The organism is Campylobacter sp. RM16187 (assembly GCF_025319965.1).
Lineage (GTDB): Bacteria > Campylobacterota > Campylobacteria > Campylobacterales > Campylobacteraceae > Campylobacter_A.
On the sequence record NZ_CP012549.1, the window covers coordinates 1,089,439 to 1,949,753 of the forward strand.

Consider the following 860,315-nt stretch of genomic DNA (forward strand, 5'->3'; position numbering starts at 1 on the left):
CCGCATCAAAATACTTATCGCCATTTCCTCTTAGATCAACTCTTGTATAAAATCCACTAGGATGAGTGTAAGCTACGCCCAAATTTAAAGTATAATTTGGAGTATTTTCTATCCTTTTATTAACCGCATTTGGATATTGAATATTCTCTTTATATTTGGTCTTATTTATGCCCAACGCTCCGCTTATATCAAGCTCGTTGCTAATCCTATAAAAGGCTTCAAGCTCGATTCCGTCGCTTTTTGCTTCTCCTCCATTACTTGTAACAAATATTCCTCCCGGCAAAATAGAGTATAGATGTATATCCTTGATATCCATATGAAATGCAGATATGCTAAATCTAAGACGATTATCAAAGGCGTTACCTCTAAGTCCTATCTCGTAGTTGTGGCTCTTTTGCGCATCGAAAGCTTGCTCTTTGATAAATGCGTAGTAGTTGTATCCGCCCGCCAAATAACCTTGAGAATATGATAAGAACGCACTCAAATCATCATTTATCCTATAGGTTAGTCCTGCTTTAGGAAGGAATTTATTCCAAGTTTTAGAATCGTTTAAAGTATTTATAGGAGCACCTTTAGGCATACCAAGAGGAGTCATAAAAGCCGCCATATCTATATCTTTTTTGATCTTTTGAAATCTTCCTCCAAGCGTTAGTAAAAAGCTATCCGTTAGCTCATAAGTTCCTTGTCCAAAGACCGCTGCGGTATCGCCTTTTACCGTTGCAGGAGCATCCATTTCCATCTTCATACCATACTGACTAAACTGCTGACCCATTCTTTTGTTTTCAGTCTTTTCACGCTCGAAATAAAGCCCGCTAACCCACTTAAATTTATCGGCATTTATGCTCGCAAGCCTAAATTCTTGAGACAAAGTATCTAAATGCACATCTTGAAACTGGATTAATCCATTAGAAGGAAGTAACGGAGCATAAGTAAAGTCGCTATCGTAAATTCCATTTGCTTTTGATTTCTTATGAGTGGTTACTGACGAAAATTTAACCCTGTCAAACTCATAATCAACTCCGAGCGCTTGAGAAAAAGTTTTAACCAAGCTATATGTAGGTCCTTCAAAATTTGCTTTTTTGGCATCCTTTAAATCTATAGTGCCAAAAAATCCTGTTCCTCCTTGATAAAAATGCTCTTTAGACCTCTCCTCAACCAAAGTTAAGCGCGCAGTTAGCCTATCTGTGGGCTTGAGCGTAAAGGCTAGATCAAATTTATGATCGTTTGTTTTATTGGCTTTTTTATCGCCGTTATACTCATTTGTTATCCAGCCGTCATCCTTTGAAGCGTATCCTCCGATATTTAAGAATAAAACATCATCTATTAGCGCACCGTTTGCGTTAAAATTTCCCATCATGTAGTTATATGAGCCGTATTCGCTTCCTACAGCGCCGTTCCACTCGTTTTTAGGCGGTTTTGATACGACATTTACAACACCTCCGATTGAATCTTTGCCATAAATCGTGCTTTGAGGTCCGCGTAAAACCTCAACTCTCTCGACATTGTTTAAAATAGAGTTGTAATTGCCCATATTATTGCTAGTAGCAATACCGTCTATGTATATAGTAACCGGATTTGAGTTAGTAAAATCGGAGTGATTTATACCGCGAAAATTTACTCTTGTCTTATAGATAAAATGCTCGGCGCTCAAATTCGGTATTTGACGCATGACGGCATCGGTATCTTTTAAGCGTTTTTCTTCTATCTCGTTTTCATCTATCACGCTTACGCTTTGAGGGATATCTTTGATATTTTCCTCCATTTTATTGGCTGAAACCGTTACTTCTTTTAAAGAAACAGAGTCAGCTCCAAACAAGCAAACGCTAGCTGCAACCGAGATAATGCCGACAAATTTTATGCAATTTAAACTCATGTAACACTCCTTAAAAGTTATTCAAGCTTAATACTACTATAATTTGATAATTATTACTATTACCTTATTAATGGTAGAGGGATTAAGTTTAGCGATAGAGGGATTTTATGAGTAGCTTTTCCGAACTAGAGCGGTTTTTTAACGAAACATGGGGCAATACCGAGCGATGCTTGAAAAATTTAAGCCTAAAAACCGAGGATATGATCTTAAACGCTCAGATGTTTAACAACGCAAACGGCTTTGGATACGGAATATTTGATATCTATTTCGATGATGATAAGGTGTTTAATTCCGCAGACATAGGAGAATACTCTTTTATGTATTTTAACACCGGAAATAGCTCGGTTTGTATGAGTAGCAAAAACGTTAAGGATAACTTGTTTAGACCAAACGACGCTTGGATAGGAGTTATAAAAGAGCCCTTTAAAGGCAAGGTTGTTTATGAGCGTAAAAAACGCTTTAAAAGCCAGTGCATTTTTATGGATAATAATTTAATAAAAGATTTTCCAATATTTAACGAGATGGAAAAATCTGAAACTATAAGCATTAAAGCAAGCTCTACGAATTTAGCACAAAAACTTATTCTCAAGGATTTAGAAAATTCTCATATATATAGAGATAAAATGAGAGAAATTTTTATTGAGTCTAAAATTTTAGAGATGATATATAAAAGTTTTTCAACTTCTGATAATTGTGATTGCTGCAAAGGATTAAATTTATGCGACCATGATATAGCCGCTATAAAAAAGGCTAAAGAAATTTTGCTCAAAAATATGTCAAATCCGCCATCCATCAAAGAACTTGCCAAAATTTGTGCTATAAATGAATTTAAGCTAAAAAGAGGTTTTAAACAGTATTTTGGCACAACTATCTATGCTATGCTACAAGAGGAAAGGCTTAAAAGTGCTAAAGAACTTTTATTGAGAAATGATGTAAGCGTAAAAGAGGCGGCTAGCATTGTCGGATACAGATCTTTGGCGCATTTTAGTAAGATTTTTAAAGAGAAATTTGATGTGCTGCCAATGGAAATCTCAAAACATAAAAAATTTTGGATTAAAGCTTAGAATACTAAATTTTCTAATCAATGTAATTTCAGCAAAAATTAAGTAAGTTTTTAAGGGCTTTGAAACATCGATAAAATGGGGATTTGGTTGCGGAGAAGGGACTTGAACCCCTGACCTTCGGGTTATGAGCCCGACGAGCTACCACTGCTCTACTCCGCGATAATAAAATTGGATGGGGTAAGAGGATTCGAACCTCTGAATGTCAGGACCAAAACCTGATGCCTTACCGCTTGGCGATACCCCAATACCAAATAAGAAAACGTGATTATATTCACTTTTTTAAAATTTGTCAAGACTTTAGCGCTAAAATAACGAAGTTTCAAACAAATTTTAAATATATTAAAAAGTACTCATATAAAAACGATGCAAATTTAACTATATGCGCTACAAAATAAAAACCTAAATTATATCCATATAAGATGTATCATAAACGCCTTCAATACGCTTTTTAAGATCGTCTTGCCAGCCGTGACTTAAGTAGCGCAAATTCATAAATTTATCTATCAAATTTGAATTTTCTTTAGGCGCATAAAAGACACGATTTACATCAGCCACACTCATAGAGCTATCATCCCTAGAGACCATCTCGACACTATCGCCCGCCTTGCAAGCGCCCGCCTCAAGCACTCTATAATACCAGCCACTTAGTCCGCTTCTAAAAATTTCTTTTGCAACTCCTGCGTTCATCCAGCGTTTTGATAGCTTAAAACATGGCTTTCTAGGCTGGCTTACTTGAAGCACAAGCGAGCCGATCTTATGCACATCGCCGATATATACGCTTTCTTCGCGCATGCCCAAGATAGTTAAATTCTCACCCATCGCACCAAAAGGCAAATTATTTAAGCCCAAAAACTCACTCCAAGCAGGATAGTTCTCATAAGAGTTTGCAAATATAGCCTTCTCTGCTCCGCCGTGATGCTTCTTATCAGCCACCTCATCGCCATGAAAGCCGAATTTATCGGCATAAATTTCATCATTTGTCACAGTTTTAAATATCGCGCTTTGCCAAATTTTATTTATCGAATTGGCCGCATTTTCATCTCCATAGGTTTGAACTTTACCTATCAATAAGGCCTTTACAATCCCCACCATAAACCTTTTTATAAATTTCTTAAATTTTATTCAATTGATTTTATAGCATATCAATAAGTATCAATATAAAAAATAGTAAGCAAGAAAAGCCATAAAAGCTTTCCTGATAACATACGTATAATCAAACAAAGTAAATTTAAGCTACATTTTGTAGATTTAATCTTCCGCCAAGCGGCTCATCATCATCATGAAATTCAAATTTAACAGCCCTAGCCCCAAAGTTTTTAGCAATAGCCTCAAGGGTATCGCGAGCAGATTTATGAATTTTGCTTTGAAGTTCGGAAATTAACTTAACAGACATCTTTTCGACCTCATTTCTAGCCTCTTCTATAAGTCTATTTTTATCCTCTTCTCTAAATGTGCTTCCAAAAAAGCCATTTAGTGAGTCGGGCAATAAAAATGGAATAAATTTACCGTTTTTCTCATCATAAAATTTCATATTAGCAATCGAAAATTTATATTTACATGGAGGCATTACTATTAGATATTCGCTGTTTGCAATATTTATTATATCCATCTTTGGACTGGTTAGATCATATATGAAATTTATCTCAAATTCAAATATCATCGATAGTTTTTTCTCGCTTACCAGCCATCTTAAATACTCTTTACCAAAGCTTCCAAATGCATGATCAGTCTTTGTTACTATTTCCTTGCTATAGACTTGAAAAACGGAAAGCTCACCGATAGACTTAAGCTGTAATATCTCATTGCTTATAGAAGCTTTGCTAGTTCGATTGCTGCCTGAAATTTTAACAATTTTAAACAGCATAAAAACTACAACCAATAAAAAAGCCATAAGTGCTAAAATCATATAATCAATCATATATTCTCCTTTTTTAAAGCCTTTTAGCAAAAAATAATGAATTTAGTATTAATGTCACTACTTTATATTAAAAAATTTGCCTAAACTCAAATCCTGCGCCTTTTAAGCTTTTGCTAACCTGCTCTTGATGATCCTTGCCCTTTGTCTCAAGCGTTATGATAATACTTGCATCGCCATACTCAAGCTCAGTGGAGAAGCGATCATAATCTATCTTAACGATATTGGCGTTTGCAGCTTTAAGCGCATCAGTTAAGCTTAAAAGCGCACCCGGCTTATCTATCAATGTTACTTGTATAATCATCTTGCGAGATGACTTGATAAGACCTTTTTCTATTATTATGTTTAACATCTGCACGTCGATATTACCGCCACTTAAGACTATGCCTACTTTAGAGCCTTTTTTGATCTTTACCTTGCCGTGCATAACGCATGCTACACCTACTGCTCCTGCACCTTCTACGACTATCTTTTGATTTTCCAAAAGATACAAGATCGCATTAGCTATCTCTTCATCATCTACTTGCACTATCTCGTCAACGCACTCAACAATATGAGCCAAAGTTATCTCACTAGCATCTCTAACAGCGATTCCATCGGCTATTGTACGAACTGATTTTGAATTTATAACTTTTTTTGCATTGAAGCTATTATACATTGCAGGTGCGCCCTTTGCGCTTACTCCGATTACTTTAATATCCGGATTTACCTGCTTAACACAGCTTGCCACACCACTTATTAGCCCGCCACCGCCAACAGGAACTATTATCATATCAAGATCGGCTATCTCGTCAAGCATTTCAAGCCCTACTGTTCCTTGACCAGCCATTACAAATTCATCATTAAATGGATGAATGAAGCTCATGCCGTTTTCTTTGGCATAAGATACGGCAAATTCATAAGCTTCGTCAAAATTGTCTCCGCTTAGCAAAACTTCCGCACCAAGAGCCTTGGTGCCGGCAACCTTTAAAAGTGGTGTAGATTCTGGCATAACGATAATAGCCTTGGCTCCAAACTCTCTAGCGCTTAAAGCGACACCTTGCGCATGATTTCCTGCACTTGCAGCTACGACTCCCTTGCTGCGCTCCTCTTCACTCAAATTTGCTATCTTATTATATGCACCTCTTATTTTATATGCACCAGTACGTTGTAAATTCTCTTTTTTTAGATATACGCTAGCCCCACTCATCTGGCTAAGTCTAGTGCTATATGCGAACGGAGTCTTATCCACAAATCCGCTTATTGTGCGTTTGGCTTGTATTATTTTATTTAACGATATCATTTTTCAACCTCTCTAGCTCTATTTTTATACATTTATCTTCGACAAAATTTATATTATTTTCTTTAGCTATTATTTTAGCATTTTTATTTGTGATACCAAGTTGAAGCCAAAGAGTTTTAATGCCTAAATTTATGACTTCCATTATCAAATTTTCAGCAAATTCGCCTTTTCTAAACATAACGGCTATATCTATCTTTTTATCTATCTCACTTAAGCTTCTATAGACTTTGCGACCCAAAATTTCATCCTCTTTAGGATAAATTGGAAAGATATTAAAGCCCTCTTTGATTAGAAATTTAGCTACTATATTACTAGCTTTGCTCTCATCTGGACTTAATCCTACTATAGCTATATTTTTAGATGTTTTTAATATATTATCAATTCTCATTTTTGCTCCTTAAAAGCACTCCACACTCTATATGAGTAGTGTTAGCAAACTGATCAAAAATTGCGAATTTACTTACTTTATGGCTCTTGGAAAGCTCTTTTAGATTCTCTTTTAAAGTGGTCGGATTACAGGATATGTAGATTATATTTTCATAATTTTTTATAAAATTTATTACACTTGACTCAAGACCTGCGCGAGGAGGATCTACTAAGATATGAGAAAAGTTAAATTCGCTCAAATTTATTTCTTTTAAGCGATTAAATTCTCTCACACCGGCAAAAGCTTGCATAAGCTCATCTGCCGAAAGTCTAATAAATTTTATATTATCGACACTGTTTAATTCACAATTTTTAAGTGCGTTTTCAATTGACTTCTTTGAAATCTCCGTAGCTAAAATTTTACTAAATTTATCAGCCATCGGAATAGTAAAATTTCCATGTCCGCAATACATCTCAAGCATATCACGGCTATCTTTTACACAATCTTTAGCCCAACCTATCATCTTTTCATTGACGGCTCTATTTGGCTGAATAAAGGCTCCATCACCCAAGATAAATTTATACTCTCTTTGAAGTATATTTAATCTTTCTTTTAAATTTTCGCTACCGCTTATCAGTTTTTTGCCCCTACTTCTTGCGATAACAAAAATTCCAAATTCTTGTGCCAGGCCATCAAATTCACTCTTTAAATTTGAAACATCTTTGTGGTACAAAAGCACTACCAAAAGCTCGTCTTTGGTTGATATAAACTCGATTCCAAAAATTTTATCTCTTAAATTTCTATTTGTTTCTATATATCTTAAAAGAGGCGGCATAAGAGCGGCTATTTTAGAATCAACTTTTAAACACTCATCAATCATTACAAATTTTTGATTTTTACCACGCATAGAGTAACTTATCTGGTTTTTATTGTGATAAATTCCAAACTCCGCTCTACTTCGGTAATAGATTGATTCTGAAGCGAAAAATTCAAACTCATCCGTATAAAACTCTTTAAATTCGCGCTTAATATACTCTTTTTTGAACTTTATCTGCTCGATATATGGTAAATTCAGAGTGCAACTTCCGCACTCTGAAACAAATTTACAATCCAAACTCAAATTAAACTTTCTGCCCCACAAATCTAACCATTAAAGCTACTGCCAAAAGTCCAAGCGGAAGAGCGATCCATATACTAAGCCCCAATGATACAGGCATATAACCTACAAGAATACTTACCGCACATATACTTAAAGCATAAGGCATCTGTGTTTGAACGTGATCTATGTGATTACATCCGGCACCCATTGACGAAAGTATCGTAGTATCCGATATCGGCGAACAGTGATCGCCAAATATAGCTCCGGTTAAAACAGCCGAGATATTTACTATCATATAGGCATGAAGCGCATCACCCTCAAGGCCACTATTTACTCCTACCGCATTTGCAAGAGGGATGGCAAGAGGCATTAAAATTCCCATTGTTCCATAGCTTGTACCTGTAGAAAAAGATATAAATGAACCCAATATGAATACGGCTGCAGGAAGGACTATCTTAGGCGTAGCGGAAGATAGCATATCGACAAGATATCTTGATGTGCCAAGCTCTTTTATAACAGAGCTTAAGCTCCATGCAAGAAGCAAGATAACAATCGTTACTATCATTGTTTTCCAGCCTTTAACCCAGGTCTCAATAGCCTCTTTTACGCTGAATATTTTTCTATATATACCTATAAATATCGCAACTATAGTCGCCAAAAGTGCGGATTGGAATAGAGCGACCGAAGCATCGGCATTACCGAATGTCTCTCTAAATGTTTCAAATCCAAACGGATTTGCTAAGGCTTTTTCAAGAGTCTCTCCTTGCAAGGCATTTAATCCGCTGAAATAAAAGCTGACAAATGCGCCTATTATAAGGACTAAAAGTGGAATAACAGCATTTGAACTTTGAAGCTTTATACCCTCTTTTGGCTCAAGAGTCTTATCTTCAACATCCACCATTCTTGACTTGGTTGAGTGAAGCTCTCCTGTGCGAGCTCTCCTCTCAGCCTTTAGCATGCCTCCAAATTCTCGTCCCATAAAAGCGGTACAGACTATAAAAAAGAGCATAAATAGATTGTAAAATCTATAAGGAATTGTCTCTACAAATATTCCAAAGGCGTTTATATCTGTTATTCCTATTAGCTCATATCCGTTTTTAATAAGTGAAATTTCAAGCCCTACCCAGGTAGAAATGATGGCTATGCCAGCTATTGGAGCGGCGGTAGCATCTATGATAAAGGCTAGCTTTTCGCGACTAACCTTAAATTTATCAGTTATAGGGCGCATAATTGGGCCTACAATCAAAGCGTTTGCATAGTCGTCAAAAAATACGAATAGTCCCATAACCCAGGTTGAAATCTGTGCAGAAACTCCGGTCTTTGCTCTCTTGCTAAGCCATAGTGCTACAGCCTTAGTGCCACCCATCTTTGTAATTAATGCAACAACACCCCCTATACAAAGAACCTGAAGTATAATACCGGCATTCCAGCTATCGGCCATTGAGCCTACTATACGCTGAACTATGCTGATAAAACCCTTCACAAAAGAGGTAAAAGCACCGTTGTCTGCTATATTTATTAGATATGTTCCACTAAACACACCTATAAAAAGAGACAAAATAACATCTTTTGTTATAAATGCCAAAACTATAGCCACAACAGGTGGCACAAGTGTCCAAATACCAAATATCTGGGCATTTTTTGCCGCCACTTCAGGATCTACGGCAAAAGCCAAGATAGGCAATAAAAATAAGAATAAAAATTTTTGCACTCTCTTTCCTTTGTATTAAATTTAATTTTTCTCCACATGAAGCCCTGCCCAAGTCTGAGCAGTAGCCATCAGCTCTACAATGTTTATATTCACATGCTTTGGCATATTTATACAGTTTACAACAATAGTCGCTATATCTTGCGCGGTTATAGGCTCAACGCCCGCATAAACCTCATTAGCACGCTCTATATCACCTTTAAACCTCACTTCGCTAAATTCTGTCTTGCAAATACCAGGCGCAATCTCTGTCACACGAATACCGGTTCCTTTTAAATCATTTCTTATATTCCTACTAAACTGCTTAACAAAGGCCTTAGAAGCTCCATATACGTGACTTCCAGGATATGGCCAAGCGCCGGCAGTAGATCCTAGGTTAAATACATATCCGCTCTTTCTAGCAGCCATTATGGGCAAAACAGCTTTAGTGGAGTACAAAAGCCCTTTTATATTAGTATCTATCATTGTTTCAAGGTCATCCACACTTGTTTGCAATATTCCATCTATGCCTAGTGCGAGACCTGCATTATTAACTAAAATTTCAATATCCCTGTAAGATTCCGGAATATTTTTTACAGCCTCCAAAACAGCATCCTTATCCCTAATGTCACACTCTATTATATGAGTATTTTTTAGCTCCTTAGCTAATTTTTCCAACCTATCTCTTCGGCGCCCTAGGGCTACTATTTTATAACCCTCTTTTGATAGCCTTCTTGCTATCGCATCGCCAAATCCGGATGTTGCTCCGGTTATAAAAGCCGTTCCTTTCACCACTACCCCTTCTAATTATCAAAATTTGACTTTAAGCCAAGAGCTTTTAAATACTGCAAATTTGCCTCTTTTTTGCCCATTATCGCATAATCAAAAGCGTTAAATCCGGCATCATCTACAGCATTTAAATCAACACCTACGGATATTAAAAATTTTAAAATTTCCACATCACTTTTACGAGCAGCCTCCATAAAAATAGTTCTTGATGTATGCTCAAAGTCGCAAGGTTTTATATAGCTTGGTAAAACCTCTCCTAGATTTGAAGCATAAGCAAGCTTTGTGTTTATATCAATAGTCCTCTTGCTTACATCAGCTCCGTGCTCTACAAGTAGCTTTACGAGATTAAGATCATTTAGTCCTACAGCCTTAAAAAGAGGGGTTTGTCCTAGCAAATTTGAATAATTTACGTCAGCACCGTTTTTAAGTAGCAGTTCAACACTTTTTAAATTATTAAGAGCGAAAAAAAGAGGGCTCTCATACCCACTATTAATATCTACTCCTATTTGTATAAACTCTTTAAGAATATCTATGCTTTTATCATAAAGCAGCGCTGTTTCAAAAGCTTTTTGCAAAGAGTCTTTAGAAATCTTTCCGGAGTATATAAACTCGTTTATATCATTTTTTGAGAATTTAGGATCACTAACGCGCTTTTGCACTTCGCTAATATCTAACATGCTGGCCGCAAAATCCTCTTTTTGTATCGCAATTGCAAATTTTAAAAACTCATTTGCAATCTTTGTGGCATAGTAAATAGCACTGCCCTCATCCATTCTAAAACTGGCCATATAGTGTTTTACGGTAGGACCAAGAGCCTCATTGTAGTTTTTGTTAAACACTCTAAATAGTAAAAAATTTGAAAGAGTTTGATGCCCCCAGTATCTAAAAAAAGCTCTATTTTGTTCAAGCTCTTTTTCATATTCTTCGGATTCAAGAAGAGTTTGTGCATAAATATCAGGCTCAATTCCGGCTTTTAAAAGCATAAATTTAAAATTATTTAAATTTATATCCGCAATTTTTCCTACACAAGAGCGACTCTCCGATCTTATTTTAGTTGAGGTGTCAAGCAGATTTTCTATATGCTTTAAATTTAAAAGAGAACTTGAGCATCTAAAATCAATGGCTGCTAATCCTGCTGCTTCGATATTAAAATTTGCAGAAAAAACACGTAGTTTATTGGCTAAAATTTCATCGCAGTCAAGTCTGCCATCATCTAATATACTTCCAAAAGCAAGGGGTACAAAAAATAAAAATAATAAAATTGCCTTTATGGCAAACCCCATTTCGCAACTCCTCTTTTTAAGAACTGGATTAAATTTCAATCAATTACTTTAATTTTGCTAAAATTTTAATTATAAGATTTTACAAAATTTCGTTTTATACTTTTATAAAGTCCGATTATATAACAATATTTTTTAAACGAAAGCGGCTTTTTGCAATATTTAGATAAAACATCTTAAAGAATTTAAATTATTTCCAGATTTACTCAAATTTAACACTTTCAAAAGCATTTTTTAGCTTTTCGTACAGAGGATGAAAAGGCACTCCATTCACTCTTAGATCGGCAATAGAAGTTATAAAGTTAGTATCTCTTTCCCATCTTGGCACTAGGTGATAATGCACGTGCTCAGCTATTCCAGCACCCGCAGCCTTTCCTAAATTCATTCCGATATTTACGCCCATTGCACCAAGCTCTCTTTTTAATATTTCCACACCCTTTCTTACAAATCTACTCATTTCTATCCAAGCCTCATCGTTTAGGCTTTCAATTTTTTCAAAATGCTCGTATGGTATTACCATAAAATGGCCCGGAGTATACGGATATAGATTCATCACACCAAAGCAATGCTTAGCACGAAATAAGACTCCATTTTTTTCGTCATTTTCCGGATGTTTTACAACATCGCAAAATACGCATCCGGACATTTTCTTGCTAAAATACTCACTTCTCCAAGGCGCACAAATATGTTCCATATCACCCCTCCTTTATGGTTTTAACCGCTTTTACAATATCATCTTGTCTCATAAAATGCTCCCCAATTAAGAATGCATCGACACCTATTTTATTTAAATTTACAAGTTGTTCATGATCAAATAGTCCGCTTTCGGCCACTATGATTTTATTTTGAGGCAAAAGCGGTATAAGTCGCTCGCATAAACTCATATCCATTTCAAAAGTTTGTAAATTTCTATGATTTATTCCTATTATATTCGCTCCGACAAAAATCGCCTTGGCGATATCTTCTTTGTCATGCGTCTCCACAAGAGCTTCAAGTCCGAGATAATGAGCGTATTCAAGAAGCTCTTTTAGCTTAGATCTACTTAAGGCCTTAGCTATCAAAAGTATAAAATCTGCCCCGTAAACAAGAGCCTCGACTATCTGATATTTATCTATTATAAAATCTTTTCTAAGTAGAGGCGTTGCCGTATATCTTCTAATCTGAGTTAAAAACTCTAAATTTCCTTTAAAATAATGAGGCTCGGTTAAAACAGAGATTGCATTAGCTCCGCCGTCTTCATAATTTTTAGCTATTAAAATAGGTTCAAATTCACTTCTAATAAGACCTTTGCTGGGGCTAGCCTTTTTAACTTCTGCTATTATCCTAAAAGGCTCATTTTCACTGGACCTTAATACTCTTGCAACATCTCTAGGCGCATAAGGATTATATGCCAAGCTTCTACCTAGCCATTCAAGAGGAAACTTGACCTTTCTTTGCTCCAAATCCTCTTTTGTTCGCTCTATAATCTGATCAAGTATCATTTTTTATTCTTCTGCAAACACTCTTTTATCATTCTTATATGTTCTTTTGCTTCATCGCTATCTATAAATTCACTATCATGCATAACGCCTTGCATAAGCTCATCTGCCTTCTCGCACTCTCCAAGCTTAAAATAACCCCACGCAAGAGAGTCTATATAATATACAGAATTTGGATCTCTTTCGAGGGCCTTTTTAACTAGCTCTACGCCCCTTTTTATATCCACATCATGATCTATGAGCAGATATCCGTAATAGTTAAAATATACCGGATTATCAAGCCTGTTTACAGATTTTTCAAAGTTATATATGATCTCATCAAGACTCTTTTTAGTCATTTTTTTAGAGTCGCGTTCATATTGATAGATTGCCATTTTCGCCTGATATTCCAAGTTGAAGCTCTTATCAAAGATCTCTTTTGCCTTATTATATGCACCGTCAAAATCTCCAATCATAGCATAAATTTCCATCAAAGCATCATCGTTATGTTTATGTTTTTTTAGAAATTTAATCGCATCTTCGTAGTTCTTTTGATAGACATAAATTCCAAGAGCCTTATTTAAAAATTCTTTCTCTTTCATTATTTCATATAAATTCTCATAAATTTCAATCGTATTGTTAAACTGTTGCATCTGAATATAAAAGTCTATCAAAGTCATGCACACATGCGCAGTGCAACCGTTGATTCTTCTTGATGTCTCAAGATAGCTTACCGCCTCTTGCTTTCTATTCATTTTATTATAAAGAAAATCAGCAATCCTAATCAAATTCTCATCGCTTTTTTCTATCTCATAGGCCTTTTGAAATTGTGCCAAGGCCTCTTCATTTTTACGCTGCATCGAAAAAAGAGAGCCGAGCATTATATAGCTTCTAGGCTTAGGCTCTTTTTTAATTAAATTTTCTAATACTCTCCTAGCCTCTTCAAACCTGTTTTGACCCATTAGCTTTGCACCTTTGATACGCAAAAAATCCGAATCATCTTTTAAATTTTGCTCAGCAAGTTTTAAAATTTCATTAAACTCAGGGCTATTTGAAACAAATGCGAATTTCAAAGCCTCTTTTAAATAAGTTATTTTATTTGTCTTTTTGTAAAGCTCCTTGTAGATAGTAACGGCATCCTCGTGTTTAGAATTATCAACCGCCATAAGCGCTTCAAGTATATAGAGATTTTCATCAAATTTTTTATCTTCGTTAGCCGCTCCTATGCAAAACATGGAAAATATTAATAAAATTCCTACAATCGCCTTATTCCCACGCATTCTCTCTCCAATTCATCAAAATGATTTTTAAAATAATCCCAAAAAGGAAAACTCATACACTGTTTAGGCCTAAACTCATAAATAGAACAATTTTTTTCGCTCTCATTAAAGAATATACAGGCATAACCACCATTGTAAATCTTCTCTTTTATACTAAATTTATACCCGTGCTTTTCTAAAAATTTATTTCTAAATTCGCCTTCATCAAGACTAAGATATCCAGCAAGAGCTGAAATTTCATTTGGACTTATCCATATATACCCGCTCTCGCCCGTGCAACACTTACCTCCGCACTCAGAGCACTTAGTAAAGTCGAATTCGTAATCAAATCCATCTTGTCTTATCAATCAAAATCCTCACTAAGAGTATTTGCTCTAGCAAAAATTTCACTAGCGACCTCGCTATACTTATCATTTTCAAAAACAAAAACAGGAGGCAATATCTTCATTAGCGCCTTTGAACTCTTTTTCGCCTCTATAATAACTAAATTTGCTTCAATAGTTGCTTTGGGATGAATAAAGCATAGCCTTGAGGGCGTAAATTTATACTTTTTTAAACATATTAAAATTTCACTAAGCTGCTTTGCATCATAACAAAACACAAAAGCCCCATGAGGTTTCAGAAGCGAATTTGACGACTTGATCAAATTTTCAAGAGGTAAAAACTCATTATATCTACTAATTTTTATATGCTCATTCTCGCTTCTTTTGGATCCATCGTGATAAAAAGGCGGATTTGAGACTATAAGATCATATCTTTTATCGCTTTTAAAATTAGAAAAATCGGCTGTAATAAAATTTGCCTCAATAGAGTTTGTATCGGCATTTTGTTTTGCCAAATTTATATTTGACTCCTGAATATCAAGCATATCAATATTAATACTAGCAAAATCACGTTTTAACAAAAGCCCCAATATACCACATCCGCATCCTACATCAAGGACTTTGCCTTTTGGCTTTGTTTTTGATACAAAATCATAAAGCATCATAGTATCAGAGTTATACCGATACCCTTTTTTAGGCTGCAATAGCCTCATCTATACACCTTGATAACAAAACCTTGCTTATTATCAGAAGTTATGATTTCATTACTATAAGATATGCGAGAAAAATCTCCAAATTCGTCTTTTATAAGCTCTCCGGCGGTTTTTGCCCTCTCTCTGCCTATACCGAAATTCGCATATAAATTTATCTTCTCAAGCTCATTTTTTGGTATCAATTGAGCCACTTTGGAAGTTGCTATAAAATTTCCATGGCTAACTATAGGGGTAATCTCAAAAAAATAGTTTGAATTATAGCGCTGTACAAACTCGCTTACTCTATTTTTACATATTACAGTTGGCTTATCTGATCCTATAACCATATCATCACACTCTATAGATTCTATAAAAACTACTTTTTTAGGCACTTCCGCCTTAAAATTTAGCTGAATTATCTTTTTTAAATTATCGTTTTCACTGCTTAAATATTCGCTCTCTTGCATAAGCTGCGAAATCTTGGTTTTAAGCTCGGATACTTCCAACGAGAGTGGATTTTGATTATTTTTTAAACTCTGCGTCAATGTTTCATTTTTTTTGGTTTGAATTTCAAGGCTGTTTTTTATTTTTTCTAGCCTTAAATTTATCTCACTTATCTCTTTATCTTTAAGAGCAAGGGTAGAATTTAGCTCATCAATAGTTTTTTTGTGAATTTCTACGGCAATTTCCGCATTATCTACTCGTTTTTTCGCCTCCTTGCTTATAATTGCATTGCCTTGTATTAAAGATGTGATCTTATCGTTTAATATTTTGTAGTTTTGAATATTTTTTTTATTTGCAAATATCTCACTCTCAAGCCTCTCTTTTTGAGTGGCTAACATTGCATTAAGAGAGGTTATATTTGACTCGCTTTGAATTATCTGTTCATCTTTTTTTAAATTTTGCTCTTTTAATTTAGTTATCTCTTTCTCAAGCTCATCTTTTGTATTTTGCAAATTTGAGCTTAATTCATTAAGCTGTTTTTTAAGTTTTTCAACCTCTTTTTTATGCAAGCTCCACATCCCGGTAACTTCCTTCTCAAAACCACTTCTTTCAATCTGAAGTCTTGACTTAAGATTTTCTATCGTGGCATTTTGCTCTTTATTTAAAGATATAAATTTATCATTTTTTTCGTTTATTAAATTTAACTCCGCAAGCTTTTTCTCAAGCTCTTTTGACTTTAAATCAAGCGATTCTTTAAGCAAATTTTGCTCTCTTTTAAGAGCCTCTATTTCATTAAGTTTTGATTTTATATCTTTTTCGTATTCATTTTTTTTGACTTCAAATTCCTTATTTAAAGTATTTATCATATCTTGACTTGCAGCCTGTATCTTTAAGACCTTATCCTTTTGCTCGGTTTCTACTCTTTTAAATTCAAACTCTTTTAAACTTAATGAATCGGTCATTCTAGCATTTTCATCTTTTATCTTAGAGAGCTCGCCGGTGATCTTTAAAAGCTCTTTTTCAAGTCTTAGCTTTTCATCCATCTGAGTCTTTAGATTTTTGCTCATTTCGTCACTATTTTTTGAGATTAGCTGAGCCTTATCCCTTTCAAACTGATTAAGCCTATTAACCATTTCGTTTCTTAAAGAATCAATCTCATTTTGAAGCTTGACAATCTTTTGAGATGAAATTTTAGAGCTTTGCAAATTTTCGTTTTGGCTCTCCTCTAGTTTTTTCGTAAGATCATTTATTGTCTCCAAATACTTCTCAGAGTCCATTATCATTCTTAAATTTATATTTTTATATGATAGGCTTGCATCTTTAGAACTTAGTAAATTTGCTATTTCTAAATTTTTACTCACTAAATCTATATTGTCATCATAAAGTATCTTGTTTTGAACTCTTAGGTCGCTTACTTGACGTTTTAATTCCTCTAAATCACTAGGTATAGGCTCGTTTATGCTGCTAATTTTTAAATTTTTCTCATAGCTTTTTGGCGTTAGAAATTTACCGTAAGTATCAAGATTATCTTTTTTAACATATTTTTCCTGCTCGTTTCTAGGAAGCTCATCAAAGCTTAAAACATGGATAGCAACCTCATTTTGATCTTGTTTGGAATTGTATTTTTTACCCGTATTTGAATACACAAGATACAAACTAACTGCAATCAAAATACTAAATAGTACAAATAAAGTTAAATTTATGATTTTAAGCCTATTCAATTTAGATATTGCCTTTATCCTTAATACTTTGTATTACTTTATGTGCGTGATTTAAGGCCAAAACTATAGAACCCCCGTTTTTCAGCACTATATCACCACCTATATAAAGCCCCTTTACACTACTTTCATAATCGTCATCTACGATTGGATCCTTATCAGCATCTAGCTTTACACCGCATTTTTGTAAAAAATCAACGGGAGTAGAGCCACCTATAGCATATATTATACGATCAAAGATCTCACTTGTTCCATCAGTAAAAATGACTTTTACCTTTCCAGACTCATTTTCAAGCCCTTCAATATCTACGCCAAGCTTTAAATTTAACTTATTGGCATTAAAAAGTGCCATAACAGCAGCCTCATTTATATCGTTTAATCTGGTAAATTTATCTTTTCTATAATTTAGAGTTACATCGTTTCTTTCGCTAAGATCTACCGCATATTCTGCAGCAGAGTTTCCTCCGCCCACTACAATTATTTTTTCATTGCTAGAGCAAGAATCAAGGTTAAAATTTACAACAGAATTTAAAGATGGCGGAATTTTGTAGCTAGGTTTATTAGGACGCCCCATCTTACCTATTGAAATTACTACATTTTTAGCTCCGTATCCTGCTGTTGATGTAGTTATATGAAATATTCCGCTCTCCTCTTTTTTTACACTTTCAACTTCCGAGTTAAATGCGGTATCAATCTCGTTATTGTCAAGCAGCTCATCAAAATAGTCAAGCGTGCTCTCTTTTGTGCCGTCGTCAAAACCAACCACTCCATGAATAGTGCTATCTTGACCTTTATAGCTTTTATCTACACGCTTATTGTCTTTATAAAACTTCCTTATCGTTTGACTATGATTATCACCCTTTTCCAGCAATAAAACGTTTTTAAATCCATTTGCTTTAGCCTCTACCACGGTAGCGATTCCGCATGGACCTCCGCCTATTACCACTATATCATATACGCATCTCATATCTCTTCTCCGTTACTTAATAATTTTTATTGATAATTTAGCAAAATTTCTATTAAAAGTTAAGTAAATTTATAAAATTTTAAAATATTTGAATTATGAAGCTTGGTAATTGTTATCTTTAAATACCAAAACAGCCAATATGACCGCCTTGGTATTAAACAATAAGGATATTAGTTTTTCTTTACAAAATCAGCTATCAAAAAGGCAAGCTCAAGCGCCTGATCGGCATTTAGTCTTGGATCACACTGTGTTTCATAGCGATTTTCAAGACTCTTTTCGGTTATATTAAACGCACCGCCCACACACTCGGTCACATCTTGTCCCGTCATCTCCAAATGCACGCCACCGGCGTAAGTTCCTTCCGCTTTATGAATTTCAAAAAAGCTCTTAACCTCGGATAAAATTTTATGAAATTCGCGAGTTTTATAGTTGTTTGATGATTTTACGGTGTTTCCGTGCATCGGATCGATACTATAAAGGATATTAAGCCCTTCTTTTTTAGCTCCGCGTAAAATTTCAGGAAGCTTATCTGCTATCTTATCGGCACCCATTCTAACGATGACGTTTAGTCTTCCGGCTTCGTTGTTTGGATTTAGCTTGCTAGCTAGTTTTATCACGTCTTCGCTGGTTGCGTTTGGTCCTATCTTAACTCCGATCGGGTTATGAACTCCGCTTAAGAAATGAACGTGCGCGTCATCTACTCCGCGCGTTCTCTCGCCTATCCAAAGCATATGCGCCGAGCAGTCATACCAGTCTCCGGTAAGGCTATCTTCGCGCGTTAAAGCCTCTTCATAAGGAAGCAAAAGCGCTTCGTGAGAGGTGTAAACCACGGTTTGATTTATAGCTTGCGTATTTTGCGAATTTATCCCACAAGCCTCCATGAAAGCAAGAGTTTGGCTTAGCTTTTCAACCAATTCATCATATTTTTTGCCAAGCTCAGGCTTTTTTATAAAACCTAAATTCCACCTATGCACCTCATGCAAGTCGGCAAGTCCGCCCCTTGAAAACGCACGAAGTAGGTTCATCGTGGAAGCTGACTGATAATAAGCCTCTATCATCCTCTTTGGATCAGGTACGCGCGCAGCTTCGTTAAACTCAAAGCCGTTTATGATGTCGCCTCTATAACTTGGCAGTTTCACACCGCCAACCTCTTCGTAATCACTGCTTCTTGGTTTTGCAAACTGCCCTGCTACGCGCCCGACTTTTACCACAGGACAACGCCCGGCAAAGGTAAGAACGATCGCCATTTGAAGCATGACTTTAAACATATCTCTTATATTGTTTGCATTAAAATTTAAAAAGCTCTCCGCGCAGTCTCCGCCCTGAAGCAGAAACGACCTGCCTTCGGTTACATCTTTTAGCGCTTTTTTAAGGTTTCTTACCTCGCCCGCAAAGACAAGCGGCGGAAGCGAAGCAAGCTTATTTTCTACGCTTTTTAACTCATCTAAATTCGGATAAACGGGTTGCTGCAAGATATTTAAATCTCTCCACGAGCTTCTAGTCCAATTCATCTCATACCTTTTTAAAAAATAACTCCGATTTTAACGAAAAAGAACTTTTAATACACATAAAATCAAAACTAAAAGCCAAATTTGTGAATTTAAGTAACATAAATTTATAAGTGTTTCGAAATTTAACTAAGCTGTGATTAAAAATTTATTAAATAAAATAGCCTCAAAAAAAGAATTCCGATGAAAAACTACGAAAACGAAACAAAAGCGGGCATAATATACGGTCTTAGCGCCTTTATACTTTGGGGGCTTTTTCCGATATATTTTAAGCAACTTCACGAGCTTGGATTTGCCGAGATAGTCGCTCACCGTATCATCTGGTCGGTGTTGTTTTTATATATCCTGCTTAAATTTAGTAAAAAGTTATCAGAGGCAAAGAGGTTTTTCACAAACAAAAAAACCGCGTTTTTACTCTTTATCAGCGGAGTTTTGATAGCTCTTAACTGGTCGATTTATATCTATGCCGTAAGTATAGATAAGATCGTGGATGCAAGCTTAGGATATTTCATAAATCCTCTCATAACCATGCTTCTTGGCGTGATAATCTTAAAAGAGCAAATTTCAAACACGGGCAAATTTGCTATCTTTATCGTATTTATCGCTATCTCTATCCAAATTTACGATGTAGGCGGGCTTCCGTTTATCTCGGTTGTGCTGCCGCTTTCGTTTGCTATCTATTCGCTTGTTAGAAAGCGTATCAAAATTCCATCTCTGGAAGGGCTTTTCGTAGAGACTACGATGGTTATGCCTATTGCAATCGCAGCGCTATTTTTCATAGCAAAGAGCGGGCAAAACCACTTTGACTTTTCGTGGTTTGGGCTTTTTATCACGCTTTGCGGACCGCTTACGGTGATACCGCTTTTACTTTTTAACTCAGCTGCTTTAAGGATAAATTTAAGCACGATTGGCTACATGCAGTATATCTCGCCTTCGCTTCAGCTTCTAATAGCTGTCTTTGCTTACAACGAACCGATAAACACAGCCAAGATAAGCTCATTTGTACTTATTTGGATAGCTCTTGGCGTGGTTAGTATCGACGGGATTTACAAAAAGAAAAAGCAAATTTAAGTATAATCTCCGGTAAATTTCAAAAGGAAATAAAATGGATACTTTTAGCATGATGATCGTCGTTTCTCTTGCGGTTGCGATCATACTTTATATGCAGATTCAAAAAATTACTAAGAATATCGATCAAAACGGCACGCTTGCAAACAACTCTCCTGAAAATTTAAGACAAATTTCAGTGCAAAAATACAAAGAGTTTTGCGAACTTATAAACAACGAGCTAAGAGAGCTTAAAAACATGGCGCTTTATGATGATATGCTAAAGGATGCCGAGCTTAAAGATGGTTTTTTACAAAGCCTTAGCGAGATGAGCAAGAAGCTTGCTTTCATAGAGACTATGAATACGGCGCGAAACCCCGATAAATGGGAGAGCGAACTATTTGAGGTATTAACAAGGCTTGATGAGCTGGTTGAGGCGAATTTCAAAGACGGCGAGCGCGTGAGCGATGAGATAAGAGATAGGCTAGGCGCAGAGTTTTCAAAACTTCAAAATTAAAATTACGCTTAAAAATCAAATGATTTTACAAATAAGGCAAAACAAAACTCTATTTTTATATCTTTAAAATGAGAGCAGATATCATCTTAAAGTTATTTTTTGATAATGTATATTAAAATATCGTATTAAAATATAAATTTATCAAAAAAGGATTATTTTGATTAGATGTCCTTGCTGCGGATACTTAACTATGAAGTATATAAATGCAAATGACGGCTTTTGTGTAGATATATGTCCTGTTTGCCATTGGCAATTTGACAATCTTTCAAATTCTCGTCCAAATATATCAATAGGTCCAAATTCGGTATCATTAAATCAAGCTAAAGAAAATTATAAAAAGATAGGAGCGAAAGAAGAAAGACTCTTGCAATATGTTCGTCCTCCTACCAAAGAGGAATTTGCGGATAAACGGATAAAATGTCCTTGCTGCGGATATCTAACTATAGTAGATAAAGAGGATAAGAATTTAATACAAGATGTTTGTCCTGTTTGCTTTTGGCAATATAATACGCAAGCTATAAATAACCCGAGTAAAATAATAGAGCCAAATATAGTATCTTTAAATGAGGCTAGACAAAACTATAAAGAGTATAAAGCTTCAAGCAAGCTAGGCTCTATAAATGCAAGAGAGCCTATGGATGATGAGTTGCTTTAAAATTTTTGTCGTATTATAATTATATTGTGAGGATATAAAGCCTATATCCTCACTTCTTAACATAAATTTAACTAAATAAATTATTTGTTGATTTAACTTAGAAAAGAGACTAAAATAAAATGCTAACCCTATACATTCCAAAACTCCAAGATCTATGGTTTAGAGAAAAGATGTTAAGCGATGAAAAGACAATGGAGTATAATCATTCGTGGGGCGGCGTAATTTCCTTTCCTAGCCATAAATGGAGCCGATGGTATAATGAGTGGATAGCAAATGAAGACGATAGATATTTTTACAGATATATACAAAAAGAGAATGAATTTATAGGCGAAGTCGCTTATCGCTTTGACGATAAAAGAAGTATATACGTTGCAAACGTTATTATATATTCACCTTATCGCGGCAAAGGATACGGAAAGATTGCACTAGCCTTATTGTGCGAAAAAGCAAAAGATAACGGGATTAAAGAGATATATGACTATATGGCGGTTGATAATTCGGCAATAAAACTATTTATAAGTTGCGGCTTTAAAGAAGAATACAAAACGGCTGAATATGTGATGTTAAAAAAGATATTGGTTGATTAGGAAAATTATTTATCTTACATCTCTAAAAAGCAGCTATTTTGTTTTTATATCTTTTTACGCTTTTAAACCAATTTATTTTAAAAAGTTCCTAAAAGAGTGAATCTCTTAAAGTTCAAATAAACAAAAGCCCTAGAATACGGCGCTAAATAGGCTTATTTCGTTCTTTCTTCTGAAATTAAATTTAGAAGTAAAGACTAATATATTAGGAAATACCAAATGCACACTAAACTATTTAACGGAAAGATAAATTTAACTTCTAAAATGTATACTAAAGATCAGATGGGTCTAATATACACTGAAGTTTATGGAGGATGGATAGATATGCTTCATAGTCTTTGGGTATTTAAACTATTTCACGGACTTAAAGATCATAGTGAAATTACAGATGATGAATTTAGAGAGATATACTTAACCGCACTTCAAAGAATTCTCGAGGATGAAAAAGCTATATTGGAACCACCTTCTTATTTGTGGGACAATAAAAAGAAAAAACACAATACTCCTACAAGAGTAGTAAAGATGAAATTCGGAGATGAGATAGCTTGGGATATTCCTATGGAAGAGATGATAGATTATCTTAGACAAGAGATGATGAAAGAAGACTTTGATAAGGATAACTTGTTTTGGTACGATAAATACGCTCCTAGCTTGATCTGGGATCCTGAGTATGATGAAGAATACGCAAAATACGACGAAGCAAAAATTCTTGTTGTGGAAGGGCAAGGGTTTTAATACATAAGCACGAACTAGGATTTTAAAATAATAAACTTTCCTGCACTCAAGGCTAGTGTTGAAAAATATATAAGAAGTTAAGTAAAAAAATAATATTATAGCGTTTTTGGATTGACTCCTATCCTAATAAACTCAAGGAAATTTGATGAGCTACACCAAAAAAGACCTCATAACAACTTCAAATTTAACCAAAGATGAGATTTTCCACTTCTTAAATTTAGCCAAAGAGTTTAAAACTCTAAACAATTCAGACGTGAAAAAAGCAAAATCTCTTTACGGTAAAACGACGGTAAATGCGTTTTTTGAAAACTCAACGCGTACAAGAACCAGTTTTGAAATCGCAGCCAAACGCCTTGGAGCGGACGCCATAAATTTTAGCTCCTCTCAAAGCAGTACAAAAAAGGGCGAAACTCTAATTGACACTATAAACAACATAGTCGCCATGAAAACCGATATCGTGGTAGTTAGGCACTATAGCTCAGGCGCTGCGAAATTTGTAGCAGCAAACACCGATGCTCACGTGGTAAACGCAGGAGATGGACTAAACGAACATCCAAGCCAAGCATTGCTTGATCTTTTTACCATACTTGAACACAGAGGAAATTTAGAAAATTTAACCGTAGCCATAATCGGAGATATATTTCACAGCCGCGTCGCTCGCTCAAACATCTACGCCATGCAAACTCTTGGTATCAAGGTTAAGCTGTTTGGACCGCCTATGATGCTAACTGGCATGGAGGCTTTTGGTTGCAGGATTTGCAAAAGCATGCAAGAAGCCCTTGAAGATACCGACGTAATCATCATGCTTAGGATCCAACTTGAGCGCCAAGATGACGAGGTTGCATTCCCGTCCGTGCGCGAATACTCAAATTTCTTTGGACTTACCAGAGCCAAGATGAAATTTGCCAAAGATAATGTGATGATACTTCACCCGGGTCCCATAAACCGCGGAGTAGAGATAAACTCCGACGTTGCTGACGATCCGCGCTACACTCACATACTAAATCAAGTCGAAAATGGAGTTGCCGTAAGAATGGCGATCCTTCACACTCTAATCTCAAACAAACAAGGCTAAAGATGACAACGCTTATAAAAAACGCAACCATAATAAATTTTAACGAAACAAAAAAAGCAAATATCCTAATAGAAGGCGAAACGATCGCCGATATCACAACCGATGAACCAAAAGCAGACATCATCATAGACGCAAGCGGCAAGCTTGTAATGCCGGGACTCATCGACATGCACGTGCATTTTCGCGACCCGGGTCTTGAGTATAAAGACGATATAAACTCAGGTAGCGAAAGCGCGGTTGCAGGAGGTGTCACAACCTGCCTTCCTATGGCAAATACAAACCCTATCAACGATAACGCCGTGATCACTCGCGATATGATCGCTAAAGCAAAGGCAAGAGGGCTTATCGACCTGCTTCCCATAGGCGCCATCACAAAGAGCATGGGCGGAAACAAAGTCGTAGAAATGGGCGATATGATAAACGCAGGCGCAGTTGCCTTTAGCGATGACGGCTTACCCGTAGCAAGCAGCGACGTGATGAGATATGCTCTTGAATACTCCAAGCACTTTGGCTCATTTGTGATAAACCACTCGCAAGACTGCTCGCTATGCCGCGGCGGACATATGAACGAGGGGCGAGTCTCGGCGATTTTGGGCATAAAAGGCATGCCAAGAGAGCAAGAGGAGATCATGGTATCGCGCGACTTACTTCTTGCAAAGCTAACAGGCGGACACATCCACATAGCTCACGTCAGCTCGGAGTGGTCGCTAAAGCTAATAAAACAAGCTCGCGATGAGGGTATAAACGTCACTTGCGAAGTTACGCCGCACCACTTTACATACACCGAAGATGAGCTTATGAACTACGATACAAATTTCAAGATGTCTCCACCGCTTCGAACCAAAAGCGATGTAACAGCCGTAAGAGAAGCCATCGCAAACGGGCTAGTGGACGTAATCGTAACCGATCATGCCCCGCACCATGACGATGAGAAATTTATAGAATTTGACAAGGCTCCGTTTGGAATTTTAGGGCTTCAGACTTTGATACCGCTAACATTAAATTTAGTAAGAGACGGGCTTATAAGCTATGAAAAAATGGTTGAGCTAACCTCTACAAACGCAGCTAAAATGCTAAATTTAAAAAACAAAGGTGTGATAGCCAAAGGAATGCTTGCCGATCTTGTCATAGTAGATCCCGACATGGAGTATGTCTACGATAAAAATTTAAACAAATCTAAATCAAGTAACTCTCCGCTCATAGGCAAAACCCTCAAAGGTGCTGCCGTAAAAACGATAAAAAGCGGAAAAGTGGTGTTTGATTTCCCTAATGTAGTGGCGTGAAACTAAAAACTAGACTAAATTTACAAGCTAGGCAAATTTGATACTTGGCTTGTAAATTCTACTTCATTACCACCAAATTTCACGCAATAAAACAAGATTTTCTCAGTCAAAGTTGCAGATTAGATAGTTAGTATTTTGAGCTATAAAGCAATTTTAAAAAATAAAACTCAAATTTTTATATTAGGCTCGCAAGACAAGCTAACTACTAATATACTCAAAAAATTAAGCAAAAATTTCAGTAAAAATTTGCAAGCCCAAAATAATCAGGCTTGCAAATCAAATTTCATTTGCCGTTAAGCATATAAACCGAGCGTAAAAATACATCCACGCCTGCTAGCAAGGCACTTTCATCAAAATCAAAGCAGCAGTTATGATGTCCTGCGGCAAGGTCGGTTCCTATCATTAGATAGCCGCTCTTGCCGCCTGCTTTTTGCACCGCTTGCATGAAATGCGCGAAGTCCTCACAAGCTCCGAAGTCAAGTTCCTTCACGATAAGCTCATTTTTGATATACGGCGACTCTAGCGCAGCCTTTTCATAAAGTTCGGCTACTTCCTTACTGCTATCTCCGCCGCTTGTGCCGCCTGTTAGCTTCACGTCATACTCAACGCCGTGCATGATACTAACGCCATTTATGATATCCATACATCTTTGATACATAAACTCATTTAGCTCGGTTGTCTCGCCGCGAGTTTCGCAGGCTATGTAGCCGTTTGGTGCGATTACGTTTCTGCCCTCACCAGCCCTTAAAACACCAACGTTTATGCGAGTTACTCCGTCCGCGTGTCTAGTGATCGCATGCATCGCTAAAGCCGCTTCGGCAGCTGCTAAAAGTGCATTTGCTCCCTCTTGCGGTGCGCCTGCTGCGTGTGCTGATCTACCTTTAAAATTTACGTCAAATTTTGATGTAGCAAGAAGTTTGTTTGTGCCGCAAATTATGCCGCCGCTCTTTTTTGCCTGAAAGCCGATATGCCCGCCAAGCAGATAATCAATCCCTTCAAGTATGCCTGTTGGCTCCATTCCGACAGCGCCTCTTGTGCCCTCTTCTGCGGTTTGAAAGATAAATCTAAATTTGCCGTTAAAGTCATCTAAATTTTCGCTTATGATCCTAGCAAGCGCAAGCCCTATCGTGATATGTCCGTCATGCCCACAAGCGTGCATAATGCCGTCTATATCGGCTCTAAAGCCATCTTTACTAGCTCTATGTGAAGCCTCTCTACTCTCGGTAACATCCACGCCGTCTATGTCAAATCTAAACGCAGTAGTAAGACCTGCTCTTCCGGTATCTATCTCAGCCACAAGCCCGGTTAAACCATCTTCCATCACAGGCAAAAACTCTTGCTCCTCTTTGCTTAGCAAGCTTTTTGCTCTTTCTAGATACTTTTGCATAGCCTCTTTTGTGCCAAGCCCTTGTCTGGCTTCAGGTTTTACAACCTCGCGACCCATTTTTAAGGTGTATCCGTAGCCTTTCATTATAGAAGCGATCTTTGCGGTAGTAAAAAACGTAAACCAACCGGTTTCAGGATGAGAGTGGAAAAATCGCCTATTTGCGATCATCTCTTCTTTTAAATTTTCGACTTTAGTTTGAATATGATCCATATTTTCGCTCCTTATATTAAATTAGAAATCTTAATTGAATATTATAACTCAAATTTAATTCTAAAAACTTAAAAATCAAATTAAATTTAATAAATCGTATTTAAAAATAACTATTTTTTAATCAAATATTTAAAAGTTTATTTAAGTTCAGATTTTAGCTTAATTATGCGGTCATAAGACTCTTCTATGCGCTCTTTTTTGATCTTTTTGGAATTTATGGCATCGACAATCACTTGAGTAATATACTCGCTAGTTCTGCGCTCTCCTATCATAAATTCGCTAAATAGCAGTATATCTCCACCGGCATTTATGAAATTTACAACTTTTTGCGTCATGCTAAAACCATTCAGTCCGCCCATCAACATATCATCGCTTATAACTACACCATCAAATTTCAAATCTTTTCTAAGTAAATTGCCTATAATATCATTCGACATAGAGGCAGGAAACTGCGTATCTCTATCTAACAAATAGACATGAGATATCATTATTAGCTTGGACTTATCCCTTTTAATCGCATCATAATAAGGTTTAAGCTCGCTATAATCAAAATTTTCTATCACTGTCTTTTCTATATGTGAATCTGTTTTTGCCGAACCATGACCAGGAAAATGCTTAAGAGTCGTTAAAACTCCAACCTCACTAAAGGCATCTAAAAATTCATTAGCGTATAAAGAAACCTCATCTATATTTTTACTAAAAGCTCTATTTTTTGAGGCAATTATCGGAGAATTTGTATTTAGCAGATCAACAACGGGAGCAAAATTTAAATTTACACCAAGATCTTTTAGCTGATTTGCCATCTTTTTATATAGCTCGTTGGCACCGTTTAAATCAAGAGTCCTGGCAACCTCGCTGGCAGATATAAATGTGCTAAATCCTTTCTTATCCTTAAATCTAGTGACATTGCCACCCTCTTCGTCAATTGCAATAAAAATTCCACTTTGAGCTGATTTTAATGCAGAAGTTATTTTTTTTAAATTATCTTTTGTGCTTATATTTTTTGCAAATACAATAACTCCGCCAAAACGTTGATATTTTGCATCTGATACTACGGACATGGTATCATTCAAGCTTGAGCCGTTAAAACCAACCATTATCATCTGGGCTATCATTTTGCGAAGCGTAGGTCTCTCTTGGGCTAAGGAAATACAACTAAAAAACGTAAAACAAAGAAATAAATTTAAAATTTTTTTCAAATTTTATCCTTTCATAGGAGACTTTAAGCCAAATTTGAATTAGAAGTTAGTGAAATTATGCCTTCTATTTAGAAGATCGTTTAAGCTCTTTTGAATCTCTTTTCCATTTAGCATTGCAGCTACTTCATTTACAATAGGAGTATAAATTCCCTCTTTTTTAGCAATTTTTTCTATGGCGTAAGATGTATCTATACCTTCAGCCACCTCTCCTAAATCATTTAGTATCTTATTTAAGCTCTCATTTTTAGCAAGCCCTAAACCCACTCTATAATTGCGAGAAAGAACGCTTGAAGCGGTTAAAAACAGATCTCCCGCTCCACTCAGCCCTAAAAATGTCTCATCTTTAGCTCCAAAATATTTGCCAAATCTAGCCATTTCCACAAGCCCTCTGGATATAAGGCTGGCTCTGGCATTATTTCCAAGTCCAAGCCCATCGCAAACTCCACCAGCTATAGCTATGACATTTTTATAGGCTCCGCAAATTTCAGCTCCTATAACGTCATCCGAGACATAAGCTTTCATATATTTTGGAAATAGTTTTGAAATCTCACTTGCAAGCTCTAAATTTGTAGAATTTACAACAAGAGCACAAGGCATTTCGCTTTGAACCTCTTTTGAGAAAGTTGGTCCTGAAAGAAAGGCTAAGTTGCCTTTTTCTGTATGCTCTTCATAGATTTCGTTTAGAAATTTTGAACTTTTAGTCTCTATTCCCTTAGATGCTACTAAAATTTTTTGATTGTAATTTTTAAAATTTGCTTTTAGCCAATCACTTGTAGCTTGAGTGGGGATGGTTATAACCAATAATTCGGCTTTCATGGCCTCATCAACACTCACAAAATGCGAAATTTCACGCGGAGTACGAGAGCTTATTACGCACTCATTATTTCTAGAAAGCGCATGAAATAGTGCACTTCCCCATTTCCCAGCCCCAATGACAGCTATTTTCATCTTAAAGCTTTGTTTTTAAGAGCTCGTTTACTTTTGCCGGATTAAATGCACCCTTGCCCTCTTTCATAATCTGTCCTACGAAGAAGCCAAAGAGCTTATCCTTGCCACTTTTATACTCGGCAACTTTATCAGCATTTGCATTTAAAACAGAGTCTATTATAGCTAATATAGCTCCGTCATCACTTACTTGTTTAAGCCCTAATTTTTCTATAGTATCATCTACGCTTATATCGTTTTCCATAAGAAAATCAAGAACATCTTTAGCGGCCTTTCCGCTTATGGTGCCGTCCTCTATTCTATTTAAAAGAGTTGCCATTTTAGCGCTATTAACCGGGGAATTTTCAATAGTAACTCCGTTTTTAAGTCTACCAAGAAGTTCAACTAATACCCATGTGACACATAATTTAGGAGAGATTTTAGTATCTATTAGATCCTCAAAATATCTAGCGGTCTCAACGGTGCTTACAAGATTATTGGCATCATCTTCTTTGATTCCATAATCCTTAATATATCTAGCTACTTTTTGCTCCGCGAGCTCAGGAATCTTAATCGCTTCATTATACATATCATCAGGAATTTCTACAGGAAGCAGGTCAGGATCTGGAAAATATCTGTATTCAGCACTATCTTCTTTACCCCTCATGGATCTAGTTACTAAATTTACAGTATCAAAAAGGCGTGTTTCTTGGCAAACTTCCTTGCTGTAAGTGCCGTCTTCCCACGCTATACTTTGACGCTCCACCTCATAATCAATGGCTTTTTGAATAAATCTAAAAGAATTTAAGTTTTTAATCTCGACTCTTGTATAAAGCTTAGTATCGCCTTTTGGTCTAATACTTACGTTAGCATCGCAACGAAAGCTTCCTTCTTGCATGTTTGCATCACTGATATTTAAAAATCTTAAAATAGAGTGAAGCTTTTTAAGGTATGCTACGGCTTCGTCACTGCTTCTCATATCAGGCTCGCTTACTATCTCAAGTAAAGGAGTTCCAGCACGGTTTAAATCCACAAAGCTCACACTTCCTTCGTGAACGTTTTTACCAGCATCTTCTTCAAGATGTGCGCGGTTTATGCCTATTCTTTTTTTCTTTCCATCTACATCTATATATAGTTCGCCTTTTTCTACGATAGGAACTTCAAATTGAGAAATTTGATAAGCCTTTGGAAGATCCGGATAAAAATAGTTCTTTCTATTAAAAATCGATCTTTTATTAATAGTTGCATTTATCGCAGTTCCGAAACTAATGGCCTTTTTTACAACCTCTTTATTTAGAACCGGCAAAGCTCCAGGAAGAGCTAAACATATCGGACAAACATGAGTATTTGGCTCATCTCCAAAACTTGTAGAGCAAGAACAGAAAATTTTAGTCTTAGTATTGAGCTGGGTGTGAACCTCAAGACCAATTACAACTTCAAACATAATTAACCTTTGTATTTCTTAAATTTTGGAAAATATTTTATCAATTATTTCTTTTAACTTATCTAAAATTCGTTATTTTGAGTTGATTTTATAAGTTGCAATAGAGATAGTAGTGTTTAAAAAAGAAAAAATACCGCCTAAATTTAGGCGGTATAAGTTTAAAATCAGTGTTCTTCTGTTGCCAATGCGCCAGCGAGATACACAAAGGTAAGCATCATAAAAATAAATGTTTGAAGAATTGCCATAAGTGTCAAAAGTGCGTATGCAGGAAGTGGCGCTATAAAAGGTGCCAAAGCAAGCATAACAAGCAAGAATAAATCGTCTCCTTTAATATTTCCAAAAAGACGGAAAGATAAAGATACTATACGTGATAGATGCGATATGATCTCAACAAAGAACATAAGAGGAGCAAGTGCTTTACTAGGTCCCATAAAATGAGCAAAATACTTAATAACTCCGTTTTTCTTAATACCCTCAAAATGATAAAACACAAATACAATCAAAGCCAAAGTAAGAGTCATATTTAAACTAGCAGTTGGCGACTCAAAACCAGGAATTATACCCATTACGTTGCTTGTAAAGATTATAAGTCCTATAGTAGCAACAAGAGGAAGATATTTTCTAGCCAAACTCTCGCTTCCTAATACATCCTTACCCATAGATATAACGGCCTCTAAATATGCCTCGAAAACATTTTGAGTGCCGCGCGGAACAAGTTGCATGTTTTTAACCGCGAGTTTGGAAAAAGCTATAACTATAACAGCAGCCAGCAAAAAGTGCATTGCATAAGTAAACATGTGCATAACGTGCTTATCGCTTGTAAATTGAGAAGCGATTACATTAGAGAATAAAAATAAATTTTCTTCCATGTACTAACCTTAAATTCATAAATTTTCAGGTGATTTTAGCAAAATTATTGTTAAAAGTTTTTTAAGATTTTGAGTTTTATCTCTATGTTTAGGTGATTTCGTTAAATTATAAATTTCACTCTAAAAAGTAAGAGTAAAAAAGTTTCAAAATAGTAGCTCCCACCACAATCAAAAACATAGTTTTAATAAATTTAACTTCTTTTTTAATAACTAAATTTGACCCTATAAAAGCTCCAAAAATTTGCCCTACTCCCATTAAGATTCCAATCACCCAAAGCATATTTCCAGAAATGATGAATACACCCAAAGAAACTATATTGCTAATAAAATTTAAAAGCTTAGTATGAGCAACTGCCTTTTTCATGTTAAGTCCTATTAAAGCAACCATTGCAAATGTCCAAAACGATCCTGATCCTGGTCCGAAAAAGCCATCATAAAATCCTAAAATAAGTCCAAAGGCAACATAAAAAACCTTATAGTTCATTCTAGAAGCCTTATCACTCTCTCCTATTTTGGGCATAAAAATAGTATATATAAAGATTGCTATCAATAAAAATGGTATCATGATTTGTAAAAATTTTGGATTTAAAAACAATATCAAAGTAGCGCCGGTAGCCGCTCCGATAAAAGTAAAAATAATTCCCAAAAAGGCTTCTTTATAATTAATCATTCCCTTTCTAGTAAAATTTAAAGTCGCAGTAAAACATCCAAATGTGCCTTGAAGCTTATTTGTGGCAAGCGCCATATGAGGAGGAACTCCCATAGCCATAATAGCAGGAAGAGTGATAAGCCCTCCACCTCCTGCAATAGCATCTACAAAACCGCCTAAAAATGCCGCTCCAAAAAAATGCAGTAAGCCAAAAAATCAAATTCCATAAATTTCCTATAAAAAATTAATAGCAAATAGTATTACAAATTTTTAAAATTTTTAATTAAATTTGTTTTTAAGAAAGAAAAAATAAGAGCTACAGATAAAAACAGAAGATATCGATCAAAACGATCGATATCTTTAAAATTTATAAAAATTAGTTAATAACACCACAAACTAATCTAGGACCGCCACCGCCTAATGGCTTTGGATGATCGTGGTGATTGTCTCCACCAACGTGAATCATTAAAGAGTGTCCCTTAAGCTCGTCAAGTTTTTTTATCTTAGGAGCTAACACAGGATAAACCGCATTGCCGTCGTGGTCAGCAAAAAGTGCAGGCAAATCACCCTTGTGTCCTTTGTCATCCCATGGGAATGAATGTTTTTTGGTGTCTGTCGGATCCCAGTGTCCACCAGCTTTCATACCTAGACCTTTTTCTGTGGCTCCACAATCAGGATTAACGTGGATATGGAATCCGTGCATTCCAGCCTCAATACCTTTTAGATTTGGAAAAAAAGCTACACCATAATTTGTCTCTATAGCAACTACCTCTCCTACTTTCATATTACCCTTTTCGCTTAGTTGTTCCATAGGGATAACTAAGTGTTGTTGAGACTTTGGATCAAACTGATGACCCTCATGTGCAAAAAGCATACCGCTTAAAACGGCGCTTACCAATAAAATTTTTTTCATTTACTCTCCTTTTAAAAAGTTAACGTAACTATATCACAACATTGTAAACAAATCTTAAGAAAAATCATCAAATTTGAATTTTTTTATATATTTTTTGATTTATATTTATTTTTTTAGAAATATTTTATCTATCTCTCCACTCTGTCCGATTCTATACAGAGCAAAATCATATTTAATAGGGTCAAGATAGTCAAATTCTCGAAGTTTGTTTGTCAGCTCTAAAACGGCATTAAAATCGTAACTCTTTCTATCTATAAGCCCAAGTCTTAAAGATACTCTGTGAGTATGAACATCAAGCGGCATCAAAAGCTCGCTCTTAGGTAAATTTTTAAAAATTCCAAGATCAATATCGGTATCTCTTACCATCCAGCGCATAAACATATTATAGCGCTTATAAGGAGAAATCGGCTTACTGTCAAAGGCTCTGCCAAAGAAAAATTCATATCCGTCTGAACGGTAAGAATTTAAAGAATATATAAATTTTATAAGTTCGTTTACCCCATCTATCATGAGTCCGCTCTTATCAAAGCCGCTTTTGATTATAGCCTCTATATCACCATCTTTTTTAAGCCTACAAAAAGTTATAAAAATTTGCCTCACATCCTCTATATTTTGGAAGCGATATTTAAAATTTTGCAAATTTTCACAGATGTTTTTTTCGCTCTCATCAAAAAGGCTAAAATTTAAAGACTTTAAAAATTTAACTATCTGTTTAGCGCTACCGTATCCAAACAATGCGCAAATTAATGCGATATTTGGCTCTTTGTAAATAGTCGCCACCTGAAGCGGATCATCCGCATTATAAAGCCCGTCCTTGGTATTTTTACTAAGGACGTGACTATCAAGAAGCTCTTTTAAATCCATTATTGTTTAAGAGTAAGTAGAGTATCCAGCATCTTCTCTACCGTAGTTATTACTTTGGCTGCAGCACCATAGCTTGACTGAAATCGGATCAAATTCGTAAGCTCTTCATTTAAATTTACTCCGCTAATAGACTGATGTTCGCTCATAGCAATCTTATTTATAGCGGTATTCGCATCATTTAGTTCATTTGTGGCTTGAGTTTCACTTGCAATATCTGTTGTAACAAATCTATAAAATCCCTCTATGGTTTCGATTTTATCGGCATGCTTGTTAGAATAAAAATGTATCTTATTATATTGAAGCTGAACCATCTCATTTGCTACATCATTATTACCAGGAGTTGGATTTGAATAGGCTTTAAGCTTATGAGGGTTACTGGCAAGCTCACTTTTTACGCTCATATCCCTTGCATCTGTGCCCTCAAAAAATCTATTTATACCGATAATTCCCGGGAAATTTGTTCCATTGTCAATAAATGCGATACTATATTCGCCCGAATGTCTAATAGGGGATACTCCAAACATTCCCTTATTAGAAATCGGATCATATTGATAATATGCCTTAAAATAGTCATTTACGTCGTTTAAGATGTTATTGTCGTTATTGTCGTCGGTATCCGCATTAAATTTTTTTACTATAGAGGTTCCTCTAGTAGGATCGTCCATAGTAGTAGAAGCATCTATTTTTATACTCTTTCTAGCAACCTCTTGCCCTTGATTGTTATAAACCACCACATCAAAGCTTCCGTGTTTTATATCGTCATTAAAGTTCATTAGAGTTCTGGATGGATCTAAAAACGATAATTCATCGGTATTGATGCCTTCTACAGCAGATTTTGAATAGATATTATTGGTTTCGTTTATTATGCCTTTGGCAAGAGTATTTAGATTATCGATATACTTTTGTATAATTCCATCCTGAAATTCACCGCTATCATCGATATATCTTCCTCTTAGATCTAAGGCAGCACCCAGTTTGCCTCCGGTTATCTTACCAGCCATATCTACTCGCTTGCCATCTTCTCTCTCGTAATAGATATTGTTAAAGTCAAATTTATTAGCCGAGCTATCTAGAGCAAGAGGATGAAATGTCACACCATCCACTATAGTAAATCCGGAAATATTTAGATTATATTTTGCGCCTGTATCGGTAACAGCAGGATCTATATCTGCTCTGCCTTGAAGCTCGCCTTTAAAAGCAGTCGCATTTACAAGCCTTGAGATTGCAAGCTCCAACTGATCCCTTTTATCTCTAAGGTCATTGGCTCTAGTTGTGCCTATCGATTCTACGCGCATTATCTGCTTATTTATCTCAGATATCTCTTTTGCGTATTTATTTATCTCATTTACAGTAACTTCTATTTGAGAATTAGCGTCTTGTTGTATTTTATATAGCATCTTTACGCTATCTTGAATACTCTTTGATAGAGTTGAGGCTGAATTTAATAGATGTATCTTTTGAGAAGCTTCAGTAGGATTTGAAGCAAATTTATTCCATGCATCAAAATAATTTTGTATATCGCGACCTATTCCTACGCTTTGCAAATCGGGAAATCTCTTTGAAATTTCCTCAAGCATTCTCTTTTTGTATTCGGAAAATTCAAGATTACTTCCGGCACTTCTTAGCCTAGTAAAAGTAAATTCGTCGTGAACTCTTATTATAGTATCTACCTGAGTTCCTCTACCGACATCTCCTGGTATGCTATGTTCTGGCTCTCTAGCTGACTGAACCACACGCTGTCTTGTATAGTGTTCATTATCTGCATTTGTTATATTGTGACCTGTTGTTGTTATCTGCATTTGAGCAGCATCAAGCCCGCTTATGCCTATATGTAAAGATGAAAAAATACTACCGGCCATCTTTTAAACCCTTGCTTTAAATAGACTTTCAGGAGTCGGCTGACTCTTAAAATATCCATCGCTATCGTTTTTATTTTGAAACATATTAGAAGCCAAGCTATCAAAAAACTCTTTAACAACCACAACATATTTTGCGTATTCTTTGTTTTTTTCGTGAAGCTCTTCGAGTTTGCCACGCATTTTTACCAAATTTGACTTTATATCATCGTCTAAAATACTTGCCAAATCGGTGCTATTATGTTCCTTTGAAACTCTGACAAGTTCCTTATCAAGCATTGATTTTGTAGCTTCAAATTTTTTTACGAGTTGATTTTTTTTACTTACACTCTCTTCTACAGTTGAGTGCTTGGCTTCTTTTATGTTTTTTATATCTTGTGTAGTTACGGTTATAAGTTCATCAAGAACACCTATAGCCTCTTGTAAATATTTTTTAAGCATTTTGTCCCTTCTGTTTTTACATCGAGGACAAAAGCTTATCAGATAATCTCATCTGCAATAGCGCGTGCAGTTTTTGACAGATCTATCTTGTAAGTTCCGTTAGCGATAGACTCGGCTATTTTAGCTACTTTGCTCTCGCTCTTATCCTGGATGTTCTCTTTGTTTTCGTTCTTTTTAACTTCACTGTTAGGTGAAATTTGGCTCGGGCTAACCCCAGCTTTTACTCCGATTGAACTTAGCATTTTCATACCTTTAAATATATTTATTGCTAAATCGGCATATTTTTTAAATACTTAAGCCCTCTCTTTTAAAAAATTAAATAGCAATTCACTAAATCCTAAATTTCCGCTCAAAGCCCTACTCATAGTATCGTTATACATAGACGAGTAAATTTTATCTCCAGCATCTTTTGGAAATAGAGGATTTTCGTCCTTTAAGGCAATATCTAACACGCTTTTAACTAAAAACGCTTCAAAAGCATCGGTTTGCTCTTTTAAAAGCCTATCGTTTTCGCTTTTACTTCTATTTATGATCGAATTTGTAGCCATATTATTATATGCGCTTATAGCCAACTGGTTATCTATATTCATTATATTATCTCCAAATCAACGTGTATTGCGCCAACCCTTTTTAAATTTTCTATTATGGCTATTATGTCGCTCGGACTAGCGCCTAGCTTGCTTAGAGCCCTTGCTATGCTTGCTATAGTTGTGCGCTCGCCACTAACCTTTAGCATATTTGCATTTGCATCCAAAGCCATTCCGTCTTGTAGGTCAATCGCTGCATTTCCGGCATCATAGTAGGAATTCGGCTCAATTTTTATAGTAATTTCTTTATGTGTTATCACAACAGGATCAACCGTAACATTTACTCCGCTTACTATAGTGCCTGTTTTTTCGTCTATTATGACTTTATCAAGTGCTTTATATTCGACGTCAATATTTAAAACTTGAGCCAAAAATTCAACCATGCTAACGCCATTTGGTCTATTTATCTTAACAGTTCTTGGATCAATTGCTATTGCGGTTTCACCGCCTACTTTTAAATTTATAGCGTTTTGTATATTTGAAGCGGTACTAAAATTTGACTCTTTAAGACTTAAAAATATAGCCTCTTGATTATATATATCATAGGTTATCTCACGCTCTACAAAAGCTCCACCAAAGATAGTTCCAGCCGTTGCGTGATTTCCTGAATTTCTACCCTGACTCTTGCCGCCTATGGTAAGAGAGCCTTGAGCCAAAGCATATATATCTCCATCAACGCCCTTTAACGGGGTCATAAGAAGAGTTCCTCCTTGCAAACTTTTAGCGTCACCGATAGATGATATGGTTACATCAAGCTTATCACCCTGTCTTGCAAAAGCCGGAAGCTTTGCCGTAACTATAACAGCAGCCGTATTTTTGGATTTGATATCGTCCGGACTTATCTTTACGTTTACTGTTTGAAGCATATTTGAAAGCGATTGAATCGTAAATTCCGAGCTTGAACCATCTCCTGAACCATTAAGCCCTACTACTAATCCATAGCCTATGAGTTGGTTCTCTCTTACTCCTACGACATTTGCTATATCTTTAATCTGCGCAGCATTTGCAAAAGCGCCGAGAGATAAAGCAAGCAACATCGATGAAATTAGCTTCATAGCAATCCTTTTTTATTTTAAAAGGATAAAAGCAATAAATATTCCAAAAATTTATGAATAATACGTAAGAGTTGTATTTCCGAATTTCTTTGATTTTTGAAGAGTAAATTTTCCAATGTCTTCAGGAAATTGATAGCTGCTAATATGCTCTATTACGACCATATAAATTTGTTTTTTGTCTAAATTTCTTATCAAATTTATACACTTTTCATAAATTTGACCAAATCCCTCCCTGATATCAAATGGAGGGTCAAGATATAAGATAACATCTTCTAAATCTCGTCTATTTAAAATTTCAAGAGTAAGCTCAAAAGTGTCTCCATTAAGAACCTCCAAATTTGACTCATCTATATTTTTTGCATTTTCTCGCGCTATCTTAAAAGCATTTTTATCAAGTTCTATTGCGATTGCGCTTTTAGCATCATTACTAAGCGCTTCAGCCGCCATGAGAGCGCTTCCGCCAAATGCCTCTATAAAAATTTTACTTCTTAAATCATACCTCATGCTATCAAAAAAAGAGCCCTTGACTATACTTTTCGTGCTTCTTGTAGTATCAAGAGATGGCAAAAGAAGCTTTTTACCTTTAAATTTACCGCTTGAAATGGTGCTAAAAAGTTTTTTCATCTATAAAGCTTTATAAGATTGATGAGATCTTTTTTAAATTTATCTATAAGGATACTAATTTCATGCTCAATATCTAAATTTTGAGCCATTTGTCTAGTGCCGGCACTTGGAATTTGAATGGCTGAGTAAAATTCCTCAAGTGTATTTAAAAGTGTCTCTTTAGTAAATGGGATTTTTAAATGAGCGGAATTAGAAGATATAATAAATACGGGTTTTTTGCTCTCGATCTTTCTATCTGATATTATAAAATCACAATCTTTTTTATGCGCTACATAATCTTTCAAAAATAATTTAAGCGAATTTTCAAGCAAAATACAATCACAGTCAAATGAAATTTTCATATACATTCCTTATAAATTAAGCAAAATCTTAACAAATTTAAGCGTAAATTTTAATTAACTATATAGTATAAAGAAATTTTAGATATAGCCGATATAACAAAGTAGTATATTTATAAGGAGAAAATATGGAAATTTTCAAAGTTGCAAGTCAGCCGATAAATACGGCTCTATCAACAGGCAACACACATTCACAGCCTCAAACAAGGGAAGTTGAGCAAACACAAATTCAACCAAATATTGTCGAAAATCAAACAGAGCAAAACAATGAAGATCTAGTCAAAAAGCTAAACGAAGCCACGGAAAAACTAAATAGACAGATGGAAGCGCTGGATACAAATATACGTTTTGCTTACAATGACAAGATAAATTTTCTTTACGTTAACGTAATGGAGATGAAAACAGGCGAAATAATAAGAAAAATTCCAAGCGAGCAAGTAATGAAACTTAGTGAATATTTTAGAGAGGCAGTCGGAGTACTATTCGATAAGGAGAGCTAAGATGGGGTTTGGAAAAATTTCTTCTCTTGGGCTTGGAAGTAACGTTTTAACTCAAGATGTTATAGACAAACTAAAATCGGCAGATAGGGCAGGTATAATAAACCCTATCACACAAAATATGGAGAAAAACGTAACAAAACAAAAAGATCTATCTGCTATAAAAACACTTATAAGCTCGTTTAAGTCATCAGTTTCCGCTTTGAGCGATGAAACTATGTTTTTAAAAAGAAGTGTCAATACTAATGGTAAAAGTGCGGATCTAAGCGTAAGTTCTGGTGTTGGCTTGCAAGATATAGATATAGATGTGAAACAACTTGCGGCAAGAGATATATATCAAAGTAAAAAATTTATAAGCCCTGAATCGTTTGCGGCTAGAGAGGGCTCTTTTGTAATCAAATTTAACAATGTAGATTATAAAATAGATCTTAAGCAATCTACATCCTATGAAGAGTTGGCAGCAAAAATAACAGATGCCACTGGTGGCTATGTTCAAGCTAAAATTCTAAAAGTCGGAGGAGATAAGCCGTATCAGCTAATTTTGCAATCAAAAGATACCGGAGCTAGCAATAAGATAGAATTTTCTACCCAAGATTCAAGCGGAAACGAACTAAATAATGCAAATTATATATTAGAAGCTCTGGGTTGGGATAGTGCAAATGTAAATAGCAACAAAATATCTACAGCGCAAGACTCCGAATTTACATATAATGGTATAACGGTAAAAAGAGATTCTAACAACATTAAAGATCTATCAATAGGCTTAAATTTGACACTAAAAGAAGTGGGAAAAACAACTTTTAGTGTCAAAGAAGATACTTCTGATATAAAAAAAGAGATAGAAAACTTAGTAAAAACATATAATAGTCTAGTAAACAATCTTGATATAGCAACCGACTACAACAGCGATACAAATAATGCAGGAACTTTTCAGGGAATTAACGAGATAACAAGCATAAAATCTACTATAAATAGACTTTTATTCACTACAAAAACGATAGGAGAACAAGACAATATATCTATGCGCTCTATGCACGATTCAGGATCTTTTGCGGTAGCTATAAAATCAAAAAGCAGCAACCTCAATATAACTGATTTTGGCATAACATTAACCAAAGACGGACTGCTGGAGCTTAATAGCCTAAAATTAAGCTCAAAGCTATCCGAAAGTTTAGATGATGCTAAAAAGCTATTCGCAAAATCTAGTATGTATAGCACCATACAAACAGCGAGCAGTAAAGCCATAAATAGCGGCGCAATAAGTGTATCAAATGATGATTTTATAATTAACGGAAACAAAATAACCTTAACCACCCCTAGTACAAATACATCAAAAGAAAACGCCTTGGCACTTTTGAAGGCTATAAACGGAGCTAGTATTGTAGGTGTCCAAGCCACTTTGAATAAAGCTGAAGACAGAATTGTTTTAAAAAGCACAGACGGAACAGCTATAAATATTCAAGGCAAAGCTGATGTGCTTGAGAACTTTGGTTTAAGCGCTATGAATTTAACATCAAAAGAGACAAGAACTGATGGGGTATTCTCATCTTTGAATTCAAAACTAGATAATATAGTGGGTAAAAATGGAACATTGACTATATACAATCAAAATTTAATAGAAGAAAAAAAGAAGCTTGAAAAAGATAGGCTAAAAGCGACACAAGATCTTGATACTAAATACGACATGATGGCTCAAAGATTTTTAGCCTATGACAATATGATCAATAAGCTTCAAAATCAGTTTTCTACATTGCAATCAATGATAGATGCCGAGCTAAAATCTAAAAAATAAGAATGGAAAAATAATGATGAATAGCGCAGCTTACGCAGCATACTCTCAAAACGCAGTCGGAGGCATAGAGTCTCCACAAAAACTGATAGAGATGCTATATGAAGGAATTTTAAGATTTATTTTTAGAGCTAGACAATCTATGCAAAATAAAGATGTCGAGAAAAAAGTATACTTTATAAACAGAGCAAATGCGATTTTTGTCGAGCTTTTAAATTCGCTTGACTACTCTCAAGGAAACGTTGCTCATTATCTTAGCGGAATTTACACTAGACAAATTCAGCTACTTTCACAGGCAAATATAACAAACGATGAAAAAAATCTGGATGAAGTAGTAAGTGTAGTAAAGCAACTTCTTGAGGCTTGGAAAGAAAGCAATGCCTGAGACTATATGGCTAAACGAGTTTAAAATAGCGGTCTTAAACGAAGATGAGGAGTCTATAGAAAGACTTATCCAAAACGCTCCATTGATTTTTGATAGCATAGAAGAGCTAGAAGAAGTTGCGACACTGACCAAAGACGCGGAAGAAATCATACGAAAAAGATTGGAAAAACTGAGTCTGGAACTAAAAAAATTAAAAGACGCTAGAAACTACATATGGCAGTAAATCGATTTCAATCAATTTATGGCTTATTTGCTTTTTGTCTATTTGGTGTCAAGAAATTTTTGAAATTTACTTATCAAAAATAGCGCAAATTTCAAGTTTATAAAAACTATAATAACCCCAATAATAGTAAAAGTAGCAAATTTCTTCGGTGTTACCGCAATCTCGTTATAAGATTTAGCAATAATCCAGATGCTGACAGGAAGGGTTATTACACTAGTTACTATGGCAGGAATATATCTTTTAATAATAACCGATTGAAATATATGCACGATAAAATGAATAGCACAAGCGCTGAAGCAACCAAGCCATATCAGCCAAACAAATTTATTATCCGCCCATACAGCCAATATGCAAATTATTATGCACAAAACAAACTCTTCAAACACTCCAAAAGCAAAGGCTTCGGAACTAATGCTCTCATATCTTTTTAATACAAACGGATAATTTTTCTCTAAAAAATCCTTATTTTTATTAAGCCAAAATCTAAGAAAAATAATCTCTTCAAAATCATGAAATACAAAAATGATCGGAAACAACCAGACATATTCTTGCATAACCTATCCTTTGTATAATCTGCTTTATAAACACAAAAAGGCTAAATTCGCAAGATTAAATGCATAAATAAAGGCACGGCGATAAGCCGAGTTCTGTCGTGAGTGATTATTTATCTAATCCAAATTTCGCAATTTGGCTCTAGCGAAGGGTTTAACATAAGACTAAAACCATCCCTTCTTGCTGCAAGTCGGGTTTATATAGCCGCCATGCTTTCGCGTGGCGCTGGTGGGCTCTTACCCCGCCGTTTCACCATCACCGCCGAAGCGGCAGTCTGCTTTCTGTTACACTATCCCTTAGGTTTCCCTAGCCATCCGTTAGATGGGACTTTGTCTTATAGCAGCTCGGACTTTCCTCTTTTAAACCGAAATTTAAAAGCAATCACTTGCCGTGCCGATGAGATTATAGCGACTTTGCGCTTAAAATAACTGCCTTTTCATCCTGAACCAAAATCGCTTCTGAGTTATTTATCGCTCTTAGATCGATTTTCTCGCCAAATTTTGCGATTATATTCTCACATGCTTCTTCAAAAGGAAATTCGCCCAAATGCGGCAAGGTATAAAAACTAACCAAATTTAAAGCGCTAAGATCTTTTAACTCTACTAAATTTTCATCCATTAGCTCGATATACTCTATATCAGGCGATGTTATCACGGCACCTGCCGATTCACCGATATAAATTTTGCCGCTATTTACAAGGCTCTTTAGCTCGCTTATAACTCCTGATTTTTTAAGCTCACTTAAGAGATAAAAGGTGTTTCCGCCACATACATAGATGAAGTCGTTTTGGCTAAATTTCTTCAAAATTTCCGTCTTGTCGCTTACCGAGATATCAAGCTCATCAACTCTCACGCCGGCACTTTTAAAGCACTCTTTTGCCCCATCTACGTAGAAATTCACCTCTTCAAATTTACTAGCCGTTGATATGAAGCAAACACTCTTGCCCTCGCAGTCAAATTTATCCGCAAAGAGCTCAAAAACTCCTGCAAAATAAGAGCACAAAAAGATATTTTTCACGATTTTCCTTTTTGGTTGCTTTTTGATTTTTTAAAATTTTCTTGCTCTTCCTTGATCTCGCAAGGATCTTTTATGTATTCGATATTGCCCTCAAGCTCGCTTTCCCACTCAAGCTTACCGTATTTGTTTTTATCAAATTTTTTAAACTCCGCTTCGCTAAAATCTCCAAATTTAACTCTAAAATTCTCCATACTCTTTACATTTTTCCACTCGTTCATATCAAGTACGCCGTCTAAATCCATATCATTTTCATAGACGAAAGCTTCCGCAGCAGGAGGCGACTCGCAAGCCTTTGCAAATCCCAAAAAACAGGCTAAACACCCTAAAACAATCACAAAATATCGCATATTCTCTCCTTATTCGAAAATATCCTTATGCAAAATTTCTTCCAAAACCACAGTCGCATAAGAGCCCTTTTGCAAAGTAAAATTTATGCCAAAATGCGCTTTTTCAGGATTGTATTTATATTGAACATTTTCAAGATAGCTCCAAGCAAAACGCCTGCTTCCGCTCATTTTTGCTTCAAATTCACTTGCCTTGCTAAAGATCTCATCCTCTATCTTTTTAGCAAGCCCCTCGCTTTTATACGCCCTACTTCCTACGATAAGCCCGCAGCTGGTTCTATCTTTGAGATTAAATTTCTCAACCTCGCTTTGCAAATCCTCACACAAAAAATACTTGCCAAAAGGATAATGCCCCAAAACTTCGCCACGAATTAGCTTAAAAAACTGTTTTTGACTCTTTAACTCTCCTATCTCGTCCGCACTCATAAATTTATAAATTTCACCCAACTCTTTTGCGCTAAATTCATCTGCAAATCGCGAAATTTCGATACGCTTACTAAGCCAGCGGTTAAAAAGATCGCTTTGATAAGCGGAGATTAAAAACTCGCTCATTTTTGGATTTTTAAGCTTTTTGCCGTTTAGAGTTCCGTGCTTTAAAATTTCAAATCCACTAGCTGCATTATCGCCAAATTTGCCAAACCTCTGATAGCCAAAATAGTTCGGATATCCGATCTCATCTAGCTTCTTAATAGCCTGCTCTAGCTTAAGAGCATCGGTTGCAAGGACCTTTTTAAGACGGATAAAAAAACTATTGCCCTTTAAATGACCTATTCTTAGCTTATTGTTATGAGCGTTCATGTTTAGAATTTTCATTTTATCGTGGCTAAAATTTGCCAAATTCGCCTCAAATTTACGCGGCATAGAGATAAATTGAGTAGTCATTCCCTTCCTATCCTTAAGCCCCGCATAGCCAAATTCTCTTATCTTAACGCCCGTAAAGTCGCTTAAAGCCTTTAGAGCTTCTTGTGTCGTCATATCTTTTTTGGAAATTTCAACGATAAGATGCTCGCCGTCTCCGCTAAATTCGTAAAGCGGTATTTCACGCACTACAAAATCATCCGAATTCTTGCTGAAATAAGCATTTATAGGAGTGTGAGCGAGTGCGTATAAGGGCTTAAAAGTGGTGTTGTCTTGCATGGGTTTTGTGTCTTCCTTTTGTGATTTTTCCAAAAATATTTATTTTTACGCGAGCTTTTTTGGCTTCGTTTTTGATCCTGTGCAGATTTTTTTTGCTAAACGTAAAAAGCACTTCGTACTCTTCGCCGCTTAGCATTTGATTTTTAGGGATTTGCTTGATAAATTTTACCGCACAACCGCTTGACTTGCAAAGCTTAATCAAATCCGCACCAAGCCCGTCACTAATATCCATAGCGGAATTTATAAACCTGCTAGCCGAATAAAAGAATTTATCCCTTAAAATCGGTCTTTTAAAGCGAGAATTTCTACTTACCGCTCCGCCGTTCATCAAGGCCTTTAGTCCCTTTAAGCTTCCTCCAAGCCTTCCCGTAAATGCTATAAAATCGCCTTTTTTGGCACCATTTCTAAAGATAGGCTTATCGTAAATTCTTGAAACAACGGTTACGCTTATAAAGATCTTATCGCTACTTATCGTATCGCCGCCTATTATCGTTAATCCAAACTCATCGCACGCCTTTTGGATACCTGATTTAAGCAAAGAAATTTCAGCGGGCTTTATCTCCTTAGGAAGTCCAATCCCCAAAAGCGCGTATTTAGGAACCGCATTCATAACGATAGCGTCTGAGATATTTACGATCATCGCCTTGCAAGAAACCTCATCAAGGCTAAGCCAAGATCTCTTAAAGTGCGTATTTTCGTAAAACAGATCCTTGCTATAGACCCATTTTCCCGCAACCGCACCGTCATCACCTATAAATGAGTTGCTAAATTTATTGATTATCAGCTGTTCTTTATCCATACCACATTTTATAAAATTTGACGTTAAAAACTACTTCAAACGTTAGTTAAGCTAAAATTTTATAAACTACTCTTAAAAGGACGGCAGATGCTTGAAGTGAGAATTTTTAGATTTAACGCCAAAAACGATGTGTTAAGATACTACAAACCATATTTTTTTGAAAACTACAACTTTAAAAACTTACAAGATTTACTAGAGGATATTAAAAAAAACGATCCGTATTTTGATTTTGAAGGGGTTAAATTTGTAAAGATAAACGGCGTGGTAGTTAGCCTAGATACTAGCTTTGATCTAATCTTAAACCGTTTTAAGAGCACTCTTATCATAGAGCCTTTAAGCACAAAAAGAGCGGTAAAAGATCTCATCATAAACGACGATGACTTTATGGGGAAAATCAAGCTGTTTAGTAAATTTTATACAAAAGAGGATGCTAAATTTTACGAGAGTCTAAAGCCATATTTTTATGCAGGATTTATGAGTGAATTTGAGCCAAATTTCATCGGCTCAAGCACGATAATATTTGCTAAATTTCTATGCGAAAAATATCCTGATAAAAAAGATAAAATTTTAGCCGTCGTAAGCGATAGGAAATTTGGCGTATGGATAGCGGGAGATTTAAAAGAGTGGATATCTTGGAGTGATGAAATTTACAAAGGGGCTTTAGAATTCATAAAATCAAATTTAAAAGAGCCCGAAAGAAAACTGCCTGCTCTGAGCGCTGAAATGAAAATAGAAAAACTAAATTTCAAACATGATTTTAAGGATTTTATAATCGCAAGCTACGGTGAAATTTCGGACGATATAAGAAGTCTAAAGGCGAAATTCATCAGCACCGATAGCCAAAAATTGCCTTGTGGATTTGAGTTGATCGGACTAAATGACGAACTTGCTTTTAAACTTGCCGGCAAAATTTTATTTGACGCGTTTGATAGCGGGGCTGATTTTTTACTGGTTGATAACGAGCAAACCTTTTATATGTTTGATACGCTTTCAAACAAACTGCAAAAATCAATCGGCAGAAGCTTAGAAAAATTTTATATCCTACGCACAGCCGAGCTTGTAAGCCTAGCAAACGGCGAAATTCCAACAAGCATAAAAAATCATAAGCTAAAAGTGAGATTAGTATAAATTTAAAATCATAGTTTTATACAAGTCGCTTTTCGTAACATTATCACTGACAAATTCCAAGCATGTTAGTATCATAAACAAAAAGGATTAGCGATGAATAGACGAAATTTCTTCAAATTTAGCGCTGTTTCTGCGATTGGAGCGACTGTCGCCGAGGCTAAAGCCTTGAGTGATAAACAAATAGCCAGCATAATTGATATAGATCTTTGCGACAGTTGCGCGCATGAGACTATGCCGCTATGTGTAAAGGCATGCAAGATCAAAAACGAGCCTATATTTCCCGTTCCAAAAGAGCCGATCATGGACTACTGGCCTCAAACTAAGCATGAGGACTACTCAAAACAAAAGAATAATATCTCAAGGCTTACTCCATATAACTTCACATATATAGAAAAGCTTGAAGTAGACGGCAAAACGCTTCATATCCCTAGACGCTGTATGCACTGCGATCATCCTCCCTGTCAAAAAATATGCCCTTTTGGCGTTATAAGTAAGAGTAAAGAGGGTGCAGTGGATATAGACAAAGAATTTTGCGTAGGCGGTGCAAAGTGTAGAGATGCTTGTCCGTGGGGAGTACCTCAAAGGCAAGCGGGAGTGGGAATATATTTAAAAGTTATGCCAAAATTAGCAGGCGGTGGAGTTATGTTTAAGTGCGATATGTGCAAGGATCTGCTAGAACAGAACAAAAAACCGTCATGTGAGGTCGCCTGTCCTAAAAGCGCTATAAAATTTGGAAAACGAGATGAAATTTTCGCCATTGCAAACGAGATGAAAAAAACTCGCTTTATATACGGCATGGACGAAAATGGTGGCACATCAACCATCTATGTAAGCTCTATTGATTTTAATAAAATTGATAGTGCGATATCCAAAAAATATGAGAACAAGCCAAAAATGGGAATAATGGATATGAAAAATCATCCAAATCCTATGGAAAAATCGCAATTTCTAGCAGCTGCGACTCTAGTAACTCCTCTTGCCGCGATAGGTGCTGCAAGTATAGCTGTCATTAAGAGTATAAAGGATAAAAAATGATATCAAATACTAATGAAACAAAACAGAAAATAAAAAGACAAAGCCTGCAAAACCGCGTTATCCATTGGGGCATAGCTATAAGTATATTTGGACTGATAGTGACTGGAATTTTACAAATGCCGGTAGCAAAAAGATACAACATAACCAAAATTTTTGAGTGGAGCGGGGAGTATTATTTCACACTAAGCCTACACTATATATTCTCAATGGCGCTTATATTTTTTGCTTTTTATCACGTTATATATCATGCGATGAAGCGCGAATTTGATATATTTCCGAGAAGAGGAGATATCAAAAACAGCTTTCTTGTGATTAAAGCGATGATTATGGGTTCAGATGAGCCTGCAAGCGATAAGTATCTACCTGAACAGCGCATAGCATATCTTGGCGGAGTGCTTATAATAGCGCTTTTAATAGTTACAGGTATGATAAAATCGTATAAAAATATACTTGGATTTGATATCTCAAACGATCTTTACCTATGGGCAGCACTGCTTCACAATTTAGGGCTAATTTTAATAATTTTATTTATAATAGCTCATCTATTGGCTTTCGTTCCAAAAGCCAATCGCCCGCTTTTAAGCGGTATGTTTAGCGGTAAAATTGATGCAAAATACGCCAAACACAGACATAGCTTGTGGAAAGACATCAAAGACGAGTCTAATTTTTCTTAGACACTCGACTTTTGTTTTGCCAAATTCGCATACCTAATGCCAAATTTAGCAAATTCCTTTGCAAAAAATTGATTCAAATCCCTTAGGCTATCGTCATTCATTTCAATTAGCTTAAGGCGGTTTTTCTTGTAAATTTTAATCTTCTTTTTCTTGCGCTTAAGATAAGCGGGCGTTTCAAGCCCCCAAAATTCGATATAAACATCATAATCAACCAGATAAAAATCGCTAATCACTCGCTGATTTGTATTGGCCTTTTTCTCGTAGATAAATTTCACTCCACGATAAAAGAGCCAGTTTGCTATTATAAGCTCCGCCCTACTCTTTACCATGTCGCCACTATCGCTTTTATAGCGAGTTTGCTTGATCTTTGTTTTTCGCGAAAGCCTTATTAAAAGAGCTATCAGGATTAAAACAAGTATTAAGATAACGATAGTTTTTAAGTCTATTTGCAAAAGATCTCTTTAAATTTAAACACCGAATTTAAGCTCCAAGATATTTGCGCCTGATCTCATCGTTGCCTACCATATCTTTTGCAACGCCTTGCATAGCGATCTTGCCGTTTTCAAGCACATATGCGTAGTCGCTTATCTTAAGTGCTGCAAAGGCGTTTTGCTCGACTAAAAGTATAGTTATGCCCTCCTCTTTTAGCCTAACTATAGTATTAAAGACCTCTCCTACTATCTTTGGAGCAAGTCCAAGGCTAGGTTCATCAAGCATAAGTAGCTTAGGCTCGCTCATTAGCGCACGTGAGATGGCCAGCATCTGCGCCTCTCCACCGCTTAAAGTGCCTGCAAGTTGCTGCTTTTTATCAGCCAGACGAGGAAATAGTCTATACATTTGAGAGCGTAAGTGCTCGTAGTTTTCGTCGTTATTAAAAGCGCCCATACGCAAATTTTCATCAACCGTCAAATTTATAAACACCCTCCTGCCCTCAGGAACCAGCGCTATGCCGTGCCTAACAAGAGTATGAGTCTTGTGCCTTCTTGTATCATAACCCAAGAAATTTATCTCGCCTGTCTTTTTAACGCTGTTTAAAAGCGCGTTTAAGGTAGAGGTTTTACCCGCACCGTTTGAGCCGATAAGAGAGACGATATCGCCCGTTTTAACCTCAAAATCTATCCCCTTAACAGCTTCTATAAGTCCGTAATAAACGTGCAAATCTTTAACGCTAATCATTGAATAAAATCTCCCAAATAAGCAGATACGACCTTTTCGTTACGCACGGCATCGCTTGGCTTACCCTCAAAAATTACCTTACCGTAATCAAGCACCAAAACGCGCTCGCAAAGGCGATTTACAAATTTCATATCATGCTCTATAAGCAAAATGCTAAGTTTGTATTTTTCCCTAAGCATAAAGATAAGCTCGGCAAGATCTTCGGTCTCTATAGGATTCATACCCGCTGCAGGCTCATCCAGAAGCAAGAGCTTGGGATTTGTCGCCATAGCTCTAGCTATCTCGACTTTCCTTTGAACCCCGTAACTTAAACTTGTAGCAGGCTCGTTAGCATAAACGCTTAAATTTAGCTCATTAAGTATATCCATGGCTTTTTCGCGTGCAATTCGCTCCTCTTTATGAAAGCGTCCCATGTGCAAAATACTCTCGATAAAGCTATATTTTATATGTCCGTCAAGTCCGATTAAGACGTTTTCAAGCACGCTCATAGAGCTAAAAAGGCGAATATTTTGAAATGTCCTTGCTATGCCGTGCCTAACGATAACGTTTGGCTTTTTGCCGTTTAGCGTAACGCCGTTAAATTTAACCTCTCCGCCGCTTGGTTCGTAATTGCCCGTGATGATGTTAAATATAGTCGTTTTACCCGCACCGTTTGGACCTATAAGACCAAAAATTTCACTTTCCTTTACTTGAAAGCTTGTGTCGTTTATAGCAGTTACTCCGCCAAATTTCTTGCTGATATTTTTTAGCTCTAAAATCATCGCTTAAGCCTTTTGATAGCCGATCTAGCTACATCCGTTAGCTCTCTTTTGCCAAAAATTCCCTCTCTTGCAAACAGCATAACAAGTATAAGTATGACCGAAAACACAATCATTCTAAGACCTGGCATCGCATCAAATGTATGACCAAACATGCTTATCGGCTCATCTAAAAATCTAAGCCACTCTCCGCCTCCTATCACCAAGATAGTGCCTAAAATAGCTCCAGTCATAGAGCCAAGTCCGCCAAGAACGATGATAATGAGCAGCTGGAAAGTTAGATAAAAATCAAACTCATTCGGAACAATAGAAGCAAATGAGCACGCCCAAAGCCCTCCGCCGACACCTTCTAAAAAGGCCGAGGTGCTAAAAGCTGTGGTCTTAACGGCAAATGTATTTACACCCATAGCAAGTGCCGCATCCTCGTCATCTCTTACGGCTTTCATCGCGCGACCGAATTTTGAATAAACTATATTTAGCACCATAATAACGCTAATAATAGCAATCCCGCCCGTATAATAAAGCGTAGCGTGCTGAGGTATGGAGCTAAGTCCAAGTGATCCGTTCGTGATGGACGGATAGTTGATGGCTAAAATTTTAATAATAAAACCAAAGCCAAGCGTAACAATAGCTAGATAATCACCCCTTACGCGAAATACCGGAAAGGAAAGAACCAAAGCAAGTATAGTAGCACAAACTCCTGCGGCAAGAAGAGCTAGCAAGAAATTTGAAGAGTGAAGCCAAAGCACAAATGCTGCAGGACTTTCAAGATCAAACTGATAGTTTTTAGCGTCCGCATCAAGAAGTATAAGAGCCGCCACATAAGCTCCAACAGCCACAAAGCCATTTGGCTCAAGCGAAAACTGCCCCGTAACGCCGTTTATAAGGTTATAGCTAACAGCTAATATAATAAAAATGGCGATATTGTTTAAAACCCTCAAAGAGTAATCATCAAAAATGTAGTGAGAGGCAACCAAAAATCCTACAGCCAAAGCAAAAAATATGATATGCGTAATCTTTGGAACTCTCATCTAAAACCTACTTTTCTCAAAGTTATAGCCTAAAATTCCGGTAGGCTTAAATATAAGAATAAGAATTAAAAATATAAAAGCAAAAGCATCTTTAAAGCCTGAAAATTCAGGACTTAAAGATACCACAACAACTTCGGTAAATCCGATAATAAATCCGCCAAGCACAGCTCCGCCGACAGAGCCTATACCGCCAAGAACGGCTGCGGCAAAGGCTTTAAGCCCTATCAAAACTCCCATCATAGGCTCGATAGAAGGATAGTTTAGCGACCAAAACACGCCGCCGATAGCTGCAAGCATGGATCCAAGCGCGAAGACTATCGCGATGATCAAATTTGCATCTATCCCCATCAAATTTACGGTATGTATATCAAATGCAAGCGCTCTTATCGCCATGCCGTATTTCGTGCGGTAGAGTATAAAAAGCGTGATAGCAAGCAAAATAAGAGTGATGATAGGCACCAGTACCGCACTCATCGCAACCGTAACATCGCCAAAGGTTAAGACCTTCTGCAAGTATTCAGGCACGATAAAGGCTTTAGGCTCACTACCGAAAATCACGTTAAAGAGATTTTCAAGCAAAAAGCTAATGCCGATAGCAGTGATAAGTAGCGAAATTCTAGGCGCTTTACGAAGCGGCTTATAAGCGATGGTATCTGTAATGATACCAAGTGCCGCACATATCGTCACGGCAAATACAACCGCCGCTATAAATGGCAAATTTAGTGAAACCATGCCAAAAAAGCAGACATAAGCTCCAACCATCATGATATCGCCGTGAGCGAAATTTATAAGCCTCAAAACGCCATAAACCATAGTGTAGCCTATGGCAATAAGCGCATACATACTGCCAAGGCTAAACCCGTTCACCATATTTTGTAAAAATAGTGAAAAATCCATCATCACTCCGAAGTTCGTTGTCTAAATTTCAAGGATTAACGTTTGCTTTAAATGTCGGTTTGCCGCCAACTATCTCTTTCATAACGACAGAGCGGATCGCGTTACCCTTCTCGTCTATGCTGATAACTCCTGAAACGCCTGAAAACTCTTTTGTCTTGTGAATTTGATCGTTTATACAAACACTGTCACTTGGATCTGCACACTTGTCCATAGCCTCAACCATCACAAAATACGCATCCGCTCCAAGAGCCGTAAAGCCCGCTATATCCCTTGTACCCTTTTCCTTCTCGTACTCGTCTAAAAATTTCTTAGAAAGCTCTGTAGGAGGATTTGAAGCGTCAAACGAATCGCTAAAGATAAATCCATTTACCGCATCTCCGCCAAGTTCTATAAATGTAGGATTTGCCACGCCGTCAGATCCGACCATAGGTTTGTTTAAATTTATCTGCTTAGCTTGGCGAGCTAGAAGCGATGCTTCAGGATGATATGTAGGCACATATACGAAGTCGGGATTTTTGCTCTTTATCTGCGATACTATGGCTTTAAAATCCTTATCGCCTGAGCTTATTTTAAGCTTTGATAAAACCTTGCCGCCGTTTTTTACAAATTCGCTTTCAAAGGTCTTAGCAAGCCCAAGAGAGTAAACCTGAGCTTGATCCACTACGATAACAGCAGTTTTGTATCCAAGCTCTTTTGCCGTAAATTCGGCCGCAGCCTTGCCTTGAAACGAATCCATAAAGCAAACTCTGCTACCAAATTTCACATTATCAAGAAGTTTATCTGATGTAGCAGCAGGTGCGATGACAGGAATTTTGCTTTTATCTGCGATAGCCATTACCTGCATGGTGTTTGCGGTAATAAGCTCGCCGATGATACCTACGGCTTTATTTTGCGAGATAGCCCTTGTTGTGGCGTTTGAAGTCTCAACCTTTTCGCCTCTGGTATCAAGCAAAACAACCTTGATCGTATCACCGTTTTTTAGAGTAGGGCGCATTTTATTTGCCAAAGTTACACCCTCGTAAGCTGTCTGTCCATACGCAGCAACAGGTCCTGTTACAGGCATAACGGCTGCTATGGTTATCTCTTTTGCAAAACCAAATGAGCTGATAGCCGCTAAAGATAGCGCTAAAGTCGTGATCTTTTTCATTTATACTCCTTAATAATTTATGTGTTACATTATATTACATTTCTAAGAGTAAATGGGTATTTTTGGATTAATTAGTATGATTTTAAATGTTGATTAGTTTAGAATTTACTCACTATATACAAAAATGATAACTTTTAGTAACATTTTTATAGTGTATGTAAAATTTGAATATAAAATTTGCTTAAACCAGCCTTGATTTAAGACCGGTTTAAGTGATACGGACTATCCGAATATCTCAAATTTATTAAATAGCTTCTCGTCATTTTCAACTATGCCGCGCTCTATTAGGCTATCTACAACTTCGCGCGTGCAGTCAGTTTGCTTTGGCCACTCTCTGGTATAGCCGTCAAGCTTGCTTTTTGGCGTTGCGTCTATGCAGATAGTTCCGCTTTTTGTGTAGTAGACGTCACGCTGCGCATCGATATTATTTGTAACTCGCCAAACAAGCATGTAAGGATTTTCAAGATAGTTTTCCATACCGACAAACACAAGCAGTTTAAAGTGCTCTTTAAGCGCAAGCAGCTCTTCAAAAGCAAACTTTATGCGGCGATTTTTAGCGTATTTGATAACACAAATCGGGCACTTTGTATGCGTCATAAACTGCCTTAGCTCAAGCACATCTTTATCTATATCCTGAAATTTAGCAAGCAGCTCCTCATCGCTTATGAGCCTTATCTCGCCTTCGCTAAAATCCTCAGTTGCATCTATACCAAGCTTGCCGCCAAAGCAAGCGTTTGGGCTAGCGTGATCAAGCTGATCGCAAACTCCTTCTGTTATAAGCAGGCTTTTTACCCCAAGGCGATTTAACACAAATTCGCTAAAATTTGCGTAGTCCGTAAGCGCCGGTGCACTCTCATCTACAAACACTGCGTGCTTAACGAAACTCATCTGCCCAACTCCCCAAAATGCATGCATAGCCTGCTTGGCGTGTCCCGGATAAAGCACCTCAAGCTTGGCTAAGATAAGGTTGTGAAAGACGCCGTTTTCAGGCATATCATAATCAATAAGCTCAGGCACGGTAGTCTTAAGAAGCGGAAGGAAAATTCGCCCCGTAGCCCAGCCCATGTATTTATCCTCAAGGGGCGGCTTACCGACAACGGTCGCATGAAAAATCGGCTCACGTTTGTGCGTAATAGCCGTAACTTCCATCACAGGAAAAGGCTCAATCGGTGTATAAAAGCCCGTATGATCGCCAAACGGACCCTCAAGCTCGGTCTTATCTGTGTCCACAAAGCCTTCTATCACAAAATCGGCATCATGCGGAACGTAAATTTCGTTAGTAAGCGATTTTACGAGTTTTGCGGGTGATTTGCGGATAAAACCGTAAAGAAGTAGCTCAAAAATTCCCTTTGGAAGCGGAGCCTGACCGCACCAGATATAAAGCGGATCGCCACCGATCGCCACAGACACGGGCATTTTCTTGCCGGCGCGCTTATATTCGTTAAAGAAATTTGCGCCGTCTTTGTGGATCTGCCAGTGCATGCCAAGACGGTTTTTATCATAAATTTGCAAGCGATACATGCCCAAATTTTGAAGCTCTCCATCAAGGCTTTGGGTATAAACCTGTCCCATAGTTATAAACGCACCTCCGTCAAGCTCCCAAGTCTTAAGCACGGGCAGGCTAAAAAGATCAACCTCATCGCCTTTAAACTTAACCTGCTGACACTCGCCCTCACCGCTTAATCTTTTGGTAAAAATTTTTCTCATCCCAAAAAGATAGCTGGCGAAATTTAGCTTTTCTGAGAAATTTTTAGGCTTTTTTGGCTTTAGCAAAGCTGAAATTTCATCTGCCACCGCATCAGGCTCCACGCCAAAAATAAGCTTCGTAGCCTCAAAACTGCCAAATATATTCGTAAGCACGGGAGCAAATTTGCGTCCTGATTTTTTACAAACCGGATTTGTAAAAAGTAGTGCTTTGCTGTCATCTTTTTTCACCTCGATATAACTGGCATGTGCTATCTCAAGGTCGATATCCACGGGCTTATCAATCACACGAAGCAGGCCGTTATCTTTTAAAATTTCGATATAGTTCATTTTTTCCATCTAATATGGCCATTCATATTATGTTTTTCATAAACACTCAAAATTTCTTCTATAAATTTTACTAAGAAAGTTTCATTTTCAGCTTTTGCGGTTTCTAACATTTGAATAAACATTTTCTTACCAGTTTCTGTTTGTTTTAAATTTTTCTTTAAAAAATTATGCTTGGCACATAAGGTCTGTCCATTTTCAAATGTCGCCTTACCGCCAAGTTCCTTTGGTTTTATATGATCCACATGCAGCTCTACTCCATCTTTTTGACCCACACCACAAATTACACATTTGTGTTCATCTCTATCTAAAATTTTCTTTTTTAGATCAGGTGTAAAATCTTCTAAATCATCTCTTAATTTGAAATTTGGTTCAAACCTATAAATGCCTTTTGCTACTTTAATAAGATATCCTTTTTGATGAAGTGTCCGTATTCCACGATCTGGGTCTCTAAAAACCTTTCCTGTTCTCTTCTGCCATTCATTAGTTAACCAATCTACAGCCTCAGGATGAGAAATATCTTTATTTGCATTTGCTTTGAAAAATTCTAAAATTAAGTCCAGTTGGGAGGTCATATTATTCCTTTCTCTTTATCCATAGTCTTTAAAAAACGTTTTTTTGCCAAAAAACAATAACTTTCATCTATATCTATGCCAATAAATTTTCTATTATTTAAAAAAGCTTCTATCATTGTAGTTCCGCTACCACAAAAAGGATCTAAAACAGTATCTCCAACATACGAAAAAAGCTTTATTCCACGCCTTGGCAATTCTCTTGGAAATGGCGCAGGATGACCTATTCTTTTTTTGCTTTCGCCGTTAAAACTCCAAAGCCCATTTGTCCAACTCATAAATTCTTCTTTATTAATGTCTGAAATTTTACTTCCATATGTTTTTTTCCAGCTTTTTTTATAAAATACAATAATTAGCTCAACAGGAGCTATAACATAAGGAGCAGATGCAGAAAGCCATGAACCCCACGCAGTTCTACGTGAAATATTACCTTCATTCCAAACAATAGTACTATGATAATTCCATCCTATTTTTTTTGCAATTGTAGTTAAATCAGCACCAATGCTTTGCTGGCCACCCTTATTTTTATCAATTGGAACGTTCAATAAAAACCTGCATTCGTCTTTAGCCCAAAAATAGACATTTTTTATCCATGCTTCACTAAATTTTAGATATTTTTTATATTCTCCTGCATCTTTTGTGGAATTATATTCTATACCTACATTATAAGGAGGTGAAGTAATTATCAAGTCCACGCTATTGGCATCTAATACTTTTTTATTAAGCACATCAGCATTTATCAATTTTATGTTTTCAAAATCAAAAAATATCATCATACCAACTCGTTAGCCATCTCCTCAGCGCGCTTTAAAAGCTCTTTTGCACCGCGAGATATAAATTCACGTGCAAGCTCTTTGCCGGCATTTGCAAATTCGCTCTTTTGCACGCTTAAACTCTTTTGCAAAACCTCGCTTCCATCAGGAAGTCCCACAATCGCATTTATATGAATTTGCTCTTTATCAAGCTTTGCGTTTATACCGATAGGCACTTGACACCCACCCTCAAGCAGCGTCACGAAGTCGCGCTCCACGGTTGTTTCTATAACGGCTCTTTCATCGCGCAAAAACTCTATTGATTTTAAAATTTCTTCGCTATCAACAGCCTCTATCCCAAGCGCACCCTGACCCATCGCAGGTATCATTTGATCTAGCTCAAAAGGATAGATAAATTTAACCTCATCTTTTAAATTTAGACGGTTTATGCCTGCCATAGCTAGGATTATCGCGTCAAATTCGCCCTCTCTTAGCTTTCTTAGCCTAGTTTGGACGTTGCCTCGAAGCGAGATGATCTCAAGATCCGGTCTCATCCTTAAAAGCTGCATCTTGCGTCTAAGACTAGTGGTTCCTACTTTGGCACCTTTAGGCAGATCTTCAAATTTAGCAAATTTTTCGCTTATCATAGCGTCGCGCACATCTTCTCTAGAACATATCGCGGCAAGCACAAGCCCATCAGGAAAAGCCACAGGTACGTCTTTTAGGCTATGAACCGCGATATGAGTTTCACCTTTTAGCATGCTATCTTCAAGCTCTTTGGTAAAAAGTCCTTTACCGCCGATCTTAGCAAGCGGAGTATCAAGTATCACGTCGCCCTTTGTCTTCATGCCGACAAGCTCTACCTCTATATCTTTATGAAAATCCAAAATTTTAGCCTTGATATGCTCGCTTTGCCACATGGCTAGGATACTTTTTCTTGTCGCTATTTTTAAATTTTTCATTTTTTACCTTTATTTATATTTACGCTCTTCTTCAACCACTTCAACGTCTATGATCTCGCCGTCTTCTTCCTTAGTCTCTCTACTCTCTCGTCTGTAACTATAATATTCGCCTTCACGCTCTTTTTTAAGCGGTTGGTTTTTTAAATTTGAAAACAGAGCAAAGATAATAACGACCACGCCAAGCACGTCCGTAGCAACGCCCGGGATAAACAGAAAAAATCCTCCGATAGGCATGCCCAACACTCCAAAAACATCGCTTGGCTTAAGAAACACGATCCTTGAAATAAGCTGGAAAAATCCAACCTGAAACATAAAAAACATGCCCAAAACAGCCGTCGCGATAACCTCTAGAACAAGAGGTAAAAATCCATATTCGCTAATGAAAAAATAAGCGCATATAACCTCGATCGCGACATAGGGCATAAAAAGAAGTCTTAGCATAGCGCCTCTTTGACCTTGGCTAAAATTTGATCTTTATGAACTGAAGTTTTTTCTAAACTTGCGCGCTTTACAAACTCAACTTCGCCGTTTTCAAGCCCCTTGCCAACGACTACTCCGAAAGGAATTCCGATAAGCTCAAATTCGCTCATCTTAACGCCAAATCTTTCATTTCTATCATCAAGCAAAGCTGAAATGCCAAAGCTTCTAAGCTCGCTATAAAGCTCATTTGCAAATTTTACTCCGACCTCATCTTTTAAATTTGAGATGATGATATGCACATCAAACGGTGCGCACTCTTTTTTCCAGATGCAGCCCTTATCATCGTGACTAGCTTCGCACATCACGGCAACCAGCCTACTAACGCCTATGCCGTAGCAACCCATATAAAACGGCTTTGCTTTGCCGTTTTCATCAAGAAATGTTGCATTCATCGCGGCTGAATACTTCTGTCCAAGCTGAAAGATATGCCCAACCTCAATGCCTTTGCTAACGCTGAGTTTCCCGCCGCAATGCGGACATTTATCGCCCTCTTTTACGGCTACAAGGTCTTTGAAGCGATCATTATTAAAGTTAGTAACGCTAACTCCTACGAAGTGGTAGTCTTTCTCGTTTGCACCGCATATCATCTGGGTTTCGCCCTCAAGCTCTCTATCTATAAAAAACTCTACACCATGAAGCCCGACCGGCCCGCAAAATCCGGCCACAAGACCGGCTTTGTTTATCTCTTCTTCACTAGCGTCCGTTATCTCAAGCGCGCCACATGCGTTGGTTGCTTTAACCTCTTGAAGCTCATCATCACCGCGGATGAAAAAGACCACAACCTTTTCTTCATCTTTATAAATAGCCTTTTTTATCACCGCTTTTATCGTGTAAAACTCACTAACTCTAAAAAATTCAGCTATATCTTTGATGCTTTTTGCGTTAGGAGTGTAAAATTTGCTCGCGTCAGCCTCGGGTCGCTCGGTGTCACAGCTGCGCTTTTTTCTTTTTGCAGCTTCTATATTTGCCGCATATTTACAGCAAGAGCACACCAATATATCATCCTCTCCGTTATCTGCTAGAACCATAAATTCCTTGCTTCCACTTCCTCCGATAGCTCCGCTATCTGCCTCAACCGCACGGAAATTTAGCCCTAAACGGGTAAAAATTCTCGAGTAAGTCTCTTCCATAAGATCAAATTCGCGCTTTAAATCCTCTTCGTTAGCGTGGAAGCTATAAGCATCTTTCATCAAAAATTCTCGCCCTCTAAGCAGTCCAAAGCGCGGTCTGGCCTCATCTCTAAATTTTGTATTTATCTGATACAAATTTAGCGGCAGCTGCTTGTAGCTAGTAATTTTGCCGCGCACAAGAGCCACTACAGCCTCTTCATTGGTAGGACTTATTACAAAATCATTGTCTTTACGATCTTTAAATCTCAAAAGCTCCTTACCAAACACATCGAATCGTCCACTCTCTTTCCATAGTTCACCAGCAGTAACAACACTCATCGTTACCTCTTGAGCTCCGGCGTTATCCATCTCATCTTTTACTACGTTTCTTATCTTATCAAGCACGATTTTACCAAGTGGCAAAAAGTTATAAAGCCCACTTCCGGTTTGCTCTATAAATCCCGCTCTTAACAAAAATTTATGACTCGGCAAGCTAGCATCCTTTGGAGCCTCTTTCAAAGTCGGTACATAAAGTCTAGAAAATCTCACTACTCACTCTCCCATTCAAATTCGCCATCCTCAATATGTGTGTGGTTCTTTATATCAAAGACATTTTTTGTAAATTTTATTATATTTTCGGAGTTGCTATCATCTGCCAAAGATTTTAATTTCATAGTAGGCGCATGTAAAAATGCCTTAAAAACTTGATGAATCAGCTTATATGCTTCATCATGATCGCTATGCTTTAAATAGCCCTTTTTAATAGCCTTTTCAAGCTCTTTTTGAGCGCACTCTTTAGCCTGCTCTCTAATACCTTTTATAGCAGGAGTGATAGCAAGCTCTCTAAGGTGTCTAAAGAAGTGTGTCGTATTTCTTCCTACGATAGTATAAGCTATCTGCGCCTGTTCCTCTCTGAGAGCTAAATTTCTACTCACGATCTCCTTTAGATCATCGACTGTATAAATTTTAATATTTTCACTAGGAGTTACAGCTATATCTCTAGGTACCGCGATATCAAAAAAATATCTATCAAACTCTCTTTTTTCTATCATCGAATCAAGTATTACAGGATATGGCGAAGCCGTAGCAGAAAATATAAGCTGATATTTATTGATATAATCTTTTAAATTTTCAATAGAATCATATTCGTTATTATCGCCTAATGACATAGATAAAACTTTTGCTTTGGCGATATTCCTACCAAGGATTATTACTCTGGCACCGCTACTTATGATATGCTTTGCGGCAAGCTCAGCCATCTCTCCAGCACCTACTATTACAGCAACCATTCCATTGATATTTCCGTCAAACATCTCTTTTGCTTTTTGAGCCGCCACGCTTGAAACAGATACTGGATTTTTAGAAATTTCAGTCTTATTTCTAACCTCTGCAGCACACTTAAAAGCGGCTTCTATGGCTCTACCAAGCTTCATTCCGCAATTTCCGTTTGCGTAAGCGAATTTAAAAGCCTCTTTTAATTGTCCTGCTATCTGAGTCTCGCCTATAACTAAGCTATCAAGAGAGCTTGCTACGGCGAATAAATGGTGAATAGCCCCGTTATCTTCATATATATCGGCTCTAGTGTAAAGCTCCTCATAATCTATACCGCAAAGCAGAGATATACAGGATATCATATGCTTACTAGCTCCCTCTATCTCCTTTACGCTAGCGATAATTTCGACTCTATTGCAGGTATTTAAAACCATACATTCATTAATGTTTTGGCTTGAATTTAAGAGCCTTAAAATTTCTGTCTTTCTCTCTATATTAGAAAACGAAAGCCTCTCTCTAACTGAAATATCAGTATTTTTATGTGTAAAACTTACGCTTGTATAATGCATTAAAATTCCCTATCGATCATACTGCTAACCATATGATCAAGTTCACTAATATTATATTGAGCTATGCTTTCTAAAGCCTTTTTACCAAGCTCTTTGGCCTCTTTTATCGAGCGTTCTATAGAGCTGGTTCTAGACATTTTAGATTTCACCCAATCAATTTGAGCACTGTTTAGCTCCGCTTTAAAAAGATTCATAAGCCTTCCTCTATCCTCATCACCTAAATTTTCATAAAGATAGATATATGGAAGAGTTACTTTGCCCTCTTTTAAATCACTTAGATTAGGCTTACCCAAAGTTTGGGCATCTTGAGTAATATCTAAAATATCATCGATTAGCTGAAAAGCTAATCCCAAATTTTTACCATAATTTCTAAATTTTTCCTCATCAAGCCCGGTCAAATTTGCACCTACCGCAGCAGTAGCCTCTATAAGCACTGCGGTTTTATAGTAAATCATGGTGCGATAAGCCTCTTTATCGGTATTAAAATCTCTAGATAGCTCCACATCCATCATCTCGCCTATACTTAGTTTGCAGACTGCATCTGAGATATTTTGAGCTATTTTTGGGTCAAATTTGGATAGTTCGTAAAAACCTTTAGAATATAGTATATCGCCTAGCATTATGGCTCTTTTTGTACCAAAAGTAGCATTTATACTAGGCTTGCCTCGCCTTGTATCAGAATTGTCTATCACATCATCATGAAGCAAGCTTGCAAGGTGTATAAGCTCTATTATAGCGCACAACCTCAGGCTCTCCTCACTCTCTCCGACAATTTTTAAAAGCAACTTTGATCTAAGCTTTTTACCTGAGCTAACATTCCTAAAAATTTCACTAGCTCGGTCGTATCCAAGCTCATCTATAAATTGATACATTATTTCATCAATTTTATCCATACTAACTACCTCTTTACAGGATCTAAAAATTCTACGTCAAGACGTTTTTGATCATCTTTTATATAAACTTTAAAAAAACCTTTGCCATCTTTAAAATTTTCAAATTCAAGATATAGCCATGCAATATCCATCGGAGGCTGTCTAAAATCTGGTATTAAGCTCTGTTTATACAGACTCAAACCACGCCTAAGAGACATAACAAGCTGACGAGGATAGTTGCGATATCTGGTGTGAAGAATTATATTTGTGTTATCGAACAAAGTCCATCGAAATTCAAAGCTATCTCGATCCTGTGCGCCTTTTTCTGTCACAAAAACTCTCGCCCACTCATCCTTTTTAAGCTCAAACAAATGTTGTTCGCTAAAACCTAAATCAACGGCATTTGCAAAGGCTAAAAAAAACATAAAAAAAACAGCTAGTATTTTACTCATTTTGACTTAAAATATCCCCACTAAGTCCGATGTAAATATCATTTAAGCCTTCATGAATTTCAGTTTGATTTTGCGCTATGAATGCGTTTTGCTGAATTTCATCAAATCCATTACGCTCGCAATATATGCTCATAGCCACAAATCTTTCAAGTAGTTTTTCAGTCTCGTTCTCTACTAAATTTCTGTTTGCATTAAATAAAATATCAAAAAATTTATCTCTTGGATTTTGAGCAAAGATATCATAATCCATAAATTTCCTTTAAATAAATTTTAAATTTATTATAGCCAAACAAACTTTTATTTTGATTATAAAAACAGGTTTTTTATTTATGACTATAACTAAATAAAATAATATTAGGTAATATTAATATCTAAAGATAAGTTACAAATCTTCAACCTAAATTTTGATATTTTTTACAAGGTGCCAGAGTAAATTTTTAAATTTAGATGAGTATTTTTAAGTACAGTGCCAAAGTAAAATTTGAAATTAAAAAAGGATTTTAGCTAAGAAATTTAGATTCAATTTTTTTAATTTCTATCGATCAAAATATTTAAATTTAGCTTAATTTTACTATATTTTAAGCTAAATTTATATGTAAAATAATTTGTATTTTTATATGTATTATTTTATGTATTTACTATAAAGCTTCGATATATTGCCAAGCTTTTTCTATCTCATATATATTGATTGCGCTCTTACTTTCGCTACCAAATCCCCAACATACATTTATATACTCTACTTTGGCACTGCTAGCTGCAAGTTCATCTTTATGACTATCTCCAACAAACAAAACCTTATCAAATCCAGCCATCTTTTTAATCAAATTTATCATAGTCGGATCAGGCTTTTGCGGTACATCTTTACTGGCTCCAATGATATGATTAAAATATTGATAAATATTACTTTTTACTAAAATATCATTTAGAGTTTCTTGCGGTGCATTACTCGCAAGCGCTACAAAGTAATTTGCCTCCACGCACTTTTTAAGCAGCTCTTCAACGCCCTCATAAGCTCTTGCATATCTGTCATAATTTATCTTAAATTTAGTCTCAAAACCATCTCTTAGCTTTGAATTTATCACGTTTAGTCCGTAAAATTCTTTGCCGAGATCTCGCCCTACTTCATTTATCGCCTTAACTATAAAATCCTCAGCCAAATCACTATCAAACCCAAGCTCTCTGCGAACCTCATTAACCGTCACGCAAATCGCTTTTGAGCTATCTATGAGAGTTCCGTCCATATCAAAAATTATCGTTTTCAATCCTCATCCTTGTATCTATTTTTATGCTTATCTTTTTTATATGTTTTAGAGTTTTTTAGCTTCTCAAGCGAATTTGCAGCGTCTAAAAGCTCGTTTCTATCATTATTTGCTATGATTAAATTTACAAATTTTTCAAGCGCTTTTGAATATGCCGAGTCAAGATATACAGGCTCGATTTTAGCTAAAATTTCAGCATTCTTAGCCACTCTTACTCTAAACTGCTCCTCGTCATAATCCTCTCTTTTAAGCCCGTTTATGGCTGATTTTGCAAATTTTTCAAGTCCGCGCAGATATTTTACACGCTTAAATTTATCATATCCTACAGTGTTCATCTTACTCTCCAAATCAAAGTGCAATTATACCCTACTTTTATCTTTCGAATTTCAAGCTAAAATTTAGCGTTTAAAGCCGCCGCATTAATAAAATGTAACCTTTTTATCTGTATAATACCGAAATTTAAATTTATCATAAAGGCAAATAATGAAACAAGAAACCATTGCCACACACTTTGGCTACGACACCAAAATCGGCACAGGCTCGATGGCGGTACCTCTTTACCAAACTACGGCTTATGACTTTGGCACTGCCGAAACTGCGGCAAATCGTTTTGCGCTAGCCGAGCTTGGACCGATTTATACAAGACTAAACAACCCTACGACAGATATTTTTGAAGCTAGACTTGCAGCTCTTGAAAACGGCGCGGCTGCTATAGCTACGGCAAGCGGACAGGCTGCTATATTTTACGCGGTTGCAAACATCGCAGCAGCAGGCGAAAACATCATCGTAGCTAAGAAAATTTACGGCGGTTCAAACACTCTTTTTCACCACACGCTAAAAAGATTTGGCATAGAGGCAAGAGCCTTTGATAGCGACAGCGCGGACGATCTTGAAAAGTTGATAGACGGCAAGACGCGCGCGATATTTTTTGAAACGCTCTCAAATCCGCAAATCGCCATCCCAAATATCGAAAAGATAGTCGCTATCGCAAACAAACACGGCATCATAACCATAGCCGATAACACCGTGCCTACACCGATCCTGCTTCGCCCTATAGAGCACGGCGTGGATGTCGTAGTGCATAGCGCAAGCAAATACATGAGCGGTCAAGGACTAAGCATAGCAGGCGCTGTGATAGCCAGTAAAGAGCTAAACTCAAAGATCGTTTCAAGCGCCAGATACGCGCACTTTAACGGACCTGACGAGAGCTATCACGGACTCATATACGCAGAGCTTGCCGAAAGTTTTGACATCTATACGCTTAGGATGAGGCTTTCGCTTATACGCGATATAGGCGCTACGATTTCACCATTTAACTCTTGGCAGCTGATACAAGGGCTTGAAACACTTGCTCTTCGTATAAAAAAACACTCCGATAACACACTAAAAATCGCTGAATTTTTAAATTCTCACGAAGCGGTTAAGAGTGTCACATATCCGGGGCTCAAAAACGACGTAGGATATGAAAGAGCTCAAAAATATTTTGACGGCGGCATGGCAAGCGGACTACTTTGCTTTGAGGTTGATAGCTTTGAGCGAGCTAAAACGGTGCTTGATAGGGTTAAAATTTTTAGCATCGTTGTTAATATCGGTGATTCTAAATCGATCATCACTCACCCTGCATCAACCACACATCAGCAAATTCCGCCTAGCGAACTAGCAAAGATTGGCGTACCTGCAGGACTTATCCGCCTAAGCATAGGCATAGAGGATGCAAATGATTTGATCGAAGATCTAAAACAGGCTTTAGAAGCGTAAGCTTAAAATTTACGAGAGAGTTTAGGCTCTCTCACTTTTAACTAATTCTTTAATTAGCCCTCAAAAACAAGCTATAATTACAAATATAAATTTTATAATCTTAAAACTATTTGTTAGTTTTTATAAAATAATGTCCAATCAATACATATCGTTAAAAATGAAAGAGTGTAAATGCTAGCTATTATTTTAATACTTATAATTTCTTTTGCTTGGGCTGTAGTGATAAATCAAATTTATTTGTCAAATTTAAATAAAATACTAAAATTTGTATCAATACTAACATGTGTAATTATTTCAACAACATTGCTAATATTTCCAATATTTATTATGCCAATATTTTTATCAATATTTCATAGAAAAAATATCAAATTTAATAAGGAAATTATATTATGGGTAGTTCTGTTTCTTGCTGTTATAAATTTTGACGATGCTAGATTTTTTATAACATACCAATACAAATGTAATATTCAAAAAGATTATGGGGTTGTTGTTTTGGATAACGATTATACTAAAGATGATGTAGAAAAATTTCGTATTTTATCAAGCAATGAGAAATTTTCGAACAAAATTTCAAAGCATCATAAATATAATATTTTAGACAATAAAGATAATTTAGTTGCAAAAGCCTATGAAATTTATATTCCTTATGGAATGGTATTTAATGAAATACATAAAGCTACTATAGGGAAAAATGGTGGCAAAAGTTGTGGTTTTGTTGGAGAGAAAGGTGATATTGAAATAAAACAATTTTTAAAAAACAAATGATGTAAAATTTGCTCCAATAAAATTTAACTTTAGACAATAATATTCCATTGAGAAATTTAACCAGAATTGAAATGTATCTAAAATTCTAATTCTGCGGAACAAAATAAGTTTTTAAAATTTCGTTGTATTTGTTTTCATCTTCACATTGAATAAGCAGCAAATCACCCTCTTCAAATACCGATGAGCCCGTAGGCTTGATGTATTCGCCCTTGCGTTTTATAAGCAGGATAAGAAAATCACTTGGCAACTCAAGTTCCGCTAGGTTTTTCTCGATGATTTCCGAGCCAAAATGTATAGTGTATTGTCTTAATGTATGATAAAAAATTGGTAAGTTCGATGCCTCAGCTTCTTCAACCTCATCATCGTCTTTAACTCCACATTTTACCGCTGAAAATTCAAGAGTAGCACCTTGAACAGCCAAAGATATCAGGACCACGAAAAAGATAGTATTAAATATTAAATTTGAATTTGGCAAATTACTTCCATAAGGATATGTAGCAAGCACTATGGGTACAACTCCTCTAAGACCAACCCATGAGATGAAAATTTTCTCTTTGATATTATATTTTGAAAACAGAAGGGATATAAATACGCCCACAGGTCTAGCAACAAACATCAACCATAAAGCTATTATAAAACCCATAAATGCTACAGATGGAAGTTCTGATGGAAATACAAGTAAACCTAGCGTTAAAAATACAACTATTTGCATAGTCCAAGCAATACCATCGTGAAATCCGACAAGACTCTTTTTATGAGCGAATTCTTTTTTATTTATAAAAATTCCAGCTATATATACAGCCAAAAATCCGTTTCCACCGACTTTTGTAACAATAGTGTAAATAAGCAAAGCCCAAGCTATCGAAAATACCGAATAAAGTCCAGAATACTCAAGTCTTAATCTATTAAATATAGATGGCAACAAGAATCCAAATATGTAGCCTAATATGCCACCTATTAAAAACTGCTCCGCAAGTATAAGTGCTATATTTGCAGGTGTCGGAGTGGTGGATAAAGATATCATTTGAATCATAGTCATAGTAAGAAAGATCGCCATAGGGTCGTTTGAGCCTGACTCTAGCTCAAGAAGCGGTCCTAGATTGTTTTTAAGCGAAATTCCTTTGGCTCTTAAGATGGCAAATACCGCCGCTGCATCAGTAGATGAGATAATAGAACCTAATAAAAATGCTTCCATCCAGCTAAAATTTAAAAGATATCTTGCCAAAACGGCAACAGTGCCTGCAGTTAGTATGACTCCGATAGTCGCTAAAACTATACCACTTACCATTATAGGTCTAACTGACTTAAAATTTGTATCAAGACCACCGGCATACAATATGAATATAAGAGCTATAGTGCCAATCTCTTGAGCCACTCTATGATTTGTGAAGTCAATTCCTAAAAGTCCGTCAGATCCGGCCAGCATACCGACAGCTAAAAAGACAATAAGAGATGGAATACCAAATTTATCAGAAACCTTACTAAAAACAATGCTTGCTATCAATAAAATAGCAAAAAATAGTAAAAAATTTTCCAAATTCCACCTCATACATAAGCCGATAATTAAAGCTAAATTTTAATTATCTGTATTTGAAATTATATCAAAAGCAACCTTATTTTAATAAATATTAGCCCTTATCTTTATGTTCATAAAAAATAAGATCAAAACTATTCTTGCGTTTAACAAGGGCTTTTTTAGATGGAATAGTGCCTGTATTGTTAAGCCTATCCACTTCACTTCTTAACTCATCTATAGTTTGCTCAAACTGATCAAGTTGCTCTTTTAGCTGCAATATCACATCAACTCCAGCCAAATTTACACCCAAATCACGAGTCAGACGAAGTATCATCTTGATACGATCCAGATCTTTCTCAGAATATAGCCTCATACGACCATCGGTTCTTGACGGCTCAACAAGACCTTCTCGCTCATATTGACGCAAGGTTTGAGGGTGTATGCTAAGCACTTTAGCAACAACACTTATAAGATAAACAGGCTCATCATATCCACGCATTTTATCTCTCCGGAAGTTTTTCTTTCATAATTTTTATCAAATCATCATCAAGCGAATTTGTATCCGGCAATGCAACTTTGATCTTAAGATACAAATCTCCATAAAGTCCACTTTTTCTATTTTTTACACCATAGCCTTTAATTCTTATCTTTTGTCCTGATTTTGAATTCTCGGCAATCTTTATAGTAACATCTTTTTGCAAGGTAGATATAGTTACCTTTCCACCAAAAAGCATTGTTCTAAGCGGAATTTCAGCCTCCTTATACAAATCATCGCCATCTCTTTCATACTCACTGCTCGGTTCTATATTTACAGTCAGTATCAAATCGCCCGCCTCGCCACTTCTAGCGCTCTTACCTTTGCCTTTTATACGAAGCTTCTCCTCATTGTTTATACCGTTTGGAATTTTTATCTTTAGACTATCTCCATTAAAATTTATCCTATGCTCACCACCCAAAATAGCAACCTCAAAAGGTATATTTACTCTGGCTCTAATGTCTAGATCTTGCGAAAATCCATTAAAGCCGTCATCAAATCCAGAGCTTGAAAATCCACTAAAGCCGCTTCTAGAAAATCCTCCAAAGCCTCCGCCGAAAATATTTTTTAATATCTCGTCAAGATCGCCCATATTGGCTGAACTGCTTGCAAAGTCATGGAAATTTTGTCCTCCAAACATAGTATCGCCGTATTGATCATATTGAGCCTTTTTCTTCTCATCGCTTAAAATTTCATAAGCTGCATTTATCTCTTTAAATTTATCTTCTGCACCAGGCTCTTTATTTATATCCGGATGATATTTTCTTGCCAATCTGCGGTATGCTTTTTTTATCTCGTCGCTAGTTGCGCCTTTTGAAATGCCCAAAGTATCATAAAGACTATTACTCATTTCATATCCTTAAAGCAATTTTTTTTATAATTATTGTAGCATAAAACTTTAGTCTATGTCAATCAAGTATACTAATTTTATATATTTACAATAGGCTAAAAAACATTAACTTTGCGTTAAGTGGGATACTTTATAATCCTTTTTTAAAATACTAATTATAAAAGGATTAATAATAATGAAAAAAATAGTTGTGATATCGCTTGTTGCAGCTTGTTCTATATTTGCAGCAACAATAAATTTTAATGAAGCCAAAGACGAATTTACAAGATTAAATCCGGAGAACTCTGATGGAGTTATACTCTCTTATAATAGCTCTATTTCTGAAGCTAAAAAATCAGTAGTAAATATATCCACTACAAAAACTACTACTGCAGGCAGTGGATTCGACCAGATGTTTAACGATCCTTTTTTTAGAGACTTTTTTGGATTTAACTTTAAAATCCCCCAAGATAAGCAAAAGAGTGCATCTTTAGGCTCAGGAGTAATAATATCAAGCGATGGGTATATAGTAACAAACAACCACGTAATAGAAGATAGCGATGAAATTTTAGTAACTTTACTGGAGAGTGAAAAAGAGTATAAGGCGAAGATTATAGGCACAGATCCAAAGACAGATCTTGCGATAATAAAAATAGAAGCAACCAATTTAAAAGCTATCAAGATTGCAGACTCATCTAAGATAATGGAGGGTGATATTGTATTTGCCATAGGAAACCCTTTTGGAGTTGGAGGAAGCATAACTCAAGGTATAATCTCCGGACTAAACAAGGATAATATCGGATTAAATCAATATGAAAATTTCATTCAAACCGACGCATCTATAAATCCTGGAAACTCAGGTGGCGCGCTTGTAGATAGCAGAGGTGCTCTTGTAGGTATAAATTCAGCTATTCTATCAAGAAGCGGTGGGAATAACGGAATAGGCTTTGCGATCCCTTCAAATATGACTAAAGAGATAGCCAAAAAGCTTATCGAGGATGGTAAGATCGAACGTGGATATATAGGCGTTATGATATCAAATTTAACAACGGAACAAAAAGAAATTTATAAAAACAAAGAAGGAGCGCTAATAAGCAGTGTAGAAAAGGGGCTTCCTGCCGATACAGCAGGACTTAAAAGAGGGGATCTTATAATACAAATAGACGATAAGCAGATAAAAAACGCAAACGATCTTAAAAATACGATAGGCTCTCTTACTCCTAATAAAGAGATCACTCTAGTATATGAGCGTTCAGGTAAAATAGAAACGACAAAAATAAAACTAGCCAATATGCAACAACCCAATACAGGAATGAGAGATAACTCCTCTATAAGCGGACTGAGCGTAGCTCCCATAAACGATGAAATAAGATATAGATATAAAATTCCTCAAGATATAGTAGGCGTACTAGTAACAGATGTCAAGACAAACTCAAACGCCGATAAATTTGGCTTCCAAAAAGGCGATATCATAATACAAATCGGTGAAGAAAATATAATAAATCTCAATGATTTTAACAAGGCTCTTTTAAATTCTAAGAACAAAAAAACTCTTGTATGGGTAAATAGAGGCGGAGTTATTCAAGGACTTGTTATTAAATAAATTTAAGGGCGTAAGATTACGCCCAACTTTTTTCTTTATATAGTTTTATAAATTTTCTGTTATAATCGATATCAACTTAAAATAAATTTTGGAAATATGGCATGATAAACATTTTGATGATAGAAGATGATTTTGAACTGGCTGAAATTTTAAGTGAGTACCTTGAAAACTATGATTTTAGGGTTACCATCGCGGAAGAACCTTATATAGGTCTTTCTACTTTAAATACTGGCAAATTTGATCTTGTAATACTTGATCTCACTCTGCCTGGTATTGATGGGCTTGAAGTATGCAAAGAGATAAGAAAAAGACATAACATTCCTATCATAATCTCAAGCGCAAGACATGATATTACCGATAAAGTTAATGCTCTTGACAATGGAGCGGACGATTATCTACCCAAACCTTACGATCCTCAAGAGCTACTAGCGCGTATTAAAAGTCATTTAAGACGCCAAAATGTAACTATAGCGGAAGAAAAAAAGCAGAAAAACAAGGATCTGGTTTTAAATGAATTTGAGCATATTATCACCCTCAAAAACGAGCCTTTAAACTTAACCGCTGCAGAATTTGACATCTTAAAATACTTGATCAAAAAAGAAGGTGGGGCTATCACGAGAGAAGAGCTTATATATAATTGCAAAAGTATTAATGAAGACTCATCAAATAAAAGCATAGATGTAATAATAGGCAGAATCAGAGCCAAACTTGGTGAAAATCCAAAAGAGCCTACATATATACATGCGATTAGAGGTATAGGCTATAAGCTTATTCAATAAATTTACCCCAAAATGAAACGTTCATCAGTTTTTTATACTATTACTTTTATATTTATACTTGCGTCTACAAGCATATTTCTGGCCTTTTTATGGCTAATGGAGTATGATAAGCAAAACTACACAAGAGAGTTGAATGCAAAATACTCTACAATAGCCAGAAATACGCTATTTTATATGAGTGGAATTATAAACGACAAAGAGTATGAACGCCAAATCGAAGGCATCAGAATGCCTGAGATTATAGATCAAGAAGAAAAAGAAAAAATTTTAAAAGATGCTACGATTTTAGAGGAAATTTCAGCAGATATTGGTTCAAGCGCTATTATGCTATATGAAAAACATCACTATTTAAAAATTAAACATATAGATAGAACCCTACTTTTAAAAGACAACGAATACCAACCCTATAGATATGATATTATCAAAATTATTTTTTCCATAGTTGCACTTATCTTACTTGCAGCTTACATCTTTGTTATTAGAAAGTTAAAGCCACTAAGAAAACTAAAAAGACAGATAGATATATTTGCCAGAGGAGATATTGACAAGATTAAAGATGTAAGTAGCGGTAATGATGAAATTTCAGAAGTTTCAGAGGCTTTTTATAATGCGGTTTGTCAAATTAGGCACCTCAATAACTCAAGAAAATTATTTTTAAGAAATATTATGCACGAGCTTAAAACTCCTATCACAAAAGGAAGAATAACCGCTGAAATGATACAAAAAGATAAAAATCAAGAAAGACTCGTGTCGGTATTTGTAAAGCTTGAAAGTCTTATAAACGAATTTGCCGCTGTCGAACAAGTAACATCAAGCACCGCTCTAAGCAACACCAAAATTTGCCTGATAGACGATGTGATAGATGAAGCTCTTGATATAGCGATGGTGGAAAAAGATAGTGTAGTCATAGATAAAATAGAAAATATTAGCATAAATATTGATTTTAAACTCTTTGCGATAGCTATTAAAAACATGATAGATAATGGACTAAAATACTCCAGCGATAAACATGTAAAAATAGCCATAGGCGATAAAGATATCAAGTTCATAAGCAGAGGCGAAAAACTATCAAAAGATCTAAAGCACTATATAGAGCCGTTTACTAAAGGTGAAGATGCCAAAAAAAGCTTTGGCTTGGGGCTTTATATAGTAGATAATATACTTGAGGCGCATAAGCTAAATTTGACATATAGGCATGAAAATGGATTTAATATATTTAGCTTTGAAAATTTAGAGAGTGTAGTAGTTAAAAAATAAAAAACTATTTTATTCGTTTCTTAATGTTTCAAGCACATTTATCTGGGCTGCTTTTTTAGCAGGATAGTATGACGAAAACGCCACTATCACAATGGCTCCAACAAGTATAAGCGACAAGTCAATTAAAGATAGCTCCATTGGTAGTTTAGCACTTCCATACACATCCGCGGGCAAATTTATAATATCAAAACTTCCCAGTAGCCAAACCCCAAATAGTCCTAGCATAAGTCCAAACACTATCCCGCTTCCTCCTATAGTAGCACCTAATGCAAAAAAGCTTTTTTTAATATCTCCTTTGCTTGCGCCAAGAGAGAGCAAAAGTGCTATTTCGTGACGACGGTTCATGACAGTCATCAGAAGTGAGCTAACTATATTTAAAGAGGCAACCAAAATAATCAGCATTAAAACTATAAAAAGGGCACGCTTTTCTAATGCAAGAGCCGAAAAGAAATTTCCGTTTTGCTGCCACCATCCAATCGCTCTTAAAGAGAGCGGAAGTTGAGCTGAAATCTTACTTATATCATCAAACGGTTTATCAGAATAGACATGAATTCCGTCATATCTGCCCTCTTCGTAGTCTAAAATTCTACGCAAAGCTTCTACAGAAGTGTATAGATAGCTCTTATCATACGCCACAAGTCCGGAGTCAAAGCTAGATATGACATCAAAACGCTTCATTTTTGGTATCAGAGCAAATCCTCCTGGATCGCCTTTTGTAAATATCAATGTTAGCTTCTCTTCTCCGCTAAGCACAAAATCATTTTTAATAGCACTTCCTACAAGCAACTCATATCCACTTATTTCCTTATCTTTAAGCCCTTCTTTGACAACGGAATTTATACTCTTTTCATCAGTAGAATTTACACCAAAAAGCATTCCACCCTCTAAGCCACTACTACCCTTTATTATAACCTGAGTCATAATATAAGGACTAAATTTAAGATTTGGAAATTTAGCTTTTAACTTGTTTACATCGGCATCTTCTATACTTGCACGTATGTTTGAAAGGATGGTTATAGGATAGTTCATCGTAAATAGCTTACGCTCAAATTCCTTATCAAATCCATTCATTATGGCCATTGCCACTATAAGCACCATAAGCCCTATGCTAACTCCCAAAAAAGCCAAAATAGCAGAGAGAGTGATAAAGGGCTGGCTTTTATCAAAGCGTAAATATTTAAAAAGAAGATACTTAACTAAACTCATCTAAGCAAAAATTCCCTTTTTAGGACCGCTTTTACCACAACACTCTTTATATTTTTTGCCACTTCCGCAAGGGCATGGCTCATTGCGAGGTATTTTTTTTGCTCTTACTTCATTTGTTGCAGTATCTTTGTTTTCTTCGTTTGAGTATTTAAGCCCTCTATTTTGCTCTTCTTGCATCTTTTGCATAAGCCTTTGCTCAGCATCAACCTCTTCTTGGCTCTTAAATCTAACAGCCTGAAGTATTTTGATACCCTCAAATTTAATACGTGATACAAGCTCCATAAATAGGTTAAAACTCTCTTTTTTGTATTCTGTTAGCGGATCTTTTTGATTATATCCTCTAAGTCCAATTCCGGTTTTTAGTATATCCATCTGATAGAGATGCTCTCTCCACGCATTATCCACCACTTGAAGGCAAAGCACTTTCTCTAAATACCTTCTTTGATCATCAGCTATAACACTCATCTTTTCTTCATATTCAGACTCTAAAATTCCCTCTATCTTTTGAGCTAAATCGTTAAAATCAAGCTCTTTTAGTTCGTCTGCATTTATTGCCAATCCGTTTTCGGAAAGTATTGAGACAAGTTTATCTATGTCAAATTCACTTCTAACACCGCCTACAAAAATTTCAGCCTGCTCAAGCAAATTTATTACATATTCGCCTCTATTTTGTTTGATTTTTTCACCAATATCAAATTCAGGATCAAGTAGCTCGTTTCTAAATTTATATACAGTCTTTCTCTGTTCATTTGCGACATCATCATACTCTAGGATATGTTTTCTGGCCTCAAAGTGCAGACTCTCAACTTTTTTTTGAGCATTCTCTACCGCTCTTGTAACCATTTTAGAATCGATACTCTCGCCCTCATCTATTCCAAGCCTATCCATTATACTTTTTATGCGGTCGCTTCCAAAAATTCTTAAAAGATTATCCTCTAAGCTTAAGTAAAATCTACTCATCCCAGGATCTCCCTGACGACCTGAACGGCCTCTTAGCTGATTATCGATTCTTCTGCTCTCGTGTCTTTCCGTGCCTATTATATATAACCCGCCAAGATCTCTTACTTCGTCGTTTATCTTGATATCTACACCGCGTCCGGCCATATTAGTAGCTATGGTAACAGCTCCTTTGGCACCTGCTTCGGCTATGATTTGGGCCTCTTTTTCGTGATTTTTGGCGTTTAACACCGAGTGAGGGATCTTTTCTTTTACAAGCAATTCATGCAAAAGCTCGCTTCTTTCAATGGAAGCCGTACCTACAAGCACAGGCTGGCCTTTATCGTGAGCTCTTTTTATCTCGTCTATTACGGCCTTAAATTTCTCTTTTTGAGTCTTATAGATAAGGTCGTTGTGATCAATCCTTATTGTAGGCACGTTTGTAGGTATCGAAATAACATCTAATTTATAAATTTGAGAAAACTCTGTCGCTTCCGTCTGTGCAGTTCCCGTCATACCGGAAAGCTTATTATATAGCCTAAAGTAATTTTGGAATGTAATATCTGCAAGCGTTTGGCTCTCTTCTTTTATCTGCACGCCCTCTTTGGCCTCAAGCGCTTGATGAAGCCCTTCGCTAAAACGTCTTCCCTCACTCAATCTACCGGTAAATTCATCAACTATTACCACCTCATTATCTCTTACGACATAGTGTACATCTCTTTCAAATAAATTTCTAGCCTTTAAAGCCTGATCCAAGTGGTGACTTAAGATCGCATTTTCAAGGTTGTATAAATTTTCTACGCCAAATAGCCTCTCAGCCTTGCTTATACCTTCTTCGGTTATGGCTATGGTTCTATTTTTCTCATCCACTACAAAATCGCCAGTAGCCTTATCCTGAGGAGTTGCAGGCGCCTCCCCTCTGATCATCTGACCGGCTACTTCGTTTGCCTTGATATACCCATCAAGAGTACGGTTGGTAGGTCCAGAGATAATAAGCGGAGTTCTAGCTTCATCTATCAAAATACTATCTACCTCATCCACTATTACGAAGTTATGCTCTCTTTGAACCTTATCCTTAAACTCCATCTTCATATTATCACGTAGATAGTCAAAGCCAAATTCGTTATTAGTGCCATAGGTTATATCGCTAGCGTAAGCGGCTTTTCTAACCTCGTCATCATATTCGCCACCTAAAACAACACCTACGCTAAGTCCAAGAAAGTTATAAATTTCACCCATTTGAGTTGCATCACGCTTGGCTAGGTAGTCATTTACCGTAACTACATGCACACCCTTACCAGTCATTGCGTTTAATACTACAGGAAGGCTTGCCACTAGCGTCTTTCCTTCACCTGTCTTCATCTCAGCTATTCTTCCTTCATTTAGCACTATGCCACCTATTAGCTGGACATCAAAATGACGCATATTTAAAGTTCTTTTACCAGTCTCCCTAACAATAGCGAATACATCGTTTAATACATCATCAAGTGTTTTTGAGCCATCTTGAATAGCCGCTCTAAGCTCGTTAAAGCTACTTTTTAGCTCCTCATCGCTCATGGCTTGATATTTTGATTCAAGCGCATTGATATCCTTGACTCGTTTTGCGTATTTTTTTACCTCTCGATCATTCTTTGTGCCGAAAATTTTCTGCATAATGCCAACTATCATCTATCCGCCTTATTTTAGTTATTTTATAAACCTAAGATTTTACCATTTATTTAATTAAACTTAGCTACAATTCGCACTTAAAAGGAAAATTAATGAAAAAATTTATACTATTTTTATCCATTTATATAGCCTCTTTTGCATCCAATCTTGACTTCAATACAATTCAAGGTGATTTCACACAAACAGTTACAAGCAATAAGACCTCAATAGACTATAGCGGTAAATTTTATCTTAGAAAAGACAACAACGCACTTTGGATATACACTAGACCTACGGCAAAAAAAATATATTTTGACAATAAAAAAGTAGTAGTTTTAGAAGAAGCTTTGGAACAAGCCATAATTTCAAGAGTAAAAAATATGCCAAATTTGGGAGATATTTTAAAAGAGGCGAAGAAAATCAAAGAAGGTCTATACAAGGCCGATTTTGACGATACCGAATATTTTTTGACTATGAAGGGTATCTATCCAACTAGAATTGACTATGAAGACAGACTTGGAAACAAGATAAAAATAATATTTCAAAACGTAGTCAAAAACTACGAAATAACTAATGAGTTTTTAACTCCGGTTATTCCGTCACACTACGATGTGATAAATCACTAAACCTATTCGCCAAAATCTTTGCCGAAATTTTTAATTGAATTTAGATCAAGAGGCTTTAATTCTATCTTGCCATCTTTTTTTATGATTATATCATCCTCATCATTTTTGCCTTTATCCTTATTTTTCGTTAGATAATTTCCCTGCTCTCTTATGATCTGTAAAATTTCTTCAAGTTTTGGCTCTCGCAATATCTTAAGCGAGATTATCAGCACTTCATCTATATCTACAGAGTGTTTTTTGGCAGTATATTTGGCAAAGGTCTCTTTGAATTTTTCCTTACCCATAGAAGTAAGGAGATCTTCTACATAAAAGCTTCCTATAACCACATTAAGCCCGTCAAACACATAAGCCTCATTATCGTTAATGTCTCTACCAGAAACACGAAGACTAACTGTTATTTTTTTTATTGAATTTTGACTATCCTTTGAGTATAGATCGGCTTCAAAATTTTCTATATTAAGCACATCCGAATATGCAAAAACTATTAAAAATAGTGATAAAAAGAGCTTTTTCATATCTCCTCCTTAATATTCTCAAAGATATTTTCCCTATAAAATTTATCAACCTCTTCATCAATTTTAACAACACTTCTTAAATAATCCCTAAAATTTTGCCCTCTTTGGTATATCAGCTTTAGCTTTTTAGGATCTGTAGCCCTAGATAGTGCAACATAAAGCTGTCCGTTTGCAAAAATATGATTTAGATCGCAAACTAAGCTATCTATACTCATTCCTTGCGATTTATGAATAGTAAGAGCATAGGCTAGTTTAAACGGAAACTGCAAAAAAGAAGCCCTGACTCTTTGCTCTATATTATCATCAACTAGCTCAAATTCTGTAAGCTCAAACCTACTTGGCATCACCTCGATTATCTCACCATTTGTCTTTTGCACTATGACGCTTTCTATATTATTGCCATCTTTTAAAATTTGCATTATAACTCCGCGCTCACCATTATAATATTCACCCCATTTGTTAGTGATAAAAATTACTCTGGCACCAACTTTGATGTGCAAAATTTCAGGCACGCTAAGACTATTTATCCAGTTTTCAAGACTCTTTTCGTGCAATTTTTCATCGTGAATTTCAACCAAGGCATTTGATATTTCAAGTTTACTGTCAAGCTTTTCAAGCATTGCAGAATTTAGTCTATCAGCCTCATAGTTTCTACCAAAAAGCACACTAGTGTTATCATCTATATCAAATTTATCTACGCATAAATTTTCAATATATTTTATAACTTTCTCATCTAATCTACCCACTCTTAAATTAGATAAAATTTCATAAAACTCTAGATCTTTTGTCCGTTTTGATTTTACTAACTCTATGTTTTTAAGACCGAATTCACTCCACGCATAGGAGCTAAATGCATAAACAAATTGAAATAAAGAATTTTGATTAGTCTCTTTTTTCTGCACCGGAGGAAGCTGATAAAAATCCCCGACAAGCATTATTCTGCCTACAAATTTAGAGTTTATAAGTCTATAGTAAATCATCTCCATAAGCCCGGCGCTAACCATAGATATCTCATCTATCACAAGCAGATCACAGCTATCAAGAACCGCTTTTACTTTGCTTAGTTGCGACTTTTGTTTTTTATCAAGTCCTCTTAACTCCTCCAAATTCGAGCAAATTCCGAATTTAAAAAAACTATGCACACTAACCCCGCCTACACTAACTGCACTTATTCCAGTACTTCCCAATACTACTACATTTTTAAGCTCATTTTTATAGTGTTTTATGACAGAAGTCGTTATGTAGCTCTTACCTACGCCGCCTCTACCGGTTAAGAATAAGTTTGATCTCTCCAAAATCTTTAAAATCTGATTTAACAATGATTTTCCTATTTTTTTGTAAAATTATAGCCTAAAACAAAGGAGATAAATTTGAAACAGATAGCTTTTTTAATTTTTATAGCTATATTTTTTACTTCATGTTCAAAAAATGCTTTGACACCCAAAAACGATGCTGAAAAATCACTTAGCAAAGAGAGTCTTGGCAGAATTTCTTATCTAAATTTAGATATAGATCAAAGCGAATCCTCACTTCCTAAAAATCAAAAAAACATTAAATTTGACGGAGAGGCTCTACTTAAAAAACGCTTCGGGGTACTTTATCTAAAAAAGCCGCCTGTTAGTGAAAAAGAGGCTTTTTGGGCTATAAATTTATACAAAAACTCTAAAAACAGACAGTATTACGGACTAAATTTCAAGCCTATTAAGGATGAGTGGTTTAATGAGCTTCAAACTAACACAAACATTCCAGCCTTTGGCACACTTTCTCTTCCGGCAATTACGACAGCTAACACGAGCCTTAGAAATCTGCCGACAGATGAGCCTATCTTTATAAATCCGGCACGTGCAGGAGAAGGCTATCCATTTGATTATTTGCAGCTTTCAACTATATCCATAGGAACTCCGGTTTTGCTCTCACACTACTCGCTGGATAGGGCTTGGGCGTTTGTGGGAAGCGATAACGCCTGGGCATGGATTAAGGCTCACGACATTCAAATTTTAAGCCATCAAGAGGTAAAAGAGCTAACAAACTCAAATTTTATAACTATAACAAAAGACAAATCTCCAGTTTATGATGCAAATGGAAATTTCTTATTTTTTGGACGAATCGGCGCAATTTTGCCATTTACAAAGCAGGATGAATATAAATTTTATGGAGAAATTTATACTAGAAGCGGTATAAAAAAATATGAAATTTCAAAGCAAATTTCAGCCACATATCCGCTTATTTTTAACGATCAAAATATTAAAAAACTAGCTTCTGGTATGCTAGAGCAACCTTACGGTTGGGGAGGGTTTGGAGATAACCGCGACTGCTCTTTATTTACGCAAGATTTTTTAGGAGAGTTTGGAATATGGCTTCCTAGAAATTCACTAGCCCAAAGTAAAATAGGAAAACAAATTTCACTAGAAAATCTATCAAATGAGGAAAAAATAAAAAAAATAAAAGATGAAGCCTTGCCCTATCTAACCTTGCTTCACTTTCCAGGACACATAATGCTCTATGCCGGAATAACAGATGGTGTTCCTATAGCAATTCACGACATGTGGGGACTAAGAACTAAAAATGACGGAAGAGCCTTAGTAGGAGGAGTAGCGATAACCTCACTTGAAATCGGGCGAGATAGAGAAGATATTGACAGTAAAAATTTGTTAATTTCCAAGATAGACTCTATGAATATCTTGGTGCCAAAACCGACACTTCAAGATATCATAGCCAAAGCCTACGATGTAAATATAAATGAAAATTCGGTGATTTTTAGAGACGGCACTACTGAAATTTTTGATGACAAAAAATCAAAAAACAAAGAAGAATTACTAAATAGTGCGGATATAGAAGATATTTTTGCAGAAGAATATCCATTATTTAAGCCGCTAACCTTACCCGCAAACGATGCAGGCAGATATAGAAACTACGCACTTTTAGATAAAATTTACGGAGCCGATGAAAGAAGCATAAGGGCAAATTTAGTAGATGTAGTATGGCTTAAAAATCATATAAATAAAAAGTTTAAATTTAACTCCAAAAACGGTGCGGCAAAGGCTCTTGAGGCAGTTTCAAAAGAGCTTGATGAGCTTATTAGCAAAGAGCCTGAGATGCTTAAATTTTTAGACAATCCTTCCGGCACATTTAACTACCGATTGATTGCTAAAACAAATCGTAAAAGCGCGCACGCTTACGGCATCGCAATAGATATAAATACCGATAAGAGCAATTATTGGCAGTGGAGCAAGGATGGCGTATATAAAAATCAAATTCCAGAATCAATAGTTAGGATATTTGAAAAACATGGATTTATATGGGGCGGTCGCTGGATCAGCTTTGATACGATGCATTTTGAATACCGCCCCGAATTTTTATATAGGTGGTAATCCTATAAAATTCCCGCCTCTTTTTTTACCTTATCTGCATACATCTGCCTTAAAATAGGTACGTATTTGCCTATTTTTCCTCCGTTTATGAGCTTTCCATCGGCTTTAATGACAGGCAGAAGCAAAAGTGTAGCAGCAGATATAAAAACTTCATCAGCGCTATATACATCGTTCATCGTAAATGCGCGTTGCTCGACTTTAAGACCGGCTTTACTGGCAAATTCCAAGATATTTTTTCGGCGAATTCCTGGTAAAATTTCATTTGAAAGAGGCTTGGTTATCAAAACACCATCTTTGATGATAAATGCACTTGAGCTTGTGGCCTCAGTTACAAAGCCATCCTCCACCATAAACCCCTCATAAGCGCCTCTTTTTACCGCCTGCTCTTTAGCATAACATTGAGCTAGAAGCGAGATGGACTTGATATCTCGACGTTTCCAGCGTATATCTTCAACACTTACTATCTCTATGCCCGTTTTTGAATCCGGATTTTCGATAATCTTTTGTTCGTAGCAAAATACAAAAATAGTAGGCTTAAGTCCCTTTAGAAACTTAAAATTTCTCTCTGCCACTCCACGGGTTATCTGCATATATACCCCGCCTTCTTGCAAGCTATTTTTGCTTATAACCTCTTTTAATATCTCTTCAAATTCACTCTTTGAGCAAGGCAAATTTAATTCAATGGCCGCTAAACTATTATCAAATCTATGCCAAAAATCCTCTCTATCTACAAGCTTTCCATTAAGAACCGGCACAACCTCGTATATTCCGTCTCCAAATATAAATCCTCTGTCAAAAGCACTTACTTTAGCCTCATCGGCTTTTACAAATTCTCCATTTATATATACAATTCCGTTCATCACATATCCTTTGATTAAAATTGTATAATTTTAACTTAGAGATCATAAAAAAGCCCATAAATATAAATTTGTCAAGCCTTAAGTCGCTTATTAAAATTTTTTTTGATATAATTAAAAGGAAATTTACGAAAAAGTATGAGAAAATGAGAGATAGCGAGCTTAAAAAAATAATTTTAGAAAATATTTTTGTAGTGTCAAAGAAGCCTGTATTATTTCGTGATCTGCTTGAGGCAAACTGCCTTTTTAACGAGGGAATGCTTATTGACCCGGCTAAGTTAAATTTCAAATTTAGATATTTTAAAACATATCTTGTCTATGGAATAATATGTATTTTGATAGTAGGGACACTTTTGACATTGACTCACAATCTATTCACAAGACTTGATTTTCACCTATCTATAATAAGCTCTATTATATCCACAGCTCTTGTATTTATTGGATTTGACATGTTTAAAATTTGGGCAAGAAAGGCCATCAGTAAAGAACTTATAAAAAAGGCTTGGGCTATACATTTTCCATATTTTCCTTATGAAAAATACTCCACTAGAGTTGAAATGATATATAACGAAGCTACAAAAAACGAGATTCCGAGAAAAGATTTAGAAAAATATGTATTGGAAAGATTGGTAGCGCAGTCTGAGACAGGGATAAAATAACTTATTTCAAATTTAACTGATCAGAGATCTGGTGCTTATATTTGATCTGTTCAACTCTTAGCCTAAGATCTTTATTTTCCTCTAAAAGCACATCTCGCTTACCACTTAAATCAGCTATCTCACGGCTTGTATAGTAAATTTGATTTGTTATATAAATTTTAGGTAAAAATATAGTAAAAGCTATTAACATAATTATATAGACTATTAAAAGAGTGTTGAAATCTAAATTTTGCTCTACTTTTTGGCTCTCTTCATGAAGAGCTAGCAAATCCTCTTTATCTTGCATTATTGCCTCTTAAAATTTTAAACACCCTCATTTTTGCACAGCTACTTCTTGGGTTTGCTTTTATCTCTTTAGAGGATGCCATTATAGCTTTTTTTGTTATTATTTCGCCTTTTGAGTGATTATTTCCGCATGTACAACGCATTGCGACATTGTCACAGATACAACTTTTAGCCCACTTTTTAAATCTTGTTTTTACTATCCTATCTTCTAGTGAGTGAAAGCTTATTATAGCCACCACACAGTCATCAATATCTGAATTTTCTATAGCGTCAAGCAGAGTCTCAAGCTCTTCTAATTCGTTATTTACTTCTATTCTAATCGCCTGAAAAGCTAAGGTAGCAGGACTTATGCTTCTATTTTTTAAAAATTTAGTTCCTATTATATTTGCAAGTTCGCTAGCACTGTTTATCTGACTATTTTTTCTTGCCAAAACTATCTTTGAGGCAATCTGTTTTGCGTTTGCAAGCTCACCGTAATCTCTAAAAATTTGAGCCAATCTATCCTCGTCATAAAAATTTACAACATCAAAGGCTGAAATTTGAGAATCTTTATCCATTCTCATATCCAAATTTTCACTTTTTAGACCAAAACCTCGATCGTCTTTGTCAAGTTGAAGAGATGAGACTCCAATATCTGCTAAAATTCCGCGAACCTCTTTTGTGTCGATTTTATTTAAAATTTCAGAAAATCTACTCTTGTAAATTTTAACTCTACCGGCAAATTCTTTAAGTCTGCAAGAGGAAAATTTAATAGCTTCATCGTCTCTATCGCAGGCTATTAAATTTACATTTTTATTATGAGTCAAAATAGCACTAGAATGACCCGCGTAACCAAGAGTGCAATCCACTATACTTCCGCATTTAATATCATCAAAAGTAGACAAAACTTCCTCTAGCAAAACGGGAATATGTGGCGATTCCAAAGTTATCCTTGTAAAATATATTTTTTATGTATAATAACAAAAAACAAATTCATCAAAGGTTAAGTCATGGATTTAAAATATTCAGCCGAACAGATAAGTAAAATTTCACTCTCTATGTTTAGGAAGAATTTTTTAGGTATTTTTCATGGCTCAATATCTGCCAGAATAGAGTTTGAGCAGTTTTTGATAAACAAAAAAAATGCTATTTTTGATAATCTTAAAGAGGAAGATTTAGTCCTTTTAAATTCTAAAAAAGATTATAGATGGAATGATGCAAGCCTAGATGCTGACATACACATAAATATTTACAAAAACATTAATGAGGCCAAATATGTCTGTTATGCAATGCCACCTTATTTAACCGCATATACCCTAAATCACACTTTTATAAAACCAAAAGATTATTTTGGATATATGAAGCACCACGAAATTCCAATATATGATCCTAAGCAGTTTGATGACTGGTATGAAAGAGCAGATACTGAAATTTATCGCTATTTGAAAGAAAACAAGACAAATATTATGATTATAAAAGGGTATGGAGTCTATGTTTATAACAGAACAGCATACCAGCTCGCAAAAGATGTTGCAATCCTTGAAAATACGTGCAAATTACTTCATATAGCACATTCATACGAAATATAGATAACTAACAGTGTTAAAATGTTAGTAAATTTATAAATTTTACATATTATAAAGTGCGAATTTAAGGTTACATTCACATAAATTCGGTAAAATAAAATCTAAAATTTTAATTGTTAGTTTAAAGGGAACTTAATGATAACTTGGATGCAAAAGCATAAAAAATACTTAGTGGTCACTATTTGGATAAGCACTATAGCGTTCGTCGGAGCAGGCTTTGTCGGATGGGGAGCTTATAGCATGAACACCGAAAAATCTACTTCGGTAGCCAAAGTCGGACATAGAGCGATAAGCGTCCAGGAATTTCAAAATAAATATGGCGAATTATACTCTTATTACAACCAACTGCTTGATGGAAAACTAACAGAAGAAAAAGCCAAAGAGATGGGGATTGAAAATTTAGCCATAGAATCCTTGGTGCAAGAAAATTTGTTATTAAATTTTGCTGACGATTTAGGGCTTGGCGTAAACGATGACGACATAGTTAAATACATAGTTGCCGATCAAAATTTTCAGATTGACGGCAAATTTAGTAAAGATCTTTACAATGACGTTTTAAAAAGAGCTAGAATAAATCCTGCGGATTATGAAAAAAATCTAAAAAGAGTAGTATTGCTTGACAAATTAAGACATGCGATCAATTTACCTACAAACAAAAACGATATAGATATGATGACATCTAGTTTCTTGATGCAAGATAGAGTTTCTTTACAAGTCATAAAAGCGGCAGAAAATGAGATACTCATAGATGAAGACGGAGTAAAAAAACTATGGGAAGAAAGCAAGACAAACTACAAAACTAAAACAGAATATAATCTAGAAACAAGTTTTATACCTGCTATCAGTGCCGATGTGAACGCAACAGAATTAAAAGAATTTTACAACGAAAATAAAAATTCATATAAAGATAGCGAAGATAAAATCCAAGAATTTGAGACGGTTAAAAAAGATGTTTTAAAAGATTATAACTTCAAAAGTACAAAAAAAACAGCACTAGAAGAGTATCTTTTAGTCAAAAAAGGCGAGAAAAAACTTAGCGATAAACAAACGGTATTAGAAGATGACTTTAGCTTTCCTATAATAGACGAACTAAAAAACTTAAAAGCCGGTGATATAATAAAGCCTTTTGAATTTTCTAAAGAGAATCAAGATGGATATATGATAGCCAAGGTTATAGAAGTTAAAAAACCTGAGGTTATGAGCTATGAGCAGGCAAAAGAACAAGTATTAGTGATCTATAAAGAGATCAAAGGGAAAGAGCTAATAGAACAAAAGGCTAAAAACCTACTAAAAGAGGACTTTAAAGGTAAGGACATAGGCTTTATAAGCAGAGATTCTGATTTAAACATAGAAGATCTAAGCAGTACAGAATTTAATGCTTTTGTTAGTAACTTGTTTGATAGCAATAACAAAAAAGGATATATTTTATTAGACAATAAAGCCGTTGTATACGAAATTTTGGAACAGCAGTTGCTTGATAACAAAAAAGAAAATGAGTATAAAGATATAGTAACACAAAATGTTAGTTATCTTAAAAATAGCGAACTCATTAAAGATCTAACAAGTGCGTTACAAAAACGTTATCAAGTAGAATATTATTACAAAAGGTAGTGATCTTGAGCACTAAAATTCTAGGCATCGATGTCGGTTCTATTCAAGTATGTGCCGTAATAGCTCAGCATGACGAAAATGGACTCAAAATAATCGGCATCGGAACAGCAAAAACACAAGGTATAAAAAAAGGCATCATAACAAATATCGAGTTAGCCTCCAAATCTATAAAAAACGCTTTAGTGGATGCCCAAAGAATAGCTGGAACTTATTACGAAAAGGTTGTAGTATCAATATCTGGCGCATACACAAAGAGTGTAGACAGTAACGGAGTTGTAAATATACCAAATCACGAAATAGGAATCAAAGAGATAAATCGCTCAATGTTTGAATCAGACAGAAGAGCCCTGATTCATAATGATTACGAAAAACTTCATATACTTCCATACAACTTTAAAGTAGATGATCAAGAGCATATAGAAGATCCTTTGGGAATGAACGGAAGCAGACTTGAGGTTCAAACCCATATAATAACGGCACAAAAATCTTCACTTAGCAATCTAAGAAAAGCTTTAAATTTAGCCGGAGTCGAGCCTGACAATATAGTTCTTTCAAGTTATGCTTCGGCTATAGCTACCTTAAATCAAGACGAAAAAGATCTAGGAGTAGCTCTTATAGATATGGGAGGTGCTACTTGCGATATGATAGTCCACTCCGGAAATTCTATAAGATATAACGAATTTTTAGGCGTAGGCTCTGCAAATATCACAAACGATCTTTCAGCAGCGCTTCACACTCCGCTTTTAAAAGCCGAAGAGATAAAGATAAACTACGGCTCGCTTATCAATAGAGCCAACGAGCTAGTTGAAATTCCTCCTATAAACGATGACGGAAAAGTTCAAGAAGTATCGCTTGATGTCATATCAAACGTTATTTATGCAAGAGCCGAAGAGACTCTTATGATACTTGCAAAAATGTTAGAAGATAGCGGTTATAAAAACTCTATTGCAGCAGGAGTCGTTCTGACAGGTGGTATGACAAAGCTTGAAGGCATAAGAGATCTGGCGTCTGCCATCTTTGATAACATGCCTATTCGAATAGCAAAACCAAGAGAAACAGAGGGGCTTTACGAGATCATGAGAGATCCTGCTAACTCTTGCGCTATAGGTCTTTGCATGTATGGTGCAGGGTATTTTACGCCTTATGAGATAGATTCTGAAAAAAAGATGAGATACAAGGATGAGTCTATTATAAAAAATAAAAATTTGAAAAATATAGTCCAAGATTCAAAGAATCAAACTACAAACACACAAAATGAGGCCAGTAATAAAATGTTTCAAGGAAGTGTTTTGGATGATGAGTTTGATATAGAAGACTTAAAAATCGAAGATAAACACGAATTAGCTGACATTGCGAATATTAACAAAGAGAAAAAAGATAGTTGGTTTTCGCGAATTTGGCAAAAAATGACACAACTATTTTAACTAGGAGATGATGCATGAGTGGCTTTACTGTAGAGGAGAAGAAAAATACTTACGGCGCTAAGATAAAAGTCGTAGGTGTTGGTGGCGGCGGCGGAAATATGATAAATCATATGATAAGAGAGAGCGGTGGAAATATAGACATTGATCTAATTGTAGCCAATACCGATGTAAAAGCTCTTGATAACTCTTTGGCGTATACCAAGCTTCAATTAGGAGAGCGAAAAACCAAAGGTCTTGGTGCCGGAATGATGCCTGAAGTGGGACGAGAGGCTGCACAAGAGAGCTACGAAGAGATCAAAAGCACACTCGAATATTCAGACATTGTATTTATAGCTTCAGGTCTTGGCGGCGGCACAGGCACTGGAGCGGCTCCTGTGATAGCTCAAGTTGCTAAAGAGGTAGGCGCACTAACCATAGCTGTCGTAACAACTCCTTTTCCTTTTGAAGGTAAGAAACGTAAAAAATTAGCAGATATAGGTCTTGAAGAGCTTAGAAAAGAGAGTGACTCTATAGTAGTTATTCCAAACGAAAAACTACTGACCCTTATAGACAAAAAAGCAGGCATCAAAGATAGCTTTAAAATAGTAGATGACGTATTAGCGCGCGCCGTAAGCGGTATGAGCACAATAGTGCTTGGATCAGGAAAAAGCGATATTAACCTTGACTTTGCAGACGTTAAAAAAGTAATGGAGCATAGAGGAATGGCTCTAATGGGAGTTGGGGAGGCTGAAGGTGAAGAGTCCGCTCAAGAAGCTATCAAAAATGCTATCCAGTCACCTCTTCTTGATGATGTTTCTATAAATGGCGCTATGGGAGTGTTAGTTCACTTTAGAATTCACCCAGAATGTCCGATGTCTGATATAGATGAGGCTATGACTATTATAAACGAGGCAGCCCACGAGGATGCTGATATAATTTTTGGTACAACATCAGATGATAATATAGAAAATAACAAAGTTCAAGTTACGATAGTTGCAACAGGTTTTAGGAGTAAAGATGAGATAAAAACCACTCCTGAGCAAAATAGCCAAGCCTTCTCAGGTAATCCGTTTTTAAATCAAAGACTACATAAACTTAAAGTAAGCGGCGGGTATGATAGCGAAGAGGCTCAAGCCATACTTGAACTGCCTACATACATCAGACACCAAATGGACTAATAAATCCTCAAATTTTAGATCCGCACAAGCCACTCTGCGGATCTAGCTTATTTTATATTTAAATTTTAAACCCAAATTTATTTGAGCAAATTTCAAGCCCCAAGAGTTGCTTTTACCTCATCACTTGCCATCGAGATATTCCAAGCCGGCTCCCAGACCAAATTTATATCACATTCATTTACGCCTTCAACGCTTAAAGTCGCCTCTTTAACCCAGCTTAAGATAAGCTCGTGAAGCGGGCAAGAGCGCGTTGAAAGCGTCATCGTCACAACCGCCTTATCATCGTTTGCCTCAACATCATATATAAGCCCCAAAGATACGATATCAAATCCCACTTCAGGATCAACTATATTTGAAAGTGCTTTATAAATTTTATCCCTCATTTTTAACTCCGAATTTAGTGTATTTAAAAAAGTTTATTACATTAACCATAACTAGCACCACGCTTAAAACAAGGCAAATTTGGCTTAACAAATTTAAGTTGCCAAAATAAGCCGCAACAGAAACCGTCTGAAACACCAAAGATAAATTCGCCACCCATTTTATCATCATATCATCAAGCAAAGGCACCTTAGCCTTGCCTACAAATTTCGCCACATAATGATACCAGATTAAAAACGGCATAATCTTATAAAGATGTCCGACGATAAAGGCGTATAAAAAGCCAAAAGTAAGCGTAAATACGGCAAATTCTATCTTATCAAGAGCTATACAAACTATGCAAACAAACAGCCAAACAAGAGCGAAAAAGACATTTAAATTCCAGTAGTCATAAGCCTTTCTAACTCTTTTTTTAAGTATCAAAAGCGCTTCAAGCAAAAAGCAAATCACACTCAAAGCTATCAAAACAAGAGCGAATTCAAGGCTAAATTTAAGCGCCACACCGCCTACTAAAAATAGCGCGATAGATAGCTTGCTAAGATAAAATTTAAGATCATGCACAAGAGCAAACATAGGCAAAAGCACGCTTGCAACGCCAACTATGATCAAAAATACAAAGCCGAGTACAAAGTAGATGTGATAATGCAAAACCAGCTCAAAATCAAGCGCAAATTTACCGGACAGTATCAAGATAAGCATAAAGCCAAGCACGACTCCCACAAGCAAAAATAGAGCCGAAATAAGCAGCGCAACCACAGCCAAACCGCCTTTTTTGGCGCCTAAAAAGCTAAGCGCGTAAGTAACGGCAAAAAATAGTAGCGTGATAAATAAAATCCCGCCTCCCGCATGGATAAGTGCCATCTTTTCAAGATACATCCCAAGGCTTAGCACCAAAACGCCGGCCGAATATAAAATCAAATTTAAAAAAGCAAATTTTATAGTCGAAAAAGCCTTTTCAAGGATAACGGAAGTAAGCTGATATAGCGCTCCGATAATGATGCTCATGACAAATCCCACGAGGTATACGTGGAAAAATCCAGCGGTTTTTAGGCTTGTAAGCGAGCTTAAATCAACTCCGAAAAAGACAAACACGCTTGCAAGCAAGAACAAAATCCCAACGATAAAATATCCGCCGACCAGACCAAACGGCGGAGCAAATGTGTTTAGCAGCATTTAGCCACCGCATTTTACGTTTGTATCTAGTGTCTGCGCGCTCGCGCCCTCTTTTAGGCTGATTATCACCTTTACCTCTTCGCCTTCAAGCTTTTCGTGGGTGATATCGTAGTTTTGCTCGATCTTTGGGATGAGAGCGACCGGATAGTGGTGATTTATCATCATTACTTTGCTTTTGCTGTCAGCTATCAAATTTAGCGCCACAAGAGCATTTACCATTGGCTCAGGCGGCACGCATTTGCGCGAGTCAAACCCGATATACTCGACTCCGTCTTCGCTAAATTTATAAAAAGGCAATGTCGCGCCCTCTACATTGATCTGCGTAGCGTTTTTGAAAAATTCATTCATTTTTTATCCTTGTTTAAGATTTAGGATAATTATACTCTGAATTTTGGTGTGAAATTCTTGATTTGGTTCAAGATGTGTTTAATTTTTAAAAGCAGATATTAAATTTCATAGAGCAAATTTAAGCCAAATTTCTTTGTCAAAGCAGCTTAAATTTGCTAATTTGTTTAATTCTTAATGCAAGAAGTGTCTAACTCCGGTAAAGTATAGCGCCATGCCGTGCTCATTTGCAGCCTGCACAACCTCATCATCGCGTATGCTACCGCCCGGCTCTATGATGGCTTTTACGCCCACTTCAGAGGCGATATCGATGCTATCTCTAAATGGGAAAAACGCCTCGCTGGCAAGCGCGCATCCGTTTAGATCAATTCCTAGATCGCGAGCCTTGTTTACCGCAGCCCTAGCAGCATCCACGCGGCTTGTCATACCCATACCGATAGCAACCATGGCTGAATTTTTCACATAAACCACGCAGTTGCTCTTAGTAAGCGCAGCCACTTTCCAAGCTATCTCAAGGTCTTTTAGCTCCTCTTTGCTTGCCTCTCGCGTGGTTTGTAACTTCATATTTTCTAGCTCGCTAGGCTTAACCTCGTCGCTTTCTTGAAAGACAAATCCGCCGTCAACGTGCTTAAAGTCATATTTGTCGTTTGCTCTTGTTAGAAATTTATTACCTTGAGAGAAAATTTTGATACGTTTTTTTGACTCAAACACTCCAAGCGTTTCTTCATCGACGTTTGCAGCGATTATCACCTCGACAAAAATTTCATTTATCTTTTCAGCCAAAACCTTATCAAGCGTGCCGTTTATCGCTACAACTCCGCCATAAGCCGAGATAGGATCGCATTTTAGCGCCTCTGTATAGCTTTCAAGCAGGCTTGATTTCACCGCAAAGCCACAAGCGTTAGCGTGCTTTACGATAGCCACAGCCGGCGCTTCATCAAAGCTACTTGCAAGCATCAAAGCTGCGTTTATATCGGTCATATTGTTAAAGCTTGCTTCGCCTTTAAGGGCTTTAAAGTTGTTGCTAAAGAAGTAGTCAAACTCATACAAAGCGCCCTTTTGGTGCGGATTTTCACCGTATCTGGTGTCAAACACCTTGCTAGCAGTGATAAATTTCATATCGCCAAAACCGCCGTTAAATCGCTCGTTCATATAATTTGCTATCATCGAGTCGTAAGCTGCGGTGTGCTCATAGGCTTTTATCATTAGCGAGCGTCTAAATTCGAGCGCATTTTCTCCGTTTCTTAAATTTTCAAGCACAGCCTCATAGTCAAGCGGGCTAGTTACGATATAGACATCTTTAAAATTTTTAGCCGCACTTCGCACCATCGCAGGTCCACCGATATCGATATTTTCGATTATCTCTTCAAAGTCATCGGTTCTAATGGTAGTCTCTTTAAAAGGATACAAATTTACACAAACCAGATCGATCCTGCCGATACCGTTTTGCTCGGCTTGCGCTACATGGTTTTTGTCATCTCTTTTATGCAAAATTCCGCCGTGAATTTTAGGATGAAGTGTCTTTACCCTACCCTCAAACATCTCTGGACTCTTTGTGTATTCACTCACTTCAAGCGAATTTATGCCGCTTTGCACGAGCAGCTTATGCGTCCCGCCTGTCGAAAGTATCTCAAATCCAAGCGAAGCAAGCCCCTTAGCAAACTCCACAACTCCTTCTTTATCGCTTACACTGATTAACGCTCTCATTTTTACTCCTCTTTCTGATATATCTTAAAATTTCAAGTTCGTTTAGCTCTTCATATCGCCTTGGCGCAAAACTCTCGTCGCGCTCAAAGCCAAATTTCTCATACACTTTGATAGCTATTTCAAGCTCTTTATTTGTATAAAGATAGGTTTGATTAAAATTTTCATCGCAAAATTTAATCGCCTCTTTTAAAAGCTCGTTTCCGATGCCTTTGTTTTGAAATCTCTCATCAACTACAAACCATCTAAGCAGTCCCGCTTCATAAACCTCATCAACAGCGATACATCCAACCAAAACGCTATCTTTTATGCAAGTAAAAAGCTCTCGTTTTTCGCTTCCTAGACTTGCTACAAATTCAGCTATATCTTTAGCTATTTTTATTTCAAAAGCCTTGCCGAGATCAAATCTCTTTGCGTAATATCTTGCATTAAGCGAGATGATATCGCCCACGCAGCCGCTTATATAGCCTTTAGTTATTTGCACTGCGCCCCTTTATCTCCTCATAAGCTTCGTTGATCTCTTGAAGTTTTCTGGTTGAGCGCTCGATAATCTCTTCGCTCTCACCTCTTCCCATTAAGATATCGGGATGATATTTTTTTACAAGCTCGCGGTAGCGCTTTTTAACCTCGCTAAACGGCGCGTTTTCACGAAGCCCTAGCACTCTATACGGACTCTTTTTATGATATGAGTCATCTTTTCTTTGCTCATATCTTTTTTGATCATAAAATCTATCAAATTTATCAAATATCTCTTCCAATACCCTATCCGATATATTAAAGGCATCGGCTATTTGAGAAATTACAATTCTTTCCGCATTTAAAATTCTGCCGTCTATATAAGCTAAATTTATAAGAAACGAAACCTTAGCAATAGCGTCATTTTTACTTAGCTTAAATTTTTCATAATACTCTCTAGCAACGTCATAAACATTATTTAAATCCTCTTTTTGAGTGTTATAAATTTGCTTTAATTCATCTCTTTTTCTTGTATCACCACCTAACATAGAGGTTATATCGTCAAGTATCTCGCTTACTAGCTGAGCTTCCAGCTCACTTACCCTTCCATCGCTTTTAGCAACTTTTGCAAGCAAGGTTACTATATATTTAGCCTCCTCAAATAGGATTTTTTTTCTTGAGTTTTTAACGTTTTGCCTCATATTTTGAGGATTCTTACCAAAATCAAAGGCAAGCAGATATATGGCAAGAACAATAAGTATAATAATAAAAAAATTACCCACTATTGCGCCTATTTTACCAAAGGTGATAGATAGTATTTTTTAGTTTGCCGTTAACTAGCTCATTTTTACGCCATGAGCTCTCGTCGTTCATCACGTTCCAGCGGCGCTCATCAGGGCGATAAAACCAGTCTTTATCTATCTGGAAATATATCTGCTTGCCGTTTGATTCGATGATATTTGCGATGTTGTTATCGTGATAGCTGTTTTCATCAAAGTCGGTAAACGCTCTTTGCCCCATCTCCGAGTAGAGTAAAGTAAGCTCCTGAAGCATTTCGTTTAGCTCATCATCCATCTTTTTTACATGAAGCCCGATCTCTTCGGCCTCGCGAAAGAGTATCGGATACTCATGCGCAGGATAGTCGCTGTTTAGCCGCTCTGAAATTTTTTGAATTTTCTCTTCATCGTCGATGTGATACCTCAAAATTTCACGACAAATTTTAAGTGAAAGCGAGCTAGCGCGATCAACCGCACCAAACACAAGCGGATGAATGTACTCGTATAGCGATTTATACGGGTTTTCATCCTTATCTTTTTCGTTTGTTTTCCATAGCCTTATCACGCGGCTTAGCTCGTCCATCGACACGCTTACAAGCTCGTTGTTTTTATTTGTCGGACTTAGCTCATGCTTAAGCGAAGTATCAACGGGAGTTAGATACGCAAGCGGACCCATGACGATCTCGTTTGCACCAAGCGCCATCATAGTAGCAGCCGAAGCACAGTTTGCCGGCACAAGGGCGGTTATGTTTTTGCAGTAGTTTCTAAGCGTGCTGATGATACGAAGCGAGGCGATACCGCTACCGCCGTCACTTTTAATAAACAAAAAGGCGTTTTGTATCTTTTTGCCCTTTAAAATTTCATACATCGCACTTGCGTCGTTACCGCACACACTGCCCGCATTTGAGTTGTAGTAGGTTATCAGCGAACCGCCAAGCTTCGCCTCTATCGCTTTTATGAGTTGCTGTGTTTCGTTAAATAAAATCGGAGGCTTAGCCACATTTCGCTGACCCATTTTCTGCTCTCTTTCCTGATCTTTTTCCTCAGTCTTCTTGTTTAATAACCCTAGCAAACTCATTAAAGTAAACCTCGCTCATCTCTTTTAAATTTTCGCTCACGCCATCTATTTCAAATTTGCTTCCGCCCGTTACGCCTATCTTACTTATCTTAAGTCCGAATTTGCCTGCTAGTTCGCTAAATTTAGCTTCGTCTTTTACACCCACAACCGAGCGAGAAAAGCTCTCGTCAAATATCCATCTACTATCGCTAAATTTGCACTCGCATTTTGCACCTACGCCGCTCATGCAAGCCATTTTAGCAAGCGTCATAGCTACTCCGCCCGTGCCGACTGAGTTTGCAAATTCTAAAATTCCCGCCTTGTTTGCCTCTATCACAAGCTCCCAAAGCGCTCTTTCTTTTTTATAGTCGATCTCTTTTAGTTCGCCGCCAACGCAGTTATATAAATTTTTCATATAAAGGCTCGCTGCAAATTCGCCGCTAGTATCGCCTACAAGATATATCGGCGTGCCCTCTTTGGCAAAAACGCTTGGCAAATTTTTATGCGCGCACTCGTTTACGCCAACGCTTACTATAGCAGGTGTCGGATAGACGCTTACGCCGTCCGTGTCGTTATAAAGGCTTACGTTTCCGCTTACAACAGGAGTAGTTAGCTCACGGCACGCCTCTTTGATACCCTCGCAACCTTGCGCAAACTGCCACATAACTTCAGGATTTTCAGGGTTTCCGTAGTTTAAGCAGTCAGTTATCGCAAGCGGCATAGCACCGCTCATAGCTACTTTTCTGCCGCTTAGCGCAACCGCCATGGCAGCGCCTATTTTTGGATTTACATAGTTGTGGCGAGGGCTACACTCCATACCCATAGCTATGGCTCTGCCGCTCTCTCTCACGCGGATAACGCTAGCGCCTAAATTTCCGGGCTGCTTGATTGTGTTTGTTTGGATATTTGCATCGTATTGATCGTAGATCAAAGACTTATTTAAGATATGCGGATCGCGCAAAAGCTTATTAAATGCGGTTTTGTTATCAACTTTTTTAAATTTATCAAGAGTTACGCCCTTTATCTCATCAAGATAAGCAGGCTTTTTCGTAGAACGATCTAGTACCGGAGCAGCCTGCGCAACAGGATCTATCGGAATTTCGCCCGCAAGCTCGCCGTGCCAATAAAGCTGCATCTTGCCCGTATCAGTCACCTCTCCGATGATCTCAGCATCTAAGTCCCACTTCTTAAATATCTCTATAACTTTTTGCTCATAGCCTTTTTTAGCGCATATTAGCATTCTTTCTTGACTTTCGCTTAGCATAAGCTCGTAAGGCGTCATGCCGCTTTCTCTCATCGGAACACGGTCAAGATACATCTTCATACCGCTTCCGCTGCGCCCCGCCATCTCAAAGCTGCTTGAGGTAAGACCCGCTGCGCCCATATCTTGGATACCTATGATGTAATCTTTCTTAAAGAGCTCCAAGCACGCCTCAAGAAGCAGTTTTTCTGCAAACGGATCACCCACTTGGACGGTTGGACGCAAGGATTTATTCTCATCGTTAAAGCTATCGCTTGCCATAACGGCTCCACCAAGCCCGTCACGACCGGTCTTACTTCCTACGTATATGACGGGATTTCCTATGCCTTCAGCCTTGCCGTAGAAAATTTCATCGCTTTTACAAAGTCCAAGTGCAAAGGCATTTACTAGGATGTTTCCGTTAAAGCTCTCATCAAAACTCACTTCACCGCCTACAGTCGGGATACCCATGCAGTTGCCGTAGTGAGAAATTCCGGCCACTACGCCCTTTACAAGATATCTTTGGTGGCGCGCTACGCTTGAGCTACCGCTAATTTGTCCGAATCTAAGCGAGTTCATGTTCGCCACGACTCTTGCGCCCATAGTAAATACATCGCGCAAAATTCCGCCCACGCCAGTGGCTGCACCCTGATAGGGTTCGATAAAGCTTGGATGGTTGTGGCTCTCCATCTTAAACACAGCCGCAACTCCTTCGCCAACATCGATAACGCCTGCGTTTTCGCCCGGTCCTTGTATGACCCAAGGAGCCTTGGTCGGAAAGCCGCTTAGGTATTTTTTACTTGATTTATAGCTGCAGTGTTCGCTCCACATCGCAGAAAATATCCCAAGCTCAAGCAAATTTGGCTCGCGTCCTAAAATTTTTAGTATATTTTCATACTCGCCGTCGCTAATTTTATGCGCTTTTATCGTAGCTTTATCCATTTTATCCCTTCAGAAAAAATTTTAATTATTTTACTGAAACAAGCATAAAAACTTCATAAACCAAGAGGCTTAGAAAGGATGTCAAGCCTAAAATTTACACATCGTCAAATTTAAAATTTGAGCTGAAAAATAGCTCTTTGTTTTTTGCCACGACAGCTATGGCTATAAGCAAAAGTATAGCCGTTTGTATCACCTTGCTGTCAGGATGAGTTGCAAAAATTTCATTAGTCAAATTTGCAAAAAGATGAAAGAGGATGGCTATGGTTATATTTCTGTTCGTTTTAAAATAAAGCCAGTTCATCAAGATCACAAAAACAAACAGGCTAACGATAAAATTTAAGCTATACAAAAGCCCGCTAAGAGCTACTTCGCTATGATAATAGCCCTTGATAAAAGATAGGGGCAAGTGCTAAAGCGCCCAGTAAAAAGCAAATATCATAGATGAAGTAAAAAGGCTAAATTTCGCCCTTAATGCGTCTGTGCCGTAAGTGTGCCAGGCAAGCTCTTCTACAATTGCAGCAAAAATCAGTATAAACCACGAGTTAAACAAGGCAGACTCAAAGCTAGTTTTACCTGAGATATAAAACTGCTCCAAACCATGCCCAAAGATAAGCGATATAAATTGCGCCATCACAAGCGCTATAAAAGTAAGAAACAGGGCTAAAAATAGATAAAATTTGTTTACGTTTTTAAGGCTAAATCTATGCTTTATATCTTTAAATTTGACCCCCTCGCGAGCAAATAGATAAAAAGCAATAAAACAAGGAGCTATCAGCCCTACGATACTTAAAATGCCTTGTAAAAAAGTAAAATTTAAAGCCTCAGGCAACCTGTTTAAGTAAGCCGCACCAAAGAAAAACATCCAAGGAATAATAAGCGAAGCAGAAAAGAAAAAATAGAGCCTTATTGTATCTTATATCAGGTTTCAAAATTCGCGCGTTCTTCATAAATTTATCTTGAATCACTTCATAAATATAACTCAAAAAGCAGTTTTTGCTCTAGTCTTGTTGCAAGATTTTTTAAATTTATTTCCCAAGACAAAAATTGCTAAACATCTCATCAAGTATCTCGGCTCTCTCAAACGGCTTTGTGATGGACGAGATAGACGCTATCGCCGAATTTATCTCATAAGCAAACAGCTCAAGCTCGCTTTCACTGAGCAAATTTAAAGCTCTTTTGATCGCCTCACTTGCGCTTTCGCAGCACTGAATTTGACGCTTTGAATTAAGCAAAATTTCATTTACGTCTTGGCTGTCAAGATAAATTTCAAGCCTTTTAACTATCTCTTCTGCGCTATTTTTTGCCGAAATTTTAAGAGGATCACTTAGCTTTGAAGTTTGGAATTTAAGCTCTAAATCACATTTATTAAGTATGTAAAATATCTTTTTTTGAGACTCTCTAAGCAAATTTAGTATCTCAAAATCCTGCTCATCGGCTTCATTTGATGCATCAAACACAGCTAAAACTATATCAGCTTCTTCAATAGCCTTTAAAGAGTGCGTTATACCGATCTGCTCGATCTTGCCTGCATTTTTTCTAATGCCTGCAGTGTCTATAATGCGAACCAAGTGAGTGCCTATGCTTAGGCTTTCTTCTATGCGGTCACGAGTAGTGCCGGCCTCATCACTTATGATCGCTCGCTCGTAGTTTAAAAGAGAGTTTAAAATCGAGCTTTTGCCGACATTTGGTTTGCCAACTATCGCTACTTTAAAGCCTTCGATAAGCCCTTTGCGACTTTTGCTTATAGATACGATTTTATCAAGCTTTTGATGATTTAGCATAAGCATGCTTTTGATATCGCTCATCAAATTTTCAGGCAGATCATCATCTGCATAATCAATGCTAGTCTCAACAAAAGCAAGCGTCTTAACAAGCTCGCTTCTAATCTCATCTACAAATTTACCAAGATCACCTTTCATAGCTCTAGCTATGATTTTAGCGGCACTTTCGCTTCTTGCGTTGATTAAATTTTGTATGCTTTCGGCTTTACTTAAGTCCATCTTGCCGTTTAAAAACGCACGCTTGCTAAATTCACCCGGCTCGGCAAGTCTAGCTCCTAAATTTATGAGCTTAGAGAGGATCAAATTTGCCACCATAAATCCACCGTGAGTTTGAAACTCAACCACATCCTCGCCGGTAAAACTGGCAGGCGCTTTAAAATATAAAACTATGCCTTCGTCTATAAATTCATCGTCTGAGTAAATTTTAGCTAGAGTTGCAAATCTTGGTTTTAAGGTTTGAAGTTTGGTAAGTTTAAGGGCTAGACTAAGGGCATTTTCGCCGCTTAGCCTAACTATGCATATAGAGCCAACGCCGTGAGCTGTGGCGATGGCTGCGATTGTATCATTCATGCTTTTTTACAAAATCATTAACTACTACGAATTGCTTATCTCCATCGCTTTTTATGCCTACATATTTATCTGGAAATTGCTCGCGTAGTTTTTCTAGTGCGATTTTGACTAAAATTCCATCAAGTGGCTTAGTTTTGGCTTTTTTAGATGAGTTAACTCTCTCTATTATGCCTTTTAAATATTCATCCATAGCCGCCTCTTGATTTTTTAAAAACTCAGCTATTTCAAGACGAACCGAAATATTATACTTAGAACCTATCCAATTGTATATAAGGTATGAAATCGCCTTATATCTGTATCCTTCTTTACCTATAAGAAGCGCTGCATCCTCACCGTCAAGCTCTATTAATATAGTCTCGTCATTAAATTTACTAACCTCTATCCTATCTATTTTAAAGCAGCTAGCGTTTAAAAGATTTGTCAAATTCTCTCTTATCTCAGGCAAAACTTTCTCTATATCGGCTTTTGGCTTTTGCTCTTTTGCTTTATTTTCGCTAGTTTTATCCTCTTTATCATCAAATTTATCATCAAAGTCGCTTTTATTAAAGGTATCAATGATCGAATTATCAAGAATATTTTTGCAACTCTCCTTATTTGCTTTTGGCTTTTGCTCGACTTCTTGACTAGGCTCTATATATAAATGAGCTTGTTCAGCTTCATCAAATTTAAAGGCATTGTCGGAGATATTGGCCGATGTAGTTTTTGAAAGCTCGTCTTTTCTCTCCGACTTTGCAGAATTTCCGTTTAAGTCCTGTTTTTCATCCCTGTTTTCATAATTTCTTTTTTTGTTTCTATTGCGTTTTTTATCGTTTGATCTTTCTGATTTTTGAGAATTTTTACTATCTTTTTTATTTTCAACATGCTCACTGCAATTTTCAGAGCTATGTTCTTTATTCTCGACTCTATCTTTTTTATGCTTTTTTCCAAATTTGGAGCTGTTTTTTGAACCCTCTTTATCTTTTTTCTCTTTATTTTCTCTATAAGCCTCTATTATTGCCGTTTTTTTGAAAAAACCCAAAAATCCAGAGCTTGGATTTTGAATAATCTTAATATCAAGCTCAGTAACAGAGCAATTAAGCTCGGTGGCAGCCTTCTGAAAGGCCTCTTGTAGATTATTAGCCTCTATACGCATTATGCCTTTACCTCCACTTTTTTGTGTTTTTCAAAGAGCTTGTTTACAAAAATTTGTTGAATAACCGAACAAACGTTATTTACGAACCAATAAAGAGTAAGTCCCGCAGGGAATGTCACAAAGAAGAATGTAAAAATCAAAGGCAGGAATTTCATAATCTTCTCTTGCATAGGATCTGTAAATGTCGTAGGCGTAAGCTTTTGCTGTAAAAACATCGTAAGACCCATAAGTATAGGTAGAACAAAATATGGATCCATAACAGCTAAATCTTGTATCCAAAGTATCCATGGAGCAGCTTTTAGCTCTATAGCGTTTAATAAAACCCTATAAATTGCGAAAAATATCGGAATCTGCATAATTATAGGCAAGCAACCTCCCATAGGATTCGCACCGTGTTTTTTATAAAGCTCCATCATATGAGCGTTTAGCTTTTGCGGATCTCCTTTATACTTAGTCTGAAGCTCCTTAATTTTTGGAGAAAGCTCTTTAAGCTTATTCATAGATAGCATTCCCTTGTATGTAAGAGGGAATAGCACAAGTCTTATAATCAATGTAAGCACTACTATAGCCCAACCCCAGTTGCCTATATATCCATAAAGTAAATTTAAAAACCCAAACATAGGCTTAGCTATAAATGTAAACCATCCATACTCTATGACATCTGTTAATCTGGCGTCTATAGACTCCAATGTCTTATGATCTTTAGCACCTATATATCCACTAGTCTTAAAATCTCCTGTATTTTTAATAAAAACTATAGCATTATCGGCGGTATCTTTAGACATCACTACATTTAAAGGCTTATCGAAAGAATAAAATAAAGTAGTATAGTATCTATCGCTATCGGCCGCTATATTCACATCATCAAATTTTTCAGTACCATCCAAGTCACCATCTTCTAGTATAGTTAACTTCTCATCCGCATGACGTATAAGTGCTCCATGAACAGTATAATTATCCACAACCACACTTGGTCTAAATCCAGGAGTTATAAAGTATTCTCCGTTGCTAACCAAAACCTCCAAATCATAGTTACCGCTAGGATAGAAAGTAATGTTCTTAACTACTTTGGATCCATTTAAATTTTGAGTTAAAACCAAAGTTTGCTTTGAGTTCGTAACGTCTATCTGACTAAGATTGCTTACATAGTCTGTTTTAAACGCCTGCTCATTTAAATTTGTATCGCTAAATCTAATTTCAAGCGGAAGAAGGGTTTTAGAAGTTAGCTCTATCCTGCTTCCATCTTCATTTTTATATTTATCTTCATTTAAATAAAATTTTGAAATTCTGCCTAAATTATCAATTTGTGCTTCAAAATAAGCGCCTTTGATAGTGGCTATTGTTTTGGTTTGACTTTCGCTAATATCAGGCACAGAAGCAGTAGAATTTGAAGTTGTAGCAGGTGCTTGTTTGGCTTGTGTTTCTTGAACACTCACTGTTCTATTTTGATCTATTGGCAAATTTTTAGGGATAAAAAAATAATCATATACTATAAAAAAAATAAAAGAGATGACCGTAGCCAAAATAACTCTCTTTTGAACAGATAGTTTATCTAACACTATTTTTCCTTTAACGAATCTAAGACTTTTATAACATAAAATTTATTCTCTTTATATGGGATAAACCAAAAATTTATATTAGGTCTAACGTTTTGGTAAAAAATTAAAAAAGAGCTAAATTTTTTATAAATAACAGGGTAATCTATACCACCTTTAAATAGCTGATTGCAACGAAGAATTCTAATAATAGTAGCTAAAAAAGCTAAAAAAAATTTATTGTTTTGAAACTGCCAGATGGCATATTCGGAGCATGTGGGATAGTATCGACATGACTTTGGGGTAAATTTAGAAATATAACGCTGATAAAATTTGATTAAAGATATCATTGCCTCTCTCATCGTTATTTTTATTGCTTTAAGCATCCAAGCTTTTTTAAAGCCCAAGATATATTTTTCTGAATCTTTAAATAAGGGATTTGCTCAAGTCCCGCCTTAACAATAACCACATAAACACCGTCTTCGAGCTCATTATGAATTTGATTAAAAACTGCTCGCAATAGCCTTTTACAACGATTACGAACCACAGCTTTACCAACTTTTTTGCTAGCCACTATAGCTAGTTTGGGCTCGTTTGAAGGTTTATAAAAAATAGTGCAACAATCGCAATACCACTTGTTCGCCTCTTTATAAACCGTCAAAAATTCCTTTGATTCGCTTATGGAACCAAATTTACTTAAGCCGCCAATATTCTTCTACCTTTTGCACGTCTTGCGTTTATAATCTTACGTCCATTCTTTGTTTTCATTCTTTGGCGAAAACCATGAGTGCGTTTTTTAGGCGTTTTATGAGGCTGATAAGTCCTTTTCATAACTTTTTCCTTTTATTAAATTTTATGATAAAGTCGTGATTTTAACAACAAATTACTTAAAATCCATTGAATAAAATTTATAAAGCTCATAAGAGATAATCAAAATAAAAATTTTCTAAAATAGGCTTTTAAAAATTTTATTTAGTTTTAACTGGCAATTTGATAATATTTTTTAATGATTTATGCAAACGAAATTGAAATTTTAAGACAACTTCACTACTTAAAGGCATTTGGGTATAGATATATAAATCCATCTTTTGGATTACATATAAAAAATAATGTTTCAAACGATATAAAAGAGCTTGAAGAGCAGATTAAAAACTGTAACTTATGCGAGCTTTGCAAGAGCAGAAATAACGCTTTAGTGGGAAGCGGACGATTAGATTCAAAGATAATGTTTATAAGTGATACGCCAAGCGTTAGCGAGGATATCAGCGGAAGGTTTTTAGAGGGATCTATCGGGGAGAAATTTTGCAAGGTAATATATGAAATTTTAGGCCTTAACAAGCATGAATTTTACATGACAAGCATAATAAAGTGTAAAATTCACCAAAACAACTTAGCCATAAATCTTAGCTACGAACTTTGTAAGCCATATTTAATGTCTCAAATAGATATAATTTCACCAAAGATTATAGTCGCTCTTGGCGAAAACGTATTTTTAAATTTAATCAATAATTTGGAGCGAACAAATAGCTTTGAATCCATCAGAGGAAATGTTTTAAGGTTTAAAAATTCCTATCTTATGGCCACTTATTCGCCAGCATGGGTGCTAAAAAATCCAAGCAAAGAGCAGGCCTTAATAGATGATTTAAATAAAATCAAAGGGTTGTTATGAGAAAAATTCTTTTAGTTTTTTTAATTATACAAATTTTACTTTTTGCTAAGAGTGATAAGCTTTCAGATATTCCGCCTGCGTATGAAATTTACATAAATTTAGAACCATTTAAATGCGACGATACCTGTCTTTTAAATTTAGTTAAAGATGGTCTTTTGCATAGTTTTTTGGCAAGATATGAAAGAAGTGACAATGCAGAAGTTATTCAAGCTTTTAGAACTATCAAAGGAGAGATATCAACCGAGAAAGTATTTATACCAAGCGCTAATGCAGAGTTTAAAATCGCTATTATAATACCCCAAGATAGTATCAAAAGCTACGCCGCAGTAGTATCAAATTCTGCTATCGCATACATGATAAGACAAAATGCGAATATAGATATTAAATTTTACAACATCGGTAACGAATCTACGGATAGTATAAGAGATGCCTTAACAAGAGCCAAAGCTGAAAACATAAGCTATCTGATAACTCCATTTACTCAAGTTGGAGTAGCGCATCTAAATAATCTGTTAGAAGATTCTATGCTCGCTTATATACCTACACTCCACTCTTCAACTCTGCCTAATTTAAAAGTAAATTTGATATTTGGCGGGATTGATTACAAAGAGCAGATTGTAAGACTTTTGGATTTTTCAAATGGCAAAAATGCTGCATTTTCGGACGGTAGCCTATTAGGAAGCACATTAAATAAATACTCAGAAGAGCTTAGTGGAGGTCTTGTATATCAAAACGAAATAGGAAATCAAACCGATCTTAAAAATTTCGTAGATAGAAACAGCAAGATAAACGAAGCTTCAATATTTTTAAATATTCCTATTTTAAAGACATCGCTATTAAGCTCGCAACTTAGAGTATATGATATAAATGCAACCAATCTATTAAGCACGCAGATAAACTATACTCCAAGCATATTTAAACTAACCCAACCGCAGGATAGAGAATTAATTTATATAGCAAATTCTCTCTCCGCCGTAGATAGTAGCCTTGATTCAAATAATAAAATTTTAGGACAAGATATCAACTTTAACTGGGTCGGCTACTCCACAAGCGTAGGCATGGACTATATCTACACTGCCTATCTAAATCAAAACGCACAAAAGCTATTTAGCGAGCGAGTGGAAAATTCGCAGGTAATTTACAATACTAAAATTTTAAAAGTGGGCGAATCAAGCTTTAGCCATGCAGACGCGACGAGATAAACTCAAGCATCTGCTCGCTCATCTTAGCCATGCCCTTTTCGTTCATAAAGGCTACCGTTACATCGGCTTCAAAGAGCAGTTCAGGCTCGCACTCGCTCTTTAAATTTCCGACTTTATAAATTTGCTGATTTATAACGACAGAGACTTTTTTAATTTGCACAGCCTTGCTTCTAACCTCGATCATATCGCCAAGCGTTGCGGGCTTTTTAAATTTTGCATGAATTTCGCTTACTACAAAGTAGCCGTCCTTGCCAAACGGCTCTAAATCGGAGTTAAAAAACACCTCACTTCTTGCTCTTTCGCAAAATTTGATGTAGTTAGCATGATAGACTATGCCTGCCGCGTCCGTATCTTCGTAGTAAATTCTAAATTTCATATATTACCTTTAGAAAATTCTAGACATTTAATAGTCTTCATAAATAATAGAACTTAATTTTAAACTCTAAAAGAATTAATAAGATTTAAGCTCTTTTAGTCTTACCCATGCTATCAGTTGGAGCACGAAAGAAGCCAAAATAAACAAATATCCTACGCCAAAGACTAAAGTTAAATATCCTGCAACCAAGAGCCAAAAACTATATATGAAAAACGGATCTCCGCTTAGCTTAGTAAGCTCTTTATAGTATTTAATTCCCACTATAAAGCCATATACAAATAAAACTAAGCCAATAGCTATCGGTATAAATCCTATACTGCTTCCATTAACTCCAAAAGCTATAGCAGGAATAATAGCAAAAATAACAATCATATAACTCGCCAACAAACATACACTCATCAAAATATAATTTTTAAGTATGGTATTGCTTCCCGTAACTTTTTTGATAGAAATCAAAGCAAACACCATAGCTACTATAGAAACAATGCTAAACATAAAACCTATTGTAGGAACTGAGGATAAGATGCCCGCAGCTATGCTTATATAAACCTTTAATTTTATTGATTTTATATCATCTTGCTTTAATATATCAAGACTAAATTGAGTTTTTGTGATATATATCTCTTTTGCCAAACCGTCAACTATTTCAAAATCAACTTCTGCGCCTACTAAAGAATCAATAGGTTTGTTGTTTAAATTCTTAACATCTTCAACATCAAATCGATATCTAACGCCATCTTTTGCAGATATAATTCCGACATCTAAAATTTTACCTTGCATTTTCATCCCCTTGAGCTTAAAATTTATATAATTATATTAACAGATAATAAATTTCAAATTAATATTTATACTAAGTATTTTTTTTAATTTTTAGATCGCACCTTGCACCGCGCGTTACCATTAGCGACTGCTCATAAAAGATCAAAAGCGTTACCGATACCCCTACACCAAGCGCAAGAGAGACTGAAACGGTAGTTAGTGCGTTATCAAAAAAGAGCATTAGATAAGTCATCTTTTGAGAAATTTCGCTGCTGTTTGTAAAAGAAAATAGCGCTAAAATACTCTTATAGGCATAAATTCCAGGCACCATCGGCAAAAGTGCAGGAAAGGCTATGATTTCAGCCGGAACTTTAAGTCTTCTAGCAAAAAATATCCCTAAAATTCCAACCAAAAAAGAGGCGAAAAGAGTTGCAATCGAGATAGAAAAAATTTCGCTCTTTATCATCATAAACCTGCTTGCATGAGCAAGAGCCGCAAGTGCTGCGGAATATATCAAAGTTCGCTTTGGAGGAGAGCTAGCATAAGCAAAGCCAAGCCCTGCAATCGCCGCAAAGAACGCATCCGTAAGAGTTAAGATAACCAAATCAAACATTTAAAAGCCCTATGTTTGAAATAGAGATCGTCATATAAACGCCAATCGCGATACAGATGATAAGAAGCCCGGTATTTAGCCCTCTGCTAATGCCGACAAGAGTGTTTTCGTTAAGGATATCAAAGACTGAATTTATAAGCGGCACGCCCGGCATCAAAAACAAAATACTTGAACCAATTGCCACGTCAGGAGTGTTTGACACATCAAAATAGACGCCAAGATAGGCTATAAAAGACGATATAAACGAGATGATGATGTATTGTATCTTTAAATTTACGCCAAATTTGCTAAAGAGATGCCTTAGATAAAATCCGACAAAAGTAGCCGCAAAAACGCTTGCCATCGAGCCCATATCTCCACCAAAAAGCTTGCAAAAAGCCGAATTTGCAAAGCTCATCAAGATAAGCGATATGGCAAAATTTCGCTTAACAGGATTTGTGATCTCGTTAAAAAAGCTTCTTGCACTCTTAAGCGAAATCTTCTCATCATAAATTTGCCAGCTAAGCGCGCTTAGTTCTGATATCAGGTTAAAACTGATAGGCATCGCGGCGCTTGATTTCACATAGGTTCGGCGGATCGAATTATCCTGCGGATCCATCACGCTTATAGTAAAGTGCTTCACAAATATCGTAAGGCTCACATCGTATCCGTAAGCGTGCGCAATCCTACTTACACAGCGATCTATGCGAGCGGTGTAAGTGCCGATACTTAGCATCTTTGCTGCATAATCGATCAAAAAATCAGTTACTTCTTGGATATCTGGCTTTTTCTGCATAAATTTGCCTTATGCCTCTTTTGCGCGTGGAAATTTGATAAAAAATAGCAAAAGCTGAGCGACCATCATCACTTTCATAACAAGCTCGCTTGCTTTGTGCATCTGAAAAAACTCAGGTGTCGTGGTTCCTGCCTCACCCAAAGCCTGCGCGCTTAGCACGTAAGGTGTAAAATAAAAGACAAAAGATGCAGCCAATGCAAAATTTATAAGCGCAAGCATAAACGAGCTAAATTTTAGAGCAAATTTAGCCTCGCTTCTAAGAGCAAAAAGCTCGTAAACAAGCGCTAAAATCGCAACCGCCATCAAGACATAGTTAAATTTGACGAAGATATTTGTCATCAAAAGTCCGCTTTGAAAATGAGTCAAAATTCCATCACCTATGATGCTTTGCGGATAAAAAAGTGTAGGCGCCACAAAGGCTCCGATAGAAATTTCGATGCCGATTAAGGCTGTTAGAAGCAACAGATATAAACCTTTCATATTTTTCCTTTAAATTTGATATTTAAAATTTGCGACAAATCCTCTGTCAAAGCCTGCTAAATCCTTATAAAATTTAGCATCAAACTTGTTAATTTCAAGAGCTTTTGTCATACTTTCTTTTTGATCGTAACCCATCTCGCAAATGAGGTATTTTACTTTACGATTTCTTGTTTGCAAGATGATATTTTTTAAAATTTCATCACCGACTTTGCCGCCAAATAGCGCCTCGTGAGGCTCGTTTAGCACGAATTTACTAAGCTCATAGTCCTGCGCTATATAAGGAGGGTTTGACACGACCAGATCAAACTCGCCCTTAATCTCATCCATATATGCGCACTTTACGAAATTTATACGCTTTTCTACTCCGAATTTAACTGCATTTTTATGCGCTAACTTTAGAGCTTTTTCGCTTATATCGGTTGCGGTTATCAAAGCGTTTGAGTTAAGCGCCAAGCAAACGCTTATAATCCCGCTTCCAACGCCTATCTCGCAAACTTTTGGCACGTTATACTCGCGCAAAATTTCAAGCGATTTATCAACCAAAATTTCAGTCTCAGGGCGAGGCACTAAAACTCCGCTTTGAATCTCAAATTCAAACCCGTAAAAGCTAGCCTTGCCGGTTATATACTCAAGCGGCTCATAAGAGGCAAATCTATCAACAAGCGCAAAGTACCCGCTTTTATCTTCAAGCTCTTTGCTTAAGTTTAAAAATATCCACTCGATACTAACACCAAGATGGTGCATAAGCAAAATTTTAGCCACTCTTGCGGGATTTTCGCAAACAGATGAAATTTTAGCCGTCGCTAGCCTTAGCGCCTCATCTATTCTCATTCTTTAGCTCATTTATACGCTCATAAAGGCTAGGATGAGAGTGATATATAAAGGCATAAGCCGGGTGCGATTTAGGAAAGGCTTTATTTTCGCTTGCAAGCTTTTTAAGAGCACTTATCATATCGTCTTTGCTTTTTACGCCTGCTCCGAATTTATCCGCGCCAAATTCGTTCTTTCTGCTTATGCCTGAGATGATAGGGCTAAAAATGAAGCTAAAAATCGGTGAGAAAAGAAGCAAAAATACGATTATTGATCCGCCCGTTTTTTCAAGTCCAAGCGCGCTATATGCAGACGCAGGGATATTTCCAAATAGCGCAAACATCGCTAGTAGCATCACGGCGCTAACGGCTATCATCTTAAATAGATCCTTGTGCTTAAAGTGCCCTAGCTCATGGCCTAAAACGGCGATTATCTCATCTAAACTAAGCTTTTTTATAAGCGTGTCAAAGAGTACCACGCGCTTAGTCGCTCCAAGCCCGCCAAAATAAGCATTAAGCCTGTTATCGCGCTTGCTTGCGTCCATGCTAAACACGCCGCTACTCTTAAATCCGCAACTATCAAGCAGACCCTCTATCGAGCTTTTAAGCTCACCTTCTTCAAGCGGCTGCATCTTGTTAAAAAGAGGCGCGATTATCGTTGGATAGATCAAATTTATGATCAAAACTATCGTAAAGCTAAGCCCAAAAGCCCAAAGCCACCAAAACTCGCCCAGAAAATCGATACAAAGCAAGATAAGCCAAACAAAAAGCGAACCGAAAACAAGTGTAAGCGCAAGAGCTTTTATGGTATCGATGATAAAAATTTTAGGCGTAGTGTTTGAAAATCCGTGCTTTTTATCCTTCACGAAAGTCTCATATATGCCAAACGGAAGCTCGATGATGGAAGATATAACTATAAAACTTATCACAAATATGATATTTTCGCTTATGGAGCCTGTTTTGATAGTTGCCTCAGCTAAAGCCTTAAGCCCCCAAAATGCCCACACCATAAAAACAGCTAAGTGATATACAAGGTTTGCTATCTGAAATTTTTGGTTTGCGATAGCTATTTTGGCCGCACTTTTATACTCCTCTTCACTGAGCACTACAGCTTTGTTTTTGCTCTCTTTGGCAATAAAATTTATCTGCAAAAATGCGAGGTAAATTTTAACTAAAGTGTATATAAAAAATATGGTTATCAAAAAATTAAACATCTGTTTCCTTACTTTAAATTTTGCAAAATATTATCAAATTTTGGTAAATTATTTCAAAAAGTTGTCGTAAAAACTACTTGCAAAAACGATCAAAATCACAAACGGAATTATATATCTCACATACAAAAACCATACATCAACTATCTTTTTGTGATTTTCGCTTCCTTGCAGGATTTCAGCCTTTGCTTCATCTTTTAAAACCCAGCCCACAAATATTGCGCAGAGTAAAGATGTAAGCACAAAAAATATCGTAGCACTTATGGCATCGTAAGCGTCAAAGATATTTTTGCCGAAAATTTTCACGTCGCTTAGCAAATTTGTAGCCATCAAAGAAGGCAAATTTCCAAGCACAAAAATAGCCGTTAGCACTATCAAAATCGCCATTTTTCGCTCTATCTTCATCTTTTCTTGAAGCGTGGTGATAAGCACCTCGTAAATCGGAAGTGATGTCGTAAGCGCAGCTATCATAAGCAGCGTAAAAAACGCCACCGCAAAAACGCTTCCAAACGGCATGTGTGAAAATACTATCGGAAGGCTTTTAAACACAAGGCTAGGACCGCTATCGGGTGTAACTCCAAAGCTAAACAAAGAAGGAAATATCATAAAGCCTGCAAGTACGGCTATGACGGTATTTAAGATACCTGTTATCACTGAAATTTTAACCAGGGCTTCGTCTTTTTTAACAAAACTTGAAAGCGTGATCATCACGCCAAATCCAAGCGAGAGTGCAAAAAACACTTGCCCTAAAACATCGATAAAAAGCTTCATACTTATCTTTGAAAAGTCAGGCGTTAGATAAAATTTAATTCCCTCCATAGCGCCTTCAAGAGTGATATTTTTAATCACCATGGTAATCATAAGCAAAAACAGTATCGGCATGAGATATTTCGCCGCCTTTTCGATACCGTCAACCGCACCTTGCGTCAAGATGATGTAATTTACCATAACAAAAACCAAGGCAGCAAAGCTAACGGCAAGCGGGTTGCTTACGATGTTTTGCTCGTAAAATGCGCTAGTCGTAGCAAAATCAACAACTTTTGAGAGATCAAGTATGCCAAATACGATCTGCGCGATGTAGTTTAGCACCCAACCGCCTATAACCATATAATAAGCCATAATCCCAAAAGCACCAAGCAAGCTCATATAGCCCACAGCTTGCCAAATTTTAGATATCTTTTTGCCGTTTAGAGATCCGCTAAAAGCGTCTATAACGTTTACTTTAAGGCGCCTTCCGATAGCGTTTTCAACCAAGATCATAGGAATTCCTATGACGATCATAGCTATACAAAAGGTAAGCACATACGCCCCGCCTCCGTTTTGACCGACCAGATAAGGAAAACGCCAAGTCGCGCCAAATCCCACAGTAGCGCCCGCAACAGCAAGTATATAAGTAAGTCTTGAGCTCCAAGATCTTCTTTTCATAAATCATCCTTCAAAAAAAGGGTGATTATATAAAAATTTACTTAAATTTAAGCCTACACGCCTCTAATCGTATGCAAAAACTGCATATGTTTGCGGTACTGCTCGACCACGTCATTTATGATAGTAGCCTCGCTCCAGCCCAGTATATCATAGTCCTGCCCACCCTCTTTTAAAAACACCTCAGCTCTGTAGTATAAATCATTTCCGTCAAGCGCACTAGTATAGTCAGGGCTCTCTCTGCGAACGAGTTTTACTCCGTAACTAAAATCCATCTCATCGCCAAGCCCGACGGTTAAATTTATAAAATTTCGCTTTTCGTCCTTTGAAATTTTAGCCTGCAAGCCGTTTTTCTCAAATTCAGCCCTCACCTCCTCAAAGACCTTTTCGATAACCTCGCTTATAAATTTGTCCGCATTTTTCTTATTAGGTAGCGATATGATCGTCTTTAGCCTCTCTTGCCAAGTTTTAGACATCTCAGAAACGGGCATGTTGGCTAAATTTCTGCTTTGCTTTTTAAGAAGATCTACTCTAAGAGCTTTAAAAAGTCCGTAAATCGCAAACAAAAGCGCGATCGTAAATGGCAAAGCCGAGGCTATCGTCATAGCTTGAAGCGAGGCTAGTCCGCCGCCAAGCATAAGAAAACAAGATACAACGCCTATCGCAAGCCCCCAGAAAATTTTCTGCCAAAGAGGAGTGTTGTCTTTGCCGTTTGAGCAAAGCATATTCATAATCATCGCCGCAGAGTCAGCCGAAGTGATGAAAAATATAGCAATCATTAGCACGGCTATGACGCCAAGCATGCTTGAAAATTTAAAGCTATCTAGAAACATAAATAGCGCTGACGCTGAGTCTGAATTTGCAACCTCAGCAAGCTCGCTAAAGCCGTTTTGAACGAGAGTTATCGCGCTATTTCCAAAAAAGGTCATCCACATAAAAGTAAATCCTGTAGGAACTAAAAGCGCGCCCACGACAAACTCCCTTATCGTTCTTCCTTTTGAAATCCTAGCGATAAAAAGTCCCACAAAAGGCGACCAAGATAGCCACCAAGCCCAGTAAAGCAAGGTCCAGCCGCCAAGCCAAGAGCTGTTTGCCTTCTGATAAGCGTAGAGGTTAAATGTGTTTGAGATGAGCGTGGATACGTAGTTGCCGCTATTTTGCACGAGTCTTTGAAGAAGATCGGTAGTGTTGCCTAAAAACAAGATAAAAAGCATAAATATAATAGCCATGATGATGTTTGAATTTGAAAGAATTTTTATGCCTTTATCCACTCCGCTTGCCGCTGAAATCGTAGCTAGCAGACACAACACTACAAGCAAAGCTATATGCATGCTAGGCGCGCCAAATACGTGAGTAAGCCCTGCATTTACCTGCACGACTCCGTACCCAAGAGAGGTAGCCACTCCAAAAAGCGTCGCAACTACGGCAAAAACATCTATCACATCGCCTATCTTGCCGTAAATTCGCTCGCCTATAAGCGGATAAAATGCCGATCTGAGCGTAAGAGGTAGGTTGTGTCTATACGCAAAAAAGGCAAGTATGAGTGCTACGATAGCGTAAGTCGCCCAAGCGCCGACACCCCAGTGAAAGAAGGTGATGTTCATCGCAAGTTTTGCAGCTTCCATGCTTTTAGGCTCGCCGACTGGGGGATTAAGATAGTGCATAAGCGGTTCGCTAACGCCAAAAAATACAAGCCCTATACCCATACCTGCAGCAAAGAGCATGCCAAACCAAGATAAATTTGTGTATTCGGGCTTTGAGTGATCGGCTCCAAGTTTAATATCTCCAAATTTGCTAAATCCAAGCATGATTACCGAAAGCACGATGATGGCGATAGCAAGCACATAAAACCAGCCGAATTTGATAGTAATGAAATCTTGCATAGATTTAAAAAATTTGCTTGAGTATGCAGGAAAAAGAACCGAAAAAATCGCAATCACAAATATGATAAAAACCGAAGGATAAAAGACAGAGGTGTTAAATTTCGAGTTTTTTATAAAAGTCATGGATCTCCTTGTTTATTTTAAGACTGCTTTTAACTTACTTGAATTTTGTAAATAAGTCAAATAAATTATAAATGTAAAGCGTATTAAATCCTTAAATTTAGGGAAAGCAAAAGCTAAATTTATTCTGTCTAAATTTTAATATAAGTGGTATAAATTTGAATTTGTATAAATTTCCAAATTTTGCTTTTAGGCTCTGTTTTAGGATATAAATTAAATTTAGCGGCTTTAAATTTCAATCTTGAGATTTGTAAAATTTGAAATTTTTAAAATTCTAATCAATATTTTTTATTATTTAAGAAATATTTTATTTTAAATAAGTATAATTCCGAAATAATAAATTTTATTAAAAGGAAAAAATTATGAGACAACTAACAACTACTTCAGGCAATCCAATCGCCGACAACCAAAACTCGCTAACGGCAGGTGCTCGTGGCGGCGTTATGATGCAAGATTATCAACTAATCGAAAAACTTGCTCACCAAAACAGAGAGAGAATACCTGAAAGAACGGTTCACGCTAAAGGTAGCGGTGCATACGGAGTACTTGAGATAACTAACGACATATCTAAATATACAAAGGCTAAAGTTCTTCAAAAAGGTGAAAAGACAAAGCTATTTTTACGCTTTTCAACAGTTGCAGGCGAAGCAGGAGCTGCGGATGCAGAGCGCGACGTAAGAGGATTTGCGATCAAATTTTATACAAAAGAAGGCAACTGGGACTTAGTAGGAAACAACACACCTATATTTTTCTTAAGAGATGCTTACAAATTCCCTGATTTCATCCATACTCAAAAGAGAGATCCTCGCACACACTTGCGTTCAAACGAAGCGGCCTGGGATTTTTGGAGCTTGAGCCCTGAAACACTTCACCAAGTAACGATCCTAATGAGCGATAGAGGAATTCCTGCGAGCTACCGCGAAATGCACGGATTTGGAAGCCACACTTATAGCTTAATCAATAAAGACGGCGAGAGATTTTGGGTTAAATTTCACTTCAAATCACGCCAAGGAATTAAAAATTTAACCAACAAAGAAGCTGCTAATATCGTTGCAAACGACAGAGAGAGCCACCAAAGAGATCTTTACGAAAATATCGAAAAAGGAAATTTCCCAAGCTGGGATTTCAAGATCCAAATCATGACTGACGAGCAAGCTAAAAAACTACCTTTCAGCCCGTTTGACTTAACTAAAACATGGTCTCATAAGGATTTCCCACTGATTGAAGTAGGCGTTATGACTCTAAATGAAAACCCTAAAAACTACTTCAACGAGGTTGAACAAGCGGCATTTAGCCCGTCAAACATAGTTCCTGGTATAAGCTTTAGTCCTGATAAGATGCTTCAAGCTAGAATTTTCAGCTATCCTGACGCTCAAAGATACAGAATCGGAACTCACTATGCACAACTTAAAGTTAATCAACCTATAAACGAAATAGGCACTTATACAGTTGGCGGCGCTATGAATAACGGCATGTACGAGATCGAAGACAAGGCTTACTACGAGCCAAACAGCTTTGGCGGCGCTAAAGAAAACGCTGATTTCTTAGAGCCTGATATGCAACTTGAAGGCGTGATGAAAAGATATAACCACAGAGATGAGGATAGCGATTATTACAGCCAACCAAGAGATCTGTTTAACTTAATGAACGACTGCCAAAAATCTCAGCTATTTAACAACATAGCAGAGAGCATGTGCGGAGTTAGCGACTTCATAGTTGAGCGCGCACTTGGACATTTTGAGAAAATTTCACCGGCTTATGCAGCAGGCGTCAAAGCTGCACTTAAGAAATAAGCTATGAACGATCAAAATTTAGAGATTAGCAAAGAAGAAGAGGCAAGGTATAACGAACTTTGCCTCATGGCGCTTGATTTTGCAAGAAAAGATGAAGCTAGCGAGCTTGAAAAGATGATCAAGGCTGGGCTAAATGTGAATTTAAAATCCGCTAAAGGCGATACGCTCCTCATGCTTGCAAGCTATAATAACGCCATAAATACGGTAAAAATGCTAATTGCAAACGGTGCACAGGTAGATGAGCGAAACGACAGAGGTCAAACGCCTCTTGCAGGAGCTGCATTTAAGGGATACTTAGACGTAGTAAAAGCTCTGGTTGAGGCGGGTGCGGACATAAACGCAAATAACGGAATGGGTGCAACGCCTCATACCTTTGCCGTGATGTTTGGTAGAACCCAAGTCGCAAAATATCTACTAGCCGCAAATAAAAAGCCAAGCCTGCTAGCTAAGATAAGCTCAAATTTGCTATCTCTTTTTAGTAAGAAGGCTTCATAACATTCCAAATTTAAGAGAGTTTCGGCTCTCTTAAATTTCTATTTACTTAAAAACTCATACTATAAAACATTTTTAAAGATTAGATAAAAATATTATATTTATAATAAGATTGTGTAATTTTAGTAAATTTTCATATTCTTTTTACATAGTTAATACTATTTTATAAAATTTTAAAGATCATTTTAATTATAATCTCTCTAAATTCTAAGCAAAAGGAGATTGTATGAACTCTTTAATCCTCATGTTTATAGGCTTTGCAGCCTTTATAGCTGGATTTTTTATATACTCGAAATTTATAGCCGAAAAGATACTAAGGCTTGATCCGAATTTCAAAACTCCATCAAATGAATTTGAAGATGGGGTAGATTACGTTCCTACGAATAAATTTGTATTATGGGGACATCACTTTACCTCTGTTGCCGGTGCTGCACCTATTGTAGGGCCTGCTATTGCCGTTATTTGGGGCTGGGCGCCTGCATTTTTATGGGTTATACTAGGAACGGTGTTCTTCGCAGGAGTTCATGATATGAGTGCAATTTGGGCAAGCGTGAGAAATAAAGGCTACTCAATAGGTACGATTTCAGGTCAAATTCTAAGCAAACGTGCCAGAAGCCTTATGATGGTAGTTATATTCTTACTGTTACTTATGGTCAATGCCGTATTTGCCGTTGTAATCGCAGGAATGATGATAAAAACTCCATCAGCGGTAGTTCCAGTATGGGGTGCTTTGGTGGTTGCATTTTTTATAGGTCAAGCCATATACAAATTTAAATTAAATTTGCCTTTGGTTTCTTTAGTAGGTGTTATTGCGCTATATTTTCTGATATATATAGGACCTAGTATGCCGGTATCTTTACCAGACAATGTGCTTGGACTAGATGCCAATGCCGCTTGGATCTTGATTTTATTTATCTACGCAGCAGTTGCTTCTATGCTTCCGGTTTGGATGCTGCTTCAACCAAGAGATTACATAAACGGCCTTCAGCTATTTGTAGGACTTATAGCTCTTTATGTATCTTTTATTGTAGTATCTCCTGATATAGTCGCTCCGGCATTTAATTCAAATTTACCTGCCGGAACTCCATCTATGTTCCCTCTACTTTTTGTAACTATAGCTTGTGGTGCGATTTCAGGATTTCATGGCTTAGTTTCAACAGGAACTACGGCAAAACAGATAAAGAGCGAGCCTGATGCTAGATTTGTAGGATACTTCGGAGCTATAGGAGAAGGATTACTAGCACTCGCCGCCATCCTTGCAGTAACTGCAGGCTTTGCAAGCTTGGCTGAGTGGGAAGCCGTATATAGTGCATTTGGTAAAGGCGGAATAGGAGCTTTTATAGACGGCGGAGGCAAAATTATGAGTATGGGCATAGGGCTAAGTCCTGAGCTCTCGGCTACTATGCTAACAGTTATGGCGGCTTTATTTGCCGGAACCACTATGGATACTGGAGTTAGGCTTCAAAGATATATCTTTCAAGAGTGGGGAGAGGTGTATAATATAAACATATTTAAAAACGGAAATATAGCTACTCTTTTTGCGGTAGGATCTTGCTTGCTTCTTGCATTTGGAGCGGGTGGAATCGATGGTAAAGGAGGTATGATAATATGGCCGTTATTTGGTACCACAAACCAACTTATGGCAGGGCTTACTCTGCTAATTATCACAGTTATGGTAATGAGACAAAAAAGCGCTATAAGATACACTCTGATACCTTTAGTATTCTTACTTTTTGTTACAATAGCGGGACTACTATTGCAGCTTGTAAGTTTTTACAATAAAGGAAATTGGCTTTTAATCTTCCTTGATTGTATTATATTAATCGCTACTATAATGGTCTGCTTAGAGAGCTTTGCTATCCTCAAGAAAGAATTTGTAAAAAAATGATAGAGAAAATAAAATCTTTTTTAGATGGGCTTGATGAATACTATCAAGCCCCTTATAGAAGCGCGCTAACAAAGAGTTATCAAGAAGAAAATGATTTTTTTATGCTGATGGCTTTTGCTGAAAGCCTTGGTGTGCAAAACCCTGCAAGCTTTTACACAATGGAGCTTTTGCCATTTTTACTAGAAGAATTTCACGCATGGCATAAAAGAATGGGCATGCAACACTCCCCGATAGAGCATTTCGGATGTTGCTAGAATCTATCACACCTATAATCTTTGTCGGCGGAAAAGGTGGCGTGGGCAAAACCACCATATCATCATCTATAGCTTCAAAACTAGCAAATTTAGGCAAAAAAACTCTAATCATATCAACAGATCCGGCCCATAGCCTATCTGACGCACTAAGCGTAAAACTTAGCGACAAAATAGTAAATGTAAGCTCAAATTTAGACGCTCTTGAGCTAAATCCTGATGAAATAGCAAATGAACACTTTAAAAATATAGAGGAGACTCTAAAGGGCTACGCAAAGCCGGAGATGTTTCCTAAAATAAAAGAGCATTTAGAGCTATCAAAAGAGACTCCAGGCGCACAAGAAGCGGCTCTTTTAGAAAAAATTTGCTCTCTTTTAGTTGAACGAAAAAATTATGAGCATATAATCTTTGATACTGCGCCTACGGGGCATACAATTAGACTTTTAGCTATGCCTAGCGTAATGTCGGCTTGGACCGAAGGACTAATGAAGCATCAAAAAAAGCGCGACGAGGTAGCTGAAGCGGCAAAAGTATTTTGGAAAAATAAACCCGAATATGAATTTAACCCATTTACCCCAAGCAAAGAAATGAGATGGAAAAAAGCCGTAGCAAAGCTAGAAGAGAGAAAAAGCCTATTTTTAAGAGCAAATGAAATTTTACAAGATATAAATTTAACATCAATATATCTTGTGATGATACCGGAAGCATTGCCACTTTATGAGACTTTAAGAGCTCACGAGACTCTTAAAAAATTTTCTATCAATGTGGGTGGAATTTTTATAAATCAAATAATACCAAAAGAACAAAATAGCGATTTTTGGCAAAATAGAGTTAATAGACAGATTGAAATTTTATCTCAATTAAATAAAAATCTTCCGAATACAAAAAAAATACAAGTAAAGCTAAGTTCAAAAGATTTAAGAGGCATAGAAGAGCTTAAAAATATAAATTTTGAATTTTAAAGAGATTAGCCGTACCTATTTGGCACGGCTAAGATTTATTACCAGTCAGTTGGATCTAATGGCTCGTTTGGAGTAAATGTACATTCTTTACCTTTGCATTTTACTGTCGCATCGATATATAGGCCTTTTTCAAAGCCTCCTTTTTTAGCCTTTCCATAAGCTTCAAGAGAGCGTCCACCTGCAGAGCAGTGGAATATCACATATGTGTCTGGAAGTTTAGACAAAAATGCCTTTGTATCATTCTCTTCAATAGATATATGTAAAGAGCCGGGTACAAATCCAGCAGCTCTCTCTTCGCTTCTTCTTACGTCAACTATTGTTACGCCGGCCGGAAGTTTTTTATAGTTTTCCACAAACCAAGCGCCGTCTACAGAACCCTCATCTAGTCCTTTTTTAATAGGCCCCATAAACGGTTTACTTAATTTTGTTACAGCTCCGCCTATAGCGGCTTTCTCCTCTCCGCCTTTAGTAGTCTTTAACCCAGCTTGCTTCCATGCAGGAAGACCAGCTGAGTAGTTAGAAACTTTTGTATAACCTAGCGAAACCAGTTTTTGAGCCACTACATGAGATTTTTTGCAGTCATATCCTTGGCAAAATGTTATTACAGGAGTATTCTTATCTGTTGGAAAACGTCCCATAAGAGTAGGGATGTCTGTGTCATTTATAGATATAGCTCCAGGTATAGACTCGGCTAAAAATTTAGCATAAGGTCTAGCATCTATCAACAGTGCTCCGTTGGCATCAAATGCGTTTTTAACGACAGACGTACTAACTTCTATATAGTCTTTTTTGGACCACTCAGGATAGCCTGCTTGATACAGTTTTACATTTTTGTATCCAGCCTCTTTTAACATCGCCGCTACTTTAGGACTCTTTGCGCAATCCCAGCCTTGGCAAAATACTATTATCTCTTTATCTTTTGGAGTGCCATCTATTCTCTTTACGTGATCTTTAAAGTCCGTATCGTGAATTTGAATACTAGAAGGTATTGTTCCAGCGTTATAGTGCCTGTCAGGTCTTGCATCTATAAACAAAGCCTCGGTCGCACCTCTCATACCGCTACCTAGTTTGCTTCTAGTATATTTATAATCAACTACTTCAAGCTTATGCTTGTTTATTAAAGATTGAACAGCCTCTGTAGGCTTAGTCGCTATAGCTTGTGCGGCTACAGAAGATGACATAGTCGATGTGCCAGTTGCGCAACCGGTTAATAATAAAGCCGCACCGAGTGCAATAGCACCAACAAATTTTAAACGCATATATTCTCCTTTTTTTAAATAATATTTTTATGTTTTACTTTATTTAAATTCTTCCCGGAAGCATTCCGTGATATATCATTGGTTTCATTAGGTAAACTTTAAGTAACCACATTAGCCAACGCTCCTGCGTAGGATCAAGCGGGAATGAAGGCGCAGGCTTGCCAGACCAGTCAAATTCCGCAAACATAACAGTGCCTATGCTTGTTATAAACGGACAAACAGTGTATCCGTCATAAGCTGCAGGCAGTTTATCTTTTTTCTCCATTACAGCTATTAGATTATCAACAACAACATGGTATTGTTTTCTAGCGCTTCCACCTGTCTTTCCTAAAGGAACGGCAGCGCAATCTCCTATCACAAACACATTGGGATATTTTATATGCTGAAGCGTCTCTTTATGGGCAGGAACCCAACTAGCAGGTGAACCTAGTGGAGATTTGCCTACCGCATCGGGGGCTTTTTGAGGCGGTACTATATGTAGGAAATCAAATTTCTTAGTGATTCTCTCAGTTTTTTTGATCATCTCATACTCTTCTAAATCTTTATCCCACTCACCCTTTTCCATCCAAGTTTTTTCAAGAGTTGCAACTCTATTTTCAGTATCAACGGCAACAAGCCTTGTTTTAAAATCCCACTTAAAATCACGCTCTTTATATTGTTTTTCAATGGCCTCGGCATATTCTGGAACGCTAAATAATTTATCGCTATTCGTATAAAATAGCATCTCTACCTTATCTCTAACTCCAGCTTTTTTTATTAGATCGTGAGCGATATACATTATTTTTTTAGGAGCGCCACCGCATTTAATGGCTGTAGGAGAGTCTGTAAATATAAGCTGCAGCTTCTCGCCTCCTTTTATTTCTTTGGCTTGTTTTATGATATCTTGGATTCCTTCATAAGTATCCACGGAACCATCTGCAAAATAAAGAGAATATACGCCATTTTTACCTATTTTTTTGCGAACGACATCGCTATTGCCTAGGGTTGTTATCTCACCTTCCAATCCTTCAATAGCACCGTAGTTAAGAGTAACGCCCATAGCCACAACAAGATAGTCGTATAAAACTTCACTTCCATCTTCTAAAATTACTTTGTTGTTATCCGGATCAAAATTTTTAGCGGCTTTTTGTATCCACTTAGCGTCTTTTGGCATATAATCTTTTGTCTGATATATAATATCGTCTTTCTTATAAACACCTGCGGCGATAAGAGTCTGTCCAGCTTGATAAGATACCGAAATAGGATTAGGCTCTACAATAGTTACGTCTGGATTCTTTAGCTTTTTGCAAAGCTTTGCAGCCGTAGCAATTCCTGACAATCCACCTCCAACTATTACGATTTTACCTGTTGCAGAAGAAGCTTCGGCATTTGTAGGGGCTACCGTATTTGCAAACACACCAGCAGCTACAGGGGACATCGCTATAAGTTTCATCGCATCACGACGACTTATCTTATGACCCTCTTTCTCAAGTTCTTCAAGAACCTCATCAATAATCTTGTTTGAGTCCATAAAGCGCTCCTTTGAGTTAATATTTATTTTAAATTTTTATATTTTAAAATTTTAGATTACACTAATATTTTAAGAAAGTATAAAATTGTATCATTATGTTATTTGATTAATATGTGATATAGTCACATATTATTTACTAAATATTAAGATATGATTTCATACTCAAAATTTAAGTTTTTATCTTAAAATAAACAACTAAAATATATTTAAGGAGAAAATATGTTCTTAAACAAAAAAACATCAGCTTCAATGCTAACAAAGTTTGCATCCATAGCATTTGCCGCCCTAGTTGGTCTAAGCTTAACAGTAAGTAGCGCTTCAGCCGATCATGCGCGCGGACAAAAGCTATATCTTAAATTTATGAAAGACGCTACCGGTATAAAAGGTGATGCGTTTGCAGCTCAGCACACTATAGCCGAGTGGAAGAATCTTTGTTCAAACGAAGGTGCAGGATTTATAGATGAATATTCTAAAAAATATCCAAATGCAGCAGATTTCTTAAAAGGTCCTCAATTTAAGAAATTTCAGCCTGACATCTGCGATTTTGTGATCCACTACGCAAAAGATAGCGGCAACGTACCTTCTTGCTAATTTAAATTTAAAGGAGCGAAGCTAAGCGCTCCTTTTTAACTATCCAAATTTTCAGCGATTTCTAAAACTTCAAAATACTCTTCTTCTAAAATTTTAAGCTCTTTTTTAGCCGCTTCAAGCTCTTCATAAAGCTTTGTTAGTCCTATTTTCTGATAGGCATTTGGATCGCTAAGTCCTTCGTTTAGCTTTGAAATTTGAGCCTCTAAAGCAGCGATTTTATCAGGGTGATTTTGCAAAATTTGATTTTCTTTATAGCTTAGTTTTCTGCTTTTACTCTTTTGTTTTTCGGCTAAATTTTCGCTATCCGCACTCATCTGAGCTTCAAATTTATCAAGCTCGTTAAGCTCGTCTTCAAGCTCAAGATAGACGCTGTATTCTTGGTGCACAACTTCGATTTTAGTGCCCTCAAAAGCCCAAAGCTTGGATGAAATTTTATCCACAAAATACCTATCGTGACTAACTAGCAAGATAGCGCCTTCAAAGCTTTGCAAGTAGTCTTCTAAGATATTTATAGTAGCTATATCAAGGTCGTTTGTCGGCTCATCAAGCACGAGCACATCATATTCGCCTGTAAAAAGTAGCGCTAACGCGACGCGGTTTTTCTCGCCGCCGCTTAGCACGCCGATAGGCTTATCCAAAAACTCCTTTGGAAACAAAAAATTTTTAAGATAGCCGTAAACGTGCATATTTTTCCCGCGCACCTGCACTCTATCGCCACCGTTTGGGCAAAAGACTTCGATCAGGCTCTTTTCATCGCTTAGAGCACTTCTTGCCTGATCAAAGTAGCCGATCCTAACATCACCGCGCTTTATCTCGCCGCCGCTTGGTTTATCAAGTCCAAGCAAAATTTTTAGCAAGGTGCTCTTACCGCTTCCGTTTCGCCCGACTATGGCGATACGCTCGCCTTGCAAAACTCGCGTATCAAATTTTTCAAACAGCACCTTACTGCCAACGCTCTTGCTTAAATTTTTAATCTCAAACAGCATTTTCTTGCGGTTTGTCGAGTGAGTTTGGTTGAAATTTTTGCTTGCGCGCTCAAGCTCAAGTCTTACTCTTCGTATGACGCCCGGATTTTTCTTAGCCTCCTCACGCATCTGCATTACGCGCTCTTTGCGCCCTTCGTTGCGCTTTAGCCTTGCTTTGACACCTCGCCTTAACCACTCCTCTTCGCTTTTAAGCTGTTTTAGCAAGGTCTCGTGAGATTTGGCCAAAGAGAGTAAAATTTCCTCTTTTTTGGCTAAGTAGTTAGCATATCCGCCCTCAAAACTACGAAGCTTGCCATCTTCAACTTCAACACTCCTAGTCGCCAAAGCGTCGATAAAATAGCGATCATGGCTTATAAATACAATGGTTTGCTTCGAGCTTTTAAGCATCTCTTCAAGAAAGCGCACCATATAGACATCAAGGTGGTTTGTCGGTTCATCAAGCAATAGCACATCGGGCTTTTTAAGTATGAGCGCACCGAGTGCCACACGCCGAATTTCGCCACCGCTAAGGCTACAAACCGCCCTATCCTCATACTCTTTTAACTTAAATTCGACCAAAACCTGCTCGATCTTTCGCTCAATCTGCCAGCCGTCTTTTGCCTCGATAAATTTTATAAGCTCATCTTGTCTAGCATGAAGCTCTTTGTCATTTGGTCTATTTGCAAGCTTTTCAAGAACCGCTGCATATTCCTCTCTAGCGTCAAATATCTCCTTAAGCTCTAAATTTAGCGTCTCTTTTACGCTTGCGCCTTCGCTGAAATTTGGATTTTGCGCGAGCATCTCAACCTTTATGCCGTTTTGCACTACGCGCCTGCCGACATCAGGCTCATAGCTTCCTGCCACAAGCTTCATTAGCGTGCTTTTTCCGCTTCCGTTTTTACCTATGATAGCGATTATCTCGCGCTCATTTACGCTAAAATTTACCTGATTTAATATCTCGTTTGGACCAAATTTTTTACTTACATCTATTAGATCGACTAACGCCACAAAAAGCCTTGATTAAAATGAAATTTGCTTACTAAGCGCAATTATACAAAGTGTAAGAGCCATCGGCACATAAACATATCTACCTATGCTATACCAAAGATCACCCTGCTTTTTAGCTGCGCCCATGTTTATCTCATCCATAATCTCATCTTTTTTTATTATCCAAAACCAAGATACCGCTCCGATAACCGCTCCGATTGGAATAATATAGATAGAGACAAAATCCATCCAAGGCCCCCAGCTTGATATAGCCTCCATATTTACGCCTATTCCAAAACATATTACACAAAGAGCTATCAGCATAGGAGCGCGCTTAATATTTGGAAATTTGTGCATGATAGATTCCGCTACCGCTTCAAACATATTTTGCAAAGAGCTAATGCCTCCAAAGATTACAGCAGTAAATAAAATAATGGCAAAAATTTGTCCACCAGGCATATCTTGTAAAATTTTAGGAAGTGTTACGAAAAGTAGCCCTGGTCCTGCCGCAGGATCCATTTTGTAAGCAAAAACAGCAGGTATCATCACAAGCGCTGCAACAAGTGCGGCGATAGTATCAAAAATAGCCGTCTTTTTAGCAGAATCTACAACATCCTCTTGTTTAGAAAGATAAGCGCCATAAACTATCATTCCAGAACCCGTAATAGAAAGCGAGAAAAATGCTTGTCCCATCGCTGCAACCCAAACCATAGGATCGCCTAGCTTAGCCCAATCGCCTTTAAATATAAATTTATACCCCTCAAAAGCACCGTCAAACATGGCTACTCTAATCGCCAAAATAAAAAATAGTATGAAAAATAGAGGCATCATAATTTTGTTTGTTTTTTCTATACTTTTAGCTCCGAAAAATAGAGTAAAAAGTGTGCCTGCAACAACTATAAAGTGAAAAGGAACTACCGAGTAACTACTTAACGCGAAAGATTCAAACCATGTATTTGTATCAACACTCATTAAAGAGCCTGTTACCGCTTGAAACAAGGCCTTTAAAACATAAGCGATAATGACAGCATAGCCTATTGCTATACACATAGATCCTGCAAGAGGTATCCAGCCTACGATCTTGCCTATTTTTCCAAGTCCACGAGTATTAAATGCAAATTCGTAAGAGCCTAATGTGCCTGTTTTAGCACGTCTTCCTATGGCATACTCAGCAGAAAGACCAACATAAGAAAATATGGCAACAAAAAATAGATATATGAGCAAAAATGCCCCACCGCCATTTGTGCCGACCTTGTAAGGGAAGCCCCATACGTTAGCCATACCTACGGCAGATCCGACGCAGGCTATAATAAATGCCCAGCGAGAGGTGAAACTTTTCTTTTCCATTTTTTACATCCATTAAGTTGAAGATTTTAAAAATTATACTTAAGTAAACTAATAAGAAAATTATATTAGCTATTATTATAAAATATTTGAAAAAGACTAAAAGCAAGGCTTTTATCTTCGGTTTTATGAAATATAAATTCTATTAAATTTATATTCTGATATAATCAACCGTTATTTTTAGAAATCTTACGCATATATCAAAAGAGAAACTTTATGAACCTATCGCTTAAAAAGCTTGCGCTTCCCATATTTTTAGACATGTTTTTACATTTTGTAACACTTATTATAAATACATATATGGTTACAAAGGTAAGCATTCATCTAGTGGGTGCGATGGGTGCAGGAAATCAAGTCATGGATCTTTTCATGACCATATTTAGCTTTTTAAGCGTTGGTTGCTCTGTAGTAGTAGCTCAAGCCTTGGGCGCAAAGAATAAAAATTTAGCTACAAGAATAGTGCATGCAAGCATTACATTTAATACGATTTTTGGGATAGTTGCGGCTACATTTTTATATTTTCAGGGATACTTGGTGCTTGAAATATTAAGAGTGCCTGAAAATTTACTCGATGAGAGCTACAGCTACCTACATATTTTAGGTTTTGCACTATTTATCGATGGAATGGGTATGGTGCTGGCGGCTGTTTTAAGAGTGTATAATTTCGCAACAGCGGTTATGCTTGTATCGTTACTAATGAACGTTATTACGCTTATTGGAAATGCTATCGCGCTATTTGGCTGGTTTGGACTACCAAACTACGGTCTTTACGGAGTAGGAATTTCTACGCTCATAGGACGACTAGCAGGCGTTATCGTGCTATTTATAATTTTAATCAAAATAGCAAAGGTAAGAATTTATATAAAAATGCTTCTAACCCTGCCATTTAATATCCTGCGCAAAATTCTATCTATCGGGATTCCAAGTGCTGGTGAAAATCTATTATGGATGGCGCAATATATGGTCGCATTTGGCTTTGTAGCAAGCATGGGCGAGGCCAGTTTAAACGTGCAAACAATATACTTTCAAATAACTCTATTAATACTTCTATGCGGAGCCAGCATTAGCGTAGCAAATGAGGTTATCGTCGGACATTTAGTAGGCGCAATGAGATTTGAAGAGGCCTATATAAAGACTTTTAGAGCGTTAAAGCTAGGTTTTATAGCAACCTTAGCCGTTGTTTTAATAGCCTATTTTGCAAAAGATGAGATTATGAACAGGCTAAATTTAACAGACGAGCTAAAACAGATAATGCTTCCGCTATTTACACTATCGATAATTCTTGAAACAGGACGAACTTTTAACATAGTGATAGTAAATGCACTTAGAGCAAGCGGAGATGCGAAATTTCCACTAATCACGGGCGCTATATTTATGTGGGGTGTTAGCTTGCCACTTGGATACTATTTAGGAATCATGCAAAATATGGGCATAATAGGAGTCTGGATAGGATTTGTAGCCGATGAGTGGCTAAGAGGACTTGTAAATACATGGCGATGGAAGAGTAGAAAATGGCAGTCAAAACGACTTGTATAAAATTTGATAAATTTGATGTTACGCTCAATTTTAAAAGAATAAAATCAACTCGCATTAAAATTTCAAAAACAGGTGAAATTTCGCTCTCATTACCGTATTTTTGCACCCAAAAGCAGGTATTTGAAATACTGAATAAAAATATAGAGTGGATAGAAAAAACTCACTCCAAAATTTTAGAAAATTTGCCAAACAGTGATGAATTTAGGCTACTTGGTGAAGTTTATAAACTCCAATTTGATGAAAATATAAAAAACATAAAAATAGTTGATAAAGAAATTTGGACTCCGAGCTTAAAAAGGCTCGAAAAGTATAAAAAAGATGAGGCCAAAAAGATTTTTTATGAGCTGATAGAGAAATTTAGGCCATTCGTTGGTAAAGATATAAACAGAATCGTAATCAGAAATATGCAAACCAGATGGGGTAGCTGTAACTCTCGCAAAGGCTATATAAACCTGAATCTAAATTTGATAGAAAAACCAATAGAATTGATCGAATATGTAGTGCTTCATGAGCTCACACATCTAATATATCCGCACCATAAAAAGAGTTTTTATGATTTTATCGCTTCAATCATGCCAAATTTTAGAGATCTTGAAAAAGCCTTAAACAATAAAAATTTATAAATACCCAAATATGCGTTTTAAGCGCAATAGTAACAAAATATGTTAAAATAGCATATTATTAACTTTAAAGGATTTGTATGAAAAAAATTTTAGCATTTGCACTGCTATCCTTAAGTGTTTTTGCAGGTGATTTTGAAGATGGTTTAGCTGCATACAAAAATGCCGATTATGCAAGTGCATTTGAGAAATTTAACGCCGCTTGCATGAACAAAAACGCTGCAGGTTGCGAGCAAGTAGCGTTGATGTATCACACAGGTAAAAGCGTTAAAAAAGATGTAAGCAAAGCCTTTTCACTATATCTTCAGGCTTGCGAAGCGGGACAAAAGCATAGTTGCTCAATGGCTGGCGGAATGCAAGATATGGGAGAAGGAACAAAGATTGATAAAGAAAATGCAATGAAACTTTTAGTAAAAGCTTGCGAGCTTAATGATGCTCACTCTTGTGCAGTAGTCGGTTCTTTTCATCTTGAAAAACAAACGCCTGACAGTTTAAAAACGGCAAAAAATCTCTTTCAAAAAGCTTGCGATCTAGGCGACCGCTTGGGATGTATGTGGGCCGAGGATCTAAGTAGATCAAAGAAAATATAATATCAGTTACGGCGTTAAATTTGCGCCGTAACTTTAGATTTATCTCTACTTAATAGGACTGTTTATACCTATTATCATATTATCTTCTTTTAGGTATAGCTTAGCTGCATTTTTGATATCCTCATTTGTTATCATGCTAACAAATTTCTCATACTCATCCAGACTAAATATCTCATTATCATATATCTTGCTTGATACCAACTCATTTAGCCAAAAACCGGATTGCTCATATTTTTGTTTTAGCTTTAAAATAGTAGATTTTTTATAGCTTTGAATATATCTATCAAGCGCACCTTCGCTCTTTAAATTTGATATCGTCTTTTTTATTCCATCAAGAACGCTATCAAGTTTTTGAGGAGAAGTTGTAAAAGATATATCGACTCTTGAATGAATATAAGGATGTTTATTTAGTCTAGTACTCAAAGAGATTCCGTAAGTCTCGCCCTTTTCTTCGCGTATATTCTCTCTAAGTGCCATTTTTAGCACTTCGCCAAGAGCAGAAATTTTTATTAAATCAAATTTAGAATACTCATTTTGAACGTTTTTCATCTTTACTATCACATCGCTACGATTTGAAGTCTGATAAAATCGCTCAAATATATGAACTCCATCTAAACCTCTTACGCCGTCATCTATAAAATTTTCGCTATTAAATTTAGCAGGCAAGGTAGCTATGTATTTTTTAATAAGAGGCTCCATATCGGTCTCTTTAAAATCTCCAACAAAAACAAATGCATAAGATGAAGCGTTAGTAAATTTATCATTTACTATATCTTTTAAGTCATTAATTTTAACCGCCTCTATATCACTTCTGCTAAAATGCTTTTTACGCTCATTACCGTTGTAATAAAATTCGCTAAACTCTTTAGAAAATTTATAGCTCGGCAAAGACTCTCTTTTAGCAAGATCTTCTATTCTTTTAGTCTTAATCTTTTTTAGCATATCATCATCAACTCTTGGGGAATTAAACTCAAGATATATGGCTTCCATTAAAGACTCTATATCGCCAGTGCTACTCTTGCCGTAAAATCCATGAGATAAAGAGCTTATTCGCTTTTGATAGCTTAAGTATTTTCCGTTTAAAATTTTACTTATTTGGTAGTTATTAAACTCTCCAGCTCCACTTTCGTTTGAAAGTGTGGTCGCAAACTCTCCTAGCTGAGGTCTGGCAAGATTTGAGACACCTCCTTTACTAACAGCCGCGAAAGATATTAAATTTTTCTCATTTTTAAGAGTTTTTAGAATCACAGTAGCATTATTTTCAAGAGTATAACTCCAAATTTTATGCTTTTCATCAAATTTTTTTGAGATAATTTTGCCTGGTTTTATCTCTTTATTTATCAGTTTTGAAGGCAATTTAAAGCTTTTAAGATGAGATGTATATGGCTTTATATCATTTGCAAGCTGTTCAAATTTCTCCTTACCAAGCCTATATCCTTTAGAACTAAATATACTCACGCTCTTTTCATCAAGGCTCAAGATTCGTCTAAATTCAGCATTAACCTCATCAAGAGTTATTTCGTTTAAAATTTTAAGACTTAAATTCCTGCTATCAATATCGCTTAAAATCACATTTCCAAGCTCAAGTGCATAGACTATATCTCTTAGATAATCGGCTGATTTTTTACTCTTTGATTGCAGATATCTATTATTGATAATGTTGATTAAATTTTTCTTCTCATCATCAAAGTCGCTTTGGCTAAATCCATGAATTTTTATGCCGTTAATAACGCTTAACATATCTTTTATAGAGTCCCCTTGTTTATCTCCTATGATTTTCATATCAAAGCTATACATTGTCTTTTGCGCCTGAATCGGCATATTTGTAAAAACCGCTCTTTGAATAGAATTTTCTCTATTTGTTTTCTCTTCATAAAGCGTATTTATCAAATTTGAAATATATAGATTTATAATCGCTTTGCGAATTTGCGATTCAGTTTGTCTTGGTGAAAATTTATCAAAAAATGAAATTTTAATAGAATTTTCAGCGGTTTCATTTGAATCGTAGTTATAAACATAAAGTCCGTTTTTAGCAGGTATAGTTCTGTTTGCTTTAGTACCATAATTCGTATTTTTAACAGAAGAAAAACTATCTTTTATATAGTCTAAAATTTCATCCTTTTTAAAATCTCCTACAGCCACAAATTCCATAAGTCTAGGCTGATACATCCTATTATAAAAGTCTTTCATCTGGCTTACGCTAACATTTCTTACTATATTCATATCACCTATCGGGGTTCTACTAGCATAGATACTCCCTTCCAGTAAATCATCCCAATGTAGTTTATAAAGCCTATATTCAGGAGTATTTCTAGACCTATCCTCCTCTATAATTACCCCGCGCTCTTTATCAAGCTCATCTTTATCGAAGTTAATTCCATCCATCCAGTTACGAAAAACCAAAAAAACATCTTTTAAATTTCGCTCGTTTACCTCTATATTTAGCATATATGCCGTAGAATCATAAGTCGTATAGGCATTCAAATCGGCACCAAATGCCACGCCTAAACTCTCAAGTTTTTGTATCAACTCGTTTTTACTAAAGTCCCTACTCCCATTAAATGCCATATGTTCAACAAAATGCGCTAAACCAAGCTCGCTTGGCTTTTCATCCGCAGAGCCTGCGCGTACAACAAGCTGAAAATATGCCTTATTTTCCGGCAATCTATTTTCTTTAATATAATATTTTAGTCCGTTTTCAAGAGTACCTGAGGTCAAATTTGCATCTTGCGAAAGAGCAAAAAGACCAATAACAGTAATTAAAAGTAATAAAATTTTTCTCATATCTTCCCTTTTATAAAATTTAATCTATCAAAATCATCCGATCAAGTCGTTTTAAATATCTATATATCCTATCCAGCTCGACTTGACTATCTACTTTGGAGTCTGAATAGTAATACTCTATTTCTTGAGTCGAATCCTCAAGCAAATTTACCCTCTCAAGTTCGTATTTTAGCTTATTTACAGTCCCTTCATTTCCATCTATAAATTTTATATTCGGTGGCAAAATTTCTCTTAAAGTATCTTTAAAATAGTTAAAATGCGTACATCCTAGCACAAGCGAAGAGTAATTAGCAAGATCAAATTTTAGCAGTTCATTTTTTAAATATGCACGCACTCTTTGAGAGTAAAACTCCTCATTTTCTGCAAATTCAACAAGCTTAGGCAAAGCAACTAAATCTATTAAACTCTTATTATCAAAACGAGCTATAAGATCTTTTAGTTTTTTACCTTTTACCGTTACAGGAGTTGCAATTACGATGGTACGTGAGTTTTTAAATATATCTGCAGCCTTTTTAACAGCAGGCTCCATCCCTATAATAGGTATAGCAAACTCCTCTCTTAGCTCGTTTATAGCTGCACTAGTGGCGGTATTACAAGCTACAACTACCGCTTTTACGTCTTTTTCTTGCATAAATTTAAAAGCATGAGTAGTGTAAGATAAAATTTGCTCTTTTGTTTTTAATCCATAAGGAACATTTTGCCTGTCCGCGTAATATAAAAACTGCTCGTTAGGCAATTTTTTAATAGCCTCATTTAATACGCTAAGCCCGCCAAGCCCTGAGTCAAATATCCCTATTTTCATCGCGCATTCCTCTTTATATTTGCCAAATTAACTCCAACCACTCCAAGTATTATAAAACTTGCTCCTAAAAAATGATAGATTTCAAAATTTTCATCAAGCAAGAATATTCCGGCAATTATTGTTACCAAGGTTGAAAGATTGCTAAAAATTCCTATCTTAAAAGCTTCTAATCGTTTTAGTGAATAGCCGAACAAAAAAGAGGTTGCTACGGAACTAAAAATTGCTAAAAATAGTGTCGAAATAGTAAATTTAATATCTAAAAAAGGCGCGAAATAAAGCTTTAATTCTCTGGATTTTAAAATATAATCACTCAAATTTAACATATTAAAAAATATAAATCCTATAAAAATAGTAACTACAACTAACTTTGAAATTTCAAATTTTGCCAAAACACGCCTTGCAAAAACATTATAAAGCGAGATAGCAATAACTGATAAAATAATTAAAAAATTGCCTATTAGACTTGAATTTTCACCAAAATTACCAGACATATAAATGATGTAAATAATGCCAAAAACAGAGACTAGCGCAAAAAATTTCTGCCATATATTTGTATATTCTCCAATAAAGAAATGCGCAAAAACCATTGTAACAACTGGAGTGCAAGCATGAAAGATTCCAGCCATAACCGAGCTGGTAAATGTAAGTCCAAAGGCTTGAAAAGCAAAAAATAAACTTGGATATAAAATGGCTATAAATGATATTTTTTTAAAATCTTTTAAGCTTATTTTTTCATTTATAAAACCGAATTTTATTAAAATCAGTACAACTATAAAGGCTATGCTAAATCTATGCGCCAGACTTTCAAATACGCTTGCAAACTCAAGTGAAATTTTGACAAAAGCAAATGAAAAACCTACTATAAATGTAGCAGCTAAAAGCGATAGATAGGCTCTTAACATAGATAGTTAAGAGCTCTTTTTCTCACTCTTATTTCTCATCCATTGATATGCAAAAATAAGTCCGTAAATACCTACTCCGATAGCGTAAGATACATATTCGTTTGGAATAGCGGCCATATATTTAACGCACATATTTGGAACCAATACAAGAGGCACTACCGCAAGTAGCAAAACTCTCTCCCAAATTTGCACTCTGGTTACAAAAAAGCCTTGAAGTGCGGAAGAAAAGGCAAACATACCTATAAGCGCAGTTGCAAATATAAGTAGCATCTCAAGAGGATTTGTTATCCATACAATACCCTTGGCATCATTTGGAGCTGCCGGATTTATACTCTCTATCAATAAAAGTTTATTATTAAATACAAAAGCAAAAGGTAAAACCGTAGTTCTTAGATCGTAAAAGAAGCCTTGCACACCAACTGTTACAGGATTTGCTTTGGCAATACCGGCAGCGGCGTAAGCGGCAATTCCTACAGGAGGCGTATCGTCGGCTAAAATTCCAAAATAAAATACAAATAGATGCACCGCAATAGCAGGAATTAAAAATCCGTTTTTATAAGCTAAAAATAAAATTACAGGTGCAACAAGAGATGATACCACTATATAATTAGCCGTAGTTGGAAGACCCATTCCAAGTATCAAAGACATAACAGCGGTTAAAAATAGTATCAGCAAGATATTATTACCTGCTATAATCTCAACCACTTCAGATAAAACCTGACCAATACCAGTAAGAGAGATTGAGCCCACTATAATTCCGGCTAAACCTGTAGCTATAGCTATAGTAGTCATATTTCTGGCAGCCGTTACCATAGCCCAGAAAATATCCGCAAAGCCTATAATAAAATCGTTTTTATTTACTTTTTCTCCCATAGCCATTTTTTTAATAGGCTCTTGGAATATAATTATCAAAAACAAAACATTTATAGCGTTAAATGCTGCGGATATCGGCGACTCTTTGGCTATCAAAAGGGTATAAAGCATAACCAATATAGGTATTAGATAGTGAAGTCCGCTAAAGAAAATTTTCAACTTAGAAACGCTTCTATCTTGTTTCATTCCTTTTAAGCCAAGTTTGCAAGACTCCAGATGCACTATAAAAAATAAGGATGCATAGCAGACAAAGGCAGGAATTACAGCAGCTATCATTACATTAGTATAGCTCATGCCTAAAAATTCGGCTATTATAAATGCAGCCGCACCCATAATAGGTGGCATAAGCTGTCCGTTTACACCAGCTGCCACTTCGATAGCTCCGGCTTTTGTACTAGTTAGTCCGGCTTTTTTCATAAGAGGAATGGTAAATGTTCCAACGGTTACAACGTTTGCCGTTGAGCTTCCGGAGACCATACCTGTTAAACCGCTAGCTATAACAGAAGCCTTAGCAGGACCTCCTCTAAATCTGCCAAGCAGAGCAAAGGCTAAATTTATAAAATACTGCCCCGCTCCAGCTCTTTCAAGAAGCGAACCAAACAAAACAAAAAGATATATAAAGCTCACACTAACACCAAGCGGCACTCCAAATACGCCCTCGGTAGTTAGATACATATGCCCTGCGAGTTTATTTAGACTGGCACCTTGGTGAGCTATGATGTCTGGCATATACTGTCCAAAATAGTCATAACACAAAAATATAGCCGCGATGATGCCAAGCGCAGGTCCTATCACGCGTCTACCGGCTTCAAATAGTATAAGTACGGCAGCACTTGATATCAAAACATCAAATTTAGTATAGTCTCCTGGTCTTTGAGCAAGAGAGTAAAACTCTACAAAAGGATAAAGTGCCGCTATGACACCCACTACACAAAGCAAGATATCATAAATCGGCACGCTAGTTTGAGCCTTTTTGTGAAATTTCACAGGATAGAGCAAAAATACAAGCGCTATCGCAAAAGAGAGGTGAATGGAACGTGACATAGTGGTATTCATAGGAAAATACGCGATATATAGTTGGAAAACCGACCAAGCAAAACAAATTATACTTGTTAAATAGATATAAAAATTCGAGTTTATCTCTCTTGTTTTTACCTCTACAAACTCCTCTTTTTCCTGAGGTATTGCATTTTGCTCTTCTATATCCGTATTTATATCCTTGTTTTTTAAATCACCAATTTTGCCGTTTAGCTCCATTAACCCACCCTTAAAATTATTTAATTATTCCATGTTTTTTAAACTCAGCCTCAGCAGCAGGGTGAAGCGGAGCTGAAAGACCCTCTATTAAAGACTCTTTAGTGACCGCACCAAGTGCCGGATGAAGTGTTTTATACTCATCAAAGTTATCTAGTATCGCCTTAACAACAGCAGTTACCGCTTTATCGCTCATATCTTTGTTTGTAACCAAAACAGCCTTAACGCCGATACTTTCTACATCTTTATCAACGCCTTCGTAAGTGCCTTTTGGTATCACGCCTTTTGCAAAATACGGAAACTCTTTAAGCATCTTATCGATATTTTCACCGCTAATATTTACGATATCAATCGGCATAGAATTCGCCGCGTCAGTGATGTTTGCCGTAGGGTGACCTACCATATAAAAATATCCGTCGATTTTCTTATCTTTAAGCGCGTGCGGGCACTCTTGAGCTGTTAAAACGCCGTGATGTTTTAGCTTTTTAGCGTCAAAGCCGTAAGCATTAAACACCGTAAGCGCAGTCATTTCGTTACCGCTGCCAGGATTTCCTACGTTGATGCTTTTGCCAGCGAGATCATTTATTGAAGCAATTCCGCTTGCTTTTGATACGACAAAAGCCAAAAGTTCAGGATATATCGACACAACCGCACGCAAATTCTTATCGCCCATATCTTTAAATTTGCCTACGCCGTTATATTTGTCATACACTACGTCGCTTTGAACAAAGCCGAAATTTAGCTCTTTTTTAAGAACGTTATTTACATTATATATAGAACCGCCCGTTGATTGAACGGAACATTTTATCTGAGGATCTTTATTAGCAAGTCTGCATATAGCTCCGCCCACAGGATAATAAGTTCCAGTCATTCCACCAGTACCGATAGAAATGAACTCTTTTGCGCTAAGTGTTGAAGCCAAAAGCAGTCCAGCCAAAGCCAAAGATGTTTTTTTCATAGTCAATCCTTTATAAAAAATTTGATTTTCTATCGTATCACAAATTCTATTTTTGCCAGAAATTTATTTGAGATTTTTTGAGACTAATTCTAAAATTTTTCACAATTTTACACATTTTAGGCTTAAAAAATAATTTTCTTAAGTTTTAATTTATATTATTTTTATAATGATTTTTTTATTTAAGTTTTATATAGAGAAAGATTGATTAAATTCTTAAGCTAAGGCACGACAAAGCTTAAGAATTTAAAATATATATAATTAATCAATAAAACGCTTTGTTAAATTTTGATACTCATCTATCCTACGATCTCTAAGAAATGGCCAAATTCTACGAACCTCTTCACTTCTTTTCATATCAATATCTACAATATAGCACTCTTCGCTCTCGCTATCGGCTCTAAATAGCTCCTCGCCCTGAGCACCAAAGACAAAGCTATTGCCCCAGAATTTTATTCCGTCCATAGCCCCGCTCTGATCCTCTTCAAAACCTACACGATTTACAGCTACCACAGGCAAGCCATTTGCGACAGCGTGTCCTCTTTGAACCGCTACCCAAGCATCCAGCTGACGTATTTTCTCTTCACTACTATCAGACTCAAACCAACCTATAGCAGTAGGATAAATTAAAATTTTAGCACCGCGCAAAGCCATAAGTCTAGCAGCTTCAGGATACCACTGATCCCAGCATACCAAAAGCCCAAGTCGCCCCACGCTCGTATCTATCGGCTCAAACCCAAGATCGCCCGGCGTAAAATAAAATTTCTCGTAAAATCCAGGATCATCCGGTATATGCATCTTGCGGTATCTGCCAGCTATGGAGCCGTCTTTTTCATAGACGTAAGCAGTGTTATGATAAAGTCCGTCGGCTCGTTTTTCAAAGAGTGAAGCAACCAAAACCACACCATTTTGTTTAGCTACATGCCCCCAAAATTTGACATCCTCTTCCCACTCGTTAGCAAGATCAAAGAATTTAGTATCTTCGCCTTGGCAAAAATACTGAGTTTGATGAAGCTCTTGACAGACTACAAGCTCAGCCCCACCCTCGGCCGCCTCTCTTATTAGCTCTATAGTTCTTTGATTCGTAGCCTCTTTCGAGCCATGAAATTTTTGTTGAATTAGCGCTACTTTCATAAAATCACCTCAAATTAAATTTTCAAAAAATTATATCACACAAAGCTTTTAAGCCAAATTTCTATCATCATAAGGATCTAAGTGAGTTGTTATCTCCCATCTAAATTCACTAAATTTATCCCTTATTTCATATTCGATTTGGTTGGAAATCTCATGCGCCTTAACAAGTAAAATTTCCTTATCAAATACCAAATGAACGACCATGTAGCAGATATCAGAACTCTTTCTAGTCGCCAACCCATGAAAGCTATTTATCTCTTTTTTAGATTTTATAATATCTTCTATTTGACTTACCATTTGAGACTCAAGAGCCTTGTCCAAAAGCACCCCTAAGCTCTCTTTCATCAAAGATATGGCTGAATTTACAATATATCCGCTAATTACGATACCAAAGATTGCATCTATTATCGTAAATCCTGTAAATTTGATAATAATTAAGGCTAAAATTATGCCAAAATTGGTAAAAAAATCACTTTTATAATGAAGTGCATCAGCCTTGATTATCAAATTTTTTGTCTTCTTTGCCACAAAATTTAAAAACGCAACAAGAGCACCCGTAACCACAAAAGAAAAGATCATCACATACAGGCTCAAATCGACATTTAACTCTACTTCGTCGGCTCTAAATTTAAGTATGCTTTCATAAAAAATAAAAACTCCTATACCTACGATTAAAATCCCTTCAAGCATCGCAGCTATGGCTTCTAATTTAGTATAACCAAAGTTAAATTTATCGTTTGGTTTGGCTTGAGATTTCCTAAGTGCAAAAAAGTTTAAAGCAGATACCAAAAGGTCAAGCATAGAATCAATCGCAGAGCTAAGCACCGAAACAGAACCGCTTGCTATACCTGCAATAAATTTAATAACCGAAAGCAAAAAAGCCGTAGTTCCAGCGACTATTACGGCTAATCTTTGTAAATTTTTATTTTCTATCCGTTCCATCTCTTCTTAAAAACCTATTTTGACTTGAGCAGTGAAGCGAACCGTTTTGACGCACAAAAACGAGTGAATTTACGCCTATGATTTTATGATCTGGAAGTGCTTTTGCAAGCCTTTCAAGCACGATTTTATCGTTTGGATCATTATACGTAGGCACGATCAAAGCTCCGTTTACAAAGATAAAATTTGCGTAAGTACACCCAAGCCTCTTGCCTTCATAAAATTTAGCCTTTGGAAGCGGCAGCTCAAGCAGTTTAAATCCCGTAGTCTCAAGCTCTTGCTTCATCTTTTTAAGCTCTTCATAGTGCTCATCATCCTTATCGTCCGTGCAAGCATAAGCTATCGTATCAGGCGAGATAAACCTAGCCAAAGTATCAACGTGAGAGTCGGTATCATCGCCCTTTATAAAGCCATGCTTTAGCCAGATAACGCGCTTTAAGCCAAAAAGCTCTTTTAGCTTGGCTTCTATCTGCTCTTTATTAAATTTTGAATTTCGGTTGTCGTTTAAAAGGCAAGTTTCGGTAGTTAGCAAAGTGCCCTGCCCGTCAAATTCGATACTTCCGCCCTCTAATATAAAATCAACTTCGCGCAGATCACTTTTAAAATGCTTGGCAAGCTCTAAATTTACGGCATTATCCTTTGAGCTCTCAAATTTCCCGCCCCAAGCGTTAAATTTAAAATCATAGCTTAAAATTTTATCGCCGTTTTCAACGTCAATCATCCCGTAATCGCGTATCCAAGTGTCATCCGTATCGATCTTGATAAACTCAACATTATCAAATTTGGCAAATCTTGAGTTAAAAATTTCCTCATCGGGGCAGATTAAAACTACTTTTTGAAAAGGCACGATAGCTGCCACAAGCTCTTCATAGCTATCTAAAATTTCATTTAAATAAGGCTTCCAGTCGCTGTTTTCATGTGGAAGCGATAAAAATATCAGCTCTTGTTTTTCCCACTCTGCATAAGCTCTCAAATTTTACTCCTTAACTTCTCTTTTATCTTTATAAATTTTAAAAATTCCATATAGCGTTATAAAAATCCAAAATACTTCTATCAAAAACGAACCTAAATTAAAATGCACGAAAAGCGAGATGATAAGCAGTATGGCTCCTGCTAAATTTATAAGCTGATAGCTTAAATCAGCGCTTGTCATCTTGCCAATCTGAAGTAAAAAATATGCAAGCACGATGCAAATCATGCCCAAAAATCCGATAAATTGAAAAATATCCATAAAACCTCTGTCTTTAAAATTAAAACTAATTGTAACATATTAAAAAAATTCTAGTTTTAAAAATTAAATATTTTTTACGCCAAATTCCTGTAATATTTTAAAATATATTTTAAATAAAATTTAAATAACTTTATCATAAGGAGATTTTATGAAAAATACCGTTTTGCTGATGGCTGTGCCGCTTTTAGTAAGCAGCTCATTTGCGTTTGACGCGGCTAAAGATAAGGCTAAAAGCGCTTATCCGTTTGAAGTAAAAGTTCAGGAATTTAAACTTCCTGTGGGAATTGACGAAAACGGCGTCATAGACGAAGCTAAGCTCGGCGACTCTCCTTATGCAAAAACCGTTATATTTGGCTCAAAGCTATTAAACGAAACTTCAAGATACCTTGGTCCTATGGCAAAAGATGAGAAAAAGCGCTTTGCGGGCAACAACCTCTCCTGTTCAAGCTGCCACTCAAAGGGCGGAGTTGAGCCGGGACACTCTCCTTTCGTAGGAATTACGGCTAGATTTCCTCAATACAACTCAAGAGCCGATCAGGTCGTAACTCTTCAAGATCGTATAAACGGCTGCTTCCAACGCTCAATGTCGGGCAAGCCGATCCCTGCAAACTCAAAAGAGATGCGCGCGATGGTAACTTACATGCACTGGCTATCGACAGGATATGAAGTGGGCGCAAAGGTTAAAGGTCAAGGACTCGTTAAGGCCGAGTATATAGACCGCGCGGCAGATCCTAAAAAAGGTAAAGAAATTTATGCAGCCAGATGCGCATCGTGCCACGGCGAAAACGGCGAAGGTATGGTAAATCCCGACTTTGCAAACGGTGGAGATTACTATGTATTTCCGGCTCTTTGGGGCAATGATAGCTACAACACGGGTGCCGGCATGTACCGCCTCATAAAAGGCGCTCAATACGTCAAATCAACGATGCCTCAAGGCGATGCGACCCTAACTTGGGAAGAGGCTTATGACGTAACAGCCTACATGAACTCACACGAAAGACCGATCAAGCAAGGCCGCGAGAAGGACTTCCCTGATCTTGATGTTAAGCCTATGGATATGGACGTAGGGCCTTACAACGACGGATTTGACGAGAACGCTCATAGATTTGGACCTTACAAACCTATGCTTAAAAAATAAATTTTTCTTTGAATAGCGGTATTAATACTAATTTTGTCTTTAAATTTAGTATTAATACGCTAAAATCCCCCTCAAATTTAAATAATTAGGCTAAATTTTATGGATTTTGAGTTTATCAAAGAATTTTCGCCGATGTTTGTAAAAGCAGCGTTTTTAACGCTAAATTTGGCTTTTTGGGGGATCTTGCTCTCTATCATCATTGGCATCATCTGCATGGCTATAAAATTTTACAAGATAAAATTCCTAATACCAATCGTAAACGGCTATATCGAGCTTTCACGCAACACTCCGCTTCTCATACAGCTATTTTTTCTCTACTACGGTCTGCCGAAACTTGGTATAAATTTAAGCTCGTTTTCTTGCGCGGTGATAGGGCTAGCGTTTCTTGGAGGAAGCTACATGGCTGAAAGCTTTAGGCTTGGGCACGAGTCGGTAAAAACCTCTCAGATCGAAGCGGGTCTTAGCATAGGACTAAGTCAAAATCAACTTCTTGCCTATGTAATCACTCCGCAAGCCTTTAGCGTGGCGCTTCCAAGCATCAGTGCAAATATTATATTTTTACTCAAAGAAACTTCGATCGTAAGCATCGTAGCACTTGCTGACCTTGTATATGTAGCAAAAGATATCATAGGACTATACTATATGACTGATGAGGCGCTATTTATGCTAGTTATTAGCTATCTTATAATTATTTTGCCAACTTCACTTCTTTTAACTTGGCTTGAAAAAAGGATGAAACGTGCAAGGAGCTAGCATCTTATTTGATGTGCAAAATTTAATGCGCCTTGGCGAAGGACTTATAGTAAGCCTTGAAATCTCTATAATATCGATAGTTATTTCGGTATTTGGCGGTTTATTTATGGGCGTTTTAATGAGCTCAAAAAATAAATTTATATATTGGATTTGCAAATTTTGCCTTGAAATAGTCCGTATCATGCCTACTATAGTATGGTTATTTATATTTTACTTCGGAGTAAGCAGAGCTTTAGGGCTTCATATCAGTGCGTTTACGGCTTCGCTTTTGGTCTTTAGCGTTTGGGGCATATTTGAGATGATGGATATAGTGCGAGGCGCGATAACTTCGATACCAAAGCATCAGTTTGAAAGCGCAGCATCGCTTGGACTTAGTAAGATGCAAATTTACACAAATGTCATCGTCCCGCTTGCCATGCGCCGTTTGGTTCCCGGTGCCGTAAATTTACTAAGCAGGATGATAAAGACAACTTCGATAGTCGTGCTAATAGGCGTGGTAGAAGTGGTAAAAGTCGGACAACAAATTATAGAAAACCACGTCTTTACAAACAACATGGCGCCGTTTTGGATATACGGCTTTATATTTTTTCTATATTTTATCATCTGCTATCCGATCTCAAAGCTCTCAAAGAAGCTTGAGGATAGATGGAATTAGGAGAATTCATGGATAAATACATACTTCAACTTAAAAATTTACAAAAATACTACGGCGATACGCACGCCCTTAAAAATATAAATTTAAACGTAAAAAGTGGCGAAGTTGTCGTTATATTAGGACCTTCAGGTTGTGGTAAAAGCACTACACTTAGATGTATAAACGGTTTAGAGCATATTGAAAATGGGGAGATAATAATCCACAATCAAGTAATCACAAAAGACTTTAAAGACTGGACTAAAATTAGGCAATATGTGGGCATGGTCTTTCAAAGCTATGAACTATTTGACCATATGAACGTAATAGATAATATCCTACTAGGGCCGGTAAAGGCACAAAAAAGAGATAAAAAAGAGGTAGAAAAAGAAGCTGACATGTGGCTAGCAAAAGTTGGCTTAAGCGGTAAAAAATACTCATATCCAAAAGAGTTAAGCGGTGGTCAAAAACAAAGAATCGCTATCGTGCGTGCACTTTGTATGAATCCAGACCTAATGCTATTTGACGAGGTTACGGCAGCCCTTGATCCTGAAATTGTGCGTGAAGTACTAGATGTAATAATAAATTTAGCCAAAGATGGCATGACAATGCTAATTGTAACTCATGAAATGGAATTTGCTCGTGCGGTTGCAGACCGCATAATATTTATGGATGCCGGTGAAATAGTAGAAGAAAATACACCTAACGAATTTTTTACAAGTCCGAAAACGGAACGCGCAAAGAAATTTCTAAATCTATTTTCATTTTAATTAAGTATTTGTTAGTCAAATTTATTGCATAATTTACCTTATTTCAATCAAAGGAAAAAGAATGAGAAATTTTATGCTTTCATTTTTGGCAATCTTCGCCACTGTATTTTTAACAGCTCAGGTAGCCGAAGCAAACGACGCTTTGACCAAAATAAAAGAGCGTGGATATGTGCGCATAGGAGTTTTTAGCGATAAACCCCCATTTGGGTACGTCGATAAAAACGGCAATAATCAAGGATATGATATTTACTTTGCAAAACGCATAGCAAAAGATCTGCTTGGCGACGAAAGTAAGATAAAATTTGAGCTTGTAGAGGCCGCTAGCAGGGTTGAATTTTTAGTAGCTGACAAGGTTGATATTATTTTAGCTAATTTTACACATACGAAAGAGCGCGCTAGAGTCGTTGATTTCGCGCTTCCTTATATGAAAGTATCGCTTGGTATAGTTAGCCCTGAAGGCAAAGTAATAAAAAATATAAACGAGCTAAAAGGCAAAAAATTAATCGTAAATAAAGGCACTACAGCTGATGCATACTTCACAAAAAAACATCCCGATATTGAACTTTTAAAATATGATCAAAACACAGAGACATTTGGCGCACTGTTAGATAAAAGAGGTGCGGCTCTAGCTCATGATAATGCCCTACTTTTCGCATGGGCTAAAGAAAATCCTGGCTTTACAGTAGGTATAGAGTCGCTTGGTGATGTAGATGCAATAGCGCCTGCAGTCAAAAAAGGCAACAAAGCTCTACTTGAGTGGATAAATAATGAAATAATCGAACTTGGTAAGGAAAACTTCTTTCACAAAGCATACGATGCTACACTTAAACCAATATATGGCGACAGTGTAAATCCGGAATCTCTTGTAGTAGAGGGTGGAAAATTATAGATTTTTAAGAAAAGAATACATAAATTGATTCCCCTTTGTTTGTTTACAAAAGGGAATTTTATTACTGGCAGCTTACATCATGCCGCCCATGCCACCCATTCCGCCCATATCAGGCATTGCCGGCATTGCAGGTTTGTCCTCTTTTAACTCGCTTATAGTAGCCTCTGTTGTAAGAAGAAGGCTTGAAACGCTAACTGCATTTTGAAGTGCTACACGCTCAACCTTAACGGGGTCGATGATGCCTGCTTCAAACATATTTACATACTCGCCTGTAGCAGCGTTAAAGCCGAAATTTGCATCTTTGCTTGTGCTAACAGCATTTGCGACAACACCTGCGTCAAAGCCTGCGTTTTCAGCTATTTGGCGAAGCGGTGCAGTTAAAGCGCGTCTTACGATAGCGGCACCTATCGCCTCATCGCCGCTTAGATCAAGCTTTACTCTGGAGCTTGCTTGTATAAACGCAGCGCCACCGCCGATTACGATACCCTCTTCAACAGCGGCTTTTGTAGCGCTTAGTGCGTCATCTACGCGGTCTTTTTTCTCTTTCATCTCAGTTTCTGTTGCCGCACCTACTTTTATAACAGCCACACCGCCGCTTAGTTTGGCTAAACGCTCTTGAAGTTTTTCTTTATCATAATCACTTGTAGTCTCTGCGATTTGAGCCTTGATTTGAGCTATTCTTGCATCTATAGAAGCTTTTTCGCCAGCTCCGTTTACGATAGTCGTGTTATCTTTATCGATAACTACGGTTGAGGCTTGTCCAAGATCGCTTAAATTTGCTCCTTCAAGTGTTCTGCCGAGCTCTTCGCTTATCACTTCACCGCCTGTTAAGATAGCGATATCTTCAAGCATCGCCTTTCTTCTATCTCCAAATCCCGGCGCTTTAACGGCAGAGATATTTAGCACGCCTCTAAGTTTATTTACAACCAAAGTCGCAAGAGCTTCTCCCTCGATATCTTCAGCTATGATTAAAAGCGGCTTACCGGTCTTTTGAATTTGCTCTAAAATAGGCAATAAATCTTTTAAATTTGTAATCTTCTTATCGAATAGCAATATATAAGGATTGCTTAGCTCTACTTGCATTTTTTCAGCGTTTGTAATGAAGTATGGGCTTAGATATCCACGGTCAAACTGCATACCCTCAACCACATTTAGCTCATCATGGATTGATTTTGCTTCCTCAACAGTTATAACGCCGTCTTTGCCTACTTTTTCCATCGCGTCGGCTATCAATTCGCCTATCGTAGCATCTGAATTTGCCGATATTGTAGCGACTTGAGCTATCTCTTTTTTATCCGTTACTTTTCTAGCCATAGCTTTTAGCTCGGCTATGATAGCAGCCGCTTCTTTATCCATTCCGCGTTTTACTTCGATTGGATTTGCACCTGCAGTGATGTTTCTAAGACCCTCTTTAAATATAGCGTTAGCCAAAACCGTCGCGGTTGTAGTTCCATCACCTGCTTCGTCAGCCGTTTTGCTTGCTACTTCTCTTACAAGCCCTGCGCCCATATTTTCAAGTGCATCTTTTAGCTCAACCTCTTTAGCTACGCTAACGCCGTCTTTTGTGATGGCAGGAGCGCCGAAACTCTTTTGGATAAGTACGTTTCTACCGCGTGGTCCCATAGTTACTTTTACGGCGTCGTTAAGTTTTCTAACACCTTCGTATAGTCTATTTCTAGCTTCATCTGAAAAAAATATCTCTTTTGCCATTTTCTTTTCCTTAAGTATTAATTTTTAAAATCAAATTTTATTTAATAACGCCCAAAACGTCATCTAAATTTAACACAAGATAAGTTTTACCTTCAAGCGTTATCTCTGTTCCGGCATATTTGCCAAACACCACGTCATCGCCCGCTTTTATGCACTCAACTTCGCTGCCCACAGCTAAAACTTTACCGCTTAAAGGTTTTTCTTTAGCATTGTCAGGTATAATAATACCTGTTGCTGTTGTCTTAACGTCCTCAAGGCGTTCAACTAATACACGCTTGCCTAATGGTTGAAAATTCATAATTCATCCTTTTGGTTAATTTTCATTTTTAGCACTCTTTTATTTTGAGTGATGAAAGTATATGATATTTTTTTGAATTTGTCAATAAATTAGTCAAATTTCTTAGTAAAGTTTAGTCTATATAACTAAACTTCCCTGAATGTATAAATTAAATTTAAAGGAAAAATATGCGAATTCTAGCTGTCATACTTGGACTTATTATACTGTTGCTTTTTGGCTCTTATATCATCGCTTTTACCGATTTTGGAAACGGCATCGTAAAGCCTTATGTTGAAAATATTATTAAAGAAAAAAGCGGATTTAACGTCAAATTTGATAAATTTCAGATAAGACCTACAACTATTGATATAGCAACAAATATAAATAGCGAAATAAACGCTAAAGTAGAGGGGGAATTATCCTTATTTAGCCAATCTCTTGATCTTAAGTATAGCGTAGTGGTGGACAACTTAGTCTCTCTTGGCGTTGAACTTAAAGAAAAAATGCTATTTTCTGGAACAGTTAAAGGTAAATTTAGCGATTTTAACGCAAATGGAGCTGGAAATTTACTAGGTTCCAATCTTAAATTCGCAGCAAACTTAAAGGATTATAAACCGCTTGCACTTATTTTAGATGCAAAAAACATAGAGCTTGATAAGGCTCTGGCTTTAGCAAATCAGCCGATATACGCTAACGGCAAAATAGATATCACAGCAAATATAGCGGATGAGGGCGGCAAGCCAAACGGAACGGCAAACATCGATATTTTAAACATTAAAACCAATAATGCTTTAATCGCAAAAGACTTTAATGTCACGCTGCCTTCAAATTTTAGTGTAAACGGAGCGATAAAAGCAAATATAAAAGATTGGCTAGTAAATGCTAAAACAGCCTTTGTTGCGCCTATAGCTGTGGCGGGAAGTGAAAATACCATATATGATATCAACTCACAAACTCTAAGTAGCGATTTTAGAGTGATGATAGATGATTTAACCAAATTTGAACCTATTATAAACCAAAAGATTACTGGCACACTAAACATCAAAGGCAATACAATAGTAACCAAAAACCAGCTAAAAAATTTTGAAGCCGATATGAACGGCTTTGGAGGCAGTGTCAAAGCCGTATTAAATAACGATAAGCTAACAGCTAAAATAAACTCATTAAGGCTTGAAGAGCTTATCAAAGTAGCTGCGATGCCGGCCTTTGCAAGCGCGGTTATAAGTGGCGATGCTATACTAAACGATATAAAAAATACAAAAAATATCTCGGGCAGTATTAAACTGACAGCCAGCAACGGCAAATTAAATCCAAGCGAGTTTAAAAAGCTTACAAATTTAGATATTGCCAGTGGAGTAAATTTTAACCTTAATGCAAATGCAGATGTTAAAAACGGAGAAGCGAAATTTGACGCAAACTTTCTTTCTAATTTGCTCAATTTAAAAGACCTAAAAGGCAGCTATGATATTGATAAAAAAGCCCTTGCAAGCAAATTTAGTCTAAACGTAGAAGACCTTGCAAAACTTGAGAGCATAGTTGGGCAAAAGCTATCCGGAAAAGTCGATATAAACGGTGATGTAAGCACGATTAACAATCAATTAAAAAGCCTAAATATTGACGGAAACGCGCTTGGCGGAAATATTAAGGCGAATTTAAAAGATGAAAAACTAACCGCAAATCTAAATTCGCTTTTACTTAAAGATATCTTTATCTTGATAGGCTCTAAGCCTTTAGCAAATGCTACAATAAATGCGGATGTGAATCTAAATGGGTTTGATATGAAAAATCTAAACGGAACAGCAAAAGTAAATATTAAAGATGGCCTGATATACGAAGCTGAAATGAGCAAAATGCTAGAAAAAAAGCTTCCGGCAGGGCTTAAATTTAGCGCAAATAGTGATATAAATTTACAAAAAAGCGTAGCAAATTTTGATGTGCTTGCAAATTTACTATCAAGCAATAATACAAATTTAATAGCTCTTAAAAATACGAAAGGAAGCTTTGACATCAACCAAAATAGCCTAAAAAGCGTGTTTGAGCTTGATATACCAGAACTTAAAAATATAAGCTTTTTAACAGATCGCGTTCTATACGGACCGATAAATTTAAAAGGAGACGCTCAAAAACAGGGCGAAAACATAACGGCAAACGTGACATCAAAGCTATTTAACGGCGATCTTAAAGGAAATCTACAAGATAATAAACTTGTAATAAATTTAACTAAATTTACAGCCAAAGGGCTAACAGATATGTTAGGTTTTGCCAATATATATGATGGAGTTGGCGATATGGCTGCTGATTATAACCTTGCCACACAAAGCGGTAAATTTAATGTTTTAGTAGATGAGGGAAGGCTTGTCAAAAATAATTTTACTCAAACTGTAGCGACATTTACAGGCAGAGATATTACCGGAGAAATTTACAGAAACAGCAAAATTTACGGAACTATAGATAAAAATTTAATAGACTTCAATGCCGATATGAATGCTACAAGGAGTCAGATAAATGTCGCAAATGGTAAATTTAATACTGCAACAAAAGCTATGAATATACCTGTAAAGATGAATTATGAAAAAACAGATATAGCTATCAATATAACCGGAACAAGCGATAATCCTAAGTATAATATTAGCTCGGATTACATAAAAGGCAAAGCCTTAAAAGAGCTAGATAGATTTTTAGATAAAAAGCTTGGCGGATCGAAGAGCGATAGCAATGAAACAAACTCTACTGGTGGAATAAATAAAAACGATGTGATTAAAGACCTCATAAAAGGACTCTTTTAATTAATTGGAAATTTGAGTGAAATTAACTTTCACTCAAATTTTACTTTGTATATTATTTTATTGTATTAACGGTATTGCAAGCCTGCTCATTACCGTATTTGCAGCCTTTTGATAAAAGATCTTTGGCTTTTTGCATATCTTTAGCCACCTTATCTACCCCTTTACTATAAATAAGACCGCCTTTTAAACAAGATATATCGTCTCCGTGTTCACAGCCCTTTTCATAGGCTTCAGCTGCCATTTTCACATCTTTTTTGATAGATTTAGTGCCGTTTTCATAGATTCTACCTACGGCGCCACATCCAAAGCCTAGCTTGTTTTCACAGCTCTTTTTATAAATTTGTAGAGCTTTTTTCTCATCCTTTAGCACTCCTCTGCCATTTTCATAGAAGTTAGCTAGATTATAACAGTTAAACATATGTCCTTTTTCGCAAGATTGCTCAAAAGCTTTGGCTGATTTTTCATACTCTCCGGACAAAACAGCCTCATCCAATACAGGCCCCACATGACTATCAGAACCCATAGAAAAGGCAAACGAACAGGCTGCCGCCAAACAGAATATAGTTTTTTTCATCTATTCTCCTTGTAATTTATTAAATCTTATTCTAAATCTATATTTTAATCATACAGGCTTGATTTTAGCAGAGATTTGATAAATTTAAAAGCAAATTTATAAGTTTTGTATAGAAATATTAATTACATTAATGATTTAAGATCAATCTCTATCTTTTAAATCTGTCAAAAAACCACATAAAGGCGAAAAGTAATCCAGCAGCTTTGACCATATTTTGATCATACATAAAATCTCTAGCCCTATTTACATCTATATAGACAAGATCGATATTTTCGCCATCTATTCCACCACCCTCACTTACTTTCATACTATCGTTTATGGTTGCATAAAACATAGTTTGAGAATTTCCTCCAAATCCAAGCGCTCCGTGAGTTACCACTATTTTTTCAGCATCCTCTATCTTAAATCCTACTTCCTCCATCACCTCTTCTATTATTGTATCTTTTTCACTAAGCCCTTTATCCATAAGTCCTGCACAAAGCTCATACGTATAGCCCATTTCATAATAGCTCTTGCCATCTTTATGTAAGTTGTGCCATACAGCCGGACGAAACTGCTTAACCAACAAAAACGCATCCTTTTCTTCATGATATAATAAAATAGACACGCTGTTATGCACTTTTACACAATCCCAATATTTTCGAGTTCCGTTTACGGAGTATCCTAAGCGATAAGGCTTTATGAAGTTAGATTCTTCTAAATTTAAAATTTCAATATCTTTTATAACAGTATCCATTTGGCAAGTCCTAAAAAGCTAAAAAATCCGACTACATCGGTAACTGTTGTAAGCAAAACGCTTGAACCGACAGCCGGATCTATATTAAATCTCTTTAAAGTTAAAGGTATTACGGTTCCAAAAAAGCCGGCAAAAAAGAAATTCATAAGCATGGCAGCACCTATAACCACGCCAAGCATCGGTCTATCAAACCAAAACGAAGCCACAATACCTATCAAAACAGCAAATATCACACCGTTTGTAAAGGCTATGCCAAGCTCACGTTTCAAGGCGTGTTTTGCGTTTTTAAACTCAATTTCACCAAGAGTCAAACGTCTAACCGTAACAGTAAGAGCCTGAGTGCCGGTATTTCCACCCATTGATGCAACTATAGGCATTAAGATAGCTAGAGCTACATAACTTGCGATAGTGTCGTCAAAAAGACCTATAATACTAGATGAAACAATGGCTGTAAATAGATTTATCAGTAGCCAAACACCGCGAGATCTGGTAGCTTTTAGCAGGCTATCATCCTCTTCTTCGTCAGCATCGCCTACGTTTGCAAGGTTATAAATTTGCTCCGTTGCACTATCTTCTATAAAGTCATGCACATCATCTGTCGTAATACGTCCTAAAAGCACACCTTTGCTATCAACTACAGGTATAGAGTTCAAATCGTAGTTTTGCACTCTGTCTACGACATCCTCTATAGGCTCACTATCCATAGCTACGTGTGGCTTATACTTATCCTCTTTGTTTTTTTGAATGATCTCTTCAAGAGTTTTATTAAAATCAAATAAGATCAAATCTTCAAGCGGAATGGCAAATTTTAAAATTTGATCGTCATCTATTATAAAAAGCTGAGAAACGTTTTCCAGCTCACCATTTTCCTTTTGTTCTCTTAGTCTATTAACGGCTGTTTGCAGTTTTTCTTTTAAATTCGCGCTAAAAAGCTCCGTCTGCATATATGCACCGGCTTCATTCTCATCGTAGCTTCTAATCCTTAAAATTTCCTCTTGATCATCTCTGTCAAGACTATCAAAAACCTCTTTCGCCTTTTTTTCGTCAATATCCTCGATATATTCTAAAAGCTCTGCAGCATCGTCACTCTCTAGTTCTTCTATAGCCTCTATAATCTTATCCGTAGGCAGAGTCTCGATAACATCTTTAAGCATATGATCAGGAAGCTCTATCGCAACATCACCTAAAATTTCAGGTTCAAGCTTCTCTATATACTCGGCAAAAAGTTCCTCGTCATGCTGCCTTACAATCTTTAGATGCTGGGCTATATCAGCGGGACTCAGCTCCTCTTCGATAGTATCGTTTAAATGCGAATCTATGAGCTCTTTGGCTTCGGCTAATCGATCATTTTCATTCATTTTAGTCCTTAAAATTCCACAAAGTTATCAAATGACTCTTCTTTTTCCGATACTACTTCTTTATCTAAATATTTTTTTATTTTAGAGTCATTTTCAGCCATAATCTTTTTAAATTCAGCGCTTACAGAGCTCTCTACACTACTCTTTTTTACTTTTAGCATATTTTCCGGATTTATGGCCTTTTGATTTTTATACAATCCAAAATGCAGATGTGGTCCGGTACTCATTCCGGTATTTCCTACGTAGGCTACAAGTTGATTTTGCTTGACTTTTACACCTGATTTTATGCCCTTGGCAAAACCATTTAAATGCGCGTACAAGGTCTCATATCCTCCACTATGCCTTATTATCAGAACCTTGCCGTATCCGCCCTTTCTGCCTACAAATTTTACTGTTCCATCGCCCGCGGATTTTATAGGAGTACCTTTAGGTGCACCATAATCAACCCCAAGATGAGCCTTATATCTTTTTAATACTGGATGATACCTCTTAAGTGTAAAAGGCGATGTTATGCGTGCATTTGCTATAGGTCTTATGAGAAAAAATTTATCATTTTGCCTGCCGCTCTTATCATAAAATTTATTCTCAACTCTATATACGGCATACTTTTTTTTGTTCACCTCAATCATTGAAGAGTGAATTTCAGGCACACCAAAAACTCTACCAAGCCTTCTTTTTTGAGTGTAAACGATGATAAGCCTATCGCCTTTTTTAATCTTTCTAAAATCCACCTGACCGCTCATAGCAACGCTAAAAGCATTTGCAAGTGCTACATTACCGGTGTGATCTAAAATATCTTGATATGGAGAAATATTTATCTTGATGCTTAAAACTAGATCTTCTATCTGATATGATATTGGAGTTAACTGCACTTTAAATTTATCATTCACATCTTTATATATTTGAATTTGAAGCTCTTCGTTTATAGGGATTAAAACCTGTCTAATGCCGCCCTCGTCATCCCTTAAAATTTGATATTTTACGCCTGCCATTATCTCGCTTACAGCTTCTTTATCCTCTCTATCCAAATTGTAATAGATAGATAAAGGTATAAAGTTGCTTTCAAGGAAGGTTAAAAATGTAGCGCCATTTGGCCATATAAGCTCTTCTACACTAGGTTTTGCGGCAAATAGCTGTAAAAAAAATGTCATAAATAATATTATTTTTTTTACCATAAGCTCCCTTGGATAAAGAATGGATTTAATTATACTTTGAACTTACTTATATTTTGCAAAACTAAAGCGGTTTTAGGCTATAATCCTTTAAAATCTTAAAAATTTAGGAGAAAATTTGAAAAATATAGTAGCTTTTTTAGTTATTTTTATATCATCTTGTTTTGCGGCACAATTTAGCATGAATGAGTATAATACTCCGCTAATAGAAGCAAAAGACGGATACGGCACAATAATAGACAGCCCTGATATAGTTGTCGGCTCAAGTGGTATAGTAATGCATAATTTTGGTCTGTCAAAAAGATCAATAATAGCTCGTGCGAGTGTAACAGAAAAAAGTGGTGGGTTTGCCAAAGTTCGCTTTGAAGTATTTGACTCTTTGGAGCAAAAGGCTATGCCAATACCCGGAATTCTTCCTGCAAGAGGTGATACTATCATACTAAACTACTTATATAACCGTTCTTTAATAGTAGTTCCAAATAAGGAAATTTATGATGAAGTAGTAAACTCTTTTAAAAGCATGGAGTTTATACATCCTGATATTGTAGGCTCATATTTAAGCTACGAATATAAGCCAAATCCTAGTCGCAACGACTTTCGCAAAATGTGCTCTCAAAGTGCGGCCGGACTAATATTTATAGCGATGAACAACGAAGCCTTGTTTGCAGATTGTCAAAGCTTTGAAGTTTTAAAGAGATTTAAAAGCGGTTCGGTAAGCTACTATCAACTACCGTTTTATACTCGCGTTAAAGACATAGATACCGTATTTTGGAAATTTGGCTCAAGTAAAATAAGCGACTTTGATCGCCACTACAAATCACTTTTGAAAGAGAAATAATGGAAAAAAGACATATAGATTTTTTTACTAGACTACTAAATCAAGACAATGCATATTTTGATAAGGCGCACCTGCTTGCTTACAGCTATGACGCAACAAGAAAGCGCCATCTACCGGACGGAGTGCTTTTCCCAAGGGACGAGAGCGATGTGAGTGTTATTTTAAAATATTGTAACGAAAATAAAATTCCTATAATCGCACGCGGAGCTGGAAGTGGCTTTACTGGAGGCTCTTTGGCTATAGATGGCGGTATAATTTTAGCCTTTGAAAAGCATATGAATAAAATTCTTGAAATAGATATGCAAAACATGGTTGCAGTAGTGCAGCCTGGCTGTATAAATATGGATTTACAGCGAGCGGTAGAGGCAAAAGGGCTATTTTATCCGCCAGATCCTGCTAGTCAGGACTACTCTACCATAGGCGGCAACGTAAGTGAAAACGCAGGCGGCATGAGAGCAGCCAAATACGGTATTACCAAAGACTATGTAATGGCGCTTAGAGCCGTTCTTCCAAACGGAGAGGTTGTAAGAGCGGGCAAGCGCACTATAAAAGATGTCGCAGGATATAATATTGCTGGTATTTTAATAGCTTCAGAGGGCACTCTTGCTGTAATAACCGAAATTACCCTAAAGCTAATCGCAAAGCCGAAATTTAGAAAAACCGCTATGGGTGTATTTGACAGTGTAAATTCAGCCATGAATGCCGTATATAAGACCATGGCTGCCGGAGTAACACCTGTGGCGATGGAGTTTTTGGATAATCTAAGCATAAGAGCTGTGGAGAGCAAATTTAATAAAGGCTTGCCTACAAATGCGGGCGCGATTTTAATAAGTGATGTTGACGGCGATATAGAGGCCGGTTTAGTGCAAGATCTAGAGATAATACAAAAGGTATTTAAGGAAAACGGGGCTAGCGATTTTAAAGTTGCACGTGATGAAGCAGAAAGAAATGATATATGGTTTGCGCGCAGAAACTGCTCTCAGGCGATAAACATATATGGAACCTTGAAGCTAAACGAAGATATTACAGTGCCTAGATCAAAGCTTCCTGAACTGTTGGAAAAAATTAGCGAAGTAGCGGCTAAATACGGAGTGCAAGTACCTTGCTTTGGACATACCGGAGACGGCAACGTACATACAAACGTAATGGTAGTGGACAAGAACGATCCTGCACAGGTACAAAACGGGCATAAGGCGATAGAGGAAATTTTTAAGATCACCGTTGATCTTGGTGGCACACTTAGTGGCGAACATGGCATAGGTATAAGCAAGGCCGAATTTATGCCACTTGCATTTACAGATGCGGAGATGGCTCTATTTAAGGAGATAAAAAAGGCCTTCGATCCGAATAATATTTTAAATCCGAACAAGATGGGGCTGTAAAACAAATTGAAATTTACAAAAGACGACTTAAAAGCATATATTAAAATCGCATTTAGTATCAAAGATAAGCAGTTGCTTCACTACGCTTCAAGCCTTAGCTTTCATACTATGCTTTCGATTATACCTGTGCTTTTAATCTCGTTTTCGATATTTACTCAAATGCCCAGCTTTAGCGTATACTACGGCAAGATAAAAGAATTTATATTCTCATCTTTACTACCTTCAAATCAAGAAATGATAACAGAACATATAGAGACCTTTTTACAAAACAGCTCGGCCTTAGGAGTGCTTGGTCTTGGCGCTATTATCTTTACTTCGATAATGTTTTTTATGGATTACGAATATGTGATAAATAAAATCATGAAGAGCGAAGGAAGAAATTTTTGGAGCTCTCTAAGTGTATATTGGACGCTTATTACACTAGCTCCCATAGGGCTTGGGCTTAGTTTTTATCTATCCAATATGCTTCAAAATTTATTAAATTCAAACTCATACACAAATTGGATAAATTTCTTAAGCATATTTCCATATCTAATCATTTGGGCGATTTTTTGCATCACATATCTCATATCAGTAAGCCGGCCTATAGCTATAAGAAACGCTCTTTTTAGCTCCTTTATAGCCTCTCTTATCTGGTATTTTGGTAAAAACATATTTGTATTTTATGCGGTTAATAACAAGACCTATCTTAGTATCTACGGCTCGTTTTCTGTCGTTCTTTTGTTCTTTTTGTGGGTTTATGTCTCTTGGATCATATTTTTATACGGAGTTAAACTTTGTAGCTTTTTAGAGCAAAGAGATAAAGCAAAAGAGATTGGAAAAAACGAGCAAGAGAGCTAAATTTCTATTTTTTATACTAATTAAACTTAAAATATTATAGATTAAAAAGATATATAAATTTATATCCAAATTTACACTATCCATCCTTAACTCTAAAAACCAAATTAAATTTTCATCGAAAATCCCGCCTAAATTTAGTAGATGAAGCACCAAACTAAGAGGGTAAAAAATCACAAAAATTAAACTTAAAGGCAACACGGCAAACTGCTGAAAGCTAATCAGAGGGAAAAAATATAAAACCGGTATTATCATAGCCAAATACACCCATAAATTTAGCAAGATAACATGAGTGAGATTTGAAAATTTATTACCAAAATGATGCAGATAAAGATAGATATAAAACACTCCTGCACAAGAGAGATAAAAGCCGATACTAAACAGTAAAGAGGGCATAAAACTAACCGCAAAAGCTATCAAAATAAACAGAGCTTCAAAACTAATAATTCGCACATTTCTACTAAGCATATAAAAAATAAGCAAGCTCATCAAAAATGCCCGCAAAAAAGACGGCACAAAGTCTATCAGCATAAGATAGCCAAATAAAAATATAAAAATAACTATACTTAGATCAAATTTCTCACTTCTAAAAGGAAAAAATCTAGCCTGAAAATAGCGATAAATAGGGTGCAATATAAAATACAAAAACCCAAAAATAATCCCCAAATGATAACCGCTGATGGCTATTAGATGGGCTATTGCAAAGTGATTTACATCGCTTCTTAGCTCCTTTGATATAGAAGTGGCTAAAAAAAGCGCAGTATATAGCTCTTTTGCTTTTGATATGTCGTGTTGACTGGATATAAAATCATAGATTTTTTCTCTAAATTTATCTAGATATTTGCTATTTTCACTATATCTTATCTCTAAAATTCCAAAATTTGGCAGATAAAAACTACGGCTTAAATAATCGATGAAAGTAAGTTTATTTTTAATAGGACGAAGCAAAATTTTAGAATTTATCTCGGGCTCAAAATCCACTTTGGCGGTCGTATACAGAGTAAAATTTCCTGTTTTTAGCCTTAAAACTCGGTAGATTTTACCCTTATCATTTGTTTTTAGATAGCTTTGAAGCACCTTGGCTTGCAAAATTTTATACCTATCTGCCTTAAAGTTTTTGAATTCATAAAATTTGATAGCTAAATTAAAGGCTAAAACAAAAAGACAAAAAAGGCAAAACAGCCCTATTTCACGCTTGCTTTCAAAAACTTTATTACTATACATAAAGTGTTAAATTGCGAATTTAGCAAACGACCAAAACTCTATCAACCGGTAAATTCGGCCATATGAATTGCGCCAAAACTCTTATCGACAAAGCGGGTAAATTCTTTTTGAAATATTACATCAACCGTGCCTACAGGTCCGTTTCTGTTCTTGCCGATGATGATCTCGGCATCCTCTTCGATCTTATTTGGGATAAATCTAGGACTATATTCTTTACCTTCAGCCTTTGCTTTTTTTTCTCGCTCTTTTTCCTCCTGCTCGAGATAGACCTCATCACGGTAGACGAAAAGTATCATATCCGCATCCTGTTCGATCGCTCCCGATTCTCTTAAATCACTTAGCATCGGGCGCTTATTTGCTCTCGCTTCAAGGCTTCGGTTTAGTTGGGATAGAGCGATTATCGGCATATCAAGCTCACGCGCAAGAAGCTTTAATCCGCGCGAAATTTCAGCGATCTGCAAATGCCTGTCGGAGTAATTTGACGTAGCCATCATAAGTCCGATGTAATCAATCACACAAAGCGAAATTTCAGGATGGCTCGACTTTAGCTTGCGCATCTGAGTTCTGATCTGATGGATATTTATATATCCGCTATCATATACGAAAAACTTCTTATTAGACATATCCTCGCAAGCATCGCTCATCCTGCTCCACTCCTCATCATCCATTTTTGCCGTCATTATGTTTTGAAGCGGGATTGAGGTTTTAGCAGAAAGCATCCTTAGCATGATCTGCTCGGCAGGCATCTCAAGCGAGAAAAAGACAACTCCGTTGCCCCGCTGTAAAACATTACTCATTAAATTTAGACATATAGTGGTCTTGCCCATGCCCGGACGAGCGGCAATGATGATAAGATCGCCGTTTTTAAAGCCTTTTGTTTTTTCATTTAATTCTTTAAATCCTGTATCTATTCCTACTATATCCTGGTTTTCAAGCATCTTTTGCTTCTCAAGATGAGCTAAGACATCTACTATGATCTCTTTGCTTTCCTTTATGACTCCAGCCGCCGAGCCCTCCACAAGTGAATAAAAGCTCTGGCTTAGCTCATCGACCATATCCCGGCTTGGCTTATCTTCGCTTACTTTATTTGGGATCTGGTGGGCTATCTTTACAAGCGAGCGCTTTATGGACTTTTCGCGCAGTTCGGTTGCGTATTTTTTGATATCAAGGATAGAGTTTGTGCCAACAATGCTGGCTAAAATTTCCTCATCAAATTTGGCCCCCAGCTTAGTCTTTAAAAAGCTAGTTTCTATCGGCAAATCGGCATTCATACACTCAACCATCGCCGTATATACATCCGCATGACCTTTGAGGTAAAAGTCTCCCGATGAGACGATGTCAAAAATTTCAGCCAAATTTTCACTGCTATAGATAATCGAGCTTAGTATCGCGCGCTCCATATCAAGGTCATAAAGGTTGTGCATATCGATATTTTGTGCTTTTGCCACGTTTTCTCCAATCATTTATATTTTAAATTTCAGCTATACAAAAGAGCTAAATTCTTTAAATCGCTCGCAAATTTGGTTGAAATTCCACCGCCGGCTAAAAACCAACGGCAAATTTATCCCGCCCAAATCAAAAGCAGGCTAAATCAACTACGAGATTTTATCTCCTCGTCAAGTTCGAGCAAAAATCTATCCACTAGCTCGCTCTCTTTCAGTCTTGCTACCACTTCGCCGCGGCGCATTATAAGCCCGCTTTCCTTGCCAAACGCTATCGCCACGTCAGCGCCTTTGGCCTCTCCGATCGCGTTTACCACGCAGCCCATGACAGATACGTTAAGCGGCTCTTTGATATGCTTGGTTTTTTCTTCCACTATCTTTATCGCAGCCATCAGATCGCTTTGAAGACGCCCGCACGTAGGGCATGAGATGATGTTTATGCCCTCTTTTTGGCGTCCGCTATCTTTTAAAATCGCCTTTGCGACCTTTATCTCCTCTTCAAGCTCGCCTGTAATGCTCACTCTCATCGTATCGCCGATACCTTCAAGGAGTAACCCACCAAGAGCTATAGCCGACTTTATGGTTGCATGAAAGGTAGTGCCGGCCTCCGTAACGCCCAAGTGAAACGGATACTCAACTTTTGGACGCAAGGCACGATAAGCAGCCATAGTGCGCTCGACATCGCTTGACTTTAGCGAAATTTTGATATCGGTGAAGTCAAAATCCTCAAGCAAATTTATGTTATACATCGCAGAAGCCACCATCGCTTCGACCGTGCGACCGTATCTGTTCTCAAACTGCTCTTCAAGTGAGCCTGAATTCACGCCGATTCGTATAGGCAAATTTCGCTGCTTACACGCTTCAACTACAGCCTTTATACGATCTTTTGAGCCGATATTTCCGGGATTTATTCGCACCGCATCGACAAATTCGCTCACCATAAGAGCGTAGCGGTAGTTAAAATGAATGTCGGCAACCACAGGAAGCGGACTTTGCGCGACCACCTCTTTTAAAGCGCTTGCGTCCTCTTTATCAAGTACCGCACAACGCACTATATCGCATCCTGCAAAATAAAGCCTGCTTATCTGCTCTAAGGTGCCTTTTATATCCCTTGTCTTAGAAAATGTCATCGACTGCACCGAGATGGGAGCATCACCCCCTATTAAAACATCACGAATTTTTATCTGTTTAGTTGGATATCTTTGCAAAATTTGCCTTTTAATTTTTTGGGTAATTATAAGAAATTTTCACTTTCAAAAGGCTCAAATTTAAATTATAAACCAAATTAAATTTAAACTGACACAAAACATCTAAGCATACATGCAATTTAATGCTTATTAAGCTTAAAGTATATAAAATTAACAGCTGTTTTACTATTTATAAAACTTGATCAGGAGCTTAATATGAACTCGAAATTAGCAAGAAGTGTTACGATTTTAATCTCATTTTTACTAGTAATAGCACTAAGTATATTCTCTTTTGTCTCGTTTAATATAACAAAACAAGAGACAAAGACACTTATATCCTCATCTCAATACAGTATAGTAAAAGATGCGATAGAGTATATGCAAAACTACATGGATTCAAAGCTAAGCATAGTAAAATCAGTAGCTTCCTATATAGAGAGTTCGGAGTATAACGAAGATAATTTTGAGCAGATATTAAAGGTAGGTAGCCAATCTGGTAAATTTGTATCTTTATATGCAGGTTTTGAAAAAGACGGCAGGATGCTACGATCAAATGGAAACCACCAATACCCAAGCCTAAATGGATACGACCCAAGAGCAAGAGGATGGTATAAACAAGTCATATCGGCTAAAGATGCCGTTATCACAGATCCTTATATCTCGACCAAAGATCAAAAACTAACCATATCGTTTGCAACTCCTATTAATAAAGGTGGCGAAATAGCAGGTGTTGTGTCATCGGACGTAACTCTTGAAAGATTAAGCGAAGTTATATCAAATATGAAGCATAACGAGGATGACTACATACTGCTTATAGATAAAAATGCAAAAAGCATCATAAATCCTAATAAAGAGCTTTTGATGAAAGAGTCTGAGGTAAATAAAAATTTACTCAACTTCTTTAAGGATAGTTCTACAAAATCAACAACATACGCATTTAACGATAATAACAATGATATGGTTGCAGCGTGCCTAAAAGATGATATTACTGGTTGGTTACTATGCTCAGTAACCACAGCAAAAACATACAATCAAAGCATAGACAATCTATTCATATATCAACTCATCCTATCCATATGCTCTATACTGCTTATAGTGACCACTTTGGCTGTTGTATTAAATTTAAAACTAAAACCTCTATCCAAGATTAAAGAGGGGCTGTTTGAATTTTTTGCATATCTAAACGATAGCTCTAGGGAGTGCAAGCAAATAACAGTAAAATCAGACGATGAATTCAAACAAATGGCGGATCTTATCAACGAGAATATTAAAAATATAGCAGACGGTCTAAAAAAAGACACTAAAATGATAAATGATGCTAAGATGGTCTTTAAATCAGCATCTACAGGCAATCTAGGGCAAAATATTAACCAAACTCCTAATAATAGAAATTTAGAAGAGTTAAAAGACCTTATTAACAATTTTGTAAATACGCTAAAAACCGATATTCACGGCGTTGTTGAAATTTTAGGACTTTATACGAATAATGACTTTACAGCCAGAATCGATCTTGGAGATTCTAAAAGCGAAAAAAGAAAGCTTGGGGAGGGCATAAATTTCTTAGGTGAAGAGATGAGCAATATCCTTAGAAATTCACTTGAACAAAACAAAATGCTAGAAGAGAAATCTCAGGTGCTAAATTCATTTGTTAACAACCTATCCGAAGGCACAAACAAGCAAGCGGAATCTGTCCAAGAGAGCGTGCTAGCGATAGAAGAGATAAATAACTCAATGCACTCAATAAACGACAAAGCAAATCAAATCATAAACCAAAGCAACGACATAAAAAATATCGTCAGCATCATAAGAGATATAGCCGATCAGACAAATTTACTAGCCCTTAATGCAGCTATAGAAGCGGCACGTGCAGGAGAGCATGGGCGCGGATTTGCCGTAGTAGCGGACGAGGTAAGAAATCTAGCCGAAAGAACGCAAAAATCACTATCAGAGATCGAGGCAAATATCAATATGCTATCTCAAGGCATAAACGATATGAGCCATAGCATATTTGAGCAGACCAAAGGCATAGATCAGATCAATCAGGCCATAGTCGAGATAGATAATGTAACAAGAGAAAATATTAAGATAGCAAAAAATACTAACGAAATTGCCTCACAGGTAAACGAAGCGGCAAAAATCGCTACGCAGGATGTGCGTAAAAAGAAATTTTAATTTTATTTGCAGGATCCGATTAGGAGAAATTCATCGGATCCATATCCACATCAAAGCCGAAATTTGAGCAAATTTTACCCGCTTTAATAAGAGCTATATGAGAATTTGACCTTAGTAGTATCTCGTATCTATACTTGCCGGAAATCATCTCTATAGCGCATTTTCCATGCCCTACTATCTGCAAATTTGACTCCTCGCTAGCTAGATTATTTAGCTCTTTTAGACACTCATTTAGCCTCTCTTTAGCTAAATTTTCATTTTTATCGCTTATAACTACTCGTAAAAGTCTAGCAAAAGGCGGATATAAGCCATCCCTGTAAGCTATCTCGTCAGCTAAAAACGAATCATAATCATCTATATAGCTTTTAAAAAACTCTTTTTGCAGGCTTTGTATCACGACTCTACCACGCCCTACTCGTCCCGCCCTGCCAGCCACCTGCATCGCAAGAGCCAAGGTTCTCTCACGAGACCTAAAGTCAGGAAAATTTAGAAGCTCATCTATGCCCATTATTACAGCTAAATCCACGTTATGATAATCATGCCCTTTGCTTAGCATCTGAGTACCTACTAGGATTTGCACTTCACCGTCATTAAAGGCCTTTAGGCTCTTTTCTAACCTGCTTTGAGTTGTTATCTCATCTCTATCAAATTTGGCTATTTTGGTATCTTTAAAAGCCTCTTGAAGCTTTGCGGTAAGTTCATCCGTGCCTATTTTTTTGGCTTCTATCATCTCGCTTTCACAATTTTCGCAAGTTTTTACAACAGGCATTGTAAAACCGCAGTATTGACACTTTAACATATTGCGCCTCTTATAAAAGCTCATTCCAACGCTACAGAACGGACACTTTATCGTATGTCCGCAATCCCTGCAAACAAGATATTTAAAATTCGCTCTCGTAGGTACAAAGACCACAGCTTGCTTGCCTATACTTATACTTCTTTCAAGCTCTGATAAAATTTTTTGACTTAAACCCGTCTCACTCTCATCGTATATAAACTCTTTTTCACTCTTATAAAATGTTCCCTTTAGCCTAAAATTTGCTTGCTTAAAGTAAGTTACAAGACTTGGAGTTGCAGAGCCTAAAAGCACTTTTACATCAAATTTATTAGCTAAAAACAAAGCCAAATCTCTAGCGTTATATCGCGGATTTTGAGCTGATTTATAGCTCTCATCGTGTTCTTCATCGACTACTATCAAGCCTAAATTCGTAAACGGTAAAAATAGAGCCGATCTTGCACCGGCAATTAACTTTATCTCACCGCTTAAAAATTTAGCTAAAATTTCATTTCGTTTTTTTGGAGTGATTTTAGAGTGCCAAAGTCCGAATTTATCGCCAAAATAACTCTTAAGCCGCTTTTGCATCTGAGGAGTGAGTGAAATTTCAGGCATGAGAAACAAAACTTGCTTGCCTTGATTTAGATATTCTTTTATTAAAGATATATACACTTCACTCTTACCGCTTCCAGTATCGCCAAAAAGCAGGCTAGTTTTATGCTCTTTAGCAAATTTAAGAGCTTCTTTTTGATCATCACTTAAATTTGGCTCTTTATTAAATTTATTATCCTCTAAAATAGGCTTTATGTTATCGTTAAAAGGAGTAAAAAGTCCTGCGCTAACACATAAATTTGAAATATAGTAGTATGAGATGAAATTTAGAAGCGAAATTTGAATTTCGGTTAGTTTGGTCGGTAAAATTTCTAAAATTTCAAGAGTTTTAAACTCGGGTTTTGATATTTTTTTAAACACATAGCCAAGAGTTTTTTTGTTTTTTATATTTATAAAAACTTGCGTATAAGAAGCGATTTCATAATTGCTATGATAGGTAAGCGGCTTATAGTTTAAGCCGCTTGGTATTATCTCGTAGTAATTCATTACTCCGTTAGTTGTTTGCAAAGATCTTTGTTGGTATCGTCAGCACAGCCAAAAGAGCCGTTTGTTTTATCGTATTTAAATGTTACAGTTTTTCCAGCTACAGTAAATTCATAGTCATCTCCGCTCTTTTTCCAGCCTGAAGTGCCGCCATCACCTTTAGGCTTAATTCCGTCTCGCAAAACATTATCGAAAAGATTAGTGCTGGTAGCACTTTTTTCAAGATCGGGATATGTAAAAGTTCCGGATAGCATATTGGTATTTTTTATATTTACTATCGCACTTCTAATAGACGATATGTCAGCTCTAGCTCTAGTAATAATAGCATCATCTCTAGTGGCGAATAGTCTAGGGACGGCAATAGCAGCTAAAATTCCCAAAACTACAATAACAAATACAAGCTCAACCATTGTAAATCCGCGTTTCATTATCATTCCTTTAATTTTATGTCATTTTATCACATATAAACTTATAAGTAATCTATTCTAAGGATTAAATTTGACATTAGAACCACTAAATTTATGGGTTTTAGTAAGTTTTTTTACAGACTTAACCTCATTAAAAGCTACACATATAGTATCGTTGCTTGTCCCTATATTTGAAACAGTTACTATACCGTCAGATACGGATATTTTTGAACAACCTTTATTTTTGACACTTAAAAAAACATCTGTATTTATAGAAGTAGTATTGTCAATAGCGGAACCTGAATTATCTAGTAACAAATTTACATTGGTAATGTTTTTCCATTTAATATCAGACTTAAACTCCCCTACGCTTGTATAATATGACGATAAATCCATAATAAGAATAGATAAATTTGACGCACCTTTTGCGATCTCTGCGTCATCTCTGGTAGCAGCTAGTCTTGGGATAGCTACAGCAGCCAAAACAGCCAAAAAAACGATAACAAAAATAAGTTCAATCATAGTAAAAGCACGTTTCAACTTATTTCCTCTAAAATTTAGCAGAATTTAAAAAGCCCAAATCTGCTAAAAAGCAAATCTGGGCTTGATATATGAAATTTTAATTAGAACAAACTAAAATATTAATTAAAATTTAACTTGAGAGCCACCAAAATCATGTGTTTTTGCAGCGCTTCCGTCACCTGCAATAGCTTGAACCGACTTTATACCTTTGAATTGATCGCATATGCCACCTGTTCCTGCTTTAACTTCCACTTTAGAACCATCTATCTTTAGACTTACACAACCTTTATCTTTTACTTTAAGAAACGCTGCAGTAGTAACAAGAGTTTCACCTATATCAGCTCCATCTGCATTGCTTGCCATAGCAACATTAGTAACATCTTTCCACTTAACAGCTGTTGTAGTTGTTCCTGTGCCTCCTGGTCCTGTTGTTGTAGTGTTAAAACTTCCTTTACTTGTATAGTAGCCTGATAAATCACTCATAAGAGTAGCTAAATTTGATGCACCTTTTGAAATTTCCGCATCATCTCTTGTCGCATTTAGTCTTGGGATAGCTACGGCAGCCAAAATACCTAGTATAACGATCACGAAGATCAACTCAATCATTGTAAAACCTTTTCTCATAAGAGACTCCTTAAATTTATTTCTACATACATTTATGTAGTTAAACGAATTATATATTTTTAATACTTAAATAGATATAAATTTATACTAAATTTTTATAAAATCTTATATAAACAAAAAGAAATATTAAATTTTTAGCTATTTAAAGCCATATTGGCAGCCTTAGTCAAAAAGGCGGAACAAATTAAGATAACTTTATCTATGACTTCAATATCGCTTTTTATTTATATCTAAGCGTATTTAATAACAGAGTAGGATACTACGAATAGAGCTATGACTATACACAGAGTCAAAAATATAGTCGCCATTTTATTTCCTTTCTTTTAAATCGGTTAGTTCTTTAATCTTTTTATTTATCTTCTTAAAAAGTACAGATATTATGATCGATAATACAACTACGGCTATACCGACTAAGATTATATCTAAATTTTCCGCTTTTTGTCTGATAGTTACTATCCAACCTATAACAGCAAATAGAGCAGTAAGAAAAAATATAATTAATGATTTTAAAAAATCTATATCAGCTTTTAATCCCTCATTCTTACTCATAAATACCCTTAAATTTTATTTGGATTATAACATATTAAAATTTACTACAATATGGATTTTATAATATAAGTAATGATGTTATTGTGGGTTTGATACTAAATTTCAGCTTATCTCTTGGCTTAGTTTTCTGGCAAGATTTTCCAAATCACGCTCTTGCTGGTAGTTTTCGTAGCATTTTTGCACAAAGGCGCTTAACAGCTCTTTCACATCAAGATATTTTTTGCCGCCTAAAAATACCTCCCAGTCGCGCTCAAAGCTCCTAGCAAAGTCATCTTCAAGGCTTATAGTATAGTCTCTTGATGCGATTGTAACTGTTATTTTTTTCATTATTTACCTAAAACGGCTTCGATTTTGCGGACTATATCGTCAGATTCTATATTTTTATTTTTGAGTTCATCTTCAAGGCGTAAAATCTGATTTGTTTTGGCTTCGTTTTGAGCTTTAAGTGCTATAAGCTCATTACGTAGCGCTTCGTTCTCATCACAAATTTCATTATATTTGACAAGCAGGTCGTTTACTTTATCCGTAAGAGTATTTAATACTTTTTCGTTTTCAAACATAAGATCCCTTTATTTGGTATAATTTCTTCGAATTGTAACATAAAATAAGCTGTTTTTTAAAGAGGACAAATGAAAAATTTTGAAATTTCATCCAAATTTAGCCCAAGTCCTGATCAGGCAAACGCCATAGATGGTATAGTAGAGTCTATCAGATCGGGTTCTAGCTATCAGACCCTGCTTGGGGTTACGGGTTCTGGCAAGACCTTTACTATGGCAAATGTAATAGCAAGGCTAAATATGCCAACCCTCGTAATGACGCACAATAAATCTCTTGCGGCGCAGCTTTATAGCGAATTTAAGGGCTTTTTCCCAAATAATCACGTGGAATATTTCATAAGCTACTACGACTACTATCAGCCTGAAGCCTATATACCAAGAAGCGACCTATATATAGAAAAAGATAGCTCTGTAAACGAGGAGCTTGAGCGGCTTAGGCTCTCAGCTACGGCAAGCCTATTAAGCTTTGACGATGTGATCACGATAGCTTCGGTATCTGCAAATTATGGCTTAGGAAATCCTAGCGAATATCAAGGGATGGTGCTATATCTAAAGACGGGAGAGGCTCTAAATCAACGCAAACTGCTTAGTAAACTCGTAGATATGGGCTATAAAAGAAACGATGCTTATTTTGACAGAGGAGATTTTAGAGTAAATGGCGATGTAGTCGATATATATCCTGCATATTATAACGACGAGGCACTTAGGATAGAGTTTTTCGGAGACGAGATAGATGAGATGTATCATTTTGACGTTTTAGACAATAAAAGGCTTAAAAGCATAGGCAAATTCACGCTTTACGCCACGAGTCAATTTATAGTCGGGGATGATAGGCTAAAAATCGCCATTAAGCAGATTGAAGCGGAGTTAGATGAGAGACTAAAGGAATTTAACGAGCAAGGCAAGCTCGTAGAGGCTCAGAGGCTAAAACAAAGGGTTGAATTTGATCTGGAGATGCTAAATTCTACCGGAATGTGCAAAGGTGTAGAAAACTATGCTAGACATTTAACGGGACAAGCTCCGGGAGAGACGCCATACAGCCTATTTGACTACTACGAAATAAGCGGCAAGGACTATCTAGTAATAGTTGATGAGAGTCACGTGAGCCTGCCACAGTTTCGCGGAATGTATGCTGGCGATAAAAGTCGTAAAGAGGTGCTGGTGGAGTATGGATTTCGTCTGCCGTCCGCACTTGATAACCGTCCTTTAAAATTTGATGAATTTATCAATAAAAGAGCTAAATTTCTCTTTGTATCGGCCACTCCAAACGAGCTTGAGCTTGAGCTCTCAAAGGGGCATGTGTATGAGCAAATTTTGCGCCCTACGGGACTTCTTGATCCGATAATAGAAATAAAAGATAGCGATAATCAGGTGGAAATTTTATTCGACGAAGCAAAGCGAGTAATAGAGAGAAACGAGAGAGTTTTAGTAACGGTGCTAACTAAAAAGATGGCGGAGGAGCTAAGCAGATACTATACGGAGCTTGGTATCAAGGTCAAATACATGCACTCAGATATCGATGCAATAGAGCGAAACGAGATAATAAGAGGGCTTAGGGGCGGTAACTTTGATATGCTAATAGGCATAAACTTGCTTCGCGAAGGTCTTGATCTGCCGGAAGTCAGCCTAATAGCCATAATGGATGCCGATAAAGAGGGCTTTTTACGCTCTACTACAAGCTTAATACAAACAATGGGGCGAGCCGCCAGAAACGTAAATGGCAAAGTGATGATGTTTGCCAAAAAGATCACTAAATCCATGCAAGAAGCGATGGATACTACAAATTCTCGCCGAAAAATACAAGAAGAATACAATAAAGTTCATAATATCACACCAAAGAGCGCAAGCAGAAATATCGAAGAGAGCCTTCATATAGAGGATGAGGGCGAACTATATAGAAAAAATAAGAATTTAGAAAAGATGCCGGCCGCAGAGCGCGCTAAAATCGTAAAAGAGCTAAGAAAACAGATGCTTGAGGCAGCCAGCAAGCTTGAGTTTGAAAAAGCGGCGGCTCTGCGAGACGAGATAGCAAAACTAAGAAAATTATAAATTTAAATTTGGGCTAAATTTAAGCCCAAATTTTAGCTCTCTTTGAGCAGTTTTGAAGCTATATGCTCTCTTTTTGCATTGTCATTGTCTTTTTTAGTGGTTTTATAAATTTTACTTACATACTCTTCAAAAATTTCTTGAGAATTTATGATATTTTCGCCCTCTTTTACCTTTGTTTTATAATACTCTCCGTCTTTATGAAGCTCGAAAGCAAGCTCGTTATCGCTTAGTTGGATTCGTAAAAACTCCAGCAGTCTATCTTGTAAATTTTGCTCGTAAATCGGTGTCATAAGCTCTAATCTGCGCTCTAAATTTCTAGGCATCCAGTCCGCACTAGAGATATAAAGCTGCGGTGTGGCGTGCTTGAAGTATAAAATTCTTGCATGCTCTAAATATTTGCCGATAATTGAGCGCACGCGAATGTTCTCGCTAACCCCTTTTATGCCCGGTCTTATGCAGCAAATTCCTCTAACGATAAGATCTATACTAACCCCTGCTTCACTAGCCTCGCTTAATGCGTTTATGATATCACTATCGACAAGCGCGTTCATCTTCGCGATTATTTGACCATCTTTACCTTTTTTGGTCTCATTTTTTATCATTTCCAACACTCGCTCTTTAATCTGCATAGGAGACATAGAGAGAGTATTTAGTCTGCGATTTTTGGAAAATCCTGAGAGGATATGAAAAAACGTAGTGCTATCGTGAGCAAACTCGCTTTTGCTTGTAAAATAGCTTACATCGGTATAAATTTTAGCCGAACCGCCGTTATAGTTACCTGTGCCAAAGTGCATATAAAACTTAAGCTTGTCTCCTACTTGGCGGATTACCTGGCTAACCTTGGCATGAACTTTAAAACCCGCGATTCCGTATATCACGTGAGCGCCGGCATCCTCAAGCGCTTTAGCCCAGTGGAGGTTGTTTTCTTCGTCAAATCTAGCCTTAAGCTCTACCATCACAGTTACTTGCTTGCCATCACTTGCCGCATCTATTAAAGATTGAATAATAGGTGAGTTTTTATCCACTCTATAAAGAGTCATTCGTATAGAAATCACTTTAGGGTCTTTGCTCGCCTCTTTTATAAATTTGACAACAGGATCAAAACTCTCATAAGGGTGCAAAACAAGTACGTCTTCTTTATCTATCGCATCAAAAATAGGCATATGCTCACTAAAAGGCAAAAGAGTTCTAGGTGTATATGGCGGAAGTGCAAGATGAGAAAATTCCTTATTTCCCACTATCTGCCAGAGCGAATTTAACGTGAGTGGAACCGTGTACTCATAGATATCTTTGTAAAAAATCTTCATGTGAGTGTTTAGAAACTCGACTATATCGGCATCGGCGTCCTTTTGTATCTGCATACGGACAAAAGCGCCTTTTCTGCGAAGTTTAAGCCCCTGCTCCAATATCATCATAAAGTCATCGGCTTCTTCTTCCTCGATGATAATATCAGCATTTCTGGTGACTCTAAACGCCGCAGAGCTAATGAGTCTATACCCCGGGAAAATTTCTTCGGCATGCTCGTGGACTATAGTTTCAATAGGCACATAGACATTGTCCTGCGCTTGATAAAATCTTGGCAACACTCTAGAAATTCTTATCATTCCGTATTTTAAAATCTCAGGATGTTCGCTGTCTGCAAGCTTAACAGCCAGCGAAAAGCTAAGATTATTTAAGTGAGGGAACGGATGGGTCGCATCTACTGCGATTGGAACTATTACGGGAAGAATATTTGAGAAGAAATAGTCATCGCATTTTTTTCTAAGAGACTCGGGAATTTCGCTATAGTTTTTAATAAATAAATTTTGCCCTCCAAGCTCTTTTAAGGCATCTTTATAGTGTTTTTCCACTATATTAAGCTCATCTTTTATATATTTTCTAATCTCCCTTAACTGCTCTAGTGGAGTCATCTCATCACTTCCACTAGCAACTATACCTGCGGCAAAAAGCTGCTTAAGACCGGCTATCCTAATCATATAAAACTCATCTAAATTAGTCATATAAATGGCTATAAATTTAAGCTTTTCAAGCGGTGGGATAGGTTTTTCACACTGAGCTAGAACACGAGAGTTAAAACGTAGCCAACTAAGCTCTCTATTTATAAAAATACTTTCTTTATCACTCATCATTTAATCCTTTTGAATAATATTAATTTTATACAAATTTAATTTTATTCAAGCTTTAATACTAATATTTTTAATAATTTTATTTTTTATTGTGTATAATTATTTTGAGTCAAGTTACCACAAGGAATAAAGATGAACGAATATGTTCTGGCAATCGGACTTTTAATAGCTGTTATGATAGTTTTTTATATTCTCAAGAAGATATCGATAGATTAAAATTTAAAAACCCTGCCTGAAATTTCAATGATTTAAGGCAGGGTTTGGTAGATTAGAGTTCTTTTTCTTTTTTATACTCCAAAATCATAGCATAGGCTTCATCTTTTAGTCTTAGTTTTTCGCGTTTCATCTCTTCAATGCGAATGTGATCCAAGTGACTTCTACCCTCTTCGGCATCTATGATTTTTTGATCCAAATCATTATGCTTATCAAAAATCGAAGCAAATCTCGCATTTGAGACTTTTAGCTCAGTGATTATATCCCTGTATTCGTGTAACATCTACCCTCCTTGAAATATTTATATAATTTTAGCAACTTAACTCTAATAAATGGTTTAAGAGCGATAGTCTGCGTTAATACTTACGTATTTATGACCCAGATCGCAACCGTAAGCACTAAATTGTGCATCTCCGACATTCAGATTGCAACTTATCGTATAGCTTGGTTTTTTCATTACCTGATGAGCTGCGAGTTCTCTTTTTTCATCAAGCTCTTTATGAAATTTATCATAAACCAAGACATCATCGTAATAAATTTCAAGCTTATCTTCATCGCACTCTACTCCGCTTGCGCCTATAGTGGATGCGATTCTACCCCAGTTTGGATCCTCTCCGAAGATAGCGGTTTTAACCAAAAGTGAATTTGAAAGAGCCTTTGCGGCATGCTCCGCCTCTTTTAAATTAAGTGCACCGCTTATATTAAATTCGACCACCTTAGTAGCTCCTTCTCCATCTTTAACAAGCATTAAAGCCAGCTCTTTAGTAATTAGTTTTAAAGCCTCTTTAAAAGCCTCTTTATCATAGACCCCGCTCTTTCTTGAGGTTAAAAGCATAACGGTATCATTAGTGGATGTATCGCCATCTACGCTTACGGCATTAAAACTACTCTCGCAAGCCTCTTTTAACAGCTCATCCATATCGGGTTTTGAGATATTGGCATCCGTTAAAATAAAACATAGCATAGTAGCAAGAGAAGGATTTATCATACCTGCACCCTTACAGATAGCGGCGATTTTAAACTCTTTTTTATCATCAAATTTCACGCTTACGGCTATCTCTTTTTTAAAGCTATCCGTCGTCATTATGGCACCGACAACTCCATTGGAATCTCTTGAATCAAAATCGAATTTATCAAATGCGGATATAATTTTTTCTTTTTTAAGGCGATATCCTATGACTCCCGTAGAGCTCATAACGGGATTTACTAAATTTATATTTTTACTCAAATTTTTAAAAATTTCATCTATATCGTTTATGCCCGCTTCTCCTGTCATTGCATTTGCGTTTTTAGAGTTTAGCAAAATGAAATTTGTTCTAAAATTCTGCCCCTTTTTTAAAAAATGCCTAATTGGGGCGGCTTGAAATTTATTGCTTGTAAAAACGGCACTTATATCAACAGGTTCACTTGATCTTATAAATCCAAGATCATTACCCTCTTTTTTAAAGCCCGAATTTACCCCGCCAAAATAAAATCCATCTATATTCTCAAGTCCATTTTCAAGACGCTTTATCTCATACATATTTACACTCCTCAGGCTTATGCTTGCTTTTTACTACTTTTTTGGTCATTCGTATAGATTCTGCGGTGCCTATGACAAGCAGCTTCGTACCTGTACCTATCAAGGTGTCTCCTCTTGGCATAGGAATAAATTTATTATTCATATCCCTTATGCCGACAACATCCGCATTTGTAATATTTCTTAAATTGGTCTCCTTAAGACGCTTAAATCTTATCCAAGAGTAATCAGGCACACTGATCTCTTCGATATCTATAGGGGAGTCCTTTTTGTATAAAAATTGCTCCAATAAATTTTCCATATCCGGGCGCACACTCATTGCACTTAAACGTTGCGCTACTAGTTTGGAAGGGCTTACGACATTATCTGCACCCAATTTTTTAAGGCGCTCCGTATCATCATCATTATCAGAATTTGTCATTATAAAATATGGTTTTTTTCTACCTATCTCTTTTTCATACAGTCTAACAGTGGCGATAAGAGCGATATTATCAGCGATATTTGGACTAAGAGTAATAAGCCCTTTGGCGCTTGAAAGATGGGTTTTTAAAAGTGCAATTTGAGTATGAGGCTGAGACATTATATAATAAGGATATTTGTATTTTTCGGCTATCTCGTGCATATCTTCGCGCGGATCAACGACAACAAAAGGGATATGATTATCTCTAAACTGCTTACTAAGTTCTATCGTATATAGACTATGATAGCAAATTACAAAGTGATTTTTGAGTCTAGCGATCTTATAGAGCATTCGCCTCTCCTTTAAAATATTTATCAAAGAGCCTTTTTTTAAAACTTCCACTAGAATACCGATAGAAAATGTAAAAACGCAAAATCCAAGCAGAATAAAAGTGATAGTAAAAAGGCGACCGGCGGGTGAAATTGGAGCAACTTCAGTAAAACCTACCGTAGTAAAGGTCATTCCGGCCTGATATATAGCATCAATAAGACTGAAATTATCTATAGCAACATAGCCCAAAGCACCGACCATCATCATCAAAACGACTAGGATAAGCGGTAGGCGAAATGGGCGAAGTTGTTCGTATAGTTCTGTATTTAAATTTATTTCCGGTTTAGAGAAGCTAGACCAGTTGAGGAATTTTTGGATCTTTTTTATAAAAGACATAATCCCTCTTTATTTATAAAGCTTGCAAATTATGAACGCGATTGCTTTCTCATGGTTCTAAGCGTAGAAGCGGCTACCTTAATTCTTCTCGTTGTTCCATCTTCGAGCATTACTCTAATAGTTCTAAGATTTGGCAAAAATCTTCTCTTGGTTCTATTTTTAGCGTGACTTACATTGTTTCCAACCATAGGACCTTTGCCTGTGATATCGCATATTTTTGACATATTTTTCCTTCAAAACAAAAATTTCTGCTGATTTTATCCAAAAAAAGCAAAATATTAACTTAAATAAATTTTAGAATATAGGTTATCTTAAAATTATTATATGCAATATTTAAACTCATTTTATGAATATAAAGGATAGAATATTAAAAGATTATTTTTACAAAATTGGCAGATAGATACGATAATGATAAAACAAGAAAGTATAGATGAGTTAATCGCTCAAATACCTGCGATTCCGGCTATTTTAAAATCATGTGAAAATACTCTTGCTTCCGGAGATTTAGCCAAAGCAGCTGCTATTGCCAAAAACGATTTGGCATTAGTAGAATATATGCGCTCTATCATCAACAAGCCGATTTTTGGATTCAAAAAAGAGATCAAAGATATATCTCAAATCTTTTCCGCTCTTGGCGCAGATAGAACTACCGATATTTTATACTCTTATTACGTATTACTGACGACACCTAAAAAATGGAAAATTTTCAATCTAGACACACAAAAATTTGCAAATTTGCAAGCCAATTTTATGATCGATTGGGGAAAGATATTAAAAGAAATAAAGGTAGATAATAAGGATATTTTTAAATCCATAACAATAATACCATCAAGCATATCCGTATGTGAAAAAATATTCTCGGAAAACGCAGAAAATTTAAAACACGTATTAAGAACTAGCGGACTTAGCTACAATACGATTTTAAAGAGAGAAATAGGTTTTGATATATTTGAAATATGTTGCAAGATAGCTGAAAAATGGCAGCTAAGCAACATTGTAGTAGATATTTTTCAAAATTTATCCAAACAAGAGGAGCAAACAACAATAACCAAATATATACATTTGCTAATATCATACGAGCTATCAAAGCCGGAATTTGCAAATTCCGGCTTTGGAGAGATGTTTGAGTTTAATTGTAACGCCTCACCTAAAGAGCTTGAGACTTTTATGAAAGCGATAGGGTATGAAACCAAAAATTAAAGATAATGTAGTCATATTCTATCCTCACGGCTTTTTAGACGGAGATGCCTCAAAATATGAGATAGACTTGGCAACCAAAGAGTTAATCTTTTCAAAAAAAATAGAATGCATACTAATATCGCTTAAAAAAGTTGTCTATTTTAACAAAATAGGCATTAACTCTATCTCATTGACAATGTATGAAATGGCAAAAAAAGTGTATGCCAATGTGGCATTTTGCGACTATGACGAGACAAAATTTAAAGCGCTAAGAGAGATGTCTCCTCAAAGCCTAAATCTATCATTCTTTGATAGTGAAGAGATAGCCATGCTATTTTTTGGAAATACCGAAAAATCAACCAAAGAAAAAAAGATAATCCTATTTCACGAAAATCAAGAGCAAAAAAATCAAATTTCACTAAAGCTTGTCGGAAGAGGCTACATAGTCTATACAGCAAAAGATGTAAACGAGTTTAAAAACTCAGCTAAAAACTATAATATCAAAATTCATTTAACACATATCAATATAAATGAAAAAACCATAGCCGTACAAGTAAGAGAAAATGTCGTTATTTATAAGCTTACGGGCTTTATAGACTCAAATTTTGCCGAAAATTTCGACATGTCGGCTCACAACAACTCTCTTAAAATAGGGTTTAAATTTTTCGTATTCGATGCAACAAAAGCAAGATCGGCCAATATTCACGGTGTAAGCTTTTTAGCCAAACTATCTATATCAAGCGCCGAATACGGTGCCACTATTGCGATTTGCGGACTTAGCGGCTCAAATACATCTGAAGCGCTTAGAAACGACTTGGAAGATTCGGGAATTTTACTATATAATAACGTCGAAGATTTTTTCAATGATGACGGAAGTATAAACGGCGGTCCCGGAATGAAAGAGTCGATGCCACATAACATCACTAGAAATTTAGTTCAATTATTGCCTATCATTTTAGAAACAGCTATAGATACCTTATCCTCTATGGCAAAAATTAAAGTAGAGCGCGGTGAAATTTTTGTTAAAACATTTGACTTCGATCAAAAAGCGCTAACAGGATGCATAGGCTTTTACGGCGATATTGACGCTAAAATTTTACTCTCCCTTGATAAAAGTATAGTACAAAAAGCTTGCGCTATACTTTTGCAAGATGACAAAGAGGCATCATTAAACAGTGCTTTTGGTAATTTTATGATAATAATAGGAAATAAAATTCTATCCTTATTAGAGTCAAAAAAGATAAAGGTAGATATTACGATGCCAAATGTTTTTGAAAACTATATTCAAGACGGCGATACCGTTAGCAAAGGCGCTTTTATTGAGCTTGTTAGTGATGGAACAAAGGGCGCTTTATTTTTAAGTAGATAACAAAGGATTTATATGTACGTTGCTCCGAGTATTTTATCGGCTGATTTTGGAAATTTGAGGGCTGAGATAGAGGCGATCTGCGAGGCCGGATGTGATCTTATACACATTGACGTTATGGACGGGCATTTTGTGCCGAATTTAACTATCGGACCGCTTGTGGTAAATGCTGTCGCAAAGGCTGCTACAAAGCCGCTTGATATACATTTGATGGTGCAAAATAACACATTTTTTGCCGACCTTTTCTTGCCGCTTAAGCCGAAATTTTTAAGCTTTCATATCGAAGAAGAAAAGCACCCGTTAAGGCTCATAGATCATATCAGAAAAAACGGTGTAGGTCCTGCTATCACGCTAAATCCACACACGCCGATAGAAACGCTTGAATATATCATAAACGAAGTTGATATGGTGCTTTTAATGAGCGTAAATCCCGGCTTTGGCGGGCAAAAATTCATCCCTTCGGTGCTTGATAAAGCTCGCAAACTACGCGAGATGATAGAGCGCAAAAACGCAAAATGCATGATAGAAGTTGACGGCGGAGTTACGGGACTAAACGTAGCCGAACTTGACGAAGCAGGCGTTGATATCGTGGTTGCTGGCAATTATATATTTTCATCAAACTCTTATGCCGAGGCTATAAGAGCGCTAAAGCTTGAGTTTTGAACCAAAAGCTAGAAAATCTCATAAACCTCCTTTGCAAGCAAAATTTAAGCTACTACGAATTCATAGCAAAAGCAAGACAGATAGAGGAATTTAGCTCTATCTTTGACGTGCGAGATCTTGCCATGTGGCAAATTTTAGGGCTTGATATAAAGCGAAACGGCTCAAACGAGATAGAGCTAAACACAAGAAAAAGAAACATAGACGAGCAGACGTTTTGCGTTGTGGATATCGAAACGAGCGGCGGCATAAACAGCGGACAGATCATAGAGATAGGTGCGCTTAAAATGCAAAACGGCGAAGAGATGGAGCGCTTTGAAACGCTTGTGCACGCTACTTTTATACCGGAAAACATCTCTGCGCTTACAGGCATAAGAGTAGAAGATCTTAAAGGCGCCCCAAGTCTTGCAAGCGTGCTTGAAAAATTTAGACTTTTTCTTGCAGATAGCGTTTTTGTAGCGCATAATGTCAAATTTGACTATGGATTTGTTAGTGCTAGCTTTGAGAAATTTGGGCTTGGCACTATGCTAAACCGCAAAATTTGCACCATAGATCTAGCGCGTCGAACTATACCGTCGCTTAAATACGGTCTTGGCGCGTTAAAAGAGGTTTTAGGCATAGAAAACACGCACCATAGAGCGATGAGCGATGCGATAGCTGCGGCTGAAATTTTTAAAACCGCGGTTAAAAGCACTCCAAGTTCGGTTAGATACACCGAAGACTTAATAGAGTTTAGCAAGACTGCAAACACGGTTAAAAGACCGACGGCTAGCGCTCAAACCGTGATAAATTTTGAAGAGTAAATTTCACACCTCTACCCGCTCGGAATTAATCTAAATTTTATAAAGGCTTAAATTTAGAGCTTGTGGGCTTTAGCTCTCAATTCTCTCGCCGTTTATTCTCACGACTCTAGCAGGTATGCCGACAACCGTTGCATTATCTGGCACATCTTTAAGCACGACTGAATTTGCGCCGATTTTTGAATTTTCTCCTATCGTTATAGCTCCAAGCACCTTTGCGCCCGCCGCTATCACAACACCGTTTTTAACGGTCGGATGGCGCTTGCCGACCTCTTTGCCCGTGCCTCCAAGTGTAACCTGATGATACATCGTCACGTCATCTCCGATCTCGGCGGTTTCACCGATAACCACACCCATACCGTGATCGATAAAGAGCCTTGAGCCGATCTTTGCGCCAGGATGTATCTCAATGCCCGTTATAAATCTTGAAATTTGAGAGATAAAACGTGCGGTAAAAAAGAATTTCTTCACGTATAAAAAGTGCGAAAATCTATGAAAAACTACCGCGTGGATACCCGGTGTATTTATGAGCACCGCCCAGAAACAACACCCGTTTGCGGCGGGGTCTTTCTCACCGACAGTGGCAACCAGCTCTTTTATCTCTTCTATTATCTTCAAATTTTAAGCCTCGTATAACGCCGTACTTAGGTATCTCTCGCCGTTATCAGGCGCGATAAACAGCACCTTTTTTCCATCGCCTAGTCTTTTTGCAGTTCGGATGGATACCGCAAGAGCCGCACCTCCAGAGATCCCAAGCAAAATTCCCTCGCTTTTTGCCAAGGTCCTAGCCGCTTCAAACGCCTCTTCGCTTGTCACAAGCTCTATAGCACTAATAAGCGAAGTATCAAGCGTATCAGGGATAAAGCCCGCTCCTATGCCTTGAATTTTATGTGCACCTGCCGGATTTCCGGAAATCACGGCGGAATCCTTTGGCTCAACTGCGATTATCTGTGTGTTATAGCCGTTTTCTTTAAGCACCTTGGCAACTCCGCTTAGCGTCCCGCCCGTGCCAACGCCCGCCACAAACGCGTCAAGCTCTTTAAAATCATCCATTATCTCAAGAGCTGTAGTTTTTACGTGAGCTTGCGGATTATAGGCGTTTTCAAACTGACTTAGCATCACGTATCCCGGCTGCTTGGCAAGCTCATTAGCCTTTTCGATGGCGCCTTTCATACCCTTTGCACCCTCGGTTAGCACAAGTTTGGCTCCATAAGCGGCTAAAATTTTACGCCTTTCGACACTCATCGTCTCAGGCATAGTTAGCACGACCTCATATCCAAGCGCACTTGCCGTCATAGCTATGCCGATGCCAGTATTTCCGCTTGTAGGCTCAACTATGATATCGCCTTTTTTCAAAGCGCCATCCTTTTGCATCTCAAGGATCATATTTGCAGCGATCCTATCCTTAACCGAGCCGCCCGGGTTGAAAAACTCAAGCTTAGCATAAATTTCAGCCATACCGGCTTGCTTTAGACTGTTTAATTTTACTACAGGCGTCTTTCCGATCGTTTGAATTATATTTTCATATATCATTTTATTCCTTATTAAATTTTGCTTAAAATTTCATCTATATCGCGGATATATTTATCCATACTAAATGTTTTTATAATTTGTTTATCAGGCACTTTTTTAGTCGGTTTTTTAAGGCTTTCAAGACATTTTAAAAGCTCGGCGCTATCTCGCTTTAGGATATAAAAATTCTCTTTATTGGATGAGATTTCATAAATTTCTCTTATCGCGTCAATATCAGAAAAGATCGCTCCAAGTCCATGACTAAGAGCTTCTAAAACCACACGCGGCATACCTTCTGTGCTTGAAAAACCAAGTAGATAGTCGTTTTGCGAGTAAATTTTATCCATGTTTTTAACAAAGCCAAGATTTGTTACTTTGCCCTCTTTTTCTAAACGATTTAATTTTTCTTGCGTGCTTTCTTTAAATTTACCGCCTCCTGCAAGGCTAAGTCTGATATCGTTTCGCTTTAGCTTAAGTAGTGCGTCAAACACTAGCTCATGTCCCTTAAGCTCTAAAAAATTCGCGCTCATTATCAAATTTATACTATCTTTTGGACTTTTATCTTCTAAATTTTGCTCGCAAATAACAGGATCGTAAACAACATTTTTTTCTATTTTTAATTGATCGTTATAAAATTCATGCGTCGAATTTGAAACGCTAATAGAGGCAAATTTAAGCTTTTTTAAAATTTCAAGCTTAAATTTTTCTACTTCGGCATTTTTTCTTAAATGCTGAATAACTTTGATACCAAGAGTGTTTGCAGCTTCGATATATGCCAAATTTGTTGAAAAATGGTTATTTAGATAAACAATATCGGCTTTTACGCTTTTAAGTAGCTTTAGTGCAAATTTAAAGTCGTTTTTGTATAAATTTTTAGCCAAATTTTCTTTTGAAAAAGCTCTTAAAATTTCTCTTTTGATCTTAGAAATTTGCGGCTTTTCTTCAAACACTATAAACTCAGCTCCTATCTCCTTAATCACACTAGACAGCGGTTTACCGTCTATCTCGTAATCCTTTTCAAAAAATACCGAAATGCTATAGCTGCTTCTTTTTACAAGCTCTTTAAGTAAAAAGATAAGGCTTCTAGTTCCGCCTCCGCACTCAAGACCCGTGTCGATAAATAAAATTCTTTTCACAACCCTACCTCAACTCTTCAAGCAAAGTAACTCCCGCTTCATCGATCTTTTTTCCTTTGAAGTGAGCTTTGCCAAACTCAACTATCTTGCCGTGATAGCGAGCAAAAATTTGATTCAGACTAAGCTCTCTGCCGTAAGCTTTGCAAACCGCGCTTGTATCGATATCCTCAAACCACTCTCGCGCCTCTTCGTAGCTTTCAAATTCATATCCAAAATGAGCTAAAATCCTAAGTGCGTAGCTATCCACGCACATCACTTCACGCTCGCAAGCATAGCAAAGTATCGCGTCGCAAGTCTCAGCGCCTATGCCTCTAATTCCAAGTAGCCACTCTCTGCTCACGTTTTGTTTAAAGCTCTCAAAGCTGCCAAATTCCTCGTAAATCGCCTTGCAAAGCGTGCTTAGCCTCTTTGCTTTGGTGTTATAAAATCCGCTTGGCTTAATCATAATCGCAATGCTCGCCGTGTCTAAATTTGCCAAGCGTTCAAGAGTTAAATTTCCGCTATTTTTTAGATTATCAAGCGCTTTTTGAGCGTTTTTCCATGCAGTATTTTGCACTAAAATTGCACCTACAACCACTTCGAAGCTACGAGAATTTGGCCACCAAAGCTCATCTTCTAAATCCGCTTTAATGCCAGCGTTTAAAAGCGCTATTAAGAGTTCTTCACTTCTCAAATTTTACCTACTTATCAAATTTAAGTGCCTTTTGCACTTGCATATCATCTATGCCGTCTATCACCCTAACCTTAAAAGCATCCACGCACCTGCCCTCTTCGCACTCAAAAACTATCATCTGAAAGATCCGCCTGCACTTTTCATTCACCTTAAAAGAGTGCTTAAAGCCCGTTAAAAAGGTCTTTATAGGAGCTTCTTTATCCATGCCGATAACTCCATCAAAAGCACCGCTTAAGCCAACATCGCTTGCATAAGCGGTATGGTTTAAAATTTGCAAATCATCAGTTCCGACATGAGTATGCGTACCAAATATCGCGCTAATCTGCCCGTTTAGATAGCCAAATATGGCGTTTTTCTCGCTCGTGGCTTCAGCGTGAAAATCAATAAGTATGTTTTGGCTCTCGCACTCCTTTAGCGCGTTTTGCACCTCTAAAAAGGCGTTATTTGTGTGGGGCATAGCGTAATGACCCATCAAATTTATGACACTCAAGCTTGCTTCGCCTCTTTTTAAATTTATCACGCCTTTGCCAGCAGTGCCTGCGAAGTGATTATATGGACGAATGATCGGCAAACTGTCCATAAGTAATCCGATCTCTTTTTTATCAAAGCTGTGATTGCCACCGGTTATCGCGTCTATACCGCACTCTAGCAGCTCGGCTGCGTTTTGAGCGCTTAGTCCAAAGCCCCCGCTTGCATTTTCGCAGTTTGCGATGACGAAATCAAGCCCAAATTTATCCCGCATCTTTTTAACGTTTTCAGCGACGATCTTACGACCGGCTCGCCCTACGATATCGCCTATAAATCCCGCTCTCACAAAAGCTTCTCTTTATAAGATAGATAAAACTGCTTTGCGGTTCGCCCTGATCTGCTCGCTCTAAGCGCGGAGTAGTTTTTGGCAAGCTCGTGTAGCATCTGCCTATCGCCTGTGTAGTCTTTAAAGTAAAAATCCACGATCTTAAGATAATCAGCAAAGCTTCCTTGATAAAAGCTTATCCACAGACCGAATCGATCAGATAGCGAAATTTTCTCATCAACGCTTTCTGCGTAATGAATCTCGTCGCTAGTTACGTTTGTGCCTTCGTTGTCGCTTTTTAGCTCGCTGATTAGATGTCGGCGGTTTGAAGTGGCGTAGATAAGTACGTTTTTAGGGGCTTTTTCTATCGAGCCTTCTAAAATCGGCTTTAAAAATTTGTAGTTCGTATCGCCAGCTTCAAAGCTCAGATCATCGCAGTAGATGATGAATTTGTAATTCGTTCTTCTAACCTCATCGATGATATCAACCATAAATTCAAGCTCATCGCTTCTAAGCTCTATCAGCCTTAAGCCCTCGTTATGAAATTTAGTAAAAACAGCCTTTACCAAGCTGCTCTTGCCACACCCTCTTGCACCCCACAAAATGGCGTTGTTAGCCTCTTTGCCGTCTATGAAATTTTGCGTGTTGGCGATTAGCTGCTCTTTTTGTTTCTCCATGCCGATAAGGTTATCAAGATCGACAAAATCAATCTCATGCACAGCCTTCAAAGCCCCTGTTTTACGCCTAAAAACCGCAGCGTGAATCAAGCTCCAATCAATCATTTTGACGCCTTTCTTAGATGGATTAAAATTTCATCTATTATATCGTCATCATCTTTGCTTTTTGATTTTAAAACCGTTTTCTCATCGTTTAAATTTGTAAGAACTATGTTTTGACCGCTGTTTGAGATGAGTTTAAAGCCCGCTTTTATGGCTAAAATTTTAATTATTATAAGCGATAAAAACTGCTTAGTATAAACATCAATCTTGCCAAACCTATCCTCAAGCTCGCCCTCTATAGCATGCACCTCGCTAACCTCTTCACACTTGCCAAGGCGGCGATACAGCTCAAGGCGAAGCCTATCTTCGCGAATAAATTCTTGATTTAAAAAGGCGTTTATACTGAGCTTGAGATCAACTTTTTTACTCTTGAAATTCTCTTTGTTTAAAAGCTTATTTATCTCGTCTTCAAGCATTTTAATATAAAGCGAGTAGCCGATAGCCTCGATATGCCCGCTTTGAGCCTCTCCGACTAAATTTCCTCCGCCTCTAATCTCTAAATCATGATAAGCAAGCACCGAGCCTGAGCCTAAAAACGAATTGCTCTCAAGCGCCACAAGCCGCTTTAAGGCTTCGGGCGTGAGCTCGCTCTTATCCTCAACCAAGAAATAGCAATACGCCTGCTTATCACTTCTACCCACGCGACCTCTTAGCTGATGAAGGTCCGCCATGCCGAATTTATTTGCATTTTCTATGATTATCGTATTTACGTTTGGTAGGTGAATTCCGCTTTCTACAATGCTTGTGCAAAGCAAGATATCATAATCCCCTGCTTCAAATTTTATCATCTCATCCTCAGTCGTCTTTGCGTCTATCTTTGAGTGAAGTATCAAAATGCGCAAATTCGGCAAAATTTTCTTGATCTGCCTTTTTGCCTGCTCCATAGTGGCGATGTGGTTGTGGATGTAAAATATCTGCCCGCCTCTTCTTAATTCGCGCAAAATAGCCTCTTTAAGCACCTTTTCGTCCCACTCTCTCACGATCGTTCTTACATCAAGCCTTGAGCTTGGCGGAGTTTGAAGCACGCTGTAGCTTTTTACGTTGCTAAGTGCCATATTTAGGCTTCTTGGGATCGGTGTTGCGCTCATTGAAAGGATGTGCGAGTTGCTTGAAATTTCCTTTAGCTTCTCTTTTTGCTTGACGCCAAATTTATGCTCTTCATCGATGATAATAAGCCCTAAATTTGATGCCTTTAGCCCCAAAAGCGAGTGAGTGCCGACACAAACGCAAGCAAGCCCGTCTTCAAGAGCCTTTTTAACGGCTGATTTTTCTTTTGCCGAGCTAAATCTATCAAGTCTAAAAACAGGAATTTCAAATTTGGCAAATCTATCTTTTAAGCTCTTAAAGTGTTGAGCCGAAAGCAGAGTCGTAGGGACAAAAAATAGCGCTTGAAAGCCTGATTTTACGCATTTAAATATCGCATTCATCGCGATTTCGGTCTTGCCAAAGCCCACATCTCCGCTTAAAAGCCTATCCATCACTTTACCGCTTGCAAGATCTTTTGAAATTTCACTTGCAGCCTTTTCTTGATCGATCGTGTAGTCAAAGCCCGCATTTTGTAAGAAATTTAAGTATTGGGCGTCATCTTTTTGTATCACTTCGGCGCGAACCAGCTCTCTTTTAGCCGCAAGCTCGATGATCTTAGAAGCGATGATAAATAGCTTTTGGCGAACCTTTTCTTTTATCTTGGCAAAGCTAGCCTTACCAAGCCTATCAAGCACCGCTATAGAGCCGCTTTGCGCTATGTATCTATCGATCAAATTTAGATGCTCAACCGGCAAAAGCAACCTATCGTCGTTTTGATAAACGATGATCACAAACTCGCGAGTACTGCCTAGCACGGTTATCTTTTCAAGCCCGGCAAATCGCCCTACTCCATACTCTTCATGCACGACGTAGTCATTTATCTTAAGCTCATCGATTACTAAGCTCGCTCGCTTTGCGCGCTTTTTCTTCTCAAATTTATTAAGCGATATGATTATCTCGCTAGCGGAAGTTAAATTTACAACAACGTCGCTTTTAATAAGCTCTATGTTTTTGTATTCGCTCAAATTTAGCGAGTTAAAAAGTCCGTCGTTTCGCGAGATAACCTTGATATGCCTGTTTGCATTAAGCTCGAAAAAATCTCTGCTCGGTGTTACGGACAAATCTTTATAAATTTTTGCTTCAGGGATTACGCCAAGGCTATGAAGCGTGCTTGTATCTCTTTCAAAATCCTCAAATTTAAACTCTTTTGCAAGAACGGCTTTAAACTCCTTGGTGTAATCAACAAATCCATCTATCGCCCAAAATCCAAGCGAATTTAGATCGCTTATCAGAGCTTCGCTATTTAGCTCGTCTATTTTTTCGTTTGCCTTTTCAAGCTCATCTTTGCTAAGAGCTGCGATAAAAGGCGAAATTTCAACGCTTTCTAGCTCCGTTTTGTTTGAAATTTGAGTGCTGGTTGAGTAGTTTCTGATACTTTCTATCTCATCATCAAAAAGCAAAATTCTATGCGGTTCATCATTTCCCACGCAAAATATATCGATAATATCTCCGCGCAGACAAAACTCGCCTTCGCTCTCAACGATATCCACAGGCTCATAGCCAAAGCGCATAAGCTCGTCTGTTAGCTCGTTTAGATTTAGCCTGTCGCCAAAATTTAGAGTGATCTTTTGAAGATGTTTTTTGCCGGGAAGTTTGTTTAATATAGTTGAGATGGGAGCTATAAGAAGCTTTTTGCCCTTAAATTCGTAAAATTTATAAAGTTTAGCCGAAAGCTCGTAAAGCTCGGCACTAAAAGAGCGCAGATCATCACCAAAACGAGCTCTAAAATCAGGCAAGCAAAACGGCTCAATACCTGCAAATTTAACCGCATTTTCTATAAGCAAAGCCTCTTTATCATCCTCGCAAACGATAATTTCGGCTTCGTTTGGCTTTAAAAGATACTCATATATCTTAGCTTGCATCAAACTGCCTTAAAAAGGCCTCGACTAGATAAAACGAGCCAAAAGCCAAATATAACTCATCTTTATTTTCGCATAAATTATCAAAATTTGCCAAAAAATCCCTATGCTCGATATCTAATTCATGAAGAGTTTTTCTGATCTCATCGGTAGCTAGCTCACGTTCGCCACTATCATATTGATAAATTTCAACTCTTTTTATTATGGGCTTAAGAGTCGCTAACACCGCCTTATAATCCTTATCGGCAAAAGAGTTATATATCAAAACAAGCTTTTTACCGATAAATTTTTGAGCTATGACCTGCGCAGCAAGCTCGTTATGACCAACATCCACATAGATATTTTGGGCTACTTTCTCACATCTTCCACGCAGATTCAATTCGTCTAAATTTTCTATATCAATCTTATTAATAAGTCTTTTTGCAGCTGCGCTTGCAAGGCATAAATTCGATATTAAAAAATATGGAAGTGAAAATTTAATAGAATATTTTTTAATATTTTCCACATCCTCTTTTTCCAAAATTTCACTTGCAAAATTTATCCTTACTCTTCTTGAAGCTGCAATCAAAAATGCGATATGGACGCTTATGCTATCCATCTCATCATTTAATATAGCTTGTGAATTTACTTGCATGGCTTTAAATTTCGTAGTTGAAATTTGCTCTATTGTTTTACCCAAAACAGCAGTATGATCAAGCCCAATCGGAGTAAAAACACTTAAAATTTTATCAAAAACATTTGTCGCGTCAAGCTCACCGCCCATACCAGCTTCGCAGATGAAAAAATCACACTTGTGAAAAAGCACCGCCGCAAGCAGGGTCGCATACTCAAAATAGCTAGTCTTTACTTTAAACTCATCACTTAGCATAGCCTGCAAACTCTCATGAGCAGACTCTAAAAGCTCGCTTGAAACCACATCTCCGTTTAGCCAAAATCTCTCGCGAAATTCAAATATATGAGGGCTTGTGTAGTGCCCCACGCTCTTGCCTTGCAAGTGCAGAATTTGAGCCAGAAACCTTCCTGTTGAGCCCTTGCCGTTTGTACCGATGATGTGAATTATCTTAAACGGCTTTAAATTCGCCTTTATGCTATCCCATGCACGCGGCATACGAGTATAATCTATCTCTTTGTAAAAAAGCGGTTTATGACTTAAAAATTCATCCAACTTCATATAATACTTGGCATAACCTGATTTCTGCCGTTTTGTTTAGCGGTATAAAGCATCTTATCGGCGGATTCAAGTGTTGATGATGAAGTTTTATTGGAGCTTCTTAAGGCTACTCCGCAACTAATAGTAACATCTATTCGTTCGTCTTTATACATAAATTTTGAATTTTCTATAATATCACGAATTTTATTTGCGAAATTTACACTATCTACTAAAGAAATTTGAGGAAGCAGCATAACAAACTCTTCACCGCCATATCTAGCCACAAAATCAATCTTTCTTGAGTATTTTCTAAGCATCTTCCCAACGCTTGCTATGATGACATCGCCTGCATCGTGGCCGTAAGTATCGTTAATCTTTTTGAAATAATCTATATCAAAAAAACAAATAGAGTAGTCCGCATCATAGCGTCTATATTTATCTTCCATGCGATCAAGCTCTTCTATTAATGCTCTTTTTGTGGCGGTTTTAGTTAAGAAGTCCTCTTTGCTCTCGGCTTTAACCATAGCCAACTCACCCTCAAGACTACTAATTCTATCTTGAAGCTCTTTTATTTTTTTCTGATCACTACTAACCTGCAATGAAAACTGTTGTGTTTCGTTGCCTAAAGATTCAGCTATGATAATAAGCTTATCTCTAATAACTTCAAAACTATCTTCTTTTAAATTTATTGAGTTTAGATCCCTTTTTATATCTTGCATCTTAGCTCTGCTCGTAGAGGAGCTGCTCATCATATTTAAAAGCCTGGTATTTATCCCTTCAAGCACATCGTTTAAAACTGAAACTTTGGTTGAAATTTCAGCCCTATCAAGCTCTATACGCCTTTTAATCATTTGTTGTATATTATCTTGAGTTTCATCTAATTCTAATAGTTTAGGATTACTCTTTAAACTAAGCTCAAATCCTGAAATTTCAGCATTCATGCTTTCAGATATAGAAGGTGTAAGAGCACATACCAGAAGAGGAATCATCTTTTGGCATAGATAAGCGGTATCACCTGATCTTATAGAGGCATTATCAAGCTCTGTAATTGCTGTTTGCAAATCATCAAAACTCTTAACACCATAAAAACCAAGTCTTCTAATAAATAGATCATCATAATCTGTTAAAAACTCAAACCACTTGTCTCTAATCAGGTCGATAGACGATATGTCAAGTTTTTTATTAAGAGTATCTATGCTTAATTCTGCTAGTTTTTTAGCCTCTTTGTTATGAAGCATAGTCACTGCTTGAAATACTCTCTTACTCATAAAAACAAGCGAGTGTATAAGCTTTGCCGATTCATTAATATTTGACGAGTTTAATTTAGCCGCCATGAATGCAAATAACTCATCTATATTTTTAACTCTTTTTTGTTTAAGTTGCTCTACAAGATCGGCATTGAGTCTAGAAAGATACTTTTCAAGCTTTTGACAATCAGGGCTTATGTATCCATTTTTTTTCGCTATCTCACAAAAAACTTCTGTGTAGTTATCGGGAGTAAGTATTAAATTCCTCTCCTTAATAGTGCTAATGGTATCTCTTATAATCTTAGTGATTGTTGCTGACATTTTTAAACCCTTTAACCGCAAGAGCTGCTAAATATTCATCAAAAGCCTCTTTTGAAGCCTCTTTTATCGCATTATATCTATCTGTTTCACTGATTACGCTATCTGCATAGCGAACATCTTTTATTTTTTGAGAAATAGTAAAATCATATTCACCAGTAGTTACACTCTTATATATCTTTCCGTTTTCAAATTTAGTATCAAACTCCATTTTTAAAATAGCTTTATATAACGATACATATCCATCTTCATCATATAAAAGTGCTTGTAAACTTACAGATTTTACAGACGCTATTATCTTTGTTTTTGCATTTTTATCACTACTAAGTTTTCTGTTAAGCCTTGATACTATGCCCTCTTTTATACTATCGGCTATCCAAACACTGCTTTTTGGATCGGCTCTATCTATAGTCACATGCACGTAGATATCATCCCCAATCATATCTTTTGTGATCTTTGAAACAGGCTTATACCCGCACCCGACTAAAAAAACAGCGATGAAAACCGCAGCTATAAATCTCATATCTAACCTTTTACAACCAAATTTACAAGCTTTCCTTGCACGTAAATTTCTTTTACAAGCTCCTTGCCTTCAATCCATTTAGCGACATTTTCTTTGGCTGCTTTCAAAATTTCAGCCTCATTAGCATCGCTTGGCACTTCAACCTCGCCCCTTCTTTTTCCATTTACGGTAATGGCTAAATTTAGGCTATCTTTTTCAAAGACCTCTTCTTTGATATCAATATGCGTGAAATTTGCTCTGCCAAATAAATTCTCGCTTAGCTCATTTGCTATATGCGGCACGATCGGCTCAAGCAAATTTAGTATGATAAAAAAGGCTTCAGTGGTTACATCTTCGTTATTTTGCGCATTTACCGCGTTTAAAGCCTCCATGCACGCAGCTATTAAGGTGTTAAAAGTAAAGCTTTGCGTATAGACCTCTTGAGATTTTTTAAGCGCCTCATAAACCTTCGCGCGAGCATATTTTTCATCTTTAGCAAGCTTTGAGTGATCTATATCAGGAATTTTAGAGCATTTTTTAACGCCTATAGCTTTATCATAAAGTCTATTTAAAAACCTAAACGCACCCTCAACTGCGCTATCGTTCCACTCAAGCTCTTTTTGAGGAGGTGCGGCAAAGAGTATAAACAGCCTTGCGGTATCGGCGCCATAGTTTTTGATGATATCATCGGGATCTACGACGTTACCTTTGCTCTTACTCATCTTCTTGCCGTCTTTTAGCACCATTCCTTGTGTTAAAAGCTTTTCAAAAGGCTCATCATCGCGCAAATAGCCAAGGTCTCTAAGCGCCTTTTGGAAAAATCTCGCATACAAAAGATGCAGTATCGCATGCTCGATTCCGCCGATATACTGATCGACATTCATCCAGTAATTCACGCTCTTTTCATCAAAAGCTCGCTCATTCCAAGTCTTGTGATCGCTTGCATATCTTGCAAAATACCAGCTGCTTTGAAAAAACGTATCCATAGTATCAGTCTCTCTAACTGCGTCACCGCCGCATTTTGAACACTTGGTATGCTTCCAACTTGGATGTTTATCAAGCGGATTTCCTTCGCCCGTTATCTCAACATCATCAGGCAGAGTAACAGGCAGATTTTTTATATCTTCGCAAACCACGCCGCATTTATCGCAATGAATCATTGGAATAGGCGCACCCCAATATCTCTGGCGAGAAATTCCCCAGTCGCGAATTTTAAAATTCACAACTCTTTTTCCAATTTTTTCGCTTTCAAATTTCTCTATGATTTTAAGCTTTGCCTCTTCGTTATTTAGCCCGTCTATAAGCGGCGAATTTATACAAATTCCACTTTCCGTAAATGCTTTTGAGCCGTCAATTTTACCGTCAATAGGTCTAATCACTTTCTTGATAGGCAGGTTAAATTTGCTAGCGAATTCAAAATCTCTCTCATCATGCGCAGGAACAGCCATAACAGCACCGCTTCCATAGTCAGCCAAAACGAAATTCGCAACCCAAACAGGCACTTTTTCGCCGCTTAATGGATGGATAACATAAATTCCTAAAAATACGCCGTCTTTTTCTTTGGCTTGACGCTCTCTTGGGCTTTGATTTAGCATAGCTTTTACTTTTTGGCTTGTCTCATCACTTAAATTTCCGCTATCAAGCAGCTTTTTAACTATCTTATGCTCAGGCGCAAGTGCTGTATAACTAACTCCATAAATCGTATCGGGGCGAGTTGTAAAGACTTCAAATCCGTCCGCTTCGCCGCCTAAAAGCGCTTTAGAAGCCTCATCAAGACTAAATTTAAACTCAAGACCAAAGCTCTTGCCGATCCAGTTTTCTTGCATTGTGATTACTTGATTTGGCCACTTATCTTTTAACTTTTCAAGATCGGCCAAAAGCTCCTCGGCATAATCGGTTATCTTTAGATAATACCCCGGCAACTCGCGCTGAATCACGCTATTTCCACATCTCCAGCAGCAGCCATCCTCAACCTGCTCGTTTGCAAGAACGGTTTGATCGTGCTCGCACCAGTTTACTATGGCATTTTTGCGATACACAAGCCCTTTTTCATACATTTTGATGAAAAATTCCTGCTCAAATTTCGTATAAAGCGGATCGGATGTCGCAAATTCTCTATTTTTAGAAAATGAAAAGCCAAGAGATAATAGCTCAGCTCTCATATAATCGATATTTTCATAAGTCCATTTTTTAGGATGAATTTTATGCTGTATAGCCGCATTTTCAGCAGGCATACCAAAACTATCAAAGCCGATAGGATGAAGCACGTTATAGCCTTGTTTACGGTAATATCTTGCCAGCACGTCGCCGATAGAGTAGTTTCTAACGTGACCCATGTGGATACGTCCGCTTGGGTATGGAAACATACTTAAGATATATTTTTTAGGCAGGTTATAATCATTTTTTGGTTCAAATTCTTCGTTTTTCAACCAAATCTCTTGCCATTTTTTCTCAATTTTTAAGGCGTCATACTTCAAATTTTCAGCCATTTTATCTCCTAAAATTCTTCTTGGGTCTTACTTGCTTCAACCAAAACAAGCGAAAGTGAAAAAAAGTTTGCTATAGCAGCGCCGATTGCAAGCGAATAAACAACGGTCATATTTCCCGTGGTTTGAAGCACTACAAACGCAGGTATAAGGTGCAAATCCGCTACAAGAGAGCTGGCAAAAAGCTCGGCTGATAAGACATTTTTAACACCGATTTTAAGCAGTGTAGAGACTAAATTTATACTAGCTGCCACAAACAGCGCTATCTCATTTTTATCATACAAAAAACCCGCCGTAGTCGTTAGACTCATCAACGCAAAAAAGATATAAACAACCTTACCCCAGTTCATAAATCCTCCTTACACCACGCCTTTTTCAAACATAGCTCTATGTCTTTCGCGCTCTTTTTTCGCTTTCATCTTTTCAGCCTCTTTTGCTCTATATTTCTCCACGCTAAATTTAAACCAAAGAAGCATCGGAGAAGCTATGTAGATAGAGCTTAGAGTTCCTCCGACTATGCCTACCAAAAGCACTAAAGAAAAGCCGTGTATCATATCTCCACCATATAAAAATAGTGTTAAAACAACCATTAAAGTAGTTACAGATGTAAGAATAGTTCTTGAAAGAGTCGCGGAGACAGATTCGTTTATAATCATATCAAGAGCCGAATTCTTACTTGTGTTTATGCTCTCTCTAATCCTATCAAAGATAATAATCTTATCATTTAAAGAATAGCCTATGATCGTTAAAACCGCAGCCAAAATATCCAAATTTACATCAATCCTAAATAAGCATATAGCACCTAAGGCTATCACTACATCATACGCTTCGGCAAATATAGCAGCCATCGCAAATCTCCACTCGAACCTAAAGGCAACATAAAGCAAGATACCCAAAAGAGACATGGCTATAGCCATCATTCCTTTTTGTCTAAGCTCGCTTCCTACCTTTGGTCCCACGACATCCACACGGCGAACTTCAAAGCTGCCAGTATCTTTGAGTAATTGAGATACGCTAGAGCCGATATCACTACCCAAATTTGAGCTTGAGCCCGAAAAACGTATAGTAATCTCCTCTTCTGAGCCAAATTCGGTCACAGAGGCGTTTTTTAAAGTCTCATCTTTATACAAAGCCTCTCTAATCTTATCAAGAGGTGCTTTTTTATCATACTTTATCTGGATCAGCGTTCCACCAGAAAAATCAATACCGTAATTTAGCCCTTTGGTAAAAAGCAGAAAGATTGAGCCAAAAAATAAAATAGCAGCTACGGCAAGGGCGATATGACGCTTACCCATAAAATCATAAACATGTGCTTTTGAAAAAATTTGCATTATTACCCTCTCTTGTATCCAAACCAAATTTTGGTATTTCCGCTCTTCTCTATCTTGTCCATTATAGTATCAAACATGCCTCGAGTACCTAAAATAGCAGTTAGCATAGAAGCCGCTATACCTATGCTCATGGTTACGGCAAAACCCTTTACAGGACCCGTGCCGTATGCATACAAAACAACAGAGGTTATAATCGAAGTTAAATTCGCATCCACAATAGCACTCATGGCATTTTCATAGCCCTTTCTCACACTTAAGGCTATACCCTGCCCATCTCTTAAAAACTCCCTTATACGCTCATTTATAATTACATTCGCATCGACAGCCATGCCTACCGTAAGCACTATACCAGCCATTCCAGGCAGGGTCAAGGTAGCTCCAAACATAGCCATAACCGCAACCAGAATAAGGATGTTCGCAACTAAGGCTAAATTTGCCAAAATTCCTGCAAACCCATAATAAGCTATCATAAATAGCACTACAAGAACACCCGCACCTGCGAGAGCCATCATACTTTGATTGATACTATCAGCACCTAGGCTTGGTCCGATACTTCTCTTTTCAAGCATCTTTACCGGAGCTAAAAGCGCGCCGCTTCTAAGCGCAATAGCAAGATCATGAGCCTCTTCTACACTAAATCCTCCACTTATCTGGCCACTTCCACCGCCTATACGCTCATTTATAACAGGTGCCGAATAAACCCTACCGTCAAGCACTATAGCAAGTCTTTTTCCTACATTTGCACCCGTAAAATCTCCAAATATCCTAGCTCCTTCGGCATTTAACGTAAAATTTATAATTGGGGCGTTAGTTCGCTGATCAAAAGCCACTCTAGCATCCGTTAGCATTGAGCCATCAAGCACGGGAATATTTTTTACGGTATATTTCATTTGATCGCTTTTAACATCCGGATAAACGATTACACCATAGCTTTCAGCCTCTGCTGCGCTTAGAGTGTTTGCCTGCAACTGTCTTTTTTCATCAAGCGCCATCAGCTGCAAATGCGCAGCCTTAGCGATCAGCTCTCTTGCACGTTGCTCGTCAGCCTGAGTTTTCACGCCCGGAAGCTCGACTAAGATATTTTCTTTACCCTGCCTCGCGACCGTTGGCTCGGCCAAACCAAACTGATCAAGCCTATTTCTAATAGTCTCAACGGCTTGATTTATCGCATACTCAATCGTATGAGACTGCTCAGTCTCAGTTAGTCTAATAGTGTATTTGAGTCCTTCTTTTTGGACATTAAGCCCCTCAATCTCTTTTAGCATCCCATCTATCTTATTTTGATCATCGTTATCTAAAAGCTCAAAGCTTACATGCTCCTCTTTTATTTTAAAGTTATCTATCAAAATATCTTCTTTGCCCGCATAGTAATTTATACCAGAGGCCACGGATTTGACTTTAGAGTGTATAGCCTCTTGTGTTTCTACACCAAGAAGCATATATAGACCTCCTTGAAGGTCGAGTCCTAAATTTATCTTAGATCCACCATCTGTCTGTAAAAACGAAGGAGCTGAAAAGCCTATGCCAAAAATTAGAGCTATTAGAAAGATAACGAGTCTATATGTTACCTTGGCACTACGCATTTACTTTAGTCTCGATTTTTCTAGCGACAAACTCGCGTCCGATACGCACTATTACATCGTCATTAAGTTTAACTTTGATAAAATCATCTTCCGGTTTGATAACCTCGCAGTAAAGTCCGCCCGAAGTAATAATCTTATCGCCTTTTTGTAGGGCTGCAAGCATCTTTTGATGCTCTTTTTGCTGTTTTTGCTGTGGTCTGATAACCAAAAAGTAAAAAATCGCGAAAAGCACGATCAGAGGTAGTAATGAAGCTAAAAAATTGCCTTCTTGCATTGTATTCCTTAGTGAAAAATTTTTTAATCAAATATTTTAGCACTAAAATTATAAGAAAAGCCTTTTTTAGTGCTTTTTTGATATCAAATTTTATATTTTTTTCGCTTTTTGACTCCGAAGTGCTAAATTTCATCTCGCCATTTCTTGCCATTTTAGGCTTTTATCTGCTATTTCGGTTTGATCGCCATGAGTTTTTTACGACAGGATTTTTCGTAGGAATTTTGTGGTTTTATTGGATCAGCTTTAGCCTTGTTTATTACGGATTTGACTATCTTATCCCGCTTGAAATTTTATTTATCGGCGCAGTCTATGGGCTTATGTTTTTTATCGCTGGCATTCCTGCTCAAATTTGGCTTAAGGCTGTTTTGCTGATTTTAATTTCAAATTTGCATCCGTTTAATTTCAACTGGCTAAATTTTGAGACGATATTTATAGTTGGAATTTTTAAACCGAATTTATACGGGCTTATCTTTATATTTGCTGCGATTTTATCGCTATTTTACATAAAATCAAAGCTTAAATTTTTAGCTTTTATCACACTTTTACTTTTTGCGGTTCAGTATAACGATACCAAGGCTAAAATTTTGCCTTTTGAAGTTGCTCTTACAAATACAAAAGTTCCTCAAGCTTTAAAATGGGAAAAGTCGCTTAAAAATGAGTTTATAAACCAAAATTTAAAGATGATAGATGAGGCGATAAACGAAGGCAAAAGGGCTATAATCATGCCTGAGAGCGTATTTCCGACATTTATGACACATGAGCGAAATTTAGTAGCCGAGCTTAAAGAAAAATCGCAAAAGATCGCTATCGTTGCAGGAGCACTTGCCTATGAAAACGAGCAAAGCTACAACTCGACTTTTTTATTTGATAAAGGCGAGATGAAGCGATTTGATAAATTTGTGCTAGTACCCTTTGGCGAGGAGATTCCGCTTCCAAATTTTATGAAAAATTTGATAAACGAGCTATTTTTTGATGGTAGCAAGGATTTCAAAACGGCAAATTCAGTTAGCGACTACGAGATAGAGGGAGTTAAAATTCGAAATGCAATCTGTTATGAAGCTACGCGAGACGAACTGTTTAAAGGCGAATTTGACGTGATGATAGCTATTACAAACAACGGTTGGTTCGTGCCCTCAACCGAGCCAAATTTACAACGCCTTTTGATTAAATATTACGCCACTAAATACAATAAAACAATTTATCACAGCGTAAACGGCTCAAAAAGCGAGATCATAACTCCTAAAGAGAGTTTGATAAGGAAAATTTTAGATAGCAGATCTTAAAAAGCATGCTTTAAATTTATATTCAAGATGGATTGTGTGTAGTTAATATAATTTTTAGTGGGCAAAATAAATAACTTTATTCAAGACATAAAATTTAAAAGCCTGCCGACCGAAAGCACTAATTTGTGTGTGATTATAAGACAGGCTTCTTAAATTTATTCTAAAATCCGTTATTTATGCGGAATTAAAGCTTTAAATGTATCTATGGCGTCTAGCTTCTCCCACGGATACTTCGCATTTCCAACCTGCCCTTTTGCTGCAACTTTTGCGTATAAAAACGTATCTTTGCCGGGCTTATCAAGTCCAAATTTTTGAGTTATCCATTTTGGAGTTAAAGGGAAATTTTGCATAACGAAATTTGATAAAATATCATCATTCAATCCGCTTATCTGAGTTCCCATTGTATCTACGCTAATAGATGTTGGCTTAGCAAGTCCGATAGCGTAGCTTAGCTGAACGATACATTTTTTAGCAAGTCCCGCCGCAACGATATTTTTAGCTATCCATCTGGCAGCATACAGTCCGCTTCGATCAACTTTCGTATAGTCTTTTGAACTCTGTGCGCCGCCACCTATAGGAGCGTATCCGCCAAAGCTATCTACGATAAGCTTTCTGCCCGTTAGTCCGCTATCGTGAAGTGAGCTGTGATTTACATATCTGCCGGTTGGATTTATATAAATTATTGTCTTATCTTTATCATATAGCTCTTTTGGAAGACCGGTATCATCTATAAGCTCCTCAATAAGAGCTCTAAGTTCCTCTATCTTCATACTCTCTACGCAAGGAGCTGAGACAACGATAGTGTGTATGCTTTGCGGTTTGCAGTTTTCAAAGTTATCCTTACTATTATAATCAATTGTAACCTGAGTCTTTATGTCAACACCCAGCTTATCGGGATTTGCTTTAGCAAATTTATATACTTTATCACAAAGCATTCTTGCATAAGTAATGGCTGCCGGCATATATTCTTTCGCTTCGCAGCTTGCAAAGCCAAACATTATACCTTGATCGCCTGCGCCTATCTCGCCACTAGCTTGATCTACGCCTTGATTTATATCGCTACTTTGCTGATTTATACAAACCTTAACCTCGATATCATCAGGATGCAAGCACTGCTCTTTAGTAAAATTTGACTTGCCATCATATCCGATTTTGGCCAGAGCGCTTTTGACTATACTTTCATAATCTTTAAAACTGAGCTTAACTTTTGAGTTTATCTCACCACCGATTACTATGTTTTTACCGGCTACAAATACCTCGCTTGCAACCCTACCGTTTGGATCCTGCATTAAAATACTATCTACTATACTATCAGCGATAATATCTGCGCATTTGTCAGGATGCCCCGGACTTACTACTTCAGATGTAAATAAATACATATCTTTCCTTAAATTTTATATTAAATTGTAAAATTGTAGCATTTCATAATAAAATTTATATTAATTTTTTTGTTAAATTTTAAAAAATTTCAGAATCTTTTAGTTATACTTAAATCCAAATTTTAAATTTATAAAGGTGTAAAAATGAGTGGATTTAGCAATATCGCTAAGCGTTTTGCCGATGGAAATTTGATTGTTCAAATACTAATCGGTATCATTGTCGGTGCTATTTTTGGCTTTTGGGGGAATGCAAGCGGAAGTGAATTTGCCGACAAAATTCTAAACGGTATTTCGGTTCTTGGAAATTTATTCGTAGGTGCCTTAAAGGCTGTCGCTCCTATTTTGGTCTTTGTATTGGTTGCTACATCAATTATTACTAAAGAGTTTGGCGAAGCAAAAGGTATGTCAAAGATTGTCACATTGTATCTAATTGGAACTTTTTTGGCGGCTGTAGTCGCAGTTGCAGCTAGCTTTATGTTTCCGGTTGAACTCGTTTTAAAAGGCGTAGAAACAGCAACTATGAGTGCGCCTCAAAACGTAATAGACGTATTAAAAGATCTCATTTTTAAAATGGTTCAAAATCCGGTACAAGCCCTAAGTGCAGGTAATTATATAGGTATCATTACTTGGGCTGTAGGTGGCGGTATAGCCATGAGAGGCTGCTCAAGTGAGACCAAAAAAGTATTTATGGATGTAAGTGATGGTGTGACAAGAATTGTTAGATTCGTAATCCGCTTAGCTCCATTTGGAATTTTTGGTCTTGTTGCTATTAGTATCCACGAGACAGGATTTGCGGCTCTAGCGGGATATATGAAACTAATTGCGGTTTTAGTTGGTGCAATGCTATTTGTGGCATTTGTTGTAAACCCTATTATTGTATTTGTGGTAACCAAAAAAAATCCATATCCGCTTATAATGACTTGCGTAAGAGAGAGCGCCGTAACTGCGTTTTTCACAAGAAGCTCGGCTGCAAACATACCTGTAAATATGGCACTTTGTAAAAAGTTAGGACTTAGAGAGGAGCTTTACTCTATATCCATACCTTTAGGGGCTACTATAAATATGGCAGGAGCTGCGGTAACCATCAGTGTTTTGGCTCTTGCTGCAGTAAATTCTATAGATCATATCACAGTTAGCTTTGCAGACGCTCTACTTCTTAGCTTTATCTCTGCAATAGGTGCTTGCGGAGCTTCAGGCGTTGCAGGCGGATCGCTTCTTCTCGTGCCTCTTGCTTGCGCTCTTTTTGGAATAAATAACGACATAGCCATGCAGGTTGTTGCCGTAGGCTTTATAATAGGAGTTATTCAAGACTCGGTAGAAACTGCGGTAAACAGCTCTTCAGACGTTGTATTTACAGCGATAGCTTCAGAAACAATGAAATAAAACATAAATTTAGTGTCCATTATTTGGACACTAAATTTGATAATCTCTTTCTAAAAACTTTAAATTTCATTATATTTTGTGTAAAATATCCTAAAAAATTTCAAGGATAAAAATGACAACATGGGATTTAACTCCGCTTTTTAAAAATGAAAAAGAGCTTGAAAAAAGCGCATTAAGCCTAAAAAATGAGTGTGAAAAATTTGAAAAAAAATATCTGGAAGACTTTTTAAATTTAAGCACAGATCAATTTTTAGAGGCGTTTGATGAGTATGAACAGCTACTTTCTAAAATTTCAAAGGTTACAACTTATGCGTTTTTAGTATTTGCAAAGGACACAAGCAAGGGTGCTTTTTATGCCAAATTTGAAGAGATTGCCATAAAAGCTCATGAAAATTTAATATTTTTTGAGCTTAAATTCAATGAATTTGACGACAAAAAGCAAAAAGATATTATTAATGCATCTAAAAATAACAGATACTATCTAAGCAATGTAGCTAAATCCAAAGCGCATCAACTAAGTATAAAAGAGGAGCAAGTCTTGCTTCGCACAGCAAGCACCGGAGCTGATGGATTTGCAAGGCTATTTGACGAGACAATGAGCAATATGAAATTTAAATTTCAAGGTAAGCTTTTGAGCGAAGAGGAAATCTTAAGCAAGCTTCACGACAAAGACAGAAATGTAAGAAAAGCGGCCGCTAAAAGCCTGAGTAGCGAACTATCTCGTCACCAGCATCTGCTTGGCTATATATACAATATGATAAAAACCAATCTAAAAACAAGTTGCGAATTAAGAAATTTTAGCTCTCCTGAAGAGCCTAGACACGAAAGCAACCAGATAAGTAAGAAAAGCGTGGACGCACTTATAAAAACAACCGAGGCGAATTTCTCTCTGGTCAGTAAATTTTATGATAAAAAACGCAAAATTTTAGGCTTTAAAAAACTATATGACTATGATAGGTATGCACCGCTCGATGAGGGTAGAAAATATGAATTTAACGAATGCAAAGAGATAGTCTTAAAGGCGTTTAACGACTTTAGCCCGAAATTTGGCAAAATTGCTCAAAAAGCTTTTGATGGGGGCTGGATAGATGCTTATCCTACGACAAATAAAAGAGGTGGGGCATTTTCACACTCAGGTTCATTAGATGCTCATCCTTACGTGCTTTTAAACCATACGGACGGAAGAAGAGATCTATTTACTCTAGCTCACGAGCTGGGTCATGCCATACATCAAAATTTATCTTACAAAGTTGGTTACCTAAACTCGGATACGCCGCTTACTACGGCTGAAACCGCTTCGGTATTTTGTGAAATGCTAGTGTTTGATTACGTTAAAAAAGAGCTAAGCGACAAGGATAAAATTTCGCTTCTTGCAGGCAAGATAGAAGACATTTTTGCCACGCTTTATCGCCAGATAAATTTCACTACCTTTGAGCGCATAGTCCATGCTCACAAGGGTGAAATTTCACTTGAAGAGCTAAATAAAGCTTGGCTCGAAGAGAGCAAAAAGATGTTTGGCAAAAGCGTTACGCTAAATGATTATTATAAGATTTGGTGGAGCTATATTCCACACTTCATACATACGCCGTTTTACTGCTATGCTTACTCTTATGCGCAGCTTTTGGTGCTTGCTATCTTTGGTCTTTACAAGAGCGGCAAATGTAAAAATTTCGTGCAAATTTACACTGAATTTTTAAGTCTTGGCGGAAGCCAGAGCCCAAAAGATATGGTTGCGAAATTTGGCTTTGACATAGAGGACTCAAAATTTTGGAACATAGGAATAAATGAAATTAAAAAATTAGTTAAAGAATTTGAGGAGTTATAATGCTTGATAAAATTTTAGATGATGAAAAATTTGCACTACTTATGAAAATGCATGTTTACGAGTGCATAGACTATTTGCTTCAAAACAAGCATCCGTTTTCGGTAATGACAAACTCGGACTTAGTAAAATTTGAGCCGGAGCTTCCAAAGAGTATAAGCTCTACTTTTACATCTCCGGTGATTCTTTTTACTCTTGATGGATATACATTTTCCAGTGCTAAATTAATGCAAGACAGCCTTAGTTTTGAGGCGGGTTTTGGCAGTGATGATTTTGCTTCGCTTGTTAGCTTTCCGCTTGGAGCAGTAGTTCAAATTTTAGTAGAAAATAGTCCGATTTTAATCAACTTTTCTATCCACAAGGAAAAAGAAAGCAAGAGTAAAACTCAAAAATCAATGTCAATATTTATGTCAAATCCTAAAAACAAAGATTTTTTCAATAAATAAAATTTAGCAGACACAGAATCACTATGTCTGCTATAAATTCCTAAAAATTAAAACTAGTTTTTATCTTTAAAAAGCTATTTAGTATATCTTCATTCTCTTTAAGGGCGGCTACATAAACTGAGTGCGTAAGCTTTATTCTATTGATTTTGATCTCAAAAAGTTTTTCGTTTTTTAGATGATCTTCTATTAAAAATTTAGGCAAAAAGGCAACATAATCTTCAGCAAAATTATTTAAAATTGCTCTTTTTACCATTATTGAACCGTCTAATACATAAGCACTTTTTAAATCATTGTAATTTATTCCGTATTTTACGAAAATATCATTAAGATAGTATTTTGTGCGATCTTTTATCAATTTGTATTTATAAAGCTCTTCGGGCTTAATAGAGTCAACCAGTTTTTTATTGGAAACTAAAATAATCTCATAATCAAAAAGCTTTTTAACTATCAGATTTTCATCATAAGACTGATCTAAAACCATTGCAATATCGCTTCTTCTATCCTTTAAATGTGGAATTAGATCGTTTTGCTCTTTTATTCTTATGTCAAGCTCCGCATCGGCAGTTTGCGAAATTTTATCAAGCAATAAAGGCACAAAAGTTTCTCCGATAAGCTGAGTGGTTGATATTATAAGTGGAGCTTTGTCATTTTTGATATGAGAAATTTCATCTTTAAATCTAAACATTGCACTTTCAAATCTAAGACAAAGTTTATAAAATTTTTCACCCTCTCTAGTTAAAATTATTCCATTTTTTTTACGCATTATTAGAGTTGCTTGTAAAATCTCTTCTAGTTTTTTTATTTGAAGCGTAACAGCAGGCTGAGATATACCAAGAGTCTTTGAAGCCTTAGAAAAGCTCCTCTCTTTAACTATCTCCATAAAAGTGTAAATTTTGCTAAAATCATTAATCATATTTATCCCCTCTTTGATAAAGTAATATATATATTACTTTAAGTTATAAATTATAGCGGATATAATTATATTAATATATACTAAAATTTTACTGAAAGCGAAACGGTAATATTAATTCATGTAGGCGGGGATTTTTAAGCTTATTGTGTTAAAATCTATAAATAATATATTTTTGGAATTTTAATGCGAGATATCCTAGATAGTTTAAACGAAGAACAAAAAAGAGCTGCCACTCATTTAGATGGAGCTATGTTGATTTTAGCAGGTGCCGGAAGTGGAAAGACAAAGACTATAACGACAAGGCTTGCCTATCTAATAAGCGAAGTTGGAATAGATCCCACTAGTACGCTTACTCTTACTTTTACAAATAAAGCCGCTAATGAAATGCGAACCAGAGCCATTAATATGCTATCTGAAAATAACAAAAATTTTACTCCATTGCTCTGCACTTTTCATAAATTTGGACTTTTGTTTTTAAAATTTTATATAGACAGACTCTCTCGTAAAAACAGCTTTGTCATAATCGACACCGATGATAAAAAAAGAATACTAAAAAGCTTTGAAAGCTCAATCGCAACATCGATATTATCAAGTGAAATATCAAATTTCAAAAACTCCCTTTTAAGCGTAGAAGATGTTATCTCGAGCACCAATTTATTTGGCAATAACGAAAAACACAAAGATGGTTATTACACTAAAATAGCAAACATATACAAACAGTATGAAGAGTATTTAAGCGCAAATAATTTAGTGGATTTTGACGACCTCCTATCTCTGACTTATAAAATTTTGGATAAAAACGAAGGACTGGCAGATGAAATTTCACAAAGATATCGCTATATAATGGTAGATGAGTATCAAGACACCAATGATTTACAATATAAGCTTCTTAAAAAGCTTTGCAAAACCCATGAAAATATCTGCGTAGTAGGTGATGATGATCAGAGTATATATGGCTGGAGAGGCGCAAAGATAGAAAATATCTTAAATTTTAAAAATCAATTTAAAGATACAAAAATAATCAGACTGGAGCATAATTATCGCTCGACAAATTCTATCCTCAAAGCCGCAAATGAGCTGATAGATCACAATAGAAACCGCCTAGGCAAAAAGCTAATAGGCACCAAAGACGGCGGTGAGGATATAGTATTTATGGAGTCAGTTGACGAAACTATGGAGTCTGGCAAGATAGCAAAAAGCATCAAAGAGCTACTTGCAAAAGGCGTAGATGCAAGCCAAATAGCCATATTATACCGTATAAACGCACTCTCTCGCTCCCTTGAAGAGGGTCTTAATAAGGAAAAAATACCGTATAAGATGGTTGGCGGTGTAAAATTTTATGAAAGAGCGGAAGTAAAAGATGTTATTAGCTATCTTAGGCTAGTCGCCAACGAAAACGATGACTTTTCGTTAAAACGCATAATAAACCGTCCAAAACGCGGTCTTGGTAAAGTAAGCATAACCAAGATCGAGAAGATAGCTTATGAAAATAAAATTTCTCTATTTGAGTCAATATCTACTCTGGATGAAAAAGATGAAGCCTTTAGCAAAAAAACAATATCTGCTCTAAACGATTTTACAAGCGGTATAAAAGAGCTAAAGGAATGCGGCTCTTTATATGAACTAATTGATAAGCTAGAGTCTAAATTCGGTATTAAAAAATATTACGAGAGTCTTCCTGACGGTGCTGAAAGAGTAGCAAATATCGATGAATTTTACGCGATGATCAAAGATCAAATCAAGCAAAATCCGGAATTTGAACTAGAAGAGTTCTTAAACGAACTTGCTTTAGCCAGCGAACAAGACGCCATAAGCGATAAGGCTATCTCTATAATGAGTATTCACGCAAGCAAAGGGCTTGAATTTGATCATCTTTTTGTAATCGGGCTTGAAGAGGGATTTTTCCCGCTAATAGGAGACGGAAGCGATATAGAAGAGGAGAGAAGATTGGCTTACGTGGCAATAACAAGGGCTAAAAAAACTCTTGTTCTAAGCTGCGTAAATTCAAGATTTTATAAAGGACAAAGAACAAGACTTGAAAGAAGCAGATTTTTAAGCGAGGCCGGAATATGCACGGGAAGCCTAATAATCCAACCTCAAACTACAAGCGAATACAAAAAAGGTGATTTGGTAAAACATAAGATATTTGGCATAGGACGAGTTACATGCGTAAGTAAAATCAAAAAAGATCTAAAGCTAACTATAAATTTTGGCGGTATAGAGCGCGATATAATGTCAAATTTTGTAGAAAAAGTCGTATGAACGCTCTATTTGTAGCGAATAAACCGATCGCAATCAGCTCAAATCACTTTCTAAATCGTATCAAAAGAAAATATCCAACTAAAAAAGCAGGCTTTTCAGGCACTTTAGATCCTTTTGCCAGCGGTTGCCTGATAATAGCTCTTGGTAACTATACAAAGCTGTTTAATTACATCAGCAAATCTCCTAAAATTTATGAAGCCACGATGTGGATAGGGGCAAAAAGCGAGAGCGGGGACAATGAAAATATAAGCGAAATTGAAAATTTAAATCCTATTGATTTAAAAACAATTGAGCTTGCTAAAAATTCCTTGCTTGGTAAAATAAGCTATACTCCGCCAAAATTTAGCGCAAAAAACATAGACGGAACAAGAGCTTACAAGCTAGCTAGAGCGGGAGTTGAATTCGAGCTTAAAAAAGAAGAAATGGAAATTTTTAGCTGCGAAATAATGCACTACCGTCATCCGTTTTTAACATTTAAAATTAGCGTAGACGAGGGATCATACATAAGGTCATACGCTCAAATTTTAGCCAAAAAACTGGGAGTAAATGCGACTCTTAGTTCGTTAAAAAGATTAAGAGAAGGCAAATTTAAATTTGAAAATGAAAAGTTTTTAAATCCGCTTGATTTTATAGATCTAAAAACTAATGAGTATTTGGGCGATTTAAAAGATATCGAATTTGGTAAAAAACTTGAATATACAAGCTTTAAAAAGTGTGAAGATGGAATATATTTAATAAAATTTGATAAATTTTTTAGTATTATTGAGATAAAAGATCAAACGGTTTCGTACCGATTAAATAAGGTTGAATTATGCTGATACTTTCGCGTAAAGAGGGTGAGAGTATATTGCTTGGAAACAATATAAAAATCACTATCGCAGGGATTTCAAAAAGTGGAGTTAAAGTGGGCATAGATGCTCCTAAAAATATGATGATATTGCGCTCCGAGCTTGCAGAAGAAGTGGCTAACGAAAACAAACAGGCTATAAATTTAGCCGACGAGATAGAGCTTATCGAGCTTAGCCAAAAAATAAAAAAATGAAAAGCTTTGCAAAAATAAATATATTTCTTAAGATAGTCGGAACCCGCGCAAACTATCACGAGCTGATCTCGCGCTTTATTTTAGTAGATGAAATTTACGATGAAATTTGGTTTGAAAAGAGTGAAAAATTCAAGCTTGTTTGCGATAGTGTGGATATAAAAGACAATATTGTATTAAAGGCCAAAAAAGCACTTGAAGACGCTGGATTTAAAAATGAACTTGATGATTTTTTCAGATCGCATAAAATAGTTTTAAAGAAAAATATCCCTATGGGGGCGGGGCTTGGCGGAGGAAGCTCTAATGCGGCCGCTTTTTTAAATTTAGCAAATAGCGAACTAAATTTAAAAATTTCAAAAGAACGCCTTTATAAGATAGCAGAGAGCATAGGTGCCGATGTGGCGTTTTTCGTAAGCGGATTTAAAAGTGCAAACGTGAGTGGTATAGGCGAGATTGTAAAAGAATTTGATGATGAAATTCCTAAAATTAAAATTTTTACGCCTGATGTTTTTTGCTCCACTCCAGAAGTTTATAAAGAATTTAGAAGAAATTTTATGGATAAAATAGATACAAATTTGGCAAATAAGATGCAACATATAAAAAGTAGCGAGTTGCTCGCAACTTACAAAAATGATGTGTTAAACGATCTTTATGCGCCTTGTTTTAAAATTTATAACGATATGAAAGAGTATAAGGATATGTTTTTAAGCGGAAGTGGCAGTACTGTTTTTAAGGTAATAAATGGGTAAAGATTTAGCAAAAAATAAAAAAGCACTTCACGACTTTAGCATACTTGAAACTTTTGAGACCGGCATAGTGCTAAAAGGTAGCGAAGTAAAGGCACTTCGTGCAGGACGGGCAAATTTAAAAGATAGCTTTGTGAGAATTATAAAAGGCGAGATGTTTTTACTAAATGCGCACATCAGCCATCTTAGTACGACACATTCGACATTTCGCCCTGACGAAAGAGCTCCAAGAAAACTGCTTATGCACAGAAAGCAGATAGATAAACTCTTTGGAGCGGTAACACAAGAAGGTCTTACTTTAGTTGCGCTGGTGCTTTATCTAAACGATAAAAATATAGTAAAAGCTAAAATAGCCCTAGCCAAAGGTAAAAACTTGCATGACAAACGCGAAAGTTTAAAAAAGCGAGAGGCCGACAAAGAGGCTCGTGCAGCAATGAAAAGATATATATAAAATTTAAAGGAATAATATGAAAAAAATATTTTTAGCAATTCTATGTGTGATTTTTTTAGTCGGTTGCGGCAAAGAGGACGAGACAGCAAAAGCTCCTGCTAAGGTAGAGGGTTACAAAGCAGGCGAAGAGATCAAGCTTACTAGTGTATTTGGAAAAGAGCTAACCTTGCTTAGAACACAAGGTGGATTTGTCATAAAAGGCGATGAGAGTAAGATAATAATGTTTGATATCTTTGGCACATTTTGTCCTCCTTGTCAAAAAGAGGCGCCTGAACTAATGGATTTTCAGCTAAAAAACAATAAAGATTTTACAATAATTGCATTAACTCACTTTGAAAATGTAACAAACCAACACGTTATAGAGAATTTTGCACAAAAATACAACGCATATTATTTCATCTCAAACGATATGCCTGTAAACGATAAGCTTAGCGCTCAAATTCTAGAAGATATCAAATATCCGCATCTTGAGTCTGTGCCAATAAAAATGGTGCTTAAAAACGGAATCTATCAACCACTAACAGATATTGCCAGCGGAAAATTTGGAGTACATTACTATCTGGGCGGGATTCACTTAGACAAATTGACTCAGGATTTTGAGAGAATCAAAAATGTCAACTAAAACTAGCGAAAGAACGCTGAAAAATACGAGTCTAAAAGAAAAAATTAAATTTCCTAAAAAATTTAAAGTTATTTTATTAAACGATGATGTGACAAGTATGGATTTTGTAGTAGATGTTTTGACGCAAATTTTTCACTATAGTGCACAAAGCGCCATTGCATTGATGTTAAAAGTTCACAACGAAGGAAGTGCTGTATGTGGGGTTTATATCAAAGAAATTGCTCTTAGTAAGCAAAACGAAGTTAGAAAAGCAGCTATCAACGCTGGATATCCGCTAAAAGTAGATATAGAGGAGGAGTGATGCTGGATGCAAATTTAAGCTATTTTTTGGAAAAAGCCGGACAGTTCGCATACTCAAATTCGCATGAATATTTAACAAGTGAGCATATATTATTTGTGTTAATCAACCTAAATGAAGAGAGTAGAGACATGCTCGCTAGTGCAGGACTTAGAGATATTGAAGGATTAAGAAACGATCTTAAAAACTATCTTGCACAAAATAACGAACAAGTTACACAAAACAAACAACCTAAAATGACACTGTTGCTTGAGCAAATTTTTAAAGAACTTACAGATGAAACAAAGGCTCAGAATAAAAATATAGGAATTAGAGAGCTTTTGTATAAAATTGCGGTCAGCAAAGATAGCTTTTGCTCACAAATTTTAGATTTTTATGGGGTAGACGCACAAAAGATAAAAGAGGAAACAACGGCTGACAGCGATAAGTTTGAAAATTTAAGTAAATTTGCAATAAATCTAACAGTTCTTGCAAAAGAGGGAAAGATTGATCCTATTATAGGCAGGATCAATGAGCTAGAAAGGCTTATGCAGACCCTAAGTCGCCGCAAGAAAAATAATCCTTTATTAGTCGGTGAGGCCGGAGTAGGAAAAACCGCAATAGTAGAAGGATTGGCCCTAAAAATTTCTCAAGATAAAGTGCCAGATAAACTCAAAGGGTCTCAAATTTTCGCCCTTGATATAGGAGCTATGATAGCTGGCACAAAATATCGCGGTGATTTTGAAAAACGACTAAAAGATGTCATAGATGAGGCTAGCAATCACGAAAATGCAGTACTTTTCATAGATGAGATTCATACAATAATAGGAGCAGGTGCTACAAGCGGCGGAAGTCTTGATATGTCAAATTTACTAAAACCAGCCCTTGCCAACGGCTCACTTAGATGTATAGGCGCAACTACATATACTGAGTATAGAAATTTTTTTGAAAAGGAGAAGGCTCTATCAAGACGCTTTGCCAAAATAGACGTGGAGGAGCCAAGCATAGAGGATAGCGTTGAAATTTTAAAAGGGCTTCGCACCAAATACGAGAAATTTCACAACGTTAAGTATAGTGACGAGATTTTAAAACTAAGTGTAGAGCTAGCTAAAAAATATATCAATGATCGATTTTTGCCAGATAGTGCGATAGACCTTATAGATGAGGTTGGAGCAAGGTTGGCATTAAAAGAGAAAAAAAATGTAAAAGTTAAAAAAAGCGATATAAGCGAAGTTTTAAGCAAGATTGCAAATATTCCTAATACAACCGATGTAAAGACTAATGACATTTCATTTTTAAAAGATCTTGAAAAGAATTTAAAATCTGAAATTTTCGGACAAGACGATGCCGTTAAAACTCTAGCCGATGCGATAAAGCGCTCGTATGCAGGACTTAAAAATCCTACTTCACCTATAGGCGTATTTTTATTTACAGGCTCAAGTGGTGTAGGTAAAAGCGAGCTGGCAATATCGCTGGCTAGAAATTTAAACATCAATTTTGAGCGCTTTGATATGAGTGAATACATGGAAAAACACAGCGTCTCAAGGCTTATCGGAGCGCCTCCCGGATATGTGGGCTTTGAAGGCGGAGGTATGCTTACAAATTCGATCAAAAAGCACCCTTATAGCGTAATTTTGTTTGACGAGATCGAAAAGGCAAACGACGAGCTTGTAAATGTCTTTTTACAAATTTTTGATAGCGCAAGCCTAACTGATAACACCGGCGCAAAGAGTGATTTTAGAAATACTATCATAATTATGACTTCAAATTTAGGTTCAAAAGAGGCTCCAAAAATGGGCTTTAGCAAAGATGAAAGCAGTCGAAGCGATAGTGCTGTTAAAAATTTCTTTAGTCCAGAATTTAGAAATAGAATCGATGCGGTAGTTCATTTTAACGATCTTAACGAAGATATTTTAGCTCGAATAACTCAAAAAATAATAGACGAATTAAACTTCAACCTAAAAGAGAAAAAAGTTATAATCAAAGCCGATACAAAAGCTAAAGAATATCTTTACAAAAAAGGCTATAGCAACGAATTTGGAGCTAGAAATTTAAAACGCATAATACAAGATGAAATTTCAACTAAAATTAGTGATGAAATTTTATTCGGAACTCTTAAAACTGGAGGGGTAGTCAATATCGGCATAAAAGATGGCAAACTGGCGTTTAAATTTGAAAAAGCGCAATAGATAATTTAGCCTGGCGGGATAAAGTTGCAAAATAGTTTTAAAAGAATTTATCACTTCCCAAACACCCACCTAGCTCCTGCGAATTCGCCTCTTTGTATGGGTGGCGATTTAAGCGTGGAAGCCTTAACTCAAGCATACGAAAAAGGAATTTTTCCTTGGTTTTTACCACACGAGCCAATTTATTGGTGGTGTCCGGATCCTCGCGCAGTTTTACTTCCAAAAGAAGTTAGAATCCAAAAAAGCATAAAATCATCTCTCAAAAAATTTAGCGTTAAATTTGACCATGATTTTGCAGGATTTTTAAAAATTTGTAAAAAAGAGCGAGCCAACAAAGAAGATACTTGGCTAAGTGATACCATCGTAGAAGCCTATACGGCGATGTTTGAAGCAGGATTTGCTCATAGTGTAGAAGTTTACGAGGATGAAAAAATTATCGGCGGACTTTACGGACTCATATTCGGCAAAGTTTTTTGTGGAGAGAGTATGATAAGTCTAAAAACAGGCGCTTCAAAAGTAGCCCTTATAAGGCTTTGCGAAGTTTTGGCAAAATTTGATTTTTTAATAGATTGTCAGGTTATGAATGATCATCTTAAATTTATGGGTGCTGTTACTATGCCAAGAGATGAATTTTTAGATAAATTTGAAATATTAAAAAATAATGATTCTGGATTTAAAAACTTCAAAGACTTAGAGAAATTTTTATAATTTTAGGAACAATATTTGCTTATATCTATAGTGAATTTTAAATAAAAGGCTAAAGATGTTTGCAGGAATTTCAAGCTCTAAATCAAAACAACTGGTAGAAAGCGCACTGGCTAGCAGAAATTTGCGCCAGCAGCTTATATCAAGCAACATCGCAAACATCGATACGCCGTTTTATAAATCACGCGATATCGCATTTGAAAGAGCGCTTAGCGAAAGAGCTGCTGAAATTTACGGCAAAAAAGAGACTAAAGAGCTTGAGTTTGCCCAAACTGACGCGTCTCACCTGCCAAAGGTAAATTTTCCTGACTCAAAACTAGCTACGATCTTTCTTCGTGACGGACACATGGCTAGAAACGACGGAAATACCGTTGATCTTGACGTAGAGACAACCGAGCTTAGCAAAAATGCGATCATGATAACTGCGCTTGATAACGCAATGAAGCGCGATAGCGCGAACTTTAAAAGCGTGATTGAAGCAAGTAGCAAGATTTAAAGGAAATTAAGATGAGTTATTTAAGCGATTTTGATATAAGCGGATACGGACTAAGCGCACAGAGATTTAGAATGAACGTAATTAGCTCAAACATAGCTAATGCAAACACGACTAGAACAGCAGAAGGCGGACCGTATCGCAGGCGCGAAGTGATATTTAAAGCAGTTGATTTCGATAGCACGCTAAATGAGCAAATCGCAAAAAAAACGAACATGCTTGAGTATGAAAACCCGCTTGATGATAGCTTTTGGCAAAAAGACGCAAAACCTGCTATAATGAGTGTCGTAGTTGATAAAGTGGTGCGCGACGATAAGGATTTTAAACTAAAATACGATCCAAGCCACCCTGATGCTAATGCCAAAGGATATGTCGCATATCCAAATATAAATCCGGTCGTCGAAATGGCTGATCTGATCGAGGCTACAAGAGCCTATCAGGCAAACGTCTCTGCATTTCAAAGCGCAAAGACGATCGCCCAAAGTGCGATAGAACTATTAAGAGGTTAATAAAAATGACAAATATCGATAAAATCGGCTCTGTTGCTTCGCCATTTAAAAAAGAAAATGCAAATTTAACTCAAAAAAGCCAAAATGAATTTGCAGCCATGCTTGATAACTCGCTTAAAGAACTAAACGAAGTGCAAGTAAATGCCGATAAAGCAATCGCCGATCTAGCAACAGGCGAAGTAAAAGACCTTCATCAAGCCGCAATCGCCATAGGCAAGGCGGAAACCAGCATGAAACTAATGCTTGAAATTCGCAACAAAGCGCTAAGCGCGTACAAAGAGATATCAAGGACACAAATTTAGCCTTAAATGAATTCCAAAAAATCAAAAATTTTAATTTTATTTTCACTAATTGTATTTGGGATATCTATATTTTTAGCAGTTATCTTTTATAGAGCAAACATCGAAAGACGCTTGCCAAAGCTTGAAACAAGCGAAGTAAATACCGCACTTCGCGGCAATATAGTCACAAAAGACGGATTTAGCGTCGCAAGTAGCCAAAAACTATATAAAGCTATGGTAGACACAAGAAATATCGATCCTGATAAGAAAGATATGTTTATCAAACTTTATTCTTTATATAGCGGCGACAATCCAAAAAGAGTTAAAAAGATACTAGACGGAGCAAAAGGCATCGTAACATTGTCTTATAAGATTGATGCCAAAGGTGCCGCTTACTTAAAAGAATTAACCAGAAAACTATATAGAAAAAAAATTTTTATCCCTTATGAAGATCCAAATACCGGCGTTGCCAGTCTAAGAGGTATGAGCATAGTCGAAAGCGGGGAAAATAGACAATATATTTCAAAAGATTCTTTAACTCCAGTTATCGGATACGTTAAAAAAGTAGAAAAAGATAACATTACAAAGGTTGAAGGCGTAAAAGGGGTTGAAAAATCCTATGAATACTACATCTCAGCTATTCAAGATGCAAAACTTATAGGACCAAAAGATATAGGCAATAATATAATTTTGACAAGCGATTCAAATCTGGCAAATAGAGTCGATGGATACGATACGATCTTAAGCATATCGCTTAAATTCCAAACAATGCTTGAAAAGATCATTGACGAGAAAAAGGAATTTCTAAACGCAAAAGAGATAATAGTAGGCGTTATGGATTCAAAAACAGGAGAGATGCTAGCACTTGCCACAACCTCAAGATATGACCCGTCAAATATCAGAAAGCAAGATTATAAGGCACTAAATTCAAGCGCTACGGAATACGCATACGAGGCTGGTTCTGTTTTTAAGCCTTTTATGTTCTCAGTTTTACTAGCCAATAATAAAATAAATCCCTTAGAAATGATAAACACATATAACGGAAAATACCAACTAGGAAAACGAATAATAAGAGATACTCATCCGGAAGCCTATATGACAGCGGAAGATATTATAGTGCATTCTTCAAACATAGGTATGATTCAGATCGCTCAAAGGCTTGACGGGCATCAAATTTACTCGGGACTTTTAAAATTTGGCTTCACTCAAAAGACTGGAATCGATATGCCGTATGAGCAGGTAGGGAATATGCCTCCTATAGTCAAGATGAATTCGCAAATTTATAAGGCTACAATTAGCTACGGTTACGGTCTTCAGGCAACTTTTATACAGCTTTTAAAAGCCTATAATGTATTTAATAATAAAGGTATTATGGTAACACCAAAAGTCGTTAGCTCACTTTATAAAAACGGTAAATTTTATATTGTTAATAAGCCCGAACCGGTAGAAGTTTTAACACAAGATGTGGCAAAAAGGATGAAGAGAATCCTAATAAAGGCCGTTGAAAACGGAACAGGGAAAAAGACAAAAACTGCCGGACTTGAAATAGGCGGCAAAACCGGAACGGCACATATCGCATCAAAAGATGGCGGATACGCCAATAACTACAACGGATCTTTTTTCGGTTTTGTTAATGATTCGGAAGGAAACAGCTACACCATAGGAGTGCTAGCTAGAGAACCTAAAAAACCATACTACTACTTTGGTGCTCAAAGCGCACTTCCAGTATTCAAACAAACCGTTGATCTAATGGTGGATGAAGGATTTTTAAAGCCTAGCGATATAAACAGAACCAACGAAAATATCGTAAAGTCCGCCACTCAAAAACAAAAATTATAATTTTTGCAGGATAGAGCTAAGAGGAGAACCGTTTTGGCTAGCCGATGATAATCTTTGTTGTTTTTGCAATAAAGAGTTATTTTGTAAACTTGCCAGCAGATCCTTTTTAAACTGCTCTAATAGATCTTCAAGTATATTTTTTAGTTCTAAAATTTCATCTTTGCCTTTATTTTTTAAGCCCTCTTCATCAAGCCCCAAGGTCTTTATCAGTTCCTCTTTTTTAGCAGCTATTTTCTCTTCGATTTTTGATTGATTTAATTGACTTAAAAATGCCGTAGCGCCTAGATTTATCAAATTTTGTTTAAATTTGTCTAAATCCATACTGATTTTTGAATTTATATTGTCAAAATTTGAGTTGGTATCTTTTAAATACTTTTCAAAATCATCATTATGACTTGATGAACTTTTGGCTAAATTTAAACCTTTTGCTAAATTTTTTAAAGATAAAAGATATGAATCTATATTTTTAGACTCCATTTACTTTCCTTATAAATAATTTTATAAAGGGAAAGCAAATTTTATTCCGTTTAAGTTCTAATTTGCAGTGTTGTTGTTTATATAACTTAAGCCGGTTTGAAATATAAATTTAGCAAATTCTTCACTGTCATTAAGACAAGGAACTACGTCGTAATACTCAAATTTAAGCTCATTGGCAACATCTCTATACTCTTTTACGAGCTCAAAAACAGTCTCTGAGTTGTCGATGCAAAACGATATGGGATAAATTAAAGCCTTTTTGTTTTTAATACCTGCTAAGGTATCACCCAAAGAAGGTTCCAGCCATTTTACCGGTCCGAGTCTTGATTGATAAGCCAATCGAATATCTGCAAATTTCATATCTTCATTGATTAAATTTGAGAGTATTTCTACATGAGATCTTATATGTTTTTCATAAAGATCACCATTATCTATTGTTTTTTGCGGAAGAGAGTGAGCTGAAAATATCAAGGTAATATCATCAGTTTTTATATTTCTTACACTATTTCTTACACTATTTAAAACTGCATCATTATATGTTTGATTTTCAAAAAATGGCTCCACAATTTTTACTTTTGACTTCAAATTAAGCTCATTAAACGCCAAATTAAAATCATCTATACTCGATGAAATGGTTGTCACAGAGTGATGAGGATATAGTGGAAAAACTACAATTTCATCAAAATTTTCATATTTTTTTAACACTTCTTTGGCAAATGGAGGCGTGTAGTTCATCGCAAAATCAACCGCATCAAACTCACTGCTTAAATTTGAAATTTTAGAGCATAAACTAGCTGTTATTTCACAAAGAGGTGACTTGCCTCCGATTTGATTATAGTTGCTTTTAGCAGCCTTTAGTCGTCCTTTTGCGATCATAAAACCAACGAATTTACGTAAAATTTTATTTTTGATACTAAGAATATACGGGTCATTAAACATATTTTTTAAAAAAACTTCAACCTCTTCTATATTGTTTGGGCCACCCATATTTAATAGCAAAAGCAATCTTTTCATACGCATATTTCATATACCTTCAAAGCATCATCAAGCGATGCCAAATTATTAATTTTATTATTTTTACAAAGTTCAAAAAATTCTAAATGAGCCTTTTTAATAGGCGAAATATCACTATCTACTTTTAAATTTTGCTGTCCATAATCAGTGTATTTATTTAATTTCATTCCTATCAAATCTCCAAAATATATTCCGCTATTTGCCGAAACTTCGATTATAAACCGATCTATAGGATAATTTATGGAGTTATGTATACTCACTAAAGTTTGATTTTTCATTTTCAGCTGACAAAGAGTATTTGTTGGATTCTTTTTATCCTCTTTATGAACTTCAAATTTAGAAAATTGCGCTATATCACTAGCCGCTACAAATCTTGCCAGATCAATATTTTGCAAGATTTCTAAATTTAAATTCCTGCTTGAACAAAAGCCTCTTGTAATATTTATCGAATAAATCTTCTCTTCTCTCTCAAGAGATTTTTTTAAAGATACTATCACAGGATTAAACCTATCAAAAAATCCAGCCACACTCATAACTCCACTTAGATTAGAGTAATATTTCATCTCATGAATTGCACCTGTATTTTTAGCTATAGGATGATGGATAAATATATGTTTACAGGTTTTCACACACTTTGAAAAAAGCTCAAGATACTGTATTCCATCTGTTATTATAATAGCTTCCGGATCTGCGGATTCAAACAGCTCGTTTAGATCGCTATAAATTTTTATACGCCCAAAAGATTCGCTATTTTTTTGACAATACACACCGACAAGATCAAATTCATCGGACCTTCTAAGTTCATTGCAATGAAACTTTCCGACATCATTAAACCCTATGATAGCAAGTCGTTTTTTCATAAAATTTTTCCGAATTTATCTTTTTTATAGCGATTATAATACAAATTGGTAATTATATAATTAACTTACTTGAAAATTACAAAACACTCTCAATTTAATATTATAATTTTCCACACATTGCACAGTATACAGGTGTCTTAGAATTTATAATTTTTATGCTAAAATCAGAACTATTTTATAAATTTTAAATAGGAAAATTAATGAAAAATTGCGATACAAATATTTTTGATGTCAGAGAAGCTTTTTTAAATTTTTTCAGCTCAAAGGGACACGAAATAATACCTTCCGCTCCACTTGTTCCAAATGATGCAACACTGCTTTTTACAAACGCTGGAATGGTGCCTTTTAAAAGTATTTTTACAGGTGAGATTCCACGCCCTACCCCGCCGATTCGCACAAGCTGCCAAACCTGCATAAGAGCGGGCGGTAAACATAACGATCTTGATAACGTGGGCTATACAGCACGCCACCACACTTTTTTTGAAATGCTTGGAAATTTTAGCTTCGGAGAATACTTTAAAAAAGATGCGATAGCTTACGGATGGGAATTTGTAACAGAGATATTGAAACTACCAAAAGATCGCCTTTACGTAACAGTTCACGAGAGTGATGATGAAGCGTATGAGATGTGGCAAGAGCATATAAGCAAGGATAGAATTTATAAATTTGGAGATAAAGACAATTTCTGGCAAATGGGCGATACCGGACCTTGCGGACCTTGTTCTGAGATATTTTACGATCAAGGAGCAGAAAATTTTAACTCCGATGAAGACTACATGGGTGGAGACGGAGATAGATTTCTTGAAATTTGGAATCTCGTATTTATGCAGTATGAAAGAGACGCAGACGGAAAGCTAAGCCCTCTTCCAAAACCTTCAATAGATACAGGCATGGGACTTGAACGTGTAACGGCAATAAAAGAGGGGAAATTTAGCAACTACGACAGCTCTCTTTTCATGCCTTATATAAATGAGGTTGCAAGGCTTTGTAAAAAACCTTACGAGTATTCAACCGGAGCAAGCTACCGCGTAATCAGCGATCATATTCGCTCGGTTACTTTTTTGTTAGCTCAAGGAGTAAATTTTGATAAAGAGGGTAGAGGATACGTTCTGCGCCGAATTTTACGCCGCGCTGTTCGCCACGGATACTTACTGGGTATAAAAGAGCCTTTTATGTATAAGCTAGTTGATAAGGTATGCGAACTAATGGGCGGACACTACGCTTATCTAAATGATAAAAAAGAGGCGGTTAAAGAGCAGATTAGATTAGAAGAAGAGAGATTTTTTGCAACTATAGCATCGGGTCTTGAGCTATTTAACAGCGAGCTTAAAAATACTAAAGATGTCTTTAGCGGAGAGATCGCGTTTAAGCTTTATGATACTTACGGCTTCCCACTTGATCTTACAGCCGATATGCTAAGGGATAAAAATCTAAAAGTAGATGAAGCAAAATTTGAAGAGCTGATGAATGAGCAAAAAACTCGTGCAAAGGCCGCTTGGAAAGGAAGCGGAGATAAGAGTGCAAAGGGAGATTTTAAAGAGCTTTTAGAAGAATTTGGAGAGAATGAGTTTATAGGATATGAAAGTTTGAGCTCAAAAAGCAAAATTTTAGCCTTGCTTGATGAGGATTTTAAAAGGGTTATGAGCTTAAAAGCCGGACAAAACGGTTGGGTAATGCTTAATAAAACTCCTTTTTATGCACAAAGCGGCGGACAATGCGGAGATACTGGAGATATTTTAAATTTTGCAAAAGTGGTTGATACGCAGAAATTTCACGGATTAAACCTATCATCTATAGAGCTAAAAGCAAATTTAAGCGCAGGAGATGAGGTTGAAGTAAAAGTAAGCGATGAAAGAAGCGAAATAGCTCGCCACCATAGTGCAACACACCTACTTCACTCGGCACTTAGAAGAATTCTTGGAATACATGTGGCACAAGCAGGATCAAGCGTAGAAGCTACCAAGCTTAGATTTGACTTCTCTCATCCTAAGGCTCTTACAAGCGAAGAGATAAACAAAATAGAAAATTTTGTAAATAACGCCATAGCCAACGGAGCCGCTGCAAAAACCGAGATAATGGATATAGAAAGCGCTAAAAACAGCGGTGCTATAGCTCTTTTTGGTGAAAAATACGACGATAATGTAAGAGTGCTAAGTTTTGGCGATGTTAGCAAAGAGCTTTGCGGAGGAACTCACGTAAAAAATATTAACGAAATTGGAGTGTTTTTTATAACAAAAGAGAGTGGCGTTAGCGCTGGAGTGCGTAGAATAGAGGCGATATGCTCAAAGGCTGCTCTAAATTTCGCAAAAAATTTAAGAGAAGAACTTGAAGAGATAAGAACCGAGCTAAAAAGCATAGAGCCAATGAGTGCAATTAAAAAGCTAAAAAGCGAGATAAAAAATTTAAAAGATGAGCTTAAAAACGCCGGCGGATCAAAGGCTATAAACCTAAGTGATATTAGCGGAGTAAAAGTCTGTGTAGAAATTTTAGAAAGCGGAGATATAAAAACTGCAATAGATGAGATAAAAAACTCAAATGAACGCGTCGCAGCTCTATTTATTCAGGTTAAGGACGAAAAAATATCCATCGCGGCAGGTGTTAAAAACGCAAACATAAAGGCCGGAGAGTGGGTCAAAATGACGGCTCAAATTTTAGGTGGAAATGGCGGTGGCAAAGATGATTTTGCAACTGCAGGCGGAAAAGATATAAGTCAGTTGGATAGAGCCAAAAAAGAGGCTTTTGAATTTATTAAAGGAAAATTAGCTTAATGCCTGAATTTAACATAGCTTTTGCAAAACTTAGTCATATTTTGCCATTTTTGCATACGGTCGCTACTATAGTATTTGTAGGTTTTCAAGCCAGCTTTTGGTTTATGGCTAAATTTTTTATGAAAGATATTGCAAACAATCACAAAAGATATATTCTAGTAATCTCTGCGCTAAAATACCTCGGATGTGCGGTTTATATATCCTTAGCAGTGATTGTGGTAACTAGTATGTTAATAGGCGAAGATGACTACTCTAAGGTTGCAGATCCTATGCTAAATACGATTCTAGCTACCAAATGGACCGTGTTTAGCTTCTTGCTAATTAACGTAATATATGTGACTTATAGAATTAATAGAGCGGTAAAATCTATGAAAAAAGGCGAATATATAGAGCTTCACGAAAATTTGATAGTAGTTATATATTACTTTATACCGCTAAATGTCGTATTTGCACTGTTTGCAACCTATCTTGGTATAGCTTATAGGGCGTTTTGATGATAAATCTAGCCTCAAGCTCTATCACAAGAGCTAAAATTTTAGAAGAAAATAGAGTTAAATTCAAGCAGTTTTCTTTTGATTTTGACGAAAGCGGAGTTGATAAAAATTTAAAACCCGCAAGTTATGTTTTAAAAGTAGTTCAAGCGAAAAAAGAGCAATTTTTAAAAGAGCATCCAAATTTAAAAAATCTCCTTTTTGCAGATAGTGCGGTCGTGTGTAACGGTAAAATTTTAGGCAAGGCAAAAGATAAAAAAGAGGCTTTATATATGCTAAATTTACAAAGCGATAATGAAGCTAAAATTATAACAGCCATGATATTTTTAGGTGAAGAATTTGAACTTATTAATATAAGCTCTACAACATATCAATTTGCCAAATTTAGCCAAGATGATTTAAACGAATACATAAAAAGTAACGAATGGCAAGGAAAAGCTGGCGCAATGATGATAGAGGGATTTAATAAAAAATATATATTAAAAAAGATAGGCAATGAAAGCACGGCCAGAGGCTTAAATGTCGAGCAATTAAAGGTCTTTTTATGATTAGATTTTTATCTTCACTTTTTTTTATAATTTTTGTCTCAAGCGGCGCAGCCTTTATATACCTATATTCTCAAATTCAGCCCGATATAAGTGGAATAATAGAATATAAGCCAAAGCTTACTACACAAATTTATGACAAAAATGGAAATCTGATAGCAAATCTTTTTGAAGAAAATAGAATTTATGCCAATTACGATGAAATTCCATCTCGAGTAATAGAAGCCTTAGTAGCGATAGAAGATACAAGCTTCTTTGAGCACGGAGGCATAAATCCCGAAGCCATAACAAGAGCCATTATAAAAGATATAAAGGCCGGTAAGCTTGTAGAGGGCGCTAGCACAATCACTCAGCAGCTAGTAAAAAATATGATCTTAACCAGAGAAAAGAAATTTACTAGAAAAATACAAGAGATGATTGTGGCGATGAAGCTTGAAAAAGAGCTTACCAAAGAGCAAATTTTAGAAAGATACCTTAATCAAGTATATTTGGGTCACGGATATTACGGTATAAAAGCTGCGGCTAAAGGGTATTTTAGAAAAGAGCTAAACGAGTTAACCATAAAAGAGATAGCTATTTTAGTAGGCTTACCAAAGGCTCCAAGCGCTTATGATCCCACAAAGCACCTTGATCTATCTCTTGGTAGGGCGAACAATGTAATCTGGCGTATGAATATGCTTGGTTGGATAAATGAGGATGAGTATAAAAAAGCCATAGCCGAACAACCTATAGTATATGATGATACTTTAACTCAAAACGTCTCTCCTTATGTGGTGGACGAGGTTATTAAAGAAGCTTCAAAGATATTTAGCGATATTAGAGTTGGCGGATATAGGATAGAGACTAATATCGACCTCAAAGTTCAAAAGATGGCAGAAGATGCACTGAAATTTGGCTATAGTGAAATTTTAAAGCGCGATAAAGACGCCAATGCCTCGGTTTTAAACGGAGCCATCGTCGTAACGGCACCAAAAAGCGGTGAAATTTTAGCCCTAGTTGGCGGAGTTGATTACTCCAAAAGCAGCTACAATAGAGCTACCCAGAGCATGAGACAGCCGGGATCTAGCTTTAAACCATTTATATACCAAATTGCGCTTGATCTAGGCTACTCTCCGATGAGTAAAGTAGCCGACATATCAAGAGTTTTTAGTTCAGGAAACGAGCAAGACTGGAAGCCAAAAAATTATAGCGGTGGATTTCAAGGCTATATAACGCTAAAAAATGCATTAAGACAGTCAAGAAACTTGGCGACTATAAATTTGCTTAACGAAATTGGACTTGATACGACATATAAGCTCATTAGCGATATGGAATTTAAAAATATATCCAAAGATCTATCTATGGCGCTTGGAAGCTTTGGCATATCGCCTTTGGAATTTGCCAAATTTTACTCTATGTTTCCAAATGGTGGAGAGATAGTCGAACCTCAACTTATACGAAAGATTATAAATCCACAAAATTTAGAGACAGCATTTGAGACAAGGCGAATTCAAGCAACAAAGCCGGAGCAAGCATATCTAATGGTAGATATGCTAAAAACGGTTGTAAATAGTGGTACAGGACAAAACGCAAGAGTAAAAGGCATTCAGATAGCTGGCAAGACAGGCACTACAAACAACAATATAGACGCTTGGTTTTGCGGATTTACTCCGGAAGTGGAAGTTGTGATATGGTATGGAAATGACAATAATACGCCTATGAGAAAAATAGAGGGTGGAGGAAGAACGGCTGCGCCGGTATTTAAGGCTTTTATAGAGCAATATATAAAAGAATTTCCCGAGACAAAGAGAAATTTTATAGAACCCGAAGGGATATTTCATACCATGTATGAAGGAAAAGATGAGCTATATACCAAAACTTCTCCGCTTCCTAAACAAGACGCACAGGATAATCTAATCAAGCAAGATAATGAAGGAATGATATTTTAGCCTAATCTACGAGCTTAATCTGCTCGGAGCATAGGCTTTTCCAAGAGCTTTCAAAATTTAGCCCGACGCACTCCTCTAGATATAGCTTAGCATCTTGTGGGCGTTTTTGCTTAATGTAAATTTCTGAAATTTGTGCTAGTGCCCTTACTCTATCAACAGGCTCAAGCTTAGTTTCTAAAATACTTTTTAAATTATTAAGAGCCTCATCCAATCTATCAAGCCTATTAAGAGCGTTTATGTAATCAAATTCCACTTTCGGACTAAAAGTATTGATATTTAGTCTTTTTTGCATATCTATTGCCTTCTTGGCATAGATTACAGTATTTAAAAAGTCTTTGTTCTTTTGTGTGATTTCAGACATCTTTGCATACACTTCAATAATCCTAAAGTCATTTTCCCTCAAATCCTCTATGGCCTTTATCGTAGCCATTGCATCAGGTATTCTATCCAGCTTTATAAGCGCATCAAAGCGGTCGAAAAATACAGGAGATACATCAGCATACTCCTCATTTGCAGCTATTGCCAAGGCTTCATCGGCAACACGAACCACATCTTTATATTTTTGCATTTTAAGCAATACAGAGCTTAAATTTACAAGCCACTCAACCCTATCTAACATATCTGGCGATGTTATATTCTCTTTAGCTAGCTCATAAGCGCTCTGATGTCTAGACATCCTCATAAAGCAGTTAAATAGCTTAAATTTAGCCTCTATATCAGCTCTTATCTCATAGCCTTCCACTAAATCCACTACAGCCTTACAGTTATCCTTTCTTATCATGTCATTCGCCAAAGCAAGAGCTGCGAGGTTTAAATTTTTATCATTTTCAGTGTCGTTTATATCTCTTACGGCATTTGTATATCGTAATACATCATTGAATTTTTTCTCTTTTAGGTATAGGGCAACCTGCTCTTTTAGAGCCTTTTGACCTATGTCATTTTTGCCGTATTTATCCATAAGCAGATCATAGTGCTGATGAAGCTTTGTAGAGTTTGTTTCATTTAACTCAAAAAATAGCCTATCCATACCCTGCTCAACCTGAGCTATATATCCGCCCTCTCTAAACTCATTTTGATATTTTTGCAGATATTTATAAGCCTTCTCTACATCTTTTGTGCCGACAAGGCTAAGAGCTAAATTTTTAAGAGCTATCTCATATCTATCATCACTCTTTTTTAAATTTAAGACCAAAATTTCATATATCTTAGAGGCTACGTCATTGATATTTTTATCTCGAAAAATTCCAGCCAAATCCATTGATTTTGAGATATCGTTTAGCAAGTAATTTGGATTGGCGTTTAAAATTTTTAGCATATATCCTTTGGCGGCTTCAAATTGAGAATCGTCTATGCTACTATTTACTAAGCTCAAAGACGCTCTACTTGCCACATCAATATTATTAGACGAATAGAGCACATCCTCATACATCCTAATCGCATCTTGTCGCTTTCCTGTGTTATATATCCTGTCGGCAAACTCCAAGATCGCACTTTTAGTCCAGCTAGAGTCCTTATGCTCATTCATCAATATATCAAGTATATAGTTTGCATCACTTGTCATGTCTTGCTTGAGATATGATTTCATGACTAAATAAAGCACTTCAGGATAGTTTTCATCCGAGGCAAAGAGCTTCATCCAAGCCCTACCCTCATCTACCATATTTGCAGGCGATAAATTTTCATGACTATCTTTTGTCTCAAAAATTTTATCGAGCGCCCTTAATCTATAGAGCATAAATTCGCTTGTAAAAATGCTGTTTTGATGCTTTCTAAGTGCGGATTCGCTGCTGCTTATAACATAATCATAATGTTTGCTTTCATACTCTTTTTTAATACTAAGATATGAATTTATATCATGACCATCTGGATTTTCGATAGGTGCTTTGTTTAGATCAAGAGCTCCTACGCTCGGATACTTCATATCTTTAAATATCGGAGCGAAATTTATCCCATCCATTTTTGGCTTATCAAATTCACTAAAAAGCGGATCTATGATAATAGAATAATGTTTAGATAAATTTTTATCAACCATCATTACGCTATCTGTGGTAAACAACGGCTTTTGGTATGAGATTAGCCTAGAATTGGCTCTTGGAGCTACTGTAATCTTTGTTGAGTTTAAATCCTGAGTAAATTTAATCTCTACTAAAGAGAGAATTTTATCATCTATCTTTGGTATCGCTTTATCTTTTATCTCGCATGTATAAATTTTATTATCGTAGACTAAAATTTCCTCTTTGCAAGCAAATTCACTATCGTCTTTTAGGTGAAGAATGCTATATGTCACTCCGCCCTCTTTGCCGGAATTTAATACCAAAGAAAAGGCGAAAGCAAGTATCGGAGAAAATAAGAGTAAAAATGTTTTTTTCATATTGACATTATAAAATTTTTAAATTTAAAAACCACTTGCGATCACGAAACTTGCGATAAATTCAAGTAATGAGTCTATCATAAATATAGCTCCTATAGTAGTTATCGCAGCAAACCCTACAATAGCTTTAAGCGCGCCAGATGTATTTGCGATATATAGGTTTTTATCGCTTACAATAGGCTCTTTTAAAAACATCACGACAACTAGCTTTAAATAGTAATATATCGCTATCGCGCTATTTAAAGCCATTACAACAGCCAAAACTACATGATTTCCTGCAATAGCCGAAGAAATCAGATACATCTTGCCCCAAAATACGCTAAATGGCGGAATTCCGGCTAAAGCAACCATAAAAATCGCCATTATCACCGCATAGTTTGGAAGTGTTTTAATAAGTCCTGCAAATTTCTCGTAAGGATGTTTAAACCTTTTATCCCAGCAGACCGTATCATCGCATCTTGCAACCCAAAGCATAGAAAATGCACCCAAATTTGCAAACAAAAACATAATCCAATACAAAAATAAAGATACATTTGCTTGAGAAGTGCCTATAACTATGGCACAAAGCACAAATCCGGCATGTGCAATAGAGCTAAACGCAAGCATCCTCTTAACATCTCTTTGAACTAAAGCCATAATATTGGCAAGAGTCATTGTCAAAATGGCAGAAATATATAGCATATAATGCACCCAATATATATCCGAATGAGCAAGCGCCTCAAATAGCCTTAAAGCCACTATAAATCCAGCCACTTTTGGTACTACAGACATATATCCCGCCAAAGGCGAATTGGCACCCTCATAGACATCTGGCACCCAAGTATGAAAAGGTATCAAAGAGAGCTTAAATCCAATAGCGCCAAACATAAACACACATCCAAGAGTTGCTATCATACTGCCTTGCAATCCGGATTGCTTTATCACATCGGCTATTAAATTTATCTCGACACTTCCTGTCGCCATATAAAACATAGCAGCGCCAAATACAAAAAATCCGGAACCAAGCGCCCCCATCGTAAAGTACTTTATCGCAGCCTCTATTGACTTTATTTTATTGTGAAGCGCAATTAGCGTATAAAGCGCCAAAGAAGATGTTTCAAGTCCTATAAATATCAAAATAAGATTATTACTACTAACCATAAATTCAAATCCGGCTATCATAAATAAAAATAGCGCATAAAATTCACTTATCTCATATTCAAAAAACCTCTTAGTGCTAAGTGAAAGCGGGATAAATAAAGATGAAGCTATCAGAATAATAATCTGAGATAAAACGGATATGCCATCAACTAATAACAGATCAAAAAAACCTTTTGATAGTATATTATGATCTATTACTATTCCTAGGTTTAGCATAATGGCTATCAGACAAAGCACTGTATAAAAGGTCTTTGATAGATCTTTTTTAAATGTGCTTATACATAAAATTAAAAGAGCAAAAAAGATCAAAGAGAGCATTGAGGCGACTGAGGATATATTTAGCTCTGCTAGGCTTACGAATACTAGCTCATTCATTGTCCGCCTCCTATTCTATTGGAATTTGCAATAAACTCTTTAGTCTCGCTTTTTAAAGATTTGTTATACATCTTAACCATCATTTGATTTACACTCATATCTATAGGTTTTAACATAATATTTGGGCTAACTCCAAGATAGATTACAAGCAGACAAAGAGGCACGAGAGTAATAAGCTCCCTTAAATTTAGATCTTTTAGTTCTAAATTTTCTTCTTTATCACATACTCCGTAAAATACCTTTCTAAAGAGATTTAGCATATATATCGCACCCACTATGATGCCTATACCACCTAAAATAGCATATATGAAATTCGCTTTAAAAATTCCAACCAAGCTTAAAAACTCACCTACAAATCCTATGGTAAGCGGAAGCCCGATACTGCCAAGCATGATTACACAAAAAACCAAAGCGTATTTTGGCATCACGCTAGCAAGTCCTCCAAATTCGCCTATCATCTTAGTATGTCTTCGCTCATATATTATACCAACTAACAAAAATAGAGCACCGCTAACTACACCGTGGCTAATCATCATAAATATAGCTCCGCTAATGCCTTCTACGTTCATGGCAAAAATTCCAAGCACTATAACACCCATATGAGAAATAGAGCTATATGCGATAACCTGCTTCATATCGTCTTGAGCATAAGCTATTAAGGCTGTATAGATAACCATGACAATGGCCAAAATTGCTACTATATTAAATAGTTCAACGCTAGCGTCCGGAAACATAGGAAGAGAAAATCTCACAAAGCCGTAAGTTCCCATCTTAAGCAAGACCGCTGCAAGCAACACAGAGCCTATAGTTGGGGCTTGACCGTGAGCGTAAGGAAGCCAGGTATGAAACGGAAACATTGGAGTTTTTACCGCAAAGGCGATAAAAAACGCTAAAAATAGCCAAATTTGAGTATTTAAAGGAAGTTTTAAATTTTGCCAATCAACTATAGAAAAGCTCCAAATGCCATTTATCTTATAGTGCAGATAAGCCATCGCCAAAATAGCTACCAGCATAAACACTGAGCCAAAAAATGTATATATGAAAAATTTAATCGCAGCGTAAATTCTATTCCCGCTTCCCCAAGCGCCTATTATATATAGCATAGGTAATAAACTAAGCTCCCAAAATATATAGAATAAAATCGCATCAAGAGCCAAAAATACACCCATCATCGTCATCTCTAAAAATAAAATCGATATGATAAGATGTTTTAAATTTCCTTTTAAATTTAAAGATATAAGCCCGATAAGAGTCGTGAACGAGCTTAAAATAACCAAGAATAGTGAAATTCCATCAACTCCGACAGTATAATTTACATTTAAAAATCCAATCAAAGAGATATGATTTATCAGGCTAAATTCCTGAGACACTCCACTAAAACTAAACCACATAAAAAGAGTCAATAAAAATTCTATAAAGGCTATACAAACTCCGTAAACCTTAATACTCTTCTCATCTATCAAAAAACCAAGCATCGCAGCAAGAGCCGGAAAAAATATTATCAAACTAAGCATTTACGGCCTTTGTAAATAAAAATGCAAGAGTGAGCAAAATAACAAATCCAAGCACCATCAATCTAAGCATTATACTTAGATCCCCGCTTTGCATATTATCTGAAAATTTAGCCAGAGAATGGATCGATTTTGCGATAAAATCAACACTTCTATCTATTATAGCCTCGTCAAATTTTCTGCATATTCTTGATACTATCTGATAACATCGTACAAAAAATCTATCATAAATTTGAGGTATATAGTATTGTCGCTCTAAAATTTTATAAACCCAAAATTCTGTAACATCCCCTTTGAAAATCCCTTTTTTATATGCAAATACGGCAAAACCGGTTGAAAGAGAAACTATCAAAAGTGTAAAAATTACCATCAAATTTCTAGTGCCGTCTTGAATATCAAATAGATAATCTGGTAAAACTATAGTTGAAATGATCTCAAATTTGTGCTCTAAAAATCCTGCCAAAAATGACATTATCACAAGAGGCGCAAGAGAAATTATAGTAGATCTGTTCGCCTCATGCGGATGGTGCTCAAATTTGCTATCTGTAAAAAATACAAGCATTATAAGTCTAAAGCTATAAAATGCCGTCATGGCGGCTGTGATTAAAAGAATGGCATATATGATAAAATTTCCTTCGCTAAACGCTACTTCTAAAATTTTATCTTTAGAGAAGAATCCTGCAAACGGATAAAATCCAGCCAAAGCAACAGAGCCGATTACCATAAATATAGCAGTTATCTTCATAAATTTATAAAGCCCGCCCATCTTTTTAATATCAAGCTCATCATTCATCGCATGCATTACATTACCAGCGCACAAAAACAACAATGACTTAAAAAAGGCATGCGTGGCAAGATGAAACAGCGCTATCCAGTAAGCTCCCAGCCCTGCGGCTACAAACATATAACCAAGCTGAGATAGCGTAGAATAGGCTATTATCTTTTTCAAATCTCTATTAACTATGGCCATTGATGCAGCAAATATCGCTACAAAAGCACCAAGATAGGCTATAAAGCTACTAATTTCTGGAGTAAGAGCAAAAATTTCATTGGCTCTAATAACCAAATAAACTCCGGCGGTTACCATCGTAGCGGCATGAATGAGTGCCGATACTGGAGTTGGACCCTCCATTGCGTCTGCAAGCCAAGTATGAAATGGAAATTGAGCACTCTTGCCCATCGCACCCACAAATAAACAAGCCGCAATTAGTATTATCAGATAAGAATCAGCGCTTGAGAGCATACTAAAAACTTCATCATATCTTACGCTTCCAAACTCTTGATATATCAGAAATATTCCTATTAGCATAGCCAGATCCGCTACTCTATTCATTATAAAGGCTTCATTTGCCGCCCAGCTTGCACTCTGCTTTTTATACCAAAAGCCAATTAGCAACCAAGAGCATAATCCCACGCCCTCCCAGCCTATAAATAGCCCGATAAAATTATCGCTCATTACAAGTATTAGCATAGAGAAGACAAACAGCCCAAGATAGCTAAAAAATCTATTAAATCCAGCATCATTATGCATATAGCTTATAGAATAGATATGCACTACACCTGCTACTATACCGACAACAGACATCATTATGACGCTTACTTCATCTATAATAAAGCTAAATTCGCTCTCAAATCCGCCCGCTACGATAAAATCTTTAAGATAAATCTCAATCTCTCCGCCAACTATTACCAAATTTAAAAATATCAACGAAGATACCGTGCTTAAAGCTATAAGAACAGAGCATATTACTCCCACAAAATTCATCTGTCTTGAGTGTGAAAAAATACCGGCAAATATTGCAGAGACAAGCGGTAAAAATAGCGAAACTAGAAACAAAACAGCTTGATTCACGACCCTCTCCTCATGCTCTTCATGCTTGAAATCTCTATAGAGCCTGTCTTTTTATACCAAAGCACCAAGAGTCCAAGCCCTACCGCTACCTCGCTAGCAGCAACAGCTATAATAAAAAAGGCAAAAATTTGCCCTGTCATATCTCCGCTAAATTTAGATATCGCAGCTAAAGCTACGTTGGCTGAGTTTAATAAAATTTCAGTAGAGAAAAATAGCATTATTAGGTTAGTTCTTTTTATGATGCCAAAAATACCAAGTCCAAACATAATTGCCGAAACTATCAAATAGTGACTAAGCGTTATCATCGCTATCTCCCCTGTCCATATCTTTATGAGCGAGCACTATCGCACTCACCATAGCAACAAGTAGCATTACAGCCGCCAATTCAAACACAATTAGATATTTTGTAAATAGCAAAATTCCTACTATCTCGACGTTACCGACATTTTCTACGATAGGATATTGAGCGTCTAAATTTGATGAAATGATCGGAGCTGAAAATATAAGCACCAAAATCAGAGCGGACAATACGCTAAGAGTGTATATTAGCCTGTTTGCCGCCTTGCTTCTATTTTCCACTACGTCTTTACTGACATCAAAGAACATCATCGAAAATGCATACAGAACCATTACGGCTCCGGTATAAACGATTATTTGCACAACTCCTAAAAATTCAGCCCCAAGCAAAAAGAAAAATCCGGAAATAAAGATCATTCCGCCAGCTAATGCGCTCATAGAATAAAGAATATTTTTACTAAATACGCTTATACCAAAGCATGCTATCGAGGTAGCGGCGAAAAAATAAAAGGCTACTACTTCAAACATCTTTACTTTCCTTTGAAATTTCACTCTGTTTTTCCGGCTTATTAGAAATTTCATCTATATTTATATATGCATTTGGAGTTGCTTTGACAAATTTATCCGCATCCTCTCTTAAACTGCCATATCCAGGGAATTCCACCTGTTCACAAAGCTTATCTTTTGGAGTTAAAAGATCATCTTTAAAGCCAAAATAAGCTCTTTGCTCGCTTGCGTTTTCATATTCGCTTCCATGCACTATGGCAATTTCCGGACAAACATCGGCACAAAGCCCACAATATACACATCGGCCATAGTTTATAGAATAATTTACAACTCTCTTTCGTCCATTCTCATCAAGCTTAGTCTCCATAGCGATACAGTTACTCACGCAAATTTTCTCACAGAGCCCGCATCCTATACATCGTTCGTTTTCACTCTCTATAAATCTCATAAGCTTATGCACAGCCCTATATCTAGGGCTAAGCTGCATCTTTTCAAGAGGATATAAAAGAGTATGCGACTTACCGCCAATCATCTCTTTTAGAACTATCCAAAGCCCTTTAAAAAGCTCAAGCTTAAAGGTTCGCCTTACTAGCCTTTTAAATTTATCAATATTAGAGATCGTCGCATCATCTGTTTTTATAAAAATATAATCTTTCATCTCACACCAACACTAAACCGGTTATCAGGATATTTAAGAGAGCCAAAGGCATCAAAACCTTCCAACAAAGCCCCATAAGCTGATCAACTCTAACATGAGGCCATGCAGCCCTAGTCCAAAGAAATAGGAAAAATATAAAACTAACTTTTAAAAGTATCATCAGTCCGCCCGGCAAAAACCAAACAGGATTAAATCCGCCTAAAAATACAAGACTTACTAAAAATGAAGCTGTTATCATATTGGCATACTCACCTATAAAAAACATAGCCCAACGCATACCGGAATACTCGGTGCCATAGCCGGCGATTAACTCCGTCTCATTTTCGGTCATACAAAATGGAGTTCTATTAGTCTCTACAAACGACGATATCAAAAATAGTATAAAAGCTAGTGGCTGCTTAAAGATAAGCCAGCCTCCAAGACCTGTATTTTGGTAGTTGTTGATATCTATTAAAGACAAAGAGCCAACCATCATAATCACGCTTAAAAGAGAAAGCCCGGTTACCACTTCAAAGCTAATAAGCTGCATAGAAGCTCTTGCCGCGGCTATAAGAGCATATTTATTGTGGCTTGAAAGTCCGGCAAGAAGCGGGGATAGCACGCAAACTCCTCCGACTCCAAGCACATAAAGCACTCCGACACCCACATCTGCTAAAATTGACCTAATTGTGCGTCCAAAAAGTGTAAATTCCGGGAAAAACGGCACTACAGCAAGTGCCGCAAAGGCTCCAACAGCAGAAATAATAGGCGCTATCATAAAGATGGGCTTATTAGCAAACTGAGGAATGATATCCTCTTTAGTAAAGAGCTTTATCATATCCGCAACAAGCTGTAAAATGCCTCCAGGACCCACCATGCTTGGTCCTATTCTACGCTGCATATAGGCTAAAACCTTTCGCTCGGCATAAGTTCCAAGTCCAGCAAGAGTGGCAAAAACAGATATTACAATTAAAGATTTTACGATAGTTTCGACTATAAAAAACCCATCCATCTTATGCCCTCTCTATCTTTAAATTTGCGTATCTGCCGATAAAAAACGGCTCTATATCAATATGATCGTCAAAATCTCCAATATATGCAACAACACCTTCTAAATCGCTATCCAGCTTTAACCTAATCGCTAAAGTTAAATTTTCATTTTTTAAATTTACTATCTCGCCATCCTTAAAGCCATTTTCATCTAAAAATCCGCTTGATACATACAAGGCTCCTGTTTCATTGAGCTGAGAAGCCATATTTGTAAATTTTGAAAATTGATGAATAGGATTTGCCCTATATATATTAAATTTAATCTCTTCGCTCTTTAAATTTTTAAAATCAAGCCTTGCTTCACTATTTATTTTTTGAGATTTTAAGAGATACCCTCTTTTACAAGCTCCTGAATTTTCATAAAAATTATCAAGCTCATCAAACTCCACTCTCTTAAATTCATCAATATCTCCAAGCTTTAACGTATAGTCAATTGTCCATTTAGACCTGATTCCAAGCTCGTTTGCCAAATCGTTTAGAGTATAACCATCATATTTTAAAGCCGCATTTGTAGGCACAACCCGCTTATCGTAATTACTAAAGGTTCCTTCTTGCTGAGTAAGTGCAGGTGCATCAATATCGCCTTCGGAAATACTCATAGTAAAATCTGCCTTTTCGTTATATCCAAAGCTAAACCCGCTCTCCTCATTTGATAATTTACAAATTTTAGCAACTCCGAGAGAATTTGTTCTAGGTGGGATTAAAATCACCTTAAACTTCGTAAATTTGGCTATAAGTCCTGCAAGAGCGGCTAAGGCAAGAGCATTTTCATGACAGTAAAAATCTTCTCCGATAATCAGTGCAAAGCTTTGCTTCTTATCGGTTAAAGCCTTTATTCTATCCTCATCAATGCCTAAATTTAGAGCAAATTTTGAAACTTCTACGCTTATTTCCTGTTCTTTTTTTTCATTAACCTGCTTTTTAACTACCTCTTTAATCTCTTGCGTTTCGCCGTTTTCATCGGCAATCTTCTTAACAATCTCTTCTTCTATCTCTTTTGGCTTTAAAATTTCTACTATTTTTTTAGAGATTATTAAATTTTCTTTTAAAAATTTATCAATATCACCATCTAAATTTTTTGCAAAATTTTGCAAAATCCAAAGCAGTATATCAAGCTCCAAGCCCGCTTTATGATGAATAAAAAGCAAATTTTTAGAGTAGTTTTTAATAACCTTATCTACTATTGCGTGAAAGCATATTACCGAGGATTTATTGATTTTAAGCGCGTTATTTAGGGCATAACTTATATTAGGACTGTCATATCTTAAAAGAGTTCCTACACTTACAATAAAATCCGTTTTATTTAAACTCTCTACATCGCCGTTATATAGGCTCTCGCCGCTAAATTTAGCAAATTCGTTTAAAAAGTCTTGATATTTTTTAGCCTCACTATTTACTAAATTTAACCCGAATTTTTGCCTTAAACGCTCTAAAATTAAGGCTTCTTCATTTGTGATAAAGCTATTAAATTTTATATTTTTTACTTCACCGTTTTTAAATTTATCCACTATCTCTTTAAATTTACTCTCATCTTTTTTAGCATTTTCATTGGCAAAATCATATCCGTATCTAGCTGCCGTATTTAAAGTGGTAAAGTGAAAATCGTTACTAACTCTATAAATTCTCTTTTTGCGATTTTCTATCCCGCTCTCTTTAATGTCGTAATACATCAATTCACAATCGCTTGAATGCGGATTTGAAGCAGGTATTTTGGTTAATTCCCATGCGTTTGAGCTGTATTGAAACTCACTTCCTACAAGAGCTCCAACGGGACATACGCTAGTGCACTCACCGCAAAACGAACAGTCCAAATTTGCTCCCACACTAGGCGCTATAAGACTCTTTTGAAATTTGTTCCAAACAGCAAAAGCATCTTTTGGCATACTGTCTTTTAACTCCTTAGCAGGCTGATCGCCGCCTCTTGGAGTAGTTTTTAGCGCACTTTCGCCGATCTTATCAGAGCATACGGTAACGCACCTCTCGCAAACTATGCAAAGAGATGGATCGTAGTTTATCTTACCCCAATTTTTATGAGGTTTATGAGTATCTTTGATGGCGTATTTTTGACTGTTTACTCCCATGAGCGTAGTAAAATTTTGTAACTCGCATTCTCCGCTTTGATCGCATACTCCACACTCAAGAGGGTGATTTATACAATAAGTTTGCATAATAGCATTACGCTCTACGCTAATTTCATCGGTATTTGTAACTACATTCATACCCTCTTTGACTTTCGCATTGCAGGCATATACTCGCTTTCCATCAGCCTCCACCATACATAACCTACAGGCTAAAGTCGCCGAACATCCGGTAAGATAGCAGATTGCAGGGATAAAGATCCCATTTTTTCTTGCAGTGCCAAGTATATACTCACCTTCATATGCTTTGCATTCTATGCCGTCTATAAAGAGGGTGATTTGCTCACTCATATTATAATCTCATCCTAATTTGCTAATTTTTGCTACTTTGAAGTTATAGCCATTAATTTGACTATCTTTAAATATCGCCACAGTTCCTTTCATAGCGCTATTTAGTCTAAATTTTCTCTCTATATCAAGTCCATTGGCTCTTACTTTAACCTCATCTCCATCTTTTACCTTAGCTGCAATAGCAAAGCTAGAAGACCCTACAAGCTCGCCACTATCTCCAATAAGTCCGAAGATAACGCTTCCATCAAAGCTATCAAGCTCTTTTAGCTCATCCAAATTTCCGTCAGTATTAACTTCTTCGATCTTACTGTCCGCTACAACAGTGTTTAAATTTAGCAAATTTAAACATTCAAATATCATCTTAGAGTCTGGATGTGAGAAGAAAGTGCTGTCTATTATGATATTTTCGCAATCCTTCATAAAAATAGCCAGATCCTCAAACTCCTCTTCTCCGATATTGCACTCTCCGCTTAAAAAGCCTTCATCAAGCTCATCAAAATACTCTTTGACGTCGCTTTCAAATTTTGAAAAATCAAGGCAGTATTTGCAAAGAAGAGCCAAAACATAGCTAATAGATCCTATTTCGCAACGAATTAAATTTTTGCTGCCTAAAATTTCATCCTCAAAACAAGAGATATAGATAAAATCTTGATTTTTTAGCTCGTTTGCCAAAGTCAAATTTTGAAGGCTAAGCAGACTTGCAAGACTTAATGTTTTTGCACCTTTAAACTCTTTAAATTTCATATTCACCCTTTAATTTTCTTCACTACTATAGTCCAATCTACCTGATTAAATTTAAGCGAATTTATAAGCTCACAGCTCTCTTCTCGTATCAAATTTACACTTTTTTCGATATTGTCAAACTCTACAGGCTCAAATAAAAATATACAGACCTCGCCATCGTTGAGCCTTTTTGCCTGATTACTTAATTCGCTTAAAAAATCACCTTTTAAATGTCTTAAATCAACTCTTTTCATCTATCGATTTCACCTAAAATTATATTGCTACTACCTATTATAGTAACCACATCAGCCACATATTGCCCCACCAAAAGCTCCTCGTAGAGTGCACAGTGGAAAAAACTTGGAGCGCGAATTTTCAAGCGATATGGACTACTCTCTGCAGTAGAGTAAATATAAAATCCAAGCTCTCCCTTTGGCGACTCGGTAGGATGATAAATCTCTCCGCGCTTTGCCTTAAGCCCTTGAGTAACCAGCACAAAATGCTGCATCAAAGAGTAGTTTTGTGTCATTATCTGCTCTTTGCTGGCGCTTACAAATTGAGGCGAACTGGCTAAAATTTCAGGCCCTGAATTATTATAAAGCTTCTCGCATTGAAGCAGTATTTTTACACTCTGCCTCATCTCCTCCATATAAAGCTTATATCTTGCATAACAATCACCGGTATTTGAGTATGGCACTTCAAAATCAATCTCGTTATATACCAAATATGGCTCAGCCTTTCTAATATCAAACTCTACACCGCTAGCTCTTAGCATAACTCCTGAGCATCCCCAGCTAAGAGCCTTTTCACGGCTTAAAACACCAACTCCCTCAAGTCTCATACGCCAAATTCTATTCTCGCTTAAAAGTCCCTCATAAGTGGCTATATCGCTTGGAAATTTATTACAAAATGCCAGCAGTTCCTCAGTCCAGCCGCTAGGTAGATCAAGAAATACTCCGCCTATCTTAATGCTTGAGTGCGTAAGTCTAGCACCACAATATTTTTCAATCAAATCCAAAATATACTCACGCTCTCTAAAGGCGTATAAAAACACGGTCATTGCGCCCACATCAAGCGCGTGGGTGGCTAAAAACAGAAGATGCGAACTTATGCGGTTTAACTCCAAAAGCATGGTTCTTATTATCTGAGCTCTTCTAGGCACCTCGATATCGCAAAGCTTTTCAACTGCCGCGCACAAGGCATAGTTATTAGCACTTGAAGCTATATAATCGACCCTATCAGTTACCGGCAAAAACTCTTGAAAGGTCATATTTTCAGCCATCTTTTCAACGCCTCTATGCATGAAGCCAATCTCAGGCATAGCGCGCACAACCTTTTCACCGTCAAGCTCAAGCACTAGCTTTAGCTGCCCGTGCGCGGAAGGGTGCTGAGGGCCGAAATTTAGTATCATTTTTCCATTATTTTCTTCAAATTCTATATTTTCAAAAAATGGTCTAAGTTTGCTTGGATTTTGCATTCTAAGGTCTTTTTTCTAAAATTTTACTACTACCGCGTTTTACGCGCTTAACAAAGGCTACACCGCCATCTTCTTGATACTCTTGTAAAATTTTCTCGTCTCTTGGCTCAGCCCCACGCTCAACTTCGTGATAAATTCGCCCAAAGTTAAATGTGTCTTTGCTATCTATTTTGGCGCTATCTCTATTCTCAGGACCTATTGTCTCGCGATATTCACGACCGAAAATTTTATCAACCTCATACCATCTGGCATGCTCATCTCCATGCAATGGATAGCTCTTTAAAAGAGGGTGCGAATGCCAATCATCAGGCATTATAAGACGTTTTAAATTAGGATGGTTTTGTATAAAAATTCCAAACATATCATACATCTCTCGCTCCGACCAATTGGCACTTTTGTAAATTTCAACCACACTTTTAAGCATTTCGGCTTTTTTTACAAAGCATTTTACTCGCGCTCTTTTTTTATTTGATATAGACAAAAGCTGATAAAAAACTTCAAATCCACCCTTTTGAGAGATAAAATCAATCGCCGAAATCTCAGACAATACCTCGTATCCAAGAGATTTAAATATCCTGAGAGCCTTTAAATTTTCACTACATTTTACATAGACTACAAATTGACCAAGTTCTATATATGAGTCTAAAATTTCTAAATTTTCAGAGTTTAAAGCCTCTAAATCCTCATTAAATTCACTCTCTTGCACATTAAATTTCTTAGTTTGTTCTGCAACATAAAATGAATCCTTATAATAGTGCTTTTTCTGAGCATTCTTTCTATCTTGATACTCTCTCATCATACTAACCTTTTTGGAGCTTGAGCTCTAAACGGACTCTCTTTGCGAATCTTTTTTTGAAGTATCATTAGCGCATATTGAAGAGTTTCTGGCCTAGGCGCACATCCTGGCAGATATATATCAACTGGTATTATACGATCCACTCCTTGCACGGTTGAATAGGTATTAAACATACCTCCGGTATTTGCACAGCTTCCCATCGATATGACCCATTTTGGCTCGGCCATTTGATCATATAGCCTACGTGTAAACTCAGCATGCTTTTTAGTGAGAGTTCCGGCTATTATCATTACTTCAGAGTGTCTAGGAGAGGCTCTAAAAATCGTTCCAAACCTATCAAAGTCATATCTGCTGGCTCCGCTTGCCATCATCTCTATCGCACAACACGCAAGCCCATAGCTAAGTGCCCAAAGCGAGTTGCTCCTGCCCCATTGCACAAGCTTATCAACCGTAGTAAGCACCACCGGCAAACCGCCGTTTTGTGCATAATTTATCTGATGTCTTGCCACGTAAACGCTCCTTTGCCCCACGCATAGATAAATCCTATCGATAAAAGTATGATGAAAAACGCCATCTCAATAAATCCAAATAATCCTAAAATTTTAAAATCCACAGCCCAAGGAAACATAAATATAACCTCAACATCGAAAAGCACGAACAAGATAGCGTATAAAAAATAGTGAATATTTATCCTATTTGGTTGCTTGATAACCTCTGGTCCGCACTCATAAATAGATAGTTTTAGACGCTCCGAGTTTTTATTTGCCATTTTACTACCTATTTTGCTTGATAAAATCACAATTAAGCTAAATACTATAATCGACAAAATAAGTATTACAAAAGCACCAAAATATGAGCTTGTGAATTCAAAATGAGACATCTAATGCCTTTTAAAATTTGTATTAATATAGATTTTATAGAAATTTGTTTTAATAGGCGTTTAAATGTATATGTTAAAAGCGGTAAGTAAGCTAGCTAGTATAAAATATCTATTTCTCAAGACTAAATTTTACGGCAGCCTTAGCAAGCTCAAGAGTCGCATCAACAAATTTATCTTTTTTCTTTGCATAAGGCAAAAATAGCGGTATTTCGGTACAAGCAGCTATATAAACATCGGCTTGGACTTGATCTATAGTATCATTAAAAAGCTCAACATACTCTTTTAGCTTATTTGCTTTCGCGCCTTTATAGATACAATCCATTATATTTTCAAGTAAATTTTCTGGGATTTGCACACACTCAAAGCCGTTTTGAATAAGCTTATTCTCGTAAATTTTAGCCTTTGTAGTTCCTGTTGTCGCTATAACAGCTATTTTTTTAGCATTTGGATACTCTTTTTTAATCGCGTCTACGGCAATGCCTGCTATATGAAGTAGATTAATCCCAGTCTCTTCTACAAGCCTATCTGCAAAATAGTGAGCCGTATTGCACGCCATGCAAGCCGCTTCGCATCCTGCGTTTTTAAGCCTTAAAGCAGCCTCTTTCATAAAAGGAAACGGATCTTGACCGCCATGAAGTATATAGGCTGTTCTGTCTGGAATTTGTGGATAATTATCGATGATTATAGGTATATTATCTTGATCTTTTTTTGCATCTGTAAGTTCAACTATCTTAGCATATAGATCTATAGTGGCAAGCGGTCCCATTCCGCCTAAAATTCCAACTCTTTTCATCTTATTATCCTTTAAAATTTAAAAAAGCCAAGAGAGTATCTCTTGGCAAAAATTAGTTTGTTCTTATATAAGAACAGGAGCTATTAAAAACCCTAGCGCAACTGAGATCGCAACCATGATTGTGCCAGGAATGAAGAATGAGTGGTTAAATACAAATTTACCAACCTTTGTAGTTCCCGTATCATCCATTGCGATAGCACCTAGTGTTGTAGGATATGTAGGTAGAACGAATAGTCCTGAAACAGCAGCAAATGAAGCAACTAAAATCCAAACATGTTGTGAATTTTCAGGGCTTGTCATACCAAGAGCAATTGCAACAGCAGGCATCATAACACGAGTTGTAGCAGCTTGAGAATATAGCAAGCAACTTAGGAAATAAAGCGCAACAGCCAAAATAAATGGATATTGAGTAACTACGTTTTTAGCTATCTCTTTGATACTATCAATGTGTCCGTTAACAAATGTTGTTCCAAGCCATGCAATACCTATAACGCAGATGCACGCATTCATACCGCTTTGGAATGTGCTTGTTGAAAGCAGCTTGCCTGTATCAACTTTACAAAGAACTACAATGATAAAGCCGATAGTTAGCATAAAGCTAATGATAGCATTATCTCTTGTTAATATAGGATTTTCTATAAGACCTACACTCTTTGAGATAGCAAGTGCATAAGCAACAATGATTAAAACTCCTATACCAAATATCGCAACAGATCTCTTTGCATAAGGTTTAAGTTCTTTATACTCAGCATCTTTAACTTCTTCTACTAGACCTTTTGCAAGTCTTTCTTGATATATAGGGTCTTTTGAAAGATCTAAATCGTAAAATTTATTTACAAAGAATGCAGTTGCAAGCATAGCGACAAATGTTGTAGAGATGCATATAAATAGCAGCATTGGGTAGCTAACACCAAGCGGCTCTACAACACCTGTCATCGCAACGAAAGCTGCTGAAATCGGGCTGGCAGTAATTGCAACCTGAGATGAAACAACAGAAAGCGCAAGAGGGGCTGAGGGCTTAATGTTTTGTCCTTTAGCAACTTCTGTAATAACTGGAAGCATTGAAAACGCCGTATGTCCGGTTCCTGCAAATATTGTTAGCAAATATGTAACAACAGGAGCTAAAAAGTTAATTTGTTTTGGATTTTTGCGTAAAATTTTAGATGCAACTTGAACCAAGAAATCAAGACCACCGGCAACTTGCATCGCAGTAATAGCTGATATAACAGAAGCGATAATGAGGATAACATCCATAGGGATACCCTTCATCTCTACCTTCATGCCAAGCATTGCTAAAACAACGACACCAAGACCACCTGCGTAGCCAACACCCATACCACCTAATTTAACACCTAGGTAGATACCTCCGAACAGGACTATAATCTGTAAAATCAGCATTATATCCATAAAAACTCCTTTATAAAGATTTATTTCAAAACACAAATCTTAAGCATACCAAATTTATTTTGGTATGCTTAATTAAATTTATTTACCCATATGAGGGTTTAGCATATTTTTAGGCTCTAAAATTTTATCAATTTCTTCTTTGCTTAGATAGCCTCTCTCTAGGCAGATATCTCCAACTGCTCTACCTGTTTGAAGTGCCTCTTTGGCAATGTTTGCAGATTTCTCATATCCGATATAAGGGTTAAATGCTGTAACTATACCAACAGATCCAAGAACTGATTTTAAGCAAGCCTCAGGGTTTGCGGTTAGTTTTCTAATAGCTTTTTCAGCTAGAGTTTTCATAGCATTTTCTAGGATAAATATAGAGTTAAATAGCGCATAAGCGATTCCTGGTTCAAACGCATTTAGCTCAAATTCTCCTCTTTCTGAGCAAAGCATTATAGTAACATCGTTGCCGATTACTTCATAGCAAGCCTCTCCTACAACTTCAGCTATAACAGGGTTTACTTTACCAGGCATAATTGAGCTTCCTGGTTGCATTTGAGGTAGATTAATTTCACCCAAACCGCATCTTGGGCCAGAGTTCATTAAACGAAGGTCATTTGCTATTTTGCTAAGTCTAACGGCAGCTGTTTTTAATGCGCCACTTACATGAACGAAATCCGCAGTATCTTGAGTAGCAGCTATGAAGTCGTCCGCTGGTTTAAAGTTTACACCTGTAATTTGGCTTAGAATTTTATGAACAGAGGCTTTATAGTCCGGATGGCAGTTAATACCTGTTCCGATAGCAGTAGCGCCCATATTTAGGTATGTCATTGACTCACGAGCAGCTGTAATTTTTTCTATATCACTTTTAATATAGCTTGCAAATGCATTAAATGTATTTCCAAGAGTTGTAGGAACAGCATCCTCAAGCTCAGTTCTACCCATTTTTATAATATCTTTAAAATCTTTTGCTTTTACTTCAAGTTCTGTTTTAAGAATCTCCATAGCCTTTAAAAGATCTGTTAGTTTTGCATAAGCGGCTACTTTGATAGAGCTTGGGTATGTGTCGTTTGTACTTTGACCTAAGTTTGTGTGGTCATTTGGATGAAGATATTGATATTCGCCTTTTTTATGTCCCATGCTTTCAAGTGCAATATTTGTAATAACTTCGTTTGAATTCATATTTGTAGAAGTTCCGGCGCCACCTTGAATCATATCAACAACGAATTGATCTTGGAATTCTCCTGCAATCAATCTATCGCAAGCTTTTGCTATAGCGTCGGCTTTAGCGCCATCAAGTACGCCAACTTCTTTATTTGCTAGCGCAGCAGCTTTTTTAATTTGAGCGAAAGCTTTTATAAAATAAGGATAGTCACTAAGTTTTCTTCCGCTCATATGAAAGTTCTCGAGTGCTCTGAAAGTTTGAACACCATAATAAACGTCGTTAGAGATCTCAAGCTCACCTATAAAATCATGTTCTTTTCTAAAACCCATAACGGTCTCCTTTAAAAAAATTTTGATTACTGAAACTATACTACAAATTTCATAATTTTTAAATTAAACTATTAATTTTTTCTTTATTTTTATTTTTAAAAATATTTATAATTATTAGAAAATAAGCTCATTAATATTAGATAAAGCTTTAAAAAGATTAAGTGTGTTTTAGATTAAATATATATACAAAATACTATGCTAATAAAATTTTTAAAATTAGCATATTAAAGTATTTTCAGGCAATTGCATTTTAAAAGTATCATTAAAATAAACTTAAAATATAGAACATATTTTGTTGAATATTGATAATATTATTGGTATTAATTTAAAATAAAATATTAGTATATTTAAAATAGAAATTTATAATAGTATTAATACAATTTGCGATACGATATCAAAACCTATACATATTCTAATAAAATTATTTCAAAGTAACAAGTAGGTAACTCTACAAAAATGAAATTTTAATTTCAAAAATAATATACAAAGTAACCTTTATAACAGTTAAAAATAAAATTTAAAAATTTGAATATTGGTAATTTCATAGTTATGTAGCACAATGAATAATATTTTTTGTAGCAAAAAACCAATATAAAATATTTTGTTTTATATTAATATAAAAAGTTCTTTTTATTAATTAAGTAGTTTAATTTAAAATATAAATAAAAGAGTAGAGGTGAAATTTATAAATTTCACCATTTTTCAAAAAACAATAAATTTTACTTTTTAAGCTCTCTAATACGTGCAGATTTACCGCGTCTATCGCGAAGGTAGAATAGTTTCGCACGTCTTACGCGACCGCGTCTTAACACAGTTATACTTTCAAGACTGTCACTATAGATCGGGAAAATTCTCTCAACGCCAACGCTGTTTGCGCCGATTTTTCTAATCATAAATGTTTCACCGGTTCCGCTTCCGCGTCTAGCTATACAGACACCTTCAAAGTTTTGAACTCTGGTTTTATCGCCCTCTTTAATACGAATAGCTACACGAAGTGTGTCGCCGGCACGAAATTCAGGCACAGACTTGCTTGCGATTTGAGCATTTTCAAATGCTTCAATATACTTATTTCTCATCTTTTATCCTTCATCAGCGGCTTGTATTTTCGGTATAAATCAGGACGGAAAAACCTAGTTTTGAAGCACGCCATATCATTTTTTAAAGCCCTGATTTTAGCATGATTTCCCTTTAAAAAGTCTGAAACAACATTTAAATTTTCATATGAATTTGGCTTAGTAAAAGCAGGTGCCTCCAAAAGCCCTTGCTCAAAACTCTCTTCACTTAAGCTCTCTTCATTGCCTAAAACTCCGGCGATATTTCTAGATATAGCGTCACTCAAGCAAAGCGCTACTAGCTCCCCGCCGGTAAGCACAAAATCACCTATGCAAAAAACTTCATCTACATATCTTTCAACAATTCGCTCATCGATACCTTCGTATCTTCCGCAAATAAAGCAAATGTGGTCTTTTTTGGCAAGTCTTTTTGCATCGTTTTGATTAAATTTCTTAGCGGCAGGTGTTAAAAAAACGATATGAGTATTTTGATTTTTGCTTTTTACAAATTTTATAGCGTCCTCAAGCGGTTGAGCGCTCATAAGAAGTCCCGCTCCGCCACCTATCATGTACTCATCAACTTTTTTATGTTTATCTTTACTAAAATCTCTTGGATTTACAAACTCTAGTTTTATTAGTTCTTCACTAGTTGCACGACCCAAAATTGAGTCCGTAAAGTAAGGCTTCATTAAATTTTCAAAAAGCGTGATAAAAGTGAATTTGATCATGAATTTTCTAAGATTAAAAGAGCATTTTTGGTGTAAATTATCTTATTTTCTATATCTATTTTTTCTATGTAGGCGTTTATATAAGGGATGTAAAAATTATTAGCAAGTCCTTTTTGCACAAGCTCTTCATCTGTTTTTATATAAAAAAGATGATTTGCGCTCGCATCTTCTATATCTTCGACCACTCCTAAAATTTGCTCGTTTTCACAAATTTTACAACCTAAAATATCAAAGTAAAAGAACTCATCTTTTTTTAGCTTGCAGGTTTGCCTAGTAAGTTCCTTGGTTGTGTATATCGTGCGATTTGTGAGAGTTTTAGCCAGATCAACATCTTCAAAATCATAAAAAAGGATAGAGCTATTTGTGCTATTAAAGCTTTTTACAACTAGCTCATTACCGTCTTTATCTATAAATTTTGCGTCTTTTTTAAATTGTTTAGGAAAGTCACTTTTGTCATGAAGCTTGACAAAGCCCTTTAAGCCGACACTCTTGCCAAGTATGCCGACTTCTACCAGATCACTCTTCAAGCGGCTTTACCGTAACCCTATATGAGGTCGCATCTTTTGCCTTGCAACCTATTATTACAGTTTTTATAGCGTTTATCATTCTGCCGTCTTTGCCTATAAGCTTGCCGGTATCGACTTTATCGGCATAGACTATTACTTCGGCAAAATTTTCTCCAAGCTCAACTCTTTCGACTTTTACTTTATCGGGAAAATCCGCTATAAGCTTCGCGTATTCGCGTAAAAAATCTTCAACCATTGTTATTATTTACTAGTTATTTTTGCAACTCTATCGCTAAGTTGTGCACCAACACCCTTCCAGTAAGCAAGGCGCTCAGCATCAAATTTCACAACTTCAGGCTCAACCATTGGGTTATAATATCCTATTGACTCTATCCAGCCACCGTCTCTTCTTTTTCTGCTGTCTGTTACAACTATACGATAAAATGGTCTTTTTTTGCGTCCCATTCTTGTTAGTCTTACTACTGTTGCCATATCTTGTTTCTCCTTCTAAATTTTTAAATAAGGCTTAAATTTAGGCACAATTATACCCAAATTTAAGCCCATTTTTAATTAGGGCGATTTATCTTAGCTTGAGAAAGCAAATTTCCAAGCCCTCTCATGCCGTCTTTTCCTGAAAATTTCTTAGCTATCTTTGACGCGTTTGTAAACTGTTTTAAAAATCTATTTACTTCCATCTGGCTAAGACCTGCACCTTCTGCCAAGCGTCTTTTCCTGCTATTATTTAGCAAATCAGGATTTTCGCGCTCTTTTAAAGTCATAGAATTTATCATCGCTCTTATATGAATTATCTCTTTTGAATTATCCAAATCTATATCTTTTATCTGGTTTGCAACACCCGAAAGACCTGGGATCATGCCGATTAAAGACTTCATATTTCCAAGCTTTTTAACGCTTTCCATCTGCTCTAAAAAGTCGTTAAAATTAAACTGACCTTTTTTTATCTTTTTATTAAGTCTCTTCGCCTCTTTTTCATCGATGATAGCGCTTGTCTTCTCAGCCAGTGTCGCTAAGTCGCCTTCACCCATGATCCTGCTTACTATACGATCAGGTATAAAACTCTCCAGATCGGCAGTTTTTTCACCGATTCCCACAAATCTAAGTGGGATATTCAGCTGTTTTGCGATGCCTATAGCCACGCCACCCTTACTGTCCGAGTCAAATTTAGATAACACAACACCGGTAATTCCCAAAGCTTCGTTAAATCCTGCGGCAGACTTTATACCGTCTTGTCCGCTCATCGCATCGGCTACATAGAAAATTTCATGCGGATTAAGCTCTGATTTTATGCTTTTTATCTCATTCATCAAAGTTTCATCTATCGCAAGACGGCCCGCTGTATCGACAAGAAGCACATCATAAAGTCCGCTTTTTGCCTTCTCAAATGCAGCTTTAGCAACTTTTATGGGATTTGTTTCATTTTCTATACTAAAAAGCTCTATCTCGTTAGCTTCGCAAAGCTGGCGAAGCTGCTCAACCGCTGCTAGTCTTTGAAGGTCACAAGCCGCTACTAAAACTTTCTTTTTTCTAAGCTTTAGATAGTTTGCAAGCTTTACAGTTGTAGTTGTTTTGCCGCTACCTTGAAGTCCCGCCATCAAAACTACAGTTGGCGCAACAGGTGCATATACAAATCCTTGATTTCCAGGAGCTGTTAAAATTTTAGTCAAATTTGATTTTATCGAGTCTAAAAACTGTTTTTGTCCTATGCTGCTTTGCTTAAGATCAGCTTCAATAAGAGCTAATAAATCCTTGGTAACTTTATGATGAACATCAGCTTTTAAAAGAGCTTTTTTAAGTACATCAAGCGCGTTTTTTAGCGCTTTTTCATCATCAACAAATCTGATTTTACTAACAGCCAAACGAAAAGATTCACTGATTTGTTCAAACACAACTTTACCTTTTTTAATTTTATTTACAAGCCAAATGCGGCTTTTAGCTCATTTTAAGCACTCAAAAACGCTTAAAATTTTGCCTATTTATAATCAATTTAAATACATAAGGGACGCATTCTACTAAATTTTAGCTTTATCACTCTTTAAACTTCAAAATTCTTGCCTATCTCAAAGCCAAAATCATTAAAATCACTTCCCAAATTCGCTCTAAATTTATATCCTAAAATTTCTATCTTATACGCATGCAGATACATTCGTTTTGATCTATTTTTGGCATATTTTTCATCGCCGACTATACCAAATCCGATATGATTTAGATGCACTCTTATCTGATGCGTTCTGCCTGTTGGGATTTCAACTTTTACCAAGCTTTTTTTGCCTGCAACCATAATAGGCGAGATTATAGAGACGGCTTCTTTTCCATCTTTTGAAATTTTTGAATACGCTCCGCCTTTGTTTTTAAGCGTGATGATGGGCTCATCAACCCTTACATCTTCACTCAAAATTCCTTTTACCATCGCGATATACTCTTTTTTTACGCGGTGATGCTTAAATTCCTCGATAGCCTTTTTTTGAAATTCCTCATTTTTAACAAGCAAAAGCACTCCGCTAGTCTCCTTATCAAGGCGGTGTAAAAGCGGAAATTTATAGATTTGACTTACTTTTTCGGATGTTAAAAAAGCGGGCTTATTTATAGCGATTAAATTTTCATCCTCAAATATCACGCTAGGCTTTGGCATACTTTGCACGCTAAATTTGGTAGTCACACTCATCATCGCTCTTGCAACTACAATTTTTTGCCCTCTAGCACTTACCAGTCCGCTATCTATGAGCTCTTTTGCCTCATTGTTTGAAATTCCCTCTTGCAAAGCAAGCAGTTTATACGCTTTTTCCTCTTTCACAACTATCCTTAATATCTTTTATGATCTCATCTGCACTGCCAAGCGACTTGATCTTGCTCTTTTTTAGCTCTTTTTTAAGCATCTCGCCAAGATCTTTAGCCTTAGCAAATACCACATCGCCAACTTGCTCAAAAAGAGCCTTTTGGTTAAATACAAACTCGCCCGTAATTATACTATTTTCAAACTGAGCCGCCTCGATGGGATTATGTCCGCCAACATTTGGCACGAAACTACCCCCAAGTATCACGATATCTGATATCGCATATATATTTACAAGCTCGCCCATAGTATCAACTAGCACGCATTTGGCACTGAAATTTTTAGCTTTTGAAAATCTCTCAAAACTAAAGCCGTGCTTACTAGCAAATTTAGCCAAAATTTCGCCGGCCTCATCAAACCTCTCAGGATGTCGAGGCGCCAATATAAGCTTGTCATTTTCGCTTAAATTTATATGATTTAGCAGTAGCTCTTCTTCGCCTTTGTGCGTACTTGCAAGCACTATCATGCGCTCGTTTGGTTTGGCATAATTTTTACTAACAGCCGGCAAAAAAGCTGATTTGATATTGCCATTCACTACAATATCTCTTGCACCAAGGCTGATTAGCCTCTTTTTATCAAGCTCGCTTTGTGCATAAACTTTGTCGATAAATTTAAAAATTTCTTTATAAAAAAAGCCAAATTTCAAGTATCTCTTATAGCTTCTATCCGAAATTCTAGCATTTATCAAAATCACTCTTGAGCCTTTAAATTTAGCCCAAAATACAAGCATAAGCCAAAGCTCGGCTTCAAAGATAACTAAAATTTTAGATCTTCTAAGCCAAAACGGGATAAAAATTTCAAACGGCAAAAACCTTGTGTTTGGCGTTATCTTTTTAGCCTCGTCAAATCCCGTTTTTGTTATCACGCTTACGGCGATACTCTCAAATTTCTTTAAAAGTGGCGCGATAGAGCGAATTTCGCCAAACGAGCAAGCATGAAAATGGATGTCCGCTTCATTAAATTTGGGATTATTAAAAAGAAAAAATCTAGCAGGAATCGACTTGCGATATTTTGATTTAAAAGAGGCTAAAATAAGTGGCAAAACCCCGATCAAAAAAGCGATCAGGGCTAAAATATAATAGATTATTATCAAATTTCAGGGCTATTCAGCCGTCTCTTTGTATAAAATTCTTCCACAGTGTGGGCAAGTAACTACATCTTCACCCTTTATAACAGCAGAATAAGTTTTATCATTTATCTGCATGAAACAGCCATAGCAAGCTTGTTTTTTTACAGGCACTACCGCAGTATTGTGCGCCCATTTGCGAATTTTCTCATAGAACGTAAGAATTTTTTGATTCATCTCGCCGATTAATTTATCTTTTTTCGCATAAATTTCAGCTCTTTCTTTCTCTATAGCGCCCACTTCTTGAGCGATGTCAGCTTCTATCTTTTCTAAATTTGCAGCAACTTCCGCACCTTTTGCTTCAAGCTCAGCTTTTAGATCGTTTTTACTTGCAATTATCTTTTCAAGTCTTTCTATCTCTTCGTTTGCCGCCTCAAGCTGCTCTCTGGCAAGCTCATCTTCAAGCTGAAGAGCCTTGATCTCTTTTTCAGTTTTTGCTGCTGAGCTTTTCTTTGATACATCTTTGATCTTAGCTGAAAACTCCGCGATATGAGCGTTTGTTTGTGATTTTTGAGACTTTAGCTCGCTAACCGCTTCATCAATGTTTGAAATTTGCTCCGTGATGCCTGCTTGCTCGTCCTTTGTCGCTCTTAAAACACGCTCGACTTTCTCAAGCCTAGGTCCAAATCCATCAATCTCTTTGTCGATTTGAGCAAGATCGACAAGTTGCTCTAAATACTTATTCATAACTTTCCTTTTTGTTTAGCAGTATGTAAATGGGTTTTTTGAATTAGATATTATAGTGACAATTGCGAAATTTTGCAAATATTTCGCCAAAGATGCCCCAAAATAGCGCTCAGTCTCAAAATGTCCGATGTCTATCAAATTTAGCCCGTTTATCTTAGCCTCAAGCGCTTGGTGGTATTTAAAATCCCCGCTCAAAAACGCATCGGCTTTAACTTTTGATATCAGATCTCCGCCGCTTCCCGTGCAGAGTGCAAGACGGCGAATTCTCTTTTCATTTGTGGTTTTTGCAACTCTTAGAGTTTGCAGGTTAAATTTATCTTTTATAAAATCACAAAGCTCTTCAAAGCTAAAATCCACATCCATGTATAGCAAAAATTCATCTTTCTCATACTCTTTAAAGCCCAAAACTTCGCTTGCCACATACTCGTTTAAGTGGCTTAAGTCGTAGTTTGTGTGAAGGCTGATTAAGGAAATATCCTTTTTTATCATCTGAGTTATGAGCGAGCTTGGATAAAGGCTTGAATTTATGCTTTTTAGTCCTTTAAATATGAGCGGATGATGCGTGATGATAAGCGAATTTGGCTTAACTTCGTTCAAAAGCTCAAAATCAATATCAAGGCTTAGATAAATTTGACTCACTTCATCATCAGGTGAGCCGATTATAAGCCCACTATTATCCCAGCTTTCTTGATTTTCAAACGGGCTTAGTTCGTTTAGAAATTTATAAATTTCAGCTATTTTCATCTATAAATTCGCCTCTTGCTCATCTATACTAGCCTTATAAGTTAGCGCGCACTCTTTGGCTAGTTCGCGAATTTTAAGTATATAGTCTTGTCTTTGAGTTACAGAAATTGCTCCACGCGCGTCAAGCACGTTAAAAGTATGAGCCGCAAGCATACAATAATCATAAGCAGGAAGCGAAATTTTAGCCTCCAAGCAGTTTTTACACTCGTTAAATGCGTTTTCAAACTGGTTAAAAAGCATCTTTGTATCGGCAACCTCGAAGTTATACTTGCTCCACTCATATTCGCCTTGTTTGTGTACATCGGCGTAAGTTACTACATTGCCGCCACTATTGTCCCAAACGATATCATAGACGCTATCAACATCTTGCAGATACATCGCAAGGCGCTCAAGTCCGTATGTTATCTCGGCACTTACCAGATCGCAAGTGATGCCGCCAACCTGCTGAAAATAAGTAAACTGCGTTACCTCCATACCGTCAAGCCAAACTTCCCAGCCAAGTCCCCATGCGCCAAGAGTCGGGCTCTCCCAGTTGTCTTCTACGAAGCGAATATCATGCTTTTTAAGATCAAAACCAAGTTTTTCAAGGCTTTTTAGATAAAGCTCTTGGATATTTTCAGGGCTTGGTTTGATTAAAACTTGAAATTGATAATACGCTCCCAAGCGGTTTGGATTTTCTCCGTATCTGCCGTCGGTCGGGCGGCGAGATGGCGCCACATAAGCCGTAGCCCAAGGCTTTTTGCCAAGGCTTCTTAAAAATGTCGCTTGATGGTATGTTCCTGCACCTGCGGGCATATCGTATGGCTGAAGTATCACGCAGCCAAGCTCTTGCCAGTAGTTTTGCAGTGTTAAAATTATTTGTGAAAATGTCATTTTTATCCTTACTTTATAGATACATAAATTTCTATTTTGTCTTTTAAATACTTTTCAAAGTCCGTTGCGTAGGCTCTTTTTAAATTTGAGTTTTCAAAAAACTCCCAAATTTCACGCCAAAGCTCTATCACCGCTCTCTCGCCTGCACCTTCTTTGCTAAATACGGCATATTTGCCAGCTTTTACGCTAACTTTTTCATAAACTCCACGCGGCAAGCCTTTAGTGCCAACAAGCAAAGAGTAAGAGCCGTTTATATCGCTTTCATACTCATGATAAACAGCGTAAATTTCATCAGTTCCGTTATAGCCGGAGTTTAAAAATTCTCTCCATAAATCAGCTATTTTGCCGCCCCCACTCATCTCGCTAGCATTATCCGTGCGAATTTTTAGTCCGCAAATTTCAAAGCTTTCTTTTAGCTCTATGATTTGCACTAACTATCCTTAAAATTTTCTACAGCTTTGTTCCACATGAGCTTATATTTACGCTTTAAAAACTCTATCTCTTCGTTAGCCTTTTTAAGCTGCTCGTTAAGCGTATCTATCGTCTTTCTATCCTCATCGTAAAGCTCTTGCATAGAAAAAAGCGCCTCTTTTAAAAATTTATTCTCGTTTCTTAGAGCGTCAAGCGTTTCGTCTTTAGCGTCAAGCACCTTTTCGTGCAAATTTAAGATAGTTCCTATCGTCTTTTCAACGAAGCTAAACCCCTCGCTTGGCTTGCTTGTTATGCTTAAATTTGCGCTTACGCTTGGCACCACGCTCATCGTGCCTTCATTTGCTTCGATGTAAATTTTGCCGTTTTCCTCTTTTGTGTTTAGCACTCCACGCTTTATCATCCCTTCGATGACTTCACGCTCTAAGTGCACGAGCTTGCAAAATTCATCAACGCTTAAATAAGTCTGCATTTTAGCTCCTTTTACGCGAGTAAGACCTCCACTTTTTTCGAGTCTTCCTCGACCGCTTTTGCCTTAGCTTCTCTGTCAGCCCTTAATCTCTCGTCAAGCGAGCTATCGTTAAGCGCTAAAATTTGAAGAGCAAGATACGCCGCATTTACCGCTCCTGCCTTGCCGATAGCAACGGTTCCTACCGGCATGCCTGCCGGCATTTGCACGGTTGAGTAAAGCGCATCAACGCCGCTTAGCGAGCTTCCACCCATCGGTATGCCGATAACAGGTCGAGTTGTGTTTGCAGCGATCGCTCCTGCTAAGTGAGCCGCCATGCCAGCTGCTGCTATAAATACTTGAGCTCCTCTGCTTTCTGCGCTTGATACATATTCGCTGGTTCTCTTTGGGCTTCTGTGAGCTGAAGAGATGATAAGCTCGTAGCTTACCTCAAATTTCTCTAAAACTTTTGCCGCTTCGTTTACTATCTCGTAATCGCTCTTGCTTCCCATTATGATCGAAACAAATTTCATCTTATCTCCTCTCTTAAAAAGCTAAATTCAGGCAGCTTTACGCCCAAATTAACCTCATTTTCATTTCCGCTGTGAATTTCGCTCATCTCTTTGCCTTTTTTTGTGATGAGTTTCTTAAATTCTATAAATTTCTTGCCCTCTTTAGCATAAATTTTACAAATTTCATTATCCGCTTCGCTTACGTCTTTGCCTATCGGCATGACAAGCTCGTAAGGTCTGTTTAAAACTATCTTAAATTTGCACTTAAAGAACTCTCCGTCCTCGCTTATGGCATTTACTTGATGAGTGCCCTCTTCTAGGCTGCTGAAGTGATTTTGAGTGCTTGGTCTTTCAAACGGTCTATGCACCAAATATCCATCGGTAAAGCCGCGATTTTTAAGCGTATTTAGCTCGGCATCATAAATTTGTGCGTCAAATTTGCCCGCCATCGCGTCATCTATCGCCATTTTATAAGCCCTTGCCGTACAAGCTGCGTAATATTCGCTCTTTGTGCGACCTTCTATCTTGAAGCTATCAACTACGCCTGATTTTATGATCTCCTCAACGTGAGCGGCAAGCTTTAGATCCTTTGAGTTCATGATATGTGTGCCGTTTTCATCCTCTTCAAGGCGAAATAGCACTCCGCTTTCGTCGTTTTTGGCGTAAAGCTCGTATTTAAAGCGACAATCATTCGCGCAACTTCCGCGATTTGCCATGCGTCCGCTTTGCACCGAGCTTACCAAACAGCGCCCCGAATACGCAAAACACATCGAGCCATGCACGAAAATTTCGATATCAAGCGTAGGGATTGCCTCTTTTATCTTTATCACATCTTTTAAATTCATCTCGCGAGCCACGACTATACGCTTTGCGCCCATGTCGTGATAAATTTTAGCATCCAAGAAATTTAGCACGTTTGCCTGTGTAGAGAGGTGAACCTCTATCTCAGGCGCTATCTCTTTAGCTAGGCTCATAACGCCCGGAGTTGCGATGATAAAAGCATCGGGCTTCATCGCTGAAATTGTTTTTAAATGGCGCTTTAAAGGCTCGATTTGCGAGTTAAAAGGAAAAGCATTAACCGTAGCGTAAAATTTCTTACCCTTTGAATGGGTGTAGCTTATCGCCTCTTCAAAGGTTTGCAAGTTAAACTCTCTTGCCGAGCGAGTTCTAAGCGAAAAGCTAGCCACACTGGCATACACGGCGTCCGCTCCGTATTCAAGTGCGATTTTTAGCTTGGTTAAATTTCCCGCCGGACTTAGTAGCTCAGGTCTTTTCACTTCTTACCCAAACTTTCGATCAAGGCTTCGATATCATCGTTGCTTACTAAATTTTCAGTCGTAGTATCGCCCGCGATATGCACGGCAGATCCTACGCGCTTTTCATCATCGATCTTGCCCTCAAATAGGCTGCTCATATACTTGCTAAGCGCGCGCATAACGTTTATAACGCGCTCTATCTTTTGGCGGTGGATGTCTTGATACTGCATCATATCCATGGTCATCATAACTTCATCTTCGCCCATTTGGATATTTCCAAGCACGTCTTCGGCGCTGTTTTTAAGCTCGCTGTTCTTATCAAGGGCTTCTTTAAAAGCAACTACATTTGGGAATTTTTCATGCAATTTCGTAAAAATTTCTATGTTGTATTGAGCTGCGCTTATGATATCCCTGCAGCCGCTTTCGGCATCCATGAAAAAGTTATTGATCGCATCAAGCTTATCAAACATCTGAGTGGCTTTCTCTTCGCTATCTTTTGTGACATCATCAAGCTGATGAACCATTTTGTGATCGTCAGTCGGCGGAGGCGGAGGCCAAGCTATATTTGCCGATACGCGGTATTCGCTATAAATTTCAACGTCATCTAAGCCTTTTACCTCGCTAGCAGGCTCTAGTTTTTTCTCCTCTTTTGCCTTTGCGGCAGGCTCTTCTTCTTTTATCTCTTCCTCATCAAGTCCGTCAAGTCCGCCTGCCATAAGGGCGTCTAACTCTTCTTGCGTCATAACAACTCCTAATCCAAATTTGGCAAGATTATATTAAAATTTAACGAAATATTAGTTTAAACAAAAATTTTGCTCTTAAATTTAATAAACTTTTGATAGCATTTTAACTGCTATTTAAAGTAAAAGGAAATTTGATGAAGGTGGATCTGCACAACCACACTCCGCTTTGCAAACACGCAGTAGATGAGCCGCGAGAGTACGTTTTCGCGGCGATTGATTCAGGAGCTTCTTATTTTGGATTTTCAGATCATGCTCCGATGAAATTTGACGAAGCTTACAGAATGAGCTTTGATGAGATGGAAATTTACGAAAAAGAGGTGCTTGCTCTTAAAGATGAGTTTAAGGATAAGATCGAAATTTTGCTTGGGTATGAGGTTGATTTTTTAGAAGGCTTTATGGATGAGCGAGTGCTAAATAGAAAGGTTGATTATCTAATCGGCTCGGTGCATTTCATAAACGGCTGGGGCTTTGATAATCCCGAATTCATAGGCGAATACAAAAACAAAGATATAGATAAAATTTGGGAAGATTATTTTTACTGCATAAGCGCGCTTGCAAGAAGCGGGAAATTTGACATCGTGGGACATCTTGATCTGATAAAAGTCTTTAAATTTTTGCCCAAAAAAGATGTAAGAATGATAGCTAAAGACGCGCTAAACGCGATCAAAAAGGCAAATTTGGTAGTTGAAATTAACGCCGCAGGGTTTATAAAGCCGATATCCGAGCAGTATCCGTCAAATCCACTCCTTGAAGAGCTTGCGAATTTAGATATCGCTATAACTTTTGGCTCTGATGCGCACGCAAAAGATCAGGTTGGGCTAAACGGGCAAAAATGCGAAGATATCGCTAGAAAATTTGGCTTTAGCAAATGCGCTTGCTTTAAAAACAGAGATAAATTTATGGTTGAATTTTAAAACGGGTGAAATATTAATATAAAAACAAACTTAAACATTAAAAAATGTGGTAAAATTACGAGATTTAAATCCAAGGAGATATAAGATAATGGGAAAATTTGTAAAGAGTGTCGATCATTTTTTTGAATTTTGTAAAGAAAACGAGGTTAAATTTGTAGATTTTAGATATACCGACATGAACGGCGGATGGCACAGTCTAACTTATAATGTAAAGGCGGTTGAAAAAGATCATTTTATCAACGGAATTCCTTTTGACGCGAGCTCTACAGGTGGCTGGCAACCTATCGATAAATCGGATATGATTTTAAAGCCTGAAGCAGAAAGTGCGTTTTTAGATCCATTTACGGCAGATATTACCGCTGTGGTATTTTGTGATGTATTCGATATTTACAAAGATCAAATGTATGAAAAATGTCCGCGCTCGATAGCCAAAAAGGCTATGGCTTATGTAAAAGAAAGTGGCATGGGAGATGTGGCGTATTTTGGTCCAGAGAATGAATTTTTCGTATTTGATAACGTTAAAATAATAGATCAGCCAAACTGCGCGATGTTTGAAGTGGACACTGAAGAAGGAGTCTGGAATGATGCAAGAGACTTTAAAGATAGCTACAATACAGGTCATCGTCCTCGCACAAAAGGCGGATATCTAGCCACTCAGCCGACAGATAGCATGGTTGATCTGCGTGCGGAGATGGTTCAAGTGCTTGAGCAAGTGGGCCTTGAAACCTTTGTCGTGCATCACGAAGTGGCTCAAGGACAAGGCGAGATAGGCGTGAAATTTGGCACTTTGGTTGAAGCTGCCGACAACGTGCAAATTTACAAATACGTCGTTAAAATGGTTGCTCACCTAAACGGAAAAACCGCTACATTTATGCCAAAACCTCTATATGGGGATAACGGAAGCGGCATGCATGTGCATCAATCAGTCTGGAAAGACGGCAAAAATTTATTCTACGGCAAGGGAAATTACGCGAATTTGAGTGATTTTGCACGCTGGTATATCGGTGGAATTTTACATCACGCAAGAAGTGTGGCGGCATTTACAAACCCGAGCACAAACAGCTATAAGCGCTTGATTCCTGGATTTGAAGCACCTTCGATACTAACCTATTCAAGCCAGAACCGCTCGGCTTCTGTTAGAATTCCTTACGGTTCTGGTGAGAAATCAGTAAGAGCGGAAATTCGCTTCCCTGATAGCACAGCAAATCCATATCTGGCATTTTCAGCTATGCTTATGGCGGGACTTGACGGCGTTAAAAAGCAGATCGAGCCGGTTGGTCCAATGGATGAAAATTTATTTAAACTACATCTTGACGAAATTCGCGAAAGAGGTATAGAACAACTACCTCACACTCTAAGAGGAAGCCTTGAAGCTCTAATTCGCGATAATGAATATTTAAGCCCTATTATGACAGATATATTTATAGATGCATTTCAGCACTATAAATTTGAGACGCAAGTCTGGCCTTATGAGGCTCGCCCTACGGCTTATGAGTTTAAAACTTGCTATTCTTGCTAAAACAAGGGGTGATTCCCTTGTTTCAATTTATAAATTTTAGTGTGTTTTTCGATATTTCTTCATATATTCTTGACAAATAAGTTCTTTTTGCGTATAATCACACTTCATTTTCAAAAAATTGTCTTGTTAGCTCAGCAGGTAGAGCATTTCACTTTTAATGAAGGGGTCGCTGGTTCGAGTCCAGCACAGGACACCATTTTCGGTCGCTTAGCTCAGTTGGTAGAGCGCCACCCTTACAAGGTGGATGTCATAAGTTCGAGTCTTATAGCGACCACCATTTATCTTGGTTGCGGCGGTAGTTCAGTTGGTTAGAATATCGGCCTGTCACGCCGGAGGTCGCGGGTTCGAGCCCCGTCCGCCGCGCCATTTTAAATTTTATCAAATGTCTTGTTAGCTCAGCAGGTAGAGCATTTCACTTTTAATGAAGGGGTCGCTGGTTCGAGTCCAGCACAGGACACCATTGTTTAGGGTTATGACCCTTTCGTCTAGTGGCCCAGGACTCTACTCTCTCAGTGTAGCAACAGAGGTTCGAATCCTCTAAGGGTCGCCACCAAAAGCTACATTTTAGCTTTTTTGTTATTTAGTTTTCGGTCGCTTAGCTCAGTTGGTAGAGCGCCACCCTTACAAGGTGGATGTCATAAGTTCGAGTCTTATAGCGACCACCATTTATCTTGGTTGCGGCGGTAGTTCAGTTGGTTAGAATATCGGCCTGTCACGCCGGAGGTCGCGGGTTCGAGCCCCGTCCGCCGCGCCATTTTAAAATCTTAGTGTGTGCCTCGTTAGCTCAGCTGGTAGAGCATATCACTCTTAATGATGGGGTCGTAGGTTCGAACCCTACACGGGGCACCATTTGATTTTGCTTGATGGCCCATTCGTCTAGCGGTTAGGACACCAGCCTCTCACGTTGGTAACACGAGTTCGAGTCTCGTATGGGTCACCAATTATTATTCTTAAAACAATATTATCATTATTTTTGTATAAAAGTCTAAATTTATTATATTTTTAAAAAATGTACAATAAATTTTAAAAATTTATAACTATTCAAACTATTTTATCCATCAGCAAACAAGTCTTTAAATTTATGCGTTTATATATTACTTTTTTGATGGCAATGCATTAAGTATCTGTAGATTATATGTCTATTTTTATAATCTATATACTATTTAAAATCATAATGCTTATAAAAATATACAAAATTACTTATATTTTTTAATATTTATATAATATCTTTGTACTATAATTTTATTAAAATTCAATTCAAAAGGAGTCAAAAATGAAAAATATATTAGGTAAGATATTTTTATCTTTAATTTTTTTATCCTCATATGCATTAGCTATAATAAATATTAATACGGCTACAAAAGAAGAGTTAATGAGCTTAAACGGCATAGGAGAGGCAAAAAGCTGATGCTATTATAGAATATAGAAAAACAAATACTTTCAAAAGCGTAGAAGATCTAAAAAATGTAAGCGGAATAGGAGATAAAATATTTGAAAATTTAAAAAGAGATATTTCTATATCAGGAAAAACCAAAATACCTGAAACCAAATCAAAAGACAAGACTAAAGAAGCAAAAGATAAAATAAATAAAAAAGTGGACAATGTAAAAGAAAAGACTAAAAACAAAGAACAGAATATAAAAGAAAAAGTAAAAGAATCAAAAGATATTACAAAAGAAAAATCCAAACAAAAAACAGAAGCAAAAAATAAGATGAAAGACAAAAAAGAAATTATCAAAGACATCAAAAATCAGTAAAATAATCAATCGTCTCTGAGTAATAAACTTACTCAGATACTTTTATATACTCATTCTAACAAGCAATCTCTCTAGTAAAAAATTTAAGACCCTATAAAATAAATTGTGTAAATGGCTGAAAAATGATATACTAGGAGAAATATTATGACAGCCAAAAGAAAGAAAAAAGAAAAAGATGTAATCGATTTGATGCTTGACAAGCTAGATTTTCATGGGATGACAAAAGACGAACTTACCGGTAGTGATGGGCTTTTGAGACAGCTTACGAGTAGGTTCTATGAGCGGGTGTTGGAAGCCGAAATGGATGAGCATCTTGGTTACAGAAAGCACGACAATGCAGGGGACAACACCGGTAACAGCCGTAACGGTTATACTGAGAAGAGTGTAATTTTGGATGATAACAGTACTACTGATATACATGTACCGCGAGACAGAAACAGTACATTCGAGCCTGTTATTATTCCTAAGCATGAGAAACGAAGTCCATTGTTCAACGATCAGATTATTTCGATGTATTCATACGGTATGAGTTGCCGTGACATTCAGCGACACTTACAGGAAGTGTATGGTGTAAATGTTTCAGCGGAACTTATTTCGAATGTAACGGAATCAGTAATGATGGATGTCAGAGAATGGCAAAACCGTCCGCTAGATAAATCATACCCTATTTTATTTCTAGATGCTTTACGTGTTAATTGCCGTCAAGACGGAAAAAACGTCAATAAAGCCTTATATGTAGCTTTGGCAATCAATTGGGAAGGCAAAAAAGAGGTATTAGGGCTTTGGCTATCTAATACAGAAGGAGCAAAATTTTGGATGGGAGTTCTTAGTGAGATAAAGAACCGAGGGACTGAAGATATTCTTATAGCCTGCATGGATGGGCTTACCGGATTTCCTGAAGCGGTAAAAGCAGTATTTCCGGATACTCATATACAGCATTGCATAGTTCATATGGTTAGAAGCTCTACCAAATTTGTTTCTTACAAAGACCTTAAAGCTGTATGCAAAGACTTGAAAGAAGTATATTCAGCTATAAATGAAAAGGCCGGAGCCGAAGCTCTTGAAGATTTTGGAAAGAAATGGGATGAGAAGTATCCGATGATTAAAGCTGCTTGGCAGAGGAATTGGAATGAGCTTGTTGAATTTTTTAATTATCCTGAAGAAATCCGAAAAGCTATTTATACTACGAATGCGATTGAATCGTTAAACTTCAGCTTAAGAAAAATCACTCGCAATAAATCAAGCTTTCCGGATGATGATTCGATATATAAAGTGATGTATCTTACGATACGCAATGCGAGTAAAAGGTGGACTATGCCTATAAGGAATTGGCCTCTTGCCGTTAATCAATTTGCTATACTATTTGACAAAAGGGTTTCTTTTTGATAAATTAAAAGAAAGCATTTACACAGTTTTTTGGACAAGGTCGTAGTTTGCTAAAATCAATCGGTTATCTATTTAACACAGCCAGATCTTTCTTTTTAAAACATCCATCCTACAATCAGAATACTTCTTAAATTCAGCCTGCTATGTATAAGGAGAATAAGACATTAGGTAAAGATTTTAAATATAAGTGTTTATAAAGCTTATCTTGTATAAATATATAAATGTCTTGATGTTGATATTATCGATATAAATATTTTAATAGCCGTTTAGATTAGATGTTTATGATAATGTTTTAATGAATTTTAGTGATTTAAATAAGTAGTAGCTTTGTATAAATAACAAAGCCCGCAACGACCTACTTTTCCAGCATCCCAGTAAGGGAGAGTATCATCAGCCAGGACGAGCTTAGCTTCTTGGTTCGAGATGGAGCAAGGCGTTTCCTCGTCTGTATAGTCACGGGCAGTGTTAGTTAAGTAAATTATCGGTTCGTCTTTTTAGTATCTTTGAATGAGTTTGCTATTTTTAATACTCACGGACAACACGTCCGCTCCGTTTAAAAACAGCCTCACAACATTCAAATCTATCTAAAAATACTTCACCTTGCCTATAATCTATAGATAAATTTGCTTAACTAACACTGTCTTTTAATTGCTAAGAGTTAAAGCGTTTTAAATAACAATCTTTTCTTGTAAGGTTTTTGAATTGAGAACTAGTTTTTCGCTAGGCAAGGCAGACGAGTAAAGACGAGGGAGCATACATATAGTATGTGACCGAAGTCTGAAACGAAGTCTAACGAAGCATAGTAGAAAAATTAGGAATCAATTTTACCCTTAACAAGGAAGTGATGCTTATTAAAAGATAAGCAGACGACCTATTAGTACTGGTCAGCTAAAGGACTTTCATCCATTACACACCCAGCCTATCAAACATATAGTCTTTATGAGGTCTTAAAAGAAGATTCATCTTGGAGTTGGCTTCGAGCTTAGATGCTTTCAGCTCTTATCACGTCCCAACATAGCTACCGAGCGGTGCCCTTGGCAGGACAACTCGTACACCAGTGGTTGGTTCAACCCGGTCCTCTCGTACTAGGGTCAACTCTCCTCAATCTTCTTACGCCCACGGCAGATAGGGACCGAACTGTCTCACGACGTTCTGAACCCAGCTCGCGTACCGCTTTAAATGGCGAACAGCCATACCCTTGGGACCTGCTCCAGCCCCAGGATGCGATGAGCCGACATCGAGGTGCCAAACCTCCCCGTCGATGTGAGCTCTTGGGGGAGATCAGCCTGTTATCCCCGGGGTACCTTTTATCCTTTGAGCGATGGCCCTTCCACACAGAACCACCGGATCACTAAGACCGACTTTCGTCTCTGCTTGACATGTACGTCTCGCAGTTAAGCTGGCTTATACCTTTATACTCTACGAACGATTTCCAACCGTTCTGAGCCAACCTTTGTAAGCCTCCGTTACATTTTGGGAGGCGACCGCCCCAGTCAAACTACCCACCAGACATTGTCCTGCATGAGGATAACTCATGCCAGTTAGCTATCAGAATAAAAAAGAGTGGTATCTCAACAATGGCTCACTATAAACTGGCGTCTATAGATCAAAGCCTCCCACCTATCCTGCACATCTTTATCCCAATAGCAGTGTCAAGCTGTAGTAAAGGTCCACGGGGTCTTTCCGTCTTGCCGCGGGTAGGAGGAATTTTCACCTCCACTACAATTTCACTGGATCCCTCTTCGAGACAGCTCCCATCTCGTTACGCCATTCATGCAGGTCGGTATTTAACCGACAAGGAATTTCGCTACCTTAGGACCGTTATAGTTACGGCCGCCGTTTACTCGGGCTTCGATCAAACGCTTCGCAGAGCTAACGTCATCAATTAACCTTCGAGCACCGGGCAGGCGTCACACCCTATACATCCTCTTACGAGTTAGCAGAGTGCTGTGTTTTTGGTAAACAGTCGGGAGGGACTCTTTGTTGTAACCTTCTTTGCTTACGGAGTGAATCCTTAACAAAGTTAGGCACACCTTATACCGAAGATACGGTGCTATTTTGCAGAGTTCCTTGAAGAGAGTTCTTCCACGCGCCTTAGAATACTCATCCCACCCACCTGTGTCGGTTTACGGTACGGGCAACTATTACTAAACTTAGAAACTTTTCTTGGCTCGACAGTATCAAGGATTCACACGCTGTTCCGAAGAACTTTGTGTGCCTGTGGGGTCTCGGCTTAAAAAGATCCGGATTTGCCTGGATCTTAACCTACACCTTTCGACCAGCACTACCATCCGCTGGCTCCTCTAACTCTAAGCGTCCTTCCATCGCACATAATAGTTGGCATTGGAATATTAACCAATTTTCCATCGCATACCCCTTTCGGACTTTGCTTAGGACCCGGCTAACCCTACGATGACGAGCATCGCGTAGGAAACCTTGGGTTTACGGCGTTGGGGATTCTCACCCCAATTATCGCTACTCATGCCTGCATGCTCACTTCTATCCGCTCCAGCGCTCCTTACCGGTACACCTTCAACGCTGAATAGAACGCTCTCCTACCACTTGCACTTAATTATTCATACTATCAAAATTTATACTGTAAATTTTAGTGCTTAATCTGAAATTTAAAAGAACGGATTAAGCGAAGTATTTTGAGATGGATTTAAATGTTGTGAGATATTTTTCGATTGAGACTAGCCATATAGGCTGTCGATTGAGAAAAATACAAACTCATTTAAATACGCTCAAAAGACGAGCTAGTATAAATGATTAAGTGCAAGTCTAAAGCTTCGGTACTCATTTTAGCCCCGTTATATTTTCCGCGCAGAATCACTAGACCAGTGAGCTATTACGCTTTCTTTAAAGGATGGCTGCTTCTAAGCCAACCTCCTGGTTGTTTCAGTAACTCCACATCGTTTTCCACTTAAATGAGATTTAGGGACCTTAGCTGTTAGTCTGGGTTGTTCCCCTCTCGACGACGGATTTTATCACTCGCCGCCTGACTGCCATGATTACACACTAGGTATTCGGAGTTTGATAGGGTTTGGTACATTGGTGTATGCCCTAGCCCATTCAGTGCTCTACCCCCTAGTGTTACTACATGACGCTATACCTAAATATATTTCGGAGAGAACCAGCTATCACGATGTTTGATTGGCCTTTCACCCCTATCCACAAGTCATCCCATAGCTTTTCAACGCTAGCGGGTTCGGTCCTCCACTGGCTCTTACACCAGTTTCAACCTGCTCATGGATAGATCACATCGTTTCGGGTCTGCAACATCTGACTAAACGCCCTATTAAGACTCGCTTTCGCTACGGCTCCGGGTTTCCTTAACCTCGCCAGACATCACAACTCGCAGGCTCATTATGCAAAAGGCAGTCCATCACCCTGATAAATCATAGGGCTCTGAATGATTGTAAGCAAATGGTTTCAGGTTCTATTTCACTCTGATCACCTCAGTTCTTTTCACCTTTCCCTCACGGTACTTGTGCACTATCGGTCTAGTAGTAGTATTTAGGGTTGGATAGTGGTCTACCCGGCTTCAGACAGAATATCACGTGTTCCGCCCTACTCAGGATACTGCTAAGTAAAACATCGCTTTCATATACGGGAGTATCACCCTCTATGCTCAACCTTTCCAGATTGTTCTATTAGCTTTGCTTAGTCTATGTTGCAGTCCTACAACCCCGTTAGTAAACTAACGGTTTGCCCTCTTACGCGTTCGCTCGCCGCTACTAGCGTAATCTCGTTTGATTTCTTTTCCTGTTGGTACTAAGATGTTTCAATTCCCAACGTTCGCTCCATATAGGTAGTTAAGTTCGCACTTAACTGGGTTGCCCCATTCGGAAATACCCGGATCAAAGCCCCTTGACGGCTCCCCGAGTCTTATCGCAGCCTGGCACGTCCTTCATCGCCTCTACTAGCCAAGGCATCCACCACTTGCTCTTAGTAGCTTACCTTTTATTATATTAGATTAATATATTCTAATTCGCATCACTTCCTTGTTAAAGGTAATTTATAAATTTAAAGCTTTATCTATTTATATTTATATTTATTTTAAGATAAATAATAAAAATAGAAAAGTTAGTCAAATTTACTTTGCAATTACTAAATTTAAACTCTCATCCCCAAGACGGAAAGCATTAACTGATATATAGATAAGTTTTAAACTCCATATATCTTGTGACGTTAAACTTCTGAATACTGATTATATTCAAGAGATAAGATATTTAAATCTTTAACAAGTCCTGTAAAATTGTTTTATTTAAAAACTTGCTTGTGACTCTTAACAATGATAATTAAAAGAACTTTTAGACTTCGCATGCTAGCAAAGCTAGTATTTGCGACCAAAGAGCAAAGCCCTTTGGAAACCCCTAAAGCACACTGCCTCTTTCAGAGGCACCGTAAAAAATAAGGATATTAATCAACTCAAAGTCTAAAGCAAATATTCTTTCATTCTTTTTAGAACACTTGATTTAAACCTTGATGTATATTTAGTTAAACTAATTTTTATCTATTTACTAATTAATGGTGGGCCTAACAAGACTTGAACTTGTGACCTCACCCTTATCAGGGGTGCACTCTAACCAGCTGAGCTATAGGCCCTCTTGCTTGCTCTTTTGCATTCTATACTGCGTCAAAGCTTGGTCATAACTTCGTCACGTAGTGTATCTACGCTCCTTGTTACTCGGTCACTTTTCCTTGTCTAGAAGAAAAATAGCTTCGCACTTAAATTTGGTGGAGAATAGCGGGATCGAACCGCTGACCTCCTGCGTGCAAAGCAGGCGCTCTCCCAGCTGAGCTAATTCCCCTTAACATCCTTACTTCGTATACTAGCAAGCTAGTATTTACGAGCAGGAGTTTTGTTCCCTGCACCCACCTAAAGTTATAAAGTTTTATTCTAAACTTCGTTTATCACAAATTTAGGTTTTTGTCTAGGCAATTAAGGAATTAGACAAATTTATTAGCTGTCAATCTTTCAAAACTAAACAAGGATGATTGAGTTAAATTTCAATCTTGCAGATTGAAACATATCTTTCTTATAGATATCTTGTGAGAGAATATCTATATGTACTCTAGAAAGGAGGTGATCCAACCGCAGGTTCTCCTACGGTTACCTTGTTACGACTTCACCCCAGTCGCTGATTCCACTGTGGGCGGTAGCTAGTTTAGCATTCCGACTTCGAGTGAAATCAACTCCCATGGTGTGACGGGCGGTGAGTACAAGACCCGGGAACGTATTCACCGTAGCATGGCTGATCTACGATTACTAGCGATTCCGGCTTCATGGAGTCGAGTTGCAGACTCCAATCCGAACTGGGACATATTTTATAGATTTGCTCCATCTCGCGATATTGCGTCTCATTGTATATGCCATTGTAGCACGTGTGTCGCCCCGGACATAAGGGCCATGATGACTTGACGTCGTCCACACCTTCCTCCTCCTTACGAAGGCAGTCTATTTAGAGTGCTCGGCCTAACCGTTAGCAACTAAATACGTGGGTTGCGCTCGTTGCGGGACTTAACCCAACATCTCACGACACGAGCTGACGACAGCCGTGCAGCACCTGTCTTAACATTTCTGCAAGCAGACACTCTTCTATCTCTAGATGATTTGTTAGATATCAAGTCCGGGTAAGGTTCTTCGCGTATCTTCGAATTAAACCACATGCTCCACCGCTTGTGCGGGTCCCCGTCTATTCCTTTGAGTTTTAATCTTGCGACCGTACTCCCCAGGCGGTATACTTAATCCGTTAGGTGCATTACTGCCAAGACTAGCTTGGCAACAACTAGTATACATCGTTTAGGGCGTGGACTACCAGGGTATCTAATCCTGTTTGCTCCCCACGCTTTCACGCATTAGCGTCAGTTAAGTTCCAGCAGATCGCCTTCGCAATGGGTATTCTTCTTGATCTCTACGGATTTTACCCCTACACCAAGAATTCCATCTGCCTCTCCCTTACTCTAGATTATCAGTTTCCCAAGCAGTTTAACGGTTAAGCCGTTAGATTTCACTCAAGACTTGATAATCCGCCTACGCGTCCTTTACGCCCAGTGATTCCGAGTAACGCTTGCACCCTCCGTATTACCGCGGCTGCTGGCACGGAGTTAGCCGGTGCTTATTCCTTGGGTACCGTCATAATTCTTTCCCAAGAAAAGGAGTTTACGCTCCGAAAAGTGTCATCCTCCACGCGGCGTTGCTGCTTCAGGGTTTCCCCCATTGAGCAATATTCCCTACTGCTGCCTCCCGTAGGAGTCTGGACCGTGTCTCAGTTCCAGTGTGACTGATCATCCTCTCAGACCAGTTACGCGTCATAGCCTTGGTGAGCCATTACCTCACCAACTAGCTGATACGATATAGCCTCATCCTACACCGAAAAACTTTCCCGACTTAACTTATGTAAAGAAGGAGTATAGAGTATTAGCAGTCGTTTCCAACTGTTGTCCTCTAGTGTAGGGCAGATTAGCTATACATTACTCACCCGTGCGCCACTAAGATATAAGAGCAAGCCCTCATATCTCCGTTCGACTTGCATGTATTAGGCACGCCGCCAGCGTTCACTCTGAGCCAGGATCAAACTCTCCATATTAATCTTCTTTAGCGGTTTGGCAAAGCCAAACCTAAGAAGCAATACTAAAGATAAAGATTTATTCCAAACTACGTTTGTCATAAATCGTAAATTTAAGGTCTTATTCAAAAAGCGGATTAAGCTTTAGAAAACCTTAGAGCTCTTTAGTTAAATTTATATGAAGTTTTAATCAAAAAACTTTTAATTTTATAATCTACGATCTTTTAAATTAGCAAGCTAATTAAAAGATGATTTTTTAGTTTTTCTACATTAATTACTTTCCAAAGAAAGCCTATTAAAGTAGATGGCTCAATCGATCACTTGTTTAGATTTCAAAGATTGACTAATTAGTTTAACATTGGTAAAGTTATAGAACATGACGATTAAAAAGAAAAAGCTTTATTAACTTGAAAGAAGAAGTTAAAGGTGGTTTCTTAATTCGTGAGCTGGAATTATATAAGAGGGAAGCTTAAAGGGAGGTTAAAAAACATACACCACAGAAATAATTTTATCTTAATCAGTATGAGACCCTAGCAAAACCGGTTTCAGGAGAGATATATATAGTAGCATTTCTGTCAGCAGTACTTATAGAAATAAAGCAATTATTGCCTGAAACCAATATCCTATCATATCCCCTTTGTGCTCCGCCTGTGGTGCCGGTAGTGCTGGCTTTTTGCATCGGACGCCCAAATTCATCAAACGATATAGATGTTGTATTGGCAGCACCGCAACCATTTGAAAAATCAATATTAGTTATTCCAAATTTTTTTGTTATATTATATTTATTGCTAGCATTTTGGCAACCGCCTCCCAAAGAGCCGCTATCCCAACCGGCACTCATGATTTTTGACGGATCTTGAGGATCTCTAGCGACCTCATCTATGCTATTTAAATTTCCTGTAAATTTTCCTACGCCATCAAAATAAACACTATATGTCCAGTCAGTATTTTTACTGCCACAAAAACCGCCTGTATTAAAAGAGAGAGTCCATCTTCTTTTAAACCATTTATCCACGGCCGGATCGAATTTATTATCCTGCATAGCAAGATGTTGAGTGTATCTTATATGAGAGATTATTTGATCAACAGCTTCGGCAAGGTTATCGCGCTCAAGTCTTGGTATAGCCATCGCGGCTAAAATTCCTATAACAACGATAACAACAACTAGCTCAAGCATAGTAAAGGCTTTTTTCATATATATTCCTGAGAGAGTTTAAATTTAGCAATAGGTTTACCAAATTTTTCTATGGTTATATTAGCATAATTATCTTTTAAATCTAAATTTATAAGTTTTGTTTTACCATTTTCGATTCCGTAAAATTTAAGCCTAAGCGCTAATCTTTCATCGGTTTGAACATTTTTAATATCCATTTCTTTGAGCTTTATTGAAAGCTCTTTTGCAACATGATACTTATAGGCAAAATGTTTTTTAGGATTTTGGGCATATATATAAAAAATTTCATTAAACAATACAAAAACAAAGCTTATAACTAATGAAAAAGCAACAAATGAGGTCATAAATTTATAGCTTTTTCTAAAAATTGGCAGTCTAACTCGATATGAGTTAAAAAAAACTCTCACTATAAGAGGAGTTGCTATGACACAAAAAGGTAAAAAATTTTCAATCTCAAGTCTTTGCCTTATGGATGCGACAAGACATAGACAAAAAGACGTTATCACAACAAACCAAAGCAAATTTTTTTGCTCTTTAACCCAAATTCTATACATACAATATACAAAATATATAAATACAAACGGCGAAAATACGGCAGCAAATATACTTATTGTGTCTAAAAAATATCCTCTTGGCTTCCCACCTGTATCAAAACCGTATATAGATAAACATATACTAAACAAAATAGCTGATAGCCACGCAAGTTGACCGTCTTTTTTATAAATTCCAAATATAAAAAGAGCAATAAAATATACCAAGAAAGAGTCGCTAGCAAAAGCAAGTAAAACCAAAACAAGATAAAACGCTACAGTTTGCCTGATTTGATAAAGATATATACCAAGCAATGCAAGCATTATAACTATACCTGCATCATTTACGAGTATCGCAGATGCAATAACTCCCGGTAAAAATATAAAGATCAAAACACCGATTACTCTATCAAATTTACGTTTTAGTATAGATTTTGAAATTTTATAAAGCAGTATTATGCTAAATATATGAGAAATCAAAAAAGGCAGTCTTAAAGCGTAGTCATTATGACCAAAAATAGATACAAAAAATCTAGACATAACTCCAGCCATTGAACCGGAGTTATAAAAAATCTCAGCTTCATAGTAGCTAATGCTAAGAGTTGAAACTGCATAGAGCAAACAACATAGACTAAAACAGCATATAAGAGATATCAAAAAAGATTCTGAATATAAAAAACCTTGTTTTTGCACTATGTTTTACTTTAACAACAATTATATATGAACATCCCAGAAAAATTCAACCCACTCATGCGCCTCTTTTATCTTAAAATCAGGTAACAACAGAGCCTTTGCTTTATAAAACACCGATGCGATTTTAATATCTATATGAGGATAAATTTTTAAGAGCTGCCTCTTAATCTCAACTATACTCTCACCAGTATCTATAATATCGTCAACTAGCAAAATTTTAGTAAATTTAGAAAGGTCAGGGATATTGAAAATTTCAATCGTATCAAGCTTTTTCGTATCCTCGTAATGGATAGAATTTAAAGTGAAAAGATTGCGTTTATTAAGAGCAACAGCCAAAGAGTGTCCTAATGTAAGACCACCTCTAGCAATAGCCAAAATTACATCCGGATTAAATTCATCCCTTACCTCTTTTGCCAAAGCCTTAATATCTTTTTCAAATTCCTCATATCCGTAATATATCATACAAAAACTCCTTAATGAACTAAAAATACTATCAAACCAATAAGAGCAAGGACTATAACACCGAAGTTAATTTGATCAAACTCACGTCTTAAAAGCCTAACTATCAAATATGCTATAAATCCTGCAGATAGACCGCTTGTAATAGAATATGTAAGAGGCATTAAAACTACTATAAAAAACGCTGAAATACCTATAGCCGGATCTTTAAAATTTACATTGGCAAGCTCACTAAACATAAGCACGCCCACCATCACAAGCACTGGATATACTGCATTTGAAGGTATCGATTTAAAAAGTGGGAGCATAAACACTGTAAGTAAAAATAAACATCCGCAAAATACTGCAGTAAGGCCCGTTCTACCGCCCTCTTCTACACCGCTTGCACTTTCTACGAAAGCCGTAGTAGTACTAACTCCTATCAAAGAGCCTGCAACTGTCGCTATAGCATCTGCTTCAAGAGTCTTTTCTAGTTTTCTCATGCCCTGCCGATTACTTTCATCAAATATTCCAGCCCTATTACCAACTCCAGCCAATGTACCAACTGAGTCAAAAAGATCGGTAACGAAGAAAGTGACTATAACAGGCAATAAAGCCAACGATAACGCCCCTATAATATCAAGTTCTAAAAACATCGGAGAAATAGACGCCGGGAGAGAAAAAACCTCGCTAGGATAAGGTGAAATTTTAAATACCCACGCAACAATAGATGTAGCAATAATGGATAAAATAAAAGCTCCCTTAACCTTCCAAGTCCAAAAAGATATTACAAAAAGAAGACCTATTAATCCTAAAATTACGTTCATATCTTTTAAATTTCCAAGCCCAACCAATACAGCATCGTTCTTTACTATTATGCCCATCTGCTGAAGCCCGATAAAGCTTATAAAAGTTCCTATACCAGCACTTATTGCACGTCTAAGATCAAGCGGAATAGACTTTATAACCCAGACTCTAAAATTTGAAAAAGATAGTATAAAAAATATAATTCCAGATATAAAAACCACACCAAGAGCCGTCTGCCACGGCATATTCATGCCAATAACAAGACCGAATGTAAAATAAGCATTTAATCCCATTCCCACACTCATTGCCACAGGTGTATTTGCCCATATTCCGTTAAATACGGTAGCAAAAAATGTTATAAGTGCAGTCGCAGTTATAAGCGCATCTATAGGCATACCAGCCTGACTCATAATAATAGCGTTTACAGGCACGATATACATCATCGTCAAAAATGTCGTAAGACCGGCGCTAAACTCTTTTTTAACGTCGGTATTATTTTCTTTTAACCTAAAATAATCCACCTTTCTCTCCTTAAATTTTTAATATACTTTTATCTCGTTATACATACTATCTCTCTCTACCGGAGTTAGTCCTGAGCTTCGGATAAGATCTATAAAGTTTCTCATGTCCATTCCGCTCGCACTTTTTGCTCCTGCAGCACTCTGAATGCTCTCTTTTTGTATAGTTCCGTCCAGATCATCAGCTCCAAATTCTTGAGCAACCATAGCTAAATTTATAGTAGAAGTCGCCCAGTATGCCTTAATATGAGGCACATTATCAAGAACCAAACGCGATATCGCCATAGTCTTTAAAATTTCGACAGAGCCCATAAATTTGCTAGCTTTTATGAAATTATTATCCTTTTGATACACAAGCGGAATAAACGCATTAAATCCATTTGTCATATCTTGCAAATCACGAATTCTAAGCATATGATCTATCCTATGTTTAGGCTCTTCTATGTGGCCAAATAGCATAGTAGCGTTACTTAGCCTACCTCTTTCGTGCCATTTTTTATGGATTTCAAGCCAATTTTTAGAGCCTACCTTGCCTTTGCAAATTTTAGCCCGAATGTCCTCATCAAATATCTCAGCTCCACCGCCAGGCATGCTATCTACGCCGTACTCTATCATCTTATCTATAACTTCATCATAGCTTAATCCGTGATGACGGGATAAGAAATCAACCTCTGCTGCCGTTAAAGCCTTGACGTGCAAATTTGGATACGCCTCTTTTATCTTTTTAAAAATTTCCAGATACCATTGCCAAGATGTATTTGGATTATGGGCCGATACTATATGTATCTCTTTTGCTCCGTTTTCTACGCTTTTTTCCACTATTTGCATAATCTCATCATAGCTCATTATATATGGATTTGGATTTTTCCTATGAGATGAGAAAGCGCAAAATTTGCATACATCAGCACATATATTTGTCGGATTAATATGACGATTAAGATTAAAAAAGGCTTTTTTACCGTGCAGTTTTTGGCGCTTTAAATTTGCAAATTTGCCTAATGTAAAAAGATCAAGGTCGTATAGCTTCAAGCATTCACTGGCTTCAAGCCTATCGCCACTTTGTAATTTTTCTATTAAATTTATCAATTTCATAGCCCATTTTGAATTAGATATTGGCGATTATAGATAAAAAAAGCTTTGTTTTTGCAAAATTTTAGTATTATTTATAAATTTAACTTTTAAAAAGGTTGGTAGAAGGTGGCTTTAAGAAGAGAGAAGGTTGATTTTTTAGAGCTAGAAAACATACGCAAAAAACATCAAAAAAATCTAAAAATAGAAATTTTAAAATTGCAAGGAAAAGGGTTTGCAAATTTTATAGCCAAAGATAGCGATGAGCTCATAAAACTATTTACAAATGCTGTGCTTAGCGATATTTTTAGAGATTTTTTACCGGACATAGATCACATTCCGCTTTGCGTCATAGCAACCCAAAAATACGGACAAAGTCTCATAAGCCCAAATTCCGTCTTTGAAGTTTTAATCGTATATAAAAATATAGACGGATTTAACATACGCCAAATTTTAAAACTTTTACATCAGGCATTAGAAGACTGCGGGCTAAATTTAAACATAAAGACAATTCAGCTTAATGAAATTTTCGAAAATTTTAAAAACGACTTTAAGGCAAAGGCTTCAATTAGTAAAATTCGCTATATATCCGGCTCAAAAAATATGTACAAACTCGCCAGAAGCGAAATTTATAAAACTAGAGAATTTAATCAAAAAGAGAATTTAAAATACTACATAAAATCTCTTGGAGCCTTTAAAGATATTAAAAATTTAAAACAAGAGCCGGATCTTAAGAGTGACTTTGGCGGAACAAACGATATTTACTATCTAAATTGCGCATTAAACGGCTTTGATAACGAAATAAGCTTTAGAACGCAGGCACTTAAATTTATAGACGAAAAAGAGCTAAGCGTATTAAATTTAGCGATAGATTTTATATTATGTATAAAAACAGCTCAAAATTTATCCACGGGCTCTGATATATTTAGCTCCGCTTATATCGACGAAATCACCAATCTAATGCAAACAAAGTCTAAAAAAACTCAAGAAACAGACAGTATAATCTCTCAAAAGTTGCTATCTTGCATGCATACCGTGGCTCTTTATTCAAGGTATCTTACCGCTTCTTTTTACAGATCGAATTTTAAAAGCGAGATGGGTTTTAAGCAGCTAAAAATAGCAAGGCTAAAAAATGGATTTTATAGAATAGAAGATACTCTTTATACTCCGCTTCATAAAAAATCAAAAGGATTAAATGATGTGCTGGGAGAGCTTTTAGAACTTAATGATATGGATTATAAATTTGACACAGGAGCTATCTTTTATATAAAAAGGGTTGAAGTTTTAAAAAGCGAGCTTGAAATTTATCTAGCGAATTTCAAAAAAATTTTAGAAAGAAAAAATAGCTACTGCCTGCTTAAAGCTCTGCTTGATGCTGAAATTTTGCCAATTTTAGTTAAGCCTATGGAGCACACAAGCCATCTTGCGGTATTTGACGGATATCATAAATTTACGGTTGATGAGCATTGCTTGCTTACAGTAAAACATCTAGAAAACATCAAGGATAAATTTATAAAGAACCTATATGACGAGCTTTGCGGCGAAGGCAAAATAATGCTAAAGCTTGTGGCCTTGCTTCACGATGTTGGCAAAGGACTAACAGGCGATCACAGTGTAGTTGGCTCAAATATTTTTAGGGCTTATGCTGCAAAACTTGAGTTAAGCCAAAAAGCGGTAAATACAGGGGTTGTTTTGGTTAGATACCATACTCTTATGAGCGATGTTGCAAACCGCGAGGATATCTACTCTCAGCAGACTATTTTTAGCTTTATATCAAAGCTTGGCGATAAAAATGTCTTAAAACTTCTGTATATCATCACGTATTGCGTTATCAACGCAACTAACGATAAATTTTATACAGCTTATCTTGCTAAACTTTTACGCGAATTATATCTGATATCTCTTGAAAGCTTTGATGACGAAAATCTACTTGACGAAGCCACAAGAAGAGCAAAAAAAGAGTATAGTCTAAAGAGAAATAGTGAATTTATAGGATTGGACGAGAATTTAAAGGAAAAAATCTTTAAAATTCCGGCAAATTTATTATTTATAAAATATCAGCCCTTAGATATAGTAAATATCGCCTCTTTAGCGCAAAATACGCAAAATTTAGACATAAACACTAAAAATCATCCAAGCTTTATTATCCAAATAGTCTCAAAATTCTATCCGAATCTAGCTATACTTTTATCAAATTTAGCTCATCTTGACCTTGCTTATATGGAAATTTTTGAGCTATTTGACGATAAATTTTATATCAAACTTGATTTTAATAAAAATGTCAAAAATAGCGAGTTAGAAACCATTAGAAATCTGATAGAAATTTCACTTAAAAGCATAGATAAAGCTAGCATTGATAAGCCACTGATTTTAAAAGATGAGCTAAATTTTGACACGAATCATTCAAAAGATTATGCTAAACTTTCGATAAATGCCAAAGATCAGCGTGGACTCATGGCTTATGTGATGGGGGTTTTGGAAAATCTAGACATAAAAATCACTAGTGCGAGAATTCAAACCATAAAAAATCGCACACGCAATCTATTTTTGATAGAAAAAAGCCAAAAGCTATATGCAAACGAGAGTGAAATTTTAAATTTATTGATAAGCGAGTAAAAATGTGTGGAATAGTAGGCTACATAGGTAGCGGTGAAAAAAGAGATATTATTTTAAACGGACTAAAAGAGCTTGAATACCGCGGATACGACAGTGCCGGTATGGCGGTAATGAGCGAAAACGAGATTAATTATTTTAAAGCGGTTGGAAAACTTGAAAATTTGGCTCAAAAAACAAAGGACTTTAGCTCTATAGGCAAAGGTGTGGCCATAGGGCACACTCGCTGGGCTACCCATGGGAAACCAACAGAAATAAACGCTCATCCACATTTTGGCGAGCACTCTTTCGTAGTGCATAACGGAATTATAGAAAATTATAAAGAGATTAAAGATGAGCTTGAAGATAAAGGCGTAAAATTCTTAAGCCAAACAGATACCGAGGTCATAGTTCATCTATTTGAAGCCAATTTAAGAGAGCTTGATGACGTTTTTAAGGCGTATGAAAAGACAATATCAAGACTTCAAGGAGCCTATGCGACTCTGCTTATCACAAAACTTGCTCCTAATAAGATATTTTTTGCTAAAGACGCTGCGCCTATGGCTATAGCAAAAGGCGAAAATAACGAGCTATTTTTCGCATCTTCTGACGCCGCACTAATAGGAATAGCAAAAGAGGTAATGTATTTAGATGACAAAAACTACGGATTTATAAGCATTGATGAGATAAAAATATATAAGCATGCCCAAGCTATTTCACCTGCATTCGTGCCACTTCCAAGAGACAAGAGCTATGCTCAAAAAGAGGGGTATAGATTCTTTATGGAAAAAGAAATTTACGAACAAAGCACCGTGGTTGCAGAGTGCATGATGGGGCGAATCAAAAACAAAAATATAGAGCTTGAAGGACTTAGTAACGAATATCTGGCAAATATCGATGATATAGTGCTTTGTGCATGCGGAACAAGCTATCATGCAGCACTTACGGCCAGCTATCTCTTTGAGCGATTGGCCGACTTAAGAGCAAAAGTAGAAATAGCCAGCGAATTTCGCTACCGTAAGCCAAAGCTAAATAAAAATTCTCTATTTATAGCAATAAGCCAAAGCGGAGAGACGGCAGACACCCTAGAAGCGTTAAAAATCGCAAAAGATACCGGACTAAAGACTCTGGCGATATGCAACGTCGATAACTCATCCATAGTTCGCTTGGCAGATACTACCCTGCTAACTCGCGCCGGTATAGAAAAAGGCGTAGCCAGCACAAAGGCTTTTGCAACCCAACTAATACTTCTATGGATGCTTGCATTACAAAGCGCAAACGCTAGAAAAAGCATAGCAAAAGAAGATCTTGAAAGCGAAATAAACGCCCTGCTTCATGTGCCTACAATACTAAATATCAGTACAAATTTACAGGAAAAAATCCGCCGCTTATCTAAACATTATCTTCATGGGCACGGATTTTTCTTTATTGGACGCGATATTTTCTATCCGCTTGCACTTGAGGGTGCTTTAAAACTAAAAGAAATTTCATATCTGCATGCAGAAGGCTATCCGTCGGGCGAAATGAAACACGGACCTATCGCGCTTGCGGACGAGAGATTATTCACTATAGCACTCATGCCAAAAAATAGCCTATACGAAAAGACAAAGAGTAATGTCGAAGAGCTTGCCGCAAGAGACGCCTACATCCTAGCAATTAGTCCGCAAGAATTTGAATTAAGCGATGATTTTATAAAAACAAGCGAACAATCTCATGTTATGAGCGAATTTTTTGAGATGATGATAATACTTCAAATTTTTGCTCTCGAAATCGCCGTTAGACTGGGCAATGATGTGGATATGCCAAGAAATCTTGCCAAAAGCGTTACCGTAGAATAAATTTAATAAAATTGAGAATTTTAGACCATAAAATTCTCAGCTAAATTAAAATTTCAGCCAACCTATCTTTTGTAACACTATTTAACTCACAAATAGTTACTATATCGCCATCTTCGCACATATTTGCATTTATAAATTTAGCGTATTCGCCAATAGCGTTTTTGTATCCGGCTCTAAGGCAAGCCCCTCTGCCTTCCAAAAACCCTGCACCTCCAAAAATCAAAGCTCCTAAGTCAAGCGCTATTTTAAGTCTAGCCCTGCCTGCACTTCTAATCCAGCTTAGAAAAATTTCATCATGTCTTAAGCTAAGCACCCCAAGTCCATCCGGAATAATAACAACGTCATATCCATACAAACTCTCACTGTAAATTTGAGGCACTATCTTTAGTCCATGCTCGTCTACTATTTCACTCTTAAAAGCGCAGATTTTAACATCATGCTTTGTTTGTAAATTTGAAAGCAGACTCCAAATTTCAGCCAAACTTACTAAATTTATCCTATCATACACAACTATTGCTATTTTCATGTTTATTCCTTGATTGCACATAGTATAGATTTAAATTGATTAAAATTCAAATTTAGATACAATCGCCTCAAAAAAGAGGTAAAAATGATATATCAAGATGAATTTATAAATATAGAACGCGAAAATAGTGAAATACCTTGGATTAAAATTTTTACAAATACTCCTTACGTTGAGCTTAGCGATTGTGATGAAGCCACTAGAAATAGGCTTTTTGAAGCAATTTTAATAGCAGAAAAGACAATGATTCAATTTTATAAACCAAAAAAAATAAATATAGCAAGCTTTGCAAACTATCTTCCAAGGATACATTTTCATGTGATGGCGAGATTTGAAAACGATAGCTTCTTTCCAGAGTCTATGTGGGGTAAAAAACAACGCGAAGGATCGCTTGAGCTGCCAAATTTTAATGAGTTTAAAGAAATTTTAGTAAAGAGTCTAGAGAATGAATAAAAAACTAGCAATTACTTTTTCTGTAACCGGTCTAATACTATTAGTATTTTTAATATTTTATTGGATTGAATACACAAAAGAGCTAGAAACGGAGAATATAAAGAAATTTTTTGATTTCCAAACTAAAATACTAAACAAAAATATAGAAGAAGAGAAGCTATCGGCAATGACGGTGGCGGTACTTTTATCAGAAAATGAAAATATCAAAAACTGCCTTTTGCAAAACGATAGGGATGGCTGTTTAAAGGCTCTGAATCAATTTACAAACATACTACAAAAAGTGCCTATATATAAAAATGTAAAATTTCATATTCATACGGCAGATATGAAAAGCTTTGTAAGAAGCTGGATACCGATGCACGATGACAATCTTTTGAGTTTTCGTTATATGCTAAAAGAGGTTAAAAAGGGAGCCGTGGCTGATATTGAGGTTGGAAGGGGAGGAGTCTTTGTAAGAGCTGTTGCACCGATTATTTTATCATCTAAGAACAGTTTCTTAGGAAGCATAGAGGTTTTGCTTGATTTTGAACATCTAAGTGACTTTTTCAAAGATCAAGGAATAGATCTCTTTGTGCTATTAAAAAAGAGTCCCGGCTCCCCATACCAAAGCCAAGACAATGAAAATATGATAAATGATTTTTATCTTATAAATAAAGATTATGCGAATTTGAATATTTTACCGATTTTACAGACAATCAATTTTAACGGGCAACAGTTTCATAAATTCAACACCCACAACTTTGCAATTGAGCCTATGAATGATACTATGGGCAATAAAATAGGCTATTTTGTAATATATTTTAATTCCGATCAAAAAGAAAGAAATTTATCAAAGCTAAATATATGGCTTAAGTAGTTAGTCTAGTATATGCTTAGAATAAGGAATAAATTTATACTTAAACACACTACCTTTTTTGAGCTCGCTTGTCACGGAGTATTCTATACCGTTTTTTATACATATTCCCGCTACTATATTAAGCCCTAGTCCAAAGCCACCTTGCACGCCCTCATCTCTTACATAACGCTTCCAAATTTTATTAGAATCCTTAATGCCTTCGCCAAAATCCTCTACTTCAAGCACAATCCAATCACTCTGAAGACTTAGTTTTAAATTTATAATACTTCCTGCCGGACTATATTTAATGGCATTACTAAGGTTGTTATCTATAAGCCTTCCGGCCTCAATCTTATTCATAAACACCTTCAAATCAGGCTCTACAAAGTCATAAATTTTAATATTCTTAGACATTGCAAGCCCCCTCATATAACTAGCTCGCTCAAGGCAAAATTCGCTCAGATTTAAAATTTCAGGCGGAAATAAAATATAGCTGTGCTTAATGTAATATTCAGTATCTTCGTATGTTATTTGCATCTGTTTTAAAGCCGCTTTTATACGGTTTGTGTATTTATTATCTATTCCGAGCATCTCTAAATTTATGCCGATTACTCCAAGCGGAGTTTTAAGCTCGTGCATAGCGTCGTTAAAAAAATTATTCATATATTTTTTTGCATCTTTATATGGTTTAATGCCGCTTACAAAAGATAGATACAACGTAACAAATACCACAATCAATGCAAATACAAGGGTTAAAACCGTTACGAATAAAATTCTCGCACTATTTTGCTTTTTGGCTAAAATCAGATAGTAAAAATTCTGTTCCAGTTGAAAATAGCTCTTATAAAAGAGATAGCCTTTCTCTTGCAAGGTTACAAACTGAAAGGTGCTTGGTGTAACCTCTAAATTTGATACTACTTTTTTCTCTTTGTAAGTGTAAATTCCATATTTATATATCAAAGATGATGGAATAGTTTGATTATTTTCTAGGCTATGGCGTATTTTACCCTCGTATTCAAGCAATTCAAACATATTTTTAGAATATTCGTCTTTAGCGCTTAAATTTATAATCTCATAGCTTTGGAAAATAAATAAAACCATTATTACCAAAGTAGAAAAAATAGGTATTTTAAGATTGTTTAACATCTATTTTATAGCCGAGTCCGCGGGAAGAAACGATAAAATCAGGCTTTGTTTTTTGACGAATTTTAAGAACATGCATTCTAATATCCGCCGAATCTATCTCTTTATCACCCCAAACCTCGGCCCTTATAGTCTCAACTCCGACAAAACTATTTTTATGATACAGCAAGCACTCTATCAGGTCAAATTCCTTCAAGCTAAGCTCTATTACTTTATCTTTAAAATGCAACTGTTTTTTAATAGTGTCAAGCCTAGAATCTTCGTCTATGGCGATTAAATTTTTATCATCTTTTCCATGATATTTACGCATTAGCTCATTAACTCTAAATTTAAGTTCAGCCAATTCAAAAGGTTTTTTTAGATATTCATTGCAACCAAGCTCGTAGCCGACGGATAAATTATTAATATCTACAAGAGAGGTCATAATCATTATCGGGGTTTGAAGACCAATGTCTTTTGCATATTTTATAACTTCGTGTCCGCTTATATGCGGAACCTTTATATCAAGAATAAGCAGGTGGTAGAAGTTTTTTGATATCTTATCACAAGCCACCTGCCCATCGGGTGCCTCGTCAACCTCATAGCCTAAGACTTGAAGATATTCCGAGACACTCTCTCTGTAATTAAAATCATCCTCTAAAAGTAGGATTCTCACTCTATCAAACTCCTGTGAATACCTGCCCTGCATATACAATATAGTATCTTAATAAAATTACGCCACAGATTACTACAACAGAGTTGGCTACGATATACCCTACTCTATAGGCGTGATTTTTAAGAGCGGTAGCTGCTATTAATATAGGAGTTGCAAGTCCGACACCAACAACGCCTAGCCAGAAGATTATAGCATAATGTCCCGTTGTAAGAGCTTGTTTTGCAGCAACTGCACTTACGCCGCCCTCGAAATATAGTCCTATGAAAAGTATTGCTATCAAAGGAATCTCAAACAATACCGCTCTAAGATCTAGCACTAGCAGATATTTCACATTGTCTTTGTTTATTAAGTGCTTAAAACATAGTAAGCCTACTAAAATATTCGCCGCAACACCCGAACTAAAGCCTGATGTCAAGAATAGAATCGGCAATATAGGCGTATTCCACAAAGGAAGCTTAGTAATCGCACTTAGCAAGAAGCCTGTATATACTCCAACTCCGATAGCTAGCAAGAACAAAATAGTCTCTATAGTCTTAGCCAAAGGTGCGAACGAACGAATAATTCTTGAAACCGGTCTTAAGATACTTAAAATAGAGTGTTTTTCTATCTCTTTTTCAAATATTATAATAGCGAACAAGAATGCAAAAGGCGTGTAAACCAAAAGAAGGGCAACACCTATTGACATAACAGACAAGAAGTTATACTTTAGCAAAATCCAATAAAAGCTAAGAGGCTTACCAAGGTCAAATACAAGAAGTGCTAAACCGACACAGATAGTAATAGGTGCGACAATAGCGCCAGCCTTTACCATTGCATCCCAAATAGTGTCGTTTTCTTGTTTGTGATAGTTCCACTTAACCAAAAGCGCAACCATCATAGAGCCCGCTGAAAGACCCGCCAAAAATAGATATACCGCGATCGGCCACGGCCAGTAAATTTCGTTATATTGAGCAACGCTTCCCCACATATTATTCATGGCTTCCTCCTTTGCGGTTTGCTATCATAGCTAGTTTTGGTTTAGTTTTAAGCTCTGATTTTGGATAGTAGTGAGCTTTTTCTCTTAAAATTTTACTTACTTCACTATTTTTATCGTTTAGATCGCCAAATGCAAGCGCATCCGTAGGACATACGGTTACACACGCAGGTTGATCTCCTTGGGATACTCTTGTATCAAAACAGAAAGTACATTTATCAACCTCTCCCGTTTTTGGCTCTACATATCTAGCATCATAAGGACAAGCAAGAACACAGTATTTGCAAGATACACAGATGCTGTGATCCATTAGAGTAAGTCCGTCTTCGGTCTTAAAACTAGCTCCCGTAGGACAAACATCCACACAAGGAGCATCTTCACACATAACACAGCTATTTCTTATAAAATCCGTCTTTAAATTTGGAAACGTTCCGCTCATCTTTGCATGCACTTGAAGTCTATAAACTCCGTTTGGAACGTTATTTTCACTTCTGCAAGCCACCGAACAAGCTTGGCATCCTATGCAAAGGTTTTCATTATGAACCATTCTATATGCTTTTTTCATCTTGCTCCCCCTTAAGCTTTCACTATATCAACGCCGACATTTGTAACCATAGTAGAGCACACCGGGCCTGCCGCAGGATCAAGCAGCTTGCTTTGGTTTGTTCCAACTCCGTCGGTTCTTTCAAGACCTGCGGACACGTGTCCAAATCCGTGATATAAAAATAAAGTATCCTCTCTAATACCCTCTGTTACAAATATAGTTGCCTTATCTTTTGAAAATTTATTTTGTAAAAATACCTTATCTCCAGTCTTTACTCCGTATTTTTTAGCCGTTTTTGGATTTATCCACACAGGAGAATCACTCATAAGGTCATTTAAGAAAGGAACATTTTGAGTGTGACCGTTAGTATGGATAGGAGTTTTTCCTGTCATTAAAGTTAGCTCATGTCCGCCATAAACATCCATATCTTTAACGTTATCTTCCATATTTCCTAAGCAGCCGTAAGTAGGGAATTGCGCCTCAACTTTTTCGCTAAATAGCTCGATCTTTCCGCTATCTGTTTTAAATTTCACCTGAGATTCCATAAGTCCGTTTTCGCCTACAAATTTCTCTGCGTGAGGAAATTTCTTAACAAACGCTTTTACGCTATCTTGTTCTCTAAACAAGATTCCGGGCACCTTCCAAGTTACGTAGCCGTCTTTTGCAAGTTGTGCTAGAAGCTCGGCGTTACCTTTAACTTGCTGCATTCTCCACTCATCCATAGTGTTGTTTACATATTTTTCATCTATCTTCATGCGTCTTGCAAGTTCTCTAAAGATATCATAGCCGTTCTTTGTATCGCCTACCGGATCGATTACTTTATTTCTTATCATATAAGCAGGTTTTTGGCTTGATTTATCTTCGATTCCCTCATCTCTTTCAAGATAAGTGCTTTCCGGCAAGATAACATCAGCGTAGATAGAAAAGTCGTTCATATAAACGTCAGAGCTTACTATAAAGTCAAGCTTTTTAAGGCTCTCTATCGTCTTATCAGTACCAGCAACGTTTATCATGTGGTTAAATCTGATATTAAACCAGCCTTTTATAGGATATGGTTTTTCTCTTAATATTGCATCAGGAATTTCCATCAAAACACCGTGGCTTCTGCCTACGAATTTGTTTCTTCCATCCTCGCCCGCAGCATCAAGTCTTGGAGTTTTTGGAACTTTTATAGCGGCATCAGGGTTTGTGATAGCAGGTATTAGCTCTTCGCCCGCTAAAGAGTTATATTTCTTAGCGTTTTTGCCGCCGAAAATTCCGCCTTTTTTCTCCCAGTTACCCATCATAGCGTTTGCTACCATGATAGCTCTTGTGCGGATATACTCAGCTTTTGCAGTTGTTGTTTTGTGACCAAAGTCTATGATTACTTTTGGAGCCGCTTTCCAAATTTCGCCTGCAATTCTCTCAACCGTTTTAGCAGGAATTCCTGTGATCTTTTCTTGCCACTGCGGAGTTGTATCTTTAGTGCTTTCTACAACTTTATCAAAGCCGATTGTAAATTTCTCTATAAACTCTTTATCATAAGTTCCATTTTTGATCCATGTATGAATAAGCGCTAACACAAACGCTAGGTCAGTTCCAGGTTTTACAGGTAGCCACTCATCGGCTTTAGCTGCTATAACGCTAAATCTTGGCTCAAGAACTAAAAATTTAGTATCGTCTCTCTCAGCCATTTTCGCAACTTTTTTAGTATCTGATATAACTAGTCCTTCAAAGAGATTGTGACCGAAATTTACGATATATTTTGCGTTTCCGAAGTCTCTTTTTAGTCTTCCGTCGCCATACATTTGCTCACATACCATTCTATATGTTATCGGACAACAGGACATGTGAGAAAAGCAGTTTGGAGAGCCGTAAGCACTTGCAAAAGTTGTCATCAGTTTATGAGTTTGGCTTGATTTTGCGGTAAATACAAAACTCTCAGGACCGTATTTTTCTTTGATCTCAAGCATCTTTTTAGCAACTAGATCAAGAGCCTCGTCCCAGCTAGCTTCGCGCCATTTATTCTCACCGCGCTCACCGACTCTAATAAGAGGTTTTACAAGTCTTTGCGGATCGTATAGCTGGCTATGTCCCGCGCCGCCTCTTGCGCAAACTGAAGTTGCAGTTCCGCTAACTTTGCCGTTTCCTTGAATAAAAATATTTTTTCCATCAACCACTCTAGCCTCTATAGGACAGCGAGTAGAGCACATCTCGCAAAAGCTATAAACGGCCTTATCGCTTGCTTGCAAAGCTTTAGCTCCAACGGCACCAAGCGTACCAGGAGCATAGGTCATAGCCATTAATCCGGTCGCGGTAGAAGCTTTCAAGAAATTTCGTCTTGAACTGTTCATGTTTCCTCCTTATTAAGTTTAAGTAGAATAATAAATATCCTGCGTAAATTATACGTAAATTAGCAATATCATCTTTTAATGATAATTGATAACTATTATCTTATACAAAGCTCGATATATTAGTAATCTTGACAAAAGTAGTATAAATTTTATATATAAGAAGTAATAAATATTATATTTATTATTATAAATAAATATAATATTTGCTATACTTTTTGACTGAATTGCTCTATTTAAATTATTTTTTATATTTTAAGCCAAGAAATAATAACAAATATTATAAATTAATAAAATAAGAATATTTTAAGCCAAAACAAATAACTTTAAAGTATCCTTTTGCTAGATATTTATTACACTAACGATTATTCCAGTAATTAGAAATTTATTATATAGTAACAAATATTTAAAAAAATATTGCTATAATTTTGCGCAGCTAAAATTAAAAGGATTCTAATGAGAGGCATTAAATCTCTGTTTTTCAGTATGACGTCGGCTATAGTTTTGTTACTAATATTCGCTATTGCAAGCGGTATTGCCACTATAGTAGAAACCGTTTATGATACAAAAAGCGCCTGGGCTTTAATATACGGGGCTACATGGTTTGCGCTTATTCAGTTGCTTTTGGGTATAAATTTGGCATACAATATTTATAAATATAAACTTATGGATATGAAAAAACTGCCTGTTTTTATATTTCATCTAAGCTTTTTATTTATGCTGCTTGGCTCTGCCATGACTAGATATCTAGGATTTGAAGCAAATATGCATATTAGAGAAAACACAACTCAAGATAGGATGTATGAGATGGGTTCAAGGCTTGAGATGAAGACTCAAAAAGATGGAAAAGAGTATAAAGTTTCCATTCCCAAGCAGATAAATGCCGTAACCCCTCATGAATTTAACATAGATCTGGATGTAGGCGGACAAAAAGCCAATCTAAAATATAAAGCATTCTATAAAAATGCAGAATTTGAATACTATGCGGCCAATAGCGGAGATCCTCTTATAGAGATTGTGGTATCTGATAGTCAAAACCGTGAAGATGTAGGGCTCAAACCGGGAGACGTCAGAGAGCTTGGCGGGGTAAGCTTTGCCTTTAATGCCGATCCTACACTGGAAAGATTTGTTAAATTCGAGTATAAAGATGGCAATTTTACAATGACTTCAAATCATAATGTAGGCTACTTCATAATGGCAACTAACGAAAAAGGAGAATATGAGGCTAAAAAACTTACAGAATTTCTTCCTATGCAATTATATACCATAGGAGATATAAATTTCGCTCCTAAAAATATCCTTAAAAAGGCTCAAAGAAGACTTGTAAGTAAAGGCGGACAATTTGACGCTTTAGTTGCCGATTTAAGCTTTAATGGAGAGAGTAAAGAGATTATACTTTATGAAAATTACATTATGCCTGTAGTCCAAACTATAGGAGGTCAAGAATTTACAGCATCTTGGGGGGCTAGAGAGATAATTCTTCCATTTTCTCTACATCTTAAAGATTTTGAGCTCAAGAGATATCCGGGCTCAAATTCGCCTATGAGCTACGCAAGTGAAGTTATAGTAAAAGATCCTCAGGCTGGAGATTATGATTATAGGATTTATATGAACCACGTTCTTGATCATGCAGGATATAGATTCTTTCAAAGCTCTTATGATAAAGATGAGCGTGGCACAATCTTATCTGTAAACAAAGACCCTGGTAAAATTCCAACCTATATAGGCTATTTCTTGCTTGGTCTTGGACTATTTTTTAACGTAGTAAATCCACATAGCAGATTTAGAAAATTGGCAAAATATATAAATGAAGATGCAATCAAAAATACAGCTAAAGCATGTATTCTGGCTTTCGCATGTATTTTTGTAGCTCCAAAAGCAAATGCTATGAATGTTGCTATTAAAATAGATGAAAACCACGCAAAAGAATTATCAACCGTAGTGGTTCAGAGTGCCGATGGGCGTATGAAGCCTTTTGATACTGTAGCAAGAGAAATTTTAAATAAAGTCTACAAAAAAGACATAATAAACGAAGCAAACGCAAACCAAATTGCACTATCTATGATGATAGACGCTCCTTACTGGAGAGAGATGCCTATAATAGCAGTTCACAATAAAGAACTAAAAAAGATAATAGGAATAGACGAAAACGCAAAATATGCCAAATTTAATGATTTTTTCGAATATGACCGCAATACCACAAGAAGCTCTTATAAACTAACCAAATACGCAGAATCTGCAAGCCGTAAACGTCCTGCAGAGCGTGGAACCTTTGATAAAGACGTGCAAAAAGTAGATGAGCGCTTAAACATCCTTTATATGGTATTTGTAGGCGAAATTTTTACAATGTTTCCAAAAATAGACGATCCTAACCATACGTGGTATGCTCCTGCAAGTGCTATGATGTATTTTCCTAAAGAGGAGCGCGAGCCTATTAGCAGAATACTACAAGAATACTTCTCGGGAGTAAGCGATGCATTAAATAGTGGAAATTGGAGCGTTCCAAATAGGGTTTTAGCAGAGATTAAAACCTATCAAGAGGAGCACGGCAAGGCTGTAATGCCAAGCAAAGAGCGTATAGATATGGAAATTTTATTTAACAAATATAAGATTTTTCAATCATTAATACCTATATATCTATTTGCAGGATTTGGACTATTATGTTTTGTATTTATTAAAATGGCTAAACCAAGATTAAATATAAATTGGATGTTTAAAATCGTATATTCTGTAAACATCTTAGCGTTTTTAGCCCACACCGCAGGACTTGCATTGCGTTGGTACATCTCAGGACACGCGCCTTGGAGTAATGCTTATGAATCTATGATATATATAGCTTGGGCTCTTGGCCTCTCTGGTATAGTATTTTCAAATAGAAGTCCTATTTCAATGGCGCTTACTTCAATACTCGCAGGCATAACTCTTTTTGTAGCACATCTTAGCTGGATGGATCCGCAGATCACAACGCTGGTTCCTGTTCTTCAGTCGTATTGGCTTACAATCCACGTTTCAGTTATTACCGCCAGCTATGGTTTCTTAGGGCTTTGTTCTCTTCTTGGTATGTTTGTACTTGTGCTATTTATTCTACAAGGCAAAAAAGAACATAAAGAGATGTCAAGAAATATCCTAGAAGCTACTCGAATTAATGAAATGGCTATGATTTTAGGACTTAGCCTTCTTACTCTTGGTAACTTCTTGGGCGGTGTTTGGGCAAATGAGAGCTGGGGAAGATATTGGGGCTGGGACTCCAAAGAAACTTGGGCCTTGGTTTCTATACTAATATATGCCGCAGTATTACATATAAGATTTATTCCGAAGCTAAATAACCAATATGCATTTGCAGTTACATCTATGTTTGCTTACTGGTCTATTATCATGACATATTTTGGCGTAAACTTCTACTTAAGCGGTATGCACTCATATGCCGCAGGAGATCCGGTGCCTGTGCCTGACTTCGTATGGATGAGTGTAGTGGTAATGTTTGCAGTGTCAATTCTGGCATATTTTAGAAGACCTGAAAAAATGGCAAAGCTATAGAATGGGTGAAAAATCTCTATTTATTGCAATAATTTTGGTAGCAGTATTAGTCTTTGTAGGCGTTCTGCTACTACTCTTTAAATCCAAAAACAAAAATCAAGAACCACAAAAAAAGAATACAAAATCCCCAAAAGCCGATGAAGATGTCACCTTTAATCAGCTTTTAGGGATCATATCTAATCCAAAGTCAACTAAAAACGAACTATTTGGCGCCCTTAAAATTTTCACAGATCAATTTAGTATACCACCTAAAAACAATGGGCAATTGCCAGATCTTGCAAAAAGTTATCTTAAATTCATACTTATAATGGCAAGCCACAAGAATGCCGATGCTAAACTAATAGCGTTCATGAGCAATGAGATTAAAAAGAAAAATCCAGAATATGCAAGAGAGATTGAAATATATGAAGAAGAGGGAAGATTAAGGCGAAAAAGGCAATATCAATCTTCGCCTTTTTAAATCTATCTAATAGAAATCAGCCAATCTGTTCCTATTTCAAGCTTAATCAAAGCTCCATAGCACATAGCACTTAAAAGACCTGCGAAAAAGCCCGCTAGCATATCATCACCCATCACTCCAAGCCCGCCTCTCACATCTCTATCGACTCTGCCGATAATAGAAGGCTTAACAATATCAAAAATCCTAAAAAACAGAACAGATAATATAAAGCTAAGCCATGAAGCAGAGCTCATTGAAATAGCAAGCCAAACACCAGCAACCTCATCTATGACTATGCTTTTATCATCGTGTACACCGGTTTTTGCCTCGTAGTCGTTTATTACGTTTATACTTGCTGCAAAAATCAAAATAGAAGCAAGAAAAAGCGTCTGATCGGATAAAAATATAAGTATAAGATAGGCAAATACTGCGGCTACCAGACTAGCTACAGTTCCCGGAGCCTTCGGACTAAGTCCGGTATAAAAAAAGGTCAAAAAAACTTTTTGCATAATTTTCCTTTTACTAAGTAAGTGACATAGTCTGATATAGCTGCATCAGCTCTTCATAAAATTCGCGCTCTGTGTGTTTCTCCAAAAGGCCGTTACTAGGAAATAGATCGTCATATAATTTTTGAAGATTTTTGAATCGATTCGGAAAGAGCTCACTCAAAATCATTGAGGATATATCGCGTCTCATCAAGATCGCAGGAGGTAAAATTCCCTCATTTAAAAGAGATTTTAAGGTGCTCGCATGATATTTTATATGGTGATGCTGACCGTGCGGGCAAGTTTTAGTGCTTACTATTGTTCTGCACTCATTGCAATATACAAGCTCTGGCAAAATTACTATCTCAAGTTTTAAAATTTCCTTATATCGCTCAAGCACAGTATGAACCACGTTATGATCATAAAACATCCCTATTCCAGCGTGGTTTTGCCCTACTACAAGTTTATCTGCGCCAAGGCTATTTGCGGCGATACACTCAAGTGTCGGATTCATATGCGCGCTAAATAAATTTGAGTTTTCAAAAGGTACTATTACAAGACGATTTCTAGGCAGATAGTTTTGAGCAAAATACTCCATTACCCGCCTTTTAAGATCAAATTTAAGCTGCCAATCGCTACTATAGCTTTTAAGCAAAAACAGTAGCACTAAATCGGCCTTATCTATAGTCATCCTAATAAGCCTCTCATGAGCCCTATTAAACGGTTCCGCAGTCAGCATTATCGCTGTAATTTTTTGTGCGTTTGACTCCTCTTGTATCCTCTTTATCTGCTTTTTTACATCACTAAAAGTAGAGCTATAAATCTCAACCTCACCGCTAATAGCGAGTTCACCACTTTGATTGACTTCATTTTGAATCATCTCATTTGCATGAAATATATTATTTATCCTATTTTTTTGATCGAATTTAAATATGGTATCAACAATAATATGTCCTACAATTTTATTATCTTTTATAAGCTCGATCTTATCGCCACTATTTGCGCCTCTTAAACACTCCTGATTTCGCTTTCCAAATGGTGCGAATATAAAACTGTAAGGCATCGGTTCGTTGTTTAAAAATCCTGTCTCATAGACCTCATTAGCCTCTTTTTCGTTCATCAAGCGGTTAAATTTGCTAAAAATTTGGTTTCGTATAAGCTCAAGCGCGCCATATGCCTCATGGTTTATTAAAATCGTATTATTTTTTCTTGACGACATCATATCTCTTTCTCTTTTCCCAAAGCGATTTTCGCGAAATCCCAAGCTTCTTGCTAAGCTCGGTGTCAGGATAGTTCTCTTGGTAATTAACGATAATATGCTTGATATAATCATCAATCGTTAGAATTTCATCTATCTGGAAATTTTTCTCATCGGTAGTGATGTTTAAAATCTCAAAATTTGCAGTCTCATTCGGATTTGTCGAGCTAATGATGAGCTTTCGTTTCATTGCGAGATTATAAATTTTGTTTTTATCATCGCTTCTTAAAATTTGAAAATTTGAAAAATACAAAAGCGCTCTGGGATTTTGCGCCGCGATAGCTTCAAAATCGGTATTTTGCTCAAGCGGGATAAATTTAAAGGATAAATTTAGAGCCTTTGCATACTCAAACACAAAGTTATCGGCGTTTAAAATTTTATTGCACTTTATGAGCATAGGAAGCTTAAATTTCTTAAAGTCAAAATTTAGATTAGAAGCTGCCTTGAAATGGTAGTTTAGATAGTCCTGATATGTCCTTATAAAGCTTTGAAGCCTCTTAAACTCTTCAAAATGCTTAATCTTTCGCACAAGCTCTTCTATCATAAAAGGCTTTTGGATATAGTCGCTTACGCCCGCTTTGATCGGGTTTGAAACCGTATCGTTACTGATATAAGTGATGAGGAGGATAATGATAGAGCTTTTAAATTTATGAATGATTTTGTAAAAATCCTCGCCCGGCAATGTCGCAGAAAGCAGCACCACATCGAAGTATTCATCCTTAAGACCCTCTTTAACCGTCCTTGCTATCTCGCACTCATAACCTAGATCTCCAAGCTTGGTTGCCATGCTCTGAGCTAAGTAAATTTCATTTTCTACTATTAAAACTCTCATATCTGTGTCCAATCATAATATCTAAGACTTGCCGTTACGCTTGCGGCTATGCCCTCGCCGCGCCCGACAAATCCCAATTTCTCCGTAGTTGTAGCCTTTACGTTTATCCTGCCTGCGCTTATATTTAGAGCTTCTGCAATATTTTGAGCCATTTTAAGCTTAAAGGCGCTTAGTTTCGGAGCTTGTGCCATGATAGTTATGTCGGCATTTACAAGCTCAAATCCGACACTTTGAACAAGCCTGTAAGCCTGCTTTAAAAGCCCTATCGAATCAGCCCCCTTGTATTTATCATCGGTATCCGGAAATAGTTCGCCAATATCGCCTAAAGATGCGGCGCCCAAGATAGCGTCTATCAAAGCGTGAGTTGCCACATCGCCGTCTGAATGAGCCTTGAACTTAAATTTATGCGGAACTTTCTCTCCACAAATTGTTACGAAATTTCCCTCTTCAAAGGCATGCACATCAAAGCCGTTGCCAAAATAAATCTCGTTTTTTGGCGCTTTTAAGCAAGGAATTTTGGCTAAGTCCTCTTTAAAAGTGATTTTTCTAGCGCTCTCTTCGCCCAGCACATACCAAATTTTAGCCCCGGCAGCCCTCATGGCAGAGCTATCATCTGTGTAAATTTGATCTCCCTCTATAGCCTTTTTAAGTAAGGCTGTGCGCGAAAGTTGCGGGGTTTGCACGAGCTTAACTCTGTCTCTGTCGATAATGTCATCTTCAAAATAAACAGTATCTGCGACCTTGAGCACAGGCACGACGCAGTCGGCGTTGTTTAGCCCTTCAATTATCTTTGAAAGCAAATTTGCACTTATACAGGGGCGAGCGATGTCGCTAACGAGTACAAATTCGCTACTTACCTCTCTAAGAGCGTTTCGTAAACTCTCCTGGCGTGTAACCCCACCACGCACGAAGCGATAATGTGGCGCAAATTTACTCATGTAAGCATCTTCGTTGCTAGCTATAATTATCTCTTTAAACGGATAATGCGAGCTTAAATTTTTAGTCGCAAAGAGCCATAGCGGTTCGTCTCCTATGCGCAACCACTGCTTTTTTACCGGCATTTCAAACCTAGTTGAATTCCCGGCTCCAAGCATCACAAGGGATATATCAAACAATTTTTATCCTTTTTATAAAAAGTGTTACGATATTATACACTCAAAAAGCTTTTTTTTATCTTTTTTTGAGTAGTATTATTTCTATTTTATTTAGGAGTATCCCTGATGAGAAAAGATTGGATAAAAGAGCGTTTGAACGACAAAACACCGACACAGATGTATTATGCTAAACGCGGGATAATAACAAAAGAGATGGAGTATGTAGCCAAAGTCGAAAATTTAAGCGCCGAGCTAGTGTGTAAAGAAGTAGCAAAAGGCAGCATGATCATACCTGCGAACATAAACCACACAAATTTAATCCCCATGGCGATAGGAGTTGAGTCCAAAACAAAAGTAAACGCCAATATCGGCAACTCAAGCCTAGCAAGCAACATCGATGGCGAGATAGAAAAACTTGAAATTTGCCTAAAATATGGCGCAGATACCGTTATGGATCTCTCAACCGGCGGCGATCTGGACGCCATAAGAAGAGCTATCATAGCTAAATCAACCGTGCCTGTAGGAACGGTGCCTATGTATCAGATCATACATGATGTGGGTAAAATCGAAAATTTAGACATTGACACTATGCTAAAAGTGATAGAAAAGCAAGCTCAGCAAGGAGTGAGCTACTTTACGATACATGCGGGATTTTTGCTTAAATTTATGCCACTAATCGCAAAACGCAAAATGGGCATAGTAAGTCGCGGCGGAAGCCTAATGGCAAGCTGGATGATGCACTATCATAGAGAAAATCCATTCTACGAAGCGTTTGATGAAATTTGCGATATCTGCGCCAAATACGACGTAGCGCTCTCGCTTGGAGATAGTCTGCGCCCGGGATGTTTATATGACGCCACCGATGAAGCGCAACTAAGCGAACTAAAAGTGCTTGGCGAGCTAACGCTTAGAGCATGGGAGAAAAACGTGCAGGTCATGGTCGAAGGTCCAGGTCATATACCTTTAAACGAAATTGAGTATAATATGAAAATAGAACAGGAGTTTTGTCACAATGCGCCGTTTTACGTGCTTGGACCGCTAGTGACCGATATCGGTGCTGGGTATGACCACATCACATCGGCTATCGGCGGAACGCTTGCCGCATATCACGGAGCTAGCATGCTATGCTATGTAACGCCTAAAGAGCATTTAGGCTTACCAAACGCGGCAGACGTAAGAGACGGCATCATCGCTCATAAGATCGCAGCACACGCAGCAGACGTGGCTCGCGGACGAAAAGGCGCGATAGAGCGCGACCATGCGATGAGCGACGCTAGGTATAACTTTGACTGGAACAAGCAGTTTGAACTGGCACTTGACCCTGATAAAGCACGCGAGCTGCACGATGAAAGCTTGCCGCAAGATGTCTTTAAAGAGGCTGAGTTTTGTTCTATGTGCGGGCCAAAATTTTGCGCATATAAAATTTCAAGAAATATTATAAAGGAGACAGATGTTAAGTAAAGAACAAGTTATCGAGAGATTAAAAGGGGTTATTTATCCCGGATTTGACAAGGATATCGTGAGTTTTGGATTTGTCAAAAACGTAGAAATCGGCGATAAAATTTTAGTCGAAGTTGAGATCGTAAGCTCAAATCCGGACATAGCAAAAGAGCTAAAAGTCGATATCGCAAGGGTTCTTGGCTCAAACGAAGCGGTTATCAACATAATTCAGCCAAAAATTCCGGACGAAAAGAGCAACAGTCAAAGCGGTAAAAATATCGCTCCTCAAATCAAAAATTTCGTCATGGTAAGCAGCGGAAAAGGCGGAGTTGGCAAATCAACCACAACGCTAAATTTAGCCATCTCCATGGCAAAACTTGGCAAAAAAGTTGGTGTTTTAGATGCCGATATCTACGGACCAAACATCCCTAGAATGCTTGGCGAGATAGGAACCCAGCCACAAGTCATAGGAAACAAGCTAAAGCCTATCTTAACTCACGGCATCGAGATGATGAGTATGGGCGTGCTTATGGATGAGGGCACGAGCCTTATCTGGCGCGGATCTATGATAATGAAAGCTATCGAGCAGCTGCTAAAAGATGTCATTTGGAGCGAGCTTGACGTGCTATTTTTAGATATGCCTCCGGGAACCGGTGACGCGCAGCTAACTCTAGCTCAAAGCGTGCCGGTAACAGCTGGAATTTGCGTAACAACTCCACAAGTTGTCGCACTTGACGATAGCAAAAGAGCGCTTGATATGTTTGAAAAACTTCATATCCCGATAGCCGGCGTTGTAGAAAATATGAGCGGATTTATCTGTCCTGAAAGCGGCAAAGAGTATGATATATTCGGCAAGGGAACAACAGAAGAGATAGCAAAAGCATATAAGACTGAGGTTATCGCCGAAGTGCCGATCGAGCCTGCCGTGCGTGTGGGTGGCGATAGCGGAAAGCCTATAAGCTTTTATGAGCCAAATTCCGTAACCGCAAAACGCTATGAAAAAGCCGCGGCTCGCCTTTGGGAGATAATCGAAAATATAAATAACGATGGCGGAGCCGATAACTCATCGATCCAGCCTGTAATGGACGGCAAGAGCGCTTGCTCGAAGTAAAATTTGGGAGAAACTTATCTCCCAAATTTATTTTTTTACATACATATCTAATCAATGCTTTTTATAGCGATATATTCAACTAAAAACTATTCCAGCCAATAAAAGTGAACAATAAGTACAGCATAGGAAAATAAAACAACTATAATATTTTAAATCAGAGAATTATTGCCAAAAAGTATCAGAATTAAAAAATACCCTATAATTAAAACCAAATGAGTATATTTCTCAATTGCATTTGATAAGCTAGAAGTAAAAATCAATATAAAAGATATACTGATACAAAAATAAAAAATTGATAATTTAGAATACAATAAGTTAATTTGATATAAAATTAATTATATTTATAAAAACTTGCCAAAGTGAATAATATGCCTGAGATTTCAAAAAGTATAAAAAATATACTACGCTTTGTATCTTACATCTTAATTGCCGTTTCTTTATTTTTATATGCAACATTTATATTAACTTATGAAAGAGTTTATGGTATAGAATCATTATCGTTTTATAGTTTGAAAATTTTTATAGTTTGTGCAGTGATGTGGATGTCAATTTTTGGACTTGTTTTATTATCAAGTGGAATATTTTTATATTATAAAAACAAGCCTGAACAAAAAATACTTTATCAAACTTCAATACCTATATTAATTGCTTATTTTATTATGATTCTTTTTGGCGGATATTTTGCTTGCCGTGAAGACAACATAATAGATCCCAATTGGTTTTTATTTTTCCTTGTATCAGTGGTATTCTCAGCTAGCATCGGAGCAGTATATGCTAAATATATAGAAACAAAAAATAAAAATTTGATTCTACATGCAACAATACTTATATTTATTATGCACATGATCATAATATGGCTTTTCCCGCAAATTTACGCCAAGGCTTTTGAGGTATTCTTTGTATCCAAAAAAATAGCTGCAACTAATATAGAAATTTATTTAGAGCAAAAAAAATATATGGTTGGACGGAAGGCTTATTCTAAGAGATAGTGAAATTGCTCATGTGGATTTTTATGAAAATAATACAGTGAAAAGAAAAATAGTAAATATTAAAGATATAGTTATACTTCCAGAGCCTGAAAATAAATTAAGCAGATTAATGGATTCTACAAGATAATTGAATTTAGTCTTAAACAATATTTCGTTAAACTTCACAAAAATAATTTCACAAGGAGTAAAAATGCCAAAAGAGTTTAAAACAGCCGACGAATTTAAAGAATTTTGCGAAAAATTTAGAGCCAAAAAAGGTTATAAAGACCCGGTTGCGTTCGCGATAGCGCGTGTTGATAGAGGTCAGCTAAATAAAGACAAAATTTTGCAAGCAAGCTATGCGGTGGTAAATTACAAAGAGAGCTTTTTGTCAGCCGCAGCACTCATCTACGCGCTTGAAAAATGCGGAGTGGAAGTTGATTTCAGTGATAGCGAATTTGTAGCCGAATTTACTCCAAAAGTTGCCAAAAAGGCGAGCAAACTCTTTAGTGTATTTGAAAACGAGCTTGAAAAACATAAAAACGTGCAAGTTTTACACATGATAAAGCATGCTTTTGAAGAGGATTTGGAAAATAACGAGGATAAATTTAAGATCGCTTTTATGTTTGAAGACGCCAAGCCAAAGAGCGTTGAGATCGTATATCTTAAGCTTTATCTACTCTCTTTAAACAAAGCTCCGCTTCGAAGCCTCGTGCTTGACGGAGCCTTTGGAGTGCTACCAAACGTAGCATGGACAAGCCGCAACATCCCTATCGAGCTTGAGTGGCTTCGCAAAAATGAAATTTGGCTAAAGATGAGCGGAGGATACCCTGCGATCGTAAGCATTGATAAGTTCCCGCGCTTCTTAAGCCACATCATTCCAAGCGACAACACAAGAATTCTTGATAGCGCAAAAGTTCGTTTAGGCGCTTCTATACATCCTGGCACTACGGTAATGCCGGGTGCTGCGTATGTGAATTTTAACGCGGGCACAACGGGCTCTGTTATGATAGAAGGTCGCGTAAGCAGCTCGGTCGTAGTCGGTGAAGGAAGCGACGTGGGCGGAGGCGCAAGCATCCTTGGCGTACTAAGCGGCACAAACGGCAACCCTGTAAGCATCGGCAAAAACTGCTTACTTGGCGCAAATTCGGTCACCGGAATTCCGCTTGGCGATAAGTGCATAGTCGATGCGGGAATCGCGATTTTGGAGGGCACAAAGGTGTTTATAAACGAAGCCGAGCGAGCTAAACTAAACGAGATAAATCCAAATTTCAAATTTGATCGCGAAATTTATAAGGGCTTAGAGCTAGCAAATCTTGACGGACTTCACTTCCGCCAAAACAGCCAAACAGGTCAGATCACTGCAAGCGCAAGCAAACGCGCGATCAAGCTAAACGAAGCACTTCATTAAAATTTTCTTTAACCCGCTTAGCCCACAAGCTGGGCGGGTTAAGCTATCTGCTTAAAATTTCTTCTAAATTTTGCTCAAATTCGCGGTTATAAAGTATATCGTTATGACCTGCCTCAATCTTGTAAAATTTATCATCAGGCTTTAAATGCTTGGCTAGTTTATAGGAGTTTGATATCTCTATAAGATCGTCAAATTTGCCGTGGATTATCGATATTTGCGTATTTTTTGCCTCATTTATGAACGAAACGGTTGGAATTTTATACTTCACTATAAATTTTGGCACGAAAAATACCTTTGAGCTGGCTAGCTCGTCAAATTTAAAATAAGGCGCCACCAAAACCAACTTAGGCACTTCAAATTTGCTCGCGATATTTGCCGCAAGCCCGCTTCCAAGCGAATAGCCAACAAGCGTGATATCCTTTGCGTTAAACTTCTCGAGCACTCTTGTCATCATCGCGTGAGCATCACTCATGAGCTCGGTTTCGTTTCTTATCTCGCCGCTACTTTTACCGTAGCCTCTATAGTCAAAAACGTAAAAATCATATCCGAGCCTTGTGTAAAACTCGCCAAATTTGCCCCAGCCCTTAAGCGAGCCTGCGTTGCCGTGAAAAAACAAAACCGCGCCCTTTGGCTTGCTCGCATAAAAATGAAGTCCGTTTAGCACGGCACCATCTACGTTTAAATTTATCTCTTTAAATTTAGCGTTAAATTCGAATTTAAACCCCTCATCAAGCTTGCTTGGCACGAACAAAAGTCGCTCCTGAAAAAAGTAAAGAAGCGCCAAAACAAGCAGATAAACTCCAAAAAACAGAGCTAAAAATCTAAACAAAACAGAACTCATCTTAATCCTTAAAACATATCTTGTAGTTTGCCTTTTGCTCGCTTAAAATCTCCTCTAAATCGGCTGCAAGATCAGTCCAGTAAGAGTTGTCACCAAAAAGATAAATTTGCTTATAAAGGCTTAAAAGATGTGGGAAATTTCGTCCTATAAAGGCTAAAATTTTATCTTTAAAAGCAGGATATAAATTTAGCCTATCAAACATGATCTCATCAGCTATGTCGCTGTAATCCTGCGCAAATTTAACGGCGGGCGTGATAGCAGGAAAAATAGGAGCTACAAATAAAAATGTCTTAATACCCTGCTCTTTTAGCGTCTTTAACGCATCCAAACGCTCGCTAATCCTGCTTGCTCTTGGCTCAAAAACAGCTCGTAAATTCTCATCAAGCGTAGAAAAACTAAGCCCTACTCTTAAATTCGGCATAGTTTTAAAAAGATCGATATCACGCAAAACCAGCTTGGATTTGGTTAGAATTTGCAAATTTACATTTGAGCTACTAAGAATTTCTAAAATTTTACGAGTGTTTTTAAATTTGGCTTCAAATGGGCTATAGCAATCCGTAACCGAGCTCATGAAAATTCGCTCACCTTTATAAGTGCTTAGAAATTTCGCCAGAGAATTTTCATCAAACTCCTTAACATCTACAAATTCGCCCCAAGCTTCAGCGTGTCCGCTCATCTTTTGCATAAATTCGGCATAACAATAAATGCAAGCGTGCGGGCAACCCACATAAGGATTAATAGTGAAGTTAAAGCCTGAAATTTTAGAAGAAGAGATAATGTTTTTTGTTTGAATTTTAGATATTTGCAGTGTTTGCTTCTTGTTTCAGCATGCTCATGTCAACAGTCTCTCCTATTACGCAGTTCTTGCCACTTCTTTTGCCCATATAAAGTAGCTTATCGGCTTTTTGAATAGCCAGTATTATATCAATTTGTTGAGTCATTCTTGCATAAACAAATCCAAAAGTTATAGAAGTTCTGGTTTCAATTAAATCAAACTTAAATTTGTATCTGTGTATTTTTTCCCTTAAACGATTTAGAACAAATTCCGAGTTTTTAAAATCTGTATTCAAAAGAGCGATCAAAAACTCCTCGCCTCCCCATCTACAGGCATAATCATCTTTTCTAATATTGGATTTTATAATATTTGAAACTATTTTTAATACTTCATCCCCGGCCATATGACCAAAGTCGTCATTAATTCTTTTAAAATCGTCCAAATCGCCAACTACTATACTCGAACCGCCATCACAATTTATTATTTTTTCACACACTGTATTTTCAAAACCACGCCTATTGTAAAGTCCCGTTAAAAGATCTTTATTTGCAGCTATCTGTAGCCGTTCTTGCTTTTCAAGAATATCTATATAAGCCATTGCATTAAGAATTTTTAATAATTTCGATAAAAATATTAAAGAAATGATAATTAAAGCAAAGTTAAATATATACATAGCTTCTGATTCAAAATTTTGAATTATAATTTGATCTTTAAAATATATATATAAAAATAAATAAGCAGTCGCCTGAGTAATAGTAATAATATGACTTAAAAACTTATTACTAAAATTTATAAAAAACGCTATGGACACAAGTGCAAGTGTGATATTTTGGAATCCATAACTCCAACCAAGACTCAAAGTACATATAAAAGAGTGCAAAAATATTTCTATTTGTGTAATGGTGAGAGTTAATTTTACATTTTGATATTTTTTTATAATATATATAGCGTATACATACAAACTAATGCTAACAATATTCATACACGCAAGGTCTATTTTGTCTATAAACAAAAATATAAACAAATATAAAGCATGAGCTACTATAAGTCCTACTAGAGCAATATAAAAACTTTGATTAATATCCGAATTATTTAACAGCCTATCTAAATTAATACTCATTCTTCCAATCTTATATTTGATTTTGCCGTATATCAAAAAATATATTGAACATTCATTATATAAATATTATTGCCACAAAAACCAGACTAGAGAACTTACTATTTGCATTAATTTTTTAACTCCATTTCCGTATAGCACATAAGCACACAACCTAAAACTATAAAACAACAATTATTTTATAAAAAACAATAATTCAACAATATATTTGTAGGATTTATCTCTATAGTAGCAAATAAAGAAATATTTATAAATAATACTATAAAAAATGTCTATTATCTATAAATATAACTTTTGACCGCTATAAAAATCCCAAGAACAGTATGTATTATAAAAAAGTTAGAAATATAGCAAATTTGCAAGACTTAATTTTATATAAAAATTACACTATATCTTGCTAAAATTTATTTATACACTTTTTAATATTATAAAAATAAATGACAAAATTATATTTTATTTATATTGTCTATACTTTTTATAACACATAAATTTCGAGGATTATAGCATAAAATATTATAATTATGTCCATACAATAATGTAACTTTGTATCTATGTGTTACAAAATTTCATTATGTTACAAATTTACAAAAAAATAATTTGTAAAGTTAATTATTGGTTTATAGCAATTTTAAACGACTTTTTGGCAAAATCCATAAAATTTAAATATAAGGAAGATAATGGTTGAGATTAAAAATTTAGTTATGAGATTTAACGCGCAGCTTCTGTTTGAAGATGTAAATTTAAAGCTAAATCGCCAAAACAGATACGGACTCATCGGTGCAAACGGAGCCGGCAAATCAACGTTTTTAAAGATTTTATCAGGCGAACTTGAGGCAAATTCAGGCGACATCATCATCGAAAACGGTCTTCGTGTAGGCACGCTCGGACAAGATCAGTTTGCATTTGAAAATTTTACTATCAAAGACGCCGTTTTATACGGCAACAAGCGCCTTTATGACGCGGTTAAAGAGAAAGAAAAGCTTTATATGAGCGAGGAATTTACTGATGAGATAAATGAGCGCCTGGGCGTTTTAGAGATGATAACGGCTGAAGAAGATCCAAGCTATGAGTATGAAACAAGGATAGAAAAAATTCTAAGCTCGCTTGGCTTTAGCGACTTTGATAAGCTTATGAGCGAGGTTGAAAACTCTGATAAATTTAAGGTGCTTTTGGCTCAAGTGCTCTTTCCAAAGCCTGATATTTTATTTTTAGACGAGCCAACCAACAACCTTGATATCGAAAGCATAAAATGGCTTGAAAACGAGCTAAATCGCCACGAAGGCACGATGGTTGTTATAAGCCACGACCGCCACTTTATAAATGCCGTTTGCACGCATATTTTAGATGTTGATTTTAAGAGAATTCGCGAATTTACGGGCAACTACGACGACTGGTATATCGCATCAACCCTCGTTGCAAAGCAGCATGAGATGGAGCGCGATAAGAAGCTCAAAGAAAAAGAGGAGCTTGAGAAATTTATCGCCAGATTTAGCGCAAACGCAAGCAAAGCTCGCCAAGCTACAAGCCGTCAAAAGCAGCTAAGCAAGCTTGATATAGAAGAGATCAAAGTCTCAAGCAGACGCGATCCAAGCATACTTTTCCGTACTAAACGCGACATAGGAAATGAAATTTTAGAAGTGCGAAGCATAAGCAAAAAATTTGATAAAACGCTTTTTGAAAATTTTAGCTTTAAGCTTGAAAAGAACGACAAGGTAGCCATTATCGGCGCAAACGGTGTGGGCAAAAGCACGCTTTGTAAGATTATAATTGGCGAGGTTAAGCCAGATAGCGGCGATATCCACATAGGAGCAACTATCGAGCCAAGCTACTTCGCGCAAGATACGACAAATAAAATCTCAGGCGATCTAAAGCTATACGAATGGCTGCAAGATGAGAAAAACAAAGACTTAGACGAGATTAGAAAGTGTCTTGGTAGGATGCTATTTAGCGGCGCAGAGCAGGAAAAATCAGTAAGCGCGCTAAGCGGAGGTGAAAAACACCGATTAATGCTTAGTAAGATCATGCTTGATCGCGGAAATTTGCTGATATTAGATGAGCCAAACAACCACCTTGACCTCGAGGCGATCATCGCTCTTGGCGAGGCGCTTTATAAATTTAGCGGAAATGTTATCTGCGTAAGCCACGACAGAGAGCTTATTGACGCCTTTGCAAACCGCATTATCCACCTTAAAGGAGATGGCGAGATCGTTGATTTTAAAGGCACGTTTGAAGAGTATATGGAGCAGCTTGAGGCCGGAGTTTAAGTGCATGATAAAGGTTTTGTTCGTATGTCACGGCAATATCTGCAGAAGCACGATGGCTGAGTCGTTATTTACTCATATAGTAGCGCAGCGCGCTTTAGCGAGCAAATTTGAGATAGCTTCAGCCGGCACAAGTAGCGAAGAGATCGGTAATCCCGTTCATCACGGCACTCAAACACAACTAAAGCAAAACGGCGTAGCAGTCGTGCCTCATAGAGCGGTGCAGATGAAAAAGAGCGATATAGACTACTACGACCACATAATCGCAATGGACACGGCAAATATAAAAAATATCGAGCGTATCGCGGGATTTAAAAGCCCAAAAGTTACAAAGCTGCTGTCATTTGCAGGTTCTAGTGATGATGTCGCTGATCCTTGGTATACAGGCGATTTTGAAACTACATTTAAAGATATCAAGATGGGCTTAGAAGGGTTTTTGTCCGCTTTAAAATTTTAGGCTGAATTTGCCTAGCCTTTAGCTAATGAAATTTTGAAAACCATGCACCGCCTAAAAACTGGCAGTGCATGAAATTTATCTATTTTGCTTTTGCGGCTTTAGCCTGCTCTTCAAGATACGGTATCAAGTAGCCATAACCCTCTTTTTCCATATCCTCTTTTGGGATAAATTTAAGCGCAGCGCCGTTTATGCAGTATCTTAGCCCGCCCTTATCTCTTGGACCATCGTCAAAAACGTGTCCAAGGTGCGAGTCAGAAAGACTTGTGCGCACCTCAACCCTTCTCATGCCGTAGCTATTATCGGCCACTTCGCCAAGCAAGGAGCCATCTATCGGCTTAGTAAAGCTTGGCCAACCGGATCCTGAGTTAAATTTGTCATAAGATGAAAAAAGCGGTTGATTGTTTGTGATATCTACATAAATTCCCTCGCGCTTTTCGTCGTTTAGCTCACTTGTAAACGGTCTTTCGGTGGCTGAGTTTTTCACAACATCATAAGCCAAGTCGCTAAGCTCTCCTTTAAGTTGTTTATCGTCTTTATTTTTATAGTCTTTTAGTTTTTCCATATCCATTTTCGCCTCTTTCTTTTTACTGCTTAGCACCGCGTCTTTTGGAGGCAAGCTCTCAAATGTCACGTGGCAGTATCCGTTTGGATTTTTAGTTAAGTAGTCTTGATGATACTCCTCTGCTTTGCTGATATTTTGCAGCGGCATAACCTCGACAACTATCGGCTTGCTATACTCTTTTTGCTTGTTTTTTATAAACTCTAAAATTTCAGCCTCATCTTTTGGATCTGTAAAGTAAATTCCCGTTCTATACTGAGTTCCGCGGTCGTTGCCTTGCTTGTTTAAGCTGGTCGGATCAATCGTATAGAAAAAATACTTAAGCAGATGAGCCAAATCGATAACATACTCATCATACTCGACATATACGGCCTCAGCGGCGTTTGTGTTGCCGTAGCTTACTTGCTGGTAGCTTGGATTTGGCACTTTTGAGTTTGCGTATGCTACGTATGTGCTCTTTACTCCCGGAAGCTGCTTAAGATAAGCCTCTGTGCCCCAAAAGCACCCTCCTGCTAAAACTATGCTCTTATTTCCCATTTCGGCTCCTTTTGCCCATGTTGATACGGCTGCGACAAGTAGAGCCGCAACAATTTTTTTTATCATTTTCTCTCCTCATTTCTGATTTATGTTGAAATGATACATGAGTTTTGTAAAGAGAGTGTGAAATTTATCTTGTAAATTTATTTGCAAAGATCGGCAAGGCTAGAAATTTAACCCCCTCTATCTCAAAAACATTTGCAAACTCATAAAATTTCTTAAACTCATCCTCTTTAAATTTAGCGCTCCAAGCCGCGCCAAGCTCGTTAAATTCGCGTTCAAATTCGCTCAAATTTTCTTTTTCAAAAAAGTGATCAAACCTTGAGATCAAAGCAAAAGGAACGAAAAACAGACACTCGCTCTTTTGCTCGAAATTTTCTAGCTTTGCCTCATTTATCGCCAAATTTACAGCCGAGCTATAAGCCCTCACAAGCCCGCCCGTGCCAAGCTTGATCCCGCCAAAGTAGCGCACTATAAATACACCTGCATTTATCAAATTTGCTCCACGCAAAGCGTTTAAGCTAGGTGCCCCGCTCGTGCCTTTTGGCTCTCCGTCATCGCTTTGGTTTTCTACGATTTGATTGTATTTATTTAGTTCGCGGTAGGCCCAGACTATATGCACGGCTTTTGGATGCTCGGTTTTAAGGCGCTCGTGCACTGTTTTAAACTCGCTAAGCGGCACAAGATAGCTTAAAAATGTAGATTTTTTGATCTCGCTTTTAGCTGTGTAAATTTCGGATATAGTCTGCATAACGAATAAATTTCCTAAAATTTTTAGTTGATTTTAGCAAATTTGTAAAATTTAAAGAAGTTAAAAAGGGTAAAGAGAGCGGAAAATCCGCTCAAATTTTGCAAAATTATTTACGAGTAGCCGCATCAGGAGTAAATAAAGGCTTATTCATAAGCTTAAAGTCAGCTATGAATTTTTGCCCTTTCTCGCCTGTTATCCACTCGATAAATTTATTTGCGTTTTCTACGTCGGTTTTTGCGCAGTGTTTAGGATTTACGGCGATTACAGAGTAGAAATTTTTAAGATCGTCATCGCCCTCATTTACGATTACAAGAGCCGGATCATTTTTCATATTCGCTTCGTATTTGATGTATGTGCCACGATCCGTAAACGTAACGCCTTTTTGCTCGGCAGCCGCATTTATCGTAGCTAGCATGCCCTGACCTGTTTGAGCGTACCAAGCGTCTTTCTCAGGAACTTCGCCTGCGACTTTTTTCCAGATGCCTTTTTCTTTGTTGTCGGTGCCTGATTTATCGCCGCGTGAGAAGAATTTGATGCCTTCAGCCTTAATCATCTCAAAAGAGCCTTTTATGTCTTTGCCCTTAAATTTAGGCGCGATTGATTTATCGGCGATCAAAACAAAGTCGTTGTACATTACGGCTTTGCGCTCAACGCCAAATCCCTTTTCTACGAACTCTTTTTCAACCTTTGGCGAATGCACGAAAAGTATGTCTGCATCGCAGTTCTCGCCAAGTTTAAGTGCCGCTCCCGTACCTACGGCAGTCCATTTTAGATCCACTCCAGTTTCAGCCTTATAAACAGGATAGATAGCATCTAGCAAGCCTGTGTTATCGGTGCTTGTTGTGGTTGCCATCACAAGGTCGCTGTCGGCTGCAAAAACAGTAGATGCAACAACTAATGAGCTTAGGATTAATTTCTTCATTTTCTCCCCTTAAAATTTTAATAAAGATGTGCTATCATAGCAGATTTTAAATAAATTTAAATCAAATTTGGGAAATTAATTTTGGATTATATCTTAGAGGGCATTATCTCGGCGTTTCACCTGCTTTTAAACGGCGATGCAGAGACTTATTCAGCGATTAAGGCGACACTTTATACATCAAGCGTATCGATACTACTTGCTATCATTTGCGGATTTCCGATCGGCTTTGTTCTGGGCTTTTACAACTTCTTTGGAAGAAAATTTTTAAGACTTCTAAGCGACACCGCCCTAGCCATACCGACAGTCGCCATCGGACTTATACTTTATGCTTTTATCTCAAGGCAAGGGCCTTTTGGAGAGCTTGGGCTTCTATTTACGCTAAAAGCGGTGATGCTCGGGCAATTTGTACTAGCCATACCTATCGTAGTTTCGCTTACCGCAAGCGTGATAGAAAATATGGAGCGCAAGCACTATCTTACGCTTATGAGCTATCGTTTAAGCGGCGTTAAGCTCATCCTAGCGGTGCTTTATGAGCTTAGATACTCGCTGCTTGTGGTTTTTGCCACAGCTTACGGCAGGATCGTAGCCGAAGTTGGCGTTGCCATGATGATAGGCGGCAACATCAAGTGGTTTACCCGCACGATAACCACAGCGATTTCGCTTGAGACAAACAAGGGCGAATTTTCGATGGGTATCGCGCTTGCTTTAGTGCTCATTTTCATCGCATTTGCCGTAAATTTAACCATCCACCAACTAAGAAGGCTTGACAAGTGATAAAGCTTAAAGATGTGCTAGTAAGCTACGAAAAAAATATGGTTTTAGATGTAAAAGAGCTGGAGCTAAAAACTGACGGCATAACCGCTCTTATGGGCAACAACGGAAGCGGCAAAAGCACGCTTATAAGGGTTATCTCCTTTCTTCAAAAGCCAAATTCGGGCTATGTAGAAATTTGGAAAGAGAGTAAGCCCGGTCTAGAAACCCTACGTAAAATTTCAGTGCTTTTTCCAGAGCCAATGCTTCTAAAAAGAAGCGTTAAGCAAAATTTTGAATTTGCTTTAAAAAGTAGAAATTTAGAGCGTGAATTTAGCCAAAGAGTTGGCGAAGCACTTGAGCTTGTGGGGCTTGATAAGAGCTTTTTGGATAAGAAAAACTATGAGCTTAGCTCGGGTCAAACTCAGCGTGTGGCATTTGCGCTCGTGCTTGCTCTGCGCTCAAAGCTAAATTTGCTCGATGAGCCGACAAATAGCGTGGATCTAGCTACTTCAAAGCTATTTGGCAAGGCGGTGGAGTATCAACGCGAGCAGTATAAAAGCGGATTTATAATCGCAAGCCACGACGAAAAATGGCTAAGCGCAATCGCGCAAGATAGCGTGTTTTTACATAGAGGTAAGGTAAGCGAATTTGAGATAAAAAACATATTTGAAAATCAAAACGGCTTTTTAAATTTTGGCTCTGATGTAAAATTTAGCTTGCCGCAAGCTCTAAAAAACGCAAATAAAATCGCAATCAATCCAAATAAAATAATCCTAAGCAAAGAGCCGTTTGGTGGCGGATTTATCGGACTTATACACTCAGTTTCCATCATTTACGGCACATATCTTTTGGCTAAGGTTAAGATCGGAGACTTCTTAATAAAAGCGGTCGTTAGCAGCGATAAATTTATAGATAATAAGCTGGTAACCGGCGAAAATGTCTATTTTGGCTTTAGCGACGAAGCGTTTTTGGATATAGAATAAATTAAAAATTTATAAATTTCCTGATATGATAATGATTTTTAAATCAAAAAAGGTTAAAAATCAAAAATGAATCCGAAAATTTCTCTTAGTTTTGCTATGAAAATAATCGCAATGATAGTTTTAGGTGCCATATCAAGCGGCTCAAGTATGCTCATACTATTTTTTATAAACAAATACCTTCTCACTCTAACGGAAAAAAACTCTCTTGTTTTAGTCGCTTTCTTCGGGCTGTTAATAGCATTTCTAGCATCGTCAATACTATCTAGAATAGCGCTTTCCACGATAGGCAACAACTTTGTTTTTGATATGCGAATGAAGATAGTAAAGCGCATCCTAGACACTCCAAACCAAAAAATAACCGCCATAGGCAAGTCAAATCTACTAGCCTCCCTATCAAGCGATATCACAAGCCTTACAAACGGTTTTACAAGGATTCCTGATATCATCCAAGGCTGTCTTGTGATTTTTTTTGCAAGTTTTTATATAGCCTATCTGTCGTATGAAATTTTTATATTTTTACTTATCTGGATGAGCGTTACTATCTTTATCAGCAATACCTCTATGAAAAACATCTACAAATACTACGGGCTTCATAGGCAAAACGAAGATACGCTATACAAGGATTATCAAACCAGTATCGAAGGTCATAGGGAACTAAGCCTGAATTTAGAGCGCTCAAAAAGGCTTTATAACGATAGGTTTATACCCAATGCAAAAAGTCTTCGCTCAAATATCATAAAAACCGAAATTTTTTCATCATTTGCAAGTAACTGGATTAGCTCTATGATGCTTGGAGCTATCGGCGTGATCATATATGTATGTCTTGCTTATAAGGTTACAACTCTGCAAGATGCTATCACTATAGCTTTAACGATACTTTTTCTAAGAGCTCCGATTATGATGGTTGTATCAAGTATTCCTAGTATATTTAAGTCAAAAATAGCCTATGAAAAGCTAAAAAAGCTTGATCTAAGCGAGTATGAAGCCGAATTTAACATGAGTGAAAATTTCCCGCAAAGCTGGGATAGGCTAACTTTAAAAAATATAAATTTTAGATATAGCCCGGATGATGGATTTGGACTTAGCGATATAAATTTTGAGATAAATAGAGGCGAGGTTGTGTTCCTCGTGGGTAAAAACGGAAGCGGTAAATCGACTCTTTTTATGATTTTAGCAGGACTGCTTGAGCCAAATGGCGGCGAGATGTATGTAGATGACGTTCGTATCACAAAAGAGAATTTAAAAGCTTACGCAAACACCATAAGCGCGGTGTTTAGCGACTTTTATCTGTTTGACGAGGTCTTAAGCGATGATGATAAGTTTATAGACGAGCTGCTTAAAAAGATGTTTTTAGATAAAAAAGTAAGCGTGAAAGATGACAAATTTAGCACTCTAAATCTCTCTCAAGGGCAAAGAAAACGCCTTGCCATGGTTGCTGCACTGCTTGAAAAACGTAAATTTATCATACTTGACGAGTGGGCAGCCGATCAAGATCCGCAGTTTAGAAAGATGTTTTATAAAGAAATTTTAACCGAACTTAAAAAAGATGGCTATACCGTATTTGCTATCAGTCACGATGATGCGTATTTTGACTGTGCAGATAAAATTTACAGTATCGAAAATGGAAAATTGAGCCAAATAAAATAGTTTATGATTTTAATTATTAATTAATAACCAATTTGTTACTATAATAAATACTTACTAAAATTTTAAGGAGAATATATGAAAGAAAGAGCGATCGAGCATATGAACTCAGATCACATGGAGACTGTTATTGCGTTTTGCAAGAAATTTGGTTCTTTTAAAGATGTTAGCAACGTAAAACTAACCGACATGAACGAAGACGGACTTATCATCACATGTGATCAAGGCGAGGTTTTTGCACCGTTTTTAAACAAGGTAGTTAACGGCAACTACAAAGATGAGATAATGGCTCTATATAGAAGCATCGACGTAGGCAACGGACTTGAAAAGATCCAAAAAGGCGTGGTAGAGCTTATCGACTCTCTTAAAACGGTTATCGTTTCAAGCGTGCATAGCGATATGCAGTGCGTTGGCTCATACACACCATTTGTAAGAGTTGGCGAAGAGATATACATCTGCCTAAGTTCAGTAGCCGAGCACTACCACTCGATCAAAGCAAACCCAAATAAAATTTCACTTCTTTTCATAGAAGATGAAAGTGCTGCCAAGACTATATTTGCAAGAAACCGCTTTAGTGTAAAAGCCGAAGCTAAATTTGTAGAAGACGAAGCACTTAGAAATGAAATTTTTGACAAACTTGCCGAGAAAAATCCAAAAGAATCGGCTATAAAACAGCTTAGAAATATGTCTGACTTTTATATAATTAAAGTTGAGTTAAAAGACGGCAGATATGTAAAGGGGTTTGGTGCGGCATACAACTCAAAAGGCCTTAAACTAAGCCAAGCCGCAGGAGAGAGCAATCCTCACAGAAAAAATCCGCACGGCCACAATCCGCACGGACATAACCCTCACCAAAAACAACACTAAAATATTTTTTAACAAGATAATAAAGTCGTCAAAATTTGACGACTTGCTCAACATTAAATTTCATATAAAAATTAAATTTTAAAAACTATACAGCCCAAAAAATAATCTATTTTTATTTATATAATATTGATTTTAATTATCGCTTAAGTAATAAAGTTATATTATTTTACTCAATAAACCAACAGAAATATAAAATTTGTATCAAAAAATCAAAATATATGAATCTAAATTACAATAAAGGAGTTAGAAATGACCAAGGGTTCAAAGGTTGGCAAAATAGCCATAATCGTATCTTTAGCTGCAGCTATGAATTTATACGCTACAGAAGATAAAACTGCAAAGCTTGAAAAAACAATAGTAACATCAACAGGCTTTGAAACACAATTAAAAGACGAGGTAAAAAACGCTTACATCATAACTTCAGAAGAGATTAAAGATAGAGGCTATAAAAGCGTCTCCGAGGTGCTTGAAAAGGCTCCGGGAGTGTATATATCAAACGCTGGTGTGTTTGGCGATGAAGAGATAGATATGAGAGGTCAAGGCGCATATGCTAGAACTAACGTTAAAACTTTAATAAATGGTGTAAGTCTAAACGTCCTAAAAGCGGGACATGGAACGATAGCTACACCATTAAATTTAATAGCAGTTGAAGACATAGAAAAGATTGAAATCATACCCGGAGGCGGAGCGGTGTTATACGGAGGCGGAACTGCAGGCGGTGTTATAAATATAATAACAAAGAAAAAACCTAGAGATTTTTATGCAAATTTATCATCTAAAATCGCTTCATATAACTATAAAGACGCAGTCATCGGCATAGGCGGACTAGTAAATGAGGATTTGTTTTTAAAATTTAGCGCAAAAGGTTTTGATTCAAAGGGCTACAAAAGAGGCGAAGAGACAAGCGGATACTATTTAAATGGAGGCATAAACTATCAGATAAGTGACAAACAAAGTATTGCTATAACTCCTAGCTTTTATTCTCAAAAATACAAAAATCAAAGCAACGCTCTTACAAAAAAACAAGTTGATCAAGATAGACGACAGTCGAATAGACCCGAAGATCCTCAAATATATAAAAAATTTGACATAACGCTTGATTACTCGTTGAAACTTAGCGATAGTTATGAAATTAACTTTATGCCTTACTATCTATACACCAAATTTAAAGAAGAAAGTAAAACAGAGGTTAAATTTTCGGACAAAAAAATAGGTGCGAATTTAAAAAACAGATTCAGCTACGACAAGGGAGAGTTAGTATTTGGATATAACTACGAAGATATCTACGATAAGCTATCTCAAAAAGACGAGCTGGGCAAGGAAATTCACTCTGTATATTTCTTTGAAAAGCATAATTTTACCGATCTGCTATCTTTTAACTTTGGCGGAAGATACGAAAGAGCTTCTTACGATGTAAAAAGACCTGCCAGCGCAAGACATAAAAGACCTGCCTTCAACAGTAATAAAAACACAAACTCTCACGCATTTGAGATAACTCCGAATTTTAAATACTCAGATACCGGAAATGTATATTTGAAATTTGAAAAAGGCTTTGTATCTCCATCTCCTCAAGAGCTAGTTGATAATATTAAGGTTGGTCCAAAGCAGTATGAGTATTTCTTTAACGATTTAAATCCGGAAACTTTTTACACTTATGAAATCGGCTTTAAGGATATGATTTTTGATCAATTCTTTAGTGCCGCTATATTTTATACGGATACCAAAGATATGATATTTGCAAAATGGACAGAGCCTCACGGAAATCCTATGAATCCAAATGTCAATTGGGAAAGAAAATATGTAAATCTTGATAAGGCTAAAAGATATGGATTTGAAATTTATGCAGAACAATATCTGCTAGATAACAAATTAAAACTCACCGAGTCATTTAGTCATGTAAATGCAAAAGCAACATTTGAGAGAGAAGATGCCAAAACCAAGAAGATGAAAACGGTAAAAATGGAGCTTCCTCATGTTGCGAAACAAAAATTTATATTAGGAGTTGATTATTCACCTATTAAAAATCTCAATTTATACGCTGATTTAAAATATTATTCAAAAATTTTAAATAGCGAAAACGAAAAAATGGACTCAAAAACCCTAGTTGATATTTCTGCTAAATATAATTTTACAAAAAATCTTTCAGTAGTAGGCGGTATAAAAAATCTATTTGATAAAAAATATTTCTCATATTATTCAAGCTCGGGGAAAGGAACTTACTATCCTGCGCCGGAAAGAAATTTTTATATAGAATTTAAATATATATACTAAAAATTCTAAACAAGCTCCAATTAAGGCATATTAAATTAAATATGCCTTAATATTGATTTTAATTATCAATTAAGTAATAAAATTATAATATTCTACTTATAAAAGGTATTAAAAGCAAAAAATAGTGCCTTGAATTTTAGACATTATTGTAAAAAGGAGTTCAAAAAATGAATGCAGGATCCAAGGTTGGCAAAGTAGCCATGGTCTTATCTTTTGTTGCGGCTTTAAATTTACATGCGACAGATGATAAAAATACAAAGCTTGAAAAAACAATAGTAACATCAACAGGCTTTGAAACACAATTAAAAGACGAGGTAAAAAACGCTTATATCATAACTTCAGAAGAGATTAAAGATAGAGGCTATACAAGCGTAAGAGAAGTTTTAGAAAGAAGTCCGGGTGTCTATATCAAGGATTCAGGTGATGCTGAATACGAAGAGATTGATATGAGAGGACAGGGAGGAAGATACTCAAAGACAAACGTAAAAACCCTTGTAAACGGAATGAGTCTTAACGTATTAAAGGCTGGACACGGTAATATCAACACACCTTTTAACCTAATTCCTGTTGAAGACATAGAGAGGATTGAGATAATTCCTGGCGGAGGCTCTGTTTTATATGGCGGAGGAACTCCTGGAGGCATCATAAATATAATTACAAAGAAAAACCCTAGTGATTTTTACGCAAGAGCTTCAAGCAAAATCGGATCATACAGCTATAAAGACGCCACACTTAGCATAGGAGGTCTTGCAACAGATAATCTATTTTTAAGCTTTAGCGCAAAGGGATTTGATACAAAACACTATAGAGAAGGTCAAAAAACGACAGGATATCATTTCGGTGGAGCTATTAATTATCAAATAAACGATAATCAAAGCATAACTGTAACTCCTAATTTCTTTAGCCAAAAGCTTGAGAATAGTGCAGACTACCTTACAAAAAAACAGGTTGAACAAAATCGTCGCCAAGTAATAAAACCGGGGGATCCGTCCAAATATAGCAAATTTGACATAAGTCTTGATTATGCTATAAATTTTACTGAAAATTTTGAAACTCGTATAATGCCTTACTATCTAAAAACAAAATTCGATAGAGAGGGGGCATATATAGATTCCTACACAAAAAAACCAAAATCGTATCACGATAAATTCTCAGATACCAAATTTGGAGTCAAATTAAAAAATAGGCTTAAATATTCAAGCGGAGAGTTCATTTTTGGTTACGAATACGAAGATATATATGATAAATTAACACAAAACGATAAGCTTGGAAAGGCTATTCATTCGATATATTTTCTTGAAAAACATAACTTTACGGACTGGTTCTCTTTAAGTGGTGGAGCAAGATATGAAAGAGCTATATACGATGTCCAAAGACCGGAGTCAAAACGCTTAAAGAGAGCCGCTTTTAGCAACCAAAAAAACACAAATAGCACGGCATTTGAATTGATTCCAAATTTTAAATATTCAGATACTGGAAATGTATATTTAAAATTTGAGCAAGGCTTTGTATCTCCATCTCCTCAAGAGCTGGTTGATGTCGCAACCGTTGGCAAACGCACCCAATTTCAATTTAATAACCTAAAGCCTGAAAAATTCAAAACCTACGAAGCCGGCTTTAAAGATATGTTCTTTGGACAGTTTGTTAGCGCAACATTGTTTAAAACGGATACAACCGATATGATATTTTTAAGATGGAAAGATCCTGCAGGGCACGGAGTCAGCCAATCAATTTATGATAGAGAATATATAAATCTTGACCAAGCCAAAAGACACGGAGTTGAGCTTTATAGCGAACAGTATCTATTGAGTGATAAATTAAAACTGAGCGAATCGTTCTCTTATGTAAAGTCAAAAGCGACATATGAGAGAAAAGGCAAGAAAGTGACAGAGGATATACCTTTCGTGGCTAAAAGAAAATTTGTATTCAGTGTAGACTATTCGCCTATTAAAAGTTTAAACATCTATACAGACTTTAAATATTACTCCAAAATACTAAATTACAGTGGCGAATATATGAACTCTAAAACAATAGTAGATCTATCCGCGAAATACAATTTCACAAAGAATTTCTCTGTAAACGGCGGCATAAAAAACTTATTTGATAAGAAATACTACTCTTTTTATGACACAAAAGCAAACAAAGGAGAGGGTCAATACTATCCATCCCCTGAGAGAAATTTCTATATAGAATTTAAGTATAACTACTAAATTACTGTTTTATTAGAGCATACAAGTTTTGGCATGCTCTAATATATTTAATTAATCGATAAAAAAAGGAGAGAGAATGTTTAAAAAAATAGCTATTATTAGTGTGGTAGCAGCATCTACTATTTATGGTGCAGATACTGTAGCAAGACTCGATAAGATGGTAATTACCACAACGGGATTTGAAAGCCCCCTTAAAGACGAGGTTAGAAACGTATCTATAATAACTTCTAAAGAGATAGAGGATAGAGGCTACAAGGATTTAAGAGAAATTCTAGAAAAGGCTCCTGGGGTTAGCTTTAACGGCAAAACCGTAGATTTAAGAGGTCAAGGCAGCAAGGCGAATACATCTGTAAAAGTCCTTTTAAACGGTGTTGCGATGAATATGATAGATACAACTCCCACAACCATACCTATAGATCTGGTTCCGATAGAAGATATCGAGCAAGTAGAGATAATTCCCGGCGGCGGAGCGGTGCTTTATGGAAGCGGAACCAGCGGAGGAGTTATAAATATAATCACTAAACAAAAAGCTACAAAACCTTACGCAAATATATCCACCAAGATAGCCTCATACTCATACAAGGATATAAATTTTGGTGTAGGCGGAAATGTCACAAACGATCTGTTCTTAAAAGCCAATGCAAAGGTTTTTGATGAAAAAGGGTATAGGCATGATGAAAAAAACAGAGGTCACTATACTTCATTTGGATTAAACTACAAAATTTCAGATAACCAAAGCATAGTTTTTAACCCAAGCTATTTTAAGGCTAAAACTTACGGAGTGCCTGCCCTATCAGCTAAAGAAATGGCTGAAAATAGGCGCCAAGCTGGAGGTAAGGCATCTTTAATCACAAGCAAAAGGCTAAACCTTGACGCCGATTATGCCATTAAATTTAGCAATAATATTGATATGCACATCATGCCTTACTATCAAGACGTAAAAATTCTTCAAAGCACGTTTCATATGAAAGATAGAAAAACGGGAGGAAACTTAAAAGCCAGATACAACTATGGCAACGGAGAGCTTATCGCAGGATATGACTATCTAAATAACGAAGGTTACAGAATGATAAGTATCAATCAAAAAATGCCTATGGGCTTTATAAAGCAGCTTACGGTTTTTGATATGCAAAAGCAGACGCATTCCATATATCTAGTTGAAAAGCATAATTTTAATGACTTTTTCTCTATAAGCGGAGGATTAAGGTTTGAAAGAGCTGATTATAACGTTAAAAGAAACGTTACCGGAACAAGAAGTATCGCAGGCAAAACAAAGGTCACTAATGACTATTTAAACGTAGGAGATAATAAAAACAATTACGCTTACGAGATAACGCCTAATTTTAAATACTCAGATAGTGGAAGTATCTACTTCAAATTTGAAAGAGGTTACATATCTCCCGGACCGAACCAACTAATAGACAAGCTTGGACCTGATGGACCTTATGTCTTAAATAGTCTTAAATCCGAGACTTACAAAGGCTATGAAATAGGCCTTAAAGATCTTATTTTCGGAAATTTCTTTAGTGCAACCCTATTTTTAACAGACACAAAAGATGAAATTTTAACAGTCTCATTAGGTAGAGGAGTAAGCGACGGTTGGAATTTTAAAAATATAGATAAAACCAGAAGGTATGGAGCTGAAATTTACTCAGAACAAGAATTCGGAAAATTTAAGCTAAAAGAGACTTTTTCATATGTAAATGCGGAGATAAAAGCTGGCAAAAGAGCCGGGAAAAAAGTACCTTTAGTAGAAAAAAGCAAATTCGTATTAGGAGCTGAGTATGAGCCTATTAAAAATTTAAATTTATCAGCCGATTTTAAATACCTATCCAGCTCACTTGACGGAAATTATGACAAGATAGACAGTAGAGAGATCGTTGATATAGGACTAAGCTATAAATTTACAAAGGGATTTTTGGTATCAGCAGGTATTAAAAACCTATTTAACGAAAAATATAACTACAGCCAAAGCAAGAAAGGCGACTCTTACGACCCAGCTCCTGAGAGAAACTACTACGTAGAGTTTAAATACAACTATTAAGATTTTAGTAAGGTGTAGCAAATAAGCACACCTTACTATACTGATTTTAATTATCGATTAATTAAAATGATGATACAATCCTCACTTGGATTTAATCAGTACACAGTAAAAGAGGAAGCGCATGTATGAATATTTACAAACGGGCGGCATATTTATGTGGCCTATATTTTTCTTATGCATTTTAGCCGTTGCAGTATTGCTTGAAAAAGCTTTTTATTTTACATTTATCGAGATAGACGCTACAAACTCATTTAAAATGAAGCTTGGCAACCTAATACTAGAAGGCGATACGCATAATATAAGGGAATTTTGCAAAAAATACAAGAACTCTCTAGCAAAAACAACAATTTTTGTCCTTGACAATACCGAAGACTTAAACTCCGTAAACAAAACACAAATTGAATACACTATAGAAGAAGCTATTACTGTAGAACTTGCAAATTTGGAAAGAAGAAGCTGGATATTGGGACTTTGCGCAAGCGCAAGCCCTCAGCTTGGGCTTTTAGGCACTGTTGTGGGTATGATAAAGGCATTTGAAGGGCTTAGCTCAAGCGTAAATGCACCTTTGGTTGCTATAGGCATATCAGAAGCGCTTTATACAACTGCGGCGGGTCTTATAGTGGGAATACCTTCACTTATATTTCATCTAATGATAAACAAAAAAGTTGATTTTATACTAAATGACTTAAATCGTCTTATAAGCCTATTTGGAAGATGCTGCGAGAGGAGATGCTGTGAAGTTTGTCCGTCGTAATAGACAAAAAAACTATGGCATTTCCATGCTAAACTTGATAGATGTTATTTTTGTTTTACTTCTATTCTTTATGGTAACGACAACCTTTAATAAATTCGCTCATATAGATATAACATTACCGGAAACCAAATCCAATTTAGAAGAGAACGAAAATGATGTTGTGCAGCTATTTTACCTAATAGATGGCGGTCTGATACTAAAAATAAACGAGACGGAAAAAACGTTAAATAACGAAATTTTAAAAGATGAAATTTTAAATTTAAGCCCAGCTCATAAAAAAAATATCACTCTAAATGCAGATGAGGCCATAAACTACGGCAAAGTAGTTGATGTAATATCGATTTTAAAAGATGCAAATGTCCAAAATGTCGAATTAAATATAAAGAAAAAACACTAATAACTAAAAGGAGAAAAAATGCTTAGAAAGATTGCGTGTATTAGCATTGTCGCGGCTACAAGTTTGTTCGCGACAGAGGCCCCAACCAAGCTTGACAAAACTGTCATCACAGCTACGGGATTTGAAAGTCCGCTAAAAGATGAGGTTAAAAACGTATATATCATTACATCAGAAGAGATAGAAAGTCGCGGATATAAAGATGTAGAAGAGATTTTAGAAAAGGCTCCTGGTGTAAATTTTATCAACTCAGGGCTTGGAAAAACAATTGACTTAAGAGGTCAGGGAAATAAGGCAAATACATCTGTTAAGGTCTTATTAAATGGCATGGCCTTAAATATGCTTGATAGCTCTCATGCCTTTGTCCCGTTAAATTTCTTAGCTATTGAAGATATAGAGCAGATAGAGATTATCCCTGGAGGCGGAGCTGTTTTATACGGTAACGGCACAAGCGGCGGTGTTGTAAATATTATCACCAAACAAAAACCTAGAGATTTTTATGCAAACGTCTCAACCAAACTAGCTTCATACTCTTACAAAGACTTTAATTTAGGTCTTGGCGGAATGGCGAGCGAAAATTTATTCTTAAAAGGAAATTTTAAAGCCTTTGATGAAAAAGGCTATAGAGATGGAGATAAACAAAGAGGATTTTATACGAGCTTTGGTATAAATTATAAAATTTCGGACAATCAAACACTTGCTATAAACCCGAGCTATTATAAGACAAGGGTTGATACAACCGATGCAATCACTAAAACGCAACTTAATCAAAATAGAAAGCAAGCTGGCGAGCCTATAGAGCAACTAACTCATAAAAAAGCCGATATTAGCGCCGAATATGCGATAGCGATTACGGACAAATTAAAACTGAATTTAATGCCATATTATCAAGAGATTAGTATGCGCGGTGAAACCAGTGACTTTACCGATAAAAAACTTGGAGTAAATTTAAAAAGCAGATATGACTATGGAAGCGGAGAGTTTATCTCCGGATATGATTATTTACAAAATAAGGGTATAAGAGAGCGCGATAGAAAATTTGGAGGAATGCATAGCTATACTCTTGTAGATCTAAAAAAACAAACTCATACAGTTTACTTTTTTGAAAAACACAATTTTACAGACGCCTTCTCTCTAACAGGCGGATATAGATTTGAAAAGGCAATCTACGACATAAATAGATATTCAAAAATGAAGATGCCGGCAAGACCTCCTATGATGCCTAAACCTATGACAATAATTGATAGCATAGATAGCGATAAAAATATGAATAATCACGCTTTCGAGATAACTCCAAATTTCAGATACTCAGATACCGGAAACGTATATCTAAAGTTTGAGCGTGGATATATCTCACCATCCCCTACTCAACTAACAGATAAAGTAGTAGTTAGTCGAGCTGCCGAATATAGACTAAACGACCTAAAATCTGAAATTTTCCATACATACGAAATAGGCATTAGAGATCTTATCCTGGGTCAATACTTTAGTGCGACAGCGTTTATCACAAATACGAAAGATGAGATTATAAACGAGATGACCGGAGGACACTCTATGTCTTGGAGATTTTACAACGTAGATGAGACAAGACGTTCGGGCTTTGAAATTTATGCAGAGCAAAATTTATTTAACAACTTAAAATTAAGCCAAACATTTTCATATATAGATGCAAAAATTAAAAAAGGTAAAAAAGCCGGCAAAAGAGTGCCTTATGTATCAAAAAATAAATTTGTTTTTGGAGTAAACTATGAGCCGATTAAAAATTTCAATATCTTAACCGACCTTAAGTATTACTCGAATCAATTTAGTAGTGCTTACGAGACAATAGATGCTAAAACAGTAGTTGATTTTGGATTAAAATATAAATTTAAAAACGGCTTTTCAGTAGCAGGCGGAGTCAAAAATCTATTTAATGAAAAATACAACGACTTCCAAAGCGAAGCGGCCAACGCATACGTTCCAGCGCCTGAAAGAAATTATTACGTAGAGTTTAAATATGCTTACTAAAAACAAGATGAGTATCCTATTTGGGATACTCACTATTATTCTTTGCATCATATCGCTCAGTATAGGCGGGGCCGATATAAGCTACAATGATATTACAAATTTAATCCTTGGTAAAGAGATAGATGAGATCAAACAGGCTATCTTGCTAGAACTTAGACTTCCTAGACTTGTTATGGCGATTTTAATAGGTATGCTACTAGCAAGCTCAGGCGTCGTGGTTCAAAGCGTATTTTTAAACCCACTTGCAGATCCTTATATCATAGGAATAGCCGCAAGTGCGACTTTTGGAGCTGTCATAGCATATCTTTTAAAACTGCCTGATATATATTACGGAATCTTTGCATTTTTTAGCTCAGCTGTGCTATCTTTGGTAATATTTAAGCTCTCAAAAAGAGGTAAATCAATAGCAACCCTTCTTATAATAGGTATTGCCTTTTCTTCTTTTTTGGGCGCTTTTACTTCGTTTGCCACCTACCTCATAGGCGAAGATAGCTTTAGAATAGTGGCTTGGATGATGGGGCATCTTAGCGGAGCGACATGGGAAAGAATTGCATATATAGTAGTTCCTCTTACTCTTTCAATGACATATTTTTACATGAAAAGATTTGAGCTAAATGTTATTTTGAGCGGAGATGAAGAGGCTCAAAGCCTTGGCGTGGACGTAGAAAAGACTAAGAAATACCTGCTTATCGTCTCATCCTTAGCCGTTGGTTTTTCAGTCGCATTTACAGGGATGATAGGTTTTGTGGGGCTAATCATACCGCACACTCTAAGGATGATATTAAGAACTTCAAGCAACGTAGTATTAATCCCTGTTTCAGCATTTGCAGGCGGATTCTTCCTGCTAGCTTGCGATACTATAGGTAAAAGCGTGCTAAATCCGGTAGAAATCCCAATCGGAGTTGTAACTGCGTTTTTTGGAGCGCCTTTCTTTCTGTTTTTAGCTATTAAATCAAGGCAGGGCATAGTCTGATGAGCGTAATTGTTGAAAATCTAAATTTTACTTACGGAGCCAAAGAGATATTAAAAGACATAAGCCTAAATGCAAAAAATGGCGAATTTATAGGCATTTTAGGGCCAAACGGATGTGGTAAATCAACTCTTTTAAAAAACATCCTAAGAGTGCTTGCTCCAAAAAGCGGAATAGTAAAAATAATCGACAAACCGCTTAAAGACTACTCTTTAAAAGAGCTTGCTAAAACACTTGGCTTTGTGCCTCAAAAATCGGTTCTGTCTATGCCTCTTTTGGTTGAAGACATCTTACTTATGGGAAGATTTTCTCACCTTAAAAGCCAATTTTCAGGATACAGCAAGGAAGATAGACAAAAGGTCAATCAGATTATGGAGTTGCTTGACATATCTCATTTTGCAAAGCGTATCGCACACTCTCTTAGTGGAGGAGAATTTCAGCGTGTTTTACTTGCGCGTGCACTTGTAAGTGAGCCAAAAATTTTACTCTTAGATGAGCCTACATCGGCACTTGATCTAAACTACGCCATAGAGATTATGAAAATATGCACTAAGCTTACCAAAGAGCTAAACTTACTCTCCATAATGGTTTTACACGATCTAAATTTGGCATCTTTGTTTTGTAACGAAGTTTTGATGCTAAAAGATGGTAAAGTGAAATATAAAGGTAGTCCAAAAGAGCTTTATACAAAGGAAATTTTAAAAGAAATTTATGGACTAAACTGCGATGTTATCGAATATAAGGACAATCCGTTTGTGATTGCATTAAAGGATTAATATGAAAAAACTGTTTTTAATTTTAGCGATATTGGCAAGTTTTTTAAATGCCAAAAAGTTGGTCGTTCTTGACCCTGCAGTAGTTGAGATCATATATATGCTTGAGGCAGAAGATCAAATAGCGGCTATTTCAACTCTTTCTATGTCAAAAATTTGGCCTGAAGAAAAGACTTCAAAGCTAAAAAGCGTAGGCACTTACACAAAGCCGAATTTAGAAAAGATAGTCGAACTAAAGCCGGATCTCGTCATAGTTAGCTTTCACTCGGTAGATGTGCAAGATAGTCTTAAAAAATTTAATCTTCCTACACTTACTCTAAAAGCCGATAGCGTCGATGCTATTTATAGCAATATTGAGGAAGTAGGTAAAATAACAGGCAAAGAGGAAAAGGCTAAAGAGGTAATAAGCAATATAAAAGCCAAATTCAAAAGCTTTGAAGATCCTAAGCTAAAAGGCAAAAAAGTAGTATCATTTTTCTCTTCAACTCCTATTACCACTTTTAGCTCATCAACCCTACCAGGAGATATGCTAAAAAAACTAGGACTTATAAACATAGCAGATGGCTTAGAGGGTGCGACACCTGTAGTTTCGCCTGAGTTTATACTATCTTCAAATCCTGATTTTATAATCATTATAGGCGGAATGGGAAACGGCAGCGATATCTTAAAAACAAATCCTGCACTTTCAAAGACAAATGCAGCTAAAAACAATAAGATAATAACAGTTCCATCATCTCTTCTGCTTCGCGGAACTCCTCGTATAGGAGATGGAGTGGAACATCTTTATAATTTATTGATAAAGTAAAATAAAGGGGTTAAAATCTATGCGCTACTTTATTCTCTCTTTGATTATAAATATAGCAATACTATTTATACCGCTTCAGTCAGATGAAATTCTTTCAAAAAAGATAGAGGAGCAGGTTCAAACAAAGGTTGTATTAAATTTTGTCAAAGAGGTAAAAGAGGAGCCAAAAGAGCCCACTCCACCCATACCTGAACCCATTATAGAAGAACCTATAAAGGAGCCTGAGGTAGAAGAGGTAAAGATAGAGCCTGAAATCGTAAAAGTAGAAAAGCCAAAAGAGATTAAAAAACCTAAGCCAAAAAAAGTCGTGAAAACCCCTAAGAAAATTCCTGTGCAAGAGCCTGTAGTAGAGGTGCCAAAAGTGGAACCCGTAGAGGTTGCTCCTGTAAAAGAAGTCGCAGCTCCTACGATAGAGAAAAAAGAGGTTATCAACAAGGAGGGGTTTTGCAAGGAAAATGTAGGTTTCAAAGTTTTAAAAGAGCCTAGAGCGGATTATCCCAAAAAGGCTTTAATGCTTAGACTTAAAGAGACATTTTACGTCGAAGTTGATTTTAGGATAATAAACAATGAGATAAAAGTTGTCGCTGTTAGAGGAAAAAATAAAATTTTTAACGATGAGGCGGAAAGACTTACAAAAGATATGCAGATAAAAGTTCTAAAAGAGCTTGACCACTGCGTGATAACAAAACCTTATGAGTTTAAGATAAAGGACTAAAAATGTTTAAGGAACGTATAAAGGGACATCATACCGGAGGAGGCGGGAGCAAGCCTGTTCCGGCAACAGAGGAAGAGCTTTTTGAATTTTTACAAGGCACTCCTGAGCGTAAAGACGGTATTATATATTTTCATATACCGTTTTGTGATAATATCTGTTCGTTTTGCTCGATGAATAGAAGCAAACTTGACGGCGAGCTTGACACTTATACTGAATTTTTACTAAGCGAGATAGAAAAATTCGGCAATACTCCATATATGAAAGCCAAAAATATAGAGTCGGTTTATTTTGGAGGAGGCACTCCCACGACTCTAAAAGAGCGTCATTTAGAGCCTATCATAAATGCTATACACAAAAATTTTAAAATTTCAGACACCTGCGAATTTAGCCTTGAGAGCACTTTACACAACCTAAATTTAAAGAAGCTAAAACTGCTTGATAAGCTCGGAGTAAATCGCTTTAGTATAGGTGTTCAGACTTTTTCCAATGACGGTAGAAAGCTTCTAAATAGGGTATTTGACAAAGAAGAAGCTCTTAAGAGACTAAAACAAATAAGAGATAATTTTGATAAATTTGTATGCATAGATATTATATACAACTACCCCAGTGAAACGGTAGAAGAGGTGCTTGAAGACGCAAGAATAGTAAAAGAGCTTAAAATAGACAGCGTTAGTTTTTACTCATTGATGTTTAGTCAAGGATCTGTTCTATCTAAAGAAATTTCGCCTGACTACTACAGCCTTGAAACTGACAAAGAGCTTCATCACGCTTTTGCAAATTCTCTTCTTGATAGCGGAGATTACGAAGTTTTAGAACACACAAAGATTAATAGAAAAAACAGAGATGAGTATAAATATATCCGTCTTGGACACAAAGGAGAAGATACTCTTCCTATAGGATTTGGAGCAGGCGGCAGGCTTGGCAATTATTCGATGTTTGCGATGAATAAAGAGCGTAGAATGATCACAAAGACAAATGAAACGCAAAGAAATTTCGGAAAATTTATGAGTCTTTTTCAATATCCAAATGTAAAATTTAGCGATATGAGTCAATATATAAAGCCTACTACTCTTGAAGAGATCAAAGATTTTCTAAAACTTTGCGAAAAACACGACTATATGAAAGTCAACGATCATGGTGCAACCTTAAATATTGAAGGAGTATTTTGGGGAAATACTATGGCGGCTGAAATATCAAAAATAGCAAGAAAGGATTTTGAATGGAAAAAGTTGTAGTTTATAGCTCACTAACGGGAAATACGCGCAAAGTGGGCGAAGCCATAGCAGAAGAGATCGGATGTAAGGCGGTTAGCTTTGAAGATGAGTGCGTTAATGATTTAAGCGAATTTGACTTCGTAGCGGTTGGCTTTTATGTAGATAAGGGCGGTCCTGACGCCCATTTTAAACGCTACATAAAAGAAAAGATTAAAAATAAAAATGTAGGTCTTTTCATAACTCTTGGAGCTGAGCCTGAAGGCGAGCACGGAGTAAAGATGCTTGAAGTCGGTAGAGAAATTTTAGAGCAAAACGGCAATAAAATTTTGCGTGAATTTATCTGCCAAGGAGCGATCGATCCAAAACTTATCGAGCAGATGCGCGAAATGGCTGCAAAGGCAGGAAACAAAGCCGTTCATCCTATCACGCCTGAGCGCGAAGCAAGATGGGCTGCTGCTGCAAGCCATCCGGATGAAACCGATATAGCTAACGCAAAAGCTGCATTTAGGGGGGTTTAATCCCTCTCCCTCACCTTCTTTGTTTGTAAAATTTAGCAAACTACACTCAAATTTAGCTATCTTAATTTCGCATTTAGTAAGCCTTGGTTAAAATATCTTTAAAAAAGGAAATTTATGATACAAACTTGCCTTTTCCCGGCTGCGGGATACGGTACTAGATTTTTACCTGCGACCAAATCCTTGCCAAAAGAGATGCTTCCGATACTTACAAAACCGCTTATTCACTATGGGGTGGACGAAGCGCTAGAAGCCGGGATGAAAAATATGGCTTTTATAACAGGGCGTGGCAAGCGAGCGCTGGAGGATTATTTTGACATCAGCTACGAGCTTGAACACCAAATTTCAGGCACAAACAAAGAGTATTTGCTAACCGAAATTCGCGATCTGATGGCAAAATGCACATTTTCATTTACTCGCCAAGAGAGCATGCGAGGGCTTGGAAATGCGATACATACAGGCAAAACCCTTATCAGAGACGAGCCTTTTGGCGTTGTTTTGGCTGATGATCTTTGTATCAACGAGCAAGGTGTAGGAGTTCTTACTCAGATGGTAAGGATATATGAGAAGTATCGCTGCTCTATAGTAGCCGTCATGGAAGTACCAAGAGATAAGGTAAGTAGTTATGGTATCGTAAGCGGTAGATACATAGAAGATGACCTCATAATGGTTGATGATATGGTTGAAAAACCGAGCGTCGAAGAGGCGCCTACAAATTTAGCTATCATCGGAAGATATATACTAACACCTGATATATTTTCAATTTTAGAGCAAACAAAGCCCGGCAAAAACGGAGAAGTTCAAATAACCGACGCACTAAAAGAACAAGCTAAAAATGGTATGGTGCTGGCATATAAATTTAAAGGCAGACGCTTTGACTGCGGAAGTGTTGCAGGATTTGTAGAGGCCACAAATTTCTTTTACGAGCTTCATAAAGATGGTAAAAAATAATCTTTTCTTTGAAAAAACACCTATATCGGCTATAAAATCGTATGCGAAACGTATGAATGAGGAGTTTGAAAGTGGCGATATAGGGTATTATCATCTTCCTGAACTAGGAGGCGATATATTGACCTCTATAAACAAGCTTGAAAATAAATTTAAAGATATAAAAAATATAGTTTTAGTAGGCATAGGAGGGAGCTCTCTTGGAGTTAAGGCTCTAAAATGCCTTCTCAAGTCAAGAAAAAAGCCCGATAGCAAAGAGCTATATTTTTTAGATAACGTTGATCCATTTAGCTTTGAAAAGCTACTTGATAAACTAAAATTTAACGATACTCTATTTATCATAAGCTCAAAATCAGGCACCACGATAGAGACTATTACTCTTTTTAAATGTATTCTTGACTGCTTTAAACCTAGCAATTTAAACAAAAATTTTCTCATTATCACAGACCCTGGCTCTCCACTTGAATTTTATGCAAAAGAAAACAATATATCATTATTTAATATTCCTAAAAACGTAGGTGGTAGATTTAGTGTATTAAGTGCGATTGGACTTGTGCCTTTGACGCTTTGTGGATATGATACTAAAGCTCTTCTTAACGGGGCAATTGAATGCAAAAAGCAGTTTTTACAAGAAAACGATAATACTTTAATGTATAAAGCATATCATTATGCAACACATAAAAATGCAAAAATAAATGTAATTTTTAGCTACTCTGATAGATTTTTGGAATTTAATGATTGGTATGTTCAGCTATGGGCTGAGAGCCTTGGAAAAAAAGAATGTTTTAAAAGATATGGACTGACACCTGTCGGGCTAATTGGCTCAAGAGATCAGCATAGCTTTTTGCAACTAATAATGGATGGAATAAAAGATAAAACCGTGACTTTTATAAAAATTTTAGATCATGACTCGACAATTACTACACCAAATATAAATTTAAACAACCTTGAAGCCTGTAATTTTGCAAATGACTTTAGCCTATCGGACCTAATAAATGCACAATGCGATGCTACCACGCACGCTCTCATTCAAGAGGGAATAAGTGTAGATCTAATAAGCATAGATAGGCTTGATGAGTGGCATGCAGGCTATCTCATATATTATTACGAGCTTTTAACATCTGCTACAGGGATAATGCTAGGAATTAACACATACGATCAACCCGGAGTAGAAGTAGGAAAAAGAATTTTAAAAACTATGCTTCAAAAATAATTTTTAAAATTTCATACTGTAAAACCGCTTTTCAAATCAAAGTGGATTTACGCTTAAAATCAAAGTGAGCTAAATTTTGCCCAATTTTCACTTTGATTTCTAACGTAAAATCTTTTTTTAAGACTGTTTAAAAACATATTAAAAATTTAAACAGTCTTAAGTTTGTCTGTGCTACTATTTTTATTAAAAGAGCTCTTTAAGAGGGTGTATATACTCTCTTTTCCCTTTTAGGGTTTGGAATACTAGAAAATTTTGATACCCCTATCAATACCCAAATGCTCATCCTTGATAAGTCTGGCGTAGACTTTCAGTGTCATTTCTAAAGAGTGTCCTAGTATCTGTGATACCCACTTGATTGGGATTTCTCCTCTGACAGCCTTTTCCACCATGTGAGTAGCGAAAGTATGTCTTGTGTGTCTCAATGACCTATATTCTACTCCGCACTCCTTGCAAAGCCTCTTCCATGGTCTATACAAAGAATAGGAGCCAAATAGATGATCGCAGTTGTATGAAAATATCCATCTGGCGCTTTTTTCAATCTGCCGCAAATACGGCAATATCTCATCAAATAGTGGTATTTCTCTATCCACCTCTGTTTTTGTCCTATTTCTCACAACACCTCTTGAGAGGCTCTTTGTGATGGATATGGTTTTCTTCTCAAAATCTATATCGCTCCACTCAAGAGCCAGTATCTCACATGTCCTAGCCCCTGTATAAAAGGCAACAGCCAAAAAAGCCTGCATGCTACCGCTTGAGTATTCTAGTAGTTTTGTTACCTCTTCTTTTGTGAAAGGGGAGGTTTTTGGGATCTGAACTTTTGGATATTTGGCTTTTAAAAAAGGATTCCTGTCAAGTATACCTTTTTCTATCGCAAACTCGCAAGCTCTTCTCCAAGCTAGCACGATCTTCTTGATTGTTTGAGGAGCCAGATAGCTTCTCATATACCAAACCCATGCCACAATATCCGCTTGAGTGATTTTCTCTATATCGCTTGGAAGCCTATTTGTATGCTTATATAGGCATTTTATTTCGCCTACATAAGCATAGTCTGTTCGCTCAAGCTCCCGAACATAGGAGCTTGAAATTTGTGAGAGTTTCATACCTAGAATCTCTCATCCCATCTTTCTTCCTCGTAGGCTTTCCTGGATACCTTGTAGTATCCACCTTCTCCTGCTACCGCTGTAGCTAGGATAGTGCCGTCTTCTAGCTCTATGAAGTGATCTATGTCGCCGTTTCCTTGTGGAGATGTATTTCTGAACATCTTGCTTTTGACATAGTATTTTTCGCTGTTATTGGACGTTATGGTTGCGAATATCTTTTTGTCTTTGTCGCCGATATAATCGCCTGGCTCAAGCCAATATATTTTTGTGCCTTCGGTGACATACACATATTTACCGATCATACCATTGTAGAATCTGACTAAAAACTCTTTGCCTTTCCCGGAAACGTTCTTTGCTCCGCTGATGACTTGTGTGTTGTATCCGCTTTTGATGTTTTGCATCTTATATCCTTTATTTTGTTATAATAAAGGCTCCCTAACGGGAGCAACTTGCGGCGAGATGTGATCTTGGCGGATTGGTCTCGCCGCGCCCCTTAAAATAGATATTATCTACTTTTATTAAGAGAATAGTAGCTAATATATACTTAATATATGCTTAATTAAATAGATATTATATACTTTTATTGCTATTTTTATATATTTTAGCTATTATTTCATATATCAAAGGAGAAATAATGGAAAAACAAGAGTTTCAAGAGCTGCTAAAGATAGCCGGCATAAATAAAAAAGAGCTGGCAGAACTTGCAGGAATGCCGTATGCTACCGTAAATTCTTGGGGGTCAAGAAATCCATATCCACCATATCTGAAATTTATGTTAGAAAACTACATAAAGGCGAAAAACTACGAGAATATCAAAAATCAGGTGTTTTTAATTGAGGGCATTAAGGGCTCTTAAACCCTCAGCGCTCTATTTCTCCACCCTCTAGCGTATATCTTGTAGCTTGGATTTCTTTCAATCAGTCTATCATAGTAGGCTATCTCTAATCTGTCATACTCTTTGTCGAATACTTCTTCATCTATCCTATTGATAGCATCGATGCTCTTTTCTCCCATATGTCCGTCATCTACTACGCCTGCTACTCTTTGAGCCGTTTTTATAGCCATTTTACATCCGACATTCACCCCAAAGATGAATATCTCATCAGCTTTTTTCTGAGAATTTAGCTCTCCTAGTCTCATCCTATCCCAAAAATGCTCTTTATAAAACCCGGCTACCAGCTCTTGTATCTTTGGATCATTATATAGCTTTATAGAGGCTTCTTTTAAATCTTTGCTATACCTAACCACACTATATATCTCATTCCAGCCTTGCCAATTCGGATTAGCCTTTGCGTATATTCCCATAAAGGTAAGCTCCGGCTCCGTTGGATTTTTATGCAGGGCATTGCTTGGACTATTAAATTCTAGCTCATATAAAATATCTAGCGATCTACTGAAATTTGGCATCACTCTAACTCCTTGTATGTTTTATTCATGTCTTCTTCGTTTCTCGGTATAGGCGGCGTATGGTCATAGTCTGAGTATCTATCGCTATACCAGTCATCTTGCTTTTTTAGTCTGCTGTCTATCACTTTATCGAGCAGCGCGTTTATCCACTCAGCGCCTTTCCATGCAAAAAAGCCACAAGCCGCTAGAGCTACCTTCTCGCTTTGATAGATATGATCTACTATCTCAAAGCTAATCCAGCCAAGAAACATAGAGCTAGCAGTTCCTACTATAAGATTTGCCGCCTTGTGTCCGGTGCTTTTTGAAGGACAAGTTCCTATATTCAAAAGACCGCCTATAAGTCCTATGACTAAAACCCAAAAATATATACCCATCTCTTTTACGATATTAAAATCATTTGTCATCTAGGCTCTTCTCCCGTGCAAGCCTTGAGTAGTATCTCAACCTCGCTGTGATATTTGCCTATATCTATCCATGTTTGCGGATCGTATTCGTTAAATTTAACGTTTTGCGGCAAGACTGCTTCGCATTTAACAGGCATAGACACCTCTTTATACTCGGTTTGCACAATCATTTCAGGCTTATTCGCGCACCCACCGCTCATTATCACTATTAGAACAAGTAGCAAGATAAAAATTATCTTCCTAACTATGGACGCGCTTATGTGTTCAAGCCCTACTAGCATCTGTATCGTTTTCATAATCACTCCTTTTTGCCTAGCCCTCTTATTACGCCTAGGGCTAAATTTAGCTTCTCTTCGCAGCTAGCGCCGGTGTCATGGGGTTTTAAATTTTCATATCTTGCTTGAGCGGTTGATTTTGCCTGCATTATCTGCTTTTTTAGGGTTTTGTTATCAAGAGATACACTTTTAATCTTCTCGTTTTGCAGATCGATTTTTGCGTTACACTCGCTTAGATTGGCTTTTGAAATTTGGTTTTGAGCTTTGGATATGATTAGCAGAGCTTCTTTGTTTACAATTGTTTGTTCTTGCTCTTTGATGATCCCGTTTAGTTTTTCTATATGAGATTTCGTCCAATATGCCCCGCCAATAATAGCCAAAGTAGCTAGCATATAGATAATTTTGCTCGTTTTAAAAAGTGATAGAATTTTTAACATCTTTGGCTCCTAAAGCTTTATCTTTGTGGGGTCTAATGCTTTTTCGGCACTATACGCCCTTTGTCCAAACAATCTAACCGACTGATATATAACCCAAGCCTTCCACTTAGTCATCTTGTCAAATTTCATAGCCTCGTAAAATATCTCATCGCACCTTTTTCGATCAAGCATCCTAGTAGCATAAAGGAAGTCGTGCAAGCAAGCCGCACGGTCATATCTTTCGCCACTTTTTGGAAATATGTTTGTGAAAATTCTCGGAACACTAGCTCCGTCATAAATGAACCCCGCAGGCACTACGATCTCATCTTTATTGCTTTTCCATACCAAAGGCTCTACCGTCTGCCAGCAGTTTTTTGCGCCTATTATGCGGCGCACGGTTAGTTCGCTCTTAAACATTTCACACTCCTAAATTTGGAATTTCTATGCTGATTTGATCAAGTGTTGCTTCATCGCTAACCTCTTTGATAGCGTCTCTCGTCATTACGCCCCAAGCTTATAGTCTCATATTGTCTTGCACTTTTTCAAGCACTTGCGAAGCTAGCAAATTTCTAGCCTCTTTGTTATTTTGCGTAAGAGCCGATAAAATAGGCGTATCCTCTAACGGAGTTTCGCCGTCTTTTGAAACCTTAAAAGCCTCGTGCGCTTTTTCATCGAAGCTTCTTATCTCCACTTCGGGATATTTTGATAGATATGCTTTATACACGGCGTTTATATTTGCATTTAACTCGCTTATCCTTAGCTTTTTAAGCTCTTTTAGCCACTCCGCTTCAAGGCTGGCGACTATCGCTTTTGCTTCGGTTAGCGTGCATAGGTGGATAGCGTTATAATCACGCCCCCATATTCGGTATTTGCCTGTTGTGATTTTTTCATATTGATAGTTCATTTATACTTCCTCCTGAAATGTTGTCGGCGCGTAGGTTATTTCTAGTATTTTCTTATTCGAATTAGCGACATAAATATCTTTTGTTTCTGACACATAAACAGGGGCGGAGCTTATTAAAGCATCTGTCAAAGTGGTCGCCTCTTGTTTTCTTGTTTTTCTGTTGTTTATGTATGTGTCATACTCGATATTTAAAATATTGTCACTTGGCGCTTTTTTCAGTTTAACGCCTTGTTTGCTGCCTATAAGCTCATCATAATATTTAGTAAATAGGTTATCCGCTGTTTCGTATGTTACTACGGTTGGCGTCCCGCCGATTACCCACTCTACCGCGCTTAACCGTCCGCTATAAGGGGCAAAGAATAGCTTATTATTTGGATAGTCTATTTGTATATCTGTGGTATTTAGAACTACACTATTAACCCCTGATATTTTTTGCATATCTCTTAAATTTAAAGCGTATCGGACAGTATTACCATATACGTCAAAAAGAAAATCATTAGCCATATAAAAATTAGAATTACCACTTTCTCTGTTTGACATAGCCGCCGTTCCGTCAGGCTCTATTTTTAGAAAATAACCATAAGAGTAAGACGGAGCTGGGGTACGAAAGAAAACCACCGCCCTGTCATTGTAGCCGTAGTTTCTATTTAAAATTGCTACACTATACCCCGATAAGTCGGTAGCGTTTAAGACGTTTCTTATCGCCGTTGCGTCTATCTCGATATAAGCCCCGCTAGCAAGGTCAAATCTAAACATTTTTGCGTCCGTAGTGGATAGAGCGATGATAAAAAGCCCATTACCCATTATAACGGCGCATGCCCTTAGCTCTGCGGGGATTGTAGGCATAGCGGGTAGGATATTTGTCATAGTGTCTAGGTTTATCGCCCTAGGGGTATAAGTGGTTGAGATATTTTGAATTTCAGGGGCTTGATATAAAATATTACCCACCGTTTTAATGATAGTATTACCACTGAAAAATCCTACGCTAGCAAAAGTTATCTCTCTAAACGTTACGCTATGCTCGTTCCTTTCGGCTAACACATATCCGCTTACTACTTGCCACTTGCCGTCAAATTTAAACAGCTCTACACGCTGGAAGTCTTTATTTAGCACAAGCACTTCATCGCCCGTGATAAGTTTCACGTTATGCTGAGACAGAGTGCCGTTTTTATCGACTATTTTTATCTTTCCGCTTTCAGGGAGCGTTATGTTAAAAGTCTTGTTTGCTTCGATAAAAATAGCGTCGTTGTCGAATGCCGTGTAGTTATCCGAAATTCGCTTATAATTCCACTCTTTATAAGCCGTAGCCTCGTCGGCTTTGAGATCAAGGCGTCTTTGTAGTTCATTGCTACTCCATGTAGAAACATCGGAGTTTTTTGTATCATCGATTACCCCGCCGTTTCCCTCATTTATCATTGATTTCGCCGTAGTAAGGTCGGCGTCTATCTGGGTTTTTGTTTCATCGATATGTGTTTTTATGGCATCGATTTCGTTTTTTCGAGTATCTACGTGAGATGTATCGGCTTCTACTTCTTTGTGCATAGTCACTATTTGATCGTGCTTTTTTACCGCATCGTTGTATTTTGGGATGAAGTCGGTGTGTTTGTCTACTACTTCTTGGTATTTATTGTCTATATCCGTTATTGCGGTATTTAGCTCGTCTATACTGGCATTGTATTGTTTGCTCATGGTGTTTTGCTCATCTAAGTGTGTTAGAAAGTGCTTCACCGTGGCGTCCGCTCTTGTCGGGAAATTTTTCGGATCTGTCCTTTGAGGTGCCGGTCCGAATGGTGTTAGCTCTTGAGTTATTTTTGGGATTGCCATCTTATACTACTCCTTCTATGCTTAGTTTTGTGGTGCTGTATTCTCCGCTTTCGGCTATGATTTCAAGATCTTCGTATAAACCCAGTATTGTAAGACTCTCAAATCCGCCGCTCTTTTCATCGCCTACGAACAATGCAGGTTTTTCAAGACTTGCTAAAATTTGTCTATTGAAATCTACTTGAGATGTGGGCATTATTACGTTTACATCTGCATATTTAGCTTTTTTACCCTCTCTTATATGTAGATTTCCGTAAGGATCTCTGCTAACCTTTGAAAAATCGATTATCTTTATGCTAAATTGCGCCTCTGTGTCGCCTATTTTGATCTGTTTTCCTACTACAAGGTGTCCTAAATTTGCACCTTTTTCGTTTGGCTCAATGACTATTTTTATGTTTTCGTTGTAGTCAATTTCGCTTAAAAACCAAATATCGCTTTTATACGTAAAACCCGCTCCAAAAAAGTATTGCCACCAGTTTGATATAGGCTCGCTTTCGGTCATCTCTTTTTCAAATATAAGATCATTGAGGTTGTCAAATACACTTACTTTTTTTGCATCTACGTTAAAAAGAGCAAATGCATTTATAAAGCTGCTTGGTACATTTATGGTTATTTCAAGATTTCCGTCGCTTTTTGTTGTTTGTGTGTTTATGAATTTATCTTGAAACTTTGTTTCATTTGGATTTCCTACGTTTACCCACTCTTTTACCATCTTATCAGGAGTCACACTACCTTGATTCGCTATGGCGCATATATAGATTTGATCTTTATACTTGACCTTTGTATCAGGTTGATAGCTGGTACCGCTTTGCCAAGCCGGAGTCGTATCTATAGGGGCGTTATTATTTACTATTGTGTATGCCACCCTATCTACTACTGTCATGCTATTACCTTTGTCTGTATTGCTTCGCCGTCTTCAGTCATTACTCCTCTTATATACACCACGAGCTCCCTTACCCCTTTTGCCACTTCATCCATCACTCTTTCAAGCCTATCGCTTTTGCTTGCCAGCCGCTTAAAATCATCTCCTGTGTCTATTTGAAGTTTGCGCCCATCAAGCGGTAGTACCGCTTCGCTGTATCCGGCTTCTCCTATCAGAGCCATAGTAGGCCTGGTTACGATACCGCCTTCTGCAAAAGGCTTTATGCCTTGCGATTTGTAATATTCAATCCAGTCTTGCTTGTGAGGGCTTCCTACTATTATTGTGGTTCCCCTAATAAGCTCAGCCCCAAGAGCCGATATAGATAGTTTCCCACTTTGTATTATTTCTCTCCAGTATTCAAGCCCTGCTTGTTCTACGCTTCTTCCCAGATTTGATAGATATGCATCGTTGATCTGTCTATCCAGTGCAGTTATTATGAGTGCACCGTTTGCCGTTGTGACACCATTGTTGATATTTGCTGCGCTACCGGTATAGTTTGGTATGCTTGGTTTTTTGCCGCCATCCGGCATATTTTTGGTGATGAGCTTTTCAAGCACATCACGTAAATATCTCACCATTGGACTATTTGTGCCAAGCAGGCTATCAAGAGCGCTGATTTGAGTTTGGGAATTTTGAATTAGTTGCATACGCTGCGCCTCAAGTGCTGCAAGCTGCGCCTCAAGAGACGAGTTGGTCTGCTTCATCATCTCTTGAGCTTTTTTGCTTGCCTTATCTATCTCTTCTTGTAGATACTCTATGGCTTTATTTATGTCTGCCAGTGTAGTTTTTTGAGATATTGCCTCTATCTCACCGGCCATTTTTAGCATGTTTAGCTTATATTCTTCATACGTTTCAAGCGTATCCTCGAAATATCTTTGTTGATGATTTGCAGCCTCGTTTAGATCATCAAACACTTTTGAAATCACCCTTTGTATATGCCTCTTTTGCTGCCATTAGTGTGTTAGCGTAATTAATAGGGCTGGTAGTATTATCTATGACCTGATTTCTTATTCTTTGCGCTATGTTGCCTATTTTTTCAACCGCCGCTTTTTGAGAATTTAGGATTGAGAGCTGCTCTCTTTGGATATTCATCTCTCTTTGAATTTGATCTTGCTGAGCCTTAAGGGTCTCTTCTGTCTGTTTGGCGAGCTTTAGCGCATCTATTTGTTTATTGACAGCTTCAAGGTCTGCTAATGGCTTAATCCAGCCCTCTTTGCCACCATTCGCCATGACGACATTTTTGTATTCAGTGATGATACCTACAAGCTCTTTTCTTAGTTCGGTATTCCCGCTACTTAAGAATTCTTGCATTTGGTTTGCGGTCATTTTTCTGAGTGCATCGCTCCAAGCAGCAGGATTTCCTCCGTTTAGCTTTAAATCCCCAAGCTCATTGTCAAGCGCCCCCACTACTGCACGAAGTCTTGTGTGTATGCTCTGATATGCAAGAAATGTTGTATCTATTCCGTGAGATTGATAGAACCCGCCTTGAGTTTGTGCTGTTTGCTGAGTGAATGATATGACCGCTTTCGTATAGTCTTCCTGGGCTTTTCTAGCCGCATCAAATGCTATTTTAGCGGCATTCCACTTATCAACATTTTCTTTAGTGAAATCGTTTCTTAGGGCTTCTAGGTATTTATTTTTGAAACTCTCGGCTGAAACCTGAAGAATATCGCCTATCTCGCCAAATGAATTGTCGGTCGCTAAACTAAATGCATCAATCGCTTTTTCAACTGATACTGCCGCTTTTAAGATAGGGTTTTTTAAATCACTCAATTCTATGTCTATTACTGATTGATTGACAGTATTTAGGCTCTCAACTATTACCTCTAATACTTGTTTTTTCTGCTCTTTAGCGTAAGCCTCAAAGCTTTTTCGCATTTCAACTAAGCGAGCATTTTCGGCTTCAATTTGCGCTGGAGTTTTGGCTATATCATCGGTTTTGTTAATTAGCCCTAGTTGTGGAGCCATTCCATAGCCACCAATCAAAGCACCTTTTCTTAGAAGTTTTTCGGCTTTGTCTCCAAGCGTGTTTGATATTAGTTTGCCAGCCTTGTCAAATATTTTTTTTGAGCCGGGACCCACAAAAATATTAGATAAATTCCATTTTTTAATAGTAGCTCTATGAGAGTCTTCCAATGCAATATTTCTAGCTAGACCCGTAAAACTGCTTAGAGCCCCTAGTGCCAAGTTCTCGTTTAAGAAAGAATTTGCACTAAAGTGTCCTGCGCTTAAGACTAGTCCGTTGGTAGCACTTATGCCACGTAATGACATTTGCACCGCTTTTGTACTTTGTTCTAATAGTGCGGCTGTTTTTGCATCTAAAGCATCATACTCCCAGCTTACTTTTTTTCGCCACCAGTTCTTTTTTGTTTTTTCGGTGTATTTTTGAATATCGCCTGTGTCTATCTTCTCATCAAGTGCTGCACCTATCGCTGCTCTTAAAAACAATCCCGCGTCAGTTTGTTTAGCTTTTGATATAAATGATCCTATGACAAGACCAACCGCAGCTATTACCCAGCCTACAGGATTACTTATTAGCCCAGCTGAAGCAAGACCGCCACCTATACCGCCACCGATTGCCCCGCCTAAGCCCGCTTTGGTTTGTGTGCCTGTAAGCCAGTCTCCTAAAGTTCCAGCGGCATAGCCTATACCCGCACCAGCGAAAGCACCGCCTGCCACATATGATGGACTTACGGTTCCACCTGTAGAAAAGTATGCGGGCATAGAGCTATTAGTTAGCACACCTTGTGCTCCTGCTCCAAAATCATATACAGCGGTGCCTAGTTTAGAATATCCCAAACCATTTAGCCAGCCTTTAGCGGCTAGAGCCGGGTTTGAAGTGAGGTTGGATATAAACCCTGAGTATCCGCCCTCAAATAGTCCAGTAAATGCAGAGTATGCGGTTTTTAAATTCGAGATAGAGCCTAATAAATTTGTTGTGTCCTTATCTAAAGCGTCCGCTCCGCGCAAAATTTGCCCTGTGCTGCTAAGCTCTACTGTGGTGCCACCGACAAGCCCGCTCCAGCCGCCGCTGTCGTTTTTGGCGAGGCCGAGATTTGAAGCGATGGAGGCTAAATTTGATCCGCCGCCAAGTAGCGCCCCAAAGCCGCCTGATATACCTTGCGACAAGGTGCGCGCATACGGAGAAATCATATCGCGAAATAGATTCGTGTCGATGTCTTTGAGCGCCGTTTTAAGCGATTTTGTTTTGCCGATAAAGAAGTTAAAAAATCCGTCCTCTACGGTCTTTTGCATGCTTGAGACGGTATCGGACCAAGAATTTTTAATGTCTTTGAATGAATTTTTAGCGATCTTAGAGCCCTCTTTAAAGCTCTTTTCTTCCATCTTTAGCAGTTTATCTAGCTGCTCTTTGGTTATCTTTTCGCCGTTTTTAAGCGTTAAATTTTCATACTTCTCTATAAGCTTTCGCTTCTCTATTTGCCAAGCGCTCTCCATATCTCCTATGGTCTTATAGTATTCGCTTTTTAACTCAAGCCGCTTAGCTATCGCCTCGGCCTCATTTTTTTCTACCGTCTTTATGTGCTCGTCTGCGATTTGCGAAAGCTTTGCGTCAAGGAATCGGTTCGCCTTATCTTTGCCTATGCCAAGAGTTAGCATTTCATTGTAGCGATCGAATACTTTTTGCGTCTTGCTTTCGACGTCGCTAAAATCAACCTCGGCTATCTCTTTTAGGGCTGATTTTAGGGCATTAGCGTTATCTTTAAAGCTCTTGATGCCTTTTTGGCTTTTTTCTTTACCGAAATTCTCATACTCATCGTTTAGCTTTATGATCTTAGCTAGCGTCTTTTCCTTGGCGTTTAGATAATTTCGCTCGTTTTCGGAGGTGATACCGCTAAGCTCGCTAAGTTTGGTTAATGTTTCTATCTCCGTTTTAATAGCGTCTTCAAGATCTATTTTCGTCTTTATGTTTTTATTATCGTCAAGAATTTTATCTATAACCGCATTTGCCTGTAAAAATTGACCTTTTTGGCTGTTTGGATTTGATAGAGCGTCAATTTGATCTTTTATTATCTGCATCTTTTCGCTTACGGCAGATAGCTTACCCTCAAGCACGCTAGCGCCTTTGCTTACCGCTCCAAACGCTTGATCCCTTAACTCTTCGTCATCTATCTCTTCTGATAGCCTATGCATCGCATCATTAGTTTTATCTAAAGAGTCTTTTAGCTTGTCTTGCTCTGCCGTTAATCTTGCCATATGAGCGTTTAATTCGTTTATGGTTAGCTTTTTTATCTCTTCATTGGTTAGCTCAAGGGATTTTTTAAACTCCTCGTTGCGCTCTTTTGCGCCGACAAATAACGACCCTAGTTTAGTGAGCGCTTCAATAGCCAGCATAATGCCCGCTACGGGAAGCACGCTTGCCATAACCGTTCTTAGCGTACCTAGTGCTACCGTAGTTGCGCCTATACCCACCCTTAAATAATCACTCGCCGTTTTGGCATTTGATAAAGAGGTCGCAAAAGAGCTTACATAACCCCCCGTTAACGACTTTTTAAAAAGCTCATTTTTTGCAGCCGCGGCTACTATTGCGGTTTTATATATAGCAAGCGAACCGATCAGCGTTAATATGCCGTCCGATATAGCGCCTGCATAAGGGATAATAGCGTTTAAAGCGCTACCCAGTCCAAGCGTTGCGGTAGTTAGTGCCTTAGTAAAGCCCGAAGCCTCGTTAAGCCTACCTAAAAAGGTTTGAACGTTATTGCCTAGCACCACCATACTTTGACCGATAGTTACGGGCATCTGTCCGAATTCTTTTTCTATAACCTCTTTTTGCTTGTATAGGGCGTTAAATACTACTTCGGTAGTTAGCTTATTTTCCTCTGCAAGCTTTCTAAGCTGTCCTATGGTTACGCCCATTCCGTCGGCTATAGCCTGAGCTAAGCGCGGGGTTTGCTCCATAACAGAAGCCAGCTCTTGTCCGCGCAAAGAGTTCGCCGCTAGTCCTTGAGATAGCTGGATTAACGCAGCATTCGCACTCTGTGCGTTTGCGCCGCTTATAATAAGAGATTTACTTACGGCCTCAGTAACTTCGACCATCTGTTTAGCCGAAACCGCGCTATTTTTAAGATTATTTGCAAAGCGGGTATATAGATCGGTAGTCTCCGTAAAACTTACGCGCGCACTATTTGCTACGTTTAAAATTTGCGCGCTTAAAGCCTTTAACTCTTCATTGCTCTTAGTTACTAATTTAAGCCTGCCGGTAGCGTTTGCAAGCGCATCAACCGAAGCTACGCTCTTATGAAAAGCATCGCTTAACCCGTTTATTGCAAATCCTACGGCGGCGAATTTACCCAAAGTGCTTCTAAGCGCGTTTGCATAGGTATCGACGTTATTTATGCTGTTTCCCAGCTTATTAATCTCGTTTCTAACCAGTGTTACGTTTTTACTATCCCCGTCTATGGTTATCTTTATTTTTATATCATTAGATGCCGACATTATTTACTCTTTATTAGATTTTTGATATAATGAGATAAAAATAAAGGAGTTAAAATGGCGCGTTTGATTGATCTTATATATAAACTTACCATATGGATCGTCGCTACTATTGCAGCCGTATTCGGTCTAGCGGTGCTATTAAATTTAGGCTCCGAGGGACTAATTAGACTTGGTGCGACGGCAATCGTATTAGTAGGCTGGTTAGCTTTAAAAATCATATGGGATACTACGGCGCAAAAGTCGTAACCATACTTAAGTCTCATCTCACTCCCCCAAATTTTTATTTACAACGCCGCAGTAGCGCTTTGAAATTTCAAACATCCATAAAAAATCAATCTTATAGCGTTTGCAAAAGGCTTTTAGCACCAAACTATCACACTCAAAGTATCCGCCGTTAAATCCTTGCTTTATAACCGATGAGAGGTTAAGCCCTCTCATCATAAGCGTCTCATAATAATCAAGCCCGAACTCCTCAGAGCTTAAGCTTGACTGCGCGCAAGCAAGGACGCGCTCTACTTTTTTGAGCGCTCTTTTTCGATAGCTTTATCAATCTCGCCAATTAGCGAGGTATAGCTGATACCCGCAGCTTCTATACAACTAACCAACGCCGCCGCGTCCGCACCGCTTACGCACATATCAAATCTCTTTTTAGCTACTACGTCAATATCTAGCTCCTCTTCCCCTGCTTTTTTAAGCTTTTTATTTAGCGCACAAATTTGAGCTATTGCGGCTTTAACCTCTTTTATGGCAGCCACCTTTTCTTCGCCCTCAAGTGCATCTATAAGCTTCATATCAAGGCTCTTTTTCTCCTCAAGAGCTTGTATATCGCTTTTGATAGCTTCAATCTCGTCGGTTTTTGATTTTATGGATTTGATCTCATCGGTTAGGGCTTTTACGCCCGCCTTGTTTAGTTCTTTGTATTCCAAAGAAAATTCTTGATCGTCAATACTGATTTTAAACGGAAATTTAGTTCTCATTTTTTACCTTCTTTAGCGGTCGGCAAAACCGACCTAAGAAGCAACACTAAAGACTTGCTCGCAATTTGCGAGCTAAATTATAGTATTGCTAAATTTAGCGCGGTAGCGCACCTATTCAGCCGCGTCCATAAAGCTAAATAGCTCTTCGCCCTTAGCTTTTAGCACCTTGCCTTTTAAGCTTAGCTTGGCAAACTCGGTTCCGCTTACGCTAATATCTCCTTCAAAGCTTAAATTTACGAGCGGGATAACAAGAATTTGAGCCTTGCCCGTAGCCAAATTTATGCCGTCAACTATCACTCTGCCAAGCGCGTTTGCTTTCTTTTGAGGCAGGATAGTTTTCATTTTATTAGGATATGTTCTTGGCGCGCATTTTTTCTCATCAAAGCTACCTGCCGTCATATGCTCTGTCGCAATATAGATCTTCTTTGTCTTTAGCGCTACGTCTCCTACTTGTAACTCTTCGGTGTGAGCTTTGATAGTCTTGCCGTTAAAGAACGTATCGCCCGCAGAGTATGTTTTTTCTTCCACTATGCCCTTAAAACAAAGCGCAAGATTTTCTAAGCTGATATCTCCAATCTCGGTGCTAAAGGTATATTCGCTCTTTGTCTCAAGCTCCATTACGCTTTCGCCTAGGCTCTCATCGTTACTTAGCAGCTCTTTTTTCTCTACGGTTCTATTTAGGCTTACGCTTTGTTGATACGCTAAATCTATTTGTTCGCTCGTATCTTGAGCTATGAAGCTTACTTTCGCCGTTGCCAGTCTTGCTATTTTTTCTTTTGTCATCTCGTCGCTCCTTTTATTTATTATTCTCGGTCACTACCGATATTTTCATTATCTTATTTATTTGCGTCGCTCCTCTTTTAGAAACCCCGCCCGTTGGGCGTCGCGTTGCTGGTTTTGCCATGATTTTCTCCTTGTTGCTAAAATTAGGCTTCTACAAAGCCTATAATTTTGATTTTTATCTGTAACCGCACGCAATAAAGCGTGCCGGTTACAAATGCCGCCTTTGCGCCAAACACGATCTTTTCGCCTTGTTTAGCTCCAAATCTAAACAGATCTCTTCTAAGCTCGTCTATCTTGCTTAAAACCCCGCTTTTTTCGCCTACAAGCGTGTTTCTAGCGATAATTACGCTAAAAATCGCATAGTCGCTAATATCGTCAATGCTCTCTAACCCGTCAAATACGATATAGTCTCCGTTTTGATCGAGGGCTTCGACTCCGCTTAGCTCGATTAGGTCAAATTCGCTTTTTAAATCGCGTGCGATCTCGGTAATTGAGTTCATATTACGCTCTTTCTATTTTGACTCTTATAAAATTTAGCCGATACGAGCGCGCCGTCACTGCTTAAAAATGGTGCATTTTTGATCGCCTTTTGCGCCGTTTCATAAAGCATGACATCCGTCTCGTCAAGCTCAATTTTTAAATAAATTTTTAGCCTTATGTATGCAAAATCTTCCGCTGCAAAGTAAGGCACGTTGCGATCTTTGCACGCCTCTAAGGCATCATTTACTGCACACTCGCAAACGTCGTCCGTAACCTCATTTGGATTCTTTAGACTTACCCTTGCTCGCTGTATTAGTTTTTCTGGAGTTAGAGTTGCCATCCTTGCCCTTTTTGCTTTCTTTACTTGCATCATCCAAAGACTTATCATCTTCTTTTGTCAAATTTTCATCTTTGGCTTTATCTTCAAGATTGCCTACTTCTTCATTATTGCCATCTTGATCTGATTTTCCATCTTCGTTTGCCAAATCTTTGGCTTCGTTGGATTTTAAATCCTCTTCTTTCTCATTACTAGATATTCCTCTAGCAGCCAAAAAGCTCTCATAATTACCCATTTTATGCTCCTTATTCGCTAGGCAAATTTGCATAAGCTTGTTGCCATAGACCGTATCCGACGTTATCTTCCGTATCAATTCCGTAGCGGAATTCCTTTCTCATAAACGCAGCCTCGTCATCAAGCTTGTCTTGAGCTACAAATTCAGCCTCTTTATTTATTTGAAGAATGATCGGCTTAACCGCTCTTGATGTATCAAGTAGATACCATGCTTTCTTTTTAGTTAGCTCATAGCAGACTAAAATTTCCACCTCTTTATAGAGTGGGTTGCTTGCACCATTTGCCTTTTTTTCCGCTAAAAATAGCTCTTTTGCTTTAGCTTTTAGCTCAGGCGGCACAACTATAAGCGTAGGTTTTACACGTAGCGGAGCACCGTTATCCTTTATTAGCCTACTCATTTCGGCTACTGTTTTTTCATAGTTCTCTTCGGTTAGTTCCAAGTTTCCCAAATTTGAAAAGCTTTGACCTTTTACTTGGTGATCTGCGGCGAAGAATTTCTTACTGTCATAGCAGTTGCCGTTTAGCTCAAGCAACCCAAAAACTGTCGTATTGTAATGCTCGGGAACAGCAGAAGCCAAATCTAAAATTCTTGGCTTTACTATGCCTAGATTGTCGTATTCGATCACATCTCTTTTTACTTTTATTGAAGCTTCCCAGTCTTTTTTGCTGATTTGATAGTTCCATGCAGCAAGTTCGTTTAGCGTTCTATCTCCTACCCACTCACGCATGCTTGGCATATCAGCTATCCAAGAGTAATCAACCGTAACCGTGTTTGCCTTTACCTCTGTGGCAACTTTGAGATAATCGCTGTTGTTGGTTTTTAAAGCATCGTTAAATATGGTTTTAAATCCCTTTGAAACTTCTTTCATATACGCTGCATCAAGTGTTCTTTTCGCCATTTTTTCTCCTTTTGGTTTTATAGCCCTAGTTGAGCTTTTACATCAGGATGTATCCCATCCTCATCTTTTTTGTTTAGATCAAGTTCGCTTTTTTTTAGAACGGCTGCCGCCTCCACCTTTGAAACTTCTAAAAAGCTATCTAGGGCGTTTCCTTCAAGCGCCATAGCCATCTCTTTTCTATTAGGTAAAAGCTCGCCATTCTTGATAGCGCCTTCAATTCTTGCCGTTTTAGCGTTAGTTTGCTCTGTGATTAAAGCTGTTTTTAGGCTTTCGTTTTCAGTTTTTAAAGCGTTTAATTCGGCTTGCAAGCTAGCAATATTCTCATTAGCTTCAGTTAATTTCAAAGCCAAATCATCATTTTTTACTTCAGGCATATTTTCCTCTCCTTTATTATTTAGTGATTTGTTTAATAAGTTAGGTCTGTTTACAAGCCCAACGCTTGCTATTCTTACCACCTCTCTGACTCCGTTATCTCTATAATTAATCTCAAAAGCCGGGCTTAAATATCGATAGAGTTTTTTGTCTACCAACTCTTGCCCAACCTCTGTAAATTCTAAAGACGCGTATATGCCATCTTCTCTGGCTTCTAGTGAATTTATGTCAAACCAGCCCATAGCTTCACTATCATAATGATCTTTGTCGAGTAGAATATCCACGCCTTGACTTCTTGTATTGGTTACAACAAAGCTTCCATCTATATTAAAAACCCTTCCGTCATATCCAAGGACAGCAGTACCAACAGGGCTTATCTTGATTTTGCCTTCTTGCTTGCTATTTAGCTCAAGCGCTATTAGGCTTTTTTCAGGCTCTATCATTTTGATCCTTTTCAGATTTTTATACCTCGCATTTTAAGGGCTTTCAAAAATAAAACCACTCTAAATAGCCGTTATCTGGAGTGGTTTAAAAAATTTTTTGTGATAGAGTTTGCAAAAAAAGGACAAAAATGAGAGAAGCTGCCAAAGAGCTATATGTAGCAGGAAAAGACATTAGCGATATTTGTACCGCTTTAAATATAACTCGGCAAACCTTTTACTATCACAAGAAAAACGACTTTAGAAAAGGTATTGACTGGGATGCTTTAAAACTGGCAAATCTAAGAAGTGAGGATGAGCTGGAGAATAAAGAGGCTATATTTATCAATAGTCTTATTGAAAATTATGAAAAATTTTTAAAAACGGCAGGGGAGATTGAGCTTAATCCGGAAACATTAGAAAAACTACATAAATTTGCTAAAACATACTGGAGTATAAAGGCTCCAAGGCAGATAAACGAAAAAGAGGTTGCATTAAAGGCCGCAAAAAGCACACTTGAATCTATTGCAAATTTAGCTGTTTCACAAAAGGAAAATGCAGTAGCAGCTTGGCTTAGTAGCAATAGTGATGAGATTGTATCAATAGTGCTTAAAAAATAAGGCGGTTTAAATGCGTCAAATTTGCCCAACAATCAATTTTAATTTTAAAACAACCCAAAGTATTAATGAAAACTATTTAAACGTTTTTAAATGGGGTTTAAAAGGATTTAAACGCATATTGGCGATAGCAAAAACATTGTTTTTTAATTTGCGAGTAGCAAATAAATCTTTAGAGCGGGGTCAAACCGATGGGGTTTGCCGTAAAGACGGGCTTCGCTCGTCTGCGGAGTAAAAAATGGAACTAAATGAGCTTAAAGCTTATCTAAAATCCCTACCAAATATCATAGACGGTAAAGGCGATCAAAGAGTTAAAGAATCTGCAAATGATTTTAAAAAATTTGTACTGGAGTACTTCCCCCATCAAATAGGCATAGAGGATATTGCTCTGATAAAAGAATTTAACGAGCGTAGCAAATTTAGGCTTTTTATATATAGCGATCTGCTGAAAATTTGCACTAAAAACCGAAGAATACTATTTGAAGCCTATCGTGGCAGCGCAAAGACCACTCTTATTACAAGACTTTTTAACCTTTGGCTGCTGCTTACGGATAGAAAGAAATACTCTATCATCATAAGTTCAACGCTAGATATTGCAGTAGAAAGCTCTGATACCATTAGAACAGAGCTTGAAGAAAATTCAAAGCTCATAAACGATTACAAGATCGTTGCAGGAAAAAAATGGAAAAGCGAAGAGTTCATCTTTTATACTAATAATAACCCCAAAAAGATGAAATTTTTTGGTGCCGGCAAAAAGATACGCGGTACTAACTTTCTTGGATCAAGACCGGATATAATCACTTGTGACGATATAGAAAACGATGAGAACGTAGAGAGCGCATCTCAAAGAGATAAGCTTTATAAGTGGTTTAGAAAGGCTATTTTAAAGCTACCTGCAAGACAGAGCACAACTTACAATATCATTGTAGTAGGAACCAGACTGCATCATGACGGATTATTGGCTAGGATTAAAAGACTTAACTCCTTTATATCCTATAACTTTCCTCTTATTACGAAATTCCCGGATAATATAGACGATCTTAACGAGAGCAACATATCCACGGCCAAAATTATAAACATGAAGCTTGACGACGAGAGTATGGATAAGCGCACTATATTAACCGAATTTTTTGATGATAAAGAGAGCTTTTATTCCGAGTATCAAAACGAACCTTTAAGCAAAGACGGCGCTATATTCTCAGGCTATAAAACTTACGAAGTTATGCCTACTTGCGATGCTTACTATATAGGTATAGATCCGGCTCTTGGAAAGAGCAGAGGAGATTATTTCGCTTTAGCCGTCCTTGGCAAAAAAGACAAGCAATACTATCTTGATACAAAAGGCTACAAGCTAAAGCCTGATGCTATGATAGAAAAAATCATACAGCTTTATCTAAGACTTTTATTGCATGGCAAACCCATCAAGATCGCCATTGAAACTATCGCCTTTCAAGAATTTTTCAAAGACAAGCTAAAAGAGGAATTTGCTAACAAAGGCATAGTTTTAAGTGTTTGCGAGCTAAAAAATTCTGTATCAAAAGAGCTAAGACTCGACGCTTTTGCGCCATATGTAACAGATCAAACCGTGCTTATTTGCGTAGATAACAATCTGCTCATAGAAGAGCTTGATACATATCCAAAGGCTCCGCATGATGACTTGCTTGATGCCAGTGAAATGGCATTTAGGATAGCTTCATCGGTTGCCATAGCCGACTATAGAGCCATAAACAGACTTTCAAAGAAAAAGAGCAAAGCGCTTATAAATTTAAAAAATAGATACAACTAGGAGAGAAAATGAAAGAGGTAAAAAGAACCATAGTCTTAAAGCCAAGCGATAAGACAGAAAAGATTATTAGAGTAGATTATTCGGATATAAAAACCGCTATAGATAGCCAAAATCTTGAGGCTTTAGTTAGAGTATTTGAGTATTTTAGAGCAGCGGACTCTCAAATAGGATCAGAGCTCTTTAAAAGAAGAGTATATGTCTCGTCCTTGCCTCTATTTTTTGAAAGCGAAGATAAAAAACAAAACGAATTCGTTTTATCACTGATAGAAAATATTTGGTTTAAAAGATTTTTATTTGACTGTACGGCAGGTATCGCCTATGGGTTTGCGCCTTTTATCAAAGAGTGGCAGAGTGTAGACGGCAAGATCTTGCCTAAATTTAGATTTGTATCTCATGCCTTTTTTAACACGGACAGAGAGGATAGACTCTATCTCAAGCAGGATATAAATAAAATCTTTATAGATACAAGGGATGAATTTTGGTTACACCACCATCCAACGGACAGCGGAGATATTATCACTCAAAGCCTAATGTATAAGCTTGTCGTAATTACGGCTCTTAAACATCTTACTATCTCAAAATATATGAGTTTTTTTGACTCATTGTCCGTACCGCCGCTTATTGTCAAAAGTGATGCTGTAGATGATGAAAAACAAAGCGAAGCCATACTTGAAGCGGCTATAAATTTAAGAGCTAACGGAGTCGGACTATTCTCAAAGAACGACCTTGTGGAGCTACTTAGCGGCAATGTCGATAAAGCCACTTTTTTAGACTTTATAAAATACTGCGATGATGCCATAAGCAAGCTTATCACGGGGCAAACCTTAGCCGGCAATGTTCAAGCAAACGGAAACAGGGCGTTAGGAGAGGTACACAACGAAATAAGGCAAGATATTTTGCGTTTTGATGCGATGCTTTTAAGCGCTAGTATGCACTCTTTTATAAAAGAAGTGTTAAAGCTAAATTTCGCAAACGTAGCCGCCTTTAAATTTATCCTAGACGCCGGACTTGAAGCTGATGAAGAGAAACTAAGCACGGTATATGAAAAGATTACAAACATGGGATATGAGATCCCGGTAGGGTTTATGGAAGAGACCTTTAAAATTAAAGGGCTTAAACTTAAAAATAGCGATCAAATTTTAGAAAAAAAAGAGGTATCGAAAAATAGCTTGGAGTATAACCAAAAACGACAGTCCGCAAAGTCGGACACGTCTTTAGTAGGGGTGCAGGGGGCAACGCCACCGCTCGTAAGGACGGCTTTGCCGTCTGCGAAGTTGCCTATAGACAATATAGATGCTGCTATTGCAAGCAAAGATTTTAGTGAGAACGAAAAGGATATTTTAAAAGATATTGAAAGCTCTTTAAACAGCCTTTTAAAAGAGAGCAAAAGCTATGAAGATGCCTTTAGCAAGCTTGCTCAAATGTATAAAGATGTAAACACTTCAAAGCTTGAAGAGATTATGTTTAACGCTATTGCAAATGCTGAAATTTATGGAAATATAGATGAGTAGCGTAGCTTTATCATTTTTTGCAAAGCCTGAAAATGTAGTTAAATTTTTACAAGCCAGAAAGTCGGAGCTTCATTTTGATTATGATGAGATTATGCATGAGGCTCACAGCAGAGTATTTACCGTAGCAAAAATCACTAAAATAGATCTTCTTAATGACATACAAAAAAGCCTAAGCGAGGCATATAAAGAGGGACAAAGATTTAGCGAGTGGCAAAAAGACATAAGTCCCTTACTTGCCAAAAAGGGCTGGCTAGGCGATGTAAGCGTAACCAATCCGAACACCGGCGAAACAAAACAGATATACGTAGGCTCAAGGCGTCTTAGGCGCATATTTAATACAAACATGAGGGTAAGTATTGCAAAGGCTAGATACGAAAGCCAAATGAACTCGTATGCGCAGTATTTTAGGTATGTAGCCATACTTGACTCAAGAGTTCGCCCTAACCACAAAAAACTACATGGGCTCATACTTCCAAAAACCGATAAATTTTGGGACAAAAACTATCCGCCTAACGACTGGGGATGTAGGTGCAAGGTTCAAGTACTAACAGAGGATGAGCTTAAAAGCGAAGGCTGGCAAGTGTCTAAAAGCATTCCTTTAAATATAGCCGATAAAGACTGGGCTTATAATGTAGGCAAAGCCGATAACAAGGATAAAATTTTAAAAGAAAAAATTAAAAAAATAGATAAAGACTCCGCTCTTGCAAAAGCTGCACTATCGGAGCTTAAAACCCTAGAGCAAGATCGAAAGCTTTATGTTTGGCAGCAAGGGCTTAATGATATGCTAAAAGTTCTGATTAGCGGCTCAATCATTAAAGATAAAGCTTTTCAAGTAGTTCAAGTGGGAGAGTTGAGACCAAAAATAAAAAAAGCCCTAAATAATCAAGGTATAACACCAAAGGCTAATAGTATAGCCATATATCAAAACACGATTTCACATATTACCAGAGATAGTAAACCAAAGACAAAAGAGCCGAATGTGGCTGAAATAAAAGCTGTAGTTGAAGTATTTTATAAAGCTAAACATGTTTATTATGACAAAGAAAAGGGAAATTTGCTCTATTTTTACAAAAGCTTACAAGATGATAAAACAGTAAATTATGCAGTAGTAAGACTTGATTATGTTTTGAAGAAATTTCATGTTGATAACTTTATTGCTACGATTACAAAAATTCCATTTTTTAATTTAAGAACAATGCTAGACCAAGTAGATAAAAAAGGAGAAAAGATATATGTTAGGATCAAGTAGTGCGGACTCGAACCGCCATACGTGTAAATCCACTCACCTACCTTATACTGGTGCATAGCTACTTGATCTTTATAGAATTATACCATAAAAGTGCGGTAGCGGTGGGAGTTGCACCCATAATACCAGCCTTAATCCGCTCATATGTCGGGACTGCCGAATACTACGTTATCGGTATCAACTACCGTTTATATTATACCAAAATCACCAAAATTTGACTAATGCTATTTAAACTCGCTCGTTAGCTTCTTGTCTAGAAATTTAAGTATATTTTCTTTTAGATTGGGTTCTAGCTCTCCGTTTCTATCTATTGGCAAAAACGGTCTAGCGGGTATATTAAGCTTTGAGCTTCCGAATTGATGAGTAAGTCCGTATGCAAAACCATTATTTGAGCTATTATTTGATACAGTTACGCTGTTTTTAGTTGATTTTATATGCCAGTTGTCGGCCAGATCTCCGCTTAGCCTTAGTATTTTTTTTTGATCCACCGGCACCAAATTTATCTAAAAATCCCTTTTTCTGTCTTTTTCCACTCTTTGTATACGCCCTTTTTCTTCCGCCTGCATATCTTAAGGCGGTTTTTGCACTTATGGGTTTCCATCTTTCGCCAAAAGGGCTAGTTTCTGTTTCAAAGGATCTTTCTATCTTGTTACGGATCATATTGCCAATCGTATCAAAATCGCTTTTATCTAGGTTTTTCAGCTCCTCAAGCCTTTTTAATTTAGCTTCAATCTCATCAAGCCCCTTTATTTCTATACTCATCTCTTGCTCTTATGAATTTTTCAAGGTATTCGTCGTTTTGTTTGACGATTTCTATAGTAGTCCATGTCCTACCGCAGCTATCGCATTTTCTAAAGCGAGTTGTTTCAAGACCCTTTACCGTAGCGCTTACTCTAGTCTTTTCATATCCACAATATGGGCAAAAAATAAAACACCTCCATTGTAATATGGCAAGCATTCTATCGATTTTTTAAAATTTTCCACAGGTCTTTAAGCCTTGTTTCTCTTTTTAACCTCTGATTTTATGACTGCTTCAAGACCGATGATAACCTTATTTGCCTGCTTTTTGCTTAGAGCTTTTAGAGTAAGCACATAGTATCCTATCTGCCTTTTTACAAATCTTAGCAGCTTCATCTCATCCCAACAAAGCTCATTAGCTAGCACATATATCTTTTGATTTTGCTTGGTTGTGATCTTATCGCTTTTTATCATATTTCGCCCGGTAAAATCAGGCTTTATATCTATCTCGTCCTCGCATTTGTTATTTAAAATATCAAGGATCTTGTTTAACTCTTTTAAGCTTAGCTCTTTTGAGCTGCTTACGCCAAATCTAACCGATAGCCAATCGCTCCATGCGTCATTATCTTTGATGATTTTATATTGTGGATGAGTGTGAATTCTTGCTAAAAGCTGCTTTCTATATATCTCTTGAGAGCGTGTCATTTATAATCCTTTAAACCATAAATGTTTAGTTAAAAAACTACGACTAAAGCCCGTGCATCTAGCCATCTTTGAGATATTTAGCTTGCCGTTTTTAAATCTATAATAGTCAAGATCGTAAGACAAAACACTGTTTAGCCTCTCTTGATACAAATCTCTTCTGCGCTTTGCTAAATTATCTATATGTATTCGTTGTTTGGTAGTTAGACTCTTGCTTGTTTTAAACTTCAAATTTTACCCCCTGCATATACGCTTTTGCCGCTTAAAAGTTATAGACTTAGCTTCTAAAGCCGAGAATCCGGCACAATTTTTAGAGCTACTAGATATGTCAAACAATAGCTTTTTAAGGCTATTAAGGTATGTAGCAGAACTGCGCCCGGACATCAAACAAACACTCACCGAACAAGGGTTGTTAGACCAAGAATTCTAACTACTTTTCTTTGCGATACCCGCTTAATAACCTTATCTTTGTTAAGCGGGATGACAGCTTTGTATTTTTTCATCATCTATCCTTTGTTTTAAAATCGTTTTTTAGCGTTATCTGCATCCTAGCTCCATTGTCTAACGGTAAAACATAAGCCTTTCCGTAACTATCAACATTAAATACATTATCGCCGTACCAGCGACTCGTTGTTAATAAGGCTAGTGCTGTTTTGCCGTTATGTAAAATAATACACTCGTCTATAACGCCTTGACTTACTTCCCAATATATAATGTCACCGTAGTGCAGAATATTTTTATCTCTATCCAGCATCGGCTTTTTATTCTTGGTAAGAACCGTATCACCTATTTTTGGATGCATTTTAAAACCTTTTAATAAGCCTTTAAAAGATGTTTAAAAGCTTATTAAAGGGCTTATTTGCCTATTGTTTATCCTTTCTCTGTCAAACTCATATTCGGCCGATATATGTAAAACGAACCAAAAAATTAAAAACATTAAAAAAGGCATTAGCATGATAGCTATAAGACTTACCATTGGATGCTTGTTTTTTCTTTGTGTTTCAATATTTATGCCGTCAATTAGCTTGAGCAAAAGAATTAGTCCGCATAAATTAAGCAGCCAACCGGATATCAAAAAAGCATTCATCTTAAGCCTTTATCTCCAAGCTCTCTATCTTTGGCACTATTCTAAAGTTATCTTTAACAACTCTTTTAAGTCCAAGTTTTACCAAGTCTTCATCTTTTAACTCAGCTAAAGCCTCTTTATTAGGCTTTTCTTCATATATTATGCACTCTTTGGCTAATCCAAAAGCCTTTATAGAGCTTAATAGACTTTCAAGCTTTGCCTTTACGTTTGGTACGCGTACACTTTTGCTTATTCGGTATCCAATCTCTCCGAAGGTAAATTCCTTGCTTCTTTTTTCGGCAAATTCGGCTTTATTATCCTCGCAAAAAAGAGTTATTTGCTGCTCTATAAAGCTCTTTTCATTTTCCAGCCTTTCAACCTCTGTTTTTCTTGACTCTTTGATGCGGTTGCACTCAAGCGTTACTTCGCCGTTAATTTTCTCAATCCCTACACTTACTTCACAAAGTCTTTTTAAAGCGATATCTACATCGCTAAAACTATTTATCTGCATCTTCTACTCCTTAAATTTGATTTTCTTCTGTTAGCTCTTATTCTTTGACTTAGATCTCTTTTGCCCTTGGTTCTTTTTACTCTGAAATTAGCCCTATGAGGCAGTGAAGATCTCCTTCTTGGCATTTCTACGTCATCAAGCAATGGACTATCAAACACAAGTCCCATAGCTGCAAGCAGTGATATTGATCTGCTCATACAATACTCCTTTCTCTTTGATTTATTGTTTGTTTTAGCTCTATGAGCTTGACTCTTGTTTCTTTTAACTCCGAATGACAGTCCGGGAATTTATTATTTAAAACAGCCAAAGAACCTCTTTTTACAAGCATTAAATTTTCAAGCTTTACATTTAGAGTGTTCTTGTCTTTAAATATCACACAGCAACCTTTTGGGGCTATTCCATTTGCTTGCTCCCATATATAAACATGTAGCATCTTCCACGTTTTTGGCTCTGCTATCTTTATCCAGTAGTATTTTTCGTCTAGCTTGTGGCTTGTTCTTAGTGTTATAGTGCCTACCGGCTTATGGTTTTGAGGTACATGTCCTTTTTTAAAGCTTGTTTTGTTGGCTCCCATATAGCCTTTTTTGCCTTTATTCCAAGAGGCATAGCCCTTTACAAATCTTCCTCTTTCGTCTCTCATTTTGAGTCCAGAAACATAGTAGGTTGTTTTATGCCGTTTTCGGCTTGGAATTTAGCAGCCCTTAGGCTTAATTCCGCAAGATCGAGTATCTTTCCTGCGATATTATCTACCGCTTGAGATCTTGCAAGCTCCTCTTTTAATTCATCTCCTTTTAACTCATCATCTCTTAATCTCTCCATCTGCTCAAACAGCAAATTATTAAGATCGGCGATGCTTGTTTTTGTTGCCATCTTAATACTCCTTAAAATAATTAAATTTACACGCAAAAGCATGTGAGCAAACGTATCCATAAAGAAAAGCCACTCCAAGCTTAGCCTTGGATCTCTTGCTCTTTTTTATGATACGTAGCGCCATGCTTAAATACCTAGCACAAGCTCAGCCGAGCCGTCTTTATTTAGCACTAGCTCGCTTATGCCTAGCTCTCTTGCTCTATCAAGCTCGGCGGACATGCCTTTAGAATTTTTACTATCCGGATGAGTGCTCATATAGATATGATCGCAGCTTTCAAGTAGCTCAATCCCAGCTTCTAAAGCCTCATCTCTTTGTGTGTCTTCGTTAAATTTTCCTGCAAGCTGCTGCACTGCACTTACAGGCTCATATCCTGCCCTTCTTATCTTGGCGCACTCTTCTTTGGCTATGTTTTGCGCAAGATAATCACGCATATTATCGCTACATCTAAGCGCACCGTAAGGTGTGGCGACATAGACTCTAGTCTCTTCCATTTGACTCCTTTAAATTTGATTGACTTTCCGCTTCGCTTCGCTCACGGCAAGACTTCGCTATGAAGATAAGACGCTCCGTAAAGCGCCTGAAAAATCAACTATCACGCTATACAAGCGCTTAAATTTTTACCACATCAACCAGCTTATTGCACCCTTTTACAAATATAAAACCGTCTGAACTAACTCCGTAAAATTTCTTTGAGTAATACGCCATAATACCTCTTATCATCTCATCTCTCCTTCTACGCTTTGTGCGGCTCTTTTAGCTCTTTGTATCTCTAGCATCGCCATAGTCTCTTTTATGCTTTCCCACGCCTTTTTATTTCTCGGATGTGATAGCTTTGCGATAGCGGTGCGCTCTATTTGGCGCACTCTTTCGCTACTGACGCCAAGAATCTTAGCTATCTCCGCGTGGGTCATTGTTTATTCGTCACCCAGTATCATCATCTCGCTAGCTTCTTCCACTATTTTTTCATCCATTTCGCAGTTTTCATTTCGAGCTAGCTTTAGAGATTTTTTGTATAGCTTTGCGCTTATTCTGAAATTTGCGTAGCCGTTTGCATTTTCGCTCCATTTAAAAATATATGGAGCTTTAAAAATCTTCTCACACTCATCTTTACCAAGTCCGCGCATTACCCACTTACCGCATATTCTGCTGTATAATTGCTTTAATTCGCCGTTTGTACCGCGTAAATTGTTGATGAGGATGTGTGTGCCGCAAAATATTATAGGAGTTTGCGTAAAGTCATTGATACGGCGAAGATCTTCAAGACTTCTTACGCTTAGATGTTCAGCCTCGTCTATTAAGATTACCTTGTCGGTATTTGGCTTGTTTAAAAAATCCACGATAGTGTTATGTTTATCGTTTGCCTTCTTGCCGGATAGGCTCAAATTTAGCTTTAGCATCAGCTCGTCCAAAAATGCCGCCGCATTGGTATTTAGCGTGGCTTCTATAAGCACCGCATTAGGATATTTTTGCTTTGCGGCTTTCATTATCACGCTTTTGCCTGTACCCGGCTCTCCGTAGATAACCGCCATCTCGCGATCTTCTATGGCATCGTCTATCACAAACATCGCCCTTGAAAAATCATGCGTATAATACGGAGTGAAATTTTCATCTTCGTCATCTTTGCCTTTTTTAAGCGCTTTTTGGTTATGATTTCTCATCACTTTTACTATTTCCGTGGCGAGGCTCTCATTATCGCCCGGATATTTTCCGTTTAAAAACTGACTGATCTGTGTAGCGCTGACGCCTATGGCTCTAGCTATAGCGCTTTGAGAGATCGAAGTTTGACTTATAAAGCTTCTTAGCTCGGATCTTATAAGGTCTATATCCATTGTTACTCCTTTTTTTATATTTTTAAAAGTTTTTTAAAAGCGTGTTAAATTACATTTTTAACGCCTTTAAAAAGCCTTTAACTAGGCTCTCTTTTGCATCATCCTTTCAACATACCCGCCTTCTTTTTTCTCCTGTTTAGGCTTGTCAAGGCTTGCTATTCTCTCGTCGCTTATCACGCCGTTACGAGTTAAATTCGCCGCCTTTTTAGCCTGTATTTTTATGTTTTCGCCGGCTTCATTATTAGCGGCTTTAGGCTCAGGGCGTTTTGCGTGCGGTAAGTGTCTATTTGCTATGCCTATTACTAGCTGCTTTTCTTTACTTACGGAGATTCTGGCTTCATCTACTCGTTTTTGCTCTTTTCTTAGCTCTTTTTCAAAGATTTTTTGCTCCGCTTTGGCTTGTTCGGCCGTTACGGGTGCAGCATCGGTACTGGTTGCAATTCCTAAAAATTCTCTATCTTTATTAAACACGAACAGTTGAGATATGTTGTTAAGGTTTATAGAGTAATAAATCTCTTTATATTTGAATAAATTTGAAAACACAAAGGTATTTCCTAGGTATTTAATGCCTTTTTTGTTGCCGCCTTTGCTTGTTTTTATGCCGCCTATTAAAGACATCACCTCATATTCATGCATATATACCGCCTCGCTTACCTTTTCGTCGTAAAGCTCTCTAGGCAGTGTTTTATCTTTTCCAAAGGCGGTATTGTTTATAGTACCTTCGTTGTATTCGTCAAGCAAACGCACTAGATCGTCAAGCTGCATTAAATTTTCAAGTCTTGTTTTTTCGCCCTTTTTAGCTCTCTTATCGGCTTTTCCATATAGTCCCTCAAGACCTATTCTTTCACTTACGCATCTTCCTATGTATCCGGCTAAAGCCGCCGTAAATCTGCTTTGAAACACTCCAAAGCTTCTTTCCACAAACGGCTTTTTCCAGCCCGCATACGGTATGACTGCGTGATACTCTATACCTAGGTTTTTAACCGCCTCTTGAACCGCATTACTTAAAAAGGCTTTGCCGTTGTCTCCGCGTATTACCCTAGGTTTGCCGTATCTTAGTATGTATTTAGCTACACATCTGGCAACCGCTAGCGAATTTTCGCTTTCGCACACCTCGTATACTCTTACGTGACTATAAATATCTATGATTGAGATTATCTGGAAGCGCTGTTGTATCTTTTTAGCCTCTTCCTTGCTCACTCCAAGCAGTCTTGCGAGTTCCGAGTTTATACAGATCATATCAAGTTTGGTGGCATCTATCTCCACTATCTGATTTATGCTATCGACATTCCAGCTCATATCGCCGATACCTGGCATCAGCATACCTCTTGCCTTTTCAACTCCGTGCCTTCTTACGATATCCGCAAGCTTATTGTCGTTTTTCCATTTGGATATGAAGCGATAAACACTGCTCATGCTTATAGGTGTTTTACCTCTTGCGTAAGTTGCGGCGAGTAAATTTACATCAAGCGCATCTCTTACGGCTAAGTGTTCGTTTAGCTTCTCCCATATGCTTCCCGCATCTATTCGCTTGTTTGAAGCCAGTATCAGCTCTATGGCTTTGTCTGTAAGTCCGTTAGCTTCTATTTGGCACTCTTTATGAGACGTTCGCTTATCTATTAGACCCTCAAAACCTTCGCTTTGATAAGCTCTTTGCCAAGCAAATAGCTTGTTTTCAGTAACTTTTATAGAATATGCTTTGTTTGAATTTACATACTCTATAAAAGCGGCTGTTTTTCTTCCTTTTGCTTTGGCTCTTGCATAAAGTTTTAATATCTCCTCTTTTTGCAGGGCTTCAATTCCCTTTTTGCTCTCTAGAAATTTAAGTCTTGAGGCGGTATCTTTACCTATACCGCCTGCATCATAAACCACAGCATGATTGCCAGAATCATTGTTGCTTGAAGCATATCCATCGCTATCATCATTGTCTATCTCTCCGCCCATTCGTCCAGTCTGCCAAACCACTCCTCGAACTTTTGGAGCCCATAGCTCCCCTTTGCTATCAGCAACACACATGTTATTGTTAATAGTATCGGAGTGGCTACAAATATTAACAACATTCTTTTTATCGGTTTCATCTATATTCCTTTTCGCTTCGCATTCAATAGCTTTCGCTTCGCTTTTTCCGCTCTGCTCTTCGATTTTTCCCGCCTGAATATATAGTCCATACAACGCTTTATCTCGGCTGCTGCAAATTTCTCGCTCACATCCTGCCCTATTGCCATAGCACTCACAAAGGCTTCGCACGCCATCAGCGTATTGTCCTGCATATATTCGTGTTTGCTCGTCTTCACGCTCACCAACGCACGAGTTCCTCGTATAGCCATCTTGATTCTCATCTATGATCCTTTCTTTATAAGTAGATTCATTTAAGCATATATTGTCGCTAGCGCTATTATCGTCATACAGATTATGAATAGTGTGTCCATCTAAGCTCCTTTCACTCTCCATCCATACACTCCGTGATCTGCTATCTTGACCACAAAGCCCTTTTTGCTCATATTCTTTGCAAAATGCAGGAATTTTGACTGCCTCGCTACTTCCGCCTGAGTTAATCGATCCTCTTTTTGCATCATCTTTACCACTCCTCTTGCTTGCGTTCGCTCTGCTCCGCACTTCATAAGACGGCTTCGTTCCACTCGCCGCTTTGCAAGAGGCGTTCTCTCTATTGCCACTGTTTGCATTTTTACCTTCCTTTTTCCAGCTTTGCAAAGCCTGCGTAGAAACTTCGCTTAGCTCGTTTTGCATGAAATTTAAGCTGCCGATGCTCTCGGTTGCCGCACTTATGGCTTTCTCACAGAGAGTGCTTTGCACAAGAACACTCTCAGAGTCCTTAAGCACATGCACATCGGCAGGTTGAATTTCATCACTTAATTGAATATATTCGTATGCTTTGCCTGTAGAGTTTTTAACCATACGAAACATAAAAATCATATCCTTGACTTTTATATATGCTTTATTTGCATTTGCTGCTTGTTTCGTCTTTTTTCTTATGTTTTGAGGAGTACATGCACACAATTTAGCCACTTCAAAACTATTCATGCACATTCCCTTGTAAGTTCATCTGCACTTTTGATATATTTATGCTTTTTTAAAATTTCAACTATTCGTTTGCTTTTACCATGCCCATAAAGAACTTGCTTGAAAGTTTGTAAATTCAAGCTGTGTTTTTTGCAAAAATGAGTAAGCGTTCCATAGTCGTCTTTTATTTTTATACTTACACTATTTTTAAGCATAATTTAAATCCTTTTATATCTTTTTATAAAACTTTTTAGTATTATTTCAATCACTATAAAGTAAAACTAAAATGTATTATATCCAAATGAATATATTATGTCAAGTCAAATGAATATAAAAAAGGAAAGAGTATGGATGTTACAAAAGTGCTAAATAACATCAAGGAAGCATATAAAGCCCGTAATATGGAAGAGTTAGCAAATAAAATGGGTGTTTCTATTTCGACCTTTAATTCATGGAGAAATAGAAAAAATATACCGAAAAAGTATATTCTAGAATGTAGTCGTTTGACTAATTATGACTATGAATGGCTTTTGCACGACAATAACAAATATGCTAAAAATACTTTTATATCGGGCGATAGAAATGTGTATATTGGCAATGATACCAAAATTAATGGAAGTGGTATTATAGGAAGCTCTATAAGTAATAGCCATATAGTAGGCGGCATAATGCCAAACCAAACCAAGCCAGAATATGCAGAACTTTATGACCTTATTAAAGACTATGCAACCCCAAAAATAATTCAAGAATTTAAAGAGAGACTTTTAAAAATTAAGGCTGCTCATGAAGGACATTGATAAAATCAATAAAAGCCTGAAAAAAATAATGTCAAACCCGGAAAATATGAAGCTCATAGGTGGCAATACTAACACAATCATTAAAGGCAACGAAAATCTGGTTGTTTATGGTGACTATTATTTAAATTCTAAAAATATTGTTAGGCCAAAAGTTGAATGCCCGCCTGGCAGTATAACCGAAGAACAAATAAAAAAAATAGATGATCTGATAAAAGAAGTGGCAGAAATAGAAAGTAAGGCTGGATTGCCTAAAGGCCAAGCTATTGGCAAATGGAGAAAAAAATATAAGGACAAATTTAAGTTGCTTGGATATAGATGTCTGCCTGCTGAAAAATTTGACGAAGCAATATCTTGGCTATTGCAATCAAGAGCTAGGCTGCAGCCAAAACTTAGACGTCGAGATAATACACAGTGGCGCAACAATAGATATAAAGGCATATTTGCAAGAGCAAAAGAATTAGGAATCACAAAAGAACAAATTATAATGATAGCAAATAAAAAATTTAATAAAAATATAAAATCTATAAAAGAACTTGGTGAGCAAAATTTAGACAAACTGTATAGATATATTTTTTCACTTTAAGTTGCTTAGGCGGTTGGTTAGTTTTAGTTGCTTAGCCAATAAAAAAGTTGCTTAGGTAGTTGCTTAGGTCTTTAAAACTTAAAAAACAAAAAAAGGAATAATGTGGAGATAATATTCGTAATATTGTTTTTGGCGGCATTTTTGCATTCAAATAAAGATAAGTTTAAAATTAATAGACCCGAGCCAGTGGTTAAAACAAATATTGATTTTACTTTTACTTTTCCAATAGATCGAGAAAAGGTACGCAAACTACATAATAAGCTTATGGAGGCTGGCGATATTAAAACCTTGCAAGCTGTTCGTTTGGTAGAGATAATATTTGATAGTTTATATATAGTAAGAACCACCAGGAATATAGAAACCGCAAAGAGTAGATTAGATTTAGCTTCAAACAATTATATTGAGTTACAATTGGAATCCCCTGACATAGCACACCAAATTAAAGCGCAATACCTCGAGTGGAAAAATGAGGGCACAAATTTGATGTATATTAACGCAGCAGATGAACTTGCAAAGAAAAGCAAAAAAGTAAAAATGCAAAAAACGAAAGATAAATACATCCAAAATGCCATTCAAATTTTAGAGGATGGTTTGTTAAATGGAGCAGATTCGGGGCTACTACTGCAAGAAATTGAAAAATTAAAAAACAATGTTTAAATATCTATTTAAACGGCTTTTAAAAGGTTGTAAAAAGCGGTGTAAAATTCTGTAAAGCTTTTGTAAAGTAATGTAAAATGAATTTTCGCCACTTTGATTTTAAACAAAATAGCTCTTAATCCCTAAATCTAGGCACTTGCCTAAAATTTTCCCTCACTTTGAATTCTTACAAAACTTTACACATACTAAGATTTCTTAACAAATATTATATTAAATGTCTATTGATTAACAAATAAGCTGTATAATTTAATTAACTATATACCAAATAATAATTTTTATTATTTAGAAATAATTTTTATTTAAGATTTCTTTGCTATAATTTCACTATAAAAATTAAATAAAGGAGACAATATGTCAAAAGTAATTCAACAACTAAACCAAATTCAGGCTGACGCTCATGCGTTATTTATCAAATTTCATGACTATCACTGGAATGTTAAAGGTATTCAATTTTTTAGCATTCACGAATACACAGAAAAAGCTTATAACGAATTAGCGGAACTTTTCGATGAAGTAGCAGAAAGAGCTATCCAACTAGGCGGAAAAGCTATAACAAAACCTGAAGAGTTAAACAAACTATCTCATATCAAGCCTGCAGGCAAAGACAGCTATACTCCGATAGAAGTTCTAAAGGGAATTTTAGCAGAGTATGAGCACCTTCTGGCTGAATTTAAAAAGCTTGCAGAAGTTGCAGAAGGCGATAGCACTACTGTAGCTATAGCTGAAGACAATATCGCAAAATACGAAAAAGCCATATGGATGCTTAACGCAACACTTGCGTAATTTTCCTCCGATAGGGCGGAAGCTTTCGCTCTATCATTTTTAATCTTGCTACTACTTGTTTAAAATTTTTATATTTTATTTGTGTGTATTAGAAATTTATTCTGAGCGAAAAATCGCCCAGAATATTAGAATCATTAGAATGAGTATTTAGCCTCAAATCTAAAGGCATCACTTTTTGTTTTACTTGAATCAACTTTAGTTTTTGCATGTGAATACCAGCTCTCAAATACTAGCTTAGAACTATAGTCATATGAGAATCTTCCCACATACTCTTCCATTTTTGTTTTTTTATCGGCATCGTCTTTTATGTCACCTTTGATATACTCAGCAGCTATACTAAAATCACCAAATCCATAGCCAGCAGTAGCAAACCAGAAATTACCTCTTCCTTCAAGATCGGTATAATCAAAAGTCTGCTCTCCGTAACTTATAAATGAACCTTGATCTTCAAGTGTTGAGAAACCTTTTGCTTTATCTTTAACCTTCCAGCCTATATATCCCAATGAAAGATCTACGCCAAAAATACTTGCAGCTGCCTCTGTCGCATAAAAGTTTGTATCTTTATACAAGGCTGCTACTTTATCATCTACATCAACATTTCCATATTGAGCTTGAAGACCCAAATTGACATCATCGCTAATATCAAAGCCAAATGAAACATCGGCAGCTATAGCATTCGCAACATCAACAAGCATTGCATACCATAGTTGGAAATTTACAGGATCGTAAGAACCTATAGCAGCTACACCATAAAGGTTGTTGCTAAAAGCAACTTGTGGTATAGCAGAGTCTGTTTCACCGCTATATTCAAGTGCATCGAATGCTATAGCCGCAAGTGTTAGACCTTTAATGTCTGTGTTTATGACTTTAATACCGGTTCCAGCCTCGTCATCTGTAAAGTATGAACCGATTATCTGCTTACCAAGAGTTACTGTTGTGTTATCTCTTTTATAGCCAAGGTAGAATTCATTAACTCTAAAAGTATCGGTTGTGTCTGTCCTGTCTCCGTTTGTTGATCCAGAACCATCAGTAGTGCTATATCTCAAACCCAAAACGCCAAAGAAGTTATCATCAAGTGCTGCCTTGAAAGTTGTAAGCATTTTAAATTGATGTCTGGCATCAGTCTCTTTATCCCCTACTGCAGGAGTAGTTTTTTCATTAGTGTATCTATATCTTGCAAATCCCGAAAGATCTACATTTTTAATAGCATCTTCAAGCGGAGTTGCACTTGCAACGCTTGAGAAAGCACCTAAAGCAACTAAAGCTGCCAAGCTAATCTTTGTTAATTTCATTTAAACTCCTTTAAAATTTAAAATATGACACATATTATCATAAAAATTCATTTTAATAACTTAAATTTGATAAAAAAATTTAAAAAAATTACCAATCATTTACTAAAAACAGGTATTTTAAAATAACATTTATTTTATTAGTATTAATACCATATAAAATATCAACATAAAATGTATAATCATAAAAGAATTTATCTTAAATAGCTACCTTGGTTAGGAGTAGTTGCGACATCTGTATTTTCATCTTGGCTATGCTTATATTTTAAAGCATCAACACCTTTTAAAAATACAATAATAGCCCCAAGTTCGTTATATGTAGTTGTTGCGGCAATAGACTTCATTATATCCCTAGTGCTACCACCGTAAGAAGGATCGTTTAGATAACCAGAAAACGCAACTTCTATATCATCAGCAGATAGTTTTGTAAGCTTTTCAGATCCGTAAGAGGCTCTTTTTTCTCCGTTCTCTCCGTGACATCTAGCACAATTTTTAGTATATAATTCCTTGCCCTTTTCCAGACTATATTTTCTATTACTATCTATACCTATATTTAAAAACCTACCGCTCCTATCTTGCTCTTTAGATTTTTCATAAACATTTATACTTATATTTTCATCTTTGGAATATTTTTCAACAAGAGCTTTTAGCTCTTTCGCAAATTCGCCTTTAGCTTCAAATATATAGCTTGGCTCATCTGCATTCAGGCCAAAAATAGAAATAAAACATGCCAAAAATGAAATTTTATACCAATTCATTAAAACCCTTTGTTTTAAATTTAAAAATCCCAAGCAAGAAATTCTTACTTGGGATTATATCATATTTTAAAATATAGACTCTAAATTAGAAATTCCATCTAGTTTCAAATCTAATTCTATCTCTCTTGCTTGTTAGGTTATTTTTTTCCTCTTTAGCTGCCGCATAGAATCCTGAGAATACAAGTTTTTTGCTATATCTATAAGCACCGCCGGCATTCCACTCTTTTCTGTCAGTATCTTTACCAAATCCTTTGGCGTGGCTAAAGCCTTCGCCATCAATATAGTTCGCATACAAAGAAACTTTATCCATCTTATATCCTAGTCCTAAGAACCAATATTTGTTTTCATCTTGGATATTGTTGTAGTATTGCTTACCGCTGTTCATTACAGAATTTAGAAGTTTTGCAGGATTGATTAATTTACCATTATCCTCTATTGTTACGAAAGATACTTTATTGGCATCATCTGATTCAAAGTTTATATAACCTAAATTTACATTAAATCCAAAAAAGTTAGCATCGCCTTTTAATGCATAGAATTTACCATCAGAATATGTGTTATCTTTTGCTGAATTTTGTACATACTGTCCTTGGAATCCTAGTTTTGCGGCTCCTAAATCAAATTTTAAGCCAGCATCTGCAGCATATAGATTAGCTATATTTTCAAGACCAGCCCACCATAGTTTAAAGCTAAATGGATCGTAGTTTCCCATTGCTGCCAAACCATAAACGTTTGGAACTTCAGGAAGTGTATTTTTTAGGTTACCGTCAAAGTCTCCACCTGTCTCAATCGCATCAAATGCAACAGCAGCAAGTGTTAAACCTTGTATATCAGAATTCATAATTTTTATACCTGTGCCAGCCAAGTCGTCTGTAAAGTATGTTCCCATTACTTGTTTGCCGGCTGTTAAAGTAGTATTGCCAACCTTATATCCAAGATAGAACTCTTGAACTCCAAAAGTGCTTTCCGTATCTGTTATATCGGCAGTATTAGCATATCCTGAGCTACTATCATTAGAAGCGTATCTAAGACTTAATACACCAAAGAAGTTATCGTCAAGTGCGGCTTTAAAAGAGAATATGGATTTAAACTGATGTCTTCCGTTATCATCTTTTTTGCCGTTATTGTCTGTTAAATCGTTTGTATATCTATATCTTGCATATCCTGAAAGATCTACATTTTTAATAGCATCTTCAAGTGGAGTTGCACTTGCAACGCTTGAGAAAGCACCTAAAGCAACCAAAGCCGCTAAACTAATTTTAGTCAATTTCATTTAAACCCCTTTGAATTAAAATTGTTTATAGTGGCAATATTAACATAAATGAAATGCAAAATAACTTAAACTATTTTATAAAAAAGTTGTTAATTAAGTTTTGTATTATAATGTGTATTTAATCCCTAAAATAGGCTTATGTAAAGCATTTTATTACAAAATAAAATATTAATTTTTGATAATTAATTTTATAATAATGAGTTTTGAAGACTTTTTTCTTAAAAAACAACCTAAAAAATGGTCTAAATTTACAAAAAAATTTAAAATTTTAAAAAATAAAAACAAAAAAATTACAAAAAGTAACTGAGAATAATAAAAAAGGGAGCTTTGTCTCGCCCCCTTAAAAGGAGTTCTAACTTTGATTGCTTGAAAGAATTATAAATTACTTCGGTAAATCAATGGCTAATCAAATCTGATTTGCTCTGATTTAGGCACTTCGGTTATCTTTTTCTTGTTATAACGCTTTAGTATAGGTTTTTTCAACCCTGCAGAATCCAATTTTTTATATTTAGTTTCTGCTTTTACATACTCTTTTTGTAGAAGAAGCATCTTTTTTATCCTATTGTCTATAATAATTGTATAAACAAGATCTCCGTAAGAGAACTCATGACTATCGCCACAAAATACACCGCTTTCAAGCTTATTATTTGAGGTATCAATACTATTTATAGTATAGCACCAGCCTGATTCGGAATATACAAGATCGCTTATGAAGCCCTTTATCATCCGCTCTTTGGTCAAAATAGGATTTTGCTTTTCTGCTTGTTTTGGCGGAATAGTTTTTGTAAAAGAAAAAAACTGTGTGCATCCTCCAAAAAATACAGGTAAAATCAGAATCGATACAAGGCTAAGCCTGGACATTAAGTACATTGCCGCCCAATTTGGCAATCTGCTGATCTATAGCAGCCAAAGTTTTTTGGATGGTTTGCTGAGAAATTTCAGGAAGTTTATCTCCCCACATACGCTCAGCTTCTTTAAAACCATTCAATACGCCTTCTTTCCCGATTTGAAGCTTTTCAAGATCTCCTCCGGAGCCATTTATCACAAAATCAGCTATTCTGTTTGCTGTATTTGTGATACCAAAAAATCCATTCTCACTCACAAGATCGCTAGCTTCATTTTGCGATAAAGAAGATATATCCTTACCAAAATAACCGATAGACTTATAGTCGATATTTTTTAAGATATTCTCTAGTCTTTGAGGGCTTTTTGCTACTTCATTGAAAAAGCCAAAATCCACTGCTGACTGTATACTGAAATTTAAGCCACTCTGTTCAAAAGCCTTGTTCTGAAAATCAGAAAAATAGCTATTTGTAATCTGTATAGCACTTAAATTTGAAACCGAATCCCTAAATTTAGATGTATTTTCGTTTTGATTAAAGCCATAAAAACTGAAATTATTTGATACGGAATTTATTTGCATAATTCCTCCTTATTCTATGTTTTATTACTATTTTAATATATTTTTTAATTTATTCAGCCTCTTTTAAGATCACGCTTTTTAAAAGATTTAGCCCATTTTCTATATCGTCCCAACTGGAAAATTCTGCAGGGTTATGGCTAATGCCCGCATGAGATGGCACAAATATCATTCCCGTAGGACAAATTTCAGCTATATGCATCGCGTCATGTCCAGCTCCGCTTGGCATTATCTCATAGCTTAAATTTAACCCCTTAGCCTCTGAAGCTATCAAATTTATAAGCCTCTCGTCAAGTCTGCATGGAGTATCAAAACCTAGTTGCTTTATCTCGCATTTTACGCCTCGTTTCTCTTCTATTTTGTTTATATGTGAGATTATCTGAGCGTAGGCATCTTCACGGGTTTGCAAATTTATACCCCTTAGATCAATAAGCAACGTCGTTTCTCCCGGAACTACGTTCATCACGCCCGGTTTTACGGAGCAATTACCCGTAGTTGCCACTACGCTATTTTGAGAATTATCTTTTGCTATCTTTTCAACTGCCAGTATTATCTCAGCCGCCGCGCAAAGTGCGTCATTTCGGTACTTCATAGCAGTAGTTCCTGAGTGCTGAGGCTGCCCGATAACTCGCACGCTAAATCTATGAGGCGCAGCGATTGCGCTTACTACGCCGATTTGAATTTTTTCATTATCTAGAAGCGGTCCTTGCTCGATATGAATTTCAAAAAAGCTTTTGTAGTTAGGTTCTAAATTTTTAGCCTCTTCGATCCTTTTTATATCTATTCCAAATTCGCCAAAAATTTCGCCTATCTCCTGCCCTCTAAAGTCTTTTACCTCTTTTAGCTTCTCATATCCTAGCTTACCGCACATTACCTTGCTGCCAAGAGTTGCGATATTAAACCTGCTTGACTCCTCACACTCAAACACGATTAACTCAAGAGAGTGTTTTGTTTTGATATTTTCATCATTTAGTGAGCGGATTACTTCAAGTCCGCCAAGCACGCCTAAAATTCCGTCAAACTGTCCGCCGTTTATAACCGTATCAAGATGAGATCCAAAGGCGATTGCGGGTAAATTCGGCTCGCTTCCTTCGCGCCTTGCAAAGATATTGCCTATCGCATCCACTCTTACGCTAAGTCCCGCTTCCTGACAGCGCTTTATAAACAGTTCGCGCGCGGTTTTATCCTGAGAAGTGTAAGCAAGTCGGCTCATTCCATCGCCGAAACTATAATCGTTTATAGAATTAATCTCTATAAAAAGATCTTTTAATCTACTCAAATTCACGCCCATTATAAGCTCCTAAAATTTTATTTTCTAATATTTTATATAGTTTGCGTTGAATTTGAGGTTAGATTTTTTGATTTTAGTAGAGATTTGAATAAAAAGAAGGTTAAATTTAAGCTATTTAACCTTATGGTGAACGCTACCGCTATAAACTATATCACGAGCTTGCATATCATCGTTTGTAAGCACTTCGCTGAGTTTGCCGCTCTCTTTTAGCCTCTGTAAATCGCCTTCTAAATCCTCTTGATAGCTATAAACCATCGCAACACCTGCGACACCGTTTATACGCTCCATAGCCTTAAAAGTCTCAAGCTCATCTTCAAAATTTTCAACACTTATCAAAGCTACGATCTTTAAATTTTCATAAGCCACCACTTCGCACTGGCTCATTTTACGAAGCGAATTTAAGATCTCGTCTATCAAATTTTCATCTTTTACATGCACTATCACACTTGAAATATTCATCTAAATCTCCAAAATTTTACTTTTTTCTCGTAAGCAACACTTATAAGAGAACTATCATCTAAAAAATGTATTCCGTTTATGGTGCTTTGCATAGTTTTTAGCCTTGCTAAAATTCTCTTACTGTTTACTTCAAATACGTCTATATCGCTCAGATCATCGCTCATAAAGGCTCCAAGTTTGCCGTCATCGCTAAGACCTACCGCATAGACTAAAAAATTTGACCTCATCATGCCGATACTACCGCCGCTATAAACTCCTGCATGTCTATCCACTCCGCCTGTAACGATAGCACCGTTTTTATACTCTATATCATACATATTATCTTTATGAAAGCCAAGCTCGTTTAGCACTTTGCGCTCTTTAGCGTCAAATATATAAACTATCCCGCTCTCACACCCCACGGCGATCTTGCTTCTATCTTCGCTAAGCTCAAAGTCAGATAGCGACGCTATGGAAAATTTTTTGCTAAAGTCGATGTTGCCCGTTTCTAAATTTAAAAAATAAATTTCATTACTAAGCGAACCGATGACAGCTGTCTTTGGATCTAAAAATAGAGCCTTTTTGATTGATTCGTTATTTAAATTTATAGTTTTAGTCTCTACTCTTTTACCGTCAATCATCTCATAAACGTGCAAAAGTCTTTTGCCGTAACTCGTCTCGCTTAGCACCATCAGCACGCCGTTAAGCTCATCTATGCTAAATACCTTTGCAAACTCATCATCGGTAAAATGCGTCTTTATCTTTGGTAAAACTATAGGCTCTAAAAACTCCTCGCTCTTCATATCATAGATATTTACCTGACCGCTGTCGGTACCAAGATAAAGTTTGTCGTTTAAAAGCGAGGAACTTATAACGTTAGAGTGCGCTTCTATGATCTTGTAAGGCTCTTTGATATCAAGAGAAAAAGCCAAATTTAAAAGCGCTAAAAAAGCGAGTAAAATTTTCATAAAGCCTCCATTTTGATAGAATTTTTAAAACACACCTCAAGACACTGCGCACATCCCGTGCAGCGTTCGTTTATAACAGGGCGAAAAACGCCAAAAAAGTCAATCGCTCTAAATTTGCATATATCTTGGCAATTATAGCAAATCGTATTATTCCATGCTAAGCAAGAAGCTACGTCTATGCTAACCTTTGCCTCTATTTTGGCTGGGAATTTTAGACTTAAAACCTCTTTGCCGATCTCTTCGCAAGCTATGGCGCAATCCTTGCAGAAGTTGCAACCTAAATTTTTAAACTCAAAAACAACTCTTTGATTTTCAAATCTCAAAAGCTCGCGCCCGCAAGCCTTTACACAAGGAGCGTGACAATTTACGCAATCAAATTCTCCGCAAAAATACGGCGGAGCGATAAAGTTAGGCGCCTGCTCTTTGGCGCCTAAAATTTTTGTAAAAAGTCTTCTTCTTGAGAGAGTGTTTGCCTCTTGCAATCTTACCTCACACCGTCATTTAATATATCAAGCAAATTTGATCTTTGAGCTCCGTCCTCGGTTCTAAACTCAGGTTTAAAGTTGTTTTTAAACGGTGCTGTCAAATTTGTTTGAGGAGCGTGGCACTGAGTACAGTTATACCTATCATCGCTTAGCTTGTCGTGCAAGTCTTTGTTGTTTCTGATACTATAAAAGTGCGACTTAGGCAGAGGCGTGGCTCCGGCGTCTTTTGCTACATCGGGCATATGGCAGGTTACGCACATATTCATATCTTTTGTGATAGGGATAAGCCCTTCTAGATCATGAGGGATCATCGGAGGAGCGTTTTCAAATGCGCGCTCTATGTTTTTAGCAGTTCCTGCAGGATCGGTTAGGTATTGATACTCAAGCAACTTAACCGAGTTTTCATCCATCACATCAGAACTTCTTAATCCGCCCAAATCCTTTGGCTTGTTGTCCGCGACTGACGGCGCATTGCACCCTGCAAGGATGATTGCCGCAGCCATTGCACCAAGTGCAAACCTAAAAGTTTTCATTCATTTTCTCCTTAAATTTCTTATACTAAATTTTAGTGCATCATCGCCGCACACGTCTATACAGCGTCCGCAGCTGATACATTCGCTAGAGGTTATCAAACCGCTTTGCTTTCCGATTATTCCCAGCACTTGGCTTTCAGGACATATCACTTTGCACTTCATGCATTTTGTGCAGTTTTGGCTATCGTGCTCTACGCGGATAAACGCAAATTTGCCAATCGTCGCATAAAAAGCGCCAAGAGGACAAAGCTTTGAGCATATCAGCCTATCGCCCACAAAAGCGTCTATCGCAAATACGCCAAAAGCCACAAATATCCAAAGCGTGCCGCCGTATATGATACCGCGCTGAATTATGCCGATAAAGCTTACGCCCTCAAATGCGGGCGTTTGCATAACAACCGACATAAAAAGCACAAAAGCAAGTATGTAGTAGCGAAAGCTCTTAGAAAACACGACTACTTTTTTATCTTTGTCGTAGCTAAATTTTACTCTTACAAATCTTGCAAAATCGGTTATCATATTTACAGGACACACCCAAGCGCAAAAGGCGCGAGGCGCTATCAGAGCGTATATCAAAACAACTATCAAAGCTCCAAGCGCGGCAGAGCTAGCAAGAGTAAAGCTTGCCAAAAACAGCTGCAACACTGCAAACGGATCGCTAAGCGGGATAGTTCCAAAGATCATCGATGAGCTTAAATTTCCTTGCAAAATTTTAAGTCCGTAGAGATTGCTAACCAAAAACAGAGCCAAAATCGAAATTTGAGTTATTCTTCTAAGCAGTAGGTATTTCATCATATCTCTCCGCTGTTAAGGTAGTCTTTGACTTTGTTTTGATCAAGCTTGATCTTAGTGTCTATATCTTTTAATCTCGTATCATCGCCCTCAACCCAGCCTTTTACGTAGTTATCATTAACTTCGCCAAGCCCGATCTCTCTTGGAAGCACGAAAATCGCCGCCTTTTTCGTTACGCAAGCGTTTTCGCATTTTCCGCAACCCGTGCAGTAGTTTGCATCCACCACAGGAAGTAAAAACGCGTGCTTTTCGGTTCGTTCGTTTCTTTTATACTCAAGCACAAGAGCCTTATCTATAAGCGGACAAGCCCTATAACAGGCATCGCACTGAATTCCTGCAAAGGCTATACAGCTATAAGGATCAAGCACGGCTATGCCCATGCGAGATTTGTTGATATCAAGCTTATCGTCAGTGCTAACGAGTTTCACATCAAGAGCGTCCGTCGGACAGGCTACCGTACAAGGAATATCGGTACACATGTAGCAAGGCACCTCTCTTGGCGTAAAATAAGGCGTTCCAAAGCTTATATTATCGCCAAGCTTTGCTAGACTTAGCGTATCAAAAGGACATGCCTCCACGCAAAGCCCGCATCTTATACAACTAGCCATAAAACCCTTCTCATCCCTTGCCCCGGGCGGGCGAAGGATGAGAGTTTGAGCCTTAAGATTTGTCTGCGTGCTCCAAGTAAAGCCTCCTGCGATTACTAAGCTAATCGCCTTTAAGCCAAATTTGAGTACCTCGCGCCTATCTTTCATATCTATGCCTTATAAATTTTAACTGCGCATTTTTTGAAATCGGTCTCTTTTGATATTGGGCAAGTTGCGTCTAAGCAGACTTTGTTGATAAATACGTTTTCATCAAAAAACGGTACGTATACAAGTCCTACAGGCGGCTTGTTGCGTCCTCTTAGATCCACTCTTGCTTTGATCTTGCCGCGGCGAGACTCGATCCAGACGATCTCGTTTTGCATTACTCCAAATTTCTCGGCGTCTTGTTCGTGCATATAGCAAAGCGCCTCAGGCACAGCGCGGTATAGCTCAGGAACGCGCATTGTCATAGTTCCCGTATGCCAGTGCTCAAGAACACGGCCTGTACATAGCCAAAGCGGATATGTGTTATCAGGCATTTCGCACGGATCCATGTAAGGGCGGAAGAAAATTTTAGCCTTGTTATGAAGTGAGAATTTCTCATCTCCGCTTGTCGCCTTAATCAGGTCTCCTCTTGGAAGTTTCGCGTCTTTGTTGCCGTAGAATGCAAATTTAGCGGTAGGATCAGCTTTTTTCGCATAAGGGTCAAATTTAGTATTAAATCTCCACTGAGTCTCTTTACCGTCAACTACAGGCCATCTTAGTCCGCGAACTCTGTGGTATGTATCAAAGTCAGCCAAATCGTGTCCGTGTCCTAAGCCAAATTTGCGGTAGTCTTCCCAGAGATATTTTTGGATGAAGAAGCCGTATCCTTCAAACACTTTGCCATCGCTTCCGACAACTTTTCTGCTATCGCCAAATACTTCTGTATTGTCATAATCTTCCATGATAGGGTCTTTTGCGCTATAGCTTCTTGCCTCTTTGTTTGCAAATAGCACATCAAATAGCGTATCTTCTTCGCTATAGCCCATCGCCTTAGCCTCTTCTAAAACATTTGGCAATATTAGCTTATCATCTACCTTTTGCTCTTTCCAGACCTCTTTTAGCTTAAAGCGTTTTGAAAATTCAAGCATCTGCCATGTGTCAGTCATCGCTTCGCCCACAGGAAGAACTTGCTGTCTCCAGTGCTGAGTTCTACGCTCTGCGTTACCGTATGCACCCCATTTTTCATATATCATCGCCGTTGGAAGAATAAGATCTCCAACCTTAGCAGAAATTCCCGGATAAGGATCTGAAACAACGATGAAGTTATCCATCTCGCGAGCCGCTTTTATCCAGTGGTTTGCGTTTGCAGTGTTGTGCCATGGGTTATTTACGTGAACCCAAGCCCATTTTATCTTGCCGTCTTCTAGATCACGCATGATTTGCATATAGTGAGGACCCGGTTTAGGATTTAGCGTGCCTTTTGGAAGCTTCCAAATTTTTTCTGAAATTTCGCGGTGTTTAGGATTTGCCACAACCATATCAGCAGGCAAGCGGTGAGCGAACGTTCCAACCTCTCTTGCAGTTCCGCAAGCTGAAGGCTGACCTGTTAGCGAGAACGCTCCGGAACCCGGAAGCGCTTGCTTACCAAGTAAGAAGTGGATCATATAAGCTTGTTCGTTTACCCATGTACCTCTTTGGTGCTGGTTCATACCCATAGTCCAGAAGCTTACGACCTTTCTTTGTTTTTCTATATATAGCTCGGCTAGAGTTTTTAGTTTTGTTTTAAACTCTTCTAAATCTTCGTTCGGATCGCCTTTTGCAAGCTTAGCAACAAAGTCAAGCGTGTAAGGAGCAAGAGCTTTCTTAAACTCTTCAAAGTTTATCTCCCAGTGAGCTCCTGCCTTTGCGTTGTTTTTATTTTCCATCACATCGCCGGCTTTTAACCCTAGATAAGATAGGGTTACGCCTTCGTTTTCGCTAAGTTTTTTTCTAAGCTCGGTTTCTAATATATCTTTTTCGTTTGTGTATTTTGGATGGTTTGGATTATTTCTTAAACCGTATCCGATATCTGCAGGTCCGGTTGTAAATATGCAGTGTTTTTTAACAAATTCTTCATCTATCATCTCAGGATGGTTATAAACTATCTCTCTAGCGATGTAGTTAAATATCGCAAGGTCGGTTGAAGGTGTAAAGATGATTTCGATATCTGCTAAGTGCGAAGTTCTAGTGGAATATGTACTTAAATTTACTACTTTTACTCTTTCCGGATCGGCTAGCTTTCTATCGCTAACTCTCGCCCAAAGCACAGGGTGCATCTCCGCCATATTTGCTCCCCAGCAAACTACCGTGTCGGTTAGCTCAATATCATCAAAACAGCCTGACGGCTCATCTATACCAAATGTCTGCATAAACGCAACAACCGCAGAGGCCATACAGTGGCGCGCGTTTGGATCGATAGCGTTACTTCTAAAGCCCGCTTTTATAAGCTTAACTGCGGCAACACCTTCCATTACGGTATATTGACCTGAGCCAAATACGCCTATACCGTGAGGTCCAAGCTCGTTGTAAGCTTTTTTAAACTGCTCGGTCATTACGTCAAACGCTTTTTGCCAGCTTACTTGCTTAAATTTGCCCTTTTTATCAAATTCGCCCTTTTCATTTACGCGAAGAAGCGGATGTGTGATACGATCCTCTCCGTACATGATCTTGGCGTTAAAATAGCCTTTAATACAGTTTAAGCCTCTGTTTACAGGAGCTGCCGGATCTCCCTTAACGGCTACTATCTTGCCATCCTTGGTTGCAACCATAATACCGCATCCCGTTCCGCAAAAGCGACATGCTGCCTTATCCCAGCGCCAACCTTTTTCGGCATTTGAACTTGCCATAAGATTAGCAGGCATAGCTATACCGGCACTTGCACATGCGGCACCGGCGGCAGCACTCTTAATAAAATCTCGTCGATCCATTTTTTCTCCTTAAAATTTTTTAAGATTTTTCTTAAAATTTTATTTTATATTTTATATATTAGCTTAATGAAGCTGAGTTTAAATTGATTAAAATCAATTAATTTATTATTTATGTTTACTTAATTAGCCTAGATAGTGAGTTGTATTATTATTTACAGTTTTTAAATAGCTCCTAAAACCTACAATATATAATTTTTTATATTGATATTTTAATACTTATTCTAATTTTAAAAGGTAAGATATTAATTTTTTATAGCTTTATAATCAGTGTATTTTAGTAACACTTTAGTTTTAAAGGTAATATTTTTCTTAGAAAATTATTAATAATTAAAAATAAATTTAGAAATAAAGTTTTATTAATTTAATTTTTTATTCTTAAATCTAAAAATTAAATTATAATAAATTTAGATGAATAATATTGAAAAGTAGCTCACAAAATAAAATTTAGCGTGATTTCTCACGCTAAATTTTAAAAACCAAGCTTAACTCCCCCACCTTGATTAAGCTCATAGTTAATCTCTCTTCCTTGATCAAGTCCAATATTGTTATTTGACAGAGGTCTACAAATATCTCCTATTGAAATTTTTCCATCTTTCATCGCAGCATAAGAAATTTTTGGCGTTACACGTGAAATTTCAACACTACCCACACGCCTCTCAACTCTTCCTGTAGTCTCTTTGGTATAGGCATCTTTTAATGCTTTACCAAGAGAGAAGCACTCATAAACTTCACCTACCGATAGCTTTTGAGTAAAAATAACTTCAGATGCGCTTACATCTGCAACCTTTAAAGGATATATAGCGTTTACTATATCTTTTGCAATACTTGTCGCTATCTCATCTATCACAACATTTTCAGCTATCAAGCCCCTTTCTTTTTGGCTAGTTTTAAAACCGAGAGTGTTTGAAAATTTGATTTGGCGTGTAGCAAATAACAGCACCTCATAATCAATCACAGTCTCTATATCATTGCTAACCTTGCCTGTTAGATTGCTAGTTTTTGTCGTAGCGTCCATACCTCTTATTTCAAAGAGCAAGATATAATCTGTCGCAAGGGCTCGTCCTAGTTTATACTTCTCATCTTTGTGTGTATCTCTATCTCTTATGAACCTCTTTTCCAGCTCATAATAACCCTCATTTTGCCTATCAAGCAAATTAAATTTACGACTTTCCAGTAATTTAGCGGTTATTCTTTTATGGATTAAATTTCCAATGCTTTCATATTCTATGGAAGATTTATCAAAAACAACCACACTTCTACGACTATCAGCGCTTAGCCCGGGAGCCTTATATTTTTTTATAGTTGTAGTTTTTTTAATTTCTACGGTTGCAAAATATCTGCCTTGCATATCTTGATCAACACTTAAAACTTCATAAGAATCGGCTCTACCCTTGGTGGCTTTGTTTATTTGTTCGCTGTATGAGTCTGTTATCTTACTACCGCTATTATCGCTTATAGCGAATGTTTGAGAATTTTTTATAGAGTTTATACTAACTCCATTCATTTTGCCTATAGCCTCAATAATGGCGTTATTTATAGCTTCTTCGCGAGTTATTCCAGAACCTTCTCCAATCTCCGTTTTAGTAACTGTTTTACTTACAATTTCCGCCTGCACATTTAACACAAGACCAAAAAGAGTCAAAATCATAAAGATTTTATTCAACATATTTTATCCTTAAAAATCGTCAATACTATTGACCGTCTTAGATTCTCTAGTTTCTTTTTTTGAACTGCTTGATTTTTTAGAATTTTGACCAATAGGAGCTATTGACTTAGTGGCATTCTCATAGTTAGAATAAGAATAAACTCTCACAACACCAACTCTTTGAATCCCATTTTCATCCTTATAAGACCATCTCTTAAGAGTTCTAATTCCTCTAAGATTACCGCTTGCCTTAGATTTTATAGATTGCATTACCTTATCAACTATCTCTTTAGGACTTGATTCCACCTCTTGCGTTTGCCCGGAATATAGATCTATAGTTTGTTTTATAGCTCTTTCGACTTCCTCCCCTGTCTCTTGCTCACGGTTAAAAGATATAATTGTATTTATAAACTCGATAATAGCCGCATCAGCCTTTTGGGATGCTGCATCTTGTGCCATTTGATGCATTCTATCAAGCATATAAGAATCATTAGAAGTTGGTAAAAAGCCCCAGTTGCCGTAGCTTAATATTACAGGCTCTCCTTTTTCGTTATAAACTAAGCGCATTCCATATTCGTTTAAGTAGCCCTTATCATTATCTGGTAATAGCTCTTTGATATTTTTACCATTTCCTTTTATATTAGGTTTTCTCCTAAACTGCATATCTCTAGCAATTTGTCTAGTTTTATCACTAACTACACCTATTACGCCCACTTCATAATTTCCACTACCGGTTCTTGAAACAAATGTTTTAACAGGGACAAGTCCGGACATTCTTCCCAAGGCTGTAGTTATCTGCTTTGACACAAATTTCTCTTTGAATAAAACTTTCTTTTTCTCTTCCGTTAAGCCTTCAGGATTTATACCCAAATCCATTAATGCTTTGTCTAATGAGGCACCGGCTAATTGTCCTATTTTATCAAAAATTTGAGATATGATACCGCCTTTTTGTGTAGGCTCAAAAACTTGAGCGTTGGTTGAATTATCTTGATTATACGAATTTATCTTTTCTACACTAATTCTTCCATATACATCTTTTACAAACTCGCCTTGAAGATTTAATATTGCCTTTTCATAAGCGTTTTGTAATGCTTTTGCAAAATCAGCATCAGTCTCTTTCGCTATAGCGGCAGCTTTGCTGATATAAAAAGCTCTACCGTTTAATGTTTCACCATAATTTATATTGTTGTCATTAGCAAATTCATCAAAAAAATCTTCAACAGTTTTAAAGTCTTTTTGCCCTGCATATTGTGATATATTATTTTGACTATCCACATCAGCCTGAGATATATCTTGCTCTGCTTCATTAGCATACATAGTGCTGATTAAAGCCAAAGCGCATAAAAACAACTTTTTATTCATTCTAATTCTCCAAAATTTAAAAGGTAAAATAAAATTTGAACTTCAAATTACCATGTAACAGACTTACTAGAGCCTGTTTTGTCTATTGTTTTTTCATCTTCCCAGTGAACAAGACCTGAGTTAAGATCTGTAAGCCTTAACAAAAAGAAATACTCAACCTGTGTTTTTCCATTGCTAAGCTTTACGTTGTCTTGACGAATTTTACCTGCCAAAGAGAAATCAGGAGCCACTAAAGCGCCTTTTTTGGCAATAGTTTTTTGATTAAATTCATCATCTTTTCTCAACTCTCTAACATCATGACTCATAGAATCAAGTGCGCCGCCAGCCGCAACTGCTGATGTAAGTACAAATTTACCGCTTCTGCGCATTGCTTGAGTTATCTTGGCTGTTAATTTTTCAGTATCTATTCTAAGTGCTGTATCATTTACGACTCTACCCATGGCCACCACTTTTCTAACACCAGGCTGCAAATTTACAAATGCAGGATCACTAAGCAGGCTTTGTATCATAGTTTCGGCAGCCACTTCAAAGTCCTCTCTATCTAGTCCTAATGTAAGCGCATCACCTTTTTTAACCTGAGTAGCCTTACCGTCAGTATAAACTGGCTGATTAGTAGCACAACCCGTTATTAAAAATGCAGCCAAAACTGCTGTTGTTAAAATTTTACTTTTCATTTTGTCCCCTTATTAGTAATATAAATTTTAAAAGTTTTTGCATCTTTATTTGAAGCAAGATATTTGACGATAATCTCTCTATTTTTATTTAAATAAAGAGTTTTATAATCATCCGTCAAAGAATCTCTTAATACAAAGCCATTCTGATCAAACCAAGTGAGTTTATAAAAAATATTTTGCGATTTGGGGCTAAAAAACACTATTTCCGCTTCTAACAATCCATTGTTATTAACCCTATTTCTTACGTTTCTTATAACATTTTCCGAGATGCCATCCGCTTGGATCAAGCTTGTTCCGCCATATGATTGTAAAAATATATTTTGAGTTTTCGGTCCGCAGCCTAAAAAGACAAACATCACGATTAAAAGTATTGAAATTTTCTTCATTTTGTCCTACCTTTGAATAATTTTAATTTGTGGTGCACTTTGTGCATTAAAAGATCTTACAAAAACAATAGCATCTCTGTTTTTGTCTATCTCGCCGCTTTTAAGTATTGCATTATCAGGAGTCCTCAACTCAAATTTACCATCATTTTTCAGAACCGCTACCTGAGCTGTCTTAGGAAGACCTGTCCAAGACCTGATATCTGACTTTGTAACATAAGCAGTTACCAATGATACGCCTATGCTTAAGAATCCGCCGGTAGGATCATTTTTAGCTACGGCAGCATTAATAACTGTTTTTACTATACCTTGGGCTATAGTTTGGGCAATTATACCAGGAAGTTCTGTCTTAAACTCAGTTGCTATAATGTTATCAAAATTTGCAATTTCATAAGTTTGCACTCCGTTTACGTTAAGCATACCATAACTTGGCAAACGCTTTTTAAGAGTCGGAAAAGATATGCTAGTTGAGGCAAATTGATTTCTTTGAAAATCTATTAAAAATGGAATAGTTAAATTAAAAGAGTCTTTTTCTACACCCATACCATCCTCATATATCAAGAATATGTAGTTTTCATCATTATTTTTTACAGAATTTGCTCTACTTTTAAAAATTTTATCAATAGCTTCAAAATTTTTATCATCAGGGTGGGTTATAACAATCTCTCTAAATTTATCAGCTGCATTTACATAGTCTTTGTCCATAAAGAAAAATACTGAAGCAAGATAAGTTGCATAAGGATTTGTGAAAACTTCAGAAGCACTAAATTCTTTGAATAATGTATCGTAATAAGCATTAGCCTGCTCCGCATTTTTCATATTTTGTTGATAGTTAGGATCTTTTTTTGCTTTTTCAATCTCGTCCCTACTCTTTTCTATCTGAGACGCAAAATAGTCTTTTGCTTTATCTTGTCTTAGCAAAGCCCTATTAAACTCAACTCTGGCGTTTTCAAAATCATTTAAGCTCATAAAATTTAAACCCTTGTAAACATTAACCATAATTCTCTCATATAAGCTTCCGTCATAGTCAAATAGTGTGTCACTCAAAACTGTTCCTACAACAGTTTTACTGACCTTTGATCCAGTATCCTCTAAATCAACATCAACCTTATAAGACTCTTCGGCAGCATCAAAAAAGTAGTTGCTTGCATTATAATCCCCGCAGTTTCTAGTCATAAGACCTGCATTTAATCCTGTATAAATAACATCATCTTTTTTTTCTACTAAAGCTTTTTTTTCATTTATAATATTTTGATCGCATACCCCTATTTCTATTGCTTTTTCGTAATTCAAATTTGCAGATTTTTGACTCACGCAACCACTAAAGACCAAGGCCAACAATAAACCAGATAACAAATGTTTATGATACATTTAATATTCCTTTATATTTTAAATAAATAATAAACGTATTATATCTAAAATAAATTGCATAAAGTCACTATGAATATACACTAATAAAATTTTTAGAATATTATTGAGGCGAAAGTATGCGAACTATCCCTTTAGAAAGCTGGTATAGACGCTTTATTAAAATATAGGATAATTAAAAAATTTAATGAAAAATATAGTAGCGTAACACCGGGTCTAAACCCATTTAGCTTATGTCTTATTTTTCTACCCTTAGAATCAAAAAATAATATGAAAAAACTTTTGATACCGCTTGGGTTAACCCATATACATAACTCTTTAGGCTCACTCACTACCCTTACATAATTTTTATTTTTTATCGGAAGTTTTCTAACATCCTTATCAGATAAGTATTTTGTAGATTTATTTGCCATAAACGCCCTTAAAATAGCTATTACGATAACCATTAGGTCTCTACTAAATGATATATTTTAGCTAGAAACCTCATTAGAGACCTAATTAATTGATAATGAGTTATATATGAAATCAAATAAAAAAAAATGATAAAACACAAAAATACACCTAAACTACAGCGTTTGAGTGAAGCGAAGCCACCCGAATATGTTATTTAAATGACGGTTAAATAGATATTTAAAACTTTAAGTTTCAAAAAGTCCCTCAATTAGTCCCTTATTTACTTTTTATTTTAAAATGATGAGTCTTATTGCAATTTTTTATTTTAACATACTTTTACAAAAATCAACAATAGCTTACAATTAAAACAGATAAAAAGTTAGAAATAGGAAAAAATAATAAATTAAAGAGCTCCTTATTAACACGTATGCTATTGTAAATATGAGTGTAGTTTAAAAGTTATAGTTAAAAAATATCAAAAAATCAAGGAAGCTGAAAAACTCTTTTTCGATTTTCAACAAGAGTTATACAAACTGAACAAAGCCACAAAAAAAGAATCAATAAAAGTATGCTTATTATACAAAATATTTAAAATTCAGCAACATTTAATCATAAAACAGTCTCCCAAATTCATAGTATAATAATGTATAAAGTGAATTTATGCCACAACCTGTCATATTAATATGTTAAATTTCCATTATAAGTTATATAAAGAAAGGAAAGTAATGTATATTTATGTTTTGTATGGAGTTATAGTTTTAGCAATCGGATACTTTCTTGTTGTGTATTTTAATAAAAATAGATTTTTTCAAACAGTAAAAAGTAAATACCAGCTAGAGAACTATATCAACAATAATTCTTTCAACTCTATTGATAAAACACTCAAAGATGAAATCGCAAAGAATAATTAAAATAAAATTATTACTTTCTATATAGCGAGAGATGAACTATATGATGAATTAAAATCATTACAAAAAAGACTTTTAAAGATGTGTAATCTTTTTAGAAATAACTCAAATGATAACTTTATAAAAAGAAATAGGCTTTTAAAATTGAGATATTTTGAGAATAAAAGCTTTCAACTCTTTGACAACTATTCTAATTTAAACGAAAAAATACTAAAGAGTAATGATATATTAAAAGATTTTAAAGTTCTTGATGACTTAACGATTATGCTAAGATATATAAAAGAAATTATGGTAAAGAACAATATAAAAGTCTTAGATGAAATAACAAATGTTAGCTATTCCGAAAAAAAGAAATCTAGTCTCGTCATCCAATACATGATTTGATGATCTTTGGATCACTTTTACGTCTGAGTTCATAACGCTTTGACGAATAAACTCAGACTTTGTAGGTCCTGATTTATTACATTTTACAGCTAAAATTTCATCGAATTGTTTTGAAATTCTGATTTTAATTTCTCTGTCTTTTGTAAAACTATTCAACATATAATATCCAAAAAAATATACTAAGGCTTAGGTTCCGTTTCGTAGCGTTAGCGTAGAAATGGACAAGCCGGTAAGTTTTATCCATTTATGCGCGAGCATAGGCGGATAAAACAACACATATGAATTACAAAAAATAGTTAGCAAGTCTGCAAACTTGACTTATTTTTTGTAATAGCCCTCTGCAAGAGCCTGAATATATGTGGAGGACGGATGTACCCACATATATGTATCAGGCTATTTATCCTATATGCAAGAATTGATAGATTATTTTTCATTTTTGCTAAGCCATTTTTTATATTCAGCTTTGGCTCTACCAATATCGTTATCAAATAGATATATGACAAATTGTTCAATATTAAAAATATCTTCTTTTTCTGCCTTCAAATATATTATAAGATTGCTAATCTGCTCTTCTTGTTCCTGAATCTGAGAGCTGTAAGTTAAACTTTTGTACGCTATAGGCACTATCCAAAAAGATGATAACATTAATACTAGAACCAATCCACCAAAAACTCCTGCAACGATAGTTGATATGGGCATTGTATTTTTTATTGCTTGGCTTGTTTTATTGAATGAATTTTGAGCCTTTACGATTTCGTCTTTAGCCACCATTATATTTTTAACAGAAGCATTTGTTTTTATTTCGATCTCTTTTGTGATGTTGCTTGCTTTTTGGTCCATCTTATTGATTGTTTTTAAGATTTCTTCTTTAGCTTTTTGAGCTTCAAGGACAGATTTTTCTAGAGCAAAATTTGCAGTTGCCGCCTCTTTGGTTGAGGATTGATTCATTATGATTGCCATGAATCAACCTCCTCTTGATTAGTGCTATCATCATTTATTAATATCTGTTGTTTTTGTGTATTACTATTCTGATTGTCTATGTTTTGATTTTGATTTTTTGACCGATTTGTTTCGTACTCCTCTTTCCATGCTTTTAACTCTTTTTCTGATACTTTCAAAGATAGCTTGCTCTCTATGAACTCCTTGAGTTTTTTAAGGCTCATAGGTCTAGAAAAGAATATTTCCGAGTATTTTTGTTTGATAATATGCTTAGCGCCTAAAGACAAAAAATCTTCAAGCTCTCTCTCAAGTTGTTCTTTACTGTATTTTTTCATTTAGAATCCTTTATCAGTTTTAAATTCTTTGTATCAATTCTTTCATTATCTTCCAGCCATTGTTTTATTGAGTCACGTTTATATAGTATATTACGACCGATTTTGACAAAAGCCAACTTCGGCCCATTGCTTTTAAACATTCTCCATTTAGCTAGAGTATTCTTACTTACGCCTATCATCTCTGCTACCTCGTTATCTTTTGCATAAATTTCTTTTAAAGTCATAAAAATTCCTTTTAAATGATTTTTGATAGAAGTATATTATTTTTATTTCCTAAAAACCTGAATCAAAATGTAACATATTGAATATATTTAGTTACATATAATATTATTTAAGTATTTTTTAATTAAAAAGATTGTATTATAATTAGATTTTTTTAAAAAATTAGTAATATTTGAGTTATAATTTAAGAAAGTATTTTTGTATAGTAAAGCCTTAAAATTCGGCTTTACTATTAAAATTTATATAATTTTATTGATAATTTAATTTTTGCTTAAGGTGCTATAAACTAAACAAATAATCGCTGTACCACTGCATTAGCTTATGTTTTTGATCCATTGTTGCTTTTTCTCTCTCATATGCATATTTAATCTGATTAAATTCTTTATGGGCTAAAACACTCTCTATAGCTTCCTCTGTTATTCCTAATTTATAAAGTTCTGCTTTATTTACAGAGCAAATAGTCCTAAAAGTAGCCCTAAAGCCGTGAGAGGTAGCAACACATTTATATTTATCTTTTTCTCCCATATTTCTTATTGCCTTACTGATTGCGTCTCTATGGATATGACCATCCTTATTTAGGCTTGGAAATACAAATTTCATATCTCCGCTAAAAAGTTGCTGTTCTTTTAGAATAGCAACTACTTGCTTGCTTAGTGCGACTTTATGCATAAATCCTGTCTTCATCTCGTTTGCTTGTATAGTCCATACTGCGTTTTGCATATCAATATCAGCCCATTTTGCTTGAGCTGTATTAATCGGACGGTTGACACATAAAATTTGAAGATAGATGGCACGCTTAGTTTGAAGCTGCATTTTATTATCTAATTTTAAGTCTTTTAAAAACTCTCTTATCCCATCATCAGTAGTTAGCGCGGCATATCTTGTATCTATTTGATTTTTTAAATTAAAACGACTTGATTGTAGGAAATTCTTTTTCAAGTCTAAAGCTTGGATCATGATCTATATATCTATCTTTGATAGCCATTGAAAAAACATTATGCAAGTGGTTTATAAGGCGGTGTATTGTCTCAAGACGACTTGTTTTAGGATTACTAGGGTTAAAAATGGCATTAAAGACCTCTAAAAGTTCGCTATACTTTATATTTTTTACATCTCTCTCGCCAAATTTAGGAAGTATATAAAGATTGTTCATCTGAATAATCTTTTTTAGATAAGTCTGGCTAATACCGTTTTTCTGTTTTTGCTCTATGTATATATTAAATAGACTTTTAAATTTATACTTATCATTCTTGCCTTTAATGGTATCTATATCCTTACCGCTTTCAAGCTCTTTTAGTAGTTTTACGGCGTCTATCCTTGCTTCGCTTACACTATAAATACCTTCTCTAAACTCACCTATTGTAAGCGACTTATCATCCTTTGTTCTTATAAAGAATGTTTTCTTACCGCTTGGATTAAGCCACAAATATAACTCTTTGGGATTTCCTACAGCTATTTTCTTTTTAGATTTTGGAGGTTGCAGTTTTCTAATATCTTTATCTTGAAGATTTGCCTTAGAGATGTTTGCCATTTAATTCCTTTCGTTTTCATGTTTTCTTATGTTTTTTACAAAAGTCCCAGAATTAAAAAAGTCCCTTAATTAGTCCCTAAATTAATCAGAAACAATTATAGCACAAAGGGTAATCAAAGCAACTAATTGGAAATCAAAAATGCTGTAAAGCCCTTAAGTAAGGCATTTAACAGAATTAAAAAGAAGGGATTGAAACTTAAAGAAAGTTTAAATGGTGGAAGCGAGGGGGATCGAACCCCTGTCCAAAAACAAACCACCCACGACCTCTACACGCTTAGCAAAAGTGAAAAATTCATCTAGCAAAGCTCACTTTCCAAAACCAAAAGCTAGACTAAGACAAAATTTCAGCTTATAGTTCGTCAGACCACAAACCTACTCTATCTAGGGTTACTCGCTATATTTTTTAGATAGTATCAAAAACAAGCAAGGCTCAACTGGACTTACGCAGCTTTAGCGTAAGCAGGAGCGAATTTAACGTTATTTGCGTTTAATTTTAGCTTGAGCTTTTTACGCTTTGCTCAAAGCGACGTGCCACCATGTGCGCTCTGCTCCTGTCGAAGCCAAGTCGCTCCCATAAAAAGTTACGTATTGTAGTTTATTTTAATCTTTTTGTCAAATATCGAGTCTTGAAGGAATTTTCACAATCATAGGATTTAAAACACTAAAAAATTCAGCATCAACCTCTATATCTTCACGATATTTGCTAAATTGATCACTTACCACTAATAGCCAATCCACAAATTCATCATTTGCAGGCCCTCTTAGATCCCTTGCTTCAGAGCAAATTTCTTCACTAAGAGTAGTAAGTTTTAATATAGGATCAATCTTCATAAATGATGTAGCCGATTTAATATTGTGAAAAATTCTAAATAACTCCTCTATACTACTCTTGTATCTATCCTCCCTAGCAAGATCAATTATGAGAGGTTCCATAAGCTCACACATCATAGAATAGTGCGTTAAAAATTCTTCAACAATATCATAAGAGTAGTCAATTTCAAGATTTTTCAATATCCCCATTTTTATATCCTTAAATATTCAGAGTGATTGTAGCATTTTTTTGATAAAATTAGAAAATTTAACTAAATAAAAAGTGATATAGAAATGCTTTTAAAAGAAAAAAAAATTACAATAACCGACATCAAAAACAAAAAACTAATCCAACCTATAGTTCCCATAGTTGCGATTACAGCTTATGATGCACTTTTTGCTAGGCTTTTTGATGATTACGTTGATATTATTTTAATAGGAGATAGTCTTAACTTGAGCTTCAATGGCAAAAAAGATACATTAAGCTCCTCAATGGAGATTATGCTATATCATACAAAAGCCGTTTGTGCTGGCTCAAAACACGCTTTTAAAGTCGCAGACATGCCTTTTGCAAGCTACATAAATGAAAAAACAGCAATTAAAAATGCTTCGAAATTTTTCAAACAAACCAATGCCGAGGCTATTAAGCTAGAGGGTGGACTAAGAGTAACAAAAATCATAAAAAGGCTTTGCGAGGAGGGAATAAGTGTGATGGGTCATATAGGGCTTATGCCCCAACAGGTAAGATTAGAGGGTGGATACAAAGTAAAAGGTCGCGCACAAGATGATGAAAATAGGCTTATTGAAGAGGCAATAGCTATAGAAGAGGCTGGCGCATTTTCTATAGTTATTGAAGGAGTAATAGAAAGCGTAGCAGAAAAAGTGGCTAAGAGTGTTAAAATACCGGTTATAGGCATAGGTTCAGGAGTTAAGGTGGACGGGCAAATTTTAGTCTGGTCAGATATGTTAGGATTCTTTGAAGAGTTTAAACCAAAATTTGCAAAACATTATATCGATGGCTCAAATTTAGTTCGTGAAGCGGTGCAAAGATACGCGGAAGAAGTAAAAAATAGAGCTTTTCCAAGCGAAGAATACAAATACAAAATTTAGGATAGATAATGAAATTTAAAATTTTAATATTATTTTTAATTTTTACAAGTCAAATTTTTGCTATACAGAGTGAAATATCGCAGGCTAGAGATGCATTTGAAAAAAAAGATTACAAAAAAGTCAAGGAAATAGTGACAAAAATTTGCGATAAAGGCGATGGATACGGATGTGCTGTTTTGGGAGATATGTATTATAAAGGGCTTGGCATCGAGCAAGATAAAAAAATGGCATACGAGTTTTTTAACAAAGCTTGTGAGCTAAAAAATGGGACAGGATGCTTTGATCTAGCCCTTATATATAAAAAAGGCGAGATTGTAAACAAAAATACAAAAAGAGTTTTTGAACTTTACTCAAAGGCTTGCGAGCTAAAAGAGGATAATGCCTGCACAAATTTGGGCGTTATGTATTACAATGGTGAGGGTACTGAAAAAGATCACCGCAAAGCATTTGATCTTTATTATAAAGCTTGCGAACTATACAATGGAACTGCATGCTTTAATATAGCATCTATGATATACGAAGGAGTATCTACCGAAAAAAATTATAAAAACGCCTTTAAATTTTTTGATCGCTCATGCTATATGAAAAATGCTCTTGGATGTAATGCTCTAGGCATAATGTATGAAAATGGCTACGGAACAGATAAAAACGTCTATAATGCCTACGATTCATACGCAACAGCTTGCCATATGGGCAATGAAAATGGATGCAATGCACTCGGAATCAAATTTGAAAATGGAAAAATAGACGAAAAAAAATACGAGGAGTATGAGTCTATAGCTGCTTCTTGCAAGATGGGCGACAAGCAAAGATGCGAAATACTGCAAAAGCTATTGGAGAAATTTTAGGTAAATTTAATGGATAGAATCGTAGAAATAGAAAAAGTAAGCTTTGAAAGCGAGTTTGAAACATCGCTTCGCCCTGCAAAATTTGAAGACTATATCGGACAAGAAAAGATAAAGCAGAATTTAGACGTCTTCATAAAGGCTGCTAAAAAGCGCAGAGAGTGCCTTGATCACGTGCTTTTTTACGGACCTCCGGGGCTTGGTAAAACCACTCTTGCGCACATCATCTCAAACGAGATGGGCGTAAGCATAAAAATGACCGCGGCACCGATGATCGAAAAGAGTGGCGATCTTGCTGCTGTGCTTACAAATTTGCAAGAAGGAGACGTGCTATTTATCGATGAAATTCACCGCTTAAGCTCGGCTATCGAAGAGGTGCTTTATCCTGCGATGGAGGACTTTAGGCTTGATATCATCATAGGCTCGGGTCCTGCGGCGCAAACGATAAAAATCGATCTACCTAAATTTACGCTAATAGGCGCTACAACAAGAGCGGGTATGATCTCAGCTCCGCTTAGAGATCGCTTCGGGATGGACTTTAGACTTCAGTTTTACAGCCACGAAGAGCTCGCCAAAATCGTTCAAATAGCATCCGTCAAGCTTGGTAAAGAGTGTGAAAAGCTAGCCGCGCTTGAGATCGCAAGACGCGCCAGAGCAACCCCTAGAATCGCGCTTAGACTGCTAAAACGAATTCGTGACTTTGCCGAAGTAAACGATGAACTCATCATCTCGCAAAAACGCGCCAAAGAGGCGCTTGACGCACTTGGAGTAAACGAAATAGGCTTTGATGAGATGGATATAAAATATCTTGAAATTTTGCTTGACGCCAAACGCAAGCCTTTGGGGCTAAACACAATTGCCGCCGCACTTAGCGAGGACGAAGGCACGATAGAAGACGTTATAGAGCCTTATTTGCTTGCAAACGGCTTTATCGAGCGTACGGCAAAAGGACGTATCGCAAGCGGCAAGTGCTACGAGACGTTCAAGCTAAAATTTAAAGAAGACAAAGGGCTTTTTGATGGTCAATAATAGTAGAATTTTCTTCGGAATTTTCGTATTTTTCGCAATTTCTTTAGTTATTTACCTATTTAAGCCATTTTTGCTAAATATTTTTATAGCCGCTCTGCTAGCGGTTGCTACGTCTAATATAAACGTTAAATTTTTAGAACTTACCAAAAATCGCAAAACACTATCCGCAGCACTTACTACGGCAGTTTTGTTTTTACTCTTTATAGCTCCTTTTATCTACGCCGTGATAGAGCTTACAAGACAAGCGGCCGGATTTAATATGAATAACATTACAAACACTATTGATTACATCAAAAACTATGATTTCGCACTTCCGGCAAGCATAGATTTTTTAGAACCTAAATTTAAAGAGCTGATTGCGAATATAGATATAAAAGCGATCTCGACCAAAATTATTTCAAATTTGGCAAATATTGGTAAATTAAGCGCTAAATTCTTAACCGATATGGTCATAATCGTGGTTTTTGTATTTTTCTCTTTCGTTTACGGAAACGAGCTTGTAAGTTATCTAAAAGAGGCTCTTCCTATGCAAAAAGAGGATACTCAATTCATACTTAGCGAAGTAGCAAATGTAATGAGCGTCGTGTTCTTTTCGATAATAGCCAATATGATCTTGCAAGGATTTTTATTTGCCATTATAACGATGATATTTGGATACAACGGCTTTTTAACAGGCATTGTATTTGGTTTTTCATCTTTAATTCCAGTAGTCGGCGGGCTACTTGCATGGGGGCCTATCAGCCTATATGAATTTGCTAACGGAAATACGGTAGGAGCGATAACAATAGCGCTTTATACTATAATTATGATATCAATAGTGGCAGATACTTTTTTAAAACCATTAATAATTAAATTTATAAATGATAGACTAGTTGAGATTCCAACTAAAATCAACGAGCTTCTTATATTTTTCGCGATGATAGCAGGCATCACAACATTTGGTTTTTGGGGCATAATACTTGGCCCAGCGATTGTGACATTCTTTCTCTCCACAATTAAGCTTTATGTCTTACTTAAAGAGAGATCCTTTGTCTAAATTAGTCACAATCAAAAGATAAACTAAGATTTTCAAGCTCGCTCTTTAGGGCTTTATGTTTATTTGAGAGGCTATTTAGCTGCTCTATTTTAGCCTCTTTTATCTCGCCAAATTCCATTCTAAGCTCATTTATAATTTTGTTTAAAAAGGAGCTATTTGATAGCATCTCATTTTCAAATTCATATAAATTAAGAGATATCAAAACCCTATCAAAAGTCTCTACACTAGTTGGGATAAATAGCGCAAAATGCAGCGGATCTTTTTCGTAAGCAATGGCGGAGTTTTCGATCTTATCTTTTATAAAATGCACAGCAATTTTTATAGCATTTTCATAGTTTGCAACTACTTTTAAATTTAGCTTTTCAAAAAACAAAGAGAGCTTTTGAAGCTTGTTAAATTTAACCGTTTCAAAATCTCTTAATATCAATCTATAAATTTGCCCCGCATAAGTTCTAATCGTGGCAAACTCAGTATCAGAGTGTATAGAAATCTCTTTAATTATATTTTCAAACTCGGATTTATAAATCAGAAATTCACGCTCTAAATTTTTATAAATTTCATCGATCTCAGCCTTAAGCTCATCCTCAAGCATAGATAAATTTCGCCTATAAATTCTAAAAAATTTACTAAGCTTTACATCATTATAAATAAGCTTTGAAAAAATCTCATCGCTATCAAAGCTCATCATCTCATACTCTTGTCTTTCGTAAATATCACCCTTTAAAAGCGATTTTTTGGATATAAATTTATACTTTTTTTTAGGCTTTAAACTACTTAAAATTTCATCACTAATAAACTTTGAAATTTCCTTTATTTCATTAAAGGCTGTCTCTGTTTTTGGTTTAAATTTATTTTTAATTCGCTCTAATTTTGCATCAAGTTCAAAATCAAATTTAGTTACAACCTCTTTAGCCTTTTCGTAAATTTCACAAAAATACTCATGCTGATTTATACTTTGAGCCAAAATACTCTCGCATTTTTTTAACACAAATTTCTTTTTTATTTTTTCGCTCGTAAAGTGTCTATCTATAGCATCTAAAACACTTTTAAAATTTGAAACAAGCATTAAATTTTCATCTTGATTTTTTCTAGCCAAATTAGCCTGCTTAGCAGAAATAGCAATAATCTCTTCAAAAATTCCATCAAATGTTATTTTCGCATGCGATAATACATTTTCAAGCTCAATCTCGCCTAGCTTATCCTTTTGATTTAATACACAAATAGCTGTTTTACCGGTATTTTGCAAGAACTCTTGAAGATCATTTAATTCACTTGCACGAGCGGCATTTTCTATAAGGCTTAGCCAAATAACGCTTGAAACGGAATCCAAAACCTCTTTGGTTATGTTAGTATCCGAGCTTGATAGCGAATTAAGTCCAGGAGTATCGATAAAATTTACAAGTTTTAAAATAGGATTTGGCGCATATATACAAAGCTCCTTAACTTCATCGCTATAAACACGCTGATCGACGAATTTAGCTATTTCATTCACATTTAGACTAAGCTCTTTGCCATTTTTATAATCCACTCTTAAAGAAAAATTTTCGCCATATTTTATGCGCGTGAGCCTCGCAGTTACCGGTGTAACTCCTGTAGGCAAAATATCAAAGCCCAAAAGAGCATTTAAAAAGGTCGATTTACCACTTGAAAACTGCCCTACAATAGCGATCTGAACAGGCTCGCTTAAAAATAGATCAAGCTTTCTAAGCTCATCTTTTAATTCGCTACTAGGGTGAAATTTAGGCTCTAAAAGTGCATTTTCATAAGCCTTAAATCGCCCGTAAAAATCATCTCCGAAAATTTTAAAATATGTCATCTTGTAAGAGGATATAAATTTTTCAAGCATCTTTTAACTCCTCTAAAATAGAGCTCAAACCATCTCTTAATTTTTCAAAATGAATTAAATTTTCAGCTATTTCGCCGCCTGTTTTGCTTAAAATTTCACTCTCTTTTGCAAGCCTATTTTCATCCTCTTCAAACACTATGCGTCTGTGCCGCATTTTTGCGTTAAGCTTCTTTTCAAACTCATCTTTTTCAAACTTAATTAAATTAAATACAAAATTGGCAATCTTTTCATCTTTTAAAAACTCTTCCAAACTTGTATTTATGCTATTTTCCAACTCTTTTGAATTTAAAAATTTACAAATTTTTTGCGCTACGTCCATATATCCAAAACTAACACCTTGTGCGCTTAGATAATCTCCGATATTAAACACTTTTTCGTCTACATCAATCTTAAAATCTGCAAATTTTAAACTAATATTTGTGGCGCAAGATTTTATGCGTCTTAAAATTTCATTTCGTTTTATTCTAGCTGTAGCCAAAAGACCGTCGTTTAGAGATGTTTGAATGATGTATTTTATTCTATCCTCATCTATATTTTCTTTACGCCTTTTAGCAAAATCAACTTCATTTAAAATTCTATCCTTAAGAGTTGTGCCAACTAATCTTAAGCTCATTAAAAAATCGGCATCAAGGCTATTTATATCAATCTTCTCAAATTCACTAATAACCATATCTTCTATAGCCTTAAACTCTTCGGTAAGGGCGTCTTTTCTCTCTTTTAGGCTTTTTAGATTTTGACTTAGCTCCAAATTTGAACCAGTTAAATGAATCAAACTCTCTTTAGTCTCTTCTAAAAACTCACTTGCAACAGAGATAAGCTCTTTTTTGTATGCTTCCAATACAAGCCTTGATTTCTCGCTATGCTGTCCAAAAAATATCTCATAAAGATACTCTTTAAAGCTATCCACTCCGCTATCTTCATCACCTTCAAAAAACTTCTTGGCACTAATTGTAAAGAAATTAATCTCGCTTGAAATTTTATCAAGCCCGTTTGTTTTAAGCTCTTTTTCTAGACTTTTTTTAGTGTAGTTTATTACTTCGCTCAAATCCTGAACCTGCAACAAATCAGCATGTGTAAGAACTACTACAAGCCTAACTATATTAGAGCTTTTAAGCGAATTTATCAAAAACTCTACATCTTTTTGCGTAGCACTTTGACTTACATTCATTAAATGCACCATCAAATCGCACTCATTCATATATCTTCGCGCAATCTCTTCACGCAAAAACACGACATCATCTATGCCTGGAGTGTCGACTATACATATCCCATCTCTTAAGAGCTCTAAATTTTCATATAGCTCTACAATTTTAACAGCCTTTGAAATTTCATTTTGAGCGGTAGTATAGCCTTTTAATTCCTCGGTTTTTATTTCAATCTCTTTGCCTACAAAACGCTTTATACCATCATTTATGTCTAAATCAAGCTCTCTTAACTCACTTTCATTCCAAAATTTTACTCTCGCAAAAGAGCTATCAGAATGCTTTAGAATAGTTAAATTTACAGTTTCCGGCACATTTGAAGTACCTAAAACTTTAGTTCCCAAAATAGCGTTTAGCAGAGTGGATTTGCCTGCATTTACAACTCCGGTTACAACTACATTAAATACAAGTTCGCTATTTTTTTGTTTTGCTTTTTTTAATCTATCTTCATAATATCTTCCATTGCAAAGAGATAAAAGTTTCTCGTAAATAAAATCTAAATTGTCCATCTTAGTATGAAAAAAATCTTTTTGTTCATTATTTTTGTTTTGGTTTTCAGTACCAGAGTCAGCAGATATGGAATTTATAAAATTTTCTAAATTTTCTAGCTCTAAAGCAGTTATAATAGCTTCATTTTGAAGTCTTTTAAGGGTATCTAATAGTCTATTTTTTGAAATTTTTGAGTTTAAAAGAGCATTTATTATCCCAACTTGAGCGCTTTGGACGCTGTATATGTTAGCTTTCAAATTTAATGCATGTAAAATATCCCTAAAGTCGTAAATGGCAATAAATCTATCATAATTTTTCTGATTAGTAGCCATCAAAACGGCTAGTAATCTCTCATCGCCGATAAGAAGTTTTTTCATATCCAAAAACAACTTATCACTACCCCAAATTTCACTTAAAAATTTATCCATACATAGCTCTTTAACAAAGATTATCAATATAAGATTTTAGTATATTTTCACTTAATGGTAGAGAAATAAATAGTATTGTAAATACAAGAGAGCCAAGAGGCTCTCTTAAAATTATTTTACTGTAGCTAGTTTGCGACGCATATATGCGATTTTGCTTTGAAGCGGAAGGTGTTTTGGACAGTTGTCTTCACACCCTAGAAGAGTCATACATCCAAATACTCCGTCATCATCACCCACAAGCTCATAGAAGTCTTCGTCTGTTCTTTTATCAAGTGCATCTATTTTAAATCTTGCTACACGGTTAAGTCCAACAGCACCGATAAAATCAGGTCTCATTATAGCTGTTCCGCAAGCCGCTACGCAGATTCCGCACTCTATACATCTATCAAGCTCAAAAACCTCTTGTGCCACTTCAGGCTCGACCTTCTCTTCAAGCTTACTTATATCAGTCTCATGATCTGTGTGTATCCAGCTTTCTACGCGCTTACTCATTGCATTCATCCAATTGCCTGTATCCACGCTTAGATCTTTTAGTAGCTTAAATACAGGAAGCGGCATAAGCTCTATTACACCGCTTTCATAATCTTTTGTGAGCGTTCTACAAGCAAGCTTTGGCGTACCGTTTACCAGCATTCCACAACTTCCGCAAATTCCCGCTCTGCATACGAAGTCAAAACTAAGATCCGGATCAAATTTCTCTCTAATAACATTTAACGCTATAAATAGCGACATACCCGGAGTTTCCTCCAGCTCATACGAAGCAAAATGTGGTTTTGAAATTTTGCTTAACGGATTATATTTAAATGCTCTAATTGTAATTTTTCTACTCATATCCTATACCTGCTCTTTCATTTGGCGCTTTATATTTTGGTTGTAACTCGTAAGGCATAAGCGCATTTTGAATTTCGTATCTACCCTTACCCTCCGCTTCCATTTTGGCACGGATCTCATCAACTTGTGCTTGGCGGATAGCACTGTCAGGGTGCTCTATAATATTTCCTTTAGCTCCATATCCTCTAAAGGCTGGCGGAATCTCCATCTTCATAATATCAAGTGGTTCATACTCTACAGTAGGCATTGTATCGCCCTCTTTCCAGCTTGTTATAGTTCTATTTAGCCAATTTAAGTCATCTCTTTTTGTATAATCTTCTCTATAGTGAGCGCCACGGCTCTCTGTTCTAAGAAGCGCACCATAAGCTATACAAAGCGATAGTTTTAGCATTTTTGGTACTCTGTAAGCTTCTTCTAGTTCAGGATTTCCAAATAGATTTTTATTAGCTACTTTAACGTCAAGAGATTGCTTATAAAGCTCCTCAAGCTCTTTTACGGCCTTTTCAAGCCCCTCGCCCGTTCTAAATATAGCTACGTGTTCCCACATAACATCTTTCATTCTGTTTTTTATCTCAAATACGTTAAATTTACCCTCTTTTTTAAGAAGGCTATTCATATAATCTATCTGACCTTGAACAAATTTGTAGATATTTTCAGTTCTAATCTCTATATCGTGAGTCGCACAATAATCTGCAAAATAATCACCCACAATCATACCTGCCACAACTGTCTCTGATACGGAGTTTCCACCAAGACGGTTAAATCCGTGCATATCCCAACAAGCAGCCTCTCCTGCACTAAATAATCCAGCCAAAGTAGGGCTCTCACCTCTAGGATTTGTCTTAATTCCACCCATTGAGTAGTGCTGCATAGGAAGAATTGGCGCCCAACCTTTTGGACCCTCGTCAGCAGGATCTATTCCGTTGAAAATTTGGCAAATTTCTTGAACATCACGTAGGTTTTTTTCTATATGTTCGCGTCCAAGTATACTAATATCTAGCCATACGTGCTCTCCATAAGGACTCTTTACGCCTTTTCCTGCACGAATATGCTCCATAATACGGCGACTTACGACGTCACGGCTAGCAAGCTCTTTTTTCTCAGGCTCATAATCAGGCATAAAGCGATATCCGTCCACGTCACGTAAAATTCCACCGTCACCACGACATCCTTCTGTTAGCAAGATTCCGCTTGGAACAATCGGAGTTGGGTGAAATTGAACTGCTTCCATATTTCCAAGTTTTGCTACACCTGTTTCAAGTGCTATTGCAGCTCCTATACCTTCACAAACAACAGCGTTTGTAGTATGTTTATATACTCTTCCGTATCCGCCTGTGGCTATCAAAGTGCCTTTTGAAACATAAGCTATAATTTCACCAGTTACTAAGTCTCTAACTATGGCTCCGTAGCAACGATTATTCTCATGAATTAAGGCTATAGCCTCTTTTCTATCTTCAATCTCAACATTGTGTTTTAAAGCCTCATTTGCCACGGCAAATAGCATAGTGTGACCGGTAGCGTCAGCTGTATAACAAGTTCTCCATTTTTTCGTACCACCGAAGTCACGAGAATGGATTAATCCATGAACCTCATCTTTTTCTACAATAGTAGTTTTTTGAGCGTTGATAATAGCGCTTCTTTCACCTTTAGTAATTCTAGTCCAAGGTACACCCCAAGCGGCAAGCTCACGAATAGCTTTTGGAGCAGTTTGGCAAAACATTCTAGCAACATCTTGATCGCATCCCCAGTCGCTTCCTTTTACGGTATCCGCAAAGTGGACATCCTCATTGTCACCCTCACTCATCTTTGAGTTTCCAAGGCTTGCTTGCATACCACCTTGTGCGGCTGCAGAGTGAGAACGTTTAACCGGAATAAGACTTAAAACTATAGTGCTAAGACCTTTTTCACCGGCTGCAACAGCAGCTCTAAGTCCGGCAAGTCCTCCGCCGATAACTAATGCATCACAATATTTTATATTCATTTCTAGCTCCTATCCATTAATGACTAAGGCCGATCCAGACGAAATCGGCAATTAATGCGATTAAAGCGAGCCCGCCAAAAACAGCAAAAATTATAGTTCTGGCCTTATTTCTTTTTGCTAACATCTCCTGTCTGCTAGCTCCTTCAATACTTACCCATTTAACATACAATCTATACATTCCTACACCTGCGTGAACTACCATAAATACAAGCAATGCAAGATAAAAAATTTCCAATCTAGCAAAATTTGCAGCAGAGCTATCAGCAGTAATATGTCCACCAAAAACTATATCAACTAAGTGCCCGCTTGCAGCAAAAAAGAGTGCAAATCCTGTTAAAAACTGAAACCACCATAGAGTAGTATCAAGGTGTTTCATGCGTTTTTTGTGTCCTATAAACATCAAATATTGTCTAAAATTGGCAGGGAATTTTCTCATAGCCAAAAACGCATGAGCGATAAAGACAACAAAAATTACAGCGGCTATTACGTTTGTAATCCACCAAGTAGCTTCGCCAAACAAAAATTTTGCTTCCGCAAAGCCAACTACGGCATTGAATGCATCCTTACCAAGTAAAATGGTTGAAGTAAATACCATATGACATAGTATAAAACAGGCCAGAATAAATCCTGTTATACTTTGCCACCTGTCCCAGACCGCAGGACAGCGACTCTTTTTGCAGTCAGCCTGTGTCCCCAGAAACCCTTCTATAAGCCCACTCATGAGCACTCCTTAATATATTGTAATTTTTAGCTTTATGCAAAATTTTTTTGGTAAAACTAAAATTATATGTAATAATACTACACTGTAACTTTAATTCTTGTTAAATTATTTAGTATAATTTTTTTTTAAAAAGAAAAATATAAAAATTCCACCCAGAAACATTATAAATGATAATATCTGTCCCATTGAAAAATTTAAAAATACAAAACCTATTCCAAAGTCAGGCTCTCTATAAAACTCGCATATAAACCTTGCTAAAGTATAAAATATGGCATACATAGCTATAAGCTCTCCATCGAATTTCTTAAACTTTCTATAAAAAAATAATATAATAAAAATGATTATGCCTTCTAGCAATGCTTCATAAATTTGAGATGGGTGTCTAAGTATACCTGCGACATAAATTCCCCAAGGAACATCCGTAGAACGACCGACAAGCTCTTGATTTAAGAAATTCCCAATACGACCGAAAAAATATCCGAGCGGAATAGAAAGAGCGCAAAGATCAAGGAGTGCAAGTGTATTTTGTTTATACTTCCTGCAAAAAGCGATTGTCGCTATCAAAAATCCAATAACCGCACCATGATAGCTCATACCTCGAATTCCTATAAATTCTCCGTTATGAAAAGGATTAAAAATTTGCCAAGGATGGGTTAGATAATAAAAGGTATTTGAATCATAAATGACTATATAACCGATTCTTGCGCCTAAAATTACTCCGATTTCAACCCAGAAAAAGTAGTTATCAAGTAGAGAGTCTGATATGCTCATCTTATCAAATTTAACTATAAATTTGGCTATTCCAAGCGCAACAACAAGAGCCAAAACATACATAATCCCATACCAATGAACGCTAAGTCCAAATATTTTAAAGGCTACCGGATCAAAATTATTATAGATGTTGTTCCACCAACTCATCTAGGAACAACTCTTATATTAAATATTTTTTCAATCCCTTCGCTAAAATCCTCGAAAAGATACCCCATAGAACGATAAAATTTGGTCTTAGCCTCTTTTTGAAGTAAGGGGTATAGCTTTTTAGAGTAAGGTAAAAAATAAGAGCTTAAAAAAACCCCTAAAATTTCTTCTATTTTTTTATCGGCCTTAAGTTGCAGTACGGAGGATAAAAATGAGAGTTGAGAGGTTATACTATCAACATCACTAAGCTTTAAATTTGGCTCAAATTTACATACCCTATAAAGACCCTCAAGCCTTTTTTTGTCACCTTCAAAGAAAAATTCTGCATTAAAATATTTTTTTAAATTTAAAAAATCCTCTTTTATCTCTTCTAAATTTTTCACCTCAAGCGACTCTTTATATAGCTTCGAGCCTGTTAAGTTAGCTTCGTTATTGTTTTTTATAACCCAATTTGAATTTTTTTTGATCTCGTTAAAAATTTCTTCACTTGGACAATTTGCAAAATTTAGTGCAAAAATTCTGCAAACCACAGAGTAAAATTCACCAATCTTCATACCTCAGCCTTTTTTAAATTTTAGCCATTTTACAACTATTTTTAAAAATTTATATTTTTTTAAATCTTAATCTTATTGAATTTAAAACTACAGTAACCGAACTAAAACTCATCGCAACTGCGCCATAAACAGGAGTTAAAACAAGTCCAAATACAGGATATAAAACTCCTGCTGCTACAGGAATAAATATAAGGTTATATATAAATGCCCAAAACAAATTCTCTTTTATCGTTTTCATCGTATGCTTAGCTAAATTTATAGACTGCAATACGCTTTTTAGATCATTTTTAATTAGAACTATATCGCCGGCGTCCTTTGCGATATCAGCTCCGCTACTCATAGCTATACCGACATCGGCTTGCTTTAAAGACGGAGAATCGTTTATGCCATCTCCTACGAAAATAACTCTGGCTTCTTTTTGAAGCCTTTGTATGATTTCAAATTTTTCATTAGGCATTACCCCGGCAAAAACCTGCTCTATCCCAAGCTTACCAGCGATATTTTTAGCCGTAAATACATTATCTCCTGTTAGCATTACCGGAGTTATATCCCTTGATTTTAGCTCATCTATTACCTCTTTTGCACTCTCTTTTAAAGTATCACTAAGGCTTATACAACCTACATATTTACCTTTAATAGAAGCTAAAACCACCCCATTTCCATCATTTTGAGCTTTTAAGATTTTTTCCTTCTCCTCATTTGGAATTTCTACTTTAAATTCTTTTAAAAACTCCTCATTTCCTACTATTATCTGATTTTCATCGAGACTTCTAACCCCTCTTCCTGCAATATTTTCAAACCCGCTCTCGTTTCCTAAAATTTTAATATCAAGACTTGCTGCATACTCTACAATAGCTTTTGATATTGGATGTGAACTTTTTGCCTCTATGGCTGCGATTGGGGCTAAATTTTCTTCATCTATGTCTGTAAAATTTACAGAAATTTTACCATGAGTCAGGGTTCCGGTCTTATCAAAAATAGCATATTTAGCAGTGTGAATGATCTCTATGACTTCGGGATTTTTGACCAAAATTCCATTTTTAGCACCAAGCGAAAGTGATGAGATAATAGCTATAGGAGTAGCAAGCCCTAATGCGCAAGGACAAGAGATTATAAGCACACAAATCGCACTTAATACTCCCTGAGTAGCATTTCCGGTGAAAGCAATCCAAACCAAGAAAGTAACAAAGGATATAACTATCACGGTTGGCACAAATATATTAGCCACCCTATCGGCAAAGCGACTAATAGGCATCTTTTTAGTACTAGCATCGCTTAATAAGTTTAAAATTTGAGCCAGCAAAGTTTGACTTGAAAGTTTAGTAACCTTTATATTAAGATATCCATTGGTATTTACAGTGCCTGCATTTACCTCATCGCCCATCTTTTTATATACGGGCAGACTCTCGCCGGTAAGCATAGAGGTATCTATCTCTGCTCCGCCATTTATAATAACACCATCGCAAGGAATATTGTAGCCCGTTTTTACGACTACTATATCCCCTATTTTAAGATTTGCCACTTCGGTTTCTACAGCTTGACCGTCTGGTTTAAGCACCAAGGCAACCTTTGGCGACATATCCATCAAGCTTTTTAGATAGTCGCCGGCCTTAGCCTTAGAGCGCTCCTCAAGATACTTGCCAAGAAGAACGAAAGTTATTATCATAGCTGAACCCGAAACATACATATGACGCATATTTTCAGGTATAAGGTTAGGAGCTAAAAATACGAATACCGAATATAAAAATGCCATCGAGGTGCCAAGTGCAACCAGCACATTCATATCGAAATTTCTGTTTTTAAGTGCCGCAAGAGCGTGTATAAAGAAATCTTTTCCGCATACGGCAAGAGTGATCAATGCCAAAAACAGCATTATAAAGGCTTTTGGCTCACTCATGTTTCCGCTCATCTCAAGCCACATTATTATCGCGCTAAAAATGGTGGCTGAGATAAAGTTATTCCTCAAATTTTTTATATGAGCGGCTCGTTTTTTCTCGAACTCTCCAAGATCTTTAGCAATTTCATAGCCAAGTTTTTTTATCTTTTCTTCTATTTTGGGACGAATACTCTCATCTTGCACTATAAATTCGCCCGTAGCATTGGCGAAATTTACTTTAGCCTCTACTACTCCATCCATCTTTTTTACAGCTCGTTCAATAGCATTCGAGCAGTTTACGCAGGTCATACCTGCGATATTTAATTTGAGATTTTTCTGCATATTAAATTTGCTCGATTACTTCAAATCCGATCTCATCAAGTTCGGATTTAAACCTTTCAATATCCTTATCTTCTATATCTAGGCTTACTACACGAGGCTCTACGCTTAGATCTACGTCTATTTTACCAAACTCATCCTCAAGCGACCTTTTAATAGTATTTGCACAATTTTCACAATTAATATTTGCGACTTTAAATTTTGCCATTACAGCTCCTTTATCATATGGTAATATTTATGAGAATTGATAATTTTGATACAATTTTCCTTAAAACCAAATTTTTCATAAAATTCTTTCGTTTTTATTTTTTCTTCATCTACAATCAAGGAGACTTTTTTAATGCCTCTTTGGCTCGCTATTTCAAATATAAATTTTATCAGCTCTTTAGCTATGCCGCGACCTCTAAATTTCTCATCGACAGCTATGCTATCTATGTAAAATTCATCATTAAAACACTCAGCTTCAACATTAGCGCTTGGATCTTTTAATCTTAAATGATTTATTATAGGTTCATCAAGACTCTTTAAATCTCCGCCAAAATATGCGCAAACAGCTCCTAATATCTGATCGTTATCCCTATAAATATATATATTGTTATAACTTAATCTATTTATATCTTGATTAAAAAATGAGGTTAAAATTTCATCACTCTTAGCCCTGCTTGTAGTGCCACTAAGACAAAAAGCGATATCCTCCATGGCTAAATTTAGCAACTCTATGCAGCGTTTAGAATCTTTTTTATCAGCTCTTGTTATCATAATCCAAATTATAAATTTAAAACATAAATTTTTCCCAAACAGTATTAAAACCTAAGCTTTTAAAAATGATAAAAAGATTTTTAGCTATAATTACCAAAAATTTTTTAAGGAATTTTATGGGAAGAGCATTTGAATATAGGCGAGCGTCCAAAGAAGCGCGCTGGGATAAGATGAGCAAGGTATTTCCAAAGCTTGCAAAAGCGATTACAGTAGCAGCCAAAGAGGGTGGATCAGACCCCGATATGAATCCAAAGCTTCGCTCGGCGATAGCTGCCGCAAAAAATGAAAATATGCCAAAAGATAATATCGATGCGGCTATAAAGCGCGCAAACGGCAAAGATAGTGCAGATATAAAAACCATATCTTATGACGGCAAGGCAGCTCACGGAGTGCAAATCATAGTGGAGTGCGCTACCGATAATCCTACGAGAACAGTGGCCAATGTAAAAGCTATTTTTAGTAAAAATGGAGGAGAAATTTTACCAAGCGGAAGCCTGGGCTTTATGTTTACGAGAAAGAGCGTTTTCGAGCTTGAAAAGCCAAATTTGGAGCTTGATGAGATTGAACTTGAATTAATAGACTTTGGACTAACCGAGCTTGAAGAAGAAGACGGAATTTTATATATTTATGGCGACTATACAAGCTTTGGTACACTTCACGATGGAATAGAAAAACTCGGACTTGAGGCCAAAAAATCAAGTCTGCAATACATTGCAAATTCTCCTATAAATTTAAGCGAAGAGCAGATGGAAGAGATAGAAAAACTGCTTGATAAGTTAGAAGATGACGATGACGTTCAAGCCGTATATACAAATATTGAATAAATTTAATAAGGGAAAATATGAGAAACGAAGAGCTAAAAGTTTACGATATAAACAAAGATGAGTTGGCGAAATTTAAATTTGCTATTATACATACGCAAAAAGGAGACATCAAGCTTGAGCTATTTGGGGAAGAGGCGCCACAAACAGTTACTAATTTTGCAACTTTAGCCAATGACGGCTTTTATGACGGTCTAAATTTCCACCGCGTAATCCCGAATTTTGTTATCCAAGGAGGATGTCCTTATGGTACAGGCACGGGAGGTCCTGGATGGAGAATAAAATGCGAATGTGTAGACCAAAAGAGTAAACATAAACGCGGTAGTCTCTCTATGGCTCATGCAGGACGCGATACCGGCGGAAGTCAATTTTTCGTATGCCATAGCGCACAGCCTCATCTTGATGGAGTTCATACTGTTTTTGGACAGGTCGTAGATGACGAAAGCCTAAAAACACTTGACTCTATAAGAGCTGGTGATAAAATAGACTCTATCGAGATAAAAGATAATTTATAAAAACTATTAAGATTAAAGCTTATAAAGCTTTAATCTTAACTATCTCATAAAATTCATTTATAAATATAACTTTTGCAATAATATTTATTTAATAATTTCTTGGATAAAATATCATTATCTTTAAAAAAAATAATTAATTTAAAGGATTATGCTTGATAGAAAAAGTTTCAAGTAAAGATTCAACACAATATCAAATAAAATCCCAAAAAAGTAAATTTAAAAAAATCGTTACAAGTCTTGCTTTCTGGGTAGTAATAGGTATTGTGGCCGGTATTTTCGTAGGAGTTACTTTCCCGGATCTCGGCGTGGCCAGCAAGCCCGGGATAGACTGGTTTATAAGAGCCTTAAAAGCTCTAATAGGACCTATTATATTTCTTACCATAGTATCTGGTATTATTGGACTTGAAAGTATGAAAGAGCTTGGCAGCATAGGACTAAAAGGCTTTATCTATTTTGAGATAGTCAGCACCATAGCTCTTGCGGTTGGAATTTTATTTGGCGAGGTATTAAAGCCTGGACACGATATGCATCTGGATTGGACTACCCTAGATCCGGGAAGCATAGAAAAATATACGCATATTGATAAGGATGTAGGATCTGTGTGGTCAATCCTAAAAAGTGCGGTACCAAGCGATCCCATCACGCCATTTCTTACTTCGAATACATTACAAGTGCTTTTTATGGCTATAGTTACTGCGGTCGCTATTTCATTTTTAAAGAATGATTATAAAAAGAAAATTTTAAAACCACTTGAGTTTATTCAGCATTACGTATTAAAACTTCTTACCGTACTAATGCTTTTTAGCCCTATTGCCGCGTTTTCTGCAATGGCGTTTTTGATAGGCAAATTTGGTATAGATTCGCTTTTAGGAATGATAGAGCTTCTACTTGTAATGGCCGCTGCTAGCTTATTTTTTATTTTTGTAGTTCTTGGCACCATATGCTATTTTGCCAAAGTTAATATATTTAAATTTATGCGCTTTATCGCAAAAGAAGTTTTGGTAGTATTTGCGACAAGCTCCTCTGAAACCGCCCTAGCTCCACTTATGCAAAAGCTGGAAAGAGCCGGTATACATAGAGGCGCAGTAGGACTTATAATACCCACAGGATACTCTTTTAATCTTGATTGCACTAATATCTACTTAAGTCTTAGCGTAATATTTTTAGCTCAAGCATTTGGTATCCCTTTAACTATTGAGCACTTAATACAAATTTTAATTATACTAATGGTTACAAGCAAGGGCGCAGTAGGAGTTACCGGATCAGGGTTTATAGTTCTAGCAGGTACGCTAGCAGCCCTGCCTAGTGCCGGGATACCTGTTGTTACAGTAGCAGTACTACTAGGGGTGGATAAATTTATGTCGGAGATGAGAGCGGTAGGAAATCTGTGCGGCAATGCGGTTGGATGCCTCATTATCTCTATCTGGGATAAAAAAGTCGATATAAAACAGTTTCGCTACGCATTAGATCATCCGGAAGAATTTCAATTTCGTGCCTAGTTTCAGGAGAAGAGTTAAGTCCTTCTCCTGAAACATAAATTAGCTATTCCAAATCTCCTCATCTAGCTCGCGTTCACTTTTAGCCACAAAAACCGCACCCATCATATCTCCAACAACATTCATAGATGTTCTTCCCATATCAAGTATAGCATCAATGCCCAAAATCATACCGTAAGCTATGGCTATCACACTGCCAGCCTCCACCTTTAAGCCCACTGATTCAAGAACCATAAGGAGCATTATAGCTCCTGCTCCCGGCACTCCAGCAGTTCCTATGGAGGCCAATAATGCAGTTATTACTACGGTTAGCTGCTGAGCGAAATCAAGCGGCATACCTACGACATTTGCGATAAATATCGCACAAACTCCTAAATATATGGTTGTACCATCCATATTTATAGTCGCACCAACTGGCAAAGTAAAGCCATAAATACTCCTAGGCACTCCCATATCCTTTTCGGCAGTCTCCATGGAAACAGGCAGAGTAGCTCCGGAAGAGCGCGTAACAAAGGCTGTAATCATAGGCGGACGCACTTTTCTTATAAATATAAGAGGATTTAATCCAACAAACAGACATGCCACACAATAAACCAATGAAATTTGTAAAGCAAGTCCTATATATAGGCTCAAAGTTACATTAGCTAAAGGCCCAAACGCCTCTGCTCCGCTTTTTGAAAAAACTATAAAAATAAGTGCAAATACGCCAATAGGGGCATACTGCATGACCCAACCAACAACTTTAAACATCACGCTACTCATACCCTCAAAAAACAGATAAACATTATCAGCCGCATTTCTTACAGCCTGACTTTCACTATCTTTGCAAAAAGCCAAAGCAATTCCAAAGAATAGACAAAAACAGATAGTCGGCAAAACCTCTGCATTCGCTATAGAGCCAAATGGGTTAGTAGGAATGATATTTAATAAAATTTCAACCAATCCTGGGGATTTGGCCTCTTTGGCTACTCCTGCGATATGAGCCAACTCAAGCCCTATTCCAGGCTGCAAAACAGAACCCACAAAAAGCCCGATTACTATTGCGCAAAGTGAAGTCGCCATATAAAATGCAATAATTTTGACGCCAACCTTTCCAAGATGTGCAGGAGAAATACTGCTAGCACCTACTATCAAGGTACAGACTATAACAGGGATCATAATCATCTTTAAAAGCCTTATAAAAACATCCCCGAAAGGCTTTAAGATCTCTATCGCGCTTGTAGCATTTTGGAATATCATACCAAATATAGCACCCAAAATAAGACCTATTAAAATTCTAACCAACAAATTACTTTTGAAGTAAAAATTCAAAATACCTTTTTTTGACTCAACCATAAAAGCCTCCTTGATATTTGATTGGTATCTGATTTTATCTTTATTTGTCTTAAAAGGATAATGATTTAAAGAAAAATCTAATAAATTTAAATTGAGTGTTAAAAATAATCCAAATTTTTAAAATTTTAGAGAATTTAGCTTAAAAAATATTTCTTATAAAATTTATAAATTTTATTTTAAACTTATTAATTTATTTTAATTTTTATTACACTATAATTTTATAAATTTTTAATCTAAATTTAGGAGGAATAAATGGATATAGTCGAAAGATTTTTGCGATATACAAAAATCAACACAACTACAAATAGAGAGGCTGGAGCTGCTGGCATAATGCCTTCAAATCCTGTTGAAATGGAGCTTGCAAAGCTTCTTGAAAACGAGCTAAAAGAGCTTGGACTAAAAGATATAAAAAGGCGCGAGAATAGCATAACAACTGCTATTTTGCCTTCAAATTCAAGCAAAAAGCTTCCATCGGTTGCATTTTTTGCACACCTTGATACAAGCGCGGAGCAAAAAAACGATACTAAAGCTCAAATAGTAAGCTACAAAGGCGGAGATATAACTCTAAATAAAGAGCTAAATATCGTAATGAAAGAAAGTGAATTTCCAGAACTTAAAAACTATGTAGGCGATGATATAATAGTAACCGATGGCACTAGCTTGCTTGGGGCGGATGATAAAGCTGCAATAGCAAGCATTATGAATGCTTTGCAATTTTTTGTGCAAAATCCGGATGTTGAGCACGGCGATGTAGTGGCTTGCTTTTTGCCTGATGAAGAGCAAGGGCTTAGAGGAGCTAAGGCACTAAATATAAGCGAGATAAACACAGATTTTGGTTACTGTTTGGATTGCTGTGGCATAGGAGAGTTTATATATGAAAACTGGAATGCGGGCGATGCGGCAGTTACTTTTATAGGACAATCCGCTCATCCAATGAATGCAAAAGGTAAACTTATAAATTCACTTCTTATGGCACATAAATTTATCTCTATGCTTCCTGGTGGAGAGGCCCCCGAGTATACCGAAAATAGAGAGGGATACTACTGGGTAAAAGAGCTTAGCGGAAATAGTGCAAAGACTGTTTTAAAACTTGATGTAAGAGAATTTAATGATAAAAAATATTCCGAGAGAATGCAATTTTTACAAGATTTAACAGACTCTTGCAATAAAATTTGGGGTGCCGGCAGAGTAAGTATAAAACTTTCCGATAGATACAAAAATGTTTACAACTATCTTACAGAAGGCGAAAATAGTCTTCCTATAGTGGCTGCCAAAAAAGCTTATGAAAGCTTAGGTATCACACCAAAAGTTATCCCTATGAGAGGCGGATATGACGGATCGGTAATATCCGAAAAAGGAATTCCTTGCCCAAATATCTTTACAGGCGCCCACAACTTCCACTCAATATATGAATACCTGCCGGTTAAATCTCTTCATGCTTCAAGCAACGTTGTTAAAGAGATAATAAAAAATTTAGCAAAATAATAAATACAAAAGGCTGTTTAAAGCAGCCTTTGACTTATCTTAAAACTTTGGCTCTGTTAAAATATAGTGTTGATTATGATATTTTAGATTCCAAAAAATGTAACTAAATATTGTATAAAAGACGATAATGTCCGAAATTAGCAATCGACGTAAATGACTTTTTAAATTTATAGTATATCTTTAGTGTTTTACATTTATAACGATTAAGCTTAGTATTTTTTGCCAAGAAATATCAATTAGGTATTTTAATAGAGACTAAAATATATAGAAAATTTTAAATTTATAGACCAAGCGGTTTAAAAAGAGGCGGGAGATCCGCCTCGAAGTTAATAGAATTAAAGCATAAAGAATGCTATGACAACAACGGCTATAGCCATAGCCGGAGCGGTTCTTTTTGCAATCTCGATAGGGCTTACCATAGCAAGACCGGCACAAACGATAGCGGCACCGGCAATTGGAGATGACGAACGACCAAGAGCACCTGCAATAGCAGCAGCCATACCAAGTTTAGTTTGCTCAAAACCAAGATCTTGAGCATGTACTGTTATGGCACCGTTAAACGCCATAGTAGCGGCATCTCCGGATCCCGTAACTACAGCCATAAGATATGGTATAAACGTTCCGCCCAGTCTTACGAACTCTTCTGAGTGTTTTAAAACATCTGTTATCGCATCTATCGCACCGCACGCTCTAAGACCTGCAACGAAAACGCCCGCAGCGATGATGATACCGATAACTTCAGCATATGCGCTTCCCATACCCTTAAAAAACTCTGTAGTAATCTTTTCTGGACTTGTCCATGTTACAAATACAGCTAAAATCGCACCAAGCAACATAGCTTCAGCAACACCCATCTTAGTCCAAGTTAAAAATGAAATCTTATGTAGATCGGTTCCGCCTATAACAAGAATGATAAGTGGCACTAAAGGCATAAGAGCAAATAAAACATTTACTTTAATAGGCTCTGCTGCAGCCCCGTCTCCAATTTTTTGTGAGAAATCTTGACCCTTTTGGTAATCTTTAAACAAGATAGCAGTAACACTTAAAATAACTAAAACAACTATAAATGCCGCCATAGCGTTTGGAAATTGAACTTTAATAACGTCAGGTATGGTTACTTTTGCCATCTCTGAAACAAAGGCGTTGTGTGCTGAACCAGGGCTTAAAACTCCGCCGAATGTTCCTGCAAATACAGCAGCACCGGCCATAGCAGGTCGAACACCAGAAGCCATAAGAAGAGGTATCATAGTGGCACCAACAGCAGCAGAACAACCTGCAGCGGAAGGGATAGCTATGTTAACAAAAAATGTAATCACGAATGTGAGAGGAACAAGTAAAAATCCTATATTTTTCATAGGTTTTGTAAGCAAAGTAACAAGGTGCTGATCGCACTTAGTGACTTTCATAACATAAGCAAAACCCATACTCGCACAAATAGCCTTGATAAGTCCTGCGGAAGTCATTGACTTCGTAAACTGAGCAAGAGCATCAAGAGGAGTAAGGCAAACCACGCAAAGCACCAAACCGACACCTATAAGGACGGTTTTGGTCTCTCTTTTTTTAATAAGCAGATATATAACTGCAACTAAGCCTAAAACGGCACATATTAGCTTTAAAGTAGCCATCTTTAACCTTTCTTATAAATTATATAATATTTACATACTGTTTAATTATATTCATCTTAAATTTAAATCAAAATTAAAATCTGTCTAAAATGTAAAACTATCTCCCACTGCGATACTTTCTGTATCTTTTTTGTAGCGCATTTTTAAAACCGCATCATTTCCTAGTATTTTTGCACTATTGCCTGATATCTTTAATCCAACTCCTTCAGGAAGAGCATAGATTATGCTATCTTGATTTACTATTAAAAATTCTTCCAATCTCTCTTCTCTGCTCTCTCCATTATGACCGGCTATCTTTCCGCTTATAAAATGAGGGTTAATTTGATGAGGGAAGATATTTAGCGCATCAAAAAGTTTTGGCATTATAATAGGCATATCGTTTGTTGTCATAATAGTACTTCCAGCTACGTTTGCACCAGCAGACCAGCCAAAATACGGAGTTCCGACCTCAACCTTCTCTCTTATTGCATCAACTAAATCATATTTATATAGATAATAAAGCAAAACAAAGGTGTTCCCCCCTCCTATTGATATTGCTTTAGCATTCTTTACAGCCTGTTTTGGATCGTTAAATCTATGAATTGATTTTATATTTTTATTTTGGAGGCAATCTTGAACCTTAAGCTCATATTCATCGTTTGTGCGTCTAACTCCCGCATAAGGGATAAAGAGTACCTCCTCATCGCAAACTCCATGCTCTGTCAAAAACTCGTTAATCCAAGGCCTGCAGTGGTTCAAGTACCCTGTATCCTTGTATCCTGAACTGCTTAAAAGCAAAGCTTTTTTCATAATACTCTCCTGTAATAAATGTTTTTTATTATTATTGTATTCTAAAAACAACTTTAAAATTAAAAAAATATAAAAAATAATTTTTAAAAATTTAATTTATAAAACGATATATAAATAATGCTTAAAAAAGGGTTAAAAGCTACGCTTAGGTAAATATTTTCTTAATAAGCCCAGGCAATAAAAATCAAATAAATTTTTAAGCAAAAAACTACCTTAAAATCACAAAATCCAACTAAAATTTAAAATGCTGGGCATTAAAAATCGCCATATTCTTAATTTCTTTAAATTTCAATTATCAATTTTTAAATTCTTTAAAATTTAAACAAATACTAATTGCAAGCTGGCAAAGTCCTGCTGCAAAGAAAAAATATGTAAAATCCAAAAATTTATTATCATTCATAATCATAAGAAAAACAAACAAAACAAGGCAAACAATAGAACCCAAATAAAATCTCTTGTCAAGTCTTGCAAAAGCGATAAAAGCTACACTTAAGATTCCAAGCAAAATGCTCATGCTTTCTCCTTTATAAATCTAAGACTAAGCCACACAAAGACAAGAGAAACAAAGAGACAAGCAAGCGAAATCTTAAAAATTTCAAAATTTACGAAAGAACCATTTGCTATAGAGACTATAAAAACAACAGCAAAAACCACAGAAGTTATAACAGAACTTAAAGAGTATCCATATTTTTTGACAAAAATTGCGCCGATCAATGAAATAAACGCAAAAGCGGTAAAAAAGGCATAAACTTCATATTCGTACCTAAACTCATTTTCATAAGGTATTAGCTGATTTGCAAGTAAATAAATGCCAAGAGCAGTAAATAGCCCTATAAAAAACGCATTATTAAATACTTTTATCATATATATTGCGACTTTAGAGTGCTGCTTTTGACTCCACAAATAAGCTCCTGAGGCGCACATAATAAGCCCAAGACAGCCAAATACAAAAAATACAAATCTAACCAGCTCTCCACCAAAGCCGCCTACATGAAAAATTCTCATAAACAGCATTACAAGATTTGCCCTAGGAACCTCTCTTTCAAAAACCTCCTCAAGCTTTTCTCCGCTTACGGCATCGAAAACTTTAGCTTCAAAGCTTAGGCCTTTTTCGGTAAATGGCTTACTAGGCACAAAATTTAGCTGTATATGAGCTGTGCCCTGCATACTTCTTTGAATAACTATACTCTCAAAATTTTCATTTGAATGTTTATCTACAATACTTTTAACTTGATCGGTAGTAGGCATAAATTTAGCTTTTCTTGCCATCATATTAGCCATAAATTCCTTACTTTTGCCAAACTGATCTCTCATTTTTGATAAAGATTGCTCAGTGATATTTATCTCTTTATTTTGAGATAAATTTTGCATTACCAAAGGCTTCATATCATTTGATTTTACATTCTGCTTAACTAAATTTTTAGATACTTCATCATCTTTTTTAATAGTTAAGTTTTGCTCAGCCATCGCCTTTGCAAGAGCCCTTTGTCTTTTGCGCTCCTCGTTTCTAGCCTTAGCCTTGGCAGTAAAATCTTGTTGCATACTCGCCTTATTTTGATTAGCTACTTCAGAATATATACCCTTTAGCATAAACCTCTCGACCAGATAAAGGCCTGAAACGCTAAGCATTAAAAATATCACAAACCCACTAACACTAGCTAGAATATGAGAATCCATCCAAAAGGACTTTTGTCTAAATTTGAAAAAATCCTTTAAAATTCTCTTATGTATCATAATGCCAGACAATAAAACAAAAAGCATAGCTATGGTTATATAGCCGATTATTTCGCGTGCAGTTACTCGATTTATAAACCACAAATCATAATGAAGCGCGCTCAAAAAACCTCCGCCGTAAGTGCTTCTGCCTCTTATAATCTCAGATGTGTCCGGATCTATCTTGACTATTTTTCGGTTTCTTCTATGCTCTCTAACTCTTACGTCATCATGCCAGGATATGGTTATGTAAGGGGTAAATTCACTAGGCGGTGTTATCCTCCAAATATCGGAATTTGGATGGTGTTCTTTAAGATATTCAAGCGAAGTATCCAGATATTCACTATTTTTGTAATTTATCTTATAATATTCAGGCTGCATAAACAAAGTTATATCATCTTTATAATAAGCCAAGGTTCCACTAAAAAATATAAAAAATATTATCCATGTAAAGGCAAGTCCAAAATATCTATGAAAGAGTCGAAGCATCATCATATCGTGACCGCCAAAGTAGTGAATAAAACTGTTAATACAAGAACAAATTTAAGTCTTATTGTATAGCAGAATAAAAACCAAAGGGTAAAAATGCCCATAAATAAAAAATTTGCAACTACAAGCTTTTCATTTTGAATAACGCTTAAAAAATTTGGAATTTTGACACTAAAATAATAAGATATGATAAATCCGAATACGCTGCAAGCAATCGTTCTAATGATAAACTCTTTAGTTCTTGAGAGCAAAAGCATCCTTGATCTTTAGAAATTAATTTAAGATTATAAATTAATATGAATAAAAATTAACTTAATACAATTATGATATTTATTAATATTTATCCTGAATTTTAATAATCCAGGATAAATTTCGATATGTCTAAAAAATCTTAGTATCCAATCAATTTGTTTAAAAATTTGATATTATATTCTAGTTTTTAACTCCTCGAAAGCACTTTCTTGATTTTTTAAAAGATTCCTCTCTTTATCTCTCGCTACATAGATTTTAAAAATATTTTCTCCATTTTTATCATAAAACTGCACCGATTTTGAGAGCATTCCCATGAACGTTTGAGTTACAAAAAAGATCTTATCTATATCGCTTGCCTTTAGGTGTCCGCCGAAATTTGACTCTTTCATGCTGAAGTTATAATACCCTTGAGCGTGCTGTCCGCTTGGAATTTTGGTTTTAAACTCTATGATAAACGATGGAGTGTTTTTAACAAAAAGCACTTCACCCCAGCTGCCTATCTCACCGATGATCTCGTCAAATTTAGCCCCATCGGCAACTCTGCAAAACTCACAAGGCAGGTTTAAAAGCACATCCATCTCTTTTAGCCCAAGCTCTTTACCTATTTCACCTAGTGAAATTTTTGGATTTTTCTCGATTAGAGATTTTACTTTTTCTTTCATTTTCATCCTTTTTAAATAAAATTTGGCAAATTATAGCATATTATTACAATTTAGATAATAATTATCAACACAAAATGAACTGATATTAAAAGAAGATTATCTAAGCCTTCTATCTCTTTTAGTTTTTTAAGTATTTTAATGCTAACACTATTATCTAATTTCTTAAGCTCTTTTAACGCATTTTTACTGAAATTTACTTTCATAGTTTTACGCCAAGCTCTTTAGCTACTTCATCAAGAGTATAAAACTGAGGATTAGGATCACCCTCTATCTTTTTTAACTCTTCCATAGCATCTATATAATCATTCATATCTTCTAAGAGTCTTTTTATAGCTTCTTGAACGTAAAAGCTTTTTGTTATTTTAGTATCTTAAGTAGTATTAATAACATAAAACTAATCCAACGAATTTTCAAGTACTCTTTTTCTCTCTTGCCAATCACTCATATAAACACTAAGATATTCATAAAATTTTTTACTATGATCAGGATGAATCAAATGCGCTAATTCGTGAAATATAACGTATTCTACGCATTTTTTTGGTTTTTTGATTAGTTCAAGATTTAAGTTTATATATGATTTTACCGCATTGCAGCTACCCCAGCGAGTCTTCATCTTACGAATTCTTACATTTTTTATATCTCTTTTTACCATCTTATTAAACTCGTTTATGATGTTAAAAAAACAGATAAGAGCCTTATCTTTATACCACTCATCAAGTAGTTTTTGCTTCTTTTTAAAGTTATTCTTATCTCGCACAAAAAGCTCTAAAGTGCCTCTGTTAAGCCTTACAAACTCTTCTTTGCTTTCATTTACTTTTAGCCTATAGCTTCTTCCTAGATACTTCATCTCTTCGCCGCTTACAAGCTCTTTTTCACGACTTTTAAATTTGGCAAAGAATTCTTGCTTGCTAATTATCCACTTCTCACGCTTTTTAAGCACAAACCCTATATGCTCATCGCTCGCATCTTTTGGCGCATTTATTATTACTTCACCGCTTGGCTTAACTTTAATGCTAAAGTTTTTAATATCCTTTTTAATAATTTTTACGCTTTTAAGCATAATGATTTATTCCTATGTTGCGCATAACCTCATAAATTTCAGTTTTATTTTCAATATTTATGCCAAATTTATCCTCTATATCCCATAAAAGCTCATCTATAGCCCCCTCTATCTCGTTTTTTACATCTATATTTTTATCCCACTCAGGTCTTAGTGCGTAAGAGCTGTAAATTTCATCTATCTTTTGAGCTAAAGCGACAAGCTCCTTTTCATCTATCTGAGTTAAGTCTGCCAAATTCTCATACATATCGGCAATCGATCTCTTGCCCTTAAATTCCTCTTTCATCTCATCTTTTTTATTTACTATCCGCTCTTTTATAGCTCTTAAGGCGGCTAATTTTTCTTCATCACTCAATCGTCCGGCGGTATATTCATCTATGATTTTTTGAATTTGAGCTGAAATAGACCTGTAAAATGCCGGATTTGAGTCAAATTTCTCAGTCACAACAGCATCTAGCGCACTTTTGATACTTTCAGCTTTTGCATTTGCTCCCACAAGCCTATCTACTTCACTATCAAATTCCGCCTCAAATATATTTACAATCCTACTTAGAGTATTAACTCCTTTTGCGTTTATAAAGGTATCAAGCAGCTTTTGCATATCTTTTTCATACTTATTAAAGTCGCATTTTTCTTGATACATTATCTGCACGATACTTCTTAATTCATTATAAAATTTGATTTTACTCTTATACTCTTTTATCTCAATACCGGTTAAAATTTCTGCCGTCTTGTCGCTACTTAAGGCTAGAGCAAAAGCCCTTGCAAGAGATGAAAGCCACTCTTTAAAATTTTTACGCCTATCTTTATCGCCCAAAGACTTCGCATAACTCTCTACATCATTTTTAAACTCCACATCTTTAAAAAGCTCCTCTAAATGAGTATAGTAAGTTTTTACTTTTGATATCTCGCTTCTTACGTCTATAACAGCCCCCACTATATCCACCCCGTCAAATCCGCTTAGGCACTCGTAGCTTTCAAGACTATCGCTTAGCTCTCTTAAAAGCCCTCTATAGTCTATTATCAGCCCGTAGTCTTTGCCCTCATATACTCTGTTTACTCTTGCTATGGCTTGAAGCAGATTATGCTCTTTTAAAGGTTTATCGACGTATAAGATAGCGGCTCTTGGAGCGTCAAAACCCGTTAGAAGCTTATCAACGACTATCAGCATATCCATATCATCACCGTTTAAAAACTCATCTTTTGCGGTATCTATATATCTTTCATTGCCCCCATACTCTTTTTCTATATCTTTCATCGCATTTATTACAAATTCTCTGCTTCCGCCTATATTTTCATCCTGTTCGTTTGATATAACAAAGGCTGTTTTTATCTCGCCCAAATCTTTAAAAATTTGATGATACTTTATCGCCTCAAATTTTGAGCTAGTTGCAAACATAGCTTTAAATCCGGGCTTTGCAAACTCTTTAAAATGTTTATTTATATCCATAGCCACAAGATATAGCCTTTGCTCGCTTGAAGCTACTTTGCTAAATTTAGCCCACTTTTGCTGCAAATCTCTCTTTTGCTCATCGCTTAAATTTCTGCAAATAGCCTTAAATCTCTCGTCTAAAATTTCAGGATTTGAAATTTCTTGCTCCACAAATCTACCCTCATACAAAAGCGGCAGCACTGCTCCGTCTCTAACCGCGTCATCTATCGTATATCTGTGTATCTCTCCGCCAAATTTTGCAAAGCTATTTTTCTCACGTTTTAAAAGCGGAGTCCCCGTAAAGCCTATATAGCAAGCGTTTGGCAACGCTCTTCTCATAGCTATATGCAAATCGCCCCCTTGAGTTCGGTGACTCTCATCAACCAATACAAAGATATTGTTATCGTTTAACACTATTTTAGAGTTTGCAACGTTTGCAAATTTATGCACTAAAGTTGTTATAACGCCGACATTACTTTTTAGCTTATGGGTCAAATTTGCACCGCTAAAGCTGCGTTCAACCCTTATATCGGTATTCTTAAACGTTCCTTCTATCTGCTTATCAAGCTCGATACGATCACTTACTATTATAACCTTTGAATTTGTATAAATTTGCTTTAAAAGCTTGGTTAGCATAACCATAGTTAGGCTCTTTCCGCTTCCTTGAGTATGCCAAATAAGCCCGCCCGTTCTTTTGCCGTCTTCTATTCGCTCGACTCTTTTTAGAGCTCTTTTGATACCAAAAAACTGCTGATACCTGCAAATTTTCTTAACTCTATTATCAAAAAGGATAAAATTTCTCATGAGATCAAGAAGCCTATCCGGTCTTAGCAAGGCATAAAGCGTCATATCAAGAGCTGTTATGCTTCTATCGTTTACAAATTTAGCTAAATTCTCGCGCGCGTTCTCTTCTTCCTCTTCTTTCCAAATAGAGTAAAATTCAGGCTTTGTGCCAGTGGTGCCGTATCTTGCTTCATTTGCGTTGGCAGCTAATGTAAGCTGTATAAATTTAAAAAGATGTGGTATCTCGCCCTTTTCTTGCTCTTTTAGAAGCTGGTTTATACCGTTTTGGACGTTTATGCTTGATTTTTTAAGCTCAATGACAGCCAAAGGAATGCCGTTTACAAAAAGCACTAGATCGGGTCTTCTGCTCTTTTTGTCACTTTTATCAGACTTGGCTACGGCAAATTCTTCGGTTATATAAAAGTCGTTATTGTAGATATTTTCAAAATCGATAAATTTTATGCTAAAACTTCTTTTAGAGCCGTCAGGCAAGCTCTCTTCATAACTCTCCCCCATTAAAAGCATATTTGTAACTCGCTCGTTTGCCACGCCTAGACCCTCATTTAGGCTTACATCAAGATGCTCGATAGCTCTAGCTATACTTTGAGGAGAAAATTTATAAATTTCACCCTTGTATTCGTATGAATTTAGCTCGTTTAGCTTTTTAGCCAAAATTTCTTTAAAAAGAACATTTGATGTTTGGTTGTCTCTTAGTTTTAAATTTTCATCTCTGCTTATAAATTTATAACTAAACAGCTCACTTGTAAGTAAATTTATGCAGTTTTGTTGCAATGCTTTTTCCGATGTGTTTGGGGTCATTTTAGATCCTTTAAATCACTACATTCTAAAAATAAACTTTTTACTTTTTCATCAAATTTTTTCTTCCTTTTTTTAATACCTGCTTTTCTTATTTTCCATTCATCAAAAGCATCTTTTTTTATTTCATAAACTTTTACAACCCTATAAAGTCTTGCTTTGCTTTCTTCTCCAAAATCATCATACGTTTTTACAATTTCAAGATGACAGTTTATAAAAGAGCCATTTCCGAAATCATATTTGCTATCAATGACATCGTTTTTAAATTTACTATCCCCCATGCTAAAATCTATCTTTTCATTTTTATAAATTCCTTTCCATTTGTATTTACCTTCTTTTAGAACAGGAGATATTAATTCTATGACGGCATCATCATCTTCTTCCAATTCCTTACCATCGTTGATAATAAAATTTTTAAACTCTACTCTTTCAATGATTGTTTCTTTTTTAACTTCAGAGCCAAATCCAACTTTTTGTATTTTTTCATATTTTTCTAACTTTGAATAATAATTTGATAACGGTCTTGCTATTTTTTGTTCTAAATTTATATCTTGCGAAATATCATTTTTATTACTCTTATTTTTAAGTTCAGCTATTTCAAGTTCTAATTTTTTAACTTCCAATCTATTTTTTTTATATGCACCGCTACAAATATGTTTTATCAATTCAACAATCTTATTGGCAACATATCCTATGGTAGCTGCTGAAATTGAAGATGCTGTTGGGTATTTTTCTATTACCTCCAAAATTTCAATATATCCGCCTTTTTCAGGAACTTTACTTTCAAGTTTTATTTCGACATCCAACACAGCACACACGACACTAACAATATTTAGAAAATCTTTTTCTATACTATTTCTAACAAATGCATTCATAGAGTGAGAATTATCATTTAAATAATAATGAACTATCAGTTTATTTCTTGCTTGGCTAATATTTTTATTATTATCATTCATAACATCAAGTCCTTACCTTTCCTGTTAATAAATTTTGCATAAGCCCTTGTTTTTGTGTTTTTAAGCTCTCTAGTTTGTTTTCTAAAATTTTTATCTCATCATCGCAAGCGGTTAAAATTTCTGCGATTTTTTGTTGTTCTTTTAAAGCTATTGGTATCAAAATTTTTTTTGATAAAAATGTTGCATTTGATATATTGATAGTATTTTTAGCACCTTTTTGAATAATTGTTTGCAAGTAGTTTTTTGTTCTTATTGATGACTCAAAATAAAAATGTAACCAAGCTCCCAAATATCTATTTATTAGTGTAAAAACTCCATACAATGGAGATACTATAACATTTTTTCCATTGAAATTTTGCTTTATTATTCCATAAGGAAAATTACCAGTAGGGCTTTTCGTGTAAACAATATCAAAAGGTTTTACAAGATTATAATTTAAAGTATCTTGTGCTGCAAAGCTTCTCCCCAAATACTCTATTTGGTTGATAATTCCGACATGAACAGACACAGAATACACATCACTTTTACTATCACTTTTAAGCTTATGCTCTGTCAAAATCTCTCCAAGTTTAGTTTCTTGCCACTCGTCGTTGAAGTTTGGAAAGCGGATTTTGGTGGTAAGAAGGTTTTGCATTAAGCCTTTTTTGAACTCTTTTTTTGATTTGATTAGTTCTGCGGTTAAATTTATAGCCCTATCCCAAGTAGATAAAATTTCCGCTATTTTTTCTTGTTCATCAATCGGCGGAAGTAAAATTTTCTAATGAAAAAAAATCTTTATCCGTGATATTTATCCTATCGTGTCTAGCACCATAGTTTGCTACACTTTTAACTTGGTTATACCAAAAAATACTCTTAAAAAAATACGATAAAAATTTTGCCTTTTTCTCATCTTCCACTCTAAATACAGTATATAAAGGTGAAACTATACCAATGGAAATCAAATTTCTATTAATAGGTCCTGTTGGTGCATTTATGGAAATTCGTGGGTTATAAACAAAATCTCCATAATCTACAATATAGTAGTCTTGAATATTATTTTTGTTTGCTATGTCTTTATCAAAATATTCATTTTGCACGACAATTCCATTTGTTGCCGAATTTGATAAAACTAAATTTATAAAGCTATCTTTATTTTTAGTTGAAACTTTTTCAGCAACATCTCCCAGCCTTACAACTCTCCACCCGCTCGGCAAATTTTTAAAACTATTCATCTTTATCCCTCATAGTCCAAGCTCCTTAAGATAGCCATCCATCTTATCTTGAACTATTTTTAGCTCATCTTCAAGGCGTGAAATTTCAAGCTTAACGGCAGCCATATCCACTTGCTCTTCTTCCTCGTAAGTATCTACATATCTAGGGATGTTTAGATTAAAATCATTTTGTTCTATCTCGTTTATGCTTGCTACGTGAGAATACTTATCGATCCGGCTTCTATTTTTGTATGCGGTGATGATCTTTTGGATATTTTCATCAGTTAGGCTGTTTTGATTTTTGCCCTTTTCAAATTCACGGCTAGCGTCTATAAAAATCACGTCTTCTTTAGTGCGATTTTTCTTAAAGATCATGATGCAAACCGGTATACTTGTGCCGTAAAATAGATTTGCAGGCAGTCCGATGACCGCATCAAGCAGATTTTCTCTTATTAGTTTTTCTCTTATCCTTCCCTCACTAGCTCCCCTAAATAGCACGCCGTGTGGCAAAATCACGCCCATAGTTCCGTTTGAATTTAAAGAGCTTATCATGTGAAGCACGAAAGCAAAATCGCCCTTACTCTTTGGGGGCACACCTCTTTTAAACCTGCCAAAACTGTCATTTGCGGCTATATCTTCACCCCATTTATCAAGGCTAAAAGGCGGATTTGCAACGACCACATCAAAGGTTTTTAAAAGACCATTTTCAAGATGAAGCGGATTTCTTATCGTATCGCCCCACTCGATAACCGAGTCATTTATCTCATGCAAAAACATATTCATTTTACAAAGCGCTTGGGTTTGGCTATTTTTCTCCTGTCCGTAAAGACGGAAATTTTGACCGTTTGTCTGCTTGCTGACTTTTATCAGCAAAGAGCCTGATCCGCAGGTTGGGTCATATATCATGGCGCCGTCTTTTGGCTCTACAAGCTGAGCTAGCAGATCAGAAACCTCTCCCGGAGTATAAAATTCTCCGCCTTTTTTACCGGCATCGCTAGCAAATTTTGATATAAGATACTCATACGCATCGCCTATAGCGTCGCTACTTGCTAGGCGTGATGGACGCAGGTCAAGTCTAGGATCGCTAAAGTCTTCGATTAGGTGCTTTAAGATAGCATTTCTTTCTTTTGTGTCGCCAAGCTTGTTTTTATTGTTAAAATCAATGCTTCTAAAAATCCCTTCCAGCTTTTCGGAGTTATCCTCCTCTATCTTATCAAGCATTTTATTAATGATCTCGCCTAGATTATCCGCCTCTTTTTGCTCTATAAGCCTTTCAAACGTATGCTCTTCATCGAGTCTAAATTTCTCACGCTTTAAGCTAGCTTCTATGCGATCTTTTTTATCGCCGTATTTTTCTTTTAAATTTTCAAGCTTTTCTTTGTAAAAATCGGAAAGATACTTTATAAAAAGCATCGTTAAAATATAATCCTTATAATCGCTACTATCTATAGTGCCGCGAAATGTATCGCAAGCCTTCCAAACTACATTATTTATAGTATCTTTTGTTGTTTTTTGCATTTTTATCCTTTGATTGCTTCTTGGAATACTGATTTTGTAAAGATTTTGTTTTTCTCTACCAGAGATGTTAAAATTTCATTTTTTTTAGCTGATATTTCTAAAAATTTTACGATTTGTTGCTGTTTTTGCAGACTAATACTAGGAACTTTAATCTTAGCAAGATCGCTTACCTTTATAGCGGCTATTCTTCCTGAAATGTCGCTATAAAGGGCTTTTTTAACGATATTGCTGTTTAAGTAGTAAGCTATAAATTTTGGCTCAAAACTATTTTTTAATCTTAAGCGAGCAACAAGAGATGAAAATATCAAATTTTCGTATTGAGCATCTATACTCACGGCAAAATTTGGCCATCTAAGGCGTATTAAAACATCTCCTTTTCTTACTAAATAATCATCTTTTAATTGCTCGTTTGATATAAAATTTTCACTAAAGTCGTGACTATATATACCGTCTTCACTGAAAGATTTAAGGGAAACTAAGTTGTATCTTTTCTGTGTAGTATCATCGACTAACGCCTTTTTGCGTTCAGTCATTAGCCCGATTTTAATTTCAGATATATCTTTAAGCTCAATCCTCAAAATTCAAATCCTTTTTGTTATATTCAAGAATTATACAATATCGAACTATATAAATCAAGCCAAATTTAAGCATATATCTAAATTAGTTTTGATATTATTATAATTCAAAAACGATATTAAAGGATAGGTATGTTTGCCGATAGAGTTAAAGAGCTTAAGCTATTAAATGACGAATATTCTAATTCTAATTTTTCATTTACAGTGCTATACGGCAGAAGAAGAGTCGGCAAAACAACGCTTTTAAAAGAATTTATAAAAGATAAGCCCTCTATATACTTTTTGGCCACTCTTGAAAACTTTAATGTAGTTTTAAATAGATTTAAAGATATAGTAGCAGAGTTTTTACAAGATAGTCTTTTAAAGAGCTTAGAGCTAACTGATATAAAGCAGCTATTTAAATATCTCTCAAACAAGAAATTTGATAAAAAAATAATCATAATAATAGATGAATTTCAATATCTTAGCAAGATAGATAGCTCTATACCGTCACAATTCCAATACATAATAGATGAGCTACTGAAAGATAAAAGTATCCACCTAATACTTTGCGGCTCTATAATATCGATGATGTACGAGCAAACTCTATCTTACAATTCCCCTTTATATGGCAGAAGAACAAGCGATATCAAACTTGAGGCCATAGAGTTTGATTATCTAAAAGAATTTTTTAATAATAAGTCAAAAGAGGAGCTAATAGAGCTTTATAGCGTGCTTTATGGAGTGCCTAAATACCTAGAGATGTTTAGAGATAGCGGTGATATATTTAACAGCATAGAGACAAATATATTAAATCCGAATGGATATTTATACAACGAACCTCAATTCATCTTGCAAAATGAGGTAAACGAACCGATCACCTACTTTTCTATACTCGAAGCTATAGCGAACGGAGAACACAAGATAGGAAATATAGCCGGCAAGTTAAATAAGAATGTTCAAAACATCACCTCTTTTATATCAAAGCTCATGGAGCTTGATATCATATATAAAGATGTTCCGATAACCGAGAGCAATCCACTAAAGAGCAAAAAAGGGCTTTACTTTATCAAAGATAATTTTTTTAGATTCTGGTTTAGCTATGTACTACCTTACAAGAGCCAGCTAGAAATAGGTAATACTAACTATGTTTTAAACATATTAAAAGAAAACTTTAATAGCTTTATATCACCTATATATGAAAAACTGGCTCTAAGATATATGATGAATAATTATAGTCTCATAAAATGCGGTAGATGGTGGGACAAAGATACAGAAATAGACATTGTAGGCATAGCGCAAGACTACCTAATAGCAGCAGAGTGTAAATACTCTAATAAAAAAGTAGGCATAGATGTGTTAAAAGACTTGCAAGAAAAATCTAAAAAGATAGACTCAAATTTGCCTATAAAGCATTTTTTTATATTTAGCAAAAGTGGCTTTACCGATGAACTAAAGAAGCTTAAGGGTGATGAAGTCGTATTGGTGGAGTTGGTGTAGATAATTTTGACTATAAAAACAATTCTTTTTAATCATTAAATAGTATTTTTAAATTTAATATTAGGCTCTGTTTTAGCACTTCATTGATTTTTAAAATTTAATAAATTTTCTGATCTTTTATAAAATTTGTCGTCTATTTTGCAAAATCGTAATTAACATAGACCGAAACGTTTAAGTCTTTTACGGTCTCCACTATGTTTTCATAAATTCCCGATGTTAATTACATTAATCAAAACTTGGATGACTTTAATCGAGATATAAGCATATATACATAATATTGACCTGGGGCATGATTTTATAATTTTCTAAAAGTGCTTTGAAATGCCGTATTTTAGGGCTTAGTGGCGGACAGAGAGGGATTTGAACCCTCGAAGCCCGATTAAGACTTGCACCCTTAGCAGGGGTGTGGTTTCAGCCGCTCACCCATCTGTCCATAAAAGAAGAAATGTGATTATATTAAATAGCTCCTGATATGCCGCTTAAATTTTGTAAATTCTAACTAATCTTTCCAAAGACACTATTTTAGCCTATTCTTATCCGGATTTAGAGTATTCGCATAATAACAGATCATGCGATAAACATACAAAATACACCTATCGCTTCCACGATCCATTGTGATAGTTCGCCCTATACATATCCTCAGGATCAAGCATATCTGAGCGAAGCTATATCTGAATATCCAAGAGCTATTAGATCTGCTTCGGTAGATTTTCCGACAAATGGAATTTTTCTAAGCTCACTCATTTGCAACTTCTATTTCAGATAGTATTCTTTCGCAGATTTCCCTAGGATTACTATCTTCATATATCGGTCTGCCAACTACGATAAAATCGCTATTTTCTCTTTTTGCGGCATCCAAATCAGCTACTCTACTTTGATCGTTCGTATCCTCATTAAAAGGACGAATTCCTGGAGTTAAAGTAAGGAAAAAACGTGATGTCGCATCTTTTATCATATTACTCTCAAATACCGAACAAACCATCCCATCAACACCTACTTCATAAGCACTAACACAAAATTTAAGAACAAAATTTTTTATATCGTCGTTATAAACTATTCTAAAACCATCCTCATTAAAACTAGTAAGCGCCGATACAGCAAGAACCAAGGGACGATTTTTTAATAAATTTAAACGGTTCATAACTTCACCCATTGCTCTTTTTCCAGCACTTGCATGGATGTTTATCATATCTACCGGCAGACTTGCTATCACTTCTGCGGCATCAGCCATCGTGTTTGGTATGTCGTGGAGTTTAAGATCTAAAAAAATTTTAAAATCATCTATTTTTTTTATCTCATTTATGATTTTAGCTCCGTCTCTTAAATAACTTCTAAGCCCAACTTTCATCCAGACATCAAGGCCACTTAACTTTCTAGCAAGCTCTAAATTTTGCTCCATATTAGGCATATCCAAAGCTACACAAAGTTTCATATATCACTCCTTGCGGCATCAAGCACGCCGTTTATAAATTTCGGAGCCGAGTCGCTTCCAAGCTCTTTGGCAAGCTCTATCGCCTCGTTTATCACGACCGCTTTATCGGTGTCCGTAAATTTCATCTCGTAAGCTCCAAGACGGAGTATCGCTCTTTCTAAAACGCCGATTTCGTGAATTTTATACTCTTTTAAGTGTGCATTAAGGATCTCATCAATAGCGGCTAAATTTTCATTCACTCCGTCATAAAGCGAAGTCGTGAAATTTCTTTGCTCATTTCTTATCTTTTTTTCCTCTAAAAATTCATCCTTAAATTCACTCATCTCGCTACCCATCTCCTGAGCGTAAAGTAGAGAAATGACGGCTTGTCTAACCTGATGACGAGTTGCCATTTTAAGCCTTTATGTTTTTGTATAGATTTAGTAGCTCTATAGCCCCACTCATCGCTTCAAAGCCTTTATTACCGGCCTTGCTGCCCGCTCGCTCAATGGCCTGCTCGATACTATCTACCGTTAGCACGCCAAATGTTACGGGCTTGCCGTATTTAAGAGTTACGTTTGCGATGCCTTTTGTAGTTTCAGCCGAAACATAGTCAAAATGAGGAGTTGAGCCTCTAATAACCGCTCCAACGCAGCATATCGCGTCCCATTTGCCGCTCTCAAGTGCCTTTTCAAGAGCCATAGGGATTTCAAATGCTCCCGGAACTAAAATAAGGCTTAAATTTTTTTCATCTCCGCCGTGGCGAAGAAACGCATCTCTAGCGCCTTCGACAAGCCTATCAGTGATGATGTGGTTAAACCTCGCGTTGATAATTGCGATTTTTTCTTTTCCGCTTAGTTTTAAATTTCCTTCGATTATGTTCATAATTATCCCCTTAAAATTTCTTGTATTTTTAAAGTCTGCTCTACAACTCTATCCAGCTCGTCTAAATTTAACATATTTGGTCCATCACACATCGCTTCACACGGATTTATATGCGTCTCGTAAAAAAACCCGTCCACACCCACACTTGCCGCCGCTCTTGCAAGATAAGGAACAAATCTCGCGTCCCCTCCGCTCTTACCTCCCGCAACTCCGGGCATCTGCACGCTGTGAGTTACGTCAAAAACTACAGGAGCAAACTCTCTCATGAGGACTAAATTTCTCATATCAACGACTAAATTTCCATATCCAAATGTGCTTCCTCGCTCGGTTAACCAAATTCCATTTTGCCTGGCTACTTCATATCCCTCGCCCTCTATGCCGCGAGTTTCAAGCACTTTTTTAACTGAATATTTCATATTGTCAGCCGCTAAAAACTGTCCTTTTTTGATATTTACAACCGAATTTGTCTTAGCCGCAGCCACAAGCAAATCAGTTTGGCGGCATAAAAACGCGGGAATTTGAAGCACATCGGCTACTTCACTCACAGGTTTAGCCTGATAGCTCTCATGAATATCTGTTAAAATTTTAAAGCCAAATTCTTTTTTCACTCGTGCTAAAATTTCACACCCTTTTTCAAGTCCAGGCCCTCTAAAACTGCTTATACTCGTGCGGTTTGCCTTATCAAAACTTGATTTAAAATAAAAATCAATCCTACTGTCTTCATTAAATTTCACAAGCCTTTTTGCCACTTCAAACACAAGCTCTTCGCTCTCGATGACGCAAGGCCCTGCGATTAGTATCATTATTTCTCCTTTACTACTATAATTCCGCTAAGAATCACTAGAATTATACCTAAAAATGCAACCATGTTTGGCAAACCATCTCCCATAAAATACCCGATGATAATAGTAAAGATAACATCTGCATAGCTTACGGCTGCGACAGTTCCGGCCTTTTTACTGGCGGCATAAGCCTTAGTAAGATACATCTGAAAGTAAAGTCCCGCAACACCCATTAAAACGATTAAAAAGATATTTTTCGTATCGGGCAAGACAAATTTAGAAAACAAAAATTCAAACCCGTCTATCCGGATAAACTCCGCCAAAGCCATAAATATGATCGGAAGAGCCGTGCCAAATCCCATAAAAGAAAAGACTATGACGCGCGTATCATAGCTTTTTTTAAGCTCCCTAACGCTCGTATAAGCCATCGCAGCCCCTACTCCGCTCCAAATTCCAAGCCAATCGGTCTTTGAGATGCCAAGCTCAGGCTGAATGATAAGCAAAATTCCGCCAAATCCGATAAATATCGCCATCCAACCGCGCGAGCTTAACTTCTCACCCATAAACATCGCGGCAAGAAGCGCTGTAAATATCGGGCTAGTCTTAGAAAAGGTAAACGCAGCGCCTAAATTTATATGAGCGATGTTGTAAAAAAACGCAAAGAGCGCAAGCGTGCCGATCACTCCTCTAAAAATAAGCAGATACGGATGCCCACCCTTTTGATGAGCCGGGCGTTTATAAAGCGAATAAACGATCATCACAAGGCCGATCAGATTTCTAAAAAACACAACTTCGATAGACGGCATATCAGCACTTATGACCTTCGCAAGAGCGCCCGTTATCGCAAAGAGCATGCAAGCGATGATCATATAATACGTGCCCAAATGCCTCATTAGAAATTTATGTAACAACTATTAACCTTCTTTGAAATTTGAGCGTATTGTAGTGCAAAACGGCTTAATTTATAAACATTGTAAGTTAAAAATTTGTATAATAGCAAAATTTAAAGGAATATAAAGTGCAAAAAATCATACTTGTCGGAAAGCCAAACGTAGGCAAAAGCTCGCTTTTTAACCGTTTGGCAAAAAAGCGCATAGCCATCACTTCAGACGTAAGCGGAACCACTCGCGATACAAACAAAGCCGAGATAACGATTGACGATAAAAAGTGTATTTTAGTAGATAGCGGCGGACTTGACGAGAGTAGCGAGCTTTTTAGAAACGTCAAAGAAAAAACGCTCAAAGAGGCTCAAAACTCAGACGCGATCATATACATGGTAGACGGCAAAAATTTCCCTGATGATGAAGACAAGGCGATGTTTTACGCGCTTTTAAGACTAGGAATTCCAACCGCACTTGTCATAAACAAGGTCGATAGCAAAAAAGACGAGCAGCGAGCTTGGGAATTTGATAGCTTTGGCGCAAAGGATCTGTTTGCCATCTCTGTTACGCACAACGCGGGAGTTGATGAGCTTAGCAAGTGGATTTATAGGCATCTTAAAGATGAGATAAAGCCTGATTTGGATGAAGATTTTGATGATTTTTTAGAGACTCTTGACGAAGAAGGCGAGCAAAATTTCGAAGAAAAAAACATAAGAGTTGGCATCATAGGCCGCGTAAACGTAGGCAAAAGCTCGCTTTTAAACGCTTTGGTTAAAGACGCAAGAGCCGTTGTAAGCGATGTGGCAGGCACCACGATAGATCCTGTAAATGAAACCTTCGTTTATGAAGATAGAGTGATCGAATTTGTCGATACCGCAGGCATTAGAAAGCGCGGCAAGATAGAAGGCATCGAAAGATACGCGCTAAACAGAACCGAAAGCGTACTTGAAAATACCGATATCGCCCTACTCGTGCTTGATAGCTCAGAGCCGCTAACCGAGCTTGATGAGCGTATAGCAGGGCTTGCTAGCAAATTTAACCTCGGCGTGATAATCGTGCTAAACAAGTGGGACAAGAGCGAAGTGGAGTTTGACGAGATGAAAAAGATCATCAAAGATAAGTTTAAATTTCTAACCTACGCACCGATAATCAGCGTTAGTGCACTTGGCGGCAAGAGAGTGCATAAAATTTACTCGCTCATCTTTGAAGTTTATAAAAATTTCACTCAAAAAATTCAAACCTCAAGGCTAAACGAACTCATCGAAGAGGCAACCAAAATTCACCCGATACCGCGCGAAAAAGGTAAGAGTGTGAAGATTTACTATGCCGTGCAGTTTGGATTTGCACCGCCAAAGATAGCTCTTATCATGAACCGTCCGCGCGCACTTCACTTTAGTTACAAACGATATCTTACAAACAAACTGCGCGAGAAATTTGATCTAAACGGCGTTCCTGTCGTGCTCATACCAAAAAACAGAAGTAGCGATAGCGAGGAAAAAGATGAGCAGTAACTTAGTCTTAATCGGCTTCATGGGCGTAGGTAAAGGCACGGTCGCAAGAGAGCTTTGCAAAAAACTAAAGCGACTTATGCTCGATACGGACGATCTTATCGAAAGTAGTGAAAATTTAAAAATTCGTGAAATTTTTGAGACAAAGGGCGAAGAGTATTTTAGAAAGCAGGAGCGCTTAGTCGCTAAAAATTTAGCCGCTAACGTGCAAAACTGCGTGATAGCAGGCGGCGGAGGTTTTGTAAACGTTAAAAATTTAAACAAAATCGGCACCGTGATATATTTAAAATCAAGCTTTGAAGGCATAATAAAACGCATAGAAAATAGCGAAAATGCAGAGAAGAAATTTGCCAAACGCCCGCTTTTAAAAGATAGAAACAAAGCAAAAGAGCTATTTAAAACAAGAAAGAAAATTTATGAGAAAAAGGCCGATATCATCGTTGATGTCGAAGGAAAGAGCGCTAAAAATATAGTTAAAGAGATTGTAAATAAGATTAAAAAATGAACGTATGGTTTAGATTTTACAACTCAAATTTGAGAAAAACTAAAATTTAAGCTTGAAAAAGGATGAAAATTTGAGAGTACTAACAGGACTTCAGCCCTCAGGCAAGCTGCATCTGGGCAACTATTTTGCCTCGATAAAGCAGATGGTCGACGCGCAAAACTCAAGTGATATGTTTATGTTTATCGCAAACTATCACGCCATGACCTCAGTTAGCGAAGCAAGCAGGCTTAAGCAAAATACTTTTGAGGCAGCATGCGCATTTCTTTCGCTTGGTATAGATCCGAACAAAAGCGTATTTTGGGTGCAAAGTGACGTAAAAGAGGTGCTTGAGCTATACTGGGTGCTAAGTCAATACACTCCGATGGGGCTGCTTGAGCGCGCGCACAGCTATAAAGACAAGATCGCTAAAGGCATAAGCGCAAATCACGGGCTTTTTAGCTATCCAGTGCTCATGGCTGCCGATATCTTGCTATTTAGCGCAAACGTCGTTCCTGTCGGCAAAGATCAAATTCAGCACGTCGAGATAGCTCGCGATATAGCCATCAAATTTAACAACGAACATGGAGAAATTTTTACTCTGCCTGAGAGCAAAGTCGATGAAAACGTAGCAACCGTGCCTGGAACTGACGGAGCTAAGATGAGTAAAAGCTATAAAAATACGATCGATATCTTTAGCGACGCAAAAACGCTTAAAAAGCAAATCGGCTCGATAGTAACCGATAGCGCGAGCCTAGAAGAGCCAAAAGAGTGGAGAGGCTGCAATGTATATAATATCGCGAAGCTATTTTTGGACGAGAGCGGGCAAAAAGCGCTTCAACAGCGTTATGAGCGCGGCGGCGAAGGACACGGACACTTTAAGATGTATCTAAATGAGCTTGCATGGGAGTATTTCGCCTCTGCAAGAGAGAAGTACGAATACTACTTAAATCACGAAGGCGAGGTAAATGAGATATTGTTAGCGGGCGCAAAAAAGGCTCGCGAAGTAGCGCTTCCGCTCATAGAAAGAGTGCGTGAGGCAACCGGAATTTATAGATAGGATTAGCATGATAAATTTAAAACTACTTGAGACAAACTACGATGAATTCGTATCAAAACTGCGAGGCAAGAAGATAAAAGAAGAAGTTCTAAGCGAACTTTTAGCCACTTTTAACGAGCTAAAAACCAAAAGGCAAAATTTAGAAAGCTTACAAGCCGTCCAAAACGCTAAAAGCAAGGAGCTTGGCATCAAAGCAAGAGGTGGCGAGGATGTAAGCGCGCTTAAAGAAGAGCTAAATCTAAACAAAGCTGCGATGAGCGAAGCTGAAAAAGTAGTTCGCGAGCTTGACGAAAAGCTTGACGCCATAGCTTCAGGTGTGCCAAACATCACCGATGATGACGTGCCTTTTGGGAAAGATGAGGATGATAACGTCGAGCTTAAAAAAGTGCTTGAACCGCGCAAATTTGACTTTGAGCCAAAGGAGCACTACGAGCTTGGCGAGAAGCTTGGTTGGCTTGATTTTGAACGCGGGGCAAAGCTTGCGGGAAGCCGCTTTACGGTGCTAAAAGGAGACGGAGCGAAGCTTAGCAGAGCACTAGTTAATTATATGATTGATTTTAACATGGCTCGCGGATTTGAGCTGGTAAACGTGCCGTTTTTAGTAAATTCACGCACGCTTTACGGCACGGGACAGCTTCCAAAATTTGAAGAAGATCTTTATAAAATTCGCGATGAGGATCTATATCTCATCCCAACTAGCGAAGTGCCTGTGACAAATTTATACAATGACGAGATCATCGAGGCTAGCAACCTGCCTATCAAGATGACTTGCTACTCGGCTTGCTTTCGCCAAGAGGCGGGCTCTGCAGGCAAGGATACGCGCGGCATGATACGCCAGCACCAGTTTGAAAAGGTAGAGCTTGTAAGCATAACCGCGCCTGTTCAAAGCGAAAAGGTATTTGAGGAGATGGTAGCTTGCGCGAGTGATTTGCTAACTTCACTTGGCTTACCACATCGCCATCTGCTTCTTTGCAGCGGAGACCTTGGCTTTAGCGCGGCAAAGACTATCGACCTTGAAGTTTGGCTACCCGGTCAAAACAAGTACCGCGAGATAAGCTCGGTCTCAAATACTGGTGATTTTCAAGCAAGAAGGGCAAAAATTCGCTTTAAAGACGGCAAGAAAAACACTCTCGTTCACACGCTTAACGGCTCGAGCCTAGCGGTAGGCAGAACGCTTATAGCCATCATGGAAAACTACCAAAAAAGCGACGGCACGATAGAAATTCCAGAGGTTCTTAAAAGGTATATGTAGTGGCTGAAGAAAATGTAGTCATACTAGAGGAAGCAGACGAATCAAAAAACGAAAAACTTCAAGATGAAGGGCTTATCTCCCTTGATAGTTTGCAAGAGGAGCAAGCCAAATCAGATCAGCCTGAGAAGATCGTAGTCAAAAAAAGCAAAAAAAAGCTTTTAATAATCGTCGCAATTGCAGCCTTAGTATCGGCTATACTAATAGCTATAATTTTATTTTTTGTTTTCAAAGAAGATAAGAGTTCAGATATTGATCCGTCTAAACTCGCAAGAGAAATCGAAGACCGCTTTGAAGTGCAGAAATTTGGCGCTTCAAAGATCGATGACATGATACAAAAGGCTAATATCTTATACGAAAAGGGCAATAAATTTGAAGCGCTTAAAATTTATGAAAACATAGCAATTTTTAACGAGTCTTTATCAAACTACAACTTAGGCGTATCTCAAATGAGACAACAAAAATTTGATGATGCGCTAGAGTCATTTAAAAAAGCGATCAACAACAAAGAAAATATAGCAGTAAGTGCTATAAATGCGGCTGTATGCTCACTAGAGCTTAATAACAAGCAAAATTTTCAATACTATATAGATTTAGCAAATTCATTTCTTCAAGATGAGTCAGATTCTCCACTTTATAACTACTACTATGCACTTATAAACTACTACAAGAGTCATTATATAGAGGCTTTGCGAGCACTTTCCCATCCTGTCAACGGACACTATAAAGACAAATATGAGTACCTTAGTGCAAAAATTTTAAGCTATTTAAATCAAAACAAAGAGGCTATAGAACTACTAGAAAAACAAAGGGAATTTGATGCAAGTTTGACCCTTGGTATGCTTTACGCTAAAGAAGGGGAGTATGAGAAGGCTAGAAACAAGCTAAATATCGCTCTTAAAAGTGAAAGCAACACTGATAAAATCGACTCAATACTGGCATTAATAGATATTAAAACAAATAACTATCCGGCTGCAGCCGATGGGCTAAAAATGGTCTTTTTAAAAGATCCGTTATTCTTAAATAATAATTTTCCGATTAAAACGATACTAAAACCGGAACTATTTGATGTAAATTTAGCTCAAATGCATTTTAAAAACGATATATTTTTTGACAAAACCAGAAGATATGAGGTCTTGTTTTATTTCGCACCTTACAAAGTTTTTGATCCTGGCCAAACGATAAACTACATAAGAAAAGGTGGAGTTAGTCTGTTTTTAGATGATGCAAGCGCAGCAAGCAATTACCTAAACACAAGCGGAATGATATCAAAGGTAAATTTAGAAATATCAAAAGCCATAGCAAGCGCTTTAAACTACAAACTAAAAGAGGCAAATGCGCATTTTGCAAAGCTTATTTCAATCTATCCGGAACACTCAGTGCTTCACTACAACCTTGCTTTGAGCTACGCTCAACTTGGCAACTTCTCTCTTGCGGCTAAGCACTTTATTACAAGTTATCACCTTGATCCAACGAATCATCTTGCCGGAGTTTTTGGCGCAATATCAAACGATATAAATAGCATTAATAACACAAAATTTATTAAAGAGATAACTGAAAATTTAGCGCAAGATCATAATATAAAAGAGGTTAATTTGTATAAGGCTCTAATGGAACTCATCTCCGGTAATCAAAATGCGCTAATAAGATGGCTTGAAGAAGAAAAGGAAGAGAGCGCTATAAATTTAGCATTTGACGCGATAATAGCTAAAATTGTAAATAGAGATGAGGACTTTATCGCAAAGAGCGAAATTTTAAAATCGAAGCTTCCAAATGACGTAATATCAAATATTTTAAGCTTTATATCCAAATTTAAAGATAGTAATATCAAAGAGTATGTACGCCAAATTCAGATCTATTTTCACAATAAAGAGCTAAATGAAGCAGCTTTTTATCACGGCGCAAACATTATCAAAGAACAATATATTAAGCTTCTTCAAATTTCAGGACTACTTAACTACGAGAGAGAAAAACTTAAAAAATTAATTGCAAACGGTAATCAAAATGATATAAATTTATTACAAACTCTCGCGTATATCGATATTTTTACTAACGATTTCGAAGAGAGCTATCAAATATATAATAAAATCATAGATGAGTTTAAGATTACCGACGCAGGAACACTGTTTCTAACATCTGTGGCCGCAATAGGCTCCAATCACCCTCAAAATGCAATCGCTCTTTTGGAGCTATCAAAGCTAACCGATCCAAACGCCTTTGAAAGCAGACTGGCGCTTGCACTCTTATATCAAGAGATTGGCAATATAGATGCTGCTGTAATACAATACAATCTAATCAAAGATACTAAATTTAAAAGCAAATTTTTTGATTTTATGTTAAAGCATTAACTTTAATATATTATTTTAAGAATTATTTGAATAAATTAATGGTTCACATCATCAAAGCCGAATGCCAAATTTAGCAAACGGCTTGTAATTGAACTAAATTTATTTACCCGTTTTCATTCTTTCCAACCACTTGCAACCCTCTTCATTGCCGGCTTGGCAAGCCTGTGTGGAAATTTGCGTTAGCCACTCGCAAGCATCAACGCTATTTAATTTGCAAGCTTTATATGCGTACTCCATTGCTTTTTTAGCATCTTGTTGGCTAAGAGCGGCGGCTCCAAAACAACCGTTGCTATATCCGTATTCGCAAGCCTTATCGTAATAATACAGCATCTTTTGAGGATCATTTTGATAAGCGTTTGCCGCCATATAGCAAGCGTGCGGATCTTTGTTCTCGCAAGCTATCTCCTCTTTTGCGGTTTTATCTAGCCTTTCGCAAGCTTTGCTTTTTCTGTTGTGCTTGCAAGCGATAGAAAATAACTCAGTCGCCTTTTTCTCATCCTTCATACCGTATTTATCAGTTTCATAAAGCACGCCTAGTTGGGTGCAACCTTCAGGATATTTATCGGGGCAAATTTTCTCTAAAATCTCTTTGCTTTTTTTGATATCTTGTTTCACGCCTATACCATCAGCGTAAAAAAAGCCCACCGTAGGGCACATATTATATACACCTCTTTCGCACAAGCCACTATAGACCTCAAAAGCCTTTTCATAATCCTTCTCTACACCATCACCGTAGTAATACATAGAGGCAAGATATACGCAAGATTCCTCATCTTTGCCGATATCACAACCTTTTTTTGCATACTTAAACGACGTTTGAAAGTCTTTTTTATTATAAGCAGCGATGGCTAGCTTGCCGCAACTTGCAGCATCATTTGCTTTGCAGCCCTCTTCATATTTTTGCGCAAGCTCTTTTGCGTAACCCTTTTCGCAACACATTTTGTCTTGATTATTTAGGTCGCAGCACATTTTGTAATACATAATAGCTTTTTGCGGATCGCTTGCAACGCCCGGTCTTCCAAAATCATAATGCGAGCCAAGCTGCTTACAAGATGACCAAACCTTATCCTTTACGCAAGCTTCGTGCTCAAACGGGATAGACTCTCTAAATTTATTATCTATTCTTAACTCGTTTGCGATTGATGCGTTAGTTCTTGCATGGGCGCAAAGCGTAAGTAGCACGGCAAAAACGATAAAAACCAACTTTTTCATAGCGATCTCCTTGTGTGAAATTTTAATATTGCCATTATAATAGATTTTATTACCAAATATCAATATAATGTGTTGTTTCTCACAAGAACACTTGTAGATTAAATATTTTCCGAAAAATTTTATTAATCTAATTTTATTATTTTAATTTTTTAGTTGTTTTTATAAAATATAAGTAATATTTTTTAATCAAGGATAATTAATGACTTTTTCTCAATCTATAAAAAATTGCTTTAGCAACTATGCAACATTTCATGGCAGAGCATCTAGGTCTGAGTATTGGTGGTTCGCACTTTTTAATGTTCTCGTATACATATTGGCAAGCGCGATAGACACGACGATAAATTCTTCAATATTTTATACCATATCTGTATTAGTGCTTTTTTTGCCAACTATTTCTGTCTCCGTAAGAAGACTACACGATATCAATAAAAGTGGCTGGTTTTATCTTCTGTTTTTAATACCGATTATAGGGATAATCATACTTATAATATGGTTTGTAAAGCGTGGAACAATAGGCCCTAATCAATTTGGAGACGACCCTGTTTTAGAATAAAATTAAATTAGCTCGTAACCTGAGTGGTTGCGAGCTAATTTTTAGATTATATCTATTTACTTAAATTTTTGATCCTAATAAAGCTATTTAACGCACCTACATAGGCCTTCGCACTAGCCATCATAGTATCTATATCAAGCCCATGTCCTATAACAGCGTTATTTTTATCAAATTCGACCTTAACTATAACGCTAGCCAAAGCATCTTTACCCTGACTAACCGCACTTACTTTATAGTCTTTTAATACTCCATTTATCTTACTTATGCGATCAATAACCTTAAATATCGCATCTACTGTTCCATTTCCAAGAGCCGCATCGCTAATAAACTCATCCTTATGCTTTATCGTTACAGCAGCACTTGCAAGCCCTTTATTGCAGTTATTTTGACTTAGAGTTACTATTTCGTAAGCTTGCGGAATTTTAATAAATTCACTAGTAACAAGAGCGCGGATATCATCATCAAATACCTCTTTTTTCTTATCGGCAAGCTCTTTAAATTTATCAAACGCTTCGTTTAGCGCTTCGCTATCAAGCTCAAAACCAAGACTTATTAGTTTATCTTTAAAAGCGTGACGTCCAGAATGTTTACCAAGAACCAATGAATTTTTCTCAAGCCCTATGCTTTCAGCTGAGATTATCTCATAAGTTTCTTTATGTTTTAATACGCCGTCTTGGTGAATTCCACTTTCGTGAGCAAAGGCGTTTTTACCCACTATAGCCTTATTTGGCTGAGGCTCGATACCTGTTATTGTTGCTACAAGACGAGAGCTTGGATAAATTTCTTTGCAGATTATGTCGGTATAAAGCGGCGCAAATATATCCTGACGCGTTTTTATCGCCATCACGATCTCTTCTAGACTTGCATTACCCGCGCGCTCTCCAAGTCCGTTTAGCGTGCACTCAACCTGTCTGGCTCCCGCCATAACAGCAGCAAGAGAGTTTGCCGTGGCAAGCCCTAAATCGTTATGATTATGGACTGAGACTATTGCTCGCCCATTTATAAATTTTACCATCTCGCTTATCATTGCCGTAAGCTCGTTTGGTAGGCGATATCCCACTGTATCGGGCAGATTTATAGTCTTTGCTCCAACTTCTATAACAGCTTCACAAATCTCTTTCATAAATCCTAGCTCAGTCCTACCCGCATCCTCGCAACTAAACTCAACGTCATCACAAAATGTTTTAGCATATTTTACAGCTTCAACAGCACGGTGTATCACTTCGTCAGGTTTCATCTTAAGCTTATACTCCATATGAATCGGACTTGTAGCGATAAATGTATGGATTCTCTTTTTTTTAGCAGGAAATATAGCCTCTCCGGCAGCTTTGATATCTCTTTCTACGGCTCTTGCAAGAGAACAAACAGTAATATTTGAAGACTGCTTTGCTATCTGATTTATCGCATCAAAGTCTCCCGGGCTTGCTGCAGCAAACCCGGCCTCCATCACATCCACTCCAAGGCGCTCAAGTTGAAGAGCTATTCTTAACTTCTCTTCAGTATTCATTGAGGCACCAGGGCTTTGCTCGCCATCTCTTAATGTGGTATCAAATATAATTATTTTATTATTATTCATTTTAGATCCTTGTTAAGTTTTTTGAAATTTGTAAATTTAATGAGTTTAAGAGTGAGTAGTAGCTGCTTAGCGCAGCAGCAGAGCGTGTTTAATTTGAAAGAAAATTTGGATGAAATATATGCCAGAATCGATACTCATTCGCTCTCCTTTTTAAATTTAGGATTCTTTTTGATAAACATATAGATAAATCTAACTATACCATAAAAAACGTAAATAGTCATTAAAGCCGCAGGAACTTCTATGGGATATATATAGAGCAAAGAGCATATAATAGTTAAAATTATTAAAATTTTTAAAAAATTAGCCTGTTTTAAATCTATTTTTTTAAAGCTTGGATAACGTATATTACTAACCATCAATACAGAAAGAACGGACTGAAGTATTAGCAAAAACCACTCGGCGCTTCTAGCAAAACTATATTCTAAACTAAGCCCAACCCAAAAAGCGCTTACAATAGCAGCTGTTGGTATAGGAAGACCAATAAATACCGAAGGCTCATATGTGCCCGTCATCACATTAAATCTAGCAAGTCTAATAGCACCAAACACTACAAAAAGCGCTGCAACAAGAGAGCCTAATCGTCCAAAATTTTGCCCTACCGAAAAATAAAATAGCATAGCAGGAGCAACACCAAATGCTACAATATCTGCGAGACTATCAAACTCTACTCCAAATTTCGAAGTAGTCTTAGTAAGTCTAGCTACCCTACCATCAAGTCCGTCAAGAATAAGAGAAAATACTATATATGTTATCGCTTTAAAATATTGTCCATTTACAGAAGCAATAATACTAATGACACCCAAAAATGCACTAGCTGCGGTAAATAAATTTGGAAATATATACATAAGCTGAAGTTTGTCATTCTCTCTCATCTTCTATCCTCATGATTAAAAAATCCAATTACGCTACAAGTCGCCTTTACACTATCTCCTATAGCAGCACTTATGCGAGCATTGGCAGGCAGTATCAACACAACTAGTCCATCTCCTATAAACCCGAATTTATCCCCAGCTTCTAAATCCTCAAATTTCTCAACTGATAAGCTTCTGCTTAAAGCCCCCGCTATAGTGCGTATGGCTATCTTTAAATTTCCATGCTTACAAAGATATAAAGCTCTTTCATTTAAAGAATTTGAAGACTTCATAGTACTGCATAAAAATAGCCCATGTCTTCGCCTTAATTCAACAAGCTTAAGATCGCAAGGAGCTTTAAGAGAACCTGATCCTAAAATTGATTTGCAGATAACAATCTCAATAGAATCATCTCCTAAATAAGAAATTCTCCTAATGCTTTTTACTTTGCCGTCAATAGGGCTTAAAATAGCGTATTCGTCGTTACTTCCCTTCTCTCTTTTAGGGTTTCTAAAAATAAAAAAGGTGATAACAAAAAGTGTTAAAAACAGAACCCAGAGAGTGTCAAAAAACACCGACGATAAAAACAAAAAACTAAAAATTAGTATATATTTATAGCCCTGCTTAGCGACAATCTCCACACTCTACTCCGTTCTAAGACTTTTGCTCGCTATCATTATGCTCTTCAATAAGACGACTAGGAAGTCCGTTTTCATTTTCATAAGCTTTTATAATCTCTCTAACCTTGGCGCCCTCGATAGTCTCTTGTTCGTATAGAGCCTCAACCATCTTTTCGATAGCACCACTATACGTTCTAAGGGTTTGCAAAACCTCATTATATCTGGCTTCAAGCGTACTCTTAACGAATTCATCAACCTTTTCAGCCATCTTATCGCTATAGTCTTTAATACTTTGCCCACCCGTTAAAAATGTATTTCTTTGTTTCTCAAGCACCATAAGTCCGGCAACATCACTCATCCCATAAACCGATACCATAGCTTTTAATATGTCTGTTGCGCGCTCAAGGTCGTTGCCCGCACCTGTCGAAATCTCTTTTATAAAGACCTCTTCGGCAGCTCTTCCTGCTAAAAGCACATCAACACGAGCGATTAGCTCATGGCGCTGCATCATAAATTTATTCTCTTCGGGAGTATTTAGCGTATATCCAAGAGCCGCCAGCCCACGAGGTATAATGGAAACTTTCGTTACTTTATCGGCACCTTTTGTAGTTTCTGAAATCAGCGCATGTCCGCTTTCATGATATGCCACGATACGCTTTTCTTTTGGATTTATACGTCTTGATTTCTTTTCAAGTCCTGCGATAGCGCGCTCAACTGCTTCAACCAGATCTTTTTGCTCGACATAATTTTTCTCTTTTCTTCCCGCTAGAAGCGCAGCCTCGTTTATAATATTTGCAAGATCGGCTCCTGCAAGTCCTGCCGTCATGCGAGCGATCCCCTCGATATCTACATTTGGATCAAGTTTGATATCTTTCATGTGTACGCGTAAGATATCGATTCTTCCTTTAAAATCAGGCTTATCGACAAGCACTTGCCTATCAAATCTTCCAGGTCTTAAAAGCGCAGCATCAAGCACTTCAGGGCGGTTTGTCGCAGCCAAAACTATAACAGGAGAAGCATCCGAGCTAAAGCCATCCATCTCAGCTAGAAGCTGATTTAGAGTCTGCTCTCTTTCATCATTTCCACCTATCATACCGCTTGCCGCACGGCTTTTACCTATGGCGTCTATCTCGTCGATAAAGACGATCGCAGGGGCTTCTTTTTTGGCATTTTCAAAAAGATCGCGAACACGGCTTGCACCAACACCCACAAACATCTCTATAAAACTTGAACCAGAAACCGAGAAAAACGGCACATCCGCTTCTCCTGCAACCGCTTTTGCAAGAAGTGTTTTACCGGTGCCTGGAGGTCCAACCAAAAGCACACCCTTTGGGATTTTAGCTCCCAAATTTATATACCTATCAGGATGCTTTAGAAAATCAACTATCTCTTTAACCTCTTCCTTAGCCTCTTCAACGCCCGCTACATCGGTAAATTTCACCTTTGGCTTTTCTGAATTCACAAGCTTTTTGGAGCTTCCCATACCAAGTATGCCTCCGCCCATGTTTTTTTGCATTCTGCTTGCAAGAAACATCCAAATTCCAAAGAATATGAATATAGGAAGCACCCAAGAAAATAGCAGTTCGCTAAACCAGTTCGTCTCGCTATACGCGCCATAAGGTATCTTGTTTTCTTCAAGCAAAGGAACCAAAGTCGGGTCGTTCACTCGTTTTGCTATAAATACGCTTCTGCCATCTCCCATATTGCCAAGTGCTTTAATGGACGTTTCTGCAATTCCTACTTGAGAAATTTGCTTGTTTTTAATCATCTCTTTTAATTCAGAATATGTCACACTCTTAGTAGCTGTTTGACCTCCAAATGAACCGCTCATCTCCATATTATCTGTAAAACCTCTAAATACCAAAATAATAACGATAGCAAAAATAGCAAAAATAAAAATCGGATTCTTATTAAAAAATCCGTTATTGCCATTATTATTATTTGAATTTCTATCTTCATCGAATCTTTTATTGTTCATTATGTCCCTTAAAAATTATTTTTGAAATACGAAGCTACTCCACTCATTTTGCGTGTTTAATTCAACAAGCTTAAGTGAAGCAAAGGCCTCTAAGATACGCTCTTTATATTTTTCTAGCACACCTGCTAAAATCAGACAAGAACCATCTTTGAGTAATTTTATCAAATCATTTTTTAATATTAATATAACATCAGCTATAATATTGGCCACAACAATATCGTATTTAACGTCTAAATTTGATATGGAACCGGTCCAAATTTTATTAAATTTAACATCGTTTAACTCTGCATTTTGTTTAGAACTGTAAGTTGCCTGCTCATCCGTATCGCAACCATCTACATTGCATCCAAGTTTTGCCAATGCTATGCTTAAAATACCGCTTCCACAACCAACATCAATAGCACTCATTCCTTCTTTTGCATATTTTTGCAAAAAACTTATACAAGCGCTTGTGCTCTCGTGATGTCCGGAGCCAAATGCCAAGGCAGGGTCTATTATAATATTCAAAAGATCTTCTCTAGGATTTTCCCAGCTTGGACGTATATAAAATTTACCAAGCTTGATGGGCTTAACATTTTTTTTATATTCATTAATCCAATCTTTATTTTCTTTAACCTGCAAATCAAGCTTAAGATCGATCTTTTTATCAAGAGATTTTTCAGCCGCTTTTACATACTCAATTAAGCCAAATTGAATCCCGCTAAGATCGTCCTCATCTCTGATTATAAATCCATTTTCAATCTCTTCTACACAGGTTATTCCAAAGGCAAAAACAAGATCTAGTAATAAATCACGAGCATTGCTAGAAACAACACTTAGCTCATAAAATTTTTCTTTCAAAGGAGAATTTTGCATTAACCGATAACGTCTTCAAGCTTCTCTTTTAGAACCTGAGGTGTAAAAGGTTTAACTATATAGTTGTTTACGCCCGCTTTTAAAGCCGTTATAACCTCGGCTTTACCGCCTTCTGTAGTAACCATTATGATAGGCATATCTACATATTTTTGCTCTGCTCGAACTTTTTTTACAAGCTCGAGTCCGTTCATTTCAGGCATATTCCAGTCGGTTATAAGTATATCTATATCACTATTTTGAGTTAGTAGCTGCCAAGCTTCAAGACCATTTTCAGCCTCTAAAATATCTTGATGACCGAGCCTTTGCAGAGTGTTTTTTATAATTCTTCTCATCGTAGAACTATCGTCTACTACTAATATTTTCACAATCATTCCTTTTAAAATTTTGGTCTATTTTATCAAATTTTATATTTAAATAAACTTTAATTTTAGATAGTTAATTTAAGCGCCTCTTTGAGATCTATCCTGCCCTCATAGTATGCCTTACCTACTATGACGCCAAATACCCGCTCCGTTTTTTGAAGGGCTATTATGTCGCCGATGTCTTTTACTCCTCCGCTTGCTATAGTGTCTATACCGCTAGATCTAGCTATATCAACCGTAAATTCGACATTAACTCCGCTGAGCATACCGTCTTTACCAATATCAGTGCAAATTATCGCCTCGACTCCTGCGTCTGCAAATTTAAGGGCTAAATCAGTTGCTTTCATAGTCGATACATCCGCCCAACCCTCGGTCGCCACATAACCATCTACCGCATCTATGCCAACTGCTACCCTATATTTTTTGGCCGCTTCTTTTACAAAATCAGGATCTTTTAAAGCTATTGAGCCAAGAATCACTCTAGTAATGCCGCTATTTATGTAGTTTTTGATACGCTCTTCGTTTCTTATTCCGCCACCAAGTTCTATCTTTAAATTTGTAGCCCTAACTATCTTTTCTACTGTTTTTAAATTTATAGCCTCTCCGGCAAAAGCGCCATCTAAATCGACAAGATGAAGCCATTTAGCTCCTAAATCCTCAAACTTTCTAGCAAGCTCTTCCGGTCTATCAGAATATATCTTAGCACTACTCATCACACCCTTACTAAGTCTTACCGCCTTGCCCTCTTTTAAGTCTATTGCAGGAAAAATTTCCATTAAAGCCTCCCGAAATTTTCTAAAATTTTAAGCCCGACATCCTGACTCTTTTCAGGATGAGGCTGAAAGCCGTAAATATTATCTTTACAAACGGCACTTACGAATTTATGGCCATATTCGCTATATCCAAGAGCAAATTTATCATCGCAAACCACGTGATACGAGTGTACAAAGTATAGATATTCACTACGTTTTAAGTTTCTGTTTATTACCGAATTTTTACTAAAATTTATCGTATTCCAGCCAACATGGGGGATCTTTAAACTATCTCTCATTTTGTTTTGATCAAATTTCTTTACTTTGCCTTCTATTATGCCAAGTCCTTTAGACAGTCCAAATTCCTCGCTATCATCAAAAAGTAGCTGCATACCGAGACAAATACCTAAAAAAGGCTTTCCACTAGCTGCAAATTCTATTATGGCTTGATCTAACAACTTAGTTTTTAATTTCTCCATCGCCAGTGCAAAAGCGCCGACTCCAGGCAAAATAATCTTATCAAATTTTAAAACCTCATCACAATCTTTTACTAACTTTGCATTAAATCCTAAAAATTTAAAAGCATTAATAACACTTCTTAAATTTCCAGCCTCATAATCGATTATGCCTATGCTTACACTCATTTATTGACCTTATTTTTCACAGATATCAAATATACGCTAAGAGCTACCATAAGCATAGCAACTCCAGCTATCAGATAAATAGCGTTTATTATATGATCAGGAGCCGTTATTGCGAATTTAAATACTAGCATAAGGGCTTCTATAGCAAGCGCAATAATAATAGATCCAATAAATCTAACCATAGTTTTATTATGGTCGGTATCATCATTTTGGTTACTTTTGCCAAGCACCTCTTCTTCAAAAATAGCCTTGACCAAATCAAAGATAGCCAAAGCAAGAGTTAGAACTATAGTTGTTTCAAACATCTCTTCAACATTGATATTCATAAGGCTATTGGATAAAAATCTGCTCACGCCATATATAAACAAAAATGCAGAGACCATAAAAAGGGCAACCGCGAATGCGGAATATATGCATTTTAAAAATTTACCAAAATACCCTTCTGCAACTCCAGGAGCAATTAGCTCCAAAACATTATCCAAAGAGATATCAACGCAAACTACAAATTTAAGCTCATTTTTCTCATCATAAATCGGAGTAGAAGCCGTGACGCAAAGCTCATTTGTCAGAGTTGAAGGGTATGGATCGCTTAATATACATCGTCTCTCTCTAACCGCTCTATAATAATATGCCTTATTGCTTCTATTTTCACCTTTGCCTGCACAATATTCTTTGTTTAGACTCATAGAGTCTTCGATCTGTATTCCGTTGCTATCAAGCACATAAAAAGCATCAAAGCTCTCTATCTCGTGAGCTATCTTATCAAGCCCCGCTTTAATACCATCCAAACTAACGCCCGGAAGCTTATTTGGCAAATTTCTACTAAAAAGATAGCATAGATAGGCTCTTGCCTTATATCTAGCATCAGAAAATCTCTGAATATCTTTTATAAACAACTTTCAACCTTTCAAATTTAGCGCATGATTAAACTCAGGCACTATATTTTTTAAATTTTTAGCGATATCTTCGCTGTTTAGTAGCTCATCTATCTCGCAATTTAATCTATTTATATCATAAATTTGAGAATCCGTAACAAAAATAGATTCAAATTTCGTTCTGACGTCATCCTCATTGATCAAAAGCTCCTCATATAGCTTTTCTCCTGGTCTTAATCCTACAAATTCTATACCCAAATGTTCTTTATCGGATAAAATCAGCATCTTTTTAGCAAGATCTGCTATCTTAACAGGCTCACCCATATCAAGCACAAACAGCTCTCCGCCTTCTGCTATGGAGGCAGCCTGAAGCACGAGCTGACAGGCCTCTGAGGTGAGCATAAAGTAACGAGTAATATCAGGATGCGTAACCGTTAAAGGCAAATTTTTAGCAATTTGCTCTTTAAATTTAGGTATTACGCTTCCGCTACTTCCAAGCACATTTCCAAACCTGACCGCAACTATCTCGGTCTGATTTTTTATATTTGAATTTAAAGCATATAGTTCACAAACTCTCTTGGTAGCTCCCATAATATTTGTGGGGCGCACAGCTTTGTCAGATGAGATGATGACTACTTTTTTTACGCTAAATTCTATAGATACATCAACTACAAATTTGGTCCCTAAAATATTATTTACAACCGCCGCCTTAGGATTGACTTCACAAAGCGGCACATGCTTATAGGCTGCGGCGTGAATTACGATTTGAGGTCTAAACTCATCAAAAATAGCTCTTAAATCCTGCAAATCAGTGATATTAATCATCTTGCTAACAGTCTTATTAGAGCTTGTTATCTCTCCGACTCTATATAGATTAAACTCACTATTATCGAGCATTATAAGCTTTTTGACGCCAAATTTCAAACACTGCTTACAAATTTCACTTCCTATGCTTCCTCCGGCACCAGTTACTAAAACCACCTTATCCTCTAAAAACCCTCTAGCTACGCTATCGCTAAGGTCCTTTGGCTTTCTGGCTAAAAGATCCTCAATAGATATATCCTTAATCTCCTGCTTGCCAAATAAAGAGAAAATTTTAATATCGCGTATTCCATATCCGGTTAACTCATCAAAGAGCTCCTGAAGCTCGTCTTGGGATAGTGCAAGAGCGATTATGGCGGTTTTTACACTATATTCTTTGATTATATTTGAAATTTCTTTTTTAGACTGAACTAAAAATCCATCACAATAAGTTCCTACAAGATCGCTTCTTCCATCAACTACGCCTACAGCATAAAAATCTATATAGCCTTGTCTAAGCCCCTTTAAAACATGTAAGGCCTTTGAAGTAGCTCCTATTACGATACAAGGCTCACCTGCATCGGCTTTTTTAGAAAAATCAAGAAACATCCTTTTTGAAATTCTAAGACTTCCTATCAGCAAACAAGAGATAACCGCATCTATTAAAATCACGCTTCTTGGAAAAGGATTAAACACATCTGAAAATGTAAAAAATATCACAGAAAATGACAAAACAGAAGATATATGAACTAGAAAAATTTTTCTAGCCTCGTTTAATCCAAAAAACCTCCAAGGCACCTTATAAATTTTAAAAATCCACATAAAAAATAGCTTTAAAAAGAGCACAAGAGAGCCGTTTATATATAAACTATCCTTAAAATATTCAGGTATTATGCCGCTAAATCTAAGCAAATATGCCCAATAAAACGAGGCTACAAATATAAAGATATCAAAGCTTAGGAAAAATATTAGCCTCTTTAGCTTAGTAGCTTTAAACATCTACAAATTTTCCTTCACTATTTTAACAACTAAATCCAAACTCTCATCGCTCATCGAAGTACCGCTAGGCAGACAAATTCCGCGAGAGAAGAGATCTTCGCTAGTGCCGTCTACAAAACTCAATGCACCTTTAAACAGAGGCTGCAAATGCATAGGCTTCCATAGAGGTCGGCTCTCAATATTTGCTTTAAAGAGAGCATCGATAACTTTTAAGTGATCGTTTTTACCTTTAAAAAGCGCTGTTGCAAGCCATCTATTTCCGCGAGAGTTCTTAATCTCAGGCATAAATTCAATTTCCTTTAAACTCTCTTGATACCTTTGAAAAATTTCACGCTTTTTAACTACTCTATCTTCCAAAACCTCCATTTGTGCCACGCCGATAGCACCTAAAACGTTACTTAAGCGGTAGTTATATCCGTAGTCTTCATGCTCGTAGTGTAAAAATGGCTCTCTAGCTTGAGTCGAGTAAAACCTCGCCTTTTCGACTAAATTTTCATCTCCTACTAGCATACCGCCACCGGAGGTTGTTATGATCTTATTTCCATTAAAGCTATAAACTCCAAGCGTTCCAAACGTGCCAAGAGCTTTTTTGTCATAAAACCCACCAAGAGCTTCTGCGGCATCTTCTACTATGGCAATATTTTCATTTTTACAAATTTCAACTATCTCATCCATCTTGCAAGCCTGACCGTAAAGATGGGTCAAAATCAAGGCTTTTGGTTTTTTAGGAAGCTTCAAAATGGCCTTTTTGAGCATTTTTGGACTTAAATTCCAACTCTCATCGGAGTCTATAAAGACAGGGGCGGCTTTTTGATAAAGTATCGGAGAAACCGAGGCTATAAATGTAAAGCTAGAGACTAGGACAAAATCACCCTGCTCTATGCCTAAAACTCTAAGTGCCAGATGGAGTCCAGCCGTGCCCGAGCTAAGTGCAAGAGCGTCTTTTGCGCCTATATAATCCTTGACGCTATTTTCAAATTTATTTACATACTCGCCAAGTGGCGCTATATAATTGCTTTTAAAAACTTCCGCTATATACTCTTGCTCTCGCCCACTCATATGTGGCGGACTTAAAAATACTCTTTGCATTATTCCTTCTTTGTTTCTTCAAATTCTATTATTTTTTATCAAATTTTAGTCCAAATTTCTCATTTTTTTAGCAGGAATTCCGTATGCTACGACATTTTCTTCTATATCTCTTACTACAACACTGCCTGCACCGATTACCGAATTTGCACCGATTTTGATATTTTGTATGACGCTTGATCCAATTCCAACATGACTTAAATCCCCTACTTTAACGCCACCGGCCAGCGCCACATTAGGACTGATATGCGCAAACTCTCCGATAACACAGTCATGCTCTACAACAGCTGCCGTATTTATGATAGCACCCTGCTTTATGATGGCATGAGCGTTTACTACGGCTCTTGGCATGATTACGACTCCACAACAAATTTTAGCACTACTACTTATAACCGCACTTGGATGAATCAAGCTTACGACATTAAATCCAGCTTTCTGCACGACATCTTGAAGCTTTTTTCTAGTGTTATTATCACCTATAGCTATGATAACATCGGCCTTTTTAAGCTCAGGGCTAAATTTTAAGATATTTTTACCGTCAAATTTAACGTCATCCAAAAACCAAATTTTCTCATACCCGCACTCTGCGGCGATATCGGCTACAACTGCGCCATGCCCGCTGCATCCGTAAATATAAATTTCAGTTTGTTCCATCAAATTTCTCCGTCGTCACATGCCCCTCTTTACTCACTCCGCTTCTGTTAAGCACCTTTTTAACGGTCATCAAAGCTATTTTAACATCCATTATAAAGCTTAAATTTTCTACATACTCAACGTCAAATTTAAACTTCTGCTCCCAGCTTATCGCATTTCTGCCATTTACCTGAGCAAGCCCCGTAATACCCGGCCTTACATTATGTCTTTTAGCCTGTCTAGCATTGTAAAGAGGCAGATATTCTATAAGAAGCGGACGAGGTCCGATGAAGCTCATATCGCCTTTTAGCACGTTAAAAAGCTGAGGAAGCTCATCTAAGCTAAGGCTTCTAATCGTTTTGCCAAATTTAGTTAGCCTCTGTGCATCCGGCAAAAGCTCGCCATTTTCGTCTCTTTCCTCACTCATTGTCTTAAATTTATAAATTTTAAATATCTTTGCATTCAGTCCTGGTCTAGCTTGAGTAAAAATCACGCTTTTACTTAGTTTAAAGTAGATTAAAATCGCAACCACAATCATAATAGGCAAAGTAATGACTATCAAAACAATGGAGCCTAAAATGTCTAAAAACCTTTTAAAAAACGCTTTATACATCGATAAATTTCCTATACGCCTCAATATATTTTATAGCGATATCTCTTTCGTCAAACTCTTTTTCTACCATTGCTCTGCCATTTGCACTCATTTTCTTAGCCAAATTTTCGTTATCCAATAAAATTTCAATCTTTTTGGCTAAATCTGGAGCATTTCTTACCTCGCAAAGTAAGCCGTTTATTCCGTCTATCACAGCCTCATTACATCCACTGACATTACTTGCAACTACCGGCACGCCCATACTCATAGCTTCCAAAATAGTCCTAGGAAAGCCCTCGCGGTAGCTTGGAAGAGCAAGTAAAAAGCTAGATTTTAAAAGCTCTGCAATATCGTCTCTTGCACCTAGATAAAGGACATCCCCGCTTCTTAAAAAGCCCTCATCAGCAGTGCTTTTATTGCCATCAAATCCCTCTCCGACATAGACAAATTGAGTATCGCTGCGGTGTTTTAGGATTTTTGCAGCTTCATAAAACTCTTTAACTCCCTTGTGCCACATAGCACGCCCTATCATCAAAACGACTTTTTTATCGCTTAAATTTACGCCATTTACGATATTTGGATCAAATTTTTTGCTATCCACTCCAACACTTTTAATTTTTATAATCTTTTCCGATTTGATCAAATTTCTTTCCAAAAAATATCTAGGATCAGCCTCATTTACAAATATACAAGCGTCACTTAAATTTAGAGCTCTTTTATAAAGCATCTCTATAGCTAGACGTATCAACCTTGTCTTTAAATCACTATCTACATAAAAGCTTCCAAGTCCTTCGACTAAATTTATAATATGTTTTATACCGGCTTTTTTGGCGGCAAAAGTCCCAAATACATTTGATTTATGTGCCGAAGTTTGCAGTAAATCCAAATTTAAAGTGCGTAAAATTTCGCTAAGCTTATTTGAATTATCTACCACCACAAACGGATTTAAGCTAGCGCGGTTAAGCTCGTATGTAACGCAGTTAAATTCATTTTCAAGTCGTTTTACATATTCGCCTTTAGGACAAATGGCAAAAACTTCATGCCCAAGCTCTTTTAAAGCTCGTATTATAGGGCTTCTAAAATGATAGATGCTCATATCGGCGTGAGATAAAAAACCGATTCTAGCCATTAAAATTAACCTTTTTATTTATCAAATTTAGATTCCATACAATATTATTTCAACAATTTATAAATTTTAACCGCACCGTTTAATAAAACCGGCTCAAAGAGCTCTTTATCAAAATTTTCAAATACAAAAAGCTGGATATAAGTCGAGTTTAATGCATTCTCATCGATTATTAAAAATCTCCTATAATCCTTCATATATACAACATAAACTTTCGCACTCGAATCTATCTTATAAGGCTTTACTACAAGCTTGTCTTTTTCATCGTAACTTGTCTCAAAATATGTATTTATAGGCACTATCTCGCCATTATAAATTAACTTAGAAGCGTCATTTGACATAATAAAGCCTCCGCCTATATCAACACCTTCACTTTTTATCGCATAAGGAGCACCTGTATAAAAAAGTACATTATCATACTCCGCTCCACTAGTTAGATCAAGCCTTGAAAACTGCAAGACGACAGGAAAGATATGTATCATAGAATCCGGAAGATAAAAATATATATCTCTTGTCTTTTTAGGAAGATTAAAACTCTTGTTATTTAGCGAATTTAAAAAGGCATTTGCATTGGTAGCATTATAATCTTGCATCATCTTTGCTAAATTTGAACCAAATCTCTCGGTAAAATTACGCTCCGTATACTCCACTTCAAGACGAGCCATATTGGCTGAGCTGATTTGATTTTCTCCCAGTGCGAAGCTAACTGCGAAATTATCCCTACCAAGGTGCTTTCCGCCGTCAATTAAACTCTTAACATCGGCATAGTAGCGAATCGGATAGCCATAATCCCACCAAGCCAGAGTATAATCCTCTCTATCGGCTATAAGCTTTAGCCTGTCCAGACTCTCAACCTCCTGTCTGGAAAATACCGTAGGCACTTTATATGTATATATGTGAAGCAGGCAAGGCAGAAGCGAAACGATGGATATAGCTAGGATTATGCCTCTATTGAGCCATATATTTATTTTGAATAAATTTATAGACCAAACGACAAAATATCCAAATCCAATCGCCATAATAGGCACTGAATATATAGTAAATCTAAGTCCGCCTTTTACAGCTAAAAATCCTAAAAAGAGCATGGGAAGAGCGAGCAGAAAAGATCTTTTTTTAAAACATAATATAGCTATTCCTACTAAAGAGGCTGTGAAAGTAATCACATGTCCGCTTATACGCTGTGCAAATACGTCAAATTCGACTATCCCGGACTCCCTTATAGTCTGATTTACGTTAAAGTAGTGAAAGGCTAGTCCGGAGCTTTCAGGGGCACTTCTAAAGACGTAAAATTTAAGTTGAAAAAGTATAGGATTTAGACCGCCTGTGATAGCAAAAAGCAAAACAGCAAATAGTCCAAGTGTGGCGATGCTTCTTTGGTTCCATAAATTTGGTCTAAAATATATTAAAAGATAGATAACTAAAATAAGTGAAATTTTAATATAAAAATTTATATACGTAAGAGCGATGATCATAAAAATAAGCGCTTCATAATTTAGCTTATTGTTACGATCATATATCAATGTATAGAGTAAAAACATGCCTATAGTAGCGAAATTTAGCGAGTATGAGCTAGGATACCACCAGTTGTAAATCAGCATAAAAATGGGCACGAATATCAAATTTACCCGTTTTTTTTGCTCTACTAAACGCACAATAGACCAGATGACAAACATTGGTAAAACTATAGTAAGCATATCGGTATCATAATATCCTGCCATAGTGCGGTTATAGTAGCTATTGGCCACGCTAGCTAAAAGAGCGGCTATAAAACCCGCTCTAGCCACACCGTATTCACGCGCTATTAAGATGATAGGAACTACTATAAGGGAGCTAAAAAATACGCTCATATACAAAATAATAGTTTCAAAAGAAAATGGCAAAATTTTAGCTATCGCGTAAGTAAGAGATGATAGTGAGCTTCCGTAGTAACTAAGATCGTTTGGCTGATGAAAGCCGGCTATCATATCGCGAGCACCCTCGGCGAAAGCATAGCCATCATTAGTGCTAATCATAAGCTGATTATTCCAGAAAAAGGGCTCATACGCACTTGCCCAATAGACCCAGTAAAACCTACAGGCAACGCTAAAAATAAACGCCAAAGAGATTAATAAAAATGTCTGTTTTGAAAACCGAATACTCTTTAAACTCTTTAAAAATTCACCTACCATCTCTTCCTTCCAAATATTCAATAAGCTGCCTTGTTATCTCTGTTTTATCAAAATTTTTAATGCGATTATACGCTTTTTTTTCATATTTTTCTCTAAGTTTTTCATCATCAAGTGCTTTTTGCATCGCCTCTTGCATACTTTTTTCATCATCAACACCAACTAGCAGCCCATATTCATCATCTCCTAAAAGCTCTTTGGCTCCGCTTTTATGATCTGTTGAGATTATAAATTTCTCGCACACCAAGCCCTCTAAAAGCACATTTGAAAAGCCTTCAAAGCGTGAAGCGCAGACTAAGCAAGAGGCGTTTTTGATAAATTTAAATGGATTTTTTTGAGCTCCCAGTAGCTTAACTCTATCGTTTAGTTTAAGTTTATCTATGAGACTTTGAAGCTCATTATGCAAATTTCCTTTACCTAAAATTCCAAGAGTAGCCCTATGATCATCTAAATTTGAAATTATTTTAATCAACATGGCTTGATTTTTTCCGCTATCAAGCCTTCCGATATTTATAAAAAACGGTCTAAAATCCTCGTTAAAAGGCTCATTTGCAAGCTCTTTTATGCTTTTTAAATCAACAGCGTTATATAGCACTTTTACCTTTTTTTCATCACAGCCAAAATTTTCAATCAGATCTCTAGCGTTTCCGCTTGCGTTAGCCAAGATAAGATCAGCTCTATTATAAAGAAGCTTGATGAGAAATTTATTTGCGCTCCCGCTGATTTTTTTACCGTATATTATAGACGGGCAACTTCTCTCGCTTATAACCATTCGTCTCTTTAGACCAAAAACTCTAGCCATTAAAGCGATATAACAAGGACGATTCATAAGCACAAAATGCCTATCTATACCTAAATTCTCGCACAATTTTTTATATTTTAAAGCCAGTTTAGGTAGAGTGAAAAATAGTCTAAATATCTTTTTTATACCACTTTCATAGGGGTTTGAGTTCTCTATGAGGTGAATTTTTACTTGTGGAGGAATTTCATAAGAGATAACATCGCTCATAAGAATCAGATGCACTTCATACTCTTTAGCAAGTCCGGTAAGCAAATTTGATACTACTCTCTCAGCGCCTCCTGACCCCATAGAGTAGAGAAAAACGGCTAGTTTTCTCACTTGGCCACTACTTCGTCCACAAAATTTTGCCACTTTTGCATGACATTATCTATTCTAAATTTATCCAAATCTTTTCTTGCGTTTTCTACAAGGGTTTGGCGTAAATTCTCATCTTTTATAAGCCTTGTTAGCTTTGCAGCCATCTCTTCTTTGTTTTCACTCTTAAATAAAAGCCCGCTTACCTCATCATTTATAAGCTCTTTTCCGCCGACCGTATCGCTAGAAAGTCTTGCACAGTCAAAATTTGCAGCCTCTATCAATACATTTGAAAGCCCTTCGCTTCGAGAAGACGAGACAAATATCTTAGAACGCTCATAATAAGGCTCTATATCCTCGATATGACCCAAAAATTTAATATTTAGTCCAAGCTCATCGGCTATAATTTTTAGCTCGGCTCCGGCAGAGCCATCACCAGCTATCTTTATCTCCCAGTCTTCCAAAACCTCTTTATCTATCTTTGCTAAGGCCTTTAAATATAGATCGTAGCCCTTTACGAACTCTAGCCTACCCACGCTTAATATAATATTTTCCTTTGCAAGTCCTTTGGGCTCTTTTAAAAAAAATGGATTATGTAATATGACTCTATTTTTTATAAATTTATAGTAATCGATATCGTTTTGAGTTAGCACGCTAAGGCCATCCACGTTTCTATATGCAATATCCCTGATAAATCTAAATTTCAATGACTTTAGGTGCTCATTTTCATGGTGTTCGCTAGCTATATGCTTAAATCCAAGTCCGAAATTTGCCGCTACGCAAGCTACATTTGTCCAATCTATAAAGCTTATTATGACATCTGGCGCAATATTTTTAAAGCAACTCCTGAGCGCTGAAATCTTTCTAAATTTATTTAATATCTTACTTTTACCGTAAATTTTAAGATGATGAAAGATTGCTTCAGAAGGAAATTTATAATAACCTAAATCCTCCTCAAGGACTGCTATATGCACCTCATTTTGCTTTGCAAACCCACTAGAAATAGCGCTTAAAACGCGTTCTGCACCACCATTTCTAAGTGCTGCTATAACAAATAAAATTCTCAATTCACACCACCTCTTTAATCATATTCAGCCATTTTTCATATATATTATCCACGCTAAACTCATCAAGTCTAGTTCTGGCATTTTTGCAAATCTCATCTCTTTTTGTGCCATCTTGAATTAGATTTAAAACCATCTCACTCATTATCTTATCATCGTTTATTTCGCATAAAAATCCGTCAAATCCATGCGTTATAAGCTCTTTTGCACCGCTTGTCTTAGTGGCAACCCTTGCGCAATCATAGCTAATTGCCTCTATTAGCGTATTTCCAAGCCCTTCTATTATAGAAGTGGATATTAAAATCTTAGCTCTTTTATAAAGCTGATCAATATCTACCACATTGCCTAAAAACTCTATTTGCGCTCCAAGCTCATTAGAAAGTAGCTGCAGTTTTTCTCTCTGCTCACCGTCTCCTGCAACTATAAATTTATAGCCAAAATTCTTTAAATTTGCAGCCACTCTTACAAACATCGCACAGTTTTTTAGTGTATTTAAACGCCCGACAAAAATCACTAAATTTTCTTTTAAACCGCTTAGTTCATCATCATTTTTACTAAAACTAGGATTATATACAACCTCTACATTTTTGCAAAATTTAGAATAATATCCCTTGTCCTCTTTTGTCAGCACACTAAGCACATCTGCGAATGGATAAAAGATATATTTTAAAGCTTTAATAATCGGTTTTTTAGGGGCATTAAAGCTAGTATGTTCGCTGATTATAACAAGAGTTTTTAAACCAACACTACTCATTAAAACCAAAATATTAGTACTATCTAAAAAGGATATAACAGCATCAAATTTATCATCTTTTAGCATCTTTCTTAAAGAGGTAAATTTGCTAAAACGCTTCTTTAAATTTCCTAAAAGTCCAAAGTCTCCTACACCTTGATTTAAATTTACAAGCTTTACTTTAATATCAAGCTCGTAAAATGGCTCACCGCCATCAAATTTAGCCAGCACAACCTCATTATATTGGCTAAATTTAGAAGCGATTATCGAGCATACTCTCTCGGCTCCGCCACATCTTAGAGTTGAGATTACAAATAGGATTTTCATATCCCAAACTTCTCTTTTATCTTTACCCTAAGCTTAGACAGCCTTTGTAAAAACGGGCTTGGAAGAGGACTAAGCAGCAAAAATATAAAAGCCTCTTTATTAAATTTTATTCTCAAGCTCTTAAACAAACACTCATACATAAGTGCATAATCCCCTGCTATCTTTGCGTAATATGCGACATTTTTATATTGAAGCGCTAAAAATTCAGGCGCCATCACGCTTGCTATTTCGTGGCATAAATTTGCTGTTTTTAAATAGGCATTAGCAACTTTGCTAGCATATTTGGCTGCATTTGCTGTAGCGCTGTCCGAGTGGGCTATTCTATATATGTAAAGAGGTTTTTTGTGATAATAGACTAAATCCTCAAAAAATCTAATATATAGCTCGTTTTCTCCCCCGAAACTCTTCTCGTCCAATCGAAAATTCTCTATAAATTTACGAGAAAAAAGCTTAAAATACTCTCCGCTTATCCTGCCGCAATGATAGTCTATCTTGCTCATCTCGCAGCTTTTTTCATATGGATTTCTGCCTGAAATTTTCCCGCTTATTTTTTCATTTATCTCACAAACGCAATCTGCAAAAACCGCACTATATCCTTGTTTTATAAAGTCAAAACACTCGCTAATAGCGGTTAAATAGAGCTCATCATCATCATCAAGCAGGCAGATAAACTCGCCGCTACAAATATCAAAGCCGTTGTTTTTATTTCCGTTTGGACCCTTTTCGTGAGTTTCGTTTACCACATATTTCACTCTAGGATCTTTTAAATTTTTACAAAATTTACTAGTGCCATCACCGCTCTTATCATCGGTTATTATGATCTCTAAATTTTTATAAGTTTGATTAAGAGCTGAATTTAAAGCCTTTTTTAATAGATCAATACGGTTAAAAGTTGGAATTATAACACTTATTAAAGGCTCTTTTTCATTCACGTCTTTTCCTTAAAAATTCTCTCATAACCTTTAAATTTAGCCTCGTATCTGGTTGCTAAGATATATTTAAACGATTTAAATAGGGCTTTTAAATTTATCTTTGCATACCCGCGTTCATCGCGCTCTGCATTGATATTTGAATCGCTTAGATCAATAGGATGAGCAAAAATATCGCTAAAATACATATTAAGCTTATTTGATGTCAATAGATAACTCCATAAATCGGCTGTACAGACCGCTCTTTCGTGCGTTTCAAGCAAAGCTTTAGCACTATCTCTTGTCACTATATATGCAGCCGCTCTATAAATACTCACAAATGAGTGCTTTGAAACCAGGTAAAAATCATCTCCTATCTTCTTTCCAAAGGCCGAAAATCTGCCGGCAAGCCCATTTTGGCAGCCGCAAATCAAAATTGAGTTTTTATCTATTTTTTTCGCCAAATCAAAAGCTAGTTTTATACCTTCGTCATCCCCTATAACATCATCTTCAAATACAAGTGCGAATTTTGAATCGCTATTTAAAAATTCCTCATAAGCTCTCATATGAGAGAGGCTACAACCAATCTCGGCAGGACTTAAAAGCCTATTATAAGCCTTAAAGCTCCTAAGCGCGTATCCGAAATACTCCTTGGCACTCATAACCCTGCCGTCAATCGCATCGACAATATTAAATTTATCATAACTTGCAAAGCGATTTTTAAGAGCCTCTCGTCTAGCCTCGTCCTTTTTAAGAGAGATTAAAAACAGGCTATTTTCCTGCATTTAAAAGCCTTTTAATTTTAAAAACAATCTTATTTATAACAATTTTTTGTTCAAACCTATTAAATATCAAAAACAAGTTAACAACGTATCCAAAAATCAAAAATACAACAAAATACAGAATAAATTGTGTCCAAGTTTTAATATCAATAAACTCGCTAAATATAAAAATAATGAGAGATAAACCTACAAAAATAGCTAAATTTTTAAGATATACCCCATAAAATGTAGTAAGTCTTAGCTCTAAATTTAAAGCTGCATTTATAAGGTCAAAAAATAGTATACGAATACTATAAAAAACAGCTCCTATAATGGCCACTCCATATACTCCGTAATCACTAAATTTTAAAATCAAAATTTGAGCGATTATAGTACTAACCCCTAAGATAGTATTTGCAATAGCCGGCCTACGAAGCTTATTGGTCGCACTATCAAGGTTGAAAAGTGCAAATGCATAACTTATAAAGATAATAGGAACAAGCGTTATCATAGAAAGATTATATATGAAATTTATCTCGTCAATACTCTTAAACGGTAACCAAAGAGTGTAAAATTCTCGCCCAAATACTACGAAAATAGCTGCAGGGACGCTCATTACAAAGGCTATCACTCGCATTGAAAATTTAGTCTCGTTAACCAAAGCTAAAAGATTGCTTTTTGAATAAAGCTCTACAAATTTAGGCGCAAAAACCGCGCTAAGCTGAGCCACAAAACTCTCTAAAATAATAGGAGCCGCCTTTGATACGGCAAGAAGTCCGGTTACGTTAGCATTTATAAAGATATTGCATATAAATAGATCCATTCCAGTCATCAACACGCGATTTAAAGCATTAAAACTATTCCAAACGCCAGACTTTAAAAGCTCTTTTATCTTCTTAAAATCGAATTTAGACATATCAAATTTTAACTCCGGCGTGATACGAGCCGATATAAATAGAGTGCTTAAAAAGACAAAAATAGAGGCTATAAGTGCGGAAATAGCGATATATGAGATCATCGGCTTAAAAAAATAGAAGAAAAAAACTATCAAAATAGCTAAAATTGCACTTGAAATCGCATTTCTAATAGAGAGTAGATAAAGTTTATTTTTAACAAAGGCAGATACGGTAATAACCCCGTTAAATAGTCCTACGCAGAAATTTATAAAGTAAAAAACAAAGGTCAATTTAACATCATTCTCTAAATTTTTGGGCACGTTTAAAACACCACTTAAATTTAGGATAAAAATCGCCGAAAGCAGCACTACCAGGATAGAAAAAAATATATTTACGCTCAAAACAGACGAGTAGTAGATATTGGCCTTAGCAATATCGCCTCTATGCCACTCGTAAGCGACAAAGCGACCACTAACCGAATTTATAGCCACTGTAATAACTGAAGCGTACGAAACTATAGCGTTAGAAAGGGCGACAAAGCCGTAAGCCTCGTTGCCAAGGCTCTTTAAGATATATGGAGTTAAAAAAAAATTTATCCCCAAGGATATTACAAAAACTACAATTGAGCTAATCAGATTGATAAGCACTATAGTCTCGCATCAGCGTCCGGATAGATATTTTTGATATCGTAGACTAGGATGTTTTTAAATTTTAACCCCTTAAATTTATCATGTGCAACAGCGATAATCACGCAGTTATAATCATTTTCGTCATAATTTTTTAACGGAGTTATACCATACTCCCTCTTTACTTCCGCCTCGTCCACCCAAGGATCGTATACATCGACCTTGCAGCCAAAATCCTTAAGCTCCTCTATTACATCTATAACACGAGAATTTCTAATGTCAGGGCAGTTTTCCTTAAATGTAAGCCCTAAAACAAGCACCTTTGCACTGCTTATTGTTACGCCTTTTTTAATCATCAGTTTTATCACCTGAGATGCCGCGTATTTTCCCATATTATCATTTATCCTACGACCAGCTAAAATCATCTCCGGATGAAAGCCAAGCTCTTGAGCCTTATGTGTAAGATAATATGGATCTACGCCTATACAATGGCCTCCAACAAGCCCTGGGCGGAAATTTAAAAAATTCCACTTGGTGCCAGCAGCCTCTAAAACAGCCGATGTATCTATATTCATGCGCTCAAATATCATCGCAAGCTCGTTTATGAAGGCGATATTAATATCACGCTGAGTATTTTCTATGACCTTGGCTGCTTCCGCCACTTTTATACTTGGCGCCTTATGAGTGCCTGCCGTAATTATTGAGCGGTAAACCTCATCCACTTTATCTGCGATTTGCGGAGTGGAGCCGGAGGTAATCTTTTTGATTTTTGTTACAGTGTGCTCTTTGTCTCCCGGATTTATACGTTCAGGTGAATATCCGCAGTAAAAATCTTGATTAAATTTCATTTGGCTTACCCTTTCAAGTATCGGCACGCAAATCTCTTCTGTAACTCCTGGATAAACAGTGCTTTCGTATACTACTATGTCACCCTTTTTCAAAACCTTTGCGACACTTTCACTTGCTTTTATTACAGGGGTTAGATCCGGTCTTTTATTTTTATCTATCGGAGTTGGAACTGTAACGATAAAGAAACTGCAATCCTTGATATCCTCTAAATTTGTACTAAATTTCATTGAATTTTTTATCGCTTCACTCATCTGCTCGCTATTTAACTCAAGAGTGCGATCAAATCCTCTTTTAAGCTCTTCTATACGAGTATTATTTACGTCAAATCCCACCACTTCATACTTCTTGCTAAAAGCAGCCGCCAAAGGCAGCCCCACATAACCAAGTCCGATAACAGCTATTTTCATATATTTCCTTTATTTTAAACTCTAACGCCTATTTGAAAATAGGTAAATCCAAGCTCTTTTAAAATTTTTGAATTGTATTGATTGCGACCGTCAAAAATAAGCGGGTTTTTAAGCCTTTTCTTCATCTCGTCAAAGTCAGGCGACCTAAACTCGCTCCACTCAGTCACAAGAATCAAAGCATCGGCATCATCTAAAGCATCATATTTGCTTTTTGCATATTTTATTTTAGAATGGATTAGATATTTTTTGGCCTCATTTACCGCCTTTGGATCGTAAGCCACAATATTTGCACCTGCATTTTCAAGTAAATTTATAAGGGTTAAAGAGCTAGCCTCTCTCATGTCATCTGTATTTGGCTTAAAGGCAAGCCCCCAAATGGCAATCTTTTTATCTTTTAAATCTTTGTTAAAATAATTTGAAATTTTATCGAAAAGCACTCTTTTTTGAGCCTTATTTCTCTCTTCAACCGCATTTAAAAGCTTTGGTTCAAAGTCGTTTTGTTTAGCAGTATAGATTAACGCCTCAACATCCTTTGGAAAGCAGCTACCGCCATATCCACATCCTGCATAGATGAAACTATATCCGATCCTAGAGTCGCTTCCTATGCCTTTGCGCACCAAATTTACATCCGCCCCAACTCTTTCGCATATATTTGCTATCTCGTTGATGAAGCTTATTTTAGTAGCCAGCATCGCATTTGCCGCATATTTAGTCATCTCGGCAGATTTTACGTCCATTGCTATAAATCTATCGTGATTTTTCATAAAAGGAGCGTAAATTTCGCGCATAACCTCTTCCGCCCAGCCTCCGTTTGAGCCTACTACTACACGATCAGGTTTTAAAAAATCCTCAATCGCGGCACCCTCTTTTAAAAACTCCGGATTGCTTACAACCTCAAATTTTATATCCAAATTTCTTTTTTTTAGCTCTTCGGCTATGATATTTTGCACCTTTTCACCCGTGCCTACAGGAACGGTTGATTTATCCACTACGATTAACGACTTATTCATATTTTCGCCTATGCTCTTTGCAACCTGCAAGACATATTTTAAATCAGCCTGCCCGTTAGCTCCCATAGGCGTGCCAACCGCTATAAAAATTACATTTGCATGATCTAAAGCCTCTTTTATATCGGTGCTAAATTTAAGAGTTTCGTTAGCAAAGCACTCGGCGACCATCTCGGTAAGCCCCGGCTCATATATAGGCACTATCCCTTGCTTTAAGTCATTAATCTTTTCTTTATTCACATCTACACAAATTACACTATTTCCCATTTTGGCAAGACACGCACCGCTTACAAGACCCACGTATCCGGTGCCTATAACAGCTATTTTCAAAAATATTCCTTGAAGTTTTATTAAGCTTAGATTATACCTTTTTTAGGTTTATTAAATTTTAAATTTAGTTGAATAAATTCAATTCAAAAGATGTGAGATTAAAAGCTTTTACGCTCTTTTCTCCCACTCAAGAGCCGTTTTGATTATAAATTCCAAGCTATCTCTCTTCGGAGTCCAGCCGGTTAGTTTTCTAAGCTTATTTGCGTTTGATATTAACGCTACAGGATCGCCATCTCTCCTGGATGAATTTATAACTTTAAAATCTGCTCCGCTTACTCTCTTTGTGGCCTCTATAACGCTTTTTACACTAAAACCGTATCCATATCCGACATTAAAAATCTCGCTACTATTGCTATCTATATATTTAAGTGCGGCAAGATGAGCGTCTGCAAGATCATTTACATGTATATAATCTCTCACGCAAGTGCCATCTTTTGTAGCATAATCGTTTCCAAAAATTTTCATATTTTCAAGCTTTCCAAGAGCTGTTTGCGTAGCTACTTTAATTAGATGAGTTGCGTTTGGATAATTTTGACCTATAAGGCCCTCTTCATCGGCTCCGGCTACATTAAAATAGCGCAAAATAGCAAATTTAAAGCTACTATTTGAAGATGCATAATCTTTTATGATCTGTTCGCTCATTAACTTAGAGTGTCCATACGGATTGATAGGATTTGTAGGGCTTAATTCGCTAACTTCAGGAGTGTCGGCCTCTCCGTAAACGGCAGCCGTAGAGCTAAAAATAAATTTATTCACGCCAAATTTTTTACAATAGGTCAAAATTCTAGCCACGTTTGCAGTGTTATTTAGATAGTATTTTAAAGGCTCTCTAGTGCTTTCAAGAACCTCTATAAAAGCCGCTAAATGAATAACGGCTTCAAATTTTCCATTATAAAAAATTTTAGTTAAATCATCCTCTAAATTTATATTTATAAACTCAAATTCACCCATGCTTTTAATGGCATGTATGGCGGCTATCGAGCCCTTTGAAAGATTGTCTATTACGGTTATTTTATGCCCACCCTCTTTAAGAAATGATTTTAGAACGTGAGAGCCTATATATCCGGCTCCTCCAGTAATTAAGATATTCATTTAAAAACCTTATTATAAAATTTAGTAATTTTATCAAAATTCTATTAATAAAGGCTAATAAAACATTTGGCACATTTAATTGCATTTAATATTTATTAATTAATATTATACTAATTTATACATAATCAAAAAACATTATATTAAAGACTACTTTAATATATTTTTACTCAATTGTTATTAATTAAATATTTATTATATAGTTACTTTTTAACGAAAAATTTAAATTTTATTCAACTTTTTCGTTAAAAATTGATTTAAGTCAATTAATCTCTCATTTAAATGTAATATTATTACGAAATATTAATCTATCTATAAGGAGGTTTTTTGAAAGTCATAGAAAAAGCTAAAAAGCAACCCTATTTCTTGGCTACATTAATCCTTGTGATTAGCATAGGTGTTGTTTTGGGGCATGGACTTTATACCTTCGTATATGCAAAAGGTTTTTCATATATGAGTGATGATCCATCAGCTTGTAAAAACTGCCATGTTATGAATCAGGTGTTTGAAAGCTGGGAAAGAGGTGGGCATCAACACGTTGCAACATGTAATGATTGTCATGTTCCTCATGATTTCATAGGCAAGTGGATGATGAAAGCTGAGAGTGGTTTTGGTCACAGCTATGCTTTTACTGCTAAAGACAACCCTGTGCCTTTTAGCGCTAATGCAAAGAGCAAAAAGGTAATTCAAAACAACTGTATAGGGTGCCACGGAGAATATGCTGCGACTTCGGTTAATGCCAAAGCTCACGGTGGAGATCCAAATATACAAAACGAATCTTTAAGTTGTGTCTCTTGTCATAGGCAAGTCGGTCACGCTCATAACTATTAAAATCAAGGAGTTACAATGAAAAATAAACTATTGTTTAGTATAATTTTTATTCTAGCTGTTATCGGCGGCGCAGGAATGTTCGCACTATTTAGCGATATCAGTGAGAAAAAGGCGCAAGAGAGGCACTACCCTCTAATGCTTAACAAGGTTAGTGACCTAAACCCTGATATCAGAGAGTGGGGCAAAAATTTCCCGACTCAATATGATGATTCAGTAGCGATGAAAGATATCTTTTTTGAGACACCTTTTGCCGGCTCGGTACCTTACAGCAAGCTCATGAGATGGCCTGCCGCTACCGTTTTTTGGCAAGGATACGCATTTGCAGTAGATTATAATAGACCTAGACTGCACTTCTATCAGCAAATCGACCAAATAGAGACAATGAGAAATAACAAAGAGTATCTAAATGCTCACGGTCTTCCTGCATTTAATGGGCAGCCGGGTTTTTGTGTAAACTGCCACACAGGTCACCTAACGGCTATAATCAATGATCCTAGTTATACGGTATTACGCACAGATCCAACAGAATCAAGCAAGCAAGACATGCCTTTCTTTGATATTGATAAAGAGAATGGAAAAGCAAGAAAAGAAGCTTGGGCCAAGATGAATGCTATACCATATTTTGATGTAATGAAAATGGTTGAGGAAAAACACGGAAAAGATGCTTATGGAGGCTCTCACTTGGGTTCAAGTTGTGCAGACTGCCACCATCCTGACGATATGAGTTTAAGAGTTACAAGACCTGGATTTGTTAATGCTATGGTTAAACGCGGATACGAGGCTGATATAAAACAAGGCATCAAGGCTACAAGAGCCGAGATGAGAGACTATGTCTGTATGCAATGTCACGTAGAATACTATCCTGGAAAACAGGCTACTTTAGTATTCCCATGGTCAAAATGGCCAAAAGATGAGCCGTTTAAAATAGAGATGTTTGATCAACATTTCGATGAGATGCATGATAAAGGTCTATTCTTGTCGGACTATAAACATAAACAAACCGATGCCAAAATGATAAAGATGCAGCACCCTGAGGCAGAATTACACTCTACAAGTATTCACGCCAGGAGCGGAGTAACTTGCGTGGATTGCCATATGCCTTATAAGAGAGTTGGCGCAACAAAAGTTACAAACCATATAGTTCAAACTCCTTTTGCAGATATAACAGCAAGTTGTAAAACATGCCACATGCAAAGCGAGGATGAGCTAAAAGATAGAATTTCATTTATTCAAAATCGCCATGCTCACGAGCTTAGAAAATGCGAAAACGACCTGTTGTCCTTAATTGAAGATCTAAAAACAGCAAGAGTTGAGCTGGCTAAACATAGTGATTTTTCAGGGCTTGCACCTGATGAGCAGAAAAAATCTATAAGCGAAGCCTTAAAAGAGCCTCTATGGATGCACAGAAAAGCGCATATTAGATGGGATTTTGCGTTTAGTGAGAATAGCTACGGATTCCACGGGCCACAAGAGTCTGCTAGAATCATAGGACAATGCCAATCAATCGCAAGAGAGGGGCAACTGCACCTAGCCAATACTCTATCTAAATACGGTATAACAATAGCTCTAACACAAACAGCTACCATACCTGAGCCACCTGCAAAAATTGAATTGCACCATGGTCTAGTCGGAACTCCTCCGTCAGACAGACTAAAGAAACTTGACGAAGACGTCAAAAATCTAAACTTTAAATAACACTTTTCCCGTCCTATAAACAGGGCGGGATTTTAAATTGATTCTAAAATTTTATTGGAATGCTTATTTGCTGTAATTATCAAAATCCATACCTATCCTATGTCTAGAACTTTATTTAACACTAATACACTTTTTAAAATACTCTTTTTATTATAATAATTTTTAATAACTATAAAGAATTTTTCTTAAAATCAAGGACAAATGTAAATTTAAAAATACAAAAAATATCTAATTTTTGTATTTTTAAATAAATAAAAAATTAAACTTATAGATTTATGAGAATATTTTTACTAAAATAGTCATTCCTAAAACAAAAGAAATATATTTAAATATGCGACACCATCTAAGATACATAAAAAATTCCTCGATATCTTTACTGACATAAGATGCTCTGCCAGAGACAAGAAACCTATAAGTCCAAATATACAAAAATAAGCAGATCACAAAAAGCGCATAAAGCATATTCTACCCCTTGAATATATCAACGGCAATCACAATAGCTAAAATTAAAACTATCCATTTGGATAAGCCTCTAACAATATATGCATGGTCTTTTAACGGATGGTTAATTCTAGACACAATATTTGAGACATAAAAAATTAAAGAGAATACAATTAAACAAAAATAAACCACAATAAACCCTTTTTTCTTATTTCTATAGAAATGATTTCTATAACAAATTGTAAATGGATTTTATACTAAATAAACTTATAGAAAACTTTTCTATAGGAATGAAATGCTAAATTTACCGGAAATAACAACAGAAGAAGAGAATAATAAATTTTTAGATGCTGTCGCTTCAAACGTAAAGAAGATTAGGCAGGATAGAAGCTTAAGTCAGCTCGAAACCGCTCTTAGTATAGGACAAGCATCAAGCGGATTTTACGCTAACATGGAAAACAACGCTCACGGCAAACACTTTAATCTGCTACATCTATTTAAACTATCCAAACTATTTAAATGTGATATTTGCGATTTTTTTAAGGATACCGAAATAAAAAAATAAAGAAACCCGCAAATAAAATTTAATACTAATCCATATCCATAAAGCTACTTTAATTCAACCGTAATTTATAAAACCTGAAAATAAATATGAGTCGTAAATCTTAAATTTAAGTCTTAAAAATTATAAAATTTAATACAAATTAATCCTTTCTAACTCTTACAAAAACAGGAAATCTAGGAAGTCCGTTTGCGGTTAAATTTTGAAATTTGTATGTTATCACTTCGCCGATTTTTGGTGGATTTATTCGCTCCTCATCGCTAAAGCCTGAGCCTATCTTAAAGCGCTTTTTATCGCTTGTTTCGCAGGTAACAGAGCCAAGCTTGCCTTTAAATTTGCCACTGCCTTCATTAAGTGAAACGACCTCGCACTCTGCGTCCTTAAATTTTTTATATTTCATATCGTTTTTACTTCTGCCGTGATAATAGGCTAAATTTGGCTTACGAACTACCACGCCTTCGCCGCCAAGTGCAATTATCTCATCTAAAATTTCTTCAAGATGGGCATTATCTCTTAATTTTATCTGCTTGATTATCTTTATTTTTTCGCCGCTAATCTCATTTTTTGATAGAAAATTTTCAAGCTTTTCAAGGCGTTTAAGCAGTCCCTTTTCACTGCTTGGAGCGTCAAAAACGTAAAATTTTATCTCTTGCCAAGCCTTTTCATCAGGATTTTTATCCATCACTATCGACTGGATTTTTTCAAACTCGCCTCGCTTCGTATAAAGCTCACCGTCAAGCGCAAAAGACGGAAAATTCAAAGTGAAATTTTTAGGAGCATTTATCTTTTTGCCGCTTCTTGAGAGTAAATTTTCTCCGTCCCAATAAGCTCTAACTCCGTCAAGCTTTTCGCTTGCAAGATATCCGCTTACATCCTTTTGATCAAATTCGCTAAGTTTTAAAAGCTCAAATTTTGTGTTTTTACCTACTTGCTCGCTCGCTAAAGAGTGCAAGGCAAAAGTAGCAAAAAACAGCAAAACAAGAGTAAAAATTCTCAAATTTTAACTCCGTAAAACTCGCAATACCACTCTACAAATTTCGCCACACCCTCATTTACGCTAGTGCTTGGCTTGTAGCCAAAGTCATCTATAAGCCCGCTTACATCAGCATAAGTTGCAGGTACGTCGCCTGCTTGTATCGGCATAAAATTTTTCTTTATCTCTCTGCCGATTTTTATCTCGATCGCCTTTATGTAGTCCATAAGCTCGACCGGATTATTATTGCCGATATTGTAAATTTTATAAGGTGCTTTTGATGTTGCGGGGTCGGGATTTAAGCCGCTCCAAGAAGAATTTGGCGAAGCCGGGTTATCCACGCACTTAATTATGCCTTTTACGATGTCATCGATATAGGTAAAATCGCGCTTCATCTTGCCGTGGTTAAAGACGTTGATAGCCTCGTTTTTAAGCGCAGCATCAACAAACAAAAATAGCGCCATATCAGGTCGCCCCCAAGGTCCATAAACGGTAAAAAACCTAAGCCCGGTTGTCGGCAAACCAAAAAGATGACTATAAGTGTGAGCCATCATTTCGTTACTCTTTTTACTAGCCGCATATAGGCTAATAGGATGCTCGGTGCTGTGATGCGTACTAAAAGGCATCTTTTCATTTAGCCCGTAAACCGAGCTCGAGCTTGCATATACGAAGTTTTTTAGCTCAAATTTACGTGCGCACTCAAGCAGATTTACAAAGCCTACAATATTGCTTTGCACGTAAGCGTGAGGGTTAATTAGCGAATAACGAACCCCTGCTTGAGCGGCTAAATTTACTACACAGTCAAATTTAAACTCGCTAAAAAGCCTTTCAAGCACGCTTAAATCAGCCAAATCAGCTTTGATAAAGTGCAAATTCGGATATTTGCAAGAAGTTATCAGCTCATTTTCTTTGATATCTTGCCTGCTAAAGCCCGCAGTTTCAAGCCTTGCGTATTTTAAATTTACGTCGTAATAGTCGTTGATATTATCAAGCCCGACTACTTCATCGCCACGCTTTGCAAGTGCAAGTGAGAGGTGAAATCCGATAAATCCAGCCGTTCCAGTTACTAAAATTTTCATCATTATTCCTTTTAATTCATACCGATTTTACTAAAATTTGGCAAACTAATTTCACTCATCATCAAGGTTAATTTCCGGCAATCTCTCTTCAAATTTAGGTTGATTTTTAGCCTTCAAATTAATCTCGCTAGCCTTTTTTACCATACCGCCAAATCCGCTTTTAGCCAAATGATCCTCAAGCTCATCAATGCCTATACGTTCTGACTCATTATCATCCTCTTCGTCTTCATCAAATTCTCTAGTCACTATCTCGTAATCAAGCTCACCCTTTAGCCTTGCAAGTTCCATTTCGATAGCCTCACAAAATACGGGCGTATAACCCATTTGTGAGCATTTTTGAATCAAAAATTCACTCATGTCGGCTAAAAAGCTAGCGTAATCGTCTTTTGTTAAATTTCCACGCAAAAGCTCATATTTTAAAAACAGCCAATATGTATTTAAAGTATCAGACTCGCAGTATTCATTGATCTTGGCTATCTCACCCGCAAAAAACAGCTGCATAACCTGATCGCCGTGAATATCGTATTTTCCGGGCAAATTTAGACTCGCGCAAAGAGTATCAAGCTTTAGCCCGCTAACGGCACGAAAATCACTAATATGATCAAGCAAATCAAGATGAAAGCGCCCATCATATCTGCTTCTATAATTTTCCCACTTATTTTTATTAAGCTCCTTGTTATCGCTTTCAAAATAGGCAGGGCAGCTTAGATTATAACGCATGGACCGCACCATAATCATCGGCAGATCAAAACCGCGTCCATTAAAACTAATTAATCGCGGATTATACTCATTGATGAAATTTATAAATTTGGCCAAAATTTCCTGCTCATTTTCACCTTTCATTGTGCTAACGCGTAAAAATCTGCCAAATTCATCCGCCATTACCGCAGATATTGCGACTACTTTATGAAACATCACCGGTAAAAATTCGCTTCCGCTAGCCTCTTTTTGATCCCAAAATGCAGCTTTACAAACATCCAAATCACTGCCTCTATATCCGTAAACTCTCCTTAAAAGCGCAGTATCAGGAACAGTTTCACAATCAAATACACAAATATAACTTTTAGACACTTCAAACCTTTTTTAGCCAAATATTTGTAAAATGATACCAAAAATAGTGAAATTAAGCGAAAAAATGAGCCAAGATTTAAAGAGCCAAAGCCTTAAAATAGCCATCATAAAACTCTCCGCGCTAGGCGATATCGTACATGCTAGTATAGTGCTCGAGTTTATCAAAAAAAATCTCGAATCAGCCGGCATAAACTATGATATTTCATGGATAGTAGATGAAAAATTTGCCGAGATATTAGAAGGTCATGAGCTAATTTCAAATCTAATAAAAATTCCGCTAAAAGATAAAAAATTTCTAAGAACCTATAAAATTTTAAAAGATGCAGGAAAATTTCATATAGCCATAGACTTACAAGGACTTATCAAATCGGCGATAGTTGCGAAAATTTTAGATACGAAAATAATTTACGGATTTGATAAAAATAGCGTCAAAGAAAACCTCGCAAGCCTATTTTATACTCACAAATTCTCATGCGACTACAACGAAAACATTATAATTAGAAATTTAAGCCTAACGGCTTTTGCGTTAGGATTTAAATTTGAAAGAGATGAAATTTTAAACAAAAAGCCATGCCTTATGGCTTATGAAAAAGCAGAAAAAAATGAGCCTAAACGCATACTTATAGCGCCTTTTGCAAGCGAAGAGAGTAAGTGCTATGATAAATTTAAAAGAGTTATCAAAATGCTTTCAAACTATAAAGTTCACGTATGCTTTGGTAACAAAAAAGAGTTTGACAAGCTAGAAGAGATCGTCAAATACACAAGTGCCGATGTTCTTGAAAAAATGTCCTTAAAAGAGCTTGTTAAGTTTATAAATGGCTGCGATCTCGTCATAGGAAACGATAGCGGGATAACTCATATCGCTTGGGCTCAAAATATCCCGTCTATAACGCTATTTGGCAACCGCCCTAGCCAGCGCAATGCCTATATCACAAATAAAAACATAGTAATAGATGCATGCAAAAAAATAGATGCCAGAAAGATAGATAAAAATGACTTTTGCATCCGCGAAATAAAGCCTGAAATCATAGCTGAAGCAGCCGAGAGAATACTAAATGCGTGATATTTTTTATCTTTTGATCTATTGGTTTTTTAAATTTTTGCTCTTTATACTACCGGATTTTTTACTAAGCCTTTTTTTAAATTTGATCGCAAATTTGTTTTACAAATTCGATAAAAAGCACAATAAAACTATCATGGCAAATCTAAATTTCGCCTATGAAAACGAGCTTACAAACGAACAAAAAGAGCAGATAACAAAAAATGTATATAAAAATTACGCAAAATTTGCAGTTAATTTCATTAAAAATCAAAACAGCACAAAAGAAAAGATATTAAAAAGAGTCAAATTTAAAAATCTTGAAATTTTTACAAACGCTTTAAAATCAGGTCGTGCCATTATAGTCCAAACCGCTCATTATGGCGAATGGGAGTTATTTAGTCTAGCTATGGCGGCAAAATTTGGACCGGTAAGCATAGTAGGAAGAGTCCTTGATAGTAGTGTGATGCAAAAAATTCTAAAGGCTAACCGCACTCAATTTAATATAGAACTCATAGATAAATCAGGCGGTGCAAAACAGATTTTAAAGGCTATAAAAGAAAGAAGACTGCTTGGAATATTAGTCGATCAAAATACTGCTAAAAGCGATGGAATAGAAGTTAGCTTTTTTGGCAAAAGAGTTCTTCATACCCCATCGGTTAGTATATTTGCTCAAAAGAGCGATGCTATAATAATTCCGGCTTTTATAAGAATAAGCGATGAAGATAGCAAAATCAATGAAATTTGTTTTTTAGAACCTATTGATATTAGAAATTTTAGCAAAGACGAAGCGATTTTGAAGGCTACTCAAGCCCAAGCTGATGTTACAGAAAAATTTATTAGACAAAAACCGGATGAGTATTTTTGGTTTCATAAAAGATTTAAGCACTTCAATGAAGAAATTTACAGATGATTAGCGTAGTAATTTTGACATTAAATAGTGAAAAATATCTAATAGAAGTGCTTGAAAGCGTAAGATTCGTGGACGAAGTTATAGTCCTAGATAGCGGCTCGACAGATAAAACGGAAGACATTTGCAAAGACTTTGAAAACGTAAAATTTTACTATCAAAAATGGCTTGGATTTGGCAAGCAAAAGCAAGCTGGAGTAAATTTGGCTACAAACGATTGGGTGTTTGTTCTTGATAGCGATGAGGTTATCTTAGAGCCTTTAAAAGAGGAAATTTTAGAAATTTTAAAAAAGCCTAAATTTGATGCTTATAGGGTGGCTAGGCTAAATTTCTTTTTTGGCAAAGAGCTTCGTTCCATGGGACTATATCCTGACTTTACGATAAGGCTTTTTAATAAAAACAGAGCAAATTTTGATGACAAAGAGGTTCATGAAAAAGTTGTTGTAAACGGCACTATCAGCGAGCTAAAAAATTACTTTAAGCACTACGCTTATGAGAGCATAGAGCAGTTTATCGCCAAACAAAATCGCTACTCTAGCCTAGGGGCTAAAAAAAACAAGCTCAAGGCGGTATTTAATCCCGCATGGACTTTTTTTAAACTCTTTGTTTTAAAAGGCGGGTTTTTAGATGGCTGGCGCGGATTTATCGTAGCCAAGCTATATTCGCAATACACATTTTGGAAATATATAAAATGAAAAAAAATAAAAAATTTAAAATTTTAGTTATGAAATTTAGAAATATCGGCGACGTCTTGTTAACGACTCCGCTTATTGCCAACCTCAAGCATCACTTCCCTGAAGCGCAGATAGATTTTGCTCTAAATAAGGGTTGTGAGGCGATGATAGAGGCAAACCCGAACATAGATAACGTCTATATTTACGATAGGGAGATAGTCAAAAACGAGGGATTTTTAAAAAAACTATGGCTCGAGCTAAAATTTATACACTCAATCAAGAAACAAAAATACGATATCGCGGTGCAAACAACCACCGGAGATCGCGGAATAATAATAGCAAAATACGCAAAAGCTAAAAAAATCATAGGATTTGAGGGTAAAAACAAGACCATAAATAAATTTATCACCCTTAAAGTGCCAAAAATAGCCTCAAAACATACGGTAGAGCGAAATTTGGATGTACTTAAGGTGCTTGATTTGGAGCCTGTAAGTAAAAAAGTTGAGATATTTTTCGATGAAAATTTAGTAGATAGTCTAAGTTTACCCGAAACTTTCGTTCATTTTCACCTTACCAGTCGTTGGATGTTTAAATGCGTAAAAGATGAGATAATGGCCGAGCTTATTGATTTTTGCGAAAATGAACTGGGTGTAAAAGTAGCCTTAACTGCAGATAAAAACGAAGCCGAGATGAAAAAAATCGCTTCAGTTTTGGCTCTTTGCAAATCAACTCCACTAGATTTTGCAGGAAATTTGAGTCTAAAAGAGGTTGCCGCACTTAGTAAAAAATCGGCTCTTTTTGTGGGTGTAGATACTGCGATAATGCATATCGCCGCAGCAAATGACACTCCCATAATAGCATTTTTTGGTCCAAGCGGAGCCTTTGAATGGGGTCCTTGGGACAACGATTTAATGCAGTCAGAATACAAAGAGCGAAATGGAGTGCAAAGAATGGGAAAACACACGGTTTTTCAGCAAAACCTAGAGTGCGTGCCATGCGGTAAAGACGGCTGCGATGGAAGCAAGATAAGCGAGTGCTTGATGGATTTTGATTTAGAAGCCGTAAAAGAGGAGATAAAAAGAAAGCTAAATATTTAGTCTTTAAATTTTGAATAAATTTTATGTATAGCTTCATTACCGTAGATAAGTAGGCTCTTTTTTAGCCACCATGCTCCTTTTTTGGCTGCAATTCTTCTTATCTCTTCAAGATTTCCGTCAGCTAAATTTACGCCGCGTTTAGTAGTATAAAATATCTCGTATCCAAGCTCTTTAGCTTCCTTTAGCCTAGTTTCATCATATTCTCCTCTGGGCCAACACAGGTGTTTATCATCAAATCCCAAGCGTTTTTTTATGATGTTTTTACAAATTTGCAAATCCTCTTTAAATGGCAGACTGCTAAAATAATCATCATTATGCGCATTCGTATGAGAATGAAAGCTAAATATATCGCTCATTTTCTCTATCTCATCCCAGTTTAAAAATAGTCCGCCAGGATTTTCGGGAGCCATTTTCTTGGCCTCCTTGTGAGTAAGAGGTGTAAAATCTGCTCTATTTAATGCATTTTGCTCGCTAGCCTTCTCTATCCAAGATGTTACAAGAAATATTGTAGCCTTTAATCCAAATTCTTTTAAAATAGGATAGGCATAATAAAAATTATCTCTCCAGCCATCATCAAAGGTTATAAATACGCTCTTTTTTGGCAATTTTAGCTCGCCTTTTTTATAAGCTAAAAATTCGCTAGGAGTAAGAGCTTTGTATCCGTTTTTGGACAAAAAGCTCATCTGCTCTTTAAATTCGTTCACGCTACTTGTTATAAATCCACTATCTTTCAGGACATGATGATACATTAAAACAACTACGCTCACTTCAAAAACTCCCTAATTTCATCCGCGATACTCTCGTAATTTCGCTTGTTAATTAAAATTTCAAGCCCGTTTTTAGCCATATTACAAAGCTCATCTCTTGAAGTGACGCAAATTTTTTCAACCATACCGGCTATATTATTACCTATAAAAAACATAGTTTTATCGTCAAAAAGCTCTCTGCACTCGCCTACAGCAGAGCTAAAGCCAACAAGTCCGCAGCTATAATAGTCCATAACCTTAGTCGGAGAGCATAGATCATAAAGCCTATTTATGGGCACATAAAAGCAACCCACATCAAATTCTCTCATAATATTAAAAATCTCATCCTTACTTACCGCATGATGCAAGACAATCCTACTGTCTTTTGGCAAAATTGTCTTGGCATACTCATAATCTTTGGTATAAATTTCAAGCCTAAATTCACTTCTAGCCTTACAAAATTCATTAAAAAAATCATCCATCTGCCTATTGATGTCAATCGCGCCTATATATATAAATTTTTTTACCCCGCTCTTTTGTAATGGCTTAGTTATATCCTTTGTATTGATGCCCAAAGGAAGTGCTAGAACAGATGTTTTTATATCATCAAAAAACTCTTTTTTCATTAAATTTGAAATAGGAAAAAATCCGTCACATTGGTTTATCAAATTTTTATATAAAATCAAATTTATCCTATATTTTACAAACTTAAACAATAAATTTTTGCCGCGAATTTTAGCCTCATGATAACTTCTATAAAAGTGCGGGAAGCTAAGCTGAAAATAGAGTTTAAAGTCATATTTCTTTTTTAGTTTTACCGCATTTTTTAAAACATCTAAAAAATTTCTAATGATTATAAAGTCTACGTTTTTAAGATCTAAAAAATGCTGATTTATAAGTTCTAGCGCTCTGCTTCTATCTTTTTTAAGTATGAAAATTTGATTTTCTTTGATTGTAAAACTATCGGTAAAATATACGCAGTAAATTTTAAAATATCGTTTTAAAAATCCGTTTATAACATTTTCTATAAAGCTATGATTAAATTTTTCATCCTTATCGCTAATAAAAAGTAGAGTTTTCATCTGATCTTGCCGTATAAATTTTTAATCATATTTTATATTTAGTTTCTTTACGACTTTATCGCCGATATAAAGCGCATCTGACTCCACATCCTTTGACACCAACGATCTTGCTCCTATCACGCTATTTTCACCTATTGTAACTCCCATTAAAACAAGGCAATCACTAGCGATCCAAGCATTTTTTTTGATAATAACCGGCGCTTTAACGTGAATTCTTGGAAATTTCTTATAATCAAGCTGAGTAGAGTAAATCTTGGCAAAACTGGAAAGAGTTACAAAATCCTCCAATATTACCTTATCTCTACAATTTATAAAAACTCCCTCGTTTATTTTGACATTATTACCAATGATTAAATTTTTAGGATCGCCTAAAACCTTAAACCAGCCAAAAGCTTTTGATTTTTTACCTATACTAGCACCTAATATTTTAAGTTTTAAAAATTGAAGTTGATAAAAAAACATAGATATTTTTTCATAATTTTTATATAGCACCCATAATCTCCTTGAGGCTTTCATAAACCTCCTGTGCGGTTATTCTCTCCATCAAATAACCGTAGTCCTTATGCTTTGAATATGTATTGTCTACATCAAACTCCACTTTCAAAAACCTATGCAGATGAGTATCAAAATCTGGCATAAGACAACGAGGATCGGTAACTCCAAAAAGAGCTACAAAAGGCGTTTTTAATGCTGCGGCAACGTGAAGAGGACCTGTATCTGTAGTAATTAGAGCATCAAGCCTGCCTATAAGAGCAGCCGCCTCGCTTATACTAAATTTACCTGCTAAATTCATTACTCTATCGCTATTTAAAAGCATTTCGAGTTCTTTTGTCATATCCCTTTCTTTAGGACTTCCTGTTAAAACTATACGTATATTCTCATGTTTTAAAAGTAGTCCTGCTAGCTCTTGCCAGCGATTAATAAGCCATAGTTTAGATTTTACACTGGCTCCCATTTGAAAACCTACTATTTTTTCGCCTTTTTTACGATTTAAAACTCTATCCACGTTCTCAAAGCCACTATCTTGTAAAAATAACTCCATACGAGTATCAAAGCTATTGATACCTACAAATTTAAGCTGTTCTAGCCTATTTAGCACCACATATCTAGGTTCTCCGTAAGGAGTCGGCGGATTGGAGTGAAATTTATTAAAATCGTTTTTAAGATTAGGAAGTTTAAAAATATATTTTGCTCCGCTTAAAACTGCAAGCGGAGTCGCTTGAGGTTCGTTTGAATGAAGCAAAAACGCTATATCTATCTGCTTTGTTTTTAAAATTTTTGCAACAGATAAGAAATTTTTCCATCGTCCATTAAATAGTACAATCTCGTCCAAAAATGGATTATTTTTAAATAGATCTGCATTAGATGGATTTAGAATGGCTATTACTTTCACATTTGGAAAATTTTGTTTAAAGACCCTAAAAACCGGAGTGCTAAAAAGAGTATCGCCAATAGCTGTATTGCTAAAAAAACATACCGTTTTAAATGGCTCATCCACTAAAGCACTCTTCTTTATCCCTTTTTCGCTAAGTATAAATTTAATAATTCTCTCATAAATTTTCATATAATTTTTCAGTATCCTTTACCATCTTTTCTATAGAGAAATTTTGCTCCACATACTCTCTTGCGTTTTTGCCAAGCCTAACTCTTAGATTCTTATCTTCTATCAAGGTTTTTAAGGCTTCTTTTAGACTCTCTTTGTCTTCACTTTTAAATATAAGACCGGTATTTTTATCGCTTATCGCCTCTATTATACCGCCTGCATCGCTTCCTATGCAAGGCACCGCGCAACTACTGGCTTCCAATATAGCGGTTCCTAAGGCCTCCATCTTAGAAGGCAAAACAAATATATCAAAACTAGGCAAAATTTCGCTTACATCACTTCTATTTCCCAGCATAAAGATATTTTGCCTATCTTTTATTATAGCCTTTAAATTCTCCTCTCCAGGTCCGTCTCCGACGATAACTAAAGCCGAGTTTTTTAAATTTAATTCACTAAAAGCCTCTATTAAGAGTTTGTGATTTTTCGCCCCTCTTAATACTGCAACTATGCCTACCACAACGCATTCTGCCGGTAATTTTAGCTCTTTTTTTATATCTTTTTTAAAATTTGGATTATACTTATTTGTATCAACTCCGGTATAGATCACATCTATTAGGCTCTCTTTAACACCCTTTCTTATAAGGCTATCCTTGGTTGCCTTAGATACAGCCACAACTTTTGTGCTGATATTATAACTAAAGGGTGAGCTTATAGGAGTTTGAAGATGCCTTGTGCGAACTACTTTTTTCCCGGTTAATTTACCTACTATTGCACCGATATTTCCGTCTTTTCCCGAGTGAGTAGAGATAATATCTATATGATTTTTTTTCACAAAACGGCAAATTTTAAAAATTTCAAAAATATTGTATATCTTTTTTAGATTAAACTTTACAAACTCGCAATATATCTCTTTTTCAAAGCTCTTTGAACCCTCATTTAGTCCGTAAAATACTTTAAATTTTGTCTTGTCAAGCCCATTGATCACACGCTGTGTGCGATGCTCCTGCCCACCAAAACCAAGAGAGCTTTCAAGCTCTAAAATATTTATCATCTATAATACCTTTACGATATGCTATTGCACAAATCATACCAAAAAGCAGATAGAAAAATTTAGCTTCACTATCTCCAAAAAAACTTCCGAAACAAAGACTTGCGACAAAGCCCAATCCCCCAAAAAACGAGAAAAATCCAAATATTTTAAATCTGCTATCATTGCTATTTAATAGCATAATAGATATTTTAAAATAGTAAAACCAAAGAGCTAAAAATAACAAAAGCCCAAATATACCGAGTGAAAAAAAGATACCTATAAACTCGTTATGCACCTGAGAATATACCACAAATGGCCTGTTTTGCTCATCCATAAGCCTAACTATGCTTTTACCATATAAAGATCTTCCGTATCCGGTCGGAATAAATGGCTCATCGATTCTATATAAAATAGCCGATTTCCACATAGATAACCTTGTGGCGATAGAGTAATCAAGCCCATGCTGTTCATAATCTCTCATCTTAGCCGGAGTCTCCTTTAAAAGACTCATATACTCATTTACATGAGTTAAATTATATCTACTTGAAAAATTATCTGAAAATTTATAAAAACTCACCGCAGATAGTGCTAAAATGATGAAAAATATAGCCCTTGCCACTCTTTTTTTAGGCATAACCGTAAATAAAAATACAAAAATTAAAATCACACCTACATATGTGGCTCTGGTTTGATTGGCAATTATGTTTATAAGCGCTAAAAATAGTACTAGAATCGCAAATTTTCTATCCGAAAAATACCAAAGAGATAGAGCAAAGGCAAGAAAAAATGTAACCCAAATCCCAAACCTCTCTCCCGCTCCTCCTCCTTGCTCAAGCGCACCGTCCAATAGTCCTCCCATTCTCGTGTTAACGCTAAATTCAAATCCAAAATGATGCCATATATATATATTAATAAGCATATGAACGAAGATTGAGATATATATCAAACGCATATAAAATTCAAGCAAGTGCTCTGGTAAAGATTTAAAATATAAAAAAACAAACAGCATGACAATTATATTTTTAAGCAGCTCAGAGTTAATCTCCTTAAAACTTTGCCCTATATCTACCGAGTAAAACAATGAAAGATAAGAAAGTAGCAGCAAACCAATAAGTATGATTAAAATATTTTTTATAGCCAAAATATCTTTAAAAACAAAGTTTTTGTAATCGTTAAATAGAACAAGAAACGCGAAAAGACCTAAAGAGATCGACTGAACCGCCGTCACATGGCTTATAGGCAAAACAAAAATGTATATGCCAAAAAATAAAATCTTGCTATAATCAACTAAATTTAGATATTTGCTCATAAATATCTTCGAGTTTTACATTTTCAGCCAAGCCGCTATTATCTTGCAAAACATACACATCATCACCCCACGGCTTCCAGCGAGTCAAGTTTGTTTTCCCAAATATAACAAAAGTTTTCAGCCCAAGAGCCGGACCTAAATGCGCCACTCCACCATCTAATGTGAGTAAAAATTTGGCTTTGCAAAGGTAGTTTGCAAGCTCATCCATACTTGAAGTTTGCAGATAATCAACTCCAGATAACCTAGAAGCTCTCTCGCCAAATTCAACATTTTCACTACTTAATACCACATCGGCAAATTTTTCTTTTAAAAATTTAGCAATTTGTTCTATCTTGCTGATACTTAACTGATTTTCACTAATCCTACTAGAGATATGAAAAAATACAAAATCTTTAAATTTATCACTTACATTTTTTGGTAAAAACAATGTCTTTTCGCTATTGTAATAGGCCCCAAGAGGCGCTAAACAGTCAAAGCAGAGCATAACCTCATGCGGAATATGACCAAATTTGATCTTATCGGTTATAAATTTTTTAGGATATTTATAATCTACCCCAATCACTCTTTTAGCCCTTGCTGCTCTAGCAAAAATTGAGGCAGACGGTGAATACGAGCTTCTAAATATCACTACCGCATCATAATTTTGGCGGTAAATTTGAAATAAAATTTTGCATTTTCCAAGAAATGCCCAAATTTTATCCTTCCATCTCTTTTTATGCTTTGGCTTTGTATAAATATAAATTTTATTCAAAAATGGATTTTTAATCACAACGCAAGCATTTAGACTATTTACAACTATATCGATTTTAGCATCCTCAAATTTATGCCTTAATGCCTCAATAGCCGGAGTAGTACAAATTAAATCGCCGATATTATCATTTCTGATTAGTAAAATTTTCATAATGGCGCAATTATAACCAATCTTTTATTAATTTTTTTATAGAATGTTTTTATGAGAAAAATAACATTTTTAAGAATGAATCCAAAGGCGATAGGAGGAGCGGAAATTTATCTATCTCGCCTTATAGGCGCACTTGAGGAAAACGGTATAAAATGCGAAATAAAAAGCCTCAAAACACCTAAATTTTTTAGCTCCTGGATAAAAGCTCTTATTTATAACTTTCAGGTTTGCGCAAGCAAAAATGATGATTTTTACTTCTCTCTCGAAAGAGTAAAATGTGCAGACATCTACCGCGCCGGAGACGGGGTACACAAAGTCTATATGCAAGAGAAAAAAAGCAAGTTTAATCCGCTAAATTTAGTCTATTGCTACCTTGAGCGACACTGTTTTGAAAACTCAAAAAAAATCATCGCGAACTCAAATTTTATCAAAAAACAGATCATTGAAACTTACGGAATAAGTGATGAAAAAATTGAAGTTATATATAATGGTATTAAAATTCAAGATGATTTTAATAAGCTTGAAGCCAAAAATGCGCTTAACATAGAGTTTGGTATAAGAGCCGATGTGCCACTTATTTTGTTTGTAGGAAGCGGGTTTGAAAGAAAAGGAGTTAGGGAGCTTTTGCACTTGTTATCAAAATTAAAGGGTAAATTTCATGCTTTAATCGTCGGTAAAGATAAGAAAATCCATACTTATCAAAAGCTCGTAAAATCTCTAAATTTGGAGTATAAAGTGCAGTTTTTGGGAGCAAGAAACGATACTTGGAAATTTTACAAAGCAAGTGATATTTTTATATTTCCAACAAGATATGAACCATTTTCAAATGTCGTTTTAGAAGCGCTTAGCTTTAAAAACGCAGTCATTACTACCGCTCAAAACGGAGCTAGCGAAATAATTCCAAAAGAGTTTGTAATGAGCCATTCGGGAGATGAATCTATCTTAAATATAATTGAAAAACTGCTTAGTGATTCTAAAATTTTATCATCAACGCAAGCGACAAACTTCGAGCTTGCTAAAAATTTCAGCATAGAAAAAAATGCCTCAAAAACGCTGGAGATAATAAATGCGTATCTTCATTGAGCTTCCGACCTGGCTTGGTGATGCAATTATGGCAACGCCTGCGATTGAGAGCATAGTACTTAAATTTCCAAAGGCTAAATTTACATTTTTTGGCTCTTTTGCGGCAACAGAGCTCATAAAAAACCATCCAAATTGCGAGCAAGTACTGATTGATGACAGCAAAAAGGATAAAAGTCGCTTTCTAAATATCTTTAAAACCGCAAAAAATTTAGGCAAATTTGATATTGCAATTAGCTTTAGGAGCAGCTTTACAAGTAGATTTTTAATGTTTTTTTTGAACGCAAAACGAAAATTTAAATTTAAAAAGATAAAAAGCAGGGCTCATCAAGTAAAAAAATATCAAAATTTCATACAACAATCACTCAAATTAGACATTATCTATGATGAATTAAAATTAGACTTTAAGCCTTTTAAATTTGAGAAAAAGAGTATAGGACTAAATCCCGGAGCAAGCTATGGAAGTGCCAAAAGATGGTATCCGGAGTACTTTGCAGAGGTTGCCAAGGAGTTTAGCAGTGAGTTTAAAATAGTGATTTTTGGCTCAAAAAGCGAAACTGAGATTTGCAATAAGATTGAGGCAATTTTAACACAAGAAAATATAGAGTGTGAAAATTTAGCCGGAAAAACCGACATAAAAGAGCTTTGCGAAAAAATCGGCGGAATAGATATTTTTATCACAAACGATAGTGGTCCTATGCATATAGCGGCTGCTTACAAAGTGCCTACTATAGCAATTTTTGGACCAACTAAATTCAAAGAAACCAGCCCCTGGCATAACGACAAATCACATATCCTACATCTAACTCTAAAGTGTGCTCCCTGCATGAAGCGAATATGTCCTATTGGCACACACGAATGCATGAAAGAGCTAAAACCTCAGATGGTTATAGAGGCTATAAGGAAAAATTTTAAAGAAATTTTAGACAAGAGAGCGTCTATATAGTAAAAAATAATCAGGCGCTCTTTTAAAACTCTAAAATGAGTCATCTATAGCTTGGCAGATAGTATGTCCTACCAAGATATGCATCTCTTGAATTCTAGGCGTGTCGCTTGATGGCATAACCAAATTTAGATCACACATTTCATTCATCGCGCCGCCGTCTTTGCCGCTAAGCCCGAGCGTTTTAATTCCCATATCGCGAGCCATTTTAAGCGCTCTTATGACATTTGGACTATTTCCGCTGGTTGATATAGCTATAAGCAGATCGCCGCTTCGTCCGATAGCTTCAAGTTGGCGTGAGAAAACAAACTCATATCCGTAGTCGTTTCCTATCGCTGTTAAAGCCGAAGTATCGGTAGTTAGCGCTATACCTGCTAACGCACCGCGCTCTTTTTTATATCTTCCGCTAAGTTCGGCTGCTATGTGTTGCGAGTCAGCAGCGCTTCCTCCGTTTCCGCAGAGCATTATTTTGCCGCTGTTTTTAAGCGTGCTAACAGCCATTTCGCACGCTTTTTTTATCTCGTCCTGAAGTCCAAAAATAGCCTCTGCCGTCTTTTTGTGGGCTTCAAGTTCATTTTTTATCATCTCATTTATCTGCATTTTGTATCCTATTTATCAAATTTGTAGTGCTTCTGCCCTCCACAAACTCAACCAATCTTACGTCGCTTACGACTTCGCTTCCAACGACCTCTTTACCCGCGTAGTCAGCACCTTTTACTAAGATATCAGGCTTTAAAGCCTTTATCAGATCAAGTGGGGTTAGCTCATCAAAAATCACTACATAATCAACCGAGCCAAGCGCTGCAAGCACTGACGCTCTATCAAATTCGCTATTTACCGGACGGCTTTGTCCCTTTAGCTCTCGAACCGATCTATCCGAATTTAGTCCCAGAACCAAAATATCACCAAATTCCCTAGCCTTAGCAAGATACTTCACATGCCCCGCATGCAAAATATCAAAGCAGCCATTTGTAAAAACAAGCTTTTTTTCGCCTCTATTTTTAAGCAGCTCGCATAGCTCATCTACTTTTTTTATCTTGCTTTCAAAGCTAAGCGACCCACGACTTCTAATGAGTTCATTTATCTCTTCAAAACTTGCCGTAGCGGAGCCAACCTTCGCCACCACAACCGCAGCTGCTAAATTTGCAGTCTCTATCGCTTTTTCGATACTTTCTTTAAGTCCAAGCATATAGCCAAGTGTCGCTAGCACCGTATCTCCTGCGCCTGTGACGTCAAAGACTTCTTTTGCAAGAGCTGGAAATTTTACTGATTTATCATCTTTTAAAAGCGCGATCCCCTCTTCTGAGATGGTTATAAGCGAGTGAGTCAAATTTAGCTCGTTTTTTAGCTTTTTTAACGCATTTTCAAGCTCTGCGTCACTATTTATACTAAATCCAACCGCTTCGCTAGCCTCTTTTTTATTTGGCGTTAGAAGCGTTGCACCTGCGTATTTTGAGTAGTCTTTGCCTTTTGGATCGATTAGCACGGGTTTATTTTTTAAATTTGCTTCATTTATGAGCTTTGCGCAAACTTTCGGAGTTAGCACGCCCTTGCCGTAATCAGAAAGCAAAACCACATCATAGCTATCTAGCGCCGCGCCAAATTCTCTCACAAGTTCATCTTCGCAAGCGATATTTTCGATGCTTTCTTTATCTATCCTAACTACTTGCTGATGAGTTGCCATGACACGGCTTTTTATCGAGCTTGTTCGCCCATCTTCAAATTTTATAAACTCTGGCTTTGCTCCAAAATCCTTGATGATCTTAGCTATCTCTTTGCCCACTTCATCATTACCCACAGCGCTTATCACACCCACTTTAGCGCCCAAAGAGAGCAAATTTAGCACTACGTTTCCGGCTCCACCAAGCCTTTTAGTCTCATTTTTTATCTTTACAACCTGCACGGGGGCTTCAGGAGAAATTCTGTCGCAACTTCCCCAGATATAGTGATCAAGCATCAGATCACCAACGACTAAAGCACGAACTTCACGCATTTAGCTCTTCCTTAAAGATCCTTTTTATCTCAGGGATGTAGTCTTTTATCCCCTCTTCCAAGCTCCACTGCGGCTCATATTTAAGAGCGGCTTTGGTAGGCTCTATGTCAGCTTCCGTATGAAACTGATATGAGCCGGTATAAGGATTTTTGATGTATTCATTGCCTAAATTTGTGCCAAGCTCTCGCTGCAAAATATCTGCTATATCTTGAAAGCTTCTTGCCTTGCCTGTGGCTGCATTATAAACCCCGCTTGGCGCATTGACAGCTAGCAAATTTGCATTTATGATATCTTTTATATAAACAAAATCCCTTTTTATCTTATCGCTTCCTTCAAACAACTTTGGAGTATTTCCGCTTAAAATTTGAAGCCCAAACTGAAGCACCATAGAAGCGGTTTTGTTCTTAAAAAACTCACCTTTGCCATACACGTTAAAATACCTAAGTCCTACGACATTAACGCCTATTTTTGCGTATTTTTGCCCAAGATGATCCATCTTTAGCTTGCTAAATCCATATACGTTGTTTGGCGATTCGCACTCTCCTACTTTTTGAGGACTTTTAGCATTTCCGTAAGTTGCACCCGAGCTTGCATATATCATCTTAGCGCCTGTTTTAAGGCAAATTTCAAGCAAGTCTTTAAAGCTATTTAAATTTGTACGCATTAACTCGTCTTGCTCTCTAACCGTAGTATCAGAAATCGCCGCTTCGTGATAGATGATATGCGGCTTAAACTGCTCTATCATGCTAAGCGTCTTAGCGCAATTTATATCGCCTTCATAAACTTCACCCTTAAAACCGAGCAAATTTTTAAAGTGTCCAAAGCTCTTTAAATTTCCATTGCTAAATTTCTCATCGCTTCTAAATTTATCAACCACAAGCACTTCGCAACTTGGGCAGTTCTCATCAAAATAATGCGCCAGTGCCGAGCCGATAAAGCCCGCTCCACCTGTTATAACTATCTTTTTATTTTCTATCTTCATATCAAATTTTCCTTTTTCAGCTTTTCAAAAACATCAGCCACACTTTTAAAATTTACGCCGTCAAGCTTGAAATTTGTGCCGACTCCTGCACTTTTTCCGGCCTTGATATCGCTATCTTTATCGCCTATCATTATTGATTTTGCCAGATCTATCTTGAATTCGTTTGCCGCGTCAATTATCATCTTTGGCTTTGGCTTTCTGCACTCACAATCCTCTTCTGGAGTGTGCGGACAAAAGCAAATTTTAGCTATCTCAATGCCGTTTTTTGCAAACTCGCCAAGCATAAATTCACTAAGCTCATTAAACTGCTCAAGTGTATAATAGCCTCTTCCGATTCCTGATTGATTAGTAACGATAATAACGATAAATCCGCTATCTACAAAGCCTTTAACCGCTTTAAAAATCTCATCCTTAAAGATAAAATTTTTAACCTCATAAACATAGCCGAAATCCTCGTTTATAACGCCATCTCTATCTAAAAACAGCGCCTTTTTATAACCCAAACTACTCATAGGCGAATTATACTTAAAATTGCTAAAATTTAAGAAGCGCAACAAATATTTATAAAATATATCCAAACATTAATCTTTTTATATTATAATGCGCCCCGTTATTTTACTAAAGGGGATAAAATGAAAAAACTACTTATCGTTTCAGGTGCTGCGGCACTTCTTGCTTCAAGCCTTTTTGCGGCTGATGGAGCTACGCTTTACAAAAAATGTGTTGCCTGTCACGGCCCAAAAGCTGAGAAATCTTTCTTAAACAAGGTTCCGGTTCTTACAACTCTTTCAAAAGAGGAGATGGTAGAGGCTCTTAAGGCTTACAAAGCCGGCACGTTAAACAAATTTAAATCAGCCGCCATGATGAAACCGATCGTAGCTCCACTAAGCGAAGCTGATATGGAAGCTGTCTCTGAGTATATTACTACTTTAAAATAAACATCTGGGCGGTCTTCCGCCCTATTTTATCAAAAAGCACTTATACTTTATTTTTGAAACTGTATTTTAGATTAAATCAAGAGTATTAATGAAAAGTCTATATATTTTTATAACTATTTGCATTTTACACTCATCTTTATATGCCATAGATGGTAAAGAAATTTATAAAAAATGCATGGGTTGTCACGGGCAAAAAGCCGATTTAAAATATCATCCCAAGGCATCTGCGATTGTAAATATTCCAAAAGAGAGACGTTTAAAGGCACTTGAAGGCTACAAAGATGGTACAATCAATAGATACGGAATGGGTAGCTCGATGAAAGATCAAGTCGTAAATCTGAGTATAGAGGAGCTGATGGCTGTAAACGAATTTATAGATACTCTAAAATAGTCTCTTAACTCCCGTCTTGTAGTCCTATATCATTTACTAATCAAGAACAAAATAATAAGTAATATTTTAGTTTCTTTTTATAATTTATTTTAAGTAAATTTAGAATATAATAACAAATAATTTTTATTAAAGGAAAAAAATGAAAAAGATTATCTTTTTTGTAACCACCCTTGTTTTAGGCTCATCTTTATATGCGACTGACGGTGCCGAAATATATAAAAAATGCAACGCCTGTCATGGTCAATATGCCGAAAAAAAGTATGCAAATAAAGTTCCGCCTCTTGTTTCAGTATCTAAAGAAGATCGCTTAAAAGCACTTGAAGGTTATAAAACAGGTACAGCAAACTTATACGGTATGGGTGCGGTAATGAAGACTCAGATGATAAAATTAAGCATGGATGATATAAAAGCAGTTAATGATTTTATCGAAACTTTAAAATAATCTTATTTTTAAGTTTAACTTGGCAATTTATCAATCGGGCGGTCTATAACTTTTCTTGGCCGCCTCTTTTTGCTTTAACTCCATTTTATAAGCGTCATTTAGCGACTCTTCATCGTCATATTTCGTTCCGTCTAAAAATTTGCGATAGTCCTCAAACTGCTTGGTTTTAAGCCCCCAAAGCAGAGCAAAGAGCCCAAAAGCTCCAAGCAGTGTTGAAATTCCGATCATCAAAGCTATTATACTTATATCCATTTTATTCCTATTTCACTTCAAATTTTGCCTGATTCTCATTGAGTTTAACACGACTACAAGCGAGCTTAATGACATCGAGATAGCAGCTACGACAGGCACCACGTATCCTGCCATCGCAAGCGGGATGGTTAGAGCGTTATAGACAAGCGAGAAAGTTAAATTTTGCTTTATCGCTCTAAAAGTTCGCTTTGATAAGATGATAGCCTCTTTGATAAGCCTTAAATCATCGCTCATCAGCACTACATCGCTTCGCTGCAAGCTCACATCAGCCCCGCTTCCAAGGCAGAGCGCCACATTTGCATGACTTAGTGCAAGAGCGTCGTTTATACCGTCTCCTACCATCACGACCTTTTTGCCGTTTTTAGTAAAATTTTCTATAAAATTTGCCTTATCGGTCGGCAGGCAGTTGGCTTTAAACTCCTTTATGCCAAGCTCGCTTGCTACTTTTTTAGCTACAAATTCATTATCTCCCGTTAGCATTATCACTTCGAATTTAGCCTGCTTTAGCGCCTCTATACACTCGCTTGCACCGGCTCTTATCTTATCGCTTAGCTCAAATTTTGCCGCCGGCTTGCCGTTAATGGCAAAATAATAATTTGTACTTTTACTAACATTATCTAAATTTATGCCAAGTTCTTGCATAAATCTCCCGCTTCCGCCAAAAATTTCGCTTGTGCTAAATTTCGCTCTAGTTCCCTTTGCCTCGATACTTGCGACATCTTGCAAATTATAAATTTTAAGCCCCTCAAATTTAGCTTCCAGATACTCACAAACCCCCTTGCTAACTGGATGAGCGGAGCTTTTTGCAAGCGAATAGAGCAAATTTATATCACACTCCATAAAGCTTTCAAATTTATCCACACAAAGTTTGCCCGTAGTAAGCGTGCCCGTCTTATCAAATACGATTACATCGCACTTTGCAAGGCTTTCAAGCACCTTTGCCTCTTTAAATATCAAGCCTTTTTTAAAGCCCACTCCAAGCCCCACAAGCGTGCTAACCGGCGTTGCAAGACCAAGCGCACACGGACAAGCTATGACGATAACCGAAATTCCCACGATCAAAGCCGCTTCAAAAGAGCCTGCATGCCACAGCCAAAAGCAAAATGTAAGAACACTTAAAAGCATAATGATGCTTGAAAATTTACTTGAAATTTCATTTGCAAGCTTTTCTATGTGCGGCTTTTTGGTAGTTGCCTTTTCAAGCAGATGTATGATCTTGCTAAGCGTTGAGTCGCTAAATTTTGCACTCGCAGCGCACTCCACAAACCCGTCAAGGCATATCGTGCCGCTGCTTAGCGACTCTCCTTGTTCCTTAAAAACCGCCGCACTCTCGCCCGTAAGACTTGAGTAGTCAAAGCTACTCGCTCCGCTTGCGATAACGCCGTCTATGAGAACTCGCTCGCCGGCTCTTATCACGATCACATCATTGATCTCAACATCATTTACATCTTTAAGCTCGGTTTTATCGCCTATTTTCACGCTTACTTTGCTTGCAACCATCGAATTTAGGCTATCAAGCGTATCGCTAGCTCGCTTTTTGCTTAAGACTTCTAAGTATTTACCGATAAAAACAAAGGTGATTATCATCGCAACCGAGTCAAAATAGACTTCGCCATGCCTTGAAAACATCGCATATATCGAAAATATATAAGCCCCAAGCGCGCCTGAGACGATAAGCAAGTCCATATTTTGCGTTTTGTTTTTTATCGCAGCAAGCGCGCCTTTAAAAAAATCGCTTCCCGTATAAAATAGCACAGGCGTTGCCAGCACGAATTCGGCAAAGCTCAAAATAGCCTTTACATCATCTCTAATGCCCGTAAAATAGCCTCCGTATTTAGCCACGCTTAGCCACATTATATTCATCGTGGCAAAAATTCCAACCAAAAGCTTGGCGTAAAACTCGCGCCTTTTATTGCTTATGCGCTCCTCCCCGCGGCTTGGATCATAAGCGTAAGCGTCATAGCCGATAGATCTTATGAGCCTTAAAATTTGAGCCAAATTTATCTCGCTTTCATCCCAAACTATGGTGGCTTTATTATTTAAAGCGTTTATATTTACCTCTAAAATTCCGTTTGTATTAAATAAAACTTTCTCATTTAGCCAGATGCAAGCCGTGCAGTGAATCCCCTCAATTACAAGTGAAATTTTGCTAAATCCATTCTCGTTTTTAACGTAATTTTGATAAGTTAACTGGGTATTTTCATCCTCTTTATCAAGCTCTTTAGCGGGTTTTAAGACATTTTTACCAAGGCGCTTATAAAACTCATCAAGCCCTTTGCTAGTAAGAATTTCAAAGACATTTTTGCAACCGTTGCAGCAAAATTTGTTGCCGCCGGACTCGATCATAACGCTATCTTCAAAGCTTTGGTGGCAATGTGCGCACTTGGTTTTACTCATGAGTTACATTTTTCTTTCAAATTTAAATTTCTAAATTATACAGATAATGTTTTGATTTTAAGGTTAAATCAAATTTGCATATTAAGCCAAATTTTACATGGAATTTATAAAAAAGGTTGTAAATTTTGATAATTTTCATCAAAGGAGCAAATTTGAAAAAGATCCAGACTCAAAATTCAAAAAACAGAAAGGCTCACTACACCCCTGCCATTGAGCATGGCGGCATACTTTACGTCTCGGGACAGCTTAGTATCGACACTACAACCTTGCAGCTTCCAAAAGGCGGAGCTAGAGAGCATGCAAGACAAGCTTTGGCAAATTTGCAAGCCGTTTTAACCCAAGCCGGAGCCAAAAAAGAAAACGTGATCATGTGCCGCGTATATACGCCTGATGTGGCTTTTTGGGACGAGATAGATGATGAGTATGCGAAATTTTTTGGCGAGCACAAGCCTGCGCGCGTGGTCGTGCCAACCTCTGGGCTTCACTTTGGCTGCTTGGTTGAGATAGAGGCGCAAGTAGCGATGATCTAGGCTTAAAATCAAATTTACAAGGAAGAAAAATGGCAAATTTTAGATGTACAAGTTGCGGCGGCGAAGCTCCGCTTGAAAATTTAAGCTTTGAGTGCGAATGCGGCGGACTTTACGAGCTTAAATTTACTCCGCCTAAATTCTCGCTTGATCTTGTTGATAAGAGCGAATTTAGCCTATTTCGCTACCGAGAATTTATGCCTCTTAAAAATGAAATTTGGAGGCAGCTAACGCTTGGCGAGGGCATGACCGCTTGCGTTAAATTTGACGATAAGCTTTATTTTAAGCTTGATTATGCGATGCCTACGCTCTCTTTTAAGGATCGGGGTGCAGCGCTTCTCATCTGGCTTTGTAAGAGCATAGGAGTGAAAAAAGTCCTTCAAGATAGCAGTGGAAATGCCGGAAATTCGGTTGCTGCGTACTGCGCTAGAGCGGGCATTGAGTGTGAAATTTGGGTTAAAAAAGGAACTTCGCAAAAAAAGATAAATATGATAAAAGCCTTTGGCGCAACTGCAAACGTATTTGACGGAACTCGCGACGAAACAGCCGACGCGTGCCGTAAAAAAGCGCGCGATGAAGGCATCTACTACGCAAATCACGTCTATAATCCAATCTTTTATCAAGGCACGAAAACTTATGTGTATGAGATCTACGAACAGCTCGGGCGCGTGCCTGATAACTTCTTCTTGCCTGTTGGAAACGGCACTTTGCTCATAGGCTGCGAGCTTTCACTTACCGAGCTTTTTGAAGCAGGACTCATAAAGAAACTGCCTAAAATTTTTATCGTGCAAAGTGAAAATTGCGCTCCGTTTTTTGGCGCTAAAGATAAACCGCTTGATATAACGGTAAAGCCGACCGAAGCTGAAGGCATAGCCATAGGAAAGCCGATGAGAGGGCATGAAATTTTAGCTAGCAGATATGCAGGCGAGCGAGAGGTGATAACCATACCCGAAAGCGCGATAATCCCTGCAAGAGAGCGTCTAGCACAAAGCGGATTTTACGTAGAGCATACGACGGCTGCGATATATGCTGCGTATGAAGAGTATGCAAAAACTCACGAGATCATAGGCGATAGTATCATCTCACTTTGCGGAGCCGGGCTTAAAAGCGAGCATTAAATTTAAAAAATTTCGCTCGCAAAGCCTCATCTAAAAATAAAATTGAGCGAAATTTTAAGTGCAAATATGATAGTATTTATAATTATTAAGTAACAAATTTGTCATGAAAATTAAATTTAAGGAGCAAATATGAAATTTAAAAGTGTTTTATTAAGTTGCTTGCTGCTTGCAAGCTCGCTTACGGCGGGCGATAAGCTTAAAGTTTATTTTGAAGCGGGAAGTATCGGCGATAACTTCTCAAGCGTTATCTCAAACGGCGCAAAAATGGCTGCAAAAGACCTAAACGTCGATCTTAAAGTGGTTTATTCCGAATGGGATCCAAACAAGATGGTTGAAAATTTCAAAAACGCAGTTGCGACTTCGCCTGACGGTATCGTCGTGATGGGTCATCCGGGAGATGAGCTATACCAGCCGCTTATCAAAAATGCGATAGAAAAAGGCATAAACGTAACTAGCATAGATACCGAGCTTCCAAAGAGCCTAGGAGCGTTTAAATCAAGCGGTTTTGGCTACACCGGAAGCAACAACTACGAAAGCGGCAAGGCGATGGCTAACGAAGCGGTGCGCAAATTTGACATGAAAAGCGGCGAAAAGGTGATGGTTTGGGGACTACTTAGCATGCCTGTAAGAGGCCTTAGAGCAAAAGCAATGCTTGAGGTGTTTAAAGAAAAAGGTTTAAAAGTAGAATACATCGAAATTTCACCTGAGATAAACAAAGATCCAAGCCTAGGACTTAGCGTATTTAGCGCGTATATGGCAAAACATCCCGATACCAAGCTGGTAGTGCTTGACCACGGAGCTCTAACGGCGCAGTCACCGCAGTTCATGAAAAGCCTAAATTTGGATAAAGAAAAGCTAAATATCGCAGGATTTTCGCTATCTCCTGCTACGATTGCAGGCATAAAAGACGGCTCAATCGATCTGGTTGCCGACGCACAGCCGTTCTTTCAGGGGTATTTTAGTATCGTGCAAATCGTAATGAGCAAAAAATACGGATTTTCAGGGTTTAAAGTTGATACCGGCGGAGGCTTCATTACAGCTAAAAACATAGCTCTTATCGAGCCGTTAGTAAAAAATGGCATCAGATAACGCGATAGAGCTTAAAAACGCATTTAAAAGTTTTGGCAAAACCAAAATTTTAAAAGGCATAAATTTTAGCCTAAAAAAGGGCGAGACGATCGCTCTTTTAGGCGATAACGGAGCGGGTAAATCAACGCTTATCAAGTGCCTTTGCGGCTATGAGAAATTTGATAAATTTGATAGCTTTAGCGTGCTTGATACTCCTATAAAGAGGGGAGAATTTGACCTGCTAAAAGCTAGAAATTTAGGCATGGAAGTAGTCTTTCAAGATAGCTCGCTCGGGCTTTCTCAAGAGATTTATCGAAACATATTCGCTACTCGTCATATCACGAAATTCGGTCTTATCGATAAGAAAAAAGAGATAGAAATTTCAAATCAAATTTTAAAAGAGTTCATGGGCTTTAGCGGAGCAGGAATCGACGCTACAAGCCTTGCAAGCAACTTAAGCGGAGGCGAAAAGCAAGGGCTTGCCATAGCTAGAGCGATTTATTTCAAATCGCAAATTCTCATTCTTGATGAGCCCACAACCGCGCTTGGCGTAAATGAGACCGAGCGGTTTATGGGCTTTTTAGATAAGCTCAAAGAGCAAAATTTAAGCATCATAATCATCACTCACAACTTAAATCAAGCCTTTCATATCGCCGATAAATTCGTGCTTTTACGAAGCGGAGTTATAGAGCACGAGCTAGATAAAAGCGAAATTTCAGACCTAAATTCACTCTACAAGGTATTTTATGAGTAAAAATTTAGTCATCACGGCGATACTTTTTGTGATTTTAGGAGTGTTTGCGGCCTTTTCGCCTGAGGTATTTTTGGCTAAAAACATCTATTTTAGCTACCTAACCTCAGTGCCCATCATACTCATACTCTGCCTTGGCTTGCTTCCTCTTATAATCGCGGGCGAGTTTGACATGAGCTTTCCTGCAACGATGGCGATGAGCGGATTTGTCTTTTCTTACATTTTTAAAGCAAGCGGAAATTTGGCTCTTGCGGTGCTAGTAAGCCTTGCATTTGGCGCACTTAGCGGAGCTTTTAACGCGCTTTTGGTTATAAACGCCAAAATTCCTTCCATCATCGCAACTATCGGCACGCAGTTTTTCTGGCGCGGACTTGCGGTGGTGCTAAGCGGTGGGCTTTCGCTCTCACTGGCAAGCGCTGAAGGCTTTATGAAAGAGTTTTTTGTAGGCAGGATCGCTGGAATTCCCGCTCAATCAATCATCGGAACTCTCTTAGCCCTGCTAACTTACATCGTGATATTTAGGCATAAATTTGGAGATAACATCCTATTTTCAGGCGATAACGCAAAGGCCGCCAAAATGCTAAGCATAAACGTCGCTAGGAGCAAATACCTGCTTTTCATCAATATGGGCGTGATGAGCGCGCTTGCAAGCATCATCCTAAGCCTTGAGTTTATCAACTGGTGGCCTACGCAAGGAGACGGCTACATGCTGCTTGTCTTTGCGGCGATCTTCATCGGTGGCACGGGCGTAAGCGGAGGAAGCGGAAGCGTATACGGAACACTCATAGGCAGCATAATCATAGGCATAATGGAAAGCGGTATCGTAGCCATGGGCTTTGACGCGTTTTACACACGGGTGATTTACGGAGCCATCATCATCGTATCGGTAGTGATATACGCTAAATTTGATAAAAATTCCAAAGCGCGCGACATTTAACTTGCTTTGCGCGCTATTTTTAGGCTCTAAGCAAACTCTCTATCGATAACGATAAAAATTTTATATCCCGGAAACTGCTCTGCAACGAGACTCTCCATCTTACTTCTAAGCTCGTCTAAATTTCTCTCTTTAAAGCTAACTACAACGTCAAATCTAACCGTTTTTTTGGCGGTATTTATAAAAAATGCGTGCAAATTCAGTATGCTTTTAAACTCGCTTAGCAAGTTTTTCACGCACTCTTTTGTGTCGTTTTGCCCTAAATTTACGCTATAAATTCCAAAGACAAGATAGATTCTATATTTGCGGTAAATTTCTATCTGAAGCTCGTTTAGTCGCTGAGAAATTTCTGAAATTTTCATGTGTTCATCAACTTCAACGTTTATCGAACCCACATAGCGCTCAACGCCGTAGTTGTGAAGGATGAGATCATACGCATCAAGCACTATCTCGCACTCTTTAACTGCTTTATAAATTTCATCGCTTACCTCTTTTTCCACTCGCCCGCCGATAATCCTATCAAAGGTCTCTTTGATCAAAATCACGCCGTTATAGATGATAAAAAGCGAAGCCAAGGCTCCCGCATAGCCGTCAACTTGGATATTTGCAAAGTATGAAAGACCTGCGCTAACAAGTATCACGCAAGATATTATGGCGTCTCCTAAGGCTTCCTGTCCAACTGCTTTTAAGGCTATGGACTTGGTTAAATTTCCCATCTTTTTATAGTAAAACGCTATGGCAAATTTTACAAATATAGCGATGAAAAGTATGGTTAAAAGAGCCGGAGTAAATGTCGTGGTAACGGGCTCTATGATGTTTTCTATCGAGGTTTTTAAAAACTCAAAACCAAGCATTAAAACTATGATAGAAACTATAAGCCCTCCGATATATTCAACCCTTCCGTAGCCGTATGGATGGCTCTCGTCAGGTAACTTTTGAGCAAGCTTTGAGCCAAAAATCGTTATCAAACTTGAAAATGCATCACTTAGGTTATTTACCGCATCAGAGATGATGGCGACCGAATTTGAAGCAAGAGCTATAAAAATTTTAATGCTTGCTAAGATCACATTTGTCACTATCCCGATAAACGCTGTTTTTATTATCTTTTTTTCGCGCTCGCCGTCTTTAAATTGCATCATTTTAGACTTCTTTTTATTAAGATTTTCGCCATTTTATCATATTTTTTAGCCTTTTTAGAGACTTGCTTTTACTTGACAACAAAGCAAATTTTCTATAAAATACGAACTTCAAAGAACTTCTTTTGAAACTTTATTTTTCTACTATTTTATCCAGTAAATTTAAAGAGGACTAATGGAAAACATCAATCAATCTGCGCAAGCAAATTCAGAGGCGCAAAAAACGACAAAAAAACATCAAAACACACGAACTCACATCCCTGTTGACGGACATAAAATCGAAGAACTTCGCACACTAAGCCTAGAAGAACTTGTACAGATAGCAAACGGCGTAGGTGTGGAAAACCCGCGCGAATTTCGCAGACAAGATTTGATATTTGAAATTTTAAAAACACAGACCAAGCAAGGCGGCTTCATCCTATTTACGGGAATTTTGGAGATCACAAACGAGGGTTATGGATTTTTACGCTCGGTCGATGCAAATTTAAGCGACAGCTCTAACGATGCTTACGTTTCAAACTCTCAAATTCGCAAATTTGCCCTTCGTGTGGGCGACATCGTAACCGGTCAAGTTAGAGAACCGAAAGATCAAGAAAAGTACTACGCTCTGCTTAAAATCGAAGCGGTTAACTACATGCCTTTAGCAGAAGCTAAAGAAAGACCTCTGTTTGATAACTTAACTCCGCTGTTTCCTACGCAAAAGCTTCATCTTGAGTATGACGCGATGAAGCTTACGGGCCGCGTGCTTGATCTCTTTACTCCTATCGGAAAGGGACAGCGCGGGCTTATAGTCGCGCCTCCAAGAAGCGGTAAAACAGAGCTTATGAAAGAGCTTGCTCACGGTATCGCAAGAAATCATCCCGAAGCTCACCTTATGGTGCTTTTGGTTGATGAGCGCCCTGAAGAGGTTACCGATATGCAGCGCTGCGTGAAAGGTGAAGTATTTAGCTCGACTTTTGATCTTCCTGCGCTTAATCACGTGCGAGTCGCAGAGCTTGTTATCGAAAAAGCAAAGCGCCTTGTCGAGATGGGCAAGGACGTCATCATCTTGCTTGATAGCATAACTCGTCTTGCGCGCGCTTACAATACAGTAACTCCGCCAAGCGGCAAAGTGCTAACGGGCGGCGTTGATGCAAATGCACTTCATAAGCCAAAACGCTTTTTCGGAGCGGCTAGAAATATCGAAGACGGTGGAAGCTTGACTATCGTCGCAACAGCGCTTATCGACACGGGCTCAAGGATGGATGAAGTTATATTTGAGGAGTTTAAAGGCACTGGAAATAGCGAGATCGTGCTTGATCGCAACATCTCAGACCGCAGAATTTATCCGGCTATCAACATCCTAAAATCAGGCACAAGAAAAGAAGAGCTTCTTCAAAAGCCTGACGAACTTCAAAAAATTTGGGCTATACGCTCTGCGATCGCTTCGATGGATGATGTTGAAGCGCTTAAATTCCTATATGCAAAGATGCTTAAAACAAAAGACAACAACGAGCTGTTATCGATACTAAATGATTAAAATTTGAGCCTTAAAAGCTCAAATTTTAGCTTTATTCTTCACTAACCTAAACTTAAAATTTCAGGCTCACCAAAAAGCCTATTTGCCTCTTTTAAGATGGCTTGATTTTTAGCGTTTTGTAGCTCTTCGGGCGATTTTGACTCACTAGCTTCAGATTTGATAGCAGCAGTTTCGCCTATCTTAACTTTTACTTCGGGAATTTCACTTGGCTTACTTGCTTCCTTGCTTTGCTCCTCTATCTTTTCAAGTTCCATATCAAGCAAAGCCATATCATCAACCACTATGCCCGAATCCGTTTGAAATTTAAGCGAATAAGCAGTCGCAAAATCCTCGGTATTATCTCTTTTATCACCAAGATACGGCTTAAAATTTGACTGAGCTTCTTGGTTTGGCTCGGTTAAGTTTGAATTTTGCTCTACGTCGGGCTTGGTCTCAGCTTGAACACTCTCATCTAAATTTTGGTCGTTTTTATCATCTTGTTTAGGCTGAGCTTCTTTTGGAGCGATCTTGATCTTTGCCTCTGAGCCAAAATTTGCACGCAAAATTTCCATTATCACTTTTGAGCTTGAGCGTAATTTTTCCTGATTTGATCCGCTTGCGTTTGAAGAAAGGCTAAGGCAGTTATCTTTAAACTCCAAAAATTCTATGCACTCTTTAAAGCACTCTCCAAGCGTATAATCCCTATCGTAAATTTTATCCAAAAATAGCTCATACGGGCTTTTTGCCACTACTTTAGCAGGTGTATTTACCTGAGCTTTTTGAGGCTGTTTAGCAGTAGGCGCGGTTAAATTTAAGCCCTGCTCTTTTATCTCAAAATTTCCTATCATGTCGTCAATCGGCTTTAAATTTATCGCTTCCATCATCATAAAAAGCATGATACTAAGCACGAAGCCATTATCGCTACTTACGCTTAGCATGCCTTTGGCTTCGGATAAAATTCTAAAAAATCTCTCGTATAAAAGCAGCGAATACTTACTGCTTCCTCCAAGGAAATTCTCTTTTAAATTTGCTATCAGCTCATCGATTATCATCTCGCCGTCATAGCTTTCAAGCTCGCTTACAAGCCTGCTCATCGCAGCTCTATCGCCACTCATCACAACTTGCATTATCTCTTCGATGCGTGCAGGATCTAAGAGCCCAAGCATATCGGCAACCACGCTTTGAGTGATCTTTGCATGCGAATACACAATGGCTTGATCAAGCAAAGTAAGCGTATCCCTAAGTGAGCCCGAGCCGCTACGAGCGAGAATTTCGACAGCCTCGCTCTCATACTCCACACCCTCTTTGCTCAGGATGTATTCAAGGTGTTTGATTATATTTTGTTTTGAAATTTGCTTAAATCTAAAATGCTGAGTGCGCGAAAGCACTGTGGCAGGAAGCTTTAGCGGATCGGTTGTCGCAAGGATAAATTTCACATAACTAGGAGGCTCTTCAAGCGTCTTTAAGAGCGCGTTAAACGCTTCTTTTGTAAGCATATGAACCTCATCGATGATAAAAATTTTAAACCTTGCTGAGGCAGGAGCGTATTTGGTCTGCTCGATAAGCTCTCTTATATCATCGATCTTTCGGTGGCTTGCTGCGTCCATCTCGATGATGTCGATGTGGCGAGATTCGTTTGCCATCTCGCAATGCACGCACTTTTCGCAAGGCTTTGCGGTAGGTCCATGCTCGCACACTAAGGCTTTTGAGAAGATTCTAGCGCTTGAGGTTTTACCGCTTCCGCGAAGCCCGGAGAAGAGATACGCATGAGTTAGGCGATTTTCGCTAAGTGCATGAGTTAGGCTTTTGCTTACTGATTCTTGTCCGATTAGCTCATCGAAATTTCGCGGGCGATATCTAAGTGCGAGTGCTTGCAACACAAATTTTCCTTATTTTTAAATTTCTAGATTGTAGCCGTTTTTGTATAAATTTTTAATATAGTGAAATTTTTGGATATAATCGCAAAAATTTTAAAAATAGGAAAAAAATGAAGAAAATTATACTTCTATCGATGATATTTTTGGCAGGATTTTTACTAAACGGATGCGAAAGAAACGACTATCAACACCCGCTTCACAGATCAACTAAAAACAGGTAAATTTTAGCGGCAAGGAGGTCTTAAACCCGCCTTGCTAAAGGCTAAATTTAGCCTACAGATCTCCAAAGAGAGCTTTAAGATCTTTCATGCTCTCTTCTTTTTCTTCGCTTGCTTTCACGCTACCAAGCTCGACAAGCTCGATTTCAAATCCGCTGAGCATGCTTGCAAGACGTATGTTTATACCGCTTTTGCCTATGGCTTTGCTCTTTTGCTCGCTTGCGATAGTTACGACCGCTTTTTTCTCATCGACGATCTTAACCGCACTTATGATAGCAGGCGACATCGCGCGAGTTATAAGGATGGTTGGCTCACTTGAAAACTCTATCGCATCGATATTTTCTCCGTTTAGCTCTTTTGTGACGGCATTTATACGCACACCTTTTGTGCCGACTGTTGCACCAACAGGATCTACATTTGGAGTGGTTGAGATAAGTGCGACTTTAGCTCTTTCGCCGGGAATTCTAGCGCTTGCGGCAATCAGCACAAGACCATCTTTAATCTCCGGAACTTCAGCCTTTAAGAGAGCTTCTAAAAATTTCGGAGAGGTTCTGCTAAGCTCAACCCTAATGCCTTGAGATTTGTCTATATATACGCTTTTAATGACTGCTTTTACAACGTTTCCGACTCTAAATTTCTCGCCTTTTATGCGGTTTTTACGCGGCATAACGGCACGAATTTCATCTATCTCTATAAAGGTATTTTCCTCACTATCTACGCGAGTAACGGTGCCAAACACCATTTGCCCGATCATGTCTTGATATTTTTGAAAGATTTTTTCTTCCATAAGTCGCTGTATATGATACTCAAGCTCTTTGTGAAGGGTTTGAGCCGCTGTTCTTCCTAGATTATCAGTGCTTAGCTCATAAGTAAGCTCGTCTCCTACTTCAACTCCGCTATCTATCTTTTTAGCTTCACTCAGACTTAAAAAGTGCTCATTATCCTCTTGTAATCTCTCATCATCATTGGCTACTATTGTTATTTTTTGGTAAAGGCGAAGCGAGCGACTTGCGCTATCTATAACAACATCGTATTCGTAATTTTCGCCATAAACACGCTTGGCGGTATTTATAAGAGCTCTTATAACACGCTCTTTTACGTCTTCTATCTCTAAGCCTTTTTCATTTGCTATTGATTCTATAATATCTGCTATCTTTTCCACTATCTCTCCAAATAATAAATTTCACGGGATTTTATCTGTGTAGATTTGTATTATATAAAATATATACTTTTAATAAGTTTAATACCCATTTTATGATATTTTTGATATATTAATAGATTACGAAACAGAACTTGAAGGATAAAAGATGGAGCTAAAACTAGCTAGAAACGAGATTGACGCGAAACCAAAGACAATCTCGCTTGATAAGATCGAAGCCGCAGTTTCCAAAGATGGACAGAAAATTTTTTATTTCGACAAAGACAATAGCCACAAACAGCTAATCGCTTTAATCGAGCACTTCGAAGAAAAAGGACTAAGCGTATATCACAGAACCGTCAAATACGGACTTGATGAGAACGACTACATGTATGAGGTTCATATTCTTTGAGTAACGCTACGCAAAAAAAGCTCTTCATACAAACCTTAGGTTGTGCGATGAACGTGCGAGATAGTGAGCATATCATCGCAGAACTTAAGCAAAAAGAGGACTATGAGCTAACCGACAAGATGGAGGATGCCGATCTCATCCTTATAAACACCTGCTCGGTTCGCGAAAAGCCCGTTCATAAGCTATTTAGCGAGGTAGGTAGCTTTGAAAAAGTTAAAAAAAGCGGAGCTAAGATCGGAGTGTGCGGTTGCACTGCAAGCCATCTTGGAAGTGAAATTTTTAAGCGCGCGCCGTACGTAGACTTCGTTTTGGGCGCAAGAAACGTAAGTAAAATTTCACAAGCCGTAAATACCCCAAAATTTATAAGCACAGACATAAATCACGACGAGAGCGAATATGCCTTTGGAGAATTTAGAAGCTCACCGTATAAATCACACATAAACATCTCCATAGGTTGTGATAAGAAGTGCACCTATTGTATCGTGCCACACACCAGAGGCGATGAGATCTCAATCCCTGCAAATTTGATTTTAAACGAAGTTAAAAAGGCTGCAGACGCGGGTGCTAAAGAGATATTTTTACTGGGACAAAATGTAAACAACTACGGCAAGCGCTTTTCAGCCTCGCATGAGAAAATGGATTTTAGCGATCTGCTGGTTAAGATTAGCGAAGTAAACGGAGTTGAGAGAATTCGATTTACCAGCCCTCACCCGCTTCATATGGATGATAAATTTTTAGAAGTTTTTGTAAATAATCCCAAAATTTGCAAATCAATGCACATGCCGCTTCAAAGTGGTAACACAAAAGTCCTTCGAGAGATGAAGCGAGGATATACGAAAGAGTGGTTTTTAGACCGTGCGCTTAAACTTCGCTCAATGTGTCCTGATGTAAGCATAAGCACCGATATTATCGTGGCTTTCCCCGGTGAAACGGACGCTGAATTTGAAGATACGATGGACGTACTAGAGCAAGTTAGATTTGAGCAAATTTTTAGCTTTAAATACTCCCCTCGCCCTCTTACAAAGGCAGCAGAGTTTACAAATCAAATTCCAGACAACATCGCCTCAGCAAGGCTTACAAGGCTTCAAAGCAGACACAATGAAATTTTAGATGAGATAACCACATCTCAAAAAGATAAAATTTTAGAAGTTTATTTTGAAGAGCTAAGGGCAAATGGCGCAGTTGCCGGAAGAAGCTTTAATAACTTCTTAGTTCAAGTAGAGGGTAGCGAAGAACTGCTTGGCAAAACACTAAAAGTAAAAATCACAAATCCAAAAAGAATGGTTCTTTATGGCGAGTTGGTGGGCTAAATTTAAAAGAGCGATTTTTATAAATTTCACCACTTACGCCATATATTTTCTTATTTGGCTCATATTTTTAACCTGCAAAAAGACCTACTCAAAGACAAATTTAGAAGCTCCCGCTCATGTCGTGCTCTTTTGGCATGGGCGCATAGCCATGATGAGCTTTGCCTACCTGCACTGGTGGGGCAAATTTAAAAGACACGGCAAGGTGATAATAAGCGATCATAAAGACGGCGAGATCATCGCAAGAGTGATTAAATTTTTTGGCATAGGAACTATCAGGGGAAGCAGCTCAAAAGGCGGCGCGAAAGCCCTTATAAACGCCTTTAAAGAGATAAAAGCCGGCAATGATGTGATAATCACTCCTGACGGCCCAAGAGGTCCGCGCCATAGCGTAGCGGACGGAGCTGTCATAATCGCTCAGAAGCAAAATGTAAACATCCAAATTCTAAACTACGAAGCAAGTAAATTTTGGCAGTTTAAAAGCTGGGATAAGATGATATTGCCAAAGCCGTTTTCAGCTATAAATTTTACTCTTTCGCAGCCTTTTAGCGTAGCAAATTTAAGCCTTGATGAGGCTAAAAATTTGATAAAAAAGAAGATGGGTGCTAGCGATGAATAATAAATTTTTCATAGTCCTTTTAGCTACCGCTATCATCGTTGGATCTTGGGTGTTTTTTGCGACAAACAGCTCATACCAAGAGGCTTTGCAGTCTAAATTTTATTATGAAATCGGAAACTACAAAAAAGCGCATGAATTAGCCCAAAAAGCCTACGAAAAAGACATCTATAACAAGATGGCAAACACGGTGATGAAACAAAGCGAAATCGCTCTAAAATACGCAAGATACATAGAAGAAGCAAATGAATATCTGGAGCAAATTTTAAAGATAAGCAAGTCTAGCGAGGTTAGCAAGGTGGATACTAACCGCATACGCATAATGTGCGAGATCGTCATAGAAGGATACGACAAATTAAAGCCTTCAACGCTAACGCCAAAAGATATCCAAGAGGAAGCAAGAGATATGCGAGATAAATTTGTAAAGCTTAAAGAAGAGCTTTTTAAGGACGAAATATGAGATACTTGGTTTTAGTTGCTTTTTGCATTAGTATGCTTATTGGCGGAGATAAGATTGATTGCTCCAAAAAATACTACTGCTCGCACTTTAAGGATTGTGATGAAGCGATGAAGTATTTAAAAAAATGCAAAAGCGAAAAGAATGGCGGCAACCAAAAGACAGACGGGGATAATGACGGTGTGCCTTGCGAGAGTCAACATTGTAGCCACGTCATATTAAGATAACATCGATTTAATTGCAATTAATGCCAATTTTAGGTAAGATAAAACACTATAAATTTTAGGAGAATTATGTCGTTTTCTATTCGCCGTTTTTTTAGCATTTTATATCTTAGCGTTGTTGTAGAGGCTAAGCAGTGTCTATTTTACGGTATAGTGACAAGAAATGGCAAAACGATAAAGACTATAAAAACAGAATTTGATAATGAAGATCCAGATATCTTAAATGAAAAAATCATAGACTTTATAAAGCGTCAACAAAAAGAGTACAAATGGGTCTATATAGCCGTATTTTTCGACTATATGGGACAAGGCGCCATTGCTTGCAAAAACGAAGATGAATTTAAATTATTTAGCATAGATCCAAAAAATATAAGCTTTACTAAAATTTCTGATGAGTGGTTTGTGTATGCCGATCTAATGGATATTGCGCAGATGAAAGTAAAATTTAAGCCAATCGGTATTGATTTTTTATACTCTCCGATAGCTCTTATGCACAAAGCCATTATTGATAAAAAAGAAAATAAAAAAAATACCCTTTATATATACAGTCACAAAGACTCGTTTGCACTTTGTATAGCAAACAAAGGCAAATTTAAATTTGCATCCTTTACAAAAACCGGTGAAAATATCGGAGTCTCGTCAGATGATGATTTGGATTTTAACCAAGAAAAAATAGACGATATAGATGATTTTATCGCTGAAATTGATTCCGATGTAGAGAGTTTAGACGGAATTGATAATCTTGATAATATGCTAAAATCAGGCTCAACTACAGATGATTTTGCTGATCTTGATTACGATATAAATATGCCGGTATCAAAAGACGTGGCGACTTCCGTATCGATATTTGGACGCGATATGAGTATGTATCAATATATTGTAAACACTCTTAAAGATTTTTATCTAAATCCGATGTATGACGGCGATTTTATTGAGCAAATAGTAATTTTTGATAACATAAAAACAAGCGCTACCTTTCTACACTATTTAGAAACCGAACTAATGGTAGAAACAGCGGCCTATCCTGTCAACACGCTTAAAATGATGACTGAGCTTATGATGAGCGAGGCTAAAGATGACTTATAGATATAGCCTTATAAATCCTGCTAAAAAGCCGTTTTTAACTCTATTTAGTAAAATTTGGTTTATTTTCATAGGTAGTGTTTTTGTCCTTTTATTGGCTCTGAATCTATTTTTAGTCTTTAAAAATCACTCACTACAAAACAATATAGAGGACCTAAAAACAAATTACAATACAATCTCAAAAGATATCAAAAATATTGATGAAATCACGGCAAAACTACAAGAGCAACGCGAATGGGCATATGAAATTTTTGCTTCAAATACGATATTAAAACAGAGTCTAAACAATCTTTTTGATCTGGTGCCAGACAGCATAACATTAAACGAAGTAATAATGCACAAAAACTCTCTTGTAATAAAGGGCGTAACGCCAAGCAAAGATACTTACAATATGCTGCTTTTAGCCCCTTTAAAATCGATATTTAATACCTCAAATACGACTTTTTATCAGCTTCAAAACGGATGGCTAAATTTCATTAGCACAAACAAGATTGACAATTCGGAAGGCTACAATGAGTAAAGATACAAGTTTAGAAGAGATTGATATAGTCAAACTTTTAATCTATGTTTTAATATTTATCGTTGTATGCCTTGTAATGATATTTGCGTTCATTGTGCCAAATATCAAAGACTACCGAGAGGTTCAATACCAAAACCGCATCCAAGCGGCCAGTGTAACAAAGATAAATCAAATTTACAATAGTAAAAATTCAACGCTAAATGATATAAAAGAGAAAGATAGGCTTATATTTAAGGCATTTGATACAAAATTTAGCGAGGATAACTTCACAAAATTTGCAAAAAATTATTTTAATGATGTAAAACTCAGCCAAATAAACAATGATTCAAACAAAGAGCAATTTTTTAGATATGAACTAAACGTAACTAGCAATATTTTAACTCCGACCAAGTTTTACAGCTTTATTAATGCGCTTACAAAATACGATAATATTATAAAAGTTGATTTTCCTATACAGATGCGTGAAAATAGCGGCAACATACACACTACTTTTAATATCAAAGTTTACGGACTTAAGTAGTTTTTATAAAAATTCTCTCAAATTTTCTATTTCAAAACCAATTTGATGTAGATAAGGACGATTTATTTTAGGCACTTTAAATACCCTACAAGCCTCTTTAAATTTTTTATCCATAGCAGCTTTTACAAACGGAGTTATAAAAATAAATTTTGGAAAATACCCTACAGCAACTTTTGCACTAATAGCACAATCCGTTTGATTTAATAAGCATCTTTGACACTCTCTTCGTTGGGCCTCGCTCATTACTACACCTAAAAGCTTACATGCCTTATCAATTCCCCTAATGGCGTTTTTATCATTTTTAACCAGGTATAATCTATCTTTTGGATTTAAAATTTCAGGCTTTAGGCTATCCATATCATTTTCTAAAAACTCAAAACTTTTAGCTACACCACTTTTAAATAGATCTAAAAAAGGCTCGCTAAATTTAGCTCTTATCAAATTTCTTTTAAACCTCATCTCTTCGTTACTATGATCTAAAAAATATTTTAATTTACGCTCATTTAAAAAGTTTAAAAGCTCTTTTTTTCTTATATTCAAAAGAGGTCTTACGATATTAAATTTCTCTCTTTTTTCAAATTCTCTCATTCCAAGAAGTTCGTTTAGACCGGCACCTTTGCCAAGTTGCATCAAAAACCATTCGAATTTATCATCAAGCTGATGAGCCAAAATTAAATTTGCATAGCCAAATTCAGAGCAAATTTTAGTAAAAAAATCATATCTTGCCTCTCTTGCCCTGCACTCAAAATTTGAGCTTTCAAGGCTCACGCTAAGTTCAAAAATTCTTTTATTAAACTTACTAGCTAGCCCTCTTGCGCTTGCGATCTCCTCTTTGCTCTGCTCTCTTGTATTATAATTAACTATTGCTATGTCAAAGTCTATTTCTCGCTCGTTTAAGATATAAAAAAGAGCCGTAGAATCTACTCCATGCGAAAACGCAAGCAGATTTTTACCTTTCTTTAAAATATCTGTCAAAGCCTCGTTTATCATCACCCTATCACTCTTCCAAGCACCTTATCTTTGATTACTTGTGTTATCTCGCAATCGTAAATTTTACCGGTTTCAAGAGTTTCAAACTCACTCTCGTTTATCAAAATTTCTCCGTCAATATCCTTATCCCAAAGAAGTTTTTTAGCCCCGTAAAACATCTTTCCTTCGCTACTAACTCCTTCTATAACAACCTCGAATTTTTTTCCAAGCTCATTAGCAAAGCTATCGTTTACAATTTTTTTAGTTATCTTTTCCATTTTTGAAAGGCGTTTTTCTATAGTCTTTGTAGGAAGTTGATCCATCTCGTATGATAAGGTATCCTCCTCTCTTGAGTAGGCAAAAGCTGAAATACGGTCAAATTTAAACTCGCTTAAAAACTCGCAAAGCTCGTTAAATTCTTCCTCGCCTTCGCCCGGATGCCCCACAATGACACCGGTTCTAAGAAATGAATTCTCAGCCTCTCTCATCATAGTTAAAAGCTCTTTAATACGCTTAGCTCCGCTTCCTCTTCGCATAATCTTAAGCATTTTATCACTGATATGTTGTATAGGCATATCAAAGTAGTTTTGAAAAACTTTAGAATCTATTATACGCCTTATTAACTCATTTGAAGTCGTGCTAGGATATAGATATAAGATTCTAGCACTCCTTACGCCATCAATCCTCTCAACCGCATCAACAAGCTCTATAAGTCCATCGCTTTTAGCATGATCTCTCATAAAGGAGCTTGAATCCTGAGATAAAAAGCTGAAATCAAAATATCCTTTTTTGACAAGCTTTTTAACCTCATCTACTATGTTTTCAATCGAGCGCGACTTTAGTTTGCCCTTAAATGTAGGAATTGCGCAAAAGCTGCATTTTTGATTACAGCCTTCTGAAATTTTAATATAGGCATGATAGTTTGATCCGGTTATGACCCTCTCTTCATTTGCCTGCAAATAAGCTCTTGGGCTAAATAAATTTTGCTTTTTCAGTATGATTTCATCGATCTTATCATAGTCTCCAACGCCTGTAAACAGATCCACCTCCGGAAGCTCTTTCATAAGCTCATCTTTATACCTTTGCATCAAACAGCCCGTAACTACTAGCAAAGAGTCCTTCTTTCGTGCGTCATGAACCTCAAGGATAGAGCGTATGCTCTCTTGCTTAGCAGAGTCTATAAATCCACAGGTATTTATAATTATCACATCGGCAACAGCTACATCATCGGTGATTTCATAATTTTGAAGACGCCCAAGCATGATTTCAGAATCAACTAAATTTTTATTACAGCCAAGTGAAATTAGATGAAGTTTGCTCATTTTATACCCATAAATTATCAATTAAACGCGCTTTACCCACGTAGGCTGCAACTAAAATTATGCTATTTTTTGGTTCAATCTTTGAAATTTCATTGAAATTTCTATCCACAATGGCCACATAATCAACTTTTAAAGGCTTTAAAATCTCAAACATCTCATCTTTAATCTTGCTCGCGCTAAATTCATTTTGTTTTATCAAATTTGAAGCTTTCATGATAGCTTTAGAAAGTCTTAAAGCTTCAAGCTTTTCGGATTCATTTAAATAAGAATTTCTTGAAGATAGAGCCAGTCCATCCTTTTCTCTTACTATTTCGCAAGGAATTATCTCTAAATTTAAAAACATAGTTTTAACCATATTTTGCACAATAGTTAGTTGCTGGGCATCTTTTTTACCAAAATAAGCTCGTTTTGCCTTAGTTAGATTAAACAACTTCATTAAAACTCTAAGCACACCGTCAAAATGCCCCGGGCGAGTTTTGCCCTCTAAAATAGAAGCCAAATTTTTAGGTGCGGCTATACACGGTTCACTCTCAAAGTATATCTCATCCGTGCTTGGTATAAAAATGGCCGCCACGCCGCAGCTCTTACAAATTTCAATATCTCTAACTTCGTTTTTAGGATACTTGTCCAAATCCTCGTTTGGTAAAAATTGAGTAGGATTAACAAAGGTTGAGACTATAGCTATATCATTTTCGCTTGCGCATCTTTTTATCAAGCTTACATGCCCATCATGCAAAGCACCCATAGTAGGCACGAAGCCTATCTCTCCACTAACACTATCTATAAAATTTTTAAGCTCGCTAGCTGTTCTAATTATCTGCATTTTGATTTCTCTTTTTTTATATTAAAGTCGCAAATTATATCAATTTTATCTTTACTCGAACCTGACTTTATTCAATTATGCTATAATCATAATAGAAATAATGAATTTGGAGATAAATTTGGATAACTACGAGTACACCGAACTTTTAAAGAGCCTTGATACAAAGGTAAATAATATCGCGCTTATAATAAAACCTGACGAGATAGAAAGAAGATTAAACGAAATAAGCGAACTTGAAAACGATCCTAGCTTCTGGCAAAACATAGCATTAGCCGGACAAATCGGAAAAGAAAAAACAAAAATAACAAATATTTTAAATAAATTTAAAGATGCCAGAAATGCACTGAATGATACAAAAGATCTTTACGATCTGGCAAACACAGAAAACGACGAAGAGACCCTAAATTCACTCTATGAAGACGCGGACGCACTTGAAGAAAAGATAGTAAATTTAGAAATTTCCATGCTACTTAGCGGCGAAGATGACAACAAAAACGCTATCGTTACTATTCATCCTGGCGCAGGAGGAACTGAGAGTAACGACTGGGCGAGCATGCTTTATAGGATGTATTTGAGATTTTGCGAGAGAGAGGGCTTTAAGGTTGAGACGCTTGACTTTCAAGAGGGCGATGAGGCAGGGCTTAAAGATGTAAGCTTCATCGTAAAAGGCGAAAATGCCTACGGCTACCTAAAAGCAGAAAACGGTATCCACCGCCTTGTGCGAACTAGCCCGTTTGATAGTGCGGGACGCAGACACACGAGCTTTACAAGCGTAATGGTAAGTCCCGAGCTTGACGATGATATCGAGATAGAGATCGACGAAAAAGACATAAAGATAGATACATATAGAGCAAGCGGTGCGGGCGGTCAGCACGTAAATAAGACTGAAAGTGCTATAAGGATCACGCACTATCCTACAGGTATAGTCGTGCAGTGTCAAAATGATAGAAGCCAGCATAAAAACAAAGCAACCGCGATGAAAATGCTAAAATCAAGGCTTTACGAGCTTGAGCTTATGAAACAGCAAGAAGCAAGTGCAAACATCGAAAAAAGCGAGATAGGCTGGGGTCATCAGATACGCTCTTACGTGCTTTTTCCGTATCAGCAAGTAAAGGATAACCGCTCAAATTTAGCTTATTCACAAACAGATGCGATACTAGACGGTGATATAAAAAAGCTAATTGAAGGCGTTTTAATAAGTCAAAAAAGTATAATATAATAAAATCAGAAAGGAATAAAATGGATTTAGTTGCACTTTTAAATCAGTTAAATTACGAGGCAAACGAGGTAACTCTGGCTCAAATCAAAAGAGTTTTAAATAACTCAAACGGAGTCGAGCCTGAAAGTATTATAACTTTAAACGATCACCTAAAACCGCATAGATGCTTTGTCGCCATGAGCGGAAGCGAGGACTATTTTAAGATAAAAAACATAGCGACCGCCGAAGGTATAAAGGCAGAAGTGGAACAAATAATACAAAACTGGGCCAACAAACATAAATTTTCTCTTAGAAAAGTAAATGATACAACTCACTACATCCTTGGTAAAGTACTTTAAATTTACAAGATAGACCAGGAGTGGATATGAGAAATTTATTATTTTTTTTAGTAGTTATACTAATGGCTGGTTGCGCGGCGAGTAATACATCTACAGCAAATAATATAAATGCGGATGCGGACTTTAATCACAAGGCTATACAGATATTAAAACCAAAATGCGAAGCGGGAAATTTATCTGCTTGCAACGATTTAGCAATAAGTTATCAAAATCTACAAAATCACCAAACTGCATTTAAGATTTATGAAAAAAATTGCAAAATGGGTCATCAAAAATCCTGCACAAATTTAGCAAATATATATATGTACGGCGATCAAATAGGGCTACAAAAAGATATGAAAAAAGGCATAGAAATTCATAGAAATTCTTGCATGAACAACGGTGCCGACTCTTGCTATTATTTGGGCGAATTTTATAGACTTGGTATAGACGCAAAGGAGCCTGACTATCAAAACGCCTTTGAGGCATATTCAAGAGGCTGCGCTATGGGAGATATAGCATCTTGCACAAATACAGGCGGACTTTACGAGCTAGGTCTTGGCGTCAAAAAGGATGAATATAGAGCCTTGCAAATTTACAAGTCGTCTTGCTATAGCGGAGATGCTTCTGCTTGCGATAACGTAAAAAGAATCAGGGGATATTAATTTACTATAAAGAGGCTGCTTTAAGCAACCTCTTTTAATTATTTAGAGCTTATTAAGATAGATTGATTTTGAAAATTCTGCTAGGTTTGCAATCTATAGTAGCTGTATACTCTGTATATTTGTCGCTTCTTTATGTGTGAAGTGTATTTATTATTGCTTATATAGCCAAGCTTTAACTTAGCGCATATATTTTAACTATCTCCAAGCAGAACATTGGCATTAACTGTTTTAAAAGCCACACTCTCCCACAAGGACTTCAAATCCACTTATACCGATCTGGGGCCCACTTGCACTTCAATAGCTTCTATCAAATAAGTATTAATAAATATATTAGCATTGTGATGAAAAGTGCTTTTTATTTTTACTTTTTGATCCATCCGTGGTTGCATTTAGACTTTTATCAAAAAGCATCAAATAGTAAAATTTTATATATTAAATACATATAAAAATATTTTTTGATTAATTAATTTTACAATAGCTATAACATAGATCATGGCATCTAAACCGATATGTAAAATTATTGACAACAAGTATCGTAATTGATATAATCATAACAAAAAATTTAAAGGAAATAGATGGAATTTCTAAAAGGGAACGTTGACTATATCATAATTGGCATTCTAGGCTTTATGAGTTTTTTAGTCGTTTGGTTTACAATAGAAAGACTGATATTTTATGCAAATGTTAAATTTGAAATGTATAAGAATAAAGATGAACTAGAAGAGAGCCTTACAAACAACCTAACCCTACTTTATATCATCTATTCAAACGCTCCTTATGTAGGGCTTTTAGGGACTGTTGCAGGTATTATGATCACATTTTATGATATGGGCATGAGTGGCGGAATAGACACTAAAAGCATTATGGTGGGTCTATCTTTAGCTTTAAAGGCTACAGCGCTAGGACTTCTTGTGGCCATACCTACACTTATGATATATAATGCGTTTATGAGAAAAGTTGATGTTCTTATAAATAGATATAAGGCAAAATATGAACATGCCTAAAAAAGAGGGGTTAAACGTAATTCCTCTAATCGATATTATGCTAGTACTCCTTGCCATAGTACTTAGCGTATCTACTTTTATTGCTCAAGGAAATATTCCAATAAATCTACCAAGTAGCGAAAGTGCCGAACAAAATGATGAAAATAGAAAAGTAACCATTATCATAAACAAAGATAATGAATTTTTCATAGACGATATAAAGACTTCGCAAGATGCATTAAAAGATCGTCTAAACCAAATAGATTCAAGAACTCTAGTCCAGTTAAAAAGCGATAAAGAGAGTAAATTTGAGATGTTTGTAAAAGTAGTAGATATACTAAAAGAGAAAAAACATGAGAATTTTGCCATTACAACTCTCACCGAGTAGCAAATCAAATTTGGGTGGATTTGTAGGCTCAGCACTATTTCATGCTATTATTATCACCGCTTTTATAAATTTTCCAAGCCAGACAGTTTTATCCAGTAAAGAAAATATGACAAAAATAAATCTAAATACTTTTACTCCGCCGCCACCTCTTCCACCAGCACCAGAGCCTATTGCAGCACCTCCAACTCCTCTTCCGCCAGAGCCCGTTGTAGTTCCTGAACCCGTGGTAGAGCCTATTGTTGAGCCTGTAATTCTACCCGAGCCAAAGCCGGAACCGAAGATAGAGCCTAAGCCTATCGAAAAACCAAAACCAAAACCAAAAAAACAAAAATCCGTAGTTAAAACCGAGCCTGTTTTAGATCCAACTCCTGCTCCGCCGCAGCCAGTCATCCAGCCGACAATTCCAATCAAAGCTGAAAAGATAGGTTCCGTTACAGCTGCACCTATAAGCAGTTTTATTGCTCCTATCGTAGGAGAATTTAACTTCGCAAGCTCCGCAGGAGATGAGAGATTTTCAAAGATGCAAGCAGCCATAAAGAAACATCAAAAATACCCCAAAAGAGCTGTTAAAATGAAGCATCAAGGAGTAGTCGAAATCAGTTTTTTATTTAAAACAAACGGAAGTGTGGATGATATAAAAATTATAAAAAGCTCAGGATATGATAGTTTGGATGAAGCGGCTATTGAGACTATAAGACGAGCCTTTAAGGACTTTCCTATGCTTGATAAAGACTATATAATCAAAATTCCAATGTCTTATAAACTAATTTAAAAATAGACCCGATTTTAGGGTCTAAAAACACTAAAGACTATTCAATTTTTCTTTTTTTATGGCAACTCTTACCTTCGCCACATCCGCAATCTCTTTGCTTAAATTCTTTGACATAGACAAAGTATCCTGCACCGATAGCTATGACGATAAGAAACACCATTTCAAGTCCGCTCATAAGTATCCTTTTTAAAATTTAGGCGAAGCAGTGCTTCGCCTAAAAAATTACTTCATATCTTTAGCTTGAACCCAAATAACAGCATCTTGGCTCAACTCTTTGCCTTTATACTCTTTATCAGGTCCGACTCCAAGAGCTGCAAATCCCCACCAACCTGACTTTGGAATACCGAATGTAAATTCGCCTCTCTCATTAGCTTTAATAGTAAGCGTTACAAAGCTATCTTGAGGAGCCTCCACTTTACCTTTTTTGCTTGTCATATTTTTCTTTACATCAACATCGTGGTTTAGATACTCCACCTCTATCTCGGCAAATGGAACAGGTTTGCCCTCTGATTTTACGATACCCGTAAATGTACTTCCCGCCCAGATCGAGTATGGTTTCATTAAAGGAACAATCTCAGCCTTAAGACCAAGCTCTGCATCCCAATCAGTAGGTGCGCCCGCTACGTTTAAAACCATCTTTGTAATTTGCTGGATGTATGACTCTTCGTTAGCTTCATAGTATGGAGCTGGAGTTAGTGCAAAAACATAATCTCCCATACTTCTTGCCTGATAGTCCATCTCATAGCCTATACCCTCATTGTGACTACCCTTAAATTTCATCTCTTTAAGCTTACCTTTTAGCTCTGTCTTTTTCTCTTTGTGAAGCACGAAAAAGTCAACTATACCCTCTCTACTCTTATCAAATTGAAGACCCATATCCATAGTATGCTCATCCGCAAAAGGGTGTGTGAAAACAAGCTTTAAAGGAATTGTAGCCGGCTTTTCTAAAGCTGACTCAGGAGTATAAAGCATTTGAAAGTGAGCGAATGCCGAACTAGCTAAAAAACCTGCAACAACTGATGAAATAACAACTTTTTTAAACATTAAATCTCCTTAAAATAAAATTATTGAGCTATATCTTTTGAATTAACGACAACTTCGTGACCTTCACCGGCAAAGAATTTAGCCTTATACTCACCTTCCGGTTTTTTAAATGTATATGTGCTCTCTTTATCAAATTTGCCCTCTATCACTACTTTACCATTTTGAATGACGCTAAATTGAACGCCGCTTGCACTTGAACCATCGCTAAAGCCACCTTCGCATGTAACAGTTCCGTCACCATTGTCAAAGCAACTCATAAGCGCAGTATGAGCGAAAGCAGATGAGCTCATAAGAGCAACTAAAACAGATGAAAACATAATTTTTTTCATTTTTTCTCCTTTATTTAGATTTATTAAATTTTATTACCTTTTATACCGCCACTCCAGTTTATTCTCTTTTCAGGAACAAACCATAATATCACAACTATAGCCAACAATATAAAGTAGTACCAACTCATCGCAGCTAAACCACTAATACTGGCAGCAAGAGAGATACTAAAGAATATCGATGAGACAATTAACGCAAGCACGAACGGAAAGAACATTCCAAAGCACATCCATACCCAGCTATTAGTCTGCATCTTAACAACTATCATTGTAGCTATACAAGGCGGAGTAAGCAACATAAATATAATAATAGAGGCGGCGTGAAGCGGGGTATATCCGCTGTTTTTAGCCATTCTCTCTTCAGGTCTTAAATTTTCATCCGCATTTGCAGCCTCACCACTCTCTTTGCCTGACTCATATATGCTTCCAAGAGTGGCGACGGCTGATTCTCTAGCTGCAAAAGAGCTCAAGAATGCCACGTTTATCTTCCAGTCAAATCCGGCAAATTGAGATATAGGCTCAAGAGCGCGTCCGGCCATACCAAGCAAAGAGCTTTCTATCTTATCATTCTTCTGCTCTCTAAGGATTCTATTTCTATCGGTTGAGAGCTTTCTGAGGGCTGAATTTATCTTTTTGGCCTCAGCGTCAGCTTTTGGAACTAAAAATTTATACATATCAGGATTTTTGGCCTGATATTTCTCATCAACATCCTTGCTTCCACCCATCTTTTTAGCCCTATATCCATCATATAGATTTAAAAGTTCGGCAACTTCTTCTCTGGTATCTACTTTGTCATAGTAGGTTGATTTTTTTACGGCTCTATCAAATTTTGCAAGAGCTTTAGTCTCTTCTTGATTATAATGCTCTTGTTTTTCGGTTGATAGCCCCGGAAACTGAAGCAGCGCGAATAATATAACAGCAACTGCAATTACTATGGTACAAACTTTTTTGATATATATCCAAACTCTCTCAAAAGATCTTATGATAACGCCTTTAAATGTAGGCATATGATAAGGCGGAAGCTCCATAACGAAAGGTGCTGTTTCACGGCTTTTTAATACTGTTGAAGTTAAAAATTTAGCTATTATTAAAGCTGCTAGAACCGTTACCGTAGAGATATAAAAAAGCATTATGCTCATATCTTTTGGAAAAAAAGCTCCAAGTAAAAGAGTATAAAACGGCACTTTGGCAAGACAGTTCATAAGAGGAACGGTAAGTATAGTAGCCATTCTGGCCCTATCATCTGAAATTCCCTTAGTTGACATTACGCCAGGCACGGCACATCCACCTACAAAGGCTCCTCCCAAGACAAGAGGCAGGGTGCTTTGCCCGTGAAGGCCGAATTTTCTAAAAACCTTATCAAGTATAAAGGCCATTCTAGGCATATACCCAACGTCTTCTAATATAGCGATCATAGCAAAGAGAATAAAGAATATCGGAAGGTAGTTTAAAAGCGCAATAGTCGAATTAGTAAGCCACATAGCCATATCTGTTATCATAGGAATCTGCGATATATCGGCAGCTGGAGTTATATCCGAGATGAAATTCTTTATCGCTGCAAAAACTGGCCAAGTGTAGTTGGTAAGCTTATAACCAAAAACGATACTGCTTTGATAAATAATCACTATAACAGCCAGTAAAATAGGAAAGCTAAGCCATCTATTTAGGACAAATTTATCAATTTTATCGGTAAATGTCAGCTCGCCCCTTCTTGTCTCTTGAGCGCATTTATGAAATATAACATCGGCATTTTCATATCTAAAAGATGCTAAAAAGCTCTCTACATCTCTATCAAAAGTATCATGAAATTTATCTGTTTGTGCTGAAACTATTTCATCTATATTGTCATTGTCGGCTTTTAGTAAATTTACAATAGCCTGATCTTTCTCAAGAGCTTTTAGGGCAAGCCATCTTTTGCTAATAGACAACTCATTATTTACTTTTATCGTCTTTTCGATCTCTGAGATATAAATTTCAAGTTCATCATAGTTTATTTTAAACTCTTCATAGTTCTTTTTTATCTCATCGGTCTTTTTTAATATGTCTAAAATTTCGACCTTACCCTCATTTTTGGCAGCACTTGCACAAATTACCGGACATCTTAAAATTTCACTCATTTTTTCCGAGTCTATAGTAATGCCTCTACGTCTAGCAACGTCGCACATATTTAATATAATTACGACAGGTACGCCTATTTCAAGCAGTTGAAAAGTAAGGTATAAATTTCTTTTTAAATTTGAAGCATCTACTATATTTAAAATAAGATCCGGATTTTCATTTATAATAGCCTCCTTTGCAACCTTCTCCTCAAGAGAGTATGAGCTAAAAGAGTAAGTTCCGGGTAGATCTATCATCTCGATATCTATATCGCCTACGCTAAAAAAGCCGGATTTCTTATCTACAGTAACACCCGGGTAATTTGCGATATGCTGATGTATACCGCTTATCATATTAAAAATAGTGGATTTGCCACAGTTTGGCTGACCGGCCAAGGCTACTTTTATTTCCATGGCTCTACCTCTATAAGCTCAGCTTCACTCTTTCTAAGAGATACTAGATAGTTATGTATTCTTAACTCCAAAGGATCATAAAGTGGCGCCTCTCTGATAACTTCTATCTGAGCTCCTACCACAAAACCCATATCTAAAAGCTTTTGCAAAAGCTTATCTTTGGCATGAAGGGCCTTTATCTTACACGAATTTCCAGACTCTATAAGACCAAGATGCATTTTAATTCCTTTATCAATAACCAGTCTCGATATTATATTCTTAAAATGCTTTAATTAAATTAAAAACGATAATACATATTGAAACTTGTAATACAAATTTTTATTGAATAATAAATGACTAAAATAGCGTCTTAGTGATAGTTTTAAATTCTAAATAGTGCTTGTATCGTTAAAATGCTCTTTGATATGGTTTTTCTATTAGATCCTCTCGTCCTAATTCACTCATAGCAAGCTGAGCAAAATTTGGATTTCTAATAAGCTCTCTCCCATAAGCGACTGCATCGCAAACATTACCCATAAGTAGCGCTTCACCTTGGCTTGCCGTAGTTATCATACCAACTGCAATAACAGGGATTTTTACCGATTCTTTTATGGCTTTTGCGTAATCTGCCTGATAAAGAGGCAAAAATTTAGGCATATTATCAAGCTCTTTTGTGTCAAAAAATCCTCCAGACGATACATGAATATATGCTGCACCTAAATTTTCAAGCTCACAAGATAGCTTCACGCTATCGTCCAGCTTCCAATCTTTATTTAGCCAGCTATCGGCACTTATCCTAACTCCTACCGGGATATTTACGACATTTTTAACATCTGTTAAAATTTCACGTAACAATCTCGTACGATTTTCAAAGCTTCCTCCATATTGATCACTTCTATTATTAATCGATGGAGATAAAAATTCGCTTATCAAATACCCGTGTGCAGCATGAATTTCTATGATCTCGTATCCTGCCTTTTGAGCTCTAATGGCAGCATTTTTAAAATTTTGTTTAAGATCTTTTATGTCATCTATGCTCATCTCTTTTGGGGTTTTATAATCATCACTGAATTTAATAGCGCTTGGTGCTATGCTTTGGCTATCGCATGTGCTTTTGCGTCCGGCATGAGCTAGTTGTATAGCCATTTTGGCTCCGTATTTTGCACAATCTTTTACAAGATTTGCATGCCCTTCTATTTGCTCATCGCTCCAAAGACCAAGATCGCTATGAGTTATCCTACCTCGTGGCTCAACCGCGGTAGCCTCTACTATGATAAGCCCAACTCCTCCGAGCGAACGAGCGGCATAATGAAGCTTATGAAAGCACCTTGGCAAGCCATTATCGCCTTTAACCTTATACATGCACATAGGTGGCATAACTATACGATTTTTTATCTCTATATCGCCTATTTTAAATGGAGTAAAAAGTTTTGACATACCATATCCTCAAATATCAAGAGATGAGGCCCTAAATTTATTGTTTAGGGCTCATTAAATTTAGTTATTTAGCATCCCATGCTAAGATCGTATTTCCCTCTTCGTCTTTAGCGATATCACCCATTCCCATTATATTATATCCGCAATCCACATAGTGAATTTCACCGGTTACACCGCTTGCAAGATCGCTCAAAAGATACATAGCGCTCTTGCCTACATCTTCTGTAGTCACATTGCGTTTTAGAGGGCTATTTACCTCGTTATATCGCAAAATCATTCTAAAATCGCCTATTCCGCTTGCGGCTAGAGTTTTGATAGGACCTGCGGAGATAGCATTTACTCTGATATTTTTTGGACCTAAATCATGAGCAAGATATCGCACAGAACTCTCAAGAGCCGCTTTTGCAACACCCATTACATTGTAATGAGGTATAAATTGAGGTCCGCCAAGATATGTAAGAGTTAGGATAGAACCCCCCTCTTTAAGCACAGGCATAACGGCTCTTGTAAGACTTAAAAGCGAATATACGCTAGTTCCCATGGCGATATCAAAGGCTTCCCTTGTAGTCTCTATAAACTCTCCTTCAAGAGCCTCTTTAGGTGCATAAGCTACAGCATGGACAACGAAATCTATTTCACCCAAATCTGCCTTTAATTTATCAGCTATACCGTCCAAATGGGCAGGATTATTTACATCAAGCTCATATACAAATTTGCTTCCAAACTCCTCAGCTATAGGCTCTACGCGTTTTTTTAAAGCATCATTTAAAAACGTAAAAGCAAGCTGTGCGCCTTGCTGATAACAAGCTTCCGCAATACCGTAAGCTATTGATTTAGCGTTTGCAACACCGACTATTAAACCTTTTTTGCCCTTCATTATCATTTTGCTTCCTTTATTAAATTTAAAAAATTATACGCATCCCAACTTGCAGTACCCACAAGAACTCCGTTGCAGCTAGAAATTTTAGCGATCTGTCCAATATTTTTCGCATTTACGCTTCCTCCGTAAAGAAGCGGCGCCTTGGTCAAATTCGCTATGAAATTTAAAATTTCTTCTATCCGCTCACTGCTCGCACTCTTACCAGTACCTATAGCCCAGATCGGCTCATAAGCGATACATAGATTTTCATAACTTAGATCTATATTGTTAAGCTGATTTTTTAAAAACTCTTTAGTTTTATTAGCCTCATTGGTGGCCAAATTTTCGCCTATACAGTAGATTATATCCCAACCGTTTTTGGCGGCAAATTCAAATTTGACTCTTAAAAACTCCTCGCTTTCGTTTAAAATTTCACGCCTTTCAGAGTGCCCGATAAGAACGGTTCTTATGCCGAACTCATCAATCATAGTTTTACCTATCTCACCGGTAAAGGCTCCGCTCTCGCAAGGATAGAAATTTTGCACTCCAAGCTTAAATTTATAATCAGTCTTTTCATAAGCACTAACAGGCGGAAACACCAATACATTTTCATTTTGATCCAAATTTGAGTTTAAAATTTCAGCATACTCTCTAAAGCTCTCTCTTGTATGATTGCACTTTAAATTTGCTGCAAATATCACGACTCACACGCCTTTCTAAGAGGTTTTATACCAGGCAGCTCCTTGCCCTCTATTAGCTCCAAGCTCGCTCCACCACCTGTTGAGATAAATGTCATCTCATCGGCATCTCCGGCACGTTCGACCACATCAGCGGTATCTCCGCCGCCAACGACAGTTGTAGCATGAGTTTCTACGATAGCGTGGCTCATCTTAATACTTCCTTTGCTAAATTTATCCATCTCAAAAACGCCCATAGGGCCGTTCCACCAAATAGTTTGAGCATCGGACAAAACCTCTTTAAACAATCTTACCGAAGCAGGTCCTATATCAAGCCCCATCCAGCCATTTGGTATCTCTTTAGAAGAGACATATTTAACCGCACTATCAGCAGAAAACGTTTGAGCGGCTACTACGTCTACCGGCAAGTAAATTTTAACTCCAAGCTCTTTGCCCTTTTTTAAGATTTCATTCGCATCCTCTATCAAATCCTCTTCAAGGAGGGAATTTCCTATATTCTCGCCAAGCGCTTTTAAGAAAGTAAACGCCATTCCACCACCGATTATTAGCTTATCAACACGCGGAAGCAGATTATGAAGCGCTTGAAGCTTTCCGCTTACTTTTGAGCCGCCCACGACAGCCACAAAAGGCCTAGAAGGATGTTTAATCAAATTTTGAGCGAAGTTTATCTCTTTTTGAAGTAAAAATCCGGCAGCCTTATGATTTTCATCATAAAATTTAGTAATAGCCTCAACCGAAGCGTGAGCTCTATGACATACGCCAAATGCATCATTTATATATACTTCACCAAATTTTGCCAGCTCACGAGCCAAATTCTCATCGTTTTTTGTCTCGCCCTTTTCAAAACGAAGATTTTCTATCATTAAAATTTCGCCTGCTTTTAGCTCCGCTGCTTTTTTCATAGCATCATCGCCAACAACATCATTTGCAAATATTACATCACGATCAAGCAGTCTAGATAGTCTTTTAGCAACATTTTTAAGAGAAAATTTTTCTTCAAAGCCGTTTTTTGGGCGACCCAAGTGGCTTGCTAAAACAATGCTGCATCCATGATCAAGACAGTATTTTATAGTAGGAATCGCCGAGCGAATTCTGCGGTCATCGGTAATATTTAAAAACTCATCCATAGGCACGTTAAAATCGCACCTAATAAATACTTTTTTCTTAGCTAAGTCAAGGTCGTTTATAGATAAAATTTCACTCATACTAACCCTTTTTTACAGCTAAAACCGCTAAATCTACAAGGCGCTGCGAATATCCCCACTCATTGTCATACCACGCCATGACCTTTACAAGATCATCGCAAATTACTTGAGTAATATCGCTTGCTACGATAGAGCTATAGCTTGAAGTCATAAAGTCACTTGATACTCTTTGATCGTCATCTACAAGTAAAATTCCTTTCATAGCACCATTTGCGGCATCTCTAAAGGCGTTATTGACATCTTCTACACTTACTTTTTTATTTAAAACTACTGTCAAATCGACCATAGAAACGTTTGCCACAGGTACACGCACGCTTTGACCGTGCATCTTGCCGGCAAGTTGCGGAAGTACCTTGCTAATAGCTTTTGCAGCTCCGGTGGTAGTAGGTCCGATATTTAATGCCGCTGCACGACTTCGTCTAAAATCTTTAGCTTTAACATCAACCAAACTTTGTCCATGTGTATACGCATGAACAGTTGTCATAAGACCCTTGACTATGCCAAATTTTTGATCCAAAACTTTTGCGACCGGACCAAGGCAGTTTGTGGTACAACTTGCGTTTGATATTATAGCCTCACCCTTGTAAAGCTCTTCATTTACGCCTATTACGTATGTAGGTGTATCATCTTTTGCAGGAGCGCTCATCACAACTTTTTTAATCCCATTCTTGATATAAGGCTGGCATTTTTCAGTAGTCAGATAAGCCCCTGTGCACTCAAGTACAACATCGGCACCAAATGCTGCAAAATCAAGCTCATTTGCATCTCTTGTAGAATAAACTCTTATTTTTTTACCGTTAACCTCGATGTAGTCGTCATCTATGACCTTTACATCTTGCTTAAACTCCCCATGAACGGTATCGTATTTTAAAAGATACCTTGTCATCTCTCTCTTTGCCGTATCGTTTATGGCGACTAGTTCTACGTCGTCACGCTCTAATATAATACGCGCCGCACATCTTCCAATCCTACCAAAGCCGTTTATAGCGATTTTAACCATTCGTACTTCCTTTGATAATGAAATTTGCTAAATTTTACATATAAAGAACTTTAACCCTGCTTTATTAATTAAAATTTTTAATTTATATATTTTTCAACTCAGTTTTACTCTAATTTCGATAAGCTTTATATCTAAATTTTAGCAGATACAAATAGGATGTATTGGGAATGAAGTTGGCATTTTTTGGTGGGAGTTTTGATCCTCCTCATCTTGGGCATGATAGTATCGTAAAGATGGCGATTGATAGCCTTGATATAGATAAACTCATAATAATGCCTACATACATTAGCCCTTTTAAGGCAGAATTTTCAGCGCCTCCGGAGCTTAGACTCAAATGGACAAAGGAGATTTGGGGAGATCTGCCAAATGTTGAAATAAGCAGATTTGAGATAGATCAAAATCGCCCTGTGCCTACGATAGAGAGTGTTTTACATCTTTATGATATTTACGATATAAAGAAATTATATCTTTTAATAGGAGCCGATCACTTGGCGACTCTTGATAAATGGCATAATTTTGAGCTTCTTAGCTCTTTAGTTCATTTTATAGTGGCCAAAAGAGATCATATCAAGATACCAAAAAAGCTTCAAAAGCTTGATATCCACATAGATATCTCATCTTCTAAAATAAGAAGCGATCTGGTACAAGATCAAATTCCTGCTAAAATAAAAGATGAAGTTATAAAATTTTACCAAGGATTAAAATGCAAGAAAGAATCGACAGAATCATCAAAATTCTAGATGAAAAGAAAGCTGAGTCAATAGAAGCCTTTGATATGAGAGAGAAGGATTATTTCGTAAAATATGTAGTAATCGCAACTACAATGGGAGAGAGGCACGCATACTCTTTAACAGATGATCTAAAGCTAGCGCTAAAACCGCTTGGAGAGGAATTTTTAGGCATAGAAAGCTCGCCTGATTGGGTCGTACTAGATCTTGGCGATATCTTAATCCATCTTCTAAGCCCACAATACCGTGCAAAATACAATATCGAAGAGTTTTTATCAAAACTAAAAGAGCAAAGAAGCTAAGCCTATCTGGCGGTAATTTTTAATAAAACTCTTACCGCCAAAATCCCAAATACTATCCCCATAAAATCGGCTAAAATATCAAGCAGACTAAAATACCTATTTGGCAAAAACGCTTGAACAACTTCTATCTGAACCGCATAGATCATTAGTATAACTATTTTTTGGATTAAATTTAGCCTTTTTAACCCAAAATTCATAGTGATATAAAGCACAATAAAAGCTAAAAAATGATTTATCTTATCCCGACTGCTTTTTACAAGCTCAAATTCCGCACTTGTAGTAGCCATATACTCTATAACCACTAATAAAAATATAAAAACAAATGCAAAAAATCTCGATAAGTAGATCGCTTTTAAGCTCATACTAGAAATTTAACTAGACAAAAAGCCGATAAAAATAGCCAAGCAAACAGAATAAAAGCCAAAACAAAAGGCTTTTTGCCGGCATTTTTTAAAACATCTTTTCTTATCGTTACTCCAAGCGCGCTCATTGCAATAGTTAGTAATAAAATATCTATAAAATATATAATCTCTAACAAAAAGTCACTTAAGATTCCAATCGAATTAAAAGATACGGCAAATAAAAACCATAGTGCAAAATATGGGAAAGAGGCTCTTATATTTAATGATTTTTTACCATTTGATACTTCTAAATTTAATAAACTAAGAACTATCAAAAACGGAGCAAGCATCAAGACTCTTAGCATTTTAATTATAACTGCATTTGCCTGAGCTACTTCGCCTATAGCAGATCCGGCTCCTACTACATGAGCCACCTCATGCAAGCTAGCTCCAGTAAAAAATCCTATCTTTAACTCACTAAAAGCTAAAATTTGAGAGCCAAATATAAGAGGATAGGCAAACATACCTATCGTGCCAAATACAACCACGGTAGATACGGCTATGGCTATCTGATCGCTTTTTGCTTTTATGACGCTTCCTGCGGCAAGCACTGCAGCAGCACCGCATATAGAGCTACCACTACTAATCAGTGCCGCGCTTTTTCTATCAAGACCTATCTTTTGCCCTAAATAATATCCAATGAAAAATGTTGAGAATACGATAAAAAACGATAAGAATATACCTACAACACCGACTTGCGAAATATCTGCTATGCTAAGCTTGAATCCAAAAAGAATAATCCCAAGTCTTAAAATTTGCTTTGTACTCACGGCTAAAACATGGCTTCTTCTTAGTATTAAGACATTTTTATGAGAGATATTGCCAAGTATAGCTCCAACAACCACGGCAATTATAAGAGGGCTAATATAAAAAGTGGAAAATGGAGGAATTTTAGATAGTAAAATAGAAAAACTGGCTAAAAATAGTATGATGAGCCAGGATCTAATCTTTCTTTTTTTGGCTAACTTCATTTTAACTTAGCATAAATTTATGGCAAAAGTGCCATAAATTTACATCTTATCTTTTGCAGTTATTCCCATAAGAGAAAGTGCTGTTTTTATAGAGAGTGCAACAACTGCAAATAACTTTAACAACTCATCTTCGTTTTCGCTCCCGACAACTCGATTTTCATTATAAAATTTATGAAAATTAGCAGCCAAAGACTTTAAGTAGTCACAAATTTTTTGCATAGAGCGAACGTTAAACGCATCTACTAAAACCTCGTTTAAAGCAAGTGCTTCAAAAAGCAGATTTTTAGCATCTTCATTCAAATTTACAAAGCTCGCATTTTTGACATCATCTACAACTTTACCAGCCTTTGCGAAAATCTGATTAACCCTTGCGTGAGCATAATTTATATAAAAAATCGGATTTGAGCTATCCTCTTTTTTAAGCTCGTCTACATCAAATTCAAGGTGAGTATCGCTCTTTTTACTAAGGAATATGAATCTAAGAGCTTCATAGCCAATCTCTTCCACAACATCACTCATCAAGACTACGTTACCGCTTCTCTTACTCATCTTAAACTGTTCGCCGTTTTTAAGCAGGCTAACCATCTGTGAGAGTAAAACCTCTAGTCTATTTTCATCATAGCCAAGAAAATGTACTGCCGCTTTCATTCTTGCTATATATCCGTGGTGATCGGCCCCCCAGATATTTATATATCTATCGTATCCACGCTTAAATTTATTATTGTGATATACGATATCGCCCGCCAGATAGGTTCCGCGACCATCTTCTCGCACTATAACTCTATCCTTTTCATCTCCTACTAAACTAGAATTTAGCCAAATTTTGCCATCTTGCTCATATATTCCGTTACAAGATCTAAGCCTATCAAGAGTCTCTTCAAGCTGATCATAATAGCTTCTCTCGCTTGACCAGTTTTCTATAAAAATTTGCGCATCTGCTAAATTTTGCTTAATAAGATTTAAAACAATGTCTTTACCAAAATCGGCTAGTTCTAAATTTCTACTCTGATCGTAAAAAATTTCCTTGCCAAATTTCTGCTTAGCAGCCTTAGCTATGTCTAGGATATAATCGCCTCTATAATAAGCCTCCGGATAGACTACATTTTCACTAAAAAGTTCTTCACGGGCTCTAAGACTTATGGAAATTCCAAGTAGATCTATTTGATTACCCGCATCATTGATATAGTATTCAGTCTTAATATCTTTGCCTATATATCTGCCGACTCTAGCAAGAGTATCTCCAAATACAGCACCTCTTACGTGACCTATATGAAGAGGACCTGTAGGATTTGCACTTACGTATTCAAGTAAAATTTTTTCACTTTCGGCTCCACCTCTTGCAAAATTTTGAGGGTTTTCTATAGCGGCTTTAGCAAGATTGTCTAAGAAATTTTGTTTTAACTTAAAATTTATATAGCCATTTAATGCGCTTACCTCAAATATTTCACTATCTTTAAATTTACTAGCTATATCTTGTGCTATGATTACCGGAGATTTTTTAAGCTCTTTTGCCAAAGAAAACGCAAGAGGAGTCGCATAGTGGGCGAGATTTTTATCCTTTGGTTTTTCAAGGACAAAATCAACCTCTATAACTTTTTTTATCTCGTCTATGACTAAATTTTTCAACCCTAAACCTTACGCACTCTTAGTAGTTTCATCTACTTTTGTAGCGGTTATAACTTCCTCTTTCTTCTCTTCAACTTTCTCTATATTCTCAGCTTTTTTATCATCGGTTTCCATCTCTGATTTAAAGCTTTTTATACCCTTACCAAGTCCTTTTGCAAGCTCCGGAATCTTCTTCGCTCCGAAAAGCAAAACTATTATAAGTAAAACTATAAGCAATTGTTGGACACTTGGACCCATTTTTTCTCCTTTTAAAATTTTCGTTATATTATCATATTTTTCAAAATTCACGCCAATTATTGATAGTTTCGCGTAAATTTATACTATTACTTTTTAGTCTAATAACTCTTAAAATTGACTGTAAGTTTTTATAACTCTCCTCAAGATCATCGTTTATGAAAAAATAATCGTATTCTAAGATATGCTCCATCTCATCAAGAGCGTTTGTTAGGCGATGTTCAATAGTTTGTGCGCTATCGGTTCCCCGACCCTCCAGCCTACGTTTAAGTTCATTTTGGCTGTGAGTTGTAATAAAAACAGAGGTTATAAGCTCGCCAAATTTTTTTCTAGCTATATGAAAGCCTTGCACATCTATATCAAATACGGCGATTTTTCCTTCATTAAGAGCTTTTAATACAGGTTTTAAGGATGTTCCGTAGTAGTTTTTATGCACATACGCCCACTCCAAGAAACTATCCTCTTCGATACCCTTTTTAAACTCCTCTTCGCTGATATAGTGATAGTTTACACCCTCTTTTTCACCATCTCTTATAGCTCTTGTTGTACTTGAAATCGAAAAATAAAGATCGGTTTCCTCTTTTAAAAGCCTATTTAAAAGAGTGCTTTTACCACTTCCACTAGGTCCTGAAATAAGTAAAATTTGCCCCTTCAAACTACTTTTCCTCAAATGTTATATTTATTTTGATATTTAGACCCTTTAGGGCCTCTTTGATAGAATCGGCACTAAGAACACCTGTGATCTGCTCTCCTATCTTATGCGCCAGCTCTTTTTTTATAGCATCAGAGCTACCTACCAAATCGCTTTTTGTGGGTTCTACCATACTGGCAAAATCCTCGTTCAAAGCCTTCGCCAGATCCTCTTCTTTTATCTGATCAATATCGTCATATTCGCTAGTGCTGGATACATTTAACCGCTCGCTCTTAAATTCACTCTCTTGATCAATAAACGTAAAATCGCCCATCTCATCACTTTCTTTTATAAAATCTTCATTTCCTAATTGATCTTGTGTATCTAAATTTTTCTCTTTTTTTACTATTTCAGAGTGATCATTTGCAAATTCGCTCTCGGATTTATCTTCAAATTCATCTAAATTTAGTTCACTATCTAGGCTATCTATCTCATCTATAGTTTTTCTGATATCGGCAAATGTATCGTCTTCTGTTTCAAAATCAACCTTATCGCCATCATCTTTAAGCTCTATTTCGTCACTTAAATCTTCATTTTTGCTATACTCATTTTCTTCAGCCAGCTCATCTTTAGGTTGCGATGACTCTTCAATTTCAAGGTCACTTAGATCTGCATTCTCTTTGATATCTTCTTTTTTGTCATCATCAAAGCCAAAATCAGACAAAAGATCCTCCTCTCTTGAAGTCATCTCAGCAGGTTCTTCATCTTTAAAATCATCAAATTCTTCTAAAATATCTTCTTTGTTTATATCATCATCTTCACTAGTGCTATCTAAATCTCTAGCCTCTTCATCTTTATCCGCCAAGTCCATATCAAAATCATCCAAGCTAAATCTGTCATCTTCAATATTGTCGTCTTTAATACCAAACTCATCTTTAAATAGCTCATCGCTAAGTTCATCTACAAATTCGCTATCTTCAATAGAAACTAAAGAATCTTGTTCGTCTTTTAGTTCGCTAAAATTTTCTTTATCTTCATCAAAACCAGATAAATTTTGATCTTGAGTATGCCCTAAGGATTCTACAATAGATATAAATTCCGTAGGTAAAAAAGGCTTTGGTAAAATCTTGTCCGCACGATCAAATTCCGGAGAGCTTTTAGAAGATAGGTATAAAATTTTACTTGTCATCTCTTCTAAATTTACATCTTGAACAGTAATTTCGCTATCTAAAATTAATATATCAAAAAACTTGCCCTTAATATCATCAAGGTTATCAACTTCAATATATTCATATCCTATTTTACTAAGGCTAAGCGTTGCCAAGCGCGATACTGCAGGATTACTATTGACAAGTGCGACTTTCATCAAGACTCCTTTCATAAAACCTAAAATAGGTATTTTAAGATATTTTTTATTACTCCTAGCTTAGTTAAAAAAGAGCGACGGCATATCGTTTATCACTCTAAACATAAGCTCGCTAAATAGCTCCATCATTCCTGTTAAAATAGCAATCAGTACTAAAAATCCTATCACGATCTTAATAGGATAGCCCACAACCAGCAAGTTAAACTGCGGCATAGTCTTCATAAGCATGCCAAAAATAAGATCAGACAGTAACGAAAGTGCAAGGATAGGAAACGACATGATAAAGCCGAACATAAAGAGATTTATCATCGATTTTGAAGTGTAATGGACTATATTTGCGCTTGGATAAAATTCGCCAAGCGGGATATGAGTGAGCGAATTTGCAAAAAATAGCAGCAAAAGATGGTGCCCGTCAAAGGCTAAAAATGTCATCAGAGCAAGAAAATTTATGATATTTGACATAACAGGCGAGTTTATGCCTGTCTGAGGATCAAGCACGCTAGCCATAGAAAAGCCCATAACCATAGAAATTTGCTCGCCTGCAAGCTGAAGTATGCCAAATACAATAGTTACAAGCAGACCCGCACAAAGTCCAAGCATAAGCTCGCTTAAAATTTCAACAGCAAGATAGTAAACTTCGCCGCTTTTAACGCTTGCCATAGGAAATAAGAAGATAGTTAAAAAAAACGTAAGAGCAGTTTTTGCCGAGATGGGAATTTGAGAGTGTCCAAAAAAAGGAAAAAAGACCATTAGTCCGCTTAATCTGGCGAATAAAAGCATAAAAGTTATAACTCTATCAGCGCCAAAAAAGCTTACTATCTCCATTTTTGCAGTTGTTTATCCTCTAGCTTATATACGTTTGTGCATCTGCTTGCAAGCTCGTTATCATGCGTTACAAGCACGAGTGCGGCATCATTTGCTTTGATATACTCAAAAAGCGTGTTCATGACGTCGTTTGCGGTTTGTTTGTCTAAATTTCCCGTCGGCTCATCGGCAAAGATGATCTTAGGTTTTTTACAAAGCACACGAGCGATGCTTACTCGCTGCTGCTGCCCTCCGCTTAGCTCGCCTACTTTTTGATCTAAGACATTATCGATTTTTAGACTGGCTAAAATTTCACTATCCATATTTTGATTTGACAATATAGTTGCAAGCTCGATATTTTCGCGTGCATTAAAGCCTTTAAACAGATAATGCGCTTGAAAAATGATACCAAAATCAAGCCTACGAATTTCTAAAAGCTCGTTTTGCGATAGCGTATAAAGCGACTTGTCTTTATAGATAACTTCGCCGGTTTTTGGCTTAAGCAGAGTTGAAAGTATATGAAGTATGGTTGATTTCCCGCATCCGCTCACGCCTAAAATCGCTGAGCTTTCGCGGGAATTTAAAGTTATATTGACATTTTCAAAGAGCGTATAATCATACGCAAAGCTAAGATCTACGCCCTTTAAAATTTCCATTTTTAGCCGATTTGTGCCGCAACTTCTGCTGCAAAATCCTCATTTTTCTTTTCTAAGCCTTCGCCAAGCTCAAAGCGAACATATTTTACGATCTCGATCTTACCGCCAAGCTCTTTGCTCTTTTCAGCTATTACTTGCTCGATAGTTTTTTTATCGTCCATTACGTAAAATTGTCCTAAAAGTGTAAGTCTTTGATCTAGAACCGTGTTATCTGCAAAAAATCTCTCGATCTTGCCGGGTATGATCTTGTCCCAAATTTTCTCAGGCTTACCTTCTGCTTTTAGCTCCTCTTTTATCGCATTTTCAGCTTTTGCTACAACATCATCGGTAAGTTGCAATCTACTTGCATAGCTTGGGATGTGGTGAAGCGGTTTGCCAAGTCTTTGAAGCTCTTCATTATCCTTTTCAAGCTCGGCTTTAAGCGCTATAAACTCTTTTTCAACAAATTCTTTATCAAGATCTTTGTAGCTTATCACGCTTGGCTTCATAGCAGCTGCGTGCATACATAAATTTCTTATGAAATCCTCTGCTTTTTGAGCTGTTTGAGCGCTATCGCAAGCTGCAGCGATGATAACACCAACGCGTCCGTTTGAATGAACGTATCCGTTTACTACGCCGTTTTCATCAACTTTAACAGTTTCAAAGCGTCTTACAACCAAATTTTCGCCGATTGTAGCGATTTGTCCCTTGAAATAATCCTCAAATTTAACGCCGTTTATAACACTCTCATTTAGGCTCTCTATAGTTGAGATAGAGTTTGCTTGAATGTGAGCCGTAGTGTCTTTTGTAAGGTTTTGGAACTGAACGTTTTTAGCAACGAAATCGGTTTCAGAGTTGATCTCTGTGATAGTTGCTTTTTTGCAGTGCTCGCACACTTCAACACTTACAAGACCTTCGCTTGCAAGTCTGTCAGCTTTTTTAGCAGCTTGTCCAAGACCCTTTTCGCGAAGGATATCGATAGCTTTATCCATATCTCCGTTTGCTTCAGCAAGAGCCTTTTTACAATCCATCATTCCGGCTCCGGTTGTTTCACGGAGCTCTTTTACCATTTGTGCAGTTATTTCCATTATTCTTCATCCTCTGCTTCAAAGTCTTCTTCGTTAAACGCCTCTTCAATCACAGCGTCTTTTTCTTCTTGAGTAACCTCTTCTTTGCCCTCTTCAGCTACGCCGCCGTCTTTTTCAAGTTGTGAGCGTCCCTCGATGATAGCCTCAGCCATCTCTTGGCAAAATAGTTGCACCGAGCGGATAGCATCGTCGTTTCCAGGGATTGGATAATCAATTACGTCAGGATCGCAGTTTGTATCGATTGGCGCAACTACAGGGATTTTTAATCTGTTAGCTTCTTGAACTGCTATTTTTTCTTTAACTGTATCGATAACAAAGATCATATCAGGTGGAGTTTTCATATTTCTAATTCCGCCAAGATAAGCTACGAGCTTCTCTTTTTTGCGGCGAAGCATTAAAGCCTCTTTTTTAGTTAGTAAATTTATCGATCCATCCTCTTCCATAGCTTCGATAACTTCAAGCTTGCGGATTGATTGGCGGATTGTTCCGAAGTTTGTCATCATACCGCCTAGCCAGCGATGATTTACGTATGGCATACCGCATTTTTCAGCGTATTCGCCAACTGTTTGACCGGCTTGCTTTTTAGTTCCTACAAAAAGGATAGTTTTACCCTCTGCCGCTGCGTCACGAACGATGTTGTAAGTGTAGCGGAAGTAGCGGATAGTTTTTTGTAGATCTATGATATAGATACCTTTTCTCTCGCCAAAAATGAATTTTTTCATCTTTGGGTTCCATCTGCGTGTTTGGTGTCCGAAGTGAACGCCGCACTCTAGCAAATCTCTCATTGTTACCATATTGGTTCTCCTTGTGCGCTTTTGCGCGAAATTTAGGTTTCTCCTCCACGCCCATTAACGACAAATTTGCACTTGTCGCAACCAAATTTTAGGATTGGTGTGTGTGAATTGAAGCTTGGATTATACTGAAAAATTTATAAATTTAAACTAAATTTAATTTTTACACCAGCTAATCCAAGCCAAATTTATCCGAATTTATTCAAAAAATCCTTTTTTAACAAGCTCTTTATCTTTCACGCAAAACTCGCCTTTTGCGATTACATCTTGAACACTCATATCTTCATCAAAGCTTGTAAAGTCCGCATCAAATCCAACTTTTATCTCGCCCTTGCCCTCTAAATTTAAAAATTTGGCTACGTTTTTTCCCATCAGAGCAAAAGCCTGCGTATGGCTTAAAATTTTATTTTTGACCACATCTCTTAGCACATCTAAATTTGCGCTGCAACTTGCACATCCGTATCCTACCAGAGCGCCGCTTTCGTCAAATCTGGGCACACTTCCGTTTCCATCAGAACTCATCGTCATCATGTCTAGCTTTAAGCCCTTTTCGATACCGTAAGCGATAACTTCATGAAGCGGGGCAAACTGGCTTCCACCGCTTGTGATATCAAAAAATCCGCCCATCTTTTGAAGCTTCAAGCACTCATCAAAGAGATCCTTTGTCCTAGCACAATGTGTCGGAGAGAAGTACTGAACCGGAAATTCGCAGTCTTTTAGTATCCTAAACACCACATCAAGCTTGCTAGATAACCCACCCATGTGCATGTGCATCACGCCGCCCTTTTTGGATATCATGCCGCCTATTCTTATCTGAGTTAGAATTTTGATAAGCTCTTCGTCGGTCGGATAGCTGCTTCTGTTATCAGACATCGCGATTTTAACGCCTCTTACCTTGTCTATGACGACTAAGTCTTTAGTGATACTTCCCGTAAAAGTAACGGTCGGCGTAGCGTATGAGCCGGTGTGAATGAATGTCGAGATACCCTCAAATTCAAGCGCTTTTGCTTTGGAGTACAAATTTTCAAGACTTCTGGTGCAGCCGTCTGTTCCAAGCACTCCAACAACGGTTGTTATGCCATACTTTACTATCTCGCTTAGCTTGATTTCAGGCGTTCTTGAGTGGTAGCCGGCTTCACCGCCTCCGCCTGTGATGTGAACGTGTTGATCGATTAGCCCGGGAGCTAAAATTTTGCCTTTAAGGTCGTAAGTTTCAAGGTTTTCACAGCGAAAATCAAGCCTTTTGCCGATAGCTAAAATTTTGCCTCCGCCAACCAGCACATCGCTATCTCCGATATGCTCGGGAGCAAATAAATTTGCATTTTTAAGTAGTAGCATGCTCACTCCTTTAAATTTTAGATGTAGATTTTTTATTTTAGCAAATTTAAAGGAGTTTTAGCCTTTGAGTAAGATTAAATCAAAGCTTTCCAAGCTCCATAAACATCAAATTTTCGCAGCTTTGCTCATCGCCTAGATCGCAACCTTGCTTAAAAAACGCCTTAGCCTTATGCCTATCTTGCTTCATGTGCTCTTTGGTTTTTGAATTTGTATTTAGCGCACCCACGTTATAACAGCCCCTTGCGTGATGCATCTCGCAGGCTTTAGCGTGAAACTCTTCGGCTTTTTTGAAATTTAGCTCGATTCCATGACCTCTTACATAAGAGCGTGCAAGCTCGTAGCAGCCTTCAGGAGTGCCGTATTGGCAAGCTTTTTTAAAGAATTCGTTGCCTGCCTTTTTATCCTCTTTCATACCTTCGCCCTTGAAGTTAAAAACGCCTAAGTTAAAGCACGCCATGCCGTCATTGCCGTTGCAGGCTTTCGTTAGAAGCGGGATAGCCTTTGCATAATCCTTCAAATCGCTATAAACCATAGCAAGGTTATAGCAGCCATAGACATTATCGCCGTTGCAGGCTTTTTCATAGAGGCTTATAGCCTTTTGCATGTCGTATTTAACGCCTCTTTCGTTTTCGTGCATTGCACCAAGGTTGTAGCATCCTTGCATATCGCCCTCATCGCAGGCCTTCTCGTAAAGCTTTGCCGCTTCTTCGTATTTGCCATCCACATACGCATCATCAGCCTTGTTTAAAGTTGAGGCAAAAAGCGCTCCCGCGCAAATCATCATACAAATAATCTTTTTCAAATTTGTCCTTTTTGTGAAAATTTAAGGACGTGATATTAACAAATCATCTCTTTTTGCCGGATTAAATTTATCGTTTATTTTAGATTTTGAGCTTTATCACAGCTTGGCTTAGCCCCAAGAGCGCACGCTTTGTCGTGATAAAGAAGCGATTTTTGCATATCTTTTGGCGCACCCTCGCCTTTTTCATACATCTTTGCCGCCATAACGCAACTTGAAGCGGTTTTAAGCTCGCATGCACGCTCATAAAATTTAAGCGCCTGAGCATGATCCTTTGTAGCACCCCAACCGTAGTAGTGTAAATTCGCTAAGACGATGCAGCTATAAGGGATATCGGCGCCGCAAGCTTGCTTAGCAAATTTAGCCGCAAGCGCGAAGTCTTGCTTAACTCCTCTGCCCTCATAATAAGCGCTGCCAAGTCTATCGCAACCAAGCAAATTTCCGCCATCGCATGCCTTTGCGTAGAGATTAACCGCCTTTTCATACTCAAATTTACGCTTATCGTTTGAAAAATAAAAATTTCCAAGCATGACACAAGAGTCCAAAACTCCTTCGTCGCAGCTTTTAGTTAGCATTTTAGTTGCCGCTTTTTCATCTCCTATGCGAAAAAGTCTTTCCGCCTCTTCTAAAACAGCTGCAAAAAGCACGGTCGCAGCTAAAATCATCAAAATAAATTTTCTCATTATGCCTGCCCTACCTGCTTAGCTGCACTTCTTCTTCGATCTTCATCAAATTTGTAAAAATTTGCTCGATATTCTCGCGCTCGGTCTCATCTAGCGAAATTTGCTCGCAGTTTAAAAACTCTTTTACCAAAGCTTCGTTTTCAAGCCTCTCTACGCCAAATTTCTTGGCATTTTGAGTGATTTTTACTACTCTTAAGTCTTTATTAAGCGCAAACGCCTCGTATCCCATGTGCGATCCTTAAAATTTTTAAAGAGTTAAATTATAAAACAACAAAACTGAATTATCAAAAGAGATAAAAGAAGCGATCGGAACTAGTCCGATCGGTAATGAAGATTATTTATTTACTTTTATTACAAGGCTAGCGTCAAGCTCTTCTTTGTCGCATTTTTTAGGATCTGCGTAAGCTGTCTCGTGCTTGGCTTGAAATAGCCAATTTCCCTCTTTGATAGCGATAACTTCGATCACGCCTTGAAGGTCGGTCGTGCCAAAAAATGTATATTTACCCTCAGGAAATCCCTCGATCACGCCCGTAACCTTAGCCACTTTCGCAGGTTTGCCGTTAGCGAAAAATTGCAATTTAAACGGAGTATTGACCTTAATCTTCGTAACATCGCTTAGCGGCACGATCTCTACGATCTGACCTATCGGTTTATAGATGAAGTCCTCTACTTGATCGCCTTCTACGATTATGCTTTTAGCCGTTCTAGCGTAAAATCCGCAAGACTCGACGTTTTTTACATTCTCTTTATGTCCGTCTTGATGCCACTTTCCGTCTTTATCTTTTGACCAAAATGTAGGTTTATAGTCGCCCGCTAGCACATAAGAGCCTTTTTTGAGCTTTTCACCTTCATAGTGATAGTTTTCGCCGGCTTGCTTAAGAACGGTTTTAGCGCCTGCTTTATCCACGATATATAGCGGCTCAAATAGTCCTACGCGCTTATCTTCGATCTTTTCAGGCATAGGAAATCCGTGTCCATAACCGATATCTGCGCCAAATTTATCGGCATTTTTGCCCGTTACCCAAAAATCATGTGCAAAAGCACCGCTTAAAACGCCTGCTACGACTAAAGAAGTTAATATCTTCTTCATTACTATCTCCTTGTTAAAATTGATTGGTCGGGCGGATTATATCATAAGTGATAATTAAAGTCAAATTTTTATAGCCAAAAAAATTAAATAATAATTTTAAATTAAAAATACAAGAAAATTTAAGATAAAAAATGAATTTTTTAAGAAATAAAACGGATAAAAGTCCAAAAAATAGGAAATATAAACTTTTTTAAGACTTGCTTTTTTACTGCTTGAATTTTGCTAAATTCATATTTTACTTGATATTAAATCATATTTATTAATATTTACTTTATAACTTAATATAACTAAACTTAAAGAGATTATCTCATCATCATAAAGCCTGCAAATCTGCCCGTAGCGCCATCTCTGCGGTATGAAAAGTATCTATCATCACAATGCGTGCAAGCTTCATCAAATTTCACGTTTTGAACGCCAACCCTTGCGAATTCATCGGCTAAAGCTGCGTTTATATCAAATTTGCCGTTATTTTTATATCTGCTAAACTCGCCAAGATCAAGTTCGCCTATATCGTAGCAGCCGCCTTTGATATTTGGTCCAACAAATACCTTAAGATCCTGCGTCCTAGAGCTAAATTCACTTTTCATTTTATTAACTGCATTTGTGCAAATTTGCCCCACGACTCCGGCTCTTCCGGCGTGGATAGCGGCAATTACTCCCTTAACCTCATCGACAATCAAAATAGGCGAACAGTCAGCTACTAAAACGCAAAGCGCAACGCCTTTTAAATTTGTGATTATGCCATCACAAGGCGCTATCTCATCGTCTAAATTTCTAATTATCTCCACGCGACTTGAGTGAATTTGGCGCATAAATTTTAGATTTCTTGCCATTACACCAAGGCGCTTGGCTAAAATTTCTCTATTTTTAGCCACTTTTTTAGGCTCATCTCCAACATGATCGCCCAAATTTAAGCCCTCATAAGCTCCGCTGCTAACTCCTCCAAAACGAGTTGTGAAACCGCCGCAAAAACGCTCGTTATCAAGTATAAAATTAATTTGTTTCATCTGTTTGCGCGCCCTCGTCTAAATTTTTAACATAGCCAAAGCCAAACACCGATCCTTTGCCGACCTCGCTTGATATAAGCATTTCAAAGCCGTGAAGTCTTAAAATTTGTTTTGCGATATAAAGCCCTAAGCCAAAAGAGTTGGTTTTTATATTGCTTTTTGTTTTGAAATATTTTTTAGTAACTAGCTTTATATCTTTTTGTTCTATTCCTGCGCCGCTATCTCTTACAAAAACAGCCTCATTTGCAAAGTAAATTTCTATATCTTTTTGAGAGTATTTGAGCGCATTTTCAACGAAATTTACCAAAACTTGCTTTATAAGAGCCTCATCGGCACTTATATAAATCTCTTTTTTGAATACATTTATCGCCCTATTTGGATATTTTTCCAAAAGCTCGCTTTTAACTTCATTTACAAGTTTTAGCAGGCTAAAATTTGTGATGTTTAGCTCTAGGCTTTCGGTTGATTTTAAATTTAATCTATCTATCAGATTTACGATTTTTTGCGAGTTTCTGGTAATCTTTTCTATAAATTTATCTCTCATATCGCTGCTTAAATTTTTATCGTTTAAAAGCGTTTGAGATGAGGCTTGAATGATTGCGATAGGATTTTTAAACTCGTGAGAAATCGAGCTTAAAATGCCTTGGAGTTGAGTGTTTCTAAGTTTTATTTTGGCTGATTTTTTAATGGATTTTTTGCTCTTTTTTCTAAGCTCTTCTCTAAGCTCTTTTATCGTATCTTGGAGATTTTTACTCTCGCCAAAAAACATCTTATATTCATCTTGTTCAGAATTTGAATTTTTTAAATTTTCTATATTTACATTAAGTTTGCTAGTGTCTTTTTTGATCATAAAAAACAAAAATGCTACAAATAAAAAAGATATCAGAAATGCGCTTATGTAGATATTTTCAAGCAGTTTTAAAACAGTTATACAAAGCACAAAAAGCAAGCAAAATAAAAATACAAAATTTCTATTTTTAACTAGCATATCTTATATCCTTGAGCCCTAACCGAAACTATATAGTCGCTATTTCCAAGCTTTTGCCTAAGGCGTTTTATGGCGATATTTATCGTCTTTTCGCTTATCTCTTCGCCGTCCCAAATTTTATCCCAAAGATAATCTCTGCTTAAAACTATATTTTGATTTTTTATAAACTCTATAAGCAAATTCATCTCAAGCTTGCTTAAATTTATCTCGTTACCGGCTACAAAAACTTGCTTAGTTTCGCAATTTATAACTATATCTTTAAATTTGTATATCTTGCTTTCACCCTTTGTTCGCTTTAAAACAGCCTTAACTCTAACTATAAGATCATCCACATCAAAAGGCTTTGTGATATAGTCATCTCCGCCTGCTTCAAAACCCTCAAGCTTAGCCTCTTTGCTATCTTTTGCGCTAAGAAATATAACGGGCGTATTAAAGCCTTTGTTTCTAAGCTCTTTTACAAAAACAGCTCCCTCGGCATAGATTAAATTTCTATCCACTATCAAAAGATCAACACTCTCCTCTTCTAAAAATTGCTCGACCTTTGATACGCCGCTAAAGCCTACAACTTCAAATCCCGCCTTTTGCAAATGATACTCTAAAATATCCAAAAGGTCCTTTTCATCGTCGATCAAAGCTATCAGTGCAGACATGTTATCCCTTAAATTTTAAAAATCTTATATTACAAAATTTCAAAAAACAAATCAATCCAAAAATGTTTCTTAAAAGTTTCCAAAAAATTTTACACTTACGCTATCAAAATCAAAAAGGAGAAAAGATGAAAATTTCAAAGGCTTTAATCTTAACTTCGCTAATTTGCGGAGTAACCTTGGCAGATCAGATAAAGCTAGCCGGCAGCTCAACGGTATTTCCTTTTGCAAGTTATGTTGCGGAGGAATTTGCGGTTGTAAAAAATAAAAAGACCCCGATAGTAGAGAGTATCGGTACGGGCGGAGGCTTTAAGGTGTTTTGTTCGTCACAAGACAAAAACAGCATAGACATAGCAAACGCATCTCGTCCTATGAAAATGAGCGAGTTTGAAGAGTGTCTAAAAAACGGCATAGAGGATATCAGCGGATATATGATCGGATATGACGGGATCGTTTTTGCTATGGGTAAGCAAAACGGCGAACTAAATCTAAGCAAAGAACAAATTTTCCTAGCGCTTGCAAAAGAGGTTCCAATTGATGGCAAATTAGTAGCAAATCCGTATAAAAAATGGAGCGATATAGATAGCTCTCTTAGCTCTAAACCTATCGTTATATACGGACCTCCGACAACTTCGGGAACTAGAGATAGCTTTGAAGAGCAACTCATGCAAAAAGCCTCAAAAAGCTTTAAAGAGTATGGTGATAAGTCAGGAAAATACAGCCAAATTAGAGACGATGGAGTCTATATCCCATCAGGCGAAAACGACAACCTAATCATCGCAAAACTAGCCCAAAACAAAAACGCATTTGGAATTTTCGGATACGGCTTTTTAGCAGAAAACAAAGACAAAGTCGCAGCCGTAAAGATAGACGGTGTAGCACCGAATGAAAATAGCGTTAGCGACGGTAGCTACAAGCTTGCAAGAAGTCTTTATTTCTACGTTAAAAACCAAAACAGAGCAAAAAACAAAGAGATAAATGATTTTATAGATATGTTTATAAGCGAAGCGATGATAGGAGATGAAGGGGTGCTAAAAACCATCGGATTAATCCCTGCAGATAGCCAAACTTTTACAAAGATGAAGCAAAACGTAACAGAGCCTATTAGGCTTACTAAAGAGATGATAAAAAGCGGTGAAGTTATAAAATAAGGAGTTAAATTTGCTCTATATAGTTTTATTTTGCCTATCATTCGGCGTTTATTTTTTCTATAAACGCCAAAATACGGCACTAAATTTACAAAACCTAAGCCTAACAAACAAAAAAGTCGAGAGATTAGTTATCGCATTTTTATTTGTATCATCGCTCATTACGATACTAGCGACACTTATGATACTTGGCTCAATCATCTTTGAAGCACTTAAATTTTTTGAAAAAGAGAGCGTTTTTGGCTTCTTTTTTAGCTCTACTTGGGCACCGCATGATGCGTTTTTGGATAAAAAGGCTCACTTTGGATCGGTTGGGCTATTTTTCGGAACATTTTATATAAGTCTAATTGCGATTTTAACGGCAATTCCATTTGGGCTATTTAGCGCTCTTTATCTAAGCGAATATGCAAGCAGACGAGCCAGAAGATTTTTAAAGCCGATTTTGGAAATTTTAGCGGGGGTTCCGAGTGTGGTTTATGGATTTTTCGCGGCTATATTTGTGGCTCCTTTAATCGTAAAAATAGCTTCAAATTTCGGTATAAACGCATCTTACAACAACGCTTTAAGCGCGGGACTTATCATGGGAGTAATGATCATACCGATGATCTCAAGCCTTTGTGATGACGCGATATCGCTTGTGTCAAAGCGACTAAAAGAGGGGGCTTTAAGCCTTGGGCTAACAAAAGAAGAGAGCATTTGCTTTGTCGTGCTTCCTTCTGCGATGCCGGGCATCATAGGAGCGTGTCTTTTAGGGCTTTCAAGAGCCTTGGGTGAAACGATGATAGTCGTAATGGCGGCAAGTTTGAGGGTAAATTTAAGCCTAAATCCGCTTGAAGATATGACTACGGTTACAGTTAAAATAGTAGAGGTTTTAAGCGGGGATCAGGAGTTTGATAACTCGCTTACATTAAGCGCATTTGCTCTTGGTATTACGCTATTTGTGCTAACTTTTATCATAAATTTAATAGCCGTTTTAATTTCAAGAAATTTCCAAAGAAAATATAAAATTTCAAATCTTTAAAGGCGATATATGCAAAATCCGTTCATAGCAAAAGATGCGAAAGCAAGGAAGTTAAAAAGCAAAATTTTTAAAGGCTTATCAAAATTTTCATTTATATTTTGTATAGGCTTTTTACTACTTTTTTTATCGGTTCTTGTTAAAACCGCAATGCCTGAATTTACTAGACACTACGTAAAAATAGATATAACCGTCACCGAAAAACTGCTTCAAAATCCATACTCTTTGCCAAACGCAGAGAAAAAATACATATCTCGCGCTTGGCTTAGAAATTTACCGAATTTAATAAAACAAGATGATCTTAAAATAGGCGAAACCAAAAGCTACGAAGCAATCGCAAACGCCGATACGGATAGCTTTTTAAAGCATAATTTCACAAAATTCGGCGATGATGATAGAAAGGCTATATTTAAGCTAGTTGAAAAGGGCGTGATAGTAAGCAAATTTAATAGCGACTTTTTCACAAAAGGAGACTCTAAAATACCGGAAAACGCAGGCTTTGCGTCGGCGATAATAGGAAGCGCGCTAGCTATGACAGTGGCTATGGGACTTGCTTTTCCTATCGGAGTTGCGAGTGCAATTTATCTTGAAAAATTTGCAAAAGACAGCAAATTTACAAAATTTATCGAGATAAATATAAACAACCTAAACGCTGTTCCTTCTATCATATTTGGACTTTTGGGACTTGCCGTTTTTATAAATTTCTTCGGCATGCCAAGAAGCTCAACTCTAGTAGGAGGTCTTGTGCTAGCCGTAATGAGCCTACCGGTAGTCATAGTAAGCACAAGAAGCGCGCTTAAAATGGTGCCTGAGAGCATATCTCAAGCCGGATACGCACTTGGGCTTACAAAGCTTCAAGTGCTAAAAGATCACGTCTTACCAAACGCATTTAGCGGAATTTTAACCGGACTTATCATGGCTTTAGCAGGCGCTATCGGCGAAACCGCACCGCTTATAATAGTAGGCATGATAGCTTTTGTGCCTGAAATCGCTACAAACGTGCTAAATCCTTCAACCGTAATGCCGGCTCAAATTTACATGTGGTCCTCAAGTCCCGAGCGAATTTATGTAGAAAAAACAAGTGCGGCTATTTTAGTGCTTTTACTTACGACATTTACACTAAATTTAGCCGCCATCATTATAAGAAGCCAAATGCAAAACAATAAAAACTAAAAGGAAAAATATGAAAATAAAAGCAAAAAGCAAAAATTTAAACCTCTTTTACGGAGAAAAACAAGCTCTTAGAAACATAAATATGGATATTTATAATAAAAAAATCACCGCACTTATCGGACCTTCGGGATGCGGTAAATCGACATTTCTAAGGTGTTTTAACAGGATGAATGATTTAATAGAAAACGTTAAGATAACAGGAGAAGTTACCGTAGACGGTCATGATATATACTCAAAAAACGCCGATGAGATAGAGGTCAGAAAACGTATAGGAATGGTGTTTCAGCAGCCAAATCCGTTTTTAAAAAGCATATATGAAAACATCTCATACGCTCCGCTCGTGCATAAGATGGTAAAAAAGGGTAGCGAGTGCGATGAGCTGGTAGTTTATAGCCTAAAAAAAGCAGGACTGTTTGAAGAGGTCAAAGATAAGCTAAAAAGTCCCGCAACTTCGCTTAGCGGCGGTCAGCAGCAGCGCCTTTGTATAGCGCGAACCATAGCCATTAAGCCAGAGCTTATCTTGATGGATGAGCCAACAAGCGCGCTTGATCCGATATCGACAAAGACGATAGAAAAGCTTATGGTTGATCTGAGTGAAGATTTTAGCATAGTTGTCGTTACTCACAACATGCAACAAGCCATGAGAATAGCTGATTTTACGGGATTTTTCCATCTTGGAGATTTGGTTGAATTCGGCGAAACAAAGCAAATTTTTCATGACCCAAAAGAGAAAAAAACTAAGCAATACATCCACGGCAAATTCGGTTGAATTGTCGCCTCAACTGCCTCTAGTAAAGACTTGCGATATGATCTATCTCTTCCCAGCTCATCTGCTTTTTAAATCCAAGCTGGTGAGCCACGTAGCGCGCTAAAAGATCGCTTTCGATATTTACTCTTCGGCCCACTTTAAACTCGCTAAAAAGGCTCTCGCGAAACGTTATTGGAATGATCGTTAGGCGCACTCCGTTTGGTGTAACTTCATTTATCGTAAGGCTTACTCCATCCACACAGATACTGCCCTTATTTGCCATCAAGTGCATGATATCTCTCGGCAAATTTATATAAAAATCAACTCCGTTTTCATATCTAACTATCTTTGAAATTTCACCAAGCGCGTCGATATGTCCTTGCACCAAATGCCCGTCAACCCTATCGCTAAGCCTCATGGCAGGCTCCATATGAACCCGCCCTTTTAAATTTTCAGTCGCTATAACCGCTCTGGTTTCCGCGCTTAGCTCAACGCTAAATCCGTCGTTAAAAAGCTCTATCACGCTTAAGCAAGCGCCGTTTACCGCGATACTGTCGCCTAAATTTGGTCTATGTTTTGCCTTTAGTCTAAGCTTGTTTTGTGAGTAGCTAACAACCTCGCCTATCTCGCGAATAAGTCCGTTAAACATATTTCAGTCCTTAAAATTTCAAGGATTTTACTAAAATTCTACTCACAAACAAGTTAAATCAAATTTCAAAACGGCTTTTCTATTTCATATAATAAATTCTTTCCGTGTTCAAAACCAAGCACATATAGTTTATCTTTACTTACTGCAAGTGAATGAGGCTCTTTCATAAGCGGCATCTCATACACATCTTTAACCTCAAAGCTGTTTTTATCGATACTTAAAAGTGTGCTATACTCTCTACTATAAGCTAGAATTCTATCGCCATCAACAGCAGCACCCACAACGTAATAGTCTTTTAAATTTCTTTTTTCTTTAAGCTTTAAATCCTTAGAAGGTTTGATATAAGCTTCAGAGCTCATCTTTCTTTCGCTTATAAGAAATTTGCTGACAACGACATTTTTAACAACTCTATTTGCGGCACTTACTGTATACATAAATTTCTCATCGGCCCCAAAGGCTAAAGCGTAAGCCTGCTTAGCTCTTATAGTAGTTAAAAAAGGTCTTCCGTCTTTGGTATATCTATCCACATTCTTTTCAAAAAAGCTTCCGTAATCTCCGCTTGTCTCTAAAAACGTTCTATACTGAATAACTTCATCCATAGGCTTTTCAAGCTTTCTTAAACCGTAAGCCGTCTTGTTTTGCCCGATTACTAACAAATTTTCGCCGGTAAATGCAGTTGCGGTAGTGTGTCCTAAATTCCAGCTATTTTGATAATCAACTACCGCAAATTTGCTAGCCGTATTTAGATCTTTTGTAAAATAACTTCCGCCATAGTGCGAAGTAAAGGCGAATTCTTCATTTTTATTATCGTAAGATACGGCGGCTATCATCTTGCCTTTATTCATCTTAATACCAATCTCTTTAACGGATAAAATTTGAAGCTTTTTAGCTTCTTCAAAAGCTCCGCTTGCAAAGTTTTCGTTAAATTTCTTAGTATTAAAAATACCGTGTATATAAGGCTTTTCAGGATAATCCTTTTTTATACTAAAGCTCTTTAATCTATCCCAAATGTAAGTCTCCCAAGTCTTGCTTATCATAGGCAAATTCAGACTCATTCTATCGTTTGGCGCTTTGCCTCCGTATGGAGGAATTCCGTTGGTAAAAAACGCTTGAATGCCGTTTGAAATAACAAGAGCAAAAGAGACGTAAAATACAATTTTGCCAAATTTGCTAAAAGGCTTAATAACGCTTCTTTGCCCTGTAAAATCGGCATTTAGTTCTTCGCTTCTTTTTATAAACATTAAAAAAAGCGACATAACTATAACTACCGCCCAATAAACTATAGCAGCCCAAGTATAGGTTCTAATACCCATAATTTCAGCTCCAAGCCCCATATCCACATCAAGCTGAACGAAATTTCCAAGATGCCTTAGACCCATATGAATACCAAAGGCTGCTATCAAAAACACGGACATAACGTATTTTAGTCTAGGTCCGTATCTAAGGATAAAAAAGCCAAGAAGTCCGACTAAAATCATACCCATACGCTCCCACCAACAAAGCGCGCAAGGGCTTTCTCTTACGACATATCCGAGCCAAACATTAGCTATTCCGACAGGAATAACCAAAATAAGCATGATCGCCGTAGCCATTACTAGATTGAAATTCTTTTCGTTTAGACAACTATTCATCATATCCTCCTAGTAGTTTCCGTTGCCAAAGATGGAGCCAAAGGTGGTAACAAACCACATTCCTACAAGGATAAAAGTAGCCGCCCCAAACATTCCAAAAGCAAGCTTCTCTCGCTCAGGCTTAAACATCAGCAGATACATGCAAATAGTAATAATAACAAGTGTTAAAAACTCCACTACGTCCTCCTTGAAATCAAATTTCAAAAATTATAATTGGAATTAGGGAGAAAATAGGGAGATTTAAGAGGTTTTAGGCAAAATTATCTCAAATATTGCACCGCCGTCTAAATTTCCAGCGGTTAAAGTGCCGCCAAATCGCTCTTCTATAATTGTTTTACTCATATAAAGTCCTATTCCGGTGCCTATTTTATTGTCTTTGGTGCTAAAATAAGGCTCATAAATTTTATCTATCGGTTCAACCTTAATGCCTCCTGCGTTATCTTTTACACTCACTTTTACAAATTTTTCATCTTCATAAATGCTAATAGTTATAATTCCATCTACCACGCTATTTTGCAAGATAGCATCCTTGGCGTTAGTGATAAGATTTAAGACTACTTGAGAAAACTCCCCGGCATAGCCTAAAATTTCAAAATTTGACCTATACTCTCTTTTGATATCTATTGACTTTGAGCTTAAAAGCGCACTTACAAGATTTATAGTCTTATCGCACTCTTCTTTGATACTAAAAACTCTTTTTTCACTCTCTTTTGCAAAAAATAGCTTAAAATCAGTGATTGTTTTTGACATAAAATCAATTATCTGTGAAGACCTGCTCAAATTTTCTCTCAAATCCTCTCTTTTAATCTCGCTCACGTCATTCATAAGATCAAGCTTTGTGATGATTGCAGAAAGTGCGCTTAGAGGCTGCTTCCACTGATGAGAGATATTTGAGAGCATCTCACCCATACTTGCTAAGCGGTTTTGATGTATCATAACTCGCTCTTTTTGTATGATCTGCTCGGTTTGGGTTTTTACCTCGTTTTTTAAATTTTCATTTGCAAAGGCTAAACTGCACTCGCTTATCTCAAGCCTTTTAATCAAAACGTTAAAAGCGTAATTAAGTATCAAAAAAGCACTCACAAACATAATAAACCCAACGCCAACAGTTACGTAAAAAGCCTTTTTTATATCTTTATTTAGTGCTGACATATCCTCAAAAACTACGATATATCCGCTTTTGCTATCCAAAAAATCTATATTAAATTTATGCATCAAAGTAAGTTTATCTTCAAACATATATAAATTTTCAAAAGATAAAAACGGATTTGACACTCTATCAAGTATGCCTATTTTAGCCTTCTTAAAACTATTAAGCTCGGAATCAAGAACAAATTTAGCCTTGATATAACCCTCTTTTTCGATAAGATCCAAAAAATGCCTTGCGTCAAAAATAAAAACAAGATATCCATCCTCATTTTTTGTAGAGCTTATAAACAAAACCTCATCTTTATATAGATAAAATCCATCATTCCATCCCTTTATCATAGGCCAATTTATACTATCGTTCATCTTTGTTACGAGATTAAAATTATTATCAAAAAACGCCATCTGTTTTAGAAAAATATTCTCTTTGGACAAAATTTTATACCTACCTAAACTAAGCGCGTAAAGCTCATTTGAAAGAGAATTTCTCAAGGCATGCCTAACACCTGTAGAGTTGAAATTGGCTTCGGCTCTATTATGTAAAAACTCATTAAGGCTAGATATGTTGCGCTTGATTAGATTTTGAAGTCTAAAATTTGTAGTTTGTATGTTATTTTGACTTATGCTCTTCATGTTTTCATAACGAAGATATGAAAATACCGATAAAAACATCATAAAAATAACCAAAACAACGCTTAGTGTTTTAATTTTTATAGATAGCTTCACTTAAGTATATACCCTAGCCCGAAAGAGTTTTCAAGAGCTAGAAATTCACATTTTTTCCTTAGCTCTTTAATTATAGCTTTTAAGCTGTCTTTGCTACCCTTATCATACTCGTAAACCGCATTTAAAATTTCATCAAATTGACAAACTCTGCCTCTATTTTCAAGCATAAACTTAAGCAGTAAAAACTCTTTTTTAGTAAGCTTTATGTCTAAATTTTGCTCGCTTTGTATAGTCATATTTTCAAGCGATAGAGTGTGGATTTCATCTATTTTTATATCTTTTGGACTAAATTTTTTAGCACAACTTTCAAGCATAGATATAAAATTTTGTTTATTAAAAGGCTTTACTAAAAATTTTGTTATATTTAGCTCTACAGCCCTTAAAAGAGTGCTTTTATCATCAAAAGCGGTAAGCATAACGGCAACGGTATCTTTATCGTTTTTTCTTATAGCTTTAAGCGCTTCCAGTCCGTCTAAAACAGGCATAGATACGTCAAGCAACAAAATATCGGGGGCTTTTTCTTTATAAATTTCTAAAACCTCTTTCCCGTTTTTTGCATAAAAAACCTCTTTAAAAAACATATTCAAAAGAACTATAACCTCGTTTGCGACACTTGGCTCATCTTCTGCATATAAAACGCTTTTTGATTTTAAAATTTCTAGCACTAAATTTAACTCCAAAAATTTGACAGATATTAAAAAACTAATAAATTTTTATAAAATTATAACTAAAATTTTATACAATCTTAATCAGCTGTCCTTTATAAGTTTTTAGTTAAAATCCCCCTTATTTTTAAAAGGCAAATTTAGTGGATAATTATGATGTAGTCGTAGTCGGCGGCGGTCATGCGGGCATTGAAGCGTGTATGGCGGCTGCAAAAATGGGCAAAAAAACACTTCTTATAACAATTTTAGCAGAGCAAATCGGTGCAGCAAGCTGTAATCCCGCAATCGGCGGACTGGCAAAAGGCCATCTTGTAAAAGAGATAGACGCACTAGGCGGAGCTATGGGGCTTGCAACGGACGCTACGGGAATTCAGTTTCGCGTGTTAAATGAGAGCAAGGGCCCTGCGGTTCGTGGCTCAAGAGCGCAGATCGATATGGATAGATACCGTGTGTATATGCGAAATTTGCTCTTAAATACGCCGAATTTAGAAATTTCTCAAGAGATAGCAACCGAAATTTTAACTAATAACGGCGAGATAACAGGCGTAAAAACTCACCTTGATAACACCTATCACACCAAAAAGCTCATAATCACAACGGGAACTTTTTTAAACGGGCTTATTCACGTGGGATTTAACAAGCTTGAAGCAGGTCGCGTTGGCGAGCTAAGCTCTACAAATTTAAGCTCAAGTCTTGCAAGCTTAGGGCTTAAAATGGGCAGACTAAAAACGGGAACTTGTCCAAGGATAGATGCTAAGACGATTGATTTTAGCGTGCTTGAAAAGCAAGGCGGGGATGAAAATCCAAAGCCGTTTAGCTTTAGAACCGAAAATTTTAACCCTACTCAGCTGCCTTGCTACATCGCTTATACAAACGACATCACACACGAAACTATCCGCTCAAATTTCGACAAAGCACCGCTTTTTACGGGACAGATTGAAGGGGTTGGGCCAAGATACTGCCCAAGCATAGAGGATAAGATAAATCGCTTTGCCGATAAAGAGCGCCACCATCTTTTCATAGAGCCTCAAACACTTGAAGCGACCGAATACTACATCAACGGCTTTTCAACGAGCCTTCCTTACGAGGTGCAAGTTAAGATGCTGCGCTCCGTAAAAGGCTTTGAAAAAGCTCGCATAGTTCGCCACGGATATGCTATCGAATACGACTACGTCGAGCCTACCGAGCTAAAACACAGCTTAGAGACCAAAAAGATAAAGGGGCTTTACTTAGCAGGTCAGATAAACGGCACTACAGGCTATGAAGAGGCAGGCGCGCAAGGGCTAATGGCAGGCATAAACGCTGTTTTAAGCTTAGAAGAAAAAGAGCCTTTGGTATTGCGCCGCGATGAAGCGTATATCGGCGTAATGATAGATGATCTGGTTACAAAAGGTACAAAAGAGCCTTATAGAATGTTTACAAGCCGCGCCGAATACCGCTTGCTTTTGCGCGAGGATAACGCAATCTTAAGACTTGGTTCTTACGGGCGCGAGCTTGGTCTAATAGACGAAAAAACCTATGAAAAGATAGAAAACATAAAGACAAATTTGGCTAACGGACTTGAAATTTTAGAGAGTCGCGAACTAACTCCGTCAAAAGAAAATTTAGCCATGCTTGCAAGCTTAGATGAAGATATCATCAGCGAAAAAATAACGCTTCAAAAGATAGTTGCCAGAAAGAGCTTTACCGAAGAAAAGCTGCGAAAACTAGATGAATTTTTTGAGAATTTAGACGAAGCTAGCTTGGAGCAAATTTTGATCGAGTGCAAATACAAGCACTACATAAACGAGCAAAAAAATCAGATCGACAAGATGAAAGATATGATGAGCGTTAAAATCCCTGAAGGCTTTAGCTTCCGCGGTATCAGCGGACTTAGTAATGAGGTAGTCGAGAAGCTTGAGAAATTTGCGCCGCCTACTCTCTTTGCAGCAAGTGAAATTTCAGGCATTACGCCGGCAGCTATCGACATCTTACATATCTATATTAGGCAATTTAGTAAAAAACAATAAATATCAAATTTTATAACCGACCCCATTTTAGAGGTCGGTTTTAATTTTAAGCCTTAAGCGCAGGCTTACCAAATATAAATTTACAAATTTGTATAAAGAAGCAAATTCCGCCCACTATAAATATCGTGTCGCCTATCATCCTTATCCATCTTAGCATTTGAAGGTGTTCGCTTTGCAAAAACTCAGCGCTTCTTGCATACCACATACCCACTTCAAGACTTGCTACGGCTTGATAAATTCCTATAGGCAAAAGCGAGGTTAAGATCATGAGCATAAGTCCCCAGTTTAGTGACCAAAATCCAACCTTCATAAGAGTATCGTTAAACTCTTTATCCTTATAGATATAAATAGCGGCCAGCCAAATAAAGCCAAGCGCTAAAAATCCATACACGCCAAATAGCGCCGCATGTGCGTGAACAGGAGTTGTATTTAGCCCTTGGATATAAAATAAAGCTATCGGAGGATTTATCAAAAATCCAAATACGCCCGCACCTAGCATATTCCAAAACGCAACGGCGATAAAGCAGTAAAGCGGCCATTTAAGCGTCTTTGCCCATGTTTGAGCAAACTGCATCCTATAGTGCTGGAAAGCCTCATATCCAAGCAGCACCAAAGGCACTACCTCAAGAGCCGAAAAGCTAGCTCCAACAGCCATTATAGGCGTCGTAGTTCCTGAAAAATACAAGTGGTGGAAAGTTCCCGGAATTCCTCCTATCATAAATATACTCGCACTTGCAAGCGTTGCAAATGTAGCCATTTTCTTTGAAGCAAGCCCAAGACTAACAAAGACAAAAGCTAACGAAGCCGTAGCAAATACCTCGAAAAATCCTTCAACCCAAAGATGAACCACCCACCAGCGCCAGTACTCCATAACAGGAATCGGGCTTCTTTGACCGTAAAATAGCCCCGCTCCGTAAAACAACCCTACGGCTATGGCAGAAGCTGCAAATATAGCGAGTAAATTTTTATCTCCGCCGGCTTTAAATCCGCCCACAAAGCCGCGAAGCAAAAGCACCATCCATATAACAAGTCCTACAAAGAGAATTATCTGCCAAATTCTTCCAAGCTCTATAAATTCATACCCTTGATGCCCAAGCCAGAAGCTTAAATTTATAGGCATTATGTTTGCGATAGCTAGATATTGTCCCGCAAAACTGCCTACAACCAAGAATAAAAGTGCGTAAAATAAAAGATCAACGCCTAGTTTTTGGTATTTAGGATCTTTTCCTCCGTTTATGATAGGAGCTAAGAATAATCCCGCAGCCAAAAATCCCGTAGCTATCCAAAAGATACTAGCTTGTATATGCCAAGTTCTAGCTAGCGAGTAAGGGATGTATTGAGATACGTCAATACCGTAAAATTCCTGCCCTTCGACCGTATAGTGAGCCACAAATCCGCCCATCATAAACTGAAATACAAAGAGCGCCACCGCGACAAAGAGATATTTCGGAAGCGCTTTTTGAGAAGGGGTTAGCTCAAGCTTTTTAAGCGGATCTTGAGTGATGGCTTCAAGCTTTTCATCCTCTTTAGCTCCGTAAAAAGATGAAAACCACACCAAAAATCCGATACCGGCTAGCAATATAACAAAACTTGCAACCGACCAGAATATATTTTCACTGCTTGGAACATTATCTATCAAAGGCTCATGCGGCCAGTTGTTCGTATATGTCACATCGCTATTTGGGCGATTTGTAGCCGTCGCCCAAGCCGTCCAAAAGAAGAAGTCGTTTAGCTCTTTGCGATTTTGCAGGGCCGGAAGCGTATTTGTCTTCATCGCGTAAGCTTCTCTTAGCTTATCAAATTTAGGATCATCTCCAAAAAGAGATAGATACTCCTGCCTTACCGTATCTATGGCTTTAATCCTATCTTTACTTAAAACTATAGTATCGTTTTTAACAGTATTTGTGCGATACTCTTTTTTAAGCATTACCTTAAGCTCCGCCTTTTTCTCATCGCTTAGCTCGTCATATTTTTTGTTGTAGAGCTTATTTGCCTTTATGTCCAAAAACGCCACAAGCTCTTTATGCAGCCAATCCGCACTCCAATCAGGCGCCTGATAAGCCCCATGCCCCCAAACTGAGCCAAGCTGCATACCTCCTATGCTCTGCCACGCCTCTTGACCCTTATAGATACTCTCCTCCTCTATAAACACCTTTCCTTCATCATCTACGAAGCTAACTATGGGTGGTGATTGTCTATAAACCTCCACTCCATAGTAGCCTAAAATGCCAAAGGCAAAGATCAAAACGCCGATCAGCGCTAACCAATACTTTTTGTATTCGCCCATACTTGCTCCTTTATAATAAAATAAGAGTAAGTTTATCTGATTAAAAAATTTGAGACGATGATATACATCAACAAAAAAGATATTTTTTATCCTATTTAAATGCAATAAATTAAATTTAAAACAGAAATACAATATTAAAAAATATTATAATAAATTATTTTATCTAATCTGTTATTTTAGGGTGAAACAAAAGTTACGCCTATTATGAAATATACAAAATACCCACAAAATCAAGTTTATGAACAGATTAGACATATTTCCTATTTAAAATAAAATAAAAATATTTTTAAAAAGTAATATAAAGATTAATTATATTTTAGTTTATCTATATAATTGATTAAAATCAATGTATTTTTTAAATTATGTAGCTATGATTATCAAAGCAAAATATATAATATTAAATAAATTAATAATTAAGCGGTATTTTTATGAGATATATTATTTTAATATTATTAAACTGCACTTTTGCGCTCTCTGTCGGAATAGATATAAATTTTAAAGATGTTTATTTTAATTCTTACGCATATAGTGAGAGTAGTAGAAATTTAGCGGTTTTTGACACAACAAATACTCTAAGTATCGTCAATTTAGATGAAAAAAGAGTTATAAGTAGCATAAAAACGGACTTTAATAAGATAACCGCATTGTATTTTGAAGATCAAGTATTGTATGCGGGATTTGAGGATGGTTATATAGTTAAATTTGATGATAGGTTTTCATCGTATAGTGAAGTTATCAAATCTAGCAATATAAAACCAAAAAACACTATAACAAATTTACATATAGCAAATAAGCTATTGTATGCGATAAGTAACAAGAACGAATTTATAATTTACGATATGGAGCGCAATATTTTGCAAATATTAGATGATCTAAAGAAATTATCAAAAGTCACAACTTTAGAAATTGCAAACAACTTTGCCTATATAGCTTGCTGGGATAGAAGCGTGTATAAACTAAATTTAAAGGACAAAACACTGCAAGAATTATCAAAGCTTCCTGCAAGGGCGTTATCTTCCAAACTTATTAAAGACAAAAACTCTTTGCTTTTAGGGCTAGAAGACGGTAGCGTGCTTGATTTAAACGATAACAAGCTACATAAAATTTCTAAAAAACAGATTGACAGCATAGCTTTAGAAAAAGACAAAATATACTTTGGGGACGGAGAAGGCTCAATCATCCAAAGCGACACAAATTTTAAAATCGAACAAAAATTTAAACTTTTTAACGATAGAGTCAGAGCTTTATTTTTTGATAAAGATTCTGGAATTTTTGGCCTATCTTGGGATGGGCGCATTAAAACTATAAGCAATAAAAAATAAATTTCAAATTTCAAGAAAGGAGTGCAATATGCAAAAAATTTTAAAATCAAGCATTATAACGATTGCCGGACTTAGCATGGCTACTAGTTGTATGTTTGGCGCAAATGATTTGCAAAGCATTATGAAAGAACGTAATCTTAGCGAAAAAGACGTTCTTTCAGCAGCTAAAACTTACCAACCGAGCGGAAGAAAGGACGAATATATCGTATTTTCTTCCGGTGGCCAATCCGGCCAAGTGCTAGTTTATGGAGTTCCTTCAATGAGGATCTATAAATATATAGGTGTTTTCACGCCTGAGCCTTGGCAAGGATATGGCTATGATGAAGAGTCTAAAAAAGTTTTAGCCGGTGGAATGATGCGTGGTAAACAGATAACATGGGGCGATACTCACCACCCTGCTTTGACCGAGAAGAACGGAGAATACGTTGGAGACTATCTCTTTATAAACGATAAGGCAAATCCAAGAATAGCTGTTATAAATTTGCACGACTTTGAAACGACTCAAATCGTAGTAAATCCGGTAATTAAAAGCGAGCACGGAGGCAGCTTCGTTACTCCAAATACCGAATACGTAATAGAAGCTAGCCAATATGCGGCTCCGTTTGACAATGAATACCATCCGATAGAGGAATACGAATCTGTATACCGAGGAGCGGTTACGTTCTGGAAGTTTGATTATCCAAAAGGCAAGATAGATGAAAAAGCCTCTTTTACTCTTGAGCTTCCTCCTTATATGCAAGATCTAAGCGATGCCGGCAAGGGCGAATCTATGGGCTGGGGCTTTACAAATAGCTTTAACTCAGAGATGTATACAGGCGGTATTGAAAAAGGACTTCCTCCTTTTGAAGCGGGAATGAGTAGAAACGATACCGACTATCTTCACGTATATAACTGGCAAATTTTAGAAAAGCTGGTTCAAGATGAGAAGAATTATAAAGTTATAAATAATCACAGAGTTGTTCCTATTGAAGTAGCAGTTAAAAACAATGCCCTATTTTTAATTCCTGAGCCAAAATCTCCTCACGGAGTTGACGTAAGCCCTGACGGAAGATATATTATCATAGGCGGAAAGCTTGATACGCACGCTTCTGTTTATGATTTTAGAAAGATCAAAGAGCTAATCGATAAAAAAGAGTATGCCGGAACCGATCCTTTTGGAATACCTATTTTAGACATGAAAAAGAGTCTTCACGGACAAGTTGAGCTTGGCCTTGGACCACTCCATAACTCTTATGATGAAAAAGACGGAATTGTATATACATCACTTTACGTTGATTCACAAATTGTCAAATGGGATTATAAAAATTTAAAAGCATTAGACAGAGTAAATGTCCATTATAATATAGGACACCTTGATACCATGGAAGGTAAGTCATCTAAGCCAAAAGGCAAATACGCCATAGCGCTTGATAAGCTTTCAATTGATAGATTTAACCCTGTAGGACCTCTTCATCCTCAAAACCACCAGCTTATAGATATAACCGGTGCTAAAATGGAGTTAATCTACGATATGCCAATTCCTCTTGGCGAACCTCACGATGTTGTTTCAATTGCAGCAAGCAAACTAAAACCTGCTATGACTTATAAAATGGGTACAAACACCAGAACAGGAGAGCAGCACGAGGCTATGACTTTAGCCGGACAAGAAAGAGTTGAGCGCAACGGAAAAGATGTAAAAGTATATGCAACAATGGTAAGAAGCCATATAAATCCCGAACACATAGAAGTAAATAAAGGAGATAATGTAACTATTTACCTAACAAACCTAGAGCGTGCTCAAGACGAAACACACGGATTTGCTGTTGATATGTACAACGTTCATGCTTCAGTCGAGCCCGGCAAAACCGCCAGCGTAAGCTTTGTGGCCGATCAAGAAGGTGTATTTCCTTATTACTGCACCGAATTTTGTTCAGCGCTTCACTTAGAGATGATGGGCTATTTGTATGTCAAAGATCCAAATAAAAAATATGAGTCCGTAAAGGCAAGCAAGCTAAAAACTTTAAGCCCTGAAGCTCTTAAGGCGGAGTATGACAAAGTTATAGCGACAAACAAGGCTACAGACGATGTTATACAAAGCGTTGTTAAATACTTACAAGATAAGAAATACGAGAGATTCCCTGAGGTTAAACAGCTTGTAGAAGACGCGCTTGATCAGTACTCAAAGATCAAAGATGTTAAAGCAAAAGCCGATGAATCATACAAAAAAGGCGATGTAAATAACGCTATTTTATGGGAATATCAAGTATGGCAATACATGGTGAAAACAGCAGACGTTGGCTTAAGAGCGAAAAATAACCTTACAAAAGCACTTGCCACTCCAATGAGTCCTGCTGCTGCACGAGGTGAAGAGGCTTATTTAAAAGGTGGTTGTAACGGTTGCCACGTAATAGGCCAAGTAAGCTCAGGTCCTGACCTAACAGGCGTGCTACTAAGACATGAAAACGGCGAAAAATGGGTATTTGACTTCATCAAAGATCCGGCAAAATTCTATGAGGATGAATACATTAAATCGATGATTAACTTTTTCAATCTTAGAATGCCTAATCAGCATATGGCCGATCCTGAGATAAAAGATATCATCGAATACCTCAAATGGATAGATGAAAACGCGGCTATAAATTAATCCTTTAGAGCTCTTTTTTAAGAGCTCTAAACAAATTTAAGGAATTTTAATGAGTAAGTACAAAATTTATACTATTATCGCACTTGTTATTATGACCGTATGCTTTACTATACCCGTGCTTGGATTTCACGGTGCAAAAGCAAAAATTTCAAATAATAAAGAGCTAAGTAGTCTTACATATAAAATTTACGACCTTTATACATCGTTTCAATACCACAATCACCTAATGCCAAAAGACGTTGCGTCAAGCCTTAAAAAGCAGATAGAGCAACGAGCAGAGATAGGAACACCATCTCTTCCTATTTGGTATGTGGCATTAGAAGCGCCAAACTATCCAAAAGAGGCCTTTCCAAACGGAATCCCTGTATATTTTCACGTAGATGGTTATAGCGGTGATGTGCATGAAATGAATACTATAAATCACTACATAGGAATGTATCCTATGGAGCACGGTGGCAACGTAGAACGTGCCATAGCACCTTACTATCTGCTAATTTCTACTTTATGCATGCTTGCGTTTTTATACTATGACGGTAAAGGTCATTCTTTGCTTATGGTTCTTCCAACCATTGCTCCTGTTTTATTTATGGTGGCATTTGCCGGTTGGCTTTACTGGTATGGACATAACATGCAAGAGTGGGGAGCGTTTAAGATCAAGCCTTTTATGCCGACGGTTTTAGGAGACGGTAAAGTAGCGCAATTTACTACGCACTCTTATCCTGCTATCGGTTTTTGGGCGATGATTGCAATGAGCGTATTTTGCATACTGGCAGTATTTTCAAAAAATAAAGAGCTAAGAGAGAAGAGAAGTCGCTATGCTTAAAATTTTGCTTTGTTTATTAGTGTTTTTAAACTTCTTATACTCAAATCCTCTTCAAGAAGCGATTAATAGTGCCGAACCCGGTGACATAATAACACTTGATGACGGAATTTACGAAGGAAACATTGTAATAAACAAAGCAATAACTTTACAAGCTAAAAACAGAGCCGTCATAAGAGGCAACGGAACAGGAAGCGTTATTAAAATAAAAAGCTCAAATGTATCTTTGATCAACTTAAAGATTGAAAATAGCGGCAACAGCCACACAAATATAGATGCAGGCATAAGTTGCGAAAATTCAAATCTTGTCCGCATAGAAAATAACGATATATCAAATTCTTTATTCGGTATAGATTTTAAGCAGTGTAACGAGTCAAAGATCGTTGATAACCGCATAACGTCCAAGCCCGTTAGTCTAGGTCTTAGAGGCGATGCTATAAGGCTTTGGTATAGCCACAATAATGAAATTTCGCATAATTATATTTACGAATCAAGAGATATGGTTATATGGTATTCAAGCGGCAATACTATAAAAAACAACTACGGTAGAGACGGGAGATATTCGCTACACTTTATGTATGCGGGCAAAAATTTAGTAGAAAACAACAAATTTGAATTTAACTCCGTTGGAATCTTCTTTATGTTTTCTTCAGGCTCGCTTGTAAGAAATAACCATGTTTCTAACTCTACAGGGCCTTTTGGAGTGGGGATCGGCATGAAAGACACGTCCGATTTCACGCTAGAAAATAATGTCTTGATGTATAACGCAAGAGGACTATACATCGATCAAAGTCCTTTTCAGCCGGGAACCATAAACACATACTCTAAAAATCAAATTTTATACAACACTACAGGCGTTCATTTTCATGCCACTCAGCATAAAAGCGTATTTGAAAACAATGATCTGATAGGAAATATGGAGATTGCCATAAACGACACTCCTGATTCAAAAGTGCTGGAAAATGAGTGGAGAGAGAACTACTTTGATGACTATGAAGGATTTGATAGAGATAAAGATGGATACGGAGATATGCCCTATGCTAGCTACTCTTATGCCGATAGACTTTGGCAGCACTCTCCTAGTTTAAGATTTTTTTATGGCTCAACAGCAATAAGCGCCCTTAACTTTTTGGCTCGTCTGGCGCCTTTTTCCGAACCGGAAATGCTGTTAAGCGATAAAAGACCGAAAATGAGGGCAAATTATGAATAGGCGACAATTTGGGGCTTTTAGTATCGTTAGTTTAGCGCTTGGATTTGGTATAGGCAAAATTTTACCAAGTAGCCATGCTAATGAGCTTTATCTAAGACCTCCGGGAGCCGTTAGTAATTTTGAAACTCTTTGCATTAAATGCGGACAATGCGTTCAGGTTTGCCCATATCATTCAATTGATTTGCTTGATATAAGCACCATAACCTCGGTAGGAACGTCTTATATCAAGCCTGAAATCAGAGGATGTTATCTGTGTGATCTTTTTCCTTGCGTTTTAGCCTGTCCTAGCGGGGCTTTAGATCACGATACTACACAGATCAGTGATGTTAAAATGGGAATAGCTCTGCTTGAAAACCAAAACGCTTGTTTGGCTTTCAAAAAAGAACAGTTAAAACAAAGCGATGTAACAGCCTGCTTGGAAAGAAAGACTCGCAACGAACGAGAAGAGGCGGTAAAAGATAGGATAAAAAGCGGACTAGGAACTGTTTGTGATCTATGCGTAATACTCTGTCCGGTAGGAAGCGAAGCTATAAGTATGAAAGAGATAAACGAGGGTAAAATTTTGCCGCAAATCAAAGAAAAATGTGTTGGATGTGGGGTTTGTGCCGAAGTTTGTCCGCCAAAGATAATAAAAATAATACCTAATAAAAATTTTAGTCAAATTTACAAGGAAGGGTAATGTATAAAATTTTACAAATTTTAGTTGTTTGTGCATTAATATTTTCAGGATGCGAAGATAGTAAAAGTTCTGAAAAAAATATTCAAAATACAAGTAAGGTCAATGAAGAAGCTACGCAACCGACAAAAAATTCAGGAGGAATTAGTATCAAAAAAGGCGAAAAGCCAAATGATACAAACCAGTTCATAAGCTATGATATTCACGGGCAAAAGAAAGTTGATTTTGGTCTTGATAAGAATGAAACCAGCAGAGCTATAGGTGCTTTAGTGATGGTTAGAAATCCTTACGAGAAGATAAATTTACAACTTTTAAAAGGGAGGCTTAGTAAAAATTTTATACTAAAATGCTCAGCATGTCATGATGACTACGCAAACGGTATCATAGGACCTTCATTGCTACAAAAAAACAAAGATGAAATTTACAATATGATAAGAGCTTATAAACATAAGGAAAAAGTTAATGTGCTAATGAAAGATTTAGTGCTTCAAATGAGCGATGAAGAGATTATGAGTTTGGCAAAAGAGATAGATGAATTTAATGAACAGTTTAGGAGCAAAAAATGAAAATTGGACAAATCGTTATAATTGGCATTAGCGTCGCTATCGTTGGACTTATGGGATATATGTTGCTTAGTACCGAAGAGAGTAATAATGACGCAAAAACTCAAAGAATGGTCAAAGAAGAAATCCCGAAAAAACAAACTCAAAACACAAAAATAGAGAGCTTAATAGACAGCGAAGAGGTTAAGAAGATACAAGAGCTAAAAGATACAGTTACAAAAAGAAGTGAAGGTCTTAGTCAGGCTTACTTAACTAGATGTGCGCCTTGTCACGGCAGTGATGGCAAAGGAACTTTAGCTCCAAGTATAGCTGGAAAAAGTAAAGAAGAACTGCTAGTAAAACTTAGAGAATATAAAGAAAACAAGATACCAAATTCGCTTATGAAAGGACTTTTGATAAATACTCCTGAAAGTGAGCTTGAATCACTTGCTGATGAGATTTCAAAATTTGGCAAATAAAAATGGATAAAGTTAATACAAGATGCACAGTTAGAGCAACTCCTTTTTTTAGCACCCTTTTTTTGGAGGATGAAAACGGTAAGAAACGCCTTAGTATTCGTGCTTATAGATTTTTTATCATAATCCTTGTGCATCTGCTATTTGTCCTTAGTTACTATGTCGATATTCAAATTTTAGAAGGTGATATAACAGGTTCTAGGATATTTGGCTTTCATTTAACAGATCCTTTTGTAACAATTCAAGTAGTTGCTTCAACCTATGAATTGCCTACAAATTTAATGATAGGATCATTGACGATTTTAGGTTTTTACATACTTTTTGGTGGAAGAGCTTTTTGCTCCTGGGTTTGTCCTTATACTCTTCTAGGCGAGATAGGCGAAAAAATTCATGAAAATTTGGCCGCTAAAAAGATTATTAAAAGGCGAAATTTTGATCCGAAATTAAAATATCTATTTTTCTTCTTTTTTGTAACATTAAGCCTTGCCAGCTCGCAACTAATCTTTGAAATATTTAACGTCACAGGGATATTTTCACGCTTTATCATTTATGGATATGCGGCTGCCATTTGGTATGTGCTGCTGGTTTTGCTAGTAGAGATATTTTTCTCAAGAAGAGCGTGGTGTAGATATGTCTGCCCGATAGGCGCAACGTATTCGATAATAGGCTCAAAAAGCGCCATTAAGATAAGCTGGGATAAGCAAAAATGCGATCATTGTTTGGTTTGCATTGATACCTGTATCGTACCGCATGTTCTTGAGATAACAAAGAAAAATGTAAAGGTAGATGATAGTAAAGATCTGTTTAGGCTAGTTGGCGGCGACTGCACGCTTTGTGGAAGATGTGTAGATGTATGCCATCATGACGCACTTAAATTTGATAATGGGCTTAAAAAGCTTTTATAATTTTGCAAGGAGTAGTGATTGATTGAGATTAAAAATGTCAGTAAAACTTTTGGCTCTCAACAAATTTTAAAAAATATAAACATAGAGATATTAGAAAACGAAAAAGTTGTTTTATTGGGGCAAAATGGAGCCGGAAAAAGCTCTTTAATAAAAGTAATCCTAGGCGAATATATACCAGATAAAGGATATGTAAAAATTTTAGGCACAGATCCTTTAAAATCTCGTAAAGAGGCGTTGGATAATATATCTTTTGTACCACAAACCCCTCCTCCGCTAAGGCTTACTCTGAGCGAACTTTGCGAATTTGTATGTGAAAGCTCTCAGGTATCTTTAGAGGATATAGAGCAAATATGCGAGAGAATGGGATTAAAATTAAAAGATAATTTAAACAAAGCGTTTTATAAACTTTCAGGCGGAATGAAGCAAAAACTACTAATCGCCATCGCTTTTGCAAAAGATAGCAAGATCATGATATTTGACGAACCTACCGCAAATTTAGATATCGATGCAAGGGAGCAGTTTTTAGCCCTGCTTAACGAATTTGCAAAAGAAAAAACTATCATCTTTATATCCCATAGAGTTTCTGATATGAGAGGCTTTATAAATCGTGAAATTTATATGGATCTTGGAGCTGTCGTTCAAGAGACTAGGAGGGCCTCTTGAAAAATTTACTTTTAATCTCAAAGTTAGACATCATAGAGTCTTTTCGTTCAAAATGGTTTATAGTATATTTGCTTATATTTTCAGGGTTAATAGCTATATTTTTCGTAAGCGGAGTTACTAATTCAAGAGTTCTTGGATTTTCAGGCCTTACCAGACTGTTACTACTCTTTATACAAATTTGTATAGTCATCGTGCCTATATTTATCTTAATTTCAACAGTTAGAAGCATAAGCGGAGATAGAGAAAGCGGTCTGCTTGAATATTTTTTGAGTTTTCCGCTAAGTCTTAAAGAGTACTATTTCGGTAAGGTCTTAGGAAGAGTTTTTGTGGTATTTACGCCCCTGCTTTTTGCGTTAATTATCTCTGTTTTAATAGGCATAATTAAAGGAACTAAGATTCCGTGGGATATATTTTTCTTTTATACCCTACTTCTTTTAGCCTTAAGTGTGGTATTTTTATCATTTGGATTTTTAATTTCAAGCATAGTAAAAAATCAGGAGATGGGTCAAGGCGTTGCTTTCTTGCTCTGGCTTATACTAATAGCTTTTTTAGACATCGCTCTTATAGGTCTAATGCTTAAAAGCGCCATTAGAGAGACTACGATCTATGCTATCGCTCTATTAAATCCTATCGAGCTTTTTAGGATAGCGGCCATTAGTCTTTTTGATCCTAATTTAGCCGTTATAGGCCCTGCTGCCTATTTTATACTCGATAAATTTACACCTACAATGTTTATAATATATACATTTGGATATTCAATCATAATTAGCATTTTCTGCTTTTTTATTGGGTATTATGTGTTTTCAAAAAAAGATTTAGTATAAGGAACAAAATGAAAAAAATTGCTATTATCCTGATTGTGTTTTTAAATTTTGCCTATGGGCTTGATAAAAATGATCCGTATTTTTCCGATACAAACTCAACCTGCCCTATTAAATTTATAGATGTGTTTAAAAGTCCAAATTTCATAGCCGTTATAGAATATAAAGACAATAAAAAAATCCTTTTTAGCTCATCAAAACAGATGTTTCACTACTTTTACAAGCTAAATCGTCACTTTGTGCCTATAAATAGGCTTTTAGTTACCGACTTTAAAACAGGAGAGCTTATTGAGGCTTCTGAAGCGTTTTATGTTTTTGGCTCTAGGATAGTTAGTGCAAGCGGTGATGACTTGATACCATTTGCACTAGAGACCGATGCAAAAGAATTTGCAAGCAAAAACTCAGGTCATGCCATATTGCCATTCTCAAAGATTACAGCCAAGTTGATTGATTATTTGAACTAAATTAATATATTATATTGACAATATTTCCTAAAATTAAGTAGAATAATTTTATCTATATATAAATATATATTTTAGGAAAAAACATGTTTCCCCCATCAAGAGAAGAATTTTTAAATATATTGGATAAACACTGCAAATTCAGCAATAAAACGAAGCTAGTAAAGATAGAAAAAGCTCTTAATGCAACTCTGGCAAGCGATGTATTTGCAAAATTTAACGTTCCAAACAGAAAATCAAGCTCGCTTGACGGAATAGCTTTTAAATTTGATAATTTATCGGTTAAAGAGACAAAAGATTGGATTGAAGGCAAAGACTATATCTTTAGTAATACCGGTGTTTGTATAGATGATCAATTTGATACCGTAATCAGAATAGAAGATGTATCCTTTAAAGATAAAAAACTTATTTTTTTAAAAAATCCTGACAAAAGAGGCAGAAATATAAATGAGATAGGTTCATTTATAAAAGAAAAAGAGCTGCTGGTTAAAGCAGGAAATGTAATAAAAGGCGAGCATATTTGCCTGATGTGCGCTGCGGGGGTTAAAAAGATAGAGGTGTTAAAAAAGCCGGTAGTCGCCTTTATACCTACGGGAAATGAGCTGATAGATGCTAAAATGCCTATGCAAGAGGGTAAAAATATTGAGTCTAACTCATTACTCTTTAAAGCATATATGAAAGAGTGGGGAGCTAAGGCTAACATATATCCGATAACTCCTGATGATATAGAAATTTTAAAGCAGACTTTGCTAGATGCTGTTAATTCAAGCGATATAGTGATTTTAAACGGCGGCTCATCCAAGGGAACTATGGATTTTACTACAAAAGTATTTGAAAGCCTTGGAGAAATAGTAGTCTCTTCCCTTGCGCACGGTCCTGCCAAACCTACAAATTTTGCACTGATTAATGGTAAGCCGGTATTAGGTATAGTTGGTCCCTCTATCGGAGCGGAACTTACTATGAAGTGGTATCTAAAACCTCTTATAGAAAAGTTTTTAAAAAGACCGATTGAAAAACCGCCGGTTATAAAAGTAACTTTAATGAATGATTTTAGATCCCCGATTGACTTAGACTTCTACCAACAAGTTGTGGTTGTAAGGCAAGGAGAAAGATATCTTTGTTACATGCCGGGCATAAACGGTCAGTCGATGCGGATATCTCATGTTAGCCAAGCTAATGCGATACTAAAAGTACCAAAAGAGACTACGTTAAAGAATGGAGAAGAGGCTTTTGTAGAACTTAAAGTAGGCAAAGAGTATATAAAACAGATGCCACAATGGAGACCCCATGAGTAAAATTTTGTCTCAAACCATAGAAGAAATTCATCAAATTTTAGGCAATGATATAGAAGGTTTAAAAGTAGAAAGAGTAGTTATAGGACTATTTTTTACTGGAGTTAAACTAAGCAATGGAATTTGCGGTATTAGCTACACTCCTCTTAAAGATATTCCTGGAGCCGTATGCTGTCCCTCTCAAGCTGAAGCTATGCCGCTTTCGGGAAGATTAAAAGATAAAAATGTAAATTTCTTTTTAAAAGATATAAAAAGCTCCAGTGTTCTTAAAAAGACTATTGCTATAGCGGTTATAAATGCTCTATCTCAAACTTGCTTTGAAGCAAATCCAAAATCTTACAATATAAAATTCGATGCCGATCCGTTTGATGAAATTGATATCACAAAAGACTCTTTTAGCATTATAGTCGGTGCTTTAGTGCCTTATATGAAGTTTATGATAAAAAATGAGAGAAATTTTAATATTTTAGAACTTGATAAGAGTGTGCTTAAAGAAAACGAGCTAAAGCATTATTTGCCTACCGGTGAAGCAAAAAACGTAGTACCTATGGCTGATAATCTTATAATAACAGGAACTACGCTTATAAACGATACTCTTGAAGAGCTTTTAAGTATGAAAAAACCGGGCGCAAATGTAATAGTCGTAGGACCTACCGTATCTATGCTGCCAAAGGCGATGTTTGATAGAGGAGCAACTCACGTAGGCGGGGTATATGTAACAAGACCCGATGAGCTTTTAGATATCTTAGCAGAAGCGGGCTCAGGATATCATTTCTTTAAGAAGTATGCAAAAAAGATCGTTATAAGTAGAAAGGACTAAAAATGATGAAATTTAAATCGATTGTGTTTAAAGCGCTGCTTTTATTTGTCTCTTTAGCGTTTAGTTTAAATGCGGGTACAACAAAAAAGATAAAGGATTTTGCGGATAGAGAGGTTGAACTACCTACTAAAATAGAAAAAATAGTAACACTAGGTTCTGTTGGAGTGCTTAATTGCTTTGTTTTTGCGATGGATGAAGGAGACAAGATAGCAAACGCTCTTCCTCCAAGATTTTCTAAAACAGATAGATGGAAATACCATCTTAAATTTAACCCGGAGCTTAAAACAAAACCTGTTGTCGAGGATGCCGAGAGTTCAATAATAATGGAAGAGCTACTAAAAGTAAATCCGGATGTAATTTTTACAATGAACAAAAAACAAGCCCAAGATGCCGAAGCAAAAGGACTTAAAGCGGTTGTTTTAACATGGAAAAACGCATCAGATGCAAAAGATGTAGTAAATTTGCTTGGAGAGATATTTAACAAGCCTCAAAGAGCTCAAAAATACACACAATACTTTGATGATATGCTTCAAAAAATCAATAACGCAGTATCTAAAGTGTCACAAGATAAAAGAGTTACTGCGCTAAATACTACTCTAAAAAGACTAGCGCTTGGCCATATCATAGGCGAGTGGTGGATAGAACAAGCCGGAGGAGTAAGTGTATCAAAGGATATAAGAATCAGTGAGTCTCAAAACTACTCTTTAGAGCAGTTATTAGTATGGGATCCTGACTTTTTACTGGTTCAAACTAAGGCCGATAAAGAATTTGCGTATAGCGATGCCAGGTTTAAGAATTTAAAAGCGGTTAAAAATAATAAAGTATTCGTAACTCCAGTATTTGGTCATGTTTGGGCGAATAGAACCATGGAGCAGCCTTTAACCGTGCTTTGGGCGGCAAAACTGTTTTATCCTGATGCCATGAAAGATATTAGTTTAAAATATGAGTTAAAGAAATTCTCTAAAGAATTTTTCTCGTATGAATTAAGCGATGAAGAGTGCGATGAAATTTTAGGCGTATTGTAATAGATGCTAAATTTGAAAGAATCTGTAAGCTTTTTTAGCAATAATGCAATTGCTTTTAAGCTTACTATTATATCAGTATTGCCCGTTGTAGTCTTTTTGTTTTCTATGACTATAGGACACTACAAGCTTGGCATATATGATATATTAAATCTACTTTTTTCAGATAAATCTTCATATCCTCAAATAGCCCAAACGGTTGTCTTTGATGTAAGACTTCCAAGAACTCTGCTTGCCATGATGGTTGGATGCTCTCTTGCGGTGTCAGGTGCCATATATCAAGGGATATTTAAAAACCCGATGGCGTCTCCAAATATCCTTGGAACATCTGCAGGAGCAGGCTTTGGCACTGCTATGGCGATCGTTTTATCTTTTGGGGTTGTAGCTACTCAAGCTATGACTTTTTTATTTGGACTGTTTGCCGTGGGGCTAACTTACGCCATAAGCACAAAGGTCTCAAAAAGCAATAACATGACTTTAGTTTTTGTTTTAACCGGTATTTTAGTCTCTACCGTATTTCAAGCATTGATTTCACTCATAAAATACGTAGCCGATCCTTATGAAAAGCTGCCTACTATAACATTTTGGCTAATGGGAAGCTTGGCGACTGCGGATATGGATGATATTTTTATCATAACTCTACCATTTTTAATAGGCATGGTTCCTTTATTTCTTATAAGATGGAGGATAAATATCTTAGCTCTAAATGACGATGATATAAAATGCCTAGGTATAGATGCCAATAAAATACGTCTAATAGCAATTAGCTGTTCTACTTTATTAACGGCTTCTTGCGTTTCTGTAGCCGGACTAGTCGGATGGGTCGGACTTATAGTTCCGCATATAGCCAGAATGCTTGTTGGTCCTGATTTTAGAGTCTTACTTCCGGCTAGTGCGTTAATAGGAGCAACTTATTTGCTTTTGATAGATGATATAGCAAGAGGTGCTTTTATGGCGGAAATTCCTTTGAGTATATTAACAGCTCTTATAGGAGCTCCATACTTCATATATCTACTGCTTAAAACTCAAAGATAAAATCTAAATTTTAGCGGCAAAATAAACATATTCTTATAGATGTTATATCTCTTATTCAATTGATTTAAATCAATTGAATATTATTATCATTTCTGATAGAATAGCCGTTTTATTACTATTTAAAAAGGATTTCTATGCAAAGAAAAGTTATGCTAAGCTTTGCTCTTGTCGGTGTTTTAATGGCTAATGACAATATTGATCTTAAAGCCTTAGATAGTGTTACTGTAACAGCTCAAAGATCTTCTCAAAACATGGATCAAATCAGCAAAAGCATATCGGCAATAAACAAAGAAACTATTGAAAGAAAAATCGGCACTAGTGTCCCTTCTTTAATCAGCGAGGCACCGGGGGTATCGATGGTAAATGAAGGAATGGACTCAGGAACTATAAACGTTCGAGGATTTAGCTCGTCTGATTATAGAGTTCCTATGTTTATTGACGGACTTAGATTTAGAGGTAGGCCAGCATTTGAATATTCTATTTTCAGCCCTGATCAAATAGAGAGAATTGAGATCATAAGAGGTCCTGCCAGCACGCTTTATGGTACAGACGCCTTTGGCGGTATAGTAAATTTGGTAACAAAAAGAGCAAGTGGAGATGTCTTTGGAGAATTTAAACTCTCTGATACCTACATAAGCTCACAATATCAAAGCGTAAATAAAGGGACACAAAATCGCCTACAGCTAGGGTTTGTCGGAAATGGATTTGACGCTTTACTTGGATTAAATTATAAAAACGGCAAAGAATATAAGACCCCTGCCGGAAAGATAGATAATACAAACTATAGTTATAAAAGTTTAGACTTTAAAGGTGGATATAGCTTTGCCGACCATCACAGAATAGAACTTGTAACAAGATATACAGAGTCTAAAAGAGGTGTTGTCGGCACCTCTGTAGGAGCTCCAGGAACAGCGAACAAAAAAGGATTTCAAAAATATATCAGAGAAGATCCTCTCAGGGAAAAATATATCGCTATTAATTATGATGCCAATATAAATAACAAAATTATTTTAGACTCTAGCTTATACTATAGAGAGCTTTTTACGCATCTTAACATAAGACCGTATATAGGCTCATTCTCGCCAAGACAAGTTGATAACTACGTTAATGGTCCTGAAGTATATGGCGGTAAATTTATAGGAAAATACATAGGAGAAAATTTAACTCAAACCTACGGAATAGACTTTTATTATGAAGATTGGGATAGTGTTTATCAAAGTATAAACAAAGGACCAAAATTTAGAAATAGACTCAGAACTAAGCAGCTTGATGTAGCGGGATTTGGCCTGCTTGAGTATGGCTTTAACAATGGAGCCATTTTAAGCGCAAACCTAAGATACGACCATATCAAAACCTCATTTGATATGGATAGCAGCATGAGTCCGTCTGTAAAAAAACTATATGAAAACGCAAATAATAGAAAAGACTCAAGAGCTAGCTATGGGCTTGGTCTTATCTATCCTTTGGTTGGAGATTTGGAATTTGTAGGAAATTTCTCTACATCATTTAGAGCGCCTATGAGCGGTGAAGTAGCTCCTATATTAACATTTTCCGGAGCTGAAGCTTATCTCCCAAATCCGGAGTTAAAAATAGAAAAAGGTGTAACATACGAAGCCGGACTTAGGTATAGCGACCAAATGCTAAGATCAAATTTGATATTTTATATGGGAGATTATAAAGATTTGATCGTAGAAAAAAGCTGGACCACAGGCGCAACGACTTATTATCAGGCTCAAAATATAAATAGAGCCAAAATCAGCGGTCTTGAGTTTGATTTAGCCTATAAAGTTTTAAATTATTTAGAGTTTAAAACCAGCCTTGCTTACACAAGAGGCAAAAATAAAAACACCGGCAAGCCTTTGCCTGAGATCGCGCCTCTTAGCGGACATGTAGCACTTTCATACTCCCCTACTTTCCTTAAGAATTCATATATAGAATATAGCGGTGATTGGGCTGCACGCAAAACGCGCATAGATGAAAGCATGGAAAAGCAAAGAGCCGGATATTTTGTGCATAACATATATTTTAGAAAAAGCTTTGGCAAATTTGGCATGCTTAAAGATCTTAGCCTAAATTTTGGTGTTGAAAATATTTTAAATAAAGAGTATGCTCCGAGTTTAAGCTATGAAGCGATAGCGCAGCCAAGAAGTGCGACAAACCCACTTTTAAATCCAGGCAGGAATTTCAAGCTTGGATTTAAAGCAAGTTTTTAAATTTAAGGGCAAGGCTATAAGCCTGCCCTATTTTCAACTAAAAGGATGATTTTGAAAATTTTAGCGATAGTTATAGCTTTTTGCTTATCTTTAAATGCGGTAGAATTTACAGATCAAAATGGCAATAAATTCTATTTTAAAGAGTCCATTAAAAGCGTTGCCTTATTTCCGATACCTCTAGCTTCATTTTCTCTTAGTGTAGAAAATAACACATCTCGCTTAGCTTCTATCCATCCTATGGCTAAAAAAAATATTGATCGCGCAATGCTATCAAAAATGATAAAAGGCTCTTCTAAAATTCCTGTTGGAGGTATAGGAGATGATTTTATGCCAAACATGGAAGAGCTTATTAAACTCTCTCCAGAACTTGTAATCCAATGGGGTATGAGAGGAGAAAAGCTTATAGAACCGTTAAAGAAAGTAGGTCTAAACGTAGCGCTTGTAAATCTAAGAGGAACGGAAGAAGATCCGCTTTTCTGGTTTGATATGCTAGGTAAAATTTACGAAAAAGAGGATAGAGTAGCGCAAATTTTAAACAATAGGGCTCAAACCAGAGCAAAAATAGAAGAATTTGTAAAGAGTCTTCAAAATAAGCCAAAGGTATTGTTTATATTTGGAAGAGATAAGAGCTACGAAGCTGCCGGTAAAAAAACATATTTTGACTATGAAATTTCATTAAGCGGCGGTAAAAATATAGCAAATTTCAATGGCTTTAGGATAATCAATAAAGAAGAGATTATTGCACAAAATCCGGATATTATCCTTCTTAGTAACTTTGATAATTTGACCCCAAATGACTTTTTTCAAGACAGGCTTTTAAAAAGCGTAAAAGCGGTAAAAAATAAGACCGTTTATAAAATGCCTATCGGCGGAGATATGTGGGAGCCCCCTACCGGAGAATCACACCTTGCATGGCTATGGTTTAGCATACTTTTTTCAGGGCAAAATCATTTGAGTTTGGTAGAAGAGATGAGAAAAAGCTATAAAATACTTTATGAGTATGACTTAAAGGATGACGATATAGCTCAAATTTTACGCTTTGATATGAACGGCGATAGCAAATTTTACGATTTTTTCAAGACTAAATGAAAAAATATATCTTCTTACTATTTTTACTCGCGCTTGTATCTGTTTTCTCTCTAGTTGTAGGACGAATTTCACTTGAAGAGCTTAGAAATTACTACACAAATGATTTTGAGACTTTGCAAACGATTATTTTTGATTTGCGATTGCCAAGGCTTATAGTCGCCTTTTTAGTCGGTGCGAGCCTAAGTGTAGCAGGAGTCATCTTCCAAGCCATGTTTCAAAATCCGCTCGTTAGCCCAAATATACTTGGCGTAGGAAGCGGAGCGGGATTTGGTGCGGTAGTTTGCATCTTAATCTTTTCAAATCCGTTTATCACGCAAATCGGAGCTTTTATATTTGGATTTTTGGCTGTTATGATATCTTATGCCTTAGGCACTTTGGTCAATAAAAACTCAAAACTTATGCTGGTTTTAGCAGGTATCATAACAGGAGCTATTTTTGAAGCTTTGATTTCCATTGTAAAATACGTAGCAGACACCGAAGAAAAGCTTCCAAGTATAGTATATTGGCTAATGGGAAGCCTAAATGCCATATCGTGGGACGATGTGATAATTTTAGCTCCGATTTGCACCATAGGACTTGTTATTTTAAGCCTAATGGGATGGAAGTTAAACATATTATCTCTTGGAAATGAGCAAGCAAGCATTTTTGGCGAAAATAAATTCTTAGGCTTTATATTTGTTGTTCTTGCCACACTTATCACAAGCACCAGTGTAGCCATAGCAGGGATTATAGGCTGGGTAGGACTGCTCGTCCCGCATATTACAAGATTGATATTTGGCTCTGACAATACCTCTTTAGTGCCTATTTCAGCTATTTTTGGGGGTATCTTTCTAATGCTTACGGATGATGTGGCCAGAAGCGTTAGCTCGGCGGAAATTCCGCTTAGTATTTTAACCTCTCTTGTAGGAGCTCCTCTTATCGGCGTGATAATGGTTAAAAAGGGCAAGAAATGGTCTTAAAGGTAGAAAATTTAAGCTTTTCATATGATAAAAAAGAGATTTTACGAAATCTAAATTTTAGTTTAGATTCTGGAGAGACTCTTGGTATTTTAGGAAAAAACGGAATAGGAAAATCTACTTTCCTAAAGATAGTTTTAGGCATCTTAAAAACTAACCGTGGAAAAATTTTAATAGACAACAACGATATATCGTTGCTCGATAACAAAAGTCGTGCAAAACTAACAGGATATGTTCCGCAAAGCGAAAAAATAGCCTTTAGCTTCAAAGTAAAAGATATGATACTTATGGGCATAAATGCAAATATCGGTATATTTCAAAGACCTAGCAAAAGCGACAAAAAAAGAGTTGAAGAGGTATCCGATATAGTAGGTGTTAGAGATTTTTTAAATTTGGATGTTGATGAATTAAGCGGAGGAATGCTGCAACTTGTCTTAATCGCAAGATCACTTGTGCTAAATCCAAAAATACTTATCATGGATGAGCCGACTTCATATCTTGACGTATTTCATCAAAATGCTATTTTAAACCTTATAAAAAGGCTAAATACAGAATATAAAATGTGTATCATCTTTACTTCGCACTATCCCGATCATACTCTTGCCGTGGCAGACAAGACACTGCTTTTAAACGGTATTGACGGATATAAATTTGGCAATACTCGTGAAATTTTAACCGACAGAAATTTAAGCGAGCTTTTTAATATAGATTTTATAAATTTGGATATAGAAAACAAATCTAGACTTCTACCGAAATGGAGTGTATAGAATAATTATCTATAAATTTTATAGTGAGCAATAGCCAAAATAATAATATTTTATTTTTTTGCTTCAATATAAAAATATACTTGATATTTATAGCACTATCGTCTTCGTTTGCATTTTCATCTAATGTAAGATCCGTAATTTCTTTAAAAAACAACATCAAATAAATTAAAATTCGCTTATGATCATATCTATAAACTCAACTATACTCTCAACAGTAAAATGCGGATCATTTTGAACCGATATAAATTTTACATTTTTGATTAAATTTGCAGTTTTTAGCGCAGCTTCATAAGGAACCTCATTATCGGCTATAGAGTGGCGTATAGTTATGGGTTGCTTTACATCTTCTATTCTAAATCCCCAAGGCATCGCTTGAAGCTTTATATCATATCCCATAGCAATATATCTCTCTTTTATAAGCTGTTTTAAATAATCATCTCCGTAGCTTTGTCCATATTTTTGCAGATAAATTTTACCTATGTCTTCTTGAGAATTTTCTCTGGCAAATCTATATAGCTCATTTATCTCATCATAATACTCACCATATCCTTTTAAAACCTCATCATCATATAAAGCCCCAAGCCCACTATATATATAAACCCTATGAGCTTTTTTGGCACTTACAATAGCATTCGCATATGCATGCGGAGCACCTGCAGAGATACCGATAACGCTAAATTTTTTTACTCCGATAGAGCTTAAAAGCTCATCGAACCTCTTTGCAAGCTCAATATAACTACTCTCGTAAAAATAAGAACTACCATCATGCCCGCTTCTGTTAGGGAGTATCATTCTAATCTCCCTATCATTACAAAACCGATTCCACTCATCTTCGTCTATTGGGCTTGTCGCAATCCCATGATGAATAACTATAGCTCTTTTAAATTTACTTCCCAAATCGACATAGCTCATCTCTTTACCGTCTTTAAATTTAAAGATATTCATAGTTTCCCCTTAAAATTTATACTCAAATTTTACACCGACTTCTCGTGGTTCCGACATAAAGGTATATGCTCCGTAGTTCGTATCATGTTTTTTATCAAAAATATTATTTGCATATAGATAAATTCCTATATTTTTACTATCGTAACCTATTTTGGCATCTATCAGCATATATCCTTTGCTTGAATATATATTGTTTTCATCAGAATACATCTTGCTTTGACCCCTTAAATAAGCACCCGCAAAAAATCCTCCGCCTGAATAGTAGTCAACTCCTATTGTATAGGTCCATTCTGGAGCATAATTTACATATTTACCCTTGTAGTCCCCTTTGGCATCTTTAAAAGTTTTATAAACACTCTTTGCATATCCCAAGCTGGCATTAAACTTTAAGCTATCGCTCATAAAGTAATTTCCTTCAAGTTCAAAGCCTTGAGATTTAGCTTTTGCGGCATTTGCAGCATAGGAAAGCAAAGGAGTCACCGCCGTCATCACCTGCTTATCTTTTATATCAGCGTAAAAAACGGCTCCACTTAGATCAAATTTATCCCAAGTCGTTTTAAAACCCCACTCGTAATTGATAAGAGTCTCTTTGTCATACCACATTTTATCAATCGGCGCAGAAAATAGATAGCCACCGGCCTTATACCCCTTGGACACAGATATATAGCTCATAAAATTTTCGTTGATTTTATACTTTAGCCCCAATTTCGGAGAAAATGCATTATAAGTATCCTTTTTATCGTCGGCTAGTAAATGGTGTTTTAATCTAGCCTCGTCCTTATCAAACCTCATACCCAAAATTAACGTCAAGGTAGGTGTAATGTAAAAATCATTATGTGAAAAAAATCCATATCCTTTTGTTTTTGTTTTAGTATCGCTGTAAAGCATAACATCATTAATAATTATGCGTTTTTTTACATCGCTTATAGAGCCTTGGATTCCCGCAAGAAATTTTCCATAATCCTTATCGGCTACAAATCTAAATTCTTGCGAATAATCTTTTTGAAAATGACTTGATCTAACCCCAATCATAGAGGCAGGAGTATTGTCTCCATCATAAATTCTATTATCTTTATAGTTTCTAAAAGTAGATAGAGAGGTAAATTCGTAATCTTTAAATTTATAGCTTAATTTAAGAGAATTTTCATAATTTTTTAAGTTGCCTTTACCTTCAATATTATTAGAAACTTTTCTCAAATCTTTAGCATTTGAAAGATTCATAGCAGGAGCCCCTATTTTACTATTATATAGGCTTTGTATCAAATCTAAATTTAAACTTTCGGTAGGTTTAAATTTAAGATAGAGTTTTGCAAAATTTGTTTTTTCATAATCATCTGTTTTATTTAGATACTCATTGTATACAAAACCATCCTTTCTCCTACTAAAACCGTTCAAGCGAGCTAAAAATTTATCCTCTACTATTGCTCCTCCTGCGCTAAAATTTAGCCCTTTTAGATTATCACTTCCAAGCTTTAAACCAATTTTTGATTCAAGATCGTTCGTAGGCTCTTTAGAAACTATATTTATAGCTCCTGCGTAGGCATTTTTCCCGTAAAGTATACTTTGAGGACCCTTTAAGACCTCAATCCTTTCAATATCCTCCAAAAACAGATTGTTTCCCAATGTTCCCAAATAACTTACACCATCTACATAAAGACCCACATTTAAATTTTGCAAAGCAGTATTTGAAGCTATGCCTCTTATGTTCGGAGAAACTATTCCGCTCGCGTTAAATATCGATAAATTTGAGGTCAAGTTAGTTATATTTTCTAATTTATTTATCTGTCTATCATCCAAATCATTTCCGCTTAAAATTCCCATAGATACAGGAACATCTATGGCTGTTTCATCGGTTTTTTGTGCGGTTATGGTTACCTCGTCAAGCCTTAGACTATCAGCCCCATAGCAACTTACGCAAACGGCAATACTTAGTATTAAACTATTTTTTATCACAATAAACCCTTTAAGTAAAAAAATTATCAAATAGTAGTATAATCATTTTGAGTTTTGGTATCAATAATATTTTTGCACTCAAAGAATTTATTTTTACGATTTTAGGAATTTTTGTGAAAAAAATTAAAGTAGATGAAATTTATCAAAAACTGCATCGTTATGATGGCGGAGACATTGACGAAAAAGAGATGAGGATATCTACAAAAAGAGTCCAAATCAATGATGATATGGATTTTTGGATACAAAAATTTAGTTTTAAAAACGATACTGAAATCATAAACGATCTTTATCCTATTAATGGATTTTTTATAAATTTTACTATTGAAGGAGAGGCTACTTTAAAAACGTTTAATTCAAAAATAAAATATTGCAATAATTTAACCACCATATCAACCGCAAACAATCTACTGGCAGATTTACAAGCCGAACAAGGGAAAAATAATATAAATGCAGGAATTTTTATAAGCAACAACTTTATAAAAAATAATTTTTCAGATATTATAAACCCTTTTGAAAACAAAGTTTTACAACAGTCAAAAACCAATTTATGCTCCCAATTTTACTTAAATCAAATTTTAAATTTAAATAGCGATGATCCCTTAGATAGGCTATTTGTAGAGAGCAAGGTTTTGGAGCTAATACATAATGAATTTATTAACCTTAAGAGATATAAAAAACAAAATAATCATGTCATCTTGAGTGAATTTGACAAAGCAGCAATAATAAAAGCAAAAGAAATTTTAGCATCCAATATCCAAAATCCACCTAGTATAAAAGAGCTTGCAAAAAAGATCAAACTAAATGAATTTAAGTTAAAATTCGGTTTTAAAAAGCTATTTAATCAAACTCCTTATGAATTTTTACATAAAGAAAGGATAAAACACGCTTTTGATTTAGCAAAAAATTCGGAAATGAATATATCGGAAATATCAGCAGCCGTAGGATTTAAAAATCAAGGTTATTTCGCCAAAGCTTTCAAGAAGCACTATAATATTTCGCCAAAAGATATAATGAAAACAAGAGAATATTATTACTAATAAACTATTTAATATAACTTAAAATTTTATATTTTTAGCCAATAAAATGAGATTTTAAACTTTACAAAGATATAATAGCTAAAAATTATTATAAGAAAGGAAACTAATGTCCGTAAAACAAGAAAGACGGAATTTTATCGGATTGGCATTCGGTGCGGTTGCGGCCGTGGGCGGTGCTTTTTCGCTTGTAGCCGTCAAAAAAACTTGGGATCCGCTTCCAAGCGTAAAAGCGGCAGGATTTACGACGGTAGATCTTAGCCCGATGAAAGATGGCGAGATGCGCCAGATCGAGTGGCGTAAAAAGCCTATTTTTATCCTTAAAAAAGATGCAAATATGGCTCCAAACGACAAAAGAGATGTGGTAGTTGGAGACTCAAGATACATAGTGGCTATAGCGCTTTGTACGCATCTTGGTTGTATCCCTGAGTGGAGAGCAAGCAAGCAAGTGTTCATCTGCGCCTGTCACGCGGGAGAATTTAACGTAGACGGTATCAACACCTTCGGTCCTCCTCCAAGACCTCTTGATATACCGCCGTTTAAGATCGACGGGACTAAGCTAGTACTTGGCGAAACAGGACCTGAGTATGAAAAACTTGTAGCTCAGGCATAGGAGGGAAATATGGCACAAATTCGTAAATCAACAGGGATAATCGACTGGCTAGATCAAAGAATGGCAGTCAACAAAATGATGAAAGTGCTTGTTAGCGAGTACTGGATACCAAAAAACATAAATTTCTTATGGGCGATGGGCGTTATCCTAACAACTCTTTTTGTGTTGCTTTTGATAACAGGCTTTTTACTTATGATGTATTACAAGCCTGATATAAATTTAGCCTTTGACAGCGTAAACTACACTATCATGAAAGAGGTTGAGTACGGCTGGCTATGGCGACATATACACGCAGTTGCCGCATCTGTGATCTTTTTGATCATATACATTCACACATTTACCGCGATTTATTACGGTTCATATAAAAAAGGAAGAGAGCTTATCTGGGTAAGCGGCATGTTGCTTTTCATACTATTTTCGGCTGAAGCTTTTAGCGGATATATGCTTCCATGGGGTCAAATGAGCTACTGGGCGGCGATGGTTATCACAAACTTATTTGGCGGAATTCCTGTGATAGGAGATGCGGTAGTTGAGTGGATCAGAGGCGACTATGCGGTTAGCGACTCAACCCTAACACGCTTTTTCATGCTTCACGTATGCTTGCTTCCGCTTGTTTTAATAGCTGTTATCGCACTTCACTTCTATACGCTTAGAATTCCTCACGTAAACAATGAAACAGGCGAGGAAATAGACTTTGACATAGAAGCTGAAAAATATCTAAAAGGCGACAAGGCAAACGCGAAGGTTATACCTTTCTGGCCTGGATTTTTAGCAAAAGACTTCATGTATATCGGATTTTTCATGATCTTTTTCTTCTATCTTGTGTGCTTTCACTTCAACTTCGCGATGGATCCGATCAACTTTGAGCCGGGCAACCCACTAAAAACTCCACCACACATCTATCCTGAGTGGTATTTCTTGTGGCAATATGAAATTTTACGCGGATTTTTCTTTGATATATTTGGCTTTTCTGCTTACAATATCGGTCTTATCGCGTTTGCATTTGCAGGTATCGCGCTATTTTTCATGCCGATATACGATAGAAGCGACGTTGTTGCTCCTGCGCACGAGAGAAAAGGCTTTTTCGTATGGTTCTGGCTACTAGTGATTGATATGATAATTCTTACGATATTTGGAAAGCTTCCTGCAGACGGAGTTACAATGGGAATTTCAAATTCATGGATAGGATTTTACTCAACGATTACATTCTTTATCTTGCTTCTTGTGGTACTACCTATCATAACTACGCTTGAAAAGAAAAGGGGTGGCAAATGAGAGAGCTAAAAATTCTTATAGTTGTTGTTGTTCTATCACTGATAACATACTGGGGCATTGAGCCTTACGCTCACTCGATCATGCATCCTAAGGTAGATCCTGTTAATTACAACTTTGCCGAAGGCGACGTAAAGCAAGCTGAAGTAGTAGTTAGTAAAAGAGAGGCTGATTTAGAGAGCGCAAAAAAGCTTGGAGAATCAGCTAAGATAAAAAATGCGGAAAAAGACCTGCAAGAGGCGAAAGACTCTCTTGAAGAGTATAAAACTTTCTGGGCTGAAATAGGTGCTATAGACTTCAAAAAAGGCAACGCACAAAAAGGTGCAGAGGTGTTTATGAACGCAGGCTGTGCGGGTTGTCACGGACTTGAGGTTGCAGGCATGCCTGCTCCTATGGATAATGCAAGTGCAAGCGAAGCTTATAAGGTAGTTCCGCCTGATCTAAGCACTGCGGGATATCTATATGATGACGCTTTCCTTGCAGCGGTCATAAAAAATCCAAACATAGCGCTAAAACTAAAGCATAAATTTAATGACGAAAATCCTTACCCGATGCCTGCATTTTTCGGAGCGGGCGGTGAAGACATAAACCAAGAACTTGCCGATATGGTAGCTTATCTTAAGTCAGTTGCACCAAAAGAAGTAAGTGATGAGAAAGTATTTGCAGACTCTTGCCAAAGATGTCACGACATGAAATACGAAAAACAATACGTCTTTACAAACCGCGTGAATTTAGCCGAATACATGGGGTCAAACCCACCTGATCTATCTATGATGATACGCTCAAAGGGTGCTGATTATTTGCATAAATTTATCAACGACACACAAAAAATGCTTCCTGGCACAGCTATGCCAAGAGTCGGTCTAAACAAAAAAGCCGAAGAGCAAGTCGTAGCTTATATGCAAAAAGCGGGCGATGAGAAAAAAGCCGAAAGAGAGAGTTTGGGAATTTACATAATGATATACTTCCTAATCTTTGGAATCTTTGGCTGGCTATGGAAACGCAAAGTTTGGAGCGAGCTTCACTAAAATTTAAGAGCCTATTTTTAGGCTCTTTTCTCTCTGTTTTTAACCTCATATCTGATTTCAACTATCAAAATTTAGCTAAATTTCTGATATAATTCGCCCAAATTTTAGACAAAGGCAACCCGTGATAACAAACATCTATCTATTTTTAGCCGCATCGTTTTTTGAAATTTTTGGCTGCTTTTCGTTTTGGCTCTATTTTAGACTTGCCAAATCTCCCGCTTGGCTTGGAGTGGGGCTAATCTCACTCATACTATTTGCTTATATCCTAACCAAAATCGACCTTGAAGCCGCAGGCAGAATTTACGCTATATACGGTGGTATCTACATACTCTCTTCGTTTTTATGGATGGTGTTTGTAGAAAAAGAGATGATGAACAAATTTGACATCATAGGACTAGCCTTTGTGATCTTTGGAGCGGGAATTATATACTTTGGAAACAAACTAGCTTGAGCGCAAATTTTATCGCGCTCAAATTTAGCTTTTAAATTTATCTTTCTTTTACGAAAAATGTTACAGTGGCATTATAGCCTTTTTGTAACGCTTTTCCGACTAGCTCAGGGGCTATTTTTTTATTTATGTCTTTTCTTAGATTTACTACTGCAAGCCATCTACCACTAGAGGTTACACGAAATTTAGTTTTACCATTACTATTTATGTAAGAACCTATAAATCCTGCTCCGCTTTGCTCGCCATGAGCTTTAATTGTGATCGGCATACCGTTTATTTTTTCATTTAAAGGTTCGCCCATAAACAAAACCTCAAACTCTACTTCATCACCTACTTTTAAATTGCTTAAGTCACTAATAGGGATTATTTCAAGATCATGCCCTATTGGTTTTGGTTTTTTCCATTCGCCTACACTTACATAAGCCTTAGCAAAACTTTGAAAATTCAAAGACATTGAAATTTCTTTTGCGCCCTTTATCTCATTTAGATAAATTCTGCCCCATTTTTCTCTACCTTTTTCATCTTTCCAAGTAGAGAATTGAACGTTTCTTGTTGCTGCAGCTACTTGATATACACCTTTTGCTGAAGTATCTGTAAAATAAACTTTATTTGCAAGCATATCTCCGTTAAAAATCAAAGCTTCAGGAAAATCTTTACTAGGTTTTTCTTGATAGATCCTTGTCTCAATACCTTCATTGGCAGCTTTATCAAATTTAAACTCCGTCTTTTTCATATTCGGATCATAAATTTCATATTTCTCTAAACTATTTCCCATAAAGAAATCATCAAAAGGCAAGGCATGACCCCAGCCTATGTTTACACCTATGCTTCCGGGCTTATGCTCCATTGATTCACTTAAATTTATATAAAAATCATGAGCTTTTAAACCAAAAGCCATAGCGCATAATGCTATTACGCTAAAAATCATCTTTTTCATTGTTTTCCCTTAATATCATTTAAAATCATATTTTAGATTAAGACCCGCTCTCCAAACTCGCCCTTCGTTTATCGATGATTCGCCACTAAGGCTATAATAAAGCTTATCGGTTAGGTTTTCAACCTCTACAAATGGAGTTAGGGTAAATCCGCTCATTTCATATCTATAGCTAAGTTTTGCATCAACGATAGTTTTGTTTTGGCTAGGATGTTTTGAGCCACCGCTATATTTCAAATCTAAAGCATTAGTAGCTTGAATTGAAAAATCAAATCCAGCCAAATCTACTATAGTTGCACCGTATTTTAAGCTTCTATCAGGCGTTCCGTATAACCTCTTACCCTCGGCGTTTTTAGTTTTTGAGTTTGAATATGCTAAATTTAGGATCAGCCAATCGGTCGGATAAAATTCACTTGAAATTTCAAATCCTCTTACTTTTGAATTTCCTTCGTTAAAATATAACCATTCATTGTTAGGAAGTAGTATAAGTCTTATTTGGTCTTTATAGTCGGTATTGTAATAACTTACTTCCAGATTTCCCCAATCACTAAGGCGTTGTTTTAATCCTATTTCATAGCCTTTTGCTTTCTCAGGCTTCAAATCAGGATTTCCTCCCAAAAATTTAGGTAGATATCTTTGCGGTGCGCTAGGCGTATTAAACGCTTTACTATATCCTGCCCAAAGCGTAGTATAATCATAGTCGGTACCTGCAAAAGGGAATATAGAGATACCAAAATTTGGGCTGGTAGCTTTCATCTTTTTACCTGCAGTATCATAGCTATCGTGACGAATTCCGGCCACAAAAAGAGCGTAAGGGATAGGCTTATACTCTATTTGAGCAAAAGGAGAGATATTTTTCTCGCTTTTATCAAAATCCATACTAGGGCTTGGTTTTTCAAATTCATAATTTCTTGCATTCATATCGACTTTTTTATACTGCAAACCGACTATGTTTCTGAGCTTTTCGTCTTCTAGCCAATTTATTGTGCCTTTGATTTCGCCTTGTAATACTTTTTCTTTATAAATAGCATTGACCTGTTTTGCAAAAAAATCTTCGGGTTTTGTATTGGAGCCGTAAGTCATATCAAAAGTTCGCTTTATTAATCCTAAATTGGAATATAGAGAAAACATTTCACTAAATTTACCCTCATAGGTTAAAAATCCGCTCTTGGTATCATATATATTGTTGTAGATATTGCTCCAATCGTTTTGATCATAATATGAGCCATACCAGCCTTGTGTCTTGTCGCTTTTGTCTTTTGTAAAATCAAAGCTTATCTCATGGCTATCGGCAAAAGCATAATCAACACGTGCAAATATATTTTTTTGATCTTTTTCGGTATGAGGAATAGTGCCTTTTGGAGTTTTGTATTTATCTTGTTTAGATGAAGCTATATCAAGAAAGTAAGTGAGCGAATCCCCCCCCCCATTAAAATTGGTGCCTCCACCAAGGCTAAGATTTGCACCAAATTGTTTTCCTGTGCCTGCAAAGACTCCAGTTTCTATGAAAGGATTATTAGCATCGCCTTTTTTTCTGATAATATTTACAACACCTGAGGTTGCTTTAGCACCGTGAATTGCTGCTTGAGGACCTTTTAATACCTCAATTCGCTCAATTGAGTTCATAGACACAGAAGGATTATTTGCTATGCCCGAAAAAAAATTCATATCTCTACCATTACTTAGAACAGATGGGGTTTTACCGCGAATATATAAACTTTCTGCCATTCCTCCGCCCATAGGCTCAACTCCTGCCATATGTTTTATTGCCTTATAGGCATCTGTTGCGGAGGCTTTTGCCTTAATATCATCACTGGTGGTTATACCCACATTAGCCGGAACTTCTTCAACCTTTATCGGCGTTTTAGTAGCCGTTACCGTAACTTCATCCAATGCTACTTTAGCAGGTTTTGTGTCTGCTTCTGCGGCATTAACTTGCAAAACAACAGCAGCGGTTAGAATAGAAAAAGTAAAAGCTTTTTCAAACGAATTCTTCATATAATCCTCCTTTAATAAAAATATTTCAATAACAATAATCATTGATATTCAAACTATACTAAAAATTCCTTTAAAAATCATTAATATACTATTTAATCAAATACTCTCTAAATAGATTTTTGTATTTTAAAGAGATATGTGTTTAATTTAATTAGTTAAGTGCAAATAAGTATTTTCGAAGTAAATAAAAATTTAAAGAGCAAGATATAATCAAGCTTACTTGCCCTCTTGGAAAGCTCCGACAGATAAAATTTTATTCATTCTAGCGCTTAAAATTTGCTCCATACTTTGATCTTCAAGCTTAGCAAGCTCATCTGTAAAATATGTCGCAAGTGCTTTTACGGCACTTTCTTTATCTCTATGAGCGCCGTTTATAGGCTCTTCGATAACGTCATCTATCAAATTTAGGCTCTTTAGATCATCGGCAGTTATCTTCATAGCCTTAGTAGCTTGCTCTTGCTTGCTTGGATCATTCCAAAGTATAGCGGCACAACCCTCAGGAGATATAACAGAAAATACCGAGTTTCTCATCATAGCAAGCTTATCAGCCACTCCTATCGCAAGCGCTCCGCCACTTCCACCTTCGCCGATCACAACGGCTATCATAGGAGTTTTTAAATTTGCAAATTCAAAGAGGTTTCTAGCTATAGCTTCGCTCTGTCCGCGCTCTTCTGCCGCAATTCCAGGATACGCACCCGGAGTGTCTATCAAAAATAGTATCGGCAAGCCAAATTTCTCGGCAAGCTTTGCCACACGAAGAGCTTTTCTATACCCTTCAGGATGAGGCATACCAAAATTTCTTTTTAGCTTGTTTTTGGTGCCGCGACCCTTTTGCTCGCCTATAACGACTACTTTTTTTGAGCCGATATAGCCTATATAGCAAACTATAGCATGATCATCGCGAAATGCCCTATCACCGTGAATTTCGTAATAATCAGTCATCATCCCGCGCACATAGTCTATCGCATACGGGCGATCAGGATGACGAGCAAGGCTTAGCCTTTGATACTCGTTTAAATTTTTGTAAATTTTAGCAGTCTCTTTTTCTAGATTTTTATTTAAAATTTCAACAGCATGCTCATCACCGCGAATTTTAGCATTCGCTATATCATCATCTATCTGCTTAATACTCTTTTCAAAATCTAAATAACTAGCCATTTTAATCCATTTTTTTAAATACTACCGAACCGTTAGTTCCGCCAAAGCCAAACGAGTTACTCATGATAGCTTTAAGCTCGGCTTTTCTAGCGACATTTGGCACATAGTCCAAGTCGCACTCAGGATCTTTTGTTGTGTGATTTATAGTTGGAGGTATGATTCCATCACGCAAAGCCATGATAGAGATTACCGCTTCTATGGCTCCTGCGGCTCCTAAGCAGTGTCCGGTTTGACCCTTTGTAGAGCTCACAGGCGGGCAGTTGCTGCCAAATAGCTCTTTTAACGCTGCTGTTTCATTTCTATCGTTCGTTGGAGTTGAAGTTCCGTGAGCGTTGATGTAGTCGATCTTAACATCTCCTGCCATTTTAAGAGCTTTTTTCATAGCGTTTAGCGGTCCTTCAAGAGTCGGAGCTGTGATATGATAAGCATCTCCACTCTCGCCAAAGCCTACTATCTCGGCATAAATTTTAGCTCCTCTTGCCTTGGCGCTTTCAAATTCCTCAAGTACCAAAGCACCGCTTCCTTCACCCATGACAAAGCCATCACGATCAGCGTCAAACGGACGAGAAGCTTTCTCAGGCTCATCGTTTCTGGTTGAAAGTGCCTTCATGGCGGCAAATCCGCCTACACCGACACCACATATTGTTGATTCTGCACCTACGACAAGCATTTTTTCGGCTTCGCCTATCATTATCGTCTTAGCAGCTTCACATATCGCATGCGTAGAAGCCGCACAAGCAGTAACGCTTGAAATGTTTGGTCCTCTAAGTCCATGCTCGATAGAGATTATACCGCCAAGCATATTTACTAGCGCAGAAGGGATAAAAAACGGAGATATTTTTTTAGGACCTTTTTCGAGCAGTATATTTGAGTTTTTCTCGATATTTGGCAGTCCGCCGATACCGGCAGCCGAGCTTATGCCAAATTCGCTAGCGTCAAATTCGCCGAAATTTGCGTCCTGCATAGCTTCGCGAGCTGCTTTGATACCAAGTTGTATAAACCTATCGACTTTCTTAACCTCTTTTCCGTCCATTACGGTTAGAGGATCAAAGTCGGTAATTTCAGCGGCGATTTGAACAGGATATTCAGAAACATCAAAAGACGTTATCTTCTTTACTCCGCTCTTGCCCTCGCAGATAGCTTTAAAAGAGCTCTCTTTATCGAGTCCAAGAGCATTTATCATACCGATTCCGGTGACTACAACTCTTCTCAATATATCTCCTTAGTTTAAAAAAGAATTATTTATTTAGCTTCTCTATGTAAGTTACAACGTCATTTATGCTAATTAGTTTTTCAGCTTCACTGTCTGGAATTTCAACTTCAAATTTCTCTTCTAAAGCCATAACAAGCTCAACAACGTCAAGTGAATCAGCGCCTAGATCTTCGATAATCTTTGAATCAGGCTTAACAGCCTCAGGGCTTACGCTAAGTTGCTCAACAACAACATCTCTAACATCATCAAAAACTGCCATTTCAGGTCTCCTTATAAAAAATGTTTCAGATTTTAATATATTTTTGCTTAAACTACATATAAAGTCCGCCGTTAACCTTAAGCACATCGCCTGTCACATAACTTGCGTGATCGCTTAGTAAAAACGCGATAGTTTCGGCTACTTCGCTTGCATCTCCAAGGCGTTTTAGCGGGATGTTATTTATATAGTTTTGCTTGATTTCCTCGCTTAAAACCTCAGTCATATCTGTTTGTATAAAGCCCGGAGTTACGCAGTTAAAGCGCACGTTTCTACTCGCTCCTTCTTTGGCAAGGCTCTTTGTCATCGCTATCATGCCGCCTTTACTGGCTGAATAATTAACCTGCCCTGCATTTCCCATCTCGCCTACTATGGAAGCTACGTTTACAACGGCTCCAAAGCGCTTTTTACTCATCACTTTTAAAGCCTCTCTTGAGCCGATGAAGGCAGATGTCAAATTTGCATTTAGAACGTTTATAAACTCGTCTGTTTTCATGCGAAGTGCGAGCTTGTCGTTTGTGATACCTGCGTTATTTACGAGATAACTTAGCTCGCCATCGGTATCAACAATCAAATTTATGCCTTTTATGAACTCATCTTCGTCGGTGGCGTCAAATTTTATCACCGCGGCAGCTCCGCCGTTAGATACGATTTCAGCTTGCAAAGCATCTGCTATCTCAGGCTTTGAGCGGTAGTTTATCCATACTTTTAGTCCCATATTTGCAAGCGTTTTAGCTATCTGCGCACCTATGCCGCGGCTTGCACCGGTAATTAGAACATTTTTTCCACTAAATTTCATATATTGCCTTTCTTGGCTTATCTTTTTCCGCTTACTCTGCACTAAATTTTTAAATTTACACAGTTGCGTATCAGACATACGATCGTGTCGCAAATTTAAAATTAGCTTTGATTAAGCAAAAAGTATTAGCCTCTGTTTATAAATTTAAGATTTGGACAATTTTAGCAAAGTAAAGTTAAAAAAGCTTGATTAACTTAAATTTTAAACTCGACTAAAGACCGTTAAACGAGCACCTAAAAAAGCGGCTCATCCATCTCTGTCGGCTTTTCAAGTCCCATCAGCTTAAGCACGCTCGCTGCGATATTATTCAGTCCGCCGGTTTTTACCTCTTTTACTCCATCACCTAGCACGAAGCAAAAGACATCGTAAGTCGTATGGTTCGTAAGCATTCCGCTTTTATCCCTCATCTCTTCGCAGTTTCCATGATCGCTGGTGATTATCATCGCGTAGCCCTTTTCTTTTACTTTGGCTACAATTTTCCCAAGAGCGCTATCCACTGCTTCCACTGCCTTTACGGCCGCATCAAAATCGCCCGTATGACCTACCATATCGCCATTTGCGAAATTTACCACGATAAAATCCTGCCCGTCATCAATCGCCTTTAAAACCGCGTCACACACACCCTCAGCACTCATCTCAGGTTTTTCATCGTATGTTTTAACCTTCGGGCTAGGGATTAAAATTCTCGTCTCGTTTTCAAGCAGCTCCTCAACCCCTCCGTTAAAGAAAAAGGTCACATGTGCGTATTTCTCCGTCTCTGCAGTGTGAAGCTGACGAAGTCCTGCACGTGATATGACCTGCGCTAAAGTGTTATTTATCTTATCGTTTTCAAACAAAACAGGAAAGCTAAAATTTGCGTCGTATTCGGTCATTGTGACTAAATTTTGCACTACAAAAGGACGCTTAAATTCGCTAAATTCACTCACGCCAAATGCCGCTACGATCTCGCGCATCCTATCGTTTCTAAAATTTATAAATATAACTCCATCATCTTTGCCGATCCCTTTAAATCCGTTAAAACTGGCAGGCTTTATAAACTCATCTAAAACGCCATCATCATAGCTCTTTTGGATATATTTGCTTGGTTTTTGGCTCTGTAAATTTGCACCTTCTATCATCACCTTATAAGCTTCATGCACCCTATCCCAGCGCTTATCCCTATCCATCGCGTAAAATCTACCGCAAATCGTAGCCACGTTAAATTTCTCCTCAAGCTGCCTTACAAACTCAGCCGCACTCGCAGGAGCCACGTCTCTGCCGTCGGTTATCGCATGAGCGTAAATTTCACATCCGTTATCCTTAGCAAGCTTGCACATATCATCAAAATGCTCAAGATGAGAGTGCACTCCACCATCGCTATAAAGCCCGATAACGTGGATATTTTTGCACTTTTTAAAAAGCTCTTTTAGCTTTTCGTTTTGCGCTAGCGAGCCCTCCTTAAACCCGAGTGAAATTTTTACTAAATTTTGATACAAAACTCGCCCGCTTCCTATGCACATATGCCCTACTTCGCTATTTCCCATCTGTCCTTCAGGAAGCCCAACCGCAAGCCCTGAGGTCTTGATAAGCGAATTTGGCACATTTTTAAATAGCCAATCATAAGTTGGCTTTTTGGCTGCTGCAAAAGCGTTAAATTCGGAATTTTTATTAAATCCTATGCCGTCTGTTATTACTAAAATAGTTTTTTGTTTCATATTAATTCTTTAAATTTTAGATAAATTTTAAGAGCATTATACTAAAATTACTCTTTTTAAAAATAAAGGCTCACATGTTTTATTATCTTTATGAATTCCTAAATTTTAACATCTTTCAATACATCACCGTTCGCGCAGGCATAGCCTTTTTCATCTCGTTTGCGCTTACCGTTTACCTTATGCCTAAATTTATCCTGTGGGCAAGAGCCAAAAACGCTAGCCAGCCTATCTATGAGCTTGCGCCAAAAACTCATCAGAAAAAAGAAAAAACCCCAACCATGGGCGGACTGATATTTATGATAACGGCGATACTGGCGACTATCATCTGCGCTAGGCTTGATAACAGCTTCGTTATCGCCTCACTGCTCTGTCTTGCAGGCTTTACCGCAATCGGATTTAACGACGACATATCAAAGATACTTGGCGCAAACAACCACGCCGGCCTAAGCCCAAAAGCCAAACTCATAGCTCAAATTTTAGTAGCCATTGTTGTCTCAAGCGTGCTTTACTTTAGCGGCGATATCGGAACTGAATTTTACGTGCCTTTTTATAAATTTCCACTCTTTGATCTTAAAATTTTTGCTATAGCTTTTTGGACGCTCGTTATCGTTGCAGCCTCAAACGCGGTAAATTTGACGGACGGGCTTGACGGACTCGCAGCGGTTCCTGCTATGCTTTCGCTTGTTACGTTAGGTGTTTTTGCATACATATGCGGTCATGCAGTGTTTAGCTCGTATTTGCTACTTCCAAAGATCATCGGCGTTGGCGAAACCATCATCATAGCTTCAGCTCTAATCGGCTCATTGATGGGATTTTTGTGGTTTAACTGCCACCCTGCGCAAGTTTTTATGGGAGATAGCGGAAGCTTAAGTCTTGGAGGATATATCGGGCTTATGGGCGTTATGACTAAAAATGAAATTTTGCTTATCATTATAGGATTTATCTTTGTTATCGAGACTTTAAGCGTTATTTTGCAGGTAGGAAGCTTTAAAATTTTTAAAAAGCGAATTTTCTTAATGGCGCCTATCCATCATCATTTTGAGATAAAAGGCTGGGTGGAAAATAAAATCATTGTTAGATTTTGGATCATCGCACTTTTAGCAAATCTCATCGCACTAACCGCACTAAAGATAAGATAATGAAAAAAAGCTTATTTGGATACGGCGGCACGATCAAAGCGATTGCAAAAAACTGCCTGAATGATGGAATTTGGGATATTTACGATGATAAATTTAGTGAAATTTCAAAGGATCAGTTTGGCAACAACCTTTTGCCTGTAAGCAAATTTGATCCTCAAAAAAGCAAACTTGAGATACTAAGCCCTGGCTTTCCGCCATATCATGAGCTAGTTAAAAAATCACAAAATTTGATAAGCGAATATGATTTTTTCGCATCCAAAATGCCTTTTAGCGTCTGGATAAGCGGCACAAACGGCAAAACAACAACTACCAAGATGATGCAGCACCTGCTTGAAGCAAAAGGCTCGGTAATGGGTGGAAACGTTGGCACTCCGCTAGCCGAGTTAGATACCAAAGCTAAAATTTGGATACTGGAGACGAGCTCCTTCACGCTTCACTACACAAACCTTGCAAAGCCTGATATATACGTGCTTTTGCCCATAACGCCTGATCATCTAACTTGGCATGGCGACATGAGCTCTTATGAAGCCGCTAAGCTTAAACCGCTTGGCATGATGAGCGAAAACTCTGTCGCGATAGTTCCTGAAACTTATGCGAGCACGCCTACACTCGCTAAGGTGATAAGCTATAAAAACGAAGAGGATTTGGCGAAATTTTGCGGTGTGGATGAGGATGAGATAAATTTTAAAGTGCCGTTTTTGATGGACGCTCTTTTAGCGCTAGCAGTACAAAAAATCATCTTTGATAAGTGCGACACAAACCTACTAAACAAATTTGTGATAGAAAATAATAAACTTGAAGAATTTAGCGATAAATTCGGGCGAACTTGGGTAAATGACACTAAAGCCACAAACATTGATGCGACTATTCAGGCTCTTAAACGATACAAAGATAAAAATTTACACCTCATCTTAGGCGGAGATGACAAAGGTGTTGATATGACGCAACTTTTTGAAGCTATTGACGCTGCAAACACTAAAATTTACGCTATCGGTTCAAATAGCGATAAGCTTATAAAGCTAGCTGATAAATTTAAAATTACTGCGATAAAATGCGAATTTTTAGAAGTTGCGGTAAAAGAGATAGCAAAAAATTTAAGGAATGATGAAATAGCACTACTAAGTCCCGCTGCTGCTAGCCTTGATCAGTTTTCAAGCTATGCTGAACGCGGAGATAAATTTAAAGAGTTCGTTGCAAATTTATAAAATTTAATTTTATGTTTAACCTAATTTTAAAATTTAAAAGTGTATAATCACATTTCTTTTTTAGGTGGTTGGATAGCTCAGTCGGTAGAGCAGCAGACTGAAAATCTGCGTGTCGGCAGTTCGATTCTGCCTCTAACCACCATTTCTTTATAAATCCCTATTTTATCGATATTTCGAACCTTTAAGGTTTGGCTAGGTGCCATCTTGGGTGCCATGTGTTAGTAATTTTTCTATTTTTAAAACCATAGCCATACAGTCAAAGTAGATGATATGGTCTAGAATATATAAAAAATATTTTTATAAAAATCGAACAACCTAAAAATCTTAATATTTTTTAACAACAGCCACTTAATCCAAATTAGACAAACAAATAATTCTTATACAAGTCTTAAACTTTTATTCTAGGGATATTACCAGTAAAACGACGGCATTCAAAATATTTCTTACTGGGCGAGGATACTTTTTGTCCGACAAGTCAGACAAAAGACCTCGTTAGGGATTATCCCTAAAACCCTTTTAAAGTCCATTGCAGAATGTGAAAATCTTATAAATATAGTCGCTAAACGATATCCAAATTTAAAATATGGCTTAGTCGCCTAAAAAAGATCATCAAATCTAGTTTAGCATTTCTATCGAATTTATTATCGCTTAACATATTTATCGATACTAATCTTTTGCATACGTCGTGCGCCGCGGCAGCCTCTTGAAGGTCGCGTTCGTTAAAATATTTAACGTATATACGTAAAATTTTATTGACATCTTTGATTACGCCCGTAAAGTCTTCTATCCATTGGGCATAATAAACCTTTCTCCAATCCTCCGCTTGCTTATCTAACAAAAGACAAACATCTTGCATGTATTGTTTGGCGTTTGCATCCAGAGATACTACCGAAACGTCGGCTTCGTTCAATTTACGTCCCAAGGAATAAACTAGATTAAAAAGATCGCTTCTAGCCATTTCGTATTTAGTGATAGGCAGATTTAAATTTAGATCTTCGCCGGTACTTTTGAGTTCGCTAGCGTTTTTCGAATTTTTACTCGTCAGATTTTCTTTCATAGTTTATCTCCTAAATTAAAACTATTTTAGGAGATTTTATAAAATATCTGCGACAGGTTATGTCATTTTAGATAACCCCTGAGCAAATTTTCAAATTTCTTCTTTAAATTTAAAGGTTCGACTATCTTTATAAACGGTAGCCAGTATCTTACGACCCGCAGTATCTCGTCGTCGTAAGCTACTTCTGTGCTTATGATGATTTTATCCTCTTCCTCTTGCACTACTTCGTAATTTGGCAAAAACTCTTTTCTCTTAAAATACTCCATAGCTTCGTTTTTGATTTCAAGCGTAACCTTAAATTTAGTGTCCGAAAACCAGTTTGTGTCGTTTTTCTCGATACGTTTTAAAAACTCGGCGTTTGCAGTAAACGTATCGCCCTTTATCTTTATATGTTTTATTTTAGAGAGAGTGAAATTTTTTAGTTTACCCTCGTCGTCTGCTAGTAGATACCATATGCCGCTATTATTTATTAGTTTATACGGCTTTAGTTTGCGTTCTTTGTCGTTATATTCGCAGTCTACGATACGGTTTTTGATGACTGCGGCGCTTACGGCTTCAAAGTCGTCTCTTGAAATTTGGATACTTTCAAACCCCTGGTTTTTGATTAGATAGGCCTTGTTTAGCTTCTCGTTTAAAACATCGCTAATAAATCTATCGTCTAGCTCTGGAAATAGCGACCTTGCGCCAATTAGCGCGGCAAAGGCTTTTATATCTTTAAAGCCTAGTTTGCCAAGAGCATAGTCCTCTAAAAAATATTTACCGTTTTCTTTTTGGATAGGTAGGATACTAAGCCGCTCAAAGTCTCTTAAAATAGTTCTTTTATTTACGCTAAACTCCTCTACAAGCTCGTCTATACTTAGCCTTTCACCGCTGTTTAGTTTTACTATTATTTGAGCAAGCCTGACGGCGATTTTATCGTGAGAGCGCATTTTAATCCTTCCTATTTAAATTTGACGTATTTTAGCTAATTTTTTCCTTGCGACGCAACCCGTCGCTATGCAATGCTAAATTTACGTTGTAATTTAAATCAAAGGAGATCAAATGAGTTTAAACGTAGATTTTATCCAAAAGGCTAACGAGGCGGTAGCTAAAGTAAAGAGCTTTAAGATGAGCGAACTAGCGGGTCAAATGCTAAATTTAACCCAAAGCATAAAGCTAACTAAAAAACCAATCGACAAAGATGAGCAAGAAATAGACGAGAATATCCTAAAAAGACTATCTAAGATGGAGAGTAAATTTCACGAAAACTATTTGCCTGAGCTGCTTTTAGAAATCGGCAAAGACTACGGCGAGCAGGAAAATGATGCTATAAATTTAGCCATAAACCCGCTAGCCTAGATAGGTCTAGATACGGCTTTGATCAAATTTTATTGGACGCTAACTCAGCTCCAAATGGCCATAAGCGTTCAAAACCTACAAGCCGGTATGAACGGAAGCAGTAAGGTAAGCGAGATGAAAGAAGCCCTAAGGCAACTGCAGGCTATGGCGCAAAATCTAGCAACTATTGCTGCGGAGTATGATTGGGAGGCGAGTGAAGTTGAATTCGCACTATGATAAAATCAAGGAAAAAAATGGACGCGAATAGGTCTTTTACAAAAATAAGCGATATTTTAAAATAAATCGCCGATAATACAACTTTATGTAAGGATGCCGACGAAGTTCGGTATTATAAAGAAAGATTTGCGAGTTTTGAAAACATTATCAATAATCTAGAGCTAGGCAAAGATGACGATCTTAAATTTAACGAATACTACAAAATAAACGAATGGCTAGCAAAAAGGCAAAAAAGAATAGAAGGGCTAAAATCCAAAAACTCCTTTGAGCTCAGCCCTTTGCGCCGAATTTTAAAAATACTCGATCGAGCGCTGAGTAAGATAGTTTGCGAGCTGATAGCGGTGTCGCTCAAAGCAAATAATCAAAGCGAAAATTTGACGCGCGAGGACCCAGCAGCTCATTACCCGCCGAGGCACCGTAGCTGTAGCGCAAGCGCAAGCAAAAGGCAAAAAAGCCGCGTTAAATGCTGCTAGAAAAGCTGTAAAATCGGCAGCGCTTTACGGCTATTTTAACGCCGAAGATGTGTCAGTGTATATTAAAACAGATGCTGCGCCCGGCATATCTTTAGAAGATATGCAAGAAATATTAGGCATTATGGCAAGGGGCTTTGGCATGGACAGTTTCGTTTCGCAAGTCCTGAAGTTCGGTTATGACCTTTGGTAGAGTTCTAGTTATGTAGTTTTGTAGTAAATTCCCCTCAAGTGCATCCTGGATAAGTCGGTTTTTGAAAAGAAATTTATAGGTTCCTAAATTTGGTTTATTTTCAAATATATCGCTTACGGTAAAGCTCGTGCCCTGCACTTCGTATGGGATTTTTAATATAGACGGCTTTATCTTTGCGAGTTGTTCCATGAGAACTTTAACGAAGGCGTAAATCTCTTGCTCCATAGTTTTTGAGTATTTGACCACGACGGAGCTAAGGTCATAGAGCGGGTTAGCTATATTATCGAGATATTCTATCTCGGCGGAGATGATATTTTCTATGCTATCTGGATGCATTAGATTTATTAGGCTTCGTCCGAAACAGTAATGGATCAAATTTCGCTTTATCTCTAAAAACTCGGCGCTTTTATAGATGTCGGGATAAAATTTGCCATCATCCTCAAAATAGCGCGTCTCTTGCTTCATCTTTATAATCAGAGGATAAACGTAAGCATTGCCGTATACTGCGTAAGTATGGCCGCTTACAGTAAAATTTGCCAGGTAATCGTCTCTAACGCACTCAAAGTCGTTTCTAACTAGCTCTCTAATATCGCTTATGATAAACCACTTTTCTACATCGAGTCTTTTTTCTTTATAATACTCGGGCGCTATCTCGTTCATATCTTCACTAGTTACCGCAATAACCTTTGCTACGAACAAATTTGAATAATCGGTTAAGAATAGCTGCAGATACTTACCGTCACTGTCGCTCGAATTTAAGCTCTCGTAAATTTGCTCAAGCTCGGCTTCGTGAGAGTTTATCATATCTCGCCGCTTGCTTTTTATCTTGCTGAAGGCCACCTTGCCTTTGCTGATTAAAATTTTAAGGTGTTGCTCGATGACGTCGCTTTGGTAGTAGGGGTTGTAGAGGATGAGGATGTTGTGCATTTTAATCATTCCTCACCATAAGACAGAGTTCTTTTTCTATATATTCATCTACTTTTTCAGGATCTATCTCGCCTGAATTATACCAAGCATTTACCTCCTTTAATCCTAAATATCCGAACCTAACCCATCCAATCAAATTTGTTCTTAGCAAAAATTCCACCATATTTCCCCCGCTGCGTATGCCTGCATCTGCTACATCTATCATACAAAGCGTTCCATGCCCAACCAATAACATACGCCTTAGTTCCGGAATATTGGCATTTGGTATGCATTCTTTCCAGCCTTTTTCATGGTAGAGCCTTGCTTTCAAGACATACATGACTCTTATAAGGAGCTCAGTTATTAAAACCGGTATTGCCATGACTATACCGTGTCTTAGGTCGTAACCTTGCTCAAAAACCTTTGAACAAACTACGGCAAATGTCTCCTGTTGCTTTTCTCCAAATCTACCGAAATTCATTAATTGTGTTAGCTCATAAAAAGGTATAGGTATTCCGCTGCCTCTACCAGCAGCACCAGATGAACCTATCCAGTCAGACATAAGGTGCCCAAACCAATTACAAAAACCACAAAAAATCTTAGCAATAAAATTACCGCCTTGGAGCTCAAATGTATCAGTTTTAATTGTTATAAGTCGCCCATTACTTACAAAGCTTGATGTATTTGTAAATTGGTTTAATATTGAAAAAAATAAACCTATTAAATCAGGCGAATGTCCTAAGCTTTTTAAATGATGATTTGATGGACTCAAATTTTCAACCAAACCACCGGTTCCTTTTTTGCCACTTGTAGTAGATTGGTCATAATTTATTTTAAATTTATTTTCCAAAAAACCTATTGCACTCTTTAGTTCATTGCTTCCTTTTGCCTTAGCCTTTTCTTTATCCCATCCCAACATCTCAGCAAATTTCATAGTCACATCATTTGCTTTTTTGTCTACAAAATTTCCTAAATCACTTTCGCCAGGCTTTCCAACAAATAGTACATCTATTATTCCGCCTATGACGCCGCAAGTGCCGGCTATCATATAGTCATATTTATCGCAATTGGCGTTTTTATAAGCAAAGTCTTCTTTGATTCTCTTTTGAAGTTCCAGAATCTGACTTTTGGACATTAAATTTCTAAATGGATCATCTGATAAATTTAGATTATACTTTTTGGCATACTCATCTACAGAATTTAAATAATCAAGCCACGACATATTCTTATTAAAATCAATTTGTTCCAAAGAGTCTATTGCGGCAACCCTATCATAAACTGGCTCATGTTCTAGTTCTTTTTCTACTGCATCCAAGTTTACATCTATCTCGTTGTTCCTACTAGTATTCTCTAGTAATTCCTGCATTTGACCCATGAGCTCATCAAGCAAAACATCGCTCTCGCTTTGTGATTTTTTTATATCATCTAGGTTATTATTTATTTCATTTAATTTGTTGGTAACAGTTGAAACCTGATGTTTTTGGACTATTACGGCATTTGCTTCATCGACTAAGTGTTTTTCTTTCACTTTAAAATACCTTTAGCAAAGTCGGTAAATTTATCGAGCCCGTCCTGTGCCTTACCCTTTAAAATATTGCCTACATCAAAATAACCAATACCACTAAAAATATCAGCCATTTTCTCCAATGTTTGAGTATCTATATTATCTTTAATTTTTACTATTTTCTCTTTTTTGTCGTTTTTATCTACTTCTACTTCCTTATAGTTATTTATTATTAATTCAAACATAAATTCTTTAGTTGGATCACTAGTTAATTTTTTTAACCTAGAAACATCTAGCAGATCGGGACATTGCAATTTATTGACGCTATTCTCGTATGTATCTTGTTTGAGAGTCATACTCTTAGCAGCACCGACGAACTGCTTCACCATTTTTTCAAGCTGTTGAATTTTTTGATTTTTGTTTGCATCTGATTGTCTTACGTCATTTAATTTTAATACTATGTAATTTATATCCTCTATTACGTTACAAATACTTTTCTGGGTTTGTTTAATAGCCTCATGGAGCATAAGTTCTCTTTGTTTATAATTACTAACTTGATTTGCACCAGTCAAATATCTAACTCCTTGATATGCACCCACACCAATTAGTACTGCAACACCGATACCTGTAGCCATAGATGATAATCCAAGAATGCCACCCATGCCAAGAGTTGCAAGTCCAGAGGTCATACCTGCAGCACTTAATCCAAATACAGAACCGGATATATATACTGCACCAAGTGGGACACCAACGCTTGTAGCTTTTGCCGATAAGTCTTTCATTAGGGTTTTTATCTTATCGTCGTCAAAATTGTTGTAAAGTATGCTGTAGTCTTGCTTAATGGTATCAAAGGCTAGTCCAATGTCACTATCATTTAAGCCAAATAAACTCTTATTATCTTGTATAAATTTTACATCTTTTGCGTCAGCCTTATTAAAATCATCTATGCCTATAAAATGAATATTTGCTATATCTTTTACCAGTGATATCATAATCGATTTAAACTGTGATCCGTCAGAATTTGCTTTTATATCTTCTAAAAGTTCTTTTATATCTGTTAAATTTTCAGATGATACATCAGACATATAAGCTCTAACTTCGAATCTAGGCTCTTTGCCGGCCTCAAGTCCAACCCTATCCATAAGCAAAAATATTTCCGCAAACTCTTTTTCGTCTATTTCATTGTCATTTGATAATGCTGCATTCACAATGATCTTTAAATATGCAACTTTTAAAGGATCAGGCATGTCGGCTATTATTTTTAGCTGATTTTCATCCTTAAAATTTTCATGTTGTAAAATTTTATTAATAAATTCTTCCAAAAACATATAGTCGCAATCGTGTAGGCCTTTTATAATAACACTTTCTTTTTCTGGGTCTTTAAATTTTATTTCGACATATTCATAATCAAGCTTGGAATTACCATTTTTATCCGTTTTATATTTTTGTCCCCACTCTGCACTTTGCATTTCATCGTATACAAAAACAACTGGATCAGTTAGTATGACTTTTTGTATCATCTTAGTACCAGTAAATAAAAGACCTTCTTCGCACGAGCCAGCCAATGTATGATCAAAAATAGCTAGTATAGAGCTAAAGTCATCGCATTTAAAAGCCTTAGAGGCATTATCAAGATATTTTTTATCGAAAGGAGCTACTAGTACTTGGCTATTAGTTGTATCGCTTAGTTTGTTTACAACCTTATTTGCAAGCTTACCAAAAAAACCGGAAGTCATTTCAACAAGCTCATCATCAAGCTCTCTATTATCTCTTTCAATCCAACTTTTTGAAATCATATATGCGTTCTCTTTAATGTACGTATTTACGTTATTCATTTTTAGCTCCTTGAATAAATTTTGATAGCACCAATAGATTTTTCATCATAATTTGAAAAAATGCAAAACAATACTAACTGCCGATAGCAATAATGCAACAATAGCTATAATATAAACTTTAGTATCCTTTTTTGATTGGAGTTCTCGTAAAATTTCGGTATTAGCCATTATGTCTTGCGCATTTTTGGCTATTAGCTTTTCTTGCTCTTGATCTAGCCGACCCTTTTCATCCATATGCAAAAATAGCTCTCTTATCTTATCGGCACTACTTTGTATAGCTTGGCCTTGCTCTTCGTCCACCTGATGCTTTTTATCTAAGCGAGAGTAAATTTGATCTATCTTGTCATCAAGTCTTGCTTGACTTGCGGCAAATTTATCGGCTGCATCCAAAATATCACAAAATGCCTTTGCACTTTCACCGCTAAGCTTTGTAATGTTGCCATTTGCATCTTCTAATCCATTTTTAAATAAGAATAACATTGCCTGTTGGAGATAAATTGAAAATTTACCTGTTAGCTGAGTAAATTTAATTGACTCCTTAATAATATTTGACAATTCAAAAATTGCTTCATTTTGTTTTATTTGACCTTCGATTGTTATTTTTAACCCATTAGCTATCTTATCTTCTCTGCTCTCGCCCGCGATGCCAAAAGAAATAATATTTTTTATATCTGATCCACCAGTGTCAAGCTCACTTGCCTCGGTCGATAATTTTTTAGCCTCCTCAATTTTTTCATTGATTTTAATGATATTTGAAAATATCTCCTCGGCTTTTTCTCTTGCTAGTTTTTCCAGTTCACTTTGAGGCATACTTTCTAAAATTTCGACAGAGAGTATTTCATTTTTTGCTAATTCGGTCATCACTACTCCTTTGTAATTTGTTTTAATTTGGATCTAAAATCTGCTATAGTTTTAGAAAAATTTTCCACAGACTCGCTTGCTTGTTTCGCACTTTGGTCGATTTCCAGCTTGGCTTGTTCAAGCCTAGCGTGACTTTGTTTAATATCGTTAGAAAACTCCTCATACGCTTCACCAAGCACAAACCAAGTTTGAGCGGCTTTCATATGGACTATCTCTCCACTTTTAGTCATAAGTTGGATTTGGATTTTACTTTCTTTTGCTTTAGTTTGCGCCTTATCCATAAAATATAAAGCAACAGTGGTTAATAGCCCGCCACACATTGCACTAAGTGTTACGGCTATTGCATCACCAACTGTTTGATCCCCAAAAGGCAAAGGGAAACTCATAATCGGAGTAAGAATAGGTACTGACAATAAAAGTTTTTCTATGCCTTCCGTTAGCCCAAGAGATAAAGCACCGATTAGCCCGGCCGTTAAAACTTTAAGAGCTTGATAGTTTATTTCATCTTTCGGCATATCGGCTGGTGGATTTGCTAAGATTTTAATAGCTTGAACTAGCGAGACAACTCCTGCACGTATTATTGCTACAAATCTTTTAAGCGTAGTCGCAAATAAATTTATAGCAAATACTACGATATTTGATAAAAAGGCAGTAATACCAGCCTCAATTGAACCCGCAAATATGTCTTTATATTTTGATTTCAATTCGACTAAAATGTTACTTGCTCTATCTTTAAAGCGACTAAATATTTCTTTTAAAGTTTCGTTTCCTCTTTTTTCTAAAGTCAAGCGAAGTTCTATCATAATTCCTTGCATCAAATCTTTCAATATAACACCGAGAGCTGAGTAAGCTGCCATTTTAATTGCATCTTTTCCACCTGTTTGTAAAAGCTCTTTTGAATTTTTCTTTAAAGCTTCGATTGTTCTTTTTTTGTTTTCATTTCTTTTCGCATTATTATATTTTTGTGTTGCTACCCCCTTATCCACTTTTGAGGTATACTCGCTATTACCATCTTCAAGCCATTCCTTTAAATTGCTATCTCTCTTTGAGCGATTAACGCCACGATCGGCATAAATTAGATTCTTATCGCTTGATGCTATTTCTGCTCTTTGTTCCACGCTAAGATAGAGATGATTTGAAGCATTCGACTCTATTTCTTTGACGGATACTATATGCTCTACGTCAGTGTATGATTTTGGTATTTTTTTGCCAGTATATCCATCTACTACAATCTGCTCCGTATTATCAAGCATCGCCTTATAATTCTTGTGCTTATCATAGTGCCGGCTACGATATTTTTGCCAATCCTCGCCTTTTAGCTCCTGTACTTTTTTAAATTCTTGATATTTACTTGCGTCTGATTGATTTGAAGTTATGCCTTTCTCAAAATTATGAGTCGTAGTTACACTACCTCCGTCACGAGCATCTATAAATAAGCTAGCCAACCCAAATTGTGAGGTAATAGTATCTAAAACATTGTCCTTGCACAATTCGAGAAGCGTTATGGTTTGTTCTTTTGGCAATTTGGATTTTAATTCCTCAAACTCGCTCAAGGCATTTTCAAGATGCTCATTTAGTTGTATTTGGTGTGCCCTAAATTCCGAGTTTTTATCTAAGATTTCAAATTCATTTTCTATTGATTTTAAATTAATATTTAGATAGTTAACACTGCTTATATCTGACGTATTATTGTTTATTTTAATTTGATCTTCCATGCCTTCTCCTTTTTTGAGATTTTGCTATTTTAGCCTATTTTAAACAAAAACCGACTTAATTCAAGTCGTCCGAATTTGCCTTTTTATAAGCCCTTTTTACGCCCTCTTTCACCGCTGGCAAATAAAGATTCAACGCTAAAAATTTAATGATTTTATACATAGCGTAGCCAAACGATAAATCTAAAACCGTTCTCCACATTTTAGCTCCTTATCCTAGTTTAATTTTTAGCCTTTGAAAGGCTCTTTTGGCTTGCTCGTTTATCTCTTCGCCGTTACTTGTTAAAGTTGTGCAAGAAATAGCGTTTACTACTAGATTATTTAAATTTATAAGCTCTGATAAAAACTGCATTTGAGTATCGTTTAACGAGCTAAAATCGTCGTTTAACGATACTATCTCGTTAATAGTTGTAAAATTAACAAGCTTGTTTGCTTGTGATAAAAGATAAGTAAACTCTCTCAGAAGCTGCAAATTTTCATCGGTTGTATTAAAATTTGAGTAATCATCTTTTATCGGCGTCATTCTAAGCAGAGATATATTTGGCTTTATGTTTCTTATCTCGGCAAGCGCTGTTTGAAGCTCAAAAAATATCTCAAAACTTTTGCTTTTCATGGATTCAAACGCATAAAATACCTCTCTAGTCTCACCAGAAAAATCAGCCTCGATATCCTCCTCAAAGCCTCTTTTTACGCTCTTTTTTACAAAACTTACCGTATCGTCTAATATATCGAAAAATCTTTGCCTATTCGTATAGCTTTGCAAATACTTTTTAACTCCATAAACTCCTGCCCCCAGAGCAGCTACAAATATAATTTTATTCATAAATTTTCTCCTTAAAAAATTTTTTATCGTAATACCTTTTATATACTCCCGCCGCATCTTTAAAAATCGTTGCTATTTCTTTCATTCGCGTGGCGGATCTTAGCTCTCTTAACGCCTTAACTAAAACATTGTTTAGTTCAACTAGCTTGATGATTATCTCCTGTTGTTCTGTATCAAATTTACAGTAATCTCTTGGCTTTTGTTCCGCTGTATCAAGCTTGGAAATGTTGTTTTCTATCATGCGCTCCAATGCATAATCTATCATTAAATTTAGATCGCACAAAATCTGCAGATCCTCTTTGGAGTCTATAAATATATAGAAAAATTTGCTAAAATTTTTGGCATCGGAGTCTTTAAATCTCAAGATCTTTTCGCCGCTGATAGACGAGTAAGCGGATTTTAGATCCGGCAAATTTTCTACGTTTGATAGTTTTTCTTGCAAACTTCCCAATGACACAAAAAGACGATGAATCATTTCGTTAAATTTATGACTTTTTTCCACTACTCTAGCTTCTAAAAAAATATCACCCTCAAGGCACACCAAGTTGGCTATGTCTGTTTCATTTGTATCAAGGTTGTCCATTTTGATATTGTTTTGCGTTTTGCTACTTGGCGATGTGCGCATTTCAAATTTGTCAAGATATTTTTTGAGTCCGTATCCAGTAGCCGCCAACGCCACGCCTCCTATGATGTACTTTAGCATTTTTGCTCCTTTGATTTAAATTATGATGGAAATTTAGCATAAGGTGGCGACAGGTTGTGTCGCACAAGTAGTATCTGAGCAATTAACCCATTCCCATATCGCCGCCGACCCCGATATCTTTAATCTCTCTCCTTTTTATCTTATTTACGTCTATCTTCGTATCTTCAGGAATACGGCTTAGTACATATCTTCTAGCGACTTCTTCAAATTCTCTAGTTGCGTTTTGTATTTCTCTTGTAAAAACGTCTGACTTTCTGACTCTTTCTGCAAGTTTGTTAATTGTATTTGCACATTCTCTAATTCTTGAGATAAAGAGTTTGTATTGTTTGTTAATTGCATTTGCAATTTGGCTAATTCGTCGTTTAACGAGTCGTATTCCGTCGATAGTTGCTTTAATAGCATTATCCAATCTTGCTCTTTCTTCTCTTTTTCTTTTAATTGCGTTAACAATAGCTGCTCCAGTAAAGTCATTGTCGAATACCCTTTCATTAAAAATAGTGTGCTTATGATTTATTGCTCGCCATCTATATTCTGCTTTATATACATCTTCATATTCTGATTTTCTTGGATTAAATCGTTCTTTTGTAGATATAGCCTCCATGCGTATATCGATACCAAGATCGCTGCTATCGTCAAGATCGCCGATAGTATTTTGAATGTATCTGCTTCGCTTCGGCACTCTGCCAACCTGTATTTCAAGCCATTGAGTGCGTTTTTGTATTTGTTTGTCAAGCTCTCTTTTGAGTCTTGCAAGCTCTTGATCTCGCCTTGAGAGGTTTTGTTTGAATTTGATAATTCTAAAATCTCTTGATTCTTTTGATTTAAGATAGTCTGCAAATATAAAACTTCGTCCTGAAGCGTCGATATTCGTTTGTTCATCTGCTCTATTTCTAAATTCCGTTGCTCTTGTTTTAGCTTTACCTCGGAGTTGCTCCAAGCTCTCAAAGTCTCTAAATTCTTCACTAAACATATCTCCTTTAAATCTTTTTGCTTTTTTGCTATTTGGTAATTTGACCGATATATAGTCTTTGCCGATTCTAGTTATATCTATGTCGCTACTTTTTAAAGCATTCAAGATGTCGTCTCTGCAAGTAAATTCTTGATTTATAAATTTATCGGTCAATATTTTTTCTAACTCGATGTAGTCTTTGATGGCACCAATCTCTTTTCTTGAGCCTTGAAGCATATGAGCTTTGGCGGGGTCTTTTGGATCGGTAAACCCGAATTTTAAATTTACGTAGTTTTGCCAGGTATCGATTAGCGGCCTATCTACCTTATCGTAATATGGATTGAAGGCCATGCTACTTTCTATATCGATTTTAGGGATAGCGAAATTTAACTCAAGCCGACCCTTGTCCACATGCTGCACCCAAAGGATGTTGAATCTCTCTTTGTATCTTCCGAGTAGCAATGTCTCAAATTCGTCTATTATTTTTCGTTTGGTATCTAAATCAATGTCAGATTCCTCAAAACTCAAACAACCTATACAGAGTTTTTGTTTTTTAGTTATGTTGGATACTATCTGCCTGGTAACCGCTTCGCTACCTTTTAAAACAAACGCCGTTTTATCTTTTATTCGATGGTTTAAGAGATAGTTGATGCCAGCGATACTACCGCCGTTTTTATTTTTAAAGAATTTTACTAGCATACTTAACCTCTTAGATTTGCTTTCATCGTATTAAGTCGTCTAATTTTTTATTGACATCAATTATTTGCCTTAAAACAACACCATCTATGGCCTTGCCTATATTTACATGCTTCGCGATTTGATTTAGGTTGTTGCCTATTTTTACCACCTGAACTACTAAACTTTGATCAAATTTATGGATAGGAGGCCTGGCATTTGACATAATATGTCTAATATAGGCGGATACCTTAAGACCAGCTAAAGACGCATTGAGCTCAAGTTTTTCTTTTTCGCTGTCACTAAAGCGAACAGATACTTTATGGGGAAACTTTCTATGATTCACAATAGTGCCTCCTTGCTTTCAACGGTATGTTTTTCAAACCACCGATCCAGCTTGTATCTATCATATCTTATTATTCTATTTATCTTCACATGCGGGATTATCCCCCTCATACGATATTGCGCCTGGGTATTTACGGCTATCCCATATTCTTCCGCAACATCTTTTGGGCTCAACCAACGTTTTATAATATTATCATTCATAAAATACTCCTTATATTTTTGGGATGATAATATAAAAAATATCGGCAGAAAAGTTACAAAAACGATTAATAAAAATAGAAAATTTGTAATTTTTTAAAAAACTATTATAGGATTAAAATTTTCATAATTATCCAATGTATGCTTTATGCTCTCATCTATGCTTACAAGAAAAGTATTTCTAGAAATTTTTGTGTCCAGCTTCATGTTTCGAAAGCTATTTATTTGTGATAAATTTTTATTTACGAGTTTCTTGTATTTATTATATGTCCTACTCAAATACATTTTGTCTATTTCTGTACAAATTCCATATTCTTGCAAATTTAATATAGAATCTACAAATTTTTTGTAGTCTTTATTGGTATCATATAAAATATCATTGGTTTTTGTTAAAATATAAAAGAATAGATTTTTAGATAGTTCTTCCAAATCATCTTCATAATAATTTTTCATTGCAATAGTATTGCGTATCGTGTCGGCAAAGAATCCCTTTTTGCCCATAAGCTCCTTTTCTCTTTTTAGTTCCTTACTATATTCTATTATATCGCCATCAAAATCTTTAAAAAACTCCATCATCCCAACCAATGCTTTATTTTCAACATAGCTACTGTCGTCTATAAAGTAGTAATTTTCAAAGAAATCAATAAGCATAGGCCTAGAACATTCTATTACCTCTCTTGTATAAAAAGCAGCATTTAAGAATTTGATCCCATCAAAACTTGCTTCACAAATTTCCATGGTCATGTTAATTCTTATAAGGTCAATAGCCCTATCCGAATCGCTGGTAAAAACAGCTCCATCTATTATAATCTTTTTATTCATCTATACCCTCCAACATCTCAAGAGCCTTACAGCTATTTATATAGGTATCGTAAGTTACGTAATTTTTATATGTAACACCATCTCTTTTGTGAGTTAAATGATCTTTAATAATGTCACTATTCGCACCAAGCTCTTCAAGCGCGGAACCACTTATATGCCTAGTGCCGTGTAACTTAAAATCATCAAAACCTACAAATTTGTCTAGTCTCATCTTTTGCCTATCAGTATTTTTAATAGTTTCGCCCGTTTTTGGGCTTGCAAATACTAGACTTCTTCTATCCGCAGGTATTTGCATTATCGCCTCTTTTACAAGAAAAGGAAGCGGCTTTTTATAGTCGTTTCCATTTTTAGTATCTATTAAATAATATACGTTATTTTCTAGATCGACATTTTCCCATTTTAAGCCAACAACTTCTCCTTTTCGTCTACCATACAAACAAAACAAGAAAAATCCTCTCCAAAACGGATCGTCCTTATAGAGCTCCAAAATAGCCGTTTTTAGCTTATAAAATTTACCGACCGCATCTTTTACTATCGTTTTTCTAGTCGTTTTAGCTATTTTAGTTAGCAGAGCGCAAGGATTTACCGCTATCAGCTGATTGCGAAGCGCTATGTCAAACATCTCGCCTAAAATTCGCCTTGTATTATCATATGCTGTGCGCTTTGATAATACCTGCACTTTTCCTATTGTTTTATTAAATTTTCCATCGTGCATTAGATTATGGATAACATTGTCTATTTGGGCAGCTATAACGTCTACTACGATCTCTTTGCCGATACCGTCTTGCAAATATGTCTCATAAAAAGCGATGTCGCTAGCGACGGACTTTTTGTTGATATCTTTTTTGCCTTTCCACAGCTCAAACAAATCATTAACCTTAGTGGTATCTTTAAATTTCAGCCCCTTTACCTGCTTAGTTACGCCATCTAGCCACTTGACGAGTTCTTTTTTGGCTTCATTTTTGTATTCTCTCTTGCCCCATCCGCTACGAGTATCTAGCGTAAGCACTTTTGTGAAGTATTTGCTGCCGATAACCTTTCTTAGCAAAAAGACGTTTGGTTTTTCTTTATGCATGAACAAGCAAGTTTCAACTTTTTTATAATCAAGTTTATTAATAGCCATTTTAGCGCCTAATACAACAATCCAAATAGCCAAAGCGGTATCTTATTGCCACTTCCTGCCTCTATTTCATCAGCAGCTATATATGAGTTTGAGATATCCTTTATCTGCTCAAAGCCCTTATTTTTACCGCCCACTTCAAATATAAATTTATCATCTACTATAAAGTCACCTTGTTTTGGGATATTTAGCCTATGTTTTACCTTTAGTTGATTAGCAAAAAAAGTCTCTCTTATGGTGCCCGCCTTACAATCATCGCCGTAAGCGTAAATTAAATTTGTATTATTCATATATATTTTTGCCGGCTTTACTAGTTTGCTAAGTCCCCTACTTTGCTCATCTATCATATTTACCAGCCTTGCATCGTTTAAATAGACGATATAATCATATAGTTTAGCTCTACTTATCTCGGCAAGAGCTGCGATTTTAGTGTAATTAACTTCAAACGGCTCGCTTTGGCAAACCACTTCAAGCAGTTTTTTGAGCTTATATGTGTATTTTTGCTCAACTAGCCCCAGGGACGTTAGATCTACGTCTATGCTTAGATTAATCGTATTTAGTAAGCTCTCGTAGTATGAGCTTTGCTTATTGAAGTAAAATGGATAGTAGCCAAATTTAAGATATTTTTTAAATTGACCTAGCTTTATTTTTAGATCATTTGCGATTACTTGATGCTCTTTTAGTATGGTTTCTAGGCTAAATTTATCTATCGTCATACCGCTTTCAAGCTCTAAAAACTCTCTAAAACTAAGCCCCTCTAAGCTAAATACGCTAACTCTACGAGATAAATCGCTTTTTGCATTTAGTATGCTGACTGCCGATGAACCGGTAAAAATCACATTTAAAGGGCTCATATCATATATAGTTTTTAGATGTGCAGCAAAATCTTCATATTTATGCACTTCATCTAGCAACAGATATTCGCCGCCGCTATCTACAAACTCAAAGGCAAGTTCGCTAAGACTGGTAGAGCCTAAAAATGGATAATCAAGACTTATGTATAGAGCCTTTTTGTTTTGAGATTTTAATTTAATCAGCTTTTGAAATAGCATTGTTGTCTTACCGGTACCACGAGCCCCTACTATACCGATAAGCTTTTCGTTAAAATTGATTTCATTGTATAAATAACGCCTGTATGTCGTATTAAAATTTTTAAGAAATCTTTCTTGATACTGTTCTATTAAATTTAACATTTTTATCCCTTTATGTAATTGTCTATAAACGTAGACGATATTAAGACATGATAGCATGAAAATTTTAAATTGTCAACGTCTATGAACGATTATACTGTCATATAGTATTTTATTTAAATTTTATCTTCGTAATTTTCATTTTATCAAAGTCGCCTGTGGTGTATCTCGTGCTTATTTCAATGGTCTTTGCAGTCAGCCAAGTTGCCTTAAAATATATATTTCTTCTGTAAAACCAGGCTTTTATATTCTATAAAATTTCGTGAGTAATTCTTGGCAGAAAAGTAGCTATAAAGCATTGAAGATACTCCTTTGCCTATCATTATCTACAGTATCATATATTTACTTGTATTGTAATCCTGAAATATTTAGGATTACAATACAATAATGTTATACTTGTGAGTTTAATTACTATGTTGATTAGTCCTAATAAAAAGTAGAATCTTATTTGATCTTTATCTTCTGCAATAAGGCCACTTTTATTTTTCTGGTAAGTTGAGCCAATGCAGTGGCCTCTTCATCCTAAGATTACGATAAGTCTATGAGATAAACCTTTAGAATCTATAAAAATATATTTTAAATTTATGGTTATTTAACCATAAAAGATCATTGCTTCTTAAAAACAGTTGGTCTAGAGTATAAGCTTATCCATTAATCATGTAATGCAATACAGTTATATTATAAAAAGATACGGAATAAAACACGAGCATGATTGGTTTAAAAACATGAACTATTTCTTTATTGTAAATAGCTATATGCATTTACACTGCACTGCATACTAAAACGGTATTTTTTATTTTTATAAAAAACTAATGATTACAAGCAAACATTAACCTAAAATCATTCAATAGAGATTGTTTGATCTTTTTAACACCACGCCATGCTTGATAATGGCACTTTCTCATTTTATTCTTTTTAAATTTATTTTTGCAACAAAAGCAACCACTCTGTCTACATATGGCAATAATATCTCTAAAATTTACTTCTCTATTATATTTTATTATTTTGTACATGCTCCTAAAGTCTAAATTTTCCTCAGCTATAAATTCCAACAATCCAAGCACGCCATGAGAATACTCTCCCCAAGGTGCCCTACCGTATTTATTATAGAAACTAACCCAATACAAATATGGTTCCAGTAAATTTGTAAAAAATTCTTGTATATTAAAAACACCATTTGTAAAAAACGATTTTTCTTTCGGATATACTGTTAAACAAAATGAACCGTCACTATTTATATGAAGTTCATCTAGGTTTTTGTTTATGGCTTTTGCAATATTTATTATCTTATTATCTGAATTAATCACTTTTGGAAGTATTGATGGGCTGTATATTTTTAAAAAAATGGTAATAGAAAAATTATCAACTATTTTTATGTCATTATATAATCTATAAAAACAAATTTTACCAGCTATCCTATCTTTTAAAATTTCAAGGTCAGGATAATTTTTATACAACCACTCTTTTTCGGTATCGCAAAGCACCAATTCTTTTTCTAGGCCACAAGATTGCAAAACTATATCCGCCATGGCTTACTTGGAGTTGATATAATTGTTGAGCAAGATAAATTCTTAATACATTCATCAAAAAAATCACTATTAAAAAATTTTCCCCATATCATCAATGCCTTCTTTTTATCCTTTGTTAATTCCAATTCCGATAAATACTCATCAAACAAAGCTCGCAACTTATCGTATAAATTTTCTACTCTTCTTTTATGCTTATCGCTATTTGCTATTTCTTTTGAATTTAGAGGATTTAAAATAGATTTATTATATTGCAGCCTATTTTTTATTTTTTTAAGAGTCTCATAAAGTGATTGATCGTCACGAGCTTTTATGGGCACATAACATTCTACTGCCAATATTGTCAAAATTAGCCCACTAGGCATATCCCAGGTATTCCTACTAATAGACCAAAATTTTAAAAACCTAACTATTCTTCTAAGTTGTCTTCCATTGCTATCGTCTGGGCTTTTTCTTATAACGGCATTATTAAACCACTCAACAATTTCTTCAGGATTTGATTCTTCCCAATCAGAACTTGCCAATTCTTGCCTATCATCCTTTTTTCTATATATAGCCATATCAACATGATGTCCTTCGCTATAATACACACGAACACAATTTTTTAGTACCTCTGGTGCTTTTTGAAATCTATCATCTTGTATCGCCCTATAAACCATATCTTTGATATCTTTCGAAGTCATATTTCCTATTTTTGAGTTATCAAAGACAACGCCTACATCTATGTCGTAATCATTATTAACATGTTGAACTATTGTCTTCATGGAATACGACCCCTGACTTATCGTATCGTTATAAGCAGGACTATTATTGTTCCGCAAACCATTCTTTAGCCTATCTAAATTTATATCTCTATACTTTCCAAGAGTATTCCACAAGTTACCAAGCCTTACTTTTTCGTTGTAGAATTTATTTAACTCGCTGTTGCAATCGACCATTTTACATCCTTTTACAATAATTTTTTAATTATCCAATTAGTATCACTACCATCTAAACTAGAAAAATTTAATAAGTTATTTATATCTTTAGCGTCATCCAACCTCATCTTCATTTTTAGTTGAGGATTAATCCTTTTATAACCGTTTTCATAACCTATCTGCTTCATAAAAGTTTTGGTTTGAAATTCTGCTAACTCAGATTGAGTATTGAGTAAAATTTCTACCAGTGGAGCATTTGGCAATAGCCATTTTATTATAGTATTTTTTAAACTATTAGGGTTATATGGAAGCATTGAAAACTTACCGGTTCCTACCGAAAGCAATGTTATTCCGCTAGTACCTATATCATTATCACAAAACGAAAGCGCATCAGAGAGTGCTATTAAGGATGGATTATTGGCAACTATGCCACCATCTATTAAATTTGTAGAGTGCTTTAAATCCATCTCTACCTCAAAATAGGTTGGAGCAGAGACTGAAGCCAAAATCGCACTATATAGCTTCTCGTCTGATCTAGAAATATTTGAATCATTATATTTTGATTTATATAGTCTCGGTTCCATTCTTACAATATCTACAGCAGTTACAAGTAAATGCGTTTTTACATCTTCAAATGTAAGTTCACCGAAGTATTCCTTGGCTTTTTGCTTAAGGATATCTTTTTTATATTTAGTTCCAGGTGTGAAGAAAAATCTTTTTGTTTTTTTTGAAAAAATTTCAGGAATATCCTTTTGGTATAAAGCTTTTATGTCGTCTGCTCTTTTGCCGATTGCCAATAAGCCAGCAATTATTGCACCGGTTGACGTTCCAGCAATTAAGTCAAAGTATTCACCCAGTGATTTTTTTGATTCATCTTTGGTATTTAAAATTTTTTCTATATTTTCTAATATGCAAGCCGTTAGAAAACCCCTAACTCCACCACCGTCTAATGTTAATATTTTCATGGCAGCTTTCCCTAACGAACAAAATTTACATCAAGCCTATATCCTGCAGCATTTGCATAGGCATTTAAAGTAGAGATTGTTGGTGAAATTTTAGAGTTTAGGCTCTCTAATCTTGAGATGTTGCTTTTACTAGTATTCATTCTACTAGCCATCTCCTCTTGCGTCAAATTTGCGGCTTTTCTAATCTTTATAAGCTTTAGTTTTAACTCAAACTCAATCTCCAGCCTATCGTATTCTTTTTTTACCTCGCTTCTTTTTAGAGCTTTTTCTTTAAAGTCCTCAAATGTTGGTCTCATTTTATCTCCTTTGCTCTTTGCATAATGATCTTCATATCTTTTTTAGGGATAGCGTCTGATTTTTTAATCAACGTATGCAAAATCGCTATTTCTCTATTTATGACGTTTACAAAGACACTTCTTGCAATACCTCCTTTGCCTTTTGTCCTAAACTCAAATAGCCCGTTTCCAAGAGGAGCACTATGTGGTATGCCCAAATTTAGTCCAACCTCTTTTGCCATTTCAAGTATACGAAGTAAGCCAAAATGGTATCTGGTAAAGACATTTTCTTTTCCTCAACACTCTTGCCATAAAGTGTAATTTTCCATAATTGCTCCCTTGTGTTGGCTATATTATCATATTTGATAACTTATTGTCAAATTTCATGTTAGTACTATATTGTAGATATCTAATCATGTTGCCTCTTTTTTAACTGTCGCAATATCTCGTTAGTCATCTGACTCGACAGCTCTTCCGCTTAACTAAACAATACATAAATTTAAAATATATTAATCTAAAAAACATAAACATACAGATTTAAAATCTGCATGTCGAAATAAAACACGCAGATCTTTAATTTTTAAATGGGTACCATATTGGGTGCCATCTATTTAGACATTTTTAACAATTATAATAAACTTATATAAAACTTGGAAAAGCGTATTTTAGGGATTTATAAATCAAAATAAATCTTAAGAAATGCTTAGTAGTTCGATTCTGCCTCTAACCACCATCTACTATTTTTTACAATCTAAAGCACTCTAACAAAACCCATAAAATACGGACTTTAAGAGATTTTAACCATCTAAAACAATCTAAACTAAACAGGCAAAGCTAAAGATTTAAAAACATTTTAAAAATATTTTTGGCAAAATTCTAAAAGTCAAGCGAAAAAATATTTTTAAAACTCATAAAACGCCCTATTCATCGGGTTTACAAAGCACTCTAAAAAATGTTTTAAAACGCTTGAAACGCCTAAAATAGGTATTTTGAAAGCTTAAAAAATATTCTAAATGAGAAAAATATTTTTAAACCTCATCAAACTCCGTATTTTAGGCACTTAACGAGCATAAGACAGCGATTTTTAAAATATTTTTGACGGGTAATTTGATCCGATAAATTGAAAAAATATTTTTAAATCGTCTCAAATAACGTATTTTAGGGAGTTATGGCGATATGTCAAGAATAGTAAAGCCCCTTACCGATAAGCAGATAAGAGAAGCCAAGCCTAAGGACAAAGATTACAAGCTTACAGACGGCGACGGCTTAGGGCTAATCGTAAGCAAGACAGGGCGCAAACGCTGGGTATTTGCTTATTAGTCCAGACACGGGCAAACCAAACAATACGGGGCTAGGCAATTACCCTGCTTTATCATTGGCGGAAGCTAGAGAAAAGCGAACCGAGCTTAAAAAGCTGGTAATGAGCGGAGCAGACCCGATAACCGACAAGAAGCGCGCCAAAGCTCAAAGAATAAGCGATCATAACTGTAGCTTTGAAAAAGTCTTTAATGAGTGGCTGGAGCTAGAAGCTAAGAGCATATTGCCACAGACGCTAAAGACAAAGCGAGGGCGCATAGAAAATCACGTAATGCCGATACTAAAAGACAGAGGCATAAAAAGCATAACTCACGCCGAAATAGCGGTAATACTCAAAGAAGTATCAAAGGCAACCCCACAGACTGCCGAGATAATCAATCAAATTTTAAACCGCGTCTTTTTATTTGCCGTATCAAGTGGCTACACTGATATTAATATTATGGGCAATATTGACGCTAAGTCAATCATACCCAAAACAAAGGTGGAGCATTACGCCAAATTGACCGAGCGTGAGGACTTAAAAGCCTTTTTTAACTCTATTTACGACTACCCACATTTTGAGACGATTAAAAACGCGATGAAGCTATGCCTACACTTACCGCTAAGGGCTGCGCCGTTATCGCGCCTAAAATGGAAATATTTTGATCTTGAAAAAAGAATTTTAACAATACCGAGAGCCGAGCAAAAAATCAAACGTAGCGAAATAGGCGATTTTAAATTGCCGTTAAGCGATGAGGTTATGCGAATACTCCAAGATCAAGCCAGACTAAGCAGAGCATACGAATACATTTTTATTAACTCACACTTTAAAGACTGCATTCACAAAGACACGGCCACAAATGCGATTAAGGGCTTTGATTTTAGAGATAGACAGACGGGGCGGGTGGTAACGCTCCATAGCTTACGGGGTATTTTTATGACGCAAGCGTTTAATAATATGCAAAAGCACAAAGTAAGCAAAGAAGCTATTAAAAAAGTGCTTGATCATCTACACGGCGATAGAGTGGACTTAAGCTATTCAGAAAAAGCCGACTTTTTAGACGAGCTTAAAATCCTGCTTGACTGGTGGAGCGATTACATATTAGACATAAAATATAATTAAGGGGGTTGGCGTGGAGAAAATACCAAAACAAGATTCAGAAAAATTTTTTCAATATTTTATGAAAAATGCACAATTGTATAGGCTTATAAATCTCGGTGAGATAGTGCTATTGGCCAAAAAGGCAAAAAAAGACAAGTTGTCAACAGCCTTTGTTGAAGCGTTTAAAATAGTTGATATTGACACATACGACGGGCAAAAAGTCAAGCCTTTTATTAATATGAATTTTGTGCACCAAGGGCTATTATTAAGAGAGCTTGAATTTTTAGATGATTTTAATCTCTACGAGTGTGATGAAATAGAATTATTGATGTTTTGTGTTTATGCACACGTTGCAATTAGTCAATACATAAAAGCGGTTAATTTTATTAAAATTCGTGGCAATGCAAAAAAGAACAATAGAAAAATTTTGCCTTTACAAAAGCGTTTGAACCAAATGGAAAAACACGCCAAAAAGCTAATAGAGCTGGAATTTGACTTATTGTATTTAGAGAAAGATGCTGCTGAAGAAATGAGACGATTAGCAATAGCTTATAAAAAATGCCAAATACCATTTAACCACTATTCGAAAGAAAAGATCATAAACGCAACAACTTGCCTTAGAATAGCAATAGTATCGGAAATGATTTATTTGCAGGATATGCTTGCTTTTTCTTTAACTGATACAATAGAGGATTTTATCAATAATTTTACTGAAGCTTGCTCAACCATAAATAAAAAAGCAAATCACGCAAAGCTACAAGAAAATATAAAAGCATTACAAACTACTATAAAATCAATAATAGATGCATACATTATATAAAAAACCTTATAAGGAAATAAATAAGGTTTTTTATTAACCCACTCTTGAAAAAGGTGATATTTTACCCCTAGTTTTTATTTAATATCTTCATTAAAATTAGTCTAGTTTTGCAAAACTAATACACATATTAAAGGCTAAACGATGAAGCAAACCGAACTAAAACCAAAATACTTAAGAGCGTCGCAAATCGCACAGATTTACGGCATAGGATTAAGCACAGTGTGGTATTTTGCTAAACAAGGCTTTTTAAGACCTATCAAATTTAGCAAAAATATTACCTTTTTTGACCCCTCCGAAGTAGAGGCGTTTTTTATGAGAAAGGGCGCGTAATATGGCTAGGTTTAAAGACGAAGCCGAAGCTGGATTATACGGGCAATTTCACGCATATTTACAGCTAAAGCACCCAGATATTTTAAAATAGCACTAGAAAGCGGAACGAGTGATCTACACAAAGGAGTTGATCAGGGTAAAGGTAGCCTTTGATTTATTTCAGGCTTACACGGAAGCTTTTAAGGGCAAATTTGCAAAAACTGCGGCTAAACTAGCCGATACCGACGAGGAAGTGCGCGAGCAATATGCGAGAATGTTAAAAGAGTGCTACCCTCACATATTCGAGGAAACGCTAAACAGTGGCAATATGAAAACCGCAGATTTTAGCGGAGTAGCTTTTAACTTATTCTTAGCGTTAGTAGAGCAAGGCAAACAGCTCCAAAGCCTACAAGATGAGAATAAAAGGATAATTGAGACCTTTTTTATTCAAAGGAGCGCACATAATGAATAAGTTAAATTTTACCTAGCAAAGCGTGCTTTAGTGCAGGCGATGAGGTTATGATCAAAGCTTTTAAAAGGCATTTGCATACCTACAAAGTGGCAAACCTAGACGGAGCCGATCAATCTTTGCTGGACTGTGCTTTTGATTTATTTCACATAGTGCAGAAACAGCGAGAAAGCATTAAGACCCTAGAGGTTAAAGCAGGCACAAGAGAGCCGAAAAAGGAAAAAGATGAGAAATAGTAGACATAAAAAGACACTGTTAAAAATAATGCTAGATCAAGGGCGCGTAACGGCTGGACAAAAAAACTTAGGCATAAGTAACGCTAATCAGTATTTAGGCGAACTTAAACGCGAGTGAGTGATTAAAGACATACAAGCTAACGGGGAGCGTTTTAAATGGTGGTATATCGTCGATTTTGACAAAGCCAGAAAGAGAATAGGAGCTTAAAAAATGAGCGCAATAGTAGCATTTAACAATCTAAATTTAGAGGTTATTGAGTATCAAGACACTTGGGCTTTATCAGACAGACAAGTGGCTCAAGGTTTTGGCGTAACTCAAAACGCAATACAGCAACAAAGAACCAAAGGAGCGACCGAATACATAAAGGGAGTGCATTATTATTACAAAGATATGTATAACGACGGTAAAGGCGGACTAGCAGACACCCCAGTGGGATCTACTAGGGTGTATCAAAAGCCTCAAAAAATGGTATTTTGGACTAAAAAAGGAGTTATTACTCTTGGATTTAAATTGACCGAAACGCCACAGACGATTTTATTCAGAGATTGGGCTAGTGATTACATACTAAACGGACAAAACAACCCTGCAAGCATTCAAGACGTCTTAGCAGACCCGCGAGCGGTAGCCAAAATTCTTTTAGACTACGCCGACACACAAGATAAAAACAAATATCTCGAAGCTAAAATAAAAGCCGATGAGCCTTACGTAGATTACGGGCGAACGGTAGAGGCTACTGACGGGTGCATTTTAATAGGAACATACGCTAAAACGCTTTGCAACCAACATCAGGGCATAAATACAGGGAGAACGCGTATTTTTCAAATAATGCGAGAGTTGAAAATTTTGCAATCAAACAACGAGCCTTATCAAGAATATTTAGATAAAGACTATCTGCGCTACATTCCGTGCGTATACAAAAAGCCAAACGGCGAAAAAGTTCAGGGGTTTACTCCGATGATAACACCCAAAGGACAAGTAAGGCTAACCGAGAAAATAATCGGGGCGATAAAAGCTAAAAATATGCCCCGTGAAGTCAAAATTTAAGCAAAATTTTAAGGGCGGTTAGTGTCAAGCGACCGCCCTTAATTGTGGATTCTTAAACGTGGAAATATTACCCTACATTAACAAAATCTTAGCTGAAACTCCAGAGGTAAAAATCGATACTATTCGAGCCAGCTTTTTTAAAAATGCAATTGCACAAAAGCACTTTAGTAAGCTTGATATTTTAAAAAGCATAGCCAAAAATCACGGGCTAAAATGGCGCAAAATGCAAGACAAAAAAGAGATTAAGATCGTGAGCCGTTATGAATTTAGAGGACTGAAAATCATCAATATTTACGAACTAGAGGATATGAGCATATTTTACGCCACTACAAAAAGCCTAAATAACTGCGATAAAAAAGCCGTTATTGAGTTTTACGGGCTAAGGCAATACCATAAACCAGCCCCGCCACTTGACCTCATCACAGAGCTCTTAAGTGCAGTTAATAATGTTTCTAATATTGATTTATGTTTTGATAGCCAAAAGCCTTTTAATTTGGAAGCATTTGAAATACAAACCTACCAAAACACACACTACATAAAAAACGAGCTTGGCGTGCTTGAACGCGTATATTTTTATGATAAAGCTCTAAAAAATAATCTCAATTTGCCACTGTATCGCGTAGAAGCTACCACGCCGATTATCGATTTTAATAAACCAGCTCCATTAAGCAAATTTGATCGTCTTGATCTGCAATTACGCCGAGCCGTGAACGACTTCAAAGAGATAATTACCCTAGCTACTCTTGAAAAGCCTACAAACGCCTCTTACAAAGCGAACAACAATAAAAGAGAGCTAAGGGCATAATCCCTATTTGACCTCATCGCTTTTTATTCATTTTGTCTAATTTAAACTGAAAAAACAGATAAAAACCTTAAGCCGTTTTTTGCACCTCTCATTTACTTTAAGTTTTCATAAAAACGGTATAGGAAGCAAAACTAACTTATATAGTAAACGAGAGCAAAAAAGCCAAAATTTGCCACCACTAAAAATAACCGCCAGCTACTACGCTTTAGGGCTTTGCGCTATGTTGCAAACAGAGCCAAAAAAATGCACTTTAAGAAATCAAGCCCCTTAGTGTATACCCTACTCATTTACTTTCCCTCTATCAAAATCCTATCCTTTTTAATAATCAACCCTCTCTAACCTTAAACCATACTCCCGCATTTTTTCAAAAAAACAGCCCAACCCAAAATAAAAGCTACAATCAAAATAAAAGTAGTAAAAACCAGCCTCTACAATCAACAAAAAGACATCAAGCAATACAAAAAAAGGCTAAAAGCTCTCTACGGGCTTTATTTTGCGTTTAAAAGGCATAGTGGTATTTTTAGTAGATTTTTTAACCGATAAAAGATGAATTGTTAAGAAAATGAGAGAGTTTTAACTTAATAATGAAGTCTTAAGCTCCGTTAGCCCTTTTGTGCTTTTTATTGTCTTGAACTAGCCAATATCCGAACAAGGTGCCTATTACCGCTAAAGCTATCGCTATGTATCCTAAAATATCCATATTTAATCCTTTGTTTCTATTTCTTGAGCTATCAGTATAAATATACCAAGCAAATATAAGCCCAAAACTATCATAATAACAGACGATACTACACTCTTATATTCAAGGGCTTTTTTTAAAATACCGCCTGCAATCATTGCTACGCTGATATTCATAAAAGCGTTTATGCTTAGCTCTTGCCACTTTCTCATTATTAACCTTTAATCCGAATACTACAACACTTAAAATTAAAGCAAAATTAATCTAATGACATCTTATGAAGTCTAATGACATCAAAGCCACAAGATCAAACCAGCACAAATTTACCCTATTTTTAAAGGCAAATATCGAGTTTGTGATAGTTTGGTAGTTAGATCAAATAATAAGCCAAAAAGATAAAAGCTACCTGACTTTAACTTAGACAGCTAGACGAGCAAAAGAGAGCCGATATTTAACGAACGATAGAATTATACCTTTAAAGGCTAAAATGGCTTAGAGGGCTTTATTATGCTATTTGATATGAGGTAGTGTCATTTTTAATATGGGGGCGTAGCTACTACGAATGGCGGTTATTTGATTGCAAGTGGTTAGGTTAAGCGGGATATTTAAGTAGGCTTTTATACTCTATTTAGTATTATTTTTGGCATTAAAGGAAAAAAATGCAAACAATTCAAGCAAATGTTACAGCTAGCATTAGCGAGTTAAAGAAATCGCCTGCACAAGTTATTAAGCAAGCGGGCGACGAAGTAGTAGCCATATTAAGCCATAATGTGCCGAGTGCTTATTTAGTGCCGAGTGCAGTATATGAGGGTATGGTTGAGATGATGGAGGATTATAAACTTATCAAAGAGGTAAAAACAGCATTAAACAGCAAAGAAAAGCCGATAAAAGTAAAATTTGATGAGCTATGAATTGGAGTTTTTGCCAAGTGCCTTAAAAGAGTGGCAAAAGCTAGATAACAACATAAAGGCACAATTTAAAAAGAAATTATCCGCTAGACTTGCAAACCCAAGAGTAGCAAAAGACAAACTACACGGATTTGACGACATCTACAAAATAAAACTCAAAGACGCAGGCTATCGCCTAGCCTATCAAGTAAAAGACAAAGAAATAATAATTCTTGTCTTAGTGGTAGGCAAAAGAGAAAATAACCAAGTATATAACACGCTAAAAGAGAGAGTTAAAAAGTGAGTGATGAGGTTAAAAGGCTACTAGCTTTTATTTTCAAATTTGGCAAACATTTCAGCCATTTTGTCAAAATTCTCAGCTTTAGCCCATTTTTCAAGTATTAAATCAACATATTTCGGGAAATCTTGAACTGAACCCCAAGCGTTAACAGTTGTGTAGCTAAGCCCTAGTTTGTCAGCAAATTCTCTTTTAGTGATGCCGATCTCTTTAAGTCTAATTTTGAATGTTTGTAAGTCCATTTTACCTCTTTATTAATTTTATCATCATAATTATATTATTTTTAATACATAAAAGCAATATTCATATTGAAAACAATACTAAATTAAGTTTTGTATAATATTAAAAATAATATAATTCAATTCATTAAAGTATTAAAATCAACATCAAAGGAGCAACAATGAAAATCACAACATCAGGGCTACAAGCCATTAAGGCAGATTATGCCGAATATGCTATCCAACTAAATGACAGAAGCGATGAGGTAAGCGAACAAAAGCTTTATGAGATAGGTTACTTGGCTTATTACAGCTACAGACAAACGAAAGGAGATTGCGAAAGAATAAGTCAAGGTTTAGGAATGTATAGAGTAAAGGCAGAAACAGCCGAAAAGAGAGCCGAAGCACTGCAAGAGGACAATATCAGGCTTTATCAACTTATCGGGCGAGAAACCGATAAAAATAAACAGCTACAAGACAAGCTGGATAATCTGCAATCGGCTCTTTTATTATTTAGAGAGGGCGACATTAACCAAGATGAACTAATTGAAACTTTACTAATAGAAAGCGAGGATTGAGAGATGAAAGCAAATGAAATTTTAAACGAAGTTGGCAGAGAGTTATCGGACACAGAGCAGGAGTTTTTAAAACTTTTGTCTAATTATGAGAGTAAGGATAACAAAGACGGGGAAACAAGCTTTGATATGCTTAACTGTGCATTTGATTTGTTTTGGGCTATGAAAAATTTTACTACTAATATGTCCGAAAAATCTAAAGTTGCCATAAAAGCTTTATTTGTGTTATGTAATGAAAAAATACAAGCCGAAATATTAAAAGAGCTAAATGAAATAGCAAGAAAAAGGAAATAAAATGACCTATCAAGAGTTTAAATTTTATCAATCAATCATAGGCAGCCAAGAGGGCTTAACAATCAAAGACTTTATTATTTTTGTAAATTCATTTAAAGGATAAGCGATGAGTAGAGAGCATTTTTATCAGACAAGCAAGGAAATTTTAGAAGCTAATAATAAAGGGCTAGATAGTCCGGCACTAGCAAAGGCTAGACATATCAAAGCAAGAGCAGAGCAAGGCGATAACACACCATTTGAGGCAGTCTTTATTAGAGCCAAGCGGTTTATTGATGAACTAGAGGCACAAAAAGAGCTTTTAAAGCTAAATGAAAAAGAAGTTGTAAAAGCCTCAACCAGTGAAGAAGAAGCAGAGCGATTTAATGAAGCTTTTAATAGTCAGTGCGACATTCTCAGAGATAGAATAAAAGATTTTGTTTCTAATATGTTTGGCTATGACCTAAACGAGATGGAATACACATACAATAAAGCTGAATAGGTTTAACAAAGGGCGTATTTACTACCGATAAAGAGTAAAAATGCGCTCTTGATTAAGCCTAATTTGTAAGAAATGACCCTAACGGCTTTGTAGATAAGGGAAGCGTCAGCATAAGGGCGATAATCTTATGCTTGGTATCAGCCGAGCATTTAGCATTTCAGGCGGTTTTTAATAAAGCTAAAATGCTAAAAATAAGTTTGCAGACTTTGGAATATAAATAATTATGCAATTTGACAAAAATACACGCTTAAGGTATAATTCAGCTTTATAAGCTGAAACCTTGCCAAAGTGTGGAAAAATTTTAAAAATTTGAGTGAGAATTTTCTTTCGGGGCTCTGCCGACCCCTGCAAACCCTACTAACTACAAAGGACCCGAAAGGCTAAAATGATTGAGCTAATAACCTTGATTATCTTTATTTGGGCTATCTCTAGTATTGTTGTTTCTTTAACTTGGAGATAAATGCCACGTATAATAATCCAGACTAGCGCATACAATATCAAAAAAATAAAAGAGTTTGTTACTGAATTAAAAGGCAAATCGGTAATCAATGAAAATAACGAACTACAAAAAGCTTTAAAACTTCAACGAGAATGCAATAAAAGACTAAGAGCAAGAATAAGAGAAGCATACGCGATAATTAACAAAAAAACTAATCATCAATAATACATTCAAGAAAAAATCAGGCTAATAATTTCATAAGCCTTTAGCGGTTAGAATATGACAAACGACAAAGGGGCTAGTATGAATACTCTAACACTCACAACTGATAATAGCGACTTCATAGCAAAAGCCAAAGAGGTATTATTAACCCTAGCCAAGTGCGATAATGTCAAAATAAGCTTAGATGATGACCCTTTATCGGCTGAATATGAAAAAAGAGCAGATGAAGCTTTAAGAGGTATCGGGCTTATTAATGAAACAGAAGCTTTGAGTATTGCAAGCAAGATCAAGAGCGGAACTTATGCAGGTAAAATTTAAAGAGCGTTTCTTTGATGAACTTAATACAATAAGCGACTTTATCAAGCTTGACAGCGAAGCAAGAGCGATTAATTTCGTTGATGAGCTTATGGATAGGTGCTTTGGATTAAAAGAGCTGCCAAACGCACACAGACCAAGCCAAAAAGTCAAGTGTGATAATGCAAGAGATTTAATCTTTAAAGGCTATGTTATTCCATACCTGATAAACAATGATGAGATTTTGATATTAGGCATTTACAAAGCTAATAAATGGGAAGCGTGAAACTAAAAAATGATAAGGTTTCACATTTGAACCTTAATTAAGTTTCGAGCTAAAAAAGTTGTGAAACATATCAAATCTTAAACCAAAACACCTACTTTAAGCTTACGAAACTTAAAAAACAAGTTTGCTTAAATTAAAAATCACGTATTTTAGGATATTCCAAATACTTTGTATTGAAAATTGGAGTTTTCATTACCATATTTTCAGACTTTAAAAACTTAACCGTCAATAAAATATTTTAAAAATATTTTTTACACTTTTTACAAGACAAATAACGAATTTTCAGGCTTTATAATAATATCGTCAAGTCGCCTCTAACCACCATTTCTTTTAAAATCCTTATTTTATCGGTATTTTTAAACTTTAAGGTTTGACTAGGTGCCATCTTGGGTGCCATATATAAAATTGAATTAAAATTAAATTTTTTACTTTTGTTTTGAATTATTTTATAGTTTTTCTAAAATTTAGTAAAATTTTCAAACAAAATCTAACTACCAAAATATTGGCATTTAAAAATAAACAAAATTAAATAAACCAGCTTTTCACTATACCAAAAATTTAAAAAGCTGAATTCAAATTTACATTGAAATATCCTGCACATCTAAAAGCAAAATTAATATTTGGCTAATACTTACTTAGCAAGCTCAGACGAGCTTGCTGTAAGGTCTTGTGCCAGACGGGCTAAAAGCAGGCAAAGTTTGATTAATATTTATCAAAAACTACACCTGCTTTTATTGCAACAAAAAATAAATAAAATATTAACATATTCGCTAGTGCGAGATTTATTTTTGTTGCAAATAGCTATGTTTTTCACAACATAGCTAAAAATATTAATTTGTTATAAAACAATCATTTTTGTGCAGAACAGTAACAAAATTTTCTTATTTAATAAAAAATTAGACAAATACTTAAAATTTTTTTTATCTCATTTGTATATCCAACAGAGAAGTAAAAATGAGAGTTGATAAAATAAAAAGTATAGATGAAGCTTTGGTATTATGCAAAAAAACAAAGGATTTTAGACTTTCAGTTAAGAAATTTAGTAACGATAAAGATATTTTAAAACTTTATACTCTTGTGGCTTGATAATTCAAAATGCGTTCTTGACTGCTTAAATATTATTAGCCATTTATCTGTTTTTGATACTGATTTTATATGCGAAATTTTTAATAAAGTCCAAACTTTTGAAAACGCAAATGACTACAAGATAATGATTTGTTGCTATTTGTCAAGATTTGCCAGCTTGGATGAGCGACTCTTAAGGCTTTATTTTTACTGGCTTGACTCATTAGGCAGTATAGGCGAACAGTATATTTTATTAGCTATCCATTTTGTTGATGATATAAAGCTAAGGTATGAGCTTATTGATATTTGGCTTTTTAAAGCAAATATTTCATACGTCTTAAAGATAATAGACAGATGCTGTTGGTTTAAATTTGGATCAAAAAGCTTTTATAAAAAAGCCCTTTTAACAGCATTGAGAGAGGCAAATACACCAAATGACTTTGCTAAAATCAAGCATCGAATAGAAAACTTGAATAAAAAAATGGGCTTTAAATTTTCAAAAATATATAAAATTTGCTCTCAAAAATCTATAAATGCAGATAAGCTAGTATATGAGAACTATACCTTGTATTATGGACTTAACCATAGTAGGGTCTATGCTCATTTTTGGGATTTTGTATATTTAATCAAGGGGATAAAAAATGGTCTTTGATGAACTTAAAAAATGTATCCAAAATACTGATAAAAAGGAACTTAGTAAGCAACTAGGCTATGTAAGAGAAGTAAATTTTAGTAGAGCTTTGTTTAACTTGGAGCGTGCTAGTAGCTTAGATAACTTTTTTGGTCATGGACACTTTGACTGGTGTCATAGTTCAAAGACGTTGATTTTAGAGATTGGAAAGTTTTTTGGGCTTGATATTTTGAGTGATTTAGATGCATCTAGCAAGCTTAGAGAAGAAAAAGAGGCAAACAATATCACAGTTAAAATTTTAACAGATTTTAAAGCCAAAAATGAGCCGATATTAGAGTTAAAGATGCTTACAGACCTTCAATATATTAGCCTTTATACGCTAATTGATGAGCTTTGTTTTAAAACCAAGAATGAAAAGCTAAGAATAATTGGCAAATTTTTAGCAAATCATACCAAAGCCAAGCCAAGATTACCTGTTTTTGGTAGAATTGTGAGATATGAGGTTGAAATTTCGGGCGAGAGTTTTGTGTTTGATATATTCGGAAAGGTTAAGCCCTAAAATTTAGGGCTTAGGTAAGTTTTTCCAGAACTCGTGTGTTTTTTCTTTTGCGTTTTCATTTATTTCTATAAATTTATCTTTATATTTTGATACAAAACCATTAATCTGTTTAGCAATTTCATCTGCTTTTACCCTGCCTTCTATAATAACCTTAGCTATTTTTGTCTTATCTGACAAATCGCACTCGCCAAAATCTAAACGCTCTTTTTTGTAAGGTTTAAAAGCTTTTTTTATTCGTTCTCCCCATTTGGCATCTTTGTGCTTGTATTTTTCATATAAAATACGATTTGCTGCAATTTTAATATAAAGCTTATTATCTTTTCCTATAAAAACCCAAAACAAAATAATCTCAGCTTCATCGTTTGGTATCCATTTTGGATTGTATATTGACATCCAACCTCGTGAATCATTATAATAATTTTCAGCTTTTAGTCCATCTTCTTCTTTATGTTTCTCAAACTTTTTCACTACTTCATCCATAAATTCCTTAATAATATTTATTTTAACATTCTCAATCCTTTGTTTTTCCTCTACTTTTAGACTATTATAAAAAGCTTCAACTTCTTTATAGTGTTCTTTAATATACTCATACTCTAACTTATCTCGTTGATATTCAAGCTCACCATTTAAAGATTTTAAAACACTTAGATATTGATTTAAAATCAACTTCATATCCGAACTACAATCATTTCTGCAAGACTCTATCCACTGTTTTATCTCTTTTTGGTAGCTTATGGATTTAAATTTTACTCTGACATCATCCCTATCTTCATCACAAACCAAATATCCATCTTTAATCATATTATTATTGCCAATACTTACTCCTGATGGATCTCTACTATCAGGTGATAGATATATAGCATATATATTTTCTCTCTTATATTTTTCATTTATATAAAAGTGATTTACATAGTCAATCAGTTGCCTTTCTCTATCTTTTGCATTAACTTTATTTTCTATTATTACACACTTGTTTCCGTCCTTGATGACCAAATCAACTCTGCGATATTCTGCGGTAGAATATTCAACTGAAACTTCTATTTTTTTCACATCGAACGTAAAATCACAACCACAAATTTTCAAAAATTCCTTCAAAAAACTATCGCCTTTATAATGGTAGCCATTGGGATTTAGCAAAGAGTATATAAATCTTGAGTGTAAATTTACCTCATTGCTATCTTTGTGGAGTGCTAAAAGTATGTTATAATCACACCCGCTTTGCAATTCTTGCTGTATGTATTGCTCCATTTTTGTAAAAAACTCTTGACTATTCATTTCTATTCTCCGTTTTCATTTTATTTTATGCATTTTATTGATTATATTATATCTATAAATCATAATGCAATCACTTACCGCAATCTTTTATAAGTCTATAGTCTGCATCAAATTCATTCAAAATCTCAAAGTTAAATTCACTCTCACCAGCTATTTTTTCGGCAAATTTTATGATTTTATCCACTTTCTCCCATTCAAAATCTTCATTAGCTATAAAAATTTTTATCTCTACGCCCTTTATTTCACTCATTCTTATCCCTCTACCAAAAATACCTATCATTAAAAATATCGCTTTTATTTCCAATATCAGGCAAATCTCGCCCACCAAGCAAAAGCTCAATAGCAAGTTTTCTATTGTCCAAATACCATAACGCATCTTGAGCTGTATGTAAGATATTTTCAAAACTGACACACTTATCACGCTTGAGCTTAAGACACTCCAAGCCCATGTTTTCTTGTTTGCACCTTAAGAAATTCTCAGCCAATACACCATATTTAATAAAACTATCTTTGTCTAAATTCTCAAAGACGTTTTTGCATGCCTGCTCTAAAAACTCCGTGGCAATCTTGTAAATTAAATTAAGACTACACTCTAATTCTTTGTGATTTTTATGCTCTTTTAAAAGCTCAACTATCATTTGACAAAGTGACTTTGCTGCATTAAAATCCAAAAAATCATTAGCTAAAATTTCGGTCGCTTCCACCAGCTCCTCATATTCCGCTTTTAAAGCCCTATTTAAAACCATCCGCTTTATCCAAAGACTTTTTCCAAATATATGAGTTAAAGTTGATAAAAAATATACATTTTTATTTTTAGATATTTTCTTTGCTATTTTCTCCGCCAAATCCAGCTCATCAAAATCGCAGATTAAAATTTCAAGCAAATCTTCGACATCACTAAAAACTCCATCAAAGTCTAGTTTGAAAGATAAATTTAGCATTTCATAAGCCCTATTCTTGTCAAGTTTAGCCATCTTTTTTATAATTTTTGATATTTCGTAGCTTGAGCTAAAGACACTTTTGTTCATATAGAGCTCAAAAGCACGTTCTAAAAGCTCAATTTTATTCTCACAAAAATCAGAAAGCTTTAAAAAATCACCAGAATTTTTGGCAATTTTCATCCCTTTTTGTATCGTGATTTGTTTGATTTGGGGTAGTTCTTTAAAAAGCCCAAAAAGTCCTTCAAGCATATAAAAACTATCTTGTTTTTCTATCTTTTTTGGTAAATTTAGAGCTAGCCAAGCATGTGAAACAAGTCCTAGCTTCAGCCCTTTTTTAAGAACTTTCCTACTAAAAAGTAAATCTTCATGGCTTAAAGCTTTTTGATAAAGCGACCTAGCAATATGGTATTTTCTTAATGTGTATGCCTTTATTGCCATTTTGTAATAAAAGTAACCATATCCTGCATCATGTTGAAGTGCATCTATAAAAAGCTTTTCTACTTCATCGCCAATAATCAATCCTATTTTGGCAAAATTGAGCATATTGTAGTAACAGTTTTCATCTTTTATATTTGACTTTGCTAGATCAAAAAGTTTTTTACACCAAGCAATATCTTTCCAAAATTTATGCACCCTAATAGCTAAAAATGCAAAGTCAGCTCCGCTTTGACACAAACTTTCCATAAAACAAAATATTTTTTTAGCTAAATCTTTTTGCCCTTTTTCAATTAGCCTTGTTCCCACGTCATCCCAAACAAAGATACTGTGCCACCTACGCGAAAATGAAGCTGTGCAAAGCTGCAAAATCAGATCAAATTCATCAACAGTAATCCACTTACCGACCATTCCTTCGAGCACACGAAATGGTATATCTTTACCTAAAGAATAGTCTGCATAATAAAGTCTAGAGATCTTGTGAAGCTTATGTAGTTTTTCACAATTTGCCATATTAAATCCTTAAAATCAATTATCAAATCTCTACAATCTTGTATAATTATAAAAATTTTTCATTATTTTTGGATGTTTAAGTTTTTTAATGGCAGCTGATTCTATCTGCCTTACACGCTCACGACTCACTCCTCCAAGAGCAGCGCCTATCTCCTCGAGTGTGTATTCGCCACCGCCTTTTATCTTGGAGTTAAAAGCTATGTTTTTAACATTTAATACACTGACAATTCTTGATAGATCGCTATTTATATGCTTTAGGGCAAATTTTTGACTTTGATCTAGATTTTGTTCATTTAGCAGGCTTTTTACTTTGTTTTTTAGCTCATTTGCTTCATCTAAAAGATCTAAAATTACAGTTTTCATTCTTATTCCTTTATATAAAATTTTAATTGAATTTTTGAGGTTTTGTCAAACGCCTATTTAATTTATCCATCAAACTTTAAAGCAATTTCAAGTGCACACTCGTCATCTTTTAAAATATCATGCACAAGCCTTGCAATATAGAGCCTATTATCATAATTTTGACACTTTTTAAGCTCTTTCTTTATACACTCTTTTGCCTTATCAATATCACCCAAATATCTAAAATATTCAGCTGCCCTAACTAATGAACAGTTAAAACCTAAAGCTTTTTCACAAGCAAGTCTTAAAATTTGCTCATCTGTTACGTTTTTATAAATTTGTCTAAGTATAAAATCCCAATCATCAGACCTTTTCATAAGCTTAACAGCCTTCAAATAAAGCTCATCGGCTGTTTCACAATCAAAAAACTCCTCTACTAAATAATCAGCTAACTCAATAAAATCCAAAGCATCTTTACACTTCTTTTCAAACATTCTATAAGGTTCCCTCATCCACTCACTATAGCCCATTAAACCCATAGCGACATTTGTCCTATGACTTAAATCTTCAAGATTTTTAGCTTCATTTATCCAAATTTGTAATTTGCCTTTAACTAATTCACACTCACCAAAATACTTGATTAAAATTTTAGCCGTGAGTTCATTGAATCCTTTCTTTTGCTCTAAATTTTCTCTTACCATTTCAAATTCACCGCAATATTCACATAATGCGTCTAAAATAATCTCACTATCTTTAAATTTACTAAGCCCGTCAAGCAAAAAACTACGCGTAACGTCCTTTCCAAAGCACTCATATATAAATTGTGCAGCCTCGCTAAATTCACTTGGATAGTTAGCTATTTGCATTAGCTTTTTGGTTGCTAAGGCTCTTAAATTTTCGCCATTTTGACTAAATTTGGCAAGCTCTAAAATATCTTTAAAGGCTTTAGTTTTATCAAGCCAGATATGCGCAAAATAAAGAGCAGTTTCTCGCTCAATAATATCCTTGATGTTTTCTAAAAAATAAACTGGACAATATTTGCTGAGTTTTAAAGCTTTTAAGATATAACTTTTTGCAATAGAATAAAGCCCTAAAAAATCCACAACACCATCAAGTCTATAAACCTCAAGTCCCATTTCGTAGTAAAAATGTGGATCATACTCACTATACGTTAATGCCTCTCTAGCCAAATTTATACTTTGTCGCTCGTCTAACACTCCAATTTCAATGAAATTTAGCATATTGTAATGACAGTTGTGAGTTTTTGTTGCTTTCTTACCAAACTCATAAAGTCTTTTACACCACTCTTTATCTGCTAAAATTTCATTAATCCTAATAGCCAAAAACGCATAGTCATACCCGGTTTTACAATAACTTTGCATGATTTCAAGCATTTTTTTGGATCCTGCCAAATCGCCATTTTTAGCCATCATAGTAGCTAAATCGTCCCACAAAAATAGATTGTGCCCACTTCTTAAGCCAATGTCTAAATATTGCTTAACTACTCTACTAAAATCATTGCCAAGCTCTTTCTTTAAGTGTAAAATTGCCGGTTTTTCATCAATCTCATAATCTAAATAACGATATCTACAATGCGGACAAAGCAAGTGAAGTTTTTCTGTATTCAATTTAAGCCTTTTTGGAGTTTATATCTGTACATACAAATTTGGCTTAGTAAAATTTTAGGGGATTTACTAAATTTTCTAAAAATTTATGCAATTATGTATAGATTTGTAACATTTTTATTCATTTTACATATCAATAGTTACCAAAGAACTACTTTTTGGTTCAATCTCGTCTTTAATCTCTGGTAAATATTGAGAGATTAATTTTAAAGTTGGGCTAAATTGTTTTACTATTATTTTAAATAAATCTATTGCTTTGTTTTTAAAGCTATCAAGGAGGCTTATTTGTGATTTTAGCTCCTTATTTTCATTCCTTATTTTTGAATTTTGCTCTGAGATATTTTGTATGTTTTCAAATAACTCATCCAATTGATTTTGCTGATGATGAATTATTTCGCTTTGATTGTTTATAGTATACTGATTTTCATAGATTATGTTTTCTAGATTTTGTATCTCATTTTGTTTTGCGATTATTGCTTGATCTTTCTGCTTATATTTATGTATTTGCTCTTGCAATTTTTTGTCTAGGTCACTGTTTTCTATTTTTAATATTTGATTTTCTTTTACAAGCAAAACAACATCTTTAGTTGCATCCATAATTTCTTTTTGCTGATTGTTTTGCTCTGTCAACTGCTTAATTTGTGTAGCTTTCATAGTTATTTCTTGAGTCAAATTTGATATTGTTACAGATTGTTCTTTGGCAGTATTATGAATATTTGACAAATTCTGCTTTAAAGATTTATTTTCTATTTTTAGCTCATCATTTTCACTCACAATAGCTAAATTTTGAGTTTTTATTTTATCTAGATCTAACAATTCTTTCGTTAATTGCTCAACTTTTTCATATAATTTTAAATCTGAATAAAGGTAAATTTTATCTGCAAATTCTTCCCTCACATATTAAACATCTGATGACAATATGGCAAATTCACCAACTTATGAATTAAATTAGGTTTTGTATCTAATGCTTCAATAAATTTGGCTATATCTTGTTTTTTAGCTATGTAACCTCTAATACCAATCAGTGAAATATTAGAAAGTCATGATGTAGAATTTAAAAATCAAACTAAAGTAGTAAAAAGTAATCTACCTGATTTATAGTGCCAAATAAACACTCCGATCTTATAAGCCCGGAGTGTTTATGAAACTCTCTTATGCTTCGCAATAAGACTAAAACAACCCATCTCTATTGTATGTTTTCAACAAGAGAGATAGAATAATTGTCCGTTATTAGCCGTTAGTTAAACCTTTAGTGTCTATATCGTTATCTATAATTATAGATACTGTATTTGTACTGTTAGTGTATGTAGTGTTTCCATCAATAGTGGCTCCAGTACTCCATTTACTGCCATCGGAATCTTTTACCGAGTCATCACTACCACCTTTTATAGTAAGTGTTTCATCACCATTGGACTTATCTATATCTAAAACATCTTTCGCAGTTATATTTAGCTTTGCGCCATCCACTTGAGTTAGATCAATGGATTTTATATTCTCATCCACTGATTTTATATTTGATAAGTCGATAGTCTTACTGCCTTCCATACTATCTATAATTAGATTTCCGCCATTATTAGTAATAGTAGTATCATCGCCGGCGCTTCCTTCTGTCTGACCTGTTATATTTGATTTGTTGTCTGTAATTATAATATCATCACCGCCCCCTGCGTCAATACCGCCTTTAATTGTCGAATCTTTTATTCCTATAGTATCGTTTCCTTGTTTAGAATCAATTCCATCTCCCAAAATGGCGGCTTTATTTTGCTCTTCAAATTTAGAGTTACCTACTGTGGAATTTTCTACTTTGACAGTATCATTACCGCCTCCTCCTTCAATACCGCCTTGAATAATGGAATTATTTTTTATCTCTATTGTATCGTCTCCATCATTGAAATTACTTCCATCTCCTAAGACGACAGAACTGGTCTCATCTTTAAATTTAGGGTTTGCTCCTATTTTAGAATTATCTATTACTATAGTATCCTTACCGCCTTCTCCCAATATTTTAAATCCTACTGTAGAATCTTTAACCGTAATCTTAGAATCCGAATAATGTCCCGCATATATAGTGCCATGCACAGTAGACTTATCTAAGGTTATCTCCCTATCTCCCAGTCCGTTTAAGTCTATCGTTTTATTAACTGTTGAATTTTTTATAGTTACATTTACATTTCCTGCGAAATCATGATTATCAGTAGTATCTCCTTTTTCAATAATCTCTCGCTCTATTCCGCTTCTGACGTGACCTTCTACTATAGTTCCGCCGGATATGTCTACTTTTCCTGCTCCTTTGCCGGCTTCTACGTTTCCTTTTACAGCGGCTTTATCTAGAGTTATTTCATCATCTCCTTCTCTACCATAGATATTTTTTTCCACAGTAGCATTGTTTACGATTATAGTATCCTTACCGTCTCCACTATTTATATTACCTGCGACACTTCCTTTGTTTGTAATATTTATTGTATCATCGCCTGCGTTAGTAAATATATTTCCTTTTACCTCAGTGCTAGCACCGTCTACATTTACAGTATCTTCTCCGTCTCCGGTATTAATATCCTTAAGTACTTTAGCACCGTTTTTTAGAATTACTTTATCATCTCCTGTTCCTGTAGATACGAAATCTACCGATACATTGTCTATTGTAATATCGTCACTATTATCGCCGCCAAATACTCTCGGAGGAGTTTGTCCATCCTCCAATACCACTACTTTTTTGCCTGTATATTCGGCATTATCTTTATTGGCTTCATTTGTTACAACAAGATCTTTTGCATCATCAGAACCAATGATTAGTGTTTTATCATTATTTATATACCAGCCATCTTCTAAAGTAAATTCTCCACTAGGAACCTTTAAATAAGCTTTATTAAACTCTGTTTGATTCTCGCCTTTTTTTACTATTTTTGTTTCTAGTTCAAAGTCTGACTGAAGTTTATTAGTAAGCCAAGGAGATAAATTTGATTTATCGCTTACATTAAAATTACCATCTGCTGCTACAGAACTTGACTTATCTTTATCAAATTCGCTATTTAAAGCTTCAAAATAATTAGTAGTACTACCTCCTATAGTCACTGTAGAGTTATCAGCCAAAGTTGAGCCCTCTATATTAGCCTTATTATCAGTTGATACCGAATCGGCATTATATTTTGACATCTCTCGTACATAAACAGAAGATGGCAATTCGATCTCTGTTACTGGCTCTGGAGTAGTCATATCTACTGCAATATTTCCGTTTGCAGTACCACCTGTATTTCCGTTTTGATCCTGTATGGTAGCGGTTACAGATGATGTTTTACCATCTTGTACAGGAACTGTTACTTCTACGCCGTTAGCTATATTGTCCGGAGTTAATGGAATATCTTGTGAAACAGGGTTTCCGTCAGGTCCTGTTACGGTTACTTTTAACGTATCGCCAGGTTTAGCGTCGGCAGGAATTGTAATTTTTGCTGTTGTGTTATCAGGATCGGTTGAATTTTCACCAGATGATAATGTTCCGTTACTGTTTGCATCCTCAGGGAATGTAATTTCAGGTGTTGGTATGCCAACTACTGCAATATTTCCGTTTGCAGTACCACCTGTATTTCCGTTTTGATCCTGTATGGTAGCGGTTACAGATGATGTTTTACCATCTTGTACAGGAACTGTTACTTCTACGCCGTTAGCTATATTGTCCGGAGTTAATGGAATATCTTGTGAAACAGGGTTTCCGTCAGGTCCTGTTACGGTTACTTTTAACGTATCGCCAGGTTTAGCGTCGGCAGGAATTGTAATTTTTGCTGTTGTGTTATCAGGATCGGTTGAATTTTCACCAGATGATAATGTTCCGTTACTGTTTGCATCCTCAGGGAATGTAATTGTTGGAGCGGAAGGAGCTGGTTGATTTGGTCCCGGTTGTGGTTGCGGTTGCGGTTGTGGTTGCGGTTGTGGTTGTGGTTGCGGTTGTGGTTGTGGTTGCGGTTGTGGTTGCGGTTGCGGTTGTGGTTGTGGTTGCGGTTGTGGTTGCGGTTGCGGTTGTGGTTGCGGTTGTGGTTGCGGTTGCGGTTGTGGTTGCGGTTGTGGATCAGGATTCAATTCTAAAGCATTCGAAATAGGGCTAGAGTTTACACCTGATATATTTGTAGCTGATTGTGAAATATTACTTAAATTTCCAAAACCTTCAAATACATTGCTTATATGTCCAGAATCTGTAAAACTAGTTCCTCCTAGACTAGTTCCTTCTAGACCGGCAGAGCCTCCTCCACCGCCTGCCGCAGTAGCTTCTAAATCTTGTAGTCCTTGTCCTTCCAGTATAGATTTTTGTAAATCATTTATGTCTGCCAATACATTGCTGCTAGAACCGGAATCTATCAAAGATTGATCTAAAACAATCTCATCATTACCTAGTATAGTTATGTCTACACCATTTTTACTAGTAATAATAACTTTTGCATCAGGAGATAGAGTCACAACTTTTTCTCCAACCATTAATTCATCACCTACTTTAAGAACTCTTTCATTACCAAAAGAATCTATTGCAACAACATTTCCGAATAGTTGCTTTACAACGCCTACTAAATTTGACATGTTCATCCTTTTTAAAATTTATTTTGAACGAATTATATCAATAAAAATAATATTAGTATATTGTACTTAGGTACAATATGAATGTAATATATTAAAATTTTTTAAAAATATACTTACAACAAATCATATTATTACTCAAGTATAGATTTGAATCAAAAATTTCTACTCCACTCTATCTTCTTGCCAAAGCCAAGTGCGTTGTTGGTAAATTTTATCCAGTTTAAATTTATAGCGTAAATTTGCGGATTCATAGCAAGAGCATAAGGAAATCGCTTAAAATAAATCTTACGCTCATCTTCGCTTGCTTTACTCATCACGCCCTTAAACTGCACGCCTTTTATATTGCCCACTATCTTTGTATCAAGGGCTATCGTGCCCGCAACCTCACTTGAAATTTCAAGCGCTTTAATGTGAGTCGTTTTATCATCTCCTGCTACGATAAGGTTAAAATTTTCTCTATCAAAAGCATAAAAGCAGCTTGCCGAGTAGGGTTTAGCATCGCTTATAACCGCAAGGCTAAGCAGATGCATCTTGCTTATAAATTTTAAAATTCTCTCATCCATTAGCTTAAAAATCCCGCAAAAAATGCAGAAACTTGAGTGAAATTTAGCGTTATGTAAGATACGATCAATATCCAAAAAGCAAGCAAAACAAGCTCAATTTTTAAGAAATTTCCCTCAAATTTTTTAAACGCTAAAGTTGCGGCCAGTCCGCCTAAAACGCCGCCGATTAACGAAAAATAGTGAATCGCGGAAGGCTTTACAAATTTAGGCAAAAGATCTTTAAAAAATAGCGCAAACATAACAAACGCAAGCGAATTTGCAAGCAGCAGATAATAAGCGATAACCGGAATTTGCGGATAGAATTTATGCAGGATAAAACTCAGACAAGTTATCGCAATAAGCGCAAAAACTCTCGCTCCAAAGCAGCACATTTTAAGCCTTTTTTGTTTAATTTTACAAAAATCGCTATTAAGTTTGGTTGAGATTTGACGATTTAAAAAACAAAAAGGATTTTTATGCAGATTAATTCAAGTTACGCGAATTTCAACAACTTCTACTTCAGCTTCAAGACAAGCAGTGGAGATGAGATCAAATTTTCGATGTATGATAATAAAAGCTTTGAGTATGCAAGCTCTCGCTCCTCAAACGCTCAAAGCCGATCTTTAACGCTAACGCACGAGTATGGATATAACTTTTCTTATGTCGGAAACGGGCTTGATGAAAACGATAAAAAAGAGCTAGCTAAAGCGCTTGAAAGCATAGCTCCTAGCATAGATGAGTTTATGAAAAATGTAAAAGCGGGCGAAACTCCTGCGTTTGCTAAGCTTACAAACCTTGCAAATAGCCTTAAAAAAGAGCTTCCGGCCATCAAAGACATAAATCACAAAAATTTCGTTAGCGAAGGCACTTTAAGGCTGTTTGACGAGCTACTTAAACAAAATAAAGCCGATTTAAACCTGCTTGAAAACTCTAAAAAGCTGTTTGATAGCCTTATAGAGCAACTTGACAGCTTCAAACTATACGTTTAGCCTGAATTTAGCGTTTGCAATGTAGCTGTTATTAAAATTTCGTTATAATCTCGCAATTTGAAAATAAGGAAATATTTATGAACGCACAAGAGATGATAGCGCAAATGCTAAATTTGCAGCAAATTTTAAATGACGAAACTAACGGCACAGGCTGGGAAGAAGGCGTAAATAAAAATGGCAAGCTGATAAACTGGAGACGCTGCATATATATGGAGTGCGCAGAGCTCATAGATAGCTTTGCTTGGAAGCACTGGAAAGACATAAACGCGCCTACAAATAGAGAAAATTTGCGCGTTGAAGTGGTTGATATCTGGCACTTTTTGATGAGCCTTATGCTTGAGCAATACAAGATAAAAAACCTAGGCGACATAGCAAAATTAAGCGAAGCAATATGTGCTTCAAGCGGGTTTAACGAGTTTTGCAAGGACGCTTACAACATCGAGGACGAGAGCATTTACGAAGTGATGAACGACATAGAGATGCTCATACACAAATCAAGCGGCTTTGAGTTTCAGCTCTTTGACTTGCTTAAAGTGTATTTTGCGATGAGCCTAAAATGCGGCGTAAATTTAAACTCGCTATATGAGTGCTACATCGGTAAAAACGTGCTAAATCGCTTCCGCCAAAACAACGGCTATAAAGACGGCACTTATAAAAAAGTCTGGAACGGCAAGGAGGACAATGTAGTCATGAGCCAAATTTTAAAGCTAAATTTAAACGGCGTTGATGAGATATACGGCTATCTTGAAAACGAGTATAAAAAAGTAAAATGATAAGAAATTTTAACCTCGCCGTTAAGGACTTTTTAACGGCTAAATTTCTGCTTTTATCAAGCTTGCCGCTTGTGCTGAGCATTATAATTTTGGGTGCGCTTATGATATTTGGTGGCAAGGAAATTTACACAGCCTTAAGCATGGGCGCTGCAAGCGGAGATTTTAGCTTTTTAGACGAAAACGCCCACCCTTACATCGCTCAAATTCTCTCTTACGGCGTTACGAAATGGATAGTTTCGGCTCTCTTTTACCTCACAGGAACATTTTTCGTGCTTATACTTTCTGTGTTTATAGCTCTCATTGTGGCTGGCTTTTTAACTCCGGTTGTAACCGAAGAGATAAACAAAAGACACTATAAGCTACCTAAATTTGAGACCATCTCGCTAGCTAGATCGCTAAAGCTTATGGCAATAGCAATCGGCAAATTTAGCCTGCTTTTTCTCATAAGTCTTCCGCTTTTGTTCGTTCCGGTTTTAAATTTATTCATCATAAACGTGCCGTTTTTTTACCTTTACTACTCGCTTTTATTTATCGATATCGGCTCAAACACGCTTAGCAAAAACCGCTTTGAGATAGCACTACTTGATATGGGCGGATATGAGTATAAATTTACCGCGCTTATATTTTATCTGCTCTGTTTGATACCGCTTGTCGGGCTGTTTTTGCAAATTTTCTTTGTGATTTACTTTTCGCACTTTTTCTTTCAAAAAGAGCAAATTCGCGTCTAAATTTGCTAAAATTTGCATTGATTTGAGTCATCTTGGATCTTTAAATTTCAAGCTAAAATAACGAAAATTTTAAGAAGGATTTATAATGAAAATAAACGGAATGTATGTGTGCAACGTATGCGGACTAACCAGCGAAGAGAACAAAAATGCGGTATTTATACACGCTCACAAAGACGGCCAAGAGGTTGATATCTGCACCAGCTGTATCCCAAGCGTAGTGCACGGCTCAGGACTGGTCGTTAAGTCAAACGAAGAGTTGCTTGACGATATGGATTAATTTTAGGATGAAATATGGCAACTTGCACTATCATTTCAAAGATAAACTGCGATATCAAAAGAGTTTGGCAAGTTGTCACGTCTTTTAAAGAGTGCGCGTGGCGTAGCGATTTAAAAGAGACTAAAATTTTAGATAAAACTCATTTTGTAGAAATTTCAAAAAACTCTCGCCAAACAAATTTTAAAATAACTCTTTGTAAACCCTACGAAAGGCTTGAACTAGAGATAGAAAATGAGAGCATAAAGGGATCTTGGATAGGCATTTTCAAAGAAGAAAACTCACAAACCATCTTAAATTTCACAGAAAACATAAAACCTAAAAATATCTTTCTAGCACCGATTTTATATCTTTACCTAAAAAGACAGCAAAATTTGTATATTTCAGATTTAAAAAGAGCTCTAAACTGCTAAAGTTTGGCTCTTTAGCTTTAAAGCGGATAAGTTAAACAACAACTTCGCTTTACGCTCTCAACGAAGCTCACATCAAGCGGAGTATCGTAAAGTTGGCTTAAATTTTCGCTTTTGATTATCTCGCTTACACTCCCGCACTCAACCTCTCCGCCGTTTTTCACAAGTACTACAACTCCGCCAAGCAAGATGGCAAAGTCAGGATTATGCGTGGTTAGGATTATGGTGTAGCCCTTTTCAAGCAGCCATTTTGCCATTTTTAAGAACTTATACTGGTTGCCAAAATCAAGCGCGGACGTAGGCTCATCAAAGATGATGAGTTCAGGCTCGGCGGTAAGGGCTCTGGCGATAGAACTCATCTGCTTTTCTCCTCCGCTCATTTGGGTTATAAATTTGCTTTCAAGATGGCCGATACCAAGCATTTGGATGTATTTTTTAGCCGTTTCGTAGTCCTCTTTGGCAGGCTTGGCAAAAATTCCAAGGTGAGCCGCTCGCCCCATTGTGATGTATTCAAGCGCGCTGTATTCGTACTCGCAAACCTCACTTTGCGCCACATACGCCATGAGCTTAGCTCGCTCTTTGCTACTCATATCAAGCACGTTTCGTCCATTGAGCATAACCTTGCCGGAATTTGGCTTAAGCGCACCGCTCATAAGACCCAGCATAGTTGATTTGCCCGCACCGTTTTTACCAAGCACGGTTAAAATTTCGCCCTTTTTAAGGCTTAAATTTACGTTTTTAAGACGCCCGGCACCGTTTGGATAGGCAAAATTTAGATCGATTATCTCAAGCATCAAACAACCCTTTTGTTTTTAAAAAGCACCCAGACGAAAAAGGTCGTGCCGATAAAGCCCGTAAGCACGCCAAGCGGCACTTCGCTAACGCTCATCGTGCGAGCCAAAGTATCAACGATAACCAAAAAAATCGCACTCATAAATATGCTTGCCGGTATGCTTCTTGAGTTATCGGCTCCTACTAGCATGCGCGCAAGATGAGGCATCAAAAGCCCTATCCAAGCCACTATACCGCTTATGCAAACACTACTTGCCGTAAGCAGTGTCGCGCAAACTATGATGATGCCTCGCTCAAGTGCGACGTTTACGCCAAGCCTAGCCGCGCCAAGATCGCCAAGCGAGAGCAAATTTATCCGCCAGCTCATAAGTATGAGCAAGATCACGCAAACGACCATGATAGGCGCAAGCACGTATAAATTTGCCACATCTACCTTAGCTAGGCTTCCAAGCTGCCAGTAGACGATGTCGGCTAGCTTGGTTTCCGGGTCTGCGATGTATTTTAAAAAGCCGATTATCGACATCATGAGTCCGCTTACGATGACGCCTGAAAGCACGAGCATAAGGGTACTTGCTCGACCCATAAGCTTTGGTATGCTTAGCGTCATGCCAACGGCGATCAAGCCGCAGACAAACGCCATAGCCTGAATGCCAAGCAATGAAAAATCAAGCAGTATCGCGCTCGCTGCACCCACGCAAGCGCCAGCCGAGACGCCAAGTAGATCGGGGCTTACCAGCTGGTTTCTAAAAACTCCTTGATACGCGGTGCCGCTTACTCCAAGCGCAGCTCCTACTAAAATCGCCGCGATGATGCGAGGAAGGCGAATCTGCGTAACGACGTTGTAAATATTCTGAGGTATCTCAAGCTCAAATCCAAGCAAAGCCAGCATAGAGCGCGCCACATCGCCAAAACCCACGCTAAATCTACCAATGCCAAGAGCTAAAATCGCCGTTATAAAAGTAAGCGCGACAAGCAAGATGAGCGTAAATTTAAACGAGACTTGCCTTTTTATCAGTTTTAAACTCACAACTAGCCTTTAAAAGTAAATTTCGCAAAAATGACCTGAAATGCGCTAACTACAAACATAGGCAACGCAAGTAGTGCAAAAAGCAAAGCAAACTCATGTATCATAGCGCCTTGGGTAAGTAAAAAATAAAGCAAAATAACTATCATGATCTCGCCAAATGGCATTATGAAAAGATTATAAAGCACCTTTTTATCGGCTTTAAAATTTACAAATTTAAGATACAAAAACGACACAACCGAAGGCAGAAAAAAGAGCAGAAATAAAATCAAAATTTCATGCAAGCCAAAAGAGCCTAAAAATTTTAAATTCTCATGATCATAAAATAAAGAAGCCGCACAAGCTATCACAACCGCCAAAACCGCTCCGCCCAATACAAAATAGTTAAAAGCCGGCTTTTCGTAAAATTCTTGCATGAGCTTCTTTCTTTGATAGTTTTATTAAATTTGAGCTATTTACCCTCCGGACTTAGTCCTTTTAGGATGTAGCCAAACTCCTCGTCACTTAGTTCGTAGTTCATAAATCGCTTATAAAATTTCTTAGTTTCAGCCTTCATATCGATGTTTTGAAACTTCTCAGGATGCAGAGTTTTAGCCGCCCAAAGTATCTGAAGAGCGCCTTCCGAGCCGTATCTATCCCAGCTAAACACGCCGCTTGGATTGCCGTAAACTCTCTTATCTTTAACCGCTTTTAGCCCAGAAAACGCTACATCTTTATAAATTTTTTCAACGGCTTGCTCGTTTTTAACGCCTCCAACGATAATCACATCAGGATCTGCTTTGATGATCTCTTCGGCGGTGATCTCTATCATATTGCCCTCTTTTTCGATAGCGTTAACTCCGCCTGCAAGCTCGATCCACTCGTTTATGATAGTCTTTTTGCCATCAACTTTTAGCAAATTTGTGCCGTTTAGTATGTGAAGCACTTTTGGGCGATCGGAAGCTGAAATTTTGCTTGTTACATCATTTACGAGCTTAAAATTTGCGTCAAAATAGTCGTTAAACTCTTTAGCTTTTTTAACCGCATCATCGCCGATTATCTCAGCTGTCATCATCACACTTTTTTTCATATCGTCATAGTTTGTAAAAAGCGCGTAAAATACGTTAAATCCATGCTTTACCAGCTCTTCGCGGTAGTTTTTGTTTGACACGATGATAGCATCGGGAGCTAGCTTTACGAGCTCTTCTATCTGGATATCGTTGCCGTTTAGTGAAGCGGGAATTTGCGCGATAGGCTTATAGATGTGTGCAAACCACTTGTTTTGCTTGATCTTATCGGTAGTTGCCACGATCTTGTCTGCACCGCCTACCGTTAGGATCATCTGGTTATTTGCATGCCAAAGAGCGCCGATTTTTTTAGTTACGGCAGGAATTTTTACCTCATTTCCGGCCATATCCTTGACGCTTCTAAATTCGCTTGCATTTAGGCTTAAAAGACCCAAAATAAGTAGAGAAACTAAGCTTAGCTTTTTCATAAATATCTCCTTTATATAATTTAATATATAAAAGAAATATTACAAAAATGCATATTAAAATTAGCTGTAAATTTAAAACCCGTGCAGTCTCTTTAACTCTTCATCGATCGGCTTTTTATGCCCGTCTTTTGTGACACTTACGTAGGTGGCGATCGCGCTTGTTACGTGTATGCACTCGCGAAAGCCGTCTTTATTTAGCCTTAGAGCCGTTACTTCTATCTGCGTTTTTATCGAAGTTTTGCCCACTGCAAGAATTTTAGCGTAGCAGCTAACCACATCTCCTATAAAGACAGGCTCTTTAAAGATAACCTCTTGCATAGATATCGTTACAACTCTCTCAGGCGCCACTTCACGCGCGGCGGTCGCTCCCGCAAGGTCGATCTGACTCATTATCCAACCGCCAAATATATTGCCCGCAGAGTTTGTATCCTTCGGAAGCGCAACCAGCTTGATACGCGGCTCACCCATTGAATCTATCATCCACTCTCCTTTTTGTTAGTTTTGTTTTTTGGCTATCTCTTGCCACTTTTGCCATTCGCCGCTATTATCGACCTCATTGCCGATCTTTTGGTACTTGTCGTAGTAAAATTTCACAAATTCTTTCACGGTCTCATCTTTTGGCAAATAGCTTTGTCCGTCACGCTCGCAAAATTTGGCTAGAAACTCGCCCGCTTCAGCCTTTTTAACGTAATGAGTAGCCAAATCCTCGTAGTTTTTCATGCAAATTTCTTTAAATTTCTCGTAGCTTTGCAAGCTAAAATTCACGCTTAATTTCCCATCTTTAAAGCTAAGCACACCCGCTTTAAAAAGCAAGCTAAGATGAATGAGCCCTTCGCAATAATACGCCCTAACCTCATCAACCTCACGCCAAGCTATAAGCCCCACAGAGCGAGCTATGAGATCGTGAAATACAGGCATCTTATACTCTTCATCCTCATGTAAAAAGAAGTTCACAAGCCCGCCGGTGGTCGCCTTATACTCTTCGATGTATTTAAATACACCTCCCGTGTTCATCTCTTTTTCGCTATCTTCGCTCACAAAAAGCACGTGTCCAAACTCATGTCCGATCGTTGAAATTTCATAAACTCTTCTCCATACTTCAGGTTTGGTAAATAAAATTTCTCTTCCGAAATTTAAAAACTCTTTATCAAAAATTTCGCCCGAAAGCCTCATAAAAGGCCTAGCTTTTGCACTTTCATAGACGTGATTTACAAAGGCAAAAATTTTCTTACCGCACTTTTTGCTTACAAACTCATCGTTTGGTACGACTTGGGCTGAAAATAGCCCGTTAAGCTCGGCTCCGTAGTAAATCATGGGATTTGATATATAAAGCTGAGTTTTGTTTATATTTGAAAGCACAAGCTCGTGCATTTTAAGGCTATTTGCGACCACTTGCTTATAAATTTTTTCAAAGCTCTCTTTGATCTCGCGTCTAAATTTCTCCTCGTCAAACTCGCTTACTTCAGCAAGCCTGATGTCCCACTCAAGCGCGACCGCGTGCGTGTAGGCATCCTCGTAGTATTCAAGCGGATGTCCTACTTGAAGCTGCGAGCGCACATCCATCCAAGCTATCTCAGCCTCTTGCCAAACAGATATCACTTTAGAGTTATCCGTCTCGCAAAAAGCGTCTTTGAGCTTGATAAAATAGTTCACATAGGACTTGTGATCTTCTTGCAAAGCTATTTTTTTAAGGCTTTCTATCATCTTATCAAGCCTATTTGCCACCTTGCCGACCTCATCTTTAAAAGCCAAAACATAAGGCACAAATTCATATTTTTCGCCTGATTTTACAACCGCTCCGTAGCTTCTGTCTGCTTTCTCACCGCTTGGTTCGGTCTGAAAAAGCTTGTTTTCATCAATAAATTTCAAAGCCTCGTTAAAATCTTTAAATTTAGCCTCAAATTCTTTATTTGTAGTCTGTAAAATTTGCTTATTCCACGATATTTGCCAGTCGTTCATCGCAAGTCCTATGTCGTGAACTCCCTTTAGCAGTGTTATATAAAATTCGTCCAAAACGCCCTCTTGCGCGATTTGATTTATCAAATTTGCGTGGCGACTTTCATAAAGATTTTTTACATATATAAACATCCGATCTTTTACCACTTTTATCTCTTCTTCGCTCTTTTTAAGCTTTTTTAGCTCGTTTTCAAGCGGCTCTTCTTTAAGATCTACAACACGTCTTAAAACGGCTATTTTTTCGCTCTTTGCACCCTCAAATCCAGCTATCTTAAGCCCTTCGCTTAATATATCGTTATCTTCAAGATTTGTGTAAAGTGCGTTTAGTTCAGCCTTGAAAGCCTTTAAAATTTGTGAAACTCTCACAAAATCATTCATACTTATCCTTTGATTTTTTATTTTAATATTGTAACTTAAATTAATTATGTTTATCAAGTAAGATTTGAATACAAATTAAGATTTTAACCTATTGATAAGATCGCACAGGCTGCATAAGCTCTATTGCTTCTTTGATTGACTGAGTAGCTTTTATGCAGACATTGTCTCTGTCGCTTAAAGTATTTATTCTCTCAAGACCCTTATTAAAAGCATCTTTCATCTTTTTAACTTCGGCTTGCTCATGTTTGTTATTTTCAGCTCTGGCGTCTAGTATGCTAAACATCTCATAGGCTGTTTTCTTATACTCTTCGCAAGGATCATTAGGCTCCGATACGGTCGCAACGCCAAATGCAAAGACTGAAGTTATCATTAGAAATAGAATTTTTTTCATATTTTTCCTTTTCAATTTTGACAATTTGACAATATGATAACATAAAACAGTTTAGAGAGTTTAGCCCAAGAAACCTTGGGCTAAATTTTATAGAGATTGAATAATAATAGGTTTTGAAAATGCTTTTATAGGCTTAATCTCGCCTTTAAATTTCTCAACCTGTGCTAGAGTTGTGTGGGCTGTATTGCTTTGAGCTAGCTTACTTGTGCCTTTATCACGAGTTAATACGTTTACGCAGCCATGTTGGCAAAGGCTCTTTTCTCCCCATTTTTCAGGATCATACCACGCACCTTCGCATATTGCCGCAACCTTTTCTTGAATAAGATCGGTTATAAGCACACCTGCTAAAATTTCACCGCGATCATTAAATACTCTTACAATGTCACCATTGGCAAGACCTCTTTCTTTAGCATCTTTTGGATTCATCAAAATAGGCTCTCTGCCGCTAACCTCGGCAAAATTTCTAATAATAGAGTTATTTAGCTGAGAGTGTAAGCGATATCTTGAGTGAGGACTTACTATATGTATCGGATATTTTTTAGTCTTTTCGCTACCGAGCCACTCGAATGGCTCTAGCCAAGTAGCATGTCCAGGGCAGTCATCATAGCCATATTTAGCTACGGCAGGAGAGTAAATTTCAATCTTACCGGATGGTGTTCCAAGGCGATTTTTTACAGGATTTTCTCTAAACGCCGCTAGTCTAGTGTATAGCTCGGTCTCTTTCTTATCTTGCTCAAATCTTACAAAGCCTTTTTCCCAGAACTCTTCAAATTTAGGCATTTGCACATTGAGATTTTTTGCTTGAGTTACCGCATCGTTGTAGAATTCCTTAACCCAATCAAGCTCTGATTTTCCTTCTGTGAATACTTCGCCAACGCCCCATCTTTTACAAATTTGCTCACAAATCCAAAAGTCGCTCTTGCTCTCTCCCATAGGATTAATGATAGGTCTATATGCTACGATATATTCGCCGTTTGGAGCGGTTTGGTTGATGTCGTTTCTCTCAACTTCGATAGCCACAGGGAATACTATATCAGATAACCTTGCTGTACTCGTCCAATAAGGCTCTGCGGTGATAACTGTCTCAAATTTCTTCCATTGTTTAACGATATTATTTACATCTTGGTGACGTGTAAACATCGAACCTGATGCATTATAAGCGACTCTCATATGTGGAAGCTTTATCTTTTTACCGTTATGATCTATTTCTTTGCCTGGATTTTCAAGTGCTTCGATAGAGCGTGATGAAGGAATAGTTACGTTTTTAAATTTTTTCCAAGGAGAGTCTGGTGTCTCATATTTTTCACTGATTCTTGTGCTAAGACCCTTTAAAACCGGAGCTATCTTATCTCCGGCGCCGCCTGAGTTATATCCTAAACTAAACTCAAACCCAAGACCCTCTTTGCCGATATGCCCTAGCATAGCGTTTAGAGTAACTAAAGCCCAGAAAATTTGCTCTCCGTGGTCTGCTCTTTGAAGTGCGCGACCTATTAAAATAGTAGTAGGCTCTTTTGCTAGTTTTTCTGCAAATTTAGCGATGTATTCAGGTTGAACACCACAAATTTTACTAGCCCACTTAACATCTTTAACAATCTTATCTTCCACACCAAGCAAATAGTCTTTAAATTTATTAAATCCAACCGTATATTTTTTAATAAACTCGGCATCATAAAGATGATTTTCATATAGATAGTGGCACATTCCAAGCACCATTGCGGTATCGGTATTGGGTACAACTATTATAGGTTCAGAGCCTAAATAGCGAGCAGTATCGTTAACCATTACGTTTACGCTATAAGTTTTTATGCCTGATTTTTTAAGATCTATGATGCCAGGATAGTTAGAATGAAGTGGAGGAATAGAACCTATTTGATTTGTAACTATCGGATCAGTACCCCAAAATACTACGTTTTTAGCATTTTTGACAACGGCTTTCCACTTGGTTGGTGTATCATAAACCGAACCGCTTCCCAATACATAAGGCATTATAGTAAGACCCGCTCCCGTCGAATAATCATCAGTCTCCTCAACATATCCGCCAAGAATTTTTAACATTCTGTGAGCTACGGTTCTGCCCCAGCCTACTTTACCGCTACCGCCCCACCAGTAGCACTCACCGTAGATACTTTCAGGGCCATATTTATCGAAATTTTCTTTTAAAGCCTTAGCGGCAAGATCAAGAGCTACATCCCAGCTAACTCTTACAAACTCTTCATTACCTCTTAATTCGCTTTTTGCAGGACCTTTAGCCTTTAGATAGCTTTTTCTTACCATCGGATAAAGAACTCTGTTTTCGTTTTGAATTACATCCGGCAGCGAATAATTCATAGTATTTGGAAATTTATCACCTTCAAAATCACTTACAGAAACGATCTGCCCTGAATTTATATTGGCCCAAAAAGTTCCAAATCTATTTGCTCCAAAAACTTTCTTATTGTCAAAAATAGTTTTTGTAACACCATCAATCCTACTAGCGCTCAAAGAGCTAGCTCCAAGAATAGCTGAGGTCTTTATAAAATCTCGTCTTTTCATATTATCCCCTTTTCTAAATATTGGTCTTTTTAATTTTAATAACTTTCTTTAGCGTTATGCTGCAAATATTTTGTGATTAAATTTAAACTATTTTCATCTATTGCAGTATAACCAGCATCAATCATGCCTTGCAAACTTGCAGGCCACTGATTAGCTGTAAAATCATTAGGCTGATGCAGTCTGTGACAGGCAGAACAGCTCTCTTCGTATATTTTTTTTGCTTGGTCGTACAAGGCTTCCTCATCGGCTGTTATAAGCTTTGAATCAACCTCATAAACTCCACTTACCTCATGCCAAATTTCACCATAATCATCTTCTAATTTCTTATTAAAAACAAAATTACCGTCAACATCTTCATTAAAAACAACAAAAACTTCAGCATTTGGAATGCTTCTTTGGATTCTCTCTTTATAATTATCCGCAACTACTCCTTGTATTTTTATCTTAGTTAGAGATTGCCCTTTTTCTACAATTTCAACAGGAGTTAAAACCTCTATTTTTCCTATGTCTTTGCCGTTTAAAAAAATTGCGGTTGTTTGAGATATAAAATCTCCCGCAAACATCGAACTAAAAGCCGTAGCGGCAATCATCAAAGATATAAGTTTATTTTTCATAAAATTTCCTTAAAAAATAAAGTTAATGAAATTTTATTAAAATTGAACTTAAAATTACATTGATATATTTAGTAGCTTTATAATTGATTAAATATATATTAAAAAGATAAATTATTAACTTATTTTTTTAATATATAAAGAAGTTCGTTTACGTGTAAATTTCTACTATTTAAGTTTCTACCTCCACGAAATGTATTGTATTTTTGTTCTCTCAACTCTACTTTTCCAAATTTTTTAAGGTTTTTATCAAAACTCTCTTTAGAGATAAACCCTTCCGAGTTAAAAGAAATTAGCACAAATTTAGCCTTTAGCTTACCAATCAGCTCAAAAAACGCTTCGGCAGTGTTTGCTCTTTGATTATAAACGGAGCGATTCCAATCTTTAGCTATGCCTGAAACTTTTGAAATTTCACTTGGACGCTCGTATTTGGCAATCAAATTCAGCATAAAGTAGTTTGAGCCGTAAGGGTGCTGGTTATAAGGAGGATCAAGATAGACTAGATCGATCTTGCCAATCTCGCCTGCTAGTAAATTTGCGTCCTTTTGCATAACTTCAAATTCGACGTTAAAATTTGAAAAAACAGGCATTTTAAGCTCGATAGGAGCTAGAATTCTTTTTAACGCGTTTCTTCCTTCGCCGCCAAACTGCCCTATTTTATCTTTATTTTTATAAAACCCCTTAAAAACTCCGCTCGTATTTGCATGCACGCTCGCAGAGTGTAAAAGCGGAGCTAGGAAAAATGGTTTTAGCCGCTCATCCAAAAGCTCTATCTTAGCCCTTGCCGTATCGATATAGCGCGCGTTATAAGGAGTGTAAAAAACTCTATCGTTTGGAGTGATGTTTGCTTCATCTTTTGGCGAGTAAAGCTCAGTGATAAAACCGCTTTTAAGCTCGCTTTTTATCTCTTTTTTGAGCTTTGCCAAATTTGATTTAAGCTCACCTTTAAGTTCAGGCGTCAAATTTGCAAGGTAGCATTCGTTGGTGATTTTGGAGTACAGCTCAAGGTCGTTTGCAACGATAAAATTTGCGTGCTGCTTTAAAAACCTAGCTACGATCCCGGAGCCCGAAAACATATCGCAACAGCTTATCTTATCTCGCTTAAGCTTGCTTTTAGCGTGCAGTATGCCTTGTTCTATAAAGCCAAGCAAAGAGCGCTTGTTGCCAAGATAGGTTAAAATTTGCTCAGTTAAAAAAGCCTTGTTTTCGCTTAAATTTTCAGGCTTTGCACAGCTCATCCGCGTCAAATTTCGCTCACAAACCCATAGCTTTTAGATCAAGTTTGATTTCATCGTTATTTATGATGCCAAGTCCGCTTTTTAAAATTTTATCGGCTATCGCGTGCGCTTCATCAAGCGAGTGCATCTTGTATGTGCCACATTGATACTCGTTTAGCTCTGGAATTTCGCTTTGACTTTTTACGTTTTTAACATCTTGCATAGAGGCTAGCCAAGCTTGTCTTACTATATCTTCGCTAGGAGTGCCGATAAGACTCATGTAAAAGCCCGTTCTACAGCCCATCGGCGAGATATCGATGATCTCAACTCCGTTGCCGTTAAGGTGATCTCTCATAAATCCGGCAAACAGATGCTCAAGCGTATGGATGCCCTTTTCAGGCAAAATTTCCTCGTTTGGCTTGCAAAATCTAAGATCAAACACGCTTATATCATCGCCTTTTGGCGTTTTCATCGTTTTAGCCAGGCGAACTCCGGGCGCATTCATCTTTACGTGATCCACACAAAAACTATCAAGTAGCGGCATATCTATCCTTTTTTCGTAAGATTGTAGCGAAAATTTGATAAAACCTCAAAGACAAAACTGCTGATATCAGAGAATTATTTAACCTTGAAAAAATTTTGAAGGAATTAAATTTAATATAAAAATATATATAAAACTTAATCCAGCCGAGAATGCATAGCTAATATTTTGGTAAAACTCGTTTGGCGCAGGAACTAATTTTAATAAATATATATTAGTTACTAGACAAATACCTATGAGAAATAATGAAAACAACGCAAGAGAGAAAAATGAAAATTTTTTAAAAAATGTAAAAAATTTAATAAAGATATAAGATGCCAAAAGATAAAAAACAGTTTGAAGAGACTGGGTTTCTTTGTTTTGACCTGATGAATTAAAATCTATTTTAGCATCCATAAAAGCGACTATAACTATAGCCCAGCAAGACAAAAATCCCATTAATATGGCCCATCTTATAGGGTTTTGCTCTGAAAATTCTTTCAAATTTAGTAACATAAGAAAAAACAACTATTTTCTATCACTATGCCATATAGCAATCGAACCCGGATTAAACGGATCTTGCGAAAATCCGATCTCCAATATCGCACCATCTACCTCTATTATTTTGTTTTTAGAAGCTTGTTTTAACATATCGGTAAAATTGACATTCCAACCTTGCTGCACTATGAATTCCATATGTTTTTGACTTAAAGGGCCTGTTAGATGCATCTGAAAACCAAATGGTTCAAGATGTACGCATCTAACTTGTTTGGCAGAATTTGCCACAACCTCAAACCAATTATCTGAAATTTGTGACACCTGCTCAATAGAATGACAAGTAAATATAAATGCTCGCTCTCCAAAATCAATATCTAGTCTTGGTTCGAGATGGTTAAAATGAAAAAATTTAGCATTCATATTTGGAGTTGCTTTAGCCAGTTTGTTAGCAAGATCTACACCGCTTTTTGTAAATTCTCCGCCAAAATATGGGGTATCGACAGGTCCACCTCTATAAAATATCTCAAACAAATTTCTTCCATATCCACATCCAAGTTCGATAATGGAATCGTAAGGCCCCGTCTCGTCAAAAATATCTATAAGCATATCAACAAAATTAAAATTTGCATAAAATGGTATTACAATCTCATTGCCCCTCATAGAGCTTAGTCGCATTATGGGAATATTAATCGATTCAGATATCGCATTTGTAGGATCTCCTTTAATCTTTTCCCATGATATTACTTCGTCATCTGTTATTGATATACGATATTTACGTTCTTTCTTTTCAAGCTCTTTAATGGCTTGGTAGCCATTCATTCCACGGCTTAAACACTCACTCACAAACTCTGCTCTTACTTTCCAGGCTTTTTCATAAAATTTTTGCCACTCTACATTCTGAAATGCCATCATTACTCCAACTGTAAAAATTTAAAAAATATTTTAACTACAAAAGGCTTAAAATTTAGTGGTTTTTATAGTAGATTGATACAAGATTTATTTTAAAAAGTTTTCCCCAAAAGACAGGGGAAATAAATCATGCGAAATTTGGTTTTATCTGCTCGATCCAAGCGAGAATTCTCGGCTCTGTTTGATCGCTTTCATTATCCGCATCAAGCGCAAGACCTACGAATTTACCGTCACGAACAGACTCTGAACTATCAAAGCTATATCCGTCTGTTGATACGCTACCTACGACTTTTCCACCTTGTTTTACAACATGATCGTAAAGCTTGCCCATAGCGTTGCAAAACTCATCGCTGTAGCTCTCGCTGTCGCCCATTCCAAATACCGCAACAGTCTTACCGCCAAGCTCAAGTCCTTCAAAATCAAACGCATCCCAATCGTCTTGCAAGTCGCCGCTTCCCCAAGTAGAGGTGCCAAGGATCAGCTTGTCAAAGCTATTTATCTTATCCGCGTCACAATCGCTTACGTTTAAAAGCTCGTTTTCAAGCCCTAAATTTTCAGACAAAAATTTTGCCGCCTCTTCAGTATTTCCCATACTGCTTCCAAAAATTATTCCTATCATAAACTTTCCTTAAATTAAAATACGTTATGGCTGATAGTGTAAGGAACGAGCTTGAGCCTAGCCTCACCGCCATAGCTTCCGCAACAAGTATCGACCTCTATGTGTTTTAAGAAGTTTGTGTTGCGCGGAAAAACAACAAACATCCTGTCAAATCCGTTCTCTTCAAGAGCCTTAAAAGCCCTTGCGATTTCGTAATTTGCCAGATGAAACCTATCTTTTGAAATCTCCTTAAAGCTAGGCAAAACTCCGAAAATTTTTCTGCCATTATGCTCTGCAAAGATTATGCCGTCTTGAAAATAAACATTTTTATCAAGATGTTTTCTGCGGATTTTATCATAAACAAACTGAGAAAACATTATATTTGCGTCAAAACAAATTCCGTTTTGTGATTTAAGCAGCATCAAAAGCTTTGCGGCAGGATGTTTAGGAGTGCCTGCGATAACGGGAATTTCATCTAAATTTCCATTTTTAAAGGCATGAATTATCACGTTTGAAACTACACAAAAGCTAACGGCTTTTTTAAAGCTTTGGTGGTTAAATTTGCATAACTCATCAACTCTTTTTAAAAAGATATTTTGCAAGCTAAGTCCAAATTTGTGATAAATTTGAGGGATTTTTAGCTCATCTTCAACGCATGAGTTATACAAATTTATAAAAATTTTCGCTTTATTTACCCTATTAAGCTTTGAAAAAATACTTGGAGTTATTTCTCCAATATCTGATAAAAAGCCGAATTTCATTTAGCAATCTTTGGATTTGCATTTGAATTCCTTGTCTAGTCCAAAGACTTTACAGTATTCGCAAAATACGCAACTAACGCTTCTTTTTGCGCATACTATCGGGATATTTCGCTTTTTGGCTTGAGTTTTTATGGTCTTCATTGTGTTGTGATTTAAAAAGCTCGTTAGCATCACCACACATTTAGTATCTTGCGGGATTGGCTTGCGATTTACCCTGTTTTCGTTTCTTGCGTCCCAATGCTCTATCTTGTCCGCGCCTAAATCTCTTAAAACCGCTTTTATCGGCGTTATTTCGTCGGCTCCGATTACTAAAACTGACATGTGAACTCCTAGCTTTTGTTTATCTTGATAGTGATTATTATAAACTATCTTTGCTAAATTATTTCTTAGTTCTGATATCTATTATCAGTTTAGTGTAAATTCGTAACTAGTTTAGAAGAAGTAGAAATTGAAATTTAACCAAGAGCCAAATTTACAGCCTCATCTATATGTATGAACGTGGTATCAAAAAGTTTAACATCCGTGCTACTTTGATCGATCAAGAGTCCTATTTCAGTGCAACCAAGTATGACGCCTTTTGCACCGCGGCTCGCTAAATTTGAGATGATATCAAGAAATTTATAACGCGAAGTAGCTGAAATTTTACCGAAACAAAGCTCATTAAATATAACTTCATTTACAAATTTCATCTCATCTTCGCTTGGAAGCAAAACTTCCACTCCGCCGTCACTCAGCTTATCTTTATAAAATGCCTCTTTCATCGTATATATCGTGCCAAAAAGCCCCACTTTATCCACACTACACTCTTTTAACGCTTTTAGGGTAGCATCAGCTATATGAATAACAGGAATTTTAACACTAGCTCGAACCATTTCATAAACTTTATGCATTGTATTTGTGCAAATCAGTATAAAATCCGCTCCGCCAAGTTCTAAAATTTTAGCGTGGCGAGCTAGAATTTCACCAGCATCATCCCATCTATTTTCATGCTGACATAGCTCTATCTCTTCAAAATTTACGCTACTTAACAAAATTTCGGCACTATTTAATCCGCCAAGCTTGTTATTTACTTTGCGATTTATCTCGTTGTAATAGGTTGCAGTTGATTCATAACTCATACCGCCGATTAGTCCGATCTTTTTCATAAATTTCTCCTGTTTGCAAAACTATATATTTTAAATAAATCCCAAGAACCACATATCAATATTTTTAATAAAAATTTAATACAACAGCTTAAAAATACAGCACTAAAATTCCACAAGATAGAAATTTAGCCGCCGTTTGACGGCTAAATTTGAAGTTTTATTAGTTAATTTTAGGTTCTTGGTTTACTTCAACCTCATCGCTAAAATCAGCTACAGACAAGCGTTTTAGCTGGCGATAGCGACGTTTAGCGTCATCCTCGTTTTTCTTTAAAAGTGCGTCTGCGTGCTCAGGATTTGTCTTCTTAAGCGCGCTATATCTAACCTCGTTTAGCAAGAACTCCTCATAAAGGCTCCAGTCAGGCTCTTTAGATGTCATCTTAAGCGGGTTTTTACCCTCTTTAGCTAGCCTTGGATCATAGACATAAGTTGGCCAGTAGCCGCATTTTGTCGCAAGCTCTGCTTGGTTGCCAGAGTAGCTAAGTCCGCCTTTGATACCGTGAGCGATACAAGGCGAATAGGCTATCACGAGGCTTGGTCCGTCATACGCTTCAGCCGCCAAAATAGCTTTTATCGTATTTGCTTGGCTTGCGTTTGAGTTTATCTGCGCTACGAAAATATTTCCGTAAGTCATAGCGATATAGCCTAGATCTTTTTTCTGAGCCGGCTTTCCTGAAGCGGTAAATTGCGCGATAGAGCCTGCACGGCTTGATTTTGAACTTTGACCGCCTGTGTTTGAATAAACCTCGGTATCAAGCACAAGCACATTTACGTTTTCTCCGCTTGCAAGCACGTGATCAAGTCCGCCAAATCCGATATCATACGCCCAGCCGTCGCCGCCTATTATCCATTGAGATTTTCTAATGAGATATTTTTTCAGGCTTAAAATTTCTTTTACACCCTCGGCTTCTAAATTTTGCTCCAAAATCGGAACTAAAATTTTAGCTATCTCTTTAGTTTTAGCGCTATCGTTTTTGAATTCAATCCAATCGGTATAAAGCGCGCTAAGTGCGTTTGGAACGCTGTTTTTTGTGCGAAGCATTATATCTTCTATACGGTGGCGGATAGTTTGAGTAGCTACTTCCATACCCATACCAAATTCGGCATTATCCTCAAACAGCGAATTCGCCCAAGCTACGCCGTGTCCGTCTTTATTTGTAGTATATGGAGTTGAAGGCGCGCTTCCTCCATAAATCGAGCTACAACCTGTCGCGTTTGCCACTATCATATGATCACCAAATAGCCTTGTGACAAGCCCTAGATAAGGTGTCTCTCCACATCCCGGACAAGCAGCATGAAACTCAAAAAGAGGCTGAGCAAAACTTGAGCCTTTAACGCTTTCTTTACTCATCAGATCATCTTTGTAAGTTACATTTTTAAATAGATAGTCCGCATTTACCTGCTCGTTTTTCTCTTGCTCCTCCTCAAAAGGCACCATTACAAGCGATTTTTCCTTACTTGGACAGTTTTGCGCACACAGCTCACAACCCGTGCAGTCTAGGATACTAACTTGAATTTTATATTTTAGCCCTTTTAGCTCCTTGCCTTTTGCGTCTAAAACGTGATCTTTTACGGTTTGAGGAGCCGCTTCAAGCTCGTTATCATCGATCAAAAACGGACGGATAACCGCATGAGGGCAGACAAATGCACACTGGTTACACTGGATACAATTTTCCTCGATCCATTTTGGCACCATCACGCCTACGCCGCGCTTTTCATAAGCCGTTGTTCCTGACTCAAAGTGTCCGTCTTCATAGCCTAAAAATGCCGATACAGGCAAGCTATCGCCTTTGGCAGCATTTATCGGCTTAACTACCTTTTCGACAAAATCAGTGCCGATATATTGCTCTTTTGTCTCGCTCTCATCGCTTAAATTTGCCCAAGAAGGATCGACAGGCACTTTTACAAGCTCGCCGGCACCCATATCGATAGCCTTGTAGTTCATCTCGACTATCGCTTCGCCTTTTTTAGAGTAAGCTTTGTGAGCGTACTCTTTCATATATTTTTGAGCATCTTCAAAAGGTATGATGTTGGCAAGCTTAAAGAAAGCTGATTGCATAATGGTATTTGTGCGGTTCTTAAGCCCGATATCGTGAGCCAGCTTAGTAGCATTGATGATGTAGAAATTTACGTTTTTACGAGCTAAAATTCTCTTAACTCTGTTTGGAATTTTAGCCACCGTCTCATCTGCGTCCCAGATTGAGTTTAACAGAAACGTTCCATTTTTTCTTATGCCATCAATCACCTCATAAAGCTCAAGATAAGCCGCAACCGAGCAAGCCACGAAGTGCGGGTTTGAAACAAGATAGGTTGATCGGATAGGATTTTTGCCAAATCTTAAATGCGAGCGCGTGTAGCCACCTGATTTTTTGCTGTCGTATGCGAAATAAGCCTGCGCGTAAAGATCGGTTTTATCTCCAATAATCTTAATCGAGTTTTTGTTGGCTCCAACGGTTCCATCAGCGCCAAGTCCGTAAAATAGACACTCTTTTACGCTATCATCACTCAGTGAAATTTTCTCGCCTACATCAAGAGATGTGAAAGTTACGTCATCTACGATTCCTACGGTAAAGCCGTTTTTAGGCTCATCAAGTTTTAAATTTTCAAATACCGCGATCATTTGCGCAGGATCGACATCCTTTGAGCTAAGACCGTATCTGCCGCCAACTATGACAGGCTGAGTCTTGCTTCCGTAAAACGCCGCTTTAATATCAAGATACAGTGGCTCACCTAAGCTACCAGGCTCTTTTGTGCGGTCTAAAACGGCTATTTTCTTAACCGAATCAGGCATAACGTCAAATAGATATTTTAAGCTAAACGGACGGTAAAGATGAACTTTGATAATGCCCACTTTTTCGCCATTGGCTCTTAAGTGATCAACCACCTCTTCAAGCGTTTGCGTAACCGAACCCATCGCTATAACTATACGCTCAGCATCAGGATCACCGTAGTAGTTAAACGGCTTATATTCGCGCCCTGTTATCTTTGAAATTTCAGCCAAATAACCTGCCACGATATCAGGCACCGCGTCATAAAAGCGGTTAGTTAGCTCTCTGGTTTGAAAGTAGATATCATCGTTTTGCGCCGTTCCTCTAGTCTTTGGACTTTCGGGATTTAGCGCTTCGTCTCTAAATTTTTGCACTGCCTCTTTATCCAAAAGTCTATCAAAATGAGCATAATCCATAACTTCAATCTTTTGAATTTCGTGGCTTGTTCTAAATCCGTCAAAGAAGTGCAAAAACGGCACGCGACCCTTAATAGCCGCCAAATGCGCAACGCCTGCGATATCCATAACCTCTTGAACAGAACCGCTTGCCAGCATCGCAAACCCCGTTTGGCGACAGGCATAGATATCTTGATGATCTCCAAATATAGAAAGAGCCTGAGCCGCGATAGAGCGGGCACTTACGTGGATAACTCCCGGAAGCAGCTGTCCTGAAATTTTATACATATTTGGAATTTTTAAAAGCAGACCCTGAGAAGCCGTGTAAGTAGTAGTAAGCGCGCCTACTTGAAGCGAGCCGTGAACGGTTCCGGCGGCTCCACCTTCGCTTTGCATCTCGACAACTTTAACCGGCATACCAAACAAATTTTTCTTGCCCGTAGCCGCCCAAGCATCGGTATAATCAGCCATCGGAGAGCTTGGAGTTATCGGATAAATGCCCGCAACCTCCGTAAAGGCGTATGAAGCATACGCAGCCGCCTCGTTGCCGTCCATAGTTTTCATAATTTTACTCATTTATTTGCCTCATCTTTATCATAAAATCTTTTATTATAAAACGAAATTCCAAAATATATGATTAATCAAAAGAATTATTGAGTATTTTAAGATGAATTAAAAGTATAAATTTATTACTAATGAATACTAAAATAGATTTACAGCTTAAATCTTCAATAAATTTATTCTATAGTTTTGCTATAAACTCAACTGCCTGAAGCGGATTTTCAAAGATATGGTTTGAGCATTTTTTCAAATTTTGCAAATCCTGATAACCGCACAAAAGAGCTAAACCCTCTATACCAGCTGATTTTGCTGCCATCATATCCATACATGTATCGCCTATCATAAACGCAAACTTTTTATTTTGCTCATTATCTTTACCTAGATTTTTAAGAGCTAAATTAATAGGCTCAGGGTTTGGTTTGGGGTGCACTACATCATCTCTGCCAACTACTGTTTTAATAAACTCTTTAATACCCAAATACTCAAGTAAATTTACAGAAAATTTAGAAGTTTTTGTAGTAACAACTCCTACGTCAGCAATTTTGCTAGCAAGCTCTACAGCCTCTTTAGCAAAATCTAAGAGGGTTGTTTGGTCTAGATAAATTTGTTTATAACAAGCCTTATAAGCATCGATATAATTTTGAATCAGATCTTTATCCACTCCAAGACCGCCAAACATAACATCAAGAGGATGTCCAACAAGAGATTTTACTGCATCCTGGTCTGGTTTTTGATTATTATGAACTTTAAATGCAGTGTCAAACCCTGTTAAAATAGCGGAAGTAGAGTCTATAAGTGTGCCATCCAAATCAAAAAGTATCGTTTTTTTCATTTGTTTTCTTTAATTAAAAAGTAGATAAAAAATTAGGCTCTACCGCTATATAGCGATAAAGCCTAAATAATGTAGTTTTTTACAGCCTAAATTATTTATTAAATTTAGCTTCAACGCGTCTATTTTCAGCGCGCCCCTCTTTTGTTTTATTATCAGCCACAGGTTTAGTCTCACCGTAAGCTACGGTTGTGATCTTATTTGAGCTTACACCAAGATTCTCAAGGACTTTAGCAACAGCATTTGCTCTCTTTTCTGATAATTTTAAGTTGTAAGCCTCAGCACCAGTACTATCAGTATGGCCTTCTAAAACTACACGGTAGCTTGGATTTTCACTCATAAACTCGGCAACTTTTTTAATCTCTTCAAGATATTTTGGTGTTATTTTATAGCTATCAAATGCAAAATTTACACCTAAATCTCTAAGCACGATAACTTTCTCGCAGCCTGTCTCGTCAACTACAACACCCACCGGAGTATTAGGGCATTTATCAACATCATTTAAAACACCATCATTATCATCATCAAGATTTACAGCTTTTGGCATCACTGGTTTTGGCTCAGGGGCGGCAACAACTACTGGAGCGGCTTTCTCGCCAAATCCTACGGCAAAGCCAAGCGTATAGAATAGATTATGATCTGCGTGCTCAAATTTTATAGCATCTACAGCCTCTAGACGAAGTGCGAAATTGTCTGTAACCTTATATTTTAAACCTAAACCGTATTGCCCAAATCCGCCATCTTCATTATCGACAAATTTAGCAGATATATCTTCCCAGCCTGCGCCAACTAGCCCGTAAAGCGACAAATCATTAGTTAATCCAAAATCCTTAATAACGTTTACAAAATATCTTGCAACATTACCTTTTACACCAAACTCTTTAATATTGTTTGAGTAGTTAAAACCAAGCTCAACTTGATCTAAAAACGAATTTTCAAGATTTCTTCCAACTCTTAAGCCTATGGCAGCATGATCATTTGTTCCAAGATTTCCCTCTGGATGAACTCCTCCTATAGTTGGAGTTAACTCATAGTTATATGCTGAATCAGCAGCAAACAAAGCCGTAGCAGCAACTAAAGCAATAGCAATCTTTTTCATAGAATATCCTTTCTTTCTGATTTTTTAATCAAATCAGCAACAATATTTTACATATACTTAATAAATTCTATTTAAACGCTTATAAATATTCACTAAATATAAAATTCTCAAAGCATTGGTAGCGTTGAGAATAAACCATAGGAGACCCCAGTATAGCAACCAAGGTCTTTAAAACCATTAACGTTTAGAGAATTGCGGACTACGTCTTGCTTTTCTCTTACCGAATTTCTTACGCTCAACCACACGAGAGTCACGAGTTAATAAGCCTTTTGGTTTAAGAACTGCTCTAAAATCACCGTCCATTGCAGCTAAAGCACGTGAAATTCCGTGTCTTAAAGCCTCAGCCTGAGCTGAATATCCGCCTCCTAAAGTAGTAGCAGTAACATCCACAAGGCTCTCTTGCTTAGTAACTAGAAGAGGTTGAACAACCTTTAGCTTGATAGCCTCATGCCCACCAAGCCAGCTATTTAGATCCATTCCATTTACTACGATTTTGCCGCTTCCTGACTTTATCCAAACTTTAGCGACAGCAGTTTTTCTTTTTCCAGTTGCATAAACTTTTGCCATAATTATTTTCCTTCTTTTTTAGCGATTTGAGCTGTATGAGGATGTTCGCTACCCGCATAAACTTTTAGTTTTTTTATCATCTCTCTACCAAGTTTTGTCTTTGGAAGCATTCCGCGAACCGCAAGCTTAAATAGCTTTTCAGGTTTATTGGCTACCAAATCGCCAAATTTCTCACTTTTTGTACTTCCGAAATAGCCAGAATGTCTGTGATATAGCTTATCTTCAGCTTTGTTATTTCCTGTAAATTCTACTTTTGAAGCGTTGATGATGATAACATAATCTCCACAATCAACGTTTGGAGTAAAATTTGGTTTATTTTTGCCACGAAGTATTGTCGCAACTTCGGTTAGCAATCTACCAAAACGCTTGCCTTCCGCGTCAAGGACAATCCAATCTCGTTTAACCTCGTTTGGCTTTGTTATTTGTGTCATTTTTTACCTTTGCCAATAATTTTAGAACGTGATTTTATTTAAAAGTAGCTTATATAAACCTTAATTTAAGTAGTTTTTAAATTTCAATATATTGAATTTTGTTTTTCAAAGTGTAAAATAATACAGCTTTTATCTTAAGATTTGGATAAAATTTACTTATAGCATCTCTATAGTTCGTTATTTGAGATATGTTTTCATCGATACTATGATCGCTTGTCTTATAATCTATTATACAAATTTCATTATCATCAATGCACATAAGATCAATCTGCTTTAACGAGCCATTAAATTTCAAAGGCTGTTCTTTATATATCTTTTTATTCGTAGTAAGCTCTATAAATTTCTCGTCTTTTATTAAATTTAATCCTCTTAAAAATAGCTCTTCAAGCTCATCATCAGAAAGAAATTTATGAAATTTATTAAACATAGCAGATCTTGCCACCCACAACGCTCTCTCGTCAAATCTAGCCGTCATCTCAAAGAGATAGTGAAATGCTAAACCTAGATATATGGCATTTTGATTTTTTGCCATACTATCTTTTTTAGTATCAATATCCTGCCTTGCAACCTTGATAATATCTATATCTTTGCTATTTCTTACCTGTTGAATTTCATCTTTTTTACTAGGTATAACCTGACCAAAAGTAAATTCTTTCAAATCGAGATACTCTACAATTTCCTGACTACTTTTTAGCTCATAAGCTGTAAAAAAGCTAGGATTTCTTCCATCTGGACTACTTTTTTTAATAACAACAAGACCGCAAATAGCTCTCGTAAAAGCTACGTAAAGCTTATTTAAATTCTCTTCTTTTTCAAGCTCTTTGGCTCTATTTTTAAGGTTCTTAAAATCCTCATCAAAACTCTCTTTTTTTATATTTTGCTTTATCTTCCAGCCATCTTTCACGTCATATTCGGCTAAAAAACTGGAACTATCGCTTTTAGAACCCCCTATCCTGTCGCATACTATGACATTTTCAAACTGAAGTCCTTTTGATTTATGCACAGTCATTATTTTTACGCCTACACTATTTTTAGCGCTTATTACGGCATCAAAGCTATCGAGATTAAAAATAAAATCTGCTAAATTTTTAAATTCTCTTGCAAGTTCAAAAAGCCTTAAAATATCGATATTTGAAATATCAATATTTAGTTTTTGAGCAAGATAATTTAGGCTTAAAAAAGCCGGTTTAGATGGGTTAATATCAAGTAAATAGATCTTGGTGTCAAGCAAAGCTTCTACGTTTAGCTTATAAATTGGATCCTTAAAAAGACAAAATTTAGCATACTCTACTATCGCTCTTACATAAGGACTTTGAAGCAAAGAAGACGTGCTTTCCGATACCAAATTTATGCCTGCGCTTTCAAGAGCGCTAGAAATGAAGTTTATATCCTCATTTTTCCAGCAAAGCACAGTAATATCGTCATCTTTGACTCCGTTTTCAAGTAAAAATTTAACTTGATTTAGCACTTCACTAACTATATCATCATTGCTTACTACTCGCAAAAACCCGTAATCATCGCTATCTGGCACAAAATATTCACACCAAGAATCAACTCTTAAGTCTAAAATCCTATCATCTTTTTTAGTGCTTGCGAGCTGCTCTTTGAAATCTGAAATTTTGTCCTTAAAAATTGCATTTGTAAATTTTACTAAAGCGGCAAAACTTCTGTAATTTGTATCAAGGCTTGAGCTTTTTATCTGTTTAAAATCATCTTGCAATTTAGCAAAAAGCTCTTTTTTGCCGCCTCTAAATCTATATATACTTTGCTTGATATCTCCTACGTAAAAAAAGCTTCCAAGTCCGTTTTGTCCGTATCCTGATAAAATCTCAGATATCAAAGGAAGCATTATCTCGTATTGAGTTACGTTAGTATCTTGAAATTCATCAATTAAAAGATGATTTATCCGTCCATCAAGCCTGAAATAAAGCACTTGTGCATCGAAATTTTTGCAAAGAAGTTCATAAGTTAATCTTGAAACATCACTAAAAGTTAGACTGTTTAACCTTCTATTAAGTGCTAATTTGACACTTTTATAAATCTGTAAAAATTTATTAAGTTCGCTTAGTTTGTAAGCTTCAAGCTCGTCAAAATATAGCTTTAAATTCGCCTTTAATTCCCAAAAAAGCTCATCAAGCTCAGGCGAATAAATTTTAGAATATGTGCGGTAGTTTAAACTATCCCTTTCTACAAAAGCACTCTCAAGTAGCCTGATTGGTTTTTTTGGCTCAAAACTCTTTAAAGCCTGGTCGCTTGCATCTTTTTTTAATGCATATTCATATAAATTTCTAAGGCTGTTTTCTACCGCAACTTCGCTTGGGAATTTAGAGTTTTGCACACACTTTATCTCGCCAAAATTATCATAAAACATCTCAAGCGCATCAAAAAAGCTATTTTTACTATTTTGAGCCGATATGATAAGATTAGCAAGCGCTTTTAAAAGTGCCTTGTCTTTTGAAATTTCAAGTGCAAACTCAGCTCTTTGCAGATTTTCTAAGCCAGAAACTATTTTAAAATCAGAACTTAGCCCCATATTTAGACTAAATTGCCTTAAAATCATCACAAAAAACGAATCAAAGGTAGTAATTTTAAGATTGCCTTCTAAAAATTTAGCCAGCCTTGCATCTCTTAGCCCTAAAATTTCTTCTTTACTTTGATTTAAAATCTTAGATATCTCTTCTAGCTCGCTTGGTTTTTCTTTAAGATTTAAAAATGTCTCTACAACGCGCTCTTTCATCTCATTTGCAGCCTTTCTGGTAAAGGTCAAGGCTACAATTTCATTAATGTTTGCGCCATTTAATATAAGCGCGATAAATCGCACGCTAAGAGCGAATGTCTTACCGCTGCCAGCACTTGCTTCTAGGGCTAAAAATGGCTTCATAGTTCGCCCTTACAAATGATTTTGTACTCGCAATATCTGCATGCTGCACCTACATTGCGACTAAAATTTATCTCGCTTTTGTTTATTTTTTTAAGATTTTCAAGCTCTATTCGTAAATCTTCTAAACTTGAAGCAGATTTAACTAACTCCATCTCGCTTTTTAAATCATAGTAAAAAGCCTCGCATTTAGCCCCCACAAGAGCCTCATAAAAAGGAAGTTGCAATGATTTTTTATCAAAACTTCCACTCTTGTAATCAATTAAATTTATCTCGCCATCTCTCTCTTCTATCCTATCGATAAAGCCTGTCAACATTATTCCTTCAAAGCTGTGACTAAGCTCTTTTTCACAGGCTTTAACCCTCCAGCCCTGAGCAAATCTATCTTGCTCTTTTTTGGCAAATTTTTCAAAATTTATCATCAAAATTTCAAAATCAAGAGGCGAGATTTCCTTACTACTTAAAATTTTTTCAAATTCAATCAGATCAAATTTCTCAAATTTATTATAATACTCGCAAAGCGCCGCATGAACAGCATTTCCAAGTGCTGTATTTTGGCTATCTTGAGGCATCAAAGCTGGCTTAATTCCTAAAATTTTAGAATAATAATATTTCCTAGGACATGTTAAAAATGTGTTTAGCTTAGAAAATGAAAGTGGCTTAGCAAAAAAATCATGCCTTAAAATCACTTCATCATCAAACGCCCTTAGCCTAGCTCCATCTTGCACGCGCGATAAAACCTTAGCATACTCGTCATCGCTAAAATTCATATCCTTAATAGCTATAAACTCATTTAGAAATCTTGAAGGGATTTTTTCCTCATTTACAAGATAACAAATCGCTGTTTTTTTGGACTCATTTATGAGATTTTCATAATAAAATCTTTGTAAATTTTCTCTATCTATATAGCTTATAAGACCTGCTTTTTCTCTAACCTTTGAGTTTAAAAACATCTCGTTTACGCTACGTTTTGGTATCAAATCGTCGTTAAAATCAACAATAATAACACCGTCAAATTTCATTCCGCGACTCTCCAAGATACCTATTACGTTTATCTTGCCACCGCCTATGTCGTCAAGTTTGAGAGTATTTAGCTTCATAAGGAAAATTTCACAAATTTGTCTTAGCGTAAAGTTAAAATATCTAGCCAAATTTTCTATATAAAAAAGCTCTTCGAAAACTAAATCTTCGACATTTTTATCATCTTGCAGAGATAAAATTTCATTTATAAGCTCTTTAAAAAAACTAAATTCGCAACTCATTTCAAAGTGATTTTTAAATTTATTAAAAAGCTCGTTTTTAACTCCAAAAGAGTCCAAAATAAACTCAAATTCATTAAATTCAAATCTGTTTGGAGTGTCTAAATTTACTATTTTTTTATCGTTTATTGCAGTTACAATATATTCTATAGTTTGAAAAAACTTTGTATTTTTAAAGCTCTCTCCCATAGCAAAGTTAAAAATTCGGTTAAAATCGTGCATTGCAAGAAGCTTGCTAAAGCTCTCATCCGGCAAAATCACTGCTATTTTTTCAGGCTCAATCCCATCTCTTATAAACTCGCTTGCTTTAGCCATAACATAAGCACACTCAAGGCTAGTCGTAGCAAAAGATCTAGTCTGAATCTCTCTTTTTTTATTGATAGTGCCGATATTTTTAAGTGTTTTATCACTCAAATTTAGCTCAAATTTTGAATACTCGGCAAAATTTTTAATTCCTGAAGCTTGAGAAATTTTATCTACTAATTTTTTATTAAATTTACTTGTTTGAAATATGATTTTAAGAGTGGTAAGAGATGAAACTTGATTTAAAATTTCCCATTCAAAATCACTTAAAAATCCGTCTATCTCTATGATAATTTCATCAAATTCCCTGATATAATCCTCGTTTAGATTATAAATTTCAGGCAAAACTATATCATCGTATAAATTCTCTTTTTCAAGTAGCTCTTTATATCTATTTAGCACGGCTTCAAGTATAGCCAAATGCTCTTCAAAATTGGCGTATATATCGCTAAATTTAATATCTTCTATGCTCTTTTTTTGAATTGCAAGCTCTTTAAAAAAGCTAAAAAGATAGTCATTATTTTTTAAAAATGCAAAAAATTCATCGGGTATTTTAAGCTGCTCTCTAGCCTCTTTGACGCTTGCACTAGCTCTTTGCATAAGCACTAGCAAATATACGCTATCGGCTTCAAAACGATCTTTTACCAAAACCGCCTTTTTTTCAAATTCGGCTATAGTAATCGCCTTGGGTATTAACTGCTCTTCAAATTTTGAGTTAAAATCACGAATTTTACGTGAGTTTGTAAAAACAAAAAGTCTATTTAAATCTATCACTTCGCTTCAATTTCAAATTTATAAAATCCGGTATCGGTGCCGTCATTTAGCTTTAAAAGCAGCTGCCATCTACCCTTTTTAGTTAATTTTACACTCTTTGTAATTAATTTTTGATTTTGCCAAATCGCCTCTAAATTTTGATTTAGCTCATTAGTTTCTGGTCTGGTTAATAAAATTTGAGTGTTAAGATTAGCAGATTTGTTATCTTTTGGAGTTACGGTAAATTCAAATATAGCTTTAAGAAAATCGTTATGCTTCTCTATATTAGCACCATTAAAAATGACACTAAACTTAGAATCAAATCTCTTTTGACTCTCGTGAATTTTATTGATATTCTCATCTACATTTTGATACCTATCGATATAAAAGGTATCCATCTGAACGGGATTTTTAAGCGCAATCATAATCGTAGCTATGCAGGCTATGACAATAGCGATGATGGAGAGTACGATAGCGTATGGCCAAAACGTCTTTGTGTTATCTTGCATTTTTATTCCTAAATTTCTTAAACGACATCACGACTATCACAAGGACTATTGAGCCATATACGAAAAATCTGATGATCTCAAGAAAAATTTTATTTGAGCTTCCTAGCGCGTTTTCTAATTTAATCCGCTTTGATGAGGCTATTTGCTCGGCTAAGTCCGCATATCCGTTTAGCATAGCGGCATTATAAATATCCTTGCCGTTTTTTGAAGTAAGTATCGGCAAAATAGAGCCGCTAGACGGATATGGGCTTAAAATTCCCTCTTTATTAAACAGTTTAAGAGTCTCGTTATCAGCAAAAATTTCAACCTTATGCTCAAATTTAGATAGCATCAAAAATGCAAAAGGCGGCTTTAAATCTAACTCGCCAAAAGTCTCTTTTAAATTTTTCCCATTTAAATTATCAAACAGTCCTATGCCTACGTAAATACCTGATTTTTCAAATAACTCGTCGCCTATAAGCTCTATTCTTTCGGCTACTTTATCACTTAAAATTTTTTGATTCACAAGGACAATATCTTTTGAAAAAGCTGAGGTTAAAAGCAGAGTAAGGGCGATAAATAAGCCCTTAAAATTTATAAATTTCATCCTACGAACAGATGGTTAGGAGTTAAAACCGCCCATGCACAAATTATAGCGGAGAGGACGAGTCCTATGATGATAATCTTCTCTAAAATCGCCGACATATCTACTCCTTTATCTTTATGTGCTTAGCGTTATCAACACTTTTCATCTCGATAGCGCTTCTATTTTCGATAGTGTATGGCTTTTGCGCCACATCTTGTTGAGCTTTGATGCCAAGATAGGTAAGTACGGCTAAGATAGTTAGCAAAAGCACGGTAGCGATAAGCATTCCCGTTGCACCGTTTAGTGCAAAAACGTTTCTATTAGTATTTTCCATCATAGCTCCTTACTTCGTAAGCGATAAGATATATTCGCCTACAGCCTTTTGCTGCAATGCGTTAAGTCTTCCGTCATCAAATTTAGGCATAGCACCTATAGCACCTTTTTTACCGCGTTTTAACACATCCATTACAAACTCACTTGTACCATATTTAGTAAGATCCGGACTCATGCCATCCATTCCCTTACCGTCATCTCCGTGGCAAGATGCACAGACTGGATATAGGGATCTACCGGTCTCTACCAAGGCTTCATTTTTGGTCGATTTTATACCAGAAAGCTCTTTTGCTATATAGGCTGCAATAGCCTTGGCGCCCTCTTCATCAGCCATTCCAGGAGGCATTTCTCCCATTGGGTAATCAAGCCCCTTTGAGCCGTTTATAATAGCATCTACTATACCCTGCTCGCTTCCCCATACGCTTAAATCAGCGGCTTTACCATTTATTCCATCGGCCGTAATTCCATGACATGCGGAGCATTGAACTAAAAATATACCCTCACCCATTGCATGAAGAGTTTTTATATCAGGATTCACCCACTCTTTCTCAAATTTAGCATTCATAGCCTTTACCTCTTCATTATATTCGCCAATTTGAGAATATGAGTTAAGAGGATATCCGACCAAATAATACCATATCGCCCATACTATAGTAAGTACGAACATTAAGGCCCAGCCCACAGGAAGAGGATTCTTATACTCGCCTATTCCATCCCAATTATGCTCGCTAAGCTCGCCTTCGGATTTTCTATCTTTTATCTGTTTTACATATTTTCCGACAACAAGCAGTGTAAGCAATATGATAGCCAATGCACCGATAAGCGAGAGTAAATTAATATTATCTTCTAAATTAAACCATTTCATACTCAACTTTCCTTTTTAACATTCTTGCTCGTAGATACGGACTCTAAAATTTCATCGCTCAAATCATCTTTTAACACTAAATTTGAGTATTTTTCATAGTTTCTCCTGCCTGTTCTTTCTGATTTATACAAATGATAGCAATAGCTATATAGTACAACCACTAAAAAAACGGTAAAGAAGAAAAATCCGTAACCTTGAATCTCTCTTAAAGCCTGCACATCCACGATCTTGCCTTATTTCAAGCTATTTAAGTATGCGATTATAGCGACGATCTCTCTTATCTCGCCTCTTGCAAACGCATCTTTTACTTCTTGATTTTTCATCTCATCAACTATCATTTGAGCCTGCTCTTTTACTATCGCTTGAGTCTCTTCCCAAGTACCAAGCTTAGGCATTCCCTCCATATCATAAGGAACATTAAATACTTTTTTAGTAGTCAAAGCTTCACCATAAGCCGTCTCAATATCGGCATTATTTTTAAACATATGCTTATAGGCTGGCATAATAGAACCAGGCACTACAGATGTAGGCTCTAGCATATGATTTTCATGCCAATCGGTTGTGCGATAATTTCCTACGCGTTTTAGATCAGGACCTGTTCTTTTAGAACCCCAAAGATGAGGGCGATCGTAAGCATATTCACCGCTTAAAGAGTACATACCGTATCTATCGGTCTCACTCTTAAAAGGACGAATCATCTGTGTATGACAGGCATTACAACTATCTTTCATATATATGTGTTTGCCCGCAAGCTCTAAAACTGTAGGAGGCTTTATACCCTCAAGAGGTCTAGCGCGATTTGCAAAATCAGGTAAAATTTCGATAACTCCTGCATACGCGATAACTATAAAGACAGCAACGGCAAAAAAGAATGGATTTTTTTCTAACCAACTAAACATCTCTACCCCCTTACGCCTGCAGGACTTGCGCTAAATGGCTCTTTAGTAAGTTCTTTAGCCGACATTGACTTATATATATTGTAAGTAAATATAAAAAATCCTACTAGATATAAAAGACCGCCTATAGCCCTGATCCAGTAATATGGAATAAGTACCGTAACAGTATCTATAAATGAATATGCAAGATTACCAAACTGATCTGTAGCTCTCCACATCATACCCTGAGTAATTCCGGCTATCCACATTGATGCAAAGTATAAAACTATACCTGTTGTTTGGATCCAAAATTGAACTTCCATCAATGATTTTGAGTAAATTTCACGCTTCATTACGCGAGGAGTCATATGGTAAAGTGCCGCCATAGTCATAAATCCAACCCAACCAAGGGTGCCATCATGAACGTGTCCAGGAATCCAATCTGTAAAGTGTGCAAGAGCATTTACCGACTTAATAGATAAAATTGGTCCCTCAAGAGTTGAGAACATATAAAACGTAGAAGCTAAAATCATAAATTTAATTAACGGATTTTCACGTATCTGAACCCATTCGCCCTTCATCGTTAAAAGCATGTTTATAGCAGAGCCCCAAGATGGCAGTATGAGAACTATCGAAAATACCGATCCCATAGTCTGCATCCAATCAGGCACCGTAGAGTATATCAGGTGGTGTCCGCCAGCCCAAAGATAGACAAACATAAGTCCCCAAAATGCAAAAAGCGATAACTTATATGAGAATACCGGCTGTCCGCTCTCTTTTGGAAGAAAGTAGTAAATTTGAGCGATTATCGCGACTGTAAATACGAAAGCAACCGCGTTGTGTCCGTACCACCACTGAACTAAGGCATCATTGGTTCCTGCATACATAGAGACAGAATGCCACCAGTCGCCGTATCCTGAAATAAGCTTTGTAGGTACAGACATATTATTAAATAGATACAGCATGGCAACGCCAAGGAAAGTCGCTATATAATACCAAAGCGAGATATAAAGCGTCTTTTCGCGGCGAATTCCGATAAGTCCGAATATACTAACACCCCAAAGAACCCAAACAAGAACAACTCCTATATCAAGAGGCCATTCAAGCTCCGCATACTCCTTTGAAGTACTAACTCCGGCAAATAAACTTATCACCGCAAGAACCATCACAACCATATATAAATAGAAGTGAAATTTGCCGATAAACATTAAAAACGGCGATTCGTTCATAGAGACCTTTAGCACCCTTTGTCCTATATAATACCAGGTCGCAAATATACCAGAAAGCATAAATCCAAATATAACTCCTGATGTATGAAGCGGTCTAAGACGACCGAATGTCCCATACTCTCCGGCAAGATAATTTAGATCGGGATATGCCATCTGAAATGCTATTATTACGCCGATAGCCATACCGATGATGCCAAATAGTATTGTAGCAAACATAAAGTACTTAGCTACGGTATAATCGTAGTTTAATGCATTTGATGGTCGCATCAAAACCTCCTTTTCAAATTTGTAAATAAAAATGTAACTAAAATGGTATTTTAAATTAAAAAATATATATCTATTCTTAAACGAGTGAAAAAATTTATATATTTAATTAAAAATTCATTTTAAATCTATCTTGTATCCAAGACCCGGGATATTCTTTATCAGCTCAGCTCCAATCTTATCCCTAACTCTTTTTACAAAAGTTCTTATGGCAGCATCACTTACTTTCTCACCTACCCATACGATATTTTTTATCTCCTCTATCAAAACCAAAGTCCCGAGTCTTTTGACAAGAAGAGAGACAAAAGAGAGCTCTTTTTTAGTCAGAGCTATCTCTACTCCGTCCTTTACTAAGACTCTTTTTGTTTGATTAAATGAGTATCTATCAGTAATTTTTATTAAATTTGCTCCCTCTATTTTTGATTGAGCTATATTTATAAGAGTTGCAAAAAGCTCATCCATATCAATAGGCTTCATTAAATACTTATCGATACCGACATCAATAGCTTTTAGCAGCCTCTCCTTTTCGCTAAATGCGCTTAAAATAACGATAGGAGTGTTTCTGGAGATGATTTTAATCTCTTTTGACATATCAAGTCCGTCCATTATAGGCATAGCAATATCTGTTACCACAATGTCTGGATTAAATTTCTTAAATTTCTTTAACCCCTCATCGCCATTGCCGGCTAAAATAACCTTGCTAAATTCATTTGCAAGAATTTCGCCCATAGACTCTCTAGCCCCACCTTCATCCTCTACTAAAAGTATTGTAAGCTCTTTTAAATTTCCTACCACTATCTATCCTTTATCCATATATGGAATCTTTATTGTAAAACAAGCTCCAAATCTATCATTTTTTACACTAACTTTTCCATTCATATTCTCAATTATCATCTTAAGCATATAAAGTCCTATTCCGGTACCGGAACTTGGATGCTTGGTCGTGAAATATGGCTCAAAAATCCTATCCATTATCTCATCTTTTATACCGCCGCCATTATCACCGACCGCAATAACTACAAATTTATTTTGTTTATATATAGATATTGTAACAGCTTTTTCATTATTTACATCTTTCATTGCATCTTTTGCATTAGAAAGAAGGATTATTAGCGCTTGAGAGAGTTGAGAATTAAAACCCAATACTTCGCTCTCATCTTTTATAGAAAAGTCTATCTTAATATTATCTTTTTCATATGTGCCTTGAACCATTTTCATTGCATTTTTTACGGCAATAGAGGGTAAAAAGAGCTCTTTTTCTCTATTTATCGCAAAAAAATTTCTAAAATCCTCTATGGTTTGAGACATATTTTTAATAATTCGCTTTGAATCATCATAATCTGTCTGAAATCTTGAACTGTCTTGAGCTAAAAACGCCTCTTTAAACCTAAAAAGCATTATACTAAGCTCGTTTAGAGGCTGTCTCCATTGATGAGCTATGTTAGCTATCATCTCACCCATTGATGCTAGTCTTGATTGAAAAAACAGCATCTGGGTCTTTTCCTCATTCTTTTTTATCTCGGCCTCAACCAGACATTTTAAATTTTGATTTAAATTTAATAGCTCGGCAGTCTGTTCTTTAACTCTATTTTCAAGGTTTTGATTTAAATCCTCAAGCTCTCTTTTTGTCTTTAAAAGTTCATTATTTAAATTTATAACATCAGTTACATTATGCCTAATAGCTACAAATTCCTCAATATCTCCATTTGGATCCAAAATAGGAATAATCGTAGTATTCAGATATATATCTTTGCCATCTTTAGTAAGATTTCTAACTATACTTTTATGAACTTTCTTGGCTAAAATCGTATCCCACAAAATTTTAAAAGTCTTTTTAGGCACATCAGGATGACGAACTATATTGTGATTTGCTCCTATGAGCTCCTCTCTGCTAAATCCTGAAATTTTGCAAAATTCATCATTTACAAAGGTTATAATACCGTTTATATCGGTTTTTGAAACAATATTACTGGCCTCAATAGCATCTTGATACTGTCTAAATCTAGTCTTTATATCATCCATTTGTCGCCATAAATCCTATAAAAGATATATAAATACCGTAAATAATCACTACTAATCCGGATAGATAGAGCATAAAACTTCTAAATTTATCGTTTAAAAATTTTAAAATCAAAGTGTAAGAGCTCATCATAACCAAACTAACCATACCAAAAATGGCCATTACCAAAGCACCATTTATTGCGCTTGCTGTCGAGATAGCAATAGCTAAAAAATAATACACTACCCCACAAGGTATAAGTCCGTTTAAAAACCCAAGCACTAAAAAACCAAATTTCATATCTTTTGAGATTATCATTTTGATTTTTAAATTTATAAATTTATAAATAGCGGAATTTCCCTCTAAAAAATTTAAAATTTTGCCGCGTTTTATAAGAGCAATACCCAAAATAACTAAAAAAACACCAATTATAAAGAGAAAATAACCCCTTGCCTTAAGAGATAGCGCAAAAAGGCTACCAAATGCGCCAAAAAGCGCTCCAAGCAAGATATATGCGCTAACTCTAGCCGCATTATACCCGACTATCGCAAATATATTTTTTATTTTATTTTCTCGGTTTACAAGAGTCGAAAGAGCCACCATAAAGCCCCCGCACATACCTATACAGTGTCCTATGGAGCTAAAAAAGGCAACGCTTACAATAGATATTATTGTGGCATTATCCATATAAATTTAGGATCTATTATCTAGCATCTGTTTTAAATCATTAGGATTTGAAATTTCTGTCGATATAGCGGCTCTTAGCTCGCCTTTTTCACGAATAAGCATAGTTAAAAATCTAGTATCTATATCATAAACACCGAATTTTCCATTCTCTTTGAAAAACTCATCCAAATCTTTTGTAGCTCTAAAATTTGAAGGCCTCTTATTAAAAGATCGTATCAAAATAGAGCTAACGTGAATTTTATCACTGTTAGAATCTTCATTGTTTGTGCCGACTATGCCGATCTCAGGAGATGTAAAAACTATGAATTTCCCATCATAACTAGGATCTGTTATAATTTCTTGATATGCTGTAAAGCTTGTATTAAAAACCATATTAGCAACCGCGCTTCCACCTTTTCCGAAAGCTTTAGCCTTTAAAAATACGCCGTTTTCAAGATATATATAAGCTTTCATTGCAGCATTCCCTTTTTTCTTAACTCTTCTTCATAAAGTCTTTCAAATACTATATCGTATTCTTCGGTTCCTGGTATAAGCTTTCTTTTGTAGCTATCGATTTTAGAGATTACAACATCTTCAAGCTTTTCATAGATTTTTATATAGTCTTCAATGGAGCCATAAATCACATTTTTTACTCTATTTTCAGATACGCTATAGTCCATTAGCCCTTTTTTCCAAGCGGCTTCAAGAATCAAGTGAGCGATATTATTGAATCTATCTTCGTAAGACAATATTACATCATAGTCTTTCGCAAGCTTTTTCTTGACAAGCCAAAACATATTTTTTCTATCCACTTGCATAAATTCCATCTCGTTTTCATTCTCTTCTAAAACCTGATTTACTCGCTCTTCAAGAGCCCTTTCACGCTGCAAATCACTATCTAATATCTCTTTTGCAAGTGCACAGAGCGGTTCAATGCCTTTACTTAAAGTAACAAATCCTGAATTTAATAGATCAATTGCAATCTTTTGCGATATATATGGAGTGTGTGGCAGTTTAATACGCATTTTTACCTCTCTTTTTTAGTTTGGATTTTAACTAAAAAAAGGTAAAAAAAGGTTAAATTCTAACTCATAAGAAACACAGATATTTACAAAAACTATAAATTTAGCAAATTGCCGGCCGGTCCTTCAAGCTTAATGGACGAATCAATTTTATTATCTTTATCTTTTTTTCCAAAAGGTGGGCCTTGCTTGATTAGAAGAGTTATTTCAGACGCCACAGCAGGCTCCATTTTAGCCATTATAGAAGAGATTTTTTTAGGAGCTAAAGCATACATTATGCTTGCAGCGCTTATCCTATCCATAGCACTTAACACATCTGCCGCGGCCTGATCTTTCATCTTTCCGTATGCTTCGCCAACCTTATCAGTTGTCATTGTTTTAATCTGAGACAAAATTTCATCATTTCTTTTTACTAAATTTTCTATATGAGCTTTTTGTTCCTCTATTTTAGCCAAAGTCGCATTTATATCACTCTCTTTTTTGCTTAGCTGTGCATTTCTCTCTCTAAAAATAGCCTCGCTTGACGCCCTAAAGGCTTCAAGTCCTTGCTTCTCCTCATCTATTCTCTCTATTTCTTTTATAAGCTCACCCTTTCTAGCCTCAAATATAGAGACACAATCAACAGGAACTTCAGCTCCAAAAAGAAATAATGCGAATATAGATAAAGATAAAATTTTTCTCAAATCTCACTCTCTTTTAAATAGGTATATCTCATAGTAGCAAACTCATCAATAGAATTTTGCTCAAGCTTTTTAACTCTAGCAAGCTCCGCTTTAAACTCTTCGCTCTCAAGATATTTCATCTTCTCATATTCTAAGCTTGCGTTTTTATACTGATGCTCAAAGTGCATTATACTTTTCTTAACAAGCTCAAGCCTTTGAGAAAGTATATCTTTCTCTTTTCTGATCAAATTTAAAAACTCTAAAGAGCCTTTAAGCTCGGTAAATTCACCATTTGAAGGTAGCTTAAAAGAGGCTATTTTCAAATTTGTATCATTAATAAAATTTTCTATCATATCGGCTTCAACCCTGCTTTTAGCAAGCCTGAGACCGATTTTATCTAATTTTTGTTTTTTTACTTTTACAATCTGAGTAAATTTACTCTTCATCTAACAATAGTATCTTCTCTTTCTGGGCTGGTTGATATTATGCCAACCTTTGTGCCGGTTAGCTCCTCTATACGCTCAATATAGGCCTTTGCATTTTGCGGCAAGTCGTCAAATTTACGAATTCCCTCAACCTTATCCCAGCCTTCAAGCTCTTCGTATATAGGCTTAACATTTTCAAGATCTGTAGGAAAATAATCGATAATCTCACCCTTATACTCATAAGCCTTACAAATTTTCACCTTATCAAAGCCATCTAAAACATCAAGCTTCATAAGAGCAAATTTATCCACTCCATCAAGTCTTGCTGCATATTTTACAGCTACTGCATCAAACCATCCGCAACGTCTTCTTCTGCCTGTAGTAGTGCCAAACTCTTTGCCTGTTTCGCACATTATATCGCCATCTGTACCAAAATCCTCGGTAGGGAAAGCCCCGTTTCCAACACGAGTAGTATAGGCTTTGATTATGCCTATTACTTCACCTACCTCTTTTGGGCTAATGCCTATTCCGCTACAGCTTCCTGCGCTTATAGTATTTGAGCTAGTTACATAAGGATATGTGCCGTGATCTATATCAAGTAGAGTTCCTTGCGCACCCTCAAGCATTATTTTTTTATTACTATCAAGCGCTTTCCAAACCATCTGAGTAGTGTTTGCAATAAATTTTCCAAGCTCTTTTTTATATAGTTTTAGCTCGTCCAAAAGTTCATTTTTACTAGGAATAACAACACCTAAAGTATCAAGAAAGCTCTTGTTCTCACTAAAATCATTCATTAGATCATCGCATAGTTTTTCAGGATCCAAAAGCTCTCCCATTCTATGACCGTTTCTGCTTATTTTATCTGCATATGCGGGACCTATTCCTTTACCTGTCGTTCCTATAGCGTTTTTACCTTTAAGACGCTCTTTTGCCTGATCGATTAAAGCGTGATGGCGCAAATTTAGATGCGCCTTATCGCTTATAAAAAATCTTCCTTCAAGAGCTTCAAACTGCTTAATTTCTTTAACTAAAAATTCAGGGCATACGACAACTCCGTTGCCTATTATATTGATTATATTTTTATGCAAAACCCCGGAAGGAACCAAATGAAGAGCATATTTAACGCCATTGGTCCATATTGTGTGACCGGCATTATGTCCGCCTTGGCATCTGCAAACCATATCGTAGTTGGCACTTAGCATATCTACTATCTTACCCTTACCCTCATCTCCCCACTGCACGCCTACTATCAGATCAGCTCTATTCATCTTAAATCCTTCAATAAATTCTTTATATATTCTTATCTTTTAAATTTTCTAGCAAAGCATCCACATAGACGCCAAAACCGCTACTTTTAATACCGTCTATTTCGTAATTTCCACCGCCGCTTAATATATCATTACCACTTAAAAACCTAAAAAATAGTTTATCGTAATATCTCATCTTTGAATAATATAGTGGAACTATTCTTAAATTTTCGCATTGCGACAGCTCAGCCACTCTTTTTATCTCGTTAAGAGGCTCTTTTAGCTCATCTGGAACAATACTATAAATTTCATCTATCTCTTTTACGCTATTTACAAAAGCAAGTTTTTTGAGCCACTCCTCTTTTTGATTCAAAATTTTCTCTATCTCTCCATGCTCAAATATGGATATAGGCAGATTTAAAAGCCTGCAAACTATATGCGGTATTTCGATATGGCTTATTTGAAGATGAGGCTTAAGTCCTAACTTATCGAATAAATTTTTAGCCATTTTTACGCTTATGGCGAGATCTGTTTCGCCTATCAGTTCTGCACCTATCTGATGAAATTCGCTACTAGGATATTTAAAAACAGGCTGAATGTAAAACCATCGTTTTGGTTCGGTATCCTTAAGCCTTCTAAGGACTATTCTCACGACATCTACGGTACTGTCGGCTCTTAAACTTACTTGGTTATTGGCATGATCGCTAAATCTAAGTAGCTGAGTTGGAGATACGCTTAAGTGTTGATGATATGAAAAATATGGAGTTACAATCTCATGAAATCCATTTTCCAACAAAATTCTACTAGCGAGATTCTCAATGTCCCTTTTTAAAGTCGCTATCTTCCCAAAATATAGTCTGCTTCCGACAGGAATTTCATGTTCATATACCCTGCCTTCAAAATTTTTAAATTCCATAAATTTTCAGTCCTTACTCTAAAGTCAAAATCTTATCACGCTTATCTTTTAATTTAACAACAAGCTTTGATATACTTTGACCTTGCTCTATATTTGTTAAAATTTGCATAATTATACCTGTTGTCTCAACATGAATAGACACTTTATGAAAATCTGAAATATGCTTTTTATAGGATTCAACCATCAATTCACTATAATTTCTAGCAAATTCTTTTGTATCAAATTTGTTAAAATTTGAAGCGCTTAGCATATCAAGCAAACTCTTTATCCAGCCCTTATGCATAACCGCCAAATTGCACCATATAAGCTCACTCTCTTTAAGAGCCTCTATATGCTTTAATTTGTCTGGAATTTTATATGTTTCAAGCCAATGTTTAATGCTCTCAAGCCTCATTGGAGGAGCTATATATCCTCCTTGCAAGTTGTGATACCCCGCCTTCATAAGCAAATACATACTCTCAGATGTCTCTACTCCCTTTGCAATGGCTTCTTTTAAAAATATATTAGATAAAGTAAGAATTGATTTTAATATAATCAAGCTATCAGCCTCTTTTACCACTCCCAGACTTAAGTATTTTGAGACCTTTAATTTATCGGCATAGATATTTTTTAAATTTTGAATAGAAGTAGATTTTGAGCCGAATTGATCGAGTATAAGAGATATACCATAGCTTTTATAAGTATTTAAAATTTCATTACTATCAATAGGCTGCTTAAATGAAGAGGCATCTTTAATATTAAGCTCAAGCATATGAAAGTTATTGTGCTCTCTGCTTTCGGCAATGGAATGAAATTTCTTTATAAAGTCTGATCTATGAATAAGCTCTAAGGTTACATTTACGCTAACTTTTAAATCGAGTCCGTATTTTGTGCGCATACGAGATTGATCTTTAAGTGCCATATCTATATTCCAAAGCACTAAATCATCATATATATAACCATTTGCTATAAGAGGTAAAATTTCTTCACACAAAATCGTATTTCCGGTCTTTCTAGCTATAAATGTTTCAAGACCGACAATCTTATTTGTTTTTATATTTAATATAGGTTGATATAGAAGCGAAAATTCATCATTTAAAAGACTTGATGATATTCTATCGGATAATGCATAGTGATCTCTAAAATACTTATCCGCATCAGGATCAAATATATAGTATTTATTTTTGCCTGATAATTTTGACTGATACATAGCCCAATCAGCCTGCTCTATAAGTGTATCTTGATCTATATCTATCTTTTGAGGATATAAGCTTGCACCAACACTGGCACTCACTCTTAGATGCTTATTGTTTATCACAATATCTCTACTTGCAGCCCTTAATATGTCCTCTAATATATCATTAATCTCATTTTTATAAGTTAAATCATTTACAATAGCTATAAATTCATCCCCGCCAATCCTTGCTAAAACATCATTTTCTTTTAAAACAATGCTGATATTTTTTGAAATTGCGATCAATAGCCTATCGCCAACAGAGTGTCCATGCAAATCGTTTATAGGTTTAAAATTATCTATGTCTATGTATATAACAGCAATGGAAGTCTTTGTGCTTACAGTATTTATCATTGCATCATTTAGTTTTTTAGAGAATAAAAATCTATTCGGGAGTTTTGTTAGTGCATCATAATAGGCTATTTGCTCTAAATTTTCTTCTTTTTCTTTAGCATGCGAGATATCTGAAAAAATAGCTATAAAGTTTTCTATACTGCCGTCTTTGTCATAAACGGTGCTTATAGTCAAAAGCTCTAGGTATTTTTTACCATCTTTCTTTTTATTCCAAATATGACCTCTCCAATACCCTTCATTGATAACATTGCGCCACAAATTAGCAAAAAATTTGCTATCATGAGTACCAGAATTTAATAAATTCGAAGAGCTTCCTATAGCCTCTTCTTTAGAGTATCCCGTTATTTGAACAAAAGCATCGTTTACGTCTATAAATTTACCATCAGTCCCTACCACAGCCATAGCTTCTTGAGAATTTGAAAATAAATTTGAGACTATTTTTTTATATTTATCAGCATCATTTTTATACTTTAGACCGTCTATTTCATAATAGTTGCCATTATGCAAAGTATGATTTGAAGGGTTATTGTTTAAATCCATTTTATCTATAATAGAACTGTCTACAAAATACCCTATGACCTCATCTATATTTTTATCGTCACTAGATATAAATTTTAAAAAAACATTACAAGTTACAACTTCTAAATTTTTCTTCAATATCCTGATAGAGGATAAAAATTCATAATCTTTTTTTACCGCATTAGTACTAAATAATCTAAATTTGATATTAAATTCATTAAAGATTTTATCAAAGTCTGCAGGATGTATAATATTTTTAAAACTAAAATCATCAGCCAGCATCTCTTCTAGCCTATAGCCTAATATAATCTCGGTATTAATCGAGACGCTTAAAATATCTTGCATAAAGCCATTTTTCCAAGATATTTTAAATATCGGAGAGTAGATATTAGCCTCATTCTCTCTTTTAAAATTTCTCTTATTTATTTTTTCCCAAGTAATATCTTCAATTAAACAAAATCCTAGCTTATTATCATCCGCTTCTATATTTTTCTTTTTTATCAATACATCTTTTATATCGCCATTTGAGAGTATATGTCTAGCTTCGTAAGCTACTGTATTGTCACTACAGTCACAAGTCATAATATTTGCACCTTTTGCACTATCGGCATCAAGGTCTTGCAATCTTTTACTTAAAAATTCATCTCTGGAAAATCCATAAAATTCTAATGCCTTTGAACTAGCCTCTACAATATCACCTGTTTTTGCATCGATCAAAAGTATAACCAGAGGACCCTGTTCAAAAAGGTATCCAAATTTTTTCTCATATTCTAAAAAGCTATTTTTTTTGTTTTGAAAATTTTCATTAACATGGATAATCGAATCCACCATTTCGTTAAAATCAGTTATATAGCCAGTGCTTACATACTGACCGATACTCTCCTCTTTTTCAAGCTTTTTTATAAGCTTTTTTATAAACAATATAGGCTTTATAATACCATTTACGGCAAATTTGACATCCACAAAAACTAAAAATAGTCCTATTAAAAAAAATGCTAGACATATACCTAAAAATAGCCAGTTTGTATACAATATATTGCTAATAGGGCGATAAGTTACAACAGCTGTTCTGGCTTTAGGGATGTATTGAACCATGTAAAGGTCAAAGTTGTCTGCCCCCCAGTTAATTCTAATACTATTTTGGTCTGCATAATTCATGTCTACGCTATAAATATCAAATATGGCTTTTTGCTTTAAAACAAGCTCTATATCTTGGTGAAACAAAATTCTTCCATCTTTATTAATGATAAAAGAGTTTGCCCCCGCTGAATTTTGCATTTGCAATAACTCATTATATATGTAGTTTAGCTTTACTTCGGCAATTAAAATTTTACCATTCTCAAGATCTTTTACAATAAACCTGGTTGGAATATCTCCATGATGAAAGTCAAATTTGGATCTATAAAATCCATCTACAAATTTATCCTTCCATGGTTTTGATTTAAAAAAATGTAGATACTCTTTATTTACATCTCTATGAGAAAAGGTAGAAATTTCAATATCGCCATCAATTGTAGCAACATGCATAGCGTAATATTTCTTGTGATTACTCATTGAGTAATCCAAAATAGCCCTTGTGTTAGTATTGTCTGATGTTATATATCTGCTAATAAGTGTAAGTTCGTCGTTGACGGTTTTGACATTATTTAAAATAATATTTCTAAGCTCTTGATTGCTTAAATACATATTTTCGCGAATTTCATTGAATTTAATATTTACAGCAAAAGCTATTATGCAAAATATCGCAATAATAGTGACTAAATTTGCGAAATAAACTCTATTTAAAATATTATAAGACAAGCTTTTATTTTTATTGCTTGAAAAAATCATACTCTATAAAAACCTTCCAATTTTATCTAGATAGGCATTATTGTATCATCTTTTTTATTTTTATCTAATATAAGAAATAATAAAAAATTGATTAAGAATAAAAATTCACATTTAATATGGCGAGAGGATGAGAGAATCGAACTCCCCGCAGAACGGTCAACCGCCCCGCCATCGGATTTGAAGTCCGCGAGCGCCACCAGATCGCTTTATCCTCCACAAGGATCGTATTTTATCAAATTTTATATAAATTTTAGTTTGATTTTTATAGTATTTAATCAAAATTCCCTTGGACTGGCTATGAATATCGGGCTGACTATTAAAAGAATTATTATTTTATTACCTATGTTTTTACTAAGTGGATGCTTAGACATGATTACCCGTCCGATTTCTCCTATGACAGGAGTAAATATATATGACGCCTACTCCATATCTCAGGATGAAAGAGGAATCTACTCAATCGCAAGAGACAAATTTGTAAAAAGTAAAATTCAGAGCAAAATTCTATTAAGCTCAGGACTTAGTAATATCAGTATAGATGTAGAGAGTTTTTATGGAAATGTCTATCTAATAGGCGTTGTACCAGATATTAAACACAAAGAAAAACTTATAGAGTTAACCAAAAACACCGAAGGCGTAAAGAAAATTTACACCTATATAAGATTTCCAAGTGACGCAAAAGAGTGCAAAAGCAACCTAAATATCATGCTTGCACTCAAAAACAACCTATTTAGAGACAGTAAGATAAGCGGTACTAGCGTAAGAGTTAGCGTTGTGCAATGTAACGTCGTATTTACAGGCATCATAACCGATATAGAGCAAGAAAAGCACGCTATCTGGTATGCTAAACATATCGAAGGCGTGAATGATGTCTATTCGTTCTTGAGGGTTATGAAATAAATTTATCTACTTAGCAACGCTTTTTGCATAAAACGTATGAATAAGCGCAGGCAAGAGCACAAGCGCTCCAAGTAGCATCATAACCATAACCAAATCAGTAAGAAGTCCAAAGTAAATAGTCGGGATAAAATTGCTCGTAACCATCACGCTAAAACCTAAAAATATCGCAAACGAAGTGTAATACATCGCGTAACCTATGCTTGCGTGCGAAGCCTTTATACTCTCCGCCACGCCTTTACTTCGGCGCTCTTCGCGGTATCTGTGGATATAGTGTATGATGTCATCCACGCCGATACCGATACTTATGGAAGCTATCGTGATACTCATGATATCAAGCGGAATTCCCGCCGCTCCCATCACGCCAAAGACCACACAAAGCGGGATAATGTTTGTAATAATGCTAATAATCGCAAGTTTTATGCTCTTAAAAATTATGCAAAATATCACAAAAAGCGTCAAAACAACAAAGCCAAGAGAATCGATCTGCGAGTAAATCAGGCTTTGAAGCATATTGTTATAAAGCACCATTGCGCCGCTTATCTGCACTTTTACGTTATCATCTTTAGTTAAATTTACTATCTCGCTTTCAAGCATCTTTAAAAACTCATCTCGCCTAAGCTTCTCGTCCGAGTCAATAGTTCTAAGCGAAAATCTCACTTGATTATCCGCGATGCTAACATAAGGGCTTAAAATGATATCTTTGTAAATTTCAGGCATCTGCTCATACATCACGCTTAGTAAGAAGTCATCAATCACGCCGTCGTTTAAAATTTCAATGATCTCCAAAAGCGTGCCAAGACTTGAAACTTTGCCCACAAATTCCTTGCTTTCAAGATGAGTATGCACCTTTTTTACAATGTTCATCTTATGGCTGTTAAACCAGTACTTAGCCTCGCTTTCATTAGCCTTAAACTCATCTTCAAATTCATCTTTGGGCTCGTTTTTAGCTTCATCTTTACTTGCTTCATTAAATGTTATAAGCACGTCCACAGGCACCGTTCCGCCAAGCTTGGTGTCGACTACCTGCATGCCTTTAAAAATTTCAGTCGAGCTTTTGAAATACTCGATGAAGCTGTTTTCAACGCGAAGTTTTGAAATGCCGTAAATTCCAAAAGCGAGCATAAACGCGCTTATAGCATAAACTGCGAATTTCGAAGTTAAGGCAAAATTTGCACAAATTTTAGTAAAGCTAAATTTATTTTCAAACGTCCTAACCGGAGCAAGTTTTTTAAGCTCTGAAACCACGCTACCAAATAGCAAAAACGCAAGCACAAGCGAGATGGATATGCTCGTACTCATCATCACGCCAAGCATGATAACAGGCTTTATATCCGAAAATGCAAGCGATAAAAAGCCGATAACCGTCGTAAATATCGCGAAAAAAGACGGCTTAAATTTATCTCTAAGCGTTAGATAAACGAGCTGGTGCTGATTTAAGCTTGGTTTTGTTATGAAAAATTCCCTGTAGCTAACTATGAGGTGAATGACAACAGAGATCGTAATTATCAGCTGAAGAGCTATGAAATTTGACGATATAACCGTTATCTCCCAGCCCAAAAAGCCAAAAAGCCCTGTCGCAAAAATCACACTAATCGCGCAGATAAATATAGGTAAAACAACCCAACGAAGCTGCCTAAAAAATAGCCACAAGCTAAATATCAAAAGTAAAGAAACGCTTATGCCGTAAGTGTAGAGATCTGATTTTACGAAGGTTACCATGTCGCTTGCGATCATGTTTACTCCGCCTAAAAACAGCGTCTCATCGCCTCTAAATTTATCAAGCACGCTTCGTATATGATCGATACTTGCTTGCTCTTTTACTCGCAAGTCGTCGCGATAGGCTTTAAAGTCCGAATTTGCGCTTTTTAAAGCTTCTTTGTCGCCGCTGCTTAAAGTGCCGTTTAGCTCTTTATTTAAGAGAAAATTTCTAGCGTTTAAAAACTTGGCGTATCTTTTATCATCTTTTAAATTTAAGATTATCGCGGTGGTTTTTAGATCCTTGCTTACAAGCGCGTTTGTGTATAGCGGACTGCTTGCAAACTCGCTCATCACGGCAGTTTTGTTGATATCTTTATCTTCAAGAGTTGGCACTCGCTTGATGATATCGCTTAGCGAGCCGGCCGAGCTTTGAAGAAGCGGAACGTTTAGTATGGATACGATATTTTCAACTAGCTCGTTTTGCTCAAATTCTTTTGATAAATTTCTAATCTTTTCAAGCGTAATATCGTCTAAAAGCCCATTTTTTGGAGTGTATGCCACAACTAAGTAGTTAGGGCTTGCATATCTTTTGGCAACATCGCGAAAAAGAGCTAAATCTTTATCATTTTCAAGCAGAAGCGTTTCAGTCGAAGCATCAACGGCAAGTTTTGTAGAAAAATATCCAAAAACAAGCGTTAAAAGCAGTACCGCAGCTATAACTCGCTTAGGATAAAAAACGATAAATTTAAAGATGGATTTCATTAAATTTATTTGCTATCCTCAGGCAAATTTACTGTCTCCAGTCTTTTTAGCAGCTCTTCAAAGCTTCCTTTTTCAAGCAGGCTTCCAAACTGGCTTCTATAAGTCTGAACTATGCTAACGCCTAAGATATCAAGGTCGTAAATTAGCCAGCCACGATCCTTTGCGTCATAAAATTTATAGACAAAAGGATAGCTTTTGCCTTCGCTCACGACTTCGCCGTTTAGCCAGTATCTTTTTTCGTTTGGCTTTGTGAACTCTTTTAAATTTATCTGTTGATCGTTGTAGCTTAGAAGTTTATCTACATATGAGTTTTTAAGGCGAGTTTCAAAGGCTTTATCAAACTGCTCTTTTTGCACATCGCTTAGTGCGTCATAGCGCTTTGATAGGCTGATTTTAGCCATCTGTTTGTAGTCAAAAAACGGATCAAAGATGGCAAAAATTTTATCCGCTTTTTCATCTTTATTTAAATTTTTGTCCTTTAGCACTTTTATCGCGTTTTGAGTCGCGCTTTCAACGCTTGGTTTTATCTCACTCTCGCTTATCGCAAATAGTGAAACACTCAAAAACATAGCACAAATAATTTTTAAAAATTTCATTTTATTCCTTTATCAAATAGTTGCGGCGCTGTTCGTAAGCATCGCGTAAAAATGGATATAGATCAACTGCATCTTTTTTAAGTCTATCGTATGCATCAACATCTAAAGAGATATTGTTTAGTTTTTGATAAATCTTGATCCCGTTTGAAGAGGCTTGAGGATCCACAAATGTTATAGGATTTACAAAATAATCCCCCCAAAATCCGAGCAGATCTCTTAAATTATAAGGTCCTACCAAAGGCAATACTATATGAAAGCCACTTCCAACACCCCAAAAACCTAAAGTTTGACCAAAATCCTCATCATGCCGCTGTAAATTATAATATTTAGCTCCGTCCGTTAGTCCACCAAAACCTATTATAGTATTGGCTACAAATCTTAAAGTCTCTTCTCCGGCTTCTTTAAATTTTAGTTGTAAAACATTATTTACAAACCTCACAGGAAACATTAAATTATCAAAAAAGTTATCAACAGCCTCTCTGGCCGGTTGCGGAATAATATAATTATATCCTTTGAGTGTCGGATTTAATAAATTTTCATATAAGAAATCATTGACATTGGTCATGGCCCTATTATATCTGGACAATGGATCAAAAACCTCTGTTTTGTCTTTGAATTCATCATCAAATTCGCTAATATCATTTGCAAATAGAATGATGAAACCAAGCAAAAAAGAAAAAATAAATTTCATCAAAACCTTTCAAAAAAATTAATAATATCAAAAAAATTATAACAAAAGCTTTGATTTTATAATTTTGTTGCTTTTAAATTTATAAAATTATAAATACACAAAAATAACGCTGAAAAAATTTTCAGTTTATTTTTATATATACTATTTTATACTTAAAAAATTATATTTTTATATCAAAGCAAATAATAGAGGAAATTTTAATGAAAGCTGATGTAAGTTTAGAGTTATTTTTAGATAGCGGAGTGCCTGTTTTAGCAAAACATATAAGCCTTCTTAAGGCTGTAGACGAAACAAAAAGCATAACAAAAGCGGCCGAGTTTGTAGGAATTTCATATAAAAATGCCTGGGATAGTCTTGACGCGCTAAATAACCGTTCGGAAAAACCGCTTATAACAAGAGCGCAGGGCAATAAGAAAAATAGCGGAAGTGAGTTGACCGAGTATGGAAGAAAGATGATAAGCGTTTACGAAGCTATGCTTGCATCTCAAAAAGTATTTTTGGAAAAAGTATGTTCAAATATTGATATTTCAACTAACGAAATAGCAAATTTACAACGTATGAGCATGAATTTGAGTGCTAGAAATCAACTATCATGCGAGATAATTAAAATTAAAACAGGAGCCGTAAATTCAGACATAATAGCCAAACTATCAAATGGCGAAATTTTACATGCCGCCGTTACTGTAGAATCAGAAAAAAATTTAAATTTAAAAGTCGGCAAAAAAGTAGTATTTATATTTAAAGCTCCAAGCGTTATGCTTGCCAAGGACGAAAATCTAAACATAAGTGCGGCAAATCAACTAAAAGGCAAGGTGATAGAGGCTAAAATCGGCTCGGTAAGCGCTGAAATAGTCCTTGAGATAAACGATCATCAAACCATCACCGCAATCATAACAAAAGATAGCGCAATGGAGATGAAAATAGGCGTTGGCGACGAACTAACAGCCGTAATCAAATCAAGTCAAATCATAATAGGAGTATAAATATGAAAAAAACTTTCTTTTCATTAGTTTTAGCAACAATTGCGGCTTTCAACCTAAACGCAGGCGAGATCAACGTATTTGCGGCAGCAAACGTAACTTATGCGTTTGAAGAGCTAAAGGCTGAATTTGCCAAGACAAATCCGGACACAAAAGTAACCGTAACACTTGGCGGAAGCGGCGCTTTGACAACTCAGATCAAAAACGGCGCACCTGCTGATGTATTTATGGCGGCAAATATGAAATTTGTTGAGAACCTTGATGAAGCGGGCTTTTCTGCAACTCGTCCTATAGTTTACGCTCAAGGCGCACTTGCACTATTTAGCATCCGCGATATCGACTTCAAAAAAGGCATAAAAGCTGTTGAGGGACTAAAAGCTATAGCTATCGCACTTCCTGAGTCGGCACCTTACGGCAAAGCTAGTATCGAAGCGCTTAAAAAAGATGGAATTTTTGATAAAGTTGAAAAAAACATCATCTACACAAAGTCAATTTCAGAGGCTCTAAGCTCAGCTCTTAGCGCGGCAGATGCCGGATTTATCGCAGCTAGCGCAATGTATGATCCAAAAATGGCTCAATACAAAGAGGGCAAAAACTTCATCTTAGTTAATCCTGATCTTTACACTCCGATCGATCAAGGCGTAATCCTTCTAAAACGCGGCGAAAACAACCCTGAAGCCAAGGCGTTTTATGATTTTATCCTAAGCGAAAAAGCAAAAGAGATCTTTAGAAAATTCGGATACAACATATAATGATAAAGGCCCAAGTTTCAAATATAACCGGCAACCAGGACGTAAATCTCTTTGAATTTACTTCAGGCGAGATGAAATTTTATATGCTTGGGCTTGAAAATTTAGATGAGTTTAAAATAGGCGATAGCGTAAAACTCGCCTTTAAAAGCTCAGACGTCATCATCGCAACGACTCCTTTGAAAAACTGCTCGCTTACAAACGAGATAAAAGCGACAATCTCAAATTTAACCAAAGGCAATATCACAAGCGTTTTGCATTTAAAGTCTTTAAATTTCGAATTTGAAAGCATAATAACGACAAAATCTTGCCGGAGGTTAAATCTTAAACAAAATGACGAAATTTACGCTTACGTAAAAGCCACTTCACTTTATATCAGCGATAAAAACCGTGATTGAATTTAGATGCAAAAAGATCTTAAACGGCTCTGGCGGACAGTTTTGCCTTGACGTTGATCTAGATATCAAAAAAGGCGAATTCGTAGCCCTTTACGGCAAAAGCGGAAGCGGTAAAACTACTCTTTTACGCTTGCTTGCAGGCTTTGAAACCCCCGATAGCGGAGTGATAAAAGTTAAGGACAAATTCTTTTTTAATGCGGGAAAATCATTGCCGCCTCAAAAGAGAAATATAGGATTTTTGTTTCAAGATTACGCTCTGTTTGAAAATATGAACGTGCTTAAAAATTTGCTTTTTGCAAACAATGATTTAAAGCTTGCAAACCACCTGCTTGACCTAGTTGAGCTAACATCACTTAAAAACGCTCAAATTTCAAAGCTCTCGGGCGGTCAAAAGCAGCGTGTGGCGCTTGCAAGGGCGCTTATGCGAAAGCCTGAAATTATGCTGCTTGACGAGCCGCTTTCCGCGCTTGATATATCTATGCGCGAAAAGTTGCAAGACTATCTGCTTAAAATTCACCGCGAATTTGATATGACGACCATCTTGGTAAGCCACGATATAGCTGAAATTTATAAACTTACTTCAAAGGTATTTGTCCTAAGTGAAGGTGTGATAGAGCGCTGCGGAAGCGCCGGCGAGATATTTTTAAAGCACTCAAATTCCCAAAAGCTTAGCTTTCATGCCAAAATTTTAGAAATTCAAAAGCGCGACTGTATCTATGTGGCGATCACTCTTGTCGGACAGCAGCTTTGCGAAGTAGTCTTAAGCCATCAGGAAGCGGCGAATCTAAAAGCGGGCGACGAGGCTACGCTTAGCGCAAAAGCATTTGCGGCAACTCTTAGAAAAAGCAAAAGCGATGTTTGATATATCAAGTATTGATTTTACGCCGTTTTATCTATCATTAAAACTTGCTTTTATCACGACGATTATATTGTTTTTTGCCACGCTACCGCTTGCCTACTGGCTAAGCAGATCAAATTTCAAAGCCAAACCGATAATCGAATCCATAGTGGCCCTTCCGCTTGTTTTACCGCCATCGGTGCTTGGATTTTATATGCTTGTATTTCTTTCGCCATACAATTTCTTTGGCAAATTTATGGAAGAAAATTTCGATATACGCTTGGTTTTTAACTTCTCGGGACTTGTTATAGCAAGCTGTATCTACTCGCTTCCGTTTATGTTTCAGCCGTTGCAAGCTGGGTTTTCAAGCCTGCCAAAGAGCCTTTTTGAGGCGAGTTATTCACTGGGTAAAGGCAAATGGACTACGCTTTTTATGGTTGCGTTGCCAAATATCAAGCCTTCGCTTTTAACCGCACTTATCGTTAGCTTTGCCCATACTTTGGGTGAATTTGGCGTGGTGCTGATGATAGGAGGAAGTGTCGGTGATAAGACAAAGGTCGCAAGCATAGCCATTTACGAAGCGGTCGAGCTGATGGATTATCAAAAAGCGCATATTTACTCCGCACTCATGCTCATAATCAGCTTTGCCGTGCTGTTTTTGGTCTATTTCTTTAACGCCAAACAGAAAAAAGCCTAAATTTTAAGCTCAAATTTTACCGATTGCAGCTCTACTCGCGCAGCTTTAGCGCAAATTTATGCTATCATAAAATCAAATTTAACAAGGATAAAGCATGATCGTAAAAGATATAAACGGAAACGAAATTGATTTTTTAGAACTGATTAAAAACAAAAACTGCGTTGTTATCGCTTACCCAAAAATGGGCGAGAGCGGGAAATTTCTACCTGAAGAGCTAAAACAAACTAAAGGCTTAACGGGTTGCACAAACCAATGCAAAGCTTACCAAGCAAATCTTAGCGAAGTAGCTAAATTTGGCTTTGAGGTTATCACGGTTGGGGCTTTAAGTATAGAAAAAACTAAAGAGTTTAAAGAGGCTTTAGGGGTAAATTTCAGCTTTTTTAGCGATCAGGATTTCGAGCTTGAAAAGGCGCTAAATTTAAAAACCTTTAGCACTGGTGACGGCAAGAAATTTTATCACCGCCAAACTCTCATCATAAAAGACGGCAAAATCATAAAAAGATTTAATAAAATAAGCGAACCAGAAAACGATGTAAAAAATGTCATAGAAGTAATAAAAAGTCAAATATAGACAAAATCTAAATATTAAAGATTTCAAAACCAAATTTTTTATATAATCCAAATAAAATTTAGGCGAGTTATGAATCTTTTTTCTATCGAATTTGCGGTATCTTTTTTTATTTTTTGGTTGTTTTATTATTTTTTCAACTCAAATATAAAAGCTCAAAAATGGCTAATCCTTAGCTTTTCATATCTATTCTTAGGACTGCTTGGACTTAAATTCCTAATTATAAATATAATTTTTAGCCTGATTGTGTATAAATTTGCGAAAAAAATACACGACACAAATTCATCTTTTGATCTATTCTTAGGCATTGCTTTTGTGGTTTTAACTCTTGCATTTTTTAAATATAACGGCTTTTTCGAACTAAAGTTTGGAGTAATAAAATTTGAAAACATAGCTCTGCCTATTGGAGTGTCGTTTTACTCTTTTATGAGTATAATCTTGCTTGTAGATAGCTATAATCAAGAGATAGATGAGCCGAATTTGCTCGATACTCTTTTGTTCTTGAGCTTTTTTGCAGTTATTATCTCAGGACCGATTTTAAAACCAAAGCCATTTTTTGAAAAGCTAAACTCTAAAAAAGAATTTGGTAAAGAGAGTAAGATATTCGCCTTGCTTACACTAGCAATCATTAAAAAACTACTAATCGCAAACCATCTTTTTGATATTATAAATCCGGCCTTCCAAGCACCACATTCACTCGCAACATCAGAGCTTATAGCCACTCTATTTGGTTATTCAATAATGCTTTATTGCGATTTTAGCGGGTACGTGGATTTTGTTTTGGCTTTGGGATTGATGTGTGGATTTAATCTACCGCCAAATTTCAATCGCCCTTTTGCAGCCTTAAATTTAAAAGAATTTTGGCAAAACTGGCATATAACTTTGATGAATTTTTTCAAAAACTACATTTACATACCTCTTGGAGGTAGTCGAGGCGGAGCTTTATTAACTCAAATAAATGTATTAATAGTATTTTTTATATCAGGCATCTGGCATGGAGCCGGGATAAATTTCATCATCTGGGGACTAATGCATGGATTCGGAGTTATATTTTTAAACCTCACAAAAGAAATCGATCTATTGAAATTTGATTTTTTAAAGAGATTTTTTACTTTTATTTTCGTTAGTTTTATATGGATATTTTTTGTAACAGATTTTACCGGAATGCTAAGATTTTTAAAGGCTATGAGAACAAATTTTAATGAAGATTATTTACAAATCTTGGCTGTTTTTGCAGTAGCTTTTCTATTTACTTTTATATACGCAAATATAAATTTTAGATCTTTAATTTTTAATTTTTTTAATAAAATAAATCTATTTTTTAGTATGATATTTTTAACTGTATTCGGATTAATCGTATATTTTTTAATGCCTAGCGGTATGCCAAATTTCATCTATCAAGGATTTTAATGAGAGCTTTTGCGGTAATATTTGGAGCGCTTCTTATAGTATTTTTAATCCTGCTAAACCCTTTCTCTATATATTTTGAAGCAAAATATCAAAAAGATTTTATTTTGAGTGATACAAAACTTGACGAATTTAGTATCCTTGCTATAAATTTTATAAACAAAGAGCTTGAGCGTCTAAATTTTTTAAAAGACAAACCATCTTCTTTACCTCAAACAATAGAGCCTAATTTGGATACAAATATAACAGAGCAAAAGCCTATAATAGTGAAAAAAATAGATCAAAATTTAACCAAAGAACCTAAAGATATAAATAAAACAAAAATAGTAGAGAAAATTGAGGTAGTACCACAAAAAAACATAACTCAGCCTAAAAAGGTAAGCTTGGAATCAAATTCGACAGTTATTTTGGTCGGTGATTCAATTATGAAGGGTTTTGGATGGGGTTTTGAAAATCTCTTAAAAAACAAACAGGTTAAAGTAAAAAACTTAGGCAAATCAAGCACAGGACTACTTAACAAGAAATTTTATGATTGGCAAAATGAACTTGATAAAATTTTAGAGGAAAATAGCGATAAAAACGCCATTTTGATGGCAGCTTTTGGGGCAAATGACACTTATAGCTCTACTTTTGGCAATAAAGTAGCAAAATTTGGCACAGATGATTGGAAAAACGGATATAAAAACAGGGTAGAGGAGATATATCAGGTAGCCAAAAAACACGATATAGATATGGTTTGGATTGGACTACCTTGTATGGAAAATAAAAAATATAGCGATAAAATGCGAGATTTAAATAAAATTTTTAAAAGCATGGCAGACGAAAAAGGCGTGCAGTTCATATCTTTAACAGACGCACTATGTAAAAATGGGAAATTTGTAAAAACTGATGATAATAAAAAATCACTCAGAGAAGATGATGGTGTACACCTAAGCATGCACGGTTCAATCCAAGCGGCAAAATTTGTAATAATTGAGATTTTAAAATAAATGCCAAAGAGGATAATATGACAGAAGAATATTTTAAAAAGTGGGCTTTAGGCTTTAGCGGATGTGATGGCGGAGATATAGGGTCGCCTGAGAATCCAAGCGCGTGGCTATGCGGCATAGAGTGGGGAGAAGGGCTTTAATGAAGATGAGTTAGAAAATATTTTTAAAAACAATGACGAAAGCATACCTAAAGGCTATAAAAACAACGAAGAAAATTTAGCCTATCAATTTAATCAAAAAGCTCTCAAACTTTTAGCGTCTTTAAACGGATATGCCGACATTTTAAAGTTTAACGAGGAAGTAAAACCGTTTGTTATCAATTCAAAAGGTTATTTTAAGCTAAATTTATATCCTTTGGCTTTTAAAAATACCGACTTTGCTCTCTGGAATAAGCAACTTAGCATCGCTACAGGCTTTAAAACTAAGAACGAGTATATACAATGGATACAAGAAAACCGCTTTAAAGAGATGAGAAAAAGGGTAAAAATTTACAAACCAAAATTAATAATATGTGTAGGAATAAGCTATAAAGATGACTTTATAAAAGCGTTTGGCGATGATAATGTAGATATTAAACAAAGCGAAGCCGGAGGAAAGAAATTTTACTACTTTAAAAACAAAGATGGAACTTTGGTTGTAATAACGTATTTTCTTGGCAACAGATTTGGCCTAAGCAGTGATTTAATGCTTAAGGAAACAGGCAAAGAGATAGCCAGACTACTAAAGTTTACTTTATAATAGATTCAGGGTTAATAGCCCCTGAATTTACTCTATCCACTTTACGACATCACTCATATCACGGCGATATTTTGGAGGTTGTTCATTTAGTCTATAGCCAAACGGCACGATGATAGCTACGCGGTGCTTAAGCGGGTCAATGCCTAAAATTTTACCTACCTCTTCGCGCTCAAAGCCCTCCATAGGGCAACTATCCACCCCAATACTTGCCGCCGCATTCATCATATTTAAAGCCGCAAAAAGACACTGTTCGTGCGCCCACTGAAAGATAATCTCATCATTATCTTGAAGCTTTTGCGCTAATTTGGTTTTATAAAACTCCTCTTTAGCTGCGCGCTCTTCAGGCGATTTAAAAGGAAATCTATCTATCATCTTATCTATATACTCGCTACCGCTTTTTAGCTCAGAGATCTTTGCAAGGACAACTACAAGATGAGAACAAGTAGTGATTTGAGCTTGCCCCCAAGATTTTTCTTTTATCTTCTCGCGCATAACAGGGTTTTGGACAACTATAAAATCCCATTGCTCAAGCCCAAGAGAGCTAGGACTTAATCTTCCAGCCTCTAAAATAAACTGGAAATCAGAACTTTTTATCTTCTTTTTTTCGTCAAAAATCTTGCAAGCATGACGAAAATTTATAATTTCCAAATAGTTTTTAGAATCCAAATGCTCCATAAAATCTCCTTTATTTTATGGCTCTTATTTTATCAATTCTATCCTTTAAAAAGCTTGACTAAAGCAGGCATAATCAAATTTCTATCTATAAAATTTATCAAAGCATCGGCAATCATGCCTTGATTTATAAATTTAAGCTCATGAGAAATGTCAAAGCCGGGATCGTTTAACAGCATCCTAAGCTTTGCTTCTTCGAGTCTTAAGCGCTTTTTGTTTTTATCCCTTCCCTCAAGCATAGCTACGACTACGCCAAGCTTTTCTCTTGTCATCTTGCTTTCCATGAAGCTACCTTATATATGATAAATGCGGCTATAAAAGCGACAAAAGAGGTCGATAAATACGCTGCAACCTCACCTATCATAGAAACTAAAAGTATATTTAACCCGACAAGGAAAAATATAAATCCTATGATGGCTAATACAGTCGCCGTAACGGTAAGCAAAAAGCCGCTGGCACTCTTAAAAAAAGAGTGCCTGATATCATCAGCCTGAGCCTCGACAAGCTCTACAACAGAGACTATAAACTCAGATATATTTGCCATTATTTTTTGAGCAACCAAGCTAGCACGAAGCCAACTCCGGCAGCTATGGCAACGCTTTTTATAGGATCTTCTTTGATAGTGTCATTTACGCTATCGATGCTATCTTTGCCTTTTGCTTTTAGCTCGTCGATGTATTTTTTGATCTCTTCAACATCTATTTGGTCTAAAATTTTATCTTTGCCTGCCTCAACTTTGGAAACTCCGATATCTTTAATTGATTTTACAATATCTTTAAAATCTGATTTCAGCGCATCGATATCGTTTTTTAAATCCTCTAGGTTAATCTCTTTTGTAGCCATTTCTGCTCCTTATAAAATAAATTAGGCCCTGTTTTCATAAAAAATCCACTTTACTATATATTTTATAACAGGTATTAAATATAGATGAAATTTAAACAAATGGCTAAATAATGACTGTGTCAGATTAGAAAGATTAATTTTCTATCCATAAAGCACTATACACTATTATCAAAACCTCATCAATATTTCAATATTTATCAATTTTTAGATTTATCCTAAATTAAATTTATCTTATTTGTGTTATTTTTAGTAACACAACCTACTATAGAACTCATCTCATATCCTGCCTCTTTTAGTCGTTTAAGAGCTAAATTTGCCTGCTTTTCATCAACTGCAAGCAAAAGTCCGCCGGAAGTTTGAGCATCGTAAAGCAGTATATCAGCCTCTTTGCCGATTACGAATTTACTTGCAAATTCTCGGTTTTTATAACTTCCGGCAGGCAAAAGTCCTATACTTGCCATCTCTTTTGCACTCTTTAAGATAGGCACTTTGTCGGCAAAAATTTCAAAGCCTATATCATCTCTTAACATCTCGCTTAAATGCCCCAAAAAGCCAAATCCCGTTATGTCAGTAGCCGCAGAAACGCAGATTTCACTCATGGCACCAACGGCGTAAAAATTTAGCTGAGCCATATAGCTGGCAGCCTCTTTTATCTGCTTTAACTCCAGCATATCAGCCTTGATCGCAGTGCTTAGTGCACCCATTCCAAGAGGTTTTGTTAAGATTAGCACGTCGCCCGCGCGGGCTGTATTATTCGCCCAAAATTTGCTTGGATGCACACTTCCTGCTACGCTAAGTCCGTAATACATCTCCTTAGTCGCGATACTGTGTCCGCCTACAAGCGCACCGCCACACTCGCGTACTTTGCTTAGTCCGCCTTGCAAGATTTCTCTTAAAACCTCTGGTTCAAAGTGACAGCTGTCAAAGCCAACTATATTTAATGCATTTATAACTTTTGCACCCATCGCAAAGACATCGCTAAGAGAGTTTGCCGCGGCTATTTGACCGTAAAGATATGGATCATCGACAACCGGCGTGATGAAGTCAAGCGTCTGCACGAGCGCAATCTCATCGCTTAGCTTAAATACGCTCGCGTCTTCATTTGTATCCACGCGCGTAAGCAAATTCGGGTGCGCCAGATCAAGTCCGCCAATGCTTTTGTGTAGACCCGACGGGTCAAGTTTGGCAGCTCAACCCGCAGCGGCTACAAATTTAGTAAGTCTTTTATCGTTATACATCATAGTTTTATCACATCGTATTTGGCAAGCAGACTCACGACCTCATAGGCGTTTGTCATCTCACCGATACTTAATTTATCAACCAGTTTATAAGCCTCCAAGCAGCTTCCGCAACTTAGAATTTTCACACCTGCTTTTTCAAGCTCTTTTAATGGCGCAAAACTCACATGTCCGCGATCGGTAGTCATCTTTACGGCATTATTTACGCAAATAACCGCATAAGGCTTGGTCTCAAGCTGAAGAAGCGCGCCTATAAATTTTGACATGAGTCCAACGCCTACAGGCCCGCTACCTGCGTGCTCTTCGCTGATATAAATAACTTTGCCCGCCTTACTAGGCACATCGCAAACAAACTCATCAAATTTTTCGCTTTTTATCTCAGCTCCGCTCTTAACCGCTTTTATCGTGGTTTCACTGCCGTTTTCAAAGACGCTAAATTTGATATTTTGGCTGGTTAAAAAGCGGCTGATGTTCTCTTTTGGAGCTACGGCATTTACTAAAATTTCTAAAATTTCGCCCTCTTTTAGCTCATTTAACGCGTTTTTAGTATTTATAACGGGCTGTGGGCACTCTAAATTTCTGCAATCTATTCTCATATTTTTCCTTTTTATTGTCTCTTCAAACCAGCTCTAGCCGATAAACCTTGAAGCTTAGAAGAGATTATATCATTTTAAAATTTAAAGAGTTAAAAGTAGATGTGAAATTTGCAGAAGTGAAATTTAAAAGTTGCGGCGCCTAGATCTGCTAAGCGCCTTTTGTGGTTGTTATTTGTTGATGAAGTTTTTCTCAAGCCATTCGATAGCTTTTGCTTCGCTTTCGAATTTTCCGCTCTTTGCGACTTGATTTTGGCCCTCGTAGAAGCGGATCCTAATACCGTCTTGCACGCTGTCAACTTTTACTCTCGTGATCTTATCTTTGTTAAGATAGACTCTGTCGTTTAGTTTGATATACATTTTTTCTCCCTTGTATAAATTTGGTTGTTATTTTTCTTCTTTTTTGATAAACAGCTCTTTAAAACGCTTGTTTGCGTACTCTTCGATATCGGCTTGAAGCTGCTTATAGGCGTTAATAAGCTCATAAGCTCTTTCATTTAGCGTAGTTCCCGCATTATCTCCGCCGCCTTGCTTTGTGTTTACAAGATCTTCTTTCATATTTTTTTGTAAAATTTGCAAGTGATTCCAGCATTTTTTATAATTCATTCCTAAAATTTCAGCCGCTTTTGAGATCGAGCCCACTTGAGCTATTACTTCAAGAACTTCGGTTTTGCCTTTGCCAAAGATTAATTCGCCCTCTGCGTTTTCTATCCATGTTTTAGTTTTTACTACCATTTTCTTGCCTTTTTTTTCTTTAAAACAGCCTAGTTTGCAGTACTTGACATCTATTTTATAATCTTTTAAAGTTGAGCGAATTTTCTTTAAGCCGACCCCTTGCGCCGCATTTCTTCCATCGGCGCAAAATATCCTTCTTTTCTCATCTAAAAACGGCTCAAGTTTGGATAAAACCTCTACGCTTCCACTATCACAATCAAGCTTTCCAAACTGTCCAAGCTCGCAGTTATCGATCTTAACGCCGATATCCGTAGCTATCTTTCCTACTTCTTCTATGGGTGTGTTTGTCTTGGCTGAAATTTTAAAAGCCGAACCGCAATCAAGTCTGCCGTTTGAATTCAGCAGATCATTTATCAAATTTTCGACCTCTTTGCTCATCCTATAATCCTCTCAAGACCGCTATAAACGTTCATATTTTCGCCCCTTGCAAATCCGCAAAGAGTAAGGTTAAATTTACGCGCTATCAGCACTCCAAGGCTAGTCGGAGCCGTTCGTGAAATAAGTGCCGGCACACCGTGCATCACAGCCTTTGCCACCATTTCAGAGCTTAATCTTCCGCTAACCATCAAAAACGTCTTGCCAAGATCAACTCCTGCTAAACAGGCCTTGCCTACGGCTTTATCGATAGTGTTGTGCTGAGCGATATCCTCTCCGATAAAGAAAGTATTTTCATCCACATAAAGCTTTGCCGTATGCACACAGCCCGTCATCTCATAAAGCTCGCACTGCGTGTAAAACTGCCCCATCTGCTTTAAAATTTCATCTTTTTTAAATTTGACATCGGCTTTTACGACTCTTGCCGCCATCGCCTCCGGATCGATGTTGGCGGTTTGTCCTCTACCGCATCCGCTTATGATGATAGCTTCTTCATCAAAGCGTTCCATACTCTTTTCATTTACTTTTGCGGCTATTTTGACCATAAGTCCGTCATCCTCAAGCCTAACTTCGCTTATATCTTTTGGACTAGCTATTATATTCTCGCTTATAAGATAACCTACGGCAAGTGCTTCTTGATCCACAGGTGTCGCCATCATAGCACCGAAGCGTTTGTCGTTGATCTGAATTTCAAGCTTGATCTCACGAACCAAAATATCATCTTTTAAAATTTGCTCATCACCTTTAAATTTGGTGATTTGCGTGGTATAAATCGGTTGCATCGACTTCCTTTAAATTTTAATAAAACATAGTTATTCTATTAAAATTTACATTTGAATTGTATTAGATTTTAACTTAAATAAAGCATAAAACTTAAACTTATTTTATATCGTAATATTGGGTATCTTGAAGCTATTTATATATGATTTTTTAGCATATTTCTTAAATTTTAAATTTAAAGGGAATTTGAACACAAATTCCCTCTTTATAAAATTTAAATTTGACCCTTGCTTTGAAGCTCTTTATACCAATAGCTATGAAGTATAGCCACCTCTTCTTCCTCTTTATATCCCGTAACCATCGACCAGATCGCTCCGTGAATAGCGATTGCCGCCATGTAGATATGCACAAAGAAGAAAGTAGCGCACACGATGCCAAGTATGTTGTGGATGATAGCTGAAAGTCTAAGAACCTCTATCTGGCTCATGCCAAGCCAGCCTGCAACGTTTGGAGTTGAGAAGTCTAGGAAATACATCGCAGCTCCCGTTGCTATCATCACAAGACCGCCAGGGATAGCTATCCAGTACCACGCCTTTTGTCCTGCGTTAAATTTGCCAGCAGGCACAGGGCGCTTAACCTTTGAAAGATAGCCGCCCACTATCATCATCCATTTGATGTCATAGATCGCAGGAAGCATTCTCTTTGTCCAGTAAATCATCATCGGAGGCACAGAGACCGCAAAGATGATCGTAGCTATGCCGTGTAAATTTTTACAGATCCTAACAAAGGTTCCGCCGCCAAATAGATCGCCCCACATCATGATGATACCGGTTGGAACAAGCACTATCCAAGATACCGCCGCAAGAGCGTGAGATACGCGCTCGATCACTCCGAAGGCATAAATTTTCTTGCCGTCGTGGCTGAAGTGTTTTGGACCTATGATCAAAAAGTGAAGAACAAAGGCGAACACAACAGCAGCAAGTATAGCAACTACGCCAAATGCGAAGTAGTCATTTCCCTGAATAAAGGTAAAAAGCGGACCAAAGCCGTCTTCATAAGGCTTTATGTTTTCAACCCTGCCCGCAGCCCAAACATTACTTTCATATTGATTTGTGCCGTCAGGTAAATTTAGAGCAAAAGCGCTTATAGCAAACGCAAAAAGAGATAATATTTTTCTCATAATCTATCCTTTGTGTAATAGGCTATCTTCCAAGTCGGGCTTTGCTTGATATCTTTTATACCGTAACCTCTAGCGTTTACCCTGTCTTGATAGATTTGTGCAATTATAGCAGATTCCCCCACAAGTAAAGCTTTAGTTGAACACATTGCCGCACATACCGGCACTTTCCCCTCTGAAATTCTGTTTTGACCATACTCTTCAAATTCATGTTCGCTATTTGTAGCCTCAGGACCGCCCGCGCACATGGTGCACTTATCCATAGAGCCCTTAACCCCAAACACGCCGCTTTTTGGAAATTGAGGCGCACCGAAAGGACAAGCATACAAGCAGTATCCGCAGCCTATGCAAATTTCTTTATCGTGAAGGACGATTCCGTCGTTTCTAATATAAAAACAATCAACAGGACAAACCAAAGAGCATGGAGCATCTTCACAATGCATACAAGCAATAGATGTAGAAATTTCCTTGCCTTGAATTCCTTCGTTTAATGTAATAACTCTACGCCTTCTAACACCTATAGGCAGCTCATGAGCCTCGTCACAAGCTACGGCGCATCCGTTACAATCTATACATCTATCATCATCGCAATAAAATTTTAATCTAGTTAAATCGCTCATATTACGCCTTTTCTATGCGGCATAGACCGCCTTTTGTCTCAGGAATTTGAGTTACTATGTCATATCCGTAGTTAGTAACCGTATTCGCACTCTCGCCGGATGCAAAAGGTTTAGTTCCATCAGGGAAATTTCCAGTCAAATCAACACCTTGCATCACTCCCGCAAAGTGAAACGGTAAGAATATCATATCAGGCGCTACGGAGTGAACTATCCTTGTTTTTACTTTGATTCTAGTTCCCTCAGGAGAGTAAATCCAGATCATATCGCCGTTTTTAAGCTGATATTTCGCAGCAAGCTCAGGATGCACATCGGCAAACATCTCAGGAGTTAAGCGCGCTAGATATTTGCTCGCTCTATTTTCCATACCGGCTCCATTTAGATTTACCAAACGTCCGGTAACCAAATTTACAGGGAACTCTTTAGCAAAATCTTTGCTTTGCTGCAAGCTCTCGTATTTTGTAAATACGCGGTAGTGATTTGGTTTATCCTTAAAGCTTGGATACTTCTTGGCAAGATCTGTTCTTGGCGAATGTATTGGCTCGCGGTGTTGAGGAATTTGATCCGCAAATGTCCAAACTATCGCTCTTGCTCTTGCGTTTCCGTAAGGAGCTATGCCCTTTTCCATACATTTTTCGGCTATGATATTGCTATCATCAGTCGCCCAGCTAGCACCCATCTTAGCCTTCTCTTCTTCTGTTAGAGTGATGCCTAAAACTTTTTCGATATTCTCTTTTGTGATTTGAGGATATCCGCCTTTAACCGCAGAACCCACAGGTGCACTGCCCTCGCCTGCTAGCTGATTTACGCCGTTATGCTCTAAACCGAAGCGATTTCTAAAGCCCATACCACCGTCGCTTACAGGCTTATCTATGGCGTATAAATTTGGACTTCCGCAGTGGCTTGTAGTCCAGCAAGGCCATGGCAAACCGTAGTATTCGCCCTCAACAGGGGTGCCTTTTTTACCAAGAAGAGTTTTTTCATCAAATTTATCCCAGTTTTCTTGGTGTTTTTTAAGTCTCTCAGGAGTCCAGCCCGTAAGTCCGATACTCTTTACTATGCTTGAAATTTCTCTAGTAGCGGCTTCTGGCCACTCTATCTTGCCGTTTTCATCTCGGATAGTTCTGGTTAGCTCGTCATAAAATCCTATACGTTTAGCAAGTTCAAATAAAATTTCTTGATCCGGTTTGCTCTCATACATTGGCTCGATAGCTTGAGATCTCCACTGTCCAGAGCGGTTTGTGGCTACAACCGTTCCGCTTGTCTCAAACTGAGTAGCCGAAGGAAGTAAGAATATATTATCCTTTTTATTTGTAACAATACCAGCTTCATTCACGAAAGGATCGGCTAATATAAGAAGCTCAAGATTATCAAGACCCTCTTGAACCTTTGCTTGTTGAGCGGTAGATGTTATACCGTTTCCTATGACAAATAGAGCTTTTAGGCTTGCTCCTGCGTTATCTATAGGATCGTTTCCGTTCTTTCCGTCAAGCGGTCCCGCCCACCATCTAGCAAGAGTAAAGCCCGGCTTAAACATCCATTCAGGTTTAACGAAATTTCCTTGTAACCACTCGTAATCAACCTTCCACATCTTAGCAAAATACTTCCAAGAGCCTTCGTTTTTAGAGTAATATCCAGGTAAACTGTCAGGAGCGTTTGCCATATCGCTTGCGCCTTGAACGTTATCGTGTCCGCGAAGGATGTTACATCCACCGCCGCTTACGCCCATGTTGCCTAGTATTAGCTGAAGGATAGGAGCTATACGAGTATTTGAGCTTCCTATGGTGTGCTGAGTTAGACCCATAGCCCATACAACGGAGCCCGGTTTGTTTTTAACAAAGACTTCGGTTATCTCTTTAAGCGTGCTAGCTTTAACGCCCGTTACGTCCTCAACCACTTCAGGAGTCCATTTTTTAGCCTCTTCGCGGATTAAGTCTATACCGTAAGTTCTATCTTCTATGAATTTTTTATCTTCCCAGCCGTTTTCAAAGATCAAATTCATCATTCCATACATAAAAGGAATATCCGTTCCCGGGCGAATTTGAGCGAAATAATCAGCCTTAGCCGCAGTTCTTGTATATCTTGGATCAACCACGATAAGCTTAGCGCCGTTATTTTCCTTAGCTTTTAAGAAATGTCTAAATCCAACAGGGTGATTAACCGCCGGATTTGCGCCTATTATAAATATAGATTTTGCGTTTTGGATATCTCCAAGGTGGTTTGTCATAGCGCCGTAACCCCAAGTATTCGCCACACCGGCGACTGTTGCACTATGTCAAATTCTAGCTTGATGATCTAAGTTGTTCGTTCCAAACATAGCAGCGAATTTGCTTATATAGTAGCTTTGTTCGTTGCTAACCTTGGCAGAGCCTAGAAACATCACTTGCTCCGGATTTTCCTCTCTATATTTTTTAAGCTGAGCGCCTATTCTGTCAAACGCTTCTGTATAACTTATGCGTTTCCACTTGCCATTTTCTTTAACCATAGGGTATTTTAAGCGACAATGAGAGCGAATCATATCGATCATATCGCTACCCTTACAGCAGTGACCGCCCGCACTTACAGGGTGGTCTTGAGCTACCTCTTGACGAACCCAAACGCCGTTTTCAACCTCTGCGATAACTCCGCACCCCACAGAGCACGCCGTACAAATGCTCTTTACGATACGAGAATTTGGAAATGGATTCTTTTTCTCTTCACTACTAGCCTCTCTTGTAACTCCGCTTGCGGCAAGTCCGCTAGCAGAGCCTATAGCAGTAGCAAGCGACGCCATCTTCAAAAACGATCTACGACCGATTTTGCTTGGCGCAATACCTATATTAGCTTGCGACATCCTAGCCCTTTCTATATCTTATTAAATTTACTTTGCTTGTTGATAGTAAAATTCCCAAGTTTTGCTTCTTGTATAAAGCACCTCACTTTTCTTACTTTTCCCACTTTTTAAATTTGATCCTGCAGAATATGCAGCAGTTGCAGCTACAGCTGCTGCACTTCCGGCAAAACCAAGTTTTTTGAGAAATTCACGTCTTGTTTTTTCCATTATTCCTCTCCCTCAAAATTTTTAGCTGTCATTTTTCTAACTCTATTTTTCTCTCTTCTAATCATCTCCGAACGAGATATATTGTCATAAGATTTCTTACTTGACTCGTCACGAACAGTAGGTTTTGATAACTCATAGCACACTCTTTCAAACTCTATAAAACTTTGAAGAAGCATCGCTACATCTTTATAAATTTTAGCCTCTTCGTGCATAAATAATTTTTCACAAAACTGATCTATATATGGATTTATAGCCACTTTAAACAACTGCTCGGCAAGCTCTTCGTATTCGCTTTCTCCTCTGGTAGATCTATTTACAAATTCGCTCATAAGAGTAAAAACGAATCCTACGCTATCTTCATTCTCTTTAAAATTTTTCTCATTCCTTCTAATGTCCGTATGCGCCAGTATCTTTCTTATCTTGGCGCATATACTTCCTATCTCAAAACCCTCGTCGTAATAGGATAAGCTATTTCTAAGCGGCTTTGGAGGAGCGTGAAATATATTATCGTATTCATCTATTATATTTTGCGGATTTTTTTCATCAAAATTTGAGCTAAGCCTCATTATGGCAGCGGCAGAATTTTCATCAAAGTTAGCAGTAGTCATCAAAGAGAGCATTTTTGAAACGCCATCGAATCTATCCTCTTTAATACTAAAGACAAAAAGTCTTGAAAAAAGCGAATAGTAAAGCGCTCTAGCAGCTGCTATTTCCCTCATACTTGCCATCTTTATTTCCCTTTTAATCTCAAATGTCGAAAGTGTTTATCTAAATTTCGACAATGAAACTATACTACGACTAAGCTTAGCAAATATACTTAAAAAAATATAAGCCCAAAAAGTTAATTTTAGCTTAAATATGCCTTAATTGCATAATTCAAACTCCCTATTTTTATGGCTTTTAGAGCTATTCCTGAAAACAAATTTTTACTATTTTTTATTAGAAACAAATCTCAAAATCAATTTATATTATTATCAAAATAGTATAAATTTTAAAAAACTAGAATTAAGTATGATATTTTTATGAATTTTATTGTTTTGTTTTAGAAATTGCCAAATTTATCTTATCATCCATCTCATAAAATTTATATATCAAATCAACACTTTTATAACTTATGCTTTTTTGGTTCCAAGGCTCTTTTTTTACTTTTTTTAGCTTTTTAATCATTTTTGATAGCTCTTTTTTAATAAGGCTTTTCATAGACATATCCATGCCGTGTTTTAAATTTTTAATAAATTTACCGTCTATTTCACTCTCATCTTTTATCATATTTAAAGTAGCATCGAATCCAAACTCTCGAAGTATTTTATAAAGCTCCGCCTTGTCGCTTGCTGGAGCAATACTAGTATCTTTTACGGAGTGATAACTGACGTAAATTGGCTTTGGATACCCACTTTGTATTTTTAAGTGATCCAAATTTAACAAATAACGTATCTCCTCCCTTGCTTCAGAGAAATAGTTTGGCGAATTTTGATTTAAGGTCCAATAAGTCTTATCAGAGCAAAAGATATTAATATTATTAAAAAATAGTGTAGTTGAAAAGCCATAATATTTTTTATAGTCAACCTCTTTGCCAAATCCTATAAAAGAAAAAGGATTGTTTGCATAACAACTATTATCTATCACTCCGTCAATTAACCATGGGGCAATTTTTGCAGCCATGTGAGCTAAATATCCACCATGTGAGCTACCCAGCATAATAATATTAAGATTATCCGTATTTGCTCCAAAAACTTTAAATGGCGGAGAATTTTTAATAAAAAGCAGTGTGTTTATGAGATCTTGAGCTTGCATAATCCCAAAATTTTGATATTCATTTTTAGTTGGCTGAATAGTTACGGAAAGTTCCATTAAATAATCATCAGGAAGTTCTCCTTTGGCTTTTTTGTCAGATATTGTTTGATTAAGAGCAAGCAAAATGCTTTGTGTCATTTGATAACTCTCTAAAGAGCTTAGATCTCCACTTAAAGGAATACCTATCTCTTGGCATTTGGCAGCTAAATAGTACTGATCAATTCTATCCATACAAAATACAGAACCGACTTGAGGTCTATTTCCGATACAATGATAATTCACAATTACAACAGCTACACCAAATTCCTTTACAGCAAACTCGGCCAGATGCTGTTTGTAAGATGAATCTGCATCGCCACCAAGTCCTGACACTACAAATAGCACAGTTTCTATCTCGCACTCGTTATCATAACTTATACGAAATTCCAAAAGTGAATCTCGCTTGATATTAAGCTCTACATCATCACATGAAGCAATTTCATAGCTCTTATTAACTATCATTTTATCTCTTTAATTCCTATCCTTATATTGCTCGTATCCAAATTTTCTAATTGTTTTTATTTCGCCGTTTTCTTTAAGAAGTAGCAGATCAGGCAGTTTGATTCCGTTAAAAGTCGTGTTTTTTACGATAGTGTAGTGGATCTGATCTTCAAATATCACTCTATCGCCGATCTTTAGCTCGCTATCAAATTTATAATCAGCCTCCCCCGCGTCAATCCCCACGATATCGCCTGCTAAACAGGTATTGCCGCCAAAGCGGTAGCTAAATTTGCCGCTTTTACTCTCGCCGCGCACAGCCGGACGATATGGCATTAGTATGGTATCAGGCATATGCGCTTCAGCTGATGTGTCTAAGATGGCGATATTTTTCTCGTTTTCAACGATATCTAGCACGCTTGATATCAAAAATCCGCACTGCCAGCCAACCGCCTCTCCAGGCTCTAGATATACTTCTACGCCGTATTTTTGGCGGAAATTTTTAACCAGCTTTATAAGCAGATCAACGTTATAGTCTTTTCTAGTGATATGGTGTCCGCCGCCGAAATTTATCCACTTCATCTTAGGTATAAACTCGCCAAATTTCTCTTCAAACGCCATAAGTACGGTCTCTAGGCTCTCGGCACTCTCTTCGCAAAGCGCGTGAAAATGAAGCCCCGTGATACCATCAAGCAGATCAGCTCTAAAATTTTTAGCGGTTATTCCAAGACGGCTAAATTTGCCGCACGGATTATACATATCAGTCGGTGCAACCGAACTTTCAGGATTTACTCTAAGTCCGCATATAGCGCCTTTTCCAAGAGCTTTATCCTTAAATTTTTGCCATTGATTAAAGCTATTAAAAACAACATGCTTTGAGATATCTAAAATTTCATCGATATCCTCGTCTTTAAACGCCGGCGAATAGGTATGAATTTCGCCTTTTATGTAATCTTTTGCAAATTTTGCCTCATGCAAGCCGCTGCAAGTAGCTCCGTCAAGATATTCGCTTACGATATCCATCACGCCACTTAGCGCAAAGCCTTTAAGCGCTACTAGAATCTTCGCGCCGCTTTCATCTTTAACACGTTTTAATATCTCTAAATTTTTGCGTAAAAGCGCCTCTTCGCAGACATAAGCAGGTGTTTTGATAGTGTTTAAAATTTCGTTCATTTAACTCTCTGTTTCATAAAAATTTTGATGACAAGTATATCCAAATTTAATAATTTTAAGTAAAATGGCGAAAATTTTCAAAAAGGATAAGTATGGTTGAAGTTGAATTTTTAGGACCGATAAAGATCGATAACATCAAGCTTGAAGCCTCAAATTTGCTCGAAGTTAAAGAGGCTTTAAAAGGCTACAGTGAATTAGAGCTTGGCGAGTGGCTTAAAATTTGCGCGGTTGCCGTAAATGACGAGATAGTTAGCGGGCTTGAAACACCTCTTAAAGACGGCGATAGAATTTCTATTTTGCCACCTGTTTGCGGAGGTTAAGATGGAAATTTACGAAGGAAGCTTGGAAGTAGAAAAGATCACAAACGCTTGGTATAACGAGTTTAAAGATAAAAACTGCGGTGCGTTTATCACATTTGTGGGCATCGTGCGCGAAGAAGGCGGCATAAGCGCGCTTAGCTTTGATATCTATGAGCCGATTTTAGCTAAATGGCTAAAAAGCTGGGAAGAAAGAGCGGCAAAAGAAAATGCTTACGTCCTCTTTGCACACTCAAAAGGCGATGTAGCCGTGCATACAAGCTCGTATGTCGCAGGCGTGGTAAGCCCTCAAAGAAAGGTTGCACTAAAGCTAATCAACGAATTTGTCGAGGACTTTAAAGCAAACGCGCCTATCTGGAAATACGATGTGATAGACGGAAAACGAATTTACGCTAAAGAACGAAGCCAAGCGATAAAAGGCGCAGGGCTTTTGGCTTAAAACTGCAAATATTCCGGACGGAATGTGTGTAGTTTAATCGAAATTTTAATGCCCGCAAAGGAGCATACATAAAAGTATGTGGCTGAAGCGGGTATATGAAATTTCGATTAAAATCCATTCGATATACAAAATTTAACTTACCTTTTAAAAAGCCCTACATAAACCGCAAAAACAAACCCCACTATCACCGCATAAGGCGCATTTACGGTTATGCCACTTGGCGAACTTGCCAGCATAAAGTTATGCGCAAAAGCAGCTCCCGCCATCATCCCGGTAACAAATATAACCGAGTTTAAATTTCCCGCTCCCATCTGCACCAGATGCTTACCGGGACACCCTTCGCTAAGGCTAAAGCAAAGCCCTGCAAGCGCCATGCCTAAGAAATTCCAGATGTAGTTGTTGTGTGCGATGGGCTGAGCTTCAAAGCCGAATTTATACTGCCCAAGAGCCAAATTTGCAACGCTTGCAAAAAATATAATGCTAAGCAACCCCGCAAACATCGAAAAATCACCCTTATAAATGTGTCCGATCGCACCTACGCTACAAAATTTGCTCTTATGCATCAAAACGCCTATCAGCACGCCCGCACCAAGCGAGATCCAAACCGCTGCATGCTGAGATCCGGGACCTTTTACCGAGGCAAATAGCGCGCCGCTTTCGCCTGCTTTAAAGCCAAATATCAAAGCCGCAAACATAGCAATAGCAATTACCACAGGCAAAATTCCAAACGCCTTGCTAGCAGAAGCTCCGCTATCAAGCTTGTAGCCAAATTTCTTAAACATAACTCCAAAGCTAACTCCTACGACAAGTCCGCCAAAGCCCGCAAGAGCGCTCATATCGCCTCCGCCAAGACGCAAAAACGCACGCCACGGGCAACCAAGAAAGACAAGACATCCGATCATTGCAAATACACCCAAGAAAAAGCGCAAAAACGGCGATGAGCCAGTAACCGGAGCAAATTCTCTAGTCCAAAGCACGCTTGCTAAAAATCCGCCGATCACAAGCCCCATAATCTCAGGGCGCATATACTGCACGACGCTTGCTCTGTGAAGCCCAAGCGAGCCCGTTATATCGCGCAAAAAACAAGCCGCGCATACACCCATGTTGCCGGGATTACCGAAAAATACAAGAAGAGCAGCCACTATGCCAAGCGCTCCGCCGGCTACGATTTGCCATTTTAAAGTGTTCATGAAAATTCCTTGAGGATAGGTAAAATCAGCCTGATTTCTTAAGCTTTATTCTAGCTTGTGAAAAATAAAAAGGTGATAAATTCCATAGCTATTTAAGGCTAAGATGATAAAATATGCAAAATTTGCGCTTTAAATAAACAAGCTCGCGTTGCACACAAAACAGCTTAAATTTAGGCTTTATGAGCGAGCAAGATAAGGAAATAAAATGAAAGAATTTATGAGCTATGCAGCCAGCCTTGATATCCTACGCTCGACGATTACACCTTGGGATAAGGTTCAAAAAGTAGCCATCACTGAAGCACTTGATAGAAACATTGCCATAGATGTTATCGCTGCCGATAACTACCCGCCAAAGCCTACTTCGGCTATGGACGGATACGCCTTTAAATGGAGTGAAAATTTAAGCGAGCTAGAGCTCATCACCGACCTTCCTGCAGGCACCGATAAAGGCATCGTCGTAGAGAGCTCAAAGTGCATTAAGACCTTTACGGGCTCGCTTATGAGTGAGGGCACAGACACGCTTGTACCTGTTGAAAATGTCGAAGTCGCAGGCTCTAAAATCATAATAAAAAAGCCGATAAATAAAGGCTTTGCGGTTAGAGAGGTCGGCGAGAGCTATAAAAAAGGCGAAATTCTCATCAAAAAAGGTACTAAAATAGGCTACGCCGAAGTTGCGCTTATGGCTGAGCTTGGGATGTTTCACATAAGTGTATTTGTGCGCCCGAGAGTTGCGATACTAGCTACCGGAAGCGAGATAAGAGATCTTGGCGAGCCGCTTTTAAACCCTGCTCAAATTCACAGCTCAAACCACATCGCAATCGCCCAAATGGTACGCAAAATGGGAGCCGAGCCGATCATCTGTGAGATCGCAAAAGATAACGCCGACACCGTAAAAGAGGCTATCATCAGCGCTTTAAAGAGTGCCGATATATTAGTAACCACAGGCGGCATCAGCATGGGGGATTACGACTTTGTAAAGGGCGCGCTTGATCAAAACTTTAAGATCATCATAGACGGCGCCGCGATAAAACCCGGCAGACACATCAAAGTAGTAAAAAGCGAGGACAAATACATCTTTGCGCTTCCCGGATTTCCGTATTCGGCGATGGTTATGTGCGTGCTTTACGTGCGAGTTTTGATAAACTCTTGGTTTGATCTGCCTGAGCCAAAGATAACCGCGATAATAGACGAAGACTATAAAAAACGCTCGCCGTTTTTGGAATTTACGGCTGTAAATTTAGTAAATCGCGACGGCAAAATTTACGTAAATTTAGACGGCAAGAAGCTTGGAAGCTCCGCGATCGTAAATAACCTCTTAAACGACGCGGCTCTTTTAATCATCCCAAAAGAGACGGAATTCATAGCTAAAGGCGAAGCAGTAGAGGTTCTAAAGATGGTTTAATGAAAATTTAGGCTCTTTAAAAGAGCCTAAATTATACCTCAACGTTCTTTTACATTAAAAGCGAGGCTAGCCATATGAAATACATTCTTAGTCTTTCCAAAAAGCTCTTTTAACTCCCCGTCTTTTGTCACACTTTGATTGTAAGAGATACTAACGACCCACTCGCCAGGATGCGTAAGTCTTATCTTGGCCACTCCATTCATCAAAAACGAATAATAAGCAGTACCGCCAACTTGACCTAAATTTTCATTATCAGCTCTTATAAATTCGTTCATCTTATCGCTTACGCTTATTTTCTTTCCATTAAAAAGAACTTCAAACTCAACTTCATCGCCAACTTTTAAATTAGATATATTACCCCTTGGCATAATTTCAAGAGCGTGACCAAGAGGCTTTAGTTCGCTATTGAAATTTAAATATCTCTTTGCAAACGCTTGGTATTTAAGAGCAAAAAGAACTTTTGAGGCATCGCTTATCTCATCAAGTGGCTTTTGATTCATTCTGGATTTACCGTTTTGATCGATGTATTGCGTTACAAAAGTGGGTTTTGTAACGGCCTCAAAGATAACGTTTTTAGGCATATCTTTTTTGAGTGAAATTTTATTAAAGGCAAAATCGGCTTGAAAAATACTAAATTTATCACTCTCTAAAAACGAATTTGGTAGACTAAACTCGGGAAAATATAGCTTTGAAACTCCATTCTCGTCTATCATTTGAAATTTTTGTAAATTTACGCTTCCGTTTTCAGAATTTACCATATCATCAATTGGTATTTGATGCCCCCAGCCGACATTTACAAGCAAATGCCCCGGTCTATGCACCGTATGCTCGCTTAAATTTATCCAAAAAGTATGAGCAAAAGCGTTTATTGCTAGCGCTGCAATTAAAAACAAAATTTTTATATTTTTCATTACATCTCCTTTAAATTTATACCTAGTATAGTCTTTATGATGAATATTATCAATTTAAATTTATCGCCAAAAGGATTTATTTTAATGCTAAAAGGATTTTTTTATGAAATTAAATTTCAAAAATTTTTTGCTTAAAATCTCAAAATTTGCAGTACAATAGCGCCTAAATTTTAAAATTTTAGGAACACTTCAAAATGCTTGTCATAGGTGATTATAACCTCGAAAAATTCAGCATTACAACAAAACCTTGTATGCAAAAATATCTTGAAAAACTCCAAAATGAAATCGAACTTAGCATAAGCGATTATACATTTGCGGCAAATTATATCTGGCTTTCAAACGCAAGCGGCTTTTACGCGGTCATAGAGGATTGCTTTTGCCTCTTTGTGATGACAGGAAGTGAACTTAGCATGCTTTTGCCACCTATCGGTAAGTTTGAAAATCTGAAAAACGCTACGGAAAAATGCTTTGAAATCATGAATTTAAACAACAGTTCGCGCCACTACTCAAGGATTGATTACGTGGCTGAAAATATCCTTGAAAAATTTGCCGTGATGATCGATGAGAGCGCAAATATCTTTGATGTTTTTGAAGATTACTTGTTTGAAAAAAAGCTGGTTGATTACATATACAAAACCGATAGTTTGATCGAGCTAAAGGGCAACTCCTATCATACAAAACGCACAGAGATCAACAAATTTAAAAACACCTATCCAAATTTTCGTATCGAGACGCTAGAGCCCGCAAAGCACAGCAAAGAGATCATAACTCTAGCCAATATTTGGGCGCAAGAGCGCATAAAATACATACCAAAAGAGCAAGCAGATGAGTTCATGGAGGGCATGTATCAGGAAAAAGCGGCGATTAAAAAAATGCTTCAAAACTACGAGGCTCTCGAGCTTAGCGGCATAGTTTTATACATCAACGACATATTGCAGGGCTTTACGGTCGGCGAGAGGATCAACGATAAGGTAGCAAGCGTCATCATAGAAAAGACGAATTTTGAAGTGCTTGGTTGCGCGCAGTTTATATTTCGCGAATTTAGCAAAATTCTCAAAGAAAAATACGGCTGCGAGTTCATAAACGTGGGCGATGACATGGGGTTTGAAAATCTTAAAAAAGTAAAGATGAGCTACCGTCCAGAGCAACTTTGCGTAAAATCAAAAATGACCTTACAAAAGCCAAATTTAACTGATATAAAGGCACTTTTTGAGCTTGAGAGCGCCTCTTTTGACAAGTTTAACAGCCCTCTTTCAAAAAGAGCTTTTAGGTATCACATAGATAAAAATTTCATGCTCGTAGCAAAAGAAAATGGCGAAATTTTAGGCTACATTTTGATATTTGCCTATCTTAAAGCTCCTCGCATCTACTCGCTTGCAGTTAGTCCAAAAGCTAGAGGTAAAGGAGTTGCAAAAGCGCTTATAAGCGAGGTTTTAAGCTTGTTTGAAAGCTTGCGCCTTGAAGTTAGAGTTGATAACGTAGCGGCGATAAATTTGTATAAAAAATTTGGCTTTAAGCAAATCAAAACGCTTAGCAAATACTATGATGACGGTTGCGACGCTTTAGAGATGCTTTGGCTGAAGCGCGAATTTAAGTAGTTTGAAGGTAGCGTGCTAGAGTTTTTGCGCTTGCAAAGGCAAAGTGTATGTTGTATCCTCCAAGCATGCCCGTAACGTCCAAAACTTCGCCGATAAAGTATAAATTTCTTTGCTTTTTGCTCTCAAAATTTTGATTTAACTCGCTTGTTAGCACACCGCCTTTCGTAACCTCTGCTCGCTCAAAGCCAAAAGTGCCCGCAGGTGCGAATTTATACTCTTGTAGCTTTAAAATTTCGGTTTTTTCGGCTTGGCTATATTCATTAAAGCTCTTATCGGCTAAATTTCTTGACTTCAAAAACTCAAGAGTAAATCGCTTAGCAAGCGGTAAGATCGTAGAAAGCTGCTTTTTTGAGTTTAAATTTTTAAAGCTAAAATTTGGCAGAAAATTTAAGCTCATCGTGCCCTTTTGCCAAAATAACGAAGCATTTAAGATTGCAGGTCCGCTAATGCCTTTATGCGTAAACAAAACATCTCCGCTAAATTTTCGCTCGGCTAGATTTTTTGCGCTTAAAGAAATTTCGGCATTTAGGCTAACACCGCTTAAATTTTTAAACCAAAACTCATCCTTTTGCACCGTAAAACCGACTAAAGCGGGAGCTGTTCTAGCTACCTCTATGCCAAAGCTATGAGCTATCTCGTAGCCTATCTCGCTTGCGCCAAGAGCCTTGTAGCTAAGCCCACCGCTTGCGATGACAAGATGTTTGCAGCTAAATTTTTGTCCGCCGTGAGTTAAGACTTCAAAGATTTCATTTTGTGAATTTGATAATTCGCCTTGTGCGCTAACTTCAGTCGAATTTGAAATTTTAGACACGCTTTTTACATCACAGTTATAAAAGATCTTTGCTCCGCTTTGCTGCGACGCTCTTAAAAGCACGCCAAGAACGTCTTTAGCCGAGCTAGCACAAAAAAATTGATTTTGTTTTATCTCTTTAAATTTAAGCTCGCTAAAAAACTCAAGCACTTCGCTAAAGTCTAAATTTAAAAGGGTCTTTGTGACAAATTCTTCATCACCAAGATAGTTTTGCGCGCTTATATAGCGGTTTGTGACATTGCATTTGCCACCACCGCTTGCGATGATTTTTTTACCTGCAGAGGGATTTTTTTCAAGGATAGCTACGCTTTTGCCGTGCAAATTTGCTGCCAAAAAGAACCCGGCAGCTCCTGCACCGATAATTAAGACATCATAAATTTTATTTGTAGTAGTCACCTTGCCAACCTATTAAATTAATACATGGCAAGATGACTAAAAAATTTTTAGAAGCTATCTTTTAGCGCAAAAAATTTCTTCTCTTGCTCTGGATCTAGGTTATGCTTCTCGTCGCGATTTATATAAAGCTTAAAGATTATATTATTGTCTTTGCCGTAAAAATGCAAACTATGTCCAAGCATACCCATAAATTTAGTACTTGCAAAGCCTATATTGGCTATCGCATCTTCTTTTAAATGTCCGCCTAAAAAGCCACTTTTACCGCAGAAATTTAAATATCCTTGAGCTTTTTTAGGGCTTGAAACTTTAACTTTAATCTCTATTATAAATTCAGGAGTATTTTTTATGAAATTCATCTCTCCCCAGCTACTAAGCTCTTCAAAAATTTTTTCCAAATGCTCAGAGCCAATAAGCTTAAACTCGTCCTTGCCTCTATGTTTTAAAACCTCGAACTCGCTAACTCCAAGTTGCTTTGCAGCCTCATAAACAGACATCTTTTGATCTTCAAAAAGCTTGTCAATTTTTTGTTTTAAATCACACATTGTTTATCCTTTAAATAATTTTGGTAATTATATTCAAAATTTAATAAAGAATAAATAAAATATTGCTAAATAAAAATTTAAGCTTTTAAAATCTCTCTGATTCTCTCTTCGGTAATTAGAGTTGAATTGTATTTGACGACAAAATTTGCCGAAGTCTTGTAATACTCTATCAAACCTTTTTCATCTTTAAGTAGTTCAAAGTCTAGACCTTGATCTAATCCAAAATACAAATTTTTAAATATCACAGGATTATCAAGCCATCTTAAAAGCACAAGCCAAATAATACAAAGTGCTATGAAAACAGCACAAAGAACATCTAAATCAAAATATTTTAGCAATACTCCAGCCCCAACTCCGCCTATGAAGCTACCCATAAAGCCAGACGAGTTAAAGACTCCAAGAGCGGCACCTTTTTCGTTAGCCTTTGCAAATTTTGAAGCAATTGACTGCATTATAGGCTCATGCATGTTAAAGCCTACGAAAAACAGCACAACACCTATACAAAACACTATCTCGCTATTTGCCAAAGCAAAAAAGAGGTAAGAGGCTATAAATAGCACTATGCCAAGTATCAAAAGGTGCTTACCAAGACCTCTTTTTTCGCCCATTGCGCCACCTAAACCCATTGCGATAAATCCAAAAACCGTCGAAACGGCATAAATCTTCCAAAGCTCATCTTTGCTTCCGCCAAAATTATGAACCAAAGCGATAGGAATGATGAAAAAAGCTACAGACATCAACATCTTTTGCATAAAATTTGTAGTATTCATAAGAAATAAATTTTTGTTTGAAAGTAGCTTAAAAAACGGAGTCTTCTCCTCTTCATGCCAGGTTTTACTCTCTTTTGGAACGGCAGTGTATAAAAGGATGATACAAAAAAGACTCAAAGCGGCACTTAGATAAAATAGGCTAGAAAGCCCGAATTTCGCACTCATTACTGGGGCTACGAGCATAGATAGCGCAAAGCTTATGCCGATAAATGCGCCCATTATAGCCATCGCTTTGCCCCTTACTTCTTCTTTTGTGCTATCGCTTATCATGGCAGTGGCAACCCCACCTATAGCGCCGGCTCCTTGGATAAAACGACCTAAAATCATGGTGTAAATATCAGTCGCATTAGCGCAAATCAAAGCTCCCACGATAAATATCAAAAGCCCGAAAAGTAGAGTGATCTTGCGACCAAATCTATCTGAAATATATCCAAAAGGAATCTGAAATATAACCTGAGTAAGTGCATAAACACCGATCAAAACTCCGACTAAAAATTCGTTCGAGTGATTAAGCTCCAAGGCATATACGCTAATAACCGGCAAGATGATAAAAATACCAAAAAATCTGCTTCCTATAATAAAAGATAGAGGCAAAACACTTTTTAACATATAAATTTTCCTTTTAAAAGAGAGATTGTAGCTTAAAATGGCTAAGATATTTTTAAATTTTAAATAGATTTTAGGTAAAATCACGATTAAAATTTGAAAAAAGGCAAACCGTGAAAATATTACTAGCCACATCAAATAAGGGCAAAGTTAAAGAGATAAAAAGTTTCCTAAAAGAGTATGAAATTTATGCCTTAAGTGAGATTTGTGAGCCTTTTGAGATCATTGAGGACGGAGATAGCTTTAAAGAAAATGCACTCATTAAAGCAAGGGCGGTTTATAATAAAATTTGCGAGCTAAATTTGCAAGATGAGTTTATAGCTCTAAGCGATGATAGCGGCATTAGCGTTGATGCGCTTGGCGGAAAGCCCGGCATTTACTCGGCTAGATTTAGCGAGATCGCAACGGACGAGGCAAATAGAGCCAAGCTGATTTCTGAAATAAAAGCGCTAAATTTAAGCTCATCGCCAGCGCATTATACAGCTTGTATCGCGGTTACAAGTAAATTTGGAGAGTTTAGCATGCACGGCTTTATGCACGGAACTGCCCTTACTAAAGAAAGAGGCGAAAACGGCTTTGGCTATGATGCACTATTTGTCCCAAAAGGCTTTGATAAAACCCTTGGCGAGCTTGATGATGAAATGAAGCTTGAAATTTCTCACCGTTCAAAAGGGCTTAAACTAGCCAAATTTATATTAAAAAATCTAAAAAATAAATTTTATTAGAAATAACTAAAATTTTAATTCGGTTAAACTTTAGCGATTTTAACCGAATTTCTCAAAGTTAAAATCAAAGGCTTTTTATGCAAGTTATTGTAAGTGCTATTTTGTCGATATTTTGTATAATCCTGCTTGGCTTCGTTTTAAAAAGAAAGTTTTACAAAGTGCCTAAATTTTGGGCTATTTTAGATAGTATGACCTACTATATTTTTATGCCATACATGCTATTTTATAAAATCGCAACAGCCAAGATAACTGGCTCAAGCGACCTATTAGGCGCACTCTTGCTTGTTTTAATTTGCTTTTTTATAGTCGTATTTTTAGCCATATTTATAAATTTTTTTACCAAATTTGAACCTGCCAAATTTACATCTTTTTTTCAAGGCTCCATCAGATATAACACCTATATTTTTTTAGGTATAGTAAATGCGATGTACGGCGAAATCGGCATTTTAACCGCCGCTTTTTTAATGGCTTTTATTATACCGCTTATAAATATATTTTGTGTTTGCATTTTTGCAATCTACATCAAAAAGGGCAAATTTTCACTACAAAATACATTTAAAAACATAGCAAAAAATCCTTTTATCCTAGCCTGCGTTTTAGGTATTTTTGCAAACTTTTTAAATATTAGAAGCGAAATTTTAGAGCCTTTAAAGCTCATAGGAACATCCGCTATCACAACGGGTCTTTTGTCGGTTGGAGCGGGGTTAAAATTTGAGCAAATTAAAAATTTAAAGCCGGAATTTTACCTGTCTAGCTTCTTAAAACTTATTTTTTATCCGCTGATAGTTTTTATAGGCTCCAAAATGATAAATTTATCGCCGCAAACCGCGATGGTTTGTATATTTTTCGCCTCAATGCCTACGGCAACGTCAAGCTATATCCTAGCAAGTCAAATGGGAGGAGATAAAAATCTAATGTCTCTCATCATCACGCTTCAGACGCTTATATCGATGGTTACGATATGGCTGATATATGTTTTGGCTAGTGCGTGAGGATAAATTTCGCGCCAAGCCAATGAGTGCTATTAAGCAATAATTTGATAAAATCCGGCATTAAGCAAGTAAAATAAGCAAGGAGCGAAAATGAAACATATCTTAATTATCGGAGCGGGTGGAGTAAGCCAAGTAGCTACGGTAAAATGCGCGATGAATAGCGATGTATTTACCACTATCACGCTTGCAAGCCGTACAAAAAGCAAGTGTGATGCGATAGCTAAATTTATAAAAGAGCGCCTTGGAGTTACGATAAATACGGCTCAAATAGATGCTGATGATACAGATGCGGTCGTAGAGCTTATCAAACAAACTAAAGCCGATCTACTGCTAAACGTAGCGCTTCCTTATCAAGATCTAACTCTAATGGATGCATGCGTAAAAGCAGGGATCCCATATATTGACACTGCAAACTACGAGCATCCGGACACTGCGAAATTTGAATACAAGCTTCAGTGGGCAAAGGATAAAGACTTTAAAAACGCAGGCACGATGGCTTTGCTTGGAAGCGGCTTTGATCCTGGCGTAACAAACGTATTTTGCGCCTATGCACAGCAAAATTTGTTCGATGAAATCCACGAGATCGACATCCTAGACTGCAATGCAGGCGATCACGGATATCCTTTTGCAACAAATTTTAACCCTGAAATAAACCTGCGCGAGGTTAGCTCAAAGGGACGCTACTGGGAAAACGGCGAGTGGATAGAAACTAAGCCTATGGAGATAATGTTTCAGTGGGATTATCCAAAAATAGGTGTAAAAGATAGCTACCTGCTCTATCACGAAGAGCTTGAGAGCTTAGTCAAAAACATAAAGGGGCTTAAGAGAATTCGCTTCTTTATGACCTTTGGACAAAGCTATCTAACCCATATGAAATGCCTTGAAAATGTCGGCATGCTTCGCATAGACGAGGTTGAACATAACGGCATGAAGATAGTGCCTATACAGTTTCTAAAAACCTTACTTCCAGACCCTGCAAGCCTTGGCCCAAGAACTAAGGGCAAGACAAATATCGGCTGCGTTATCCGTGGTATAAAGGGTGGCAAAGAGCGCCAAGTATATATCTATAATGTCTGCGATCATGAGGCTTGCTACAAAGAGACGGGCGCGCAAGCGGTTAGCTACACTACGGGCGTTCCTGCGATGATAGGCTCGATGATGGTTGCTAAGGGTATTTGGAGCGGTAAAGGTGTATTTAATATGGAAGAATTTGACGCTAAGCCGTTTATGGATGAGCTTATGAAGCAAGGCTTGCCGTGGGAGATCATCGAGATGAAACCGGGCGAGAGATATGAGGTAGTAAGAAAAATTTGATATTTTGGGTCATTTGACCCAAAATAATTTTGCAAAAACACACCTATAAGGCATTTGATGAACATAAACAAAAAATACTGCATAGAAATGCTTCAGAAAGAAAATGACAAAATATGCCTTAAATTGAAATATGAACAGATCAAACAAATTATAGAAAAAACCGAGAAGGAAAAAATAAATAACGAAGAATTTTTTACACTTGATAATAATATAAAATTTTTAATTATCAAAAATGATTTTGTTATAAATAATTACAATCTTACAGAAGTATATCCAAAAGAAACTTTATTCGTCTGTTTTGAAGCTTATAGTACTATATTTATTGTCACTCCTATGGATGTGGCAAACACTTCTTACAAATATTTTTTTGCAGTAACAAACAATAAAGATATATTTGACAACCCAAACAATATATATAAATACTTTAAAAAAACAGTCACCAATCACTGTGAAAATCAAAATTTTATAAATCAATGTTTTAGCAAGTATTATGATATAAATAATAAAATATTCAAAAGAGAGTTTGTTGATGATAAATACAGTTTTTTAATGTATGCAAATACAAAAAATGAAAATTCTATAGTCCTTGTTAAACCTGCTAAACAAATAAATAAATATTTTTACGGAACAAGCATATATATAAAAGTATTAAAACAGCAACTCTTATCAATAATCTATATAGCCAAATTAGAGTATTTTATGAATAAGTTACAAAACAAAAACATTAAAAACATTGAAGAGTTAATAAAAACTAAAGAAAATTTCTTAGAATATATAATAGATTTTCCTAAACCAAAAAAGTCTAGCTTTGAAGATTTTGAAATAAATAAGACAATAAGACTTGCTTATGAAATAGATAGTCAGACAAATGAAGTGTTAAAATATTTTAATGAGATATTTTCTGTAAGACAAGAAAAGTTTGCCGCAAAAAACAATCGTAGAATGTTTTTGATTACAATACTTGCATCTATATTTACAGTACTTACATTCATAAGCGTCATAACAGATACTCTAACATTAAAAGATAGGTACGATTGGCCTATAAATGTTTTATCAAAAGAATATATTATTGAATATTTAAAGCAAGATAAACTCATTGATATAGATATAAATAAAACAAATTTATTAAATTACAAAATAAATCAAGAAGTTATAAGGCAATTAAATAATATAAATAAAAAATAAGATTAAAACACTTTATATTAAAATTTATATTAGTCAGTTATTTTTTATTTTGCAGCTTCTCTCTTAAAAGATTAAAAATTTCATATTTTGATTTTTCGTATTTATCTAAGATTATTGCGTCGTTTTCACCGATTGGCTGTATAAGCCCGTCAGCGGCCTCTCTATCAAGCCTTCCTCTTTTAAATTTCACGTTTAAAACCTGAATATCTCGCTTTTTATCCACAACGCGAGTGCTGATCTCATCGATATCTTTAAAATAAAATTTATGTTGTTTAGAACCCTTTTTCACGCAAAATCCGTCATCAAAAATTTCTATAAAGCTCTCTTGAACTATCTTTTTCACGCAAAAAACGGCACATACTAAAGTTACTATCATAGTAAAAATCGCAGAAGCCGCAAGTTCATAATAAACATATCCTAAAAAGCCAGCCACAAACAGCAAAACCGACATGATAAGCGATCCTATAGCGCCCTTTTTATTCTCTTTTATCTGCATAATCTTCCTTTTTGTTTCACAAATTTCGCGCTCAAAAGCTAAAAATTTAAAAATGATTATATCAGAACAAGCCCAAATTTAAAGATTTCAAACCGATACTAAAATTTGGCCGCTAAGCTAAATTCCGCTATAATAATATCACGTTTTAAGGAGCTATTTTTAGCATTTGCACTCTAAATTTAAGGAGTAAAAATGAATGCAAAATTTATAGTTTTATCTCTTTTTTTGCTACTTGCCGGTTGCGACAAGAAAGCCGGTGATACGCATTTTAACGGCTATTTAGAGGGCGAATACATCCACATATCGCCTTATTTTAGCGGACGCATAGTAAAAATTCACGTAAAAGAAGGAGAGATTATTGATTCGGGCAAGTTGCTATTTGAGCTTGAAGATACTTTGCAAAAAGCGAATTTAAACATAGCTAAAGCGAATTTAGCCTCACTTGAAGCAAAGCTTGAGGATCTAAATTTAGGCATGCGAAAAGAAGAGATCGAGCGTATCAAAGCAAAGCTAGACGAAGCCAAGGCGGCAAGTTGGCTTGCTGATAAAAACTGGCAACGAACTAAAAAATTAATAGCCAAAAATTCGGTTTCTGACAAAGAAGCGGATATCGCAAAAGCCGAATTTGAAAGAGCAAAGGCCGTAGTAAGCGAGCTTGAAGCCTCTTTAAAGATAGCAAATTTGCCAGCGAGACAAAATCAAATAAACAGCTTAAAAGCAGATATAAGCGCACTAAAAGAGGATATCAAGGCTAAAGAGTGGCAGCTAAATGAAACTAAAATTTACGCTCCAAAAGCAGGCAAGATCGAAGAGATTTTTTATAAAGAGAGCGAGTGGGCTCTAAACGCAAAGCCCGCCATCCTGCTACTTCCCGTAAAGGAGCTAAAAGCCAAATTTTTCGTGCCGATCGCTTATATCGGCGAGTTTAAAGAGGGGCAAAAAATAAAGATTGGCTGCATTGGATGCGAAAATTTAACCGCAACCGTTAGCAAGATAGCCTCCAAGCCTGAATACACCCCACCCATCATCTACAGCGAAAACACTCAAGATACACTTACGTATCTCGTTGAAGCCGTGCTTGATAACCCAAGCGAGTTTTTACACCCCTCACTTCCCATTAGCGTAAGGCAAAATCAATGAACGATACGAATTATTTAGCCATCGACGTAAAAGGGCTTAGTAAGAGCTTTGGCAAGAAAGTCATCTTAAAAGATGTAGATATCAGAGTGCCAAAAGGCAGCGTTTGCGGATTTTTAGGTCCAAACGGAAGCGGCAAAACGACTGCCATCAGAATACTTTGCGGACTTTTAAAAGCAGATAGCGGAAGCGGGCAGTGTCTCGGATATGATTTTTTAACGCAGTCTGACGCCATAAGGCGAAATACCGGCTACATGACACAAAAATTCGGCTGGTATAGCGACCTTACCGTTAGGGAAAATTTAGAATTCATAGCGAAACTTTTTAAGCTAAAAAACCAAAAATATAAAATCAACTGCACGCTTGATCGGCTTGGACTAAGCGCTAGACAAAACCAAAATGCGAGCGACCTCTCGGGTGGCTGGAAGCAGCGCCTTGCACTTGCAATGTGCCTTATACATGAGCCTGAGCTTTTGCTCCTTGATGAACCGACAGCGGGTGTAGATCCAAAGGCAAGGCGTGAATTTTGGGATATCATCCATGTACTTGCAAAAGAGGGGATCACCGCGCTCGTATCAACGCATTATATGGATGAGGCCGAGCGCTGCCACGAGCTTATCTATATAGCTTACGGTAAAATTTTAGCCCAAGGAACTCAAGATGATATCATCGCGTCTCATGCGCTTGATGTTTGGACGCTAAGCGGCAAGAACGCCTTAAAAGCCGCTGGTATGCTTGAAGGAAAGGAATTTTTACAAAGCATTTCGGCGTTTGGCAACAGTTATCATATCGTCGCCAAAGATACTCGCGCGCTTAAATCCTCCGTAGAAGAATTTGGGCTAAATTTAAAGCTAACCGCTAGCAAAGCTACTTTAGAAGATGTTTTTATACATCTGCTTGAGCGGTTTAAAGACACTAGGTATTAGCATGAAATTTGTCTCTTTTTCGCGCACTTTAGCTATGATCATAAAAGAATTTCGCCAAATTTTAAGAGATAAAGGCACGCTAGCGATGATAGTTATGATGCCGCTTATGTTAATGCTTCTTTTTGGTTACGCGATAAATACCAACCCAAGACATCTACCTACCGCAGTCGTGCTAAATAGCAGCGGAGAGCTTACGCGCTCGCTAATAACGGCGATGAATAACACGAGATATTTTGACGTTAAAATCATAACTTCAAGCATAGATGAGGCTCAAAACCTAATGCAAGGAGGTAAGGTGCAGTTTATCGTGCATTTCCCGCCGAATTTAGAGCGAGATCTTATGCGAGACGATACTCCAAAGCTTCTTATTTCCGTAGATGCGACCGATCCCGCCGCGCAGAGCATCGCTTCTTGGGCTTTGCAAATAGCTTTTAGCGACGCTTTAAAAAGAGATAAATTCGCATTTGAAGCTAAGAGAGCGGAATTTGAGCTAAGGACGCATTCAAGGTATAATCCTGAACTTCTTACGCGACATCAAATCATACCAGGGCTTATGGGCGTGCTGCTAACGCTTACCACGATACTGATGACTAGCATCTCGGTAACCAAAGAGCATGAGCGAGGCACGATGGAAAATCTGCTTGCCACACCGCTTCGTCCGCTTGAAGTCATGATAGGTAAAATTTTGCCCTATCTTTTTATAGCTTACCTGCAAGTTTGCATACTTTTACTTATCGCTAGAATTTTATTCGGACTACCCCAGATTAGTGACTTTACTTCGCTTTTTGCCGCTTGCACGCTGCTGATGCTTGCAAATTTAGGCATAGGATTTACATTTAGCACTTTGGCTAAAAATCAGCTTCAAGCCATGCAGATGACTTATTTTTTCTTTTTGCCGTCGCTACTTTTGTCAGGATATCTCTTTCCTTTTTACGGAATGCCCGTTTGGGCACAGGTTGTAGGCGAAATTTTTCCTATCACTCATTTTTTACGTATGGTTAGGGGAATTTGGCTTAAGGGCTCGAATTTAAGCGATTTTAGCTATGACATACTCGCTCTTACAGCGTTTTTGGCGTTTAGCGTTACGCTGTCGTTATTTAGATACAAAAGGACACTTGATTAGATTAAAGCCCGAATTTGGGCTTTAAATCATTTTTCTACGGCAAGCTTTAGGCTAACTTCAGTTTCGCTCCAAGTTTTACCTGCATAAAGAGCCTTACGCATCTACTACTTTAGCCATTATCGGCTCTTTTTTCAATATCTCTATACTCTTTGCAAAATCGGCAAATTTATCGCTTTTAGTCGATTTAAACTCAAATTTCTTACTCGGGATCGTCGCTAAATTCGTTATTTTTAAAAATTTTATAAAAATCAACAAACCATAAAACAAAAGCGATTACGATCAAAGTAGCCGGCAGATGTATATAAAATCCGCTCCAAGCATAGGCGAAAAACCCTCTAAAAATTCCCGCAACCACGACCAAAGCAAAAGCTATCTTGCTAAGAAGCAAAAACTCAAGCTCCTGTCCGCTATGACGAAGCCCTGCGATATTAAAGATAAGCATAATGCTAAATATCATGCCGTTAATCGCAAGGATGTGAAGCATGTTTGTCTCAAGTCCAAGACCCAAAATTCCGCTTATGCCAAAGATAGCGTAAGCAGCCGCCACAAGAAGCTGCATAAGGTAGTAAAACACGATGAAATTATGCCTTAAAAGCTCTTTATAATGCCACTCCTTAAGCTTGGCAAACACCGCTGCGCCACACGCTAAGGCAGCGTAGCTTATCGCGCCGCTTGATTCAAAAAATACGCTTAAAATCAAAAACGCGCAAACGCAGCAAATCGCGATATTTTTGTAGACCAAATTTGGCACAAATACCGCTTCTTCCATATCGCTTTCGCGCTTTATCGCCTCTCGTCCAAGCACCATACTAACGCGAAATGATATAAGCAAAATCGCTATGATATGCAGATGAATTTGTAAATTTAAAAATTTCTCCTCACCGCTTACGAGATAGCAAATTTCAAAGAGCAAAATTCCAAGCAAAAAGCCCATAACTCCGAACTGATCATCATTTTTATCAAGCCAGATCATATAAGCGCAAAGCATCACCAAATACGCCCAAAAAATCGCCATAAAAAGATGAGCAAACCACAAATTTATAAACGCGCAAAAGAAGCTAATAGCAAAAATTCCAAACAAAATATAAGCGTGAATTTTAAGCGACTTAGTAAAATTCGTCCAATCCGTAAGCCCCGTGAGCAAAAATCCAGCATAAGCAAGCGCGCCTACAAGGTGTAAAAATATAAATTTGTGAAGGCTTATAAAATCAACCGGCGCAAAAAATACAGCTCCGCCAAGTGCCGCACAAATAGCGCTTGAAAGGAAAAATATCCGCATAGGATAGGTAAAAAAATCATTAATCATAGTAAATTTTCCCCTTGAAATTCTCGTTTATCACGGCGTTTAAGTAATCAAAGCTTCTATCTTCAAAGCGCTTTTCAAGCTTTAACTTGCGCTCAATGACTGCACCCTTGCTCTCAAGGAAGCAAATTTCATCGCTCATCTTGGCAGCTTCCATCCTATCATGCGTCACAAGCACTACACTCATGCCGTTTTTCACGCGGTTTGCGATCATTTCCATCAAAATTTCTTTCATATCATAATCAAGCCCCGAAAACGGCTCATCCATCAAAAGCAGATCAGGCTCGGTCACGATAGCGCGCACAAAGGCAACCCTTTGGCGCATTCCGCCGCTTAGCTCATCGGGATATTTTCTGGCGTCTTTTTTGCCAAGACCAAGCCTTTCAAAGTAGCTAAGCACCAGATCTACGTCCGGTTTAGCCATAACCAAAAGGACGTTTTCAAGGGCGTTTTTCCACTCTAAAAGGCGGTTTTCCTGAAAAAGATAGGTCGTGCGGGCGAATTTGTTGATTATCTGCCCTTTTCTTGGCTCTATGATACCGGAAATCAGCTTAAGTATCGTGGTCTTACCGCACCCGCTCGCGCCAAAGAGAGTTATGACCTCTCCGCTTTTTATCTCAAGGTTAAAATTTCTTACGACCTTATCGCGCAAAATTTCATATTCTACATTTTTAAGTTCCAGCACTGCCACTCCTTAACGCTTCCAAGGCATGAGAGCGATCTTTAAAGGCTCGATGATGAGGTATTCAAAGAGGATGATAAGCGTGATAACAAGCACTACATAAGCCATCACTTCGGTCGTATCAAGCATGATGCGCGCGCTTGCTATCTTTGCGCCCATTCCTTCATTTGCTCCCAAAAGCTCCGCCATGATGACTATCTTAACGCCCATAGCTACAGCCACACTTAGCGAGCTTATGATATATCCCGTAAGATGAGGGATGTAAAGGTGGCGAATTTTCCTTGCAAGCCCAAGATGATATGCGTCAAACATCTATTTTAGCTCTTCGCTAACGCTCATCATACCGACCGCCGAACTTGCGAAAGTAAGCGGCAAAACAGTTATGATGATAGTAAAGATAGTGCTAAAATTTCCAAATCCGAACCAAAATATCGCCATCACTATCCAAATGATCGGCGGCATAGCCAAAAGCACGGTTATAAGCGGCTTTAAAAGCGAGGCAAAGCTCTTATAAGCGCCGGCAATAAGCCCCAAAGTGATGCCGATAACGCAAGCCGTGCCGACACCCACAAGCGACCTAAAAAGTGTTACATCGATTTCGCTTGCCTTGTATTCAAGCAAAAGCGAATACGCCTTAAGAAATACGACCTTTGGAGCAGGCAGCATAAATTCGCCGAATTTCTCGCTACCAAGCTGCCAAAGAGCGATCAAAAGACATATCGTGGCAAATCCGCTAAATCCGCCCCAAAGATAATCAACCACGCGGTTTATCGCCGCGCGATCTTTTTTAACGTTATCGATTAAAATCATAAAAATAGGCTCTTATCAGGCATTTTTCCGCCTAAAATTTTTGGATTTAGCTCAAACAACACTTCAAAAAAGCTCATCAGCTCATCAGCCAAATCGCTTGCTTTAGTAACGGTTAAATTTGAACGCTCAAATGCGTTTGCAAGAGCGGGTTCCGGTGCAGGCAGATACTGAGCGCCTATCTTAGCGGCACTTTGCTTGTTTTGCAAAATCCACTTAAGAGCATTTTGCAAATCGTTATGAAATACCTCAAAAACCTCTCTGTTAGCGTTATAATAATCCAAACTCACTATAAGACCTGCTTGCGGGATATATGGCTTCACGCCAAAGCTCTCGCCCCAAATTTGAGGCAGATCAAAGCCTACGCTTACATCCACCCCCATCTTTTTGCCCTTAAGTATGGCAGCCGAGCTCATAGGCTCTATGGATAGTGCCGCGTCATAATCCTTTTGTAAAAACAGACCAACCGATTCAGGCGGAGTTTGCACGTAAGTGATATCAATCTTTGAAATATCTATGCCGCGCTTTTTGCAAATGGCGCGAAGCACGAGATCGGGCATGTCGTTTTTAAAAGGCATGATGAGTTTTTTGCCTACCAAATCCTCTATGCTTTTTATACTCGGATCTTTAACTAAGACGTTTTGAAGTCCGTTTGTCATGATGTTTAGCATGCCAAATTTTATGCCTTGGTTGGCTAAATTTACGCCCACATTGCTTGGTGCCGCAGTTAGCTTCATCTCTCCGCTTGCCACGCCTGCACGAAGCTGGTCGGGATTATTCCAAATTCTTAGCTTCATATCGTGAGTTTTGTTAAGCTCGCCTTGCATGGTTGCAACCGCAAGCATAGTGCTTGGGATAGCGGGCATCCCCCAGATGTCAAACCTCTCTTTTGCAAACAAATTTGGAGCAAATGCAGTTACTCCAAGAGCCGCGCCTAAACCTAAGAAATTTCGTCTTTTCATCTTTTATCCTTTATGTTGAATTATTTTTAGCAAAATTTTATATCTTGGATGAGAAATTAATGTTTTGCATATTTTTTAGACCAAGAAAAAATCAAAATCATTAATTCATCGCCAAGAGCAAATCTTCATCGCAAGATGTTTTTGAGTTTTGAAGCAAAATTAGACAAAGCTAGGCAAGTAGCCTGTTACACTGAAAATTTTGCAAAATCTCAAAAAACGCTCGCGAAACAAGCTTTCATCAAAAACTTGAATGAAAGCTCACAAACACCGTCCTACCCGGCGCATTCACTCTCCTTGGATCAAGAGCTGCGACATGATCGCCGCTTATAAACTCCGCATACTCCTTATCAAAGATATTATTTACGCCAAATCTTAGGCCAAATTTGTTCCTAAACTCAACCGCACCGTAAACGTCTATGAGCGTAAACGCTTTTGCTTCTTTGCTGTCTATGCCAAGTCCGGTGCTTTTATCAAAATCGCCTCTGTTTTGCTTGGCTACATATCTAAGCGCACTGCCTAAACTAAAGCTTCCAAAGCTTGCGTAGCTCTTGTAATCAGCTGCCAAATTCGCTTCAAACGGGCGAATTTGATAAAGGGCTCTGCCGTCTGTTTTGTTTTGTCCGTAATTATAAAAAAGCGCCGCTTTTAAGCCGAAATTTTGCAAGAAATTATAGCTTGCGCTTAAATTTGCGCTGTAAATTTGCGCATCCACATTGCGCGAGATAACAGCGTTTTTGTTCATCGGAGCAGGCGCTTTTGAGTGCCTGCGATCATAGATGATGAGATCTTTTACGTCGCTTGCGATAAGATGAGCTTTTATCGCAAAGCTATCCTCGCCCTGCCTTGAGGTTAGATACTCTTTGAAAAACTCGCTTTTATATTCAAGTCCCAAATTTACGCGATTGTGGCGCTCTGGTTTTAAGAAAGGATTTGATATCCAGCCGTTATCAAGCGGTCCGTAAAGGGTGTTAAAGCGCTCCAAGTTTGAAGGCATTCTGCTAATGCTCTCAAGTGCCGCGTAGTAAAGATCCTTTTCATTCGGGCTAAATTCGTATTTCAGGCTCGCGCTTAAAGCCTTATGCTTGATGTCGCCGTCTAAATTTTCGCCGTAAATTGACTTAACCAGCCCTTTTATTGTTGAAATTTGAGGCATAGGCGCTGAGTATGGGTTGTTCGCCGCGCGCAAATTTGAGCTCATCCACTCGTAGTTAAGCGCCAAATTTAGCTTGTTTGCTTCGTTAAATTTATAAGATATCTGCTTTGGTTTTTAACATCACCGAAGCGATATCCGTTAAACACCCATTTGCCGCCCATAAATGCGTATCTTTTGCCCTCGTGCAAATCACGCTGATAGCTAGTGCCTATCATGTTGTGAAAATTGCCAAAATCAGCGTCATAGCTAAGCTTAGCATCAAAAATTTTCCTCTCTACTTCGACTTTTACTTTTTGAGCCGAATTTCTTAGCTCGTAGTTGTTTGCGTTGCGGTTGATATCTCTTAGCATAAGCTCTAAATTTAGCGTATTAGCAAGGCTTTCTTCGCCAAATCTCGCGTTAAATTTAGCTATCTTGCGCTCGGTTTTAACCGCATCTGTCGGGTTGTGAGGCTCTTTTTCGTTTTCTATGTTATCACGCAAAAATGTAAAACGAAATTCGCTTATATCGTTTGGCACAAAGCCCAAAATAGCGCTTTGTCCTTGTCTTGAGTAGCCAAAATCAACTTCCTTGCCTCCGCCGTCTTTGTAACGGTTGCCCTTTGAGAAATTTGCGTTTAAGATGGTGTAGAAATTTGCCGCGCGGTATTTAAAAAGAGCTGAGCTATAAAAATCTCTACCGTAAAATCCGCCTGAAATGTGAAATTTATCCATCGAATCATCAAGCAGATCGGTCACGAAAAAATAATCATCTCTATTTGTTCGCTCAAACTGATGTGCAGGAAATGCGCCCTGAGCGATGTTTGGCATATATGGCTTAGGCGGCGCGAAATCTTTTAGCGGAGTGATATTGTCAGGATTTGCGCCGTTTGCAAAGAGTAAGCCCGCTAACGCGGCGCAACTTAAAACTACTCTCATCTTATATCCTTTTTGTGTGAAATTTATAAAAAATTTGATTTCTTTTAATTTTGATTAAGTATATCATTATTAAGCAGTTAAAGATATTGATATATATCAACTCTAAAATATATATCAAAAACAAATTTGAAATTTAGCTCGATAAATTATAAGCATGGTTTGAAAAGATAAAGGTTTGTAAAGAGAGCCTATACGCCCTCTCTACAAACAAAATTAATAAAAGAAGTTGATTATCTGAGTAGCTATCTTATCTTCTACAAAAGGCATGATGTAGCTTGGAGAATATACGTTTTTATCGCTTTGCACATCAAGTATGGTGCGCTGTTCGCGCTCTTTTGTAGTGATTGAGACGCTAACGGTTGCTTTATAGATGTAGTGGCGAGTGTTGTAGTAATCATCATAAAAAGGATCGCCAAACACTATGCCAACACCGGCTGAGCTCCTGCGTCCAAATGAGCCAAAGCCGTAGCCTAAATTTATAAAGACATTCGGATCTTTTCGCTCCACTCTCTCAAGCATCATAAAATCCCCAAGTATAACTATATCGGCGCGCTTTTTATCAGCTACCGGCACGAAGCCTTTGTTTACAAATTTCTTTTTGACCGTCTCTTCAAGAGTGTTTTGATGGCCTGATGAGTTTTTAAAATTTATAAAAACTGTTCTATTTGCATCTAAATTTGTGATAAACACAGGCGCACTTGAGTTTAGATATAGCTTTGGAGTGCTATTTGTGCTGCAAGCCGCAAAGAAAAAAGCCATAAACAAAAGGAGTAAAATTTGAAGATACCTCATCGCAAATCCTTTTTATCTGATTTTAGACAAATTATAACTCGCTGCGATTAATGAAAGATAAAATGAAAGCTAAATTTTAGAGGATAAAAAGAGAAGAAAAAGGGGCGAATTTGCCCCTTAAATTTAGATAGAAAAGCCTGTATTGCGAAGTGTGACACGTTTGCGATACACGTTTGCAACTTCGGTTGCATCTCCAACCAAAAGAGCATTTGTCGCACAAACAGCCGCACACATAGGCACTTTACCCTCTGCGATACGGTTTTGTCCGTATAGTTCGCGCTCTTCGTGTGAATTTGTCTCTGCCGGACCGCCAGCACACATTGTACACTTATCCATCTCGCCTTTGATACCAAACGCTCCGTCTCTTGGAAACTGCGGCGCACCAAACGGACATGCATATAAGCAGTATCCGCAACCGATACATTTGTTTTTATCGTGAAGAACGATACCGTCCTCACGGATATAAAAGCAGTCCACAGGACAAACTTGCTCGCAAGGAGCGTCGGTGCAGTGCTGGCATGCGATGGTTGTTGAAACCTCTTTGCCTTCAACGCCGTCGTATAGCGTGATAACCTTACGGCGATATACGCCTACAGGAACTTCATGAGCAGAAGAGCAAGCAACTTGACATCCAAAACAACTTATACATCTATCGTTATCTACGAAAAATTTCATTCTTGCCATTACCTACTCCTTACTTCGCTATTTCATCTAAAAAATTGGTTTTAAAGCCCATATCATCAGCTTTTTCCAATCTACACAAGCCTGCGTTATACTCTGAAATTTGAGTTACCGGGTCAAATCCGTAGTTTGTTATGGTATTTGAGCTTTCTCCTGTCGTATAAGGCTTAGTTCCCTCAGGATAGCGGTGACTTAGATCAACACCTTGCATAACTCCTGCGAAGTTATAAGGCAAACAAATTCTATCAGGCGTAACGCTATGATTGTGATAGCATCTTACTTTAATCTTTGTGCCTTGAGGCGAATGAATCCACATCATATCCTTATCTTGGATACCATATTTAAGAGCTAGCTCCGGATTAACATAGGCAAACATCTCAGGCGTAATAGCCGCTAGATATTTACTTGTTCTCTCTAGCATTCCGGCACCGCTCAAGTTTACTAGGCGCATTGAGCTGATAATAGTTGGGAAGTTCTTGCTCCAATCTTGCTCTTGTTGTTCTGATTTAAATTTAACCGCAACACGGAAATTCTTCTTTTGATCATCAATAGCAGGATATTTTTGAACCAAATCCCATCTTGGCGAGTGTAGAGGCTCGCGATGTTTTGGAATTTTATCGATAAATTCCCATACAAATGCACGCGCTCTTGCATTACCAAATGGAGCAACGCCTGCCTCACGGCATTTTTGATTAATAATACCGCTATAATCCATCATCCAGTTGGCACCCATCTTAGATTTTTCTTCCTCTGTTAGAGTGATGCCAAGAACTGTTTCGATATTCTCTTTTGTAATTTGAGGATATCCGCCTTTTACCTTAGAACCCTTTAACTGAACAGCTTCAGAAGCTATTTGACTAACCCCATTATGCTCTAAACCAAAGCGATTTCTAAATCCGCATCCGCCCTCTACATAAGGCTTACTTAGGTCGTAAAGTATTGGTGTTCCAGGATGTTGCTTATCCCAACATGGCCACGGCAAGCTGTAATACTCGCCCTTAACTTCTCCGCCTATACCTATCAAGGTATCAGGGTCGAAATTCTCCCAGTTTTGTTGATGTTTTCTTAATCTTTCAGGCTGCCAACCCTGAAGGCCGATAGATTGCCCCATTCTAGCAAGCTCTCTTGTAGCATCGTCAGGCCATATAAAGCTATCTTTTACCACCTCAAGATTATCATTCATTCTAAGAGATTTTGTATACTCATCATAAAATCCCCATTTTTTTGCAAATTCAAACATAACCTCTTGGTCTGGCTTACTCTCGTATAGCGGATCTACAACCTTTGTTCTCCATTGCGCAGCACGGTTAGTCGCAACAACTATACCTTCGTTTTCAAACTGAGTCGCAACAGGAAGGATGTAAATTCCATCTTTTCTATCACTAAGAATAGCAACTTCGTTTACAAAAGGCTCTGCTATAACAAGCATATCTAGTTTATCGATAGCCTCTTGAATTTTAGATAGGTGAGCCATAGAGGTAATTCCCGTTCCTTGAACCCAAAGAACTTTTAGCTCGCCGCTTGTAAAGGTATCTTCCTCTTTTAAAACACCTTGCCACCATTTAGATAGCGACCAACCTTTTTCATTTCTCCAGTTTCTATCTTCAGGGTTTTTAGGATCGTGATAGAAGTACTCCTCAAATTTCGTTCCTTTAACAGGAGCGCCGCCTTGCTTAGGCTCTTTGGTAGATACCGCAAAGCGTTTTACGAAATCATCAAATTCTACGCCCCAACCTTTACAGAAGTGCTTCCAAGCCGCATCTCCAAGACCATAATATGTAGGAAGAGAATCCGCCAAATTACCCATATCTGTAGCACCTTGAACGTTGTCATGTCCACGAATGATTTGACATCCGCCGCCAGATTTTCCTGCGTTACCAAGCACTAATTGAAGAATAGGGAAAATTCTCGTATTAGAACTACCTATTGAGTGTTGTGTAAGTCCTAAAGACCAAGCAACAGCGGCAGGTTTTGTAGTAGCAAAGATTCTAGTTACCTGGATTAGCTGATCAGCCGGCACTCCCGTAACGTCTTCAACAACCTCAGGTGTCCAGTGTTCGGCCTCTTTGCGAATTTCATCTATTCCGTAAGTTCTATCGCCTATATACTCTTTATCTTCCCATCCGTTTTTAAATATAAGATGTAGCATACCGTAAGCAAACGCTATATCGGTTCCCGGTCTTACTCTCACATAGTGATCGGCTTTGGCAGCTGTTTTAGTAAAGATCGGATCAACAACTATTAATTTTGCATTATTTCTATCTTTAGCTTGAAGGAAGTGCTTCATGCCTCCAACAGGATTTGCAACGGCAGAATTTGCTCCTACAACCATAATAGCCTTAGAATTCGCTGCAATATCTCCAAAGTGGTTTGTCATAGCGCCATAACCCCAAGTATTCGCCGCTCCGGCGACTGATGCGCTGTGTCAAATACGTGCAACGTGATCTATATTGTTTGTGCCCCAAAATGCCGCAAATTTTCTAAAATAGAAAGATTGCTCGTTGCTAAATTTTGCCGAACCTAAAAACTCAACACAGTCAGGTCCATGTTTTTTACGAATTTCAAGCATCTTATCGCCGATTTCGTTAACAGCTGTCTCCCAGCTAATGCGCTCCCATTTGCCGTTAACTTTCTTCATCGGATATTTGATGCGTTGTTTACTCTTTGTAAGATCGATCTGATCGATTCCTTTGCAGCAGTGGCTACCTTGTGATATCGGGTGATACATAGCCATATCTTGGCGTATCCAAACCCCATCTTTAACCTCTGCTTCTATACCACAGCCGGCCGAGCAGATCGAACAAATTGTTCTAACCCTCTTTGAGCCCTCAAAAGGATTTTTAATCTCCTCATTGGTGACCCCTCTTATTGTTTCGTTCTTTCCGAAAGCTACAGTGCTGCCCGCTCCAAGGGCTGCAAGCTTAAGGAAAGAGCGTCTTCCTATACGTGCATCACTCATAGTTTTCTCCCTTAATAAGCGATCTTATAGTAATATTCCCATTCTTTGCTCGTTTTATAGAGCACCTCTTTTTTATTTGATTTTCCTACAACTACACCATTAGAGTCTGATCTTAGACTACCACCGGTACTAGCGATAGCAACTGAAGTAGCAACTACACCTGCTCCAACAGCCCCTATCTTTAGGGATTTTTTAAGAAATTCTCGTCTTGATCCCTCCATTTCCCTCTCCTTTCATTAAAGAATTTAAAAGCAAAATATAACATTCAAATTTAGCATATTTCTATATAAAAATATCTCCAAATAAAAAGTTTTTCGCAGCAAAAGCCCTAAAAAACTTTTTATGCAAATTTAGCATATCTTATAATTATAAATAGTAAAGAAGTTGTATTAAGTATTATTCTTAAAATATATTTAAAAATATAAAAAAATAATTATAGGAATAGAAATAAATTTTAAAAATAGTTTATCGGATGTTTTTATTAAATTTATTGGCAGCTGAAATTGATTTACGATTAAATGGATACAAAGGCTTTGAAAAAATCAAAGCCTTATAAATTTAGTTTTTTATTTTTTAAGATCTTCCAGATTGATTATGAACGGTACGCTTCTAACGCCTGCAGCAAGATATTTAGTGCGAAGCTCATCCATTTTTTTAACATCATCCTCGCTTACAGCTTTTTGATCTACCGTATAATCAGGCGCAAAGTATTTTCTTAGAGCCTTTATCTTTTCACTATCGCTCTTTGCGGCTGCCGTATCTTTATATACCAAGAAACTCTTTTGAAGAGCTGTTGTATCATGCACTGGAGTTAGTATGATTTGCACATTAGACTCTTTTAAAGTACCCTCTATCTTATCAAGTTCGGCCCTACAGTATGGACACTCTGGATCCGAAAAAACTACTATAGTAGGCTTTTTGCTGTCATTTCCTAAGGAGATGATATTTTTCTTATCCTCTTTATTATAAACTGCGGCTAAATTTTTAACAGTTATCTTTTGTTGGAAATCTCTAGAGTATGATTTGTGCTCTTTTAGATCGAAAATTTCAGGAAATAAAAAATCACCTTTTGTAAATACTACATCATGCTGAGAGTTTTTGCCATCACTTATAGTTACGGTAACTACCTCTATATCTGATTTATCAGATACTTTTTGGCGATCGCTTACTGTAATACTTACGCCTTGTTTTCCGCCTATCATAGCGTTATAAAAATCCTTTATCTGAACATCGCTCGCACCAAAAACCGCACTAGCAGCAACCAAAGAGGCTACAACAATTTTTTTCATTTTTTACCTTCTTGTTAAAATTTCGAGGATTATAATAATTTTTTTTAAACGGATATGCAATCACTTTTTGATAACTCTATCGTTGCCCTTTTTAATAATATCCGGCATAGTATCTAAATATTCAAGATAGGCTATTACATATTTTCTGCTCAAATTTAGATGCTCTTTTGCATTTGTCACATTTACAAAACCCTCTTTTTTGATAATCTCTCTTAGTCTTTTGCAAGCCTCGTTTAAAGCTTTTGTAGTTACAAAAAGATTGTGCGCCAGCCTTACCACTCGGCTTATTCCGGTTAGTTTTTTAAGCGCATTATCTCCTGTGATCCTATCTATCTCAAGCTCATCATAGATATTATAAGGTGCATCTGGAGCCAAATTTGCACTCTCTAAAATTTTATAAATTCTCTCCTCTATCTTTACCTTTAGTTCCGTTATATCAATGCCTATCTTTGTATATACGCCATCATTTTGAGCTATCAGATTCGCACTTTTTAGCTCATCTATAGCCCTTTGGCACAGCTCCTCGCTTGCCCAATTTAGCTTTAAAGCCACTGATGTAGCTGAAAATATCGCATATTGATTTTTTTCTATCATAAATTTTATTACTGCTTTTACCCTATCTATGGCACTTAAATCATAGATGTTTAGAGCGTTTTCATCTACGTATGAATTTGGAATTTGCCTTGCTACTTTTAAAGCCTCTTCATGATTAAGACCGAATCTTTGATACGAAGATATGATACCAAAGCCATTTTTATGCGAATTTTTAAGTATATTAAATGCGTTTACAAAGTCCTTTTTGAGCAAGAAATTTAAAAACTCGATTTTCAATTGTTTTTTAAGCGGTTCGTTTATCGGATTTAAGACCCTTCCGCCGCCTATCACACGAGAATTGGCTATCAAAACAAAAGGTTCATCAAATTTTAAAAACATATCCTTATCAAATTTAAATGTCACGAAATAGCTATCGTTTTTCTGAGTTAAAATCAGCACTTTAGCGCTAATTGATCTAGCTCCCACGCAAAAAGTAACGCTTTCATTATGTATTAAATTTTTTGCAATTACTATACAATCAGTCTCTTTAAAGCCTCTAAAAAATCCCTTTTTACTTAGCAACTGACCCTTTTTAAGCTCGCTTAGTTCAATTCCGGTTAAATTTAATGCCACACGGTTGCTTTGATGAGCCATATCTACGAAACGATCGTGGATCTGAACGCTTCTTACCTGCACCTCTTTGTTTGCACCGTAGTTAAATAGCTTCTCATTTTTTCTAACGCTTCCTTCTATCACGGTTCCGGTTACGACATTTCCGATACCCTTTACACTAAAGACCCTATCTATGTAGTAGCGAAAAACACCGTCTTCGCTAAGTTTTTTAGCTTGTAAAGTAAAAAGATAGTTTCTAAGCTCGTCAATACTGGATTTGTCTTTTATACTGACTCTAAAAATTTCTAAAATTTCAAGATTTTGATAGCTTTTTATAGCCTCTCTTATCTCATTCTCTCTTTGGTCTAAAAGCTCTTTAGAAACCAAATCACTCTTTGTTATCGCAACTATCAAAGACTTTACGCTAAGTAAATTTAAAATTTGTAAATGTTCTAAACTTTGAGGCATAAGCCCGTCATCCGCCGCTACAACAAATAAGCATGCATCAAATCCATATGCGCCACTTATCATGGTTTTAACCAGGCTTTCATGGCCAGGCACATCGATAAAAGCGATATTAGAATCGCCTCTGCTTAAATTTGAGAAGCTAAGATCTATCGTGATGCCACGCTTCTTCTCCTCTTCAAGTCCATCTCCTTCAAAGCCGTTTAGCTCCTTTATAAGAGCTGTCTTACCATGATCTATATGTCCGGCTGTTCCTATTATCAAGCTATTCATTCGCTTCTCCTATCTCGTTTATCGCTTCTATAAGCTCCTTTAAATCGCTATCCAAAACACTTCTTAAATCAAGTAAAAATTCTCCATTTTCGATACGACCTATTACATTCTTCTTTCTAAATTTTAATTCGTTGAAATTTGCATCACCGCTTAAAGCCAAAGCCACACTAGGAATAGCCTTGTTTGGCATAGTTCCTCCGCCTACAAAGGTCTTAGTATCTACTACTTTTAGTGGGGATTTTAAATTTTCATTGATTTTATTCGCCAACTCTTTAAGCTCGTCAATGCTTTTATAAAGATATTTTAAAGTGGTTATAAGCTCAAATTCACGGTTTATATACGCCTTTACACTCTCGCTTAAAATTGAAATTATCACCTTATCTACGCGAAGCATTCGTAAAAGTTGGTTTTTCTTAAGCTTTTCTACCAGCTCTTTTTTGCCTAAAATTATTCCGCACTGCACAGAGCCAAAGAGCTTATCTCCACTAAAACTAACAAGCGAGACGCCATTTTTAGCCAGGCTTGCCAAACTAATCTCTTTATGCTCAAGCCCATAAGGCAAACTCCCTATATATCCGCTTCCAAGATCGTAATAATCCAATATATCATGCTTTCTAGCCAAATTTGAAAGCTCGCTCATATCAACTTCTTTGCTAAAGCCTACAATATCAAAATTTGAGCGATGCACTTTTAAAATCATTTTGGAATTTTCACCGATAGCGCTCTTGTAATCATCTATATTTGTCTTGTTGGTAGTGCCTATCTCTTTTAAAATTGCTCCCGAATTTAGCATCACTTCAGGCACTCTAAAACCGCCTCCGATTTCGACCAGTTCGCCCCTACTGATAATGGCTTCGCCATTTTTTGCAAAGGTATTTAGCACCAAAAATACCGCACTTGCGTTGTTGTTTACTACAATAGCATCTTCAAAACCAAATAAATTTGCCAAAAGTGATCCGACATAGTCATAACGATTAGATCTAGCACCTTTATCAAGGCTATATTCTAAATTTGAATATGAGCAGATAATATCTTTGGCTCTATTTAAAATTTCTTGATCTATAACGCTTCTTCCAAGGTTTGTATGCACTATGACACCAGTTGCATTTATCACTTTTTGAAGTGATGATCTTTGAAATTTTTCATATCTTTTTAGGATATTTTTTATAATTTTTTCAAATTCAGCGCATGGCTTACCAAGTGAAATTTGAGCTCTTTGAAACTCTATCTCATCTCTTGCAATCTCGGTTACAAAAGACGAAATTTTATCTTTAAACTCTGGACATTTTAATATCTTATCAATCTGCGGAAGCTTCTTAAATTCGCTCATAAAGCACTCTCCAAGTAATTTTGTTTTACTGCACAAATTGTATCATAAACTAAAACAATCTTTAGCTTTAATATAAAAAATAGATTAAAAAATTCAGTACCTATTAATGGCATAAATAATAAAATGCAGTAGTTTTTGATAATGGGAGAACAAAAAATGAAAGAATTTGGCTTTTATAACGATTTTGACGATACCATTATGCTAAATGAGCAGATTGATATATCAAAAGAGGGCGAATACCTTGTATCAAATTCGCCAAAACTAAAGGCGAATGTAGTAGCCAACGAGATAAATTTTTACTTAAAAAATAGCGAAGATAGCGTGCTTGATAAGGCTAAAAATACACTCTTACTATATGAGGCTAGAGCCAATGCATTTGACTTGGCCAGAGATGTGGATCACGAAAAAACAGTCGGTAAAAACGTAGTATTGGTAAGCAACGTAGGACGTGAAAATTTAGCCAATCTACTTAAAGAAAACGGATTTAAAGTTATTGAGCTTACTCACTTTGAAGTAAAATTTCTATATGGCGCAGCCGGCGAACTAAGTGTCATAGTGCTTCGCGCAAACGATGAATTCGAGATAGATTGCGACTTTTTACTCGTTGAAAACGCAAGAGATTATATGTTAAAACAGAGTGGCTGTTATGAAATAGCTAATATGAGCGATGAAGATGCTTTAAATTTACTAAACGAAAAAAGTCCAAGTTTTAAATACAAAACCCATATAAGCTATGACTCCACAATCTGTCAATACCATGAGCGCAGACAAGAAATTTGCGGCAGATGTGCAGAAGTATGCCCTACGGTAGCGATACTAAAAGAAGATGAGACAAAACACCTTGTATTCTCTCATATAGACTGTTTGGGCTGTGGGGGATGTATTAGCGTATGCCCTAGCGGAGCGCTTGATTATTCGCATATGCCTAGAAATTCGTTTGTAGATACCGCAAAGATGTACAAAGGTAAAATTCCGCTTATAATTCCAAAGAAAATGAATTTAGAAAAATTAAGTCTAAAGCTACCTCAAAATGTGCTTCCATTTGCAATAGAGGGAGAAAAATGGCTTCATGAATCTCACTTTATGACTCTTTTGCAAGAGAGTGGCTCTAGCGTGATCTTTTATACGGACTTTGCAAGTAAAGGCACAAAAGATGCAATCTTAATCGTAAATCAAATTTATAACATCAAATTTAACCGCCAGGCAATTGAGGTAGCGATGAATGAAAGCGAACTAAAAGATGCTTTACAAAGAGCCTCTTTAATAGATGGCTCGCAGCATTCAATGAGTGAATACGCTATACCTAAGCGCGAAATTTTCGCAAAACGCTTAGAGTGGTTTGTCGGAGGCGAAAATTTAGGAGTAGTAAAAACCGGAGAAAATATCAGCTACGGAACAGTAGAGATAAACCGCGATAGCTGCACTCTATGTCTAAGCTGTGTTGGAGCTTGTAACGTAAGCGCGTTAGTAGCAGATAGTAAAACAAACTCGATAATGTTTAACCCAAGCATTTGCACCAACTGCGGATATTGCGAGTTAAGTTGTGCGGAGAAAGATACGATAGTATTAAAACGAGGTCAAATAGAACTTAAGCCTGAATACTTCGTATACAACGAACTTGCAAAAGATGAATTGTTCGCATGTATAGAGTGCGGCAAAGAATTTGCAACCAAAAAGGCTGTCGAAAAAATCGCTGCGATTATGTCGCCTAAATTTGCAAACGATCCGGTTAAGCTAAAAACTCTATATTGCTGCTCCGATTGCAAGGCAAAAGTAATGGTAAAAGCACAAATCGAAGCTATGCACAAGGATATATTAAATGGATAAAAATATAACAAAAGCAAGGGCATACCTTTATGAATTTTTATCGTTTCCTCTATTTTTCCATGAAAATGATGAGAAATTTAAAATATGGAAGAGTCAACTTGAGTATTTAGCGCAAAATCCATTAACAGAAGAGATGGATCAGGCGTTTAAAAATTTACAAGCATTTGATTTTGATGCTTTTTTAAAAGAACAAAACGAGGTTTTATTTGATCTCGCCTACTCAAACATACCTCTTAACGCCTCATTTTACGAGGACGGAAGAGATGACGGCGCAGCTAGACTTAGAACCATAGAGTGCCTGAAACTCAGTCCTTATCGCCGCAATAGTGAGATTTGCAAAGATAGTGAAGATTTTATTGGATTTGTATTTCTCATTATGGCTACATTTTTAAACGACGAGATTAATGGTGCGAAAAACATTAGCGAAAAACTATTTAAAGAGGTTGTAAATAACTTTTCAGATGAGTTTGCTTCACTTTTGCAAAAGCATAAAAGTGCAAATTTTTTCAACTCTTACGCTAAGCTAGTGGAGATTTTAATACAAATCGATAGAGTTTTATTGGCAGTTGAAGCGCCTGTTAAACCCGAAGGCGATAGCGTTGCCGTAGCATCTATGAAAAAAGAGCCGTTCCAAAGCAAGATGCCAACAGCAAAAACAAAGCTTAGATGGGAAGAGTTTACTCCTGTTATTCAAGATGAGCTCTAAGCAGTTTATCTCAAATTTAAGCGATTTGGCGCTTAAATTTGAGTAATCTAGCCTCTTTAGAAAATATTTTAAGTGCTTTTTGCTCTTTTTTATCTATCTTGTAGCTTATAAATTTCAAATACCATCTGATATCTTCGCCTTTAATACCTCTGCTATCAGCATACTGCTTTAATATATAGTTTGGTATTTTGATGTTTTGTTTTAGAAAATTTTGAGATAAATTTTTATAAAGTTGATAATCTTTTGTGCAAGAAAATCGGCCGAAAACAAATGGCAAATTTGTGCGCCCTTTCCACTCTTTAGACAAATCATAAAATTTATCTCGACCTTCATTTAGATATGCTTTTAACGCCCTATCTCCTATAATAATCTCGCCTTTTATGTCTAAAATTTTAGCCAATAAATTTGATGAAGCAGAAGCGGGATCGGACTTTGAAATAGAATTTTTACGGACTAAGACGCTTTTTACCTCATCTTTTGCGACAATTCCGAAATTTAGCTTTTTATATCGTTTTTTAAAACTTTCCACACTAGAAACCACTGCAGCATCTATACGGCGTACACGCAAGTCTTTATTTAGCTTACTTGGAACACCCTTTTTAAACTCGATTGTTTTTTTAGAGTAACTTGTTAAAGTGGAGCGTTTTAAAAATATATGAAAAGGAAGCAAGTTAAGATAGTCAATCTTACCAAATATCAAAATACTTCCTAATTTAAGAGGATAAGAAACTCTGGCATATCAAATTTGCTTATCCTTAAATAGTTCTATATATCTTTGAGAGCAATTTGCGATGTCATCGTCATTCATGCGATAAACTCCTCCACTTACAAATATATCCTTAAAATTCATCCCGCAGTAACCTGCAGTTATTTTCAGAGGAAGTAAAATTTCATCTAAACTAAACTTTATTTTGCCCTCTTTTGAGTATTCAGATTCAGAGCTTCCAAGACTAACAGCTACGTAAAAATCTTTATTCTTAAGCTTATCTCCGGTGCTTCCGTAAGCCCATCCATAAGTAAAAACTTCATCAATATATGCTTTTAACATAGCAGGGACATTTAACCAAAACATTGGAAATTGAAATACTATTCTATCTGCACTTTCAAGGATTTTTTGTTCAACTCCCACATCAATCTTGCTTGTATCATAACCATAAAGCTCTTCTAGATGTCTTGTTTCTACATTATTAATGCCTTTGGCTACTTCAAAAAGAGCCTTGTTTATCCTAGAATTTTTATAATAAGGATGCGACATAATCACAACAGATTTCATACCTATTCCTATAAATTTATTTCATAATATAAAAGGCTATTTAGGCTCTTCTAAGATAACCATCTCTCCCTCTTCACTTTGGAAAAGAGCGAATTTCCCCTTTATATGGACACTAATTTTACTGTCTTTCAGTAAAATTCCCGTAGCACTTTTTTGCCTTTTTAAGCTATATGACCTATCATCACTATCTATCATAGAGGCGGTCTGCCAACCGTCATCGCTAGTTATTTTCATAGCATATAGCATGCTTGAATACTCTTTAGTCTCTACATTTTTTGAGATTTTTGGCTCGGAAGTTGTGGCACAACCGAACATAAAAAAGATTAAGAGTAAACAGGTAAAATATTTTTTCATATTATGACTTCCTTTATAGTGTATTAAAAACTCTATCGCCCGCATCACCAAGACCCGGAACTATATAGTTTTTCTCGTTAAGTTTCTCATCTATCGCTGCCGTATAAACCTCTATATCAGGATAAATTTCACTAAATCTCTTTAGTCCCTCAGGAGCTGCGATAATAGATATAAATTTAATATTTTCCACTCCGTTTTGTTTTAGGAATTTAACAGCATCTATGGCTGTTCCACCTGTGGCAAACATAGGATCTATTATAATAGCGGTTCTATTTGTCGCATCTTGAGGGAGTTTTGCATAAAAAAACTCAGCTTCGGCGGTTTTTTCATTTCTTTGAAAACCCAAAAAACCGACACTAGCATCAGGAATTATCTTAAATACGCTATCAAGCATACCAAGAGCCGCCCTTAAAATAGGGCATATCATAATTTTAGTAGCAAGCTTTTTAGCTGTCGTATTTGCAACCGGAGTTGCTACGGATACATCGCGCAATTTCAGGTCTCTGGTCGCTTCAAAAATCATCAAATAGCTTATCTCGTCAACCAGCATTCTAAACTGAAAAGGCTCTGTGTTTTTATCCCTTAAAATCGCTAATTTATGCTCTATTAAGGGGTGAGAAATCAACTTGATGTTTTCCATCAAAAGCCCTTTTCAAGTTTTTCTATATAAGCTTTTATATCAAAATCATTTACTCTAGCTACCCCGTCTTCTACTGCAGCTTGCGCTACTGCCGGAGCTACGGCTGTAAGCACGCGCTTATCAAAAGGCTTTGGTATAATGTAGTCTTTGCCAAATTTTAGCTCATCTACTCCAAAAGCCTTGCAAACTTCGGCAGGCACAGGCTCTTTAGCTAATCTTGCAAGAGCTTTTGCCGCAGCCATTTTCATATTTTCGGTTATCTTTTTAGCTCTGACATCAAGTGCTCCACGGAAAATAAAAGGAAAGCCAAGTACGTTATTTACTTGGTTTGGATAATCACTTCTACCAGTTCCCATCATTACATCATCTCTTACCTCTTTAACCTCTTCAGGGAAGATTTCAGGCGTAGGATTTGCAAGTGCGAAGATTATAGGTTCAGGATTCATTGTTTTTACCATCTCTTTAGTTAAAACTCCCGGCTTACTAAGACCTAAAAACATATCAGCACCCCTCATGGCATCGCCTAGAGTTCTATCGGTCGTATTTACTGCGAATTCCAATTTTTCAGTCGTTAAATCGTCTCTTTCGTTATGAAGCACACCCTTGCTATCTACCATAACTATATTTTTAGCACCAAGCAGCCTATACATTCTGGCGCATGCTATACCGGCGGCTCCTGAACCGCTTACCACGATCTTTATCTTTGTTATATCTTTACCTGAAATTTCAATCGCATTAATAAGCCCTGCACTAGTTATCATGGCTGTTCCGTGCTGATCATCATGCATTACAGGGATATCTACAGCTTCTTGAAGTTTTCTTTCTATTTCAAAGCATTTAGGGGCTTTGATATCTTCTAAATTGATACCACCGAAAGTAGGGGCTATAGCTTTACAAATTTCAACTATCTTCTCAGGATCTTTCTCGTCTATCTCGATATCAAAAGCATCTACGTTTGCAAATTTTTTAAATAAAACAGACTTGCCTTCCATTACTGGTTTGCCAGCTACCGCTCCGATATCGCCTAGTCCTAAAACAGCTGTACCATCAGTAATAACAGCAACTAAATTAGCCTTATTTGTGTATTTATACGCAAGTTCGTTATCTTTACTTATCTCTTTGCAAGGCTCTGCAACACCCGGTGTATAGGCCTTAGATAGATCCTCTGCTGTCGCGCAAGGAGTCTTTACCTTTATCTCTATCTTTCCACCTATATGATAATCAAGCGATTCTTCTTTTGTTACGTGCGCCATTTTTATTCCTTTATTATGTTTTTTATTCTATTTTTAACCTCATCGCTTCCAAGCACTTCAAGCACTTCAAAAATCGATGGTGATACGCTTGAACCAGTTAAACTGACCCTTAGCGCTTGAGCTAGATCTTTTAGCTTAATTCCATTTGCTTCAAGAAATTTATTAGTAAGCTCTTCATATCCCTTGGCATCCAAATTTTCATTTAAAATTTCACTAAATTTAGCCAAAATTTTCAAGCTTGTTTCGTTAATAAATTTAGCATAAGCTTTCTCGTCATAAACCTTAGGAGTATTTATTATCACTCTTGCACTATCGCTCATCTCAACCAAAGTTTTCGAGCGTTCACGAAGCGAGTTTAAAAGCACTTCGCCCTTTGGCATGGATTTAAAATCAACCCCAAATTCCATCATCTCTTTTGCAAGTCTATCATAAGGCAAGGTCTTGATATAATGGGCATTTAGCCAGTCCAGTTTTTGAGCATTATATGTACTTGAGCTCTTGTTTATATCATGCGGATCAAAATATTTTAACATATCCTCCATGCTAAAAATTTCATCATCGCCGTGGCTCCATCCAAGACGCACAAGGAAATTTAAAAGCGCTTCAGGCAGATAGCCCATACGTTTATACTCCATTACATCAGTTGCACCGTGACGTTTGCTTAGTTTTTTGCCGTCTTCGCCGTTTATCATAGCCACATGAAAGAATTTTGGTTTCTCAAATCCAAGCGCATCGTATAAAACTATCTGTTTTGGAGTATTAGATAGATGATCATCGCCTCTTATTACATGAGTTACACCCATGAGCGCGTCATCAACTACAACTGTAAAATTATAAGTAGGAGTGCCATCACTTCTAGCAATTATAAAGTCATCTAGTATATCTTCAACCCTAAATTTAACCTCGCCTTTTATACCGTCATTTATTAAAATCTCACCATCAAGCGGAGCTTTAATACGTATAACAGGATCTATACCCTCAGGCGGAGCGCCCTTAAAATCGCGATATCTATTATCATACTTAGGTCTTTCTTTTCTTGCCTCTTGCTGAGCACGTAGCTCGTCAAGCTCACTCTTGCTCATATAACATTTATAAGCATGCCCTGAGTCTAGAAGCTTTTGCACGAAAGCCTTATATACGTCAAATCTTTTGGATTGGTAGGTAACTTCACCATCGTGATCTAAGTTGCACCAATCAAACGCTTCTTTGATCGCGATTGTAGCCTCTTGCGAGTTTCTTTTTAAATCGGTATCTTCTATGCGGAGTAAAAATTTGCCGCCATTTTTTCTAGCATACAAATAACTATAAAGCGCTGTTCTAAGCCCTCCGATATGCAGGTATCCCGTAGGCGAGGGGGCAAATCTTGTAACTATCATAATTTTGCCTTATCTAACTTAAATATTAAAATGTTATAATGCCAGCAATTATATTTATTTTAGACTTAAACAAAGGTTTCATATGTCAAAAAAGATCTTTTTTGTAGCTTTTTTATTGAGCTTAAATTTTGCCTTCGCCCAGATGGTAAATGGCATTGCGGCAGTAGTTGAAAACGAGCCTATAACCCTTCATGAGCTATATAAAACTTCACAAATTCTAAAAACGGACGAGAGAAATGCTTTAAATTTTCTGATTAAGGATAGGCTTGAAAAAGCTCAGATAAAAGCACTTAAAATAGAAGCAAACGACTTTGAAATTAGTGAAAAAATAAAAAAAATCGCTCAAGAAAGCGGGCTAAACGTATCGCAACTAAGAAATACCATAATCTCGCAAGGAGTGGATTATGCGAAATTTAAAGAAGACGTAGCAAAAGGAATAAAGCAAGAAAAGCTCTATCAAAATATCTTTAAAGATGCCAGAATTAACGTTACTCCGGAGGCTGCAAAGGCCTATTTTGAGCAAAACCCGCAGATGTTTTTACAATTTAACCAGATAAAAATGACTAGATACATAGCTCAAAGCAGAGACTCTTTAGAGATGATACAAGCATCTCCTATGAGCATGCGCCAAGAGGTAAATACAGAGAATTTGGAACTAAAAAGTGAACAATTACCGCCTCAGCTAAGAGCTGTTTTAAATAGAACTCCAAACGGTTCTTTTACTCAAATTTTCCAAACTCCTAGTGGATTTGAGATGTTTTTAGTAAATTTAAAATCAGGCGAAGTTCTACCAAATTTTCAAGATATTCAAAACGAGGTCATGTCAACTATCTATAATTTTGAACAAGACCGCGTAGTGACCGAATATTTTAATAAGCTAAGAGCAAAAGCCGATATAAAATATCTAAGATAAATAAGCAAGCGTTTATTGCGCGCTTGCTTATTATGATATATTAACCTTTGTTACGTGATCAAAAATAGGGTCTTTTAAGATAAAATCAAAGCTCTTTCTATCTACCCAGCCTACACACTTATCACTATCATACAGTTTTAGTAAAAATCCTGCCATCTGCTCGCTTGTGTGATAGTTTTTGTAATTTTTAGCATAGTCATACTCATCGGCATCTATAGCAACTTGCTTAAATTCGCTCTGTGTCGTTGCAGGAGCTAAAATTTTAGCACTCATTTTTGCATTATTTGATTTAAGCTGCCTATAAAGCGCTTCAGTAAATGCACTTACATAAAATTTAGTCGCACAATATACCCCAAAGCTATCTACCATGCTATATCCGCAAGCGGAGGATACATTTATAAGCTGAGTGCCGTCAATGCTTTGATAATCCCTTACGAAAAGAGTTGAAAATATAGTAAGAGCTTTGATATTTAGATCAAGCATCTGCTCTGTTTTCTCTAAATTTTGGCTACCTATAAGTGTGCCATCACCAAAACCGGCATTATTTATCCATGTTTTAATCTCATAAATTTTTAACTCATCATAAATTTTATATACATTTTCCATCTTTGAAAGATCGCAAATTTTAATGATTATATCGATTGTAGGAGCAAATTTTAAAATCTCGTTTCTTAAGCTCTCTAGTCTTTGAGCTCTCCTGGCTATCAAAATCAAATTTTCACCACGCCTTGCAAATGCCTTTGCCGCTTCAAGGCCTATACCGGAGCTAGCACCTGTGATAAGAGTGTATTTTTTCATAAATTCTCCTTTAGATTTTATAAATTGAGCTGAAATGCATATGAGAAGCTACTTTGGCAGAGTATAAAACTCTGCCAAAATTTTAATGTCTTGACAGGTAGTTTGTGTCGTAATTGTTATTAATAAAGTCTTTGTTTTCCATCATTGTTAGATGAAAATCTCGAGTAGTCTTTATACCTTGTATAACAAGCTGCTCAAGCGCAACTCTCATCTTGTGAATCGCTTTATTTCTATCCTCATCCCACACTATAAGCTTACCTATCATGCTATCATAAAAAGGAGGTATAGAGTAATCTTGATAGATGTGGCTATCCATGCGCACATTTCTTCCGCCCGGGCAGACATATTTTGTTATTTTTCCTGGGCAAGGAGTGAAACTGTTTGGATCTTCGGCAGTGATTCTACACTCTATAGAGTGTCCTTTTAGCTTTATACTGTCCTGATTTGGTAAAACACCACCCTCGGCAACCCTTATCATAAGCTCTATAATATCTATTCCACTTACCATTTCGCTAACGCAGTGTTCGACTTGAAGGCGCGTATTCATCTCGATGAAATAAAAATTCAGATCCTTATCCACTAAAAATTCAAATGTTCCAGCACCCTCATAGCCTATCGCTTTAGCTGCTCTGATGGCTGTCTCATGAAGTCTAGAGCGAGTATCATCGTCAAGCAATATAGCTGGACTCTCTTCGATCAATTTTTGATGTCTACGCTGCATAGAGCAGTCTCTCTCACCTATGTGAATTACGTTTCCATGACTATCGCCTACTACTTGAACCTCGATATGGCGCGGATTTAAGATATATTTTTCCATATACATTGTCCCGTCGCCAAAGGCACTCATAGCTTCGCTCTCGGCAGACCAAAACGCTTTTTCTATATCCTCTTCTTTTTCTACTACACGCATACCGCGTCCGCCACCACCTGCAGCAGCTTTTAAAATAACAGGATAGCCGATTTTTTTAGCAAGCTCTTTAGCCGCTTTTACATCAGCTACGGCTCCGTCAGAACCAGGTATTACAGGCACACCCGCTCTTTGCATCATCTGTTTTGCTTTACTTTTATCGCTCATTAGAGCCATAGCCTCTACGCTAGGGCCTATAAATTTAAGGTTATGATGAGAGCAGATTTCAACAAAATTTTGATTTTCGCTTAAAAAACCATATCCGGGAAATATCGCATCAGCTTCGCTTATCTCGGCTGCGGAAATAATAGCGGGAATATTTAGATAGCTATCACTTGATCTGGGATTTCCTATACAAATAGCAGCATCAGCGTATTTGACGTAAAGTGCATCTCTATCAGCAGTGGAGTAAACGACGATCGCCTCTTTACCCATCTCTTTGATTGTTCGCAAGGCTCTTAACGCTATTTCGCCGCGGTTTGCGATTAAAACTCTTTTGATCTCCATTAAATTTTCTCCACTCCAAATAAAGACATTCCAAATTCTACAGGTTGTCCATCAGATACTAGAGCCTCTGTGATAACACAATCAAATTCCGCTTCAATCTCGTTCATGATTTTCATAGCTTCAATAATGCCTATAACTTCGCCTCTTCTTACTTTTTGCCCCACTTTCACAAAAGGCGCCGCACCCGGGCTTGGGGCCATATAAAACGTTCCTACCATAGGCGATTTTATACTCTCTTTAGCACTTGATGTTTGCTTCACTTCCGAGCTTACGACGACATTAACAGGAGTAGGGGCTGGGGCAGGGGCAGGGGCTGTCGGTTTAGGAAGCTCACAACAATCGGCAAATTTTTCAAGTTCGATCTCAAAATCACCATCTTTTATCTTGATCTTATTCATATCCATTTCGTTGAAAAATTCGATCAACTCTTTGATGTCATCTTTTTTCATAAACTTCTCCTATAAATTTTTAAATAGCAGTTTATTGTATCAAAAAAATACTAAAAGTTTTTTCTATGTCCCAGAAAATTTATAAATCCAAACATAAGCAGGCTCAAAACTACTAAAATCAAGCTTAAAATAAGTGCACGTTCGTTTTCTCCGTCATAAACGGCGTTAAAGATAGCAAGCGAGATGGTGTCGGTTTTGCCTACGATATTGCCACCAAGCATAAGAGTGATACCAACCTCTCCGAGTCCTCTTGCAAGCGCAAGGATAAGAGCTGAAACAACACTTCTAAAGATGTTTGGCATCATGATAAAAAGCGCGATTTCAAATTTATTTTTACCAAGGCTCTGCCCCGCTTCAATGAGGCTCTTTGGAAAGCTCTCAAGCACGCTTGCAACGGGCTTAACTAAAAGCGGAAGCCCTGCTAAAAAGGAAGCCACAACAAGAGCGCTAAAGCTAAAAACTATCTGCAAATTTAGCGTTTGACCCAAAAATGAGTTTCGTCCCAGCAAATAAAGCAGCAAAAAGCCCGTGGCAATAGGCGGAAATATAAGCGGAAACATCACAACCGCTTCAAAAACCGCTTTAAATTTGCCCTTGTAAAAAGCTAAAAAATAAGCTATCGGAAGCCCGATAAATACGAAGAAAATGAAAGTTATACAAAGCGTCTTTGCGCTTAAGATAAGCGGATGAACGAGCCAATTAAGGCTCGCAAGATCACTTAAGTCCAAATTTGGCAAAAATTTCCTTTGAACGCTCGGTCTTTAACTCATCTATAAATTTAGCGCAGTCTGCGTGTTTGTCGCACGCTGCAAGCTTGGCTGCGCTTATAAAAACAGGGCTATAAAGGCTCTCGTCCACATAAATGACCGAGCCAAACTCGCCTCTTCTAGCTTCAGCTTCAGTTGAGTTGATAAAGCCTGCATCAACTTCGTTATTTAGCACATAAGCTACCACTTGAGGCACACCAGCAACTGCAAGCATTTTTGAGCTCACGTCTTTTTCTAAGTTCGAGTTTTTAAGAAATTCTGTCGTGCGGATACCGTAAATCGCTTTTTTAGCGTCAGGCATCGCGATACGCTCGAATTTCACGATATCTTTGATGTCGTTTATGGTTTTTCCCTTTGGTGTCACAAGAGCTAAAGTGCCTTTTCCTAGGCGCCCATAGCCCTTTATCTCAAGTCCGCTTTTGTTTAAAAACGCCTCATCGCCCACTATCACAGCCATCTTGCCTTCTGCGGCTTGGATAGTGATCTGCTTGATGTTTGCAAAGGCACCTTCTACGTTTACGCCCTCTTTTTTAAGATTTTCTATAACGGCGGTAACCGGCTTTTTATATCCGCCACCGGCACCTACGAGTAAATTTTCCGCGCCAAGCGCAAAAACCGCAGCCAGACTTAAAAGAGCTATCTTTTTCATTCTGTTTTTCCTTTTATCAAAATAATATTCAGCGATAATATAAAATATAATCTTATATACTAATTAAAACGCATTTTTCTAAAATTTTTATAGCTATTTTATACATTTTTATATTTTATAAAATTTAAATCCGTCCGGCCCGCACAAATGATGATAAAATACAAAAAAAGGAAAAAATATGAAGATAGCTATAAACGGACTTAGCGGTTTTGTAGGCGGTTACGTAAGTAAATTTTTAGCAAGCAAAGGCCATGAGATAGTGCCTATAAAAAGAGCTTTGTATAACGATACGCAAGGGCTTAAAAAAGCCATTGAAGGTGCCGATGTCATCATAAATTTAGCAGGCGCAAACATCTCTAAAAAATGGAGCGAGGAGTATAAAAAAGAGCTTTATTCAAGCAGGATTAATACAACTAAAAATTTAGTAAAAACCATGAGCCTTCTAAAAAATCCGCCAAAAATTTTCATCTCAACTTCGGCTGTCGGCATATATAAAAGCGGAGAAGAGCACGACGAGAGCTCGGATAGATACGACGAGGGATTTTTAGGCAAACTTGCCAAAGAGTGGGAAAGCGAAGCAAATAAGGCAAAAGAATTTGGCGTTAAAACAGCGATATTTCGCCTTAGTGTAGTGCTTGGTAATGGCGGCGCGTTAGAAAAAATGCTTCCTGTTTTTAAATTTGGACTTGGCGGGATTTTAGGAGATGGCAAGCAGGGATTTTCATGGATAAGCATAAACGATCTTGCAAGAGCGTATGAATTTGTGATAAACAGCCAAAAAGAGGGCGTTTACAACCTATCTTCGCCAAATCCCGTAACAAATAAAATTTTTACCGCATCACTCGCCAAAGCGCTAAACCGCCCAGCCTTTTTCAAAGTGCCAAATTTCGCACTCAAGCTTAAATTTGGCGAAGGAGCCGTGATACTGCTTGAAGGACAGAAGGTCTATCCTGCAAATTTGCTTGCGCAGGGGTTTAAATTTGAGCATGAAAACATAAGCGAAGCTCTGGAAAATTTGATTTGTTAGAGCGAATTTAACGATAGCTAAAAGAAGTTGTGATAAAATCCAAAGAAACTAAAAAGGAAGCTATAAATGGGTCTAAAAAGCGATAGATGGATACGCGAAAAGAGTTTAAATGACAAAATGATCGTGCCTTTTTGCGAAGAGCAGATAGGCAAAGGTGTCGTTAGTTACGGCGTTAGCAGCTATGGGTATGATATACGCGTTGGAAATGAGTTTAAAATTTTTACAAACATAGGCGGCACTGTAGTTGATCCCAAAAATTTCGACGAGAAAAACGTAGTTGATTTTGTGGGCGATGTCTGCATAGTTCCGCCAAATTCGTTTGCGCTGGCTCGCACGGTTGAGTACTTTAATATGCCCGATAACGTGCTTGCAATTTGTCTTGGCAAGAGCACTTACGCGCGCTGCGGTATCATCGTGAATGTCACGCCTTTTGAGCCCGGATTTAAGGGGCATATCACGATTGAAATTTCAAACACGACTCCGCTTCCGGCTAAAATTTATGCAAATGAAGGTATCGCGCAGGTACTATTTATCGAGGGTGATGAGCCTTGCGAAGTGACGTATGCCGATAAAAAAGGCAAATACCAAGCGCAAGAAGGCATCACTCTGCCTAGGATTTTGAAGTAAATTTTGGCTTTAAAATCAGGTTTTAAATTTAAGCTAAAAGTGTGGTTTAGCTGATAAAAACTGCCAGATGAGCTAAATTTTGGTATATATTTTGCTTAAGCTTTATAAAATAAACTTTTTAGGAAATAAAGATGTTTAACGGTAAAAATATTTTAATCACCGGCGGAACGGGCAGTTTTGGCAAAAAATACACCGAAATTTTGCTTAAAAATTTTAAGCCAAAACGGCTGATAATCTACTCAAGAGACGAGCTTAAGCAGTACGAAATGGCTCAAGTTTTTAAAAATCCCGCAATGAGATATTTTATCGGTGACGTGCGCGATGAAAAGAGGCTTAAGACAGCTATGGACGGAGTTGATTATGTGATCCATGCAGCAGCGATGAAGCACGTACCCATAGCCGAATACAACCCGATGGAGTGCATAAAAACAAATGTAAACGGCGCTCAAAACGTCATAGACGCCGCCTTTGCTTGCGGGGTAGATAAAGTGATCGCGCTATCAACGGACAAGGCTTGCAACCCGGTAAATTTATACGGCGCTACAAAGCTTGCAAGCGATAAGCTATTTGTCGCGGCAAACAACATAGCAGGCAGCAAAAAAACTCGCTTTAGCGTCGTAAGATACGGCAACGTCGTAGGTTCACGCGGTTCGGTTGTGCCACTGTTTAAAAGACTCATAGAAGAAGGTGCGAAAGAGCTTCCCGTGACGCATGAAAAGATGACGAGATTTTGGATTACTCTTGAGCAAGGAGTAAATTTCGTCCTTAAAAATTTTGAACGCATGAAGGGTGGAGAAATTTTCATCCCTAAAATTCCTTCCATGACTATGCTTGATCTTACCAAGGCTCTTGCGCCCGAGCTTAAAGTCAAAATCATCGGTATAAGACCGGGCGAAAAGATGCACGAAGTGATGGTCGGCAAGGATGATGCGCATCTAACTTATGAATTTAGCGACCACTACGTGATAAGCCCGTCCATTCAGTTTGCGACTATACAGGACTTTTCGACAAATGCGCTTGGCGAAAGAGGCAAGCTTGTAGAAGACGGGTTTGAATACAGCTCAAATACAAATAAAATTTGGCTTGATAAAAAGGGTCTTTTGGAGATGATAGGATGATACCTTACAGCAAGCAGCAGATCACGGAAGGCGATATAGCGGCAGTTTGCGAGGCTATGAGGGGCGAGTTTTTAACAGGCGGAAACAAAGTAAGCGAATTTGAAGCGGCGATTTGCGAATACGTGGGCGTAAAGCATGCTATCGTGATGAACTCTGCTACCTCGGCGCTTCACGTCGGATATCTTGCTCTTGGCGTTAAGGAAAACGATGAGGTTATAACTACGCCTTTAACCTTTGCAGCAACGGCAAATGCGGCTCTTATGGTCGGTGCAAAAGTGAAATTTTGCGATATAAAATTTGACGGAAATATAAACGAAAACAAGCTTTCTGAGCTCATTACCTCAAAGACAAAGGTCATAACTCCTGTTGATTTTGGCGGAAACGGCGTAAATATAATAGAAATCATGAAAATAGCGCGCGCAAAAGGCATAAAAGTGCTTGATGATGCCTCACACGCTTTAGGAAGCGAGATAGACGGCGCAAAGGTAGGCATTCACGCCGATGCAAGCGTGTTTAGCTTCCATGCGATTAAACCGATCACCACTTTTGAAGGAGGGGCACTTGTCACAAATGATGATGAGATAGCGCGTCTTGCGAGGCTTTACCGCTCACACGGTATAAACAAAACTCACCTTTGGAATAGCGATATGAGCGTGCTTGGATACAACTACCGCTTAAGCGACGTGGCTTGCGCGCTTGGGTTAAATCAGCTTAAAAGACTTGACGAGATGATCGAAATTCGTGAAAATATCGCTAAATTTTACGACGAAAGATTTGATAAAAATCCATATTTTAGCCTCATAAAAATCCCTGAAAACAAAAAAAGCTCGCGTCATCTTTATCCGATCTTGCTTTTTAGCAATCTTTGGTGTGCTAAAGAAGATATTTTTGCGGAGCTTCACGAGCGTGGAGTGGGCGTTCAGGTACATTATAAGCCTACTTATCAATTTAGCTTTTACAAGCAACTTTACGGGCAAACCGAGCTAAAAGTTACAGAGGATTTTTATAAATCAGAGCTTAGCTTACCGTGTCATCAAGGCATGAGCATGGATGATGCGAAATTTGTCGCAGACACCCTGCTTGACGTACTTGCCAAATTTGCAAATCCAAAGTGCAATATATGAACCTATGCGTCATACCCGCAAGAGGCGGAAGTAAGCGAATCGAACATAAAAACATTAAGGATTTTGCAGGCTTACCGCTGATCGCTCATAGTATAAAAACGGCTTTAGATTCTAGCGTGTTTGATGAGGTAATCGTAAGCACGGATGATGAAGCCATAGCTGAAATTTCACTCAAATTCGGCGCAAAAGTGCCGTTCATGCGAGAAGCGAATTTAAGTGACGACTTTGCTACGACGGGTGCGGTTATCAAAGACGCCTGCCTTAAAATGGGCGAAAATTTTAAAAACGTCTGTTGCCTTTATGCTACGGCTCCGCTTTTAACGGCTGAGATTTTGCGTGAGGCTTATGAGAAATTTCAAGATAATAAGTGTGAGTTTTTATTTTCCGCTTGCGAATTTAGCTTTCCTATCCAGCGTGCAATCAAGCTTGACGATAAAGGCGCGGTAAGCATGTTTTATCCGCAGTATCTAAGCACTCGCTCGCAAGATTTAGAAAGAGCGTATCACGACGCGGGGCAGTTTTACTTCGCAAAATGCGAGGCTTGGATAGAAGAAAAGCCGATTTTTGCGCCTCATTCTAGAGCCTTTATCTTGCCTAGACATTTGGTCTGCGATATCGATACACCCGCGGATTTTGAATTTGCGCAAAAACTTTATAAAATCAATCATGAGCCTTGAAAAACTTACGAATTTAAAAACCTTGATAAGAGCCGATAGCTCCGTAACTATCGGGCATGGACACATCAGGCGAGACCTGGTTCTTGCAAACAAATTTAAAGATATCAGCTTTGCTTGCTTAGAGCTTGAGGGCTCACTCATAAGCGAGATAAATTTCCGTGTTTTTACTCTTAAAACAAACGATTTAGATGAACTGATAAGCCTAATAAATACTCATAAATTTGAACTGCTTATCATCGATCATTACGGCATTAGCTATGATGACGAACGAAAGATAAAAGAGCGCACCGGAGTTAAAATTTTAAGCTTTGATGATGAGTATAAAGAGCATTTTAGCGATATCTTGCTAAATGTAAATATCTTTGCAAAGGCAAAAAAATATGAAAATTTGCTGCCTTCCGCTTGTGAAATTTGGTGCGGGCAAGAATTTATGCTTGTGCGAGATGAGTTTTATCAAGAAAAAAAGATAAAAAGAGAGAAAATTTATGATATCTTTATTGCACTTGGCGGAACGGATATACAAAATTTGAGCGCAAATTTAGCCCTTAAACTGCTTGAAAAAAATTTAAAAATCGCCCTTGTGACTACAAGTGCAAATGCGAATTTAAAGCCGCTTAAAGAGCTTGAAAAGGCGCATAAAAATTTAAGCCTGTTTGTTGATTCAAACCAAATTGCAAAGCTAATGAACGAAAGCAAAGAGCTGATAATCTCGGCTAGCTCGCTTGTAAATGAAACTTTAATTTTAGGAGCAAATTTTACCGCCGTGCAGGTTGCAAAAAATCAAGAGCAGATATATATGTGGCTACTTGAAAATGGCTATAAAGCCGTTAAAAGCGAGGAAATATGCCAAATCTTATAAATTTTACCAAGCTTACCAGAGAGCAAAAGATGATGGTTTTTGATTGGCGAAATGATGAGCGAGTGGCAAAATTTATGCGCTCAAAAAACATAGCCTTAAACGAACATCTTAAATTTATCGACAGCTTAAAAAGCGCTTCTGATAAACTTTACTTTTTAGTCGAAGAAAATGGCGAGTTTATCGGTGTGATCGACTTTATAAACATAAATGATAACGAATGCGAATTCGGGCTTTATGCAAATCCAAATTTAAAAAATCAAGGCTCAAAACTCATGCGGATTATAATTGATTACGCGTTTTATGAGCTAAAAGTTAGCAGGTTAAACTCGTGCGCTTATAATTTTAACGAAAAAGCCATTGCGCTTTATGAGAAATTTGGTTTTGAAATTTATGATAAAGATGAACAGATGAGCCATCTAAGGCTTGAAAGAGCAAATTTAGAGGTAAAAACAATATGAAAATAGGAAATTTTGATACGGACAAAAGCGTATTTATCATCGCTGAACTCTCAGCCAACCATTCAGGAAGTTTAGAAACGGCGATTCAAACTATAAAAGCGGCAAAACGTGCCGGAGCAGACGCGATAAAGCTTCAAACATACACCGCTGATAGCCTTACGCTAAATTCTCAAAAAGAGGATTTTATGATACGCGGCGGACTTTGGGATGGGCGAAATTTATACGAGCTTTACGAGCAGGCAATGACTCCTAGAGAGTGGCACAAGGAGCTTTTTGACGTAGCTAGCAAAGAGGGGTTAATCTGCTTTTCAAGCCCGTTTTGTAAAGATGATGTGGAGTTTTTAGAGCGGTTTAATCCGCCTGCTTACAAGATCGCAAGCTTTGAAGCGGTTGATTATGATTTTGTAGAGTATGTGGCGAAGAAAAACAGACCAATCATCGTATCAACAGGCATCGCAACTCACGAAGAGATCGCGGATATCGTGCAAATTTGCAAAAATGCAGGCAATAGCCGGATCGCTCTTTTAAAATGCACTTCAAGCTATCCTGCGCCGTTAAATGAGATGAATTTGTTAAATATACCTACTATAAAAGATGAATTTGGCGTGGAAGTCGGCTTTAGCGATCATACTTTAGGTATCGTTGCGCCAGTTGTTGCGGTGAGTTTAGGTGCGCGTATAATCGAAAAGCATTTCATACTAAACAAAGATGTAAAAAGCGTAGATGACGCATTTTCTCTCGATGAGGCCGAATTTGCGCGGATGGCAAAGGCAGTAAGAGAAACAGAAGCATTGCTTGGCAAAAGCAAATTTGTTTCAGGTGGAGAAAATAGAAAATTCGCTCGCTCGCTTTATGCAAGCAAAGATATAAAAGCGGGAGAAATTTTTAGCGATGATAATGTAAAAAGCGTGCGTCCAAGCTATGGACTTCATCCTAAATTTAAAAAAGAGTTGATAGGTAAAACAGCAAAAAGAGATATAAAATTTGCTGATAAGATAACCGAAAAAGACTACTAAAAGGAGATAGTATGAGTAAAAAAGAGAATAAGGATTTAACACTAAGAGATCTAAGAATCAAAAAACAAGAGTCTCAACAAAAAGATCAAATAGAAGCTCAAGGAATACAAAACCCTATTTTAAAGAAAAATCTTCAAGCTCTATTCCAACAAGACGAGATATTAGCCGCCAGGCTTTTTAGTATGAATGATCAAGGCGATTATGAGGTATTTATAGGAAAAGATCCGATAGATATAAATATCATAAATAATAAAACCTTAAAATATATATATGAAAATCCCGTAAAAGATATTCAAATTTTACTAGAAGAGACGGAAAAAAAGTATAAAAGATATCCTATTATGTATTTTTACGGACTTGGTAGCGGTATCTTTTATAAGGCTCTACTAAGAAACGAAACCCATCAAAAGATCATAGTGGTAGAGCCAAGTATAGAAATAATATATATAGTTTTAAATTTAATTGATCTATCAAGCGAACTTGCGAGCGAGAAATTAGTTCTATTTTATTCGAAATTTTCTACATATACTCAATTTTATTTTATAGTCTCAAAAAGTGAATTTAAATCCTACGCCAAGCTTTATGATTTGCATATACATACACATTTTTATGATCAATTTAGTGATGACTATAAAAGAGTAAATCAAGATCTAACTAAGGCTATAGGTCAAATGGTAGTTTCTCACGGAAATAGTATAGATGATACTTTAAAAGGCATAGACCAGCATATAAAAAATTTACCAGCTATGATAACCAACTACGCTTATGCCGATATAATTAAAAAAAGACATAAGCTTATGGATACTGCTATAATAGTAGCAACCGGACCAAGCTTAGACAAGCAGCTAAAAACACTTAAAAAATTTGCTCCGTACGCTACAGTTATAAGCGTAGATGCATCCTACCCTATACTTGCCAAGCAAGGAATAAAGCCCGATTATGTTACATCTATAGAGCGAGTTGAAGCAACTTCAAGTTTTTTTAAAAAGAGATACGGCAAATTTGATAAAGATATATATTTCATTGTAGCATCTTTAACCCATAAGCAAACTATTAAAAATATCCTACCTTCAAGAAAATTAGTCCTTACTATGAGGCCACAGCAAAGTGAGCTGGTATTTGATATGAAAGACTACGGCTATCTAGGCATAGGGCACTCCACAGCAAACCAAGCTTACCAACTAGCTTATGCTCTAGGGCATAAAAATATAATATTAATCGGGCAAGACTTGGCTTTCGCTCCAGACGGCAAATCACATGCAACAGGACATGCGTTTATGCAAGATGAGGAACATTTATATACTCCTGCATACGGTGGAAACGGAGATGTTCGCACCACTTACGTATGGAAACTTTTTAAAAATCAATACGAAAAGGATATCGAGCAGGCCACAAAAGACAAAATTACGACATATAACTGCACAGAAGGTGGAGCAAGGATAAACGGTGCTATAGAAAAGCCCTTTTTGGATACCATAAAAGAATTAACAAAAGACAAAAAGTCTAAAAATTTACCGCATATAAATATTGTAAAAGAATCAAAAGCAAATAAAGATCTTCTCAAAGCCTACAGGTTTATAACTAAAAAAATAAAGATACAACAACTCGTAAAAAAGAAAATAGAAAACACATTTTTAGATATAGCTCCTAAAATAGACGAGATTATCAAACTAAAAAATGAAAGTAAAATAACAGAAAAGCTATTTGACAAACTAATTAAAATTTCAAACAAAATAGATAAGGCAAAGGATTTTATTGCATCTGAAAAATATAAAAAATACATAGAAACCATAGTTCAAATTTCAATATTTTACCAGGAGCTTGAGCTTGCTAAAATCGCAGTGGCACCAAGTGAGAGTAATATAGAAAAAGTAAATAAACTAGCTGAGTGGGTAGAAATTCACAAATACTGGCTGTTTTCAGTAGCAGGTGGCTTAAATGCCGATATAGAGACTACTAAAAAAGCTTCAAAAAATTTAATAAGAGAGCTTAAAAAACGAAGTCTTATAGAAAAATAGATCTAAATAAAATAATAAATTTTAAGTCAGGATAACCCCGACTTAAAATTTTGAGTTTTAACAACTAAGCTATCTTAACACATCACAAGAAAGCCTTAAGCCGGAAAGCTTAAGGCTGGATATTTTAGAATTAATCCTGCACTGCTTATAAATCTAAAGCTCTTTGCAGGGCTTTAAGTAACATTTTTCCAGCTCCGTAAAAGCCATTAAGGCTTTTACTTTGCATAGAAACGTACTAAGACTATTGTAATAGTCTTAGTACGTTTTCAAGGAAACTTATCTTAGATTACTGAAGCAATCTAAGAACGTTTTGTTGAACAGCGTTAGCTTGGCTCATTGCATAACTTCCTGATTGAGCTAGGATGTTAAATTTAGAGAAGTTAGCTGATTCAGCAGCGAAATCAACATCTCTGATTTGAGATTCAGCTGATTTTACGTTTACTTGAGTAACTGTTATGTTATTAACTGTTGCTATTAACTGATTTTGAACAGAACCTAAGTCAGAGCGGATGAAGTCAAGTGTGCGTTGAGCAGATTCTGCTATATCCATTACAGCCATAGCTCCTCTTAGAGTCATAACACCTGCTGCTTGATTAGATGTCATAATTCCATTACTCATTCTTTGGAAGCCCATAGCGGCAGCTATATTTTTATCTAGTTGTCCTCTAATGTCTCTTAAGGCGACTGATTGTTGATTTCCACCATGGCTAGCATTTGTTTTGCTAAATGCTGCAGATAGTCCTAGTCCCGCTGCTCCAGAACTCATCTTGATATCACGTCCATCAAGGCGAACTAGATTTAGACGTCCTACGAACATACTTAGACCTCTTTTACCGCCTAATCCGCCACTGATATCACCGCCTGAAATATGTATAGCGCGACCATCGCGGCTAGTTAAAACCATTCTACCCTCAGTATCTACTGAAGCTTCTACTCCAGTTTGATCTTTTACGGTATTGATAGCATTTACTAAAGCGTTATTTTTATCCCCTTCTTTTACTTCTAAGTCTCCGATTTTTACTCCGTTTATAACAAGACTTTTTACTAAACCTCCAGATATAGATTTACTACCTACCCAAGTAGTATCAAAAGTAGCACGAACTCCTGTTTTATCTGAAATTTTGTTGATATTTTCAGCTAAAGCACCCACACCTGTTCCCATACTGGTAGATATGACAGTGGCTGCGACTTTAACGTTATTTACTCCGTCAACGTTTAAGAAAGTCATACTTACTATTAAACCATCTTCGGTAGAGCTTAAAAGTTTAGAGCTTTCAAATCTTGTTAAACCGATCTTATCTGACGTTGTAGCACCAATACTTGCTTTAACAACTTGATTTGAGTAAGCGCCTATTTGGAACTCTTTATTAGAGAATGTTCCGTTGAGTAGTTGTTGACCGTTAAATGATGTAGTATTACCGATGTTATCAAGCTCTTCCATAAGGCGAACGATATCGGCTTGAAGCGCTTGACGAGATTGTCTTGTTTGTCCGTCTTGAGCTGATTGAGTAGCTTTAACCTTAATAGTCTCAAGAATTTTTAGCTGCTCATCCATAGCCTTATCTGCAACTTGAATGATACCGATAGCATCGTTTCCGTTTGCTATAGCTTGACCTAAAGAGCTTGATTGAGCGCGAAGGCTATCTGCGATAGCAAGACCTGAAGCATCGTCTGCTGCTGTTTGGATTCTTAAGCCTGAGCTTAATCTACCAAGAGAGTTAGATAACATTCTATTGTTACCGACTGCGTTTGCATGTGTGTTAAGAGCGTTTACGTTAGTGTTAATACGAAAACTCATTTTAAATCCTTTTAATTTTTAGTTACGACATCTTGTCGCACAAAAACTATATCGTGCCTTTTTAAAAAAACTTTATAGCATTTGTGAGAAAATTTAAATTTTATTTTTGTATATTTTTTTTGATACAATTACTTCAAAATTTACAAAAGGTATATATTGATGAAAAACTTAATCATCGTAGAGTCGCCCGCCAAGGCAAAAACGATAAAAAATTTTTTAGGCAAAGACTACGATGTCATCGCTAGTAAAGGGCATATTAGAGATCTGCCAAAAACTACATTCGGAATAAAAATAGAGGATGAAAAATTTACTCCCGAATACAAAGTAAGTGCCGATCACTCCAAAGTAGTAAAAGAGATAAAAGAGCTTGCCAAAAGCGCGGATCAAATCTATCTAGCAACCGATGAAGATAGAGAGGGAGAAGCTATAGCCTATCATATCGCAATGGCGATAGGCAAAAAGCCAGAAAGCCTACCTCGAATAGTATTTCACGAGATAACCAAAACTGCTATAAACAATGCTTTAAACACTCCTCGCACGATAAATATGTCAAGCGTAAACGCACAACAAGCCCGTAGACTGCTTGATCGCATAGTGGGTTATAAGCTCTCTCCGCTTTTAAATTTAAAAATCCAAAAAGGACTAAGCGCAGGACGCGTGCAAAGTGCGGCTTTAAAGATAATTGTAGATCGCGAGCGTGAAATTCAGGCGTTTAAACCTATAGAATACTACACGATCGATACGAAATTTAAAAAAGATCTTGAAGCCGAACTCATTAAATTTGAAAACCAAAAGATAGAAAAGCTAACTATAACAAACCCTGATCGCGCAAAATTTATCGTAGAAAATTTACAAAGCGACAAATTTAAAATTCGCGAAATCGAAAGCAAAGAGCGCAAAACCGAGCCAAGCCCGCCATTTATGACCTCAACTCTTCAACAAAGCGCAAGTAACCGCCTTGGATTTAGTCCTAAAAAAACCATGATGATAGCGCAAAATTTATACGAGGGTGTTGAGACTCACGAAGGTTTTATGGGCGCGATAACATATATGAGAACCGATAGCTTAAATTTAGCCAAAGAGGCGGTTGAAGCCGCAAGAGAGATTATTAAAAGCGAATTTGGAGAAAAATATCTGCCAAGCAAGGCTAAAATTTACGCAACCAAAAACAAAGGCGCGCAAGAAGCTCACGAGGCTATACGTCCTACAAATTTAAGCTTTACTCCCGAAATCGCGGCTAAATTTTTAGAAAAAGACGCGCTTAAGCTTTACACTCTCATCTACAACCGATTTTTGGCATGTCAAATGAGCGCAAGCGTGAGCCAAACGCAAAATGTATTTGTAGCCGGAAATAAGGGCGAATTTAAGATAAGCGGACGAAAGGTGCTATTTGACGGCTTTTACAAAGCTTACGGCGATATGGACAAGGATAAAATTTTGCCGAATTTAAATATCGGCGACGAGATGAACTTGCAAAGCATAGCAAGCAGCCAGCACTTCACTGAGCCGCCTAGTCGCTACTCTGAAGCCGGACTTGTTAAAAAGCTTGAAAGCCTTGGTATCGGACGCCCAAGTACCTATGCGCCGACCATCTCACTTCTAACCTCTCGAGACTACGTGAGAGTGGAAAAAAAGCAGCTCATACCAAACGAGATAGCATTTACTATGATGGGCGTGCTTGAAGAGCATTTTAGCGATATAGTAGATAGCGAATTTACCTCGGTTATGGAAGAAAAGCTTGACAGCGTGGCTGAGGATAAGGTTGATTGGCAAAAGCTTTTAAGCGAATTTTACTATCCATTCATGGAAAAAATCTCAAGCGGCAAAACAAACATAAAGAGCCAAAAAGTAGCAACTCCAATCGGCGAAAAATGCCCTGAATGCGGTGGCGAGCTACTTATGAGAAAGGGAAGATTTGGCGAGTTTATAGCGTGCGGAAATTTCCCAAAATGCAAATACTCACGCAATATTAAAAGCGAAAAAGAAGCCTTAGGCACAGAATCGCAAGATGCACCAAAGCCAAAAAAAGAGCCAAAAAAGATAGATGTGCCATGTCCAAAATGCGGAGGCGATATCGTAGAGAGAATAAGTAGGCGAGGGAAATTTTATGGATGCTCTAACTATCCTAAATGCAATTTCGTCTCAAACTACGAACCAGTAGCCGATAAATGCGTTGAGTGTGGCGGAGATATGATCAAAAAAGAGCTAAAAAAAGGAACGTTTCACGAGTGCACTAAGTGTAAGCAAAAGGTGCAGATAGAGGGCTAACTCCATTCTATCCACCTTTAAACCGTTTTAGCTAAAGCTATTAACAAGGGGATAAAATGGTAAAAATAGGTCTAATAAGCGATACTCATTTTAGACCGGAAATCGCACGTGAAGTGATTGAGATATTAAAAGAGCACGAAGCAAATTTGATCCTTCATGCCGGAGATATCGTTGAGCTTGAGACGCTAAAGGATCTAAAAAACTCTAATTTGCTTTATGCTGCGGTTTTGGGCAACAACGACTACCATTTGGCTAAATTTAAAGAGGAATTCGAACTATTTAACGAACCTCATATATTTAAATTTGATAATCTAACAATCAAGCTCATGCACCATCCTAAATTTCTATCTGCAAATGCCGATATAATCGCCTTTGGTCACACTCATAGTTTTACGGCGGTGTTAAACAATGATTCTCTTTTCATAAATCCAGGTGAAATTTGCGGACGTAAATATGGGAATTTTACTTTTGCCCTACTTTGCTGCCAAGATAAAAATTTCCAAGTTTTTAAATTTATAAAAACTCCTCAAGATGAAAAATTTAATGAGATTGAAGTAAATTTGGGCTAAATTTATATCTTCAATTCAAAGCCGGTTTAAATTTGATTTTGTATAATTGCTGGCTATTTTAAACTAAAATCCCTTATTTACGAGGAATAAAATATGAAAACAATAATGTTATGCGCTATTTGCTCCGTTAGCTCTGGAAACTGTTCAGAGGATTGCGGCTACTGCACGCAAAGTGCTAAAATAAAAACCGACATAGAAATTTACTCATTAAAATCTACGGAGCAGGTAGTCGCCGAGGCAAAAATGGCAGCCAAAAATCATGCATTAGGATTTTGTCTGGTCACATCAGGCAGAGGACTTGGCAAGCTTGAAGGAAAAAAGGTCGAATTTATAGCTCGCACGGCAAGACAAATTAAAAAAGAGATTCCAGGACTAATGATTATAGCTTGCAACGGAGAAGCTAGCTACGAGGCTTTAAAAGAGATAAAAGATGCTGGAGTTTTTAGCTACAACCACAACTTAGAAACATCTCGCGAATTTTTTCCTAAAATTTGCACGACTCACAGCTGGGATGATAGATTTCAAACAAATTTAAATGCAAAAAGAGCCGGCCTTATGCTTTGCACGGGCGGAATTTACGGACTTGGAGAGAGTAACGAGGATAGAATTAGCTTTAGAAACAGCCTAAAAGAGCTTGAGCCATTTTCAAGCCCTATAAATTTCTTTATCCCACACCCCGCCCTACCAGTAAAACAACCTATGCTAAGCGTGCAAGAAGCCTTAAAAATAGTACGAGATACTAAAGAAGCTCTGCCTAATACTCGCATAATGATAGCTGGCGGAAGGGAGAAAATTTTAGGTGATAGACAATACGAGGTCTTTGATCATGGTGCCCAAGCCTTAGTCATAGGAGACTACCTAACAACCAAGGGTGAAATAGCAAGTCGCGACATAGAAGAGCTTAAAAAAAGAGGGTTTAAATTCGCCTCAATCTGCCACTGAAATTTCTTCTAACAAGTCAAAAGCCGAACTTAAAACCATCAAATTTAAGTTTGGATCATTAATAAAAACATAACCGACCTTAAGATATAATTATTGTTTTTTAAGCTTAATATTTAAACACAAGGTGATTTGGTTTTGCAAACAGACGGAGCAAGCGGACTTAGCATACTTATTGTTTTAGCATTTATCATATTTACATCACCATATTTTTCAAAAATTCTAAGAATTCCGATCGCTCCTATTGAGATTATTTTAGGCTCTATAGCAGGCTATTTAGGCCTTATAGGTCATAACGACATCTTTCATATAGTTAGCGAAGTAGGATTTTTTTATCTTATGTTTCTTGCGGGCACAGAAGTCGATCTTAAGCTCTTTTTTACTATCGATAAAAAGATTTTAAAAGCCGGAATTGTCTATATTTTGATACTATACCTGCTCTCGGCACTTCTTACCTTTGGATTTGATTTAAACAGATTGTTTATTTTAATTATCCCTATTATGGCAGTCGGCATGATATTTACACTCTTTAAAGAGTACGGCAGAGAAGAAGAGTGGCTAAATATAGGCATGCTAATAGCATCCATAGGAGAGGTTATTAGCATCATCTTGCTTACATTTGTGGGCGCTTATATGAAATTTGGAACAGGTAGCGAACTGCTATTTTCTATCATATATTTAGTAGGATTTTTAATATTTAGTATGATAGGATTTAAAATTTTAAATGTTCTATTCTGGTGGTATCCTCAACTTAAAGTGATCCTGATGCCGTATTACGATAACTCAGAAAGAGATATTAGGCTCTGTATGGCACTATTTTTCAGCATAATCGCTTTGATGCTCTATCTAAATTTAGAGATAGCGTTTGGCGCATTTGTCGCAGGAACCTTTATCGCATCGTTTTTTGATCACAAAAAAGACCTGCCTCACAAACTTGCGAGCTTTGGCTTTGGCTTTTTAGTACCGACTTTCTTCGTGTATATCGGATCTACGTTTAAATTAAGTGCTTTTATGATAGATGGGGTGGTAAAAGATGCGGCTTTGATAGTGGGAGTAATGATAGGATTTAGGATCATTTCTAGCTTTGTATTTTTAAATATCTTAGGCTTTAAAAAAATGATACTTTATGCACTATCTCACTCTATGCCGCTTACTCTTCTCATAGCTGTTGCTACTATAGCTCACAAGTCAGGAGACATTAGCGAGGAATTTTACTTCTCTTGCATACTTGCAAGCCTAACTCAGGCTATAATAGTCACCATAGGTATTAAAATTATTATGGGTTATAAAAATAAAAGTTTAAAAACGTAAACCAAAGGAGCCAGGATGTCAAATACAGTTACGCTTACCGACAACAGAAACGGCAAGAGCTACGAATTTCCGATTTTACAAGGCACAATGGGGCCTGATGTCATAGATATATCGACATTTTTTACAGATACGGGCATGTTTACTTTTGACCGCGGATATACCTCAACCGCGATGTGTCGCTCATCTATCACCTACATAGACGGGCTTAAAGGCGAGCTTATGCACCGCGGATACGACATAGCATATCTTGCCGAGAACAAGACATTTTTAGATGTTGCTTACCTGCTTTTAAACAAAGAGCTTCCAAACGAAAAAGAGTATGATGATTTTAGACTTGAGCTTAAAAAGCGCTCGTTTATACACGAAGGCATGCTTAAAATTTTTGACGCTTTTCCTAGTAAGGCTCACCCTATGGCGATCCTGCAAGCTAGCGTTTCTGCGCTTAGTGCGTTTTATTTTGATCATCTTAATATGGATAAACCAGAAGAATACCACGAAATGGCTATGCGCATAATCGCCAAAATCCCTACTATAGCGGCATTTAGCTACCGCTACTCTCGCGGGCTTCCGATCATTTATCCAAATTTAGACCGCGGCTTTACGGAAAATTTCCTCTACATGATGAGAAGCTATCCGTATGAGCATGTGGATCTAAAGCCGATCGAGGTTAAGGCGCTTGATACGGTATTTATGCTGCATGCCGATCATGAGCAAAACGCTTCAACCACTACCGTTCGCACCGTTGGCTCAACTCACGCCCACCCTTACGCTTGCATATCAGCAGGCATCGGAGCGCTTTGGGGCTGGGCGCACGGCGGAGCAAACGAAGGCGTCATACGCCAACTTGAGGAGATAGGCTCGGTCGCAAACGTAGAAAAATACATCGCCCGCGCAAAAGACAAAAACGATCCGTTTAGACTCATGGGCTTTGGTCACCGCGTCTATAAGAATTTCGACCCGCGCGCAAGAGTGCTTAAGAAGATGTGCGATCAACTCTTTGATGAGATCGGTATCAACACTGAGCTTTTAAAAATCGCCAAAAAGATCGAAGAGATCGCGCTTCAAGATGAATATTTCATCTCGCGCAACCTCTATCCAAACGTGGATTTTTACTCCGGTCTTATCCTAAAAGCGCTATCTATCCCGAATGACATGTTTGCCGTTATTTTTGTTATCGGTAGAACTCCGGGCTGGATAAGTCAGTGGATAGAGCTAAAGGAGCAAGATACGATTAAGATAGTTCGCCCTAGACAGCTTTATGTCGGAGAGACAAATCGAACACCGAAGTGATTTTTAAATCTGTGCGAAGCACAGCAACTTATAACGTCGCCCTATGTGGGGGGGGGTTAAAGGGGTCGGAGCGGGCCTCGTAACTCTGAGCAGCCGCCCCCTTGATAAAAATCAAAGTGAGCAAAGTTTAAATTTTTAAGCTGATTGCACAATGTTATATCTATAAATTTGGATTAAAATGAAAGACCTGAAATTTTTACTTGAACTAGCTAAAGGTGCCGCCTTTGAGGGCGGAAAAGAGATTTTGAAATTTTATCAAAGTAGCGAAATTTTAATGCCTATTAACAAAAAAGATGAGGCGCGCGCTTACGAAATTTACATAAAGCCCGACAAATCGCCAGTAACTCAAGCAGACTTAGCCTCAAACGATAAAATTTTTGAAATTTTAAGCAAAAGCGGCTTGCCGATCTGCTCGGAAGAGAAAATTTTAGATGAAAATGCAAGCGAATTTTGGCTCATCGATCCGCTTGACGGCACTAATGACTTCATAAGCGGAGTTGGCGAATTTTGCGTGTGTATCGCGCTTATTCAAAACTCTCGACCGATTCTTGGAGTGATTTACGTGCCTATCTCAAATGAAATTTATTTTGCCGCAAAAGGCTTTGGCACACACTATGAAAAGCTTGAAAATTTTAGCCCTATTCAAGATAGCGTCGCTTCATTTTCAAAGCAAAATTTAGCAAACAAATCTCAAAAACGAATAGCCATAAGCAGATACGGTAAAAATCAAATTCCGCTTCTACTTAGCCAAAAGCTAAATTTAGAACCTCTTCGCTTAAGCTCGGCTATCAAATTTTGCAAAATCGCCGAAGGCACGGCTGAAATTTACGCTAGATTTAGCCCAAGTTCTATCTGGGATAACGCGGCAGGCGAAATCGTAGCTAGCGAAGCGGGCGCAGTGATGATAGATCTAAAAACGCAAAATCCACCGCTTTATCAAACCTCAAATTTAAAAAGCAACGAATTTGTCGTTATCTCAAAAGAGTTTTTAGATAAAAAAGATGAAATTTTAGTTTTTATAAAAGAACATATGCATAAATAACTTTATTTAAATATATCAAACAACGTTTCCACAATACCTTTTAAAAAAGAGGCTCCAACAAAAAATGCAACTATAATCATAATAAGTTCAGGCGTGCCTGCCAAAACGCTACTAAAAAGCGATATGCCTAATAAAACACCGATAAAACCGCCAAAAATATAATTCATTATTATCCTTAACTTTAAAAAACTATGACAAAAAATCATAGCTTTTAATTTTTATTATGACTTCTTCTCCGTAGGTTTCATTTTAAATCCGCCATTGCTAGTGCGAATTTTAGTGTATCCTCCAAAACTTTGACCTACTTTTTGATGAGCCCTAGCTGATGAGTAGCTTTTTGTGCCAGAGCTTTTGGCTGATGAACCCTTAAACGCCATTTTGCCTCCTTTTTTTTAATATTAATCCTATAGGATAAAGAATGCCTAATGAATTTAAAAACTTTAGCGATGATGAAATTTTGAATTTTTATAAGAAAATATCGCAAAACATAAGAAATTTAAGAGAAACTAATGGCATATCCCAGCTTGATTTAGCATTAAGCATAGATATAAAATCGGTCGCCTTTTATTCAAACTGCGAAAGTAACCGCTATAACAAACACTTTAATTTGGAGCATATTTATAAAATTTCAAAAGTATTAAAAGTGGAGATAGCTGAAATTTTAAAAGATTAAATTCTACCGATAATATTAAATCAATATTTAAGCCTCATCAAATTTAACACGTGGATTTATCTTTAACTCGATAAATTTCACAAACTCTTTTTTCAAGTATTTTTCACGCCCTGCTCTAGCTATCATAGCGGCATTATCCGAGCAAAATTTAAGCGGTGCAAGCAGGGGCTCGCACTCAAATTTAGAGCATAAATTTTCGATTCGCGAGCGTAAATTTAGATTTGCACTTGCGCCTCCAACCACACCAAAGCGCTTAAATTTTCGCTCTTTAAAAACTTTTTCAAGCTTATTCATGATATGTTTGCAAGCAGCATTTTCAAAAGCGTAGCATATATCGCTGATATCTTGCTCGCTTAAATTTCCGCTCTCTTTTAGCTTTTCTATCTCGACTCTAACCTGATTTTTAAGCCCGGAAAAGCTATATGCCATGCGAGGATCTCCAAGAAGCGGCACAGTAAAGCTAAATCTTTCCCTGCCGTTTTTAGCTGATTTTTCGACCTCTACACCGCCCGGATAGCCAAGATCAAGCATCTTAGCAACTTTATCAAAGCTCTCACCAAAACTATCATCCATAGTCGAAGCAAGCAACTTAATATCGCCTTTTTCATCGATATCAAGTATCATCGTATGTCCGCCGCTAACAAGCATCACGCCAAGCGGGAAGCGCGCCTCGCTCTCTAAAAATAGCGAATAGATGTGTCCGACAAGGTGATTTACAGCTATTAACGGCACATTTAGCGAGATACTAAGCGCCTTTGCCATACTAACTCCGCCCACCAAGCTTACGGTAAGCCCCGGTTCGTTTGTCACGGCGATGGCCTTGATGTCCTTGAAATTTGGTCTTATCTCTTCAAGCAGCTTTGGCAAAGCGGCAGTGTGAAGCCTAGCCGCAAGCTCAGGCACTACTCCGCCAAATTTTGAGTGCTGCTCATCTTGAGAAATTTTTTTATGGTAGATAAGCTTTAAGCTTTTGATGTCAAGCAAAGCGACGGAGCTATCGTCACAACTGCTTTCGATACCTAAAATCACCGTTAAAATCCTTCATAATGTTTGGTTTTTGGCAGTATTAAATTTAATACTATGCCGACTACCGCTCCAAGACCAACGCCTGAAAAGCTAACCAGACCAAAGTCAAGCAGCATTCCGCCGATAGCACAAACAAAAATAAGCGCTACGATTATCATATTTCTTGGCTCTGCCAAATCGACATTATGCTTAATAAGCGTCTCAATACCCACAGAAGCGATGATACCAAAAAGCAGCAGCATAATACCGCCCACAACAGGAGTCGGGATAGTGGCAAGCACTGCGCCAAGTTTGCCTACAAAGGCAAGCAGTATCGCAGTAATCGCAGCAAAGGTCATAATGGCAGGGTTATAGGCCTTAGTGATGCTAACAGCTCCAGTAACTTCAGAGTAGGTAGTGTTCGGAGGTCCGCCAAAACAAGCTGCAAGGCTAGTAGCAAGTCCGTCTCCTAAAAGAGTGTTTTTAAGCCCCGGATTTTTCAAGAAATTTTCTTTAGTGACATTACTGATAGCAAGCATATCTCCTATGTGCTCGATAGCAGGAGCAATGGCAATAGGAATCATATAAATAATAGGCTCAAATTCAAACGTAGGCGCGGTGAAATTTGGTATTCTAAACCAAGCGGATTCAAAAATCGGAGTAAAATTTACCATGCCCATAAAAAAAGATACGATATACCCCACCACAATTCCAAATAAAATCGGAATCAATCTAAACATCCCTTTGGCAAACATCATCACGCAAATAGTCGCAATCAATGATATAAACGCTACAGTCATAGCCTCATTTTGAGTATACATAGCCTCATTTCCCTTGCCCATAGCCATATTAACAGCCGCAGGCGATAGAATAAGTCCTATAGTTACAATCACCGGCCCAACAACTACAGGAGGAAGCAGTTTATGCAAAAACGACTCCCCTTTAAATCTAACCAAAAGACTTAAAATCACATAGAAAAATCCCGCAAATACTATGCCGCCCATAGTAGCGGAAATCCCCCATTTTTCGATACTAAAAGTAATGGGAGCAATAAAAGCGAAACTAGAAGCCAAAAAGATCGGCGGCACATTTTTGCGTGTAACAAACTGAAAAAGCAAGGTTCCAATACCGGCAGTAAACAGCGCTACACTCGTATCAAGTCCCGTTAAAATCGGCACTAAAACAAGCGCGCCAAACGCCACAAACAAAAACTGAACGCCTATGAGGCTGTCTTTTAGTCTAAATTTATATCCCTCATACCTATTTTCCATTTAATTCCTTTTGCTAAGCTCTTTTTGCGTCCAAATTTCAACCTCTTTATCAACCGCAAAAATATCATCTAAATTTGAAATTTTGATATCTTGAAATTTCTTAACGCTAGATAAAGTTATCCTTGAAATATCTAAAAATCCACACTCGCCTTTTAAAAATTTATAGACACAACTCTCGTTGGCTCTATTTGCAACCACACCTAAATCAGGATTGCTAAGAAGCTGCTCTTTAAGCGAGAAAATCGGATATTTTTTCAAATTTATCTTGTGAAATTTGATGTTTTTAAGTGCGAGCAGATCTAAATTTGCAGTTATTTGCGAACTTAAATCCCGTTTATTTAAAATAGCATGCGCTATGGCTAAACTCATGTCCGTTTTTGAAAGGTGCGCGCTAGTTGAGCCGTCTTTAAACGCCACAAGTGCGTGTATCATCGATGTTGGCTCGATCAGCGCGTCTATCTTATCCGTGCCAAAGAGCCAAAAAGCCTCCAAAACCTCAAAGAGCTTATTTGCCATCGTGGCGCTATCTATCGTGATTTTAGCTCCCATATCCCAGTTTGGGTGCTTTAGCGCGTCTTTTGCCTTTACATTTTTTAGCGCTTTTATAGGCGTTTTATAAAACGCTCCGCCGCTTGCGGTTATGATGAGTCTATCAATCGGAGTTTTATTTTCAAGCAGAAATTTAAGCCCAAAGTGCTCGCTATCTATCGGATTTATCGCTTTTGTGTTTAAAAATTTACCGCCTACGACGAGGCTTTCTTTATTTGCAAGAGCTAGCTTTTTGCTTAAATTTTGGATTTTAACACTCGGAGCAAGCCCTGCAAAGCCTACAAGAGAGTTTATCACAAGATTAGATTTGCAGGCTTCAAGCATATCTAAGATGCCTTTTTCTCCTACAAAAACTTGCTTATGCTTAACAAATTTAGCTAATTTTTCATCATTTATACAGACAAATTTGGGATTAAATTTTAAAATTTGCTCGTTTAAAAGCTCGTAGTTTGAGTTGCAACTAAGCGCTTCAACTTCTATATCGAATTTAGCAGCCAAATTTAGGCTAGTCTTGCCTATGGAGCCGGTTGAGCCTAAGACTACCACGAAAGCATCCAAAGCATCGCAACTACGCCAAACAGATACCCGTCTATCCTATCAAGCATTCCGCCGTGTCCTGGAAATATATCTCCGCTATCTTTTGCACCGGCATTTCGCTTTAAATAGCTCTCAAACAGATCTCCCCACACTCCAAATGCCGCTACAAAAAGGCTTGTAAGCAGGCTATGCAAAATATCTTCAGTAACAAAATACCCAAAAAAAGCACCTACGAAAGAACCCACAAAAATTCCACCGGCTACACCCTCCCAAGTCTTATTTGGAGAGGTTAAACTAAAGACTCTTTTGCCATAAAATTTACCTATAAAGTAGGCTCCGCTATCGCAGGCGACGACTGTTAAAATCATCCAAGCAAGATATGCGATGCCAAATTCTGAATAGAGCATCCAAATAAGAAATATTGGCGTCATTGGATATAAAAAAGGTAAGACCGATCTTAGGCTCTCACTTTTAAAATGTGCCAATACGCTAAGCACTAATAAAACACTCAAAATTGCTATAAATACCGGGTTTGAAAATGGAGCCAGAAGATAAAAAATCATAGCTATTATGACCAAAGTCTTCTCTTTTAATCCATAAAGTTTTTCGCTTTCTACAAATGAAAAGAATAAAACAATGCCTAAAATTATGAAATTTAAAAGATAGCTATCTATGATAAAAATAGCTAAAACCGCCAGAAATAATGCAACTCCTGTGATTATACGTGTTTTCATGGGTTTCCTTTAATTGGAAATTCTATAAAAACTTTGCTTATATTTTAATATCTAAGATCGGTCTTTCCTCTTCATCCTCGATATTGCCATCATCATCAGTCTCTTTATCGCTTAATTTTTTTTGCTCCTCATCGTCAAAAACACTCTCTTCTTGATCGCTTTTAGATTTTTCATGCTGATGTTGAGGATCTATCTTGTATGTCTCCTCAGTCGGACGCACTTGCGCAACCTCTTCGTTTTTTTCATCATTTAAAGTCATTGCGGCTAAATTTTGTAAATCAAAGCGATTTTGCACCTCAGCCTGTTTATTTGAGACGATATTCATATTTTGGTTTATAAAAATAGTATTTCCTATAGGCGTTACAGGCATTTTATCTCCTTTTACTCTTTTACTACTACTATCGTCTTAAAATCTGTATAGTTTACATTAGCGCCCTCATTCATCTTGACATTTGCCCTTTTTGTATAATCCACTTCATAATTTCCGGCTCCATTTACGCTAAATTCCACACAAAGCTTAGCTGCGAATCTTAAAACTTCCTCGCTAGGCGACATTTTTGCCGTTTTGATTATAACGTGAGCCGAGGCGATATCTTTTAAATGAAGCCATACGTCATCTTTTTTGGCGCTTTTTAAAAGAGCTATATTGCCTTTCTCGTTTCTACCTACCAGGATTTTATAATCACTTATGAAAAAGCTCTCAACTCCGTCACTAATATCATCTTTTTGCTTTGATTGAGTCTTTTTAGGATATAAAATTTCAAGTTCGCTTAATGTCTTCGCATTTTGTATCAAATTTAGCAAATTTTGATAAAAGCTTAATTTCTCCTCTAAATTTGCCCTCTCATTTATTATGCCGATTGATTTTTGTTTGAGTCTTTTTGATTTTGTAAAAAATAAATTTGCACTGTTTTTCGGGGTGTCCGGGATAGAAAATTTTAGGCTTTGTCCGCTAAAATCGATTAAATTTAACTCTCTGTCAAAATCTTTTAAATGATGTAAATTTGCTAAGATTATAGTTGCATTTTTACTTAAAATTTCACTTTGGTTTGCTAACTCATCTGAGCTTTCAAGAGCGCTTATGCTCTCTTTTAAAGATTCTGTTTTTTTTATAATTTGAGCCGATTTTATATCTTTTAAATTTGCTAAATTTTTACTGCTAAGCTTATCAAATTCATCTTTGAAAAACTGCTCAAAGTCACTTATTTTATCAACCTCTTTTTCCTTTATCTCTATTGGCTCAAGCTGGACTAAAACTTTGCCTGGTTTTACCTGCCTTAAACTATTTTCAATATGTCTTAAAGCCTCGATTATAACGCCATTTTCATCGGTTATTATCGCATTTGTAAAACGTCCGGTAAATTCCAAAAAAAGATGGTTTGTAACACTCTTATATGAGCCCTCCTGAACACAGACAAACTCTAAAATTCTATTGTTCTCAAGAGTTTTTACACTTAAAATTTTAGAGTTTGAAAATCTTTTTTTTAGAGCGATATCAAATGGGGCTTTGTATTCTTTTATAACGATAAAATCCTCATTTGAGTAGATAGAAGAAGATGATTTGCTAAGGTCAAAAAATAGAGTAAATTTAGAGTCAAACTGTATCAAAATAGCCATATCCGAGGCTCTTTTGATACCTGTAATTTTTCTAAATTTAGCCAAATATGTTTCAATCTGTTTTAAATATGCGTATTTCATAGCCATCATTATACGAAAAATTAGCAAAATTTTGATAAAATCGGGCAAATTTTAAGTTGCGTAATAAACAATATATACAATATCTTTAGCCAAATTTAAAGAGATTGCTTAAAAGGAATTTCATGAAACAAACCATCACTGAAAAAATTTTCTCAGATCACGTAGGACGTGAGGTATCAGCTGGACAGATCATAGAGTCAAAGATCGATATGGTCATAGGTAACGACATAACAACACCGATTTCTATCAAACAATTCGAGAGAAGCGGTGCAAAAAAATTGGCGAATCCTGACGGATTTTGTATCGTAATGGATCACTACATCCCTGCTAAAGATATTTTAAGCGCAAATCAGGCCAAAATTTCACGAGAATTTGCTTATAAACACGATCTAAAAAATTATTTTGACGAAAAAGATATGGGCATAGAGCACGCCCTGCTTCCAGAAAAAGGTCTTGTAGTGCCAGGAGATGTGATCATCGGAGCGGATTCTCACACCTGTACTCACGGTGCGCTTGGAGCATTTTCTACGGGCATGGGCTCTACCGATCTAGCCTACGCAATGATAACGGGCAAAAACTGGTTTAAAGTGCCGCCAACTATAAAAGTGATTTTTAAAGGCAAACTTGGCACACACGTTTACGGTAAAGACCTAATCCTTGAAATAATCCGCCGTATAGGCGTAGACGGAGCATTATACAAAGCTCTTGAATTTAGCGGAGAGGTTATAGATAACCTTGATATGGATGGGCGCTTTTCTATGTGCAATATGGCGATAGAGGCCGGTGGAAAGAGCGGAATAATAGCCGTAGATGAGACTACAAAGGAGTTTTTAAAAGATAAAACTATGCGCGCCGAGCCAAAATTTTTCCATTCCGATGACGGCGCAAAATATGAGCAAATAATAGAAATAGACGTCACAAATCTTGATCCCGTTATCGCATATCCATTTTTACCAAGCAACGGCAAGAGCGTAAGAGAGGCTGTCAAAGACGATCTGACAATAGATCAGGCGTTTATCGGATCTTGCACGAACGGTCGCTTAAGCGATCTTAGAATAGCTGCTGAAATTTTAAAAGGCAGAAAAGTAGCCAAAAGAACAAGGCTTATAATCACACCGGCAACACAAAAAATCGCTCTGCAAGCACAAAAAGAAGGTCTTATGGACATATTCGTAGAGGCGGGAGCTGTCGTAAGTAATCCTACATGCGGAGCGTGTCTGGGCGGATATATGGGTATCTTAGGCGTTGGCGAAAGATGCGTAAGTACCACAAATAGAAATTTTGTCGGTAGAATGGGTGATAGAACCAGCGAAGTATATTTAGCCAATTCGGCTGTTGCCGCAGCTTCGGCAGTGGCGGGGAAGATAGCCGACCCAAGAGATTTGTAACACACTATTTCGTGAGCGGGATTATAATTTATAATAAAAATTTAATTCCATCTCACGAAACCTTCATAGAAATTTTTATTGATTTTGAATTTTTGCTAGAATACCGATTAAAAATAGCCTGAAATTTAAGGAAAAAGATGAAAAATTGCGTTATTTTAGCAGGTGGCAAAAGCTCCAGAATGGGCAGAGATAAGACTCTGTTGCCATTTAAAGGCTTTAACACACTTACGCACTTTCAAGTGGATAAATTTAGCCAAATTTTTAAAAACGTCTTTGTAAGCTCAAAATTTGATAAATTTGATCCGCCGTTAAGGCTTATCAAAGATAAGATAAGCGATGATTTTTCACCGATGCTAGCACTTTTTAGCATACTTTCTAATTTTAAAAACGAATATGTATTTATAATCCCTGCAGACATGCCATTTGTCAATGAAAACACCATAAAAGAGCTTTATAAATTTACAAATGAATTTGATATAGTAGTGCCTATGGATGACTCTCACACACACTCTCTTTGCGGGTTTTTTAATGCAAATTTAGCCGATATCGCAAAAGAGCTATATGAGCAAAAAGAGCATAAAATAGGCATACTGCAAAGCAAATGCAGATGCAAAAAGCTAAAATTTCAAGATAAAAAAGAGTTTTTTAATATAAACTATCCAAACGAATACGAAGAAGCTACAGGAGACAAACTATGAAATTTATATATATATTGCTATTTTTGTGCATAAATTTAGTAGCAGGTAGCACTCAAGAGCTCTATGACAAGGCGGCTGATCTTGAAAAGCAAGGAGATATAAAAGGAGCTCTTGAGTACTATAAATTAGCTGCCAAATCAGCACTAGACAACAACAATACGGTTAAGTCAGAGCTTGGAACAATAGCTCCCAACAATACAGTAGCTCAAATTTTAGAAAACAGCAAAGAGACAAATGATAAACACTTATGGGAATCTTACGAGAGCGCAAAGCCTTACAACTTAGATGAAATTTTAGGTATAAAAATGCACCACTTAAACTATATTCTACCGGCCTCAGTCGCTTTTAAAGAGGTGGAAGGAAGGCGAAAATTTGAGACAAACTTCCAAATCAGTCTTCAAAAGCCAATACTTTATAACGTTTTTGATCTAAACGAAACCATCTCGTTTGGTTACTCTCAAGAATCGTGGTGGCAGACCGCAAAGAGCTCTACTCCGTTTCGCGAGACAAACTATAGACCGGAACTGTTTATAACTTTTCCTACAAAAATACCGTTTTTGCAAAGCCTAGACTATTTAAGATTTGGACTTTTGCACGAAAGCAACGGGCAAGGAGGTGAAAAATCAAGATCATGGAATAGAATTAGAGGCTAAATTCTATATCAATAACTTATTGATAATTCCTCGTGCATGGATTAGACTACCTGACCCTGACGGTGCGGACGATAATCCAGATATTGAAAAATACATAGGAAAAGCCGATGTGACACTTGCTTATCCATACAAAAGACATATGCTAACCGCAATGATAAGAAACAACTTGCAATTTGATAGCACCAACAAGGGCTCCTTTGAGCTTGGATGGCTTTTTCCATTCGGACAATCAGGAGTTTACGGATACTTAAAATACTTTAGCGGATACGATGAGAGCCTTATAGACTATGATAGGCGTAGAGATAAGATAGGCATTGGTTTTGCCCTAGTAAAATAAAAAAATAACTTATTTGTCATCTGTTTTTAAATTTAAATTATACTTTTGAAAAATTATTCAAAAGGAGCAAAAATGAAAAAAATTATCAAATTTTCTGTTTTAGCAGCGCTTTGTGCAAGTTTTTTAAATGCAGCAAGCTATGAAATAGATAAATCTCATAGCGATTTGGGATTTATGGTTAGACACCTAAAAATTTCAAAAGTTCGAGGAAATTTTCAACAATATGATGCCGTAATAGACTATGATAAAACATCAAATGAGCTAAAAGCACTTGAGGTTAGTATAGATACAAACTCTATCAATACACAAAACAAAAGAGAGACGAGCACTTAAAAAATGATGATTTTTTCGATACGCCCAAATTTGACAAAATCACATTTAAAATGACTAAATTTGAAAAAAATGGCTCAAACGAGGGCAAAATTTATGGTGATTTAACTATAAAAGGTATTAAAAAACCTATCAAACTAGACTTCGAATATCACGGCGATAGCAAAAATATGAGAGGCATAGAAGTGATTGGCTTTAGCATAGATGGCGAGCTAAAAAGAGAAGATTTCGGTCTTGGCAAGAAATTCCCTGATGCTATGGTTTCAAACAAAGTTGAACTTAAAATAGAAGTAGAAGCCAAAGCGAAATAATATAATAAATTTGCCTGCCAAGGAGGCAGGCATATCAAAAAGTTATAATTTATAAAGCCTTATTACTTGCTCGCAAACTCGCCTTATATTCTCTCTTGTAGTATTTTCATCCATTGCTTCATTGAGAGTCATAGGCTCATTTAAAATACTAAAAAAAGCATCTATACCATTTTCATTACAGCTTCTAGCATCTTCTTTTACGCATCCTGCTATTGAAACTACTGGCTTGTTATGTTTTTTGGCTATTTTTGCAACACCTATAGGTGTCTTGCCCATAGCACTCTGATAGTCCATTCTACCTTCGCCGGTTATTACCAGATCGGCTTTTTTAATCTCATCCTCAAGCCTAATTTCTTCTGTAATAATATCAATTCCTGACTTTAGCTTGGCGTTTAGATAGCTAACAAATCCAAATCCTAATCCTCCGGCAGCGCCTGCACCTTTAAAATTCCAAAATTCGCTAGAAAAATGCTCACTTGTGGCGCTTGCAAAACTTATAAGTCCTGCATCAAGCTCTTTTACCATCTGCTCATTAGCTCCCTTTTGAGGTCCATAAATGTAAGCGGCTCCGTTTTTGCCAAAAAGAGGATTGTCAACATCACAGGCTATTAAAAACTCGCACTCTTTAAGCTCTGGCAACACATTAGATTCTGAAATTCTAGTGATTTTTATCAAATTTTCACCGATTCCTTCTAACAAATTACCGTCTTCATCATAAAATTCATATCCAAGCGCACTTAGCATACCTGTTCCTGCGTCATTGGTTGCACTTCCGCCTATACCTATTATAAACTTTCTTGCACCCTTATGAATCGCATGAAGTATCATCTGCCCAAAACCATATGTGCTAGTCTTCATAGGATTTCTGCGATTTGGCTCTACAAGAGTAAGTCCGCTTGCGCTTGCCATTTCTAATATTCCAAGATCTCCTGCTAAAGCGTATCTAGCAGGGATTTTCTCGCCTAGTGGATTTTGAACTATCGCGTCTACATAAGTTCCGCCAAGCGCATCCGCAAGAGCTTCCACGCTTCCCTCTCCGCCATCTGCTATAGGCTTTACTATAACCTCATCACATAAGTTTTTTATGCCTTCTCTTACTGCTTTGCCAACTTCAAGTGAGCTGAGCGATCCTTTAAAAGAATCTACCGCTACCAAAACCCTCATAATTTCTCCCTAAATTTATAAATTCCAATGGCTAAATTTGGAAATAAATATCCAAATTTAGCCAAAAATGCAATATTTACAAACTATAGCAATATAAGTGAAGCTATCCATACGGTTAAAATACCTACAAGACCCATTATTAGCGTAAGAGTAGTTTGAGTTTTATATCCTTGTTCAGGCGTCATCTGGCTGAAGTTGGTTACAACCCAGAAATAGCTATCATTGGCATGAGAAACTGTCATCGCACCAGCAGCTATAGCCATTACAGTTAGCACTGCGCCCATCTCCGTAGTAAGACCCAAAGTAGCCATCATAGATGTTCCATCGGTAAAAAGTCCCATAATAGCAGCCGTTGTAGTAAGAGCTACTGTTGAGCTTCCTTGTGCGGTTTTTATGATAGCCGAGATAATAAATGGGAAAAATATGCCTACAGAGCCTATTATATGAGCATTTTGTTTCATAAATTCAACAAATCCGGCTTCTGCAATAACTTTGCCAAGAACACCGCCTGCCGCAGTTATAAATAAAATCGGACCCACTATTTTCAAAGTGTCATTTGTCATTAGATTGAATTCGCCAATCTTGCCTGTTTTTGCTAGTAATACAACAGCAAAAATTACACCTATACCAAGAGCTATTACAGGGTTTCCCAAAAACAGCATAAAATTTGCAAAACCGCCTTGAAGTTTAGCCATCTTCACAATTGAACCAAGTGCCATTAAGACAATAGGAGCAAAGATAGGGGCAAGGCTTAAAAAAGCACTTGGTAGCACACCATGACTTTTAATAATCTCATCATAGCTCTTTCCAATATCTTGCATATCCTCTTTTAAAGTTATCTTAGTTCCTATGTATTTTGCATAGGCGTATGCAGCAATAAGAACAGGTATGGACACTACCATACCAACTATAATCACTAATAGTAAATTTCCACCAACGCCCACAAGTCCTGCCGCTGCAATAGGTCCCGGAGTAGGAGGAATAAATACGTGAGATGTATAAAGACCTCCTGATAGTGCTACAGCCATACCAACTGGATTCGCACTTATCTTTTCTTTGATGGCTCGACGAATTGGGTCAAGTACAACAAATCCGCTGTCACAAAATACTGGAATTCCAACAATCCAGCCCATGACAAGCATCGCCATTTCAGGTCTTTTCTCACCAACACACTTTATAACAATATCTGCTAATTTCAGCGCTGCGCCTGTTTTTTCCAGTGCCATACCTATAAGTGCACCAAAAATAATAACTATGCCTATACTTTTAAATATTCCACTAAATCCATTTCCTATAATGCCAGGAATTTTAGCAAGATCAATGCCAGCCACTATAGCAAGAGCTAAAGATACAACCATAATAGCAAGAAATGGATGAACTCCGACTTTGGATATAAGCCATATCATCAAAACGATAGCCACAATAAAACAAATGATTAAACCAACACCACCCATAAAAGCTCCCTATGATATAAATTACTTGTTAGATATTACCAAAAAAATATTGAAAAGATTTTAAAATTATATTTTTAATTGAATTTTATTTTGAAAAGCAAAATAGAAAAATAATAAAATTCCCCCGCTTGTCAGCAGGGGAATTTGTAGCAGGGATTAAAAATTAAAATTTAAGCTATAAAAGCGTAAATCATCATAAACAAGAACACCATACCAGTGATTAGCATAGCATAACCTGCAAGTTTAGCAAGCAGAGAGTATGAAGCAAACTTGTCCTCTTTTTCGATAAGCTTTTCTAGCATTCCGTTCTTCATCAAGCGGTCATACCACTTGCTTCTTTCTTGTCTCATCTCTTCGGCAGTTAGGCTTCCTGAGAAGATTACCGTATCCATTGGGAAGCGGTCTGCTCTAAAGTGAGTGTTGAAGAAGTGGATAGCGAAGATAAATCCTGTCGCTAGCAACGCTTCGTCTGAGTGAACTAGAGTTGATAGGTTGATCATCCATCCCGGCAAGAAGTTACCAAACCAGTTAGGGAACCATAGTATAAGACCTGAAAGTCCTATGATAAACATACCCCAGAACACCGCAAGGTAGTCGAATTTCTCCCAGTATGTCCAGCGGTCAAACTGAGGTCTTTCACCTTTGCCGATAAACCACATGAAGTGATCTTTCATATCTCTAAAGTCTTGAAGATTTGGCATCAAGCTATCTTCACCAAATATTTTAAATTTGCCTAGGTTCATCATAATCTCAGCTATGTGGCTGAAGAACACTGCAAACATTATCACCGCTGATATATGGTGAATTTGAGTAGCCATAATAGGTCCGCCCATTAAATTCATCATATCTTGAGCCCAAGGAGCCGTATAGAATTTTTGCGGTAAGCCCGAGAACGCAAGTCCAAGGAACGATGCAGCCATAAAGAAGTGTTGCCACATATGGAATGCGCTAAAGCGTTTTACTTTAACTCTATCGTGGTGAGCCGCCTCTCTTGCTTTTTTCCAAGCGACCGGATTTTCAAGTCTCATTCTGATTAGTCTAATCGACCACAAGAATGTATGGAAACCAAAGAATGCAAATACCGCTATCACAAGACCTGTCATAAATATATACGCAGAGTGAAGCAGCGGGAATTTCTCGCCGTCGGTATGGTCTGCGTGAGCTACGAAGCTAACGAAATTTGCGTTTGCGTTAGGGTGACACTCAGAACATGTCTTGATACGATTTTCAGTCATGTGAAGAGTTGATTTAGGATCGTCGATCTTAAATACGTTGTGTGTTCCGTGACAATCAAAACACGCAGCAACTCTTGGCGCATCGCCCGGTTTATTTAGCAGTAGCGCTTTACCGTGGAAGGTGTCATGATAGTGCTTTTGTTGCTCTTCGTGACAAGAACCGCATTTTTGCTCGCTAAGTTGTTTAATGTCAAGATGCATTTTAGCGCCCGCTGTGTGCACAGAGTGACAATCACTACAACTTGGAAGCTCTTTATTCGGATCTAAATTTTTATGAGCATTCTCATCGTGAACACTGCCCATAAAGTCTTTTTTGATATCTTTGTGACAGCTCATACAATTGTCATTTACAAAAGCCTTATCTTTAAACAGCTCCTCACGTTGCTCTTTTGAAGCAAACGGAATTTTATCTGAACTATGGCAATCTCTACAAGATGGAATTTTACCAAACAGCATACCACTGTGAATTCCATCATCATAGTCTTCTATCTTCTCTTTTGTAAGTTGTTTTCTGGCTTTGCCAGGTTTTTCAAATTTATTTCCAGCTATAATCCATCCTTCTATACCATCATTAAGAATATAGATGTTCTCATAGCCTTGACTTTTAGCAACCTTTGCTGCAACGCTACTATCAAAGCTCATTCTGTTATCACAATAAAATACCAAATGAGCCTTTTTGTCTTTTGGCAATAGCGATATGTTTAAATCATCTGCATTATTTAAGATCGCTCCAGGAATGTGCCCGGATATACGACCAGCCGGTGAACTCATATCAATAAAGTATGTATCTTTTTGGCCTAGCATCTTCTCAGCTTGATTTATACTAAGAGATTTTGCGCCCTCAATACCAAAATTCAGAGGCGAATCCATATTGGCAAAAAGATTATGAGATATCACTAAAGCAAAAAGTATCATAAATCTCATACACAATCCATACATATTCTTTCCTTTTTATAATCTCGATGAAATCATCAAGTTATAGCGGGTGAGGCTTAAAAACAAGCCTCACGAGCCGTTTGATTTATTTTGTTCTACCTTCTAAGATATCAGTTGCTTGCTCAACGTAAATCAAAGCCTCATCAACTAGTTTTAAAGAATATTTAGGACCGTGAACGCCCCAAGAGCCGTCTTTTTGCACTTTATCTAGTATATCTTGCGCTTGTTTTGCAAAAGATATGATTCTAGCTTTTTGATCAGTAGATAGTTTTTTGTTATTACTCATTGCTCTATCTATTTTTCTAAGTCCTATCTCAGCTTTTGAATATCCATCTTTTACAGGCATTTGCCATTCCATAACCAAGTCATAGATCATAGCTTGATCTGTAAATTTAAGCTTATCAGGCAATGTTGATTGAACAGGGCTGTGGCAACCGCTAGCTCCAGGAGCCATTAAGTTTGGATCACTAAAGCTTGTTCTACCGCATGACCACATCAAGTCAACGAAGAATCTTCCGTTTTCATCTCTATCAAGTGTCCAGCCTTTTACGGTCATAGGATCTCTTGGTTTGCCTTCAGGTGGGTTGATTGATTTTCTATCTTTATCAACCATGATGTTCCAGATGTGTGAAGCACGAACGTTGTCAAATCCGCCTTTATCAGGGTTTTGAACAGCTGCGAAGTTCTCACAACTCATCATGTTAGGCATGTGACATCCTGTACAATTATCTTTCGCGTGGATTCCGCCTTGTTTAAAGAAGCTTTTTTGAACTTCGTGGCAGTCTTCGCAAGTCTTTTTAAGTCCTGTTAGAGTATAGCCGTCTTTCCAGTCGTTAGCTGTAACTTCATGCGGATCGTGGCAAGTGTTACATCTCATACCCTCATCATAGTGAGCAGAGCTAAACATTTGAGCACCTTCGGTTCCGCAAGATGGACAAGATGATTTAAAGTATGCATTAAATTGCTTTCTTGGGTTCTTTTCAGCATCTGCTTTATGCCATGCAAATCTTTGGTGGCATCTTTCGCAGTTACTTGGCATACCCGCACCCCTAGCACCATATAGGTGAGCGCCCGCACCGTGACACTCCTCGCAGCTAATGCCTCTTGCTATCGTATGCTCTCTTAGTTTTTTAGCATCGCCAAGAGCTGCATAGAACTCGTCTTTGGATTTAAAGTCAAATTTAAATGTATGACAAATTTCGCAGTATGCGCTTGCAGGTTGGAATTTGAAATTTTTTCTATTTGAAGCACCGTATGAGTTCATACCCCACATGTGTGAACCGCTTTTACCGAAGTCTTCCATTTTGGTAGGGAAGCCCGGAGAGAATTCAGCTATCTTTTTAGTCATTTCAGGAGTTAGGAATTTAGCCCACAAAACCGAGTATTGGTTACCGCCGGCTACCAATCTACCGCTAAGATCGCTTAAATTTCCGTCTTCAACGTGGTATGTACCGCGAACTAGCCATTTATCAAGGAAGCCGTATTTTGTTCTTGGGGTTCCGATGATGCCGTATGTATCATCAGGCCAAATACCGGATGTCAAAATCGGAGTTGTAGGGATAGCGCCAGGAAGACCTTTTTTAACGTCTCCTCCAACCTCATCAAGCTCTTCAGGCCATCTGATGGTTTTAGCGTGACGTGAGCGCTCCCATTGCATATATTGTGCAGGGTGGCACTCGCCGCATTTTTTGTGTCCGACAAATTTGTTAGGGAAGTCAAGGAATGACTCCATGCCAAGGCGATATGTAACAGCTGTGTGTTCCATATTGTTCTCTTTAGCGTAAGCAGGGCCTTGGTTAATCTCGATAAACTCTTCAACACGGTCGCTTAGTCCGTATTTACCAACGAGTCTACCCTCTTTTTCATATTTAAATACCGGGTGATTTTTCTTTAGATACTCCCAGTACTCTTTCTCGTGCCCAACATAGTCCTCCAATGTTCTTGGAGAGACACCGTCATTCTGGAATGTTTCACCTTGCTCGAAAGGCTCCTCATACTTGTCATCCGCAGTAAGAGGGGAGATAGCACACATAGCAAGAAAACAACTACAGGTTATGAATTTTAACCAACCTTGTTTCATCTCAGTCTCCTTAATATTTTTTAAAACACAGTATTTTTTAAACAACATAAAATAATCAGTATAAAATCAAAACATCTCAGACAAGATATTTTAAATCTTCAAAGAAAGCAGATGGCATAATCCGCCTTAACTTCGAACATCGCTCTTCTATACTGTTAAAGATCAACCTCCGCTCTTGCTAACAACCCTCCTTTCACGAGCAAGAGAATTTGTATATAAAACATTTATTTAACAAAATCCTAATACTTTTTATTTTAAACAAATATTAAAATATTGATGTAATTAAAATTTTTCTTATTAAGTCTTTAAAATAATAATTGGTTTTACCATTATTTTTAATAATTTTTATGTAACTTTTTATATGTAAGGATTTTTGTTGTTGATATATAGTATCAATAATACTAAGTATTACTAAAGCATTAAATTTTATTTAAATATATTGAAATATCGTTAATATATGGAAATAAATTATCTTAAAAAAATATATTAAATTTATACTTAAATTATAAATAATATTAATTACTTATTAAATAAATATATTAAATAGTATAATTAATAATAGTAGAATAAAAAACTTTTATTATGTTACAATTAGAAACAATTTTGTATAAAATAGTAATATAAATTTGTCTATTTATTTAAAATATCTATTACTAAATTATTAAAAAATTTAAATTTATTGGTATTAAAAATAGTCTATAGCACAACTAAATAAAAAAGTATATACTATTTGTTAACTCTTAAAATATACCCGTTATCGATATTTTCGATAGTATATTTGTAGTTTTTATCAAGATTTATAGTGGCTCTATAAAATTTATCATGGGCGCCAAAAGTTATGCTTTTAAAGGCACCGCAATCAAGCTTAAACGTCTTTGTATAAAAATTTAAATAATTATTAAAGTCTATCACTATTTTCTTATCTCCAGCTATTTTAAAATCTCTAATTTTCTTATCAGAGGTTAAAAACCTAATTTGCATCAAATCGACTTCAAGAGTCATCTTTCTAAAATTTATAGTCTTAATCGAAGTCTGTTTAATATTTTCAACCGGTATTATTAGGACATCTCTCAACGGCTCTTGCTTAGTAAAATTTTCATCTATTTTGACCTCTTTCTTGCTCTCTTCTTTGATGGTTATATTTTCATCTTTTTTTATAGCTTTGATAGCTATCTTTGCCTCATCTTTTGTAACCGATACATCAGTTTTTGTAACCACTGACGGCGTAGCAACTCTAGTCAAAACAAACTCATCTTGCCAATTAATACTCCTATTTACATCTATAATTTTTTCTCTCACACTACCATCTAAATTTTTATATTTTAAAGTAAGTGATATAAACTCTTTAGTATCGCTTGGGAACTTAATGTGTTGTTTATCAAAAGGAGATAGAGTCTCTACTATATTAGTGGTCACGACATTTGTATTTAGTTTACCCACTGGAACAAAAGGATTTTCTCTACCAAAACAAAAACATAAAAATAGTATCAAAAACCAAATTTTTCTCATTGTTAAAACATCCTTAAGGTTCAAGATCTTTCAGTTCAAAATATGTCTTTTGAAGCTCTGCATTATATTTTTTTAAAATTTCAACATCTTTTTTGAGCCGCTCTCTTTGATCTTGCAAATTTAACATCACATCCAAAGAGCGCTTACCAAATACCATATTTCCAATATATACACCAAACAATATGACAATGATGGTTATTATAAATAGTCTTAAGAAATTTTTAAAAGAGTATGATCTCCTTATCTCATTTTCGTCATACTCCTTTAAAATTTCACTCAAATTTCATTTCCTAAAAATTCATCCGTCTCAAGCTCGATCTCAAGCAAGCGGTTGTATTTAGCGTTTCTTTCGCTTCTTGAAGTTGCGCCTGTTTTTATCTGACCCGTATTCATCGCTACGGCAAAATCAGCTATAAAGCTATCTTCGCTCTCACCGCTTCTGTGGCTCATCACGCAGCGATAGCCTTTGCGTTGCGCTAGGCGGATTGTCTGCATCGTTTCGCTTACGCTTCCGATTTGGTTTGGCTTGATCAAGATCGCGTTTGCAACGCCTTTTTGTATGCCTTCTCTTAAAATTTTCTCATTGGTTACGAAAAGATCGTCGCCTACTAGCTGAACCTTGCTTCCAAGCTTAGCCGTAAGCTTAGCCCAGCCGTCCCAGTCATCCTCGCTAAGTCCGTCTTCGATAGAAAATATCGGATACTTATCGCAAAGTTTTGCGTAGTATTCTATAAGCTCTTCAGAGCTAAATTTTTTGCCTTCAAGCTCGTATTTGCCGTCTTTATAAAGCTCGCTTGCAGCCACGTCAAGAGCTAGCTTTATCTGCTCTCCTGCTGTGTAGCCCGCTTTTTTGATCGCCTCCATAATAATAGCGATCGGCTCTTCGTTATCCTTTAAATTTGGAGCAAATCCACCCTCATCGCCCACTGCCGTGCTATGTCCGCCGGCATTTAAGATAGCCTTTAGCTCGTGATAAATTTCAGTAGCGGCTCTTAGCGCATCGCTAAAGGTCTCAAATCCAAACGGCATCACCATAAACTCTTGAAAATCCACGCTATTGTTCGCATGAGCTCCGCCGTTGATGATGTTAAACATCGGCACAGGAAGCACGCTTGCGTTTGCTCCGCCAAGATAGCGATAAAGCGGGATATTTAGGCTCTTTGCAGCTACGCGAGCAACCGCCATAGATACGCCAAGAACGGCATTTGCGCCTAAATTTGAGTAGTTGTGAGTGCCATCAAGCCTCTTCATCTCTTCATCGATAGATTTTTGATCGTAAGCGTCAAGTCCGATGATGGTCTCTGCGATAGCCTCATTTACGTTGCTAACCGCCTTTAACACACCCTTGCCACAGTAGCGCTTATCTTTATCTCTAAGCTCTAAAGCCTCGCGCTTGCCGGTGCTTGCTCCGCTTGGAACAGTTGCGCTTGCTACGGTGCCGTCGCTTAAGCACACAGTTGCGCGCACAGTCGGATTTCCTCTACTGTCAAGAACCTCTATCGCCGTTACATCCTCTATAAAAACCATTATTCATCTCCTACTTCTGACGCATCGTCGTCATCTTTTGAACTTCCTATGATATGATCAACACCCATTGAGCCTTTTATCGCGGTTACGATCTCTTCGGCCACTTCAGGATGCTCTTTTAAATAAGCTTTGGCATTTTCTCTGCCCTGACCGAGTTTGTTTGCCTTGTAGCTAAACCAAGCTCCACTCTTATCTACGATATCAAGCTTCACGCCGTAGTCTATTATCTCGCCTTCTTTGCTAATTCCCTCGCCAAACATAATGTCAAATTCAGCCACTTTAAATGGAGGAGCGACTTTGTTTTTTGCTACTTTTACCTTAGTGCGGTTTCCTATAGGCTCTTCGTTTTGCTTTAAAGTAGCGATTTTACGAACATCTATTCTAACGGAGGCGTAAAATTTAAGCGCATTTCCACCCGTAGTAGTCTCAGGTGTGCCGTATCCCATAGCACCGATTTTCATACGAATTTGATTGATGAATATTACAGTTGTATTCATCTTGTGTAAAATTCCGGTGAGCTTTCTAAGAGCTTGAGACATCAAACGAGCCTGAAGACCTACGTGCTGATCGCCCATATCCCCTTCTATCTCGTTTTTAGGAGTTAGCGCAGCAACACTATCAACAACTATTAAATCAATAGCTCCGCTTCTGGCCAAAGTCTCTACGATATCAAGTGCTTGTTCGCCGTAATCTGGCTGAGAAATATAAAGATTATCCGTATCTACGCCCAAATTTGCGGCGTATTTTACATCAAGAGCATGCTCAGCATCGACAAAGGCGCATACTCCACCGGCCTTTTGAGCTTCAGCTATTATATGAAGGGTCAATGTAGTCTTTCCGGAGCTCTCTGGTCCGTAAATTTCTACGATTCTTCCTTTTGGCACTCCGCCTATACCAAGTGCCAGATCAAGTCCTAGCGAACCTGTAGATATGCTATCTATCGGCTCTATCTCTCTATCGCCAAGTCTGACGACTGTGCCTTTACCAAATGATTTATCAATCTGCTTTAAGGCTAGCTCTAGCGCTTTTTTCTTATCAGCATCAAGTTCAGCCGATCCTATTTTTTTATTATCCTCTTTTTCTACCGCCATTTGTTGCCTTTAAATTTTATAATTAAATTGTCTGATTTTATCAAATTTAAGATGAATTTCGGTTTATTTAATTTTTTAAAAAATATAAAGATAACTTCTAATAATGGGCTATTTAATCAACTATTCATAAAATTTAACCTATAATCTTAAAAAGGATTAAATTTGAGACATTTTAAAGATATAAGCGTCGCGCACTCGCCTGATGCCGATGATATTTTTATGTATATGGCGATAAAATTTGGCTGGGTTAATTCTACAAATTTGCGTTTTAGCAACCTCGCTTTAGATATCCAAACGCTTAACGAAGAGGCGCTAAAAGGCACTTACGACGCTACGGCGATCAGCTTTGGACTCTATCCGCTTATAAGAGATAGCTACGCTCTGCTTCGCTGCGCGGTTAGTTTTGGCGATGGGTACGGACCAAAACTCATTAAGAAAAAAGATAAAATTTTAAAGCGAAATTTTAGGGTCGCACTCTCAGGCAAGCACACTACAAACGCGCTTTTATTTCGCGTGGCGTATCCTGAAGCAAGGATAGTTTATAAAAATTTCTTAGAAATAGAAAATGCCGTTTTAAGCGGCGAAGTCGATGCGGGAGTGCTCATACACGAAAGCATCTTGACCTTTAGCGACGAGCTTTGCGTAGAGCGTGAAATTTGGGACATCTGGCGTGAGTTTGCGGGTGATAATTTACCGCTTCCGCTTGGCGGCATGGCTGTTAGAAGAAGCTTGCCGATAACTGACGCGATAGAGTGCGAGCGAGTGCTTACCAAAGCCGTTAAGATCGCAACCGATCACAAGCCGTTTTTATCGCACATGCTTATGGAGCGAAATTTGATCCGAGTCGATAAAGAAAAGCTTAAAATTTATCTAAATTTATACGCTAATGATAGCTCCGTATCGATGAACGAAACGCAGCTAAACGCCGTAAATAGGCTCTTTGAGATAGGCTACAAGCACGGCTTTTACGATGAATTAATCGACGCTCGCGACTATCTGGTGCCGACCGAATACAACGACATAAGGTTTAGCTAAATGCAATCAACCCTAATAGAGCTAGGCATAGAGACCTTTAAAACCGCGCTTTATCTTAGCTTTCCTATGCTTTTAGCTGGTCTAAGTGCCGGTCTTATCATCAGCATCTTTCAAGCGACCACACAGATAAACGAGATGACGCTAAGCTTCGTGCCAAAGATCATCCTCGTAGTCGTTGTTATCATATTTCTCATGCCTTGGATGGTGAGCATGATGGTTGATTTTACCATCCGCATGATCGAGTTTATACCGCATTTTGTTCAATGACCAAGCTTATTGATTTTTCTAAATTTACCTCGGTTAAAATAGGCGGCGTGCACGAGGTTTTGCTCATAGATAGCACGCAAGATGATACGCAAGGTCGCGTGATAATAGGCGGCGGAAATAACCTTTTAGTTTCGCCAAACCCTGCTCCGATGGCGATTTTAAGCGATAAATTTGACTATATAAAGCTTGAAGGCGAAATTTTAGAGATAGGTGCAGCTACAAAGAGCGGTAAAATTTATAATTTTGCCAAAAAGCACGATCTAGCAGGCTTTGAGTTTTTACAAAATATCCCGGGCACGCTTGGAGGCATGATCAAGATGAATGCGGGGCTTTGTGGAATTTCCATGAGCGACAACCTACTTGAAGTGCGTTTAAAACGAGGCTGGGTTAAAAAAGATGAGATAAAATTTGCTTATAGATATTGCGAGCTAAATGAAATTGCTTTTGCAGCCAAATTTAAAGCAACAAAAGGCTTTAACGCCGCACTTGCAAACGAATTTGCGTTTAAACGCTCAAACCAGCCAAAAGGAGCCAGCTTTGGAAGCTGCTTTGTAAATCCGGCGGGAGATTACGCGGGCAGACTTATCGAAGCCGTGGGGCTAAAAGGACACTCTATCGGCGGAGCAAAATTTAGCGAAAAGCACGCAAATTTCTTGATAAATTTTGATAACGCAAGCTTTGATGATGCGATAAATCTGATAAATTTAGCCAAGAAGCTGGTGCTGGAAAAATTCGGCGTAGAGCTAAAAACGGAAGTGGTTATAATTTAGATTAAAAATATAGTAAAAAAGTTATAATTCTTAAGATTTACTCGCAAGGAGGAGTCTATGAAAAAGTTATCTTTAATCCTGTTTTTAGTATTTAGTTGCTTGTCGGTAGCGCAAGCCGGACCAAATCACCACAATGGGCTAGTGGCGATAAGCAAGGGGCAGTGGAAGGATGCCGAACACTACCTTCAGCTAGGTTGCTATAAGGAAAAGAATAGCTCTTCTTGCAAAGAGCTTGGACAAATTTATGAGTTTGGACGCGGCTCTGATATCAAAAAAGATCTTGCACGTTCAAAGCAGGCTTATGAAAAGTGCTGCGAACTAGCATTTGGAAAAAGGGATGACTGCTGCAACAAAATCAAAGATAAAACAGCCGTAAGTCCTGAAAAAGGTTGCGAAAACGGTGATGCGGCAGCTTGCATAGACTACGGTTATGAAAAACAAGATGTAAAATACTACCAAAAAGCTTGCGATTTGGGCTCAAATTTAGGATGCTTGTGGACGGGATACTCATACACCGAAGGCAAAAACGGCGCACAGCACGATCCTAAAAAGGGCTTTGAGATATTTTCAAAGCTTTGTAGCGGCGGCTACGATGACGGTTGCAAATTCTTAGCAATGGGTTATAGAGACGGCAAAGGTGTAGATAAAAACATAGACAAAGCGATCGAAATTCTAAGCCAAATTTGCGGGGGCGAAAGATTTGACGGATGTGCTAAGCTAGGCGAAATCTACCAAGACGATAAATACGGCAAAAAAGACGAGATAAAGGCATTTGAGTATTATCTGTTAGCCTTTACGAAAAAGGATCATGAGGCGTCAGGAAAATATGTAAAAAATAAAGACAATGCCGCAAAGGCTTGCGAAGCCAAAATCGCTATCGGATGCCAATATGCGGGCTCTGCATACTACCAAGAAAAGCAGTTTGCTAAAGCAATGGAATATTCCGACAAAGGTTGCGAACACGGCTTAATCGACTCTTGCATACTTGCAGGTTTTACATACTATCTGCCACCGGATGAAAGTGGGGTTACAAAAGATCTTGACAAGGCCAAAATTTACTTCAAAAAATGCTGCGAGTTAGGTTCTAGTCGATGCTGCAGCCTATTAGATAATATCAAATAAACTCACGGGCGCAAATGAGTTAAATTTGCGCCTAAATTTACTTTTTAAACTCTACTTTTTGCAGTCTTTCGGAGATGAAATTTCGCCGTCCTACTTTGGCTTCTGCTTTGCCGTTTAGCTCCACAAGATCGCCTGTAAATCCGCAAGTATCGTTTCTAACGGTAAAACTTCCCACGCCGTAGATATCAACAGGGGTGTTGTGCGCTTCAAATTCGGCGATTTTTGCAGGAGTAAAGCCTGAGCTAACGACGATTTTAACGTGGTTAAAGCCGTTTTCATCAAGCGCTTTACGAAGCGCAAAAATTAGCTCTTTACAAACCCCGTGCGGATCAAATCCGCTTGTATCCTTATCTTCAAAATACCTATCTATAAGGCTTTGAGAGGTATCAACCCTAACTGCTCCAAGCCTTGATTTTAACGCATTTGCAGCTAAAAGCGCATCGGTAATCACGTCGTTATTGTAATCAACCAGCGCGCTTACAAGCTCATTCGGAAAGGTTTTAGCGTAAATTTCACACGCCTTTACTATATTTCCCTCGCACATCTGAACGAGCGCGTGCGGCATAGTTCCCATGCCCTTGCCACCCCACCAAAAGCCCTGAGCATCGGTTGAGACGCGATCTATGCCTGCGACATAAGTGGCGTATCCGTCACCCGTCTGCGTTGAGATATCATCTTGCCTATCAGCCATTGAAAATACTATCTTGCCCTTTGCCGCCTTTAAGGCTCTGGCGACATTAGTAGCTACAGAGCTTCTGCGAGTTAGTGTTGCGTCGATGATGTTTTCTAAAAAGCCAAAATTCTCATACATCCCGCTTATCTTTAAAACAGGCTCGTTTGCATTTATGATATCGCCGTCGTTTAATGCCTGAATTTCAAGCTTCTCAGGCTCTTTAGCAAAGGTATGCACTATCGCTATGGCTTCATCGATCCCGCACAGAGTGATGTTATCAGCCCTTTGAAAAAACTGCATAGTCACGTGTTGATTAGGCAAATTTTGCTTTATGACTTGATTTATCTTCAAAAAATATCTTGCAGTATAAAAACCCTCGGCTATCCTTGGGTCAAATTTGAAAGTTTTGTTTGTAAGGCGCTTGATGACACCTTGTTTTTTTAGTTCTATCTCGTTACTCATCATACTCTTTCATCCAAATTTAATCCCTTAGTCTATCCAAATTTATTTTAACAATAAGAATTTTATGAGGCAATAGTTTAAATTTATGTCTAATAATATAAAACCATCGTCTAAAAGAATAATCCATAAATATACATGTTGCCAATTCATTACATCAAAGACATTAAACTAATTTAACCAATTAAAACATCCATCCTACAATCAGAATACTTCTTAAATTCAGCCTGCTATGTATAAGGAGAATAAGACATTAGGTAAAGATTTTAAATATAAGTGTTTATAAAGCTTATCTTGTATAAATATATAAATGTCTTGATGTTGATATTATCGATATAAATATTTTAATAGCCGTTTAGATTAGATGTTTATGATAATGTTTTAATGAATTTTAGTGATTTAAATAAGTAGTAGCTTTGTATAAATAACAAAGCCCGCAACGACCTACTTTTCCAGCATCCCAGTAAGGGAGAGTATCATCAGCCAGGACGAGCTTAGCTTCTTGGTTCGAGATGGAGCAAGGCGTTTCCTCGTCTGTATAGTCACGGGCAGTGTTAGTTAAGTAAATTATCGGTTCGTCTTTTTAGTATCTTTGAATGAGTTTGCTATTTTTAATACTCACGGACAACACGTCCGCTCCGTTTAAAAACAGCCTCACAACATTCAAATCTATCTAAAAATACTTCACCTTGCCTATAATCTATAGATAAATTTGCTTAACTAACACTGTCTTTTAATTGCTAAGAGTTAAAGCGTTTTAAATAACAATCTTTTCTTGTAAGGTTTTTGAATTGAGAACTAGTTTTTCGCTAGGCAAGGCAGACGAGTAAAGACGAGGGAGCATACATATAGTATGTGACCGAAGTCTGAAACGAAGTCTAACGAAGCATAGTAGAAAAATTAGGAATCAATTTTACCCTTAACAAGGAAGTGATGCTTATTAAAAGATAAGCAGACGACCTATTAGTACTGGTCAGCTAAAGGACTTTCATCCATTACACACCCAGCCTATCAAACATATAGTCTTTATGAGGTCTTAAAAGAAGATTCATCTTGGAGTTGGCTTCGAGCTTAGATGCTTTCAGCTCTTATCACGTCCCAACATAGCTACCGAGCGGTGCCCTTGGCAGGACAACTCGTACACCAGTGGTTGGTTCAACCCGGTCCTCTCGTACTAGGGTCAACTCTCCTCAATCTTCTTACGCCCACGGCAGATAGGGACCGAACTGTCTCACGACGTTCTGAACCCAGCTCGCGTACCGCTTTAAATGGCGAACAGCCATACCCTTGGGACCTGCTCCAGCCCCAGGATGCGATGAGCCGACATCGAGGTGCCAAACCTCCCCGTCGATGTGAGCTCTTGGGGGAGATCAGCCTGTTATCCCCGGGGTACCTTTTATCCTTTGAGCGATGGCCCTTCCACACAGAACCACCGGATCACTAAGACCGACTTTCGTCTCTGCTTGACATGTACGTCTCGCAGTTAAGCTGGCTTATACCTTTATACTCTACGAACGATTTCCAACCGTTCTGAGCCAACCTTTGTAAGCCTCCGTTACATTTTGGGAGGCGACCGCCCCAGTCAAACTACCCACCAGACATTGTCCTGCATGAGGATAACTCATGCCAGTTAGCTATCAGAATAAAAAAGAGTGGTATCTCAACAATGGCTCACTATAAACTGGCGTCTATAGATCAAAGCCTCCCACCTATCCTGCACATCTTTATCCCAATAGCAGTGTCAAGCTGTAGTAAAGGTCCACGGGGTCTTTCCGTCTTGCCGCGGGTAGGAGGAATTTTCACCTCCACTACAATTTCACTGGATCCCTCTTCGAGACAGCTCCCATCTCGTTACGCCATTCATGCAGGTCGGTATTTAACCGACAAGGAATTTCGCTACCTTAGGACCGTTATAGTTACGGCCGCCGTTTACTCGGGCTTCGATCAAACGCTTCGCAGAGCTAACGTCATCAATTAACCTTCGAGCACCGGGCAGGCGTCACACCCTATACATCCTCTTACGAGTTAGCAGAGTGCTGTGTTTTTGGTAAACAGTCGGGAGGGACTCTTTGTTGTAACCTTCTTTGCTTACGGAGTGAATCCTTAACAAAGTTAGGCACACCTTATACCGAAGATACGGTGCTATTTTGCAGAGTTCCTTGAAGAGAGTTCTTCCACGCGCCTTAGAATACTCATCCCACCCACCTGTGTCGGTTTACGGTACGGGCAACTATTACTAAACTTAGAAACTTTTCTTGGCTCGACAGTATCAAGGATTCACACGCTGTTCCGAAGAACTTTGTGTGCCTGTGGGGTCTCGGCTTAAAAAGATCCGGATTTGCCTGGATCTTAACCTACACCTTTCGACCAGCACTACCATCCGCTGGCTCCTCTAACTCTAAGCGTCCTTCCATCGCACATAATAGTTGGCATTGGAATATTAACCAATTTTCCATCGCATACCCCTTTCGGACTTTGCTTAGGACCCGGCTAACCCTACGATGACGAGCATCGCGTAGGAAACCTTGGGTTTACGGCGTTGGGGATTCTCACCCCAATTATCGCTACTCATGCCTGCATGCTCACTTCTATCCGCTCCAGCGCTCCTTACCGGTACACCTTCAACGCTGAATAGAACGCTCTCCTACCACTTGCACTTAATTATTCATACTATCAAAATTTATACTGTAAATTTTAGTGCTTAATCTGAAATTTAAAAGAACGGATTAAGCGAAGTATTTTGAGATGGATTTAAATGTTGTGAGATATTTTTCGATTGAGACTAGCCATATAGGCTGTCGATTGAGAAAAATACAAACTCATTTAAATACGCTCAAAAGACGAGCTAGTATAAATGATTAAGTGCAAGTCTAAAGCTTCGGTACTCATTTTAGCCCCGTTATATTTTCCGCGCAGAATCACTAGACCAGTGAGCTATTACGCTTTCTTTAAAGGATGGCTGCTTCTAAGCCAACCTCCTGGTTGTTTCAGTAACTCCACATCGTTTTCCACTTAAATGAGATTTAGGGACCTTAGCTGTTAGTCTGGGTTGTTCCCCTCTCGACGACGGATTTTATCACTCGCCGCCTGACTGCCATGATTACACACTAGGTATTCGGAGTTTGATAGGGTTTGGTACATTGGTGTATGCCCTAGCCCATTCAGTGCTCTACCCCCTAGTGTTACTACATGACGCTATACCTAAATATATTTCGGAGAGAACCAGCTATCACGATGTTTGATTGGCCTTTCACCCCTATCCACAAGTCATCCCATAGCTTTTCAACGCTAGCGGGTTCGGTCCTCCACTGGCTCTTACACCAGTTTCAACCTGCTCATGGATAGATCACATCGTTTCGGGTCTGCAACATCTGACTAAACGCCCTATTAAGACTCGCTTTCGCTACGGCTCCGGGTTTCCTTAACCTCGCCAGACATCACAACTCGCAGGCTCATTATGCAAAAGGCAGTCCATCACCCTGATAAATCATAGGGCTCTGAATGATTGTAAGCAAATGGTTTCAGGTTCTATTTCACTCTGATCACCTCAGTTCTTTTCACCTTTCCCTCACGGTACTTGTGCACTATCGGTCTAGTAGTAGTATTTAGGGTTGGATAGTGGTCTACCCGGCTTCAGACAGAATATCACGTGTTCCGCCCTACTCAGGATACTGCTAAGTAAAACATCGCTTTCATATACGGGAGTATCACCCTCTATGCTCAACCTTTCCAGATTGTTCTATTAGCTTTGCTTAGTCTATGTTGCAGTCCTACAACCCCGTTAGTAAACTAACGGTTTGCCCTCTTACGCGTTCGCTCGCCGCTACTAGCGTAATCTCGTTTGATTTCTTTTCCTGTTGGTACTAAGATGTTTCAATTCCCAACGTTCGCTCCATATAGGTAGTTAAGTTCGCACTTAACTGGGTTGCCCCATTCGGAAATACCCGGATCAAAGCCCCTTGACGGCTCCCCGAGTCTTATCGCAGCCTGGCACGTCCTTCATCGCCTCTACTAGCCAAGGCATCCACCACTTGCTCTTAGTAGCTTACCTTTTATTATATTAGATTAATATATTCTAATTCGCATCACTTCCTTGTTAAAGGTAATTTATAAATTTAAAGCTTTATCTATTTATATTTATATTTATTTTAAGATAAATAATAAAAATAGAAAAGTTAGTCAAATTTACTTTGCAATTACTAAATTTAAACTCTCATCCCCAAGACGGAAAGCATTAACTGATATATAGATAAGTTTTAAACTCCATATATCTTGTGACGTTAAACTTCTGAATACTGATTATATTCAAGAGATAAGATATTTAAATCTTTAACAAGTCCTGTAAAATTGTTTTATTTAAAAACTTGCTTGTGACTCTTAACAATGATAATTAAAAGAACTTTTAGACTTCGCATACTAGCAAAGCTAGTATTTGCGACCAAAGAGCTACGCCCTTTGGAAACCCCTAAAGCACACTGCCTCTTTCGGAGGCACCGTAAGATAAGGATATTAATCAACTCAAAGTCTAAAGCAAATATTCTTTTTAGAACACTTGATTTAAACCTTGATGTCTGTTTAGTTAAACTAATTTTTATTTATTTGCTAATTAATGGTGGGCCTAACAAGACTTGAACTTGTGACCTCACCCTTATCAGGGGTGCACTCTAACCAGCTGAGCTATAGGCCCTCTTGCTTGCTCTTTTGCATTCTATACTGCGTCAAAGCTTGGTCATAACTTCGTCACGTAGTGTATCTACGCTCCTTGTTACTCGGTCACTTTTCCTTGTCTAGAAAAAAATAGCTTCGCACTTAAATTTGGTGGAGAATAGCGGGATCGAACCGCTGACCTCCTGCGTGCAAAGCAGGCGCTCTCCCAGCTGAGCTAATTCCCCTTAACATCCTTACTTCGTATACTAGCAAAAGCTAGTATTTACGAGCAGGAGTTTTGTTCCCTGCACCCACCTAAAGTTATAAAGATTTATTCTAAACTTCGTTTATCATAAATAATAAATTTAGGTTTTTGTCTAGGCAATTAAGGAATTAGACAAATTTATTAGCTGTCAATCTTTCAAAACTAAACAAGGATGATTGAGTTAAATTTCAATCTCTTAGATTGAAACATATCTTTCTTATAGATATCTTGTGAGAGAATATCTATATGTACTCTAGAAAGGAGGTGATCCAACCGCAGGTTCTCCTACGGTTACCTTGTTACGACTTCACCCCAGTCGCTGATTCCACTGTGGGCGGTAGCTAGTTTAGCATTCCGACTTCGAGTGAAATCAACTCCCATGGTGTGACGGGCGGTGAGTACAAGACCCGGGAACGTATTCACCGTAGCATGGCTGATCTACGATTACTAGCGATTCCGGCTTCATGGAGTCGAGTTGCAGACTCCAATCCGAACTGGGACATATTTTATAGATTTGCTCCATCTCGCGATATTGCGTCTCATTGTATATGCCATTGTAGCACGTGTGTCGCCCCGGACATAAGGGCCATGATGACTTGACGTCGTCCACACCTTCCTCCTCCTTACGAAGGCAGTCTATTTAGAGTGCTCGGCCTAACCGTTAGCAACTAAATACGTGGGTTGCGCTCGTTGCGGGACTTAACCCAACATCTCACGACACGAGCTGACGACAGCCGTGCAGCACCTGTCTTAACATTTCTGCAAGCAGACACTCTTCTATCTCTAGATGATTTGTTAGATATCAAGTCCGGGTAAGGTTCTTCGCGTATCTTCGAATTAAACCACATGCTCCACCGCTTGTGCGGGTCCCCGTCTATTCCTTTGAGTTTTAATCTTGCGACCGTACTCCCCAGGCGGTATACTTAATCCGTTAGGTGCATTACTGCCAAGACTAGCTTGGCAACAACTAGTATACATCGTTTAGGGCGTGGACTACCAGGGTATCTAATCCTGTTTGCTCCCCACGCTTTCACGCATTAGCGTCAGTTAAGTTCCAGCAGATCGCCTTCGCAATGGGTATTCTTCTTGATCTCTACGGATTTTACCCCTACACCAAGAATTCCATCTGCCTCTCCCTTACTCTAGATTATCAGTTTCCCAAGCAGTTTAACGGTTAAGCCGTTAGATTTCACTCAAGACTTGATAATCCGCCTACGCGTCCTTTACGCCCAGTGATTCCGAGTAACGCTTGCACCCTCCGTATTACCGCGGCTGCTGGCACGGAGTTAGCCGGTGCTTATTCCTTGGGTACCGTCATAATTCTTTCCCAAGAAAAGGAGTTTACGCTCCGAAAAGTGTCATCCTCCACGCGGCGTTGCTGCTTCAGGGTTTCCCCCATTGAGCAATATTCCCTACTGCTGCCTCCCGTAGGAGTCTGGACCGTGTCTCAGTTCCAGTGTGACTGATCATCCTCTCAGACCAGTTACGCGTCATAGCCTTGGTGAGCCATTACCTCACCAACTAGCTGATACGATATAGCCTCATCCTACACCGAAAAACTTTCCCGACTTAACTTATGTAAAGAAGGAGTATAGAGTATTAGCAGTCGTTTCCAACTGTTGTCCTCTAGTGTAGGGCAGATTAGCTATACATTACTCACCCGTGCGCCACTAAGATATAAGAGCAAGCCCTCATATCTCCGTTCGACTTGCATGTATTAGGCACGCCGCCAGCGTTCACTCTGAGCCAGGATCAAACTCTCCATATTAATTTCGCGAACTAGCAAAGCTAGTTCTTGCGACCAAAGGATTTTATCCTTTGGAAACCTCTAAAGCACTTCTGAGCGTAGCGCCTCGCAGTTACGAGTGCTTTGCATGAAGTAAAAAATTGCGTGTCAGCAATTTCGTAAAAAGCAAATAAGCTTTTTAAGTTCAAATTTGAACTATCTTAGAAGTTAGCTTTTATATGAAGTTTTAATCAAAAAACTTTTAATTTTATAATCTCTTATCTTTTAAATTAGCAAGCTAATTAAAAGATGATTGTTTTTAGTTTTTCTACATTAATTACTTTCCAAAGAAAGCCTATTAAGTAGATGGCTCAATCGATCACTTGTTTAGATTTCAAAGATTGACTAATTAGTTTAACATTGGTAAAGTTATAGAACATGACGATTAAAAAGAAAAAGCTTTATTAACTTGAAAGAAGAAGTTAAAGGTGGTTTCTTAATTCGTGAGCTGGAATTATATAAGAGGGAAGCTTAAAGTTTTATTACAAAATCAAAAATTACAAAAGAAATTTGCAAAAATATAAAAATGCAAATTTCTTTCTATATAGAATATAGTATTATTGAGCAGCTATAACTTCAATTTCTACTAAACCATCTTTTGGCAGAGTCTTTACAGCTATAGTGCTACGTGCCGGAAATTCTCCTTTAAAACAACTAGCATAAATTTCATTTACTTTTGTAAAATCATTTATATCGGCTAAAAATATAGTTGTTTTTACAATATTTTCAAATGTTAAGCCAGCTACAGCCAAAATATTTTTGATATTTTCCATAGATTGTCTTGTTTGGTCTTCAACACTACTTCCTGCAAATTCTCCGTCAGGTTTTACACCAAGCTGCCCGGATATAAATAAAAATCCATTTGACATAACCGCTTGAGAGTACGGTCCTATGGCTTGTGGAGAGTTTTTAGTAGATATAATTTTTTTCATGATTTTCCTTAAGCTTAAAATCTTGCAAAATCCTACAACAAATTCATTTTTCTGTCAATAAAAATAATCTCATATTTTGATATAATCGATAAAAAATAGGATTTTTATGATACCGATTAAATTTTACAAGTTCGTTTTAGCATTTATTATGTCGCTTTTTATGTCATTTTTGATGTCTGGAGTCTTACTATATATAAATTTGGGGCTTATAGATAGATTCTTGATATTATGGGCAGAAGGCTGGTTCAAAGCATTTGTAGTCGCCTATCCTAGCGTTATATTCATAATGCCTTTTGCAACAAAGCTAACAAAGAAAATTTGTAAAAACGAGTAATCTATATAATGAATATAGTATTGGCGCCTAACGAATTTTTGGATGGTTATGTGCTTGGGTGCGAATTTGCAAAGCTTGCAAATATCTCTTCAAACGCATATCTCTTCTGGAAGGGCGTAATTTCGGCTAAATTTGAACACTCTCGTATAGTTTTTTTAAAATACAAAACAATTCCACATAAATTTGAGCATATTATCAAAGATTGCAGTGGGCTTGAGGGACTAGTTTTAACAAGCTCTTTTTGTTCATTTACCGGACTTGCACCATCTCATCTAGTGAAAAAAAATAATTCAAATTTATATAAACTTTTTGATATAAGAGAAATTTGCGGAATAAAATTTATAAATTTAAAGAAATTTTATGATGACTTAGGACTTGATTACGGCTATAGAATTTATATAGAAAAGTGTAAATTTTTCTCTCCAGAGCCATTAGAAAAGCGCATCAGACTAACCGATACGCTTTGTCTTGGATATTATTAAACCTTTTTATATGGCGCTTGGCCTACTTCATAAAAATTGTTTCCATCGCTATCTATCGCTACTATCGCAGGAAAATCCTCGATAGTTATTCGTGCTATAGCTTCTGGGCCAAGATCCTCATAAGCCAAAACTTCATATTTTTTGATACTCTGACTTATTAATGCCCCGGCTCCTCCGATAGCCACCATATATACGCATCCTGATTTTTTCATCGCATCTACCACTTCCTGAGAGCGGTAGCCCTTACCTATCATACCGTTTATACCAACTTCATTAATCATAGTTGGGGTATATTTATCCATTCGTCCACTTGTTGTAGGACCTGCCGCACCTATAACTTGACCAGGCTTTGCAGGACTTGGTCCAAGATAATATATTGTTTCACCGGCCAAATTTACAGGCAACTTTTCACCTCTGGCTAAAGTCTCTGTTAAGGCTTTATGCGCAGCATCTCTGGCCGCTATTATTGTTCCCGATATTAATACGCTATCGCCAGCTTTTAGACTTTTTACTACGCTTTTATCAAACGGTGCAGTTATTTTCTTGATTTCTGACATCTTTTCTCCTTAAATTTCAGCTTCAGCATGGCGTGCAGCATGGCAGTTTATATTTATAGCAACCGGAAGTCCAGCTATATGAGTAGGATACCACTCTACATTTACTTTGACGGCAGTATAATCTCCGCCAAGTCCTTGTGGACCAACACCTGTTTTGCAAGCCAGCTCAAGCAACTCTTCTTCAAGCTTAGCATATCTTTTATCGGGGTTTTTGCTATCTGCAGAGCGCGCAGCGGCATATTTTGCCATAAGTGCAGCCTTATCCATAGTGCCACCTATACCTACACCTATTACCATAGGAGGACAGGCATTTGGACCAGCCAGCCTTACCGTGTCTAAAAATACTTTTTTAATGCCTTCTAATCCATCGGCAGGAACTAGCATTTTAAGAGCCGATTTATTCTCACTACCAAACCCCTTTGGAGCCACTTTAATATGAATTTTATCGCCTTTAACTATTCTTACATTTATAACTGCCGGCGTATTATTCTTAGTGTTTTTTCGGTCAAAAACAGGATCACACACTACAGATTTTCTTAAATAGCCTTCCACGTAGCCATTGGCCACGCCTTCATTTATAGCATCTTCAAGAAAACCTCCCTCTATATGTACATCTTGTCCTATATCCACAAACACAACTGCCATTCCGGTATCTTGACAAATAGGTGCTATTCCTTTTTCGGCCAAGTCGGCATTTTGCAAAATTTTGCCTAAAATATCTCTGCCTGTTGGCGAACTCTCATTTTCTTTAGCTTTTGCAAAAGCCTCTCTCATATCAGGGGTTACGATATAACAGGCCTCTTTGCAAAGCCTACCGACAACATTGGTAATTTTACTAGCTTGAATCACTCTCATCCATACTCCTTAAGAATTATCATTACATTATATAACTTTATTATAAAATTTAAGTTGAAAATTTTATTTTTATATAATAATTACAAAAAGTTAATTATATTTGGATTTATTTACAAATTTACTCAATTTTTAAATTTAAAATAATTAAAAATTGATATTAAGACAAAAACATAATATAAAAGCCATATAATTTAGTAAATCTTAATATCAAAGGAGAAAATATGAAACTACTGACTACACTTGCAATAAGTGTAATTTTAGCTCTAAGCTCGTCGGCAGCTGAAAAATATAAATTAAAACTTGCCGCAACTTACGAAAGTAACGTTCCGGCACTTGGGGAGGCTCCGAAAAAATTTAAAGAGTTGGTTGAGAAGATGAGTAATGGGCGTATAGAAGTGCGAGTGGACTACCCATCAAAGCACAAAGCTGCATTTGCCGTGCTTGATATGGTTAAAAGCGGACAATATGATCTAGGATATACAGCAAGCTACTTTTATAAGGGTAAGGATGCAAAACTAATGCTTTTTACAACAGTCCCTTTTGGTATGAGCGTATCCGAACAGCATGCTTGGTATAATTATGGAGGCGGTAAAGAGCTATCAAAAAAAGTATTTGCGGAGCATAATTTAGTAACATTTTTAGGTGGAAATTTCGGTATGCAGATGGGCGGATGGTTCAAAAAAGAGATAAAAACTATTGACGATCTAAAAGGATTAAAGCTTAGAATGACAGGGCTTGGCGGTGAAATCATGTCAAAACTTGGAGTAAATATCAATACAATTCCTATAGGCGAGCTTTATATGGCACTCGAAATGAATACTATAGATGCGGTAGAATGGGTGAGTCCCGCACTAGATATTAGCTTTGGCTTTCAAAAAGTAGCAAAATACTATTACACAGGATGGCAAGAGCCTGCTAGCGAGAATGAATTTTATATAAATAAAAAACTATTTGACAAGATGCCTGAGGATTTAAAATACATAATTGAAGCAGCGACAAAGGTTGTATCTGACTATGTTTACGAATATGCAACATACCAAAATGCTGTTGTTCTTGATAGGATTAAAAAAGAACATCCGGATATCAAAATAACATCATTTTCTCCAGAGATAATGGATGCTTTAAAAAAAGCAACAGATGAAATTTTAAATGAATTAAGCGCAAAAGATCCTATGTTTAAAGAAATTTTAGAATCACAAAGAAGCTATATGAAAATAGGCAGAGAGTGGACTAAAATTTCGGATTGTGCATATATTAAAAATTCAGACAAATAGTGCTTAGGCGGCAAAGACCGCCTAAAATTTAATCATTCTCTTCACCTTCAATCTTTTTACGTACTTTAACAGTTAGAATGCTAGTTCCATCCATTTTACGCACTTCATAGTGGCAGTTCTCATCATCTATTCTATCTCCGACCACAGGCAATCTGCCAATAAGGTTAAATACATATCCGCCGATAGTTACTTGATCTGTCTCCTCATCAAAGCTAATACCCATAAGCTCTTCAACGCTTTCTAGGTCAAATCTACCGTTAAATTCATATATATTGTCATTTATCTTTCTAAAATGAGGATCGGCATCATCATGCTCGTCATTTAGATCACCCAAAACCTCTTCCATAATATCTTCCATAGTAAGAAGGCCTGCAGTGCCACCATATTCGTCTACTACAAGAGCGGCTGAAATTTGCTGTTTGTTCATCATTACTAGCGCCTTTGAGATAGATAAGCTCTCAGGTACTATCAAAAATTTTCTAACAATTTGATCAAAATCTTTTTTCTTACCCTCTCCAAAATGCACAGCTAAAATGTCTCTAATATGTATCATGCCTAAAATCACATCTTTGCTACCATCTATATATGGGAAACGAGTATATTTGGACTCAAAAATTACTTTTAAATTATCCTCAAAGCTCTTTTGTTTATTTATGCAGACTAAATCACGGCGAGGAGTCATAATTTCTTTAGCCACAGTGTCGCTAAAATCCACCGCATTCTTTATAAGTTCAGTCTCAAAACTATCTAAAACTCCGCCTTTTAAGCTCTCTCCTACGATTATCTTAATCTCCTCTTCGGAGTGCGCGAGCTCGCTTTCTTTGGCGGGCTTTATGCCGAGCATTTTTAAAGAGAGCCAAGCAAGATAGTCAAATGTCTTAATTAGAGGCGAAAAAATAACCCAAAATATATGAAGGGGTTTTGCTATAAGCAGAGTTGATTTCTCAGCTTTGGCAATGGCGATCGATTTTGGAACCAGCTCTCCAAGCACCACGTGAAATAACGTAATAGTCGTAAATGCGATAGCAAACGCAACGGTATGAACAACCAAGTCGCTTACATCAAAGTAAATTTGAAGCGGCCTTTCTATAAGCCTTGCGATCGCAGGCTCGCCTATCCAACCAAGCGCAAGCGAACTAAGCGTTATGCCGAGCTGAGTCGCGCTTAGATATGTATCAAGCTTATTTGACATATCGTAGGCTAGTTTTGCATTTGGAACCTTATCTTTGATAAGCTCTTCTAGTCTACTTCTGCGAACCTTGACAATGGCAAATTCGGATAAAACAAAGAAAGCGTTTAAAAGTACAAATAAAATTGCGAGTAAAATCATAAAATATGAATCGCTACTGGGGTGCAATAAAAATCCTTAAAAATTAAGATAAAATTGGCATTATATCACAAAAGCAACCAAATCTCAATTAACTTACTTGCAAGAACTTTCATGTAAAGCTATTTTAAAATTTAGGCTTCCCGTCGTTTGATTTAGAAATATTTATAAAATCAATAGCGATTTTTTGACATGCGGTTTTATCTTGTTTTTCGAGACAAAGAGTTTCAAGCTGCTCCTTGCTCATGTTTTTATAATCCGCTACTGTTTTATTATTTGCGCCCATATATATCCATACTAAAGAGAAAATAACAGCAAAAATAAATATAATTCTAAACAAATTTTATATCCTTAAATTTTAGTTTATAAAATAATACTACATTTAAACCAAATTTACTTATAATTTAAATCTATCAAATTTCATATTATTTTAATTTTTTTAATATTTTAGGTCAAATCTAGCAATTTTGAATTTAATATCCAAATTTAAATTAATATTTTTTTTGATATACTTTAGCGTTTTAATTTCACACTCGGGAGAGAAAAGTGTTTTTATCTTTTTTTAAGAGTAAAAAATGGGCCAAATGGGCTTACGGCGGTATAATTTTGATATCATTATCACTTATACTTCAAACATATATAAATATTCAATTTAATAATTGGTATAAAAACTTTTACGACATCTTACAAAATGTAAAAGAGCACGACATACAGGATTTTTGGGCGGGGATAAGACTATTCTTATATTTAGCCATGCCGTATATAATGCTTCGTGTTTTTATATCGTTTTTTTCCAGCCACTGGATATTTCGCTGGCGAGAGGCAATGACCTTTAGCTATCTTAGCTACTGGCGAAAAGTCGAAAAGGACATCGAGGGAAGCTCGCAGCGTATGCAAGAAGATACTTATAGATTTGCAAAAATCATGGAAGATCTTGGAGTTGATATCTTAGACTCCATAATGACTCTAATCGCCTTCATACCGATACTTTGGGGGCTTAGTGCCAAAGTAAATTTGCCTTACATCAAAGATATTCCGGGCTCTCTTGTATGGATAGCCCTAATTATAAGCGTGGGCGGGCTTATAATCTCTTGGTTTGTAGGCATCAAGCTTCCTGGACTTGAATACAACAACCAAAAAGTCGAAGCCGCCTTTAGAAAAGAACTTGTTTTAGCAGAGGATAACAAGATAAGTTACGCTCATCCGGCAACCATAGTAGAGCTTTTTACGGGGCTTAAATTTAACTACTCAAGGTTATTTTTACACTATGGATATTTTAATATGTGGCTATACTCATATCATCAAATTTCAATCATAATTCCATATCTAATAATGGGTGGAGGACTATTTACGGGTCTTATTACTCTTGGAGTTTTAGTTCAAGTTAAAAATGCATTTGCACAGGTTAGATCAAGTTTTGGCGTGTTTATCAGCAACTGGAAGACCATCACCGAGCTTCGCTCAATCCATAAGCGTCTAAAGGAATTTGAGCACAATATCGGCTACAAAAAAATGGATTGGGAGTAGAAATTTAAGAAAATCTAGTATAATTTTTGAAATTTCACAACCTAAATTTAAGGATGAAAAGATGAAAAAAATTATACTTCCATTTTTATTTATAATAATATTTTTGGCCGGTTGTGTTGCAAGTTCAACCGGCGGTGGAGTTGTAGGAGCCGATAGAAAACAACTATTTTTGGTGAGTTCTGAAACAATGAATCAAAGTGCGGTATTGGCCTATACAAAGGTACTTCAATCAGCCAAACAAGCAAATACGCTAAATATCGATCCAGTCCTTACCAAACGCGTACAAGCTATCGGCAAACGCCTCATAGCGCAGGTCGGAGCCTTTAGAGAAGATGCGCTCAAATGGGACTGGCAGGTAAATGTCATCAACTCAAACACATTAAATGCGTGGTGTATGCCCGGAGGCAAGATCGCCGTTTATAGCGGGCTTATTAAAAATTTATCCTTAACGGACGCGCAGATAGCAGCCGTCATGGGTCATGAGATAGCTCACGCGCTAAGAGAGCATAGCCGCGAGCAAGCTAGCACAGATCAGCTTAAAAATATAGGAATTTTTGCTGTCTCAACCGCTGCAGGGCTTGGCGATACGGCAACAGGGCTTATAAATTTAGCCACCCAATACACTATCAGCCTGCCTTTTTCAAGAAGTCATGAAACTGAGGCTGATCATATCGGCACCGAACTAATGGCAAGAGCGGGATATGATCCACAAGAGGCGGTCATAGTGTGGGAAAAGATGTCTAAAAAATCAGGCGGCGCCGTGCCTGAAATCCTAAGCACTCACCCGTCAAACGAAAGCCGTATCAAAGACCTAAAAGAGATAGCCAAAAAAGTTGAGCCGCTATATCTCGCAGCTAAAAAGGGTTAAATTTATCCGATAAAAGCTTAAATTTGTGCTTGGTTTAAGGGCTTTAGAGTTATTAAAATGACGAAACTAGACTACGCTAAGCATTTGGCAAATTTAATGCAAATCAATCTTTATTCAGGAGATTTAAAAGATCTGAGTGCTTGTTTTTACGGACTGTTTGAGGAATTTATGCCTTACGGAGATGGTGTAGATAAAGTCTTTGAGCCGCTAGTTTGCGCTAAAGATTTACAAGATAGGATTATGCCGCTTTACGAGGCGAACAAAGACAAAGCAAATGCTTTTATCGAGGCGGGTTTTACGCCGATATTTTCGCCTCCGCTATCAAATGACAAAGCAAAGCTGATCGCTCTTGGCAAATCTCACATCGATAGCCTTAAAAAATTTGCCGAATTTATAAATGACAAAGAGCTTCTTGAGAGGCTTAAACGTGTGCATGAAGTTGCAATTTGGGACATTAGAGAGGCTATTTAGGAGCTAAATTTAGATGAGCAACTCTACAAAGCCATAACTAAATGGAGGCACAAAGCAGAATTTATAGACGAAAAAGCTGCAATTTTAAAAGAGGCGTACGGATCGGTTGTAGCAGATGCTTTATTGATAAATTACCTGTTTTATCCTGCACTCAGGCACAAGCCTAAGGAGGATTTTTTAAAGAGCTGTTTTGAAATTTATCTACTCGGACACCTTTGCGAGTTTGACAAACATAAACTAGCGATCTATCCTCTAGCTGTGTAAAGTAGCCTAATCTACAAGCTCGGCGTTAAATCTATCCTCATTAAATTTCCTGCCCAAAAACTCGCAAGCTCTTCTAGCGTCTCTAAAGCCGTTTGCAAGACAGCTCGTAGCTCCTGGGCTTGGCGTCATGTTAAAGACGATACCTTCGCCTGTGTTTATGCTAGCCTCGCCAAGCATTAGCTCCCTGCCCTTTTTATCAATCACTTGCGGGCGAACACCGCCAAAATTTCTAGCATAATAAACATCGTCATTTTCAAGCGAAGGCACGATCTTTCTGGCAGCCTCAACGAATAAAATTTTATTTACGATCGGCACCTCATAGGCAAAATTTCTAATCACATAATCCCTTATATCGCTATCGCCAAAAAGTCCTAAAAGCACCTTCGCCACGTTTGTATCAAGGCGCAAAGTCTTTATAAAATCAATAATCGTCGAATTTCCGCGGTAACGCTCAAGTTTAGGCAACACAAGCGCAGTCGGCCCAAATCTGGTAAGCCCGTCGGCTAGGATATCGGGATCTCCGTGGATAGCGGCAAACGGCAGCTTTGGATTTTGCACGGTGTAGACCTTGCCGTTTAGCAAGCGCTTTTTACTCATATAAAAGCTTCCGGCGATCGGCAAGCAGCTAAAATCAAGCCCATGCCCCATCTCGTGCGCCAAATAAAGCGAGTGAGCGCCTGCATTTACAACCACATAATCCGCGCTAAACTCACGCTCGTCACGAGTCTTTACAAGATACCTGTTACCTTGCTTTTTGATACTCTTAACCCAAGCGTCAAAAAACACATCGGTAGTCTTGCTCGCCTCTTTTGCGTGCTTTATAAGGCTATTTGACATCTGCTCAAAATCAACAGTCGTGTACTCGCCGCCACTTACTCCCATGGCTACGATCTGCTCTTTTCGGTCGTTTCCGTCCATACCTCGCACCACCAGAGGCTCGATCTGCTTTAGCTTATCTTTATCAAAAATTTCAAGCGAGGTGTAAAGCTCCTTAAACTTCTCAAACCTAGCTCTTATCGCCTCGCTTTCAGCCTCGCCAACACCTATGACCATCTTTTGATGAGCGAACATAAATTTGTTCTCATATCCGTGCATGAGTGCGTATTTTACGATCATATCGGCTGATTTTTTGACGCTTTTTGCTTTTTCAAAAGTGTAGTTAGTCTCTATGTCGCCGCAGTGAATAGTCTGAGAGTTGCTCGTGCCTTTTGAGTTTAGAGTAGCGCAAGCCGGATACTTCTCCAAAAGTGCGATACGCTCTATGTCCGTATAGCGCGCAAGCTCGTAAAACAGAGCCGTTCCTGAAATTCCTCCGCCCACAACCAAAACATCATAGTGATTTGACACGACCTACTCCATGAAAATTTAGACGAATTGTGCCACAGAATTCTTAAAATTTTATTTTATCGTTAAATGTCGCTTATAAAAGTGGCTTTTGCTTGCTCGCACGGTTAAAATTTGGCACAAATTTGAGCGCAAATTTTAGAAATTTAAGCATTTTGAAGCTGCTTCATCAACTCCTCATCGCAAATCGGGCAGTATTCATGCTCGCCGGGGATATATCCGTGCTTTGAGCACACGCTAAAGACAGGCGTGATCGTGATATACGGCAAGCGGTAGTTATTTACGATGCCGCGCACGAGATCCTTGCACGCTTCAGCCGAGCTAATGCGCTCCTTCATATAAAGGTGAAAGACCGTTCCGCCCGTATAGGCACTCTGAAGCTCATCTTGCAGATCAAGCGCCTCAAAAGCATCATCGGTGAAATTTGCGGGAAGCTGAGTTGAGTTGGTGTAGTAGATATTTTCATCCATGCCAGCTTGCAAGATGTCAGGATAGCGCTTTTTATCCTCTTTTGCAAAGCGATATGTGGTACCTTCTGCAGGAGTTGCTTCAAGGTTGTAAAGATTGCCCGTGCTCTCTTGAAATTGCCTAATTTTAGAGCGCAGATACTCAACCATCTCAAGCGCAAATTCGCGCCCGAATTCGGTCGAGATATTTTCCGTGTCGCTTGTAAAATTTCTTAAAAGCTCGTTCATGCCGTTGATGCCGATAGTGCTAAAGTGGTTGTTAAAATGCTTCAAATAGCGCGCCGTATAAGGATAAAGTCCGCGATCATACATCTCTTGGATAAATTTGCGCTTCTTTTCAAGGGTTGATTTTGCCAAATTTAAAAGATACTCAAGCCTTGTGTAAAGCCCCTTCTTGTCACTCTTATACAGATAACCAAGGCGAGCTAAATTTATGGTTACGACACCTATAGAGCCTGTCATCTCGGCACTTCCAAATAGTCCTCCGCCACGCTTTAAAAGCTCTCTTAGATCAAGCTGCAAGCGGCAGCACATCGAGCGAACGTGTCCAGGTTTATAAGCGCTTTCATTTAGAACGCGGTTGCCGTTTTCATCAAATTTATACTGAGAACCGACGAAATTTTGAAAGTAGCTTGAGCCCATCTTTGCCGTATTTTCAAACAAAATTTTAGCCACTTCGCTATCCCAATCAAAATCCTCGGTGATATTTACGGTAGGGATCGGGAAAGTAAATGGCTGAGAGCACTTGTCGCCTGTGGTTAAAATTTCATAAAACGCCTTATCGATACGCGCCATCTCAGGCTCAAACGCTCCGTAAGTCATATCGGTAAGTTTATTAAACCCGCGCTCTTTGGCAAGTTTTAAAAGTTCCTCATCCTCTAAATTTGAAAACAGATGTATGTCGGTTGAAGTTGGAATTTGAGCGCGAAGATCGCTTGGGCAAGTGATATCGATAGTTACGTTGGTAAAGGGACTTTGACCCCAGCGAGCAGGGACGTTTAGGTTAAATATAAAGCTTGTAATTGCCTTTTTGATCTCCGTATCGCTTAACTTATCCTTAAAAACATAAGGCGCAAGATAGGTGTCAAAGCTACTAAACGCCTGAGCTCCGGCCCATTCGCTTTGCAAAATTCCTAAGAAATTTGCCATCTGGCTAAGAGCTTCTCGAAAGTGCTTTGGCGCGCGACTTTCGACTCTGCCGCGAACGCCGTTAAAGCCTTCATTAAGAAGCGCTCTAAGCGACCAGCCTGCGCAATATCCGGTAAGGCAGTCTAAGTCGTGGATGTGATAATCGCCGTTTCTGTGTGCGATACCTTCTTCTTTAGAGTAAATCGCGTCAAGCCAGTAGTTTGCGATAACCTTACCTGCGGTATTGTTGATAAGTCCTGCGTTTGAGTAGCTTGTGTTTGAATTAGCCGAAATTCGCCAGTCCGTGCCGTTTATGTATTCATTTATCGTTTGGGTGGAGTTTATGTATGTGGTGTCTTCGTTGAGTCCTAAAATTTGCTCGCGTTGCATTTTGTGAGTGTGGCGATAGAGCATAAAACTCTTCATCACGTCAAAATAACCCGACTTAAAAAGCGCTTTTTCTATGAAGTCTTGCACATCCTCGACTGTGATGATCTCTTTTTGCGCGACATCTTGCATAACGTCGGCAAAAATTCTATCGTCATACTCTTTGCTCTCGCTTGCAAAAGCCTTTTTAATAGCATCTTGGATCTTATACGGAAGATACTCTTGTCTTGTGCCGTCGCGCTTTAAAATTTGCTTCATAGTTACCCTCTTAAAAATAGTTTTGTAAATTTAAAGAGTATAGTGATAGTTTTCTTAAAATACAATAGAACAATTTAGATATTTTTGATAAAATATATTATTATTTGATATTAAATATGTTTAATTCTTAAGCTTTATTTTCTATTAAAATATAACTATTTTATGGCATTTTAAATAAAATTAATCTAAAGTAGTCTTAATTTTAAATTTTAATATTTTTATATAAGTATATAATCTAAATTTCCACAAAAATCAATAAGTTTTTAATTAAGATTTTAAAATATATCGCATTAAATATGTAAGATAAAATATTAAAAAAGATATTACAAAAAGCGAAATTTGAATTTATAAAAATTAGAGTTAGGTTTAAAGGGGTCTTTGGCCCCTTTTTGTATTTAGTATTTTAAAAATATATCTTTTTGACCCTTGCCAAGAGTTAGCACAGCTTCGCCTTTTTTGAAATGTATCTCTATGCCGTCATCGTTAACAAGTCTTGTTCCACTACCTGAAACAGCGCTTTTTAGAGCAATTTTATGCCCTTTAGTGTCAGTCAAAACAGCAGTTTCAAAATTATCTGCCGAAACTAAATTAACCTTATAATTTTTATCGGTAACACCATAGAAATGTATAGTATTAACGCTTATAACTTTTGCGGTAGTCGACTCTTGTTTGGTTCCCACAGAAGCACAACCACTCAAAAATGCAACTGCGGCCAAAGAAGAGATTAGAATTTTTTTCATTTTGCATCCTTATAAATAAAATATTTTCGGATACTAGCATAGAAAGGTAAATTTAAAAATTTAGATGAAATTTTAATTCATAAAATTACCAAAAAACTTGTTTTTAGTGATTTTAAAGAATATTTCGAATAGACAACAATATATCTTGTTCTAAATTTATTAATAAATAATTATTATTCAATCGTTTTTTATTTTAATGTATTTTAGAGTAATGAAATATTTATTTTTTAGAAAATAAGTAAAACAAGGGAGTATTTTATAAAAAATTGAAGAGGAAAAACCTCTTCAAAAAATCAGTGGCAACCACATCCTTTTCCACATCCGCACCCTTGAGAATGAAGCTCGCCTATATAAAATTTAACCGAATTTACGCCTTCTTTTAATGCCCACTCATAAGCTGTAGAAACAAAATCCCAGTTTATATTTTCATAAAATTTCTCTAGATATGCAGCTCTTGCATTTCTATGATCTACATAATAGGCATGCTCCCATACATCTACTACCAAAAGAGGTATCAGACCCACCGTTACAGGTGTTTGAGCGTTATTGGTTTGTATTATCTCTAATTTATCAGATTTTGGACTATAGACTAGCCATGCCCATCCTGAACCAAATAGTGTAGTAGCCGATTTTAAGAATTCCTCTTTGAAATTTGGAATATCTTTTTGCAATCTTGCTTTTAATTCATCGCCCATATCACTCTTTTTAGCTATACAATCCCAATAAAAATCATGGTTATAAACTTGAGCGGCATTATTAAATATACTGCCTGAGCTCTTTGTTAAAATTTCGTATAGTCCAGAATTTTCAAATTCGGTACCTTTAATAAGATTATTAAGGTTTGTTACGTAAGTTTGATGGTGCTTACCGTGATGGTAACTACAGGTCTCCTCACTTACAACTGCATTTGACTTAGGATCAAATGGAAGCTTTCTAAGATTAAACATTTTGATTCTCCTTGTAATTTAAAAAATTTTTCGAGATTATAAGATAAAAAAGTAATTATTTTGTTAATAGGATAAAATTAGTATTATTTATCAAGTTTAAATTTAAGTGTATTTTAGTAACACTATTTCAAAAAATAAGCAATTTTACTAAAATTACGTGAATTTTATATACTATGATAATAATAAAAATGTTACTAATTTACTCATACTAAAATAAATTTTTGAGAGTTTTTGAAACAAGATTGCCAATTTATAAATTTTATGATTTATAATTACGACTAGCTATGATTAATTTTGTAGTGAATCAAAAACATAAAAAGGATTCAACAATGAAACTAAAATTTCTTTCGGCACTATTTCTGACTTGTGCTCTAGCAGGTAGCGCATTTGGCGCCCAAAAGACATATACTATAAAATTTGCTCACGTTGTTGCCGCAACCACACCGAAAGGCAAAGCAGCAGACTTTTTTGCTAAACGTGTGAACGAGCTTAGTAATGGCGCAATTAAAGTTGAGGTTTATCCTGCGGCTCAGCTAGTAGATGATGACCGCGTATTTGGTGCACTAAAACTAAATAACGTTCAAATGGCGGCTCCGAGCTTTTCTAAATTTACGCCTATAGTTCCTGAATTCCAACTGTTTGACCTGCCTTTTATCTTTAGAGATAATGCTCACTTATACGCGGTACAAGGTGGTGAAGTTGGACAAAAACTTAAAGATATGATAGCCAAAAAAGGCTTTGTGGCACTTGATTTTTGGGATGCAGGCTTCAAACATTTTAGCTCAAGCAAAAAAGCTATCGTTGCTCCTGAAGATGCAAAAGGACAGAAATTTAGAATTATGAGCTCAAAGGTTCTAGAAGAACAAACAAAAGTAATAGGTGGTAACCCGCAAGTTCTACCATTCTCTGAAGTTTATCCTGCGCTCCAACAAAAAGTTGTAGATGCTACAGAGAACCCATTGTCAAACTTTTATAACTCAAAATTTTATGAGGCGCAAAACTCTTTAACAATATCTTCACACGGATATTTGGGATATTTGGTTATTCTAAGTGAGAAATTCTGGAAAGGCTTGCCACAAGATATGAAAAATCACGTTACTCAAGCTCTTAAAGAGGCTACTGCTTTTGAAAGAGAAGAGTCTGCGAAAGAGGATGCCAAAATTATAGACGCTCTTAAAAAATATGCAAGCGAGACAGGCAAACTTGAGATAGTAGAGTTAACCCCTGAGCAGAAAGCCAAATGGGCTGAGGTTATGAAAACTATCTATCCAAACTTCTATAAAGTTATAGGAAAAGACCTGATAGAAAAAACTATTAATACAAAGTAGGTCTTTATGCGAAGATTCTTTGAGATTATAGATATCGGCATCGCGACTGTAAATAAGACGATCGCCGTAGTAGGCATAGTAGCGGGAACGCTACTTGCCTTTATAAACGTTGTAATGCGTTATGTCTTTAATACCGGATGGGCATGGGCGGGAGAGGCGACTAATTATCTTTTTATTTGGTCTGCATTCTTTGCCGCTGCATACGGCTTTAGAAAAGGCATACACATATCAGTCACTATTTTAATTGAAAGATTCCCTTCACCAATGGCAAAAGCTTATCTTGTGTTCTCCAGCGCCCTTACTACAATCTTTTTAATGTTTATAGTAGTTTATAGTGTGCAGTATCTATATGTTATGTATGAGCTAAATTTTATGAGTGTTGACCTAGGAATACCGCAATGGGTGCCTATGCTAGTTCTTCCGGTGGCATTTTTAGGAGCAAGCTATAGAGCAGGAGAAAAAGTCTATCAAATAGCAGTAACTCCTTCTGATAAAGTTATTATCAACGCTGAAGCAGAGATGATTCGCGACTCCATAAAGAAAGACTAAGGAGAGATAGTATGACTATTGCATTTTTATTTGTATGTCTATTTGGACTTATGCTAATTGGCGTTCCTGTCGCTGTCTCTCTTGGCGCTAGCACGGTTCTTACTATGCTTCTTTTTACCGATCTTGATGTAGCTACTGTTCCGCAAATCATATTTGACGGTATTAACAAATTCGCACTTATGGCAATTCCTATGTTTATTTTGGCTGGAAATTTACTTAGCAAGGGTGGTTCGGCTAAAAGAATCATAGATTTTGCAAAATCAGTAGTAGGACATCTACCGGGAGGTCTTCCGATCAGTGCTATATTTGCTTGTGTTATATTTGCTGCCGTTTCTGGAAGCTCACCTGCTACGGTTGTGGCCATAGGCTCTATTATGTTCGTAGCCATCAAAGAGGCGGGATATCCTCCGGCTTATGCGGTTGGTGGCATTACTACAGCAGGATCACTTGGAATACTAATCCCTCCTTCAGTAGTTATGATTGTTTACGGAGTTACGGCTGAAGTTAGTATAGCACAGCTATTTATGGCGGGGGTTGTGCCTGGTATAATGCTAGGCGGTATGATGATAGCCCAAACATATATAGGCGCTAGAAGACTTGGCTTTAAAGCTACAAAGCCTGAGCCATGGAGCGAAAGAATCAAAAAATTTACCAAAGCATTTTGGGCTCTTTTAATTATAGTTGTAGTTATAGGCGGTATCTACGGAGGTATTTTTACTCCGACAGAAGCTGCTGCCGCAAGTGCCGTATATGCGCTCTTTATCTCACTTGTTGTGTATAAAGATATTAAGATAAAAGATCTTTGGGGTATCTGCCTTGAATCTGCACTCACTACAGCTATGATATTTTTTATTATTGCAAATGCAGTTGTGTTCGCATACCTTCTTACCAGTGAGCAAATTCCTCAAGCGATCTCTGACGGAATTTTAGAGGCAAATATAGGCAAAATAGGATTTTTAATCATCGTAAACATACTGCTTTTCGTTATGGGTCAATTTATGGAACCTTCAAGCGTTGTTATGATTATGGTGCCTTTATTGCTACCTATAGCACTTCAATTAGGAATAGATCCGGTTCACTTTGGAATTTTGCTTATAGTAAATATGGAGATAGGTATGATTACTCCACCCGTGGGGTTAAATCTCTTTGTATCGAGTGGTTTAACAGGAATGAATCTAAAAGATGTTGTTGTGGCATGCCTACCTTGGACTTTAACACTATTTATAGGCTTGATGCTAGTTACATACATACCACAAATTTCACTATGGCTTCCAAATTTAATGTATGGACATTGATAGTAAGGGGTAAATTCCCCTTACTTGATATATATTTTTAAATTTCAATTCTAAATTTATTACATCTCGTAAGTATCTTCCTCTTCATCTCCATCGTCATATTCGTAGTCATTCTCATCATAATTGTAGTTATACGACCCCTCATTCTCTTCATCAAAATCGTCAGAATACTCATCTAGATCTTCATCTTCATAGTCAAATTCTTCACTCATTTGCTCTCCTTTATCGTGATTGTATTGCCTATTATACTCTTAGTATCCATAGCGTCTTTTAAATTTTCAATATATAGGCTTTGACTTGGAAATGCAAAACTTAGCCCATTTTTCTCGACAATATTCATAATCTTTAGTATAACATCCTCTTTTACGCTCAAAAATTCTCCCCAAACTATCGTCTTTGAAAAGCAATATACCAATATATCGATAGAGCTATCGGAAAGATTATCTACGGCTACAAACAAATTTGACTTATACCCTATCAAATCATCTATGGATACTATATTTTTTCTAAGCCTTAATATGTTTTGAATATCATTTGAGCCCAGATCGTTTGGTTTTGCAATATCAGGATGATTTAATAGCATCTCTTTAATCTCTTCTGCACATTTTTTAACCTGTTCGCCAGTAGCTCTATATTCAAGTGCTACAGTTAGCTTTATAAGTCTGCCGAGTCGCCTTCTGGTCCAGTTTCTAATCGGATCGCTGGCAAGTTTTGAATTTGGCACAAAAATAAGTGCATTATCGGCAGTCCTAACTGTTGTCTTTCTAAGTCCTATCTCTACCACCACACCCTCTATATCACCGCATACGATGTTATCTCCCTGAGAAAAAGAGTTGTCAAACAGCATCATAATAGAGGCAAAGAAGTTAGCTAAAATATCCTTAGTTGCCAAAGCTATAGCTAAACCACCTATTCCGAGTGAGGCTATTATAGCGCTTACATTAAAACCAAGCCTGCTTAAAACAAGTAAAAATGCAATAACTATGATAATAAAGTAGACTATTTTAATTATTAAATTTATAACCTCTTTTCGCCCTCCACTCTTCTTGGTTATCTCGCTTATAAAAACCATACCGTAGCTATCCAATATGCTAAGAATAAGCCATGCAAAAGAGATAATAAACACTATAGAAAAGTAATTTACAAATTTGATAGGCACGGGGGCTGGGTAGTAAAATATCGAGACACAAAGATCTATCGCATAAACCGCCAAAATAAAGAAAATGGGACGCTTTACAATACCCATGACTTGATCTTTGATAAATTTTCCTTGATGATCCTTTACAAACAAAGAGAGTAAAATCTTATAAGTTATCGCAGATAAAATTCTTGTAAACGATATGAAAAACAAAAATACAAAAAGAATAAGTATTATTTTGCCAAAATTCACATCTTTCATCTCAAAAGGAATCTGCTGATTGATAAATCCTATGGCGGTTTTTAAATTTAGCTCGCTAAAAAAGTAGTTTGTGCTAAGTAGCTCCGCATTATCCCTAAGATATATCAAAATCTCCTCAAAAGTCTTCCTATAAAGCTCTAATGAGTTAAATTCATTTGTATATCCTTGTATTCCCATACTATCCATGCTAGACTTGAGCTCTTTAATACTAACATACGAGTTCGTCTGAAGGTCAAGCAAGCCGTCTTCTATACCAGATTTTATCTTTGCGGTTCTTGCTCCATCGCTAAAAATTTTTCCAAGCTCGATTAAGGTTTTATAAAAAGATGCCTCCATATTCATCTTCTCAAGCTCCATCGCACTCTCTATGTAAGCCTTTTTGTTATTTGCTGCTTTTAGTCTTTTTACCTTTGTTTCAAGTTTGGACTTATCGCTTCTAAATTGGGCAATTTTCTCATCATCTACCCTTGTCTCCATAAGCAAATATGGTATTTTTTCCAAAAGCTCACTCTTTTTTGTCACAACACCTTTAAAAAGAACATTTTGCTCGGCAGTTTCATTTTTATCCACGGCTTGAGCTTTTATAGCCTCTATCTGAGCATTTATCTCATCTATTTTTTTTATGGCCAAAACTATATCAATATCGTCAAGACTATTCGCAAAAGAATTTAAAGATACAAATATAAGACCAAAAAATAGTAAAAAAATCTTTTTCATCTATCAACTCCAAGTAGTCTAAAGCTCTTTGAAACAACGTTATAGTTGTAAATTTCGCCCGTTTCTATGATATAGTGCCAAACGTAAATTTTAAGGCTTCCATCCCTAAATTTAGCCTTTACATCCGGATAAGTAAGCAAATTTTCGTAAGAATTTATGACATTTAACCTCTCGGTTAGCCACTCTCTTCTTGCGATGTCTTTTGGATCAGACAGGACACCTTCGACTTTTTTCTTAATCGGATCAAGCAAATTTAGCCATCTTTTTACGTTTGGAGTATTTTTAAATTTACTCTCATCAAGATAAAGTGCCGCGCATCCGCCACAGTTACTATGTCCGCAGATAATGACGTTTTCCACATTTAGCGTTTGTAAGGCGTATTCAATCGCCGAAGTAGTAGCCAGATACTCTTGGCTGGTGCGGTATGGAGGGATGATGTTTGCGATGTTTCTAACTACTACAAGATCGCCGGGCATCGTATTTGTGATCAAATTTGGCACCACGCGCGAGTCGATACAGCCCACAAAAAGAGTGTGCGGAATTTGCTTTTGCCCGAGACTTTCAAAAAGCTCTTTGTGTTCTAAAAAGCCCTCTTCCATAAATTTAACAGCACCGCCTAAAAGTGACTCCATCGCTACTCCGAAATTTTATTTTCTAAATTATATCAAATTCGCTTTGAAGGTTGATTAACCAAGCGGGAAATAACATTTTTTGGTGCTTTTAAACAATCTTTTATACTTTATTTACTATTTTTTGGATAAATTTATAAAAAATTACATAAGGAGAATTGATGAGTTTATACAATAGAAACTATGCAAACTCACACGAACAAGAGTTGGCGAGAGAGTATTCACAAAGCTCGCTTAGCACGTTTATCAAGCAAACTTACCAGCTGTTTGCGGCTTCACTTCTAGCAGCAAGCGTTGGAGCATATGTCGGTCTTGGTATAGCACATATGTTTATAGGAAATTTACCGCTATTTATCGGACTTGTAGTGGTTGAGCTGGGACTTTTATTCGGTCTTATAGCGGCTAAACGCAAAGCTGGGTTAAATTTAGTCCTTCTTTTTGCATTTACTTTTGTTAGCGGTCTTACGCTTACTCCGCTTCTAGCTTCGGTTTTAGCGATGCCGGGCGGCGCTAGCATAGTGGCTCAAGCATTTACGCTTACGACTGTTGCATTCGGCGCTCTAAGTGTATTTGCGATGAATACAAAAAGAGATTTTACAGCTATGGGCAAGATGCTTTTCATCACTCTAGTAGTAGTGATAGTAGCGGCTATTATGAACCTATTTTTCAAAAGCCCGATCTTCCAACTTGCTATCTCGAGCGTAAGTGCGGTTTTATTTAGCGCGTATATCCTTTATGATACGCAAAACATCATTCGCGGCAACTACGAAACTCCGATAGAAGGAGCTGTTGCGCTATATCTTGACTTTGTGAATTTATTTACTTCACTGCTTCAAATTTTAGGAATTCTAAACAGAGAATAAAATGAGCGGCGATTTAAATGAGCGCATTTACAGAGTAATCGACGCAAATTTAAATAGACTCAAAGAGGGTTTAAGAGTCGTTGAGGACATAAGAAGATATGTCTTTGACGACCTTGCTCTCTCTTCTCAAATCAAAACACTCAGGCATAAAGCCAAAATCGACTCAAGCGAATTTATCAAATTTCGCGATGCTACAAACGACGTGCTAAAACCAAGCATAAAAAGCGAATTTGACAGAGCGAATTTAACCGATTTGCAAATAGCAAATTTAAAACGAGCGCAAGAGAGCGCAAGAGTTTTGGAAGAGTGTTTTAAGCTTATCGACACTACAAATTCGGAAATTTTTAAATCCATCAGATACGACCTTTACGAAATCGAAAAAGAAATTTAGAGAATTTTTAAAACTTTTTTAGTATAATCGCTACTAATTATTTTCAAATTTAAAGGATTTTTTGTGAGTTCATTCTTTTTGGTTTTACAATTCATTTTAGCAGCGATTCTAACGGTTGCCGTTTTGCTTCAAAAGAGCTCTTCTATCGGACTTGGCGCATATAGCGGAAGTAACGAAAGCCTCTTTGGTGCAAAGGGACCTGCGGGATTTTTGGCTAAATTTACCTTTGTTGTGGGAGTTGTCTTCATCCTAAACACGCTTGCTTTAGGCTACACTTACAACACGCAAACTAAAAAATCGCTAATCGACAACGTAGATACAAAAAACATCGTAGTTCCGGCTCCTAGCGCAACTCCTGCTGCACCTGTCGCACCTACAGCGCCTGCTGCTCCGGCTGCACCTACAAAATAACTTTACGGATAAAAAGTGCTTAAAAATATCTGCTTAAAATTTTGCCTAGCGTTTTTGCTTGCGGCAGGCTCTCTTTGGGCCGATGCGCATATATTTAACTATCACAGATTTAATGATCCAAGGCATCCAAGCACAAATATCTCTAATGAAAATTTAAGAGAGCAGTTTGACTTTTTCAAAAACAACGGATACGAGGTCGTGCCGCTTTCAAAACTGGTTGATGCGCTTAAAAACGGCGAAGAAATTCCTGATAAATGGGTAGTTTTAACGGTAGATGACGGATACAAGAGCTTTTATGAAAACGGGCTTCCGATATTTATCGAGTACGGATATCCGTTTGCCTTGATGGTATATGTTGAGGCAAGTGCTAAAAAATACGGCGACTTCATGACCTTTGAGCAGATCAAAGAGGCGGCAAAATACGGTGAAATCGGTTATCACTCATACGGGCACCTTCACATGGTTGGTCTTAGCCATGATAGACTAAAGTACGACTTTGAAGACGGGATTAGAATTTTTGAAAAGCATATGGGATATAAACCAAAATACTTTGCCTATCCATACGGAGAATACAACGATAAGATAAGAAATATGTCCGTAGAATACGGGCTTGAAGTCTTGCTAGCTCAAAACTCAAGCGCAGTTGGCACAGGCAGCGACCTGCTTGAGCTTGATAGAACCCCGCTTATGGACGGAACCGATCTAAAGGCGGCTCTTGCGATCAAATTTCTAAAAGCCGACTGGATTATGCCAAAAGACTATCCCAAAAACAATAAAATAGACGAAGTTATCATCAAAACCGAAGAGAACGCCTCTTTCGGACATTTTTCAGCCACAGGTAGAGGAACTAAAAAGGTAAAGCTTCAAGACGGCACGATGAGTGTCAAATTTAAAGAGCCGATCGACAGATACAAAGTAAGAATGAGCCTAAAAGTAAACGGCAAAACCACAACAAAAATTCTAGTAAAGGACATAAATGCTGAATGAAATTTATAACAAACAAAAAGAGTCTTGCGATAGATGTATAGACGGCCTTAAGCGCGATTTCTCAACACTTCGCACAGGCAAAGTAAATATAAGCATAGTTGATAACATCTTTGTTGATTATTACGGAAGTGCAACTCCGCTAAATCAAGTTGCAACCGTGCTAACAAGCGACGCAAGCACGATTAGCATAACTCCATGGGAGAAATCTATGCTAAAAACTATCACAGCAGCGATCTCTGCGGCAAACATCGGTGTTACGCCTAACAACGACGGCGAGAGCGTGAAGCTATTTTTCCCTCCGATGACGGTTGAGCAACGCCAAGAAAACGCAAAACATGCAAAAGCCATGGGCGAAAAAGCAAAAGTAAGCGTTAGAAACATAAGAAAAGACGCGAACGACGAGATCAAAAAACTTGAAAAAGACAAAGCCATAACCGAAGACGAGAGCAAAAAGGCTCACGACGAGGTTCAAAAGATAACCGACACATACACAACTAAAATCGATAATTTAGTAAAAGAAAAAGAGGCCGAACTTCTTAAGATATAAGATATTTGCCCGTATTTAACGGGCAAATTCTCTCCTTTGAAACCAATCCAATATAATAATTGTTATTGTAACTTAAGTGCTTATTTGCTAAGATTTTGCTTAAATTTTTAAGGGGTTTTTATGATGAATTTAGAGCAAATTTATAAAGAGGCGGGCGCTTATCTTAAGGGGCATTTTCTGCTAACGAGCGGCAACCATTCGCGGTTTTATCTGCAAAGCGCAAAAGTGCTTGAAAATCCGATGATAGCGGGCAAACTAGCCGATGATCTAGCTCGCGTGATAGCTGAGTCTGGGGTAAAATTTGACACTGTGTGCTCGCCTGCGATAGGCGGAATTTTAGCAGGATACGAGCTTGCTCGCGCAGCAAAAAAGAGATTTATATTTACAGAAAGAGTTGATCGCGTGATGACTCTGCGTCGCGGCTTTGAGGTGCATGAGGGCGAGAAATTTATCATCTGCGAAGACATCATCACCACTGGCGGCTCCGCACTTGAAGCGGCAAACATCATAAAAGATCTTGGCGGAGAGGTTGTCGCGTTTGCGGCACTTGCCAACCGAGGATTTTGTCCGTTAACAAATTTAAAGAGTGAGCGTAAGCCAAGCTGCAAGCTACCAAGCGATCTGCCGATATTTGCGCTTGGAAATTTTGAGTTTGAAATTTACGAACCGCAAAACTGCCCGCTATGCAAGGATGGTATCATAGCCATAAAACCCGGCAGCAGAGGCAACTAAAATTTCCGTGCGGGCTTGGTAGGGATAAATTTAGCTCTACTAAACCGCACGGACTTCATATCAAAACAGGAGAAAATTTGGCAAAGCAAAAAGCAGTCATCGCAAGCATTCCTTCACGCATAAAAGCCTTTATAACCGATGTTTTTTTCATACTTATGCCGATTCTTTACATCACGACTTATGCCGTTTTAGACGGCAAAAATGAGTTTCAAAACAACCAGCTCGCGATCTTTATCACGAATTTTTTATTCGGCGTTATCATCTGCCTTTTTCAAAGCATCAAAGCGCAAACTCCGGGCTACAAAAGCCAAGATATCTACCTTGTAAATTTAAAAAACGGACAAAAACTGGGCTTCTTTCACGCTCTGCTTCGCTACATCTGCTTTGTTTTGGCAGGCTTTAGCTTGGTTGGAATTTGCCTATGCTTTTTCCGTAAAGACAAGCTAAATTTACACGATCTACTTACAAACTCCGCTGCCGTTAGCAAAAAGCAATCTATTTAATCGCGACGTATAAATTCCATCTACCGTTTTCATGCGCGATATTTTGAGTCTTGTTAAATCCAGCTTCTTTTAACATATCAAAAAGATCATCAGCCAAACAAACGCGCATGTTTGGTACTATTTTCTCCCAAATTTTGGCTTTTTCATCTAGCGCCAATTCTGCGAATATATAAAACGAGCCACCATGTTTTAAAACTCTGTATATCTCTTTTAAATTTTGCCTTAAATCAGGCCAAAAATATATCGTCTCAAAGGCAGTTATAATATCGAATTTACCGTTTTCAAAAGGCAAATTTTCAACCGAGGCCTCCAGTATCTGCATCTTACCATCACTAACGGCTTCTTGGTTAAATTTCTTACTATATTCTACGCAGTCCTTAGAGTAATCCACACCAAAAACCTGTCCGATTTTTAGTTTGGTTGCGATATTTTTGAGATTGAGCCCTCCTCCACAACCGACATCAAGCACGCACATATCGTCTTTTATCTCAATCTTAGACAGTGCCCAAATTTCAGCTTTTTTGTGTCCTTTGTTCATAAGATTTAAAAATAGTCCAGAGAACCTGCCTTCCGGCTTAGAAAATTTTTTAGTTATAAAATCTAGCATTAAAGATCCTTTGCTTGGATTATACTTTTTCGTAACCAAAATTTAAATTAATAGTCTTTATCAACTATATTCAAAATAAAAGTGTATTTATTTTGAAAGAAAAGCCAAATATTAGGCTTTTGCTCCATGGTTTAGTAGTTTTCTTGAGCCTAGTTTTGTATCAACTCCACTTATAATAGCATTATAAATATATTCTTTTGCCTTTTTAATAGCATCTTCTATACTATTTCCTTGGGCTAAAAGACAAGCCAATGAGCTAGAAAAAGTGCATCCCGCCCCAATAATAACCAAAGGATCGGCTAAAAGGGTCTCAAAACTACTTACACTTCCGTCTTTGCCATACAGAATATCTATGCTTTTATTATCTAATATATGCTTTTTTACTACGGTATCGCAAGGCAAATTTGAAAAATCACCACCAAAAAGCACCTTAGCTTCACGCAAATTCGGAGTTGACACAGTGGCAAATCGCATAAGTTCCTTTAGTTTCTCAATTGCGCTATCCTTAATTAGCCTATGTCCCATCTTTGATACACATACAGGATCTAAAACTACAGGAGCCTTATTGTGATGTAGAAATTTCTCCACTACATCCATTATCTCTTTATTAAAAAGCATACCGATCTTAACAGCATCAAAATCAAACTCGGCACTAAGCATATCAAGCTGATCTTTTACAAAATTTGCATCAAGCGAAATTATATTCTTTATCTTATTGGAATTTTCAGCAGTTAGTGCTGTGATTGCGGTAGCTGAATAGCAACCAAAATGTGAGCAAGCCTTGATATCAGCTTGAATTCCAGCTCCACCATTGCTGCAAGAGCCTGCGATGATTAAAATTTTTTTCATCTAATACCTTTGGATAGCAAATTAAAATAATATTATATGAATAAAATTTAAAATATATATAAAATCTCAAATATGTCAAGTTTTATCCGATACATAAATTTTCTATTTAAAAACAATGATAATTCAAAAAATAAAATTATAAATAGAAATTTTAGCACCTTTTTTAGAGTGCGATTTTTCTTGAAAATACATTAAAAGTACTGATCTATCACTAGCTTTTAGAAAATTTATGAGGCTCTTTTTATAGTCGCTACATCTATTCCAATATGCCAAAGTTGAATAAGGTATTTGTGTTATTTCACTCACTTCTTTTAAAGTCATGTTTTAATTACCTCCAAATTGTTTTTTATTTTTATCTATTCAGTAAAAGCCTAAAAGGCAAATTCTAACCAAAGTGGCACCAGCTATCAGCCGGACGCAAAAGTGTTTCAAAGCCCAAAAGGCAAATTCTAACTATCGAGCAGTAAGAATGTTTGGCTGGGTTGCGTGGGTTTCAAAGCCTAAAAGGCAAATTCTAACTATGACACCGCACCTATTGTGTGATTGTATTTTTAGTTTCAAAGCCTAAAAGGCAAATTCTAACACTTGAATTAGATGAACTAGAGGAAAAACTAGGATAGTTTCAAAGCCTAAAAGGCAAATTCTAACAAACCAGCTATAGCAGTAGCTAGATATAAATAGTTTCAAAGCCTAAAAGGCAAATTCTAACTAGTTTAGAATGGTTCGCTAAAGATAAAAGAAAGAAGTTTCAAAGCCTAAAAGGCAAATTCTAACATGCTGACCCTCAAAAATCTACAGAAGTTTTTAGGTTTCAAAGCCTAAAAGGCAAATTCTAACCCATAAGGTAAAAAAGAAACATCTTTAAATGTTGTAGTTTCAAAGCCTAAAAGGCAAATTCTAACTATATAAGTTATCATTGTTATAGCCTGGCAACATGTTTCAAAGCCTAAAAGGCAAATTCTAACAGCACTCAAATATAAAACTGCAAGGCAGTTTGTAGATAAAAGTCTATATGCATTTACCTTATAAATAAATTAAAATTGATATTGCTAAAATACTTAAAGCCCAAAATTACGAGTATTCAAAAATCTTAAGCAAAGCTTTATTTATATACAAAACCTTCGTATGGTGCATTTTCGCATATACATTTTTTAAGCCGGTTTGCTTCTCTGCGAATAATCTGTCTCCATGTAAGCTTTTGCCCTCCTACTTCTATCTGGTCCGTTAGTTTAGATATCATTTTCATCTCTATTTTTTGCACTGCATCATTTGTAAATTTTATTCTTCCTGCATTAGTCTCAAAATCTTTTGCAGTAATCTCTTTTTTATTCAACATCGAAAATATTAGAGTATCGCCCAGAATAGGTTTAAAAATCTCAGCCAAATCCAAATGCAAGCTTAAAGAGCGATAGTTTGGCTCGTGCAGAAAGCCGATCCTAGGATCAAGCTCGGTCTTATAAATTTCACTCAAACACACATTGTAAATACGCGTATTTACATAACTTATAAAGCTATTTATCTTATCGGCCGGAGGGCGCTTGGAGCGGACTGTAAATTTAAAGCTCTTTTGATTAGATATTATTTCATTCCACTCTTCATAATATAACTTTTGAAAAGAACCCTCAACAGCCATTATTTCAGGTATTGTTTTAGCGACTTCAAGTGCTGATATATGGGGATTGGTATCAAATTTTACTCCGTGTCTTTTACAGTTAAGTGCATCGTTTAAAATATGAGCTCTTGTTATCTCTCTAGCTATGTAGCTTCTCTTAATTTCATCGTCAAAAGATCTTAATTGCTGCAAAAGCACAAATCCGCTTTTATTTACCGAATTTGAAGTATTTGGGAAAAAATTACCACGAAAGCTCTGATAAGGGCTAAATATATGCAAAAGCACATTATTATCAGCCAAAAATGCCATAGTATAGCTATCCATATCAACTTTTGCCAGTATATAAATTTCATCTACGGCATTAATGGGCAAAATTTTAGTCGCTACAACCGACATTTCATCATCATATTTATCAAAATATATATTATTATCCTGTCGTCTTAATCGCCCGGAATTTAAAATAAAGTGCGCTCTATCGTTCTTTTGCATATTTTATCCTAGCTAAAAAGTGATTGATTTTTATCCTGCCCGATAACTATTCGATCTGAATATTTAAGTGAGTTAAATGTATATATTATGATAGAATCAAGCTCTTTTACGCACTCTTTTTGCAAGATTGCAGTTAGCTTCTTAAAATCACTTTGCCTTATCTCGCCTTCAAAAACAGAAAACTGCACACGCGGAAGATATTTTTCCACTGCTTTTCTTATGCGATTTGCATTGTTTTTCTCTTTAGACTCTACACCCATAATATCGTAAAATAGTATTACATACAAGGCTTATCTCACATACAATAATTTCTATATGCGCAATTATCGCATATCTTTTTATACTCAAATTTTGGAGCAGTTGGCATATTTACAAGTTTTTCTATATCTATTAAAATCTCTTTCATCATATTTAAATTTTCTTCGCTTGCATCCACTAAAAACACGGTTTTACCACTTACTAGTTTGCCTTTTACCTCTTTTAGTTTTAATCCAATTTTTAAAACATAAAGATAAAACAAAAGCTGCATCTTGCCCGCTTCCGGATTTTTTAAACTCTTTTTGTATTCGGTTACCAAATAGTGTCCGCGCTCTTTTGAAAGTTTATCAAATTTTAGATTTGCAAAGGCAAAATCTTGTAAATTCTGCTCTTTTATCTCTGCCATCACTCTGCCTAAAGCCATATTTTCATCTTCTTGATCTGGATATATATGGTGTGCGTAAAGCCAAGCTTCACGCTTGCAGGTAATATAATAATTGACCAGAGTACCGGCTATTTGATCCTTGCTAAACATTACATAAAAGCCTCTTCGATAATAGTTAATTCAGGCAAAAATCCATCTTTTTTGTTATAAAAATCACTTGGAGGTAAAATATATCGTCCAAACATCTCTTTTATATTGCATTTTATTCGCAAAATTAAGTTTTCACTAACCGATATAGTATATAATCCCAGATCTTTTTCCAGATCTTTAATACGTGCAATAGCTTCAAATTTATCATCGTATGCTTGCAAGATAGTCTCTCTATTTTCTAAAAATTTATTAAACTGCCCCTCTTCTTGCTCTATAAAAAGCGACACCTTCCAAGGCTGATTTGGCATAAAATTACAGTTAAATTTTGTAAATAATGTTTGAAAATCCAAATTTTTAGCATAATCTAGCAAATTTATACTAGTAGTTTCATATTTCGTATTATTAAAATATCCTTCTAAAATATCGTAAATTTGGCTCTCTTTTATATTGTTAGATAAAATTTCTTTCATTTTTTTCTCTTGCAAATCCGTATTGTGATACGGAAGTGAAATATTATCTAAATAATCAAAAACAATAACGTCCGAGATTTTATTAACCCCCTCTCGATTTACTCTGCCTGCAGTCTGAATAATAGCACCAAAAGGGGCAAATTCACGAAATCCAACGTCAAAGCTAAGATCAACTCCAGCCTCTATAAGTTGTGTTGAAATCAAAATAATCTTATCTTCATCATTGCACAACTTCAATCTAATCTCATTAATCAACTCAATTCTATGAAGCGGAATTTGGTGAGTAGTCAAAAGATAAATATTTGCCTTATTTTCAATTTCTTTTTTTATCATTTCGTATAGTTTTTTAGCCTTAAAAATAGTATTAACAACACAAAGAACATTTCTATTTTTATTCTTTAAAATTTCATCTTTTAAATTTTCAAAATCACTCAAATTTGACCTATAAATAAGTTTATATCTATCTTGCTTTTGACTATAAAATTCTGGCACAGAAAGCTCGGTAAAATTTTCAAGTTCGGCTTGAATATGCGGCATAGTAGCCGACATAATAATAAAGTGAATGTTGTATCTCTTTGCAAACTCATTAAAGGCGATAGAAATCGGCTTTAATAATACTCTGGGTATATTTTGTATCTCGTCTATTATTATAACGCTATCCCTAAGTGTTTCAAGCTTTAAATTATCCCTATTGTGATTCGAAAAAAATATATAAAATAATTGATTAAAAGTAGTCACGATAAAATTTTCTTGCCAGATATCTGCTAAAAATATTTTTTGCGAAAACTGTTCTTTTTCATCTTCCTCGCTATAATTTATGGATTTTTGTGTATATTTTGTCAGATGATGGTATTTCAAAACACTATCTTTACCTATCACATTTTCATATACATAATGTGTCTGATCTATTATAGAAGTAAATGGAATGGCTGTTATTATGCGCCTTTTATTACCTTTTATTTTAGAAATTTCTAAGGCCAAACTAAGAGCTAAAAATGTCTTGCCGATACCGGTTGGGGCTTTGATTAAAAATTTGTCTTTTTCAGTATTGTTTTTAAAATTTTTAAAGATTACTTCTCTGGCTTTTGTTTTGTAATTATTCGTATCTTTTTTCTGCTTTTCATTTATTATTTGACTTATTTTATACAAATAAAAATCAATTTTTTCTTTACTTAAAATATCCACATTACTATATGGCTTAGAAAATATAGCTTCAAATTTATCTGCTAAAATTAATCGTGAATATCGCTTTTTAAAAATAAAAAAGTTGTCTAAATTTTGAAATTGCTTAAAATTTCTTTCTAACGCTAAAAAATATTTCATAAAACTACGAATATTAATATTTGCATCTATTTTAGCAATTTTACAAATATCTTGAGATGTCTGAACTTTTTGATTGATGCTATCTTTAAAATTAATTACAGATAGATAGCCTTTTATAAATTCTAGAATATCAGGTAGGTCGGAGTGATGCTTTAAAATGCTAAAAAAATTAGCTAAGAAATTTATATTCTTGTTTTCTTTAACAAAAAAATATATAAAAGCGCTTTCTAGCGTATGTGTTGTCTTTAGCTTCTCTCTTGCCTTTTTAAATTCTTCTTTAGATTCAAAATCTTTTGTTTCAAGATTAATGTATGTTTGAAATTTATCAGCAAGTTTAGCTATGTCGTGATAAGAACTTGTCTCGATATGATCTAAATCATCGCCAAAACTATTATTTATATTGCCAATATGCGAATTATATGGCTTTTTTGGATGAGAATTAAATTGATCGGAAATCTCCATTATACAAATCTGCAATGATAAATTTTATCGCCACAAGTTATTTTAAAAGCTTCAATATTTTTAGCTCTTATTTTATTGTTAGATAAAATCAAATTTTTACTTGCGATGGGCGATCTGTCGGCATCTAAAGCAGTAGCAAAACTTAAAGGCGAGTATAAAACACCATCCTCAAAGTCTATATTTTTTATATCGCTTTCCAATAAAAATGAGTCTATGCTGACCTCATCAAAATATAAATTGTCAAATTTATTTATTTCTAAAAATTCAAAATTGCCGGCAAATTCACTATTGCCAAGATAAAATGAAAATTTACAAATTCTATTTTTAAGATTATGAATCGCCTCGGCTTCAAGCTCAAATTCATCAATAAAGATGATATACCCGGGGTTAATCAACAGCTCCCTATTGATCGGTTTTTGAGGAGCTTTTATATCCCTAAGTCCATTTGCTATTTTTTCTATATTAAATTTAAGCAAATTATTAATATGAGTTTTTGTATTTTTGGTGTAATCGTTTATATAATTTTGTGAAAAAGTCTTTTTTGTGATTGAATTGCCTAAAACTACACTGTATTTAAAACCTGAAAACTTACTATTGTTTAAATAATCCTCTACTCCAAGCAAAGCCGCAAGCATTCCTGAAACAGCTGTCTTTGGCGGAATAGGCAAAGTAATATTTTGACTAATACCCAAGGGGTCTTTGAAGCAAGCAAATTTTCCCCAAACTTTAAAAGCGAACATTATAATTCTTTAACTTCTAAATTGATGCTTATATTTTTAAAATTATCAATATATTGTTTTGCTGTTTCATCATAAAAAATCACAACTTTTTCTATCTTTTCACTCATGCTTCTTAGTGAGTTTATTAAATTTGTAAAATTTAATTCACACTCATTAAAACTACGAAGCTGTTGCGAATTTTCATTATCAATTCTTACAAGCTCATCAAGTAATCCTATCATATAAGTATCTTTATAAATTACTCTAATAAGCATTCTAGGTTTTTGACCGACCTTACTTCTGGTATTTAGCAACTTTGTTCCTTGCCACATAGAATCAAGCATATCAGCAACATCATCTTCGCTAGCATTTGATTTTTTAGCATTTATCGAGTTTATAGTGCCATACATAGCAAACAATCCGTACGGAATATAATTATCTGTTCTAAAAGTCTTATTTTGGCTATTGTCCTTTCCAAAAGCGCCTGTTCCTTGGGATAAAATAGTCTCGGTTTCATTTAAAGACTTTGTCCACGAAAACTGCACTGCTCCGATAATTTGGATATTGCTTTTGGGCGCAACTCCACCAAAAAGTCTATTATCTATACAGCTTAGAAAAACTTCTTTATCATCTTTTAGCTTTAGTGCATTTTTAAGTTCTGCAAATCTAGTCTCCGCAGATTGTACCTGCTCTGCATTATTTACAAAAATAGTTCTTTCTTTTCTATTTTGGAGATCATCTCTAATTGTTCTTTTGACCCTGACATCACTTACTACAGCCTTTCTATCGCTTTCATCATATCTTGGCGCATTATCATTTAGCATATCACCATTGGGATTTGTCATTTTCGCATCCCACAAAAATAAAATTTCACTATGTTTTGCTAACTCACTCATACTATTCTCCTTTTTTTATTTCTTTAGCTTCTCTTTTAAATTTTGCGTAATCATTAAAGCCTCTAATAAAGGCATATGAAATCTCTTGTTGAGATATTTTAGTATTTTTATCATAATTGAAATGTGTAGTAACAAGCTGGGACAAATTACTATCTTTAAAGTTACCAAGTCTTAACTTTCTTTCAAATTCATTTGCTTTATTAAAAATTTTCTTTAAATTAACCTCTATTATTTTTTGATTGGAAAGCCATTTTTCAAAAGTCTTATTTCCACTAGAAACTTCCGAATACAAAGAGTTATTGATTATACTTTTAGAGTAAGCACCTATTAAATAAGCTCCTTTAATTAATCCGTTATCAAAATAATCAGGATGTAGTTCCAATAATTTTTCAAAATATTCAGAAAAAAGTTCCATTTTTATCCTTTATCGCATCTATTTTTTTTAAAAACTCTAAAATTTTATCCTCATTTTCAACATATTTTCTTGGATATACTATCCAGTCTTTTACATCTTTTTTTTCAGAATTCATTCTTTTTTTATTCGCTGCATCAAATTCTCTAAAGTGCTCAAATCTCTTTAGAAGCTCTAAATAATCTATCTTTAAATAGCCCAAAAGCAGCTTTGCCAAATAAATTCTTTCCTGAAAAATTTTATTTTCTAATCCCTTTAAACCATTACTGTTTTTAAACTGCTCAATATTTCTAAAACAATCTCTCAAATACGTGTATTTTATATTTTGATCTTCATTTTTCACTACGTATAAACTATCACTTATATAATTATCTTTCATTAAATTTGCCACTTGTCTTATTCTGCTAGGTATTATGTCTTCTAGTGTAGAAAATATCTGAACAGATAAATTTGTAATATTAACTTTAGTAAACAGTATATCAAGTGTTAGGTTATCTATATACATAACTTTTTCTACTTGATCTTCAAGTGACCAGATAAAACTCTCTTCTCTAGAAGCAAAGCTTTCTAAGTTATTTTTAGATTCTTTCAAGGAATATAACATATCATTGAAAACTTCTTTATCAAAATTTAACATTGATGGAATTATTATATACTCCAGCCCTTTATAGTAAAATTTGAGATTATTTACAGCAAACATCCAGCCTTTTTTTATGGCCTTTGCAGTATCTTTTGACATAGGCATTTTATCTATCATTTGCACTTTAAAAATATCATCGTAATTATCCATAGTAAAAAATTTTATATTTGGGCTATACCCGCATAGTTCTTTTTTTCCACTGATAATGTCTATCTGCTCTTTAAAAAAAGGTTTATCATTTTTATCTTTTATATGAGGCTCCACAAACTCATCTATATAGTTTTTTAAAACTTCGGGCATAAGCTCATAAAAAGTCTTGCCATTTATTAATAAAACAAGAAAATAATCATTTTTTTGATATGATTTTAAGTCAAGCTCATCAACTTTGTAATTATTTATATATTCAAATACAATTTTTGCTAAAGCAATATTGTTATCATTCGCATAAATCATAATAGAATTTTTTATAGTATGAGAGATGGCTTGAAATTTTTTATATAGGTCGCTTTCATCCTGATACTCATAATTTGGATATAGATAATATGAATTACTAGTGCCTCCGATTTTTTTAGTAAAAAATGTTTTTAGATTATCTAAAGATGACGTAGAAATAATCGGTTTATCTATTAATTTACCATCTTGTATTTTAAAATCAACAACCAAAGTTGTATATTCACTCTCCTTAAAATTATGATTTTTGATCATATCTTTGATTTTGTCATCATCTATTAAAATACCGATTTTATAAAGTTTATGCGCCAGTCCCATAAATTCATTATCCTGAAATATTTTAGAATAATTTTACATCTTTATATATTAAAAATATCTTATATTGCTTTGTAATTTAAGAAAATTATGATATTATTTCTACCGTAAAAGAAAATTTTACTCTTTTAGGGTTTGAAATTATTGATGTGTAATTTAATTAATTAATTTTCTTTTACAATCTCCAAAAATCCGGTGCCAACGCTCATGCACCCGCTTCCAACACCTGTATCAAGTATCAAATTTATCATCTCGCTACTAGCCTTTATTTCCCATATAGCCTGCCATGCACGCATTGGCGCATTATTATTACCATAATAAAATAAAACAGGTTTATAAAGGTTTTGCCATTTCAAAATAAGCTCAAATTCGCCGTCATATTCATATCCTTTTATAGTCTCAAATCTCTGCAATGCATTAGTTTTCATCATTTCAAGATGTCTTGAATCCTGTGGCTCAAGATAAATTTTATAGCCCAAAAGTCCTTGTATAGCGCAAGCCGCATAACCTTTTAACAAAACGCTCTTACCTTCTAGCTCATTAACTCTATGAGATGATATTGATATGTTAGTGTCTAGCAGATAAATTTCGCCTAGCTTAAGACCGTTTTTTAAAATTTCCATGGCAATAAGCTCTTCAAATTTTGGCTCATACGAGGTAAATCTTATCCGTAAATTTAAACCTCTCAAACTAAAATCAAAATTTGTTTTTTTAAATATTTTGCCTGTCTTTTTATGTCTATATCCGATATGCTCGCTTTCTGGTAAGTTATGATATATGAAGCCTTGTATAAGCTCTGGCAAAATTTTTGCAACCTTAATATTTGTAGTAGGAAGTTTAGAATTTATAATAAGCATACTTGATCCTTTAAATTTTTAACGCTATAAATTATAGATTATATTAGATAAATTTTTAAATTATTAACTTTAAGTTGAGTTAAAATTTAACCCCCTAAGATATGATTTCATTGTCCGACAAGAAAAACCTCCTTTTTGTAACAACTCAAATACGCTCCTTATTTTAGGGGCGTATTTTTTCTCCTTAAACTTTTTCTGATATAATCTTTTAAAACATTAAAGGAAGTAAATGCTAACACATATAGATGAAAAAAATCGTCCAAAAATGGTAGATGTAAGTGAAAAATCGATAACTACGAGAATAGCTGTAGCAAGCGGAATAATCAAAATGAGCGAAGCTGCATTCAATGCTATCAAAGAAAATACCGGCAAAAAGGGTCCTGTATTGCAAACAGCAGTAGTAGCGGCAATAACAGGAGCAAAAAAGACAAGCGAACTAATCCCGATGTGCCATCCTCTACTAATAAGCGGTATAGATTGCGATATAGTAGAAATCCCGGAAATTACCGCATTTAAACTCATAGTAAGCGTCAAGATAGACGGCAAAACAGGCGTGGAGATGGAGGCGCTAACCGGAGTTAGCATAGGCCTTTTAACTATTTACGACATGATAAAGGCTATTGATAAAACCATGCAGATAACAGACATAATGCTTGAAAGTAAAAGCGGAGGTAAGAGTGGCGAATATTTGCGAGTTAAATAAAGAGCCAAAGATAGAATATCCAAATTTTTGGGAATATAAAGTAATATTTGAAAAAGATCAAAATGTACATAAAATCGTGCTTGATATTGTAGGTGACAGAGAGCATAAGTTAGTTGTCTCAAAATCAAGCAAAGAGGGCAAATATACAAGCTACAATCTAAGTGTTATAGTCAATTCCAACGAGGAGCGCTTAGAGCTATTTTCGGCCTTAAGGCATGTTTCAAAATACGTATTATAGGAGATATTATGCAAAATAAGATTTTTTTACATACAATCGCGGAAAACAAAGATAATCCTCAAATTTTAGTTTTGATTAGAGAGCTTGCTTTCGATCTTGGCAAGAAAAAATTCAAAGATATCAAATGTCAAAAAGAGCTAAATCAAGAGCTTTTACATACTTTTTCAGATATGTGCCAAATCTTAAAAAGTGAAAATTTACTAAATGCAAAAAGTATATCAAACCTTATAGACGGACTTATAGATGCCTCTACAGAATCAAAAGAACAGTTTTTATATAGGCTTATTTACGAAAAAGAACAGGTAGAAAAGCAAATTTTAAACCAAAAAAACGATATAAAAGATAGCATAAAAAGCTCTCTTGAAGCAGTCGAGAACTATATCCAAGACAGCGATTTTGAAAACAAAAACGAGATAATAGGCAAAATAAATGATGCGATGTTCCTTGATCTGCAAATGCTTGAGATATTGAAAGAAACAACAGAAACCGCTTTTTTAACGACGATAGAAAAGGGAGAAGATGTAAGAGATACCGCTACGGAAATAGCCAAAAACATCGTTTACGGCGCAATAAATGAAGGAAATTTTAACAAACAAAGATTTTTAGAAATTTCAGGAAGTGTTATAGAAACTGCGACGGTAATAGCAAACGAGGATCATCTGTTTGCCAAAGATCTGATATATGGAGCTATCGTAGGCTCAAAAGACGGGGTTACAAAGTCTATTGAAAAATTTAAAGACGATATGAAATTTGCTCCGGATAGCCAAATTTTAGTAAATTCTGTTAAAGATTTAATAGGAATAGAAGAGGACTTTATTCAGATGCTAAAAGACTTAATGGCACAGACCGAAGAGCCATCAGCGAGCATAATAAACGATATTTTAGAAGATTCTCTTGATAGCTACTATGCGAAATTTAAACGTATTCAAAACGAGCTAAGCGAACAATTAAACATTAGGCTAGAAGAGCTTAAAACAAACGAAAATATCAACAAATTTGTCAAAACAGCAACTATGAAATTTGAAGAGCTTAAACGCGAACTTGATGAAAAAAGCGAGAAGCTAAAAGAGAATTTTGATGCCAGTAAAAAGCTGGAATCACTTAAAAAAGAGATAGATGAATTTGAGAAAAAAGCTGGTGAAAAGATGGAAAATTTAAGCAGTAATTTAGGAGAAAATTTAAAAAGCAAGTCAAAAGAACTAGGAGAAAAATTTTATAAAGCTGCTGAAAATTTCATAAAAAATACAAAAGAAAAAATAGGTATCAAAGATGATGACAAGAATGGGCTAAACTAATTAGCCCATATTTTTAGAGATTATATTCTGCAAAAAAATAACAAATAAAACAAAATACTGAATTATGAAGTAATTTGATCACTAGCTGCGCTTAAAGAGTTCACCTACATCGTGATTCTTGGATTCAGTCCAAGGAATATCAAAAAATTTAACTTTCTGAAATCCAATAAGACTTGCGACTAAATTCGAAGGAAACATCTCAACGGCATTATTATATATCTCAACTGCCGAATTATACGCTCTCCTGGCAGCTGAAATTTGTTCTTCTACTTCATTTAAACTCTCTTGTAAGTAGAGCAAATTCTCATTTGCTTTTAGCTCAGGGTAAGCTTCAAGCATAAGCTGAATGTTTGGCAATAAATTTGAAATTTTAGCATTTAAATCAAATTTTTCTTGTTGAGTTTTTGCATTTTTAGCTTTAGACCTCAGCTCTGTGATCTTTTCTAAAAGCTCTCTTTCGTGAATCAAATATTGATTTGCAGTAGCCACTAAATTTGGAAGCAAATCATATCTGCGCTTTAGTTGAACATCAATTCCAGCCTCAATATTTGCCACTTGATTTTTTTTGGAAATTAATGAGTTATAAATAATTATTGCATAAACGGCTAAAATAGCAACAAAGATCAATAACCACATAAAATTTCCCATTACAACCCTTTAAAATACCTAATTTAAATTATAACAAAACAATACTTATTTTATATAAAATAATAAAAATCTCTTTAAAAATTTTAATATATTAATCTTTGAATTTTATGTACCTTAAAAAACTTAAAAACTAAAAAAAATACGTCAAAGAAAAAATTTAAAATATCTCTTAAGACGCATAAAACTAAATTTTACTCCTTAGATTTTGCCATTCTGCGGCGAATTGTAGGGTCTAGATAGCGCTTTCTAACGCGGATATTTACAGGAGTAACTTCAACTAGTTCGTCCTCTTCGATCCACTCAAGCGCACGCTCAAGGCTAAGCTTGCGAGGCGGCACCAGCTTGATCGCATCATCGCTTCCGCTTGCACGCACGTTGGTTAAATTTTTGCCCTTGATCGGGTTTACGTCAAGGTCGTTTGGACGGCTGTGCTCGCCGATTATCATGCCGACATAAACTTTAGTTTGCGGATCGACAAATAGCACACCGCGATCTTGCAGGTTAAATAGCGAATACGCAAGCGTCACGCCGTTTTCCATAGATACAAGCGCGCCATTGCTTCTTTGATCCACGCTTCCGCTTAACGGGCGAAATTCCAAAAAGCTATGGTTCATCACACCTTCGCCTTTAGTATCTGTTAAAAACTGGCTTCTAAAGCCGATTAGTCCGCGCGCAGGGATTTCAAATTCGATCCTGGTTTGTCCGTCGCCTGTCGGATGCATGGAGACCATCTCAGCCTTTCTGCGTCCGAGTTTTTCGATAACAGTTCCGCTAAACTCATCAGGCACATCGATCACAAGCAGCTCAAAAGGCTCGCATCTCACGCCGTTAATCTCCTTAACGATAACTTCCGGCCTGCCAAGACAAAATTCAAAGCCTTCGCGGCGCATATTTTCAGCCAAAATCGTTATCTGAAGCTCACCGCGTCCGCTAACTTTGAATTTACCCTCGCCTTGGTTTTCATACTTCATCGCGATATTTGTCTTCATCTCGTTTGATAATCTCTCATCGATCTTATTTGACGTTACGTGCTTGCCCTCGGTTCCTGCAAGCGGGCTATCGTTAACTGAAAAAACAACGCTTAAAGTTGGCTCTTCTATGCGAAGCGGATCAAGCGGCATAGGAGAATTCGGATCAACTATGCTATCGCCCACATCAAGCGCGTCAAATCCAGCAATCGCTACGATATCACCAACTCCGGCTTCGTCTATATCGCGTCTTTCAAGTCCTAAAAATCCGATGAGTTTTGAAATTCTACCTGTTGTTTTCGTGCCGTCTGCTTTAGCTAGCATTACGTTTTGATTTTTGGAAATTTTGCCGTTAAAGATACGCGCGATTCCGATCTTACCGACATAGTTGTCATAATCAAGCGTGAAAACTTGAAGCTGTAAAGGATTTTCCAAATTTCCGCTAGGCTCAGGAACATGCGCCAAAATTGTCTCAAAAAGCGGTTTCATATCGACGTTTTCATCACTTAGCGCGTATTTTGCGTATCCGCTTCTTGCAGCTGCGTATATGACAGGAAATTCCAGCTGCTCGTCATTTGCTTCAAGTGCTACGAAAAGATCAAAAATTTCATTTACTACGCGGTCAGGATCGCCTGCAGGCTTATCTATCTTGTTTACCACAACTATCGGGCGAAGTCCTAAAGAAAGGGCTTTTTTAACCACAAATTTCGTCTGAGGCATAACGCCTTCTTGTGCATCCACAAGCAAAAGCACGCCGTCAACCATCTTTAGCACGCGCTCAACCTCGCCGCCAAAGTCCGCGTGGCCCGGAGTGTCGATGATGTTTATCTTTGTGTCTTTGTATCTTATCGCGGTATTTTTTGAAAGGATCGTGATACCACGCTCTCTTTCGATATCGTTACTATCCATAACACGCTCGCCGACTGACTGGTGCTCGCTAAAGGTGCCTGATTGTTTAAGCAGCTCATCGACCATCGTCGTCTTGCCGTGATCGACGTGTGCGATAACGGCTATATTTCGTATATTTTCCAAAACCAAATCTCCAATCTATTTTCATCTAATAAGAGGCGATTTTATCTAAAAAATACTAAAATTTTGTTTTATTGTTTGCCGGACAAACTTTATATAAATTTAAAATAAGATTGATATAATTTCACAAGGCATCAATTTAATTATTATAATAGGTATCGTTTCCTATGCTTAAAGCACAAAATCTTAGCCTTAAAATCGACGATAAAATCATTCTGCACCCTCTCGATTTAGAATTTAAAAGCGGTAAAATTTATGGACTTATAGGACATAATGGATCTGGCAAGTCCTCTTTGATAAAAATTTTGGCAAAACAGCAAAAAGAATATCAAGGCAGCGTATTTCTGGACAATAAAAACATAAAAAAGTATCACTCTAAAGAATTTGCAAAAAAAGTCGCCTATTTGCCGCAAATTTTGCCTGATACCTCTTATTTAAACGGTTTTGAATTAGTAAGCATGGGCAGATATGCTCATCAAAGCGGGTTTTTAAGAGATAGATTAAAAGATAATAATATAGTTATCAAATGCCTAAAGATTACAAAAACACTCAATTTTAAAGATCAAGAGGTTCAAACCCTATCAGGGGGCGAAAAATCTCGCCTCTTTTTAGCAATGCTATTGGCTCAAGAGAGTAAATTTCTCTTGCTTGATGAACCTTTAGCTCCACTTGATATCTCATATCAAATAGAAGTTATGAATCTTATATCAAAACTTTGTAAAGAGCTTAAGATAGGCATTATTATCGTTATTCACGATATAAACCTAGCCTCGCTTTACTGTGATAAACTAATAGCTTTAAAAAATGGAAACATAGTATTTAACGATGATGCAAAAAACGTTATGAATAAAGATAAACTAGAGCAAATTTACGGTATTCAGGCTTATATCATAGATCATCCGATCAAAAATCAACCTATAGCGATATTTTAAATGCGTATATTATTAATATTTCTTGTCACAATCCAAATGATTGTCGCCGACTTTAAAAAAGTTGTGGCGATAGATTGGACTGCGGCTGAAATTTTAGGCTCTCTCGGATACGAAATAGCTGCTATAGGAGATAAAAGAAATTATAAAATTTGGGTTAAAGAACCCGAGCTTTCAGAAAATGTAGTCGATCTTGGACTTAGAATGCAACCGAATTTAGAAAGCCTTATAAAGATCAAACCAGACATCACTATTATCCCTTCGTTTTTTAAATTTCATCAAAATACACTATCTCAATACTCCAATGTAGCTGTAATAGATGCATATAAAGATGGTAATTTATATGAAAATTTAATTAATGCAACAAAAGAGATAGCACAGCTGATAGACAGGGAAAAAGAAGCTGCGAATTTAATAAGTAGAAATGAAGAAATTTTTAAAATTTTAAAAGATAAGGTCAAATTTTTTACCTCTGCTCCAATAGCAGTAGTTCAGTTTATAGATAGTAAACGACTTAGAATTTACGGCAAAAACAGTATTTACGGTATAAGCCTGGAAAAGCTGGGACTAATAAATGCAATAAAAGATGAATTCGCCACAAATCTTTGGGGTATAGCCACTATACCTCTGACTGCACTTTTTCATCTTCCAAACAACACAAGAATAGTAATAATCAAGCCAAACCCAATAAATATAGAATACGAACTAAAATTTAACAGCATTTACAGAGAGTTAAAATTATTCGAAAATCGAATAGAATTAGATCCTGTTTGGAGTGCAGGAGCTATAGCCAGTATGCAAAAATTCGCTTACAGACTGGTTTTTGAACTAAAAAGCCAGTTAAAATGAAAAAACTGATTTTCACATTATTTGTTATATTTGTGATTTTAGTAGCAATTATTCTTTATTTAGAGGCAATTTCACTTATAGATTATGATTTTCGGATTAGAAAACTTATTATTTTTAACTACACCCTACCTCGTATTGCAGTAGCTTTTATATGCGGGGCTTTTTTGGCAATAGCTACTGCAATCATGGCTCAAATCACACAAAATCCTCTAGCAAGCGATAGCACATTAGGGGTAGGAAGCGGTGCCGGATTTTTCATGTTGACCACAGCCTTATTTTTTCCAAATCTTGAGCCCAATAGTGTATTTAGCTCTTTTTTCGGAGCGATAATGGCGCTAGGAATACTTTTTATACTCTCGCTAAAACAAGGATTTTCAGTCTTTACAACAACTCTTTCCGGTCTTATTATAGGACTGTTTTTCAGTTCTTTGACCACACTTTTATTACTATTTTTTCAAGAGGAGAGCTATTTTGTCACTGTATGGATGAGTGGAGATATGGCTCAAGATGGAGTCATGGACTTTTATCTCATGCTAATTTACTCCGCTCCCGCACTGATTTTAATCTTTTATTTTTCCAGCTCTTTTCATCTTTTTATCTTAGGAGACAGTGCTTGCAAGGCACTTGGGGTAAATATCGAACAAACACGTATAATAGGGCTTTTACTTGCGGCATATCTTACCGCTATAACAGTAGCCTTTGTTGGCATAATAAGTTTTATAGGACTTGGGGCATACACTATAGTAGACAGGTTTAAATTTTCAAATTTCACTTCAAAGTTAGTATACTGCGGACTCTTTGGGGGCTTGCTTCTAGGTATTACGGATGAAATTTTAATGATCGTATTAAAAATAAGCAACATTAATCTACCCGCAGGAGGAATAAGTGCATTTTTAGGCACTCCATTGCTTGTTTGGTTGATATTTTGGGGTATAAAAAACGGCGAAAGTGGCATAAAAACCAAAGCTACAAGAAAGGTAAGAAAAACAGGCAAAACATATCTTTTGATAATTTTATTCATAGCATTGGTTTTTGTTTGCATATTTTCTTTATTTTATGACTCGCAAAATTTTCAAACTGAAATTTTAAATGTTAGAATAAACAGGATTGTAGCCGCGCTCACAAGCGGAATAATGCTTGGTTTAATAGGAGTGGTTTTACAAAGCCTTAGTCACAACTCTATGGCATCACCGGAACTTTTAGGCATTAATTCAGGAGTTAGCTTAGGGGTTTTAATTGCTATGTTTACAGCTCCCTTTTTAACCATACCCCTTGGTGTATCAGGAGCTTTTTTAATGCTGGCTTTTATGATAACCTTAAACTACAAAAACGGAATGCTTCCTCAAAAAGTAATATTAACAGGCATGGCCATAATGGCATTTACAGGATCTGTAGAAAAAATTTTATTGACATGGGGAGATAGCAGAATTTATAACTTTATTAACTATGCCTCTGGTAGCACATATTCAGTAACCTCGACATGGGCATTATTTATGGTCGTAGTAGCTATTTTTAGCACTATAGTAGGATTAATTTACTCAAAAGAGCTAGATATTTTAAGTCTTGGAGATATAAGCGCTTCAAGTCTGGGTCTAAATTTATTTAAATATCGCGGAATCTTATTTTTGTTTTGCGCAGGAGTTAGCTCTATAGCATCTCTTAGCATAGGGCCTATTAGCTTTATCGGACTTCTGGCTCCCCATATAGCATCATTTTTAGGATACCACAAAGCATCCCTAAAGATATTATCAGCCCTTTTAATAGGGGCTATTTTAATGGTGGTATCTGATTTTTTAGGAAGAACGCTAATAAGCCCGTATGAGATACCATCAGGACTTGTTTCGACGATAATCGGAAGTCTATATTTTGTGTTTATGATAAGAAATTTTAGATAACTTCATAAAAAGGAGAAAAAATGAGATGTTGCATAAGAGGTGGCATACTTCTTAGTTTAAGTGCTTGCATGCTTTTAGGAGCTCAAAGTGTAGAATTACAAGAGGTGTCCGTAGTAGGTTCGGTTGCAAAAGGAAGCGGTAAAATAGAATTTATGCAGCCAAACTCGACATCCGTAATTACTAAAGAAACAACTATGGAACAAGGAGCTACACAAATTGATAATGCCATAAAGTATGAGGCGGGTTTTATAAATCCTTACGGAACCGATCTTGATACTACGGACTGGATTAAGCTTAGAGGATTTAACGCCACAATTACCATGGATGGCGCCACTCCTTATAAGGGCGGCTATTTAGGAACTCAACACGATATTTACGGACTTGAGAGCATAGAGATAGTAAAAGGTGCCAATTCACTTCTTTACGGTGCTTCAAGTAGCGGAGGAGTAATAAATTTGGTAAGCAAAAGACCTACCGTAACTCCATTTGGCGAAATAGGCATTAAGCTCGGAAACAAAAATCAAAGAGGGGTATTTTTTGACTTAAGCGACAATATTTTTACTGATAGAGTCAAGTTTCGCCTCGTGGGAAATTACGAGAAAAAGCATGGGGATGTTGATTTTACGCATAATAAGCACTACTATATAGCTCCTTCTTTGCTATTTTTGCTAGGAGACCATACAAGCCTCACTCTGCTTTCAAGCCACTCTAAAGACAAAGGCACCGGAGTAACGGCGTTTTATCCGTATCCAAACGTGATGAATGTAAAAAGAGGAGTAAGTCCTAGTTCAAGTAGCGATTTTTTAAGAAGAAACCAGAGCTCGTTTGGTTACGAGTTAACACATAATTTTACCGATAGTTTGAAATTTGATTCAAGCTACAAATTTAATAAAGAGGCAAAAGAGCAACTGGCTACGCTTTATGTAGGATTTTTTGGAGTAACGTTAGTAGATGCGAGCGCAAATTCACACACTCTTGATAATCGCCTTACTTACGAATTTAAAGGCGAAAATATCAAAAATTTAACAACATTCGGATTTGATTATCGCAAAATAAAAACTGACGGAATTTATGGCTTTTCCAGCACTGCGGCTTGGCCTATCGGAACAAGACCAAGTGTGGCTAAACCAAATACGGCTTTAAAATACTTCGTAGATCAGTCTCAACTTGGTCTTTACCTAAATAACCAAGCAACCTTTTTTAATAACTTTATAGTAAATGCGGCGATTCGCTACGACAAACTAAAAGAAAATTCCGATACCCTTGGCACTAAAAACGACTACGACATATCAAAAACCACTTATCAAGTAGGATTGATGTATAATCTTGATACGCTTGGACTGATGCCTTTTATAAACTACTCCGAATCATTTACTCCGGTAGTGGGCAGCAACAGTGCCGTAGGATATAAGCCTATAGAAGGCAGACAATATGAAGTCGGCATAAAATACCTTCCTGATTTTGTTGACGGTGAATTTAGCCTATCGTATTTTGATATAGAGGAGAAAAACTCTCTTGTAGGAGGTATGGTTGGCGGACTATATATCCAAAGCCAAGCAGGAAAACAACAAACAAAAGGGTTGGAGCTAAGCTCAAATTTAAACTTAGTTGATAATTTAAATTGGCTTATATCATATACTCACTATATAGACTCAAAAACACATAGCGGGGCAAAGGGAGATATAGTAGCCAAAACTCCTTTAGTTCCTAAAAACACACTATCATCGTTTTTAACATATAAATTTAATATATCCGATAACCAAAACTTAAAATTGGGTGGCGGTATAAGATACACAAGTTCTATTCCCGATGGTAGCGTAAGCGGATATGAGTCCGCATCATATACTTTGCTTGATGCAATGGCTGAGTATCAATATAAAAATTTTAGTGCTTCTATAAACGTAAATAATCTAACAGATAAAGAGTATTTTTCGGGATGCGACGGATACTTTTGCTACTATGGCGAAGGATTGCGCGCCACTTTGACCGCCAAATATAGATGGTAAGCTTAATTGTCAAAGGGTATTTATATCCTTTGACAATACTACAAAAAATAAATTCATCCGATTTTTAATTCTAATCAATTTTGGAATAAATTTTGCATATACTTTAGAAGTTAAAATCTAAAAGGGAAAGTTATGCAAACCGCAGGAAATAATATCCTATCCTTTGACGCTAGTATAGCTGGCGGTATCAAACAACAAACAAATACCAATAAAAGCGATGAAGACAGTGGTGAATTTTTGTCTATGGTTCTTGAGGCTGCGGCTAATAAAGGTGAAAATTTAAGTGAAAGAGATCTAAAAGATATAGCCAATTCCGTAAATATGTCTGCTCAAAAAAAGAGTCAAGCCAAACAAAACAAAGAGATTATAAACGCAAAGGAAATTTTAGGAGAAGATACGGCTTCGGGGCTTTTTGAAAATGCTACTTTTATGCAGCTTTTACAAATTTTAGAGATGTTAAACGGTGGAGAAAAGATAAGTAAATTTCCAAATTTTAGCACTCAACTTGCAAAGGTTTTATCTGTCGAAAGCAATATAAATGAGCTGAAAAACGCTAAAAATATAAAAGAACTTATCCATATAGCCAAAAAGCTAAATTTAGGGCTTGAAAAGATAACTATCACAAAAGAGCAGACCGGTGAACTAAATGCAAAATTTCCAAATTTGGCAAAAAACAGTTTTTTTACGACAATAATTCCTCAAAAGCAGTTATTTAGCGCTGATTTAAAAGCAAAAATAGAAGATGAGATTGAGCTCACAAGAAGTATCGATGAAACTACAAAATTAAATAGACTACTGAAAGAGATTTCTAAGGATATGGGCGATGAGGCTAAATCCAATTTGTTACAAGATAAGCAGATGCTAAAAAATAGTGAAACCTTAAAGGATGTTCGGGTTTTACAGTCCCAAAATCAACTCTCAAATGAAAATTTGAACAAAAGCGTAGCCTCAAATGAAACCATAAAAGAGGCAATTTCTCAAAATACTCAAAAAGAGTTTACAAAAACAGATCTGATTAAAAATGAGAATTTAAAAGGAGATGAGAAAAATTTAAACTCAAGCAAGATAAATTTACAAACCCTGCTCTATCCAGAAAAAGAACAAAGCGAAGCTAGCGGCGAACAAAATAGCCAAAATAGCGAAAGCGAGCTAAATTCGATGGTGCGCGAGATAATGCAAAACGCAAGAAGTCAGAGTAAAAATTTACAGCTTGTAAGGCAGACCTTTGATAATTTCAATACCACTCTAAAAGAGCAAGTAGATGCTTATAAATCGCCATTTATGAGGTTTAATATAACTCTTAATCCTCTAAATTTGGGCGAAGTTGAGATCACGATGGTGAATCGCGGAAACAATCTGCATATAAATTTTAACTCCACAACTCAGACCATGAATCTATTTTTGCAAAATCAGGCGGAATTTAAAGCCAGCCTAGTAAATATGGGCTTTACTGAGCTTGAGATGAATTTCAGCGATCAAAATCATAAAAGAGAGCAAGGAAGCAAGGCATATAAGGGATCAAATTTTAGTGATAGCGAAGAGATACAGATAGCGGAACAGCCTTTGCTTGAAATCGTATTGCCAAGATACATATAAGAATTTAAAAGGATAAAAATATGGCCATAAACACAAATAATAAAATACCTACAAACGAATTTACAGTTGATAAACTAAAGGCAAAAAAAGAGGCTGAAGCTCTAGCTAAAGCTGATGGCACAAACCCCGGCGCACAGCTTGATAAGGATGCTTTTATGAAGCTTTTACTAACAGAACTTCAGTATCAAGATCCCACAAGTCCGATGGATAGCGAAAAGATGCTAACTCAAACCTCGCAGCTTGCTACACTTGAAACTCAAGAGAATACAAACCAGATGATGAAAAAATTAGCCGAGCAGCTAAAGGCTAGCACAAGTATGTATGCGGTTTCCGCTCTTGGCAAAATGGCTACTTTGGGCGAAAGCTCCATAATCAAAGAAGATGGCATGTCTACTATAACCTCGATGGCGTTTTTAGAAGCGGACGGCAAAACAGGAACTATAAAAATAAAAAACACAGACGGACAAATTATCAGAAAGATAGAATTCGGAAATGCGAAGGCTGGTATTATGGAGTTTGAATGGGACGGCAAAGATCAATCCGGCAACGAAGTAAAAGCCGGAGTTTACGGAGTGGAGATAAGCTATCAGGATAAAGATGGTAAAGAACACAATTCTAGCATAGGCAAGTATCCTGTGGAGGGGATCAAATTTGTTAACGGAGAGGCTCAGATAAAAGTAGGCGGACTATATGTCGCAATGGATAAGATTAGGGAATTTACAGAGCCAACCAAAAAAGAGGGATAAGTCATGATAAGAGGTTTTTACAACGGTATAAGCGGGATTAAAACTCATAGCTTCGGTATGGATGTATGGGCAACCAATATCTCTAATATAAATAACGTAGGATTTACCGCCTCTATTCCAGAGTTTAAAAACACTTTTTATCAAAGTCTCGCCAATGCGGGAAATAATCCTACTACAGATCAAGTAGGGCTCGGCTCTATGGGTGCTACGACAGCTCTTAGCTTTTATAAACAAGGCTCAATGATGCCTACCGATAATAAACTTGATATGGCTATACAAGGCGAAGGATTTTTCGGGGTTTTAGATAGTAACGGAGAGACATACTACACAAGAGCCGGTTCGTTCGGCGTAGATAAAGATGGATATTTAGTAGATAACGAGGGAAGATATGTAATGGGTACTCAAAATACCCTTTCAAAAGCCACTCCAAGTAAAAACGCTCTGCAAATTTTTGGCAAGACAAATTCGGCAACACCATATCTTGACGCCTATACCTTAAGCGAACTTGGCGATCTTGATTTAGGAGAGATAGACTCTCAAAGCAAAATAAAGCTTCCGGATTTTTTATATCTTCCGGCTAAGGACACTACAAACGTATCTTATAAAGGCAATCTAAATTCGGAAAGCATAAGAGAACAAGTAGAGATCGCAATAGACGAGAAGAGCTATACAAGCGTTTTAGACGAAGAAAATAAAAGAATAAATTTAAACGGACAAATCACTCCAAACGAAACCATATTTGAACCAAAAGAAGGAAATATGGTAAAAGTAAATTTAACCGATGCAAACGGAGTTAAAACAACACTAATAGGCACGATTGACAAAGACGGAAACTGGAAGATAGATGAGCTTTTGCCATCAACTTTTGATCTAACTAAACCGCTTAACATATCAGCCACTCTTACCACAACTCAAGAGAAGGCAAATCAAGAGAAATTTGCAACCGAGCTATACGTCAAAAACGGTGACAAAAACTTACTTACAATAGATTTCACCAAACGCCTTCCAGCAACTGGAAATTCAACTATTTGGGATGCTGTGGCTACAGTTACGGCGCCTGATAAAAGCGTGATTTCAATCTCAAAAGGCACATTAGCCTTTGGCGAAAACGGAACTTTGGTAGAAAATACATTAGGTGATATAAAAAACGGCGAAATACCATTAAAAATTGACTTTGGCTCACAGACTCCAGCCGGATATTCAGGGCTTACAAGCACTCCAAATCCAAAAACCTTATCGGTAACAAAAGATGGCGCTATGGAGGGAATCATAAAAGAATATCATACAAATAGCAGTGGAAATATCCTGGCGAGCTTTAGCAACGGCGGAGTTCTTTCGGTAGCCAAACTTGCACTGTATCACTTTCAAAACGACCAAGGGCTAACCAAACTAGGTGATAATATCTATGCAAAGAGCGCAAACTCAGGAGATGCGATATTTTATAAAAATGCAGAGGGAAAGACAACATACGGCTCAAAAATAGCAAGCAATATGCTTGAAATGTCAAATGTCAATCTTGCTCAAGCCTTAACAGAGATAATAGCCATACAAAAGGCCTATGACGCAAACGCAAAAAGCATAACCACAAGCGATGATCTGATTAAAACCGCTATAAATTTAAAACGATAGTCTATTGGTAAAATCAATACAAGACTTTGTTTAGCAATTTTTAGATAAAATCGCTTTATTTTAAACACTAATATAATTAAGGCAAAATTTTATGGATAGAAAAAGAATTTATAATCCAAATTCCAATGAGACATTGACAGATAGACGCGTATTTAACGGAAATCCTCACGGGATTTTAAATTTCACTAAGGCAAAATATCAATGGGCGCTTAAGCTTTGGGATCTAATGGAGGCAAATACATGGTTTCCAAAAGAGGTTGATACGACAGACGATGTGCGCGACTATGCACACAATCTAACGGAGGCTGAAAAGAGGATGTATGATCTGGTATGGAGCCAGCTCATCTCTATGGACAGCTTTCAGACAAACAACCTAGCCGATAACATAAACCCATATATAACAGCACCAGAAATTAACGCCTGCCTAGCTCGCCAAGCCTACGAAGAGGCAAACCACTCCAAAAGCTATGCTGTTATGGTAGAGGCAATCTGCGACAATACCGATCTCATCTACGAAATGGAAAAATATGACGACGTTTTACGCGAGAAAAACGACTATATCTCAAGCGTATACGAGGAGCTTGCGGGAGAAGTTACAGATGAAAAGCTTCTACTTGCAATGGTAGCAAATCAAATTTTAGAAGGAATTTATTTTTATAGCGGATTTACGGCGATCTATGCTCTGGCAAGAGCGGGCAAGATGCTAGGTTCGGCTCAGATGATACGCTTCATTCAAAGAGACGAGATAACTCACCTTTTACTATTCCAAAATATGATAAATTCTGTTAGAAAAGAGAGGCCCGATCTATTTACTCTTGAAATAGAGGACAAAATTTACGAAATGTTTAAAAAGGCCGGAGAGCTTGAGATAAAGTGGGGAAAATACATCACTCAAAATCAAATCATGGGCTTTACGGACGATATCATTGAAGAGTATATCCACTATCTTATAGATCAGCGCCTTGTGGCTATCGGACTAAATAGAATATACAATGCCAAACACCCTATAAAATGGGTCGATGACTTTGCTCAATTTAATGATCAAAAGGCAAATTTCTTCGAAAGTAAAGTTACAAACTACTCAAAAGGAAGCTTAAGCTTTGACGACTTCTAACGAGGGCTTAAATTTACTTCCCGTATCTCTACAGGCAAAAAGTATCAAGGAGCGCATAGAAGAACTACTAAATTTTATAAAAGACGCTCCTAAAAACTCGATAATATCATCAAGCGAACTTTGCATAAGCGGCTATGATTTTAAGGGTCTTGATAAAAACTTTAATGAAAATCTAATACAAAATTTGCAAAGAGCTCTCGAGGAAAATAAATTCCTTACTTTTACATACCTAGGCAATGAACACAAAAAATCAGATACTTTAAATCAAAAATCATATAATCAATTTACTTTTTTAAGCCAAGATGGGATTATCTATACTCAGCCTAAATGCAAGCTTTTTAAACCGAATTTAGAAGATAAAAAATTTGACAAAGGAAATGAAAGGACTATAGGGCATTCTTATTTTCAAGGCATAAAATTTGGCACATTAATCTGCTTTGAACTTAGATTTAGCGAATTATGGGCTAAGCTAAAAGAGTGCGAGATAATATTTGTGCCGGCAATGTGGGGCAAAGAGCGCAAAGATGCCTACATAAGCCTTTGTAAAGCACTTGCTATTGCAAATAACTGCTTTGTAGTAGCCTCAAGCTCGCTTGATCTTGAATTCGCAGGCGTTTTTATGCCTACCGGCGAGCTAAAAAATAAAGCAAAATTTGATAGAAATTTAATTATAAAAATAAAAGAAAATTTAGGAATTTTATAGAAAATGACACCTTTAGAAAAATCAAAATGTATCAATATGGCAGATGAAATTGCCGATAATGTCAATCTTTCTCCAAAGCTATACAAGGCCTTTTGCGAAACTCCGCGAGAGATATTTGCTCCCGTTAGAACGCACGCATACAAGCTTGACGCACAACCAATAAGCGGTAATCAATGGATAAGTTCACCTCTTACGGTAGCCAAAATGACTCTAGCGCTTGAAGCAGAAAACGCCGATAATGTCCTAGAAGTAGGTTGCGGAAGCGGATATCAAGCAGCCATATTGGCTCATCTTGCCCATAGGGTTTTTAGCATAGAACGAATAGAAAAGCTTGCGTTAGAGGCAAAGGCACGCTTTGAAAAGATTAAAATTAGAAATATTCATGTTAGATATGATGATGGAAATAACGGCTGGAAAAGCTATGCGCCATATGATAGGATAATGCTCTCAGCCGCAACCGAGGAGGTGCCGCAAAATTTATTTAATCAGCTAAAAAACGGAGGTATTTTGGTAGCTCCGGTAAAGAAAAACGGCAAACAGTATATAGTAAAATTTCAAAAAGACTCAAACGGAAATATCCAAGAGAACGTATTTGACGAGTGTCTATTTGTTGCGCTTTTAAGCGGCAGGGAGTAAGATATGAAATGGGGAATATTTTGTCTATTTGAAAATTTTGAAAAAAACTATCAAAAGGCAATTTCAGAGCAGATAAATTTAGTCAAACATGCTGAAAAAATAGGTCTGGACGAGGCTTGGTTCGCAGAGCATCATTTTAACGACTTTAGTCTATGCCCTTCACCATCGCTGTTACTTGCTAACGCTATTGCTCAGACAACAAAAATTCGCCTAGGTATGGCTGGTTTTTTGGCGCCTTTTTATGACACCATAAGGCTTAGCGAGGAGGTGGCGACGTTAGATATTTTAAGCAATGGCCGGATAAACTTAGGTCTTGCCAAGGGGGCTTTCACGCCTGACTCTAAGCATTTTAAAACAACTACTGAAAATTTGAGACCAAAACTAATAGAGTGTGCCGAGGCTATAAATTTACTTCTAAATTCAAAAGGACCCGTTAGTTTCAATGGTGATTTCATAAGTTTTTCAGAGGTGGATATAGAACCAAAACCATTGCAAAATCAGATTCCAACCTATATAGCGACTTTCGCTTCAAAGGAAACGATTGATTTTGCAGCTCATAGAGGATGGGGACTGCTACTGTCTCAAGGAGTAGATCTTGATGAGTGCCAAAGCGTAGTGAATAGATATAAAGAAATTGCCGGATTTGATCCTGAAGTTGTTTTACTAAGAACATTTTTTACCGCAGATAGCGATGAAGAAGCGAACGAAAGAGCTATTCCGGCGATAGATCACTTTGTAAAATCTATGCGCGCGGCATCTTCTTTTAATAAATCTCCAAATTTCGATAGGTCAAAATACGAAGATATTATTAAAGAGAGAGATTATTTCTTTGACGGAGAAAAATTCTTTAAAAACGGCATAATCGGAGATGTAAATACATGTATAAAAAAGTCTCTTGAGATCAAAAAAATAATCAAAAATGTCCATATCGCACTTAAGCCACTAGGAGTGAGTGAAGCTGAAAATATTGAGCAACTAGATATATTTGTAAATAAAATCCGCAAGAAAGTGGATAAAAGGAGTATATAAGGTAAAATTTTACATTTTACCTTTTGCAATCTGATTTTGTAAACTCAAACTCTGCAATTTACTATCCGCCAAATTATATGTCCAAATAATACTATTTGTAAAGTCATGAATCTCTGACAACAAATCACAATAAATACTCTTAAGTGCGCTAGATTGAATTTTTTTAAAAATAGGCATTTGGGTCTTATCAAACTTATTAAATCTAACTTCATCCGCATTACTTAATTCATTAATAAATATAAGGCTTCCATTATTGCAAACGGCACTAATAAATGTAGTCACACGATCTAATTTTTGAGGAGTATTTTTATTTAAGATACCCACAATATCCTTCATCCGAGTGCTTTCGCAAGATGCGAATAAACTAGAACTCAAAAATACAATATATAAGGCAAAAATATATTTTTTAATCTCTTATCCTTTATTTAGCTTTATTTAATCTACACAATCTCTTTTACTAAAAGCTGAGGTGTCACAAGCCCTCTAAAGGAATTTTTAGATATAGATACCACTATATCGATACTATCACCTATATGAGGATGTCTTGTAAAGTTAAAAAACAACGCCTCAAGGCATTTGTTATCCTTTTGTAATATAAGTTTTAAGTGATTTTGTTCTCTGCCTATTAGTTTATGATTTTTTACCGAGACTCCATTTAATCTAAATAAAGGACGAGGATTTTTTTGTCCGTAAGGCTCAAAATACTCTAAAATTTCAAGCAGCTCGAAATCAATCTCGTTTGCATCTATCTCTCCTAAAAGCTCATCGGAATTTATAAATTCATGTATATCCATCAAAAAACAAGTTTGGTTTATAGCCATTTTAAAAGCCTCTAGATTATTTGGGTCTATAACAATACCTGCTGCGCCTTTGTGACCGCCATATCCGTCAAGCAAGTTCTCGTGCTGAGCTATTAAAGATAAAATATCGAGCTTTCCGACACTTCTTGCGCTACCCTTTGCACGATTTTCATCTATACTAAATACTATAGCGGGTCTTTTAAAGTGCTTAGCAAGACGACTTGCGACGATACCTATAACACCCTCATGCCAATCCTTACCCCATGTTACTATGATGCGATCCTCATGGCTAACATCCTTTAAAGAACTCTCATAGAGTGTGCGCTCCTCCTCTTTTCTAGAATTATTAAATTCAACTATCATATCAAGATAATCATTTGCCTTATCTATGTTTTTTGTATGCAAAAAATTAAAAGAATTTATCGCATCATCCATTCTACCTGATGCATTTATAAGCGGAGCTATTAAAAAACTTATATCATCGCACTCAAATTTCTCTTTCCCGTAAAATTGCTTAATAGCGGTAAATGCGGCACGATCCGAGCTATTTAATTTATTAACTCCAAGACGCACAAGCATACGGTTCATATCCCTAAGCTCCATCATATCAGCAATTATTGCGATAGCTAAAAGATCTAAAAATTTGGCCATATCATACTCTATTTTTAACACATCTTTTAGCGCACCTACCATATACCAAGCCACTTGCGCACCGCAAATTTCTATATTAGGAAAGGTGCAATCTTTCTGCTTTGGATTAATTATCGCATAAGCCTCAGGTAAAACCTCAGGCGGCATATGATGATCTGTTATAATAAGATCGATTCCACGTTTTTTACAAATTTCAGCAGCTTCATTTGCCGATATTCCGTTATCTACTGTAATAATAAGATTTACGTCTTTTAGTTCTTCGACAATTTGACCGTTTAATCCATATCCGTCGCTAAATCGATTTGGAATACGCACAAAATAATCGCTTACTCCCAAATCATCGAAAAACTCGGCCATTATTACACTAGAAACTACACCATCCACATCATAGTCACCCACTATGACAATTTTCTCTCTATTTTCAATCGCCTCTTTTATGCGATTTGCGCCCTTGTAAATATCTTTAAGCATGCAGGGCATAGGAATTTCTGAAAGCCTTTTGTGCAAATCCTTGCTAAATCTTTGATTCAGTAACTCCCTAATATCACTCTTACTCAACATGATTTTTTATTGACGCATCAATAAAACTTAAAATCACGGGATTTGGTTTTACAAGGCGAGATGTAAACTCCGGGTGAAACTGTACGCCTAAAAACCATGGATGCGAGTTTAGTTCTATAGCCTCTATTAGCCCCTCGCTCTCACCACTTACTATCATTCCCGCACCTTCAAACTCAGCCCTATATTTAGGATTTGCTTCGTAGCGATGTCGATGACGCTCTTTTACTTGTTTTGAACCTGAATAAATTTTACTCAAAAGCGAATTTGGCTTAATATCGCAAGTATAAGCCCCAAGCCTCATAGTGCCGCCTATTGGGGTCTGATAGGTCCTGATCTGCTTTTCTCCATTTGCATCGATAAAGCTATCGATAAGGTAGATTATAGGATTTGTACACTCTTGATTAAATTCGACCGAATTTGCATCCTCTAAATGAAGCACGTTTTTAGCAAATTCTATCATTGCAAGCTGCATGCCAAGGCAAATTCCAAGGTATGGAATTTTATGCTCGCGAGCAAATTTAATAGCCTCTATCTTGCCGCTTATACCGCGTTCGCCAAATCCTCCGGCAACCAATACTCCATCGACATCCCTTAATAGCTCATCGACATTTTCAGACTCTATTTTTTCGCTATCTATCCATTTTAAATTTACTCTAGTGTCTAAATTTGCACCCGCATGGATAATGCTCTCAGTAAGACTCTTATAACTCTCTTTAAGATCTACGTATTTACCTACAAAGGCTATAGCGGTCTCTTTGGTAGGAGCTATTATTCGCTTTACTAAGCTATCCCAAGTCTCCATATTGACTTTAAGATCTCCAAGCTCTAAAAGTTCGGCAATAGGAGTTAGAATGTCTTGCTTTAAAAACGCTAGTGGCACCTGATATATACTAAGCGCATCAAGACTTTCTATAACGCAATTTCTCTCGACTCCGCAACTTGATGCTATCTTATCTTTAAGATCACGATTTAAAGGCTGCTCGCTTCTGCAAATTATCATATCAGGACTTATTCCTATACGCCTTAGCTCTCCTACACTATGCTGAGTAGGTTTGGTTTTAAGCTCTCCCGCAACCTTAATAAAAGGTACAAGAGTTAGATGAATATTCATCGCATTCTTTCTGCCCGCTTCTATACGTAGAGCTCGAATCGCCTCTAAAAAAGGTAGCCCTTCTATATCTCCTACGGTTCCGCCGATCTCTACTATTAAGATATCTTGTCCTCTACCAGCCTTTTTGATACGTTCTACAATTTCACCCACGATATGAGGGATGACTTGAATAGTTTTGCCCTTATAATCGCCCCTGCGCTCTTTTTCGATAACCGAGCTATATACTCTACCGGTAGTAAAGCTATTATCCTGACTAAGACTCTTATCCAAAAATCTCTCATAATGGCCCAGATCAAGATCGGTCTCTGCACCGTCATCAGTTACGAAAACCTCTCCATGTTCAAGAGGGCTCATAGTGCCGGGGTCTACGTTGATATAAGGATCCGCTTTGAGCATACTTACTTTTAATCCCGTATTTTTAAGCAAGGTTGCAATACTTGCCGCCGCAATACCCTTTCCAAGAGAACTCAAAACGCCACCAGTTATAAAAATGTACTTGGTTTGAGAATCTTGAGCTTTTTTATTTACCTCATCCATTAAATTTCCTCTAAATTTTTATTTTAATGACAAATTATAGCTTTTTAAAATTTATAATTGGTTGAGAGCTTATAATTTGATTTTGAATTAAAATTTAAAATTATTTTTTAAGTTAATTTATTATAGAATCTAATATTATGATTAAAAAATACCTTAAAAACATATCCGAACTATATATAGAAGGCTTTAAGAATATGAGGCTTGGCAAGAGTTTATGGCTTCTTATAGCGATAAAACTTGTAATAATGTTTGGGATACTTAAAGTCTTTATCTTTGATGAAAATTTAAATACAAAATTTAATACAAACGAAGAAAAGGCTGACTTCGTTATATTAAATTTAACAAAGGAATAAAATGTCCGAATTAGCATCTGTCGATTGGTCTAGAGCGCAGTTTGCACTAACTGCTATCTATCACTTCCTGTTCGTTCCTCTGACATTAGGACTTAGCTTTATCATAGCTATTATGGAGAGTATTTATGTCAAAACTGGAAATGAGCAGTGGAAACATATAACTAAATTTTGGCTTAAACTTTTTGCAATAAATTTTGCAATAGGTGTTGCGACTGGTATCATCATGGAGTTTGAATTCGGTACAAACTGGGCGAACTATAGCTGGTTCGTAGGCGATATATTCGGTGCACCGCTTGCCATAGAAGGACTTTTGGCATTCTTCCTTGAAAGTACATTTTTTGCGGTTATGTTCTTTGGCTGGGATAAAGTTAGCAAAAAATTTCACCTAATCTCAACATGGCTTGTGGCTATAGGATCAAATTTAAGCGCACTTTGGATTTTGATAGCAAACGGTTGGATGCAGTATCCAATAGGGATGAAATTTAATCCGGACACTGCAAGAATGGAGATGCAAAACTTCTTTGAAGTGGCATTAAGTCCTGTTGGAATTATTAAATTTTTACACACAGTAACAAGCGGATATGTTATCTCGGCTCTATTTGTGATAGGAATTTCAGCCTGGTTTATCCTAAAAGGAAGACATATTATAATGGCTAAAAAAAGCATGATAGTAGCGGCGAGCTTTGGTCTTGTAACTTCTTTATTCTTGCTATTTAGCGGTGATGAGAGCGGATTTCAAGTAACCAGAACTCAACCGATGAAGCTTGCGGCCATGGAAGGACTTTACGAGGGAGATAGCAGACAAGGACTTGTGATGTTTGGAGTGCTTAAGCCAGGCAAACAACCAGGAGATGGACAAAGTCCTTTTATGTTTGACGTAGAGATACCTTATATGCTCTCGCTTATAGGCAAAAGAGATATAAACGCTTTTATTCCCGGTATTGACGATTTAGTTTTTGGAAATGAAAAGCGTAATATAGAGAGCGTAAGTAGCAAGATGACAAAAGGTAAGATCGCCGTAGACGCACTAAGAACATATCAAGAGGCTAAAAAGGCAGGTGATAAAGAGGCTATGGCGAAAGCGCAAAATCTTCTTGAAGCCAATATGAATTTCTTAGGCTACGGATATCTAGAAAAACCGACAGATGCTGTGCCTCCTGTGGCATTGACCTTTTACAGCTTTAGAATTATGGTTATGCTTGGCACATACTTTATAGCTCTATTTTTCGTAGTTATGTATCTATGCATGGCAAATAATATCGAAAGCTTTAAAAAGCTCCTTTGGATATGCGTGTGGACAATTCCTCTGGGGTATATCGCAGCAGAAGCTGGCTGGATAGTGGCCGAGGTCGGGCGTCAGCCATGGGCCATACAAGATCTGATGACCGTAGGTGTGGGTGCGACAAATTTAGGTAGCGTAAATGTCAAAATCTCATTTACTCTATTTGCGGTGCTTTTTACAGCACTACTAATAGCCGAGATAAAAATAATGCTAAAACAAATAAAAATAGGATTTGAAAGTCATGCTTAGTTTATCACACGAAATACTTCAAATTTATTGGTGGGTTATAGTTAGCTTGTTAGGCGGGCTTTTAGTGTTTATGATGTTCGTTCAAGGCGGGCAAACACTTATATTTGGATTACCAAAGAGCGAAATAGAAAAAGACATGATAATAAATTCCGTGGGTCGCAAATGGGAGCTTACATTTACTACCCTTGTCATGTTCGGAGGAGCATGCTTTGCTGCATTTCCGCTCTTTTATGCTACTAGCTTTGGTGGGGCGTATTGGGTGTGGCTGGCAATTTTATTTTGCTTTATTTTGCAAGCCGTTAGTTACGAGTATAGAAAAAAACCGGACAATTTTTTAGGTCAAAAAACTTATGAAATTTTTCTTTATATAAACGGCTCGCTTGGAGTTATTTTAATAGGAATGGCCGTTAGCACATTTTTTTCAGGAAGCGACTTTGCACTAGGCGAGCATAACTTCGTGGAGTGGAAAACTCCATATAGAGGTCTTGAGGCACTTGCCAATCCCCTACTCTATCCCCTTGGAATTGCGATGCTTTTCCTATCTCGCGTAGGCGGGGCTTTATATCTAATCAATAATATCTCGGATGAAAATTTTAGAGCAAAAGCCAGAAAAGCTGTTCTAAAAAATACTATTTTGTTCCTACCATTTTTCTTAATGTTTATAATCTGGATATTTACAAAAACAGGCTTTGAATATGATGCAGAAGGCATAGTAAGTCTAGTAGGCTTTAAATACGCTCTAAATTTAGTAAAAATGCCAATCGTTACTCTTATAATGTTAATAGGACTTGGACTTGTGCTATATGGAATTTATAAAGGCGCATTTACTAAAAGCATTTACGGAGTAGTTCCTTACGGAATCGGAGTAGTATTTGTAGTAATGGGGCTATTTTTGATAGCGGGGTTAAATAATACGGCCTTTTATCCGTCTTTTTCAAATTTGCAAAGCTCGCTAACTATAAAGAATGCAAGCTCTAGCCACTACACTCTTGGAGTGATGGCTTACGTAAGTCTTATTGTGCCATTTGTATTGGCATATATCTTTGTGGTTTGGAGAGCTATAGATAGTCGCAAAATCACTCAAGATGAGATCAAAAACGATCACCACGCATACTAAGGAACAAATATGACAACTGCAATTATTTTCTTTTTTCTTTGGATACTTGCTCTTTTTTTGAGCTACAAATTCGTACTTTTAAATGTAAATCAGGTTGAAAAATACCCTGAAAGATACTTTGAAAATTTAGAAGAAGAAAAGAAGAGCAATTAAAATAATATCTTATAATCAAATTTATAGGCGTTAAGTTTCGCCTATAAATTTTAACTAACAAATGCTAATTTACAAACACCCCTCTTTAATACCTAGCTTACAAGCTCTATCGAAGTATGCAGCGGCCTCTACGCTTATTTGACCCCTAAAATCCTTTGGCATCAAGGCTATGCCCATATACATGCAAGAAACGCCGTTTCCATTCTCGCAAGTAGCCTTTAGATACGGCTTGGCTTTCTCGTAATCTTTATTTTTGAAGTAAAATTCCCCAAGCGCCACACAGCCATTTACATCGCCATTCTCGCAGCCTTTGTTGACATAAGATACTCCAAGATTCATATCAGCGCTCACACCACGCCCAGAGATATAAATAAGACCTAAATTTGTACAGGCTTGAGCATCTAGCTTTTCGCAAGCCTTTTCATAATACTTCATAGCCTCTTGATAATTAGCCTCGCCAAGCACTCCATCATCATTAAGCATTCCTGCAAGAGTACAAAATTTCGCCTCTCCCTTATCGCACCAACTTTTAGCTATCTCGTAAGCAGATTTATAATCTTGTTTTGTTCCTTTCCCGGACATATAAAATGTAGCCAGACTCTCACACTGTTTTACATCTCCGCCTTCACAGGATTTTTTAACTACATTAAACTGCTCAGCAGAGACTTGCATATTTATCGCCTCTTTTTTGTCCTCATACTCTTTCATTCTTTCACAAGCACCCTGATGCCCCATTTCACAAGCTTTTTTATAAAATTTATTAGATAGCATATAATCTCCTGAAAATGCCGCCTTGCTACCCTCTTCAAAACAACTACTTGCATCAACGCATTCATTTGCCAGAAGTATTGCAAAAAAGCTTAAAAACACTACTAAAATTTTCATATACATCTTCCAAATTTAAGCTTCTAAAATCGCTCCGCTACTCGCATTTGTCACAAGCTTGCGATATTGTCTTAGCCAGCGAGAATTTAGCTCTTTTTCAAGCGGCTTAAATTTCGCCCTGCGAGCTGAAATTTCAGCCTCGCTTAATCGCACATTTATGCTGTAAGTATCCACGTCTATATCGATTATGTCGCCATCTTCAAGCAGTCCTATCATGCCGCCTTCGGCCGCTTCAGGGCTTACGTGTCCGATGCTTAGCCCCCTTGTCGCACCGCTGAATCTACCGTCCGTTATCAGCGCCACGTCCGCACCAAGTCCGCGACCCATGATTAGCGAAGTTGGACTTAACATCTCTTGCATTCCGGGACCTCCGCGCGGACCTTCATAACGGATCACGACCACATCGCCTTTGTTTACCTTGCCGCTTGAAATTCCCTCTATCGCCTCATCTTGAGAGTTAAAGCAGACCGCTTTACCGCTAAATTTACGCTCTCCAACGATGCCTGCGGTCTTTATGACGCATCCTTGCTCGGCTAAATTTCCAAACAAAATCGCCAGTCCGCCAACCTGCGAATAGGCATTTTCAACCTTATGTATCACGCTTTCATCTTTTATCTCGCTAAGCCCCACGCGCTCGCCTAAGGTTTCGCCTGAAACGGTTAAATTTTCTAAGTACAGCATTCCGTTATCGCGGCGTGAAATTTCCTTTATCACCGCGTTCATACCGCCGGCTCGCCCCACATCTTCCATGTGCACGTTTGGCAAGCTTGGGCTGATTTTAGCGATGTGAGCTATGTTTGAGCTTATTTGATTTAACTCTGAAATTTGCAGATCTACGCCCGCTTCACGCGCGATAGCAAGCATATGAAGCACGGTATTACTGCTTCCGCCCATCGCCATATCAACGACAAGTGCGTTTCTAACAGCTTTTGCGTTTAGGATGTTGCGAATTTTAAATCTCTCATCAAGCGCGATCTCGCAAATTCTACGCGCCGCCTTTCGCACGAGCTCTTCGCGCTCAGGAGTAAGAGCCAGTATCGTGCCGTTGCCACTTAGCGCGATACCCATCGCCTCGCAAAGCGTATTCATGGAGTTTGCCGTAAACATTCCGCTACAACTTCCGCCGCTTGGACAGGCGTTGCACTCGATATCTTTTAGCTCGGCTTCGCTTATCTCTTTGGTCTCAAATTTTCCCACTGCTTCAAACGCCGTAGCAAGATCGATCGGACGTCCGTCTTTGGTGTAGCCCTTTTTCATCGGTCCACCGCTTACAAATACGGTCGGCACATTTACCCTAAGCGCACCCATTATCATACCTGGCACGATTTTATCGCAGTTTGGCATACATACAAGCGCGTCTAGACTGTGAGCGTTCATGACAGTTTCAACCGAATTTGCGATGATCTCGCGACTTGGCAAACTATAAAGCATACCGCCGTGACCCATCGCTATACCGTCATCTACGCCTATACAGTTAAATTCAAACGGCACACAGCCGTTTTTGCGAATTTCGTCTTTTAAAATTTCAGAGTAGCGATTTAGGAAAAAATGCCCCGGGATAATCTCTATAAAGCTGTTTGCAATGCCGATAAATGGCTTATCAAAGTCCTCGTCCTTAAGCCCTGTAGCACGCAAAAGCGAGCGATGAGGCGCTCTTGTGTAGCCTTTTTTTATGATATCGCTTCTCATGTCTTTCCTTTTAGTAAAATTTTATAGATTTTATCAATTATTTTATTATATTAGGTATAAAATAATCTTACCTTGCTTGAAATATGTTTTTTTACATAAATTATTGTTCAAATTTATTTCAAAATCAAGCTTAATAATTTATAAATTTAAGATAAATAGAGGTATAATACCCGATTATCCATCAATAATAAGGAAATTTTATGCTTTCTAATCCCGTTGTTGTAAGCATAGTAATTATGACTGTGCTTTGTCTGCTTCGCTTTAATGTATTATTATCGATTCTGGTTTCAGCGCTTGTCGCCGGTTTAATGTATCATAATGGATTTGCTAGCTTTAGTGCGTTTTTCGACGCTCTTACAGCTACTACTTCTACTCTAATTACCGGCATGAAAGGAAATTTAGAAACTTCTCTTAGCTATATTTTATTAGGAGCTCTTGCGGCTGCTATCGCAAATACGAATTTAACGGCTATTTTAATAAATAGTATAACTAAAATTTTAAGCAGCACTCGTGCATATTTTGCATTAATAATTGCTGCAGTAGCATGCTTTTCTCAAAATTTAATCCCGGTTCACATAGCGTTTATACCTATACTTATTCCACCACTTTTACCTCTTATGAATAAATTAAATATAGATAGACGCGCTATAGCAACAGCTCTGACATTTGGTTTAAAAGCGCCTTATGTAAGTCTTAGCGTAGGTTTTGGACTTATTTTTCACGGTATTATAAAAAAAGAACTTGCAAATAATGGTGTAAATGTAGAAATTTCAGATATTCAAAATGTAATGTGGATAGGCGGATTTTCAATGCTAGTAGGTCTATTTTTGGCAATCTCTATATTTTATTCTAAAAAAAGAGAATATAAACATACAAACTTTGAAAATTTAGAGATGCAAGAAGCGGAATTAGCTAAAAGCCTAAAAATGACAAAGAAAGAGTGGGCAGTATTAGGAGGTGCCATAGTAGCGTTTGTAGTGCAAATTTACACATCAAGTATGCCTCTTGGGGCACTTTTGGGACTTCTTGTTATGGTGGCTTTTGGGGGCATAGAGTATAACAAGATAGACAAAGTCATGGATAGCGGTCTAGCCATGATGGGCTTTATCGCATTTATTATGCTTGTTGCAGCCGGTTTTGGCTCTGTTTTAAGAGAGAGTGGCGGTATCGAACAACTTGTAAATTTTGCTAGCAATATCGCTGGTGGAAAATTAGGAGGAGCTATAATGATGCTAACCATAGGACTACTTGTAACTATGGGCATAGGAACTAGCTTTGGCACCATACCTATTATAGCTGCGATCTATGTTCCGCTTTCTATATCTTTAGGATTTTCATTCCCGGCCATTATTCTTTTAGTTGGTATTGCTGCGGCACTTGGAGATGCGGGAAGTCCGGCAAGTGATAGCACACTTGGGCCTACAGCAGGTCTAAATGCCGACGGACAGCACAACCATATCTACGATACTTGCGTGCCGACATTTATTTTCTTTAATATTCCACTTATAATAGGTGGTATTATAGGAGCAATGATATTATAATCCCTATAATTTTATAGCCTGCTATACTTGACTGGTAGGCTATAAATTTAATTACTATTCTCTACTTGATTTATATATTTTGGAACATCTTTTGCTTTTATCTTTTAAAAATTGCATAAAAGGATAAGATTATGATGAGATCTCTTTGGTCTGGAGTTACGGGACTTCAGGCTCACCAAATAGCAATGGATGTCGAAGGTAATAACATAGCAAACGTAAACACCATAGGTTTTAAATATAGCAGAGCAAATTTTGATGATCTTATATATCAAACTTCTCGTGTATCCACCGCTCCTCAAAATAAACATGGCGGTTTAAACTCTATGCAGGTAGGTCTTGGAACACAGGTTAATACTACTACTAAAATTTTTAAGCAAGGCTCTCTTCAAACTACCGATAAGCAGACCGATATCGCGCTTCAGGGTGATGGATTTTTCATCGTTAGCCCAGACGGCGGTAAAACTAGACTTTATACCAGAAACGGCGACTTCTCACGTGATAGCGTAGGAAATTTCGTAGATAACGGTGGACATATAGTACAAGGCTGGATGAGAGATGAGACTACGGGAGAGATAGATCCGACAAGACCGATAGAAAATATCATTATCCCACCGGGACTTACTACTCCTGCTCGCGCTACTACCGAAATAGCATTAAAAGCTAACCTTGATAGCGGCGATGACGTAGGGACGAAAAAAATTCCTATCTACCAACTTGATCAATACAGTCGCTGGGTTGAGAAATCTCCTATTGATAATATTAAAACAGACAATGAAATACATGATGAAAATAATGTTGGAGAAGATGAGTTTTATGTAACAAAAACTGGTGAACAAAGACTAAGAGAAAGAGGAGCAGATCTAGGAGTGTTATTTAATAATGATGGAGACGCTTATAATCTAAGAGATGGTCAAGGCATTTGGATAAGCTACTCTGATGCTAAGACAAAAGCATTGAACGTAGGTGCTGACCCACTTGGAAATTTTGCAGCTCCACAAACGCTTGATATTGTTTTAAATGGAGAAAATATAAAACTAGGCAATATTAAGAATATTAGCCAGTTAGCAGCTGCAATAAATGAGAAATATAATAAAACAGGTGTTGAAGCAAGCGTAACTAATGGAAATCAACTTGTATTAACCAATAGAAATAATTTAGGAGCATCAGTTGAAAATAAAAATATAAAACTTGTAGCAAATACAGCTATAGGAGATTTAGTTACTACAAATATCATTACAGCTTATCAATATACTTATAGCAAAACAAGGACAAATTCAACTCATACTTATAACGACTCTACAGAGAGAAAAGTTACAACTACAGAAGATTTAAGAGAAGCTATGCAAAAAGATGCAAGACTTTGGGTAAATTATATTGGAGAAAAAGTCGGCAATGAAGCTGATGGCACGCCTAAACAAACAGATTTTACAGATAAAATAGCAGATAATAAAAACGATGGTGTAGAAGTAACTGTAAACGAATATGGTCAATTTCAGATAAAAAACCCAAAAGGCGATGCTTTTAATGAAGATGACACAGATGCAACTGATGGCACAATAGATCCTGGAACTAATACTCCAAAACCTACTGCAAACAATGACACTGATGTTAATGACCACAATATGTATCTAACTATAACAGGTCTAAACAATGCCAAAAATAACGTCACTGAAAATATCGGATTTAAAAAAACTATGGCAGTCTTAGCAGGCTCATTAAGCACAGGTGAATCAAAGCGTGTAACAGATAGCCTACATATGGCAAGCCATAGCTCAAGCATAGATGTATTTGATAGCCTTGGTGCAAAACACAATGTAAAGCTTGATTTTACAAAACGAGCATATACTGAAAACAATGGAACAGAATGGACGATGATCATCCAAGTTGCAGAGCCAAATAAGATAAATTTTGACGGCAAACCTGAAAACGTAACAACAGGATATATTAGATTTAACGCCGACGGTTCGCTTGGCACATATAGCCCTGCCAGTATCACATTTGGCGCGGCAAATGGCTCTTCGGCAGGTCAGCATATAGAGCTAAATTTAGGCGATACAATGGGCTTTACTGGAATGACAAGCTATGATAACGATTCAGCAACTGCAAATATCAGCCAAGACGGTTATACAGGAGGCGAGTTAAACGGACTTAGAATAGATGAGTCAGGCACGCTTGTAGGCACATTTACAAACGGTAGAAGCTTGGGACTTGCGCAAGTTGCGGTGGCTAAATTTACAAATAATGAAGGTCTAACAAGCGAAGGTGGTAATTTATTTGCAATGACTGCAAACTCTGGAGATCCTATAATAGGTGCTGCTAATACCTCCGGACGCGGCAAAATTTCAGCTTCAAGCTTAGAGATGAGTAACGTAGATCTAAGCCGCTCGCTAACTCAGCTAATTGTAGTTCAACGCGGATTTCAAGCTAACTCAAAGACAATAACTACAAGCAACGAGATGCTAAATACACTCTTACAGCTTAAAAATTAATCTATCTATTTTTCTACTCTTGTGGGGCTAATATAACGCCCCCAAATTTAACCCGAATTTCATCAATTTTTAGCTAAATTTACGAGATTAAATTTCATAAATAAAGAGCTAAAATGCAAGTAACACTTCTAAATTTCACTCCGCTTAATATCTGCTCGCACGCGATTCGTACCTGCTGGCAAAGCTTTGATAAGGGCGATAACGGCGGCGAAAAAGATATCGAACTCATCGACCGAGTGGGGAATAAATTTAAGCATGCAAGCACGCTTGAGCATCTTTATTATAACTTTTACATCCAAGGAATTTCGCGCGCACTGCTTCAAGAGCTAGCTCGTCACCGCATAGCAAGCTTAAGCGTGAAATCAACTCGCTACACGCTAAAAGAGCTTAGAAACGAGGCGAAATTTGAGCTTGGCGACTTTGAAAACGCAAGCAGATACATCGTGTTAACAGGAAATGAACTAATCGATAACGCAAGCATAAGGGCACTTGATAATCTGCGCGAAATTTTAGCCACTACTACAACTAGCCTTGATATCGTCAAATACTGCCTACCGGAGTGCTATAAAACGGAATTAACATGGAGTATAAATGCTAGAAGTTTGCAAAATTTCTTATCTTTAAGAAGCTCCAAATCCGCCCTTTGGGAAATACGTGATCTAGCTCATAAAATTTATGGCGCATTGCCTGATGAACATAAATTTATTTATGAAAATCATATCGTAAATAATGAAAAGTCGGAGTAAAAATGATCACAAGGGATAGTGAATATATCAAATCTTTAGTCCTAGAATTTATAAAATATTCAAATGAAACTGAATGGATAGAATTTAAAGAAGATAACAAAGATCCACATCTAATAGGAGAATATATTAGTGCTCTATCAAATTCAGCTACTTTAAATAACAAACCAAATGCATATATAATTTGGGGAGTAAATGATAAAACTCATGAGATAATAGGAACAACCTTTAAACCATCAACAGCTAAAAAAGGTAATGAAAATTTGGATAATTGGATATTAAGACTACTTGAACCAAAAATAGACTATAAATTTTATGAAATTTCTATTGACAATAAAAATATTGTTTTACTAGAAATAGCATCGGCTGATAAACATCCAGTATCTTTTGAGGGTAAAGAATATATAAGACTTGGCGAAAACAAGAAAAAGTTGAGAGAACTACCAGAAAAAGAAAAAGAGCTTTGGAGGGCGTTTGATAAAACTCCTTTTGAAAAGCAAATAGCAACAAACAACCTTAATGATATAGAAATTTTAGATTTATTGGATTATCCAAAATATTTTGAACTATTAAAATTGCCATTGCCTGATAGTAAAAAATATATAATTGATTTTCTTGCCAAAGATGAAATGATAATTAAATTAGATAATGGTAAATATGATATCACAAATTTAGGTGCTATATTATTTGCAAAAGATTTAAATAATTTTACAAATTTAAAAAGAAAAGTCATAAGAGTTATACAATATAAGGGAAATTCAAAAGTTAATACTAAAAACGAAATTGAAGGCAAAAGAGGCTTTGCGGTTGGTTTTGAAGGGTTAATAAATTATATAAATAATATCTTGCCTACCAATGAAGTAATAGATAAAGTCTTTAGGCAAGAGATAAAAATGTATCCTGAAATTTGTATAAGAGAGCTAGTTGCAAATGCCATAATACATCAAGATTTTTTGCAAAGTGGTAATTCTATTATGATAGAAATTTACGACAACAGGATAGAAATAACAAATCCAGGTGAACCACTTATAAATACGGATAGGTTTTTAGACAATCCTCCAAAGTCAAGAAATGAGAGATTGGCTTCTTTTATGAGAAGGATAAATATATGCGAAGAGAGAGGAAGCGGTATAGATAAAGTAGTTCATTGGACAGAATTTTATCAGCTACCTGCACCTGCTTTTGAAGCTATAAATGGCTATACGCGGGCTATTTTGTTTGCCCATAAAGAACTAAAGGATATGTACAAAGAGGACAAAATTAGAGCTTGTTATCTGCATTGTTGTTTAAAATATATACAAAACGAATATATGACTAATACAACTTTAAGAGACAGGTTTGGAATAGACGCCAAAAACAGCTCAATGGCATCAAAAATTATAAATTTTACAATTGAAGACAATAAAATTGCTATACATGATGAGACTGTTGGTTCAAAAGCAAGAATGTATGTGCCTATATGGGCTAAATAGAAATAAATTTGTTTGATTGTTGTTTGATTAAAAGCTTAAAAAAATATAAGATAAGTGCTAAAAGCCTCTAAATTACATATTTAAATATAAAATTTTGTTTGATTGTTGTTTGATTAAAAGCTTAAAAAAATATAAGATAAGTGCTAAAAGCCTCTAAATTACATATTTAAATATAAAATTTTGTTTGATTGTTGTTTGATTAAAAGCTTAAAAAAATATAAATAATATTAAAAAATAAATTTTAATTAAAATTATATATTTAAAATTTTAATTTTTTAATACTAATATATATTTCAAAAATTACTTAAAAATTTTAAAAATAGATTCCAATTCAGAAAATCCTTAAATTTTAGGCATCAAACAATAATTTTACTCTTTTATCTCTTTTAATTTTAGATTATAAACCTGCATGTCTTGCACCATGCCAAATTTACCTCTTATAGCAAGCACTCTGCCGTTTATTTCTATTTTACCAATCTCTTTTCCTCTTGACATGACGATAGCTTTTACAAATACTTTATTCACGCCATTTCTTGTTTCAATAGGCATAAGTTCATAGTCGCAACCAAATTTTAAAAGTAAAGCATCATGTCTTAATTTTTTAGCAAAATCAAATTCACGAGAACTAAAATAATCAACCGCCATATTGGATATCTCATCATCGCCATTTAATATCGTAAGTGTTGCATTTTTGAAAAATGCTTGCTTATTTTCTACGCTATCATCCATCACGCAGTTTAAAACTTCACAAGTTTGTCTTAAGTCCTTTTTAACTCCAAAATTTTGCGAATTTGAACCGCTAAACAATACATCTTTAACCATAATCTGTTTTGCTTTTGTAGTTTTCTTTGTTTCTATGCCTAAATTTGAGTAGTTGCAGATGATTTCATTATCTTTTGAAACTTCATTTGCAAATAAATTTAGCGATGCAAAAACAGCTAAAACAACTAAAATTTTCCTCATTTTATCTCCTTTAAATTTACTTTTTTATCCGCAAATTATTTGCATGCGTTAATGCAACCGCGATAGCATCGGTTATATCAAGCGGCTTTATATCTTTGGCGATCCCTAAAATTTTCTTCACCATAAAGGCAACTTGCTCTTTATCCGCTTTTGCCTTGCCTGTTACCGCTTTTTTCACCTGAAGTGGGGTGTATTCCGCGAATTCTCCGTGAATTTGAAGAATTTTAAGACTTAATGCACCGCGAAACTGAGCAAGTTTTAAAACCGTTTTTGGATTATACGCAAAAAATATATCCTCAATCGCGACTTCATCGAATTTGTGGTTTTTAAAAATGAGATCAAGCCCCTCACAAAGCTGAGTTATCTGATACTGAAGCAAATCAGGCTTAATCTTTATAAGTCCTGCTTCAATCAAGCTCGTTTTAAACGCAGTTTTTTCGATGATCGCATAACCGCAATTCTTGCTTCCGGGATCAATTCCTAAAATTTTCATCACATCCTTAATTTGCCAAATAAAAAAGTTTTTCACGTTTTTTTCACGCTGTGAAAAACATCTATTAGAGGCATTTTAACAAAGATTTTATGAAATTTAAGATAAAATGATAAACTACTATAATAAAAAGGGATAAAT

General features: G+C 36.8%; 864 protein-coding genes, 18 tRNA genes, 6 rRNA genes, 2 other RNA genes, 7 pseudogenes and 1 CRISPR repeat array (1 of these 898 running past the window's edge). Of the genes and pseudogenes, 326 read left to right on the top strand and 571 right to left on the bottom strand.

Annotation, left to right across the window (positions count from 1 at the left end):
• Positions 1-1,873, bottom strand: partial view of a TonB-dependent receptor gene (locus CDOMF_RS05870; protein WP_260951137.1) — the 5' portion only. 203 nt of this gene lie to the left of the window's left edge; the window shows 1,873 of its 2,076 coding nt (coding positions 1-1,873); it begins with the start codon at positions 1,871-1,873; its stop codon lies off the left edge, out of view.
• 107 nt (positions 1,874-1,980) lie between these two features.
• Here CDOMF_RS05870 and CDOMF_RS05875 point away from each other — a divergent pair, with 107 nt between their 5' ends.
• The gene (locus CDOMF_RS05875; RefSeq protein ID WP_260951138.1) at positions 1,981-2,937 is read left to right on the top strand and encodes a helix-turn-helix transcriptional regulator; all 957 of its coding nucleotides are present in this window, start codon (positions 1,981-1,983) and stop codon (positions 2,935-2,937) included.
• 84 nt (positions 2,938-3,021) lie between these two features.
• Here the strand turns inward: CDOMF_RS05875 and CDOMF_RS05880 are convergent.
• The 18 genes from CDOMF_RS05880 to CDOMF_RS05965 form a co-directional block, all read right to left on the bottom strand.
• Positions 3,022-3,096 (bottom strand) — tRNA-Met (locus CDOMF_RS05880).
• Between the two features lie 10 nt (positions 3,097-3,106).
• A tRNA-Gln gene (locus CDOMF_RS05885) sits at positions 3,107-3,181 on the bottom strand.
• Positions 3,182-3,336: 155 nt separating this feature from the next.
• The gene (locus CDOMF_RS05890; protein WP_260951139.1) at positions 3,337-4,026 is read right to left on the bottom strand and encodes an MOSC domain-containing protein; all 690 of its coding nucleotides are present in this window, start codon (positions 4,024-4,026) and stop codon (positions 3,337-3,339) included.
• Positions 4,027-4,165: 139 nt separating this feature from the next.
• Positions 4,166-4,801: a DUF4230 domain-containing protein gene (locus CDOMF_RS05895; protein WP_260953142.1), complete on the bottom strand. Its 636-nt coding sequence runs from the start codon at positions 4,799-4,801 to the stop codon at positions 4,166-4,168.
• 121 nt (positions 4,802-4,922) lie between these two features.
• The gene (ilvA, locus tag CDOMF_RS05900; RefSeq protein ID WP_260951140.1) at positions 4,923-6,134 is read right to left on the bottom strand and encodes a threonine ammonia-lyase; all 1,212 of its coding nucleotides are present in this window, start codon (positions 6,132-6,134) and stop codon (positions 4,923-4,925) included.
• Positions 6,118-6,522, bottom strand: a complete 405-nt coding sequence (locus CDOMF_RS05905; protein WP_260951141.1) for a CoA-binding protein — start codon at positions 6,520-6,522, stop codon at positions 6,118-6,120. The genes ilvA and CDOMF_RS05905 overlap by 17 nt, the downstream gene beginning before the upstream one ends.
• A complete protein-coding gene (gene trmA, locus CDOMF_RS05910) occupies positions 6,512-7,615 on the bottom strand; it encodes a tRNA (uridine(54)-C5)-methyltransferase TrmA (protein ID WP_260953143.1) in 1,104 nt (367 codons plus the stop codon). The genes CDOMF_RS05905 and trmA overlap by 11 nt, the downstream gene beginning before the upstream one ends.
• A gap of 7 nt (positions 7,616-7,622) precedes the next feature.
• Positions 7,623-9,311 carry a Na+/H+ antiporter NhaC family protein gene (locus CDOMF_RS05915; protein WP_260951142.1) on the bottom strand — a complete coding sequence of 563 codons (1,689 nt, stop codon included), beginning with the start codon at positions 9,309-9,311 and terminating at the stop codon, positions 7,623-7,625.
• A 21-nt stretch (positions 9,312-9,332) separates the two neighbouring features.
• Positions 9,333-10,079, bottom strand: a complete 747-nt coding sequence (locus CDOMF_RS05920; protein ID WP_260951143.1) for an SDR family NAD(P)-dependent oxidoreductase — start codon at positions 10,077-10,079, stop codon at positions 9,333-9,335.
• Positions 10,080-10,090: 11 nt separating this feature from the next.
• Positions 10,091-11,359, bottom strand: a complete 1,269-nt coding sequence (locus tag CDOMF_RS05925; protein WP_260951144.1) for an ankyrin repeat domain-containing protein — start codon at positions 11,357-11,359, stop codon at positions 10,091-10,093.
• Positions 11,360-11,558: 199 nt separating this feature from the next.
• Entirely contained in the window at positions 11,559-12,050 is a 492-nt protein-coding gene (locus CDOMF_RS05930; RefSeq protein ID WP_169973997.1) for an HIT family protein, read from the bottom strand.
• Position 12,051: 1 nt separating this feature from the next.
• Positions 12,052-12,837, bottom strand: coding sequence for an indole-3-glycerol phosphate synthase TrpC (trpC, locus tag CDOMF_RS05935; RefSeq protein WP_260951145.1), 786 nt, complete (start codon positions 12,835-12,837; stop codon positions 12,052-12,054).
• Positions 12,834-14,093, bottom strand: a complete 1,260-nt coding sequence (locus CDOMF_RS05940) for a tetratricopeptide repeat protein (protein ID WP_260951146.1) — start codon at positions 14,091-14,093, stop codon at positions 12,834-12,836. Before CDOMF_RS05940 ends, trpC begins: the two co-directional genes overlap by 4 nt.
• Complete coding sequence (locus CDOMF_RS05945) at positions 14,069-14,440, bottom strand: YkgJ family cysteine cluster protein (RefSeq protein WP_211436549.1); 372 nt, start codon at positions 14,438-14,440, stop codon at positions 14,069-14,071. The genes CDOMF_RS05940 and CDOMF_RS05945 overlap by 25 nt, the downstream gene beginning before the upstream one ends.
• Positions 14,437-15,129, bottom strand: coding sequence for a tRNA1(Val) (adenine(37)-N6)-methyltransferase (locus tag CDOMF_RS05950; protein WP_260951147.1), 693 nt, complete (start codon positions 15,127-15,129; stop codon positions 14,437-14,439). The genes CDOMF_RS05945 and CDOMF_RS05950 overlap by 4 nt, the downstream gene beginning before the upstream one ends.
• Entirely contained in the window at positions 15,126-17,273 is a 2,148-nt protein-coding gene (locus CDOMF_RS05955; RefSeq protein ID WP_260951148.1) for a vesicular transport factor Uso1p, read from the bottom strand. The genes CDOMF_RS05950 and CDOMF_RS05955 overlap by 4 nt, the downstream gene beginning before the upstream one ends.
• 1 nt (position 17,274) lies before the next feature.
• Positions 17,275-18,237 (bottom strand): NAD(P)-binding domain-containing protein, encoded by a 963-nt coding sequence (locus CDOMF_RS05960; RefSeq protein ID WP_169973986.1) that lies wholly within the window; start codon positions 18,235-18,237, stop codon positions 17,275-17,277.
• Positions 18,238-18,407: 170 nt separating this feature from the next.
• A complete protein-coding gene (locus CDOMF_RS05965; RefSeq protein WP_260951149.1) occupies positions 18,408-19,748 on the bottom strand; it encodes a class II 3-deoxy-7-phosphoheptulonate synthase in 1,341 nt (446 codons plus the stop codon).
• Positions 19,749-19,928: 180 nt separating this feature from the next.
• Between CDOMF_RS05965 and rarD the strand changes: the two genes are divergently transcribed.
• From rarD to CDOMF_RS06000, 7 genes are all read left to right on the top strand, one after another.
• A complete protein-coding gene (gene rarD, locus CDOMF_RS05970; protein ID WP_260951150.1) occupies positions 19,929-20,816 on the top strand; it encodes an EamA family transporter RarD in 888 nt (295 codons plus the stop codon).
• A gap of 34 nt (positions 20,817-20,850) precedes the next feature.
• A complete protein-coding gene (locus tag CDOMF_RS05975; RefSeq protein WP_260951151.1) occupies positions 20,851-21,309 on the top strand; it encodes a hypothetical protein in 459 nt (152 codons plus the stop codon).
• Positions 21,310-21,466: 157 nt separating this feature from the next.
• Positions 21,467-21,964 (top strand): CPCC family cysteine-rich protein, encoded by a 498-nt coding sequence (locus CDOMF_RS05980; protein ID WP_260951152.1) that lies wholly within the window; start codon positions 21,467-21,469, stop codon positions 21,962-21,964.
• A gap of 119 nt (positions 21,965-22,083) precedes the next feature.
• A complete protein-coding gene (locus CDOMF_RS05985) occupies positions 22,084-22,551 on the top strand; it encodes a GNAT family N-acetyltransferase (protein ID WP_260951153.1) in 468 nt (155 codons plus the stop codon).
• A 216-nt stretch (positions 22,552-22,767) separates the two neighbouring features.
• Positions 22,768-23,283: a hypothetical protein gene (locus CDOMF_RS05990; protein ID WP_260951154.1), complete on the top strand. Its 516-nt coding sequence runs from the start codon at positions 22,768-22,770 to the stop codon at positions 23,281-23,283.
• Between the two features lie 145 nt (positions 23,284-23,428).
• Positions 23,429-24,358, top strand: coding sequence for an aspartate carbamoyltransferase catalytic subunit (locus CDOMF_RS05995; protein WP_260951155.1), 930 nt, complete (start codon positions 23,429-23,431; stop codon positions 24,356-24,358).
• A 2-nt stretch (positions 24,359-24,360) separates the two neighbouring features.
• On the top strand, positions 24,361-25,641 hold the full coding sequence (locus CDOMF_RS06000) for a dihydroorotase (RefSeq protein WP_260951156.1): 1,281 nt from the start codon (positions 24,361-24,363) through the stop codon (positions 25,639-25,641).
• A 283-nt stretch (positions 25,642-25,924) separates the two neighbouring features.
• Here the strand turns inward: CDOMF_RS06000 and CDOMF_RS06005 are convergent, their stop codons facing one another.
• The 15 genes and pseudogenes from CDOMF_RS06005 to CDOMF_RS06075 form a co-directional block, all read right to left on the bottom strand.
• Entirely contained in the window at positions 25,925-27,238 is a 1,314-nt protein-coding gene (locus tag CDOMF_RS06005; RefSeq protein WP_260951157.1) for an amidohydrolase, read from the bottom strand.
• A gap of 137 nt (positions 27,239-27,375) precedes the next feature.
• Complete coding sequence (locus CDOMF_RS06010; protein ID WP_260951158.1) at positions 27,376-28,437, bottom strand: glycoside hydrolase family 3 N-terminal domain-containing protein; 1,062 nt, start codon at positions 28,435-28,437, stop codon at positions 27,376-27,378.
• 39 nt (positions 28,438-28,476) lie between these two features.
• A complete protein-coding gene (locus CDOMF_RS06015; protein ID WP_260951159.1) occupies positions 28,477-29,385 on the bottom strand; it encodes an NAD(P)H-dependent glycerol-3-phosphate dehydrogenase in 909 nt (302 codons plus the stop codon).
• A 1-nt stretch (position 29,386) separates the two neighbouring features.
• Positions 29,387-30,805 (bottom strand): Asp-tRNA(Asn)/Glu-tRNA(Gln) amidotransferase subunit GatB, encoded by a 1,419-nt coding sequence (gene gatB, locus CDOMF_RS06020; RefSeq protein WP_260951160.1) that lies wholly within the window; start codon positions 30,803-30,805, stop codon positions 29,387-29,389.
• A gap of 164 nt (positions 30,806-30,969) precedes the next feature.
• Complete coding sequence (locus CDOMF_RS06025; protein WP_169973965.1) at positions 30,970-31,674, bottom strand: F0F1 ATP synthase subunit A; 705 nt, start codon at positions 31,672-31,674, stop codon at positions 30,970-30,972.
• Between the two features lie 115 nt (positions 31,675-31,789).
• Positions 31,790-32,550: pseudogene (locus CDOMF_RS06030) on the bottom strand (TSUP family transporter).
• A gap of 149 nt (positions 32,551-32,699) precedes the next feature.
• The gene (locus tag CDOMF_RS06035) at positions 32,700-33,236 is read right to left on the bottom strand and encodes a superoxide dismutase family protein (protein ID WP_260951161.1); all 537 of its coding nucleotides are present in this window, start codon (positions 33,234-33,236) and stop codon (positions 32,700-32,702) included.
• Positions 33,237-33,341: 105 nt separating this feature from the next.
• Entirely contained in the window at positions 33,342-34,100 is a 759-nt protein-coding gene (locus tag CDOMF_RS06040) for a TIGR02757 family protein (protein ID WP_260951162.1), read from the bottom strand.
• Positions 34,100-35,959, bottom strand: coding sequence for a flagellar hook-associated protein FlgK (flgK, locus tag CDOMF_RS06045; RefSeq protein WP_260951163.1), 1,860 nt, complete (start codon positions 35,957-35,959; stop codon positions 34,100-34,102). Before flgK ends, CDOMF_RS06040 begins: the two co-directional genes overlap by 1 nt.
• Before the next feature lie 3 nt (positions 35,960-35,962).
• Positions 35,963-36,397, bottom strand: a complete 435-nt coding sequence (locus CDOMF_RS06050; RefSeq protein ID WP_260951164.1) for a flagellar protein FlgN — start codon at positions 36,395-36,397, stop codon at positions 35,963-35,965.
• Between the two features lie 38 nt (positions 36,398-36,435).
• Positions 36,436-36,639: a flagellar biosynthesis anti-sigma factor FlgM gene (locus CDOMF_RS06055; RefSeq protein ID WP_260951165.1), complete on the bottom strand. Its 204-nt coding sequence runs from the start codon at positions 36,637-36,639 to the stop codon at positions 36,436-36,438.
• Positions 36,640-36,690: 51 nt separating this feature from the next.
• Positions 36,691-36,987, bottom strand: coding sequence for a rod-binding protein (locus CDOMF_RS06060; RefSeq protein ID WP_260951166.1), 297 nt, complete (start codon positions 36,985-36,987; stop codon positions 36,691-36,693).
• A complete protein-coding gene (locus tag CDOMF_RS06065) occupies positions 36,987-38,039 on the bottom strand; it encodes a flagellar basal body P-ring protein FlgI (protein ID WP_169973947.1) in 1,053 nt (350 codons plus the stop codon). The genes CDOMF_RS06060 and CDOMF_RS06065 overlap by 1 nt, the downstream gene beginning before the upstream one ends.
• 51 nt (positions 38,040-38,090) lie before the next feature.
• Positions 38,091-38,663, bottom strand: a complete 573-nt coding sequence (locus CDOMF_RS06070; RefSeq protein ID WP_260951167.1) for an RsmD family RNA methyltransferase — start codon at positions 38,661-38,663, stop codon at positions 38,091-38,093.
• The gene (locus CDOMF_RS06075) at positions 38,660-39,004 is read right to left on the bottom strand and encodes an ornithine carbamoyltransferase (RefSeq protein ID WP_170018996.1); all 345 of its coding nucleotides are present in this window, start codon (positions 39,002-39,004) and stop codon (positions 38,660-38,662) included. The genes CDOMF_RS06070 and CDOMF_RS06075 overlap by 4 nt, the downstream gene beginning before the upstream one ends.
• A gap of 125 nt (positions 39,005-39,129) precedes the next feature.
• Between CDOMF_RS06075 and CDOMF_RS06080 the strand changes: the two genes are divergently transcribed.
• The 4 genes from CDOMF_RS06080 to CDOMF_RS06095 are packed head-to-tail and all read left to right on the top strand — an operon-like array spanning position 39,130 to position 41,895.
• Positions 39,130-39,501, top strand: a complete 372-nt coding sequence (locus CDOMF_RS06080) for a FlaG family protein (protein WP_169973941.1) — start codon at positions 39,130-39,132, stop codon at positions 39,499-39,501.
• Between the two features lies 1 nt (position 39,502).
• The gene (gene fliD / locus CDOMF_RS06085) at positions 39,503-41,290 is read left to right on the top strand and encodes a flagellar filament capping protein FliD (RefSeq protein ID WP_260951168.1); all 1,788 of its coding nucleotides are present in this window, start codon (positions 39,503-39,505) and stop codon (positions 41,288-41,290) included.
• A gap of 13 nt (positions 41,291-41,303) precedes the next feature.
• Complete coding sequence (fliS, locus tag CDOMF_RS06090; protein ID WP_169973937.1) at positions 41,304-41,672, top strand: flagellar export chaperone FliS; 369 nt, start codon at positions 41,304-41,306, stop codon at positions 41,670-41,672.
• Entirely contained in the window at positions 41,665-41,895 is a 231-nt protein-coding gene (locus CDOMF_RS06095) for a hypothetical protein (RefSeq protein WP_170018999.1), read from the top strand. The genes fliS and CDOMF_RS06095 overlap by 8 nt, the downstream gene beginning before the upstream one ends.
• Positions 41,896-41,933: 38 nt before the next feature.
• Here the strand turns inward: CDOMF_RS06095 and CDOMF_RS06100 are convergent, their stop codons facing one another.
• The 6 genes from CDOMF_RS06100 to CDOMF_RS06125 all read right to left on the bottom strand — a co-directional run bounded on the left by CDOMF_RS06100 (position 41,934) and on the right by CDOMF_RS06125 (position 45,744).
• Positions 41,934-42,449: an HXXEE domain-containing protein gene (locus CDOMF_RS06100; protein ID WP_260951169.1), complete on the bottom strand. Its 516-nt coding sequence runs from the start codon at positions 42,447-42,449 to the stop codon at positions 41,934-41,936.
• A gap of 66 nt (positions 42,450-42,515) precedes the next feature.
• Positions 42,516-42,844: RNase P RNA component class A (rnpB, locus tag CDOMF_RS06105), an RNA gene on the bottom strand.
• 5 nt (positions 42,845-42,849) lie between these two features.
• Positions 42,850-43,464, bottom strand: coding sequence for a Type 1 glutamine amidotransferase-like domain-containing protein (locus CDOMF_RS06110; protein WP_260951170.1), 615 nt, complete (start codon positions 43,462-43,464; stop codon positions 42,850-42,852).
• The gene (locus tag CDOMF_RS06115; protein ID WP_260951171.1) at positions 43,461-43,811 is read right to left on the bottom strand and encodes a hypothetical protein; all 351 of its coding nucleotides are present in this window, start codon (positions 43,809-43,811) and stop codon (positions 43,461-43,463) included. Before CDOMF_RS06115 ends, CDOMF_RS06110 begins: the two co-directional genes overlap by 4 nt.
• A gap of 9 nt (positions 43,812-43,820) precedes the next feature.
• Positions 43,821-44,945, bottom strand: coding sequence for a tRNA pseudouridine(13) synthase TruD (gene truD / locus CDOMF_RS06120; RefSeq protein ID WP_260951172.1), 1,125 nt, complete (start codon positions 44,943-44,945; stop codon positions 43,821-43,823).
• On the bottom strand, positions 44,923-45,744 hold the full coding sequence (locus tag CDOMF_RS06125) for a thiamine-phosphate kinase (protein WP_260951173.1): 822 nt from the start codon (positions 45,742-45,744) through the stop codon (positions 44,923-44,925). The genes truD and CDOMF_RS06125 overlap by 23 nt, the downstream gene beginning before the upstream one ends.
• Before the next feature lie 87 nt (positions 45,745-45,831).
• On the opposite strand from CDOMF_RS06125, the gene CDOMF_RS06130 reads away from it, so the two are divergent.
• The 3 genes from CDOMF_RS06130 to CDOMF_RS06140 all read left to right on the top strand — a co-directional run bounded on the left by CDOMF_RS06130 (position 45,832) and on the right by CDOMF_RS06140 (position 48,581).
• Positions 45,832-46,872: an HdrB C-terminal domain-containing protein gene (locus CDOMF_RS06130; RefSeq protein WP_260951174.1), complete on the top strand. Its 1,041-nt coding sequence runs from the start codon at positions 45,832-45,834 to the stop codon at positions 46,870-46,872.
• A gap of 93 nt (positions 46,873-46,965) precedes the next feature.
• The gene (locus CDOMF_RS06135; RefSeq protein ID WP_260951175.1) at positions 46,966-47,907 is read left to right on the top strand and encodes a 4Fe-4S dicluster domain-containing protein; all 942 of its coding nucleotides are present in this window, start codon (positions 46,966-46,968) and stop codon (positions 47,905-47,907) included.
• A complete protein-coding gene (locus tag CDOMF_RS06140; RefSeq protein WP_260951176.1) occupies positions 47,904-48,581 on the top strand; it encodes a cytochrome b/b6 domain-containing protein in 678 nt (225 codons plus the stop codon). The genes CDOMF_RS06135 and CDOMF_RS06140 overlap by 4 nt, the downstream gene beginning before the upstream one ends.
• Here the strand turns inward: CDOMF_RS06140 and CDOMF_RS06145 are convergent.
• From CDOMF_RS06145 to CDOMF_RS06230, 18 genes are all read right to left on the bottom strand, one after another.
• Entirely contained in the window at positions 48,578-49,033 is a 456-nt protein-coding gene (locus tag CDOMF_RS06145) for a helicase IV (RefSeq protein ID WP_260951177.1), read from the bottom strand. The two genes, CDOMF_RS06140 and CDOMF_RS06145, sit on opposite strands and share 4 nt — an antisense overlap.
• Before the next feature lie 28 nt (positions 49,034-49,061).
• Complete coding sequence (locus tag CDOMF_RS06150) at positions 49,062-49,757, bottom strand: ABC transporter ATP-binding protein (protein ID WP_260951178.1); 696 nt, start codon at positions 49,755-49,757, stop codon at positions 49,062-49,064.
• On the bottom strand, positions 49,754-50,518 hold the full coding sequence (locus tag CDOMF_RS06155; protein ID WP_260951179.1) for an ABC transporter ATP-binding protein: 765 nt from the start codon (positions 50,516-50,518) through the stop codon (positions 49,754-49,756). The genes CDOMF_RS06150 and CDOMF_RS06155 overlap by 4 nt, the downstream gene beginning before the upstream one ends.
• On the bottom strand, positions 50,515-51,546 hold the full coding sequence (locus CDOMF_RS06160) for a branched-chain amino acid ABC transporter permease (protein WP_260951180.1): 1,032 nt from the start codon (positions 51,544-51,546) through the stop codon (positions 50,515-50,517). Before CDOMF_RS06160 ends, CDOMF_RS06155 begins: the two co-directional genes overlap by 4 nt.
• Positions 51,547-52,443, bottom strand: a complete 897-nt coding sequence (locus CDOMF_RS06165; RefSeq protein ID WP_260951181.1) for a branched-chain amino acid ABC transporter permease — start codon at positions 52,441-52,443, stop codon at positions 51,547-51,549. It abuts the gene before it with no gap.
• A 28-nt stretch (positions 52,444-52,471) separates the two neighbouring features.
• Complete coding sequence (locus tag CDOMF_RS06170; RefSeq protein ID WP_260951182.1) at positions 52,472-53,590, bottom strand: ABC transporter substrate-binding protein; 1,119 nt, start codon at positions 53,588-53,590, stop codon at positions 52,472-52,474.
• Between the two features lie 222 nt (positions 53,591-53,812).
• The gene (locus CDOMF_RS06175) at positions 53,813-55,624 is read right to left on the bottom strand and encodes a menaquinone biosynthesis decarboxylase (RefSeq protein WP_260953144.1); all 1,812 of its coding nucleotides are present in this window, start codon (positions 55,622-55,624) and stop codon (positions 53,813-53,815) included.
• Positions 55,621-56,196, bottom strand: coding sequence for an HNH endonuclease signature motif containing protein (locus tag CDOMF_RS06180; RefSeq protein WP_260951183.1), 576 nt, complete (start codon positions 56,194-56,196; stop codon positions 55,621-55,623). The genes CDOMF_RS06175 and CDOMF_RS06180 overlap by 4 nt, the downstream gene beginning before the upstream one ends.
• A complete protein-coding gene (locus CDOMF_RS06185) occupies positions 56,193-56,969 on the bottom strand; it encodes a DNA-methyltransferase (RefSeq protein ID WP_260951184.1) in 777 nt (258 codons plus the stop codon). Before CDOMF_RS06185 ends, CDOMF_RS06180 begins: the two co-directional genes overlap by 4 nt.
• Positions 56,966-57,907 (bottom strand): hydroxymethylbilane synthase, encoded by a 942-nt coding sequence (gene hemC, locus CDOMF_RS06190; RefSeq protein WP_260951185.1) that lies wholly within the window; start codon positions 57,905-57,907, stop codon positions 56,966-56,968. The genes CDOMF_RS06185 and hemC overlap by 4 nt, the downstream gene beginning before the upstream one ends.
• A 9-nt stretch (positions 57,908-57,916) precedes the next feature.
• On the bottom strand, positions 57,917-58,348 hold the full coding sequence (locus CDOMF_RS06195; RefSeq protein WP_260951186.1) for an FxsA family protein: 432 nt from the start codon (positions 58,346-58,348) through the stop codon (positions 57,917-57,919).
• Positions 58,342-60,045 carry a proline--tRNA ligase gene (locus CDOMF_RS06200; RefSeq protein ID WP_260951187.1) on the bottom strand — a complete coding sequence of 568 codons (1,704 nt, stop codon included), beginning with the start codon at positions 60,043-60,045 and terminating at the stop codon, positions 58,342-58,344. The genes CDOMF_RS06195 and CDOMF_RS06200 overlap by 7 nt, the downstream gene beginning before the upstream one ends.
• On the bottom strand, positions 60,045-61,337 hold the full coding sequence (gene hemA / locus CDOMF_RS06205) for a glutamyl-tRNA reductase (protein WP_260951188.1): 1,293 nt from the start codon (positions 61,335-61,337) through the stop codon (positions 60,045-60,047). Before hemA ends, CDOMF_RS06200 begins: the two co-directional genes overlap by 1 nt.
• Positions 61,337-62,230, bottom strand: a complete 894-nt coding sequence (locus tag CDOMF_RS06210; RefSeq protein WP_260951189.1) for a polyprenyl synthetase family protein — start codon at positions 62,228-62,230, stop codon at positions 61,337-61,339. Before CDOMF_RS06210 ends, hemA begins: the two co-directional genes overlap by 1 nt.
• A 5-nt stretch (positions 62,231-62,235) precedes the next feature.
• On the bottom strand, positions 62,236-62,661 hold the full coding sequence (locus CDOMF_RS06215) for a hypothetical protein (RefSeq protein WP_260951190.1): 426 nt from the start codon (positions 62,659-62,661) through the stop codon (positions 62,236-62,238).
• Positions 62,654-62,911, bottom strand: a complete 258-nt coding sequence (locus CDOMF_RS06220) for a DUF2018 family protein (protein WP_169973892.1) — start codon at positions 62,909-62,911, stop codon at positions 62,654-62,656. The genes CDOMF_RS06215 and CDOMF_RS06220 overlap by 8 nt, the downstream gene beginning before the upstream one ends.
• A 388-nt stretch (positions 62,912-63,299) precedes the next feature.
• Complete coding sequence (locus tag CDOMF_RS06225; RefSeq protein WP_260951191.1) at positions 63,300-63,923, bottom strand: HAD family hydrolase; 624 nt, start codon at positions 63,921-63,923, stop codon at positions 63,300-63,302.
• Positions 63,920-64,255, bottom strand: coding sequence for a hypothetical protein (locus CDOMF_RS06230; RefSeq protein WP_170019022.1), 336 nt, complete (start codon positions 64,253-64,255; stop codon positions 63,920-63,922). The genes CDOMF_RS06225 and CDOMF_RS06230 overlap by 4 nt, the downstream gene beginning before the upstream one ends.
• 148 nt (positions 64,256-64,403) lie before the next feature.
• Here CDOMF_RS06230 and CDOMF_RS06235 point away from each other — a divergent pair, with 148 nt between their 5' ends.
• Both CDOMF_RS06235 and CDOMF_RS06240 read left to right on the top strand, forming a co-directional pair.
• Entirely contained in the window at positions 64,404-65,678 is a 1,275-nt protein-coding gene (locus CDOMF_RS06235; RefSeq protein WP_260951193.1) for an O-acetylhomoserine aminocarboxypropyltransferase/cysteine synthase family protein, read from the top strand.
• 171 nt (positions 65,679-65,849) lie between these two features.
• On the top strand, positions 65,850-66,443 hold the full coding sequence (locus CDOMF_RS06240) for a hypothetical protein (protein ID WP_169973887.1): 594 nt from the start codon (positions 65,850-65,852) through the stop codon (positions 66,441-66,443).
• Between the two features lie 85 nt (positions 66,444-66,528).
• Here CDOMF_RS06240 and CDOMF_RS06245 read toward each other — a convergent pair whose 3' ends face one another.
• The 3 genes from CDOMF_RS06245 to CDOMF_RS06255 all read right to left on the bottom strand — a co-directional run bounded on the left by CDOMF_RS06245 (position 66,529) and on the right by CDOMF_RS06255 (position 69,344).
• Entirely contained in the window at positions 66,529-67,980 is a 1,452-nt protein-coding gene (locus CDOMF_RS06245) for a potassium/proton antiporter (RefSeq protein ID WP_249321458.1), read from the bottom strand.
• 91 nt (positions 67,981-68,071) lie between these two features.
• Positions 68,072-68,458 (bottom strand): heat shock protein transcriptional repressor HspR, encoded by a 387-nt coding sequence (locus CDOMF_RS06250; protein ID WP_169973883.1) that lies wholly within the window; start codon positions 68,456-68,458, stop codon positions 68,072-68,074.
• A 1-nt stretch (position 68,459) separates the two neighbouring features.
• Positions 68,460-69,344, bottom strand: a complete 885-nt coding sequence (locus CDOMF_RS06255) for a J domain-containing protein (protein ID WP_260951194.1) — start codon at positions 69,342-69,344, stop codon at positions 68,460-68,462.
• A gap of 175 nt (positions 69,345-69,519) precedes the next feature.
• Here CDOMF_RS06255 and CDOMF_RS06260 point away from each other — a divergent pair, with 175 nt between their 5' ends.
• From CDOMF_RS06260 to CDOMF_RS06270, 3 genes are all read left to right on the top strand, one after another.
• Positions 69,520-70,926 carry a Do family serine endopeptidase gene (locus CDOMF_RS06260; RefSeq protein WP_170019026.1) on the top strand — a complete coding sequence of 469 codons (1,407 nt, stop codon included), beginning with the start codon at positions 69,520-69,522 and terminating at the stop codon, positions 70,924-70,926.
• 101 nt (positions 70,927-71,027) lie between these two features.
• The gene (locus CDOMF_RS06265; RefSeq protein ID WP_169973877.1) at positions 71,028-71,705 is read left to right on the top strand and encodes a response regulator transcription factor; all 678 of its coding nucleotides are present in this window, start codon (positions 71,028-71,030) and stop codon (positions 71,703-71,705) included.
• Between the two features lie 12 nt (positions 71,706-71,717).
• A complete protein-coding gene (locus tag CDOMF_RS06270) occupies positions 71,718-72,962 on the top strand; it encodes an ArsS family sensor histidine kinase (RefSeq protein WP_260951195.1) in 1,245 nt (414 codons plus the stop codon).
• Between the two features lie 9 nt (positions 72,963-72,971).
• Here CDOMF_RS06270 and CDOMF_RS06275 read toward each other — a convergent pair whose 3' ends face one another.
• Together CDOMF_RS06275 and secA are read right to left on the bottom strand one after the other, a co-directional pair.
• Positions 72,972-74,168, bottom strand: coding sequence for an ABC transporter permease (locus CDOMF_RS06275; RefSeq protein ID WP_170019029.1), 1,197 nt, complete (start codon positions 74,166-74,168; stop codon positions 72,972-72,974).
• Positions 74,169-76,772 (bottom strand): preprotein translocase subunit SecA, encoded by a 2,604-nt coding sequence (gene secA, locus CDOMF_RS06280; RefSeq protein WP_260951196.1) that lies wholly within the window; start codon positions 76,770-76,772, stop codon positions 74,169-74,171.
• A gap of 92 nt (positions 76,773-76,864) precedes the next feature.
• Here secA and lolA point away from each other — a divergent pair, with 92 nt between their 5' ends.
• On the top strand, positions 76,865-77,377 hold the full coding sequence (gene lolA / locus CDOMF_RS06285; protein ID WP_260951197.1) for a LolA-like outer membrane lipoprotein chaperone: 513 nt from the start codon (positions 76,865-76,867) through the stop codon (positions 77,375-77,377).
• 2 nt (positions 77,378-77,379) lie between these two features.
• Here lolA and CDOMF_RS06290 read toward each other — a convergent pair whose 3' ends face one another.
• Entirely contained in the window at positions 77,380-77,892 is a 513-nt protein-coding gene (locus CDOMF_RS06290) for a hypothetical protein (RefSeq protein WP_172128107.1), read from the bottom strand.
• Complete coding sequence (locus CDOMF_RS06295) at positions 77,889-79,211, bottom strand: ATP-dependent DNA helicase (RefSeq protein WP_260951198.1); 1,323 nt, start codon at positions 79,209-79,211, stop codon at positions 77,889-77,891. The genes CDOMF_RS06290 and CDOMF_RS06295 overlap by 4 nt, the downstream gene beginning before the upstream one ends.
• A gap of 51 nt (positions 79,212-79,262) precedes the next feature.
• Here CDOMF_RS06295 and CDOMF_RS06300 point away from each other — a divergent pair, with 51 nt between their 5' ends.
• On the top strand, positions 79,263-81,263 hold the full coding sequence (locus CDOMF_RS06300) for a bifunctional C40 family peptidase/M15 family metallopeptidase (RefSeq protein WP_260951199.1): 2,001 nt from the start codon (positions 79,263-79,265) through the stop codon (positions 81,261-81,263).
• A 2-nt stretch (positions 81,264-81,265) separates the two neighbouring features.
• Here CDOMF_RS06300 and CDOMF_RS06305 read toward each other — a convergent pair whose 3' ends face one another.
• Positions 81,266-82,123 (bottom strand): D-amino-acid transaminase, encoded by an 858-nt coding sequence (locus CDOMF_RS06305; protein ID WP_260951200.1) that lies wholly within the window; start codon positions 82,121-82,123, stop codon positions 81,266-81,268.
• A 143-nt stretch (positions 82,124-82,266) separates the two neighbouring features.
• Between CDOMF_RS06305 and CDOMF_RS06310 the strand changes: the two genes are divergently transcribed.
• A complete protein-coding gene (locus CDOMF_RS06310) occupies positions 82,267-82,779 on the top strand; it encodes a hypothetical protein (protein ID WP_169973861.1) in 513 nt (170 codons plus the stop codon).
• Position 82,780: 1 nt separating this feature from the next.
• On the opposite strand, the gene CDOMF_RS06315 is transcribed toward CDOMF_RS06310, so the two are convergent.
• Positions 82,781-83,065 (bottom strand): hypothetical protein, encoded by a 285-nt coding sequence (locus CDOMF_RS06315; protein ID WP_260951201.1) that lies wholly within the window; start codon positions 83,063-83,065, stop codon positions 82,781-82,783.
• Positions 83,055-83,987, bottom strand: a complete 933-nt coding sequence (gene rsmH / locus CDOMF_RS06320) for a 16S rRNA (cytosine(1402)-N(4))-methyltransferase RsmH (RefSeq protein WP_260951202.1) — start codon at positions 83,985-83,987, stop codon at positions 83,055-83,057. Before rsmH ends, CDOMF_RS06315 begins: the two co-directional genes overlap by 11 nt.
• A gap of 66 nt (positions 83,988-84,053) precedes the next feature.
• On the opposite strand from rsmH, the gene CDOMF_RS06325 reads away from it, so the two are divergent.
• The 4 genes from CDOMF_RS06325 to ftsZ all read left to right on the top strand — a co-directional run bounded on the left by CDOMF_RS06325 (position 84,054) and on the right by ftsZ (position 88,821).
• Positions 84,054-84,632 (top strand): class II aldolase and adducin N-terminal domain-containing protein, encoded by a 579-nt coding sequence (locus CDOMF_RS06325; protein ID WP_170019036.1) that lies wholly within the window; start codon positions 84,054-84,056, stop codon positions 84,630-84,632.
• A 132-nt stretch (positions 84,633-84,764) separates the two neighbouring features.
• Positions 84,765-86,240, top strand: a complete 1,476-nt coding sequence (locus tag CDOMF_RS06330) for a peptidylprolyl isomerase (RefSeq protein WP_260951203.1) — start codon at positions 84,765-84,767, stop codon at positions 86,238-86,240.
• Positions 86,241-86,245: 5 nt separating this feature from the next.
• Complete coding sequence (ftsA, locus tag CDOMF_RS06335; RefSeq protein ID WP_169973851.1) at positions 86,246-87,664, top strand: cell division protein FtsA; 1,419 nt, start codon at positions 86,246-86,248, stop codon at positions 87,662-87,664.
• Positions 87,665-87,678: 14 nt separating this feature from the next.
• The gene (gene ftsZ / locus CDOMF_RS06340) at positions 87,679-88,821 is read left to right on the top strand and encodes a cell division protein FtsZ (protein ID WP_260951204.1); all 1,143 of its coding nucleotides are present in this window, start codon (positions 87,679-87,681) and stop codon (positions 88,819-88,821) included.
• A gap of 92 nt (positions 88,822-88,913) precedes the next feature.
• Here the strand turns inward: ftsZ and CDOMF_RS06345 are convergent, their stop codons facing one another.
• The 16 genes from CDOMF_RS06345 to rpmH form a co-directional block, all read right to left on the bottom strand.
• Entirely contained in the window at positions 88,914-89,204 is a 291-nt protein-coding gene (locus CDOMF_RS06345; protein ID WP_260951205.1) for a metal-sulfur cluster assembly factor, read from the bottom strand.
• Positions 89,194-90,375 (bottom strand): peptidase M50, encoded by a 1,182-nt coding sequence (locus tag CDOMF_RS06350; RefSeq protein ID WP_260951206.1) that lies wholly within the window; start codon positions 90,373-90,375, stop codon positions 89,194-89,196. Before CDOMF_RS06350 ends, CDOMF_RS06345 begins: the two co-directional genes overlap by 11 nt.
• Positions 90,376-90,723 carry a hypothetical protein gene (locus CDOMF_RS06355; protein WP_260951207.1) on the bottom strand — a complete coding sequence of 116 codons (348 nt, stop codon included), beginning with the start codon at positions 90,721-90,723 and terminating at the stop codon, positions 90,376-90,378.
• 171 nt (positions 90,724-90,894) lie between these two features.
• Positions 90,895-92,427, bottom strand: coding sequence for a bifunctional phosphoribosylaminoimidazolecarboxamide formyltransferase/IMP cyclohydrolase (purH, locus tag CDOMF_RS06360; protein WP_260951208.1), 1,533 nt, complete (start codon positions 92,425-92,427; stop codon positions 90,895-90,897).
• Positions 92,399-92,908, bottom strand: coding sequence for a GNAT family N-acetyltransferase (locus tag CDOMF_RS06365; RefSeq protein ID WP_260951209.1), 510 nt, complete (start codon positions 92,906-92,908; stop codon positions 92,399-92,401). The genes purH and CDOMF_RS06365 overlap by 29 nt, the downstream gene beginning before the upstream one ends.
• Complete coding sequence (locus tag CDOMF_RS06370; RefSeq protein ID WP_260951210.1) at positions 92,895-93,662, bottom strand: TerB family tellurite resistance protein; 768 nt, start codon at positions 93,660-93,662, stop codon at positions 92,895-92,897. The genes CDOMF_RS06365 and CDOMF_RS06370 overlap by 14 nt, the downstream gene beginning before the upstream one ends.
• 13 nt (positions 93,663-93,675) lie before the next feature.
• Positions 93,676-94,734: an SDH family Clp fold serine proteinase gene (locus CDOMF_RS06375; RefSeq protein ID WP_260951211.1), complete on the bottom strand. Its 1,059-nt coding sequence runs from the start codon at positions 94,732-94,734 to the stop codon at positions 93,676-93,678.
• The gene (gene purL, locus CDOMF_RS06380; RefSeq protein ID WP_260951212.1) at positions 94,700-96,895 is read right to left on the bottom strand and encodes a phosphoribosylformylglycinamidine synthase subunit PurL; all 2,196 of its coding nucleotides are present in this window, start codon (positions 96,893-96,895) and stop codon (positions 94,700-94,702) included. Before purL ends, CDOMF_RS06375 begins: the two co-directional genes overlap by 35 nt.
• Before the next feature lie 94 nt (positions 96,896-96,989).
• Positions 96,990-97,301 carry a hypothetical protein gene (locus tag CDOMF_RS06385; protein ID WP_260951213.1) on the bottom strand — a complete coding sequence of 104 codons (312 nt, stop codon included), beginning with the start codon at positions 97,299-97,301 and terminating at the stop codon, positions 96,990-96,992.
• Between the two features lie 3 nt (positions 97,302-97,304).
• Positions 97,305-97,757 carry a hypothetical protein gene (locus CDOMF_RS06390; RefSeq protein WP_260951214.1) on the bottom strand — a complete coding sequence of 151 codons (453 nt, stop codon included), beginning with the start codon at positions 97,755-97,757 and terminating at the stop codon, positions 97,305-97,307.
• Positions 97,758-97,920: 163 nt separating this feature from the next.
• Positions 97,921-99,246 (bottom strand): tRNA uridine-5-carboxymethylaminomethyl(34) synthesis GTPase MnmE, encoded by a 1,326-nt coding sequence (gene mnmE / locus CDOMF_RS06395; RefSeq protein ID WP_260951215.1) that lies wholly within the window; start codon positions 99,244-99,246, stop codon positions 97,921-97,923.
• Positions 99,239-100,378, bottom strand: coding sequence for a Jag N-terminal domain-containing protein (locus CDOMF_RS06400; protein ID WP_260951216.1), 1,140 nt, complete (start codon positions 100,376-100,378; stop codon positions 99,239-99,241). Before CDOMF_RS06400 ends, mnmE begins: the two co-directional genes overlap by 8 nt.
• Positions 100,378-101,937 (bottom strand): membrane protein insertase YidC, encoded by a 1,560-nt coding sequence (yidC, locus tag CDOMF_RS06405; protein WP_260951217.1) that lies wholly within the window; start codon positions 101,935-101,937, stop codon positions 100,378-100,380. The genes CDOMF_RS06400 and yidC overlap by 1 nt, the downstream gene beginning before the upstream one ends.
• Positions 101,937-102,275 carry a membrane protein insertion efficiency factor YidD gene (gene yidD / locus CDOMF_RS06410; protein ID WP_170019170.1) on the bottom strand — a complete coding sequence of 113 codons (339 nt, stop codon included), beginning with the start codon at positions 102,273-102,275 and terminating at the stop codon, positions 101,937-101,939. Before yidD ends, yidC begins: the two co-directional genes overlap by 1 nt.
• A gap of 8 nt (positions 102,276-102,283) precedes the next feature.
• Positions 102,284-102,574: a ribonuclease P protein component gene (rnpA, locus tag CDOMF_RS06415; protein WP_211436546.1), complete on the bottom strand. Its 291-nt coding sequence runs from the start codon at positions 102,572-102,574 to the stop codon at positions 102,284-102,286.
• Positions 102,575-102,609: 35 nt separating this feature from the next.
• Positions 102,610-102,744, bottom strand: coding sequence for a 50S ribosomal protein L34 (gene rpmH, locus CDOMF_RS06420; RefSeq protein ID WP_169973825.1), 135 nt, complete (start codon positions 102,742-102,744; stop codon positions 102,610-102,612).
• A 175-nt stretch (positions 102,745-102,919) separates the two neighbouring features.
• On the opposite strand from rpmH, the gene CDOMF_RS06425 reads away from it, so the two are divergent.
• The gene (locus CDOMF_RS06425; RefSeq protein ID WP_260951218.1) at positions 102,920-103,582 is read left to right on the top strand and encodes a uracil-DNA glycosylase; all 663 of its coding nucleotides are present in this window, start codon (positions 102,920-102,922) and stop codon (positions 103,580-103,582) included.
• A complete protein-coding gene (locus CDOMF_RS06430; RefSeq protein WP_260951219.1) occupies positions 103,579-104,784 on the top strand; it encodes a hypothetical protein in 1,206 nt (401 codons plus the stop codon). The genes CDOMF_RS06425 and CDOMF_RS06430 overlap by 4 nt, the downstream gene beginning before the upstream one ends.
• Here CDOMF_RS06430 and CDOMF_RS06435 read toward each other — a convergent pair.
• The 9 genes from CDOMF_RS06435 to CDOMF_RS06475 form a co-directional block, all read right to left on the bottom strand.
• Positions 104,759-105,160 carry a YbgC/FadM family acyl-CoA thioesterase gene (locus CDOMF_RS06435; protein WP_260951220.1) on the bottom strand — a complete coding sequence of 134 codons (402 nt, stop codon included), beginning with the start codon at positions 105,158-105,160 and terminating at the stop codon, positions 104,759-104,761. The two genes, CDOMF_RS06430 and CDOMF_RS06435, sit on opposite strands and share 26 nt — an antisense overlap.
• A gap of 75 nt (positions 105,161-105,235) precedes the next feature.
• A complete protein-coding gene (locus CDOMF_RS06440; protein ID WP_260951221.1) occupies positions 105,236-105,940 on the bottom strand; it encodes a hypothetical protein in 705 nt (234 codons plus the stop codon).
• A gap of 70 nt (positions 105,941-106,010) precedes the next feature.
• A complete protein-coding gene (locus CDOMF_RS06445; protein WP_260953146.1) occupies positions 106,011-106,523 on the bottom strand; it encodes a threonine/serine exporter family protein in 513 nt (170 codons plus the stop codon).
• A gap of 1 nt (position 106,524) precedes the next feature.
• Positions 106,525-107,307, bottom strand: coding sequence for a threonine/serine ThrE exporter family protein (locus CDOMF_RS06450; RefSeq protein WP_260951222.1), 783 nt, complete (start codon positions 107,305-107,307; stop codon positions 106,525-106,527).
• 9 nt (positions 107,308-107,316) lie between these two features.
• The gene (locus CDOMF_RS06455) at positions 107,317-107,787 is read right to left on the bottom strand and encodes a DUF4149 domain-containing protein (RefSeq protein ID WP_260951223.1); all 471 of its coding nucleotides are present in this window, start codon (positions 107,785-107,787) and stop codon (positions 107,317-107,319) included.
• 9 nt (positions 107,788-107,796) lie between these two features.
• Positions 107,797-108,618 (bottom strand): peptide chain release factor N(5)-glutamine methyltransferase, encoded by an 822-nt coding sequence (prmC, locus tag CDOMF_RS06460; protein ID WP_260951224.1) that lies wholly within the window; start codon positions 108,616-108,618, stop codon positions 107,797-107,799.
• The gene (locus tag CDOMF_RS06465; RefSeq protein WP_260951225.1) at positions 108,605-109,810 is read right to left on the bottom strand and encodes a M48 family metallopeptidase; all 1,206 of its coding nucleotides are present in this window, start codon (positions 109,808-109,810) and stop codon (positions 108,605-108,607) included. The genes prmC and CDOMF_RS06465 overlap by 14 nt, the downstream gene beginning before the upstream one ends.
• Before the next feature lie 48 nt (positions 109,811-109,858).
• Entirely contained in the window at positions 109,859-111,232 is a 1,374-nt protein-coding gene (locus CDOMF_RS06470) for a sodium-dependent transporter (RefSeq protein WP_260951226.1), read from the bottom strand.
• 53 nt (positions 111,233-111,285) lie between these two features.
• On the bottom strand, positions 111,286-113,235 hold the full coding sequence (locus CDOMF_RS06475; protein ID WP_260951227.1) for a BCCT family transporter: 1,950 nt from the start codon (positions 113,233-113,235) through the stop codon (positions 111,286-111,288).
• Between the two features lie 359 nt (positions 113,236-113,594).
• On the opposite strand from CDOMF_RS06475, the gene CDOMF_RS06480 reads away from it, so the two are divergent.
• From CDOMF_RS06480 to CDOMF_RS06500, 5 genes are all read left to right on the top strand, one after another.
• Entirely contained in the window at positions 113,595-115,025 is a 1,431-nt protein-coding gene (locus tag CDOMF_RS06480; protein ID WP_260951228.1) for a catalase, read from the top strand.
• Positions 115,026-115,028: 3 nt separating this feature from the next.
• Positions 115,029-115,520, top strand: a complete 492-nt coding sequence (locus CDOMF_RS06485) for an ankyrin repeat domain-containing protein (protein ID WP_260951229.1) — start codon at positions 115,029-115,031, stop codon at positions 115,518-115,520.
• Between the two features lie 223 nt (positions 115,521-115,743).
• Complete coding sequence (locus tag CDOMF_RS06490; protein WP_260951230.1) at positions 115,744-117,405, top strand: carbon starvation CstA family protein; 1,662 nt, start codon at positions 115,744-115,746, stop codon at positions 117,403-117,405.
• On the top strand, positions 117,402-117,659 hold the full coding sequence (locus CDOMF_RS06495; protein ID WP_260951232.1) for a cory-CC-star protein: 258 nt from the start codon (positions 117,402-117,404) through the stop codon (positions 117,657-117,659). The genes CDOMF_RS06490 and CDOMF_RS06495 overlap by 4 nt, the downstream gene beginning before the upstream one ends.
• Positions 117,650-118,618 (top strand): ArsA family ATPase, encoded by a 969-nt coding sequence (locus CDOMF_RS06500; protein WP_260951233.1) that lies wholly within the window; start codon positions 117,650-117,652, stop codon positions 118,616-118,618. Before CDOMF_RS06495 ends, CDOMF_RS06500 begins: the two co-directional genes overlap by 10 nt.
• 38 nt (positions 118,619-118,656) lie before the next feature.
• Here the strand turns inward: CDOMF_RS06500 and CDOMF_RS06505 are convergent, their stop codons facing one another.
• Both CDOMF_RS06505 and CDOMF_RS06510 read right to left on the bottom strand, forming a co-directional pair.
• Positions 118,657-119,877 carry a rhodanese-like domain-containing protein gene (locus tag CDOMF_RS06505; protein WP_260951234.1) on the bottom strand — a complete coding sequence of 407 codons (1,221 nt, stop codon included), beginning with the start codon at positions 119,875-119,877 and terminating at the stop codon, positions 118,657-118,659.
• A 43-nt stretch (positions 119,878-119,920) separates the two neighbouring features.
• Positions 119,921-121,387 carry an NAD(P)/FAD-dependent oxidoreductase gene (locus tag CDOMF_RS06510; RefSeq protein WP_260951235.1) on the bottom strand — a complete coding sequence of 489 codons (1,467 nt, stop codon included), beginning with the start codon at positions 121,385-121,387 and terminating at the stop codon, positions 119,921-119,923.
• Positions 121,388-121,606: 219 nt separating this feature from the next.
• Between CDOMF_RS06510 and CDOMF_RS06515 the strand changes: the two genes are divergently transcribed.
• Positions 121,607-121,978, top strand: coding sequence for a hypothetical protein (locus CDOMF_RS06515; protein ID WP_260951236.1), 372 nt, complete (start codon positions 121,607-121,609; stop codon positions 121,976-121,978).
• Positions 121,979-122,013: 35 nt separating this feature from the next.
• Here the strand turns inward: CDOMF_RS06515 and abc-f are convergent, their stop codons facing one another.
• Positions 122,014-123,951, bottom strand: coding sequence for a ribosomal protection-like ABC-F family protein (abc-f, locus tag CDOMF_RS06520; RefSeq protein ID WP_260951237.1), 1,938 nt, complete (start codon positions 123,949-123,951; stop codon positions 122,014-122,016).
• A gap of 12 nt (positions 123,952-123,963) precedes the next feature.
• The gene (locus tag CDOMF_RS06525; protein ID WP_260951238.1) at positions 123,964-125,277 is read right to left on the bottom strand and encodes a sodium-dependent transporter; all 1,314 of its coding nucleotides are present in this window, start codon (positions 125,275-125,277) and stop codon (positions 123,964-123,966) included.
• A 213-nt stretch (positions 125,278-125,490) separates the two neighbouring features.
• On the opposite strand from CDOMF_RS06525, the gene CDOMF_RS06530 reads away from it, so the two are divergent.
• The 3 genes from CDOMF_RS06530 to CDOMF_RS06540 all read left to right on the top strand — a co-directional run bounded on the left by CDOMF_RS06530 (position 125,491) and on the right by CDOMF_RS06540 (position 128,020).
• On the top strand, positions 125,491-126,810 hold the full coding sequence (locus CDOMF_RS06530; protein ID WP_260951239.1) for an MATE family efflux transporter: 1,320 nt from the start codon (positions 125,491-125,493) through the stop codon (positions 126,808-126,810).
• On the top strand, positions 126,786-127,433 hold the full coding sequence (locus CDOMF_RS06535) for a M48 family metallopeptidase (RefSeq protein ID WP_170019068.1): 648 nt from the start codon (positions 126,786-126,788) through the stop codon (positions 127,431-127,433). Before CDOMF_RS06530 ends, CDOMF_RS06535 begins: the two co-directional genes overlap by 25 nt.
• Before the next feature lie 77 nt (positions 127,434-127,510).
• The gene (locus tag CDOMF_RS06540; RefSeq protein ID WP_170019069.1) at positions 127,511-128,020 is read left to right on the top strand and encodes a tetratricopeptide repeat protein; all 510 of its coding nucleotides are present in this window, start codon (positions 127,511-127,513) and stop codon (positions 128,018-128,020) included.
• A gap of 45 nt (positions 128,021-128,065) precedes the next feature.
• Here the strand turns inward: CDOMF_RS06540 and CDOMF_RS06545 are convergent, their stop codons facing one another.
• The 9 genes from CDOMF_RS06545 to CDOMF_RS06585 form a co-directional block, all read right to left on the bottom strand.
• Positions 128,066-130,804 carry a M16 family metallopeptidase gene (locus tag CDOMF_RS06545; protein WP_260951240.1) on the bottom strand — a complete coding sequence of 913 codons (2,739 nt, stop codon included), beginning with the start codon at positions 130,802-130,804 and terminating at the stop codon, positions 128,066-128,068.
• A 19-nt stretch (positions 130,805-130,823) separates the two neighbouring features.
• Positions 130,824-131,606: a glutamate racemase gene (gene murI, locus CDOMF_RS06550; protein WP_260951241.1), complete on the bottom strand. Its 783-nt coding sequence runs from the start codon at positions 131,604-131,606 to the stop codon at positions 130,824-130,826.
• Positions 131,603-132,508 (bottom strand): DMT family transporter, encoded by a 906-nt coding sequence (locus tag CDOMF_RS06555; protein WP_260951242.1) that lies wholly within the window; start codon positions 132,506-132,508, stop codon positions 131,603-131,605. The genes murI and CDOMF_RS06555 overlap by 4 nt, the downstream gene beginning before the upstream one ends.
• Positions 132,509-132,514: 6 nt before the next feature.
• Entirely contained in the window at positions 132,515-134,638 is a 2,124-nt protein-coding gene (locus tag CDOMF_RS06560) for a TRAP transporter permease (RefSeq protein ID WP_260951243.1), read from the bottom strand.
• A 16-nt stretch (positions 134,639-134,654) separates the two neighbouring features.
• Positions 134,655-135,593, bottom strand: a complete 939-nt coding sequence (locus tag CDOMF_RS06565) for a TAXI family TRAP transporter solute-binding subunit (protein ID WP_260951244.1) — start codon at positions 135,591-135,593, stop codon at positions 134,655-134,657.
• Between the two features lie 258 nt (positions 135,594-135,851).
• Positions 135,852-136,724, bottom strand: a complete 873-nt coding sequence (locus CDOMF_RS06570) for a carbon-nitrogen hydrolase (protein WP_260951245.1) — start codon at positions 136,722-136,724, stop codon at positions 135,852-135,854.
• 48 nt (positions 136,725-136,772) lie between these two features.
• Positions 136,773-137,666 (bottom strand): cation diffusion facilitator family transporter, encoded by an 894-nt coding sequence (locus CDOMF_RS06575; protein WP_260951246.1) that lies wholly within the window; start codon positions 137,664-137,666, stop codon positions 136,773-136,775.
• Positions 137,647-138,636 carry an agmatine deiminase family protein gene (locus tag CDOMF_RS06580; protein WP_260951247.1) on the bottom strand — a complete coding sequence of 330 codons (990 nt, stop codon included), beginning with the start codon at positions 138,634-138,636 and terminating at the stop codon, positions 137,647-137,649. The genes CDOMF_RS06575 and CDOMF_RS06580 overlap by 20 nt, the downstream gene beginning before the upstream one ends.
• A 3-nt stretch (positions 138,637-138,639) precedes the next feature.
• A complete protein-coding gene (locus CDOMF_RS06585; RefSeq protein ID WP_260951248.1) occupies positions 138,640-138,894 on the bottom strand; it encodes a CBU_0592 family membrane protein in 255 nt (84 codons plus the stop codon).
• A 148-nt stretch (positions 138,895-139,042) separates the two neighbouring features.
• Here CDOMF_RS06585 and CDOMF_RS06590 point away from each other — a divergent pair, with 148 nt between their 5' ends.
• From CDOMF_RS06590 to CDOMF_RS06610, 5 genes are all read left to right on the top strand, one after another.
• Positions 139,043-140,032 (top strand): c-type cytochrome, encoded by a 990-nt coding sequence (locus CDOMF_RS06590; protein ID WP_260951249.1) that lies wholly within the window; start codon positions 139,043-139,045, stop codon positions 140,030-140,032.
• Between the two features lie 99 nt (positions 140,033-140,131).
• Positions 140,132-140,785, top strand: coding sequence for an amino acid ABC transporter permease (locus CDOMF_RS06595; RefSeq protein ID WP_260951250.1), 654 nt, complete (start codon positions 140,132-140,134; stop codon positions 140,783-140,785).
• Complete coding sequence (locus CDOMF_RS06600) at positions 140,772-141,440, top strand: amino acid ABC transporter permease (RefSeq protein ID WP_260951251.1); 669 nt, start codon at positions 140,772-140,774, stop codon at positions 141,438-141,440. Before CDOMF_RS06595 ends, CDOMF_RS06600 begins: the two co-directional genes overlap by 14 nt.
• Positions 141,441-141,448: 8 nt before the next feature.
• Positions 141,449-142,186, top strand: a complete 738-nt coding sequence (locus CDOMF_RS06605) for an amino acid ABC transporter ATP-binding protein (RefSeq protein ID WP_260951252.1) — start codon at positions 141,449-141,451, stop codon at positions 142,184-142,186.
• Between the two features lie 61 nt (positions 142,187-142,247).
• Positions 142,248-143,075 carry a cysteine ABC transporter substrate-binding protein gene (locus tag CDOMF_RS06610; RefSeq protein WP_442863496.1) on the top strand — a complete coding sequence of 276 codons (828 nt, stop codon included), beginning with the start codon at positions 142,248-142,250 and terminating at the stop codon, positions 143,073-143,075.
• Positions 143,076-143,147: 72 nt separating this feature from the next.
• Here the strand turns inward: CDOMF_RS06610 and groL are convergent, their stop codons facing one another.
• Together groL and groES are read right to left on the bottom strand one after the other, a co-directional pair.
• A complete protein-coding gene (gene groL, locus CDOMF_RS06615) occupies positions 143,148-144,785 on the bottom strand; it encodes a chaperonin GroEL (RefSeq protein ID WP_172200406.1) in 1,638 nt (545 codons plus the stop codon).
• Between the two features lie 37 nt (positions 144,786-144,822).
• On the bottom strand, positions 144,823-145,083 hold the full coding sequence (groES, locus tag CDOMF_RS06620; protein ID WP_260951253.1) for a co-chaperone GroES: 261 nt from the start codon (positions 145,081-145,083) through the stop codon (positions 144,823-144,825).
• A 167-nt stretch (positions 145,084-145,250) separates the two neighbouring features.
• Here groES and CDOMF_RS06625 point away from each other — a divergent pair, with 167 nt between their 5' ends.
• A complete protein-coding gene (locus tag CDOMF_RS06625) occupies positions 145,251-147,848 on the top strand; it encodes a hypothetical protein (RefSeq protein ID WP_260951254.1) in 2,598 nt (865 codons plus the stop codon).
• Positions 147,849-147,900: 52 nt separating this feature from the next.
• Here CDOMF_RS06625 and CDOMF_RS06630 read toward each other — a convergent pair whose 3' ends face one another.
• From CDOMF_RS06630 to CDOMF_RS06645, 4 genes are all read right to left on the bottom strand, one after another.
• Positions 147,901-148,422, bottom strand: a complete 522-nt coding sequence (locus tag CDOMF_RS06630; protein WP_260951255.1) for a tetratricopeptide repeat protein — start codon at positions 148,420-148,422, stop codon at positions 147,901-147,903.
• Between the two features lie 148 nt (positions 148,423-148,570).
• Positions 148,571-149,158 (bottom strand): NUDIX domain-containing protein, encoded by a 588-nt coding sequence (locus CDOMF_RS06635; RefSeq protein WP_260951256.1) that lies wholly within the window; start codon positions 149,156-149,158, stop codon positions 148,571-148,573.
• Positions 149,143-150,516: a magnesium transporter gene (gene mgtE / locus CDOMF_RS06640; RefSeq protein ID WP_260951257.1), complete on the bottom strand. Its 1,374-nt coding sequence runs from the start codon at positions 150,514-150,516 to the stop codon at positions 149,143-149,145. Before mgtE ends, CDOMF_RS06635 begins: the two co-directional genes overlap by 16 nt.
• 8 nt (positions 150,517-150,524) lie before the next feature.
• Entirely contained in the window at positions 150,525-151,691 is a 1,167-nt protein-coding gene (locus tag CDOMF_RS06645; RefSeq protein ID WP_260951258.1) for a peptidoglycan DD-metalloendopeptidase family protein, read from the bottom strand.
• Between the two features lie 178 nt (positions 151,692-151,869).
• Between CDOMF_RS06645 and CDOMF_RS06650 the strand changes: the two genes are divergently transcribed.
• Genes CDOMF_RS06650 through CDOMF_RS06660 form a run of 3 tightly spaced genes read left to right on the top strand, consistent with a single transcriptional unit; the run spans position 151,870 to position 154,748 of the window.
• Complete coding sequence (locus CDOMF_RS06650; RefSeq protein ID WP_442863533.1) at positions 151,870-152,526, top strand: plasminogen-binding N-terminal domain-containing protein; 657 nt, start codon at positions 151,870-151,872, stop codon at positions 152,524-152,526.
• Positions 152,526-153,908 carry an FAD-linked oxidase C-terminal domain-containing protein gene (locus tag CDOMF_RS06655; RefSeq protein WP_260951259.1) on the top strand — a complete coding sequence of 461 codons (1,383 nt, stop codon included), beginning with the start codon at positions 152,526-152,528 and terminating at the stop codon, positions 153,906-153,908. The genes CDOMF_RS06650 and CDOMF_RS06655 overlap by 1 nt, the downstream gene beginning before the upstream one ends.
• A 6-nt stretch (positions 153,909-153,914) precedes the next feature.
• Positions 153,915-154,748 (top strand): YihY family inner membrane protein, encoded by an 834-nt coding sequence (locus CDOMF_RS06660; RefSeq protein WP_260951261.1) that lies wholly within the window; start codon positions 153,915-153,917, stop codon positions 154,746-154,748.
• On the opposite strand, the gene CDOMF_RS06665 is transcribed toward CDOMF_RS06660, so the two are convergent.
• From CDOMF_RS06665 to ispG, 3 genes are all read right to left on the bottom strand, one after another.
• On the bottom strand, positions 154,695-155,969 hold the full coding sequence (locus CDOMF_RS06665; protein WP_260951262.1) for a ComEC/Rec2 family competence protein: 1,275 nt from the start codon (positions 155,967-155,969) through the stop codon (positions 154,695-154,697). The genes CDOMF_RS06660 and CDOMF_RS06665 overlap by 54 nt on opposite strands.
• Before the next feature lie 41 nt (positions 155,970-156,010).
• Positions 156,011-157,393 (bottom strand): replicative DNA helicase, encoded by a 1,383-nt coding sequence (locus CDOMF_RS06670; protein ID WP_442863534.1) that lies wholly within the window; start codon positions 157,391-157,393, stop codon positions 156,011-156,013.
• A 167-nt stretch (positions 157,394-157,560) separates the two neighbouring features.
• A complete protein-coding gene (ispG, locus tag CDOMF_RS06675) occupies positions 157,561-158,619 on the bottom strand; it encodes a flavodoxin-dependent (E)-4-hydroxy-3-methylbut-2-enyl-diphosphate synthase (RefSeq protein WP_442863497.1) in 1,059 nt (352 codons plus the stop codon).
• A 357-nt stretch (positions 158,620-158,976) separates the two neighbouring features.
• Between ispG and CDOMF_RS10870 the strand changes: the two are divergent.
• Together CDOMF_RS10870 and CDOMF_RS10875 are read left to right on the top strand one after the other, a co-directional pair.
• A pseudogene (locus tag CDOMF_RS10870) lies at positions 158,977-159,546 on the top strand (cache domain-containing protein); the annotation flags it as partial.
• Positions 159,547-160,329: 783 nt separating this feature from the next.
• Positions 160,330-160,770: a methyl-accepting chemotaxis protein gene (locus tag CDOMF_RS10875; protein WP_442863535.1), complete on the top strand. Its 441-nt coding sequence runs from the start codon at positions 160,330-160,332 to the stop codon at positions 160,768-160,770.
• A gap of 19 nt (positions 160,771-160,789) precedes the next feature.
• On the opposite strand, the gene CDOMF_RS06685 is transcribed toward CDOMF_RS10875, so the two are convergent.
• The 7 genes from CDOMF_RS06685 to CDOMF_RS06715 form a co-directional block, all read right to left on the bottom strand.
• Positions 160,790-162,643: a primosomal protein N' gene (locus CDOMF_RS06685; RefSeq protein ID WP_260951265.1), complete on the bottom strand. Its 1,854-nt coding sequence runs from the start codon at positions 162,641-162,643 to the stop codon at positions 160,790-160,792.
• Complete coding sequence (locus CDOMF_RS10795) at positions 162,643-163,068, bottom strand: type II secretion system protein (protein WP_269468965.1); 426 nt, start codon at positions 163,066-163,068, stop codon at positions 162,643-162,645. Before CDOMF_RS10795 ends, CDOMF_RS06685 begins: the two co-directional genes overlap by 1 nt.
• Before the next feature lie 57 nt (positions 163,069-163,125).
• The gene (locus tag CDOMF_RS06695; RefSeq protein ID WP_211437301.1) at positions 163,126-163,587 is read right to left on the bottom strand and encodes a type II secretion system protein; all 462 of its coding nucleotides are present in this window, start codon (positions 163,585-163,587) and stop codon (positions 163,126-163,128) included.
• A 105-nt stretch (positions 163,588-163,692) separates the two neighbouring features.
• The gene (locus tag CDOMF_RS06700; RefSeq protein WP_260951266.1) at positions 163,693-164,193 is read right to left on the bottom strand and encodes a type II secretion system protein; all 501 of its coding nucleotides are present in this window, start codon (positions 164,191-164,193) and stop codon (positions 163,693-163,695) included.
• A gap of 309 nt (positions 164,194-164,502) precedes the next feature.
• A complete protein-coding gene (locus tag CDOMF_RS06705) occupies positions 164,503-164,742 on the bottom strand; it encodes a hypothetical protein (protein ID WP_169973725.1) in 240 nt (79 codons plus the stop codon).
• A 102-nt stretch (positions 164,743-164,844) separates the two neighbouring features.
• Positions 164,845-165,069 carry a hypothetical protein gene (locus CDOMF_RS06710; RefSeq protein ID WP_260951267.1) on the bottom strand — a complete coding sequence of 75 codons (225 nt, stop codon included), beginning with the start codon at positions 165,067-165,069 and terminating at the stop codon, positions 164,845-164,847.
• A complete protein-coding gene (locus CDOMF_RS06715; RefSeq protein WP_169973721.1) occupies positions 165,069-165,302 on the bottom strand; it encodes a hypothetical protein in 234 nt (77 codons plus the stop codon). Before CDOMF_RS06715 ends, CDOMF_RS06710 begins: the two co-directional genes overlap by 1 nt.
• Before the next feature lie 69 nt (positions 165,303-165,371).
• Between CDOMF_RS06715 and uvrB the strand changes: the two genes are divergently transcribed.
• The gene (uvrB, locus tag CDOMF_RS06720; RefSeq protein WP_260951268.1) at positions 165,372-167,348 is read left to right on the top strand and encodes an excinuclease ABC subunit UvrB; all 1,977 of its coding nucleotides are present in this window, start codon (positions 165,372-165,374) and stop codon (positions 167,346-167,348) included.
• A 32-nt stretch (positions 167,349-167,380) separates the two neighbouring features.
• Here the strand turns inward: uvrB and CDOMF_RS06725 are convergent, their stop codons facing one another.
• The 5 genes from CDOMF_RS06725 to rpmB form a co-directional block, all read right to left on the bottom strand.
• Positions 167,381-169,474 (bottom strand): RNA degradosome polyphosphate kinase, encoded by a 2,094-nt coding sequence (locus CDOMF_RS06725; protein ID WP_260951269.1) that lies wholly within the window; start codon positions 169,472-169,474, stop codon positions 167,381-167,383.
• 268 nt (positions 169,475-169,742) lie between these two features.
• On the bottom strand, positions 169,743-169,970 hold the full coding sequence (locus tag CDOMF_RS06730) for a YdcH family protein (RefSeq protein WP_260951270.1): 228 nt from the start codon (positions 169,968-169,970) through the stop codon (positions 169,743-169,745).
• Between the two features lie 54 nt (positions 169,971-170,024).
• Positions 170,025-171,209, bottom strand: coding sequence for a bifunctional glutamate N-acetyltransferase/amino-acid acetyltransferase ArgJ (gene argJ, locus CDOMF_RS06735; RefSeq protein ID WP_260951271.1), 1,185 nt, complete (start codon positions 171,207-171,209; stop codon positions 170,025-170,027).
• Entirely contained in the window at positions 171,202-172,332 is a 1,131-nt protein-coding gene (locus CDOMF_RS06740) for a potassium channel family protein (RefSeq protein WP_169973712.1), read from the bottom strand. Before CDOMF_RS06740 ends, argJ begins: the two co-directional genes overlap by 8 nt.
• 29 nt (positions 172,333-172,361) lie before the next feature.
• Positions 172,362-172,556 (bottom strand): 50S ribosomal protein L28, encoded by a 195-nt coding sequence (rpmB, locus tag CDOMF_RS06745; protein ID WP_169973710.1) that lies wholly within the window; start codon positions 172,554-172,556, stop codon positions 172,362-172,364.
• Between the two features lie 184 nt (positions 172,557-172,740).
• Between rpmB and CDOMF_RS06750 the strand changes: the two genes are divergently transcribed.
• The 4 genes from CDOMF_RS06750 to CDOMF_RS06765 are packed head-to-tail and all read left to right on the top strand — an operon-like array spanning position 172,741 to position 176,340.
• Positions 172,741-173,532 carry an HDOD domain-containing protein gene (locus CDOMF_RS06750; protein WP_260951272.1) on the top strand — a complete coding sequence of 264 codons (792 nt, stop codon included), beginning with the start codon at positions 172,741-172,743 and terminating at the stop codon, positions 173,530-173,532.
• The gene (locus CDOMF_RS06755) at positions 173,516-174,880 is read left to right on the top strand and encodes a sulfate transporter (RefSeq protein WP_170019102.1); all 1,365 of its coding nucleotides are present in this window, start codon (positions 173,516-173,518) and stop codon (positions 174,878-174,880) included. The genes CDOMF_RS06750 and CDOMF_RS06755 overlap by 17 nt, the downstream gene beginning before the upstream one ends.
• 12 nt (positions 174,881-174,892) lie before the next feature.
• Positions 174,893-175,540, top strand: a complete 648-nt coding sequence (gene rpe, locus CDOMF_RS06760; protein ID WP_260951273.1) for a ribulose-phosphate 3-epimerase — start codon at positions 174,893-174,895, stop codon at positions 175,538-175,540.
• Complete coding sequence (locus tag CDOMF_RS06765) at positions 175,537-176,340, top strand: 3'-5' exonuclease (protein ID WP_260951274.1); 804 nt, start codon at positions 175,537-175,539, stop codon at positions 176,338-176,340. Before rpe ends, CDOMF_RS06765 begins: the two co-directional genes overlap by 4 nt.
• 69 nt (positions 176,341-176,409) lie before the next feature.
• Here the strand turns inward: CDOMF_RS06765 and epsC are convergent, their stop codons facing one another.
• From epsC to yajC, 15 genes are read right to left on the bottom strand one after another with little or no spacing between them, the layout of a single operon-like run.
• Positions 176,410-176,949: a serine O-acetyltransferase EpsC gene (epsC, locus tag CDOMF_RS06770; protein ID WP_260953150.1), complete on the bottom strand. Its 540-nt coding sequence runs from the start codon at positions 176,947-176,949 to the stop codon at positions 176,410-176,412.
• Between the two features lie 9 nt (positions 176,950-176,958).
• Entirely contained in the window at positions 176,959-177,870 is a 912-nt protein-coding gene (cysK, locus tag CDOMF_RS06775) for a cysteine synthase A (RefSeq protein ID WP_260951275.1), read from the bottom strand.
• Between the two features lie 11 nt (positions 177,871-177,881).
• Positions 177,882-178,985, bottom strand: coding sequence for a glycosyltransferase (locus CDOMF_RS06780; protein ID WP_260951276.1), 1,104 nt, complete (start codon positions 178,983-178,985; stop codon positions 177,882-177,884).
• 4 nt (positions 178,986-178,989) lie between these two features.
• Positions 178,990-179,658, bottom strand: a complete 669-nt coding sequence (locus CDOMF_RS06785; protein ID WP_260951277.1) for a 3-methyladenine DNA glycosylase — start codon at positions 179,656-179,658, stop codon at positions 178,990-178,992.
• A gap of 7 nt (positions 179,659-179,665) precedes the next feature.
• Positions 179,666-180,472, bottom strand: coding sequence for a TIGR00282 family metallophosphoesterase (locus CDOMF_RS06790; RefSeq protein ID WP_260951278.1), 807 nt, complete (start codon positions 180,470-180,472; stop codon positions 179,666-179,668).
• Complete coding sequence (locus tag CDOMF_RS06795) at positions 180,469-181,233, bottom strand: ATP-binding protein (protein ID WP_260951279.1); 765 nt, start codon at positions 181,231-181,233, stop codon at positions 180,469-180,471. The genes CDOMF_RS06790 and CDOMF_RS06795 overlap by 4 nt, the downstream gene beginning before the upstream one ends.
• Positions 181,230-184,178: a transcription-repair coupling factor gene (mfd, locus tag CDOMF_RS06800; RefSeq protein ID WP_260951280.1), complete on the bottom strand. Its 2,949-nt coding sequence runs from the start codon at positions 184,176-184,178 to the stop codon at positions 181,230-181,232. Before mfd ends, CDOMF_RS06795 begins: the two co-directional genes overlap by 4 nt.
• On the bottom strand, positions 184,168-185,346 hold the full coding sequence (locus CDOMF_RS06805; RefSeq protein WP_260951281.1) for a Mur ligase family protein: 1,179 nt from the start codon (positions 185,344-185,346) through the stop codon (positions 184,168-184,170). Before CDOMF_RS06805 ends, mfd begins: the two co-directional genes overlap by 11 nt.
• The gene (locus tag CDOMF_RS06810) at positions 185,343-186,893 is read right to left on the bottom strand and encodes a GGDEF domain-containing protein (RefSeq protein WP_260951282.1); all 1,551 of its coding nucleotides are present in this window, start codon (positions 186,891-186,893) and stop codon (positions 185,343-185,345) included. Before CDOMF_RS06810 ends, CDOMF_RS06805 begins: the two co-directional genes overlap by 4 nt.
• The gene (gene lptE / locus CDOMF_RS06815; RefSeq protein WP_260951283.1) at positions 186,874-187,413 is read right to left on the bottom strand and encodes an LPS assembly lipoprotein LptE; all 540 of its coding nucleotides are present in this window, start codon (positions 187,411-187,413) and stop codon (positions 186,874-186,876) included. The genes CDOMF_RS06810 and lptE overlap by 20 nt, the downstream gene beginning before the upstream one ends.
• 2 nt (positions 187,414-187,415) lie before the next feature.
• On the bottom strand, positions 187,416-189,881 hold the full coding sequence (gene leuS, locus CDOMF_RS06820) for a leucine--tRNA ligase (RefSeq protein ID WP_260951284.1): 2,466 nt from the start codon (positions 189,879-189,881) through the stop codon (positions 187,416-187,418).
• An 8-nt stretch (positions 189,882-189,889) separates the two neighbouring features.
• Positions 189,890-190,228: a DUF6394 family protein gene (locus tag CDOMF_RS06825; RefSeq protein WP_260951285.1), complete on the bottom strand. Its 339-nt coding sequence runs from the start codon at positions 190,226-190,228 to the stop codon at positions 189,890-189,892.
• A 9-nt stretch (positions 190,229-190,237) separates the two neighbouring features.
• Positions 190,238-191,209 (bottom strand): protein translocase subunit SecF, encoded by a 972-nt coding sequence (secF, locus tag CDOMF_RS06830; RefSeq protein WP_170019114.1) that lies wholly within the window; start codon positions 191,207-191,209, stop codon positions 190,238-190,240.
• Positions 191,210-191,211: 2 nt separating this feature from the next.
• Positions 191,212-192,792 carry a protein translocase subunit SecD gene (gene secD / locus CDOMF_RS06835; RefSeq protein ID WP_260951286.1) on the bottom strand — a complete coding sequence of 527 codons (1,581 nt, stop codon included), beginning with the start codon at positions 192,790-192,792 and terminating at the stop codon, positions 191,212-191,214.
• The gene (gene yajC / locus CDOMF_RS06840) at positions 192,785-193,066 is read right to left on the bottom strand and encodes a preprotein translocase subunit YajC (protein WP_169973680.1); all 282 of its coding nucleotides are present in this window, start codon (positions 193,064-193,066) and stop codon (positions 192,785-192,787) included. Before yajC ends, secD begins: the two co-directional genes overlap by 8 nt.
• On the opposite strand from yajC, the gene CDOMF_RS06845 reads away from it, so the two are divergent.
• Positions 193,039-194,349, top strand: a complete 1,311-nt coding sequence (locus CDOMF_RS06845) for an apolipoprotein N-acyltransferase (protein WP_260951287.1) — start codon at positions 193,039-193,041, stop codon at positions 194,347-194,349. The genes yajC and CDOMF_RS06845 overlap by 28 nt on opposite strands.
• A 170-nt stretch (positions 194,350-194,519) precedes the next feature.
• Here the strand turns inward: CDOMF_RS06845 and metK are convergent, their stop codons facing one another.
• Positions 194,520-195,728, bottom strand: a complete 1,209-nt coding sequence (metK, locus tag CDOMF_RS06850) for a methionine adenosyltransferase (protein ID WP_260951288.1) — start codon at positions 195,726-195,728, stop codon at positions 194,520-194,522.
• Between the two features lie 144 nt (positions 195,729-195,872).
• Here metK and sstT point away from each other — a divergent pair, with 144 nt between their 5' ends.
• From sstT to CDOMF_RS06865, 3 genes are all read left to right on the top strand, one after another.
• Positions 195,873-197,111 (top strand): serine/threonine transporter SstT, encoded by a 1,239-nt coding sequence (gene sstT, locus CDOMF_RS06855; RefSeq protein WP_260951289.1) that lies wholly within the window; start codon positions 195,873-195,875, stop codon positions 197,109-197,111.
• A 112-nt stretch (positions 197,112-197,223) separates the two neighbouring features.
• The gene (locus CDOMF_RS06860; RefSeq protein ID WP_260951290.1) at positions 197,224-198,936 is read left to right on the top strand and encodes a M3 family oligoendopeptidase; all 1,713 of its coding nucleotides are present in this window, start codon (positions 197,224-197,226) and stop codon (positions 198,934-198,936) included.
• On the top strand, positions 198,936-199,379 hold the full coding sequence (locus CDOMF_RS06865) for a hypothetical protein (RefSeq protein WP_260951291.1): 444 nt from the start codon (positions 198,936-198,938) through the stop codon (positions 199,377-199,379). Before CDOMF_RS06860 ends, CDOMF_RS06865 begins: the two co-directional genes overlap by 1 nt.
• A 40-nt stretch (positions 199,380-199,419) precedes the next feature.
• Here CDOMF_RS06865 and CDOMF_RS06870 read toward each other — a convergent pair whose 3' ends face one another.
• Positions 199,420-200,292, bottom strand: a complete 873-nt coding sequence (locus tag CDOMF_RS06870; protein WP_260951292.1) for a LysR family transcriptional regulator — start codon at positions 200,290-200,292, stop codon at positions 199,420-199,422.
• A 183-nt stretch (positions 200,293-200,475) separates the two neighbouring features.
• On the opposite strand from CDOMF_RS06870, the gene CDOMF_RS06875 reads away from it, so the two are divergent.
• The 13 genes from CDOMF_RS06875 (at position 200,476) to CDOMF_RS06935 (ending at position 211,702) form a co-directional block, all read left to right on the top strand.
• Positions 200,476-202,554, top strand: a complete 2,079-nt coding sequence (locus tag CDOMF_RS06875; RefSeq protein ID WP_260951293.1) for an ATP-dependent helicase — start codon at positions 200,476-200,478, stop codon at positions 202,552-202,554.
• Positions 202,551-203,372: a tRNA pseudouridine(55) synthase TruB gene (truB, locus tag CDOMF_RS06880; protein WP_260951295.1), complete on the top strand. Its 822-nt coding sequence runs from the start codon at positions 202,551-202,553 to the stop codon at positions 203,370-203,372. Before CDOMF_RS06875 ends, truB begins: the two co-directional genes overlap by 4 nt.
• Positions 203,366-203,596, top strand: a complete 231-nt coding sequence (csrA, locus tag CDOMF_RS06885; RefSeq protein ID WP_170019121.1) for a carbon storage regulator CsrA — start codon at positions 203,366-203,368, stop codon at positions 203,594-203,596. The genes truB and csrA overlap by 7 nt, the downstream gene beginning before the upstream one ends.
• The gene (locus CDOMF_RS06890) at positions 203,593-204,342 is read left to right on the top strand and encodes a 4-(cytidine 5'-diphospho)-2-C-methyl-D-erythritol kinase (protein WP_260951296.1); all 750 of its coding nucleotides are present in this window, start codon (positions 203,593-203,595) and stop codon (positions 204,340-204,342) included. Before csrA ends, CDOMF_RS06890 begins: the two co-directional genes overlap by 4 nt.
• Positions 204,335-204,790, top strand: a complete 456-nt coding sequence (smpB, locus tag CDOMF_RS06895) for an SsrA-binding protein SmpB (RefSeq protein ID WP_260951297.1) — start codon at positions 204,335-204,337, stop codon at positions 204,788-204,790. The genes CDOMF_RS06890 and smpB overlap by 8 nt, the downstream gene beginning before the upstream one ends.
• A 16-nt stretch (positions 204,791-204,806) precedes the next feature.
• Entirely contained in the window at positions 204,807-205,412 is a 606-nt protein-coding gene (locus CDOMF_RS06900) for a TlpA family protein disulfide reductase (protein ID WP_260951298.1), read from the top strand.
• A complete protein-coding gene (locus CDOMF_RS06905) occupies positions 205,402-205,713 on the top strand; it encodes an ATP-dependent Clp protease adaptor ClpS (protein WP_260951299.1) in 312 nt (103 codons plus the stop codon). The genes CDOMF_RS06900 and CDOMF_RS06905 overlap by 11 nt, the downstream gene beginning before the upstream one ends.
• Complete coding sequence (locus CDOMF_RS06910) at positions 205,713-207,878, top strand: AAA family ATPase (RefSeq protein WP_260951300.1); 2,166 nt, start codon at positions 205,713-205,715, stop codon at positions 207,876-207,878. Before CDOMF_RS06905 ends, CDOMF_RS06910 begins: the two co-directional genes overlap by 1 nt.
• A 96-nt stretch (positions 207,879-207,974) precedes the next feature.
• On the top strand, positions 207,975-208,583 hold the full coding sequence (gene aat, locus CDOMF_RS06915; protein ID WP_260953151.1) for a leucyl/phenylalanyl-tRNA--protein transferase: 609 nt from the start codon (positions 207,975-207,977) through the stop codon (positions 208,581-208,583).
• A gap of 55 nt (positions 208,584-208,638) precedes the next feature.
• Positions 208,639-209,076 (top strand): flagellar basal body rod protein FlgB, encoded by a 438-nt coding sequence (gene flgB, locus CDOMF_RS06920; RefSeq protein WP_260951301.1) that lies wholly within the window; start codon positions 208,639-208,641, stop codon positions 209,074-209,076.
• A gap of 11 nt (positions 209,077-209,087) precedes the next feature.
• The gene (gene flgC, locus CDOMF_RS06925) at positions 209,088-209,582 is read left to right on the top strand and encodes a flagellar basal body rod protein FlgC (RefSeq protein ID WP_260951302.1); all 495 of its coding nucleotides are present in this window, start codon (positions 209,088-209,090) and stop codon (positions 209,580-209,582) included.
• A 5-nt stretch (positions 209,583-209,587) separates the two neighbouring features.
• Positions 209,588-209,884, top strand: coding sequence for a flagellar hook-basal body complex protein FliE (gene fliE, locus CDOMF_RS06930; RefSeq protein WP_260951303.1), 297 nt, complete (start codon positions 209,588-209,590; stop codon positions 209,882-209,884).
• A 6-nt stretch (positions 209,885-209,890) separates the two neighbouring features.
• Positions 209,891-211,702 (top strand): peptidoglycan D,D-transpeptidase FtsI family protein, encoded by a 1,812-nt coding sequence (locus CDOMF_RS06935; protein ID WP_260951304.1) that lies wholly within the window; start codon positions 209,891-209,893, stop codon positions 211,700-211,702.
• On the opposite strand, the gene CDOMF_RS06940 is transcribed toward CDOMF_RS06935, so the two are convergent.
• Genes CDOMF_RS06940 through CDOMF_RS06950 form a run of 3 tightly spaced genes read right to left on the bottom strand, consistent with a single transcriptional unit; the run spans position 211,697 to position 214,053 of the window.
• Entirely contained in the window at positions 211,697-212,179 is a 483-nt protein-coding gene (locus tag CDOMF_RS06940) for a response regulator (protein ID WP_260951305.1), read from the bottom strand. The genes CDOMF_RS06935 and CDOMF_RS06940 overlap by 6 nt on opposite strands.
• Before the next feature lie 57 nt (positions 212,180-212,236).
• Positions 212,237-213,193 (bottom strand): ferrochelatase, encoded by a 957-nt coding sequence (hemH, locus tag CDOMF_RS06945; RefSeq protein WP_260951306.1) that lies wholly within the window; start codon positions 213,191-213,193, stop codon positions 212,237-212,239.
• A complete protein-coding gene (locus CDOMF_RS06950) occupies positions 213,190-214,053 on the bottom strand; it encodes a Gfo/Idh/MocA family oxidoreductase (RefSeq protein WP_260951307.1) in 864 nt (287 codons plus the stop codon). The genes hemH and CDOMF_RS06950 overlap by 4 nt, the downstream gene beginning before the upstream one ends.
• A 200-nt stretch (positions 214,054-214,253) precedes the next feature.
• Between CDOMF_RS06950 and alaS the strand changes: the two genes are divergently transcribed.
• From alaS to CDOMF_RS06970, 4 genes are read left to right on the top strand one after another with little or no spacing between them, the layout of a single operon-like run.
• A complete protein-coding gene (gene alaS / locus CDOMF_RS06955) occupies positions 214,254-216,821 on the top strand; it encodes an alanine--tRNA ligase (RefSeq protein WP_260951308.1) in 2,568 nt (855 codons plus the stop codon).
• The gene (locus CDOMF_RS06960; RefSeq protein ID WP_260951309.1) at positions 216,821-217,315 is read left to right on the top strand and encodes a 3-isopropylmalate dehydratase; all 495 of its coding nucleotides are present in this window, start codon (positions 216,821-216,823) and stop codon (positions 217,313-217,315) included. Before alaS ends, CDOMF_RS06960 begins: the two co-directional genes overlap by 1 nt.
• Positions 217,315-217,860 (top strand): septum formation inhibitor Maf, encoded by a 546-nt coding sequence (gene maf / locus CDOMF_RS06965; protein WP_260951310.1) that lies wholly within the window; start codon positions 217,315-217,317, stop codon positions 217,858-217,860. Before CDOMF_RS06960 ends, maf begins: the two co-directional genes overlap by 1 nt.
• The gene (locus CDOMF_RS06970) at positions 217,860-219,785 is read left to right on the top strand and encodes a transglycosylase domain-containing protein (protein ID WP_260953152.1); all 1,926 of its coding nucleotides are present in this window, start codon (positions 217,860-217,862) and stop codon (positions 219,783-219,785) included. The genes maf and CDOMF_RS06970 overlap by 1 nt, the downstream gene beginning before the upstream one ends.
• A 1-nt stretch (position 219,786) precedes the next feature.
• Here CDOMF_RS06970 and CDOMF_RS06975 read toward each other — a convergent pair whose 3' ends face one another.
• The 34 genes from CDOMF_RS06975 to CDOMF_RS07140 form a co-directional block, all read right to left on the bottom strand.
• On the bottom strand, positions 219,787-222,156 hold the full coding sequence (locus CDOMF_RS06975) for a tetratricopeptide repeat protein (RefSeq protein ID WP_260951311.1): 2,370 nt from the start codon (positions 222,154-222,156) through the stop codon (positions 219,787-219,789).
• A gap of 24 nt (positions 222,157-222,180) precedes the next feature.
• On the bottom strand, positions 222,181-223,671 hold the full coding sequence (gene nuoN / locus CDOMF_RS06980) for an NADH-quinone oxidoreductase subunit NuoN (RefSeq protein WP_260951312.1): 1,491 nt from the start codon (positions 223,669-223,671) through the stop codon (positions 222,181-222,183).
• On the bottom strand, positions 223,668-225,185 hold the full coding sequence (locus CDOMF_RS06985; RefSeq protein ID WP_260951313.1) for an NADH-quinone oxidoreductase subunit M: 1,518 nt from the start codon (positions 225,183-225,185) through the stop codon (positions 223,668-223,670). Before CDOMF_RS06985 ends, nuoN begins: the two co-directional genes overlap by 4 nt.
• Positions 225,178-227,034 (bottom strand): NADH-quinone oxidoreductase subunit L, encoded by a 1,857-nt coding sequence (gene nuoL / locus CDOMF_RS06990; RefSeq protein ID WP_260951314.1) that lies wholly within the window; start codon positions 227,032-227,034, stop codon positions 225,178-225,180. The genes CDOMF_RS06985 and nuoL overlap by 8 nt, the downstream gene beginning before the upstream one ends.
• A complete protein-coding gene (nuoK, locus tag CDOMF_RS06995) occupies positions 227,031-227,339 on the bottom strand; it encodes an NADH-quinone oxidoreductase subunit NuoK (protein ID WP_260951315.1) in 309 nt (102 codons plus the stop codon). Before nuoK ends, nuoL begins: the two co-directional genes overlap by 4 nt.
• Positions 227,326-227,859, bottom strand: a complete 534-nt coding sequence (locus CDOMF_RS07000) for an NADH-quinone oxidoreductase subunit J (protein ID WP_260951316.1) — start codon at positions 227,857-227,859, stop codon at positions 227,326-227,328. The genes nuoK and CDOMF_RS07000 overlap by 14 nt, the downstream gene beginning before the upstream one ends.
• The gene (gene nuoI, locus CDOMF_RS07005) at positions 227,852-228,496 is read right to left on the bottom strand and encodes an NADH-quinone oxidoreductase subunit NuoI (RefSeq protein ID WP_260951317.1); all 645 of its coding nucleotides are present in this window, start codon (positions 228,494-228,496) and stop codon (positions 227,852-227,854) included. The genes CDOMF_RS07000 and nuoI overlap by 8 nt, the downstream gene beginning before the upstream one ends.
• A 1-nt stretch (position 228,497) precedes the next feature.
• Positions 228,498-229,487 (bottom strand): NADH-quinone oxidoreductase subunit NuoH, encoded by a 990-nt coding sequence (nuoH, locus tag CDOMF_RS07010; protein ID WP_260951318.1) that lies wholly within the window; start codon positions 229,485-229,487, stop codon positions 228,498-228,500.
• 1 nt (position 229,488) lies between these two features.
• Positions 229,489-231,942, bottom strand: coding sequence for an NADH-quinone oxidoreductase subunit G (locus CDOMF_RS07015; RefSeq protein ID WP_336296827.1), 2,454 nt, complete (start codon positions 231,940-231,942; stop codon positions 229,489-229,491).
• A 21-nt stretch (positions 231,943-231,963) separates the two neighbouring features.
• Complete coding sequence (locus CDOMF_RS07020) at positions 231,964-232,698, bottom strand: hypothetical protein (RefSeq protein WP_260951320.1); 735 nt, start codon at positions 232,696-232,698, stop codon at positions 231,964-231,966.
• Between the two features lie 2 nt (positions 232,699-232,700).
• The gene (locus CDOMF_RS07025; RefSeq protein ID WP_260951321.1) at positions 232,701-232,931 is read right to left on the bottom strand and encodes an NADH-ubiquinone oxidoreductase subunit E family protein; all 231 of its coding nucleotides are present in this window, start codon (positions 232,929-232,931) and stop codon (positions 232,701-232,703) included.
• Positions 232,928-234,154, bottom strand: coding sequence for an NADH dehydrogenase (quinone) subunit D (gene nuoD / locus CDOMF_RS07030; protein ID WP_260951322.1), 1,227 nt, complete (start codon positions 234,152-234,154; stop codon positions 232,928-232,930). The genes CDOMF_RS07025 and nuoD overlap by 4 nt, the downstream gene beginning before the upstream one ends.
• A gap of 1 nt (position 234,155) precedes the next feature.
• The gene (locus CDOMF_RS07035; protein WP_260951323.1) at positions 234,156-234,950 is read right to left on the bottom strand and encodes an NADH-quinone oxidoreductase subunit C; all 795 of its coding nucleotides are present in this window, start codon (positions 234,948-234,950) and stop codon (positions 234,156-234,158) included.
• Positions 234,950-235,459 (bottom strand): NuoB/complex I 20 kDa subunit family protein, encoded by a 510-nt coding sequence (locus CDOMF_RS07040; protein WP_169973614.1) that lies wholly within the window; start codon positions 235,457-235,459, stop codon positions 234,950-234,952. The genes CDOMF_RS07035 and CDOMF_RS07040 overlap by 1 nt, the downstream gene beginning before the upstream one ends.
• Positions 235,441-235,830, bottom strand: a complete 390-nt coding sequence (locus CDOMF_RS07045) for an NAD(P)H-quinone oxidoreductase subunit 3 (RefSeq protein ID WP_260951324.1) — start codon at positions 235,828-235,830, stop codon at positions 235,441-235,443. The genes CDOMF_RS07040 and CDOMF_RS07045 overlap by 19 nt, the downstream gene beginning before the upstream one ends.
• Positions 235,831-235,939: 109 nt before the next feature.
• Positions 235,940-236,623: an aspartate/glutamate racemase family protein gene (locus tag CDOMF_RS07050; protein ID WP_260951325.1), complete on the bottom strand. Its 684-nt coding sequence runs from the start codon at positions 236,621-236,623 to the stop codon at positions 235,940-235,942.
• A 63-nt stretch (positions 236,624-236,686) separates the two neighbouring features.
• Entirely contained in the window at positions 236,687-238,030 is a 1,344-nt protein-coding gene (locus tag CDOMF_RS07055) for an anaerobic C4-dicarboxylate transporter (protein ID WP_260951326.1), read from the bottom strand.
• Positions 238,031-238,108: 78 nt separating this feature from the next.
• Positions 238,109-239,509 carry an aspartate ammonia-lyase gene (locus tag CDOMF_RS07060; RefSeq protein ID WP_260951327.1) on the bottom strand — a complete coding sequence of 467 codons (1,401 nt, stop codon included), beginning with the start codon at positions 239,507-239,509 and terminating at the stop codon, positions 238,109-238,111.
• Positions 239,510-240,228: 719 nt separating this feature from the next.
• Positions 240,229-240,585: a 50S ribosomal protein L19 gene (rplS, locus tag CDOMF_RS07065; protein WP_169973607.1), complete on the bottom strand. Its 357-nt coding sequence runs from the start codon at positions 240,583-240,585 to the stop codon at positions 240,229-240,231.
• Positions 240,582-241,286 carry a tRNA (guanosine(37)-N1)-methyltransferase TrmD gene (gene trmD, locus CDOMF_RS07070; protein WP_260953153.1) on the bottom strand — a complete coding sequence of 235 codons (705 nt, stop codon included), beginning with the start codon at positions 241,284-241,286 and terminating at the stop codon, positions 240,582-240,584. The genes rplS and trmD overlap by 4 nt, the downstream gene beginning before the upstream one ends.
• Positions 241,286-241,816: a ribosome maturation factor RimM gene (rimM, locus tag CDOMF_RS07075; RefSeq protein WP_260951328.1), complete on the bottom strand. Its 531-nt coding sequence runs from the start codon at positions 241,814-241,816 to the stop codon at positions 241,286-241,288. The genes trmD and rimM overlap by 1 nt, the downstream gene beginning before the upstream one ends.
• The gene (locus CDOMF_RS07080; RefSeq protein WP_169973604.1) at positions 241,806-242,051 is read right to left on the bottom strand and encodes a KH domain-containing protein; all 246 of its coding nucleotides are present in this window, start codon (positions 242,049-242,051) and stop codon (positions 241,806-241,808) included. Before CDOMF_RS07080 ends, rimM begins: the two co-directional genes overlap by 11 nt.
• Before the next feature lie 5 nt (positions 242,052-242,056).
• Entirely contained in the window at positions 242,057-242,287 is a 231-nt protein-coding gene (gene rpsP, locus CDOMF_RS07085; RefSeq protein ID WP_169941939.1) for a 30S ribosomal protein S16, read from the bottom strand.
• A 74-nt stretch (positions 242,288-242,361) separates the two neighbouring features.
• Positions 242,362-243,702, bottom strand: a complete 1,341-nt coding sequence (ffh, locus tag CDOMF_RS07090; RefSeq protein ID WP_260951330.1) for a signal recognition particle protein — start codon at positions 243,700-243,702, stop codon at positions 242,362-242,364.
• 146 nt (positions 243,703-243,848) lie between these two features.
• Positions 243,849-244,607, bottom strand: a complete 759-nt coding sequence (locus CDOMF_RS07095; protein ID WP_260951331.1) for an RluA family pseudouridine synthase — start codon at positions 244,605-244,607, stop codon at positions 243,849-243,851.
• On the bottom strand, positions 244,585-245,739 hold the full coding sequence (waaA, locus tag CDOMF_RS07100; RefSeq protein WP_260951332.1) for a lipid IV(A) 3-deoxy-D-manno-octulosonic acid transferase: 1,155 nt from the start codon (positions 245,737-245,739) through the stop codon (positions 244,585-244,587). The genes CDOMF_RS07095 and waaA overlap by 23 nt, the downstream gene beginning before the upstream one ends.
• A 9-nt stretch (positions 245,740-245,748) precedes the next feature.
• Positions 245,749-246,459 carry a zinc ribbon domain-containing protein gene (locus CDOMF_RS07105; protein WP_260951333.1) on the bottom strand — a complete coding sequence of 237 codons (711 nt, stop codon included), beginning with the start codon at positions 246,457-246,459 and terminating at the stop codon, positions 245,749-245,751.
• 15 nt (positions 246,460-246,474) lie between these two features.
• On the bottom strand, positions 246,475-247,203 hold the full coding sequence (locus tag CDOMF_RS07110; RefSeq protein ID WP_260951334.1) for a Nif3-like dinuclear metal center hexameric protein: 729 nt from the start codon (positions 247,201-247,203) through the stop codon (positions 246,475-246,477).
• Positions 247,204-248,076, bottom strand: coding sequence for a glycine--tRNA ligase subunit alpha (gene glyQ, locus CDOMF_RS07115; protein WP_260951335.1), 873 nt, complete (start codon positions 248,074-248,076; stop codon positions 247,204-247,206).
• Positions 248,077-248,084: 8 nt separating this feature from the next.
• Positions 248,085-248,507 (bottom strand): GyrI-like domain-containing protein, encoded by a 423-nt coding sequence (locus CDOMF_RS07120; protein WP_260951336.1) that lies wholly within the window; start codon positions 248,505-248,507, stop codon positions 248,085-248,087.
• Positions 248,507-248,977 (bottom strand): DUF3972 domain-containing protein, encoded by a 471-nt coding sequence (locus CDOMF_RS07125; protein ID WP_260951337.1) that lies wholly within the window; start codon positions 248,975-248,977, stop codon positions 248,507-248,509. The genes CDOMF_RS07120 and CDOMF_RS07125 overlap by 1 nt, the downstream gene beginning before the upstream one ends.
• A gap of 11 nt (positions 248,978-248,988) precedes the next feature.
• Positions 248,989-249,486, bottom strand: a complete 498-nt coding sequence (purE, locus tag CDOMF_RS07130; protein WP_260951338.1) for a 5-(carboxyamino)imidazole ribonucleotide mutase — start codon at positions 249,484-249,486, stop codon at positions 248,989-248,991.
• Positions 249,483-250,742, bottom strand: coding sequence for a peptidase U32 family protein (locus CDOMF_RS07135; RefSeq protein ID WP_260951339.1), 1,260 nt, complete (start codon positions 250,740-250,742; stop codon positions 249,483-249,485). Before CDOMF_RS07135 ends, purE begins: the two co-directional genes overlap by 4 nt.
• Positions 250,739-251,464 (bottom strand): chemotaxis protein, encoded by a 726-nt coding sequence (locus CDOMF_RS07140; RefSeq protein WP_260951340.1) that lies wholly within the window; start codon positions 251,462-251,464, stop codon positions 250,739-250,741. Before CDOMF_RS07140 ends, CDOMF_RS07135 begins: the two co-directional genes overlap by 4 nt.
• Before the next feature lie 134 nt (positions 251,465-251,598).
• Between CDOMF_RS07140 and CDOMF_RS07145 the strand changes: the two genes are divergently transcribed.
• The 14 genes and pseudogenes from CDOMF_RS07145 to CDOMF_RS07210 all read left to right on the top strand — a co-directional run bounded on the left by CDOMF_RS07145 (position 251,599) and on the right by CDOMF_RS07210 (position 257,040).
• The gene (locus CDOMF_RS07145; RefSeq protein ID WP_260951341.1) at positions 251,599-252,378 is read left to right on the top strand and encodes a histidinol-phosphatase; all 780 of its coding nucleotides are present in this window, start codon (positions 251,599-251,601) and stop codon (positions 252,376-252,378) included.
• A gap of 88 nt (positions 252,379-252,466) precedes the next feature.
• Positions 252,467-253,897, top strand: coding sequence for a type I glutamate--ammonia ligase (glnA, locus tag CDOMF_RS07150; RefSeq protein WP_260951342.1), 1,431 nt, complete (start codon positions 252,467-252,469; stop codon positions 253,895-253,897).
• Positions 253,898-254,017: 120 nt separating this feature from the next.
• Positions 254,018-254,093 (top strand) — tRNA-Lys (locus tag CDOMF_RS07155).
• 5 nt (positions 254,094-254,098) lie between these two features.
• Positions 254,099-254,174, top strand: a tRNA-Val gene (locus CDOMF_RS07160).
• A 12-nt stretch (positions 254,175-254,186) separates the two neighbouring features.
• Positions 254,187-254,263 (top strand) — tRNA-Asp (locus CDOMF_RS07165).
• An 18-nt stretch (positions 254,264-254,281) separates the two neighbouring features.
• Positions 254,282-254,357: transfer RNA gene (locus CDOMF_RS07170), tRNA-Lys, on the top strand.
• A 14-nt stretch (positions 254,358-254,371) separates the two neighbouring features.
• A tRNA-Glu gene (locus tag CDOMF_RS07175) sits at positions 254,372-254,447 on the top strand.
• Between the two features lie 39 nt (positions 254,448-254,486).
• Positions 254,487-254,562, top strand: a tRNA-Val gene (locus tag CDOMF_RS07180).
• Between the two features lie 12 nt (positions 254,563-254,574).
• Positions 254,575-254,651: transfer RNA gene (locus CDOMF_RS07185), tRNA-Asp, on the top strand.
• A 19-nt stretch (positions 254,652-254,670) separates the two neighbouring features.
• Positions 254,671-254,746: transfer RNA gene (locus tag CDOMF_RS07190), tRNA-Lys, on the top strand.
• 16 nt (positions 254,747-254,762) lie between these two features.
• Positions 254,763-254,837 (top strand) — tRNA-Glu (locus CDOMF_RS07195).
• Between the two features lie 333 nt (positions 254,838-255,170).
• Positions 255,171-255,417 (top strand): annotated as a pseudogene (locus CDOMF_RS07200) (ComEA family DNA-binding protein); the annotation flags it as partial.
• 75 nt (positions 255,418-255,492) lie between these two features.
• Positions 255,493-255,654, top strand: a complete 162-nt coding sequence (locus CDOMF_RS07205; RefSeq protein ID WP_260953184.1) for a hypothetical protein — start codon at positions 255,493-255,495, stop codon at positions 255,652-255,654.
• 144 nt (positions 255,655-255,798) lie between these two features.
• A complete protein-coding gene (locus CDOMF_RS07210) occupies positions 255,799-257,040 on the top strand; it encodes an IS256 family transposase (protein ID WP_442863499.1) in 1,242 nt (413 codons plus the stop codon).
• 342 nt (positions 257,041-257,382) lie between these two features.
• Here CDOMF_RS07210 and rrf (CDOMF_RS07215) read toward each other — a convergent pair.
• The 10 genes from rrf (CDOMF_RS07215) to mqnE all read right to left on the bottom strand — a co-directional run bounded on the left by rrf (CDOMF_RS07215) (position 257,383) and on the right by mqnE (position 268,858).
• Positions 257,383-257,501 (bottom strand): 5S ribosomal RNA (rrf, locus tag CDOMF_RS07215).
• Positions 257,502-257,894: 393 nt separating this feature from the next.
• Positions 257,895-261,002: ribosomal RNA gene (locus tag CDOMF_RS07220) — 23S ribosomal RNA — on the bottom strand.
• A 569-nt stretch (positions 261,003-261,571) separates the two neighbouring features.
• A tRNA-Ile gene (locus CDOMF_RS07225) sits at positions 261,572-261,648 on the bottom strand.
• A 130-nt stretch (positions 261,649-261,778) separates the two neighbouring features.
• Positions 261,779-261,854: transfer RNA gene (locus CDOMF_RS07230), tRNA-Ala, on the bottom strand.
• Positions 261,855-262,122: 268 nt separating this feature from the next.
• A 16S ribosomal RNA gene (locus CDOMF_RS07235) occupies positions 262,123-263,633 on the bottom strand.
• The 16S, 23S and 5S rRNA genes sit together here with 2 tRNA genes alongside, the layout of an rRNA operon.
• 496 nt (positions 263,634-264,129) lie before the next feature.
• Positions 264,130-264,807: a pilus assembly FimT family protein gene (locus tag CDOMF_RS07240; protein ID WP_169973242.1), complete on the bottom strand. Its 678-nt coding sequence runs from the start codon at positions 264,805-264,807 to the stop codon at positions 264,130-264,132.
• Entirely contained in the window at positions 264,804-265,937 is a 1,134-nt protein-coding gene (locus tag CDOMF_RS07245; RefSeq protein WP_260951343.1) for an ArnT family glycosyltransferase, read from the bottom strand. Before CDOMF_RS07245 ends, CDOMF_RS07240 begins: the two co-directional genes overlap by 4 nt.
• 93 nt (positions 265,938-266,030) lie before the next feature.
• On the bottom strand, positions 266,031-266,471 hold the full coding sequence (locus CDOMF_RS07250) for a phosphoribosyltransferase (RefSeq protein ID WP_169973241.1): 441 nt from the start codon (positions 266,469-266,471) through the stop codon (positions 266,031-266,033).
• 11 nt (positions 266,472-266,482) lie between these two features.
• Entirely contained in the window at positions 266,483-267,775 is a 1,293-nt protein-coding gene (locus CDOMF_RS07255; RefSeq protein ID WP_260951344.1) for an NCS2 family permease, read from the bottom strand.
• Between the two features lie 18 nt (positions 267,776-267,793).
• Complete coding sequence (mqnE, locus tag CDOMF_RS07260) at positions 267,794-268,858, bottom strand: aminofutalosine synthase MqnE (protein WP_260951345.1); 1,065 nt, start codon at positions 268,856-268,858, stop codon at positions 267,794-267,796.
• A gap of 111 nt (positions 268,859-268,969) precedes the next feature.
• On the opposite strand from mqnE, the gene CDOMF_RS07265 reads away from it, so the two are divergent.
• Both CDOMF_RS07265 and glmS read left to right on the top strand, forming a co-directional pair.
• Entirely contained in the window at positions 268,970-271,456 is a 2,487-nt protein-coding gene (locus CDOMF_RS07265) for an HD domain-containing protein (RefSeq protein WP_260951346.1), read from the top strand.
• Between the two features lie 2 nt (positions 271,457-271,458).
• Positions 271,459-273,270, top strand: coding sequence for a glutamine--fructose-6-phosphate transaminase (isomerizing) (glmS, locus tag CDOMF_RS07270; RefSeq protein WP_260951347.1), 1,812 nt, complete (start codon positions 271,459-271,461; stop codon positions 273,268-273,270).
• A gap of 40 nt (positions 273,271-273,310) precedes the next feature.
• Here glmS and CDOMF_RS07275 read toward each other — a convergent pair whose 3' ends face one another.
• Entirely contained in the window at positions 273,311-273,796 is a 486-nt protein-coding gene (locus CDOMF_RS07275; protein ID WP_260951348.1) for a DJ-1/PfpI family protein, read from the bottom strand.
• Positions 273,797-273,880: 84 nt separating this feature from the next.
• Between CDOMF_RS07275 and CDOMF_RS07280 the strand changes: the two genes are divergently transcribed.
• Together CDOMF_RS07280 and CDOMF_RS07285 are read left to right on the top strand one after the other, a co-directional pair.
• Positions 273,881-274,246, top strand: coding sequence for an HIT family protein (locus CDOMF_RS07280; protein ID WP_260951349.1), 366 nt, complete (start codon positions 273,881-273,883; stop codon positions 274,244-274,246).
• Positions 274,239-275,102 carry a cache domain-containing protein gene (locus CDOMF_RS07285; RefSeq protein WP_260951350.1) on the top strand — a complete coding sequence of 288 codons (864 nt, stop codon included), beginning with the start codon at positions 274,239-274,241 and terminating at the stop codon, positions 275,100-275,102. Before CDOMF_RS07280 ends, CDOMF_RS07285 begins: the two co-directional genes overlap by 8 nt.
• Here CDOMF_RS07285 and CDOMF_RS07290 read toward each other — a convergent pair whose 3' ends face one another.
• Genes CDOMF_RS07290 through phsA form a run of 5 tightly spaced genes read right to left on the bottom strand, consistent with a single transcriptional unit; the run spans position 275,103 to position 280,729 of the window.
• Entirely contained in the window at positions 275,103-276,227 is a 1,125-nt protein-coding gene (locus CDOMF_RS07290) for a sensor histidine kinase (protein ID WP_260951351.1), read from the bottom strand.
• Positions 276,211-276,879 carry a response regulator transcription factor gene (locus CDOMF_RS07295; RefSeq protein WP_260951352.1) on the bottom strand — a complete coding sequence of 223 codons (669 nt, stop codon included), beginning with the start codon at positions 276,877-276,879 and terminating at the stop codon, positions 276,211-276,213. The genes CDOMF_RS07290 and CDOMF_RS07295 overlap by 17 nt, the downstream gene beginning before the upstream one ends.
• A 4-nt stretch (positions 276,880-276,883) precedes the next feature.
• Complete coding sequence (gene nrfD, locus CDOMF_RS07300) at positions 276,884-277,855, bottom strand: NrfD/PsrC family molybdoenzyme membrane anchor subunit (protein ID WP_260951353.1); 972 nt, start codon at positions 277,853-277,855, stop codon at positions 276,884-276,886.
• A complete protein-coding gene (locus CDOMF_RS07305) occupies positions 277,848-278,417 on the bottom strand; it encodes a 4Fe-4S dicluster domain-containing protein (protein WP_260951354.1) in 570 nt (189 codons plus the stop codon). The genes nrfD and CDOMF_RS07305 overlap by 8 nt, the downstream gene beginning before the upstream one ends.
• Positions 278,418-278,428: 11 nt before the next feature.
• Positions 278,429-280,729 (bottom strand): thiosulfate reductase PhsA, encoded by a 2,301-nt coding sequence (gene phsA, locus CDOMF_RS07310; protein ID WP_260951355.1) that lies wholly within the window; start codon positions 280,727-280,729, stop codon positions 278,429-278,431.
• A gap of 453 nt (positions 280,730-281,182) precedes the next feature.
• On the opposite strand from phsA, the gene ccsA reads away from it, so the two are divergent.
• Together ccsA and CDOMF_RS07320 are read left to right on the top strand one after the other, a co-directional pair.
• Positions 281,183-284,263 carry a cytochrome c biogenesis protein CcsA gene (gene ccsA / locus CDOMF_RS07315; RefSeq protein WP_260951356.1) on the top strand — a complete coding sequence of 1,027 codons (3,081 nt, stop codon included), beginning with the start codon at positions 281,183-281,185 and terminating at the stop codon, positions 284,261-284,263.
• A 1-nt stretch (position 284,264) separates the two neighbouring features.
• Positions 284,265-284,723, top strand: a complete 459-nt coding sequence (locus CDOMF_RS07320; RefSeq protein WP_260951357.1) for a fatty-acid--CoA ligase — start codon at positions 284,265-284,267, stop codon at positions 284,721-284,723.
• A gap of 2 nt (positions 284,724-284,725) precedes the next feature.
• Here the strand turns inward: CDOMF_RS07320 and CDOMF_RS07325 are convergent, their stop codons facing one another.
• From CDOMF_RS07325 to CDOMF_RS07340, 4 genes are read right to left on the bottom strand one after another with little or no spacing between them, the layout of a single operon-like run.
• Entirely contained in the window at positions 284,726-285,211 is a 486-nt protein-coding gene (locus CDOMF_RS07325; protein ID WP_170000894.1) for a phosphatidylglycerophosphatase A family protein, read from the bottom strand.
• Between the two features lie 13 nt (positions 285,212-285,224).
• The gene (locus CDOMF_RS07330; protein ID WP_249934155.1) at positions 285,225-286,406 is read right to left on the bottom strand and encodes a sulfate adenylyltransferase; all 1,182 of its coding nucleotides are present in this window, start codon (positions 286,404-286,406) and stop codon (positions 285,225-285,227) included.
• Positions 286,387-287,277: a response regulator gene (locus tag CDOMF_RS07335; RefSeq protein ID WP_260951358.1), complete on the bottom strand. Its 891-nt coding sequence runs from the start codon at positions 287,275-287,277 to the stop codon at positions 286,387-286,389. Before CDOMF_RS07335 ends, CDOMF_RS07330 begins: the two co-directional genes overlap by 20 nt.
• Complete coding sequence (locus CDOMF_RS07340) at positions 287,274-288,392, bottom strand: bifunctional 2-C-methyl-D-erythritol 4-phosphate cytidylyltransferase/2-C-methyl-D-erythritol 2,4-cyclodiphosphate synthase (RefSeq protein ID WP_260951359.1); 1,119 nt, start codon at positions 288,390-288,392, stop codon at positions 287,274-287,276. The genes CDOMF_RS07335 and CDOMF_RS07340 overlap by 4 nt, the downstream gene beginning before the upstream one ends.
• A 105-nt stretch (positions 288,393-288,497) precedes the next feature.
• On the opposite strand from CDOMF_RS07340, the gene thiC reads away from it, so the two are divergent.
• The 4 genes from thiC (at position 288,498) to CDOMF_RS07360 (ending at position 293,301) form a co-directional block, all read left to right on the top strand.
• Positions 288,498-289,832, top strand: coding sequence for a phosphomethylpyrimidine synthase ThiC (thiC, locus tag CDOMF_RS07345; RefSeq protein ID WP_260951360.1), 1,335 nt, complete (start codon positions 288,498-288,500; stop codon positions 289,830-289,832).
• Entirely contained in the window at positions 289,822-290,922 is a 1,101-nt protein-coding gene (locus CDOMF_RS07350; protein WP_260951361.1) for an Mrp/NBP35 family ATP-binding protein, read from the top strand. The genes thiC and CDOMF_RS07350 overlap by 11 nt, the downstream gene beginning before the upstream one ends.
• A 368-nt stretch (positions 290,923-291,290) precedes the next feature.
• Positions 291,291-291,911, top strand: coding sequence for a hypothetical protein (locus CDOMF_RS07355; protein WP_260951362.1), 621 nt, complete (start codon positions 291,291-291,293; stop codon positions 291,909-291,911).
• 190 nt (positions 291,912-292,101) lie between these two features.
• Positions 292,102-293,301, top strand: coding sequence for a 2,3,4,5-tetrahydropyridine-2,6-carboxylate N-succinyltransferase (locus CDOMF_RS07360; protein WP_260951363.1), 1,200 nt, complete (start codon positions 292,102-292,104; stop codon positions 293,299-293,301).
• Between the two features lie 43 nt (positions 293,302-293,344).
• On the opposite strand, the gene CDOMF_RS07365 is transcribed toward CDOMF_RS07360, so the two are convergent.
• The 3 genes from CDOMF_RS07365 to CDOMF_RS07375 form a co-directional block, all read right to left on the bottom strand.
• Positions 293,345-294,142, bottom strand: a complete 798-nt coding sequence (locus tag CDOMF_RS07365; protein WP_260951364.1) for an alpha/beta hydrolase — start codon at positions 294,140-294,142, stop codon at positions 293,345-293,347.
• Position 294,143: 1 nt separating this feature from the next.
• Complete coding sequence (locus CDOMF_RS07370) at positions 294,144-294,869, bottom strand: radical SAM protein (protein ID WP_442863500.1); 726 nt, start codon at positions 294,867-294,869, stop codon at positions 294,144-294,146.
• Between the two features lie 67 nt (positions 294,870-294,936).
• Entirely contained in the window at positions 294,937-296,037 is a 1,101-nt protein-coding gene (locus tag CDOMF_RS07375) for a GGDEF domain-containing protein (protein WP_260951365.1), read from the bottom strand.
• Between the two features lie 674 nt (positions 296,038-296,711).
• On the opposite strand from CDOMF_RS07375, the gene CDOMF_RS07380 reads away from it, so the two are divergent.
• Positions 296,712-298,298: an ABC-F family ATP-binding cassette domain-containing protein gene (locus CDOMF_RS07380; protein ID WP_260951366.1), complete on the top strand. Its 1,587-nt coding sequence runs from the start codon at positions 296,712-296,714 to the stop codon at positions 298,296-298,298.
• Positions 298,282-298,752, top strand: coding sequence for a low molecular weight protein-tyrosine-phosphatase (locus CDOMF_RS07385; RefSeq protein ID WP_260951367.1), 471 nt, complete (start codon positions 298,282-298,284; stop codon positions 298,750-298,752). Before CDOMF_RS07380 ends, CDOMF_RS07385 begins: the two co-directional genes overlap by 17 nt.
• 79 nt (positions 298,753-298,831) lie before the next feature.
• On the opposite strand, the gene msrB is transcribed toward CDOMF_RS07385, so the two are convergent.
• From msrB to tupA, 3 genes are all read right to left on the bottom strand, one after another.
• Positions 298,832-299,911, bottom strand: a complete 1,080-nt coding sequence (msrB, locus tag CDOMF_RS07390; protein WP_442863536.1) for a peptide-methionine (R)-S-oxide reductase MsrB — start codon at positions 299,909-299,911, stop codon at positions 298,832-298,834.
• A gap of 67 nt (positions 299,912-299,978) precedes the next feature.
• A complete protein-coding gene (locus tag CDOMF_RS07395) occupies positions 299,979-300,599 on the bottom strand; it encodes an IMPACT family protein (protein WP_260951368.1) in 621 nt (206 codons plus the stop codon).
• 106 nt (positions 300,600-300,705) lie between these two features.
• Complete coding sequence (tupA, locus tag CDOMF_RS07400; RefSeq protein WP_260951369.1) at positions 300,706-301,521, bottom strand: tungstate ABC transporter substrate-binding protein TupA; 816 nt, start codon at positions 301,519-301,521, stop codon at positions 300,706-300,708.
• An 81-nt stretch (positions 301,522-301,602) separates the two neighbouring features.
• On the opposite strand from tupA, the gene tupB reads away from it, so the two are divergent.
• The 18 genes from tupB to CDOMF_RS07490 all read left to right on the top strand — a co-directional run bounded on the left by tupB (position 301,603) and on the right by CDOMF_RS07490 (position 322,601).
• A complete protein-coding gene (tupB, locus tag CDOMF_RS07405) occupies positions 301,603-302,295 on the top strand; it encodes a tungstate ABC transporter permease TupB (protein WP_260951370.1) in 693 nt (230 codons plus the stop codon).
• Entirely contained in the window at positions 302,292-303,257 is a 966-nt protein-coding gene (gene tupC, locus CDOMF_RS07410; RefSeq protein WP_260951371.1) for a tungstate ABC transporter ATP-binding protein TupC, read from the top strand. The genes tupB and tupC overlap by 4 nt, the downstream gene beginning before the upstream one ends.
• A gap of 66 nt (positions 303,258-303,323) precedes the next feature.
• The gene (locus tag CDOMF_RS07415; RefSeq protein ID WP_260951372.1) at positions 303,324-304,904 is read left to right on the top strand and encodes a cyclic peptide export ABC transporter; all 1,581 of its coding nucleotides are present in this window, start codon (positions 303,324-303,326) and stop codon (positions 304,902-304,904) included.
• A 75-nt stretch (positions 304,905-304,979) separates the two neighbouring features.
• The gene (locus CDOMF_RS07420; protein ID WP_260951373.1) at positions 304,980-305,768 is read left to right on the top strand and encodes a HugZ family heme oxygenase; all 789 of its coding nucleotides are present in this window, start codon (positions 304,980-304,982) and stop codon (positions 305,766-305,768) included.
• Positions 305,769-306,017: 249 nt separating this feature from the next.
• On the top strand, positions 306,018-308,039 hold the full coding sequence (locus CDOMF_RS07425) for a TonB-dependent receptor (protein WP_260951374.1): 2,022 nt from the start codon (positions 306,018-306,020) through the stop codon (positions 308,037-308,039).
• 167 nt (positions 308,040-308,206) lie between these two features.
• Positions 308,207-310,249 carry a TonB-dependent receptor gene (locus CDOMF_RS07430; RefSeq protein WP_260951375.1) on the top strand — a complete coding sequence of 681 codons (2,043 nt, stop codon included), beginning with the start codon at positions 308,207-308,209 and terminating at the stop codon, positions 310,247-310,249.
• A 76-nt stretch (positions 310,250-310,325) separates the two neighbouring features.
• Positions 310,326-312,293, top strand: coding sequence for a TonB-dependent receptor (locus CDOMF_RS07435; protein WP_260951376.1), 1,968 nt, complete (start codon positions 310,326-310,328; stop codon positions 312,291-312,293).
• A 121-nt stretch (positions 312,294-312,414) separates the two neighbouring features.
• Positions 312,415-313,047 (top strand): MotA/TolQ/ExbB proton channel family protein, encoded by a 633-nt coding sequence (locus CDOMF_RS07440; RefSeq protein WP_260951377.1) that lies wholly within the window; start codon positions 312,415-312,417, stop codon positions 313,045-313,047.
• A 25-nt stretch (positions 313,048-313,072) separates the two neighbouring features.
• Positions 313,073-313,444 carry an ExbD/TolR family protein gene (locus tag CDOMF_RS07445; protein ID WP_442863501.1) on the top strand — a complete coding sequence of 124 codons (372 nt, stop codon included), beginning with the start codon at positions 313,073-313,075 and terminating at the stop codon, positions 313,442-313,444.
• An 18-nt stretch (positions 313,445-313,462) separates the two neighbouring features.
• A complete protein-coding gene (locus CDOMF_RS07450) occupies positions 313,463-315,448 on the top strand; it encodes a TonB-dependent receptor (RefSeq protein ID WP_260951379.1) in 1,986 nt (661 codons plus the stop codon).
• Positions 315,438-316,421 (top strand): FecCD family ABC transporter permease, encoded by a 984-nt coding sequence (locus CDOMF_RS07455; RefSeq protein WP_260951380.1) that lies wholly within the window; start codon positions 315,438-315,440, stop codon positions 316,419-316,421. The genes CDOMF_RS07450 and CDOMF_RS07455 overlap by 11 nt, the downstream gene beginning before the upstream one ends.
• The gene (locus CDOMF_RS07460; RefSeq protein ID WP_169973183.1) at positions 316,421-317,194 is read left to right on the top strand and encodes an ABC transporter ATP-binding protein; all 774 of its coding nucleotides are present in this window, start codon (positions 316,421-316,423) and stop codon (positions 317,192-317,194) included. The genes CDOMF_RS07455 and CDOMF_RS07460 overlap by 1 nt, the downstream gene beginning before the upstream one ends.
• A gap of 1 nt (position 317,195) precedes the next feature.
• Entirely contained in the window at positions 317,196-317,996 is an 801-nt protein-coding gene (locus CDOMF_RS07465; protein WP_260951381.1) for an ABC transporter substrate-binding protein, read from the top strand.
• A gap of 19 nt (positions 317,997-318,015) precedes the next feature.
• Positions 318,016-318,711: an energy transducer TonB gene (locus tag CDOMF_RS07470; RefSeq protein WP_260951382.1), complete on the top strand. Its 696-nt coding sequence runs from the start codon at positions 318,016-318,018 to the stop codon at positions 318,709-318,711.
• 2 nt (positions 318,712-318,713) lie between these two features.
• Complete coding sequence (locus CDOMF_RS07475) at positions 318,714-319,946, top strand: radical SAM protein (protein WP_260951383.1); 1,233 nt, start codon at positions 318,714-318,716, stop codon at positions 319,944-319,946.
• Positions 319,931-320,443, top strand: coding sequence for a flavodoxin family protein (locus CDOMF_RS07480; protein ID WP_260951384.1), 513 nt, complete (start codon positions 319,931-319,933; stop codon positions 320,441-320,443). The genes CDOMF_RS07475 and CDOMF_RS07480 overlap by 16 nt, the downstream gene beginning before the upstream one ends.
• A gap of 114 nt (positions 320,444-320,557) precedes the next feature.
• The gene (galU, locus tag CDOMF_RS07485; protein WP_169973174.1) at positions 320,558-321,391 is read left to right on the top strand and encodes a UTP--glucose-1-phosphate uridylyltransferase GalU; all 834 of its coding nucleotides are present in this window, start codon (positions 320,558-320,560) and stop codon (positions 321,389-321,391) included.
• On the top strand, positions 321,378-322,601 hold the full coding sequence (locus tag CDOMF_RS07490) for a glucose-6-phosphate isomerase (protein ID WP_260951385.1): 1,224 nt from the start codon (positions 321,378-321,380) through the stop codon (positions 322,599-322,601). The genes galU and CDOMF_RS07490 overlap by 14 nt, the downstream gene beginning before the upstream one ends.
• A 242-nt stretch (positions 322,602-322,843) precedes the next feature.
• On the opposite strand, the gene CDOMF_RS07495 is transcribed toward CDOMF_RS07490, so the two are convergent.
• On the bottom strand, positions 322,844-323,701 hold the full coding sequence (locus CDOMF_RS07495) for a tyrosine-type recombinase/integrase (protein ID WP_260951386.1): 858 nt from the start codon (positions 323,699-323,701) through the stop codon (positions 322,844-322,846).
• Between the two features lie 2 nt (positions 323,702-323,703).
• Positions 323,704-324,003 carry a hypothetical protein gene (locus tag CDOMF_RS07500; RefSeq protein ID WP_260951387.1) on the bottom strand — a complete coding sequence of 100 codons (300 nt, stop codon included), beginning with the start codon at positions 324,001-324,003 and terminating at the stop codon, positions 323,704-323,706.
• A gap of 332 nt (positions 324,004-324,335) precedes the next feature.
• Here CDOMF_RS07500 and CDOMF_RS07505 point away from each other — a divergent pair, with 332 nt between their 5' ends.
• Entirely contained in the window at positions 324,336-324,557 is a 222-nt protein-coding gene (locus CDOMF_RS07505; RefSeq protein ID WP_260951388.1) for an XRE family transcriptional regulator, read from the top strand.
• On the opposite strand, the gene CDOMF_RS07510 is transcribed toward CDOMF_RS07505, so the two are convergent.
• The 10 genes from CDOMF_RS07510 to CDOMF_RS07555 all read right to left on the bottom strand — a co-directional run bounded on the left by CDOMF_RS07510 (position 324,554) and on the right by CDOMF_RS07555 (position 335,304).
• Positions 324,554-325,108: a putative peptidoglycan-binding domain-containing protein gene (locus tag CDOMF_RS07510; RefSeq protein ID WP_260953157.1), complete on the bottom strand. Its 555-nt coding sequence runs from the start codon at positions 325,106-325,108 to the stop codon at positions 324,554-324,556. The genes CDOMF_RS07505 and CDOMF_RS07510 overlap by 4 nt on opposite strands.
• Positions 325,108-325,512, bottom strand: a complete 405-nt coding sequence (locus CDOMF_RS07515) for a phage holin family protein (protein ID WP_260951389.1) — start codon at positions 325,510-325,512, stop codon at positions 325,108-325,110. The genes CDOMF_RS07510 and CDOMF_RS07515 overlap by 1 nt, the downstream gene beginning before the upstream one ends.
• Positions 325,509-325,808 (bottom strand): hypothetical protein, encoded by a 300-nt coding sequence (locus tag CDOMF_RS07520; RefSeq protein ID WP_260951390.1) that lies wholly within the window; start codon positions 325,806-325,808, stop codon positions 325,509-325,511. Before CDOMF_RS07520 ends, CDOMF_RS07515 begins: the two co-directional genes overlap by 4 nt.
• A gap of 2 nt (positions 325,809-325,810) precedes the next feature.
• Positions 325,811-326,224, bottom strand: a complete 414-nt coding sequence (locus CDOMF_RS07525) for a hypothetical protein (RefSeq protein ID WP_260951391.1) — start codon at positions 326,222-326,224, stop codon at positions 325,811-325,813.
• Positions 326,225-326,233: 9 nt separating this feature from the next.
• Positions 326,234-326,620, bottom strand: coding sequence for a DUF1353 domain-containing protein (locus CDOMF_RS07530; RefSeq protein WP_260951392.1), 387 nt, complete (start codon positions 326,618-326,620; stop codon positions 326,234-326,236).
• Positions 326,621-326,717: 97 nt separating this feature from the next.
• On the bottom strand, positions 326,718-327,107 hold the full coding sequence (locus tag CDOMF_RS07535; RefSeq protein WP_260951393.1) for a hypothetical protein: 390 nt from the start codon (positions 327,105-327,107) through the stop codon (positions 326,718-326,720).
• Positions 327,108-328,931, bottom strand: a complete 1,824-nt coding sequence (locus CDOMF_RS07540) for a hypothetical protein (RefSeq protein WP_260951394.1) — start codon at positions 328,929-328,931, stop codon at positions 327,108-327,110.
• A gap of 1 nt (position 328,932) precedes the next feature.
• Positions 328,933-329,811, bottom strand: coding sequence for a hypothetical protein (locus tag CDOMF_RS07545; RefSeq protein ID WP_260951395.1), 879 nt, complete (start codon positions 329,809-329,811; stop codon positions 328,933-328,935).
• Positions 329,808-330,764: a hypothetical protein gene (locus CDOMF_RS07550; protein WP_260951396.1), complete on the bottom strand. Its 957-nt coding sequence runs from the start codon at positions 330,762-330,764 to the stop codon at positions 329,808-329,810. The genes CDOMF_RS07545 and CDOMF_RS07550 overlap by 4 nt, the downstream gene beginning before the upstream one ends.
• Positions 330,757-335,304 (bottom strand): tape measure protein, encoded by a 4,548-nt coding sequence (locus CDOMF_RS07555; RefSeq protein ID WP_260951397.1) that lies wholly within the window; start codon positions 335,302-335,304, stop codon positions 330,757-330,759. Before CDOMF_RS07555 ends, CDOMF_RS07550 begins: the two co-directional genes overlap by 8 nt.
• Before the next feature lie 54 nt (positions 335,305-335,358).
• Between CDOMF_RS07555 and CDOMF_RS07560 the strand changes: the two genes are divergently transcribed.
• Complete coding sequence (locus CDOMF_RS07560) at positions 335,359-335,550, top strand: hypothetical protein (RefSeq protein WP_260951398.1); 192 nt, start codon at positions 335,359-335,361, stop codon at positions 335,548-335,550.
• Positions 335,551-335,568: 18 nt separating this feature from the next.
• Here CDOMF_RS07560 and CDOMF_RS07565 read toward each other — a convergent pair whose 3' ends face one another.
• The 8 genes from CDOMF_RS07565 to CDOMF_RS07600 all read right to left on the bottom strand — a co-directional run bounded on the left by CDOMF_RS07565 (position 335,569) and on the right by CDOMF_RS07600 (position 339,829).
• Complete coding sequence (locus CDOMF_RS07565; RefSeq protein ID WP_260951399.1) at positions 335,569-335,745, bottom strand: hypothetical protein; 177 nt, start codon at positions 335,743-335,745, stop codon at positions 335,569-335,571.
• 71 nt (positions 335,746-335,816) lie between these two features.
• Complete coding sequence (locus CDOMF_RS07570) at positions 335,817-336,281, bottom strand: hypothetical protein (RefSeq protein ID WP_260951400.1); 465 nt, start codon at positions 336,279-336,281, stop codon at positions 335,817-335,819.
• A 111-nt stretch (positions 336,282-336,392) separates the two neighbouring features.
• Positions 336,393-337,064 carry a hypothetical protein gene (locus tag CDOMF_RS07575; RefSeq protein WP_260951401.1) on the bottom strand — a complete coding sequence of 224 codons (672 nt, stop codon included), beginning with the start codon at positions 337,062-337,064 and terminating at the stop codon, positions 336,393-336,395.
• 143 nt (positions 337,065-337,207) lie between these two features.
• Positions 337,208-337,564 carry a hypothetical protein gene (locus CDOMF_RS07580; RefSeq protein WP_260951402.1) on the bottom strand — a complete coding sequence of 119 codons (357 nt, stop codon included), beginning with the start codon at positions 337,562-337,564 and terminating at the stop codon, positions 337,208-337,210.
• A complete protein-coding gene (locus tag CDOMF_RS07585; RefSeq protein WP_260951403.1) occupies positions 337,561-337,884 on the bottom strand; it encodes a hypothetical protein in 324 nt (107 codons plus the stop codon). Before CDOMF_RS07585 ends, CDOMF_RS07580 begins: the two co-directional genes overlap by 4 nt.
• Complete coding sequence (locus CDOMF_RS07590) at positions 337,820-338,116, bottom strand: hypothetical protein (protein ID WP_260951404.1); 297 nt, start codon at positions 338,114-338,116, stop codon at positions 337,820-337,822. The genes CDOMF_RS07585 and CDOMF_RS07590 overlap by 65 nt, the downstream gene beginning before the upstream one ends.
• Before the next feature lie 10 nt (positions 338,117-338,126).
• The gene (locus CDOMF_RS07595; protein WP_260951405.1) at positions 338,127-339,014 is read right to left on the bottom strand and encodes a Mu-like prophage major head subunit gpT family protein; all 888 of its coding nucleotides are present in this window, start codon (positions 339,012-339,014) and stop codon (positions 338,127-338,129) included.
• A gap of 17 nt (positions 339,015-339,031) precedes the next feature.
• Positions 339,032-339,829, bottom strand: a complete 798-nt coding sequence (locus CDOMF_RS07600) for a phage protease (RefSeq protein ID WP_260951406.1) — start codon at positions 339,827-339,829, stop codon at positions 339,032-339,034.
• Between the two features lie 128 nt (positions 339,830-339,957).
• On the opposite strand from CDOMF_RS07600, the gene CDOMF_RS07605 reads away from it, so the two are divergent.
• From CDOMF_RS07605 to CDOMF_RS07625, 5 genes are read left to right on the top strand one after another with little or no spacing between them, the layout of a single operon-like run.
• The gene (locus tag CDOMF_RS07605) at positions 339,958-340,425 is read left to right on the top strand and encodes a DUF1804 family protein (RefSeq protein ID WP_260951407.1); all 468 of its coding nucleotides are present in this window, start codon (positions 339,958-339,960) and stop codon (positions 340,423-340,425) included.
• Positions 340,426-340,435: 10 nt separating this feature from the next.
• Positions 340,436-340,657: a hypothetical protein gene (locus CDOMF_RS07610; RefSeq protein ID WP_260951408.1), complete on the top strand. Its 222-nt coding sequence runs from the start codon at positions 340,436-340,438 to the stop codon at positions 340,655-340,657.
• 3 nt (positions 340,658-340,660) lie between these two features.
• Positions 340,661-342,208: a phage terminase large subunit gene (gene terL, locus CDOMF_RS07615; protein WP_260951409.1), complete on the top strand. Its 1,548-nt coding sequence runs from the start codon at positions 340,661-340,663 to the stop codon at positions 342,206-342,208.
• An 8-nt stretch (positions 342,209-342,216) separates the two neighbouring features.
• Positions 342,217-343,719, top strand: coding sequence for a DUF935 domain-containing protein (locus tag CDOMF_RS07620; protein ID WP_260951410.1), 1,503 nt, complete (start codon positions 342,217-342,219; stop codon positions 343,717-343,719).
• Positions 343,712-344,968: a phage head morphogenesis protein gene (locus CDOMF_RS07625; protein WP_260951411.1), complete on the top strand. Its 1,257-nt coding sequence runs from the start codon at positions 343,712-343,714 to the stop codon at positions 344,966-344,968. Before CDOMF_RS07620 ends, CDOMF_RS07625 begins: the two co-directional genes overlap by 8 nt.
• Before the next feature lie 221 nt (positions 344,969-345,189).
• Here CDOMF_RS07625 and CDOMF_RS10805 read toward each other — a convergent pair whose 3' ends face one another.
• The 16 genes from CDOMF_RS10805 to CDOMF_RS07700 all read right to left on the bottom strand — a co-directional run bounded on the left by CDOMF_RS10805 (position 345,190) and on the right by CDOMF_RS07700 (position 353,918).
• Positions 345,190-345,453, bottom strand: coding sequence for a phage virion morphogenesis protein (locus CDOMF_RS10805; RefSeq protein ID WP_336296816.1), 264 nt, complete (start codon positions 345,451-345,453; stop codon positions 345,190-345,192).
• Positions 345,386-345,727, bottom strand: coding sequence for a hypothetical protein (locus tag CDOMF_RS10810; protein WP_336296817.1), 342 nt, complete (start codon positions 345,725-345,727; stop codon positions 345,386-345,388). The genes CDOMF_RS10805 and CDOMF_RS10810 overlap by 68 nt, the downstream gene beginning before the upstream one ends.
• Complete coding sequence (locus CDOMF_RS07635) at positions 345,702-345,923, bottom strand: NrdR family transcriptional regulator (protein WP_216656295.1); 222 nt, start codon at positions 345,921-345,923, stop codon at positions 345,702-345,704. The genes CDOMF_RS10810 and CDOMF_RS07635 overlap by 26 nt, the downstream gene beginning before the upstream one ends.
• Before the next feature lie 32 nt (positions 345,924-345,955).
• The gene (locus tag CDOMF_RS07640; RefSeq protein WP_260951413.1) at positions 345,956-346,408 is read right to left on the bottom strand and encodes a regulatory protein GemA; all 453 of its coding nucleotides are present in this window, start codon (positions 346,406-346,408) and stop codon (positions 345,956-345,958) included.
• Entirely contained in the window at positions 346,409-346,636 is a 228-nt protein-coding gene (locus CDOMF_RS07645; RefSeq protein WP_260951414.1) for a hypothetical protein, read from the bottom strand.
• Positions 346,637-346,907: 271 nt separating this feature from the next.
• Positions 346,908-347,207, bottom strand: a complete 300-nt coding sequence (locus CDOMF_RS07650; RefSeq protein ID WP_260951415.1) for a hypothetical protein — start codon at positions 347,205-347,207, stop codon at positions 346,908-346,910.
• A 33-nt stretch (positions 347,208-347,240) separates the two neighbouring features.
• A complete protein-coding gene (locus CDOMF_RS07655) occupies positions 347,241-347,492 on the bottom strand; it encodes a hypothetical protein (RefSeq protein ID WP_260951416.1) in 252 nt (83 codons plus the stop codon).
• A 1-nt stretch (position 347,493) separates the two neighbouring features.
• Entirely contained in the window at positions 347,494-347,982 is a 489-nt protein-coding gene (locus CDOMF_RS07660; protein ID WP_260951417.1) for a host-nuclease inhibitor Gam family protein, read from the bottom strand.
• Positions 347,973-348,179 carry a hypothetical protein gene (locus tag CDOMF_RS07665; RefSeq protein ID WP_260951418.1) on the bottom strand — a complete coding sequence of 69 codons (207 nt, stop codon included), beginning with the start codon at positions 348,177-348,179 and terminating at the stop codon, positions 347,973-347,975. Before CDOMF_RS07665 ends, CDOMF_RS07660 begins: the two co-directional genes overlap by 10 nt.
• The gene (locus tag CDOMF_RS07670) at positions 348,176-348,622 is read right to left on the bottom strand and encodes an HNH endonuclease signature motif containing protein (RefSeq protein ID WP_260951419.1); all 447 of its coding nucleotides are present in this window, start codon (positions 348,620-348,622) and stop codon (positions 348,176-348,178) included. Before CDOMF_RS07670 ends, CDOMF_RS07665 begins: the two co-directional genes overlap by 4 nt.
• Positions 348,619-348,852 (bottom strand): hypothetical protein, encoded by a 234-nt coding sequence (locus CDOMF_RS07675; RefSeq protein ID WP_169976039.1) that lies wholly within the window; start codon positions 348,850-348,852, stop codon positions 348,619-348,621. Before CDOMF_RS07675 ends, CDOMF_RS07670 begins: the two co-directional genes overlap by 4 nt.
• A gap of 126 nt (positions 348,853-348,978) precedes the next feature.
• Positions 348,979-349,344 carry a DUF4406 domain-containing protein gene (locus CDOMF_RS07680; protein WP_260951420.1) on the bottom strand — a complete coding sequence of 122 codons (366 nt, stop codon included), beginning with the start codon at positions 349,342-349,344 and terminating at the stop codon, positions 348,979-348,981.
• Positions 349,345-349,569: 225 nt separating this feature from the next.
• A complete protein-coding gene (locus CDOMF_RS07685; protein WP_260951421.1) occupies positions 349,570-349,764 on the bottom strand; it encodes a sigma factor-like helix-turn-helix DNA-binding protein in 195 nt (64 codons plus the stop codon).
• A 3-nt stretch (positions 349,765-349,767) separates the two neighbouring features.
• The gene (locus tag CDOMF_RS07690) at positions 349,768-350,682 is read right to left on the bottom strand and encodes an AAA family ATPase (protein WP_260951422.1); all 915 of its coding nucleotides are present in this window, start codon (positions 350,680-350,682) and stop codon (positions 349,768-349,770) included.
• An 81-nt stretch (positions 350,683-350,763) separates the two neighbouring features.
• Complete coding sequence (locus CDOMF_RS07695; protein ID WP_260951423.1) at positions 350,764-353,724, bottom strand: integrase catalytic domain-containing protein; 2,961 nt, start codon at positions 353,722-353,724, stop codon at positions 350,764-350,766.
• A complete protein-coding gene (locus tag CDOMF_RS07700; protein ID WP_260951424.1) occupies positions 353,721-353,918 on the bottom strand; it encodes a hypothetical protein in 198 nt (65 codons plus the stop codon). Before CDOMF_RS07700 ends, CDOMF_RS07695 begins: the two co-directional genes overlap by 4 nt.
• 132 nt (positions 353,919-354,050) lie before the next feature.
• Here CDOMF_RS07700 and CDOMF_RS07705 point away from each other — a divergent pair, with 132 nt between their 5' ends.
• The 4 genes from CDOMF_RS07705 (at position 354,051) to CDOMF_RS07720 (ending at position 356,523) form a co-directional block, all read left to right on the top strand.
• Positions 354,051-354,500: a helix-turn-helix domain-containing protein gene (locus CDOMF_RS07705; protein ID WP_172197520.1), complete on the top strand. Its 450-nt coding sequence runs from the start codon at positions 354,051-354,053 to the stop codon at positions 354,498-354,500.
• A complete protein-coding gene (locus CDOMF_RS07710; protein ID WP_169976024.1) occupies positions 354,487-355,083 on the top strand; it encodes a hypothetical protein in 597 nt (198 codons plus the stop codon). The genes CDOMF_RS07705 and CDOMF_RS07710 overlap by 14 nt, the downstream gene beginning before the upstream one ends.
• Positions 355,084-355,185: 102 nt before the next feature.
• On the top strand, positions 355,186-355,740 hold the full coding sequence (locus CDOMF_RS07715) for a hypothetical protein (RefSeq protein ID WP_260951426.1): 555 nt from the start codon (positions 355,186-355,188) through the stop codon (positions 355,738-355,740).
• A gap of 351 nt (positions 355,741-356,091) precedes the next feature.
• Positions 356,092-356,523: a Dps family protein gene (locus CDOMF_RS07720; RefSeq protein WP_169973170.1), complete on the top strand. Its 432-nt coding sequence runs from the start codon at positions 356,092-356,094 to the stop codon at positions 356,521-356,523.
• Between the two features lie 134 nt (positions 356,524-356,657).
• Here CDOMF_RS07720 and CDOMF_RS07725 read toward each other — a convergent pair whose 3' ends face one another.
• The 27 genes from CDOMF_RS07725 to CDOMF_RS07855 form a co-directional block, all read right to left on the bottom strand.
• A complete protein-coding gene (locus CDOMF_RS07725; RefSeq protein WP_260951427.1) occupies positions 356,658-357,815 on the bottom strand; it encodes a major outer membrane protein in 1,158 nt (385 codons plus the stop codon).
• 191 nt (positions 357,816-358,006) lie between these two features.
• Positions 358,007-358,570 carry a c-type cytochrome gene (locus tag CDOMF_RS07730; RefSeq protein WP_260951428.1) on the bottom strand — a complete coding sequence of 188 codons (564 nt, stop codon included), beginning with the start codon at positions 358,568-358,570 and terminating at the stop codon, positions 358,007-358,009.
• An 85-nt stretch (positions 358,571-358,655) separates the two neighbouring features.
• Positions 358,656-359,843 (bottom strand): major outer membrane protein, encoded by a 1,188-nt coding sequence (locus CDOMF_RS07735; protein WP_260951429.1) that lies wholly within the window; start codon positions 359,841-359,843, stop codon positions 358,656-358,658.
• 402 nt (positions 359,844-360,245) lie between these two features.
• Entirely contained in the window at positions 360,246-360,704 is a 459-nt protein-coding gene (locus CDOMF_RS07740) for a hypothetical protein (protein WP_260951430.1), read from the bottom strand.
• On the bottom strand, positions 360,691-361,266 hold the full coding sequence (locus CDOMF_RS07745) for a hydrogenase-4 component G (protein ID WP_260951431.1): 576 nt from the start codon (positions 361,264-361,266) through the stop codon (positions 360,691-360,693). The genes CDOMF_RS07740 and CDOMF_RS07745 overlap by 14 nt, the downstream gene beginning before the upstream one ends.
• A gap of 49 nt (positions 361,267-361,315) precedes the next feature.
• The gene (locus CDOMF_RS07750) at positions 361,316-362,554 is read right to left on the bottom strand and encodes a Zn-dependent hydrolase (RefSeq protein ID WP_260951432.1); all 1,239 of its coding nucleotides are present in this window, start codon (positions 362,552-362,554) and stop codon (positions 361,316-361,318) included.
• Between the two features lie 111 nt (positions 362,555-362,665).
• Entirely contained in the window at positions 362,666-363,013 is a 348-nt protein-coding gene (locus CDOMF_RS07755) for a chaperone NapD (protein WP_260951433.1), read from the bottom strand.
• Positions 363,010-363,960, bottom strand: coding sequence for a WD40 repeat domain-containing protein (locus CDOMF_RS07760; protein WP_170000878.1), 951 nt, complete (start codon positions 363,958-363,960; stop codon positions 363,010-363,012). The genes CDOMF_RS07755 and CDOMF_RS07760 overlap by 4 nt, the downstream gene beginning before the upstream one ends.
• Complete coding sequence (locus CDOMF_RS07765; RefSeq protein ID WP_260951434.1) at positions 363,957-364,442, bottom strand: 4Fe-4S ferredoxin; 486 nt, start codon at positions 364,440-364,442, stop codon at positions 363,957-363,959. The genes CDOMF_RS07760 and CDOMF_RS07765 overlap by 4 nt, the downstream gene beginning before the upstream one ends.
• A 2-nt stretch (positions 364,443-364,444) precedes the next feature.
• Positions 364,445-364,978, bottom strand: a complete 534-nt coding sequence (locus CDOMF_RS07770; RefSeq protein ID WP_260951435.1) for a nitrate reductase cytochrome c-type subunit — start codon at positions 364,976-364,978, stop codon at positions 364,445-364,447.
• Positions 364,979-365,770, bottom strand: a complete 792-nt coding sequence (napH, locus tag CDOMF_RS07775; RefSeq protein WP_260953158.1) for a quinol dehydrogenase ferredoxin subunit NapH — start codon at positions 365,768-365,770, stop codon at positions 364,979-364,981.
• Positions 365,770-366,525 (bottom strand): ferredoxin-type protein NapG, encoded by a 756-nt coding sequence (napG, locus tag CDOMF_RS07780; RefSeq protein WP_169973148.1) that lies wholly within the window; start codon positions 366,523-366,525, stop codon positions 365,770-365,772. The genes napH and napG overlap by 1 nt, the downstream gene beginning before the upstream one ends.
• Positions 366,526-366,527: 2 nt before the next feature.
• Positions 366,528-369,308 carry a nitrate reductase catalytic subunit NapA gene (gene napA, locus CDOMF_RS07785; RefSeq protein WP_260951436.1) on the bottom strand — a complete coding sequence of 927 codons (2,781 nt, stop codon included), beginning with the start codon at positions 369,306-369,308 and terminating at the stop codon, positions 366,528-366,530.
• A gap of 469 nt (positions 369,309-369,777) precedes the next feature.
• Complete coding sequence (locus tag CDOMF_RS07790; protein WP_260951437.1) at positions 369,778-370,974, bottom strand: LPP20 family lipoprotein; 1,197 nt, start codon at positions 370,972-370,974, stop codon at positions 369,778-369,780.
• A 9-nt stretch (positions 370,975-370,983) separates the two neighbouring features.
• Positions 370,984-372,315 (bottom strand): DUF6844 domain-containing protein, encoded by a 1,332-nt coding sequence (locus tag CDOMF_RS07795; RefSeq protein WP_260951438.1) that lies wholly within the window; start codon positions 372,313-372,315, stop codon positions 370,984-370,986.
• A gap of 47 nt (positions 372,316-372,362) precedes the next feature.
• Positions 372,363-372,989, bottom strand: coding sequence for a penicillin-binding protein activator LpoB (gene lpoB / locus CDOMF_RS07800; protein WP_260951439.1), 627 nt, complete (start codon positions 372,987-372,989; stop codon positions 372,363-372,365).
• Positions 372,986-373,375, bottom strand: coding sequence for a YcfL family protein (locus tag CDOMF_RS07805; RefSeq protein WP_260951440.1), 390 nt, complete (start codon positions 373,373-373,375; stop codon positions 372,986-372,988). The genes lpoB and CDOMF_RS07805 overlap by 4 nt, the downstream gene beginning before the upstream one ends.
• Positions 373,376-373,381: 6 nt before the next feature.
• Positions 373,382-374,743 carry a hypothetical protein gene (locus tag CDOMF_RS07810; RefSeq protein WP_260951442.1) on the bottom strand — a complete coding sequence of 454 codons (1,362 nt, stop codon included), beginning with the start codon at positions 374,741-374,743 and terminating at the stop codon, positions 373,382-373,384.
• 131 nt (positions 374,744-374,874) lie between these two features.
• Positions 374,875-375,186: a hypothetical protein gene (locus CDOMF_RS07815; RefSeq protein ID WP_260951443.1), complete on the bottom strand. Its 312-nt coding sequence runs from the start codon at positions 375,184-375,186 to the stop codon at positions 374,875-374,877.
• A gap of 1,167 nt (positions 375,187-376,353) precedes the next feature.
• Positions 376,354-376,584, bottom strand: coding sequence for a ribbon-helix-helix protein, CopG family (locus CDOMF_RS07820; RefSeq protein ID WP_260951444.1), 231 nt, complete (start codon positions 376,582-376,584; stop codon positions 376,354-376,356).
• Positions 376,585-376,848: 264 nt separating this feature from the next.
• Positions 376,849-377,385, bottom strand: a complete 537-nt coding sequence (locus CDOMF_RS07825; RefSeq protein WP_260951445.1) for a hypothetical protein — start codon at positions 377,383-377,385, stop codon at positions 376,849-376,851.
• Positions 377,373-377,699, bottom strand: coding sequence for a hypothetical protein (locus CDOMF_RS07830; RefSeq protein WP_260951446.1), 327 nt, complete (start codon positions 377,697-377,699; stop codon positions 377,373-377,375). The genes CDOMF_RS07825 and CDOMF_RS07830 overlap by 13 nt, the downstream gene beginning before the upstream one ends.
• Positions 377,696-377,923 (bottom strand): helix-turn-helix domain-containing protein, encoded by a 228-nt coding sequence (locus CDOMF_RS07835; RefSeq protein ID WP_260951447.1) that lies wholly within the window; start codon positions 377,921-377,923, stop codon positions 377,696-377,698. The genes CDOMF_RS07830 and CDOMF_RS07835 overlap by 4 nt, the downstream gene beginning before the upstream one ends.
• Positions 377,924-378,200: 277 nt before the next feature.
• The gene (locus CDOMF_RS07840) at positions 378,201-378,860 is read right to left on the bottom strand and encodes a tyrosine-type recombinase/integrase (protein WP_260951448.1); all 660 of its coding nucleotides are present in this window, start codon (positions 378,858-378,860) and stop codon (positions 378,201-378,203) included.
• Entirely contained in the window at positions 378,826-379,452 is a 627-nt protein-coding gene (locus CDOMF_RS07845; RefSeq protein WP_260951449.1) for an Arm DNA-binding domain-containing protein, read from the bottom strand. Before CDOMF_RS07845 ends, CDOMF_RS07840 begins: the two co-directional genes overlap by 35 nt.
• A gap of 212 nt (positions 379,453-379,664) precedes the next feature.
• Positions 379,665-380,025, bottom strand: a transfer-messenger RNA (tmRNA) gene (gene ssrA, locus CDOMF_RS07850).
• Between the two features lie 39 nt (positions 380,026-380,064).
• Positions 380,065-380,472: a phosphorelay protein gene (locus tag CDOMF_RS07855; protein WP_169973100.1), complete on the bottom strand. Its 408-nt coding sequence runs from the start codon at positions 380,470-380,472 to the stop codon at positions 380,065-380,067.
• An 84-nt stretch (positions 380,473-380,556) separates the two neighbouring features.
• On the opposite strand from CDOMF_RS07855, the gene panB reads away from it, so the two are divergent.
• Genes panB through CDOMF_RS07875 form a run of 4 tightly spaced genes read left to right on the top strand, consistent with a single transcriptional unit; the run spans position 380,557 to position 384,282 of the window.
• Positions 380,557-381,372 (top strand): 3-methyl-2-oxobutanoate hydroxymethyltransferase, encoded by an 816-nt coding sequence (panB, locus tag CDOMF_RS07860; protein WP_260951450.1) that lies wholly within the window; start codon positions 380,557-380,559, stop codon positions 381,370-381,372.
• Positions 381,373-381,380: 8 nt separating this feature from the next.
• Positions 381,381-382,220, top strand: a complete 840-nt coding sequence (locus CDOMF_RS07865; RefSeq protein WP_260951451.1) for a tetratricopeptide repeat protein — start codon at positions 381,381-381,383, stop codon at positions 382,218-382,220.
• 9 nt (positions 382,221-382,229) lie between these two features.
• The gene (ruvB, locus tag CDOMF_RS07870) at positions 382,230-383,246 is read left to right on the top strand and encodes a Holliday junction branch migration DNA helicase RuvB (protein WP_260951452.1); all 1,017 of its coding nucleotides are present in this window, start codon (positions 382,230-382,232) and stop codon (positions 383,244-383,246) included.
• Positions 383,236-384,282 (top strand): AI-2E family transporter, encoded by a 1,047-nt coding sequence (locus tag CDOMF_RS07875; RefSeq protein WP_260951453.1) that lies wholly within the window; start codon positions 383,236-383,238, stop codon positions 384,280-384,282. The genes ruvB and CDOMF_RS07875 overlap by 11 nt, the downstream gene beginning before the upstream one ends.
• Position 384,283: 1 nt before the next feature.
• On the opposite strand, the gene CDOMF_RS07880 is transcribed toward CDOMF_RS07875, so the two are convergent.
• The 10 genes from CDOMF_RS07880 to CDOMF_RS07925 all read right to left on the bottom strand — a co-directional run bounded on the left by CDOMF_RS07880 (position 384,284) and on the right by CDOMF_RS07925 (position 396,226).
• On the bottom strand, positions 384,284-386,128 hold the full coding sequence (locus tag CDOMF_RS07880) for a dynamin family protein (RefSeq protein ID WP_260951454.1): 1,845 nt from the start codon (positions 386,126-386,128) through the stop codon (positions 384,284-384,286).
• Positions 386,121-388,247, bottom strand: a complete 2,127-nt coding sequence (locus CDOMF_RS07885) for a dynamin family protein (protein WP_260951455.1) — start codon at positions 388,245-388,247, stop codon at positions 386,121-386,123. The genes CDOMF_RS07880 and CDOMF_RS07885 overlap by 8 nt, the downstream gene beginning before the upstream one ends.
• Before the next feature lie 111 nt (positions 388,248-388,358).
• Positions 388,359-389,078: a fumarate reductase iron-sulfur subunit gene (locus tag CDOMF_RS07890; RefSeq protein WP_170019382.1), complete on the bottom strand. Its 720-nt coding sequence runs from the start codon at positions 389,076-389,078 to the stop codon at positions 388,359-388,361.
• A complete protein-coding gene (locus CDOMF_RS07895; RefSeq protein ID WP_260951456.1) occupies positions 389,071-391,059 on the bottom strand; it encodes a fumarate reductase flavoprotein subunit in 1,989 nt (662 codons plus the stop codon). The genes CDOMF_RS07890 and CDOMF_RS07895 overlap by 8 nt, the downstream gene beginning before the upstream one ends.
• 16 nt (positions 391,060-391,075) lie before the next feature.
• Positions 391,076-391,780, bottom strand: a complete 705-nt coding sequence (locus CDOMF_RS07900) for a fumarate reductase cytochrome b subunit (RefSeq protein WP_260951457.1) — start codon at positions 391,778-391,780, stop codon at positions 391,076-391,078.
• Between the two features lie 105 nt (positions 391,781-391,885).
• Entirely contained in the window at positions 391,886-392,698 is an 813-nt protein-coding gene (lgt, locus tag CDOMF_RS07905) for a prolipoprotein diacylglyceryl transferase (RefSeq protein ID WP_260951458.1), read from the bottom strand.
• On the bottom strand, positions 392,695-393,252 hold the full coding sequence (locus CDOMF_RS07910) for a hypothetical protein (protein WP_260951459.1): 558 nt from the start codon (positions 393,250-393,252) through the stop codon (positions 392,695-392,697). Before CDOMF_RS07910 ends, lgt begins: the two co-directional genes overlap by 4 nt.
• A gap of 49 nt (positions 393,253-393,301) precedes the next feature.
• Positions 393,302-395,470 (bottom strand): heavy metal translocating P-type ATPase, encoded by a 2,169-nt coding sequence (locus tag CDOMF_RS07915; protein ID WP_260951460.1) that lies wholly within the window; start codon positions 395,468-395,470, stop codon positions 393,302-393,304.
• Between the two features lies 1 nt (position 395,471).
• The gene (locus tag CDOMF_RS07920) at positions 395,472-395,675 is read right to left on the bottom strand and encodes a heavy-metal-associated domain-containing protein (protein WP_260951461.1); all 204 of its coding nucleotides are present in this window, start codon (positions 395,673-395,675) and stop codon (positions 395,472-395,474) included.
• Entirely contained in the window at positions 395,675-396,226 is a 552-nt protein-coding gene (locus CDOMF_RS07925) for a GNAT family N-acetyltransferase (protein ID WP_260951462.1), read from the bottom strand. Before CDOMF_RS07925 ends, CDOMF_RS07920 begins: the two co-directional genes overlap by 1 nt.
• A 116-nt stretch (positions 396,227-396,342) precedes the next feature.
• Between CDOMF_RS07925 and CDOMF_RS07930 the strand changes: the two genes are divergently transcribed.
• From CDOMF_RS07930 to CDOMF_RS07940, 3 genes are all read left to right on the top strand, one after another.
• Positions 396,343-397,050: a YebC/PmpR family DNA-binding transcriptional regulator gene (locus CDOMF_RS07930; RefSeq protein WP_169973070.1), complete on the top strand. Its 708-nt coding sequence runs from the start codon at positions 396,343-396,345 to the stop codon at positions 397,048-397,050.
• A 17-nt stretch (positions 397,051-397,067) separates the two neighbouring features.
• Positions 397,068-397,562, top strand: coding sequence for a peptidylprolyl isomerase (locus CDOMF_RS07935; protein WP_260951463.1), 495 nt, complete (start codon positions 397,068-397,070; stop codon positions 397,560-397,562).
• A 194-nt stretch (positions 397,563-397,756) separates the two neighbouring features.
• Positions 397,757-399,061, top strand: coding sequence for a cation:dicarboxylate symporter family transporter (locus tag CDOMF_RS07940; protein WP_260953159.1), 1,305 nt, complete (start codon positions 397,757-397,759; stop codon positions 399,059-399,061).
• A gap of 39 nt (positions 399,062-399,100) precedes the next feature.
• Here the strand turns inward: CDOMF_RS07940 and CDOMF_RS07945 are convergent, their stop codons facing one another.
• The gene (locus CDOMF_RS07945; protein ID WP_260951464.1) at positions 399,101-400,393 is read right to left on the bottom strand and encodes a dicarboxylate/amino acid:cation symporter; all 1,293 of its coding nucleotides are present in this window, start codon (positions 400,391-400,393) and stop codon (positions 399,101-399,103) included.
• Between the two features lie 252 nt (positions 400,394-400,645).
• On the opposite strand from CDOMF_RS07945, the gene pepT reads away from it, so the two are divergent.
• Positions 400,646-401,878, top strand: coding sequence for a peptidase T (gene pepT / locus CDOMF_RS07950; protein ID WP_260951465.1), 1,233 nt, complete (start codon positions 400,646-400,648; stop codon positions 401,876-401,878).
• A 335-nt stretch (positions 401,879-402,213) separates the two neighbouring features.
• Here the strand turns inward: pepT and dcuC are convergent, their stop codons facing one another.
• The 14 genes from dcuC to CDOMF_RS08020 all read right to left on the bottom strand — a co-directional run bounded on the left by dcuC (position 402,214) and on the right by CDOMF_RS08020 (position 415,741).
• Positions 402,214-403,503 (bottom strand): C4-dicarboxylate transporter DcuC, encoded by a 1,290-nt coding sequence (gene dcuC / locus CDOMF_RS07955; RefSeq protein ID WP_260951466.1) that lies wholly within the window; start codon positions 403,501-403,503, stop codon positions 402,214-402,216.
• Positions 403,504-403,587: 84 nt separating this feature from the next.
• Complete coding sequence (gene pepE, locus CDOMF_RS07960; protein WP_260951467.1) at positions 403,588-404,292, bottom strand: dipeptidase PepE; 705 nt, start codon at positions 404,290-404,292, stop codon at positions 403,588-403,590.
• Between the two features lie 295 nt (positions 404,293-404,587).
• The gene (locus tag CDOMF_RS07965; RefSeq protein ID WP_170019372.1) at positions 404,588-404,806 is read right to left on the bottom strand and encodes a hypothetical protein; all 219 of its coding nucleotides are present in this window, start codon (positions 404,804-404,806) and stop codon (positions 404,588-404,590) included.
• The gene (locus CDOMF_RS07970; protein WP_260951468.1) at positions 404,803-406,500 is read right to left on the bottom strand and encodes a PepSY domain-containing protein; all 1,698 of its coding nucleotides are present in this window, start codon (positions 406,498-406,500) and stop codon (positions 404,803-404,805) included. The genes CDOMF_RS07965 and CDOMF_RS07970 overlap by 4 nt, the downstream gene beginning before the upstream one ends.
• On the bottom strand, positions 406,497-406,745 hold the full coding sequence (locus CDOMF_RS07975) for a hypothetical protein (protein WP_260951469.1): 249 nt from the start codon (positions 406,743-406,745) through the stop codon (positions 406,497-406,499). Before CDOMF_RS07975 ends, CDOMF_RS07970 begins: the two co-directional genes overlap by 4 nt.
• Before the next feature lie 174 nt (positions 406,746-406,919).
• On the bottom strand, positions 406,920-407,408 hold the full coding sequence (gene hutX, locus CDOMF_RS07980) for a heme utilization cystosolic carrier protein HutX (protein WP_260951470.1): 489 nt from the start codon (positions 407,406-407,408) through the stop codon (positions 406,920-406,922).
• 50 nt (positions 407,409-407,458) lie between these two features.
• On the bottom strand, positions 407,459-407,611 hold the full coding sequence (locus CDOMF_RS07985; RefSeq protein WP_260951471.1) for a type II toxin-antitoxin system RelE family toxin: 153 nt from the start codon (positions 407,609-407,611) through the stop codon (positions 407,459-407,461).
• Between the two features lie 191 nt (positions 407,612-407,802).
• On the bottom strand, positions 407,803-408,468 hold the full coding sequence (locus CDOMF_RS07990) for a M48 family metallopeptidase (protein ID WP_260951472.1): 666 nt from the start codon (positions 408,466-408,468) through the stop codon (positions 407,803-407,805).
• Entirely contained in the window at positions 408,461-411,502 is a 3,042-nt protein-coding gene (locus tag CDOMF_RS07995) for a type I restriction endonuclease subunit R (RefSeq protein ID WP_260951473.1), read from the bottom strand. The genes CDOMF_RS07990 and CDOMF_RS07995 overlap by 8 nt, the downstream gene beginning before the upstream one ends.
• On the bottom strand, positions 411,499-412,455 hold the full coding sequence (locus tag CDOMF_RS08000) for a hypothetical protein (protein ID WP_260951474.1): 957 nt from the start codon (positions 412,453-412,455) through the stop codon (positions 411,499-411,501). The genes CDOMF_RS07995 and CDOMF_RS08000 overlap by 4 nt, the downstream gene beginning before the upstream one ends.
• A gap of 4 nt (positions 412,456-412,459) precedes the next feature.
• Positions 412,460-413,011: a restriction endonuclease subunit S gene (locus CDOMF_RS08005; RefSeq protein ID WP_442863502.1), complete on the bottom strand. Its 552-nt coding sequence runs from the start codon at positions 413,009-413,011 to the stop codon at positions 412,460-412,462.
• A gap of 178 nt (positions 413,012-413,189) precedes the next feature.
• Complete coding sequence (locus tag CDOMF_RS08010) at positions 413,190-413,666, bottom strand: hypothetical protein (protein WP_260951476.1); 477 nt, start codon at positions 413,664-413,666, stop codon at positions 413,190-413,192.
• Positions 413,667-413,675: 9 nt separating this feature from the next.
• Entirely contained in the window at positions 413,676-415,163 is a 1,488-nt protein-coding gene (locus tag CDOMF_RS08015; protein WP_260951477.1) for a type I restriction-modification system subunit M, read from the bottom strand.
• A 2-nt stretch (positions 415,164-415,165) separates the two neighbouring features.
• Entirely contained in the window at positions 415,166-415,741 is a 576-nt protein-coding gene (locus CDOMF_RS08020) for a restriction endonuclease subunit S (RefSeq protein ID WP_260951478.1), read from the bottom strand.
• A gap of 129 nt (positions 415,742-415,870) precedes the next feature.
• Between CDOMF_RS08020 and CDOMF_RS08025 the strand changes: the two genes are divergently transcribed.
• Positions 415,871-417,217 (top strand): ATP-binding protein, encoded by a 1,347-nt coding sequence (locus tag CDOMF_RS08025; protein WP_260951479.1) that lies wholly within the window; start codon positions 415,871-415,873, stop codon positions 417,215-417,217.
• Between the two features lie 342 nt (positions 417,218-417,559).
• On the opposite strand, the gene CDOMF_RS08030 is transcribed toward CDOMF_RS08025, so the two are convergent.
• The 7 genes from CDOMF_RS08030 to CDOMF_RS08060 form a co-directional block, all read right to left on the bottom strand.
• Positions 417,560-417,650: transfer RNA gene (locus tag CDOMF_RS08030), tRNA-Ser, on the bottom strand.
• Positions 417,651-417,862: 212 nt separating this feature from the next.
• Positions 417,863-417,961 (bottom strand): helix-hairpin-helix domain-containing protein, encoded by a 99-nt coding sequence (locus CDOMF_RS08035; protein ID WP_249321519.1) that lies wholly within the window; start codon positions 417,959-417,961, stop codon positions 417,863-417,865.
• The gene (gene pyrF / locus CDOMF_RS08040) at positions 417,954-418,649 is read right to left on the bottom strand and encodes an orotidine-5'-phosphate decarboxylase (RefSeq protein ID WP_260951480.1); all 696 of its coding nucleotides are present in this window, start codon (positions 418,647-418,649) and stop codon (positions 417,954-417,956) included. Before pyrF ends, CDOMF_RS08035 begins: the two co-directional genes overlap by 8 nt.
• On the bottom strand, positions 418,646-419,041 hold the full coding sequence (nusB, locus tag CDOMF_RS08045; protein ID WP_260951481.1) for a transcription antitermination factor NusB: 396 nt from the start codon (positions 419,039-419,041) through the stop codon (positions 418,646-418,648). Before nusB ends, pyrF begins: the two co-directional genes overlap by 4 nt.
• Before the next feature lies 1 nt (position 419,042).
• Positions 419,043-419,513: a 6,7-dimethyl-8-ribityllumazine synthase gene (ribH, locus tag CDOMF_RS08050; RefSeq protein ID WP_170019359.1), complete on the bottom strand. Its 471-nt coding sequence runs from the start codon at positions 419,511-419,513 to the stop codon at positions 419,043-419,045.
• 2 nt (positions 419,514-419,515) lie between these two features.
• Positions 419,516-420,316: a 3-deoxy-8-phosphooctulonate synthase gene (gene kdsA, locus CDOMF_RS08055; protein ID WP_260951482.1), complete on the bottom strand. Its 801-nt coding sequence runs from the start codon at positions 420,314-420,316 to the stop codon at positions 419,516-419,518.
• The gene (locus CDOMF_RS08060; RefSeq protein WP_260951483.1) at positions 420,316-421,206 is read right to left on the bottom strand and encodes a DMT family transporter; all 891 of its coding nucleotides are present in this window, start codon (positions 421,204-421,206) and stop codon (positions 420,316-420,318) included. The genes kdsA and CDOMF_RS08060 overlap by 1 nt, the downstream gene beginning before the upstream one ends.
• A 107-nt stretch (positions 421,207-421,313) precedes the next feature.
• Here CDOMF_RS08060 and der point away from each other — a divergent pair, with 107 nt between their 5' ends.
• From der to CDOMF_RS08085, 5 genes are all read left to right on the top strand, one after another.
• The gene (gene der / locus CDOMF_RS08065) at positions 421,314-422,687 is read left to right on the top strand and encodes a ribosome biogenesis GTPase Der (protein WP_260951484.1); all 1,374 of its coding nucleotides are present in this window, start codon (positions 421,314-421,316) and stop codon (positions 422,685-422,687) included.
• Positions 422,677-423,189, top strand: a complete 513-nt coding sequence (locus CDOMF_RS08070; protein WP_260951485.1) for a shikimate kinase — start codon at positions 422,677-422,679, stop codon at positions 423,187-423,189. Before der ends, CDOMF_RS08070 begins: the two co-directional genes overlap by 11 nt.
• Positions 423,190-423,259: 70 nt before the next feature.
• Entirely contained in the window at positions 423,260-424,225 is a 966-nt protein-coding gene (trpS, locus tag CDOMF_RS08075) for a tryptophan--tRNA ligase (RefSeq protein WP_260951486.1), read from the top strand.
• A 7-nt stretch (positions 424,226-424,232) separates the two neighbouring features.
• Positions 424,233-425,477 (top strand): serine--tRNA ligase, encoded by a 1,245-nt coding sequence (serS, locus tag CDOMF_RS08080; RefSeq protein WP_260951487.1) that lies wholly within the window; start codon positions 424,233-424,235, stop codon positions 425,475-425,477.
• Positions 425,477-427,822 carry a tetratricopeptide repeat protein gene (locus CDOMF_RS08085; RefSeq protein WP_260951488.1) on the top strand — a complete coding sequence of 782 codons (2,346 nt, stop codon included), beginning with the start codon at positions 425,477-425,479 and terminating at the stop codon, positions 427,820-427,822. The genes serS and CDOMF_RS08085 overlap by 1 nt, the downstream gene beginning before the upstream one ends.
• A gap of 99 nt (positions 427,823-427,921) precedes the next feature.
• Here the strand turns inward: CDOMF_RS08085 and CDOMF_RS08090 are convergent, their stop codons facing one another.
• Positions 427,922-429,034, bottom strand: a complete 1,113-nt coding sequence (locus CDOMF_RS08090; protein WP_260951489.1) for a tetratricopeptide repeat protein — start codon at positions 429,032-429,034, stop codon at positions 427,922-427,924.
• Between the two features lie 199 nt (positions 429,035-429,233).
• On the opposite strand from CDOMF_RS08090, the gene CDOMF_RS08095 reads away from it, so the two are divergent.
• Positions 429,234-429,587 carry a DUF805 domain-containing protein gene (locus CDOMF_RS08095; RefSeq protein WP_260951490.1) on the top strand — a complete coding sequence of 118 codons (354 nt, stop codon included), beginning with the start codon at positions 429,234-429,236 and terminating at the stop codon, positions 429,585-429,587.
• Between the two features lie 52 nt (positions 429,588-429,639).
• Here the strand turns inward: CDOMF_RS08095 and CDOMF_RS08100 are convergent, their stop codons facing one another.
• From CDOMF_RS08100 to galE, 24 genes are all read right to left on the bottom strand, one after another.
• Positions 429,640-431,163: a 2-isopropylmalate synthase gene (locus CDOMF_RS08100; RefSeq protein WP_260951492.1), complete on the bottom strand. Its 1,524-nt coding sequence runs from the start codon at positions 431,161-431,163 to the stop codon at positions 429,640-429,642.
• A gap of 134 nt (positions 431,164-431,297) precedes the next feature.
• Positions 431,298-432,035, bottom strand: coding sequence for a CDP-diacylglycerol--serine O-phosphatidyltransferase (gene pssA, locus CDOMF_RS08105; RefSeq protein ID WP_169973012.1), 738 nt, complete (start codon positions 432,033-432,035; stop codon positions 431,298-431,300).
• Positions 432,032-432,655 (bottom strand): phosphatidylserine decarboxylase, encoded by a 624-nt coding sequence (locus CDOMF_RS08110; RefSeq protein ID WP_260951493.1) that lies wholly within the window; start codon positions 432,653-432,655, stop codon positions 432,032-432,034. Before CDOMF_RS08110 ends, pssA begins: the two co-directional genes overlap by 4 nt.
• Before the next feature lie 13 nt (positions 432,656-432,668).
• Positions 432,669-434,612, bottom strand: a complete 1,944-nt coding sequence (ftsH, locus tag CDOMF_RS08115) for an ATP-dependent zinc metalloprotease FtsH (RefSeq protein WP_260951494.1) — start codon at positions 434,610-434,612, stop codon at positions 432,669-432,671.
• 15 nt (positions 434,613-434,627) lie between these two features.
• Positions 434,628-435,452, bottom strand: coding sequence for a 50S ribosomal protein L11 methyltransferase (locus tag CDOMF_RS08120; RefSeq protein ID WP_260953160.1), 825 nt, complete (start codon positions 435,450-435,452; stop codon positions 434,628-434,630).
• 14 nt (positions 435,453-435,466) lie between these two features.
• Positions 435,467-435,832 (bottom strand): chemotaxis response regulator CheY, encoded by a 366-nt coding sequence (locus tag CDOMF_RS08125; RefSeq protein WP_169973006.1) that lies wholly within the window; start codon positions 435,830-435,832, stop codon positions 435,467-435,469.
• 62 nt (positions 435,833-435,894) lie between these two features.
• The gene (gene hisA, locus CDOMF_RS08130) at positions 435,895-436,605 is read right to left on the bottom strand and encodes a 1-(5-phosphoribosyl)-5-[(5-phosphoribosylamino)methylideneamino]imidazole-4-carboxamide isomerase (protein WP_260951495.1); all 711 of its coding nucleotides are present in this window, start codon (positions 436,603-436,605) and stop codon (positions 435,895-435,897) included.
• Positions 436,605-437,225 (bottom strand): imidazole glycerol phosphate synthase subunit HisH, encoded by a 621-nt coding sequence (hisH, locus tag CDOMF_RS08135; protein ID WP_260951496.1) that lies wholly within the window; start codon positions 437,223-437,225, stop codon positions 436,605-436,607. The genes hisA and hisH overlap by 1 nt, the downstream gene beginning before the upstream one ends.
• The gene (locus CDOMF_RS08140) at positions 437,222-438,121 is read right to left on the bottom strand and encodes a PDC sensor domain-containing protein (RefSeq protein ID WP_260951497.1); all 900 of its coding nucleotides are present in this window, start codon (positions 438,119-438,121) and stop codon (positions 437,222-437,224) included. Before CDOMF_RS08140 ends, hisH begins: the two co-directional genes overlap by 4 nt.
• A gap of 3 nt (positions 438,122-438,124) precedes the next feature.
• Positions 438,125-439,900, bottom strand: coding sequence for a UDP-N-acetylglucosamine 4,6-dehydratase family protein (locus CDOMF_RS08145; protein WP_260951498.1), 1,776 nt, complete (start codon positions 439,898-439,900; stop codon positions 438,125-438,127).
• Positions 439,901-440,989, bottom strand: coding sequence for an aminotransferase class V-fold PLP-dependent enzyme (locus CDOMF_RS08150; RefSeq protein WP_260951499.1), 1,089 nt, complete (start codon positions 440,987-440,989; stop codon positions 439,901-439,903).
• A gap of 45 nt (positions 440,990-441,034) precedes the next feature.
• Positions 441,035-441,640, bottom strand: coding sequence for an acetyltransferase (locus tag CDOMF_RS08155; protein WP_260951500.1), 606 nt, complete (start codon positions 441,638-441,640; stop codon positions 441,035-441,037).
• Positions 441,627-442,232, bottom strand: a complete 606-nt coding sequence (locus CDOMF_RS08160) for a sugar transferase (RefSeq protein WP_260951501.1) — start codon at positions 442,230-442,232, stop codon at positions 441,627-441,629. The genes CDOMF_RS08155 and CDOMF_RS08160 overlap by 14 nt, the downstream gene beginning before the upstream one ends.
• Complete coding sequence (locus tag CDOMF_RS08165; protein WP_260951502.1) at positions 442,225-443,340, bottom strand: glycosyltransferase family 4 protein; 1,116 nt, start codon at positions 443,338-443,340, stop codon at positions 442,225-442,227. The genes CDOMF_RS08160 and CDOMF_RS08165 overlap by 8 nt, the downstream gene beginning before the upstream one ends.
• Positions 443,341-443,384: 44 nt before the next feature.
• Complete coding sequence (locus tag CDOMF_RS08170; protein WP_260953161.1) at positions 443,385-445,505, bottom strand: STT3 domain-containing protein; 2,121 nt, start codon at positions 445,503-445,505, stop codon at positions 443,385-443,387.
• The gene (gene pglJ / locus CDOMF_RS08175; RefSeq protein WP_260951503.1) at positions 445,495-446,622 is read right to left on the bottom strand and encodes an N-acetylgalactosamine-N,N'-diacetylbacillosaminyl-diphospho-undecaprenol 4-alpha-N-acetylgalactosaminyltransferase; all 1,128 of its coding nucleotides are present in this window, start codon (positions 446,620-446,622) and stop codon (positions 445,495-445,497) included. Before pglJ ends, CDOMF_RS08170 begins: the two co-directional genes overlap by 11 nt.
• Complete coding sequence (locus tag CDOMF_RS08180) at positions 446,619-447,665, bottom strand: glycosyltransferase (RefSeq protein ID WP_260951504.1); 1,047 nt, start codon at positions 447,663-447,665, stop codon at positions 446,619-446,621. The genes pglJ and CDOMF_RS08180 overlap by 4 nt, the downstream gene beginning before the upstream one ends.
• Before the next feature lies 1 nt (position 447,666).
• Positions 447,667-448,722: a glycosyltransferase gene (locus CDOMF_RS08185; protein ID WP_260951506.1), complete on the bottom strand. Its 1,056-nt coding sequence runs from the start codon at positions 448,720-448,722 to the stop codon at positions 447,667-447,669.
• A complete protein-coding gene (locus CDOMF_RS08190) occupies positions 448,719-449,654 on the bottom strand; it encodes a glycosyltransferase family 2 protein (protein WP_260951507.1) in 936 nt (311 codons plus the stop codon). The genes CDOMF_RS08185 and CDOMF_RS08190 overlap by 4 nt, the downstream gene beginning before the upstream one ends.
• Complete coding sequence (locus CDOMF_RS08195) at positions 449,651-450,415, bottom strand: glycosyltransferase family 25 protein (RefSeq protein ID WP_260951508.1); 765 nt, start codon at positions 450,413-450,415, stop codon at positions 449,651-449,653. The genes CDOMF_RS08190 and CDOMF_RS08195 overlap by 4 nt, the downstream gene beginning before the upstream one ends.
• The gene (locus CDOMF_RS08200; protein ID WP_336296818.1) at positions 450,402-451,934 is read right to left on the bottom strand and encodes an MATE family efflux transporter; all 1,533 of its coding nucleotides are present in this window, start codon (positions 451,932-451,934) and stop codon (positions 450,402-450,404) included. The genes CDOMF_RS08195 and CDOMF_RS08200 overlap by 14 nt, the downstream gene beginning before the upstream one ends.
• On the bottom strand, positions 451,934-453,169 hold the full coding sequence (gene tviB / locus CDOMF_RS08205) for a Vi polysaccharide biosynthesis UDP-N-acetylglucosamine C-6 dehydrogenase TviB (RefSeq protein WP_260951510.1): 1,236 nt from the start codon (positions 453,167-453,169) through the stop codon (positions 451,934-451,936). The genes CDOMF_RS08200 and tviB overlap by 1 nt, the downstream gene beginning before the upstream one ends.
• A 14-nt stretch (positions 453,170-453,183) precedes the next feature.
• Positions 453,184-454,506, bottom strand: a complete 1,323-nt coding sequence (locus CDOMF_RS08210; protein ID WP_260951511.1) for a UDP-glucose dehydrogenase family protein — start codon at positions 454,504-454,506, stop codon at positions 453,184-453,186.
• 108 nt (positions 454,507-454,614) lie between these two features.
• Positions 454,615-455,598, bottom strand: a complete 984-nt coding sequence (gene galE, locus CDOMF_RS08215) for a UDP-glucose 4-epimerase GalE (RefSeq protein ID WP_260951512.1) — start codon at positions 455,596-455,598, stop codon at positions 454,615-454,617.
• 324 nt (positions 455,599-455,922) lie between these two features.
• Between galE and nrfH the strand changes: the two genes are divergently transcribed.
• From nrfH to CDOMF_RS08230, 3 genes are all read left to right on the top strand, one after another.
• Positions 455,923-456,426: a cytochrome c nitrite reductase small subunit gene (gene nrfH, locus CDOMF_RS08220; RefSeq protein ID WP_442863505.1), complete on the top strand. Its 504-nt coding sequence runs from the start codon at positions 455,923-455,925 to the stop codon at positions 456,424-456,426.
• Between the two features lie 15 nt (positions 456,427-456,441).
• On the top strand, positions 456,442-458,121 hold the full coding sequence (locus tag CDOMF_RS08225; protein ID WP_260951513.1) for an ammonia-forming cytochrome c nitrite reductase subunit c552: 1,680 nt from the start codon (positions 456,442-456,444) through the stop codon (positions 458,119-458,121).
• A 736-nt stretch (positions 458,122-458,857) separates the two neighbouring features.
• Entirely contained in the window at positions 458,858-459,127 is a 270-nt protein-coding gene (locus tag CDOMF_RS08230) for an XRE family transcriptional regulator (RefSeq protein ID WP_260951514.1), read from the top strand.
• A gap of 139 nt (positions 459,128-459,266) precedes the next feature.
• Here the strand turns inward: CDOMF_RS08230 and CDOMF_RS08235 are convergent, their stop codons facing one another.
• The 3 genes from CDOMF_RS08235 to CDOMF_RS08245 are packed head-to-tail and all read right to left on the bottom strand — an operon-like array spanning position 459,267 to position 462,247.
• Entirely contained in the window at positions 459,267-460,121 is an 855-nt protein-coding gene (locus CDOMF_RS08235; RefSeq protein WP_260951515.1) for a DNA ligase, read from the bottom strand.
• Positions 460,118-461,176, bottom strand: a complete 1,059-nt coding sequence (locus CDOMF_RS08240; RefSeq protein WP_260951516.1) for an NAD-dependent epimerase — start codon at positions 461,174-461,176, stop codon at positions 460,118-460,120. The genes CDOMF_RS08235 and CDOMF_RS08240 overlap by 4 nt, the downstream gene beginning before the upstream one ends.
• 51 nt (positions 461,177-461,227) lie before the next feature.
• Complete coding sequence (locus CDOMF_RS08245) at positions 461,228-462,247, bottom strand: 3'-5' exonuclease (protein WP_260951517.1); 1,020 nt, start codon at positions 462,245-462,247, stop codon at positions 461,228-461,230.
• Positions 462,248-462,311: 64 nt separating this feature from the next.
• Between CDOMF_RS08245 and waaC the strand changes: the two genes are divergently transcribed.
• From waaC to rfaQ, 4 genes are read left to right on the top strand one after another with little or no spacing between them, the layout of a single operon-like run.
• Positions 462,312-463,310, top strand: a complete 999-nt coding sequence (waaC, locus tag CDOMF_RS08250) for a lipopolysaccharide heptosyltransferase I (protein ID WP_260951518.1) — start codon at positions 462,312-462,314, stop codon at positions 463,308-463,310.
• On the top strand, positions 463,303-464,199 hold the full coding sequence (locus CDOMF_RS08255; RefSeq protein WP_260951519.1) for a lipid A biosynthesis lauroyl acyltransferase: 897 nt from the start codon (positions 463,303-463,305) through the stop codon (positions 464,197-464,199). Before waaC ends, CDOMF_RS08255 begins: the two co-directional genes overlap by 8 nt.
• Entirely contained in the window at positions 464,196-464,891 is a 696-nt protein-coding gene (locus CDOMF_RS08260) for a glycosyltransferase family 2 protein (RefSeq protein ID WP_260951520.1), read from the top strand. Before CDOMF_RS08255 ends, CDOMF_RS08260 begins: the two co-directional genes overlap by 4 nt.
• On the top strand, positions 464,888-465,967 hold the full coding sequence (gene rfaQ / locus CDOMF_RS08265) for a putative lipopolysaccharide heptosyltransferase III (RefSeq protein ID WP_260951521.1): 1,080 nt from the start codon (positions 464,888-464,890) through the stop codon (positions 465,965-465,967). The genes CDOMF_RS08260 and rfaQ overlap by 4 nt, the downstream gene beginning before the upstream one ends.
• Here rfaQ and CDOMF_RS08270 read toward each other — a convergent pair.
• From CDOMF_RS08270 to CDOMF_RS08300, 7 genes are read right to left on the bottom strand one after another with little or no spacing between them, the layout of a single operon-like run.
• Positions 465,964-466,734 (bottom strand): polysaccharide deacetylase family protein, encoded by a 771-nt coding sequence (locus CDOMF_RS08270; protein WP_260951522.1) that lies wholly within the window; start codon positions 466,732-466,734, stop codon positions 465,964-465,966. The two genes, rfaQ and CDOMF_RS08270, sit on opposite strands and share 4 nt — an antisense overlap.
• Entirely contained in the window at positions 466,731-467,795 is a 1,065-nt protein-coding gene (locus CDOMF_RS08275; RefSeq protein WP_260951523.1) for a glycosyltransferase family protein, read from the bottom strand. Before CDOMF_RS08275 ends, CDOMF_RS08270 begins: the two co-directional genes overlap by 4 nt.
• A gap of 21 nt (positions 467,796-467,816) precedes the next feature.
• Positions 467,817-468,287, bottom strand: a complete 471-nt coding sequence (locus tag CDOMF_RS08280) for an acyltransferase (RefSeq protein WP_260951524.1) — start codon at positions 468,285-468,287, stop codon at positions 467,817-467,819.
• Complete coding sequence (locus CDOMF_RS08285) at positions 468,277-469,359, bottom strand: glycosyltransferase family 9 protein (protein ID WP_260951525.1); 1,083 nt, start codon at positions 469,357-469,359, stop codon at positions 468,277-468,279. The genes CDOMF_RS08280 and CDOMF_RS08285 overlap by 11 nt, the downstream gene beginning before the upstream one ends.
• A complete protein-coding gene (locus CDOMF_RS08290) occupies positions 469,346-470,389 on the bottom strand; it encodes a glycosyltransferase (RefSeq protein ID WP_260951526.1) in 1,044 nt (347 codons plus the stop codon). The genes CDOMF_RS08285 and CDOMF_RS08290 overlap by 14 nt, the downstream gene beginning before the upstream one ends.
• Positions 470,367-471,677, bottom strand: coding sequence for an O-antigen ligase family protein (locus CDOMF_RS08295; RefSeq protein ID WP_260951527.1), 1,311 nt, complete (start codon positions 471,675-471,677; stop codon positions 470,367-470,369). Before CDOMF_RS08295 ends, CDOMF_RS08290 begins: the two co-directional genes overlap by 23 nt.
• A complete protein-coding gene (locus CDOMF_RS08300) occupies positions 471,652-472,578 on the bottom strand; it encodes a glycosyltransferase family 9 protein (protein WP_260951528.1) in 927 nt (308 codons plus the stop codon). Before CDOMF_RS08300 ends, CDOMF_RS08295 begins: the two co-directional genes overlap by 26 nt.
• Positions 472,579-472,629: 51 nt before the next feature.
• On the opposite strand from CDOMF_RS08300, the gene CDOMF_RS08305 reads away from it, so the two are divergent.
• Positions 472,630-473,661 carry a glycosyltransferase family 4 protein gene (locus CDOMF_RS08305; protein WP_260951529.1) on the top strand — a complete coding sequence of 344 codons (1,032 nt, stop codon included), beginning with the start codon at positions 472,630-472,632 and terminating at the stop codon, positions 473,659-473,661.
• Positions 473,645-474,604 (top strand): lipopolysaccharide heptosyltransferase II, encoded by a 960-nt coding sequence (gene waaF / locus CDOMF_RS08310; RefSeq protein ID WP_260951530.1) that lies wholly within the window; start codon positions 473,645-473,647, stop codon positions 474,602-474,604. The genes CDOMF_RS08305 and waaF overlap by 17 nt, the downstream gene beginning before the upstream one ends.
• Positions 474,605-474,634: 30 nt before the next feature.
• On the opposite strand, the gene gmhA is transcribed toward waaF, so the two are convergent.
• The 4 genes from gmhA to CDOMF_RS08330 are packed head-to-tail and all read right to left on the bottom strand — an operon-like array spanning position 474,635 to position 478,088.
• Positions 474,635-475,201 (bottom strand): D-sedoheptulose 7-phosphate isomerase, encoded by a 567-nt coding sequence (gene gmhA, locus CDOMF_RS08315; protein ID WP_260951531.1) that lies wholly within the window; start codon positions 475,199-475,201, stop codon positions 474,635-474,637.
• Positions 475,188-476,594: a D-glycero-beta-D-manno-heptose-7-phosphate kinase gene (gene rfaE1, locus CDOMF_RS08320; protein WP_260951532.1), complete on the bottom strand. Its 1,407-nt coding sequence runs from the start codon at positions 476,592-476,594 to the stop codon at positions 475,188-475,190. Before rfaE1 ends, gmhA begins: the two co-directional genes overlap by 14 nt.
• Positions 476,587-477,576 (bottom strand): ADP-glyceromanno-heptose 6-epimerase, encoded by a 990-nt coding sequence (rfaD, locus tag CDOMF_RS08325; protein ID WP_260951533.1) that lies wholly within the window; start codon positions 477,574-477,576, stop codon positions 476,587-476,589. The genes rfaE1 and rfaD overlap by 8 nt, the downstream gene beginning before the upstream one ends.
• Positions 477,573-478,088, bottom strand: a complete 516-nt coding sequence (locus CDOMF_RS08330; protein ID WP_260951534.1) for a D-glycero-alpha-D-manno-heptose-1,7-bisphosphate 7-phosphatase — start codon at positions 478,086-478,088, stop codon at positions 477,573-477,575. Before CDOMF_RS08330 ends, rfaD begins: the two co-directional genes overlap by 4 nt.
• Before the next feature lie 120 nt (positions 478,089-478,208).
• On the opposite strand from CDOMF_RS08330, the gene CDOMF_RS08335 reads away from it, so the two are divergent.
• The 3 genes from CDOMF_RS08335 (at position 478,209) to CDOMF_RS08345 (ending at position 479,347) form a co-directional block, all read left to right on the top strand.
• On the top strand, positions 478,209-478,514 hold the full coding sequence (locus tag CDOMF_RS08335; RefSeq protein ID WP_169972928.1) for a c-type cytochrome: 306 nt from the start codon (positions 478,209-478,211) through the stop codon (positions 478,512-478,514).
• A gap of 88 nt (positions 478,515-478,602) precedes the next feature.
• On the top strand, positions 478,603-478,905 hold the full coding sequence (locus CDOMF_RS08340) for a c-type cytochrome (RefSeq protein WP_170019311.1): 303 nt from the start codon (positions 478,603-478,605) through the stop codon (positions 478,903-478,905).
• Positions 478,906-479,044: 139 nt separating this feature from the next.
• The gene (locus tag CDOMF_RS08345; RefSeq protein WP_170019310.1) at positions 479,045-479,347 is read left to right on the top strand and encodes a c-type cytochrome; all 303 of its coding nucleotides are present in this window, start codon (positions 479,045-479,047) and stop codon (positions 479,345-479,347) included.
• 30 nt (positions 479,348-479,377) lie between these two features.
• Here CDOMF_RS08345 and ccoS read toward each other — a convergent pair whose 3' ends face one another.
• Both ccoS and CDOMF_RS08355 read right to left on the bottom strand, forming a co-directional pair.
• Positions 479,378-479,599: a cbb3-type cytochrome oxidase assembly protein CcoS gene (gene ccoS / locus CDOMF_RS08350; protein WP_170019309.1), complete on the bottom strand. Its 222-nt coding sequence runs from the start codon at positions 479,597-479,599 to the stop codon at positions 479,378-479,380.
• A gap of 12 nt (positions 479,600-479,611) precedes the next feature.
• Positions 479,612-481,996, bottom strand: a complete 2,385-nt coding sequence (locus CDOMF_RS08355) for a heavy metal translocating P-type ATPase (protein ID WP_260951535.1) — start codon at positions 481,994-481,996, stop codon at positions 479,612-479,614.
• Between the two features lie 152 nt (positions 481,997-482,148).
• Here CDOMF_RS08355 and CDOMF_RS08360 point away from each other — a divergent pair, with 152 nt between their 5' ends.
• The 5 genes from CDOMF_RS08360 (at position 482,149) to CDOMF_RS08380 (ending at position 486,397) form a co-directional block, all read left to right on the top strand.
• Positions 482,149-482,526, top strand: coding sequence for a RidA family protein (locus CDOMF_RS08360; protein ID WP_260951536.1), 378 nt, complete (start codon positions 482,149-482,151; stop codon positions 482,524-482,526).
• Between the two features lie 29 nt (positions 482,527-482,555).
• The gene (locus CDOMF_RS08365; protein WP_260951537.1) at positions 482,556-483,641 is read left to right on the top strand and encodes a threonine synthase; all 1,086 of its coding nucleotides are present in this window, start codon (positions 482,556-482,558) and stop codon (positions 483,639-483,641) included.
• 129 nt (positions 483,642-483,770) lie between these two features.
• Positions 483,771-484,730: a sugar ABC transporter substrate-binding protein gene (locus CDOMF_RS08370; protein ID WP_260951538.1), complete on the top strand. Its 960-nt coding sequence runs from the start codon at positions 483,771-483,773 to the stop codon at positions 484,728-484,730.
• Complete coding sequence (locus tag CDOMF_RS08375; protein ID WP_260951539.1) at positions 484,717-485,463, top strand: ATP-binding cassette domain-containing protein; 747 nt, start codon at positions 484,717-484,719, stop codon at positions 485,461-485,463. The genes CDOMF_RS08370 and CDOMF_RS08375 overlap by 14 nt, the downstream gene beginning before the upstream one ends.
• A complete protein-coding gene (locus CDOMF_RS08380; RefSeq protein ID WP_260951540.1) occupies positions 485,456-486,397 on the top strand; it encodes an ABC transporter permease in 942 nt (313 codons plus the stop codon). The genes CDOMF_RS08375 and CDOMF_RS08380 overlap by 8 nt, the downstream gene beginning before the upstream one ends.
• Positions 486,398-486,423: 26 nt before the next feature.
• On the opposite strand, the gene CDOMF_RS08385 is transcribed toward CDOMF_RS08380, so the two are convergent.
• A complete protein-coding gene (locus tag CDOMF_RS08385) occupies positions 486,424-487,533 on the bottom strand; it encodes a cation diffusion facilitator family transporter (RefSeq protein WP_260951541.1) in 1,110 nt (369 codons plus the stop codon).
• Between the two features lie 172 nt (positions 487,534-487,705).
• Between CDOMF_RS08385 and rho the strand changes: the two genes are divergently transcribed.
• Entirely contained in the window at positions 487,706-489,049 is a 1,344-nt protein-coding gene (rho, locus tag CDOMF_RS08390) for a transcription termination factor Rho (RefSeq protein WP_260951542.1), read from the top strand.
• Between the two features lie 41 nt (positions 489,050-489,090).
• Here rho and CDOMF_RS08395 read toward each other — a convergent pair whose 3' ends face one another.
• On the bottom strand, positions 489,091-490,905 hold the full coding sequence (locus CDOMF_RS08395; RefSeq protein WP_260953163.1) for a DNA polymerase III subunit gamma/tau: 1,815 nt from the start codon (positions 490,903-490,905) through the stop codon (positions 489,091-489,093).
• 273 nt (positions 490,906-491,178) lie between these two features.
• Positions 491,179-492,285 (bottom strand): transcription termination factor NusA, encoded by a 1,107-nt coding sequence (gene nusA / locus CDOMF_RS08400; protein WP_260951543.1) that lies wholly within the window; start codon positions 492,283-492,285, stop codon positions 491,179-491,181.
• A 145-nt stretch (positions 492,286-492,430) separates the two neighbouring features.
• Here nusA and CDOMF_RS08405 point away from each other — a divergent pair, with 145 nt between their 5' ends.
• The 8 genes from CDOMF_RS08405 (at position 492,431) to CDOMF_RS08440 (ending at position 497,400) form a co-directional block, all read left to right on the top strand.
• Positions 492,431-492,673 carry an HP0268 family nuclease gene (locus CDOMF_RS08405; RefSeq protein ID WP_169940004.1) on the top strand — a complete coding sequence of 81 codons (243 nt, stop codon included), beginning with the start codon at positions 492,431-492,433 and terminating at the stop codon, positions 492,671-492,673.
• Between the two features lie 47 nt (positions 492,674-492,720).
• Positions 492,721-493,983, top strand: coding sequence for a tRNA (N6-isopentenyl adenosine(37)-C2)-methylthiotransferase MiaB (gene miaB / locus CDOMF_RS08410; RefSeq protein ID WP_442863507.1), 1,263 nt, complete (start codon positions 492,721-492,723; stop codon positions 493,981-493,983).
• Complete coding sequence (locus CDOMF_RS08415) at positions 493,964-494,599, top strand: lysophospholipid acyltransferase family protein (protein WP_260951545.1); 636 nt, start codon at positions 493,964-493,966, stop codon at positions 494,597-494,599. The genes miaB and CDOMF_RS08415 overlap by 20 nt, the downstream gene beginning before the upstream one ends.
• A complete protein-coding gene (locus CDOMF_RS08420; RefSeq protein WP_260951546.1) occupies positions 494,592-495,056 on the top strand; it encodes a hypothetical protein in 465 nt (154 codons plus the stop codon). The genes CDOMF_RS08415 and CDOMF_RS08420 overlap by 8 nt, the downstream gene beginning before the upstream one ends.
• Positions 495,053-495,280, top strand: a complete 228-nt coding sequence (locus CDOMF_RS08425) for an excalibur calcium-binding domain-containing protein (RefSeq protein ID WP_260951547.1) — start codon at positions 495,053-495,055, stop codon at positions 495,278-495,280. Before CDOMF_RS08420 ends, CDOMF_RS08425 begins: the two co-directional genes overlap by 4 nt.
• Before the next feature lie 66 nt (positions 495,281-495,346).
• Positions 495,347-496,363, top strand: a complete 1,017-nt coding sequence (locus tag CDOMF_RS08430; protein WP_169972891.1) for a hypothetical protein — start codon at positions 495,347-495,349, stop codon at positions 496,361-496,363.
• The gene (locus CDOMF_RS08435; RefSeq protein WP_260951548.1) at positions 496,353-496,880 is read left to right on the top strand and encodes a hypothetical protein; all 528 of its coding nucleotides are present in this window, start codon (positions 496,353-496,355) and stop codon (positions 496,878-496,880) included. The genes CDOMF_RS08430 and CDOMF_RS08435 overlap by 11 nt, the downstream gene beginning before the upstream one ends.
• On the top strand, positions 496,873-497,400 hold the full coding sequence (locus CDOMF_RS08440) for a hypothetical protein (protein ID WP_260951549.1): 528 nt from the start codon (positions 496,873-496,875) through the stop codon (positions 497,398-497,400). Before CDOMF_RS08435 ends, CDOMF_RS08440 begins: the two co-directional genes overlap by 8 nt.
• Positions 497,401-497,403: 3 nt before the next feature.
• On the opposite strand, the gene tilS is transcribed toward CDOMF_RS08440, so the two are convergent.
• From tilS to panC, 3 genes are read right to left on the bottom strand one after another with little or no spacing between them, the layout of a single operon-like run.
• Entirely contained in the window at positions 497,404-498,390 is a 987-nt protein-coding gene (tilS, locus tag CDOMF_RS08445; protein WP_260953164.1) for a tRNA lysidine(34) synthetase TilS, read from the bottom strand.
• A complete protein-coding gene (gene rimO / locus CDOMF_RS08450; protein ID WP_260951550.1) occupies positions 498,390-499,691 on the bottom strand; it encodes a 30S ribosomal protein S12 methylthiotransferase RimO in 1,302 nt (433 codons plus the stop codon). The genes tilS and rimO overlap by 1 nt, the downstream gene beginning before the upstream one ends.
• A 1-nt stretch (position 499,692) precedes the next feature.
• The gene (gene panC, locus CDOMF_RS08455) at positions 499,693-500,514 is read right to left on the bottom strand and encodes a pantoate--beta-alanine ligase (RefSeq protein ID WP_170019292.1); all 822 of its coding nucleotides are present in this window, start codon (positions 500,512-500,514) and stop codon (positions 499,693-499,695) included.
• Positions 500,515-500,632: 118 nt separating this feature from the next.
• Here panC and prfB point away from each other — a divergent pair, with 118 nt between their 5' ends.
• From prfB to CDOMF_RS08485, 6 genes are all read left to right on the top strand, one after another.
• Positions 500,633-501,733, top strand: coding sequence for a peptide chain release factor 2 (prfB, locus tag CDOMF_RS08460; RefSeq protein ID WP_260953165.1), 1,101 nt, complete (start codon positions 500,633-500,635; stop codon positions 501,731-501,733).
• Positions 501,734-501,753: 20 nt separating this feature from the next.
• A complete protein-coding gene (locus tag CDOMF_RS08465) occupies positions 501,754-502,071 on the top strand; it encodes a type II secretion system protein (protein WP_170000733.1) in 318 nt (105 codons plus the stop codon).
• Between the two features lie 26 nt (positions 502,072-502,097).
• Positions 502,098-502,715 (top strand): tetratricopeptide repeat protein, encoded by a 618-nt coding sequence (locus tag CDOMF_RS08470; RefSeq protein WP_260951551.1) that lies wholly within the window; start codon positions 502,098-502,100, stop codon positions 502,713-502,715.
• 575 nt (positions 502,716-503,290) lie between these two features.
• Complete coding sequence (gene exbB / locus CDOMF_RS08475; protein ID WP_260951552.1) at positions 503,291-503,719, top strand: TonB-system energizer ExbB; 429 nt, start codon at positions 503,291-503,293, stop codon at positions 503,717-503,719.
• Positions 503,706-504,086, top strand: coding sequence for a TonB system transport protein ExbD (exbD, locus tag CDOMF_RS08480; RefSeq protein WP_170000736.1), 381 nt, complete (start codon positions 503,706-503,708; stop codon positions 504,084-504,086). Before exbB ends, exbD begins: the two co-directional genes overlap by 14 nt.
• Positions 504,052-504,858, top strand: a complete 807-nt coding sequence (locus tag CDOMF_RS08485; RefSeq protein WP_260951554.1) for an energy transducer TonB — start codon at positions 504,052-504,054, stop codon at positions 504,856-504,858. The genes exbD and CDOMF_RS08485 overlap by 35 nt, the downstream gene beginning before the upstream one ends.
• A gap of 37 nt (positions 504,859-504,895) precedes the next feature.
• On the opposite strand, the gene CDOMF_RS08490 is transcribed toward CDOMF_RS08485, so the two are convergent.
• From CDOMF_RS08490 to gap, 10 genes are all read right to left on the bottom strand, one after another.
• Entirely contained in the window at positions 504,896-505,033 is a 138-nt protein-coding gene (locus CDOMF_RS08490; RefSeq protein WP_169972870.1) for a FeoB-associated Cys-rich membrane protein, read from the bottom strand.
• Between the two features lie 47 nt (positions 505,034-505,080).
• A complete protein-coding gene (locus CDOMF_RS08495) occupies positions 505,081-505,902 on the bottom strand; it encodes a DUF4198 domain-containing protein (RefSeq protein ID WP_169972868.1) in 822 nt (273 codons plus the stop codon).
• A 20-nt stretch (positions 505,903-505,922) separates the two neighbouring features.
• On the bottom strand, positions 505,923-506,231 hold the full coding sequence (locus CDOMF_RS08500) for a hypothetical protein (RefSeq protein ID WP_260951555.1): 309 nt from the start codon (positions 506,229-506,231) through the stop codon (positions 505,923-505,925).
• A gap of 23 nt (positions 506,232-506,254) precedes the next feature.
• Positions 506,255-508,738 carry a ferrous iron transport protein B gene (gene feoB, locus CDOMF_RS08505; protein ID WP_260951556.1) on the bottom strand — a complete coding sequence of 828 codons (2,484 nt, stop codon included), beginning with the start codon at positions 508,736-508,738 and terminating at the stop codon, positions 506,255-506,257.
• Positions 508,729-508,956: a FeoA family protein gene (locus CDOMF_RS08510; protein WP_169972862.1), complete on the bottom strand. Its 228-nt coding sequence runs from the start codon at positions 508,954-508,956 to the stop codon at positions 508,729-508,731. The genes feoB and CDOMF_RS08510 overlap by 10 nt, the downstream gene beginning before the upstream one ends.
• 169 nt (positions 508,957-509,125) lie before the next feature.
• Positions 509,126-510,154 (bottom strand): NADH:flavin oxidoreductase/NADH oxidase, encoded by a 1,029-nt coding sequence (locus CDOMF_RS08515; RefSeq protein ID WP_260951558.1) that lies wholly within the window; start codon positions 510,152-510,154, stop codon positions 509,126-509,128.
• 64 nt (positions 510,155-510,218) lie between these two features.
• Complete coding sequence (gene fabI, locus CDOMF_RS08520; protein ID WP_260951559.1) at positions 510,219-511,037, bottom strand: enoyl-ACP reductase FabI; 819 nt, start codon at positions 511,035-511,037, stop codon at positions 510,219-510,221.
• Positions 511,034-511,714: a triose-phosphate isomerase gene (locus CDOMF_RS08525; RefSeq protein ID WP_260951560.1), complete on the bottom strand. Its 681-nt coding sequence runs from the start codon at positions 511,712-511,714 to the stop codon at positions 511,034-511,036. The genes fabI and CDOMF_RS08525 overlap by 4 nt, the downstream gene beginning before the upstream one ends.
• Positions 511,711-512,916, bottom strand: coding sequence for a phosphoglycerate kinase (locus CDOMF_RS08530; protein WP_260951561.1), 1,206 nt, complete (start codon positions 512,914-512,916; stop codon positions 511,711-511,713). Before CDOMF_RS08530 ends, CDOMF_RS08525 begins: the two co-directional genes overlap by 4 nt.
• A gap of 1 nt (position 512,917) precedes the next feature.
• Positions 512,918-513,916 carry a type I glyceraldehyde-3-phosphate dehydrogenase gene (gene gap, locus CDOMF_RS08535; protein WP_260951562.1) on the bottom strand — a complete coding sequence of 333 codons (999 nt, stop codon included), beginning with the start codon at positions 513,914-513,916 and terminating at the stop codon, positions 512,918-512,920.
• Positions 513,917-514,083: 167 nt separating this feature from the next.
• Here gap and nadD point away from each other — a divergent pair, with 167 nt between their 5' ends.
• Together nadD and rsfS are read left to right on the top strand one after the other, a co-directional pair.
• Positions 514,084-514,656, top strand: a complete 573-nt coding sequence (nadD, locus tag CDOMF_RS08540; protein WP_170019280.1) for a nicotinate (nicotinamide) nucleotide adenylyltransferase — start codon at positions 514,084-514,086, stop codon at positions 514,654-514,656.
• Entirely contained in the window at positions 514,620-514,946 is a 327-nt protein-coding gene (gene rsfS, locus CDOMF_RS08545) for a ribosome silencing factor (RefSeq protein ID WP_169972848.1), read from the top strand. The genes nadD and rsfS overlap by 37 nt, the downstream gene beginning before the upstream one ends.
• Before the next feature lie 2 nt (positions 514,947-514,948).
• On the opposite strand, the gene CDOMF_RS08550 is transcribed toward rsfS, so the two are convergent.
• The 18 genes from CDOMF_RS08550 to CDOMF_RS08635 form a co-directional block, all read right to left on the bottom strand.
• Positions 514,949-515,308 carry a VanZ family protein gene (locus CDOMF_RS08550; protein ID WP_260951563.1) on the bottom strand — a complete coding sequence of 120 codons (360 nt, stop codon included), beginning with the start codon at positions 515,306-515,308 and terminating at the stop codon, positions 514,949-514,951.
• Positions 515,305-516,318 carry a YeiH family protein gene (locus CDOMF_RS08555; protein WP_260951564.1) on the bottom strand — a complete coding sequence of 338 codons (1,014 nt, stop codon included), beginning with the start codon at positions 516,316-516,318 and terminating at the stop codon, positions 515,305-515,307. Before CDOMF_RS08555 ends, CDOMF_RS08550 begins: the two co-directional genes overlap by 4 nt.
• Before the next feature lie 39 nt (positions 516,319-516,357).
• A complete protein-coding gene (gene argS, locus CDOMF_RS08560) occupies positions 516,358-517,944 on the bottom strand; it encodes an arginine--tRNA ligase (protein WP_260951565.1) in 1,587 nt (528 codons plus the stop codon).
• Positions 517,945-517,953: 9 nt separating this feature from the next.
• The gene (locus CDOMF_RS08565) at positions 517,954-518,181 is read right to left on the bottom strand and encodes a twin-arginine translocase TatA/TatE family subunit (protein WP_260951566.1); all 228 of its coding nucleotides are present in this window, start codon (positions 518,179-518,181) and stop codon (positions 517,954-517,956) included.
• 40 nt (positions 518,182-518,221) lie between these two features.
• Positions 518,222-518,833 (bottom strand): guanylate kinase, encoded by a 612-nt coding sequence (gene gmk / locus CDOMF_RS08570; RefSeq protein WP_260951567.1) that lies wholly within the window; start codon positions 518,831-518,833, stop codon positions 518,222-518,224.
• Between the two features lies 1 nt (position 518,834).
• A complete protein-coding gene (locus tag CDOMF_RS08575; RefSeq protein ID WP_260951568.1) occupies positions 518,835-520,175 on the bottom strand; it encodes a hypothetical protein in 1,341 nt (446 codons plus the stop codon).
• 60 nt (positions 520,176-520,235) lie between these two features.
• Positions 520,236-521,000, bottom strand: coding sequence for a flagellar biosynthetic protein FliR (gene fliR, locus CDOMF_RS08580; RefSeq protein ID WP_260951569.1), 765 nt, complete (start codon positions 520,998-521,000; stop codon positions 520,236-520,238).
• Positions 520,991-521,635, bottom strand: coding sequence for an ABC transporter ATP-binding protein (locus tag CDOMF_RS08585; protein WP_260951571.1), 645 nt, complete (start codon positions 521,633-521,635; stop codon positions 520,991-520,993). Before CDOMF_RS08585 ends, fliR begins: the two co-directional genes overlap by 10 nt.
• Before the next feature lie 2 nt (positions 521,636-521,637).
• A complete protein-coding gene (gene tsf, locus CDOMF_RS08590) occupies positions 521,638-522,702 on the bottom strand; it encodes a translation elongation factor Ts (protein ID WP_260951572.1) in 1,065 nt (354 codons plus the stop codon).
• A complete protein-coding gene (rpsB, locus tag CDOMF_RS08595) occupies positions 522,702-523,496 on the bottom strand; it encodes a 30S ribosomal protein S2 (RefSeq protein WP_260951573.1) in 795 nt (264 codons plus the stop codon). Before rpsB ends, tsf begins: the two co-directional genes overlap by 1 nt.
• A gap of 195 nt (positions 523,497-523,691) precedes the next feature.
• Positions 523,692-524,831 carry a beta-aspartyl-peptidase gene (gene iadA, locus CDOMF_RS08600; RefSeq protein WP_260951574.1) on the bottom strand — a complete coding sequence of 380 codons (1,140 nt, stop codon included), beginning with the start codon at positions 524,829-524,831 and terminating at the stop codon, positions 523,692-523,694.
• 79 nt (positions 524,832-524,910) lie between these two features.
• Positions 524,911-525,633 (bottom strand): tetratricopeptide repeat protein, encoded by a 723-nt coding sequence (locus CDOMF_RS08605; protein WP_260951575.1) that lies wholly within the window; start codon positions 525,631-525,633, stop codon positions 524,911-524,913.
• A gap of 74 nt (positions 525,634-525,707) precedes the next feature.
• Positions 525,708-526,313, bottom strand: a complete 606-nt coding sequence (locus CDOMF_RS08610) for a tetratricopeptide repeat protein (protein WP_260951576.1) — start codon at positions 526,311-526,313, stop codon at positions 525,708-525,710.
• Between the two features lie 10 nt (positions 526,314-526,323).
• Complete coding sequence (locus CDOMF_RS08615) at positions 526,324-526,542, bottom strand: acetyltransferase (protein ID WP_260951577.1); 219 nt, start codon at positions 526,540-526,542, stop codon at positions 526,324-526,326.
• 105 nt (positions 526,543-526,647) lie between these two features.
• Positions 526,648-527,403, bottom strand: a complete 756-nt coding sequence (locus CDOMF_RS08620; protein WP_260951578.1) for a DUF4198 domain-containing protein — start codon at positions 527,401-527,403, stop codon at positions 526,648-526,650.
• Between the two features lie 302 nt (positions 527,404-527,705).
• Positions 527,706-528,410 (bottom strand): peptidoglycan editing factor PgeF, encoded by a 705-nt coding sequence (gene pgeF / locus CDOMF_RS08625; RefSeq protein WP_260951579.1) that lies wholly within the window; start codon positions 528,408-528,410, stop codon positions 527,706-527,708.
• Complete coding sequence (locus CDOMF_RS08630) at positions 528,397-529,398, bottom strand: sensor histidine kinase (RefSeq protein ID WP_260951580.1); 1,002 nt, start codon at positions 529,396-529,398, stop codon at positions 528,397-528,399. Before CDOMF_RS08630 ends, pgeF begins: the two co-directional genes overlap by 14 nt.
• Positions 529,392-530,048, bottom strand: a complete 657-nt coding sequence (locus tag CDOMF_RS08635; RefSeq protein WP_260951581.1) for a response regulator transcription factor — start codon at positions 530,046-530,048, stop codon at positions 529,392-529,394. The genes CDOMF_RS08630 and CDOMF_RS08635 overlap by 7 nt, the downstream gene beginning before the upstream one ends.
• Before the next feature lie 125 nt (positions 530,049-530,173).
• On the opposite strand from CDOMF_RS08635, the gene CDOMF_RS08640 reads away from it, so the two are divergent.
• From CDOMF_RS08640 to pstB, 4 genes are all read left to right on the top strand, one after another.
• Complete coding sequence (locus CDOMF_RS08640; RefSeq protein ID WP_260951582.1) at positions 530,174-531,196, top strand: substrate-binding domain-containing protein; 1,023 nt, start codon at positions 530,174-530,176, stop codon at positions 531,194-531,196.
• 130 nt (positions 531,197-531,326) lie between these two features.
• A complete protein-coding gene (pstC, locus tag CDOMF_RS08645; protein WP_260953166.1) occupies positions 531,327-532,214 on the top strand; it encodes a phosphate ABC transporter permease subunit PstC in 888 nt (295 codons plus the stop codon).
• A 9-nt stretch (positions 532,215-532,223) separates the two neighbouring features.
• Positions 532,224-533,384 carry a phosphate ABC transporter permease PstA gene (pstA, locus tag CDOMF_RS08650; protein ID WP_260951583.1) on the top strand — a complete coding sequence of 387 codons (1,161 nt, stop codon included), beginning with the start codon at positions 532,224-532,226 and terminating at the stop codon, positions 533,382-533,384.
• A gap of 16 nt (positions 533,385-533,400) precedes the next feature.
• Positions 533,401-534,153, top strand: a complete 753-nt coding sequence (gene pstB, locus CDOMF_RS08655; RefSeq protein WP_260953172.1) for a phosphate ABC transporter ATP-binding protein PstB — start codon at positions 533,401-533,403, stop codon at positions 534,151-534,153.
• A gap of 19 nt (positions 534,154-534,172) precedes the next feature.
• Here pstB and CDOMF_RS08660 read toward each other — a convergent pair whose 3' ends face one another.
• The 5 genes from CDOMF_RS08660 to CDOMF_RS08680 all read right to left on the bottom strand — a co-directional run bounded on the left by CDOMF_RS08660 (position 534,173) and on the right by CDOMF_RS08680 (position 538,964).
• Complete coding sequence (locus CDOMF_RS08660) at positions 534,173-534,781, bottom strand: riboflavin synthase (protein WP_260951584.1); 609 nt, start codon at positions 534,779-534,781, stop codon at positions 534,173-534,175.
• 65 nt (positions 534,782-534,846) lie between these two features.
• A complete protein-coding gene (locus CDOMF_RS08665; protein WP_260951585.1) occupies positions 534,847-536,412 on the bottom strand; it encodes a disulfide bond formation protein B in 1,566 nt (521 codons plus the stop codon).
• 9 nt (positions 536,413-536,421) lie between these two features.
• A complete protein-coding gene (locus CDOMF_RS08670; protein ID WP_169972802.1) occupies positions 536,422-536,589 on the bottom strand; it encodes a dihydroneopterin aldolase in 168 nt (55 codons plus the stop codon).
• A 63-nt stretch (positions 536,590-536,652) separates the two neighbouring features.
• Positions 536,653-538,284, bottom strand: coding sequence for a sensor histidine kinase (locus tag CDOMF_RS08675; protein WP_260951586.1), 1,632 nt, complete (start codon positions 538,282-538,284; stop codon positions 536,653-536,655).
• Positions 538,281-538,964, bottom strand: a complete 684-nt coding sequence (locus tag CDOMF_RS08680) for a response regulator transcription factor (RefSeq protein WP_260951587.1) — start codon at positions 538,962-538,964, stop codon at positions 538,281-538,283. The genes CDOMF_RS08675 and CDOMF_RS08680 overlap by 4 nt, the downstream gene beginning before the upstream one ends.
• Positions 538,965-539,149: 185 nt before the next feature.
• Here CDOMF_RS08680 and mnmG point away from each other — a divergent pair, with 185 nt between their 5' ends.
• Positions 539,150-540,958 (top strand): tRNA uridine-5-carboxymethylaminomethyl(34) synthesis enzyme MnmG, encoded by a 1,809-nt coding sequence (gene mnmG, locus CDOMF_RS08685; protein ID WP_260953173.1) that lies wholly within the window; start codon positions 539,150-539,152, stop codon positions 540,956-540,958.
• Positions 540,959-541,004: 46 nt separating this feature from the next.
• On the opposite strand, the gene CDOMF_RS08690 is transcribed toward mnmG, so the two are convergent.
• A complete protein-coding gene (locus CDOMF_RS08690) occupies positions 541,005-543,245 on the bottom strand; it encodes a nitric-oxide reductase large subunit (RefSeq protein WP_260951588.1) in 2,241 nt (746 codons plus the stop codon).
• A 428-nt stretch (positions 543,246-543,673) separates the two neighbouring features.
• Here CDOMF_RS08690 and CDOMF_RS08695 point away from each other — a divergent pair, with 428 nt between their 5' ends.
• The 19 genes from CDOMF_RS08695 (at position 543,674) to CDOMF_RS08785 (ending at position 562,958) form a co-directional block, all read left to right on the top strand.
• Positions 543,674-544,567, top strand: coding sequence for a hypothetical protein (locus CDOMF_RS08695; RefSeq protein WP_260951589.1), 894 nt, complete (start codon positions 543,674-543,676; stop codon positions 544,565-544,567).
• A gap of 28 nt (positions 544,568-544,595) precedes the next feature.
• On the top strand, positions 544,596-547,190 hold the full coding sequence (gene nosZ / locus CDOMF_RS08700; protein ID WP_260951590.1) for a Sec-dependent nitrous-oxide reductase: 2,595 nt from the start codon (positions 544,596-544,598) through the stop codon (positions 547,188-547,190).
• A 49-nt stretch (positions 547,191-547,239) separates the two neighbouring features.
• Complete coding sequence (locus CDOMF_RS08705; protein WP_260951591.1) at positions 547,240-548,013, top strand: cytochrome C; 774 nt, start codon at positions 547,240-547,242, stop codon at positions 548,011-548,013.
• Entirely contained in the window at positions 548,006-549,220 is a 1,215-nt protein-coding gene (locus CDOMF_RS08710; protein ID WP_260951592.1) for a nitrous oxide reductase family maturation protein NosD, read from the top strand. The genes CDOMF_RS08705 and CDOMF_RS08710 overlap by 8 nt, the downstream gene beginning before the upstream one ends.
• Entirely contained in the window at positions 549,213-549,899 is a 687-nt protein-coding gene (locus CDOMF_RS08715; RefSeq protein WP_260951593.1) for a 4Fe-4S dicluster domain-containing protein, read from the top strand. Before CDOMF_RS08710 ends, CDOMF_RS08715 begins: the two co-directional genes overlap by 8 nt.
• Entirely contained in the window at positions 549,899-550,462 is a 564-nt protein-coding gene (locus CDOMF_RS08720) for a c-type cytochrome (RefSeq protein WP_260951594.1), read from the top strand. Before CDOMF_RS08715 ends, CDOMF_RS08720 begins: the two co-directional genes overlap by 1 nt.
• Positions 550,459-550,917 (top strand): c-type cytochrome, encoded by a 459-nt coding sequence (locus tag CDOMF_RS08725; protein WP_260951595.1) that lies wholly within the window; start codon positions 550,459-550,461, stop codon positions 550,915-550,917. Before CDOMF_RS08720 ends, CDOMF_RS08725 begins: the two co-directional genes overlap by 4 nt.
• A gap of 2 nt (positions 550,918-550,919) precedes the next feature.
• On the top strand, positions 550,920-551,819 hold the full coding sequence (locus CDOMF_RS08730) for a NapH/MauN family ferredoxin-type protein (RefSeq protein WP_260951596.1): 900 nt from the start codon (positions 550,920-550,922) through the stop codon (positions 551,817-551,819).
• A gap of 18 nt (positions 551,820-551,837) precedes the next feature.
• Positions 551,838-552,482, top strand: coding sequence for an ABC transporter ATP-binding protein (locus tag CDOMF_RS08735; RefSeq protein WP_260951597.1), 645 nt, complete (start codon positions 551,838-551,840; stop codon positions 552,480-552,482).
• Positions 552,479-553,306, top strand: a complete 828-nt coding sequence (locus tag CDOMF_RS08740) for an ABC transporter permease (RefSeq protein WP_260951598.1) — start codon at positions 552,479-552,481, stop codon at positions 553,304-553,306. The genes CDOMF_RS08735 and CDOMF_RS08740 overlap by 4 nt, the downstream gene beginning before the upstream one ends.
• 8 nt (positions 553,307-553,314) lie before the next feature.
• Positions 553,315-553,767: a nitrous oxide reductase accessory protein NosL gene (locus CDOMF_RS08745; RefSeq protein WP_260951599.1), complete on the top strand. Its 453-nt coding sequence runs from the start codon at positions 553,315-553,317 to the stop codon at positions 553,765-553,767.
• 83 nt (positions 553,768-553,850) lie between these two features.
• On the top strand, positions 553,851-555,059 hold the full coding sequence (locus CDOMF_RS08750) for a molybdopterin molybdotransferase MoeA (protein WP_260951600.1): 1,209 nt from the start codon (positions 553,851-553,853) through the stop codon (positions 555,057-555,059).
• Positions 555,052-555,876 (top strand): DUF364 domain-containing protein, encoded by an 825-nt coding sequence (locus tag CDOMF_RS08755; RefSeq protein WP_260951601.1) that lies wholly within the window; start codon positions 555,052-555,054, stop codon positions 555,874-555,876. The genes CDOMF_RS08750 and CDOMF_RS08755 overlap by 8 nt, the downstream gene beginning before the upstream one ends.
• Before the next feature lie 2 nt (positions 555,877-555,878).
• Complete coding sequence (locus CDOMF_RS08760) at positions 555,879-556,901, top strand: ABC transporter substrate-binding protein (RefSeq protein WP_260951602.1); 1,023 nt, start codon at positions 555,879-555,881, stop codon at positions 556,899-556,901.
• A 3-nt stretch (positions 556,902-556,904) separates the two neighbouring features.
• Positions 556,905-557,933, top strand: a complete 1,029-nt coding sequence (locus CDOMF_RS08765) for a FecCD family ABC transporter permease (RefSeq protein ID WP_260951603.1) — start codon at positions 556,905-556,907, stop codon at positions 557,931-557,933.
• A gap of 134 nt (positions 557,934-558,067) precedes the next feature.
• Positions 558,068-560,146 carry a TonB-dependent receptor gene (locus CDOMF_RS08770; protein ID WP_260951604.1) on the top strand — a complete coding sequence of 693 codons (2,079 nt, stop codon included), beginning with the start codon at positions 558,068-558,070 and terminating at the stop codon, positions 560,144-560,146.
• Positions 560,147-560,197: 51 nt separating this feature from the next.
• Positions 560,198-561,235, top strand: coding sequence for an ABC transporter substrate-binding protein (locus CDOMF_RS08775; protein ID WP_260951605.1), 1,038 nt, complete (start codon positions 560,198-560,200; stop codon positions 561,233-561,235).
• Positions 561,232-562,194 (top strand): FecCD family ABC transporter permease, encoded by a 963-nt coding sequence (locus CDOMF_RS08780; protein WP_260951606.1) that lies wholly within the window; start codon positions 561,232-561,234, stop codon positions 562,192-562,194. The genes CDOMF_RS08775 and CDOMF_RS08780 overlap by 4 nt, the downstream gene beginning before the upstream one ends.
• Positions 562,185-562,958, top strand: a complete 774-nt coding sequence (locus tag CDOMF_RS08785) for an ABC transporter ATP-binding protein (protein WP_260951607.1) — start codon at positions 562,185-562,187, stop codon at positions 562,956-562,958. The genes CDOMF_RS08780 and CDOMF_RS08785 overlap by 10 nt, the downstream gene beginning before the upstream one ends.
• A 165-nt stretch (positions 562,959-563,123) precedes the next feature.
• Here the strand turns inward: CDOMF_RS08785 and CDOMF_RS08790 are convergent, their stop codons facing one another.
• Positions 563,124-563,903 carry an alpha/beta hydrolase gene (locus tag CDOMF_RS08790; RefSeq protein ID WP_169972785.1) on the bottom strand — a complete coding sequence of 260 codons (780 nt, stop codon included), beginning with the start codon at positions 563,901-563,903 and terminating at the stop codon, positions 563,124-563,126.
• A 9-nt stretch (positions 563,904-563,912) separates the two neighbouring features.
• Positions 563,913-565,856, bottom strand: coding sequence for a TonB-dependent receptor (locus CDOMF_RS08795; protein ID WP_260951608.1), 1,944 nt, complete (start codon positions 565,854-565,856; stop codon positions 563,913-563,915).
• Between the two features lie 113 nt (positions 565,857-565,969).
• Between CDOMF_RS08795 and CDOMF_RS08800 the strand changes: the two genes are divergently transcribed.
• From CDOMF_RS08800 to CDOMF_RS08820, 5 genes are all read left to right on the top strand, one after another.
• Complete coding sequence (locus CDOMF_RS08800; protein WP_260951609.1) at positions 565,970-566,893, top strand: helix-turn-helix domain-containing protein; 924 nt, start codon at positions 565,970-565,972, stop codon at positions 566,891-566,893.
• A gap of 106 nt (positions 566,894-566,999) precedes the next feature.
• Entirely contained in the window at positions 567,000-567,503 is a 504-nt protein-coding gene (locus CDOMF_RS08805; RefSeq protein ID WP_172127386.1) for a Rieske 2Fe-2S domain-containing protein, read from the top strand.
• 9 nt (positions 567,504-567,512) lie between these two features.
• Positions 567,513-568,778, top strand: coding sequence for a cytochrome b (locus CDOMF_RS08810; RefSeq protein WP_260951610.1), 1,266 nt, complete (start codon positions 567,513-567,515; stop codon positions 568,776-568,778).
• Complete coding sequence (locus tag CDOMF_RS08815) at positions 568,775-569,803, top strand: c-type cytochrome (RefSeq protein ID WP_260951611.1); 1,029 nt, start codon at positions 568,775-568,777, stop codon at positions 569,801-569,803. Before CDOMF_RS08810 ends, CDOMF_RS08815 begins: the two co-directional genes overlap by 4 nt.
• A 121-nt stretch (positions 569,804-569,924) precedes the next feature.
• Positions 569,925-570,254 carry a YnfA family protein gene (locus CDOMF_RS08820; RefSeq protein ID WP_260951612.1) on the top strand — a complete coding sequence of 110 codons (330 nt, stop codon included), beginning with the start codon at positions 569,925-569,927 and terminating at the stop codon, positions 570,252-570,254.
• A gap of 37 nt (positions 570,255-570,291) precedes the next feature.
• Here the strand turns inward: CDOMF_RS08820 and CDOMF_RS08825 are convergent, their stop codons facing one another.
• The 7 genes from CDOMF_RS08825 to gpmI all read right to left on the bottom strand — a co-directional run bounded on the left by CDOMF_RS08825 (position 570,292) and on the right by gpmI (position 578,303).
• The gene (locus tag CDOMF_RS08825; protein ID WP_260951613.1) at positions 570,292-571,188 is read right to left on the bottom strand and encodes a DUF4198 domain-containing protein; all 897 of its coding nucleotides are present in this window, start codon (positions 571,186-571,188) and stop codon (positions 570,292-570,294) included.
• A 15-nt stretch (positions 571,189-571,203) separates the two neighbouring features.
• The gene (locus CDOMF_RS08830; protein WP_260951614.1) at positions 571,204-573,183 is read right to left on the bottom strand and encodes a TonB-dependent receptor plug domain-containing protein; all 1,980 of its coding nucleotides are present in this window, start codon (positions 573,181-573,183) and stop codon (positions 571,204-571,206) included.
• 216 nt (positions 573,184-573,399) lie between these two features.
• The gene (gene accA, locus CDOMF_RS08835; protein ID WP_170019239.1) at positions 573,400-574,341 is read right to left on the bottom strand and encodes an acetyl-CoA carboxylase carboxyl transferase subunit alpha; all 942 of its coding nucleotides are present in this window, start codon (positions 574,339-574,341) and stop codon (positions 573,400-573,402) included.
• A 1-nt stretch (position 574,342) separates the two neighbouring features.
• Entirely contained in the window at positions 574,343-575,554 is a 1,212-nt protein-coding gene (locus CDOMF_RS08840; protein WP_260951615.1) for a beta-ketoacyl-ACP synthase II, read from the bottom strand.
• A gap of 25 nt (positions 575,555-575,579) precedes the next feature.
• On the bottom strand, positions 575,580-575,813 hold the full coding sequence (gene acpP, locus CDOMF_RS08845; protein ID WP_170019237.1) for an acyl carrier protein: 234 nt from the start codon (positions 575,811-575,813) through the stop codon (positions 575,580-575,582).
• Between the two features lie 52 nt (positions 575,814-575,865).
• Positions 575,866-576,609, bottom strand: a complete 744-nt coding sequence (fabG, locus tag CDOMF_RS08850) for a 3-oxoacyl-ACP reductase FabG (protein ID WP_260951616.1) — start codon at positions 576,607-576,609, stop codon at positions 575,866-575,868.
• Between the two features lie 233 nt (positions 576,610-576,842).
• Positions 576,843-578,303 carry a 2,3-bisphosphoglycerate-independent phosphoglycerate mutase gene (gene gpmI, locus CDOMF_RS08855; RefSeq protein WP_260951617.1) on the bottom strand — a complete coding sequence of 487 codons (1,461 nt, stop codon included), beginning with the start codon at positions 578,301-578,303 and terminating at the stop codon, positions 576,843-576,845.
• 74 nt (positions 578,304-578,377) lie between these two features.
• Here gpmI and mraY point away from each other — a divergent pair, with 74 nt between their 5' ends.
• The 3 genes from mraY to CDOMF_RS08870 all read left to right on the top strand — a co-directional run bounded on the left by mraY (position 578,378) and on the right by CDOMF_RS08870 (position 580,789).
• A complete protein-coding gene (gene mraY, locus CDOMF_RS08860) occupies positions 578,378-579,442 on the top strand; it encodes a phospho-N-acetylmuramoyl-pentapeptide-transferase (RefSeq protein ID WP_260951618.1) in 1,065 nt (354 codons plus the stop codon).
• Positions 579,442-580,647 carry a UDP-N-acetylmuramoyl-L-alanine--D-glutamate ligase gene (gene murD, locus CDOMF_RS08865; protein ID WP_260951619.1) on the top strand — a complete coding sequence of 402 codons (1,206 nt, stop codon included), beginning with the start codon at positions 579,442-579,444 and terminating at the stop codon, positions 580,645-580,647. Before mraY ends, murD begins: the two co-directional genes overlap by 1 nt.
• Before the next feature lie 66 nt (positions 580,648-580,713).
• A tRNA-Phe gene (locus tag CDOMF_RS08870) sits at positions 580,714-580,789 on the top strand.
• 417 nt (positions 580,790-581,206) lie between these two features.
• Here the strand turns inward: CDOMF_RS08870 and CDOMF_RS08875 are convergent.
• A complete protein-coding gene (locus CDOMF_RS08875; RefSeq protein WP_260951620.1) occupies positions 581,207-581,704 on the bottom strand; it encodes a hypothetical protein in 498 nt (165 codons plus the stop codon).
• A gap of 62 nt (positions 581,705-581,766) precedes the next feature.
• Positions 581,767-582,633, bottom strand: a complete 867-nt coding sequence (locus CDOMF_RS08880; protein ID WP_260951621.1) for a helix-turn-helix transcriptional regulator — start codon at positions 582,631-582,633, stop codon at positions 581,767-581,769.
• Positions 582,634-582,745: 112 nt separating this feature from the next.
• Between CDOMF_RS08880 and CDOMF_RS08885 the strand changes: the two genes are divergently transcribed.
• Together CDOMF_RS08885 and CDOMF_RS08890 are read left to right on the top strand one after the other, a co-directional pair.
• Positions 582,746-583,042, top strand: coding sequence for a hypothetical protein (locus tag CDOMF_RS08885; RefSeq protein WP_260951622.1), 297 nt, complete (start codon positions 582,746-582,748; stop codon positions 583,040-583,042).
• A gap of 54 nt (positions 583,043-583,096) precedes the next feature.
• Positions 583,097-583,258: a hypothetical protein gene (locus tag CDOMF_RS08890; RefSeq protein ID WP_260951623.1), complete on the top strand. Its 162-nt coding sequence runs from the start codon at positions 583,097-583,099 to the stop codon at positions 583,256-583,258.
• A 585-nt stretch (positions 583,259-583,843) separates the two neighbouring features.
• Here the strand turns inward: CDOMF_RS08890 and CDOMF_RS08895 are convergent.
• The 19 genes from CDOMF_RS08895 to CDOMF_RS08985 all read right to left on the bottom strand — a co-directional run bounded on the left by CDOMF_RS08895 (position 583,844) and on the right by CDOMF_RS08985 (position 601,489).
• Positions 583,844-584,857 (bottom strand): HP0729 family protein, encoded by a 1,014-nt coding sequence (locus CDOMF_RS08895; protein WP_260951624.1) that lies wholly within the window; start codon positions 584,855-584,857, stop codon positions 583,844-583,846.
• Positions 584,850-586,355, bottom strand: a complete 1,506-nt coding sequence (locus CDOMF_RS08900) for a hypothetical protein (protein WP_260951625.1) — start codon at positions 586,353-586,355, stop codon at positions 584,850-584,852. The genes CDOMF_RS08895 and CDOMF_RS08900 overlap by 8 nt, the downstream gene beginning before the upstream one ends.
• Positions 586,352-588,166: a hypothetical protein gene (locus CDOMF_RS08905; protein WP_260951626.1), complete on the bottom strand. Its 1,815-nt coding sequence runs from the start codon at positions 588,164-588,166 to the stop codon at positions 586,352-586,354. The genes CDOMF_RS08900 and CDOMF_RS08905 overlap by 4 nt, the downstream gene beginning before the upstream one ends.
• 45 nt (positions 588,167-588,211) lie before the next feature.
• Positions 588,212-589,027: a hypothetical protein gene (locus CDOMF_RS08910; protein ID WP_260951627.1), complete on the bottom strand. Its 816-nt coding sequence runs from the start codon at positions 589,025-589,027 to the stop codon at positions 588,212-588,214.
• Positions 589,028-589,029: 2 nt separating this feature from the next.
• A complete protein-coding gene (locus CDOMF_RS08915; protein WP_260951628.1) occupies positions 589,030-590,742 on the bottom strand; it encodes a hypothetical protein in 1,713 nt (570 codons plus the stop codon).
• 55 nt (positions 590,743-590,797) lie between these two features.
• A complete protein-coding gene (locus tag CDOMF_RS08920; protein ID WP_260951629.1) occupies positions 590,798-590,941 on the bottom strand; it encodes a hypothetical protein in 144 nt (47 codons plus the stop codon).
• Positions 590,942-590,950: 9 nt separating this feature from the next.
• Positions 590,951-591,562 (bottom strand): hypothetical protein, encoded by a 612-nt coding sequence (locus CDOMF_RS08925; RefSeq protein ID WP_260951630.1) that lies wholly within the window; start codon positions 591,560-591,562, stop codon positions 590,951-590,953.
• Entirely contained in the window at positions 591,555-592,265 is a 711-nt protein-coding gene (locus tag CDOMF_RS08930) for a hypothetical protein (protein WP_260951631.1), read from the bottom strand. The genes CDOMF_RS08925 and CDOMF_RS08930 overlap by 8 nt, the downstream gene beginning before the upstream one ends.
• Before the next feature lie 82 nt (positions 592,266-592,347).
• Complete coding sequence (locus CDOMF_RS08935; RefSeq protein WP_260951632.1) at positions 592,348-593,913, bottom strand: relaxase/mobilization nuclease domain-containing protein; 1,566 nt, start codon at positions 593,911-593,913, stop codon at positions 592,348-592,350.
• 22 nt (positions 593,914-593,935) lie between these two features.
• Positions 593,936-594,235 carry a MobC family plasmid mobilization relaxosome protein gene (locus CDOMF_RS08940; RefSeq protein WP_260951633.1) on the bottom strand — a complete coding sequence of 100 codons (300 nt, stop codon included), beginning with the start codon at positions 594,233-594,235 and terminating at the stop codon, positions 593,936-593,938.
• Positions 594,232-594,435 carry a helix-turn-helix domain-containing protein gene (locus CDOMF_RS08945; protein WP_260951634.1) on the bottom strand — a complete coding sequence of 68 codons (204 nt, stop codon included), beginning with the start codon at positions 594,433-594,435 and terminating at the stop codon, positions 594,232-594,234. The genes CDOMF_RS08940 and CDOMF_RS08945 overlap by 4 nt, the downstream gene beginning before the upstream one ends.
• A gap of 93 nt (positions 594,436-594,528) precedes the next feature.
• A complete protein-coding gene (locus CDOMF_RS08950) occupies positions 594,529-595,254 on the bottom strand; it encodes a hypothetical protein (protein ID WP_260951635.1) in 726 nt (241 codons plus the stop codon).
• Positions 595,247-596,377, bottom strand: a complete 1,131-nt coding sequence (locus CDOMF_RS08955) for a tyrosine-type recombinase/integrase (RefSeq protein WP_260951636.1) — start codon at positions 596,375-596,377, stop codon at positions 595,247-595,249. The genes CDOMF_RS08950 and CDOMF_RS08955 overlap by 8 nt, the downstream gene beginning before the upstream one ends.
• 8 nt (positions 596,378-596,385) lie before the next feature.
• The gene (locus CDOMF_RS08960) at positions 596,386-597,567 is read right to left on the bottom strand and encodes an ATP-binding protein (protein ID WP_260951637.1); all 1,182 of its coding nucleotides are present in this window, start codon (positions 597,565-597,567) and stop codon (positions 596,386-596,388) included.
• Positions 597,568-598,373: 806 nt separating this feature from the next.
• Entirely contained in the window at positions 598,374-599,093 is a 720-nt protein-coding gene (locus tag CDOMF_RS08965) for a hypothetical protein (RefSeq protein ID WP_260951638.1), read from the bottom strand.
• A complete protein-coding gene (locus CDOMF_RS08970; protein ID WP_260951639.1) occupies positions 599,081-600,028 on the bottom strand; it encodes a cyclic GMP-AMP synthase DncV-like nucleotidyltransferase in 948 nt (315 codons plus the stop codon). Before CDOMF_RS08970 ends, CDOMF_RS08965 begins: the two co-directional genes overlap by 13 nt.
• An 11-nt stretch (positions 600,029-600,039) precedes the next feature.
• Positions 600,040-600,972 carry a patatin-like phospholipase family protein gene (locus CDOMF_RS08975; protein ID WP_260951640.1) on the bottom strand — a complete coding sequence of 311 codons (933 nt, stop codon included), beginning with the start codon at positions 600,970-600,972 and terminating at the stop codon, positions 600,040-600,042.
• Between the two features lie 11 nt (positions 600,973-600,983).
• Complete coding sequence (locus tag CDOMF_RS08980; protein ID WP_260951641.1) at positions 600,984-601,268, bottom strand: helix-turn-helix domain-containing protein; 285 nt, start codon at positions 601,266-601,268, stop codon at positions 600,984-600,986.
• A complete protein-coding gene (locus CDOMF_RS08985) occupies positions 601,265-601,489 on the bottom strand; it encodes a type II toxin-antitoxin system RelE/ParE family toxin (RefSeq protein ID WP_260951642.1) in 225 nt (74 codons plus the stop codon). The genes CDOMF_RS08980 and CDOMF_RS08985 overlap by 4 nt, the downstream gene beginning before the upstream one ends.
• A 934-nt stretch (positions 601,490-602,423) precedes the next feature.
• Here CDOMF_RS08985 and petP point away from each other — a divergent pair.
• The 9 genes from petP (at position 602,424) to CDOMF_RS09030 (ending at position 607,329) form a co-directional block, all read left to right on the top strand.
• The gene (petP, locus tag CDOMF_RS08990) at positions 602,424-602,567 is read left to right on the top strand and encodes a cytochrome b6-f complex subunit PetP (RefSeq protein WP_260951643.1); all 144 of its coding nucleotides are present in this window, start codon (positions 602,424-602,426) and stop codon (positions 602,565-602,567) included.
• Complete coding sequence (locus CDOMF_RS08995) at positions 602,557-603,666, top strand: tyrosine-type recombinase/integrase (protein WP_260951644.1); 1,110 nt, start codon at positions 602,557-602,559, stop codon at positions 603,664-603,666. Before petP ends, CDOMF_RS08995 begins: the two co-directional genes overlap by 11 nt.
• 10 nt (positions 603,667-603,676) lie before the next feature.
• Entirely contained in the window at positions 603,677-604,465 is a 789-nt protein-coding gene (locus tag CDOMF_RS09000; protein ID WP_260951645.1) for a hypothetical protein, read from the top strand.
• Between the two features lie 141 nt (positions 604,466-604,606).
• A complete protein-coding gene (locus tag CDOMF_RS09005) occupies positions 604,607-604,795 on the top strand; it encodes a helix-turn-helix transcriptional regulator (RefSeq protein ID WP_170020669.1) in 189 nt (62 codons plus the stop codon).
• 109 nt (positions 604,796-604,904) lie between these two features.
• Positions 604,905-605,246 carry a hypothetical protein gene (locus CDOMF_RS09010; protein WP_260951646.1) on the top strand — a complete coding sequence of 114 codons (342 nt, stop codon included), beginning with the start codon at positions 604,905-604,907 and terminating at the stop codon, positions 605,244-605,246.
• A gap of 47 nt (positions 605,247-605,293) precedes the next feature.
• Positions 605,294-605,479 (top strand): hypothetical protein, encoded by a 186-nt coding sequence (locus CDOMF_RS09015; protein WP_260951647.1) that lies wholly within the window; start codon positions 605,294-605,296, stop codon positions 605,477-605,479.
• Positions 605,469-605,597, top strand: coding sequence for a hypothetical protein (locus CDOMF_RS09020; protein ID WP_260951648.1), 129 nt, complete (start codon positions 605,469-605,471; stop codon positions 605,595-605,597). The genes CDOMF_RS09015 and CDOMF_RS09020 overlap by 11 nt, the downstream gene beginning before the upstream one ends.
• Positions 605,598-605,690: 93 nt before the next feature.
• The gene (locus tag CDOMF_RS09025; RefSeq protein WP_260951649.1) at positions 605,691-606,524 is read left to right on the top strand and encodes a phage antirepressor KilAC domain-containing protein; all 834 of its coding nucleotides are present in this window, start codon (positions 605,691-605,693) and stop codon (positions 606,522-606,524) included.
• A gap of 58 nt (positions 606,525-606,582) precedes the next feature.
• Complete coding sequence (locus CDOMF_RS09030; RefSeq protein WP_260951650.1) at positions 606,583-607,329, top strand: aspartate carbamoyltransferase; 747 nt, start codon at positions 606,583-606,585, stop codon at positions 607,327-607,329.
• A gap of 702 nt (positions 607,330-608,031) precedes the next feature.
• Here the strand turns inward: CDOMF_RS09030 and CDOMF_RS09035 are convergent.
• A complete protein-coding gene (locus tag CDOMF_RS09035) occupies positions 608,032-608,220 on the bottom strand; it encodes a hypothetical protein (protein WP_260951651.1) in 189 nt (62 codons plus the stop codon).
• Positions 608,221-608,667: 447 nt separating this feature from the next.
• On the opposite strand from CDOMF_RS09035, the gene CDOMF_RS09040 reads away from it, so the two are divergent.
• Complete coding sequence (locus tag CDOMF_RS09040) at positions 608,668-608,919, top strand: type II toxin-antitoxin system prevent-host-death family antitoxin (protein ID WP_260951653.1); 252 nt, start codon at positions 608,668-608,670, stop codon at positions 608,917-608,919.
• Positions 608,909-609,199, top strand: coding sequence for a type II toxin-antitoxin system RelE family toxin (locus CDOMF_RS09045; protein WP_260951655.1), 291 nt, complete (start codon positions 608,909-608,911; stop codon positions 609,197-609,199). The genes CDOMF_RS09040 and CDOMF_RS09045 overlap by 11 nt, the downstream gene beginning before the upstream one ends.
• A gap of 20 nt (positions 609,200-609,219) precedes the next feature.
• On the opposite strand, the gene CDOMF_RS09050 is transcribed toward CDOMF_RS09045, so the two are convergent.
• Positions 609,220-609,435: a helix-turn-helix domain-containing protein gene (locus CDOMF_RS09050; RefSeq protein ID WP_260951656.1), complete on the bottom strand. Its 216-nt coding sequence runs from the start codon at positions 609,433-609,435 to the stop codon at positions 609,220-609,222.
• 158 nt (positions 609,436-609,593) lie between these two features.
• Here CDOMF_RS09050 and CDOMF_RS09055 point away from each other — a divergent pair, with 158 nt between their 5' ends.
• The 9 genes from CDOMF_RS09055 to CDOMF_RS09095 all read left to right on the top strand — a co-directional run bounded on the left by CDOMF_RS09055 (position 609,594) and on the right by CDOMF_RS09095 (position 614,254).
• A complete protein-coding gene (locus CDOMF_RS09055; RefSeq protein WP_260951657.1) occupies positions 609,594-609,989 on the top strand; it encodes a hypothetical protein in 396 nt (131 codons plus the stop codon).
• 3 nt (positions 609,990-609,992) lie between these two features.
• Positions 609,993-610,280 (top strand): hypothetical protein, encoded by a 288-nt coding sequence (locus tag CDOMF_RS09060; protein ID WP_170020688.1) that lies wholly within the window; start codon positions 609,993-609,995, stop codon positions 610,278-610,280.
• 106 nt (positions 610,281-610,386) lie between these two features.
• On the top strand, positions 610,387-610,758 hold the full coding sequence (locus tag CDOMF_RS09065; protein WP_260951658.1) for a hypothetical protein: 372 nt from the start codon (positions 610,387-610,389) through the stop codon (positions 610,756-610,758).
• 460 nt (positions 610,759-611,218) lie between these two features.
• The gene (locus tag CDOMF_RS09070; protein ID WP_260951659.1) at positions 611,219-611,422 is read left to right on the top strand and encodes a hypothetical protein; all 204 of its coding nucleotides are present in this window, start codon (positions 611,219-611,221) and stop codon (positions 611,420-611,422) included.
• A 78-nt stretch (positions 611,423-611,500) separates the two neighbouring features.
• Entirely contained in the window at positions 611,501-611,737 is a 237-nt protein-coding gene (locus CDOMF_RS09075; protein WP_170020696.1) for a hypothetical protein, read from the top strand.
• Positions 611,721-611,999: a type II toxin-antitoxin system RelE/ParE family toxin gene (locus tag CDOMF_RS09080; protein ID WP_260951660.1), complete on the top strand. Its 279-nt coding sequence runs from the start codon at positions 611,721-611,723 to the stop codon at positions 611,997-611,999. Before CDOMF_RS09075 ends, CDOMF_RS09080 begins: the two co-directional genes overlap by 17 nt.
• Before the next feature lie 954 nt (positions 612,000-612,953).
• Positions 612,954-613,085, top strand: coding sequence for a hypothetical protein (locus CDOMF_RS09085; RefSeq protein WP_260951661.1), 132 nt, complete (start codon positions 612,954-612,956; stop codon positions 613,083-613,085).
• Entirely contained in the window at positions 613,075-613,716 is a 642-nt protein-coding gene (locus CDOMF_RS09090) for a hypothetical protein (protein WP_260951662.1), read from the top strand. Before CDOMF_RS09085 ends, CDOMF_RS09090 begins: the two co-directional genes overlap by 11 nt.
• Positions 613,706-614,254: an adenylate/guanylate cyclase domain-containing protein gene (locus CDOMF_RS09095; RefSeq protein WP_260951663.1), complete on the top strand. Its 549-nt coding sequence runs from the start codon at positions 613,706-613,708 to the stop codon at positions 614,252-614,254. Before CDOMF_RS09090 ends, CDOMF_RS09095 begins: the two co-directional genes overlap by 11 nt.
• A gap of 3 nt (positions 614,255-614,257) precedes the next feature.
• Here the strand turns inward: CDOMF_RS09095 and CDOMF_RS09100 are convergent, their stop codons facing one another.
• From CDOMF_RS09100 to CDOMF_RS09140, 9 genes are all read right to left on the bottom strand, one after another.
• Positions 614,258-615,529 carry a PDDEXK-like family protein gene (locus tag CDOMF_RS09100; protein WP_260951664.1) on the bottom strand — a complete coding sequence of 424 codons (1,272 nt, stop codon included), beginning with the start codon at positions 615,527-615,529 and terminating at the stop codon, positions 614,258-614,260.
• A gap of 70 nt (positions 615,530-615,599) precedes the next feature.
• Positions 615,600-615,779, bottom strand: coding sequence for a hypothetical protein (locus tag CDOMF_RS09105; protein WP_169937056.1), 180 nt, complete (start codon positions 615,777-615,779; stop codon positions 615,600-615,602).
• A 10-nt stretch (positions 615,780-615,789) separates the two neighbouring features.
• Positions 615,790-617,418 carry a hypothetical protein gene (locus tag CDOMF_RS09110; protein WP_260951669.1) on the bottom strand — a complete coding sequence of 543 codons (1,629 nt, stop codon included), beginning with the start codon at positions 617,416-617,418 and terminating at the stop codon, positions 615,790-615,792.
• Positions 617,419-617,448: 30 nt separating this feature from the next.
• Positions 617,449-617,781 carry a sigma factor-like helix-turn-helix DNA-binding protein gene (locus tag CDOMF_RS09115; RefSeq protein WP_260951670.1) on the bottom strand — a complete coding sequence of 111 codons (333 nt, stop codon included), beginning with the start codon at positions 617,779-617,781 and terminating at the stop codon, positions 617,449-617,451.
• A gap of 62 nt (positions 617,782-617,843) precedes the next feature.
• Positions 617,844-619,388 carry a hypothetical protein gene (locus tag CDOMF_RS09120; protein WP_260951671.1) on the bottom strand — a complete coding sequence of 515 codons (1,545 nt, stop codon included), beginning with the start codon at positions 619,386-619,388 and terminating at the stop codon, positions 617,844-617,846.
• 123 nt (positions 619,389-619,511) lie between these two features.
• Positions 619,512-620,282, bottom strand: coding sequence for a hypothetical protein (locus CDOMF_RS09125; RefSeq protein ID WP_260951672.1), 771 nt, complete (start codon positions 620,280-620,282; stop codon positions 619,512-619,514).
• Between the two features lie 333 nt (positions 620,283-620,615).
• Positions 620,616-623,948 (bottom strand): retention module-containing protein, encoded by a 3,333-nt coding sequence (locus CDOMF_RS09130; RefSeq protein WP_260951673.1) that lies wholly within the window; start codon positions 623,946-623,948, stop codon positions 620,616-620,618.
• A gap of 152 nt (positions 623,949-624,100) precedes the next feature.
• Positions 624,101-624,511: a hypothetical protein gene (locus CDOMF_RS09135; protein WP_260951676.1), complete on the bottom strand. Its 411-nt coding sequence runs from the start codon at positions 624,509-624,511 to the stop codon at positions 624,101-624,103.
• Positions 624,511-624,882: an L-arabinose ABC transporter gene (locus tag CDOMF_RS09140; protein ID WP_260951677.1), complete on the bottom strand. Its 372-nt coding sequence runs from the start codon at positions 624,880-624,882 to the stop codon at positions 624,511-624,513. Before CDOMF_RS09140 ends, CDOMF_RS09135 begins: the two co-directional genes overlap by 1 nt.
• An 84-nt stretch (positions 624,883-624,966) precedes the next feature.
• Between CDOMF_RS09140 and CDOMF_RS09145 the strand changes: the two genes are divergently transcribed.
• The 5 genes from CDOMF_RS09145 (at position 624,967) to CDOMF_RS09165 (ending at position 627,667) form a co-directional block, all read left to right on the top strand.
• Positions 624,967-625,479 carry an ATP/GTP-binding protein gene (locus CDOMF_RS09145; protein WP_260951678.1) on the top strand — a complete coding sequence of 171 codons (513 nt, stop codon included), beginning with the start codon at positions 624,967-624,969 and terminating at the stop codon, positions 625,477-625,479.
• A gap of 77 nt (positions 625,480-625,556) precedes the next feature.
• Positions 625,557-626,252, top strand: a complete 696-nt coding sequence (gene dut, locus CDOMF_RS09150) for a dUTPase (RefSeq protein WP_260951680.1) — start codon at positions 625,557-625,559, stop codon at positions 626,250-626,252.
• Positions 626,249-626,980, top strand: a complete 732-nt coding sequence (locus CDOMF_RS09155; protein WP_260951681.1) for an EI24 domain-containing protein — start codon at positions 626,249-626,251, stop codon at positions 626,978-626,980. The genes dut and CDOMF_RS09155 overlap by 4 nt, the downstream gene beginning before the upstream one ends.
• An 85-nt stretch (positions 626,981-627,065) precedes the next feature.
• On the top strand, positions 627,066-627,257 hold the full coding sequence (locus CDOMF_RS09160) for a hypothetical protein (RefSeq protein ID WP_260951683.1): 192 nt from the start codon (positions 627,066-627,068) through the stop codon (positions 627,255-627,257).
• 14 nt (positions 627,258-627,271) lie between these two features.
• Positions 627,272-627,667 (top strand): hypothetical protein, encoded by a 396-nt coding sequence (locus CDOMF_RS09165; RefSeq protein WP_260951685.1) that lies wholly within the window; start codon positions 627,272-627,274, stop codon positions 627,665-627,667.
• 17 nt (positions 627,668-627,684) lie between these two features.
• On the opposite strand, the gene CDOMF_RS09170 is transcribed toward CDOMF_RS09165, so the two are convergent.
• The 42 genes from CDOMF_RS09170 to CDOMF_RS09380 all read right to left on the bottom strand — a co-directional run bounded on the left by CDOMF_RS09170 (position 627,685) and on the right by CDOMF_RS09380 (position 670,018).
• On the bottom strand, positions 627,685-628,458 hold the full coding sequence (locus tag CDOMF_RS09170) for an ABC transporter ATP-binding protein (RefSeq protein ID WP_260951687.1): 774 nt from the start codon (positions 628,456-628,458) through the stop codon (positions 627,685-627,687).
• On the bottom strand, positions 628,458-629,483 hold the full coding sequence (locus tag CDOMF_RS09175; RefSeq protein ID WP_260951689.1) for a FecCD family ABC transporter permease: 1,026 nt from the start codon (positions 629,481-629,483) through the stop codon (positions 628,458-628,460). Before CDOMF_RS09175 ends, CDOMF_RS09170 begins: the two co-directional genes overlap by 1 nt.
• Positions 629,484-629,485: 2 nt before the next feature.
• Positions 629,486-629,896 (bottom strand): hypothetical protein, encoded by a 411-nt coding sequence (locus tag CDOMF_RS09180; RefSeq protein ID WP_260951690.1) that lies wholly within the window; start codon positions 629,894-629,896, stop codon positions 629,486-629,488.
• A gap of 35 nt (positions 629,897-629,931) precedes the next feature.
• On the bottom strand, positions 629,932-630,954 hold the full coding sequence (locus CDOMF_RS09185; RefSeq protein ID WP_260951691.1) for an ABC transporter substrate-binding protein: 1,023 nt from the start codon (positions 630,952-630,954) through the stop codon (positions 629,932-629,934).
• A 72-nt stretch (positions 630,955-631,026) separates the two neighbouring features.
• Positions 631,027-631,431: an acyl-CoA thioesterase gene (locus CDOMF_RS09190; protein ID WP_260953177.1), complete on the bottom strand. Its 405-nt coding sequence runs from the start codon at positions 631,429-631,431 to the stop codon at positions 631,027-631,029.
• 18 nt (positions 631,432-631,449) lie between these two features.
• Entirely contained in the window at positions 631,450-633,288 is a 1,839-nt protein-coding gene (gene ciaB / locus CDOMF_RS09195; RefSeq protein ID WP_260951692.1) for an invasion protein CiaB, read from the bottom strand.
• Between the two features lie 88 nt (positions 633,289-633,376).
• A complete protein-coding gene (locus CDOMF_RS09200; protein WP_260951693.1) occupies positions 633,377-633,679 on the bottom strand; it encodes a hypothetical protein in 303 nt (100 codons plus the stop codon).
• Between the two features lie 87 nt (positions 633,680-633,766).
• On the bottom strand, positions 633,767-636,211 hold the full coding sequence (locus CDOMF_RS09205) for a molybdopterin-dependent oxidoreductase (protein WP_260951694.1): 2,445 nt from the start codon (positions 636,209-636,211) through the stop codon (positions 633,767-633,769).
• A 35-nt stretch (positions 636,212-636,246) separates the two neighbouring features.
• Positions 636,247-636,825 (bottom strand): hypothetical protein, encoded by a 579-nt coding sequence (locus CDOMF_RS09210; protein ID WP_260951695.1) that lies wholly within the window; start codon positions 636,823-636,825, stop codon positions 636,247-636,249.
• A 119-nt stretch (positions 636,826-636,944) separates the two neighbouring features.
• Positions 636,945-638,060 (bottom strand): DNA adenine methylase, encoded by a 1,116-nt coding sequence (locus tag CDOMF_RS09215; protein ID WP_260951697.1) that lies wholly within the window; start codon positions 638,058-638,060, stop codon positions 636,945-636,947.
• 16 nt (positions 638,061-638,076) lie between these two features.
• On the bottom strand, positions 638,077-638,583 hold the full coding sequence (gene luxS / locus CDOMF_RS09220) for an S-ribosylhomocysteine lyase (protein ID WP_260951700.1): 507 nt from the start codon (positions 638,581-638,583) through the stop codon (positions 638,077-638,079).
• A 78-nt stretch (positions 638,584-638,661) separates the two neighbouring features.
• A complete protein-coding gene (locus CDOMF_RS09225; RefSeq protein WP_260951701.1) occupies positions 638,662-639,087 on the bottom strand; it encodes a hypothetical protein in 426 nt (141 codons plus the stop codon).
• On the bottom strand, positions 639,088-639,966 hold the full coding sequence (locus tag CDOMF_RS09230) for a hypothetical protein (protein WP_260951702.1): 879 nt from the start codon (positions 639,964-639,966) through the stop codon (positions 639,088-639,090).
• Between the two features lie 127 nt (positions 639,967-640,093).
• On the bottom strand, positions 640,094-640,585 hold the full coding sequence (gene fldA, locus CDOMF_RS09235) for a flavodoxin FldA (protein WP_260951703.1): 492 nt from the start codon (positions 640,583-640,585) through the stop codon (positions 640,094-640,096).
• Between the two features lie 14 nt (positions 640,586-640,599).
• Entirely contained in the window at positions 640,600-641,325 is a 726-nt protein-coding gene (locus CDOMF_RS09240) for a hypothetical protein (protein ID WP_260951704.1), read from the bottom strand.
• Entirely contained in the window at positions 641,326-641,646 is a 321-nt protein-coding gene (locus tag CDOMF_RS09245; RefSeq protein WP_169975804.1) for a DUF2325 domain-containing protein, read from the bottom strand.
• A 134-nt stretch (positions 641,647-641,780) separates the two neighbouring features.
• Positions 641,781-642,470, bottom strand: coding sequence for an aspartate/glutamate racemase family protein (locus tag CDOMF_RS09250; RefSeq protein ID WP_260951707.1), 690 nt, complete (start codon positions 642,468-642,470; stop codon positions 641,781-641,783).
• A 160-nt stretch (positions 642,471-642,630) separates the two neighbouring features.
• Positions 642,631-646,206, bottom strand: a complete 3,576-nt coding sequence (gene nifJ / locus CDOMF_RS09255) for a pyruvate:ferredoxin (flavodoxin) oxidoreductase (protein ID WP_260951709.1) — start codon at positions 646,204-646,206, stop codon at positions 642,631-642,633.
• Between the two features lie 166 nt (positions 646,207-646,372).
• A complete protein-coding gene (locus CDOMF_RS09260) occupies positions 646,373-647,023 on the bottom strand; it encodes an HAD family hydrolase (protein ID WP_260951711.1) in 651 nt (216 codons plus the stop codon).
• A 91-nt stretch (positions 647,024-647,114) separates the two neighbouring features.
• A complete protein-coding gene (locus CDOMF_RS09265) occupies positions 647,115-648,119 on the bottom strand; it encodes an OmpA family protein (protein WP_260951712.1) in 1,005 nt (334 codons plus the stop codon).
• Between the two features lie 177 nt (positions 648,120-648,296).
• A complete protein-coding gene (gene rpsI / locus CDOMF_RS09270) occupies positions 648,297-648,686 on the bottom strand; it encodes a 30S ribosomal protein S9 (protein WP_169975796.1) in 390 nt (129 codons plus the stop codon).
• 2 nt (positions 648,687-648,688) lie between these two features.
• Positions 648,689-649,117, bottom strand: coding sequence for a 50S ribosomal protein L13 (gene rplM / locus CDOMF_RS09275; protein ID WP_170020495.1), 429 nt, complete (start codon positions 649,115-649,117; stop codon positions 648,689-648,691).
• Positions 649,118-649,193: 76 nt separating this feature from the next.
• Entirely contained in the window at positions 649,194-651,998 is a 2,805-nt protein-coding gene (locus CDOMF_RS09280; RefSeq protein WP_260951714.1) for a RecB-like helicase, read from the bottom strand.
• Positions 651,995-654,331 carry a PD-(D/E)XK nuclease family protein gene (locus CDOMF_RS09285; RefSeq protein ID WP_260951716.1) on the bottom strand — a complete coding sequence of 779 codons (2,337 nt, stop codon included), beginning with the start codon at positions 654,329-654,331 and terminating at the stop codon, positions 651,995-651,997. Before CDOMF_RS09285 ends, CDOMF_RS09280 begins: the two co-directional genes overlap by 4 nt.
• A complete protein-coding gene (locus CDOMF_RS09290; RefSeq protein WP_260951718.1) occupies positions 654,328-654,819 on the bottom strand; it encodes a FixH family protein in 492 nt (163 codons plus the stop codon). Before CDOMF_RS09290 ends, CDOMF_RS09285 begins: the two co-directional genes overlap by 4 nt.
• Entirely contained in the window at positions 654,809-655,405 is a 597-nt protein-coding gene (locus CDOMF_RS09295) for a hypothetical protein (RefSeq protein WP_260951720.1), read from the bottom strand. The genes CDOMF_RS09290 and CDOMF_RS09295 overlap by 11 nt, the downstream gene beginning before the upstream one ends.
• Before the next feature lie 100 nt (positions 655,406-655,505).
• A complete protein-coding gene (locus CDOMF_RS09305) occupies positions 655,506-655,718 on the bottom strand; it encodes a DUF4006 family protein (protein ID WP_260951724.1) in 213 nt (70 codons plus the stop codon).
• A 9-nt stretch (positions 655,719-655,727) separates the two neighbouring features.
• Complete coding sequence (locus tag CDOMF_RS09310) at positions 655,728-656,582, bottom strand: cbb3-type cytochrome c oxidase N-terminal domain-containing protein (RefSeq protein WP_260951725.1); 855 nt, start codon at positions 656,580-656,582, stop codon at positions 655,728-655,730.
• A gap of 2 nt (positions 656,583-656,584) precedes the next feature.
• Positions 656,585-656,806: a cytochrome c oxidase, cbb3-type, CcoQ subunit gene (locus tag CDOMF_RS09315; RefSeq protein ID WP_169975780.1), complete on the bottom strand. Its 222-nt coding sequence runs from the start codon at positions 656,804-656,806 to the stop codon at positions 656,585-656,587.
• Between the two features lie 9 nt (positions 656,807-656,815).
• Positions 656,816-657,481, bottom strand: a complete 666-nt coding sequence (gene ccoO, locus CDOMF_RS09320; protein WP_260951726.1) for a cytochrome-c oxidase, cbb3-type subunit II — start codon at positions 657,479-657,481, stop codon at positions 656,816-656,818.
• Between the two features lie 2 nt (positions 657,482-657,483).
• Complete coding sequence (ccoN, locus tag CDOMF_RS09325; RefSeq protein WP_260951727.1) at positions 657,484-658,953, bottom strand: cytochrome-c oxidase, cbb3-type subunit I; 1,470 nt, start codon at positions 658,951-658,953, stop codon at positions 657,484-657,486.
• A gap of 114 nt (positions 658,954-659,067) precedes the next feature.
• A complete protein-coding gene (locus CDOMF_RS09330) occupies positions 659,068-659,745 on the bottom strand; it encodes a response regulator transcription factor (protein ID WP_260951728.1) in 678 nt (225 codons plus the stop codon).
• A 3-nt stretch (positions 659,746-659,748) separates the two neighbouring features.
• On the bottom strand, positions 659,749-660,972 hold the full coding sequence (locus CDOMF_RS09335; protein WP_260951729.1) for a PAS domain-containing sensor histidine kinase: 1,224 nt from the start codon (positions 660,970-660,972) through the stop codon (positions 659,749-659,751).
• Positions 660,965-661,636, bottom strand: a complete 672-nt coding sequence (locus CDOMF_RS09340; RefSeq protein WP_260951730.1) for a sulfite exporter TauE/SafE family protein — start codon at positions 661,634-661,636, stop codon at positions 660,965-660,967. Before CDOMF_RS09340 ends, CDOMF_RS09335 begins: the two co-directional genes overlap by 8 nt.
• A 6-nt stretch (positions 661,637-661,642) precedes the next feature.
• Complete coding sequence (locus tag CDOMF_RS09345; protein ID WP_260951731.1) at positions 661,643-662,089, bottom strand: carbamoyl-phosphate synthase domain-containing protein; 447 nt, start codon at positions 662,087-662,089, stop codon at positions 661,643-661,645.
• Positions 662,086-662,640 (bottom strand): DUF507 family protein, encoded by a 555-nt coding sequence (locus CDOMF_RS09350; protein WP_260951732.1) that lies wholly within the window; start codon positions 662,638-662,640, stop codon positions 662,086-662,088. The genes CDOMF_RS09345 and CDOMF_RS09350 overlap by 4 nt, the downstream gene beginning before the upstream one ends.
• A 92-nt stretch (positions 662,641-662,732) precedes the next feature.
• A complete protein-coding gene (locus tag CDOMF_RS09355; RefSeq protein ID WP_169975765.1) occupies positions 662,733-663,320 on the bottom strand; it encodes a MotE family protein in 588 nt (195 codons plus the stop codon).
• Complete coding sequence (locus tag CDOMF_RS09360) at positions 663,317-663,745, bottom strand: flagellar export protein FliJ (protein WP_260951733.1); 429 nt, start codon at positions 663,743-663,745, stop codon at positions 663,317-663,319. The genes CDOMF_RS09355 and CDOMF_RS09360 overlap by 4 nt, the downstream gene beginning before the upstream one ends.
• On the bottom strand, positions 663,742-664,992 hold the full coding sequence (locus CDOMF_RS09365; RefSeq protein ID WP_260951734.1) for an adenylosuccinate synthase: 1,251 nt from the start codon (positions 664,990-664,992) through the stop codon (positions 663,742-663,744). The genes CDOMF_RS09360 and CDOMF_RS09365 overlap by 4 nt, the downstream gene beginning before the upstream one ends.
• 22 nt (positions 664,993-665,014) lie before the next feature.
• Positions 665,015-665,887, bottom strand: a complete 873-nt coding sequence (locus CDOMF_RS09370; RefSeq protein ID WP_260951735.1) for an ATP phosphoribosyltransferase regulatory subunit — start codon at positions 665,885-665,887, stop codon at positions 665,015-665,017.
• A 13-nt stretch (positions 665,888-665,900) separates the two neighbouring features.
• Complete coding sequence (locus CDOMF_RS09375; RefSeq protein ID WP_260951736.1) at positions 665,901-669,803, bottom strand: bifunctional diguanylate cyclase/phosphodiesterase; 3,903 nt, start codon at positions 669,801-669,803, stop codon at positions 665,901-665,903.
• 117 nt (positions 669,804-669,920) lie between these two features.
• Positions 669,921-670,018, bottom strand: a tRNA-Sec gene (locus CDOMF_RS09380).
• An 82-nt stretch (positions 670,019-670,100) separates the two neighbouring features.
• On the opposite strand from CDOMF_RS09380, the gene CDOMF_RS09385 reads away from it, so the two are divergent.
• Positions 670,101-670,700: a BON domain-containing protein gene (locus tag CDOMF_RS09385; RefSeq protein WP_260951737.1), complete on the top strand. Its 600-nt coding sequence runs from the start codon at positions 670,101-670,103 to the stop codon at positions 670,698-670,700.
• 6 nt (positions 670,701-670,706) lie between these two features.
• On the opposite strand, the gene CDOMF_RS09390 is transcribed toward CDOMF_RS09385, so the two are convergent.
• Genes CDOMF_RS09390 through CDOMF_RS09400 form a run of 3 tightly spaced genes read right to left on the bottom strand, consistent with a single transcriptional unit; the run spans position 670,707 to position 674,447 of the window.
• The gene (locus CDOMF_RS09390) at positions 670,707-673,160 is read right to left on the bottom strand and encodes an efflux RND transporter permease subunit (RefSeq protein WP_260951738.1); all 2,454 of its coding nucleotides are present in this window, start codon (positions 673,158-673,160) and stop codon (positions 670,707-670,709) included.
• A gap of 5 nt (positions 673,161-673,165) precedes the next feature.
• Entirely contained in the window at positions 673,166-673,756 is a 591-nt protein-coding gene (locus CDOMF_RS09395; RefSeq protein WP_169975661.1) for an MlaC/ttg2D family ABC transporter substrate-binding protein, read from the bottom strand.
• Between the two features lies 1 nt (position 673,757).
• Positions 673,758-674,447 (bottom strand): MlaA family lipoprotein, encoded by a 690-nt coding sequence (locus CDOMF_RS09400; RefSeq protein ID WP_260951739.1) that lies wholly within the window; start codon positions 674,445-674,447, stop codon positions 673,758-673,760.
• 200 nt (positions 674,448-674,647) lie between these two features.
• Between CDOMF_RS09400 and CDOMF_RS09405 the strand changes: the two genes are divergently transcribed.
• The 10 genes from CDOMF_RS09405 (at position 674,648) to CDOMF_RS09450 (ending at position 681,811) form a co-directional block, all read left to right on the top strand.
• Positions 674,648-675,430 (top strand): TOBE domain-containing protein, encoded by a 783-nt coding sequence (locus tag CDOMF_RS09405; RefSeq protein ID WP_260951740.1) that lies wholly within the window; start codon positions 674,648-674,650, stop codon positions 675,428-675,430.
• Between the two features lie 2 nt (positions 675,431-675,432).
• Complete coding sequence (gene modA / locus CDOMF_RS09410; RefSeq protein ID WP_260951741.1) at positions 675,433-676,179, top strand: molybdate ABC transporter substrate-binding protein; 747 nt, start codon at positions 675,433-675,435, stop codon at positions 676,177-676,179.
• Entirely contained in the window at positions 676,179-676,574 is a 396-nt protein-coding gene (locus tag CDOMF_RS09415; RefSeq protein WP_260951742.1) for a TOBE domain-containing protein, read from the top strand. Before modA (CDOMF_RS09410) ends, CDOMF_RS09415 begins: the two co-directional genes overlap by 1 nt.
• On the top strand, positions 676,567-677,436 hold the full coding sequence (locus CDOMF_RS09420) for an ABC transporter ATP-binding protein (RefSeq protein ID WP_260951743.1): 870 nt from the start codon (positions 676,567-676,569) through the stop codon (positions 677,434-677,436). The genes CDOMF_RS09415 and CDOMF_RS09420 overlap by 8 nt, the downstream gene beginning before the upstream one ends.
• Positions 677,429-678,109 carry a molybdate ABC transporter permease subunit gene (gene modB / locus CDOMF_RS09425; RefSeq protein WP_260951744.1) on the top strand — a complete coding sequence of 227 codons (681 nt, stop codon included), beginning with the start codon at positions 677,429-677,431 and terminating at the stop codon, positions 678,107-678,109. The genes CDOMF_RS09420 and modB overlap by 8 nt, the downstream gene beginning before the upstream one ends.
• Positions 678,110-678,203: 94 nt before the next feature.
• The gene (locus CDOMF_RS09430) at positions 678,204-678,680 is read left to right on the top strand and encodes a redoxin family protein (RefSeq protein WP_260951745.1); all 477 of its coding nucleotides are present in this window, start codon (positions 678,204-678,206) and stop codon (positions 678,678-678,680) included.
• 69 nt (positions 678,681-678,749) lie between these two features.
• Positions 678,750-680,087 (top strand): MBOAT family O-acyltransferase, encoded by a 1,338-nt coding sequence (locus CDOMF_RS09435; protein WP_260951746.1) that lies wholly within the window; start codon positions 678,750-678,752, stop codon positions 680,085-680,087.
• The gene (locus CDOMF_RS09440) at positions 680,087-681,073 is read left to right on the top strand and encodes a DUF459 domain-containing protein (RefSeq protein WP_260951747.1); all 987 of its coding nucleotides are present in this window, start codon (positions 680,087-680,089) and stop codon (positions 681,071-681,073) included. The genes CDOMF_RS09435 and CDOMF_RS09440 overlap by 1 nt, the downstream gene beginning before the upstream one ends.
• A 17-nt stretch (positions 681,074-681,090) precedes the next feature.
• Complete coding sequence (locus CDOMF_RS09445) at positions 681,091-681,213, top strand: hypothetical protein (protein WP_260951748.1); 123 nt, start codon at positions 681,091-681,093, stop codon at positions 681,211-681,213.
• A gap of 214 nt (positions 681,214-681,427) precedes the next feature.
• On the top strand, positions 681,428-681,811 hold the full coding sequence (locus CDOMF_RS09450) for a hypothetical protein (RefSeq protein ID WP_260951749.1): 384 nt from the start codon (positions 681,428-681,430) through the stop codon (positions 681,809-681,811).
• A 27-nt stretch (positions 681,812-681,838) separates the two neighbouring features.
• Here CDOMF_RS09450 and CDOMF_RS09455 read toward each other — a convergent pair whose 3' ends face one another.
• The 16 genes from CDOMF_RS09455 to nspC form a co-directional block, all read right to left on the bottom strand.
• On the bottom strand, positions 681,839-682,486 hold the full coding sequence (locus tag CDOMF_RS09455) for an NAD(P)H-dependent oxidoreductase (RefSeq protein ID WP_170019718.1): 648 nt from the start codon (positions 682,484-682,486) through the stop codon (positions 681,839-681,841).
• A gap of 38 nt (positions 682,487-682,524) precedes the next feature.
• Positions 682,525-682,767 (bottom strand): hypothetical protein, encoded by a 243-nt coding sequence (locus tag CDOMF_RS09460; RefSeq protein WP_260951750.1) that lies wholly within the window; start codon positions 682,765-682,767, stop codon positions 682,525-682,527.
• The gene (locus CDOMF_RS09465) at positions 682,752-683,027 is read right to left on the bottom strand and encodes a hypothetical protein (RefSeq protein ID WP_170019721.1); all 276 of its coding nucleotides are present in this window, start codon (positions 683,025-683,027) and stop codon (positions 682,752-682,754) included. Before CDOMF_RS09465 ends, CDOMF_RS09460 begins: the two co-directional genes overlap by 16 nt.
• Complete coding sequence (locus tag CDOMF_RS09470; protein ID WP_260951751.1) at positions 683,027-683,326, bottom strand: DUF883 family protein; 300 nt, start codon at positions 683,324-683,326, stop codon at positions 683,027-683,029. Before CDOMF_RS09470 ends, CDOMF_RS09465 begins: the two co-directional genes overlap by 1 nt.
• 215 nt (positions 683,327-683,541) lie before the next feature.
• Complete coding sequence (gene selD / locus CDOMF_RS09475) at positions 683,542-684,564, bottom strand: selenide, water dikinase SelD (RefSeq protein WP_260951752.1); 1,023 nt, start codon at positions 684,562-684,564, stop codon at positions 683,542-683,544.
• A complete protein-coding gene (gene yedF, locus CDOMF_RS09480) occupies positions 684,564-685,160 on the bottom strand; it encodes a sulfurtransferase-like selenium metabolism protein YedF (protein WP_260951753.1) in 597 nt (198 codons plus the stop codon). The genes selD and yedF overlap by 1 nt, the downstream gene beginning before the upstream one ends.
• Before the next feature lie 168 nt (positions 685,161-685,328).
• Positions 685,329-685,517, bottom strand: a complete 189-nt coding sequence (locus CDOMF_RS09485; RefSeq protein WP_169941203.1) for a sodium-dependent tyrosine transporter — start codon at positions 685,515-685,517, stop codon at positions 685,329-685,331.
• 27 nt (positions 685,518-685,544) lie between these two features.
• Positions 685,545-686,270 (bottom strand): winged helix-turn-helix domain-containing protein, encoded by a 726-nt coding sequence (locus CDOMF_RS09490; RefSeq protein ID WP_260951754.1) that lies wholly within the window; start codon positions 686,268-686,270, stop codon positions 685,545-685,547.
• Positions 686,267-687,049, bottom strand: coding sequence for a formate dehydrogenase accessory sulfurtransferase FdhD (fdhD, locus tag CDOMF_RS09495; protein ID WP_172198203.1), 783 nt, complete (start codon positions 687,047-687,049; stop codon positions 686,267-686,269). The genes CDOMF_RS09490 and fdhD overlap by 4 nt, the downstream gene beginning before the upstream one ends.
• A 212-nt stretch (positions 687,050-687,261) precedes the next feature.
• Positions 687,262-688,167 (bottom strand): formate dehydrogenase subunit gamma, encoded by a 906-nt coding sequence (locus CDOMF_RS09500; RefSeq protein WP_260951755.1) that lies wholly within the window; start codon positions 688,165-688,167, stop codon positions 687,262-687,264.
• Positions 688,164-688,784 carry a formate dehydrogenase FDH3 subunit beta gene (fdh3B, locus tag CDOMF_RS09505; RefSeq protein WP_170019733.1) on the bottom strand — a complete coding sequence of 207 codons (621 nt, stop codon included), beginning with the start codon at positions 688,782-688,784 and terminating at the stop codon, positions 688,164-688,166. The genes CDOMF_RS09500 and fdh3B (CDOMF_RS09505) overlap by 4 nt, the downstream gene beginning before the upstream one ends.
• Position 688,785: 1 nt before the next feature.
• Entirely contained in the window at positions 688,786-691,614 is a 2,829-nt protein-coding gene (locus CDOMF_RS09510) for a formate dehydrogenase subunit alpha (RefSeq protein ID WP_260951756.1), read from the bottom strand.
• 27 nt (positions 691,615-691,641) lie between these two features.
• Positions 691,642-691,821: a twin-arginine translocation signal domain-containing protein gene (locus tag CDOMF_RS09515; protein WP_170019737.1), complete on the bottom strand. Its 180-nt coding sequence runs from the start codon at positions 691,819-691,821 to the stop codon at positions 691,642-691,644.
• Positions 691,821-692,549: a TorD/DmsD family molecular chaperone gene (locus tag CDOMF_RS09520; RefSeq protein WP_260951757.1), complete on the bottom strand. Its 729-nt coding sequence runs from the start codon at positions 692,547-692,549 to the stop codon at positions 691,821-691,823. The genes CDOMF_RS09515 and CDOMF_RS09520 overlap by 1 nt, the downstream gene beginning before the upstream one ends.
• Positions 692,550-692,850: 301 nt before the next feature.
• Positions 692,851-694,116, bottom strand: a complete 1,266-nt coding sequence (locus tag CDOMF_RS09525; protein ID WP_260951758.1) for a DUF2920 family protein — start codon at positions 694,114-694,116, stop codon at positions 692,851-692,853.
• A gap of 9 nt (positions 694,117-694,125) precedes the next feature.
• The gene (nspC, locus tag CDOMF_RS09530; protein ID WP_260951759.1) at positions 694,126-695,265 is read right to left on the bottom strand and encodes a carboxynorspermidine decarboxylase; all 1,140 of its coding nucleotides are present in this window, start codon (positions 695,263-695,265) and stop codon (positions 694,126-694,128) included.
• Between the two features lie 92 nt (positions 695,266-695,357).
• Here nspC and CDOMF_RS09535 point away from each other — a divergent pair, with 92 nt between their 5' ends.
• Entirely contained in the window at positions 695,358-695,585 is a 228-nt protein-coding gene (locus CDOMF_RS09535; RefSeq protein ID WP_260951760.1) for a MoaD/ThiS family protein, read from the top strand.
• 1 nt (position 695,586) lies between these two features.
• On the top strand, positions 695,587-696,021 hold the full coding sequence (locus tag CDOMF_RS09540; RefSeq protein WP_260951761.1) for a molybdopterin synthase catalytic subunit: 435 nt from the start codon (positions 695,587-695,589) through the stop codon (positions 696,019-696,021).
• Positions 696,022-696,158: 137 nt separating this feature from the next.
• Here CDOMF_RS09540 and yedE read toward each other — a convergent pair whose 3' ends face one another.
• Positions 696,159-697,211, bottom strand: a complete 1,053-nt coding sequence (gene yedE, locus CDOMF_RS09545) for a YedE family putative selenium transporter (RefSeq protein ID WP_260951762.1) — start codon at positions 697,209-697,211, stop codon at positions 696,159-696,161.
• Between the two features lie 205 nt (positions 697,212-697,416).
• On the opposite strand from yedE, the gene CDOMF_RS09550 reads away from it, so the two are divergent.
• Positions 697,417-698,613, top strand: a complete 1,197-nt coding sequence (locus CDOMF_RS09550; protein WP_260951763.1) for a molybdopterin molybdotransferase MoeA — start codon at positions 697,417-697,419, stop codon at positions 698,611-698,613.
• 38 nt (positions 698,614-698,651) lie between these two features.
• Here CDOMF_RS09550 and CDOMF_RS09555 read toward each other — a convergent pair whose 3' ends face one another.
• Positions 698,652-699,524, bottom strand: a complete 873-nt coding sequence (locus tag CDOMF_RS09555; RefSeq protein ID WP_260951764.1) for a DUF4198 domain-containing protein — start codon at positions 699,522-699,524, stop codon at positions 698,652-698,654.
• A gap of 194 nt (positions 699,525-699,718) precedes the next feature.
• Between CDOMF_RS09555 and CDOMF_RS09560 the strand changes: the two are divergent.
• Positions 699,719-700,684, top strand: a pseudogene (locus tag CDOMF_RS09560) (DUF2156 domain-containing protein); the annotation flags it as partial.
• Positions 700,685-700,690: 6 nt separating this feature from the next.
• On the top strand, positions 700,691-701,122 hold the full coding sequence (rimI, locus tag CDOMF_RS09565) for a ribosomal protein S18-alanine N-acetyltransferase (RefSeq protein WP_260953178.1): 432 nt from the start codon (positions 700,691-700,693) through the stop codon (positions 701,120-701,122).
• On the opposite strand, the gene CDOMF_RS09570 is transcribed toward rimI, so the two are convergent.
• The 3 genes from CDOMF_RS09570 to CDOMF_RS09580 form a co-directional block, all read right to left on the bottom strand.
• On the bottom strand, positions 701,115-702,329 hold the full coding sequence (locus CDOMF_RS09570; RefSeq protein ID WP_260951766.1) for an NAD(P)/FAD-dependent oxidoreductase: 1,215 nt from the start codon (positions 702,327-702,329) through the stop codon (positions 701,115-701,117). The genes rimI and CDOMF_RS09570 overlap by 8 nt on opposite strands.
• A 47-nt stretch (positions 702,330-702,376) precedes the next feature.
• A complete protein-coding gene (gene hutX / locus CDOMF_RS09575; protein ID WP_260951767.1) occupies positions 702,377-702,871 on the bottom strand; it encodes a heme utilization cystosolic carrier protein HutX in 495 nt (164 codons plus the stop codon).
• A 77-nt stretch (positions 702,872-702,948) separates the two neighbouring features.
• Complete coding sequence (locus CDOMF_RS09580) at positions 702,949-704,250, bottom strand: MFS transporter (protein WP_260951768.1); 1,302 nt, start codon at positions 704,248-704,250, stop codon at positions 702,949-702,951.
• Between the two features lie 110 nt (positions 704,251-704,360).
• Between CDOMF_RS09580 and CDOMF_RS09585 the strand changes: the two genes are divergently transcribed.
• The 4 genes from CDOMF_RS09585 (at position 704,361) to CDOMF_RS09600 (ending at position 708,463) form a co-directional block, all read left to right on the top strand.
• Positions 704,361-704,972 carry a non-canonical purine NTP pyrophosphatase gene (locus tag CDOMF_RS09585; RefSeq protein ID WP_260951769.1) on the top strand — a complete coding sequence of 204 codons (612 nt, stop codon included), beginning with the start codon at positions 704,361-704,363 and terminating at the stop codon, positions 704,970-704,972.
• A 77-nt stretch (positions 704,973-705,049) separates the two neighbouring features.
• Positions 705,050-705,964 (top strand): AEC family transporter, encoded by a 915-nt coding sequence (locus tag CDOMF_RS09590; RefSeq protein WP_260951770.1) that lies wholly within the window; start codon positions 705,050-705,052, stop codon positions 705,962-705,964.
• Positions 705,965-706,054: 90 nt separating this feature from the next.
• Positions 706,055-707,278 carry a saccharopine dehydrogenase family protein gene (locus tag CDOMF_RS09595; protein WP_260951771.1) on the top strand — a complete coding sequence of 408 codons (1,224 nt, stop codon included), beginning with the start codon at positions 706,055-706,057 and terminating at the stop codon, positions 707,276-707,278.
• A gap of 57 nt (positions 707,279-707,335) precedes the next feature.
• Complete coding sequence (locus CDOMF_RS09600) at positions 707,336-708,463, top strand: hypothetical protein (RefSeq protein WP_260951772.1); 1,128 nt, start codon at positions 707,336-707,338, stop codon at positions 708,461-708,463.
• A 37-nt stretch (positions 708,464-708,500) separates the two neighbouring features.
• On the opposite strand, the gene CDOMF_RS09605 is transcribed toward CDOMF_RS09600, so the two are convergent.
• The gene (locus CDOMF_RS09605) at positions 708,501-708,959 is read right to left on the bottom strand and encodes a molybdate transport repressor (protein ID WP_260951773.1); all 459 of its coding nucleotides are present in this window, start codon (positions 708,957-708,959) and stop codon (positions 708,501-708,503) included.
• A gap of 192 nt (positions 708,960-709,151) precedes the next feature.
• Here CDOMF_RS09605 and CDOMF_RS09610 point away from each other — a divergent pair, with 192 nt between their 5' ends.
• From CDOMF_RS09610 to CDOMF_RS09620, 3 genes are read left to right on the top strand one after another with little or no spacing between them, the layout of a single operon-like run.
• Positions 709,152-710,099 carry an HlyD family secretion protein gene (locus CDOMF_RS09610; RefSeq protein ID WP_260951774.1) on the top strand — a complete coding sequence of 316 codons (948 nt, stop codon included), beginning with the start codon at positions 709,152-709,154 and terminating at the stop codon, positions 710,097-710,099.
• Positions 710,096-711,022: an ABC transporter ATP-binding protein gene (locus CDOMF_RS09615; protein WP_260951775.1), complete on the top strand. Its 927-nt coding sequence runs from the start codon at positions 710,096-710,098 to the stop codon at positions 711,020-711,022. Before CDOMF_RS09610 ends, CDOMF_RS09615 begins: the two co-directional genes overlap by 4 nt.
• Before the next feature lies 1 nt (position 711,023).
• Positions 711,024-712,145: an ABC transporter permease gene (locus tag CDOMF_RS09620; protein WP_260951776.1), complete on the top strand. Its 1,122-nt coding sequence runs from the start codon at positions 711,024-711,026 to the stop codon at positions 712,143-712,145.
• Positions 712,146-712,344: 199 nt separating this feature from the next.
• On the opposite strand, the gene CDOMF_RS09625 is transcribed toward CDOMF_RS09620, so the two are convergent.
• From CDOMF_RS09625 to selA, 14 genes are all read right to left on the bottom strand, one after another.
• Positions 712,345-713,451 (bottom strand): NnrS family protein, encoded by a 1,107-nt coding sequence (locus CDOMF_RS09625; RefSeq protein ID WP_260951777.1) that lies wholly within the window; start codon positions 713,449-713,451, stop codon positions 712,345-712,347.
• Positions 713,444-714,133 carry an ABC transporter ATP-binding protein gene (locus tag CDOMF_RS09630; RefSeq protein ID WP_260951778.1) on the bottom strand — a complete coding sequence of 230 codons (690 nt, stop codon included), beginning with the start codon at positions 714,131-714,133 and terminating at the stop codon, positions 713,444-713,446. The genes CDOMF_RS09625 and CDOMF_RS09630 overlap by 8 nt, the downstream gene beginning before the upstream one ends.
• A gap of 9 nt (positions 714,134-714,142) precedes the next feature.
• Positions 714,143-714,442 (bottom strand): ABC transporter permease subunit, encoded by a 300-nt coding sequence (locus CDOMF_RS09635; RefSeq protein WP_260951779.1) that lies wholly within the window; start codon positions 714,440-714,442, stop codon positions 714,143-714,145.
• Positions 714,443-714,940 (bottom strand): ABC transporter permease, encoded by a 498-nt coding sequence (locus tag CDOMF_RS09640; protein WP_260951780.1) that lies wholly within the window; start codon positions 714,938-714,940, stop codon positions 714,443-714,445.
• Entirely contained in the window at positions 714,937-715,899 is a 963-nt protein-coding gene (locus CDOMF_RS09645) for an ABC transporter substrate-binding protein (RefSeq protein WP_260951782.1), read from the bottom strand. Before CDOMF_RS09645 ends, CDOMF_RS09640 begins: the two co-directional genes overlap by 4 nt.
• A gap of 238 nt (positions 715,900-716,137) precedes the next feature.
• Positions 716,138-717,118: a TonB-dependent receptor domain-containing protein gene (locus CDOMF_RS09650; protein ID WP_260951783.1), complete on the bottom strand. Its 981-nt coding sequence runs from the start codon at positions 717,116-717,118 to the stop codon at positions 716,138-716,140.
• Between the two features lie 2 nt (positions 717,119-717,120).
• Entirely contained in the window at positions 717,121-717,969 is an 849-nt protein-coding gene (locus tag CDOMF_RS09655; protein WP_260951784.1) for a hypothetical protein, read from the bottom strand.
• Positions 717,970-718,182: 213 nt separating this feature from the next.
• A complete protein-coding gene (gene traT / locus CDOMF_RS09660) occupies positions 718,183-718,761 on the bottom strand; it encodes a complement resistance protein TraT (protein WP_170000833.1) in 579 nt (192 codons plus the stop codon).
• Between the two features lie 123 nt (positions 718,762-718,884).
• Entirely contained in the window at positions 718,885-719,445 is a 561-nt protein-coding gene (fdh3B, locus tag CDOMF_RS09665) for a formate dehydrogenase FDH3 subunit beta (protein ID WP_260951785.1), read from the bottom strand.
• Between the two features lie 10 nt (positions 719,446-719,455).
• On the bottom strand, positions 719,456-722,401 hold the full coding sequence (locus CDOMF_RS09670; RefSeq protein ID WP_260951786.1) for a formate dehydrogenase subunit alpha: 2,946 nt from the start codon (positions 722,399-722,401) through the stop codon (positions 719,456-719,458).
• 11 nt (positions 722,402-722,412) lie between these two features.
• The gene (locus CDOMF_RS09675) at positions 722,413-722,622 is read right to left on the bottom strand and encodes a twin-arginine translocation signal domain-containing protein (protein WP_260951787.1); all 210 of its coding nucleotides are present in this window, start codon (positions 722,620-722,622) and stop codon (positions 722,413-722,415) included.
• 345 nt (positions 722,623-722,967) lie between these two features.
• On the bottom strand, positions 722,968-723,690 hold the full coding sequence (locus CDOMF_RS09680; protein ID WP_260951788.1) for a thioredoxin fold domain-containing protein: 723 nt from the start codon (positions 723,688-723,690) through the stop codon (positions 722,968-722,970).
• Between the two features lie 60 nt (positions 723,691-723,750).
• Positions 723,751-725,574 (bottom strand): selenocysteine-specific translation elongation factor, encoded by a 1,824-nt coding sequence (gene selB, locus CDOMF_RS09685; RefSeq protein ID WP_260951789.1) that lies wholly within the window; start codon positions 725,572-725,574, stop codon positions 723,751-723,753.
• A complete protein-coding gene (gene selA / locus CDOMF_RS09690) occupies positions 725,567-726,904 on the bottom strand; it encodes an L-seryl-tRNA(Sec) selenium transferase (RefSeq protein ID WP_260951790.1) in 1,338 nt (445 codons plus the stop codon). Before selA ends, selB begins: the two co-directional genes overlap by 8 nt.
• A 156-nt stretch (positions 726,905-727,060) precedes the next feature.
• On the opposite strand from selA, the gene CDOMF_RS09695 reads away from it, so the two are divergent.
• A complete protein-coding gene (locus CDOMF_RS09695; protein ID WP_260953179.1) occupies positions 727,061-728,731 on the top strand; it encodes a 4Fe-4S dicluster domain-containing protein in 1,671 nt (556 codons plus the stop codon).
• The gene (locus CDOMF_RS09700; protein WP_260951791.1) at positions 728,724-729,437 is read left to right on the top strand and encodes a TorD/DmsD family molecular chaperone; all 714 of its coding nucleotides are present in this window, start codon (positions 728,724-728,726) and stop codon (positions 729,435-729,437) included. The genes CDOMF_RS09695 and CDOMF_RS09700 overlap by 8 nt, the downstream gene beginning before the upstream one ends.
• Positions 729,438-729,453: 16 nt before the next feature.
• Here the strand turns inward: CDOMF_RS09700 and CDOMF_RS09705 are convergent, their stop codons facing one another.
• The 6 genes from CDOMF_RS09705 to gltX are packed head-to-tail and all read right to left on the bottom strand — an operon-like array spanning position 729,454 to position 734,333.
• Positions 729,454-730,137: an MqnA/MqnD/SBP family protein gene (locus CDOMF_RS09705; RefSeq protein WP_260951792.1), complete on the bottom strand. Its 684-nt coding sequence runs from the start codon at positions 730,135-730,137 to the stop codon at positions 729,454-729,456.
• Positions 730,138-730,176: 39 nt separating this feature from the next.
• Entirely contained in the window at positions 730,177-730,710 is a 534-nt protein-coding gene (locus CDOMF_RS09710) for an NAD(P)H-dependent oxidoreductase (protein ID WP_260951794.1), read from the bottom strand.
• Between the two features lie 36 nt (positions 730,711-730,746).
• Positions 730,747-731,064: a hypothetical protein gene (locus tag CDOMF_RS09715; RefSeq protein WP_260951795.1), complete on the bottom strand. Its 318-nt coding sequence runs from the start codon at positions 731,062-731,064 to the stop codon at positions 730,747-730,749.
• Positions 731,065-731,077: 13 nt separating this feature from the next.
• Positions 731,078-731,704, bottom strand: a complete 627-nt coding sequence (gene upp / locus CDOMF_RS09720) for a uracil phosphoribosyltransferase (RefSeq protein WP_260951796.1) — start codon at positions 731,702-731,704, stop codon at positions 731,078-731,080.
• The gene (locus CDOMF_RS09725; RefSeq protein ID WP_260951797.1) at positions 731,704-732,957 is read right to left on the bottom strand and encodes a malic enzyme-like NAD(P)-binding protein; all 1,254 of its coding nucleotides are present in this window, start codon (positions 732,955-732,957) and stop codon (positions 731,704-731,706) included. Before CDOMF_RS09725 ends, upp begins: the two co-directional genes overlap by 1 nt.
• A 2-nt stretch (positions 732,958-732,959) precedes the next feature.
• Positions 732,960-734,333, bottom strand: a complete 1,374-nt coding sequence (gene gltX, locus CDOMF_RS09730; RefSeq protein ID WP_260951798.1) for a glutamate--tRNA ligase — start codon at positions 734,331-734,333, stop codon at positions 732,960-732,962.
• A gap of 82 nt (positions 734,334-734,415) precedes the next feature.
• Between gltX and CDOMF_RS09735 the strand changes: the two genes are divergently transcribed.
• Complete coding sequence (locus CDOMF_RS09735; RefSeq protein WP_260951799.1) at positions 734,416-735,246, top strand: peptidyl-prolyl cis-trans isomerase; 831 nt, start codon at positions 734,416-734,418, stop codon at positions 735,244-735,246.
• A 30-nt stretch (positions 735,247-735,276) separates the two neighbouring features.
• Here CDOMF_RS09735 and CDOMF_RS09740 read toward each other — a convergent pair whose 3' ends face one another.
• The 5 genes from CDOMF_RS09740 to modA (CDOMF_RS09760) form a co-directional block, all read right to left on the bottom strand.
• Positions 735,277-736,044, bottom strand: coding sequence for an SDR family NAD(P)-dependent oxidoreductase (locus CDOMF_RS09740; protein WP_260951800.1), 768 nt, complete (start codon positions 736,042-736,044; stop codon positions 735,277-735,279).
• A gap of 82 nt (positions 736,045-736,126) precedes the next feature.
• Positions 736,127-737,458, bottom strand: coding sequence for an acetyl-CoA carboxylase biotin carboxylase subunit (locus CDOMF_RS09745; RefSeq protein WP_260951801.1), 1,332 nt, complete (start codon positions 737,456-737,458; stop codon positions 736,127-736,129).
• On the bottom strand, positions 737,458-737,907 hold the full coding sequence (gene accB, locus CDOMF_RS09750; RefSeq protein WP_169975528.1) for an acetyl-CoA carboxylase biotin carboxyl carrier protein: 450 nt from the start codon (positions 737,905-737,907) through the stop codon (positions 737,458-737,460). The genes CDOMF_RS09745 and accB overlap by 1 nt, the downstream gene beginning before the upstream one ends.
• A gap of 50 nt (positions 737,908-737,957) precedes the next feature.
• On the bottom strand, positions 737,958-738,644 hold the full coding sequence (locus CDOMF_RS09755; RefSeq protein WP_260951803.1) for a molybdate ABC transporter permease subunit: 687 nt from the start codon (positions 738,642-738,644) through the stop codon (positions 737,958-737,960).
• Positions 738,622-739,323, bottom strand: coding sequence for a molybdate ABC transporter substrate-binding protein (gene modA / locus CDOMF_RS09760; protein WP_260951804.1), 702 nt, complete (start codon positions 739,321-739,323; stop codon positions 738,622-738,624). Before modA (CDOMF_RS09760) ends, CDOMF_RS09755 begins: the two co-directional genes overlap by 23 nt.
• A gap of 178 nt (positions 739,324-739,501) precedes the next feature.
• Between modA (CDOMF_RS09760) and CDOMF_RS09765 the strand changes: the two genes are divergently transcribed.
• The 9 genes from CDOMF_RS09765 (at position 739,502) to CDOMF_RS09805 (ending at position 748,247) form a co-directional block, all read left to right on the top strand.
• A complete protein-coding gene (locus tag CDOMF_RS09765; RefSeq protein ID WP_260951805.1) occupies positions 739,502-740,350 on the top strand; it encodes a TIGR01777 family oxidoreductase in 849 nt (282 codons plus the stop codon).
• Positions 740,351-740,416: 66 nt separating this feature from the next.
• Positions 740,417-740,977 carry a dCTP deaminase gene (dcd, locus tag CDOMF_RS09770; RefSeq protein WP_172127120.1) on the top strand — a complete coding sequence of 187 codons (561 nt, stop codon included), beginning with the start codon at positions 740,417-740,419 and terminating at the stop codon, positions 740,975-740,977.
• Between the two features lie 131 nt (positions 740,978-741,108).
• On the top strand, positions 741,109-742,095 hold the full coding sequence (pseB, locus tag CDOMF_RS09775; protein WP_260951806.1) for a UDP-N-acetylglucosamine 4,6-dehydratase (inverting): 987 nt from the start codon (positions 741,109-741,111) through the stop codon (positions 742,093-742,095).
• Positions 742,092-743,219: a UDP-4-amino-4,6-dideoxy-N-acetyl-beta-L-altrosamine transaminase gene (gene pseC, locus CDOMF_RS09780; RefSeq protein WP_260951807.1), complete on the top strand. Its 1,128-nt coding sequence runs from the start codon at positions 742,092-742,094 to the stop codon at positions 743,217-743,219. The genes pseB and pseC overlap by 4 nt, the downstream gene beginning before the upstream one ends.
• Positions 743,216-743,896, top strand: coding sequence for a pseudaminic acid cytidylyltransferase (pseF, locus tag CDOMF_RS09785; protein WP_260951808.1), 681 nt, complete (start codon positions 743,216-743,218; stop codon positions 743,894-743,896). Before pseC ends, pseF begins: the two co-directional genes overlap by 4 nt.
• Positions 743,886-744,755: a UDP-2,4-diacetamido-2,4,6-trideoxy-beta-L-altropyranose hydrolase gene (gene pseG / locus CDOMF_RS09790; RefSeq protein WP_260951809.1), complete on the top strand. Its 870-nt coding sequence runs from the start codon at positions 743,886-743,888 to the stop codon at positions 744,753-744,755. The genes pseF and pseG overlap by 11 nt, the downstream gene beginning before the upstream one ends.
• Positions 744,740-745,213 carry a UDP-4-amino-4,6-dideoxy-N-acetyl-beta-L-altrosamine N-acetyltransferase gene (gene pseH, locus CDOMF_RS09795; RefSeq protein ID WP_260951810.1) on the top strand — a complete coding sequence of 158 codons (474 nt, stop codon included), beginning with the start codon at positions 744,740-744,742 and terminating at the stop codon, positions 745,211-745,213. The genes pseG and pseH overlap by 16 nt, the downstream gene beginning before the upstream one ends.
• Positions 745,210-746,229, top strand: a complete 1,020-nt coding sequence (pseI, locus tag CDOMF_RS09800) for a pseudaminic acid synthase (protein ID WP_260951811.1) — start codon at positions 745,210-745,212, stop codon at positions 746,227-746,229. The genes pseH and pseI overlap by 4 nt, the downstream gene beginning before the upstream one ends.
• An 11-nt stretch (positions 746,230-746,240) precedes the next feature.
• Positions 746,241-748,247 carry a motility associated factor glycosyltransferase family protein gene (locus CDOMF_RS09805; protein ID WP_260951812.1) on the top strand — a complete coding sequence of 669 codons (2,007 nt, stop codon included), beginning with the start codon at positions 746,241-746,243 and terminating at the stop codon, positions 748,245-748,247.
• Between the two features lie 286 nt (positions 748,248-748,533).
• Here the strand turns inward: CDOMF_RS09805 and CDOMF_RS09810 are convergent, their stop codons facing one another.
• Entirely contained in the window at positions 748,534-750,045 is a 1,512-nt protein-coding gene (locus tag CDOMF_RS09810) for a flagellin B (protein WP_260951814.1), read from the bottom strand.
• A gap of 159 nt (positions 750,046-750,204) precedes the next feature.
• Here CDOMF_RS09810 and topA point away from each other — a divergent pair, with 159 nt between their 5' ends.
• The 6 genes from topA (at position 750,205) to CDOMF_RS09840 (ending at position 757,464) form a co-directional block, all read left to right on the top strand.
• Positions 750,205-752,313, top strand: a complete 2,109-nt coding sequence (topA, locus tag CDOMF_RS09815) for a type I DNA topoisomerase (RefSeq protein WP_260951815.1) — start codon at positions 750,205-750,207, stop codon at positions 752,311-752,313.
• 56 nt (positions 752,314-752,369) lie between these two features.
• Entirely contained in the window at positions 752,370-752,882 is a 513-nt protein-coding gene (locus CDOMF_RS09820) for a YfcE family phosphodiesterase (RefSeq protein ID WP_260951816.1), read from the top strand.
• Positions 752,883-752,975: 93 nt separating this feature from the next.
• Positions 752,976-753,824, top strand: coding sequence for a biotin synthase (locus CDOMF_RS09825; protein ID WP_260951817.1), 849 nt, complete (start codon positions 752,976-752,978; stop codon positions 753,822-753,824).
• A gap of 135 nt (positions 753,825-753,959) precedes the next feature.
• Positions 753,960-755,132: a cation:proton antiporter gene (locus CDOMF_RS09830; RefSeq protein ID WP_260951818.1), complete on the top strand. Its 1,173-nt coding sequence runs from the start codon at positions 753,960-753,962 to the stop codon at positions 755,130-755,132.
• 15 nt (positions 755,133-755,147) lie between these two features.
• The gene (locus tag CDOMF_RS09835; protein ID WP_260951820.1) at positions 755,148-756,422 is read left to right on the top strand and encodes a citrate synthase; all 1,275 of its coding nucleotides are present in this window, start codon (positions 755,148-755,150) and stop codon (positions 756,420-756,422) included.
• 178 nt (positions 756,423-756,600) lie between these two features.
• Complete coding sequence (locus tag CDOMF_RS09840) at positions 756,601-757,464, top strand: 3'(2'),5'-bisphosphate nucleotidase CysQ family protein (RefSeq protein ID WP_260951822.1); 864 nt, start codon at positions 756,601-756,603, stop codon at positions 757,462-757,464.
• Between the two features lie 2 nt (positions 757,465-757,466).
• Here the strand turns inward: CDOMF_RS09840 and CDOMF_RS09845 are convergent, their stop codons facing one another.
• Positions 757,467-757,631, bottom strand: a complete 165-nt coding sequence (locus CDOMF_RS09845; RefSeq protein WP_260951823.1) for a hypothetical protein — start codon at positions 757,629-757,631, stop codon at positions 757,467-757,469.
• Positions 757,632-757,685: 54 nt separating this feature from the next.
• Positions 757,686-757,841: a hypothetical protein gene (locus tag CDOMF_RS09850; protein WP_260951824.1), complete on the bottom strand. Its 156-nt coding sequence runs from the start codon at positions 757,839-757,841 to the stop codon at positions 757,686-757,688.
• A gap of 41 nt (positions 757,842-757,882) precedes the next feature.
• Here CDOMF_RS09850 and CDOMF_RS09855 point away from each other — a divergent pair, with 41 nt between their 5' ends.
• Entirely contained in the window at positions 757,883-758,137 is a 255-nt protein-coding gene (locus tag CDOMF_RS09855; protein ID WP_260951825.1) for a helix-turn-helix domain-containing protein, read from the top strand.
• Between the two features lie 27 nt (positions 758,138-758,164).
• Here CDOMF_RS09855 and tsaD read toward each other — a convergent pair whose 3' ends face one another.
• Genes tsaD through CDOMF_RS09885 form a run of 6 tightly spaced genes read right to left on the bottom strand, consistent with a single transcriptional unit; the run spans position 758,165 to position 763,931 of the window.
• Complete coding sequence (gene tsaD / locus CDOMF_RS09860; RefSeq protein WP_260951826.1) at positions 758,165-759,166, bottom strand: tRNA (adenosine(37)-N6)-threonylcarbamoyltransferase complex transferase subunit TsaD; 1,002 nt, start codon at positions 759,164-759,166, stop codon at positions 758,165-758,167.
• Positions 759,167-759,168: 2 nt separating this feature from the next.
• On the bottom strand, positions 759,169-760,413 hold the full coding sequence (locus CDOMF_RS09865; protein WP_260951827.1) for a uracil-xanthine permease family protein: 1,245 nt from the start codon (positions 760,411-760,413) through the stop codon (positions 759,169-759,171).
• Positions 760,414-761,508: a 1-deoxy-D-xylulose-5-phosphate reductoisomerase gene (dxr, locus tag CDOMF_RS09870; protein ID WP_260953180.1), complete on the bottom strand. Its 1,095-nt coding sequence runs from the start codon at positions 761,506-761,508 to the stop codon at positions 760,414-760,416.
• Complete coding sequence (locus CDOMF_RS09875; RefSeq protein ID WP_260951828.1) at positions 761,502-762,233, bottom strand: phosphatidate cytidylyltransferase; 732 nt, start codon at positions 762,231-762,233, stop codon at positions 761,502-761,504. Before CDOMF_RS09875 ends, dxr begins: the two co-directional genes overlap by 7 nt.
• 37 nt (positions 762,234-762,270) lie before the next feature.
• Positions 762,271-762,603: a hypothetical protein gene (locus CDOMF_RS09880; RefSeq protein WP_169975456.1), complete on the bottom strand. Its 333-nt coding sequence runs from the start codon at positions 762,601-762,603 to the stop codon at positions 762,271-762,273.
• Positions 762,604-762,614: 11 nt separating this feature from the next.
• Positions 762,615-763,931: an NFACT RNA binding domain-containing protein gene (locus CDOMF_RS09885; RefSeq protein WP_260951829.1), complete on the bottom strand. Its 1,317-nt coding sequence runs from the start codon at positions 763,929-763,931 to the stop codon at positions 762,615-762,617.
• Between the two features lie 122 nt (positions 763,932-764,053).
• On the opposite strand from CDOMF_RS09885, the gene leuC reads away from it, so the two are divergent.
• The 4 genes and pseudogenes from leuC (at position 764,054) to CDOMF_RS10815 (ending at position 767,648) form a co-directional block, all read left to right on the top strand.
• Positions 764,054-765,319, top strand: coding sequence for a 3-isopropylmalate dehydratase large subunit (leuC, locus tag CDOMF_RS09890; RefSeq protein WP_260951830.1), 1,266 nt, complete (start codon positions 764,054-764,056; stop codon positions 765,317-765,319).
• Positions 765,320-765,456: 137 nt separating this feature from the next.
• Positions 765,457-766,017, top strand: coding sequence for a molybdenum cofactor guanylyltransferase (locus tag CDOMF_RS09895; RefSeq protein WP_260951831.1), 561 nt, complete (start codon positions 765,457-765,459; stop codon positions 766,015-766,017).
• Between the two features lie 305 nt (positions 766,018-766,322).
• Positions 766,323-767,007 (top strand): annotated as a pseudogene (locus CDOMF_RS09900) (phospholipase A).
• A 174-nt stretch (positions 767,008-767,181) separates the two neighbouring features.
• Positions 767,182-767,648, top strand: a pseudogene (locus CDOMF_RS10815) (YceI family protein).
• Between the two features lie 42 nt (positions 767,649-767,690).
• Here the strand turns inward: CDOMF_RS10815 and CDOMF_RS09915 are convergent.
• The 8 genes from CDOMF_RS09915 to recA all read right to left on the bottom strand — a co-directional run bounded on the left by CDOMF_RS09915 (position 767,691) and on the right by recA (position 778,644).
• Entirely contained in the window at positions 767,691-768,812 is a 1,122-nt protein-coding gene (locus tag CDOMF_RS09915; RefSeq protein WP_260951834.1) for a glycerate kinase family protein, read from the bottom strand.
• Positions 768,813-768,895: 83 nt separating this feature from the next.
• Positions 768,896-770,266 (bottom strand): GntP family permease, encoded by a 1,371-nt coding sequence (locus tag CDOMF_RS09920; RefSeq protein ID WP_260951835.1) that lies wholly within the window; start codon positions 770,264-770,266, stop codon positions 768,896-768,898.
• A gap of 170 nt (positions 770,267-770,436) precedes the next feature.
• A complete protein-coding gene (locus CDOMF_RS09925) occupies positions 770,437-772,440 on the bottom strand; it encodes a rhodanese-like domain-containing protein (RefSeq protein ID WP_260951836.1) in 2,004 nt (667 codons plus the stop codon).
• 82 nt (positions 772,441-772,522) lie between these two features.
• On the bottom strand, positions 772,523-774,469 hold the full coding sequence (locus tag CDOMF_RS09930) for a multiheme c-type cytochrome (protein ID WP_442863537.1): 1,947 nt from the start codon (positions 774,467-774,469) through the stop codon (positions 772,523-772,525).
• 774 nt (positions 774,470-775,243) lie between these two features.
• Positions 775,244-776,026: an AMIN domain-containing protein gene (locus CDOMF_RS09935; protein ID WP_260951838.1), complete on the bottom strand. Its 783-nt coding sequence runs from the start codon at positions 776,024-776,026 to the stop codon at positions 775,244-775,246.
• A 13-nt stretch (positions 776,027-776,039) separates the two neighbouring features.
• A complete protein-coding gene (locus tag CDOMF_RS09940) occupies positions 776,040-776,306 on the bottom strand; it encodes a septum formation initiator (protein WP_169975436.1) in 267 nt (88 codons plus the stop codon).
• A complete protein-coding gene (gene eno / locus CDOMF_RS09945) occupies positions 776,303-777,553 on the bottom strand; it encodes a phosphopyruvate hydratase (protein ID WP_260951839.1) in 1,251 nt (416 codons plus the stop codon). The genes CDOMF_RS09940 and eno overlap by 4 nt, the downstream gene beginning before the upstream one ends.
• Positions 777,553-778,644 carry a recombinase RecA gene (gene recA / locus CDOMF_RS09950; protein WP_260951840.1) on the bottom strand — a complete coding sequence of 364 codons (1,092 nt, stop codon included), beginning with the start codon at positions 778,642-778,644 and terminating at the stop codon, positions 777,553-777,555. Before recA ends, eno begins: the two co-directional genes overlap by 1 nt.
• Before the next feature lie 219 nt (positions 778,645-778,863).
• Between recA and CDOMF_RS09955 the strand changes: the two genes are divergently transcribed.
• From CDOMF_RS09955 to CDOMF_RS09970, 4 genes are read left to right on the top strand one after another with little or no spacing between them, the layout of a single operon-like run.
• The gene (locus CDOMF_RS09955; protein ID WP_442863538.1) at positions 778,864-779,679 is read left to right on the top strand and encodes a menaquinone biosynthesis family protein; all 816 of its coding nucleotides are present in this window, start codon (positions 778,864-778,866) and stop codon (positions 779,677-779,679) included.
• A complete protein-coding gene (gene fliQ / locus CDOMF_RS09960) occupies positions 779,680-779,946 on the top strand; it encodes a flagellar biosynthesis protein FliQ (protein ID WP_169941033.1) in 267 nt (88 codons plus the stop codon).
• The gene (locus CDOMF_RS09965) at positions 779,943-780,716 is read left to right on the top strand and encodes a UDP-N-acetylmuramate dehydrogenase (protein WP_260951842.1); all 774 of its coding nucleotides are present in this window, start codon (positions 779,943-779,945) and stop codon (positions 780,714-780,716) included. The genes fliQ and CDOMF_RS09965 overlap by 4 nt, the downstream gene beginning before the upstream one ends.
• A 57-nt stretch (positions 780,717-780,773) precedes the next feature.
• Positions 780,774-781,838, top strand: a complete 1,065-nt coding sequence (locus CDOMF_RS09970) for a tetratricopeptide repeat protein (RefSeq protein WP_260951843.1) — start codon at positions 780,774-780,776, stop codon at positions 781,836-781,838.
• Positions 781,839-781,875: 37 nt separating this feature from the next.
• Here CDOMF_RS09970 and CDOMF_RS09975 read toward each other — a convergent pair whose 3' ends face one another.
• The 7 genes from CDOMF_RS09975 to CDOMF_RS10005 all read right to left on the bottom strand — a co-directional run bounded on the left by CDOMF_RS09975 (position 781,876) and on the right by CDOMF_RS10005 (position 790,600).
• Positions 781,876-782,973, bottom strand: a complete 1,098-nt coding sequence (locus CDOMF_RS09975) for a nicotinate phosphoribosyltransferase (RefSeq protein ID WP_260951844.1) — start codon at positions 782,971-782,973, stop codon at positions 781,876-781,878.
• 428 nt (positions 782,974-783,401) lie between these two features.
• Positions 783,402-783,520, bottom strand: a 5S ribosomal RNA gene (rrf, locus tag CDOMF_RS09980).
• A gap of 393 nt (positions 783,521-783,913) precedes the next feature.
• Positions 783,914-787,021 (bottom strand): 23S ribosomal RNA (locus CDOMF_RS09985).
• Between the two features lie 559 nt (positions 787,022-787,580).
• A tRNA-Ile gene (locus tag CDOMF_RS09990) sits at positions 787,581-787,657 on the bottom strand.
• A 129-nt stretch (positions 787,658-787,786) separates the two neighbouring features.
• Positions 787,787-787,862 (bottom strand) — tRNA-Ala (locus CDOMF_RS09995).
• 277 nt (positions 787,863-788,139) lie between these two features.
• A 16S ribosomal RNA gene (locus tag CDOMF_RS10000) occupies positions 788,140-789,650 on the bottom strand.
• 575 nt (positions 789,651-790,225) lie between these two features.
• Positions 790,226-790,600 carry a RidA family protein gene (locus CDOMF_RS10005; protein ID WP_260951845.1) on the bottom strand — a complete coding sequence of 125 codons (375 nt, stop codon included), beginning with the start codon at positions 790,598-790,600 and terminating at the stop codon, positions 790,226-790,228.
• 106 nt (positions 790,601-790,706) lie between these two features.
• Here CDOMF_RS10005 and CDOMF_RS10010 point away from each other — a divergent pair, with 106 nt between their 5' ends.
• Both CDOMF_RS10010 and CDOMF_RS10015 read left to right on the top strand, forming a co-directional pair.
• On the top strand, positions 790,707-790,934 hold the full coding sequence (locus CDOMF_RS10010) for a DUF2798 domain-containing protein (RefSeq protein WP_169975746.1): 228 nt from the start codon (positions 790,707-790,709) through the stop codon (positions 790,932-790,934).
• A 5-nt stretch (positions 790,935-790,939) separates the two neighbouring features.
• Positions 790,940-791,416 carry a cysteine permease gene (locus tag CDOMF_RS10015; RefSeq protein ID WP_260953181.1) on the top strand — a complete coding sequence of 159 codons (477 nt, stop codon included), beginning with the start codon at positions 790,940-790,942 and terminating at the stop codon, positions 791,414-791,416.
• Here CDOMF_RS10015 and CDOMF_RS10020 read toward each other — a convergent pair.
• Positions 791,413-791,973 (bottom strand): Fe-S-containing hydro-lyase, encoded by a 561-nt coding sequence (locus CDOMF_RS10020; RefSeq protein ID WP_172127002.1) that lies wholly within the window; start codon positions 791,971-791,973, stop codon positions 791,413-791,415. The genes CDOMF_RS10015 and CDOMF_RS10020 overlap by 4 nt on opposite strands.
• A gap of 9 nt (positions 791,974-791,982) precedes the next feature.
• Positions 791,983-792,828 carry a fumarate hydratase gene (locus tag CDOMF_RS10025; RefSeq protein WP_260951846.1) on the bottom strand — a complete coding sequence of 282 codons (846 nt, stop codon included), beginning with the start codon at positions 792,826-792,828 and terminating at the stop codon, positions 791,983-791,985.
• A 221-nt stretch (positions 792,829-793,049) separates the two neighbouring features.
• Here CDOMF_RS10025 and CDOMF_RS10030 point away from each other — a divergent pair, with 221 nt between their 5' ends.
• Positions 793,050-794,102, top strand: a complete 1,053-nt coding sequence (locus CDOMF_RS10030; protein WP_260951847.1) for a TRAP transporter substrate-binding protein — start codon at positions 793,050-793,052, stop codon at positions 794,100-794,102.
• Between the two features lie 28 nt (positions 794,103-794,130).
• Here CDOMF_RS10030 and CDOMF_RS10035 read toward each other — a convergent pair whose 3' ends face one another.
• Together CDOMF_RS10035 and CDOMF_RS10040 are read right to left on the bottom strand one after the other, a co-directional pair.
• Positions 794,131-795,459, bottom strand: coding sequence for a hemolysin family protein (locus CDOMF_RS10035; RefSeq protein ID WP_260951848.1), 1,329 nt, complete (start codon positions 795,457-795,459; stop codon positions 794,131-794,133).
• 97 nt (positions 795,460-795,556) lie between these two features.
• Entirely contained in the window at positions 795,557-795,769 is a 213-nt protein-coding gene (locus CDOMF_RS10040) for a hypothetical protein (protein ID WP_170019667.1), read from the bottom strand.
• Between the two features lie 206 nt (positions 795,770-795,975).
• Between CDOMF_RS10040 and CDOMF_RS10045 the strand changes: the two genes are divergently transcribed.
• The 3 genes from CDOMF_RS10045 (at position 795,976) to CDOMF_RS10055 (ending at position 798,295) form a co-directional block, all read left to right on the top strand.
• Positions 795,976-796,956 (top strand): putative transporter, encoded by a 981-nt coding sequence (locus tag CDOMF_RS10045; RefSeq protein ID WP_260951849.1) that lies wholly within the window; start codon positions 795,976-795,978, stop codon positions 796,954-796,956.
• A gap of 61 nt (positions 796,957-797,017) precedes the next feature.
• The gene (locus tag CDOMF_RS10050; protein WP_260951850.1) at positions 797,018-797,824 is read left to right on the top strand and encodes a M48 family metallopeptidase; all 807 of its coding nucleotides are present in this window, start codon (positions 797,018-797,020) and stop codon (positions 797,822-797,824) included.
• 57 nt (positions 797,825-797,881) lie between these two features.
• Positions 797,882-798,295, top strand: a complete 414-nt coding sequence (locus CDOMF_RS10055) for a hypothetical protein (RefSeq protein WP_260951851.1) — start codon at positions 797,882-797,884, stop codon at positions 798,293-798,295.
• A 270-nt stretch (positions 798,296-798,565) separates the two neighbouring features.
• Here CDOMF_RS10055 and CDOMF_RS10060 read toward each other — a convergent pair whose 3' ends face one another.
• The 4 genes from CDOMF_RS10060 to sodB all read right to left on the bottom strand — a co-directional run bounded on the left by CDOMF_RS10060 (position 798,566) and on the right by sodB (position 803,830).
• Entirely contained in the window at positions 798,566-799,906 is a 1,341-nt protein-coding gene (locus CDOMF_RS10060) for an FAD-dependent oxidoreductase (RefSeq protein WP_260951852.1), read from the bottom strand.
• 143 nt (positions 799,907-800,049) lie between these two features.
• The gene (locus tag CDOMF_RS10065; protein ID WP_260951853.1) at positions 800,050-802,143 is read right to left on the bottom strand and encodes a ribonucleoside triphosphate reductase; all 2,094 of its coding nucleotides are present in this window, start codon (positions 802,141-802,143) and stop codon (positions 800,050-800,052) included.
• Positions 802,144-802,538: 395 nt separating this feature from the next.
• Positions 802,539-802,883 carry an MliC family protein gene (locus CDOMF_RS10070; RefSeq protein ID WP_260951854.1) on the bottom strand — a complete coding sequence of 115 codons (345 nt, stop codon included), beginning with the start codon at positions 802,881-802,883 and terminating at the stop codon, positions 802,539-802,541.
• A gap of 293 nt (positions 802,884-803,176) precedes the next feature.
• Positions 803,177-803,830, bottom strand: a complete 654-nt coding sequence (gene sodB, locus CDOMF_RS10075) for a superoxide dismutase [Fe] (RefSeq protein ID WP_260951855.1) — start codon at positions 803,828-803,830, stop codon at positions 803,177-803,179.
• A gap of 329 nt (positions 803,831-804,159) precedes the next feature.
• Between sodB and CDOMF_RS10080 the strand changes: the two genes are divergently transcribed.
• Genes CDOMF_RS10080 through CDOMF_RS10090 form a run of 3 tightly spaced genes read left to right on the top strand, consistent with a single transcriptional unit; the run spans position 804,160 to position 807,002 of the window.
• Positions 804,160-805,158, top strand: coding sequence for a DctP family TRAP transporter solute-binding subunit (locus CDOMF_RS10080; RefSeq protein WP_169975720.1), 999 nt, complete (start codon positions 804,160-804,162; stop codon positions 805,156-805,158).
• 6 nt (positions 805,159-805,164) lie between these two features.
• Positions 805,165-805,707 (top strand): TRAP transporter small permease, encoded by a 543-nt coding sequence (locus tag CDOMF_RS10085; RefSeq protein ID WP_169975718.1) that lies wholly within the window; start codon positions 805,165-805,167, stop codon positions 805,705-805,707.
• Between the two features lie 11 nt (positions 805,708-805,718).
• Positions 805,719-807,002: a TRAP transporter large permease gene (locus CDOMF_RS10090; protein ID WP_260951856.1), complete on the top strand. Its 1,284-nt coding sequence runs from the start codon at positions 805,719-805,721 to the stop codon at positions 807,000-807,002.
• 59 nt (positions 807,003-807,061) lie between these two features.
• On the opposite strand, the gene CDOMF_RS10095 is transcribed toward CDOMF_RS10090, so the two are convergent.
• The 3 genes from CDOMF_RS10095 to CDOMF_RS10105 are packed head-to-tail and all read right to left on the bottom strand — an operon-like array spanning position 807,062 to position 809,750.
• Entirely contained in the window at positions 807,062-807,214 is a 153-nt protein-coding gene (locus CDOMF_RS10095) for a hypothetical protein (RefSeq protein WP_169975715.1), read from the bottom strand.
• Positions 807,211-809,118: a mechanosensitive ion channel family protein gene (locus CDOMF_RS10100; protein WP_260951857.1), complete on the bottom strand. Its 1,908-nt coding sequence runs from the start codon at positions 809,116-809,118 to the stop codon at positions 807,211-807,213. The genes CDOMF_RS10095 and CDOMF_RS10100 overlap by 4 nt, the downstream gene beginning before the upstream one ends.
• Positions 809,115-809,750: a carbonic anhydrase gene (locus tag CDOMF_RS10105; protein WP_260951858.1), complete on the bottom strand. Its 636-nt coding sequence runs from the start codon at positions 809,748-809,750 to the stop codon at positions 809,115-809,117. Before CDOMF_RS10105 ends, CDOMF_RS10100 begins: the two co-directional genes overlap by 4 nt.
• Positions 809,751-809,908: 158 nt before the next feature.
• On the opposite strand from CDOMF_RS10105, the gene CDOMF_RS10110 reads away from it, so the two are divergent.
• The 7 genes from CDOMF_RS10110 to CDOMF_RS10140 all read left to right on the top strand — a co-directional run bounded on the left by CDOMF_RS10110 (position 809,909) and on the right by CDOMF_RS10140 (position 814,181).
• A complete protein-coding gene (locus CDOMF_RS10110; RefSeq protein ID WP_260951859.1) occupies positions 809,909-810,610 on the top strand; it encodes a Bax inhibitor-1/YccA family protein in 702 nt (233 codons plus the stop codon).
• Between the two features lies 1 nt (position 810,611).
• Entirely contained in the window at positions 810,612-811,001 is a 390-nt protein-coding gene (locus CDOMF_RS10115) for a thiamine-phosphate pyrophosphorylase (RefSeq protein ID WP_260951860.1), read from the top strand.
• Positions 811,002-811,064: 63 nt separating this feature from the next.
• Complete coding sequence (gene secG, locus CDOMF_RS10120; protein ID WP_260951861.1) at positions 811,065-811,412, top strand: preprotein translocase subunit SecG; 348 nt, start codon at positions 811,065-811,067, stop codon at positions 811,410-811,412.
• 15 nt (positions 811,413-811,427) lie between these two features.
• Entirely contained in the window at positions 811,428-812,399 is a 972-nt protein-coding gene (locus CDOMF_RS10125; RefSeq protein ID WP_260951862.1) for a polysaccharide deacetylase family protein, read from the top strand.
• Complete coding sequence (gene frr, locus CDOMF_RS10130) at positions 812,389-812,946, top strand: ribosome recycling factor (RefSeq protein ID WP_260951863.1); 558 nt, start codon at positions 812,389-812,391, stop codon at positions 812,944-812,946. Before CDOMF_RS10125 ends, frr begins: the two co-directional genes overlap by 11 nt.
• A gap of 123 nt (positions 812,947-813,069) precedes the next feature.
• Positions 813,070-813,678, top strand: coding sequence for an orotate phosphoribosyltransferase (gene pyrE / locus CDOMF_RS10135; RefSeq protein WP_260953182.1), 609 nt, complete (start codon positions 813,070-813,072; stop codon positions 813,676-813,678).
• A gap of 77 nt (positions 813,679-813,755) precedes the next feature.
• Positions 813,756-814,181, top strand: coding sequence for an RDD family protein (locus tag CDOMF_RS10140; RefSeq protein ID WP_260953183.1), 426 nt, complete (start codon positions 813,756-813,758; stop codon positions 814,179-814,181).
• On the opposite strand, the gene CDOMF_RS10145 is transcribed toward CDOMF_RS10140, so the two are convergent.
• The 11 genes from CDOMF_RS10145 to CDOMF_RS10195 form a co-directional block, all read right to left on the bottom strand.
• Positions 814,174-814,788 carry a class I SAM-dependent methyltransferase gene (locus tag CDOMF_RS10145; RefSeq protein WP_260951864.1) on the bottom strand — a complete coding sequence of 205 codons (615 nt, stop codon included), beginning with the start codon at positions 814,786-814,788 and terminating at the stop codon, positions 814,174-814,176. The two genes, CDOMF_RS10140 and CDOMF_RS10145, sit on opposite strands and share 8 nt — an antisense overlap.
• Before the next feature lie 111 nt (positions 814,789-814,899).
• A complete protein-coding gene (locus tag CDOMF_RS10150; protein ID WP_169975696.1) occupies positions 814,900-815,637 on the bottom strand; it encodes a hydroxymethylpyrimidine/phosphomethylpyrimidine kinase in 738 nt (245 codons plus the stop codon).
• A gap of 361 nt (positions 815,638-815,998) precedes the next feature.
• Positions 815,999-816,602: direct repeats of the CRISPR family, unit length 29 nt; unit sequence GTTTCAAAGCCTAAAAGGCAAATTCTAAC.
• A gap of 137 nt (positions 816,603-816,739) precedes the next feature.
• On the bottom strand, positions 816,740-817,738 hold the full coding sequence (cas1, locus tag CDOMF_RS10155) for a CRISPR-associated endonuclease Cas1 (RefSeq protein ID WP_260951865.1): 999 nt from the start codon (positions 817,736-817,738) through the stop codon (positions 816,740-816,742).
• An 8-nt stretch (positions 817,739-817,746) separates the two neighbouring features.
• Positions 817,747-818,025: a CRISPR-associated endonuclease Cas2 gene (gene cas2, locus CDOMF_RS10160; RefSeq protein ID WP_260951866.1), complete on the bottom strand. Its 279-nt coding sequence runs from the start codon at positions 818,023-818,025 to the stop codon at positions 817,747-817,749.
• Positions 818,026-818,033: 8 nt separating this feature from the next.
• The gene (cas4, locus tag CDOMF_RS10165) at positions 818,034-818,531 is read right to left on the bottom strand and encodes a CRISPR-associated protein Cas4 (protein WP_260951867.1); all 498 of its coding nucleotides are present in this window, start codon (positions 818,529-818,531) and stop codon (positions 818,034-818,036) included.
• A complete protein-coding gene (gene cas3 / locus CDOMF_RS10170; protein ID WP_260951868.1) occupies positions 818,531-820,786 on the bottom strand; it encodes a CRISPR-associated helicase Cas3' in 2,256 nt (751 codons plus the stop codon). Before cas3 ends, cas4 begins: the two co-directional genes overlap by 1 nt.
• Positions 820,786-821,526 (bottom strand): CRISPR-associated protein Cas5, encoded by a 741-nt coding sequence (gene cas5, locus CDOMF_RS10175; protein ID WP_260951869.1) that lies wholly within the window; start codon positions 821,524-821,526, stop codon positions 820,786-820,788. Before cas5 ends, cas3 begins: the two co-directional genes overlap by 1 nt.
• On the bottom strand, positions 821,526-822,401 hold the full coding sequence (gene cas7b / locus CDOMF_RS10180) for a type I-B CRISPR-associated protein Cas7/Csh2 (RefSeq protein WP_260951870.1): 876 nt from the start codon (positions 822,399-822,401) through the stop codon (positions 821,526-821,528). The genes cas5 and cas7b overlap by 1 nt, the downstream gene beginning before the upstream one ends.
• A 1-nt stretch (position 822,402) precedes the next feature.
• Positions 822,403-822,816, bottom strand: coding sequence for a hypothetical protein (locus tag CDOMF_RS10185; protein ID WP_260951871.1), 414 nt, complete (start codon positions 822,814-822,816; stop codon positions 822,403-822,405).
• Positions 822,800-824,221, bottom strand: coding sequence for a TM1802 family CRISPR-associated protein (locus CDOMF_RS10190; RefSeq protein WP_260951872.1), 1,422 nt, complete (start codon positions 824,219-824,221; stop codon positions 822,800-822,802). The genes CDOMF_RS10185 and CDOMF_RS10190 overlap by 17 nt, the downstream gene beginning before the upstream one ends.
• A 161-nt stretch (positions 824,222-824,382) precedes the next feature.
• Positions 824,383-825,075: a CRISPR-associated endoribonuclease Cas6 gene (locus tag CDOMF_RS10195; RefSeq protein WP_260951873.1), complete on the bottom strand. Its 693-nt coding sequence runs from the start codon at positions 825,073-825,075 to the stop codon at positions 824,383-824,385.
• 229 nt (positions 825,076-825,304) lie between these two features.
• On the opposite strand from CDOMF_RS10195, the gene moaC reads away from it, so the two are divergent.
• Genes moaC through CDOMF_RS10210 form a run of 3 tightly spaced genes read left to right on the top strand, consistent with a single transcriptional unit; the run spans position 825,305 to position 827,311 of the window.
• Complete coding sequence (gene moaC / locus CDOMF_RS10200) at positions 825,305-825,778, top strand: cyclic pyranopterin monophosphate synthase MoaC (RefSeq protein WP_260951874.1); 474 nt, start codon at positions 825,305-825,307, stop codon at positions 825,776-825,778.
• Complete coding sequence (locus CDOMF_RS10205) at positions 825,753-826,016, top strand: HP0495 family protein (RefSeq protein WP_260951875.1); 264 nt, start codon at positions 825,753-825,755, stop codon at positions 826,014-826,016. The genes moaC and CDOMF_RS10205 overlap by 26 nt, the downstream gene beginning before the upstream one ends.
• An 8-nt stretch (positions 826,017-826,024) precedes the next feature.
• Entirely contained in the window at positions 826,025-827,311 is a 1,287-nt protein-coding gene (locus CDOMF_RS10210) for an apolipoprotein A1/A4/E family protein (protein WP_260951876.1), read from the top strand.
• Between the two features lie 81 nt (positions 827,312-827,392).
• Here CDOMF_RS10210 and CDOMF_RS10215 read toward each other — a convergent pair whose 3' ends face one another.
• Positions 827,393-827,959, bottom strand: coding sequence for a LemA family protein (locus CDOMF_RS10215; RefSeq protein ID WP_442863511.1), 567 nt, complete (start codon positions 827,957-827,959; stop codon positions 827,393-827,395).
• A 191-nt stretch (positions 827,960-828,150) separates the two neighbouring features.
• The gene (gene typA, locus CDOMF_RS10220) at positions 828,151-829,959 is read right to left on the bottom strand and encodes a translational GTPase TypA (protein WP_260951878.1); all 1,809 of its coding nucleotides are present in this window, start codon (positions 829,957-829,959) and stop codon (positions 828,151-828,153) included.
• Positions 829,960-830,123: 164 nt separating this feature from the next.
• On the opposite strand from typA, the pseudogene CDOMF_RS10225 reads away from it, so the two are divergent.
• From CDOMF_RS10225 to CDOMF_RS10275, 11 genes and pseudogenes are all read left to right on the top strand, one after another.
• Positions 830,124-830,630: pseudogene (locus tag CDOMF_RS10225) on the top strand (ABC transporter ATP-binding protein); the annotation flags it as partial.
• A gap of 258 nt (positions 830,631-830,888) precedes the next feature.
• Positions 830,889-831,734, top strand: a complete 846-nt coding sequence (locus CDOMF_RS10230) for an ABC transporter substrate-binding protein (RefSeq protein WP_260951879.1) — start codon at positions 830,889-830,891, stop codon at positions 831,732-831,734.
• Positions 831,731-833,629 carry an iron ABC transporter permease gene (locus CDOMF_RS10235; RefSeq protein ID WP_260951880.1) on the top strand — a complete coding sequence of 633 codons (1,899 nt, stop codon included), beginning with the start codon at positions 831,731-831,733 and terminating at the stop codon, positions 833,627-833,629. Before CDOMF_RS10230 ends, CDOMF_RS10235 begins: the two co-directional genes overlap by 4 nt.
• A 20-nt stretch (positions 833,630-833,649) precedes the next feature.
• Positions 833,650-835,635, top strand: a complete 1,986-nt coding sequence (locus CDOMF_RS10240; protein WP_260951881.1) for a TonB-dependent siderophore receptor — start codon at positions 833,650-833,652, stop codon at positions 835,633-835,635.
• A 132-nt stretch (positions 835,636-835,767) separates the two neighbouring features.
• Positions 835,768-837,231 (top strand): flagellar hook-length control protein FliK, encoded by a 1,464-nt coding sequence (gene fliK / locus CDOMF_RS10245; protein WP_260951882.1) that lies wholly within the window; start codon positions 835,768-835,770, stop codon positions 837,229-837,231.
• Between the two features lie 20 nt (positions 837,232-837,251).
• Entirely contained in the window at positions 837,252-837,977 is a 726-nt protein-coding gene (locus tag CDOMF_RS10250) for a flagellar basal body rod modification protein (RefSeq protein WP_170019601.1), read from the top strand.
• A gap of 3 nt (positions 837,978-837,980) precedes the next feature.
• Positions 837,981-839,606, top strand: a complete 1,626-nt coding sequence (locus CDOMF_RS10255; RefSeq protein ID WP_260951883.1) for a flagellar hook protein FlgE — start codon at positions 837,981-837,983, stop codon at positions 839,604-839,606.
• Positions 839,607-839,697: 91 nt separating this feature from the next.
• The gene (locus tag CDOMF_RS10260; protein ID WP_169975165.1) at positions 839,698-840,720 is read left to right on the top strand and encodes a ribonucleotide-diphosphate reductase subunit beta; all 1,023 of its coding nucleotides are present in this window, start codon (positions 839,698-839,700) and stop codon (positions 840,718-840,720) included.
• The gene (locus tag CDOMF_RS10265; protein WP_260951884.1) at positions 840,707-841,423 is read left to right on the top strand and encodes a carbon-nitrogen hydrolase family protein; all 717 of its coding nucleotides are present in this window, start codon (positions 840,707-840,709) and stop codon (positions 841,421-841,423) included. Before CDOMF_RS10260 ends, CDOMF_RS10265 begins: the two co-directional genes overlap by 14 nt.
• Before the next feature lie 3 nt (positions 841,424-841,426).
• Positions 841,427-842,059: a protein-L-isoaspartate(D-aspartate) O-methyltransferase gene (locus tag CDOMF_RS10270; RefSeq protein WP_260951885.1), complete on the top strand. Its 633-nt coding sequence runs from the start codon at positions 841,427-841,429 to the stop codon at positions 842,057-842,059.
• A gap of 3 nt (positions 842,060-842,062) precedes the next feature.
• Entirely contained in the window at positions 842,063-843,088 is a 1,026-nt protein-coding gene (locus tag CDOMF_RS10275) for an LLM class flavin-dependent oxidoreductase (protein WP_260951886.1), read from the top strand.
• 9 nt (positions 843,089-843,097) lie between these two features.
• Here the strand turns inward: CDOMF_RS10275 and CDOMF_RS10280 are convergent, their stop codons facing one another.
• The 3 genes from CDOMF_RS10280 to CDOMF_RS10290 all read right to left on the bottom strand — a co-directional run bounded on the left by CDOMF_RS10280 (position 843,098) and on the right by CDOMF_RS10290 (position 846,748).
• Positions 843,098-843,424, bottom strand: coding sequence for a hypothetical protein (locus CDOMF_RS10280; RefSeq protein ID WP_170019595.1), 327 nt, complete (start codon positions 843,422-843,424; stop codon positions 843,098-843,100).
• Positions 843,425-843,528: 104 nt separating this feature from the next.
• Positions 843,529-845,100: a single-stranded-DNA-specific exonuclease RecJ gene (gene recJ / locus CDOMF_RS10285; RefSeq protein ID WP_260951887.1), complete on the bottom strand. Its 1,572-nt coding sequence runs from the start codon at positions 845,098-845,100 to the stop codon at positions 843,529-843,531.
• Complete coding sequence (locus CDOMF_RS10290; RefSeq protein WP_169975177.1) at positions 845,090-846,748, bottom strand: CTP synthase; 1,659 nt, start codon at positions 846,746-846,748, stop codon at positions 845,090-845,092. The genes recJ and CDOMF_RS10290 overlap by 11 nt, the downstream gene beginning before the upstream one ends.
• 137 nt (positions 846,749-846,885) lie before the next feature.
• Between CDOMF_RS10290 and CDOMF_RS10295 the strand changes: the two genes are divergently transcribed.
• Genes CDOMF_RS10295 through CDOMF_RS10310 form a run of 4 tightly spaced genes read left to right on the top strand, consistent with a single transcriptional unit; the run spans position 846,886 to position 849,902 of the window.
• A complete protein-coding gene (locus tag CDOMF_RS10295; protein ID WP_170019589.1) occupies positions 846,886-847,101 on the top strand; it encodes a DUF4492 domain-containing protein in 216 nt (71 codons plus the stop codon).
• A gap of 1 nt (position 847,102) precedes the next feature.
• Positions 847,103-848,632, top strand: coding sequence for a cytochrome ubiquinol oxidase subunit I (locus CDOMF_RS10300; protein WP_260951888.1), 1,530 nt, complete (start codon positions 847,103-847,105; stop codon positions 848,630-848,632).
• Positions 848,625-849,749, top strand: coding sequence for a cytochrome d ubiquinol oxidase subunit II (locus CDOMF_RS10305; protein ID WP_260951889.1), 1,125 nt, complete (start codon positions 848,625-848,627; stop codon positions 849,747-849,749). Before CDOMF_RS10300 ends, CDOMF_RS10305 begins: the two co-directional genes overlap by 8 nt.
• 9 nt (positions 849,750-849,758) lie before the next feature.
• A complete protein-coding gene (locus CDOMF_RS10310) occupies positions 849,759-849,902 on the top strand; it encodes a hypothetical protein (protein ID WP_169975185.1) in 144 nt (47 codons plus the stop codon).
• A gap of 69 nt (positions 849,903-849,971) precedes the next feature.
• Here the strand turns inward: CDOMF_RS10310 and CDOMF_RS10315 are convergent, their stop codons facing one another.
• Positions 849,972-850,787, bottom strand: coding sequence for a tetratricopeptide repeat protein (locus CDOMF_RS10315; protein WP_260951890.1), 816 nt, complete (start codon positions 850,785-850,787; stop codon positions 849,972-849,974).
• A 15-nt stretch (positions 850,788-850,802) separates the two neighbouring features.
• Positions 850,803-852,476 carry a dihydroxy-acid dehydratase gene (gene ilvD, locus CDOMF_RS10320; protein WP_260951891.1) on the bottom strand — a complete coding sequence of 558 codons (1,674 nt, stop codon included), beginning with the start codon at positions 852,474-852,476 and terminating at the stop codon, positions 850,803-850,805.
• Positions 852,477-852,676: 200 nt separating this feature from the next.
• On the opposite strand from ilvD, the gene CDOMF_RS10325 reads away from it, so the two are divergent.
• The 4 genes from CDOMF_RS10325 (at position 852,677) to CDOMF_RS10340 (ending at position 858,721) form a co-directional block, all read left to right on the top strand.
• Complete coding sequence (locus CDOMF_RS10325) at positions 852,677-854,017, top strand: Na+/H+ antiporter NhaC family protein (protein WP_260951892.1); 1,341 nt, start codon at positions 852,677-852,679, stop codon at positions 854,015-854,017.
• A 131-nt stretch (positions 854,018-854,148) separates the two neighbouring features.
• On the top strand, positions 854,149-856,506 hold the full coding sequence (gene flgE / locus CDOMF_RS10330) for a flagellar hook protein FlgE (protein ID WP_260951893.1): 2,358 nt from the start codon (positions 854,149-854,151) through the stop codon (positions 856,504-856,506).
• Positions 856,507-856,619: 113 nt separating this feature from the next.
• On the top strand, positions 856,620-857,252 hold the full coding sequence (gene thyX, locus CDOMF_RS10335) for an FAD-dependent thymidylate synthase (protein WP_260951894.1): 633 nt from the start codon (positions 856,620-856,622) through the stop codon (positions 857,250-857,252).
• 2 nt (positions 857,253-857,254) lie between these two features.
• A complete protein-coding gene (locus CDOMF_RS10340; protein WP_260951895.1) occupies positions 857,255-858,721 on the top strand; it encodes an ATP-binding protein in 1,467 nt (488 codons plus the stop codon).
• A gap of 369 nt (positions 858,722-859,090) precedes the next feature.
• Here the strand turns inward: CDOMF_RS10340 and CDOMF_RS10345 are convergent, their stop codons facing one another.
• Both CDOMF_RS10345 and ruvC read right to left on the bottom strand, forming a co-directional pair.
• Positions 859,091-859,684: a hypothetical protein gene (locus CDOMF_RS10345; protein WP_260951896.1), complete on the bottom strand. Its 594-nt coding sequence runs from the start codon at positions 859,682-859,684 to the stop codon at positions 859,091-859,093.
• 16 nt (positions 859,685-859,700) lie between these two features.
• Complete coding sequence (gene ruvC / locus CDOMF_RS10350) at positions 859,701-860,177, bottom strand: crossover junction endodeoxyribonuclease RuvC (RefSeq protein WP_169975198.1); 477 nt, start codon at positions 860,175-860,177, stop codon at positions 859,701-859,703.
• Positions 860,178-860,315: the final 138 nt, after the last annotated feature.

What these genes read in the sequence shown, in the direction of transcription:
- CDOMF_RS05875 (WP_260951138.1), top strand. Translation starts at nt 1,981, where the DNA reads ATGAGTAGCTTTTCCGAACTAGAGCGGTTTTTTAACGAAACATGGGGC.
- CDOMF_RS05895 (WP_260953142.1), bottom strand. Translation starts at nt 4,801, where the DNA reads ATGCTGTTTAAAATTGTTAAAATTTCAGGCAGCAATCGAACTAGCAAA.
- ilvA (WP_260951140.1), bottom strand. Translation starts at nt 6,134, where the DNA reads ATGATATCGTTAAATAAAATAATACAAGCCAAACGCACAATAAGCGGA.
- CDOMF_RS05905 (WP_260951141.1), bottom strand. Translation starts at nt 6,522, where the DNA reads ATGAGAATTGATAATATATTAAAAACATCTAAAAATATAGCTATAGTA.
- CDOMF_RS05925 (WP_260951144.1), bottom strand. Translation starts at nt 11,359, where the DNA reads ATGGGGTTTGCCATAAAGGCAATTTTATTATTTTTATTTTTTGTACCC.
- CDOMF_RS05930 (WP_169973997.1), bottom strand. Translation starts at nt 12,050, where the DNA reads ATGGAACATATTTGTGCGCCTTGGAGAAGTGAGTATTTTAGCAAGAAA.
- trpC (WP_260951145.1), bottom strand. Translation starts at nt 12,837, where the DNA reads ATGATACTTGATCAGATTATAGAGCGAACAAAAGAGGATTTGGAGCAA.
- CDOMF_RS05940 (WP_260951146.1), bottom strand. Translation starts at nt 14,093, where the DNA reads ATGCGTGGGAATAAGGCGATTGTAGGAATTTTATTAATATTTTCCATG.
- CDOMF_RS05950 (WP_260951147.1), bottom strand. Translation starts at nt 15,129, where the DNA reads ATGAGGCTATTGCAGCCTAAAAAAGGGTATCGGTATAACTCTGATACT.
- CDOMF_RS05960 (WP_169973986.1), bottom strand. Translation starts at nt 18,237, where the DNA reads ATGAGATGCGTATATGATATAGTGGTAATAGGCGGAGGTCCATGCGGA.
- CDOMF_RS05965 (WP_260951149.1), bottom strand. Translation starts at nt 19,748, where the DNA reads ATGAATTGGACTAGAAGCTCGTGGAGAGATTTAAATATCTTGCAGCAA.
- rarD (WP_260951150.1), top strand. Translation starts at nt 19,929, where the DNA reads ATGAAAAACTACGAAAACGAAACAAAAGCGGGCATAATATACGGTCTT.
- CDOMF_RS05975 (WP_260951151.1), top strand. Translation starts at nt 20,851, where the DNA reads ATGGATACTTTTAGCATGATGATCGTCGTTTCTCTTGCGGTTGCGATC.
- CDOMF_RS05985 (WP_260951153.1), top strand. Translation starts at nt 22,084, where the DNA reads ATGCTAACCCTATACATTCCAAAACTCCAAGATCTATGGTTTAGAGAA.
- CDOMF_RS05990 (WP_260951154.1), top strand. Translation starts at nt 22,768, where the DNA reads ATGCACACTAAACTATTTAACGGAAAGATAAATTTAACTTCTAAAATG.
- CDOMF_RS05995 (WP_260951155.1), top strand. Translation starts at nt 23,429, where the DNA reads ATGAGCTACACCAAAAAAGACCTCATAACAACTTCAAATTTAACCAAA.
- CDOMF_RS06000 (WP_260951156.1), top strand. Translation starts at nt 24,361, where the DNA reads ATGACAACGCTTATAAAAAACGCAACCATAATAAATTTTAACGAAACA.
- CDOMF_RS06005 (WP_260951157.1), bottom strand. Translation starts at nt 27,238, where the DNA reads ATGGATCATATTCAAACTAAAGTCGAAAATTTAAAAGAAGAGATGATC.
- CDOMF_RS06015 (WP_260951159.1), bottom strand. Translation starts at nt 29,385, where the DNA reads ATGAAAATAGCTGTCATTGGGGCTGGGAAATGGGGAAGTGCACTATTT.
- gatB (WP_260951160.1), bottom strand. Translation starts at nt 30,805, where the DNA reads ATGTTTGAAGTTGTAATTGGTCTTGAGGTTCACACCCAGCTCAATACT.
- CDOMF_RS06025 (WP_169973965.1), bottom strand. Translation starts at nt 31,674, where the DNA reads ATGGAAGAAAATTTATTTTTATTCTCTAATGTAATCGCTTCTCAATTT.
- CDOMF_RS06035 (WP_260951161.1), bottom strand. Translation starts at nt 33,236, where the DNA reads ATGAAAAAAATTTTATTGGTAAGCGCCGTTTTAAGCGGTATGCTTTTT.
- CDOMF_RS06040 (WP_260951162.1), bottom strand. Translation starts at nt 34,100, where the DNA reads ATGGATTTAAAAGAGCTTCTTGATAGTCACGTCCTTAGTAAAAATACC.
- flgK (WP_260951163.1), bottom strand. Translation starts at nt 35,959, where the DNA reads ATGGCCGGTAGTATTTTTTCATCTTTACATATAGGCATAAGCGGGCTT.
- CDOMF_RS06050 (WP_260951164.1), bottom strand. Translation starts at nt 36,397, where the DNA reads ATGCTTAAAAAATATTTACAAGAGGCTATAGGTGTTCTTGATGAACTT.
- CDOMF_RS06055 (WP_260951165.1), bottom strand. Translation starts at nt 36,639, where the DNA reads ATGCTAAGTTCAATCGGAGTAAAAGCTGGGGTTAGCCCGAGCCAAATT.
- CDOMF_RS06060 (WP_260951166.1), bottom strand. Translation starts at nt 36,987, where the DNA reads ATGAATATAGATAACCAGTTGGCTATAAGCGCATATAATAATATGGCT.
- CDOMF_RS06065 (WP_169973947.1), bottom strand. Translation starts at nt 38,039, where the DNA reads ATGAAGCTAATTTCATCGATGTTGCTTGCTTTATCTCTCGGCGCTTTT.
- CDOMF_RS06070 (WP_260951167.1), bottom strand. Translation starts at nt 38,663, where the DNA reads ATGAAAAAACTTTTTAGCACCATTTCAAGCGGTAAATTTAAAGGTAAA.
- CDOMF_RS06075 (WP_170018996.1), bottom strand. Translation starts at nt 39,004, where the DNA reads ATGAAAATTTCATTTGACTGTGATTGTATTTTGCTTGAAAATTCGCTT.
- CDOMF_RS06080 (WP_169973941.1), top strand. Translation starts at nt 39,130, where the DNA reads ATGGAAATTTTCAAAGTTGCAAGTCAGCCGATAAATACGGCTCTATCA.
- fliD (WP_260951168.1), top strand. Translation starts at nt 39,503, where the DNA reads ATGGGGTTTGGAAAAATTTCTTCTCTTGGGCTTGGAAGTAACGTTTTA.
- fliS (WP_169973937.1), top strand. Translation starts at nt 41,304, where the DNA reads ATGATGAATAGCGCAGCTTACGCAGCATACTCTCAAAACGCAGTCGGA.
- CDOMF_RS06095 (WP_170018999.1), top strand. Translation starts at nt 41,665, where the DNA reads ATGCCTGAGACTATATGGCTAAACGAGTTTAAAATAGCGGTCTTAAAC.
- CDOMF_RS06100 (WP_260951169.1), bottom strand. Translation starts at nt 42,449, where the DNA reads ATGCAAGAATATGTCTGGTTGTTTCCGATCATTTTTGTATTTCATGAT.
- CDOMF_RS06115 (WP_260951171.1), bottom strand. Translation starts at nt 43,811, where the DNA reads ATGCGATATTTTGTGATTGTTTTAGGGTGTTTAGCCTGTTTTTTGGGA.
- truD (WP_260951172.1), bottom strand. Translation starts at nt 44,945, where the DNA reads ATGCAAGACAACACCACTTTTAAGCCCTTATACGCACTCGCTCACACT.
- CDOMF_RS06125 (WP_260951173.1), bottom strand. Translation starts at nt 45,744, where the DNA reads ATGGATAAAGAACAGCTGATAATCAATAAATTTAGCAACTCATTTATA.
- CDOMF_RS06130 (WP_260951174.1), top strand. Translation starts at nt 45,832, where the DNA reads ATGCTTGAAGTGAGAATTTTTAGATTTAACGCCAAAAACGATGTGTTA.
- CDOMF_RS06135 (WP_260951175.1), top strand. Translation starts at nt 46,966, where the DNA reads ATGAATAGACGAAATTTCTTCAAATTTAGCGCTGTTTCTGCGATTGGA.
- CDOMF_RS06140 (WP_260951176.1), top strand. Translation starts at nt 47,904, where the DNA reads ATGATATCAAATACTAATGAAACAAAACAGAAAATAAAAAGACAAAGC.
- CDOMF_RS06150 (WP_260951178.1), bottom strand. Translation starts at nt 49,757, where the DNA reads ATGATTAGCGTTAAAGATTTGCACGTTTATTACGGACTTATAGAAGCT.
- CDOMF_RS06155 (WP_260951179.1), bottom strand. Translation starts at nt 50,518, where the DNA reads ATGATTTTAGAGCTAAAAAATATCAGCAAGAAATTTGGCGGAGTAACT.
- CDOMF_RS06160 (WP_260951180.1), bottom strand. Translation starts at nt 51,546, where the DNA reads ATGAGAGTTCCAAAGATTACGCATATCATATTTTTTGCTTTGGCTGTA.
- CDOMF_RS06165 (WP_260951181.1), bottom strand. Translation starts at nt 52,443, where the DNA reads ATGGATTTTTCACTATTTTTACAAAATATGGTGAACGGGTTTAGCCTT.
- CDOMF_RS06170 (WP_260951182.1), bottom strand. Translation starts at nt 53,590, where the DNA reads ATGAAAAAGATCACGACTTTAGCGCTATCTTTAGCGGCTATCAGCTCA.
- CDOMF_RS06175 (WP_260953144.1), bottom strand. Translation starts at nt 55,624, where the DNA reads ATGAACTATATCGAAATTTTAAAAGATAACGGCCTGCTTCGTGTGATT.
- CDOMF_RS06180 (WP_260951183.1), bottom strand. Translation starts at nt 56,196, where the DNA reads ATGACCTCCCAACTGGACTTAATTTTAGAATTTTTCAAAGCAAATGCA.
- CDOMF_RS06185 (WP_260951184.1), bottom strand. Translation starts at nt 56,969, where the DNA reads ATGATGATATTTTTTGATTTTGAAAACATAAAATTGATAAATGCTGAT.
- hemC (WP_260951185.1), bottom strand. Translation starts at nt 57,907, where the DNA reads ATGAAAAATTTAAAAATAGCGACAAGAAAAAGTATCCTAGCCATGTGG.
- CDOMF_RS06195 (WP_260951186.1), bottom strand. Translation starts at nt 58,348, where the DNA reads ATGCTAAGACTTCTTTTTATGCCCTATGTCGCGATCGAGGTTATATGC.
- hemA (WP_260951188.1), bottom strand. Translation starts at nt 61,337, where the DNA reads ATGCATTATACAAGCGTAAGTTTTACACATAAAAATACTGATATTTCA.
- CDOMF_RS06210 (WP_260951189.1), bottom strand. Translation starts at nt 62,230, where the DNA reads ATGGATAAAATTGATGAAATAATGTATCAATTTATAGATGAGCTTGGA.
- CDOMF_RS06215 (WP_260951190.1), bottom strand. Translation starts at nt 62,661, where the DNA reads ATGAGTAAAATACTAGCTGTTTTTTTTATGTTTTTTTTAGCCTTTGCA.
- CDOMF_RS06220 (WP_169973892.1), bottom strand. Translation starts at nt 62,911, where the DNA reads ATGGATTATGATATCTTTGCTCAAAATCCAAGAGATAAATTTTTTGAT.
- CDOMF_RS06230 (WP_170019022.1), bottom strand. Translation starts at nt 64,255, where the DNA reads ATGAACACTGTAGGATATGATAAATTTAAGCGTGTAAAATATCTGCGC.
- CDOMF_RS06235 (WP_260951193.1), top strand. Translation starts at nt 64,404, where the DNA reads ATGAAACAAGAAACCATTGCCACACACTTTGGCTACGACACCAAAATC.
- CDOMF_RS06240 (WP_169973887.1), top strand. Translation starts at nt 65,850, where the DNA reads ATGCTAGCTATTATTTTAATACTTATAATTTCTTTTGCTTGGGCTGTA.
- CDOMF_RS06250 (WP_169973883.1), bottom strand. Translation starts at nt 68,458, where the DNA reads ATGCGTGGATATGATGAGCCTGTTTATCTTATAAGTGTTGTTGCTAAA.
- CDOMF_RS06255 (WP_260951194.1), bottom strand. Translation starts at nt 69,344, where the DNA reads ATGAGTAATAGTCTTTATGATACTTTGGGCATTTCAAAAGGCGCAACT.
- CDOMF_RS06260 (WP_170019026.1), top strand. Translation starts at nt 69,520, where the DNA reads ATGAAAAAAATAGTTGTGATATCGCTTGTTGCAGCTTGTTCTATATTT.
- CDOMF_RS06265 (WP_169973877.1), top strand. Translation starts at nt 71,028, where the DNA reads ATGATAAACATTTTGATGATAGAAGATGATTTTGAACTGGCTGAAATT.
- CDOMF_RS06270 (WP_260951195.1), top strand. Translation starts at nt 71,718, where the DNA reads ATGAAACGTTCATCAGTTTTTTATACTATTACTTTTATATTTATACTT.
- CDOMF_RS06275 (WP_170019029.1), bottom strand. Translation starts at nt 74,168, where the DNA reads ATGAGTTTAGTTAAGTATCTTCTTTTTAAATATTTACGCTTTGATAAA.
- secA (WP_260951196.1), bottom strand. Translation starts at nt 76,772, where the DNA reads ATGATAGTTGGCATTATGCAGAAAATTTTCGGCACAAAGAATGATCGA.
- lolA (WP_260951197.1), top strand. Translation starts at nt 76,865, where the DNA reads ATGAAAAAATTTATACTATTTTTATCCATTTATATAGCCTCTTTTGCA.
- CDOMF_RS06290 (WP_172128107.1), bottom strand. Translation starts at nt 77,892, where the DNA reads ATGAAAAAGCTCTTTTTATCACTATTTTTAATAGTTTTTGCATATTCG.
- CDOMF_RS06305 (WP_260951200.1), bottom strand. Translation starts at nt 82,123, where the DNA reads ATGAACGGAATTGTATATATAAATGGAGAATTTGTAAAAGCCGATGAG.
- CDOMF_RS06310 (WP_169973861.1), top strand. Translation starts at nt 82,267, where the DNA reads ATGAGAGATAGCGAGCTTAAAAAAATAATTTTAGAAAATATTTTTGTA.
- CDOMF_RS06315 (WP_260951201.1), bottom strand. Translation starts at nt 83,065, where the DNA reads ATGCAAGATAAAGAGGATTTGCTAGCTCTTCATGAAGAGAGCCAAAAA.
- CDOMF_RS06325 (WP_170019036.1), top strand. Translation starts at nt 84,054, where the DNA reads ATGGATTTAAAATATTCAGCCGAACAGATAAGTAAAATTTCACTCTCT.
- CDOMF_RS06330 (WP_260951203.1), top strand. Translation starts at nt 84,765, where the DNA reads ATGATAACTTGGATGCAAAAGCATAAAAAATACTTAGTGGTCACTATT.
- ftsZ (WP_260951204.1), top strand. Translation starts at nt 87,679, where the DNA reads ATGAGTGGCTTTACTGTAGAGGAGAAGAAAAATACTTACGGCGCTAAG.
- CDOMF_RS06345 (WP_260951205.1), bottom strand. Translation starts at nt 89,204, where the DNA reads ATGAGGGATAAAATTTATAAAGCACTTTCAAATATAGTTGATCCTGAA.
- CDOMF_RS06350 (WP_260951206.1), bottom strand. Translation starts at nt 90,375, where the DNA reads ATGCTGCTAAACACATTTGCTCCGCCGTTTGGTCTGGTCGGCGGATAT.
- CDOMF_RS06355 (WP_260951207.1), bottom strand. Translation starts at nt 90,723, where the DNA reads ATGAATGAATTTTTCAAAAACGCTACGCAGATCAATGTAGAGGGCGCG.
- purH (WP_260951208.1), bottom strand. Translation starts at nt 92,427, where the DNA reads ATGAGAGCGTTAATCAGTGTAAGCGATAAAGAAGGAGTTGTGGAGTTT.
- CDOMF_RS06375 (WP_260951211.1), bottom strand. Translation starts at nt 94,734, where the DNA reads ATGAGTTTGCTAGGGTTATTAAACAAGAAGACTGAGGAAAAAGATCAG.
- purL (WP_260951212.1), bottom strand. Translation starts at nt 96,895, where the DNA reads ATGGATAAAGCTACGATAAAAGCGCATAAAATTAGCGACGGCGAGTAT.
- CDOMF_RS06390 (WP_260951214.1), bottom strand. Translation starts at nt 97,757, where the DNA reads ATGTTTTTCTTTGGTGCGGCTTACTTAAACAGGTTGCCTGAGGCTTTA.
- mnmE (WP_260951215.1), bottom strand. Translation starts at nt 99,246, where the DNA reads ATGAATGATACAATCGCAGCCATCGCCACAGCTCACGGCGTTGGCTCT.
- CDOMF_RS06400 (WP_260951216.1), bottom strand. Translation starts at nt 100,378, where the DNA reads ATGCGTATAGAGGCTAATAATCTACAAGAGGCCTTTCAGAAGGCTGCC.
- yidD (WP_170019170.1), bottom strand. Translation starts at nt 102,275, where the DNA reads ATGAGAGAGGCAATGATATCTTTAATCAAATTTTATCAGCGTTATATT.
- rpmH (WP_169973825.1), bottom strand. Translation starts at nt 102,744, where the DNA reads ATGAAAAGGACTTATCAGCCTCATAAAACGCCTAAAAAACGCACTCAT.
- CDOMF_RS06425 (WP_260951218.1), top strand. Translation starts at nt 102,920, where the DNA reads ATGATTTATGCAAACGAAATTGAAATTTTAAGACAACTTCACTACTTA.
- CDOMF_RS06430 (WP_260951219.1), top strand. Translation starts at nt 103,579, where the DNA reads ATGAGAAAAATTCTTTTAGTTTTTTTAATTATACAAATTTTACTTTTT.
- CDOMF_RS06435 (WP_260951220.1), bottom strand. Translation starts at nt 105,160, where the DNA reads ATGAAATTTAGAATTTACTACGAAGATACGGACGCGGCAGGCATAGTC.
- CDOMF_RS06440 (WP_260951221.1), bottom strand. Translation starts at nt 105,940, where the DNA reads ATGCAAGGTAAAATTTTAGATGTCGGAATTATATCTGCAAAAGATGGC.
- CDOMF_RS06450 (WP_260951222.1), bottom strand. Translation starts at nt 107,307, where the DNA reads ATGCAGAAAAAGCCAGATATCCAAGAAGTAACTGATTTTTTGATCGAT.
- CDOMF_RS06455 (WP_260951223.1), bottom strand. Translation starts at nt 107,787, where the DNA reads ATGAAAGGTTTATATCTGTTGCTTCTAACAGCCTTAATCGGCATCGAA.
- prmC (WP_260951224.1), bottom strand. Translation starts at nt 108,618, where the DNA reads ATGAGAATAGATGAGGCGCTAAGGCTAGCGACGGCTAAAATTTCATCT.
- CDOMF_RS06465 (WP_260951225.1), bottom strand. Translation starts at nt 109,810, where the DNA reads ATGTTTAATTTTTTGATAACCATATTTTTTATATACACTTTAGTTAAA.
- CDOMF_RS06470 (WP_260951226.1), bottom strand. Translation starts at nt 111,232, where the DNA reads ATGAAAAGAAGATCTTGGAGCTCAAGACTTACTTATATACTTGCTGTT.
- CDOMF_RS06475 (WP_260951227.1), bottom strand. Translation starts at nt 113,235, where the DNA reads ATGACTTTTATAAAAAACTCGAAATTTAACACCTCTGTCTTTTATCCT.
- CDOMF_RS06480 (WP_260951228.1), top strand. Translation starts at nt 113,595, where the DNA reads ATGAGACAACTAACAACTACTTCAGGCAATCCAATCGCCGACAACCAA.
- CDOMF_RS06485 (WP_260951229.1), top strand. Translation starts at nt 115,029, where the DNA reads ATGAACGATCAAAATTTAGAGATTAGCAAAGAAGAAGAGGCAAGGTAT.
- CDOMF_RS06490 (WP_260951230.1), top strand. Translation starts at nt 115,744, where the DNA reads ATGAACTCTTTAATCCTCATGTTTATAGGCTTTGCAGCCTTTATAGCT.
- CDOMF_RS06495 (WP_260951232.1), top strand. Translation starts at nt 117,402, where the DNA reads ATGATAGAGAAAATAAAATCTTTTTTAGATGGGCTTGATGAATACTAT.
- CDOMF_RS06500 (WP_260951233.1), top strand. Translation starts at nt 117,650, where the DNA reads ATGTTGCTAGAATCTATCACACCTATAATCTTTGTCGGCGGAAAAGGT.
- CDOMF_RS06505 (WP_260951234.1), bottom strand. Translation starts at nt 119,877, where the DNA reads ATGCGTTTAAAATTTGTTGGTGCTATTGCACTCGGTGCGGCTTTATTA.
- CDOMF_RS06510 (WP_260951235.1), bottom strand. Translation starts at nt 121,387, where the DNA reads ATGGACTCAAACAAGATTATTGATGAGGTTCTTGAAGAACTTGAGAAA.
- CDOMF_RS06515 (WP_260951236.1), top strand. Translation starts at nt 121,607, where the DNA reads ATGTTCTTAAACAAAAAAACATCAGCTTCAATGCTAACAAAGTTTGCA.
- CDOMF_RS06525 (WP_260951238.1), bottom strand. Translation starts at nt 125,277, where the DNA reads ATGGAAAAGAAAAGTTTCACCTCTCGCTGGGCATTTATTATAGCCTGC.
- CDOMF_RS06530 (WP_260951239.1), top strand. Translation starts at nt 125,491, where the DNA reads ATGAACCTATCGCTTAAAAAGCTTGCGCTTCCCATATTTTTAGACATG.
- CDOMF_RS06535 (WP_170019068.1), top strand. Translation starts at nt 126,786, where the DNA reads ATGGCAGTCAAAACGACTTGTATAAAATTTGATAAATTTGATGTTACG.
- CDOMF_RS06540 (WP_170019069.1), top strand. Translation starts at nt 127,511, where the DNA reads ATGAAAAAAATTTTAGCATTTGCACTGCTATCCTTAAGTGTTTTTGCA.
- CDOMF_RS06545 (WP_260951240.1), bottom strand. Translation starts at nt 130,804, where the DNA reads ATGAGAAAAATTTTATTACTTTTAATTACTGTTATTGGTCTTTTTGCT.
- murI (WP_260951241.1), bottom strand. Translation starts at nt 131,606, where the DNA reads ATGAAAATAGGGATATTTGACTCAGGGCTTGGCGGGCTTAGCGTATTA.
- CDOMF_RS06555 (WP_260951242.1), bottom strand. Translation starts at nt 132,508, where the DNA reads ATGTTAAGAGCCTATCTATCGCTTTTAGCTGCTACATTTATAGTAGGT.
- CDOMF_RS06560 (WP_260951243.1), bottom strand. Translation starts at nt 134,638, where the DNA reads ATGGAGCTAAACGGCAAAATTGGTGATTTAAAAAACAAGGATATAAAT.
- CDOMF_RS06565 (WP_260951244.1), bottom strand. Translation starts at nt 135,593, where the DNA reads ATGAAAAAAACATCTTTGGCTTTGGCTGGACTGCTTTTGGCTTCAACA.
- CDOMF_RS06570 (WP_260951245.1), bottom strand. Translation starts at nt 136,724, where the DNA reads ATGAAAGTAGCGCTAATTCAACAAAAATTTCATGGCTCGAAAGAGGCT.
- CDOMF_RS06575 (WP_260951246.1), bottom strand. Translation starts at nt 137,666, where the DNA reads ATGGAACGGATAGAAAATAAAAATTTACAAAGATTAGCCGTAATAGTC.
- CDOMF_RS06585 (WP_260951248.1), bottom strand. Translation starts at nt 138,894, where the DNA reads ATGGATATTTTTCAATTTATCGGATTTTTGGGCATGATTTGCATCGTG.
- CDOMF_RS06590 (WP_260951249.1), top strand. Translation starts at nt 139,043, where the DNA reads ATGAAAAATACCGTTTTGCTGATGGCTGTGCCGCTTTTAGTAAGCAGC.
- CDOMF_RS06595 (WP_260951250.1), top strand. Translation starts at nt 140,132, where the DNA reads ATGGATTTTGAGTTTATCAAAGAATTTTCGCCGATGTTTGTAAAAGCA.
- CDOMF_RS06605 (WP_260951252.1), top strand. Translation starts at nt 141,449, where the DNA reads ATGGATAAATACATACTTCAACTTAAAAATTTACAAAAATACTACGGC.
- CDOMF_RS06610 (WP_442863496.1), top strand. Translation starts at nt 142,248, where the DNA reads ATGAGAAATTTTATGCTTTCATTTTTGGCAATCTTCGCCACTGTATTT.
- groL (WP_172200406.1), bottom strand. Translation starts at nt 144,785, where the DNA reads ATGGCAAAAGAGATATTTTTTTCAGATGAAGCTAGAAATAGACTATAC.
- groES (WP_260951253.1), bottom strand. Translation starts at nt 145,083, where the DNA reads ATGAATTTTCAACCATTAGGCAAGCGTGTATTAGTTGAACGCCTTGAG.
- CDOMF_RS06625 (WP_260951254.1), top strand. Translation starts at nt 145,251, where the DNA reads ATGCGAATTCTAGCTGTCATACTTGGACTTATTATACTGTTGCTTTTT.
- CDOMF_RS06630 (WP_260951255.1), bottom strand. Translation starts at nt 148,422, where the DNA reads ATGAAAAAAACTATATTCTGTTTGGCGGCAGCCTGTTCGTTTGCCTTT.
- CDOMF_RS06635 (WP_260951256.1), bottom strand. Translation starts at nt 149,158, where the DNA reads ATGGATACTGTTATAAAAGATATTGAAATTTTAAATTTAGAAGAATCT.
- mgtE (WP_260951257.1), bottom strand. Translation starts at nt 150,516, where the DNA reads ATGAATGAAAATGATCGATTAGCCGAAGCCAAAGAGCTCATAGATTCG.
- CDOMF_RS06645 (WP_260951258.1), bottom strand. Translation starts at nt 151,691, where the DNA reads ATGGTAAAAAAAATAATATTATTTATGACATTTTTTTTACAGCTATTT.
- CDOMF_RS06650 (WP_442863533.1), top strand. Translation starts at nt 151,870, where the DNA reads ATGAATGAGTATAATACTCCGCTAATAGAAGCAAAAGACGGATACGGC.
- CDOMF_RS06655 (WP_260951259.1), top strand. Translation starts at nt 152,526, where the DNA reads ATGGAAAAAAGACATATAGATTTTTTTACTAGACTACTAAATCAAGAC.
- CDOMF_RS06665 (WP_260951262.1), bottom strand. Translation starts at nt 155,969, where the DNA reads ATGTATAGTAATAAAGTTTTTGAAAGCAAGCGTGAAATAGGGCTGTTT.
- CDOMF_RS06670 (WP_442863534.1), bottom strand. Translation starts at nt 157,393, where the DNA reads ATGCACAACCTTTATGACCTTGATATGGAGCGCGCGATACTAAGCTCG.
- CDOMF_RS10875 (WP_442863535.1), top strand. Translation starts at nt 160,330, where the DNA reads ATGCACTCAATAAACGACAAAGCAAATCAAATCATAAACCAAAGCAAC.
- CDOMF_RS06685 (WP_260951265.1), bottom strand. Translation starts at nt 162,643, where the DNA reads ATGAATTACTACGAGATAATACCAAGCGGCTTAAACTATAAGCCGCTT.
- CDOMF_RS10795 (WP_269468965.1), bottom strand. Translation starts at nt 163,068, where the DNA reads ATGAAACGCGGATTTACAATGGTTGAGCTTGTATTTGTTATTGTAGTT.
- CDOMF_RS06700 (WP_260951266.1), bottom strand. Translation starts at nt 164,193, where the DNA reads ATGAGAAAAGGTTTTACAATGATTGAGTTGATCTTCGTGATCGTTATA.
- CDOMF_RS06705 (WP_169973725.1), bottom strand. Translation starts at nt 164,742, where the DNA reads ATGAGTAAGAATGAGGGATTAAAAGCTGATATAGATTTTTTAAAATCA.
- CDOMF_RS06710 (WP_260951267.1), bottom strand. Translation starts at nt 165,069, where the DNA reads ATGAAAAAAATAACAGTTACAATCGCATCAAGAGACTATACTATAAGC.
- CDOMF_RS06715 (WP_169973721.1), bottom strand. Translation starts at nt 165,302, where the DNA reads ATGTTTGAAAACGAAAAAGTATTAAATACTCTTACGGATAAAGTAAAC.
- uvrB (WP_260951268.1), top strand. Translation starts at nt 165,372, where the DNA reads ATGAAAAATTTTGAAATTTCATCCAAATTTAGCCCAAGTCCTGATCAG.
- CDOMF_RS06725 (WP_260951269.1), bottom strand. Translation starts at nt 169,474, where the DNA reads ATGAGTGATAAAGAAAGTATTTTTATAAATAGAGAGCTTAGTTGGCTA.
- CDOMF_RS06730 (WP_260951270.1), bottom strand. Translation starts at nt 169,970, where the DNA reads ATGTTACACGAATACAGGGATATAATCACTGAGCTAAAAGTCTCAAAT.
- argJ (WP_260951271.1), bottom strand. Translation starts at nt 171,209, where the DNA reads ATGTATGAGATAAAGCGTCTTGAAAATGGACTTGAGAATATAGATGGA.
- CDOMF_RS06740 (WP_169973712.1), bottom strand. Translation starts at nt 172,332, where the DNA reads ATGTCTTTTATAAAAAAGATCCAAAAATTCCTCAACTGGTCTAGCTTC.
- rpmB (WP_169973710.1), bottom strand. Translation starts at nt 172,556, where the DNA reads ATGTCAAAAATATGCGATATCACAGGCAAAGGTCCTATGGTTGGAAAC.
- CDOMF_RS06750 (WP_260951272.1), top strand. Translation starts at nt 172,741, where the DNA reads ATGATAAAACAAGAAAGTATAGATGAGTTAATCGCTCAAATACCTGCG.
- CDOMF_RS06755 (WP_170019102.1), top strand. Translation starts at nt 173,516, where the DNA reads ATGAAACCAAAAATTAAAGATAATGTAGTCATATTCTATCCTCACGGC.
- rpe (WP_260951273.1), top strand. Translation starts at nt 174,893, where the DNA reads ATGTACGTTGCTCCGAGTATTTTATCGGCTGATTTTGGAAATTTGAGG.
- cysK (WP_260951275.1), bottom strand. Translation starts at nt 177,870, where the DNA reads ATGATATATGAAAATATAATTCAAACGATCGGAAAGACGCCTGTAGTA.
- CDOMF_RS06795 (WP_260951279.1), bottom strand. Translation starts at nt 181,233, where the DNA reads ATGATTGATTGGAGCTTGATTCACGCTGCGGTTTTTAGGCGTAAAACA.
- mfd (WP_260951280.1), bottom strand. Translation starts at nt 184,178, where the DNA reads ATGCAAGCTAAGATATATGAGTATCTTTTAAAGCCAAACGAAGCCGAA.
- CDOMF_RS06805 (WP_260951281.1), bottom strand. Translation starts at nt 185,346, where the DNA reads ATGAAGTTGGATGAATTTTTAAGTCATAAACCGCTTTTTTACAAAGAG.
- CDOMF_RS06810 (WP_260951282.1), bottom strand. Translation starts at nt 186,893, where the DNA reads ATGTCAGCAACAATCACTAAGATTATAAGAGATACCATTAGCACTATT.
- lptE (WP_260951283.1), bottom strand. Translation starts at nt 187,413, where the DNA reads ATGAGATTTATAGCTGCGGTTTTCATCGCTGTTTTTTTAGTCGGGTGC.
- leuS (WP_260951284.1), bottom strand. Translation starts at nt 189,881, where the DNA reads ATGGCTGAAAATTTGAAGTATGACGCCTTAAAAATTGAGAAAAAATGG.
- CDOMF_RS06825 (WP_260951285.1), bottom strand. Translation starts at nt 190,228, where the DNA reads ATGAACTGGGGTAAGGTTGTTTATATCTTTTTTGCGTTGATGAGTCTA.
- secF (WP_170019114.1), bottom strand. Translation starts at nt 191,209, where the DNA reads ATGCAAATTTTTTCAAAAGCACATGTTTATGATTTTATGGGTAAGCGT.
- secD (WP_260951286.1), bottom strand. Translation starts at nt 192,792, where the DNA reads ATGCGTAGTGCCAAGGTAACATATAGACTCGTTATCTTTCTAATAGCT.
- CDOMF_RS06845 (WP_260951287.1), top strand. Translation starts at nt 193,039, where the DNA reads ATGAAGCTAAAAAATTGCCTTCTTGCATTGTATTCCTTAGTGAAAAAT.
- yajC (WP_169973680.1), bottom strand. Translation starts at nt 193,066, where the DNA reads ATGCAAGAAGGCAATTTTTTAGCTTCATTACTACCTCTGATCGTGCTT.
- metK (WP_260951288.1), bottom strand. Translation starts at nt 195,728, where the DNA reads ATGTATTTATTTACATCTGAAGTAGTAAGTCCGGGGCATCCTGACAAA.
- sstT (WP_260951289.1), top strand. Translation starts at nt 195,873, where the DNA reads ATGAGTGGATTTAGCAATATCGCTAAGCGTTTTGCCGATGGAAATTTG.
- CDOMF_RS06860 (WP_260951290.1), top strand. Translation starts at nt 197,224, where the DNA reads ATGACAACATGGGATTTAACTCCGCTTTTTAAAAATGAAAAAGAGCTT.
- CDOMF_RS06865 (WP_260951291.1), top strand. Translation starts at nt 198,936, where the DNA reads ATGCTTGATAAAATTTTAGATGATGAAAAATTTGCACTACTTATGAAA.
- CDOMF_RS06870 (WP_260951292.1), bottom strand. Translation starts at nt 200,292, where the DNA reads ATGATTAATGATTTTAGCAAAATTTACACTTTTATGGAGATAGTTAAA.
- CDOMF_RS06875 (WP_260951293.1), top strand. Translation starts at nt 200,476, where the DNA reads ATGCGAGATATCCTAGATAGTTTAAACGAAGAACAAAAAAGAGCTGCC.
- truB (WP_260951295.1), top strand. Translation starts at nt 202,551, where the DNA reads ATGAACGCTCTATTTGTAGCGAATAAACCGATCGCAATCAGCTCAAAT.
- csrA (WP_170019121.1), top strand. Translation starts at nt 203,366, where the DNA reads ATGCTGATACTTTCGCGTAAAGAGGGTGAGAGTATATTGCTTGGAAAC.
- CDOMF_RS06890 (WP_260951296.1), top strand. Translation starts at nt 203,593, where the DNA reads ATGAAAAGCTTTGCAAAAATAAATATATTTCTTAAGATAGTCGGAACC.
- smpB (WP_260951297.1), top strand. Translation starts at nt 204,335, where the DNA reads ATGGGTAAAGATTTAGCAAAAAATAAAAAAGCACTTCACGACTTTAGC.
- CDOMF_RS06900 (WP_260951298.1), top strand. Translation starts at nt 204,807, where the DNA reads ATGAAAAAAATATTTTTAGCAATTCTATGTGTGATTTTTTTAGTCGGT.
- CDOMF_RS06905 (WP_260951299.1), top strand. Translation starts at nt 205,402, where the DNA reads ATGTCAACTAAAACTAGCGAAAGAACGCTGAAAAATACGAGTCTAAAA.
- CDOMF_RS06910 (WP_260951300.1), top strand. Translation starts at nt 205,713, where the DNA reads ATGCTGGATGCAAATTTAAGCTATTTTTTGGAAAAAGCCGGACAGTTC.
- aat (WP_260953151.1), top strand. Translation starts at nt 207,975, where the DNA reads ATGGGTGGCGATTTAAGCGTGGAAGCCTTAACTCAAGCATACGAAAAA.
- flgB (WP_260951301.1), top strand. Translation starts at nt 208,639, where the DNA reads ATGTTTGCAGGAATTTCAAGCTCTAAATCAAAACAACTGGTAGAAAGC.
- flgC (WP_260951302.1), top strand. Translation starts at nt 209,088, where the DNA reads ATGAGTTATTTAAGCGATTTTGATATAAGCGGATACGGACTAAGCGCA.
- fliE (WP_260951303.1), top strand. Translation starts at nt 209,588, where the DNA reads ATGACAAATATCGATAAAATCGGCTCTGTTGCTTCGCCATTTAAAAAA.
- CDOMF_RS06935 (WP_260951304.1), top strand. Translation starts at nt 209,891, where the DNA reads ATGAATTCCAAAAAATCAAAAATTTTAATTTTATTTTCACTAATTGTA.
- CDOMF_RS06940 (WP_260951305.1), bottom strand. Translation starts at nt 212,179, where the DNA reads ATGGAGTCTAAAAATATAGATTCATATCTTTTATCTTTAAAAAATTTA.
- hemH (WP_260951306.1), bottom strand. Translation starts at nt 213,193, where the DNA reads ATGAAAAGATTGCTTTTGCTATTAAATATGGGTGGCCCAAACAATATA.
- CDOMF_RS06950 (WP_260951307.1), bottom strand. Translation starts at nt 214,053, where the DNA reads ATGAAAAAACGACTTGCTATCATAGGGTTTAATGATGTCGGAAAGTTT.
- alaS (WP_260951308.1), top strand. Translation starts at nt 214,254, where the DNA reads ATGAAAAATTGCGATACAAATATTTTTGATGTCAGAGAAGCTTTTTTA.
- CDOMF_RS06960 (WP_260951309.1), top strand. Translation starts at nt 216,821, where the DNA reads ATGCCTGAATTTAACATAGCTTTTGCAAAACTTAGTCATATTTTGCCA.
- maf (WP_260951310.1), top strand. Translation starts at nt 217,315, where the DNA reads ATGATAAATCTAGCCTCAAGCTCTATCACAAGAGCTAAAATTTTAGAA.
- CDOMF_RS06975 (WP_260951311.1), bottom strand. Translation starts at nt 222,156, where the DNA reads ATGAAAAAAACATTTTTACTCTTATTTTCTCCGATACTTGCTTTCGCC.
- nuoN (WP_260951312.1), bottom strand. Translation starts at nt 223,671, where the DNA reads ATGAATGAGCTAGTATTCGTAAGCCTAGCAGAGCTAAATATATCCTCA.
- CDOMF_RS06985 (WP_260951313.1), bottom strand. Translation starts at nt 225,185, where the DNA reads ATGCTTAGTTTGATAATATTTTTTCCGGCTCTTGCTGCGATGCTTGGT.
- nuoK (WP_260951315.1), bottom strand. Translation starts at nt 227,339, where the DNA reads ATGATAACGCTTAGTCACTATTTGATAGTTTCGGCAATTATGTTTGGA.
- CDOMF_RS07000 (WP_260951316.1), bottom strand. Translation starts at nt 227,859, where the DNA reads ATGTTTGAAGTAGTAGCCTTTTATTTTTTCGCCGCTACCTCGATAGCA.
- nuoI (WP_260951317.1), bottom strand. Translation starts at nt 228,496, where the DNA reads ATGAAAGATTATATTTTTATAAAAACAGATGATGCGACGATCTCTAAT.
- nuoH (WP_260951318.1), bottom strand. Translation starts at nt 229,487, where the DNA reads ATGGATGGGTTTTTTATAGTCGAAACTATCGTAAAATCTTTAATTGTA.
- CDOMF_RS07020 (WP_260951320.1), bottom strand. Translation starts at nt 232,698, where the DNA reads ATGAAATTTAAAGAGTTTAAAGGTGCAAAAACATTAAGTCTTGCAAGT.
- CDOMF_RS07025 (WP_260951321.1), bottom strand. Translation starts at nt 232,931, where the DNA reads ATGAAAAGAGTTGATTTAAGACATTTAAAAGGTGATTTTTTAAGCGAA.
- nuoD (WP_260951322.1), bottom strand. Translation starts at nt 234,154, where the DNA reads ATGCAAAATCCAAGCAAACTTAGACCATTTTTTGAAAATATAGAATTT.
- CDOMF_RS07035 (WP_260951323.1), bottom strand. Translation starts at nt 234,950, where the DNA reads ATGAGAGAGTATCAAGATAGAAAGAATGCTCAGAAAAAGCACTATTAT.
- CDOMF_RS07045 (WP_260951324.1), bottom strand. Translation starts at nt 235,830, where the DNA reads ATGTCTCATTTTGAATTCACAAGCTCATATTTTGGTGCTTTTGTAATA.
- CDOMF_RS07050 (WP_260951325.1), bottom strand. Translation starts at nt 236,623, where the DNA reads ATGAAAAGAGTTGGAATTTTAGGCGGAATGGGACCGCTTGCCACTATA.
- CDOMF_RS07055 (WP_260951326.1), bottom strand. Translation starts at nt 238,030, where the DNA reads ATGGATATAATGCTGATTTTACAGATTATAGTCCTGTTCGGAGGTATC.
- CDOMF_RS07060 (WP_260951327.1), bottom strand. Translation starts at nt 239,509, where the DNA reads ATGGGTTTTAGAAAAGAACATGATTTTATAGGTGAGCTTGAGATCTCT.
- rplS (WP_169973607.1), bottom strand. Translation starts at nt 240,585, where the DNA reads ATGAGAAATAAGTATATTGAAGCATTTGAAAATGCTCAAATCGCAAGC.
- CDOMF_RS07080 (WP_169973604.1), bottom strand. Translation starts at nt 242,051, where the DNA reads ATGGTTGAAGATTTTTTACGCGAATACGCGAAGCTTATAGCGGATTTT.
- rpsP (WP_169941939.1), bottom strand. Translation starts at nt 242,287, where the DNA reads ATGGCAACAGTAGTAAGACTAACAAGAATGGGACGCAAAAAAAGACCA.
- CDOMF_RS07105 (WP_260951333.1), bottom strand. Translation starts at nt 246,459, where the DNA reads ATGAATAAGTATTTAGAGCAACTTGTCGATCTTGCTCAAATCGACAAA.
- CDOMF_RS07110 (WP_260951334.1), bottom strand. Translation starts at nt 247,203, where the DNA reads ATGAAAATAGCTGAAATTTATAAATTTCTAAACGAACTAAGCCCGTTT.
- glyQ (WP_260951335.1), bottom strand. Translation starts at nt 248,076, where the DNA reads ATGACATTTTCACAAATAATTTTAACACTGCAAAACTACTGGCAAGAG.
- CDOMF_RS07125 (WP_260951337.1), bottom strand. Translation starts at nt 248,977, where the DNA reads ATGCAGACTTATTTAAGCGTTGATGAATTTTGCAAGCTCGTGCACTTA.
- purE (WP_260951338.1), bottom strand. Translation starts at nt 249,486, where the DNA reads ATGAAATTTGTTTCGATCATAATGGGAAGCAAGAGCGATTACGAGATA.
- CDOMF_RS07140 (WP_260951340.1), bottom strand. Translation starts at nt 251,464, where the DNA reads ATGACGCAAGAAGAGTTAGACGCCCTTATGGCAGGCGGACTTGACGGA.
- CDOMF_RS07145 (WP_260951341.1), top strand. Translation starts at nt 251,599, where the DNA reads ATGAAGGTGGATCTGCACAACCACACTCCGCTTTGCAAACACGCAGTA.
- glnA (WP_260951342.1), top strand. Translation starts at nt 252,467, where the DNA reads ATGGGAAAATTTGTAAAGAGTGTCGATCATTTTTTTGAATTTTGTAAA.
- CDOMF_RS07210 (WP_442863499.1), top strand. Translation starts at nt 255,799, where the DNA reads ATGACAGCCAAAAGAAAGAAAAAAGAAAAAGATGTAATCGATTTGATG.
- CDOMF_RS07240 (WP_169973242.1), bottom strand. Translation starts at nt 264,807, where the DNA reads ATGAAAAAAGCCTTTACTATGCTTGAGCTAGTTGTTGTTATCGTTGTT.
- CDOMF_RS07250 (WP_169973241.1), bottom strand. Translation starts at nt 266,471, where the DNA reads ATGATATATTACGGATATGAGGAATTTGAAAAAGATATTAAGGCTTTG.
- glmS (WP_260951347.1), top strand. Translation starts at nt 271,459, where the DNA reads ATGTGTGGAATAGTAGGCTACATAGGTAGCGGTGAAAAAAGAGATATT.
- CDOMF_RS07275 (WP_260951348.1), bottom strand. Translation starts at nt 273,796, where the DNA reads ATGAAAATAGCAATAGTTGTGTATGATAGGATAAATTTAGTAAGTTTG.
- CDOMF_RS07280 (WP_260951349.1), top strand. Translation starts at nt 273,881, where the DNA reads ATGATATATCAAGATGAATTTATAAATATAGAACGCGAAAATAGTGAA.
- CDOMF_RS07285 (WP_260951350.1), top strand. Translation starts at nt 274,239, where the DNA reads ATGAATAAAAAACTAGCAATTACTTTTTCTGTAACCGGTCTAATACTA.
- CDOMF_RS07290 (WP_260951351.1), bottom strand. Translation starts at nt 276,227, where the DNA reads ATGTTAAACAATCTTAAAATACCTATTTTTTCTACTTTGGTAATAATG.
- nrfD (WP_260951353.1), bottom strand. Translation starts at nt 277,855, where the DNA reads ATGAATAATATGTGGGGAAGCGTTGCTCAATATAACGAAATTTACTGG.
- CDOMF_RS07305 (WP_260951354.1), bottom strand. Translation starts at nt 278,417, where the DNA reads ATGAAAAAAGCATATAGAATGGTTCATAATGAAAACCTTTGCATAGGA.
- phsA (WP_260951355.1), bottom strand. Translation starts at nt 280,729, where the DNA reads ATGAACAGTTCAAGACGAAATTTCTTGAAAGCTTCTACCGCGACCGGA.
- ccsA (WP_260951356.1), top strand. Translation starts at nt 281,183, where the DNA reads ATGAGAGGCATTAAATCTCTGTTTTTCAGTATGACGTCGGCTATAGTT.
- CDOMF_RS07320 (WP_260951357.1), top strand. Translation starts at nt 284,265, where the DNA reads ATGGGTGAAAAATCTCTATTTATTGCAATAATTTTGGTAGCAGTATTA.
- CDOMF_RS07325 (WP_170000894.1), bottom strand. Translation starts at nt 285,211, where the DNA reads ATGCAAAAAGTTTTTTTGACCTTTTTTTATACCGGACTTAGTCCGAAG.
- CDOMF_RS07330 (WP_249934155.1), bottom strand. Translation starts at nt 286,406, where the DNA reads ATGTCGTCAAGAAAAAATAATACGATTTTAATAAACCATGAGGCATAT.
- CDOMF_RS07335 (WP_260951358.1), bottom strand. Translation starts at nt 287,277, where the DNA reads ATGAGAGTTTTAATAGTAGAAAATGAAATTTACTTAGCTCAGAGCATG.
- thiC (WP_260951360.1), top strand. Translation starts at nt 288,498, where the DNA reads ATGAGAAAAGATTGGATAAAAGAGCGTTTGAACGACAAAACACCGACA.
- CDOMF_RS07350 (WP_260951361.1), top strand. Translation starts at nt 289,822, where the DNA reads ATGTTAAGTAAAGAACAAGTTATCGAGAGATTAAAAGGGGTTATTTAT.
- CDOMF_RS07355 (WP_260951362.1), top strand. Translation starts at nt 291,291, where the DNA reads ATGCCTGAGATTTCAAAAAGTATAAAAAATATACTACGCTTTGTATCT.
- CDOMF_RS07360 (WP_260951363.1), top strand. Translation starts at nt 292,102, where the DNA reads ATGCCAAAAGAGTTTAAAACAGCCGACGAATTTAAAGAATTTTGCGAA.
- CDOMF_RS07365 (WP_260951364.1), bottom strand. Translation starts at nt 294,142, where the DNA reads ATGAGTTCTGTTTTGTTTAGATTTTTAGCTCTGTTTTTTGGAGTTTAT.
- CDOMF_RS07375 (WP_260951365.1), bottom strand. Translation starts at nt 296,037, where the DNA reads ATGAGTATTAATTTAGATAGGCTGTTAAATAATTCGGATATTAATCAA.
- CDOMF_RS07380 (WP_260951366.1), top strand. Translation starts at nt 296,712, where the DNA reads ATGGTTGAGATTAAAAATTTAGTTATGAGATTTAACGCGCAGCTTCTG.
- CDOMF_RS07395 (WP_260951368.1), bottom strand. Translation starts at nt 300,599, where the DNA reads ATGCAGACTATATCCGAAATTTACACAGCTAAAAGCGAGATCAAAAAA.
- tupA (WP_260951369.1), bottom strand. Translation starts at nt 301,521, where the DNA reads ATGAAGAAATTAATCCTAAGCTCATTAGTTGTTGCATCTACTGTTTTT.
- CDOMF_RS07415 (WP_260951372.1), top strand. Translation starts at nt 303,324, where the DNA reads ATGAATCCGAAAATTTCTCTTAGTTTTGCTATGAAAATAATCGCAATG.
- CDOMF_RS07420 (WP_260951373.1), top strand. Translation starts at nt 304,980, where the DNA reads ATGAAAGAAAGAGCGATCGAGCATATGAACTCAGATCACATGGAGACT.
- CDOMF_RS07425 (WP_260951374.1), top strand. Translation starts at nt 306,018, where the DNA reads ATGACCAAGGGTTCAAAGGTTGGCAAAATAGCCATAATCGTATCTTTA.
- CDOMF_RS07430 (WP_260951375.1), top strand. Translation starts at nt 308,207, where the DNA reads ATGAATGCAGGATCCAAGGTTGGCAAAGTAGCCATGGTCTTATCTTTT.
- CDOMF_RS07435 (WP_260951376.1), top strand. Translation starts at nt 310,326, where the DNA reads ATGTTTAAAAAAATAGCTATTATTAGTGTGGTAGCAGCATCTACTATT.
- CDOMF_RS07440 (WP_260951377.1), top strand. Translation starts at nt 312,415, where the DNA reads ATGTATGAATATTTACAAACGGGCGGCATATTTATGTGGCCTATATTT.
- CDOMF_RS07445 (WP_442863501.1), top strand. Translation starts at nt 313,073, where the DNA reads ATGCTAAACTTGATAGATGTTATTTTTGTTTTACTTCTATTCTTTATG.
- CDOMF_RS07450 (WP_260951379.1), top strand. Translation starts at nt 313,463, where the DNA reads ATGCTTAGAAAGATTGCGTGTATTAGCATTGTCGCGGCTACAAGTTTG.
- CDOMF_RS07455 (WP_260951380.1), top strand. Translation starts at nt 315,438, where the DNA reads ATGCTTACTAAAAACAAGATGAGTATCCTATTTGGGATACTCACTATT.
- CDOMF_RS07460 (WP_169973183.1), top strand. Translation starts at nt 316,421, where the DNA reads ATGAGCGTAATTGTTGAAAATCTAAATTTTACTTACGGAGCCAAAGAG.
- CDOMF_RS07465 (WP_260951381.1), top strand. Translation starts at nt 317,196, where the DNA reads ATGAAAAAACTGTTTTTAATTTTAGCGATATTGGCAAGTTTTTTAAAT.
- CDOMF_RS07470 (WP_260951382.1), top strand. Translation starts at nt 318,016, where the DNA reads ATGCGCTACTTTATTCTCTCTTTGATTATAAATATAGCAATACTATTT.
- CDOMF_RS07475 (WP_260951383.1), top strand. Translation starts at nt 318,714, where the DNA reads ATGTTTAAGGAACGTATAAAGGGACATCATACCGGAGGAGGCGGGAGC.
- CDOMF_RS07480 (WP_260951384.1), top strand. Translation starts at nt 319,931, where the DNA reads ATGGAAAAAGTTGTAGTTTATAGCTCACTAACGGGAAATACGCGCAAA.
- galU (WP_169973174.1), top strand. Translation starts at nt 320,558, where the DNA reads ATGATACAAACTTGCCTTTTCCCGGCTGCGGGATACGGTACTAGATTT.
- CDOMF_RS07490 (WP_260951385.1), top strand. Translation starts at nt 321,378, where the DNA reads ATGGTAAAAAATAATCTTTTCTTTGAAAAAACACCTATATCGGCTATA.
- CDOMF_RS07495 (WP_260951386.1), bottom strand. Translation starts at nt 323,701, where the DNA reads ATGAAACTCTCACAAATTTCAAGCTCCTATGTTCGGGAGCTTGAGCGA.
- CDOMF_RS07500 (WP_260951387.1), bottom strand. Translation starts at nt 324,003, where the DNA reads ATGATCGGTAAATATGTGTATGTCACCGAAGGCACAAAAATATATTGG.
- CDOMF_RS07505 (WP_260951388.1), top strand. Translation starts at nt 324,336, where the DNA reads ATGGAAAAACAAGAGTTTCAAGAGCTGCTAAAGATAGCCGGCATAAAT.
- CDOMF_RS07510 (WP_260953157.1), bottom strand. Translation starts at nt 325,108, where the DNA reads ATGCCAAATTTCAGTAGATCGCTAGATATTTTATATGAGCTAGAATTT.
- CDOMF_RS07515 (WP_260951389.1), bottom strand. Translation starts at nt 325,512, where the DNA reads ATGACAAATGATTTTAATATCGTAAAAGAGATGGGTATATATTTTTGG.
- CDOMF_RS07520 (WP_260951390.1), bottom strand. Translation starts at nt 325,808, where the DNA reads ATGAAAACGATACAGATGCTAGTAGGGCTTGAACACATAAGCGCGTCC.
- CDOMF_RS07525 (WP_260951391.1), bottom strand. Translation starts at nt 326,224, where the DNA reads ATGTTAAAAATTCTATCACTTTTTAAAACGAGCAAAATTATCTATATG.
- CDOMF_RS07530 (WP_260951392.1), bottom strand. Translation starts at nt 326,620, where the DNA reads ATGTTTAAGAGCGAACTAACCGTGCGCCGCATAATAGGCGCAAAAAAC.
- CDOMF_RS07535 (WP_260951393.1), bottom strand. Translation starts at nt 327,107, where the DNA reads ATGAACTATCAATATGAAAAAATCACAACAGGCAAATACCGAATATGG.
- CDOMF_RS07540 (WP_260951394.1), bottom strand. Translation starts at nt 328,931, where the DNA reads ATGGCAATCCCAAAAATAACTCAAGAGCTAACACCATTCGGACCGGCA.
- CDOMF_RS07545 (WP_260951395.1), bottom strand. Translation starts at nt 329,811, where the DNA reads ATGACAGTAGTAGATAGGGTGGCATACACAATAGTAAATAATAACGCC.
- CDOMF_RS07555 (WP_260951397.1), bottom strand. Translation starts at nt 335,304, where the DNA reads ATGTCGGCATCTAATGATATAAAAATAAAGATAACCATAGACGGGGAT.
- CDOMF_RS07560 (WP_260951398.1), top strand. Translation starts at nt 335,359, where the DNA reads ATGGCGCGTTTGATTGATCTTATATATAAACTTACCATATGGATCGTC.
- CDOMF_RS07565 (WP_260951399.1), bottom strand. Translation starts at nt 335,745, where the DNA reads ATGATGAGAGGGCTTAACCTCTCATCGGTTATAAAGCAAGGATTTAAC.
- CDOMF_RS07570 (WP_260951400.1), bottom strand. Translation starts at nt 336,281, where the DNA reads ATGAGAACTAAATTTCCGTTTAAAATCAGTATTGACGATCAAGAATTT.
- CDOMF_RS07575 (WP_260951401.1), bottom strand. Translation starts at nt 337,064, where the DNA reads ATGACAAAAGAAAAAATAGCAAGACTGGCAACGGCGAAAGTAAGCTTC.
- CDOMF_RS07580 (WP_260951402.1), bottom strand. Translation starts at nt 337,564, where the DNA reads ATGAACTCAATTACCGAGATCGCACGCGATTTAAAAAGCGAATTTGAC.
- CDOMF_RS07585 (WP_260951403.1), bottom strand. Translation starts at nt 337,884, where the DNA reads ATGGCAACTCTAACTCCAGAAAAACTAATACAGCGAGCAAGGGTAAGT.
- CDOMF_RS07590 (WP_260951404.1), bottom strand. Translation starts at nt 338,116, where the DNA reads ATGGGTAATTATGAGAGCTTTTTGGCTGCTAGAGGAATATCTAGTAAT.
- CDOMF_RS07595 (WP_260951405.1), bottom strand. Translation starts at nt 339,014, where the DNA reads ATGGCGAAAAGAACACTTGATGCAGCGTATATGAAAGAAGTTTCAAAG.
- CDOMF_RS07600 (WP_260951406.1), bottom strand. Translation starts at nt 339,829, where the DNA reads ATGATAGAGCCTGAAAAAAGCCTAATAGCGCTTGAGCTAAATAGCAAG.
- CDOMF_RS07605 (WP_260951407.1), top strand. Translation starts at nt 339,958, where the DNA reads ATGAGAGAAGCTGCCAAAGAGCTATATGTAGCAGGAAAAGACATTAGC.
- CDOMF_RS07610 (WP_260951408.1), top strand. Translation starts at nt 340,436, where the DNA reads ATGCGTCAAATTTGCCCAACAATCAATTTTAATTTTAAAACAACCCAA.
- terL (WP_260951409.1), top strand. Translation starts at nt 340,661, where the DNA reads ATGGAACTAAATGAGCTTAAAGCTTATCTAAAATCCCTACCAAATATC.
- CDOMF_RS07620 (WP_260951410.1), top strand. Translation starts at nt 342,217, where the DNA reads ATGAAAGAGGTAAAAAGAACCATAGTCTTAAAGCCAAGCGATAAGACA.
- CDOMF_RS07625 (WP_260951411.1), top strand. Translation starts at nt 343,712, where the DNA reads ATGAGTAGCGTAGCTTTATCATTTTTTGCAAAGCCTGAAAATGTAGTT.
- CDOMF_RS10810 (WP_336296817.1), bottom strand. Translation starts at nt 345,727, where the DNA reads ATGAGTATAGAAATAAAGGGGCTTGATGAGATTGAAGCTAAATTAAAA.
- CDOMF_RS07635 (WP_216656295.1), bottom strand. Translation starts at nt 345,923, where the DNA reads ATGCTTGCCATATTACAATGGAGGTGTTTTATTTTTTGCCCATATTGT.
- CDOMF_RS07640 (WP_260951413.1), bottom strand. Translation starts at nt 346,408, where the DNA reads ATGACACGCTCTCAAGAGATATATAGAAAGCAGCTTTTAGCAAGAATT.
- CDOMF_RS07650 (WP_260951415.1), bottom strand. Translation starts at nt 347,207, where the DNA reads ATGCATCCAAAAATAGGTGATACGGTTCTTACCAAGAATAAAAAGCCG.
- CDOMF_RS07655 (WP_260951416.1), bottom strand. Translation starts at nt 347,492, where the DNA reads ATGAATGCTTTTTTGATATCCGGTTGGCTGCTTAATTTATGCGGACTA.
- CDOMF_RS07660 (WP_260951417.1), bottom strand. Translation starts at nt 347,982, where the DNA reads ATGCAGATAAATAGTTTTAGCGATGTAGATATCGCTTTAAAAAGACTT.
- CDOMF_RS07665 (WP_260951418.1), bottom strand. Translation starts at nt 348,179, where the DNA reads ATGAGCAGATCAATATCACTGCTTGCAGCTATGGGACTTGTGTTTGAT.
- CDOMF_RS07670 (WP_260951419.1), bottom strand. Translation starts at nt 348,622, where the DNA reads ATGAGAGACGAAAGAGGAAGATTTGTAAAGGGCTATGCCTCTTGGAAT.
- CDOMF_RS07675 (WP_169976039.1), bottom strand. Translation starts at nt 348,852, where the DNA reads ATGGCAACAAAAACAAGCATCGCCGATCTTAATAATTTGCTGTTTGAG.
- CDOMF_RS07680 (WP_260951420.1), bottom strand. Translation starts at nt 349,344, where the DNA reads ATGGAAGAGACTAGAGTCTATGTCGCCACACCTTACGGTGCGCTTAGA.
- CDOMF_RS07685 (WP_260951421.1), bottom strand. Translation starts at nt 349,764, where the DNA reads ATGACCCACGCGGAGATAGCTAAGATTCTTGGCGTCAGTAGCGAAAGA.
- CDOMF_RS07690 (WP_260951422.1), bottom strand. Translation starts at nt 350,682, where the DNA reads ATGGATATAGACCTTATAAGATCCGAGCTAAGAAGCTTTATAAGTCAA.
- CDOMF_RS07695 (WP_260951423.1), bottom strand. Translation starts at nt 353,724, where the DNA reads ATGAATAGTTTTGAAGTGGCTAAATTGTGTGCATGTACTCCTCAAAAC.
- CDOMF_RS07700 (WP_260951424.1), bottom strand. Translation starts at nt 353,918, where the DNA reads ATGCTTAAAAATAGTGTAAGTATAAAAATAAAAGACGACTATGGAACG.
- CDOMF_RS07705 (WP_172197520.1), top strand. Translation starts at nt 354,051, where the DNA reads ATGGATGTTACAAAAGTGCTAAATAACATCAAGGAAGCATATAAAGCC.
- CDOMF_RS07710 (WP_169976024.1), top strand. Translation starts at nt 354,487, where the DNA reads ATGAAGGACATTGATAAAATCAATAAAAGCCTGAAAAAAATAATGTCA.
- CDOMF_RS07720 (WP_169973170.1), top strand. Translation starts at nt 356,092, where the DNA reads ATGTCAAAAGTAATTCAACAACTAAACCAAATTCAGGCTGACGCTCAT.
- CDOMF_RS07725 (WP_260951427.1), bottom strand. Translation starts at nt 357,815, where the DNA reads ATGAAATTAACAAAGATTAGCTTGGCAGCTTTAGTTGCTTTAGGTGCT.
- CDOMF_RS07730 (WP_260951428.1), bottom strand. Translation starts at nt 358,570, where the DNA reads ATGAATTGGTATAAAATTTCATTTTTGGCATGTTTTATTTCTATTTTT.
- CDOMF_RS07735 (WP_260951429.1), bottom strand. Translation starts at nt 359,843, where the DNA reads ATGAAATTGACTAAAATTAGTTTAGCGGCTTTGGTTGCTTTAGGTGCT.
- CDOMF_RS07740 (WP_260951430.1), bottom strand. Translation starts at nt 360,704, where the DNA reads ATGTCCAGGCTTAGCCTTGTATCGATTCTGATTTTACCTGTATTTTTT.
- CDOMF_RS07745 (WP_260951431.1), bottom strand. Translation starts at nt 361,266, where the DNA reads ATGCAAATAAATTCCGTATCAAATAATTTCAGTTTTTATGGCTTTAAT.
- CDOMF_RS07750 (WP_260951432.1), bottom strand. Translation starts at nt 362,554, where the DNA reads ATGGGCGTGAATTTGAGTAGATTAAAAGATCTTTTTATAGAGATTAAT.
- CDOMF_RS07755 (WP_260951433.1), bottom strand. Translation starts at nt 363,013, where the DNA reads ATGAATATTTCAAGTGTGATAGTGCATGTAAAAGATGAAAATTTGATA.
- CDOMF_RS07760 (WP_170000878.1), bottom strand. Translation starts at nt 363,960, where the DNA reads ATGAAAATTTTACTCGCTTTTTTAGCGCTTTTAAATTTGGCTTTTTCT.
- CDOMF_RS07770 (WP_260951435.1), bottom strand. Translation starts at nt 364,978, where the DNA reads ATGAAAACTTTTAGGTTTGCACTTGGTGCAATGGCTGCGGCAATCATC.
- napH (WP_260953158.1), bottom strand. Translation starts at nt 365,770, where the DNA reads ATGAAATACCTACTGCTTAGAAGAATAACTCAAATTTCGATTTTGGCT.
- napG (WP_169973148.1), bottom strand. Translation starts at nt 366,525, where the DNA reads ATGAAAGATAGGCGCGAGGTACTCAAATTTGGCTTAAAGGCGATTAGC.
- napA (WP_260951436.1), bottom strand. Translation starts at nt 369,308, where the DNA reads ATGGATCGACGAGATTTTATTAAGAGTGCTGCCGCCGGTGCCGCATGT.
- CDOMF_RS07790 (WP_260951437.1), bottom strand. Translation starts at nt 370,974, where the DNA reads ATGTTGAATAAAATCTTTATGATTTTGACTCTTTTTGGTCTTGTGTTA.
- CDOMF_RS07795 (WP_260951438.1), bottom strand. Translation starts at nt 372,315, where the DNA reads ATGAATAAAAAGTTGTTTTTATGCGCTTTGGCTTTAATCAGCACTATG.
- lpoB (WP_260951439.1), bottom strand. Translation starts at nt 372,989, where the DNA reads ATGAAAAGTAAAATTTTAACAACAGCAGTTTTGGCTGCATTTTTAATA.
- CDOMF_RS07805 (WP_260951440.1), bottom strand. Translation starts at nt 373,375, where the DNA reads ATGAAGAAAATTTCAATACTTTTAATCGTGATGTTTGTCTTTTTAGGC.
- CDOMF_RS07810 (WP_260951442.1), bottom strand. Translation starts at nt 374,743, where the DNA reads ATGTATCATAAACATTTGTTATCTGGTTTATTGTTGGCCTTGGTCTTT.
- CDOMF_RS07815 (WP_260951443.1), bottom strand. Translation starts at nt 375,186, where the DNA reads ATGGTTATCGTAATAGCTATTTTAAGGGCGTTTATGGCAAATAAATCT.
- CDOMF_RS07820 (WP_260951444.1), bottom strand. Translation starts at nt 376,584, where the DNA reads ATGTTGAATAGTTTTACAAAAGACAGAGAAATTAAAATCAGAATTTCA.
- CDOMF_RS07825 (WP_260951445.1), bottom strand. Translation starts at nt 377,385, where the DNA reads ATGGCAATCATAATGAATCAATCCTCAACCAAAGAGGCGGCAACTGCA.
- CDOMF_RS07830 (WP_260951446.1), bottom strand. Translation starts at nt 377,699, where the DNA reads ATGAAAAAATACAGTAAAGAACAACTTGAGAGAGAGCTTGAAGATTTT.
- CDOMF_RS07835 (WP_260951447.1), bottom strand. Translation starts at nt 377,923, where the DNA reads ATGACTTTAAAAGAAATTTATGCAAAAGATAACGAGGTAGCAGAGATG.
- CDOMF_RS07845 (WP_260951449.1), bottom strand. Translation starts at nt 379,452, where the DNA reads ATGGCAAACATCTCTAAGGCAAATCTTCAAGATAAAGATATTAGAAAA.
- CDOMF_RS07855 (WP_169973100.1), bottom strand. Translation starts at nt 380,472, where the DNA reads ATGGGGATATTGAAAAATCTTGAAATTGACTACTCTTATGATATTGTT.
- panB (WP_260951450.1), top strand. Translation starts at nt 380,557, where the DNA reads ATGCTTTTAAAAGAAAAAAAAATTACAATAACCGACATCAAAAACAAA.
- CDOMF_RS07865 (WP_260951451.1), top strand. Translation starts at nt 381,381, where the DNA reads ATGAAATTTAAAATTTTAATATTATTTTTAATTTTTACAAGTCAAATT.
- ruvB (WP_260951452.1), top strand. Translation starts at nt 382,230, where the DNA reads ATGGATAGAATCGTAGAAATAGAAAAAGTAAGCTTTGAAAGCGAGTTT.
- CDOMF_RS07875 (WP_260951453.1), top strand. Translation starts at nt 383,236, where the DNA reads ATGGTCAATAATAGTAGAATTTTCTTCGGAATTTTCGTATTTTTCGCA.
- CDOMF_RS07880 (WP_260951454.1), bottom strand. Translation starts at nt 386,128, where the DNA reads ATGCTTGAAAAATTTATATCCTCTTACAAGATGACATATTTTAAAATT.
- CDOMF_RS07885 (WP_260951455.1), bottom strand. Translation starts at nt 388,247, where the DNA reads ATGGATAAATTTTTAAGTGAAATTTGGGGTAGTGATAAGTTGTTTTTG.
- CDOMF_RS07890 (WP_170019382.1), bottom strand. Translation starts at nt 389,078, where the DNA reads ATGAGTAGAAAAATTACAATTAGAGCATTTAAATATAATCCGTTAAGC.
- CDOMF_RS07895 (WP_260951456.1), bottom strand. Translation starts at nt 391,059, where the DNA reads ATGAATATAAAATATTGTGATGCATTAGTTATCGGCGGAGGACTTGCC.
- CDOMF_RS07900 (WP_260951457.1), bottom strand. Translation starts at nt 391,780, where the DNA reads ATGAGTGGGCTTATAGAAGGGTTTCTGGGGACACAGGCTGACTGCAAA.
- lgt (WP_260951458.1), bottom strand. Translation starts at nt 392,698, where the DNA reads ATGAGTTGGTGGAACAACATCTATAATAATTTTGATCCGGTAGCCTTT.
- CDOMF_RS07910 (WP_260951459.1), bottom strand. Translation starts at nt 393,252, where the DNA reads ATGAAGATTGGTGAATTTTACTCTGTGGTTTGCAGAATTTTTGCACTA.
- CDOMF_RS07915 (WP_260951460.1), bottom strand. Translation starts at nt 395,470, where the DNA reads ATGCAGAAAAATCTCAAATTAAATATCGCAGGTATGACCTGCGTAAAC.
- CDOMF_RS07920 (WP_260951461.1), bottom strand. Translation starts at nt 395,675, where the DNA reads ATGGCAAAATTTAAAGTCGCAAATATTAATTGTGAAAATTGTGCAAAT.
- CDOMF_RS07925 (WP_260951462.1), bottom strand. Translation starts at nt 396,226, where the DNA reads ATGATAACAAGAGCTGATAAAAAAGATTCTAAACGCTGCATAGAGTTG.
- CDOMF_RS07930 (WP_169973070.1), top strand. Translation starts at nt 396,343, where the DNA reads ATGGGAAGAGCATTTGAATATAGGCGAGCGTCCAAAGAAGCGCGCTGG.
- CDOMF_RS07935 (WP_260951463.1), top strand. Translation starts at nt 397,068, where the DNA reads ATGAGAAACGAAGAGCTAAAAGTTTACGATATAAACAAAGATGAGTTG.
- CDOMF_RS07945 (WP_260951464.1), bottom strand. Translation starts at nt 400,393, where the DNA reads ATGGTTGAGTCAAAAAAAGGTATTTTGAATTTTTACTTCAAAAGTAAT.
- pepT (WP_260951465.1), top strand. Translation starts at nt 400,646, where the DNA reads ATGGATATAGTCGAAAGATTTTTGCGATATACAAAAATCAACACAACT.
- dcuC (WP_260951466.1), bottom strand. Translation starts at nt 403,503, where the DNA reads ATGGCTACTTTAAAGCTAATATGTGCCGTTTTAGGCTTAGTTGCAGTT.
- pepE (WP_260951467.1), bottom strand. Translation starts at nt 404,292, where the DNA reads ATGAAAAAAGCTTTGCTTTTAAGCAGTTCAGGATACAAGGATACAGGG.
- CDOMF_RS07965 (WP_170019372.1), bottom strand. Translation starts at nt 404,806, where the DNA reads ATGAGCATTTTGCTTGGAATCTTAAGTGTAGCTTTTATCGCTTTTGCA.
- CDOMF_RS07970 (WP_260951468.1), bottom strand. Translation starts at nt 406,500, where the DNA reads ATGATGATGCTTCGACTCTTTCATAGATATTTTGGACTTGCCTTTACA.
- hutX (WP_260951470.1), bottom strand. Translation starts at nt 407,408, where the DNA reads ATGAAAGAAAAAGTAAAATCTCTAATCGAGAAAAATCCAAAAATTTCA.
- CDOMF_RS07985 (WP_260951471.1), bottom strand. Translation starts at nt 407,611, where the DNA reads ATGAAAGTAAATTTCAGTAAAAATGCGTTAAAAGAGCTTAAGAAATTA.
- CDOMF_RS07990 (WP_260951472.1), bottom strand. Translation starts at nt 408,468, where the DNA reads ATGCTTAAAAGCGTAAAAATTATTAAAAAGGATATTAAAAACTTTAGC.
- CDOMF_RS07995 (WP_260951473.1), bottom strand. Translation starts at nt 411,502, where the DNA reads ATGACCCCAAACACATCGGAAAAAGCATTGCAACAAAACTGCATAAAT.
- CDOMF_RS08000 (WP_260951474.1), bottom strand. Translation starts at nt 412,455, where the DNA reads ATGAATGATAATAATAAAAATATTAGCCAAGCAAGAAATAAACTGATA.
- CDOMF_RS08010 (WP_260951476.1), bottom strand. Translation starts at nt 413,666, where the DNA reads ATGAATAGTTTTAAAAATTTGCCGAGCGGGTGGAGAGTTGTAAGGCTG.
- CDOMF_RS08015 (WP_260951477.1), bottom strand. Translation starts at nt 415,163, where the DNA reads ATGCAAAAAACAACAAAAGATACTATAAATAATGTAGTTTGGAAGGCT.
- CDOMF_RS08025 (WP_260951479.1), top strand. Translation starts at nt 415,871, where the DNA reads ATGTTTGCCGATAGAGTTAAAGAGCTTAAGCTATTAAATGACGAATAT.
- CDOMF_RS08035 (WP_249321519.1), bottom strand. Translation starts at nt 417,961, where the DNA reads ATGAGTGAGCTTAGAAAAATTCCATTTGTCGGAAAATCTACCGAAGCA.
- pyrF (WP_260951480.1), bottom strand. Translation starts at nt 418,649, where the DNA reads ATGAAACTTTGTGTAGCTTTGGATATGCCTAATATGGAGCAAAATTTA.
- nusB (WP_260951481.1), bottom strand. Translation starts at nt 419,041, where the DNA reads ATGGCAACTCGTCATCAGGTTAGACAAGCCGTCATTTCTCTACTTTAC.
- ribH (WP_170019359.1), bottom strand. Translation starts at nt 419,513, where the DNA reads ATGAACATAATCGAAGGAAATTTAAAACTAAGCGGAAAAGAAAAAATC.
- kdsA (WP_260951482.1), bottom strand. Translation starts at nt 420,316, where the DNA reads ATGATACTAATCGCAGGGCCTTGCGTCATCGAGAGCGAAGAGCTTGTG.
- CDOMF_RS08070 (WP_260951485.1), top strand. Translation starts at nt 422,677, where the DNA reads ATGAGCAGTAACTTAGTCTTAATCGGCTTCATGGGCGTAGGTAAAGGC.
- serS (WP_260951487.1), top strand. Translation starts at nt 424,233, where the DNA reads ATGATAAATTTAAAACTACTTGAGACAAACTACGATGAATTCGTATCA.
- CDOMF_RS08090 (WP_260951489.1), bottom strand. Translation starts at nt 429,034, where the DNA reads ATGAAAAAGTTGGTTTTTATCGTTTTTGCCGTGCTACTTACGCTTTGC.
- CDOMF_RS08095 (WP_260951490.1), top strand. Translation starts at nt 429,234, where the DNA reads ATGACTTTTTCTCAATCTATAAAAAATTGCTTTAGCAACTATGCAACA.
- CDOMF_RS08100 (WP_260951492.1), bottom strand. Translation starts at nt 431,163, where the DNA reads ATGAATAATAATAAAATAATTATATTTGATACCACATTAAGAGATGGC.
- pssA (WP_169973012.1), bottom strand. Translation starts at nt 432,035, where the DNA reads ATGAGAGAGAATGACAAACTTCAGCTTATGTATATATTTCCAAATTTA.
- ftsH (WP_260951494.1), bottom strand. Translation starts at nt 434,612, where the DNA reads ATGAACAATAAAAGATTCGATGAAGATAGAAATTCAAATAATAATAAT.
- hisA (WP_260951495.1), bottom strand. Translation starts at nt 436,605, where the DNA reads ATGGAAATTTTTCCTGCAATAGACTTAAAAGAGGGCAAGGCGGTAAGA.
- hisH (WP_260951496.1), bottom strand. Translation starts at nt 437,225, where the DNA reads ATGAGTGTAAGCATAGGCATAATCGATTATGAGGCTGGAAATTTAAGA.
- CDOMF_RS08145 (WP_260951498.1), bottom strand. Translation starts at nt 439,900, where the DNA reads ATGTTTAAAGCTACTAAGCTAAAGAGGCTAATATTTTTCCTAAGCTTT.
- CDOMF_RS08150 (WP_260951499.1), bottom strand. Translation starts at nt 440,989, where the DNA reads ATGCAAAGAGTATTTTTAAGTCCGCCACATATGAGTGGGCGAGAGCAA.
- CDOMF_RS08155 (WP_260951500.1), bottom strand. Translation starts at nt 441,640, where the DNA reads ATGGAACAAACTGAAATTTATATTTACGGATGCAGCGGGCATGGCGCA.
- CDOMF_RS08160 (WP_260951501.1), bottom strand. Translation starts at nt 442,232, where the DNA reads ATGTATAAAGCGTTTTTTAAAAGGTTTTTAGACATTTTAGGCTCCATT.
- CDOMF_RS08165 (WP_260951502.1), bottom strand. Translation starts at nt 443,340, where the DNA reads ATGGCTAGAATCGGTTTTTTATCTCACGCCGATATGAGCATCTATCAT.
- CDOMF_RS08170 (WP_260953161.1), bottom strand. Translation starts at nt 445,505, where the DNA reads ATGGTAGGTGAATTTTTAAAGAGTTTAAAGAGTATTCGGTTTTCAAAA.
- CDOMF_RS08185 (WP_260951506.1), bottom strand. Translation starts at nt 448,722, where the DNA reads ATGAAAATCCTATTTGTAATCTCAACTCTAAGATGTGGCGGAGCCGAG.
- CDOMF_RS08195 (WP_260951508.1), bottom strand. Translation starts at nt 450,415, where the DNA reads ATGCAGGAAAATAGCCTGTTTTTAATCTCTCTTAAAAAGGACGAGGCT.
- tviB (WP_260951510.1), bottom strand. Translation starts at nt 453,169, where the DNA reads ATGAAAATAGCTGTTATCGGACTTGGTTATGTGGGGCTGCCTTTGGCG.
- galE (WP_260951512.1), bottom strand. Translation starts at nt 455,598, where the DNA reads ATGAATATCTTAATTACTGGAGGAGCCGGATATATAGGCTCTCACGTT.
- CDOMF_RS08225 (WP_260951513.1), top strand. Translation starts at nt 456,442, where the DNA reads ATGAAAAATAAACTATTGTTTAGTATAATTTTTATTCTAGCTGTTATC.
- CDOMF_RS08230 (WP_260951514.1), top strand. Translation starts at nt 458,858, where the DNA reads ATGCTAAATTTACCGGAAATAACAACAGAAGAAGAGAATAATAAATTT.
- CDOMF_RS08240 (WP_260951516.1), bottom strand. Translation starts at nt 461,176, where the DNA reads ATGAAAATTTTAGTAACTGGAACGGCTGGATTTATCGGATTTCACCTC.
- waaC (WP_260951518.1), top strand. Translation starts at nt 462,312, where the DNA reads ATGAGCCAAGATTTAAAGAGCCAAAGCCTTAAAATAGCCATCATAAAA.
- CDOMF_RS08255 (WP_260951519.1), top strand. Translation starts at nt 463,303, where the DNA reads ATGCGTGATATTTTTTATCTTTTGATCTATTGGTTTTTTAAATTTTTG.
- CDOMF_RS08260 (WP_260951520.1), top strand. Translation starts at nt 464,196, where the DNA reads ATGATTAGCGTAGTAATTTTGACATTAAATAGTGAAAAATATCTAATA.
- rfaQ (WP_260951521.1), top strand. Translation starts at nt 464,888, where the DNA reads ATGAAAAAAAATAAAAAATTTAAAATTTTAGTTATGAAATTTAGAAAT.
- CDOMF_RS08275 (WP_260951523.1), bottom strand. Translation starts at nt 467,795, where the DNA reads ATGAAAACTCTACTTTTTATTAGCGATAAGGATGAAAAATTTAATCAT.
- CDOMF_RS08285 (WP_260951525.1), bottom strand. Translation starts at nt 469,359, where the DNA reads ATGAAAATTTATGAGAGAATTATTAAATTTATACTTAGCGAAAAAGGG.
- CDOMF_RS08290 (WP_260951526.1), bottom strand. Translation starts at nt 470,389, where the DNA reads ATGATAAATATTTTAGAGCTTGAAAGCTCTCTTGGTTTTGGTGGGCAG.
- CDOMF_RS08295 (WP_260951527.1), bottom strand. Translation starts at nt 471,677, where the DNA reads ATGAGCAAATATCTAAATTTAGTTGATTATAGCAAGATTTTATTTTTT.
- CDOMF_RS08300 (WP_260951528.1), bottom strand. Translation starts at nt 472,578, where the DNA reads ATGAAAATTTTACTAATCAGAAATGATAATATCGGCGATTTAATTTGT.
- CDOMF_RS08305 (WP_260951529.1), top strand. Translation starts at nt 472,630, where the DNA reads ATGAGAAAAATAACATTTTTAAGAATGAATCCAAAGGCGATAGGAGGA.
- waaF (WP_260951530.1), top strand. Translation starts at nt 473,645, where the DNA reads ATGCGTATCTTCATTGAGCTTCCGACCTGGCTTGGTGATGCAATTATG.
- gmhA (WP_260951531.1), bottom strand. Translation starts at nt 475,201, where the DNA reads ATGCAGATAAATGAGATGATAAAAAATGAACTTGAAGCCCACAAAAAG.
- rfaE1 (WP_260951532.1), bottom strand. Translation starts at nt 476,594, where the DNA reads ATGCGTGAAGTTCGTGCTTTAGTCGTTGGTGATCTGATGCTTGATCAC.
- rfaD (WP_260951533.1), bottom strand. Translation starts at nt 477,576, where the DNA reads ATGAAGATAGAAAATAAAAAGATAGTTATAACAGGTGGAGCGGGCTTT.
- CDOMF_RS08330 (WP_260951534.1), bottom strand. Translation starts at nt 478,088, where the DNA reads ATGAGTAGTTTGGGTTATAAAAAGGCGCTGTTTTTAGATAGAGATGGC.
- CDOMF_RS08335 (WP_169972928.1), top strand. Translation starts at nt 478,209, where the DNA reads ATGAAAAAACTACTTATCGTTTCAGGTGCTGCGGCACTTCTTGCTTCA.
- CDOMF_RS08340 (WP_170019311.1), top strand. Translation starts at nt 478,603, where the DNA reads ATGAAAAGTCTATATATTTTTATAACTATTTGCATTTTACACTCATCT.
- CDOMF_RS08345 (WP_170019310.1), top strand. Translation starts at nt 479,045, where the DNA reads ATGAAAAAGATTATCTTTTTTGTAACCACCCTTGTTTTAGGCTCATCT.
- ccoS (WP_170019309.1), bottom strand. Translation starts at nt 479,599, where the DNA reads ATGGATATAAGTATAATAGCTTTGATGATCGGAATTTCAACACTGCTT.
- CDOMF_RS08355 (WP_260951535.1), bottom strand. Translation starts at nt 481,996, where the DNA reads ATGAGTAAAACCAAGTGCGCACATTGCCACCAAAGCTTTGAAGATAGC.
- CDOMF_RS08365 (WP_260951537.1), top strand. Translation starts at nt 482,556, where the DNA reads ATGGCAAATTTTAGATGTACAAGTTGCGGCGGCGAAGCTCCGCTTGAA.
- CDOMF_RS08370 (WP_260951538.1), top strand. Translation starts at nt 483,771, where the DNA reads ATGAAATTTAAAAGTGTTTTATTAAGTTGCTTGCTGCTTGCAAGCTCG.
- CDOMF_RS08375 (WP_260951539.1), top strand. Translation starts at nt 484,717, where the DNA reads ATGGCATCAGATAACGCGATAGAGCTTAAAAACGCATTTAAAAGTTTT.
- CDOMF_RS08380 (WP_260951540.1), top strand. Translation starts at nt 485,456, where the DNA reads ATGAGTAAAAATTTAGTCATCACGGCGATACTTTTTGTGATTTTAGGA.
- CDOMF_RS08385 (WP_260951541.1), bottom strand. Translation starts at nt 487,533, where the DNA reads ATGATGCAATTTAAAGACGGCGAGCGCGAAAAAAAGATAATAAAAACA.
- rho (WP_260951542.1), top strand. Translation starts at nt 487,706, where the DNA reads ATGGAAAACATCAATCAATCTGCGCAAGCAAATTCAGAGGCGCAAAAA.
- CDOMF_RS08405 (WP_169940004.1), top strand. Translation starts at nt 492,431, where the DNA reads ATGGAGCTAAAACTAGCTAGAAACGAGATTGACGCGAAACCAAAGACA.
- miaB (WP_442863507.1), top strand. Translation starts at nt 492,721, where the DNA reads ATGAACGTGCGAGATAGTGAGCATATCATCGCAGAACTTAAGCAAAAA.
- CDOMF_RS08415 (WP_260951545.1), top strand. Translation starts at nt 493,964, where the DNA reads ATGGCGAGTTGGTGGGCTAAATTTAAAAGAGCGATTTTTATAAATTTC.
- CDOMF_RS08420 (WP_260951546.1), top strand. Translation starts at nt 494,592, where the DNA reads ATGAATAATAAATTTTTCATAGTCCTTTTAGCTACCGCTATCATCGTT.
- CDOMF_RS08425 (WP_260951547.1), top strand. Translation starts at nt 495,053, where the DNA reads ATGAGATACTTGGTTTTAGTTGCTTTTTGCATTAGTATGCTTATTGGC.
- CDOMF_RS08430 (WP_169972891.1), top strand. Translation starts at nt 495,347, where the DNA reads ATGTCGTTTTCTATTCGCCGTTTTTTTAGCATTTTATATCTTAGCGTT.
- CDOMF_RS08435 (WP_260951548.1), top strand. Translation starts at nt 496,353, where the DNA reads ATGACTTATAGATATAGCCTTATAAATCCTGCTAAAAAGCCGTTTTTA.
- CDOMF_RS08440 (WP_260951549.1), top strand. Translation starts at nt 496,873, where the DNA reads ATGAGTAAAGATACAAGTTTAGAAGAGATTGATATAGTCAAACTTTTA.
- tilS (WP_260953164.1), bottom strand. Translation starts at nt 498,390, where the DNA reads ATGATAAACGAGGCTTTGACAGATATTTTAAAGAAAGGTAAAAATCTG.
- rimO (WP_260951550.1), bottom strand. Translation starts at nt 499,691, where the DNA reads ATGAGCAAACTTCATCTAATTTCACTTGGCTGTAATAAAAATTTAGTT.
- panC (WP_170019292.1), bottom strand. Translation starts at nt 500,514, where the DNA reads ATGCAGATAATTAGAACAGCTAGCGAGCTTAAAAATTTTATAGATAGT.
- CDOMF_RS08465 (WP_170000733.1), top strand. Translation starts at nt 501,754, where the DNA reads ATGGATTTAGTTGCACTTTTAAATCAGTTAAATTACGAGGCAAACGAG.
- CDOMF_RS08470 (WP_260951551.1), top strand. Translation starts at nt 502,098, where the DNA reads ATGAGAAATTTATTATTTTTTTTAGTAGTTATACTAATGGCTGGTTGC.
- exbB (WP_260951552.1), top strand. Translation starts at nt 503,291, where the DNA reads ATGGAATTTCTAAAAGGGAACGTTGACTATATCATAATTGGCATTCTA.
- exbD (WP_170000736.1), top strand. Translation starts at nt 503,706, where the DNA reads ATGAACATGCCTAAAAAAGAGGGGTTAAACGTAATTCCTCTAATCGAT.
- CDOMF_RS08485 (WP_260951554.1), top strand. Translation starts at nt 504,052, where the DNA reads ATGAGAATTTTGCCATTACAACTCTCACCGAGTAGCAAATCAAATTTG.
- CDOMF_RS08490 (WP_169972870.1), bottom strand. Translation starts at nt 505,033, where the DNA reads ATGAGCGGACTTGAAATGGTGTTTCTTATCGTCATAGCTATCGGTGCA.
- CDOMF_RS08495 (WP_169972868.1), bottom strand. Translation starts at nt 505,902, where the DNA reads ATGTTTAAAAAAGTTGTTATTTCATCAGTTGTTGCAGGTTTTTTAGCT.
- CDOMF_RS08500 (WP_260951555.1), bottom strand. Translation starts at nt 506,231, where the DNA reads ATGAAAAAAATTATGTTTTCATCTGTTTTAGTTGCTCTTATGAGCTCA.
- feoB (WP_260951556.1), bottom strand. Translation starts at nt 508,738, where the DNA reads ATGGAAATAAAAGTAGCCTTGGCCGGTCAGCCAAACTGTGGCAAATCC.
- CDOMF_RS08510 (WP_169972862.1), bottom strand. Translation starts at nt 508,956, where the DNA reads ATGCATCTTGGTCTTATAGAGTCTGGAAATTCGTGTAAGATAAAGGCC.
- CDOMF_RS08515 (WP_260951558.1), bottom strand. Translation starts at nt 510,154, where the DNA reads ATGTCAAAACTTTTTACTCCATTTAAAATAGGCGATATAGAGATAAAA.
- fabI (WP_260951559.1), bottom strand. Translation starts at nt 511,037, where the DNA reads ATGATAATGAAGGGCAAAAAAGGTTTAATAGTCGGTGTTGCAAACGCT.
- CDOMF_RS08530 (WP_260951561.1), bottom strand. Translation starts at nt 512,916, where the DNA reads ATGAGTGAAATTTTATCTATAAACGACCTTGACTTAGCTAAGAAAAAA.
- gap (WP_260951562.1), bottom strand. Translation starts at nt 513,916, where the DNA reads ATGGTTAAAATCGCTATAAACGGCTTTGGTAGGATTGGAAGATGTGCG.
- nadD (WP_170019280.1), top strand. Translation starts at nt 514,084, where the DNA reads ATGAAGTTGGCATTTTTTGGTGGGAGTTTTGATCCTCCTCATCTTGGG.
- rsfS (WP_169972848.1), top strand. Translation starts at nt 514,620, where the DNA reads ATGCAAGAAAGAATCGACAGAATCATCAAAATTCTAGATGAAAAGAAA.
- CDOMF_RS08550 (WP_260951563.1), bottom strand. Translation starts at nt 515,308, where the DNA reads ATGAGCTTAAAAGCGATCTACTTATCGAGATTTTTTGCATTTGTTTTT.
- CDOMF_RS08555 (WP_260951564.1), bottom strand. Translation starts at nt 516,318, where the DNA reads ATGAAGTTAGCCAAAAAAAGAAAGATTAGATCCTGGCTCATCATACTA.
- CDOMF_RS08565 (WP_260951566.1), bottom strand. Translation starts at nt 518,181, where the DNA reads ATGGGTCCAAGTGTCCAACAATTGCTTATAGTTTTACTTATAATAGTT.
- CDOMF_RS08575 (WP_260951568.1), bottom strand. Translation starts at nt 520,175, where the DNA reads ATGAAAGTCGCACTTGTCAATAGTAATCCTGCAGTATCGCGCTTGGCA.
- fliR (WP_260951569.1), bottom strand. Translation starts at nt 521,000, where the DNA reads ATGGAGATAGTAAGCTTTTTTGGCGCTGATAGAGTTATAACTTTTATG.
- CDOMF_RS08585 (WP_260951571.1), bottom strand. Translation starts at nt 521,635, where the DNA reads ATGGAAATTTTAAAGGGCGTAGATCTTAGCTTTGCGTATGATTATACG.
- tsf (WP_260951572.1), bottom strand. Translation starts at nt 522,702, where the DNA reads ATGGAAATAACTGCACAAATGGTAAAAGAGCTCCGTGAAACAACCGGA.
- rpsB (WP_260951573.1), bottom strand. Translation starts at nt 523,496, where the DNA reads ATGGTAACAATGAGAGATTTGCTAGAGTGCGGCGTTCACTTCGGACAC.
- iadA (WP_260951574.1), bottom strand. Translation starts at nt 524,831, where the DNA reads ATGCTACTACTTAAAAATGCAAATTTATTTGCTCCCGAGCATATCGGA.
- CDOMF_RS08610 (WP_260951576.1), bottom strand. Translation starts at nt 526,313, where the DNA reads ATGAGAAAATTTATTTTGATGATTTTAGCTGCGACCGTGCTTTTTGCA.
- CDOMF_RS08615 (WP_260951577.1), bottom strand. Translation starts at nt 526,542, where the DNA reads ATGGGATACGAGGCGTTTGCGCTTAATAAAGACTTAAGAGTAGTAAAA.
- CDOMF_RS08620 (WP_260951578.1), bottom strand. Translation starts at nt 527,403, where the DNA reads ATGAAGAAGATATTAACTTCTTTAGTCGTAGCAGGCGTTTTAAGCGGT.
- pgeF (WP_260951579.1), bottom strand. Translation starts at nt 528,410, where the DNA reads ATGAAACAAATTAATTTTATACTTGATAACGAGCGTTTTTGCGGCGGT.
- CDOMF_RS08630 (WP_260951580.1), bottom strand. Translation starts at nt 529,398, where the DNA reads ATGCTAGTTAAAAATAGAAATTTTGTATTTTTATTTTGCTTGCTTTTT.
- CDOMF_RS08635 (WP_260951581.1), bottom strand. Translation starts at nt 530,048, where the DNA reads ATGTCTGCACTGATAGCTTTGATCGACGATGAAAAGGACCTTTTGGAT.
- CDOMF_RS08640 (WP_260951582.1), top strand. Translation starts at nt 530,174, where the DNA reads ATGAAAATTTCAAAGGCTTTAATCTTAACTTCGCTAATTTGCGGAGTA.
- pstA (WP_260951583.1), top strand. Translation starts at nt 532,224, where the DNA reads ATGCAAAATCCGTTCATAGCAAAAGATGCGAAAGCAAGGAAGTTAAAA.
- CDOMF_RS08660 (WP_260951584.1), bottom strand. Translation starts at nt 534,781, where the DNA reads ATGTTTAACGGACTTATTCGCGAGATAGGCGAGGTTGTTAGCTACTCA.
- CDOMF_RS08665 (WP_260951585.1), bottom strand. Translation starts at nt 536,412, where the DNA reads ATGAATAGTTGTCTAAACGAAAAGAATTTCAATCTAGTAATGGCTACG.
- mnmG (WP_260953173.1), top strand. Translation starts at nt 539,150, where the DNA reads ATGGCGGCTGCAAAAATGGGCAAAAAAACACTTCTTATAACAATTTTA.
- CDOMF_RS08690 (WP_260951588.1), bottom strand. Translation starts at nt 543,245, where the DNA reads ATGGGCGAATACAAAAAGTATTGGTTAGCGCTGATCGGCGTTTTGATC.
- CDOMF_RS08695 (WP_260951589.1), top strand. Translation starts at nt 543,674, where the DNA reads ATGAGATATATTATTTTAATATTATTAAACTGCACTTTTGCGCTCTCT.
- nosZ (WP_260951590.1), top strand. Translation starts at nt 544,596, where the DNA reads ATGCAAAAAATTTTAAAATCAAGCATTATAACGATTGCCGGACTTAGC.
- CDOMF_RS08705 (WP_260951591.1), top strand. Translation starts at nt 547,240, where the DNA reads ATGAGTAAGTACAAAATTTATACTATTATCGCACTTGTTATTATGACC.
- CDOMF_RS08710 (WP_260951592.1), top strand. Translation starts at nt 548,006, where the DNA reads ATGCTTAAAATTTTGCTTTGTTTATTAGTGTTTTTAAACTTCTTATAC.
- CDOMF_RS08715 (WP_260951593.1), top strand. Translation starts at nt 549,213, where the DNA reads ATGAATAGGCGACAATTTGGGGCTTTTAGTATCGTTAGTTTAGCGCTT.
- CDOMF_RS08720 (WP_260951594.1), top strand. Translation starts at nt 549,899, where the DNA reads ATGTATAAAATTTTACAAATTTTAGTTGTTTGTGCATTAATATTTTCA.
- CDOMF_RS08725 (WP_260951595.1), top strand. Translation starts at nt 550,459, where the DNA reads ATGAAAATTGGACAAATCGTTATAATTGGCATTAGCGTCGCTATCGTT.
- CDOMF_RS08730 (WP_260951596.1), top strand. Translation starts at nt 550,920, where the DNA reads ATGGATAAAGTTAATACAAGATGCACAGTTAGAGCAACTCCTTTTTTT.
- CDOMF_RS08745 (WP_260951599.1), top strand. Translation starts at nt 553,315, where the DNA reads ATGAAAAAAATTGCTATTATCCTGATTGTGTTTTTAAATTTTGCCTAT.
- CDOMF_RS08750 (WP_260951600.1), top strand. Translation starts at nt 553,851, where the DNA reads ATGTTTCCCCCATCAAGAGAAGAATTTTTAAATATATTGGATAAACAC.
- CDOMF_RS08755 (WP_260951601.1), top strand. Translation starts at nt 555,052, where the DNA reads ATGAGTAAAATTTTGTCTCAAACCATAGAAGAAATTCATCAAATTTTA.
- CDOMF_RS08760 (WP_260951602.1), top strand. Translation starts at nt 555,879, where the DNA reads ATGATGAAATTTAAATCGATTGTGTTTAAAGCGCTGCTTTTATTTGTC.
- CDOMF_RS08765 (WP_260951603.1), top strand. Translation starts at nt 556,905, where the DNA reads ATGCTAAATTTGAAAGAATCTGTAAGCTTTTTTAGCAATAATGCAATT.
- CDOMF_RS08770 (WP_260951604.1), top strand. Translation starts at nt 558,068, where the DNA reads ATGCAAAGAAAAGTTATGCTAAGCTTTGCTCTTGTCGGTGTTTTAATG.
- CDOMF_RS08780 (WP_260951606.1), top strand. Translation starts at nt 561,232, where the DNA reads ATGAAAAAATATATCTTCTTACTATTTTTACTCGCGCTTGTATCTGTT.
- CDOMF_RS08785 (WP_260951607.1), top strand. Translation starts at nt 562,185, where the DNA reads ATGGTCTTAAAGGTAGAAAATTTAAGCTTTTCATATGATAAAAAAGAG.
- CDOMF_RS08790 (WP_169972785.1), bottom strand. Translation starts at nt 563,903, where the DNA reads ATGAATATCTTTAAATTTAAAGACGGTAAAGAGATGAGCTATGTCGAT.
- CDOMF_RS08805 (WP_172127386.1), top strand. Translation starts at nt 567,000, where the DNA reads ATGTCCGTAAAACAAGAAAGACGGAATTTTATCGGATTGGCATTCGGT.
- CDOMF_RS08810 (WP_260951610.1), top strand. Translation starts at nt 567,513, where the DNA reads ATGGCACAAATTCGTAAATCAACAGGGATAATCGACTGGCTAGATCAA.
- CDOMF_RS08815 (WP_260951611.1), top strand. Translation starts at nt 568,775, where the DNA reads ATGAGAGAGCTAAAAATTCTTATAGTTGTTGTTGTTCTATCACTGATA.
- CDOMF_RS08825 (WP_260951613.1), bottom strand. Translation starts at nt 571,188, where the DNA reads ATGAAAAAGATGATTTTTAGCGTAATAGCATTATGCGCTATGGCTTTT.
- CDOMF_RS08830 (WP_260951614.1), bottom strand. Translation starts at nt 573,183, where the DNA reads ATGAAGAATTCGTTTGAAAAAGCTTTTACTTTTTCTATTCTAACCGCT.
- accA (WP_170019239.1), bottom strand. Translation starts at nt 574,341, where the DNA reads ATGGCTAGTTATTTAGATTTTGAAAAGAGTATTAAGCAGATAGATGAT.
- acpP (WP_170019237.1), bottom strand. Translation starts at nt 575,813, where the DNA reads ATGGCAGTTTTTGATGATGTTAGAGATGTTGTTGTTGAGCAACTTAGC.
- fabG (WP_260951616.1), bottom strand. Translation starts at nt 576,609, where the DNA reads ATGAAATTTAGTGGAAAAAATGTTCTAATTACCGGTGCAAGCCGCGGC.
- gpmI (WP_260951617.1), bottom strand. Translation starts at nt 578,303, where the DNA reads ATGAAACAAAAAACTATTTTAGTAATAACAGACGGCATAGGATTTAAT.
- mraY (WP_260951618.1), top strand. Translation starts at nt 578,378, where the DNA reads ATGTTTTATTATCTTTATGAATTCCTAAATTTTAACATCTTTCAATAC.
- murD (WP_260951619.1), top strand. Translation starts at nt 579,442, where the DNA reads ATGAAAAAAAGCTTATTTGGATACGGCGGCACGATCAAAGCGATTGCA.
- CDOMF_RS08875 (WP_260951620.1), bottom strand. Translation starts at nt 581,704, where the DNA reads ATGAAAGAAAATCTGACGAGTAAAAATTCGAAAAACGCTAGCGAACTC.
- CDOMF_RS08880 (WP_260951621.1), bottom strand. Translation starts at nt 582,633, where the DNA reads ATGCGCTCTCACGATAAAATCGCCGTCAGGCTTGCTCAAATAATAGTA.
- CDOMF_RS08885 (WP_260951622.1), top strand. Translation starts at nt 582,746, where the DNA reads ATGAGTTTAAACGTAGATTTTATCCAAAAGGCTAACGAGGCGGTAGCT.
- CDOMF_RS08890 (WP_260951623.1), top strand. Translation starts at nt 583,097, where the DNA reads ATGGCCATAAGCGTTCAAAACCTACAAGCCGGTATGAACGGAAGCAGT.
- CDOMF_RS08895 (WP_260951624.1), bottom strand. Translation starts at nt 584,857, where the DNA reads ATGATTAAAATGCACAACATCCTCATCCTCTACAACCCCTACTACCAA.
- CDOMF_RS08905 (WP_260951626.1), bottom strand. Translation starts at nt 588,166, where the DNA reads ATGAATAACGTAAATACGTACATTAAAGAGAACGCATATATGATTTCA.
- CDOMF_RS08910 (WP_260951627.1), bottom strand. Translation starts at nt 589,027, where the DNA reads ATGACCGAATTAGCAAAAAATGAAATACTCTCTGTCGAAATTTTAGAA.
- CDOMF_RS08915 (WP_260951628.1), bottom strand. Translation starts at nt 590,742, where the DNA reads ATGGAAGATCAAATTAAAATAAACAATAATACGTCAGATATAAGCAGT.
- CDOMF_RS08920 (WP_260951629.1), bottom strand. Translation starts at nt 590,941, where the DNA reads ATGTGGAGAACGGTTTTAGATTTATCGTTTGGCTACGCTATGTATAAA.
- CDOMF_RS08925 (WP_260951630.1), bottom strand. Translation starts at nt 591,562, where the DNA reads ATGAATAAAATTATATTTGTAGCTGCTCTGGGGGCAGGAGTTTATGGA.
- CDOMF_RS08930 (WP_260951631.1), bottom strand. Translation starts at nt 592,265, where the DNA reads ATGCTAAAGTACATCATAGGAGGCGTGGCGTTGGCGGCTACTGGATAC.
- CDOMF_RS08935 (WP_260951632.1), bottom strand. Translation starts at nt 593,913, where the DNA reads ATGCTAGTAAAATTCTTTAAAAATAAAAACGGCGGTAGTATCGCTGGC.
- CDOMF_RS08945 (WP_260951634.1), bottom strand. Translation starts at nt 594,435, where the DNA reads ATGAATGATAATATTATAAAACGTTGGTTGAGCCCAAAAGATGTTGCG.
- CDOMF_RS08950 (WP_260951635.1), bottom strand. Translation starts at nt 595,254, where the DNA reads ATGAATAAAAAGATTATAATAGATGGAGCTGTTTTTACCAGCGATTCG.
- CDOMF_RS08955 (WP_260951636.1), bottom strand. Translation starts at nt 596,377, where the DNA reads ATGGCTATTAATAAACTTGATTATAAAAAAGTTGAAACTTGCTTGTTC.
- CDOMF_RS08960 (WP_260951637.1), bottom strand. Translation starts at nt 597,567, where the DNA reads ATGTTAAATTTAATAGAACAGTATCAAGAAAGATTTCTTAAAAATTTT.
- CDOMF_RS08965 (WP_260951638.1), bottom strand. Translation starts at nt 599,093, where the DNA reads ATGGCGGATATAGTTTTGCAATCTTGTGGCCTAGAAAAAGAATTGGTG.
- CDOMF_RS08970 (WP_260951639.1), bottom strand. Translation starts at nt 600,028, where the DNA reads ATGGTCGATTGCAACAGCGAGTTAAATAAATTCTACAACGAAAAAGTA.
- CDOMF_RS08975 (WP_260951640.1), bottom strand. Translation starts at nt 600,972, where the DNA reads ATGAAAATATTAACATTAGACGGTGGTGGAGTTAGGGGTTTTCTAACG.
- CDOMF_RS08980 (WP_260951641.1), bottom strand. Translation starts at nt 601,268, where the DNA reads ATGAGACCAACATTTGAGGACTTTAAAGAAAAAGCTCTAAAAAGAAGC.
- CDOMF_RS08985 (WP_260951642.1), bottom strand. Translation starts at nt 601,489, where the DNA reads ATGGCAAAAGAGGTTGGACTAAATTTGGGCATACCACATAGTGCTCCT.
- petP (WP_260951643.1), top strand. Translation starts at nt 602,424, where the DNA reads ATGTCAAGAATAGTAAAGCCCCTTACCGATAAGCAGATAAGAGAAGCC.
- CDOMF_RS09005 (WP_170020669.1), top strand. Translation starts at nt 604,607, where the DNA reads ATGAAGCAAACCGAACTAAAACCAAAATACTTAAGAGCGTCGCAAATC.
- CDOMF_RS09015 (WP_260951647.1), top strand. Translation starts at nt 605,294, where the DNA reads ATGATCAAAGCTTTTAAAAGGCATTTGCATACCTACAAAGTGGCAAAC.
- CDOMF_RS09020 (WP_260951648.1), top strand. Translation starts at nt 605,469, where the DNA reads ATGAGAAATAGTAGACATAAAAAGACACTGTTAAAAATAATGCTAGAT.
- CDOMF_RS09025 (WP_260951649.1), top strand. Translation starts at nt 605,691, where the DNA reads ATGAGCGCAATAGTAGCATTTAACAATCTAAATTTAGAGGTTATTGAG.
- CDOMF_RS09035 (WP_260951651.1), bottom strand. Translation starts at nt 608,220, where the DNA reads ATGAGAAAGTGGCAAGAGCTAAGCATAAACGCTTTTATGAATATCAGC.
- CDOMF_RS09040 (WP_260951653.1), top strand. Translation starts at nt 608,668, where the DNA reads ATGCAAACAATTCAAGCAAATGTTACAGCTAGCATTAGCGAGTTAAAG.
- CDOMF_RS09045 (WP_260951655.1), top strand. Translation starts at nt 608,909, where the DNA reads ATGAGCTATGAATTGGAGTTTTTGCCAAGTGCCTTAAAAGAGTGGCAA.
- CDOMF_RS09050 (WP_260951656.1), bottom strand. Translation starts at nt 609,435, where the DNA reads ATGGACTTACAAACATTCAAAATTAGACTTAAAGAGATCGGCATCACT.
- CDOMF_RS09055 (WP_260951657.1), top strand. Translation starts at nt 609,594, where the DNA reads ATGAAAATCACAACATCAGGGCTACAAGCCATTAAGGCAGATTATGCC.
- CDOMF_RS09060 (WP_170020688.1), top strand. Translation starts at nt 609,993, where the DNA reads ATGAAAGCAAATGAAATTTTAAACGAAGTTGGCAGAGAGTTATCGGAC.
- CDOMF_RS09065 (WP_260951658.1), top strand. Translation starts at nt 610,387, where the DNA reads ATGAGTAGAGAGCATTTTTATCAGACAAGCAAGGAAATTTTAGAAGCT.
- CDOMF_RS09070 (WP_260951659.1), top strand. Translation starts at nt 611,219, where the DNA reads ATGCCACGTATAATAATCCAGACTAGCGCATACAATATCAAAAAAATA.
- CDOMF_RS09075 (WP_170020696.1), top strand. Translation starts at nt 611,501, where the DNA reads ATGAATACTCTAACACTCACAACTGATAATAGCGACTTCATAGCAAAA.
- CDOMF_RS09080 (WP_260951660.1), top strand. Translation starts at nt 611,721, where the DNA reads ATGCAGGTAAAATTTAAAGAGCGTTTCTTTGATGAACTTAATACAATA.
- CDOMF_RS09085 (WP_260951661.1), top strand. Translation starts at nt 612,954, where the DNA reads ATGAGAGTTGATAAAATAAAAAGTATAGATGAAGCTTTGGTATTATGC.
- CDOMF_RS09095 (WP_260951663.1), top strand. Translation starts at nt 613,706, where the DNA reads ATGGTCTTTGATGAACTTAAAAAATGTATCCAAAATACTGATAAAAAG.
- CDOMF_RS09100 (WP_260951664.1), bottom strand. Translation starts at nt 615,529, where the DNA reads ATGAATAGTCAAGAGTTTTTTACAAAAATGGAGCAATACATACAGCAA.
- CDOMF_RS09105 (WP_169937056.1), bottom strand. Translation starts at nt 615,779, where the DNA reads ATGAGTGAAATAAAGGGCGTAGAGATAAAAATTTTTATAGCTAATGAA.
- CDOMF_RS09110 (WP_260951669.1), bottom strand. Translation starts at nt 617,418, where the DNA reads ATGGCAAATTGTGAAAAACTACATAAGCTTCACAAGATCTCTAGACTT.
- CDOMF_RS09115 (WP_260951670.1), bottom strand. Translation starts at nt 617,781, where the DNA reads ATGAAAACTGTAATTTTAGATCTTTTAGATGAAGCAAATGAGCTAAAA.
- CDOMF_RS09130 (WP_260951673.1), bottom strand. Translation starts at nt 623,948, where the DNA reads ATGTCAAATTTAGTAGGCGTTGTAAAGCAACTATTCGGAAATGTTGTT.
- CDOMF_RS09135 (WP_260951676.1), bottom strand. Translation starts at nt 624,511, where the DNA reads ATGGATGAGAGAATTTTAAAATTTATAAGCAAGATGCATCTGCTTAGC.
- CDOMF_RS09140 (WP_260951677.1), bottom strand. Translation starts at nt 624,882, where the DNA reads ATGTGCTGCTTTGGAGCGAGAGTTTTTGCGCTTATTGCGATAACTTGT.
- CDOMF_RS09145 (WP_260951678.1), top strand. Translation starts at nt 624,967, where the DNA reads ATGCAGATTAATTCAAGTTACGCGAATTTCAACAACTTCTACTTCAGC.
- dut (WP_260951680.1), top strand. Translation starts at nt 625,557, where the DNA reads ATGAACGCACAAGAGATGATAGCGCAAATGCTAAATTTGCAGCAAATT.
- CDOMF_RS09155 (WP_260951681.1), top strand. Translation starts at nt 626,249, where the DNA reads ATGATAAGAAATTTTAACCTCGCCGTTAAGGACTTTTTAACGGCTAAA.
- CDOMF_RS09160 (WP_260951683.1), top strand. Translation starts at nt 627,066, where the DNA reads ATGAAAATAAACGGAATGTATGTGTGCAACGTATGCGGACTAACCAGC.
- CDOMF_RS09165 (WP_260951685.1), top strand. Translation starts at nt 627,272, where the DNA reads ATGGCAACTTGCACTATCATTTCAAAGATAAACTGCGATATCAAAAGA.
- CDOMF_RS09170 (WP_260951687.1), bottom strand. Translation starts at nt 628,458, where the DNA reads ATGCTTGAGATAATCGATCTAAATTTTGCCTATCCAAACGGTGCCGGG.
- CDOMF_RS09180 (WP_260951690.1), bottom strand. Translation starts at nt 629,896, where the DNA reads ATGCAAGAATTTTACGAAAAGCCGGCTTTTAACTATTTTGTATTGGGC.
- CDOMF_RS09185 (WP_260951691.1), bottom strand. Translation starts at nt 630,954, where the DNA reads ATGAAAAAGCTAAGCTTAGTTTCTCTACTTATTTTGGGTCTTTTAAGC.
- ciaB (WP_260951692.1), bottom strand. Translation starts at nt 633,288, where the DNA reads ATGAATGATTTTGTGAGAGTTTCACAAATTTTAAAGGCTTTCAAGGCT.
- CDOMF_RS09200 (WP_260951693.1), bottom strand. Translation starts at nt 633,679, where the DNA reads ATGAAAAAAATTCTATTTCTAATGATAACTTCAGTCTTTGCATTTGGC.
- CDOMF_RS09205 (WP_260951694.1), bottom strand. Translation starts at nt 636,211, where the DNA reads ATGAAAAGACGAGATTTTATAAAGACCTCAGCTATTCTTGGAGCTAGC.
- CDOMF_RS09210 (WP_260951695.1), bottom strand. Translation starts at nt 636,825, where the DNA reads ATGAAAAATAAACTTATATCTTTGATGATTGCCGCTACGGCTTTTAGT.
- CDOMF_RS09215 (WP_260951697.1), bottom strand. Translation starts at nt 638,060, where the DNA reads ATGAGCTGTGCAAAGCCTGAAAATTTAAGCGAAAACAAGGCTTTTTTA.
- luxS (WP_260951700.1), bottom strand. Translation starts at nt 638,583, where the DNA reads ATGCCGCTACTTGATAGTTTTTGTGTGGATCACGTAAAGATGAATGCG.
- CDOMF_RS09230 (WP_260951702.1), bottom strand. Translation starts at nt 639,966, where the DNA reads ATGGCATTTCAGAATGTAGAGTGGCAAAAATTTTATGAAAAAGCCTGG.
- fldA (WP_260951703.1), bottom strand. Translation starts at nt 640,585, where the DNA reads ATGATAGGAATAATTTTTGGAAGCAGTATGGGAAATACTGAAGAGGCG.
- CDOMF_RS09240 (WP_260951704.1), bottom strand. Translation starts at nt 641,325, where the DNA reads ATGAAATTCGGCTTTTTATCAGATATTGGAGAAATAACTCCAAGTATT.
- CDOMF_RS09245 (WP_169975804.1), bottom strand. Translation starts at nt 641,646, where the DNA reads ATGTCAGTTTTAGTAATCGGAGCCGACGAAATAACGCCGATAAAAGCG.
- CDOMF_RS09250 (WP_260951707.1), bottom strand. Translation starts at nt 642,470, where the DNA reads ATGAAAAAGATCGGACTAATCGGCGGTATGAGTTATGAATCAACTGCA.
- nifJ (WP_260951709.1), bottom strand. Translation starts at nt 646,206, where the DNA reads ATGAGTAAAATTATGAAAACTATGGACGGCAACGAGGCGGCTGCGTAT.
- CDOMF_RS09260 (WP_260951711.1), bottom strand. Translation starts at nt 647,023, where the DNA reads ATGAAAAAAACGATACTTTTTGATTTGGATGGCACACTTATAGACTCT.
- CDOMF_RS09265 (WP_260951712.1), bottom strand. Translation starts at nt 648,119, where the DNA reads ATGAAAAAGATTGCTATTGCTTTAGTTGCTGCTACGGCTTTGTTTGCT.
- rpsI (WP_169975796.1), bottom strand. Translation starts at nt 648,686, where the DNA reads ATGGCAAAAGTTTATGCAACTGGAAAAAGAAAAACTGCTGTCGCTAAA.
- rplM (WP_170020495.1), bottom strand. Translation starts at nt 649,117, where the DNA reads ATGACACAAATAACAAAGCCAAACGAGGTTAAACGAGATTGGATTGTC.
- CDOMF_RS09280 (WP_260951714.1), bottom strand. Translation starts at nt 651,998, where the DNA reads ATGAAGCCATTTTTAGCCCTAGAAGCAAGTGCTGGCAGCGGTAAGACA.
- CDOMF_RS09290 (WP_260951718.1), bottom strand. Translation starts at nt 654,819, where the DNA reads ATGCAAGATAACACAAAGACGTTTTGGCCATACGCTATCGTACTCTCC.
- CDOMF_RS09295 (WP_260951720.1), bottom strand. Translation starts at nt 655,405, where the DNA reads ATGAAATTTATAAATTTTAAGGGCTTATTTATCGCCCTTACTCTGCTT.
- CDOMF_RS09305 (WP_260951724.1), bottom strand. Translation starts at nt 655,718, where the DNA reads ATGGAAAATACTAATAGAAACGTTTTTGCACTAAACGGTGCAACGGGA.
- CDOMF_RS09310 (WP_260951725.1), bottom strand. Translation starts at nt 656,582, where the DNA reads ATGAAATGGTTTAATTTAGAAGATAATATTAATTTACTCTCGCTTATC.
- ccoO (WP_260951726.1), bottom strand. Translation starts at nt 657,481, where the DNA reads ATGTTTAGTTGGTTAGAAAAAAATCCATTCTTTTTTGCCGTTGCTGTC.
- ccoN (WP_260951727.1), bottom strand. Translation starts at nt 658,953, where the DNA reads ATGCGACCATCAAATGCATTAAACTACGATTATACCGTAGCTAAGTAC.
- CDOMF_RS09335 (WP_260951729.1), bottom strand. Translation starts at nt 660,972, where the DNA reads ATGGATGATATAAAGACTAGATTTAGACAGTATCAAGATGCTATTGAG.
- CDOMF_RS09340 (WP_260951730.1), bottom strand. Translation starts at nt 661,636, where the DNA reads ATGGATAATGCCACAATAATATCTATTGTAAGCGTTGCCTTTTTTAGC.
- CDOMF_RS09345 (WP_260951731.1), bottom strand. Translation starts at nt 662,089, where the DNA reads ATGAAAGCTTATATATATCTTGAAAACGGCGTATTTTTAAAGGCTAAA.
- CDOMF_RS09350 (WP_260951732.1), bottom strand. Translation starts at nt 662,640, where the DNA reads ATGCGTATTAAACTGCCACACACTCCATATATATCGCAAAAGATTGCA.
- CDOMF_RS09360 (WP_260951733.1), bottom strand. Translation starts at nt 663,745, where the DNA reads ATGAAGAGTAAATTTACTCAGATTGTAAAAGTAAAAAAACAAAAATTA.
- CDOMF_RS09365 (WP_260951734.1), bottom strand. Translation starts at nt 664,992, where the DNA reads ATGAATAGAGCTGATCTGATAGTAGGCGTGCAGTGGGGAGATGAGGGT.
- CDOMF_RS09370 (WP_260951735.1), bottom strand. Translation starts at nt 665,887, where the DNA reads ATGGAATTTAAAAATTTTGAAGGCAGGGTATATGAACATGAAATTCCT.
- CDOMF_RS09375 (WP_260951736.1), bottom strand. Translation starts at nt 669,803, where the DNA reads ATGATTTTTTCAAGCAATAAAAATAAAAGCTTGTCTTATAATATTTTA.
- CDOMF_RS09385 (WP_260951737.1), top strand. Translation starts at nt 670,101, where the DNA reads ATGAATATCGGGCTGACTATTAAAAGAATTATTATTTTATTACCTATG.
- CDOMF_RS09390 (WP_260951738.1), bottom strand. Translation starts at nt 673,160, where the DNA reads ATGAAATCCATCTTTAAATTTATCGTTTTTTATCCTAAGCGAGTTATA.
- CDOMF_RS09395 (WP_169975661.1), bottom strand. Translation starts at nt 673,756, where the DNA reads ATGAAATTTTTAAAAATTATTTGTGCTATGTTTTTGAGTGTTTCACTA.
- CDOMF_RS09400 (WP_260951739.1), bottom strand. Translation starts at nt 674,447, where the DNA reads ATGAAATTTATTTTTTCTTTTTTGCTTGGTTTCATCATTCTATTTGCA.
- CDOMF_RS09405 (WP_260951740.1), top strand. Translation starts at nt 674,648, where the DNA reads ATGAAAGCTGATGTAAGTTTAGAGTTATTTTTAGATAGCGGAGTGCCT.
- modA (WP_260951741.1), top strand. Translation starts at nt 675,433, where the DNA reads ATGAAAAAAACTTTCTTTTCATTAGTTTTAGCAACAATTGCGGCTTTC.
- CDOMF_RS09415 (WP_260951742.1), top strand. Translation starts at nt 676,179, where the DNA reads ATGATAAAGGCCCAAGTTTCAAATATAACCGGCAACCAGGACGTAAAT.
- modB (WP_260951744.1), top strand. Translation starts at nt 677,429, where the DNA reads ATGTTTGATATATCAAGTATTGATTTTACGCCGTTTTATCTATCATTA.
- CDOMF_RS09430 (WP_260951745.1), top strand. Translation starts at nt 678,204, where the DNA reads ATGATCGTAAAAGATATAAACGGAAACGAAATTGATTTTTTAGAACTG.
- CDOMF_RS09435 (WP_260951746.1), top strand. Translation starts at nt 678,750, where the DNA reads ATGAATCTTTTTTCTATCGAATTTGCGGTATCTTTTTTTATTTTTTGG.
- CDOMF_RS09440 (WP_260951747.1), top strand. Translation starts at nt 680,087, where the DNA reads ATGAGAGCTTTTGCGGTAATATTTGGAGCGCTTCTTATAGTATTTTTA.
- CDOMF_RS09445 (WP_260951748.1), top strand. Translation starts at nt 681,091, where the DNA reads ATGACAGAAGAATATTTTAAAAAGTGGGCTTTAGGCTTTAGCGGATGT.
- CDOMF_RS09455 (WP_170019718.1), bottom strand. Translation starts at nt 682,486, where the DNA reads ATGGAGCATTTGGATTCTAAAAACTATTTGGAAATTATAAATTTTCGT.
- CDOMF_RS09460 (WP_260951750.1), bottom strand. Translation starts at nt 682,767, where the DNA reads ATGGAAAGCAAGATGACAAGAGAAAAGCTTGGCGTAGTCGTAGCTATG.
- CDOMF_RS09465 (WP_170019721.1), bottom strand. Translation starts at nt 683,027, where the DNA reads ATGGCAAATATATCTGAGTTTATAGTCTCTGTTGTAGAGCTTGTCGAG.
- CDOMF_RS09470 (WP_260951751.1), bottom strand. Translation starts at nt 683,326, where the DNA reads ATGGCTACAAAAGAGATTAACCTAGAGGATTTAAAAAACGATATCGAT.
- yedF (WP_260951753.1), bottom strand. Translation starts at nt 685,160, where the DNA reads ATGAGAATAGATTGCAGAAATTTAGAGTGCCCACAGCCCGTTATAAAT.
- CDOMF_RS09485 (WP_169941203.1), bottom strand. Translation starts at nt 685,517, where the DNA reads ATGTATATCAAACTAAACGACAGAGTCTATCTTAACAAAGATAAGATC.
- CDOMF_RS09490 (WP_260951754.1), bottom strand. Translation starts at nt 686,270, where the DNA reads ATGAGCAAAGAGGTCGAAAATTTGATAAATGATCTGCTGAATTCAAAC.
- fdhD (WP_172198203.1), bottom strand. Translation starts at nt 687,049, where the DNA reads ATGCAACCGATTTATACCACGCAAATCACCAAATTTAAAGGTGATGAG.
- CDOMF_RS09500 (WP_260951755.1), bottom strand. Translation starts at nt 688,167, where the DNA reads ATGAGAAAAATATTATCTCTTTTTGCGTTTGCTATAAGCGCTTTTGCT.
- fdh3B (WP_170019733.1), bottom strand. Translation starts at nt 688,784, where the DNA reads ATGAGCGATTTAACTAGATTAAAATTTTATTGCGATGATGATAGATGT.
- CDOMF_RS09515 (WP_170019737.1), bottom strand. Translation starts at nt 691,821, where the DNA reads ATGGAAAAAACAAGACGTGAATTTCTCAAAAAACTTGGTTTTGCCGGA.
- CDOMF_RS09520 (WP_260951757.1), bottom strand. Translation starts at nt 692,549, where the DNA reads ATGGCAAGTATGAGGGAAATAGCAGCTGCTAGAGCGCTTTACTATTCG.
- CDOMF_RS09525 (WP_260951758.1), bottom strand. Translation starts at nt 694,116, where the DNA reads ATGATAGTTAATAAGAGCTATGAAATTGCTTCATGTGATGATGTAGAG.
- nspC (WP_260951759.1), bottom strand. Translation starts at nt 695,265, where the DNA reads ATGAACGAAATTTTAAACACTATCAAAACACCTGCTTATGTCTGCGAA.
- CDOMF_RS09535 (WP_260951760.1), top strand. Translation starts at nt 695,358, where the DNA reads ATGGTTGAAGTTGAATTTTTAGGACCGATAAAGATCGATAACATCAAG.
- CDOMF_RS09540 (WP_260951761.1), top strand. Translation starts at nt 695,587, where the DNA reads ATGGAAATTTACGAAGGAAGCTTGGAAGTAGAAAAGATCACAAACGCT.
- yedE (WP_260951762.1), bottom strand. Translation starts at nt 697,211, where the DNA reads ATGAACACTTTAAAATGGCAAATCGTAGCCGGCGGAGCGCTTGGCATA.
- CDOMF_RS09550 (WP_260951763.1), top strand. Translation starts at nt 697,417, where the DNA reads ATGAAAGAATTTATGAGCTATGCAGCCAGCCTTGATATCCTACGCTCG.
- CDOMF_RS09555 (WP_260951764.1), bottom strand. Translation starts at nt 699,524, where the DNA reads ATGAAAAATATAAAAATTTTGTTTTTAATTGCAGCGCTAGCAATAAAC.
- rimI (WP_260953178.1), top strand. Translation starts at nt 700,691, where the DNA reads ATGACCTTACAAAAGCCAAATTTAACTGATATAAAGGCACTTTTTGAG.
- hutX (WP_260951767.1), bottom strand. Translation starts at nt 702,871, where the DNA reads ATGTGTGATTTAAAACAAAAAATTGACAAGCTTTTTGAAGATCAAAAG.
- CDOMF_RS09580 (WP_260951768.1), bottom strand. Translation starts at nt 704,250, where the DNA reads ATGTTAAAAAGTGTTTTGCCTCTATCTTTTATTATAGGAAGCAGATTT.
- CDOMF_RS09590 (WP_260951770.1), top strand. Translation starts at nt 705,050, where the DNA reads ATGCAAGTTATTGTAAGTGCTATTTTGTCGATATTTTGTATAATCCTG.
- CDOMF_RS09595 (WP_260951771.1), top strand. Translation starts at nt 706,055, where the DNA reads ATGAAACATATCTTAATTATCGGAGCGGGTGGAGTAAGCCAAGTAGCT.
- CDOMF_RS09600 (WP_260951772.1), top strand. Translation starts at nt 707,336, where the DNA reads ATGAACATAAACAAAAAATACTGCATAGAAATGCTTCAGAAAGAAAAT.
- CDOMF_RS09605 (WP_260951773.1), bottom strand. Translation starts at nt 708,959, where the DNA reads ATGCAGATAAAAGAGAATAAAAAGGGCGCTATAGGATCGCTTATCATG.
- CDOMF_RS09610 (WP_260951774.1), top strand. Translation starts at nt 709,152, where the DNA reads ATGAATGCAAAATTTATAGTTTTATCTCTTTTTTTGCTACTTGCCGGT.
- CDOMF_RS09615 (WP_260951775.1), top strand. Translation starts at nt 710,096, where the DNA reads ATGAACGATACGAATTATTTAGCCATCGACGTAAAAGGGCTTAGTAAG.
- CDOMF_RS09620 (WP_260951776.1), top strand. Translation starts at nt 711,024, where the DNA reads ATGAAATTTGTCTCTTTTTCGCGCACTTTAGCTATGATCATAAAAGAA.
- CDOMF_RS09625 (WP_260951777.1), bottom strand. Translation starts at nt 713,451, where the DNA reads ATGATTAATGATTTTTTTACCTATCCTATGCGGATATTTTTCCTTTCA.
- CDOMF_RS09635 (WP_260951779.1), bottom strand. Translation starts at nt 714,442, where the DNA reads ATGTTTGACGCATATCATCTTGGGCTTGCAAGGAAAATTCGCCACCTT.
- CDOMF_RS09640 (WP_260951780.1), bottom strand. Translation starts at nt 714,940, where the DNA reads ATGATTTTAATCGATAACGTTAAAAAAGATCGCGCGGCGATAAACCGC.
- CDOMF_RS09645 (WP_260951782.1), bottom strand. Translation starts at nt 715,899, where the DNA reads ATGAAAAGACGAAATTTCTTAGGTTTAGGCGCGGCTCTTGGAGTAACT.
- CDOMF_RS09655 (WP_260951784.1), bottom strand. Translation starts at nt 717,969, where the DNA reads ATGAGAGTAGTTTTAAGTTGCGCCGCGTTAGCGGGCTTACTCTTTGCA.
- traT (WP_170000833.1), bottom strand. Translation starts at nt 718,761, where the DNA reads ATGAGGTATCTTCAAATTTTACTCCTTTTGTTTATGGCTTTTTTCTTT.
- fdh3B (WP_260951785.1), bottom strand. Translation starts at nt 719,445, where the DNA reads ATGGCAAGAATGAAATTTTTCGTAGATAACGATAGATGTATAAGTTGT.
- CDOMF_RS09675 (WP_260951787.1), bottom strand. Translation starts at nt 722,622, where the DNA reads ATGGAGGGATCAAGACGAGAATTTCTTAAAAAATCCCTAAAGATAGGG.
- CDOMF_RS09680 (WP_260951788.1), bottom strand. Translation starts at nt 723,690, where the DNA reads ATGAAAAAAATTGTTGTAGCCTCTTTGGTTGCTGCTAGTGCGGTTTTT.
- selB (WP_260951789.1), bottom strand. Translation starts at nt 725,574, where the DNA reads ATGAATAGCTTGATAATAGGAACAGCCGGACATATAGATCATGGTAAG.
- selA (WP_260951790.1), bottom strand. Translation starts at nt 726,904, where the DNA reads ATGAGCGAATTTAAGAAGCTTCCGCAGATTGATAAGATATTAAAATGT.
- CDOMF_RS09695 (WP_260953179.1), top strand. Translation starts at nt 727,061, where the DNA reads ATGAAAGAATTTGGCTTTTATAACGATTTTGACGATACCATTATGCTA.
- CDOMF_RS09700 (WP_260951791.1), top strand. Translation starts at nt 728,724, where the DNA reads ATGGATAAAAATATAACAAAAGCAAGGGCATACCTTTATGAATTTTTA.
- CDOMF_RS09710 (WP_260951794.1), bottom strand. Translation starts at nt 730,710, where the DNA reads ATGAAATCTGTTGTGATTATGTCGCATCCTTATTATAAAAATTCTAGG.
- CDOMF_RS09715 (WP_260951795.1), bottom strand. Translation starts at nt 731,064, where the DNA reads ATGAAAAAATATTTTACCTGTTTACTCTTAATCTTTTTTATGTTCGGT.
- upp (WP_260951796.1), bottom strand. Translation starts at nt 731,704, where the DNA reads ATGGAAAACATCAAGTTGATTTCTCACCCCTTAATAGAGCATAAATTA.
- CDOMF_RS09725 (WP_260951797.1), bottom strand. Translation starts at nt 732,957, where the DNA reads ATGGCGCACGTAACAAAAGAAGAATCGCTTGATTATCATATAGGTGGA.
- gltX (WP_260951798.1), bottom strand. Translation starts at nt 734,333, where the DNA reads ATGATAGTTACAAGATTTGCCCCCTCGCCTACGGGATACCTGCATATC.
- CDOMF_RS09735 (WP_260951799.1), top strand. Translation starts at nt 734,416, where the DNA reads ATGTCAAAAAAGATCTTTTTTGTAGCTTTTTTATTGAGCTTAAATTTT.
- CDOMF_RS09740 (WP_260951800.1), bottom strand. Translation starts at nt 736,044, where the DNA reads ATGAAAAAATACACTCTTATCACAGGTGCTAGCTCCGGTATAGGCCTT.
- CDOMF_RS09745 (WP_260951801.1), bottom strand. Translation starts at nt 737,458, where the DNA reads ATGGAGATCAAAAGAGTTTTAATCGCAAACCGCGGCGAAATAGCGTTA.
- accB (WP_169975528.1), bottom strand. Translation starts at nt 737,907, where the DNA reads ATGAAAAAAGATGACATCAAAGAGTTGATCGAATTTTTCAACGAAATG.
- modA (WP_260951804.1), bottom strand. Translation starts at nt 739,323, where the DNA reads ATGAAAAAGATAGCTCTTTTAAGTCTGGCTGCGGTTTTTGCGCTTGGC.
- CDOMF_RS09765 (WP_260951805.1), top strand. Translation starts at nt 739,502, where the DNA reads ATGAAGATAGCTATAAACGGACTTAGCGGTTTTGTAGGCGGTTACGTA.
- dcd (WP_172127120.1), top strand. Translation starts at nt 740,417, where the DNA reads ATGGGTCTAAAAAGCGATAGATGGATACGCGAAAAGAGTTTAAATGAC.
- pseB (WP_260951806.1), top strand. Translation starts at nt 741,109, where the DNA reads ATGTTTAACGGTAAAAATATTTTAATCACCGGCGGAACGGGCAGTTTT.
- pseC (WP_260951807.1), top strand. Translation starts at nt 742,092, where the DNA reads ATGATACCTTACAGCAAGCAGCAGATCACGGAAGGCGATATAGCGGCA.
- pseF (WP_260951808.1), top strand. Translation starts at nt 743,216, where the DNA reads ATGAACCTATGCGTCATACCCGCAAGAGGCGGAAGTAAGCGAATCGAA.
- pseG (WP_260951809.1), top strand. Translation starts at nt 743,886, where the DNA reads ATGAGCCTTGAAAAACTTACGAATTTAAAAACCTTGATAAGAGCCGAT.
- pseH (WP_260951810.1), top strand. Translation starts at nt 744,740, where the DNA reads ATGCCAAATCTTATAAATTTTACCAAGCTTACCAGAGAGCAAAAGATG.
- pseI (WP_260951811.1), top strand. Translation starts at nt 745,210, where the DNA reads ATGAAAATAGGAAATTTTGATACGGACAAAAGCGTATTTATCATCGCT.
- CDOMF_RS09805 (WP_260951812.1), top strand. Translation starts at nt 746,241, where the DNA reads ATGAGTAAAAAAGAGAATAAGGATTTAACACTAAGAGATCTAAGAATC.
- CDOMF_RS09810 (WP_260951814.1), bottom strand. Translation starts at nt 750,045, where the DNA reads ATGAGTTTTCGTATTAACACTAACGTAAACGCTCTTAACACACATGCA.
- topA (WP_260951815.1), top strand. Translation starts at nt 750,205, where the DNA reads ATGAAAAACTTAATCATCGTAGAGTCGCCCGCCAAGGCAAAAACGATA.
- CDOMF_RS09820 (WP_260951816.1), top strand. Translation starts at nt 752,370, where the DNA reads ATGGTAAAAATAGGTCTAATAAGCGATACTCATTTTAGACCGGAAATC.
- CDOMF_RS09825 (WP_260951817.1), top strand. Translation starts at nt 752,976, where the DNA reads ATGAAAACAATAATGTTATGCGCTATTTGCTCCGTTAGCTCTGGAAAC.
- CDOMF_RS09835 (WP_260951820.1), top strand. Translation starts at nt 755,148, where the DNA reads ATGTCAAATACAGTTACGCTTACCGACAACAGAAACGGCAAGAGCTAC.
- CDOMF_RS09840 (WP_260951822.1), top strand. Translation starts at nt 756,601, where the DNA reads ATGAAAGACCTGAAATTTTTACTTGAACTAGCTAAAGGTGCCGCCTTT.
- CDOMF_RS09845 (WP_260951823.1), bottom strand. Translation starts at nt 757,631, where the DNA reads ATGAATTATATTTTTGGCGGTTTTATCGGTGTTTTATTAGGCATATCG.
- CDOMF_RS09850 (WP_260951824.1), bottom strand. Translation starts at nt 757,841, where the DNA reads ATGGCGTTTAAGGGTTCATCAGCCAAAAGCTCTGGCACAAAAAGCTAC.
- CDOMF_RS09855 (WP_260951825.1), top strand. Translation starts at nt 757,883, where the DNA reads ATGCCTAATGAATTTAAAAACTTTAGCGATGATGAAATTTTGAATTTT.
- CDOMF_RS09865 (WP_260951827.1), bottom strand. Translation starts at nt 760,413, where the DNA reads ATGGAAAATAGGTATGAGGGATATAAATTTAGACTAAAAGACAGCCTC.
- CDOMF_RS09875 (WP_260951828.1), bottom strand. Translation starts at nt 762,233, where the DNA reads ATGAAAACACGTATAATCACAGGAGTTGCATTATTTCTGGCGGTTTTA.
- CDOMF_RS09880 (WP_169975456.1), bottom strand. Translation starts at nt 762,603, where the DNA reads ATGCCTGTAACGCCTATAGGAAATACTATTTTTATAAACCAAAATATG.
- CDOMF_RS09885 (WP_260951829.1), bottom strand. Translation starts at nt 763,931, where the DNA reads ATGAAATACGCATATTTAAAACAGATTGAAACATATTTGGCTAAATTT.
- leuC (WP_260951830.1), top strand. Translation starts at nt 764,054, where the DNA reads ATGAAACAAACCATCACTGAAAAAATTTTCTCAGATCACGTAGGACGT.
- CDOMF_RS09895 (WP_260951831.1), top strand. Translation starts at nt 765,457, where the DNA reads ATGAAAAATTGCGTTATTTTAGCAGGTGGCAAAAGCTCCAGAATGGGC.
- CDOMF_RS09915 (WP_260951834.1), bottom strand. Translation starts at nt 768,812, where the DNA reads ATGAGGGTTTTGGTAGCGGTAGATTCTTTTAAAGGATCGCTCAGCTCA.
- CDOMF_RS09920 (WP_260951835.1), bottom strand. Translation starts at nt 770,266, where the DNA reads ATGGGTGGTGTTGGTTTAATCATTTGTTTTATTGTGGCTATCGTTTTG.
- CDOMF_RS09925 (WP_260951836.1), bottom strand. Translation starts at nt 772,440, where the DNA reads ATGTATGGATTGTGTATGAGATTTATGATACTTTTTGCTTTAGTGATA.
- CDOMF_RS09930 (WP_442863537.1), bottom strand. Translation starts at nt 774,469, where the DNA reads ATGTGTGCTATCTCCCCTCTTACTGCGGATGACAAGTATGAGGAGCCT.
- CDOMF_RS09935 (WP_260951838.1), bottom strand. Translation starts at nt 776,026, where the DNA reads ATGAGAAAAATTTGGTTTTTGATACTATTTTTATGTTTTTGTTTTGGT.
- eno (WP_260951839.1), bottom strand. Translation starts at nt 777,553, where the DNA reads ATGGTTTTTATAGAGGATGTAACGGCGATAGAGGTTCTTGACAGTAGA.
- recA (WP_260951840.1), bottom strand. Translation starts at nt 778,644, where the DNA reads ATGGCGGTAGAAAAAGAGGATAATAAAAAAATAGGATCGGCTGAACTT.
- CDOMF_RS09955 (WP_442863538.1), top strand. Translation starts at nt 778,864, where the DNA reads ATGTATATGGCGATAAAATTTGGCTGGGTTAATTCTACAAATTTGCGT.
- fliQ (WP_169941033.1), top strand. Translation starts at nt 779,680, where the DNA reads ATGCAATCAACCCTAATAGAGCTAGGCATAGAGACCTTTAAAACCGCG.
- CDOMF_RS09965 (WP_260951842.1), top strand. Translation starts at nt 779,943, where the DNA reads ATGACCAAGCTTATTGATTTTTCTAAATTTACCTCGGTTAAAATAGGC.
- CDOMF_RS09970 (WP_260951843.1), top strand. Translation starts at nt 780,774, where the DNA reads ATGAAAAAGTTATCTTTAATCCTGTTTTTAGTATTTAGTTGCTTGTCG.
- CDOMF_RS09975 (WP_260951844.1), bottom strand. Translation starts at nt 782,973, where the DNA reads ATGAGTAACGAGATAGAACTAAAAAAACAAGGTGTCATCAAGCGCCTT.
- CDOMF_RS10005 (WP_260951845.1), bottom strand. Translation starts at nt 790,600, where the DNA reads ATGAAAAAAATTATATCTACTAAAAACTCTCCACAAGCCATAGGACCG.
- CDOMF_RS10010 (WP_169975746.1), top strand. Translation starts at nt 790,707, where the DNA reads ATGATACCGATTAAATTTTACAAGTTCGTTTTAGCATTTATTATGTCG.
- CDOMF_RS10020 (WP_172127002.1), bottom strand. Translation starts at nt 791,973, where the DNA reads ATGTCAGAAATCAAGAAAATAACTGCACCGTTTGATAAAAGCGTAGTA.
- CDOMF_RS10025 (WP_260951846.1), bottom strand. Translation starts at nt 792,828, where the DNA reads ATGAGAGTGATTCAAGCTAGTAAAATTACCAATGTTGTCGGTAGGCTT.
- CDOMF_RS10030 (WP_260951847.1), top strand. Translation starts at nt 793,050, where the DNA reads ATGAAACTACTGACTACACTTGCAATAAGTGTAATTTTAGCTCTAAGC.
- CDOMF_RS10050 (WP_260951850.1), top strand. Translation starts at nt 797,018, where the DNA reads ATGAAAAAAATTATACTTCCATTTTTATTTATAATAATATTTTTGGCC.
- CDOMF_RS10055 (WP_260951851.1), top strand. Translation starts at nt 797,882, where the DNA reads ATGACGAAACTAGACTACGCTAAGCATTTGGCAAATTTAATGCAAATC.
- CDOMF_RS10065 (WP_260951853.1), bottom strand. Translation starts at nt 802,143, where the DNA reads ATGAAGCAAATTTTAAAGCGCGACGGCACAAGACAAGAGTATCTTCCG.
- CDOMF_RS10070 (WP_260951854.1), bottom strand. Translation starts at nt 802,883, where the DNA reads ATGAAAAAAATTCTAATCTCTTCTTTGGCCGCAGTTGCATTTTTGAGT.
- sodB (WP_260951855.1), bottom strand. Translation starts at nt 803,830, where the DNA reads ATGTTTAATCTTAGAAAGCTTCCATTTGATCCTAAGTCAAATGCAGTT.
- CDOMF_RS10080 (WP_169975720.1), top strand. Translation starts at nt 804,160, where the DNA reads ATGAAACTAAAATTTCTTTCGGCACTATTTCTGACTTGTGCTCTAGCA.
- CDOMF_RS10085 (WP_169975718.1), top strand. Translation starts at nt 805,165, where the DNA reads ATGCGAAGATTCTTTGAGATTATAGATATCGGCATCGCGACTGTAAAT.
- CDOMF_RS10090 (WP_260951856.1), top strand. Translation starts at nt 805,719, where the DNA reads ATGACTATTGCATTTTTATTTGTATGTCTATTTGGACTTATGCTAATT.
- CDOMF_RS10095 (WP_169975715.1), bottom strand. Translation starts at nt 807,214, where the DNA reads ATGAGTGAAGAATTTGACTATGAAGATGAAGATCTAGATGAGTATTCT.
- CDOMF_RS10100 (WP_260951857.1), bottom strand. Translation starts at nt 809,118, where the DNA reads ATGAAAAAGATTTTTTTACTATTTTTTGGTCTTATATTTGTATCTTTA.
- CDOMF_RS10105 (WP_260951858.1), bottom strand. Translation starts at nt 809,750, where the DNA reads ATGGAGTCACTTTTAGGCGGTGCTGTTAAATTTATGGAAGAGGGCTTT.
- CDOMF_RS10110 (WP_260951859.1), top strand. Translation starts at nt 809,909, where the DNA reads ATGAGTTTATACAATAGAAACTATGCAAACTCACACGAACAAGAGTTG.
- CDOMF_RS10115 (WP_260951860.1), top strand. Translation starts at nt 810,612, where the DNA reads ATGAGCGGCGATTTAAATGAGCGCATTTACAGAGTAATCGACGCAAAT.
- frr (WP_260951863.1), top strand. Translation starts at nt 812,389, where the DNA reads ATGCTGAATGAAATTTATAACAAACAAAAAGAGTCTTGCGATAGATGT.
- pyrE (WP_260953182.1), top strand. Translation starts at nt 813,070, where the DNA reads ATGAATTTAGAGCAAATTTATAAAGAGGCGGGCGCTTATCTTAAGGGG.
- CDOMF_RS10145 (WP_260951864.1), bottom strand. Translation starts at nt 814,788, where the DNA reads ATGCTAGATTTTATAACTAAAAAATTTTCTAAGCCGGAAGGCAGGTTC.
- CDOMF_RS10150 (WP_169975696.1), bottom strand. Translation starts at nt 815,637, where the DNA reads ATGAAAAAAATTTTAATCATCGCAGGCTCTTGCAGCAATGGTGGAGCT.
- cas1 (WP_260951865.1), bottom strand. Translation starts at nt 817,738, where the DNA reads ATGCAAAAGAACGATAGAGCGCACTTTATTTTAAATTCCGGGCGATTA.
- cas4 (WP_260951867.1), bottom strand. Translation starts at nt 818,531, where the DNA reads ATGTTTAGCAAGGATCAAATAGCCGGTACTCTGGTCAATTATTATATT.
- cas3 (WP_260951868.1), bottom strand. Translation starts at nt 820,786, where the DNA reads ATGGAGATTTCCGATCAATTTAATTCTCATCCAAAAAAGCCATATAAT.
- cas5 (WP_260951869.1), bottom strand. Translation starts at nt 821,526, where the DNA reads ATGTTCGCTTTTAAAGTTTGGGGAAAATTTGCTTGCTTCAAAGACCCC.
- cas7b (WP_260951870.1), bottom strand. Translation starts at nt 822,401, where the DNA reads ATGAGTGAGTTAGCAAAACATAGTGAAATTTTATTTTTGTGGGATGCG.
- CDOMF_RS10185 (WP_260951871.1), bottom strand. Translation starts at nt 822,816, where the DNA reads ATGGAACTTTTTTCTGAATATTTTGAAAAATTATTGGAACTACATCCT.
- CDOMF_RS10190 (WP_260951872.1), bottom strand. Translation starts at nt 824,221, where the DNA reads ATGGGACTGGCGCATAAACTTTATAAAATCGGTATTTTAATAGATGAT.
- CDOMF_RS10195 (WP_260951873.1), bottom strand. Translation starts at nt 825,075, where the DNA reads ATGCTTATTATAAATTCTAAACTTCCTACTACAAATATTAAGGTTGCA.
- moaC (WP_260951874.1), top strand. Translation starts at nt 825,305, where the DNA reads ATGCTAACACATATAGATGAAAAAAATCGTCCAAAAATGGTAGATGTA.
- CDOMF_RS10210 (WP_260951876.1), top strand. Translation starts at nt 826,025, where the DNA reads ATGCAAAATAAGATTTTTTTACATACAATCGCGGAAAACAAAGATAAT.
- CDOMF_RS10215 (WP_442863511.1), bottom strand. Translation starts at nt 827,959, where the DNA reads ATGGGAAATTTTATGTGGTTATTGATCTTTGTTGCTATTTTAGCCGTT.
- CDOMF_RS10230 (WP_260951879.1), top strand. Translation starts at nt 830,889, where the DNA reads ATGCGTATATTATTAATATTTCTTGTCACAATCCAAATGATTGTCGCC.
- CDOMF_RS10235 (WP_260951880.1), top strand. Translation starts at nt 831,731, where the DNA reads ATGAAAAAACTGATTTTCACATTATTTGTTATATTTGTGATTTTAGTA.
- CDOMF_RS10240 (WP_260951881.1), top strand. Translation starts at nt 833,650, where the DNA reads ATGAGATGTTGCATAAGAGGTGGCATACTTCTTAGTTTAAGTGCTTGC.
- fliK (WP_260951882.1), top strand. Translation starts at nt 835,768, where the DNA reads ATGCAAACCGCAGGAAATAATATCCTATCCTTTGACGCTAGTATAGCT.
- CDOMF_RS10250 (WP_170019601.1), top strand. Translation starts at nt 837,252, where the DNA reads ATGGCCATAAACACAAATAATAAAATACCTACAAACGAATTTACAGTT.
- CDOMF_RS10255 (WP_260951883.1), top strand. Translation starts at nt 837,981, where the DNA reads ATGATAAGAGGTTTTTACAACGGTATAAGCGGGATTAAAACTCATAGC.
- CDOMF_RS10260 (WP_169975165.1), top strand. Translation starts at nt 839,698, where the DNA reads ATGGATAGAAAAAGAATTTATAATCCAAATTCCAATGAGACATTGACA.
- CDOMF_RS10270 (WP_260951885.1), top strand. Translation starts at nt 841,427, where the DNA reads ATGACACCTTTAGAAAAATCAAAATGTATCAATATGGCAGATGAAATT.
- CDOMF_RS10275 (WP_260951886.1), top strand. Translation starts at nt 842,063, where the DNA reads ATGAAATGGGGAATATTTTGTCTATTTGAAAATTTTGAAAAAAACTAT.
- CDOMF_RS10280 (WP_170019595.1), bottom strand. Translation starts at nt 843,424, where the DNA reads ATGAAGGATATTGTGGGTATCTTAAATAAAAATACTCCTCAAAAATTA.
- recJ (WP_260951887.1), bottom strand. Translation starts at nt 845,100, where the DNA reads ATGTTGAGTAAGAGTGATATTAGGGAGTTACTGAATCAAAGATTTAGC.
- CDOMF_RS10290 (WP_169975177.1), bottom strand. Translation starts at nt 846,748, where the DNA reads ATGGATGAGGTAAATAAAAAAGCTCAAGATTCTCAAACCAAGTACATT.
- CDOMF_RS10295 (WP_170019589.1), top strand. Translation starts at nt 846,886, where the DNA reads ATGATTAAAAAATACCTTAAAAACATATCCGAACTATATATAGAAGGC.
- CDOMF_RS10300 (WP_260951888.1), top strand. Translation starts at nt 847,103, where the DNA reads ATGTCCGAATTAGCATCTGTCGATTGGTCTAGAGCGCAGTTTGCACTA.
- CDOMF_RS10305 (WP_260951889.1), top strand. Translation starts at nt 848,625, where the DNA reads ATGCTTAGTTTATCACACGAAATACTTCAAATTTATTGGTGGGTTATA.
- CDOMF_RS10310 (WP_169975185.1), top strand. Translation starts at nt 849,759, where the DNA reads ATGACAACTGCAATTATTTTCTTTTTTCTTTGGATACTTGCTCTTTTT.
- CDOMF_RS10315 (WP_260951890.1), bottom strand. Translation starts at nt 850,787, where the DNA reads ATGAAAATTTTAGTAGTGTTTTTAAGCTTTTTTGCAATACTTCTGGCA.
- ilvD (WP_260951891.1), bottom strand. Translation starts at nt 852,476, where the DNA reads ATGAGAAGCGATATCATAAAAAAAGGCTACACAAGAGCGCCTCATCGC.
- CDOMF_RS10325 (WP_260951892.1), top strand. Translation starts at nt 852,677, where the DNA reads ATGCTTTCTAATCCCGTTGTTGTAAGCATAGTAATTATGACTGTGCTT.
- flgE (WP_260951893.1), top strand. Translation starts at nt 854,149, where the DNA reads ATGATGAGATCTCTTTGGTCTGGAGTTACGGGACTTCAGGCTCACCAA.
- thyX (WP_260951894.1), top strand. Translation starts at nt 856,620, where the DNA reads ATGCAAGTAACACTTCTAAATTTCACTCCGCTTAATATCTGCTCGCAC.
- CDOMF_RS10340 (WP_260951895.1), top strand. Translation starts at nt 857,255, where the DNA reads ATGATCACAAGGGATAGTGAATATATCAAATCTTTAGTCCTAGAATTT.
- CDOMF_RS10345 (WP_260951896.1), bottom strand. Translation starts at nt 859,684, where the DNA reads ATGAGGAAAATTTTAGTTGTTTTAGCTGTTTTTGCATCGCTAAATTTA.
- ruvC (WP_169975198.1), bottom strand. Translation starts at nt 860,177, where the DNA reads ATGAAAATTTTAGGAATTGATCCCGGAAGCAAGAATTGCGGTTATGCG.